The sequence below is a fragment of the Macrococcus bovicus genome, from assembly GCF_030376725.1.
GTDB lineage: Bacteria > Bacillota > Bacilli > Staphylococcales > Staphylococcaceae > Macrococcus > Macrococcus bovicus.
Window position 1 is genome coordinate 1,263,787 of the sequence record NZ_CP128470.1, and the last position, 818,702, is coordinate 2,082,488.

An 818,702-nucleotide genomic window follows, 5' to 3' on the forward strand; every position below is an offset into this window, starting at 1 on the left:
TTTCACTCGGTCCATCGAGCATTTCGAGGAGACCGTTATAACGTCCTCCACCTGAAAGGGTGGTGATAGCACCGAACCCTTCAGCTCCACTCATCATCTCAAATGCCGTATGCGTATAATAATCCAGTCCGCGGACTAAATTAGCATCTTCAACATACGGGATGCCGAGGCGATCGAGATGACCTTTGACCGCTTCATAGTATTGTTTTGAGTAGTCATTCAGATAATCCGTGATCTTGGGTGCTGACTTAACAGCCGGCTGCTCACGGTCCACTTTACAGTCCAGTATCCGCATCGGGTTGGTATGGAGGCGGTTCTGACAGTCCTGACAGAAGGCACCGATGTGCGGCGTGAAATGTTCAACCAGTGCCGCCTTATATTCCTGGCGTGATTCCATATCACCGATTGAGTTGATGACGAGCTTCAGCGACTTCAGGCCGAAAGAGGAATAGATATGATAGAGCATATGCAGCACTTCCGCATCCACTGCGGGATTCTCTGCGCCGATGACTTCGACACCAAACTGGACGAACTGACGGTAGCGCCCCTTCTGTTTACGTTCATAACGGAACATCGGCCCGTTATAGAAAAGTTTGACCGGCTGATTGGCCTGGCCGTGCATCTTATTTTCGATATAACTTCTGACCACTGCCGCTGTCCCTTCCGGACGAAGCGTCATACTGCGGTCCCCTTTATCCGTGAAAGTATACATCTCTTTTTGGACGATATCTGTCGAATCACCGACGCCTCGTGCGAAAAGATCAGTAGACTCAAAAATCGGCGTGCGAATTTCTTTGTAATTATAGCTTTTAGCGATTTCCACTAAGCGGCGTTCAATGTACTGCCATTTCGGTGTTTCTGCAGGCAGAATATCCTGTGTCCCTCTCGGAATGTTAATCATTATAATCCTCCTTAAAATAGAAAAAGCCCCTTATGCATCATGCATAAGGGACGAATCGACCGTGTTGCCACCCTAATTGATACCGAAGTATCCACTCTCAGGACAAGTATCGTTTGTCTGACGGCTCTACTTTCATAGAACGACCTCATCTATTGTTCACAGTCAGTCGTTTAATCATCTAATTTCAGCACCATAGATGTCTCTAGTAATAAACGGAAAGACCTTGATAGATTCACGCGGTCATATCTTCAGTTAAATTCATAGTACTTCGTCACCGCATTAAAGTCAAGTTAATAGACAAAGTAATTTCTCAGGCCATCGACGATAGAAGTCGTGACAATCTGACGATAGAGCGGGTCAGTCATCATCTTTTCATCTGTCGGATTACTGATGTAGCCCAGCTCCAGGAGTACCGCCGGCATTCTGGTCTGATCGATCACCTGAAATTTTTCCTGTCTGACACCACGATCGGATAACAGTGCTTTTTTCTTGATGGAAAAATGCAGGGTATCTGCCAGCACCTTCTGCGATTCGTGGCTGTAATAGACCGTCAGTCCGTGCGGTGCTTTGTCACTCAGAGCATCACTGTGGAGGCTGACAAAGAGATCACCGGTCCCTTTACGGTCGTCCAGACTGACAAATTCATCTGTTGACCGTGTCATCACGACCTTGGCGCCTTCTTTTTTCAGCTTATCCCGCAGCATCAGCGCCGTTTTCAGCGTCACATCTTTCTCCAGCGTACCTGTCTGACTGCTCGCACCTTGGTCAGAGCCCCCATGTCCGGGATCAAGAATAATCGTCTTGTTTTTAAAGGGGTGCTCGGTCGCCACTGTATCGGGGGCGATATTAAGGTCGGTATGCCAGCCGGCTATCCAGCCTTTCTTCTTCTTATCGCCTACATAGTACCATTTGCCTTCATGCTTGATGATTTTAAGCCGGTCGCCTTTCTCAACATCAAAGACGACGGGATATGATGCCTGAGGACCGGTCCGCAGCTCACCATCCTCAATCATCTTAAGAGACGTCCGCTCACCTGACCGGCCTGCTGCAAGCCAGAATATCAGCAGCGCCATAAGAATACCTGCCAACAGCGCAGCTAAGAGAATTAATCGGTTCCGCTTCATTGAATCTTGCCGTCCCGGCTCTCATAAATAAGGGTCACAGGGCCATCGTTGCTGAGTTCTATGGCCATATCCGCACCAAATATACCTGTTTTAACCGTCAAGTTCTCCCGGCGCAGCAGCTCATTGAACTGGTCATACATCTTGCTTGCTTCATCAGGTGTCCGCGCCTTAGTGAAACTCGGCCGGTTGCCTTTACGGACATCTGCATATAAAGTGAACTGCGAAATAGACAGGATGCTGCCAGCAACATCCTGTATCGAACGGTTCATCTTACCCATGTCATCTTCAAACAGACGTGCAGTACTGATTTTTTTAGCCATTGCCGTTAAATCTGCCTCAACTGTCTCCTCCCCGATGCCGACCAGGAGAAGAAAACCTTGTTCTATTGCTTCAAAATGTTCATCAGTCGTTACAGATGCACGACTCACTCGCTGTAATACTACTTTCATATGCCACCTCTAATTCCAGATTCGGCTGACCGTATAAATATCGCTCAACTGTTTAATACGATCCACTACTCTCTGAAGTTCTGCTACATTCTTGACCATAATCCCGATATTGATCCTCACATGCTTATCGATGTCTGCACGACCATGCACGTGGACAAGGGAGACGTTTGTTGAGTTCACCGCATGGAGCACTTCGTTGAGCAGTCCGTTATGGTCATAGGCCGTCACTTCGAGATCAACCTGATAGGTCTGATTCTGGTTGATGGCTGCAACCCAGTTGACATCAATCAGACGTTCTGTCTCATCCTTGATATTCGGACACTCTGTACGATGCACTTTGACACCATGTCCTTTTGTGATATAACCTACAATTTCATCGCCCGGAATCGGATTGCAGCATTTCGATAGTTTGATCAGCATGTTATCCATGCCTTCAACATACACACCGGATTCGGTCTGAATAGGCGGTTTTGAGGATAAGGATTTATTGACTTCCTGCACCTGGTTCAGCGCCAGTTCTTTACGTTTGATGCGAATCTTTTCGGATAACTTGGCGACTACATTAGATGCGGTAAGCCCGCCGAAACCTACTGCGGCATACATATCGTCGGTATGGCTGAAATTATATTTATCCTTCAGCATGTTCAGATTCTCTTCAGTAAGGATTTCATCGAGACGGTAGTTCTGCTCCTTGATTTCTGCCTCAATCATGAACTTGCCTTTTTCAATATTGCTTGAACGGTCCTGTTTCTTGAAGAAGCTGCGAATCTTGCTTTTAGCGCTCGATGACTTGACGATCTTCAGCCAGTCCCGACTCGGACCATATGAATGCTTGGAGGTCCGAATTTCTATGATATCGCCCGTGTGCAGCTCATAGTCAATCGGCACTATCTTGCCGTTCACTTTGGCGCCGATCATCTTGTTGCCGACTTCACTATGCACCGCATAGGCAAAATCAATCGGCACTGCACCGATCGGCAGCTCGACGACGTCACTTTCAGGCGTGAAGACGTACACTTTATCGCTCTGAAGATCATACTTCAGCGATTCCATAAATGCTTCCGCATCAAGAGAAGTCGAATCCGCTTCCTCAATCTCTTCGATCCAGCCCATCTTGCTGAGTGACTTCGCTTCATCAGGATTGACCAGCTGCTTCCCTTCCTTATAAGCCCAGTGTGCCGCAACCCCATGCTCCGCAATCTCATGCATCTCTTTCGTCCGGATCTGAATTTCAAGTGGATCCCCGTTAGGTCCGACAACTGTCGTATGCAGCGACTGGTACATGTTCGGTTTCGGCATAGCGATATAGTCCTTGAAGCGGCCCGGCATCGGTTTCCAGAGCGTGTGGACCAGCCCTAAGACAGCATAGCAGTCCTTGATAGAGTCCACTATGACCCGGATAGCGAGTAAGTCGAAGATCTGGTCGAACTGTTTCTTCTGCTTGACCATCTTGCGATAGATACTATAGATATGTTTCGGCCGACCCGAGATCTCACCATGAATATCCGTGATCTCCATTTCATGCTGAATATTTTCTATCGCATTATGTATATATTCTTCACGTTCGCTGCGTTTTTTCTTCATCAGATGGACGATGCGGAAATACTGGATGCTGTCGATATAACGCAGAGAGATATCCTCGAGCTCCCATTTGATGGTGCTGATCCCAAGACGGTTTGCCAGCGGTGCGTAGATTTCCAGTGTCTCCTTCGCGATTCTGACCTGTTTTTCATGAGGCATCGCTTTAAGCGTCCGCATATTGTGCAGACGGTCTGCAAGCTTGACTAAAATGACCCGCACATCTTTCGCGATGGCAATGAACAGTTTGCGGTGATTTTCAGCCTGCTGCTCTGCTTTTGAGCGGTACTTGACTTTTTCAAGCTTCGTCACGCCGTCGACTATCGTGGCCACTTCTGTATTGAACATCGTCTGCAGATTTTCGTAGGTATAGGGTGTGTCCTCTACTACATCATGCAGAAAACCGGCGACAATAGTAGGTGCATCGAGCTTCATTTCAGCGAGAATACCTGCAACTTGAATCGGGTGCATGATATAAGGCAGCCCATTCTTCCGGAACTGGCCTTCATGCGCTTTTTCTGCAAGTTGATAGCTTTTGACAACAAACTGATAATCTTCTTCAGACAGATAACTGCGCGTCATCGCAAGTACATCATCAGCTGTATATGGATATTCGTTATTCACGCTATCACCTCACTTTTTATAGTGTTTTTATCATACTATAAAATATAGTAGAAATAAATATAAACAAAAAAGAATAAAGCAGCTCCCGCCGCATTATTCTTCGTCATACGAGACTAGAGACAGAACATCATAGCCCTTAAGTTTCTCCATCCCGTTCAAATACTTCAGATCGATGATGAAGGCAATACCCGCAACAATGCCGCCGAGCTCCTCAACGAGCTTGATAGTCGCTTCGATTGTACCGCCTGTCGCCAGTAGATCATCTGTGATGAGTACACGCTGACCTGGTTTGATAGCATCGCGGTGCATCGTCAGCACATTTGACCCGTATTCAAGGTCATATTCATATCGAATGACTTCACGCGGCAGTTTGCCTTCTTTTCTGACCGGTGCAAAGCCGATGCCCATCGCATAGCTGACCGGGCAGCCGATGATGAAGCCGCGTGCTTCAGGCCCGACGACAAGGTCGACCTGCTTGTCCTTCGCATAGGCAACAATCTGATCGGTCGCATAGCGATATGCTTCTCCATTATCCATGATAGTGGTGATATCCTTGAAATTGACGCCCGGAATCGGCCAATCCTTTACTTCTGAAATATACTCTTTTAAATCCATAGTAGCCTCCTGTGACTAGAACATTTTGTCATTAATTAGATTCTTGATACTATCAAATGAAGAATAAAGCAGTTGTTGCTCACGTGCCAGCTGGGCATGACGGGCTCTGTAGACAGGTGAAGCCTGCATATCTACTTTTCCCGCTTCCTTGTTGACGACAAGAAGGCCGCCCTCTTCATGCACCAGCCCCCGCTCCTTCAGGACTTCTATCATGAACTTCAGCGAATCAGGTGATACGCCGAGCGTCTGACAGATGGAGACCCCTTGCTGGACTAGGTTGACCGGTCCTTTGAACAAGATTTTATAAAGCTGCCTGAACTTATCCAGACTCGGCATCCCGTCAAAGTAGACTTGTACTGCTGAATGAAAGATCACATAAATCTGTTTGGCAGTTGCAGATTTCATCGATTCACTGAAGGCGGTTAAATCCTCCGGCAGATCTCTCAGCACAATTTTATCATGCCCTGACAGATTATCGCCATAGTAAAAATAATGTTCATTCTGTCTCGGACGATTCGGATTGATAAGATAGATCACGTCCTCATCCTTCAGAAAGGCAAAACGGCTGGCATGCTGATTGCGATAATCGATGTAGCGCACATTATCTGTTCTGACATCCTCGAGAATCATCTGAGGTGTGACATGACCATTCCATTCATTCAACTGAAATTTGCCGCAGACATCCACGACTGTATCAACCGGATAGTCATGAACATAGTGGCCGCCTGACCATTTCAAAGCTGTCAATGAGTCATCGAGCATCATCTTCATATGGGCCCCCTGCTGTCCAATGGCCTTGTTCTGCGTAACCGTCAGATCACTCAGTTTAAAGATGGGCTGCGGATTGCCTGTGCCAAAGGGTCTCAGTTTGTCCAGCTGCCTGATAGCATCAGCCGTCACATGGGCCATACCGACTTCCGCATCCACTTCAAGAATCGGCTGTAGCTCCCCTTCTTCTTCAATCAGGTCATTCAGTGCCTGTTCTAGTTGAGCGATATTTTCCCGCGGCATCGTCAGCCCAGCCGCCATATGGTGGCCGCCGAATTTAGAGAGCAGTGCTTCCTGCGCGGTCAGATAATCAAACATCGACACCTGGACGATGCTTCTGGCAGAGCCCTTCGCATAATCAGCCCCGAGGTTCAGGACAATAGTAGGCCTGTAATACTGTTCGACAATCCTGGAAGCGACAATACCCAGTACACCTTCGTTCCAGTTCTCGCCGGTAATCACGAGAAAATTAAGCCCCTGCGCCACTTTGTCCGCTGCCTGTGCGAGTGCTTCTTCAGTGATGTCCTGCACGACAGTCTTACGCTTGATGTTATAGGCATCAACACTTCCAGCGAGCTCGGCTGCATAGGCCGGGTCCTGCTCCATTAAGAGTTCGGCAACGGGTCGTGCATCTTCCAGCCGACCGACTGCGTTCAGGCGCGGACCGATGATAAAACCGATCGTCTCTTCTGTCACCTCACCTTGATGAGAGGCCTGAGAGAGCAGTGCACGGACACCGACCGGTAATGACTGATTCAGCGCCTCCAGCCCCTTCTTGACGAGCCATCTATTCTCCCCGGTCAGGGGCACCAGGTCACTGACCGTGCCGATCGCAGCAAAGCCGATCAGGCTCGGCTCAGTTCTGCCGGTCAGTGCCGTTGCAAGCTTCAGACTCACACCGGCACCGGCAAGATAAGGGCAAGGATAGTTACCGTCTGGATGAGCGGGGTGAATCACCGCATAGGCATCCGGCAGTGACTCACCTATTTCATGGTGGTCTGTAATAATGACATCGATGCCCAGCTCCTTAGCCACCTCCACTTCATGATGGCCCTTCACCCCATTATCGACTGTAATGATAAGTCCGACCCCATCATCGGCAAAAGAACGGAACGCCTCGGCATTCGGGCCGTAACCTTCTGTAAAGCGGTTCGGGATATAGAAGTCGGCCATGGCGCCGATCTCCTCAAGTGCTGCCATCAGAATGGTCACACTTGTCACACCGTCAGCATCGTAGTCACCATAGACCATGATCGGTTCCATTTCTTCCACAGCACGCTTTATCCTTGAAACTGCCTTCTCCATATCATACATCAGAAAAGGGTCGGCCAAGTCGCTCTCATCAAACCAAGTCTCGAGCTCCTCCCGAGTGGTGATGTGACGTGCCTCAAGTACCTCCTTAAGCAGAGGCGGTATTTTGAATTCTTTAGCAAGCGCAGAATCCAGTTCCGCCTTTTTTTCTTTTAAGAGCCATTGTTTAGCCATCCAGGTCATCCTCCTAACCGTTATATTATACCTTTTTCCCATTAAAAATGAAATTCAATAGAAAAAGCAGACCTGAGGAAGGTCTGCTGATCAGAGAAGATTAGACGTAAATCTTCTCATCGTTTTTAGGTTTTTCCGTATAGACAGTCAGTTGTCCGCCGCTCGCTTTAAGCTGACGCTTCTTCAAGATGCCCCATAACGGCACAGCTATAAAGATTGAGCTGAAGACCCCTGACACTAAACCGATCAAGAGCGCGACAGAGAAGTTAAAGATGCTCGGAGCACCGAGGAAAATCAGGGCGACGACCACAATGATAACGGTCAGTACGGTGTTGATCGAACGCGTCATTGTCTGTCTAATAGAGCTGTTGACAATTCTGTCGATCTGTTCCGGTGCGGTGATGACTTTGATCTTATGCAGATTCTCCCGCACACGGTCAAACGTGACGATGGTGTCATTGATTGAGTAACCGATAATCGTCAGTACAGCTGCGATAAAGGTCATATCCACTTCCAGTCTGATCAAGCTGAAGACGGCAATGATCAGAAAAGCGTCATGCAGCAGGGCTAGAACAGAAGTCAGACCCATGCGCCACTCGAAACGTAATGTCACATAAATGATGATGCCGATCGATGCGATAAGTGTCGCAAGCATCGCATTCTTAGCCAGTTCCTTACCGATGACCGGTGATACTGTATTGACGTTCGGCTCAAAGCCATACTTATCATCGATCACATTCTTCAGGTCATCAATCTGTGTTTTTGTCAGAGGTTCTTTATACTGGACGACCGCTGTCTTTTTATCGGCTCCGGACAATGTAATGGTGCCATCCGCTAAATCAATGGTCTGCAGGTCCTTCTCCAGCGTCTCCACATTGATAGCCTGTTCACTCTTCACATCGACACGAGACCCTTGCGTGAAGTCAATCCCCAGGTTCAGCTTGAATACTGACAGTGCAATCACGCCCAGTATAATCGAAGCAAGCGAGAGCATCAGTAATGGCTTTGCGAGTTTCATGAAATCAATGCGGTCCCAGACTGTGTGTAGATCGTGAATATCATAGCCTTCAGACAGGTCATGACGATGTTTCGGACTGATACCGAAGAGGCTGAAGTGCTTGTTAAAGAAATTGGAGTTGACGACAAGAGACATCAGCAGCCTTGTAAAGAAGACTGAGGTGATGAAACTCATCAGGATAGCGAGCAGAAGCATCGTCGCGAAACCTTTGACACTGCTGACCCCAAAGAAGAAAAGAACAAGCGCTGCCAGGACAGTCGTGATGTTGGCATCAAAGATAGTCAGAAATGATGACTGTGACCCATTCTGGTAAGCCTGTTTCAGACTGCGCCCGATCCTCAGCTCATCTTTAATTCGTTCGTACATGATGATATTGGCGTCAACTGCCATCCCGACACCCAGCACGAGCGCCGCAATACCCGGCAGAGTCAGAACGCCGTTAATCATGTTAAACGCCAGCATGGTCAAGTAAATATATGCTGATAACGTGATGACCGCAATCAGGCCCGGCAGTCTGTAGTAGAAGAGCATGAATAAGAAGATCAGGCCGACCCCTACTGCTGAGGCTAACAAGGTCTTGTGTAAGGCATCCTGTCCGAACTGAGCGCCTACAGAAGTAGAATACACTTCATCAAGCTTGACAGGTAATGACCCTGAGTTCAGTAAGTCAGCGATCTGCTTGGCACGCAGCAAGCCGTCCTGACCTGCGAAACCACCTGAGATTTCAACATTTTCAGAATTGATCGGCTGTTCCACTGAAGCAGCGCTGACATATTTCGGCTGCTTACCTTCCTGCTCGCGTTGCAGTTCTTTCTTATAGCTGTCTTTCCCTTCCTCAAAGTCCATCCAGATGACCATGACATTCGGTGTCATCTTAAAGACTTTTTCAGTGACTTCCCTAAACTTGCTGGCAGATTTAAGTTTAAGTGAAACGGCGGCTTCATTCGTGTCTTGCTTAAAGCCTTGCTTTGCGCCCCCTTGAACTAAATCCTTTCCGGACAGGAGAAGCTTATCGTTCGCATCGCGAATCGTTAAGTTCGCACTGGTCGATAGAATTTTACGGGCTTCATTCTGATTCTTGACACCCGCCAGCTGAACCCGGATACGGTTGCCTTCTTCAATCTGAATTTTCGGCTCCGATACACCGAGCACATTGACACGGGATTCTAATGTTTTACTGGTCGCTTTAACAGCCTCTTCATCAATCTTGTCACCTTTATCAAGTGGTTTGACCTGATACAGCACTTCAAAACCACCTTGCAGGTCGAGCCCAAGATTGACGTCTTTCATCACTTTCTGCACGGTGCCACCGATTAAGCTGAACAATAGAATAGCAATCAGCAGAAAAGCAACGAGTCTACTTCTCTTTTTCACAATTTCACCTCTTTATATAAATACTGACATCATCATATCATAGATTAAGAAGGACGTTTATCTTTGATGGCCTGCTTATCAAAAGTCAGCTCCTGGTTCCGTCCGACCAGTAATGTCACCGTCTGGGTATCAGTTGCTTTAACGGTGCCGTGGATGCCACCGATCGTCACCACCCGGTCTCCTTTCTTGAGACCGTTGATCAGCAGATTCTGTTTTTCATTTCTTTTCTGCTGCGGTCTGACCATCGCAAAATAACCGATCACAATGATGGCCAGCAGCGGCAGAATGTTGACTAAAATCATCTGTAAGTTTTCGTTCATCTTTATTCTCCTAGAAGTTTTTTGGATTTTCGACGTTCAGGCCATAGCTCTCAAAGAATTCCTCTTTAAAGTCCAGCAGGCGGTCGTTACGAATCGCTTCACGCACCTGTTCCATCATATTCAAGAGAAAATGCAGGTTATGAATAGAGGTCAGACGGATACCGAATGTCTCATCTGCCTTGATCAGATGTCTGATATAAGCCTTCGTATAGTTTTTGCAGGTGTAGCAGTCACAGTTCTCATCAAGCGGCGTGAAATCCCGTTCGTACTTCGCATTTTTCACCACTACACGGCCTTTTGAAGTCATGCAGGTGCCATTGCGTGCGATACGTGTCGGCAGGACGCAGTCGAACATATCAATGCCGCGTATCGCGCCTTCAATCAAGGCATCAGGTGAACCGACACCCATCAGATAGCGGGGTTTATTGAACGGCATCAGCGGAGTGGTATGTTCAAGCATGCGATACATGATAGGCTTAGGTTCACCGACAGACAGTCCGCCGATTGCATAGCCCGGAAAATCAAGTGACACGAGGTCCTTCGCACTTTGCGTACGCAAGTCTTCATATTCGCCCCCCTGGATGATGCCGAACAGCGCCTGATCTTCAGGTCGGTTATGTGCCTTCAGACAGCGTTCAGCCCAGCGAGAGGTTCTTTCTATTGAATCTTTGACGTACTGATATTCAGCGGGCATCGGCGGGCATTCGTCAAACGCCATCATGATGTCAGAACCGAGATCGTTCTGGATCTGCATCGCTTTCTCAGGGCTCAGGAACAACTTAGAACCATTCAGATGATGTCTGAAATGAACCCCTTCTTCTTCAATCTTACGCATATCGCTTAAACTGAAGACCTGGAAGCCGCCCGAATCTGTTAATATCGGTCCGTCCCAGTTCATAAACTGATGCAGTCCACCTGCTTCACGGATAATATCACTTCCCGGACGCAGCCAGAGATGATAGGTGTTGCTCAAGATGATTTTTGCATTCATCGCATGCAGTTCTTCCGGACTTACTGTTTTAACAGTCGCCTGTGTACCGACAGGCATAAACATCGGTGTCTCAAAAGAACCATGAGGGGTATGGACGATCCCTAGACGCGCCCCTGATTGTTTACAAGTTTTAATATGTTCATAAGTTACTGCTGGCATAATATTCTCCTTTAATAAATAAACATCGCATCGCCAAAACTGAAGAAGCGATACTTTTCTTTGACGGCTTCTGCATAGGCATTCAGCACGTGCTCCCTTGTCGCAAGACTTGATATCAGCATCATCAGCGTCGATTTCGGCAGATGGAAGTTAGTGATCATCGCATCTATCCCTTTGAACTCATAGCCGGGATAAATGAAGATATCCGTCCATCCTGAAGTCTCAGTGAAATCAGCATGCAGCGATGCAATCGTCTCAAGTGTCCGGGTGGAAGTCGTGCCGACCGTAATAATGCGGCCGCCGTTCTCCCGTGTCTGATTCAAGATATCTGCAGTCTGCTGCGACATCTCGTAATATTCACTGTGCATATCATGGTCTTCTATCTCTTCGACACTGACAGGCCTGAATGTACCGAGCCCGACATGTAAGGTGATATAGGCGATATTCACACCTTTAGCAGCGATCTTTTCAAGCAGGTCCTCTGTAAAATGGAGGCCAGCTGTCGGTGCCGCAGCTGAGCCGACTGCTTTGGCATAGACGGTCTGATAGCGGGACTGGTCTTCAAGCTGTTCCTTTATATACGGCGGCAGCGGCATTTCACCCAGTTCCTCAAGCCGCTCCTGCAGGATTCCGTTATACTGAAGCGTCATGATGCGCCCGCCTTGAGGCAGGAGCTCCTTACAGACTGCTGTCAGTTTCCCGTCACCGAAACTGACGACTGTTCCTACTGTGACACGTTTAGCAGGCTTAATCAGGACCTCCCAGTCATTGTCCGCCATTTGTTTCAGCAGCAGCATCTCGACTTTAGCGCCTGTTTCTTCTTTGATGCCATATAGTCTGGCCGGCATGACCTTGGTGTCGTTCAGCACTAAAGTGTCACCTGCATTCAGATGACTGATAATATCAGAAAAATGTTCGTGACTGACAGCACCCGTTTCCTTATTCAAGGTCATCAGACGGCTCGAAGTCCGGTCAAGAAGCGGCGTCTGCGCGATCAGTTCTTCCGGCAGTTCAAAATCAAAATCATTTACATTCACGTTATTTCCTCTTTTCGTTACGATACGGATAATTAAAATGTTCATAAGCGAACGGCGTAGCCGCACGGCCGCGTGTTGTCCGTTCCAGAAAACCTTTTTGAATCAGGAAAGGTTCGTAGACATCTTCTAACGTCACACGTTCTTCGCCTATACTGACAGCAATCGTATCAAGGCCTACCGGTCCGCCGTTATAGCGTTCAATGATTGCCGTCATAATTTTGTGGTCGATGTGATCGAGACCGTGCTGATCGACCTGCAGCATATCCAGTGACTGTCTCGTCGTCTCAATATGAATCATATCCGAACCCTGCACCTGCGCAAAGTCCCGCACACGTCTAAGCAGACGATTCGCAATACGCGGCGTACCCCGGCTACGGCTGGCAATCTCACCAGCTGATTCATCATCAATCTCTGTAGCAAAAACAGCGGCCGTACGCGTGATGATCTCCTTCAGGCTCTCTTCGTCATAGTAATCCAGCCTTAAATGCACGCCGAATCGGTCTCTCAGGGGTGCAGACAGACTACCTGCCCGCGTCGTGGCGCCCACCAAAGTGAAAGGCGGCAGATCTATACGGATACTGCGCGCTTCCTCCCCTTTACCGACCACGATATCCAGACAGAAATCTTCCATCGCCGGATAAAGAATTTCCTCAACGACACGTGACAGTCTGTGAATCTCATCGATAAACAGGACATCGCCTGCATTCAGCGACGAAAGAATAGCGGCCAGGTCGCCGGGGCGTTCAATTGAAGGACCGGACGTCGTGCGGATATTGACCTCCATCTCATTCGCGATAATATTGGCGAGCGTCGTCTTACCGAGACCTGGAGGGCCGTATAGCAGGACATGATCCAATGCTTCCTCGCGGAGTTTCGCCGCCTGAATAAAAATCTCCAGATTATTCTTCAGCTTAGGCTGACCGATATATTGATGAAGGTAATGCGGTCGCAGACTCAGTTCAGTCTCCGCTTCAACATCATTCATCAGGTGGTCATCCATCATACGTTCATCCATATAGCCACTTCCTTAAGAAACTAAAATCTGTAGTCCTCTTTTAATATTGTCGTCTACTTGCTCTATTTTTTCAGCTTTCAGTATTTTCTCAACCTTCCTCAGTTCCCGTTTGGAATAGCCCAGTGCTTCAAGTGCGAGTAAGGCTTCTGAAACTGCACCGGTGTCAGAGAATTCCTCGAAAAGTGCTGATTCATCTGTAATGACGAGTTTGCCCTTTAAGTCGAGAATAATCTGACGTGCGGTTTTTTTGCCGATGCCCGGAAACTTGATGAGGTAAGCTTCATTTTCTTCTTCAATAGCCCGTCTGATTTCATCAGGTGTGCTCGTCGCAAGGATGGCCAATGCCGATTTCGGACCGATGCCCGTCACTTTGTTGAGTGACAGAAAGAGACTTTTCTCCTCTGCACTGATGAAACCATATAACGTATGCGCATCTTCACGGACAATCAGCTGCGTATAAAGCCGGGTCTCTTTATGCAGGTATTTCTGCAGACGATAAGGATTCGGTGTATGACACTCATAGCCGACGCCCCCGATGTCCATGATGACATGTGTGGGTGTGATCTGTGTCAGTTGACCTTGTAAATAAGCGTACATAGTGCCTCCTACATATTCATACCGAGCAGCTGCACCTGATTGACACCGTCAATCTGTTTCAGCTTCTCAAGCAGTTCATTGATCGTGAGTTGCATCTCTCTCGCATTCAGCGAAATCGTGATCGTTGCCTTCTCCATGATCGGCAGACTCTGGTGGATTGTCAATACAGAGCCTTTTTCTGCCGCAATACATTCAAGTATACGGTAGAGCAGTCCTACATTGTCATCGACGTGGACGAGAAGCGTGATATTGCGTTCTCTCGTCTGATCTTCGACGGGAAAAATCGTATCCTTGAACTTATAATAGGCACTGCGTGAGAGATCATAGCGTTTAACAGCCTCAAATATCGATATCTGCGGCTCACGTTCCAGCAGTTTTTTTACTTTGAGTGTTTTTTTGACTGATTCCGGCAGGACATCTTCCCTGATCAAATAATACTTCTGTCCATCGCTCATTTCATCACCTACTCAACGAATTCGAATTCGCCCCCGAGAATGCGGACGATATCTCCATTTTTAGCGCCGCGTTCACGAAGCGCATCATCGATTCCCATCGAACGCATCTGACGCGCGAAACGTCTGACTGCCGCATCACGGTTGAAGTCCGTCATCTTGAAGATTCGCTCGATAGAATTACCGCTGACTACATAGGCGCCGTCATCGTCACGCGTAATCTCGAAATGATCCACTGACTTCTCGTGTTTATAGAGGACACGGTGAATACCTGTATCTTCTTCATCTGCATCAAAGTCCATATCTGCTGTCTCGTCTAACAGATCGGCCACCCGGTAGAGCAGCTGATCGATATTCTGATAGGTTGCGGCACTCAGTTCGATGATCTCAAGCTCTTCACCGACTTCTTCCTTGAAGAGAGCCAGGTTGTCCTCTGCCCCGAGCATATCCATTTTGTTCGCCACAACGATCTGTGGTCGCTTAGCCAGTTTTTCATTATAGTTCTTCAGCTCACGGTTAATGGTCAGATAGTCTTCATATGGGTCACGACCGTCAGTGCGTCCCATATCAATCATATGAATGATGACGCGTGTCCGTTCAACGTGACGCAGGAACTGGTGACCGAGGCCTACGCCTTCAGACGCGCCTTCAATCAGCCCGGGTAAATCCGCCATCACAAAGCTCCGGTTATCTTTAGTCTGCACGACTCCGAGGTTCGGTTTGATTGTGGTGAAATGATAGGCACCGATCTTCGGTTTCGCTTTAGAGACGATTGATAATAAAGTGGATTTCCCGACGCTCGGGAACCCGACCAGTCCCACATCTGCCATCAATTTCAGTTCAAGGATGACTTCAAGTTCTTCACCCGGCTCACCGTTCTCACTGAATTCAGGCGCCGGATTGGCGGCTGTCGCAAAACGCGAGTTGCCACGTCCACCACGTCCACCTTTAGCGACAACAGCGCGCTGCTCATGCATGACGAGGTCAGCGATCACTTCACCGTTTTCTGCATTCTTGATGATCGTGCCTGGGGGTACTTTCAGGATTAAGTCTTTCGCCCCGCGGCCGTGCATATTGCTGGACTGACCGTTCTCCCCTTTCTCAGCTTTAAACATACGCTGAAAGCGGAAGTCAAGCAGCGTTCTTAAACCCTCATCCACTTCAAATACCACTGACGCCCCTTTGCCGCCATCTCCTCCAGCCGGGCCCCCTAAAGGTACATATTTCTCACGACGATAAGCGACGATACCATTACCGCCGTCCCCCGCTTTTAAATTAATTTTGACCTGATCGACAAACATTTAAACACCTCTTTTATTTCTCTATATAATAGTCAGTCGCAGCATCGTCAACACTGAATGTCAAATGATACCGCTCTGCTTCTTCTTGAATCGTAATGATGATCTGCTGGCCCTCTGCCTGTTCTATCCAGGCTGTAAACTGGGCGGACAGCCATGCATCCTGCGAACCGTTACCTGTCGTTTCAACCTGAAAATCAAACCTGAAGTCTGTTGTCAGTTTATGATGAACCACTGTGTTGACGAACTGCGGCCAGCTGAGCTGAATGAAAAGCTGTTCACGCTGTAACTGCTCGCTCCAGTCCTGAACGACTGACTGTACTTTGCTGTAATCTTCCAGTTCACAGTAAATGCTGAGCAGCTGCAGCTGGTTGCTGAGATCATGCTTCGCCCTTAAATAAAGATCAAGTTCTTTCATCAAACCACCTCATCCCATTATAACACGTCTGTCTATATGGGACGAACAGTAACATCAAAAAAGAAAAGCACTAGAACAGTGTCTAGTGCTTGAATCTTTATTATTTTGCTTCAGCGTATACTGAAACTTTCTTTTTGTCACGTCCGAAACGTTCGAACTTAACAACGCCGTCGATTTTAGCGAATAATGTGTCATCGCCGCCACGACCTACGTTTTCACCAGGGAAGATTTTAGTACCGCGTTGACGGTATAAAATTGAACCACCTGTTACGAATTGACCATCAGCACGTTTAGCACCTAAACGTTTTGATTCAGAGTCACGACCGTTACGTGTAGAACCTACCCCTTTTTTCGATGCGAAGAACTGTAAGTTTAATTTTAACATGAGTTACACCTCACTTATAATTTAGTTGGATGAACTGACCATATTCAGCTTCAATCGTCTCGAGTGAGACAATCATCGCCTGCAGGATCAGTTGCGCTTCATTGTTATTCAAATCTACCACACGCGCCTTGAAAAAGCCACCGTCGTGTGCGTAATCAATATCGGGTCTTTCATCTGTCAGTCCAAGCACTGCATTCATACTGCCGAAAACGACAGCTGAAGCACCTGCACACACCAAATCCTGTCCATGTGGAGCTGAGTCTGCATGACCTGTCATTTCAAAGTCAGTGACTCTGCCATCATCATTTACAGCAATCGTGACATGAATCATTAAGCGTTGATCGCTTCGATTGTTAATTTAGTGTAAGGCTGACGATGACCTTGTTTACGTTTGTAGTTCTTTTTAGGTTTGTATTTGAATACAGTTACTTTTTTACCACGGCCGTGTTTTTCAACTTTCGCAGTAACAGTAGCGCCTTCAACTACAGGTGAACCCACTTTAACAGATTCTCCGCCAACCATCAGAACTTTATCAAAAGTAAATGTAGCGCCTTCTTCTGCGTTTAATTTTTCAACCCAGATTTCTTGACCTTGTTCTACTTTTAATTGTTTTCCACCAGTTTCGATAATAGCAAACATACTTGCACCTCCTAATATATTTTAAGTCACGCCGTATACAGGTGGCCGGAGCACTTCAACCTCTATCCGAGCGGTTGTATGTAGCTATAAACTACTCAACTTGATTATAGTAACACCTTACACATTTGAAGTCAATACTAATCATCACTGCGATTCAATATTTTCAGCACAGTCGGGAACAGCACATAGATCAGGACGAAATTAATGACTGCAGAAGGGAGTCCATGATGAAAAACAAAATAAATCAGTCCATGTGAAGTGGAATAAAGAATGCGGTAGACTGCATAGAAGATGACTTCAAAAAAAAGGACAAACCCTATCAGCAGACTGATCATGACCGCTGTGTCTTTATAGAAAACATTAAACAGACGGCTCATCAGCATGACGCATGCCATGTAACCGAATGTGTAAATGCCGTAGATGGTCGATAAATAGATATCAGAGATCACCCCGAAGACCACTGCCATCGTCATAGCGACTGATGAATGCCTATAGACGGATAGAATCAGCAGATAAATAAACAGCAGATGACTGGTGAAAAAAAACGAACCGACAGGCATGAGACTATTGATCAATGTATCCAGATAGAACAGTACGACTGCAATACCTGCAATAATAAGATATTGCATCACTTGCCACCTGCCGCCGGACTTTTCATCGCTATATAGACATGAGTCAGGTCTTTCAGACTGGCAGCCGTCTCAACATAGGCGATCTGACTCAGACCAAATTCATCATTCTCAATTTTTTTCACTTTACCGATGACAATCCCTTTCGGAAACTGGCCGCCGAGTCCGCTCGTCACCACATTTGTACCGACCTTCAGCTTGATATTGTTCTCAATATCATCAATGACGAGCAGATCCTTGCTGTCATCATACTGATCGATCATGCCGAAGACTTCACTGCCGCTATTCTGCAGCGTCACACTGATTTTGCTCGCTTTCGCGCTGGAAGAAATCAGTTCGACCTGACTGGAATATGCATTCGCTTTTTTTATTCGGCCGATCAGGCCTTCATTCGTAATGACCGCCATGTTCTCCTTGACCCCGGACGTCTGTCCTTTATTGATCACGAACGTATTCATCCAGTCATCAATATTGCGAGCGATAATAGTAGCCATCTGCGGATCATAGCTCGCAATACTTTCTGTTTTCATCAAACTTCTCAGCTCCGCGTTCTCTTTCTCAAGACGGTAGTTATCCGCTTCAAGCTGATTAAATCCTCGTATCTTCGCCCGCAGCGTCTTATTCTCTTCTACGGCATCCCACATATGCACCATATTACTGAGATTCTGGCCGATGAAGAGCATCGGATAGCTGACAATGCGCTGTCCGACTGCTGCAGAATCCCCTGCTATCTGTTCTGGCACTGTTGTTTCGTGCTCTCTGAGCGACAAGCCGACCAGCATGATAAAAACAATGATACCGAATAAAATAAAGACAAGCCTGTTGCGTTTATAAAAATCGGGCAACCTGAACACCTCACCACTTTAAATAATAGTTAAAGAATATCATATTTTGATTTTAACCGAAGCTATTTTTAACAATTTCAACGGTTGAAAGTTTGCAGTGTCTTATTCGTCAGCCCCTGCTGCGCTGCGGATTCACCTTGCGACAGAAGGCGGCATCAAAAAAAAGTAATTGCCCTTCGGCAATTACTTCTAATATAACATGATTTACTGACTATTGGCAGACTGAAGCTGATACATCTTGGCATATTGACCACCAGACTGAAGAAGTGTCCGATGAGTCCCGCGTTCAATAATTCTGCCTTTATCCAGCACTATAATCTGATCCGCATTTTTAATGGTGGACAGCCGGTGCGCAATAATAAATGTCGTTCTGCCCGCTTTCAGAACGTCCATCGCCTGCTGAATGACCGACTCCGTTTCTGAGTCAATACTTGCGGTCGCCTCGTCCAGTATCAGGATAGCCGGATCAAAGGCCAGCGCGCGTGCGAATGAAATCAGCTGACGCTGGCCGCTGGATAATGTATTCCCTTTTTCCACTACCGGTGAATCAATGCCGTTTTCCAGCGTATCAAGGACTCTTGACCCACCGACCGCTTCGAGTGCTGCTTCTGCGCGCTCGCGTGAAATCCGTTCATCATTAAGCGTGATATTGCTGAGAATGGTCCCGCTGTATAGATACGGGTCCTGCAGAACAATCCCCATATGACTGCGGAGTGAAGCTTTCGTAACCGACTTAGCATCCACACCATCCATCAGAATCCGTCCCTTAGTGGGGTCATAGAATCTGAAGAGGAGGTTCATGATCGAGCTTTTTCCTGAGCCGGTATGGCCGACGAGCGCGACTGTCTCACCCCGGCGAGCATGAATATTGATGTCCGTCAAGACATACTCGCCTTCTTTGTAGGCGAATGACACATCTTCAAAGACGACATCACCCTCTAACTGAGTGATGGTGTGGTCCTCCGGGACTTCAGCCGGTTCGTCGAGCATCTCATAGACACGGTCTGCAGAGACGCGCGCCTGTTCGAGGACGCTCAAATTATTGACGAGGTTATACATCGGATTGAACAGTCGGGTCAGATATTCAACAATGACATACATCATACCGGCAGTCAGGGCAGTTTCGCCGCTCAGAAATGTAGAACCGAACACATAGATCATCACCGCAAAGATCACGGAACGAATGGTGCCCATTAGATTATGGCTGGTCAGTGAGTCCAGCTGAATAATACGGGAATAGTTCCGCAAGTAATCATCATTCAGTTCATTGAATTCCTGCTGAATCTTCTCTTCCTGATTGAACGCCTGAATAATCGTCATACCGTTGATCGATTCATTCAGCATCGCATTCATATCACTGTTCTTTTCACGTGTCACCTGATTGTATTCATCAGACAGTCTGCGGTAGACCACCAGCCAGCCGATGAGCAACGGCACGACAAGGAACGCTGCTAGTCCCACTTTCCAGTTGAAGAAGAAAATAGCGACGATAATCGCAATAATATTAACAAAACCGGACAAATAGGTCGGCAGCAGCACAGTAAACAGCTCTAAGATTGTCTGCGTATCGTTCGTGATTCTCGCCACCACTTTACCCGCCGGCAGTGTATCGAAATACTTGATCGGCAGCTTCTGCATATGTCTGAACAGCTTATTTCTGAGATTCATGATGACATTGGAGCCTGCATTCTGGAAATACAGCGTCTGATAGTAACTGAATACGGCATTGACAAGCGCGATGACCGCATAGATACCAAGCAGCTGCATGATGGGTGCGAGATCAATGGTACCCGCTGCCTCTTTCACATGGTCATCTATGATCTTCATCGCAATCACCGGGCCGATCAGTTCAGCTACGACAGCACCTGCCAGGAAAAGAAAGCCGATGACAAAGAGCTTCTTGAACTTAAGTGCTTCATGTAGCAATCGTTTTGAATTAGACATTACTTCTCCTCCTCTCTCAGTTGCTGACGGTTGAACTGCTCCAGGTACCAGCCCGGTTGTCTGATAAGTGATGCATGCGTACCCTGCTGGATAATTTCGCCGTTATCAAGCACAACGATCAGATCAGCATGCTGGACAGCAGACAGACGATGCGTTGAAATGATGGTCGTCTTTCCACTGCGGGACTGCTGTATGTGTTCGATGATCGCTGTCTCTGTTTTAGCATCGACTGCTGACAGGGAGTCATCAAGGATCAGAATATCCGGATTTTTAATCATGGCACGTGCGATTGAAATCCGTTGTTTCTGACCACCGGAGATGGCAATCCCTTTTTCACCGACCAGTGTATCCAGACCCTGCGGCAGGCGTTTAACATCTTCAGTGAAACTCGCGAGCTCTATTGCACGCGCAATCTCTTCTTCACTGGCATCCGGCCGGCCGAACAGGATATTGTCTCTGACTGAGCGTGAAAATAAAATGTTTTCCTGTGAGACGTAACCGATTTTTTCGCGGACCTGACGTTTAGTCAGCTGACCGATTTGAACACCTCCGAGTGTGATCCGGCCCTCACCGACTGGATACTCTTTTAAGATCTGACGGATCAGGGTAGTCTTGCCGCTACCTGTCGGTCCGACAATACCGAGCGTTTCTCCGACACCAAGTTCAATATTGACCGCTTTTAAATTGACCTGTTCACTTGAGGGATATTGGAAGTGGACAGCATCGAATGACACATGGTGATCAGGTGCAACAAGTGAATCAACCGAGTCCGCCATGACGTCATCGGTCTCCAGGACTTCCATCACACGGTCGAGTGAGGCATTCCCGCGCTGCATAATGTTGAAGAGCAGACCAATGGCAAACATCGGCCATACCATCATATTGAGATAGACATTGAAGGCAATTAAATCACCGATTGAAATCTCGCCACGATTGACGAGTACACTGCCGTAACCGAGAGCGATGATAAAGCTGATCATCGTCACGATAATCGTCAGCGGCTTAAACAATGCATCCAGCTTTTCGACTGCCATAAACTTATCCACGACGTCCGTCGTCATTCTACTGAAACGTCGGTTCAGATTGTCTTCCTGTGCAAATGCCCGTGTCACTCGGATCCCTTCAATCGACTCCAGGACATCATCATTCATATCCCCGAAGGCATCCTGACTGATGGTATAGCGTTTATGGATCATCTTACCTAGACGCTGCTCGATAATGGCGAGAAGCGGCAACGGCAGCATCGCAAAAAGCGTCAGCTTCCATGAGATAGCAAAACCCATCATCAGTATGATGGTCACCAGATACGTCGTACTATCAATCAGTGTGAGTATACCGAATCCGACAGTCTGCCGGATGGCACTCAAATCATTTGTTGCCCGAGCCATCAGGTCACCTGTACGGTTTTTTTCATAATAGCCGGGACTCATGGAGAGAAATTTCGCCATCAGTTTCCTTCTCATCAGACTCTCGAGAAGCTGAGAACCGTTGAAGAGCAGAAATCTCCAGACATAATTGATCAGATAGCCGATGATAATCAGCGCAATGAATGCGGCGATTATCTCATAAAAGCGTGCGGTTGTAAGACTGCCGAGCGTAATGGCATCAATCGTCTTACCGATCAGCCACGGCGGCAGAATCTCCACGACGTTCGCTATCAGTAAGAGAAGAACTGCGATTAAATAGCGTTTCTTCTCCTGCTTGAAAAACCAGCCTAATTTAAATAGTACATCAAACATGTAAATCCTCCTTCTTAACTCCTCATAGAAACACAAAAAGCTCATACCTCCCCTAATGGAAAGCATGTGCTCAACAACGGAAGAGAGACTCCTCCTCTGTCTTAATTAGTGTGACTCATACGAGGAGGACAAATTAATTTGTAATGACAGACGCGGATATTCATTGCGCATATTAATCTCCTCCTTTTCTTATTTTCAATATTATCATAATTCAAATAATTTAAACTGACAACACTTTTTTTCGTTTTCCGAAATACTTCACAAAAAATTTACAACAGTCCCTTCTCCTTAATACTGACAAAAACACCGTCCCCGATAATAATATGATCCAGCAGCTCGATGCCAAATAACGTACCGCAGTTGATCAGGCGCTTCGTCGCCTCGATATCCTCTACAGAAGGCGTCGGATCACCGGAGGGATGGTTATGACAGACAATAATACTGGCAGCAGAACGTCTGACCGCTTCTCTGAATACCTCGCGCGGATGAACAATCGACGCATTGAGTGAACCTTTAAAGATGACCTGCTCATGGATCACGACATTCTTCGTGTTCAAATAAAGGGCGATAAAATGCTCCTGGGTATAGTAACGCAGGCGTTCCATCAGCAGGTCAGCGACACACTGCGGGGATTTGATCTTCACGCGGTCTTCAAGAGAATGTGTATGCATTCTGACCGCGAGTTCTATCATGGCGAGCATCGTCACCGCCTTCTTCTCTCCGATGCCCTTGATTTCCCGCAACTCCTGCAGTGTCAAGTAGCGCATGTCCCGAATATTGCCCATAGACGTCAGCAGCTTGTTGGCAACTTCCAGGACAGACTCATCTTTACTGCCTGTATTGATGATGATGGCAAGAAGCTCCTGATTGGTCAGCTGTTCCGGCCCGTACGTCATCAGCCGTTCACGCGGCTGATCTTGTTTTAACATCGCTAGCATTATAGAAATCCTCCAAAGTATATAGTATAAAGTTCATCGTAGAATTTGAATACGAGCAGCGTACTAGCTGTGATAAAAGGGATAAGCGGTATTTTTCTGAGATTATGCTTGTAGAACAAGAAGCAGATGACAGTCATACCTCCGATGAAATAAGTGAGCATAAAGATCAGCAGAAAATAGGTAAGCGGCAGAAAGAGAGCAAATAAGGACAGCAGCTTGATATCACCGTAACCGATACTACCGGTCAGCAGATAAAATAGATGAAGCAGCATAATCAGCATGCCTGAAGAGATTAAATGCCGGCTGTCCAGCAAGAGCGGAAAACAAATCATCAGTAGAACGCCGGCGAATAGCAAGAGCATATGATCAGGCACTTTGAAATGATAAATATCATAAATTGCGAGCGGAACCAGAAATGAGATACAGGCGGCATACAGCGCTGAACTGCTCTCTGAAATGAAAAGAAAAAAGAGCACGAAAAACAGCAGCTCTGTCAGAAAGATATAAACCGGTATCCGGTTTCCACATCTGCGGCATCTCCCGTTTTGTATGATAAAACTGACGAGCGGCATTAATTCATACCATGACAGCTCAGCATGACAGCTGTCACACTGTGAGCGCCTGAATAAAGAACCTTCATAATAAGTGAGACAGAGCATAAAAGAGCCGATGAAACTGCCGAGTACTGCTACAACCATAAGTCACCTCTTTTCTTAACTTCACTTTAAAGGATAGACTGCTCCGTGTAAAAAAGCAGAAAAAGATAAAAAGGGCCAGCAATGCCTGCAGAATTTCATCAAAACACTCACTTTGATGAAATTCTGCAGCAAAGTCACCTCATTTAAAGAAAAACAGCAAAAAAGAGCAGACATCGTCTACTCTTTATCATTTTCATAATAATGAATGATCGTATGGGTGCCGTCCTCCATTTTCTCGTCGTCGGATAACGCCTCATAAAGGCTGTACGCTAACGCGAGGCCGGGAAGTTTGATCTCCATCTTCTCCGCTTCCTGCAGCGCTATTTTCATGTCCTTCAGGAAATGATGCGTATAAAAGCCGGGTTTGAAATCACCGGACAGCATACGCGGGGCTAAATTAGAAAGTGACCAGCTGCCGGCTGCGCCTTTAGCAATCGTCTCAAGTACACGCTCCACATCAAGACCCGCTGACTTAGCATAGTGAAGGCTCTCGGCCACACCGATCATACCGGATGCTATCGCAATCTGATTCGCCATCTTCGTGTGCTGACCACTGCCGGCGGGACCGAAGTAACTGACGCTGCTACTGAAAGCCTGAAGCAGCGGCTCTACTGTCAGAAATGCTGCAGCGTCGCCACCGACCATCGTGGAAAGAGTCCCATTTTTAGCACCGATGTCACCACCGCTGACAGGTGCATCCAGTATGGCGATGCCTTTTTCTAGAGCTTCCTCTGCAATCCGAGCTGCAAGTTCCGGGCTTGACGTCGTACAGTCAATCATGATCTGACCGCTCTTACCATTCGCGATTAAGCCTGTTTCCCCTAAATACATCTCGCGCACATCATCCGGATACCCCAGCATCGTGAAAACGATGTCGACCTCCTGCACCAATGCAGCAGGACTGTCGCACCAGATAGCACCCTTATCAAGAAGTCCCTGTGCTTTATGCTTCGTGCGATTATATACATACAGATCACCTGTCAGATAACCTGCCATGCTCGCGCCCATGACGCCGGTCCCGATAAAACCAATTTTCATGAATCATACCCCCTGTGTTACAATATCTGCAATGATAGAAAGAGAGAGAACTTATTATGCCTTTAAAATTCATCGTCCCGTCCAGCTCCATTTAGCAGTCATTATGAGTGTACTACTTATCTCAGGAAGTTTCCTCCTATTGACACGCTGATGATTCATGACTTAATGGCTATTTTTCTTAAATCTGGAATAGAAGGCCATAGCTCCGACTAATGCGACGACACTCAGCATGAGAAAGATGGATGATGAAATGTTGACGAATTCTTTACTGCCGGCGGGTTGATCCGTCAAGATCCGAGCGATTAGATCCGGCAATACGAGATAGACCATGACACCGATATAGAACCACGCTTTATGCATCGCGCAGAAACCGATGAAAAGAAGCAGCAGAATCAGCCCCAGCCATAGACTCATATGCCTATCTAAGTTGATGATGGATGCTCCTTCATTGGCACGTAGATAGAACTCCCCTGCTAAAATAACAGCAAAGCCTAAAAATGCAATCAGAAGAGGCGCAAAATAACCTTGTCTCGTATGACCGTATTTCTTTAACATCGTCATCAGTAACCAGAATTCCAGAGGCAGCAAGATGACTATTAATAGACCGTAGAAGATCAACCGTTCGACTGACATCTCAAACTGGCCTGCAACGAGCCTCGGGATAGTAAAGAATGCCAGGATTGCGAACAATGCGCCGATCATCGTCTTAATGAATGAATGGTCAAAGGGCATTTCCTTCGAGATTGAATCGATGTATGCATCCGGCGAACCTCCTGTGATACTCTCCACACTCTTACCACGTTTTTCAGCCTGAGTCAGATGATCTCTTAATTCATCAGTCACCGCTTCGATATCTTCATCTTTCTTACCCCGTTTCATCAGTTCCATTCTGACACTGTTTAAAAACTGCTCTGATTTTTTACTTAACATCTTCCACACTCCTCATTAAATTGTTCATGCCATGATTCAAAGCTGTCCATTTCCGCTTGAAAATAATCAGCTGTTCTGTCCCACTTGCTGTGAGGGTATAGTACTTCCGCTTCGGGCCCCCATTATCCGACTTGACCATCCGTGTGGTCACATAGCCTTTTTTATCCAGCCTGAGCAATACGGGATAAATACTGCCGTCACTGATTTCCGGAAAGTCATTCAATTTCAGCTTCTCTAAAATTTCGTAACCATATGTCTCACCCTGGGCAATCAATCCCAGAATAGCCCCATCCAGCAGTCCCTTCATCATCTGATCATACACCGCCACAATCCATGCCCCCTCATAACTATCTTACTTTATAAGATAGTTATTCAAAAAAATATCGATAGCTATCTTGTAATATACTATAGTACATGATAAGGATAAAATCAACTATCTTTTATAAAAAGAGAGTGAGACTTTGATATGTATCGTCCCGCAGGTGCCTTTTGCGGGACGTTTCTCACTCTCCTGCTTCCGTTTCCCAAGCGTATCGTCCCGCAGATCCCTTTTGCGGGACGTTTCTCACTCTCCTGCTTCCGTTTCCCAAGCGTATCGTCCCGCAGATCCACTTTGCGGGACGTTTCTCACTCTCCTGCTTCCGTTTCTCAGGTTCTCACACTCATCCCCCAAAAAAACAGAGACTTTAATGGCTCCTGTTCTATGTATAATCCCGAATGCACCACCAACCAAAAAGATATAGAATACAATCTCCCCTGCTTCTACAAGTCCAGTCGGTACTGCCCTGAATATTTCTATCGGACTTACCGGCTGCTGAGCTACATGATGATATGAATCATTAACAACCTGCTTTCTTCCGTCCACATTCTCCCTGTCATAAATACCTGCCGGAATGATATAAGTCATGACACAGGCAAAGGCTACTAGAATTAACAGCAGTGCATATGTATGCGGCATCTTCAAAGTCTTTTTCATCTTAAAAACCAACCCCTTTGTCTCTTCTCCTTTCCCTTTTCCCTAATTCTGAATATTTAAATAATATAAAGAAAATACCAGGCTTCCGCCTGGTATCACCCTAAATTTATTTTTTTAGATAAGCTTTCACTGCACTGATAAAGTAGAGACTGCCTGTTACGAGTAGAAGGTCTCCATTGTAATTCTTGATGAATTCACCGTAATCCTTGATTTTCATCTTCTGGTCATGCTCAACGGATTCATAGAGGGTATCGACCGGCAATGCTTTCGGAAAATCAAATTCAGTGACGTAGAACCGATCAGCGATTTCTTCCAGTGAATAGAGCATACTGCCGATCGGCTTACCATCGATCGCTGAAAATAAGACATCGATTCTGCGGTCGCTGTAATACGTCTTCATCGTCTCAACGAGTACGTCGATTGATTCGCGGTTATGTGCACCGTCGAGGATGATGGTCGGTTCCTCCTGCACTGTTTCAATTCGTCCAGTCCAGGTAGTCTCTTCAATCGCTGACACCATTTTATTGAAATCCAGATGCAGCATACCCTGCTCGTACATATCAATCAGCGCTGCAATGGCAAGTGATGCATTCTCCTGCTGATGATGACCGAGCATCTTCAGACGGATGTCTTCCAGTTCATAATCTTTATAACGGAAAGTGAACTCTTCACCTGCCGAGACACACTGAATATCCCGGTCCAGCTTAATGCCTTTAGCACCTGCTTCTGCTACCGCTTCATTGACATATTGCTTCGCATCGTCGTTTTTAATCGCATAGACCAGCGTGACGCCCGGTTTGATGACGCCTGCTTTTTCTCGTGCGATATCTAAATAAGTATCACCCATAATATTCGTATGATCGAGACCGATGCTGGTCAGTATGGTCATAATCGGCTGAAACACATTTGTTGAATCGTGCTTGGCTCCGAGACCCGCTTCTATCACAGCGAAATCGACAGGATGAACCTCACCAAAATAGACAAACATCATCATCGTCATCACTTCGAATTCCGTAGCAGGACCTAAATCTGTCTCTTCTGCCAATGCTTCACTGACCGGTTTCACTTTTTCTACAAGTGTCACAATCTCATCATCAGTAATCGGGCTGCCATTCAGACTGATCCGTTCATTAAATGTTTCAATATACGGTGAAGTGAAGGTTCCCACTTCATAGCCATTCGCCATCAGTGCGTTTTTCAGATAGCTGACAGTCGATCCTTTGCCGTTCGTGCCGACGACATGGATACCCTTGATATTTCTCTCCGGGTTACCCATGCGCTCAAGCATCCATTCCATGCGTCTGACACCTGGTTTAATGCCAAACTTTGTCCGTTCGTGTATCCAGTATAAACTCTCTAAATAGTCCATCATCATCCCTACGCTTTCAACTGTTCAAGTCTTTCTTTCACTGCATTATAGCGCTCTGTATATAGGGCCTGCTTTTCTTTCTCTTCGTTGATGACTTTCTCAGGTGCCTTTGATACGAACTTCTCATTGGCAAGTTTCCCGTTGACACGGTCGAGTTCTTTCTGCCATTTTTCAAGTTCTTTAGTCAGACGTTCACGTTCTTTGTCCATGTCAATCAAACCTTCAAGCGGCAGAATGACTTCTGCTCCGTAGACGGCTGTCGTCATCGCTTTCTCAGGCACGTCCGGTGACAGTGAGATTTCCAGTGTCGACGGGTTACAGAAGCGTTCAAGGTAGTGACGGTTCGCCTCGATGTGGTTCAGATGGTCATCGTTGTTGGCTTTAATCAGCATCGGAATGGCCTTAGACATCGGTGTATTCACTTCATTACGTGATGTCCGCACCGCACGGATAATCTCCATGAGCTGCTCCATCTCGTGTTTAGAGGCAGCATCCGATAGTTCTGGATGCACAACCGGCCAGCTTGCTGTCACGATGGATTCCCCTTCATGCGGCAGGTTCTGCCAGATTGCTTCCGTGACAAACGGCATAAATGGATGCATCATGCGCATAATCTGATCCAGCGTATAAGCAAGGACTGAACGCGTCATCTGCTTAGCCTCTGCATCGTCGCCGTTCATCGGAATCTTGCTCATCTCAATATACCAGTCACAGAAATCATCCCAGATAAAGTTGTAGAGACTGCGGCCGACTTCACCGAATTCATATTTATCAGCTAGACGTGTCACTTCTTCGATTGTTTCATTCAGGCGCGTCAGAATCCATTTATCCGCTACTGATTTCTTACCGTCCAGATGAATATCCTCTACTGTGAAGTCGTCACCGATATTCATGAGACTGAAGCGAGAGGCATTCCAGATTTTATTGATAAAGTTCCAGTTGGCTTCTACTTTCTCTGTGGAATAACGTAAATCCTGACCTGGTGTTGAACCGGTCGCAAGGAAATAGCGCAGCGCATCGGCACCGTACTCATCGATGACATCCATCGGATCTACACCGTTGCCAAGTGATTTACTCATCTTGCGGCCGTCTTCAGCACGTACTAAGCCGTGAATCAGCACTTCATTGAATGGACGACGGTCTGTAAATTCAAGTCCCTGGAAGATCATTCGCGCCACCCAGAAGAAGATGATGTCATAGCCTGTGACCAGCACATTGGTCGGATAGAAACGCTTGAAATCTGCGGCATCTGTATCCGGCCAGCCGAGCGTTGAGAACGGCCAGAGTGCACTTGAGAACCAGGTGTCGAGTACATCTTCGTCCTGGACCCAGTTCTCGCTGTCTTCAGGTGCTGTCTCACCGACGTATACTTCACCTGTTTCCTTATGGTACCAGGCAGGAATCTGATGCCCCCACCACAGCTGACGGGAGATACACCAGTCATGGATGCCTTCCATCCAGCGGTTAAAGGTATTCTCAAAGCGTGGCGGCACAAAATCAATGCGGTCATCTGTCTCCTGGTTGTTAAGGGCCTGTTCAGCGAGAGGGGCCATCTTAACGAACCACTGTGTGGACAGATAAGGCTCAACGACTGCACCACTCCGTTCTGAGTGACCGACCTGATGGACGTGTTTTTCAATTTTAACTAAAATGCCACTGTCTTCAAGGTCCTTAACGAGCTGCTTCCGGCAGTCAAAGCGGTCAAGACCCGCATATTTACCTGCCTTGTCATTCATCGTACCGTCTTCGTTCATAACGTTGATACGCGGCAGATCATGACGGTTCCCGATTTCAAAGTCATTCGGGTCATGGGCAGGTGTTACTTTCATCGCACCCGTACCGAAGTCCATTTCAACGTAGTCATCACCGATGATCGGAATCTCACGTTCTAAAATAGGCAGCAGGACTGTCTTGCCGATCATCTCCTTGTAGCGTTCGTCTTCCGGATGAACGACGACCGCTGTATCCCCGAGCATCGTCTCCGGCCGTGTAGTCGCAATCTCAATGACGCCTGAACCATCTGTCAGCGGATAGTTCATATGGTAGAACGCACCTTCAACTTCTTCGTGCACGACCTCGATATCACTGAGCGCTGTACGTGCTGCAGGGTCCCAGTTGATGATACGTTCGCCGCGGTAGATCAGACCTTTGTTGTACATATCGACAAAGACTCGTTTGACGGCGTCGCTTAAGCCTTCGTCCAGTGTGAACCGCTCACGTGAATAGTCTAAGCCGAGTCCCATCTTCGCCCATTGAGAACGGATAGTCTCCGCATATTCCTCTTTCCATGCCATCGTATGTTCCAGGAATTTCGCACGGCCGATATCGTGTCGGCTGATGCCTTCTTCTCTTAACTTCGCCTCTACTTTTGCCTGTGTCGCGATCCCTGCATGGTCCATCCCAGGCAGGTAAAGTGTATTGTAGCCTTGCATACGCTTCATACGTGTGATGATATCCTGTAAAGTCGTATCCCATGCATGACCGATATGCAGCTTGCCTGTGACGTTCGGCGGCGGAATCACAATCGTAAAGGGTTGCTTGTCATCATTATCTTCTGCCTTGAACAGTTCTGCATCCAGCCACTTTTGGTAGCGTCCTTCTTCCACTAACTTGGGATTATATTTAGTATCCATCAAAATACCTCCAGTAATTAATTTTACTCAATAAAAAAACCGTCCTATAAGAATAGGACGGGAATAATCTCGTGGTACCACCTAAATTCAGCCGCAGCTGCACTCAAACGATTAACGCTCGTACACGCTTATACCTACTCGCGTTCAGTATAAGACCATATGCGGGCTACCTTCAGTCTTAGATGCTGCATAGTTTCACCAACCCTATGCTCTCTTTCCAGTCATCACGGACCTACTCTTCCCGAAACCTTATTGAATAATCTCATATTAGCGGATTTAAATTGTCTTGTCAAATCGCTTCAGCATAACCTGCATCAAGGGTGCAACGATCAGAAGAATAAAGAAAATACGGAAGATATGATAGCTGGATATCATGGCAATATTGCCGCCTGTCTCCAGTGCAACGATAATAATCTGAGCCATACCGCCTGGTGCCAGACTTAAAAAGACATCGTTAAAGGGATGACCCGTCATCATTACAGCAGCGATGAAGGTCACTAAGATCAGCAGGATGTTCTGGACAGCGATACCGAAAAAGAGTCTCAGCGACAGACTGCTGGATAACTCCACCAGCTGCAGGCCGATGCGGACCCCAAATAACAGCTGAGCGGCTGCAATCCAGACATAAGGGATGGAAAAACTGACCCCTGTCGCTATATTCCATCCTGAAACGATAAAGATGGGCGCCAGCAGCTGGGGAACCGGAAAATGAATACGCCGGAGCAGCAGAAAGAATAAACCCGTCAAACTGATGATGAATAAAAGGCGGTCAAAGGACAGCACCTGAAAAATGGCGTCACTGTGCATCACGCCTCCTGTATTTCCGCCTCTGCCGAACGATGCAATAAACGGGACAATCATCACTACAAACAACAGACGCGAGGTCTGTGACAAGGTAACGGCAAGAAGATCCGCCCGTTTATTCTCCTCGGCCATGACGATCATCTGACTCAGCGCCCCGGGCACAGCACTGAGCAATGCTGTCTCATAGCTGCAGCGCGTCATTTTTCTGTAGATGAACGACAGCAGAATAGCTGCACCAATGATGAGGATATTCAGCAGGATGATATGGAACAAGTCCTTGCGGATATCTGTCAGGACCTGCCAGGTAAAAGTGGTTCCGATCTGCGCCCCTAAAATAAATAGACCTGAATCTGCCAGCGATTTCGGCCATATGATTGTTCTGCCACTTATTTTGCTGATGGTCGCTGCAGCGATCATCGGTCCGAACAGCCAGGGAAGGATCATATGTATCATCATCAGGCATAACCCGAACAGCACCGCCAAAAAAATGATTAATAATAACAACTCCTCTCACCTCCTATGTTTAAGACAATAGAAACGGGTATAGTTCATTATAACGAAAGGGAGGGCAAAAAAGTGATCAGATACTTCGGCGGAACGACAGGATGCATGTTCTCTATCATCGCATCTATTATTCTCACTATCATTCTCAATCTTATTCTTAACTTTATCTTCTAGTAAAATGACAGTTTCTCTACAGAAACTGTCATTTTTATATCCTTAAAATCAAAAAAAACCGTGAACAATGTTCACGGTTAACTGTTATTATGCAGCTAAATCAAAGTTGATGATTGAAGCTAAGTCAAAACCACCAGCGTTTGCTTCAGTTGTAGCTTCTTCTGTAGTTGTTTCTTCAGTAGTCGCTTCTTCAGTAGTTGCATTTTCAGTTGTAGTTTCTTCTGTTTTGTTTTCTTCTTTTTTGTCATCTTTATCATTGTTGCAAAGGTTTAATAAGAATGGAATAGCTAAAAGAAGAAGTAATAATGGAATTAACCATGGCCATGGACTTTTCTTTTTAGGTTCTTCGTGAGCAACATGGCGAGTTTCACGAGTTGTAGTTGTTTCTTTAACACGGTCTCCAGCTACACCATCACGATGAGTAGTGCTGTCCACTGTGTGTGTTACGTGACGATCACGCTCTGAATCATAGATAACATCTTTGTCGTTTCTGTTATTGTTGTTATTAGCCATTTGACTTACCTCCACATAGGTTATATTTTTTTGTAAATTTTATTTACATGAATAATATTGCCTGAATGCAGAATTATAAACATAAATCGTCAAAAAATATTGATTATTTTTATATTTCGTATAATCAGAGTAGGCTAAAACCCTTATTTGACGGCACTTAGCGCTTTATCAAATGCGTCTAGCGTTTTGTCAATATCTTCAGCAGTATGCTGGGTTGACAGGAACATCCCTTCAAATTGTGACGGTGGTAAGAAGACGCCCTGTGCTGCCATTTCTTTATACATGGCCGCAAATAATTTAAGGTCTGATTTAGATGCAACTTCAAAATTCGTTACTTTTTCCTCATTCAGGAAGTAGCCGATCATACTGCCTGCGCGGTTAATTGTAATAGGCACACCGTGCTTGGCAAATATTTCTGTGAGTCCTGCTTCCAGCTGATCGCCTAATTGATTGAAATGCGCATAACTGTCTGGCGTTAACTGACTCAGCGTATAATAGCCCCCTGTCATCGCGAGCGGATTACCACTTAATGTCCCGGCCTGATAAATATCACCTGCCGGCGCGATGTGCTCCATGATGTCTTTCCGTCCGCCAAATGCGCCTACCGGCAGACCTCCGCCGATCACTTTCCCCAAGCAAGTTAAATCCGGCGTCACATTGAAGTAACCTTGGGCACAGTTGTAGCCTACCCGGAAGCCTGTCATCACCTCATCAAAGATCAGCAGTGAACCATATTCATTTGTGATGTCCCGCAGTCCTTGGAGAAAACCTTCTACCGGCGGCACCACGCCCATATTACCTGCCACAGGCTCTACTATCACACAGGCAATATCATCGCCGAATTTCTCGAATGCAGTCTTAACCGCTTCTAAGTCATTGTAATGCACAGTAATGGTATTTTCAGCGGTCCCTTTAGGCACGCCCGGTGAGTCAGGCAGACCTAGAGTCGCCACACCTGAACCTGCTTTAATGAGTAAACTGTCGCTATGACCATGATAGCAACCGATAAATTTCAGGATCTTGTTACGCCCTGTATAGCCACGCGCTAGACGGAGGGCCGCGAGCGTCGCTTCAGTACCGCTTGAGACCATCCGTACCATCTCGATTGACGGCACACGTTCAATCACGAGCTCAGCCATCTTCGTTTCAAGTTCTGTCGGCGCGCCGAAACTCGTTCCTTTCTGGATGGCTTTTGACAGTTCTGCTGTCACCTTATCATCCGCATGCCCTAAAATCAGGGGACCCCAGCTGAGTACATAGTCAATATATTCATTGCCGTCTATATCATAGATTTTAGAACCTTTACCGTGGTCCATGAATATCGGATCCATATCCACACTCTTAAATGCACGCACCGGGCTGTTGACGCCACCCGGCATCACTTTCACTGCTTCTTTGAATGCTTGCTCTGATCTCATTAGTATGCTCCTTTATCTAAGTAATGACAGATATCTTTTGCGAAATAGGTGATGATCATATCTGCGCCCGCGCGCTTCATTGAAATCATCTGTTCCATGACGATACGTTCCTCATCAATCCAGCCGTTAAGTGCAGCTGCTTTAGTCATCGCGTATTCCCCGCTGACATTATAGGCCACGACCGGTATGTTTGAATGGTTGCGGACGTCACGGATGATGTCAAGATAACTGAGGGCCGGTTTGACAATCATCATGTCACAGCCTTCCGCAAGATCACTTTCCAGTTCACGCATCGCTTCTAAGCGGTTGGCCGGATCCATCTGGTAACCTTTACGGTCGCCCTGACCAGGCGTACTCTCTGCTGCATCACGGAACGGGCCATAGAAAGCAGAGGCATATTTGATGCCGTAACTCATGATCGGTATATGATAGAAGCCTGCTTCATCGAGCCCCGCCCGAATCGCCTGCACAAAACCATCCATCATATTGCTCGGTGCAATGATATCTGCTCCTGCTTTCGCCTGTGATACTGCTGTCTTGACAAGCAGCGGCAACGTTTCATCATTGAGGACATGGCCATGGTCGTCCAGCACACCGCAGTGACCATGATCGGTATACTCACAGAGACACGTATCAGCAAGTACGAGCATATCCGGATAAAGTTCCTTCGATAATCGTGTGGCTTTCTGGATGATACCATCATCGATAAAGGCACCCGTTCCGCAGGCATCCTTTTCATTCGGGATACCGAAGAACATCACTGCTCTGATGCCCGCATCGTACGTCGTCTTCAGCTCTTCATGCAGCATATTCAAGCTCAGCTGGTAGACACCAGGCATGGATGGGACTTCATTTCTGATATTATCCTGTTCAATCACAAAGATCGGATAGATGAGATCTTTCTTGGATAAAGTAGTCTCTCTCACCATATCACGCATCACTGCTGAACTTCTTAAACGTCTATGTCGGTCAAAATTCATTCTGTTCCCTCATTTCCAGTATTTTGATAATCATCTGTTCTTTAGTCGCTTCTTCAGGCATCACACATTCTTGTCCGTAGTCGGACAGCCTGTTACGTGTCACAGGGCCAATTGCGACCACTGTAATCTCAACAGGCGCGTATAAACTGTAATACGCATCTACAGCTGACGGACTCATAAAAGTCAGAACGTCTACTTTCTGCGCTTCAATCATAGCATGAATCTGTTCTGCAGCCGAACGAGAAGGCGCCGGCCTGTACAGGTCAATACGGTCCACTTGACCACGAGTGCCGAGAAACTGGCTCAGTGCCGGCCTGGCCTGCGTACTGGCGGGGAGACAGATTCGCTTGTTATCAAAGCGACGCCCCGCTTCAGCGATGAATGACTCCTGATTATACTCGCTTGGAATGTAGTCTACCGTATAGCCCCGCTCTTCAAGGGCTGCCTGCGTCTTAACGCCTATCGCCGCGATGTGATCTGCTGTGATGTCATAAAGCTGACTGAACAGCTCCACCGCGTTCTGACTCGTAAAAATAAGCCAGTCATAGTGCTGATGATAGTCACTGCGTACGGGGAGCACTTCTATACCGATAAGCGGTATATGAACGAGCTCAACTTCGTCTGTCTGTGTTTGTCCACTATCAGTCATCACTACAACTGGCTTCATTATGATCGACTTCCTTCTATATTTAATGCCTCAATAATCGCATAAGCACCGTTTTCTTTCATTTCAGCCGCCGCCTCTTCACCCATTGACGCCGTATCGTTACTGCGGATATCGCTCGCAAAACGCTGTCTGCCGTCCGGTGACATGATGAGTCCGCGGAAGTGTATTTCATCGTTCTCAACAACTGCGTGTCCCGCAATCGGTACTTGACAGCTGCCGTCCATCAGGCGCAGAAAATCGCGTTCAACTTGTGTGCAGCGTGCCACATCGTCATTATGCACGGCTTTCAATATGTTGAGGACAACTTCATCGTCTGCACGACATTCGATTCCCAGCGCACCCTGCCCGATCGCCGGCAGCATGACTTCAGGTTCAAGATATTCCGTCACCGTGTCTGCATTCCAGCCCATGCGTTTCAGACCGGCTGCCGCAAGAATGATCGCGTCGTAGGCATCGTTCTTCAGCTTGTTCAGACGCGTATCGATATTACCCCGTATCCACTCAATCTTCAGATGCGGATACTGATTCAGAATCTGAGCGCCGCGGCGGAGTGAACTCGTACCGATAACGCTGCCTGCCGGTAAGTCTTTGAGTTTCGTATGATTTTTAGAGATAAAGGCATCTCGAGGATCTTCACGGTCTGGAATACAGCCGAGTATCAATCCTTCCGGCAGGACACTAGGGACATCTTTCAGTGAGTGAATCGCAATATCGATCTCCTTGTTGAGCAGAGCCTGTTCAATCTCTTTGACGAACAGTCCTTTCCCTCCTACTTTAGAGAGCTGTACATCGACGATTTTATCACCTTGTGTGACGATTTCCTTGAACTCAATTTCCAGCTCAGGAAACTTCGCCTGCAGAGAATCTGTGAACTGCTTGCTTTGCGTTAAAGCCAGTTGACTTCTTCTCGTTCCCACTACGATTTTCACCATAATAATCCTCCTAATTAATCAGCTGATGAAACTCTGAATATCTGCTGATGATCAGATAATTGACCATACAGATCAGAAAGAACATGATATTGATTTCCATCAGTCTGTTCAACTTCATTTTTTTGTATGTGAAGAAATAAATATAAATCCCGTATATCAAGAGCACAATCGCTGAACCGACTACTTTACTGTCCAGCCAGATGGAAGGCCCGATCAGTATCAGTCCCCACTGGACACCGAGCACCAGTGAGATAAGCAGCAGGATAAAGCCGATGATGCTGAAATGATTGACGGAGCGGCTGATAGAGGCAAGATCATTCATCCTGAAGAACTTCTGGGTGAATCTCTTATTTTTCAGATTGCGCATCTGATAGAGATAAAGCCCGGCCTGTATCGCAGCGATCAGAAAAGTCACGTACGCCGCTATTGCCAGCGTCACGTGTACCATCAGCAGCTCGTTCATCATATGTGAGACTGTGGTATGAGACTGATATTCCACCGGCTGAAACGTATGAATCGCCATAAAGATGAAGCCGATCAAGTTCATCATAAACCCTAAGAATTCAGTCCGGGTCGTCTCTGACATGACGATTGAGGCGATGATGATCAGCCACGTAAAGAAATAGAAGCCTTCTGTAATCGTCTGCACCGGAAAACGGCCAGTTGTCAGATAGAACTGACCGATCATCAAGGTCTGCATCACCAGCACAACGATCAGGAGCACAAAACCTATTTTCTTGATACGGTTATTCTTGTCGATAAAATCTATCAAATAACAGGCAATACTCATCATGTAAATGAAGAGTATTGCCTCATTAATTCTGACTGTCAGTAACTCAGACATCTAATCACCCATTTCCTGGTTCCAGCTGTCCTTGCATCGGTTTACTGTCTGAGCGTCTATGTGTTTCTACTTCGTTTGTAATGTTGAAGATTTCCTGGAAAAACTGCAGCTGCTCTTCGCGATTGGCACTGCCGCTCAGTTCCTTCGCCTGCTGAATCGGATCTTTCAGCATCTGGTTGATGATACTCTTCATATGCTTGGAAATCACTTTGCGGTCACGTTCAGACAAGTCCGGCATCTTACGGTCGATGCTGTCCATCGTCGTCTCCTGGATGCGCAGTGCTTTCTCACGCAATGCAGTGATGACCGGAACCACACCGAGCATATTGACCCAGTCAAGGAACTGGATGATCGCTGTCTCTATCATACCTGTGATCTTATCAGCGGCTTTTTCACGTTCAGCGAGATTGGCATCAACCAGACCTTTCAAGTCATCGACATCATAGTTGAAGACAAGGTCCAGTTCGCCGACTGCCGGATCAATATCACGGGGTACAGCGATATCTATCAGCACCAGCGGATGGGCAGGACGTAAATTCATGACGTGAGCCATCATGTCCGCTGTAATAATATAATCACGTGCACTTGTCGAAGAGATAACGATATCATTCTCAAGAAGCGCGCACTGAAGTTCTTCCATCAGCAGATGTCTGCCACCGAAACGGCCTGCTAATGTTTCAGCTTTTTCTGCCGTCCGGTTCATCACGGTGATATCTTTGGCACCGCTGCCCGCCAGATTTTCAAGCGCAAGCTCTGCCATCTCACCCGCACCGATAATCAGAATGCGTTTGCCTTGCAGAGAACCCAGTATTTTCTTCGACAGTTCAACTGCCGCATACGAAACTGAGACCGCCTTGGAAGAGATATCTGTTTCAGAATGCGCACGTTTTGCCAGGGTAATCGCTTCTTTAAACAGCTTATTAAAAATAGTGCCCGTCGTTCCTTCACTCTGTGCCAGGAGGAAACTGTCACGGATCTGCCCGAGAATCTGTGTCTCACCTAAGACGATCGAATCAAGGCCGGCTGTCACTCTGTATAAATGTCTCACTGCTTCATCATCAACTTTAACACTCGTCACACTTTTGACGGTCTCCATAGACACATCAAACCACTCAGCAAGGAATGCTTTCACATAGTAACGTCCTGTATGAATCTGATCGACCACTGCATAGACTTCTGTCCGGTTGCAAGTCGATACGATGACACCCTCCAGTACTGATTTCTGATTAATCAGTGCTGAATGTGCCTGTTCAATATTCATTTCTGAAAAAGTCAGCTGTTCCCGTAAGCTGACGTCTGCTGTTCTGTGATTGACACTCACTACAACAATATGCATTTCTGTCGCCCCCAATATAGCCATTACTCCTATTATAGCACTAACTCGCCCCGCTGTAACAGGATGTGTTTATAAATAACGTTCAATGGCCTGCCAGATGACCGGGTTCTTTTCCTTAGATAATGAGGAGTAGCTGATCAATGTATCGTTCTGATCGATCTCCAAGGCCTGTCTGATGATTTTCAGATGCTTCTGGATTTTCCCTTTTGGAATCTTATCTTCCTTTGTCGCGATGATAATCGTCGGTATATCGTAATGCTTCAGGAAGTCATACATCAGTACGTCATCCTGCGAGGGTTCATGGCGGATATCGACAAGCTGGATGACTGCTGCCAGAGTTTCGCGTGTCGTTAAATAGGTTTCAATCATCTTTCCCCAGCGTTCCCGCTCAGTCTTCGAGACTTTGGCATAGCCGTATCCCGGCACATCGACAAACACCAGCTGCTCATCGATGTTAAAGAAGTTCAGGGTCTGCGTCTTGCCGGGCTTCGAGGAAATTCTCGCCATACTTTTCCGGTTGATCATCGTATTGATGAATGACGACTTACCGACATTGGAACGACCGGCAAGTGCGATTTCCTTCAGGCCGGTATCAGGATACTGTTCCGGCCTGACAGCACTAATCAGAATCTCCACATTATTTGGATTGATATTCATATTGCTCCTCCTTCAAAAAAGCCCCACAGGTCTTAACCCATGAGGCTTGTCCATTAAGCTGTTTTAATACGTTCGCTGTTCTCGTCGTAGAGTTCAGGCCCCACTGATTCACGGATCGTCTCTTCAGTGATGACCACTTTCTTCACCTTGTCTTCTGATGGGATATCAAACATAATATCCATCATGCTCTCCTCAATAATAGAGCGCAGACCACGAGCCCCTGTTTTACGTTCAATCGCCAGTTCACTGATCGCTGTTAACGCCTCATCCGTGAATTCCAGCTCCACACCGTCCAGTTCAAGCATCTTTCTGAACTGCTTGACTAATGCATTCTTCGGCTGAGTCAGGATGTTTTTCAGTGCGTCTACATCCAGCTGCTCCAGATTAGCGACCACTGGAATACGGCCGATAAATTCAGGAATCAGACCATAGGCCTGTAAATCCTCAGGCTTGATCTGTGACAGCAGTGTCGATTCATCAAAATCACGGTCCTTGGTACCCGTGAAACCGATGACTTTCTCACCGAGACGGCGTTTGATGACTTCATCGATACCGTCAAAAGCACCACCCAGAATGAAAAGAATATTCGTCGTATCAATCTGAATGAACTCCTGGTTAGGATGTTTACGTCCACCTTGAGGCGGCACTGAAGCAACAGTGCCTTCAAGAATCTTTAAGAGCGCCTGCTGTACACCTTCACCCGAAACGTCCCGTGTAATCGAAGTATTCTCTGATTTACGGGCAATCTTATCAATCTCATCGACATAGATAATCCCTTTTTCAGCGCGCTCGATATCGAAGTCTGCAGCCTGAATCAGACGCAGCAGGATATTCTCTACATCTTCACCTACATAGCCTGCTTCAGTCAGACTCGTTGCATCTGCAATCGCAAACGGCACGTTCAGTGAACGGGCAAGCGTCTGCGCAAGTAAAGTCTTACCGCTACCCGTCGGACCGATAAGTGCGATGTTACTTTTCTGCAGTTCAACACTATCTTCTTCTGATGCTGCCGGCTGAACAATACGCTTGTAGTGGTTATAGACCGCTACCGCAAGGGCTTTCTTGGCTTTTGTCTGACCGATGACATATTCATCGAGCAGTGCAAGCATCTCTTTAGGTTTAGGCACTTCTGTGAGTTCCTCTGTCTCAGTCGTCCGCAGTTCTTCTTCTACGATTTCTGAGCAGAGCTCGATACATTCATTACATATATAAACGCCGCTGCCTGCGACTAGTTTCTTGACCTGATCCTGGTCTTTGCCGCAGAACGAACATTTTAAATTGTTTTCATCTTCATCAAATTTAAACATTTCTACACCCCTATCTTAATCAAAAATATACTAAAGTGTCTGAGCGAATGCAAATGATTAAACTGAAAGAGAATCTGTAGTAAAAGCTACAGATTCTCTTCCGTTATTATGGTTGTCAGAACCTTATTTTGTTTTTGATTCTGCTACTAATACGTCGATTGCTTTTTGGATGCGAAGATCATCTTTTAATACTTCAGCGTTACCTAAAGCAGCACGGATATCTTCTACTGATAAACCGAACTGTTCGCTCATTTTAGTGAGTTCTGCTTCAACATCTTCATCTGAGATTTCGATGTTTTCAGCGTTAGCGATAGCTGCAAGCGTCAAGTTTGTTTTCACACGTTTCGCCGCATCTTCTGACATGCTTTCTTTCAACTGTTCTTCAGTCTGACCTGAGAACTGGTAGTAAAGGTCTAAGTTCAGACCTTGCTGTGCGATACGTTGTTCGAATTCCTGCATCATACGACCCAGTTCAGTGTCGATCATTGCTTGTGGGATATCGATTTCAGCGTTGTCTGTCGCTAAGTTGATGAGCTCTTCTTTCAGCATATTTTCAGCTTGAACTTTCTTCTGTTCAGCTAAGTCACTGCGGAATTTCTCTTTGTATGCATCTGCTGAATCAGCTGATGCATCTAATTCTTTCGCTAACTCGTCGTCAAGCTCAGGTACTTCCTTCGTCTTGATTTCGTTGATTTTCACTTTGAATACTGCATCTTTACCCGCTAATTCTTCAGCATGGTATTCTTCAGGGAATTTCACGTTAACATCTTTTTCTTCACCGACTTTAGTGCCGACTAACTGTTCTTCGAAACCTGGGATGAACTGACCTGAACCGATTTCAAGATCGTAACCTTCAGCTTTACCGCCTTCGAACTGTTCATCGTTGACATAGCCATCGAAGTCTAAGTTAACAACATCACCTTCAGCAACTTCACCGTCTTCTTTAACTGTTAATTCAGCTTTACGAGAAAGTTCAGTATCTAGAGCACTTTGGAATTCTTCATCTGATAATTCAGTATCCTGTGCTTCAACTTCAAGACCTTTGTAGTCGCCCAGCTTAACTTCTGGTTCTACTGTCACTTTAGCTGTGAAGATCAGTTCTTTGTCTTTTTCCATTTGTTCAATATCGATTTCAGGACGATCGACCGGATTGATACCTGCTTCTTCTACTGCGTTTGCATATGCATCCGGTAAGATGAAGTCAAGTGCGTCCTGATATAAAGATTCTACGCCAAAGCGTTGTTCAAATAATGGACGAGGCATTTTACCTTTACGGAAACCTGGTACATTGACTTGTTTAACTACTTTTTTGAATGCTTTATCTAATCCTGATTTTACTTCTTCAGCAGGAACTGTAACCGTTAAGACGCCTACATTCCCTTCTTGTTTTTCCCATTTTGCTGTCATGTGTGATAACCTCCAGAATTTTTTCAACTCATTTATTATAGCATAATCTTAGTGTTGTACAACAATACTAAGTCTTAAAGTTCATATTTCACTGCCTCATCGATCAGGGCCAGCACCCGGGCATGCTCTTCTGTCTGGACGAACGGGTAGATGTCCGCCAGCTGGAACATCGAGAGAGCGAAATGAATATAGCAGTCTGCGATGACCTCCGTCTCGATCATCTGCTCCCCGCTAGTGAAGTTCAGCGGATAAAGAACCAGTGCCTGGCGCTCCAGCCATGAGTCAATGGCTGGTATCATATCCGGCATATTGGACTCAAACCACTCTCTGACAAGCGGCAGAACATCCTGCATAAGAAAATAGCGCTCAAGCGGCACGACTTCAGACAACAGGAATGAGACAGTCGTCTCAAGTTTGCTCAAGTCAATGATCTCTATTTCACCGGCCAGCCGGATATATTGGATAAGGACGGTCTGGACAACAGGGTGCAGCGGTGATTTCAGAAGTTCAAGGAAAGTTCCGCTATAGGTCATATTTTCATCCGCTATCAGCTGATGAATAAAATGTACCTGACGCGCCGCAGTCCAGTCCGTGAAATCTGAGAGTTCATCCGCCGTCTGACGGTCACGCATATTTTTACGATGTCGGGCCTGGTCATAGAGTGGCAGAAGCTTCATTTTCAGTCGATGATCCACTTCTTCTGTACGCAGAGAATCAATCAGTTCGATCACTGTCTGGTACTGGCCCAGCTCATAGAGACTGAGCAGGAAATAATAGACGGTCACTTCATAGCTCGGATGGCCCATATTCAGCAGGATGCTCGCTTCTTCGCGCAGTTCCAGAAAGGACTCAAGGGCATAGAGAACCTCCAGCTTCTGCAGCTGCTGGCGATGATTCAGTTCCACATGGCGCTCCAGTTCAGTGATTGTATCATAGGCCTGCTCAAATTCTTCTTGCGCCAGAAATGTCTGCAGCTGACGATTCAGTTTGTCCGGCAGACCCGGAAAAGGGATGATGTCAGTCATTAATGGCCTGGCGCGTACATCGCTTCAATAATGAGGCGGCTCCATGTTTCATATGCCGGGACATCCATCAATCTATTTTTATCCACCCATTGAATAGAAAGTGTGTCCGTTTCAACCGCTCGTACATCAGCGCGATTGACACAGATTTTGAAGACAAGACCGATATGGACACGTCCTACTTCATGACCGTCATCATTGATGAGCCCGATCAGTTCAAGATCGCTGTCCGGAATATCCGTAAGCCCTACTTCTTCTTCGAGTTCACGCCGGGCATTTTCAATCAGGATGCGTTCAATGTCGTCGCCTGCCAGCTGATTCATATGCCCGCCAACACCGATAGAGCTTAAGCCGTGCAGACGTTCCTCTCCTCCGCCTGTCAGACGCTTGTAGACCAAGATCTCGCCTTCTTCATTCTCGAGCACACAATAAGAGATAAGCTGTTTATATTCAGGCGTTTCCTCCATATCCCCGCGACGTCTGACTTCATATTTTGATAACGTCTCAAAGATCTCAAGTGCACGCTGATCTTCTATCGTAATAAAACCATTAAAGGCATTTTTTTCGTGGCTAAATATAGATTCGCGATCAACCACAATAATCTGTTCATCATATTTATTCATCATTCTGCCCCTGTCTGTTTTTTAATAATATCTAAAGTTTATACGAAATGCTGTCAGTAGACAAATAAAAAAGGAAATGTGAAGTTTCACATTTCCTTTTGTTAGCGTCCTGGGAGGGCGACGCTTATTCCCAGTCTGACGCTTTTTATAAGGATAACGTGACCACTTTGTGACCAACCTTTTTCATTTCATTGTTAGGTGGCCAAAAACAACACGTTTCCCAATATAACATATTTATTAATAAGAAAGAAACCCTACTATTAAAAGTGGGGTTTCTTTCTATATAAAGTATTTAATAGATTATTCAATAGTCTTTCCATTCAGCGCTTATAATCTTAGTTCTTCGTTGTGAATTATAGATACCATTCCTGTTCGTTTCATACATTGTAACTGGAACATAATAGTCTCTTACTCTTCTAAGTCCAATTAACATATTGCAATTTCTATGTTTATCTTGGAAAACAATATTTAAGTTTTGAGGATTCTTTCCCTTTGAGGGAATCACACATAAACTTACCTCTTGATCAATAAAGCATCTATGTAAAAAATTATAGTTAATTAACCTTGATTTCATGTCATCGAAACAATTGTGTTTACGAGCAGTTTCTAATGTAAGTGTACCATCTAAAATCTGAGATAATGTATGGGTTGCATTAACATTTGAGTCCTGTATTTTATGGAACCCAAGCAAATGATGTACATCAGTTTTGGTAAACCTGACTTCAAACTTTTCCAGCTTGTTGTAATTAGTCTCCATGACCAAATACTGTCTTGTAAAACACTGTATATAATCATTTAAGAGATCCTGAAAATCAACATCTTCAAGCTTCTCTACAATCATGTATGATGACATTCAGGACCCCCTAAAAAATTATCCCTACTAAATTAATAGTAGGGATTATGTATATGAGCGCGGACAGGAAGGGTGTCACCTGCCGGGACCAACAGTCAGATATAAGGCCTCTGCCGGGCTATACAATGCACTCCTATTGTATATAGCTACAAGGTTGAGTTGGGAAGAAAGGATGGTTGGATAGCTTTCTTCTTGGGATAATATTCTCATATCGGCTACTTAGAGTCAACATAAAAACCTATAAATAGGCTAATTCGTCTATTTAGCAGAATTACTTAAAATTCGTTTATATGAACGAAAAAGCCGCCTACTCCTTTTGAGTAAGCGGCTTTAAATTATTTCTTGTATGGAGGTCTCAGTACACCCCAAAACTTATTATAATCATGTCTGATAACTTGTGCAGGCACTCGACCATCGCCATTGCCGTACCAATTCTGATCCACTGATTCAAACCATGTTGTGTCTCCTTTGCCAGTAGCAATAGCAGTATGACCATATTCGCTATTGTTCCAGATTAGGATGTCACCCCGTTTTGGAACAAAATCTGGCGTGTTCTTGATACGTTGCCACCCTGGAGGAATTGTTTGTGTTGACAACTTGATGGCATTTCCACTTGGCCACCACTTGAAAAACTTGAATGCAACGGCAATGGTAAGATCCATACATTGTCCGTAGTAAGCATTATCCATGTCTACATATGTTTGCCGACGTACTAAATCCATTACATATTTAAATACGTCCTCTACATCTACTGCTGGTGTTACAGCAATAGCTTTAACTTGCGGAACTGCCACACCTGTCATTTTTAATTTCTGGCCAACAAAAATTTTATCGGTTGTCAGTCCGTTCAGATGAACGATTTCAGATACAGTACGTTTATACTGATTAGCCAGTTGCCATAGTGTCTCGCCTTTTTTAACAGTGTGAACTACAGTTTTCACGGCAGCTGGTTTTTTCATTGCTGGTTTTACTTTTTCGACAGCAGGTTTTTTAGTCTTCTCTTTTGTCTGGTCCTTCAAGTACATAAAAGTACCCGCTTCAAGTTGAGCGGGTATCGTAGTATTGTATGACTTGATCTGCGTCTGCGTCAGACGAAACTTTTTAGCAATGCTTTCTAACGTCTCACCTTTTTTAGACCTGTATGAATTAGGTACTTTAACAGCTGGCTTTAAATCTTTTTTTGCAGTGACTGCAGCTGCAGGTGTGCTTGCTGGTTTCTTTTTGATTGCAGGCGCCTTGCCATTAATCAAGTTCTGACAGTGATTATATATCTTCTGATTCAACTGCCGGACCAGTTCTGCTTCCTTGTGATTGCCGTTCATTGCACCTGGATCATACTGATAAGATTGACCTTCACCACCGTGACCGGCGATCAGTAACCAAGAGCCGCCGACTTTTTGCATGGCCTTAGCAATATCCAGTGCGATTTCATCCATCTTATGTGTAAAGATATTAAGTTCCTCATTATTAGTGATGAATCCAAACTCAACGAGACGATAAGAACAACCTTGCGTTAAAGCTGTAGTCATGTTCTGCAAGTTATCACGCCAGCTGATACCATTCTCGTAACGTACACCAAACCACTTTTTAAGTACCGCTACAATGGCCAAATCTGCTGCGTCTGCATCGTAACCTGCAGCAACACAGATATGAGCATCCTCAGCTGATGGATTACTGAATGCATCCATGTGTGATTCCAATACATGATCATACTTACTACCATAGTCAAGCAAACAGTTCTCTCTGAAGCAATCTTTCTTAGTGTTATACTGAGTCACTTTAAACATTTACTTCAACCCCTTCTTTTTTAGAAATAGCTTTTGTACACGTGCATGTTTACCTGAGTAATGATTCTTATAGATCGAGTACACATTAAAGAGGAATGCAACAATCAATCCTGAAACAACAACAAACTGCTGTAAGTTGTTCTCTGTTAACCATTCAGGCTGCCACTGAAGAAACGCCAGGAATGGCAGTAGGGCACTTACAATCCCCACTGCCTGTTTAATTAGATCAATGATTGCTTCCTGGTCTACCTGCTTCTTCAGTTCCTGTTCTTGCTTATCATTAATAACTGGCGTTACATGTGATTCGTTGATAACTTGCTTCTTTACTCCGCCCATTTATATCCCTCCAATAAAATAGGACACCTCATTGAGATGTCCTTAAAAGAATATTTGTGCAAATCCGAATGCTGCAACAATGATTGAAACAACACCACCGATGATAGATGTAATGATGGTTGCGTTGCCTTTTTGTTTTTCCGTGACTGAGTTCTTAACTTCCTCTAAATCTTCCTTCGTTTCTTTTACATCTCGCTCATTATTGATCAGTCGGTCGTTAAAGCCCTGCATATTAGTGTTAAGTTTAGCCAGATGACCGTTTGTCTCTTTCTGATTCTCGAGCAGTTGCGACGTAGTGCCAGTCAATGTAGTAACTAGTATTTTTAAATCGCTATGCAGGCCGAAATGGCGATTGTCGACCGTATTGATCAGCTCTTTAATCTCCCCATTGCATTTCTCCCACTCGTGACGTGGCACATAGTAGTCATGACTTTTTTCTGGCATATAATTCAGCACCTCCAAAGAATCCGACCAATGCACAGACAGATGATAACACAGCGAACTGTGCCGGCGATAACCAGTTGATGGCATTAAAAAGTGATGCACTTGTCATCAGAAAGTACATCACTGCATTAGACGTGCCACCGATAAATAAAAACAGTGACGTCATGTTATTCTTTTTTGGCAGCAACCAGCTTGATCCGATCAAAAACAGACTTGTCACTGTAATCATTGCTCCCCAAGCCCAGATGGGAAGTATGTTGTGTATGGCTTGATAAAACTCGCTGTCATGCAGCACTGATTCCTGTTCCCTTAACCAGAACAATCCACGGGCTAAAGTAAACAGCCCCAATCCAAACAACAATGTGCTTGCCAGCATTTCTGGTAATGTCAGTTTCTTCATTCTCCACTCACTCCTTTGTTGTATTTATAATAAAAACCCCTACTCAATGAGTAGAGGTTTGTTTATATATTTGCTTTTTCAAATCTTTGATTCTTAAACCTTGATTGACCAAAGAGTATACCATTAAACCCATTGTTAGCAATAAGAATGTCATTTTATCATATCTAACTAAAACTCACGCTTTTACTGCCCAGCGTACCGTCGCCGTTGTGGACTATTACAGCGGCGTAATTAGTAGTACTGTTGCAGTAGTTTACATTACTGCCTGCACTCACATTTTTCGAGCCGGCAGACTCAAAGCCGTTTCCGATACCTAGCAAGTTTGGTATCGAGGTAGACACCCACACGTCATTAAACGATAGCTTGTTAGGCGATGTCGCACATCTGACATAGCCCCAGTCAATGCCGTTTGTATTATCAGATTTAAGGCCTTTTATGTTAAGTCCTCCTGCACAATATAATGATGGTTTTGTGATTGAGTCCAATATGCAGTTTATGATAGTACCTTTTGCAACATTAAGATTGATGCTGCCCCCGATAAAACAGTCATGCACGTACAGCTGAGAGCCGTCGCCCGCAAGAAAATCTCCACTCTTGAGTTTAATCTCGCACGAGATATATTCCTGTTTTTCGACGCCGTTGCCCAAAAACCATTTAATATTATTAAATTTCGTTAATACAAACTTAGAGGGTTTGCAAAGTGATCGAGTAACAGTCACAATTTTACTAAATGATGTAATGAACGTCGCATTAAACTCATAACCTATGCCGCTGTTATCAATGTCAGGATTTACAAGTGATAAGTCGATAATACAAGCATTAAATATCATCTTATCCAGTCGTCCGATATTTTGTGACCCTGTGCCGCCTCGGTGTAAATCATATACATCACAATGATTGAAGATAGTTACTGCATTACCCATGACGCCTCTAATACGATTGATGGAACAACTATCCAGCGTGAGATTGTTACCATTGTAAGTAGATAGCTGATGTATATAACTGCCGATAATCTTGCTTGACGCGCCCATCTGACTGATTAAGTTAAAAAATACGCAGTTACTGACCATAATCTTGCTGTTACTTACTTCTGAAGGCGAATAAGGCGTAAACTCTTTAAAGTAACAGTTTGTAATAAATATACCGTCAAGCAGTGTGTCGCCGTTTGTCTCAACGTCAAGCGTGCCGTCACCCGTACATTGACTTATCGTGACACGACTACCGTGGATGATTTCAATATCATTTCGGCCATTATTATAAAAATGACAGTTATCAATCGTGACGTTACGAGGATAGTCTCCCGCTTTCGCATAGGCGTTATCAGCACCGCCGATATGCACAGCACCAGCAATAGCATTATTAAATATACAGTCACGCAGTGTCAGATTTTCGACTGCGTAAGTGTAAAGGATATTGTATTCGTTACCATCGAGCAGTTTCAAACCGACTTCGTAATTTGACCCGTCAAAGATAATGTTTTCAAATGTGACATTTTCCCAGCCATTCAGGGAGCCGAAACCTGTTGCACCGAGAACATAGGTCTCAATCTTAAAGTCAATGTTATCGTTAAGGGGTTTATCCAGTAACAGTTGACTAGGCGCAAAACTATCGACCAAGACAATATTATGCGTTTCATTGTATCTATCTTTATAAACTTCGACTTTATCAATACGTGCGACTTTGCCATCAGTTTGTGTGATTTTACGGTTGGACTTAATCTCCGTATTAACAGTGACAGACCCGAAATCAAGCAGCCATCTGTCAGACCATAAATCAGGGACTAACTTTAAATCCTCGGCAAGCACATCGCTATTACGTTTAAGACGACTGTATTTACTGCTATTATTACGCCCCTCAAACAAATAGATACGTGCTGTTCCCGCGCCGTCCGGATCGTTGTTGTCAATACTTGCAACTTCAAATGCCACGCCTGTTGTCGCGCCTTTAATATAACTGGCTTCTTTTAGTGACGATGGTATTTGTGACTTATCAGCAACCTTGATGTATTCGAAGATTTTACCTGTTTCAAGCTGTAATCGCGCTATCTTCCAGTTATTAGTTGCAACTTTCAACAATTCGTAATAATCACGGACTTGATACTGCGCGCCTGTGATATTTGCATTTGTAGTAACCGAATGGACAACTGGTTTAATCTTGATAGTCGCTTTACTGCCACTTGCTTTAAACGTAATATTCTTTTTATCTTGCAGGTCTCCCACGATGCTCGACACATCATTTAGCACATAATCGCCGCTAAGTGTTACAGTCGCATTATCATCAACCTCTGCCACCGCCCTTTTAAAGGCATCGCTGTCATCTGTTACACCGTCGCCTGTCGCCCCAAAAGCCTTGATGCTCACTCCGCCTGCAACTACATCTCTGACAGGTGTAAAGCCGTCAGCATTAAGCGCACCAAACTCAATCCATTGTGTACCGTCATAAATATATTGCTTGTTCTCATCAACGACTAAACGCAATTCTTTGAGTTCGGCTGTTACAGGTAAATCGTTAAATGTTGCAACTGCGTCAGCAGGTTTAAATTTGTTTTCAACAAGCCACTGAGCAGTCGCTGCTTTGTCCACATATTCTTGACTATTTACTGATATAAAACTCTTGACCGATCGATCTAATTCTCCTAGTGCTTCATCCCTTGTCAGGTTATTGATGATATTTAACTCAGTTTCATCATGTGTGCGAGCGACATAGATGGTAAATGTCCCATCACTAGGAAACTTCTGGCCGTCATTTGTCGTAATTTCCAATCGATGTTCGTTAGCTTTCAAGTCATTAGTCACCTTAAAAATTAATACACCGTTAACAATCTCTTCACTCGTTTTCTGTCTTATCTGATTATCAATAATATCCAACAAGGTGACTGTACATCCGGTATTTAAGTTAGATATCAGCTTTCCATCAGAGCCGCACAACAATAATTCGATGGGACTGGTATTGTCAGACTGTTTAATAGTCACATAGTTATGATAATAATTCTTTGTTTTAACTGTATTAATATCCATGATTCACGTACCTCCTATACTTCGATTTTATTTAAATCTTCAATTGATAATAATACCATACCTTCTTTGACAACTATCTGACCATCCACAACTGTCAGTTTGTCAATCTGTCGTGCATGTTGCTCATCTGTAATGATGGTTGCACTGTAATTATCATCCACCATCATGTTGAGACCAGCTTTAACTATAATTGGCTGACCATCGATTTCTTTAATTAACAACGCCCACATAACGAACCTCCTATATATTTGTGTTAGTCGTTCCGACAAACATTTCCCGTGCGTATATTTTTGCTTGAGCTATCGAAGAATTAAAGCGAAGATAAAAGCTTAATTTTTCACTCGATATGTTTTCAAGATTTACAGTAAATGTGATTTCTTGCTGATTGCCCGATCCAACCGCCGTGACAGTGGCTGACTGATAAAACTTTGTTTCACTGTTTTTGAAGTTGATAATCTCGACAGTACCGGTGGCACCAGCAGTGTCAATGTAGCATGACAGTATGACAATCAGATACTTCTGTTGAGGGACGATTGTATAGGCATCAAAGACAGATGTAATCGTGTTATTAGTTACGAAGAACGAACGCACTATTTCAACGCCATCCACATAAAATGGTGGATAGTATCTCCACACTGCGAGATTAAACTGCGACTGTCCATTTTTAATAATAGAATTGCCTTCTGCATCTTTTACTGTCAACACGCCGCCTATTTCACCTGTGATGACCTTCTGATGATAATCAACCTCCTGTTTTAAGTTTGCTGTGGTAGTGGTCATTTTTCTTTCGAGCATCCTGTTCTTATCAGCTGCTATCTGCTCCTGCACTTCCGCTGATGTCAGCGGCCGTTCACCAATCCTAATTGATTTGTTCTGCGGGTTCATGATGTCTTCTGTCGTGGCCACGATGCGCAGCACTTCACCGTTGATGCCCAGTTCCTCGACATAGCACCTATGCTTGTTCCCTCTGACAATCTCATCCGGCTCCAAATCAATGGTCGAAAGGTCCAGAACGTTTACATCGATCTGGACCTTTGCTGCTTGTTTTCTGATTTCAGCTACCTTCTCCTGACCAGCCTGCATCACAAGTTCCGGAGACGTTTTGTCATCAAATATTTCTGTACCGGTCTGTATGCCATAAACCGCAATCAGCTCCGGTATATCAATATAACTTTTTCCATTATTCACAGACTCAATGGTTATCCTGGCTTCCTGATTGTATTGATTGACTTCTGCAGCACCCAGGGGAATTAACCTGGTCACTACATCTAATGGATCAATCGTCCGTTTAATCGATTTGATGTTACGACCGATTCTAAAAGATGTCTCTTTCACTTCTGTCGGCTCATCTAACCAGTCGATATACGTGCCATCCGCTTCATACCGCGCAAATATTTCACCACCCCATCGATTCACACCGTCCTCCCTGATATGGTCCATGGTGGACTTCTCAGGCGTCGTATAAGAGTATCTTGTTGTGTCAAATGATGGATCAGTCGATACTTCTTTTTTCTTGGTAAAGTTCACAGTCCCCAGCTTCAGTTGCTTATACGGTTCAACTGCTGCATTATGCTTATAGAGGAGTGATGATAAATACTGTGACGGTGTATAGTCTGTATATGTTCCATAGTTCGGGTAGCTGTCATGTAGGTAGGCCATCGCACCCTCAGCTGTATAGTCAGAATCATATAATCCATCTTCGCCCATCTGATTTGATGGCAATAAAATACGCCCTCGAAATACGACCTTATCTGTTTTAAGGTTCCGTATTTCAACGAGCGTTTTGTAACTGCCTAGAAATAAATTGTGATGGACCATGTCAAACTTAAACTCGTCTATAGCATCCACTGCTTTTTCGAGCGTTCCGGCTTTTATCAGACTGTCATTGTCGCCATATTCAAATATAGTCGTGCGTGTGCCGCCGTCTTCGTAGATATCTACTTTATACATTATAGCACCTCACTTCCATCCATATTGCTGATTGCGAATGGTTTCGCTTCAAAACTTAAATCGACATTAAGACGACCCTTTTCTATATCAGGATCACAAGCTACATTAGTACATTTAGCGATATAGTAGTAATCATCTTCATAATCGATGATTAACTTTAGCCACCCTTTGTTCAGTAGCCATGCTGTCAGTTCCCGTTTAAGTTGAAACTGCTTTGCATTTTTTCGCATCTGAACATAGCCTTTAATAGATATGTTTCGATTGTTATATCGTTGACGTCCCGAAAGAAAAGAAAAATCATATTCACCATCCATGTGAGGCACTTTGTCTCTGATCTCTATGGCCTCCGGATTCGGGGTCTCAATCCCTGTAATCCGGATTTCATAGCTGAGAGAGTGGACATCATTATAGGTAAAGCCAGTCGATCTGATTGTTATGATGTTCTCCTCCTTGCATTCGTCTTGGCATTGACTGCCTGACGTTTATCTACTTTCTTTGTTACTTTGTCGCCATCCATAATGACATCAATGTTCTTGTGAAGTATGAGTGCCATTAATTCAACGACTTTGTCCATGTTCTTGCTCTGTTTCGACATCTCCTTCTGCAAATCAGCAATGACTTTGTCGTTGCTCTTAACCTTGTCGTTCTTGATGCGGTTTATAGTTTTTTCCAGTTCATGCGCATACTTATCATTCTTGCCGACTACGTTCAGACGCTTTGCAGTCGTAACAATCTGATGAGTGGCCGCTCTTGATGCAGCTTCTCGTCTTTGTGCACTGCTTAATGATTTTAATCGAGGTGCAGGATTAGGTGCTCTCATCTTAACGACCTTCGAATTCATATATCTATCATTATGAGTTCTCAGGGCAGTCCGCTTTTGAGTCAATGATCTAAGCTGTGCAGACTGCTTATTGATTCTCTCGTTATATACGAGACCGGACTCACTCAAGCCCATAGACACAGCAAGCTTGTTAATCTTTGTCTGCATCGCATTGATTGCTTTCACACCTGTGCTGCCACCACGCAGAAGCACCTTCGCTTTACCGTATGAGTTCTCGACTCCTCCTTCAATCAATTCACGCAGTATACCAGGATCTAATCCCATCTTACGTAACTTGATTAAATCATTATGAAACTCCTGCATACGTCTCAATCGATAACGCATGACTGATAAAAAGTCAGACGTTGAATGACCGGAAACTGCACTGAATCCTGCATAACCTTTGATGTTATCTCTTACGGATCCTGCAAGTGATGCCTTCTCACCTTTCAGTACATTGTTCTTTGACTGAAGGTCCTTCATACTCGCACTCAGCATCGCACGCTGTTTAACAACCTTCGTCAGCACATCACCTTTAAGCAGTTCCTTCTTTTTGACGCTCTGCAGGTACTGCATTTGATTCTTAATAGCAGCTGATTCCGCACGGATTTGAGCAACCTTCTTACTGTTCGTCGCATACTTCTTGAGATTAGCAGCGTTCGTCTTCAGCTTCTTCTCATCAGCTTTGAGTGTGCTATCTACCTTAGAAACGATGGACTTGACGTTCTTCAGTACCGTTTCCGGCGCATCTGTTTTCATCGTCTTCAACTTGCTGTTAATCAGGCTGCCGATAGCCCCGTATGATTTAGACAGAGAAGAGAACTTCGTCGTCTTGCTACGGGCCATTAAGTTGTCTGCAATACTATCAAGTACACCTATGCGATTCGTTCTGACATACGCTGATGGCTTCTGTTTAGGCTGTTGCACCTTCACATTGACAGTAGCTGCAGTTTTACCAGGTACCTTCAACTTACGGCCGGCGATGATTAAATCAGAGTTCAATCCATTCAGACGTTTCAGTTCAGCTACAGTCGTTTTAAACGTTCTAGCTAAATCCCACAGCGTATCACCCCAGACGATATTATGAGTACCGTATGATTTAGATGCTGATGACTTAGCCTTAGTTGTACCTGTAGATAACTTGATTAAGTTATCACCGTGCACAATGCTATTCGCTTGCTCGAGCAATGGACGCGCTCTATGCCGCTTCTTAGGATCCAGAGGGATAATCATTTCTGGATATTCTTCACCAGCGATGACAGTTTCATTCTGAATGATACCGCCATTTGCAAATCGACGTAAGCCAGATGGGCCCCAACCAGAACGCCCGGCAGGATTATCACGACGCCAGTTAGTATTATTAAAGAACGCGAGTAACTGATGGTAACCGTTATTAATGTTGTTATAGCCTTTCACTGCATAGTTAGCGAAAGTCGATGGTACATATTGCAGTAAACCACGAGCTGGCGTTCCATTAATATTGTTGATGTCACCGATGTTACCTTGTACAACTGACTGATTACCGTTTGATTCACGTTGTATCTGGGCAATAATATTATTGACATCTACTTGACTTATTTTTTGTTTCATTTGAGCAGCAGCTTTAATGATTGATGAAGACCATGATCTTGCATTTCCACTTACTCCTGTCGGACCACCTTTAGGAGCGTGACCTTGCAAGAATTTAATAGGGTCAATGGTGTTAGTGTTCCAGTTATTCGTACCATCATTTTTACGCACTTGATAGTGTAAGTGATCGCCAGTCGTCATGTGCCCTGAGTTACCAGTTTTTACGATTGCTTCCCCTTGTTTTACATGTCCGGATTTAAGAACACTGCTTAAGTGCATGAAGAATTGAGTGTAGATTTTATCCTTCAGCATTGCAACTAAACCACCGTTGTAATCATTAACCTGTGATAACACACCACTTGTAGGAGCGTGTAACAAAGTTCCTGCTTTTGTGCCTAAGTCAATACCGTAGTGATGCGCATTAAACGGATAACCAGGCGGCCTTGCATTAGGACTATATGGTGTTGTAAGTGGATAACTTAATATTTCTCCGCCATCAGCATTACCGCCGCCAAAGTCTTCTAACCAACCTTTCACTTTATCAACCAGAGCGGTTTTAATCTTGCTGAACGCAGCCGTACCGATTTTACCTGTAATGCCTCCAACGCCACCGAATACACTTCCAATATTACCGATGACCATATCAACTAATTTTCCTGGGTTTTCAATATAATCGAAAATATCTCCGGCAATTTTGCCAACATATTTAGCGCCATCAATAACTTTTCCGACGGTTCCGTTCCATACATCGCCAGCGAGTTTTTTACCCGAGTTCCATATGTCCCCTGCTTTACCCCACCATGATTCATCGCTACCCTTATTAAATCTAGGAATATTACCATTCAACATGTGATGTGTCTGAGCACCACTATAGACTCTGTCACCTTTATTTAAATGAACAAGCGTATCTTTAGCGGGAGTCAAATGCATTGAACCATCAGCACGATGAATAATCTCTCTTCGGAAGCCACCAGGACCATTGCCAGGGCCACGGTCACCCACGATAGCAGGTGTATCTTTTGCAATAGCACCTCCGCTGATATAAGAGCCTGTACCAGTAGAAAGCAATGGGATTTTTGATAATAGAGACTTATCCATGATTTTTTGTGTAATCGAATTAATTCCACCGATCATGCCGTTAAGCCCGCTGATTGCTCCGTTGGCAACATTTTTACCGAGATTAGAAGCTTTAGTTTTCAGACCCTCTACTGAATTAGAAATGAAAGTTCCGATCAATGTTATCCACGACTTAGCACCCTTATACATACCTTCAAACTTACCAACAACTTTTTCTCTAGCTTTTTCAAATAAACTTATCGCATCATCTTTGGTATCACCAAACCAACCAGTTACACCTTTCCACAAACCTTTGGCTTTATCAACGGCATAAATCATGGATAGTTTAAAGTTGTCCTTAGTATCCTCGTATATTTTGCCTGTTTTTTTACCGACTTCTTTGCTTGTGGAAGCAAACCAGCCAGTTACACCCTTCCACATCAGCTTGGCATTACTGACAGCTTTATCTTTAGAGTCCACGAACTTGTCTTTAGTTCTTGTATATAAATCTCCGACTGCTTTCATGCCATCTTTTTTAGTTGAGTTAAACCACCCAGTTACACCCTTCCACATTAGCTTGGCATTACCGACGGCTTTATCTTTAGAGTCCATGAACTTGTCTTTAGTTCTTGTATATAAATCTCCGACTGCTTTCATGCCATCTTTTTTAGTTGAGTTAAACCAGCCAGTTACACCCTTCCACATATCCTTCGCGCCTTTGGAGGCTGGTCCGACTAATCCAGCAAACTTTTTCGGAACCCATTCGAAGAATCGCTTCAGAGGACCTCCAATTAATGAATCCTCTACTGAAGTATTCATACCTTTTGCAAGACGCTTGATAATCTCACGCCCTGTCGCGAGTAATGCAACTGCTGCGAATCCAATCGCATACCCTGCGCCATCAACAATCATCTCACCGAGCTTATCGCTAAAGTCTTTCTTATTCTCTTTGCTAGTAAAAGGTTTAGTAACAGCTTTCTTTGCTTTCGAACCGAACTTAGCCGACGCTGCGTCCATGTCTGCCTGTGATGGATTAAAGATACCAGATATAGACTTAGAGACACTATCCTTAATAGTATTGAATGAGGCCGAGATACGACCAGGCAGGCTAGTGAACCAGTCCTTGATACGCTTGCTCCATGACGACATCCCTTGACCTTCGTCTGTAATGCCTTGTCCGGCTCTGACAAAGAAGTTGCTGACAGCTGTCTTAGCCGCTTCTTTCTTCTGATTAAATAGTGTAGGAATATTACTAAACCACTTACCTACGCCGGATGACCAAGATTTCATCGGCCCTGCAGTTTCTTTGTCACCAGCGAATACACCATTGAAGAAATTGCTGACAGCAGTCTTGACCGCTTCTTTTCTCTCATCAAACACTTTAGGCAGATTAGTGAACCATTTATGAACACTAGAACTCCATGATGATAATGGTCCTCCACCTTTATTGTCTTGATTACCGAATACTCCACTGAAGAATTTACTTACCGAAGATTTAAAACCTTCTTTATACTCATTCAGCTTATTAGGGAAGTTCTTGATGTCGTCCATCATCCCTTTAAGTATCGGCATATAGAACTTAACATTTTCCTTACTTTGACTGTCTCTCCACTGCGTTATAGCGTTCTTTGCATTAGTGTATGCTGTCTTAATCTGTCCAGGAAGTTTAGCTCCCCAATCCTCAATACTTTTCTTCGAAGTGGATAGCCAACCGCCGATCTTACTGCCTGTATCTTCAGCCCACTGCTTAATGGTTTTCTTGCCAGATTCCATACCAGATGCAATTCTACCACTTGTTTCCTGACCCCATGTATAAAGTGAAGACTTGGTAGTAGTTAACCAACCTTTTGCCTTCGGTCCAAAGTCCTCGGCCCATTTCTTCACAGTACTTTGTCCAGCATTTAAACCACTTGATATCTTACCTGCAGTTTCTTCTCCCCACTTAGAGAGAGAAGTTTTTGAGTTAGATAACCATGTGCTAAAAGTAGGTCCAAAGTCTTCAGCCCATTTCTTCACAGTACTTTGTCCAGCATTTAAACCACTTGATATCTTATCTGCAGTTTCTTCTCCCCACTTAGAGAGAGAAGTTTTTGAGTTAGATAACCACGTCTTAAAGTTAGGACCGAAATCCTGCGCCCACTGCTTAACAGACTCTTGCCCTTTAATCAACCCGGACTTCATCTTCTGTCCAGAATCGGTCAGCCATTCTTTAGAACCCTGTACTGCATTATTAAAACCAGCTTTGATATCCTGGAGCGTATTCGTCGCCCACTCTTTACTAGCCTTTGCATAATTGATTTTAAACTGTTCCCAATTTCCACCAGATTTATCTACTATGTTGTTAAACCAAGTGAAGCCTTTTTCGAGACCACCCCACCATAAATCAACAGGCTTCTTCAGAACTCCAATGAAGTCATCATAATGTTCCTTTGCATAATCAACTGCTCCGGAGACAACTTCAATGGTTTTCTTGACCGGTTCCCAGTTTGCTACTGTATCAACAATTTTCTTAGTGCCGTCTACCCATTCACCTGCCAGATTCTTAACAACCCAAATCGTGTTGTCTACGCCTTTCTTAAACCAGTCAACATGATCGTAAGCATATTTGAATCCTACACCGATTGCGGTAATCCCTGCAGTGATGGCCAAACCGACAGGCCCTCCGATTAGGCCAAGACCTCGCGTCAGTAATCCTCCAGCGCGTGATAATAGACCGACTGACTTAGTTGCTTTTTCTGCATTCTTTCCGAACTGCAAGAAGTTACCTAAAGTAGAACCGATTCCTTTATTAAGCTTTCCATTTTTACCGAGCGAAGTGCCTACAGTTGCGTTTGCTAAAGCATTGCCTTCAGCTGCCAAAGTATTAGCAGCATATTTCCCTGTCAGTTTAGCGAGTCCGTCTACTACCGTACCTGTCGCCTTCGCCACAAGTCCTACGCCTACAATTGTCGGTCCAGTAGCTGCAGCTACAAGTCCAATACCAACTGCAGTTTTTCTTGCCCAATCTGGCATCTCACTGAACTTAGTTGCTAAGTTCTGCGCTCCATCTGCAAGTTTTTCGATAGTAGGTGTCATGTCCTGACCTATCTGTATGCCGACAGTTTCGAAGGCTCCGCTCATTTCTTCAACTGCACCCTTAAGATTATCCATCATAGACTTAGAAGCTTTCTGAGAGGCACCATCTGACTCTTCAAGTGATTTTGTCATCTTGCCGATTCTATCCGGACCTTGGTCCATCATAACGAGCATCCCTGAAACTGCTTCTTTACCAACTAATTGAGATAGGTTAGCTGCCTTCTGTGTATCGGTCATTCCGACCATTGATTTTTCAAGGTTACGAACCAACTGTTCCATACCTATAAAGTTTCCGGAGGCATCTGTAATCTCAATGCCCATCTTCTCCATAAGTTTAGAATTCGCCTCTGAAGGACTGAGCAATCCAAGCAATGCACCACGTAATGTTGTACCTGCCTGTTCACCTTTAAGACCAGCATCTACCATCATACCAATGGAAGCAGATGTCTCTTCCAGGCTCATTCCTAATGATTTAGCAGGAGCCGCCGCATATTTAAGGGCAAACTCCATGTCAGTGATATCAGCAGCTGACTGATTCGCTGTCTGTGCAAGGACGTCCGCGACATGATTTGACTTATCCGCTTCAATACCAAAAGCATTCATAGCACTGGCCATAACGTTAGCCGTCTGCGTCATATCACTTCCAGAAGCTTCAGCCGCAGAAATGATGCCTGGCATCGCAGCCATGATCTGATTCGCATCATAACCTTTGGCAGCCATCTCTTCCATACCCTTGGCCACTTCAGACGCTGACTTGGTTGTGGATGCTCCAAGTTCCATTGCAACGCGTTTCATTTCTTCGAATTTCGTACCTGTTGTATCTGAAATGGCACCCACACGCGACATCTGAGCATCGAAGTCCATCGCTGTCTTGACGCCCATCGCACCAATACCAGCAAGTGGTGCAGTAACAGCCATCGACATGTTTTGGCCGGTTGATGTCAGACGGTCGCCTGCAGTCTGCAATTTAGATGAAAATGCTTCAAATTCCTTTTGTCGTTGGGTCCATGGTGAAGACTTGATAGCTTCCGCTTTGTTGAAGTCCTGCAGTTCTTTTGTTGTCGCAGCTATATCGCCTTTCAAGTCGTTCATGATCTTGCTCTGATTCTTCAGCTCGGTATTCGCTTTAACAGCTTTCTCACTGTTCTCACCGTATTCTTTAGTAAGTTTACGGACTTCAGCAGCCTGAGCATAGACTGCTTTCTTCTGCAGTTCCAGTTTGTCATTGAGTGACTTAATCTTGCCTTCATAAATACCGGCTTGATTACCAGCGAGCTTCATCTTAGAAACATTATTTTGCCACTCTGCATCGACTAGTTTCATCTTGTCCTGAAGTGTTGCCTTACTGCGGGCCATCTCCTGTTCCTGCTTCAGTAATTTCGCCTGCTGGCCTTCTGCTTTCTTCTGCTCAATCGTCTGCTGTTTCATCTCAGCAGTCATCTCATTGATTGAACGTTTCAGATTGCCATACACACCTTGTTGCTTCGCAAGATCTGCATTTGCTTTGATGACTTTTGTGTGGTTCTCACCATACTCTTTAGTTAAGTTGGCAACCTTCTGCTTATGAGCATCGACTATCTTAGTCTGAATCTCTAATTTGTCAGTCATGCCCTTAACACTTGTAGACAACTTTTCAATACTACGATCAGATTGTTTGAATGTTGATAAAGACGCTTTCCAAGTGTTATCTGCAAGCTTCATCTGGGCATTGAGATTCGTAAGACCTTGCTTTAACTGAGTGTCATCAAAACCAACTGTAACGACCGTTTTACCTACCGGCTCTGTTCCTAATGGCATAGTGTACCTCCTTCCTAAAAAAATAAAGCCTATTCGGCGTCGGTAACACCGAAGGCTTCGAATAGGCTTTCTACTTTTCTTGTTTTCTTATGTTGCGGCTGATGATTATTAGAGTCATCAATTTGCTCTACCTCATCTTCAGTGGCCAGCATATATTGATGCATATAGTAATGATAGTCACCCTCCATTATTTCAATAGGACTGACGTTGAAGTACTTTGCAATCATCGCTATATTCTTATCCGCTATTTTCAGTAGTTCACTTTCGGATAAGACCTCTGAATCATCCTCTTCATCAGATGAATTTATTTCTTCACCAGCACTGTAGGGTTTCCCATTGCACTGTAGTATGCATGGTTAAGTGTTTCCTGATATTCACGAGCGTCAAGTCCATCACGTAACTCTTCAACAGTGAACTGATTATTAAAGTATTCAACGAAGAATTTCTCATATAAGTCCAGAAGTTCAAGTTCTGCTTCTTCTGTCGGTTCATTCGGAATGAAGTTCCCATCTTCATCACGTTCATATTTGCCCTGGCCATCATTCTTGAACATCAGCTTACGTTCTTTATAGCCGAGTGAGATGGCTTGGCGATATACGCGACCAGGTACAACTTTAGGCGCTCTTACTACATTCTCAGCACCTGCAGCATTCACAAGCGTCACTTCTTTCAAGAATTCAAATTCCGGTGCTTTAACTTCTTCTTTTACTTCTAATCCGTTAGTATTTACTTCTGTCATTTTGATTTCCTACTTTCGTTTTATAGTTTTATTTTTTTATTTTGGCCAAAATAAAAAGGGGATTGCTCCCCTTAAGATCTAACTATTATCCAGCTGGTAATGTTGAAGGTTCAGTGACAACTGTGTTCCATGGAATCGCAGTTGTCGGTGCATCATAACCGAATACTAACTGATAAATTTTGTTCAATCCAGCCGTATCGCCCTTCTTAACCAGGCGGTTAACCTCAGCGATTTCATCTGAGAAACGAGAAGAGAATTCAGCGCCAACTGATTGATTTCCGAACGCTTTCTTTTCTTCTGATGTCTTACCATCATGTCCGCCACCCGAGAACATACCGCGAGTCAATGCGACCACTTCAAGGTCTCCGTTAGCTTTTTCTTTAGCAAAGATGACACCAACATTCGGTGGGTTAAGTGTACGACGACGAATCACGTTGCCGTCTGAGTCGATTTCCATACCCAGAAGCTCTGCACGTTGTGCAAGTGGAATAGCGAACGCCTGGAAGTCTAGTTTGGCTTTACCAGTCGATACTGCCATCTCCTGAACTTCCCCGTCACCCCAGTTTTCGATTACTTCAGTATCAAGATCGACTTTGATTTCCTGAGAACCACGAACATGAGAGATTGGTTTATATTTAGTCGGTGCTCCTTTTGCGTCTGTTTCAATTACTGCATAGTGAAATCCTAGAATGTTTACAAATGATGCTGGTGTTTCTGCAGGTAATGTATTTACCATAATTAAATTCCTCCGTTTTTAATAAATTTGATTTTCATTGAGTTCATAGGCGTAGAAATAACGTCTCGCATCTCTATAGAGCGTGACATAATCAGTGACTTTTTCTGTCTGTGGTTCTAGGCTTGCTGTGAATCCGAAACCCTTTTCTTTGAGAAGTTTCTTGATTTTGTTGCCTGCCGTCATCAACGGCGACTGCTGCCAGATATCAATCTGAATGTGCAGTCCCGCAGCTCTAATCTGTCCATCAGCAAATTCAATGTCAGTCATTTCGATTACGCTGATGCGGATATAAGGTGCTTGCGTCTTTAGAGAGTCAGGAATTTCAAGATTCCTTATATTCTTCGCTGGAATAATTTGAGTGACTTCTGTTGAATTGACCAGTATATCTCTGACAAATTTATAGGGATCATCAAACATTCAGACCATACTCCTTTCTCATCACAGCGAGCATTGCCTTTACCTTTGCATCGTGGCTTTCTTTAACAGACTTTGTTATCTTAAGCTGTGGTTTCTGATGGACTGTCCCCCATTCCGGAAAGTGCGCCCGGAACTCGACATTACTGCCCTCTGGCCAGCCTATATTAATAAATGTTTTTCCATTCTCTAAATAAGGCTGTCCTACAATCAGTTTCTTTTGCATGTCGCCCTTATCGACAGGAAGGTTTTCTTTAAGATGTTCGTATTGAACTTGAGCACCAGCGTCAACAATTCTTTCTTCAGCGCCTTCGACTCTCCGGATTAATCTCTGTATATTACGTTCGATTTCATCCATTCCAATTATCTCTAAACTCATCGACTCACCCTTTCAATCACGATGATCATATAAGGTTGTCTCGAGTCTTTTCCGATAATATCCTTGATTTCATATCGCTCGTTTCTATACATCACATTCATATCCGTTCGAATCTCTTCTTTGTACCTCAGGCGAAAGTGCAGCTGATTAGTTGTGCCGGTCTGAACAGCCATTTGATAGTCACGGCCTTTAGATTCAATTAATTCAGCCCATCGAGTGAAAAGAATGGTTTCAGTAGGGGTAGACCATCCGTCATCGGAAACATCATCCACAGAAACGAATTTAAGTTTCTTATCCAGATCGCCTATTGTATCTTTTTTGTAACGACGTCGCTTATACTGCATTCCGCTTCACCATCGCCTTCAACTTTAAGACCATTGAATCGAGAATTTTGGAATCATACTCATCCATACCACGTGTTTCAAAGTCTCGAGTGATAATGTACTTGATTGCTTTACGATAGAGAGGATAGGCGACTTCTGACTCGGCAAATTCCGGAACGCCGGCAAGTGCCAGTTCTGCGGTTGCCTCAGTAATAAGATCTTCAAGTTCATCATCCTGGTCATCATCATCAATCTTTAACCACGACTTCACTTGTTCAAGTGTAATCATAGGTTCTCACCTACTTCTTTGCTGAATCAGACGTTCCTTCATCAGTCTTAGTATTTTTTTCTTCTGCGGCAGCTGCTTCCGTTTTGGATTTAGGTTCATCTTTTCGTTTGAGAACATCACCGTATTCAGGATACTCTTTGTCGATGTTCGCTTGAATTTCATTCGCACGAGCGACCGTCATTTCAACTTCTTCACCGATGACCAGGAACTGCTTCTTTTCTTTTTTTCCTTCAAAGGGCTGTAACACCTCAAATAATGCCATTAGTATGACCTCCTAATATTTTTTGATTAAAAAGCACCTGTCAGATTAACCGACAGGTACTGTAGCTCCAACTTTCGCGATACGGAATGCAGAGTTAAGTGAACGCTGCTGGTCATACCATGCTGTCAGGACGAACAGATATTCACCCTTCTTCACATCTTTGTCAGTATCAAACGTCGTGTTCTCGTAGTTGATGCCGAAGTAGTTGAAATCGCCAATGACTGGATATTTCGCAGCATCCGTGAATTTGACTGGATAGCCCCAAATCTTTTCAGCTGGTGTGTCGAAGAAATTAGTTGTGCCATTAGATAGCGTTTTAACCACTGACACGTAATCTGAGTAACGCATGTAGATTGTCGCATTGTCACGATAGTCTTCATGCAGGTCAGCTAATGCATTGACTACTGCATCATAAACATCAGCACCACCCACTTGTTTAACTTCACCAGCAGTATAGAATGACATATGCTCAAGTCCTGATTTAGGTGTCTCAGTGAACGCGTCTTTCTTCTCTTTAGCTGCTAAACCAGAACGGAGTGCATTTTCAATCCAGTTCACTAAGTCAAGGTCTGATCCATGAATAACAGTGTCAGATGCGGCAGCGAATACTTTAAATTTGTTTGTACCGAATTTAACAGTGTCGCCTTTTAACTGCATCTCTTTAGCAGTTTCAGTATCAAGAATGAAGTCATCGTCATCTAATGTGTATGACAGACGAGGTAGTTCAAGTCCTTTAATGTTTGTCATACGTGCTGATTCACGTAACGGGTTCTTTGCGAAAGGTTCAGAGATGATTTCTTTCGATACAGTTGTTGGTAACAGTTTGTCACCACCTGTTGAGTTACCTGCAGGAAGAGCATGTAATAAGATACGGTTTGCTTCTTCCGTTGGTTTCGGGAATTCTTGTGGCAGCAGGACGTGACGATAAAATTCTGCTTTCGCTTTCACTTGTCGTGCTGATTCAGAAAGGTCTGAATACCCTCCTCCGTTTGCTTCGTTCAAGTCATGCTCTTCACGTACTGCCTGCTCTTCGCGTTCAAGTTGAGCTTTCGCAATATCAAAGCGCTTGTTAAGGCTATTAATTTCACCTTCCACACGATTAATATCTTCGTCAGATGATGCTGGGTTACTAATTAATTGCACTTGTTCACTTGTCTTTTTCTGCAGCTGCTCACCGATCATGTGAACTGACTGCTTTAATTCAAATAAGGTTGTCATTGATTATCCTCCTAAAGGTTTATAGTTTTTTGGCAATAAAAAAATCCCGACTTCGTCAGAGATAGCTCTGTTCCGTTCGAGAATTGACTGCCTGTTCAATTGTGATTGTTCGATGGGCTTATGTTCTGTTTCGGTTGTGTGTTGCTTTATATCCTGCTCTAAAATGACGGTCACATCTGTGACTTTATCGACATCTTTTGCAATTTGATCAGGTACTGAACGATAGGCTTCAAACTGTTCTTTTGTGATGCTGGCTGCAATCTCATTCGCTCCGATTATTTCATCAGCAAAACCGAGATCGAGTGCTTCCTGCGCCGTCATCCAGAAATCTTCTTTTAGAAGGTTCTCTAGCTGCGGCTCAGTTATCTTCTCGTTCTTTGTAAGATAAGCTGTATTGCTCGATTTATCCATCTTATCCATCAAGTCCGCTGTTTCTCGAAGTTCTTTCGAGTTGCCCATGGTAATAATCCATGAATTATGAATCATCATCATGCTGTTTTCGTACATGAACACTTTGTCACCTGCCATGGCGATAACACTAGCAATCGATGCAGCGAGGGCATCAATATAAACATTTACGGTGGCCTTATGATTCTTGAGCATGTTATAGATCGCATGACCACTAAATACATTGCCGCCGCCCGAGTTGATATGAAGATTGATTGTAGAAACTTCACCTAAAGCTTTCAGCTCCTCCAGGAATCCTGACGCTGTTACGTCTGTTTCATCCCATTTACTACTTACAATTGGTCCATAAATGTAAATATCCGCTTCAGTTTCAGTCTTTCTTTGCATCTGAAAGTAATCAACTTTGTTTTTTGTCACTGTTATCACCTCCTTTCAAGGCAGGTGTGTTCCGCTCTCCAACTGGTAAATCGATAGGATACAAGTCTCCACTGATCATTGCCTTGTCTCCACCTTCAATTGGCGGAAGGTCTTCCCAAGCTCGAATCTCGTTGACAGTGTAGTAACCGCTACGTACCGCTTTAAAATATGCTTCAGATTGAGTCGCTACATCAGCTCTAAGCAGCCCTTTGACATTGAATTTAAAATAATAACCGTCTTCCAGTTGAGAGACGGTCAGTAATTTCTTATTAAATTCATCTTCATACTGCTTAATAATAGGTAGTAATGTATGAGTGACATAGAACCGATTCAATTCCTCAACAGATTTCATCGTGGATCCGTCGCCGTTCAACAATGCAAGTGGGACACCGAATGCATTTGCAACTCTTTCACGTGTCAGCTTCTCAGCCTGTACAACATCTTCAGATACATACTTTCTTTCCTTCTGTTCAATCTCGACGCCTTGTTCCTGGAAGAGTACGCCACCATTATCTTCGAAAAACTGCCTGAAGTTCTCTATGACGTTAAGCTTCATCTCATCAGACACGTTTGTTGCGTATTTAATGATGAATGCATCTGTCTTCTGCATTTCTTCAAGATTAAACTTCCGGACAGCAGTATCAAATTCAGTCGTATTTTTCAAAACCGAGATAGGACTGATACCTACTTCTGAGTTCATAGCAGATATATGTCTGAAATGCAGCATCTCCATATGATGCAGCACCAATTTGTTGCCAGCATTACGAATAATGTAGTACAGTTCTTTGGTTTTATCATCAATAGCAGGAGTCACATTGTCGCTGTTCAGAATAAGTAACCTATCCGGCTGCATAAAGCGATCACGTTGAATAGCTACATACGCATTACCTTTCTCATTCCGGATTGTTTCCAATCGGCTCAAGAAAATATAGGGCGTCATGTTCTGATTGGGACTTCTGGTTAATAATTGGCCGACTTTCTCATTCTGCTGTTCGTACTGTCTGTATAATTTAACAGGCAAACTGCCTATCGAACTAGACAGACGACTGATAGCAGCAAAGATAGTCTCGTTATTCTCCAGGGTTGATTGTTCGATACCCCAGAAATATTTGTTATGCCATCCTGAAAAATCAGAGATAATCTGATTATTCTGCTCGATAACCGTTTTCTCCAGAGGACCAGTGATGATTCGTTTTATCCTATCAATAAAGTTGAGTCGTTGTTTTGGCACACCGCTTATTCTCCTTTCTTTAAGGATTACTATTTAACGGATAGCTCCGAGATAACGGGATCACTTCCTTTATCTAAATTATGGCCATCTTCCCGACGGTCAACGTGGTAAAATGTAAACAGAAAGTGAGGTGATACTAATGACTGAAGTCCATGCGTGCTTATTAGGGGAATGGGTTAATTTATCTGAATGTAAAAATATTAGAATTGATAACTCATATACTGATACTTACTTATGGTGGGAGGAGCAAGGTCCTTCATTGTTTAAATATGACTACATCAATATTACTGTCGACAATATTAATTACCGTATCCATCCATCCTTTATTCAAATTGTTACTAAATAGTTTTTACATGAAAGGGTGATAACATGGATTGCTCAAATCCGAAATTTATCTATCAATTTGAATGGCAGAGTGATTTATTTCATATTGCTAAAGTAGCTCTCAGTGCTGCAAATACAATTAATCTAACCAAAGATATATATCAAAAGAAAGTTTATCTATATATTTTTAAACAACAAATAGAAGTTCTTAAGATTGCTTATCAGACAATCCCAAGTCACTTCCTCAAAGAAAGAGAGATTTATGAAAAATTTCTCCATAGAGCGAAATATATCGAAATTGCATTCAACGATAATCCACATATAGAAAAAACATCTGAAAAACAAATTGAGTATTATAATATGCTGATCAATACTTTCAAAAGTATTAAAACACCTGAATTTTATTAAATGAAACTCCCTTTGCAGAGGGAGTTTCATTTCTTTTTAAAGCTTACAAACTTAATTGTTCCGCTTCCTACAGGCTTGGCCATCATTTCCATTACTAAAGTGTGAGCGTTAAGCAATGCGGCGAAACCATCAATCTTCCGATACTTAGATTGCTTAGTCGGCATCCAGTTACCGTTACGATCCATCACCAGTTTGACGTTGTTGATATACCAGCGCAGCATCTTATTCTTGTTGAATATCAGCTTGCCGTCTATCAGTATTTGCTTGAGGTCCTTCATCGGCGCATTCAGTGTCATATATCCCTGTCTCACTTCTACCAGTTCAAATCCGTATGCCTCCAATGCCTGGTTCAATCTATATGCGTTATGGCGGTCATAGGCTATCTTCTGAATGTTGTATATCTTACTCATCTCAATAAACCACTGCTCAACCAGCCCATAATCTACATACTCTGTATCACAGATGGTCAGTAGACCCCGTTTCTGATACTCATCATATGGGATTGAGTCATCTTCACGAGCCTTCTTACCAGGCACCCATGTGTGAGTGATGACAGCTACACGCCCATCATCGAGTGGGAACTCAAGGCAGGCACTTGTAAAGTCTTCTGTGTTCGACAAGTCATAACCACCTATACATTCACGGCCGGCCAGTTCCGATATATCAATTTCCTTATCATTTCTCAGCAGTGTCTCGTAATTGATGAATGAAAGTTCATCATTATCAGCGAAGATGTTGAACTGTTTTGTAATCCAGTCAGCGTGTTCACCAGGATTGTTTTTATCTGCATTGTAATCCTCAATTAATGATGGCAGATCAAGTGTCACACCGATATTCGGATTTGATTTGACCCATAATTCCGGATTCTCAATCTCCTTTATATCGTCCATCGTGTACATGAGATAGAACTTTCTTTCCTGATCCATTGCACCCCGGATAACATCCTTACCAATCTCTATGAAATCAACTAACGGACCATCGAGTTCATAACCTGCAGTAGTGATATATTCAAGCAATGGCTGCTTACGTGCTGACCAGGAACGTTTGATTACGTTGATCAGCTTATAGTTCTTGAACTCATGAATCTCATCGAAGACCGCAAAGGATGTATTCAGTCCATCGAGCTTCTTACTGTCACTTGCACGGGGTTCAATCTTTGAGTTGGTGGCTGGATATGTGATGGCAAGACCCGTTTCCTTCATCCTCTTATTCAGTGCTGGTGATGCTTTAACCATCGCGCGTGCCTCGTCGTATAATTCTCTGGCCTGTTGTTTCGCGTTGGCCAGAACGTAAACACGTGCGCCACGTTCTCCATCTTTTGATACTGCATAAGTGGAAAGACCACCAATTTTGGTTGTCTTTCCGTTTTTCCGTGGCACAAAAATAAGACCTTCCTTATACTTCCGGAGGCCTGTATCTTTATGGATCCATCCATACTGTGAACCAATGGCAAAGTGTTGCCAGGGTTGCATAACCAGCTGATAGAAATTACCTTTTGAGGGTTTACAGTATTTTTCGATGAATCTGATTGGCCTATGACCCTTCTCTTCATCAAAAATGTATGGAAAATCATCTGTTCCGGCACGCTTTAAGTCATTCAGATGACGTTTACATGCCCAGATGACATCTTCACATGCAATAATGTCACCGGCTATAATACGTTCTGCATACCATGTTGTTAATAGAGTGGGCGACTGTGTATCTCTGATATGCCCCTTCTCTACTTGTTCGGCCCTCCAGTTTTTATACCAGGATTTTATTTCAGATGGCTTAGAAGCTATTGAAATCGTCATCTTCGTCATCATCTCCACCTGTCATCGCCTGTAACTTAGCACGCTGCGCTGGAGTGAGTCCGAGACTTTTAAGTAGGTTGTTCAGCATTGCTGTATACTTCGGTATCTCGATCAGCAATGGATTCTTCATCATGTTAGTGGCACCGGCCTTGTTCGTAAAAGGCATCATCATCGGCTGCTTCTTCATTTCCTTCTGCATTTCTCGGTAAATTTTGTGGTTTTCGAGGTATAAATCAATCAATTGTTCATCAGATTCCAGGTAATTTTCACCGAGATATTCAATTAATTTCTTCTTAGTTGGGACTGCCAACATTCCTCACCACCTTTGAATTTTCTAGAGTTTTAAATGCGTACAGTTAATAAAAACCGGATTCGATAAAAATACAGAAATCGTCCATTTTACCCCCCTTTTATAAAAATTTCAGCTTTTTTCTGCAGGATGGGCCCGTCGCCGACCCCTGAAGGGCTCGGCTCGATTTTTAAGGGAGGGGGGTTATAACTTCACGACTTTTATTTTTTTCGACTCAATCATGCGCTGACGTTTTGCTTTCTTTGTGTTCCTGAATCGCTTCTCATCCTCTTCGTGCACTTTGTTATGACACGCATGACATAGACTAATCAAGTTATCCAGTTGCAGTGCAAGTGTAAAATCAGTCTCAACATATACAATGTGATGGACAACATCAGCTGGTGTAAATATGTCATGTTTTTCAAGACAGTGCTGACACAGATGATTATCACGTTCAAGAGCAATCATGCGACACTTTCGCCACGCAGGTTTACGATAGAACCAGTCGTATTGCTGTTTGTTCCTGGACTTACTCACTTCAATCACTCCAAACAAAAAGGACACAGCATCTGCCATGTCCTCTTGATACATATTAACTTACTACCATCATAACACCTTAGCTATCAATAAATGACCGGAAAAAGACCGTTTATCGACCGCTCAAAGTTCGCTGAAAGTTCGCGAAATCAGTTTAATTTAAGTTTTTTATAATGAGCTCGAATAGTTGGTATAGATGATCAGTCACTTCGCCTCTGATATAATTATCAACATCATCTACATCATCAATGGTACCATCTTCATTGACATTGTAATTACTTATAACTCGTTGTTCTCCCATAGTCTCGCCTAATAATACTTCTACTTTCCCTGACTCTTCTCGTGGGCAAGCGTACATAAGTATAGCTTGTTTCCCATCTAATGAACCTTTCTTTCTTACCACTATTCTTGGTTCAACTTCTTCTAAATAAACGTCTGCATCAAATCCACTTTCTCTAAAGCCGCTTCCCATTTCTTCAAGATAGGATGCTAGATTATATTTCAATTCCTTCGCTTTGGCTTCTTTAGCTACTGCTCTTCTTTTCTTTTCTTCCGGAGAAATATTGTTCTTCTCCAAATCATTTCTAAACTCCTCAAATGCATCATCAAAAATCCCCATATTAATTCCCCTATCCATATTATTATGAGTTATTCATATCTGGCATTGTGTATAACTCACTCATTCATTATAACCCTATTCCTATCAACACTTCTAGTAATTGTCAGATAAGTTCATTCAAATAAAAAAGACCTGGTCTCTGCCAGATCTAATAGAAGAAGCGGATAAGTTCATGACTGTTCATCTCCCTCGTACACTTCAATGCCAAGGTAGAATGCCAGACGGATGATAGCATCGTTCTTCACTTCATGATACTTTGTCTTACCATAACCAAGATTAGTGTATATCTCGTAATCAATGCCACGCTGATCCTGGAGATACTTATGAACAATAATGTAACGCTCATCAGGCTTCAAGTTCTCAATAGCTTTGTTCATCAGCTCAAGTAATTCTTCACGTTCCTTCAGCATCTTCTCACGTTCTATATTCTTCGCTGCAGCCGCTTCAATCCCATTAAGACAGACGTTAGTTGTAGGTGGTATGTAACTAAATGATTGGGTAACAGACGGCATACTTCTGATAGGCATGATCCCTAGCAGGCGTTTGTATCGTTTGAATACATTATGCACATTATCTCGAGTCTTTTTAAAGTCCAGATTCTGAATGTCTAGTAATAAGCTGTTCATTAAGCCCTCCCGCATGTGTTATAATATAGGTGTCGATTATATTTAACAGGAGCCGAGAAGGCTCTTTTTTTATTTGATGTTATATTGTTCTTTCATTTGCTGAATGTCTGCTTTCACTTCTTCTAGCACTGTTTTCTCTTGATTTAGGTCCTTATCACTTGCTCCAGGTCTTTTGATGTAATGTTCGAGGGCATGCTTTATAATGTGTTTCTTCTTGTATTCCTTCATTTCAACACCTCATTTTTATGTCTGATCATGCAACCTAATGACTCACCATGTTGGCACCTATTGCAATGTAGCCACCGTTCAATCAGTCTGCTATCACTGTATGCATCAATGATATCCACATCTTTACTTCTGCATTTTTTACACACTTTAGGCTCATCACTAATCCAGCTGCTACTTGACCATCTGTTTGTATCCATTCAATCAATGTCCTGCCATCTGAAATCCTTAGCGGCTGCTTTCTTCATTGCCTTCAGCTCTGATTTTTCTTCCCATCGTTTCATCATCTCTACCTGACGCTGTTTAAACTCTGCCATTTTAAGTTCGTTTTCTTTTTGGAACTGCTTGTATTCTTTACGAGCACGAATAGTTACAAAGACCATAAGTGCAACATATGCTATAAATGCGATCACTGAGATAATCAGTATTGTGGTTACTGTCGTGATCAACATATCCATTGGTGTCATTGTTCTTCCTTCCTTACTCTCTGACCTGGTAATGACCAGCAATATACCAGTTACCATGGCTATCTGTTTCTTTACCAATTGCAGTGTCCATCGGTACTACTTCCATCTCTTCATCGCACTCATGACAGTTCACTGTATCTGTATCTTTCAAGATGTAATGATTCGATACAGTGCCACAGGACGGACATAAGTAACGGCATCTATAGTGCGGCTCCCCATTCTTTTCCTTGATACCAGTCTTCCAAAAGTCCGGTTCCTCTTGCTGTTCTATCTTAAGTTTTGATAAATCAACTTTATCGGCAATAGTGAAGCCCTCTGATTCTTTATGAGCGTACACTTTCGGTTCTCGGTCGAGAGAAACCTTCTTTTCATTAGCAAGGCGCCTACTACCTAACAGTCCGGCCTTCCCGTCTTCACTTGCCTTTTTTAATGGTTCAATGATAACTTCTGGCTTTGCAGGTGCTTCCACGATATGTACAGCACATTCAGGTACAGTCTTGTTACTCAGATAATTGAAAGTTTTATCCAGGACTGCAAGTACTGTTTCATCCTTCAGATCAGGCAATTCAAACTTCACTCTATCTTCCGCTTCAAATTTAAACATTTTTGTCATCCCCTTTTTGATTTTCTATTCTATTAATGCTGTCCGCTTGGTTAAATCCTTCCGGGTACCGCTTCTTCAACTTATTAATATTCATCTCTGCTACTTCAGATAGTTCGATACTATTGACTGCAGCAAGGTTAGCAATATACCAAAGTACATCCCCCAGCTCCTTCTTCAGTTCCTCTTGGTCAAGTTCATGGCCGTGGAATACATGCTTCTTGATCTGGTCAGCCACTTCTCCAGCTTCACCTGTTAAGCCGAGTGCATAGTTAGCTAATGCCTCTGGTTGAGATATACCTTTGTTGTGTGTACGTCCTGCAAGTTCTTGATATTCGTTTAAATCCATCTACTCCTCCAGTCCTTTCGCTTCCGTCCAGATGAGTTCTCCAATTGAGCCGTCTTCGTTTAGTAAATAAATAAAGGATAATGTTACATGTACGTGAGGCCGATATTTTTCTATCAATTTACTAACTGACGTATTTTTCAGTTCTGCACTTTTCCATCCCCCATCTGTACGAAGTCTGTAAAATGCGTTTATTGGCATTTCTTTCGTAATCTCTTCCTCGACTTCGACTGCGAATTTATGTTCTTCTCGAGGATATGACCCATTTCCATATCCATCTGTATCAATGCCACCATATGAATTGACTTCTATACATACATTACGGTCACTCGTATAATAACTTCTGTTCACTATCGCATTATCAAAAATGTGTTTGATCAACTCATCTAATCGCATCTCTACCGTACGTTTAATCATCTTGGCCATTTAATCCACCAGTCCTTCCAGATAATCGTAAATAACACCATTGCCGCTTCTGATAGGTTCCAGGTTATCTCTGAACCATTGAAGCGGTATGCTCTGTCTAGTCAGCTCTTTCCCAAGGACATTCAGTTGCGATATATCCAGCTTGTACAGTTCATTTTCCGTAGTGAAGAGAATCAGCAGAAAGGCTTCTCCTCCTAATTCATGTACCTTTGTAAGATAATCAATCTGATGCTGCTTTATATTGGTGAGTGGCATTCTTGGAGCCTTACACTGCTTTGTATCAAATGCAATTGACCTGCCGCCTTTCAACGTCCCTACAAAGTCCACCGTTGACTTCTCAGTGTACTTAGCACCGATAACCTGCCCGCTTCTGCTCTTAGGTTTCATAGGTGTGGCAATCTTATCGATCTGCGCCACACCTTTTAAGCTGTACATTCTGTTACATGCTGTGATTGCATCCTCTAGCCATTTACCTCTGTTACTCGTATTGACATTCCTAACTGCCATAACGCCCCTCCTTAATTACAACGAAGTCTTTCTTAAATCTACCTTTCGGCGTTGCTCCGGAAGCTTTGACACCTCGTATTCCGGTATAGCAGACAAGGTGCTTGTTAAGTGCTGTAACTCTATAATATTCATGAGATCGTTTATCCCTTATGATTGCCCCTAAGCCTAACCGCTTCTCATGGTTATCATTCATAGGCAACTACTTCAAGAACTGCGGCCTGATATGACATTCACCCTGGTAACTATCGCTGTTCGTATCATTGCTGTAATAGCTATCGATGGCATCTTCACCCTCTGCGAACGTCCGAGCGATGAAGCGGAGTAGAAGACCTGCTACACTCACCACTGTCACTCCAAATAAAGCCCATTCCATTGCTTTCATCGTTTCACTGCCCCTCTCATACTATTGGCCACGCGTTTAGCAATCCTAGCTATCCTTTTAGCAGCAGGTTCAACTGCGTTCAATATTTCCTTCTCACAGTCTTCAACCGTCTTTACTTTAGGTGCTGTGTTATCTACCTGATTATTGTTCAATTTGTAGTGTGAGTAGATGCCACTTACTTCATCTGCAGTAGCTGTATCAATCGGATTCATTACTTCCTGATAGATTGATGACCGCTTCAGGTCAGTCACTTTAATGATGATCAGTTCATTACTGTCTACCTTAGCCAGAAAAGCAATCGGTTTACGTTTATCCCGCTTGATTCTGACAAGCTTATATACTTCATTCGTCTTGATGTTCTTGTAATAAGCACCTTTACTTACTCTGTTCATGTGCATCCTCCTTAGCATTAGCAGCCAGCTTTCCAGCTGACTGCTTTACTGTGTTGTTAAATCCGGTCATATAATCTTGAGATTTAATTGTTGTTGGCTCTTTGCAGGATTCCATCATCTAACCACCTTTTTAGATTTTTCTTACGGTATTCCTTTGCAACATCTGCCATCTGTTTGTTAAGTTCAAAAGCAATGCTGTTCCAGCTTTCGGCTTTAAAGGTCATTGTCTTATAGTCATCAGATATTACCAGAATCTTTGTGCCGTCTCGTTCTGTCTCGAAACGGTATTGGCATAATGCGAATCGTCTGAACTGCTGCAGTATCTGACTTGCGTAACGATCCAGTTTTAGACTTTTGAACGGTTCACTAAGCATAGCAACGACCTCTTCCTATTATTTCTTTGACTTTCTCAAGGATGTTTTTCTCTTTATCATCTGATGAGCGATGCTGCACGTTCTAATAACTCCAATGCTTTTTTTTTATTTTCAGGTGATACATTTTCTAGTGCTTCAGTATTGATGACGTTCTTAAATTCATCAGGACGATCATCTTCTGTGAATGAATACCTTTCTTCAGCAGCTCTTTGACCTACCTTGTCCGGCTGACCAAAGGACTTGTCTAACAATTTGACATCTTCATTTTGATTTATGATTGCTTCAGTCACATACATTACTTCTCGAGCATTCAAAAGCCGATTCTTGCCTTCCTCTGTCTCCACTATGAGACATGTCCCACTCAGAGCATTAATAACATCGAACACTTTGCCTTGAACGACTTCCTGATAGTCTTCTGTATACTTCTTGATACCTTCGACATACTGGCCTACTTTATATTCTTGTTGGTTCAAGTTAATCACTCCTATTTTTAATAAGGGGCATATAGCCCCTATATATTAGCTGAGGATCGTAACATTCTTACGAGCGATATTCTCTTTGAGATATTTTGCAATTGACTGACGCGCTTCGTTTCTCCATGCGCCTCCGTCCGCTTCAAACAATGCTGCCTCTACACCGTCGCGCCCTTCGCGAAGACGTAAGACGAAGGCTGATTCAGGCTGAACGATTTCAGTAAAGGTTCTAAAGGGCTTCAAATGCACCGGGTTAGGTACTGGAGCTTTTTCGACAGTAGCAATGCCCTGCCTTACTTCAACCTGTTGTGTGATGCCGTTGTCACTTTGATTACGGACACTTTCGCTCTTGATATTACCGACAAAACTCAATAGATTTACTCGTTCATCTGTCGGTACGAACACTGACTGCATCTGAACGTTGAACTCTTCCAAATTCAGATATTTGCCGAGTGTCACGTCAGGCAACTCGGCTTTAACTGAGACATACTGATCACGATTTGCATTCTGGTTCAGCTGACCCATCACTTTCACCCTTGCATGGTCTTCAACGACAACTGATAATTTAACTTCTTCTGCATCTGTATCAAAATCTGCGTTGAGGTAGTCAACCAGGCCACTAAGTGTAGCAATACTGAATGGACCTGCAGTTGGCTCCTCTACTTCATGAAGATGTTCATTTACAATCAGAAAGTCTCTGTCGCCTACCATATAGTGTCTATCTACCGTGCTGATAAGGTACTGCATAGCTTCTTTTAACATTTTTTTAATCTCCTTTTATTTGAACATTGCGTTCTGTTTGATTGATGTGACCTTGTTCTGTTCTACCGGCTTTCCGTCGTCTTCTCGTACCGTGCCCTGCTCATCAAAGTAAGTCTGGTCCTTAACGCCTGATTTCAATTCTCTAGCTACTGCCACCCCTTTCTCATCTACTCCAGTTGTCATAGTGATTGGTACCGGCTTGCGTGCCTGGAGCGATGTTTTAGCCTGAACATCCAGGAAGAGCAGTTCACGCGATTCATCAGAAGTGACTGATATCTCAAGCGTGACCTTTCTTTTCTTCTCAGGATCAGTGTTCAGGTCGTGGATATTATCCAGAACCTTTGAAAAAGCATCTTCAAATCTTTCCTGCAGTGCACCATCCGCTAATTTTGATAAATCGTATTTCCCAGTCATTTTTGTTTCCTCCTTTAATTTGCATAATCTCGCATCACTTCAAATAAGTCCGGCTGCCGCCGACCTCTTGTATCTCTGGATTTCTTAGGTTCTAACTGTTCTTTGTAGAATAGGTTGTGATAGTTCATGTATTGGATAAGTTCTGTGTCAGTCATAAAAGTTGTCTGATTATGCAGTGGATTATCATGGCATCCGATAAACTGCCATCCATCTTTCATCTTCATCGTATTAGCTGCAGGCGTTCCGTCAGCTTCGTATATCCATTTGTTTAATTCACTGTCTGTTCTAGTCATCCGTCACCCTCCTTAGAACGGCAGATCATCATCACTGATGTCAATCGGCCCTGTGTGATTTGCGAATGGATTGCTGCCTGTTCCAGCTACTAAGTTACCTTGCTGTCTAGGCTGCTCAGATTGACCAGGAACGACGTTTGGCGGTTCGTCTGGTACATAATCATCCGGATAGCTGTTTGCGCCTCTCTGTGTCCCTTTAGGCTCCAGGAACTGCACTGAGTCGCAGATGACTTCTGTCACATATACTTTGCGGCCTTCCGGATTGTCATAGCTGCGTGACTGCAGGCGGCCGTCAATGCCAGCCAGTGACCCTTTACTGAGATAAGTGTTCACGTTCTCTGCCTGCTTCCGGAAAACGACGCAGTTGATGAAGTCTGCTTGTCTTTCGCCCTGGGCATTCGTGAAAGTGCGATTAACTGCCAATGTGAAAGTGGCCACTGATACGCCCGATGGTGTTACGCGGTATTCTGGGTCCTTTGTTAAACGTCCGACAAGTACCACTCTATTTATCATCAACATCACTCCAATCAATCCGTAAACTTATCAATTTTCCATTGACATCATGCATGCGGCTTAGGCACTTAGCCGGCAATTCAAGGTGATCAAGAATATCTTCAAGAAACTGTTCTTCATTTTTTTGAAGCAATTTCTGATACTTGTAGGAACCTAGACCTTCAGGATTAAGCACTATGAATGTGTCACCTTCCTTTGATACTGTTAATATCTTTGTTTCAATCTCTTTTAGTGCAGTATCGAGATTGTTATCGTAGAAGTTTCTGCTGTTTGACATAGCTTGTTTTATCGTGTTATTCATCCTTCATTCTCCTTTTAGCTATTCCGTAGCTGATTAAGTTCTCGAGATATCTGACTTGTTGTTTGACGTATGCTTCATCTCTGCAACATTCCAGTCGATGATTCACATCTTCCAAAGCGGCCAGCGGAAAAGAATAATTGTTTAGCAGTTCATTAATCCTTGCTTCAGAAGACATTTAATCAGCTCCTATAAATGACCACATATTTTCTGATACGTTTCTTAATTGTTCCATGCGTTCTAATTCTTCCGGGGTATATGCTTTAGCCGGCGCCTCGCCTACATACTTTCCGTCTCGGTGTTCTTCGTACTTCTTAGCCTGATCAGCAGTAGTGATTCTGTTCTTGCGCCAGTCATTCAAGAGATGATCGATAAATGTGTAATTGTGATTGTTTTTAAGTGACGATCTATATATTGCATAGAGCATTAGTTCTTTGCCGTATTCTTCAAAGTCCTGTGCCAGCTTCTGATTTACATTTGGCGGTGGGTTCATCTGAATATTTTCTTGATATGAGTTGTATACTTCTTTAAAGTCATTATCAGTCGTCGTTGTCGTATCACTCTCTAAGTTATTAGTACTCTTAAGATCACTACGACTACTGTTACTTATCAAGCTGTTATTCTTATTACTGTTATTTGTAATACTGTTACTTGTAAGACTGTTAATTATAGTGCCTTCGTTTTGTAGGCTTACGTTTCCTATGCCTACGTCGCTTATGCCTACGGATTGTATGCCTACGTTTTGACGTGTTACGGTTTCTTTCACTTCATTTCCTATGCCTTCATTTTGAAGTGTTACGGGATGATGATTTAAGGTATATATATTTTTGCTGAAACCATTCTCTGTCCGCTCTCGGTGAACACTCAGATAACCCTGCTCTATCAGTATTTTTTTATTCTTATGGAATCTGTTTTCCGATATGCCAAGTTCATCTACAATAAGTTCAACACTCGGAAAAGCAACGTTAGTAGAACCTGCATATGCTGCAAGATATGCATATATTGCTTTGGCTTCAATAGTCAGTGCTTTATTTTTCATCGGGTCCTTGAAGACTAGACCGTAACCTGTTATAGATGTTCTCAATGTCTCCTGTGTCATAGTATTTACTCCTGTCCTTCTGCGTCCTGCAGAGAATTTAATTCAATCAGTCTGTAGTACTTCTCCATTAGATCCTTCAGATTGTCATAGCTCTTAACGAAGACTTGTTTGGTTTCGCCTTTAAAACGACATACATCTAATCTCCAGCCTTCTACCGTGAAATAAATGAAGAATTTAAAATCTTTTATTGAGTTGCTCCATTCGAGCATTTTATAAGGATTTTCGATAAATCCTGCTTCTTTAATCAGATCGTAATCACCATAATTAATTGACACCATTACACGCTCTCCTTCTTAGCCAGGAACTTATTGATGAAGTATTGCTGGCCTTTGCCAGTTATCTTCGTAGTAGCAGTTGTTCTGATGGATCCGTCCGCATTAGTGATGGTCCGCTTCTTCAGTTCCATCACTTTCAAGTCCATGCTCTTCTGTGTCGGCTGATTATAGTTCTCTCCACGCTTCCGGATTAAGTAGCCATTGGCACGCATCCATTCAAATAATCTCTGCTGACCAATATCAATACCATTCTGTTTAAGTAGTTTGGCCAACTCGCCTATGAGAATTGATGTTGTACTGGCATCTACCGCATCCGCAAAAAGTACTTTAGGCTTATCCGCTTCAATCTTCTCTTCAAGTCGAATAATTTTCTTATCAGCCAACTGTAAAGCCCGCTTCATGATCATCTCTGGACTGTTCCAGGCTTTCTCTACCTGCAGGAAATACTGACGTGCTTTCTTACCTGGTTCGGTGCGCTGAATCATTGAGATTTCTTTGGCCATATCAAGTTTGATGACATGATCGATTATTTCTCGAGTAACCATCCGATAGCCTTCCAGTCGAACCTGCTCAATTTTGAGCGGGTTGAAATCCTCGCCTTTAGTAAATCCATACTCAATCATTCGTGGGAACCAGTCTTTATATTGAGTCTTTATTTCAAGGGCCTTATGCAACATTCTGCCACTTACTACAATCTCACCCTGGTCATTCTCTTTGACTGGCACTAATTGATTACTCATGTTAAGTTCATGCATGTATTCTTGCTCCTTTCGTGTTATAATTAAGTTGTTAAATTTATTAATTGCTTGTTAGACACCTGGTCGTTCTCCAGGTGTCTTTTTCGTGTTTCGACAACCTCTGAAGTAAATTGTTATAATTTTCTAAAGGAGGTGTAAAATAATGAAGAATTACTTTTTTTATAAGTTGCCTGACAAAAACGGTTATCATGAAGTTCATCATGAAGATTGTGCTTATTTGCCCGGCCCATACCATCGTTATGCCATTGGAAAGTTTAGTAATTGCGAAGAAGCTATAAAGGAAGTTGAGTCACTTTTTCCTATGCTTAAATTTGATGGCTGCTTTTTTTGTTCAGAATCTTGTCATAATCATTAAAAATTTCTTTAAGAACTAAATTGTGATACTCTTTCTTGAACAGATCACGTTCTCCTTTAGTTTTTGAAATCCAATAGACAGCTCTCTTAATCTCCTCCGCCAAGACGATGATTAAGAGGGCTATTTTAAATGCCTGCAGTTTCTTCATCCTTCTCACCTCCTTTAACTTTTATTGGTATACTCTCCTTAAGAAAGGAGGTGTCTTAATGGTAGATAAGTATCAAGCACAATTTTTAAAACGAAAAATTGAGTTATTAAACAATTTGATTAATTCTCTATACCGTGACGTTGTTGAGTCTGATCACTCTACAACTCAGAAACAAAATGTAAGTGATTTATGCAATATCTATTCTTTAGCAACTAATTTAGAATTCTTCTTAGCAGCTAACGAAGATTTCCAAAGAAAAGAGTTCGAAGATTTGATTGAATATGCATTTCATGTGCATCATGAGTTTTCAGCTGTCATCTTGGAAGATGATAGAAATACATCATGGTTGTACAGTCGCTACAATCAGTTCAACGATGTCTATAAAGATGCAATTGATTCCATTAGTAGTGTTATTTAATCTACTCAAACCTCTCCAAAAGAGAGGTTTTATATTTTAAGATCGAAAATATATTGGTTTAATTTAGTTCTATAACTGTTAGTAATTGCTGTCTTTACTTGTTCAATGCAATCTTCAGGAAAGGGAATAACATACAAATACAAGTCCCTAACTGTTTCAGCCTGTTCGATAGCTGCAACCAAGTACTTCTCCGCTTCTTCATTAACCTTGTTTCTATACTGTTCATATTCAGTCATCCTTCTCACCTCCTCTCAGTACTTCCGGTGACGGATTTCAATCCGGCCACCCTTAGCGTCGTCAAAACCGTTGAATGTAATGTCTGCACTCTGCTCTTCTAGATCCTGCAGATTCGTGATGTACTTTTCGCGCTCGTGAGGTCCGAAGTGATATTCAGTTGTAGTCCGCTCACTGATGTTGATGTGCCGTCTTCGCTTAGTTAATGTCTCTGTTAATCTGCTAACCATCCCCACGCCTCCTTTGTCAGATGGCCAATAGCAGCCATCAACAGAAAAGTAAGTGCAACTATGAATCCCGGACCTTTCGCTTGATCTAGCATCCCTGCCAAGCTAAGTAGTAATGCTAGTGAGAGACTTAATGCGCTAGCTGCGATAATGACTACCAATAACTGTGCTGTGTTTTTCATTTTGTTATCCTCCGTTCTGGTATAATTTTCTTAATCTGATTAAGAAAGGTGGTGGAAATATGAAACTTAACCATGATTTAGTTCGTGAAGTTCTGCTTGAAATCGAAGAAATGAAACAATTCGGGGAACCTCTTTACAATCACGACTTCAAAGAAAGTAAGGTATTTAATATCTACAAGAGAGATGACATACTCTACACTCTTCAAAAGCTTCATGAAGCAGGATTTATCAGTTGGACTCCCAATTGGGCAAGCGGTAAACTAATCACTTATGCCATCAACGACATCACATGGAATGGTCATCAATTTTTAGATGATGTTCGTGGTGATATAGTGTGGGAAGAAACTAAGAAACACGCCTCAAAATTAGGTTCTGTATCGATTCCAGTTCTTCAAACAGTTGCTTCATCTTTTATCAATGGGACTCTCGGTTTAAGCTAATCTAAATTCAAAGCCTTCAATAATTACGTATAAGTTATTTGTTGTTTCAGGATAGAAATCGTTAATGTGCTTAATCGTTTGGTCATCAACCGCATAATCAAAGCCATCACAGATACGATAATCAATCGGTCGCCTATTACCGTCTCTATCCAGGTAGTAATAGATGACCGGTCTTTTTACAAATTGCTCTTTCATCAGCTAGTCCTCCACAATTTTTTCTCACTTAAGACAAGCGTTTTGTTTTCATCCCACCATTTAGTCATCTTCCTGGCATCAATCAGATACGGATCTCGATTGGCTACCGGATATTTCACAATGCCGTGTTCTTCGAAAAATTCTTTGTATGGTGGGTAATTAAGAAAATCTTTTGTGAGATCTTTACTTTTGAAAGGGAATAAAGAATCTTTGCGAAAATCGTCCAATGTCCATTCATTGCCTGATGAAACCATTTGGTTTTCACCAAGCATCAAGGACATTTCCTTTCTAATGAATTCCTTCACATCATCAGACAGTTCGATTGTGACTTTCATAACAGCCTCTCCTCTCTATCCTGACTTCCGTCTCATTTTCAAGACGTTCTCATCAAAAAAATAATCATGCATGTTTATATTTAAATAATCACAGATTACAGTAGCCTCTTCTAATGTAAAACTAGATTTATTCTTATTAAGCTTCTGAGAAAATAGAGACTGTGTAATACCTAGTACTCCAGCTAATTCTTTTTGTTTAACATCTTTCTCAATCATTAAAGTTCTAAGTTTCATATGAGGTTTTCTTTTCATCCTACCACCTCCCTGTCGTCTTGATATTGAGACGTTAGTTAAATGATACTCAAGAATTTATAGTAAGTCAACGATATAGTTTCATTTTCAAAACATTTTATTGTAATATTCGTTGCATTAATAAGACGATTGTTATAACATAATGTTGTAAATATCGTAATATACAATATTAGGGAGAGTTTTATCATGATTGCTAATAATTTAAAAAAGCTCAGAACATCAAGAGATTTGTCACTCTCGCAGTTAGCTGAGCAATTAAATAAAAAATATACTCCTAAGTTTTCAAAACCAACGCTTTCTCGTTGGGAAGAAGGAACTTCATCACCATCTATAGAGCATGCATCCGCACTAGCTAACTTCTACGGAATCACTTTGGATGAATTAGCCTGTAGAATCGATGAATCTACTTTAGATAATACGCATCAGTACACAGAAGCACTTGCTGCTCACATAGATAAAGATGCTACTGAAGAAGAAATCGAAGAAATTCTTGCTTACATTGATATGAAACGAAAATTAAGAAGAAACAAAAAGAAATAAGGGGTTTTTGTTATGCAGGTACGTGAGAAGTTAGTTGATCAATATCCTGAAGTATTAATTGATTATGATCCATTTTATCCTGCTAAAGGTGGAGCTAATTATGAACGCAGCTTCGATTTTCCTAATGGTCTCATTGAGATTTCAGGTAAACTCAACTATTACATTCAAAACGGGATACTCGGTGAAGAATTCGGTCATCACGCTACTACTTCAGGCAATATACTTACCTATTATGGAAAAACTTATAACGTTAATGCAGCACGTCAAGAACTGCGGGCACGCCGCTTCGGACACAAACTCTTGATACCACTCGAACAGCTTATTGAATGCTACCAAATCGGCTGCTGGGGTGACATCTATGAAATGTGTTTACATCTTGAGATAGATCGCAGTTATTTTGAAATTGTGATAGAAGATTACAAAAGTAAGTTTGGTTTATGGGTTGAATACAGAGGATATTTAATCGGTTTCGAGCCGTTAGATATAAAAAAAATATAGGGGTTGTTTATTGTGAATTCAAACAATTTAAATGAGTCAGGAAATTCTTTATTAAAAATCGGATGTGGAATAACTACTGTTGTTGTACTATCACCAATATTGATACCATTAGCAATTGTTGCTTCTCCTATTTTAGTGCCAGGCTATCTGTATATTAGATACAAAGGACGTCAAGAAGGACTAAGACAACTTGAAGAAATGAAAGAACGAGGGGAAATATAATTAAAGGGGACAATTCATGAAACATATCAGAGAATGGAAAGTTGATGGTCTTGAAGCCGGCAATGTGATGCTTTATTCAGATGAAAAAACAGTTTCATTATGCAGAGTAAAACGAGGTGTGTGTCACGTTCTTGCCCTCCTTGAATATTACTACACAGACAATGAATCCTTAGTAGTAAAAACAAGCGATGACTATATGTGGATACTTGATGCTGATATGAAGAGACAGGTCCTCACTATTGACTTTCGTGATGACAGACTCAATGGAATACTGAATAAAAAAGACACCCAGCAGTAGCTGGGTGCAAAGGAGATAAGTATGTCAGAGAATAAACCTGAAATTCGTGTAGAGTCTCAGAAACCTAATACTGACTTTAGGAACGGTGAAACAAGTGAATACGGAAAGAAACCCAGTGTCACACGTAAACCACCTAAAAAAGATTAGTAATGAATTAAAATAACTTTTATTTTTTTATCATAATCAATGAATATTTCTCTACTTAAGTTATCAGTTGTTTGATAGACTTTAATCGCTTGTTCATAAGTTGTAGATATATCTATTTCATTTCTTATGGATAATTGAGGAAATCTATGTGATATAAACCCAATTCCTCCCTCAATAATGAGATGGTTATCAAAATCGAATATATAGGCCTGCGTATCGTATTTATCTTTAGGCCTATTCATCATTATATTATCTAAAATCTTACTATTATTATCCGTAGGTAACATGAATAACTCTTTAAGTTTCTTAATTGTTTTCTTAGAAATCAAAATAAGCGATGGATACACTATCATAGACATCAACAATGTGACACCCATCGAAATTAAAAATATACAAATAAGATTTATATTAGTGAACTTTAATACCTCTACGCCAAATACTCCACAAGCTAAATAACCGAAGAAAATATTAAGTACTGATAGAGATGACAACAATATTACTTTTTCATCTTTATTGTCATCTCCTATATCAAAGAGACGGAATTGACTTAAAAACCAGTAAGAAGTAAACCCGGGAACACTAGTAGCCACTATAGATAAAATTAATTTTAAATCCATATATACCCCCATAGGCTATACGCCTTTTTATTTTTAGTGTACAACAGAACGTACGTTCCTGTAAATCATTGAAAGGAGGTGAAAATAATGAAAATTACTAAGAGGGGTTCGAAATGGCAGTATGATTTTCGTTACGATGGTGAAAGGTTCCGTGGCGGCGGTTATTCATCAAAGCGTGATGCTCAGTATGCTGGTAACGAAAAATATAATCAGCTGTCCAGTAACATTAGATTAGATAGAGAATTGACTTTTGCTGATTACTTCAAAAAATGGATCGAGACCAACAGATACCATACAGTAACGCCCAAAACTTATAAATCATATAAGTCAGCCCTTATACACATTGAAGACCATTCTATTGGCTCTGTGAGGCTTAAAGACCTGACCCGTCATAAGTTCCAGGAGTTTATCAATGAGTACGCTAAAAGCCATGCTAAAGAGACGATTAAGAAGTTCAAGGGTTACTGTAATGCCTGCTTTGAGAGTGCTGTATTCGAGGGCCTGATGATCAAGAATATCAATCACAATATCACTTATACGCCAGGGACCGCTTCTAAGCATGAAGATACTAAGTTCATCCAGATGAAGGACTACGAACGAGTCAAGGCGCAGTTGAAAAAATCAAAGAGCCAGTCATCGCTATTTCTATTTGTCATGCTGATCACCGGCGCACGTTTCTCAGGTGCTGCAGCACTGAAACGGGACCACATCGACGAACTGAAATCGACCATATTTATTGATGAGCATAAGACTGAACTTTCCCCTCGTACTTTAAGCATACCACGAGAGGACCTCAGACACGTCCTGGAGGGCATTAAAAATATTCCGGTACAAAGTGACGGAAAAATATTTAAGCTTTCCTATGAGGCCGTTAATAAGCAAATGAAGCGTGTCTGCACTCAACTCAATATTGATGAGGTCACATCGCACGCTCTGAGACACACGCACTGCTCGTATTTGTTTGCCAAGGGTCTAAGTATCGAATATATTTCGAGACGCCTGGGACACGCTAATGTGGCGACCACACGAGAAATTTATCAGCACATGTTCAAGGAGACCTATATTGACGAAGATGCAAAGGCAATGGAGATACTCAGTTCGATGGAAAGCAAGGCAGTCAACGGATAGCCAGCGTGACCAAATTGTGACCACGGTGACCAAATTGTGACCAAAACTATAGTTTTAAATAGTTTTAAATAGTTTTATAAATAAGAAAAACCCTTTAAAATCAAGGGTTTTAGCCTTAAATGATTTTAAAAGGTTTTATCTCTAGCGTCCTGGGAGGGATTCGAACCCCCGACCGACGGCTTAGAAGGCCGTTGCTCTATCCAGCTGAGCTACCAGGACTCAATTTCAAGACAAGATTAATTATAATCAAGTTTGAGCTGGAAAGTCAACAACCTTTTTTTGCGTTATTACACCTTTAAGGGCAGAAGGTTAACCCTTGAGCTGCGCTTGTGCATAAATACGGTGCTGCTGATCATAGAAAGTGAGCCTGTCATCCTGTATGACCAGGTACGTCTCCGGTTCCTCACTCCTTGACTGAGCGACGCTGCCGGGATTGATACAGATGACCCCTTCAATCTCCTCTATCTGACGGACATGCGTATGGCCATATAATGCCAGTGAACAGCCCGCTTCTTTCGCCGCTGCTGCTAATTTTTCTCTGCCGGCATTGACCGCATAGAGATGACCGTGGGTGAGAAATACGCCGTCCCCTTTCAGAACCATTGTCTGCTCAAACCAGGGACCGTCGCAGTTCCCCCGCACTGCCACATAATCTCTTATTTCAGGATTCTCCCGCGTAAATTCTGAATCCCCTAGGTGGATGAAGCGATCAGCATCATGGTGGATAGACTTGATATCCGTCAGAATAGGGGACATGCCGTGATTATCACTGACTACTACCCATTTCATGACTTGCGGCCCTCCAAGTAGTCTGTCAGTTTATCAATCGCTTTACGACGATGGCTGATCTCCGCTTTTTCTTCTGATGACAGTTCAGCCATGGTCTTGTTTCTGTCAGGAAGATAAAAAATCGGGTCATAGCCGAAGCCGTGCTGACCCCGCTCTTCCTCAGCGATGATGCCTTCTACTTCGCCGCGGAATGTCCGGGTCGGCTGTCCAGGCTCACTCAGTGCAATGACACAGACGAAACGTGCCGTCCGCTCCGTCTCGCCCTGCAGGTTCTTCAGCAACAGCTTCATATTGGCTGCGTCGTCCTTCTCAGGTCCTGCATAGCGGGCAGAATAGACGCCGGGTGCACCGTCTAATGCATCGACAGAAAGGCCGGAATCATCCGCGATCACCGGCTTGCCGAGGAGGCGGCTTGCCGCTTCTGCTTTCAGCGCCGCATTCTCTTCAAAAGTCGTGCCGGTCTCTTCGACATCAAAGTCCGGCAGTAATGCCGTGATGCCGATGACGTTATGGTCTGGGAATATATGTTTAAAGTCATTGATCTTGCCTTGATTACCTGTAGCGATAACAATATCTTTCATTTCAGTTCCTCCTCTAAATTGATGGATGTGACCACGAGCTCCGGATCTTCCAGCCATTCGCGTGCGACACGTGTAAATTTCTCTGCGTCACCATTGACATAGAACTCATGGTGTTTTTCATCCGCGTACGGGGCGTGACCTTGACTGAACGTCAGCAGTGCACTGACTTCTCGCGCCGTCTCAAGTCCTGACGAAATGACCGTCTTTTCTCCATTAAAGTAATCCTCTATATAGCCTTTTAATAACGGATAATGTGTACAGCCTAATATCACTGTATCGGCCGGATCCAGCCGCCATTCCTTTAAAGTCTGATGGATGACGATATTCGTCACAACAGGGTCTTTATAAGCGATCTGTTCCACCAGCGGAACAAAACGCGGACAGCTGACACTATGCACATCCACGTTCGGATTGATAGCCTGTATCGACTTGCGGTAGGCATCTGACTTGACCGTCCCCTCAGTACCGAGCACGAGGACATGACCATTAGTTGTCGTCATCAGTGCGGTTCTGGCCCCCGGCTCTATGACACCGACCACCGGAATCGACAGCATCTCCTGCAGAGGCTTAAGCGCAACTGCGGTCGCGGTATTGCAGGCAATCACCAGCATCTTGATCTCTTTTTTCAGCAGGAACTGGGCAAGTTCGATTGTAAACTGCTTGACTTCTTCTGCGCTGCGCGGACCATATGGGCATCTGGCCACATCGCCCAGATAGCAGATGCTTTCGTTCGGCAGCTGACGCATGATTTCTTTTGCCACTGTCAGGCCGCCCATACCAGAATCAATGACCCCGATCGGCTTCATGACGACTGCTCCATTTTAGCGAATAACTGCTTGATGACTTCAGCCATCATCTGCTGATCGTCCTGTGGAATATCTGCCATCAGTTCATTTAAGAATTCCTGCCGCTTAGAAATCACCTCATTGATGATATCAATGCTTTTCTGTTCAGGATACAGATTGACTTTACGTTTATCCGCCACATCTTTTTCTCTGCGTACACATTCCTTCTTGATCAGCTGGTCTACCATTTCTGAAGCTGTGGAGACAGCGATGCCCATCTTCGTCGCCAGCTGACCGACTGTCAGAGGTTCCTCATGGATCCACTGCATCGCGATAAACTGATTATCTGACAGCTGATACGCCTGCAGCTGACTACGTCCTGACTTCTTGATTCTATCTGCCAGATGACGGAGATGAAACTCCAGTGGAATAATCAATTCTTTATTCATCTTCAATTCCTCACTTCCTGTTCATGACTATCATAACAAAAAAAACGACAGGCGAGAATTCCCACCTGTCGTTCCGATTAATTCACTTGATAGTCTGAACCGAAGAATGATTTGAATAACTGGAAGTTTGCAGAACGGTTCATCGCTGCAATACTTGTTGTTAAAGGGATGCCTTTCGGACAGGCCTTGACACAGTTCTGTGAGTTACCACATTCAGCAAGACCGCCGTCGCCCATCAAGGCATGAAGACGCTCATCTTTATTCATCTTACCTGTCGGATGAAGGTTGAACAGGCGAACCTGCGAAATCGGCTGCGCACCCATGAAGTCCGAGTTCTTATTGACGTTCGGACAGACTTCAAGGCAGACACCACATGTCATGCATTTCGATAATTCGTAAGCCGTCTGACGTTGTTTCTCCGGCATACGCGGACCTGGTCCAAGATCATATGTCCCGTCAATCGGTACCCATGCTTTGACACGTTTTAAATTATCGAACATTTTAGAACGGTCTACCTGTAAGTCACGCATCACCGGGAATGTCGCCATCGGTTCTAATCTGATCGGCTGCTCCAGTGTATCGATGATAGCAGAACATGACTGACGTGCTTTACCATTGATGACCATTGAGCAGGCACCACAGACTTCTTCTAAGCAGTTCATATCCCAAGTGACAGGTGTGGTTTTCTGACCTTGTGCATTGACTGGATTACGCTGAATCTCCATCAAGGCAGCAATGACGTTCATATTAGGGCGGTAAGGAATGACGAATTTCTCATCATAGGGCGTTGATTCAGGGTTCGCCTGGCGTCTGATAACAAGTTCAATCGTTTTTTCGGCCATTAATGTTTACCTCCTGATTTAGAGTAGTCACGGACACGTGGTGGGATGAGGCTGACATCCACATCCTCGTAATTGAAGATCGGCGGATTAGTGGCACCATCGAATGTCGCCATGGTTGTCTTCAGCCATTCTTCATCATTACGTTTCGGGAATTCCGGTTTGTAATGCGCGCCACGTGATTCGTTACGGTTATAGGCACCGATTGTCATGACACGTGCCAGTACAAGCATGTTCCATAACTGACGCGTGAAGAAGACAGCCTGGTTGCTCCAGGTTGCTGTATCCTCCATATCGATATCCTGATAACGTTGCATCAGTTCCACAATTTTCTTGTCGGTCTCAAGTAATTTATCATTGTGACGGACAACTGTGACGTTAGCCGTCATGATTTCTCCGAGTTCTTTGTGCAGTTTATAGGCATTCTCACTGCCTCGCATGTTCATCAAAGCGTCAAAACGACGTTGCTCTTCATCCACTTTGCGTGCATAGATGTCCTCAGAAATATCTTCATACGATTTCTCGAGTCCCTTGATATATTTAATGGCATTCGGTCCAGCCACCATACCGCCGTAAATAGCGGATAACAGTGAGTTCGCTCCTAAGCGGTTACCGCCGTGCTGAGAATAGTCACATTCACCGGCAGCGAAAAGACCTGGAATATTCGTCTGCTGATTGTAATCTACCCAGAGACCGCCCATTGAATAATGCACAGCCGGGAAGATCTTCATCGGTACTTTACGCGGATCATCACCTGTGAATTTCTCATAGATTTCGATGATACCGCCGAGCTTGACGTCCAGTTCATGCGGGTCTTTATGGCTTAAATCGAGGTATACCATGTTCTCACCGTTAATGCCGAGCTTCTGGTTCACACAGACATCAAAGATTTCACGTGTCGCTATATCACGGGGCACCAGGTTACCATAGTCCGGATATTTTTCCTCGAGGAAGTACCAAGGCTTACCGTCTTTATATGTCCAGACACGGCCGCCCTCACCACGTGCTGATTCACTCATCAGACGCAGTTTGTCATCTCCCGGGATCGCTGTCGGGTGAATCTGAATGAATTCACCGTTCGCGTAAGTCGCGCCCTGCTGATAGACGATCGATGCCGCAGAACCGGTATTGATCATAGAGTTCGTTGACTTACCGAAAATAATACCAGGTCCTCCTGTTGCCATGATCACGGCATCCGCTGCGAATGATTTGATTTCTGAAGTCACCAGATTCTGCGCAACGATACCTCGGCAGACGCCGTCGTCATCTTTCACGATACCGAGGAATTCCCAGCCCTCGAATTTCGTGACAAGTCCGTCCACTTCGTAGCGACGTACCTGCTCATCAAGTGCATAGAGCAGCTGCTGACCTGTCGTCGCACCTGCGAATGCTGTACGGTGATGCAGTGTGCCGCCGAATCGACGGAAGTCGAGTAAACCTTCCGGCGTCCGGTTGAACATGACACCCATTCTGTCCAGTAAGTGGATGATGCTTGGCGCCGCTTCAGTCATCGCTTTAACAGGCGGCTGGTTCGCCAGGAAATCGCCGCCGTATACCGTGTCATCAAAATGAATCCAAGGTGAATCTCCTTCACCTTTCGTGTTGACCGCACCGTTGATGCCGCCTTGTGCACACACTGAATGTGAACGTTTTACCGGCACTAATGAAAATAGTTCTACGCTTGTATTGTGCTCAGCTGCTTTAATTGTTGCCATTAAGCCGGCAAGACCGCCTCCGACAACAATCACTTTACTGTTTGCCATATATATGCCACTCCCCTAAATTAAATAAATGCGATTAAAGCTGTAAATCCTAATGCTGCTACGAGCACGAAGACTGCAAGTGATACGTATGTCATGATGCGCTGTGATTTCTCACTTTGCGTGATTCCCCATGTCACGGCGAATGACCACAGGCCGTTTGCAAAATGGAAGATAGTGCTTAAAAGACCGATTGAATAAAATGCGATCCAGAATGGATTATTGAAGATGTTATGCATCATCTCGTAGTTGACATGCGCATCATGCAGAGTGACCTGCACACGTGTCTGCCAGACGTGAACAGCAATGAAGAAGAACGTGATGATTCCTGATACACGCTGCAGCATGAACATCCAGTTACGGAATGTCGAGTAATGTCCGATATTATTCTTTGCTGTGAAAGCAATATAGAAACCATAGATAGCATGAAACAGAATCGGAATGTAGATAATCACTGTCTCAAGGAGCACTTTGAGCGGTAATCCTCCCATAAAGTCCGAAGCTCTGTTGAAACTTGCCTCACCATATACTGCGAAGTGGTTTACGAATAAATGCTGGATTAAAAAGACACCAATCGGTAACACACCAAGTAATGAATGAAGCCTGCGTATTGCAAATGATTGTTCTGAATTCGCCAAGCGAAGTCCCCCCTAATATTTTCTGATAAATCATCACAAACTATTGTACGCCTAAAAATGGGTCAAATCAAGAAACCGATTACATTTTGTCGCACAGTATGTGAAGATTAATATATGACAATTGTATCATTAATTTCAGGCTTATTGTTTATGATAATTATTCTCACTAAAAGTAAAAAAACAGCCCATCAGGACTGTTTTTCGGTCTCTTCATTCAATGTCTCCAGAATAAGGGTTGCCGTCGCTTTCGGTATGCCGATAGCGGTCAGCTCCTCCTGTTTTGCTTCCTTGATGCGTTTGGTTGAACCAAAGTGCTTGATCAGCTGCTGTTTGCGTTTCGGACCGATACCTGGAATCGTATCCAGCTGAGATTGCAGTCCCGTCTTCTGTCTCGTCTGCCGGTGGAAGGAGATGGCAAAGCGATGGACTTCATCCTGGATCCGCTGCAGAAGATAGAATGCCTGGCCCTTCTTATCGAGCGGAATGATATCGGCATTTTCACCGTAAAGCAGTTCTGCTGTCTGGTGCTTGGCGTTTTTCTTCAGGCCGGCCACCGGTATATCAAGCCCGAGTTCATCCTGCAGCACACTTAGGACCACATTCATATGACCTTTCCCGCCATCCACAATGATAAGGTCAGGCAGCGGCAGCTGTTCCCGTAATACCCGTGTATAGCGACGTCTGACGACTTCTGCCATAGACCGATAATCGTCAGGGCCTGAGACGGTCTTGATCTTGTACTTCCGGTAATCTTTCTTGCTCGGCTTACCATCGACAAACGAAATCATCGCAGCAACCGGATCAACCCCTTGAATGTTCGAGTTATCAAAGGCCTCAATACGGATCGGTGTCGGTATCCCCATCGCTTCGCCGATTTCTTCGATCGCTTTAATTGTCCGGGATTCATCGCGCTTGATAATCTCAAACTTATTCGACAGTGCGATATCCGCATTCTTAACGGCAAGGTCCACCATCTCACGTTTCTTGCCGCGGACAGGCTGCACAATCTTCGTGTCCACGACCGAACGGATGACATCGATGTCCAGACCCGGCTGAATATGCACCTCACCAGGCAGAATATGCTGGTCCAGCTGATAAAACTGGCCGATGAAATTATAGAAGGCATCCTTCGGGTCTTCCATGAGCGGAAGCATCGTGACATTGCGTTCAATCAGATTACCTTGTCTGATAAAGAAGACCTGCACACACATCCAGCCTTTATCCACACTGTAACCGAAAATATCGCGGACGGTCATATCAGCAGTCATCATCTTCTGCTTGAACATCAATGATTCAACATGGCTGATCAGATCCCGGTATTCCTTTGCCTGTTCAAAGTTCAATGCTTCACTTGCTTCTGCCATCTTCACTTTAAGGTCTTCAACGATAGTAGTATCTTCACCGTTCAGGAACTGACTGACCGTCTGAATCATCTCCTGATATTCCCGCTCTTCTACATCATAGACACACGGACCGAGGCACTGGCCGATATGATAGTAGAGACATAACCGGTCCGGCATCTTATTGCATTTTCTGAACGGGATGATGCGGTCGAGCAGCTTCTTTGTCTCCTGCGCCGCATAGGCATTCGGATAAGGGCCGAAATATTTACCTGTATTCTTCTTGACCTGCCTTGTCACAAAGAGTCTTGGATGCTTCTCCTTCGTGATCTTGATGAACGGATAGCTCTTGTCATCTTTCAGCATGATATTATAGCGCGGATAATGCTTCTTGATCAGCGTCAGTTCGAGAAGCAGCGACTCAATTTCAGTGCTCGTGACGATAAACTCAAAGTCACGGATCTCTGCGACAAGCCGCGTCGTCTTTTCATCGTGGGCCCCTGTAAAGTAAGAGCGCACACGATTTCTTAAGTTCTTCGCCTTACCGACATAGATGATTTCATTCTGCCTGTCTTTCATCAGATAACAGCCTGGCTCCATCGGCAGGACTGCGAGCTTATGCTTTATTCTGACTTCATATTCTTCCATTTTTTCCACCACTCTATTTCAAAAAAAAAGAGCCGAAGCTCTTTTTCTCAATTAAAAATGTTTTTCAAGTACAGATTGTAACTGTTCTTTAGGCTGGAAGCCCACAACTTTATCAACTGCCTGACCGTCTTTAAAGACGATTAATGTCGGAATACTCATCACTTCAAACTTAGCAGCTGTTGCCTGGTTGTCATCCACGTTCACTTTTACGATGTCCGCTTTACCGTCAACATCACCCGCTAAATCTTCTAAGACAGGTGCAATCATTTTACAAGGCCCACACCAAGGTGCCCAGAAATCGACTAATGTCACACCTTCTTTAATTTGTTCATCAAAATTTGCATCAGTTGCATTAATTAATGCCATGTTTATTTCCTCCTCAAAGTTCTATTTTTAAGAATTATAGCATGCGCGTTTCCATGCGTCATGCGGTTTGCTCATGAGGTGAGAATCAAATAGCCGACGCCGGACAGGAGCATGACAACTGCCACTACAATCAGCACAACGGCAAGCTTATACATATCAAAATTCCACATCATATCCTCCTATTTCAGTTCAACGACTGTGACACCAAAGCCACCTTCAGACGGCATACCGCCTCTGAACGATGCGACGACTTTCGAACGCTTCAGATAGTCCTGCACGCCTTTTTGCAGGGCGCCTGTGCCTTTGCCGTGGATGATGGTGACCTGGCTGTAGTTGCTGAGCAGTGCCTGATCCAGATAACTCTCCAGCCGCTGCAGCGCATCTTCATAACGTTCACCGCGCAGATCGAGCTCCATCTTGATCGTCTGGCGGTTAGCACGTGGGACCACCCGGATCTGCTTTTCTTTTTCAGGTTGTTCTTTCTTGAAGTCTGTCAGCGGCAGCTTCATCTTAATGATGCCCATCTGCACAACTGCTTCATCCTTATCGACACTGAGGATCACACCCTTTTGACCATAGGACAGGACTTTGACATGGTCACCGGCAACGATCTTTTCTGCTTCCTGCTGCTTGTTCTGTTTTTTCAGGGCTGCCTCATTGTAAAGGTTCTTGAATTTCCCTTTACGTTCAATCAGTTCATTCTCTTTCAGCGACTGATGTTCACTGCGCAGGCTCTTCAGGTCTTTGATGATGGCATCAGCCTCTTTTTCAGCCTTCTGCACGATCTCATTGGCTTTCATCTTTGCATTTTCCACCAGTGTTTCTTTCATCTGCTGATAAGCGGCGAACTGTTCGGACAATTCTTGATGAAGGGCGGCAGATTCCTGCTTCAGACGGGCCATTTCCTCTCTGTCATTCTCTGCCTGTCTTGTATTTCTCTCAAGCGCTGAAATCATATCGTTGATTTCAATATTATCCATATGGATCAGCTGGCGGGCATTTTTAATGATGGACAAGTCGAGCCCGAGCTTCTTCGAGATTTCAAAGGCATTACTCTTACCCGGCACACCCATCAGAAGCTTGTAAGTCGGGCTCAATGATTCCACATCGAACTCCACACTGGCGTTCATGACATGGTCGCGGTTATAGCTGTATGCTTTCAGTTCAGGATAATGCGTTGTTGCCATCGTCATGACACCTGTTTCAAGACAGCGGTCCAGGATACTCATCGCCAGAGCCGCCCCTTCAGATGGATCCGTGCCCGCACCAAGTTCATCAAAAAGTACAAGACTCTTATCGTCCATTGATTTTAAGATGGAGACGATATTGGTCATATGGCTGGAGAACGTTGACAGGGACTGCTCAATCGACTGCTCATCGCCGATATCACAGTAGACATCGTTGAAAATGCTGAGGCGGGCACCGACTCCTGCCGGAATCATCAGGCCGGATTGATTCATTGCAATCAGGAGACCCACTGTTTTCAGTGTCACGGTCTTACCGCCCGTATTCGGTCCTGTAATGATCACCGCATCGATATCATCACCGAAGATGATCGAGTTCTTGACGACGCTCGAAGGATCGAGCAGCGGGTGCCAGGCGGCCGGGAGTTCAATCGCTCGCTCGTCCGCAGTGTCAGCGATCACTCCGTTGATTGAATGACCGTATTTCGCTTTAGCCAGCTGAAAGTCCAGTTCACCCATGACCGTCGTAATCCAGTCAATATCATGCTGAGATTCTGCCACCTGCGCAGACAGTTCGTACAGGATGCGACTGACTTCCTCGTTCTCGCGCGCTGTGACTGTATTGAGCTGACTGCTGAGTTCGACGATACTGTTCGGTTCAATATAGAATGTCTGACCTGAGGCCGAGGTATCATGCACGATACCCGGGAAATCCTGCTTATATTCACTGCGGACAGGAATGACCTGGCGGTCGTTACGGATGGTGACAATCGCATCAGAGAGTTTCTTCTGATTGGCCTGTGAGCGGACGATGCTGTCAAGCTTCTCCTTAATACGACGATTAATCGTCTTCTTCTGCTGACGGATATCATAGAGCGTGCTTGATGCATTGTCATAGAGCATCGTCTCGTCACATTTCTCGTCTATCGCATCACTCACATGCGATAAGACCGGAAGATGCTGAAATCTGTCGCGGAGCAGCGGCAGTTTGATGTCACTGTCTTCAGTCATATTCAGCAGATAAGTCTTATAACGGTTCGTGACACGGATATTATTCTTGATACGGTTCAGCTCAGTCACACTGAGCATCGAACCGATACTCGCCCGCTTAGTCAGCTGTTTCACTTCTGTCAGCTGACTCATGCCCGGCTCACTTGCCTGCATATGAATCAGGCGGGCCTCTTCCAGTTTCTCAAGCTCTGCCTCTATCCAACTGGCGTCAGATTGCGGCTCAAGCCTGCTGATTAAAGCGGCACTGACTTCATTCTGACTATATGCAGCCACTTTCTCTCTGATCAGGGGATATTCCAGTATATTTAAAGCTTTTTGATTCATGTCATTTTCCTTTCTGCAGCCAGTCACGGAATGCCTCGCGCGTCGATGTATTGATGACCTGCTCGCGCTTGACGTGACCTTTAATGGCTGTCCCGACACCATACTTCATAAAGTCCAGATGACTGGTATGGTGTGCATCTGTATTGATAGCGAGCTTGATATCCGGATATTGTCTGATGACCGCTGCACTCAGGTCAAGGCGCATCGGATTCGCATTGATTTCAAGCACAGTATTGGTTTGGGCGGCGACTGCTATCAGTTCTTCCATATTGACGGCATAGCCCGCGCGTCTGCCGATAAGCCGGCCTGTCGGATGCGCAATCTGACGGACATAAGGATTGTGGCAGGCATTGACCAGACGCTGCATCGTCTCCTCTTCTGACTGATTGAACGACTGATGAATCGCCGCAATCACATAGTCCAGCTCCTTCAGTACCTCATCTTCGTAGTCCAGGGTCCCGTCCGGTAATATGTCCATCTCGATACCGCTGTAGATATCAATTTCGCTGTAAGCCTTGTTGAGTGCTCTGATCTGCTGATTCTGCTCCAGCAGGCGCTCAACAGACAGACCGTTCGCCACCCGCAGACTTCTGGAGTGATCCGTAATGGCCATATAGTCATAGCCTTGCTGGATGCAGGCTTCGATCATCTCTGTCAGTTCGAAGGCCCCGTCACTTGCTGTCGTATGCATATGCAGGTCGCCTCTGATGTCTGACAGCTTGATGATAGCTGACTGCTCCACTTCAAACGCCGTGACGTCATCTCGCATCTCCGGCGGAATATAGTTCAGCTGATAGTGCTGATAGATCGCTTCCTCACTCTCATACTGCTTCAATGTCCCATCTGCTAAAGTGATACCATATTCATTCACTTTCTCGCTTCGTGCTTTAGCCAGCTGGCGCATTTTGACATTATGCTCTTTACTGCCTGTAAAATGATTCAGCATCGGTGTAAAGCCTTTATCATCTGTGAAACGAAAATCAACAGCTGTCTCAAGGTCATCCAGCTGGACAGTCACAGAGACTTTCTCCTGGCCGCTCACTGCCACCTGCTTGACGAACGTGAACGCCTCGATCTCTTCTGCTGCTGCCAGCGCATCGTCAGTGACAACGATATAATCAAGGTCTTTGCTCTGCTCTTTCATACGGCGGTGACTGCCGGCGACCGCATAACGTTTGACGTGCACCGCTTCTTCCAGTGCCTGATTGATATAGGCTGTCAGTTTCACCGCTTCATGAATCGTTATATACTTTTTTTTCGTCTCAAGGTCCTCGATACCCTGGAGAATGGACTCCTCCGTTTTCTTACCGAAACCCGTCAGACCACTTACCGCATGGCTTTCACAGGCTGCCTTAAGCTCTTCAATGGTTGTGATATTCAGTTCCTTATGCAACTTGACGATTTTCTTGGCACCCAGATTGCGGATTTTGAGCATCTGAATATGACCGGCCGGGACCGCTGTCTGCAGTTCCGCTAGCAGACTGGATTGACCAGTCTCGCGGTATTCATTCAGTACTTCAGAGACCCCTTTACCGATGCCGGCAAGTACAGTGAAGTCTGCCAGTTCATCAATAGGCACCTGTGACTGCTCAATGGCAGCCGCCGCTTTACGGTAAGCTGAAACCTTGAAGCTGTTCTCACCTTTAAGTTCCATATATAAGCCGATGGTCTCCAGTAACTTGATATAATCTTTCTTTGTCATTTAATGACCTCCAAAATAAAAGTCATAGACCTATGCCTATGACTTTAGAAGATATGAATAAAGGCAATGTGCTGAAACCAGTCAATTGCACGGTTGCTTAAGATAGGTGTGTATTCAATTATCGCACGGGCAAGTGTACTTCCCTGAATTCTCGCCTGAATAGCAGGGGCCGGGATCATGGCAATGAAGAAAAATGCGATAAATATGACAAGGTAACTCTCAATAAAGCCCAGCAGTGACCCTAAACTTTTGTTCAGCTGTTTTAACAGGGGGAGCTGTGCAATATAGTCAAAGACTGTTGCGACCATCTGCAGCACGACTTTGCTGACGATGAACAGAAAAATAAAGCTGATCACATTGTAGAAGGCATGCTCACCGTCAGCCCAGTTGATCAGAACTTTAGGCGTCTCCCCTGCAGCGGGATAAGGCACGATGAGTGCCAGTTTGTCCGCCAGCGGTTGGTAAAACATCCTTGCGATGACAAGTGCGCCGATCGTTCCGATGAGATGTAAGGACTGAAGGATGAACCCTCTCCGTAAGCCGATGATGGCCCCTAATAATAAAAAGAACAATAAAATAATATCAATCATGGTCGTAACCTTCTGCTTCTAGTTTATGTAATAGTATTTCAAAATCTTCTTTCAGTTTGACATAGTCATCCATGATGTTGACTGCAGCCAGAACTGCTTTTCTCGACGTATCAAGTCCAGAGTTATAGCGAGATATTTCACGGATGCGCTCGTCGACTAACCCTGCCACATAGCGGATGTGACCCGGTTCATCTTCACCGATAATCGTATACTGCTGATCATAGATAGAGACAGTAATTCTATTTTTAAATTCTCCCATACGATATCACTCCACTGTGCGTCATTTAATATATATGGTACCATTTTTTATAAGGAATAGACAATAAAAATACATGTATAATGAGGGATTTACAGTGAGTACTGTCGTAAAAACACTGGAACAAAAAGAAATTGAGCAATTACTGCGTCAAATCACCTATGAAACCACCCATCTGCCGCCCGGCATGGTCGCCCGTGCGAAGATCCAAGGGCATTCTATTTCCATCTACCGGTCGAACAAAGTCATGATACAGGGCAAGGATGCAGAGAATCTGGCTGCGCAACTACTCGGCACAGCTGCACCTCGTCAGTCAGCTGTCCATCAGTACGATCAATATAACTGCCTCGGTTCCGATGAAGCAGGTTCCGGCGATTACTTCGGCCCGATGACCGTCGTCGCGAGTTACGTCTCAAAGAAAAATGCTGAGATACTTAAACTGCTCGGTGTCATGGACTCAAAGAACCTGAAGGATCCGAAGATAGTGGAACTGGCCGAACAGATCATTCCGATGATTCCGCACTCGCTGCTCGTTCTGACCAATCCAAAATACAATGAGCAGAAAGCGCGCGGCTGGAGCCAGGTCAAGATGAAGGCCGTCCTGCATAACCAGGCTATCCAGAACGTCCTGTCTAAAATAGAGGAACGCCCGGACTATATCGTCATCGACCAGTTCGCTGTACAGGGTGTCTACGAGAATTATGCGCTGACCCCTATTCCAGAACGCGACCGCACAAGGTTCGAGACGAAAGGTGAATCGAAATCAATCGCCATTGCGGCAAGCTCTATTATTGCCAGATATGCCTTCATCAGATGGATGGACCAGATTGAGCTCGAGACAGGGCTTGACATCTATAAAGGGGCCGGCAGCAAGGTCGATCTGCAGGCCGCTAAAATCATTGAGCGAAAATCGCTGGCTTATCTCGACAGTATCACGAAGAAAGACTTCAAAAACAGAGCAAAAGCACTCGATTTAATTGAAAGGAAGCGATCATAATGGAACCGATCTATCTAGGGGCAGGGCTCGGAGTTATTGCTTATTTATTATGGTATATCTCAAAGGAAATAGGGAAAAGAAAAAGATAATCACTTGAAAGGATTTTTCCTATGGCTAACATCATCATTAAAGGCGCAAAACAGAATAACCTTCAGAATATCAGTGTGGAGATCCCTAAGCACAAGCTGACGGTCTTTACAGGCCGTTCCGGTTCAGGCAAGTCCTCTCTGGTCTTCAGTACGATTGCTGCTGAATCCGAACGCCTGCTGAACGAAACGTATTCAACCTATATTCAGAACCAGCTCACGCAGTATGAGAAGCCGGATGTCGATGCGATCTATCATCTCCCTGTCTCCATGGTCATCAGTCAGAAACGGCTCGGTGGTAACTCGCGTTCAACAGTCGGCACCATATCAGATATTTACTCTGCTGTCCGTCTGCTCTGGTCACGTGTCGGCGAACCCTTTGTCGCCTATTCTAATGAATTCTCATTCAATAATCCTGCCGGCATGTGTGAGACATGTCATGGCCTCGGCTATGTGGAGGATATTGATGTCGATGAACTACTGGACTATGACAAGTCACTGAATGAACATGCCATTCAGTTTCCGACATTCGGACCGGACCACTGGCGCGGCAAACGCTATACCCTCTCCGGCCTTTTTGATAATGACAAGAAACTGAAGGACTACACGAAAGACGAAATGGAGACACTTCTCTATACAGAACCCATGAAGCTGAAAGACGCACCGGACAAATGGCCGAAGACCGCGAAATTTGAAGGGGTCATCCATCGCTTCCGCCGCAATTTCCTCATCAATGACGGCTTCGAGAAAAATCGCTGGCTGAGTGAGGTCAACCGTGTTGTCACGGAAAAGACCTGTCCTGACTGTCATGGCAAACGGCTGAACAGCAAGATTCTCAGCTGTAAGATCAAGGGGCTCGATATCGCGGACTTCACTAGCATGACCATCCGTGAAAATATTCAGTTTCTTGATTCAATAGATCATCCCACTGCCAGCTATATCATCAAACCCTTGTGTGCACAGCTCCAGTCAATTGTTGATATCGGTCTCGGCTACTTGACGTTAGCACGTGAGACACCGACACTGTCAGGCGGTGAATCACAGCGCATCAAGCTGATTCGTCATCTCAACAGTCCGCTGACAGACCTGGTCTATATCATTGACGAACCAAGTGTCGGCCTTCATCCGGAGGATATCAAGAACATCAACCGCATCATCCAGTCTATACGCGATAAAGGGAATACCGTGCTTGTCGTCGAACACGACCCGGATATCATCAAAATAGCTGACCATATCATTGATATTGGACCGGGTGCCGGCCGGGATGGCGGCACCATCACGTTTGAGGGCAGCTATCCTGAACTGCTTGAATCCGATACGGCGACAGGCCGGGCGCTAAGAGAACAGCATCAGCTCAGACGCGCGCGCGAACCGCAGGACTTCATCCATCTGGGACCGATCAGCCGGAATAATCTGCACGATATCTCAGTGGACATTCCTAAGCAGATGATCACGGCAGTCACTGGCGTCGCAGGCTCCGGCAAAAGCACATTAATCAAGACCGGCTTCAGACATATGGACCAGACAATCATGATCGACCAGAAACCTGTACATGCCTCTAACCGCTCAAATCTGCTGACCTATACAGATATTTTCGATGAAGTCAGAGCCTTCTTCAGCAAAGAAACCGGCCTGAAAAAGAGCCTGTTCAGCTATAACTCAGATGGTGCCTGTCCAAACTGTAACGGCAAAGGGGTTCTAAAGACGGAACTTGCCTACATGCCGGACTTCTCACAGGTGTGTGAGGTCTGTCACGGTACCCGCTATAAAGAGGAAGTACTCGCTGCCACAGTTGATGGCTACTCCATCGCGGATGTCCTCAGACTCACGGTAGATGAAGGTGTCACCTATTTCAGCCATCATGACAAAATAACAGAAACACTCCAGTCCCTGCAGGCGACAGGTCTCGGCTATATGACGCTCGGTCAGTCACTTGATACATTGTCAGGCGGGGAAGTTCAGCGCGTCAAGCTCAGCAAGTATCTGATCGAGCAGGTCAGAGACCATATCTTTATCTTCGATGAGCCGACGACAGGACTCCACGAGGAAGATATCCATGTCCTCATCGATCTCTTCAACAGGCTCGTAGATGACGGCAATACCGTCATCCTGATTGAACATAACCTGACGATGATGACCGCTGCCGACTGGATCATCGATATGGGACCAGGCGCAGGACAGGATGGCGGCAGACTGCTCTACAGTGGTCCGGCAGCCGGCCTGCTGGGCGTCAAAGACAGCTATACTGCCCAGCATTTAAAGCGCTATATCAAATAAAGGTAAGGACTTCCTGGTCCTTACCTTTTATATTTGCATAGGGTCCCATTCGATTGATACTGACCGGCTCCTAATTTCTTGCGGCCGGCGATACCGAGATATTCTTCCAGCGTGACGTTATCCTTCTTGATGCGCGTCGCATGCGTCACACCGACATAGCGGATATGCCAAGGTTCATACATAAAACCAGTAATGGCTTCTTTGCCTTTTAAATATCGGACGATGAAACCATAACGCTGACCATTCTCCCGGATAAATTTCGAGGCTGCTGTATATTCAAAAGCGGTGTTCAGTGTCCCGTAATTCGTACCATCCCGAATATCCATTGCCAGACCAAGCTGATGTTCACTTGTACCGGGCCTCGCTGAGATCTTTGAGGCATAGCTAAAGCCGTAAAGATTCATGTATTGATTGTACAGCTGTTTCTGCGTCTCATAACTTCTAAAGCCATAGGCACCCGGCGCCCCGACAACGTCCAGCACGATTCCTTTCTTGAGCGCAGCTGCCTTCATCTTCTTATAAGCTTCTACCATCGCCTTACTCGCTCCAGGATTATAGCTTCTTGCCATACCATATTGCTTGTTGGCGATAGGCAGCCCGTCGATCCTGTAAAGCTGCTGATTATAGCTGACATTGATTTTACAGCTCGCCGCATCTGCCTCGTGCCCTGTTGTCAGGACAGACAGACTGACCAGCACCGCTAAAATACGTTTCATCTTCATCCCCCTTTTTGTGTCATTATAACAAATATATTGAAGAAGGCCGAACACCTTTGTTGATGTTCGGCCTTCTAGTTACCACAAATATTACTGGCGATCAAGTTTGATTAACGCTGCTGATTCATGTCTCTCAATTTCAAAGATCTTGATTAACCGCGCAATTTCGCGCCTGCCTGCGTCAAGTTATCAAGGACTTGATCGACAATCGGCTGGATATCTTCATCTTTCAACGTCTCATCCGGATTCAGGAATTCCATCCGGATGGCAACAGATTTCTTATCATCTGCGATATGCTCACCTTCGTAGACATCAAAAACTGTCGCACGTTGCAGATATTTATTATCCGCTTGCATGATGATGTCAATCAGTTCACCTGTCGCACGCTGACGGTCAACCTCAAGCGCGATATCACGGGAGATACCCGGGAACTTCGGAATCAGATGATATTTCACAGCGCTCGTTTCTTCCAGGATGCGCTGCAAGTTCAGTTCAAAGACGTAAGTGTCCTTCAGGTCATGCGCACGTTCCACAAGTGGATGGAGCTGACCAATAACCCCTACAACTTCCCCGTTCAAAAGTACTTGTGCACTTCTTCCCGGATGCAGGTCACTCAGTTCAGCACGTACGTATGAGAACTGGACGCTGAGTTTCTCACCCAATGCTTCAACGATGCCTTTGACCACGAAGAAATCAACCGGCTCCACTTTACCCTGCCATTCTGTCGCACTGAACTGACCGGTGATAATACCCGCCAGCTGCTCCACTTCTACGGGCTGTTCTGCACCGCGGCCATGGAAGACGTTGCCGATTTCGTATAACGCGACATCCTTCATCTGACGGGCATTATTATACTGAACGGCATCGATCAGATGAGGCAGCAGACTTTGACGCAGAACGGCGTGATCTGCACTCATCGGCATCATTAATTTGACTGTCTCATGCTCTTTAGCCGTGAACTGCTGAGCTTTCTCTTCTGAAACAAGCGCATAAGTAATCGCCTGGTTCAGTCCCAGTCCTTCAAGCAGCGATTTCACTGCACGGCGTTTGGTCTGATAAGCCGTCAGACCGACACGCTTGTTCGTATTCGTGATCGGGAGAGTCGACGGTAGTTCATCATAGCCATAGATACGTGCGATTTCCTCAATCAGGTCCTCCTTGATGGTGATATCGCCGCGTCTGGACGGTACATGAACATTGAAGGCATCCCCGTCCACCTGTGAATCAAAGCCGAGACGTTCAAAGATATTCTTGATTTCTGTATTCGAGAGATCAAAACCGATCAAGTTATTGACTTCATCTGTCGTGATCTGCACCGTTGTTTCAAGTTCCGGCAGTTCCCCTGCTGAAACAATACCTGCGAGCACATTCCCAGCAGCATGTTCCTGCAGCAGGAACGCTGCACGGTCAAGTGCCATATTGACGCGTTCTGGTGCCACGCCTTTTTCAAAACGGCTGGATGCTTCAGAACGAAGTCCCGTCTGACGTGACGTCTTACGGACATTGACCGGATTGAAGAGTGCAGACTCAATCACAACATTTGTCGTATTGGCAGTCACTTCAGAAAAATCACCGCCCATAACACCGGCCAGCGCAATCGGGGCAGTGCCGTTCGTAATCACGATGTCTTCTGATGTCAGTACGCGTTCCTTATCATCAAGTGTCGTCATTGTTTCGCCGTCACGAGCATAACGGACAATGATTTTCTGTGAGCCGATCTGATCAGCATCAAACATGTGCAGCGGCTGACCGAGTTCCATCATGACATAGTTCGAGACATCGACGACATTATTGATCGGACGAACACCCGCTTTAATCAGACGCATCTGCATCCAGGTCGGTGAAGGCTTGATGACCACATTCTGAACGACACGCGCCGCATAATAAGGCGATGCCTCAGCATCATCAATTTTAATCGCAAGCGTATCTGCTGCGTTCCCGGCTTCCTCTAATTCTGCTTCAGGGAACTCAATCTCCTCTTCGTACAATGCACTGACTTCATAAGCTGAACCGAGCATGCTCATCGCATCTGCACGGTTAGGGGTCAGACCGAACTCCATGACACCGTCCGCTAAAAATAACGCTTCAAGCGCATCTGTTCCCGGTGTCACTTCCTCAGGAAAATGGAAGATCCCTGACTCATACTGTTCAGGCACCAGATTCTTCGGAATACCGAGTTCGCCGAGTGAACAGATCATCCCATTTGACTCGACACCGCGTAATTTTGCGCGCTTGATCTTAATACCGCCCGGCAGACGGCCGCCCGGCTTACAGACGATGACATACTGTCCCGCTTCGACATTCGGTGCACCGCAGACAATCTGCAGTGTCTCGTCACCGACGTCCACAGTCGTCACGTTCAGTTTATCAGCATCTGGATGTTTTTCTTTCGTCAGCACATGTCCGACAACCAGGTTCTTGATGTCTTTCGTATAATCGGTGATCTCTTCTACTTCAATCCCGCTTCTCGTGATCTTCTCAGCCAGTTCCTCAACCGGCACATTGACGCGGACAAATTCATTCAGCCATTCTTTACTGACTAACATGTTCACTACCTCCATCTTCTACTGCTTTGAACTGTTCAAGGAATCTGAGGTCATCCGTATAGAAGTGACGGATGTCTTCGATTCCATATTTCAGCATCGCGATTCGGTCCGGCCCCATCCCGAACGCAAAGCCTGAGTACTTCTCTGAATCAAATCCTGCCATCTCAAGCACATTCGGATGCACCATGCCGGCACCGAGAATCTCAATCCAGCCTGTACCTTTGCAGACATTACAGCCGGCGCCGCCACACTTGAAGCATGAGATATCGACTTCAACAGATGGTTCTGTAAACGGGAAGAAACTTGGACGGAGACGAATCTCGCGCTCAGCCCCGAACATCTTCTTCGCGAACAGCTCCAGTGTTCCTTTCAGGTCGCTCATCTTGATGTTCTCATCAACAACCAGCCCCTCAATCTGCGTAAACTGATGGCTATGCGTCGCGTCATCACTATCACGGCGATAAACTTTACCTGGGCAAATAATTTTAACAGGACCCTGACCTTTGCGGCTTTCAAGCGTTCGTGCCTGTACAGGAGACGTATGCGTACGCATCAGGAGCTCCTCAGTGATATAGAAACTATCCTGCATATCACGCGCCGGATGCGATTTTGGTAAGTTTAACGCTTCAAAGTTATAGTAATCCGTCTCCACTTCATAGCCCTCAACGACCTCGTAGCCGAGACCGATAAATAAATCCTCAAGCTCCTCGACAATCTTCGTCAAAGGATGCGCACTGCCGACATTGAACTGACGGCCCGGCAGAGAAATATCAATCGTCTCATTCGCGAGCTTGTCATTGATCGCCTTCTCTTTAAGCTCAGCATCCTTCTCCGTCATCGCCGCTTCAACCGCCTGGCGTGCCTCATTGACAAGCTGACCGAACATCGGCTTCTCCTCGTTTGGCAGAGACTTCATCTCTTTCATCAAGCCGGTGATGATCCCTTTCTTGCCGAGATACTCCACCTTCACCTGCTGCAGCCCCTGCGCATCACTCGCGTCATTTACTTTCGCCAGTGCTTCCTGCTGCAATGCACTTAACTTTTCTTTAAGTTCCATCATAATCCTCCTTAAAAATAAATAAAAAAATAGCCTCGCATCCTACAAAGGGACGAAAGACTTCCGCGGTACCACCCAAATTTATGCCTAAGCATACACTTCATTCATGCATAACGGGCATATCCGGCTTAACTTCTTATTAAGCAACCAAAAAGATGAAAAGAAACATAGCTTAAGATGATCGTCACACCACAGTCGACCACTCTCTGGACAAAAACTATCAATCCCGTCTTTTTATCGGTTAGTTATTCATTTCCTATTCATTATAGGAGATAAAAGGAGGACAATCAAGTCAGGATGAAGATAAAGATAGTAAAAATGGATTGTAAAATGATAGCTTCAAATGCGCACATAGTATCATTTGTATGTCGTCCTGACTTCCATTGACGAACATTCAATGAGAGGCCAAAAACCCCTCACTACTTCCACTAGTGAGGGGTTCGGCTTGATATGCTGACTTTACTCGATAAATTCATGATAAGGCAATACATTGAAAGGTCCAAGTTGTAGCATTAACTTTTCGGATTATCATTCTTTAATCCGCTACTTTTCTTCTGCATCTTTTCACTAAATAAACGTATAGTAATACCAGCAATACACATCATATTAAATATGATCAGAGTTAAAAATAAAAACTTTCTTCATAATTTGGCTTACCTATTATTTAACACACTTAAAGAAAATAAAATCTGGTCGATGAATCGTACCCGCAAATACTTCAGGATATCTTTCGCGCAGTTCTGCATCCGCCAGAGATTCCTGACATTCAATGAGCGTAAACCCTGCCTTGATGATTGAGTTGATCATACTCGCTACTGTACGGTGATAGGTGATGATATCATCACCGCCCCAAGGAAACTGCTTCCCTCCTTCAACGAAATACTGATAGAGATTAGCATAAATTTTGTCGCCACTCTCATTTCGCGTCCAGCGCGGATATGTCTGGTCATAGGCGGTGACAATCGGATGTGATGTACTGAAGATAAATTCAGAGCCTTCATGCATGATCTGGTAAATATCAGCCATGAGTTTATCAAAGTCTTTCACGTAATCAAAGGCCAGTGAACTCGTCACAATATCAAATGTATCATTAATCTCACTGATATCTTCCATCGCCAGCCTCTTATATTCAATATTATCTGAACAATACTTCTCTTTAGCGACGCTCAGCATCTTGTCGGAGATATCAATACCGAGCACTGATTTTGCGCCCGATTCAGCATATTGTTTCGCATGCTGTCCCATGCCGCACCCGATATCAATCACTGATTTTCCCGCTAAGTCCGGCAGCATCTTAAGTAGAATAGGCGTCTCAACCATATCATTGAAATTCACTTCATTACTTCTGATTTTACTGAACTCTTCAAACAATCCATCCCCGTCATAAAAGTTGTGCTTAGTCACCTTAATCCCCCTTATAGATATCAATTTCTATCAGCTCATGCTTCCCAATATACATCGACTATACCATGATATTTCTTTTTGAGATCTGTAATCAAGCTCTTATCCTGACTGACAATATCCATCACATCCGTACTCACGTAAAGCAACGAGGTCTCATCGTTAAATGTGATGTATGCTTGTGGATGGCCATTTTTTATCTTCACGCAATAGTTGATGATTTCATCCATCTTGATTCTTTCAATCTGAGCCATGACAAATTGAAATTCACGGTCTTCTGAATCAATAAATTTTTCTTTCCAGTTAGTGATGGTAAAAAATTTTCCAATCCCCGTTTTCTCTTTAACAAAACTCAGTTCATAAGAACAGCCTATCAGGACGGTCATCGTGATTTGCGTATCTCTAAATATAGTGTGAACTAAATCCGTTACTACATTTTTATCTAGCTTGTCCCATGAAAACCTCACTCTCTTTTCAGAATAAACTTGAAAAAATGGAGTCATACCTTCTGGATTGATAATGATTTCATTCATAATAGCTGACATATTGCCACCCCCTCTTTTCCATTATTCAAATAACGTCATCACATCTTCAAGCGGAATATTATATCCAATTTCCGATTAGAAGAACGATCATATGGCTTTCTTGTAATCGCTACGGATATCTGATATTAATTGAAGTTTTACTAATAAAAAAAGAAGTACTTCATAAAGCAAGTACTTCTCTTATAGCCGATGTTAGAAAGCGGAATTAATTAGTTTCTTCACCTAAATAGTCTGTTGCGATTTCTTTATAGATCTCGATAAACTTGATATAGGTCTCTTTTTCAACATATTCATCTGTTTGATGAGCCATTGCCGGGTTCCCCGGTCCAAAGATGACCAGCGGGAAATCGACATCCTTCCCTTTCATCAGATTGGAAGCATCTGTCACGCCCATCGTCGGAGAGACGAGGATGGCATTGTCCAGATGTTGTTCACCGTATGTTTTGGCAAGTGTGACTAACCTGTTGTCTTTTGCTGTGAGGACAGGTGGCAGATTGAGGGTTACCTTTAGATTCAGATTCCCTTCTCCTTTTTTATCTTCAATCACATCTTTGAACAACTTCAGCAGTTCATCATTGTCGAATTCAGGCACTGTTCTCGCGTTAAAGTCAGCTACAGCATATTCAGGTATAGAATTAACCTGGTTCCCGCCTTGAATGATGGTGTTGGTCAGTATCGCTGCACCTAAGGCATCACTGCTGATCTCTTTATTAAATTTCTTTTTAGCTGCCTGCGAAAGAGGAGAAAAATCCAGTTCTTTGAATTCTTTATGGCTTACAGCTTGATTGAATCTATCTTCAACTTCCCCGATAAATTCTATTAAAGGTTTGATGGCGTTTTGACCCATAAACGGAGCAGAGCTATGACTTGATTTCCCTTTGGAGCTCACCTGGAAATTCATCGATCCTTTGTGTGCATACGCTATCATTGATTCTGACGGTTCAGCGATGATCAGCGCGTCCACATCATCCATATAACCATTGTGATAAAGCTGCTCTGATCCTTTCTGTTCCATTTCTTCGCCAGCTGTCGCAAGCAACCGGATAGTCCCATGCTTCAGAAGATTCTCTTTCTTCAGTTCAATCATCGCAATGACCAGCGCCACTAACCCTGACTTCATATCAGCAGTGCCACGACCATACAGCTTGCCCTCATCTTCTGTCATCTCAAAAGGGTCATACTTCCAGTTATCACTGTTACCTTCTGAAACGACGTCCATATGACCGGAAAAAGCCAGCACAGGTCGCCCTTCACCTATTTCTGCGATTAAATTCGCTCTGCTTGCATTGATATCTTCAATAGTGGAGGCTATATCATGTTGACCCAACAATTCCTGAAGATATTCACACACTGCACGTTCATTGTCATTCACACTTCTGATAGCGATAATATCTGATAATATCTGAACCTTTTCTTCTTCAGTTATGATACTCATATCGTCATCTCCTTTATAGTCCTGGCTTTACTTCATTTTCCATCCTTAATTTTAGTACGAGGTGTCATTACTTTCAAATGTTTGACTTTCTGACCCCAGACAGCTGCTTAATTTCATCAGCTATTTCTTGCACTCGTCTTGTTTATCATAAGGACCTCCACCTTATAGAATTTGTTCTAAATAATATTTAACTGCTTTATACTCTTCATCTCTATACTTGAAGCCTTGTTTTTTCGCAATTTGGCCGGCGAGCCTATGTGTCTGTTCAATGATATATCTAACATTATCTTCAATCGCTTCAAGATTTTGATTACAGTATAGCTGAATGAATGCTTCTTTATCCTTTAGGTCATTCAGTATTGCCTGATTAACCTTACCAAAGTTCAATTCTTCCCTATTGTTATCAGTCAATATCCATTGTTTAATCAGCTCGATAAATGCTTTCTTGACCGGATTAGACAGCATGAACTCAGCATATATTAAATCTTCGCGTGCTATCCCTTTTATGACATAAGTACTCACCCAGTATATTTCGTTTGTAATTTGCTGGAACTCAAATTCACTGCACAACTTCGTAGAATATAATTCTGATTCCTGATTGAAATTAAGATGGCTGTATCGGTTGTTTTTATCTAATAAGACGATGGAATAAGCATCATTAATCTGAGTACTCAATAAATCAGGCTTCATCAATCTCAAATCTATTCTATTTAAATCTTTAAAGTGTACAAGGTAGCCGAATACACTATAATCCTTTACGTAAGGATTATAGTCTGGAAGCTGCTTGATTAATACCTCACCAAACTGATTGATCCAGTCGTCATCTTGAACGATCTCATTGACATGGTCAGTAATATAAACGACATCATAATCCTGAAAGCGGTCGCTCTGACTATTCGGATTAGCTCTTGACCCATTAAGCAACACGCCTTCAATCCGATTATCTTCATTCGCTACTTGGAGAATTGTATCGATCATTTCTTGATAACTGCGCAAATAACTGATACCCCCTACAGTTTTTTATATCCGATGGTTTAAAGCCATCAATGAACTTCTGTCTGTCATTGATTGATTTTGTAAAGCATATATTATATCTATCTATGTCATGAATATTTCTCAGAATTATTGAGTGCGCTTCGACTTACTCCGCTTCAGCCGCTGCTGGACATATTGAGCATTACTCATAAAAATCAGTCCCCACATGCCTACAAATGACAATATGGATTGACTCTGGAGGTCTCTTGAATAATTGACGTAAAAGTAAAGCAAGCTACCGAATAGCCAGATAAGCAGCACAGTCAGGTACGGCCATGCGCTTTTACGCCGTTGAGCAAACATTCTCAGTTCAGATGACAATGTCAGCACCAGAAAAGGACCGATCAGTGACAGAAAGAACAGATTACTTCTAAATGAGTCCAGCGCTTCTAAATGTCTCTGCTTATCAAGCGGTAACTGATCAAAACTGTCTGTATAAATGTCATGGGTCAGATTGAAAATCAGCCACGCAATCATAATCAATGCGCAAGGTATCCCTAATAATGTCTTATGGGACTGATACATCGCAGCACTGATCGGTGCCTTCGGTCTGAAGAAGTTCGTTATGTAGTCATGAATGATTTCTTTCCAGGTCAATTCTCTCGCCATATCAATACTCCTTCCTCAGCCGTTCAGTCTTCTCTTTTCTAAGTGCACGGTCATTACTGAAAAACTGGATAAATGAAAAAAAGATTAATACTAAGAAAGCTGTATTCATCTGTTCCATTTTATACATGATATAGACAAATAACAAAGAGGCCACCAGTGAGCCGATCAGCACCATGAGATAGCTTGTAGGCTTCTTTTTTCTGGCATAGAACATTCTGATTTCACTCGGCAAAGAAGGTAGTTGCATGAAAAATATCAGAATAGTTAGATAGATGCCCATCACGAACGACTCATGCACTTTAAGTTCATGAAACTTCTTTAGCGGCATATCAAAATCTATGGTCGTAAATAAATCCAGTTGCTGACCAACCAAGATGAATACAGCGATCACTATCATTGAAATCGGCAATGTGACCCAGCGATGCTGACTATACATTTCTTCAGATATAGGAGCATGTGGATTGAAGAAATTGCTAAAATAATCCCTGTAAGCTTCATGCCATGTTATTTTGTTCTCCATTTATATCCTCTTCTCTATTTTAAAAAGTAGTTTCCCATCGTCGTTAAAGAAGGTATCAAGAGCAAGATCAAGACAATATCTAAACGAACTTCTTGATGTGTGACTAGACAGAATACCAGGTAAATGAAAAGGCCTATAAATCCAAGGCCGTGCAGGACATTAAAGAACAGGGGTGATCGCCCTCTCGCATGAAACATCCTGACATGAACAGCATAAGTCAGGACAAAACTCACCAGATAATAACTGGCAAACACTGCAATCATCGCAGGACCCTGTATATCAAATGCCAGCAGACCTATGAAAATCAGCAATAAGAACGGTAATGACAGTACTCTGCCGAACTGTTCGAGCTTGACAAATTCTTCGTATTGAATAGGGGCTGTTGTATTTGTAAAATTACGACTGTATGCATCCCATCTTTCTCTGAAATTCATAAAAATCCACCTCAATCGTTTATTTACAGTATAAACGATTGAGGTGGATTAAAATAACATTTTCTGTATTTTTAAGGAAACTTTAAGGTTACTTCAAGTGATACATCAGAATGCCGGCACAGACTGCGACATTCAAGCTTTCTGCCTGTCCGTAGATCGGCACGAACAAGTTCTCATCTGTTTCTTTCAAGATAAGTTCATCTACACCCTGTCCCTCGTTCCCCAGCACCAGAATAAATTCCTTAGCCAGTTCGACTTCTTTGTAGTTCTGACCGTTTTTCAGTGACGTCCCGTAAATCTTGCCGCTGAAATCTTTTCTGATATCATGGAAGTCCGCTTCAATGACAGGTATATGGAAGACACTGCCTTGACTTGAGCGCAGCACTTTGTCGTTATAGATGTCGACCGTCCCTTTGGAGATGACGACACCGTCATATCCTGCGGCGTCTGCTGTACGGATAATGGTCCCGACGTTCCCCGGGTCCTGTATGCGGTCCAGATAGATCAGCTGCTTGAAGGTGCCTATCTGCTGCTCAGGCATGTTGCAGACGGCATAGATGCCCTGCGGTGATTCTGTCTGTGAGAGTTTCTCTGCGATCTTGAATGTGATCTGGAACTGTTCTTTGCTGCCGGCGATCATTTCCTGTGAGATATCTCCCGGGTTGACGCTCAGAATCGTCACGACTTCTATCCCGCTTTTCACGGCTTCTTCTACAAGGTGATAGCCTTCCACTAAGAACTGCTGCGCTTTTTTGCGGTCTTTACGGGTATGCAGTTTGGCGATGTTCTTGATTCTTGTGTTCTGTACTGATTCAATGAGTTCCATCTTTTCACGCCTCCGATTTCTTGGTTATCTTCATTATAACTTAATTCGCTTTTTCCTTACAGATGGATTAAGCATCCATAAAAAGGGAACAGAGAGATATGACACTTGAGGAGGTTCTATGATGAACTATGACGTTATTTTCATCGGCAGCGGTCATGCAGCATGGCACGCAGCTGTCGCTCTGACACAGGCTCATAAGAAAGTCGCATTGATCGAGAAGGATACACTGGCAGGGACCTGTACGAACTATGGCTGTAATCCGAAAATCCTGCTGGAAGGCCCATTTGAAATACTTGAAGACATGGAACGTCTCGGTGATATCTTTGACCACCAGCCGGCCGTCAACTGGGAGAATCTGATGCGCTACAAACATGAAGTCATCGATCCGCAGAAAGATGGACTCGAGAAGTTATTCAGCAAGATGGGCATTGATATCATTTCCGGTCATGGCGTCATCAAAGATAAACATACTGTATCGGTTGATGGTGTGGACTACGGGACAAAATATATCGTCATCGCGACAGGACAGCGCAGCCATTTCCTTGATGTGACAGGCAAGGAATATCTGCATGATAGTCGTGACTTTATGGATCTAGAGTCTTTTCCAGAACACATCACGTTTATCGGCGGCGGCTACATCAGTATCGAATTCGCTTCAATCGCCAGCAAGTTCGGGTCAGAAGTGCATGTCATCAGTCACTCCGACCAGATTTTAAAACCTTTCCATCAGCCGTATGTCAAAAAGCTGGCTGACAAACTTGCCAAGGAAAATGTGACGTTTCACTATAATGAAGAGACAGCGCGCATTGAGAAGACTGAAACCGGCTATAAGCTGACGACTGAGTCAGGCCTCACGATTGACACGGACTATATTGTCGATGCAACAGGACGTATTCCGAATGTGGAGAACATCGGACTCGATGAATTAGGGATCGCATACAGCAAGAAAGGCATCAAAGTCAACAAACACTTGCTTACCTCTGTCGATAATATTTATGCCAGCGGGGATGTCCTCGATAAAGAAATTCCGAAGCTCACGCCGACTGCCACCTTTGAATCCAATTATATCGCCCTGCAGATCATGGCACGTGAAGCAAACTTACTCAACCCTGTAAAAGCACTGGAACTACTACCTATTAAATATCCGGCTATTCCATCTGTCGCCTATACATTGCCCCGTATCGCACAGGTGGGCATGCCAATCGTAGAAGCAGAAGAAAAAGGCTATAAAATCAAAACCATCAAGTTCGGAGAGAATCTCCGCTTTGAATATAAGAATGAAACAGATGCTGAGATGGTCTTTGCCCTGGATAACAGAAAACATGTGGCAGGGGCAGCGATTTATGGCCACGCAGCAGATGACCTCATCAATATCATGACTTTCATTGTCGAGAAGAAGATGTCAGCACGTGAACTGAATATGATGATCTTCGCCTTCCCGAGTGCCTCAAGCGGCATTTTAGATCTGCTGAAAGTACAGATGCTGGATATTGATATTGAGCTATAAAAAAAGACTGCCGCGGCAGTCTTTTATTTTTTGACGATATCCGTAAAGTTAACGGCAGTGACAAAGAGTATGATGAGCAGGCCGAACAGCACCGTCAGCATGACTGCATTCAATGCCGTGAATTCCATCAGGGCACAGTACAGTGCTGCTGCCAGCATGAGAACACCGGTCAGCCGGCAGAGTTTCTTTTCATCGTAGCGTGCCTTCTGTTCCGCTGACATCGTGTTGAAGCCGGCAATCAGAAATGAGCCACGCCCACTCATCAGATAGCAGGCGAAGAGTGTGAAGAGCAGAACGATGACTATCATGCCAATCCCTCGTACGTCTGGTCTATGATCTGGTCAGCCAAGTCATCTGTCAGCTCTGCGAGGACAGCGTTGATGAGGCTAAGCGCACCGTTATAGTCACGGCGGTTCATCATCGAGACATTCGAATGGATGTAACGGGTCGGCACACCGATTGTAATGGCCGGTATACCGTCAAAGCTCTGTGCGATATGGCCGGCATCTGTGTAGCCGCCTGTCAGATAATCGAACTGCACCTTAATGCCATGCTTCTCCGCAACGTCCGTCACGAACTGTCTGAACGTCGGATGCCCGATATGCCACGCATCGACAAGCACGATGATCGGCCCGTCGCCCATCTTGGCATTTCCTGTCATCCCCGGTGTCTTCGCACAGATGCCGACGTCCAGTGCGATGGCGAGTGACGGCTTCACTTTATGGGCCGCTGTCTTCGCCCCGCGTGACAGTGTCTCCTCCTGCGTCACCGCACCTGAGTAAAGCGTGAGGTTCGGCTCAGGATTATCTCTCAGGGCTTCCACCGCGAGTGCGCAGCCGAAGCGGTTATCCCAGGCTTTCGCGAGTAAGTAATCGGGATTGGTCATCACCTCAAACTCACTGTACGGCGTAATGGGGTCCCCGATACGTACACCTGCAGCAAGTGCTTCTTCCCTGGAGTCAACACCGATATCAATGAACATATTGCTGACTTCTGCTGCCAGCTCCTTCTCCTTGACCCCGAGAACATGCGGCGGCTTGCCGCCGATGACGCCTCGTATATCTCCTTTACTGCCGGTGATTGTCACTTTCTGGCTCAGCATGACGTTTGCCCACCAGTAGCCGAGATTCGTGAACTTGATGAAGCCGTCATCCGTAATGGCCGTTACCATGAAGCCAATCTCATCCAGATGACCCGCCAGCATAATGGCGTGCCGCCCCTCTCCTTTACGGCCGAAGATACTGCCGGTGTTATCAGTGATCACATCGTCCGCAAGCGGCTCCAGATATTCACGCATCAAATTCGTCATCGGCCGTTCAAAGCCGGATACTGCATTGCAGTCTGTCAGTCTTTTGAATAAGTCCAGTTGTTCCATCGTCATCCCCCTTTTTGTTAATTTAAGTATAGCATGATTAAATTTTAGTTTTTAGAATATTTCGTCATAAATGGTCTGTATTTTCCTGCAGTTTATGATGAAACGCCGGCAGAAAATGAAATTCTGCAGGAAAGCCCTACCTCTGCCGGTTTGTCAGAATACGAGTACAGGGCTTATAGTGGATGTGAGGTGAAGAGATGTTTCTGAAGACGCACCAGCCATCTGATTATATCCACTATTTAATGGCAGCTGATAAGCGAATCACATTAAACCGGTCCGATGACAGAGTACTCAAAAATTATTTAAAGGGTTATGAGGGTGAGCGTCATTACTACGAGCGCGCACATAGGTGCGGAGGTCTTAAGCTCTGGGATCTGTCATTGCACAGTCCTGCGCTCGCACAATTCGATTTCATTCATCTGTATAACGGAAAAGTCTATCATTTTGATATCAAGAATTATACAGGCACTGTCAGGCGGAGCGGTCGCCAGTTTGTATCGGAGGGTGAGTACTACTATCAGGATATCCTCTCTCAGTTAAACCGCGCTGACTTTTATTTGACGAGACTTCTAAGGGAACATGGTTTTCAGAATGAAGTGGTCAGTCGTATCGTTTTTATTCATCCCCAGTTAACGTTACTGGAGGACAGCGCTGATCCTCAAATCGTTAAACCGTCTCAAGTCGAGGAAGTTATTCAGTTTTTCAGCCAGGATTATCAGCCGACCAGAGAAGAAGAACGACTGGCGCAATTCATGCTGATGAATCATCAATCCACTCATCCGCATGAACGTATCTTCTACTATCCTTTTCAGGACATGAAAAAAGGCATCCGCTGTCCGCGATGCCGGTATATAGGATTAAAAAGTGAGAAAGGCTTGAAAAAAATTCGATGTCAGTGCGGGTTCAGTGAACATAAAAAGATTGTCCTTCAAGCGACTATTGAAGAAATGCTGTTACTGAAAAATGCGCCGCTCAGTCGCCAGGAAATTGATGAATGGACTGCAATGTGTCCAAAAGCGATTACACGCGTATTAAAGGAAAACTTTCAGATGCACTATAAGAACCGGGCCACAGTTTATAGTGCATTGAAAAACTAGTAACGTCCCGCAGATCCACTTTGCGGGACGTTACACACACTTGAATGCCGCTTTCCCATCAGTAACGTCCCGCAGATTCACTTTGCGGGACGTTACGTACACTTGAATGCCGCTTCCTCATCTGTATCGTCCCGCAGATTCACTTTGCGGGACGTTACGTACACTTAAATACCGCTTTCCCATCAGTAACGTCCCGCAGATCCACTTTGCGGGACGTTACGCACACTTAAATACCGCTTTCCCATCAGTAACGTCCCGCAGATCCACTTTGCGGGACGTTACGCACACTTGAATGCCCGCTTCCTCATCTGTATCGTCCCGCAGATCCACTTTGCGGGACGTTACGTACACTTGAATGCCCGCTTCCTCATCTGTATCGTCCCGCAGATCCACTTTGCGGGACGTTACGCACACTTGAATGCCGCTTCCTCATCTGTATCGTCCCGCAGATTCACTTTGCGGGACGTTACGTACACATTACTCCTTCAGTTCCCTGAACTCCACATTCAGTTTTGACAATGGTTCGATATTCATTTTAACGATCGGACTATACCCAATTCTATTTTCGAAATTGGTCTTGCATTCAACCAGCAGAAAGAACAGGCAGAGTACAATGGCGATAACTGCAAGCATTGCCATGATCCTGACTACGATACGATTTTTCAGAAAGTCCATCTGATCACCCTCCATTTTTTTCTATTTTACAGCACAAAGGGTGTCAAATTTCATTTCTCTCTTATTTTTAAGGAAACTTTAAGGTAAGCTCTTCTCTTTTGACACGTGAAATAATAGCAATGCCACGCCTGCTGTACCTGTCAGCAGAATGACCGCCCACATTATCAGTAATGTATAGGAGGCAGATTCGCTTAATATCATGCCGCCGAGTAAGGCGCCGAATGAAATACCAAGCTGCACAAATGACGTGCTGACTGTCTGATTGATACTCGCATATTTCTCGGAGCGTTCAATCAAGTAGGACTGAGTCGGCGCATTGATAGACCAGCCGACCAGTCCAAGCAGCGATGTATTGACCAGCAGCCAGCTGACAGAGCTTGAGACAAGAAAACCTGCCATGACGATGGTATAGACTATACTTAAAATCACTAACGCCCGCCTGCTGCCCAATTTCTCGGTCATAAGTCCGCCTAGACCGCTGCCGAACGTCCCGCTGATGCCAAAGACAATGAAGAGCAGACTGATGACAGTCGCACTGACTTTCTCATGTATTAAATAAGGCGAAAAATAAATATAGAAGACACTTTGACCTGTGAAAAAGAGAAACGAGTAGCAATGTGCAGCCAGCAGATCTTTTCTGAACAGGCCTTTCATATCATGCTTGAATGATAATTTCTCCACTTCCAGTTCAGCCGGAAAATACTTCAGCGTCATGAAGAAAGTCACAACAGACAGACCAGCAATCCCGGCAAAGAGTATCTTCCAGCTGTACAGAGAAGATAAAAAGATGCCTATCGGAGATCCCAGCACCATGGCACTGCTGAGCGCCATCAAGACAATGCCGATTGCCCGCGGTTGAAACGACGGCCTGACCACTTTGACGCTCAATGAAAAAGCAAGACCGACCAGCATGGATACATTGACCGCGAGAACAATCCTCGACAGCATGATCATACTGTAAGTAGTGCTCATGACACTAAGCAGATTACCGACTATAAAGAGCAGATTAAAACTGATCAAGAGCGTCCGTCTTTTGACAGCGCTCGTCATCATCATTAGAACGGGGCCTGCCACGGCAAAGATAAAGGCGAAGGCCGTCACCAGCAGTCCAGCCTGCTCCGTCGTGACATGAAAATACGCAGCGAGATACGGAATAATACCGGCAACGACAAATTCAGCGAGACCTGCCAGAAATGCGATTAATGCCAGTAACAGTAGATTGATATTCATATGCTCCTCCAATAAAAAAGCACCCTCCGAAGTGGAAGGCGCTGCAGTCATTAATAAACGAAAGCCGACATAATATGCCACCAATGTTAAGTTAAATTTATTATACTGGACACTGTGTGCTTACTCAATAGTGAACTGTTTCTTCAATAACGCTTTCGCTGACTCTGTGCCGCTGATTTCATCGAACACCACTGACTTTAAGACATCGCGGTGAACATCATCATATTTCGCGCAGTGCGCTGTATCCGTCAGCTGATCGATTAAATAATAATAACCCCCGTCGTCAAACAACTCGAGGACATCATCAATCGCTACTTCTGTCTCGCTGACTATCAGGATTTTACGCCCGAAATTCAGTTTCCTCTCAAACCAGGAGTCAGACTTCCGACATCTCACCACGTCGCCGACAATAATCATAGCGGGATGTGAGACTTCTTCTTCCGCCACCGCTCGCTCGATATGACAGAGATCACTGATCACGGTCTTCTGATAACCGTAACTAGCATGACCGATGACTGCAATAGGCAACGATTCGCCGTTCTGATCAATCAGGACTCTGACGATATTAGACAGCTCCTTCATTCCCATATAAAGCGCAAGCGTCCCGCCTTTTGCCAGCGCCTGGAAATCTATCTCTCTGACACTGTCTTTCTGCAGATGACCAGTTGCAAAAGTCACATGAGGAGAGTACTCACGGTCCGTCAATGGGAAACCGCTGTAAACTGCGGCTGCCGTGGCACTTGTGATTCCGGGAATGACTTCATAATCAGTGTCTGCAAGACTTTCAATCTCTTCAGTCAGACGACCGAATATAGCCGGGTCTCCGCCTTTCAGCCTTACAATTTGCTGTCCTTTTATAACCTCCTGATTGATGATGGCATTGATTATCTCCTGTTTCATGTATTTGACGTCAGGATTTTTGCCGACATACATCAACTTACAGTCCGGCTTTGAAAGCTGCAGCAGAATAGGATTGATGAGCCGGTCATAGATGATGACATCTGCTTTTTCAATGGCTCTTCTGGCCTTCAATGTCAGAAGACCGGGATCCCCCGGTCCTGCTCCGACGAAATAAACTTTACCTACACCCATATAAAAACTTCACCGTTCTCCACTTCAGTCTTGTAAGTCTCAACGCAGCCGTCAGCATCCGGCGGCTGGACCTTACCGTCCTCCAGGCTGATCTTACGTTCGTGCAGTGAGCAGAAGACATGATGACCGGAGACTGTGCCGTCGCTTAGCGGGCCCTGTTGGTGCGGACAGAGATTGCTCACTGCTCTGATTTCGCCGTCATCCAGCAGAAAGACTCCGATCTCCTGATCACCGACGAAACATTTCATGCCGATCTGCGGTTTCAGGTCTGACAGATTGAACACCTTTACTTTTTCCATATTATACGCGCCCCACTTCAAAGATTTTTCTTTCGTTCTCATCCTCAATGACACGTTTCCACGGCTCATGCTGACGATCTTTGTTCGCATCCATCAGACGGGCGTGAAGTGCCTGACGTTTCTCCTCATCCATCAGCACTGACTGGACTTGCTCGAAGCCGAGACGTTCAAGCCACGGCGCTGTACGCTCACCGTAAATACCGGTCTCACGATAGTACTGCATCATCGCACCGCAGAACTCAATCACGTCATCCTCTGTCGGTACAGTCGTCAAAAGTGTCGCGGCTTTGACTTCAGTCCCGCCGTTACCGCCGATATAGATCTGGAAGCCATTTTCAACACCGATGACACCGAAATCCTTCACTCCTGATTCTACACAGCTGCGTGGACAGCCGGAGACACCCATCTTGAATTTATGCGGGGTATCGATATATTCGAATGTGGATTCCAGGCGGATGGCAAGGTCCGTTGTATACTGAGTGCCCCAGCGGCAGAAAGCCTTACCGACACAGGACTTGACGGAACGTGTTGATTTTCCGTAGGCTGCAGCTGAACGCATATCGAGGTCTGCCCAGACTTTCGGCAGGTCATCCTTCTTGATGCCATATAAACCGATACGCTGCGCCCCAGTGATTTTCAGCAGCTCGACATCGTATTTCTTCGCGACTTCCGCGATCTTGATCAGCTGATCCGGATTGGTGACGCCCCCCTGCATCTGCGGGATAACTGAGAATGTACCATCTTTCTGGATGTTCGCGCGGAACCGTTCATTCGCATAGCGCGAATCTTTCTCGTCTTCGTGTTCATGTGGCCATACCATGTTGAGATAGTAGTTGATTGCAGGACGACATTTCGCACAGCCGCCTTCGTTATGCCAGCCGAGGACGTTGCGGACCTCCTTCGATGTTTTAAGGCCTTTCGCGCGGATCTGTGTGACAATCTGGTCACGGGTCAGCTCTGTACATTCACAGATACCTGTCGGCCCGCCTGCATTGAAAGCATCGCCCAGTGTATGCGCCAGTAAGTCAGCAATCTGACCTTTACATTTTCCGCAGGAGCCGCCTGCTTTCGTATGCTTGGTCACTTCCGCGACTGTCGTCAGCCCTTTTTCATGAACGGCTGTGACGATCTGACCTTTTGAAATTCCGTTACAGCCGCAGATGGTCTCATCGTCTGCCATCTCAGCGACTGAAATGGCGTCCACTTCCCCTGCCTTATGCAGTAAAGAGACGAGTGTGAAGTCCTCGATCGTCTCGCCTTTTTTGATCATGTTGTAGAAGCGGTTACCTTCCTCCGTATCACCGTAGAGAACTGCACCGACGACTTTGCCCTGGTCAACAAATACTTTTTTGTAGACATTATCGACGCCATTGAAGACTTCAATGCCGCGGATGGTCTCACCTTCATAGATTTTGCCCGCACTGAACAGATCACAGCCTGATACTTTAAGAGAAGTAAATGTAGCTGACCCGTGGTAACCGTCTGTCGGGCGGCCCGTAATATGGTCTGCGAGCACTTTGCCCTGCTCATATAACGGTGCGACGAGACCGTAGACCTTGGAGTTATGCTCAGCGCATTCACCGACTGCATAGATGTCCGGATCACTTGTGACCATGAAGTCATCAATGACAATCCCGCGGCCGATTTCAAGACCCGCTGCTCGTGCCTGCTTCGTTACCGGTCTGATGCCGACAGCCATCACGACAAGATCTGTCTCTATTACCGTGCCATCACTCAGTCGCACCGCTTCAACACGGTCCTGACCCATGATTTCCTGCGTATTGCCCTGCAGCTTGAACTTCATGCCTTGTTTCTCAAGGTCAGCTTTCAGCATTTCGCCTGCCTTACGGTCCAGCTGCATCTCCATCAGCCATTCCCCTAAGTGAACAACGGTGACGTCCATGCCCTGGTCAAGGAGTCCGCGCGCGCACTCAAGACCGAGAAGACCGCCGCCGATTACGACTGCCTTACGGTAATGTCTTGCCTGTTCAATGATATATTCTGTATCTTTGATCGTTCTCCAGCCGATGACGCCTTCTAATTTAACACCGTCCACCGGCAAGAGGAACGCTGTAGACCCTGTCGCCATAATCAGCTTGTCATAGTCATAGACCGCACCACTCTTAGTGATCACCTTCTTATTATCGCGGTCAATCTCCTCGACGCGGTCACCATTATGTAAAGTGATGCCCTGCTCCTTATACCAGGCATAGTCATTCAGGATAGTCTCCTCCACCGTCATCTTCTTCTGCAGGATGTTCGACAGCATAATCCGGTTGTAGTTCGGATAAGGCTCCTCCCCGATGATTGTGATATCAAAACGATCCGGCTCTCTATCCAGAATCTCCTCAATCGTTCTAACACCCGCCATACCATTACCGACCATTACTAATTTTTCTTTCATGAGGTTCTCTCCTTTATTTCATGTCATCGCTTAGCCATGACTGAATTTGATGTTTCAGCGCCTTACTTCTCTCAGGGCTCTTACCCTCAGTTGAAATCATGATCCGCGCCTCATCCACGCGGAAGCTTGCCATATTAAAGAAATTGGAGTTCTGTTTATGCGTGCAGTCGTTGACCAGCTGGTGCGGCAGAACACAAAGCATCACCCGCCGGTTGACTTCAGGGTCGTCAGTCGCAATAAAAATCATATCGTACGCCGATAAATCATGGTCAAACCGCTCCTGGATGATGCGGACACCGGCTGACTGGATCGTGTCATCAATCTCAGGCGCAATGACAGTGACGTCTGCGCCTTCACCGGCGAGCCCTCTGACCTTTCGGCTCGCAATGCGTCCGCCGCCGATGATGACAACCTTCTTACGAGTGAGGTCAAGCATGACAGGATACATCAAGTGCCTCCAGCCTGCTGAGGACCGCTTTCACCATTGACTCATCCAGGTCGAGCGTCTCCGTGAATTGAATGGTCCTGCCTGCCGCTATGAACGGCTGACTCAGCCGTTTGATCTTGCGGACGAGATGACCGTCGAACAGAAAATAGGGCATGATGGTAATCCTCTCAGCGTCAAGCCGCTTGAGCTGTTCCTCGAAACTGAGCGCGCCGTAGAGCATGGCAGCAGTAATCGGCTGCTTCGTCTCCTCCTGCATACGGGCTACGACCGCCTTCAGCATGACGTCCGGTTTACTGAAGCGCCTGCTGCCGTGAGCGGTGACCATGACCAGACCTTCTGCCGACTGAAGCCGCTTCAGAGCAACCCGCCAGACACTTTCCTCATCGCCGAAACACTCAGCGATATGATAGGTCGCTCTGCCTTTCAGCACTGATGCCAGCTGCATAGGAATATCCTCCTGGGCATGCATGGCCGGGAACAGCAGCATCGGCATGACAAGAAATTCCGTCACGCCTAGCGCAAGCATCTCGCCGGCGACAAGCGGTACGTTCTCGTCGTCCTTCTCGAGAAAAGCGATGCGCTGGACAGTTTCAGGTCGTTCAGCGATGACTTTAGCGACAAACTGTCTGAACTTCTCATTTTTTTCCGGCATCTTAGAACCATGTGCAATATAAATAATTCCTCGCACGAAATCCCCCCTCCTGATCACACCTTCATTTTAACTCAAAGACTATTTGAATAAAAGGATTAATTGTGACTAAATTCACAAATTTTATTTTTTATCGGACAGGACAAAACTTCATTGTCTCCACAAAAAAACACCTATACATGGCGTATAGGTGCAAAGATATTATTTGTTTAATGCTTTTTTAGCTGCTTCAACTAATTCACCGAATGCTTTGTCGTCAGAGATGGCAACTTCTGATAACATTTTACGGTTGATGTCGATACCTGCTAATTTAAGTCCGTTCATCAGACGGCTGTAGCTGATATCGTGCATACGTGCAGCCGCGTTGATACGTGCGATCCATAATTGACGGAAGTCACGTTTTTTCTGACGACGGTCACGGTATGCGTAGTTTCCTGATTTCATTACTTGTTGTTTAGCTACTCTGTATAATGTGCTTTTTGAACCGAAGTAACCTTTTGCTAATTTAATGGTTCTTTTACGGCGAGCGCGTGTCACCGTTCCACCTTTAACTCGTGGCATGATAATTCCTCCTTAAATAGATCCTGATTTTATTATTTGACGTAAGTTAACATTTGAGCAACACGTTTTTGGTCGCCTTTAGAGACTAATGACGCTTTACGAAGACCGCGTTTTTGTTTAGTTGATTTGTTAGCGAATAAGTGAGAAGTGTAAGCTCTTGAACGTTTTAATTTACCTGAACCTGTTCTTTTTACACGTTTCGCTGCTCCGCGGTGAGTTTTCATTTTAGGCATTTCGTTATCCTCCTAGTTTTGTTTTTTGTCGACGATTGGCGCAAGCATTAAGAACATTGAGCGACCATCCATCTTAGGCTTTTGTTCTACTGTGGCGATATCTTTACACTCATCAGCAAATTTCTCAAGCACTCGCTGACCGAATTCTTTATGCGTGATTGCGCGTCCACGGAAACGGATTGATACTTTGACTTTGTCCTCTTTTTCAAGGAACTTACGCGCATTTTTCAGCTTCGTATTGAAGTCATGTTCTTCAATCGTAGGACTCAACCTGATTTCTTTGACGACAACAACTTTCTGCTTCTTACGTGCTTCTTTATCCTTCTTCTGCTGCTCGAACTTGAATTTACCATAGTCCATAATTTTGGCAACAGGTGGTTTCGCGTTAGGCGCAACAAGAACGACGTCCAGATTCACACGTTCAGCGATTTCAATGGCTTCAAACTTAGATTTCACACCTAACTGAGCACCATCATGTCCGATGAGTCGTACTTCTCTCGCACGAATTTTGTCATTGATTTGCGTTTGATCTTTAGCTATGATTGACACCTCCAAATTAAATTTACTAGACGAACAAAAAAGCGGGCGCAAAGCGCCCGCTAAAATAGACATGGTATCCATGTATATACCCGGTCACTGCTCTTGGCGTTCTGCGGGTGAGAAGCGGGAGGCTTCTACTTGTCCGTTTCGTATTCAACAGACTTAATAATAACAGGATTATCTGACCGTGTCAACATCTATTTTTTCATATTCACTCATATCATGAGCCTGTGATAAATCCACTTGTTCAAGCGGAATTTTTTTCGTTTTATATTTCACTTTGTGGTAAATATAGAACGCGAGGAAAATCGGAATACCCATATAAGTAATCAGGAAACCGTTCCATTCAAACTTACCACGTAAAATCAGGTCTGTATCCTGGCCGATGATGACAAAGAGACAGAGGATAAAGGCGAAAATCGGACCGAACGGGAACCACATCGCTTTATATTTCAGCACAGATAAGTCTTTATTCTGACGGTAGAATGCACGTCTGAAACGGTAATGACTGATCGCAATACCCAGCCAGGCGATAAAGCCGGTTAAACCACTGGCCGCAACGATGTACTCATAGGCACCGCTTGCCACGCGCTCCACGAGGAAGATGATGACCACGACAACGAAAGTCGCCAGCAGACTTGGGATCGGCACCCCTTTTTTGTTTGTTTCAGAGAATTTACGTGAAGCAAGACCGTCTTTCCCCATCGCATAGAGCATGCGGGTTGAGGCATACATGCCAGAGTTCCCTGCAGATAGAATGGAAGTCAGAATGACCGCATTCATAAATGAAGCTGCAAACGCAAGACCGGCATTTTCAAAGACCAGGGTAAACGGTGACTTGGAGATGCTGTCCCCGCCCATCAGGTTCGGGTTGGTATAAGGAATGATCAGCCCGATGACAAATATGGAAAGAATGTAGAAAATCAGTATACGCCAGAAAACCTGTTTAATCGCTCTAGGAATGGTTTTCTCCGGCTCCTCTGATTCTCCCGCTGTCACGCCGACAAGTTCCGTGCCCTGGAAGCTGAAGCCTGCTACCAAGAATACGCCGAGGATGGTCAGGAATGAACCTGTCAGACCGCCGCCGAGAAACGGTGCTTCACCTGTCGTGAAATTTTTCAGGCCGATATATTCTCCGCCTAAAATACCCAGGATGGTCAGCACGCCGATGACCAGGAAGAGAATGACAGTGATGACTTTGACAAGCGCAAACCAGTACTCACTTTCACCGTATACTTTGACGCTGAGTGTATTGAGCAGGAATATCAGCGCCAGGAAGACAAGACTCCAGCCCCAGCCCGGCAGAAAATCAAATATCGCCCAGTACTTGATGACACTGGCGGCGATACTGACGTCTGCTGCGACAGTAATGACCCAGTTAAACCAGTAGTTCCAGCCCAGCGCAAAGCCGAGCGACGGATCGACAAAACGCGTCGCATAAGTCGAGAACGAACCTGAGATCGGTAAATAGGTCGCCATCTCCCCAAGACTCGTCATCAGGAAGAACACCATGATACCGATGATCAGGAAACCGAGCAATGCACCCCCCGGCCCGGCGTCACGGATGGCCCCGCCCGAGGTCATGAACAGACCTGTACCGATACAGCCACCAATCGCGATCATCGAAATATGACGCGGTTTCAGCAACCTTTGTACTTCATTGTTATTACTCATTTTGACACTCCATTCTTATCACAACAAAAGGTGCACATCTAAAGATGCGCACCTTATCTATTGGAACAGTAGCGCATCACAAATGTGACAGTCTGATATATATTCTATATCAGCCCAGCAGCAGACGGTTATCAGACGTCTGCCACTTCGGCGATGTTGCCTTTCATCTTGCGTCAGCTACGTGATACCGTATCAGCAAGACTACTCTTCTTCATCGCGACCTCTACCTCTTCTTGAGGAATATTTTATTTCTTTATACTATAACGCACTAAAGCGGATTCTGCAAGACTATTTTTTGAGACGGATTTCATCCACGATCTTCCAGATGAACTCATCGCGTTCCATTGTCTCTGAATCCTTGCTGCCGTACTGACGGACATTGACTTCATTGTTCTCGACTTCTTTATCACCGACAACAATCTGATAAGGCACCTTATGCATCTGTGCCTCACGGATCTTGTAGCCCATTTTCTCCTCACGGTCATCGATATGACAGCGGACACCTTGCGACTTCAGTTCATCATAAAGCGCACGCGCATAGTCATAATGCACTTCGTTAGAGACCGGAATGATCTCAAGCTGGTTCGGCGCAAGCCATGTCGGATAAGCCCCTTTGTATTCTTCTGTCAGGAAGGCAACAAAACGCTCCATCGTCGAGATGACACCGCGGTGGATGACCACAGGACGATGTTCCTGACCGTCACTGCCGATAAAAGTCAGATCGAATTTCTGAGGCAGCAGGAAGTCCAGCTGAACAGTGGATAATGTTTCTTCCTTACCTAGTGCAGTCTTGACCTGAACGTCCAGTTTAGGGCCGTAGAACGCAGCTTCCCCTGGTGCCTCCTCATAGTTGAGACCCATCTCATCTACCGCTTCTTTCAGCATCGCCTGTGCTTTTTCCCACATCTCATCGTCCTGGAAGTATTTCTCTGTATCTTCCGGGTCACGGTAAGAAAGACGGAAGCTGTAGTCCTTGAAGTTGAAATCTTCGTAGACATCGATGACAAGCTGTACTACTCGCTTGAACTCGTCTTTGATCTGATCCGGACGCACGAAGATATGCGCATCATTTAAAGTCATACCACGGACACGCTGTAAACCTGATACCGCACCGCTTGCTTCGTAACGGTGCATAGTCCCGAGCTCCGCAATACGGATCGGCAGCTCACGGTAGCTATGCGGCTTGTTTTTATAGATCATCATATGGTGCGGACAGTTCATCGGACGAAGAACGAACGCTTCATTGTCCATCTCCATGACCGGGAACATATCTTCCTGATAGTGATCCCAGTGACCAGATGTCTTGTACAGGTCAACAGAACCCATGACCGGCGTATAGACGTGGTCATAGCCGAGCGCGACTTCTTTGTCGACGATATAACGTTCTAATTCACGACGGATAGTGGCACCGTTCGGCAGCCAGAGCGGCAGGCCAGCTCCGATTAACGGGCTTGTAGTGAAGATATCGAGCTCTTTACCGATTTTGCGGTGGTCACGTTCCTTGCGCTCCTCCAGCATCTCGAGGTGCGCTTTCAGGTCTTTCTTATCGAAGAAGGCAGTACCGTAGATACGCTGCAGCATCTTATTGTCGGAATCACCGCGCCAGTAAGCACCTGCAACTGATAACAGCTTGAACTCCTTGATCTTAGCTGTAGACGGTACGTGGACACCGCGGCAGAGATCAGTGAACTCGCCTTGTGAATAAAGTGTCACGTTCTCATCCTCAGGAATCGCATCGATCAGTTCCTGCTTGTAAGGATCATCTTTGAAGACCTCTTTAGCCTCGTTACGCGACACAACACGACGTTCAATCGCGATATTCTCATTGACGATCTGTTTCATCACCTTCTCAATGTTCTCGAAGTCATCAGCAGAAATCTTCTCCGGCATATCGAAGTCATAGTAGAAGCCTTCTTCAATCACAGGACCGACGCCGAAATGAACATCACCGTAAATACGTTTAAGTGCCTGAGCCATTAAATGAGCAGTCGAATGACGAAGGACCTCGATTCCTTCCGGTGAATCCGGTGTGATGATCTCGATATCACCATCTGTTTCAAGAGCTGTCGTTAAGTCGACCATCTGACCGTTGAATTTGCCGGCCAGTGCTTTCTTCTTCAGACCCGGGCTGATAGAAGCTGCAATCTCTTCAGTTGTGATGCCACTCTCAAAACTTTTTTCATTACCATCTGGAAACTTGATCTTAATTTCACTCATTCTAAACACTCCTTTTATTTTTTAAACACAAAAAGACCCCATCCCACAAGGGACGGAGTCATTCCGCGGTACCACCCTAATCGCCATAAAGGCAACTCTGCATAAGATAACGGTCTTGAGCCGGACATGGATTAGATGTCGATTAAAAAAGGGAGTAAAACGACGGACCATCAATCAGGCTTCCACCTACCCTGACTCGCTAAATGATGATAGACGTGTTTCATGTCCTTTTATCATTGTTTGAATTGTTTGACTATAATGCTATTATACACGTCGCCCAGAAATTATCAAGAGCGGCGATAATTTTTTCCGTTCAGCGGATAAGCTTCTGTCAGTGCATCAATGCGTTCCATCATCCGGTACGCTTTCGTCTTCTCTTCGCCTACCTTGGTCTTCTGGAAATGATATCTGAGTTCTTCTTTGTTGAAGTTAGATGAGAAGAAAGTCGGCAGCTGATTCATCATGCGGTAATGGAGCAGCGGCCCCAGCACTTCATCTCTCACCCAGGTCGTCATATCTTCCGCACCGATATCATCCAGCATGAGGACAGGACTTTTCTTGACGCGGTCCAGCTTCTCAGTATAAGTCTGGTCGTTGAACCCGCTCTTCAGTTCACGGATAAATTCCGGCACATAGAAGATGGTCGTATAGATGTGCCGCTCCTTCAGCTGATTGGCTATGGCACCTAGGATATAGGACTTCCCTGTACCGAAGCTGCCATATATATAGAGCCCTTTCGTCGGTCTGCCGGCCGCGATATCGTTACAGATTTCCATGGCGCGTTTGACGATATTGAGCCGCTCTGGTCCTTCCAGGTCAATGGAATTGATCTTGGCGTTCAATGTTTCATACGGGACATGCATAGCCGTCACATATTGCTTCATCAGCTGCTCTTCGTCATGTACTTTTTTATTCGGACAAGGCGTATAGCTGATTTTAATACGGTTATCCTCGATATACAGACGGGGCGTATGTCCTTTGACAAAGTTGATGCACTGGCCGTAGCTGGCACAGCGGTCACAGAGTTTCGACTGATCTTTATATTCCTGCAGCACGGTCAGGTCTTTATCAATCATTTCATCCGTCACGGCATGTTCTTCCAGAAACGGCTTGATTTCAGGATGCTGGACAATCTCTTTTTTGACCTGCTCAATCCGGGCCATAATGCCGGGATTATTTTTTACGAATGCACTGAACGGTTTCATGCTTCATCCTCCTTCCAGAAATTTTTCAGTTCTTCTTCCAGTTTACGTTTTTCTTCTTCCAGATCCGGTGTCTGAGTCTGCTGCGGCGTCTCTTGTTGACTCAGCCAGTCCGGCGTTTTTTCGTATGATGCTTTCTCACGCTGTTTGGTCTGTCTTGTTTTTCTGTTCTGTTCAACTTTCATCGCATGATGGTATGCTTCCTCACTGGATGACAGTTTGAGCTTCTTCCAGTTGGAGGCTATCTCCTCAATGTAGCTCTGCGGTAATTTCATCTCACTTGTCAGCAGGACATACTGCAAGAGAATATTCATCACACCGAATGGCAGTTTCTCCCGTTCCAGAATGCTTTCAATCATCCGCTTCTGCTTGACGGTCGGCTCTGACTGGCTGAAACTTGCCAGCATCTCGATAGGACTCGTTGTATCGAGCATCTCGAACCAGGTCTTCTCGTTCGTCACGGGCTCTTCAGCCGCCAGTGTCAGCGCCGGCAGATTGCCCGCGTGCTCAAACTGATAGAAGTCCCGTGCATTGCGTCGTAAATCCTCATGGGAAATCGTCTGATTGGACGTCAGTGATTTCAGGATGATCCGTCTCATATCTGTCGGCGCGATATCATACAGCAGTGCCAGCTGAGCGATGAGTTCACGGACCTCTTTTGTCAGCTGGTCTTTCGTGATCATATTCTGTGCGAGCAGCATCTCAAGCATCTCGAAATCGAATGTCTGCTGATGCACCGGGATACCCAGTGACGCCCGTGTCTTGATCAGATGATCATTTCCGTCATAAACAGCTGCCGGCGGAGTTTTCGGTGTGCCGTATATATCGATATAATTCTTGCTGATCTCCTTGTAGCCCGTCACATCAAAGCGTTCTGTGCAGAAGTGGCGTTTCAGCTGATTGAAACGTTCCTTGCCGACCGTCTGAAAGAGATAGACAGATAGCATGGGATCATTGAAAAACTGATCCGGCATCACCGGACTGATCAGCTTGTAGACGAAATGCTGCGCTTCATCAGTCACCTTCATAAATGATTTCATCAGGCCGATGCCTTCCAGCCGGAAACGAAGCTGCTCAAAATGACTGAGATTCATCTTGAGTTCATTCATGACGATATAATGAGTGACCTCATCAGAGACCTGCCCTTTTTCCAGAAACTGACTCAAATACTGATAGACCGCTATACTTTCCAGTCCGATCAGTGGAATATAGAGCCGTTTCAGAATCTCATCCGTCAGATGAGTCGCCACATAGTTGGTCGTGACAACAAAACGGTCAGCGGGCCTTAACCCGGAAAAATATTGCATATGTACACCTACTTCTTATTCTTCTCGCTTAATATCCCCTGCATCGTCGACAGCAGCTGGTCGATATCTTTGAACTCCTTGTAAACCGAGGCAAAGCGGACGTAAGATACCTGATCCAGTGACATCAGGTGTTCCATGACGCGTTCACCGATATCCACTGAAGATATCTCGGTCTTGCTGCCTTCACGTAGCTGATATTCGACATCATTTGCTATCTTTTCCAGGTCATCATACGCGACCGGTCTTTTTTCGCATGCACGTACAAGACCATGGAGTATCTTGTCCCGGTTGAACGCCTGTCGGGTGCCATCCTTCTTGACGACTATCAGCGGTGACAGTTCGATCCGTTCAAACGTCGTAAAACGGGTGCCGCACTGTTCACACTCTCTTCTCCTTCTGATGGCAGTCAGATCATCTGCATGACGTGAATCGATGACTTTGGACTGATTGTAACCGCATTTCAGACATTTCATATGATCGCCCCTTTAGTTAGTATCACTTCATTATACATGAATCATGCCCTCATAAAAACTGTTATAGATTTCACTGACAGGGTATAATGACCACAAATGGAGGCGAATAAGATGATTGAATTAGCAGAATTTGAAGAAGGCAATCCAGTCAACAAAGAGCGGGAGAAATTCAACCGCAGAAATGAGGCGATACTGTATCACGGAGATGCGGTGGGTGCTGTCTTTATCGGAGATTCCATCACCGCTTACTGGGATATCGACAGTTATTTCAAGCACAGTGAAGGGAAGCGGCTGATCAACCGCGGGGTCAGCGATGACTATTCCATGTACTGCAGAAGACGCTTCGAAGCTGACGCACTGCAGCTCAACCCGGAGCTCATCATACTGTCAGTAGGCGTCAATAATACAAAACCGTTAAGTGAAGCAGCTGACAGCGACGCAGCAGCCGGCATTATCCGGCAGGTTGTGACCGATATCCGGGCGATGATTCAAGCGAGTAAGAATCGGGATATTGACATCGTCATCACTTCGGTCACTTCCATCAACCGGCCGCACACGGACCTGCAAGGTATCCGACAGGACGCCATCAAAGAAATCAACCGCCAGCTGACTGAACTGGCGGCTGAGGAAGAAATTCAGTTCCTGAACTATTATGACGTCATGACGGTAGATGACAGGCTCGACCCTGATCTGACAATAGACGGTCTTCATCCTCATGTCAAAGGCTACGATAAAATGGCGGACGTTCTGACTGAACAGATTAAACGTATCGAACTGCAATAAAAAAAAGCTGGCGCCAGGCCAGCTTTTTCATTATTTTGCTAATTTTTGTCCCATTAAGCCGGCAAGTTCAACCACACGAGTTGAGTAGCCCCACTCATTGTCGTACCATGACAGCACCTTGACTTTCTTGCCGTCCATAACGATTGTGGATAAACCATCCACAACAGATGACATCGGGTTTGTGTTGAAGTCCACACTGACTAATGGTTCGAATGTGATATCAAGTATCCCTTTTAACGGTCCTTCAGCTGCCTCTTTAAATGCAGCGTTCACTTCCTCAACTGTTACCTCTTGTTTAAGGTCGACGACCAAATCAACCAATGATACGTTCGTAGTCGGTACACGTAGCGCCATGCCGTGTAATTTACCTTTTAATTCCGGCAGGACAAGAGCCAATGCTTTCGCTGCACCGGTTGAAGTCGGGATGATGCTCTGTGCACAGGCACGCGCACGACGTAAGTCTTTATGCGGGTTATCCAGATTCTTCTGGTCATTGGTATAGGCATGAACGGTTGTCATTAAACCGTTCTCGATGCCGAACTTTTCATTCAGAACTTTTGCGACAGGCGCTAAGCAGTTCGTTGTACAAGATGCGTTTGAGATGACATCATAAGTCTCAACATCTAATCCTTCGCAGTTCACACCGCGGACAATCGTCTGAACGTCCCCTTTACCCGGCGCTGTCAACAGCACTTTTTTGGCGCCCGCTTTCAGGTGCGCAGATGCTTTCTCCGCATCATTGAATTTTCCTGTTGCTTCGATGACGATATCGATGTTCAGCTCGTCCCATGGTAATAATTCCGGATTACGCTCAGCTACAAGTCTGATCTCTTTACCGCCGACGCGCAGGCCGTTTTCAATCGGTTCCACTTCAAGCTCGTACTTACCATGAGTCGTATCATATTTGATCAGATGTGCCAATGTTTCCGGCGGATAACTGGCATTGATTGCGACAACCTCTAACTCATCATTCAGTGCTGCTGCACGGAATACCATTCTACCTATTCTACCTAAACCATTGATTGCTACTCTAGTCGTCATGTCATATCTCCTTATTGTGCTATACTTTTATGTCAATAGTATAACACAATGAAAGCATTATGGAAGCGGTTGCTTGCAACTTTTTAGTGAGATTTGTAATATTCTGCGACTATTTCCTTGATGCGTCTTTCCAGGTCAGCGAGTGAACCGTTATTATCGATGACAACATCGGCTCTCGCTTTCTTTTCTTCAATTGAGAGCTGTGAAGCAATACGGGCAAGCGCCTCTTCCTCGGTCAAATCATTGCGTGTCATCAGCCGTTCAAGCTGAACGTCCATTGTCACATAGACCACCCACACTTCATCAACTGTCGCTTCCAGTTCATTCTCATAAAGTAACGGAATATCCATGACGACCGGATGTCCGGCAGCCAGCGCTGTCTGCTTCTCTTCTTCCATAAGATCCCGCACGATCGGATGAATAATACTGTTCAGAGCGAGACGCTTCTCTTCATCATGAAAAATCTGCTGTCCGATATAGCGGCGGTTCATCTCGCCGTCTTCAATCGCTTCAGGTCCGAATACAGCTTCCACCTGTTTCAAGCCTTCTGTCCCTTTAGCCACTGCCTGCCGAGCTGCAATATCAGCATCCACAATGACAAAACCATGTGCAGCAAGCAGCTTGGATACTGTCGACTTCCCGCTTGCTATGCCGCCTGTTAAACCTATAACTGTCATACTTCGTCTCCTATTTCTGACAATGCGTGCAGTAATGGGTGTTGCGTCCGGCAATGACTGCCTTCTCTACCTCACGCCCACATGTGCCGCACGTCTGTCTGCCATATATTTTGAAGCGGGTCTGCATCTGTCCGCTCTTACCTTCGACGTTCCGGTAGCTGGAAATAGATGAGCCGCCGAAACGTATCCCTTCTTCAAGGCTTGCGACAAGCGCCTTGAAAAGCTGCCGCTCTTCATCAGGTGTCATGTCTTGGACGAGCCGATGCGGATTGATACCTGCTGCATGCAGACCTTCACATGCATAGATATTGCCGCAGCCGCTGATGACACTATGATTCATGACTGCTTCCTTGATTTTCTTCTGCTGCCACTTCTTCAAGCCGAGCTGGGCAGTGAAGTAATCTTCCGCTCCCGCTTCGAAAGGTTCTGGTGCAATCGCCATGATCTGCGCCGCTTCTTCAAGACGTCTGACTAACCGCATCTCACCGAAACGTCTGATATCACTGTAGATCAGCTTTTTCCCTGACTGCAGTTCAAGTTCCACATGCCAGTGATTGATGTAATTCGGGATCCCGATATCATCCAGGGTATCGACTACAAAATAGGCACCGGACATACCGAGATGACTGATGATCAATTGTTCTCCGAATTCATTTTCAAGTGTGAAGATCAGATATTTGCTTCTTCTGTCTATCGCCCGGATCGCACTGCCGATGATCTGTTCCCTGAACGATTGAAGAGCGATCCCCTTGATGATGGTTTCCTTGCCGGCTTCCTTGCCGCTATGAACCTTGTCAGAAAATGTCACACCGGTAATGACTTCCCCGATAACTTTAGGCTCAAGCCCTCGTCTGACATGTTCAACTTCTGGTAATTCAGGCATAACTTCCTCCTATTTCGCTTCATACCATGACTGGCCGTAATTAGATTCCACTAATAACGGGACATTCAGTTCAAGTGCATGCTCCATGATGTCCTTCACAAATAAACTGAACGCCTCAATTTCTTCTTCCGGTACTTCAAAGATCAGCTCATCGTGCACCTGTAATAATAAGTTGGCTTTAAAATCAGTCTTCTGCACTTCTCTGTCGTAATTCACCATTGCCAGCTTAATGATATCTGCGGCACTCCCTTGGATCGGTGTGTTCATCGCTGTCCGTTCCGCAAACCCCCGCGCATTGAAATTTCGTGCGTTGATATCAGGGATGTAACGACGACGGTTGAGCAGCGTTGAGACATAACCATCCCGTTTCGCTTCCAGGATGATGTCATCCATATATTGTTTGACATTCGGGAAGCTTGTCAAGTAATCCTCTATAAACCGGGCAGCGGCAGGACGCGAGATACCCAGTGACTGACTGAGCCCATAATCACTGATACCATAGACGATACCAAAGTTAACGGCTTTTGCCTGTCGTCTCATGTCCGCAGTGACGTCATCCTTCTCAACATCAAACACTTCCATCGCTGTCTTCGTATGAATATCGATGCCATGGTTGAAGGCTTCCATCATACTTCTGTCTTCGGTGATGTGAGCAAGCACCCGGAGTTCAATCTGAGAGTAGTCCGCTGCAAAGATCACCCAGCCCGGCTGCGATGCGGTGAACGCTTTTCTGATTTTGCGTCCCTCCTCCAGACGGATCGGAATGTTCTGCAGGTTCGGTTCCACTGATGACAGACGGCCGGTCTGAGCCAGCACCTGATTGAAACGTGTGTGGATCTTACCGTCTTCTGCAATCATTTTCTGTAAGCCTTCGACATAAGTCGACTGCAGTTTAGCAAGCTGCCTGTAATCGAGGATCGCCTGGATAATCTCGTGCTTGTCTCTTAAGCCTTCCAGGACATCAACAGCTGTTGAATAGCCGGTCTTCGTCTTTTTAGCGGCCGGCAGCCCCAGCTCTTCGAACAGAATGACACCGAGCTGCTTAGGGGAATTAATATTGAATTCATGCCCCGCAAGTGTATAAATACGGTTCATCAGTTCATCAATACGTGTCTTCAGTTCGCCCTGCATCTCAAGCAGTGCCTGTCTGTCTACAGTGATACCGCGGTATTCCATGCCCGCTAAGACCAGTGACAGCGGCAGCTCCAGTTCATCATGCAGCTTCAGCTGTTCATTATTCTCAAGTTCTCTTTTCATGACATCTGTCAGCTGATGAATGGTCATCGCCTGTCTGCCGAAATAATCAAACAGTGTCTCTGTCTCAGGGATGGCCATCTTAGTGCCTTTGCCGAATATCTGTTCATTATTCGGAATCACCATGCCGTGAAGCGCGGCCGTCTCAGCCACGTCAACAATAGTCTTTGACGGATCAAGCAGGTAGCTTGCCAGCATGACATCAAAACGGATATTCTTGACATCCACATCGAGACGTTTCAGCAGCACCGCCGTCTTCTTGGCATCAAAAACATTCTTCTGTTCAGCGCCTTCCAGATAAGCGATGAGTGAATCCGGCAGGTTGTCAGATGATGTCACAAAGATCTTCTTGCCATCTGTCACAGCAATCGGCAGAATCTCGTTGACCAGGTAGTTATCTTTAAAGCAGTCGATAAAGAGTGACGTAGGACCAGCCAGACTGATCTCTTCAAATCGCTCCGTCAGCTCGAGCGCCTTTTGTTCGATGACCGGTGCTGTTTCCATATGATCCAGCATCTGCTTGAATTCCAGTTCCTTAAATAATTCAATCTTTTTATCATTGTTTTCCGCGGACAGTTTGATGTCGTCCAGATGTATCTCAATCGGCGCATGGACTTCAATTGTCGCAAGCTGCTTACTCATCAGTGCGTCTGCCTGATAAGTCGTTAAGTTCTCCTGCAGCTTCTTCCCTTTGATGTCATCCAGATGGCTAATGACTTCTTCCACTGTGCCATATTCAAGCAGCAGTTTGACCGCTGTTTTCTCACCGATACCAGGCACACCCGGAATGTTATCTGACTTATCACCCATCAGTCCCTTCAGGTCGATGATTTTCTCCGGACCGAAGCCATACTGCTCCCGCACAAACTCAGGCGTATAGTGATCGATATCTGTGACACCTTTTTTAGTGTAATAGACCGAGACAGAATCATTGACCAGCTGCGTCAGGTCACGGTCTCCTGTAATGATGATGGTCTTCATCTTCTTCTCAGTCGCTTCACGTGCCAGCGTCCCGATGATGTCATCCGCTTCGTAGTTGTCAAGCTCGTAATGTTTGATATGATAGGCATCCACCAGTTTTCTGATCAGCGGGAACTGCTCGCTGAGTTCCGGCGGTGTTTTCTGACGCCCCCCTTTATAGTCGCCGAATGTAGAATGACGGAAAGTGGTCTTCCCCGCATCGAAAGCGACAAGGAAATGGGTAGGGGCTTCATCCTTGATGATTTTGTCGAGCAGCAAAGTGAAGCCGTACACCGCATTCGTATGAATACCGGCGCGATTGCTCAGCAGAGGCAGTGCATAGAATGCCCGGAATGCCAGGCTGTTGCCATCTATTAAAATAAGTTTTTCAGTCATAATGAACCTCCATCAGGTTGATACTCCTATTTTACCACAGCATAGAAAAAGCCACGCACTTACGTGCATGGCTTAACTTTTTTTAAGATAGACTCTGAAGGTCGAACCTTTACTGAGCTCGCTGTCAACTTCTATCACACCGTCAAATGCCTCGACGATATGCTTGACGATAGCCAGGCCAAGACCGGTCCCTCCACTGTCTCTGCTTCTCGCTTTATCCACCCTATAAAAACGCTCAAAAATACGCGTCTGTTCCTCTTTAGCAATACCCATTCCTTCATCACTCACTTCAAGGATGCCCTGTTTGCCATCTATGACACTGACTTTAATCCGTGAACCTTCCGGTGAATAATTGATAGCATTTGACAGCAGATTAATGATGACTTGCTTCAGTTTGCTTGCTTCAGCCAGCACGATGACATCTTCATCAATCCTTGTCTCAATGACAATCTTCTTCTTAGCGGCCAGCGGTTCAACGACTTCAATGCAGCTGAGCGCTTTCCGGCTCATATTGACCGACTCAAGAATAATATGACTGCTCTGCTCTATTTTCGAGAGCTCCAGCAGTTCACTGACCAGGCCTTGAATGCGGTTAGATTCTTTCAGAATGATATCCAGGAACATGTCCAGCGTCTCCGGATCATTCTTCGCCCCGTCCAGCAGTGTTTCAGAGAATCCCTTGATAGAGGTGATCGGGGTCTTCAGTTCATGGGAGACATTGGCGACAAAGTCTTTCCGCATCTGTTCCAGCGATTTCAGCTTTGTGATGTCATGCAGCACGACCACCACACCTTCTAATTTCCGTCGCCGTCTTGATAGGACCGGTACGACAGCCGCATCGAAATACTTCCTGTAGACAGCCATCTGAATGTCTATCGTTTTATTGATCGGCTTCTCTGCTCTCATCGCCTCTTTAATCATCTGCTTGACTGACGGGAAGCGAATGACATCCTCGAAATGGCCTGACAGTATCTGCTGTCCTTTATTAAAGGTTTCATTATAGTTATCATTCACGATGACCACCTGCCCCTTCTTATCGATCATCAGAATAGCAGAAGGGATGTTTTCAAGTGTCGTCTCCAGACGGTTGCGCTGCAGCTTCTGTTCGTTGTTCAGTGTCTGCAAGGTGCGCGCTAATCTGTTTGTACTGATGTACAGTTCTTTCGTTTCAGTGACGGTGCTTTCCGGTACGCGGACTTTATAGTTGCCTTCTGTCAATAATCTTGAGGCATAAGTCACTTCTCTGATCGGCGCGATATACGTCCGGTTGATATAGCGGACGAGAAAGAAGATGACCGGAATGGCCGTTGCCAGTGTCAGAAACATATACTGCCAGATGGTTTTGTTCAGACCTTCAAGATTGGTCAGCCTGTCTATCAGAAAAATAGTGTAGCCATCTTCTCTGTATATCAGTAGAGCTTCATTATTCTCACCTTTGAAACGATAAAAACCAGCATTGTTATGGCTGATCCACGGTGCCATGACTTCCTCTATCTGTTTGTCATCTATCGTATCGCTCTTGAACAGTGTCTTTCCGTCTTTTTCTATCCAGACCTTCTTAAGTGATACTCTATCATAATCTTTAATTTTCTGAAGATAACGATCTTCATTTTTCAGGACTTCAATCAACTGCTCAGCCTGGCGTTCCAACTCCGCTTCCTTCGTCTTGCTGATTTGTTCGCTCAGAATATTGGACAGAAAGAACCCGATCAACAGAAAGCTTAAAATCATCAAGGCGACAAGAGAGGTGAAGAGACGGTTTGTGAAACTTCTCATATTGACCGAGGGTTCTCCAGCTTATAACCGAGTCCACGGACAGTCTTGATATATTGCGGCTGTTTAGGATTCTCTTCAATTTTCTCTCTTAGATGGCTGATATGCACATCCACAATACGGGAATCACCAGCAAACTCATAGTTCCAGACAGAATTCAGCATATGTTCACGTGTAATGACACGGCCCTGTCTTTCAATGAGATAAATCAGCAGCTCAAACTCCTTAGGGGTCAGATCCAGTAACTCATTGTTACGGTAGGCCTCAAAATGGTCTGGCAGGATTTTCAGTCTGCCGATGTTGATCTCTTTGCTTTGTCTGATATCCAGCTGCTGCTCATTGACCACTGTACGTCTGAGGATCGCTTTCACTCTGGCCACCACTTCTCTTGGTGAGAAAGGCTTTGTCATATAGTCATCAGCACCCAGCTCAAGTCCCAGCACTTTATCAAATTCATCATCTTTAGCTGTCAGCATCAGAATCGGAATCGGGTTCTTTTCATTGCGGATGGATTTGCATACTTCTACGCCATCCATTTTAGGCAGCATCAAATCAAGCACAAGTAAATCCGGTCGCTCTGTAAAGACTTTCTCAAGCCCTTCTTCTCCGTCAAATGCAGTTTCGACTTCGAAGCCTGCCTGCTGTAAGTTATATTTCAACAGTGTCACGATTGATTGCTCATCGTCAACAACAAGTATTTTCTGTGCCATTCATTACCTCCAGATGATATGTCTCTTACATTATATATGATGTCGATTTATTAAGGCTATATTTAATCAATAAACTTCAACTGCCAGTAATAAAATTTACAAAATATTTATATTTCACTGACAGGCAAAAAAAATAAGCCGCTGTCAGGCGGCTTATTTCCTTTACATATTTTTAATCAGTTCGTCAGCGAACTCTGAACATTTCACTTCAGTTGCACCGTCCATAAGTCGGGCGAAATCATATGTCACTACTTTAGAGGCAATGGTTTTTTCCATCGATTTCGTGATCAGTTCCCCTGCTTCTCTCCAGCCCAGGTGGTCCAGCAGCAGGACACCGCTTAAGATAACTGAAGAAGGATTCACTTTATCGAGGCCTGCATACTTCGGCGCAGTACCATGTGTCGCTTCAAAGATAGCGTGTCCTGTCTCGTAATTGATATTAGCCCCTGGTGCGATACCGATACCACCCACTTGAGCTGCGAGTGCATCAGAGATATAGTCACCGTTCAAGTTCATCGTCGCCACCACATCAAATTCCGCAGGACGCGTCAGAATCTGCTGCAGGAAGATATCAGCGATTGAATCTTTGATCAGCAGCTTGCCGCTGTTCACTGCTTCTTCCTGTGCTTTCTCCGCTGCTTCTTTGCCTTCTGATTCGACCAGTTTATCATACTGTGCCCACGTGAAGACTTTATCGCCGAATTCACGTTCAGCTAAATCATAGCCCCATTGTTTAAATGCACCTTCAGTGAACTTCATGATGTTGCCTTTATGAACCAGTGTCAGCGACTTGCGCCCCTGTTCCAGTGCATAATTGATGGCAGCGCGCACCAGACGTTCTGTCCCTTCTTTTGAGACCGGCTTGATGCCGATACCTGATGTCTCCGGGAAACGAATGTTTTTAGCGCCCATTTCATTCTGCAGGAACTCGATGACTTTCTTCACTTCATCTGAGCCCTCTTTATATTCAATTCCCGCATAGATATCCTCGGTGTTTTCACGGAAGATCACCATGTCAGTATCTTCAGGGCGTTTAACCGGAGAAGGAACACCTTCAAAATAACGGACCGGACGCAGACAGACGAATAAATCCAGTTCCTGACGCAGCGCCACATTCAATGAACGGATGCCGCCACCGATCGGCGTCGTAAGCGGACCTTTAATGGCGATCAGATATTCCTCGATGGTATCCAGTGTCTCCTGCGGCAGCCATTCACCGGTCGTATCAAATGCTTTCTGTCCTGCAAGGACTTCCTTCCATTCAATCTTCTTTTCGCCGTTATATGCCTTGTCAACTGCAGCATCCAGCACGCGGCTCGCTGCATGCCAGATATCCGGACCTGTACCGTCTCCGATAATGAATGGAATAACAGGATTGTTCGGTACATTTAAAGTTCCATTAGAATTTGTGATTTTTTCAGCCATGATAATCCTCCTATAAGGGTTTATTTTCGTTCAGATACAGGAACATATTTACGTCCGACTTCACCGACATACTCTGCACGAGGGCGGATGATACGGTTGTTTTCATATTGCTCAAGAATATGGGCTAACCAGCCTGATACACGAGAGACAGCAAAGATCGGTGTGAATAAATCATGTTCTATGCCCATTGAGTGATACACGGTTGCTGAATAAAAGTCGACGTTCGGCAGCAAGCCTTTTTTCTCTTCCATAATCTCAGCAATACGCACAGACATCTCATATAATTCTTTCTGTCCTGTCTCATCTGTGATACGGCGAGACATCTCTTTCAGATACTTCGCACGAGGGTCGCCTTCTTTATAGACACGGTGACCAAAGCCCATGATTTTTTCTTTGTTATCAATTTTCTTCTGGATATAATCTTCAACATTCTCCATAGAACCGATTTCACTGAGCATTTTCATCACCTGCTCATTGGCACCGCCGTGCAGAGGGCCTTTTAAGGCACCTGCTGCCGCTGTGACACCTGAATACATATCTGTTAATGTCGATACACAGACACGGGCAGTGAATGTCGACGCATTCAGTTCATGGTCCGCATGAAGAATCAATGCTTTATTGAATGCCTCTTCCTGCACTTCTGTCGGCACTTCTCCGAACAGCATATAAAGGAAATTAGCTGCATAGCTCAGCTCTGCTTTAGGTTTGAGCGGTTCTTTGCCCTGACGGACACGTGCGAATGCCGCAACAAGTGACGCCACTTTCGCCTGAATACGGGTTGCCTTATTGAAGTGCGCATCATCATTGAACTCTTCAGCACGTGGATCAAAGTGTGCAAGATAGCTGAGTGATGTTCTTAAGCCCGTCATAGGATGAACATCATCTGCTGCATAATCTTCGAAATGCTCATAAATACGTGGATTCAGCACCATGTTTTCAAGTAGCTGTGCCTTAAAGTCATTGAGTTCCTGCTCATTAGGTAATCTGAAATGCCACAATAAGAAAATGACCTCTTCAAACTTCGCATTTTCAGTTAGATCATCGATATCATATCCTGCATAAGTTAACTGCTGTCCGACGATTGAACTTACTTTCGTCTCAGTAGCAAGGACGCCTTCTAAACCTCTGATTACATCTGCCATATTATTGTCCCCTTTACATCTTATAATCATTCTCTTGCATGTCTACATGCTTATTATACCGAAAGCAAACAGATATGTGAACGTTTTCAATACTTAGCTATTCTTTATCGCTATCTATAAGTTTTTCTTATGAAATCGCCTCCAAAAATTATCTTGCAATTTAGAATATTTCGTTATATGCTTTTGGAGATTAAAACGTTACATCAAATCAATATCAGAAAAGGGGAAACAATATGGAACAGAATCATCACTTGGACGATAATAATCTCCAGCGGACCTTGACGAATCGTCATATTCAGCTGATCGCGATTGGGGGCGCGATTGGTACCGGACTTTTCCTTGGTGCTGGTAAATCCATTCACTTTGCGGGTCCATCCATCTTACTGACTTATGCAATTTTAGGTGTCATCTTCTTTTTATTCATGAGACTACTCGGAGAATTATTGCTTTCCAATCTTAATTATCACTCATTTACGGATATCACCAAAGACTACCTGGGTGAGTTTGCGGGTTACATGACCGGCTGGACGTACTGGTTCTGCTGGATTGTGACAGGGATGGCAGAAGTCACAGCTGTCGCTCAGTTCGTCAACTTCTGGTGGCCGGATTTTCCTACCTGGCTATCAGCACTGATCACGATTCTTTTCTTGATGACTTTAAATCTGCTGACAGCTAAGTTGTTCGGTGAACTAGAGTTCTGGTTCGCAATCATTAAGGTTATCACCATCATCGCGCTGATTGTTGTGGGTATTTTCCTGATCATCATCCAGTTCAAAACACCGTTTGGTCATGCGTCACTGAGCCACTTATGGAGTCATGGTGGCTGGTTCCCGAACGGCATCAACGGCTTCCTGCTCAGCTTCCAGATGGCAGTCTTCAGCTTTGTAGGTATCGAGTTAATCGGTGTAACAGCCGGTGAAGCACAGGACCCAGAGAAAACATTGCCGAAAGCAATCAACAACGTCCCGATTCGTATCATCTTATTCTACGTCGGTGCTTTAACGATCATCATGAGTATCACACCTTGGGATCAGATCAATCCGGAACTCAGCCCGTTCGTTGAACTGTTCAAAATGATCGGGATTGTCTTCGCAGCAAGCTTAATCAACTTTGTTGTTATCACATCTGCTTCTTCATCTTGTAACAGTGGTATCTTCTCAAACAGCCGTATGCTCTACGGATTAAGCAAACACTATGCTAAAGGCACAGGTTTCTTTGAAAAGACAAACAAGACAGGCGTACCAGCAAATGCTGTTATCTTCTCAAGCGCTTTACTCTTAGTGTCAGTCTTACTCAATTATATGATTCCGAATGCATCACAAGTATTCACACTCGTCACGACACTCGCGACTGTATTCTTTATTGTTGTATGGTCACTGATCACGATTTCCTACATGGTCTACTTGAAGAAGCGTCCGGAATTACACCAGTCTTCTAAGTTCAAGACACCTGGTGGCATGGCGACTGCTGTTGTTCTCTTAGCTTTCTTCATCTTCATGTTTGCACTGCTCTTCATGGCACCTGATACTCGAATCGGTGTAGCGCTCACGCCGCTCTGGTTCGTCCTGCTCTTCCTGATGTATCGTTTTGATATGAAGGGCAAAAAAGCTTAAAAAAGAAGCTCATCCAAGGATGAGCTTCTTTTTTATACCTTTGCATGTCCAGCGTAAATTTTATTATGCTGTGCATCCACTGTTACCGTGGCCCCGTTTTCAAACTTATGATAGATATCGTCAATCCCTACGATTGTCGGTTTGCCGAGTGTCAGTCCCACAACAGCCGCATGACTTGTCAGACCGCCTTCTTCAGTGGCAATCGCAACGGCCTTCTCAAGATAAGGCACCATATCTGCGTCAGTCGACTGCGTGATGATGACAGCATCAGTCAGATCCTTATCCGCTAATTCTTCTGCATTTCTAGCGATCACTACACGGCCGACTGCTGACGTGCGGCCGATACCTTGACCTGTTGCCAGTTCGTTACCCACGAGCTGAATCTTCATGAAGTTCGTCGTGCCCGCTTCTCCTGTCGGGATACCCGCAGTAATGATGATAAGATCACCGTTGTTGACACTACCTGCTTCAATCGCTGCTTCTGACGCCTGCTCCAGCAGCTGGTCAGTTGTTTTCTTGCCTTCTTTCACGACTGGAATAGTGCCCCAGACAAGTGCCATATGACGCGCTGTCTGTTCATAAGGGGTCATCGCTATAATATGTGCATGCGGACGATATTTAGAAATGATCTGCGCTGTATGACCACTTTCCGTCGCTGCAACAATAGTCTGTACATTCAAGTTCAATGCTGTATGGGCCACAGAGACACCGATCGCATTGACCATGTTGGTTTCATTTAGTTTCGTGCGGCTGTCCAGGAGGAACTTATAATCCTGCGCTTCTTCAGCAGCATAAGCGATATTGGCCATCACTTTGACAGATTCAACAGGATATTGCCCCGCTGCTGTCTCACCTGATAACATCACGGCATCTGTACCATCGTAAATCGCATTCGCTACGTCACTCGCTTCTGCACGCGTCGGACGAGGATTGCGCTGCATAGAATCAAGCATCTGAGTCGCTGTAATAACCGGTTTACCGAGTGCATTACACTTACGGATCAGCTCTTTCTGAACGAGTGGCACGCGTTCAGCCGGGATTTCTACACCCATATCGCCACGCGCAACCATCAAACCGTCCGATACCTGCAGAATCTGGTCGATGTTCTCAATCCCTTCCTCATTTTCAATCTTAGGAATGATGCGGATCGTCGAACATTTACGGTCTTCAAGAATTTTGCGGATCTCAAGCACATCGCTTGCACGACGGACAAATGAGGCAGCGATGAAATCCACTTGCTGGTCAATCCCGAACTTGATGTCTTCAGCATCTTTTTCAGTGATACCCGGCAAATTGACTTTGATACCAGGCAGGTTGACCCCTTTTTTGTTTTTAAGTTCGCCCGCATTGATCACGTCACAGACAATTTTACCTTCTTCATGCTTGAGGTCCTTGACTTTCAGTTCAATCAGACCATCATCCAGTAAGATAGTTGAGCCGACATGGACGTCGTTGATCAACTCAGGATAAGTGACAGAGAATTCATTCGCTGTCCCTAATACCTCCTGCATGTTGATGACTACTGTTGTATTCTTCTGCAGTTCAATCTTGTCGTTTTCCATATTATGCGTACGGATTTCCGGTCCTTTAGTGTCCAGGAGGATTGCCACAGTCTTGTTTAACTTTTCAGCTGCTTCACGGATACGTGCAATACGTGCACCGTGCTCTTCGTGAGAACCATGTGAGAAGTTCAGACGTGCAACATTCATTCCTGCTGTCATCAGCTGTTCCAGTACTTCCGGTGATTCCGAAGCCGGCCCGATCGTACATACAATTTTAGTTTTTCTCATTAATTTCTCCTCCATTATCAGTCTGAATTAAATCGATAGTTCGTTCGTCAGGCGGTACATCTCTTCATCAATTTTATGCTGGCTTGAGAAGATATCCTCAAATTTCGTTTTCGTCAGTTTATTATTCTGTATACCCACTGCTAAACCGGTTTCGTCATTCATGAGTAAATCTACTGCATAAGCACCGAAACGCGACGCGAGCACTCGGTCAATACCTGACGGCGAACCACCACGTTGCATATGGCCGAGAACAGATACACGTGTATCTACGTTGATATATTTCTTGAGTTCTTCCGCACAGTCCTCGCCGGACATGACACCTTCAGCCACGATGATAATGGAGTGTTTCTTGCCCCGCTCAATCCCTTGCTGGATCTTATCAGCAATCTCCTGGACATCTTTCTTGAATTCAGGGATAAGGACGGTCTCTGCACCACCGGCAAGCGCGGACCAGAGCGCTAAGTCTCCGGCATCGCGACCCATGACTTCAATGATGAAAGTCCGCTCATGGCTCGATGCCGTATCGCGGATCTTATCGACTACTTCGATGATGGTATTCAGCGCTGTGTCGAATCCGATTGTGAAATCAGTGCCGTTGATATCATTGTCAATCGTACCCGGGATACCGATTGTCTTGATACCTTCTTCATTCAGACGCTGAGCACCGCGGTAGCTGCCGTCTCCTCCGACAACCACAAGGCCTTCAATCCCTAATTTCTTCAGGTTCTCAATCCCTTGCTGACGAACTTTCGGATCCTTGAACTCCGGACATCTTGCAGACTGGAGAAAAGTTCCGCCGCGCTGAATCTTGTCACCTACTGCGCCCCGGTCCAGCTGCTTGATATTGTTCGTGATCAGACCCTGATAACCTTGATAGACACCGTAGACTTCTATATCGTGATAAATCGCTTTACGGACTACTGCACGCACGGCCGCGTTCATTCCCGGTGAATCTCCACCGCTCGTTAATACTGCAATCTTTTTCATAATGGCTTCCTCACTTTTTGTCGGTATTTATTTATAACGTACCACAAAAAAAAGACGGATGCTATTAATTGCAAACAGTGATGATAATGAAAACGTTTCACTTATTATTTCAGGTCAAATCACTGACCTGCGCCGATATTCCGGTATTTTTCATAGCGCTGATTGACCAGCTCTTCAGGTGTCAGCTGACGCAGTTCAGCGAGAGAGTCAGAGAGCGCTTCCGCAATTTTCTCACTCTGTCTCTCCACATCTTCATGGGCACCGCCGACCACCTCTTCAATCACACGGTCTGCCACACCGAGTTCCAGCAAGTCAGGCGCAGTAATCCGCATGGTCTCTGCCGCGCGTCTGGCCTGTGTGCTATCCTTCCATAACAACGCTGCTGCCCCTTCCGGCGAAATCACTGAGTACGTGGAATTCTCAAGCATCAGCAGGTGATTACAGATGCCGATGCCAAGCGCACCACCGCTACCCCCTTCACCGATGACAACCGAGATGACAGGGACTGTCAGACCGGCCATCTCCACTAGGTTGCGGGCGATCGACTCACTCTGTCCCCGCTCTTCAGCTGCTTTACCCGGATAAGCGCCCTTCGTATCGATAAAACAGATAATCGGTCGCTTAAACTTCTCGGCCTGCTTCATCAAGCGCAGTGCCTTTCGATAACCTTCCGGGTGCGCCATTCCAAAATTGCGGTAAATATTATCCTTCGTATCTTTCCCGCGCTGATGACCGATAACGGTGACAGCCCTGTCCTGGAACATCGCGAGGCCACCTATCATCGCCGCATCATCCCCGTACGTACGGTCGCCATGCAGTTCAATGAAGTCGTCAAATATGGCATATATATAGTCTAACGTTGTCGGTCTTACACCTAAACGTGCAATCTGGACACGGTCCCAAGGTTCCAGTTCGCGGTAAATCTTCTTCAGCAGTTCAGCCCGTTCCTCTTTTAGTTGTTGCAGCTGGACTTCACTGTTCTTTTTTTCCAGTTCCTTGATTTTGTTATCGAGCGTTGCAAGCTGCTTCTCAAATTCCATTGTCATCTGCTTTACCTCCGTGCATCATAATCAACTGACTGAGTGTCTGCTTCATATCTTTTCGGTGGACCACCTTATCGAGCTGGCCATGCGCCAGCAGGAATTCCGCTGTCTGGAAATCGTCCGGCAGTTTCTCATTGATGGTCTGCTCGATGATCCGTCTGCCCGCGAAACCGATCAGACTCTCCGGTTCTGCCAGGTTGATATCTCCTACTGAAGCAAAGCTGGCGCTGACGCCCCCGGTTGTCGGATGAGTCATATAAGCGATATACAGACCGCCAGCATCACTGTGGCGTTTGATGGCGACACTGGTCTTCGCCATCTGCATCAATGAGATGATGCCTTCCTGCATACGTGCCCCGCCGCTCGCTGTAAAAATGACAAACGGCAGCTTGTGATCGGTGCAGTAATCTATCACGCGGCAGATTTTCTCACCTACTACCGCCCCCATCGACCCCATACGGAATCTTGAATCCATGACGCATATCCCAAGCGGCATGCCATCTATTTTGATCGTACCGGTTACAACCGCTTCATTCAGCTGTGTTTTAGTTCTGTCTTTTTCGATTTTCTCCATATAATCGGGGAAATCCAGCAGATTCTCTGACAGCATATCTGCGTCAAATTCTACAAAGCTGTTCTTATCGGCGAGACTGTTGATGCGGTCATGTGCAGTCATCGTTAAATGGAAATTACATTCTACGCAGACATTCAGATTTTTATTGAGTTCCTTTGTATACATGATCTTACCGCACTTCGGGCACTTCACCATAATCCCTTCAGGCACATCTGTCGCCTTTATTTTCGGCACTGCTACATACTTCTTATTGCCATTGTTGCGTTTAAATATATCTTTAAACATTTTCTGTCCCCTTCCCGCTAAACACTTTATCGTAACGCTTGATCAGTCTGTAGACACGGTAGATGATTCTGTTGCCTTCACCATGCTGACTGATAAACGATTCCAGGAGCTGCTTGAATTCCGTGATTTCATTCTTCTGTTTCTCTGAATAAATCAGAAACCGTCCGATGATTTCGAACAGCTGATGGTCATCCACATTGGAGAGGAAGGTGCCCTCTCCTCTTTTAGTCGTGATGATCCCGATAAGCTCCATCGCTCGTAACGCTTCGCGTATACTGGAGCGGCTGATATTCATCTTTTCACTTAGATCCCGTTCTGACGGCAGTTTATCTCCTGCTGTCAGATCGTGCTCTATCATATAAGTTTCCAGTTCCTTAACAACAGATATAAACCCTTTTTGTTTGACAGTGTTCATCATTCTGCTCCTAATATGTATAATAAAAATTCCTTAGTGGTCTGACCACTAAGGAATAATATATCATAACCTTCTCGGTTTATAAAGTTAAATCAGGCGTATCAGTTCCGGCGGATAATGTTCCAACAATGTCTGCATCGTCTTGCGGTTGACACTCGCAATCTGCTTGGATTGGCCTGTGGCATAATCAAAGAGCAGAAGCGCGATGTCTCCTTCTTCAAGCGCTATGTCAGGCTCTTTGAGCAGATAGATTTCTCTTACTCGGTTCATATAGTCCTCTTTGAACTGCTGAAAAGTCATCAGCTCTTCGACGATGAGCTTCCCTTTGTCATCACGCTTCCCTCTGACGACCACTTCTTTCTCCTGCAGCACCCTTTCATAGCGCTGAAATACAGACGGGAATATAACAAGCTCAGCTTCAGTGGAGCCGTCAGTCGCAACCGCAAAAGCCATCAGCTGTCCTTTTTTGGTACGGATCTGTCTGACTGACGCCAAACTGACCAGCAGCCAGTTCGACTGATCCGTATGATTCAGCTTAAATAGCGGGAGATAGAGATGATGAAGGTACAGCTTCTCGACCGGATGCGTAGACAGATAGAAACCGAGATACTCCACTTCGTACTGCATGCGTTTCTCTTCTGACATTTCAGGTCGCTCCTGATAACTTTTCTTCAGGCTGAAGCCGAGTTCCTCGAGAAAGTGATCATTTTCCTGGCCCTGATCCATCTCCATGACACTATCGATTGACGCCAGCAATGTGGCGCGTGTCTGACCGAATTCATCAAAGACACCTGTGACGATCATTGCCTCAAGCGCCGCTTTAGAGACTGAGCGCTTCGGCATCCGCTGCATGAAATCATAGATATCCAGAAACTGTCCTTTCTTCCGTTCCTCGACAATCTCCATCACCGTGCGGTAGCCAACTCCTTTAATCATGCCGAGTGATAGAATGACCTGTTCACCGTCCGCCCGGAAATACCAGTGAGACTGATTGATGGACGGCGGTTTAAATGGCAGCTGCTTTGACTTCATTTCCGCGATCAAGTCAGCGAGCTTTCCTTCACTGCCTATCACATTACTCAGAGTCGCCGCATAGAAATGAGCCGGTTCATGAACTTTGAGATAGAGCATCATATAGGCGATCTGGGCATACGCTACAGCGTGTGCTCTCGGGAATCCATAATCTGCGAATTTCATAATCAGTTCGTATATCGCCTCAGCTGTCTGCGCGTCGTAACCATTTTTCTCACTGCCGCTGATGAAATGCTGACGTTCCGCTTCCAGCACATCCCGCTTCTTCTTGCTCATCGCACGTCTGAGCGTATCGGCTTCACCTAACGTGAAACCTGCAAATTGACTGGCAATCTGCATGATCTGCTCCTGGTAGATGATAACACCATAAGTCGACTTCAGAATAGGTTCCAGATCGGGATGAAGGTAGTCGAAGGACCGGCCGTGCCGTCTCTCGATATAGAGAGGAATCTGCTCCATCGGTCCGGGCCTGTAGAGACTCAGCACGGCGACAATATCCTCAAAGTTCTGAGGTTCAAGTTGCCGCAGTACTTGTCTGATGCCTGAAGATTCAAGCTGAAAGATGCCGGTCGTATCTGCTCTGCTGAGTGCACTGAAGACCAGCGGGTCATCATACTCAATGGTTTTCGTGGTCACTTTCAGTCTGCTGGCGTTTAAGACGCGCTGAATGATCGTCAAATTCCGCAGACCCAGGAAATCGATTTTCAGTAAACCGAGATGTTCCACTTCCGTCATGGTCCACTGCGTCAAGTTCAGTGTATCCCCTTTAATGAGAGGGACGTAGTCAGTCAGCAGCTGGTCGTGAATGATGATTCCTGCAGCATGCGTTGAAGTATGCCGCGGTAGGCCTTCCAGCCGCTTGGCGATGGTCAACCACTGCCGATGAGCATCATCCTGCTCAGTAAACTGCTTGAATTCCGGACTCTGATAGGCGTCTGCAAGCAGCGTGCCCGGTTTTTTAGGGATGAGATGCGAGATGAACTTCAGATCTGATTCCGGGAACTGCAGAATGCGGCCGACTTCCCGCATGACAGCACGAGCTGTCAGATGGCCGAACGTCACAATGCCGCCCACATTAAATGCCCCGTATTTCTTCACACAGTAATCGATGACTTCATGGCGTCTTGTATCCTCAAAATCAATATCGATGTCCGGCATCGTCACCCGCTCAGGATTGAGGAAGCGTTCAAACAGCAGCTGATGTTTGAGCGGATCGATCATAGTAATATCCAGCAGATAACTGACGAGCGAGCCGCCTGAAGAACCACGGCCAGGACCGACAAGAATCCCTTGACGCTTCGCATAGCGAATCAGATCACTGACGATCAGGAAATAATCACTGAATCCCATATCCGCTATGATCTGATATTCCTTTCGCATTCTCGTCTTGTAGGTTTCATCAAGATCAGCGCAGGCAGCTTCTAACAGCTGCTTCAGATAGGTCTCACTCGTTTCACCGTTCGGCGTCCGGAACTTCGGCAGATGATGCAGCTGCGGGATCTCAACGTCACACATCTCAGCAACAGCTTCCGTCCGTTCTAGATATGACGGCTCTATATGCGTCAGCGCGTCGTCTGTCTTAAAGAAGGCGTCCCCTACCACTTGATCCAGTGTCATCTTCTCGTTATTCTCAATAGCCTGTAAGATATTTAATTCCGTCAGGCCGGCCGGTTCCATATACTTCACACTGCTGACATAGACTTTCCGCTCTGTGCTGACGTCAGACAGATGACAGGCATAGCTTTCCGGAAATTCGTCCAGCAGCCGTTGACCAGCCTGCTTGAAAATCATGATCAGACCTTCATTGTACTGTCGCAGCAACCTTTCAGAGACAGCGGTCAGTTCTTTAAGCTGAATACGGGAAGAGAGGCGGATTAGGTTATGATAGCCTGCCAGATTTCTCGCCAGCAGAATCGTCTCCGTTTCAGTTGAACCGTCTGTCAGCCACACTGTCATACCGATGATCGGCTTGATGCCTTGCGCCAGACACTTCGTGTAAAAGGCCTGCACACCATACATCGTATTCGTATCAGTGATGGCCAGTGCAGTCTGTCCCTCCTCTTTCGCGCGACTGATCACCTCGTCTATTCTGACTGTGGAAGCAAGCAGATCATAAGCAGTATGGATATTCAGATGCACAACCATCACTCTCACCTACTCTCTGACTGCAGCTTTTAATTCATTGATCAGCTGATCAAGTTCTTCCTGACTGTAGACCGTTGCGCCGCTGGCCATCGGATGGCCGCCGCCATTATAGCGTGCTGCGAGCGTATTGATGGCCACCCGTTTACTTCTGAGACGGGCGCGTATCTGTTCGCCTTCATCAACTGCGAAGACCCATGCCTCAATCCCCGCGACATCGCTCATACTATTGACGAAAAGCGATGCATCAGCGGCACTGATGCCGAACTGCTGCAGGATGTCCTGCGTGATAAAGATAAATCCGACATGCTCCTCATAGCTGAAGTGCTGCAGCACATAGCCTTGAAAGCGGATGCTTTCCAGCGTGCGCTGACTCATCTGATTGAGCATCTTCGTATGATCAAAGTCATAGGACAGCAGCATGCCCGCAATCTCCATCGTCCGAGCAGACGTATTATTGAACAGAAAACGGCCGGTATCTCCGACAATGCCGATATAGAGGCATTCAGCGATTTCAGTGTTTAAATAGTCCTGGCCATAACCGAACTGTATGATGAGTTCAGCGATGAGTTCACTTGTAGACGATACCGTCGTATCCACAATATTGATATCTCCGTAATTCTCCACAGGCGGATGATGATCAATCTTGACCAGCTTATCGCCCAGCTGATAGCGCGTATCATCTATTCTTGCAGCGTTGGCTGTATCCAGCACGATGACCAGTGCCTCCTGATAGTCACTATCCCGGACTTCATCCATCGCACCGATGAACGCCAGGCTGTCGACTGTTTCTCCCGTGGCCAGAATTTTCTTGTTCGGATACATCTTTTTTAAGAGCGCTTTAAATCCCAGCTGCGAGCCTATCGCATCCGGGTCCGGACGCACATGCCGGTGCAGGATAATGGTATCGTAGTTATTGAGCCAGTTCTGTAACAATTTGATGCTGTTTTTAGTCATAGTCTCTCCTTTTAGCAAATCCTCTGCTATAATGCAGATGGAGGTTGTTCATTATGTGGAATACAATATCACCCTATCTTGCATCATTCGCGCTAGCTGTCATGATCATCTCGCTCGTCCTGACTTTGTATCAGGTCGCACGCTACTTCAGAACGAATCGTGATGTTCGTCGAGCATGGTATCGTGCCCGCGGCAGAATGATGTTCGGCATCTTCTTGATCGCCTTTTCGTTTAATCAGATCATCCAGTTCACAAACCTGGTGACTTATCTCATCTGCGCCGTCCTTATCGTCTTCGCGGTAGCCAATATCAGTTACGGTGTGCGCGCTATGCGTTACTTCGAACAGCATTTTGCCGCAGAAGACCGCGCATGGGCAGAACTTGAGAAAGAAAAGAAAGCATAATGCTTTCTTTTTTTTATGCCTCTATCAGCTGACACATCAGCATCGCTTTTGAGACGATTTCTTCTTCTGAGTGAATCGTCACTTCCATCTTGGCAAATTTCCGGCCGAGGTCAAGCATCTCACAGGAAATCGTGAGCACTGTATCTATAGGGACGGTTTTCAGGAAATAGATGTTCAGACTTTCAATAAGTGCCTCACCCCGACGTTCCCGCTTAAGCAGATGTTTCGTTGCCTCCTCAATGACTGCGACGAAAACAGATTTACTCATTGTGCCGAGCTGATTGGACATCTGCGGCGTGACGCGAATAGAGATTTCATCGCCGAACTTCATCTGTTTTAACACCTGGTCGTTCAGCGTGTGGCCGATCTGCGGCTGACGCTCTATCGACTGCATGGCGCGCAGAACATCCTCTCGTGTGACAATACCGATCAGCCGGTGATTCTTGCTGACGACCGGCAGGAGTTCAATGCCTTCCCAGATCATGACGTGGGCACAGGTCGCGATAGTCGAACTCAGGTTGACAGTGATCGGATTCTTCGTCATGACGCGTTTAATCTTCATGCTGTTATCCAGATCAAGCACATCTTTGTTCGTGACAATGCCATACGCCCTGTTCTGTTCATCCAGGACCGGAAATCGCGTATGCCCCGAGCTCAGCGACAGGGCTTTCCAGTCGCCGACAGTATCATTCTCGTACAGGACATTCGTTTCACTGACGGGAATCAATATCTCTGACACCGTCACCACTTCCTGTTTGATCAGTTGATCATAGAGCGCACGGTTGATAATGTTCGCCACCGCAAAAGTGTCATGACTTGTCGACAATATCGGCAGTCCCTTGTCATCGGCAAGCTGTCTGATTGCATCGCTGACCGCAAATCCTCCCGTCACGAGTACCGCACTCCCTTTTTCAAGCGCGAGCTGCTGAATGTTTTCGCGGTTACCGACAATAAGCAGCGTGTTCTCACCTAGATATTTTGTGACATCTTCTTGTTCCATTGCGCCGATAGCGAAACGCGACAGCGATTTATGCAGGCCGGTACGTCCACCGATCAACTGCCCATCGATAATCTTGACGATTTCTGCAAATGTCAGGTTTTCAATCGCTTCCCGTGTTTTCTTCTCGATACGGATCGTCCCGATCCGTTCCATTGTAGAGACGATACCCCGATTTTCAGCGTCTTTAATCGCTCGGTAAGCTGTACCTTCTGAAACAGACAGATCTTTGGCGATCTGTCTGACGGAAATTTTGCTGCCCACTTTGAGCGCTTCTATATGTTTGATGATTTGTTCATGTTTCGTCATGCTGGCACCTCAATTATAATGTGACGGACTCACCCGGCTGTATAATTTCTACCTTTCCATCTACTTGGCTTTTGAATACTTCAGGATCCTGCTTGATCAGGTCAAACGTATTGTAATGGATCGGTACTGTGACGTCCGGTTTGATGAAATGATTGATCGCATAGCTGGCATCATCAATCCCCATGGTGAAATTGTCACCGATCGGAATAAAGCAGAGATTGACCGGATGTCTGTCAGCAATCAGCTTCATATCAGAGAAGAGACCTGTATCACCCGCATGATAAATCACTTTATCACCCAAGGTAAAGATGAGTCCGCATGGCATGCCGAGATAAATAATACTGCCATCTTCTTCTGTATAGGAATTACTGTGGAACGCCTGCACGAATTTGACCTGCCCGAAATCAAAGGCCCGGTTTCCTCCGATATTCATCGGATGCCCGTTCTCAACACCTTTTGTCGCTAAATAATCGAGCAACTCCGGTAAAGCGATGACGAGCGCGCCTGTCCGCTTCGCCAGGGTGATCGTGTCGCCCAGATGATCACCATGTCCATGTGTCAGCACGATATAATCTGCCTCTACTTCCTCAACCGTTAAATCTGATAAAGGATTTCCTGTAATAAAAGGATCTACAATCACTTTCTTATTGTTCGCCTCAAAAGAAATACAAGATTGCCCGTGAAAAGTCACTTCCATTTCTGCTTCACTCCTCTTTATTATTTAATGTTATTATACCTCATTGCACAGTCTTTTGATATGATGGGACATATGAAGGAGTGTGGAACGAAATGAATAATGAAAAATTAAACGGACTGAGAGAACGACTGGCTGCAGAAGAGCTGGACGGCATCTGGATTTCAAATCCTGAGAACATCAATTACCTGACAGGATTTCTATCCGATCCGCATGAACGGCTCCTCGCGCTGCTGGTGACTGAGAATGAATTGACCCTGTTTGTCCCTAAGATGGAAGTGGCATCAGCCAAAAAAGTATTTGATGGACAGATCATCGGCTATCTGGATACGGAAAATCCTTACTTACTTCAACCCTTCAAACTCACTCATCTCGGCATTGAAAGCGAGCATCTGACCGTAGCCAGATTAGCGGCATTACAGACTCATTTTGGCGTTGAAGAAACAGTCGCCATCGATCAGACCCTTAAAGAGATGCGCAATATCAAAACAGCTGCAGAAATCAGCATCTTAAGACAGGCCGCTCAGTATGCTGATCAGGCGGTGAAGATCGGTGTCGACCATCTAGAAGCAGGCATCACGGAACAGGAAGTCGTCAGAATCATTGAGAATGCCATGCTGCAGATTGACGGTATCACCGCGATGAGTTTTGAGACGATGGTATTATTCGGTGATAATTCAGCCAATCCTCACGGGACACCGGGCAGCAATACGCTCAAGGAAGGTGACTATGTTCTCTTCGATTTAGGCGTCGTTTACAAAGGATACTGCTCTGATATCACACGGACTATTCCATTCGGTACACCGACAGAACTACACACGCGCATTCATGCCATTGTCACAGAAGCCAATAAACGCGCGATTGAACGTGTTGCACCCGGGGTCAGGATTGCAGATATTGACGCTGCAGCACGTGATTATATTGCGGCTCAAGGATACGGCGAACAATTCCCTCACCGCTTAGGACATGGACTCGGTATCAGCGTCCACGAATTTCCTGACATCTCCTCTGCAAATGAAGATGTCTTACAAGAGGGCATGGTCTTTACGATTGAACCCGGTATTTATGTCCCTGGTGAAGTCGGTGTCAGAGTTGAAGATGATATACTCGTCACTGAAGAGGGTTATGAACTGCTGACGCATTATGCTAAATAGACAAAAAAAGACATGAACACGTAGTTCATGTCTTTTCTTCTGTTTTACAGCTCAGCGAGTATCTCGCCTGCATCTTTGAATTCTAAACCTTGATCGTCAGCGACCGCTTTGAAAGTGACGTGACCGTTCAAAGTATTGATACCTTTAAATAACGCTTTGTTTTGTTTAACCGCTTCTACATACCCTTTGTTAGCGATTTGCAGTGCGTAAGGGATAGTCGCGTTGTTCAGCGCCATTGTAGAGGTACGAGGTACAGCGCCTGGCATGTTGGCAACAGCATAGTGCACGATATCATGTTTCACATATGTCGGCTCATCATGTGTTGTAATACGGTCTGTTGTCTCAAAGATACCTCCCTGGTCGATCGCGATATCGATGACCACTGAACCCGGGTTCATGGATTTGATCATTTCTTCTGTCACAAGTTTAGGCGCTTTAGCCCCTGGAATTAAGACAGCACCGATGACAAGGTCACTGTTTTTAACGCTTTCCGCGATGTTGAATGGTGTAGACATCAATGTCTGTACTTGACTGCCGAATAAGTCATCAAGCTGCGCTAAACGAGCTGGGTTCAGGTCGAGAATAGTGACATCAGCACCAAGACCGACTGCCATTTTCGCTGCGTTTGTTCCCGCTTGACCGCCACCGATGATAGTGACCTTACCTTTCTCAACGCCTGGAACACCTGCAAGCAGGATTCCTTTACCGCCGCCAGTACGTTGTAAGAACTGAGCGCCGATCTGAGTCGCCATACGTCCTGCCACTTCACTCATAGGAGATAACAGTGGTAATGAACCATTGTCAGCCTGAACAGTCTCATAAGCAATACCGACCACTTTGTTATCGATCAATGCTTTAGTAAGTTCTGGTTCCGGTGCAAGGTGAAGATATGTGAAGAGAATCAGGTTCTCTCTGAAGTATTGATATTCTGACGCAAGGGGTTCTTTTACTTTCATCACCATTTCCGCTTTCCATGCTTCAGCAGCAGAAGAAACTATTTTACCGCCTGCTTCAGTATAGTCGGCATCTGTGAAATAAGAACCTTCACCAGCTGTAGTCTCAATCCATACCTCATGGCCGGATTGCACAAGCGAATAAACGCCAGCAGGTGTCAGAGCGACACGATTTTCATTATTTTTAATTTCTTTAGGTACACCAATAATCATTGATAATTCCTCCTAATAATGGTTTGCGGTTTCAGTTTAACACTTTAAAATGAAAACGCAATCATTTTTGATAAAAAAATATTTTTTTATGATATAATGAAATCAGAAAAAGACTTTGGGAGGGATTTATATGTTATTCTACAAAAACATTCTAATCGCCGTTGATGGTTCAAGTGAAGCTGAATGGGCATTCAACAAAGCGGTTGAAGTCGCAAAGCGTAACGGTGCAAAACTTTCAATCGTCAATGTTATCGACACAAGAAGCTATGCAAGTGTTGAAGCTTACGATCGTTCCATCTCAGAACGTGCCGCTCACTACAGCCAGAAATTACTGGAAGGTTACAAAAATGTGGCACTGGAGCGCGGCGTTGAAAATGTAGAAGTCTTCACAGAATACGGCTCACCAAAAACAATCATCCCTAAACGATTAGCGAGCAAACTGAATGTTGACCTGATCATGTGTGGCTCAACAGGCTTAAATGCAGTTGAACGCTTTATCATCGGTTCAGTGTCAGAAGCTATCGTCCGTCACTCTGAATGTGATGTACTGGTTGTCCGTACAGAAACATTACCTGAAAACTTCGAACCAGAGGTCGCAACAGAACAATTCAAACAGGATAATCAATAAAAAATAAGACTCTAGTCCCAGGGACTAGAGTCTATTTATTATGCTTCGATATTACCGAATTCCATTGTATCGCGGGCGATCATCGCTTCTTCTTCAGTAGGAATGACAATGATCTTCACTTTAGAATCTTCTGTGTTGATGAATGCTTCTTTACCGCGCAGGCCGTTGTTTAAAGACGGATCGTACTCAACACCCATGAACTTGAAGTTATCAAGTACTTTAGCACGGATCAAGTCGGAGTTCTCACCTACACCCGCTGTGAAGACGATGGCATCCAGACCTTGAAGGACAGCAGCGTATGAACCGATATATTTCTGAATGCGGTCGATATAGATATCAAGCGCTAACTGAGCACGTTCTTTGCCTAATTCTGCTGCTTCTTCCACGTCACGCAGGTCACTTGAGATACCTGAAATACCTAAGATACCTGATTGTTTGTTGAAGACATTCATGATAAGGTCTTCTGCTGTCTTACCTGTTTTCTCCATGACGAACGGGATAACCGCTGCATCGATGTCACCCGTACGCGTACCCATTGTGACACCGGCAAGTGGAGTGAAGCCCATAGATGTATCCACTGATTTACCGCCATCGACTGCCGTGATTGAAGCGCCGTTACCGATATGGCAAGTAATGATTTTCAGTTCTTCTGCCGGACGTTCCATTAATTCAGCTGCACGCTGAGACACGTATTTATGGCTTGTGCCGTGTGCGCCGTATTTACGTACACCGAAATCAGTGTAGTATTCGTAAGGTGTGCTGTAAAGGAACGCAGATTCCGGCATTGTGGAATGGAACGATGTATCGAATACAGCGACGTGCGGGATATTAGGGAGCATTTTACGGAATGCACGGATACCCATTAAGTTCGGACCATTATGAAGGGGCGCAAGCTCGATTAATTCTTCAATCTGCTTCTCTACCTCATCAGTTACAAGCGCTGAAGTCGGGAATAAATCCCCGCCTTGCACTACGCGGTGGCCAGTCCCGTCCAAGTCATTGATATCATTGATGATGCCATGTTTTTTCATTTCTTCAAGCATCATATTGACCGCCTGCTCGTGGTCTTTAATATCGAGAGTCTGTGTGACTTTCTCACCGTCGACAGAGATAGTGAAAATAGAATTCTTCATGCCGATACGTTCGACTAACCCTTTAGTCAGTACTTTTTCTTCCGGCATTTCGAATAATTGGAATTTTAATGAAGAACTTCCGGCGTTAATCGCCATAATTTTTTTCATAAGGAGCCTCCTCGTAATTTTTATACATATGCTATTTAACCATTATTACAGCAATTAATCAATGAATATAACAGTTATTTATTTTTTCTGTTTATTTCGAACCATTCATTGAATTCATCCAGGAACTTCTTCATCGCCTGACCGTCCTTGAAATCCGGGATATTGGCAAGCAATACTTCGACTGGCAGACTTTTTTCCAGGGGTTTCTTCTGCAGAACGAGAATGGATTTCTGTGCAGATTCTGTCTTGAATAAGCTTTTCGGCAGATTCAGAAATACCTGCATATAAGTCTCTGTAGCAATGAATTGCTGGAGCTGTTCTACTCGGTCGTATTCAAATAACTGGCTGGGCACTATCAGCATCGCAAATCCGCCAGGCTTGAGGGCCTCTACACTCTGCTCAATCATCAGATGGTGTGAGAAGCTATGGCCTTCCTTGAAACCGAGCTTCATGTCATGGCTGCGTTCATCTACCGGATAATAGCCGACCGGCAGATCCCCGATCACGACATCCGCTCCTTCTACCTGAAGCGGCATCAGTGCATCCTGAGGATAGATATCAAAAGGGACCTCGAGGAAGTTCGCAAGGTGGACACTTACCCGTGCCAGGACGGGGTCCACCTCTACCAGCGCATGGTGGAATGATTTATCTGGATTCTGTTCATTGATGGTGGCTGAGAGATGGCCTGTGCCACTTGCCATATCCAGAACGGTGATATCTGTGACGTCTTCAGTGAACATCTTCACCATATAGCTGACAAAATAGCCGATACTGTCAGGTGTCATCTGGTGATTCGGCTGAGTCATCTCTTCTTTCAGCATACTTAAATAAGCAAACTGAAATGCTTTGCGGCGTTCAGCAAGCGTACTCTGCTCAAGCAGCTCACGCTGATTCATATAGATATCTTCCATCGCAAGCCCTAAGTTCTCAATAAAGCTATGTCCGTTGTCATGCTGTAATTCCTTTGTTTTAGCGTCTAATGTTTTAAACAGCGTCTCTATCATTGTTTCCATATTATTTCCTTTCAAATAAAAACTGCCCGTAAAAGGGCAGTTCAAGTTATTAAATTGATTTCAGTGCTTCTACTGCCTTATCGTAATCAGGATGATCGGTTCCTTCTGGTACGATTTCTGTATAAACCACTTTATTATCAGCATCCAGTACAAAGACTGAACGTGCGAGTAATCTCAATTCCTCCATCACTACACCGTAGCTTGTGCCAAATGACAGGTCTTTATGGTCACTGAGTGTCACTACATTTTCAAGCCCGTTAGCTGCACACCACTTGGCTTGCGCGAAAGGCAGGTCACATGAAATGGTGATGACAACCGCATTGTCAACATCTGACGCATTTTCGTTGAAAGTACGTGTCTGCGTACTGCATACACCCGTATCAATTGAAGGTACCACGCTGATTAATTTCTTCTTGCCTTCAAAATCAGCGAGCGTGCGCACACTTAAATCATTAGCAAGTACTGAAAAATCAGGCGCTACTGAACCTTCTTTAACCTGTTCGCCGATCAATGTCATCGGTGTTCCTTTGAATGTCACTTGTGTCATTGATAAATCCTCCTTATGAATAAGTTCATCTTTAATTTATCATGAATCAAAGTTAAAGCGTACTATTTTGTTTCATCACGGGCGCCATCAGACGGTCACGCAGCCGCTCCTGTCTCTCATAGATCACCACTGTATCACTCAGCATATCATGGATACCCTGCTTGTGCGGATTGAATAAGATGACCAGATAGAGCAGGTGCCCCAGAAAACCACTGATATAGCGTCCCAGCCATTCGCGTGTCACAACCTGCAGGAAGGTCAGCGGTTTGTCATCCGCTGAAACAACCTTCAGTCCCATCAGCATCTTACCGAGTGTCGCCTGGAAGAACCATGTCATCAGGACAAAATACAGGAAGAAAATCAGCGATGACGCAATGTTTTCAATACTGAAAAGAGGCGCGCCTACATAGCTGCTGAGATCCCAGCCCAATAGTTTGGCTAACGGTCTGAGGAGGATCGCTTTCAGACTGCCGATGACGATACCATCGATAAGAAAGGCGACCAGTCGTACACCGAATCCTGCATGCGTGCTGTTGATGATATCACGTTCGTAACCTTCCACCATTGAAGAGGGATAGACCATTCTTTCACTCATATCAGCACCTACTCCCCGTACAGGTACATCGGCGTTGTACCTTGGCGTTTCGCCAGCAGTTCTTTGATGGCTGACAGATCATCGTGACCCATCATCTTCTGTACCCATGTATGTGCAGCAAATGGCGTGCTGCCCCAGAATGAATCAGCCGGTGTAAATTCGATGACTTCTGCATCAGCTGCCTTCATATCCTTCTTCAGCGCACTTAACGCATCCTCTTCAAGCCCGATTTCATCGACCAGACCGTTCTTCGATGCCTGCAGTCCTGAATAGACGCGACCATCTGCCAGCTTACGGACTTCAGCCTGTGACATTCCCCGTCCGTCAGATATGACTCTGACGAACTCATTGTAACTTTCATCGACTAATGACTGAAGAATCTGACGTTCTTCTGCGTCCATTTCTTTCGTCGGGCTCATGATATCTTTATGCGCGCCACTTTTGATGGTATTGAATTTGACACCATATTTATCCACAAGTTCCTTGTAGTTCATTGACTGCATAATGACGCCGAGCGAACCTGTCAATGTCTCACGTGAGGCATAAATCTTATCAGCAGGTGTTGAAATATAGTAGCCACCTGATGCTGCGACATTCTTCATTGTGACATAGATTTTCTTGCCGGCCTTTTTAAGCTCTTCTATTTTATCGTGGATTTCTGCGCTCTCATAAACGCCGCCGCCTGGCGAGTTGACGACCATCAGAACGCCTTTGATTGAATCATCCTCTTTGATCTGCTCCAGTTCCTTCATCATCGTCTCATGGTTATAACCTTCTGCACCAAAAAGACCGGGACTGCCTGTATCCTGGATGACGCCATCCACTTCAACTCTGGCAATACGATGATCGAGATCATCCCCTTCAAGCGTGTTCTCTGTCAGTTCACCTGCATTCATCTGTCCCTCTAATTCCTGAGTGAAGCTCTCCATGAAGTTCGTTGTAAATAATGATGAAGCTGTCGCTAAAATCAGTAACGCTGCAGCAATTAATAAGGCTATAATTCTTTTACTCATCTTATCTCCCTTTCCAACATTTAGTATCTGCCTCTAATATAACAGAAATGGCTGTTAAATTTCAGCACTTATCAGAAATGCGCTGAAATATAATCATAGGCATTTTTGCCGATCAGCAGGACGGTCACTACGATAAAGAGCAGTTTGACGTATGAGACACCTTTCTTCAGCGCGAACTGACTGCCCGCATAACTCCCGGCGATCATTGAAACGCCCATGACCAAGCCGACCAGGTAATCCACCTTACCCATCACCATGAATAACAGGAGTGCCCCAATATTCGAAGCGAAATTCAGGAACTTGGCGTTACCGGCAGCCCGCAGAAAATCAAATCCTACAAATAACAGGGTGAACAACAGAAAGCTGCCCGTCCCTCCGCCGATAAAGCCGTCATAATAGCCGATCACCACTAACACCGAGCAGAAGAAGAGCATTCTAAGAGAAGAGAGCGGCTTGTAAGTCGTCTCATGCCCCCAGTCCTTCTTGACGAGCGTATAGATAAGGACAAACGACAACATGACGATGATAATCGGCTTCAAAAGTGCAGGCGGCAATACAGTGGCCGTCAATGCACCCAATATAGAAGCAGCAAAAGATAACGGAAACAATTTTCCGACTATATGGAAGTCTACCTTGCCGGACTTGATGAAAGAAATCGTCGACGTCAATGAGCCGAACGAGCTGGCAAGTTTATTGGTACCTAAGGCTATGGCAGGCGGCATACCTGTTGCCAGCAGGGCCGGTGTGGATATCAGCCCGCCTCCCCCGACTACGGCATCAATGAAAGCCGCTAAAAAACCGAATGCAATAATCATGATCAACATCTGTATATCCATCTTTATCCCCTTATTCAAAAATAGTGCTATTCATGGATGAATAGCACTTTGTCGGTTATAAGAAGTCGCTGAAGTTTTCTTCCGGACGTTCTTTCGTTATCGTGAGTACTTCAATATTCTCGATCGCGTCGTTTAAGAGCGGTTCAAAGTCAAACCGGCTTTCGAACTTCTCGATTTTTTCAAGCTTCGGATTGGTCTTTGGATTTTTAGGTGTGAAAATCGTGCAGCAATCCTCAAACGGTTTGATGGACGTGTCAAATGTGCCGATCTCTTTAGCTTTGATAATAATCTCATCCTTATCCAGCGTCAGTAACGGCCGCAGAATCGGCATGGCTGTGACCGCATTGATGGCATGCATACTGCCGAGCGTCTGACTTGCGACCTGTCCCAGGTTCTCACCATTGACGATGGCCTGCGCATCTATATGCCCTGCAACTCGTTCTGCAATTTTAAGCATCATCCGGCGCGTTGAGGTCATCGTCATATTCTCCGGCACGACTTTATGAATCGTCTTCTGAATCTCAGTGAAAGGCACAAGATGCAGCTTGATCTCTCCAGCAGTCTCAGCCATAATACGCGTCAGGTCGATGACTTTCTGTTTAGCTTCCTCGCTGGTAAAAGGCGGTGAATGGAAATGGATGGCTTCAATCGTCACCCCGCGCTTCATGACTTCAATGCCAGCGACAGGCGAATCGATTCCGCCGGACAGCATCAGTAATGTCTTGCCGCCTGTGCCTACAGGAAGCCCGCCCGCACCTTTTTCGATGCGGGAATAGAGATAAGCAGCATCCTGTCTGATTTCAACGGTCAGTTTATAATCCGGCTGTCTGACATTGACCGTCAGATGCTCGACTTCTTTCAAGACTGTGCCGCCGATGACTTGCTGCAGCTCAAATGTCTCCATCGGGTAATTCTTATCAGAACGCTTCACATCCACCTTGAATGTCCGCCCTTCCTCGTCAACATCTTTCGCCACTAAGACGGCCGCTTCCTGGATGGTTGCCAGTTCCTTATCCACCCGCATGACCGGGCTGACTGAATGGACACCAAACACCTTTATTACGCGACGAATCACTTCTTCTACATCGATGTTTTCGTCTAAATGAATATACATACGGTCGCGGTTCGCATGCACCTGGTAGCCGGTTAATGGAATCAAGGCATGCTTGACGTTGCCTTTTAATTGATTGACGAATGTATTACGATTCCCGCTTTTAAGCGTCAGTTCGCCGTACCTTACTAATAACTGATCATATCTCATTTCTTCAGTAGCTCCTCTACTTCTTCATATATTTCCCTGAACATGGCATTGAATGTATGCACTTCTTCAGCTGTATTGTTTTTGGATAATGATATTCTGATGCTGCCGGTGATCGCTTCATCCGACACGTGCAGCGCCGTCAATGTCTCATTCAGTTTAGCACGTTTAGATGAACATGCGCTCGTCGTCGACACCATGATTCCTCTTTTTGAAAATGCGTTGACGATGACCTCTCCTTTGACGCCTACAAAGGACAGATTGACGATATGCGGCGCACCATTGTGCTGTGAGTTCAGCTGAATACCCGGAAACTGCTTGACGTACCGTTCTATCTCTTCTTTCATCTGATAGAGACGTGCACGCTGCATCTCGTAATCGTCGAGTGTCAGCCGGATTGCTCTGCTCATGGCCACCGCTGAAGCGACATTGACCGTACCGCTTCTGAAGCCATACTCCTGGCCGCCGCCGAACAGCGTATGGGTGATGGTCTTCAGCTGACTGAAGACCAGAAGACCCTGACCTTTAAGTCCGTGGAATTTATGTCCGCTCAGACTGAAGCTATGAACCCCTTCCAGTTGCAGCGGGACTTTACCGAATGACTGGACACAGTCGACGTGGAAGTGAATCCTTGGATAGTGCTGAACCATGGCGGCTACTTCTGCGACCGGCAGAATGGCGCCCATGACATTGTTGACATGCATCATGGCAACCAGTATCACATCACTGGTCAGTAAACTTTCCAGATGCTCCAGGTCAAGCGCACCGTCTTCCTTAAAGCGCATATATTCAATGTTAAATCCTTCTTCTTCCAGTGCACGGACGGTCTCAAGTACGGATGGATGTTCGAGCTTTGTCGTAATAATGGTTCGACCGAACTGCTTTTTCGCACGCGCCATACCGGTCAGCAGTAAGTTATTGGATTCAGTCGCACCGCTAGTGAAAATGATCGACTGCTGATCCAGTTTGAGCAGCTTTCTGATCTGCTCTCTGGCAGAATCCAGCAGCTTCTCTGTCTCTATCCCTTTGGCATGCGGGCTTGCCGGATTAAAATAGAATTCTTCATTTACTTTATTAAAGGCAGCCAGCACTTCTTTATCGGGCTTAGTGGTGGCACTGTTATCAAAATATATCATTCTTCTTCTCTCCTCTTACAAAAAGAAAAAAAGACTTAAAGAAAGTCTTTTTTCTGCGTTAGTTCATGTCGTTCATTCTTTTTTCAATCTGTGCAGATGCACCAGGACTGACGCGTTCAATAGCAGCTTCCGCAATCTCCACTGCACGTTTATAGCGGTTGTTGCTGAATAACCGTTCTGCTTCAATTAAGTCTTTATTGACATCAGCATGGTCTTTACGATAGCGGTTGCCATACTGTATAAGAGCTTCAGCATACGATGCCTGCTGCAGCATTGTCAAGACTTCCTGCTCAAACGTATTCATCATTGCGAGCACTTTCTGCACTTTATCCCTTACGTGCTCGACATGCATCGGACGTTTGTTGAATAAGGCGTGCGCCTCGCGCGTCTCAATGTCAATCTCATTTTTCATGATGATAAAACGCTCAGGGATGCTTGCGAGGTTGGAGGCCATCAGTTTGCGGAAGACATCTTCCTTGCGGCTCTGGATCTTCAGCGTATGTGACTGGGCCTCACGCTCATATTCACGCAGCGCAGTCAGATGCTGCTGCAATTTCTCCTGCTCGGTGTTGATCGTCCCCACATGATCTTTAATATAGGTCAGATTATCTTCAACTTCCGAGTAGCGGACGGCCGATTTCGCCATCTCATTTAAAATCTCATCATAAACCGCAATGAGACTCTGTATCTCATTATCATACTGCCGTACTTTCTGAACATCTTCTTCATCGATATAATAATTATCGCGCACATACTCAATTTCAGTACGCAGCGTATAGTTCATATCTTTCGCGTAGAAGAGCTCATCTGTGATCAGCTCTTTAGATTTCTCGACGTGATTCTTAGCCACCACTTCAATCTCGACTAGCTCGAGCATCTCATCTAAAGTGCTGCTGATGTCAGCAATGATTTCTTCCGCCTCATCCAGCTGCAGTCTCGCAATCAGCGGCTCCACTAAGTTCAGCTTGCCTTTTAAGGTCTGCAGGTTACTGTCAACTTTGACGTGGTCCAGATTGTACCCTTCGACCTTCAAGTCACGGCAGCCGTAACGGATTTCCTGGAACTGGCCAGGCAGTTCCTTCTGAACCTCACGGATCAACAGCGGAATCTCTTCCATATCTGATTTCAGACGTGTCATCTGCCCGTGGACTTCTGTAATCTTAAAATGGGCAGATTCATAATTCCCTTCGCTCGTCAGCTGTTCATATTCAGTCAGCGCCGGTAAGAAACGTTCAATATTGTCCTCCAGAGGCCGTGCAGCCTCACCGTACTGATGGCGGTTGGCCAGTACATCACGCTTCGCTTCACGGTAGATCGTCCGACATTCTTCATATTTGATACGGTCTTCCTTGGCACGGCTGACGTAATCATCTATCTGTGCAGACAGCGTCTGATATTTCTGTTCGATGGCATCAAGTGTCTGATGACTTTCATCAATCCGTTCACTGCTTTCCTTGAACCTGAAACGATCCAGTGCTTCATCTGCTTCGTTGATACGCACTTCACTTTCGTCAAGGTCATTTTTCAGGACATTCTGCCAGCTGTACTTCCAGTCCTCAAACTTCATTTTCGCTTCACCTTTAAGCTGGAGATCTTTCACTTTCACAAGTTCATTCTGAAATGGCAGTGCCTTAATTTCTTCCTTACGCAGTTCTACTTTTTCAACAGCCGTCCGCTTCTGATTTCTTAAATAAAACAGGACGCCGACCCCAATTAATATCAGTACAATCAGTAACACAATCAAGTAAATTATCAACGTTCTTCCCTCCAACTTGTTCTTCAACATTATAACGTAAAAAAGTGTTGCAAAAAACTATTTTATTGTGAAAAAATAAGTCGATGTATAAAATGAAGTACGTACAGATATTTTTATTCCACAGAATGAGGTGTTCCGATGTTTCAACCTGGCCAAATCAAAGATTACCAATCACTTAATACAGCGCTTGACCACCTGCTTTCAGGCGAGTCAGATGCCATCAGTCATCTGGCAAACGCATCAAGCTTACTCAATTACTTTCTCGACGATGTGAACTGGGTCGGCTTCTATACGATGAAGAACGGTCAGCTGCAGCTGGGTCCTTTCCAAGGTCTGCCTGCCTGTGTGACGATTCCAGTCGGACGCGGTGTGTGCGGGACAGCTGTCAGCGACAATCGCACGATGCGTATCGCAGATGTCCACGCCTTCCCGGGTCACATTGCCTGCGATGCCAATTCAAAGTCAGAAATAGTGATCCCGCTGACTGTGAACGGAGAAGTGTACGGTGTGCTGGATATCGATGCGCCGGTGACTGACCGCTTTACCGCAGAAGATCAGACAGGCCTTGAGGCGTTTGCCCGGATACTCGAGAAACATCTGTCACAGGCAGTATAAAATATTATATTGACATCCATGACAGAACCTACTATAATAGACAAATGTGAATAAACGAGAGTAGCAGATAAATATTAAGGCGCTCTATGGTGTCCCCTTAGTTGGCGTGCTGTGTAACCAAAGCTAACAGGCGAAGGCACGGAAAGATACTATATCGCCTTAAGCATTTATCATATTTTTGTTTTTCGCGAAAAAAACAAAAGAGGAGGAGTCAATCCATGGCTCGATTTACAGGTTCAACTTGGAAAAAATCTCGTCGTTTAGGTATCTCTTTAAGCGGCACTGGTAAAGAACTCGAAAGACGTCCTTACGCACCAGGACAACACGGTCCTAACCAACGCAAAAAAATGTCTGAATATGGTCTTCAGTTACAAGAGAAACAAAAATTACGTTACATGTACGGTATCAACGAACGTCAGTTCCGTACAATCTTCGACCGTGCAGGTAAGATGAAAGGTATCCACGGTGCTAACTTCATGGCACTTTTAGCGTCTCGTTTAGATGCTGTTGTCTACCAATTAGGTTTAGCTCGTACACGTCGTCAAGCACGTCAGTTAGTTAACCACGGTCATATCTTAGTAGACGGCAAACGTGTCGATATCCCGTCTTACACATTAAAAGCAGGTCAAGTGATCTCAGTGCGTGAAAAATCTCAGAAATTAGATATTATCGCTGAATCAGTTGAATTATCTCACCACGTGCCAGAATACTTAACATTCGATGCTGATAAATTAGAAGGTACATTCGTCCGTACACCAGAACGTTCAGAATTATCTGCTGAAATCAATGAACAGTTAATCGTTGAGTACTACTCACGTTAATATGCTCTCAGTCTTAAGCACTTGCTTAAGACTGTTTTTTTATGGTTTCATAAGTTAAAGGAGTGATTGAATGAAACATCATTTTGAAGGGACTGCCCGTTTTACAGGCGGCTATGAGTCCCACGGCACGCTGGAAACGCAGAATTTGACAACAGACATCTCCATCCCCGCTTCTATGGGCGGCGTTGAGATCGGCACCAATCCTGATGAGATGCTGCTCGGGGCTGCAACGACCTGCTTCATCATTTCACTGTCAGTACTCTTTGAGCGCAACCGCATTCCCCTCACTGATCTAAAAGTAGAGTCAAAAGCGACTGTTGACCAGTCAAAAGGTGTCCTCACATACGAATCAATTGATTATATCGTCACCATCCAGACAGATGCACCTGACAGCAAGCACAGTCTGTTACGGCGATTCGTACGCAAGGCAGAAGAGAGCTGCATGATCACACGTGCTTTACAGGGGAATGTCGCTGTCAATATCACAGACATTCGTATCAACCCATCATAGAAAAAAGATACTTCTTTTAAATAGGAAGTATCTTTTTAGATTAAAGTGCGAAATAGTCTGATAAGTGGTATGATACATAAGTATCCGCTTTCAGAAGTCCGATTATTCAGCGCCAGCGATTCATGCTGATACCCATCAAACTTCCATTGACTTTGATACATAAAAGCAATACTATTTATAAATACTAAAGAAATGAGGGATTCGTTTTGGAAACAATCAAAAAACGGAGAAGAGGCATCAGCCTTCCTACCCAGATTATTATCGCGCTTGTCCTCGGTATCATAGTAGGTTTTCTCCTGTATGGACAAGATGACTTAAAGAACTATATTCAACCTTTCGGTGATGTCTTCCTTCACTTAATCAAGATGATTGTGGTACCGATTGTCTTCTGTTCACTGGCCATCTCTATCGCAGGTGCCGGAGATATGAAGACTGTCGGACGTTACGGCTGGAAGACACTCCTTTACTTTGAGGTCATCACCACTTTTGCCATTGCGCTCGGCATCATCTTTGCCAATATCTTCAAGCCAGGATCAGGGATCGATCCGACTAAACTGCCGAAAGGCGATGTCTCAAAATATACGACAAATGCTGAAGCGGCTGCGCATTCTACATATGGCAACCATATGATCGATACGATTGTCGGCATTATCCCGACCAATATCATTGATGCGATGGCACAAGGTCAGCTGCTGCCTGTAATCTTCTTCTCTGTGTTCTTCGGACTGGGGATCGCAGCAGTGGGCAAACGCGCTGAACCTGTCAAGCTGCTCCTGGAAGGTGTTCTGGATGTCATCTTCTGGATGACGAATCAGATCATGAAATACGCTCCGATCGGTGTATTCGCATTCATGGCTGTCACTGTCATGACTTTCGGTATCAATGCATTAATTCCATTGCTTAAATTAGCGCTTGTTGTCATCGGTTCCATGATTTTCTTTATCATCGTTGTACTCGGTGCGGTTGCCGCTATATGTAAGATTAATATCTTCCATTTACTGCGCATCCTAAAAGATGAGCTGCTGCTGGCCTTCTCAACTTCAAGCTCAGAAACAGTATTACCGAGCATTATGGATAAAATGGAAAAATTCGGTGCGCCTAAAGAAATCGTGTCATTCGTAGTACCGACGGGCTATACGTTCAACCTGGACGGCTCAGCACTTTATCAGTCTATCGCCGCGCTATTCATCGCTCAGATGTATGGTGTGCACTTATCGCTGACTGAACAGCTAATTCTGTTACTGACGCTCATGCTGACTTCTAAAGGTATGGCCGCTGTACCAGGTACTTCAATCGTTGTCTTGATCACGACGTTATCAGCGATGGGTCTTCATCCGGAAGGCTTGGCATTGATCATCGGTATTGACCGTATCCTTGATATGTCCCGTACTGTCGTCAATGTGGTAGGGAACTCTTTATCGACGCTCGTCATTGCCAAATGGGAAAATCGCCTGGATTATGACAAAGGACGCAAGTATTACGAGACCTATGTAAAATAATATATGACAAAAAAATAAAAGTTAACGTAAAGTCTATATTTTATTACCTGGATGCTATATACTAAATATATAACTTAATTAAGGGTGATAAATTTGAAACACCTTTCTAATCTATTCAGTGGTAAGTTAACAGCCTATCAGATAGCTACAGCGACTGGTGTCGACATTCAAATTATAGAAGAGATGATGGAGAACGCGGATGCTGTGAACGAGCTTGATGAATGCTCATACAATAAACTCGTTCAACTGGAAAATGAACTGTTTACTCCATCCGTTAACAACAATGAGACAAGTGCCTAAGAGCACTTGTCTTTTTCTTTTACTATAAAACGATATTTAAAGGGGAAGGTTTAATGTCCCCTTTTTAAGGTTATAGTTAACTACCATCATATTCGAAAAGGAGGTTATACTGATGCCTGCCATACTTTTAAAAGCATCATTACCTACTTTGCTCAATCAGGACATCAAGTTTCAGCTTTTAAGAGATGAATCTGAAAAAGAGACATTCATCAATCATTATAGAAAACAATCTAAAGAAACTGCTAAGCAGACCAATCGGCCGCATGTCTGTACGTTACAATTTATTTATCCGGACGAATATACTGAGACCATAGTCATGAAAGCTGAATAAAACGACGATTGCATACACAATCGCCGTTTTATTTTTTTTCAAGTTCTGCACTCATCCTCTTCATCGCATCATCCACTGCCTGAGTGATTGCAGCTATTGCTTCATTCTTCGGCAGCTGATAATCGGTCGGATGGATGGATTCTCCGAACTGAATATAAGCTTTCTCTTTGCTGAATAATAGTGCTCTGAATGTCAGCGGCCCTTTATAGACGGCTGGCACGATAGGTTTCTTGCTCATCACAGCAATAGTTGCCGCCCCTTTCTTGATCGGTGCCCCTTCTGTTCTCGAGCCGGACGGAAACATCCCTACTGTCTGGTTGTTACGCAGCAATTTAACCGGAATCTTCAGCGTGGAAGGGCCGGGATTCTCACGGTTCACCGGAAACGCGCCTACGCTGGTGAAAAGCCAGTTAAGGAAGGGATTGCTGAACAGTTCTTTCTTCGCCATATAATTTATCTGAAGCGGATAAACCGCCATAGCCAGCACAATGATTTCCACCATACTTCTGTGTGTACAAGTCAGAATATAAGCCGGGTCTTTCGGTAAATGCTTTTTATCGACTACTTTCAGTTTTCGTCTGAAAATAACGATAACGACATAAAGAATCGTCGCAAGTAATTTATACATGGATATCTCCCTTTTTCATGAAATTTTCATTATTATCTGCTATTAATATATAATAACATAAACAAGGAGGCTACTATGACCATAGAAGATGAACATGTAGAATATAAAGAAGAACGTCGCACTGAACGGCAGCAGCCTAAGTTTATTCCCCTCTTACTGGCAGGTGTGCTCGGTTCTGCTCTAACACTTGGAGCAGATTATGTCATCGAGCAGAATGGCCAGCCGGATACCCGGAGCGCTGTGCCGCAGGTTGCCGATAATATGACCGTCCAGAACAAGGAGAATGCGACTTTACCGGATATGCTTGAGAAAGTCTCACCTGCCATTGTCGGGGTCGTCAATCTTCAGAAGACCAATGGACTCTTCCCGGACGTCAGCACCACTGAACAGGAGTCAGGGACAGGTTCAGGTGTCATCTATCAGGCTGATGATCAGGCCGCCTACATCGTGACTAACAATCACGTCGTCGAAGGGGCTTCAGATATCAAAGTACAGCTCTCCTCAGGCACGAAAGTGGATGCAGAACTTCTCGGAACAGATGCGCTGACTGATATTGCTGTCCTTAAAATAAAAGGGAATTTCAATATCAAGCCGCTTGCCTTCGCTGATTCCAATAAGATCCGGACAGGGGATGCCGTCTATGCCATCGGTAACCCTCTAGGACTGGATTTATCGAATAGTGTGACAAGAGGCATCATCAGTGCGAAAGAACGGACCATGACCGTCGCTACTTCTGCCGGCGCTTCTACTGTTAAAGCGATTCAGACTGATGCAGCTATCAATCCCGGCAACTCTGGCGGTGCACTCATCAATACAGCAGGTCAGCTTATCGGTATCAACTCAATGAAGATTGCCGCCGCTGAAGTTGAAGGCATCGGATTTGCCATCCCGTCCAATGACGCTCGTACTGTCATCTCTGAAATTGTTAAAAACGGCAAAGTCATTCGTCCGTATATGGGTCTCACACTGATCTCCCTGGATTCAATCCCTGCGCCCTATAGAAATGAAATGAATGCGACTGAAGAAGGTGTGCTGGTTGTCCAGACTGATGAATACGCCGGCAAGACCCTGCAAAAAGGTGATATCATCACCGCAGTTGATGGTCAGAAGGTCACTTCTGACAGCGAGCTGAAAAGCTATCTCTACCAGAACAAAAAAGCTGGTGATTCTCTTAAGTTGAAGATTTATCGTGATAACAAAGAAATGGACGTCTCCCTTATTCTCCGCGATGACGAAAATGTCCGCTGATACGTCAACACTCTGATTACCAGAGTGTTTTTTTCATGAACAAATCAGAGTGATTTGTTCATTTATTTTTAACAATTCTCTATTTGACTTTATGAGTTATTTTACTTATGATTAGGTCATCAATTCTTTGTGAATTCGTTTACAAAAACTTATCTTTTTTGCTTAAAATATGCTATTATCAATTGGGCAGTAAAAAGCATTGCATCCATACTTATCAACTGACTTATTTATTATTCATCACATATAAATCATTAATCTATCGGGGGTTATCATTATGGCAAGAACGGCAGACTATAGAAGTGCGTTTGATGTAATCGGACCAATCATGGTCGGTCCATCTAGTTCACATACAGCAGGTGCAGTAAGAATCGGTTCTGCAGCGCGAACTGTGCTGGGGGTTGAACCTGAAAAAATCCATATTTCATACTATGAATCATTCGCAGAAACGCATTTAGGGCATGGCACTGACTTAGCGATCATTGCCGGCCTTCTCGACTTCGAACCGGAAGATCCACGTGTCAAAACATCTATCGACATTGCAAAAGAAAAAGGAATTGAGATTGAATTTGTTGAGGAAACGGGTACGAGTATTGGAGACCATCCTAATACAGCGCTTGTCAAACTCGATGCAGGCGGCAAGCACGTTGAAGTGTTAGGGAACTCAATCGGTGGCGGCACCATCAAGTTACGGAGCATCCATATCAACGGCGCATGTGTGGTCATGAATCATACATTACCGCTGCTTGTTCTTTACGGCAACAGCCCGATGTCAGAATTCAATGACTGCATCGCTAAAATGTATGATTTAGGCGTTGATATCAACGAAGAGATCAAATCCAGCCTGAATGATTACCATATCATTGCTATTCAGCTCTACAAGCCGATCAAAGAGGAAACATTTGAAGAGATTAAAAATGCTTATCCAGATATCGATTTTTCAAATATTATCTAATTTTATGAGGGGGACTCATTTATGTTTAAATCTATAAAAGAAGTCGTAGACCATGCGACTGAAACGAATCAGTCATTAGCTGAGATTATGATTCAGATGGAGATGGAAACATCTGATATGACGCGTGAAGAAGTTCGCGCTAAAATGCTGAAAAACCTGCAAGTCATGAAAGATGCCGTTAAACGCGGTTCTACCGGTGAAGGTGTTAAATCGGTAACAGGACTGACTGGACAGGATGCCATCAAGATGCAGAAGTATCGTGAGAAAAACCAGTCATTATCAGGTGATGCTGTCGCCCTGGCAATCCAAGGTGCGATTGCCACGAATGAAGTCAATGCGGCGATGGGTCTGATCTGTGCGACGCCTACTGCGGGGTCTTCAGGCACGATTCCGGGGGTTCTCACCTCTCTTGAGGACAAATTCAATCTGACAGATGATCAGCAGGTTGATTTCCTGTTCACTTCTGCGCTCTGCGGTCTTATTATCGCTAACAATGCCAGTGTGTCAGGTGCGATGGGCGGCTGTCAGGCTGAGGTCGGCAGTGCTTCTGCTATCGCTGCTGCTGCCGCTGTTGCAACATTCGGCGGTACGCCCCAGCAATCAGCCCACGCGATCGCCTTTGCATTAGGCAATCTGCTTGGTCTTGTCTGTGACCCAGTGGCCGGTTTAGTGGAAATTCCTTGTGTCATGCGTAATACAGTCGGCTCAGGTAATGCCCTGATTTCTGCTGACTTAGCGCTTGCAGGTATCGAGTGTAAGATTCCGGCTGATGAAGTGATCGAAGCGATGGATAAAGTCGGTCGTAACTTACCGCGTGAACTACGTGAAACAGGTCTCGGCGGCATTGCAGGTACTCCGACAGGTGAAGCGATCAAAGCTAAAATCTTCGGCTCACAACATGCATTCAGTTAAACAAAAAAAGTGCTGAACTTAAATGTTCAGCACTTTTTTCTGTCTAGAAGCTGCGGTCTGCACCGCCACCACCGAAGCCGCCTCCGCCAAAGCCGCCGCCATCGAAGCCGCCGCCGCCGAAACCGCCCGATGAGAAGCCACCGCCGCCAAAGCCACCGCCCGTCGGGAAGAAGATAATAGGGCCCACACCTCTTCTACGTCCGCCGCCACGTCCACCGCGACCACCGCCGCCAAAGAACATGGAGAAGATCAGATAAAGAAAGAAGAGGGTCAGGATGATATCAAATATACTGAATGAACCGCCGCTGTCAGATGCACTGACCGGTTCTTCACGTGTAAACTTGCTGCCATCATAGCCATAAGAGTCAGCTACTTCCTTCCAGATTGCTTTATACAGCTTCGTCACACCAGAAGCATAGAGCGCTTTAGCCTGAGGGTCCTGACCTTTCGGATCAATGGCCACTGCTTTCTGTATATCAGGTAGTGCATATTGATCGATCAATGCCCCGACCTTTGCATCATTGAGGACACCTTCAAGACCATAACCGACCTGGACGTTTAATCCCCGGTTTCTGAATTCATTGCCATTATCAAGGTTCAGTAAGATGACAATCCCGTTGTCCTTCTCTTTCTGACCTACCCCGTACTCACGACCTGCCCGAAGTGCATAGTCTCCTTTAGGTTCCTGTCCGATAGTAGGCATGGTCATCAGTAGAATTTCAGCTGTCGTTCCTTGCTCCAATCGATTACCCAGCTCATTCAGTTCAGCCACCTGTGTCTGATTCAGAATACCGATATGGTCCTGCGTATAAACAGGGTTCTTAAGCTTGGGTAGAGGTTCAGCTGCATTCACCTCATAGAATGGACAAAGTAAGACAAAAATCGCGATTAAGAACGCGATTTTTTTTGTCATTATTTTTCATCTCCATTGTTGAAATCAACTTTAGGAGCATCTTTTGCAGCACTATCTGCCTTGAAGTATTCTTTCTCATGTTTGCCGACAATACCTGCAAATAGGTTCATCGGAAAGCTTTTCACGACTTTATTGTATTCCGTTACTTTGTCATTGTAATCACGGCGTGCAACCGCGATTCTGTTCTCTGTGCCTGCCAGTTCATCACGTAAACCCGTGAACTGCGCATCTGCTTTCAGTTCGGGATAGTTTTCACTGATAGCAATTAAACGTCCTAAAGCTGACGTCATTTCAGCATTTGCCTCTGCTTTGTCGGCAGCTGTACCATTGGCTGTTGCACCAGCTAATTTAGAACGTGCATCTGCTACTGATTTGAAGACATCAGATTCATGTTTGGCATAGCCTTTGACTGTTTCAACTAAGTTAGGAATTAAATCAAGACGACGTTGAAGCTGTGTATCGATATTCGACTCCTCTTTGTTGACATCCTGCTCAAGTGAAACTAAGCGGTTGTAAGGTCCCATCACCATCGTCCCTAGGATAGCGAGGACCGCGATAATCGCAATAATCGGTATAAGTAATTTTCTCATGACATTTCTCCTTTAAGTAAGTTAATTCTCTAATACCCAAAAAAGACTGGCTTTAACCAGTCTTTCATGCTATTTATAGTTGACCATAAAGTACTTCTTCTTGCCTCTTCTGATGATGGTGAACGCGTTATCTATTTTATCTGCTGCAGTGATCTCATAGGCTGTATCCATAACTTTCTGGCCGTTAATGGAGATCGCACCGTTCGTGATATCCTCTCGTGCCTGTCTTTTACTTGGACTGACACCTGCTTCAACCAGATAATCTACTAAATGAGTGGCTTCTGCTACTGTGCTCTGAGGCACGTCCTTGAAGCCTTGACGGATTTCATCAGCTGATAACTGTGATAGATCACCTTTAAAGAGAGCATCTGTAATGCGGATCGCATCTTTAAGGGCCGCTTCATCATGCACCAGTTTCGTCACTTCAGCCGCAAGTGCTTTCTGCGCTTTTCTGAGATGAGGTTCTGTTTCGAGAGAAGTCTCGAGCGCTTCGATCTCCTCTTTCGATAGGAATGTGAAGTACTTAAGAAATTTGATCGCATCTGCATCTGGTGTGTTGATCCAGAACTGATAGAACTCATAAGGTGAAGTCTTCGTCCGGTCAAGCCATACCGCACCTGACTCGGACTTGCCGAACTTTTTGCCGTCTGCTTTAGTGACGAGTGGAACCGTAATACCGTAGGCTTCCACTTCGCCGTACATACGGCGCATCAGTTCAAGGCCTGATGTAATATTACCCCACTGGTCGGAGCCGCCAAGCTGAATCTTGACCTGATGTGCTTGATTGAGATGGCCGAAGTCAATCGCCTGCAGAATCGTATAGGTGAATTCTGTATAGGAGATACCCGTCTCCAGGCGTGACTGAATACTATCTTTAGCAAGCATATAGTTCACGCCGACATGTTTACCGTAGTCTCTCAGGAACGTCAGAAGATCGATCTGACCGAGCCAATCTTTGTTATCGACACGGATAGCACCGTTGTCGCCACTGAAATTGAATAGCTGTTCCATCTGTTTCTTGATGCCGTCAACATTATGCTGGACCATTTCAGGTGTCTGTAGGACCCGCTCATCTGTCCGGCCGGATGGATCCCCGATCATCCCTGTCGCCCCGCCGATCAGGACAACCGGACGATGACCATGTGCCTGGAAACGGCGTAACGTCAGAAACGGTAACAAGTGACCGATATGCAGGCTATCTGCAGTGGGGTCGGCACCGCAGTAGATACTGACGCTCTCCTTGTTAAGCAGCGCTTCAATTTCCTCCGGATGAGTCTCCTGATAAATCAGACCGCGCCATTTCAAGTCCTTTAATAATTCATTCGTCATATAAATCCCTCCTGTATAAAATAAAAAAAGCACCCCTACTTATGTAAGGGTGCTTGAATACACGGTACCACCAAACTTATGATTGCTCATCACTTTACTGATGAAAAGGTCACCAGAGCCGCCAGACTGTAAAGTTAGGTGTATTCAGTCATAACTTCCCGTCAGTTCCCAGCCCCACTGACTCTCTAAGAGAGAAATTTATGTCTTACTTGTCCTATAGTCTGAAGTATATAATTATGTTATTAGTTTAATGAAGGAATGCTTCTAAGTCAAGTCCTTCCTGTGCTATACTGAATATAATTCAGGAGGTTAGAGATGTCAAAACTAAAGCGAAGTTCTTCTGACTGGAAGAATATCTATACTCAAAATAAGTCTAATCTTAAGACAGTCAAATGGACACCCTATGTCATATTCAATTCTATTTATAAAGTATGTGCGAATCTATTTCTCCTCATACTGATCGGCGGTTTTCTTCTTGCCACGTTACTGGGCGGCTTCGGTATCGGTTATTTTGCAGGACTGGTCAAAGATGAACCTGTCCCCTCTAAAAATGAACTGAAGAACTCATTATACTCAATGAATCAAAGTTCAACTGTTTATTTTGCGGGAGGGGAATCGTTAGGGAGTCTGAATGCGGATACCCTGCGCACCGTCATTCAATATGATCAAGTCACACCACATGTGGTCGATGCCCTCATCTCCACCGAGGATGAGAATTTCTATCAGCATAACGGCATTGTCCCTAAAGCTTTCATCCGGGCAAGCGCCCAGGAATTTCTCGGCAGCGCTTCTTCATCAGGGGGCAGTACGTTGACGCAGCAGTTGGTGAAGAACCAGTTGCTGTCCAATGAAACTTCCTTTGAAAGAAAGGCAAAAGAAATGCTGCTGTCATTCAGAGTCGAAAAGACACTGACTAAAAAGCAGATACTTGAGGCCTATTTAAATGTGGTCAGTTTCGGTCGTAATACTAACGGTCAGAATATCGCGGGGATCGAAGCTGCGGCACAAGGTGTTTTCGGTAAAAAAGCGAAGGACCTCAATATCGCTCAGAGTGCCTATCTGGCCGGTATGCCTCAGAACCCTTATGCCTATACACCCTTCTTGATCACCGGGGAAGTGAAAAAAGATGCTGACCTTCAATACGGCTTTCAGCGTCAGAAATATGTGCTGAAGCGGATGAAAGAAGAAAAGAAAATCACCGAACAGGAATACCGGAATGCACTGAAATTTAATCTGAAGCAATCATTCGTTGAACGGATATCCAAGCCGGACGTAGAATATCCTTTCCTGACGAAGGAAGTGGAAAATCGTGCAGTCGATATCCTTAAATATGAACTTGCCAAAAAAGATAAAGTATCAGCGCAGGAGCTCGATGAGACCCCGATACTCAACGACAAATATACAGCTCTCGCTAACGATAAAGTCAGAAATGAAGGCTATAAGATTCAGACAACAATCAATAAACCGATCTTTGATAAAATGAACGAAATCAAAGACAATCCTTATTATTATTCCTATGACCGACCAGCTGAAGTAGAAGGCAAGACCGTCAACCTGCAGCAGGAAGTCGGTGTCATGTTAAAAGAGAACGAAACCGGAAAAATCATCGCGTTTGTCGGTGGACGTGACTACGAAAAATCACAGAATAACCATGTGACGCAGACAAGACGCTCACCCGGCTCTACCATGAAACCGCTCGTGGCCTATGCCCCTGCGATTGAATACGGCGTCACAACCCCTGAAACGATGCTGCTCGATAAACGGTTCGATGTGAACGGATATTCACCGGAGAACTATGCGCGTGAAGAGTTCGGCCAGATCACTACACGTATGGCGCTTATCAACTCTTTCAACTTGAGTACGTTAAGACTTTATTCAAGCATTCAGGATAGAAAGCCATGGGAATTCCTTGATAAGATGCACATCAATATCCCGGATAACCAGAAACCTAACCTATCCCTGCCGCTCGGTGCGACAGATATGACCCTTGAAGACGATGTGGACGGTTTCTCGACATTCGCCAACAAAGGGAATTATCAGGAATCCTATATGATTGAATCCATCAAAGATAACAGCGGTAAAACCATCTACAAACACCAGGCAGCCCCTGAGCGGGTATTCAGTGATGCGACTGCCTATATCATGACAGATATGCTGCGTGGCGTCCTGGACACGGGTAGTGCTTATCAGCTGAAAGGCACATTCCAGTTCAACCAGGACTGGGCAGGTAAGACAGGTACTGCTGAGAACGGTACAGACAGTCTCTTCGTCGCTTATAATCCTAAAGTGACTCTCGGCATCTGGATGGGCTATGATAAGCTCATACCTTTTGACGAGGAGAATCACTATCAGCTGAAGTTATGGCGGGATATCAACAACAGTATTACAGCAGTGGATCCTAAGCAGATGGGTGTGAACGAGCAGTTCAGTAAACCTGACAGTGTGGAAACCCGCAAAATCTGTCAGATCACCAACAGCCCGAATGGTTCATGTAATCAGGGCGAACCTGCTGCTGACAGTCTCGTATGGAAGAATACAGACTTATCGAATAAAACGATTGATGATTCACGTGTGCTGAACCGCTTAGGTAACAAGATTGACAGCAACACTAAAGCGAAGATTTCTCCTAAGTCGCCTATCGCGGATCAGTTCAATAAATTACGTGGCCAGAATAAGAAAAGCGAAGACAAAACCCAGTAAAAATGATGCACCCCAAGCGTTAGATCTGACATCTGACGTTTGGGGTGTTTTTATACGGCTCAATATTCATCAAAGTGTGCCATTCAGCCGACAGAAAAAGACGCATCCAAATGGATGCGTCTCATATCATTAGAATAAACCGACTGCATTACCTTCCGCGTCGATATCCATATTCAGTGCGGCTGGTTGTTTTGGTAAACCAGGCATTGTCATGATATCGCCTGTTAACGCCACGATGAAGCCAGCCCCTGTTTTAGGAATTAATTCACGAATCGTGATTTCAAAGCCGGCTGGACGACCTAATTTCTTAGGATCATCTGTGAATGAGTACTGTGTTTTAGCCATACATACCGGATAGTTATCCCAGCCGTTGTCTTTGATTGTTTTAAGCTGTTTTTTCGCGCTGTCCGTGAAGACTACATCATCTCCGCCGTAGATATCCTGTACGATCTTACGGATTTTGTCTTCAACTGGTAATTCAAGCTCGTATAATGGTTTGAAGTTCTGTTCAGTATCCATGACTTCTTTCACGAGTTTAGCAAGCTCTACGCCGCCTTCTCCGCCTTTTTCCCAGACTTCTGTCAGTGCGATTTTAATATTGCGGTCTGCACACCATTGTTTAACGAAGTTCACTTCTTCTTCTGTATCAGTAACGAACGCGTTTAAAGCCACGACCGGTTCAACACCGAACTGTTTTAAGTTCTCTAAGTGTTTTTCGAGATTGACGATACCTTTTTTAAGTGCATCAACGTTTTCAGCTTTAAGCTCATCCTTCGCTACGCCGCCATGCATTTTCATCGCACGGATGGTTGCGACTACAACAATAGCACTTGGTTCTAAACCAGCACGACGTGATTTGATGTCCATGAATTTCTCTGCACCTAAGTCAGAACCGAAGCCTGATTCAGTCACCACGATGTCCGCCATCTGACGGGCTGTGTTAGTCGCGATGATTGAGTTACAGCCGTGCGCGATGTTAGCGAATGGACCGCCGTGGATCAGAGCAGGTGTGCCTTCGATTGTCTGGACTAAGTTAGGTTTGATTGCATCTTTCAGGATTAAGGCTAAAGCACCTTGTACCCCTAAATCTCCGACAGTCACAGGTTTACGGTCATAAGTGAAACCGATGGTAATCTTAGCGATGTTTTCTTTTAAGTCATGAACATCACGAGATAAACAGAATACAGCCATAATCTCACTGGCAACCGTGATATCAAATCCATCTTCACGAGGTACCCCTTTGAACGGGCCGCCTAGACCTACAACAACCTGACGTAATGAACGGTCATTCATATCTAATACACGTTTCCAGGAGATACGACGAGGGTCGATGTTCAGTTGATTTCCTTGATAAATATGGTTATCAATGAATGCCGCTAATGCGTTGTTCGCAGTAGTAATCGCATGTAAGTCACCATTAAAGTGCAAGTTGATCTCTTCCATTGGTAAGACTTGCGCGTAACCACCACCAGTAGCGCCGCCTTTCATACCAAATACAGGTCCAAGAGACGGTTCACGAAGAGCAACCATAACGTTTTCACCGATTTTTCTGAATGCATCACTCAGCCCGACAGTTACAGTAGATTTCCCTTCACCAGCTGGTGTCGGACTCATCGCAGTCACTAATACCACTTTACCTTTAACAGGTTTATCAATTAACTGTGTATTAATTTTTGCTTTATAAAAACCATAAGGTTCTACTGACTCTTTCGGAAAACCCGCTTCTTCAACGATTTCCTGGATGGGACGAATTGTAGAGCGTTTAGCGATTTCTAAATCAGATAAATATTCAGCCATTATATTGTGTCTCTCCTTTAAATGTTTTTAACTCCTATTTAATGATATGATAAAGCGGTTTCATTGTCGACCGATTTACAAAAAAAAAATAAAGAATCAACTTGAGTTGATTCTTTATTTCGTTGTGCCTCTATAATCAATTCGATAAGGCAGCACCACATTGGTCTCTTCTATCTCTTCATCATTCATGAATTTCGTGAGAAGTCTCATACCGACTGCTCCGATATCATAGAGCGGCTGCATCACACTGGAGAGCTTAGGACGGACCATCTGCACAAGACGCGTATTATTAAAACTGATGATCTGCAGGTCATCAGGGATAGAAAGGCCGGCATCCTGCGCTGCATGGACGATGCCGATAGCCTGTTCATCGCTGATACAGAGCACGGCCTCCGGTTGTGTATCCTTGATATGATGAAAAGCTTTTTCGCCATCAAGATACTGTTCATTGCCGATGTAGACAGCAGAAGGATCCAAGTGCAGTTGATGCTCTGTCAGAACGGCCTCCATACCTGCCTGTACATCCAGCCGGGCTTTTTCAGAGTAACCGCCCCCTACAAATGCAAAACGTTTAACTCCTTGCTCAAGCAAGCGCTCAGTGATCTCTCTACTTGCCTTTTTATAATCAATATTGACAGCCGGCAATGTCTCTTCAACATCGTGTGTACCAGATACCACTACAGGTACAGAAGTCGACTGGATCAGCTGCAGGGTCTCAGATGACAATGTCCCCCCCAAGAAGATGATGCCATCGACTTGCTTACTGAGCAGATTATTGAAAATATCATTTTCTTTTGCAGCATCATTATCCGAGTTCGAGATAATCGTCTGATATTTATACATTTTTGCGATGTCTTCCAGGCCTCTGGCAAGCTCCGAATAGTAAATATTAGAGATATCAGGGATAATGACACCGACAGTTGTCGTCTTTTTGCTGGCAAGTCCACGGGCAACAGCATTCGGGCGATAGTTCAGACGTTTGATGACTTCATTGACCCGGTCTCTTGTCGCTGGTTTAACGTTCGGATTGCCGTTAACCACTCGTGAGACAGTCGCCATTGACACTTTGGCCTCGCGTGCGACATCATAGATAGTAATTGTCATGATGACCTCCTGTAATCGTTTTCTTTCTCATTATATCACGCTTTTTGACAATGTTATATTATAAATACAACTGACGGGCTTTGTCAATTTCAGTGAAGAAAGAATCAAATTCCTGAAGGTCCATCTGCTGGCCAGCGTCACTGAGCGCAACGGCCGGATCCGGGTGAACTTCTGCCATCACACCGTCTGCCCCTACTGCCAGGGCGGCTTTCGCAACAGGCAGCATGATATCCTTGCGCCCTGTGGAATGCGTCACATCAACAAGCACAGGCAGGTGAGTGCCCTGCTTCAGGATAGGTACCGCTGAGATATCCAGCGTGTTGCGTGTCGCTTTTTCATACGTTCTGATGCCGCGTTCACACATGATGATCTGACTGTTGCCGTTAGAGTGAATATATTCTGCCGCATAAATAAATTCCTCAATGGTCGCCGCTAAGCCCCTTTTCAGCAGAATAGGCTTATTGGATTTACCCGCTTCCTTCAGAATCTCAAAGTTCTGCATATTACGTGCACCAATCTGAAAGACATCAACATACTGATCGGCCATTTCAAAATGTGCGGGATTGACAATCTCCGAGACGATATTCAGTCCATATTTCTTGTTCATCTCTTTCAATATCTTTAGGCCTTCTTCACCTAGCCCCTGGAAATCATAAGGGGATGTGCGCGGTTTAAAGGCACCGCCCCGAATGAACTTCTGTCCTCTCGCAGCCAGCTGACTTGCCACCGCGTCAACCTGCTCATAAGATTCGACAGAACATGGACCAAATACAAATATTTTCTCCTGTCCGCCGATTTCTGCGCCGTTAGGGAACGAGACAATAGTGTCTTCCGGCTTCATCTTACGGGAAACTAGCAGGTGTTTCTCATTCTGGGCCTGCTGTAGTTCTGTGGATGCTTTGAAAATTTCTTTAAACAACTGTTTAATGACATTATCATCATAAGGGCCTTTATTCTGTTCTATCAGTTGATTCAGCATCTCTTTTTCACGTTGCGGGTCATATATGTCTGTCCCCGCCTTCATTTTCTCCTGCCCTATTTTCTTAGCGACTTCTCCGCGCTCTGTCAGAAGCTCGAGTATAGCAAAGTTGATTTCTTCAATTCTAGTTCTTAATTGATTGAGTTCTGTCATTATTACACCTCTTCATAAAAAAATTTAAAATAAAAATAGCAGGGCGAGAATCACCCTACTATTCTATCACAGGATTAACAGAATCACTTGCTATTTGTTTTTACCTGGTTTGTTATTATTTTTATTGTAGTTTTTGTTGTTGCTGTTGTTTTTATTGTTATTTTTTTTCTGGTTATTCTGAGTTTTATTGACGTTACCACTTACATCAGTATTGTTCTTTTTGTGTTCTTCAATATCACTCGTTGTATCTTTATCAACGATCGCTAATGGCTCAGTTAAAGAATCATCATTCACTTCTTCTTTGATGGCACGGCGTTGTGCAGCAAGAGCGTCAGTATCAGCTTTTAACTGTGTATCCGTTTTAACGTCAGTATTGTTTTTATCTCTATCATCAATTTCTACAACTTTAACAGTTGAATGCGGTTGTGTTGTTTGACTTTTGTTATCTTCTTTTTTCTCTTGTGCTTTTTCTTTTACTTCTTCTTTTTTCTCCTGTGCTTTTTCTTTCACTTCGCCTGCTTTTTGAGCGACCTGTTCTTTTACTTCAGGTGCTTTCTCTGCTACTTTCTCCTGCACCTCGTTCGCTTTCTGCGCAGCCTGTTCTTTTACTTCGCCTGCTTTTTGAGCGACCTGTTCTTTCACTTCAGGTGCTTTCTCTGCTACTTTCTCCTGCACCTCGTTCGCTTTCTGCGCAGCCTGTTCTTTTACTTCGCCAGCTTTTTGAACGACCTGTTCTTTTACTTCAGGTGCTTTCTCTGCTACTTTCTCTTGCACTGCGTTCGCTTTCTGCGCAGCCTGTTCTTTCACTTCGTTCACTTTTTGAGCGACCTGCTCTTTCACTTCAGGTGCTTTCTCTGCTACTTTCTCCTGCACTGCGTTCGCTTTCTGTACAACTTGCTCTTGCACTTCTCCCGCTTTTTGCACGACTTGTTCTTTGATTTCCTGTGCTTTTTCTTTGACATCGCTGACTTTTTCAGTCACTTTAGCTTTGATTTCATCCGTTTTTGAAGGTTGCGCTTCTTTGTCAACTGAGTTATTAACTGCACTGTCCTTGAATGTAACCACTTTAGTGTTGATATCTTTCTTGAGGTCGCGACCTGGCTTCGGTGCGAGCAGTAATCCTGCGAGAGTACCAATTGCAATACCGAATGTCAGACCGAAAGTGAAATCACGAGCGATTGTATTTCTGCATTGTACTTCATATTCCTTCACAGAATGCGTATGTAAATCGCGATTATAGGTATGACCTCCGTTTGATCTGTAAACCGTTGCCGTTTCATTGTTTCTACCATTGTTAAGCTCTCTGTTATAAGTATTGACCATGTTGTTTCTCCTCCTCGAATTATAAAAAAATAGGAATACACTTATTTAACAAGTATATTCCCAATTATTTTATTCATAAACTTATTTATTGTGAAGTCCTGCATTGATTCTGTCTTCATCTACATCATTGTAGTTTGCAGTATCTTTATTGAAGACTTCTTTGTCCTGGTTGACAACCACTTGGTTAGAGAAGTCATAAGCGTTACGACGCTCTTTTCTCATTTTCCATTTGTCTGCCACTTCCATTGCAACGTTAGACCATTGTACCACTTGGGCAATCTGGTCTTTGTTGTTTGCGATGTTCTGCGTGATTGAAGTTGTCACACGGTCTACGTGGCTGTTTAAATTGTTGACAGTACCACCGATGCCTTGAACCGCATCCACAACCGTATTTAAACGAGCTGATTTATCCTGAACATCCTCAGCCAGTCTGTTTGTTTTGTGAAGTAAGTCAGTTGATTCACGAGTAATCCCCTGAATCTGTCCTTCTACTCCGTCCAACGTTTTAGCAACGTGGTCTAAGTTTTTCTTAACTGAAAGTAATACGATGACGATACCGATACACAGAATCAAGAATGCGATTGCTGCGATAATACCGGCGATTGGTAAAATCCATTCCATATTGAGCCCCTCCTAGTGTGGTTATCCATAATTTACTCTTTTTTTATACCCCTGTTAAAGGGCTTAAAACATGTTAGTTAAACCATTATAACAAATTTTCATAGGATTGCTGAAATTTCTGAATATCTCCGGCACCCATAAAGAGCAGGACTGAATCACTGTGCTGCTTCAGCACATCGATGCCCTCTTCTGTCAGCACCTGAGAATTCGGAATCAGTTCAGCTAAATCCTGAATGGTTAACGTCCCGTTCTTTTCGCGGGCCGAACCGAAGATTTCACAGAGATACACATGATCCGCTTCTTTCAGGCTATCTGCAAACTCATTCAGAAACTTTTCTGTCCGTGAGAAAGTATGCGGCTGGAAGATGGCGATGACTGATTTAGCCGGATACTTTTTACGCGCTGACTCGATTGTCGCTTTAATCTCTGCTGGATGATGCGCATAATCATCGATCAGAATCTGTGAGCCTTCCTTTTTCTCACTGAACCGACGCTTCACGCCGCCGAATAATGCCAAGGCTTCCTTGATATTGTCGACGTCCAGTTGCTCAAGGTAGCAGACGGTGATGACTGCCAGAGCGTTCAGCACTTGATGGTTACCGAACATCGGTGTTTTGAAATTGCCGTAGAACTGGTTATCAATGCGTACATCGAAAGACGTTCCCTCACTGGATGTGACGATATTCTCAGCTCTGACTCTGTTATCCTGACCTATACCGTAGTAATAGACCGGTATATCCACCTTAAGATCGTGAAGAATCTTGTCGTCACCGCAGGCAATGATCGCTTTTTTGACTTTATGTGCCATCTCCTGGAATGCATTGAAGACATCCTCTAAATTTTTGAAGTAGTCGGGATGGTCAAAATCAATATTTGTGATAATAGCGTAGTCAGGCGTGTAGCTGAGGAAGTGTCTTCTATATTCACACGCTTCAAATGCGAAATACTCGCTTTCAAGCTGGCCCATCCCTGTGCCGTCGCCAATAAGATAGGACGTTTTTTTGTCGCCGTTCATCACATGAGACAGGAGTCCTGTCGTAGATGTCTTACCGTGGGCCCCTGTCACCGCTATAGACGTATACTGACTCATGAAACGACCCAGAAAGTCGTGATAACGATAGTACTCTACACCTAATTCCTTTGCACGGACGACCTCTGGATGGTCATCCCCGAAGGCATTACCGGCAATAACCGTCATGCCTTCTTTAATATTAGCTGCGTCAAACGGCATGATCTGAATGCCTTTATCTCTAAGTGCATCTTCCGTAAAAAAATGTTTGTCGATATCAGAGCCCTGCACCTCATGATCCATATCAAACAGAATATGTGCCAGTGCACTCATACCTGAACCCTTTATACCGATAAAATGATATAACGTCATAGTTCCACTCCTATAATTGATTTTCACTCACTAACACAGTTCTTGGTTTAGAACCATTTGCACCACTAATATACCCCATCGATTCTAAACTGTCGATGATTCGAGCCGCACGATTGTAGCCGATCTGGAATCGGCGCTGCAGCTGGGAAGTCGAGATGTGCCCTTCTTCCAGCATGAACTGCACCACTTCATCAAAGAGTTCATCCTGCGGGACTTCGTTCCCTTTTTCGAGCAGTTCTTTCTCCTGAAACAGGTATTGCGGCTCCCCCTGCTCCTTGATATAGTCCACGACTGCGTCAATTTCCTCATCCGAAACATAGCAGCCTTGAATACGGATCGGTTTATTCATGCCGTTGCCCTGGTACAGCATATCGCCGTTCCCGAGTAATTTCTCGGCACCGCCATTGTCCAGAATGGTTCTGGAATCAATGGAAGACGAGACCATGAAGGCAATCCGTGTCGGTACATTGGCTTTGATCAGACCGGTGATGACATTGACAGAAGGCCGCTGGGTCGCGAGAATCATATGGATGCCTGCCGCCCGCGCTTTCTGTGCGATACGGGCAATTGAATGTTCAACGTCCTGCGGTGCCATCATCATCAAGTCTGCCAGTTCATCGATGACCACGACAATTTTCGGCATGCGTTTGTCATAAGGTGATTTCTGATTGTAAGCTGTGATATTACGGACGTGGACGTCAGAGAACACTTTGTAGCGTCGTTCCATTTCTTCCACGACCCACTTCAGACTTTCTGTCGCTGCTTTCACATCGGTGATAACCGGTGCAATCAGGTGAGGCAGCTCATTATAAGGCGCCAGTTCCACCATCTTGGGATCGATCAGCAGCAGCTTCAGTTCATTCGGATTATTGCGATATAGCAGCGATAACAGAATGGCATTGATGCTGACCGATTTACCTGATCCTGTTGCTCCGGCAATCAGTGCGTGCGGCATCTTCGCAATATCCATCAGCATCGGCTCATTATTGATTTTGGCACCGAGCGCGACCATCAGCTTTGATTCAGCGAACTTAAACCGTTTACTGAAGATCACTTCACTTAGATTGACCTTGCGCGTGTCAATATTCGGGACTTCCACACCGACACGTGACGTACCTGGAATCGGTGCTTCAATGCGAATCTCCTTCGCGGCAAGCGCCATCTTGATGTCATCCTGCAAGTTAGTGATGCGGCTGACTTTCACGCCTTTTTCCACTGATAATTCGTAGCGGGTGACAGACGGGCCGATGACCACTTCTTCCACTTTCGCCGGAACATTGAAGTGATAGAAAGCTTCATCCAGCTGCTGACGCTGTTCTTCCACCCATTCAACATTTTCATGTGATTTCTCTTCCGGTGACAGCAGACTGACGGGTGGCAGCAGATACTTCGGCCCTATTCTTTTGGCTTTTTCGGTCTCTGCTTTCTTCTCTTCAGCTGATGATGCCGGGGCTGATTCCTTTGTCACTGAAGTTGCTGACGCTTTATTCATCAGTCGTTTTTTATCAGATGGTGTCATCAAGACATTGAACGGTGATGTTTTACGTTTGGGCTGTGGTGCAGGTTCTGAGTTTTCGCTAGACTTCACTGTTTCAGTGAAAACTGCCTCCTCAATTTCAGGTTCTTTTATCACTTCAGGCTGTGGCTCTGATTCAGTTGATAACTCAGCTAGTGGTTCTGCACTTTCTGCCTGTCCTGCCATTATCTCTGTTTCTATTACTTCCGGCTCAGTTTCCACCGTTTCAACGGGTTTTTCTTCAACTACTTCCACCGCTTCTGTAACAGCTTCTATCTCTCTTTCAGCCTGTTCAGTTTCAGGATTTCGTCCCACTTCAAAGACCATTTTCTCTATCACAGCGTCATTCTGAGCTCTGCTTGAATCTACTTCAGTGACTGCCGGCTCTGTCAGATGATCTTCTGATGAATCAGATGAGACAGTAATGGTCTCAATCGGCGCATCTTCTGTTAATGGTGCACTGATTTCCTCCACTTCAAGCGATTTAAATGATTCCTCCTGCAGCTCAATCGTTTCCACTTCTAATTCTGCTGTTAGAATCTCTACCAGTTTCTCCTGCTCCTTCTGCTGTCGTCTCGCTTCTTCAAATGCCTTTCTTGCCTGCATTTTCTTTTCGCGTTCCTTGCGGATTTCAGCGACAATCTGTGACGCATAGATATTCTCGACATTGACCACATTGTCCTTCTGACGGTATGTCGGTATGTCCGGCTTCACTTTTTCCGGCTTCTTACCTGTCAGCGGTGTGATGACTACTTTTTCCTCGCTAGGTTTCAGGTTTTTACGGGTGCCGAATATAGCTGACGGCACTTCGCTTGCCGTAAACTGTCGTTTCTTATCAGGTATTCTTTGCGGCTGGTATTCTTTCGTTCTCTGCGGTCTCGGCTTCTCCGGCTGTTCCTGTTTCTGTCTTCTCGCTCTTCTTCGCTCAAAGTATTCGTCGTCAACAAACTGCTGACTCATCCGGCCGTTGTCCTGAACTTCAGGCTGTTCTGTTAAGACGGGCTCTTTGCGGTCATCACCAAGGTCGATAGGAAAGCGGAATTTCCCGCGTGGCCTTCTATAAATATCCTGATGCTGATCAACATCTGTCTCGACAGGCTGCTGTTCTTTTTCATCTTGTCCAAAAAGTTTATCGAACCAGCTCATCTTCAATCACACCTTTATAATTGATTAAAAAAGTCTGTTCCCGGTGTCATGGACGCATCCAGAACAAGAATCCCTTTTTTCTCTTCTGAATCTGTAAGCCCTAGTTCACGTTCTGAACAAATCATCCCGCTGGAAGGCACACCGCGTAATTCAGCATCTTTGATAATCATCCCGCTTGGCATGACAGCTCCTACTTTTGCAACTACGACGTTCTGACCTGCCGCAATATTCTTCGCTCCGCAGACAATCTGCAGCACTTCATCGCCGACATCTACCTGGCAGACATTGAGTTTATCCGCATCAGGATGTTTCTCCATCTCATCCACGTGTCCGACAACGAATTTAGGAGAGAGATCCACTTCGAGTGGGCCGATCCCTTTCTTCGCTAAAACGTCATTAATCTGAGCGACACGCTCCTCGTTCAGTTCAACCTGGCCGTCTGATTGAATGTTCAGCTCTGCGACATTGTAGACATTGTAACCGACAATCTCGTCATTCTGCAGAATCGTCACCACATCACCCTGGCGGTTATAGGTGAATGGTCCTTCCGTCTGTTTCACTGTGATAAGAAGAACATCTCCAATATGCTTGTTATAAAAAATATTCATGTGGTCTACTCCTTTTTTTCCTGTTCAAATTTTTTACGGTTCGCTTCAATTCGTTTCATTGCTTCTGTATCTCGTTTTGCGTTGTTCTTGCCAAGAATGAAAACCGGCGTCAGTGTACCTTTGTCGTACTGGAATGACAGAGAAGTGATGGGCACGAGGCCGTTGCTGAAGAACTGCATCATCATCTGCGCCATGATATCATAGCCTGTTTCATTCTGAATATCCGCAATGAGCAGGACATCAGCATGCGGTGTCGCAATGAGCAGCTCGCCTTCTTTCTTACGGTCAAACTCAGCAAGAAGGCTTTCGTTTAAAATACGGCTGGCGTCGTACCCATCATTGGAATTGAAGAAATAAAAAGCGTTGCCCGCTACCTGATCCCTTTTATAAGGGTTATCAAGCTTGCGGATATTAAACAGCGCCTGTTCTCTGACATGGTCCGCTGATAACTTCATTTCTGACAGCAACTGCTCGTCAATCAGACGATAGGTCGTACCGAGGTCCAGTGCATAATAAATATTGGTTTCAGCCGTATGCGCGGTGATGAGGAAAGGCTTTCCGTCCGTTTCTTGCGGGAAGCTGGTTGAGCGGATGACCGGCATAATTTTGATGGCATCAACGGATTTCTCACGTTCATCTGCCATCGCTTTTATCGTTTCACTGATGTAATACAGCACTTCATCAATAATCTTCTCGCCCTGCGCTTTATGTTTGGCGACGATAGGTGCAAGCTTGATCGTCAGACCTTTCTGGTTATCAGCACGCTCGACACGCAGCGTCTCTTCTTTGCGGTCGAACTTGATATTCAGCTCTGATGAATCCAGTTTTGCGGTTATGGCGTCACGTATTTCAAAGACATTCATCTCTATACACTCCTCAATTCATGTACTCTTCATTGTACAATAAAACCACGATGAACGGTAGCCATCGTGGTCTGTCATTAAAGAGCATCAATAAAGGCATTGATCTCTTCTTTAGTTTTGCGGTCCTTCGAAACAAAGCGGCCGATTTCCTGTCCGTCTTTAAAAGCAATGAAGCTTGGAATACCCATTACATCATATTCCACCGCCAGATCCATCAGTTCGTCGCGGTCAATAGAGACAAACTGATAATCAGGATGAGAGGCTTCAATCTCCGGCAGTGCCGGTTTAATAAAGTGACAATCCGGACACCAGCCCGCTGTAAACATCGCAATCGTCGGGGCATCAATCATTTCCTTGAAGTTCTCTACACTTGTTATATTTTTCATGTTCGCTCTCCTGTCATAATCTGCTGATCACCTGGTTTGATGATATGTGCATTTTTCATCAGTCTATATACACTATAACTGATAACGGCCGGCAGAATAAAATGAAACACTAGAATCTGCAGCCATGTTTCGACGGATGTGCCCATCGTCCGTATCGTCATGATCTGACCGACGAAGCCGCTCGTCCCCATGCCCGCACCGGCCGCCACATTTTTCATCGGCCAGAGAATGGTCATGAGCGGTGCTGTAATGATACTCGCAATCACCGGCGGCACCAGTATGAACGGATTTCTTAAATAGTTCGGAATCTGGATCTTACTTGTGCCGATGCCGTTCGCAATGACCCCTTGGATGCCATTGTCACCGTAACTTGTCACTGCAAAGCCGATCATATGGCAGCAGCAGCCGATTGTCGCAGCTGCTGCTGCTGTCCCTTCAATGCCAAGCATAAGGGCCAGTGCAGCACTTGAGATCGGACTGGATAACGTCAGGCCGAAGACAGCCGACACTAAAATCCCCATAAGCAGCGGCTGCTGCTCAGTAGAGAATGTGATAAAATCCCCGAGTCCGGTCATCAGTCTCGCAATAAACGGTCCGATCAGTTTAGCGACAACCGCGCCGATGATAAGCGTCAGAAGCGGTGTCAGCAGTATATCAATCTTCGTTCGCCCGGAGTACAGCCGACCTATCTCTGATGTGATCAGTGCCACAAGATATGTCCCCGCTGCACCGCCGAGCTCATAGCCGTACATGCCGGTCACAGCGCTCGAAAAGATCACTAAAGGTGACGCACCGAGCCCGTAAGCGACACTGACGCCGACAGCAGCCCCTGTATAAGTTTTGGCCATCTGACCAATCGTAATAAAGAGAGACGTATCAAAATACGGTTTCAGCTGCGTGCCGATTGTCTCAATAATCAAGCCGATAATCAATGAACTGAACAGTCCAAGTGCCAGATAGCTCATCCCATCTATGAACCATCGCTTCAAATATGTTTTCATCCCTTCACCTCAACGTTCAGTATAAATGATTTGCAGAGAGAAGTGTACATAAAAAAAGACAGGTCATTGACCTGTCTAACGTGTCTCAATCATGTTCAGGAATCGCTTGAGCGGCTCAGACTTAGGCTGATTGAAAATATCATCCGGTGTCCCCATCTCTGCGATCTGCCCTTCATGAATGAAGGCAATACGGTTCGCCACATTCTTTGCGAAGTTCATTTCATGCGTCACAATGACCATTGTCATACCGTCTCCTGCCAGATCCTTCATGACATTCAGTACGTCATTGACCAGTTCAGGGTCAAGTGCAGATGTCGGTTCATCAAACAGCATGACCTTCGGATTCATAGCAAGCGCCCGGGCGATGCCGACACGTTGCTGCTGTCCGCCTGACAGACCAGACGGATACTGATTCATGACATGCTCAAGCCCTACTTTCTGCAGCAGGTTCACTGCGATACTTCTCGCCTCTTCTTTCGGCATTTTCTTGACGATGACCAGGCCTTCCATAACATTTTCAAGGGCTGTCATATGAGGGAACAGCTGATAGTTCTGAAAGACCATCCCAGATTTCTTTCTGACGGCAATCTGGCTTTGCTTATCTTGATTGCTGTAAGTCTGACCGTCCACTGTCACCGTCCCTGTCGTCGGTAATTCGAGCGCATTCATCATGCGGAGGAGCGTTGTCTTCCCGGAACCGCTACGCCCGATTAACACCACAACCTCACCATTACGGACATCCAGGTCCACGCCTTTAATGACTTCTTTGTCGCCGAAGCTTTTATGGATATCTCTCATTTCAATCATGACACATACTTCCTTTCAATGCGACGTTCGTATCTGCCCTGAACAAATGAAATGATAAAGCAGACCACCCAGTACATCAGCGCAACGAGTGTGTAGATCGATAGAAACTCATAGCTTGTCGCTGCCACTTCCTGCGCCTTCCGGAACATCTCAGCCACTAAGATGAAGCCGAGAAGGGAAGTGTCCTTGATCAAGCTTAAGAACGTATTGCCGAGTGCTGGAATCGAAATTCTCAGGGCCTGAGGCAAGACAATACGACGCATGGTCATCCATTCTGTCATACCGATGGAATAAGCAGCCTCACGCTGTCCTTTAGGGATGGAAATAATGCCGCCGCGGATAATTTCAGAGGCATAAGCCCCTACATTCAGGCTCAGGCCGATAATCGCTGCGACGACGGGTGCTAATGTCAGCTGTTTATCAGGGTCGCCCGTGATGAGCCGGCCGATCTCAGGAATACCATAGAAAATAATGAAAAGCTGGACGATCATCGGCGTCCCACGGATGATAGAGACATATATTCTTGCAATAGTCCTTAAAAAACGGTTATCAGAAATTCTGCTCAGTGCTGTAGCAAGCGCTATGATCAGTCCTAAGACAAAGGTAATAATAGTAATAGGGATTGACCAAGTGATCAATCCCTGTAACATAGGCAGAAACGCTTGCTGAGCTGCGTCCAGGGCGTGCTGCTGTTCTGCATTAAGGTTGAGTGACATCTTCACCGAACCATTTTTCACTGATTTTTTTCAGCTCGCCGTCTTTTTGAAGGTCGTCAATAGCTTTATTGACCTTATCGATTAAAGCTTTATCTGTTTTCTTGGTGAAAACAAATGCTGACTGACTTTTTTCAGCGTCACCTTCAATGACTTTGATATCTGCATTTTTCTTCTGTTTCATATAATCCAGCACTGATAATTTCTCGTTGAATGTCCCTTCAACACGATTAGATAATACAAGCTCCATAGACTGGTTGAAACCTTCTACCTGCGTAATCTGTGCGCCTTTGTCTTTCGCCAGTTTACCGTAGTTGGATGTTAAAGTCTGGGCAAGTTTCTTACCTTCCACATCGTCAAATGATTTGATGTCACTGTTTTTGCGTGTCACAAGCACAGCGTTCGTATAAGTGTAAGGTTTAGAGAACTGATATTTCTGCTGACGTTCTTCATTGATACCGACTTGATTGGCTACTGTCGTGAAACGACCTGAGTTCAGGCCGGCAAACATTGAATCCCACTGTGTCTCCACGAATTTCACTTTGTAACCCATCTTTTTAGCAACCGCTTCAGTCACTTCGACGTCGAACCCTGTTAATTTGTCATTCTTGTCGTGGAAAGTGAAAGGAGAATATGTCCCTTCCGTTCCTACTGTTAAAACTTTGTCCTCTGATTTAGAACTGTCAGATGACTTGTCTGATTGACTGCATGCTGCAAGGAAGATGAGCACTGCCATCATCATCATTAAAAACTTCTTCATTTTGTCCGCTCCTATTCTTATTGATTTACTCGGAATAACTTCATTTTAGTGCATTGTGACGTTAAGTCAACAAAAAGATGCTGAAGTCGGGTCGAAACTTGAATTTTTCTGTTGAAAGACGATAATAGAAGTAAGGAGGATTGACGATGAAACTTAGATCCATTATTGCTGGCACGACACTTATTCTGATTGCAGGCTACTTCTTCTCACTGCGCTACCAGCTGAAGAATCCTGCCAAAGTACTCGCTGAAATCAAGCAACAATATACTGATGTCGAAGGGGCCTATATCGACTATACCCCGGAGAACTATAAAAAACTCGGCCTGGAAACAACTATTTATCGCGGCGGCGTCATCACGGCGACGAGTGAATATGATTTTATAGCAGATGCCTATAGCGGCGAACTCATTGATACAACAGAGATAACCACAGTTTAACTAACTGTGGTTATTTTTCAGGTGATCGAACGCTTTCTTGATTCTGACCATCCCTTCTTCAAGACGTGCATGGTCACAGGCGACATTCAACCTGAAATGAGTACTGTCACCGTGCATATACGTACTGCCGATGCCTACTGCCACCTTCCCTACTGTCTGCAGGGCCTGCTGGACTTCTTCCTCACTATAGCCGCTCTTGCTGAAATCTATCCACATGAGAAATGTTGCGTCCGGAATATAGACGTCCAGCACATCATCAAGATGCGTTTCTATATAGTTTTTCACGAACTTCATATTCTCCAGGATAAAGTCATTGAGTGCATCCACCCAGTCGGCACATTCCATATAGCCCGCTTCTATCGCGTTGAGCGCTAAGGCATTCGGATTTCCGATGCCGGCAGCCAGAATCTGGCGGGAAAGCTCCATCTTCAGGAACCGGTTTTTCGTCACATAATAGGCATGCGGCAGTCCTGATATATTGAATGTCTTTCCTAGACAAGAGGTCACAATCATAGGACTGTCCGGTTTCATCCAGTTGATCAGAGACTGATGAGGCTGCTGTCTCGCAAAATCCATATGAATTTCGTCCGCAATGATAAACACATCATGCGCTTCACAAATGCTGACGATTTCATCCAGCTCTTCAGTCGTAAACACTTTCCCCGTCGGATTATGGGGATTACAGAAGAGGAAGACTTTCATATCAGGTCGCTGACAGAGTGACTCAAAGGCATCGAAATCCATCTTATAGGTCTGCCCATCGAATACGAGCGGTGACGAGACAACGACTCGTCTGTTCGCTTCTATCAAGGTCAGAAATGTATTGTAACTCGGAATATTGACAATGACACCTTCCCCCGGCTGGGTCAGTGCGCGGATGGATTCAGTGATCGTGTAAAGGACGGTCGGCGCGTAAAACAGATCATTATTCATGACCCGCGTATCAAATCTCGTTCTATACCAATGTTTGATAGGTTCATAGAACTTGTCCTGCTGCCATTTCGTATAGCCGATAATCCGATGATCGAGCCGTTCTTGGAGCGCGTCTAATATCGGCTGCGGTGTGGCAATGTCCATATCTGCGATCCAGAAAGGCAGCATGTCCGTTGTTTCATAGACCAGGTCCATGCCCTCATATTTAATGCTCTGTGTATGACTGCGATCAATCACTTCATTAAAATCGTACATTTTAATTTCCCCCTTTTATTTCATTTTAGCACGAGCCCACAAAAAAGACCGCCCTTTAGGCGGTCTTAGAAAGTAGCTTCTAATCGATTGATGCGGAAGCCCTTGCTTGAGAATTTATCTTCGTATTCAGTCCTGATATTATCTGCCGGCTCATCTGTATGAAGATCCAGACTGATGTTCTTGAGCTTCATACCATAATGGCTCATACTTTCCAGCGAGAACTCGAACAGCTGCTGATTGTCTGTTTTGAAATGAACTTCGCCGTCCTCTTTCAGGATGACCTGATAGAGCTTCAGGAAATTCTCATGTGTCAGACGTCTTTTCGCATGACGCGTCTTCGGCCATGGATCGGAGAAGTTCAGATAGACACGGTCTACTTCCCCTGCTGAGAAATAGTCCGCCAAATGTTCCGCATCTAAAGTCAGCAGGCGCAGATTCGTGATATTCTGTTCGACTGCTTTTTCGACGATACGGATCATGACGTTTTTATCACGTTCGATGCCGATGTAATTGATGTCAGGATGGGCTTTTGCCATCTCTGTTATAAAGCGGCCCATTCCACTGCCGACTTCTATATGAATTGGCTGGTCATTATTGAACCATTCTCTCATCTGTCCTTTTCTAGCTTCGTCAATACTGACGATTTCAGCATGAGCGAGAAGGAAATCTTCAGCCCATGGTTTATTTCTCATTCTCATGTCGTATCTCCTTATATAAAACGGTTTCTCGACAGCACGTCATCCAAGAAGACGAGCCAGTAGTTCATGTCCTGATAACGGTTTTTTTCCTCGTACCATTCCACCATCGCAATAGCCTGGATCACTGTATACCATTTCATGCGTTTTCTCAGATCCAGTGAATCATCTATCCCGTATTTCCGGAGCCACTGCGGCCAGTCTTCCGGCTTGATATACGTATACAGGATCATGCCGATATCTATCGCAGGGTCTGCAATCATCGCCCCTTCCCAGTCCACGAGAAACAGTTCGTCCTGCTCGGACAGGAGCCAGTTATTATGATTGACATCACCATGACAGACCGTATAGAAAGCCTTGTCGAGTACAGGCATATGCTCATCCAGGTAAGTGAGCGCTTTACGGACAACGCGATGGGCCATGACCTGTCTGGATAACGATGAATTGATCTTAGTGAGCAGCATCGATGGAAACATCGGCTTCATCTCCAGTTTCTTGAGCATACTGGACAGCTGCTTAGAGCCGTGTATCTTACGAAGAAGAAGTGCAACACGTTCGGAATCCATTTCTTCCGGTTCGAGCGCTCGACCGTTCTTCCAGTGCTGGGCCGTCACGACTTCCCCTGTTTCAATACGCTTCGTCCACACTAGTTTAGGTACAATTCCTTCTGCCGATAATGCAGCGAGGAACGGACTGGAATTTCTTTTGAGAAAGAGCTTATGTCCATCCTGTTCCGCCATATATGCTTCGCCGGATGCACCACCAGCTGAGTCGAGCGTCCAGCCCAGTTGATAGAAATGTTCCAACATGTTCACCTCCATTCAGAAAAAAGAAAAGGCTCGAGATAGAATCAAGAGCCTTATCCAAGTACATTGCCAAAAAAGCGACTTGCTTAAATTTTATATCCTTTGACCTATTAATTCAAGAGTAAAATCAAGAAGCTGGATAAATCTTCTCCTTGAAAGCTTGCTGAAGCTTACGTGTCAGAGGCCCGATCGCCATGACATAATCATCAATCTGAGTGACAGGTGTGACTTCCAGTGACGTACTGGAGATAATGACTTCATCAGCATCATAAAGCGCATCAGGCGTGAATGCCTGTTCGACAAACGGTATATTCAGCTCTTCCGCACAGCGCTTGATCACTTTGCGCGTGATGCCATTTAAAATCAGATGATTGGCAGGATGAGTATAGAGGGTCCCGGCCTTGATGATGAAGACATTGCTTGACGCTCCTTCTGTCACGATGCCATCCCGGACCTGAACAGCCTCTACAGCATCTGCCATATGCGCCTGCTGCTTCGCCAGCACATTGCCCAGCAAATTCAGGCTCTTGATGTCACAGCGCAACCAGCGGATGTCTTCCAGGGTGATAACTTTGACTCCCTCTTCCATACCCTGTACCGGACGCGCTGAATCATAAGAATAGATTAACGTAACCGGCTCTGTTGATTCAGGAAAGATATGATTGCGCTTGGCGATGCCACGTGTCACCTGCACATAAATCAAGCCGTCTTGTACGCGATTCTCAGCTATCAGACGCTCACAGATAGCGATGTAATCGTCCACGGTTGATGCAAGTTCAATCTGGATTTCTGAGGCACTGCGCAATAAGCGTTCGAAATGCGCCTCGGCAGTGAAAAGTCTGCCCTCATAGACACGGACCACTTCATAGATACCATCGCCGAACTGATAGCCGCGGTCGTCAGGGCTGATGGCTATGTTGTCATTGATGTATTCACCATTATAGTAGATAAGACCCATATCAGTCCTCCACGCAGACAGCATGGATGGCTTCTAAGTAGATAGCTGTTGCATCAAACAGCTGTTTTTTCGTGATATATTCATTCTTCTGGTGCATCAGATCAACTGAATCTTTGAACATCGCGCCGAATGCCACCCCTTTTTCAAGGTTACGGGCGTAAGTACCGCCGCCGATCGTATAAGGCTCGGTCATATCACCTGTCTGATTGCGGTAGGCTGTCAGCAGCTTCTGCACGAACGGATCGTTTTTATCGACATAGTGCGGTTCCTGATGTGTATTGACATCAATCTCAAACTCATCCTTGATACGTTCTGTGAAGTCAGCAATCTGCTGATTGAAATCAAAGCCCGTCGGATAACGAAGGTTCACACCGTAATGTCCGCCGTCTACGTCTGTATAGCTGATGACACCGATATTGGTCGTCAGGCGGCCCATCTCTTCTGTTTCATAAGCCATGCCGAGCTTCTCGCCGAAATGTGAATCATAGAGATAGCGATCTCCGAACTGAACGAACTGTGCAGCTTTTGCATCCAGTTTCAAGGTATTCAGGAAGTGGACGAGATAAAGTCCTGCATTAATCCCGATGGAAGGATCCATACCGTGAACTGATTTCCCTTCGACCTGCAGCAGCAGACTGCCATTGTCAACAGATGACTGACCCGTCAGTTCATGCTCACTGAGGAAGTTGTCAAATGACTGAATCGTATGATCCATTTTTTCTCTGACAACCAGCTTCGCCTCAGCAAAATCAGGTACCATATTATAACGTTCACCTGCATTAAGTGCTTTCAGTTCTACCTCCGGTGTCTCGCCTTCTGGTGACGCCGTCTGAACGATATCAAACGTTGTGATCCCTTTTTCACCGTGGATCAGCGGGAAATCAGCATCGGGAGCGATACCGAGGTCCGGCATCTCTTCGGTCTGGAAGTAGCGGTCTGTACACATCCAGCCTGATTCTTCATCGGTACCGATAATCATGTGGATACGCTTTTTGAAGTCCACGTTCATATCATGCAGGATTTTCACGGCATAGTACGCTGCGATGGTCGGTCCTTTATCATCCAGTGTGCCCCGAGCAATCACACGGTCTTCAGTGACAACCGGATTAAATGGCTCCGTCTCCCAGCCGCTGCCGGCAGGAACCACGTCTACGTGACACAGGATACCGAACAGGTCATCCCCTTTACCCATTTCGATGCGCCCTGCAATATGGTCGACATCGACAGACTTAAAGCCGTCCCGTTCAGCAATTTTGTACATATATTCGAGTGCTGCTCTAGGTCCCGGACCAACAGGTGTCTCTTTTGACATCAGGCTGTCATCACGGACACTTTCAATCGCGAGCAAACCCTTTAAATCTTCGATGATCTTGTCTTCGTATTGTGCAACTTTCTCTCTCCACATGTTACATTCCTCCTTGTATTACTCACTATTTTACATGAAATATTCTGAAAATGAAAACACCAAAAAAGCTGTCTATTAATAGACAGCTTTTCATAAAGATTATTTAAGGTCGTTTTTATTGACTGCAGTCGGATTATTATCCGTCACGTTGTTGTGATCCGTTACGATATGAATGTTGCTTGCGCCACCTTCATCATCAAACGTCGTCACTTGCTCTTGTGTATTCGCCTGGTTTTTAGGGAAGTCACCTTCGTTGCCTTTGACTTTATCGATAACAGGTGCTGCTTTTTCTTTTACTTTGTCTGTTAAGTTCGCTTTATAAGCGTTTGGATCTTCTTTTGCTTTCGAAACCTCTTCTTTAGCTACTTGCGTTAAATTATTTGCTTTTTCTGTCAGATTAGCTTTATAAGCATTCGGATCCTGTTTCGCTTTGTTGAATTCATTCATTAACAGATCGCGGTTTTCTTTTTTAGAAAGGATAGCTGCAACAGCAGTTCCTCCGAGAACTAAAGCTGTACGTAATAAACTTGGTTTGTTGTTCATGGTCATCCACCTCTGAATAGTATATTTGTAGTTAAAATATACCCAGCCCTTATACCTTTAAACATGCTGTACGCGATTTATTTCTTCTGCCGTCATTTCGCGGTACGCACCGGTTGCGAGGTCAGCGGGCAGCTCAAGACCGCCCATCTGAATTCTCTTCAAATAAGTGACCGTAGAGCCGACCGCCTGAAACATACGCTTCACCTGGTGAAACTTCCCTTCCTGGATCGTGACCTCAATGATATGCGACTTGATGATCTTCAGTGCTGCCGGCATACAGCGGTAACCGTCATCCAATGTGATACCTGCTGCGAACTGAGCGACAGTCTCATCTGTCACCGTCCCATCCAGTTCGGCGTAATACGTCTTATTGACGTGTTTTTTCGGACTCAGCACGTCATGCGTGAACTGGCCATCTGTCGTCAATATGAGCAGACCTTCCGTGTCCTTATCCAGCCGGCCGACAGGATGCAGCTGAAAATGCTGATATTCCGGCATCAGGTCAATAACAGTATCATGAAGATGATCTTCCGTTGCACTGATGACCCCTGCCGGTTTATTCAGAATGATGAAGAGTTCGTCGACATAGCGCACTTCTTCGCCTTGACAGAGCACCTGGTCCGTTTCCGGGTTTAATTGGTAATCGGCCTTTCTAACGATGACCTCATTGACTTGTACGCTGCCTTTTTTAATCAGCTGTTTCACTTCTGTCCGCGTCCCCATGCCGTGATTCGCCAGAAATTTATCGAGCCTCATCTGAGATGCAGCTTTCCGGCAAGTTTACCGACACGTTTGCCTAAGTAGCGTTCAGCGTGACCGGTTTTCAGCGTGATCAGGGCGTAGACCATAATACCCACAGTGCCGCAGATGACGAGAATAATCAGTGACTGCCCTTTCGATTCTACGCTTAAGAAATGCAGCAGTATCCAGTAGATCAGGCCGACGACTGCCAGCATGATGCCTGTAAAAGTCGCAATCTGCAGCATCTCTTTAAAGGTTGAGCGGAGCGGAAAATGACCATATTTACGGATCACCATCATATTGCAGATAATGGCGAACAGCATGGCGATAGAGGTAGAAAGAACCGCCCCGTTCGTATGGAACAGAATAATCAGCGGCAGATTAAGGATGGCTTTGATGGCGATCGAGCCGAGCACGATCCAGACTGTCAGTGCCTGTTTGTCAATCCCCTGCAGAATAGCAGCCGTGACTGATGTCAATGACAGCAGTATGCCCGCCGGTGCGTAGAACATCAGAATCTGCGTCGCTGTTGCGCTATAGCTGTAGAACACTGTGTAAAGAGGCGCTGCAAGCAGCATGATGCCGAGTGAGGCAGGGACTGTCAGATACATAAGAACACCGAGAGACGTTCTGATCTGCTGATGCATCTCTCTGATTCTGCCCGATGCATACGTCCGTGTGATGGAAGGCACCACGCTGATAGCGAATCCGCCTGCTAAGGATGTCGGTATCATCACCAGTTTATTGGTCGTCAGGTTCAGCATCGTCAGCAACTGGTCATGGAGTTCTGACGGCACTCCCGCAATTGCCAGCCCTTTATTATGTGTGAACTGATCGATCATGATATAGAGCGGCACACTCAAGCTGACAATGACAAAGGGTACACTGTAGAGCAGAATCTCCTTATACATCGCACGGTAGCCGACATCTATTGACGTTTCGTCTGAGTCAATCATCTGATCGATAAATGGTTTACGTTTACGCCAGTAGTACCAGAGCGTAAGAAGTGCAAAGATCGCACCGATAGCAGCAGCGAACGTCGCCACTTCGTTCGCGAGTAACAGTCCTTTGTCCAAGACGTGCAGTACGAGGTAAGCGCCACCGAGCAGGAAAAGGATGCGGGCAATCTGTTCAATGACAGTCGACACAGCAGTCGGCCCCATTGAATCGTAGCCCTGAAAAATACCGCGCCAAGTGGCAAGGAACGGAATAAAGATAACCGCAAACGAAATCACCCGCATGATATGGGTGATATCATCGACTGACCAGACACCGTTCTGGCCGTCACCTGCTAAAGTCGCTTCTGCTATCATCGGAGAGAGTAAATAAAGTATAATAAAGCCTAAGAGACCGGAGAGGCTCATCACGAGCAGACTTGACTTGTAGAGCTTCTCACTGACCCGGTATGCACCCAGCGCATTGTATTTCGAGACATACTTCGCGACAGCGAGCGGCACCCCAGCACCGGCAATCGTCAGCATGACGACATACGGCTGGTAGGCATAAGTATAGGGCGCTAAGTTCTCTTCACCGCCGATAATCGCGTAAAACGGTATGACGTATAGAATGCCGAGTACCTTCGTAATAAATATACTGGCGGTTAATATAAAGGTACTTCTCACTAATGAATTACTTTCTGACATATCTTCATCCCTAACTATCTAGTTTTAAACTATTCATATATTATCATCTTTACATCAGGTTAACTACTTTTAATTAAGAAAAGGAGCATCAACATGTATCAGACCATAGTCATCGGCGGCGGTCCGAGCGGACTGATGGCTGCCATCAGTGCCAGCGCAGAAGGCGGCCGCGTTCTGCTTATCGACAAGAAAGACCAGCTCGGCCGTAAGCTGCAAATATCAGGGGGTGGCCGCTGTAATGTCACCAATCGACTGCCTTACGAGGAGATCATCAAGCATATCCCGGGAAACGGCAAGTTTTTGTACAGCGCCTTCAATACGTTCGACAATGAAAGCATTATCTCTTACTTCGAAAATAAAGGCGTCCAGTTAAAAGAGGAAGATCACGGCCGCATGTTTCCGGTTTCCAATAACGCTAAAGACGTAGTAGCGACCCTGCTGAAAAATTTAGAAGACAATCAGGTGGAGATCAAGACCAATCTGACGGTCAACCAGCTGATCATGGACGACAACAGAATCATCGGCGTCGACACAGCGCGCGGTGCATTTCACAGTCAGAACGTCATCATTGCGACAGGCGGTAAAAGTGTGCCCCAGACAGGCTCGACCGGGGATGGTTACCGCTTCGCTGAACAGGCTGGACACACCATCACAGACCTCTTTCCGACTGAAGTACCGATCACTTCCAGCGAACCGTTCATCAAGTCAAAAGTACTGCAGGGCTTAAGTCTGCAGAACGTAGCCTTAAGTGTGCTCAGAAAGAACGGCAAGCCTGTCATCACCCACCGGATGGATATGCTCTTCACCCATTTCGGCATCTCAGGCCCCGCCGCTCTTCGCTGCTCACAGTTCGTCTATAAGGAACAGCAGCGGCAGAAAACAAGAGATATTCAGATGACCATCGATGTCTTCCCCGAGGAATCACTGCATGAGGTGACGAAGCGAATTCATGACAGACTCAAGCACAATCCTGACAAGTCGATTAAAAACAGCCTGAAAGGGCTCGTGCATGAGCGTTACCTCCTCTTCTTACTCGAGCGTGCCGGCATTGAGGAATCAACAAGCTATCACCATCTGAAACGCGATGCTCTGAACACTTTTATCGCAGCCTTAAAACAGTTTCAGTTCACCGTAAACGGCACCTTATCCATTGAAAAGGCCTTCGTGACTGGTGGCGGCGTCAGTGTCAAGGAAATCCATCCCGCAACGATGCAGTCAAAGCTGCATGATAATCTTTTCTTCTGCGGGGAAGTGCTGGATATCCACGGCTATACCGGCGGCTATAATATTACCAGTGCACTTGTGACAGGTTATGTTGCAGGTCTTAACGCACAGAAAGCGGCTCTCTGAATGGAGAACCGCTTTCTTAGAATGCTGCCATACCACCTGTGACATTGAATGCTTCAATGTCATGGTCGCGTAGATATTCTGTTACTTTTTCACTGCGGATGCCATGTGCACAGACGATATAATAAGGTTCGTCCTGCTTGAATTCCGGCATATAGTCAGGGATTGTATTCATCGGGATGTGTCTTGCCCCTTTAAGCATCCCCATCTGAACCTCATAGTCTTCACGTACATCAATGATGTGGAGCCCTTCATAATCCATCTTCTGCATCAGTTCCTGAGGCGATATTTCGTAAGTCATAGTCTCCTCCTAATTCGCTACGATATTAACGAGCTTATTCGGCACTGCGATGACTTTACGTACCGTCTTGCCGTCAATCGCTGTCTTAATTTCTTCTTCAGCGAGTGCAAAAGCTTCCAGCTCTTCTTTTGGCATGTCTTTCTGGATCAATGCTTTCTTCTTCAGCTTACCATTAATCTGGATGACGATTTCCACTTCAGCGTCAACCAGCTTAGAAGCATCAAATGTCGGCCACTCAGCATAAGTGATGGTCTCTGTATGGCCCAGCTTATACCAGAGTTCCTCAGCGATATGCGGTGCGATAGGAGACAGCATTTTAACAAAGCCTTCCACATATTCTTTGTTGATCTTCTCCTGTTTGTAGCCTTCATTGATAAAGACCATCATCTGAGAAATAGCTGTATTGAAGCCCAGTGCCTCGTAGTCTTCAGTCACTTTTTTCACGGTCTGGTGATAGACCTTATCAAGTGCCGGTGTCGCCTCTGTCGTCACCTTCTCAGCGAGCGTTCCCTGTTCTGTGATGAAGAGACGGTAGATACGGTCAAGGAAACGACGTGCGCCGTCTAAGCCATTTGTACTCCAGGCGATCGATGCTTCAAGCGGTCCCATGAACATTTCGTAAAGACGCAGTGTATCTGCACCGTGTGACGCGACGATATCGTCCGGATTGACGACATTCCCTTTCGATTTACTCATCTTCTCGTTACCTTCACCGAGAATCATGCCCTGGTTCAGTAATTTCTGGAAAGGTTCTTTTGTCGGTACGGCACCGATATCGTATAGCACTTTGTGCCAGAAGCGAGCGTACAGTAAATGAAGAACCGCATGCTCTGCTCCGCCGATATAGAGGTCGACCGGTAGCCATTCTTTCAGTTTCTCAGGATCTGCCAGCGCTTCATCGTTATGCGGATCAATATAACGCAGGTAATACCAGCAGCTGCCGGCCCACTGCGGCATGGTATTCGTCTCACGGCGACCCTTCATGCCTGTTTTCGGATCAACGACATTGACGAAGTCGTCAATATTCGCAAGCGGTGATTCACCTGTACCTGATGGTTTGATATGCTCAGTCTTCGGCAGCATCAGCGGCAGTTCTTCTTCTGGTACTGTCGTCATCGTGCCGTCTTCCCAGGTAATGACTGGAATCGGCTCTCCCCAGTAACGCTGACGTGAGAATAACCAGTCACGCAGCTTGTAGCTGATTTTCTTCTGCCCGATTTTCTTGTCTTCCAGCATGGCGATGGCTTTCTGAATGCCTTCTTCCTTGTTCAGGCCATCGAGCTCGCCCGAGTTGATATGCACGCCGTCACCGGTGAACGGTCCAGTGGTGATATCGCCACCTTCAACTACCTGCACGATCGGCAGCTCGAACTGCTTCGCGAAGTCATAATCGCGTTCATCATGCGCCGGCACCGCCATGATGGCACCCGTGCCGTAAGAAGCAAGAACATAGTCAGAGATCCAGATCTGCATCTCTTCACCTGTGAACGGATTGACTGCATAAGCGCCTGTGAAGACCCCTGTCTTCTCTTTCGCGAGGTCCGTACGTTCGAGATCAGATTTACGCGCTGCCTGCTCCTGGTATTCTTTGACCGCTTCCTGCTGGCCGGCTGTCGTGATCGCTTCGACCAAGGCATGCTCAGGTGACAGGACGGCATAAGTGGCACCGAAGATTGTGTCAGGACGTGTCGTGAAGACCTCAAATGCCTGTTCTGAATCTTTCACTTTAAATGTCACTTCCGCTCCTTCTGAACGGCCGATCCAGTTGCGCTGCATATCCTTCAGTGATTCCGGCCAGTCAAGTTCGTCCAGGTCTTCCAGCAGACGGTCTGCGTAGTCAGTGATTTTCAGCACCCATTGCCGCATCGGTTTACGGATGACCGGATGGCCGCCACGTTCTGATTTGCCGTCGACCACTTCTTCATTGGACAGGACAGTGCCGAGCGCCGGACACCAGTTCACTGCCACTTCATCAACGTAAGCGAGACCTTTGTTATAGAGCTGGATGAAAATCCATTGTGTCCATTTATAATATTTCGGGTCAGTTGTATTGACTTCACGGTCCCAGTCATAGCTGAAGCCGAGTTCCTGGATCTGACGTTTGAACGTCTGAATGTTTTTCAGCGTGAATTCGGCAGGGTCATTGCCTGTATCAATCGCATATTGTTCTGCCGGGAGACCAAATGCATCCCAGCCCATCGGATGAAGGACGTTATAGCCTTGCATACGACGGAAACGGGACATGATATCTGTCGCTGTATAGCCTTCCGGATGTCCGACATGAAGACCTGCACCTGATGGATAAGGGAACATATCAAGGGCATAGAATTTCGGCTTATCAGAATGCTCCTCTGTTTTGAACGTCTTATTTTCAGCCCAGTACTGCTGCCATTTCTTTTCAATTTTCTGATGATTAAAACTCATGGTCATTCCTCCTTAAATAAATAAAGACAGTCATCCCTATCAAGAGGGACGACTGTCTTCTATAGACAACCGCGGTACCACCCGCAATTCACTGTTAAGTGCAGCTTAATGTGTTAAATTTCAGAACCCCGGCAAGTTCACCTGTACTCATTGTCAGTTCACACCCCCACTGACTCTCTATAAATGATTCAAGGTTACTACTCCAGTTATTATCTACTATAAAATGATTGAAGAGTTTGTGCAAGAAGTTTTTACAGGTTAAAAAAATTACTAGTTACAATAAAGGACAGGAGGTGTAGGGTGGAGATTGTTAAAAACAGAGTTCAACCCATCTGGCAGCAGATCAAGCATCGTGCGGAATTAAGCGCAGAAGAATTGAGTGACTTAAATAAAAATCTTCTCGGACTGAACGGCGAAATACTCTTTGAAAAAATCATCCAGACTTACATGGATAACGGCCTTATCTTTCAGGATCTGCATCTACAGATCTTCAACAAAGAATTTCAGATTGACTGTCTCGCTGTCATGCAGGACGAGATCTATATTTTTGAAGTCAAATGGACTCATTATGACGTCACACTGCACAATGGTTCTTTTTATTTTACTGATCGAATGGTTGAAATTGAAGGCTACGCACTGAAGAAAGTCCGCACACAAAAACTGGTGGCGCGTTTCCTGGACTACCATCAGCTCAACTACAAGGTTAACTACTTTCACGTTTTCATTAATCCGGCGCAAAGAGTTTATGGCGTCCAGAAAAATAATAACTGTCTCAGTTATTTCGATAGTATTTCTCTGATCAGCCAGCTATCAAAAGTCCCAAACTTCTACTCACATGAACAGCTTCAGTCGATCTTACTTCAAGAACACATGCTATCGTCTCGACATTCAAAATGCCCTGCACTGCGTTTTAACGAAGCCAAAAAAGGTGTGCTTTGCTTATGTGAACAGGACTTCATTCAAAGAATGACTGAGCGACAATTTAAATGTTCGTGTCAAAGTATATACCAGTGAGGACTACTTGAAACTTGCTGTCGAAGAATTAAGACGTCTATTTAATGACGAATCCTTTACAGTTCAAAGGGTCCATGAATGGATTGACGGCAACCTTGATAAAAGAACAGTCAGAAGATTTTTATGTAAATATTTTGTGAAACGAAGCAACTGTAAAGGCGCCTATTATACTTCGCACTAAGTATATCGGATATTGGTAGCCGGGTGTCCGGTAAGTTGCGTTTATCGGACACTCATTCTATTATCCAGAGTTGAGTGTCCCATAAAAACCAAAAATCGGACACTCAAGTATAAGTTACCTTTTGAGTGTCCGATATTATCTTCTCCGTCCCCATCACTTAGCCAGCCCTCTATCATATACCTTCAAGAACACGAAGCTCACAACGAGTAACGCAATCATCACGCCAAACATCACCTGCATATTATAGAGGTCGACGATGACACCGCCGACGACCGGACCAATAGCACGGCCGAGTGTCGCAGTCGAATTGACGATGCCTTGATACGTCCCGACCCGTCCTTCAGGCGCCAGCATATTCGCAATAGTCGGCACGGCCGGCCAGACGAACATTTCGCCGATGGTCAGAATCACCATACCGATGACAAACATCACAAAATTCTCAGCATAAATAGTCACGATAAAGGATACGATGAAAATGGAGATCCCCACCGCAATCTGGGTCTTGATCTTGTCTTCAATCAGACGGATGACAGGCCGGATCAATGGCTGACCCACTAAAATCAGCACACCGTTTATCGCCCACAGCATACTGTACTGCTGCAGACTGATGCCGATGGTCTGCGTATAGCTTGAGATGGTGGTCTGCCACTGGACATAACCTATCCAACACAGACAGTAAGCGGCACAGATCAATAGCAGTGCATGGTACCTGCTCTTATCCACAATCTTCTTCACTTCCTCAACTTTACGGCCTTTGTGAAGCTGGCCTGCCTCCCGGTAACCGAATAGCGCAATCAGGAAGAAGACAACGAACAGTACCAAATTGGCGACAAAGATGATATTGAAACTGATATCCGCCATAAAACCACCAAGCGCAGCGCCGAGCGCCACCCCTAAATTCTGGGCGAGATAGATGGCATTGAATGTCCGTCTCCCTCCTTCCGGCCATGCCACTCCTGCCATCGCGTAGATGGAGGGAAAGACGATCCCTGAGCCGAAGCCGACCAGAATCAACCACACTGGATACCATGGCCACGAATGAATCACAACCATGCCGACCAGACTGATCAGCGCGACCATGATACCGGTCATGACCGATAAATAACCACCGAAGCGGTCGAACATCTGTCCGCCGATCAGATTACCGACGACAGAGGCGCCGGAGTTGAGCATGAGCACAATCCCTGCGACACTCAAGCTCTTGCCCAGTTCATTATGTATATAGATAGTGTTCAGCGGCCAGATAAAACTTGCCCCTGTCACATTGACTGCCATACCGATAACCAGCAGCCACACTAATTTAGGCATCTTCATATTTTTTCACCTCACTTCTTCAAGCGTAACTTTTTTCTCACTGTAAGACAATGTTTTGTGTTAAAATCCTACAATAAGAAAGGTGAGACTAAATGGAACAATTTAAATATGCATTAGACAATAAACGTTATCATACATGGAACTACCATCTTCGCCAGAAATTCGGCCAGAAGATCTTCAAGGTCGCACTTGAAGGTGGATTTGACTGCCCGAACCGGGACGGCACAGTTGCACACGGCGGCTGTACATTCTGTTCTGTAGCCGGTTCCGGCGACTTCGCGGGTGAACGGGTCGATCCGATTCCTGTTCAGTTTGAGAAAATCAAGAACCGCACCCACGAGAAATGGAAAGAAGGCAAGTACATCGCCTATTTCCAGGCCTATACGAATACCCATGCGCCCCTTCACGTCCTGAAAGAAAAATATGAAGCAGCGCTCGCTCAAGAAGGCGTTGTGGGCCTGTCTATCGCGACACGGCCTGACTGTCTGCCGGACGATGTGGTCGAATATCTGGCCGAATTAAACGAGCGAACTTATCTATGGGTGGAGCTTGGTCTGCAGACTGTGCATCAGGAAACATCAGACCTGATCAACCGGGCGCACGATATGCAGTGCTACTACGAGGGTGTGGCCAAGCTGCGTAAACACAATATCAATATCTGTTCGCATATCATCAACGGCCTGCCGGGTGAAGACTATGACATGATGATGGAAACAGCTCGAGCTGTCGCTGAGATGGATGTCCAAGGTATCAAGATTCACCTCCTCCATCTTCTGAAAGGGACTCCGATGATCAAGCAGTACGAAAAGGGCAAGCTTGAGTTCATGTCAAAAGAAGACTACGTGAATCTCGTCGCAGACCAGCTGGAGCTCTTGCCACCCGAAATGATCATCCACCGTATCACAGGTGACGGCCCGATTGAGCTCATGATCGGCCCGATGTGGAGCGTCAATAAATGGGAAGTGCTGAACGCGATTGACCAGGAGCTTATCCGCCGCGATAGCTGGCAAGGCAAACACTTTAAGGATCCTGTTCATGAAGCTTAAAGGAATTCTGCCCTTCTCGAAACAGCTCATTGACCTGGCAGCAGCACCCGGTGATACAGTCGTCGATGCCACCTGTGGTAACGGTAACGACACGCTCTACCTCGCTGAGAAAGTGACAGAGACAGGTCATGTCTATGCATTTGATATTCAGGAAGCTGCGATTCAGAATGCGCAGCTGAAGACACAGGATCACGCGCATATCACCTTTATCCAGGATGGGCACGAGCACGTCAGTCAGTATGTGACGGAGGCAATCAGCTGCGCTATCTTCAATCTCGGCTACCTGCCGAAAGGTGATAAATCCATCACCACGCTACCTGAGACGACAATAACAGCGATCACTGAACTCTTCAATCTGCTTAAACCTGGCGGCATCATCATCCTGGTCATCTATCCGGGTCATGCAGAGGGGCAGATTGAAAAAGAGGCAGTCTTGCAGTTCCTGAGTGAATTCGATCAGAATCTCGCACATATCATCCAGTACGGGTTTATCAATCAGAAGAACAACCCGCCTTTTGTATGTGCAATAGAAAAACGGTAAGCCAAGGCTTACCGTTTTTATTTACATATATTAAGAACCTGGTCAAAATAAGTCCTGAAGTCATTCATATTATTCTTGATTGCTGAACAGGCAGCGTTGACAATCTCCTCTTTATCAGCCGCTCTTTTTTCGTTGTAATGAATGATGACTGTTCTTTCATCGTTAGCTGGCCGCTCTTTATAGATCCAGCCTTTTGTGACTAAATTATTGAAAAAGCGTGTCCGCTTATAAGGTTTGATATCTACATATTGATTCAGACGTTTCATCGACATCGGACCGTTATCCCATAACGCGACAAGCGCCAAATATTCTTCCTTAGACAAATCAAAACGGGTTTGGATAACATCAAAGATTGTATCGATTTCTTTCTGTAATTCATTTAAAGCGACCATATCGCTTAATTCATTCTTTTCGCGTGACATCAAATGCCCCCTGTCTGCCCCATTATTACCTTATCATTACCCTTTTATTCAACAATCAACCCTATATATTCGATTCTTTTATCCATAAAAGCAACTATTTCCGCCAGCACTTGCTCATTTTCCGGTTCCTGATGAAGTTCATGGTAAAGCCCCGGCCACTCCTTCACTTCACAAGTCATCTCACGTTCAAAGACCTTGACCTGAGATAAGTCTACCAGATGGTCTTCAGTCCCGTAGTGCAGCTGAATCGCAACCGGCTCAATGCGGTCCAGATTCTCCATCGTCTCCTTCATCGTCTCAATGATTGAACGATACCAGTGGAAACTTACCTGACTCACCATCAGAGGATCATTCTGCACCTCAGCGATGGCATCTTCAGAGCGGGTCAGCTGATCATAAGCAATCTTCATATCAAACTTGGCGTCCTTAGATGTCCCGCCGAAACTGGAGGCGAAGAAATTCTTGCGGGTCGTCGTGGTATGCTGAAAACCGAAGAGAGGCGACAGCAGGATGACACCTTCCAGCTTAAGTGTCACATGTTCCAGCAGATTAGTGATGATCAGGCCGCCCAGCCCCGCACCGATGACGAATACCGGTAAATAGTAAGATTCTGCGACATCTATCCAGTCGAGAACGGCTTCTCTGTAGTCCGCAAAAGATTGGATATGCCCTTTCCTGACACGTGAGGTCTGGCCCTGGCCAGGCAGGTCCCCCATGATGACATGGTAGCCTTGACGTCTTAACTGTGTGATCAGCCAGGCATAACGTCCATGATGCTCCAGTATACTGTGGACAATCACGACGACACCTTTAGCTGTTTTTTCCGTTTCCCACTTCCACATAACTCTGCCTACTTTCCTCTTTCATGATAGAATTAATTATACCAAAAAAAGAAAGGGAGATTCATCATGCTTGTGAACTACCAAGGACAACAGCCTGAAATACATGAGACAGCATTTATCGCACCAGGTGCAGTCGTAACAGGTGATGTTCAGATCGGCGCCGGGTCCTCTGTCTGGTATAATGCCGTTATCCGCGGTGATGTCAGCTCTGTCATCATCGGCACAGAAAGCAATATTCAGGATTTATGCTGTCTGCATCAGTCCCCAGGCCGTCCGCTGATCATTGAAGACCGCGTCACCATCGGCCATAAAGTCACACTCCACTCTGCCATCATCAGAAGCCACGCACTGATCGGCATGGATTCCACTGTACTGGACGGTGCAGAAATCGGCGAATACGCATTTATCGGCGCAGGCTCACTCGTGACACCCGGCACCAAAATCCCACCCCGGACACTTGCATTTGGCAGACCCGCTCGAGTCGTCAGAGAACTGACGCCGGATGATTATGAGGATATGGAACGAATTGTGCAGGAATATGCTGATAAAGCGCAGGTCTATAAAAAAGAGCACCAATAAAAAACGGTATCGCTTAAGCGATACCGAATTTTTTATGCATAAATGGCAGACCGGCCAATAGGAAGCTCAGTACAAATTCATAGAACATGGAGAAGATATTCGAGAAGAAGAATGCGACATTCTGTCCGAGAACCGTCCCGATGCCTTGGTCACCGAATAAGAAGTTCACATCAATTGCATTATCAATGATATTGAGAAGAATGATCACTAACGCCATCGTCCATGCTTTCTTAGTCACAATCGCCGCAAGCACAGCGATAATGGTGATGACAATCGGCTCAAAAACAAAAAGCTGTAGAAACGGATCAATTTCATGTCCGAACATGTAGAACGCCATATCTTTAAACATAGATGCACCTCTTTAGCATATTCATTAAGATACATCTATTCTATCATCCTGCCGGAAGGAAAATTATTAAGAGTTTTTAAAGAATAACGGCCTGCCTTTACAATAAATTAATATTTGTCAGCGGCCTGGACGTCCTGCAGTTTTTTCCAGTAGTAATAACCATAGACACTGTTGATCAGGAAAGCGACCCACATCGTCACCATTGAGATGCCTGCCGCATCTATGCCGCCATTCAGGAACATGCCGCGTGCCCACAGGAAAATCGACACTATATTGATGACAATCCAGAAGAACCATTGTTCTTTATAACGCAGGGTCATCAATGTCTGACCCACCAAACTAAGGCTTGTCGCCACGCCATCTATCCAGGGCTGTTTAGCATCTGTCTTAGTCGTCAGGATATAGACGATGGCACCATAAATCATCGCAGTAATGCCAGCTGTCAGCAGCCATCCCCGTGTATCAAGCCCTCGTGATTCCACTTCCTGAACATTCGGATCATCAGTGAGCTGATCAGAATGCATATTTTTCAGCCAGAAATATAAACCTACAAACTGGAAGATACCAAATACAACCTGCAGACCTACTTCACCATAGTACTTATGTTCATAGCTGATCCAGCCGTATGAAACCACTTGAATCAATCCGTAGAAAAAAGTACTGAGCCGCCCTTTAGCGGACATGATGACACAGAGGACGCCCGATATGCCTGCTATGATATTCAGCCAGTCAGCATCCCCTTCCTGTAACCAGAAGTAAATGAAAATCCCTATCTGCACGAGCAGAAACAGACCAAACATCGCTTTCTCATACGTCGTAAATCCTTTAAAGTCCTTCACTAGAAACATCAGTTATCTTTCCCTTCCGCCAGCAGTTCATCGACCAGTCGATGTGCTTCTTCGTATTTCTCCTGGAAGCTGTCACCTTGCAGCACCACTGTCCGTTCCATCAGGCCGTGCTGTTCCAGTTCATCCAGGAACATCTGATGCATTTTGTTCCGTGAATCTGCATCTGCCTGAGACATATCGCGGAATCCGTCATCGACATAAGTGGTCGTCGGCGGCAGAAGCAGGATCAGCGCCCATGTCTGCTGCGAAATATAGAAGTCAAAGACAGGTGCGATTTTCTGATAATCTTCATCAGACAGATAAATCTTGGAATAGAGCTTGGTGGTCATCACATCTGTATCCGCAAAGAAAACTTTACGTGTACCCGGTGAATGGATATGTTTCCTGTTCACCTCATACTGGCCGATACCGATGGCCTGCAGATCCTTGATATCCAGTTCATCATCTTTCACCTGACGTTCTGTCTGATATTCACGAGAATATTCCAGGGAATACGAAGTGGAATATCGACGTGCCAGGTCACGCGTCAGTGTCGTCTTACCTGTACTTGCTGTACCGATGATCAGCACGTTCTGCACGAAGAATCTTCTGAACGGACGTGTGACATAGTCCCAGTTATAGATCGGATTCTCACGGATGGATGTTCCGCTGATACCTGTGATCCGTCTGTCAACACGTGTGATGACGATATCGCGGTCCGGCCACTGCGCCGTAAAGTATGTGTTCAGCGGTTCAATGTATTCATCCTCACCTACATAGAACGTGACCGAGTTAAATTCACCGGCTCCTTCTATAATATGCGCCTCAAGGAGTTCAAGCCAAGGCTGCCAGCCGGCCGGATATTTCGGTATATCCGTTTCATCCAGCTTCATAACGGTCACGTTGTCATCGTCTTTCAATAGTTCGCGCATAGACTTCGTACGGTTGACCAGACTCATACCTGCTAAGTCCCCGCGGTCGCCGTCATAACCTGACACGATGACCACAGCCCGTGTATTTTCACGCTTTGCGCGCACAATCTGTTCAAAATGCCCCACATGACAGGGCGCAAATGTTCCAAAGTAAACCCCTAAATCTCTCATGTTCCTGCTCCTTCATCTTTTTTTACATTATACATGAATAAAGCGCTTACTGATTGAAAAGTAAACATTTAATTTACAATTCTTTAAACGTTTCTTCACATTAGCCGGCTAAACTGTTAAAGAAGAGACCATCAGGAGGCCCTTATGCATTTTATTAAAAAAATTGTCATCGTACTCTGCTGCATCTTTGCTGCCCCTCATGTGATTGATATCAGTGTCCAGCCTCTCGACAGCAAAATCATCGCTGATCAAAGTGTCCAATCTGAGGATTAGGCACTTATTTTTTATGACTTGCAGGGTGATGAGTAATTTTCTACAAAATAACTCATGAAGTTAAAAAGAAAACGCTTAACTTTTTGAAAATTTGTAGTAAAATATATTAAGTTATATGAAAACACTAGGAGGTTTTTTAACATGGGTTTAACAAGAGATTTCTTTATCATGTTAAGCGAGAATCAGACACTGAATGCAGCAGCAAAAAGATACGGTCTGGCACTCGGTGCAAATAAAGTAGTAGCTGGGGTGGATATTCCATCTACTATTGAAGCGATCAAAGCATTGAACAGTAAAGGGATCACAGCGACTGTCGACAACTTAGGCGAGTTTGTTTTTTCTAAGGAAGAAGCAACTAAAGCCAAAGAAGAAATCATCGCGATGATCAAAGCGATTGACAATGCCGGTGTCAAAGCCCATATGTCAATCAAATTAACGCAGATCGGTCTCGATGTAGACAAAGAGTTCTGCTACGAGAACGTCCGCGAAATTCTGATGGCTGCCTACCAGCACGGTAACATGCATATCAATATGGATACTGAGGATTACAATCATACTGTACAGACGTTTGAAATCCTTGACCGTCTGAAAGGTGAGTTCAAAAACGTCGGTACAGTGATCCAAGCTTATCTCTTCCGTGCTACGGATGAAATCGAGAAATACAAAGATGTACGTCTTCGTCTCGTCAAAGGGGCTTACAAAGAAAGTCCTGAAGTGGCTTATCAGACGAAAGAAGATATCGATGAGAACTATATCAAGCTGATCGAACAGCGTCTCTTAAATGCAAAAGCGATGACTTCAATCGCGACTCACGATCATAACATCATCAATCATGTGAAGAAATTCATCAATCAGCATAACTTAAACAAAGACTTGATTGAATTCCAGATGTTATACGGCTTCCGCACTGAACTGCAGGAAGAAATCGCGAAACAAGGCTATCAGTTCTGTGTCTATGTGCCATTCGGTCAGGACTGGTACGGCTACTTCGTCCGTCGTTTAGCGGAACGTCCTCAGAACTTACAGCTTGTGACCAAATCAATCTTCACACCGCAAGTCAATAAAAACCTGGCAATCGGCGCAGGGGCTGTTGCAGCGGTTTCAGCATTAGCTTTACTTGCTAAACGTAGATAATACGAAAAATCGGATGTCATCACGACATCCGATTTTTTTATATCATCTTATTCAGATTGGCCATCTCAATGGCAGCGACCGCTACTTCGCCGCCTTTATTGCCTGCTTTTGTTCCGGCACGTTCAATCGCCTGTTCAATCGTTTCGGTGGTCAGGACGCCGAAGATAACGGGAATACCGAATTCGTTTGCTTTCGAGACGCCTTTAGCGACTTCATTACAGACATAATCATAATGGGTCGTGGCACCGCGGATGACGCAGCCCAGTGTGATGATGGCATCATATTTCTCCTGCTTCGCCAGCTTCTGGGCGATGAAAGGAATCTCAAATGCGCCTGGCACGAGTAACTGGTCGACATCTTCTGCTTCTACGCCATGACGGATCAGGGTATCCATAGCTCCCTCCACCAGGCGGTCCGTAATAAAATGATTGAATCTAGAAGCGACAATAGCTATTTTCAGTCCTTGTCCTGTTACTTTAGCATCATATTTCATATTAAGTTTTCCTCCAGTAAATGTCCTAATTTTTCTTTCTTCGTTGCCAAATAACGGCTGTTATCCGGGTTGCTCGAAAACTGATGCGGAATACGTATTCTGACATCAATGCCGTAATCCCTTAAACCTTCTATCTTCCGCGGATTATTAGTGATAAGATTGACAGACTGAATACCGAGGTCACGGAGAATCGAAGCCGCAACCGCATAATCCCGGAGGTCTGCATCAAAACCGAGTGCTTCGTTCGCTTCGACGGTATCAAGACCTTCTTCAATCTTCTCATAAGCCTTCAGTTTATTGATCAGGCCGATGCCACGTCCTTCCTGTCTCAGATAAATAAGCAGACCGCCATGTTCATTGATATGACGGAGGCCGTTCTCAAGCTGGGTCCCGCAGTCACAGCGTCTTGAATGGAAGACATCACCTGTCAGACATTCGGAATGCAGGCGGATATCAGGTACCCCTGTATAAGGCTTCATGTAGACGACATGTTCACGGTCGCTGTAGATCTCACTATAGCCGTAGACCGTGAAGTGACCGAAATCTGTCGGCATCTCCACAACCGCTTCACGCTTAATCAGTGCTTCCTGCTGCTTACGGTAATGAACCAACGCTTCGATCGTGATCATTTTAAGCTGATGCTTATCTTTGAACGTCACCAGGTCGTCTCGTCTTGCCATCGTTCCGTCCGGATTGATGATTTCACAGATGATGCCCGTTTTTCTGGCTCCACATAATCCAGCCAGGTCAACACAAGCCTCTGTATGTCCCTGTCTCTCCAGCACACCGCCGTCTCTGGCCACCAGCGGGAAGACATGACCGGGCGAGTTGAAGCAGCGGTTATCCTCTCCGAGCAGTGCACGGACTGTATCAAAGCGCTCCTGCACACTGATCCCTGTCGTGGACGAGACATGGTCGATACTGACCGTAAAAGCGGTGCCGTGCGGATCGTTATTATGTGCAGTCATCGGTGTCAGCTCAAAGCGCTCCGCCAGTTCTCTTGATAAAGGGGCACAGACAAGGCCCCGTGCTTCTGTGATCATCAAGTTCAGGACAGCCGGCTCTGCAAATTCTGTCACAGCGACTAAGTCTCCTTCGTTCTCTCTGTCTTCCGAATCCACCACAATCACCGGTTTACCGGCCTTCAGTTCGCTGAGAGCTTCCTCTATTGTGCTGAACATGCGAGCGCCTCCTGTCTGACTATATATTTGCCGAGCATATCAAACTCAAGATGAACGGTGTCCCCCGGTTTTAATGTCATCAGCTTAGTCGCTTGCTGCGTCTCCGGTATCAGCTGAATCTCGAAGTAATGAGCATTCAGCTCAAAGAGAGTCAGTGAGGTACCGTCGACTGCGATTGAACCTTTTGGAATCACATATTTCTGGTCATTTTTATCAAGACTGATGTGATAGACGACCGCATTACCTTTCGACAGTTTACGCAGTACTTTTGCTGTCTTATCAACATGGCCGGAGACAAAGTGACCGCCTAAACGCGTCGTCGGCAGAAGTGCCCGCTCCAGATTGACTGGATAGCCGGCGCTTACTGACTTGAACTTTGTGCGGTCTGAAGTACCGATGATGACATCAACGTCAAAAGACTGAGAGGTAAAAGAGGTCACTGTCAGACAAGTGCCGTCAACAGCGATCGAGTCACCTACCTTGATATCTTCAAGTACTTTCTTGCAGCGGATCGTCATGGTAAGCGCGCCCTGCTGCTTGATACGTTCTATCGTACCCACTTCTTCGATTAAACCTGTAAACATCTTATTGCCCCTTTCGATAAGTCAGCCGGACATCATCTTCGAACTGCTGAATATCCACCAGTCTGAGATGCGTCATGCGACTTTCTTCTGTATGATAAAAACGATTGTTTAATGTGCCGCCAAGTAGTTTCGGGGCGTAATAAATGACGACCTCATCAAAACAATCCTGATTGATCCATTCACTGATGACACTGGAACCGCCTTCGACCATCAAGCGGCTGATACCTGCTTGGTAGAGAAGTTCGAGCAGGCGGGCCGGCCGGAAATCCTGTGTGATCAGGGTTTCTGCATGCCGGACTGCTGTCGGACTGATCACGATGATTCTCTGTCCGCTCGTTTTATCCGCCTCGTGAAGCGTCACGTCACCTGTGCGCGAGATAATCACCTTTATGGGCACCTTCTCACTGACATGACGCGCATCAAGCTTCGGTTCATCCACTGCATAAGTCTTTCTGCCGACCAGTACAGCATCCTGCTGATGTCTGAGTCGATGAACGTCCTGCCGTGACGCCTCATTTGTCAGCCATTTACTGTTGCCGAAGTCATCCGCAAGCTTACCGTCAAGTGTGGCAGCCAGTTTCAGTGTGACGTAAGGCCGCTTCTCTTCCTTCGAGATAAAGAAAGCATCATAAAATGCGGAGACTGCCGCGTCTGGTGCATGCACCACTTCTACACCGTGTGCTTCCAGATAGCGAATACCCGTATCATCCAGACTTGTATCACGGACAGCAAAGACCACCTTCTTAATGCCTGCCTGAATAATGGCTTCAGTACATGGCGGTGTCTTGCCTGTATGATTACATGGTTCGAGTGTGCAGTAGAGTGTCGCGCCGGTCGCATCACCTGCCATTCTGATAGCCTGTACCTCTGCATGGGCGGACCCTTCCTGCAGATGAGCGCCTATCCCGATGATGACGCCATTCTTCACAATAATACAGCCGACCGCCGGATTGCGTCCGGTCTGACCGGCCGTCATTTTAACGAGATCAAAAGCTTGTCTGATATACATCTGCTCCTCCTCAATATAAAAAGGCGCCCCGAGGGGCGCCTTAAATTTAGGTGTCACAAATAAGACCCTGTAAGTATTAAAAGACATAGTCAAATAAACCATCTTACAATGGTGTCTTATTCTTTCTCCCATCCAGACTCTAACTGTCGGCTTCAGAATTTCACTGAATCAGCCAATATCGATATTCGATAAAGGGTCGCGGGCTATGACCGCCGGTTGGGAATTCCACCCTGCCCCGAAAGAATGTATGAAATTATGTTAGTTGCCTAACGTTTTAATCGTACTGCTTCTCGACAATAAATGCAAGATGAAGGCAATCAGAATGGAAAGCTGGTGCAATTAACCCTTTTTGCACCAGCTTCTCTCTAGACTTGGTGCAATTAACCCTTTTTGCACCAGCTTTTCCTTAAACTTGGGGCAATTAACCCTTTTTGCACCAGTTTCTCCTTAGACTTGGTGCAATTAACTGTTTTTGCACCAGCTTTTTCTTAGACTTGGTGCAATTAACCCTTTTTGCACCAACTCTCCCTTAATCAAGCCCTGCCAACAAAAACGCTCAATGCGTGCTTACTTGAGGCGGTCAAAAAAGGCTTTGACGTCACGTCGTGCTTCCAGCAGGAGTTCATAGACACCATTATTCTTCATATTGACGCCGCCGGTCAGCTGGCCCAGCATCACAAAATCATCCAGCACGCCGTATTTCGGACTGATGACCCGCCCGTCTCCCGGCATGACTTGTATGCCGCCGTCCGGGTGTTCCGCTATCAGACTGTCATTCAATAGACCTGTCAGCACCGTACTGACCGAAGTACGACTTATGAACCGCGCCGGACCCGTTGCATTGATGACGTAATGAACACGGTCCTCTGCTCCATCTTCGTACTGAAGACGATACTTGCGATATTTATAGTCAATCGCTTTCAGACCTGCTTTAATCACGACTCTGTTGTTTTCAATATGATCAATCAGCTCTTCTGCACTTGGCTCCGGCATCGGATTGGAGTAGTGCTGCACGAATGGCTCGTACGTCTCAAGATAACGTGCTTTATCTTCGCCTGTCATATAGGGCCAGATCTGTGATGCTTCGAACATCGCCTGATAAATCATGGACTGAAGTGCCCCGATGGCTTCATGATTTTTCAGGTCAAACCGCATCGCTTTCACCGGGTCTTTGCGGGACACCCCGTAAAACTTAGCAATGTCCACACCTTGATGCTCACATTCCTTCTTAAACAGCGCCACCACTTTATCAAGTGGTATGAAATCGCGGTGCTTCTTACGGATCTTACGGAAAGCGGCGGCGGTCCAGTACTTCATCTTGAATGTGACAATCTTGCCGCGGACGGACTGCACCTCCCCTGAATGAGAAGCCACGAGTACTTTAGCGCCTTCCTTCGTTAAATAACGTATACAGTCCAGTCCGCTGAGGCCGGCACCAATCACCGCATAACCTTTATCCGCTTCAACGTCCAGTGTATAAAGAGGATAAGGCCAGGAAATGAAGTTCTCTGTATCCTTCAGCCTATAAGGATCTTCTGCCGGCTGTTGTCCCGGCGTCATAAAGATATGATCAAACTGATACTGCTGGTCCTGTGTTTCAAGTTCATAGCCTGCCGCCCGTTTGCTGATGGCCCGGATATGCTGCGTCACGACGGTGACCTTCCCTTTGTCAACAAGGGATTCAAAATGTGCTGTCATATATTTGCCGAAGAGCTGACGAGAGAAGTAGATATTGCCGTCCGCGGTCGAATGATCTCCTTCTCGCGCCTGAATTTCTTCAACGGAGCGGTTTTCTTCCACCCATCTCATAAAATCATCCTTCTTGTTGCGCTTCATGGACAGCTGATTGGCCGGATAATTGAGCAGCATGGCCACATCTTCATATTGAAAGGCACGCCCCTTGCCCATATATTTCTTGTCATCAAAGACGGTGATATCCAGCTTTCTGCCGCCTTTATGATTCAGTAAGTACTTCAGGACGTGAGTTCCGGCTACGCCACCACCGATAATTGCTACTTTCATATTGCCTCCTAGAATTTTCATTTTATCTATCATACCCTACTTCAGTTGCGAATAAGACATTAATGTTATTATACTAAAGAGACTATCAATATCGGAGGTTCCCTATGTACAAAAGAATAACTGCTGTCATCCTTGCCACAGCTTTAGCGGCCGGCTGTCAGCCAGAACAGACAACCCACGTGACTGACACAGCGTCACAGCTCAAGGCCGCACAAGAAATGAAGGACGACGTGACGTCCTACGCTTCTACCTACAAGACACAGACGAAGGAAAACAACAAAGAATCACAGAGTTATCTCGGACTGAAAAAGGATGAGGATGATAATCAGGAAGTGACCGTCAAAAACGCTGAAGAAGACGGTAAATTCTATGTCTATGATAAAAAAGCCATTCTTCAGAAGGACGGCGAGTGGGTTGACATCTCAAAGCTCGGCGGCTCCCAGCTCCTCTCCATGACTAAACCGCTTCTCTACAGCGAACAGTTCAAATTACTGGAGAAGATGACAGATGCCAAATATAAGGACCATACATTGACTCAGTCCATCAGCGGTTATGATGACTATATGCACGTATTCGGGCAGAACGAAGAGGATAAAAAAGCCATCACCAGTCTGAAGAAGACTTACCCGGAGATTCACAATGAGATCACTGTCACTTTCGACAAGCACAATCAGATCGAGAAAATCACCAATGACCTGAAACTCAAGAACAGCAAGACCACTGTCCATAACAATGCCGTGACCACATTCTCAGAAATCAACAGTGTCCGCCTGGATATCCCGGGCCCCGTTAAACACGCCAGGGAAGTCGGCGCATAGAAAAATAGAACCTCTCAGATGAGAGGTTCTATTTTTCTTCCGGCGGCAGACTGCGCGTAATAAAGAGCGACATGACCAGCCCTGCGATGATCAAGACTGTCGCAAACCAGTAGGCATGATGGACACCGGCTGTCAGCGCCTCATTGACCTGGGCAGCGCTCGGTCTCAAGGTGCCGTCCAGCGCTTGCTGCTGACCGTTTGTCATAATCGTGATGAAAAGTGAGACGCCCATCGCCCCCGCTAATGGCTGCATCATATTGCTGATGGCAGTGCCGTGCGGATAAAGGCGCTTCGGCAGTTCATTCAGCGCATTCGTGTTACTCGGCATCATGATCATCGATATACTGATCATCAGCAGAATATGCGCGATGATAAAGATGACGACTGAAATGCCAGGATGCATAACAGAGTAGAACAGCATGACGAGCATAAGCATTATCATACCGGGAATAATCATTTTGCGGGGGCCGATTTTATCAAAGATGCGCCCCATGACAGGTGACAGAAAACCGTTGAGCAGTGCGCCCGGCAGAAGAATCATGCCCACTATTTTAGCTGAGAACGCCATCGGACCCTGCAGATAGATCGGCATCACGATATTGGAGGCAAACATCGCCATGACGACGACAACAAATATGAACATACCGCGGCTGTAGTTCGCATATTTGAACACAGCAAGGTCAAGCAGCGGTTCAGCCAGCTTCTGCTGACGCAGGCCGAAGAGAATGAGAGCAGCGGTGCCAAGAATGATCGTCAAGAGCACCACCGGATTCGTGAAGCCGCCCGCACTGGTGCCGACAGAACTGAAGCCGTAGATGACACTCGCGACCCCGAGTGACGACAGCAGGCCTGACAGCACATCAATCTTCGGTCTTGTGACCTCTGTGACATTTTCCAGGTACCGCAGTGCCAGCAGTATAGAACCGATCACAAAAGGGACAACGATGAAAAACAGCCAGCGCCAGCCCAGTAAATCCACAATAATACCGGACAGTGTCGGACCGATTGCCGGTGCAAACATCATGACGAGACCGAAGTTCCCCATGGCCTTGCCGCGTTCATGCGGCTCAAATAACAGCAGCATCGCGGTCATGATCGTCGGAATCAGGAGTCCTGTCCCTGCCGCCTGAATCATCCGTCCTGCTAACAGCATCGGAAAGTTGACCGCGAAGCCTGCTATCAGTGTGCCCACAAGAAAGATGCTCATCAGCCCGATGAACATCTGTCGCGTCGAGAACCACTGGACAAGTGAAGCCGACAATGGCATGAGCATACCCATCACCAACATAAAACCTGTGGCAAGCCACTGAACAGTCGGTGCATCGATGCTGAAATAATGCATCAGCTCCGTCAGCGCGATGTTAAGCAATGTCTCATTTAAAAATGTGAAGAATGCCCCTGTCATAAAGATCATCATGATCAGATTAGATTTTTTCATTCATTTTCCTTTCTTTTAACCGCAATAGGTTTAGTACGATTTAATTGTCTATACATCATACTTTATCACATTAACAAAGTAAAATATCATGTCATTACTGTTAAATTAAAAAATATCGCAGCTCATTCTTGAACTGCGATATTGTCTATTCAGGATAGATGGACAGCAAGCGTTCATGATAAGCTTCGATCTGCTGCATGAGCTGCTGATAATTCCGGAGTGTCGCTGCCATCTCCTCAGCAACGGCCGCATCTTCTGCCGGCAGCGTGAATGACTGCATATTCCTGACACTGAGGACCAGAAGTGAGCTCCCTGTCTGCAGCTGGTTGAGCCTTGACCTGCCGGCCGTACTGTTCAGATAGGCAAAGACAAAATACGGATTCATCCTCAGACAGCGGACCACCATGATATTAGAACTCGGAATCACCTGCTGACGGCTGATCCGCTCATCGACCAGTGTTATCTTCAAGGAAGAACCTCTTGCTGTCAGGATGATATCGCCCGATTGCAGCAACAGCTGACGGCGAGTATTCAGCATGTCCTGACTGAGTGACTGCTTCGGCTGCTCGATATAGGCGTCCTGCAGTTCAGACAGATTCAGCAGGTAACCACCCTGCTCCTTGTCCGCATCTGCTGCCAGTTCACGTTTCGTCATATCGCGTCCGCGAAACACCTCGGCCACCTCTCCCAGCTGCACGCCTTCAGCCGGTTCACTATAAGACCGCAGTGTATAGTCCATTTCACGGATTTCTTCAACCTGACGCTGGACTGCCATTTCATCTTCCTCTGACACTGCGCGCACAATGCATTGTATGTCTTCTTCTGATAACTGGCGCTCACGAGCATTTGTCAGATGACCTAGATGTCTTGCATCTACAAAAGTCACCGTCTCTGCGGCCCTTTTGTCGAATACCACTATCGCCATCGCTGCTGAAGACAGCCGTGTCAGGTGATCCGGCAGCTCGATGACCGCACGGATATAACCTTTTTCAATCATCTTCATTCTGATTGCCCGGTCCTTGACATTATTCAATGAGGACAGACGCATAATCGCGATACCGATACCCGTCTCAGTAAGCGATTCGACGACTCTGATAGCAAACAGCCAGTCGGGTAGAGAACGTGTCTCAATACTGTAGTCAGCGAGCTGTGCCAGTGCATGATGGTAACGTCTGTCGATACGACCGATAAACGGCATATTACAGAAGACCTGATCGTAGGAGCGGCTGCTGAAGTTAAGCAGGGCATCCACCTCCACTATTTCAGCATTCTGAACATGTGCCTTCTCAATCAGAATGCGGCTGAGGACCACTTCGTCGTGTCTTAGCTCCTCTCCGCGGTAACGATGACCGATAGCAGCATGACGAATGAAATGACCGCTGCCAGAACCGATATCGAGTACGCTGCCTCCATTGCCGAGTGCCTTGAACAGAGCGGCAGCCAGTCTTTCACCTTGCTCAAAAAATGAGGATTCATAAAAGCCACGCGCCGCATAATCATCGAATAAACGAACCACCTCACTATCCGTCAGCTGCTCAAATGCTGCATCTTCTTGTTCTCCTCTTAACCAAGCCAGAAAATGCGCCGCGCTGTCATCATTTATATTCTTTTCAGCCATCTATATGCCACCTCCGATTCTCATTAATCGTAATGAATATTCTGCGTAAAGTCAATTAAGGTTATTTATAACCTGTTGACACTCTACGAAAGATTTGCTATATTTAAGAGGTTAAAAATAACCTAAAGGAGTGTTGTTATGTCAAACACTGTAGAACTGCTGCAGGAAATGAAAGCCATCAAAGAAGCTCATTACAGAAGCCGGACAGCTTATAACTACTACTACCATCGCTATGACACACTGAAAGCACAAGTATCAAGACGCATACTGGACGCACATCCTATTGAAGAACAGCTGGAAGAAGTCAATGCTCAGCCGCGCCTCCGTACAAAACATCATATCCTTGCTGACTACCTGGCAGAAGAGCAGCGCCCTATCCGCAGTTATGCCGCATCGATGAGCAGAAAGGGCAGACTGGAGGCACTGGAACGTGAGCTGCAGATCGTCCTGCTCGAAGAATTTCTGGCAGAAGTGAATGTACGTCTCGGCTGAAAATTCACCATTCAGACAGAAATTCCAGCAAAAAATAGGGGTATACTATGATAAAGGAGTGATTGTATGCTGACTATTTATGAGGATGTCTCTCAGCTTTCCGACAGTGACCGCTTCACTATTGCGATGACCATCAGCCGGCTTGAACAGAATCAGATCAAAGTCGAACATTTTGATATCCATGAACAGCCGGATGCCTTCAGTCCAGCTATTCGCACACTGATGGAGACAGAGTCTTTACCCATCACCTTGCTGGACGGCGAAGTCGTTAAAACGGGCAGCTACCTGACAGCGGAAGATGCCGGAGAACTTCTGATCGTCAATCAGCTGAACGGTATCGGTAAACGATGCAGCAGCGACGGCTGTAAATAAGAGAATGCACAGTCTGACACCCCTGAAGCTTCAACTTCAGGGGTGTCAGACTGTGATATTCGACCCTTTTATAGTACTGTCCCGTTAGACTCAATCACTTTCTTATACCAGCTGAAGGAGTCTTTTCTCATCCGCTTCATTGTGCCATTGCCCTCGTTGTCACGGTCGACATAGATCATGCCGTAACGTTTCTTCATCTCACCTGTCGTGAATGAGACAACATCAATAATCCCCCAAGGCGTGTAACCTATTAAGTCAACGCCATCTTCATTAACAGCCGCTTTAACCGCTTCAATATGACTTCTGAAATATTCAATCCGTGCCTCATCATGAATCTGACCATCCACAATCTCATCCACTGCACCGAAGCCGTTCTCAACAATGAACAAGGGAATCTGATAACGATTATAGAGGGTATTCAATGTATATCTCAGGCCGTCCGGATCAATCGCCCAGCCCCAGTCAGAAGCACCGATATGCGGATTTTTCACACCGTTCGGCAGACCCCCGTTAATAATATCTCCTGTGTTGTTCTGCTGCACGTCATGCTTGACAGTCGTTGACATGTAATAGCTGAAGGCTAAGTAATCAACAGTCCCATCAGCCAGGATTTCTTCATCCCCCTCTTCAATCGGCAGACTGATCCCTAGACGTTCCAGTTCCTTCAGTGCATATGCCGGATATTTCCCTCTGACCTGAACATCCGGAAAGAAGAATCGTTCGCGGTTCGCAATCTCAGCAGCCATAATATCCTTAGGATGACAGGAGAACGGATAGACCGGTACATGGGAGACCATCGCCCCGATCTTGAAGTCAGGATTGATACGCCGGCCGATCTGCACGGCTCTGGCACTCGCCAGCAGCTGATGATGGGCTGACTGATACATGACGGCTCTCGCATTTTCATCTTCCTTCACTTGAATGCCTGCATTCGTCCAGAGGAATAGCGGGTTATTGACATCCATCTGATTGTTGATTTCATTGAAAGTCATCCAGTATTCCACTTTATCTTTATAGCGCTCAAATACCACTTCTGCAAAGCGCGCAAAGAAATCGACGACTTCACGACTGCGGAAGCCACCGTATTCTTGCGCCAGGTGAAGAGGGATCTCAAAATGACTGAGCGTGATCACCGGTTTGATGCCATGCTGCAAGAGCTCGTCAAAGACATCATCATAGAACTGAAGGCCCTCCTCATTCGGTTCTGTTTCGTCACCTTTAGGGAAGATGCGTGTCCAGCCGATCGACGTGCGCAGCACTTTAAGACCCATCTCAGCGAATAAGGCAATATCCTCCTTGTAGTTGGAATAGAAATCAATCGCTTCATGATTCGGATAGAACTCATCCGGTTCCACACGCTCAGTGATACGTCTCGGCACGCCATGTGCCCCTGCAGTCAGGACATCCACAACAGAAGGCCCTTTCCCGCCTTGGTCCCATCCTCCCTCGAACTGATGAGCAGCGAGTGCACCGCCCCATAGAAAATCCTGTGGTAATTGAGTCATAGTCGTTCCTCCTCCAAATAATTATACAGTTATATTATAATTGTACCGGTATAATTAATCAAATCATGACCTGCTATTTCATGTATAATAAAATCATTACTATGAGATGAGGATTTGCTTGCTATGAAGAAATATGAACAGATTGTCGAAGATATCGAAGCATATATTCATGACAATGAACTCGCACAAGGGACCAGACTGTCCAGTGTAGAATCCTATGCCGCCCACTACCAAGTCAGTAAAAGTACGATCATCAAGGCGATGGATATCCTGGAGAAAAAAGGGGCTATCTTCCAGCAAAGAGGCAGTGGTGTCTTCGTCAGACGCCAGAGAAGAAAAGGCTACGTCAGTTTACTGACGAACAGAGGATTCACAGAAGAGCTGAAGGACTTTGCCGTCACGACACAGCTGCTCAAATTAGAACTGATGAAACCGACTGAGGAAGTCATGCTGAACCTGAAGCTCAGTGAGGAGGATGAAGTCTATTACGTCGAACGCTTACGGGATATCGACGGCAACCGTCTCTGTATCGAAGCATCCTACTTCCCTAAAAAGATTGTCACCTATCTGAACAATGAAATAGCTGAAGGCTCCATCTTCAATTATCTAACAGAAGGGCTGAAGCTCAATATCAGTTTTGCTGATATCTATCTCCATGTGGATACATTAAATGAGGAGCAGGGTGAGAAACTGCAGCTACACGCAGGGGCGCCCGCCCTCTTTGTCGAACAGGTCGTTTACCTCGGGACGGGTGAACCCTTTGACTATTCCAAACTGACCTACCATTATCAGCACTCCAAATTCTTCGTCCAGGCGATCAACTTTTAAGGCCAGAACAAAAAAACAAGATTTCTGTCAGAGACAGAAATCTTGTTTCTTTGCTTATATCAGTTCTTCCGCATACAGCCGTACCAGCTTGTATCCGTCGCCTCGCTTATGAAATGTCATAAACCAGACCACTTTCTCGCGCTTGCCGCCTTTACCGTCCTTCTCACGATGCACTTCGATAAAGGCCAGTATTCGATCACGCACATTGGTCTTATAGACGATATCGAAATCCCAGTGATCGGTGATATTGATTTTATTCTCAATTAAATCCAGAAAATCTGCTCTATCCAGATTACGACGTACACCTTCCACGCTGACAACCGAACTATAAAGTTCTGTATCCAGAATTTCATCAATCATTTTCATATCTTTCTTTTTGACTGCAATTAAAAATTCAAAATACGGCATATCCGTTCCCCTATCATTATAATAATACTTCATCTATGTCTGTACTTCTCATCTGCCATATGAGTGAGATTATTATATCAAGAACACTATTCATTCTATATTATATTTGTGTGACAGAAAGGGTAATAGCATATTGTCTTTTGCATTTATATCGCATATAAAAAAGGTGCGGTTCTATCATTACTTGAATCATTAATTAGTTTTACACAATTTATTATCATCAATTATTATATCAATAAAATTTTTGATTAGAAATTTTATATCAACTATTACCATTATCCACACAACCCTCGTTGCGCGATTCATGACATTAAAACCCTTCAGTTATACTCCCCACCATAGATGATTAATTTCATAATCTTGACCATGAATGATGATAGATTGAACATCATCATTAATTCCAGTGGAAAGAATCTCTACATGATAACCATTTGTTTTATCCATATCATAAACAGTGTAGTTACCATTCTCACTATCAATAATTTTGTATTCATATCCCCATGCTGAACGAATCTCATCTATAGTGAGCCCGACACTTGATACATTGATTGAAATAGTTTCTATTTTGTCATCCAAGAACATGGCACTTGCAGGACCATATTCCACAGAACTCTCACCTTCATCATCGGGGGTGCCTGCTGCTTCGATAATATCTTCTTTACTCGCAACATCTCCAGCGTGGTAACCACCGATATCATATTCGTTACTAAGTACAGAATAGGCAAAATCTTCACTTAAAATAGTTTCCTTACTCAAAGTCTCATTATCGGGCGGTCCCACCTCAGGGCTTTGATAATTCTCGCCAATTATGGCTATAGAATCAATGCCACCACCTGGTCCCATGTCAGGATTGACTTCTACATAAAATCCATTGGTCTTATTACCATCGAAACGCGCTAGTTCACTCTGTGTATCCTCAGATGTCACTTGCCAGATAGATTGGATATCTGGATTAAGCTGCTCTTCTTTAACATTTAATAAATATCGGTAGATTCTGTCGTCCTTAACTGTCACTGCAAAGTTGTCATACTGATAAGTAGTACCAAGATCATCTTCAATAGTTTCATCAGGTTGGCCTAATGTAGTGATTAAGTCACCTATAGGATCTCCAGCATGAAAGCCGTAGATGTTGAATGAATTCGTCAATATTACTTGGCCATACTCATAAGTATCAATCTTAGGATATATGAGATGTGTTTTTCCATTATTAAATCTGACTTCTGCTGATTCGTTTTTTCCATTAGTAATTTTCTGAATATCATGTTTTGTCACCATAATTACTTGGCCGTTAGCGACCACTGCGTTAATGCGTTTTCCATCAACATCATAGTAATTAATTGAAGCTGCACCACTTGGGGGAAGACTCGCATAATCACTTTTTTCACCCCATACTTCAGAAAATGCAGCTAAGTCCTTCTGTTGATCTGGTGTAATGTAAACATATTTAACTTTAGATTGATCAGTGAGTTCATTTTCAGCTGTCACTCCATCAAATATAAGTGCGTAACTACCAAAATTGAAATTCAGACCTCCTGCGAAATCGCTAGTACTGTTATATTTGCCGAGTTTATTTTTAACTTCAGCATATGTTAGATCCGGTTCAATACCTTGATAACCTTCACCTGATTCTTGCACGAAGCTGTTTTTAAAGGCAACTGAATTGATATCAATCGTTTTTTCAATACTTTTTGTCTCTTCTGTCGTCGGTATTTCAGTCGTTATTTCCGTTGTCAGTCTTTCCTTTTCAGTTTTATCGGATACCTTTACATCACTCTGATTCTTCTTCGACTCGGTATCATTACTATTGCAGGCACTAAGTAATAATCCAGTTGCAATGATAAATCCTAGTTGTCTTTTCATCACCGTTCCCCTTATCTCCTTATTTAAAAAATAATCCAACCCGTCAATATGACAATAAGCAGCAATAAAATAATGATTCCCAGCTGCCCGGTACTCATACCACCCGTCAGCTGATGCAGCTGATTATCCTCCACACCATTCCGCAGACTGTTACCTGCATTGAGTTCTTTCTGCACTAAACGTTCTCTTTCTTCTTCAGGTTTAACCATATCCTTCCCCCTTATTATCCTATTCCCTTTAATTGTAATATAACAATATTGGATTAGCTATAAAATAATGGAAGAAATAAAAAACCACCCTTCTCACAAGAAGAGCGGCTCAATCATGATTAGTTCATGAACTGAATTTTAGTCAGCATATTTTTATTATCGAAATAGAAGGTCGTGTGTACACCGTTTTTAGCTGTTACAGTGTAAGCTGTTTCTGTCTGGCCCTTGTTGCTGCCGTAAAGAACTTCTGAAGCTTTACCATAAGCTTTCGTCACTTCTTTCATGGATACTTTGTTCTGCTGGACAGGCATTTCCATGAAGTATACTGCACCTTTACCTGTTTTCAGTGCGAATGTATCAAATTGAGTGGCAACGTATTTAGAAGCTGTCTTATTTTTTTCGAACATCTTTTCTGCTTTGACGCTGTTGACACGGTCAGCTTCAGTCACCATTGCTTTTGCGTCTACTTTCATACCGTTGATTATGACGTTACCATATTTCACTGCATTCACAAAGTTTTTGTCGAGCACATAGCTAGCGCTGTAACCCGTGTAGCCTTTCCATTTGTAATAAGGTATCATTGCTTGCGTAGCTGCGTGTGCTTCAGCCGGATGAACCAGGCCAGCCGCTGATCCAAGTAATACTGTTGAGGCAAGTCCTAATTTGATGATTGAGTTTTTCATGTTAAACATCTCCTGACTATTTTTTACAAATATATTACAAACAGAAGGCCATTGCAGGTTATTTCATTACAAAGTGTTACATTAATATTTCTGTTTGTAATATATTTGTAACATTAAATTAACATGAGCGTAAATCGATGTAAAGCATAAACAGTAAAAAATTCCAAAAATAGGACTTGAGACGTAGAGAAAAAGTGACTAAAATAGACAAACTGTGCTTAAAAGTGCGGATTGGATGAGCATCCTGTGTCCTCAATCCATCCATTCTTCCTCCGATATCACAGGCAGACCATCAAATTCTGTAACCCTCTGAGCAAAGCAACGTTTAAGTTCAGCAATGAGGTCAATATCATCAGAAATAACATCCAGATTGATAGGACTAAATCTCATAACAGTCTGCTCATTATAAAAGTACATAAGAAGCGGCATAGACTTCTTCCGTCTATACGCCCGATATAGCTGTATGATGTCCTCTCTTTGAATATGCTGCACCCTTACAAAGTAAAGCCGGTCAATTGCACAAGGCAGTTCCATCCAGCTAGAGATTCTGATATAACGATGTAAATCAAACGTCTTTACTGGCCCATAAGATTCCAGCTTTTTTGTAAAGACCAGCGTCGATAATTCTGAAGATACTTGCTCAAGCAGCTCTTTAAAAGCATCTATAGAAAGTGCCTCGATTCTGAATCTGATCCGGTACTCATTCTTAACTTGAACAAAAGGTGACAGCTTAGTGTTCAGAAAATCAATACCTGCTATATAAGTCATCTAATAACCCCTTCCCTTAACTTTATTCCAGATTTTAAAACCGTCATCATACTAGCAAAAAACGACAGATACTAAGATCTGTCGTTAAACTCACACTTACAGCACGTGTCTGGAAATCAGCTGCTGCAGTGCAGTGATATCTGTCTTGCTATCAAATAATTTAATAAGCGGTGCCGGCATCCCCGCGACGTACAGCTTGAGCTCAGCATCAATATCAAATCTGCCGGCATTCTCTACACTGAACGCACGGATGAACTTATAAGGCACAGTGATGAACTCAATCTTCTTACCCGAGAGTCCCTGCTTATCCACAATCAGAATACGTTTGTCCGTAAAGACAAATAGATCACGAATCAGAATGAAACTTGCCTCCACCACTTCATCGGGCAGCAAATAACTTTCAAACTCATTCTGTACTTCCTGCGGATTCTGTTCACTGGAATTTCCCATTAACTGATCAAATAAACCCATTGTCATCCCCTCCTATTACTATCATTATAGGATGAATATCAAATCCGATAAGCTTAGCAACCTATTTTTAAGGAAACTTTAAGGTGCAGTTATTCTATTGAAAAGTAATCACTCAGATATAATAAAAAACCCAGGCTGAGCCTGGGTTTCAGTTATTAACGATGATTGACGCCGTCAAGTGATTCTCTCGTATAGTTGAAGAAACGGAAGAACGGATTGTCGAATGCATGTCGTGCAAAGAAATCGACACCCCAGCGGCCGGCATTGAAGCCGCTGATGAAAATAATCAGACCCAGCAAGATGTACAGCGGATTGACCGTCACTGCACCCGCGAACAGGAACAGGAAGTTCATGCATATACCGATCAACGCTGCAATCGGTGTGAACAGCCCGATGATCAGCATAATACCGATTGTTACCTCTGCGAATGGGATGAGGAAATTAATAAGACCCGCTTGCGGCAGAACAAAGTGCTCCAGGAAAGCGACGAAATTCGGGTACTGTGCAGTGCCGGACATGCTCATGACAGGTGACTCAATGACCTTGTGCAGGAAGCCGGATGCATCGAAGCCGTCAGTGAATTTGTGCAGACCGCTCATCAGCCAGCCATAACCAAGATAAAGACGTGCAATTAAAAGAATGACGCGGGCGATGATGTTTGTTTGGAACCATTTAATCATTGTAACTACCTCCTTGATATATATTTTATACTTCAATTATATATCTAAAATATAGTTTATCAACAAGTTTGTTAAATAGTTCACAAAGTTGTTATAATTCAGAGGTCTGTAAGAAAACATAAAAAAAGCCGGTTCAATTGGCCATCTTTCAGGAGTTTATCTATAGTGTCGTGCTCTTTTCTTTGAAGGGATAACTATCAGATCATCGATAGACATTTTAAACAGCTTACTGATTTTAACGAGTTCCACTGCTGTGATATGCTGATGGTTGTTTTCGAGTCTTGAATATTTAGAAACATCATAGCCTATTGCAGCTGCCACTTCTGATGAGGTGAAACCTAGATTCTCCCGGTGGTATTTGATTGCTTGCATAATTTCAGCATTATCCAATAATATAACCTCGCTTTTTAATTGCGAGATTATCAATTGCTAAAACAGTAAAGAGAATTCCTGCAAAGTCTGCAAGAATTCTCTTTTAATCAGGATTGTATTATATAATAGTATGTTAATGCTATCCCCAGTCACAGCTCAGAAAGAACTCCCTGAGCCTTTGATCATCGTCATTTGATTTTATCATCTCAACCAGGTCTTCCAAGGTCTCTTCCCTTACTTCGCTGCCGAGTCCGCATTCCCAGATGACGATAACGTTGATTCCCATCTCCTTCAGTGCCTCTATGTTTCGCTCGTCCCGTGCGATATTCCGTTCAAATTTCGCTTTCCAGAACTCCTGATTCGTTTTCGGCATATTGAACTTACCGCAGTCATGGACATGCCAGAAGCAGCCGTTGACAAATATAGCCGTCTTGTATTTTGGCAGATAGATATCCGGCGAACCTGGCAGTTCCTTGTAGTTCTTGCGATATCTGAATCCTCGTTTGAAGAGATAACTTCTCACTATCTCCTCCGGCTTACTGTTCTTCCCACGGATACGCGACATATTATAGCTTCTCGCTGACGGATAATCACTTTTCTTCATATAATATCACCTCTTCATCTTGATTATCACTTGAAATGCGAACGATCGTTCGGTATGATTAAAGCATGATTTCTGGTAATATAAATTAGTTAAATATAAAGGAGGTCCCTTGATGAAAAAGCTTAAAGTTGCCGAGATGTTTGCCGGGGTCGGAGGTTTCCGTATCGGCCTTGAGAATACAGAGAATAAGATGTTCGAGATTACTTGGGCTAATCAATGGGAACCTTCTCGCCGTGTGCAACATGCTTATGATTGTTATACCCATAATTTTACGACTGGTATACACAGCAATCAGGATATTACTCAGGTCACGAATCATGAGATGGCTAGCACGAATGTCGATATGATTGTCGGTGGCTTCCCGTGTCAGGACTATTCTGTTGCGAGATCATTAAGCGGGGAACTGGGGATTCAAGGGAAGAAAGGTGTACTCTTCTGGGAGATAGCGAGATTTATTCAGAACGTCGCGCCGAAATATATCCTGCTTGAGAACGTTGACCGGCTGCTGAAATCCCCCGCTTCTCAGCGCGGTCGGGATTTTGCCGTGATGCTCTCGACATTAAATGAATTAGGCTATGACATTGAATGGCGTGTTATCAATGCCGCTGATTATGGTAATGCTCAGAAAAGACGCCGTGTATTCATCTTCGGTTACAGAAGAGAAAATCACTATGCTAAATCTATCTTCAAGAAATCAGCAGAAGACATTGTCTTCAAAGACGGTTTCTTCGCAAAAGCCTTTCCGATCACTGATGAAATCTATAAGAACCGCGTGAGCACCGTCAGACTGTCGGAGGATATCGTGGAGATCTCCGATAACTTCTCCTATACCTTCCACCCATCAGGCTATATGCGCAGCGGTGAAGTCTATACGGCCCACACAGTCCCGCGTTATGAAACGCCGACAACACTCGGTGAGATTCTGGAAGAAGATATTGATGAGAAGTACTACCTGTCAGATGAGAAAGTCGAGAAGTTCAAATATCTGAGAGGCGCGAAGAAGATAGAGAGAACGACAAAAGACGGCCATAAGTATACCTTCAGTGAAGGCGGTATGTCAGAGACAGATGCGCTGGACTCCCCTGCCAGAACCATGCTGACCAGTGAATCGAGCATCAACCGCAGCACACATCTGATCAAAGACGAGAGAGGCTATAGAACACTGACACCTGTAGAAGCAGAACGTCTGAACGGTTTCCCTGACAACTGGACGGATACAATGCCGGACAAGATGCGTTTCTTCTGCATGGGGAATGCCCTTGTTGTACCGCTCATCACGCGGTTGGGTAATGAGATCGAGAATATTGAAGCTGAGTATCCAGATGAAGCCACACAATTGAATTTATTTTAAGCCTACTTTTTTCAAAAAGTAGGTTATTTTATTATGTTTTTAATGTAAAAATATACATTATTAGTTATAATATATATAAAAGGGGATTATGTATGAAAATAAATAATGATTCTATAGTCAATACTTATTTAGAAATTATAAGCGAACAAATGGGTGTCGAACTAGCTCTTAAATTTTACGAAGAATATAGTTTAATGGAACAGGCGTCATCAGAGAAACATAACGATGGTACAAAGAACAAATCTTCCTCGAAATCTAGTATTAAGAAACATAGTGATGAATCAACGAACAAGAAACTTTTAAAGCCGAATATTGATGAGTACTTTATAAATTTCATTGAGTTGAATTTTATAAAACCTCAAATTTATTTAACTGAAGCAACTGAAATAATGAATAGTATAAATTTTAAAAATAACAATGAAATTAATGATAAGTTAATTATTTCCATTGAAGGATTTGAAGAGATTGAGGAAGAGAATAGATATGATTTCGGTAAAATAAAGAAAGATTTAGATGAATTTAGGAGATTTTTGAAAAATGAATAATAATGAAAGACGTCGTCGTGTCAGAAATATATTAAGAAATATTGGTGCTAGCAACAATAGAACTTTAAGGTTGGTAAGGAGTAACAAACAGCATATCACATTTGAATTTTATATTTATGCTTTAATTGTAAAAGCAATTGATGAAGAAAAAGGAGCGGCTAACATTTCAGCTATTAGACTTAACCACATACAACGTGGTAATGTCTTCCGACTAAGAAAGGCACCTGGAAACCTATCTAGTGATAATTTTTCTTATGTTTCATTTAGCAAAAATGGAATTGATTACGAACTTCATACTGATATAAAATATTGTGGGCATTCTAATCAATCTCATGAATTCGATATTTCACTTATTTCTCATAATACACCTCAGATATTTATATTTTTAACTGTAGAATGTAAATATTATAATTTCCTAGATTTTAAATTTGCTAGAGAATATGTAGGAGCATTGAGTGACTTTTATGCCACTCAAAACAATAGATTTAATGCACATAGCAGCTATTCAACTTTTTATCGAAATGATTATTTAATTACTAGCGCAAGGACAGCCAGTGCGAAAATATTACCATTTATGCAAAGTAAAAAAAGGCGGGGATCAACTTTAGTTCACTCTGATTTTCTTTACGATTTAGATAATAACGTTGATATTTTTAAAAATTGGATTAAAGATTATTTAAGAATCTTACCATAAAAAGCGGATGAATCATGATGAAAGGTTTGCCAACATCTAGTTTTCACAAAAAATCTCATGTTACCAATTATTTAGTGAAAGGCGAAGACTTTATGATAATTCCATTCTATTATAATAGTGAAGCTGAATTATTTGAATACGCTAAAGAAGCGGAAGGTAAATATCTGTATGAGATTGATAAAGAGAATATGCTGGAAAATACCAATGTCAAAGGCAAAGTGGGTCATATCATCGAGAAGAGTTACTTCGGTTATGATATCAATTCAAATGCTGAGCCTGATTTCGCTGATGTCGGCATCGAACTGAAAGCGACAGGCTTCACGCGGATGAAAAGCGGCAAGCTCAAAGCAAAGGAACGTCTCGTCCTTAATATCATCAACTACACCAAGGAAGCTGAGAGAGATTTCTATACATCCAGCTACTGGACGAAGAATGCCCGTATCCTCTTATTCTTCTATGAGTATCTGAAGAATGCAGACGGTAAGATGGATGCACACAATACGCAGATAGCCAAGGTTGACCTGTTCGAGTTCCCTGCTGAAGACCTGGCTATCGTCAAACAGGACTGGCAGGTCATCCATGATAAGATAATGAACGGCGAAGCACATCTGATTTCTGAAGGTGACACCCTGATTCTAGGGGCCTGCACAAAAGGTGCCAATGCCTCTTCCATGCGCGAACAACCCTTCAGTCCAGTTCTAGCAAAGCAACGCGCCTACTCCATCAAGCAGGGTTATATGAGCACACTGGTGCGTAAACTGATTACAGAAGAACACCTGGTGAGAATCTCCTCTTCCAAAGAAATCGCTGAGAAATCCATTGAGGAAGTACTGGCAGAGAAGTTTAGCCCTTACTACGGTATGACTGACAAGGAGATTGCAGCACAGGAAAGCATCACACTCTCATCAGGCAAAGCACGCGTAGCGAATCTAATCAGTGCGATGCTGGGAATCAAAGGGACGGATCTGTCTAAAATCGAAGAATTTGAGAAGTATAATATCAAGTTCAAGACCATAACTCTGAGAGAAGATGGTCAACCTAAAGAGCATATGTCGTTCGAGAATATAGACTTCGAGGAATATGCGACAGTGCCGTTTGAGCAGAGTTCATTAAGAGAGAAGTTCGAGGAGACAAAATGGCTGTTCATTATCTTCCAGAAAAATGAAGCGGATGAGAATGTCTTCAGATCCATCAGACTGTGGAACATGCCTGCAGCAGTGATAGAGAATGAGCTGAAAGCATTCTATCAGGAGACACAACGTGTGCTAAATGAAGGTGTAATTCTAGAAGAGACAAAAAGAGGCATAAAAAATAACCTGCCAGGTGCAAAGGATAATCCAGTCTGTCACTTAAGACCGAAAGGACGCAATGCATCTGACAAGGTTAAAATGCCTGACGGGCAGATGATAACAAAGCAGTGTTTTTGGTTGGATAAGAAATACTTATACAACTTAATAAAAATTTGAGAGAGCATATAAGAAGAATTTTATGATAACCAATAATTTGTTAATCTTCTATAAAAGCAGTTTTATCAATAACTATCTTAAAATCTGCTTCAGATTATGTTAAACAGAGGATTTTTTATTGTAAACGTATAATAGTGACGATTAAATCTTAACTAGTATAAATTTTTCCTTGTAGGTATAATAATCAACTCTTTTAGTGTCATATTAAATAGCCTAGATATTTGATACAACTCTATCGCTAAAATCGGTTGCTTATTATTTTCTAGTCTTGAATATTTAGAGACATCATATCCAATCGCCGCTGCTACTTCAGAAGAGTTAAAGCCTAAATTCTCTCGGTGATATTTGACAGCAGCCATCATTTCTTCATTATTCAATACAATAACCTCGCTTTTTAATTGCGAGATTATCAATTGCTAAAACAGTAAAGAGAATTCCTGCAAAGTCTGCAAGAATTCTCTTTTTTTTCAGGATTATATAATATAATGATTAGTTAAGACTATCCTCAATCATCACTCAAAAAGAAGTCACGTAATTTATCTTCTTCATCATTTTCTTCAATAATCATGTCATACAGATCTTCAAGTGTTTCATTAATCACTTTGCTTCCGAGACCACATTCCCAGACAACAATAACTTTAACACCTAATTCACTTAATGCTTCTATTACCTCTTCATCTCTGGCAATATTTCGTTCATGTTTTTTCTTCCAGAACTACCCATTTGTCTTCGGCATAACTGAATCGTCTACACTTAGTTGGACAATTTCTATGTGAATAGATATTGTTAATCTAAGAAAGTAGGCGATTTTATTTATGTCACGAGAAAGAAGAAGCTTCAGTCCTGAATTCAAGTTACAGATGGTCAAACTTTATGAGAGTGGTGAACCTAGAAATGAAATTGTACGTGAATATGAGCTGACGCCTTCGGCATTAGGAAAATGGATCAAACAGCATCAATACACCGGGTCATTTCAGCACAATGACAATCTGAGCGATGAAGAGAAGGAACTGAAAAAATTACGTAAAGAGAACCAGCAGCTGAAGATGGAGAACGACATTTTAAAGCAAGCAGCGCTGATTATGGGACGAAGATAGCCGTCATTCGTGAGAATGCCGAGAAATATTCAGTATCAGCAATGTGTAAAGTCCTGTAGATTCCCAGAAGCACCTACTATTATGAAGTGAATAAGCTGACTGACAGAGAAAAAGAGCATCCCGACGGAGATGTCACTGAGAAAATCATTCAGATCTTCAATACAAACCGGCATTGTTTTGGCACGAGAAGAATCAAGATTCATTTAGAAAAACAGGGACTTAAGGTTTCCAGGAGACGGATTGGCCGTATCATGAAAAACCAGAATCTTGTATCCACCTATACATCCTTGCGTTAAAGAGCCTTTCCGGCTCAGTCAAATGCACGTCATATCACTAATGCTCTGGGCAGAGCATTCCATAGAGAAAGGCCGATGGAAGTGCCTGTGAGCGACCTGACATATGTAAAGGTAGCAGGAAAATGGCATTACATAGGTCTGTTTATTGATCTCTTTAACCGTGAAATAGTTGGCTACAGTGCAGGACGCCGGAAAGATAGTTGTCTCGTTTCAGCAGCTCTCAGCACCATCAGGCATGATCTGAGGGAGGTACAGATGTTTCATACCGACAGAGGAAAAGAATTTGATAATCATCTCATTAATGAAGTGCTTGATACCTTCGGTATTCAGAGATCATTGAGTATGAAAGGGTGTCCGTATGGTAATGCGGTTGCTGAAACAACTTTTAAAGCGGTGAAGACCGAATTTATTAATCAATTTCATTTTCATGCTATCAATCATTTGAATATTGAACTTTTTGATTATGTGAACTGGTATAACAATGTCAGACCGCACGGTGCGTTGAATTATCTAACTCCGAAGGAATATAAAGAAATGTTCTATAAAAACTGTCCAATATTATATTGACAGACCATGTATCCCAAAATAGATTAAAATAGTAAATATATATAAATAGTATTTGCAGTAGCATATCCGCTAATTATATTTATACTTCTTTTGGTATATCAAATTTGCTGAGGATATCATCTATACTATTAATAGGATAACACTTATCGTTTGGCGAGCCTTCACATTTGATATCTAGCTCAAAAATAGCAGAAAATGTATTTATAATGTCATTTTTAATTACATAGTTACTATCACTTGGGTCTTTACTACTTAAAATAGAATAAATTTTTGCTACTTTTTGAGAAGAAGATACAGTATGATTATAAAATACATGTTCAAAAGTATTTTCAAGTGCATAAATATTACAAATATCTTGTTTTTGATGAAATATATTTAAACAATTAGTTCGCTGGGCCCTTTTTTGGCTAATGCCAGATACATGATTATCTAAATCATGAAGCACATAATATTTAGAATTAAACTGATTGAGTATCTTCATTAAGGTTACAATTGTTGCCTTCCCTCTAGCCTCTATAATATGAAAGTTAAGATTATGTTCTTTTTGTAAAAACTTAAGAATCATTTTTTCTGTTGTACCCTCTACTATAATGTTATGATCTGAAAAGAAAAACTCATTAATATAAGGATCGATATAATTTAAGATTTTCCGATTTTCTTTATCATTAGCATCAAATTTCGAATTTTCTGAATTATATAATGCTATTGCTTCCTGATTATCTTTATCAATTCTAAATATATCAATTATTGTGTGGTCTTTTTCTAAATTTATTAAAATTGGTGAATGTGTTGTAATAATTATTGGCATTGAATCACCAATTGAATATAAAGAATCACTAAGTGCTCTAATGGCTTCGGGATGTAAAAAAGCTTCAGGCTCATCAACCAATAACATTCTTCCACCTAAATTACCTATCCCTTTTTCTATTATCTTTTGAATAGTATAGATTAAGCTGATTCTCTGAACACCTGTTCCTTGTTCAGATAATAACATATCGCTTCTATTAGTATTATTTACTCGTAGGTCAGTTTTCATAGTTTTCAAAATATCAGTTATAGATAGAAATGATGATTGACTACCTGTGATTTTAATTGAAAAATTTTGCCCTGTAAATAGTCTGTTTAATACTTCGCTTATATCGTTCTCTACTTCATTTAAAACCTTATCAGTAGCTTGTTTAAAAGCATTAATAAAACCTCTTATATCATCATTGATAACTTGAAGTTTTTCTGCATCTTCTTGGCTTTTAGTTATAATAGCATCGGTATATATAATATTGACTAAATTATCAATTTCTTCGACGGTCATATTTGGTCTAATATAATATGGTTCATGATTATAAATGTATTCTTTAATTCTATTGATATCGTCTTTGCTAGTTACATCAATAGCATTCTGATTTATATCTTTAATTTTAAACTTGAAGTTTGCTGCTTTTTCGAATTGGTAAGATTTCATAACATGTAACTCAAAACTATTATAATTTCCATTGATTAAATTTTTAATTTTTAAATAATCTATTAAATCAGCATCTTTTGTTTCATCTAAAATGAATATCGATTTTAGTATAATGTCTTTATTCTTATTATTATAACAACTTTCTTTTATAGTTAAGTTTTTAGAATCTTTTTTAAAAAGTTCACTAATAGCTTCCAAAAAAGTAGATTTTCCCATATTATTTTTACCTGTCAGAATAGTGAAATAATAGTTATCTAAAATTTCTTCACTACCCTTATACAAATCTATACTGAATTCATCTTTAAATATTTTATAATTATTTACACTAAATTTCTTAAGAATCATTTTACACTCTCCTTATATTTAGTTGTAAATATTATAACATTATACAATTATTACTTGTAATGAAAAATTGTCATTAGTATACATAATGAAAAAGATTAAAGTATAGAATTAATTATGCAAGTAATTTTCAATAGAACAGCAACCATATTGTTTATTTATATATATATTTCAAAAATGAATTATTCTAATCTGTTCTTCAACAAATATATTTATAAAGTCTGTAAGAATTCATTTGCTCTATTTTTTTTAATCTTTCACGATCAAGTTATATTAACCCCAATCATCACTCAAAAAGAAGTCACGTAATTTGTCTTCTTCATCATTTTCTTCAATAATCATGTCATACAGATCTTCAAGTGTTTCATTAATCACTTTGCTTCCGAGACCACATTCCCAGACAACAATAACTTTAACACCTAATTCACTTAATGCTTCTATTACCTCTTCATCTCTGGCAATATTTCGTTCAAGTTTTTTCTTCCAGAACTCTCGATTTGTCTTCGGCATAACAAATAAATTACAGTCATGCACATGCCAAAAACAGCCATTAACAAAAACAGCTGTCTTGTACTTAGGGATATAAATATCAGGTTTACCTGGAAGTTGGTCATAGTTGACTCTATATATTATCCCTTTATTATAGAGGAACTTTCTAACCATCATTTCCGGTTTTGTGTTACTCCCCTTAATATTCCGCATATTTTTCAGACGTTGTTCGGGTGTTAATGTATCCATGAGATCACATCCCATTTCTCATAAAAGTAATTATCATAGCAGTTAGAGAATTTACAACTTTTTCTATATCTCAATTAGATAAAAAACTTATATACTGAAAATTCTATGGATTAACTAATATCTTTTTTCTATTTTTCTCCGATGTCGATAAATTATTAACAGATAATTCATGGAGAACTCTTTTTGATTCAAATACAATTTCTTCTCTTGACATTATATCCAAAATTTTCACTCCGCCTACAAAATTAAAATATTCATTAATAAATGAATAAGTTTCCTTCTGATTCTTAACTAATCCTTCTTCTTCAGCTGATTTTACAGCCTCAATAATTCCTAAACTAAAATTCAAATTACTAGTTAGACGACTACCGAAAAATGTTACGGCTTTACCGCTAGCATCAGTACGACAAAAATATTCAGTTAACCAGTATGGATCCTCAGCATTTCTATCGTAAGTCCTATAGCCTATCCACCAAAACTTAGAGATACTTTGAACAATCATTCCTCTGCTAATACCTTTATTAAAAAATAATAAATTGCTAAGTTGCTTCTCAAAGTTTCCACTTTTCTCTAAGACAGCAATGGAATCTATTAAATAATCCAAATAAATCGTATTAATTAGAGTAAACCATAATTCTTCTTTAGTCGCTTGAACATTAGATAAACTTTTTAGAGAATCATATAAAATCTTTACATTTGCTGATATATATTCTCCTCTATTTGAATCACTTCTTAACATTAATGGCTTATAATCAAATTTCAAATCCCCATCATATACCAATTCATTGTTAAATAATTCTATTATTTTATCTTTATCCCTTTTCTTATAAATGTCTTGGTAATCAGTTTCAAAATTAGCTTTTAAAAGATTTAAAAATTCTGAAGAACAATATTTAATCGTTTGCATATAAACTGGTCACATCCTCTATTTCATTGAACATTCTTTGCAATGGGTCAACTAAGACTTTTTGAGCTAAAACTATAGAAGATATTTCTTGAGAGATGATTTGATCAATTGAAAATCCCATATTACTAAATTTCTTTTCAAGCACATTAAACCATTTATAGTTTTCGTAAGGCTCCCTTCCATGTTTAGAAATTGATTCAAAAACATAAACTAAACTAGGAAAAATAATTGAACTCAATAAAGCTTCTGGCATATCTTTGAAAGTAACATACTTTTTATATTGCTTTTCAGGGAGTCTAACGAATAGATAATCATCTTCTAGTTCAATATTCATTAATTTTTCTTTAGTTTTCCCAACTTTTATGATTGACGAAACTGAGCTAAAATCATCTTTATCTACTATTTCAATTATTTTCGTCTTATCGACTGCTAAGGGATAGCCTGATGATAATATAGGAAACACATAGTTACTACCAAATAATTCTTTATTGATATTTGGATTAATAAAGTTTTTTAAACTATTAGTTGTTAATAATAACGGAGTGATTTCAACATTATGACGCATTTTTTTCGGATCAATGATAATAATTTGGGTATCTTCAGAACTCGTCACCTTTATCAACTCTCTATAAACAGCTCTAGGACTTTCAACATGAATAAAAAAAGCAGCTTGCTTAGCAGCAACTAGTTCTTCTAAAAACTTGTCCTTTAAAACAAATTTTATTTTTACCTTAGCTGGTTTGTATGGCGTAGATTCTATTAGTTTAACTTCAGTGCAAAAATCAGAATCATCTATATAATCATTATCAAATGAAGAAAGTACTGGATACGGATACAAGCTATTAATTAACTTCATATACTTCTACCTCCAGTTTCAGACGAGTTTTATTTTCTAATAGCACATCTATTGCTGTCCATTGTTCTGCGTTTATTTTATCTATAAAAATATATGAATTGTAAACAGTTAAAATACTACCATTTTGATGTGCTGCATTAATTTTAATTGTACTTTTGTTACCAGAATCCCCTATTATATTGAAATATATTTTCACCTTATTTAAAGTACTAGATGAATTGATTATTAATCTATATTTACCATTTGATAAATCTCTTTCTATAATTCGATACTTAATATCAGATACACTTTTCCTAGAAGAGGTTCTCTTAATAATATTTCCACCCAATTCTTCAACACCGTTTTCACCATTGTCTCCATCGCCAGCCCCATTCCCATTTCCATCAACTTTTAATCCATCACCTTGTCCATTTCCAAAACCATTTCCATTCTCATTACCTTCTACTATTCCTGCTTTAACTAATTCTTCTTCAGAAAGATCTCCTTCTTCGTATGATCTTGATTTAAGACTATTCGTTACATTAAGCTCCTTGAGAACGACTTCCAGATTTTCACTAACAAGATTTTTATTTAACATTCTTTTACTATTATTTTTTGAATCTAAATTTGCAGGCAAAAAGTCTCCAACTCCAAATGCATCGACTTCTTCTGTTATTTTTTCTTGGAATGTATCTTTGACATTTTGTCGAATAAAATAAGTAAGCTGATTTAAAAATTTTTTAGCCATTTTTTTGTCTTCATGACGTTCTTCAGACCATTTATCGTGGTTAGGATTCTCGAGTTTTTTTAGTAACGCATTTATATTAGGACCAGTTGCTTGAAAAATTCCAGAAAATTTTAAAAGAGAGCCAAAACTTTTCATATCAAATATTTTCATTCCAGCTTCTCTAGTCATGAGGACTTTCCGATTATAGGCGTCATTTTGAGATAAAATCAAACATGCTTCATTTTCATCAATTTTAAAATCTTGGAAGCCAGTCAAGTAGAAGATTTTGGAGTCACTATCTTCCAACGTATTATAATAACCTTCAAAATCACCATATAATTTTGTTAACCTCTTATTGTTTTTAATCTCTTCTAAATACGTCGGTATTTGATCATAACTTAGTTTTTCACCGCATATTTCTACTTCGAGTTGCTTTCTTTTCATTGAAATTAAAAAATCGTTGATAATAGAATATTTTATCTCTTCTTGCCAATTAGAGAAGTTATTAGTGTTGAATCCTATAATATAAACGTCAGTTCCCCTTTCTTTTCTATAATCAGTATCAAAGGATACTCCCTCAGAGAAAGGTGATTTACTTTTATTTTTTCCAAAATAGCCTACTCCTTGTGTCACGATGTTATCCTTTATGTGAAAAGACACAAATTTCATTACTCCTATTGATTCAATTTTCCTCGTCTTGGTCAATGTATTATAGTAAACCATCCTCAAGTCACTTACAGCAAATGGAGCGGCCTTCCCAATGCCAAAAGAACCTCCTGAAGAGTCGCTATTCTTTATGGAGGAACCAGCTTGTTCAATCAATGATTTCCAGTTTTCTGGTTCTAGACCCGAAGTATTGTAATCGCTAATCTTTAATATTTTAATTTTTTCACTACTAAGAATTTTATCCATTTGTCCTAACATTATTTGAGTTTTCTTTTCATTAGGCCAAGCCATATGAGCGCTTGGCAGAACAACGTCTTTAAGTTGCTCAAATCCAGGTAAAAACTTTGTATGAATTTCAAATAAATCAAAACTTACTTTAACGGGAGAGTTTTTATCAGCCTGCGCGTCTAATGAATTTTGACAAATTTCTCTAGCTAAAGATCTTAAAGGAGTATCTTTAAACATTTCTACGTAAGCATTTGATGCTGAGGTCATCTCTAAATCTTCTCCGCTTGGAAAATACCATAAGCTTGATTCTTGATTGTTATATTCCATTTTAAGTCCCCTTTTATTATATTGAGATATATTTTGATTTACGATTTTACCTACCTATTATCTAAATTTTATCAAAGAAATAGTTTTATAGTATATAAAGTGCATTAAATAGTTATTTAATAGTATGATTTAAATGGGTTACATAAACTCAAAGTCGTCTTTATGGTCTGTCAACATAATATTGGACAGTTTTTATAGATCATTTCTTTATATTCCTTCGGGGTTAGATCATTCAACGCACCGTGCGGGCTAACATTGTTATACCAGTTCACATAATCAAAAAGTTCAATATTCAAATGATTGAGAGAAAGAAAATGAAATTGATTAATAAATTCGGTCTTTACCGCTTTAAAAGTTGTTTCAACAACCGCATTATCATACGGACATCCTTTCATACTCAATGATCTCTGAATAAGGATGTATAGGTAGAGACAAGATTCTGGTTTTTCATGATACAGCCAATCCGTCTCCTGGAAACCTTAAGTCCCTGTTTTTCTAAATGAATCTTGATTCTTCTCGTGCCAAAACAATGCCGGTTTGTATTGAAGATCTGAATGATCTTCTCAGTGACATCTCCGTCGGGATGCTCTTTTTCTCTGTCAGTCAGCTTATTCACTTCATAATAGTAGGTGCTTCTGGGAATCTGCAGGACTTTACACATTGCTGATACTGAATATTTCTCGGCATTCTCACGAATGACGGCTATCTTCGTCCCATGATCAGCGCTGCTTGCTTTAAAATGTCGTTCTCCATCTTCAGCTGCTGGTTCTCTTTACGTAATTTTTTCAGTTCTTTCTCTTCATCGCTCAGATTGTCATTGTGCTGAAATGACCCGGTATATTGATGCTGTTTGATTCATTTTCCTAATGCCGAAGGCGTCAGCTCATATTCACGTACAATTTCATTTCTAGGTTTACCATTCTCATAAAGTTTGACCATCTGTAACTTGAATTCAGGACTGAAGCTTCTTCTTTCTCGTGACATAAATAAAATCGCCTACTTTCTTAGATTAACAATATCTATTCACATAGAAATTGTCCAACTAAGTGTAGACGATTCAGATTCATTACTTTGTTTAAAGGTCACTATGCCACACAACTAATACTTTTATACACATGTCTAAAAACTTTTTTAGCTTTCACTCAATTTTCCTCCAGCTTTTTCTTTCATAACTATTTAATCTTTAAGCCACTCTACCCTAACACCTTTTTAATATAAATTATATCGATTATTAAAAGTTTAGCATTTATTGAGCTTTTAAAATATTGATATGAATCTAGACTATACATCATATATTATCTTAAACAAGATATTAAACATTTAAAAATTTGATTAAAACATTTTTAGCATTTACATAATACTCTTTGATAACAAAGTTCTCCTCATCATTATTATAAAAAGGGTCCAAAATGAAATGATCTTTCTGGTAATTGTCTAAATAAGTAGGTAAAAAGAGAAAGTTATGTATTAAAATTTCTCTTTCTGAAGATGTTTTCTTTATATCTTTTAATAAAAAATAGTAAGAAACCTGCTTGTAGTCTAACTTTTTCACTTCACTGTAGTACTTCGCATCATAAATATACATTTCATTATTAATAAAATTAAATAAATCTGGCTCTAATCGTCTTGATTTACTTTTTCTACGTGCATCAGGGTAAAACCTTTCTTTTTTGAAATTATGAGGAATTAATAATTTATCATCTGAAAAATAGATATTATTAGATTCACTTTCAAATAATAGGTAGTTATTAATATAAAAGCTCATCATTTCTTCCCAGAGGAACTTAAAGTTATTAGTTTTAAAAACATATTGTCCTTTTCCGCTTGGTATATCTTGAAAAAAGCATATCAAGTTTTTAATTAATCTCAAATGTTTATCTTTAAATGTTTCTCTTTCTATTTTTTTGAGTCTTCTAATAATAGCATCTTTTTTCTCCCAATCAACACCACTTATATCAAAATTAGTGCGCTCTAATTTTAATAATTTTTTAAATTGTTCTATCGTATTATCGATAGCATATGCCATACATTTAGTGACAAAGTCATAATCCATGTTATTTTTTTGCACTATTGGGGGAATATAAATTATATTTCCATCACTGATTACCTGCGAAGACTTTTGAAGAGTTTCTTTCCAGATAATTTTCCCATTATAGCCGAAGGATTTGTTTTTTTCTTCAATATAATATAATCCATATTTTTTATAATAATCATAAATGTTAAAGAAATATTTTAGTGGGTAAGAGGAGTTATTTACGTCTTCTTTTCCAAACTCAATCGGGTGATAACTATTATATTTCATTAAACACTTAAATAAAGTCTCAATATCTGATGGTTCAGCAATTAATGGCTTGTTTTTATAATCAAAATAATGTTTTGGAAAACTAACTAGCCAATTTGATTCGTGAAAAATAAATCCTACAAAGTTTGATAATTTTTTTTTGCTACTAATACGTACATCATTATAAGAGAATATATCTTCAAACAAATGTTCTACTTCTTTAGTCAATTCTTCACCATCTTGCACTATATATATTTGAGGCTTCATTATTAGAATCCTCTAGAGGAGTTGTAGAATTCCATGAAATTAGAAGAGAAAATCATCTTTTTATCACAAATCAAGTTATATAAGTCCCCAAAACTCTCAATATCTTCTAAGAATATAGAGTGAGGGGAATAAGAATGTTTTTGTACATCATTCCATAGATACTGAATTAATTTCCCTTTAATTTGATTAAAGTTATAATCTTCTGCTTCTTTAATACTAATATTTTCATTCGCCTTTTTAAATTTTATAAAAAACTGTCCAATTTGTTTGTCTTCAGTTAAAGATAAACCTCCCTTTTCCTCTTTTGTAACAATAAATTTATTAAGTGACTTAATAAGAGTTATCCAATCAAAAGTAATAACACTTTCAATATCTTCTTCATTCTCCTGTATACTAAATATATAGTTATTTTTGTATTCACCTGATTCTTCTCGTATGTAATCTGTAGCACTTATATATTCCAATTCAAAACGTCTTTTCATTGCTGTATCCATTACATAGACATTCTGATCTGATGTATTCATTGTCCCTATAATATATAAATTTGATGGTATGAATATTTTTTTGTTTGAATCATCAAAAATATACTCTGCTATCAAATCGTTATTTATTTTATATTCACTATTTCCATAAACATCTCTATCTAAAAGCTGGAATATATCTCCAAACACAGCTGCAATATTTGCCCTACTCATCTCTTCTAATATCAAAAAAACAGGAACATTTAAATCAGATAATGCAAATTTTAAAGCTTCCGTAAATATTTTAGGTTTAAAATCATATATTATATCTGTTTTTCCTCCATTTTTTTTCACTATAGGCATGATTTGTCCAACAAAATCACTATAAGAAAACTCTGGATGCAAAGTAGTTCTAAAAACATTCGGGTGATCCAAACCATCAATATAATTATTTATACCGTGATTATTAATTATATTTTTAATTTTATACGATTTACCCGTACCTGGTGGACCATATAATATTCTATTAAAACCACCTTCACAATATACAGAATATTTATCATTTTCATCTCTGAGTAATTCAGAATTGACAGTAAAAATATCTACAATTGTACTTTGTTTTCTCTTTGGATTAAATTTAGTAACCGAGGATAAATTGTATTTTTGTGCATCATCACTTTTAATACAGAAGGCTTCATATTCAACTTTATTCGCTATCTTTAACATTATTAAAAAGTCATGTTCAAAGAATAGTTTTCTAAATAATCTAAAATTCTGATCAGATTGAGATGTGTTACCAAGTTCCATCTGAGCTGAATCTGGTCTACTAATTTTTATTGAACCTTTTGCAATGAGTTGGTCATTATTCAAAAAGAGTAATTTTGTCTGTTTATCAGCATAATAAGCATTCTGTTTATTTATAATAAAAGGCACTTGAAGTATATAAAAAGATTTCATTTCCTGTTCAGAATTCTTTGAGTTGTTATAATGCCAAATATTAACGTAAGGAAAAAAGTCAAAATTGACCTTTCCAGTTATTGCTATATGTGTCTGATTAGTTGATGATTCTGCTGGTCTATTTTCTTTTAAGATATTTGAATCTGAAAGTTCTTTTACCATAATAGCATCATAGTCATTTTCTAACATTATTCCTGCTGTATCATGTAATATACTTCTTATATTTTTCATAACATCTTCAAACATAGACCTTCTCCTTCTATTATTTAATTATTTCCATAATTTGTTGTCCAATATATCTAGCCATAAGTGGTGGTACACTATTACCAATTTGTTGGTAAGTTTTTGTATATGCTCCTAAAAATAAATAATCATCGGGGTAACTCTGTATTCTTGCTGCCTCTCTTGGTGTTAAACCTCTTGCTTGAGTTGGATGAATATACATATTACAATCAAACTTCATGTGTGCTGTTATAGTTTTGCATGGTTTATCAAGATAAAGTTTGAAGTATTTGTCTTTGAACATATGACTTCTACTCTTATAGGGCATAATATCTGCAATTTTTGGATCATCAGATTTATCACCTGGCTCCAAACGAGAATATATTTCAATATCTCTTTCATTATTGTATCTAGCTTTATGGTTAAAGGTAAGATTCATACTTTTACCTTGATTTATTAAATCTACATATTTCGACTGTTTATCATTGCCATAGTATTTTTCATCAACGATAAAACCAGATAGAATATCTCCGCCTGTAAAATTTTTTATTCTCGAAGCTTGTAAAGGCTTTAGATCTTCTATTGCTTCTGAAAGAGCAGTTATATTTTTTTTAGGTATTTTTTCAAATATTTCATTAGCAAGAATATTTTTTTTATCAGATATATCCTTTCTAATTCCTATAAAAATTAATCTTTCTCTATTTTGTGGCACACCTAAGTATTTTGCATTGATAATTTGACAATCAATATCATAATTTAGCAGCTCATTGTTATTGATATCATCAATAACTTGCTTAGAAACTTTTTTCATGCCTTTAACATTTTCCATGATAAAGGCCTTAGGTTTCATCTGATGGATACATTCTATAAAATACTTATACAAAATATTTCTAGGATCATCTATTAGTCTTTGTCTGTTAGCTTCTGAGAAGCCTTGGCATGGTGGCCCTCCTACAACAACATCTACTGAACCTAACGAAACATAGTTTCTTATATCACTTGCTAAATTTTCTATACCACCCATAGTGATGTATTGACCATCTACTTCTGGATGATTAAAGTTGTATGTTCTTAACGCTTGTTTATCAATATCATTAGCCAATATAGTTTTAAATCCTACCTGGTTTAATCCTAATGACAATCCGCCTGCTCCACAAAATAAATCTATTAAAGTAGGTTGTTTATTATTACTTTTGTTTTGTACTGCTTTATTTCTATATTCTAAGTTAAATTTCTGAAGTATCGGATAATCATTTATATTGACATTTGAAATTTTATTAATCGATACTACTAGTCTCAAAAACTGCTCTTCACCTAAAATTTTTTCTAAATCTTGCTTAGAATTGTTTTGTATTATTCCGTATTCAATCATCTTTTCAATTGTAAATATTGTTACTTTTTTATCATTCTCAGCTTCCAAATTAAGATGATTAATAACATTAATAAATATATTTATCATATCAATAAACTCAGAAGTTTTTAGAATATTTAAATCAAATACATTATTACTGAAATTAGCTATGTTTTTCATTATTTATCATTCCAATATATTCTTTAATTCGTAAAGCTAATGCCCGAGAAACATTAACACTTACAGCATTTCCAAATTGTCTATAAGACTGTGTATCAGATACAACAAATTTCCATTTATCTGGAAAACCTTGAAGTTTTCTACATTCATTAGGTGTAATTCTTCTTATATTTGAAATTGGTTTGTTTATCTCGTCTTTAAATCTACTTCTATTTTTGTTGTCTGTATAATAATTATCTTGAGAAGCTCTATGCATTTTATGCATAGTGGCTGTTAATGGACGTGCTATCTCAAGATCAATTTCAGATTTTGAGTAATAATTCCCACTACCATTTGAAAGAATAGTTGGCAGTATTTTTTCTGATAAGAAATACTTTTTTTCAACTTCTTCGTCTAATAAATCATACATTGTTAATTTTAATGGTTTTGGCTCTGGGAAAGTAAACTTTGTACTTGAGCCTTCAAGAAAACTTTTTAGAAAACATACTACAAACACTCTGCGCCGCGTTTGCGGAAGGCCATAATCTTTCGTATCTAGCACTTCAGAATGTACTTCGTAGCCTAATGTTTCTAAAATCTCCTTCATTTTTGCAAATGTTTGTCCTTTTTGATGAGTTAATAGGTTTTTTACATTTTCAAGTACAATAACTTTAGGCTTGTTTTGATGTAGTTCAATTATTTTTTGGATTGTAAAAAATAATGTACCTCTTTCATCTTCGAACCCTTTTTGTTTTCCCATCATACTAAATGGCTGGCATGGAAATCCTGCTAATAAAACATCATTTTCTGGAATCTCCTTATATAAATCTAAAATATCGCCTTCTATAATATTTTTGTCAATATTCGCTTTATATGCTTGAACTGCATGTTTATCCATTTCATTCGCCCAAATCAATTTATAGCCTGATTCAATAAAGCCAAGATCCAATCCTCCAATGCCTGAAAATAGGCTAATAGTTCTTAAGTTTTCTTTAAAATTATTTCTCATGATTCACTTTCCTTTATAAAATTTAATTTCTATTTATTATAACGGTTTTTACTAGATTCAATAATTTTGTTAATAATCAATTTATATTGAAGAAAGACTTTGAGCTAAGTATTTTAAATAAATATTTGATGTAATTATCTAAATATAATTTCTTTTTTAAAGCCCTAATTATGTTATTATATCATGAGATAGTTATTGATATTAAACTCCTGATCTTAGCTTTTCAAAAATAGAGACTCGCTTGTAGCTTTTGAACAAAAATTGTTGTTAATTAATTATAATCTTTCTACTTTAATAAGTGAACGCGTTCTCTCCTTATATTATGCTTATTCTATATTATATTAATTCGTCTTAAAGCATCTCTAATCTAATTATTTAATCTATTTTTCTTACCAGGTCATTCTTCCATACGGTCTCACCGATCACCAGCACATCATCTTTCCACAGATGGAACTGATAGTAATGTCCCCTGTCCACTACATGTGTGACCTTCATCTTATGCTGCTTGCCTAAGTACTGCTGATAATGATTTTCCAGATATCGCTCAATCTTCTTATTGATCATCGCCTGTTCTCCGTTTTTAAATGAATATATCAAATCGTCAGTATCAGTATCTTTTTGTTTCTAATTTAACAATTAATTACTTTTAACTCGTCAGATGTAATATAATGAAATGTAGATGCTTTTAACCTGCAAATGAATCCCTGTGTTTATTCTGGTTATAACTGGATATAGTGTAGTGTATCTATCATCTAAGGAGCTGAGGACAATGAGTCTGAACTTAATTATTGATTATCTGAAAGACAAACAGTGGAGTTCTACTGATCTCACGTATGTGATTATCTACATGGTCATCGCAAGTTTCCTGACCACGCCTATCTTCGGCATTCCGATTGGTCTCGCTGCCTTCCTTTATTTCAACGACAAAGAGAATCTAGAAGCATATAATCGTAACAGAATGAAATAAGCGGCCGCTCAAATCGAGCAGTCGCTTTTTCTTTGTCATTACTTAAAATATTCATTAAGTATTTTAGTATGACATTCTATTAGTAGTCAGATATCTTTTTCTTGGTAATCAGTCGGAATACATAATCTGAGAACAGCAGTCCAATGGCGATAGCACCTGCCAGCATCGTGATTTCCATCAGAATCTCAACAGGCTTATCTGTCTGGTTCAGCATCATTTTCATCGTTGCATCATACGCTAACCCTCCTGGCACGAGGGGTATGATTCCCGGGATCATGAAGAGCATAGCGGGCTCCAGATAGAGTCGTGCCATAGTATGACACATGAGACCAAGCATCAAACTGCCTAGAAAGTAGCCATAGATGTCGGGCATGTGAAAATGATGTATCATCATTTCGCTTGTCATCCATGCTGCGGCTCCAACACATCCTGACGGGACGAAGAGTCGTCTCGGACTGTCAAACAATACTGCAAAGCAATAGGATGCGATGAAACTGAAGATGAAGTTAAGTAATATATCCATGATTACCTCCTAAAATATATAGAACATAGTAGCTACGCCTGCTCCAATAGCAAAGGCGATAACAGCTGCTTCCAGTCCTTTAGTCAGAGCCATCATGAGATTACCGATCAGCAGGTCTTGCAAGGCATTGGTGATCAGCACCCCGGGGACGATGGGCATAACAGCAGCGATAATGGTCACAGAGAGTTTAGGATCTGGCACTAGTTGGCTCATTGCGATGATAATGAACGAAATAATTAATGCTCCTATAAATTCCGGTATAAAAAGACTCTGAACTTTTGAAGCCACTTGCTCCTTTATAAGAAAACCCATCGCTGCCGCAAACATAGCCGTTGCGATATTCTGCATATCTCCCCCCTGCAGATATAGGAAGCTGAGTCCGACTAATGCACTCGCTATCGCTTTATCATATGCAGAATAACCTTTAGTCTCAAATTGTATCTTCCTGAGCTTTTCAAGTGCTTCTTCTATTGTCAGATCGTCACTCGTCATCTGATGGGCAACGGCGTTGGCTCTCGAGACTTTTATCAGATTCGTATTACGCGCTGTCACACGCTTGACTCTAGGATAAGTCAAATCATGCAGGCTGAAGTTGATAACCGTATTGGTAACGAAACTGTTGCAGTCGCTGTAACCGAAATGATGAGCAATCTTATTCATCGTCTGCTCCGTTCTGTAGCCGCCCGCACCTGCTTCAAGCAGAATTTCTCCAGTCAGGATAATCACATCCTTCAAATATTCCTCGCGTTCATTGATGTTCAAGTCAATCGCTCCTTACTGATCTTCATATCAGTTCATACCCTCTACCTCTAAGAAGGATACATCTTTTCTCCATCCTTTACTTTGATAAATACAGCTCTACCAGTTTTACAGAAAAAAAAACAGCCTCTATTTATAGAGACTGTCACTTCATTAGCTTTGGTAAGTATCGTTGTAGTAATAACGCTCATTCTTCTTCGGATCCTCGCCGTATTTATTCGGTCCTGGTTTGCCGTCAAGTATTGTGAAGACGAGGAAGACGATGCCTACAATCACGGCCACTAATATTGCGACACCTACCATGATCAGCAGTGTACTTACTTCCGCCCCACCCAGCATAAACAGGGAAAGCGCACCGAGAATCAGTCCGATTATAGTGACTACACCCCCTAAGTGCGGCACAAGCGCCCACCAGCCGTTGATATTGATATCCTGCAGTCTTCTTGCCATCACTGTGAAGCTTGGTATGAGAAGAATCAGTGACCAGATGCCGTTCGCTATGTCTGAGGGTTTCGTCAGGGAGACATCTGCCATCTGATCATCTGCCAGTATATCGCTGCCGTAGCCCAGTGCCATATCCACAAAGGCAAAGATGATACCTAGGGCGAGTGAAATCAAAGTGTTGAATAGCACCGGTACCCAGTATTCCTTCCGTCTCGCACGTCCACGCATCTTGAAGGCATTCTGCCAAAATCTTTTGTAAGCTTCCATCCATGTCATATTACATCTCTCCTTGGTATAAATAGCGTTCATCTTTCTTCGGATCATCGCCGTATTTGTTCGGTCGCGGATTACTGTCTAAGACGCTGAAGACAAAGAAGACGATAGACATGATAACGAGGGTGATACCGGCGATTGTGCTGGTCGTTAATGCTGTCGTCAGTCTGTCAGGGTCACTTAAGTATTCTTCGACACCCGGTATCATCAGTATCGCAATCATTGTGCCCAGTACGATATACCAGCCGAATATAGGCAGTATGGCCCACCAGCCGTTGATATTGATGTCCTGCAGTCTTCTTGCGGTCACTGTGAATGTCGGAATCAGTATAAGGAGCAGCCAGATCAGATTGCCGTAATTGATGATGGCTTCACCGTCCATAGCAACTGCAAACCGCTTCGCTCCGCCGCTCATCGTGAAGAATAGTTCGATGATTTGTCCGATCACTGTATTCACCAGCTGCGGAATCCAGTATTCCTTCCGTCTTGCCCGCCCACGCATCTTGAAGGCATTCTGCCAAAATCTTTTGTAAGCTTCTATCCATGTCATCCTTTATCTCACCTCTTTTTCATCATAACATACTCAAATTTCCAGTTACCTTAAAGTTTCCTTAAATATTGTAAAATAAAAGTCCAGGACATCACATCCTGGACGCTGCTATTTCTTATAGTAATGTCTTGTAAAAAATTTACCTTCTAAGCCGAGCTTGTGATAGTACTTGGCCATCTGTCTCGCATTATGATGGGCCCACATCACATCTGTCGCATACTGGTGCCTGCCCGGGTCAACCGGATTGAAGCGCATCGAATATAAGGTATACTGATTATCGCGTGACAGATATTCCCTGGCGATGAACTGGGCCCCGCCTTTGATCGCTTTCTCAGGTGTATCCCACCCTTGCTGCTGTGCATATTTCGCACCTTCTGCGACTGCATCATGATCAAAGGCACCGACACCGAAGAAGTTATAGTAAGTCTTGCCGTCCGAATCCAGCTGCCCCTTATCATTCACTTTCAGCCCTTTTGCGAGTTCACTGGCCCCTTTCCCTGTCTCCAGCTGGGCATGGCTGATCAGGTAAATCTCATTGAGATCAGATTGACGGGCAGCCTCACGGAATGCGTCCCCCTGCCCTTCCAGTATGCCTTTCCCTTTGAGCAGTTCATCCAGCTTGCCCGCACTGATCCCTTGCGGCTTGCGCAGGTTCAGGAACTGATACTTCTGCTCTGAATGTTGATAATAGGGTTCAGGTCGCAAGTAGCGAGCTATCTGTGAACGCGTCGCCTTCGACCACTTCACGCCATCAGACGCCACAGCATTCGCATGCATCTGACGCTGTAAGGCCTGTCGGTAAGTATAGCCGACCACGACATGCTGATCCCTGAATTTCTCTTCCTGTGCTTCCTTCGATATGAGATAAATCAGATAAATAGCCAGTGCCATAAGCAGTAAAATACAGACAAGAATCAATTTATTACGCATCTCAAGACGTTTGATAGAAGTTCTGTTAGCCGCCAAAATTAACCTCCTGAATTCAGTCTTTTCTATCATACCCAAAAAAGCCCATAAAAAAAACCGAACCCCATAAAGAGTTCGGCTGAAAGAAGAGATGATTAGTGGACGTCAATATCTACTTTAATACCATATAACGGACTTGTAGCGTCATACACTGACGGGCCAGCAAAACCAAGAAGAACTGCCAATGTTGAGAAAGTTAAAAGTGCTTTTGAAAGATTTTTTTTCATAGTATATTCCTCCGCTTTATAAAAGATTATATTGTGTTAATTCTTGCTCATATAAATCAATTAAAACTGTATTGTTTTTCATCTTTGCAAGACCATAGCCTACACTGCATAAGTCACGATCTTTTTGTGAAATGATATTCATTTCTTGTTTTGCACCGCTTGCAAGATAAATCATATTATCGAGCAAGAAAAGGACATTATGCTTAATACAGATTTCAATACCTTCGTTAGCAATATCGAGGCAATCCTCAAATTTATCTTCAGACATTAAAAAAGTTGCATATTGATAATAAATTTTCGCAGCTGCCTCATTATATAAATGATTTTCATTTATAATATATCTTGCTTTTCGAATATGAGTTTCTGCCTTTTCAGGTTCTTTAGATTTTCTATAGAAAATCGCTAAAGAGTTATGGATACTTGCTTCAAGCTCATTATCCTGATACTTGATCGGATTTTCCAGTAATTCTTCAAGCATCTTGATGGCAATTTCTAAATCCGGCTTCGTATAGCCTGCACATACGGCTTTGACCCACGTCAGATAGCGATGCTCGTATTCGGTCAGCACTGTCTGCAGCTGGGCATCGACGAAGACTTCAAGTGTCTCAAATTCTTTCGATTCTAAATAATCTTCACATATTTTCTTGCCGCGTATCGTATTATTGACAGGTTCCACACCAAAGAAATAATCCATACTGACATTCAGTCGACGCGCTATTTGATAGAGTGTTTCTGAACTCGGCATAATTTCATTTTTCTCGATTCTACTGACCTGACTTTGTGTACAGATATTTTTAGCAAGATCGGCTTGTGTCATTCTGAGTTCTTTTCTTCTGGATAAGACTTTATCCCCGATCTTTGAGGCCACAAGATTCCTCCTTTAGTGTAATTATCTGGCTTACTTATAATATAACCTACTCATAATCATCATGCAATACTTCATAATCAGAAAATTGTATTTATTACAAAAATAAACCGGCTGTTTTATCAACAGCCGGTTTATTATGACTCGATTAATACTTTCATTTCTGTGCCTGCCATGACCGCTTCAAATCCTTGCTGAAAATCTTCCAGGCTAAACTTACTCGTAATCATTCTATCAGCATCAATAGAACCATCACTGAGTAGTTTCAGAGCTATCGGCCATGAAGAAGGTTTTTGTGAACGACATCCAACGTAATTGATTTCCCGCTGTATAATCGCATTAGTATCAATAGGTGTTATAGCATCTTTAAAGATGCCTACCTGAACAAACGTCCCTTTTTTCTTGATAAGTGGCAGTGCCTCATTCACTGCAGGTATAGCACCTGTACAATCGAACACTTTGTCAGGACCTTTCCCCTGTGTCTCTAGGTCCAAAATAGCTTTCAAACTTTCTTTCATGGTGTCAACTGTCAGATCAACACCAATCTCTCTAGCAAACTCAAGTCGGTGCGCATCCGCCGTAATTCCAGTCATAACGACCTTTGCCCCTTGCGCTTTTACAACTTGTGCGAGCAGCAAGCCAATCGGTCCAGGCCCGAGAATAAGAATGACATCTGTCGGTTCAATCGATGTTTTTTCGAGGGCGGCATGTACAACACAAGCTACAGGTTCTGCTAAAGCCCCCGCTTCAAAAGAAACATTATCCGGAAGAATGTGAATACTTTCTTCTCGACTGATGACGAATTCAGCCATCGATCCATTCTGTTGAGTACCTATTCCCTTGCGATAAGGACATAGATTATAATCTTTTGTTTGACAATATTCGCATTCGCCGCATGTTTCAAAAGTTGTTTCAGAGGTCACTCGATCACCTATTTTAACTTTAGTGACATCAGGTCCCACTTCAACTACTTCTCCTGAGAACTCATGTCCGAGGACTAAAGGTAATCGTGCGTTTGCATATTCTCCTTTATAAGTATGGATATCAGTCCCGCAGATCCCTGTAAACTTGACTTTAATTTTTACCAGGTCTCCTTTTACTTCAGGTGAAGCAATTTCTTGAACTGACATCTGATTATATCCCTGTTCACTTTTTAAAGCTGCTTTCATATTTGCCATCTCCTATATTTTAAATACCTTGTAATAGTTGTCCTGCTTTAAGTGCCAACCAGTTCAACAGGTTACCACCCGTATCCAAGTTAGAGACTTGTGTCGCACCTTTAGGCATGTCAAACTTTGCACTTTCTAGCATAGCGGTAAATGTTGGAGCGAAATCTGTTGCCATGTATAAAGAAAAAGCAATAACAATAGTGCCGACAATGACAGAATGAATAATATTTCCTTTATTAAATCCAACAATGAATGCCACCAAGAAAGGAATAGTCGCCAAGTCACCAAAAGGAAGAACTGCATTTCCCGGTAAGATGACTGCTAGTAATAAAGTGATAGGTACTAAAATTAATGCTGTAGACATTACAGCCGGGTGTCCTACTGCAAGAGCGGCATCAAGACCGATATATAAGTCGCGTCCTTCATAACGTTTTTGCAGCCAGTCACGTGCCGCTTCAGAAATAGGTATAAGACCTTCCATCAGAATCTTAACCATACGTGGTAACAGGAACATAACTGCTGCCATTGAGATACCGGTATTCAGAATTTTACCGAAATCAAAACCTGCTAATGCGCCAATTGCCAAACCAAGTATAAAGCCCATCATCATTGGCTCTCCGAAGATACCGAAACGTTTCTGAATATTTTCAGGATCTGCTTTTAATTTGTCGTACCCTGGTATTTTATGAAGAATCCAGCTCACTGCGTATCCAAGTGGAACAAATGAGATAGTTGAAGCAGTCGGCAATGAGATGCCCTCAAGTCCATAAAACTTTTCTACCATAGGCTGTGTTTTATCTGCAATAATTAAAACAACAATCTGCATCACAATTGCCAGGAAGATTGCAACAAACCAATTGTTAGTTAGAACATATCCAGTTGCACCAGCCGCAATGAAATGCCAGTAATTCCAAATATCTATATTGAGCGTTTTTGTCACTTTAAGTCCAATTAATATAATATTGACTATCAAACAGAGAGGTAGAAGAAGAGCCGCCACAGGAGAAGCAAAAGAAATAGCTGCTGCTGCTGGCCATCCAGCATCAATCACTGTCAGATTCAAGCCAAATCGATCAACCATCGCCTTCGCTGCGGGTCCAAGTGATCCGGTCAGCACACCTAGCACCAGGTTAATACCGACAAAACCGATACCAATTGTCAAACCTGCTTTGAATGCTTTTGTAAAGCCCGTCTTAAAAAACAATCCAATAAGCGTAATAGCTATCGGCAGAATAACAGTAGGTCCTAAATTCAGGATATACTGCATACCATCCATTAATTTGTCCATCCCCATCACCTACACTTAAATTTATTTTTGAAGTTCATCTAAAATCTTCTGGTCAAGCTTATCCATGCCGATTCCCGTGATATAAGCGGTAGCGACAATGGCAGGAATATCATATGTTGTCGGAAGAATAGTCGTTGAGACGATTAAATCTGCATCTGCTTGCTTGCCTTTAACTTCTGCAATCTTACATTGTTCTACTTGGGCATCAATTTGATGTTCCTTTATTAAATTCTCCACTTTATTAGTTACGACTGTTGATGTTGCGATACCTGCTCCACATGCTACTAATACTTTTTTCATTGTTATTTCCTCCTAAAATTTCTCGATAATTTTTTGAATTGATGTTGCCTGGTGAATGTCACTGATAAAATTCTGATCCTGTAGTTTTGCCATTAAGTCTTGCAGAACTTCCAACTGTGCGTGAGGTTCATTTAATCCGAGTACAAATACAATACTGACTGCTGTATCAGCTGACGGATCATCCATTCTTCTAAACTTGATTGGCTCTTTCAGTGTATAGATTGCGATGAATTGTTTCAGAACGTACTCAGGATCAGTATGAGGAATGGCTATATTCAAGTTTCCTACTTCCAATCCTGTTGGAAAGCTTTTTTCTCGTTCTGCAATTTTTTCTTCAAACTGCTCTGTGATATATCCAGACTTCAGTGCTTCTTGCTGGATATGACTGAATAGTTCTTCTTTAGAACTAAAACTTTGATGATGAAAAATTAATGCTTCATGCAAAAAGGGTTGTAACATCTTGACACGTCCTTTATTTAAAACTTGTTAATAACTCATAAATTTTCAACTTATCTGTAGAAGACTGTAATTGATCAAGAACATGGTCATTCTCAGCAATCTTAATAAGTTGGAGTACACTATCCAGATGAGATTCTTTATCTTTTGCAGCTAGTACAGCTATAAAATAAATCTCACCATAAGCGGTCACTAGCGGCTGGTTAAGCTTCAGAAAACTTAATCCTAAGCCATGGGACCCGTTATTGATATCACTATGAGGCAGCGCAATTTTCATACGTAACAGTATATGCGGTTCAATTGCCTGGTATTCCTCTTTCATACTATCGATATAGTGTTGGCTGATAATATTCTTCTCGAGTAGAGGCTGGGATGCTATAGTGATTGCTTCATGAAAATCTGCTACCCGCTCTACAACCTGTATGCTATCAGGCAGTAATGTAGTCTCAAGACCTTTAGCAAAGTTTGAAGGCGCCGATATAATCTTTCCATCTGAAAAGTAATGGATCAATGCATCTTTTAAACCCTTTTCATCATGGATATCTGCAAATTTCCTGATTAGCTCAAATACCTTATCAGAATTGAATTCTATATCCGGCAAATCGTAAAGTTGACTGATAATACGTCTCCTCAGCTTCAATCGTTCTTCACCAGATTGCAGATCGCCTATCATGATCAAATTCAGATCAGTCTGTAAAGGGACTTGAGAGAATACGAAATCATAATGATACTGACTTTGATTAAATTCTCGCACAGACATAGAGCGCTCAAAATAAATTTCCGGTAGCAACTTAATGAGTATGCTTTCCAAAAGACTGGAGATGGTAATCCCGTTCGGACAGACGACTACGGCCTTTTTGACGGTTGTCTGGACCACTTCTTGTGTATCAATTAAGTTTCCACCAAAAAATAATGTAATCAACATCATTTCTTCTCTTGGAATCTCACATTCCAAGTAAGTCTCAAGAGGCTTGAAGCTTTCATTTACAAGATTGAACAATGTTTCATATTTATCATCCAGCTCTGCAAGATGACGATAATTTGTTGTCAAATTATATTTAATCCTGAAATAAGCCGGTTTAATATGCGTATATAGTTTTTCAGATAATTGTTGTTTATCTTGTAGATTGATACAGGCCAACTTTTCAAAATTAATAACGCATCTTGAGATTATTTCTTTAAGTTCAGGTAAACTAGCATCTGTGATTGATTTAGAACGTATAGGCGTAGAAAGCAACCTGAGCGCTATATACATCTTGACCTTGTCATCCAGATTTTGATCAGCTAAGAGTATTTCTGATGCTTCAAACTCTTTAGTGTCTGAGATGCCTGTGTAATCAATGAAAAATTCTTTATCGTTCGTCTGATGTTTATTGACACGGCGTAAAATGGCATAAACATGATAAGGTAATTGGTCGAAGTAACTATCTGCAAATTTCCGTTCTAATACTTGTTCAACAATATCCAGTTTTTCAACCATGGTATCAATATCTTCCTGCACCAGCTCCATTGTTTTCAGTAGCAGAAGATTCAACTCATAGACTTCATTAATCTCATTGATGGCTTTAAACAACAGGTTCCTGATCTCTGTTTCATCGCCCACTATCCTATAACCCTCTGTTCTTGTATACATCACTTCAAGTCCATAGTCTGCGAGCTTTTTCCCTAAGGTCTTCAAATCTCTGATTATCGTATTTTTACTGACATCAAATAACTGTGAGAAATGTTCAAGTGAAACATATTCCTGTGCACAGGAGATGTATATATAAAGGAGTGTTGTTCTTTCATTTTCATTAGTGATATAGGATTCTGAAACGTCTTTTGTTTCTATTACAACTTTATTTTTAGTGAATTCAGTTAAACTATATCGTCCTTTCTCCTTCTCTACTTCATCCATCCCATTATCTATCAGCCAGTTATTCAATTTATTTAATGCATAATCTACTTGTCTTCTTGAAATGTTCAATTTTTTTTGTAAGTCAACATTCGAAACACCGGGAGAAAAAATCAGAACTTCCAATAGAGTACGAGATCTCGTGTCAAGCAAATAATCGCCTCCCTGTTATTTATTATAAATGTAGCACTTCAGAAAATGTATACGCTTTCAAACCCAATGATGTAAATGCACATTTACAAAATGTGAATAAAGCATTTAAAACTCCAAACAAAAAGACCTGGCTATTGCCAGGTCTCGAAATATTAAATTAGAGGATAGCTAGGCCGCTTGTCTTGATGTCTTTCGCGAAGCCTTTGACTGTGTCTACTGATAATTCGTTGATGTCACGGCCGATGTTCGGCAGTTTCTTCACGACGTCACCTGGACAGGTGATGATATCACAGCCGATCTCATCTGCCTGAATGACATTATACAGTTCACGGCAGCTTGCCCAGAGTAGTTTGACGCCTGCTTTACTGTGGCAGACTTCCACCGCTTCTTTCATGAGCGGCATTGGATCGACGCCGGTGTCAGCGATTCGTCCTGCGAAGACTGATACATAAGTCGGTACGCCTTCTTTTACAGCGTCGACGATTTCTTTCACCTGTTCGATGGTATAGACCGCAGTGACGTTTAACTGAACATTTTCAGCTGATAGTTCTTTGATTAACGGGATAAGGGATTCACCTTGTGTATTGACAACCGGAATCTTGACGAAAACATTCTTGCCGTAGTTCATCAGAATTTCTGCTTCTTTACGCATGGTCTCCATATCATCAGCGAACACTTCGAATGAGATAGATGCATCCGGAATGGCATTGACTGCATCCTCAGCGAACTGTTTGTAATCCTTGATGCCTGCTTTAGCCATTAAGGATGGGTTCGTTGTGAAGCCATCCACTTCTTTATTCTGATACGCTGATTTCATCTGTTCGATATCTGCACCATCTGCAAATACTTCTACCTTTAAGTCTCTCATCTTCATTTCCTCCTAGCACTTTAGTCAACCTCACTATAAAGCTTCTAAAATACAAATACAAGCAAGATGCTATATGCTAAAATAAGCCTATACTAATTTTTCAGAGGAGTATGAATATGAAGCAATCACGTCGCTATTTTATTATATCTGTTGTTCTGGTCGTTCTGAGTATGCTGCTCAGCGTGAAGAATCCCCTGCTCAGTCAGCTCTTCGGTTCAGTGACTTCAATCATTCTGTTTTCAGGTCTGGTCAATGCCATTCTATTGATTATCAGTGTCATCATGCTCGACCGTTATATGAAGCATCCTGAGGCAACATTTCAGTCCGCAGCTAAGATCTGGCAGTTCGTCATCCTGGCTGTCATTATTTATCACTTGATCAGCGGCATGCTGCTGTTCGGTATTATTTAAGATTGTACAGGTGTACAGTCTTTTTTGATGGAGGTTCGGCATGAAATATCTATATGTAGGTGTTTTCGCATTTATCGGTGCCATACTACGCTACAGCCTGACACTGCTCACGGGCGATGCTTCTTATCTGGGGACGCTGACTGTCAACCTTATAGGTGCATTTCTACTCGCATTTTCAGCCAGTTATCCCTTTGACAATCAGAATCTTAAAGTCGGCCTGACTTCAGGGATGCTTGGCAGTTTCACGACCTTCTCCACTTTCAGCGCGGATAGTATCCATCTGCTGGAAACACAGCTGTCACTAGGCTTATGCTATATCATCTTGACGATGGCGGGCGGCCTCCTGCTGAGTTATCTCGGTCTGAGAGCTGGGAGGCGACTGTTTTGCTGATGGTCGGTCTGGGTGCTGTATTCGGCGCCGTCATACGTGTCTATCTCAGTCAGTTCAACGGCCGCTTTCCGTGGATGACCTTACTGATCAATACAGCAGGGTCATTGATGCTCGGTCTTCTCTCGCACTTGGACACCGTCTATCTCTTCTTCGGCACCGGTATGATGGGCGGTTTCACGACATTTTCGACCTTTGCCCTGGAAAGTGTGCAGCTGTTTGACAAGGATCGGCTGAAGTCTATTCAATATATTGCCCTCTCCGTCAGTCTGCCGCTGCTCGCTTATCTGACAGGCTGGCTGATCTGATTATTTTTATTTTCTCTGAGAATCAGGCTATATCATTCCCCAATACGGGTAGAGATTATAAACAGAGTGAAAGGATGAGAAGCATGGCTGAAGATCAGACAGAGAAGACCCTCCGAGAATTGGATGAACATATTGAGGAGACCGGCATCAAATATAGAGATACACAGGGACATACTAAAGAAGCAGCGCCGGGTGTCGTGCAGAGCGGCGCAGACAGCATCAAGACGACGCCTAGTGTCAACGGCGACAAATAAAAATGTCGAGTATCGTTACGATACTCGACATTTTTTTAGTGACCGTTATATTCAGCTGGATCCGGCCCGTTACGGCGGTCTTCATTCAGCTGATCCAGTTCATAGAGGTCTTCTTCAGTCAGTTCGAAATCAAAGACATTCAAGTTCTCTTCGATCCGGCTCGGTGTCACTGATTTCGGAATGATCACGACATCCTTTTCAATGTTCCAGCGGATGATGATCTGAGCCGGTGACTTGCCGTGTTTCTCGGCGATATCCATGACCACTTCATTGGTCAGAATCTCACCGTTCATCAGTGGCGACCATGATTCCGCGACAATGAACTTCTCTTTCATATAGTCACGCAGCGCCTGCTGATTCAGGTAAGGTGTGAACTCCACCTGGTTGATGACCGGTTTCACAGATGCCTCTTCCAGTAAGCGCTCCAGATGTTCGATGTTGAAGTTGCTGACACCGATATTACGTACTTTGCCGTCGTTATATAGTTTCTCGAGGCCCTTCCAGCTGTCAATATAGAGCTGGGTATCCTGTCCCGGCCAGTGCAGCAGATAAAGATCGACATAATCGAGGCCGAGGCGGTCCAGTGATGCCTGATAGGCAGCCTGTGCCTCTTCGTAGCCGTAGTCATCCAGCCATAGTTTAGTCGTGATGAATAAGTCAGCGCGGCTGATACCTGCCGCTTCTATACCCTGGCGGATACCTTCACCCACTGACTGCTCGTTATCATAGATACGAGCTGTATCGATGCTTCTATAACCTGACACAATGGCATGCTTGACTGCTTCTACCAGTTCCTGTCCTTCTTCTATACGGAAAGTACCGAGGCCGACCTTCGGCATCGTATTGCCATTATGAAATGTGACTGTCTGTTCCATCTTCCAACACTCCTTCATTCATGATTAATCATCTATACCCCTTCAGGGCCGCTATTAAAACAAGGAGGTCATCAAGACCTCCTTGTCTACGGGTTCAACCGTTCTATTTCATCCAGCATATGTGCCAGTTCCTCTACAGAATACTGGAAGCGGCCATGGAAAACGTATTTCTCGAAGAATGTTTCCAGCTCGTCTTCACCGACGATGACCTTGACATTCTTATCACGAGAATAATTATCCATTGTTCCTGCATCATGTCCCTCTTTATTGAAATACATGATAGGGGTCACCGGATATTGCAGGTGCAATGTCTCCTGCAGCAGCTCGGCATGACGCTTCAAGTCCGCGATATTCTGATTCAGCGATTTGAAGTAGACGACGTCACGGTCGGCATCACGTTCCATCGCGATAGTGTGTTCGATATATTTATCCAGGTCAAGCAGACTGAAGACGTGCTCGAACATCGGGTCCACTGAAAACTGTGACTGATCGACGCCGTGATAAATATGCCCTTTCCAGTAATAAGACTCGAGCAGATAAACGCCGGTGCGTGTCATGACGAGATGGGCGAGTCGTTCTGTCCGCTTTAAATCACGGCCAGGCAGGAAGATATTAGCCAGCACATGCATATCTTCCGGACGGATGCGTTCATTGCGCACGAGACGATCCTTCAGCTGGATTAATGTGAAGTCAGTCAGATATTCTCCGCCGTCTTTTGTCAGCAGCTTCAGACTGTCAATCTGTGTCGCCTTCTCCGACAGCTGATGATTCAGGTCTTGACGTTCAGCGTCGAAGGCTTCCGCCTGCGCTGCCTGTTCTTTAGCAGCCTGTTCTTCAAGCGACGCGGCTAAGGACCGGCGCTCTGATTCATGACGTGCTGCCAGCTCTTCCTGTTCACGTTTACGTTTTGCGTTTGACATCAGCCAGAGCACAAGAAATACAAGTGCCAGTACAGCAAGTGCAATCAGCCCATAATGCAGGGGGGTTAATTCAGATAAGTTCATAGATCTTCTCCTTCTTTATTGTCTTATTCATATTATAAAGAAGTTCAGCGGGAAGTTCAGTAATTTTCATAGATAAATGAGCAGAGACTTGCACATAAAAACTGCTTTCATCATTAAAAAGTTATTTTTACACTGGACCGATCTACTCATTTCACAAAAATAGACAGGAAGCCTCTGCTCCCTGTCTTTATAATCGTCTATTATTTCGCTAAAGCTGCTTTCAGTGCCTCTGCTTTATCTGTCTGTTCCCAAGGCAGTTCAACGTCTGTACGACCGAAATGGCCGTATGCTGCTGTCTGCTTGTAGATCGGACGACGCAGGTCAAGCATCTTGATGATACCTGCCGGGCGTAAGTCGAATGTGCTGCGGACTGCTTCCACCAGTTCTACTTCAGAATAGTCGCTTGTACCGAACGTATCCACTGAGATTGAAACCGGATGTGCGACCCCGATTGCATAGGCAAGCTGAACTTCTGCTTTATCTGCAAGGCCGGCTGCTACGATGTTCTTCGCAACGTAACGTGCTGCGTATGCGCCTGAACGGTCAACTTTCGTTGCATCCTTACCAGAGAATGCACCGCCACCGTGACGCGCATAGCCACCGTAAGTATCCACAATGATCTTACGGCCTGTTAAACCGGCATCCCCTTGCGGTCCACCGATAACGAAACGGCCAGTCGGGTTGATGAAGTACTTCGTTTCCTCATCGATTAATTCAGCCGGCACAACTGGTTTGATGACATGTTCTTTAATGTCAGCCTGAATCTGCTCAAGCTCGATTTTCTCGTGGTGCTGAGAAGAGATGACGATAGTATCCACACGTTTAGGCTTGTTGTTCTCATCATACTCAACCGTTACCTGTGTCTTACCGTCCGGACGTAAGTAGTCAAGCGTACCGTTCTTACGTACTTCTGTTAAGCGGCGTGCAAGTTCGTGTGAAAGTGAAATCGGCAGCGGCATCAAGCTCTCTGTTTCGTTGCAGGCAAAACCAAACATTAAGCCTTGGTCGCCGGCACCGATAGATTCGATGTCTGAATCCGATAAGTCTTCACGGTCTTCAAGCGCACGGTCTACACCTTGTGCGATGTCAGGTGACTGCTCGTCAATCGCTGTCAATACAGCCATCGTCTGATAGTCATAACCGAATTTTGCGCGGGTATAACCGATCTCTTTAACTGTTTCACGCACGACTTTCGGGATATCAACGTAAGTAGAAGTCGTGATCTCACCGGCGATCAGTGCCATACCTGTCGTCACTGATGTCTCACATGCCACACGTGCTTTCGGGTCTCCTGTCAAAATAGCGTCTAAAATTGCGTCAGAAATCTGGTCCGCAATTTTATCCGGGTGTCCTTCTGTTACTGATTCAGAAGTAAATAATTTACGATCTGCCATAGATAATTCTCCTTTTATATATATGATTACGGTTCAATCCATAGAAAAAAGCCTTTCCCTACAGTTAAGAGAGAAAGGCTCGACAATACAAGTCCATTCACTCTTATCGTTCAGATGAGATCTGCAAACGGTTTGGCACCTTACTCAAAAGGTTGCTGGGCTTCAAAGGGTCCATGTCCCTCCACCACTCTGGATAAGAGAATCCGCAAGTAAGATAATACTAAACTTTGTGTAAACCGTCAACATGTTTAACTAAAAACTCAAAATGTACTATTTTTATGAATTTTCTAACATTAAATATGTGAGATGGCATATGATTTTCATTATGCTATACTAATGAGTGAAAATGCTTACATCAGCATATCAATCATCTAATGGGGGATTATTAAATGAATGAAAATTACGTGGCAGAAATCAATCAGCTGCTGGAAAAACCGTCTACACTGAAACAGTTATCACGTACACAGTTAATCAACGAAATTATTCAGAATAACGAAGGGGAACTGACTGAGTCAGGCGCCATCCGCACTGAAACCGGTAAATATACAGGCCGTTCACCGAAAGACCGTTTCATCGTGCGTGAAGCAGAGACGGAAGATAAGATCGACTGGGGTGCTGTCAACCAGCCGATTGAAGAGGAAGTCTTCCTGAAGTTAGTCGATAAAGTGCTGAACTATTTAAATAACAAGGAAAAAGTCTATGTCTTCAACGGCTATGCCGGCGCAAGTAAAGCCTCACAGTTAAAATTACAGGTTATCAACGAACTCGCTTGGCATAATATGTTTGCCCGTACCATGTTCATCCGTCCTGAAACAAAAGAGGAAGGCCTGGCTATTGATCCTGAATTCACGATCATCTCTGCCCCTCACTTCAAGGCAGACCCGGCAGTAGATGGCACAAAATCAGAAACCTTCATCATTACAAGCTTCAAACATAAGATCATCCTGATCGGCGGAACTGAATATGCCGGCGAAATGAAAAAAGGGATCTTCGGTGTCATGAACTACTACCTGCCGGTGCAAGGCATCATGAGTATGCACTGTTCAGCGAACGTCGGTGAGAATAAGGACGTTGCCCTCTTCTTCGGTTTATCAGGTACAGGTAAAACCACATTATCAGCAGACCCACAGCGTAAACTGATCGGTGACGATGAGCACGGCTGGAACGATGAAGGGGTCTTCAATATCGAAGGTGGCTGCTATGCCAAAACGATTGATCTGACACGTGAGAAAGAACCGCAGATCTACGATGCCATCCGTTACGGCGCTATCCTTGAGAACGTCAAAGTGGAAGAAGACGGGACACCTGACTATTCTGATAAATCTCTGACAGAAAACACACGTGCCGCTTATCCAATTGATAACATCGACAATATCGTCCTGCCGTCTTATGCAGGACATGCTAAAACAATCATCTTCTTAACAGCAGATGCATTCGGTGTACTTCCTCCAATCTCTAAATTAACCAAAGAACAATCGATGTATCACTTCTTAAGTGGCTTCACATCTAAACTTGCCGGAACAGAACGCGGCGTCACAAGCCCGCAGCCGGTATTCTCAACATGTTTCGGTTCACCATTCTTGCCACTGCATGCCACTGTATATGCGAACATGTTAGGTGACCTGATCGACAAGCACGGCGTCAAAGTCTACTTGGTCAACACAGGCTGGACAGGCGGCGAATACGGCGTCGGCAGCCGGATGAACCTGAAATATACACGTTCCATGATCCGTCGTGCCATCAGCGGCGGCCTTGAAGATGTTGAATATGTCCAGGATGATATCTTCGGCTTAAACATTCCGAAGTCAGTGCCTGGTGTTCCTTCTGAGCTGCTCCTGCCTCGTAACACATGGGTATCAGATGATGCCTATGACGAGACAGCTACAAAACTGGCGAAAATGTTCCAGGAGAACTTCAAGCAGTTCGAATCACCGGAAATCGAAGAAAAAGGCGGCTTCAAATACCGCGGATAATAGAGATAACCCCCTTCACTGTAATGGTCAGTGAAGGGGGTTTTTTATAGCAAGTATTCCGAGACTTGGTGCAATTACTTGTTTTTGCACCAGCTTTCCCTGAGACTTGGTGCAATTACTTGTTTTTGCACCAGTTTTCCCTCTCTTTTAATGTCTGAAGTTCTTCCCTGTCTTTATCACGCTTTTATTTTAATAATTGTTTCTTTTTTTCTTCAAAGGCTTGAATTTCTTTTTCATAATCAATATTAGTCATCGTATATCCTCCTGATGTTTATCGTTATCCTTATTATGTCACTAGTCTTTACATGGTAAAAAGAATAAGGTAGGTCACCTAGAAGAAATAAAAGCAATTCGGTATAATGAGTAAGCCGTCTTTACTTCCATAGGCGAGATCTTATGGAAGGAGGTGGACAACTATGGAAATCTTAATTGTTAACGTAATTGCGCCATTGTATGTGGGCGTAGCACTTGCGTTGTTTTCTCACTGGTTACTGGTTAGATCAACGTAAGGATTAAGACGGCATACCAGCACCTAAAAACCCCCTGCCTGTTCCAGCAGTCAGGGGGTTCGGTGTTTCTATGGAAATCTTAATTGTTAACTACATTATATCTCATTCAGTTCTCTTTGTAAAACTAATCAGTGACATAGACATACTTCATAGCATGTTTGAAAATCCTCAGTTCCTTACCTTCATCTGTTTTGATGTAAATCTCATATTTTGCGCCAAATAAATATGTTCCAGTCACAGCTTTGCCATCAAGAAAAACAACTTTGATTTTCTCACCTCTACGATAATAAAAACCACCCTTTCTCTTTGTTAATGACGGTATTAAATCATGCTAGAAGACTAAATATAGAATTAGAAAAAGTAGATAATGCACTTGTTATAACGGATGAACAAGCATTAAAAATAGGAGAAAGCATCAACAATCAAAAACCATTAAATGAGAAAATAAATCTAAAAATGATTTTTGATATGGATAATCAAGTCGATGAACAGCCTACTCAAAAAGAAGAAGCTAAAGATAAAAAACTTCAGGACGATATTATCAATCTCTTAAAGCAACAGTTAAATGATAAAGAAAAGCAAATATCTTTCTTAGAAAATCAAATGAATGTTAAAGATATACAAATCAATAAGTTAAATGAAAGTTTAGACAATCAGCAAAAATTATTACATAATCAGCAAGCATTAGCGTTGGAAAGCAACGATAGAATAAAGGCGCTTGAAGTTAAACTTAAAGAAAATGACAAAAGACAGGAAAAAGACGACAAAGATCAGCTATACGTGGAGATAGAAACTCAAAGAGCTGACATGAAAGAGAACAAAGTCGATGATTTCTATAAAGATTTAAGGGAAGACGCTCCCAAAGGATTCTTCAGCAAGTTCTTTAAAAGATAATTTAATGTAACACAATGGTAATTATGTTACATGATAAACCCCACAACCAAAGGGTTTTATTTTTATGTCCGAAATAATGTATCATAATGATATCAATACATACATTCTACGTATCATATAGGAGTGTTTTTGAGAATAATACAGCGTAAGTTACACATTAAGCAGCGTAAAGCATACTGCGTAATTTATGCATGTTTCATAAAATAAGGTCGGAGGAAGTTAGATGAACAGTGTGGAGCCTATCAGAGATGTAAGGAAGATACAGGAGATGAAGGAGGCCCTCGCCTATTATGGATCAGAACGGGATGTTTTCCTCTTTAACCTGGGCATCAACTGCGGTCTGAGAGTCAGTGACCTGTTGGGACTAAAGAAAAAGGATATCAGGGACTATACGATTAAATTAAGAGAGCAGAAGACCCGTAAGCAGAAACAAATCCCCCTCTATCACCTAAAGGAGGATATTGATCGTTATATTCAGTTCTTAGAGGATGAAGATTATCTGTTTAAAAGTAATAAACTCGATTCTGACGGGAATGATAAACCGATTAGCCGTGTACAAGCCTACAGAATATTAAACCATTCAGCAAAATCAATCGGCTTAAGTGAAGTCGGTACACACTCAATGCGTAAAACATTTGGTTACCATTACTACAAGAAAACTAAGGACGTGGCTTTGTTGATGGATCTTTTTAACCATTCCTCACAGTCTGTGACACTTAGATATATAGGAATTAATCAAGATGTGATCAATGAATCAATTAGTAATGTAATGATGAATATGTTTAATTAATAATTAATGGATAAATATAAATTATTAATTTCGAAGTTTTATAGTCATGGAATATTCTTTTACAGTAAAAAATAAGAGGTGTATGAAGCAAAATTATCTTTAAATTTTACTTCATACACCTCTTATTTTTCATATATTAACGCATATTATTAATAATTTTTTTTCGGACATATCCAGTTATTAATACCCCACCTGTTAAGTACACATCTTCATATTCTTTAAAAGATGCAAAATGCACGCCGAAGAATTTATAATCTTTCGTCATAATAGGTGAACCAGAACTTCCCGATGAAGTAATAGCACTGGCCATAGAAACGACAGTATCCACAGTAGTACCATCAATTTTATTATCAATATTAGTTAGAAATATACTTGGAGACCAATATAATTTTTCCATATTAATATTAGTAGGTAGTTCAGGATATCCAGCTAAATGTATACGATCACCAGTCTGAAGCTGTGATATTTCATAGTCGCTAGCAATTTTGATAGGTCGAATATCTATATTAGTCATTTTTTCTTTTGTATGAATAATTGCTAAATCTGTTCCACTTACAAAGATAACTCAGCAGGATGAAAATTATATTTAATATTTCCATTTTGAACAGCAGGCTGGAATTTAAATTTAGTCAAATCGGCAGTTTGATAACGTTTTGTCGCATCTGGATCATCGATAGAATGAGCACTAGTTAAAAAAGTATAATCATCTATAACAAATCCAGTAGCTATAGGGACACTTTCATATGTTAAGCGCCCAATACCACTAAAAACAGTACCTAATGGATTATCCAAATATACACTTGACCTAACTCTATTTAAATCTTCACCTAATGTTAATTTAGCAGCAGATTCAATATCTACAGAATCTAAATGTATATATTCAGGTTGTGTAGTAGCGCCCAACATAACATCACTGGAAAACACAAAATACATCAAAATAATACTTAAAAAGCAAAATCTACTTTTTACGATAATGTGTTTTAAATTCGACATGTTATTTTCCAAAATTTTGAATAAATTATTTATAAACATGAACTGGATCATAGCCAACTCCTACAATATCAGAATGAACTCCATATGGTGTAATTAATTGATATTGTTGATCATATTTAGTAGCTGAGGGACCTACACCATAATAATATGATTGCCATATTAATTTTGAACAATAGGTGCTATTTTTTGTCCATGCATTTAAATCAATAAAATATTTGATATTTCTCATATGATATTTTGCATAAGTTGCAGCTTTTGCTCCCCAACCGTCTCTATTAGAACGATAAACTTTGATTGTATGATAACTGTAAGTATTAGTTGCTTTAAAGTCTGAAAAGTTATACATATTTGAGAGATATTTAGGACCTTTTGCTTCAATTACATGACCGTCGCCAACATATATAGCAGCATGTCCAGTTAATCCAGCACCAAGCGAACCAGAGCGATCAGTAACAAGAATATCACCTGACTTGATTTGAAAACTTTCTTCGGTCATCCCGCCATCTGTGGGTACAGGGACACTTGCATTGTTATAATTCTCAAAATCAGCTTTGTCTTTAGCTAGAAATTCATTCCATTGTGACTCTGTTATTTGAGTAGGATCAATTTCACCAGAATTAATCATTTCAGAATAAGATTTAGGCGCAACATATTCTTCAGCGTAAGCTGATGGTAAATTAAAAAAACCAAAAGTCAAAAAAGAAAACATAACGCAAGTTACAAATTTTTTCATAATATTTTCTCCGTTCATTGATTTAATTACAAATCTAAGTATATAATGAAAAAGTAAAAAACAAGATATATTTACAACTTTATTATATATATCTGGAAAAGGAAGAATATATTTGAAACTTATTAAATTATTGATAATTTTTATTGTAATTGGATGTACTTTTATATCTTTTTTTTAATAAGAAATAATATTGCTCAAAGTAAAATCGATGAAGTACTCTCACAATATGAACTGACGGATAAAATAGTAAAAGAAGAAAAGTTTTATAATTCTAAGCTCGATACGTATGCGCGATATATTACCTTTTCTGATGAGCCAAACATTAAATATCTGGTCGAACTTACTCCAGGACCTTCAATAAAAGATATAATTAATAAAAATGAATATCAACCTCGTATCTCATGTAACGGATATGAAAACGGAAATCTCATTGATAATAAAAAAACTGCAACCCATACCTTTACAATAAATCATAAAGAGAAGAGGAAAAAATAATGAAAAAAATGTTCATTTATACATTAATTACTGGTTCAATTCTGAGTATGAGTATAATGGCAGATAAAGCACATGCTGAAGAAAGTATAAATAATAATTATAATATTAATACTATGGTAACTCCTGGCTTAGTAAAAGAAATGAAACAAGGAGACTATAGTTATAAAACTCTTGCACTCAATACCTCTTACTACAAAGCGAAAACTGTGTTGGGTAAACCTGCAAAAGAAACTTATAATAATAAGATTGGTAAAGCGATTTTCTTAGATAAGTACAATAATTATATTCAACTAGGAACAGAAGGAAAGTTTTATAGAACGCTTATGCCAGACAGTGATATCACGGATATTCAGTTTAATTTACGCAATTTAAATGTTAATTTTAACCAGTATAAAAAGATATTAGGAAAATACACACAATCAAATAGAAAAGATAATTATATTTATCGTACCTATGGACAATATTTAAAAGTAACTTTAGAAAAAAAAGATAATACATGGGTGTTAAATAAAGTGAAATATAAAGATTGTACTGGTATGAGATACGAATAGTATATATAAATTTACTATCAAGTTTTTATAAGAGTTTTATAGATACTAAATAAAAAAGATCTCATTAATATATAATGAGATTTTTTTTAAAACTAATTTTTAAAGCGTATAAATGAATTTAATCTATGATATTAATGGATGGAAGTGAATTTGTAGGATATTTATCTAAATTCGTTATATTTAACTAATTATTAATTAAATTAATAAAAAGTAATGTTGCATATCCTTTCCAATCAACTGTATAATTAAGACAAATTAAAAAGACCGGCAGGCATGAAAGAAGTTGGAGCTTCTTTCATACCTCAATCTTACGTTAACGCAACTAACGTAATCATGATTTTACCGATCTTCCTAATATTATATCTTGTGTAGCAAAAGTAACCTTTGCTTATAAGGACATTATATAGGGGAAGAGGTAAAACTTCAATAGACTTGGCTCAAATCGAGAAAAAAGTTGAAGGAAGAGATTACAAAAGACAGGTAGCGTAAGTAGGCTACCTGTCTTTTTGTTTGCCTCAACTTCATACGGCAGTACATGTTTCGGGTGTTCTTCATGTAAAAAAAGGAACGGTGGGCTGGAGCCATTGACCAACAAATTCATCCAGCATGTCTACGGGATTTGTCACTTTGACCGTAGGCATATACGGTAGTTTGCATGATTCCACTCTTCTACCACTCGTGAGTCACCCAGGCAGTGACGAGCAGATATCAAAAAGACATGAATAGGGTTTGCTGAATCAAAGAGGGAACATAGGACGTTCAGGACGGATTACGGGCTTCATACAGACGTTCTGAGGAGTTAGGGACACAATGGACAGCTCAGGCAGAGATAACAAGTGCTATGGCCAGGTGAGAGACCTGGTGCTCTGAAAGTGGATATGACGGATACTCGTGGCGACGTGACGCCATGGATCAGAGGACAGGGTTTTTCTGGTGTCTAATAGACGACATCACTTCCTTTTCAGGAAGACCTGGTGCAATTACTTGTTTTTGCACCAGTTTTCTCTGTGACTTGGTGCAATTATCATCTTTTATCGTGTTCTACAGCGGTCATCCACTCCTGGACTTTCCTTAAAATCTCCCTTTCATGCGGCGGTGTGAAGACATGCCCTTCTTCTTCGTAGATATGTAATTCATAGGGAACACCTAGCTCCTTGAACCGTTCTTCGAGTATATAAGCATGTTCAATCCCGACCTGTACATCAGCTGTACCGTGGATAATCATAACAGGGGGGCTGTCCGCTCTCACATGGCGATAACCGTTCCGGCTGTCATATGCATCCGGGTTGACGTCGGGCTTGCCGATCAGCCGCTTCATCATACCGCGTAAGTCCGGCCGCTCTTCATACATATAATAAATATCGCTGACCCCGCCCCATATAATGAACGAAGTGGCGCCGACATCCTGATAGGTGAGAAGCCCCTGGATACCGCCTCTTGAGAAACCGACTAAGTGTATCGGCAACTCGCCGTACTGACTTCTCAGTTCTCTTACCAACGCGCGCACGTCCTCAAGATCCGCGCCGCCGAACTCATCTTTACCCTGGCCTTTTGTGCCGCGGTAATAAGGTCCGATGACCAAGGTCTGATCATTCGCAAACTGCATCAGTCGTACCGGTCTGACCATGCCGACGCCCCCCTTACCACCGCGCAGATAGATGACGATGCGTTCAGGTGCCGGATGGTCAAGAAGCATCGCCGTCACTTCCAGCTCATCAGACTGATAGGTCACCTCATAAAAGCCGCGGTCAAAATAATCCGCAGCTACCCGTGTTTTGCTGAGCCACATACTATCATCTCCCGTACGATATATTGAATACAGTCATCCTGTAACAGCCGACTTCGCTCAGATTCCACTACATCATCCAGTGAACCCACAATCACAGGCCCCTCCGTCTCATGATAATGCACCTGCTCACTGATAGCGGTAATGTCCGCCTTGAAGACGTCTTTAGTGAAAGGACGCTCAGTCATGACCGTATAGCTCGTGACATATTGCAGACTGCCTGTAGCTCCTGTCTCCTCAAACAGCTCACGGTGCGCTGCTTCTAAAGACGACTCCCCTTTCTCTCTCTTGCCACCCGGGAACTCGATGCCCCGCTCCTTATGCTTCGTCAGCAAAAACTGCTGCCCCATAATCGGAATGATCAAGACATGATGATGCACGGGTTCATCCGTCTTCAGAATCACTGTATTTCCTTCAATATCCTTAAATTCCATCGCCCTACCTCACACTCAGTCTTTTCTTTAGTTTATCATAGTAAGCATGAGAACTGAAAAGTCCATGCAACTGCACTATAATAGATAAAACAACTCTAAAAGGAGCCTGACATGAAACAAATCCTACTCGCCATCATCCGCTTCTACCGCAATTATATCTCACCGATGACTCCGCCGACATGCCGCTTCCATCCGACTTGCTCCCAGTACGGCATGGAGGCCATCGAGACACACGGCGCACTGAAGGGCAGCTACCTGACCACCCTGCGTATCCTGAAATGCCACCCCTTCCATCCAGGCGGCTATGACCCCGTGCCGCCGAAAGAAGATCATAGACATTAAAAACCACTCAATCATTTATATTGAGTGGTTTTGTTATCAGTGCTGTATTCTATTATTTTCTTTCAGTGCCTTAATATTCATGTACATTTTATAGGCAACGAGCGCAACGAAAAAAGAAACACATAAAGATAGGATACCCACCACTACACTCCAAGTATTAGGTACTTGTTCACCAATTGCTAAATTAGAGTATGCAGAAAATAAATTCATAGCCAGGAACATAAGTAACATCTTCAGTATATTTGATAAATGTTTAATTCTTGACTCATTATCTGAAAACATCTCAAATTTAGGTTCTTCAGACATATTTTCTTTTCGAAAATAGCCCCAGTTAGACAAAGTGTCGACATGCTCAATATCCATGTCTTCCATAAATTCTATAAATTCCTCTTTGTTTTGATCCATGAATACCATTCTTACTGTCTCATCTTTTGTAGTTTCTTCAAACATATATTTTCCTAGAGCCACTTTCTTCAAACGATATCCTTGCGCTGCCATCTCATTCAACCAGTCTTCTTCCTTCTGATAGTTATGTACTAAAAACCATTTACGCACTACTTTTGTCATCGACTATCACCTCTTAAGAATTTTTCGCCATTCAGACTTAGTTCTTTCAATCTTGAGATCTCTTGTATCAATACTTCTCGTCCTGCTCTTGTCAGTACATATTCCTTCTTACCTTTCGGTCCGTCTTCACTGACCAGTTCAATCCAATCCTTTTTAATCAATGTATTTAATGCACCATACAAAGTACCTGCCGCCATATTAATGCGATTGTTGGAAAGCACTTTGATGTTCTGGATAATGCCATAACCGTGAAGAGGTTCATCCAATGACAATAAAATATAGTAGATACTTTCTGTTAAAGCTGATTGATTATTCATATCGTCACCCTTTATATCGTTAAACTATATATCGTATAACGATATATTAGACCATATCAGAATTTATTGCAAGCAAAAAAACTGACATTTTCATGTCAGTTTTTTCCTTTTTAGCGATGGTTATTGCGCTTTGTTAATAAATAGACAGGTATACCGATAACCATTGCAATCAGTAGTATGCCAAGTGGGCTGATCATTCCTAGAATCATTTTGATAGCTCCTTTTCTTTGTTACCTTATGACTTTAAATACTCTGAATTCTTTATCTTTGAAGATAAATTTTTTACCATTCGGACTTTGATTCACTTCATTAGTCACATCAAATTTTTCCACTTCTAATTTTTTTGATATTTTAACCAGCTGGTGCCGATTGTCTTTACTTTCAAGATAATAGGAATCAAATGTCTTCAGGTCTTTTATGGCATTTATAATACTAAAGGCGAAATCAAATAGTGCATCCACCCACTTCACCTTTTCAGACATGTATTTTGTTGCTGTTAATTCAAGGATGCTTGCCTGGCTGTCAGTGACTTCCATCACTTTCTGTTATAAATATATAATATAAATAGAGAAACTACAATTATAATTACAAAATAAAAAAGAACTCACATTTTCATGTCAGTTCTTCTAATTGATTCATATCTACTACCGGAAATGTCATCGTCAGTCTGCCGTTCTCCACCTGTTCCTCGTAGTGGGCATAGTCCTCTGCAAAATAGGTACCCCGCGGTGTGACGTCCGGAATGGTCTTGAACTCACTCGCTAATAGCGCTGTGAAGTACTTACTGAGGCCGTATTCATACATGCCGCCGACTATCACTCGTAAATCGGGTATCGCTTCTTTAATGGCGAGGAGCGGATAGCCGCCGCCGAACCGTGCATATTTCGCGACGATGATTCTGACGCCTGCCCCGTAGTATCTGATGATTGCCTCAATACTGGATGCTGATTCATCTATCGCAAGCGGCAGATGCCGGTTGGCAGCGTAGAGGCTGAAGTCGCTGAACGGCTCCTCAAAATAATCGATGTCGTATGTCATTAAGGCTTCAAGTGTGGGTAAGTCCTCCTCGCCCAGACTGCCATTTGCATCAATAGCAATCCGGATTTCTGGATACTGCGCCCTTATTTCCTTCACCCGTTCCACGACATGTTCGCTCCACTTGATCTTCACCCGGTTCTGCGGCTTGATATGCTGCCCGCTATGCAGCGTGTAGCCGAGCGGCACCGTTACCGCTGCCCGCTCATTCAGACTCTGCCAGCCGATATAGTCAAAGAGCGCCATCGCATGAGGGGTACGGCGAAACGGTGCCAGTAATGCCCCGAGTTGAGCGTAATCCTGCCATTCGATGTCGTTAATCTCTTCATAGATAGCATGTACAGACTGATAAACCGTCTCAATCGTCTCAACGTGATACCAGTCCGTCTCAAAGGCATTGGATTCTGCATAGTAAGTGTGACCTGCCACCTCAAGTGAGATCACCAGCACTTTTCTCGTCTCAAGGTCTGCTTTCACCGTCTTAATCGGATGCTTGAAGGGGGCTTCATAGGTGTAGCACTGCAGATTACTGAATTTCATCGAGCAGCCATTCCTTGACGCGATGTCTGGAAATCTTGCCGTTACCTGTACGTTGCAGCTGCGTGGTCCGCTTATACAGGACCGGCCGTTTATATTTGGCGATCTGTTCAAGCGTCTCAGTAATTTTAGCGTCCAGGTCGCTGTCACTTTCATAGACCAGTGCCGGCACTTCGCCCCATTTTGCATCCGGAATACCGACGACTGAGCATGCACTGATATCAGGGATACTCAGCAGCAGCTGCTCAATTTCACTCGGATAAATATTTTCCCCGCCTGAAATGATCAGGTCTTTCCGGCGGTCAAGCACATAGAGGTAGCCGTTTTTAATCCGGCCGACATCGCCCGTCATAAAATAATCCCCGCTGAAGGCTGTGGCATTCGCCCCTTCAGGGTAAAGGTAGCCGTTCATCACATTGTCACCGCGCACCAGAATCTCTCCTGCGCCGTTCAGTGGTGCAGCGACTTTGATATCGTCATTCACAGGGCCGACTGAATTCGGATGATTCAGCATATCATCAGGCGAAGCGGTGATAAACTGTGACGCGGTTTCCGTCATGCCGAATGAAGTATAGACCGGCAGATTGCGCTTCAGACTTTCCTGCAGCGTGCGGTCATCGAGCTTGGCTCCGCCGATCAGCAGCCCTTCAAGTTTGTGCCGCTCGAGCCCCGCCTCCAGCAGCCACTCCAGGGTCTGCGGGACAAGTGAGATATGGGTGATGTCATCTTCTGCTATTGCCTGGTTGATGGCCGCTGCATCAAATTTATCAAACAGCACCACTGTAAAGCCGTCCATGACGCTTCTGACCAGTACACTGAGCCCTGAAATATGATAGAGCGGCAATGCGAGCAGCCATTTCGTCTCACTGTCGAACGGGAAACTGACCTTACAGCGTTCCGCACTCGCGACATGGTTTCTGAACGTATGCGGCACCGCTTTCTGGACCCCGGTCGTGCCAGAGGTGAACATAATGGACATGATATCCTCCGGCTGATAAGTCGTAGCTGCCGAGGGTTCTGGCGTCCCTTTGAATAACGTCTCCGGCATGATACAGCTCAGGGAGGTATAGTTGTTATCGGTAATGATAATATCGACTCCGATAGAATCCAGCTGCCGCTTAACTTCCGATTCTGTCAGATGCGTATTGATCAGCACCATCTCTATATGCGCGAGCACAATCGCGTGCATGATAATGACGGAAGTCAGCTGATTGGCCGGCTGCACTGCGATTCGACCGGGCAGCTCCATTTCAAGCAGCTGATCTTTCACAGCGCTTGCCTGTTCATATAATTCGGCAAAGGTCAGTGTGCTCTCATTGAACTTTACTGCAATGTGGTCCGGACGTTCTGCTGCTTGTTTAACTAAATTATGTTGCACTGACCGACTCTCCTTTTACTTTAAAATACGCGCATGCTTTGAAAGCAGACGCGTAAAATAGAACTTATGGGAATTTAGGGAACTGATCGAAGTCCGGCTGACGTTTCTCCTTGAATGCGTCACGGCCTTCTTTCGCTTCATCTGAAGTGTAGTAAAGTAATGTAGCATCACCTGCAAATTGCTGCAGACCTGCTAAGCCGTCCGTATCTGCATTCATGGCAGCTTTCAGGAAACGGAGCGCTGTCGGTGAATGCTGCAGGATCTCTTTACACCATTTCACTGTCTCATCTTCGATATCAGCTAACGGCACCACTGTATTGACCAGACCCATCTCCAGTGCTTCCTGTGCATTGTACTGACGGCATAAATACCAGATTTCACGTGCTTTTTTATGACCGACGATGCGTGCCAGGTAACCTGAACCGTAACCTGCATCAAATGAGCCGACTTTAGGACCTGTCTGACCGAAGCGTGCATTGTCAGCAGCGATAGTTAAGTCACAGACGACATGCAGCACATGGCCGCCACCGATGGCATAACCACGAACCATCGCGATGACCGGTTTAGGGATGACACGAATTAAACGCTGTAAGTCAAGAACATTTAGACGTGGAATGTTATCGTCACCTACGTAACCGCCGTGGCCGCGGACTTTCTGGTCACCACCTGAACAGAATGCCAGATCGCCTTCTCCTGTCAAGATGATGACACCGATACGCTGATCATCGCGTGCACGTGAAAATGCATCGATCATTTCCATTACTGTGTTCGGTGTGAATGCGTTACGGACGTGCGGACGGTTGATCGTGATCTTACCGATACCCTCGAAATATTCATATTTAATTTCTTTGTATTCTTTGACTGTTTCCCAGACTCTAGACATGATATGCCTCCTTCATGAATTCTAATACTATTGTATCAAAAATTTCGGGATGTTCCACATGAATTGAATGACCCGCCGTCACTTCGATGTGCCGGCTGTCTTTGATACGCTGTGTCATCTCCCTATTGATGGTTCTGAATTTGTCGTCAAGTGTCCCCGTCAACAGCAGCACCGGACCATTGAGTTTCGAGAGTGCCGGCCATAAGTCCGGCTGACTGCCCGTGCCGTAGTCAGTGAGGGCTTTTTGCAGAGCTGCCGGCGTCTGACTCCTTCTGATGGCGCTCAGTTTCCGGCGGCTGTCTTCATTCAGCGGCGCGGCCGTCTTAAAGAGCGGCAGACGCTCCCAGTACGGCACGAACTGCTCATAATCCTCGGTGAGACGCTCGCCACGCGTCTGGTCGAGCCGTCTCCGTTCCGCCCGGTCAGCAGCGTTCTGAAGTCCAGGTGACGCGCTTTCCAGAATGAGGCCCTGGACAGGATATTTCAGGGCATAGTAAAGGGCAATCCGTCCCCCCATGGAATAGCCATATAGCATCACGCGCTGATAGCCGGCGTGACTGATGACCTCATGCAGCTGATCTGCAATCCAGTCAAAGGACCATGTCTCAGCTCTATCACTCCGGTCAGCGCCGTGCCCCGGCAGATCCATCCTTAAAATATCTGTCTGACCCTGCAGACGGCGAACAGCTTCTGTATAAGTACGGCTGTCGCTCATAAAGCCGTGCAGCATCACCAGCAGCGTCTCATGTCCACCTTTTGTCCAGTGACTATGCATTGAGGGCCGCCTGTGCTGCTTGATACAGCGCCTGATGCGCCTCGTAGTTGGCCGTGCGGTCTGTTCTGACTTCGTAGAGCACATGCGTTTCTTCCGGCAACTTCATGTCCTCATCCGCCAGACGATATTCCAGATCATATAAAGCAGCGACATGGCTGAAATCAAGTCCGAGCGGCGTGCCATATAACCGTTCAAACAACGCCTCTTCTTCACGCTGCGGCAGGTAACTGAAGATACCGCCTCCATCATTATTCAGCACGATGACGCGTATATCAGACTGTTCAAGCTTATGCATGATCAGGCCGTTCATATCATGATAGAGCGATATATCGCCGATAAAGAGATTGACTGTCTCGTGCGCCGCCATACCGAGCGCGGTTGAGACCACACCGTCTATACCGTTAGCGCCCCGGTTACAATAAGCACGGCCGCGCTGCATAAAGGTATCGCCGTCCCGGATCGGCATACTGTTACCGAAGAAAATAACTTCATCTTCCGGAATCTGTTGCAGCAGCTTAGCCACAGCGGTTCCTTCATCTGTGACTGTACGGATATGCGACTCAATGACGTCAGACAAAGCGTGCTCGAGCCGCTGGAAGACGCTGACCAGGTCATGCTTGACCTCTGCTTCAAGCTTAAGCATGGATTTAAAGAAGGCGGCGGGCTGCATATTGAAGTGATAGTGCGGCACGACCGGAAAGGTATCGGGTTCGCTTTTCTCCTGCACGAGTATCTGCGGACACGTCTGCTTCGTCAGCCACTGATTGAGCTGCTTGGAGACGACCGGTTTTCCGACACGGATGATGAAACCCGGTCTGATCGTCTGCTGACTTTTAAACAGCGTATCCGCCGTCCGGACGAGATGAGGATGATCCAGTCCTCTAAGCTGGCTCAGCACATCGGCAAGAACCGGCAGCTTGAACTGTTCAGCCGCTTCAAGCACATGGTCAAGCTTCTGATGCTGACAGTCACCGACAACCATGACACCGTTACCCGCTTCCAGCAGCGGTCCAAGCGCACTTAAGTCCACTGTCCGTTCCTCCTCAAAGACAGCCACCGGTTCAGGGGTCAGCAGTTCGGCTGCCGTCAAGTCCGGAATCAGCGGTTCACGGAACGGCACATTGAAATGGACCGGCCCTCTGTCTGCACCTTCAAAGTGATGTGATGCCTGCAGCATCGTGGCTTCAATCAGGTCATGGGGCGCATCGTAGAGATCCGCCAGCGGAAAATCGATTTCAAACTTGACGAAATTCGAATACATTCTGACTTGATCGACTGCTTGCGGCGCGCCGACATTTCTCAGTTCATGCGGGCGGTCACCCGTCAGCACGACAAGGGGCAGCTGACTGATATAGGCTTCCGTAACGGCAGGCGTGAAGTTACTCGCTGCTGTCCCGGATGTACAGATGACCGCTACAGGGCGTTCTGTCGCCTTGATCAGACCGAGCGCAAAGAATGCCGCACTTCTTTCATCCGGATGAATATAGGTCTTCAGCTCAGGATGCACTTCGCTGGCCATAGCAAGCGGCGTTGAGCGTGAGCCCGGCGAGATCACGACTTCTCGCACGCCGTAATCATAGAGTCGTTTAATCAGTTGATAGACTTGTCTGGTTAATGCTTCATTTTTCATTCTGTCACTCCTAAAAGCTGCAGCATCGGCTTGAATTTAGTTTCGGTCTCATCGAATTCAGCTTCTGGTACACTGTCTTCTACTACACCGCACCCTGCAAAGAGCACGGCGATATTTTCCTTAATAAGCATCGAGCGGATAGCGACAACAAATTCACCCTCGCCATCAGCTGTCACATATCCCATCGGCGCACCGTAGAAGCCGCGGTCACCTTCTGCCTGTTCGATAAATGTCGCTGCCGCCTCTTTCGGAAAGCCGCCGAGTGCCGGCGTCGGATGCAGGGCATGACTGATGCTCAGCACATTCCCTTTTTCCAGCTGTGCCGTAATCGGTGTATAAAGATGATAGACGAAGCGGTTCGTCATGATTTCAGGCGCATCAGGTATATTCATGCGGGACGTGAAGGGCTCAATATCTGCAGTGATACTTCTGACGACAATATCATGCTCCACTCGATTCTTAGGGTCATTCATTAATTTCTGTGCGGCCTGGTCACCCTCTCTTGCCATCGTGCCGGCGATTGCATTCGTCGACAGCTGATGATCCTCGACTTTGACCAGCTGCTCAGGGGTACGTGAGACAAATGTACTTTCCTGTTCTTCCAGCAACAGAAAATAGCTGTATTCCTCATTCTGCAGTCCGCGCTCTATCAGCCATGCACTATCCACCGGTGCATCCATGACCACTTTCTTCTGTCTGGATAAGACGACCTTATCAAACTGCTCGGCTTTCATCGCTTCAACGGCTGTCGCAACGTTGTGCAGGAACTGCCCTTCATTCAGGTTGGCGACAGACTGCACGACTGGTGCTTTGACCTCGTCGTCTGAACGCCAGTTTAAGATTTCCTCATCGGTCATATCTGTATAAGTGTATGTCAGCTGATTATGCTGGCAGCGTATCTGGATCTTCGGCCAGATGAAATGACTATGCCCGAACGCATCAAATAAGGAACTGTCTCCGGCATCAAACTGAAAGCCGCCGAAGAGACGGATATGATGCGGTTGTTCCGCTTGATCAAGCAGTGCCTGGAACTGCTCTGTAATCAGCTCGGGATTACGGCTCTCATCCTTAATGATATAAGCATGTCCAAGACCGATCAGCCATTCACTTTTATCTTTATTCATATAGAAATAACGCTCACCCTTATAGCGGGCAGCGGCCTTGAACAGTTCAGCGGGTGATTCATAGGCGCCTGCCTGCTCTTTAATTTGAATATTTCCTGTCGACATACATTCAGCTTCTTTCAAATTCTTTTTAGTCCTATCTATTTTACCATTTTTAAGTCTTCTGCGTAGGATTCTCGCTCCTGCATTGACTAAGATTTCAATAAAGCATAAAATTTAAGCAGATATGAAGGAATAGGAGCTTAAAAATGTCAGAACATCTTGCTACACACACAGGTTTCAAAAAATATTATCATCTGATGCGACCCCATACCCTGACCGCTTCATTTGTACCGGTGCTGGTCGGTACAGCGGCAGCAAAAGTGTTCGGTGATGTCCGTTTCGACCTGCTCATTGTCATGCTGATCGCCTGCCTGCTGATCCAGGCGGCAACGAATATGTTCAATGAATATTTCGACTATAAACGCGGACTGGACGATCATACGTCCGTCGGCATCGGCGGGGCCATCGTCCGTAACGGCATGTCGCCAAAATCCGTCTATAACCTGGCGGTCGCTTTCTATATTATCGCAGCGATTCTCGGCCTTTATATTTGCTCGCAGTCATCATGGCTGATCCTGCTCGTCGGCATCGTCTGCATGGCAGTGGGCTACTTCTATACGGGCGGCCCCGTGCCTATCTCCTGGACACCTTTCGGCGAAATCTTTGCAGGCTTCTTTATGGGCTTTGTGATCATCATGATCACGTTCTATATTCATACCGGTCATTTAAGCGTCTATCCGGCCGTACTGAGCATTCCGGTCTCCATCAATATCGGTATGATCAATATGGCCAACAATATCCGCGACCGGGTGAAAGACAAGATCAGCGGCCGCAAGACCTTTGTCATTCTGGTCGGAAAAAATATCGCCATTATCACTATGGCCATCCTGTATGCGCTCAGCTTTATCATTATTCTTTATGTGACCTTCACGAAAGATTATGGTTCTCTCTTCCTGCTCATTGTCTTCCTGAGCGTGAACCTGCCGGTCAAAGCAGTCAGACGTTTCTTCAAAGGCGATCAGCCGATCGAACTGATGCCAGCCATGAAAGTGACCGGACAGTTCAACACTGTCTTCGGCTTCCTGCTGGCTATCGGCATCTACTTATCCGCTATTACAGGTATATAAAAAAGACCGAATCCATGGATTCGGTCTTTTTGCTTAGCTGAAACGGTAAAATTCAGTCATGCGGTCCGCAACAGCCTGTGCATCTTCAGCTGTCACTTCTCCTTTAAGGCCGGACTGCGTCAAATCAATTTCATAGGATTTTGCATCATAGTCCAGGATCACTGACGTTCCGCGTGCAGTGATTGCTTTTGGTGCGACTTCTTTCACTTCATCTTCTTCATGATGTTCACGGTAATCAACACCGAACTGACCTGCTTTCAGTTCTGCATACTGCACAAGTTTATCAATATTCATCTTATATTCCTTCATGATTCCGCCTCCTAAATGTTATGACTTCTTCATTTTAATGAATTCAGTCAGCTTAGGCAAATCCTCTTTAAGGATGCCGCGGACATTGTAATTTTTAGTCCCCATATTCTTACGGGCCACTTTCAGGAACAATGAGCCATATATATCATTGTCACTTTCGTCCATCCGCTCAAAATCCACTTGCGCAATTTTGTTGAATTCAATTTCGTCAAAATGAATGATTTTAGCGCGCTCTTTGCTATGTATCAGCATCAGACGGTCTGCCAGCACAATAACCAGCCCTTTCTGGTTCAGGTTCAGCTGACTGGCTGAAGCGAGATAGACGAGTTCATGATTCTTTATCTCTGAACAGTACACTTTTAAAAGCTTGATAAAGAAACGGCGTTCGTTCTTTTTGATTTTTTTGAAGGTTTTGGAGAATTTTTTATAAGTCAAAGGGTAATCAAGCTGTTCCAGCGCCTGACGTATTGTCATTTTCTTTTTTTTCATATCATACACCAATCTTGTTCAAGAATTATACTTATTATAGCTACAAACCCCAAAAATTTCTATGTAAAATAAAAAAGCCTTTTAAATTAAAGGCTTTGGTAACGGAGGGCAAGGGATTCGAACCCTCGAAACGCTTGTGACGTTTACACACTTTCCAGGCGTGCTCCTTCGGCCAGCTCGGACAACCCTCCATAAAAAAAATCAGAAGCGATATTTCACCTCTGATATATGACCCCTACGGGATTCGAACCCGTGTTACCGCCGTGAAAGGGCGGTGTCTTAACCGCTTGACCAAGGGGCCTGGCTCCACAGGTAGGACTCGAACCTACGACCGATCGGTTAACAGCCGATAGCTCTACCACTGAGCTACTGTGGAATCATAATGGAGCGGGTGATCGGAATCGAACCGACGACATCAGCTTGGAAGGCTGAGGTTATACCATTTAACTACACCCGCATAAACAAAGGGCGACTGATGGGAATCGAACCCACGAATGTCGGAACCACAATCCGATGCGTTAACCACTTCGCCACAATCGCCAGAAATGGTGGCTCAGGACGGAATCGAACCGCCGACACATGGATTTTCAATCCATTGCTCTACCGACTGAGCTACTGAGCCATACAATGGCGGTCCCGACGGGAATCGAACCCGCGATCTCCTGCGTGACAGGCAGGCATGTTAACCGCTACACCACGGGACCACTTATAATTGCGGGAGGCGGATTTGAACCACCGACCTTCGGGTTATGAGCCCGACGAGCTACCAGACTGCTCCATCCCGCGTCAATAAAAAATGTTACTCAGCTAATATATCATTTACTGTATTTACGAGTCAATTATTAAAAAGTGTAAATAGTTAAACGTTATTGCTGCGCCGTTTTGAAAGGACTTTTTAAGTATATAAAGAAATTGTAAAGACGTCAACAATAAATTGAACATCAATCAAAAAACAGGGAATTCTGCCGGCATTCCCTGTCTATGATTTCCTTTATTTTTCAATCTGGTGAACAAGATGCGTTAAAATATCGCAGTACGGCGTTGGGATACCGAACTCACGGCCATACTTTGCCACCCGGCCTGTCAGAAAGTCTACCTCTGTCTTTCGGCCGTTCTGAATATCCTGATGCATGGAAGGATAGTGCAGCCCCACTACCTCCGGACTGTACATGGCATGAAATTTATTCAGAGTCGCGTCGAAATCAAGTCGCGCCCCTTTTCGTTCACCGACTGCAATGATTTCTTTCATTAGCGGAACCAGCATATCATCAGCATGTGGATAGGCGCCGAACTCCCCGATTCTCTTATCTGTCACTGCACAATACGTATTGAAGCAGCAGTTGACCAGCGCCTTATTCCAGATGCTCGTGACGACGTCTTCACTGATCCTGCCATTCAGTTGTGCTTCGTTAAAGATGGCATTCAGTTCCTTGACAAAATCATCTACTGTGCCGTCCATGCGACCGAATTCAATATTGCCTGTCCCTTCCAGCGTCACTTCGCCGGGTCCATTGAAGCCTGCAGACCACATCGTCACAGCGAGCAGTATTTTGTCATCGGCTATATATTTTCTGAGCAGGTCCCCGTGACCGAGACCATTCATCATCGACATGACATTCGTCTCTGCCGTGATGACCCCTTGTGCCATCAGCTGCTTGATCTTCTCTTCAGCGGCCATCGCTTTAGTCAGCACAATCACCAGGTCCACCGGCATACTATAGTCTTTAAAGCTTCTGATCGACACAGGATGATATTCTGTTTCTCCTAGGGTATGGACTTTCAGACCATGCGCCGTCACCGCATCAATATGCGTCTGCCAGTCATCCAGAAGTACCACATCCTGACCTGCCTGCGTCAAATATAATCCCACTCTGCTGCCCATTGCACCTGCGCCTGCTACTGCTATTTTCATCGTATCAGTCCCTTCCATTTGTTATGTTCATTATATCACAAACTTTTACTGGCCTTCATATTCTTAAGTGTGATTTAAATAAATAGACACAAAAAAACCATCACAGACGTGATGGTTTTATAACGGAGTAGGAGAGATTTGAACTCTCGCGCCGGTTACCCGACCTACACCCTTAGCAGGGGCGCCTCTTCAGCCACTTGAGTACTACTCCATGGCTCCACAGGTAGGACTCGAACCTACGACCGATCGGTTAACAGCCGATAGCTCTACCACTGAGCTACTGTGGATTAATTTTTAAGACAAATATTATTATAACAATTACAGCTTTTTTTACAAGGCTTTTAGTAAATTTTTTTATGGAAGATTTACACCTGCTGATCCAAGAGCGCATACATGGCGAGGACTTCGTAGATATTCATATTCGCTTTCTTATAGTCAATTTCACTCTTCAGCTTATCGTTTTTCAGTGATTTGGTACGCAGACAATATTCAAGCTTCAACGTGTGCAGATACTGGGTATTGATGATGTGATGGCTGACCGGAAAGACCATCTCACTGCCGTCATCAAAGGTGATCCGTGTATCGTTGAATTTTCCCTTACCGTAGGAGTTGATCAGCAGCAGGTTGAACCAGTAGCCCTCAGCGACACGGTCACTATGGCTCGGAAAGAAATAGGTGGAGGTCTCCGGCTTGATGACAATCGGTGGCTTATGGCAGATATCTGCGATGATACGCGTCGTCTCTTTCCTTGCGACATATGTCGTGTTATAGAAATGGCAGGACTGTTCTATGATCGTCAGAGGTTTCTGGTCAATCACTACAGGGTTTTTCCCGTATTCCTTAATCTCTGATTTCAGTTTATGACCTTCAATAATCGGTTTGATGTACATCGTTGTCTCTCTGATAATATATCGAAAAGTCGCCATTTAGTCCTCCAGGGGTTTTTAGTCAATTATACTCATTTTCATTATAAATTACCTTAAAATATGTTTAATTTACAATTTTTACTTTATTGTCAAAAATGATATATTTCCTCATTTAATTTTCAGAATATTCTTGTAACGAGTTTGATTTTCAGTTATAATGGGAACAATTATTCAAAAGGAGGCGTTCACTATGCAACAGTTAAATCAAAACGGTCTTGAGATGTTTATCGGCAATTTAAACAATCTATATATTGAGCTGCTGATTGAAGATGCGATGCGCGAGAATCAGAAAAGGGAATACCAGCAGTTGATTGAAGAATCCCTCCTTAACCATAATGAACAGGATTTCCTGTTATATACGACAGCGCTGAAAAAGCTGGAGGCTATATAGATGTCTACTAATCATCGTGAATAAAAATAAGAGATTAACCACTATGTGATTAACCTCTTATTTTTTTATGCCAGCAGGCTGAGAAATTCCTCTCGTTCCACGCGCCCGAAGTAATGAGCGAAATCAATATCTGCAATTGCCTGTGCCACGGCCTGTGTCTGATGCGGGACACCGACCAATCTATTTTCTATTTCCTTGATTTCCCCTACTCCAAAGAAGTCGCCGAATATTCTGGCTTCAGTGATCAGCCCTTTTTTCACATTTAATTTCAGGTCGACCAGTCCGCCCGGGAATTTCTGCTTGGATTCATAGTTGTAAGCGGGATTCTTGCCGTAGTTCCATTCAAATGTCTGATACTTCTCACGGCTTAGCTGGTGAATGGCCTGCCAGTCCTCTTCAGATAAGACATATTCCTCAACATTGCCTTCAAAGATATGGTTCAGCAGTCGTTCCTTGAACGCTTCCATAGAAATGGGTTCATCCAGAAACTCTGTGATGTTCGCGACGCGTGAGCGAATGGAACGGATGCCCTTTGTAATCAGCTTCTCTTCACTCACTGACAGACTTCTGACAACTTCATCAATGTTGCTGTCCAGCATCAGCGTGCCGTGTGAGAACATGCGGTCTTTGGCCTGGAACATCGCATTGCCGGAGATCTTACGGCTGCCGACCTGCAGATCATTACGGCCGGACAGCTCTGCTTTCACACCCATCTCATTGAGTGCTTCCACAATCGGCATCGTGAATTTCTTGAAGTTATGGAAGCTATCCTCATCAGCATGCGTCACAAAGCTGAAGTTCAGGTTTCCCAGATCATGATAGACAGCGCCGCCGCCTGAGATACGTCTGACGATATGGATATGATGTTCATCAACGTACTTCTGGTTGACTTCTGCATAAGTATTCTGATTCTTGCCGATGATGATGGATGGTTCATTGACATAGAACAGAAAATAGGAGTCATTCGTCAGATTGTTCAGGATATACTCCTCCATCGCCAGATTGATGCGTGGATCCGTAATGTTATTGTTGCTGATAAATTTCATAAGATAGCCTCCTTTTTTCTGACAGTACCAAAATAAAGACAATTACGCAATGTAATTGTCTTTATTGATTTCTTCTGCTGCTGATTTCGCCTGAGCGATGCAGTCTGGAAGGCCGACTGCCTCAAAGGAAGCCCCGGTCAGTATCAGGCCAGGATAGGTTTCTCTCATATACCGCTGAATCGCATGAATGCGGTCAATATGACCCACTTCATACAGCGGCATACTATTCATCAGACGTGTCACAATGGTGAATTCCGGCTCACCGTTGATATCCATCATCTTGTCCAGGTCATGGCGTGCCAGCTTCACTAGTTCTGCATCGTCATGATCCTTGACGACTGTATCACCCGGGCGACCGACATAAGCCCGTAAGAGGACCTTGCCCGCCGGTGTTGAGTGTGTCCACTTCTTACTTGTCCATGTACAGGCAGTGATCACCGTATCAGAATTACGGGCGATGACAAAGCCTGTTCCATTCTCCTCATTCTTCACCTGTGATTCGTCAAATGCCATGACGACAGTCGCCACACTTGTAGTCTCCATATGCTTGAAATAACGAAGGGGCGCATCTTCAAACCACTTGCTGAAAACGGTATGCGGCACAGTGACAATCACTCTGTCATAATACGTTTCCTGTCCGTTTACGGTGACCAGATAGCCGTCTCCTGACTGCTGAACGGCTGTCACCTCACTGTTATAGCGGATCTTGGCTCCTTTGTCAGTCACTGTCTCTGCTAAACGGTCGATAAAGCTCTGAAGACCGTTTCTGAACTGACGGAACTGACCCGTCGTTTCAGTTTTTTTAGGGGCTTTCTTCTTCTGGTCACGCATGCCCTTGATGAGACTGCCGTGCGTCTCTTCCTGCTCCTTGAAGTTAGGAAATGTCGATTTCAAGCTGAGTCTATCGATATCTGCACCGTAAATACCTGATAATAACGGCTCAATCAGATTCTCAAGCGCTTCGTTGCCTAAACGTTTTCTGAAAAAAGCACCGACAGAGATATCAGTCGTCATCTTGTCCGGCTTGATGAAGTAATCCATACCCGCGCGTACTTTACCGAGGGGCGACAGCAAGCGTGTCTCAAGAAACGGCTTGATTTCTGTTGGAATCCCCATAATGGAGCCGCCCGGCATCGGGTACAGCTGATTCTTCGCATAAATGTAAGACTGCCCGATCTGATTGGCCACGATATCGTCACCTAGACCGATGGCAGTGGCGAGTTCTGTCATGATTGATTTGCGGGCGAGATAGGATTCAGGTCCCAGTTCTATCGTATAGCCGTCCCGCTGATAAGTCTTAATCTTGCCACCTGGACGGTCAGACTGCTCTAAAACTTCTATCTCTGCATCTTCCAGATAATAGGCTGCTGACAGTCCCGTAATACCTGCACCAATGATTGCGACTTTCTTCATTACGATTCACTTCTTTTCTTATGATTTTAATACTGACTTGATCTCGTCAACCATCGTACCGATAAAGAGAGGATGAGTGCCCGGCATCTCAGGACGGTAGTAATTGACGCCCAGCTCATCACAGATCACTTTACATTCTACGTCGTTGTCATAGAGCACTTCTAAGTGTTCACAGACGAAGCCCACCGGTGTATAGATGAAGTTCTTATAGCCATGCTGTTCATACAGTGCACGTGTTAAATCCTGCACATCAGGCCCAAGCCATGGATCCGGTGTATTCCCTTCTGACTGCCAGCCACGTTCAACATGGATGATGTTGGAATGTTCCGCGATAAGCTTTGCTGTCTCAGCCATCTGCTCCGGATACGGGTCTCCTGCCGCCTTGATTTTCTCCGGCAGACTATGCGCGCTGACGATCAGCACGGTCTCCTGCCAGTGAGGTTCAGTGATGCGGTCGAGCGTCGTATTGACCTGTTCCGTCCAGTACTGAATGAACTTCTCCTGACGATAGAAATCTGTCACATGCTGCAGTTTGATGCCGTATTTCTCTGCTTCTTCTGCCGCACGTTTATTATAAGAACCGACTGAGAAGTTGGAATAATGTGGCGCCAGGACAATGGTGACCGCTTCAGTGACACCATCATCAGCCATCTGTTTAACCGCATCTTCAATAAAAGGTGCAATATGCTTGAGGCCGATATACAGTGTGTAATCATCGCCTGTCTCCTTGTTCAGCGCATCGCGCAGTTCCTCTGCCTGACGTTCTGTCATCCCCGCCAGAGGTGAGATGCCACCGATAGCCTGATAGCGGTCTTTTAAATCCTGCAGTGCTTCTTCAGACGGTCGACGTCCACGTCTGATATGTGTGTAGTACGGTTCAATGTCCTCTTCTTTGTACGGCGTGCCATATGCCATAACCAGTAACCCTTTTTTCCCCATGGTCAAGCTCCTTTATTTTTTGTATTGTGCTGAATAATCGTGAACGAATTCAGAGACGCGGCGCAGCGTATCCGGCTGCACTTCCGGGAAGACACCGTGTCCTAAATTGAAGATATAGCTGTCTGACTGCAACCCCTGATCTAATATGCGTTTCAGATGTGACTCAATGACCGGCCAAGGCGCGAGCAGAATGGCCGGATCCAGGTTACCCTGTAAAGTCTTCGTAATCCCTTTTGCACGTGCTTCTTCTATCTGCAGACGCCAGTCAAGACCGAGCACGTCGACCGGCAGTGCGTTCCATTCTTCTATTAAGTGACTTGCACCGACACCAAATGTTGTAACCGGCACATTCTTCTCTTTAATGCCCGCGAAAATACGGTGCATGTGCGGCGCGATAAATTCATGATAGTCTGCTCTATTAAGTGCGCCGACCCATGAATCAAAGACTTGAATCATCTTGCAGCCTGCATCAATCTGTGCGTGCGTGTAGGTGATGCACATATCGCTCAGCTTCTCCATCAGCAGATGCCAGGCTTCAGGCTGCTCATACATCATCGCCTTCGTCTTGTTGTAGTTCTTGGAAGGACCGCCTTCTATCATATAGCTGGCAAGTGTGAAAGGTGCACCCGTGAAACCGATCAAAGGCACATTCAGCTGTTCAGTCGTCAGCAGTCTGATCGTATCCAGAATATAAGGCACATCTTTTTCCGGATGGATTTCCCCTAGACGCTCGACGTCTTGAATAGAGCGGATAGGATTGCCGATGACGGGACCGATACCTGACTTGATTTCGACATCTACTCCGATGGCACCAAGAGGCGACATGATATCTTTATAGAGAATCGCGGCATCTGTATTGTACTGATCCACAGGCAGCTTCGTCACGTAAGCACAAAGCTCAGGATCATGTGTGATTTCAAACAGAGAATGCGTCTCTTTGATCTTTCTGTATTCCGGCTGACTTCTGCCAGCCTGGCGCATAAACCATACCGGCGTATGGGTTGTTTTTTCACCATAAGCCGCCTTTAAAATTGTATCGTTGAATGGCATTTAACCAGTCCTCCTGTGTCTTTTGAATACTCACTATTTTACCATACTCGGACGTAGCCCGTATTCAATTAAGAATTTGTCATAAATATGACATAATAAGGGGTATAAGTGGTAAATAGAAAGAAAAAGATAACGAGGTGTAGAACGATGAACGTTTATTTTACCCATGGCTCTGATTACTATATGGAGCGCTTAATACAGAAATATCCGGCGCGTAACATTATTAAATATGCGGGTCCGGAGGATATCGTGGTCTATGAAGCAACAGAAGACAAAACAGTCTTCAGTTCAGGAGAAGCCTATGAAGTGGTCGAACAGCAAGGCACAGTGAACGGAGAAGGTGTACTTCTGCTGAGATACTTCCAGGTCAGTGAAGAAAAACAAAAAGTCGCTGAGATGACCTTAACAGGACATAGCGACTTCAGTGAATATGATGGCTATCAGGCTTACCAGCTGCTGAGACCCCATAGAGGCCAGACTTATATCGTCCTCTTTCAGTTCGCTACAGCTGAATCTGCAGAAGACTTCAGAAAAAGTTCCGTCTATCGCCAATATTATGACGACTCTTTGAAGCAGTATCAGTCTGCTGATTTCATCTCGAACGTTCAATTCACTAAATTATTACGGCCTTATGAGCCAGCAGAAAGAACAGAGGAATAAAAAAGACCGGCAGCTGCCGGTCTTCTTTGTCGTGACAGACGTTATGTCCGCCATCTGGCATTTATCGCTCATAACTCAAGGGGCAGCACCGTTTTCCTGTCATTATGAGCGATATTCTGTGCTTATCGCTCATAACTCAGGGGGCAGCACCGTTTTCCTGTCATTATGAGCGATATTCTGTGTTTATCGCTCATAACTCAGGGGACAGCACCATTTTCCTGTCATTATGAGCGATATTCTGTGTTTATCGCTCATAACTCAGGGGACAGCACCGTTTTCCTGTCATTATGAGCGATATTCTGTGTTTATCGCTCATAACACCTGACCACCACCTAATCTTTCAGCAGCACCATGCGTTTCTTCAGTTTCGACATGACCTGCTGGTTGGTCCACCACATGATCGCAAAGAAAAACAGTACATAATAGAAGGTGCCAGGATACAGGCAGATATAAATAACTGCAACGACCACTGTCACTACGAGTGAGAGCTGCCAGAGGAATTTCTGGAAACCCTCTACTACTTTATTTTCCGCTACCGGCCAGACTTGCGGCCATAACTGATAGGCCTGCTGTTTATAGAACTGTGATGACTGGAGGACAACAATGTAGATCATAAAGACACCGATGATCGCAGCGATAACAGGCTGATGGACAAGCCAGATAATCAGACCGCCTATCACCACAAGCCGGATAATAATCCAGAATGCATCTTTACTGCGCACAAAATTACGTTTGAACAGAAACAGAAACATACCATCATGATTGTACGCCCGGTCTTTCAGCAGCAGATCGAGATAAGGGCGGCGCCGCACATTGTCCTTCAATCCTCTGACATCAGTGAAGAGATTGATGAATTTATACTGCCGCTGTGTCAGGTCTTTTTCGTATTCAACCAGCGTTTCCCACGGATAGACACGTTTCTCAGCTATATGACGGACGAGAAGCAGCAGGCCGAGCAGCATCACAAGCGAGGCCACTCCTGTAAACCAGCTGCCGTCAAGCGACATATAGATTCCTGATATCAGTACGATGAACAGCATTATATTGACGCTCAGATTTGAGACACTGATTTTCAGGAAATAAAAGCGCAGCAGCAGGCCGGTGCCTATACCGATAACACCTGTCAAATAAGCCATGATAGCCCCGTGCATAGAGAAATATGTCCCCGCATGATAAAGCGGCAGCAGAATGGCAAACAGGACTGTGAACAGCAGGCAGCGCCGTATAGCAGAGTCCGCTATACTCTTTCTGACATACTCATCCAGCTGTGCTTCATAAGGCAGTAAAAAAACCTGATCCGCTTCTCTGAAATAAGTGCGCAGCGGCGCCAGTGTCGCCAGCGCCAGGATAAAGGCAATGATCAGATGGTAGTCTATACCGTCCGGCAGTGCTTTTAAGAGCTGGCTGTACTGCAGCATCAGCGCACCGAAGGCGATGGACAGGAAGATGATGAAGTGCCCATTGAAGATAAAACGGCTGTACCGTGCGATTTCTTTAGTGTTCGCACCTGCTCGTTTCTGATAAAGCGACTTCGCATTATACATGTTGATCACCTTGCGTCAGCTTGATATAGATTGCATCCAGGGATTCACCAGGCATACTGAGCTGAGACTGCAGCTCCTGAATAGTGCCTTTAGCCACTAAATGACCTTGGTGCATGATCAGAAAGTAATCGCAGTACCTCTCAGCGGTCGCAAGTATATGTGTACTCATCAGGACCGTGCGACCGGCCGCGCGTGCCTCTACCATCAAGTCAAGCATCGACTGTATACCGAGCGGGTCAAGTCCAAGGAACGGTTCATCGATGATATGGAGTTCAGGCTGACTGATGAATGCACAGATAATCATGACCTTCTGCTTCATCCCTTTAGAGAAATTCTGGGGAAACTGCTTCAGCTTATCTGCCAGCCTGAATGTTTTCAGCAGCGGCTGACTGCGCGTCATCGCTTCTTCCTTGGTCAGTCCGTATGCCATAGCAGTCATATCAATATGCTCTTCTAATGTCAGTTCATCATACAGGACAGGGGACTCCGGAATATAGCTGATTTTCCGGCGGTAATCATAAGGGGCTTCACTAAGTGCGATGCCATCGATGGCAATATCCCCTTTCATCGGCTGAAGGAGTCCCAGCATATTCTTGATCGTCGTGCTTTTGCCGGCACCGTTCAAGCCGATCAGCCCGACGATTTCGCCTTTTTTCAATGTGAAATCTATATCGTGAATGACAGGCTGATTGCCGTACCCACCTGTCAGATGTCTTACTTCTACTGTCAAACTCGCGCACCTCCTAAGGATTATTTCATATTGTATCAAATATCCTTTGTATTCACCTATTGATATGGCTAAAATAAAAATATATCTATTTTACAGGAGGACCTACTATGACAGACTGTATTTTCTGCAAAATCATCAGCGGTGACATCCCGTCCTACAAAGTTTATGAAGACGCGTATACTTATGCCTTCCTTGATATCTCACAGGTCGCTAAAGGGCACACGCTTGTCGTCCCTAAGAAACACAGTCAGAATCTGCTCGAGACAGAACCTGCAGTGCTGGCCCATGTCATCACTTCCGTCCAGAAAGTCGCACAGATGATAGATGCCACCCTGCAACCTGACGGCATCAACATCGTGCAGAATAACCGTGCATTCGCCGACCAGAGCGTCTTCCATCTCCACTTCCATATCATGCCGCGTTATCAGGACGATATCGACGGCTTCGGTTACAAGTGGCAGACGCATAGCGATGCATTCGACGCTGACGCCATGACTGCACTCGCTGAGCAAATAAAGAATGCTTGATAGTCAGAATTAGGGGTATAACTAAGGAAAACCAATTGGAGGAATCATCTTATGAAAATCACACATATTGCTGCCGGCTTTACGGTCGGACTTGCAGCAGGTGCTGCGACTGCACTGCTGAACGCAGCCAAGCCTGGCTCTGAAGTACAGCGTAATTTCATGGCGAATTCTACTGATGCCAAGGCTCAGGTTAATCAGCTGAAGACAGAAATCGGTGACCTGAAGAACTATGCGATGCAGACCAAAGAAGAAAGCCAGAAGCTCATCAAAGAACTGGGCACTGAAGTCAAAGAAATGATTGCCAATTATAAGAGCGACATTGAGCCGAACATCAAACATCTGAAGTCCAATGTCGAAAATGTCAAAAATCGTGCAGATGAAGTAAAAGAAACATTCTCTAAAAAATAGCCTTATGTTAAAATAAATCAATTGCACTTATTAAAGCATGATGTCCTCGCATCATGCTTTCTCTATGACCTATTGAAGGGGGAATTTTTTTGAAGCGTGACCGCGAAATCATCGAACAAATGCTCTTTACTCATCACGTCTCTCAGCTGAGCAAAGCTTTATGGAAGACGGTCGAAAAGGACTGGCAGAACTGGATCAAACCATATGACCTGAACATCAACGAACATCATATCCTCGTCATTATCCGCAATCTGGAAAAAGCAACGATTTCACAGGTCTCCCAGTACGGTGTCATGCATGTCTCAACGGTCTTCAACTTTGCGAAGAATCTCGAGAAGCGCGGCTATTTACGGATGCCGAAAAGCGAGTCGGATAAACGTAATACATATCTTGAACTGACTGAAAAAGGCAAGGATCTTCTATATGAAACCTATAAGAACTACGAGAATACGGACGACCGTCTGCATGATGCCGCTTTAGAATATCAGAAGGTCATGCTGACGATGCCCGCTTTCAGCGACCTGAAATATATTGTCTCTCAGATTTATGGCCGGGACTTTATCGAGCAGCTGGATAAAAGCCATCATGACCTTCTCGAAATACTGCTTGACGAAAATGAGGACAGTGAGGCATAATGCATAAGATAATATGACTGATAAGGAGCATTATTCATGTATTCATGTACTAAGAAACTCAACCTGAAACACACGTATGGCCGTCAGCGATTGATTTTCACTTCATTTCTCATCACTGTCATCACCTTCCTTGTTTCATTTGAGGTTTTCAGTTCTTTTGTCAGCGATCACTTCAGCGACAAGTATTTTCTGTTGTTTGTCGGGGCATGTCTGGCTGTTTATCCGTTACACAAATTCTGTCACATCATCATGTTCATGAATGACTTAGGCTCTATCATCATCCAGAAAGTCACAGCAATGGGGTTTCTGCCGATCCTGAACATCAGGCTCAACCACCCCATCAGTAAAGGGCGCTTTCTCATTACACTCGTTATGCCGTTTATCATTATCTCAGCACTGACATTGACCGCTGCAGTGTGGTATCCGCTATACGGACATTATTTTCTGTTTCTATTCTCAATGAATGTAGGTCTGTCATTTGTTGATTTCATTTATATGAAGTATCTGCTGGCCTCTCATAACTGCTCTTTCGTCGAGGAACGGAAGCATGGTCTGGAGTTACTCACGAAGTTCGACATATAATTTCATGATATTTTCATAATGAAATGCTATGCTAGAATGAGCAAAGAAAAGGAGATTGACAATGAAGAAACTAAAAAAAGCAGTAGTACCAGCCCTCCTGTCTGTTTCAGTACTTGGACTGACAGCTTGCGGCAATGGCGATGAAGGCAAGACTTTGATCACTTCTAAGGCGGGAGACGTCACAACGACCCATGTGATCGATCAGATCGGCAAAGAAGAAATCGCGAAGAATGCCTTCCAGATTCTACTCAATGACATCCTGAAAGATAAGTATGGCAAGAAAGTAGATGAGCAGAAAATCAAGGACGATGTCGATGCTGAAATCAAGAAATACGGTGGCAAAGAGCAGTTCGAAGCCTTATTGCAGCAGCAGTCACCTGGTATGACAGCAGACAAATATAAAGAGTCCCGTCTGACAGAGGCTTATCAGAAACAGCTGATGAACGACACGGTGAAAGTTTCTGACGACGAAGTGAAAGACAGCGTCAAAAAAGCCTCTCATATTCTGATTAAAGTGAAATCTTCATCTGATCCTTCCGGCTTATCGGATGCGAAGGCGAAAGAGAAAGCACAGTCAATTCTCGAGCAGCTGAAAAAAGACCCAGACCAATTTGCAAGCCTGGCTAAAAAAGAGTCCGGTGACACCGGTACAAAAGAAAAAGGCGGCGAACTCGGCTATGTCGCAAAAGGCGATACAGTGCCGGAATTCGAGAAAGCGCTGTTCAAGCTGAAAGAAGGCGAAATGTCCGGTCTTGTTAAATCGGATTATGGCTACCACATCATCAAAGCAGAAAAACAGGATGATTTCGCTAAGCAGAAAGAGGCCTTAAAAGAGAAGATCCGTCAGACTAAAGTACAGGAAAAACCTGAGCTGATGATCGATGCCTACAAAAAACTCTTAAAAGACTACAACGTCGATTATAAAGATGAAGACCTGAAGAAAATCATTGAGGAGAAAATCCTCAATACTACAGCTTCACAGCAGTAATAAAAATGCTCTGATCCTTAAGATCAGAGCATTTTTATTATTCCAGTGTCTGCGGTTTATAGAACTGTCGGCCTTCCAGCGCGAATATCCGTTCTGAGAACTGCCCTTTCTCCACTTTCTTCAGATGTTTATCAAACATCTGCATACGGGCATCGATATTGTCGATGAAGTGAAGGATCTCTGCTTCTTTGACCATCGGCAGTTTAGGTGAACCATACTCCAGTTTGCCGTGATGCGCGAGAATCAGATGTCTCAGCAGCATGATTTCCTCACCTTCAATTCCATGCTCACGCGCCATCTCCGCTACTTCATCACTCATGATGGAGATGTGACCGAGCAGATTGCCTTCCACCGTGTAGCTCGTCGCCACAGGACCGGACAGTTCCTTCACTTTCCCCATGTCATGCAGAATAATGCCCGCATAGAGCAGACTCTTATTCAGTGATGGATAGATTGCGCACAGAGCTTCTGCCTGCTTAAGCATGGTCATCACATGGTAGAGGAGACCGGAGACAAAATTGTGATGGTTGGAACTTGCTGCCGGAAAAACCAGAAATTCCTGCTGATATTTCTTCAGTAACAGACGGGTGATGCGCTGCAGATTGGCATTCTCTATATCCATGACATAGGTCATCAGCTGGTCGGACATCTCCTGGGCAGAGATGGGCGCCGCTTCCAGGAAATGTTCAAGCTTAATGCCATCTTCTTCTGTCGCTAAGCGGAACTGATTGACTTTCATCTGCTTGCGGCCGCGATAATCAATGACATCGCCTTTAACTTTGACCAGTTTCTCCGGCTGCAGCAGTTTGATATCCTGTTCTGTAACCGTCCAGACTTTTGCTTCTATATCACCGCTCTTGTCCTTCAGATATAAGGTCAGATACGGTTTTCCTTGATTGGTCACCCCTTGGACAGCTCGGTGGATCAGGAAAAATGCTTCGACCGATTCGCCGGGTTTCAATGTTTCAATTGTTCTCATTATTTTAACTCCTTCTCGTGGCGCTCAAGTACGATTGTCTGCTTGGCCGGTATATTCGTCGAGCGGTTGCAGGTGAAATATAAGTACTGATTATCCTGCTGCTGCATCAAGTACTCCAGTATCTTATCCTTACGATGCTTATCAAAATGAACAAATGCATCATCAATAATAATCGGAAATGGATAGAGATATCTGAGATGATCGACCAGGCTTAGTCTCATCGTAATATAAAGCAACTCTTTCGTCGACTGAGACAGCTCGGTCGGATGATAGATCTGCCCGTTCTTATGCTTGACGAGCAGTGCATCCAGATAGATGACATCGATATAGCGCCCTTCTGTCAGCAGCGTGAAGATCTCTGAGGCTTTACGGATGATGTTCGGGATACGCTCTCCCTTGATTCTCTGACGATGTGCATCAATCAGTACTTCTATATAATGCAGGGCACTGTAATCAAGCGCAAGCTCATTGACGATATTACGTTCAATGGCATAACGATGGTTGAGCTCTGACAGCGTGGTATCCTCTTCCATTGTTTTCATCATCTGCTCGATCTGATAGTGTTCATGCTCCCGCTCTTTTAAGGTCTGTTCATATTCCTTCAGCTGATCCGTGATACGTCCTTCGATGAGCCGCAGATCTTCAGATGTCTGCTCTGCCAGCTGGGTGCTCATTTCATATGTGAAGTTCTCCTCTTCAAGCAGCTGACTCAGCTGATGATGGCGGTTCAGATTCTGATGATACTCAGTGAATGCTTCAAACTGTCTGTAATAGTCTGACTCCTCCGCCGCCCCTGCTTCATCGAACAGCTGCTTCAGTTCTGTATCCATTTCCTTGTAGCCTTCCTGCAAAGTGGCCAGTTCTTTTTCAGCCAGCTGTAACTGCTCTGTCAGGCGCTGCTGTTCTTTTCGGTTGCGTGTCTCTGTTTTGACGAGGCCGCCAAGTTCTGCGAAGACGACTGAGGGGGCCACGTCAGATGAGACCAGGCTGAAGGCATTCACCTTCTGGCTGAAGTGATCAAGCTGCTGCTGCTCAGCGCTCAATGACGCCTTCAGCTGGAGGAGCTGCTGATAGGTCTGCTGCAGACGGTAGATGGTCCGGAACGCATCCGGCAGCAGTGAATCTTCGTAACTGAGTTTCAGCTGAAGCATGCTCTTCGTTCTGTTCAATGTATCATTCACTTTTTTAAGCGCCGCTTCTTCTTCAGTCAGGAGCAGCTGCAGTTGTTCTTTTTTACGTCCAAGCGCTGCCTTCTCATCCAGAATACGCAGCTGTCTGTCACGGAGAGCCCGCTGACCTTCCAGATCAAACTGATCATCCAGCTGTGACTGCAGATGCTGAATTGAAGTTTCCAGCTGGATGATCTCGTCCTGCATGATATGGTTCTGATTGTTTGGAACAGGCTTGTTCTGGAAGAATAAGATCATCATGATAATCGGTATCAAAAGGAGTATGGATGCCGGAATGTAAAACTGCAGGTAGAAGAGATAGGCCGCAGTCGCGAGCCCGACCAGTCCACCGAGCAGATAGATCAGATTCAGTTTCTGCCGTTTCTGCTCTTCAATCTCTGCTGTCCGCTGCTGCTCAGATTCAAGTTTATGATAGAGCTCTGTCTTCTGGCTCAGTTCCAGTCGCTGTTCCGAAAGCTGGATACCTGTTCTGAAGAGTTCATCGGTCACGATATGCGGTGTGATATCTGCCAGTTTATCTGCATTCAGCTCTTCTTCACGAGACAGCTGACTGATTTCACGCTGCAGCTGAGCGGCCTTCAGGTTCAGCTGCTCTTTATCTGACAAAGCATAGATCAGATGATCCTTCAGCGCTTCGTCTATCGTGACCGCATGATATTCCTGCCAGCCGATATCATGCTGTAATCTCTCTAATGTCGCTTCTTTGTCAGCGATATCCCGTTCCAGCATCTCGCGGTTCTTCTGATGCACTTTAATCTGCGGCTCTTCCTGCAGCAGCTGTTCTGCTGTTGCAAAATCAGACGCAGCAAGTCGCTCAATGGCCGCGTTCTCACGTCTGAGCTGACTGATTTTCTCTTCACGGAGGGCGATATCCCGTCTTGCGGCCTGCAGCTGTTTCTTTAAGCCTTCGTAGCGTTCAATCCCATGATCCGGAAAGACCAGCGGCTCAATATTCAGCTTCAGTTCCAGCTGTTTCCATTCCTTGGCACTGTGATGAAAGATCATCTCTTTCTGCTTCATCTGCTGCAATTTCGTCAGCTGCTGGATATGTGTCTTGATATCGTCAATTTTCTGCTTCAGTTCAAACTGTTCTGCCGTCAGCTGCTCGTACCGCTCAAGCTTGACTTCCTCATCCCTGATCTGCAGCTGCAGATTCAGAATCTCCGCTATATGATCGCTCAGCTCACCTTCAGAATGATCCGGTGACAGAAGCCGCAGCTTTTCTTTGATCAGATCCGTCTCAAGCGTTGAGAATTCAGTAGAACCGAAGACACCTGCCTGCATCAGATAATCCTGCAGCTTCTCTTCTGTCAGCTTGTGCACCTGCTGCAGACCCAGGACATCAAATGAAAAGATTCTCTCATAGGCAGCATCCGTCATAAAGTTGAACTTCTGATGCAGCCATTCACCATCCTTCGGGCTGTTGTTATAGAGAACTGTCAGCTGCTCTGTGCCATCGCGGTAAACCCGCTCGATATAGAGCTCAGAACCAGCGTCGTCAATCACCATATGTCCGCCGTACTGGTTCGTAAAGCGCGGGACATACAGCGGTTTCTCTGTCCGCCCAAAACCGAACAGCAGTGAATGGATGAAAGTCTGCATCGTTGATTTGCCGGTCTCGTTTTCACCGTATATTTGAGTGAAGTTTCTATTCAGATTGAACTGCTGCTCTTCCAGCCGGCCGAAGCCGTATATCTCAAGCTTCTTAATTTTCATCGCTCTTCAGCCTTTCTTTCAGCTTTCTTTCCCCTTGATGAATCAGGGCGACCCGGTCAATCTGCGTATAATCATCAAGAAAACGGCTCATCTCCAGATCGTGATACAGCGGTTGCATCGCCTGATCGAACATGGCATCGTCTTCTATCATCGCTGCATCAAATTCCCGGTGCAGGGTCGTCGTATCAACCTGCTCCACTGTCAGTTTATCGATCCAGACAAAGGCATTATCATGACGTTCGTGCTGCTGCACAAGGCGCTTGACCGCTGCCAGTCTCTTCGGCGTGATCAGCTGCTCCTCCTGATTGATCAGTTCAATCTGGTAGATGCCTTTGCCATCCGGCCGGTGCTCCCCTTTAAATTCTTCCAGTAATTTGAGGAGACCATTCTTCGACAGATCTTCTACCCGGACTTCATACTGACCGAAGATGATATGCTGGACGGGCACGAATAATACTTTCATTTCGATATGGTCGCCTTCCACCATCAAGTAGCCTTTACGACCTGTTTCAGCAGGCAGATAGCTCTGAATGTTGCCCGGATAGTGAATATGAGGCATCTCACTGACCAGCTGTCTCTTATGACGGCCGCCGAGCGCCCAGTAATGATAGAGCTTCTCGTTAAGTGCTTCCTGCTCGAAATCACGGCCGAGTTCGCCGTAAAGCATCCCGATATGGATGCTCTTATCAACCTGATTCGTCGGAAAATAGCTGATATCATGACCGCTGCTTGTGCCGTGGATATAGACCGTATCACCGGACTTCGTAATAAACTGATAGCTTTCGACTTGATCATTGAAGATGATGACATTATCCGGCCAGCTTACCGGGCGCAGCGGCAGACCGGTCTCACCCAGAATGATATAGACATAAATGCCTGCATCCTTCAGTCGCTGGAATTGCTTCTTCAGGAAGATGGTCGTTCTCAGTGACTGATTATCCGCAGCCAGGACATCTCCAGCGATCAGGACAAAGTCAACCTCCTGCTGAATCGCATCCTTGATCAGCGTACTGAAGCTTTCAAAGCTGGCGCGGTGAATATCTGACATGATGGCTTCTGAGACATAGCCACTCAGCTGGAATGGCGCATCTAAATGTAAATCTGCACAGTGAATAAATTTAATCATTGATCTACCTCGTTTAGTGACTTCACTTTATTTTACAATAAAAAAGACGACGAAACATAAAAAAGCCGAAGATTAGTCTTCGACTTTATAGAGATGATTCAACTTTTTGATTTTTTCGCTTGTATAGTGCGCGTATGACTGATTGTAACTCTTCGGATCTTTCGGATTCAGATAATTCTCGATCTTGCCCGTCTCGGGATGAATGAATTTAGAGGATGCACCGCAGCCGATGCCGATGATCGTCTGAACCTCCTCCATGATGAGGATGTTATAAAGCGAATATTCCTGGTCAATGGCATAACCGATATTCTCAAGATTGCCGAGAATATTTTTCTGCCGGTATAAATAATAGGGTTTATAGCCTTCTTCAGCAGCGAACTGCCGGGTCATATTCATCATGTGCATGATCTCATCACGCGGCGCCACAGGATATTTCTCTTTGTTGCGGGTCATCTCGCTTGCGCGCTTGAAGCTGAGAGTATGAACCGTAAGAGACTCCGGTCGCAGCTTCTTTGTCTCAGCGAGGGAATGCGCCACATGTGTACGATCCTCATTCGGCAGCCCGATGATCAGGTCCATATTGATATTATTCATCTGGTATTCTCTGGCAAGCTTGAATTTGTCGACTGTCTCTTTGACAGAATGATGACGGCCGATCGCTTTCAATGTCTCATCTGTAAAGCTCTGCGGATTGATGCTGATGCGGTCGATATCAAAGTCATTCAGCACTTTAAGCGTCTCCGCATCAATCGTATCAGGACGTCCCGCTTCGACCGTCACTTCTCTGACCGTCGACATATCAAAGGAGGCATAGCACTGATCCAGCAGCATCTTGAGGTCTTTTGGTGTGATGGATGTCGGTGTGCCGCCGCCGAAATAAATAGTCGTCACCTTGATGTCATTCTCTTTCAGCCAGCGACCTGTTTCAGCGATTTCATGCAGCAGACCCACCAGAAATTCCGGGACATCATTCTTATGGACCAAGATACTGTAGGCCGGGAATGTGCAGTAGGCACACTTCGTCGGGCAGAAGGGGATACCGATATAGACACTCACTTCCCGCTTCAGCTCGTATAGATCGGGTATCGCTTCATTCTGAGTGTGAACGATTGACTTCATCAGATCAAGTTTCTCCTGGCTGATCAGATAATCCTGCGTCAGTCTGCTGCTGATGGCTTCATGTGAGAGTCCCTGACGGTAAAGGCGGTGATACAGCTTTGTCGGCCGGATGCCTGTGAGAATCCCCCAGCTCTGCGTGATGCCTGTATGGGCAGTCAGCATCGTCACAAGCGTCTCCGCAACGGCCTGTTTCACCGTCTTCTTATCCTGGCCTGTCCGCTTTGCGGTCGCTGTATAGACTTCCCCGTCTATCGTCAGATGCCCCGTCACCGTGACGCCTTCTTCCTTTGTCACCTTGAAGGCAAGTTCATGCTGCCCTTCTCCTATCAAGAGAAAAGAGTCTTCATAATAAAGGTTGATGATGTTCTGCAGGTAGAGGAGATCATGCTCCATTTCCTGATTCTTCAAATATAGTTTCATGGCTTATCCTCTTTAAAAAAAATAAACGAAAACAAGGTTTCGTTTATTTTCTACATGTTTATTGGTTGTCTTGCCCGTATAAGTCTTGCAGCGGTTTTAAGATGATGCGGTTCAAGTCTTCGATGACCTGTCCCATGCTCTGTTCAGCCTGCATGAGTTTTGAGATGTTCTCATCCTGCTCAATCTTGCCCGCAAGCTCATTCGCTTTGGCGATATCCTCTTCTGTGATCTCTTCACCGCTCATCTGCTTTTCCTGTAAAGTCATCTGGATGCTGCGGAAATCTGCGAAGATGGCTTTCGATTCCTCATTGCTGTTAACCGCTTCTAATTGCGCTTTAACCGCCTGATACTCTTCGCTCTGGCGCAGTGCGCTTTCCAATCTGTTTGCATCATCATAAATATTAACTGACATATTAATTCTCCTTTAACTAACTGTTTCCTCTAATTTAACATACTTAAGGAAGATAATCACTTGATTAGGATCAAATAAAGAGGGCGACGACACCTTGCAGGAGACCGATGATACCCCCCAGTAAAAAGCCGAGCAGCGTGATCAGCTTGAGCTCTTTACTCGCGATTTCGATGATCAGCTCTTCAATAAATGACAGCTGGAAACGGTCGATCTGGTCTTTGATCAGCTCTGCGATATGCAGGCGGTCAAGAATGGCGGGCATGCTGTCTGCCACGCGTGCCAGTCCTGTGTCAAGCAGCCGGTTCATCCCTTCATTTTCTGCATAGCGGAATGCTTCGGGGAACAGCTCATAGAGCGGCGTGCGTGTATAGTACTCGATATTGATTTTCTCTTTGATCGTCTCGACGGAACGGTTGATCAGAAGACGGACTTTTTCTTCCGAAATATAATCAATAGGCGCGGTCTGCATAAGACGGCTATATTCTTTATCAACTTCACTCTGGATGATGGCCTTGATCTTCTCTTCCTCAGTCAGCTTCAGCATCTCCCGCTGCACGCGCTCAGCAATAGCGTCCGGTGTCATCAGCATCTGCAGCAGACCGATCAATTTACCTTTTTGCGTGAAAAAATTCTCAACCATGTTCAGGATATCGTCATAGCCTTTATCTGAAGCGATATACACCTGAAACTTCTCCAGCAGCACATCAGCAGCCCGATTCACTTTCTCAGTGAGTGCCAGCTGGGTCTGCTCAGGCAGCAGCTGACTTAGCGCGGTGCCGGCATACTGGTCAGCGACAGCGGTCAGCTCTGCCTTGATCTTCTCTTCAAGCATGTGGTTCAGCCGGCTGTCAATATCCAGGTTAAAGCGCTCAGCTAAATAACCGATCGTATAACGCTGATCTTTCAAGTTCCCGAGCTGCTCTTTCAGCAATCTTTCAAAGAAGACACGTGTTTCAGCGGTCATGATCTTTTCCTTAAAGACGTCAGGCGTCAGCAGATGACGGGTGACCATCTCACCTATTTTCTGGGACAGTTCATGACGGCGTTTCGGAATAAGCCCCGGTGTGAACGGCAGCTGACGGCCCATCACATAGACAGGTTCGTAAGGTCTGAATAACATCTTGATCGCAATATAATTCGTGAATCCGCCGATGACAGCACCAATCAGACCCATAAAGAGAACAAGTAGTATTGACTGCATAAAGCTCCTCCTTTATAAGAAAAAGCAAACGTCATGACGTTTGCTTAAACATTTACAAGCTGCTCAGCTGTCTTCTTAGAGAAGAACATTTCAGCTTCGCGTTCTTTATTAGAACCATAGAGCGGCTGATTAGAACGGTCAAGAATACGGTAAAGATTTGAGATCTTGTTGAACTGTAAAGTAAAACCTGCTTCTTCGCGTCTCGTTTCCCACCAGAGCTCATCTAAGTTATCGTTCTGCGGATATGCACAGGCACCACGCGAAATCACTTGGACCACTTCAAGCGGATCGCCGCCAAGTGTTGTCTGGAGCACTTCTGAATCGCGGAACAACGCACATAATGAGACACATGTGGTCCAGTTAGGCAGGACACGTTCTTTCTCAATCTGCACTAATGTTTTCTTTGAAAGACCGATCGTCTGAGCCATGGTATCTTGTGTATAGCCAGCTTCAATTCTGACCATCTTAAATTTTGTCTGCAGTAAATCTGTAAAAGTTTGTTTATCCATTCCATTCGACCTTTCTTTTATATATTTACTCATCATTAAATGTTAATAACATTAAATTGAAATAATACACATCTCAATAAGTCACTTTAACATCTTAATATAATTTACAAAAAATTAAAAGAAAAAAATACTCATTTTATGCTCTTTTGCCGATATGTGTCCATTCTCTGTAAATTGACAGATTAGTCACGCAATTCAAATGATGATGTCCTCTTTTTTCACGCTGTCACGGGCTGTATTCTCTATTGTAGAAATCAGCAGGCTTTTACGTCATAATAATGAAGTATTCTAACTAAAGGCGGGATTGTATGCATATTAAAGATAAACTGGAACAGGCAAAAAAGGGCGCGCGCGTCAGTATCATGATGTATATTCTGCTGACCATCCTGAAAGTGGTGTTCGGTTATCTCAATGATTCTCATGCCCTCGTGGCGGATGGTCTTAACAACGCGACAGATGTCATCTCCTCTATCGCCTTACTCATCGGACTGTCTATTTCTATGCGGCCGGCAGACTCCAACCATAACTACGGTCATTACCGTGCGGAGTTTATTGCATCACTGATCGCGTCCTTCATCATGTTCGCCGTGTCAGTTCAAGTCATTGTGCAGGGCATCACTCACTTTATTCAAGGCGAGTATTCAGCCCCTACTTTTGAGGCAGGTCTCGTTGCACTGCTCTCCGGAATTCTGATGTTAGGGGTCTATTTCTACAATCGTAATCTCGCCAGAAAAGTCGGCTCCAGCGCACTGAAGGCAGCTGCGTACGACAACCTGTCCGATGCGCTTGTCAGCTTCGGCACCCTTGCCGGCATCCTGGGCGTGATGCTCGGTTTCCATACGCTGGATACCATCGCAGCTGTCGTTGTCGGTCTTATCATCATGAAGACATCCATCGATATCTTCAAGGATACGGCCATCACCCTGACAGACGGCTTTGATGTCGAGACGCTGACCGACATGAAGAACCTGGTCACAACGATTCCCGGCGTCATCCGGGTAATTGACTTAAAGGGTCGCAACCACGGCGTCATCACATTCGCCGATGTCACCGTGACAGTCAATTCCCTCCTCACTGTCAAAGAGAGTCACGATATCGCTGAAGCCATTGAGTCCAGGATGAAAGAACAGTTCGGCTCCATCGAGACCATCGTGCACATTGAGCCGGAAGGAGGAGATACAGATGTTCAAAGATAAAGTAGTGGTCATTACAGGCGGCGCAGCAGGAATCGGACGTGCTGCCGCAGAACGCTTCAGACAGGAAGGGGCTGAGGTCGCTGTCATAGATATTCAGGAGAACGGGTATTTTACAGGCGATATCAGTCAGCCTCAGACACTCGTCCAGTTCCACGACAAAGTGGTGAAGGACTTTGGTGCGATCGATGTTCTGATCAACAACGCACTGCCGCTGATGAAAGGCATTGATGACTGCAGTTATGAAGAATTTCTGTACGCCCAGCAGGTCGGTGTCGCCGCGCCGTTCTATCTCAGTAAGCTCTTCAAGGACGATTTCACGGCCGAGGGTTCCATCATCAACATCACTTCTACACGTGCAGCTATGAGTCAGTCCCAGACGGAAAGCTACACAGCAGCGAAAGGCGGCCTCACCAGTCTGACGCACGCACTGGCCATGAGCCTGAATGTCAGAGTCAATGCCATCGCGCCGGGTTGGATTGATACGACTGAATCTGAATTTTCAGGGGCGAACCACTCGCAGCACCCTGCCGGACGTGTGGGTAAACCAGAAGATATCGTTGAGATGATGTTATTCCTTGCTTCAGCCAGAGCAAGCTTTATCACCGGTCAGGTCTTTACAGTTGATGGCGGCATGACCAGACAGATGATTTATCACAATGATCAAGGCTGGCATTTCAACGGCTAAAATAAAGCGAAGATGACACGTCATCTTCGCTTTATTTATTGATTAAGTTGTAAGTCATCGCATAGATAGCGGCCTGCGTACGGTCCGTCACCTCAAGTTTCGTGAAGATGTGGCTGACATGTGTCTTGACCGTTTTTTCGGACACGAACAGAATATCCGCAATCTCCTTATTTGTATGACCTTTTGTCATCTCTTCCAGTACTTCCAGTTCCCGTTTAGACAGTCTGTTCTTAAGATGGGGCAATGAGACTGCCGCCTCCGCTGCTGTCATGACTGAAGGATGGAAGTATCTTTCCCCCGCCACCACTTTATTGATGGTCTCTATCAGTTGACCGGGTTCAGCATCTTTGATTTCATAGCCATCTGCCCCTGCTTCCATGACGCCGATGACATGCTCCTCGTCAATATAGCTGGATAAGATGAGAATCTTAATCTCCGGATAATGCTGTTTGATGTATTTAGTCGTTTCAATTCCATCCATACGCGGCATCACAAGATCCATCAGAATACATGCCGGATGCACGCCTTCTGCCAGGTAGTCTATGACTTCCTGACCGTCACTGAAATCTGCGATGACTTCATAATCTGTCATCGAATCCACCAGAAACTTCAGACCCTGTCTGACAATATGATGGTCATCAACGAGTACAAGTGTCGTCATGGTCTCATCCTTTCAGCTGCAGTGTAATCGTTGTTCCTGCTTTACTGCTGTCAATCAGGAGCTGTCCGCCTATCGACTCTGCACGCTGCTGCATGTTGCCAAGTCCATGTGTCGGCAGCTGACTGGCTGAACTGACAGAAAAGCCCTTGCCGTTATCTTCTATTGTAACAGAGTGTGCACTGATTGTGATGACCGCCTGCTGTGTCTCAGCATGTTTTCTGATATTGTTCAACGCTTCCTGGATGATTCTGAAGATAGTGATCTCTTCTTTATTATCAAACTGTACGAGACCCTCTACGTGGAGGGTCGTCTCCAGATTCAGCACCTGGGCATACTGACGGATGGCATGGGTCAGCCCCTCCTCCAGCCCGATAGGCTTCAGCTGCCAGATAAGTGCACGCATCTCATTGACGGCATTCTGACTCGTCTCCTCTATGATGGAGAATGCCATCTTCGAGCGGGCATCCTCCGTCTGAGCCCCCGCGGCATGGGCTGTCAGCTTCAGTGAGAACAGCATCTGATTGACAGAATCGTGGAGGTCACGTGCCAGACGATTGCGTTCATTCGTCAGCGCAATCTCCCGTTCCTTCTCCGTCAGCGCGATCCGCTTGATTGCACTGCCGATCTGGAAGGCGACTGATTCCAGCAGCTCTAATTCTTCTGCACTATACGTTTCCTTATGAGGTGTGGCGACATTCAGCAGGCCGAACTTCTCCTGTCCGGACTGCAGCGGCACAGTGGCATGATGCGTGATGCCTCCTGTTTCAGCCGGGAATTTGCGGTTCGCCTGAACGATTCGGGAGCAGGTGATGATGTTCGAGGCCTTCGTCAATTTGCCTTGATGATACCTTGAGACACACCAGCAAGGGCCTTCCGTCATATAATGGCAGTGATTCCGCTCAAGCGCCTGGGGCAGGTCATAATCAGAGACAAGCTGATGGTGACCGTCCTGATCGATAAAAAAAATCCAGCCGGTCGAAAAATCACTGCCTTCGACCAGCCGTTTCAGCGCACCCAACAGCATTGACTGAACTTCTGTTTCCTCATTCAGAAATTCTGCTATTTCTTTTAACAGTGCTGTCTTTGATTTCATGCGCTCACCTTATTTCTTATATTGAATGTGATAGAGGTCATGTCTACGGTCACGCAGCTGGCGCACTGTGCCGTCTTCACGGCCGCGGCGCAGCACTTCGAGGTCAACATCACCGATCATCACCATCTCCACGTTTTCACCTGTCTCACCGATGATACCGTCACGCGCAAAGCCGAAGTCGCTCGGTGTGTAGATACCTGACGCTGAATACTGGATATCCATGTTTTCAGTCTGTGGCAAGTTGCCGCACGTGCCGCTTGTCACTGTATAGATCTGGTTCTCAATCGCGCGAGCCATGGAACAGTATTTCACACGTAAGTAGCTCTGACGGTCTTCTGTAGAGAACGGCGTGAAGATGATCTTCGCCCCTTTTTCCGTCGCGATACGTGCCATTTCAGGGAATTCGCTGTCATAACAGATCTGGATAGCAATCTTCCCGCAGTCCGTGTCAAAGACTTCCACCTTATTACCTGGTGAAATGCCCCACCAGCGACGTTCATTCGGTGTGACGTGGATTTTGTACTGCTTCTCAATTGAGCCGTCACGACGGAATAAGTAGGAGATGTTGTAGATTTCATCGTCTTCCTCGACGAAGTGGGAACCGCCGATGATATTGATGTTATAACCCATCGCGAAGCTGTTGAACATCTCGATGTACTGCTCCGTATATTTAGTCAGATGGCGAATCGATTCAGCCGGATTGCGTCGCTCGTCAAAGCTCATGAGCTGGGTCGTCAGCAGTTCCGGGAAGACAACAAAGTCACTGCCCGCATCGTAAGCCACATCGACGAAATATTCAATCTGGTTCGCAAACTCTTCAAATGAATCTATCTTACGCATCATGTAGTTGACCGTACAGATACGGACCGGATAGCTGGTCTTGAAATGAAGATTGCTTTTCGCCACAAAGTCAGGATTGTTCCATTCCATCAGTGTCGCGTACTTACTGCTTTTGACATCATCAGGCAGATAGCCCGGATTGATACGCATCAACGTAAAGCCGTTCATAAACTGGAAGGTCAGGACCGGGTCCTTGATCTTGCGCTTCATCACATCATTGACATATTCACGCGGAGATAATTCATCTTTATAGAGATGATAGTTAGGAATGCGGCCGCCGATGATGATACTCTTCAAGTTCAGTTCATAGGCAATTTCACGGCGTGCCTCATAGAGACGCTGGCCGACACGCATGCCGCGGAAATCCGGATGCACCATCACTTCTATACCGTAAAGATTGTGCCCGTTCTCATTATGATTGGTGATATAACCTTTGTCTGTAATATCATCCCATGTATGACGGTCATCGTACTCGTCGAAATTGATGATCAGACTGGAAGAGGAACCGATGATGGTTCCTTCATACTCAATGACCACCTGTCCGCGCTGGAAAAGATTCAAATGGGATTCCAGCTGCTCCCTTTTCCAGGGCTCCATGCCGGGGAAGCAGACCTCCTGAAGCTTGATGACTTCATCTATATCATCAAATGTCATCAGACGTGATTCAATTGATTTATTGAAATTCTCTAAGTTAAGTTCCTCTGTCATGTTCATACTCCTTCATTTGCTCTATAATAAGTATTATACACGACTCAGGGAGTCGCTAAACATATAATGGAGGCAACAATGAATATCACAATCAACTCGTCATTTGACGGCATGACAGTAGAAGAACTGCTGAAACACTGGGTGCTACCTAAAAAAATGATGCATGAACTGCGCATGTCCAAAGAACTGATGCTTAATAACGAACCTGCTACATTCCGCTCGATTCTTCATACAGATGACCAGCTGATGCTGCCACTGCCAGAGGAGAAAAGTCAGTACAAATCGTCCTTCAGACTTTGTGAAGTGGCTTACGAAGATGAATACCTGGCGATACTGGTTAAACCGAAAGGTGTCAAGACACATCCAAATGATATGATGGAGACCAATACCCTGCTGAACCACGCTGTCTATACGCTGAAATCAGATTATGTTGAACCGATTCATCGTCTCGATCAGGAGACAGTGGGCCTCGTGCTTGTCGCCAAGAATCCACTGGTCAAGAAGATACTGGACCGCATGCTCGAACAGCGCGACATCACCCGAACCTATAAAGCGAAAGTCCGCAGCCTGCTGCCCCTGAAAAAACAGACCATCGAACTGCCTATCGGCAAGGATAAGTTCCATCCGAACAAACGCCGCGTATCCGACAGCGGTCAGCATGCCGTCACACATATCATCGATTCACATGTGCTCGGCGACGGTGTGACTGAAGTTGAACTGAAACTGGATACCGGCCGGACGCATCAGATCCGTGTCCACCTCGCAGCTATCGGCTATCCCGTTCTCGGCGATCCTTTGTATAGCGACTCCAAATTACGCCAGCTGCAGTTGACCGGCTATAAGCTGACTTTTGTCCATCCGATTACGAATGAACGTGTAGAGGCAGAACTCAAACAGTAAAATTGCATTTTGACCTTCTTTCACTTAACATATAAGTGCTAATTAAAAGGAGGAACATTATGTCAGACTTAAATATTTTCACAGATAGAAAAGCGGTCAAAGAATATGACCCGGATTTCAAACTGTCAAAAGAAGAACTCATCGATCTACTGGAGAAAGCAAACCGTGCACCTTCTGCGTGGAATCTGCAGCACTGGAAATATATCGTCGTTCATAGTGATGACGCCAAAGAGAAACTGCTGCCTCTCGCATTCAACCAGCGTCAGATCACTGAGTCGAGCGCGACACTCATCGTTCTCGCTGATAAACAGGCGGAGAAAAATATTGATGCCGTCTTTAATCCAGATGTCGAAGCTGGACGTATGACACCTGAACTCAAGGAGCGCCTCGCCGGACAGATCACTAGCGCGCATTCACGACCTGAATATGCGTTTGAAGCAGGTGTCCTGAATGCATCACTTGCCGCGATGCAGTTCATGAACGCCGCTACACTCGCTGGATTATCAACCTGTCCGATCGGGGGCTTTAATCGGACTGCTCTGATCGAAGCGTTCGATATTGAAGACCGCTACTTACCGATCATGCTTATACCGGTCGGAAAACAGGCTAAAGAAGCACGGGAGACGTCACGTCTTGCTGTTTCAGACGTCGCTAAATTCCTCTAAAAAAATCAGTGCAGCGAACTCGCTGCACTGATTTTTCAGTTTCTTCTGATACGTGCACGCACACGGTCAAATAAGCGGGCACGCTTAGACATCATCGGTCTCGGCGGCTCCACCTCTTTTTTGACGAGGCTGCGTTTATACTGCTCCGCTTCCTGCACGAGTTTCTCCTGTGAGTTAGTCGGCTCCAGATCGTTCCTTACGTATTCATAGACCCCTTCACTAGTCTGCTCCCGTGCTTTCAGATTATCATTCAACTGTAGCGCCAGAATATCTTTCAGTCTGGCCACAATCACTTCATCAAGTACAGGGAACAGAATCTCGACCCGTTTGATCATATTACGCGTCATCATGTCTGCTGAAGAGAGATACATTCTTTCTTCGCCGTTATGATAGAAATAATAAATACGGGAATGCTCAAGGAAACGTCCGACAATGCTGATCACACGGATATTCTCGCTGACCCCTGGAATACCCGGCTTCAGACAGCAGATACCACGGATGATCAGATTGACCTTAACCCCTGCCTGACTCGCTTCGAACAGCTTCTTGATCACTGCTTTATCAGTCAAGGAGTTCATCTTGGCGATGATGAGACCGTTGCCATTGGCTTGATGAGAGGCAATCTCCTGGTCGATATGATCCAGGAACTCATCACGAATTTCAAACGGCGCCACATGCAGCTTCTTGTACTCCGGCTTCTCAGAGTAGCCACTTAAATAGTTGAAGAAGTTCATGGCATCCTGACCGATTTCCTTATTCGTTGTAATGATACCCATATCTGTATAGATTTTAGCGGTCTTATCGTTATAGTTACCTGTCCCCAGATGAACATAAGGGACCAGTTCCTCGTTTTCGCGTTTGATGACAAGCGTGATTTTACTGTGCGTCTTCAGATGCGTCATCCCATAGATCACATGACAGCCCGCTTCTTCAAGCATCTTCGCCCAGTGAACATTGTTCTCTTCATCAAAGCGCGCTTTCAGTTCGACTAAAACCGTCACCTGCTTGCCTGATTCAGCCGCATGTTTCAGTGCTTCAATAATCGGTGAATCGCTGGATACACGGTACAGCGTCTGTTTGATGGCCAGTGTATTCGGATCTTCTGCAGCTTCTTTAATGAAGTCCACAATCGGCTGGAATGATTCATACGGGTGATGGAAGAAAACATCACGTTCCTTCGCTGCCTGATAGACATTCTGCTCATTCAATGCAAGCGGCGGTGCTGCTTCAAACGGCTTAAACTCAAGCTGCGGGTATTTCTTGCCGATCATGCCCGCCAACTGGAAGAGCATCGTTAAATCAAGCGGGCCATCAATTTTATAGATATCCCGTTCTTCGATATCCAGTTCCTGAGTTAAAAAGGAGCCATTGATGGTCGGATCATGCCGTACATCAATCTCCAGACGTACCGCAGCCCCACTTTTTCTTTTCTTAAGGAACTTCTCGATTTCAATCAGCAGATCTTCCGCGCCGTCTTCATGAATCGTCAGATCGGCATTACGCGTGATTCTGAAAGTGAACGTCCGCAGAATTTCATAACCTGCAAATAAGCGGCCGATGAAGTGAGTGATGATATCCTCAAGCAGAACATAGACGCGGCGCTGGTCATCCTTGATTTCGATGATACGGTTAAGGAGCGCCGGTATCTGTACGATGGCAGATTTTTTAGCGCCCGTCGCATCCTTGACATCCACAAAGATGTTCAGCGACTTATTCGTTAATTTAGGGAACGGGCGGTATGCATCAATCCCGAGAGGTGTCAGTGTCGGCAGGATTTCAAACTCGAATTTCTGTGTGATGAACTCGTAGTTCTCAGCAGACAGTTCATCAGGGGTTTTGAAGAAGACCTGGAAACTTTCTAGTTCTTTCAGCAGTTTATGATACTGTTCATACTGGATCCGCACATTTTCACGGTTTTTCTCATCGATAGCAATCAGCTGTTCAGTCGGTGTCATCTGCGTTTTATTTTCACGCTCTGTGAAATTCAGTTTCACCTGATCTTTCAAGCCGGCTACCCGCACCATGAAAAACTCATCTAAATTGGATGATGCGATAGCTAAAAACTTAAGACGTTCAAGCAACGGATTCTTCATGTCCATTGACTCTTCGATGACTCGATAATTGAAAGCGACCCAGCTAACTTCTCTGTTGTTATAATATGCTTTATTGTTTAAATCCATCTTTTTGTTCGTTTCCATTTTAGTCACCTCAACTATGTCTATAACCTTTACTTATACAGTTATAACGGACTAATGTAAATTTTCTGTAAAGATGATGTTAATTTTTGACTTAGTGATTTTTTCCAGATGCTTTTTCTGGCGCTCTGCCTGATATTCCTCCGCAATCGGATCGCCCGAATAATGGATATACAGGTTCACATGCTCCTTCTCCTGTTCCATATATAACTCGGTGACGACGCGTGTATTGCTGACATTCAGCGCATGCGCAAACTTCAGAATGCTGCCGAGCACCTGAATTTCCCCTCTTTCCTTATCACTGAACCAGCCTGTCTCATCCATGAAGAACTTGAGGAGCGATTTGCTTTTATAGCTTGCAAGAAGCGCTAATTTAACACGCTCACGATGGGCGATGCCGTTCAGACTTGAGTTTGAGATGATATAGTACGTGTGCTGGCTGGATGCATCAGAATCGATATAGCTGCCCAGATAGAACAGATAGGCTGCCTGCAGCATCAGTTTCTTCTGCTGCTTATCGCCCGCGATGAGATCCATTTTCTCCAGCTCAAAATAAAGCATTTCTGCCAGCTTGCGACGCTGCAATGCATCTTCATGCTTGATGTTGTAGCTGTAAGCCAGATTGCGCAGGCTCTCTTTAAACACTTCATTCTTATCAAAAGGATGTTTGTAGTCTTCCTCAAGAATAGACATCGTGATGCCTTCACGCAGACCTTTACGTGAGAAAATAAATTCAGTGGCATTGACTTCCTCGTAAAGCGTCGTGAAGACGATGCCTGAAGGGACAATGATGTCCTGACGGTCCTTGCTCAGACCATCGAGATCATCAAGCTGTTCCATCGTCGAGGTGATCAGCTTTTTGAAGACATATTCGATATCCTGCTTCGACATGGAATAGCCGTGGACACCCGCAATCGGATATTCAGACAGAGACTGATGGATACGTGCGAAGTTACGTGCAGATCCCCCGATAGCAATAATAGGCACTTTACGCTTACCCAGCCATTTAAGTGACCGGAACTGTTCCTTGACATATTTTCCGGCCTCTTCGATTGCACTAGAATCGTTATGAGCCTTACCATTAAAGAATAGTTTCTGCAGCGTGACGACACCAAACGGGAAGCTGTGCGAGAACTTCAGTTCCTTATCCTCATAATAAGTGACTTCTGTACTGCCGCCGCCGATATCGACGGTGACCCCGTCTTCGTAGTCGAGCGTGTTGACGACTGCATAGTAACCGAAGTAAGCCTCTTCTTTTTCCGAGATAATGCGCATCTTGATTCCGGTACGTTCCACCACTTTATCAATGATTTCCGTGATGTTCTTTGATTGGCGGACGGCCGCTGTCGCAACAGGATATAATGCTTCCACATCAAACTTGTCCGCTACTTTCTGGAAGCTTTCCAGGGTATCACATAAGACATTGATCCCCTCTGCAGCCATTTCTTTGTCGGCATCCAGATACTGATAAAGGCGAGCAGGTGTTTTAATATTCTGCAGTTCAATCAGCCCTGTTTTTTCAGAGTACTCAAAGATGACTAATCTGATAGTATTTGAACCGATATCCACTAAACCTATTCTTTTCATAATCTACCTCTTCCCTGCTTCATACTTATTATTTCGGATGAATCATATCCTCCGGTTTGATCCAGTCATTATACTGTTCTTCTGTCAGATAACCGCTTTTCAGGGCCGAATCCTTCAATGTCAGGCCTTCTTTGTGGGCGGTCTTCGCGATATAAGCTGCTTTCTCATAACCGATGTGCGGATTAAGGGCAGTCACAAGCATCAGTGACTGGTTCAGATAGTTCGTGATATTCTCTTCAATCGGCTCGATTCCGACTGCACAGTTGTCATTGAATGAGTTCATACCATCCGCCAGTAGATAAATCGACTGCAGCGTGTTATACATGATGACAGGTTTAAAGACATTCAGCTCAAAGTTACCCTGACTTGCTGCCATACCGATCACTGTATCATTACCCATCACTTGTACAGCGACCATCGTCAGCATCTCACTTTGAGTCGGATTGACTTTACCCGGCATGATTGAAGAACCAGGTTCATTTTCAGGAATCGACAGTTCACCGAGACCTGCGCGTGGACCTGACGCAAGCCAGCGTACATCGTTCGCAATCTTCATTAAATCTGCTGCCAGTGCCTTCAAGGCCCCGTGTACGAAGGTTACTTCATCATGAGCCGTCAGCGCATGGAACTTGTTCGGGGAGGAAACGAAGTCATAACCCGTCTGCTCCTTGATCTGTGCGGCCACGCGGTCACCGAATTCCGGATGCGCATTGATGCCAGTCCCCACAGCAGTGCCACCGATCGCCAGATTCAGCAGTTCTTTTTTAGCTGTGTTCAGCAGTTCCTCACATTTGTCGAGCATGTAGCGCCAGCCTGAGATTTCCTGACCCAGTGTTAAAGGTGTCGCATCCTGTAAGTGAGTACGACCGATTTTGATGATATGCGCGAACTTTTCCTCTTTGTCTTTCAGCGTGTTGCGCAGACGGTCAAGTGCCGGCATGAGTTTCACTTCAATCTCATTGTAAAGGGCAACGTGCATCGCCGTCGGGTAAGTATCATTTGAACTTTGCGATTTGTTGACGTCATCATTCGGATGAATACGTTCTTCAGAACCTGATTCAGCCAGATACTGGTTCGCAGCGAATGCGACGACCTCATTGACATTCATATTACTCTGCGTACCGCTGCCGGTCTGCCAGACGACAAGCGGAAAATGTTCGTCCAGTTTGCCTGCCAGTACATCATCACAGGCTTTGACAATTGCAGCTGCTTTCGCTTCAGATAATTTACCCAGTTCTTTATTAACGACTGCCGCCGCACGTTTCAGATGTGCGAAGCCGTAGATGACTTCAATCGGCATCTTTTCTTTACCGACCGGGAAATTCTGCTTGCTGCGCTGCGTCTGAGCGCCCCAATATTTTTCAGCAGGTACTTCGATTTCACCAAATGTATCGTGTTCAATTCTTACAGACATGTTATTCTCCCCTTAATGTTTTGATACTTCTATTCTACATTAAATAATAAGGACATTCATCACAAAAAAACAGCTGAATCATCAGCTGTCTTCGCGTTCATCTTGTGTACCGTTGAAATTATGCTCTTCAGCATTCTGCTCTGAAATCTGTTCCATTTCTTTTCCGAGTTCTACAACATCACTGAAATCTTCAACCATTTCATTTTCTGGATTGTGCATGGATAGTCCTCCTTAAAATTTGTCAGGCTGCTCATTAAGGGATATATTGGAAATGTCAAATACATCCAGGAGCGCCTCATGATCATCTACCATTCTCGTACCCTCATTCATCAATATTTAAGCTATGAAATGCTGAAATATCGTTATCCCTTTGGCGTTGAGACGATTGACAGACAGGAAAGAATGAAGAAAGGTTACAGCGGTGAATCTCTGGCTGACCACTGGCTGACCGACTTATTCACGTCCTCCAGCTGTCTTTATCTTTGTGATTTACGACTGAATATTGACTTTGAGCAACTGCAGATTGACAGCCTTATTATTTTTGATCAGACTGTTATAGTCCTTGAAATCAAGAACTACAGTATGGATCTGATCTATCAGAATGGCCATTTCTACCGGCAGTCCGGCGAGATACTGACCTCACTGCACACACAGCTCGATAAAATCAGGCGGCTGATGTCCAAACTGATTGCTGACTTTGACAGCACGATTGAGGTGAAGGTTATGCCGTTCTTTGTCAACAGCAAACAGCAAATAAGCGGTCTGCTGCTAGACGGTGATGTCCTTGTGCCTGGTAATTATCAGCACGTGCTCGCGCCCTATATAGCTAGCCGAGCGCCCCGTGATGATTTAGCACGTTATCTTGTTTCATTGAACCAAGCCAATGACTTCGACAGAAAGCTTGAGATTGATTACGATTCAGTCTCTAAAGGCATCTACTGTGAGAAATGTCATCAGCCGCTCACCAAGAAAAGCCAGCGCCAATATGGTTGTTCAGCGTGTGGCCAGGTCTATAATGCGCATCAAGTTGTCAGCCATCAGCTCAAAGTCTATCGTTATATATGGGCTGACCGACCTGTGACGACTAAGACCGCTTATGAATGGATGGACGGCAAAGTCTGTTGGCGGACGCTGCAACGCATACTGGCAAATATGACAGACGAATCACTTATTCCCTGAGACTAGGCTGGCGCGCCACTCAATCTGTCCTCTCTTCCCGAGTGGCGCCAGGCGCGCCACTCAACCTGCCTTTTCTTCCCCAGTGGCGCCGGGCGCGCCACTCAAGCTATCTTCTCTTCCCCAGTGGCGCCAGGCGCGCCACTCAAGCTGCCTGCCGCTCCCCAGTGGCGCCAGGCGCGCCACTCAAGCTGCCTTCTCTTCCCCAGTGGCGCCGGGTGCGCCACTCAAGCTGTCCTCTCTTCCCGAGTGGCGCCAGGCGCGCCACTCAACCCTCTATTATCTTCTCCCTCAATTAAAAAACACCAGCTCATCACGAGCTGGTGCGCTTTATCTTATGAGAACACTGAATAATAATATTCACGTACATCTGCTGGCAGGCCTTGTGCCGCTTCCCAGTCTAAGATGACTGTCGACATACGGTGTGACTTCAGATTGCCGGCCTCAAAGTTTGTATTGGTTTCGCTTGTGCTGTAAAGCTGTGAGACAACATTCGCTTTATCTGCACCTGTCACTAACAGAATGATTTCGCGTGCAGTGAGCAGACCCTTATCAGAATCAGAATTCACTTCACGGTAACCGACTGTGCCATCTGTATTGATTGTCCCTACAAACATAGTCAGTTTACCTTTGTTTTCTTTTGTCTTGGCTTTCTCTTTAATTTCTTCATCAATATTCACTGTTTTCTTCACACTATGCAGCTGATCTTTGACGATGCCCATATTCAGAAATTCAGCCCCAGCGTTATCATAATCGAATACATGAATCTGGCTCGCATCGACTGGATAAGTCGCCATCTCTTCATGTAATTCACGGTAGAAATGATTCTGCTCATCGTTCAGTGCAAACACAACGATTGAAGTCGGGTTATTGTTGAACTGTTTTCTTACGATATCTGCCGCATACTGAGAAGCGATACCCTCAGTTTCAAAAATCTTAAAATTCATTGCCATGATGTTTTCCTCCTGAGTCCACTTTTAATAATTCACTTATACCCTTATTAGTATATCATTGAAACATAAGGTTTCACTCTTAATTGTTATGGTATATAATAAAAGTAATTATATTTCAGGAGGTCCTTCCCTTATGAACACTTTATTAATTTGCATGGTCGGTCTATCATTCATCGTTGCAATGTTAACAGCTGGTCGTGAATCTCAATATGGCATCCGCGACGAAGAGCTTAAAAACTTAAAATAAAAAAAAGATTGGCTCTCCGCCAATCTTTTTTTATTGCTGCAGGAATCCCTGTTTCTTCACCACGTCATCTACATCCAGCCGGGTCTTTTCACTCAGCATTCCGACGACCTGCTCACTCCATTTATCAGCCCGCTTACCATTCGTCCGTGCCCGGTAATAGGCCGCGATCTCCTCGTCATATCCTGCAATCTCTTCAGCATAGCTGCTGCTGTCATAACCGTTCTCATGGTAGATATGCTTAAACGGCAGCCGTTCTTTCTGACTGCCTGAGTCAGCAGGATGACCCACAACCATCCCAAAAAGCGGATAGACATGTTCCGGCAGATTCAGGATATCAATTACCTGCTGCATATCGTTGCGCAGGCTGCCGATATAGCAGATGCCAAGTCCCATACTTTCCGCCGCGACCGCCAGATTCTGCGCGGCAAGTGCTGCATCTACAGTCCCTACCAGAAAACTTTCTGTCGCACCTAAATAGTCATTGATATCTGCGCCGAGTTCTTCGCTCATCAGCTGATGGCGGTAGAAATCTGCAACAAATACAAACAAGTGACCATTGTCCTCTACATAGGTCTGACCGCTCACTTTTCGTAAGGCTGCCTTCTTATCGGCATCGGTCACGCCGATAATGGAGTAGGCCTGCAGGTAGCTGGATGTTGAGGCCATCTGAGCGGCCTCCACCAAACTCCGTACTTCCTCTCCTGTCAGCTTCTCGTCAGTAAACTGCCGGATGGAGCGATGATTCATTAACTGTCTGATGACTTCATTCATATCTGCACCTCTTATTTCAGATTTGGATAATTCTGCTGTCTCAGTGCTTCATAGACTAAGATGGCAGCAGTGTTCGACAGGTTCAGTGAACGTACATTATCGTTCATCGGAATTCTGAGCGCTGTATCCATATACTTTTCTTTTACCCAGTCTGGCAGGCCAGTGGTCTCTTTACCGAAAATAAAATAATGCTGGACAGTCGTATCTGAGTAATCAAACGTCGTATGCGGCTTCTGACCGAACTTCGTCAGCAAGTAATAATTGCCGCCCGCTGTCTTCTCAAAAAACTCTTCGATGCTGTCATAGTAGATAATATTGACAAATTTCCAGTAATCAAGGCCCGCACGGCGCAGCATCTTGTCATCTGTCGAAAAGCCGAGCGGACGGATCAAGTGCAGCGTCGTATCCGTTGCGGCACAAGTTCTGGCGATATTTCCTGTGTTAGCCGGAATTTCCGGCTGATAAAGTACGACGTTAATTGACATGTGTAATCTCCTCTAATCCTTTTAATATTTCATTCTTGACTGCTGCGTCTTCTTCCATCCTGTATCTTTCCTCCAAGAAAGGGCGCTCCGCTTCCCCGGCAATTTGACCGATCGCCCAGTATGCAGTTCCTTTGATGACCGGACGCTCATCTTTCACAGCCACTTCTTTCAGTGTCGGCACTGCACTCTCTTCCTTAAAATGGGCAAGCGCGATAATCGCATTGCGCTGGACCGGCTTCTTGCCACGCCAGCTCCCTGCCAGATGACCGTATTCATTCTTGAACATCTTATTGCTCATAGTCAGGAGCGGTTCAAGTAACGGCTTCAGCTTAAGAGGTTCCAGTATGATGTCGTCATGGGTCGTATTGATGCCGCGGTTCTTCGGACAGACCTGCTGACATGTATCACAGCCGTACAATCTGTTCCCGATCTTGCTTCTATATTCATCCGGCAGGAAGTCTTTCGTCTGCGTCAGAAAACTGATGCACTTCTGTGAATTAAGCTGGCCGTTACCGACTAAAGCACCGGTCGGGCAGCGATCTATACAGATGGTGCAGTCCAGACAGCTGTCCAGGACAGGTGCATCTGGCGGCAGCTTGATGGAGGTGAGCAGTTCACCGAGATACGTCCATGTCCCGAGCTTCCTATTCAGAATAAAGCCATTCTTCGCGGCATAGCCCAGGCCCGCGCGCTCCGCTACAGCCCGGTCACTTAATACACCGGTGTCGACCATTGACAGACACTCCGCCTCTGGTAGACGCGACTTGATGAATGCTTCCAGTAGCTGCAGCCGTTTCCTGAGCAGGGAATGGTAGTCCATCCCCCAGGATGACCGCGCGAACATACCGCGTCGCTCTCCGCGGATACTTTTCGGTGCGCCGGGCAGTTTGTTAGGGTAACCCACCGCTATAGCAATGATCGATTCAGCTGAAGCCATGGACTTCCTCGGATCGATTCTCAGCTCGATATCTGACTCCTCAAAGCCTGAAGCATAGCCCTTCGCATAATATGCTTCAAGCTTCGGCCTCAGCTCTTCAAACGGCTCCGCTGTCGTAAATCCGATGGCATCGATGCCGATCGTCTTGCTATATGCAATGATCTCCTCTTTCAGCGTTTGAGACATGTACTCACCTCCAAATCAATGCAACTATTTTACCACAAAAAAACACAACGCCGGAGCGTTGTGCCTGAATTTATAATACTTTGGATAGAAAGCTCTGTGTCCGTTCATTCTGCGGGTTGCCGAAGATCTGGGCAGGCGGTCCTTCCTCCTGGACAATGCCTTTATCCATGAAGATGACCCGGTCAGCCACTTCTCTTGCAAAGCCCATTTCGTGTGTGACGACGACCATCGTCATCCCTTCACGCGCCAGATTCTTCATAACAGCGAGTACATCACCGACCACTTCAGGGTCGAGCGCTGACGTCGGTTCATCAAAGAGCATGACGTCAGGATTCATCGCCAGAGCACGTGCGATAGCGACACGCTGCTTCTGGCCGCCTGACAGCTGAGACGGATAACGGTCAGCCTTGTCCTTCAGACCGACTTTATCCAATAGCTCGAGACCGAATGCCTCGAGGTCAGCCTTGTTGCCTTTTTTCAGCAGTAATGGAGTCATCGTCAGATTATCAAGCACCGTCTTATGCGGGAATAAGTTGAAGCTCTGGAACACCATCCCCATCTTCTGACGATGCAGATTGATATTCGTTTTCTTGTCATTCAGCACATTGCCCTCAAAAATGATCTCACCGCTTGTCGGTGTCTCAAGCAGATTCAGACAGCGCAGCAGTGTTGACTTGCCGCTGCCGGAAGGTCCGATGATGGCCACCACTTCCCCTTCCTGTACATCGATATTGATCCCTTTCAGCACTTCAACATGTCCAAAGTTTTTATGGAGTTCTCTCACATTAATCACTTACACTCATTCTCCTTTCGAATAAGTTCATCACTCGTGATAAACCAAATGTCAGTAAGAAGTAAACGATCGCCACAATCAAGAGCGGTGTAAATGGATCAAACGATGCCCCTTGCACGACCTGCGCATTGAACATCAGTTCGCTTACCCCGATGACCGAAACGATGGAAGATTCCTTGATGACAGTGATAAATTCATTACCTAACGCCGGCAGGATGTTCTTGATGGCTTGCGGCATAATGACTTTGTTCATCGCCTGTGCATGGCTAAGTCCGAGCGAACGCGCCGCTTCCATCTGTCCTTTATCCACTGCCTTGATTCCTGCACGAATAATCTCGGCGATGTAGGCACCACAGTTCAGGATGAGTGCAATCGCCCCGCAGACAAATGCGGATAAATCAAGTCCGAGCACTGCTGTCGTACCGAAATAGACCAGAAACACTTGGACCAGGAGCGGCGTGCCGCGGATAAATTCGATATATACCCAGGCGATGGCCTTCAGAATCTTGTTCGTACTGAGCTTCATGAAGGCAAAGATGCCGCCGAAGAGTGAACCGAAGACAACGCCCAACAACGAAATCAGAATCGTTGCACCAAGTCCCTGCAGGAAATAAGTGCCGTATTTACTTAAAAATGAGCCGTCATCAAACATGGCTTCGTTTGCTTTTTCTTTATAGCCTTCAATCAGCTTCTGATCATTCACCTCTTTGATGGAAGCATTCAACGCGTCGAGGAGCTTCGGTGAATCTTTCGGCAGTGCGATGGCTGTCCCTTTATCAGCATTGCCGAATTCCAGGTCTGAATAGGCTAACTGCGTATTCTGTGACAGATAAGCATCTGCAACAGGGCCTTCCATAATGACGCCCTCCACTTTACCTGTATTGAGTGACATGATGGCTTCCGGCAGACGCGTCAGAGAGGTCAGATTGGATTCAGGCAGCTCTGTCTGTGCAAGCTCTTCCTGTGTCGTCTGTTTCTGTGCGGCAATCCCCTTACCCTTGAAGTCTTCTACTGTCTTCAGTTTGCTCTGATTTTTCTTCTGAACGACCATACGCTGTTTAACCTGCATATACTCATCCGTGAAATCGACTTCTTTCTTACGCTCAGGCGTCGGGCTCATCCCCGAGATGATCACATCAATCTTGCCCGTCTTCAGTGAACCGAGGAGACTGTCAAACTGCATATTGACGATCTTCAGCTCCACTCCTAAATCTTTTGCTATTTTCTTGGCCAGTTCGATATCGATACCGACATATTCCCTCTTGCCGTTCACCGTTCTCTCAAATTCATACGGTGCATAGTCAGCCGATAAACCGACACGCAGCTCGCCCCGCTCTTTAATGACGTCAAGCTGATCGTCTGCAGCAAATGCGCTGTGCAGCGGCAGACTTGCAATCACCAGCAGTAACGCCAGTATCAAGGTGATACTCTTCTTCATGTTCAATATCCCATCCTCCTTAAAACCTTTGTAATAACTATACATTCTGTTTAATATATATACAATAGTCAATTTAACGTTGCTTTAAACAGTTAAAGAAACTATAGTTAAATTATATTATATTCAGAAAATTCGGATTATGAAAGAGGTTTTTTGATGAAAAAGTTAAATGATTATGTTTCACAGCTGGAAGTACCGGGAACACGGCAGTTTTCAAACAAGGTGGCCCGCTATGATAACTGTGTGGATCTCACTCTGGGCCAGTCAGGATTTATGCCGGCCAGCTATATCAAAGAAGCGATGATCAAGGCGATTGAAGAGAATCAGCTGCGCTATACCCATAACAAAGGGCTGCTGGAACTCCGCCAGGCGGTGTCGGACGATATCTATCGCCGACTGGACGTCCGTTATGATGCTGAGACTGAAATCCTGATGACGAACGGCGGCTCTGAAGCCATAGATGATGTACTGCGGACTATTCTTAATCCCGGCGACGAGGTCCTGGTGCCGGTCCCGACCTATCTCGGCTATGAGCCGGTCATCAAGCTGTTGGGCGCGGAGACGGTCTATATCGATACGACAGACAGTCATTTTGTACCGACGGGCGAAGCTGTCGCTGCCGCTATCACCGAGCGGACAAAAGCCATCATCTTCAACTATCCGACGAATCCGACCGGCGTCACCTATTCATATGAGGAAATCAGCGCGCTGGTCGATGTGCTGAGTCAGACCGATATCTTCATCATCACGGATGAAATCTATTCAGAAAATGTCTATGACAGTCCCCATCACTCATTCATGGAGTTTCCGGCGGTACGCGAGCAGCTCTTTGTCGTCAGCGGCCTGTCCAAGTCGCATGCCATCACCGGCGCACGGGTCGGCTACGTCCTCGCACCGGCCGAACTGCTGGAACATGTCACGACCGTGCATCTGTATAATTCCATCTGCGTCGCGACACCGATGCAGTACGGCGCCATCAGTGCACTGAAATACGGCCAGGAGGATGTCAAGAGGATGAACACGGCCTATATCGAGCGCCGGGACTATCTGTATGACCGGCTAGTGAAGATGGGACTGCCGGTCATCAAGCCGCAGGGCGCGTTCTATATCTTTCCGGATATTTCCGCCTACTCATCTGACTCATTTCAGTTCGCCAATGAGCTGATTGAAGCTGTGCAGCTGGCGGTCGTACCCGGCAAATCCTTCTCAGACCTCGGTGAAGGCTATATCCGCCTGTCATTCGCCTGTACGATGGAGGAGATCGTCGAAGCCTGTGACCGGCTGGAGCGTTTCCTGCACGATTATCACAAATAAAAAAAATCCAGCCTCGGCTGGATTTTTAAATTTCCGGTTCAAATTTATAAATTTCATTCTGATACTGCGGAATAAACTTCTTCAGTACATAATGGAAGAAAATCGCGGCCGGCAGAGGCACGATCAAATAGGCGAGCAGCAGCTTGAGCAGGGCATTCCCTTCCATCGTCGGCAGGGCGTTGAGCGGGCCGACAAGTCCGGTGTAACCGAAGCCCGCAGACATCGGTGTACCTTGGATACCCATAAAGTAGGCCATCAGACCGCCGACGATACCATTCAGTATGAGGGGCACGATAATGACCGGATTTCTGAAATAGACCGGCATCATCATCTTTGCCGCACCGATCACAAGTGTCGTATTGACCCCTTTATTGTTGACGAACCATGACCCTACGATGAAGGTATAGCAGCAGGCCGCAATACCGAGGTTCGCTGCACCACTGCCGAGTCCTGACAGACTGATGACCGTCGCAATAGCGACAAGGGAAATCGGTGTCGCCATCATGACAGAATAGAAGACACAGATCAGAATACACATGAGCAGCGGGTTCAGCGTCGTAAAGTGATGAATCAGTTCGCCGAGAGTCCCCGTGATCATTCTGACATAGGGCAGTGTCAGCGTACCGATAATCCCCGGTATAATGCCTGCAAGAATCGGCAGAAAGACAAGATTCAGTGTGCCGAGACGGTCACCGACCAGCTGAATGACGAGAACAGACAAGGCGATGGTAATCAGAATATTGATCAGATCCCCCATCCCGGTCAGCATCGCGCCCTGCTCTGTAAACTTGACAGCGCCTGAACCGATAAAGGCTGCACCGCCGATAATAGCGCTCTGCGGACCGTTCATCTTGAACTGGTGGCCGACCAGCGTGCCGATGATAATGGATGCGCAGAACTGGAAGATCTGCAGAAACTGCAGCAGCACATTGAAGATATCATAATGCTGCGCCAGATATTTGAAGAGTTCACCCAGCATAGCGTTCGGAATCAGCGCAACAACGATTCCTGTCGCCATGCCGTTTAATATTTTAAAGAAAAAAGACTTCAATTCATTCACTCCTTTAATCACTATCTAGTCCACTATCATAGACTAAAAGTGATATATGCACAACGCTTATTTCAGGTGCATAATAAAAACAGCTGCGAGTGACTGAATCAGCTCCTTCTCCTCTATCATCGGATTGTGACCGGCGTTCGCGACAAGCGTTACAGTGGCATTCGGTTCATTGTTGAAGAATGACAGCTGGTCCTTGTATCCGACGACGGTATCCTGTTTACTGACAACGACATGCAGCATGGTATCATCACCGATATCAATCACATCTTCACAGCGGAACTGATAGTAGACACTCGCGTCTCGTCTCAGCTCCTTCATGAAAGTCTTATCAGCCTGCTTGATGCCCGGTACGATCTGTTCACGGTACCGTTCCCATGTCTGCTGGTTGATGACAGCCGTCGTAGCCAGATACTCATCGTAGTAGTCCGCATCCTCCTGGACATTGACACGCTCCTCAATCTTCTGTTCAAGCAGCTCACGGTTGCGTTCACTGTACTGGCCTTCAACGACCGGACAAGTCAGATAGGCACCCGTGATCCGGTTCTTCCAGCGGTCCATCAGCCCTAAGCACATATAGGCCCCGTAGGAATGACCGAACAGGATGATATCCTGATGCGGCGTCAGTGTATCGATGAATGCCATAATGACATCCAGCATATCATTCGTCGTCGTGATGGATAGATCCGCCTCCGACTCACCCATGCCAGGAAGATCCAGATAGATACGTCTGAATGAATCATCAAATAAATGGTCGTACAGCTGGTACTGACTGGACAGATTCAGCCCGTTGCCATGAATGAAGTAGACCGGTCTGCCCGTGCCTGCCTCCTGATAGTTCAGTGTGATATTTTTAATCTGTATTTTCATCTCATCCCGTCCTTCTCTTTTGATAACAGGAGATTATACCCTCCCGAAGAAAAAATAATCCGTTATAAAACGAATAACCGATAAAATTATAATTGACAGAAAATTCTTTCAAATATAATATTTAATTTAAATACAGCTTAAACAAAGGGGAAATAACAATGAACAAGAAACTTGAGAACAAGGTCCTCGGCGCCAGTCTTATCGGCTCCTCCATTGAATGGTTTGATTTCTTTCTCTATGCATCCGTAGCGAGCGTCATCTTCAGCAAGCAGTATTTCGTGACGGACGATCCGACTGTCTCTAATCTGATCGCCTATTTCGGCCTCGCGCTCTCCTTCTTCATCCGGCCGTTCGGCGGCATCTTCTTCGCCCATATCGGTGACCGGATGGGCCGCAAGAAGACACTCGTCATGACACTCTTGCTGATGGGTGTTGCGACAGTGGCCATCGGTCTGATTCCGACTTATGAATCCATCGGTATCGCGGCACCGCTTCTGCTTCTGCTCTGCCGCCTTGTACAGGGTCTCGGTATCGGCGGTGAGTGGGGCGGGGCTCTGCTGCTGGCTACTGAGTATGCGCCACCTGAAAAACGCGGCTATTTCGGCAGCGTGCCGCAGATGGGCGTCACAATCGGTATGGTGCTCGGCTCACTGTCCTTCTATCTGATGACGGCGCTGACAACTGAGAAACAGTTCAACAGCTTCGGCTGGCGTATTCCGTTTATCTTAAGCGGCGTGCTCGTAGTCTTCGGTTTCATCATCCGTAAGGGCCTGGACGAGACCCCTGCCTTCAAGGAAGTACAGCAGGCAGGCACTGCACCGAAAGTCCCGCTCTTCCACACCTTGAAATATCACTGGAAAGAAGTGCTGATCACAAGCGGCGCAAAATTTGTCGAGACCGCGCCTTTCTATATCTTCGGGACGTTCGTCGTCGGCTATGCAACGACGACACTCCATCTGAAGTTTGAACATATCATGCTAATTGTCATGGCCGCTGCGATATTGACGACCTTGATGATTCCGTTCTACGGCAGACTGAGTGACCGTGTCGGCCGCCGGAAGCTCTACCTGATCGGTGCGACCGCTATGATGCTGTACAGCTTCCCGTATTTCTGGCTGCTTGAACAGCGTTCCACTGTCATGGTGCTGATCGCGACTATTATCGGTCTCAGCATCATCTGGTCACCGATCACCGCCGTTTTAGGCACGATGTTCTCGGAAGTCTTCAGCAAGGAAGTCCGCTATACGGGTGTAACGCTCGGCTATCAGATCGGTGCCGCACTGGCCGGCGGAACAGCACCGATGATCGCAGAATACTTGATGGGCCGCTTCAATCATTCCTACGTGCCCGTAGCCATCTATCTGATGGTCATCGCTGCGATCTCCATCACCGCTGTGCTCAGTATCAAGCGTCATAAGGAGCCTGGCCATGAAGTATTATAATGACGAAGACATTCAGTCCGTCTACCAGATGCCGGATGCTATCGAAGATATCCGGGCTGTCCTGGAGGACGTCCGGAGCCAGCATATTATCATGAAGGAGCGAACAGTGATTGAAGTGCCGGGTACTGCTGACACCATGCTCTATATGCCCTGCATCAATACGAGAAGTATGTATTCCATTCTGAAGACCATCTCCATATTCCCGGAGAATAATACGCAGCCTGTCTCGCAAGGGGTTACACTGCTCAGTGAGCTCACACATGGTGCCCACGTCGCGACTCTGGAGAGCAGCTATCTGACACGTCTCAGAACGGGTGCCATGAGTGCAGTCGCAACCGATCACTTAGCTGCCTCAGATGCACAGGTGCTCGGCGTCATTGGCACAGGCGGCATGGCTTTCGAGCAGATGCTCGGCGTTACTGCCGTAAGAGATATTCAGACAATCAAGCTCTATAACAGAACAACCGATAAAGCGTATGCCTTTAAGACCAGATTACAGGCGGTAACCACAGCTGACATCGTTGTCTGTCAGACAGCGGAAGAAGCGGTGACTGGTGCAGATATCATCAACTGTGCCACCCGTTCTGAGGAAAAAGTCTTCAGTCACGACCATCTTAAAAGACCTGTTCATATTAACGGCGTCGGTTCCTACTTACCCTCGATGCGCGAGATTGATACCGAGACGATCACACAAGCTGACTGCATCGTCCTCGATGATATCGAGGGTGCAAGACACGAGGCAGGCGAATTCATTCAGGCAGAACAGGACGGCAGTTTTTCATTCAGTGAGGCTGTCCCGCTGGCCGCTATCAGCACGCTGCCGCAGCAGCCACGGGAGATCACTATCTTCAAGTCTGTCGGTGCCGCCTACTACGATCTTGCCGTAACGGTAGGGGCCTATCAGCGACTGAAGTAACTGCGACACTCAGTTCATCTAGCATCATTAAGATAAGCTTGCTCTCATCCAGAGCAAGCTTATCTATTTTGAGATTTAATTTATAAGCAACTTATTTGAGCTCCTTATCAATAAGGATTATAATAATTAATGAAATGATACTAATTAGTAATAAATAAAGGAGACGGTTATGATGAAAAATATTACGATTGTCGGCGGCGGTGTCTTAGGCACTCAGATTGCCTTTCAGTCAGCTTACTTTGGTTATGATGTGAAGCTTTATGATATCAATGAGGAAGCAGAAAAAGCAGCTATCGACAAACTGGATAAGCTGGTTGCGACTTATACGGCTTTCTTCCATGATGACACTAAAGCCCAAGCAGCCAGAGCACGTATCTCTACTACGCATGACCTGGAGACTTCCCTGCAGGATGCCGATCTGATGATTGAAGCCATCCCTGAAATCAAGAAAATCAAAGTCGACTTTTATACGAATGTGGCGAAAGTCGCACCTGAAAAAACGATTTTTGTGACAAACTCTTCAACGATGATTCCAAGTGACTTCGCTGAATATACAGGACGGCCCGAAAAGTTCCTGGCGTTACATTTCGCCAATGAAGTCTGGAAAAACAACACAGGCGAAGTGATGGGGCATGCCGGCACTGACAAGAAATATGAATATGAAGTGCTGGAGTTTGCGGAATCAATCGGCTTGATTCCACTGCACGTGCTGAAAGAACAGCCCGGCTATATCTTAAACTCAATCCTGGTGCCATTCCTCGAAGCCGGTAAACGCCTCTATGTGAAAGGTGTCGCTGATCCGGAGACCATCGATAAAACCTGGATGGCAGCAACCGGTATGAAGGTCGGCCCGTTCGGTGCGTTAGATGTCATCGGACTGAATACGGACTACAACATCACCTTGACAAAAGCACAGGAAGAAAAAGACGAGGAATTACTAAAATTCGCTCAGCTGATGAAAGAAGAATATATCGACAAAGGCCATTTAGGCACATCTACAGGTAAAGGGTTCTACACGTATCCAAATCCTAGCTACCGACAAGAAAACTTCCTGAAAGCAAAAGGCGATCAATAATCTCATCATAATAGAACACCCCTGTAGTTGAAGTTTTACAACTACAGGGGTGTTTGCTTTAAGTCGATGTTGTATGTTATTTGCGTTTCAGTGCCCAGTCTGTCGGCAGCAGTGATATGAGCAGCAGCACGCCCCATATAATGAAGAAGCCACTAGCAGCTAGTTGAAAGAGTGTGTCGCTTAACGCCGCCTGTTTGAAGCCATTCATGATATATACAATGAGCGACGGTAAATACAGAATTCCGCATATTATCTGTATGACGACGTACCACTTTTCACTGATACCTATATCACGTAAGCGACGGATAAAGCCGCTGAAACAAGCCCAGACAAGGATAAAAAATGACGGCAGGCAGAAAAGTAGTAACCCGATAGACATCCCTTCTCCCGGACTGTAAAAACGTTCATCCAGCCACCAGATTAACCAGCAGATCAACATCCAAATAGCAACCGACAGTATCATAGGCGGCCAGAACTGTGTCCGTGTATCCCGTCCTTCACTCGTAAAGGCATACCACCAGAAATCCTTCATAGCTTCTCTCATTCCCATATTCAGTCGTCCCTCTCAAGAAACACATCATCTCGCTCATTCCCCTACCAGCGAGAGCTAGGGACGAGGTAGCTGTCAGTCTTTCTCTTTAAAGTTATTTTTCAAGCTCTCTAAAATATCATCCTTACTTTTACCAATCATCATTTCTACACCAGCCAGAAAAGCCCCTTCCACGAGCGGATAATGAGCGATTGTGATCTGTGAATAATCATTCATCTCGAGCGCCATCTCAATATTCATCTTGCTGGAGCCGATATCGTAGAAGACAAGGGCCTCATCCTCTACTTCATCAAACATCGCTGTAATTGCATCAATCGATGTACCGATTTCGCCGTCGATACCACCGACTGCTTTAATCGTCAGACCCTCTGCCATCTGACTGACAAGTGCCTGGATTCCTGCAGCAATCTCTTCACTATGACTGACGACACAGATTTCCATCAGCGGACACCTCCGATCAAGGCATCGAGGATATAGACCGCACTCTGTGCACCCGGATCAATCGTCCCCTGTGACTTTTCTTTGAAATAGGCAGCACGCCCTTTAGTCGCCATCATATCCTTCGTCTCTTCAGCCAGCTGCTGCAGCTCTTCTGATGAGAGCAGATGATCGGCATCTGCTGCCGGACTGATGACATCATACATCGTCTTCTCGCCGCCTGTCACCTTGCCGCGTGCACTCACCGCTTCCTTGAACGCATCAAGGAGGGCGTGGATATTGGCTGCTGTCAGTTCATCCTCAGCGACCTGCGACATCTTGACGAACGAGAAGCCGTACAGCGGTCCAGACGCGCCGCCGACCGCACTCATCAAGGTCATGCCGCAGGATTTCAGTACGTCTGCGATGGTCTCGCCGGTCAGCTTGTCATTCACTGCCTTGAATCCGCGTAGCATATTCACGCCGTGATCACCGTCGCCGATCTCTCTGTCTAGGTTCGTCAGCAATGTTTCATTCTCTTCAAAGGTCTGAAGCAGGCCTGTCAAACGTTCTTTCAGTTCGTGTGCATTCATACGAAGTCCTCCTAAAAGTATTTACTCGCTGTCTTACTGTCCAGAGCTGCTACGTAATCATCGTCATGCTTGAGGAGTGTAATGGAGAAGCCCTGCATATCCAGCGCCGTCATATAGTTACCGACAAAAAGCTTTGTCATCTGTAGATGCTTCGTATCAAAGTATTCTTTTAAGTAGCGTGCAACGACCGCGAGCTCACTGAGCGGGGTGCCGCCCATGCCGTTGACCATGACGATGAACTTGTCACCCTCGATCTCTTTCTCGAGCTCTGCCATCAGCCGTGCAACAATTCGATCGACCGTCTCCATTTTTTCGCGGTAGATGCCCTTCTCGCCGTGGATACCGATGCCGATCTCCATCTCATCAGCTGCAAGCTCGAAACCATACTGCCCAGTCGTCGGCACCATACAAGGCTGAAGTGCCATCCCGATTGTATGCATCTGCGGCAGCACCGCCTCCACTTTGGCTTTTACTTCTTGAAGAGATAAACCTTGCTCAGCATAATAACCTGCAATCTTATGGACAAAGACAGTGCCCGCCACCCCGCGACGCTGTTCCTTGTTATCGATGGCGATATCATCCGCGACAATCACGCGGTCAACCTTGATGTCCTCCATCTCAGCAAGCTCCATCGCCATCTCAAAGTTCATGACATCACCGGCATAGTTCTTGACGATAAGAAGTACGCCCGCATCAGTCGCCACCGCCTTGATGGCCTCAAGTATCTTGTCCGGTGTCGGCGAGGTGAAGACCTCACCGCAGACAGCCGCATCAATCATCCCCTCAGCGACATAACCTGCATGTGCCGGTTCATGACCGCTGCCGCCGCCTGAGACAAGGGCCACCTTGTCCTTCTTCCTGTCTTTACGCACAATGACTGAATCTGCAATGACTTCATGTGTGTCGTCCGCTAACGTGAGTCCCTTCAACATATCCGCAACAAACTGTGTCTTGTCATTCACTAACTTTTTCATTAGATTCGCCTCCTGTTGCTTATATTATAAATATTTCCATTAGAAAGCGCTAACAATTGTGTGCTGGATTGTTTGATGAATGTGTAATAAATAATAGATATAAAAAAGCCCAGATTGAACTGGACGTCAGTATTATATCGAATGAGCTCATCATTATTTTATATAAGCTAGATGACTATTTATAAACAACTACAAATCAATACGTGTTCATCCGTATTATGAACTAATGGTTAAGTTAATCCATACTGTTCCAGTACTTCTGCTATTCCATCCTCGTTATTACTCTTTGTCACTATATCTGCCACTTTTTTGATTGATTCCACCGCATTACCCATCGCTACTCCAATTCCAGCATCTCGTATCATCTCATAATCATTGTAATTATCACCAAATGCCATACAATTTCCTTTTGTGATTCCAATTGAATCACAAATATGATCGAGTGCCGAAGATTTATTAACCCCTTTTACAGTGATTTCAAGATAAAAGGGTGCAGATCTAATAGAGCCCAGTGTTTCACCACATATTTCATTGATTTCATCATACAGTTCGTTGATTCGTTCCTTATCTGCTGTTAATAGTATCTTTAAAGGTGTGAAATCGATGTTATCTGCCAGATTCGGACTATGAACCAACTTCAGATGATGGGCCGTGCTTTCATGTTGGACGTATTGATTAGTTATATCATTGCTATAAAGCGTTTCTCCATTATCGATAATGTAGACCAGTTGATGTCGTTCAATGTCAGCAAGAAATCGTCTGACCTCATCAACCTTAATCGGTTTTTCATATTTAACTTCATCATTTTGTACGTCAATAATCATTCCACCATTATAGGCACATAGTAATCCGTGATGTGCCTTCAGAAGCAATTTTTCCACTTCATACTGAAATCCCGTTCTTGGTCTTCCTGATACTAACGCTACTCTTACTCCCTGTTGCTGGGCTTTTATAAGAGCCGCTGCCGTTCTTTCTGTAATTTCACCCTCATCATTGATCAGGGTGCCATCACAATCAAGGGCAATCAGCTTGATAGATTGATCAATCATTTAGACACCTCTTTCCAATATTTCACCATTAGACGCGATGACTTCTTTATACCAGTCAAATGATTTCTTTTTCCTGCGTGCCCGTGTACCGTTACCTTCATCATCCAGATCCACATAGATGAGGCCGTAGCGTTTTGACATCTGTCCTGTGCTGTTAGAGACCAGATCAATACATCCCCAGGCGGTGTAGCCTAATAATTCGACACCATCATCCACCGCCTTGATCATCTCCTCCAGATGTCTTTTCATATAGGTGATTCTGTAATCATCGTTAATCGATCCGTCTACATTGACTTCATCAATTGCGCCTAAACCATTTTCTACTATAAACAATGGCTTCTGATAGCGATCGTATATCTGATTCATGGTGACCCGTAGACCAACTGGGTCAATCTGCCAGCCCCATTCGGTCTGTTCAAGGTAAGGATTCTGAAGTGAAGCAAAGGCGTTCCCTGACTGCAGTTGCTGATTCACCAGTGGATCGGCACTGACCAGCCTGCTGGCATAGTAGGAGAATGAAATAAAGTCCACCGTATAGTTCTGCAGAAGTTCTTTGTCGCCCGGCTCAAAGTGGATATTCACGTCCAGCTCGCGGAAGAGTTTCCGTGTATAGGATGGATAAAAGCCACGTGACTGAACATCAATGAAGAAATACTGTTCACGATTCTTCTCAATTGCAGCCATCATATCATCCGGATGACAAGTGTTCGGATAAACTTCGCCTGATGCGAGCATACAGCCGACCTGAAATGCGGGATTAATCTCGCGAGCCGCCTTAGTAACGAGGCTGCTCGCAACGAGCTGATGATGCGCCGCCTGATACATCACCTGATTCTGGTTCTCACCGTCCTGGAAAATCAATCCCCCGCCGATAAGCGGAATATGCAGCACCATATTGATTTCATTATGCGTCAGCCAGTACTTCACACGGTCTTTATAACGTTCCATCACTGCTCTGCAGTATCGCTCGTAATGAATGACTGTCGCACGGTCACGCCACCCGCCTATTGTTTCCACGAGTGCATAAGGGGTATCAAAATGATTCAGGGTGACAATAGGCTCAATGTGGTATTTCTCCAGCTCATCAAATAACCGGTCATAAAATTTCAGCCCCTCCTCGTTCGGTTCCTCTTCTGTGCCTGTCGGAAAGATTCTCGGCCAGGAGATAGAAAAGCGGTAAGCCTTAAAACCCATCTCAGCGAACAGGGCGATATCCCCCTGATAATGATGATACATATCGATGGATTGGTGACTTGGATAATAGCTAAATGTCTCATTGATATGATGACCCGGATCAAACAGGGGTTTCACCCGTTCTTCTGCAGCCGGCAGTTTATCGACGATTGACAGCCCTTTTCCGTCTGCCTGATAGGCACCTTCACATTGATTGGCAGCGGTGGCGCCGCCCCATAGAAAGTCATCTGATAATATAGTCATGTTCCGTCCTCCTTAAAATGTTGATAAAAAAGAACACATCTATAGCTAGATATGTTCTTGAATTACTTAAATAATGGATTCCCCGCCTTGTTCCTGCACTACTAATTTCTTGTCGTACATTCTGATGAATGGTAGCCAGACAAGGAATGAAGCGATACCACAGATCAAGGCAACAATAACTGCGATATAATCACCGGCTGTTCCGATGAAAGCCCCTAAACCGATAGGAGAAGGCCATGGCACCTGCGCAATAATCGGTTTGATGAACTCGAATTTAATCGCAAAGTAGCCGATAGTCGCTGACACCATTGGAGCCAGGAAGAATGGAATCGCTAAGAACGGGTTATAGACAATCGGCAGACCGAAGATCAGCGGTTCATTGATGTTGAATATACCAGGCGCCAGAGAGGCTTTACCGAGGATTTTCAGTTGTTCTGATTTTGCCAGGAAGGCAATGAAGATACAGAGACCGAGTGTCGCACCTGAACCGCCCATGATAACAAATGAGTTCTGGAATTCACCAGCAAACGGGATATTAGCACCGTCCAGGTTGGACTGCATGTTCGCGAGCACAATCGGCGTCAGGAAAGCGGAAATGATATTCGCACCGTGAATCCCCACAATCCATAACGCGTGAATGATGAAGTAGATGACCATCAAGCCCAGCCAGCTGTTCGTCAGATTGACAACGAAACCGAACGGAATGGCCACCAGCTTGAAAATATCAGTGCCAAGTGCCACTAAGATACCATTGATGATGATTACAACAAAGGCCACCAGAAAGGCAGGAATTAATGCAGTAAAGGAACGGGATACCCCTTCCGGCACAGCTTCAGGCATTTTAATGATCCAGTTGTTCTTAACGCAGAGTCGATATAACTGCACCGCAACAAACGCCATGATGATGGCTGTAAAGATACCGGTTGTCCCCAGTCTAGAGACCCCATCTCCCATCGTCCAGCCGTTGATGGTCTTGACGTCATCAGACAGGATATTGACCACTGACATCTTACCGTTTTTCAGCACCAGTTCAGGGATAGCCATGAAGAAAGCCATCATAGAGAGTAAGGCACCGTTAAGCGGATTGACATTAAGCCCTTCATCTTCAACAAATGTCTTCGTATATTCATAACCGATGGCAAGACAGAAGTATAAAGCGAGAATACCCATGGTCGCTTTGTTCGCCAGCATATAGAGATCGCTGATTCTAAAGAAAGTACTATTGAAGAAGCCTTCCAGGAAAGTGAAGGTCTGAGGCAGTACGTTCAGCACAAGGAACATCGAACCGACGATTGTGAACGGGATACTCGCCATCCCTGCTGCCATAACCGCACGCACAAATCGAAATGAGGCAATTTTCCCCATTGGACCCATCAAGTATTTTTCGAGCAAAGCAAAAAGACCATTTTGTTGTTCTTCCATTTTGATCACTCATTTCTTCGTTAGATTAGTTTTTCATACTGTTTGATACGATGATATTGCTTGTCATGCTGCTGACGGATCCGCGTTAATTTCTGCAGCGTGTATAGCGTAAGCAATAGACCTGCAAGAAGTACGGCTGCGACTATCAGTCGGTTGGTCATCGTGGCATTGATAAAGGGATAACACCACTCAAACATACCGGGAATGAACAGCAGTGTAATAACAAGCACATTCACCGCTCCGATTACTCTGAAGGCGCGTCGCGCAGCTGGTGCATCGCTTGTATGACTACTGAATATTCTGACCTGCTCATACATGGCCAGCACTGCGAGCACAATATTCACTGCAGGCAGCAATAGAGACATGCTGGATGATAGCGCTGATGACAGCAGCCAGTAAAGATTACAGAAGAAGAACAGAGCCAGTGTATAACGGACACCTAGGTATCTGTTGAAGTACATGGATTTGATACTTGTCTCTTTTTTATTCTTTTCGAGTTCTTGCATGGATGCTGTCATCACGTTCATCACTCCTGTTCATTATTGATTCGACGATATAAATGCAGCATTTCCACTGCCATCTCTCGTAAGGTCATGGTCGTCATCAGGTGGTCCTGCGCATGCACCATGATGATTTCAATCTTGATTTCCTCACCCGATGCATATTGCTGTAACAATGACGTCTGTACCTTATGTGCTTCTGTCAGTTCTTTATTAGATTCTTCAAGTTTCTGCTCGGCGACAGCGAAATCATTTGCACGCATCGCCTGAAACGACTCATGAACAAGCGTTCTTGAGTTCCCGCTATGCAGGATTATCTGAAATGCAACCATCTGTAGTTCTTCCTGACTCATTGTTAACTCCCTCCAACTAATACGCCGTTAATAAAATTGTTTTAAACTCTTCAAAATGCTCAGCTTGAAGCAGCCGCTCGGTCAACTGTCTGCTGTCAATCAGATCAACAATCAGGCCGACCATCTCTTTCATATTGCTGTCTTCAAAGCGTGACGGGGACAGCATGAATACAGCTTTGATCAGCCGCTCCTCCTTCTCATACCAGACACCAGCTGGAATAATAGCCACCGCAATATTCGAATGATCACCGATCGGCTGTACCGGGTGAGGTACTGCGACATCCTCGCTGAAGACAATTGAGCTGAATTCCTCCCTGTAATGAACCTGCCGCAGCATCTGGTTCTTATATGTCGGGTTTTCCTGTGCAGTCAGACTGTCAAGCAGCAGGTCATAGACCTCCTCTTTGGTGACTGGTCTATCGATATAATGAAACAGTTCAGGACGGCAGTAGCGTGAAACAATCTGTTCGTTGTGCCTGTTACGCTGATAGCTGGTCACAGAGTCTGATGCAGGAGCAGTCTTCGTATGCAGGAAACGGTTGATCTCAGCGATATCCTGTTCATTCAGCAGAACACTGACATGAATGACCGGGACCTTGAACAGCTGGGTGGAGAGGTCAATGGTTGATATCAGGAGATCTATATGGCTCAAGTCATAGTGCTTGATGTCGTAATAGCTGATGACATCCACAATATTGAGATGTGAATGAAATTCACGCTCCACCCTGATTTTCAGCATCTGTGCACTCCCATATCCTGTCGCACAGATGAGCAGCACATTCAACTTCTGACGGTCCTCATATTTTTCGATGGCTGCCAGAATATGAAGCGTCAGGTAGGCCCATTCACTGTCAGTGATCGTATAATTCTGCAGACTCGGCATGACCTCGAAATATTTGCGGGTCAATAGCAGATAATGAGGATAGTTAGTCTCAATCTCTTGAAGAAGCGGATTTTCGAGCTGAATATCATTCTTAAGCCTGAGCAGCAACGGCTTGATATGCGTCGTGATTCCATTGATCAGCTGGAGGTCAGTAGTCATTGGATAACCAAAATCCGCTTCGATGGACTGAAGCACCTCTGTCACTTGTGCCTGCAGTGCGGCATCAGCTGCAGTTTCTCTTTTGGGAGAGCCTTTGCTCAGTATGTGTAAGCCGATATAGACCGCTTCAGCCTCCGGAAATGTAACCGCATACACCTTTGCCACTCTGTCCAGTATGCGTTTGGCCACCCGATATTCTGACTGCTCTACTTGAGCGACTTCCAGGCTGCCATTCTGCACATAGTTGCCATCCAGTATACGCTTGATGGATAAAGCCAGATGCAGCACGAGATTCTGCAGGATATAGTCAGACAGCAGAATCTCCGCTCCCCTTGTCTCATCCAGTACAATGATGGATAATTCTTCAAGATTGATGTCATTTAATATCATCATGTTGCCGAAATATTTATTGATAGTGGAATAGAATCCTTTGCCCAGGAAATAATCCATGATCAGATGCCGCTTATCACGTTCATCTCCTGCCAGGGCAATCCCTTTAGCTGTCTTGCTGATCAGCTTGAGATGATAGCGCTCCAGCTCATGTTTGATGCGAGTGAGGTCCTGATTGATAGTGGAGCGACTGACGAATAACTTCTCAGCCAGGTCGTCCACCATCACCCACTGCTGCTCAAACAACAGCTGATTCAGAATGTAATACTGCCGTTCGTTCGCACCATTCATAGCATCCTGCGTATCAAAAGGCTGACCTGGATTCTGCTTGAGAAAGTTTTCGAATTCAATCTGAAAATGAATATCAAGTCTGTAGCCATGACCCTGTTTCGAAATAATCTTGGCGCCATTCTGGTCGACTGAGTCATGCAGCAGGCCGATATATTTACGCACCGTCCGCTCTGACATCTTCAACGCTTCAGCGATTTCCTTGCTTCTGACATACCGTCCCTGATGAGCGACAAGATAATTCAGTATGATGTTTTCTTTTTTGCTCAACATACGTTTCCTCTTTTCTTTAAAAGGAAACTTAAGATCAGATTTCCTGTAAAACTAAGTTTCCTAGTTTTTCGATGCCCATCGGAATCGGTATATAGGCCTGAGGCGGAATATTGACGACCGGCTTGCCGACCTGGTCCCCGATTCCTTTAAAACGATTGAAGTGCATTTTAGTCTGCGGACTGATCAAGAATAAGTCAAAATCACTTGTCTCAATCATTTTTGCACCTTCATTTGCTGACACGGCTTCGACTTCGATATCCTCACCTTTACCTTGTAGGAACTCAGTTGTTTTTTTGGCCATCAGTGATGATGACATCCCTGCTGCACAAATAATCAATGCTTTTTTCATTGTAATATCCTCCTTATTATAACTTTTCCCCATTTGATGTGATAACTTCTTTATACCAGTAGAATGATTTCTTCGGCGTGCGTTCCAATGTACCGTTCCCCTCGTTGTCCTTATCAACGTAGATAAAACCATAACGTTTCTTCATTTCACCCGTACCGGCTGATACGAGATCGATGCAGCCCCACGGCGTGTAGCCGATTAAGTCGACACCATCTTCGTCAACAGCTAAGATCATCTGTTCAATATGATTTCTCAGATACTCAATTCTGTAGTCATCCTGCACAACACCCTCAGCGTCAAGTTCATCGATAGCGCCGAAGCCATTTTCGACGATGAAGAGCGGCTTATGATACATATCCGTGAACCAGTTGAGAGAATATCTTAAGCCTTCCGGATCAATCTGCCATCCCCAGTCAGACGCTTTGACATAATCATTGCGGACAAGGTCTCTGGTCTCCACATAATCATAATGCTCATTTGACTGTTTATGAGAAGCTGTAAAACTCATATAATAACTGAATCCGATATAATCGACCGTACCTTCCTTGAGCACTGCGAGATCCTCATCAGTGATATCCAGTTGATAGCCTTTTCTCTCGAAATACTTCGTGAGGAAACCTGGATACTCACCATGCACATGGACATCTGCAAAGTAATAACGTTTCTGCATGGCTTTTTGAGCCATCAGGACATCTTTAGGATCTGCCGTCGCCGGATAGATGGGACACATGGCAATCATGCAGCCGATCTCAAACTCAGGATTGATCTGTTTACCTACCTTCACGGCCTGAGCACTTGCCACCAGCTCATAATGCGCTGCCTGATACATCACCTGCTCGCGGTCTTCCCCCGGCTGATACTTGATACCGGAATTCGTGAACGGTGCAAAATCCTCATGGAAGTTCGCCTGATTGTTAATCTCGTTGAAAGTCATCCAGTACTTGACCTTAGATTGATAGCGTTCGAACACCACTTCAGCAAAACGGACGAAAAACTCGATCAATCGGCGATTTCTGAAGCCACCGTATTCCGTTACAAGATGATAAGGTAACTCAAAGTGACTTAATGTCACGACAGGTTCGATGCCTTGACGCAGACATTCATCAAACAAATCATCATAGAACTGCAGCCCCGCCTCATTCGGCTCACTGTCATCACCATTCGGGAAAATTCTTGCCCAGGCGATGGACGTTCTGAAACATTTGAAGCCCATCTCCTTGAACAAGGCGATATCTTCCTTGTAGCGATGATAGAAATCAATCGCTTCATGGTTAGGATAGTACTTCCCTTCAACGATGCCGTCTGTGATCTCACGCGGTACACCATGGCGACCTGCTGTCATAACATCTGCTACATTGATGCCTTTACCCCCTTCGTCAAATCCTCCTTCCAACTGATGGGCCGCAACCGCTCCACCCCACAGAAAACCTTCTGGTAACTTTGACATTGAGATTCCTCCTTACTCTTATTTTATTCAATTGTATACGCTTACATACTAAATTTGGAATCTATACATTTACCGTAATGATACGGCAAATTTTAGAATTTATATACATAATGTCTTAATTATATACACTACTTTTTATCATTACTCATCCTTCGACTAAACAAAAAGCACCCCGGATATCAGCAATGATATCTAGGGCGCGCAATTAATGATTGTTCTTTAGATTGTTGGACGTTCCAAATAAATCATACATTTTATTGAATTTTTTATATATTATGTTTTTTATCTTTAATCTGATAATAAAAGAACTATTTGTATGAAATCATGTTACAATTAATATGAAATACTACCATTAAGGAGTTGTTATGATGAAACTGAAATCTTTACTTGCTGTTCCGTTGATTGCTGCATCTATTCTAACTGCGGTTCCTGCCCATGCTGCCATTAGTGATGCTGAGCCTGATATCGCATATATACTGAAAGATCAGAATATCCCTTCTCCCGTTTCAACAAATCAGCTGCAGGCAATGCGTAAAGGTACTTTTGAATTTATGTATATCGATCTGGGTGAGAAATACCGTGAAGTCAAAGCACGCGGTGGTGAATTCAATTACTCAAGAACAGAACGCGATAAAGTCGGTGGAACATTCGTCAGAACTGCTTATGGCGCTAAAAACCGTCTTGTTATGAATTTCCATCATCCACGAGCAGATTACCCGACAGGCAGCACTATTCTAAAAAGTATGTCCTTCGGGCTAGCAGACCGCCATATCAAGAAGACAACTCTTGAGTCAAGACTCGGCGGACCGACTGGCGGTTCGTACTCACTTAAGAAAGCGACTTACGTTCTTCGTAACTATGAAAATGTTTCTGTCAGCTACTATAAGGAAAATGGTATTTGGTATGTTGATCAGCTGGCGCCTCATGTACCAAACTTTAACGGAATTGATCCATACAAATGGACCAATATGTAGAAGTAAAAAACTATATATAATAGACAAAAGAACTATGAAGCTGCGTCTTGCAGTTCCATAGTTCTTTTTATCATATTGATTATTTCATTGAATTGGCATTCCAGTTGATGTTAAATCTGGATACTCTGTCTTTTCATGTCTTGGAACATTACAATTTCATTGACACCATTTTCTTTCAGTAAGGAACGGATTTCCTCGTTATAAATACCGATTTCATGCGGAAAATGACTATCTGAGCTTGTCGTAAATTTGACATTGTAATCACTCAACACTTTGATAAATGTTTGACTGGGGCATTGTTCTTTGACCGGGTATCTGTATTTCAGCCCTACATTCACTTCAGTCGCAATATCGTTCTCACTTAATGCCTGTGCTACTCTCTCATACATCGGGCGCAATAATGCTTCATCTGGTCTGTATCCAAATACTTTCAGGTTATCAAGATGCGCGATATAACTGAATATCTTACTTTCAGCTGCTCTTATCACTGTATTAAAATGACTTTCATACAGTTCAACGAGATCGAATGTCTCAAATTTATTCTGCAGCTCCGGATTGTCAAAACCCCACCCCCGATTAAAATGAACCGAGCCGATGATATAGTCGAATTCATACTCAGCTAGTAATGACTGAAGTTCAGCTTCTCCTCCTTCAAAATAATCCGCTTCGATGCCTAACCTTAATTCAACGCCCGCTGAACGCCACTTTTCTTTCTGACTGTTGATAAAATCTACAAACTCTCCTAAATGATGCGTCATGACTTGCTTCAACCATAAGCGTTGTCTATTGCCGAGGTCACTATCTGAGACATCCATATATTTCAGGAAATAATCCTTCGTCTCATAAAAGCGGTAGAGGTGGTCAACAATACCCACGACTTTAATTCCTTTCTTCAATGCTGTTTCAAGATATAAATCCAGCCACCATTCTGAGTAATCACCTTCAAACAGACGGGTATTAAACAACTGTGCTTTATAGTGCATCGATTCCAGTGTGTCATCTGATTGAATCTCTTTCACCTCTTCTATCGCAGTCAACGTTTTATTGAAGAAGTTATGAGTATAAGGCCCCTCTTCTAAATGAATATGCAGATCGATTTTCATGTGGCACCCTCCTGACTATACAATTTTAATCATGTCTTCCTCTTTGATATAGAGACGGAGCTGATGATCCGTATCCAACTGCTTATGAGAGCGGTTCAGCCGGTCGACATGAATGATTTGTTCCCCTATTTTGACATTATAGCGAACAATGGATCCTAACATCGCTGTGCTGACGACGTCGCCGACTAGTTCAAGCGCATTTGTCTCCGGAATCGCACTGATTGTCTCAGGCCGTATCGCCACAAATCTTGCATCCGCTAAAGGCCGGCTGAATAAGTGTTCATATTGCCTTTCATCCAATACATTATAATTGCCGATGAACTTCGCGATGAATTCACTCTCCGGATGTTTATAGATATCATTCGGCACACCACTTTGTGCAATATAGCCGTCATTCAGGATATAGACATAGTCACTGAGTGCCATTGCCTCTTCCTGATCATGTGTCACAAGAATCATCGTAATACCCAGCTCCATCTGTACTTTTTTCAGCAGTAACTGCAGATGTTTCCTGATCTGTGCATCCAGTGCACTGAGCGGTTCATCCAGCAATAATACTTTAGGTTCCGTCACAAGTGCACGCGCAAGGGCCACACGTTGCTGCTGGCCACCCGACAACTGCCGGGGATAGGCATTTTCCTTTCCCTGAAGACCGACAAGTTCAATCATCTTCTCAACTTTAGCCGCTGCTTCCGTTTTATTCATCTTCTTCATATCCAGACCGAAACGAATATTTTCTGATACAGTCATATTGGGAAACAGGGCATAGTTCTGAAAGACCATTCCAATATTACGTGCATTCGGTGACAAATGATCAACACGTTTACCATCGATCATAATTTCACCGCTATCAATCGGATGAAGGCCTGCTATACTTCTGAGCAAAGTACTTTTACCGCAGCCACTTGGTCCTAGTAATGTTGTCAGACTGCCCTCTTCTATCTCCAGGTCAAGCATCTTCAACACTTCCTTACCGTTAAACGTCTTCACTAACTGTTTGATGGTGATGTAGCTCATTCATATGTTCTCCTTTCTTACTTAAGGTATATTTCAGAATAATCAACGTGATTAAAGCCAAAAGAATGAAGTAACAGCTCACTATCGCACTGGATATATGTCCGTTCTTCTGCAGATTTTCCATCAGATAAATTTGTATAGTCTTGAAGTTTGACCCTAGCAGAATATTAATCATGACAAATTCGCCGAATAGAACCGAGAAACTCAACAATGCTGAAACGACGACTCCGGGCATGATATTAGGCAGAATGATTTTCCGGAACGCAACCAGCTTGGAGGCACCAAGTATCTCTGCCGCTTCAACTAACTGAACAACGTTAATATTTCTCAGGTTGTTGCGAATCCCTTGATACATGAACGGCAGAATACTCACGAAATAGGCACCTCCCACAACAAACAGCATAGGAATGGAGGTATTGGCGTAACCCTTCAATAATCCGACGCTAGATATGATCCCAGGCATAGTATAGACACCGATAATCGTCCACTTGATCAATCGTTCAAACTGAGGAAAATAAAGGACGATGCCGTAAATAGCAGGCACCATGATCAGGACAGCGGCTAAGGTCGTGCCTCCTGTCAGCAGGAGGGAATGAAGCAAGGAACTGATAAACTCACTGTCTGAAAACAACAGCTGATACCATTTGAAGGTCAGTCCTTCAGGCAAGACAGTACGACTCCACTGTGTCGCAAATGAATAGAGGAAAGTGGCACCCAGCGGAATCAGCAGATAAAGACTCAGTATAATGAGGCTAGCAGATTTGACGACTTTCTTCATTATAGATCCCTCCTCAGACGTCGCGTCATCCAGTCATTGACCAGCATATTGATCAGCAGAATCAGCGCTAATATAACAGATAAACTTGCAGCGATCTCCGGTCTTGCAAAAATATCACCAGAGACAGTCGCGCCGATACGAATGGCTAGCATATTATAGGTACTGCCAGTCAGTGCATAGGCCGAAGCATAAGCACCCATAGCATTGGCAAACATAATGGCAAATACACCGAGAATGCCAGGTGAAATAAAAGGCAGCGCGATACGTCGCCAGTACTGGAAGTCGCTTGCACCCAGTATAGTTGCTGCTTCCCGCCAGTTATCCTCTAAGCCATCAAACACGGGATATAACAGCATGATACCGAGCGGCAGCTGAAAATAGATGTAGATCAGAATAAGGCCGCTCCAGCTATAAAGATTAAAGCCTTCTAAGACATGGAGACCTAGTTGTCGGTCAAGCAGGGTAAATAGACCGGTATTGCCCAGCAGAATAATGAACGCGAAGGCAAGCGGTATACCTGCAAAATTGGAGGTCAGGTTGGCCATCACCAGAATATTGTTCTGAAACTTCTCGCTTTTTGCCTTAATTGCATACGTCGCTATAATAGTGAGCAGCAGGGCACTCAGGCTTGATATAACGGAAATAAGAATGGAGTTCATAAATGCTGTTAAGTACATCGGCTTAGTAAGGACCTCAGCATAGTTGCTGAACGTAAACGCATCCTGCGTGTTATTCTGAAAGCTGCTGACGACCATCATGGCGAACGGATAAACCAGGAAGGCAAGAATACCAATGAATAACAGAGTTATTGCTACTAAAAAAATAGATTTTCCTTTCATAGAATCCTCCTCAAAATAAAAAGGAAGACCTCAGTCTTCCTTATACGGTTACTTGATAGAAGAAGTGACTTCTTCCTGCCATTTCTGCGGTAATTCTTTCAGGGCAGCATCCCATGCTTTTGAATCTTTGACTGGTGTCACATTTTGATACATGCTGTCCGGCAGCAGTTTTTTCTTCGCTTCGTCTGAAATTTTTGCTTTCTCACGGATAGGACGCGCATAGCCCTTCGCTAAATTATCCTGTCCTTCGTCTGACAGAATGAACTCACGGGTCAATGCTGCGGCATATGGGTTCTTTGCATTCTTGTTGATGACCGTCGCATAACCACTCATTACAGACTTATCAGATGGAATGGTGACATCAAAACGTTTCTTATCAATCTGATCACGATAGTTCAGGGCATTGAAATCCCATAACAGCATAACTTGGTGTTCCCCTTTTTCGATGCTTGCGATATCAGGATCAGTGGTAATTAGGCGTCCTTCTTCTGCAAGTTTCTTAAAGAAATCGATGCCGGGCTGCAGATTCTTCTCATCGCCGCCGAAAGCATAAGCAGCAGCCAATACAGCAAACTGAGCCTGATTTGCTTTCTCTACATCACCGATTGAAACTTTATAGTCCCCGTTCTTAATATCTTCCCAGGTTTTAGGGGTATCCTTCACTGAATTTTTATCTGTCATAAATGACATCGTTCCTGTGTAACCGATAATCCACTTACCATCCTTGTCTTTCGCCCAGTCAGGTATTTCATCAAAATAGCTTGTCTTATATCCTACTACTAAATCCTTTTCAACAGCGAGCGGCCCAAAGGCGATACCCACGTCTCCGATATCGCCGGTGGCATTCTTCTTCTCAGATTCAAACTTGGCCAGTTCCTCTGCTGAAGACATATCAGTGTCTTTATGTTTAATACCATACTCTTTATTGATATCTGCCCATGTTTCTTTCCAGTTCGCCCATGTATCAGGCATGCCTAATGAATTGACCTGGCCTTCTTCTTTAGCTTTCTTTTCAAGGTCCGCTACTTTAACATTATTTAAATCAAGTTTTTCGGTTGAGTCTGAGCTGTTATTTCCTCCGCAGGCACCAAGTAAGACAGTCGCAGCGATTGTCGGGACTAATAGTTTTTTGAACACTTGTGTATTCTCCTTTAGTAATATAATGTTTGCTACGGATTAAATATAACAGCTGATTATTAATTTAACGTTAAACAAAAGTGAAACAAACATTAATTTGTGTAAAACAAATGTAAAGCAAATAAAAAACAGAGAATACTATTATTCTCTGTCATTCATGATGATCTGATCAAAATCTTGAGTATTTGCTATTTTGAATGCCTTCGTCAGCCCGAACTTGGACCGGCCGCATAACAAGTAGCATACTCTGCTTTGCGCCATCATTATTTTAGAAATCTCTGTCTCCTCAAAATCATATTCTGTTACGATGTCATCAGTCAGACCGCCGCATGAAATAAAAGCCTTATCAAAAAAGCACTCACTCAAGAACCTTAAGGTCATTGCGCCTTTAACTGTCTGCTGCTCATAGTAAGAGACACCAGGTGCCATAATCAGTTCTCCTTCAACACGGCCATTTTCGAGAGCTTCATTAAATTTCAGCGCGAATGTGAGAGAATTGGTCACAACCTTCAAACCCTTGATTCCGTTAAAAAATTCCGGCATGTGCACGGTAGTGGTGCCGCCGTCCACTACAATCATGTCATTCGATTCAACCAGCGCTGCCGCCCGTCTGGCAATCTCCTTCTTATCCGTCTCATTAAGTGCAAGTTTTCTATGATAGAGAAGCTCCTTACTGTTATTCTCATAAGGAATCGCAGCACCATGAATACGCGATATCCGCTTCGACTTCTCAAGTTCAGTCAAATCCCGGCGAATCGTTTCCTTCGTTACATGAAGAATCTCAGATAGATAATTAACGGACAACTTTCCTTCTTTTTCAACTAGTTTGATGATTTCATTGTGTCTTTCATCTTTCAATCGCTCATCCCCTTATTCCACAATATAGGACTTAATCACCGAACCTTCCATTTCAATCACACGACCACCGCGATTAAGCTCTCCATAAGTATTATAGCCTGTTACACGACCATAATTCAGCCTGATGCCGTGATAATCCGCAGTAAAATCATTATCATGGTCATGCCCGCAGTAGACACTCTGGACGGAGGTCTGAAAGAATAATGCACTGAATAATCCAGTGTTCAAGACGGGCGCACATACCGTCTCATCCTGATGACCTTCTGCCAGACCTGACCGCTTAGCATCTGCATACTCCGGCAACGGAATATGAATAAACAGCTGTGAGACACCCTCGTAATCACGTTCTTGATTTACCAGCCATTCAATTTGCTCCAGATAGATATAAGCATATTCTCCGAACTGTTCCACATCATAATCTCCGCTGTCCATAAAGTAGAGACGGTGGCTGATACCCTCGTCCTCAAGCTCAATAAAATAATTAAGTCTATCCATGATGACTTCTGCGTTCATCATATCGATGAAGTTCGACTGCTCTTGCAACTGTGCTATGAGGACATCACGTCCGTACTCACCTTCACTGTCATGATTGCCGAATGTCACAGCAAACGGCACATCAAACTGATTGATAAAGGCAAGCAGTTCACTGTATGTATGTAGACTGTCCTGCGTTAAACTCCAGACGAGATCACCTGTGACGGCTATCAGGTCTGGTTGAACCTTGCTGATCAGACGGGTGATCAGCTGCTGCGTCTTCATGTCTAGAGCCGGATCTTCTATTACACCAAAATGCAAATCAGTTAACTGGAGAATCTTAATCATGAACAAGCACCTCTTTTTGTTTGTATGTCTGAATTATAAATTTCAAACATTAAGCAGACATAAAAGAAGTGTGTAAGTTTTGTAAATCATCGACATGTATTTAAAAATTAAAATCTCGAGGTATCAGCTAACTGAAGTGTATCTTTCACCATATATACCACTCGCCCAATTTTTATCGACCTTTATGTCATTGTCTTCATGTCTGATCAACAGATGTGACGTAGACTCGTCATGCTCAATCAGCTGGATTTTTGAGTTGATCTTAATGTGCTTGCTGTCTAGGAAGCTTAACAGTTCCGGATGGTCGTCCGCTCTTCTGATGATCAAGAAGTCTCCTTCACTGAAACTGAGTAAGTTCTTCTGATAAGTCTCCTGATAGTCGTCCCCTCTCGGGATGATGCCGCCGTGCGGACAGTGTGCGGGATAGCCCATGAGCTGGTCAATTCTGTCGATGAACAAGCTTGAAACTTTATGTTCAAGCACTTCAGCTTCACTATGCACCTGGTCCCAGGAATAATTCAGAAATTCGATAAGAAAGCTTTCGATCAGTCTATGTCTTTTAATGATTCCAAGCGTATGCTGCAATCCTTGCTCAGTCAGCATGTATCCTTTATATGATTGGTAGTCCACCAGTCCATCCTTCTGCAGCTTTGTCATCATCTCAGTGACGGACGGCGGCTTCACTTTCAACTGATTGGCCAGTAATTTATTGGATACATAGCGGCTGTCTCCGTCTTGAGTGAGCAGCACTTTTAAATAATCCTCTTTTTCTTCGGAAATTTTGTTTACAGCCATGAGGTCATCTCCTTGCCTATTATATTTACAATATATCATATCTTTTATATAATGAATTTGTTAGGCGTGCCTAAAAAAGGAGTGATAAGATGCAAAATAGTTTAGAAGAAATAAACAGCACTGTGCGTTATAACGACAACTATCCTTTTCTGAAAAGATTATCCGCGTTTATAGGCCCCGGTCTGTTAATAGCTGTCGGCTACATGGATCCCGGCAACTGGATCACATCGATGAGCGGGGGCGCTAAATACGGCTATGTTCTACTCTCGGTCATCCTGCTTTCCAGTTTGATGGCCATGCTGCTGCAATCGCTGAGTGTGCGTCTCGGTATAGCGAGCGGCATGGACCTCGCTCAGGTGACGCGCCGGATGACCACGAAAAATAAAGCCGTAGTGGCCTGGATCATCGCCGAACTTGCCATCATGGCGACAGATATAGCTGAAATCATCGGCAGTGCCATCGCGCTTAATCTGTTATTTGATATTCCACTCGTCATAGGGGTAGCGATTACGGTAGCCGATGTCTTCCTGCTGTTACTGATCATGAGACTAGGTTTCAGAAAATTAGAGGCAGTCGTCGGCGTCCTCGTCTTCACCATTCTGATTATATTTGTCTTTGAAGTCTACTGGTCCCATCCCGATGCACGAGAGATTCTGAACGGCTTTGTTCCGCAGACGGCTGTCCTCACGAACAGCGGTATACTATACATGGCGCTTGGTATAGTAGGCGCTACCATCATGCCGCATAATCTCTATCTGCATTCATCTATTGTTCAGACCAGACAGTATAACCGTGACAGTAACTCCTCTAAAAAAGAGGCCATCCGACTCGCCACTATCGATTCCAACCTGCAGCTGTCTATCGCCTTTTTAGTCAACTGTCTCCTTCTGACATTGGGTGCCGCACTGTTCTATGGCACTCATCAGTCGCTCGGCAGATTCTATGAATTATATATGGCACTGAAGGAATCTCACATAGCTGGTCCTGTCGGCGGAGGAGTGATGAGTACGCTGTTTGCAGTTGCACTGCTCGCTTCCGGCCAGAATTCAACCATAACAGGCACCTTATCAGGACAGATTGTCATGGAAGGATTCATCAACTTAAGAATGAAGCCCTGGATGCGACGCTTACTGACCCGCCTGTTAGCCGTGATCCCTGTGTTCTTCTGTCTCTACTTCTACGGCTCAAGCATAGCGAATGTGGAAGAATTACTGGTATTTACCCAAGTATTCCTGAGCCTCGCACTGCCTTTAAGCATCATCCCGCTGCTGATGGCGACCAGCGAGAAGCAGATCATGGGAGAGGAATTTATCAACAGAAGAATAATCAACATCATCGGCTGGCTATCGGTGGTCGTTCTATGTGTGCTTAATCTCTATCTCATAGTTGAGACCTTGTTAGAGGTGATATAAAAAGAGAATAAATGAACAGCACCCCGAAGGTTAGAGTTCAGCTCTAACTTTCGGGGTGCTTATTCAGCTTATATCATTTTATGACGTTTATTGCACTCAGCCTTTTAAAGGCAGCGCCATCTCCTTCAGTTTATCAAAGAAGAGCACTTCATCCTGGCCATAATGAAAACGTCCATCTTCATCTATATGGTACTGATCGGTATCAATCGTCTTCTCGATGAAGGCCAGGAAATCATTCAATGACTTGGCGACGACATACATCGTCTCAAGATCGCTGCCATAGGTGATGATCTGCCCCTTCGTGCCGCTCTCGCCCGGATCCGTGTCCACGGCCAGGAAGTTACCGAAGCCGTCAGTCGCAAAGGGCAGCCAGAGCGCATGATAATATTCTTCCTTGATGGCACCTTCAGGCACAATAGCAGCCGTCATCTCCTCTGCTTCATCCTGATTGAACTCGACTTCCCTGATGACTTCCTCGAGCGGCAGCCACTCAAGGCCGAAGAACAGACCGATGCTGTCATAACTCTCACCATCCGCCTCCCGGTAGAGCGCCACGAACTGTTCATCAAGCGGTGCCTTGAATACTTCAGCAAGCTCCTCCATCTCCTCAGCCGTCGCACCTGGATTCAATGTAGCCGCGAAATAAACTTTGTCATTCTCAAACAATCGTTTAATGTCCATACAATACCTCCCCTTTGTAATAGTTGATTATTCCCTGTGAGGTAGATATTTACACATTTCACGACCCTATCTTTACAAGGTTTCGCCGTTCGATGCTATAACTTCTTGATATCAGTCGAATGAGTCTTTTTTTGATGCGTTCTCCTGTGCCGTTACCGTCGTCCTCTTTATCCACATAGAGTCTAAATCAATCAGCTCCCATGCAGAGATTCTTTCTACAACACTGTCTTTGTCGCCACTAAAAATTCATAAAGTCCTGTCAGGTCATCCAGCTGTTGGTTGCAACTCCTGCTATCGTGACAGATGTAGTTACCGTTCTTTGTATAAGTACCATCTCCCGCAGCTTTAGTCGTCGCTAGAAACATCGATACTTTGCTGTCGTTCTTACAGATCGGACAAATGCCTTTGTTGACGCTCGGTGATAAGTCACCATATAGCCCTCTCAGTTCACCTTCGTGGTAGAAGATGATGAATTTCTTCTGCTGACCTGCATCATTCCAGCCGATATAAGTCGATTCTGTGAGATCGTAATCCGCCCAGTTCGGATATTTCAGCTTCTTCACTTTCTTGAAGAGCTTATCCAGCTGCTGATTGGACGGTACTTTGAATGGTTCAACGTAAATCTTCAGTAGTTCCAGCTGTTTATCCAGCTGGTTCCTTGTTATCGTGCGGTCCATCATCACATTTAAGAATGCTTCCACTTCAGGCAGTGGTTTCGTGAAAATCTGTTCGACATTTTCCTGAATCAGGCTCTGGTAAGTCTCAATCATCTTCGGGTCATTCATCGTCTGATAAGCTCTCATCAAACGCAGACTTTGACGCTTAATACTCATATATTGATAGGGTAGTATACATTTCAAAATAATCAGTCCTTCTGTTATGTCTTATCACAACAGTGTAACATATAGCAGCTTCATAGCTGACTCACGAGCAATCCCAGTTATACAAATAATCATCAAATAACATCGCACGTAAATCTTCACGCTTCAAGAACCAGTTAGCAGTGCCCACATCACCCCATGCGATCTCAGCATTCCCCTGACGATTGGAATCAATCTGCAGTACAAGGTCCTCATAGACCTGCAGCTCCTCGTCCACAAGCCGAGGGTCTTCCTGGATAAATGTAGGATAACCTCCGAGCTGGTTAATCGGATGCTCACCTGAGAATGTCTGATATACGGCTTCCATCAAGTCATCGTAATCATCGTAAATATTCTCCAGATAAAAATCTGGATTGACCTCGTTCCAGATCTTGAGTAATATTTCAACGCCTCTGTAATCATGGAGAGTAATCATCTGTTCACCGAGGTGATATTCCACTGAGAAGACACCTTGAACAGGGACACTGAACTCATCGTAACTCAATGACTGCATATAGCCACGAATCTCATCAAATGACAAAGGCGTCTCAGTATCTTCAATATAGACGAATCGAGAATTAGGATTGTCATTCAATTGACTGAGTGACAAACCATACATATTGTTCTCCGTACTGATCCAGAACTGCAGTAAGCCTTGATTCACCGGAAATAGTGTCTGGTCTTCAGGCAGTTCACTCATATTAATCTGAGCAATCATTATCATCGGATTACCCTTAACATCCCGCGGCACATCGTCAAGCGACTCTAGAAACGGCACACCACCTATTTTACTTGCCAGCAAAGTCTCACCATGCATTTCAGATAACCTCATGCCGATATATTGGCGTGACGGAACATCTCTTTTTTGAACCTCTTCCACAAACCGCTGATAGGCTTCCTGTTCTTCCTCCATGAGATAACTCACATCTTGAATATTCAACATGACACCATCCCCTTCACAGATGAAATTTAGTATTTAAATGTGCAGCTATTACTGTTAATAAATTGCTATAATGTAACAAAGTAAAAAATATCCTTTAAATATACTATAAACTGGAAGAGTGATATATGCCATTCAAATTTATCCCATCATTAAAAGTTCGTTAGCTTATCTTGCCAACTTATATAATACAACGACTAAAATTACCTTCATCAGTAAAGGAGATACCTATGAACAGATATGACGCTATTCTTCTTTTCAGCCAGATCGGCATGCTTATCCTCGGCTTGCTGTACTTACCTGACATCATCAGATCAGGACTGACACCGGATAATCTATACGGTCTCTTTATGCTACTCGGCGCACTGACACTCGTCGCAGGCTTCGGCACAAACATTTTCACCAATACCCTGAACCGCGAAGATTACAGCAGACACTATCCCCTCTCAGTCCGGCTGCGCTGGTCATGGATCAATACAATCGTTCAGGGGCTCTGCATCATCGCCTTCGCCGCCATCTGTTATTACCTCACCTTTTATCTGAGTGACGAGCAATTCTGGCGCATACTGAGTCTTCTCTGGATACTGCTGTGCTTCTATAACATTTACCGGGAATGGCGGCAAAGAAGAATGTGGATGGGAAGGGAAAGCAAAACAGACTCTAGAATTTAAGATGCCATATTACAAATTCCCCAGATAAAACACCGCAGCAGAGACAAGCGTATGAACCATGAGAAACAGCAGAATAGCATTAATGGACGGCGGCTCATATTCCTCCTCCAGGACGACAAAGTACTCAAACAGCATCTTCTTGAATTTATCCATGTGCAAATGACCTCCTTTTTATAGGAGTATATGATATGGTCGTGACAAGAAATGACGTAATTGTTAGGGGATTGGGTAAAGTAAAAAAATCTCCTCTGAGAATGTTTCAGAGGAGACCTTGTATTTTTAACATCTATCCTAATATCTTCATCAGCTTGCCTTGCCAATCTGGGTTCAGTAAGTCCACGTAACACACTTCCACGACCGCTTCTTCTGCCATATCAAGTCCCCTACTCACATACTGCCGTTCCTTGAATAATGGGCTGTATGGATAAAGGAGCACGACTTTCTTCACATTCTGCTGGTGGTGATGATATCTCGTATAGTAGGCATACATCTGATAGAGCTCGGCCTGGGAGGGTCCTGTTGAATCGAGGCGTTTCCATTTCGTATCTATGATGATGACTTCACGAGCTTCATTATTCTTTTACTAAAAATAACATTGGATATCTCTTGAACTTTTTTTACTTTCTAACAGTGCTTTTCAAATGCATAGATTAATTTTTTATTTCTTAAAAACATCTGGTCCGAATACAAAGCCTGAATCGTATAGCATCTCGGCAAAATCTGTTCCGTTAATCAGTTTTATATTCTTTAATTCTTCTTTTTTATCGCTATATGATTCAGTTACCTGATCCTTAATATCTGCTTCAAAATCACCTGTAGTGATAAACCACTTCACAGGTACTAATTCAGCAAAATCACTATCAATTTCAGTTTCATAAGCAAGGAGTTGCTCGATCCCTAATGTATCAGAGATTCCGTCATGACATTTTGCCTGTATATAAATAACGATGCCTAGGTTTTTGAACGATGCTTTTATATCAACATCAGCACGTTGGTCATTATCCCCTTTGTCATTTTTCGAAGGAATCCTTACACAGTCTGCACCGATATGTTTCATATATGCTTTAATTAAGTGTTCAAGTTTGTCATAGCCCATTCGATAAATATAATCTCGAATCTCTGTAATAATCTTTGCTTTTGTCTCACTAAAGTCATCAATCGGTTTACTTTCTTCAATATGCTTCAACATATTCAGAATCAATTTTACGTCATCGTCTGAAAATACTAGATTTGTCCCTCTAAATTTCAATTTAGACATCAATGCAGTCTCCAGGTAATCGTATCGAGAAACATTGCGATGTAAAGGTTGTATTTGGACCATAAAGCCGATATCTTCCTCAGAATCTATACCTGTTTTTTCCGGAGAGAATACTTGAGGATTCCCCATCACTTTATATACATCAAACACCTGGGCTTTCGGCACAATGACTATTGAATCTTCAGATAAACTAAAAAAGTTATGCAAGAAATACCCCTGTCTAGGTGTTAGCCAATCGAATGGCGTAGTTTTAGATAATTCCTTGAAGTGTTGCCCAAACTCGTATTTACTCATAGTGTTGTCACGTGCTAAAGCTATTAATTGATCTGCCAATTCTAGATCATGTTTTCTAAAAGCTGCCCAACCAATCGGTAAGTACCCTGCTTCCAACATTTTTTCTGCTGATTTTGCATGATGTGATACCCTCTGCATTAAATACATACATGATTTCCCCTTTGTTATTTAAAGTGTGGAACATAAAATAGAAACTTAAACATTCAATGATATAGATGCATTCTACTCTAAGAGTATAATATTTTTCTTTGAATTGATAATAATTTAATAGCTTTCACTAAAAACTATCATCTAGTTATTTAATTTTATATTGTTTACAACTTCAACTAGTCTTCTGGCGTCTCTCTAGATTATGATTAAATTAATTAAGATTTATTACAATAAGGAGGATAAAGATGGATATTCGTGAAGAGTATATTGAATGGACCAAAGACAATCTAGGTGATAAAGCTGGTATATGGTACAGTCCTTACCTTGAGCAATTGGGACATTATTTTAAAATATATTTTCAAAAAGAAGGATATAAGCAGGACTTTTTTGACTATACAAATTATAACGATTTTAAAGAAATCTATAAATCTATCACAGGTGAAGATGATAAAGCTTTATCGACTATATTGTTAGGCTCTTCAAAGAAATATCCAGTTGAATACCGCAATGAATTCGGGCGATTTAGATACATCCATGCTGAACATCTTTATGATCAAGGAATTTGGAGAAATCCTAGAGATGTAGGGGGAATAGCAAGCTTGGGACCGATTTTAAGAAGCTATTTAAAGTTTCTTTACTACAAAGATCATCCTGAACTTACTTATCCTAAAAAGAGAACAAAAGTTGCTGATGATTCCACACTTAATTGTTGGGTTATTCAGACCGATAAAGAGGGGCTGTTCGTTAAGAACAATTTCATTGGTATCCCATGGGACTATCTAGGCGATTTATCGGCTTATGAATCACGTGATGATATGCAGCAGGAAATTAAGGACCATGAGAAGATCAAGCATAATCCTTGGAACAGTTCGCTTGCGACTTGGGAGTTCGCCAATGAGATGTCCATTGGGGATATCATCTATCTGAAGAACGGTGTGCAGAAAATTATCGCTAAAGGTGAAGTGCTGAGTGACTATCAGTATGATAGTGACGGAGAATATAAGCATATCCGGCAGGTGAAATGGCTGGTGACGGGTAACTGGAAACTCGAATGGCCGATTACATCCAAGCTTTTAACCAATTTTAAGAAGTACCCGGATTGGGTAGTGCGCATGGAGAAAATCATCGCAGGTACTTATAATATCGAGCGTGAACAGGTTGAGAATTTCCGTGAGTGGCTCCTTAGTCAGATGAATGATGAAAACAGTGACATGACTGAGGAAACTGTTCACGCTCAGGTCGCTGCATTAACAGATTTTGAGAAGGATTTTAATGTCAAGATTTTCGGGGAACAGAATGTTGAGAGTCTGAAGGAAATAAGATCTCTAGTTATTCAGAAGAATAAAGATAATCAGTATGATAAGCACACTGCACATATCAAGACAAGCTTCGACAGCTATATCAACTATGTTGATACACGTACACCTATAGCGCCAGGCAATGATCTTTATTCTGACGATGATTTCCTGGTAGATGTCTTTATGTCCCTTGAAGATCTGACACGCCTGAAATCCATCCTGCAGCACAAGAAGAACCTGATCTTTAAAGGAGCTCCGGGCGTCGGTAAGACCTATGTCGCTGACCGTCTTGCTTACACGATGATGGGCGAAGTGGATAAGAGCCGGATTCATTTTGTGCAGTTTCATCAGAGCTACAGCTATGAGGATTTCATTGAAGGTTATCGTCCGAATGAGGAGACAAAAGGCTTCACGCTGACTAAGGGCCCGTTCATCAGGTTCTGTGACCGCGCTCGCCATGATCCGGAGCGTCCTTATTTCTTTATCATCGACGAAATCAACCGCGGAAATATGAGTAAGATCTTCGGGGAACTGATGATGCTGATTGAGGCAGACAAGAGAGATAAATCGCTTAATCTACTCTATTCGAACCGTGCCTTTTCTGTACCGAGCAATGTCTATATCATCGGTACGATGAATACAGCAGACAGGAGTCTAGGAGCGCTCGACTATGCACTGAGACGCCGCTTCTCATTCTATGAACTGAAGCCGGCCTTCAATCATCCGAGCTTCCATACTTATGTGAAGACATACGAAAACACGGAACTGCTTGTCTCTTTCATTGAGCAGATTGTCCGTCTGAATCAATCGATTACCCAGTCATTAGGCAGCGGCTTTGAAATTGGTCATAGTTACTTCACGGATGAAGCAATCAGTGAGAATACACGGGAAAGACTGGAAGAAATACTGGAGTATGAGATAATACCGCAGCTTGAGGAGTACTGGTTTGATGACGAGGATAAAGTGGGTCAGGAAGCGGCAAAGTTAAGAGGGATTCTGCATGACAGCATCGAATATACCGATTAAGAATATCTTCTACATGCTGAGCTATGCCTATAAGTCTCTGTCATTCAATGACTATCAGAACCTATCAGCTGAGAAGTTTGATAATCTGACAGACCTCTATACAGAAATACTGATTATCGCCTATCGCAAAATCATCAAACAGGGACCTTACAAGGAATATATCCCTCACCAGGAAGACTCAACGTTCGTTAAAGGTAAAATCAATCTGAGAGACAGCATGCGTACGAATAACATTATTAATAGTAAAGTAGCCGTTGAGTATGAAGTTCTGTCTGAAGACAACCTGCTGAATCAGATCATTAAAGCAACTTTCCTGAAGCTAGCCTATTCAGGCCAATTATCAGCCCAACAACTGAAAGCCATCAAAGAAATACTGCTCTATCTGACAGAAGTCTCCTCCATCACCCTAACTGAATATTGTTTCAGCCAAGTTCGTTACAATAACCAGAACCGCCATTATAAACTGCCGATTGATATTGCGAAGTTCCTCTATGACTCTATGTTGATCAGTGATGAAGCAGGCAGTCATCATCTGAAGGAAATAAAGGACGAACAAGCATTATCCTCACTGTTTGAGAACTTTGTCTACGCATTCTATCAGAAAGAGACAGACTGGAAAGTCTCACGTCCTAAGATTCATTGGGATGTCGATGACGGATACAATGAAGCCCTTCCGGTCATGCAGACGGATATTGTGCTGAAGAAAGATCATCAGACGATTATCATTGATACGAAATTCTATCAGCAGAATATGAAATCAAGATATGAGAACGGACCGAAGAAACATCTGACAGGCAATCTATATCAGCTGTTTACCTATCTGGAGAATTATCAGAGGAAAGATAGCGAAACAGTCAGTGGTATGCTGCTGTATGCGATGACGAATGATGAGGAGCAGCCGGATCATGAGTATATGATCAAGGGGAAGAAATTGAAAGTAACCCATATCAATCTATCGCACGAAATGAAAAAGATAAGTCAGGAGCTGAAGGGGCTCGTTTGACTTATCTTTTATTTATTATTCCTGTTTTATTGAATATATTTAATTTGATGATTTAAGTTTTTATTTAGTTGTCCTATCTATATAAATTCTTTATACATTAATTATGTGAGAATCAGCTTTTATTTTTAAATTTTGGCGTACTAGAGTCAGGAGGTACTTTAGGTGAATGAATCTTTAGTATTAAGGGGATTTTAAAATCCACCCCAGTTAGTATTGCTTCGCCCTCCCCTAAATTAGGCAGGTACGTTAACAAGTCATTACTAGCAGTTGAACTCGCTTGTCTAATAGCTTCTTTATCATTAAAATTAATTAATCTATGGACAATGAAAGTACCTATTTGAGAAAGTGTGCCGACAGGAATATCTCTTGGCATTTGAGTTGACAGACACAAGAATAGACCATTTTTTCTACTCTCTTTAGCAATTTGATCGAAAGCATCTAATTTAGCAGCATAAAAATAATCTAAATTAGAATCTTTCTTTAAAAATTGATGAGCTTCATCAATAAATAAAATTAATGGATTTTCTTTAAAATAATAACTTCTTGCTTTATTAAGTAGATATCTTCCAATTATATTAGCTAATATTTCTCTTACTTGAAAATCATAGCTAACTTTTTCAAAACCTATTCTTAAAATTTTATATTCAGATTGTTCATCTTTAATAAATTCTTCAATTTCTGCTATCAAGTTGTTTGAAGAATTACATTCATTATTATTAAAATTAAAAATAGAGTTATACATCTTTGAATTAATTATGTGATTAATTCTACTGATCATAGGATAACAAAAATTTTTATCATTACTATTTTCACTGCCAAATAAATCTGCCTTGTCCCTATTTGTAGGGTATATACATTCGTAGCTAATTTGCTTAGCAATTAACTGAATATCAAGATTAAAATCATCGTTTTCAATTTCCTCGTAATGCATTAAATAGAATCTATTAAACTCAATATTACTTTTTTCCGACTTATCAATCAAACCATCGTGTACTATAAACTTCTTAAAATCTTCGTGATACTTTTTTTGAGAATTAACTTTATTTTCAATGTTTTCGTAATATTTTCTTACCATCTTTAATGATTTGATAGCCTCCGCTAATTTAGGTACTTGTACACCTTCAGAGGGTTTAACTAGGTAATGAAAGTCTTGTTTTGTCATTTTTTGATAAGGAAAATAAGTATCCTCACCAAGTATTAATGATTTTACTTTCGCTTTCTGATTAGCATATTCTCCTGTAGCATCGATTAATATTGCTTTAGAGTTATTAGTTTTGACACTTTCTATCAGCTTTGTAACAGTCCAACTTTTTCCTCCACCAGTAGTACCTACAATTGCACAATGTCTATTAAAAATGGACTGCTGGCTCACCATAACATTCGTCCCTGCACTCGAAGTTAAATGGCCTAGATTAATTTTTAAATCTTCATCATTCTTAACTCCAAAATTCGAAATAAATTTTTTTATAAATTCATTTGAACATGCAAATACTTTTGAGCCTATATTAGGTTGTGTTGCTATAGATTGTATTAGTTCTTCATTATAGTAATCAAATGCAAATAAGATTTCTATTTTGGCAGTCGGATGAAAATCGAACAAACGAAAAGATTTCTCTGTTAAAGCTAATCTTTCTTTTTCAGGTAAATCAATTTCTGATATCCTACCAATAAATCCATAATTTTCTGCTTCAATACTAATAAAATTTCCAATTAATCCCCCATTAAACTCTTCCCCAGAATAAATATTTTTATTTAATAAGGTTGAAGAAGGAAAATGTACTTTACAATACTGCGGATTTATATGACTAATGTATCCCAGAAATCTACTATTTTCAAAGGGAAAATCTATTTTCATAATTTTTCCTCATATTCGTAAGAGTAAACTTTCGACTCTGGATAATCTTTAACAAAATCTTCAAAAGTTTGAGAAGTTAAAGATATATTACCTCCACTTATAAACTCATGTAACTCTTTATAAGAATCCTGTCTACAGGCATTTGGAGACACAAAGACCACACTTAAACTTGGATTTATACTCAGAGCTTCGTAAATCATAGCATTAATATGTGAATCACTGAAACTATATCCAATTATTATAAGCAAAGAATTTTTAGCTCTAGTCTCTTGTTGAAACCTTGTCATCATTTCAAAAAAAGGTTGTTGATAGGAACTTTCATATTTATTAGTACTAGGGTAAACCATCAAAGGATTTTCTACATTATTTTCTTGTATAACTTCAGAGCTATCTTTATCCTTTTTCCAGTTAATAGATCCATGAGGTTTATAAATATGAATAACTTTAGAAATATAGTTATCATCAATTACATTTTGATGAGACGTTCTATTTATTACATCTAAATCAAAATTAGTCCCTTTAAACTTTCGTGGAAATGTAAAAGAAAACCCATCTATTATCATTATTCCATTTTGCTCTGCAGCTTGTTCAAATAAGGTATCATAGTTTAAAGTAAATATTTTAGCTCTTGCATACTTCTTTTTTATAGTAGTTAGTTTTTTCAAAAATAATTTATGCGGACTATGGAGAGGAAGCTCTAAAGTGCAGTTTTCTTTAATTATCCTTTTTATTTCATTTATTTTAGTTTCAACATTATTATCTTTATGAATTAAATTATATAATTGAGCATGGGTGAGTAGACTTTCTAAATTGGTTGTCTCATCTTCAGGTTTCAAATCATCAAATTCTATTTTTTTACAAATTTCAACCATTTCTGCGTAATTTATTTCTTCTAATACTGCTAACCACAGTCCTCCCATAAGTTTCCCTTTTCGTTGAGCATTACCAAAACCATAGGAAGATCCAGCACCGGTTAAAACTACTATATTTTCATATTGTCTCTTTAAAATAAAACTTAATTTTTCTTTTCTTAAACGATAAGCATATTGTTCCCAATTTTCTTCTTTTAATTTTTCATCATCTTCTATTATATTTCCATTTACCTTAACTTTAGAAACACTGTTACCATTATAAATTAATTCAATTCTATTACTAATATCTTTATAAATTTCTTTAGAAGTTTCTCCCCTCGACATATCTTTATCCCCTTTTAATATAAAAATATTTATACATTACAATTAATTAAATAATTATGGCATCCACTATAATTTTTATATGTGCATACAATTTTAAAGCTCCCAACTCATCTGCTCTGCCATTAACTCCGCCTGCTCGATTACCGTGTCTATCGCCATTTTCTGCAGATCTGGTGGATAACCGTATTTCTTTAGCAGTCGTTTGACGACGACTCTCATTTTGGCACGAGCATTTTCTCTTAAGTTCCAGTCGACACTCATATTATCCTTAATGGATTTAGTCAGTTCATGTGCAATGGCTTTTAAGACATCATCACCTAGTACCTGTTCTGCTGTCTCATGTGATGCAAGTGCATCATAAAAGGCGATTTCTTCACGTATCATGCCTGTATGCTCACCTCGTTTGTGGGCAGCATCCATTTCTTTAGCGAGCGTGATTAGCTCTTCGATGACTTTTGATGTCTCGATAGTCCGCTTATTATATCTGTTCAAGGAATCGCCTAGCATTTCCGAGAACTTACGTGCCTGGACTAAATTGGTCCGCTCAATACTCTTCACTTTGCCTGCCAGCAACCTGTCTAACAATGCGATTGCGAGATTCTTCTGTGGTAAAGCTTTGACATCTTCTAAGAACTTATCAGACAGTATCGATAAATCCGGATTCTCAATTCCAAGTTCTTTGTAAATATCAATAACATCCTCAGATATCACTGATTTTGAGATCAACTGATTCAACTCATAATCAAGCTGATCTGACGTCTTACGTTCTTTGCCTCCGCCTAATTTTTTAACAATTGTCGCTTTCACCGCTTTGAAGTAGGCAATTTCATCATTAATTGCCTGTGCCTCATCAGTTGTTGCACACAGGGCATAAGCCTTTGCCAGTTCAGTCACTGTATTCAGGAAACGCTTCTTTTCACTCTCTCCTAAGCCGATGACGAAATCCATGGTATTAATCAGTGTCTGCATACGAACTGAAGCTTTTTCAGAATTGAAGCCTGCATAATCATGACCATGCAGCATCTCCTTGATTAACTGATATTTCTCCATCACCAGATCAGCAACGAGTTCTGTATTGATGCCTGTATTACTCTTGTCTTTCTCTGTGTACTGTTTCAATGCTTCTTTCAAGCTATCGGCAATACCAATATAGTCGACAATCAGACCACCTGGCTTATCCTTGAATACACGGTTGACGCGTGCAATAGCTTGCATCAGGTTATGTCCTTGCATCGGTTTGTCGATATACATTGTATGCATTGATGGTACATCAAATCCTGTCAGCCACATATCACGCACAATGACAATCTTAAGCGGGTCATTTACGTCCTTCATACGCCGCTCATATAGTTTACGCACTGCCTTTGATTTAACGAACGGCTGCATGTCTTCAGAATCACTGGAGGAGCCAGTCATGACCACTTTGATGACACCTTTATCATCATCTTCGGAATGCCACTCTGGTCTTAGTTTAATAATTTCCTTGTATAAATTCACTGCAATACGTCGACTCATAACTACTGCCATTGCCTTACCATCCATACCTTCAAGACGTTCTTCAAAATGCGTCACCATATCACTGGCGAGCTTCTCAAGCCTTGAAGTTGAACCCGCCACCGCTTCAATTCGTGACCATTTAGATTTAAGTTTATCTTTCACTGTCTCTTCTTGGTCTTCAGTGATGTCTTCATAGTCATCATCAAGCTGAATATCTTTTGGTAACACCAATGGAATAATACGAGACTCATAATAAATCTTGACCGTCGCCCCGTCTTCTACTGCCTGCGTCATATCATAGATATCAATATAGTCACCAAAGACAGCCGGCGTGTTCTTATCCGATTTCTCAACGGGTGTACCGGTGAAGCCAACAAATGAAGCGTTGGGAAGGGCATCACGGACATATTTTGCGAAGCCGTATTTCACTTCACCTTCAGCATTTTTGGCACGCGACAGATGCGCACCGAAGCCGTACTGTGAACGATGAGCCTCATCCGCCATTACAATGACGTTACTCCGTTCAGTGAGTGAAGGCATCTTACCATCAGCATCAGGTGAAAACTTCTGTAGTGTTGAGAAGATGATACCCCCTGCCTCAACATTCAGCAGTTCTCGTAAATGCTCACTGGACTCAGCTTGACGCAGTGAATTACGGAGAATTTCCTGTGACTTGCTGAAGGTATCAAAGAGCTGACCATCCAAGTCGTTTCTATCAGTCAGTACAACAATGGTCGGATTATTTAATTCCTGTACTAACTTAGCTGCATAGAACACCATGGACAGACTCTTACCTGATCCTTGTGTATGCCAGACAACCCCAATCTTCTTATCGCCCTCAGCACTACTGGCAAGTTTCGCCTTTTCAACGGCCTTATTCACCGCGAAGTACTGATGATAAGCAGCCAGAATCTTATAGACCTTCTCACCATCTGTCTGGAACAGCACAAAATGCTTCACAATATCAAGCAGACGTTCAGGTGTCAGCATGCCTCTAATCATCACTTCAAGCTCCATCATATTAGACTCAGCCTTGGTCTGACCATCGACTGTCCGCCATTTCATGAAACGTTCCTCATTTGCAGTCAATGAACCTACACGTGCATTGACTCCATCACTGATAATCATCATCTCATTGAATCTGAATAGACTAGATATCTTATCCTTATACGTCTGCAACTGATGATAAGCACTTGATATAGAGACATCTTCATTCGATGCATTCTTCAGTTCAATGACAACAAGAGGTAAACCATTAACAAAGAGAATAACATCAGGACGTTTATTGACACTGTCCTGGACAATCGTGACCTGACTAACAACAGCAAAATCATTGTTATGGATATTCTCCTCATCAAACAAATAGACCTTAACTGTCGGATTAACGCCGTCATCACTAATCGTCTGAATATCTACCCCATTCGTCACAAGACGATGAAAATCACGGTTATTCACTACAATATTAGGAGACGTATTCGCAATTACCTTACGTACTGCTTCATCAATGACAGAACGGCTAACATCAGGATTAATCCGAAACAAAGCATTACGAAGACGCTCTTCAAGTACTACATCACGATAAGAAGAACGCTCAGGATAATCACCATCAGGCGCAATCTCAGGACCAGAAATAATCTCATATCCAATCTCTTCAAGCCACTCAAAACAAGCTTCTTCTAAATAAGACTCATTAAAAAGACTCAACTATTACACCTCCAAATCCTCAGGAATTTCAATTTCTCCAGAAAGTAGTTTAGGGAGAAGGGTATCGCGAAGTTGTTCTAGTTGTTGAATTTCTTTATATAAACTCATTTTTTGCTCAAAAAATGGTTCCAATAACTGATGATATTTAACAAGGATTGAATCCGTTGGTAGTATGAATTTGTAATTATTCAAATCATTCCTTGATACATTGAGATATACACTACCACTTGCCGTTATCTTAAACTTTTCAAATGCAATATTTAATAATTCAAATAAGTACTCATCTACAATAACATTTTTACCTCGAGCAATTCCTACTCCTCTACCAATTGCATATTCGGTATCTAAACGTGTTATTAATCCAATAGTTGCACGTACCCCAAAGACATAATCTCCTGTTACACCTATTTTTTTAGGAGCCGTAGTGTATTTATTAGCACTAATCACATTATTTTTGATATCTGCTGCACCATTAATTAAGGGTAGACCTACGTTATTATTATTGTATGTATCGCTTTTAGGAGATTGTCCCATAATGATTTCTGCTAAATGAGAAAGTCTACTACTTTCCCATCCCTTTGGTATCTCTCCCAACTCACTCTCCACCATTTCACCGCCACTTGATTTATAGGACTGCCCTTCTTCATTCGGAAATTCGAAATCAATGAACCATCTTTTAAAAAGAGTTTGAGAGATTTCTTCTAAGTTGTTTATCATTTCATTATTAACATTTATCTTTTCATCAAGATTTGATAAAAGCTTCACTATTTTACGTTGCTCACGAATTTCCGGGACGAAAATAGGAAATTTCATTATAGCGCTTTTATCACCACGTGGCATCTTTGTTCCTTTTGCTGTAGACATCATATAATTAAAAAATTCATCTTGAAATAAACAATAATAAAGATATTTAGGAATTATATTATTATTATAGGTTCTAAAATTTAAAACATCTGATGAGTGGCCACCTTCTGACTCTGAAAACCATATTTTTTTAAAATACGGTCTTATATTTGATATTAAAATATCTTCCTTTATATAATAATTAACCTTTCCTTTTTCAGGCAGTTTACTCACACCACTAACTCCTTTTTTATCTGCGATCATATTGTCAGTGGAAATATAGTATTTTTCATTTGTTTCATTGACAAGGATTTTCTCACTATTGTATTTAGCTAAATCACCTAATAACAGTGTTTTAAATTCCAAACCCAATTCCCTCCAGTGCTCTTCGGATCTGGTCTTCTAGTTCGCGCGATTTTGCAAATTGTTCATGTAATTCACTTGTCAATCGTTCCATTTTCTCTTCAAATACTTCCTGATCTTCTTCAGCTTCTTCAAGACCGACATAACGCCCCGGTGTCAGTATGTAATCATTTTCTTTTATTTCTTCTAATGTGGCCTCTTTTGCAAATCCTAATACGTCTTTATACTCATTTTCATTAGTGCCGCGCCATGCATGGAAGGTATCCGCTACTTTAGCGATGTCTTCAGTGCTAAATTCCTTATTCTTACGCGTCGACATAAAACCAAGATTTCTCGCATCTATGAAAAGTACTTTTTTCTTACGCTCACGCTTTCCTGTTTTATTTTTATCTTTAGATAAAATCCATAAACAAGCTGGAATAGAAGTAGAGTAGAACAATTGTCCCGGTAGTGTGACAATACATTCTACTAAATCTGCTTCAATAATATTTTTCCTTATTTCCCCATCTGTATTTTGTTTAGAAGACATTGAACCATTTGCCAAGACAAATCCTGCAGTGCCTTTAGGTGATAGTTTTGAAATAATATGTTCTACCCAAGCAAAATTCGCATTGTTAGGATTAGGAATACCATATTTCCATCTAACATCTTCTGTTAATTTTTCCGCTCCCCAGTTACTGATATTAAATGGTGGATTTGCGAGTATGTAGTCTGCCTTCAGTCCCTTATGAAGGTCATTATGGAAAGTATCTGCATTATATTCACCGAGATTGGAATCGATACCTCGTATCGCTAAATTCATTTTTGCAAGCTTCCATGTCGTAGGATTAGATTCTTGCCCATACACTGATATGTTATTAATTTTGCCTTGATGTTCTTTAATAAATTTAGATGATTGTACGAACATTCCGCCTGATCCACATGCCGGGTCATAAACTCGGCCCTTATAAGGTTCAAGTATTTCAACTAATAATTGTACTACTGAAGAAGGCGTATAAAATTCACCACTGTTTTTACCCTCAGCACCTGCAAACTTACTTAGGAAATATTCATAAACTCTCCCTAATGTATCTTTGTCACGATTCTCTGCATCGCCCACCTTGAAGGAGAACAAGTCAATCGTTTCACCGAGACGTGTTTTATCAAGTTCTGGACGAGAGAATGATTTAGGTAGAACACCTTGCAGTGATTTATTCTCTTTTTCAATTGCTACCATTGCTGCATCAATCAACTGCCCGATTTCCGGTTTCTTCGCATTATCCTTGATATATGACCAGCGCGCCTCTTTCGGTACGAAGAAGATGTTGTCAGCCGCATATTCATCACAATCCTCTTCATCTGCCCACTCATCCTGCTGTAACTCATTATATTTTTCCTCAAAGGCATCAGAGACATATTTTAAGAAGAGTAATCCCAGTACCACGTTCTTATATTCTCCAGAATCCATCGATCCTCTTAATTTATCCGCCATCTGCCATAATTTTTCTTCAAAACCTAGATTAGCTGTAGCCATGTTAATACCACCTTACTTTTATAATCAATATATATTTAATATAACATTTCATAATGATAGCGGTAACATCAATTCCTATCTTCTATTATTTTGTATAAAAACTTATGCACCTTCAATTAAGTACAAATTGTTACTTATTAATCTACTAATTAAAAAAACGATTTATACAGTAGCATAAATCGCTTTTCTAGTGTCATTGAACACATGTAATATTCAGTAAAATAACATCAACTTTTTAAATAAAAATTCTAGTTCTTCATCATCGGTTGGTAATACTTCTAAAGTGTTATTATCAATTGCTTCCAACATCAAGTTTTCTTTCATTTTTAGACGCTCATAGATTACCTTATCTAATGAGTACTCTCCAAAATCTAAATTATATATGCATTGCATGAAATAATATTGTGTATAATCCGTTTTTTTTAATCCAAGTCGGTGAATCCGATCTTTAGATTGTAATAAATGAACTAGATTATAACTATATTCAAAATAAATAGCATCATGACAATTCTGATGTAATGAGACAGATTCTGCTAGTGTGTGTGGGTTAGTAATTAACACATCTATATTCTGATTTTTGAACGTTTCTATTATTCTTTCCCTTTCTAACGAATCAACTTGTCCTGAAATAATCTCTGCTTTTATTCCTTCATTTATCAACATTTTCTGTATGTTAATCATTGAATCGACAAATATACACCATATAATTACTGTTTTACTTTCAGTAACTAGATTCTTAGTATGATTGATGACACTTTTCATTTTAGAACTAGTCCCTATTTTCTCAATAAGCGGTTCAATCTCATCGGAATAATCTTTATAATCGATTTCATCTGTTATTTTATTTGAGTAGTCGAGAACTTTTGCATAGTTCTCTAAGTTTAGTTTTTTAAGCAACATTCTTGGATCACTCTCTAGCTGCAAGATTCGAATCATAGCTTCAAGAGGGTTTTTCCTATGTTTATTGTAAATAATTCTAAAAAGCTTATTTTCTATTTCAGTTTGATGAACATCAAAAATGATATCTTCATTTTGCAAAGGAACGCTTAATTCTGTCTTGTTGGTTCTACAGAAAAATGGCTGCAACTTTTCATTGATTTTTATAATATCTTGCTGTTGAGGGTTATTTAACATCTGGAGACTGAACTTAAAAAATTTATGATAATCTTGTGGATACAGTATATTAAGTAAGTTATAAATATCTTGATACCCATTTGGAATCGGCGTACCCGTTAATGCAACAATAAATCGAGCATTTTGTGAGACATATTTAGATGCTGCAGCCCATTTACCTTCTGGGTTTTTTATCCGATGTATCTCATCGAAAACCAGGAGAGTATCTTCTTTAATTAAGTTTTTAAGCTCTTCTTGAATACTTTCAACCGCTTCATAATTAATGAGTATCAAGTTTACTGCTCCGCTTTCATACTCTAAGGCAAACTTCTTATTGATAACATTCTGAATATCTAAAGTAATTCTTTGTTTTCTATCTTTAAAACAGACATCAAATTCATCTTTCCATGATTTAAATGAGTTTTTAGGACCAATCATAACAATTTTTTTAACTTGATTCAAATAAGATAGGTATGCAAACATACCCAGTACGCTAGAAGTCTTTCCGGATCCAGGAACTGAAAAATTCCCTGCTTTCTGAATAAAAGTCATGAAAAAAGCATCCCACATTTGTTTTTCTCTAAGTGGCCTTGACATTTCTTGATTTACTATATTTTTGAAGTATTCAAACTTCTCAGCATAACGTTCATCTCTATTCTTAATATCATTTCCAATAGAGTATTTACTTTCTATATAGCTTTCAGCTTCTATAATAAAATTATAGACAGAAGAGTCGATGCTCATTTCAATATTTTTTTTCTCAGCACTATATCTAAGGTTCTCAATCATACCTTCTATTTCTTTATAATACATTTCTGATCGAAATTTTATACTTCCATCAAAGATTAAATCAACGTATCTTTTTATTCTCGTTTTAAATCTCGCATTACTAGTGATTTTAGTTATTTCGTTATTTGAACCACATAATTCTAAGTAATCACCATTATGAATTAGACTTAACATCACCTAACACCTCTATTTTGAAATCTCTAATTGTTGATTCCAACTCTTCCAAGGTACTAATAAACTTATGATATTCATTGTCACTTAAATTAGTGATAATAAATGTATCAATACTATTAATAGCTTCCATAGCTTTCTCTAATTGATTTTTGGGAGCATTAAGGGTCTGTGTCTTCTTTAAGCGTTCCTGATATTTTTCGTAATTGTCTAATATAGATTCTTTTAACTCATAATCTGATTTAATTTCTTCGTTCAAAAAATCTAAGGTAACAATATCTTCGTCTTCTATTTTTTCTTGATTGGTTTCAACAAGCTCAAGTTGAGATTCGACAAATTCTTGATAATATTTACTATTAATAATGGCAGGTATTTTTCTAAGATATCTAGATACATCACCTTCTGGTCTCATAATTATAAAGTTAAAAATAATATTTTTTAAATCAGTTTTTTCTTCATCTGAATCTACTCTTTTAATGACTTTTCTTGCTTCATCCAAAGGAGTGGCTAATTCTAAATCTCTTGCTATATAATACTGTTCTGGCATTTTTATAAATTCCAGAAAGTCGTTCATAAGATCAGCGATTTCTAATGAGATTTTAATTTCTCTTTCTTCTATTCCTGAGTGCATAGAATATTCTTGAATAGTAACAAGCTTATTTCTTTTAATGTCATTATACATTCCGACAAGTTTATCTACTGAGTTATAATCTACTCTTTCTTCTCTGCCATGTTGAAGATATAATTCTAAAAGTTTTATTTCTTTTTTATTATTTTCGATGCTTTTCTCTAATATGATAACATCTATATATCCGAATTTAGGATTTTCTTTTGCTAGCTCTCTAAGACAAGTAAATCTACGATTACCGTCTATAACTCGACCATCTTTTAAAACGACAGCTGGCTCTTGTTGACCAAATAATTTAATATTATTTTTCGTTTGTTTAAAAGCTCTCTCGTTACTTTTAATAATAAAACTACTTATCAACTTATTATATTCTTCATAGTTAGTTAAGTTTATATTTTCAATATTATTGTCTGCTTTATATTTACTTATCCATGTCGCAATACGATCATTCTGATCATTATAATATAAATCATTTAAATTAACTTTATAGATTTTATAAATTTCAGTATGGCCGTTAATAGTCATTTTTCTTTGTAAACCAGTATCTATTAATTGTTTGTCAAATAAATTCCCCATTATATAAACTCCTCATAATAATAATCATTATCAATATAGACTTTTTCCATTATTTCGTTATAGTACATATCTGATTCATTAATACGTGTCACAATAAATCCTTTGTCTGTTTGGATTTTGTATTCAGAATACAAATGATCAATCAATTCATAAATATCTATTGATTTCTTTTCAGAAAGAACTTCTTCTAACACATCTATAATTGATTTAATTTTTCGATTTTTTCTAATTAATAAAGACTTACCAATAATAATTGAAGAAAAGTTCTTGTTTCCTCTAATCAATGAATAATAAAAGCGTTGCTCAAAACCAAATTCACTAAATTTTAAGTTCATTATTTCAAGTAAAAGTTCGACACTATATATTTTCCCGTTTGTCATAAGTATATTAAGCTGATCGTAAAAATTTCTTATTTCACCTCTTCCAAGATTAAAACTTTCCAATAACTTCATTGAAATATACTTGTTTTTTTCATATTCTATAAACTCTTGGTTTTCAAAAAACTTGTATAAATAACTTTGAAATATACTTAAATATAAAATCTTATGGTCTATCCCTGTTAAATCTACTTTGTCTTTTTCGTTAAATAAATGCCGAAAATAATCAATAGCATTTTTATATTTATTTGATATGACATAATTTGAGAACACTCTATAGCCTACTACATTAAACATTTGAGTTGAAACTATCAATTTTTCGTTTGATCTTCTCATAAACTCCTTTTTTATATCGTCTATAAACAAGATATCTTTTCCGTTACATATATCTTCTAATAACTTTAAATTTTCTGGGGGGATATTAGGTTTTTCAATACTATAAATATTGTTGTCTAAATATTTGCCAATGTAATTTAAAAATGTATTAAGATTCCCCTTTAAAGTTTCTTCCTTAAATCCATACTTCTCACAAAATGATTTCACAAATTCATTATAAGAAATCGGCGCTAGTTCATATAACATTTCTAAAACTTGATTTTCTCTATCAACTTTACCAATGCTTAACGTAGGCATTCTTTTAAAATCGATATCTATAGTAGTGTGCCCTTGTGTCTTTTTCATTACATTATGGAGCTCATATTCATCTCTAATGTCATACTCATCCATCAATTCCTTATAGTTAGTAAATATAAGCAATGTAGATATCTCACGATCATTATTTTCTTCTAAGTTTATTTGCTCGTAAAATTCATCCCAATTGTATTGACTATAATTGTAATAGCGAAGCATACGGTTAATATTAGAAACAATTTTATCGCTATCAACTAATAAATTTTCAATACTTCTTTCATCACGATAAGTCATGATTTTATCGAGATTATGTTCTGTTAAGAAAGTTTTGTATAAATCATATATCTCCTCAATATGAACCTTATCTTGACAAAACTCTTTACACAAATAAAGTACAATTGATTTCGTTTCTTTTTTTATTTTATAGTTGTCTATAATAATAAAATCCTTGTTACAATATGCTAGTACACTTTTTTTAATTTCAATATCAATATCAGAAAGATTCAATATTTCTTCAAATGGTCTTAAACCTTTGTCATATCTAAGAAATAAATAGTTGTATTCTTGTTTCGAAATCTTAAATATTTCAAGAAACTGCTCATCAGTAAAATTGAACGTCTTAAACCAATAACTATATCTATCCTCAAATAATTGTGTCGGTAATTCTGCTAAAGCTTTTTTCTCCAATTGTCTAATTCTTTCTCTACTAATCTTTAGATAATTGCCTATCGCTTCAAGTGTTTCTCCGTTAAACCTTTTAGATAAAATAATCTTATATCTTTCATTATTTATTCTATTCAGAAAAGACTTATAACTAGGAGGTTTTAATGAATAGAATCCGCTTTCATCACTTAAGATATCATATTCTTTAAGAAGCTTTATAGCCTTTTCTATTTTAAAATTATTGAATACTTGTTGAAGATCGAACTGTATTTTTTTAAATGCACGCGGTTCCTCTTGTTTCATTAGATATAATTTTAATATCATTGCCATTTCCGATTCAGATAATTCAACTGACTGTAAAGCGAGATGTAACTTAGAGTAATTAGTCAATGCATATTTTATTAGATCTATTCTTCCTATCTTAAGAGCATTATTTAAATAGTTTTTTTCCAATATTCCATTAATAACTTTTAAATCTTTTATATCGCTTTTATTAAATACTCCAGCTGCATAATATTGAGTAATAATTAGAGATGGGTGAGCTACAATCCATTTCTCATCTTTATGTATAACAATTAAAGATACGATATCAATCAATGCTTTATCTAAACTACTTTTACTCCACTTACCTTTTTTCAACATGTCACTATATGAATACTCAGCTAGTACTTTTATGTTGTTAATCTTTAAATTATTTATATTGTTGGTAATTCTCTGAGTAAAATTAAATTCCTTTACATTAATATGTTCAACAAACTTGCCCTTATAAAAAAAATGCATTTCGATTTCTTCAGAGTTCAGGTTATGTTTCGATATAATATCTCGAATAGTTTTATCTGGATGTTGATGTATTTGTTTAAACAAGTCTATATTATCATTCTTGTTATTATTAATTAAGTTTCTATATATCTCTATTTCATGAATATCATCTTCTGAAAGCTTAAATTTAATTAAATTTTTATTATCTAAATTTTGAAATTGAGAAACCCTGCTTATATTATTATCATTTAACTTTTCAACAATTTCTGAAGAAAGATATTCAATACTAAAATCACTTTTTATATTCTGTTTTGAAGAATAAATACTCTGTGAACTTGACGCTAACATAGATGGGTTTTCTTTTTTTAAAGCTACTATCTCTTGTAGAGTTTTAGCTCCTACATTTCTAAAATTAGTTATTTCTATTTCACTTGAGTTTTCTAAGTTTTTAAATGTCAATATGTTGTTATGAGCTAACACATTTTTAGTACGAACTGAAGTTTTATCATTTATATAAGTGAAAAATTCAATTTCTTCTTTTGCGCGCCTATTGGCATCAGAAGATGTTAAGCATTTGAGCTTATCTTGGAACTCTCCCAACATAGTAAGAGCAGATTTAGAGATATTTGCTGGCTTCCTCAACTTATTAAATGAGTAATTTAAAAAATCATTTAATGTATTAAGACTTAAACTATTAATCAGCAAATGAATAGAAGGTGACAAAGAAGATAAACTCTTAAATGCTGAAAAATCTTCTTCTTTCTTTTTAGAGATTGTTTGAGATATCACTTTCAAGTGATTATCTTTGAAGGAAAAACTATTAGATTCAGGCAGGATGTCTTTATCTGTATGATTGGTACCAATAGAATCTACTGCCAGATGATTGATTAAATGTAAATTTTGCTTTTCAATTATTTTCTCAAAAATAGTTATTAATAATTGTGACAATTCCTTATATACTTCTTCATTTTGTTTTTTTATTTCTAATAGCTGTTCGCTTGAAATATTAATCAGCTCTTCCAATGTATTAATGTTCATATTTGTTAATGATTTTTTTGCTTTCTCGCTTAATCTAAGATTAGCTAAAGGGATAATATTCATAAAACCTCCCAAATTCAGAAAATTAATTTTTACTAAATTGCAACTTTTTTTACGAAAACGTTTACTTAATTATATATATTTTTAATATCTATTTAAACTTAATTAATAGAATTGTCATTAATTTCATCCTGCCCGCATCAGCTCCATCAGCGCTGACTGCTGAATTGCTGTTTTCAGATTGGTCTTGTTGATACCGAGTTCCTGGTTGCCTTTTCGCATGATATGGACTTTAGGATAGATATGTTCTGAGCCGTCCTCCAGTTTCTTCAGGCCACTGCTGCTGCCTTCCATTCCTTTCATGGAATGTGGCACTGTACCGATGAAGATGTCTGAATATGCTGTGGTATATTCCAGGACTCTCAGGTCAAAGTTAGTCGCTTCATCATATGAGATGACTTCAAACTGGCCTGGTATGCTCGCCGCCTTGAAGATACCGTCAAGATCTTTTGCCTTGATGGTGGCATTGTTCAGTCCGATGATCAGAATCTTCGCCTTCTCATTGAAGCTGAAAGCTCTTTTTTCCTCTGATTTTATCCCGTACTTCACTTTGAACGTCTCAATATTACCCGTTCTGTTCTCCATAATCGCTTCCTGCTTGATTCTCTCAAATAGTTCTTCCAGCATATCCATCAGCATATCGTAATCCATCTGCATCAGTAGTCCTCCTTATCGAATTTATTGAAGATAGTCGGCAGTTTCTCCTTAAAGCGCTTGATGCTCCTCTGCATACGCTTATAATCGGCCAGTTCTATCTTCATTTCATCAGCAATCAAGTTCATCTCTTCCTCTGAAAGCACTGGCACCAGGTATTCTGCAAGCTTCTTGTTCGTGAAAGTGAAGATGACACTACCTGTATTCATCCGTTCTATCATGTTATGGCCAATCTCACTGTTCATATAGGCGAGTAGATAGTGTGGGTCTACTTTGCCGGTATCCGGTCGGATGATGGTGATATTCGAGCTGACAATCACTTGTTTATCTGCTGTCGCTTTATCAATAATGGCCACTTTAATCTTGGAGCCGCGGCTTGTGATGACGAGATCATGCTCTTTGACGAACACCTTTTGGTTGGCATCCAGCAGTTCCTGACTGATCGGCTGCTTGATGTCATCGATATAAATATCATCCAGGTCACTCAGGTTCAATAGGTAGCCTGCCTTGTCTTTATCTTTATCTGCATCAAGCGTCTGTTTATTGATGTCGCGACCTCTTAACAGCTGTGTTGTCAGTTCTTTGAGTGGAACCGGGTTAATCAGATGATTCTCGGCATTCTTCAGATGGACGAGTGGATGGAGATTATATTCCACTTTTTCGAGGTCAGACTCCGTAACGTCAGTGGTCCGTTCTGAACCTGACTGAAGGTCTGTCATGATACGCCCGATATTATCTTCAGTGAATGTGTTCTTCTGTCTCGTCGCACCGGTCACATATTCCCCGCTTGCATCAATAAAGCGAATCTTATCGTTCTCTGTCTTCGTCAGAATCAGCATATAGGTCGGAATCGCTGTATAGTTCATTAAGGCAGATGGCAGCTGAATAACTGCCTTCAGACACTTACGGTCCACGAGCCACTTACGCACTTCCTTGTCCCGGATTGCGTTCAGCGCAGCGCCTCTCACGATACTGATGCCGACACCGTCTTCTTTCAGTGCGGCATAGACTCGCAAAGTGAAGATCCAGTCAGATATCGCAATCTTGTCGAGCTTGTATTCAGGATTCTCTGCCAGCTGCCGGCGTATCTCCTGCCGGATATTACCAAGAAACGGCATGTTGCAGTAGACCATGTCGTACTTATCCTTACTCCAGTGAATGAGCGAATCGGTCTCTTTGATATCGAGCTTCTTCACTCCGCTTAGTCGTGACAGGACTTCCGCAATTTTGATGGCGTTAGGATTGAGTTCCTCACCGTGATAGTCAGAACCGATTCCCGCTTCATGCAGCTGTCTGATAAAGTGACCGGAGCCAGATGCAATATCCAGGACCGTGCCACTCGTCTCGGCATAATGCTTGAATATCTCAAGCGCCAGCTTCTCACCCTCATCAAACTCGAACAGTTCATGAGTGCGGTCATGCTGATTGATCATATAGAAGAACTGGATGAGTTCATCTTCTGATAATTGTTCAAGAAGAGATTCCAGTTCATTTAAATCTGCTGACTCTTTCGAATTCAGAACAGATAGATTAAAACGTCCTGTCTCCAGCCACTCTTCATAAATATTGATCACATCCAGTGAACTGATTCTCACTTTCCCTCTTAACGCATCCATAATTGGCCATGCCTTTTTTAATAAATCCAACGCCGTCACTCCTCATTGGTTATATTTAACCTTTTGTTATCCTTAATATAATACAAAATGTTGGAAACGTCAATATATTTGGTTAAATAAAACCAAATTAAATATAAGTAATTTTACATAATCCCTGTTCTTCAATTTCTTATTTTTCCTAACTTGCATAAATTCTTCATTCTAATTTGTTCTTATCAAACAATGCTGGCTTATTATGTTTATTTCGTTTTGTTTTTGTCTGACAAAAATATTTATAAGCAACCTATCTTATCTAATTAATCAATTACTTTAACACTTATATTTCTAATCAAGAATGCAAAGACGTTATTCATGAAATTAACACGTAAACAACTTTAACTTGTGTAAAATGAAAAAGTGTCTTTCACATTAAAAATGTAATTAAATCTATTATTATCTTTTATCGTAATTACTGAGAAACATTTTATTTGCTTTGATTTACTTATAAATTTTTATCTCGAAACATTACGGTCACACCTATTTTGATCAATATAGCCAAAACTTAGCGATATAATTTAATATTTTTCTAAACCACTACTAATCTCATTTTCTTTTATCATTCTTTCCATAAAAAATACTCCTCTAAAAAAGAGGAGTATCAAAATAAACAATAATAGTTCAGAGGAGCCTAATGAATTTAGTACTGTTTGGATAACGATTTCTGATACTTCGAAAGGCTAATTGACTATAGTTAAAGACTATATTTTTTTTTACAAATACAATACATTCCAATAGTCACTCAATGAAGATCTGTTTAACATGTAATAATACCAATATCATTATTTATTCATTGTAATCATTTTTCTTATTATTCTCTTTACTGTATTACTTTCTAGTAACATAATCTTCTTTTAAGATATTACAATGAATTCCATGTGTATTTATCAATTACATCTCTAGTCCACATTATAGAGCACTCTGCGTTATATCTAACGTAATCCTGCCATTTTAATTGTGACTTTGTAGAAGGATTTTTAAAGAAAACCGCTCCTTGTAGTGTGGTCACTTTATTGTAGTCCCTTTTATAAAATAAAGTTACATTCTTGTAAAAATCTACATAAATATCTGAATTACCACATTCTTTAGGTCCAAATGTTTTTAAAGGCTTGCCGTATAATTTTTTATTCAGTAAATTGTTTCTACTGTAATCTTTAGACGGATTCAAATCGATAATTCGCGTAATTTTTTGCTTATTAGGCGCAACATTATCCTGATAATCAGCGATGCCTATTCCACCCTCCAATTCATCTTTGGTGGTCATAATTCTTGTGTCTTGATCAGTGATATAATTATTATTATACGAAAATTTACTTACAGTATCACCAACACTCATACCATCAAATTTTAAATAACCATTTAAAATCTTTTTAGCTTGATCTTTTCCAGCATATCCAATAATAGTTGTATTTTTTACTGTTGCAGCCTCAGATTGTCCTACTCCGCTACCTGCCAATAAAATAGTTGTTGCTAAGGTTGATATTACAAATTTATTCATTTTTTCATCTCCTTTGATATATTTGGTTTTTCATTAAAACTATGGATGATAATTCGGATATGTACCTAATCACCAAAAAAATAATTATTTCATATAAATTGTAATATAATACTATAAAATAATCTATACTTTTTTTTACATATATCTATTTTTTAGTAATAATCTAGATTATCTTTGCGTATATATAAAAACAGATAATTAATATTCATGATTATCTATAAAAATCTTTAAAAAAGACTTGATGTTTTAGGTCTACTCTTATTTGCCGACGGTTCCAAACACAAGTATGATTTTAATCTAGCAAATAATAACAAATGAATATAGAAAAAATTTACACCATTAGTTAATAATGATTGTTCTATTCAATCTTTTTTGATTTGATTCCGTTATAGCTGAACGTCCCTGCGGTCATTTCATTGATGATTTGTCGGTCCGTTATATCAGGTCGTCTGATCATTGTTCCGCCTCACCCACGCCGCGATCTTTCCTATGACAAACTGCAGAATCGTGAAGACAACAGTCAGAAAAACCATAAATCCGGTCGGGCCGAATGGTTTAAAGTAGCCATTGTCCTGGCCGTTGATGAAGATGATACAGAGAATGATTGAGAGAATCATCGAGATGATATTGCCTCTTATGACAGCTATATCCCGCTTCTGAACTAATAATAAGCATGCAAGTGCGACGGTATAGATGACCGCGAAGGTATAGCCGAGTACCGTTCCCCACTTGAAGTCTGCATAGGACGCGATAAAAGCGACGGGCAGCAGGTAGCCGAGTTCCAGTTTGTGCAGTGATTTTTTCAATTCTCCACCCCTTTTCATTTTATCCACATTATAACATTTTTCTCATCAATAGATAGAGCGTGATTAGATAAAATGTATGTCCGATCATCCAGCCGCTGAATTCCTTCGGCGAGATGATATAGACCGGCGATTCTGCCACTATGACCATCAGTGGGAAGAGGATGATGAAGAAGAGGAAGAGTCCTATCATAAATGGTCTGAGCGATCTCCCCCGTTCATAGAGACTGCCGGCTATCCACGCCACGGCGAGGCTGATGAAGGTGTGGAGCGCAAACTCGAGCAGGATATGGACATGCGGCCGGTGCGTCAGGAAGTCGATATTGAGCAGTAAGGGTGCGGTATGGGTCCCGAATAAGGTGTCATAGATGACTAACGTGTCGTACAGGATGAGTGCTGTGATGATTCCAGTCCATAGCTTTGTCATGGTAACCTCCTTTTTCAATTATTATAACGGTTCCCACAACAAAACCGATGATTTTCATCATCGGTTTATTGTCGCTGGAGCATCTTATCCAGTGCCTGCAGTGCATATGTGGTTGTCTCAGCGTCGACTGTAATCTGATTGCTGAGGTCCTGCGCCACTATTTTATCGAGGCACCAGACAAAATGCGGCAGGTCAATCCGGTTCATCGTCAGACAGGCACACATATAAGGGTTAAGTGAGATAATATCCAGTTCCGGATGATGCTTGATGAGGCGGTTGACGAGATTCATCTCGGTGCCGATTGCCCATTTGGTGCCGGGGGCTGCGTTTTCGATGGTCTGAATGATCTTTCTTGTTGAGCCGTTGTCGTCACTCTGCCGGACGACGTCAAACGAGCATTCCGGATGGACGATGATTCTGCGGTCAGGTTCCGTCCGTCTCAGGTGTTCGATGTTCGCAGTCGTGAATTTCTCATGTACTGAGCAGTGGCCCTGCCAGAGGATAATGCGTATATCGCTCACATCACCTTCATAGATGAGCGTCTGCCTGATCGGATCATAGATGGCCATCTGATCAAGAGGAACACCGAGGTCGTAGGCTGTATTGCGGCCGAGATGCTGATCAGGCAGGAACAGGATGACCTGATTCATGCTGAGGGCCCAGCTGACCATCTTATGTGCATTGCCGCTCGTTAAGCATGCACCGTTCTTACGACCGACGAACGCTTTGATCGCGGCCGTGGAATTGACATAAGTGAGCGGCAGGACATCGATCTGATACTGTTCCTGCAGCAGACGATCGCAGCGCTCCACCTGCTGGATGTTCGCCATATCAGCCATGGAGCAGCCGGCACGCAGGTCGGGCAGCAGGACAATCTGATCATCAGCCGTCAGCATATCGGCTGTCTCCGCCATAAAATGCACCCCGCAGAACACGATATACTTGGCCGCATTGTCCCGGCTGTAGTTAGCGAGTTCCAGCGAATCACCTGTCTTGTCCGCGAATTTCAGCACTTCATCCTTCTGATAGTGATGAGCCGGGATGAAGAGGTCCTTGCCAAGTTGTGCTTTCACTTCCAGCGCTCGCTTCTCAAGCGCCGCCACTGACATCTGCCGGTACTTTGCCGGTAACTGTGCGATATTAAACATTCTGGACCTCCGCTGATAAGTCGAGTGCACGGGCCGCGTAGAAGAGCGCACCGACTGAGATATAGTCGACACCGGTCTGACTGTAGGCACCGATTGTCTCTAAGGTAATGCCGCCAGATGCTTCCGTTGTAATATGAGCAGGGACACGCGTAATCGTTTCGCTGATCATCTCCGGGCTGCAGTTATCGAACATAATGACGTCAGCTCCGGCCTGTACCGCCTCATCCAGCATCTCCGCTGTCTCGATCTCGATTTCCAGCCGGTCCATATGCCCTTTGTAGCGCTCGACACGTCGCACCGCTTCAGTGATGGAGCCGGCGTAGGCGATATGGTTATCCTTCAGCATGATGCCGTCATTCAGTGAGCGGCGGTGATTGGTGCCGCCTGCCGTCCGGACAGCGTATTTCTCGAACATCCCGAGTCCGGGTGTCGTCTTCCTGGTATCCGTCACGCGGCAGCGTCCTTCCACAGCGTCCACATACTGTTTCGTGAGCGTCGCAATGCCGGACATCCGCTGCACGAGATTGAGCACGGTGCGTTCTGCCTGCAGCAGGTCACTGATCCGTCCGTGGATGACCGCGATTTTCTGGCCGCAGGTGATGTGTGCCCCGTCATGGACAAGCAGCTGGACAGCAGCCGGACTCATGATATTGAAGCCGCAGGTGATGACGGCCGCCCCGCAGAAGATGCCTGACTCTTTCGCCAGAAGAGTCATGGTTCCTTCTTCATCATTGAAAAGAGCCGCTGACAGATCTCCGTACTGGATATCCTCCTTAAGAAACATCTTGATTTTCTCTTCGACTAATAATGGATTCATCTTTACCTTCCTTGTCTATGATATAGTGGACGCCGGACGACGGCGCCTTCAGTGCTGCCTGAATGATTTCGAGACAGAGCGCTTGGTACAGCCGTTCAGGCCCCTGTGCCGCCTGGCTGAAGTAGCGCAGTCCCTCCTTCAGCTTCTCTTCCTCGCGGTAAATGCCGCAGTAATCCATCAGCTGTGCCTTATGCCGGAAAGCAGGGAAACTGATGGTTGAAGCAGACAGCTGGCTGAGCGTCCCTCGTGATGCGCGGATAACGGCCGCACACTTCCTGCCCATCGCGAGCCCTTCAAGCAGCGAATTGCTTGCGAGCCGGTTTGAACCGTGGAAACCCGTACAGCTCGCTTCACCGATTGCGAACAGACCGCTGACAGCAGTCCGGCCTGCAGTGTCCGCTTCAATGCCGCCGATCATATAATGGGCGCCTGGTGTGACGGGAATCAGATGCGTCAACCCATACGAGTCCAGACAGCGCCGGATCGCCGGAAAGCGCTCGCTGAAATGCGCAATACGTGAGATATCAAGATAGACTTTCTCCCCCTGCAGCTGTCTGGCATAAATAGCACGGGCCACTACATCCCGCGGCGCAAGCTCTATGCCCTCCATGATACGTTCGCCTGTCTGATTGACCAGCTGACCTCCTGCTCCTCTTACTGCTTCTGATACCAGCTCATTTTTCGGCCCGCTGTCAAGCAAGGTGGGATGAAACTGAAAATAGGCCATATCCACCAGCCGGCAGCCAGCCTCCCGCGCCAGTATCAGCGGAATGGCACTTCTCTCTGAGCGGTTTGTTGAGACGGGATACAGTCCGCTGGCACCTCCTGTCGCAAGCACGACCTGGTCGCCGTCGAACTGGAATGTTCCCGCTGCTGTCTGAAAGACTGCACCGATTATATGTCCATCTTCATGCAGCACTTCCAGCAGATCTCCGGTCAGCATGGTGACTTCCGGTCTTATACGCTGTCCCAGCCACTGGCAGAGGGACTGCCCTGTCCGGTCCTTCATATGGAGAATACGCGGCACACTGTGGGCCGCTTCCAGCGCGAGCTCATAACGGCCGTCCTTCCGGTCAAACGGAATGCCCGCCTCCATATAATCCTGCAGGACAGCGTTCCCGGTCGTGATCATGTCCCGTATCACATCTATATCACCCTGATGGCAGCCGGCCTGGAAGGTGTCCTCCACATGCTGATCAATCCCTGCTTCAAAGAGGGACGTCGCAATGCCGCCCTGAGCAAGCATGCTGCTCGCAGGCTGGTCATTCTGCAGCACGAGGACATGCATCTCCTCCGGCAGTTCATATAACAGGCTCAGTGCGCTGACGCCGCCTCCTACAATCAATAAGTCAAACATTTACAACAACCTTTACTTTTAGTTTACAATAGATTTACAATAATAGTGGCATACAATGACTAAAATGACAAGAGGCGATTTGATGATCTATCTGGATTATGCTGCGACGACACCTTGCTCCCAAGAGAATATGACGCTATATAGCAAGCTGTCCCGCGATTTCTACTATAACCATGAGAGTTTACATGCCGGCGGAGACTACACAAAATCTTTAAGGGAGCATGGTGAGAATCAGTTAGACGAAGTCTTTACAGATAACTTTACAACTATAGTGACGACAAGCGCATCAGAAGGCAACCGCATCGCGATAGACCTCTATCTGCAAGATAAGCCGCATCCTTCTGTACTGGTATCGCCGCTGGAACATCCATCTGTATTTGCCGCACTTGAGCGTTATGAGGCAGCGCTTATCATGCTGCCCATCTTGAACGGCACAGTGGACTTCAGTCAGGTGGAGGCTGTGATCCAGGATGTTGACCTCGTCATCATGCAGCACACTCATTCTGAAACAGGCCTCCTGATGCCCGTTGAGAAGATGGCTGAGCTGTGTCTGCTGCATGACATTCCGTTTCACTGCGACATCGTGCAGGCGGCGGCTAAGCTTCCGGTCAATACACGCGGCCTGTCGTCCTATACGTTCTCCGGCCATAAGTTCTATGCGCTGAAAGGCACCGGTGCCCTGCGCATCAGACGTGATTATCTTCAGCCGCTGAACCCCTATTTCCATCACGAATACGGTACGAAAAACGGTACGCTGGATGTCCCGGCTTTTGCAGTGATGGCCTACGGACTGAAGGAAATGAACAGTCAGCTTGATGTCCATCTCACTTATGTCAGCCAGCTGAAAGAGCAGCTGCTCGCCGCACTGAACACTCATTACACGACACTCGACTATGCGATGAGCCCTTATATCATCCCGCTTATCAGCAATCAGCTGGAGGGGCAGTACATCATGCAGCGGCTGTCACAGCGTGGTATCCTCATTTCTACCGGCACGGCCTGCGGTCATGGTATAATACATTCAACAGGACTGGAGAGCCTGCTGAAGGGTTCCATCAACCAGTACTTCAGAGTGTCGCTCAGTCATCTGACAACCGCTGAGGAAATCGCTCAGCTGGCACAAGCTCTGAATACGATAAGCGAGGAATATCATGACACAATACCGACGACAGCAGATTGCTGACTATATCAGACAACAGAAATATCCGGTTACGGGTGCAGCGCTCAGTGAGACCTTCAATGTCTCAAGACAGATTATTGTCTCAGACATCGCGGTTCTGAAGAAGGACCACCCTATTCAAGCGACAAAACGCGGCTATATTTATCAGATGCCCGAGAAAAGTGGCGGCATCTGCGAACGAACCGTCACTGTCGCCCACACTGCTGAAGAGATGCCGACTGAAGTACGTCTGATTGTTGAAAACGGCGCAATCATCAATGACGTCTCCATCCAGCATCCGATATACGGCCGTATCACAGTGGAGCTGATGCTGACATCTGTTGAGGACTGTGAGCAGTTCAGCCGTCATATGGCTGAAGACAACGGCAGGATGCTCGCGGAATTGACGGACGGCATTCATCAGCATACATTGTCTGCAGCAACAGAGAAGATCCTGGATAATGCGATCAATGATTTAAGAAGACATGGCTTTTTGCTTGAATAAGTTCAGAGTAGCAAGTGCTGCTCTTTTTTATTGGCATTTCATGAGGAGGTTATGATGACACATATAGAAGAACGTGCACAGGAGATTCTGCATGAGACCTACGGGACGGATAGCGCGTTCCGGGCGGGTCAGCTTGAGGCGATTACTGCGGTCGTGAAGAAGGAGAAGACGCTGGTCATCCAGAAGACCGGCTGGGGCAAGTCGATTGTCTATTTCATTGCGACGAAGATTTTACGGGAACAGGGCGCCGGTCCGACGGTGATCATCAGTCCGCTTCTCGCGCTGATGCACAACCAGATTGAGGCGGCAAGTCGTCTCGGTCTGAACGTGGTTACCATCAACAGTCATAACCGCGATGACTGGGAGACTATCTATGCGTCATTCCATGAAGTCGATGCCATTATCGTCTCGCCTGAGAAATTGTCGGACCCGACGTTTATTGAGAGACTGGGTCAGGTCTCAGGTATCGAGATGGTGGTCATTGATGAGGCCCATTCCATCTCAGACTGGGGGCATGATTTCCGTCCGGACTATCAGCGTATTGTCTATCTGCTGCAGTCATTCCCGGACCATATCGCTATCCTCGGTACGACGGCGACAGCCAATGACCGCGTCATCCAGGATATTAAGAATCAGCTCGGTGACGACCTGCAGGTATTCCGCGGCGACCTGATCCGTGACAATATCTCAATTCAGGTGAATCCGTCACAGAGCAAGGTGGAGCGGCTCGCCTTTATCACCGATGCCCTGATACGCCATCCGTATCTTAGCAGGGAGCAAGGTATCATCTACTGCCTGACGAAGAAGGAATGTGAGTCGGTTACGGACTTTCTTGTTCAGCACGGCATCTCTGCAGTCGCTTACTATTCCGGTGTGCAGGACGCGTCCGGTGAAGATATATCAGAAGCGATACTCGAGCAGTTTCATACCGGTGCCGCACGCGTCATCGTCTCCACTGTCAAGCTCGGCATGGGCTATGATAAGGCGGATATCGGCTTTGTCATTCATTTTCAGCTGCCGCAGAATCTGATCGCCTACTATCAGCAGATCGGACGTGCCGGTCGCGACGGCAGGGCGGCGCTCGCCATTCTGTTGCACGGCGATGAGGACGAGGAGATTCTCAAGTCCTTCATCGACAGCGCGAACAAGGACCCTGAGCTGCTGCAGCAGATACTGACGCTTCTCGGGCAGCATCCAGAGGGTCTGAGAAGAAATGATATCCTGCCTTCTTTCAACCTGAGCGTATCGAAACTGGACGGCGTGCTGAAATATCTCTTCGTTCATAACTATATCTACAAGGATAAGAGCCGCTATCTCCTGAACAGGAACCAGCCATTTGATGCCGTGCGTAACGCGCATGTCCAGCAGCAGCTCAATCAGACACGGCTCGCTGAACTGGCACGCCTGAAGGAATTTGTGAGCTATGAGGGCTGCTATATGAAGTTCATCGCCGAGGAACTGGATGCACCGGATACAAAGTCACGCTGCGGCATCTGTGCCTACTGCAGAGGCCGGCAGTTCATTACCCTGGCAGACGACAATCCATATCTCGCTGCGGCCAGAGACTACAAGAATCAGCTGCACGGCATCATCCAGCCGCGTAAGCGCTGGTCCGATAATAAGAAGATTGATGAGGCGCTGCAGTATGAGGCAGGCTGGACCTATACGGTTGACGCCTACTCCCCTATCGGCAGACGTTTCATGCTGGAACGGGATAACGGGCATTATTCAGATAAGACAATGACGACTATCAGCCAGTTCCTGAGTGAACATATCGAAGAAAACAGAATCGACACAGTCGTCGCTGTCCCGAGCGTCAGACGGCCGGACCTCGTACCGGAACTGGCGCGTCATATCGCTGCAGCGCACGACCTTGATTACATCGATGCACTGACGCGTACAGGTGCCGGGGCTAGTCAGCAGGACATGCACAACTCGGTGATGCAGGAGCAGAATGTGCGGGAACATCTAGTGCCAGCTGACAGCCCATCATTAACCGGCCGGCGTATACTGCTGCTAGATGACCTTGTCAGTTCCAGATGGACCCTGACCGTTGCCGCGAGCCTGCTGAAAGAAGCAGGCGCTGCTAAAGTCTATCCGTTCGCGCTAGTCAATATAGGCAGTGACTGATTGTCAGTCCAGCATCTTTTTGCGCATCGCTGCTGTCGGGAGTGGACAGGCTTGTCCGGTGAAATGATGCCGGTTACGCGCAACGAGTTTATAGAGACTGTCTCTAATAGTGGTGGGCACCACTTTGAGGAATCTCACATTGAAACCCAGGTCCAGCAGGATTTCTATGACCGCTTCACTGTAGATGAATGCCTCATCCTCTCTTAAATAAATCACACTATCAATGGACTGCAGCGCTTTGTTAGCCAGTTTCCGCTGCGCTGTCTCAGATTTAAGTGCCGCAAAATGCAGTTGATGAGCTTTATCCAGACGAATAAGCAGACGTATAGCACCGTTACAGATTAAACAGTCATCCTCAAAGAATACGATATTCATATGATAGGCCCCTTTTTAACTCCTATTATAAACTTATTGGCCAACAGCCTCATGGTTGCAGCTTGACTTCAACTCCCAATAATTTACACTAGTGATATGAAGGGTGTGACATAATGAATAGAAGTCAAAAGATAGCGGCTATATTACCCATCTGGTTGATGATGATTGTCTCTTACAACATTATGCTGCATGTTATATTCGACGGCGGTTCTCTACTGAGACTCACGCTGGCCGTCCTGGGTTTTATCTTTATAGCTTCACTCGCCTTACTGGGTGCCTGGACAATATATCAAGACACGAAGAAAGACAACATACAACACCAGGACGATAGCTTGAACTGATCCTAATTAGTAAGATAAATAAAAAACACTCTTGTCCAATTCATATCAAATGAATTGGATAGGAGTGTTTTTTATTATGCATCATCACTGTATCATCCGGCAGAAGAAATATTGATCTCATTTACAGGAAAACGTGATGGATGATAGATATCAGGATTATGATACGTTTCAGTTAACCATCATAAAACTTATTGTTCGCACATCTTTACTGATACTGAGCCAGGATTTCCTGCCATTTGGCCTGGGCTGCTTGGTCGCCAGAAATCTCAAATGACATTTGAGGTCTGAAGTCACCTTTCGTTCCGTCATCTTCGTATTCACCAAATCCCGTTGTAAAACCAACTTGATCGGCCGGACCAATAAGCTCATAGACTACGCCATTATCAGCAAGGAGATATTTGTGAATATCAGTTCCCGGCTTAACTGCCCTAGAATAGCCTTCAGCAGTACTTCCATTAGTTCTTTGTTGCCCAGTTGAGCCATCTTTTGCCGTATAGAAAGCGACACCCCCTATAGCGTGAATCTGAAAACCGTTGTGCCCTGGATTCTCTAAATCCTGTGCCTGCACATCACCGTCAGGCGTCTCAGCATACCAGTCGCCATGCCCTGCTGCACCATGCGTGAACCATTCATCAGTGACCGCCATATTCCCTATCTCCGCTCGCTCACCAGCCCAGTCATAGAAGGCTTGCGTCATCGCTAGTTTGTCATCTTCAGTGAAGGTCTGGTTGGCCTCATTGGATTGATTCTCATTTTCCGGAAGTTGCTGAATCAGTACCACCTGGTCGCCATCAAATAACACGACAATCTTATAACCGTTATTTTTATTGCTGTCATAAATATAAATATCGTGGTCGCTAGATAATGGCGCTGAAGCTTCAGTTTCTGTCGGCATGCCGTATGCCGCTTCTACCTGACTTTTCGTCATTTTCATTGAAGGATTAATGAAGATATTCTCTACATAGCCATCTGGGTAATCGAGCGCGATATCACCGAATTTACCAGTTGTCGGGTACTGTGCTGCTCGACCATGTCCACTGGACTGACCATACAGCTTTTCCACCTCATTGATCGGCATGCCGACGGTGATACCTCCAAATTCATTAATATGATTATGATAAAAATAGTCATTGATAAAGTCTTTTGATAGAATATCGACTTTCCCATCTTGAGTGATATAAGAGATGCCTTCTGACTGCTCTACGGATTTTACCTCTTTCTTTTCCGCTGGTTCAGTCGTTTGCTCTTCAGTTGAAGGCTCTGGCGCTTTAGACTCAGTCACTTTAGTCTCAGTAGTATTCTCTTCCGTTTTCAGGTCAACTGATTTCTGACTTGCTGTCTCTTCCATCTTATCTTCATTTGAACAGGCTGCCAGTAACAACGAAGCTGCTGCCACCATCATCAATCGCTTCATCATGTCCCTCTTTTCTTTTATTTAATCATTTGATATATATTTACATTAATAGTATAAATTATTTGTAATTAAATGGATACCCTTCTACAAAGAAAAAAAGCCCCTGAACTTGATGTTCAGGGACTTTGTGCGATACCACCGGTCGGGGTCGAACCGACACTCCGTGAGGAACCGGATTTTGAGTCCGGCGCGTCTGCCAATTCCGCCACGGTGGCTTGAGTTAAAAACAATATATTAATTATAGAAGAATTTCTGGTTATCGTCAAGATAGAAAAAAGACCAGTTGCCTGGTCTTTTCTTACTGATAGCTGACTGACTGCACGATAAAGGCCTTACCGCTTTTCTCTGCATTGACGGTCAGATGTTTACCGTATGTGCGCGTTGTTGTATAGACTTTGTATTTGCCTGTTTCGTCCTCATTTGTATAGCTGCTATTTTTAACGCTTGTCGCTTTGCCGAGATGTTTCTCCAGGTCTGTGAGCTTCAGTTCCTTGTCACCTTGGAGATCATAACGCAGGGATTTCAGCTGATTGCCGGCTGGTACATTGTAGCTGAGAACCAGGTTCATGCTCTGGCCGTATGTCGCTGATACTGCCTTAACCTTACCTTTCACACGGATGATGTCATCAGATGATGAGTCTCCGATCTTCGTCAGGACTTCTGCTTTTGACATGCCGGGCTTCACACCGAATAACTGATAATCCCCCTTTGTCATCGCTTTGATATTTGCTATTGTCGGGTCTTTAATATCAGCATCCTTCAGCTGAGTCGGATCAATATTTTCTGCACCTTCATAATCAGTTGAGTAGCCACTGACTGTCCATTCCCCAGTCGGGCGTTCAAAGTTGATGGTGAGATGGCCATATGTGCGTGTCAGGAAGTCATCTTTAATATTCTTCGTCTCATTATCATAGAAATCAGTAAAGCTAGACTTACCCAGGTTTTTCTGAATATCCTTCAGCTTGACAGGTTTCTTCGTGCTGTCAAAGAAGAAGCTCTGCAGCTTCATCTGGCTTATTTCAGCATGACGATTTTCTTCACCGGCAGTAAAACTCACGGGGCCGTATGATGCATCAACCATCGCCCATTCATCACTTCTTGTTTCGTACTCGTTAATCGGCGTACCCAGTACTTTTACTGCCTGTGCGTATGTCGTATTCAGTTTAACGCCTTTGACTGCATACGTCCCCTTCTTCAGCTGACTGACTGTCTCTTTGTTCTTCAGATCGGGTAGTGCAATGGGCTTTGCTGCGGCACCTGCTGTTCCTGCAAGACCCGTGGTCATCAGAGTGGCTGCGAGTAAAGTAAATGCTGTTTTTTTCATGCTGACACCTCTTTTTCTAATTAATGTAATTCAATTAAAGTATAGATTGAATTGTCAGAAATTGATAGTCCTTCTGAATATATTTAAGAAAACTTTAAGGTAAATAAAAAAACTCTCCGTCATATAGATGGAGAGTTTCAGAATATAAAAAAGACAGGATTACTCCTGCATCAAAATTCATTTAATTAAGATGGAGGCGCCAACCGGATTTGAACCGATGATAGAGGTGTTGCAGACCTCGGCCTTACCACTTGGCTATGGCGCCTAATGAAAAGCTGGGGTAGCTGGATTCGAACCAACGAGTGACGGAGTCAAAGTCCGTTGCCTTACCGCTTGGCTATACCCCAATGATCAAAGGGCGACTGATGGGAATCGAACCCACGAATGTCGGAACCACAATCCGATGCGTTAACCACTTCGCCACAATCGCCATGGCAGGGGCAGTAGGAATCGAACCCACATCAAAGGTTTTGGAGACCTCTATTCTACCGTTAAACTATGCCCCTACTATTAAGAATGGTGGAGGGGGGCAGATTCGAACTGCCGAACCCGAAGGAGCGGATTTACAGTCCGCCGCGTTTAGCCACTTCGCTACCCCTCCATGCATGGTGCCGGAAAAAGGACTTGAACCCTCAACCTACTGATTACAAGTCAGTTGCTCTACCAGTTGAGCTATTCCGGCATAATAAAAAGATGGCTCAGGACGGAATCGAACCGCCGACACATGGATTTTCAATCCATTGCTCTACCGACTGAGCTACTGAGCCATACAATGGCGGTCCCGACGGGAATCGAACCCGCGATCTCCTGCGTGACAGGCAGGCATGTTAACCGCTACACCACGGGACCACTGTAATTGCGGGAGGCGGATTTGAACCACCGACCTTCGGGTTATGAGCCCGACGAGCTACCAGACTGCTCCATCCCGCGATAATAATAAATAAGTATGCGTATTCTAGTTGTATGCTGAAGTAAAAATAATGGCGGAGGAAGAGGGATTCGAACCCCCGCGAGCCGTTAAGCCCCTGTCGGTTTTCAAGACCGATCCCTTCAGCCGGACTTGGGTATTCCTCCATTATATAAGTGGACCTTGCAGGACTCGAACCTGCGACCCAACGGTTATGAGCCGTTTGCTCTAACCAACTGAGCTAAAGGTCCTAAATCCAAGGTTTCACTATTAAAAAAGTTAGTGGCGGCAGAGGGGATCGAACCCCCGACCTCACGGGTATGAACCGTACGCTCTAGCCAGCTGAGCTACGCCGCCGATATAAAATTGATTATTTAAAATGGTGGAGACTAGCGGGATCGAACCGCTGACCTCCTGCGTGCAAAGCAGGCGCTCTCCCAGCTGAGCTAAGCCCCCATTTTTATGCTTAAAGAAGTAAGTCGGGAAGACAGGATTCGAACCTGCGACCCCTTGGTCCCAAACCAAGTGCTCTACCAAGCTGAGCTACTTCCCGTAGCTATAAATGGCGCGCCCGAGAGGAGTCGAACCCCTAACCTTTTGATCCGTAGTCAAACGCTCTATCCAATTGAGCTACGGGCGCTGAATATTTGAATGGTGCCGAGGACCGGAATCGAACCGGTACGGTAATCACTTACCGCAGGATTTTAAGTCCTGTGCGTCTGCCAGTTCCGCCACCCCGGCTAATATAATAAAGGATTTAAGTCAAAATAATGGAGCGGAAGACGGGATTCGAACCCGCGACCCCAACCTTGGCAAGGTTGTATTCTACCACTGAACTACTTCCGCTTATATGGTGCGGGTGAAGGGAGTCGAACCCCCACGCCGTAGGCGCTAGATCCTAAGTCTAGTGCGTCTGCCAGTTCCGCCACACCCGCAATTAAATTTGAAATAAGGATGAGCCATAGAGGATTCGAACCTCTGACCCTTTGATTAAAAGTCAAATGCTCTACCAACTGAGCTAATGGCTCTAACATGGTGCCGGAAAAAGGACTTGAACCCTCAACCTACTGATTACAAGTCAGTTGCTCTACCAGTTGAGCTATTCCGGCATAATAGAAATGGTGGAGGATGACGGGATCGAACCGCCGACCCTCTGCTTGTAAGGCAGATGCTCTCCCAGCTGAGCTAATCCTCCGTAATAAAACTGCCCGGCAACGTCCTACTCTCGCGAAACGTAAGTCCAACTACCATCGGCGCTAGAGAGCTTAACTTCTGTGTTCGGTATGGGAACAGGTGTGACCTCTCTGCCATCATCACCAGACAGGGTGAGAATATTATACTCTCAAAACTAGATAAGCAAGGAAGAAGAAACCAGGCAAAGCCGGTCAAAAAATCTGATAATTGATTAAGTCTTCGATCGATTAGTATTCGTCAGCTCCACACATTACTGCGCTTCCACCTCGAACCTATTGACCTCATCATCTTTGAGGGATCTTATAACCGAAGTTGGGAAATCTCATCTTGAGGGGGGCTTCATGCTTAGATGCTTTCAGCACTTATCCCGTCCATACATAGCTACCCAGCTATGCCGCTGGCGCGACAACTGGTACACCAGAGGTATGTCCATCCCGGTCCTCTCGTACTAAGGACAGCTCCTCTCAAATTTCCTACGCCCACGACGGATAGGGACCGAACTGTCTCACGACGTTCTGAACCCAGCTCGCGTACCGCTTTAATGGGCGAACAGCCCAACCCTTGGGACCGACTACAGCCCCAGGATGCGATGAGCCGACATCGAGGTGCCAAACCTCCCCGTCGATGTGAACTCTTGGGGGAGATAAGCCTGTTATCCCCGGGGTAGCTTTTATCCGTTGAGCGATGGCCCTTCCATGCGGAACCACCGGATCACTAAGTCCGTCTTTCGACCCTGCTCGACTTGTAGGTCTCGCAGTCAAGCTCCCTTGTGCCTTTACACTCTGCGAATGATTTCCAACCATTCTGAGGGAACCTTTGAGCGCCTCCGTTACTCTTTAGGAGGCGACCGCCCCAGTCAAACTGCCCGCCTGACACTGTCTCCCGCCACGATAAGTGGCGCGGGTTAGAAAGTCAACACAGCCAGGGTAGTATCCCACCAGCGCCTCCACGTAAGCTGACGCTCACGCTTCAAAGGCTCCTACCTATCCTGTACAAGCTGTGCCGAATTTCAATATCAGGCTGCAGTAAAGCTCCACGGGGTCTTTCCGTCCTGTCGCGGGTAACCTGCATCTTCACAGGTACTATGATTTCACCGAGTCTCTCGTTGAGACAGTGCCCAAATCGTTACGCCTTTCGTGCGGGTCGGAACTTACCCGACAAGGAATTTCGCTACCTTAGGACCGTTATAGTTACGGCCGCCGTTTACTGGGGCTTCAATTCGTAGCTTCGCAGATGCTAACCACTCCTTTTAACCTTCCAGCACCGGGCAGGCGTCAGCCCCTATACGTCACCTTACGGTTTTGCAGAGACCTGTGTTTTTGATAAACAGTCGCTTGGGCCTATTCACTGCGGCTCTTCAGGGCTTGCACCCTAAAAAGCACCCCTTCTCCCGAAGTTACGGGGTCATTTTGCCGAGTTCCTTAACGAGAGTTCGCTCGCTCACCTTAGAATTCTCATCTTGACTACCTGTGTCGGTTTGCGGTACGGGCACCTGATCTCTAACTAGAGGCTTTTCTTGGCAGTGTGAAATCGACGACTTCGCTACTTAATTTCGCTCCGCATCACATCCTGACCTTAAGAGTACCGGATTTGCCTGATACTCAGTCTCAATGCTTGCACGTACATAACCAACAGTACGATCGCCTATCCTTCTGCGTCCCCCCATCGTTCAAACAATCTCAGGTGGTACAGGAATATCTACCTGTTATCCATCGCCTACGCCTGTCGGCCTCGGCTTAGGTCCCGACTAACCCAGAGCGGACGAGCCTTCCTCTGGAAACCTTAGTCAATCGGTGGACGGGATTCTCACCCGTCTTTCGCTACTCACTCCGGCATTCTCACTTCCAAGCGCTCCACATGTCCTTACGGTCATGCTTCGACGCCCTTGGAACGCTCTCCTACCATTGTCCTAAGGACAATCCACAGCTTCGGTAATATGTTTAGCCCCGGTACATTTTCGGCGCAGCGTCACTCGACTAGTGAGCTATTACGCACTCTTTAAATGATGGCTGCTTCTAAGCCAACATCCTAGTTGTCTGGGCAACGCCACATCCTTTTCCACTTAACATATATTTTGGGACCTTAGCTGGTGGTCTGGGCTGTTTCCCTCTCGACTACGGACCTTATCACCCGCAGTCTGACTCCCGCACTAAATTATCTGGCATTCGGAGTTTGTCTGAATTCGGTAACCCGAGGGGGGCCCCTAGTCCAAACAGTGCTCTACCTCCAGTAATCATCATGCGAGGCTAGCCCTAAAGCTATTTCGGAGAGAACCAGCTATCTCCAGGTTCGATTGGAATTTCTCCGCTACCCACACCTCATCCGCTCACTTTTCAACGTAAGTCGGTTCGGTCCTCCATTCAGTGTTACCTGAACTTCAACCTGGACATGGGTAGATCACCTGGTTTCGGGTCTACGTCCTGATACTCATTCGCCCTGTTCAGACTCGCTTTCGCTGCGGCTCCGCATCCACTGCTTAACCTTGCATCAAAACGTAACTCGCCGGATCATTCTACAAAAGGCACGCCATCACCCATTAACGGGCTCTGACTACTTGTAAGCACACGGTTTCAGGTTCTATTTCACTCCCCTTCCGGGGTGCTTTTCACCTTTCCCTCACGGTACTGGTTCACTATCGGTCACTAGAGAGTATTTAGCCTTGGGAGATGGTCCTCCCGGATTCCGACGGAATTCCACGTGTTCCGCCGTACTCAGGATCCACTCAGGAGGGAACGACTTTTCGACTACAGGACCTTTACCTTCTCTGGTTGACTTTTCCAAAGTCATTCGTCTAAATCGTTCCTTTGTAACTCCGTATAGAGTGTCCTACAACCCCAGGATGCAAGCATCCTGGTTTGGGCTCTTCCCGTTTCGCTCGCCGCTACTCAGGGAATCGAGTTTTCTTTCTCTTCCTCCGGGTACTTAGATGTTTCAGTTCTCCGGGTGTGCCTTCTCATATGCTATGTATTCACATATGGATAGCATGACATGACTCATGCTGGGTTTCCCCATTCGGAAATCTCTGGATCAGTGCTTACTTACAGCTCCCCAGAGCATATCGTCGTTAGTAACGTCCTTCTTCGGCTTCTAGTGCCAAGGCATCCACCGTGCGCCCTTAATAACTTAATCTGTTATTAATAATGTGATGTCTGTATGAATACAGACGCGCGATTTTTTTGAGAATTCAATCAATGAACTCACTCGGTTTTGCTTGGTAAAATCTTTTTCTTCTTGCTTTATCTAGTTTTCAAAGTACAATCTGAATGTCATCCGCTTAAGGATTACACTTGCTTTAGCAAGTGCATAAGACCAGCCTGCAATCGAAGATTGCTGCTGCTCTAATAAACACTCAAAACTGAATACAATATGTCAGACGTCATTCCGAAGGAATCAATATTCCTTTTCCGTATTATCCTTAGAAAGGAGGTGATCCAGCCGCACCTTCCGATACGGCTACCTTGTTACGACTTCACCCCAATCATCTGTCCCACCTTCGACGGCTAGCTCCTGTAAAGGTTACTCCACCGGCTTCGGGTGTTACAAACTCTCGTGGTGTGACGGGCGGTGTGTACAAGACCCGGGAACGTATTCACCGTAGCATGCTGATCTACGATTACTAGCGATTCCAGCTTCATGTAGTCGAGTTGCAGACTACAATCCGAACTGAGAATGGTTTTATGGGATTTGCTTGACCTCGCGGTTTTGCTGCCCTTTGTACCATCCATTGTAGCACGTGTGTAGCCCAAATCATAAGGGGCATGATGATTTGACGTCATCCCCACCTTCCTCCGGTTTGTCACCGGCAGTCTCTCTAGAGTGCCCAACTGAATGATGGCAACTAAAGATAAGGGTTGCGCTCGTTGCGGGACTTAACCCAACATCTCACGACACGAGCTGACGACAACCATGCACCACCTGTCACTCTGTCCCCCGAAGGGGAACGCTCTGTCTCCAGAGTTGTCAGAGGATGTCAAGATTTGGTAAGGTTCTTCGCGTTGCTTCGAATTAAACCACATGCTCCACCGCTTGTGCGGGTCCCCGTCAATTCCTTTGAGTTTCAGTCTTGCGACCGTACTCCCCAGGCGGAGTGCTTAATGCGTTAGCTGCAGCACTGAGGGGCGGAAACCCCCCAACACTTAGCACTCATCGTTTACGGCGTGGACTACCAGGGTATCTAATCCTGTTTGATCCCCACGCTTTCGCACCTCAGCGTCAGTTACAGACCAGAGAGCCGCCTTCGCCACTGGTGTTCCTCCATATCTCTGCGCATTTCACCGCTACACATGGAATTCCACTCTCCTCTTCTGCACTCAAGTCTCCCAGTTTCCAATGACCCTCCCCGGTTGAGCCGGGGGCTTTCACATCAGACTTAAGAAACCGCCTACGCGCGCTTTACGCCCAATAATTCCGGATAACGCTTGCCACCTACGTATTACCGCGGCTGCTGGCACGTAGTTAGCCGTGGCTTTCTGGTAAGGTACCGTCAAGGTACGTTCAGTTACTAACGTACTTGTTCTTCCCTTACAACAGAGTTTTACGATCCGAAGACCTTCTTCACTCACGCGGCGTTGCTCCGTCAGACTTTCGTCCATTGCGGAAGATTCCCTACTGCTGCCTCCCGTAGGAGTCTGGGCCGTGTCTCAGTCCCAGTGTGGCCGATCACCCTCTCAGGTCGGCTACGCATCGTCGCCTTGGTGAGCCGTTACCTCACCAACTAGCTAATGCGCCGCGGGTCCATCTGTAAGTGACAGCAAAACCGTCTTTCACTATTCCACCATGAGGTGGAAAATATTATCCGGTATTAGCTCCGGTTTCCCGAAGTTATCCCAGTCTTACAGGTAGGTTACCCACGTGTTACTCACCCGTCCGCCGCTGACTTCAGAGGTGCAAGCACCTCGTCTGTCCGCTCGACTTGCATGTATTAGGCACGCCGCCAGCGTTCATCCTGAGCCAGGATCAAACTCTCCATAAAAGTGTTTGATAAAGCTCTTTGATTGGTTAAGCCAATCACTCTTGAAAGTACTGTTCGTACTCAAATTATTGGAATTAACGTTGACATATTGTCATTCAGTTTTCAATGTTCATTTGGTGTTACAAGATTAAATTATAACAGCTACATTCGTTCTTTGCAAGACTTTTATTTAAGAAGTTTTACACTTCGTATCAGTCATTTGAAAGTTAAGTTGCTGTCTCTTTCAAGCTTGCATTAAAAATTTTACTCGAATGAATCACTTGTTTCAAGTATCTTTTTTACACTTCGAAAATTCATTTTTCAATGTCTTTCTGAAGTGCCTGTCGTTTTCAGCGACTTTTATATCTTAGCAAGCTTCTGCCGGAGCGTCAATACTTTTCTTCATTTTTTTCAAAAATTCTTCTGACAGGTTATGAACGAGTTTTATGCTATACTTTCTTCAGTATTCAAATAAGGAGTGTTGCTATGAAATGGAACAAGAAGCCGACGAGTAAAATCAACCGCATCCGCTCCTGGGCGCTCGGTCTGATCTTCGCCGCAATGATTGTCATGTATTTAGGGGTTGTCCTTCTATATATGGCACACAGTAAAGTACTCTTTGCCATTTTCCTGTTGCTCGGGACACTTGCTTTCCTGCTCAGTTTTATTGTCTACTTCTGGATCGGGATGCTCTCGATGCGTGCCGTGACTGTGCTCTGTCCTAACTGCAATCATTATACGAAGATGCTGGGGCGTGCTGATATCTGCGCAAACTGCAATGAGCCTCTTACTTTAGATCCATCACTTGAAGGTAAGGCCTTCAGTGAGGACTATAACAATAAGCGTAAAAGTGCAGCAATGGAAAAAAAGGAAGAACGCTGAATCAGCGTTCTTCCTTTTTTGCGCATTCCGGACAGATACCGTATATCTCCATACGATGATGGGTGATCTGATGTCCTGATAGATGCTGGGCAATCTGTTCCACTTCATCCAGACGGGGATACTGGAAATCAGTGATCTTACCGCAGCTCGTGCAGATGACATGATAATGATTGGCTGTCTCAAAGTCATAGCGGCTCGCTGCATCACCATAAGTCAGTTCAGTGACCAGTCCACATTCCTTGAAGACTTTAAGGTTATTATAGATGGTAGCTACACTCATGCTGTCAAACTTAGGGCTGAGGGCCTTATAGATCTCATCCGCAGTTGGATGTGTATCCGCTTCTATCAGATAGGCGAGTACGGCTTGTCTTTGCGGTGTAATTCTGACACCCTGACCTCTTAATTGCTGCACCGCTTCCTGAAGCTTGATTTCAACTGAATGTTGTTCGACCGCCATACTCTCACCTTCTTCCCTGTTTTTATTTACTTATCATACAACTTAATCACTAAAACTTCAATATTGCTTACTCGGCGAATAAGACTTCCAGCTGATTTTTCACTTTCACATCGTCTATCCGTTTTTCTATCGTTAAATCAGGACCGATGAGTAAGGTTGTGCGCACGATGCCCATCGATTCTTTGCCGAACACTTTCTTCTGCCGGTAGATACCCAGTTCTTTTGCCAGCTGATAATCTTCATCCACCAGCAAGTCAAAACCGATATGATGCTTATTGATAAAGTTCTGGTGTTTCTTCATGGAATCGCCGTTGACACCTAGAACCTGTATGCCTTTTGCACGCAGTTCCGTCAGATGCCCGGTAAAATCAATGGCCTGTGTCGTGCATGTCGGCGTATTATCACGCGGATAGAAGTAGAGAATCGTTCTCTGACCTCTCAGATCTTGTTCGGTGATGACCTCACCGTTCTGGTTGACCATATTGAATGCCGGTATTTTCAAATCAATTCCTCCTGCTCATCATTCTTTTATAATTATGATACGATAGGGACGAAAAAAATTTAAATAAAAGAGGTTATAGCTATGAATTTCTCAGAATCTGAACGTATACAACAAGAGGCGAACGAGTATATTTTAGGGGGCGTCAATTCCCCTTCACGCTCTTATAAGGCAGTAGGCGGCGGTGCACCTGTCGTTATGGAACGTGCAGAGGGCGCTTATTTCTATGATGTTGACGGCAACCGTTATATCGATTACCTGGCCGCGTATGGTCCGATCATCGCCGGTCACGCTCATCCGCATATTACGGCAGCCATCAAGCAGGCAGCTGAGACTGGTGTCCTCTACGGTACACCGACAAAGCACGAAGTGACGTTCGCCAAGATGCTGCGCGAGGCGATTCCTTCTTTAGAGAAGATCCGCTTCGTTAATTCTGGTACTGAAGCTGTGATGACCACTATCCGGGTCGCGCGTGCTTTTACGAAACGTGACAAAATCATCAAGTTTGCGGGCTGCTACCACGGCCATTCTGATTTAGTCCTTGTCGCTGCCGGCAGTGGTCCCAGCCAGTTAGGGACACCGGATTCTGCCGGCGTACCGCAAAGTGTCGCGCAGGAAGTCATCACAGTGCCTTTCAACGATATTGATTCGTTCAAGGAGGCGATTCATCATTTCAGCGATCAGATCGCAGCGGTACTGGTTGAGCCTATCGTCGGCAACTTCGGCATCGTCGAACCCGCTGAAGGTTTCCTGCAGGCCGTCAATGATATCGCCCACGCAAACGGCACACTGGTCATTTATGATGAAGTCATCACAGCATTCCGTTTCTGTTACGGCGGCGCACAGGATATGCTCGGTGTCAGACCGGATCTGACTGCATTCGGCAAAATCATCGGCGGCGGTCTGCCGATCGGAGCATACGGCGGCCGTCAGGATATCATGGAACATGTCGCGCCGCTCGGTCCTACTTATCAGGCCGGCACAATGGCAGGTAATCCGCTAAGTATGCAGGCGGGTATCGCCTTATTAGAGGTCATCAAGGAGGAAGGCACCTACGACTATCTCGATGCACTCGGCAAAAAGCTGGAAGACGGTGTACAGGCGCTGATTGAGAAGTATGAGATACCCGCAACCATCAATCGCCTGAAAGGTGCGATGACGCTCTACTTCACCAAGGAGAAAGTGGTGAACTATGAACAGGCAGAGAACACAGATGGCGAACTTTTCGCTCAGTTCTTCAAGCTCATGCTGAATCAAGGCATCAATCTCGCGCCTTCTAAATACGAGGCATGGTTCATCACGGTGCGCCATACTGAAGCAGATATCGACGAGACACTCGTCGCTGTGGAGAACAGTTTCAAGGAAATGTCGCTTGTCAAATGATGATTCCTATTGTATAAGTGAGGTACTATGATTTAAAAAGAGGTAACTGAATGAAACTAGGTGCAAGAATCTTCAAGACAGGCATTGCGATTATGCTCGCGCTCTACGTCGCGCAGATGCTCGGGACACCGGGATATGTCGTCGCAGGCATCTCGGCACTCTTCGCCATGCAGCCCAGTGTCTATCAATCCTATAAATCGGTGCTTGAGAACTTGCAAGGTAATCTGATCGGAGCCTTACTCGCCATCATTGTCGTCCAGACATTCGGCAACCATCTCTTCATCATCGGCCTGACGACGATTATCCTGATCTCTCTTCTTGCCAAGCTGCATCTGCAGAACGTGACCGGCCTTGCCGTGGTGACCCAGCTCGTCATCATGGAGGCCACTGGCGACGATTTCCTGACTACTGCCTTCACACGTTTCGCCTTTATCATGATCGGTGTGTTAAGTGCAGCGATTGTCAATCTGCTGTTTCTGCCGCCGCAGTATGAGACGAAGCTCTACTATACGTGTCAGCAGATTGGCAACGATATATTCAAATGGCTGCGCCTCAGCATCAACGGCTCCAGTGAATATCATGTCGTCAAGCATGACATCGAGGATATCAGAGACCGTATCATCGCAGTTGAATCCAAGTTCAATCTCTATAAGAATGAACGGGCGCTGACCAAAAAACAGAACTACCGCAACATCAGAAAGAAGATATTATTCAAGGAACTGATCATGACAACACGACGTGCCTATGACCTGCTCCGGAGAATCAACCGCTATGAGAATGATATTCTGCATCTGCCTGAAACAATACGTATCCAGCTGAAGTTTGAGATGGACGAACTGATGACCCTTCATGAAGGCATCCTGATGCAGTTCAGCAATAAGCTGTCACCGACGCACCTTGCTGAGGAGAACTTCATGACAGGTGACTTCAAAAAAGACGTGCTGGAACTCATACTTGCTGAGATGCGGAAGGTTGAAGACCCGCCTTATAATAAGCAGCATATCATCCTGATTATCAGTGCCCTCTTCGAATACCGCGAGAAACTGGAGCATCTCGATAAACTGACGCACAGTTTCTATCATTACCATAAAGACGACAACAAGATAAAAGTGGCTGATGATATTCAGGACGTCTAAAAAAAGGCTGACTCTTTTGAGTCAGCCTTTTCTATTGCCAGCCGTTATCTACAGCCGGTCGTACTCTGTCCTTTGAGACATACGGATTCCCAGCAACTGTGAAGCGGTAAAGATAGTCGACCGCTTCTTCCTTGTTGTCTATACCGATCCGTTTCGATGCCTGAACAGCTACCGGCACCTTGCCAGCGCTTATCATCAGCGGTCCTTCATTCAGCCTGGTCCCGTTAAACTGGTCCCGTCTGATCCCCATACTCTGCGTCAGCTTGCCCGGCCCGTCTGTCAGATGATCCAGCCGTGCGCGCCGCATCTGCATCGTCTCAATCCCTTCTACAGGCTCCAGCCCGCGGATGAGCACCCCTTCAGGCGAATGTTCATCCTTCGTGATGAAATTCATGCAGTGATGCCCATGCATCGTGTAGACATAGACCGTGCCGTAGTCGCGATACATCATCTCATTCTTCTTCGTTCTTCTGCCCTGATATGCATGTGCCGCCTTATCCTCCAGACCGAGGTAAGCCTCCACTTCTGTGATATAGCCGGACGTGACAATGCCATCAGTCATCGTTGTAATCTTCTTACCGAGCAGCGTCTGTGCTGCTGTCAGTGTGTCTTCTGCCAGAAAACTTAAATCCATTTAAACCGCCTCTTTCAACGAGCGGTACATGCGCTGCACATACTGCTCACCTGTCAGCACATCGCCACGCTCTGTCTTGTAGAGCAGGTGCTTGACTGAGATGTCAGTCGGCGATACCACGCCACATGCCGCTGCTATATTAAATAATCCTTCGTGCATACTGATCATATAGTTCGTTACCCTGTACTGCTTCTCCTCAATCACGAGACCCTTCTCGCGGTCAGGGTTGGTCGTCGCTACGCCCACCGGACAGTCATTCGTATGACACTGCTGGGCCATGATGCAGCCGACACTCATCATCATCGCACGGGCTACATTGACCAGATCCGCTCCAAGCGCAATAGCTACCGCCACTTTATCCGGTGTGATCAGTTTACCTGACGCGATGATTCTGATGTCATCACGCAGGCCGTATTCCTTTAAGACCAGGTCCAGAATCGGCAGGGCTGAAAAGAGCGGCAGTCCCATCGTATCTTCAAGCTCCTGATAAGTCGCTCCGGTTCCGCCTTCGCCCCCGTCCACTGTAATGAAGTCAGGATAGATACCTGTCGCCTTCATATCAGCAGCGAGACTGTACAGCATATCCAGATTGCCGACGACCATCTTGAAGCCGACCGGTTTACCGCTCATCTGCTGCAGTTTAGCGATGAAGTCCAGCAAGTCACGATTATCATTCATGAACGTAAAACGGTTCGGCGAGTTGATAGTCGTAAACGGTTTGACGTTACGGATCATGGCAATCTCCTCTGTCACTTTCTCCGCCTCAACGTGGCCGCCACGCGTCTTCGCCCCTTGCGCAAGCTTGATCTCAAAGGCTCTGATATAAGGATTTTCTGCTTTCTTCATGAACTCTGCGTCACTGAAATTGCCGTCAGCATCACGGACACCGAACAACCCCGGTCCGATCTGGAAGATGATATCGACCTTCCCTTTCAGATGATGCTCCGACAGACCCCCCTCGCCTGTGTTCATCCATGTGCCTGCTGCCATGCCCAGACCGTTGCTCAAGGCCATGATTGCATTTTTGCCGAGCGCGCCATAACTCATGCCCGACTGACCGACAAGACGCTTGACCACAAAAGGATGAGCCCGTCTTGGGCCGAGGATCACCGCATGCTCATCTGTCAGCAGATAAGGATCGACCGTCGCAGCTTCACGGTGTTCATCGCGGTCGAAAAGCCCTTCTTTATCAAGCTTATAGATGCTCGTCTGTATCTTCTGCGATTGGTCGATATGCAGTTCGCTTGCCTCCTTCGGGAAGATCGCATTCTGCAGATAGAAGCCCGGCTGCGTGAAATCACGACGTGAACCGAAGCCGCCGATACGTGTCTTATACTTACCCGCTTTGACGACATCCAGATAGTCTTTGCGCGAGAAAGGAGTCGCTTCATTATCCGACTGAATTAAATACTGTCTGATTTCCGGGCCAATCTTCTCGACAAAATAACGCACGCGGCCGAGCACCGGGAAATTCCGCAGTATACTATGCTGGTTCTGCCTGCGGTCCGCCACCAATAAGTAGACGATGAAAAAAGCGAGCAGAACAAATAAGACAAGAAATATCGTATTGACGATGAGCTGTATCATCCATAACAAATCCATAAAAAAATCCCCCCGTTGTATGATACTTCTATCATACAACAGAGGGAATCTGTTAACTATCCAAATGCTGAATCGTATAAAGATTATAATAGTGAGACTGATTAGCCATCAGTTCATCATGTGTACCGATTTCCTTGATCTCACCATTCTGTACGACGACAATTTTATCCGCATGTGTGATTGTCGATAAGCGGTGTGCGACAATAACCGTCGTGCGGTCCTTGGATAATGTTTCAAGTGCTTCCTGAATCACCGCTTCACTCTCTAAGTCGAGCGCACTTGTCGCTTCATCCAGAATGAGGATAGGCGGGTTCTTCAGGAAGACGCGGGAGATAGCGACACGCTGCTTCTGACCGCCTGACAGCTTGACGCCCCGTTCGCCGACCTCTGTATCATAACCTTCCGGCAGACTCATGATGAAGTCATGGGCATTGGCCAGTTTGGCAGCGTAGATCATCTCTTCCTCCGTCGCTTCCGGTTTACCGAGAAGAATGTTCTCACGGATGGAATCAGAGAACAGGATATTATCCTGCATGACCATACCGATCTGATTGCGCAGACTCTCTATTGTGAAGTCATCAATCGGGTGACCATCGATACAGATCTCGCCGCTCGTCACATCATAGAACCGCGGAATCAGGCTGATCATCGTCGACTTACCGCCGCCGCTCATACCGACAAAGGCCACCGTTTCACCGCTTCTGATATCGAGATTGATGTCATGCAGGACTTCGTTATCGTCCTCATTGTATTTAAAGCCGACCTGCTTGAACTGAATGTCGCCATGCTCAACTTTCAGGTTCCGTGCCCCCTGTTTATCCACGACATCGTAAGGCTCATCGAACAGCTGGAACATACGGTCCATCGATGCCATACTCTGTGTGAGAGTCGTGGAGCTGGATACTAAACGACGCAGCGGTCCGTACAGACGATCAAGATAAGCGATAAATGCAGCGAGACTGCCGACAGAGAGACCATCACTGATGACAAGATAGGCACCGAAGCCGACGACAATCAGCGGTCCGATATCTGTGACCGTATTGATGACGGCGAAACTTTTGGCATTCCATTTCGTATGGTCAAGCGCCTTCTCGAAGAAATTCATATTCCGTTTATTGAAGCGCTCGCTCTCATTCTCTTCGATAGCAAAACTTTTGATGACGTTCATCCCCTGCACCCGTTCATGCAGGAATCCCTGCACTTCAGCCAGTGCCTGCGAGCGTCGACGGGTCAATTTACGCAGGTTGCCGAAGAAGTAATAGACGCTGAAAATATAGAACGGAAAGACGACGAGTGAGGCAATGGTCAGTTTGACGTCCATCGTAAACATGATGACGAGCGCAATGATAATCGTGACGAGATCCAGCCAGACATTCATGAGTCCTGTCACAATGAAGTCCTTCGTTGACTCTACATCATTGATGACCCGTGAAATGATTTCCCCGACTTTATTGTTAGAGTAGAAGCGGACACTCAGGGCCTGCAGGTGACGATACAGCTTTTTGCGGATGTCATAAAGAATCTTGTTACTCGTCCACTGCGCAAGATATTGTCTGTAGTACTCAACAGGCGGACGGATGACGATAAATATAAATGAAAAAATCAGCAGTACATGCCAGAGTGCATCTTTCTTTTCCGCAACCGACATCGTCTGGTTACCGATGACATCGTCAATCACGTATTTGATAAGCAACGGAATCAATAGAGGAATACCGAACTTCAGTATCCCGATGATAATAGTCAGTACAATAAGCCATGAGTAGGGCTTAACGAACTGCAGGTAACGCCTCAACATGAAATCATCTCCTCAAAATTAAGAATCAACCTATGCTCGATAGGTTGATTCATTCTTCCATCATACGCTTCTGTAAATGAAAACGCTCCTGCCAGACTTTAATGAAGTCCGGCGCGAATGGTCCTTTTTTTCTTTCAATCCATTGCTGCAAAGTATCAACGTTTCTTCTCAGGATCTGATCAATCTCAGTGGGATAGTTCATCTGCTTCATATGCTGTTGATATTCATCTTCATCCAGGAGATGATATTTGCCATTCGGATAGACTTTGATGTCTAGATCATAGTCGATATATTTGATGGCTTCTGTATCATATACAAATGGTGAAGAGAGATTGCAGTAGTAATAGACACCATCTTCTCTGAACATACAGATGACATTGAACCAGTATTCAGCGTGAAAATAGACGATAGCGGGTTCGCGCGTCACCCACGTCCTGCCATCGCTCTCTGTTACAAGTGTCCTGTTATTCCCCCCGATAATGACATGATTGGTCCCTTTTAAAATCGTTGTTTCAGACCAGACGCGGTGAATCTTGCCGTTATGTTTATAACTTTGGATCTGCACATTCTGGCCTTCTTTTGGTATGGATTCTTTGACCATGTTCCACACCACCTAGTATTTAGTATTTGCATAAATATTATAGCACAGATTGTGTATCATGAAACCTATTTGCCTGCCTGGTAGCGGTCAAAGATTTTGGTCATCGACACGGGGAAGGTATACTTCTCTTTCTCTTCCAGCGCCATAAAACGATAGTCACCCGATGCTTCATCTGTTGTTCTTGCGATGTAGACGTCCAGCAGCCAGTCAAGATGCGTAAAGCCGTGTGTCACATGCACAAACTTCTCCTTGTCATCTGCGAGCTTCATGTCCAGTATTTCCTCGATGTCCCCCGTCGCCATGTCCTCATCGAACATCGGGAACTGCCACATTCCGCCCAGCAGGCCCGACTTCGGTCGCTGCGTGATGAGAAGCTGCCCTGCGTCATTGACGATCAGCATGACCTTGTAGCGCAGTTCTTTACGTTTCAGTTTTTTGATTTTCACCGGTCGTTCAAGTACAGTACCCGCTTCAAAGGCCTCGCAGTGCTCATTCACCGGACAGAGCATGCAGATCGGGTTGCGCGGTGTACAGACCGTCGCCCCCAGTTCCATCAGGGCCTCGTTGAAATCACCGGCACGCTCAGGCATGACCTGCATCACTTTTTCCTCAAAGTGTTTACGCGCGGCCGGCTTCGCAGTATCTGTCGGATCGTCATCGAGGCGTGAGAACACCCGGAAGACGTTGCCATCAACTGCAGGGTAAGGCAGATTGAAGGCGATGCTCATGACAGCGCCTCTCGTATAAGGTCCGACACCTTTCAGCGCAAGAAACTTCTCACCGTCAGCCGGGACACTGCCATAGGTCTCCTCCACTTCTCTGACCGCAGTCTGAAAATTGCGGACGCGTGAATAATAGCCGAGCCCCTCCCAATATTTCAGCACGTCATCTTCATCCGCGCCGGCCAGACTTTCAATGGTCGGGAAGCGTTCAATGAACCTCAGGTAGTAGTCTCTCACTGTATTGACCTGTGTCTGCTGGAGCATAACTTCAGAGAGCCAGATTTTATAGGGGTCTTTTGTTTCCCGCCACGGCATCTCGCGCTTATTGCTATCGAACCAGCTGAGGAGATGCGCTGCAAATAATTCCGATTTTTTCATTTTTACACCTCTTAGTCGTCAAAGTTTATGTCATTCATTCTGTTTTCATTTATAATAAGGAAAAAGGAGGAGCGTCTTATGGATACAGCTACACACTTTGCAATGGGCGCTGCACTTGCAGGCCTCGCGACTGTCGACCCTGCTGTGACTGCTCATTATCCGGCCATTGTGACTGCCTTAGTCGCCGGCTCGCAGATACCGGATATTGATACAGTACTGAAATTAAGAAACAATGCTGTCTATATCACGAATCATCGTGGCATTACGCATTCTATTCCTTTCACATTGATGTGGCCGGTCGTCATTGTGGCCCTTATCTTTCTTGTTATACCCGATATCAATGTGCTGCACTTCTGGCTCTGGACACAGTTTGCAGTCTTCCTGCATGTCTTTGTGGATATCTTTAATTCATATGGTACTCAGGCACTCAGACCTTTTAATCATAAATGGATACAAATCGGTATCATCAACACCTTCGACCCCATTATGTTCGCCCTGTTAGTCACAGGCTCCATACTCTGGGCGTTCGGCGTCAGTCCGGTGCCTGTCTTCCTGTCCATTACAGTGATACTGGTCATTTACTATATCATCAGACGTCTGCTTCAGCAATCCATCCGCAAGCATGCGCTGAGTATTCTGCCGCAGGATGAACATATCATCAAAACCTTTGTCGCACCGACTATCCGTTTCTTCGAGTGGCGCGTCGCTGTCGAAACCGACCGCTACTATTATATCGGCCGCAGCTATAAACTGAATGTCAATTTCAGTGACCGTTTCAAGCGGACGCCGCTGCCACCGGAAGAGGTCATGCAGCATGCAAGAAAAGACCCGAACTTAAAAGCATTCCTCAGTTTCAGCTCTATCTACCGCTGGACACTTGTCGATAGACCTCACGGCTATGAGCTCAGGTTCATCGACCTCAGATACCTGAAGAACGGCCACTATTCTTTTGTCGCGATTCTTAACCTCGATCCTGCTTACCAGGTCACCCATAGTTATACAGGCTGGGTGTTCTCTGAAGACAAACTCATCAAAATCCTGCACAATCATCCCGTCAAACCATAACAATAGGCTGCTTATTCAGCAGCCTATTTTTCTCTATTGATTTCATCTTTCAGTTTCTTATAGCAATAAAAAGTCCAGATATACATCAGCGCGAGTTCACACATAAAGAGCAGATGCAGCGGTATATTATAAAACGCTACCTGTCCCAGCACGACAGATGACTGAAAGCCGTTGACCAGGAAATAGAACGGGTTCACACTCAGCAGCTGAACGGCAAGTGCCGGCAGCTGAGTCGGTACCCACAAGATAGGCACTGATAGCATCAGTATAGCGAGGATAATGATGCTCATCCGCTTCATATTGCGGCTGTAATATTCCAGCAGACTCAGGGTAAGACCGACAGGCACCAGGAGCAGATAGGTCAGCACCAGGAAATAGAACACACCGAGGATACTTGCCGCCATATGGATATGGTTGGAAAGTGCGATGACCAGCAAGAACACAAAAGACATGAGGAACTGCAGCAGAAAATTAATGATCTGCACATTGATCAGCACATAGAGCGGCAGACTTGTGATATTCAGAATAAAGCCTCGTCGCGATAAGATAGAGCTCGAGAAGTAGAGCGCCCCTGCTATCCAGAAGAAAAGAAGATAGCCGCTCAGCTGAAACAGCAGCCGTGACTTGTCTGTTTCTGTCGGAGCGGAGAGATTCATGAGAAAGACGCTCAGGAAAATAACACTTAAATTAAATGCCAGCCACCAGACATACTGTTTCAGGTTATAACGCAGTTCGATAATTGTATTTTTGATCATATAAGGGAAGTATGTGATTAATTCATTCATTGCATCCACCTATCTCCGGAAATAAAGCCACATGTCTGATTCAAAATCAGCCACAGCATAGCCATTATCCACTTTAACAATCCAGCTGTTATCTTTAATTCCAAATTTCTTTTTCAGTCTGTCTGCATTTCTCATCGGAAAGCGGAGGCCGCTCACCTGATTCTGATCATTGAACTGCAGATAGATATCATTTTTAGTCAACTTGATGACGTAGCGCTGACGTTTTTCCGGGTAGAGACCAGCCTCCACTTTTGCACGGCTCGCGCCGAGGAAGCCGTTGAAGAACTGATGGAAGTTGACGTAGTTGCTGTACATATACGGATTCAGTTCGTCAAAAGTACGCTCATCATATAAGGCGGCCGGATTGATATACAGCAGATTCTTCTTCACCATCTTCATCTCTTTATCTTCAAAAGCGATGCGGTAATCATCCGGGCCGACAGCTGTAATCTCAACGAGTGAACCTTCCGGCAGCTGCGCCTCGACCTGACCTTTGTAAGTGATAGGACTGCTTTTCCGGACGACAGCAAGCGCATACTTATCGGTATAGACGACCTGCTGCTGATTGATGGCCGTCGGTTTCTCCTCGACTGCAGGTGTATACTGTACGCCTTTCAGAATCAGGATAAAGAACAGCACGCTCAGACCTACCAGCATGAGGGAAGTCAACAGCCCTTTCTTCAGGTCACTGTCCATATATGTTTTCATATGTCTTGTGACACGTTGATAGTTGTCCGGCTCATCAGATTGTCTTTGCATTTTATAATCCAGGTCGAAGAGTTCTTCATTCTGCGTGCCGCGTACCGCCTCGTACCGCTTATAGTAATCCACATAAGCAGCGAGCACTTCAGACCTCTCACCTGACTTTCTGAGCTGCCCATGGCTCAGCCAGCTGACGTAATGGGCTTTGTAAGGAATCAGTTCCGGTTTCTCTTCCATCAGGACAACCGCGCTCTCTGATTCAGTCAGCGCATCGATCACCATCGCGAACTTCTTCTTGAAGGCAACAGAGAGATGTCGCGTCAAGTCGTTATAAATCACGACTTCAGGCTCAAGAAAATACGTCAGCGCAATAAGAAGCTGGGCTCTGTCAGCCGCCTCGAGGTCACTTACTTTGGTCTTGTCCTTATCAGTCAGTTCAGCAAATGTCAGAATATCTGTTTTCAGCTCCGCATATTCGATAAGCGGAATATTGTAGCTCAAGAGAACGGTCTCTATCAATTGACTGACTGAATGGGTTGTCGTGCGGTCACTTGCGAGAAAAGTACTGACATTGTTTCTGACTTTACCGCTGCTGGGCTCAACAACTTTGGCGATTAACTGGCCGAGGACGGTCTTACCGGAACCTCTAATGCCTGTGATCCCTAATGTTTCACCTTTATAAAGATGAATGGTCACTTGCTTGATACTTGTGAATTGATTTTGTCCTGTTCCTTGTATACGTTCTAATAGTGATTGCTCCGTCTGATCCTGCCGGAAATATTTAGTTACATCTACCAATCTTGCGAGAATATCACCAGACATGTTCAAACTCCTTTATTTATCTAATTGCAGCAAAGAGAGAGGAATCCCTTCCTCATGCGCGTCGCCGTTCAGTCTGAAGCCCCACGCAAAAACACCTTTTATTCGTTCTACTTTGAAGTAAGCAGCTTCAGCCCCTATTAAACGGTAGACTTTACCGATCACAATGTCTGCCGGGTCAACCAGATAGCTCTCCGCTATCAGTGCTTTGCGCTGATAGACTTCGTACTCATTGATGACCCCGAGCATCTCAGCTTTACGGGCTTTCTCACGATAGCCGGCAATAGCCTCGCGTAATTCACCGCGCGACATCTCAACTAACTTTTTTTCTTCACTCATCTTCCATCCCACTTTCCTTTAAGGCAGAATTGATGTCGTCATATTTAAATCCTTTACGCATCAGTGCGGTGACGACTTTTGTCCGGAGTTCAAAGCCAGTCGCTTTCTTTGACCATCTATTGACTTGTTTCTCCAGTTCTTTCTGCAGTGCCTCGGTGTCCTGTATGGACATCTCCTCCATATAAGGCATGATGTTATTCAAATTATACCCTTTTTGTACCAGTGTTTGAATTGTTTTTTGACCGGCCAGATGACTGGACGTTCTGCCCTGGTGTCTTTTCAGCTGCTTCTGAATAAGTTTCTGCATGCGCTCAGCTGTCATTTCTTCTGTGTAAAGGGCATAGTAATGATCAATAAGCGGTCGCTCGATGCCTTTTTCAAAGAGTTTCTGCCGGTAGATATCGGGCCCTTTATCTGTCGTGTTCACCATCGTATGCATCAGACTCTTGGCATAATCATCGTGATCGATATAGCGGTTGTCATAACAGTAATGAATGACCTCCTGGATCACCTCTTCTGCTATGTCGTTCTTCTTCAGGTAATCGCGGATCTCTTTCTCTGTTCTTTTCTTATAGGACAAGTAGACCACAGCTGAGTTAATCGCTCGTCTGTAATCATCATATTCTCTGATTGCCTGCAGCTGTTCTTCAGTCAGTCTATCATCCTTGCGCAGATTGAACTTGACGTAAGTTGCGCTGTCAATGCCCATATTGAATTCACCATCAATATAGAGATTGAAACGGTCTTTATTATTTTTCTGGACTTCAATCTTGGTGATCTTCATCTCGTCACTCCTCAAAAAAACTAACGCCTAGGCGTTAGTTAGTAGTGGGTATTCCTGCCATCGCTTCCTGATACTGCGCATCTGTAATCAGTTCCTGGGCATGCATCTTATCCAGTGTCGTGCGTGTCCGTTCCTGCAGCGCTGTATCGCTCTGAAACCGGTCTGGGTGATAAGTGCTCGGCGCATTGATGGTACTTGCAAGTATCGCACTCTGCAGGACGGTAATCTGCGGCATCCCCGTATAGCTCGCATCTGTTGTCGTGCCGAAATAAGTATTGGCCGCCTGCTCAATATTATAGAGGTCGTTACCGAAATAGATGGTTGTTAAATAGGCGCTGATGATCTCTGATTTAGAATAATGATTTTCAATGCGCTTCGCAATCATCATTTCACTGATTTTGCGGCTCAGCGTCTTTTCACTGGATAAGTATAGGTTCTTAGCCAGCTGCTGCGTAATCGTGCTGCCACCTTGTGAAACCGACTGATCTTTCAGTGCGACGCCTATCGAACGGCCTGTGCCCTTCCAGTCGATGCCATCATGCTGATAAAACCTCTTGTCTTCAACAGCAATAAATGCAGCTGGCACATATTCCGGCATGTCCTCAGCCGGCACATAATATCTGTTAGCCTGCAGCGCCTTGATGTCGTTCATGTCAGCACTGCTTGTTCTGAAGTAGAAGAAGCCGACGACTACAAGCACGCACACCAGAATGACTGACAGCAGTCCACATCCTAATTTCTTCATATACTGCCTCCTTATCTTACTCAACAGTTTAGCAGATTAAGAAGGGTCATCCTATGATTATACGCCTTTTTGCCTATAAATCAGTCCTCGGACCGAGAAAAAAACACCGCCGAAGCGGTGTTGATTATTTAAGTGCATTCACGATAGCTTCATTAAAGTCTGGCAGATCATCAGGTGTTCTTGATGTCACTAAGTTGTTGTCCACAACCACTGACTCATCCACTACAGTGGCACCTGCATTCTCAAGATCTTTGCGTACTGATAAGTAACTTGTCAGCTTGCGCCCTTTTAATTCATCTGTATCAATCAACAGTTGTGGCCCATGACAGATAGCAAAGACCGGCTTATCTGCAGTCACGAATTCTTTAGTGAACTCACCGAAACGGCCTTCTTCATCGCCGCGTAACTGGTCAGGTGAGAAACCGCCGGGGATCAGTAATGCATCATAGTCTGCGGCATTTACGTCGCCGATTGCTTTATCGATGGTCACTTCTGTCTCTTCTTTTTTGCCTTTGACAGTTGAACCGGCTTCTTTACCGATTACTGTTACTTCGTGGCCTTCGTTCTTAATCGCCTCTACCGGGCTTGTATATTCCACATCTTCGAATAAATTATCAAGTACAACTGCTACTTTTTTAGTCATAATTTCTTATTCCTCCTTATAAGCAGTGATAGTTAAATTTACCCGCTTGAGTATACACTAAACATTTAAAGCGCCATGAATTCCTCCATACTGAGTACGGCTATTACTCTTGCTTTATCACTGCCGTCCGGCTTAAAGATGATGGTCGTGCCGGCTGGCGGATAATAGCCATATGCCTTATCAAACTTCCCCTGATGCGTGAAAAGAAGGGTATTCTGTCCCTTTGCAGGTGCTGTCATCGTCCGTTCGCGCAGCTGCTGGAGTGACTGGTCCAGTTCCTGTTGATCATCAAAATCAAGTGAACCGGTCAAGTCTCTTGTAATAGTGATAGGCTGGCCGAAAGCGGCATCTGCATGCTGCCAGACAAAATAATACTCAGAGGATAGCACGTCACTGACCGGGATACCAAGTGAGCGGTAATGCCCGCCATATGCCTTCATCTGGCGGATACTCTCTTCCGATATACGCTGCCCGTCATCCTTGACCTTGCCATTCAGGTCAGCCGGGACTTCAGAAGGCGGACCGCCTGAACCGGTATAGCGGAAGACGATTACATAACCGCCATCTTTCAGCTGTTCTGCTAAATCAGATGGTGCTTTGACATTTTCGAAATCAACTGCCGAGGTCTGTTTGTCTGTCTGTGCTGTCTGCTCTTCAGGGGCCTGCTCAGCCTGACAGGCCGTCAGCACTAGAGTGCTTAAGCTCATAACTGTTAATAGGCGCTTCATATGCTCCACCTCGTTCAGATGTAATGGATAGTACACTATCTATTATAGCGGCTCGCAGTGACAGAGACGATTGATTTGCTTAATTTTCTTTTCCGTACTAACGTGATAACTGCTTCAACCTGAACGGTCTGCGGGAACATATCGACAGGCTGGATCGCTTCTACATCAAAGGCTTTCGTCAAATGCGCAAGATCTTTGGCAAGCGCTGATGGATTCCGGCTCACATAGACGAGGCGCTTCGGCTTGATTTCATTGAGGACACTGATTTCTTCAGCTGTCAGGCCGGAGCGGTCCGGATTGATCGTGATAACGTCCGGATAGAAGCCGTCATTGATCCACTCCTCAAGCTTATCAGCCGGTTCTCCTATCTCAAATAGACAGTTGTCAATGCGGTTGGCCGCTGCGCTGTACGTTGCATTGATGATCTCCTGCTCCTTCAGATCCGTGCCTCGTACTTCGCGGGCATGAGGGGCGAGTTTCATGGCCAGCCCGCCCGCACCGCAGAAGAGGTCAGCTACATGTTCAGTTCCTCTCAAGTTAGCAGCTTTGACGATTTCATCGTAAAGCACATGGGTCTGACTGACGTTGATCGGGAATGCACTGACTGTCGTCACATCATAATGGGTCTCCCCGATTTTCTCGTGGAGGGTCTGTTCGCCGTCCAGGATAATCGTCTCTTCTCCTGTCAGTAAATCACGCTCATGATTGATATTCAGTCCAAAACTGGTGACATGCGGCAGACGCATGATGCGTTCTGTCAGTAAATCCAGTTTTTTCAGCTCGCTTGTTGTGGAGACGAGAATAACCTGGATGTCACCCGTCTCCTCTGCCACTCTGGTCATGATGTAACGGACGCCCTCTTCCTTGTTGACATTCTTCGCGACATCGATGTTCAGTTCACTCATAATGGCTTTGACAGCCTGTGTGGTTGTCATGGTCCGTTTGTCCTGTACGATACATTCATCTAAGTCGATCAAGGTGTTTGATTGCTCTTTATAGAGACCAGCACGGATTTTACGGCCGGACTTCTCAACCGGGAACTGATTCTTACTGCGGTAACGGAAGGGCTTTGCCATGCCGATTGTCGGCTTTACTTTATCAGCCTGCACATGTCCGGCGTACTTCTCCAGCGAGTCCATAATAATCTGCTGCTTAAACTTCAGCTGAGCCGCGTAATCCATATGCTGCAGCTGACAGCCCCCACATAAGAAGAAGACCGGACACGGCGGCGTCACACGTTCCGGTGCACGCTCACGTATCTTCAGGACCTTCCCTTCCAGATAACGGGGATTAACTTTCGTCACCTGCGTCAGTACCACTTCTCCCGGCAGCGCGTCCGGTACGAATGTAATCTTGCGCTTGTAATAGCCGATGCCCTCACCATTGATGCCCAGTCTCTTGATAGTCAGAGGAAATTTCTGTCCTATTTTCACTTCTATATCTTTCATTCCAGTCCTCCTACTTGATCGACTTGACTTTTGCTTCTAACTGCTCCAAAATTTCAAGCCATTCATCGATATCTGCCATATCAGTGGTTTCTGGATCCACACTATCAATCGTTTCGATGAAAGCACTTAACTTTTCCTTGATTTCATTTAATGATTCGTTCGCCATTATTACCCTCCTCATCGCTTTATATCGCCCTTTATTATGAACGAGAAGTCCTGAACTTTCAATCTATAGTCGTTGACAATTATTGTCACAATGAGATAATGGTAAGGATTATTTGCGGAAAGAAGGACCCTTATGTTAGTAACGAAACAACGTATCACCCCTCAGTTCGACCCCTGGGAAGCTTATAATGAAGTGGAGAAATACGGCGAAAACAAGCTCTCAAATATCGAGTTCACGACGACGACCCTCTGCAACATGCGCTGTGCACACTGTGCTGTCGGCTATACCTTGCAGGTGAAGGATCCAGATGTCCTGGATATGGATCTCATTTTAAGAAGACTCGATGAAATCCCTCATCTCTCTACCATCAGTGTGACCGGTGGTGAACCGATGTTCTCCAGAAAATCCATTAAAGAAACGGTTAAACCGCTGCTGACATACGCGCAGAAACGAGGCATCTATACGCAGATGAACTCCAACCTCACCATGCCTTATGACCGTTACGAAGATGTCTTCGATCTGGTCGATGTCATGCATATCTCACACAACTGGGGCACAGTCGATGAATTCGCTGAAGTCGGCTTCCATGTCATGGAGAAGAAGCCACCTCTTGCCGCCCGCTACAGGCTCTACGAACAGATGATTGAGAATGCGCGCAGATTATCAGAAGCAGGGATGTTCGTGTCAGCAGAAACCATGCTCAATAAGAATACTCTGCCTTACCTCGAGAAAATCCACAATGAAGTGGTGCACGACATGAAATGCGCTCGGCACGAGATTCATCCGATGTATCCTTCAGATTTCGCTTCTGATATGAATGTCCTGACGCTCGATGAGATGAAACAGGCCATCCGTCATTTGTTGTCATTGCGCGATAAAGAGACCTGGATGCTGTTCGGCACACTGCCCTTCTTCCCATGCTCAATGAATGAGGATAATCTGCAGCTGCAGGAAACGCTGCATCTGGACCCGACCATAACGGTCAGAAATGACCCTGACGGTCGCTCACGGCTGAACGTCAATGTCTTCACCGGTGATGTCATCGTCACGGATTTCGGTGATGAGACGGGGACGATCAATAATATCAAGACACATTCACTGCAGTCTATCTATGATCAATGGCAGCAGAGCGCGCTGAATAAGCAGTTGAACTGTCACTGTGCTCCCGTTAAATGTCTAGGGCCGAACTTACTCGTCAAGAATATGTATTATCCAGGTGTTGACTTCAAGGAACGTGAACAGTCGATGCATGAACAACTGAATAAACGCCGCTAAAAAACGAAGTGAAATCTTTTCACTTCGTTTTTTGATATATACGCTGCAGCCATAATGCAGTTGACAATAAGCCGATGAGCATGATCACCAGCCCCCATTTCAAATACGGCGGTGTATATCGGATGATAACCTGCTTATCATGCTGCTTGACATCTACCCCGGTCATCAAATAGTTGACCGCTTCCACCGGACGTTCCTTGCCATCCACATAGGCAGTCAATCCTGTCGTGTAAGGCATCGGCAACACAAGCGCTCCCTTGTCACCTTGCAGGTCGACCGAGAATCCTTTCTTTTCTTTCTTGAAGGTCAACGGCTTCTTCTGATACTTTGCGTAAGCCTGACGTAGCTGCTGATAATCTTCCCCTTGAACGGACCTGAGTTCGACGTGATAGGTGCCTTTCGGGAAAGAGATGCGGATGGTTTCTGCTGCCTTTACATTCATCACCGCATCTTTGGCGCGACGTCTATATTTATACTTTTTCTTTGGTTTCATCACTTTCTTCTCATTGACCTGTACATAGAAATCCCGGTCTTCAGGCGCGATGATATCGGCCTTCATGGTCAGATAGAGTTCGGTATACGGCTGAATCTTGCTGCGGTCAAACGCCAGCACAAGACCACCGCCATCTTCTTTGACGTCAAGTGTCCGGCCCTTGTAGTCAGCATGGTCGGTCGACAGCTTGGCATAAGGGAGTAAATCCGGCACTTGGAAATGGCCAGCCGCTCCTTCTTCCTTAACCACTCCTGCCAGCATGGCGTACTCACGTTCAAGCGCATTATGCAGGGAAGACGCGGCATATGTTTTGTCAGCCACTCTGACACTAGGTAATGGATAAGGATTTTTCAGCACAGCGTAGCGCTTTGCAGCCACGAAATCATCCATCTGCTTAAACAGAGGAGAGGCATCCGGTTCCGCTGTGATATAGTGGTCGACATTCAGGAGGCTGGCCAGATTTTCTCGTCCTGATAGACGCGCATAATAACTGTTCTTCTGCTTATCCTGCGCGATCTGTAAATCATCTTCGTAGAATTCAAGAATCTTCTTATCAAAAATACTGGAGTAGAGCATCGTGCCGTTGTAGCCGTAATACATCGGTGTATTAACAGATGAATCATCATTCAGACTGATGCGTCTCATATCATCTGGCTGCGCATTCTTTAACTGATCAATTTCCTGCTGCATCTTCCTGTTATAGACATCGGCGTAAAAATAATCTGCCGTCTTAAAATACGGGTGCTGGACACCGTAATGATAATCCTGAATCAGGGTCAGCTGGCAGAGTGCAGTAGCCAGAATGATCAGCGACAGCCATCTACCGGTCGGGTTCTTCAAGTAAATCACCATCATCATGACAATAAGCGGTATATAAAGAATCCAGTAATCGAACTGTTGCAGCAGCAAAGCCGAGATCAGCACAACCAGGATGATCGGGCAGGCAGCGAGCAGCAGTTCACGCACCGTCAGTTCAGCGAGATGCTGGATGAACAATGCGGCCAGTATGGCCGTTGAGAATGCCAGAATATAGACCCATCTGCGCTGCGGCATGGAGAAGCCGTTGAACATACTGCCGACAAACGGTGTCAATGAACCGAGCATCAAGATCCACGTAGCGACAGCAAACAGCTTATAGTAGTAATAACGGTATAATTTAAAGGCACAGAGCGCAATGACAGCAACGAAAATAACAACGAGATGGAAACCACCGTAGAAGATGTTATTATTTGATGACCATTCAATCAACAGCGGCACATTCAACTTCTCGAGTGTCCGGTCATTGTTGATAAAAGAAGTAACGCCGGCGATAAAACCGATATTCCCGACCATAAAACCGATCACCGCTGCCGCCACTGTCTGCAGCACAGCCTGCGGTCTCGTTAAACGGTCATCATGATGACCGCGTATCACTCTGAGCAGAAAATAGATGCCTACTGCAATCATTTCGTAGTATGCCAGATAGAAATTGGAGAATACCGTCACGGCAATACTCATAATCAATATAAACGGCCTGCCTTTTCTAAGCAGCCGCTCGAGTCCTAATATAGAGAGCGGCAGATAGATCATGACATCACTGAAAAATGACCATGTATAGGTGAAGTAATAAAAGATGGTCGACCAGCTGTAAAGAATGGCCGCCAGTAAAGCCGGCCTGTTTTTAAGCCCTATCTCCTTTGCAGCGTAATACATCGCGACAAATACCAAGCTACATTTCAGAACGGCTGTCACATATTGCATATGAATCATCTGGGTGATGACATCTGCATGATTGAACAGCTGATAGACAGCCAGCAGCAAGAAAGTGATATAAGATACGAGTGATGTGGCATAGTAATAACTGAGACTGGTAAAGTAATCGCCCCCCAGACCGAAAGAAACATCATAGAATGTCCTGGATTCCTTGAAATGTTCGTAGAGATAGACCTGAAACGGAATCATCTGCTTCATGCCATCACCTTTACCGATATAGAGCACACCATTTGCCACATAGCGATAAAGGTCCGGCAGATAAAAAATCAGACTCATTAAGAGTGCAATCGCTGAGATTGTCATAAAACGTTTTAACATCATTTGGCCCTCGGGTTCTGTCTATTTTTTCCTTTGTCATTATAACAAGAAATATCCTATAAATAAAACGACACCAGTAAACCATTGTTTACTGGTGTGTCATCAGGTATAAAGCTTGGTGGAAAAAAAGTTCAGCAGCTCCTTGCTGTAGACAGAACGTTCTTTTCGTTTGACGGCTCGTTCAGCGCCGGATTGATTCAGCCATCTCTGATCATCATCTTCTGCATAGACTTCCGGCACCTGAACCGGCTGATTATGCGCATCAAGCGCCACAAATGTCAGAAAACTGACCGCAGCCAGTTCCTTTCTGCCCTCCAGAATATTCTCTGCGATGACTTTTGTGAACACTTCCATCGAAGAGTTACCTGTATAAGTCACCAGCGCCACGAGTGAAACGATATCACCCGGCCGGATGGGTTTGACGAAGTCCACTGAGTCAGTTGAAGCAGTCACAACCGAATGTCCGCAATGCTTCGTTGCCGCAATAGAAGCGACATCATCTATCATCGCCATCAGTTTGCCGCCGAACAAAGTATTGTGATGATTGGTATCAGACGGGAAAACCTGCTGTGTTTTCACCGTTCTGGATTCAGACATTGATTTTCTTTCTCTCATCAGTTTTCTCCTCATTTGCTCTACAATAAAGGAGATAGTTTCCTATCTCCCCAGTTGTTTGTTATTTAGTGTAAGTCATCTGCAAAGACTTTCTTCTCAAGTGCTTCTTCTGGTGTATCGATAATGTCGGCCTCTCTAGAATCGAAAGCGTGTCTTAAGAAGAACATTAGCATGCCACCGAAAGCGAAAATCGAGAAAAGAAAGGCAATCACAATAAACCACATCATAGCTACTGACATGTTCAGCCTCCTGCTCTTAACAATATAGAATTATCATATCATTATCTATCCAAAATTAAAACGCCCAATTACCATTTATAAAAATAGGTTCCTCGTGACCTTCTGCTGTAATCCCGCTGATATTCATCTCCGCATTACCGATCATGAAATCTTCATGTGTAATCGACTGATTGAGACCCGCCGCATCAAGCTCAGCGTCCGACATCTCTTTACCGCCTTCTAAACAGAACGGATAAGCAGATCCGAGGGCCAGGTGACAGGAGGCATTCTCATCAAACAATGTATTGTAGAAAAGCGTCTGACTGTTAGAGATAGGAGAGTCGTGCGGGACAAGTGCCACTTCACCCAGCTGGACAGCATTCTCATCAGACTCAAGCAGACCCTTTAAAATGTCATGGCCGACTTCAGCATGATAATCGACGACTTTACCGTCCTTGAAGGTCAAGCTGAAGTTGTCGATGATATTCCCGCCGTAGCTGAGCGGCAGAGAATTTCTGACCGTGCCGTTGACCTGATCCTGATGGGGTACGGTGAACACTTCTTCAGTCGGCATGTTCGCCATGAACTCAACACCGGCCGCACTGACCGAAGAAGCACCGCACCAGATGTGGCCCTCAGGCAGGCCAATCGTCAGGTCTGTGCCTGGTGCACTATACTTCAATGCTTTGTACGCCTTCTTATTTAAGTAATCTGCTTTCAGATGAAGCGTATGGTTATGGTCTTGCCATGCTTTAACTGGATCCTGCTCGTTGGCACGGACAGTGTAAAGCATTAAATCGAGGAGTTTGTCCACCGCTTCTTCCTCAGATAGGTCAGGAAAGACGAGTTTCGCCCAGGCTTTTGACGGATACGCAGCAACTGTCCATGCAAACTGGTCAGACTGCATCATGCGCATATATTCGCGGAAAGCATTACCGTTTGCACGCATCATAGCGCTCACTTTATCCGGATCAGCATCTTTCAGGTTCTCAGGGCTTGAAGAAATCAGTGCCAGTTGTGCAGCGCCGTCCTTGGCATAATCCATGCGCTCATCGACCACATACTGCGGCACCGACTCAAATGCTTCCTGCGGGCGGTACTGCAGGTTCAGCTGCGCCAGCCGGTCATCGCCGTAGCTGACTTTAACATCCTCAGAACCTGCTTTATAGGCTTCCTCTACAACTAAATGCACAAATTCAGCCGCCTCTACCATCGCACGAATATACACTCGCTGCTTCGGCTGTACATTCATCCCCACATGTACAAGAAGCTGTGCATATAATCTTAGTTTTTCCTCTTGATTTGCAATCATGTTCTAATCCCCTTTTTTTCAGTTATTTTCTCAGTTGGCCCAGCGCATCTGTGATCGCTGCAATTTCACTTGCTGATACATGGTCCCGTTTCATGACCATCTCATGAAGATCCTTTAAATCTTCCATTTTAGCATCATCAATATCTTCCGCATTGATGACTCCTTTGTTGATCAGTTTCAATTTTGACATAATGTCTTCTAGCATTGCTTCTTTAGTCATAACTGCCCTCCGCTGTCATTAAGCATAATTTCTGAAAAATCTCATCTGCAACAAGTTTACCACATAATATATTAGGATATATAATAGTATTATCCACACACTAACTTAATGGAGGAATCATCATGAATAACAAATTAATTCCTGGTATGCTGATCGGGGCTGCTGTAGGCGCTGCGGTCGCAATGCTCGACAGAAACACTCGTTCTTCTGTCAAAACTCAAGTGAGCAATGTCAATGAACTACGTAAAAATCCATCTACTGCTAAAGATAAATTCGCAAGCATTAAAGATGAAATCATGTACTGGAAAGATCAGATCGAAGAAATTCGCCGCAACAATCCAGAACTTGAAAAAGCCATTCTTGAGACGAAAGATATGCTGACTAAAAAATAAGAAATATTTCTACTTATATTATGAGGAGTGATTCATATGGCTGAAAAGCAGAAGAGCTCTTCTAAATTTTTGACTCAGGCGGCTGATCCGTCTGGGTCAAAAAATTTAGATGAGAGTTATGTCAAAACACAGAAGTTCCAGTCTAAAGAAGCAAAGAAAGAAGATGAGGAGCTTCACGTATCAAAAATCAACAAACCTGTTAAATACAAAGAGGACGGCAACTTTTTTCAGCGTCTCCTTTACCGTATCGGAAAAGACGATGCATCCGGCTTAGCGGCTCAGCTGGCTTACTATTTCCTGCTGGCGCTTTTCCCGCTGCTTATCTTCTTATTGACGCTTTTACCGTTGTTTAACTTAAAACCAGAGACAATCACCAACGTTATCGCGAGTAACGCGCCTGGCGATACCGCGGACACCATCAATACCATCGTAAGTGATGTCATGGCCAACTCATCAGGCGGCTTACTGTCATTCGGTCTGATCGCTGCGTTATGGTCCGCTTCAAATGGTATGACTGCGTTAATGAATGCCTTCAATGTCTCTTATGAAGTAGAAGATGCTCGTAATCCGATTGTGGCTAAACTGCTTAGCGTCTTATTTACAATCATTATGATCTTAGTAGTAGCTATTACTTTAGCGCTGCCGGTATTCGGGGAACAGATCGGTAATCTGTTATTCGGTAAAATCGGTCTCGGTGATCAATTTGTCTGGATCTTCAATCTCGTCAAAGTCATCCTGCCTCTTCTTCTGACGTTTATCGTCTTCACAACCTTATATGCGATCGCACCGAACATCAAACTGGCATGGAAATCAGTATTACCAGGTGCGTTATTCGCCACTGTTGCCTGGTTAGGTGCCAGCTATTTATTCGGACTTTACGTCAATAACTTTGCGAATTACTCTAAAACATATGGTAGTATTGGAGGTGTCATCGTTCTGATGACATGGTTATACCTGACTGGCTTCATCATCATAGTCGGGTCGCAGATCAATGCCCTGCTGCACCAGAAGAAGACAGGTCAGTTACCTACTAAACGATAGGAGACACTCATGACACTATTAGAAGAAATCCTGAACTACAATGCGAAATTCGTTGAAGATAAGACCTATGAGAACTACGAAACTTCTAAAGTACCTACAATGAAAGCCGTCATGCTGACTTGTATGGATACTCGCCTTGTTGAACTGTCCACTAAAGCTCTCGGATTTAAGAACGGTGATGTTAAGCTTGTCAAAAATGCAGGCGCCACTATCACTCATCCATACGGTTCTACGATGAGAAGCTTACTGGTCGGCATTTATGCACTTGGTGCTGAAGAAATCATCATCATGGGACATAAAGACTGTGGTATGGGCGGTATCAATGTAGAAGAGGTCCTGAATACCATGAAAGACCGCGGCATCAAAGAAGAGACCATCTCAATTCTAAAGCATTCCGGTATAGATCTTGACCACTTCTTAGGCGGATTCTCAGATGTCAGAGAAAATGTACGCGCTAATATTGATCTCGTATATAACCATCCACTATTCGATCAGAGTGTACCTGTCCACGGGCTCGTTATCGATCCGCATACAGGTGAAGTGGAACTGATTCAGAATGGCTACGACAAAGTAGTGGAAAAATAATACACATTAAAACCCGGTGCCTCAGGCAACGGGTTTCTTACTGTTGATCAATCAGATGATGTTTAAAGGCGTAGATAACAGCCTGCGTTCTATCCTGCACTTCCAGTTTGCTGAGGATATTGCTGACATGTGTTTTAACAGTCTTGATGGTGATATGGCTTGCATCCGCGATTTCCTGATTGGACATACCGCTGGCAATCAGCAGCAGAATCTCCATTTCACGTTCTGTCAGCATATCATAGAGTTCTGCCTTCTGCTGCATTCGGTTACGCATCTTGGTCATCACTTCGGCCTCAAAGACCGCTTCACCGTTATAGGTCTTCCTGACGACGTCCGCGATGCGGTCAGCGCTTGACGTTTTAAGGATGTAACTGTCTACACCCGCATCCAGTGCCGCGTATACTTCTTTGTCATTGATAAAGCTGGTCAACATGATCACTTTCGTCTCTGGCATTGAGCTCTTGATTACAGCAGTGGCCTCGATTCCATTCATCTTGTCCATCACCATATCCATCAGGACTACGTCAGGTTGCAATGCCTTGGCTTTATCGATGCCTTCCTGACCATCACTTGCTTCACCGACCACTTCGATGTCCGGCTGTGTCGACAGAAAACTGGATATGCCTATTCTGACCATCTCATGATCATCTACGAACAACACTTTCATACTATCCCTCCTCGTTGATCGGAACTTTTATTTCTATGCGTGTACCGCTGTCCGGCGCAGAAATAATCTGGCATGTTCCTCCTATCTCAAGTGCACGCTCTTTCATCGTATTAATGCCGTATCGCGTCTCATCTCTTGTTTCCAGATCAAACCCTCGACCATCATCCGTGATTCGGAGCATCAGGCTTTCAGGAATAGGAAATAGTTCAATCGTCAGTTTGTGTGCTCTTGCATGACGAAGTGTATTCGATATCGCTTCCTGCGTAATACGGAACAGCTGATCTTCTATGCCTTTGGACAGCTTGACAGGCGTCATATCCAGCTGTATTTCAAGCGGTGTCTTCTGCTTCAGGTCCAGCGTCAAGTCTGTGATCCCATCTACCAGGGATTTATTCTGCAGGGCCAGCGGTCTTAAGTGCAGCAGGAGCGCACGCATCTCCTGCTGGGCCTCATGTAGCATGCGTTCAAGCAGATTCATCTGCCTGGTCATCTCTTCACTGAGTTGTTGTGCTTGCACTGCTGATAGCATCATACTTGCTGCAAAGAGCTGCTGACTGACCGAGTCGTGAAGTTCACGTGCCAGACGCTGCCTTTCTTCTTCCACAATTTTTTTGACGATCTGCTCATTCACACCACTTGTCACCATCTGGTTCTGGTGCTTGATAGTCCGCATGGTCTCATTTAACTTGATGATGGCGCTGAAGACCTCTGCGGCCTCCGGATGTAATTCTATTTCATTCGATGAGCGGATCTTCTCACCATCATCCACTGCGCGAATCTGATTCTTTAACCAGGCATACTGCTCATTCTGCTTGTAAGCGACAAGTGATCCCATAATAATGCATGATAGGATCACAATGACATTCAGAAAGAGCCAGGCTGGTACACCCATGATATAAGAGGTCAGCATCCCCTGGAAGTAGATGATATTCGTGAATATCCTGTCCAGTATATAGAAGATGAATAACAGGCTATAGATGAGTATCAGCATGACACCTATATGTCGTGTGTAATTATTCATCGATGAATAACCTCCAGATCACCGATAATAGAGGAGACCATCACCTTGATCATTACACCGTTCGGATATTCAGGTGTCAGATAAGTCAGCCGCTGATTTTTTGAGCGCTTGGTAAAGTCTTCGACCGTCAGCTGGCCGTAGAGAGATGAATAATCAATTTTGACCTGATAATGATGCGGGACAATAAGGGTGGTCTTACCTAAAAGCTGATGGACGACCACGACATTATCCTGCCTCAGATTTGCTGCTGTTGTCAGGTCAATCAGGATGTCACCTATCGCATGCTGCAGATGTATATCATCAAATTTGTAGACTTCATCCGGCGTTTTCTTCGTATTGAACCAGTTCTGACTGGAGACTCGTAAGTCATTATTCTCAACGGTGATGATTGACGGCTGGCGTCTCGCTATCAGATATCTGAGCGACAGTATAATCAGAAAGCTGAAGAGCAGAATCAAGGTATAAGGATTTGACAGCATGCCAAAAGCGATCAGTGCTATTCCTATCCAGAGCAGCACTAATCCCCTCAGCTTTTTCTTATAGAACTGGCTGCTGTAGACGAGCAGAAGCCCGACCAGCAGGACCAGTATCATACCTGTTTTCATAAAAAATAAGTAATACAAGTTAGAAATAATGAGCAAAATTATAAATGTAATCAAGATTTCAGTTGAAACTAACTGTTTCACATACTCACTTCTCTTTCATTCATCTTCTGTAGCATCATTATCTCATACTGCACTTCTTCTTTCATACTTTCAATCATCGCAAGTGACACTTCAATTTCATGGAGCTCATGATCCAGCTGGTTCAGTCTGCTGATATGCATCACGCGATTTGAGCGGAACTCACGTTGACTGCCGTCTTCTGAGTCTATAACCGTTAATTTGAAGTTATAATGGTCATACTGTTTCAGCAGTGTGGCCTGTTCATTTGCTTTCAGTGCTTTCTGGACATTCAGATCCGTTAACCTGTGCTGGAGTTCAGCTATCTTATTAAACAGACTATGATTAATGGCTTTCTTGACCGTGCGGGTCAATACAGATGTGATTCGGCTCATGCTATCATCTCCTCAATGTCCTCATTATAAAAAAAGTTCCTCAAGACGTAAAACGTCTGAGGAACGATTCATCTCTCATACTTTAGTCTGAGATACGTTCAGTCAACAGGAAAGGTCCTTCCTTGGTCACGACAATCGTATGCTCAATCTGAGCCACATAACTTTTATCTTTCGTTTCAAATGCCCATTCATCCTTGCCATCGCCGACGATCGTTGCTTTGGACGAAATAAACGGCTCAACAGCGAGGACCATCCCTTCTTTCAGCAGTACTTTATCATGTGGGTCGTAGTAGTTCAGTATATGCTGCGGCTCTTCGTGCAGACTTGTACCGATACCATGGCCTGTCAGGTTCTTGATCACCGTCACGTCATTCTTACGCGCGGTCGCATTAACTGCGCGGCCAATCTGACTGAGTTTCGTCCCTGGCTTCACTTTTTTCATTGCTTCTTCAAATGCCATCAGTGCGACATCGACGACTTTCTGCTTCAGTGGATCGGCACTTTCGCCGACCACAAAGGAAATACCTGTATCCGCATAATAGCCATCTTTACAGCCGGAGACATCTATATTGACGAGGTCGCCTTCTTCAATCACACGTTTGCCGGGTATGCCATGTGCAACTTCTTCATTGACACTGATACATGTATAACCTGGGAAATCATATTCAGTGATGGGTGCCGATTTCGCACCCAGCTTATCAAACATTTCACCGGCGATATTATCCAGTTCTTTTGTGGTGATACCTGCGACTGTATTTTCCTTCAGTGTATCTCTGATCTCCGCGACAATCTGTCCGATCGCTTTCAGTTTTTCAAGTTCCTCATTTGATTTAATAATCATTCTATCTCTTCTTTCATTTGGGTTGTCTCTATATTATAACAAACATTTAATGGTATACTAAATTTAAAAAACGGAATGAGAAGAATGAACTTAAAACATATACTCGGTCCGCGGATCATCAAGACAGGTCTCGCGACATTTCTGACCGCTCTGATCTGTCAGCTCTTAACATTTCCGGCGATATTTGCGGTCATCACTTCTATTGTCTCAATCGAACCGACCGCTAAAGCATCGCTGAAAAAAGCTTATATTCGTTTTCCGGCCTCCATCATCGGTGCTTTTATCGCCGTGATGAGCACGTATTTTCTCGGTGATTCCCCGCTTGCCTATAGCCTTGCCGCTACCGTGACGATTCTTGTCTGTTATCAGCTGAAGCTATTTGACGGTATGCTTGTCGCCAGCCTGACAGCTGTAGCCATGGTGCCTAATATTCACGATGCCTTCGCCTACAACTTTTTCTCACGGCTCGCCACCACGACTATCGGCCTGACGACAGCCGGACTCGTCAACTACTTGGTCTTACCACCGAAATATCAGCAGCAGATTCAGTCTATTATCAGCTCGATTGAACGAGACAGTGCCTCCCTTTTTGTCAAGCGCAGCAAAGAAGTGCTGGTCGGTAATTTCACGTCCGAAGAGAGCATGCAGCTGCTGGAAGCCATCAACTCTAAAATCAGCAAAGTCCACCAGCTCATCAAATATGAGCATGAAGAATATCAGTATCACCGTGATATGAACCGGAAACGCGCCATGACTACAATTGAAAAACGGCTGCAGGTTGACCAGCTGATCGTTCTTCATCTATCTAATATGATCTATATGCCGGATCAGCAGTACTTTGACTTTTCCCTGGCTGAACGTGAGGCATATGTTCAGATACTTGATGCGATGACTCAAAATAGACCGGTGCCGGCGCCTGCCCTCTCAGTCTTCAAATCCAGCGTCAAACATCTGAATGAATTCGACGACAATCAGCTCAAAAGCCATTATATCTATGAACTCTTAATGATCCAGAAACTGATGAAAGACCACCTGACATAGTCAGGTGGTCTTTCACATGTCAATCTAGAAACGCTTGAATAAAACGTTGTTCTCGAGATGCACATGATTGAATGTATCTTTCTCGAGCCGTTCTAAACGTGCGAAGACAAGACGGTAGGTGCCGCATGCATCAAGCGGCGGTGTAAAATCATGCGTCAGTTCTCTTAATCGCTTAAGCGCATTACCGGCATTCTCATGTTCCGTCTCCAGTTCATCGATATGCGGCTGGAGTTTTGCACGCAGTTCGTCTGTAGGATTCAGCGAGTATTCTTTGACAAGCGGAAAGACAGTGTCATCTTCATCCAGCGTATGATCGAGCAGCTCATTTTTCAGTCCGGTGAAGACTTCCTTGATGTCAATCAGCTCCGGATGGTTGTCACCATGGACTTTAGCGACTTTCGTGACATAAGGCGTCAGATTCTTCATTTCCTCCCGCAACAGTATATGATACTTGTTCTGAATATAGTTGATCAGACTCGCATTATCCAGATACTGTACATCCAGACCTTCTCCCGCATTCTCTGTCTGCAGACTATTAATCTCATCGAGCAATGTTTCAAGCGACGCACTTTTGTCATGAACAGCCTCTGCCAGCGGTATTTGTCCGCCGCAACAGAAATCAATCCGGTTACTTCTGAATATATCTGCACTCTTCGGAATCTCCTTGACGATATCAGCGACCCGCATTTCCTTAGTAATCATCGTATAGCCTCCTGTTTTCACTTTTATCTGTTAACACTTTATATTATACACCCAAAAGATATATTTTAAATATATCTTTAAAAGTGTTCGTATTTTTATCATAAATAAAAGGCATCTTATCCTATGATAAGATGCCTGAGGAACTATTTTTTCTTCTCTTCTTTTCTGTCGCCCGGTTCGTTCTGCAGCTGTTCTCTTACTTTTTCATCGACGAGCCCAGGCGTATCGTCCTTCATGCGCTGTGAAGTTGTCTTTGAATCTTCCTGTGCCATATCAAGCCCTCCTAAGTGATAGATAGTTCACTTTACCCGTCAGGATGATATTTAACCTTTATTGATCCGCAAGTAAGCGGTCAATGATGACTTTCTTCGCACTCTCTTCAATCGCGTTGTCATTCAGCGGACTGAACGCTATATTCTTACGTTCGCAGGCTGCCTTGAGGAGATAGTCTGTTATTTCATGGTTCTTCGGCAGAATCGGCCCGTGCAGATAAGTGCCGAGCAGATTTTTGTAATGGATCCCCTCTTTTTTATCGGTATCATTATTGCCGAAGCCCGAAACGACACGGCCGAGCGTATCATAGTCATGATAGGTGCGACCCCCGTGGTTCTCAAAACCGACAATCTGTCCGAAAGTCTCTGATTCGATGACGATATTACCGGTCAGACGCTCAGTTCTGGATTCTGTATAGAAGTCCAGGATATTCAGCCCTTTCAGTTCATGGCCATCGGGTGTCACATATTTCTCACCGAGGAACTGATAGCCGCCGCATATAGTCAGTGCAGGGACACCGTCTTCTATCGCAGCCTTGAACTCATCCTTGATCTTGAAGAGCTCCGTTGTCGCAATGGCCTGTTCACGGTCGCTGCCGCCACCGATAAAGAGGATATCCGCCTCTGATAATTTCAGCCCGGCTGTCTCTTTGACATCCGTCACTTTGACATCAATGCCGCGCCATTTCGCTCGTTTGGATAAGGCGATGATATTCCCGATATCACCGTACAGATTCAGCTTGTCAGGCATGAAGTGATAAATATTAATCGCTGTCATTATTTATCCTCCTTGAAATAAGTCGTGAGTGTCGTATGCATCGGCTCAAGTGATGTATAGTTCGGAATGCAGACCGTATAATCATCAAGTGCCATCGCCTGCAGGGTCGCCTGTTCAATCGAACGTTCGACCGTCACCTGCGCCGGAATCTCTGCATATTTAAGACGTACTGCCAGCTCTTCCGCCCGGTTGCCCGTACAGATGATGTGACCGATTGTCTGGCGTGACAGCTTTTCAAAGTCAGCATCCCAGATCCATGAGATATCGCGTCCATCTGCGCCGTTATCGTTCAGGCTGATCAGATAGGATTTAGTACCCTGGATTTTTTCGCCGACTGACAGGCTGGCATTCAGACCCGCCGGATTCTTGGCGAGATTGATAATCGCTTCTTTTCTGCCGTTTGAGAAATACTGCATCCGGCCATTATCCGAGGCGTAGCTTTCGAAGCCGCTTCTGATAGAGTCATCATTTAATCCGAGTTCCCGCAGCACACTATAGGCAGCGATAATATTGAACACATTGAAGTCTCCGGCAAGCTTCATATTAAATGTGGCGCCGTTAATGACCGGTACCAGATATGGATTCTCAGAGAGAGCTTCCACTTCATATTTAGGCTCATTCCGTCTGAAACCACATTCACAGCTGTAATGGCCGATCTGGTTGTAATGAATCGCCTCGTAATGGAGCAGACGGCCGCAGTTCGGACAGTACTTACTTTCAATCATCGTGCTTTCTTCGAAGTGATGGATGCCTGCTTTCATACCGTAGTAAACCACATCATCACTTGCAATCTTCAGTCGTGAGACAAACGGGTCATCTGCATTTAATATCAGCTTGATGCCTTTATTCTTAATATGATCGGCGATACGGTCGACCAGAATATCGATCTCACCGAAACGGTCCATCTGATCGCGGAAGAAGTTCGTGAAGACCATCATCGTCGGCGTCATTTCATTCAGGACACGCGGAATCGATCCTTCGTCAATTTCGATGATAGCGAGCTTAGTATTTTTATCTGCCTGGACGATAAAGCTGGATGTGATACCAGCGGCCATATTCGCCCCTTCTGTATTATGAATGATCGGGATACCCATGTTCTTTAATGTATGGCCGATTAAATTAGAAGTCGTTGTCTTGCCGTTTGTACCCGAGATAAAGACGACATCATCTACAGTAGCTGCCATTTTCCTCAAAATCTGTGGATCTATTTTTCTAGCTAACTGTCCCGGTAAATCCGTGCCTCTTTTACCAGCAGCGATACTAGCCTGTCTCGACAGTTTTGCCATTAATTTAGCTGTAAAAGTTCTCATAATGACCTCCTTGATTAACAATTTATTATATCATTTGCTGCCTATAAATCACATGATAAAGAAAATGATTTTCATTGACTGCGTATTTAATGGACCTTGTTAAAACAGACTGACCATGATAATATTTAATTGAAAATGATTATCACAATCAAATAAGAAGGTGTCTAAATGCTACATGCAGCTAATGCCGAAATCGGCAGTACTTATTTTGTTAAATCTTTCAGCTTTGATAATCCGGTCTTACAGCACCGTTTAAATGCGCTTGGTTTGTCAGTCGGCAGCGTGCTGAAAGTCCAGCGCAAAAGTCTGTTTAAAGGACCATGCGTCTTTGATATAGAGGGCCAGCATATCTGCATCCGGAATTGCGATGCGTGCAAAATCATGCTGGAAGCCGCTCATGACTAATACGTTCTGTATTCTCGGCAATCCGAATGTCGGGAAAACGTCACTTTTCAATGCACTGACCGGTTCATACGAATATGTCGGTAACTGGAGCGGTGTGACTGTCGAGAAGAAAATCGGTCAACTCAAAAAGAACTATGGCAACCTCGTGGACTTGCCCGGCACTTATGACCTGCTTCCTATCTCAAAGGACGAGACAGTCGTCACACGCTTTCTGCTGCAGGAGTCTTTCCAAGGCATGATCAATATTGTGGATGCCTCGCAGCTGCGACGTAATCTGCTGCTCACCATTCAGCTGATGGAATACGGCGCACCTATGATGATGGGCCTCAATATGGTCGATGTCTCAGCCAAACGAGGTTACCGTATTGATATCGACTTATTGATGCGTCGCCTGAAGATTCCTGTCATTCCTGTCGTTGCACGTACAGGCAAAGGTACCCATGAAATACTGGAAGCCGTCAATGACCGTCATCTGGCGGCTGCGCGGCTGTCTCTTCGCTATGACGACAGAATAGAAGCGCTGATCACCAAAATCTTGCCGACATTCAGCGGTCTTGCACTAAACAGACGACATCACCGTTTTCTCGCTGTCCAGTATTTGATGGACAATCCGGCTGTCATCGACTACATCGGTGACGATGCGGCAAGGGACACATTAAAAGCGCAGATTGACTTTCCCGTCAAGGAGCTGATTCTAAAAGCACGTCAGAATAAAATTTCCGAGATTCTTGACGGCGTAGTCACGCAGCCTGAGGTTTCCAAGACACCCTTGACAGAGACAATCGATCGCATCGTTACTCATAAATATCTGGGTATGCCGATTTTCCTGTTTTTAATGTGGCTGATTTTTCAGACGACCTTCACCTGGATCGGCACACCGCTGTCGGATCAGCTGGACGCCTTTTTCGGCGGACCGTTAACAGACTGGGCGCATCGCATCATGACGCAGCTCGGGGTGGTCGAGTTCCTGCAGAATCTGATCACTGATGGCATCATCGCCGGTGTCGGCGGTGTTCTGGTCTTCGTCCCTCAGATTCTGGTGCTGTTCTTCTTTATCTCACTTCTTGAGGACTCCGGTTACATGGCACGTATAGCGGTGATCATGGACCGTTTAATGGAGTTTTTCGGGCTGAACGGTAAATCATTTATTCCGATGATTATCGGCTTCGGCTGTAATGTGCCCGGTATCATGGCAGCGCGCAGTATCGAAGAGGAGAAGGAGCGTCTGACCACCATCTTGATCGCACCTTTTATGTCCTGTTCCGCCCGGCTGCCAGTCTATGCCCTCTTTGCAGGTGTATTCTTCAAGGAGAATCAAGCTCTGATTGTGCTGAGCCTGTATGTTATCGGGGTTGTCGTCGCATTGTTCATGAGTTTCATATTATCTAAAACGCTCCTGAAGAATGATACTTCAATCTTCGTCATAGAGCTGCCGCCCTATCGTCTGCCTTCCATTAAAACGCTATGGCGCAGTACCTGGGAAAAAGGAAAAGGATTCGTCAAAAAAGCAGGGACCTTCATTTTTGGCGGCTCCGTATTAATCTGGCTGCTCAACTACACGGGTCCTGGCGGTCTCAATGTAGGAATCGGTGACAGCTACCTCGCCATGATCGGCGGAGTGATTGCGCCGCTTCTGGCACCACTCGGCTTCGGCACATGGCAGGCAGGCGCGACACTGATTCCAGGGTTCCTGGCCAAGGAAGTCATCGTCAGTGCCATGGCTATCATCTATGCGGTCAGTGATGACGCCTTGATTCAAGTGATTCACAGCCAGTTCACGCCGCTGACCGCCTATGCGTTCATGCTGTTCATCCTGTTATATATCCCTTGTCTGTCGACAGTTGCAGCTATTCGTAAAGAAACAAGTTCATGGAAATGGACATTCCTTGCGATGCTCTATCCCGTAGCAGTGGCCTATATTTTAACATTTGCTGTCTATCAGCTCGGCCAACTGTTCATTTAAGGAGGCTCTTATGTCATTACTTATTAATATCCTGCTCGCCTTGCTCATCTTTGGATATGCGACGTTCACACTGGTCAGATTCTTCAGAAAATCAAAGGAAGGTAAATGCAACAGCTGCTCGGTCAATCAGGACTGCGGCTGTGAGTTGCCTAGAGACAAACCGTTATAGGTTCTGTCTCTTTTTTTGTATACTGGACAAAAGGGGGAAGTATGATGAATGAGTTTATTGCGCTCGATTTCGAGACAGCGAATGGTCAGCCGGCCAGCGTGTGCAGTGTCGGCATGGTGAAAGTGCAGGGCAATATGATGACGGAGACATTTTACACACTTGTCAATCCGGAGACCTACTTTTCAAAGAGCAATATCGCGGTTCATGGCATCAAGCCGGAAGATGTAGCAGATGCGCCGACATTTCCTGACGTCTTCCCTCATATGATGGATTTCATCGGCGAGCTGCCGGTCGTCGCGCATTTTGCACGCTTTGATATGAAGGTGCTCTACCAGTCCATTGAACGTTATGGCCTTGAAATGCCGGTCATGCCCTACTTCTGCTCCTGTAATATGGCACGGAAAACGGTTAAAAATCACAGCTACAGCCTGAAGAACATGATGAAGTTCTATGATCTTGATTTTCACGGGCATCATCATGCCCTGAATGACGCCAAGGCCAGTGCCATGATTACGCTCCGGCTTTTGAAACACTATGATTCGCTGGAAGACTATCTGAAGCGGCACCGCGCTTATTTGTCCGGCATGAAATACAAGAAGAGCCAGCAGATGAACCGCTATCAGGCAGAACTGAATGCGATCAGACCGACGACCCAGGATTTTGATCTGACGCATCCTTTTCACGCCAAGAAAATCGCCATCTCCGGGACTCTTCATCTGAAACGTAAAGATATCGTTCAGTATATCGTTGATCACGGCGGCCAGTATGCGTCCGATATCGAACAAGCGGACATCTATCTCTTCGGCAGACAGAAGGGCAATAAACCTTCTGCTAAGGACAACGCGGTCACCAACCGCCTGGCACGTGGTGAGGATGTACAGGTGATCAGCGATGATAAATTAAAGCAGCTGATTGAATTCTATCAATAAAACCATGCCCAGTGGACATGGTTTTATTTACGTTTATATATATTCTGTTTGATACTATCACGTGACACAGGTCTCTCTAGTTTGTGATCCACCCAGAAAAGGAAGACGGCCAGGACAATGATGCCCAGTAGTTTCCAGAAATCAAAGCCATTGTTCCAGGTATCCATCACAAAGAGAGCGAATAACAGAGCAACAATACCAATAATAGAAAACTTAAATTTCATCTTACTCACTCTTTCCGTTATATAAAATCATATATCGACATATTTTCGAAACGCTTCTCCTTTAAATTCCCCACTGTGACACCAATTAAACGTATCGGACGTTCCGTTGATTTCACTTCGGTATAAAGATGATAGGCGATATTATAGATTTCATCTGCATCAGTGACGGAATCCGGAAGTTTCTGCTGCTTGGTCACCGTAGTGAAATCATATTCCTTGATCTTGACCGTCACAATATCTCCGGCAAGGCTGTACTGATTCAGTCTGTCACTGACCTGTTTGGCAAGTTTCCGGATGACGGACAGAATTTCTTCGTCATCATTTTTATCCGCTTCGAATGTGGTCTCTTTGCCTATCGATTTACGTGTCCGCTCAGCTTTGACCGTATCATCACCGATGCCGCGTGCGTAATGATATAATTTCGGGCCTCTTTTGCCGAACCAGTTGATGAGGTCTCGTTCTGTCTGGTTGAACAAGTCCTGTCCTGTCTCTATACCCAGTGCCTTCATCTTCTCCTCAGTCACTTTACCGACACCCGGAAAGTCTCCGATGGGCAGCGGCATGAGAATCTCATGGACATTGCCATGATGAATAATCGTCAGACCATCCGGCTTATTCATACCGGATGCCATTTTGGCGAGAAAACGATTATAGGAGACACCGGCTGAACATGTCAACTGTGTTGCTGCCAGTACATCACGCTTAATATGACGGGCCACTTGTGAAGCGGGCATATCCCGTCTGACGAGATGCGTGATGTCCAGATAAGCTTCATCCAAGGAGACAGGCTGCACCAACGCTGTATAACTTCTGAAAATCTCCATAATGGTGGCTGAGACATCCCGGTAGACATTGAAATGGGGCGTCACATAATATCCATCAGGACAGAGCTGATGGGCCCGGCTCATCGGCATCGCTGAATGAATGCCGAACTTCCTTGCTTCGTAACTCGCTGTTGAAACGACACCTCTTGAACTCGATTTCCCCCCGACTATAACGGGTTTGCCTCTAAGTTCCGGATTATCCCGCTGCTCAATCTGCGCATAGAATGCATCCATATCGACATGAATGATTCTCTTCTCCATCTACCTAATCCTTCAAGGTCATCTTGCAGACTGCTTCAACATGGGTCGTCTGCGGGAACATATCGACCGGCGTGATCTCATCGATATGATATTTTGTCTCCAGCAGCTGAATGTCACGCATCAAGGTTGAAGGATTACAGGATACATAGACGATACGCTGAGGCGTCAGTTCAAGTAGAGTCTCAATAAAGACGGCATCGCAGCCTTTACGCGGCGGATCAACCATCACGACATCCGGTCTGATGCCTTCCTCGCGCCACTTCAGAATAATATCTTCTGCTTTACCGGCTTCAAAGTGTGTATTGGATAAGTGATTAAGCGCTGCATTCCGTTTGGCGTCCTCTATCGCTTTCTCCACTATTTCCACACCGTAGACCCGTTCAGCATGTGCTGCCATAAACAAGCCGATCGTACCGATGCCGCAGTAAGCATCGATGACGTTCTGACTGGCTGTCAGTTCTGCGTAATCCAGCGCCTGACGGTACAGTTTTTCTGTCTGCTCGTGATTGACCTGATAGAAACTCATATCTGAAATCTCAAATGTCAGCTGATCCAGTTGATCGTGTATATAATCATGGCCGCGGATCGTTCTGGACTGGCTGCCGAGGATGACATTCGTCTTCTCACTATTGATATTCTGTCTGATACTTGTCACATACGGAAACTGAGCCATCAGTTCATCCGCAATCTGTTCAAGTTCAGGCAGATGCCGGCTTTTAGTGACAAAAACGACCATCGTTTCATTCACTGTCGTGCCGCTGCGGAGCATGATATGTCTCAGGTTGCCTCTATGGCGCCGTTCATCATAAATACTGACATTGTATTGCGTGAGCAGCTGACGAATCGTATTCATCAGTTCATCGTGACTCTCCTTCTGAATCAGACATTCTTCTATCGGCACTATATCATGCGACCGGGGTCTGTAGAATCCCGTTACAATGCCCTCCCGGTACTGGACGGGCAGCTGACTCTTATTGCGATAACGCCAAGGATTCTCCATTCCTATAATCTCGCGCACCGGAATATCGAGCTTCGTCATTTTGCGGACTAAATTCTTCACCTGATTTTCCTTCATGGTGAGCTGCGCCTGATAATTCAGATGCTGTATATTACAGCCGCCGCACTGCTGATAATAGATGCAGGGTGGCGTTACACGGTCCGGGCTTTCTGTGTCAATTGACAGCACTTTACCGATACCAAACCCTTTATTCTGCTTGATCAGCTTGAAAGTGACTGTTTCGTTCTTCACTGTCTGCGGGATAAAGATAGGATAACCTTCTATTTTGACAACACCGTTACCTTCGTGCGTATAATCGACGACTGTACCTGTTAATATATCGTTTTTCTTCATTCATTTCTCTCTTTCATTTTCAAGTGTCAACTTTAATCAGGCCTTCTTCCTTGATATATTCTATCACAGTTTCGCTGACATCTAAATCGAGGACATCAGTTTACGAACACATAGATTACTTGGAAATGATATGGGTATAGTCTATTAAACTAATCTAAAGGAGACTACACTCATGTATAACGATTTAAAGGATAAAGTGACACTGATTACAGGCGGCGCATCTGGTATCGGTAAAGCGATTGCTCTGCGTTTTGCTGAAGAAGGCATGAAAGTTGTCATCAACTATCACTCAAGAGCAGACGAAGCAAATGAGCTTGTGGAGGCTATTCAGGCTAAAGGCGGCGAAGCCATTGCCATCAAAGCGGATACGACGGACGAAGAAGAGTTTCTCGGCTTATTCAGCCAAACACTCGCTACATACGGTGCTCTCCATGTCATGGTCAACAATGCGGGCATGCAAAAAGATATCGTCAGCCATGAAATGTCGACAGAGGAATTTGATAAAGTCATGAACGTCAACCTACGCGGTACTTTCATCGGTTCACGTGAAGCCATCAAGCATTATATGGACAAGAAATATAAAGGGGTCGTCATCAATATCTCCAGCGTCCACGAAATCATTCCTTGGCCACATTACGCCCAGTACTGTGCAAGTAAAGGAGGCGTCAAGCTTCTGACCCAGAGCTTAGCTCTTGAATATGCGCGTGTCCAGATCCGCGTCAATAACATCGCACCTGGTTCCATCAATACACCGATCAATGCTGAGAACTTCTCAACTGAAGAGAAGAAAAAAGAAGCGGACGGCTTTGTGCCGATGGGTTATGTCGCTGAGCCGGAAGAAATCGCCAGCATCGCCGCTTTTCTTGCCAGTAAGGAATCAAAATATATCACAGGTCAGACGATCGTCGCAGATGGCGGCCTTTCTCTCTACCCTTCCCATCGCAACTGGGAGTATGATGAGCTGGCAGCATCATTTACCGATGAAATCAAATAATAGAAAACGCAAAATCCTGATGGATTTTGCGTTTTTTATTCGATATCTGTGAGGGTATACTGGTCATCAATTTTCTTCATCTTCTCGATATTATTTGAGCGCGTGATATCGTCGAGCGGACTGAAAATCTCTAAATGACTCGCCAGATTGACGAAATGAGCGGGTAATACACCCCCGTATTCACCGTCCACATTCAAGTCCATCATTTCATACGAGGAGACCTTGATTTCCTTCGCTTTGATATAGTGGACCTTCGGATGGTTAAGGTGTTCGCCGCGCGAAGCAAGCGTCAGCAGATGGCCGAACTCTGCCAGATTCACTTTCTCCAGGAACAGCAGCGTGAAGTAGCCATCATTAATAGAGGCATCAGGCACCAGCTTTTCAAAGCCGCCGACAGAGTTGGTCAGTCCGATCAGGAAGAGCATGACTTCTCCTGAGAAGACCTCGCCATCGTATTCAATGCGGACATCAGTCGGTTTGATCTCCGGCAGCATCTCAAGCCCTTTAATATAGTAGGCTAACGGACCGATGACGGTCTTCAGTTTGCTTGGCGCCTCGTAAGATACCGAGGTGATTTTGCCGCCCCCCGCAATATTGATAAAGTAGCGGCTGTTCATGCGTCCGATATCGACCGGTACCGTGGTCCCTTCTATGATGACATCAACAGCTTCCATGATATCCTTTGGTATCATGAGCGCACGGCCGAAGTCATTGACCGTTCCCATGGGTATCACCCCTATTTGAGGCAGGTCCGGCAGATCGGCTATGCCGTTGACCACTTCATTGAGCGTGCCGTCACCACCAGCTGCGATGATAATATCGAATTGATCCTGGACTGCAGCACGGGCCGCGATAGTGGCGTCACCCGCCGCTGTTGTCGCATGGGCACTGGTTTCGTAGCCTGCCTGCTCCAGTTTGATCAGCACGTCAGGCAGCGTCTTTTTGAAGAGTTCTCGACCAGACGTCGGATTATAGATAATTCTTGCTCTTTTTCTCATAGCTGTTCACCCTTTCGGGAAATTCCCTTGTTTTTACTAGCGTCGGCGTCCACCGAATATATTACGGACAATTTCCCGACCTATCTGTCTGCCGACAGATGTAAGGACAGAAGTCGCCATTTTCTGGAGTTCAGATGGTTTTTCTTTCGTCACTTTCCTGTCAGGCTGCTCAGGTTCTTTGATATCAGTCAGCTTCTGCTGCAGAAGCTCATAAGCACTCTCGCGATCCAGTTCTTCTTTATAGGTTGCATAGAAGGGATTCGCTTCAAGTGGAATCGGCTGACTTAAGACACCGATTTTACTTTCAGGCGGTCTGATCCACGCACGTTCTACGATACCCGGCTGACCGTCACTGTTCAGGAAAGAGACCAGTGCCTCACCGGTCTTCAGTTCTCCGATGACGCTTTCTACATCCAGGTCCGGATTCTGTCTGAAGGTCTCTGCTGCACTCTTCACGGCTTTCTGGTCACGAGGCGTGAACGCCCGCAGCGCATGCTGAACACGGTTTCCGAGCTGACCGAGTACCTCGTCCGGCAAATCAATCGGGTTCTGTGTCACGAAATAAACACCGACCCCTTTAGAACGGATGAGACGGACAACTTGTTCAATCTGCGTGACGAAGGCTGGATTGGCGTCTTTGAATAAAAGGTGCGCTTCGTCAAAGAAGAAGACAAGCTTCGGTTGATCAGCGTCGCCTACTTCCGGCAGAATTTCAAACAGTTCAGTCAGCAGCCAGAGGAGGAATGTGGTATAGAGCAGCGGCTGCCTGTAAAGCTCTACTGCATGCAGAATATTGATGACCCCCTTACCCTTCTCCTGTTGCAGGAAATCTTCCAGTCTGAGAGCTGGCTCACTGAAGAAATGACTGGCACCTTGACTATCCAGCTCCAGCAGTTTACGCTGAATGGCACCGATAGACTGCTTCGTCAGATTGCCGTATTTCGTCGTATATTCAGCAGCATGGTCACCCATATGGTTAAGCAGAGCCTGCAGATCTTTCAGGTCAAGCAGCGCCAGTCCTTCGTCATCGCTGATTCTGAATGCCATAGTGAGGATACCTGTCTGCGTCTCATTCAGACCCATCAGACGGGACAGCAGGAGCGGGCCCATCTCCGTGACCGTTGCACGTACCGGCGTCCCCATCTTGCCGAAAATATCCCACATTCTGACCGGGAACTGCTGCGGGTGATAATCAGTCAAAGCCAGGGTATTCAGACGTTCCTGAATCTTGTCATTCATCTCCATCGGCTCGGCAAGACTGGTCAGATCCCCTTTGATGTCAGATAAGAAGACGGGTATGCCTGCTTTTGAGAACTGTTCTGTCATCACCTTCAGTGTAATCGTCTTACCTGTACCCGTTGCGCCGGCAATCAGACCGTGGCGATTCGCCATTTTTTCTTCTATACCGATATTCTTGGCAATTGCTAATGTCATCTTTCATCCCCACTTTATCAATAATATCGCTGTCTCTAATTTAGCTTATTCTACGAAATTACACAAAAAAAAGATTCTTGTCAGAATCTTTTCCGCCATGCTTCTGCTTCTTTTTTCAGCTGCAGCATGTATTCGATTTCGTTGACCTGAGATTCGATCTCATCTTCAGCCTGCTGCTTATTTTTCACCAGAAAATGAATATATTGTGCCTTCGCTGATTCGTTCTGCCTTAAATAATCCCGGAACAACAGCAGCGACTCGACCTGCTTGCTATCATGCTGCTCGACCCACCTGATCTGAATAGAGGGCCCCTCCGTCTTTTTCTCGTGCATGATGCAGTCCGGTGCCCGTTCAATACATTTAAAGCCGAGCGCTTCGATGGCAGCCATCTGTTTTTCTACATGCTGATAGTGCTTGACGACCGGCATGATATTGATTTCTTCTATAAACGGCAATCCATCAACAGCCGAACTGCCATATTGATGTATTTCAGTAATCGCATTTCCCAGGATTTCAATCAGCTGCTTCGATTCTTCAATAAATAAAAGTCTGTACTCCAGAAAACTGCGGGGCGTATTTTTGATCATAGTATGTCCCTCACTTGTATCTCATGTCATTTGATCTTTCTATTATAGATACATATTCAAAACATATTACCATTTTTATAAATTATAAACATTTTACTTCTATCTTACTAGCAATTTGATATTTATGTTAAAATAACAGTATTGATAACATGGAGGACTCAGATGAAAAATATACTCTTCTGGCTTTACGTTGTACTTTCAGTCTTATTAATTGGTTTCGGTTATATTTACTGGCAATCCACTGTTTCAGCCCGTCAGACCTCTCAGACAGACACGAAAACCATCACATTCAAAGATAAAGCCCTTCAAGATATTTACCGTCAAAATAAAGAGATGAACATCACTGTCTTATCCACGCCTTATCAGGTCTCAGATGATGATCAGAGCTTGGTGCAGATGCTGCGTGATCAGTATCCGGCGCTTAAGATAAAGGAACAGATGATCAAGACAGCGAGTGATAAGATCGATGTCGATAAAATAAAGGATACAGAGCCTGATATCGTTCTACTCGATGCACTGACCCTTAATGATTTTACAGAAAAAATCCCTGCAGAGGCGCACAACAAACAGCTTGCTCAAATAATCGATGATCTAACATCAGACCATATTGAAGTCCGAACGATCGGCACTCGTCCTTCAACGGATAAAGCATTCAAGAGGTATCAGAAAGAAGAAGAAGACTATTTTAAAGATTCCAAAACTTATTATGCCCAATCGAAAAAATGGCCAAAGGATGACCTTGAAGACAGCTATGACCCTAAAACAGAACTTCTGACTGATCAGGGTCTCAATATCTGGTATTCCCATCTCACAGACTATCTCTTCAAGAAGTAAATTTCATATATTCTGCATCTACCCGATTAAAGCTTATTTTAACGGGTAGTTTTTGTGTATTAAAGAGCAGGGCGGGAGAGAACAATAATGGATAAAAAATTGCAAAGAAAAGTACTGACAGCAAGTCTTGTCGGCTCATCAATAGAATGGTTTGATTTCTTTCTTTATGCATCTGTAGCAAGCGTCATCTTCAGTAAACACTTTTTTGTGACAGGCGATCCTGCTGTCTCGACCATGATCTCCTATTTCGGTATTGCGATTTCATTCTTTATTCGTCCCTTAGGCGGTATTATTTTCGCGCATATCGGCGACCGAATGGGCCGCAAAAAAACATTGGTGATGACGTTGACCATGATGGGCGTCGCCACTGTCTGTATCGGGCTGCTACCCACTTATGAAACAGCAGGTATCTGGGCACCAGTCCTTCTCCTCTTCCTTCGCTTAGTGCAGGGACTCGGTATCGGCGGTGAGTACGGTGGATCATTGCTGCTCGCAACAGAGTATGCACCGCATGACCGTCGCGGTTTTTACGGCAGTTTCCCACAGCTCGGCGTCCCTATCGGTCTTGTACTCGGATCACTTGCCTTTTTTATGATGACTTCCATTCTGAATGATGAGCAGTTTACGCTGTACGGCTGGCGCATCCCTTTTATAATGAGCGGTTTTCTAGTCGCTTTCGGTCTCTGGATCAGAACAGGGCTTGAGGAAACGCCCGATTTCAAGGCAGCTGTCAAAAATGGTTCTGTTCCGCGTATTCCGTTACTTTATACGTTTAAGCATCACTGGAAAGAAGTCATCATTACCTGCTGCGCTAAATTTGTGGAAACAGCACCTTTTTATCTGTTTTCAACTTTCATTGTCGGTTACGGTACGAAGACACTCGGTTTTTCCTTTGAGACGATTATGCTCATCGTTCTGACACCAGCAAGTATAACAGTCGGCATTATTCCGCTGTACGGTCGCCTGAGTGACCGTATCGGGCGGAGAAAGCTTTATCTTGCAGGCAGCGCCGGTATTATTCTGTTTGCATTTCCTTATTTTTTATTGATTGATCAACGATCCGTCCTTCTATTATTTCTGGCGACTTTCATCGGCTTAAGTGTCATCTGGTCTCCTCTCGCTGCTGTTCAAGGTACATTGTTCTCCGAGGCCTTTTCCAAAGAAGTCAGATATACAGGTGTGTCACTCGGCTATCAGGTCGGTGCAGCACTTGCTGGCGGAACTGCGCCCCTGATAGCAGAATATCTGACCAGTCATTATCACAGTACTTATCCTGTTGCAGTCTATCTGGTTGTTGCAGCGAGCATCTCATTGATTGCCGTACTCACGCTGAATAAAAAATCATCCCACGTATAAAAAAAGCTGATATGACCGGGTCATATCAGCTTTTCATATTATCTTTTTTCAAGTTCTTCTTTCAGAATCTGGTTAACCAGCTGCGGGTTCGCCTGCCCTTTTGAAATCTTCATGATCTGGCCGACGAGGAAGCCCATCGCTTTTCCTTTACCGTTCTTGAAGTCCTCAATGGATTGAGGGTTGTTATCAAGTGCTTCAGTCACGAATGCGCGGAGCTGTTCCGGATCAGACACTTGTACAAGCCCTTGTTCCTCCATAATGACTTTCGGTGCTTTGCCTGACTCAACTGTATCAGCAAAGACTTTTTTAGCGATTTTACTTGAGATTGTGCCATCAGCGAGCAATTTCACCATTTCTGCCAGATTAGCAGGTGTTAAAGCGGTGTCGCCTAAGTCCTTCTGGTTTTTGTTCAAGTATTCGTTAACGCCGCCCATCAGCCAGTTAGAGGCTAACTTTGCGTCTGCTCCAAGCTTCAGCGTCTCTTCAAAGAAGTCAGACATCTCTTTTGTCAGCGTCAGGACATGCGCATCATAAGCAGGGAGGCCATATTCATTCACATATTTCTCTTTACGTGCATCCGGCAGCTCAGGAATCGATTCACGGACACGCGCTTTCCATCCTTCATCGATGAAGAGAGGCACTAAATCTGGTTCCGGGAAGTAGCGGTAGTCATCCGAGCCTTCTTTGACACGCATGAGAATGGTTTTACCGGTTGCCTCATCGAAACGACGTGTCTCCTGCAGAATCTCTCCGCCCGCAAGCAATACTTCTGCCTGACGTTTTTCCTCGTGCTCTAAACCACGACGGACGTAGTTGAATGAGTTCAGGTTTTTAAGTTCAGTCTTCGTACCGAATTCTTCACGGCCGACTGGACGTAATGAAATGTTGGCGTCACAGCGGAGTGAGCCTTCTTCCATCTTACAGTCAGATACCCCTGTATACTGAATGATCGCTTTCAGCTTCTCAAGGTAGGCATACGCTTCTTCCGGTGTACGGATATCAGGCTCCGAGACGATTTCAACAAGCGGTGTCCCTTGACGGTTTAAGTCGACCAGTGAGTGACCGTCTTTATGTGTCAGTTTGCCGGCATCCTCCTCCATATGAAGGCGTGTGATACCGATTCGTTTTGTTTCACCGCCTACTTCTATATCGATATAGCCGTTTTCACCGATCGGCTCATCAAACTGTGAAATCTGATAAGCTTTCGGATTATCTGGATAAAAATAGTTTTTACGGTCAAATTTGGTTTCTGTTCTGATATCCATGTTCAGTGCCATTGCTGCGCGCATAGCCCAGTCGACTGCTGTCCGGTTGACGACTGGCAGCACCCCTGGATAGCCCAGGTCGATGACACTGACATTGGTATTCGGTTCTGCACCGAAATGGGCAGGTGAACTTGAGAACATCTTGGATTCAGTTTTCAGTTCAACATGGACTTCAAGTCCGATTACTGTTTCGAAATGCATTTCATCGTCTCCTTATAATGTTTGATAACGGTCATGTAAGTTGAATTTCTGTTCATACTGATAAGCCACGTTGTAAATTTTCTGCTCATCAAATGGTTTACCGATGATCTGCAGGCCGATCGGGCGACCGTTATGTTCACCACATGGTACAGAGATCGATGGCAGACCTGCTAAGTTCACAGGGATCGTTAAGATATCGTTGGCATACATCGTCAGTGGATCATCAATCTGTTCACCGATATTGAACGCAGGTGTCGGCGCCACTGGCCCGACGATGACATCGTAATCAGCAAAGACTTTCTCGAAGTCCTGCTTGATCAATGTACGGACTTTCTGCGCTTTTTTGTAGTAGGCATCGTAATAACCAGAGCTGAGCGCATATGTACCAAGCATGATACGACGTTTGACTTCGTCACCGAAACCTTCCTGACGAGTCTTTTTGTAGAGCTCTTCTAAGTTCTGGGCCCCTTCTGCCTGATAACCATAACGAATACCATCGAAACGCGCTAAGTTCGCTGAAGCTTCTGATGATGAAATAATATAGTAAGTAGCAACACCGTATTTTGCATTCGGCAGTGACACTTCCTCAATGGTTGCACCGAGGTCGCTTAATTGTTTAATTGCCGCTTCAATGGATGCTTTAACTTCCGGTGAGACCCCTTCACCTAAATATTCTTTAGGTACCGCAACACGAAGGCCCGTTAAATCTTTATCGATGTTTGAAGTGAAATCAACATTATCGACAGGCGCACTTGTTGAATCCATTTTGTCGTGACCCGCGATCACTTCAAGGACAGTCGCATTATCTTTGACGTTACGTGTTAATGGACCAATCTGGTCAAGTGAAGAAGCGAATGCAACAAGGCCGAAACGAGAGACACGTCCGTAAGTCGGTTTCATCCCGACGACACCACAATATGACGCAGGCTGACGGATAGAGCCACCCGTATCTGAACCTAAGGTGAATGGAACAAGGCTTGCTGCCACAGCTGCTGCACTACCCCCTGAAGAGCCACCCGGCACAGCTAGATGGTCGAACGGATTGACGGTCTTCTTATAGTGAGAGTTCTCTGTAGAGCCGCCCATCGCGAACTCGTCCATATTCAGCTTACCGACAAGAACAGCATTCTCGTGATTCAGTTTATTCATCACCGTCGCATCATAGACAGGATTGAAGTTCGTCAATATCTTAGACGCACAAGTCGTCTCGACATTTTTAGTGACAATATTGTCTTTAATCCCCATCGGAATACCGAACAGTTTACCTGCAGGCGCCTGGTTATCCAGCGCTTCTGCTTTTTTCATCGCATTCTCTTTATCAAGCGCGAGGAATGAATTGATGATACCGTCTTCTTTTTCGATATTAACGAATGTATCAGCAATCAGTTCTGATGGTTTGATTTCTTTATTGTGAATCATCTTGGATAATGATTCGATCGATTCATATCTTAATGACATTCTTATTCTCCTCCTAAGATTGAAGGCACACGGAACTGACCATCTTCTTTGACCGGTGCATTTTTCAGTACTTCTTCCTGGCTCAAACTTTGTTCGGCTGTATCCGGACGCAGCACATTCTGCAGGTCCAGCACGTGGAACGTCGGTTCAACGTTGTCAGTGTCCACTTCTTCCAGCTGGTTGGCAAAGTTCAGAATCGCTTCAAGCTGTCCGCTGAATTTCACCGCTTCTTCTTCAGTGATGGCAAGACGTGCTAAATGGGCAACGTGTTTAACCTGATCATTTGTAATCGTTGTCATGTTTATCCTCCTAAGCATGTATAGCATCTATAAATTTTATCAAATTTAATGCAAAAAATCTAAAAAAACTAAAAATAGTTGTATGAAAACGCTTTAACGCGATATATAATTAATCATGTAAAAGAATATTCATAAGTTTGGAGGAAAACACATGATTTTAGGACATACTTTTCAAAATGTCAAAATAGAAGCGACATGGATGACTTATGTCATGATTGCTGTCTATTTCTTAATTCTACTGGCAATCGGTTACTATGCCTATAAACAGTCAACTAGTACACTGGACGAATATATGCTCGGAGGGCGTAGTCTAGGACCGCTTGTCACTGCTCTTTCAGCCGGTGCGGCAGATATGAGTGGATGGATGCTGATGGGATTACCTGGCTCTGTTTATTCAACAGGTCTATCAGCGACCTGGATTGCCATCGGTCTGACTATCGGTGCCTGGTTAAACTATATCTTGGTTGCACCGCGTCTTCGCGTTTATACAGAGTTGGCTGACAACGCCATCACCATTCCGGATTTCTTCGAGAAGCGCGTGAGTGACCATACCCGGATCCTTAAGATTATTTCCGGTTTAGTAATCGTCATCTTCTTTACGCTTTATACGCAGGCCGGCATGGTTTCCGGCGGTGTCTTATTCGAAAGTGCATTCGGTCTCAATTATCACTGGGGCTTGATCTTAACAGCGGGAATCGTCATCATCTATACGCTTTTCGGGGGGTACCTCGCAGTCTCCTTGACTGACTTCTTCCAAGGGGTCATCATGCTCATCGCTTTAGTGATGGTGCCGATTGTCGCAATGCTGAAATTAAACGGTCTTGATACGTTAGGCGACGTTGCGACTCTTGAACCAACCAATCTTGACTGGTTCAAAGGGACTACGACCATCGGAATCATCTCACTTGTTGCATGGGGTCTTGGCTACTTCGGTCAGCCTCATATTATCGTTCGTTTTATGTCGATCAAAACACACAAAATGCTGCCGGCTGCCCGCCGTATCGGTATTTCATGGATGGCTGTGTCACTTATCGGTGCTTGTATGACAGGCTTAATCGGTATTTCATTCATCCACGAATCCGGGCAGAAGCTTGATAACCCAGAGACCATCTTTGTTGTGATGAGTCAGATCCTGTTCCACCCACTGATTGCCGGCTTCTTCTTAGCGGCGATCTTAGCAGCGATTATGAGTACAATCTCTTCACAGCTGCTTGTGACATCCAGTTCGTTAACACAGGATTTCTATATGTTGCTTCGCAAGACTAGCATTCAGGACACTTCACGTGAAAAAGAGTTTGTGCTTGTCGGCCGTCTGTCGGTATTACTCGTTGCGATTGTAGCAGGTGCCATTGCCTGGAATCCTAATGACACCATCTTAAACTTAGTCGGTAATGCCTGGGCAGGCTTCGGCGCTGCATTCGGCCCATTAGTCCTCCTTTCGCTTTACTGGAAAGGTCTGACAAAAGAAGGTGCGATCACAGGTATGATTCTCGGCTCACTGACTGTCATCTTCTGGATCATCATGAAAGCACCTGAACAGCATGCCGCTATCTTTGACCTATACGAAATCATTCCAGGCTTCCTGATCAGTCTGATTTCAACCGTTCTTGTCAGCATGATGACAAGAAAACCAGAACAGCGAATTCTTGATGAGTTCGATGAAATGGTCCGTATCGTTAAAAATTAATCATAAAAAAAGGCTCGTTTCCACACTGGAAACAAGCCTTTTTTTATTGCTGATAAATATGAATGTACGGCTCACTGCCCTTTTCCTTCGTTATCAGAGCAAGCGGTTTATTATTATCGGTTACAGATATTTCGTAGCTGTCCAAGCCGTCAAAATACTTCTTAGACTGATCAGCAATGTGCTGGGTGACCCCGACCACTTCAGCCCTGCCGAAATAATCAAGCGGGATACTGACGGTCAGTGAGCTGATTTTCTGATCGACAACATGTGCAGAACCAATAGCTTGCGTGAAGTTCGGGAAGTAGCTGCTCAGTGACTCATTGAACTGTTTGAAGTTGTTGTTCAGTCCTTCATCAATCTTTTCGGCTTCAGCAGAAGGCAGGAGCACGTGTTCTTCGTCTATACTTGTCCACTTCTTGATATTATCACCCTTTTCACTTGTGCCGTATGCGACGAAATGGCCCGGTGTGATACTTTCAGCTGATGACTGAATGAATATGGCAAATGTAATCGGCAAATCTTTAAGCTCTGATTTGACACGCAGACGGGATAATATCTCATCTGCCATCTCTTTTCCTTTCGCTGCGCTGATCTTCGGATCCAGCTGCTGACTGTAGACTTCACCGTACTGTTCTTTCTGATAGTAATAGACGCTGTTCATCGCCAGACCGATTGTCATACCGGACAGTTTGTCTTTCTTCGCATCTTCTTCAGTATAGAAATCCTGTTCCAGGATATGGGATAAGTACGCAGGTGAATAACGGGCGATCTTGGCTGGATCGGTTTCACCTTTATGAGACGGGTTCAAACCGAAGTTCGCATAAGCATTCCGCTCGATTCGTGTGTCTTCATCCATGGCATCTATTTCTTCTTTAGTGAACTGAGGCTCCAGATAGCTTTGTACCGCTTCCTTTGTCAGAAGCTGGCCGTCACGATAGAAATATTCTTCTGGTGAATAGACTTTCTGACTGATATTCAAGAGGCCATCTTCAAACGCTTCACCGTTATAAGCACTTGCCATATTGGTACTTGTCAGACCTCGTGCCTGGCTCTCCTTAAATGGCAGAAGCGTCCGGTAATAATCTTTTGAAATCTGAGCATCTGTTGCAATCTGTTTTTCATCGTTTGTCTGACTGGTCTTACTGTTATTGTCACTGTTACTACCACAACCTGCAAAGAGCAGGGCCGATAGCAACAGTAATGATGCTTTTTTCATACCTTCACCTTAACCTATTTCCTGTAGTTTGTTGATGAGTTGTTCCTCACTCCAGACTTCAATGCCGAGAGACTCTGCCTTCGCGAGCTTACTACCCGCTTCCTCACCTGCAATAACCAGATCTGTCTTCTTTGTGACACTGCTCGTCACTTTGGCACCGAGCGCTGTCAGCTTGTCAGTGGCTTCTGTTCGGGTCATGATCTCAAGCTTGCCGGTCAGGACAATCGTCTTATTCATGAACGTAGTATTGCTGACCACTTCTACTTTCGTGCCGGTATAAGTCATGTTGACCCCTGCTTCTGTCAGCTTCAGCAGCAGCTCTTTTATATCATCATTGTGCAGATAGGTGACGACTGACTGAGCAATCTTATGACCGATTTCATGGATAGCTGTCAGCTCTTCTTCTGTCGCAGTAACCAGCCTATCCATTGAACCGTATTCCTCTGCCAGAATCCGGCTGGCCTTCGCGCCCAGATGTCTGATGCCAAGACCAAATAACAGACGCTCCAGTGAATTCGTTTTTGAGACTTCGATGGCCTGCAGCAATTTATCGACCTTCTTATCTGCCATACGATCAAGCGGCAGTAAATCCTCACGCTTCAGATAGTAAATATCGGCAACATCACGAATCAGTTCTGCCTGGAATAACTGTTCAACGATCCGTTCACCGAGTCCATCGATATTCATCGCCTGACGGGACACAAAATGGATCACACCTTCAACGAGTTTCGCCTCGCAGGCTGGATTGATACAGCGCAGTGCCACTTCGCCTTCAATACGCACCAGTTCATGCCCGCAGGCCGGGCAGTGTGCCGGCATATGGTAGGGTAACGTGCCGGCTGGTCGACGGTCAAGCACAGGTCTGACAACCTCTGGAATAATATCACCTGCTTTACGGACCACGACTTCGTCACCGATACGAATGTCTTTGTCCCGGATGAGGTCTTCATTATGAAGGGAGGCACGACCCACTGTTGTCCCCGCTACTTTGACGGGTTCAAGGATGGCGGTCGGCGTCACGGCACCCGTCCGTCCTACTGAAATTTCGATATCTTTCAGCTTGGTGATGACTTCTTCTGCCGGGAACTTATAAGCGATGGCCCAGCGTGGTGATCTTGCAGTGAAACCGAGTTCTTCCTGCTTCGCGAGATCGTTCACTTTAATGACGATACCGTCTATATCGTAGGCCAGATGATTCCGTTCTTCTGTCCAGTAACGAATATAATCCAGTACCTCATCGATATCTTGACATAACCTGCGTTCATGGTTCGTCTTAAAGCCGAGATCATCCAGTCTATCAAGGGCTGCGCTCTGTGACGGCACATCCAGTTCACGTAAATCATTCACACTATACAAGAAGATATCCAGCTTGCGTTTAGCAGCAAGCTTGGAGTCAAGCTGTCTGAGTGAACCCGCCGCTGCATTACGCGGATTCGCGGCAAGCGGTTCACCCTTCTTCTCTTTTTCCTTGTTGAGATGAATGAATGACTGGCGGGGCATATAGGCTTCTCCGCGCACTTCAAAGGTCAGTGGTTCATTGATAACGAGCGGTACTGCGTATATCGTCTTGATATTCTCAGTGATATTCTCTCCTGTCGTACCATCCCCTCGGGTCAGTCCTTGAACAAGACGGCCTTCCTGGTATTTCAGAGAAACTGCGAGTCCGTCTATCTTCAGCTCCACCATGTAATCCACTCGGCCGACACCATCCACCACACGACGGTCAAATGCACGCAAGTCTTCTTCATTAAATGCATTGCCGAGACTGAGCATCGGTGTATCATGTCTGACTTTTTCAAACGATGACAGCGGTGTTCCGCCGACCCGGACAGTGGGTGAGTCCGCTGTCTTCAGATCGGGATATGCCTCTTCAATCGCGATGAGTTCATGGAGCAGTTTATCGTATTCACTATCAGGAACAGACGGCGTGTCCAGCACGTGATATTCATAGTTATACTGGTGCAATAAACGGTGTAATTCATCTACTCTTTGCTGCATCATTTACCCCTTCTTTTGAATCGGTGCGAACTGACTTAACAGACGCTTCATACCGACAGATTTGAAAATAATGTCCAGTTCCTGTGAGCCATCTTTATCAGTCACATGACTGACCAGACCCTCACCCCATGTCTTATGGATGACTTTATCCCCGATCTTATATTCACCCGGAGCAGGTCTGTTGTTCGTTGTCCGTCTTGAGAATCCTCTTTTCGGCATTACTGCCTTCTTCCCTTCAAGCAGGTCTTCAGGTATCTCATCCAGGAAGCGGGAGCGGCGGTTAGCCTGACTGCGTCCGAAAAGTGTGCGTGAATCTGCATGGGTCACGTGAAGATGCTCTTCTGCCCGAGTAATGGCAACATACATCAAACGGCGCTCTTCTTCCATCTCTGCTTCTTCCGATAGACTTCTGGCATGCGGGAAGATGGACTCTTCCAGTCCTGCTATAAAGACGACCTTGAACTCCAGCCCTTTCGCAGAGTGAATGGTCATGAGCGTGATACCTGCTTCCAGATCGGCACTATCCACATCACTGACCAGCGACAGATCCGTCAGGAAGTTGACGAGTGACTGTTCTTCAATCGGTGTATCTTTCTCATAGTCTTGCGGCACGCTGAGAAACTCTTCCAGGTTCTCAAGGCGTGACTGCGACTCAAGTGTCCGATCTGCCTTCAGCATCTCCATGTAGCCCGTCTTCTCCATGATCTGCTCTGTCAGCTCGGTGATGGACAGGAATTCCTGCTGTTTCATGAAGCCATCCATCATCTCATAGAACTTGACGAGCGTTTCAGTCGTTTTTTTCGGCAGTCCGATGAAATCCACCTCTGCAAGTGCGTCAAAGTAACTGAGACCATTCATCTCAGCGTATGCTGTAATCTTATCCAGTGCGCCAGGCCCAACGCCGCGTTTCGGTGTATTGATGATACGGGCAAAACTGATATCTTCATTGCTGTTCGCCACAAGTCTCAGGTAACTGAGAATATCCTTGATTTCTTTGCGGTCATAGAACTTTGTCCCGCCGACCATCGTGTAGCTGATATTCGATTTAAGGAGCGTTTCTTCCAGCACACGGGACTGGGCATTCGTCCGGTAAAGAATGGCCATATCATCCAACCGGTAGCCTTCTCGCTGTTTGTTCTGTATTTCAGAGATGATATATTCCGCTTCATGACGTTCGCTCTGCGCTTTGAAGTACTTGATCTTACTGCCTTCCGCACTTTCAGTCCACAATGCTTTCGGCTTGCGCTCTGAATTATGCCGGATGACTTCATTCGCCGCATGCAGAATATTTTTCGTAGAACGGTAATTCCGCTCGAGGAAGATGGTGCGGGCATTCTGATAATCCTCCTCAAAGCTCAGAATATTGTAGATATCCGCACCACGCCAACCGTAGATTGACTGATCTGAATCCCCGACAACACAGATGTTCTCAAACTTCTCGGCAAGCATCTTGACCAGCAGATACTGCGCTCTGTTCGTATCCTGGTACTCATCGACGTGAATATACTGGAACTTGTTCTGATAATAGCTCAGTGCTTCCGGTGCACGCTCAAAAAGTTCGATCGTCGTCATGATAAGGTCATCGAAGTCCAGCGCCTGATTCTTCAGAAGAATCGACTGATAACGTTTGTAGGCTCTCGCTACTATCTGCGCCATAAAATCCTGTGCTTCTCTTTCAGCATCTGCCGGCGTCTTCAGTTCATTTTTCAGGTTCGAAATCTGCGCGAGCAGCGAGCGTGGCTCATAACGTTTCGGGTCGATGTTCTCCTGTTTCAGCACTTCTTTCATGACTGAACGCTGGTCCGTCGGGTCAATGATGGTGAAGTTCCGCTCAATACCGATTCTGTCGCTATCACGCCGCAGTATGCGCACACACATCGAGTGGAACGTGGAGATCCACACCGCTTCCGCTTCTTCACCGATCAGCTGCTGAACACGTTCCTTCATTTCTTTCGCTGCTTTATTCGTGAAGGTAATCGCGAGTATATTGTAAGGATTGACGTCTTTTTCCTGTATGAGATAGGCGATGCGATGGGTCAGCACCCGGGTTTTACCTGAACCCGCGCCCGCCATAATCAGCAGGGGGCCTTCTGTTGCTTTAACAGCTGCACGCTGTTCTTCGTTCATTCTATTCAGTAATTCTTTCACAGGAATTATCCTTTCTTTCCTTTGATTTTAACGGTCTCAAGGGCCTTCTTCAGATCGCGGTAGATGATGTTGCCGACCACTATGGTATCAGCATGCTGAAACATCTCTTCAGCCTGTGCCAGTGATTCAATACCGCCTCCGTAAACCAGGCGCGTATGCTCAAGGGCAGATTTCAATTCCGCCACCTTCGCGACATCGCCATAGGTACCACTATATTCAACGTAACAGACCGGCAGACGATAGAAATGCTCAATCATCTGACCATAAGCATAAAGATCATCTCCTTCAAGTGTGGTATCTGCTGCTGTCAGCTTGGCCACCTTACTGTCAGGATTCAGAACGATGTATCCTTCCATCGTGAACTCGTCAAAATTCAGCATATGGCCGTAAGCTTTCAGCGCTTCAATCAGCAGGCCGTTATGAAACTGCACGTTCGGACTGTTCAGGACAGTGGGTACTAAATAACGGTCAAAGCCTGGTATCACGCTCTCAAGATTAGAGATCTCAAGCGCACAGGGCACTGTATAACGCCGCACACGCGCCATTAAATCAAGGACGTTATCCATCGTCACATCATCCGTCCCTCCTACAACAATCGCATCTGTTCCTGATTCACAGAGCAGCTGCAAGGATTCATCATCAATGGTTTTTGCAGGATCAAGTTTGAAGACATGCTGCCAGTCATTTATCTCATACATATAGAAACTCCTTTTAAAGACATATTTATAATTATAGCATTTTCAAGAAACGATAACGAAAAAAAGCCAGTCCGAATGACTGACTTCCGCTCATCTGACCAAGCCGTAATACTCCTCTAATGTCAACCCGCTCCTGTAGACATCCTGCGCCAAGTCTGTACCTAAATAGCGGATGTGCCACGGTTCATACTGATAGCCGGTGATATGCTCCTTGCCTTTTGGATAGCGGATGATAAAGCCATAATCCTGGGCATGCGTCTGCAGCCATTTGCCTTCAGGTGTATCCCCGAAGGAAATGGTGAAATCTTTGACAGACTCACGACTGCCGAGGTCAAACGTAAGGCCGGTCTGATGTTCAGAGTGACCAGGCTCTGCGCTGTAAGTATCTGCAGCTGCCTTACCGTCACGTGCGACGTAATCTTGATACAGCGCAGCCTGCTCATCATAACTTCTGAAGCCGCTTCTGACAGCGAAATTCAGTCCTTCCGCGGCTCCCGCTGCCATGAGCTTGTTCAATGCCGCGCGTGCTTCAGCATTCTCACCGGGTGCATAATCAGCCGGCAGACTGATTGATTTATTCACGATAATCGTATCGCCGTAATATGTCACACCCTTTACCACTGACTTCTCCTTTGAAGTCAGCCATTTGTCCAGAGGATGGATTTGTTTGATGTTGTCGATCACTGACAGGTGCTGTTCAGTCTGATTACTGCAGCCTGTAAGTACAGCGGCTGCCAGACCTGCGATTAATAGTTTCTTCATGATAGCCCTCATTTCGACTTCATTATAAAATAAAAATGGTACTGAATCAATTCAGTACCATTTTTTTACTGTTCTTCGCCTAGACGTTCCATCACCATCGTGTAAGCATCATTTCCCCACTGTAATGAGCGTTTGACACGTGAAATAGTCGCAGTAGACGCACCTGACTCTTTTTCAATTGTTGCGTAAGTATGGCCTTGCTTGATCATCTTAGCGACCTGCATACGTTGAGATAATGAATGTAACTCATTGACTGTGCATAAATCATCAAAAAACTGGTAACACTCTTCACGAGTCTCGAGTGCAAGAATTGCATCGAATAAATCATCAAGACGTTTACCTCTTAATTTTTCAATTTGCATTCCGTTCATCCCCTTGAATAATATAGTCTAAGTTTAACGCACTAGTGAACTGAAGTACAGTTTTAATCCAGTTCTGCCAGCTGTTCTTTTCCTTTAGGCGTCAGGTAGGCTGTACTTGTGTCCATCATCGTATATGTATTTTCCACTTTCCTCAGAAGAATATCTTCTGCCAGTTTATTCTTTTTGATGTACGATAAAGCATCACCCACTTCTTCACGCTCTAAATCCAGTTCACTCGTCTTGACCGGTTCATTATGGTCAATATGATTCAGAATCACTTCTACATTCTCCTGGTTCACTGCTTTCACCTCATTCATTAATGATTGCATTTAATAAGTATCATACATCAAAATATCCAAAAAATATAGAAAGTCACGATAAAAAAGACCTCCGTCTTGATGACAGAGGTCAGACTATTATTCCAGTCCTGCTCGTTTGAACAGTGTATCCACTTGATTCAGATGATGGTTTTCATTGAAGCATTCATCCAGTTCTGCCGGTGAAAGAAGGGCAGTGATTTTATCTTCTTTTTCAATCAGTTCACGGAACGGCGTTTCGGTCTGCCAGGATTCCATGGCCTTTGGCTGCACCAGATCATAAGCTTCCTCACGTACCATGCCTTTGTCGATCAACGTCAGCATGACGCGCTGGGAATAGATTAAACCGAACGTCTTATTCATGTTACGCTTCATGTTTTCTTCATAGACTGTCAAGTTCTCGATGATATTGGCAAAACGGTTCAATGCGTAGTCCAGTGCAATCGTCACATCCGGCAGCATAATCCGTTCTGCTGAAGAGTGCGAGATATCACGTTCATGCCATAATGGCACGTTTTCGTAGGCTGTTGTCACGTAACCACGGATAACACGTGCAATACCTGTGATGTTCTCTGAGCCGATCGGATTACGTTTGTGCGGCATAGCAGAAGAACCTTTCTGCCCTTTCGCGAATGCTTCCTCTACTTCGCGCGTTTCTGTCTTCTGAAGATTGCGGACTTCAACAGCGAATTTCTCAAGGGATGTTGCTATTAATGCAAGTGTCGCCACGTAATAGGCATGGCGGTCACGCTGCAAGGTCTGTGTGGAAATTTCAGCGAAGCCGATACCGAGTTCTTTGCAGACATATGCTTCAATTTCAGGGGGAATATTCGCAAAGGTGCCGACCGCGCCACTCATCTTACCGACTTCGATTTCTTTACGGACTTCTTTGAAACGTTTCATGTTACGCTGCATTTCCATATACCAGAGTGCCATTTTCAGACCGAATGTCGTCGGTTCCGCATGGACACCGTGCGTACGTCCCATCATGAGTGTGTTCTTGTATTTGAGGGCTTTCACTCTTAACACTTCGATAAAGCGTTCAAGATCCTTCTCGATGATGTCATTCGCCTGCTTGATGACATAGCTGAGCGCTGTATCAACAACATCTGTACTCGTCAGACCGTAATGCACCCATTTGCGTTCTTCTCCCAATGTCTCACTGACCTGGCGTGTGAAAGCGACCACATCATGACGCGTTTCAAGTTCGATCTCTTTTGCACGTTCAACATCTACACGGGCGTTCTGACGAATCAGTTTGACGTCTTCTTCCGGAATCACCCCTAATGTGCTCCAAGCTTCACATGCTAAGATTTCCACTTCCAGCCATGCTTCAAAACGGTTCTGCTCGCTCCAAATATCCGCCATTTCTTTTCTTGAGTAACGTTCAATCATCCGTATTCTCCTATCTGATTAGTAGTCGCCTTCAGTATAACAAATTTTATTAGATACGTACATTAAATATTAATAACAAATGAATGTACGGAATTTAACACTAAAAAACCTATCCGCTAAGCAGATAGGTCTATTAATTTATCTTTTTCCCGACAAAGATAATCTGCTGACGCAGCACTTCAATGCCTTTTTCTGTCTCATGGAAAATCGGCTTCTCCATTCGTTTGACAGGGGTAAAGCCTTCTTTTTTCATGCGTGCGAGGCACTCAGCAATCGTCTCATTTTCAGCGACCTCAAATTTCATCTGTATCATATGCACGCAGTTTTTTGCTGCGAACACCTTTCACCCAGAATCCACCGTGAATGTTCTTCGGTTCATAGGCAATGATGAACGCCTTCGGATCAAGCTGTCTGATCGTGTCAGTCAGCTTCACTTCATATTTACGCGGCGTTAAAATCTGCATGATCATACGATGACCATCCCGTCCGTGTGCAGCGTAATGTGTCACACCATAGCCCAAGTCACGGAGTTTATGTGGAATATCAAGTTCGTATTCGGCTGTCGTTACATTCACCACAATATAGCCGAGCGCAATTTTTTCTTCAAGTTTCATCCCAACAATGATACCCGCACCGAAACCGAAAGCATACGCCAGTACATTCCAGATATTATCCAGACTGTTCATCACCAGTCCAAGTCCTACCACGTAGACGAGCACTTCAATCACGGATACGCCGGCCGCAAAGTAGCGGTAACCCTTTAATGTCAGGATCATCCGCATCGTTAAACACGACACATAAATAATATTGATAAAAAAGATAACAGCAACCATAATCCATGGATTATCCATCTATCAGCACCTCCCAATTCATAGGCATTCTATCAGAGATTGAGAGGTAGCACAAGGCTAGCGGATCAGATCCTCGACACTGAACCTTGTGATAGGCATCATGCGCTTATGCTGCGTTTTCAGGAAATGACCTTCAATGACCTCTTTATCTTGTTCACTGACTGTCTTTCCTTCCAGATAATCATCAATGGCTTCGTAAGTCACACCGAGTGCTACTTCATCCGGCAGCTGCGGCTTGTCTTCCTCTAGATCCGCCGTCGGTTTTTTATTATAGAGGTGCTCAGGGCAGCCTAAATACTTCAGGATTTCTCTGCCTTGGCGCTTATTCAGTCCAGCGAGAGGCAGAATATCTGCACCGCCGTCACCATACTTTGTATAGAAGCCTGTGATACTTTCAGCGGCATGGTCGGTCCCTAATACAATTCCATTGTTCGCTGCCGCAACAGAATACTGAACTTTCATACGTTCACGTGCTTTTTCATTCCCTTTCTGGAAATCTGTGAGTACTATACCGGCATTCTGAAGTGCCTCAATGCTTGCTTCCACACTTGGTTTGATGTTGACCGTCAGTTCTTTGGACGCATTGATAAAGTCCAGTGCATCCTGACAGTCCTGTTCATCTTTCTGGACGCCGTACGGCAGACGGATGGCAATGAACTGATAATCGCCGCCTTCAGCATTCAGTTCATCAACAGCCATCTGTGCAAGTTTTCCGGCAAGCGTTGAATCCTGCCCGCCTGAGATGCCAAGTGTCATCGATTTCATAAATGGATAGCTTTTCAGATAATCTTTCATGAAATCAAGAATGGCTCTTGTTTCTTCTTCAACATTGATAGAAGGTTTGACCTTCAGCTCTTCAATAATCTGCTCTTGTAATGTCATGATTCCCACTCCTTTATACGATCTGCTACTTCGTGAATTTTATGGTTTTTGTTTTCCCAGCATGCAGTACTTAGGTCCACCGGATACTCTTCAGGGTTCATGTAACGCTTCGTCTCTTCCCATATCAGCTCCAGATTGTCCTGGTGATACTGTCTGATTGCGTCAAGAGAAGGCTGCTCATAAACCAGTTCACCTTTTTCAAAGATAGGATGAAGCAGTTTTTTGGCGGTGAAGTCTTTCACCCATTTCTGTTTATAGGTGTAGATAGGATGAAACATCTTCAGGACTTCTTCTGACTGAGGATCTTCATGAGCAAGTGTCATGTAGTCTCCTTCTGATTTACCCGTTTTATTGTTAATAATGCGATATAAATCTTTTTTCCCAGGTGTGGTCACTTTCTCCGCATTATTCGAGATCTTGATACGGTCCTGCAGGATGCCGTTCTCATCAGCAATCGCCGTCAATTTATAGACCGCGCCTAAAGCAGGCTGGTCATAAGCAGTGATGAGTTTGGTACCGATTCCCCATGCCGTGACTTTACATCCTTGCTGTTTCAAGTTGATGATGGTCGCCTCATCCAGGTCGTTGGAAGCAAAGATTTTCGCATCAGGAAAGCCGGCAGCGTCGAGCATTTTCCGTGCCTCTTTGGACAAGTAGCTTAAGTCCCCTGAATCCAGACGGATACCGATAAAATTAATCTGGTCACCGAGTTCTTTGGCTACACGAATCGCATTCGGCACACCGCTTTTCAGTGTATGGAAGGTATCGACTAGGAAGACACAGTTTTTATGACGTTCAGCGTACTTCTTAAACGCTGTATATTCATCGTCGTATGCCTGCACCATTGCATGGGCATGCGTCCCGGAGATCGGTATGCCAAATAATTTACCCGCCCGGACATTGCTCGTTGAATCAAAGCCTGAAATATAGGCAGCACGGGCACCCCAGATGGCAGCATCCATCTCCTGCGCACGACGGGTCCCAAACTCCATAAAGATCTCATCCGGCGCAATGTTCTTGATGCGGCTTGCCTTAGTCGCAATCAGCGTCTGAAAATTGACGATGTTCAAAATAGCCGTCTCCAGGAGCTGCGCCTGAATCAGTGGCGCCTCTATGCGGAGTAACGGTTCATTGTTGAAACAGATTTCACCTTCTTGCATGGAGACGATATTGCCGGTGAAGCGCAGTTCCTTTAAATAGCTCAGGTAATCTTCCTGATAACCTTGCTCACGTAAATAATCAATGTCACTATCCGTAAACTTGAAACGTTTCACGTATTCAATGATTCTCTCAAGGCCGGCGAATACTGCGTAGCCGCCGTCGAACGGCATACTTCTGAAATAAACATCAAAGACCGCCATATTCTCATGTATGCCGTCAAACCAGTAAGTCTCTCCCATGTTAATCTGATATAAGTCTGTATGCAGCATCAAGCTGTCATCAGTTTTATTGAACATCTCAATCCCTCTTCTTCCCTTAATTAACGTCTGCTCTTTCATATTAACATACCTTTATGTGAAGCAATAATGCTACAATTTAATTAACTTACAAAAGAGGTCATGATATGAAAAACAAATCATTTGTCTTTATCCTGTCTGCCGTTGTCTCAATCTCCGGCTTTTCACAAGGCATGCTTCTGCCGCTTATTTCATTTATATTCGAACGCGACCATGTGCCGAGTATTGTCAATGGGTTCCATGCCACTTCACTCTATATCGGTGTCTTTCTGACTTCCCTGTTCCTTGAAGGGCTGCTCAGGAAATGGGGCTTTAAGCCGCTGATCATCACTGGCGGTGTGCTCGTCTGTCTGTCGTTTCTGCTTTTCCCTGTTCTTAAGGCGATGTCTATCTGGTTCCTGCTGCGGCTGATTGTCGGGGTAGGCGATAATATGCTGCATTTCGCGACCCAGTCCTGGCTCACACACGTGACGCCGCGTGATCAGCTCGGCCGTGCGCTCGCTTACTACGGGCTGAGTTTCTCACTCGGCTTCATGCTCGGCCCTATTCTCGTGCCGCTCGTCACCATTCATGAGTCACTGCCCTTTTTAATCAGTGCGGGGCTGACGTTCATTGCATTTACCCTCGTCTTCACCTTGAAAAATAGTTTTCCTGAACAAACAGAAGAAAAAGTCTCTCTTTCTTCTACTTTTCTTAACTTCCGGAGAGTCATCCGCACTTCCTGGATTGCCTTTTTATTTCCGATGGTATTCGGTGTGATGGAAAGTTCTTTGAACAGTAACTTCCCGGTGTTCGCGCTGAAGCACAATCTGAGCTTAATAGATATCACCTGGATACTGCCGATGTTCAGTCTTGGCACGATTCTTTTCCAGGTGCCGATCGGCAGTCTGTCCGACCGGATGAACAGAAGTCATCTTATGCTGATACTGACCCTGACAGGTGCCGTCATTTTTCTGTTAGGCGACTTTGTCATCGCCCATCATTACGGCATGATGGCCATCTTCTTTGTAGCTGGGGTCTTCACAGGCTCCCTCTATTCTCTCGGCGTCACCTATATGACAGAGCTCACGCCCAGACATCTGCTCCCTGCAGGTAATCTGATGTGCGGCATTGTCTTCAGCATCGGCAGTATAGCCGGCCCTATTATCGGGGGTACGGTGATAGCTGTTTCAGATAATCAGTTTTTCTTCATCGCCCTCAGCGCTCTCATCCTGCTGACGAGTTGCGCGACCTATCTCTTTATTCTGAACAACCGCAAATTATCTGAGGAGTGATTAAATGTTTGACCAGGCCCAATCTTTTATCAGAAACATGCATCAGGAACTGAATATTCCGCATGCCGAGACAGAAGCACGGCTGCAATCTATAGCAGAAGAAATCCGCCGGACCCAGACGTACCGGCATACACCTGAAGAGCTTGAATACGGCGTCCGCGTAGCATGGCGTAACAGTAACCGCTGCATCGGCCGTCTCTTCTGGGACAAACTGACTTTAATAGACAGACGTCATGTTCAGACGCCTGCGGAATTCGAGGCAGCGCTGCTTCACCATATCGACTATGCCACTAACAAGGGCAAGATCAGGCCCAGCATCACAGTCTTTCCGCCCCGCACCGGCAACTGCACACCGTTTATCATTCTGAATGACCAGCTGATCCGCTATACAAGTGACACGCTGGCTGAGCCTGTTAAGTCCATCAAGCCGGACATCACTTCCAAGTTCCTGCCTATTATTTATCAGCATAACGAACAGCTGCATACCTTGGCGCTGCCGGAAGAAAAAATACTGGAAGTGCCTCTCCGTCATCCGAATCACCCGGCATTCGATGACCTTAACCTCGCCTGGTATGCTGTGCCGATCATCTCAGGCATGGAACTCCGCATAGGGGGCATTACCTATCCCTGTGCACCCTTTAACGGCTGGTACATGGAATCTGAGATTGCCTCCCGCAATCTTCTCGACTGCTATCGCTATAACTTGATTGAACAGATTGCGGACAGTTTCGGCTTTGACCGTACGACGACCGCTACTTACTGGCGTGACCGGACACTTGTCGAACTGAATTATGCCGTCTATCATTCCTATAAGTCTCATGGCGTGGCAGTCGTCGACCACTATACAGCGAGCAAGCAGTTCGAGAAATTTGAGGAACAGGAGCGTGCAGCCGGACGGCGCATCACCGGTGACTGGACCTGGCTCATCCCGCCTATTTCTCCATCGCTCGTTCATAACTTCCATAAAGGGTACGACAACACTTACCGTGATCCCAACTTTTATTACCGCAAGAAAGGCTGTCCTTTCGCCGGTCAATCAATCAGAGATCACTGAAAAACCGGTCGACGTGCTTCCGGTGAATCGCATTTAAGTGCGTGTTGCAGCTACAGTAGACATCTGCCGCTTCAACCAGACGGACCGCACATGTGTCCTCTTGATTGAACGTATTATTGACGACATAGATGTCCTGGTTCTTGACACCGTTATACCCTTTAATTAATATGACATCTTCCTGACGGATGGACTTGAAATCATTGTTCTCGATAATAACGGTCTCACCTGCCTGCACACCCTGATCAATTCCAGCGAGAGACGTTGAGTACTTGCCTTTATTGACCGCGAGATAGCGAACAGCGCCCCCGCAGTTGATAAACTGATTGCCTGAGACTTTGACCGTCCTGGATTTGAGCAGGGTGACCGCGTAATCATTCATACCGTCAAACGTATTGTTCTCAATAAAAATATTCTCATAGAAAATATCATACTGGCTGGCATGAGAACCGATAGCCCGGTTCCATGCCGTCATCATCGGTTCACCGGAATTACCGAAATAGCAGCCTTCTATCAAGACATTGCGCGTCGGTGTCCCGTCATAATAGCCGAACTTCGGAAAGGAATCTTTCAGCTGAAGGTCAATCTGAATCGCTTCACTGAACTGCCTTTTACCGGAATCATCCCGGAAGCCGAGAAAGCGGCAGTTTTTCACGTGAAAACCATCCAGTCCGCAGGCGTCTATGGCATGACCACCAACGACATTCTTGAAAGTCACATCTTCAATTTTTATCTCTGCTGCATGACCGAGAGACATGATGGTATTGTTGAAATTCAGGACATGACCATACTGGTCAAAAGTACCGCCTTTAATGGTGATATGACCATTACCGTTGTAACCCTGATAGCCGGGTTTCAGGCCGTTTTTCAGAAGCGCACCATTACTCATCCTTCTGACGACTGCATCTTTGTGAAGAATAAGCGTCGTATGGTGGTAGATGACAAGCTCTTTTGCAATATAGTAAGTCCCTGCCGGTACATAGATTGCAACAGGGGTCTTTTTCGCTTGATTCAAGGCGCGCTGGAAACCGATAGTATCCCTGACAATATGCCGGCCACGTGCACCATAATCTCTGACATTGATTTTTCTCATTTTGTTCATCCTTATTATCATTTATAATTTGATTAACTATACCCTGTTAGGAGGCTCATTATGGATAAAGCATTACTGATTATCGACTATTCTTATGATTTCATTGCAGATGACGGAAAACTGACTTGCGGTAAGCCCGGTCAATCCATTGCACAGGCCATCGCCCGTAAATTTGAAGCTTATATCGCTGAAGGTCAGCCTGTCTTCATCACGATGGATCTGCATGACTTTAATGATATGTCACATCCTGAATCCAAGCTCTTTCCGCCTCACAATCTCCGCGGAACAGCTGGCCGTGAACTTTATGGTGCTGTCAAAGAAGTGTATGACAAATTTAGAGATCATCCGCTTGTCTTCTGGATTGACAAAAGACGCTACAGTTCATTTGCGGGCACACCACTCCATCAGTATTTAACAGAACGTCAGATCAAGATGATTGAACTGACAGGTGTCTGTACAGATATCTGTGTGCTTCATACAGCGGTGGATGGTTACAACCTCGGCTATACCATGATGGTCGATAAGGATGCTGTTCAGTCCTTCAGCGAGGCAGGACACCAGTTCGCGCTGTCTCACTTTGAACATTCGCTCGGCATGACGATTACGGGTCAGTCATGCTAAAATAAAAGATATTCATATTAAAAGGAGAAGAATTCATGACTATTTTAACTTTCGGACATCAAAATCCTGATACAGATACAATCACTTCAGCACTGGTGATGGCAGACCTGCAGACTGCTGCCGGCAAAGAAGTCGAAGCAGTGAGACTCGGCGAGGTAAGTGCAGAAACGCAGTACGCACTTGACCACTTCAAAGTATCTGCACCACGTTTAATCGAAAAAGTGGACGGCGAGGAAGTCATTCTCGTCGACCATAATGAGTTCCAGCAGTCAGCTCCTGGCATCGAATCTGCACACATTCTGATGGTAGTGGACCACCACCGTATCTCAAATTTTGAGACAGCTGCACCTCTTTATTACAGAGCAGAACCTGTCGGCTGTACAGCAACGATTCTCAATAAAATGTATAAAGAGAATCAGATTGAAGTGAAGCCTGAGATTGCCGGTCTGATGTTATCTGCTATTATCTCTGATACATTACTCTTCAAGTCTCCTACTTGCACTGACGAAGATGTGAAAGCAGCGGAAGAACTTGCTGAAATCGCAGGTATCAACAAAGAAGAATATGGTCTTGAAATGCTGAAAGCAGGTGCTTCTACAGCAGATAAATCTGCAGAAGATTTGCTTAATATCGACGCGAAATCATTCTCAATGGGTGAAAAGGAAGTCCGTGTGGCACAAGTCAATACAGTCGATATCGACGAAGTATTCGCACGTCAGGAAGAACTTGAGAATGCCATCAATGCTGAAACAGCACAAAATGGCTACGACTTATTTGTCCTTGTCGTGACAGATATCATCAATTCAGATTCGAAGATCCTTGCGTTGGGTAAAGAACAGGAAGCAGTCAATAAAGCATTCAACGTCGCTTTAGATAAAAATACTGCGCTACTTAAAGGTGTGGTATCACGTAAGAAACAGGTGGTACCTCAGTTAACTGACGTCTTATCATAAGGAGGTGTTCCCGATGGAAATCCAGCAGTCAGGTAACAGATTTCATATCGATGACATAGCTGAGATCACATTCTACACACAAGACGACGCAATTGTCATCAATCATACCTTTGTGGATCCCTCTCTTCGCGGACAAGGGATTGCGAGGCAATTACTGGACCGTGTCATCGACTATGCACGGGAAAACAATCTAAAAATCGTGCCGCTCTGCTCTTATGCGGTCACTGCAATGCACAACGACCCATCTGTGCAGGATGTACTGAAATAAGCAAAAGGACGTTTTATCTTTTCTGATAAAACGTCCTTTTTTATACGAGTTTAAGACCGATGATGGCGATAATGATCAACGTGATCAGAACTACTTTTTTCAGGTTGAAGCTGTCTTTATAGAACAGAATACCGACGATGACACTGCCCATTGCACCTATCCCTGTCCAGACGCTGTAGGCGGTGCCGAGCGGCAGTGACTTGATTGCCACGGACAGCAAGAAGAGACTCAACATACTGAGTAAGAACCAGATCACTGTCCACGTTCTGTTCTTGAAGCTGTCGCTGTTTTTTAAGGCCACCACCATGAGGACTTCCATCAGACCTGCGCTGATCAATACTATCCAGCTCATGATTCCTCAGCTCCTTCCACAAATTTGAGGCCGACGATTGATGCAATCAAGAGCGTAAGGAAAAACAGCTTCAGGATACTCATCGGTTCATCGAGAAAGAAGTAGCCGTAGAGTACTGTGCCGACTGCCCCTATGCCGGTATAGATGGCATAAGCCATGCCGACCTCCATATGTGTCAGGCAATAGGCGAAAAAGTAGAAGGAAAGCGCCATGACAGCGACCGTAAACAGCGTCCACGGAATATCCGTGAAGCCATGTGAATACTTGAGACCGACTGCCCAGACCACTTCAAGCAGGCCGCCGATAATGAGAAAAAGCCATGATTTATTCATGAATAGCTGCCTCTCTTTTGATGATTTCCAGCATGCGTAGTGTATCCATACTCATCTGCTCATTGTCCGGATTGATGGACATGGCCATACAGGCATCCATAAATGACCTGATTTCATAGGACATCGGCAGGGCATGGTGTTCAAACCGTTCCATTTCTTCGCCTTGCCGGTTGTGCTTGATGATGACTGCAGGAGCTGAAATCTTGTCTATAGTCAGAATCCCTTCCTCCCCGATGATTTCAGACGGCAGATGACTGTCGATGATTTTCGAGAAGCTGAGAACAGCTGTCATATCACTGTACTCAGCAATGACTGTTCCTTGTCCGTCCGCACCAGTCGATAGCCGGTGCAGTGCGGCACTGACAGCATCAGGCAGACCGAATAATCTGACAAGCGGTGCAATGGTATAGACCCCGAGATCCGTCAATGCGCCGTTACCGAGTTCCGGTCTGAACGCATTCTCTACAATCCCTGCTTTCAGTTTATCGTAACGTGATGAGTACTGATTATAATGAAAATTGACGCGGCGTATCGTGCCGATGTCAGCGAGCCATCTCTTCAGCTGCTGAAAGGCCGCCGCTTCAGTCGACTTCATCGCTTCCATCAATATGACACCATTCTGCTTGGCACAGTCGAAAAGCTTTTGCCCTTCTGCTACAGTCAGTGTGAGGGGCTTTTCGCAGAGAACATGTTTCTTAGCATTCAGCGCATCCATCGCCTGCTCCGCATGCAGCAAGTTAGGCGTCGCAATATAGACCGCATCATAGCTGTCACTCGAGATAAAAGTCTGCCAGTCTGTAAAACGATGCGCTATGTTATGCGTATCAGCAAACTCAGCTGCCCGCTCAGCCGTGCGTGAATAGACGGCCGTCACTTCAAATCCTTCAATTGTTCTACCGGCGGCAATCATCCGGTCGGTGATCCAGTTCGTCCCCACTATCCCAAATCTCATTTCCTTCACCTCATTTAAGTTCAATTGATTTTATCATGCAATAATCTATTGTACACTAATTACATCATATATGCAGAGGTGACCGTTTTGTACAAAACTGATTTAGAAGAAATCAATGAGTTTTTTGCTACAGACATGACAAAAGATTTAAAATTTCGTAAAAAACATCTCAAAGCCCTGAAGAAAGAAATCAGAGCGCGGGAAAAAGACATTCTGACTGCCCTGGCCCAAGATTTAGGCAAAGGGAAAGTAGAAGGTTACGCATCTGAGATCGGCCTGATTTTAAAGTCTATTTCCATGTTCATAAAAGAAATGAAGAGTTACAGCAAAATAGAATCGATTTCAACGCCGATGATGCAGTTCCCCGGCAAAAGTTATATCATGCGTGAACCGCTTGGCACCGTCCTGATCATCGGGCCGTTCAATTATCCATTCCAGCTGGTCATGGAGCCTTTGATCGGTGCGCTTGCAGCCGGCAACTGTGCTGTCGTCAAACCTTCTGAACAGACGCCTTATACAAGTGCCATTATCGAGGAAATCATCTCTACAGTCTTTCCGGCCGATTATGTCAAGGTCATTCAAGGCGAGAAAGACGTCACCTCTGAATTACTGGAACAGAAATTTGATTTCATCTTCTTTACGGGCAGCACGAAAGTAGGCCAGATTGTCTACGAAGCAGCCAGTAAGAATCTGACACCTGTCGCACTTGAGCTAGGCGGCAAAAGTCCGACGATTATCGATGCGACAGCTAACATCAAGGTGGCTGCTGAGCGTATCGCGTTCGGTAAATTTATGAACGCCGGCCAGACATGTGTCGCACCGGACTATATACTGATCGACCGTAAAGTAAAAGAACCTTTCATTAAAGCGATGCGTTCTACACTGAAAGATTTTTACGGTAAAGACCCGCAGACATCTGCGGACTATGGTCGCATTGTCAACGACCGTCATTTCGACCGTCTTGACGCACTACGCCAAAGTGCAGAACAGGATATCGTCATCGGCGGCGAGACAGACCGTACTGAGCGCTATATCGCACCGACACTGATAGACCATGTCCAGCTTGACGACAAAATCATGGAAGAGGAAATATTCGGTCCATTGCTGCCGATCGTCACCTTTGACGACCGCGAGGAAATCTTTCCGATCATCAAGCGCTATGATAAACCGCTTGCCCTGTACATCTTCAGTGAAGATGAAGACTTCGTTAAAAAAGTCTTCAGACGCTTATCATTCGGCGGTGGCTGTATTAATGACACACTGATGCACGTCTCTAACCCATACCTGCCATTCGGTGGCGTCGGTGCATCAGGCATCGGCCACTATCACGGGAAGTATTCATTCGATTTATTCAGCCATCAGAAAGCCTATATGACAAAAGGCACAAAGCTCGAGACAGGATTGATGTTCCCTCCCTATAAAGGGAAGTTCAAATACATCAGACAAATATACAAATAACCGATCAGACAGCTGAGCTGCTGAAATTCTCCAAATATCATAAATTTATAGCAGAAAAAGACGAAAAGTCTGTATTTCATCCGTTTCAGCAGATGAATACACTCTATTTTTCTTTTTCTGTTTTTTTGAATATTTCACGCTATCGCCTAGAATAAGAATGAGGTGATATATGTTCATCAAAATACATGAACCGTCAGAATTCCAGCGATTTCTGCTGGCTGCTGAGCAACGCTTAATCTTGAATGACCATGATGATATGAAACTCTCAAATTATTTACGTGGTATGGCAGGCGAGTCTCTCTTCTATGAACTGATCAAGGATACAGATTGTATAAAACTATGGGATTTTCATTTGAAATATCGAGGTAGCAGCCAGTACGATTTTTTAATCTGGCATCAAGATACCTTGCTGCATTTTGATATCAAGAACTTTACCGGACACTACAAAATCATCAATCAGCAGTTTGTATCTGAACGTGACTATGTTCATACAGATGTGACCTCTCAGCTCAATAAGGCTCACTATAAACTGGAATCCTTTTTGAAGCATCAGCAGATGGCGTCTAAAGTGATCAGTAAGATCGTTTTTATTAACCCTGACTTCAGTTTGGCAGCAGAAAACATTCCTCAACACGTAATCCTTCCGCAGCAGAGTCAGAAGGTTGCAGAATTTATTTCAAGTATCGTACCACTGCCCATCCACTCGACTTATGCAGAGAGAATGAAGATGTTCCATTATTCCGGTGCCCATTATGACAGAATCCATTACTATCCTTTTGACAGCTATACTAAGGGGATGAGATGTGACAAATGTAGAAAATTAATGATGCAGCATCAGCCGAAGAAGCGCTATGTGAGGTGTCAGCATTGTCAGCATCGCAGCGATAATAAGACTGCTATGATTCATTTACTGAACGAAATGTCTCTGCTGAAAAACGACTCACTGACGACAGCTGAGGTGAGTCAGTGGAGCGGTTTCTCCAAGGCAACCGTCCGTCGTCTGCTGCAGGAAATCTGTGCGAAAAACGGGGCGAATAAAAATAGGACATACCAATTGCCTGAGGTGTTATGAGCGATATTTCAACTTTATCGCTCATAACTCAAGGGACAATGCTCTTTCTCTGGTGTTATGAGCGATATTTCCTGTTTATCGCTCATAACCTAATAACACTCTATTCAACACAAAAACCGTCTCTCCTATGAGGGACGGTTTTTGTGTCAATACAATTCCGGTCTGCGTGATTCAAACACGGGTATTGCCTGTCTTACTTCTGTCGAACGTTCTATATCTATCTCCGCGATGAGGGTTTCCTCCTGTTGACCCGCTGCTGCCAGCACCTGTCCAGTCGGCTCTATTATCATCGACTGACCGCCGAAGACTGTGCCGTTACATCCGCCTGCTGCATTACATGCTACAATATAGCACTGATTTTCAATCGCCCGCGCTTTAAGGAGGGTGGTGAAATGATCCATTCGTTCTTCCGGCCACTCTGCGACCACGTAAATGATTTCTGCTCCTTCTAAAGCAAGTCGGCGCATCAGCTCAGGGAACCTTAGATCATAACAGATGATGACCCCCATTTTCTCGCCCGCGAGTTCAAACGGCTCAAACTGTTCCCCTGCTGATAAGTAACGGGGTTCATCCAGCATCGGCACTAAGTGCACTTTGTCGTACTGATAGACCACTTCACCGTGCTGATCAATAATTACACTTCTATTAAAATGTTTGCCTTCTTCTGATACTGCTATCGAGCCACCGACAATATGAATCTTCTTTTCCATAGCAAGTGTCTTTAAGAAGTCCATTTCACGCTTACCTTTTTCATCCGCGAGTTCATCCAATCGCTCTAGTTCGTAAGATGTATTCCACATTTCAGGCAGGACTGCAATATCAATCCCTTCCAGTCCGCGTAGCCAGCTCGCTACCTTCTCCATTGCGCGGTCCGGCCGGCCTGGCATTACTGCCATCTGATAGAGCGCGATTCTCATGACAGGAACTGGACACAGACACCTTCAGCTGCCTGTTGCTCCTTCTCAAGAAGTGTCAGTCTGCCTGTCTCAGTATCACGTTCAAATAACGCCACATTGCCGCTGACTTCATGGGCACAGACTAAGAACTGGTCATCATTGGAAATATTGAAGTCACGTGGCCAGTCGCCCCCGCAGTCAACGATTTCTACCAGCGACAGTGCAGCGCCGTCTTCTTCCACTTTAAAGACCGCGATACTCTGGTGGCCACGATTAGAAGCATAGACAAACTGGTTGTCATGACTCATGCGGATGGCTGCGCCTTGCGTGTTCTCTGTGAAAGCAGCTGGAATGGCTAAATATTGCTCTAACAGCTTAAACTCACCGCTGTCATATTTGAGGACAAAGACTTCATTGCTGAGCTCCGTCATGACGTAAGCGTATTTTCCGTTCTGGTTGAAGACTAGATGTCTCGGGCCTGTACCTGCTGGAACTTTCAATGCCTGCTCACGCTTCAGTCCTTCTTCACCGAATGTAAAGGTAATAATCTCATCAGCACCTAGATCAACAGCCACTGCTTTACCATCCGGTGTCTCTGTAATGAAATGCGTATGCGCCTTATCCTGACGATCTTCGTTAGGTCCGAGCCCTTCCTGGACGACTACATTGACTAGTTTCTGTATGGCACCACTTTCTGTGTCCAGTTGATATAGACGGGCTTCCCCCGCCCCGTAAACCGCTTCAAAGAGATAGGCTCCGTCCTGACTCACGGAGATATGACAGCCTGACTCTGCTGATTCCAGACAGTCGTTGATCAGTTCAAGCTGGCCCTCTTCTTTAATTTTATAGGCAGCAACGCCTGCTCTGTCATTTTCTTTTTTAATGCCATAGAGGAAATTGCCGTGCTGTACAACATAGGTTGACGCGGGCACTTCATATCCTGTTTCGACTGTATCAATTGTTTTCTCCTCTGCATTCAGCACAAAACGATAGATGCCCTTACCTTCATTTTTGGTATATGAGCCAATGTATCCGATCATCTTATTGCCCCCTTTTTTTCTTTTATTTTAACAGACTATTCCCGCTGCAAAAAAACATATGCAAATTCAAATTTTTTTCTTGCCAACAGTTTAGTAATACATTACAATTTGTTTGGTAAAAATAAATTAGTAGTCATATAAAACCTCAAGTTAAGTCATACTATATTTTACAATTCTGTATCTCGGAGGTGTGAGATTGCTCAAACCCTATGAACTTAAGACTTTAATTCCTATCGATAAAACACTGCATAATCAGACGCCTCTGTTTGATGCACTGAAATTATATGAAGAACAGGATGTCATCAGTTTTGACGTGCCTGGCCATAAGCGGGGACTTGATAATGACACTGACCTTCATTACTATAGCCGCTCAACGTTGCGTCATGACGTCAACTCTATGCCGCAGCTGGATAACTATGATAACCCGAAAGGTGTCATCAAAGAAGCGCAGGCGTTAATGGCTGACTTCTATCTTGCTGACCAGGCCCACTTCCTTGTGAACGGTACAACTGAAGGCATTCAGGCCATGATTTTTTCTGTCTGTAAGCCGGGTGACAAGCTCATTCTGCCGCGCAATGTCCATAAATCTGTACTGAACGCGATGGCGCTGGCTGATGTCACACCGATCTATGTCCTGCCCGAATTTGATACAGAGTTCGGTATCGCTCATAACTTAAGTGTCAGAGCGGTGGAACAAACTATCGCAGCTCATCCTGATGCCCGGGCCGTCTTCATTATGAATCCGACTTACTTCGGTGCGGTCAGCGACTTGAAAGCCATCGTCGAGCTTGCTCACGCCCATGATATGCCGGTGCTCGTCGACGAAGCGCATGGTGCACATTTCAGATGCTCACCTGAACTGCCTATCTCCAGTATGGAGGCAGGTGCTGACCTCGCTGCCACGAGTCTGCATAAGACAGGCGGCTCGTTCACTCAGTCGAGTGTGCTGCTCGTCAAAGGCCACCGCGTGGATCAGCATAAGGTCAAGAGTGTCATCAATATGCTGACGTCTACTTCTGCTTCTTACTTGCTGATGTCATCGCTCGATATCGCTCGTAAACATCTGGCACTGCACGGCCGGGAACGCATTCAGGCATTGATGCCACATGTGCATCAATTCAAGGAAGCCGTCACTGCCATTCCAGGTTTCCATATGCTGGATGGACATGAGTTCAACAGACTTTATGATCAGGACCTGGACGAGACAAAACTGACAATCTATGTCGATTCAACCATCAATCTGTCAGGTTTTGAGATCTATAAACTTCTGCGTAGTGATTACCATATTCAGATGGAACTCGCTGAACCCAACGTCGTCATGGGCATTGTGACAGCAGCAGATAATGCCTATGTCCTTGAACGCCTGCGCGATGCACTCATGGATATCAGCCGTAAGCACCATGACGCCACGCGTGAAGTCCACGCGCCGGTACTGAAACAGCTCTCCATTCCGGAGCAGGCGATGGGACTGCGTGAAGTCCTGTACGGCGAGAAACATCCCGTCTCCATTGAAGAAGCACTGGGTGAAATCTGTGCTGAATCTCTTATGATTTATCCACCGGGTATCCCTATCTTGATGGCCGGTGAACGCATTTCGCAGGAAGTCATTGATTACTGGCAGTTCATCAATAACCAGCCGATCATCAAGATTGGCACTGAAAATTCAAATCAAGTTTATATTATGAATAGAAAAGAGGACAATTAACCATGAAATTAACAACTTTAGGCAGACACGTTTTAATCGAATACTATAACTGTGATAAAGATATCTTAAAAGACCACGATAAAATTGAAGAGATCATGAACGAGGCGGCACGTGTATCAGGTGCCACTATCGTTGAAAGCTGCTTCCACACTTTCAATCCTTACGGTGTATCAGGTGCTGTTATCATCTCTGAATCTCATTTAACCATCCATACATGGCCGGAATATGGCTATGCATCTGTTGACGTCTTTACATGTGGTGATACAGTAGACCCATGGAGAGCTGAAGATTACCTGGAGAAAGCATTAAAAGCTGAACTGTCTGATTCATATGAAATCGGCCGCGGTATGGCTGATAAAATCCACAAATATTCTAAAGGTGAAATCGTAGTCGAATCATTCAAACCTGTCGAAGTCGACGTAAAATAAGGAGGACTTTCCATGTTAGATCTTTGGTATACAGAAAATCATACAGATAACGTTCGTTTCTCAATCAAGACAAATAAACACATCCACTCTGAGCAGTCTGATTTTCAGCAGATCGACTTCTTTGAATCTGAAGAATTCGGGACGTTCTTCACATTAGACGGCTTGATGATGGTCAACGAGAAAGATGAATTCGTCTATCACGATATGATTACACATGTAGCGATGGCAACAAATCCTAACATCAAGAAAGTATTGGTCATCGGTGGCGGTGACGGGGGTACAGTCCGTGAACTGACACGCTACAAGTCAATCGAACAGATCGACATGGTCGAAATTGACGAGCGCGTCGTCCGTCTGTCACAGGAATATCTGCCTATTACAGCAGGCAAATTGGAAGACCCTCGTGTGACGCTGTTATTCGAAGACGGCCTTGCTTATGTCAAAAATAAAGAAGAAGGTTATTATGACCTTATTCTAGTCGACTCTACAGATCCGATCGGTCCTGGTGAAGGGCTCTTCTCGCATGACTTCTACAACAACTGTTTCCGTGTTCTGACCGACGAAGGTATTCTGATCAACCAGCATGAGTCACCGTACTATCCAAGTTATGCCCATGAAATGAAACGGGCACATTCTAAGATCAAAGGTCTTTTCCCGATTACACGTGTCTACCAGTTCCATATGCCGACGTACCCGTCAGGTCACTGGCTCTTCGGTTTCGCGTCTAAAAAATTCGACCCATTAAAAGATGCCGATTTAGATGCATGGAACAAACTAGGCCTAAAAACAAAATACTACAATACAGATATCCATACAGGTGCGTTCGCCCTGCCGACATTCGTCAAGGAGATGCTGAATGATGCAGCCGAATAAGCATGTCTATATGGCCTGTGAGGCAACCTTTGAAGACGCATCCACTGTCATCTACGGTGCGCCTTTTGACGGAACAGTCTCGAACCGTCCCGGTACACGTTTTGCGGCAGATGCCATCCGCTCAGAGTCATACGGACTTGAAACCTACAGTCCTTACCTTGATAAAGACCTGGAAGACGTCCGCATCATGGATTCGGGAGATGTGGATATTACCATCGGCAACAAAGTGAAGGTGCTGGATGAACTGGAAGATACAGCCCGCGAAATCTTAGCGGCCGGCAAGCTGCCTTTCATGATCGGTGGCGAGCATCTGGTGACGCTCGGTCCCTTCCGTGCCGTTCACGAAAAATATCCTGATGTTGTTCTTATCCAGCTTGATGCTCATACAGATTTACGCGATGACTATATGGGCGAGCCTTTAAGTCACGCGACAGTCGTCCGTCGTATTCATGACATCACAGGTGACGGCCGTATCTTCCAATATGGTATCCGCTCAGGCACTAAAGAAGAATTCGACTGGAGTAATGAACATACGACACTTGAAAAATTCTCTATCGATACTTTGAAAGACCTGCCGGGCATCCTGAAAGATACGCCTGTCTATGTCACGATTGATCTTGATTGCCTCGATCCTTCTATCTTCCCTGGCACTGGCACACCGGAACCAGGCGGCCTGACCTACAAGGAACTGGAACCTGCTTTCAAAATATTTGAGCAGCTGAACGTTGTTGCAGCTGACATCGTGGAACTGTCGCCACCTTACGATGCATCAGGTGTATCAAATGCAGTGGCAGCTAAAGTCGCGCGCGAACTTATGCTGGCCATCACAAAATAGATGAAAGTCCTCATACATATTGATGTATGAGGACCTTTTTTATTGCGGCACAGCGTTATGAGCGATATTTGCTGTTTATCGCTCATAACTCTAGAAATTCCGCTCTTTTACTGGCATTATGAGCGATATTTGTCGTTTATCGCTCATAACTCTAGAAGTGCCGCTCTTTTACTGACGTTATGAGCGATATTTGTCGTTTATCGCTCATAACTTTAGAAGTTCTGCTCTTTTACTGACGTTATGAGCGATATTTGCCGTTTATCGCTCATAACTCTAGAAATTCCGCTCTTTTACTGACGTTATGAGCGATATTTGCTGTTTATCGCTCATAACTCTAGAAGCTCTGCTCTTTTACTGGCATTATGAGCGATATTTGCCGTTTATCGCTCCTAACTCTAGAAGTTCCGCTCTTTTACTGGCATTATGAGCGATATTCATCGTTTATCGCTCATAACTCTAGAAATTCCGCTCTTTTACTGGCATTATGAGCGATATTTGCCGTTTATCGCTCATAACTCTTGCTATCACATCGCATTCTTCGAGTGAAAAATGTTAGAAAAATCCAACTATTTCATCTTCAATATAGGTATAATAGAGTTATTCTACAGAACTACGAGGATTCAGCTATGAAATTTTCACAATTCCCCTCCAATGTCAAACTCAGAATTATCTGTGGTTTCTTTGATCATGCAGCCAGTATGAGTGTCATGCCCTTTATGGTCCTCTATATTGCTGATGAACTGGGTAAAGTGACATCCGGTATCCTTTTGAGTGTCAACGTCATATTCAGTCTCATCTGCAATTTGTGCGGCGGTTATTTCGCTGATCGTTTCAGCCGTAAAGGACAGCTCGTTGCCGGTCAGCTCTTATTTGCCGTGATTATGATATTGATGACTCTCTTTATTCATCCCGCCATCAATATGCCCTGGATCGTGTCACTTCTCTTTATATTCACTGCCGTCAGCGGGGCTATGATATTTCCCGCCCTGGAGGCATTGATCATTGATTCTACAACCGAAGAGATGAGAAAGTCTGTCTATGTGATGTCTTACTGGACCAACAATCTTGCGACTGCTATCGGCACAGCTATCGGCGGTCTGTTCTACAAGGACCACCGGGTTCTGCTCTTTATGTTCATCGTGCTCATCATGCTGGTCAATACGGCTATCTTCCAGCGTTATCTTATCGATCCGACCGTCCATAAAGCACGTAAGGTCGTTGAAGCTCATTGGCTACGTGATTTACTGAGCAGTTATAAGGTCGCGCTGAAAGACACACGTTTTGTCGTCTTTACGTCAGCGATGATCTTTGTTTTTTCAGCTGAGTTCGCATTGACCAATTATATCGGGGTGCGACTCCATAATGTCTTTAAGCCCATTGACCTGTTCGGTGTCCATGTTGACGGGGTACGTATGATGAGTATCCTGCTGATTGAGAATACACTGCTTGTCGTCACCATCACTTTCCTGATTGCCAAGCTGACAGAACATCGCAATCAGGTCTATGTCCTCTTGATGGGCACTTTTCTTTACACTGCAGGTTATGGTCTTGCTCATCATCTGACGACCTGGTATTTACTGATGCTTGTCATCTTCCTCGCAACAGTCGGTGAGCTGATGCAGACACCGATTATTTCAGTCTTCCAGGCGAAGCTGATGCCAGAGGATAAACGGGCAAGCTATATCGCATTCAGTTCTCTCGGTTACAGTGGGGCCGGCCTTGTTGCGAGTTCCGGGCTGATCATCGGCGTCGTGTTAAACAGCATAATGATGTCACTCTATGTCATCATTATGGGTCTTATCGGTATGCTGCTCTTCTATCTCGCTGTTCATACTCGCATCTTCAAACAACCGATACCCGAATAAAATGGAGGTCTTGTCATGTTATCCGTTCAGTATCCTATTATTCAGGCACCTATGGCAGGTGGTATTATTCCGCCTGACTTTGTCGCTACCGTATCAAATGCCGGCTGTCTCGGCTCAATCGCAGCAGGAAATCTTCCACTTTCAAAACTGACAGAACAGATCAAGACAGTTCAGTCCATGACCCCTCACCCTTTTCAGGTCAATCTGTTTGCAAATGACCGTCCGCCTGTACCAGATGTGACAGCGGTCAACCAGACGCTCAATCACATCAGAGAAATCCTTCATATTCCACCTATTCATCGTTACGATTTTACACCTGAAGCATCTTTGAAAGATTATGTTGAGCTCTGCATCAATTTAAAGGTGCCTATCGTCAGTTTTACATTCGGCTGTCCAGATTCTGCTCTGGTAAATAAACTGCATCAAGCAGATATCACCGTTATCGGTACTATCTCTACAGTTGAAGAAGCGCTGATCATGGAGCAGGCGGGTGTCGATCTCATCGTGGCTCAAGGGTATGAGGCGGGAGGACATAAAGGCGGATTCACCGAAGCGCCATCTATCGGCCTCATGGCGCTTGTGCCGCAGGTTGTGGACGCTGTATCCCTACCCGTTATCGCAGCAGGTGGTATCAGCGATCGGCGCGGCATCCAAGCGGCTCTCGCACTCGGCGCCTCATATGTGCAGATCGGCACCCGATTCCTGAACACGGTTGAAAGCACAGCGCATCCCCTTCATAAAAAGGCGATTGCTGAAGCGACTGAAACTGACGCGCTTTACACTCAGTCATTTACCGGCAGAACGGCCCGGGGCATTCAGAATGAAATGATGACTCAGCTTGCACATAGAGACCTTCCACCCTATGCCTATATGAATATAATGACGCAGGATATCAGAGCAGCTGCCAAGAAGCAGCAAGAGGTTGGTTATATGAGCAACTGGGCCGGTCAAAATATCAGAGCATCGAAAACTCTGCCTTTAGACCTTGTGCTAACCGAACTAACCGCCGCTTTTCACTAAGAAAGCGGCGGTTTTTTTATGCGGTATCATGAAAAATCATAAATATGGTTGCAATATCGAACATATGTTCGTATAATGAAGCTACATCAGCGAAAGAAGTGATGTTATGGAGCATCCAGTCTATGGTGAGCTGGATTATCGTCAAGTTGAGCCGAGCCAGCTGAATCCGCACATCCCAAAAGGGCGAGGCATGATTAAATGGGCGCCATTTGCGACGATGCCTGAGCAGTTCCAAATTGTCAGACAGCATATAGAGAATCAGAACAAGATCGACCGGCCTGAACTATCAGAAGATCGTCTCGAGGAGCTGGACATTGCACTGCGAGAAGCGAAACGGCAGCAGTGCCCTGTTCTGATTCAGTTCTATCATGAGGGCTACATCAATGATCTCGTAATGACTATCGAGAGAATTGATAGGTGGGCTCTACATATCATCGGAATCAATCAAGCAGATCAGCAGATGTGCTTCATTTCATTCATGGATGTCATCAATATCACCCTTGAAACTATCTGAATTCTTCAGATAGTTTTTTTGTAAATTTAATTAAGCTTATTTTTTACATCAACCTATTAATCATGTCCTAAATGTAAATACATGGATTTCAACTTTTTAATAATGGCCCTATTTCCACTGATTTGTAACAGCTATGTAGAGATTCTATAGAAACAGTAATACGGTAGATTCGATGCCGGTGACCTGTCACAATAAAAAGAAAACGAAGGAGATGACTCATGATACACTTCGGTATGCTATTCATGACTGCTCTGGCCACCGCCCCTACCCCTGCCCCTCTTATTAACCCGGTCGACTCTGACTCTCATTACTCACTCACTGTAATTGTCGATGATCAGATAGAAACAGGGTCTGACGGACAGCTGCTGCAAGAAGAGGAGGACGATAAACACTTCACTTTGCCAGAAGAGGAGACAGTCGAGTCTGACATACCTGATGAGTCACTTGAGCAGCCAGCTGAAACACTCATTCAAGTCATCAATCAGTATAATGAACCCTTGTCTTCACAACCTCTGCTGTTAGACGGCGAAGAAGTGATGACAGATGAAGAAGGCTGCTTGCTTCTTCACCTGGCCCCTGGCGACCACAAACTCTCTCGTGTCAAAGCCCGGGCAACGTTTCAGCCTGATGAACAAAATGATGTCGTGATACAAGAAGGGTCAGAGGTTGACTCAGCAACAGGCAGTTCTGAGGAAGTGTCTGTACAGCAGCGGGCTCCGGAAAGAATATCAGCTGCTCTTGTCATCCAGAAACCTACCGAGAAACCGAAGATACCAGAAACACCGAAAATACCGAAAACACCGAAGAAACCTGCCATTCATCGTCATTCAGACCTGTCATCTCATGACCCTGTGACCCAGCAACAGACATTGAAGCAGCCCCCTAAGAAAACTATCAATCAGAAGACTAACCCCCCTCAACACATGCCGGTGCCACAAAAAGCAGTGAAAGTCCCCGCTAAAAAAGAAAAGACAGTCAAAGCAGCTCAGACACTCAAACCGTCACATCCGAAAACACCCTACGAAACAACACATCAAGCAATCAGAAAAACGTCTAGCAGGAAGGTAAACGGCGCACCACAACTAACTGTCTCAGCACCTCGAGTCGACCCTCGTCCGCAAGTAAGCACAGAGGAGATAATACCTCTAAAAGTCAGCCGGCCTCAGAAGAAAAAATCAGTACAACTGCCTCAGACAGGAGAACATGACTTTACAAAATGGCTCAGTTCTATTCTTGCTGTCAGTGGTATCAGTATGCTCCTGATCACGCGCCGCTCATCCAGACCATAAAAAAAACTTGCCCGCAGGCAAGTTTTTATGGGTTTTGCGCTTCAATTTGTGCAACGATATCCTTTGTACGACGCTCGATATCTTCAAAATCTGCTTTAAAACGAGTGAATAAGAAAGCAGCTCCACCTGTTACAACAATCGCTAGTAAAAATACGATAAAGAATAAAGCTTTAAAAAATCCCTTCATGTGTTTCACCTCTATCATCATAATGATTTTATTTTACCATATTAATTTCCCGTTATAAAATATTTAAAACAACCTATGGTATAATACTCTAAAGTCTTGATAGAGAAGGAATGACTCATTTGTCACATGTACAACTCCTCGCTGCCTGGCAGCATCAGAATCTCGAAGAAATCAAAACCCTTATTGAACCTGACATAGCGGTAGAATTTGTCTACCCTGATGGGCATGTGATGTATGGCGATTATAACAATATGATCCAGGTGTTTGAAGAACGTTTTTCAACGGTACAGGATTGGAATTTTGAGGTTATCTATAAAGCGGACCGGCAGGAAGATACGCTTGTCATCATGAAGATCACACGAGAAGATGATGATTTCAATCGCCTTAGTGCGCCTTCATTATGCTTACTTACATTTCATGCAGTAGGCAATACCCATAAACTGAAACGTGCTCATTTTGAACTGGGAATCACCGGCTCATAACATATGATCATCAGTGCGCTTATCTAAAGGATAAGCGCTTTTTTTATGTGCATTTGTCCGCTTTTATATTTATATACATATTTTTTATATTTTTTATTAATATTTTTATTGTATTTTTATAATTTTCTGATTATAATCAATTTAAGCTTCACAAATACTTCAAATTAAGGGGACATCAAAATGAAAAAATTTATTGCACCTGCAGTTCTTTCATCCGTAATGCTCGCTTCACTAGTACCTGGCCATGTCGCAGAAGCAAAGTCAGATGCGTCAAAATCCCTTGCTCAGCTGGAAAAAGTGCACGATAAGCAAGATGCTAAAAAAGCACTGAAAAATCTTCCAGGCTCGAAAGAAGTGAAAAAGAACTATAAACAATATGAAGTGGTCAGTGCCGAAACAGATAACCTCGGCTTCACGCATTACACATTGAAGCCAAAAGTGAATGGCAAAGCTGCACTTCATTCAGAAGTCAAAGTTCACGTCAATCAAGAGGGACAGATTGTCTTTGTCAATGGTGATCTGGACCAGAAAGCACTTGCGCCGACGAACTCGCAGAAGATTTCAAGTGAAACTGCCGTTGATAAGGCATTCGAAGCGGCTGGCGTGAAGGAATCAGAAGTCAAGAATATGGACCGTAAAGTGGTGAAAAAAGCGGAACTTGCGATTAACGCAGAATCCAATAAATACGTCTACGATGTCCAGCTTATCTATATTACGCCAGAACCTGCGAACTGGCATGTGCAAATCGATGCTGAGACAGGAGCTGTCATCCAAAAGAAAAACTTGCTTGAAGAGGTCGCAACAACCGGCTATGGTTATGGCAACAAAGGAGATTATAAATCACTTAATCTAGTGTCAGACAGCGGCAAATATTACCTTGTTGACCAGACGCATACAGGCAACATCGAGACATATGATGCTCATAATACTGAAACTAACTTCACATTGATGTCCGACACCGATAATGCTTTCACCAGCACAACACAACGTGCAGGGGTTGACGCCCACTATTATGCGGATCAAGTCTATGACTATTACCTGAACACACATAACCGCAACTCTTACGACGGAAAAGGCGCGCCGCTCTATTCAGTCGCCCACTTCGGCCGCAATTACAACAATGCATTCTGGAATGGTGAAGCAATGTTCTACGGTGATGGCGATGGCCGCACCTTCTCTCCGCTATCAGGCGCAAATGATGTCATTGCACATGAACTGACACACGCTGTGACAGAACATACAGCTGGACTTGTCTATCAATATCAACCAGGTGCACTCAATGAATCATTCTCTGATGTATTCGGCTATTTCGTAGACCCTGACTTCCTGATGGGTGAAGATGTGTACACACCAGGCGTAGCGGGCGATGCCCTGCGCAGCATGTCTAATCCTGAACAGTACAACCAGCCTGCTCATATGAATCAATATCGCAATCTGCCGAATACAAAAGACGGTGATTACGGCGGCGTTCATATCAATAGTGGTATCCCGAACAAAGCGTTCTATAATACGGTAACCGTCATCGGTAAAGCAAAAGCTGAGAAAATCTATTACCGTGCCCTCACTTATTACCTGACACCTAACGCTTCATTCTCCGATGCACGTGCTGCACTCATCCGTTCCGCTCAGGATTTATATGGCTCCACTGAAGCGAACACTATCGCAAATGCATGGTCAAGTGTCGGCGTTTATTAACATAAAAAAGAAGGACTTCTTACATCAGGAAGCCCTTCTTTTTTATGTGTATTATGATACAAAAATTTGATTTTAATCCTTCAGAAAACCTATTGCATTTTAACTATTTTGCTGTATAGTTATGCTATATTAAAGCGTTAAATGGAGGATAAACACTTGAAAAAACTGACACCTGCCCTGCTTTCTGCCGGCATTATGGCAACACTTATCGCGCCTCATGCTTCTGCACAATCTATCAAACCACACACACAGGTTTCTCAAGATATAAAGAAAGTGCTGAAGGACCTGCCGGGCTATAAAGCAGTGAAAAAAAGCTATAACCAATACGTGATTGTATCAGCTGATAAAGACTCACTCGGCTTTACACACTATACGTTAAAACCTAAAGCAAATGGAAAATTTGCTATTAACTCAGAAGTCAAAGTTCACGTAGATGCTAATGGCAACGTCGTGATGGTCAACGGTGACTTAGACCAGTCTACACTCGCACCTACTAATACACAACAACTGACTCAAGTTCAGGCTATTCAGAAAGCTTATGCAGCAGTTGGCGTTTCACCTGAAGCAGTCAGCAATATGGGCCGTAAAGTCGTCAATAAAGTGGAGACTGTCATCAACCCGGACAAGAATAAAATCGTCTACAATATCCAGCTGATCTATCTTACACCGGAAGCTGCCAACTGGCTGATCCAGATTGATGCAGAGACCGGCGCCGTCATCAGCAAGCAGAACTTAATTAAAGACGTGGCTACAACAGGGACTGGAACTGGCGTCAGCGGGACCAGTAAAACTATCAATTTGAACTTTAACAGAGGCATCTATTCACTGACTGATTTCACGCATTCAGGTCTGATTGAAACATATGATGCAAAGAATACCACTTCCACTTATAGTCTGATGACAGACCGTGACAAATACTTCACTGCTCAGACACAGCGAGCAGGTGTGGATGCGCATTACAACGCTGATGTCGTTTACGATTATTATAAAGCACGTTTCAACCGCAACTCTTATGACAATGCCGGTTCACCGATTTATTCTATCGTTCATTTCGGTGTGAACTATAATAATGCATTCTGGAACGGACAAGTCATGGTCTATGGTGACGGCGATGGCTCTACTTTCAAAGCTTTATCAGGCGCAAATGATGTAGTGGCGCATGAACTGACACATGCCGTGACTGATAGCGCTGTTGGTTTTGCTTACGAGAATCAGTCAGGCGCGTTAAGCGAATCATTCTCTGATATCTTCGCCTATTTCGTTGACTCAGGTGATTTCCTGATCGGTGAAGATGTCTATACACCAAATGTGGCAGGAGATGGTTTAAGAAGTCTCTCTAACCCTACTCTTTATAACCAACCAGCCCATATGAATAACTACCGTTACCTGCCTAACACAGAAGCAGGTGATTACGGCGGTGTCCATTATAACAGCGGTATCCCGAATAAAGCATTCTACAATACGGTCACACAGCTTGGCAAAGTGAAATCAGAACAGATTTATTACCGTGCACTGACACAGTATTTAACATCAAATGCAACATTCAGCGATGCACGGGCAGCACTCATTCAGTCTGCAACAGACTTATATGGTACAGCAGATGCTCAAGTTGTAGGTAGTGCCTGGGATCAGATCGGCGTTTATTAATACAGAAAAAGGTGAGAGAACATAATCTCTCACCTTTTTATTATGCGACGACTTTGTCATCAATGCCTAAGTTCACTAATTGATCCAGTTTGGACGGGTCACAGAAGAACATTACTTTGCAGTCATACCAGTCTGCCATCACTTTGTCTATACGCGCGATATGCCACGGATTGAAGAAAGTCTGACCGGATTTATTGAAGCAGTACTCATCATCAATGACATAGCAGGCATGGACGACCACACCGTCCTTCTCAAAGACCAGAACACTGTCTTTCGTTGCACGGTCAAAACGCTGGAAATGATTTCTTTCAAGCATATCAAGGAACGTCTGACTATGCACCCACTCTGTCAATAAGGCCGGATCATCTACCACCCCGTACAGCGCTGTCGCGAAACAGTTGCCGCCGTGCTCCTCCGGAAAAACATGATGCAGCTGCTGGAAACGTTCAGGCAGACCACTGATATCCACCTCTTCAATCTTCTCATCATAAAAATGGATCAGTCTCTGCTGTGTGGCTGGTGCCAGACTACGCCAGAACTGCTGAGTAATCAGCAGATGGCCGAGGACGAGCCGGGAGCCTGTCCGGCGCTGCTCCTCATAAATCAGCTGCTGCAGCTCACTTGAAAGTGATTCATACCAGCCAGGACGCGCCACAATGACATAGTCATAATCGGCAATCTGCCAGGTGCGGTGGCAATTGCTGACATGAAAATTTTTATAAAGAATATGTCCTTTAAACTCATCCTTAGGACATACCACGGTCGTTTTTAAGTGTTCTGTTAAAAGTTCGTACGTTGAACTATCGATGAAAAAAAGATCCTTCTCCTGTTCAAACGTTCTCATTTTATCACTCCTCGGTACCCACCTTAGGATATATATATGCAAAAGTCAAGGGAAGACGGTTATTACACTTTTAATCTCTTTGGATTAATAAATCTTAAAATGAGAAGGGAGTCGACCTGCATGGGGATGACGCTTCCTCTATGTTAAAATAAATCTAATTCCAGTAAGGACGTGATTGAATGCAACAAGTGAAAAGTGTGATCACTGAGTTCAGAGGGAGTCATTATGATTTCGGGCTCGCGCAGGCTGAATGGCTGAAGTCGACACTGATGATGGAGAACCGTGAACGCGAATGGCGTCTGCGCCGTCCTCGCTTTGATATCGATCCTGTTGAAACGGAGAAGGTCTATCAGCAGTTTGCACCGAAGATCTGGGAGGAGCTGATGGGAATCCAGGATGGCCTTCAGCTCAGTCTTGAACAGGTGCTGCTCAATTTCGGTCACTACCGGGTCTATGCCAAGGAAAGCGGCTGTTCTGTTTTTACGTCAGATTCCTATCTGGTCCGTAACTATGATTATCACCCTGCGACTTATGATGGCCGTCTCACTTTCTTCCAGCCGAATGACGGCGGTCTGGCGACGATGGCTCCGGTCTCCCGTATCACCGGCCGCATGGATGGTATCAACGAGCTCGGCCTTACGATGGGTTATAATTTCATGCATCGTAAGAAGCCCGGGGACGGCTTTGTCTGCTATATGGTCGGCCGGCTGATTCTAGAGACCTGTGCGAATGTGCAGGATGTCGTCGATCTCCTGCATGAGCTCCCTCACCGTTCAAGCTTCTCCTATATCGTTCTCGACCCTTCCGGTACAACAAAAATCATCGAGATTACACCGCGGGATGTCGTTGTTCGTGACCATCACTACTGTACCAATCATTTTGAAGTCCTGACGCATGAGAATAGACGGGTCTTGACTGATTCCAAGATGCGCATGCAGGCGATGACGGAACAGGTGACAGATGCCCTGACTGCGGATCAGGCATTTCGAATCATGAATAACACGGAGGCAGGGATTTTCAGCGACAAATATGCCAGCTGGAGTGGCACGATTCATACCAGCTGCTATTTCCCCAAGGAATTGAAGGCTCTGTTTGCACTCGGCGGTAACCAGTCACCGGTCGAACTGGACTTCGGGAAATGGCTAGCTGGTCATGCGCTGGATATCCAGACAATTCATGGTCAAATCGACAGCACTATCACGTTTGCCAGCGAATAAATATAAAAAGGCGCTCAATGATGAGCGCCTTTTAAGCGTTGCGTCAGATGATAAGGTCTGACTTCATACATATCTAATGGCAGATAGTTCAGCTTGCTGCATTCAAGGATGCGCTCCTTAAAATGCGGATAAGTCACGTGTACATGCAGCTGCGTATCAGAGATATCATAAAAACCGACATCCTGTGTCTCACCCTCGCAATCTGCAAGCTCGCCCCCTATGACTTCACCATGGAAGCTGAAATTGATGACACCACTTGATAAGTTCTGAGTGATGCAGAGGAGCCCCTTGATCTCGACATCCAGTCCTGTCTCTTCCTTCACTTCTCTCACTGCACAATCGACAAGACTTTCCTCCTTATCCAGCGCACCGCCCGGCATCTCGAGTGTGTCACTGCGATGCAGACTGCGGACGAGGAGTGTCTCACCCGCTTCATTCTGTACATAGACACTGGCGGATACACTATGCCGCGGCTGAAAGTAATTACCCGTCGGCATCATATGTGTTTCCTTCTTGGAGATGATCCACTTGTCATTAGCAATCTTCTGCAAGCGGCTGTTCTTATAGTGCGACGTTTCTTTTCTCAGATTAAAGAACTGCTGATAATGTTCACGGTCCTGAAAATCCCATATCTCCGTAATCTGAGTGTAATCTTCATCTACCCAGCGGCCGACGAGTCGCGCCCCGAGTTCAACGTAGCTGCGAAATACATGGTCGTGAAAGAAATCATTAACAGCGTTAAAGCCGTCTGGAATGATTTTGATCTCTGTCTTTACCTGATACATATTCTCACACCTTTACTGCCCTTTCTTTCATTATAGGTAAAAAAACAGAATTTTGCTAATATTTGCAGACGGATGGCTACATCAATAATTCAATGATGAGAACGGGTCCTAACAGCACAATCACAAAAAGAACCGCCAGCAGTTTCGCTTCTGTCCGGGCCATATTCAATGTCATACCAAACTGCGAGACTTTCGGTACCCAGACGTTCGGATCCTGTTTGTTGTAATAGAATAGGCCTAATACATAGTTCGAATCATCATGATAAGGTGCTTTATCATTTTCCGCTGCTGCATGTCGGTAGTCTTTATCTGCCTGCCATTGGAGGTACATGCCGGCAATCACCGGCAAGAAAGTGCCGATCAGGACGACCGGCATAAAAGCTGCTGGCAGGTTCTCATTCGGTATAATGACCTGCTGAATGGTGATAAAACTGAACAGCAGTGCCATGATCATACTGATCATAAAAATCACATAGCTGTTATTTCTGCGCGTCCTCACCTCATAATCAGCAGATGCTTTTCTAGCTGCCGGATTCAGCTTGAGCGGCATCATATCTGTCGCGTTGGAAACAGCTGCCATAATAAACAAAGTAAAAAATCCCATTCCAGCCGGCAGAAAGACCGTCATCAGACTTTTTTGTTCAAAACGGTCAGGTTGATTATCTAGACCCCAGTGTACGGCTACTCGTTCCGGTAGCTCCGGATAATGGAATAACGTATAAAGTGTGGCCAGTAAGAGTATAGCGGCTGGTATCAGATAGATAACAGACGGCAGCACATGCAGATCCTTTCTGACGGTTGTATCAGTGGCGCGGACAACCTGCTTGCCTGCCATCCAGTCCTCCTCTTCTTTCAGCTGCTTTAGAGACCGGTAGCTTCGGCTATAGATCAGCAGCTCAGCTATGATCAATGTATGGATGATAATGATAAAAGCTGCCATTCCCCATCCTGCAGATAATAGAGCCAGCAGCAGGGCCGTTAACAGGGCCGCAGCAACAGAAACGATGATGATGCTATTTCTGTAGCTCTGTTGCATCGCTTTTATTTCAGCACGGCGTTGCTGCTCATCCGGTACATAAATACTGAAGAGCAGGTTTCGTCTGATCCATCGCCCGGAAAACAACATCATCAATCCTGTCATTAAAACTATCAGACTCAGTACTAGAGTTTCCATCAGATTTTCTCCCCTTTTATCAGTTGATAAATTTCGTCATCCGTTAATTGAAGGCACTTTGCTTCATCAATAATAGGCTGCAGCCGGTTGCTGATATCTTCTTTTTCTTCTTGCGTCGCTTGACGGCGTGCAGCCGGATGAATGATGGCACCGGACTTCGGCAGCACTTGAATAAATTGTTTATCCTCAAGATAATGGTAAGCCTTATTCACGGTATGCATGTTGATACCGAGATCACCGGCTAATGCACGTCCGGAAGGCAATGGCTCATATGGCATCGCCTCACCCGTCGCAATCGCTCTGATGATCTGATTGGCTAGCTGCAAATAGAGCGGAATTTCGGACTGTTCATCAATCTCAATATAAATGGTCCTCACCTCTGTTCTATATAATATATAACAATAATCCACCTAAAAAAATATCTGTTCTATCATTAGTATATCAATACTGAGATTATTTGTAAATAAATGCTTATGATTACCTTCACGATTTACTTCCCTTTATAATAGCCTTGAGGAGATGACAATCATGAAAACTATTCTAAATACACCTTATTCATTGAAGAATCTTGAGCTGAAAAACCGGATTGTGATGCCCCCGATGTGTCAGTATTCCGTTACAGAAGAAGACGGTACACCGACTGACTGGCACTATGTTCACTACGCATCCCGTGCTGTGGGAGGGACAGGGCTTATTATTGTCGAAATGACGAATGTCGAACCGGACGGTCGTATCACTGCCAACTGTCTCGGCTTATGGGATGACGCGCAGATTCCGGCCTACAGACGATTAGTTGATATCATTCACGCGAATGGCAGTAAGGCTGCCATCCAGATCGCCCATGCCGGCCGTAAAGCGACGCATATCGAGACCCCAGTCAGTGCCTCCGAGACACCGCTTGAGGAACCGACAAAGTTCGGTCCGGTCCGTCATCCACGCGCCCTTTCAACAGAAGAAGCAGAACAGATGGTTACTAAGTATCAGGAAGCAGCACGACGTGCAGTCGAAGCCGGGTTTGATACAATTGAAATCCACGGCGCACATGGTTACTTAATCCATCAGTTCCATTCACCAGGCATCAATCACAGAGAAGATAAATACGGCCAGGATTCAGCCTTATTCGGTGTAGAAGTCATCAAAGCGGTTAAAGCGGTGATGCCGGATGATATGCCGCTGCTCTTCCGCATTTCAGCACGTGAATATATGGACGGCGGCTACGATATAGAGCATGCACTTGAGATGGGTCGCCGCTATCAAGAAGCAGGTGTAGATATCTTTGATATCTCATCAGGCGGTGAGGCACCTCCAGGGCAAGACAAACCCGGCAACTATCCAGGGTATCAGGTCAGCTTTGCACGTCGTTTCAAGGAAGAATTAGAGACACCTGTAATCGCGGTCGGTATACTGGACGAGCCGGCTGTCGCCGAGATGATACTTCAGGATAACAGTGCTGACTTAGTGGCGGTCGGCCGCGGGATGCTGAACGACCCCTACTGGGCGATTCATGCGGTCAAAGCACTCAGAGATGATATCGAAGTGCCGAAACAATATGAACGAGGGATACGTTAATGTACAACCATCTTTTATTTGACTTGGATGGTACTCTTACAGACCCAAAAGAAGGCATCACGAATTCTATCGTTCATGCACTTCATAAGATGGAGATTACAGCACCTGCTCATAACGAATTAGTTCACTTCATCGGCCCTCCTCTTAAAGACAGTTTTGAAAAAGATTACGGTCTGTACGGTGATGATAATATGCGAGCCCTAAAGTTTTATCGTGAGTACTTTGCAGATCAAGGGCTCTATGAAAATATAGTTTATCCAGGGATAGAAGATTTGCTTAATAGCCTGAAAGAAAATGGCTATCATCTCTATGTGGCAACGAGCAAACCCATTGATTATGCAAAAATCATTTTAGATCATTTTAGTCTAAGTCACTACTTTGACGGGATAGCAGGCAGTGAACTCAATGGTACACGCAATCAGAAATCAGATGTCATTCAACATCTGATTGAAGAGTTTGAGCTGCCTCAAAAAAAATGTGTTATGATCGGTGACCGCAAACATGATTTAATCGGTGCAGAGCTTAACCAGATAGACGCGATAGGGGTTTTATACGGCTATGGATCCTCAGAAGAACTTTCGTCTTACCCTGCAGTCGCACTTATAACAGATGTAGCATCTTTAAAATCGTATTTCTTAGAACCGGAAGTTTAAAAGTTTTCAGTTTAGGTTAAATAAGTAATAAATATGTAACTGGAGGTTGTTTCCATGAAATTCAAAGCGTTAGGACTCATTCTTTCCGCCGGTCTCGCACTTGCTGCCTGTGATGCGGATAACAGTAATGATAAACAGACAAATCCAGATGATAATGCGAAATCAGAAGTGAATTCTGGTGAAACGAACAAGTCAACAGACGTTAAAAGTAATGAAGATGCGAATGTAGCGAAAGATTCTGATGATAATGACATGGATGATTCGAATGACGCAGAAAAAGATGATGAAGGTCAGTCTTCTTCAAATAGTAATACCAGCAGTGAACAGGCTTTAGCACTCAACGATATCAAGTCAACACCAGACGATATCATTAAAGTGCTTGAATCGCAGAAGAACAAAGGCGAAATCACAGATATCAAGTTTGAAAAAGAGAACAATGAATGGGTGTATAAAATCAGCCAGAATGAAGGCAATAAAAATGTAGAATATACTTATGGCATGGATAGCCGTAAGTTGATGCATACTGAAGAAGACAACGAAAAGAAAACAGCCATCAATTTAGATAAAGCGATGAACTATGACGATATCATCAAGAAGGCTCAAGATAAAGTCGGTCCTAATGCCAAAGTCAAAGAATGGTCATTAGAAACAGATGATAATGTTCCTGTATTTAAAGCGACATTAGTGGACGGGACGACTGAACATGAATATAACGTTGATCCGTTCAGCGGAGCAGTGACCGAAGATAAATAAAAAAAGCGCCGAGGCGCTTTTTTTATTGCAGTAAATATTTTTCTTCGTCTCTAGAATGTATTTCGTTCAGTATAATCAGCGTTCTGAAATAATCAATGATCTGTTTACTGAACCCTTCATCTTCCATCTGACTTTTGATTTTGGTAACAAGGTCTCGCAGAAGCTGATGATCTCTCTTCAGCATGATCACTTTCTCACTTAATTCGTCTGACTGAGCAGCCATCTCACTGTAGAAGCCATCCGCTTCTTCTTCAGCATCCGCATGACTGATGACACGGGACTCCCAGAACTCCACTAACTGGACAACCTGCAGCACAATCTGCTGCTCATCATTGTCTCGCAGCATCATGACCAGATCATCTGTCATTTCTACAGCTAAAGCGAGCCCGGTATCATGAATCTGGCGATGTGCCGTCAATTGTTTAAGTGATGGTCCTGTCATCACAATCACCTCTTTTTTCTTTTCATTCTACCATTAAATGACCCAGTTCCCGTCCTTAAAGATGAACTCTTTTGTGCCATCCTTGTGAACGCCTTCAATAGAGAGATCCGGACCGCCTATCATGAAGTCGACATGAATCAGTGACTGGTTAAGGCCCTGTGCTTCCAGCTCTTCTTTAGTGAGGTCCTTACCACCTGCAAGCGCACCTGGGAATGAGCGGCCCAGCGCAACGTGACAAGATGCATTCTCATCAAACAGTGTGTTGTAGTAGAGGATGCCTGAATTTGAGATAGGCGAATCATCCGGTACCAATGCAATTTCCCCGAGTCTTCTGGCACCTTCATCTGTTTCAAGCATATTCTTCAGTACATCGTAACCTGTCGCGGCTTCGAAGTCAGTGACAGAACCCTCTTTGAAGGTCAGTGTGAAATCATCGATGATCGCGCTGTTGTAACTTAAAGGTCGTGTATTGCCGATGACCCCGTTGACGCGTCTGAAGTCTGGTGAGGTAAAGACCTCTTCAGTCGGCATATTGACCTGTATCTCAATACCATCCGCATTGACTGCGCTGGCCCCCATCCAGATATGATGCTGATTAAGTCCGATTTCAACATCTGTTCGTTCTGATTTGTAATGCAGGCGGTCATAGCCTTTCTCTGTCAATAATCGTGCGCGTGCGTTTAAGTTACGATTGTGTTCCTCCCAGGCGAGTACAGGATCCGGCTGATCCGCTCTCACTGCTGCAATCATCGCGTCAAGAAGCTTCGTGCGTGCTTCTTCTCCAGTTAAATCCGGGAAGACCAGTTCTGCCCAGGCCACGTTCGGAAAGGCGACAATACACCACGAGAAGTCAAAACGACCGACTGCACGTGCGAAATCTTTATTCAGTTCGCCGAGCGCTGTCGCGTTAGCTGCAATTTTTTCAGGATCGGCATCCTTCAGAAGTTCGGGCGTCTGTGAATAGATACGCAGATGTGCGACACGTTCTGCCAGATGGGTATCAATCCGTTGCTTCTGATAGTCATAAGTCTTTTTAAACGTTTCTATCGGAGCGTAGTCATACTTCAGCTGTGTAGAAGGTCCATCGGTCAGATCCTGGATGACTTCTACGGCTCCCGCTTCATAAGCAGCTTTCGTCACCGCTCTGACAAAATCAATCGCATCAATGTCTGAACTGATGGCTACTTTCTGGCCTTTCTGGACATTGAGTCCCACTTTCACGACTAGTTCAGCATATTTTTTGAGTTTCTCATTGTAATCCATATACATCCTCCTTTGTCTCAGTACATTAATTATATCGGAAACCGAAGTATTTAGGTAGTCTTCAGCTGAAGGAAATAGCTTATTTTTGATATAATAACCAAAAAGGAGGATGAATCAAGATGTCATTAAAAGAATACTTTGAAAATGCCTTATCAGTAGACGCTTATAAAGCACAGATGAAAGTCAACCAGACAGAGATGCAGCAGATTTACGAGCAATTTGAAACGCCGGAGGATGCACGTGTGGCTGAACTGAAAGACAGACATTTAAGAGTGCTGGCGATCAGTGAAGATTGGTGCGGCGATGCCATGATGAACAACGCCGTATTACTCAGACTGGCTGAGCAGGCTCAGATGGAGGTCAGATTTGCGCTGCGCGACAGCAACTTAGATTTAATCGACCAGTACTTAACGAACGGCACTTCACGTTCTATTCCGATCTACATCTTTATGGATGAGAATTTCGAAGAGGTTGCGGTCTGGGGTCCACGAGCAGAAGGCGTACAGGCCTTCATTACAGATTCAAGGCAAGACCTGCCGCCTAAAGATGATCCGACTTTCGAAGAAAAAAGCAAAGCTAAACATCAACTGGCGCATGATGCATTCCTTTCAACACCTGCATTCTGGAACGATGTCTATACCTCAATCCTGAATAAAGTCGCACAATAAAAACCTGACATAGTCAGGTTTTTTATTGTGTCCAGTAATACATGACCTCATCCTGGTGAATCTGTCTGAAGCCCAGCTTCTCAAGCACTCTTATTGAGGCTTTATTCTCCTTGAGACATTCCGCTTTAATGGTCAGTTCAGGATTAATGGAACGTACGTAGGAGATGAGTGCACCCACACTTTCAGTTGCATAGCCTTGCCCGCGATATGCCTCTTCAAATCCATATCCTACTTCAATCTCCTGATACTGATTCGGCTTCCCTTTAAAGCCGATATCGCCGATATAAGTGCCGTTCTTCAGCTGCACAATCCAGGCATCCCAACCTTTGAGCGTTGGATCGATTGCCAGTTTCTGCAGGTGCTGGAAGAAACGTTGATGCTGATTGTATTCTGTACCCATTTCATCGATTAAGTTCTGGTCTAACGGTCTGATTATCAGCCGTTCTGTCTGCAGCTTATCACATAGCATAGCGCCACCTCATGATGATTATAGCATCCGCGCGCGATGATCACTGTATCAAAAAACACAGCATTATTCGAATAGTTTGACGTCAACCTGCTCACCTTCCATTTTAAGGAACGTATAGAGCTGACTGCGGTGATGACTGAGATGCGTCAGTATCACCAGAAGCCATTCTTTCTGGTTATATGTTGTGCCCCAGTAACTGGCCGTCTTCACCATCAGGTCTTCCGGTTCCAGCTCCTTATAGGCATCTTTCAGAATGCTGAAGCTCAGATCAAGACGTGCTTCCAGCATCTCTGTTGACGTCAGTTCTTTCTGCCAGTAGTGTGCGAACTGGTCTATCTCTTCCTTCGAGACACCTTGGCTGAGCCGGTAGTCCGCTTCAGGTAACAGCACAATATGGTTCAGCAGTTCCTGACACGTGCGGCCGCCCGGATAGATCTCCTGTTCCATAGAGAAAAAGCTGACACGGCGGAACAACTGCTTCAGACTTTCAATCTGCCAGCTGATCTGATTCATGATTTCATTCATTGCTCTGCCTCCACTAAATAAAGATGTCTCGTTGCACGTGATGCTACTGTATATAAAAGATAACGGTCCTTATCAGCATCGTAAAGATCGTAATCAAGGAGGAAGACGTGTGTGAACTCAAACCCTTTTGACATATAGTTCGGCATCAGGATCTTCCCTTTTGTAAAAGTATATTGGTCGTGACTCAGTAAGGTGACGCCTGGCAGCTCCTCTGCGACTTCTGCTGCATGGGCTGCGTCCCGCGCTATAATAGCGACACTGTCTGAATCCAGTTGTCTGAGTTTCTCCTTGAACTCACTGTAAGACAGCTGCACAACCGGATCACCATGTACACCAAGAGACTGGGTGGTCGTATTGCCGATCAGCGACTTCGTGAAATCCGTGATTTCAACTGTTGAGCGATATGACTTAGTGAGTTCAATGGCTTCTCCCTTCAACTGACTGCTGATGACTGGATGCACCAGCTGATGACGGTCACCGAGCATGGTCTTTCTTGCATTCGGAAATACCGCGGAGATTGCAGCGAGCTGCACCGGGCTATAGTCCTGCACTTCATCAATAATCAGATGCTGGATCTTCGGTTCTCGCTGAAGCCCTTTGACTTTGATCGTCAGCAGTAAAAGCGGCGCGATATCTTCATAGTTCAGTTTTCTTTCGCGCAGTGACTCAAGCGTTGTCTGCCGTACTGCTTTGTCCAGCTTCTGCAGAATATCGAGATAGATCTTTTCGACGTTGACGAATTCCAGACGCTGAATATAATTTCTGACGATACGGAACTGCTTCGTCTTCTCATTTTTTGCCTGTCTTTCAAGTTCTTCGTCTGTCCCGATATAACTAGGCACTCTCTTCAGTGCCTTTGCGCGTTCTTTGATGGCCTTATGCAGTACTGCTTCGTAGCGCGGCCAGAGCTCCACCTGCATCTTCTTCAGACGGGTATCAATCGGCGAGTCTTTGAACTTCCCATAGAACAGTTCCGTCAGTTCCTCTGAAGTGGCAAAATACTCATCTTTAATTTTGATGGTCCGGAATTTGATACCCCTCTCCGCCAGATGACTGACATGCCTGTTGATTGCATCGAGGAGACGCGGCGAAGACTTCAGTTGATATGCGGACGTGTCGCTGGCTGTACGCATGCGTTCAATATGCTGGAACAAGGTCTCAAATTCGTAGCCCCGTCTTAACTTATCATGCAGACGATAAAAAGGCAGCGCATTAATCGAAGCTTCGCCGAGCTCCGGTAATACTTCTGCGATATAATCGCCGAACATTTCATTCGGTGTGATGAACAGCATATGCTCTGCATTCATTTTATGGCGATGCAGGTACAGGAGGTAAGCAATACGCTGCATGGCAATCGACGTCTTACCGCTTCCTGGTGGGCCGAGCACAAGAACATCCTGTGCCGAATTCTGACGGATAATGCGGTTCTGATCTGCCTGGATGGTGGTGACGATAGATTTCATCTTGTCTTTCGCTGTATCGACCAGGAGATGCTGCAGGGCATCATCACCGATATAAAGCTCCGAATCAAAGACATCCAGCAGTCTGCCGTCTTCAATAACCAGCTGAATACGTTCCTTGACGTCCACCGACTGCATGCCTACGGTCGGTACTTCGTAATCCACATTTCCCAGGTGATTCGCATAATAAGCAGATGCAATGGGCGTCCGCCAGTCATAGATGATAAGATCGCGCGTCGACGGATCTTTCAGGCTGTTGAGACCAATGTAGAGTTTCTCTGTTCCATCGTCGTCATCAGCAATGGTCACAGCACCGAAGTAGGGTCTGTCCTTCATCTTGCCCAGACTATGCTTCACGTCCTGTCTGCTGACCTGCAGTTCCTCCTGAAACTTCAGCGACGGCAGCACCTGTGAGTACTCAATCTGTGCATCATCGGAAATTTCTGTACCGAGTTCCTCGAGTGCAAAACGACGTTCTTCAATGAGTTCGCCTGTCGTTTTCTCAAGTTCTCCGGAAAGTTCATTGTGTATAATATCAATCAGGCTTTTGACACCTTCTAAATGTCGTGCCTCTTGTTTTTTAGAGACCATAACGTCCTCCTTTTTCGCGTATGATAAGTTTAGCGAATCTATACGAAATGTAAACCTATTTGTTTCTTAAGGCGCGGCGGAGGTGAGACGCTGTCAGCTTACGGTTTGTCACGAGCTGTCTGAATTCCCTCGGGGTCAAATAAGACAGGCGAATGTGGAAGTAATTGATGTATTCGAGCCACATAAAAATATAAGTCAGTGCAATCAACAGCCACATATCCTGTGAATGAGGCAAAGTCATGACGATGGCTATAGTAGCCGAAATGAGTATCAGGATGATGATGCTCTGCAGGTATCTGAACCTTTGAATTTGAAGGTCGGTAAGAGCAAGTGCTTTCCTGTTATCCACATGTCGTTTCATGATGCCCCAGAAATAACTCCCTGTCAGTAGTATGAGGCTGATATTGATAACGGATAGAAATGTCGCAGGGCTGAGAAGGAAAACGCGCGTCTCAGGCTTAAAGAAAGCCGTGCCGAACCACAGCAGCATGAAACCTGCTGCTGACAGACCTTCCCCGAAATAAAGCTGATTGACTTCCTTCTGCAATTTGTTCGGCATAACAATCGATAACTCCTTTGTTATAGCGTAGACCTGGTGCAATTAGACGTTTTTGCACCAGCTTCCTTCGAGACCTGGTGCAATTAGATGTTTTTGCACCAGCTTTTTTCGAGACTTGGTGCAATTAGATGTTTTTGCACCAGCTTCCTTCGAGACTTGGTGCAATTAGACGCTTTTGCAATAGCTTCTATTTCTTTTCTCCTAGACTATATGTTGCTCCTTTGGTATGTCCCGCTTTAGTAAAATGCTGATTAAGCAGACGTTGGAGCGTAGATCTCGAAGGATGACCGCACCACTCCAGCGCTTCCCTGTAAGTGAAAGGTTCTCCTTTTAAATAAAATAGCTCATTCAAGCTCGCCCGCAGCATTTCTGTTATCTTGATGACTTTATGACACTGCGCGCATTCATGGTGAATCTTCCCTTTGTAGATGATCTGTCCAAGCTTTCTGCACTCCGGGCATCTGACTCCGGGCTGAACTTCTGCAAAAGGGACTCTGAGCGGTTGATTAAGATGATCAAACGGATGATGATAGTCTATCAATAATCTTCCGACTTCCAGCTGCGTGTCCTGTATGACGCTTTTTCTGTATCTTTTAAGATGGTCGTGCAGCTGTCCCCGCATCAACCAGCTGGAATCCACTGCACCACTCACATGAAAATGCTCATTGATAAATACTAAATAACTTTCTACTTTATCATGATACCCTGACTGCTGCATCAGGGCTTCCAGAATGGCATGTGCACGTTCCAACTGATGCTGCGGATTATGATAGTGTCGGTTATAGCTTGATACTAGCCGCCCCTCTGCAAACTTGAACTGTCCTTTAAAATTTTTGATGTCATAATGGATGAGCTTGCCGGCTGTGATCAGCAAAACATCATACTGTGCGCTGCCTAAAAAGGGTGCCGACAAAGTCACGTCCCATAAAACGACGCCATAGTCTTTGACCATCTCCACAAAAGTCTTCTCACCACTATACCCAAGTGCCGTCCGTACAAAATCAGAGTGCTGACTTTCATCCAACATACAACGTTCTTCCAGAGACCAGTAATAGTTCAATTTATCAAGGGCAGCTGTCTGTAAAATCATTATCTATCCAGCCTGAAAATCTGCTGCATCTGTGTGCGTCTGCCTTGTACCATGTCCAGCAGCATCTTGCTGCCGAATGCGGAATAGACTGTGCCATTTCCACCGTAGCCGAGCAGCATATAGCAGTTCTTCTTGCCCGGCACTTCACCGATGAACGGCAGACCGTCTTTTGTTTCACCGAATCGCGCCCCATAACGTGCATCGATCTCGATTTCAATATGCGGGAACATCCGCGCAAATTCACGCTTCAGCTTTTGAGTCTTCCGGCCGATACGCCACTTACCCGGCACCCGTTTCTGATTATCATCCAGCCCACCGATGACGATGCGATTTTCCTGTGCATGCCGCATATAGAGGTAAGGTCGCGCTGTCTCCCAGAGCATCGCGTTTCTCGGCCATAATTCCGTGACCGGCTGCGTGACAATCGCGTAGGATCTGACGAGTTTTCGTTTCTTGATTTTCTTAACAAAATGATTGTCCGCATAACCGCCTGCATAGACCGCATGGTTCGCTGTTATCTCAGCACCCCCTGTTGTCCGGCAGACCACTCGTCCTTTCTTCGTCCGCCAGCTGGCCAGTTCAGTGTCTGCATAAATCTGTAAATCATAATCGCTGACCGCTTTCTCCAGCAGCCGCTGGATAAAGATATAAGGATTGATCTCTGCATCTTCATAAGTGATGAGCGCGCCTGCCGCCTCAATGTCATAACGTTTCTTCAGTTCGTTTTTATCCAGCAGCTGACAGGGAAAACCATATTTTCTGAGGGCGACATATTCTTTTTTCAGAAAGCGGGCATCTTTCTTCTTGGATGCATGCAGCACACTTTCCCGTTTGATGAACCGCACATCATCCGGCAGTTCATGGCATAGCGCTTCAATACGTGACAGTCCTTCATATGACTGACGGTAGAAGTGATAGGCTGCCTCGGCACCGAAATCCTCAATACATTCATGCAGTGCCTTGTCACTCATGTACTGCAAGAGCCCGGTATTGGCAGCTGAACTTTCCGCAGCAATCTTGCCCTTATCAATCAGCACGGTCTGATAACCCGCCTGGGCAAATGTATAGGCACTGAGCGCACCGCTCATACCGCCGCCGACAATCAGCACCTCGCACTGAATGGATGTGTCGAGTTGTGGATAATCGTGTCCTTCAAAAGTATGGGGCCAGAATAATTTTCCGTTATGCAGCATAATAGACCTTCTTCCTGATAATATGTGTAAAAAGATGTGAGACGGGTAAAGATTACTAAATTCAATGGATAAAGGAGCTTTTTTCTCATGTCTGAAAGCAATCAATATTTAAAGATTGAAGTACTGATGGAAGATCATGTGGTTATCCATCATTTTGAGCGTGTGACAACAAATGAAACGATTACATTCAATAATTTCATCGCTAAACTAGGCCGCGACGCGAACGGCTTCCTGACGATAAAAGAACAAGATGATTTCTCTTCTATCAATGTCAATAAAATCATCAAGCTTTCGCCACAAGGTATTGAAGAACTGTAAAAAATCAGCTGCGGCTGATTTTTTTTATCATTTTCAAAAGGAGACTTAAATGGAAGAACAATTATTCGAAGATTTAACAGACAGACATGAACAGGACAAAAAAGCAGTCGATCTGTCAGAACTTTTCTATGACCTGGTCTTTGTCTATGCCATCTCACAGATTTCTCATACCATTCTGTATACAGAGAATGGGGATATTCCTCTGCTAAATTTTATCAAATATTTTATCATGACGCTCGTTTTCTATACAGTCTGGTCCTATCAGACGACTTATACCAACCGTTTCGGACTGATACGGGCCAAGGATCTCTTTTTCCTGCTCTTCAACATGTTCATCGCTATCTTCTTAGCGATCAGCTTAAAAGGTGATATTCGTTCAGTGTTTGATTCCATCAATGTCTGTATCGCCATTCTATTCATCAGTACCAGCCTGCAGTTCTTTCTATCTCTCAAGGATAAAATCTTAGCGCATGACCGCTTCGCCGCCAAACTATTCGGCACCATCATGCTCATCAGTGCCTGTCTTGCTATCGCCGCTATCTTTGCGACAGGGCCATTTATGTACGGGCTATTCATCACAGCTATTCTGTCGGCCAGCCTGCTGCCGATGCCTTTCAGAAAGAGGATCCAGCTGTCAGGTGTCAACATCCCCCATATGGCAGAACGCTATTCGCTGCTCACCATTATCATGTTCGGTGAAGCGATTATCGGTCTGACAGAAATCTTTGATATCAAGCACCTGCATTTCACTTATCCTATTCTGTTCATTACGCTGATTTCATTGTTCGGTACCTACTGGCTGAAATCCAACCGATTGATTCAAAAAGAGAACTACTCGTCAGGACTGACCATGACCGTCGCTCACTTTCTTATCATTCTAGGTCTGGGTATGGTCAATGCCTCTTTAGTCTTAAATGCGGAGGAACCTGTTGAAGATTCATTTAAGATTCAGTTGATGCATGCAGCCTTTGCCTTCTTTTATGCCGGCATGCTCTTAACACTTCAGTATTCACATGAGAAATTCACGAGTGACCGCACGCTCCGGATAGTGATACCGATTATCCTGATCATCAGTTTCATCATCGCTTATTTCACTAGACATATGCCCTATACGCTGACCCTTACAGGCGCCGTGACCACTACAGTGATATTCTTTGTTTACTTCTATATTTACAAAAAGAAACATCCAGACATAGAGAAAGAGGACTAGTGATAGTCCTCTTTTTTCACGTTCTCTGTATAGAGTTTCTTGATTTCACCGGATTCACTGATCAGTACAGCTGTCATATTATCGAAGTTGCCCGCACCGCTATCAATATTGAGCGCGTGATATTTCTTGCTGTATTCTGCATGTTTCGACTCAGTCGGCGTATGGCCGAACACCTGCAGTTTCTTCATATTCTTCAGACGTCCCCGATATCTGAGGACACTCCAGCTCGAATTCTCCTTGAATTTACGCAGACCGAGCCAGTTGACACCTGCATGGGTGACGTAGATGACTTCATCTTCATAACGGAGCGGCAGACGCTTCATCCATTTCAGGTCATCCCGATATTGATCTCGCAGATCATACTTCGCCAGCGTATTGCGAAAGTTTTCTTTGATCTCCTGCAACGGTATATCCTTCTCGATATACTGGACCATTTCATATTCATGATTCCCTTTGATGCACACTGTGCCAGGATACTTAACTTGCAAGGCTCTGACGAGTTCTACGACCTTGTGAGAATGTTTCCCTTTATTGATATAATCGCCGACAAAAATCAACTTCTGATGGTCGCTGTCCCAGTGCTGAAGCAATTTCTTCAGTGTGTAGAAACAGCCATGCACATCACCCACAATAAAATAATCCATTGTTTTATCACCCTTTAAAGTAGTGCTTTTATTTTACCACTTCAAGAAAGAAAAAAACTATGAATCAGTGATTATAAGCTTTTAACTTTTTTAAGAGTTGCTTCTTGTCAGCCTTATCCATAAAGAAGGTATAGCCTTCTTTGTCGTCAGGCGTCAGCGTGTAGGCATTTAAACCGGTGTAAGACCAGAGCTGCTGCTTAGTTAATCCTGTCTTCTCAATCTCTTTATTCAGCGCCTCATTCAGCTCCGCTTCATCGACAGTCCAGCTGAAATAGAAATACGTGAACACGAGTGCCAGAACTACATGAACGACTATCTTCAGCCAGGCATGCTGTGACTGATAAGAAGGCAGTCCAAAAAAGATATACGGAATGACCCACGCACTGACAAACAGCCACGGGTGACGCTCTATTTTTTTAATCATCTATTCTCCTCCTCAGTCAGAACATTATCCGCAGCCATCATGTGACAACCCCCTTTACTGTCATCTTACTTCAATTCCGTCGATATTTACCTTAAAGTTTCCTTAAAAATTCCCAGTAACAGCCATTTTTCACTGAATGTAAGATATAGTAACTCTGAACGAATCTAATCTTGAGGGAGGATTCATATGTATCAATTTCTGATCAGTTTAGTTTTCGCCATCATTCTCGGTTTAATAGTCGGTGTCTTGTATCAGCACATCATGTTCGGGTTATTCATATTTTTTATCACTGCCATACTTCTCGACTTTTACAGCAGATATCAGACTAAAAAGTGATAAATTCAATAGAACTGAGTTAAAAAACCTCTTACATAGCTATGTAAGAGGTTTTCAGATTTCTGCTTTCGGGTCAGGTCCATACTTGTTAGTCCCTCTATTCCCTTTAATAAAGTTGATGATCCGTAAAAATAAGCCGCTTAGCGCTGAGATAATAGCCAGCGCTATAAGGAGAGGACTTGCTTCTATCGTCAGCTGGAAACGAGTCACAATGAAGTCAATCAACACACTGACCATTGTAACGACAACAGCAATTCTGCCGTTCAGATTGATATCCTGCAGACGGCGACTCGCTTGAGCCATGGCGGGTATTAATAGAATTGACGGGAAGATTTTATTCACGAAAAATTGACAATGCTCAACAAAGTTAAATTGCCAGTTTGTCGCTACATCAATCACCAGCGCCACTATGCCGAGAAGTAAACCGATCAGTAGGTTCGCCAGTATATTCAGCCAGACTTCGCTTCTTCTAGCCCGCCCTGAAAAATCAAAACCTTTTGTCCAGAATGCAATGACTGCTTCTTTCATTGTCATACTAGTGGCCACCCCCTACTTCAACCGCGATATCCATATCATCCACTTGAAGGTGGTGCGGGTACTTCCGGAGTTTTTCTGCATTCTGCTGAAAATGAAGTTTGTAGATAATACCCCCTACTTTCTCTTCCACATCACTGTTGACCCCACTGTCATCTTCAAAGGTGAACTTTTCAAATGGACCCGCGATAAATTCTTGCCCCTTAATCCGCACTGGCAGCACCGTATACTCGTTGAAGATATTTACCTGCCTGCTGAAAATATAGAAATGCATATCCGGCGTCTTCAACACCCCGGACAGTTTACCGAAATCTTCTTTCTTGACCGCTTTGACTGCTGCACGCTCTGATTGATAAGATTTCATTTCCTCATTCATACCTATCTTATTATTACCACGGTCCAGCCAGATCCCCTGCTCATTAATCCATATCACACCTTTCTTCAGTGTGGTGGATAGCTGAAGACCTGCTGTACCTTCATCATTCGTTATCAATCTATCCTCAAGTCGATCGCTGTTACTGAATACCCCGCTGCTCAGATGATGCGTTCCTGCCTTACTCTCAATATCCCACGATTTCTGCTGAAACTGGTCACCTACTCCGATGAGATGGAAATCCTTATCAGGAAATGTCAGCTTGACCATAGAATCATCCTGCTCTTCAATGAATCCGGTCAGAAGATAGTGAGAGCGTCTGTAATCTCCACCATGCATCTCCAGCCTCAAATAATGCTGGTCAGGCAACTTATAAAGAGGACTCGCATACTGTTCCGAGGGCCCAAGCTTATCCTGCAGTAAAGATTTCATTTCATTGCTCGCATCTGTAAAATCAGTATACTCACCTTCCGCAAAAGACGAGTCAACACTTGTCAAATGATTGCCAAGCACATAATCTCTTATATCCATGATGATCATCATACCTACAAAAATAATTAAGCATCCCAGTAAGATTCGCTTCATAGTCCATCCCTCTTTTCACAACTAATACCATTAATTTCATATTAATTCCAGAAAGTACTAAATGTCAATCATCAATAAAAATAAACCGCCCCAAAAGGGACGGCTGATATTCTCCAAAATGGCATTATTCATCCTGAAATGTTTTCATTCTAAAAGAGAACGTCTATCTTTTTCCCAGTCATTGCCCGTATAATACTGTTAAATCATTATTTTAGGAAAAAGAGGTTTTAATCATGTTGCAAGCTGTTGTTCACGGCTTTTTGCTGGCACTTGGCTTAATTCTCCCGCTCGGTGCACAGAATATTTTTGTTTTTAATCAAGGTGCAAACCATAAAAGTTTTATAAGGACTCTGCCTGTCGTTATCACAGCAGGACTTTGCGATACATTACTCGTGCTACTTGCCGTATTAGGTGTCTCTCTAATCCTCACGCAATATCCCGCCCTGCAGCTAGCCATTTATTTAATCGGCCTCGCGTTCCTGCTCTATATGGCGTGGTCGTTATGGCATGAGCAACCATCGAATACATCTGATGCACCGCCGATGTCTGCAGCGAAACAGATCAGCTTCGCAATGTCTGTCTCTCTCCTCAATCCTCATGCTATCATGGATACAATTGGCGTCATCGGTACGAGTGCCACGTTATATAGCGGCGGAGAAAAAGCAGCTTTTACGCTGGCTACTATCACTGTTTCATGGCTATGGTTTTCAGCACTTGCACTCGCTGGTAAAAAACTCGGACAAGTCGATTCATCCGGCAGATTTATCATGATTTTAAACAAGGTATCGAGTATCATCATCTTAATCGTCGCATGCATTATCATCAAGAATATCATGACCTTTTTGTAAGCAGGTCATTCAAATGCCGAGGAATACTTAACAGTGCCTTTCATATTCGCAAACCGATTTTCATCTAAAGGCAGCACCATAAAATATTCCTCCGGCACATCAAACGGTGGGTAAATCCCGTAATCACTCGCTTTTCTAAAGCCGAACTTCGGATAATAAGTATGATGCCCCAGCACTATAATGGATGAATAGCCTGCCCTTCCAGCCATGTCAACAGCCTGGCGGATAAGCTGCCTGCCAATCCCTTGATGCTGATAGGCAGGCAGCACAGATAAAGGTGCTAGTGCAAGCGCATGATGATGCGCCTGTCCATCCATAACCTGTATCTTGGACATCATTATATGCCCGACAATCTTCGCATGAGCTACAGCAACGAGAGATAATTCCGGGATGTAAGCATCCGACTCTTTAATCTTCATAATCAGCTCTTGCTCCGTATGATCACTCATCTCTTCATCTTTAAATGCCGCTTCTACCACCTTTTGAATTTCCATCAATTACAAGTTACTACTAGATATCTTTATACTAGCCTAACTATTATGTTTGATAAAGATTGAAGGAGGGGTGCTTGTTTACTCAATTGACGTATTCATCCGCATCCATTACTAAAAGTTCTAACAGACTGTTTGAACCAATCTTTCACTTTATTCTAAAAGATCATAGTTCTAAAACTATCATTGTACATGGTTAAGTCGTTAAAAAGTTTCACTTCATTCTAAAAGATCATAGTTCTAAAACAAAGGCACGATTCTTTCGGCTATTTCGTCTGTTTCACTTCATTCTAAAAGATCATAGTTCTAAAACTTCCATCAGGTCGTACACACCCACTTTATGTTTCACTTCATTCTAAAAGATCATAGTTCTAAAACTGAGTGCTGTACCATACTTCTTAAATCCCTGTTTCACTTCATTCTAAAAGATCATAGTTCTAAAACCAAGCAAGCAGAGAACGTTAATAACTATCTGTTTCACTTCGTTCTAAAAGATCATAGTTCTAAAACTCGTTGAGAAAGAATAGTCCACAAACAGTTGTTTCACTTCATTCTAAAAGATCATAGTTCTAAAACTTGTCGTCCTGCTCAAGACCCTCTGTGTCGTTTCACTTCATTCTAAAAGATCATAGTTCTAAAACAACAGAACAACGACAAGTACTACAAATTTGTTTCACTTCATTCTAAAAGATCATAGTTCTAAAACATAAAAGCGTACATCATGACGCCGACGAAGGTTTCACTTCATTCTAAAAGATCATAGTTCTAAAACATCCAGGTCGTCAGACATAATCTGTCTACGTTTCACTTCATTCTAAAAGATCATAGTTCTAAAACGTGTTAGCACTGTTCGGATATACATTCGAGTTTCACTTCATTCTAAAAGATCATAGTTCTAAAACATAAAAGCGTACATCATGACGCCGACGAAGGTTTCACTTCATTCTAAAAGATCATAGTTCTAAAACTTAATCAGGTTAATGGTTTACAGAAACAAGTTTCACTTCATTCTAAAAGATCATAGTTCTAAAACTTAGAAATGACTTGAGAAGCTACACCCGTGTTTCACTTCATTCTAAAAGATCATAGTTCTAAAACTAGGCTGTATCTTGAAAGCAATCCTGGTCTGTTTCACTTCATTCTAAAAGATCATAGTTCTAAAACCTAGCCGCATATTCATATTCTCATGCATCAGTTTCACTTCATTCTAAAAGATCATAGTTCTAAAACGTATTCAAGACCCGTTGCTGTACATACAGCGTTTCACTTCATTCTAAAAGTTCATAGTTCTAAAACACTCTCTTAAATGTCGTATAAAATATGCCCGTTTCACTTCATTCTAAAAGTTCATAGTTCTAAAACGTGTATAAGGCTTTGAAGCCTTCAAGGCCTGTTTCACTTCATTCTAAAAGTTCATAGTTCTAAAACGTGTATAAGGCTTTGAAGCCTTCAAGGCCTGTTTCACTTCATTCTAAAAGTTCATAGTTCTAAAACACAAATTCAGCGTGTGGCAGGTCGTGACAGTTTCACTTCATTCTAAAAGTTCATAGTTCTAAAACTTGCCATCATTTTTATACATTAACTTTCTGTTTCACTTCATTCTAAAAGTTCATAGTTCTAAAACCGTTCAAACGTAAAAGAATTAGCATATGTAGTTTCACTTCATTCTAAAAGATCATAGTTCTAAAATACAAGTAACGGTAAACCATTGCCGATCTGAGTTTCACTTCATTCTAAAATATCATAGTTCTAAAACTTCTTCGATGATGTAGAGGGTATCTTTCTGGTTTCACTTCATTCTAAAAGATCATAGTTCTAAAACAAGTTACAGACGGCGTTTTCAAACTGAAATGTTTCACTTCATTCTAAAAGATCATAGTTCTAAAACTATAAACCAGCTCCAAAGATTAAACCGTCAGTTTCACTTCATTCTAAAAGATCATAGTTCTAAAACCTAAGTTCTCGCCCTCATAACCTTTTAAAGGTTTCACTTCATTCTAAAAGATCATAGTTCTAAAACGACATGGATTTCTGCTGAATTGTCGGCCAGTTTCACTTCATTCTAAAAGATCATAGTTCTAAAACTGCGAGAATGTGCATCGACGTATTGTACAAGTTTCACTTCATTCTAAAAGATCATAGTTCTAAAACCCACGCTGTGAAGCACGTTCAGGTTTCATTGTTTCACTTCATTCTAAAAGATCATAGTTCTAAAACCTTTTGACGGCGTTCCTTTCGACGCTGGGCGTTTCACTTCATTCTAAAAGATCATAGTTCTAAAACACCTGGCTCGATAAAGGTGCAAAAAAAAGAGGTTTCACTTCATTCTAAAAGATCATAGTTCTAAAACGCATAAACAGTTCAGCGTTTATACGGTTTGTTTCACTTCATTCTAAAAGATCATAGTTCTAAAACCGTACAGAACTGTTCACGTACTTTCTTGCTGTTTCACTTCATTCTAAAAGATCATAGTTCTAAAACATGGAAACAGACGACTGAATTTATGAACGGGTTTCACTTCATTCTAAAAGATCATAGTTCTAAAACGCCGAAGCGCTTTTTGTTGTAAGTTTTAACGTTTCACTTCATTCTAAAAGATCATAGTTCTAAAACACACTATGCATACGTTCATTCGCTTTTTTTGTTTCACTTCATTCTAAAAGATCATAGTTCTAAAACTGTAATCTGAGCTCCTGAACGACCCATCAGTTTCACTTCATTCTAAAAGATCATAGTTCTAAAACATTGGTACAAAGATTGTGCAGCTGAGAAACGTTTCACTTCATTCTAAAAGATCATAGTTCTAAAACTACGGTCTGCGCGACTGTCATGATTGTTTGGTTTCACTTCATTCTAAAAGATCATAGTTCTAAAACTTTGTTTAATATCCATTTCTTTTACTGCAAGTTTCACTTCATTCTAAAAGATCATAGTTCTAAAACTCTGATGTCGTCGAACCTGTTGCATGTGTCGTTTCACTTCATTCTAAAAGATCATAGTTCTAAAACGGTCGTCGTCTCGTTCTTATATTCCAGATTGTTTCACTTCATTCTAAAAGATCATAGTTCTAAAACGGCTTCCTGTTGCTACTTCCATCAATTTTGTTTCACTTCATTCTAAAAGATCATAGTTCTAAAACGTATCGTGTAAAGCAGTTCGTCCTTAACACGTTTCACTTCATTCTAAAAGATCATAGTTCTAAAACTCTATCTCATATCGAGATAGGCGGCTTTTTGTTTCACTTCATTCTAAAAGATCATAGTTCTAAAACCCCGCCATAATGACTGAAACGTTCACAGTTGTTTCACTTCATTCTAAAAGATCATAGTTCTAAAACAACCATACAAAAGAATCACTGTCGGAACAGTTTCACTTCATTCTAAAAGATCATAGTTCTAAAACTTGTTGTCCTTGTATTTAAACGAGTACATAGTTTCACTTCATTCTAAAAGATCATAGTTCTAAAACTGCTCATCAGCAATACGTTGAATTTCCTCGGTTTCACTTCATTCTAAAAGATCATAGTTCTAAAACACTGGCAAGTGTACCTGGTATCGGGAAAAAGTTTCACTTCATTCTAAAAGATCATAGTTCTAAAACCCATATCGGATAGAAATGTTTCGGCAGCAGTTTCACTTCATTCTAAAAGATCATAGTTCTAAAACTGGGTGTACGAGAAGGACGGTAAGTTCTACGTTTCACTTCATTCTAAAAGATCATAGTTCTAAAACTTCTGGTTTCTTAGAGTGGGGGACACGTTGTTTCACTTCATTCTAAAAGATCATAGTTCTAAAACATGCAGATCGTCAATATAAGAAATCTAAGAGTTTCACTTCATTCTAAAAGATCATAGTTCTAAAACGCTAATGACAATGCTTTAACAACTGTTGACGTTTCACTTCATTCTAAAAGATCATAGTTCTAAAACAGCATTTTCGGTCTACGCATCTCACGTATGGTTTCACTTCATTCTAAAAGATCATAGTTCTAAAACAAAGCGTTCATGGTCGATGCCATAACTTTTGTTTCACTTCATTCTAAAAGATCATAGTTCTAAAACAGGAATTGACGAAAGATGAGCGAATTAAGAGTTTCACTTCATTCTAAAAGATCATAGTTCTAAAACGAGATGGCTTTTATAAGTACGTCATCGACGTTTCACTTCATTCTAAAAGATCATAGTTCTAAAACTGCCGTTGCTGCGATTAATTGTTCTTTTTTGTTTCACTTCATTCTAAAAGATCATAGTTCTAAAACTATGGCGTCAACAATCCGACACAACAGAGCGTTTCACTTCATTCTAAAAGATCATAGTTCTAAAACAACGGGATGCGCTCGCGAAGAAGTTGGCGGTTTCACTTCATTCTAAAAGATCATAGTTCTAAAACATTGCTTCGCCCATGTACTCCCATCTGTACGTTTCACTTCATTCTAAAAGATCATAGTTCTAAAACGCTTGGATGACAGAATCCTTCATCTTTCCGTTTCACTTCATTCTAAAAGATCATAGTTCTAAAACAGGGTATACATTTGTATTTCTTTTAAGATAGTTTCACTTCATTCTAAAAGATCATAGTTCTAAAACTCACGACAAGCCATTTAATAACTGATAGTAGTTTCACTTCATTCTAAAAGATCATAGTTCTAAAACTCGCTGCAACGAAGACAAGCATGAATCAGGGTTTCACTTCATTCTAAAAGATCATAGTTCTAAAACCTCCCTTGTAGGTCATCTGAAAGGTGAGCTGTTTCACTTCATTCTAAAAGATCATAGTTCTAAAACCAAAGCCCAGTCGCTCATACAAGCCTCCATGTTTCACTTCATTCTAAAAGATCATAGTTCTAAAACCTCAAATAACGATTCTATCGGTTATATTCTACTCTTTATAATGATAGCAAAACTTTTTTATAGTTAATTTAATTATACACAATTAATATTCATTAATAAATTTGATATAACGCTCATCTTTAATGAAGTAGTTCTTACTAAATTCATTTATAGCAATTTGTCGAATGATACATTCGTCTGGTTCATCAGCTGGAAATATTAATTTAAATTCTTCTCTTACCTGATTTAAATCGTATAATGTCATATTACGTTTACTCAGTGCTAAGTTATCCGTTTCTATCATAAAATAAGGATGATTTGTTACGACTATTGTTGTCATATCATAACTTCTTATTAAATCAATAAATGCTTTGAAATCACTGCTACCTAAATTTGCCTCCGGAAACAATAAGAATAAGATATTTTCTTTTTTCTCATCTTTCAACAAATCGATACAAGCTTTTCGAGCTTGTATCGCATTTAAATTACTAAAATCGTTATGTATATCAATACAAAACAACTTCAGAAACTGTTTAAACTTCAATTGTGTTTCATCTAATTCGATTTGATAGTGTTCATCTTTAATTTTTAACTTCGAAGCAAGTGAACTAATTTCTTTTTCAATCTTTTGATATATCATTCCAATATCTTCATTGCCTAAACAATCTTTTTCGAATTGTCTCAAAATTGCATCTTTCATTTGTTTCTCAGATATTAAATCTAAAGTTCCACAGTTAATGACAATGCTATGAAACGATTTGACATTAACTGTGGTGATATCTTCATCAATCAATTCACTAAACAAGTCATCCCCGTCTTCTTTGGAATTAAGATAATTTAAGAGGTTACGTATAAATTCATTGCATTGAAATGTATCTTCAAATGCAATAGTATTTATCTTCTTTTCATGTATATCAATAACAGCAGACAAATTACTCGCAATCTTCATAGTTCAATCACACGATCTGTTCGTAAGCCTATCATGCCTTGAGGAGGTTCACCTACAAGATAAGTCATTTCACTGAATTGTTTTTCAGTCACTACTAATGTCTGAACCGTTCCGTTCAATGGTACTTCTCTTTGTAATTTATTCATCTGATGAATAAGGGTCCCTCTATTAAAAATCAATTTACTGAAAATAGAATATTGTACTCTGACATAACCTTCATTCGTCAAATATTTTACAAACTGACGATATGCTCTTTTTTCCCTTGATGTTTCAACTGGTAAATCGAACATTACAAACAGCCTCAAATATTTCGCCCCCATGGATGTCCCCTTTAATATTTCCAGCTCGGAAATTTAATGTATTTCTCGTTTCCAGTGGATAAATATTTAAACACACTTTCAACATAAATTTCTATAGCGTGTACTAGATAGTATAATTTGTTATTAATAACTACTTTACGATTTAGTACATCTACTATTTTGCGTTTCTCATCTTTTTCGAATTCGTTGACTACATCTTTTAGCACTATGTAATCAACCAATGGCCTCATGACTTCCATTAAATCAGATGCTAAATTATATAAATTAAATTCATTCCGATGTTTGATTCCGATTTCAGTTAGATAACCTTTACTTACAATTGTTCTAGCAAATATAGCAAGTAGAATTTGATAACCATAATCTAGCCCCGCATTTTTAACGTGTTCAGTTTCACGTGTTATTTCATTGCCAAAAATGATATTGAAGTATACTTTTGCAGCGTGTCCCTCTCTATTAGTAGAATCTCCTGAAGTAATTTCTTCTGCATATCGATCAAACATCGTTAAATCTAATTGTCTAAAGTAATGGTTCAATACTTGTTTTTGATACATAATCTTTTTTTGTATTATAAGTTGCCATAGTCGCTCTTTATGAGATTTCTGCCAGCTCATCTGTTGCTCAATCAATCTAGATTGACGATGATGACCATACACAGAATGGAGGAAGGTTTGTGGTAAGTGTTTCTTGTCACAAATTATTGTCATTATTTTATTTTCTGTTAGAACATTCATCAAATGTCCTGTCATCGTAATATTCGGATTCTCAATTATTAAACAACATATTTCACTTATCGGAACTTGTACTAATGTATCTGATTTTATAACCAAATGATTCATCCGCAGTGACAACTTTGATTCTTTCGTAATAATGACCGTTCTAAAACTCATTTTTTTGACTCCGCTAACTTAAACAGTGATTTTGGCTTGGTAGACTTTAAACCCGTTATGGATTGATATTGAATTTTAGCACTTAATTCTTTACCAAAGAATGTTTTATCCGACATTCCACTTAACCTGCCACCTAAATATTCAGATCGTCCTGCGTTTGCACCGGTAACTTTAAATATTTCTTTAACGCATTTATTAAAATCCTCTAAAGTCATATCTGTTGTTTCAAAGTATCCGATAATTTTTTCAATTTTATCCTCTTTATCTTTCTTAGGTAATATTATTGAATATTCCGTAACTAGCTTTTTAGCTATTGACTGATAAAGTACATTCAACTCATCAGATGTTTTATTAATTCTTCCTTCCATCGTATTCTTTAAATTGAGCTGTTCATCAATACTCATTTCAAATTGGCGTCCATTAATGACTTCACCACTTGAAACGAAATAAGTGGGATGGCCATTAATGTGTATAATATCGCCTTTATGAATTTCGAATAGGTGCTTAGCTTCTACTACGTCTAATTTATTTTCTCTCTTTGCTAGATATAAAGCGAGTTCATCTTTCGTTAAATCTCGGTTCTGATAGCTCTCGATAACGAGTTCATCAAAGATACTATATTTTTCTTTAGTTTTACCATTCTTCCCCTTTTCAATATAGTAAACTGCATGAGACTTCAGTACTTTCATTTCTTTGTAGATCACAAAGTCATTTTTCCCGGATTGATATTTCGCTTGATTCAATTTAGGTGAATATGCTGTTTGTTTATAGAATGCACTTTCCTGTCCGCCGGTTTTTCTTGTGTAATTAATCTTGAAGTTGTCTATATCCATTTTAATTTTTGATATTAACATCTCTCCTTGAGATAAATCCATGTTTGCCATCTTTTTGAAGAAGAAGAAATCATCTCTTCTTCTATTCTGATTTAAATCTTCACCCATTGCCTTCCACTTCTGACGTACTTTTTCTCTCTTAAAGTTGAATTCAAAGAAATCAACGTCTGGATAGATTGCTCGGCCTGCTTGGTAAACGACGCCGTTCAAGTATGCATCAACAGCATGATGACTATCATTTAATTCACGTATCTTGGGTATTTCAAATTTCTTTCTCAATTCGCTTACAAATCTTGATTTCATAGGGATTACTTTCGCATTTGGATATTCTTCATTTAAAAAGTCTCTTACGTGCACGGCTATCTGTCTTGTTTCAACGAGTTGTCTTTGAATAAACCCTTCTTTATCTAATTCCGAAAGAGTCGGTTTCATTAATTTTGCCAGCTTGCTACTACTGATGAGTCCGTTGTCGTTCAGACGTTTCCAGAAACTGATCATGATTCTGCGCTTGTCTTCAGTCATTTTTTCGAGCGGCATTGCATCACCTGACTTATTCTGATTTGCTGATTTAACTACTAGAACCTTGTTGTTGATACTGTCATCTTTAATTAATCTTTGAGGATAGATGTGATCTATTTCGTACAGGCTGTTGGCTTGATCTTTTAGCAGTTTGTCTAAATCTATTCTTTCATGTGTGTACATGCATTTACCGTTTTGTGATAGATAAAGCCACAGTTTATCATTTCGAAAATCAAAATCTTCTTCTTGAGACTCTTCAATAACTTCTTTATATTCGTTTATTGATTTTAATTTTTTGTCTTTGATTAAACTATCCCACTGTTGTTGTCTGGACTTCTGACGTCTGCCTTTTTCACCATCTTCTGTCGCAAACTCCATCACTATATTCTCGGGCTCACCAAATATTGATGTGATCTCACGCACGATCTCAAGGGTATTCCATATACCTTTTTTAAGTGCGGGTGACGTAGCCAGTGCAGCAATATCCTTGTAACGGACTTGTTGATGCTCGATTTGATTCTCTTCAGCAATAAATTCTTTGAAGTTATAATCTTTACTCGTAATAATTTCCATAAAGTTCTGATCAGTTCTTCTCATCAAATCAATCACAGAATAACCTTTGTAATTTTCAGTAAGTAGCTTATTGCTTATTTTTCCCCATCCAGAGTAATTGAGTTTTTTCAAGTCATCCATTTGTTTTCCAGTAAGTTCAGGGTATTTCTCTTTAATTTTATCCTCTAGAATACGCTTATCTTCAAAGATGGTAATCCAAAGAATGAGTTCTTCAATCATCTCATAGTTCTCATCGACATTTTCAAATATTCTTTTCATATCATAATAAGTTGATAATTTTGAAACAAATTTCTTTTCATCTTGTGTGCCGAATACTTTTAGTTTTTCTCCAGGTATGGAAAATTCAGATTTATATTCTGATTTATTCAGTTTTTCTAGCAGCACTTTATTCGTCACTGATTTATTTTTTTTGAATATTTCATTGTAGACATAAGTTTTCACTTCTGGCATTAATCTATATTTCTTATGTTTCGGAGCATTTTCAGGACGGATTTGAATACTATTCAGTTCATTCAGTACTTCCATTTCCTGATAGAGCAAGCTATGTTTCGGTAATACATCTTCATTCATTAAATATGTACATTTATTTGTCATACGCCGGATAAACTTCTCTGCACTGCTTGAACGATTGACTACTTCATTAAAATTCCAAGGTGTAATGCGCTCGTTACTTTCACGCGACATCCAGCCATATTTCTGATTATCAGAACCTTTAACTAAGGGCCCGACATAATATGGAATTCTAAATTGAATAATACTTAGGACTTGTTCAATCATTTCCCCTGTTATTTCTTTATGGAATGTTTGCTGATTTCGAAGTATATTCTCTGCTTCAAATAAATTATTCTGCATTGGAATACTTGAATTATCAACAGTGTTCATAACTCTTAACAATTTACCTTCTTCCAGAAGTTGGAAATAAGGATGTTCTTTGTCGATATGTTTGCTTAACTCTTTCTTTAATTCGTCGTATTTATCTTTAGGATGCTTTAAATAGCGATCAAACAAACATAACTTTTTATAATTTTCTTCACTCGGTAATTTATTATAGTCTCTGATCGACTCTTTAGACGAAACAAATATATCTGTAAATAGTTTTTTGGAATCATCTTTTTTATAAATAATATCTTTAACCGTTTTTAATTCTTCTTTAAATGTTTCATAGTCATTCACTTTAGAATCTGACACACAGCTGGCATCTCTTAAAATAGAATCTAGTACTAATGACATATAAACTTTATTCCCTAGTTCAATAAAATCACGTTGCTCTTGCGTTAATTGTTCACTCATGGACGCTTCGTAATCATCCGCTAAAGAATAAGATTGTTTCTGCTCCTTAAGTTCTTCATAGTTATCCATGCCAGGGAATAGTTCAAATTCTTTAAATTTCATACCCAGCAGCATCTTAAACATACCTGCTAAAGGTTTTTGAATTTTACTTAGTTGTTTAGACCGGTCGTTTCGAGTGAGACCTTCCTGTTTCAATAGATCAAACATCTCTTTTAGATTAGCATCATCCATAACTAGGTTGACTTCATTTAATTCTTCAAACAAATTGATTAGTTGTTGAAAATCAGCAATACCTTCATTGCCTGTTCGCTTACTTAGATCTAATTGATCAAATAAGAAGTGACCACGATATTTGACCAAATGATAGATAGCCATATAGATAAGCTCCGGGGCAAACTTCTTCTTTTCATTCTGCAAAGCTTGCTGTAAATGATAGATAGTAGGATATGTCTTCTCATTCATACCGAGATATTTCAATACCTCTGATAAAGACTTCCCCTGAAAATCCTGATTATTATTTTTCCATTGATGTAACTGCTCGTATTTATAGAATGTTGGATTCTGAACAAGAGGAGCTAGAATTTCTTGAAGTAAGCCTAATCTTTTAATTCTACGATTATATCTTCTTCTTGTTCCTCTTTGAAGACGACGTTCCAGAGCAGTATTAGCTGCTTCGAATGTTAATACACCAATCGCATCTTTACCATGATATTTAAGAATATTGAAGTCTTTATCCATTGCGCTATAGCCAACTGAGGCTGTACCAATATCTAAACTTAAAGTATAAGAAAAATTTGATTTCTTCACATTATCATCTCCTTTGTCTAATAATGTAAATATACCATTATATACTCTTATAGCATATATATTATTTTTAAAATTCTAAATATTTTGTAGACATTTTAATTTAATTCGTTATAATAAAAATTAGAAGTACTTCACTTCATTCTAAAAGATCATAGTTAAGTTAAAATAAGCTTAAAGCGTAAAAGTGATAATTGTATCAACACCTCACTGTGTCAGTGAGGTTTTTTTATTTTTAAACAAAAAAAACCACTTTCCGAATTATTTCGGAAAGTGGTTTCGTAATGCTTACATCATCCCTGGCATGCCGCCCATTCCCATGTCACCCATTGGTGCTTCTTTTTCTGGGATGTCTGCGACGACTGCTTCTGTTGTCAGGAACATGGCTGCGACTGATGCCGCGTTCTGTAATGCTGAACGTGTGACTTTAGTCGGATCGACGATACCTGCTTCAATCATGTTCACCCATTCATCTGTCGCTGCATTGTAGCCGATGCCTGTTTCTGCATGCTTGATTTTCTCAACGATGACTGAGCCTTCAAGTCCTGCGTTTTCAGCAATCTGACGGATTGGTGCTTCCAGTGCTTTTAAGACGATTTTGACACCTGTTGCCACGTCACCTGTCGCTTCGATTTCTGCAACTTTATTGTAGATGGACACCAGTGCTGTTCCCCCACCTGCGACGATACCTTCTTCTACTGCCGCACGTGTTGAGTTCAGGGCGTCTTCGATACGGAGTTTACGTTCTTTAAGTTCTGTTTCTGTAGCAGCACCGACTTTAATGACTGCCACACCGCCTGATAATTTCGCTAAGCGCTCCTGTAATTTCTCTTTATCGAATTCAGATGTTGTTTCTTCGATCTGTGCTTTTAATTGAGAGACACGCGCTGAGATGTTGTTCACATCGCCTTTACCTTCTACGATGGTTGTATCGTCTTTAGTCACGTGTACTTTCGCTGCCTGACCGAGCATATCGACTGTTGTTTCTTTCAGTTCCAGACCTAAGTCGTCTGTGATGACTTGTCCGCCTGTCAGAATAGCCAGGTCCTCAAGCATCGCTTTACGGCGGTCACCGAAGCCTGGTGCTTTGACTGCGACTGCTGTGAATGTACCACGTAAGCGGTTCAAGACGATGTTGGTCAGTGCATCACCTTCTACGTCTTCAGCGACGATTAAGATTGGACGTGATGTCTGTACCACTTGCTCAAGTAATGGCAGTAAGTCCTGGAATGATGAGATTTTTTTGTCTGTGATCAGGACGAATGGATTTTCAAGGTCAGCGACCATCTTATCTGAATCTGTCACCATGTAAGGTGATGCGTAACCACGGTCGAACTGCATGCCTTCTACGACTTCCAGTTCTGTCTTGAAGCCTTTCGATTCCTCGATGGTGATGACACCGTCGTTACCGACTTTCTCCATTGCCTCAGAGATGAACTGACCGATTTCCTCGTCAGCTGCTGAAATAGCACCGACCTGTGCGATTTCCTCTTTGCTTGACACTTGTTTAGAGATAGCAGCCAGTTCCTCTAATGCCACTGCGACTGCTTTGTCGATCCCTTGACGGATACCGACAGGGTTCGCACCGCTTGTGACGTTTTTCAGGCCTTCCTGAATCATCGCCTGCGCCAGCACTGTTGCAGTTGTTGTACCGTCACCCGCGATCTCGTTTGTTTTGTTCGCTACTTCTGCGACCAGTTTTGCACCCATGTTTTCGTATGGATCTTCTAATTCGATTTCTTTTGCGATGGTAACACCGTCATTTGTGATAAGCGGTGCGACGAATTTTTTATCAAGTACGACATTGCGACCTTTTGGCCCAAGCGTTACTTTAACTGCATTGGCAAGCTTATCAACACCTTCAAGCATTGAGCGTCTTGCATCTTCAGAGAATTTAATTTCTTTAGCCATGTGTGAATGCCTCCATTTTTTAAATGTTTGATTATTCTACGATTGCGAGCACGTCGTCTTCAGACAGCACTAAATATTTAGCTTCGCCGACTTTCACTTCAGAACCACCGAACGGTGAATAGATGATTTTATCTCCTACTTTGACTTGCATCTCAGCGCGTGCGCCGTTCTCAAGCAGGCGACCAGGTCCTACTGCAGCAACGATACCTTCATTTGATTTTTCTTTAGCTGAATCTGTTAAGATGATACCACTTGCTGTCTTCTGTTCCTGTTCTTTGACTTCTAAAATCACGTTGTTCCCTAATGGTCTTAACATGTGAAATCCTCCTTAGTGGAATGTATAAGCACTCTATTGGTTCAAGTGCTAATATACTTCTATATTAATCAAAGAAGGTCAAAATTGCAATTGATTTGCTATATAAAATTTTTACTCACGCTATTTTTAATGTACAATGAAAGCATATTGAATTGAAGGAGTTAGCTATGAAATTAAGTCGTCTCTGGGCAGATATCCTCATTGTCCTTATTTACGGGGGAGCACAGATCTCTTCACTTATCCCTGCTGTTATTTACAAAGGCCAGAATCTTTCAGCATCTGAAATGATGATGAAAGTGATTCCTTATATGATCGGTGCTTTTATTCTTGCTAGTATTCTGGTGTATTTCATCAATAGGAGCATCACGAACGAAACACAGCTGGAACGTCTTCCTAAGGAGCGATGGCTGTATACAGTGATGTGGATCATCGCAGGATTCTTTATGGCGCTTGTCGCACAGGCTCTTATGAATATGATTAATATTTATGTGCTGCACCAGCCTGCTGAAAGTCAGAATACGACAGATATCATGACCGTCGCAAAACAGAATCCGCTCTTTATTATCATCATTTCTCTTGCCGGACCGTTTCTTGAGGAGTTCGTCTTCCGTAAAGTCATCTTCGGTGAGCTGTATGAATTCATCCGTCTACCACGCTGGGCGGCCTTTCTGATCGCGGGTACGCTGAGCGGCCTGATTTTCGCTGCTGCACATATGGATTTTGATCATACACTTATCTATCTGGGTATGGCTTTCGTCTTCGCCGGTCTCTATGTGGCGACCCGCCGCCTGATCGTACCGATTCTCGCCCATATGATGATGAACTCATTCGTCGTCATCATGCAGTTTACGATGGGTGACAAGATTGAAGAAGCTGCCAAGCAGATGAAGAGCACCGCGCAAATCATCTGGCACCTACTGATATAGCAAAAGTCTCAGTTCATTTCCGGACTGAGACTTTTTTTAATCTTCCAGCAGTTTAAGGACAGCCATTTTTCTCGCTACTTCACGCATCGTTTCATCTTGCTGCTGCATCCCCTGCTGATACTTGGACAGCTCCCAAACCAGCATCTTGACGGTGTTCACCAGCAGGAAGATATTGAACTCCTGCCTGTAATCCGCATGATTGATTTCAAATGGCAGCAGCTGAAAGAACGTTTCACGATAAGAACGGATCTCTTCTGCAGTCGCATAATCCTGCAGCAGCATCGTGATATCACGGACAGGTGAAGACAGGGCCGCGCGCTCCCAGTCAATCAGCTGAATATCAGTACAATCAAAAATATTACCGCGGTGAAGGTCACCGTGGGTCAGGACGAGCGGCAGCTTCTGATGATAATTTCTGACCCGTAGCGCGTGATAATAGGGGTCGATCGTTGCCATCAGATGAATATTCAGTTCCCCGCAAAGATCGCGCAGCCATACCCGCTCTATCTCATCCAGCGGGTAAAGAGGAAGGTCCACTGCGGCGCGCTGGATGCGGATGACCTTTGCCATGATACGCTTCATCTGCTCTGCCGTCAGATGCTGCCCGGTAAGCGCTGTACCCAGATCTTTCATGACCAGCACATCATTTTCTAAACAGACGACCGGCAGGTCAATCACTGGCTCGAGTTTGCGATAGATATCCGCTTCAGTCACATCAATCAGCTTGATCACCAGGTCACCCGCGCGGTATAACTGGTGAGTTTGCTGACCAAATGATTCAAAGTCCTCCGGTTTGAGCTGAAAACGCTGCGCGACTGTTAGTAGCGCTTGACGCCCCATAAACGTTCCTCGCAGCGCTCAATAATCGTGCGCAGCGCTTTGATACGTGCTGCCTTCTTGTTATTGGCAGGTACAATGACCCAGGGCGCATGTTCTTTAGATGTCTTGTGGATCATCTCTTCACTTGCTTCGAGATAAATATCCCATTTCTCGCGGTTCCGCCAGTCTTCATCCGTAATCTTCCATTGTTTCTCCGGTGTGTTCTGACGTTCCTCAAAACGTGCCAGCTGCTCTTCTTTATCCAGCACGAGGAAGAACTTGATGACGATTGCCCCTTCCAGCGTCAGACTCTTTTCAAAGTCATTGATTTCCTCGTATGCGCGCTGCCATTCTTCTGTTGAAGCGAAGCCTTCCACACGCTCAACAAGCACTCTGCCGTACCAGCTGCGGTCAAAGATCTCGATATGGCCCGTTCTCGGAAGCTGTGTAGCGAAGCGCCATAGATAGTGATAGCTCAGTTCTGTCTCTGTAGGTGCAGAGATGGCATTGACTTCATACCCTGTCGGATCCAGGCTCTCACGGACACGTTTAATATTGCCGCCCTTGCCTGCCGCATCCATCCCTTCATAAACCAGGATCATCGGAATTTTGCGTTCATATAGCGCATACTGCAGTTCACGCATACGTTGCTGCAGTTCCGGCAGTAATTTTTTGTACTCATCTTTCGACATCTCATCTTCCGTATCTTCGAATAAGTCCGTCTCGAAATGCTCTGAGAACTGGCCATCCACTTCTTTTTTCTCATCTTTTTTCTTCTTATCCTTCAGCGCTTGCTCCAGTTCCTTGATGAGAGTCTCATACATCTCATTAACCGCCTGACCACGCTCAGTGTAATTGATGGTGTGCCACGGTGCAATATCCTTTGTCTCGTCCATCAGCACAGTCATCTCATCCAGGTAGATATCTGCCGGGATGGCTTTTTCAAATTCCTGTGCCTTCCAGCGCGTCAGAGGATTCTCCTTGGTCTGCTGGATATGTTCCTGCCGTTTCTTCTCATCGACGACCACATTGAACTTAATCATCCGATAGCCATCGTCAAGGAGCATCTTTTCAAATCCTCTAATTTCCGTCAGCAGAAGATGATGATCCTTGAATATCTCAGGCTTCAGATTATGATGTTTGTAATCAATCAGGTGGGCGTACCAGCTACGGAAGAACAGTGTCAAATCACCGCGCTTCGGTAAGTTCTTCCAGTAAGGAAATAGGAACGGCATTCTCAAGTCTTCTTCTGAGGGTGTCTTCGTGGCGTAGAAATGTGTGTATTTAGCATCCAGCGCGAGCAACAGTTCATTGGCCAGTCTGGATTTACCGGCCGCTGCCACACCTTCGAATAGGACCATGACAGGAATTTTCGCTTCATGGGTCTGTCTGACCAGTTCTGCCACTTTCAATTCTAATGCTTCATCAATTTTCGTCATCTGTCTCTCCTCCTTCTTATTACAATCTCTGTTCCCTCTTTCCGGACGCTTCATGTATCTTAATTTGACAGAATATTGTAATATTAAATTAAGCTTACACAAGGAGGAGACATATGACAACATTCAAAGACTTTGAATATCAACGTCCTGATTTAAATGCAGCAAGAGAAGAGGCTGATCAGCTGTTAAACCAGTTCAGTCATGCAGCAAGTGCTGACGAGCAGATTCAGCTGATTGATAAGCTCAACCAGATCAGACGGGATATTGATACCTATTCAAATATCGCCTATATCCGCGCATCTATTGATACAAATGATGCTTTTTATTCAGACGAAAGAGATTATTTTGATGCGAATGGCGCCAAGATTGTCGCACTGGAGGCTGCTTATTTTGAGGCACTCTTAAGCAGTCCGTTCCGGCCGGCACTGGAAGCTCACTTCGGTCAGCAGCTCTTTGATCTCGCTGCGAACGTCGTCAATTCTTATTCAGAGGAAGTAGAAGAACTGATCAACCAGGAGAACAAACTGAGCAGTGACTATTCCAAACTGATTGCCAGTGCGCTCATTGAGTTCGACGGCCAGGAGCTCACTCTGTCTCAGATGTCGCCTTACACGCAGTCACCGGACCGTGAGACCCGCCTCGAAGCGACGAAGGCTGTCCAGTCTTTCATGGGGGAACATTTAGCTGACTTCGATCATCTCTACGACCAGCTCGTGAAAGTGCGTCATGAAATCGCAGTGAAACTAGGTTTTGATAATTTTATAGAGCTCGGTTACATGCGTATGCAGCGGATCGACTACAATCAGGAGATGGTCCGTGATTACCGTCGTGCTGTAGAAGAGTTCGTCGTCCCTGTTGCGACGAAACTATACGCTCAGCAGGCCGACCGTATCGGCGTGGATAAGTTGAAGTTCTATGATGAATCTGTTCTGTTTCTGAACGGCAACGAAAATCCTAAGGATCATGCTGAGGTCATCCTGGAGAACGGCCGCAAAATGTACAGCGAACTGAGCCCTGAAACAGATGCTTTCTATCAATATATGATGGAACATGAACTTTTCGATGTTCTTGCTAAAAAAGGTAAAGAGGCAGGCGGCTACTGTACTTATATCGACCGCTACCGTGCACCTTTCATCTTCGCAAACTTCAACACGACAGACCATGATATCACAGTGCTGACCCATGAAGCAGGCCATGCATTCCAGGTATATTCATCACGTGATCTAACAGTTCCCGACTATTTGTGGCCTACCCATGAAGCGTGTGAGATTCATTCGATGAGTATGGAGTTCTTCACCTATCCTTGGATGGATCTGTTCTTCGAGAACCCCGATAAATTCAAATATAAACATTTGACGGATGCCATTCAGTTCCTGCCATACGGCGTCGCTGTAGATGAATTCCAGCACGGTGTATACGAGAATCCGGAGATGACACCGGCAGAAAGAAGAGCTCTCTGGCAATCAATCGAGAAAAAATATTTGCCGCATCGTGATTATGACGGCATTATGCCTCTTTCAGAAGGTTCACTCTGGCACCGTCAAGGTCATATCTTCAACTCACCTTTCTACTATATTGACTACACACTGGCACAAGTGTGTGCGTTCCAGTTCTTCAAGCGCAGCCGTGAGGACTTCGCCTCTGCCTGGAAGGATTATCTCCACCTATGTCAGCTGGGCGGCTCATTACCGTTCAATACACTTGTCAAAGAAGCCAATCTCGCGTCGCCATTCGGTACTGGCACACTGAAAGATATTATGATTTATCTTGAAAACTATATCGACCAGATTGATACGTCACAATTCTAATAGAAAAGCCCTTATGTCGATATGACATAAGGGTTTTTTATCAGGCTTTAAAACGTGAAAACACTAAAAGTGATATGCCGCTCAGCATCAGCAGAATCACAGCAAAGTAAGATTTTTCTTCACCGGTTTCAGGGAGAAGATGAAGCGGCTTTTTATCTTCTTGCGGTTTAAGCTTTTGGGTTAAAATATCATTGATCCGCTTATCCAGGGCACGATAGAATTTCTCGGCTGATTCAGGGTGAAAACGTCCGACTTTAACCGCTCTTGCAGGCTCATCATCTGCTTCCGGCTGAATATCTGTCTGCGGTTCAACCGCATCCGCTACTTCCGGATTCTGGGCAGCTGATGGTGTTGATTGATTTTGAGAGATAGAAGGTGCCGGCGTCAACGGCGGCTGATTCATCGATGGCTGATTCGTCGGCGGTTGTTCTGTTGTGATGACTTCAGATGACGGGCGCTCTGATAGCGGCACTTGCGTCACAGGAGCCTGGACCGTCGGCGCTTCAGTTCTCGGCGTTTCCGTTGTAGGCATCTCTATTATAGGGAGTTCCGTTCTAGGTCTCTCTGTCTTAGGCATTTCTGTTACCGGTATCTCTGTCTTAGGCGTCTCTGTCTTGGGCATCTCTGTACTTGGCAGTTCAGTTGTCGGTATCTCTGTTGACGGGACGTCTGTCTGCGGGGCATCTGTCTTAGGCATCTCTGTCGTCACGGGTTGTGCCGGCATTTCTGCTGAAATAATTTCTATCGTTTCATCAGCACTATTTTCTCCGATGGGTTCAGCCGCATCAGCGTTATCTGTCCCTACATGAGCGAGTGTCAGCATCATAGTCGTTGTTAAAAATAGTTTACGCATGAGTGTTCCTCCATATTTCTGTTAACCCCTATTATATAGAAAGAAGTGTATAATAACTATTAGTGCTCCACAATGTTATCAAGTCTTAATAAAATATATCTCTCTGCAATGTAAAATAATATTTGCGTATTGATTTGCAATAGATATAATAATTATATCAGATATAAAAAATATATGGAGGTACACGATGGAATCAAAATTTTTCAGCCATGATACCCACATGGGTGCTGTTCATCTGAATGTCAACTTTCTGGATAACAGCATCCGCTTCTATCATGAAATATTAGGGCTGGCTATCTTCGAACAGAATGCGACCTATACAGTATTAGGTCTTGGCGGGCGCCCGCTCGTCTATCTGTACGAAACACGGACACCTCGCACAACTGGTCAGGCAGGGCTGTTTCACATGGCATTTCTTGTCCCCTCTCGTACAGAACTCGGGAATATCTTCAATCATTTAATCAAGATGCAGTATCCTCTGGCAGGTGCAAGTGACCACGACGTGTCAGAAGCTATCTATCTTCAAGATCCGGAAGGCAACGGTATTGAAATCTACCGCGATCGTCCAGCTGCTGAATGGGCTTTCCAGGATAACGGTCATGTCGTCATGGGAACAACCGAAATGGATTACCAGGGTGTCCTAGATGCGAATGACGGCAAACCCTTCACGGGTCTGCATCCTGATACTATTATGGGGCATGTCCATCTATCCGTGAAAGATATCCCTTCTTCCATTGCTTTCTATGAAGATGTCTTCGGTATGGATGTCATGCAGTTATATGGTCCGCAGGCCGCATTCATGAGCGCAGCAGGCTACCATCACCATTTAGGTCTGAACACATGGCAGCATGCCCAGCTGTCACCTGCACTCGATGCACCGGGACTGAGAAAATTTGAGATCAATATCCCGAATACGGAAGACTTTGACTATTTCAGACAGCAGTTAGCCGCTAAAGGTCTGCAGACAGAAAAAGACGGCAGCTCAGAAATCTTGCGTGATCCGAATGGTATCGCCATTCGTGTCATGTACGCAAAATAAAATCACAGCGTTCGACCGGCAGCTGATACCCCAGCCGTTCATCATAGAATAACAAAAGCGAAACCTTGTCAGGTTTCGCTTTTTATTGAGCCTGTAAATGACAGAGCTTCCTATACAGGACATCCATAACCGCCTGATACAATAGATGTCGTGTCCTTATGTCTTCATAGGAAATCTGCAGGTGACAATATGTGCCGGCCGATCTCTGATGGCTAATCAGAATAATCTGATGTTCAGCTAAAGGTGCACCTGCTTGACGTTCCCCTATGATGACAGTCACGTTGTAATAATCAGCTAGCTTGAGATAGCGCTCATCGGTCAGAACGATGTCACATGCAATCCCTAACTCTGCCAGCCTCGAGCTGAAGTCGAGCGCGGGAGCCTGCTCGTCTTCCTGACAGATGATCAGCAGCCGCCTTGCTTCATGAATGATTTGAGCGGCCTGTTCAATCTGCGTGGTATCAAGTAGGCGTGCCGTCCGCTTCAATGCTTCATGCAGAGCGCTGAATGTCTGATGTAGCAGCATGGCAGTTGAATCCGTACTTTGAAGGGCCTGCACCTGCTCGAGCATGTGCACATCTCTCATCAGCGCAAGCTTCATTTCACGGAGACCACTGAAACCGATGCGCTGGCTGAAGCGCACTAATGCAGATTCACTGACTCCGGCCTGCTCAGCAAGCGCTCGTCCGGATAACGTCGCAAAATCCAGCGGGCTTTCTTTGATCAGTGCAGCGATTCTTTTCTCGACAGGCGACAACAGGTGTTCAATAGACTGAAGCTGATTCAGAACAACCGGCATGCTTATCACTCTTCTCTTTCAGGATCGTCAGACATCCTGCTTTTCGATATCATATTTCGTAAATTTCAGATAGACCTGTCCGGATTCAGTGGATGTTCTGATGCCGGTCGCACTGTCAGAAGGGAAGATGCGCGAAGTCATCACTTTCTCACCGTCGTTCAGAAAAATCTCGATGCTCGTCTGATCGACAAAGGCATGAATCTTCTGTAAAGGCGTCTCTAGAATGACTGAACGTGTGAAATCCTGGCTGTTCGTGGTCAGCAGACCGCTGTCAAAACGATCCAATGTGAATTTGCGGGCCGCGTGATTATAAATCAGCCTGGTCGCCTCCCGTCTGGATACACGCAGTTCGATATAAAATTCAGTTGATTCATTCTCCAGAATATCGATAATCAGTTCGTAGCAGTCACCTTCATAGGGATGCAGACGGATATCATGCTTCATCGCATAGCCTTCTGCTGTTTCAGGTTCACCACGTAATCGCTCAAGCAAAGGATGCGGACGTTGTCGAGTCTTACCTTCTTCAATTGAGATCAGACGAGGCACAGTGAAACATGGCTCACTGCCGCCTATCCAACCGACCAGTATCTGTTCACCCTCGGGCCCTTGCGTCAGCTGCGGGGCATCAAAATCAAAACCATCGTCCCACTTCTGCTCCATCTTGCAGTCACGCTCATCCGAATCACTCATTATCACGACCGGCCCATGCGTCACAAAGCGGATGAGGTCCGGGGAAGAAATATGATACCAGTATTTAAGTCCACGTGCCGGCAACCATTCATAGAAAAGATGATAGAGGCCGTCATGATAAACAAAGCCGGCAGGTTTCTTCAACGAGCCTGCTGAAGGCTGAATATGAAAATGCTGACGTCCCTTTTTATCTGCTTCTGCATAGCGTTCTTCTCTCAACCATTCCACTTGACGCACTCCCTTATCGCTTGTTCAATTACTTTAAAATATAACATCGACAGCTAAAAAAAACCATCTCATAATCAGATGGTTTAATCTTCTTTCAGTTCTTCTTCCACTAATTTCTGTTCACCTTTTAGATACATACGGTAGCCAACGTGACTGATCTGAATACTGATCTCATATAAGATGACCATAGGCAATACAAAGATGACATAAGTCATGACATCAGGTGGCGCGATAATCGCTGCGATGACCATCAGGAAGAAGTAAGCGTATTTACGGTTCTTCTTCAGGAAAGCAGGTGTCACAATCCCGAGCCGCGTCAGAAAGAGCAGCAGGATGGGCAGCTGGAAAACAAAACCGAACGGAATCGTAAACTTCAGCAGCTCATTAAAATACTCTCTGACCCCGATAATCTGCTTGACGCCCATTTCACTCGCCAGACCGATGGTAAAGTGGATCATATAAGGGAATATGATAAAGTAGCTGAAGGTAAGACCCGCTACAAATAAAATAAAACTGACCGGAATATAACTCAGCGTCGCCCGTCGTTCCTGCGGATGCAGGCCGGGCGAGATAAATGCCCATAACTGATAGAGGATGACAGGCGATATCAGCAGCACTGCTATCAGCATAATGACGCTGATATAGATGGATAATGGATCCGTCACCTTAAAATAGTGCAGCGTGATTTCAGCAGGTACATCATCTTTCGTTAAAAATCGTGTGACCGGCTTGCCGAAATAAAAACCGACCACAATGCCGCCCATCAGAAAGTAAGCGACAATCATCAGACGTCTTCTAAGCTCGTCTAAATGCTCGACTATCGTTAATTCATCTTTATTCATCTGAAGGTCTTCCCTCCTCATAACAAAAGCGACAGTGACTGTCGCTTTTTTCAATCATTCATTATTTACGTACGTCATCTTTATCATGATCTTTCATGATACCGTCTGTCGCATCTTTGAATTCCTTGAGCGAAGAACCCATTGCACGGCCAAATTCAGGCAGTTTCTTTGGTCCGAAGATAATGAGTGCAACCACGCCTAGAAATAATAAAATAGCAGGTGATGCAAAACCTAATGTATTAGCATACAGCATACTGTACCTCCTAGTGGTTTTTCATAAAGAATATAAGAGACTGGAGTTCTACACCTAAATCGATATGGTGTACCTGGACATCTGATGGAACATTTAAGCGCTCCGGTGTAAAGTTTAATATACCTTTTATTCCGGCTTTTGTCACTCTATTTGCTATCTCCTGACCGATTTTCCCGGGCACAGTGAGAATGACAACTTCTATCCCCAGCTTCTCGATGACTTCTTCAAAATCGTCCATATGCTGAACATAAATTTCCCCTATTTTCTCACCGACCACGTTCGGGGCGATATCAAATGCTGCTTCAATCTGCATACGGTCGCTGATCGAGAAATTATAATTGACGAGTGCATGACCGAGATGGCCGATCCCGATGATCGCTACTTTCGTCATCGTATCCTGCTGCAAGGTGGTTTTAAAGAAATTCAGTAAATATTCTACGTTATAGCCATATCCTTTTTTACCAAGTTCACCGAAATAAGAGAAATCTCTTCTGATGGTGGCTGAGTCGATCTTCAATCCTTCACTCAGTTCCTTTGAAGAGACACGATCCACTTTCGCACTATGCAGTGTATTGACAAACCGGTAATAAAGGGGCAGGCGCTTTAATGTCGCTTTCGGAATTTTAACCTCAGCTTTTGGCACACTGTTCACCTTCTTATCATAATTGTGACCTTTTTCACAGTACATAAATTATACCATGTCTGACCGTAACTGACTATGTGAAATTCAGTCCTTTTATTTCATGTCATCCGGCAATCATGTAGAATATAAATGAGGTGAAAACATGATCTTATTACAGGCAAGCCAACTGAATAAATCATTCGGCGGAGAAGATATCTTCACCGATGTCAAACTAGAAATAAAAACAAATGACCGGATTGCTATTGTCGGACGTAACGGCGCCGGGAAAACGACGCTGATGAAAATCCTGGCAGGCGCTGAAGGTTACGATAGCGGTCATCTGATGCGTGCCAAGAACATCAATATCGGTTACCTGACCCAGCAGATGACGCTCGATGCTGAAGGAACAGTCTACGAAGCGATGCTGAAGCCTTTCAGTCATCTACAGGACATGGAACGAAGACTGACAGGTATCACGACTTATCTTGCTGAAGAAAGTGATAAGGCTGGTACAGAGGAATACGCTGACAAGCTGGCTGAACTTGAGAAACTGCAGCTGCAGTTCGAAAATGCGGGCGGCTATCAGTATGAACATAAAATCAAGACGGTTCTGACGGGACTGAACTTCAGTCCGGCTGATTTCGACCAGAAGATTGATTATTTCTCAGGGGGTCAGAAGACCAGACTTGCACTTGCTGAGATGCTGATCCGCGAGCCGGATCTGCTGATGCTGGATGAGCCGACCAACCATCTGGACATGGAAACAACAGCCTGGCTTGAAAACTATTTGACGACCTATCAGGGTGCAATCGTCGTCATCTCCCACGACCGCTACTTCCTGGATAAAGTTGTCAACATCGTCTACGATGTGGCTCTCGGGCGTGTCATGCGTTATGTAGGCAACTATTCCAGATTCCTGGCTCAGAGAGATGCCTTCTACGAGAAGATGTCTGCTGAATATGAACGTCAGCAGGCAGAGATCGAACGTCTGGAGACTTTCGTCCAGAAGAATATCACCCGTGCCTCTACGAGCGGGATGGCGAAAAGCCGTCGTAAAATACTGGAGAAGATGACCCGTATTGAAGCACCTAAACTCGATGACCATTCTGTCAACCTGCAGTTTAATATCGACCGTGAATCAGGCAACGATGTGCTGGCGGTAAAAGAGCTGGAGGTAGGGTACGAGCGTCCTATCACCGCCCCTATCACATTCGATGTCAAGAAACAGGATGCCATCGCGGTCATCGGTCCTAACGGTATCGGTAAGACCACCTTGATCAAGACGATTGCCAAGAGGCTTGAAAAACTGGGCGGCGATATTAAGTACGGGGCCAATGTCTCAATCGGTTACTATGACCAGAAGCAGGCAGAATTCAAATCATCGAACACGGTTCTTGAAGAACTGTGGCAGTATTATCCTGAGATGCAGGAGAAAGATGTCAGAGCTGTACTCGGCCGCTTCCTGTTTGTACAGGATGACGTCAAGAAAATCATCAATGATCTGTCAGGTGGCGAGAAAGCCCGTCTGCAGCTCGCAAAACTGAGCCTTGAGAATAATAATGTCCTGATTCTTGATGAGCCGACCAACCATCTGGATATTGATGCGAAGGAAATTCTGGAACAGGCCCTGATGACTTATCCCGGCACGATTCTTTTTGTGTCACATGACCGTTTCTTTATCAATCAGATTGCGACAAAAGTCCTGAACATCACACATGCAGGTGCGAGTCTCTTCCTGGGTGATTATACTTATTTCATCGAAAAAGAAGAGGAGCGTCTGGCACATGAAGCTTATCAGGCCGTCGAAGAGGAAACAACGAAACCGCAGCAGACTGACTATGCAGAAAATAAAGCGCAAAGAAAAGAACGCCGCAAAATAGAGCGGGCACTTCAGCAGCTGGAAGAGAATATAGAGGTATACGAAGCACGTATTCAGGCGGTGGAACTTGAACTAACTCAGCCTGATGTATTCAACGATTCACAGCGCAGTTACGAACTGCATCAGGAGCTGGTGGCACTGCAGGATAAACTGGAAGCCGCTATGGAAGAATGGGCTGAACTCGAAGAAGCAGATTAAATCTGCTTCTTTTTCTATTCACAGAGTTATACACAGTCGAAACAGCATAATAACAATAATCCACAAAGTTATTAGACTTATCCACAGAATATAGATGATTTATGTTGTTTATTTTTGTGTAAAATGGCCTCTAGACAAAATGTTATCCACAATCAGTTAACAACTTGTGTACAAGTACATATGTTCGCATCCATCAAAAAACGCCTGATTTTATAAATCAAGCGTGCTTTTTCCATTTAAATTGAGTTCTGCTCTGATATTGTTGACCGCATAATAGTAGGCGGCGGCTCCAATCATCGCTGCATTATCTGTACAGAGCTGTAAGGGCGGAATATGAAGATGAACATTGCGCTGCTTTGCCATCTCCTCAAGTCTTGATCTTAAACCACGGTTCGCTGCCACACCGCCACAGACAATCAGCTCATCAATATGATATTCCTCTAAAGCTTGGAACGTCTTCTCTGTCAGCACATCAATGACACTAGCCTGAAAGCTTGCTGCTACATCTTCAGGCGGTACTGTCTCCCCCTTCTGTGCTTTATTGTGCAGGGTATTGATGACGGCACTCTTCAGACCACTGAAACTAAAATCATAGCCCTCAAGCACGGGACGAGGGAAATTCAGTGTGTCCTGTCCTTCAGCCGCAAGCCGGTCGACATGCGGTCCCCCCGGATAAGGCAGGTTGATAGTACGTGCCACTTTGTCGTAGGCTTCACCCACTGCATCGTCCCTTGTCTCACCGATGACTTCAAAGTTCAGATGATCGCGCATAATGACGAGCTCAGTATGACCACCTGAAACAATCAATGCCAGCAGCGGAAACTTAAGCGGTTCTTCTATATGATTCGCATAAATATGCCCGGCAATATGATGGACCGGAATGAGCGGCTTCTGATGGCTCAATGCCAGTGCTTTAGCCGCATTGATGCCGACAAGAAGCGCACCGATAAGCCCAGGACCTTCCGTCACTGCCACTGCATCGATATCATCCATCGTCATATCAGCGACCTGCAGGGCATCCGCTATCACTGTGGTGATATTCTCGACATGATGACGGCTCGCAACTTCAGGTACGACCCCACCAAAGCGCTTATGCGACTCGATCTGACTGTTCACACTGTTACTCAACACTTCACGGCCATTTCTGACCACACTGACAGCCGTCTCATCACAGCTTGTTTCTATTGCTAATATTGTCATATCATTCATTTCTTAACCTCACCCACATCACTTTTGCATCCTGGCCGGCACCATAATAATCACGGCGGAGTCCGCCATATGAAAAGCCCATCTTCTCATAAAGTGCTCTAGCCACTGCATTTTCCTCTCTGACTTCAAGACTCATCATCTCACAAGTCAGTCTAGCATAGTTCATGACGTATTCTAATAAGATTTTGGATAAGCCTATGCCACGCTTATCTTCACGTATGGCAACGGTCGTAATCTGTGCCTGGTCTATGACAATCCACATACCTAGATAACCGATTATCTCCTCTTCTACTTCCATCACAAAATAGTGACCAAATTCATTTTTCTCCACTTCATGATAAAAAGCATCGATGGTCCAGGTCCCGGATGGAAAACTGCGTTGCTCTATTTCGTGAACAGCGGGAACATCTTCTACTGTCATCTTTCTGATTGTTATGCCTGGTTGTTCAGCCAATTGCGTTCCGCCTCCGTCATTCTTAAATAAGTCGGCTCAAACTCGTGGACAGCTTGTGGATTTTCAAAATCCGCAATGCGTCGCATCTCAGCACTACGCGGGATACAATAGAACACCGGCCCTTTAAGCTTCTCCTTCAACTTGATGGCATCCATTCCTATAAAGAGATAAGGCATGTGCTGCTGTTTTAAATAATGATTAAGATCTTCAATCGTCATGTAACGGTCTTCTTCAACCTGTTCCACTGTCGTTCCTTTAAAACGATATACACCACTGTAGACTGCGTCTCTTCTTGCATCAATCACAGGTACCAGCAGGAATTCATGCAGTCTGACAGTCGCTGCAAGTGCTTTAAGGGAAGACACACTGTACAGTGGGATATCCAGCGTATAGGCAAGTGTCTTAGCCGTAGTGACCCCTATTCGCAGACCGGTATATGAGCCAGGTCCTGCGCTGACAATGATGCCTTCAAGGTCTTTCATTTCCAGGTCAGCATGTTTCATGACCATCTCAATCGTCGGCATTAAAGTAACGGAATGATTGATTTTTTTGGCACTGTTGAATTCAGCCAGGACCTCTATGCCGTCTGTCACACTGACCGATAAAGGCTGATTCGCTGTATCAATATTGAGTAATCTCACGATAAGACCTCCAGTATAGTTTCATAGCGCTTTCCCGTCGCTGTCAGAATCACTTCTCTGCTTGAATCAGATGTTCTGTTAATCTCAATCGTCATATAGCTCTCAGGCAGAAACTCTTCTATCATCTGCGGCCATTCAATCAGCGTAACACCTTCGTTATAAAAATAATCATCGAACCCAAGGTCTTCCTCCGACTCTTCAAGACGGTAGCAGTCCATATGATGAAAAGGCAGACGCCCTTGATATGATTTGATAATATTAAAGGTGGGAGAATTAATCGTTCGAGTCACACCCAGTGCTTTACCGAAGAACTGACTAAAGGTCGTTTTGCCCGCACCGAGGTCTCCCTTTAACAAGTAGACATCGTTTGCCTGTGCCTGAGCCGCAAGACTTGAAGCCAGCTTTTCCATGTCTTCTAATGAATCTATTATGATATGCATACTTTCACCCTCGCTTCTATATCATTCCTATCTATTATACTAAAAAAGAATATAAAAAAAAGAGACCTGACAGGTCTCTTTCTATTTGCCCGGCAACGTCCTACTCTCGCGGAACGTAAGTCCAACTACCATCGGCGCTAGAGAGCTTAACTTCTGTGTTCGGTATGGGAACAGGTGTGACCTCTCTGCCATCATCACCAGACAGGGTGAGAATATTGTACTCTCAAAACTAGATAAGCAAGGAAGAAGAAACCAGGCAAAGCCGGCCAAAAAATCTGATAATTGATTAAGTCTTCGATCGATTAGTATTCGTCAGCTCCACACATTACTGCGCTTCCACCTCGAACCTATTGACCTCATCATCTTTGAGGGATCTTATAACCGAAGTTGGGAAATCTCATCTTGAGGGGGGCTTCATGCTTAGATGCTTTCAGCACTTATCCCGTCCATACATAGCTACCCAGCTATGCCGCTGGCGCGACAACTGGTACACCAGAGGTATGTCCATCCCGGTCCTCTCGTACTAAGGACAGCTCCTCTCAAATTTCCTACGCCCACGACGGATAGGGACCGAACTGTCTCACGACGTTCTGAACCCAGCTCGCGTACCGCTTTAATGGGCGAACAGCCCAACCCTTGGGACCGACTACAGCCCCAGGATGCGATGAGCCGACATCGAGGTGCCAAACCTCCCCGTCGATGTGAACTCTTGGGGGAGATAAGCCTGTTATCCCCGGGGTAGCTTTTATCCGTTGAGCGATGGCCCTTCCATGCGGAACCACCGGATCACTAAGTCCGTCTTTCGACCCTGCTCGACTTGTAGGTCTCGCAGTCAAGCTCCCTTGTGCCTTTACACTCTGCGAATGATTTCCAACCATTCTGAGGGAACCTTTGAGCGCCTCCGTTACTCTTTAGGAGGCGACCGCCCCAGTCAAACTGCCCGCCTGACACTGTCTCCCGCCACGATAAGTGGCGCGGGTTAGAAAGTCAACACAGCCAGGGTAGTATCCCACCAGCGCCTCCACGTAAGCTGACGCTCACGCTTCAAAGGCTCCTACCTATCCTGTACAAGCTGTGCCGAATTTCAATATCAGGCTGCAGTAAAGCTCCACGGGGTCTTTCCGTCCTGTCGCGGGTAACCTGCATCTTCACAGGTACTATGATTTCACCGAGTCTCTCGTTGAGACAGTGCCCAAATCGTTACGCCTTTCGTGCGGGTCGGAACTTACCCGACAAGGAATTTCGCTACCTTAGGACCGTTATAGTTACGGCCGCCGTTTACTGGGGCTTCAATTCGTAGCTTCGCAGATGCTAACCACTCCTTTTAACCTTCCAGCACCGGGCAGGCGTCAGCCCCTATACGTCACCTTACGGTTTTGCAGAGACCTGTGTTTTTGATAAACAGTCGCTTGGGCCTATTCACTGCGGCTCTTCAGGGCTTGCACCCTAAAAAGCACCCCTTCTCCCGAAGTTACGGGGTCATTTTGCCGAGTTCCTTAACGAGAGTTCGCTCGCTCACCTTAGAATTCTCATCTTGACTACCTGTGTCGGTTTGCGGTACGGGCACCTGATCTCTAACTAGAGGCTTTTCTTGGCAGTGTGAAATCGACGACTTCGCTACTTAATTTCGCTCCGCATCACATCCTGACCTTAAGAGTACCGGATTTGCCTGATACTCAGTCTCAATGCTTGCACGTACATAACCAACAGTACGATCGCCTATCCTTCTGCGTCCCCCCATCGTTCAAACAATCTCAGGTGGTACAGGAATATCTACCTGTTATCCATCGCCTACGCCTGTCGGCCTCGGCTTAGGTCCCGACTAACCCAGAGCGGACGAGCCTTCCTCTGGAAACCTTAGTCAATCGGTGGACGGGATTCTCACCCGTCTTTCGCTACTCACTCCGGCATTCTCACTTCCAAGCGCTCCACATGTCCTTACGGTCATGCTTCGACGCCCTTGGAACGCTCTCCTACCATTGTCCTAAGGACAATCCACAGCTTCGGTAATATGTTTAGCCCCGGTACATTTTCGGCGCAGCGTCACTCGACTAGTGAGCTATTACGCACTCTTTAAATGATGGCTGCTTCTAAGCCAACATCCTAGTTGTCTGGGCAACGCCACATCCTTTTCCACTTAACATATATTTTGGGACCTTAGCTGGTGGTCTGGGCTGTTTCCCTCTCGACTACGGACCTTATCACCCGCAGTCTGACTCCCGCACTAAATTATCTGGCATTCGGAGTTTGTCTGAATTCGGTAACCCGAGGGGGGCCCCTAGTCCAAACAGTGCTCTACCTCCAGTAATCATCATGCGAGGCTAGCCCTAAAGCTATTTCGGAGAGAACCAGCTATCTCCAGGTTCGATTGGAATTTCTCCGCTACCCACACCTCATCCGCTCACTTTTCAACGTAAGTCGGTTCGGTCCTCCATTCAGTGTTACCTGAACTTCAACCTGGACATGGGTAGATCACCTGGTTTCGGGTCTACGTCCTGATACTCATTCGCCCTGTTCAGACTCGCTTTCGCTGCGGCTCCGCATCCACTGCTTAACCTTGCATCAAAACGTAACTCGCCGGATCATTCTACAAAAGGCACGCCATCACCCATTAACGGGCTCTGACTACTTGTAAGCACACGGTTTCAGGTTCTATTTCACTCCCCTTCCGGGGTGCTTTTCACCTTTCCCTCACGGTACTGGTTCACTATCGGTCACTAGAGAGTATTTAGCCTTGGGAGATGGTCCTCCCGGATTCCGACGGAATTCCACGTGTTCCGCCGTACTCAGGATCCACTCAGGAGGGAACGACTTTTCGACTACAGGACCTTTACCTTCTCTGGTTGACTTTTCCAAAGTCATTCGTCTAAATCGTTCCTTTGTAACTCCGTATAGAGTGTCCTACAACCCCAGGATGCAAGCATCCTGGTTTGGGCTCTTCCCGTTTCGCTCGCCGCTACTCAGGGAATCGAGTTTTCTTTCTCTTCCTCCGGGTACTTAGATGTTTCAGTTCTCCGGGTGTGCCTTCTCATATGCTATGTATTCACATATGGATAGCATGACATGACTCATGCTGGGTTTCCCCATTCGGAAATCTCTGGATCAGTGCTTACTTACAGCTCCCCAGAGCATATCGTCGTTAGTAACGTCCTTCTTCGGCTTCTAGTGCCAAGGCATCCACCGTGCGCCCTTAATAACTTAATCTGTTATTAATAATGTGATGTCTGTATGAATACAGACGCGCGATTTTTTTGAGAATTCATTCAATGAACTCACTCGGTTTTGCTTGGTAAAATCTTTTCTTCTTGCTTTATCTAGTTTTCAAAGTACAATTTTAAATGGTGGAGACTAGCGGGATCGAACCGCTGACCTCCTGCGTGCAAAGCAGGCGCTCTCCCAGCTGAGCTAAGCCCCCAAAAAGGTATATTAAACTATCAATGGTGGGCCTAAATGGACTCGAACCATCGACCTCACGCTTATCAGGCGTGCGCTCTAACCAGCTGAGCTATAGGCCCATTTGAATGAATGAACATTCAAAACTGAATACAATATGTCAGACGTCATTCCGAAGGAATCAATATTCCTTTTCCGTATTATCCTTAGAAAGGAGGTGATCCAGCCGCACCTTCCGATACGGCTACCTTGTTACGACTTCACCCCAATCATCTGTCCCACCTTCGACGGCTAGCTCCTGTAAAGGTTACTCCACCGGCTTCGGGTGTTACAAACTCTCGTGGTGTGACGGGCGGTGTGTACAAGACCCGGGAACGTATTCACCGTAGCATGCTGATCTACGATTACTAGCGATTCCAGCTTCATGTAGTCGAGTTGCAGACTACAATCCGAACTGAGAATGGTTTTATGGGATTTGCTTGACCTCGCGGTTTTGCTGCCCTTTGTACCATCCATTGTAGCACGTGTGTAGCCCAAATCATAAGGGGCATGATGATTTGACGTCATCCCCACCTTCCTCCGGTTTGTCACCGGCAGTCTCTCTAGAGTGCCCAACTGAATGATGGCAACTAAAGATAAGGGTTGCGCTCGTTGCGGGACTTAACCCAACATCTCACGACACGAGCTGACGACAACCATGCACCACCTGTCACTCTGTCCCCCGAAGGGGAACGCTCTGTCTCCAGAGTTGTCAGAGGATGTCAAGATTTGGTAAGGTTCTTCGCGTTGCTTCGAATTAAACCACATGCTCCACCGCTTGTGCGGGTCCCCGTCAATTCCTTTGAGTTTCAGTCTTGCGACCGTACTCCCCAGGCGGAGTGCTTAATGCGTTAGCTGCAGCACTGAGGGGCGGAAACCCCCCAACACTTAGCACTCATCGTTTACGGCGTGGACTACCAGGGTATCTAATCCTGTTTGATCCCCACGCTTTCGCACCTCAGCGTCAGTTACAGACCAGAGAGCCGCCTTCGCCACTGGTGTTCCTCCATATCTCTGCGCATTTCACCGCTACACATGGAATTCCACTCTCCTCTTCTGCACTCAAGTCTCCCAGTTTCCAATGACCCTCCCCGGTTGAGCCGGGGGCTTTCACATCAGACTTAAGAAACCGCCTACGCGCGCTTTACGCCCAATAATTCCGGATAACGCTTGCCACCTACGTATTACCGCGGCTGCTGGCACGTAGTTAGCCGTGGCTTTCTGGTAAGGTACCGTCAAGGTACGTTCAGTTACTAACGTACTTGTTCTTCCCTTACAACAGAGTTTTACGATCCGAAGACCTTCTTCACTCACGCGGCGTTGCTCCGTCAGACTTTCGTCCATTGCGGAAGATTCCCTACTGCTGCCTCCCGTAGGAGTCTGGGCCGTGTCTCAGTCCCAGTGTGGCCGATCACCCTCTCAGGTCGGCTACGCATCGTCGCCTTGGTGAGCCGTTACCTCACCAACTAGCTAATGCGCCGCGGGTCCATCTGTAAGTGACAGCAAAACCGTCTTTCACTATTCCACCATGAGGTGGAAAATATTATCCGGTATTAGCTCCGGTTTCCCGAAGTTATCCCAGTCTTACAGGTAGGTTACCCACGTGTTACTCACCCGTCCGCCGCTGACTTCAGAGGTGCAAGCACCTCGTCTGTCCGCTCGACTTGCATGTATTAGGCACGCCGCCAGCGTTCATCCTGAGCCAGGATCAAACTCTCCATAAAAGTGTTTGATAAAGCTCTTTGATTGGTTGAGCCAATCACTCTTTAACATTGTACAAAATCGGCTAAGCGAGTTTGCAAATGCGACTAGCGATTAAAATCGCAGTCTTATTTGGAATTAACGTTGACATATTGTCATTCAGTTTTCAATGTTCATTTATTTAATGGAGCGGGTGATCGGAATCGAACCGACAACATCAGCTTGGAAGGCTGAGGTTTTACCACTAAACTACACCCGCATATAAAGTTTTAAAAAGTAGTGCGGTCGAGAGGAGTCGAACCTCCACGGGTATTACACCCACCAGATCCTTAGTCTGACGCGTCTGCCATTCCGCCACGACCGCTCGTTAGCAGATAACTTTTATATCGTCTTCTGTTTTAGCGACAAGATTTATTATATAACCTTCATATTTTAAAGTCAACACTTTTGTTTAACTTTTTTTAAAAGATTATGACCCCTACGGGATTCGAACCCGTGTTACCGCCGTGAAAGGGCGGTGTCTTAACCGCTTGACCAAGGGGCCTGTTGTTTTAGCAACGAATACTATCATAAAACGTTTCACAGCGGATGTCAATACTAAAAAAAAGAATTAGTCAGTTTTTTTTATTCACTGACTAATTCCAGTTTTCCACGGCATTTGCCGCACCTGTATTTCTCGGTGTTAATCCGTCTTTTACGCTGATAGAGCATGGTACACTGAGCGCAACGATAGATCAGGTAATGATCATCTGTAACAGGCGCACAGTATCTGGGAGCCCCTGTCTCATTGCAAAGTTTCCTGAAATCCCGGTCCCGATGTCTATAACCCTTTCCCTCCAGATGCAGATGATAGTGGCACAGTTCATGTTTGATGATACCTATTACTGCTTCTTCACCATGGACTGCTAACTGCTTAGGATTGATTTCGATATGATGACTGATAAGCATATAGCGCCCCCCTGTTGTTCTTAAGCGCCGGTTAAAATATGCCTGGTGTCTGAAGGGCCGGTGAAAAACTTCCTGTGATATTTTAATCACAAGCTCCTGCAGTTCGTTATCTGTCATTGAGGGTCTTTCATCGTCAGGCCTACTTTACCTTTTTCGACGTCTACTGTCTCCACCCAGACTTCCACTATATCGCCGACGCTGACGACATCTGTCGGATGCTTGACGAAGCGATCAGAAAGTTTGGAGATATGAACAAGACCGTCCTGTTTAACGCCGATATCTACAAAGGCACCGAAATCGACTACATTTCGAACTGTGCCGGATAGCTTCATGCCTTTCTTCAGGTCTTCCAGCGACAGGACGTCAGATTTCAGGAGTGGCACCTCATAATCGTCTCGCGGGTCGCGCCCGGGTGCAATCAGCGCTGTGATGATATCCTGCAATGTCATCTCCCCGATGCCGATAGCCCGCGCCATGTCAGCAGTATTGATTGTCTGCAGTTTAGCCTTAAGCGTATCGGTTCCGAGCTCATCAATATGACTATCCAACTGTTCGAGCAGCTGATAAGTGGCTTTGTAGCTCTCGGGGTGAATGGCAGTCTGGTCAAGCGGTTCTGAACCATCCATTATTCTCAGGAAACCGATGCTCTGCTCAAATGTCTTAGCACCTAAGCGAGGAATCCGGGCGATTTCCTTATGATGACGGATCGGCCCGTTCTCCTCCCGGTGTTTGATAATATTGTTGGCGACTGCTGTCGAAAGACCTGAAACGCGCTGCAGGAGCGGCAGAGAAGCGGTGTTGACATTGACACCGACCTGATTGACAGCTGTCTCTACGATAAAGGACAGCGATTCTGTCAGCGACTTCTGGTTGACATCGTGCTGATACTGGCCGACACCAATTGATTTCGGATCAATTTTTACGAGTTCACTGAGCGGGTCCTGGACGCGACGGCCGATTGACACCGCGCTTCGTTCCTCAACTTTGAAGTCAGGGAATTCCTGACGCGCCAGTTCGCTCGCTGAATAGACAGAGGCGCCAGCCTCATTGACAATTATGAACGCTGCCTTCAGCTGATGCTTTTTGATCATCTCTGCGACAAACTGCTCTGTTTCCCTGCTCGCTGTCCCGTTACCAATGGCAATGAGCTCAACCTGATAGCGGGTCACCATGTCTACAAAGATTTCTTCAGCCTCTGCCTTCTTATTGACCGGTGGATGTGGATACATGACCGACTTCGCTATAAATGTGCCGTACTCATTGATGACGGCGAGCTTGCAGCCCGTGCGGTAAGCGGGGTCAACACCAAGTATCACTCTCCCTTTCAGCGGAGGCTGCAGCAGTAAGTTTTTCAGGTTGACCGAGAATATCTCAATGGCCTGCGCTTCCGCTTTCGCTGTCAGTTCACTGCGGATTTCCCGTTCGATTGAAGGTAAAATCAGTCGTTTCAGACTATCAGTGATCACTTCGTCATACAGGGCATCATTCTGTGTCGTCTTTTTAACGAACTGCTTCTTGATATAACGCTCCTGACGTTCAAGGTCATGCTCGATAGAGACTTTGAGGATGCCTAATTCCTCCCCTCGATTGATGGCAAGGGTCCGATGAGGAACGACTTTACTGATGCGTTCACTGTAATCATAGTACATCTCAAAGACCTGCTTCTCGTCTTCTGCATTTTTCTTTTTCTGTGAGTGGATTTCACCGTAATCCTGTACAGACTTCAAGAGGGCTGCCCGGTATTTCGGATCATCTGCGATCACTTCCGCTACGATGTCCATCGCCCCTTTCACCGCCTCCTCCCACGTCTCCACTTCGTCGTTCAGATAACGTTCAGCTTCCGCGCGGCTGTCAAAGTCCTCAAACTTCAGCAGCTTATCAGCAAGCGGCCCTAGATTTTTACGCTTCGCTTCTGTCGCCCGGGTTTTCTTTTTCTGCTTGAACGGCCGGTATAGATCCTCTACACGCTGAAGTTTCGTCTGCTTCTGAATCTCTGTTCTCAGCTCTTCAGTCAGCAGTCCCTGTGCGTCAATGGATTTAATGACATCTTCTTTCCGTTTCTGCAGGGCTGCCATATAATTGTATTCGGTCTCAATCTCCTTGATCTCCACTTCATCAAGCCCGCCCGTCATCTCTTTTCTGTAACGGGCGATAAATGGGACGGTATTCTTCTCTTCCAGCAGATTAAGCACGGCTTCTATCTGTCCATTTTTATAAGGTAATTTCTCTATAATCAAATTGATGATTGCTTTCTCCATCTTCTCGCCTCCAGTCCCTATATTTTAACATAAAAAAAGACATATGCCTGTCCGGCATATGTCTAGTTCCCTTCCTGGGCAGCTTCTCTCAGCTTCTTGATAGCTGTGCGCTGAAGTCTTGATACGTGCATCTGACTGAGACCGACTTTCTCGCCTGTTTCCTTCTGGCTGAGACCTTCAATGAACGTGCATTGAATAATTTCTCTTTCACGGTCTGACAGAATCGGCAGGATTTTCGTTAAAATCATCCGCTTCTCAGTTAAATCGTAACCTTCCTCCTGCTGTCCCATCACATCAAGCAATGTGACAGTGGAGCCGTCCTTATCCGCTTCAATAGAATGATCGACACTGAGCGCGTTATAGCTCTGACCCATCTCCATGGCTTCCAGAACTTCCTCGTCCGTGACTTCAAGGTAATCAGCGATTTCCTTGATCTGGGGAGAACGCCCGAGCTGATTGGTCAGCTCATCCGTCGCTTTCTTGATTTTCGGTCCGATTTCCTTGATGCGACGCGGAACATGCACACTCCATGTCTTGTCACGTAAGTATCGTTTGATCTCACCGATGACAGTCGGCACAAGAAACGCCTCAAATTTCCTTTCAAAGGAAACATCAAAACGATTGATAGCACCGAGTAACCCGACCATCCCTACTTGAACCAGGTCTTCGTGATGACTCTGTCCTTTAGAATAGCGATAGGCAAGTGATTCCACGAGCTTCTTATAGTGTTCAACGAGTGTGGTCTGTGCCATTTCGTCCTTTGTTTCCTGATAAAGCTTGATCCAGGCATTGATCTGCTCTGGAGAAATGTCATTAAATGATGTTGACTCTCTCGCCATCAGGTTGCACCTGCTCTCCCGCTATATACTTAGTCATGCTGATTGTGACACCGGCATCTTTCTTCACGTTCACTTCATCCATCAGAGATTCAATCAGGAACAGCCCAAGCCCTCCTTCGCGAATAAAATCAACGTTCTCATCTTCTTTATAAGGACCCAGTTCTGATTTCGTCTTCTCATAATCAAAGCTCTGCCCTGAATCTGATACAATGACTTCGACTTTCTCATCAAAGATGACATAACCGACTAATACATCACCTTTTACTTCACCTTTGTAAGCATGCTTGATAGCATTAGTGACGGCTTCAGAAACAGCGATTTTTGAATCTTCGATATCGTCATATGAAGCGCCTGCTCTGTTCAGGATACCTGATAATGTCAGACGGACAAGTCCCACATATTCAGCTGAAGCCGGAAAACGCATCTCTACATAATCATAGTTCGTCATATTAAACCTCCGTCTCCGCATTCACGTGCATGAGTTCTTTTAAGCCTGTAATATCGAATAATCGTTCGATACGGCTGTTAGCCCCTAACACATAAAGTTCATGATTATGTTTATTGAGCTCTTTTAATGTTCCGACGAATAAGCCGAGACCTGTTGAATCCATGTAGCTGACATCTGAAATATTCAGGTGGATGTCATGCGTCCCTTTCTGGTGTAAAGGCTGGAGAACAGCAAGCAGTTCAGGTGCTGTATAAACGTCCAGTTCTCCTGCGACTTTGATTTCATAAAATGTATCATGTTCGATGGTCTCAATATTCAAGTTCATTCCATACACTCCTAGTTACCCTATAATTTTGTCCCATTTATATACATAAAATTCAATTTAAAATACCCTTTATCTGAATCGCTAAACATTAATTCACTCTTTTGATAAGAAGAATCGTCAGATCGTCGCGCTTTTTAGGGTCCTGGATCTTGATCAGTTCCTCATAGACCACTTGCACGATATCCTGCGGATGCAGATGTTTGTATGTTCTGATCAGTTCAAGTAAATCGTCAGTGCGAACAAACTCTCCTGACAGGCGCCGGATTTCTGACAGACCGTCTGTAAACACCAGGATCATATCACCCACATTGATATCATGTTCTTCCTGATCATAGCGCGTCGTTGGATTGACGCCTAAAACGATGCCGCGTGCACCCATCTCTTCAAAGCTGTCCGTCTTTTCGCGGTAGATATAGCCTGGTTCGTGTCCCGCGGAACTATAATAGAACTTGCTGCTGATTTCTTCATATAATCCGTAGAACATCGTCACGAACATATTCTGATTGACATTCTTCTCCACAACACGATTAAGCCGTTTTAATCCATCACTCGGCAGCTGTGAGTGTCCATATGAGTCCATACCGAATTTGATCATACTCATGGCAAGAGCAGCCGGAATTCCTTTACCGATGACATCTGCGACAGCGAAACTCATAGTGCCGTCGTGATGATCGATCAAGTTGTAATAGTCGCCGTTTACGCGCTGGGCCGGCACACTGATCGCACCGATTTCAATGCTGTTCAGTTTAGGAATCTTCGTCTTCAGCATCATCGACTGCAGACTGGCTGCAATGTCCATCTCTTTATCATGTGCTTCCATCTTTTTGACCAGTGATTTGTAGTCGCGGTAAGAGAAGCCAAATCCGATAATCATCTCCAGTAATACATCCATCGACAGCTTCATCTCTTCAGCGGTCAGTTCTTTTTCAAGTGTTAAATCTTTATGTAAGGAAACAATTTCTTCCGGAGATATGTCGTTTTCAATCGCTTCAAAGCTCAGGTTCTGAAGGCCATCCAGATCCTGTTCATTTTTTGATTCGATATAACGATCCAATATTTTTTCGTAATTAACGACAAGTTCATCTATATGATTCATTCCATTTGCCTCCTTTCCAACTAAAAAGACTTTAGTCATCCTAAAGTCTATGCTAGCACTTTTAATTCATTGAGAGAGTCCAAGGCTGATGGCCAGCGCCTGATTCACTTCACTCATTTTTTCTTCAGAGAGAACTGTCAGCTTTTCAATCAGTCGATTTTTATCAATCGTTCTGATCTGTTCAAGCAATATCACCGAATCCTTATCCAGATGATGGTTGGTCTTGCCGATCTCCACATGGGTCGGGATCCGTGCTTTATTGATTTTCGCTGTGATTGCAGCCACGATGACTGTCGGACTGTATTTATTCCCGACATCATTCTGAATAATGACAACAGGACGCTTACCGCCTTGTTCCGAGCCTTTGACAGGTGACAGGTCAGCCAGAAAGACTTCGCCGCGCCTCATTTACTCACCATCATCAGCTAAATCGTACATTTCACTCTTTTCACACACTTCACTTTCAAGATCGAATTGCTCATAAGAAATGATTAAATTAAGTTCAGCCATGGATTCATAGCCTTCAGCTAATAATTGATCAAATTTCTTCATGATTAACCTCCTCAGTAAATCAACATTATCATATCAAACGCATATAAAAAAAACTACTTTTATTTTAACAATGTATTCTTCACTGTTGATTGTTCATCTGTATGATAAACACGCGGCAGCCTCTGTCCAAGATTACAGAGCACTTCATAGCTGATTGTTGACTGCTTCTCCTCTACTTTTTCCATCGATTGACGCGTCCCTGGCTGATGATCAATAATGATCACTTCATCTCCCAGTCTCACTCTATCCGATACACGGACCATCGTCTGATCCATACAGATACGGCCGACTATCGGTGCATCTTCCTCTCCCACTCTGACTGCATAGCCCGACATCGAGCGCAGAAGTCCGTCAGCATAGCCGATAGGAAGAGTCGCAATGCGCTCATCCTGTTCTGCTTCATAATGACTGCCATACCCGATTTTTGTACCGGCCGGCACGTCTTTAATGAAGTTGATGGCACTCGTCAGCTGCATGACCGGCTTCAAGTTCACAGTTGTCACTGTCTTGATGAAAGCTGATGGATAATAGCCATACATTGCAATGCCTAATCTAACAGCTGTACAATCAGTCATATCATACCGGAGGGCAGCAGCTGAATTCTGGCTATGAATATAGCGCGGCTTGTCAAAGTCATTTACTATATCCATAAATGCCTCATGCGCCTTTTCAGCAGAATCATCATCCATGTCCGCACAGCTGAAATGAGTATAAACACCTTCGAATTCGAGCAGTTCATTCTGCTTCAGGCGTGATAACACACGCCCATATTCTTCTTTGTCACGTATCCCAATACGATTCATGCCAGTATCTAATTTCACATGGACAGTCAGTACACTATCCAGATGATGAAGGACTTCTTCCAGCCAGACTTCATCCGGTACAGTGACCGTGATATCTGAAGCGGCAGCCCGCTTGACATCTTCCGGCCTGATGATACCTAAGACGAGTATCTGTCCGTTAATATGGTTTTGCCGCAGCTCAAGTGCTTCATCCAGTGTCGCTACCGCGAAGAAGTCAACACCTTGTTTGCTGAGATGTTCAGCAACAGTCACCGCACCCATGCCATACGCATTGGCCTTGATGACCGCAATTGTTTTCTTATCCGGATGCAGACCGGCCACAGCCTGGTAGTTATCATATAAATCATCTAAATTGATGTGGAGCACACTTTGACGATAATAATTCATTATTATCCCCCTCTTACTTTTCCTCTATTATAACGAATGCAGTCGCCACTGTGTGAGAATGTGCGATTGAAACATGCACTTTATAATCCGCATCCATTATATAAGGCTTGCCCCGCTCATCATTGAGACAGCAAATATCGTTAAAACGAAAATGCTGACCGATACCAGTGCCATACGCTTTAGCATAAGCTTCTTTGACAGCAAAACGGCCCGCTATAAAAGAAATCTGTCTGTCCTCATGGCTGAATGCTTCAAATATCTTGATTTCTTCAGGGTGCAGGATACGTCTGATGAACTTGTCAGACATCAGTCTGCTGATCCGTTCAATTTCAATCACATCGGTTCCTATTCCTACTATCATCTGCCTGCCCCCTCTAAACGATTGACTGCTTCGTCAATCACTTTCTTAATCTGGTCTGCTTCCGTACTATTGATCAGTTCAATCCGCGCCGCGCCGCCCGCTGTTGTGACCTCGACACTTTTCAGGTTGAAGCGCTTCATAATCGGACCCACTTGTGTTTCAACATTCTGGATACGGACAAACGGAATGATTGTCTCACGTTTGATGAAGATGCCTGCACATGTGAGGAGCTCTGTTTCACCCACTTGATATTCATGCGTCCGGTAGGCAATACGGGGCTCTATCAGGATGAACCAGACCATCTGAACAACAATCAATGCCCCTGACAGCAGCACAGCCATGAACGGTATCCAGTCAAAAAAGAAATATCTGACAGCTATCAACACAGCTAATAACATGAGCAGAAGCCCTGTCCAGATGGCATTCGCTATACGCCATACTTTCACAGCAGAACTATCAGCTTTCTTCATATTGTCTGACCTCCTTCTCTATAAACCAGTCATAAATACGTTCTGCATCTGTTCTTTCCACTAGTTTAAGTGATGCATCCGTAAAAAGCGAACCTGCTGAGACACGCAGCACAATAGAAGCAAGTCGTGCATTTTCCAGGAAATAATGATCAGTAACGTGGATACTGATCAGCCGGTCTTCTTTCAGATGGTAGATCGAACTGGCAAAGAGTCCAGTCTCACGGACGGTTATCTGATCATCTTGAATCACATAACCTGAATAACGGTACCGCATCCAGCCGGCAATAAACGTCAGAATCAGCAGAACGATTCCGATCATCCATGCCTGGTTGAAAAAATAATACTGCACAAGCGCTGTGGCAATGATAATCACTAACCAGTGCCACTGGATATAACGTCTTAACGAGCGTCTAGGGATGACGCGGTCCACTTCATTATAATAATAATCCGGAACAAGCTGCGCCATCACCGCCAGTCCTTCCTTACGTTTAATGAAAGGCAGGACTTCAATCTGCCCGAGGACATTCTCATCTTCTGATTCCAGTGCCGCATCACTCGTAATCGTTACCCGGAAGCTTGTATAACCGAGCCACTGTCTAAGAAAGGACTTCTTCTCCTCTACTGCCTGAATCTGTTTGACGATGACAATACGTTCCTTGACTTCAAAGAGACCATACCGGATTCTCAGACGTTCTCCGTCATAAGTCAGTTCGTAATTAAAGTATTTCAGTGCAGTGACAAAGATACCGGTGATATAGCTCAGCAGCAGAGCCATCATCACGAGGAGGGCTATTGAGGAAAAGCTCGAACCGATTTCCTGCTGTATCGGAGCCAACCGGTCACTGATATGGAGAATTTCATCGACTTGTGAGTACAGCCCGAAGACAACCGCAAGTACTGTCCCCATCGCCCCGCTCGTCACACTCATCAGCATGATATCTTTTAATTGCAGCCGGTAATAGGATTCAAAGGCTGACGCCTGATGGACCTCCTCTACAGCATCACCCAGATTGTTTTTGCGAGTTTCAAGATAATGGGTCAGCTCATCTGCCGCCTGTTTCGAGATGCTGTCCAGTTTAACACCGTCACCCGGTGTCTTAATATCCAGGATCACCCCTCCGAATAGCTGATTGACGATGTTACGCGTCGTTTCAACTGACTGAATACGCGCGATATAGAATTCCTTCGTAGAGACTGAAAGAATGCCGTTTTTAACAAATAATTTATCATCTGAGATCCAGTATGTGGTCGTCAGCGCTTCAATTATCCCCAGTACAATACTGACGACAGCGAAAATAAGCAGGATGCCCGGAAAAATCAGGTCACCGATATCATTCAGATTAAAGCCATTCTTCAAGAAAAGAAAACCGGCGAGAACGACTGTCAGGACATTATCTTTGACGGATTTGAATATCTTTGAAAGATAGGTGATAGGATGCAGGCGTTTAGGCTCAGACATAACTGCTCACCTCCTTGATCCGTTCTGTAATCAGTCTGGCGATATGAAGTGCCGTCTCTTCATCAACATAAGGCAGCGCAACAGATTCCCCGCTGGTGATGACATTGACTTTAGACAAGCGGAGGCGCTTTGCAATCGGTCCTGTACTGATCATGACGTACTGCACGCGGTCCATCGGAATAACCGAGCGCTTATGCCAGAATAGACCTTGTGACAGTTCAATCGAGACCTGATTGACTCTATAGGCTGAATAGCGATAACTGACAGCGGGCGCTATCAATGCGAAGAGAAACATCAGAACAGGACAGATATAAATAACAAGCAGCTGATCATACCAGTCCCAGTGAATAATAGCGTAGTGAATACCAGAGGCGATGAGTAAGAGCAGTGCTGACATCATCAGATAATGATACATTTTGAGTTGTTTCACCTGTGAGGGCTGTTTAATCATTTCAGTTGTAGAACGCATGGCAAACCTCCTCTTTACAATCAATTATACCAAAAATAGGATATAGATGATGCCAAAAAAAGAGCCGCACTTGTCAGTGCAGCTCTTCTTATTATTTCTTGTGGTCAGCAAATGTACGTCCTTTGAAATTCTTGGATTTACCTGCGGCCGGTTTACGACGACGGTTATCTTTAGAATCGCGGCTTTTGAAGTTACGGTTGCCACCGTTACCACCCCGACGGCCATATGATGATTTACCACCTTTACGGCCAAGCGGTTTTTCAAATGTCAGCTGAACATCCACATCGTTATTAGATTGGATCAGCTCCTGCAGTAATGATGTCACTAACTTCACATCACCGTATTCTTCAATCAGACCTTGCGCGATTGTTTCAATACGTTCTTCTGACGGTTTAGCTACCCATTCCGCTACTTTTTTCTTAACTTCGCTCTCACGTGATTTCATCACTTCACCTGGTGTAGGTGGACGCAGTGCTTTCATCGTACGGTTTTTCTCTTTTTCGATCTGACGGATATAATCCATTTCAATCGGGTTGACGAATGAGATCGCCATACCATGTTTACCTGCACGGCCTGTACGTCCGATACGGTGTGTATAACTTTCGACGTCCTGAGGAATATCAAAGTTATAGACGTGTGAAACGCCTGAAATATCTAATCCACGTGCTGCAACGTCTGTTGCGACAAGGATATCGATGGAATCGTTCTTGAATTTCTTCAGAACTTCAAGACGTTTGGCCTGCGTGATATCACCATGCAGACCTTCTGCACGGTAACCTTTAGAAATAAGCGCGCTTGTCAGCTCATCTACACGGCGTTTTGTACGGCCGAAGACGATTGCAAGTTCCGGGCTGTGGACATCAAGGAAGTTCGTAAATGTATCAAACTTCTCTAGTTCTTTGACGATTGTGTAGAATTCGTCGATATCCGGATTAGAGTCAACGTTTGTCATCGTTTTAACTACGACCGGGTCATTCATGAACTTCTGAACAAGTTCCTGGATGGCTCTAGGCATCGTCGCTGAGAATAACAACGTCTGACGATTCTCTTTCGGCAATTTATCCATGATAAAACGCATATCATCGATGAAGCCCATGTTCATCATTTCATCCGCTTCATCGAGGATCAATGTCGTTATCTGATCTGTCTTCAGTGTACGACGATTTAAGTGATCAATCACGCGGCCGGGTGTTCCGACTACGATTTGAGGCTTTCTTTTCAGTTCGCGAATCTGACGGTCGATAGGCATACCACCGAAAATAGTGACAACCTGAACACCTTGTCCGCGGCCGAATGCTTTCAGCTGGTCTGCCACTTGGACAGCCAGCTCACGAGTAGGGGCGAGAATTAAACTCTGAATCCCTTCGTGATGCTTTACTTTCTCAATTAAAGGTATACCGAATGCACCTGTCTTACCTGTGCCGGTCTGCGCTTGTCCTAGTACATCTCTGCCAGCCAAAGTGTATGGAATACTTTCAGTCTGGATCGCTGTAGGTTCTGTAAAACCTAACTTCTCTAGCGATTGGATTGTAGGTTCGCTAATACCTAAGTCTCTAAATTTTTGCAAAATTATTTCTCCTTTTTCTGTTCGCTTGCTCTACGTGTGAATTTTCACTCTGCTCTCGCGTTAACTTCTCTATACTAACATCTAACTAAGTGAATAGCAAACGCATTTACCTGAAAATGAAAGGAAAAGAAAGGAAACTGTCTGTATTCAGACAATCTCCTTTCCGTTAAGCCAGTGCTTCTATAATTGTTTCAAGCTTCATACCACGACTCGCTTTGAAGAGTACTCTCGTCTCTGCATTCAATCGTGATTGCAGAAATTCTGTCACTTCTTCTTTCGTCCTGAAATAATGGGCCGGCACATATTTTTCTGCTTCTTCATAAATGTAGCGCGCTTCTTCCCCTGTCGCAACAAGCGTCATATCTTTTCCTGCAAAGTAACGGCCTACTTCCCGGTGATAATGTTCTGAGTCCGGACCGAGCTCCAGCACATCGCTGAGGACGATATACTTGCTGCCATCCATGGCATCCATTGTATCTATGGCCGCCTTCATGCTGGTCGGACTTGCATTATAAGCATCGTTAATCAAAGTGCTCCCTGCCGGTCCCGCTAATTTTTCCATACGCATACCGGTCATTTCAAGATGCGCGAGATTGCGGTTGATCTCTGCATCGCTTAACTTCATATAACGGCCGATGGTGACCGCAATCGCTGCATTTCTGACATTATGAAGGCCGAGCATCGGCAGTTCAAAGATTGATTCTGAGCTGCCTACCTTAAAGGAAATCACCTCATCCTGCTGCTGGATATCACGCAGCTGCAGATCATTATCAGCCTTGAAGCCGATAGACTGTTTTTCACCCTGGAATGTCTCAGCAAGCGGCTGCAGCAGTTCTTCGTCGCCATCATAGATGAAAAGTCCTGTCAGGCCTTCTGTAATCTCGAACTTAGCCTTCGCAATGCCTGCCCGGGAACCCAGATCACGCATATGACTTTCACCGATATTCGTGATAGCTGCAATATCAGGTTCGGCCAGCTGGGATAACAAAGCAATCTCTCTGAAGCCGGACATCCCCATCTCAAGGATGGACACTTCTGTGTCATCATCCAGCTGACAGATAGTCAGCGGCAGGCCGATTTCATTGTTATAGTTACCGATTGTCTTCTTCACCTTGAACTTAGACGAGAGCACACTCGCTACCATATCTTTAGTGGTCGTCTTGCCGTTTGAACCTGTAATACCGATCACAGTGGGCCGGACTTCTTTCAGATAGGACTGGCTGAGCTTCTGCAAGGCAATCAGACAGTCATCCACCTTGATCAATGGGACATCCGGCGCATCTGCTACATCGTTCTGCCAGAAACTGACGGCTGCACCGCTTTCTATCGCCTGAGCGACATAGCGGTGACCATCTGTATTCTCGCCTTTAAAAGGGACAAAAAGAACGGCATCATCAATGAACCTTGAATCTATAGAAACGCCTTCCACTTTGATGTCTGCATATCTTTCGTCTATCGTTCCGCCGCACATGGCCGCAATTTGTTGTGCTGTTCTTTTAATCATCGTCATCAGTCCATCTTATATTTGATTTTCTTTTTCTCTGTATAACGTTCTTTCGCGAGTTCAATCAGTCGTGTGATCAGTTCGCTGTAAGAGACATTCATGTTCTCCCAGAGCAGCGGATACATACTGAACTTAGTGAAACCTGGCATTGCGTTTGTTTCATTGATATAGATGGTCTCATCTTCTGTGACGAAGAAGTCAGCGCGCACCAGTCCTGAACAGTCGGTTGCTTTAAATGCTTCGACAGCCATATTACGGAGTGTTTCAGCTGTTTCCTCGGAAATATCTGCCGGGATCGCCAGTTTGACTTTGCCGTCCTTATACTTCGCCTTGTAGTCATAGAATGCGACGTCCTTAACCACTTCACCAGGTAACGTCGTCTCAGGATGATCGTTACCGAGAACAGCTACCTCTATCTCACGAGCGTTGATGCCTTGTTCAACAACCAGTTTACGGTCGAACTGCAGTGCTTCCTCTATACCTTTAATGAGTTCTTCGCGGTCATTACACTTGGAGATGCCGACAGATGACCCTAAATTGGCCGGCTTGACGAAAACAGGGTATTCCAGCTTATTATCAACCAGTTCCAGAATATTCGTCCGGTATTTCTCATATTCACTTCTCAAGAAGCTGACGTAAGGAAGTTGTGGTAATCCTCTATTCGCGAATAACTGCTTCATGACCAGCTTGTCCATTGAGCTTGATGCCGCTAAAACACCGTTACCGACATAGGGTAAATCCAGCACTTCGAATAACCCCTGAATCGTGCCGTCCTCACCGTTCGGACCATGCAGCAGCGGAAAGAGGGCGTCATAAGGATGGCCTGTTGTCGACTGACTCAGCATCTCTGTCAGGGAAACAGAGCCTGAAGGTGCAAGTCGTAAAACTTCTGCATCATCAATTTTCTCTGTAATAGCAGGGCCTTTGACCCACTCTCCCTCATTCGTGATGTAGATCGTATCCACTGCATATTTCTCTTTATCCATCGCATTGATGACGGATTGGGCCGTTAAAATGGAGATATCATGTTCTGCACTTTTACCACCATAAATAATACAAATATTCTCTTTTGTCATATTACGCCTCCATACAAATTGTTAGTGCTATCTTATCACGATATGAAACCATAGAACAAATCGCGATTGAAATTTCAAACATATTTCATTCTTTTTCTAACTTAAGTTATAATGGTTATTATTAATTCGCAGTAAGGAGAAGTGCTTACCTCTATGAAACAATGGCTAGAAAAGATTGACTGGTGGTTACTGGTACTGCTTATCGCTTTTGCAGCAGTCAGTATTACAGTGATCACATCTGCAATGGCCGGTCAGCAGTATGCAACCAACTTCGCAGAACGTCAGTTCCTATATTATATACTCGGTTTTATCATCGCGCTTTCTCTGATGTTTCTCTCGCCTAAGAAACTGCGCCAGTTTGTCTGGCCGATCTATTTAGTCGGCAACCTGGCTCTAGCAGGTCTTTTCATATTACCGGACTCCTCTTTCACGCCGATCATCAATGGTGCAAAGAGCTGGTATAGACTAGGACCGATCAGTCTGCAGCCGTCAGAATTTATGAAGGTCATCCTGATGTTGGTGCTGGCCAATGTCATTTACCGTCATAACCGCTTCACCTTCAATAAGACGATCCAGACAGATTTCAATCTCATCCTGAAAGTGGCAGCGGTCGCACTGGTACCGATGATCTTGATTTTGCTGCAGAATGACCTCGGGACGACCCTTGTGTTACTCGCCATCATTCTAGGTATGATCATCGTCTCAGGTATCAGCTGGCAGATCCTCGTTCCATTCCTGCTGACAATCGGTGCAGCCGGGGCTACACTGATTCTCAGCATTCTCTATAAGCCCGTTCTGATCGAAAAAGGGCTAGGTATTCAGACTTATCAGCTGGGCCGTATCAATTCATGGCTCAATCCTGAAGCCTACAGTGAAGGGGATGGTTTCCACTTGATTGAATCCATGAAAGCGATCGGTTCCGGCGGGTTGTTCGGCAAAGGATTTAAGCACGGCGAGGTCTATATACCGGAAAACCATACCGATTTCATCTATTCGGTCATCGGCGAAGAATTCGGCTTTATCGGTTCAGTCCTTGTGCTGATTCTGTTTCTAGCTCTCTTCATCCATCTGATTCGCCTGGCACAGTATGCTGATCATCCGTTCAGCTCTCTCTTTCTGACAGGACTGATCAGCATGCTCATGTTTCATGTCTTCCAGAACGTCGGAATGACGATACAGCTCGTGCCCATCACAGGGATTCCCTTACCTCTCATCAGCTACGGCGGGAGTGCGCTATGGACAGTGATGAGCGGCATCGGGATTGCACTGAGTATCTTTTACCATAAGCAAAAAACCTCTGATTCCTAGGAATCAGAGGTTTTATTTTAATTTAACTGGGGCAACATGCGGTAATGTACGGATGACATCCAGTCGCGATTTTGTTCGAGTGATGTTGACGCCGAGAGTCGATAAAAGCGTAACGACATTTTTCATTTTATCCTGCTTATTCGTCATAGAGTTCTCTCCTGTCAATTGATTAACTTCATTCTAACTGAAACATTCCCTTTTTACCATAGGACTAAAGACTTATTTGTGTAAATTTTTTGAAAATATTATAGCTGTGAAGTAAAGCTTCAGAAAGGATTATAGTATAATAGGATTACTTAAAGGAGGGGCCAGTCATTTGAATCATTTAATCATCAATGAGCTATCGAATATATATGCACTTGCTATTTTTCTCGGCTTTATCATCAATATCTTCCTGGCCTTCGTCATTATTTTTCTGGAGCGGCGGACTGCGAGCTCTACATGGGCATGGCTTTTCGTTCTGTTCTTCTTACCGCTTCTCGGCTTTCTGCTCTATCTGTTTTTCGGCCGGAAAATCAGCCGGGAACAGCTCTTTTACTTTGATGAACGTGATAAAGCGGAGCTGGAGACCGTCATCAATGAACAGATTTACGCCCTGGACAACAACCTGCTCGTTTCACCGTCCAAAGAAGTCGTCAAACATAAAGATATGATTCGTATGCTGCTGATCAATCAGCCTGCCTTTCTGACGACCGATAACCGCGTCAGTGTGCTGACTGACGGTCACGACAAATTCGAGAATCTCATCGCTGATATCCTTGCAGCGAAAGAACATATCCATATCCAGTATTATATTTTCAAACGGGATGGCATCGGCCAGCGGATTATCGATGCACTTGAAGTGAAGCTGCGGGAAGGTGTGGAAGTGCGTATGCTTTACGATGACATGGGTTCGAGAACGCTCACCTTATCCAAATTCAAGGAATTTAAGGCGTTGGGCGGGCAGGTGGAAGCCTTCTTCCCTTCCTTCTTCCCTCTTATCAACTTCAGACTCAATAACCGCAACCACCGCAAGATTGTCGTGATAGATGGCCGTATCGGTTATATCGGCGGCTTTAATGTCGGGGACGAGTACCTTGGTCTGGACGATAAATTCGGGTACTGGCGGGACACACACCTCCGCATCGAAGGGGATGCAGTTAACGCGCTGCAGCTCCGCTTTATCCTGGACTGGAACTCCCAGGCGACCCGGAACTTTCTGCGCTATGAACCCCAGTATTTTCCGGATGTCAAAAGCGGCGGCGATGTCGGGATTCAGATTGCGTCAAGCGGCCCGGAAGAAGAACTTCATCAGATTAAATACGGCTACATCAAGATGATTTCAAGCGCCAAGGATTCCATTTATATCCAGAGTCCTTACTTCATTCCGGATGCCGCCTTTCTGGATGCCTTGAAAATAGCCATACTCTCCGGTGTTAAAGTGTATCTCATGATTCCTAATAAACCGGATCACCCCTTTGTCTACTGGGGGACAACCACTTTCGCAAGCGAACTCCTGAAAGTCGGCGGTAAAGTCTTTCTCTATGAAGAAGGCTTCATCCACACAAAGATGATCGTCATCGATGACGAAGTGGCGAGTGTCGGTACCGCCAACATGGATGTCCGAAGTTTTGAACTGAACTTTGAAGTCAACGCCTTCATCTATGACGCCGGTGTCGCTTGTGAACTGCGTCATGCCTTTGAAGAAGACGTCAAACTCTCCAGTGAAATGACCATGGAACTCTACGAACAACGTGCATTATGGATCAAGGTTAAAGAAGCGTTAGCGAGACTTATTGCGCCTATTCTTTAGGACAGGGAGCAGCACAACGTTAAGCAGAAACAGACTATGTGCAGCCAGTGTACCGTAGCTCCACATTTTTTCTTTTTTAGTCAATCCAGACATGTCTTCACCTCTTCTCATGGTTGTTACACTTTACCCATAAATAATATCAAAGGAGCATACTGATGATAAAAGAAACTGAACAATACGTGAAAGATTTTCATATGGGGGATTCATCCGGACATGATTATGCTCATATCGAACGCGTGAGAAAGATGGCACTCGCTATCGGCCGGGAAGAACAGGCTGACCTGCTGATTGTAGAAATGGCGGCCCTCTTACATGATACCGTTGACGATAAACTGACGGACGCTGTCACCGCCTGGACAAGGCTCGAGAACTTCTTCGATCAGATCGAGCTTAGCCCTGCCAAACGGGATGCGATCAAGCATATCCTGAAATATATGAGCTTTAAAGGCGGTGCGAATGCCGGCAAGCTTGAAACGCTGGAAGGCAAAGTCGTGCAGGATGCTGACCGTCTCGATGCCATCGGTGCAATCGGCATCGCCCGGACATTCATGTATGCCGGCAAGTTCGGCGATATCATGTATGATCCCCTGATTCCTCCGCGAGACCTGGAAGAGGCCGACTACCGTGAAAAAACACATGCCATCAATCATTTTTACGAGAAACTCTTCAAATTAAAGGACTTGATGAACACTGAATCAGGCCGAAAGATGGCGGTAGAAAGACACGAATTTATGGAGACATTTATCACTCAATTCAAAAAAGAATGGCAATAACAAAGAGCTGACTTTGACAGTCAGCTTATTTTATTAGATTTCTTCATCTTAAATTTAATCAAAAAGACTGCAATCACAGTCTCCAGAGGAGGCTGTAACTGCAGTCGGATTAACCGTCATTTTAACGGTGATTGCAACTATCTTTTTTTCTTTTTTGCTTTAACTTGTGTATTTCGTGCTCTTTTTTCCTGGTTCTCTTCATGCGCTTCGATAAGCGGCTTCATTTCTTCATGGACTTTCTGTTTGTAGAACTTATTTCCTAACCATGTCTGCAGAACAAGGAATGCCCCGCCGACTGCCCAGTATAATGGCAGTGCTGCTGGTGAGATATAAGACATCCAGATGATCATAATAGGCGAAATGAACATCATCATACGCATCTGTGCTTTCTGTTCATCAGGTATATTCTGCATAGAGACAAAAGCCTGCGCTGCATACACGATACCTGCGATGATCGTCATTAAAATATCCGGTTGTGTTAGTTTAAACCATAAGAAGTCCGGATATTGTGTGATGCCGCCCCCTGATGGATACTTCAGGACATAGAAAAGACCTGTAACAATCGGCAGCTGGATCAACAGCGGCAGACAGCCCATGTTGAGGGGATTGATATTATTCTCTTTGTATAGGGCCATCATTTCCTGATTGGCAGCCATTTTCTCTTCTTGTGTACGTGCATGTTTTGATTTTTCCTGGATTGCCTTTAATTGCGGCTGAATCAGATTCATTTTCTCTTTCATCACGCTCTGATTTTTGTACGTTCTCATCATGAATGGGAACAACGCCAGACGCACAATTAACGTGATCGCGATAATCGCAAGCCCATAGTTATGACCCATATTAGCACCCAGCCAGTGGATCAGCAGATCCAGTGGATGCACGAATGTATCATAAAAGAAACCGGTCCGATTAGACTCCTTGGAATAATCACAGCCCGCTAAAAATATAATAATACCGAACAATAATGGCATCAAAGCCTTTTTCTTCATTTCTTCACCTCATAGTATTCTTCACATAGAGGTTATTTTAACACATTTTATGTGCTGATTAAACATTTATCACTACAGAACTCCGTTATTTGTAATAATCCAGATAATTCTTCACATCTTGTTCAATGTTTGAACTGGCAGCGATGGAAGAAATGGTTGAGATACCGTCTGCACCTGCCTTTAATATCATCTCGCAGTTACGATTCGTGATACCGCCAATCGCGACAATCGGAATCTGTTCGTCATAAAGCCGCATCTTACGAATCAGTTCGATACCGCCAGGACGTTTGGCATCACTTTTTGAACTCGTTTCATACACGGGTCCTACACCAATATAATCCACATGTGTTAAATCAGACTGATCATATTCCTCAAAGTTGCTGACAGACAGGCCGATAATCTTGTCAGGGAACTTTTCAATGATATCTGCAATCTTGTCATCATCCTGACCTAAATGTATCCCGTCTGCATCGACATCCAGGGCGAGCTGCCAGTCATCATTTACAATGAAAGGGACGCCGTATTCTGTACAGAGCGCTTTCAATTTGAACGCCATCTGTTTTTTGTCTTCGCCCGTCAGTGCACCTTGCCCTTTTTCTCTGAACTGGAAGAGCGTAATGCCTGCTTTCAAGGCTTCCTCCAGCACCTTTTCAATATCTCGGGTATTGTTGGTCCCGCAGATAAAATACAGTTGTAACATCTCACGCTTAAATTCCAATTACCTCACTTCTTCCACTCGCATATTCTTCGCTACGTCATTTTCGTCTGTGCTGTTCAACATATCCAGCAGGTTAATCTGAAAATGCCCCGGCAAAGTGCCATTATCAAGTGATTCCGCCTTTTCAGCTGCAATATTGTAATAAGAGACAGCTTCGACTAAATCATCTAATGTCGGTTCAACCTCATTATATATAAAAGCGCTGACAATTGCCCCTAATAAACATCCGCCGCCTGTGACTTTAGTCAGCATTGCCGTGCCGTTTGACAGCTGCTTCGTCTTGCCTTGAACATAGATAGCGTCATGTTCGCCTGTCACAATGATAGCTGTCTTCAGCTGTTCGCCTGCTGCCTTGGCTATGGCGACTGTATCAAGCGATAAGTCACTATCTGTCCCTTTCATCGTCGTCTCTTCAATGAGCCCTTTTATTTCTGAGGCATTGCCGCGGATGACACTGATCTTATATTGCTCGATGAGTTTCAGACAGAAATTTTTTCTGAATGCTGTCGCACTGCAGGCCACAGGATCCAGGACGACCGGCACACCCCATTTATTCGCTGCTTCGGCCGCTTTTTCCATAGAGGGGATACTCTCTTTAGTAAGCGAGCCGATATTGATCAGGACCGCACCGGCATGTTTGATGAAGTCTTCCAGTTCTTCGACTTCTGTCGCCATAGCGGGGCTCGCACCGAGTGCCAGCAGACCGTTAGCCGTGAAATTTTTGACGACATCGTTGGTCAGGCAGATGATAAGGGGTTGGTCTTGTCTAATTTGATTGATTTTCATGTTCTTCCTCCTGATAGCTGAAATGGTTGACAGGGCCGTTGCCATGACCGAGTCCCGGCGTGTTCAGAATCGCACTCGTGATATAGGCTTTCGCAGTTCGGACACTGTCTTCTATAGAGCGGCCTTTCGCAAGTTCTGCTGTAATCACTGCGCTGAAAGTGCACCCCGTGCCGTGTGTATGATGAGTGGCTATCCTTCTGGCGGGCAGTTCAATGACACCGTTCCTCGTAAAGAGGTAATCAATGGCATCCCCTTCCATATGACCGCCTTTTACAATGACAGCCTGACTGCCGATCTCATTCAGAAAAATGGAGCCGGCACGGTCGATATCACTTCTCGATTCCACTTTCATGTTCAGAATACGTTCGAGTTCCGGTAAGTTCGGTGTCGCTACTGTCGCTAAATCGAGCAGCTTATAGCGCACCGCGTTCTTGCCTGCATCATTCAGCAGATCGTCGCCGCTTTTTGCGACCATGACCGGGTCGATGACATAGGGAATCTGATGCTTTTCAATATAAGGTCTCACAACATCCATGACCTCACTTGACGCAAGCATACCGGTCTTGACTGCATCCGGTACAATATCACTGTAGATACTCTCAAGCTGAGCTTCCAGCACATGCACCGGTTGATCGAAGACCTGCTGTACGCCCCGCGTATTCTGTGCGACAATGCTTGTAATGGCGCTCATGCCGTATACGCCTCTTGACTGAAAGACTTTGACATCAACAATCGTACCGGCACCACCAGTCGGATCTGTGCCTGCAATAGATAAAGCGGTTTTAAACATCCCATGTCTCCTGATGATAGGACATCGCGAAAAATCTACGTTCATGAACGCAGCTCTCGAGGAAATTGCGTCTTAAAATGGCTTTATTCTGTTCTGTCGTCGTTTCAGCAAAACGATTGACCCAGCGGTTTAAATGACCCATCAATTCATCCATATTCACCGCGTAGAAATCTACCCAGTCTTTTAGAGGATTGCCTGTTAAATCGTGATTTTCTTTTATTTTTAAAGCTAACTGCTGATACACATAAGGACAAGGCGCCATGGCACAGATAGTGAAGCTTGCATCATCATATTTGAAGGCATTGTAATACATATGCTTGATATAGTGGTCACTCGCCGGATACCATTCGCCGCCTGCAATAATCGATGTATAGTCCTCCCCTACATAATCTGCCATCGTATAATGGGCAGTCACTTCACCATTGACAACAAAGTCAATCTGCTCAAGCAGAAAACGTATATCTGCCTGGTCATCCAGTTTGGCAATTAACAGGCTGTAGATTTTGGCAAACTCATTTAGATAGAGATGATCCGCCTTTAAATAATGGCGGATTGCATCCTTTGAGATATCTCCCCTGATAATGCCTTGTATAAAAGCATCATGGTAAATCGCATTAATAATGGGTTCCGCTTCTCGTTGCAATTCATCAGTAAACATTATGATTCCTCCTTCAGCATACAAAAAAGACCTATTTCCGCAGAAAAAGGCCTTCAAATACGACCGCTTTCCTACGCTAGCATTATCTAGATCAGGTAAAGGGTTTGACATCGTCATCTCAGCCATCAGGCACCCCTAGCAGTAAATAGGTATTTTGTTATCTTAAGCATATAGAACCCGGAGATTGAATGCAAATAAAAAAAGACTATCCTCAGATAGTCTTGGCAGATTAATAAGCTGTACTCCAGTGCTGTGCACCATATTGTGTATAAAGGATACGAGCACGTTTCCATTGTTCTTCAACAGAAGCATCGGCCGGATTACCTGTACCGCCAACAGCTGCCCAAGTTGAAGGCGAGAACTGGAATAAACCATAGTAACCAGCAGGGTTGACCGCGCGTGGGTTACCGCCTGATTCACGTTGCATGATTAATTTCAAGTGAGCATCTACGCTGGAATTTGTCGCGTATGAAGCAGCTGAAGTTTGAGTTGTTGCTGCTTTAGGCGCCTGTTGTGCTGGTGCCTGGTATGTTTTCACCGGTGCCGGTTGTGCTGGCGCCTGGTATGTTTTCACCGGTGCCGGTTGTGCGGGTGCCTGGTATGTTTTCACCGGTGCCGGTTGTGCGGGTGCCTGGTATGTTTTCACCGGCGCCTGTTGTGCTGGCGCCTGATAGGTTTTCACTGGTGCCTGTTGTGCACTGACTTTTAAAGTTTTACCTGCGATAATCAAATCAGAGGCTAAGTTATTCCAAGCTTTAAGGTCTGCCACTGTTACATTGAACTGAGCAGCAATTTTGCCTAAAGTATCGCCTGCAACGATATGATAGAGTGTTGTGTCGTGAGGAGCAGCTTTAACCGTTTTTTCGTTAATTTTTAAGACTTGTTTAGGTAAGATCAGATTGGAAGTTAAATTGTTTTCAGCCTTAATATTTGCAACTGATGTACCATATTGCTGGGAAATCGCCCAGAGAGTATCTCCAGATTTAACTGTATACTCTGCTGCATTTGCTGTTGCTGCGAACGAACCTGCTACTGCTACCACAGTCGATGCTGCTAATACTTTTTTCATCACTTTGTTCCTCCTAGGAATGAGCTTTTTCATTAATAAGAATATATCAGAATAAAATATTTCATAGGTTACAGGTATATAAAAGATAAAAGCGTAATATTACGCTAATATTACAAAATATCAAGATTGGCTTATTTTTCCTAAAAAAAAGAAATTAACTAATGGCGTTAATTTCCTGCTGAATGCTAATTGACTAAAAGCGTCCGGCCTTCAGTCAATGTCTGTTCGCCGCTAATATGGTTCAAATGATGAATCTGCTTGACTGATACATCACATTTCTCTGCTATTTCTGATAGTGTGTCACCTTTAACTACCTTATACTTGCCATTTACAAGAACTTCTACTTTCGGATCAGGTGTAATTAAGGTGTTATCTACCGCATTAATCTTTTCTATACTTTCAATCGTTCTATCATATTTATCTGTAATTGACCAAACCGATTCATCCATCTGCAAATCTTGCATTTTTGCTTCAGCATTCGTTGTTGCTACAATGCCAGACAAAATGACAGCACTGATAATGACTGATAACCTATTCATTTCTGTGTTGTCCCCCGTCTTTGTTTCATCTTGATATTACTTTAGCACGCTTTATGATTTCTATGGTTACAGAAAAATGATAAGTCAGCTCCTTAAATTACGTAGATATTACAAAATGATATCAAAATAAAAAACCCTTCCAGACAGCACGTGTGAAAGGGTGAGTGGGGTGGGTGTGAGTAAGAAAGTTACTTATGAGAGAACGGCCGCTTCCTTCGGATCATCTTCCGCATTTTCCTGTGAAGTCTCATTTGTGAGTGTATCTAATGATTGCAGTAACTCATGACTTTTATCATCAGTGATGACCTTGACAGGTTCAGTTTTTATCGGCGTTGTATTCTGTTCAGCAATCATCTGCTTGACTGATGTTTCTTTCGCGAGCAAAATCGCATGTGTTTTTTCAGCATCTGATAGCTCACTCCAGATTTCATCAGGTGTCTGAGGCAGTATATCACCTGTTTTGATAGCACCGAAGTTCGGTAGAAACTTGATGCTCTCAATAAGAATCTCCGTGAAATACTGAGGTTTCTCTTCTCCTGGTTTCTGATAACGATTGCTGTGAATCTGGCCTGTCACACAAACCGTTGAGCCTTTACGACAATACTGCAAAATATTCGCTGCTGTTCTGTTGAAAGCTTTGCAGTGGAGGAAATCCACGGTCTGAGCCTGCTCATCGCGAGGTTTATATCCTCGTTCAATAGCAAGCGGAAATGTTACACACTGTACACTATTTTTATTAGATTGCTGATTCGATTTCGGTGCATTCGCCAGGCGTCCGACAAGTACGACTTTATTGATCATGTGTCACCTCCTTTCTACCCCCACTATAACCTGACCGAAATAAATTGAAAAATCGCTGTTTTTATTATTCAGCGGCTGTAGTTATGCAGTTTCTGATAAATTACTTGTATTTGATGAAAAACTACGACTTATTTCTGACATTTCAGGAAAATTGATAACTTTTTGAATTACAGTCAAGCAAACTATATAATAGGTGAAAGGAGGATGAATCCATGAAAACATTTAAAGCACTCAGGTTTCAGATCGTAGAAAATGAGACCACCCATGAGTTCACTGTACATGATGGAGTCATCATTAATAAAGAGAACAGTGGCACAGGGTGGTTGCTGGAAATTCTGATTGACCGCATACATAAAGAAACCATGGAGGCTTATCAAGAAAATCAGACTGTCCTGGATACAAGAGTGGTCATTACACGCGCCTCCAATGATCCCGCTCTATTTGAAGCCACTATCAAAAACATCAAAGAATTAAATGATAAGATTTCAGTTATTTTTGAATGTCATATTTATACACCAAGGCAGGCCTACGCAGAACAGTTGCTCGAACAACTTGTTGAAGATAAACTGACAGGTGATGAACTGATCAGCACCTTTAATCGCATGATGGTCTCTAAACCGATTTTAAGAGAAAAAGACTAAGCAAAGTCCCGCAAAAGTAGTTTGCGGGACTTTATTTAGCCGTTTCATCCGAAAGAAACCCCCTACCACACTTTGTGATAGGGGGTTGCGCTTATTCTTTAGCATCCGTTAATGCAAATGTAATTTCACAGCTGCAAGCGACTGCGCCGTCCACTGTTGCGGTCGCCGTTCCTTTTCCGATGGGCCCTTTAATCTTAGAGATCTCTACTTCTAATCTCAGCGTGTCTCCAGGTGTCACCTGTTTCTTAAAGCGGCATTTATCAATGCCCGCAAACAAAGCGATCTTCCCTTTGTTCGCCTCCATATCAAGCATTGCAACTGCACCTACTTGCGCGAGTGCCTCAACAATGAGAACGCCAGGCATTACAGCATAGTCCGGGAAATGTCCTTGAAAGAAAGGCTCATTCCCACTTACTTGTTTCATCCCTACACAACGTTTACCTTCTTCCAGTTCAACAACACGGTCAATCAGCAAAAATGGATAACGGTGCGGAATAATTTTTTTGATTTCATCAAAAGTCAGAATAGTTTCCATCTAATTCAAGCTCCCTGTCAGTTCAAAAATATGTGTCCATGTATTCGGATTAAAGATGCCGAATGGTGAATGAAGAACACCGTAGCCCATCATCAGGCCGGTTAAAAACAGAATAAGTGCCAGTGCGAGTATAATCATAATCGTCATAAACATCGGTATTTTGCGGTGAACGACTTCATTACCTGAATAATTAGCCATTTTTCTACCTCACCTCTACTTTATCTTCTGCCGTACGTTCAATATCTGCCCCCAGCTGCTTAAGTTTACCGTGGAAGTTAACGTACCCACGGTCAAGGTGCTTCAGCTCAGTCACACGCGTATAACCTTCTGCGACCAGTCCGGCAAGAATCAATGCAGCAGCTGCTCGTAAATCCGTTGATTTTACCGATGCACCGTGCAGCTCACTTTTCCGTATAAAAGCAGTGCGGTCACTGACTCTAGTGTTGCCGTTCATCTTCATGAATTCATCGATATGCATGAAACGATTTTCGAATACTGTTTCAGTCATGCGGCTCTCCGTCTCTGCTGTCATCATCAGTGCGGTCATCTGGGCCTGCATATCAGTCGGGAATCCTGGATGCGGCATTGTTTTAACTTCAACGCCTTTAAGAGGCTGGTTAACCGTCACTCGCAGACCCTGTTCTTCTTCAGAGATTGTAACGCCCATCTCCTGCAGTTTGGAGATCAGAGAGGTCATGTGTTCCGTACGGGCCCCTTCCACCACGACATCACCGCGCGTAATCGCTGCTGCAATCATATAAGTCCCTGCTTCTATACGATCCGGCACAATCGTATGCGCGGCGCCAGTTAAACGTTCGACACCTTCAATGATCAATGTATCTGTACCTGCACCTGTAATGCGTGCACCCATCGCATTTAAATATTCGACGAGGTCAACAATTTCAGGTTCTCTTGCGACATTGGCAATCACTGTAGTTCCTTCAGCAAGTGTAGCTGCCATCACAATATTCTGTGTCGCGCCGACACTCGGGAAATCAAGATAAATATTAGCCCCCTGCAGACGGCCATCCACCCGGCCGACTAAATAACCATTTTCCTGTTCAATCACTGCGCCTAATGCGGATAACCCTTTTAAATGCTGTTCGATAGGACGTGACCCGATGGCACAGCCTCCTGGCTGAGCCACCCGTGCGTGACCTAATCTGGCAAGAAGAGGCCCCATCACTAAGATACTCGCTCTCATTTTACTGACATATTCATAACTCGCCGTCGACTTAAGCTCTGACGTTGCATCTACTTCATATGTATCGGCCGCTACCTGCTTCACGCTGACATTCAAACCATCAAGTACATGACTGATGGTATCAACATCTGATAACTGCGGTACATTGGTAAAAGTACTTACACCCTGATCCGCTAATATAGATGCCGTTAAAATAGGTAACACTGCATTCTTCGCGCCTTCTACTTTAACTGTTCCTGCTAGACGGTTGCCGCCCTTTACTAAAATCATATCCATCGTTTTTCCTCCACCACTCTACTTCTATAACCTCTACTATATCAAAAATATACATGGAACAGTAAGTTTAATTGTCGGCCGTTACATCCAGGTCATCTGCTGTGACAGATAGATGATATCCATGATAAAGTCACTGACTAATTTACCGAGCGCAAAGCTCATAAAAATCAGCAGTAACTGAATCTGTTGGGTATGATTCGCCTTAAACCATTGTTCTGTTCTCAATGATTTAAGTGCCCAAAAAGACAGACATGTAAACACGACGTGAAGTATCAGATGAATGATTGCATAGATTCCAGTATCCATATTCTCCTCCTCAACTAAAAAAAGACTTAGTTCTCACTAAGTCTTTTTAGGTTTTAACGATATTTGGCTACATCCAAACGATTAAGGGCACGATGAAGAGCACGCTCAGCGCGGTGATAGTCCACGCCTTCTTTTTTGTCCTGCTCCAGACGTTCCTGTGCACGTCTTAAAGATTGCTGCGCACGCTCAACGTTGATAGCATCTGATTGCTCAGCAGCCTGTACAAGTACTGTTACACCTGTCGCACGGATTTCAGCAAAACCTTCCGTTACAGCGATATAATGTACTTTTTTATCAACCGTCACACGTACTGCACCGATTTTAAGCGGCGCAACAGTCGGAATATGTCCGGCCATAATCCCCATCTCGCCGCCTTCAGTCTGTAGTACGACAAGTTCAGCCTGCTCAGTAGAATAAACTGAACCATTAGGAGTAACAATATTTAACGCTAACGTGTTCATATCTCATTCCTCCTAAGTTAGACTTGTACACCCATACCTTTAGCTTGTTCAAGTACTGCTTCAATGCCGCCGACTAAACGGAATGCATCTTCTGGGATGTGGTCATATTTACCTTCAAGAATAGCCTTGAAGTCCTGAACGGTCTGTGCAACCGGCACATACGATCCTTTTTGACCTGTGAACTGTTCAGCGACGTGGAAGTTCTGTGATAAGAAGAACTGGATACGACGTGCGCGGTTAACAGTCTTTTTATCATCATCAGATAACTCATCCATACCCAGGATGGCAATGATATCTTGAAGTTCGCGGTATTTCTGAAGTGTAGCCTGTACACCACGAGCAACTGCATAGTGCTCTTCACCTACAACAGCAGGTGTTAATGCACGTGACGTTGATGCAAGTGGATCTACGGCTGGGTAGATACCCATCTCTGTTAATTTACGTTCTAAGTTTGTCGTTGCATCTAAGTGGGCGAAAGCAGTCGCTGGCGCCGGGTCAGTATAGTCATCGGCTGGTACGAATACGGCCTGGATTGACGTTACGGAACCGACGTTGGTAGACGTGATACGCTCCTGTAATTGACCCATCTCAGTTGCGAGTGTTGGCTGGTAACCAACGGCAGAAGGCATACGGCCTAAAAGAGCGGATACCTCAGAACCTGCCTGCGTGAAACGGAAGATATTGTCGATGAATAACAGTACGTCCTGACCTTGTTCATCACGGAAATATTCTGCCATTGTCAAGCCTGATAAGGCAACACGCATACGTGCACCAGGTGGCTCGTTCATCTGTCCGAATACCATCGCTGTCTTCTTGATAACGCCTGAGTCACTCATCTCGTGGTACAAGTCATTACCTTCACGAGTCCGCTCACCGACCCCCGCGAATACTGAAATACCACCGTGCTCCTGTGCGATATTATTGATTAATTCCTGAATTAATACTGTTTTACCTACACCGGCACCACCGAAGAGACCGATTTTTCCACCTTTGATATAAGGTGCTAATAAATCGACAACTTTGATACCTGTCTCAAGGATTTCAACTTTTGTTGATAACTCCTCGAATTTAGGTGCAAGACGGTGAATCGGATCGCGACGAGTACTTGCTGGTATCTCTTCTCCTAAATCGATCTTTTCACCCAGAACATTGAATACACGTCCTAATGTTTCGTCCCCAACTGGAACAGAGATAGGTGATCCTGTATCTGTAACTTCAGCACCACGTTGTACGCCGTCTGTAGAGCTCATTGCGATAGTACGAACTGCATCGTCACCTAAGTGAAGGGCTACTTCCAGAGTTAACGTTGTAGTACCGTTTTCACGCTGGATATCTAAAGTTAAAGCGTTATTAAGTTCTGGTAACTGACCATGTGCGAACTTAACATCAATAACTGGACCCATAACTTGAATTACGTGACCTACTGCCATTATTATTCCTCCCTAAAATTATTCGAGTGCCGCTGCGCCGCCGACAATCTCAGTAATCTGTTGTGTAATTGCCGCCTGACGAGCACGGTTATATTGTAATGATAAATCATCTATCAGTTCTTTAGCATTGTCTGTTGCATTCTTCATCGCTGTCATACGAGAAGCATGTTCACTCGCTTTAGCATCAAGTAAAGCGCCGTAAATCAAGCTTTCAGCATATTGTGGAAGAATGACATCTAAAATGGCTTCCTTGTCGGGTTCAAATTCATACATCGCAGTTGCACCAGTCGCCTGAATATCATTCTGGCTGACCGGCAGAATACGACGTTCCTGAACTTCCTGTTCCAGGACACTGATAAAGTGGCTGAAGTGCAGGTAAAGTTCATCGAATTCACCCGTCTCGTATCGCTCAACAGCATTTTTAGTCAGTGCATTGATCGCCTTGAATGAAGGTTGTTCTGGCAGTCCCACCATCTCATTGATGATGTTGTAACCACGGGCCTTCAAGAAATCTCGACCTACACGACCGATGACCAGAATGCCGTACTGACTTGCATCATTGTTATGACGTTCTTTGATGATATTCGTCACATTTTTCAGCACACTTGCATTATAAGGACCTGCAAGACCTTTATCACTCGTTACGATGAGATAGCCGGTTTTCTTGACGGGACGTTTTACAAGCATAGGGTGTGAACTCTCATTACCACCGATTGCTGAGATTGTTTCCTGCATCTTATCCATATATGGATAGAAACTTTTCGCATTTTCTTCAGCACGTCTCAGTTTTGAGTTAGACACCATATGCATGGCTTTTGTAATCTGACTCGTTTTCTGTGTTGAAGTAATACGTGTTTTGATCTCTCTAAGTGAACTCATTTTGTCACCACCTTATTTACTTATCATTCTCTGATTAGACTGAACGTTTGAAGATTTTTTTGAAAGCATTGATTGCGTCAACGAATTTTTCGTCTGCCGGTAAAGCTTTAGTCTCACGAATCTCCTGGTATAGGTGTGGTGCATTATTGCCCACCCATCCTAAGAATTCATCTTCAAAACGAGTGATGTCCTGTACAGGAATGTCATCAAGGTGACCTTTAGTCAGTGCATAAAGAATCGTAACCTGTTTTTCAACAGTCAGCGGTTTATTTTCGTCTTGTTTCAGCACTTCTACTGTACGTTTACCACGCTCAAGTTTCGCTTTAGTGGCCGGATCTAAGTCAGAACCGAACTGCGCGAAGGATTCAAGCTCACGGTATGACGCTAAATCCAGACGTAGTGTACCTGCTACTTTTTTCATCGCTTTGATCTGGGCTGAACCCCCTACACGTGAAACGGATAAACCTGCGTTGATCGCTGGACGCACACCTGAGAAGAATAAATCTGACTGTAAGAAAATCTGACCATCTGTGATAGAGATAACGTTGGTCGGAACGTAAGCTGAAATATCCCCTGCCTGCGTTTCTACGAATGGAAGCGCTGTGATGGATCCGCCACCTAAATCATCGTTTAATTTAGCTGCACGCTCAAGTAAACGACTATGTAAGTAGAAGACATCCCCAGGATAAGCTTCACGACCTGGCGGACGACGAAGTAATAATGATAACTCACGGTAAGCTGCTGCCTGCTTCGTTAAATCATCATAAACGATTAAGACGTGCTTACCATTGAACATGAACTCTTCAGCCATTGCGACACCTGAGTAAGGTGCAAGGTAAAGAAGTGGCGCTGGTTGTGATGCTGATGCTGATACGACGATAGTGTAATCTAATGCGCCGTGCTGACGTAAAGTTTCAACTGCTGTACGCACTGTTGATTCTTTTTGTCCGATAGCGACGTAGACACAGATCATATCTTCATTTTTCTGGTTAAGAATCGTATCAATCGCAACGGTTGTCTTACCTGTCTGACGGTCACCGATGATCAACTCACGCTGACCACGACCGATAGGTACAAGTGCATCAATCGCTTTAATACCTGTCTGCAGCGGCTCGTCTACTGATTTACGGTCCATAACGCCTGTAGCAGGAGATTCTATAGGACGTGTTTTAGTAGTGTTAAGAGGGCCTTTACCGTCGATTGGCTGACCGAGAGGATCCACTACACGACCAATCAGTTCTTCACCTACAGGTACTGACATGATGCGACCTGTACGTTTCACTTCGTCTCCTTCTTTAATTCCTGTATAAGGTCCTAAAATAACGATACCTACATTGTTTTCTTCTAAGTTCTGCGCAAGTCCTAAGACACCGTTATGAAATTCTACAAGTTCCCCTGCCATAACGTTGTTAAGACCGTGAACTAAAGCGATACCGTCACCGACCTGAATTACTGTACCGACATCTGTTACTGTCACACCAGATTCATAGTTTGCAATCTGTGACTTTAACAGTGCACTGATTTCTTCAGCTTTGATGGCCATCTATGTCACTCCTTAATGATTAATGTTGTTGAACTGCTTTTGAGATTTCTTTAAGACTATTCTGAACTGAACCATCATAAACTGTTGTGCCGATTGTCGCTCTGATGCCGCCAATCAAATCAGTGTTGATGATATTTTCAATCAGTAATCTTTTATAGCCTGTACGCTTGATGAAAGCTTTGCCGATGTCATTGATCTCTTCATCAGAGAGCGCATAGACAGATTCTACTTTCATATATTGTTGTTCATTCGCTTCGTTATAAAAATGCTCATACTCTGCACTGATTGCCGGAATCAGTTCCAGGTGTTTACGTTCAGCCAGAATTTTAAGTAAATTCATCAGCGGCTGATCGACGCCTTTGAACGTCTTTTCGACAAATTCGATGCGAGATTGTTTGGATACTTGTGGGTCTTCAGCGAAACGATGGAAAGACTGGTCTGCTGATACGACTGTCTTTAAAGTGTCCAGATCTTTCTTGATGCTGTCCGCTACCCCTTGCTCGTGACCGACTTCGAATAGACTTTCGGCATATTTCTTCGCGATAACCATTATTTATCGCCTGCCTCTTGAATAAACTGGCTCACAAGTTGTTTTTGATCCTGTTCATTGATTTCTTTGTTGATGACTTTAGATGCAATCAGAACAGAAAGTTCTGCAACACGGTCATTGATGTCCGCAATTGCACGTTTCTTTTCGTTCTCGATTTCAGCTTGTGCATCTTCTAATAATTTGTTGGCTCTTGCATTCGCAGTATGAAGAATCTCTTCATGCTCACGCTTTGCCTGTACTTTTGCGTTTTCAAGGATTGATTGTACTTCTCCTTGGGTACGTGTAAGTAAAGCTCTATTTTCTTCAGCATAACGTCTTGCTTCTTCGTTCTGAGTCGCTGCGTTGTCGATATCAGAATTAATCGCCTGCTGACGCTCATCCATGATATTTTTCAGCGGACCCCATGCGAATTTGCGTAACAGTGCGAGTAAAATGATGAATGTCAGAAGTGTTGCGAAGACAGTTCCCCATTCAACGCCGCCAGCATGTTCAGTTGCTCCTAAAATAAAGAAATTCAATATTAACGCTCCTTTCATCACAGTTAAAGTCATAAATGAATGGCGAAATCATAAAGACTTCGCCTTAACGAGTTATAGATTATAATTAGCGGTTCATGACCATGAATGCTACTACTACTGCGATGATAGGAAGGGCTTCGACTAAACCTACACCGATGAACATGATTGTCATTAATGGACCACGTGCTTCAGGTTGACGTGCAACCCCTTCAACTGTACGAGAAACAATAAGACCGTTACCGATACCTGCGCCAAGTGCTGCTAAACCAATTGCGATTGCTGCTGCTAATAAATTCATTAATAATTTCCTCCTAAAGAAATATAATTGTTTTTTATTTTATATTAATGATCTTCAGACACTTTATGTGACATGTAAACCATTGATAACATTACGAAGATGTAAGCCTGGATAGCGCCTACGAAAATTGAGAAACCTTGCCAGATGATAAGCGGGATTGCTGCACCGAACCAGCCAAGCATTCCAGCACCGCCGATACCTGCAAGTAAGCCGAGTAAAACCTCACCGGCAAAGATGTTACCGTAAAGACGAAGACCGAGTGTCAGCGTAGATGAAAACTCCTCGATGATCTTGAAAGGTACCATAAACCAGACTGGCTGAGCAAAACTCTTGAAATAATTGCCTGCACCGCGCATCTTAATACCATAGTAGTGTGTCAGCACAACCATTAAAGTTGAAAGCGTCAGCGTGACAGTCGCGTCTGCTGTCGGCGATTTCCACCATAAAGTATGTCCTGTCACAATCGCAAATGGTAAACCGAGCATGTTAGCAACAAAAATGAAGAGTAATAAAGTGACCGCTAAAAAGTGAAAGCGTGCCCCTCTTCCCCAGTCCATATTGCTATTGATGATACCGCGTGTGAAGTCGAATATCCATTCAATAAAGTTTTGTGCACCCGATGGTCTGTGACTTAAATTGCGAGTGCAAAGTATCGCAATCAGAAGAACGATGGCAGCTGTAACCACGAGCATCATAATCGAGCTGAGATTAAAGATAATATCGTGCCCCATGAAGTTCCAGATATAGAGTGGTGATGCGTGTTCCATTTGTTCACCTCTTCCTATTATTTATTATTGTTTCAGACTGATAAATGTATGTATGAGAATCATAACATACGTTAAAGTGAGGCCAAGCGCGATGCCGTAGATGCTGATCGCTTCAGGAAATCTCACCCAGAAGAGGCAGGCCATTGTTGCAATGAGAAAACGAATGCCCATACCGCTAGAGATGTACAGCGACTCACTATTGATCGCGCGATACAGATAGTGATGCCATACAAAAGCACTGATTGCTGAAGCAACCGTACCGATGATTAATCCTAACGCGAAACTACTTCCTGTAAAAAAATAGATGACAAGAAGCACGAGGATTAGATAGAGAAAAAACTGCAGATAATGCTTAAAAAAGATTTTGAAACTTGACATAAAATATGTCTCCTTCGAACGCAATGAAAACCGTTACATTCCAAGGTTTATGATAATATAGCCCTAAATGTGTGTCAATGCCATGCCAAAAACTCAGAAAATAAAGTTTAACACAATGTTCACATTTCGGACACATTTAATCGTTTTATTTTCGCATTATCGCTGCTATCTCTTTTTATTAATCTATAACCTTGAATGGCGCTGGCTTCTCCTCTGTCAAGCCGAAATAATGTTTAATATGCGCACAGATTCTTTCAGAAGTGTGACCATCACCGTATGGATTGCTGGCCTGACTCATGGCATTATAGACTGATTCATCTGTCAGCAGTTCTTTCGTTAAGCGGTAGATGTCTTCCTCTTCAATACCTGCAAGCTTAAGTGTTCCTGCCTTGACACCTTCCGGACGTTCTGTTGTGTCACGAAGGACGATGACCGGTTTGCCGAGCGACGGTGCTTCTTCCTGTACACCGCCTGAATCTGTCAGAATGAAATGACTTCTCGCCGCAAAGTTATGGAAATCAATTACATCGAGCGGTTCAATCAGCTTGATGCGCTCATGATCAGCCAGATACTGCGCAGCGATTTCACGTACCTTTGGATTTTTATGCATCGGGTAGACAACTGTCACATCTTCATGTTCATCGATGATCCGCTTGATGGCTTTGAAGATATTATGCATCGGCTCACCAATATTTTCACGACGATGAGCTGTCAGCAGAATGATTTTCTTATCGGCATATGCATCGATGATTTCGCTGTGGTAATCATCCTGGACAGTGGTGGATAATGCATCAATTGCTGTGTTGCCTGTTACAACAATAGCATCTTCCGGTTTATTCTCACGGCGCAGATTTTCAGCTGCTTCATCTGTCGGCGCAAAATGTAGGTCCGCCAGAACCCCTGTCATCTGTCTGTTCATTTCTTCCGGAAACGGAGAATATTTATTGAAGGTTCGAAGACCTGCCTCTACATGGCCGATAGCGACTTCATTATAGAAGGCCGCAAGTCCACCTGCAAACGTCGTCGTCGTATCACCGTGAACAAGAATCATATCCGGCTTCGCTTCTTTAATGACGCCTTCAAGACCTGTCAGTACACGGCCCGTCACTTCCGTCAGTGTCTGACCTGCCTTCATGATGTTAAGATCATAGTCAGGTGTGATATCAAAGATTTCCAGCACCTGATCAAGCATTTCTCTATGCTGCGCCGTCACAACAACAATCGGCTCCAGTCCTTCTTCTTTCTTCAACTGTAAAACGAGAGGTGCCATCTTGATAGCTTCCGGCCTCGTCCCAAATACGGTCATAATCTTCTTCATGTTTGTCTTCTCTCCTTATTTTGTACCGAATAAACGGTCGCCTGCATCGCCAAGTCCCGGCACGATATATCCATGATCATTCAGCTTCTCATCGAGGCCGGCAATATAGATATCAACGTCAGGATGCGCTTCTTTTAATAATTCCACACCTTCCGGCGCTGCAATTAAGCACATAAAACGGATTTTGAGTGCGCCACGCTTTTTAAGTGAGTTGATCGCTTCAATAGCAGAGCCGCCTGTTGCGAGCATCGGATCGACGACAATGAAATCACGTTCTTCTATGTCTTGCGGTAATTTCGCAAAATACTCAACCGGTTTCAGTGTCTCCGGGTCGCGGTAGAGGCCGATATGCCCGACACGTGCCGCCGGAATCAATTTCAGCACGCCATCAGTCATACCCAGTCCTGCTCTCAGGATAGGAACGACTGCAATCTTCTTGCCTGCTAAACGCTTAGCTGTCATTTGAGTGACAGGTGTCTGAATCTCGACATCCTGCAGTTCAAGGTCACGTGTGACTTCATAAGCCATCAGCATACCCACTTCATCGACAAGCTCTCGGAATTCCTTTGTACCTGTTTGCTCATCGCGAATATAACTTAATTTGTGTTGGATCAATGGGTGGTCAAATACATGTACTTTGCCCATTACTGCACCTCTCTTTTATTGATATAAAGGGAATCTTGCAACGAGTGTGCTGACACGTTCTTTCGCTCGTTCCAGTGTTTCCTCATCTTCGTGATTATGCAGAACATCTGCGATAATCTCTGCAATTTCTTTCATTTCCTCTTCTTTGAAGCCGCGTGTCGTCACTGCAGGAGTGCCGATACGAATACCGCTTGTCACAAATGGGCTGTTCTCATCAAAAGGAATCGTATTTTTATTTGTGGTGATACCGACTTCATCAAGTGCCTTTTCAGCGATTTTTCCTGTCAGATTGAAAGTCGTGACATCTACTGCAAATACATGATTATCAGTACCGCCTGAGACGATACGCAGCCCTTTTTCTTTTAAAGCTTCGCTTAGAGCAGCAGCGTTTTTCAGGACCTGTTCCTGATATTCCTTAAACTCAGGCTGCAGGGCTTCACCGAATGCAACGGCCTTAGCAGCGATGACGTGCATGAGCGGTCCGCCTTGAATACCCGGGAAGATCGCTTTATCGATCGCCTTGGCATATTCTTCTTTGCAGAGAATCATCCCGCCACGCGGTCCGCGGAGCGTCTTATGGGTGGTTGTCGTCACAAAATCAGCATGCGGCACCGGACTTGGATGAAGGCCAACTGCGACAAGACCCGCTATGTGCGCCATATCTACCATCAGCTTGGCACCGACTTCATCAGCGATTTCCTTGAAACGGGCAAAATCAATTTGACGTGAGTATGAAGATGCGCCTGCTACAATCAGTTTTGGCCGATGTTCCTGTGCCAGGCGACGTACTTCATCGTAATCGATCATTTCTGTTTCCTTAGCCACTTCATAAGCAACGAACTTGTAGTCGATACCGCTGAAATTGACTTTAGAGCCATGTGTCAAGTGACCGCCATGAGAGAGATCCATGCCCAGCACTGTATCCCCTGCTTCCAGTGCCACACGGTAAACCGCCATATTGGCCTGAGAACCTGAATGCGGTTGAACATTCACGTGATCTGCTCCAAACAACGCCTTAGCACGGTCTCTCGCCAGATTTTCTGCGATATCCACGAATTCACAGCCGCCGTAATAGCGTTTCCCCGGATAGCCTTCAGCATATTTGTTAGTCAGCACAGAACCTTGTGCTTCCATCACCGCTTCAGATACAAAGTTCTCCGATGCGATCAACTCGATGTTGCTGTTCTGCCTTGCTCGTTCTTTTTCAATTGCCTGATAAAGCTCTGCATCCTGTTTCTTGATCATGATGAATCCCCCTTAGTTTAATTCATACTGCGCTCTTGGACCGCCAATCAGCTTCGGACGATGAGTGGCGATCGTCACCACTGCCTCGCCGACTTTTTGGGTCTTGACCCGCACTGGAATCTGCACATGCTTGATATGCATACCGATTAAAGTCTGGCCGATATCAATACCGCAATCCGCCTGAATATGTTCAACGACGACAGGTTCTGTGAAATGGCGATATGCGTATGCACTCATACTGCCGCCCGCTTTTCTGACAGGCACTACTGTTACAGTCTGCAGCCCCAGCTTGTCAGCCAGTGCTTTCTCCATAGTGAGCGCCCGGTTGATATGCTCACAGCCCTGAAAGACGAAGTGGACACCTGTTCTCTCAGCAATCGCCATGAACGCCTCAAAGAAAGCCTCTGCAACTTCATCCGAACTATGGGTACCGATTTTCTCGCCGATGACTTCTGACGTGGAACAGCCGATGACACAGACCTCGCCTTCTTCGAAGAAGTCAATCGCTGCCAGTTCCGCAAGCAATGTTTTAATGTCTGTCATAAGCATCTTCCAGTACTTTAATCTTATCGATTCTTGCCTGATGACGTCCGCCTTCAAACTCACCTTTCAGCCATGTCTCAACGATTAAAAGTGCAAGCCCTTCCCCGATGACGCGCTGGCCCATTGCGAGCACATTGGAGTCATTATGCTGTCTCGTGACTTGTGCTGTGAAGACATCATGTACAAGTGCACAGCGGATACCTTTCACTTTGTTCGCTGCGATAGACATCCCGATACCTGTGCCACAGATCAGAATCCCTCTGTCATATTCACCAGACGTCACTGCTTCACTGACCGGACGTGCATAATCCGGATAATCAACAGAATCCGGTGAATGAGTACCAAAATCCTTATATTCAATCCCTAATTCATCAAGATGGTTCTTGATGGCTTCTTTGTGCTGATAGCCACCATGGTCACTTGCAATTGCAACTTTCATTTTCAGACCTCCCTTACTCGAATAGGTTCATTATAGCTTATTTGTATTTTTTCCTCGAGTGTTTATTAAACAGGTGGCAGTTTTTTAGCTAAATTGTCAATATGCGCTCTCAATTCTGTAAAGACTTGTTCATAATGTGCAAAATGCCCCCCGTATGGATCGACAATATCAGCCGGGCTGCCTGATGCATATTCTGCAAGCGTGTAGACATTCGCCAAAGGATAGAGAGAGCGGATACTGTCTTTATGCTGCTGCGACATCGTCAGAATCAAATCTGCCTCAGCATCCTCATCAGAGAAAGGCGTTGCCGGACCGACTGCCGGCAGATGATGCCGCTCGATAAGTTCAGCTGAATACGTTGACACGGGTGCGCCAGGGAAGGCAGCAAGCCCTCTCGATCCAAAGTGATGTGCCGGTATAGCTGCCTGAGCGAGACTCTCGGCGAGCGGACTGCGGCACGTATTACCTGTACAGACAAAAACAATCTTCATCTTCTTCCTACTTTCCGGCTGACGCCTTATCTATTCTATTCATCAGCGCCTGACTCGCTTCATCACGTTTAAAACCGCTAAGAATAATTCGGGATATTGCCTGATTGTGATCAATTGATCTCAGAACATCATAGAGATGTGCCGATGCCCCTGTAATATCCTGTTCATCCTGACAGAGGGGATAGAACGTACCACCTGTCACAAGCGTACGAATGCTTTCCGGCCCCACAACCGCTGTATGAGCATCAGCGTGAAGAGGTGCAGATATTCCACCTTCTATCAACTGAATCGGACTGTTCGGCGCATAGTGACGATATTTCATACCTGGGGCAATCGGCGCTTCATCACTCGTATAGTCAGCTTCTGTCACACATCCCGCTACCACACCTTCCAGCATGGAAGCTGTAATAGCACCCGGCCGCGCAATTCTAAATGGGTAGCTCGAACAGTCAAGCACCGTACTCTCAATGCCGATATGACTATCATCGCCGCGGACAATGCCATAGATACGTCCATTCAAGTCATCATAGACATGTTCATAATTGGTCGGCGAAGGACGGCCACTCAAATTGGCACTCGGGGCTGCAAGAGGCAGTCCGACGATTTTCAGCAGCTGCTGTGCGATGCTATCTTCCGGCATCCTGACAGCCACTGTGTCTTTACCTGCAGTCACCTGTTCAGCCAGACTGTCCTTCTTGAGGGGCAGTATAAACGAAATAGGTCCCGGCCAGAAATGGTTCATCAACTGCTGGGCTGCCGGATGAATCTCTCTGACAAAATCCAGCTGCTCCTGCGAGTGAATATGGACGATCAGCGGGTTGTCACTCGGTCTGCCTTTAGCGAGATACACCTTGGCTACAGCCGCCGCACTTCTAGCATTGGCAGCAAGCCCGTAAACCGTTTCAGTCGGTATTGCAATAAGTTCATTGTCTTCAAATCCTGCTCTGATTTCTTCTATCTGTGGATATGTGGATAAGTCATGCACATAGTTACGCACATCCCAAACATACGTTTCCATCTCATTATCGCCTCCATTATCAATAGTTTAATATAAAATAAAAAGTTATGCACAAATTGTGGATAACTTTTACGTTTTGTGCATAACTTATTGACACCATTTGAACCAGATGATGCGGTCCAGCTGATTAATATCTTTTTCTATGTGAACTTCGATGTGCGGATAAAGCTGATTGACATACTCTTTCAAGGCACGCCCCTGTGCATGGCCGATTTCAAACAGTACATAGCCCTCCGCCTTCATCACGGCAGGTAAATCCTCCAGCATCCTTTTGTAGAGGGCCAGTCCCTCATCTTCAGCGAACAGCGCCAGATGCGGGTCGAAATTCAGTACAGAATCAGACATCCACTCTTTTTCACTTTCGGCAATGTAAGGGGGATTGGAGACCAGTATATCCAGCAAAATCCCTTGTGTCTTAATAGGTTCGAGCAGATCGCCCTGCAAAAATCGGACAGATGCACCTAATAATTCTGCGTTGCGCTTCGCTACTTCTAGCGCTGCATGACTGATATCCACTGCGTAAACTTCGTAATCAGACTCCAGTGCAAGTGTTATAGCAATGCAGCCGCTGCCCGTCCCGATATCAGCCACAACACTGCCTGTATGTTTAAGTGTTCGTTCGACGAGTTCCTCTGTCTCCGGGCGTGGAATCAAGACTTGGTCATTCACCTGAAATGAACGACCATAGAACATCTGAAAGCCTGTCAGATGCGCAAGAGGCACCCCGGCTGCCAGCTGCTCAACTTTAGCGGCATAGAGTTGCTGCATCTCATGAGTCAGCAGCGGCTGATCCATCATGATATCCATCTTGGATAAGTTGAATAAATCCATCAGCAGCCACTCAGCGCCGTTCACAGGAATATTCTGCGCGGCCAGAAGCTGACGCGCAGGGACTAGCAGCTCACTCGGCTTAAAGGACACCTTCGTTCAACTCTTCAAGCTTAGATGTCTGTTCAGCGACTGTCAGTGCCTCGATGATTTCCAGGACTTTACCTTCCACAATCTGGTCGAGCTTCTGAATCGTCAGACCGATACGATGATCTGTCACACGGTTCTGAGGATAGTTATAGGTACGGATACGTTCTGAACGGTCACCTGAACCGACGGCAGATTTACGCTGCTCCGCATATTTTGCTTGTTCTTCCTGCAGCATCATATCATAGACACGTGTTTTCAGAAGCTTCAATGCCTTCTCACGGTTCTGAATCTGTGATTTTTCTGATGAAGTGGCTACAATGCCGGTCGGAATGTGCGTGATACGTACGGCAGAATCAGTCGTGTTGACGTGCTGACCACCTGAGCCGCTTGAACGGTAAGTCTCAATTCTTAGATCTTCCTGCTTGATATCAATTTCAACATCTTCTACTTCAGGCAGCACGGCTACCGTTGCCGTTGAGGTGTGAATCCGTCCGCCACTTTCAGTAGCTGGGATACGCTGCACACGATGCGCGCCGTTCTCGAATTTCAGCTTACTGAAGGCGCCGGTGCCGTTGATCATAAAGATAATCTCTTTGTAGCCCCCGTGATCCGCTTCGCTCGCTTCCATAATCTCAATCTTCCAGCCTTGTTCTTCAGCGAACTTAGAATACATACGGAATAAGTCGCCGGCAAAAATAGCTGCCTCGTCTCCGCCCGCTGCACCGCGGATCTCCATTACAACGTTCTTATCATCGTTCGGGTCCTTTGGTATCAACAGCAGTTTCAGTTCTTCTTCCAGTGCCGGAATCTGTGGCTTCAGTTCTGCGATTTCTTCTTTAATCATCGCTTCTTCTTCGGCATCTTCAGCATCCGCCATCATTTCGAGGGCTTCTTCCAGCTGCTGCTTGACTTCCTTATAATTCCGGTAGACTTCTACTGTCTTTGATAAATCTGCCTGCTCTTTTGAATACTGACGCAGTTTAGCCGGATCCGATACCACATCTGGATCACTCAGTAACTCATTCAGTTGTTCATAACGATCTTCTACGATTTCTAACTGATCTAACATATTATTCCTCCTCCGTACTTCTTACAACATGATGTGCTCGGCATCTTGGTTCGTAACTTTCATTTGCGCCAATCAGAATAAGCGGGTCATCGCTACGCGCTGGCTGACCATCTATCAGGCGCTGCGTCCGTGATGCGGGCGAACCACATACCGCACAGACCGCCTGCAGCTTAGTGACGTGCTCACTGATAGCCATCAGTTCCGGCACCGGATCAAAAGGTACCCCCTTAAAATCCATATCCAGACCTGCAACGATGACGCGATGTCCCCGGTTGGCGAGTTCCGTCGCAATGTCAACGACACCTTTATCAAAAAACTGGACTTCATCTATCGCCACGATATCGATATCACTCGTCACGTGGTCCAGTATAGCTGCTGAACCCGGCACATTGAATGCCTCTACTTTTGTACCGTTATGAGAGACGACTTCATCATCGCTATAACGGTTATCAATCTGCGGTTTAAAGACCATGACTTTCTGCTTGGCATATAGACCGCGTCTGATGCGTCTGATTAACTCTTCACTTTTGCCACTGAACATACTGCCGGCAATACATTCTACCCAGCCTGCGTGATAACTTTCATACATTTGACCTGCCACCTTTTAACACATAATCGCTTCATTATATCATAAAACAGAACTTATAAACGTATAGTAGAAGCCGATTTTGTTGATACAAAAAAAGTTCCAGCATTCAGTTGAATGTGGAACTCGTAAGCTATTATTCGTTGCTTGATTTGAATCCGAATTTCTTGTTGAAACGCTCAACACGACCATCCGCAGATGCGAATTTCTGACGGCCAGTGTAGAATGGGTGAGAATCTGAAGAGATATCTAAACGGATAACCGGATATTCGTTACCGTCTTCCCATGTCATCGTTTCGTTTGAAGAACGAGTAGAACCGCTTAAGAATTTAAAGTCTGTAGTAGAATCTAAGAAGATTACTTTACGGTATTCTGGATGAATGCCTTGTTTCATTATTTTTCAGCTCCTTTGCCCTGAACCATCTGGAACAGAGTTATTCGTGTTATACACGTCAATACTTACATATTATATAGGCTCTCTCCTCAGAATGCAACCATTAAATAATCGGTTTGCCACTCTTTGCACTCTCAGCCATGCGCTCACCTAACTGCTTGAAGAAATCAGCATTATTATCGCTCTGTTTCAGGCGTCTTAAGAAGCGTTCGGTGAAGTCAGGTGCTTCAGTGAATAAGTTGCGCAGCTGCCAGACCATATCAAGTTCTTTTTTATCCAGCAGCAGTTCTTCTTTACGTGTCGAGCTCCGGCGGATATCTATTGCCGGATAGACCCGTTTTTCAGCTAACTTACGGTCAAGTGTCAGTTCCATATTGCCCGTCCCCTTGAACTCCTCGTAAATCATGTCATCCATACGCGAACCTGTATCCACAAGTGCTGTCGCGAGAATCGTCAGGCTGCCGCCCGCTTCAATGTTACGCGCCGCACCGAAGAAGGCTTTCGGCTTATGCAGGCTCGCTGGATCGAGACCCCCTGATAGTGTGCGTCCGCTCGGCGGAATCACCAGATTGTAGGCACGAGCCAGTCTTGTGATGGAATCCATCAGGATGATGACATCTTCACCGAGCTCAACCAGGCGTTTTGCGCGTTCAAGCAAGAGTTCAGCCACTTTAACATGATGTTCAGGCGGCTCATCAAACGTCGAATGAACAACTTCCGCCTGTTCAACAGAACGCTCAAGATCAGTCACTTCTTCCGGTCGCTCACCCACCAGTAAAATAAAAAGCTTCGCATCCGGATGATTCGTACAGATGGCATTCGCTATTTCTTTCAGCAGAGACGTCTTTCCTGCTTTCGGCGGTGCGACAATCATGCCCCGCTGGCCAAAACCAATAGGCGTCACAAGATCCATAATACGCGTTGAATAAGCTGTCTTCGTCGTTTCAAGCTTGATGCGTCTATCCGGATAAAGAGGCGTCAATGCCTGGAAATGAGGCCGCTTCTTCACTTCTTCAGCATTCTGATCGTTTACAAAATCCACCTGCAGCAGGCCATAATACTTCTCATTCTCTTTAGGCTTACGTACTTTCCCCGTTACTTTATCGCCTCGTTTGATCTCAAAGCGACGGATCTGACTGGCTGAAATATAGATATCTTTTTCGCCTTTTGAATAGTTGACCGTTCTTAAGAAGCCGTAGCCGTCCAACTGAATGTCATCCAGTACGCCTTCCATATAATAATTGCCGTCCTGTTCCATCTGTTTTTCCATGACAGCCAGAACCAGCTCTTTTTTATTTAGTTTACTATAGTTCACAAGTCCCAGTTCTTTTGCGCGTGCGGTCAGTTCTTTGGTCGTACTGTTCTTATAAAGCGCATCAAAAGATTCATACTGCGGGCTTGTTCGTTGTTTTTCAGTCATATGACACCTTCTATTTAATATATTCGTTTCTCTGATGATAGATGAGAGGGCATAATGCGGAGCTTTTGCGATGAGCTTTCATAGTTTATCATAAAATGAATCATGCCAAAAGAAAAATCAGCATGCCACGCATGCTGACTGTTCTATTAGATTGTATCTGACTCGTTGATGGTAAGACCCGGTTTTTTCTCAAGACTGTGACGCCCCTGAATAAAGCGGACCGTGCCTGATTTAGCACGCATGACAAGTGAATGCGTCGTTGCAAATCCACCTTTGAACTGAACACCTTTCATCAGTTCGCCGTCAGTGACTGCAGACGCTGCAAAGATAGCATCATCACCTTTAACCATATCATCCAGCTGAAGCACTGTATTCGGTTCGATACCCATCTTGCGGCATCGTTCTTCCTGCTCAGCATCTTCAGGTAACAGAATGCCCTGGAAGTCGCCGCCAAGCGCTTTAATACCTACGGCCGCGATCACGCCTTCCGGTGCCCCCCCTGAACCGAATAAAATATCAACACCTGTGAAATCAAATGCGGTATTGATAGCCCCTGCTACATCGCCGTGCTCAATGAGTTTGATACGTGCACCTGTCTCACGGATTTCCTTGATGATGCCTTGATGACGTTCGCGGTTGAGAAGTGTCGCTGTTACTTCAGAAATATCTTTATTTTTCGCTTTTGCGACCGCATGCAAGTTTTCGCTGACACTCTTCGTGATGTCAACCACACCCTTACATTCAGGGCCCACCGCAATCTTCTCCATATACATGTCCGGCGCATGAAGGAGTGTCCCGCGGTCACCGACAGCAAGGACAGTCATCGCGTTCCAGCTGCCTTCTGCAACAAGTGTCGTTCCTTCTAAGGGATCGACTGCGATATCGATGGCTGGACCTTCTTTAGTCCCGAGTTCCTCACCGATATATAACATCGGCGCCTCGTCCATCTCACCTTCACCGATGACAACGACACCGTCCATCGGGATGGTATCAAATACTGTACGCATCGCAGTTGTTGCTGCATCATCTGCTTCGTTCTTCAATCCTTTACCTACCCATTTTGCACTCTGCAGTGCCGCTGCTTCAGTCACACGAACTAATTCCATCGATAAACTACGTTCCATATTCCATTCTCCTTTATCTATCAGGTTTACATCCACAAATAGTATAGCACATTCAGGTTAATGGTATATTCTTTTCGTCAAGATTCAATTCTTAAAAACCAAAAAAATCCTGCTAGGCAGGATCTTCATGGTTCAGCTCAAGATTCTTCTGAGCCCATTCTTCTATTGGAATCATCGCCTGGCTCAGTGCATAACCTTTCGGCGTCAGCACATATTCAATTGAAAGTGGCGTTGTCGTCGTTACCTTCTTCTCAATAAGTCCCCAGTCTGCAAGCTCCCCGAGTTTCAGACTCAGAGCGCGGGGTGTGATAGATTTCAGATCTCGTTTAATATCTGAGAAATGTGCACTACGATTGTCACATCTTGAAAGATAGTTGATCAATAACCCGTTCCAGCTTCTACCGAGGATTTTAAATGTCTCTTCTAAATAAGGACAAATTTCCATCTTCCTCACCTCTTGCTTCTATCATACCAAAGTATAAAAAATATATCAAGTATAATAAATATATAAAAACACCTCATCATGAGGTGTTTTCATTGACTAGATTTGTTCACGCCAAATATCTGCGCCCAGCGCTTTTAATTTTTCAACGATTCCACTGTAACCCCGGTCGATATGTTTAACATTATAGACCGTAGTCACACCTTCAGCAGTAAGACCTGCAATGACCAGGCATGCACCAGCGCGTAAGTCACTTGCTGCAACTTCCGCACCTGTCAGTTTAGATGGCTTGATATAAGCAGTACCAGATTCCTCACTGATTTCTGCCGACATCCGTCTCAGTTCACCGACATGCTTAAAACGCGCAGGATAAATAGTATCTGTCACTGTACTAGCAGCATTCGCCATGAAAAGGAGCGGTGTAAAAGGCTGCTGTAAGTCTGTCGCAAACCCCGGATAAACATTCGTTGTAATATTAAGCGGTTTAAGAGATTCTGAACGTCGGATAATGGCACTATCCTCACCAATCTCAATATTGACACCCATTTCCTTCAGCTTAGCTGTCAATGGGTCCATATGCAGCGGAATGATATTCTCGATGATGACTTCCTCACCCATTGCAGCAGCGGCACACATATAGGTCCCCGCTTCAATCCGGTCAGGAATAATGGTATGACTCGTACCGTGCAGCTTCTCGACACCTTCGATTTTCAGCGTATCTGTACCTGCACCCCGTATTTTCGCGCCCATATTATTCAGCAAAGTCGCCACATCTACAATCTCCGGCTCTTTCGCCGCATTTTCAATCACGGTCTTCCCTTCTGCCATAGAAGCGGCAAGCATAATATTGATGGTCGCCCCCACTGAAACAACATCCATGAAAATAGTTGCACCGCGCAGATTTTCCGCATGCAGATGCATGCCACCTTCATCACTTGTCACAGTTGCACCTAATGCTTCGAAGCCTTTAATATGCTGATCAATCGGACGTGGTCCAAGAGGACAGCCGCCTGGTAAACCAATGGTACATTTCTTGAATCTAGCGAGCATCGCACCCATCATATAATAAGATGCCCTGAGAGATTGTACTTTATGATTAGGGAGCGGCAGGTTTACTGCTTCTGATGAATCCACAGTCAATGTGTCGCCATCAAGCTCTGTTTTAATATTTAAGTCGCCCAGCAGACTCATTAACGTCACAACATCGGAAATATCGGGAAGCCCGTCCAGCTTAACGATGTCATCTGCCATCAATGTTGCAGGGATAAGTGCTACTGCACTGTTTTTTGCACCACTGATCTGGACTCTCCCATTCAGTAGTCTGCCACCTCTTATCTTGATTACCTCTTCAGACATATACGTACTCCTTTTCACATTTCACATTTATATTTTAATCATCTGTTTGATAGTTCGTTATATTTATATATCAATAGCTATAAGATTTGCGATTTTAAATATAATGCAAAATGTGTTAAAAAGTCAAGAAAAGCACACTTCATTCAAGAAGTGTGCTTTATGTTTCAATAATAAATTAAGCTTTGTTTGAAGTGCCGAACTCACGAATTTTACCTTTTACAGTTTCTTTGATAGCTTCACGAGCTGGTCCAAGATATTTACGTGGATCATAAACATTCGCATCATTGTTTAATGTGTCACGTACTGCTTTCGCAGAAGCGATCTGGTTTTCTGTATTGACATTGATTTTAGCTGTACCTAAAGAAATCGAACGTGTGATATCTTTAGTCGGGATGCCTGTACCACCATGTAAGACAAGTGGTAATCCAGTTGCCTGGCCAATTTCTTCCATCTCTTTAAAGCCTAAGTTAGGTTCACCTTTATAAGGACCGTGAACAGAACCAAGAGCTGGTGCTAAACAGTCGATACCTGTTTTTTCAACAAGTTCCTGACATTCCTTCGCATCTGCATAAACTACGCCGTCAGATACAACATCATCTTCCTGTCCACCTACGCGGCCAAGTTCAGCCTCAACAGAAACACCTTTAGAATGTGCATATTCAACTACTTTTTTAGTGATTTCTACATTCTCTTCAAATGGGTGGTGAGATGCATCGATCATCACTGATGTGAAACCAGCGTCGATTGCTTCTTTACATTTTTCGAAGCTAGAACCGTGGTCTAAATGAATCGCTACAGGAACTGTGATGTTCATGTCTTTCATTAAACCTTCAACCATTTTCACCACTGTATAGAAACCGCCCATATATTTTCCTGCGCCTTCTGATACTCCAAGAATGACTGGTGCATTTTCTTCTTGAGAAGCACCTAAAATAGCTTGAGTGAACTCAAGGTTGTTTAAGTTATACTGACCTACCGCATAACCGCCTTCTTTTGCTTGGATTAACATTTCTTTCATAGAAACTAATGGCATGAAAATATCCTCCTTATGTGCTAAGCACAACTTTTATAAACTAAGTATAGCAAAGTCCAGAAATGATTGCATAATATTAAGCATCTGCAAATTGCTCAGCAATCTCGAGCACATCTTTCATGACAAACGGCTTCGTCAATATACCCGCCGCACCTAACTGATAGAGTCTGTCAATTTCTTCAGCTGACTGAAAGGCAGAAACGACGTAGACCGGTGTATCTGTCAGCTTCTTGATTTCACTGAGTGCCTCTTCTCCGTTCATCACCGGCATTCGTTTATCCATCAGTATCAGGTCGTACTGCTTCTCCTTCACCATCTTGAGTGCCACACAGCCATTTTCAGCTTCTTCCACAGCATATCCGCTTAATGAAAATATTTCTTTCAGCAGCAGGCGAATATTGGCTTCATCATCAATCACCAGAATCCTCATGATTGTAATCGTCCTCCTTTTTATACTAAGATTGTACTATATATGCGCGATATTATTCAGGAAAAGGAAGGATTCATCATGATTAAGATTTTCAACACACAGCTGAACGGGGTCTTTCAGAAGATCAATAACCAGGAGACAGAGATTGACATCGCAGCACGTTTACTTGCCCAAGCGATTCTAGGTGAAGGTAAAGTGTACGTGAAAGGGTTCGGGGACCTGAAGTATTTCGAGGAATTTGCGACCAGCAGTGCTGAGCCACTGCCCGACTCAGAAAAACTGATCACAGAATCAGTCATCGATAAAACAGACCGTGTCTTACTCATGGCTGACGTTTACGACGATGCAGTCATCGAATACATCGCAGATCTTGACCAGCAGGATATCGACTATGTTCTTATCTGCAATCAAGACGAGCGCATCAGCAGCATGAATTTCATCGATCTTTCGACACCGCGCGCCCTAGTGCCTACAGAAGACTTCAGTCGTATCATCACGCCTCATATGATGGCAATGAACTATATTTACTACATACTCTATGCCACTATCAAGGAAATGATAGATGACGAAAACGCATAAAAAGAGTGCTATCTATAGAGATAGCACTCTTTCTTATTATTTGATCGTCGCTTCAATGAAATCTCTGAATAACGGCTGTGGACGCGTCGGACGAGATAAGAATTCCGGATGGAACTGGCAGGCAACGAACCATTTATGCTCAGGAATTTCGATAATCTCGACTAAACGTCCGTCAGGTGAAGTACCTGAGAATACGAGACCTTTTTCCTCAAGGCGACCACGGAATTCATTATTAAACTCGTAACGGTGACGATGGCGTTCTTCTACCAGTGCTTCGCCATAAGCCGCGTGCGCTTTCGTCCCGTCAGTCAGCTGACAAGGATATAAGCCGAGACGGAGCGTACCACCTAAATCAACTACATCTTTCTGGTCAGGTAACAATGAGATGACTGGATAAGGGGTATTTGGATCCAGTTCTGATGAGTGAGCATCTTTCAGCCCGACCACATTACGTGCAAACTCAACCGTCGCAAGCTGCATCCCTAAACAGATACCGAAGAATGGAATATTATTTTCACGCGCGTACTGTGTCGCAAGAATCTTCCCTTCAATTCCACGTTCACCGAAACCACCCGGAACTAAGATGCCATCAACATCCTTTAATTCTTCCTTGAAGTTAGAGACATTCAGTTCCTCAGAGTTCAGCCATTTGATTTCAACCTCTTTACCGAACTGGTAGCCTGCATGTTTAAGAGCTTCTACAACGGAAAGGTAGGCATCCTGCAATGCGACATATTTACCGACAAGGGCGATTCTTGTTTTGCCTTCCAGATTACGGACTGTATCAAGGAGCTGTGTCCATTCTGTCAGTTCTGCTTCCTCGTCCGCCTGCAAGCCCAGGCGTTTGACAACGATGTCATCCATCTTCTGTTCTTTCAGTGCTAACGGAATCTGGTAAAGAGTATCTGCATCGCGGCATTCAATCACTGAGTTTTTATCGATATCACAGAACAGCGCAATCTTGTCACGCAGATCCTGGGTCATTTCATATTCTGTACGCACAACAATCATATCAGGCTGAATACCAAGACCACGCAGCTCTTTCACACTATGCTGAGTAGGTTTTGTTTTCATTTCACCTGCAGCCTTGATGTACGGCAGCAATGTACAGTGGATGTACATGACGTTCTCACGGCCCAGATCACTTTTGATCTGACGGATAGATTCAAGGAATGGTAATGATTCTATATCCCCTGTTGTCCCGCCGATTTCTGTGATGACCACATCTGCGTGCGTGCTCTCGCCCGCTTTAAGAAGGCGCGCCTTGATTTCATTCGTGATATGCGGGATAACCTGAACAGTGCCGCCTAAATAATCTCCGCGACGTTCTTTTTTCAGAACATGAGAATAAACTTTCCCCGCCGTGACGTTTGAATACTGATTCAAGTTGATATCGATAAAACGTTCATAGTGACCTAAGTCAAGATCTGTTTCAGCACCGTCATCCGTGACAAACACTTCCCCGTGCTGATAAGGACTCATCGTACCTGGATCGACGTTCAAATAAGGGTCAAACTTCTGAATAGTTACATTAAGTCCACGATTTTTAAGTAAACGCCCCAGACTCGCAGCAGTAATGCCTTTACCAAGTGAAGAGACGACGCCACCTGTTACAAAGATAAATTTAGTCATAACAACCTCCTGAAATTAAAAAATAAAAAACGCTCCTTTTGCAAGCGCAAAGGGAGCGTAAGTTTTATACGTTGTCCTATTTAAAGGAGCCCAAGTAAAATAATAATCATTTTTAGAAGATAAGTCAATCATCAAACAGAAATTAGAGCTCTTCCTCTTCTTCCTCTTCTTCAAAATCATCATCTTCTTCAAATTCATCTTCTTCAACGACCAGACCCGCTTGATTGAGTTCGTCTTCAACATCTTCATCTTCAGGGTCTTCAAGATTCTCTTCGTCGCTGCCGTCTTCTACCACCATATCGAGTTCATCATCGATTTCTTCTTCACCGAGGAGTGCGATATTCGCATCATCTTCATCGTCATCATCCAGTACTTCAAACTTCTGAACAGTCGGTGCGATTTTTTCTTCAATATCGTCGACTGAATACCAGTCACGAAGCCCCCAGATATTCTCACCCGTAGAGAGGAAACGACCATCTGTATTCAAATCTGTATAGAACTGAACCACCCGTGTTTCAATTTCTTCGTCTTTATAGTCACCAATTTTCTTGAATTCGTCAATGATGTCATATAAGCCTTGATCTTTTCCTTTTTCTGAAAGATAAAGATAAGCCATATCGATGAAAGAATGTTCGTTCATCATTTCTTTGGTATATTCACTGATTTTCATTATTAATTCGTCCTTTCACGTCAGGCAGTCGATTTTTATTCACCCTAAATCATAACAAGAATAATCATGATTTACCAGTAAATATTTCTCTTTAATACCTAATCAGCTTCATCAGTTGGTCAGGCACCTGTAAATCATCCTGTACGAAGTTGACATTCAGATAAGGACCCGGCTGATCCGTTTCTACTAATATGCGATCTGCTTCAGGGTAATGTTTCCTGACATAAGTAGCCAGTTGTCTGAGGGCACTTTCTCTCACTTCATCATCAGCAGGTGTGAACGCTTCGATGCGTACCGCCTTACCGTCCACTGATAGCTTAATCTGCCCTACATCCGTGCCGTCTTTATCCAGCATAACCTTGTCATCCTGTTGGATTAATCTCAGTTTAGAGGCATATTGTCCTGATAGGTCAAGATAGTAGAGGCGCTCCTTACCGATCGGGCCTTCAGGATTGGTCGCTAAGTGGAGGAAGCCTGCCCGCTCATAGAGATTCCATGCTGCCTGATTCTCTGCATCAACCACTAAATAAAGATGTTCGAAATCCGGAAAGACCTGCTGTACATATTCAGGGATATTCATCATAATTTCAGTACCATAGCCATGTCCCTGATATTTGGCATTAATCGACAAGCTTCTGACATAGACCGCATTAATCGGCGTCTCATAGCCTTCATGCTGATAATACTGATGCAGGACAAAGAAGCCCACTACCTGGTTTTCTTTATTTAACACTACACATGGCCGTCTATTGTGATCCATCAGTCCTTCTTCCAGCACTTGAATCGGAAGAGAAGAGTAAATCATCTGACGCTCCTCCAGTTCGAAAGCCTCTAACTGTTCTCTGTAATCTGCGCTATACTGCACGATATCAATCTGTGATCCATTGAATTCCATAGTCCATAACCTCCAGCGATATTCACCTTTTTTAAATTATACCCATTTTTGACTACACTGCATCATTCTAAATCATGAACATAATTTACAAGACACGCCGTAAGCTGTATCATAGTAACCAAAAAAGAAGAGGTTTTAAAATGAAATTCGGTATAGATGCTGGCGGTACACTGATTAAAATCGTCAAAGAAGAAAATGGAGAGCGTACATTCTCCAAATATTTATCAACAGAAGTCGAGAAAGTCGCAGAACTCCTTAAAGAATATCCGGATGCCGAAGTTGCACTGACAGGCGGGAAAGCGACGTATCTCCAGAGCCTGATTCCACAGAACGCTTTTCAGAGCATCGAATTTGATGCCACGTTCAAGGGGATACAGACATTTCTGCAACAGCTTAACCACCCGCTTGAAAATTATATTTTCACCAATGTCGGGACAGGAACTTCCATCCATCACGTCAAAGGTGAAGTACAGGTGCGTGCCGGTGGTACAGGGGCTGGCGGCGGCATGATTCAAGGTCTGGGCTTCCTGCTGACAGGCGAAGCGGATTATGAGACGTTGACTGCACTGGCTGCCCAAGGGGACCGGGATGATATTGACCTCAAAGTCAAACATATCTACAAAGGCGACAAGACGCCTATTCCAGGTGAACTGACTGCCGCAAACTTCGGCCGTGTGCTGCACACAAAAGATACTGTCCAGTATACTGCTGCCGATAAACTGGCAGCCGCTATCGGGGTCGTCGGTGAAACTGTGACCACTGTTTCCATTCATGCTGCCAGAGAGTTCGGCGCTGAATATGTGGTCTACATCGGTTCATCATTCCTGCACAACGAACTCCTGCAGAAGGTCGTGATGAACTATACTGTTCTGCGTGGATTTAAACCTTTCTTCATTGAGAACGGGGAATATTCAGGCGCGCTTGGCACATTAAGATTAATGGAAGAAGAATAAGACAGACCGCTGAATCAGCGGTCTGTCTTTTATGGTCGGTTAAACTCTACAAAAGATTGGGCATGTTTCTCTACATCTTGCTTGTCACCGTGCCAGATGCCGACAAATCTTGACGGTACTGTCTGTCCTTCATAATAATCACCATCGTAATAAGCAAGCGGGAATAGACGTCCTGCTGTTACTTCTTCCAGAATCCGTGCATAAAATGCTTCATTTGACACGTTCGCATAGGCACCGAAGAACTTCTCATAGTCACCTTCCAATAACTCATCCATAATCAGCATAGAAGTCGAACCGTTCTGTCTGAAATTCAGATCAATCGCATACACCGCACCTTTATCATCGACGAGGAGATCGAATCCTGCAATACCACGGTAGCCTGCAGCAACGCCATTCTCCATGATTTCACGCCCAGCAGCAATCACCTGATCCGGTACATGATGGGCCGTTGTATTACCCCGGTATTTGCCATATTCATTGGTGTCCTGGATAGAAGCGCCGATATACTGAATCCCTGTTGCCTCACTATAAGCGTACTGCACACAATAGTTCTGTTCCGTCTTGATGTAGTCTTCAACAATGAAGTCGGAATCCGTTTCCGCTTCCTGTATACGGCTGAGTGCTTTCTCACGGTCTTGATCATTATAACAGATCATGACACCATAGCCCCCCGCAGTCGGATGATCATCGCCCGGCTTGATGACGTATGGATAGTGCCAATCTTTCAATGTTGCTTCAAGCTTGCTGACATGAATCACATCACGCTTCGGCAGGAATTTACCTTTCGTCCAGTCGGCAAGCTTCATTTTATTATTAAGCGCTACAAATAGTTCTTTATTCACATAATAGGTCGACGGTTTAACGTACTCTTCGTTATGTGTATATTGAAAGAAAATCTTTTCCCCCGCTTCTTCTGCCTCTCTCAGGCGCTGATGATAACTATCTGCATCTTTGAACGTACGATAGTTGGACGGCAGCTCAATGCCTGCTGCTGTCATCAACGTTCTCGTCTTGTCACCAATCGTTGCTTCGTGCAGAATCACCGGTATATCAGCAATCAGCAACTCTCTTGCCGTCAGCATATTGGCCTGATGTTCTTCAGTGGTGAGCCAAGGATTTTTCTCGTATGAAGGACGAGATGTAAATACAACATGATCGCCATAAAGCTGATGCATGGTCAGCGGGCGCTTAGATAAAAAGTTAGTCATTCGTTACTCCTTATGTAGTTGCTTAATTTGATTTAATACTTCAGGCTTAGTAATCAGTTCAACAGCCATTGTCGCCATGATACGTGCACCCTGCAGGAGCGCATGGTCACCGCCCGGACTTGCTGCTGCTTCCCTGAATTCCGGTGTGTGTCCCACCAGTGTAGAAGGCCCCATTTTTAAATGAGGATGAATGGTCGGTATGACATGACTCACATTACCCGTATCAGTTGAACCGAAACCAAAATCATCATGTTCAATCGGTTCATTGTGTTTCTTCGCATGGCGTTCAAATAAATCATCGAGACGGTCATTCAAGATGAATTCATCGACACCATTCTGAATACGGTTCAGTTTAGCCGTTCCGCCTGCCATGCGAGCAGCACCGTGTGCGATTTCTTCTACTTTATCAGTCAGACTATTCAGCTGTTTGCGTGATAAGGCCCGGGTATAGAGCCGAGCTTTCGTGTAATCCGGGATGATGTTCGCACTTGCACCGCCATCCAGAATAACACCATGAACCTTATCACGTGGTTTGATATGCTGTCTCAGCTGAGCGATACCGTTGAAGAAACTGATCATCATATCGAGCGCATTGATGCCGTTGAACGCACTTTCAGAAGCATGTGCACTCTTACCGAAGAATTCCACTTCAAAGACATCAACTGCGAGTGTAGGGACGGTGCGGTATGATTCATGTCCCGGATGAATCATCAGTGCGACATCACTATCGTCAAAGAGTCCCGCTTTGACATAGCTTGCCTTCGCGCTACCATTGACGCCCCCTTCTTCTGCAGGTGATCCGAATACTTTGATAGTACCCCCTATCTCATCAATCACTGTCTGCAGACTAAGGGCAGCAAGCACACTACTTGTCCCGATAATATTATGGCCACATGCATGACCGAGTTCCGGCAATGCATCGTATTCCGCGAGAAAAGCAATAGTAGGACCTGGTTTTTCACTCTTGTATGTCGCAATGAAACCTGTCGCATGACCTGCAATATCCCGTTCCAGTTGAAAATCATTGTCCTGAAGAAGATTGGATAATTCCGCTGATGCGAAGAACTCTTCATTGCCGAGTTCAGGTCTTGCATGTATTGCATGACTCAGTTCAATTATACTTTCTTTATGCTGATTAATATATTCTAAAATACGCTTTTCATATTGTTCCATCAAAAGACTCCTTTATTTCCGTACACTTAACAAAAGAGACATTCCACGATAAGGAATGTCTCTGCAATCTTATCTGTCAGCTATGCTGGAGGACTTAGCACCTTGCCAAACGGTAGGTTGCTGGATGTCATCGGGCCTATCCCTCGATCCTTCTTGATAAGTATGGAATTATTTAATGATTACTATATAATTTTCTGATTGTTTCGTCAATCATTTAATTCGCGTGGCAGCCTGATCTGGAATTTTGTTCCTGCTATTGAGCTATGGACGCTGATCTGTCCTTGATGATTTTCAACAATCTGCTTAGCAACGGCGAGGCCGAGACCTGAACCTTCGTTATTAGTAGTCGTATTGGTCCCTCTATAATAACGATTGAAAATATAAGGAAGCTCTTCTTGCGGGATACCTTTACCATTGTCGCCGATTTCGATGACAATGTCAGGGTCATCAGCGAATGAATTGATCCACACTTCGATATCCTCATTATAAGTGAAGGCATTAGACACGATATTCATCAGCACCCGATTCATCCGCTCTTTATCAAGTTTAACAGTCTGGTTCAGCCGGTTGACCGCATACAGGTTCGGATGATCGAAGGAATCAATAAACTGCTGAATATATTCACCTACATTGACCGTTTCTTTATTAAACTCAAGATGATGGTTCTTCAGCTGGTAGGTCATATTCAGGTCTTTTAACAGCGAATCGATATAAAGCGCCTTGTCTTCAATAATTTCAGCAAACTTCTTACGGTCCTCGCAACTGATTTCAAGATCACTGTTCAAGAGTTTACTGTAGCCATAGATCGAACTGAGCGGCGTCTTAAAGTCATGCGTGATACCTGACACCCATTCATCACGGAGCGTTGAAATGCGATTCTGGTAAGTCCGGTCATTATCCAGCTTCTCTGTCAATTCGCGGATGGATTCATCTACAGACGTATACATCCGGTATTTTCTACGCATGCGGTCCCGTCTATAGATATGATGATTATCAGGGACGCGGTAGATGCCTCTGCTCAACTGACTCAGCCAGTCAACAAAATGAATAAGCGGCCGTGCAAAATTCCGGCTCACATAATAGGCAAGTGCCAATATCAGCCCGAAGATAAGCGATGAATAAATGAGATACCAGAGCAGGAAATTTAAAGCAAAGGCCATGAGATCTTTATCCATAAAAATGCCGTTCTCTGCCAGAATAATTCGTTTGTCCCGGGCGTTCTGATTTTCTGCTACAAATAAGTAATAGTCATCATCATGCATTGTTTCCTGCAGCACATACTTATTGAAATTATCATTATTCAGATCTTTGAACCAGTTCTCTTCCACATCTTCGGTTTTAAAATTACCGTAGATTTTGACCAGTTGATCTTTTTCCATATTCTGCTTGAAAAGCGACAGATTATGTTCATCCATATAGCGATGAAGCGCCACAGTCTCTTCTAAATCAAATAACTCTGCCGCTTTAACCAAGGGCTGCCGATTGATGAGCACTGCCTGATACCGCTCAGTCAGTGACCACGTCGTGACCCCTTGCAGATAGTACCAGCTAAGCGTATGGATTTTTTCATGATTATTGAAGGACTTGATGATATCGCCGTGACTATTACGTATCAAAAGCATACTGTCCTGCTCTTTCAGCGCTTCAGAGAGCTCTTGATGAATCGTAATATTTTTCTCATCACTGACGTCAATCAGACTTTGGATCGTCTCCGTCGTCTGCGCCTGTAATGTGCCGCTATTCATATTATTGGACGAACGTATCATTAAAATCACAATCAATAGAAGCAGAAGTAAATTGATCAGCACATAGAACAATGAAAAGTAGCCAATGAATTTCCAGGTGAATTTGCGTGCAGTTGTCTTCACTTGTGTGCCACTTTCAAGATGTAACCGACGCTTCTGACAGTCAGAAGTCTGACGGGGTCGCTCGGTATCTCTTCAATTTTTTCACGTAATTTCCTTATATGGACCATCACTGTATTTTCATCGATGAACCGATTGTCCCAGACCGCCTCGTAGATCTCTTCTTTCGTCAGGACTTTATTCTGGTTCTCAAATAAATACTGCATGAGAAGATACTGTTTTCCTGACAAATGATAGACTTTATCCTTCACTGTCAGCTCAGCCGTGCGTTCGTCGAAAAAGAAATCAATCGGCTGCTTTGCTCTCAGATAACGATCGACATTCGCTTTCACCCTTGCAGCAAGAATCAACGGATTAAATGGTTTGGTGATATAATCATCTGCACCGGTGGCAAAACCGGTGAGTTTATCTTCATCTGTGACATTCGCCGATACATATAAAATCGGTGCATCTGACTGGTGACGAATGCGCTCTGCCAGATCGTACCCTTTCCCGTCCGGTAGATTGATATCCAGTATATAGGCATCGTAATGCAGAGACTGCTTATAGGCATCCTGAAACGTATGCACGAGATCAATAGTCTCATAACCTTCCCGCTGCAGAATAAACTTGATCATCTCAGCAATCTCCACTTCATCTTCTACAATCAATATACTGACCATCCAACCACTCCTTTACGTCTTTATAGCATGTAAGCGCCTACTCTTCAAGGCTTACTCACAATTTTAAGGAAACTTTAAGATAAAGGGTGATGCCTATCATACCAATCCACGGCCTTCATCTCCATTACCTGGACAAAGATATCTTTGCCATTGATATAAGAGGTGATATCAGAAGGATAGAGCTTCGCGAGTTCTGATTTCAAATGACCGTATCGCTCTGCTTCTCCACTAAAAGCCCGGAGATAATCCCTGAAAGCAAGATGACGTTTAATATTCATGTCTCCTTCAGCATAGACATGGAGATGATGGCTACGCATATCTCCGCCTTTTTGGAAGTAGCGGCGTCCTGTGATGCCATTTTCACCTTTCATCTCATAACCGATGGCAATCAGTTGATCATTTAACTTATCCATCTGCTCAATATCCTCTACTACAATCATGATATCGATGACCGGTTTTGCAGCCAGACCAGGCACGGCTGTTGAACCGATATGATGAATCGCCACCAGCTGATTCTTAAAAATGGCTTCTAGTCTCTTTTTTTCTTCTAAATATAGATGCTGCCAGATACTATCATAGGGCATCACTTCCACTCTTCTCATCATTCATTCCCTCCCTCATTGTTCATGCATGTTCAGCTTTCCGTTATTATAATATTTTGTTCGCTTTTTCACAAAGCATTTCATTGTAATCAGTGTGACTTCATGATACTATTAATTCCGACTTAATTGATAGGTTTAATACACTATAGGAGTGAACTATATGTCACCAGCTTTTATGGATATTTTTGAACAATGGGCGGACAAGTATGATCATGCAGTAGAAGGTCATGACCCTGAATATAGAGATGTATTTACGAACTACCCTTTTATGCTTAGTGAAGCAGCTAAACAAGCAAGAGGTAAAACGATTGAGTTCGGCCCGGGTACAGGCAACTTAACTTTACTGCTGCTGGCTAAAGGCTTGGACGTCACAGCTGTTGAGCCAAGTGAAGAGATGGCTGCTATCGGCCAGGAGAAGACTGGTCTGATATTTGAGCACGGTGATTTCCTTAATTACAAGGCGCAGCGAGCAGATACCATCATCAGTTCTTTCGCCTTCCATCACCTGACGGATGAAGAAAAAGAACGTGCTATCAAGAACTATGCAGAGACCTTGTCTGATAACGGGCAGATTATTATCTTGGATACGGTATTCAACAGTCCGGAAGAGAAGCAGGATATGATTCGCTATTACGCCGATCTCGGCTATGATAATCTCGTCGCAGACTTGAACCGTGAATACTATCCATTTAAAGATGTCATGAAAAATATCGCCAATAAGCTGGGCTTCACTTACTCAGCCACTCAGCTCAATAAGTTCGCCCATCTGCAAGTCCTCAGAAAAAAGCACTACAAGAAACCTGCTGACCTGATCGGGCAGACCCCCCTCGTTGAACTGACAAACTTTCAGTTACCGCCAGGCGTCCGATTATTCGCTAAACTCGAAATGTACAATTTAGGCGGCTCTGTTAAAGATCGTCTCGGTCAGAACATCATTGATTCAGCTGTACGACGCGGAGAGGCAGCAGATGAAGTCGTCGAAGCTACAGCCGGCAACACAGGTATCGGGCTTGCCCTTGCCTGCCAGCAGCACGGCTTAAAATTAAAAGTCTTCGTTCCTGAGAAATTCAGTGTCGAGAAGCAGGAGATCATGCGTGCACTCGGAGCAGATATCGTGCATACAGATTCCGCTCTTGGTATGGTAGAAGCAAGAAGACAAGCTCAAGCATATGCTGAAAAAACGGGGGCTTATTATGCCAACCAGTTTGAAACAGAAGACAATCCGGCAAGTTACTCAGGCCTTTACAACGAGCTGATCGATGAACTAGGGACAATCGATATGGTGGTCGCAGGAGCCGGGAGTGCCGGTACTTTCACAGGACTTGCTGAACGCCTGAAGCCTTATACGCGTACCGTTATCGTTGAACCAGAAGGCTCCATCTTAAATGGCGGGCCAAGCGGTTCACATCGAACTGAAGGCATCGGGGTAGAAGTGTGGCCGGACTTCCTGAAACATGACTTGATTGACGCCATCGAGACCATTTCTGATGATGAGGCTTTCCAGATGGTCAAAGACCTCGCACGAAAAGAAGGCTTACTTGTCGGCAGCTCATCCGGTGCAGCAATGGTCGCCGCTCTTAATCAGGCAGAATACGTAAAAGGCAACATTGTCGTCATCTTCCCTGACGCAAGTGACCGCTATATTTCACAGCAAATTTTTAAAACAAAAGGAGAATTATAATGCAGAAAAAAACAATGATGATTCACGGCGGCAAAACAGTCGATGAATTTACAGGTTCAGTCAACACCCCTATCTATCAGACAAGCACCTATAAACAAGATGGTATCGGTAATCTCCGCCAGGGCTACGAATACTCACGTACAAAAAACCCGACACGTACAGCACTTGAAACGTTAATCGCTGATATTGAACACGGGACGCACGGTTTTGCTTTCGGCTCAGGCATGGCAGCTGTTTCTACTGCTATCATGCTGCTCAATGCAGGCGATCATATCGTTGTCGGTTCAGACGTTTACGGGGGCACATACCGTGTCTTCACTAAGGTGTTTGACCGCATTGGTATCGAATCTACTTTTGTTGATACAACTGACGCAGAAGCCGTTAGAGCTGCGATTACAGACAGAACAAAAATGCTGTATATTGAAACCCCGACAAATCCTCTGCTGAATGTCACTGATATCGCAGAGATGGCAGCAATCGCCAAAGAGAACAACTTAATCTCAGTCGTTGACAATACGTTCATGACACCTTACTTCCAGAATCCACTTGATCTAGGGGCAGATATCGTCCTCCACTCCGCAACTAAATATATCGGTGGTCACAGTGATGTGGTTGCAGGTTTACTCGTCACTAAAGACGATCAGATTGCCGAGGACTTAGGTTTCATTCAGAACTCTGTCGGCGGCATCTTAGGACCACAGGACAGCTTCCTTCTTGTCCGCGGCATTAAGACCCTGGCACTGCGAATGGAACAGACTGAAAAAACGACAATGCAGCTGGTTGACTATTTAGTGAATAACGATACAGTGACTAAAGTCTTCCATCCAAGCTTACTTGAAGGGAAACAACTGGAAGCACAGAAACGCCAGTCATCTGGTTTTGGCGGCATGATTTCATTTGATGTCGGTTCTAAAGAACGTGCTGAAGCCCTCGTGAAGTCCCTGAAATACTTTACACTTGCTGAATCACTTGGCGCGGTTGAAAGCCTGATTTCTGTTCCGAGTCAGATGACACATGCTTCTATCCCACGTGAGCGACGTCTAGAACTAGGGATTACAGATGGCTTAGTTCGTATCTCAGTGGGTATTGAAGATAGTGCAGATTTACTTGAAGACTTGCAGAATGGCTTCAAAGCCATCGAATCCATCAAATAAGGAGAGAATCTCATGCAAAAAATGAACGTAGAAAGTTTCAACCTGGATCATACAAAAGTTGTAGCACCTTTTGTCCGTTTAGCAGGCATCAAAGAAGGCCAGAACGGGGATGTCATCCACAAATATGACATCCGCTTCAAACAACCGAATAAAGAACACATGGAAATGCCGGCGCTCCACTCTCTGGAGCACTTAATGGCTGAAAATATCCGTAATCATACGGATAAAGTTGTTGATATTTCACCGATGGGCTGTCAGACAGGCTTCTACTTAAGCTTAATCAACCATGATAATTATGATGATGTACTCGCTATCCTTGAGAAAACATTGAATGATGTCAAAAATGCGACAGAAGTACCTGCCTGCAACGAAGTACAGTGCGGCTGGGCAGCCAGCCACTCATTAGAAGGTGCGCAGCAGTTAGCAGAAGAAATGCTCGCGAAAAAAGAAGAGTGGAAAGTGATCTACCAGAACGATGCCGAATAAATAGGAACAGCCTCTGAAAATTCAGAGGCTGTTTTTTTAATATCTGATTATATTCGCTGCATTATAGACATCAGGGAAGTCATTCAGCACATTGTCTTTGTCATCAAGAATGGTCATCTGTATTTTATCCGCTACATCAATCGCTTCGATTTCCTCAATAGTTGTTTCCGGTTTTGCTTCAAACTGGAAGGTCACTGTATAGTCTGCGCGGTCACTTCCAGCTGTTACCTCTTCCCCTTTAATGACTCTAGCAGATTCCTGAAAGAGTGACTGATATTTCTCAGGTAATATGAGTTTGAAATAGTAATTCGGACGATTGTTAATCAGATAATCGATCAAGACTTGGTTGATACGATAATCCACATGGACAGTTAAAGCGGTCTCAGCTGCATCCAGTCGTACATTTTTAACCATAAAGTGTGGCATATAGAATTCATGACCTATTGTTTTGTTGAATATCTTCACATCATCTGTTCCTTTTTGTTGTGATTTATTTTTTAATAATGCGTAGCCAACAGATACAGCACCGATTGCAAGTCCTGCAACCAGCGGTAGATTAGATTTCTTTTTAGGTTCATAGTGATAAGGACAGCCCATTATGATTCCTCTTTTCATTTTTCTTTTACTATACCCCCTTTCCTCTGCATCCATTCATACATTCATTTACAAAACCTTCATATGCGTTTAATAATCAGATGTTATGATTGTGGCAATGGAGTTGATGATATGTTCAATCAGAATGAGCGAATGACTTTAATGAAAAAATATGGTAAGGACGAAGCTGTGGAGCTTTATAACAGCTATAAACAGATGATCAGCAGTGCTTCAATTCGTGACTATAAGCAATCTTTAAAATCTTATCTGTCAGATGAATCTTCGCCGCTGGATGACGCAATCGCCTTTCTTGATTACTGCTATGCCTTTAAGAAGAGCAACTATGAGGTGATAGCAGACTGGCTCTATACATTACGTGCCATCCAGATGCAGTTGGAAAAATAAAAAGTAGAAGCTGAAAATCAGTCTTCTACTTTTTGCGTTTATAGTTTATCCATTTCTTTGATTAACAGCCACTGCAGAGGCAGTCGCCCCCAAAGTGCGGCCGGAGAAAGCTGCTTATCTCCTATGCCTATCTTCTTCATCGCCATATAGACATTGGCCGGGAAGACGGCAATGAGAAACAGTTTGAGGATGGCTTTAAATAATGACCCTGGCTTTCTTAAGATCATTCCTAGACCGAAGAAAATTTCCATCACACCTGTCAGATAAACAATCTCCTTTTTTAAGGGGATCTTCGGCGGCACTATTTTAGTGAATGATGGCTCATGCACAAAATGCAGAACCCCTGCTGTCGTATAGGCTAGTCCATAGATTAAGCGTCTAATCATGCAGTTCACCTAGGTAACTTTGGCCGAACTTCGGTAATGCGACCCCAAAATTGTCAGCAACCGTTGCTCCAATTGAGGCAAATGTTGTATGGCCCTCCAGTTCATGTCCTTTCTTGAACTGCGGACTGTACATCAGGAGTGGAACATATTCACGTGTATGGTCTGTTCCCGGTGCTGTTGGGTCATTACCATGATCAGCAGTGATAATCAGTAGATCATCCTGACGAAGTTGAGGCAGCAGCTCGCCTAATCGCTCGTCGAATTCCTTAATGGCATTGGCATAGCCCTCTTTATTACGACGATGACCGAAAAGCGCATCGAAATCAACTAGATTAAGGAAACTGAGTCCTTCAAAGTCTTTTCTGACCACCTTCATCAGCTGATCCATGCCATCCATATTGTCTTTCGTCCGAATTGCTTCAGTCACCCCTTCACCATCATAAATATCATTGATTTTACCGATGGCAATCACATCTTTGCCGGCATCTTTCAGCTCATTCATCACAGTGCGGTCAAATGGTTTAAGCGCATAGTCATGACGATTGGACGTACGGGTAAAATTGCCCGGCTCACCTACATATGGACGGGCGATGATACGACCGATCAAGTATTTAGGATCTTTTGTCAGTTCCCGTACTTTCTCACAAATATCGTACAGCTCTTCAAGCGGAATGATTTCTTCATGCGCTGCAATCTGCAGCACGGGATCAGCAGATGTATAGACGATTAAGTCGCCTGTCTTCATCTGATGTTCACCATACTCATCGATGATAGCTGTACCAGATGCCGGTTTATTCGCGACGACTTTACGGCCGGACAGCTTTTCGATTTCCTGTACTAATTCATCAGGAAATCCATCCGGGTAGACTTTGAATGGTTGATCGATATTCAGACCCATAATCTCCCAGTGTCCCGTCATCGTATCTTTGCCGACAGATGCCTCGCTGAGTTTCGTGTAGAAAGCAGCCGGTTCATTTACTGGTTTGACAACAGGAAGCTCGGCAATATTACCCAGTCCCAGTTTCTCGAGATTCGGCAGTTCACCTTCAAATCCTTCAAGTGTATGAGATAATGTATGACTGCCTGTATCGCCGAATTTATCGGCATCCGGTGCTTCCCCGATACCTACGGAATCCATAACGATTAAGTGGATACGTTTAAACATGTGATTCCTCCTATTCTGTGATGATTGTATGAATCAGCTTCGGTGCTTCAGCCTGTTCAGCAATCTCAATATTCGCATAGATTTTCTCTTTAACGTCTTCAACATCTTCACGGTTTGAGTAGATAGTTACGAGTGATTCGCCTTCTTCTACTTTGTCACCGACTTTTTTCCGGAGCATGAGACCGACAGCAAGGTCAATTGTATCTTCTTTAGTTGCACGTCCTGCGCCAAGAAGCATGGAGGCAATGCCTATTTCATCCGCCACTATTCTGCTGACAAAACCTGATTGCTTCGCTGGTACTTCGATTTCATAGGCTGCTTGCGGCAATAATGACACATCGTCTACCACATCGCCATTACCGCCCTGATTTTCAAGGAAGGTACGGAACTTCTCAAGCGCCTTGCCGTTATCAATGACTTCCTGCAGTTTGGCGCGCGCTTCATCAAGTGTCTCTGCACCGCCCCCTAACACAACCATCTGACTGCCTAATGTCAGTACAAGTTCATTAAGATCGTCCGGACCTTGTCCTTTCAATGTTTCAATTGCTTCCTTGACTTCAAGCGCATTACCAATCGCATAACCAAGCGGCTGGCTCATATCAGAGATAATCGCCATCGTACGACGACCGACATTATTACCGATTTTAACCATGGCGTGTGCTAACTTTTCGGCATCTTCATCTGTTTTCATGAATGCGCCTGCACCTGTCTTAACATCAAGGACGATAGCATCAGAACCCGCTGCTATCTTCTTGCTCATGATGCTGGAAGCAATAAGTGGGATGCTGTTGACTGTACCTGTTACATCACGGAGTGCGTAGAGTTTTTTATCGGCTGGTGTCAGATTGCCTGTTTGTCCGATAACTGCAATCTTATCTTCATTGACGAGACGGACGAACTCTTCATCAGAGATTTCAACATGGAAGCCTTCAACTGCTTCCAGCTTATCGATTGTCCCGCCTGTGTGACCGAGTCCACGGCCGCTCATCTTCGCAACAGGAATATCCAGCGCTGCGACTAATGGTGCGAGTACAAGCGTTGTCGTATCACCGACACCACCCGTTGAGTGCTTATCGACTTTGATACCTTCTATCTTGCTCAAGTCGATCTGATCACCACTTTCAACCATAGCCATCGTTAAATCCGCACGTTCCTGGTCATCCATGTCCTGGAAGTAAATGGCCATTGCAAGACTGGAGGCCTGGTAATCAGGAATGTCACCTGCGGTATAGCCCTTAATAAAGAAGTTGATTTCTTCAGTCGTCAATTTACCGCCATCACGTTTTTTCGCAATAATATCAACCATTCTCATGACTGAATCCCCCTTTTAGTAGTCTTGACTGGATTGCTGCCCATTCAGAATATCGACACCCGCACTTGCACCAATACGTGTTGCACCTGCTTCAATCATACCGTTCACATCTTCTACAGAACGAACACCACCAGAAGCTTTGACACCCATATCAGGTCCCACTGTTTCACGCATTAATCTGACATCTGCAACTGTTGCGCCGCCAGTAGAGAATCCTGTAGAAGTTTTGACGAATGTCGCTCCTGCTTTTTTTGCAAGTTCAGATGCACGTCGCTTTTCGTCGTCTGTTAGAAGACTTGTCTCAATAATCACTTTTGTTGTCACACCTGCCGCAGCGTCCACTACAGCTTTGATATCTTCATAGACTAAATCATCATTCCCATCCTTCAGGGCGCCGATATTAATGACCATGTCTACTTCGCCTGCACCATTTTCGATGGCGTCCTTCGTTTCAAATGCTTTCACTGCTGAAGTTGTCGCGCCTAAAGGGAAACCGATGACTGTACAGACTAATACATCCGTCCCTTTCAGCTGTTCAGCACAATGTTTAACATGTGTGGGGTTGACACATACACTCATAAAGTTATATTCCTTTGCTTCTGCGACAAGTTTATTGATTTGATCAGTTGTTGCATCCGCCTTCAATAAAGTGTGATCGATGTATTTCGCTAATTCCATGTTAAATTCCTCCTATATATTAGTTAATTTCATTATAGCATTTCAGCAGCTTTAAACAAAAAAAAGCACGCGGCTAAGCCGCATGCAATCTATTGTTAACCTAAATAAGATTTAAACATCCAGTTATGTTTTTCAAGTTCCGTAATCATGCCGAGGAACATGTCCGCAGTCATTTCATCACCTGCAGCTTCAGCCGTCTCCTGACCTTCTTTCAACTGCTCAATCAGTTTGTCAAAGTCTTTGGACAGATCAGCAACCATATCTTCAGCTGTTAAATCCTTCTTCGCTTCTTTGACGACAGATAATTCCAGAGATTCCTTTAAGGTTGCGACAGGGTTACCACCAATAGCTAGAATGCGTTCTGCCAGCTCATCGATATAAGTGCCTGCTTGTGTATAAAGCTCTTCGAATTTGGTATGAAGCGCGAAAAAGTTAGGACCTTTCACATACCAGTGGTAATTATGAATCTTAGTATAAAGAACAGTCCAGTCAGCCACTTGCTGATTCAATGCTGCCACTACTTGATTATCCTGTGTCTGAGCTTTCTTAGCTTTAGCCATGTTTATCATCCTCCATATTTATCGTTATTATGACTTTACCCGTTTTTATTGGGTATAATACATAAAAAAAGGAGTATTCTATGACAAGCAAACTATTTTTCCCTATCATCTGCGTTATCAGTGCAGCTATTCTGATTTTTACGATGCATTTCTGGAAAATTCCGGCTAATGATGCGCTGCACTCTGATACATTTGTCATCGCTCTCATTGTGATGGCGGTCATAGCCGGGCTCATCGGTTATCTTTACAGTGTTGCTGCATACAAGGTGGATAATGACCCAACGCTTGAACATAACGAACAGGACCGTCAGTCATTCAAGAAGTTCTCATTGATGAACATTGCCATGATTATCTCATTCTATGTGGCACTTGCCTCACTTCTCATGGTTGCACTCAATCAAGTGTCATTATGGCTCAGCATTGTCAGCATCGTTGTATTCATCCTTATCAGCCTCCTGCGCTATTATGGCTACGGCATGATCAATAAACTTTATCCGGAGCGTGAGCTGCCGAATAACTTTGACAGTGAATTTGATGACAAATTGATCGAAACATTGAATAAAGAAGAAATGATTGTGATTTTTACCGGTCTTTATAACGCATTCAAATTGACGAATATCCTGTTGCCTGCTTCCATGCTGCTTCTTACTTTATACGGTCTTGAAACAGGACAGCCGCAGCACTTCGCCATAATCATCATTCTTTTATGTGCCGTTGCTATTAATATTATCTACCAGCTGACCGTGCGTAAAATGATATAAAGAAGGGACTCGATATGAGTCCCTTCTTTATTTAAGATTCTCTTTATAAACATCTGAAATCTGCTGCTTTTTATTCTCATCGGCAAGGAAATACCAGAGGCCATCGTCCATAATCTGTCCTGTACCTTCAAGCTGATATTTCTCCACATTGTTCAACGTCTTAGAATAACCTGATTGCAGTGAAGTTAAATCAGAGAATGTCATATCAGTGATGACGTTTTTCGAAGCTGTTTTTAAGATGCCATCAAAATTAGTTACAGATTCTGCGGAGAGTAACTTATGTGCTAAACCTTGGATAACAATCTGCTGACGTTCCTGCCGTCCGAAATCATTCCCAGCACCATCTTCTTTACGGCTTCTGACAAAAGCCATAGCTTTGTCACCGTCTAAATGCGTCTTTTGTCCTTTAACAAAATGATAAATGTCATAAGTAAATGTTGCATTGCTGACTACATCCACCCCACCCACTGTATCAATTAATTCCTGCAGACCATCCATATTGACAGCTGCATAGTAATCAATAGGTACATTCATCAATTTTTCAATAGAATCAACTGCCATTTTGGCACCGCCATATGAATAAGCATGCGCGATTTTCTCTCTGGTGTTATGTCCGACTATCTCGCTATATGTATCACGAGGGATGGAGACCATAACGGTCTTCTTATTATCAGGATTAATGCTGAGAAGAATAATTGTATCTGTGCGACCATGATCGCCTTCAGCCAAACGTGTAGCGTTCGAATCTACACCAAATAACGCCACTGATACCGCGTCTTTATTTTCAATATCGACAGCTTTATCCCTTAAGACAGATTTTTCACGCCCCGCAATCGGTTCATGAATTGAATCCGCCGTCCCTTTCACCTTAAAATATGCATACCCGACTAATCCACCGGCAACTAAAAGCACGACAAGCGCAATGCCCACCAGCCAGCTGAAACACCCTTTTTTCTTCATTTATCCACCTCTTCTAATTTCCACAACTTTTTCATTTATACTGTATCATAATACAATGAAAATTTATAGAACGGGTATAATTAGTGAAAAGGAGTGACTATTATGGAACATATGACTTCAGATGAAATTGCACATTTAACGCAAGCTACTTCTATGGTAAAAAAAGAGGAATGTCCTCATAAACGGATAGTCGATCAGCAGGGCATCTATATTTGCCTGGACTGCGGGATGGAATCCCGGCAATTACAAGATTTCAAGTGATATTCTTATTAAAGGGATTCATTCAAATACTGTATGTTTTTAATTCATCTGATTAAAATTACTATGTATATATCTCTTTAATCATATCACTGAAGTGCTGAAGCAAGCTTATGACTTCCTCTTTATTTTCCTGATTGATACATAAGTTTACGGTTCTCTCATCTTTAGGTTCTCTTCGCTTCATAATCAGTTTAAGATTATGAAGTTTTTTTATTGATTTATTCACCTGATTAATTTTAATCGTATCATTTTGAATAAGATTTTTTAGTTGAATATTTCCTGCTTCATAAATGATCAGTAGTAATTCCAAATCATACATACTTAACTGATGTTCATTGAAGAATGCATCGAATATTTTTCTCATTTTATTAACTTCCATAAAAAAATTATGAGCCGTTTCCGTTGACTGTTGATCGATCATCATACCCTCCTACTTTCATGTACAATTTCAAGACATTTATAAGCATTACTCATATATTTTAAACTAAAAATTTATTTAAAGCGAATGTTTTTTAATGATTCTTCTGGATTATATATGATTCTTAAATATAGTATTAAAATCCCTATGAAGCTAGTCTTCATAGGGATTTTAGTTGTAGTTATTAAGTTAATTTTTACTCCATTAATCTTGAAGCCGCGTCTCTTCGTATTGAATATCAATCAGCTTATATTCACTAGAATAAAATTAGATAACTATTATTAAAACTTATTTACAGATTATATTCAGTTCGAATCCCAAATCTTATTCAGCCAAATTAAAATACCCCGAAAGTTAGACATTAAGACTAACTTTCGGGGTGTAGTACAGAATTAATTCCTGCCTTTTAACTTCTATTTTTCTTCAGCTTCATCTTCTTTTCTTCTGCGTGATCCCATAAAGAGTAAACCACCAAGAAGTGCAGCTGTACCTGCAAGTAAACCATTGTTATCAGCTTCACCTGTATCAGGTAATGATTTTAATTCATCAGTTTTTGATGGAGAGTCTGATGTTGTTTCACTATTATTCATTGGAGTAGCTGCATTGTTGTCAGCAATTGGATTGCTGATCGGAGCAACTGTGCCACCATCACCAGGGTTAGTTACAACTGGGGTTGTCGGAGTTGCCGCAGTTGGCTTCTCGATGATATCTGGCACGCCGTTGCCGTCTGTGTCTGTCGGTTTCGTGCTGTTGTCCGCTGACTCCTCACCGTTCGTCTTGCCGTCTCCGTCTGTGTCGATTGAGCCGTCAGGCACACCTGGTGTTGTGTCAGGGTCCAGCGGGTTCGTGCCGACCACGATCTCGTCTGAGTCGTTCACGCCGTCGTTGTCATCATCTGTGTCCGTCGCGTCTGGTGTGCCGTCACCGTCTGTATCTGTCGGCGGTGTCACCACAACTGGTTTCTCGATGATATCTGGCACGCCGTTGCCGTCTGTGTCTGTCGGTTTCGTGCTGTTGTCCGCTGACTCCTCACCGTTCGTCTTGCCGTCTCCGTCTGTGTCGATTGAGCCGTCAGGCACACCTGGTGTTGTGTCAGGGTCCAGCGGGTTCGTGCCGACCACGATCTCGTCTGAGTCGTTCACGCCGTCGTTGTCATCATCTGTGTCCGTCGCGTCTGGTGTGCCGTCACCGTCTGTATCTGTCGGCGGTGTCACCACAACTGGTTTCTCGATGATATCTGGCACGCCGTTGCCGTCTGTGTCTGTCGGTTTCGTGCTGTTGTCCGCTGACTCCTCACCGTTCGTCTTGCCGTCTCCGTCTGTGTCGATTGAGCCGTCAGGCACACCTGGTGTTGTGTCAGGGTCCAGCGGGTTCGTGCCGACCACGATCTCGTCTGAGTCGTTCACGCCGTCGTTGTCATCATCTGTGTCCGTCGCGTCTGGTGTGCCGTCACCGTCTGTATCTGTCGGCGGTGTCACCACAACTGGTTTCTCGATGATATCTGGCACGCCGTTGCCGTCTGTGTCTGTCGGTTTCGTGCTGTTGTCCGCTGACTCCTCACCGTTCGTCTTGCCGTCTCCGTCTGTGTCGATTGAGCCGTCAGGCACACCTGGTGTTGTGTCAGGGTCCAGCGGGTTCGTGCCGACCACGATCTCGTCTGAGTCGTTCACGCCGTCGTTGTCATCATCTGTGTCCGTCGCGTCTGGTGTGCCGTCACCGTCTGTATCTGTCGGCGGTGTCACCACAACTGGTTTCTCGATGATATCTGGCACGCCGTTGCCGTCTGTGTCTGTCGGTTTCGTGCTGTTGTCCGCTGACTCCTCACCGTTCGTCTTGCCGTCTCCGTCTGTGTCGATTGAGCCGTCAGGCACACCTGGTGTTGTGTCAGGGTCCAGCGGGTTCGTGCCGACCACGATCTCGTCTGAGTCGTTCACGCCGTCGTTGTCATCATCTGTGCCCGTCGTGTCTGGTGTACCGTCTCCGTCTGTATCTGTCGGCGGTGTCACCACGACCGGCTTCTCGACGATGTCAGGGATGCCGCTGCCGTCTTTATCCGTCGGATTCGGCAGGGTCTCATCTGATTCGTCACCGTTGCTGATGCCGTCGCCGTCCGTATCGATTGAGCCGTCAGGCACGCCTGGTGTTGTCTCTGGATTGAGTGGATCTGTGCCCACCACGATCTCATCTGAGTCTGACACGCCGTCGTTGTCATCGTCTGTGTCCGTCGCGTCTGGTGTGCCGTCACCGTCGGTGTCTGTCGGCGGTGTCACCACGACCGGTTTCTCAACGATGTCAGGGATGCCGCTGCCGTCTTTATCCGTCGGATTCGGCAGGGTCTCATCTGATTCGTCACCGTTGCTGATGCCGTCGCCGTCCGTATCGATTGAGCCGTCAGGCACGCCTGGTGTTGTCTCTGGATTGAGTGGATCTGTGCCCACCACGATCTCATCTGAGTCTGACACGCCGTCGTTGTCATCGTCTGTGTCCGTCGCATCAGGTGTGCCGTCTCCGTCTGTATCTGTCGGCGGTGTCACCACGACCGGTTTCTCAACGATGTCAGGGATGCCGCTGCCGTCTTTATCCGTCGGCTTCGGCAGGGTCTCATCTGATTCGTCACCGTTGCTGATGCCGTCGCCGTCTGTATCGATTGAGCCGTCAGGTACACCTGGTGTTGTCTCTGGATTGAGTGGATCTGTGCCCACCACGATCTCATCTGAGTCTGACACGCCGTCGTTGTCATCGTCTGTGTCCGTCGCATCAGGTGTGCCGTCTCCGTCGGTGTCTGTCGGCGGTGTCACCACGACCGGCTTCTCGACGATGTCAGGGATGCCGCTGCCGTCTTTATCCGTCGGATTCGGCAGGGTCTCATCTGATTCGTCACCGTTGCTGATGCCGTCGCCGTCGGTGTCAAGGCTGCCATCAGGTACACCCGGTGTTGTCTCTGGATTGAGTGGATCTGTGCCCACCACGATCTCATCTGAGTCTGACACGCCGTCGTTGTCATCGTCTGTGTCTGTCGCATCAGGTGTGCCGTCTCCGTCTGTATCTGTCGGCGGTGTCACCACGACCGGCTTCTCGACGATGTCAGGGATGCCGCTGCCGTCTTTATCCGTCGGATTCGGCAGGGTCTCATCTGATTCGTCACCGTTGCTGATGCCGTCGCCGTCGGTGTCAAGGCTGCCATCAGGTACACCCGGTGTTGTCTCTGGATTGAGTGGATCTGTGCCCACCACGATCTCATCTGAGTCTGACACGCCGTCGTTGTCATCGTCTGTGTCTGTCGCATCAGGTGTGCCGTCTCCGTCTGTATCTGTCGGCGGTGTCACCACGACCGGCTTCTCGACGATGTCAGGGATGCCGCTGCCGTCTTTATCCGTCGGATTCGGCAGGGTCTCATCTGATTCGTCACCGTTGCTGATGCCGTCGCCGTCGGTGTCAAGGCTGCCATCAGGTACACCCGGTGTTGTCTCTGGATTGAGTGGATCTGTGCCCACCACGATCTCATCTGAGTCTGACACGCCGTCGTTGTCATCGTCTGTGTCCGTCGCGTCTGGTGTGCCGTCACCGTCGGTGTCTGTCGGCGGTGTCACCACGACCGGTTTCTCAACGATGTCAGGGATGCCGCTGCCGTCTTTATCCGTCGGATTCGGCAGGGTCTCATCTGATTCGTCACCGTTGCTGATGCCGTCGCCGTCCGTATCGATTGAGCCGTCAGGCACGCCTGGTGTTGTCTCTGGATTGAGTGGATCTGTGCCCACCACGATCTCATCTGAGTCTGACACGCCGTCGTTGTCATCGTCTGTGTCTGTCGCATCAGGTGTGCCGTCTCCGTCTGTATCTGTCGGCGGTGTCACCACGACCGGCTTCTCGACGATGTCAGGGATGCCGCTGCCGTCTTTATCCGTCGGATTCGGCAGGGTCTCATCTGATTCGTCACCGTTGCTGATGCCGTCGCCGTCGGTGTCAAGGCTGCCATCAGGTACACCCGGTGTTGTCTCTGGATTGAGTGGATCTGTGCCCACCACGATCTCATCTGAGTCTGACACGCCGTCGTTGTCATCGTCTGTGTCCGTCGCGTCTGGTGTGCCGTCACCGTCGGTGTCTGTCGGCGGTGTCACCACGACCGGTTTCTCAACGATGTCAGGGATGCCGCTGCCGTCTTTATCCGTCGGATTCGGCAGGGTCTCATCTGATTCGTCACCGTTGCTGATGCCGTCGCCGTCCGTATCGATTGAGCCGTCAGGCACGCCTGGTGTTGTCTCTGGATTGAGTGGATCTGTGCCCACCACGATCTCATCTGAGTCTGACACGCCGTCGTTGTCATCGTCTGTGTCCGTCGCATCAGGTGTGCCGTCTCCGTCGGTGTCTGTCGGCGGTGTCACCACGACCGGCTTCTCGACGATGTCAGGGATGCCGCTGCCGTCTTTATCCGTCGGATTCGGCAGGGTCTCATCTGATTCGTCACCGTTGCTGATGCCGTCGCCGTCGGTGTCAAGGCTGCCATCAGGTACACCCGGTGTTGTCTCTGGATTGAGTGGATCTGTGCCCACCACGATCTCATCTGAGTCTGACACGCCGTCGTTGTCATCGTCTGTGTCTGTCGCATCAGGTGTGCCGTCTCCGTCTGTATCTGTCGGCGGTGTCACCACGACCGGCTTCTCGACGATGTCAGGGATGCCGCTGCCGTCTTTATCCGTCGGATTCGGCAGGGTCTCATCTGATTCGTCACCGTTGCTGATGCCGTCGCCGTCGGTGTCAAGGCTGCCATCAGGTACACCCGGTGTTGTCTCTGGATTGAGTGGATCTGTGCCCACCACGATCTCATCTGAGTCTGACACGCCGTCGTTGTCATCGTCTGTGTCCGTCGCGTCTGGTGTGCCGTCACCGTCGGTGTCTGTCGGCGGTGTCACCACGACCGGTTTCTCAACGATGTCAGGGATGCCGCTGCCGTCTTTATCCGTCGGATTCGGCAGGGTCTCATCTGATTCGTCACCGTTGCTGATGCCGTCGCCGTCCGTATCGATTGAGCCGTCAGGCACGCCTGGTGTTGTCTCTGGATTGAGTGGATCTGTGCCCACCACGATCTCATCTGAGTCTGACACGCCGTCGTTGTCATCGTCTGTGTCCGTCGCATCAGGTGTGCCGTCTCCGTCGGTGTCTGTCGGCGGTGTCACCACGACCGGCTTCTCGACGATGTCAGGGATGCCGCTGCCGTCTTTATCCGTCGGATTCGGCAGGGTCTCATCTGATTCGTCACCGTTGCTGATGCCGTCGCCGTCGGTGTCAAGGCTGCCATCAGGTACACCCGGTGTTGTCTCTGGATTGAGTGGATCTGTGCCCACCACGATCTCATCTGAGTCTGACACGCCGTCGTTGTCATCGTCTGTGTCTGTCGCATCAGGTGTGCCGTCTCCGTCTGTATCTGTCGGCGGTGTCACCACGACCGGCTTCTCGACGATGTCAGGGATGCCGCTGCCGTCTTTATCCGTCGGATTCGGCAGGGTCTCATCTGATTCGTCACCGTTGCTGATGCCGTCGCCGTCGGTGTCAAGGCTGCCATCAGGTACACCCGGTGTTGTCTCTGGATTGAGTGGATCTGTGCCCACCACGATCTCATCTGAGTCTGACACGCCGTCGTTGTCATCGTCTGTGTCCGTCGCGTCTGGTGTGCCGTCACCGTCGGTGTCTGTCGGCGGTGTCACCACGACCGGTTTCTCAACGATGTCAGGGATGCCGCTGCCGTCTTTATCCGTCGGATTCGGCAGGGTCTCATCTGATTCGTCACCGTTGCTGATGCCGTCGCCGTCCGTATCGATTGAGCCGTCAGGCACGCCTGGTGTTGTCTCTGGATTGAGTGGATCTGTGCCCACCACGATCTCATCTGAGTCTGACACGCCGTCGTTGTCATCGTCTGTGTCTGTCGCATCAGGTGTGCCGTCTCCGTCTGTATCTGTCGGCGGTGTCACCACGACCGGCTTCTCGACGATGTCAGGGATGCCGCTGCCGTCTTTATCCGTCGGATTCGGCAGGGTCTCATCTGATTCGTCACCGTTGCTGATGCCGTCGCCGTCGGTGTCAAGGCTGCCATCAGGTACACCCGGTGTTGTCTCTGGATTGAGTGGATCTGTGCCCACCACGATCTCATCTGAGTCTGACACGCCGTCGTTGTCATCGTCTGTGTCCGTCGCGTCTGGTGTGCCGTCACCGTCGGTGTCTGTCGGCGGTGTCACCACGACCGGTTTCTCAACGATGTCAGGGATGCCGCTGCCGTCTTTATCCGTCGGATTCGGCAGGGTCTCATCTGATTCGTCACCGTTGCTGATGCCGTCGCCGTCCGTATCGATTGAGCCGTCAGGCACGCCTGGTGTTGTCTCTGGATTGAGTGGATCTGTGCCCACCACGATCTCATCTGAGTCTGACACGCCGTCGTTGTCATCGTCTGTGTCCGTCGCGTCTGGTGTGCCGTCACCGTCGGTGTCTGTCGGCGGTGTCACCACGACCGGTTTCTCAACGATGTCAGGGATGCCGCTGCCGTCTTTATCCGTCGGATTCGGCAGGGTCTCATCTGATTCGTCACCGTTGCTGATGCCGTCGCCGTCTGTATCGATTGAGCCGTCAGGTACACCTGGTGTTGTCTCTGGATTGAGTGGATCTGTGCCCACCACGATCTCATCTGAGTCTGACACGCCGTCGTTGTCATCGTCTGTGTCCGTCGCATCAGGTGTGCCGTCTCCGTCGGTGTCTGTCGGCGGTGTCACCACGACCGGCTTCTCGACGATGTCAGGGATGCCGCTGCCGTCTTTATCCGTCGGATTCGGCAGGGTCTCATCTGATTCGTCACCGTTGCTGATGCCGTCGCCGTCGGTGTCAAGGCTGCCATCAGGTACACCCGGTGTTGTCTCTGGATTGAGTGGATCTGTGCCCACCACGATCTCATCTGAGTCTGACACGCCGTCGTTGTCATCGTCTGTGTCTGTCGCATCAGGTGTGCCGTCTCCGTCTGTATCTGTCGGCGGTGTCACCACGACCGGCTTCTCGACGATGTCAGGGATGCCGCTGCCGTCTTTATCCGTCGGATTCGGCAGGGTCTCATCTGATTCGTCACCGTTGCTGATGCCGTCGCCGTCGGTGTCAAGGCTGCCATCAGGTACACCCGGTGTTGTCTCTGGATTGAGTGGATCTGTGCCCACCACGATCTCATCTGAGTCTGACACGCCGTCGTTGTCATCGTCTGTGTCCGTCGCGTCTGGTGTGCCGTCACCGTCGGTGTCTGTCGGCGGTGTCACCACGACCGGTTTCTCAACGATGTCAGGGATGCCGCTGCCGTCTTTATCCGTCGGATTCGGCAGGGTCTCATCTGATTCGTCACCGTTGCTGATGCCGTCGCCGTCGGTGTCAAGGCTGCCATCAGGTACACCCGGTGTTGTCTCTGGATTGAGTGGATCTGTGCCCACCACGATCTCATCTGAGTCTGACACGCCGTCGTTGTCATCGTCTGTGTCCGTCGCGTCTGGTGTGCCGTCACCGTCGGTGTCTGTCGGCGGTGTCACCACGACCGGTTTCTCAACGATGTCAGGGATGCCGCTGCCGTCTTTATCCGTCGGATTCGGCAGGGTCTCATCTGATTCGTCACCGTTGCTGATGCCGTCGCCGTCCGTATCGATTGAGCCGTCAGGCACGCCTGGTGTTGTCTCTGGATTGAGTGGATCTGTGCCCACCACGATCTCATCTGAGTCTGACACGCCGTCGTTGTCATCGTCTGTGTCCGTCGCGTCTGGTGTGCCGTCACCGTCGGTGTCTGTCGGCGGTGTCACCACGACCGGTTTCTCAACGATGTCAGGGATGCCGCTGCCGTCTTTATCCGTCGGATTCGGCAGGGTCTCATCTGATTCGTCACCGTTGCTGATGCCGTCGCCGTCCGTATCGATTGAGCCGTCAGGCACGCCTGGTGTTGTCTCTGGATTGAGTGGATCTGTGCCCACCACGATCTCATCTGAGTCTGACACGCCGTCGTTGTCATCGTCTGTGTCCGTCGCGTCTGGTGTGCCGTCACCGTCGGTGTCTGTCGGCGGTGTCACCACGACCGGTTTCTCAACGATGTCAGGGATGCCGCTGCCGTCTCTATCCGTCGGATTCGGCAGGGTCTCATCTGATTCGTCACCGTTGCTGATGCCGTCGCCGTCGGTGTCAAGGCTGCCATCAGGTACACCTGGTGTTGTCTCTGGATTGAGTGGATCTGTGCCTACCACGATCTCATCTGAGTCTGACACGCCGTCGTTGTCATCATCTGTATCCGTCGCGTTTGGTGTGCCGTCACCGTCTGTATTACGTTGAACTGTAATAATTATTTGAGAAGTTGTAGTATTTCCATCAACATCTTTTGCTGTTACTTCAACAGTATAATCTCTTGTTTCTTCATTTACATTCCAATCATTGATTAAAGGCGTACCAGTAATTTCATTTGTATTTTCATCATAAGTTAAACCAGGCGGTAGAGTTGAAGAATTAACTGTAACAGTCGGTGTAGAATTATCATCAGTTGCTGTTACAACAATTGGATTTATAGGTACATTCTCCACAACAGTTTGATTTTCAACGGTGATTACAGGAGCATCAGATTGATTAGGATTTGGATCAATAATATCAGGAATATTATCGCCATCATAGTCATAGAAATCTAAATATGCACTTGCATATGATCCTTCAAGCGGTCTAAAAGGAGCACCTTTATCTTCTCGCGAATCAAGTAATCTACCATCATCTAAATAATCTTCTTCTAGCCATGAATAAAAATCTAATCGCGCACTTTCATAATTAGTATTTAAATCAGTTGAAATAGTCTGTAACGTTTCGCCAGGTAATAATTTATATGAAAGAGTATAACTTCTAGATTGTCCTAACGTCCCAAAGAATACATTTGCATCAAGTGTTGCTCGTGCATCATCAAAATCAGCCACAGAAGTTGGATTATCTAAAATTGAAATAGAATTAACTTTGCTAGTATCTACAAAACCATTCGCATCCGCAAAAACATTTACAACTCTATTAGGAGATAACTTATTACCAAATTCATCAGACACATATAACTCTATAGAATTTAAATCGATATATGGAAGGAGTTCCTTAGGGATTTGTTCTTTAATATAAACTACCCAATCATAATTAGTTTGCAGAAAGTTTTGATTCGGTTTAAAACTGTGAACAGAATTGATTGTATTCGCTGTGTCATTGTAATAAATGACATTCTTCATTTCGCCAGCTGTGAAGTCAGTAGATTTACTATTAGCAACATCAGTTGGTATTGTCGGCGTAATCAATGAAGTATCTATACTTGAAGAAGCAATTTCACCGTTATTATTTGTCCAAGTATGCAAAACGTACACAGGATTATCGTTACTATAACCTAAAGACTCTAACGTCTGACCATCCTTTAGAGTAATAATAACAGGATGATTAGTTGCAACCCCTATTAACCCAGAATTAACCGTTTGACCATTAATAGGCGCGCTCCAATTTGAACCATCACTGTTGCTAGTCATACTTATACCATTAAGGGTTATTGACTCAATTTGACTAGCAAAATCAGATTGTGCAAAAGATAAATTAACCTGCCCACCATTAACGAACTGGCTTTGAAGTTCTAACCATTTAGTTAATGTTAATTGAATCTTATTTGTTGTATTATTCTGATCTTGGTTAAGACCTGCATATCGTAAAGACGAATCTACTACAGTAGTTGCATCATATCTCAAATCACGCAGTAAATAGGCATACTCCGAGTCTTCAGGGAAAACATAAGTTGTAGCATCAGCCGCTACAGCTGTTGCAACTAAAGTAGAATAAGGCACATCTGATAATAAGCTTATAGTCATTACTTGTTCTTGAGACAAGGTAATTGAATCCATATCAGTGGCAGCAGTTTTCTCTCGTACAGGTGTAGCTTCAACTGTATTTGCTTGTTGATTCTCTGCGAGAGCAATAAGCAATAAGGTCATAAGTTCTTCTGATGATAAATTATTATAATCAAGATTAAGTTGTTCCAAAATATTATTTTGATTTGTTGCAGTTGTATTTGTGGCATCCGAAATATAATTACTTAATATTTCTTTCTTCTCTTCTTCGGTAGATGCTAAATCTAATTGATTAATGACTTTAGCAACATCCGTTAGTGCCACAGGCGCTTCTGAAGTTGAACTTTCTATTGGTGCTTCTGTTGTCGCTGCTTCTGTCGTTGCTGCTTCTGTCGTCGCTGCTTCTGTCGTCGCTGCTTCTGTTGTCGCTGCTTCTGTTGTCGCTGCTTCTGTTGTCGCTGCTTCTGTTGTCGCTGCTTCTGTTGTCGCTGCTTCTGTTGTCGCTGCTTCTGTTGTCGCTGCTTCTGTTGTCGCTGCTTCTGTTGTCGCTGCTTCTGTTGTCGCTGCTTCTGTCGTTGCTGCTTCTGTTGTCGCTGCTTCTGTTGTCGCTGCTTCTGTCGTTGCTGCTTCTGTTGTCGCTGCTTCTGTTGTCGCTGATTCCGTTGTCGCTGCTTCTGTCGTCGCTGCTTCTGTCGTTGCTGCTTCTGTTGCAACTACATTTGCTGTTACTTGTGCCACCGCACTAGCAGTACCTTGAGCATTAAATGCTGTCACTGAAACAACTTCTCCACTTGCTACTGTTAGATCATTAAATGTGAAGGATCCATTTACTACATCAGCTGACACAACCGTTCCATCTGCAAGTTTCAGTTCAACCTTTGTTGCATTTGCAGCCTGCCCTTTTAATGAGGTGTTATCAGCACTGAATGTCAGATCCGACGGTGTAGCTGGCGCAGTAGCCGCTTCTGTCGTTGGCGCTTCTGTCGTTACTGCTTCTGTTGTCACTGCTTCTGTTGTCGCTGCTTCTGTCGTCGTTGCTTCTGTTGTCGCTGCTTCTGTTGTCGCTGCTTCTGTTGTCACTGCTTCTGTAGAAACTAGTGTGTCTCCTTCTGCTGCACTCGCATCTTGGCTGTGGCCAAGAAACATTAGAGAGCCAATCAGAATTGATGCGGTGCCTACCGTGAATTTACGGATTGAATACTTGTTCAGGCGATTAGGGATGAAATCAAATCTTCTGTTATTAGGCTTTTTATTCATTTTTCCTCCATTCGCATTGTAAACAATGCTTTTAAAAATATTTATAATTCTTTAATTAAAATCATTACAATTGTACATGATAATTTTAAATATTAAACAACATTTTGTTTTAAAATAAAGAATGAATTAAATATTTTAAATATTATACTTTTAATTAATAGTATATTTTTAAATATTAAGCAATTTTAATATATATAAAAATATATTAATATAATAAATTTCATTTGTTAAATATTTGTAAATATTTTATTCATTAATAAAATTTAACACTCATATTAAACATTAAATTCTATAAAATGTTAACATGTTAACTGAAACATATGAATATAAAAGGTCTGAACTTGCTATTAACTCCCATTAAATTTGAATAAAAAAAATCCTCATCATTTCTGATAAGGATTTATATAGCTACTATTTACTTATTTCGCAATTGATAGACCTTGATATACTGATGCATCTCCTTCGGAAAATGCTGCTCTATCTGCTCAATCGTCAAAGCAGTCAGTCCTACAAGTTTGAAACGATCAGTGACATGATAAGTGGCGTCTTCTCTGCCGATTGTCATTGTGCCGAGACCCAGCTCAATCGTCCGTCCCGCTACTGCATGCAGCAACGGCTTTAAATAACGTGGCTCAAGCTGTTCGATATCTTCAATGATCAGCGACGACTGATTCTGTAGTGCACGTGTGATGATACCTTCTTTTATCACGGTATCTTCACCCTCTTTAACGTACTGTCCGTATAACATTCCTTGTGTCCAGCTGTCGTCCGCAACAGCGTGGGGCGTTGACACATCTAATTCAGCGACTTCAAGCACTTTAGGTGTATAGTGATCCGTGATAAAAATATGCATCATTTTAGGAGTTATCTTTGGTTCCTTCTGCTTTTCTCCAGCTGCATAAGTGACGATGCTGCCCGCTTTCTTCGGTGCTGCTTTTGCCAGTTGTTCTGCATACGAAGTGATCGCCGGCGCTTCTTCCTGCTCAGAAGGATTGAGCATTGCCTCATACTGAATCTTCGTCAGCTCTGTCACCGATTCGTTCCAGTCCTCTCCCACGAAATATTGTGCGCGTAGCATCGGTTCGCGGTCAAGATCATAAATGGTCCGGTGCTTGATATCTCCCGTATATTTAATCGTGATAGCTGTTGTATCAGTCCGCCCCATCATGACCGGTTTTTTATGCATGGCTTCTTCAACAACTGCTGTGCCATAAATTCCGCGCTCCGGTGCCGTTCGATAGATGATGATTTTATCGCCGCGCTGCATTTCCTTGTAGTGTTTGAAACCGTTGCGTTCAATTCCATTGACCGTCTTAGTGAAAATCGTATATTTCTCGTCAGGCTGGAAATCATCCATCTCTCTCATCAGGAAGTAGCGGTCAATCTTCTCTTCGCCGCGTCCTAATCCCATGATCAGGTCATAATCTTCTTTGTTAATCTGATTGAGAAGTTGCTCTTTCATTCTAAAGAGTGAGAGCTTCAGCTGCTCATTACGCTCAAAATAATCTTTTGCGAGCGGCAGCAGATTCTCCTCGAATTTAAAATGAATTTTAATCTGTCCTCTTCGCGGCTCCTCGAATTTCACTACTGTACCCGCACCCAACAGACCGATTTTATTCTGCACTTGATAAAAGATGACTTTATCCCCCACTTGCGCCCGCTTGAATGCAGCGTAGCCTTCTGATGGATTGAAGTGAACAGATGAGTCAAATATTGAAACTTGTCCTACTAGATTTTCAAAATGGTTAAAGCGGTTATACCCGCAGTTCAACCAGAAATAATTCATTCTACGTACCCCCTTAGTTATTCTGCCTTATTTTTCTGAAAGAACATCGCGATAAATGCGAGTAATGTGGTCAATATCAGTTTTTTCATTAATTTCACCTACTTAGAAAGTATCATAAGACTGACAACTGTGACAATAAACCAAAGTACTGCACCTAATAATACAGGTTGATAACCCAGCTTTCTAAACTGTTTCAGATCTACTGATAGTCCGATTGCGCTCATTGCGATTGCAATCAGAAACAAGGACAACTGCTTAATGGCTGCAGATAAAGCAACCGGTATCGGCACTACTGTCGCAATCATACTTGCGATAATGAAATAAAGGATGAACCATGGAAAGATGCGTCTTACAGAGACACTCTTACGGTTTATGAAGACGATGCCGAGACAAAGCGGCACTATCATTAATGCCCTCAGCAACTTGACGATTGTCGCAGTCGAACCCGCTTCCGGACCATATGTATAGGCTGCAGCCACTACACTGCTTGTATCATTGATAGCCGAACCTGCAAAGTAGCCAAACGTTTCCTGTGACATATTCAGCATATGACCTATGGCAGGAAAAAGAAAGACTGCCAGAATATTAAAGAGAAAAATAGTTGAAATAGCATAGGCGATTTCTTCGTCTTCTGCTTCAATAACCGGGCTCACCGCCGCAATTGCAGATCCACCGCATATCGCTGTACCGACCGCAATCAGCGTTCTCAGCTTGCTCTTCACCTGCAGCATTTTACCTAAAATTAAACCTGCGATAAGCGCCGCTGCTATAGTAGACAGGCTGAGCGGCAGGGAAGACCATCCATGTGATGCCACTACTTTAAAGTTAAGCGTCAGCCCCATCAATACGATAGAGGCCTGCAGCACTTTCTTCGAACAGAATTTCACGCCTGTATTTATTTTATCCATTTGTATAAAGGGTCTGACACATATTCCCATGATAATACTGAACACTGCTGCACCGATCAGCGGTATCAACTGCCCGGCCAAAGTCGCCATCACTGCAATACCGGTACAGAGCAAAATCCCACGCCATTTCATAACGTCACCTCGCTGTTATTCTAACATAATGCTATAATAGAAAAATATCTAATTAAGGAGGAAGACGTGAAACATTTCATTATTATTTGTCTGCTGACTCTATTGGGCGCGCATCCTGTTCAAGCAGCTGAGCGTATTCCCGTCACACTTGACCGGGTGATAGATGGCGATACATTATCCGTTAAACAGCATGGTCATAAGAAAACAGTGCGTCTCTTACTGGTTGATACCCCTGAATCCAAGAAACCGAATACACCTGTCCAGCCTTATAGTCTGGAGGCAGCAGATTATACGAAGTCGCTCGTCTCACGCTGTGACCTGAGTATTGAGCATGATTCTAAAGGTCGTTATGACCGTTATAAACGTGAACTTGTCTACCTGTATTGCGGCGATAAGATGGTCAATGAAATGCTTGTGCGTGAAGGCTATGCGCGTGTCGGTTATATCTACCAGCAGAAAGACCATTTAACTGAACTGCAGGAAGCGGAGCGACAGGCCAAAAGCAAAAAACTCAAAATATGGTCTATGGATGGATTCGTCAATGAAGACGGTGAAGGCTTCAATGCCACAGAACAAGAACGTCAGCAGGAAACTGATGTAATAGAAGAACTGCGACAGTTTCTCTACGATCTTATCGATGAGCTGCTGAATATGCTTCTCAAAAAATTGGGTCTATAAAAAAAGCATTGTTTCTTGACGAAACAATGCTTTTTACTATTGGATGAAGACGTAGCGGCTACGTTCAGCAAGGCTTATTGTGCGGTAACCGACAATTGTCGGTGGGGTATAATAGTTCATTTCCGACACAAGGATACTACCGTCAGGATTAACACGTTCAACAAATGCCACGTGTCCTAATGGACCTTCTGATGATTGTGCAATAGAACCAACAGTGGGAGTATAATTAACCACATAACCGTCCTGACGCGCACCATTTGCCCAGTTATTCGCATTCCACCAGTATGTAGAAATTCCTTTACCAATAGCAGCACGACGATTGAAGACATGCCAAGTACATTGACCATAATCATACAGATTACGATGGTTGAAGACTGGCCCCGTAGTTGGTGCATGCTGCACTGTAGTTGATGTTGTATAAGTTGTTGTTGTCTGCGGCTTAGTTGTTGTCACAGTTGAACTTGCATTACCTGACACAACAAGCTGTTGATTCGGGAAGATGAGGTATGAGCTCAGATTGTTCCAGCGCTGAATATCTGAAATAGAGACATTGAACTTATTCGCAATCAGCCATAAGCTATCTCCTGCCTGCACCGTATACTTGCCAGGAGGTGCTGAAGAGACCACAGGTGTAGTTGCAGTAGTTGCTGGCGCCGGCGTAACTTGAGTGGTCACTGTTCCTGTCACTTTAAGTCTCTGACCAGGAAAAATTAAATAAGAGTTCAGGTTATTCAGACTCATGATCTTAGAATAAGAAGTCCCATATTTAGCTGCAATGACTGATAAACTTTCACCTGCCTGTACAGTATGAACAGTTGCTGAAGTCGTTTGAGTCGTCTGAACAGCACGCGCAGTTGTCGCAGGACGAGTATAAGAAGAGCCGCCTGGCACCTGCAGTTTCTGATTAACAAATATTAAGTTGGACGTTAAGTTATTCAGACTTTTCAGTTCTGCTACAGATGTATTATACTGAGTTGCGATTGCCCATAATGAATCATTTGCTTTCACTGTATATTCACTAGCATCTGCTGTATATGAATAAAGTGCACAAGCACCTGCAGTAGCCGTTAATGCGTAAACCTTCTTTCTCATCGATTGATTCCTCCACTTTCTTTTAATAGTTTTATTATGACATATACAAATTACTTTGGATGTTACAGTTTTCTTTCATGTTTGCTAATTTTATGGATACATTGTCAAACAAACTTAATAAAAGCAGGTTTCTTCAAAACAAAGAAGGGTAAAAGCTAATAACTTTTAATTTCAAAGAGGAGTGGGATGAATGGCTGACGAACAATATGATGTTCTGGATACAGAGAAAGAATACTTAGACCAGCAAGGTGCACAGGATGATGCGGCTTTAGTTAACGATTCATTAAATGTGGCGCCAGATGCAGGGGTTCAGGAACTGGATCAGAATCCACCGACTGATAAGAAGATGATAGAAGAAGATGACAAGTAATGGCTGACTGGCTGCACATCAGCGGTTTGAGTCTTTTTCTGCTGATGTCGCCCTTCCTAGTCATCATCGTTCTTCTGCTCAGCATCGTCGGTTTTCTTGCTCGAATGGCAAGACAGCAGAAGCTCATTATACAGCAGCAACAAGAACTGATACGTTTAACAGTGAAAGCACAAGTTCAAAGGAGGACTTTATAATGACTGAGAATAAACAATATGATAGCAGTATAGATGGTGTAGATAAAAAAGAAACACAGCAACCAGATACTAAAGCGAAAAATTACGATGCCAGTATCGACGGAGTAGATAAGAAAGACGATACTTTATCAGATATCCAGAAAGAACAGCTCAATCATCCTGCTCAAGAATCAGACGGTCGAGGAGAATAAAAAGCGTTCGCTCAAGTTTGAGCGAACGCTTTTTATTCAACTACCATCTGTCCTGATTTTTGATAGTATTTATATGAATGAACGAGGCGGTTCTGCGCATCGACTGCTTTAAAACGGTAATACGTACCACTGACATCCTGTTCCACTGCAGGATCTGCTTTTTCAAAACGAACCGCGCTCCCGGCTTCCTGTTCTGCTGCGATTCTATATTTGTCACTGATAGCCTTGAGTGCTTTATCCTGGGCATTATCCACTGAATAGATGACCTGATCATTAAAGTCATAGATCTGCATTGATTTTGTAGCGGGATTATAGACTAAATCATAAACCGTTACGACTTTCTTCCATTGTCCGCCTGTAGCATTTGAAGTCATCACGCGTGTTGTGACAACATGCTGTTTTAATCCTTCATTTTTAACTTGATCAATCGTGAAACGAGCGATTTGATAGTTGTCAAAATAACCAGCCGGCAGTTTATTTCTCAAGTAACGGGCTGCTTCAGAATCTTGTTTGATATAAGTATTCAACGCCGATAAATCGCGGCTGTTAAATGCAGAAGGCATCTGGTTCATGTAGTTTGTGACTTGTCGTTTGGCAAGCGCTGAATAATTAACGGTTCGTGCAAGTTCCTGTGTGACAGGTACGTTTTCTCCAGAGGAATCATTGTGTTTCTCTGCATTTTCCGTGCTCGGTGGGTCTGTCTGCGGCTCTTCTGTCTCTGCTTTTGCCTTCTCTGTTGCCGGAGATTCTGTTTGAGGTGCATCCGTCTTCGGCTGATCAGTCTCTGGTTGCTCTGTTGCAGGTTGCTCTGTTGTCATTTGGTCAGTTGATTCTTTTTCAGTGCCGGCTTGTTCTGTTGTCACATGGTCAGTCGTTTTTTCTGTTGCCTGCTTAGTGTCATCATTTGCTGCACAGCCTGCAAGGAGTAACGCCATTAAACTTGCACTTAAGAGTTTTTTCATATCAGCTCATCCTTTTATGTGTCTTTACGGAAGACATCCAGATTAATAACCTTTTTTTCCTTTTCCTCTTCTTCAGCTTGTTCCTGTTCTTCAATCTCCTGTCTGATTTCTGATAATTTTTTGCCGCCATAAACCCACAGTCGTGTCTCTTCTAAAGCGGTGATGAACAGCTGTTCGAACAGCTTGAATTCAGGTTCAGATAAATCCTTGGCAAACAGATTAATCAGTTCTTCCATGGTCAAGTTCGCATCGTTGCTTGCGACCATCAGAAAACGGATAGTATCAATCAGCTCTGCCGATTCTTTGCCATCCTGAGATGCATGAGTCTGAATGAATTCGAGGAAGTGATTAAGTGATTCTTCGTGCTGGTGATGATGACTGCCTGCATACAGTTTGAGTTCCTCAAAAGTCTTCGGTGTATAGTAATGTTCCGCATGATAGTCTGGTAATTTCTGTCCGACAAAGCCTTCTCTGATGACCGGCAGAATCATCATATCCTCTACCTGCTCTATACCTAACAGTTCCAGCATATGATTAAGACGCTCTTCTGTCAGCTCTTCATCGAAATATTGTCTATATAGCTGTTCCACATGCTGTCTGTGAACGTAGCCATACAAAAATAACACGCCTGTTATAAAATCCAGATCCTGCTCAAGCTGCTGACGTTTCTCATCAAGGTCATGTTTATTCAGCTGATTGATCTCATCTCTCAGATCAAACGGCAGCACCATGCCTTGTTTTGTTTCAAACATCAGAAGGGATTGCAGCGCAAAGAAGACACGCTCAGCGGGAACAGGGACAAATTCGTGCTTCTCTTCAACTGCATGCATTAACAGTGCATACTCATCTGATGGCATCAACAGCAGAATCCGGTTCAGATATTCTGAGGTGAAGACTTCTTTTCGGATAGACTCTATCAACTCAATCTGATGAAGTTCTGCTGCACTTTCCTGAAAAAGTTGTTCGTAAATATATTTCAAATCGCTATCATTTAAATTAAGCAGTGCTTCTCTATAATCCACATTCATCATCCTAAATCTCTTTTTCTTTATTATAAAGTGCGTACGCACAGAACACAAAGGTGAATATTAAGAATGTACACTGAAATGATAGGTCGTCGCCGTCTGGAAAGTTTCCGTTTCTTTCAACCTGATATCATCTAATTCAGGATGGTGAATCGCATCCGGCATCGATTGCGTTTCAAGCGCGATACCTGCGCCGCTGCCAAAATGATGTCCCGTACTATCAGTAAAATCCATTCCTTCTGCTGAATATACAACGACATAGGGTGCATCTGTCTGAACCTTAATCTGACGTCCGGACGCCTCATGAAGAAGTTTGATGCGTTTCTTGCAAGGGTCTCCAGTTAAACGGTAAGCCGTATCAAGCCCTAGCCGGACTGGCTTAAGCTGCCTATAATCCATGTCATCTTGCACGGCTATTAATTCACCTGTCGGAATCTGGTCATCGTCTGTCTGGAGGTGACTTGCGCTCTCTAGCGCAAGTAAGTGATCCGTGACATCTGCCGCCCCGCCGTTTAGATTAAAATATGTGTGATTAGTGGGGTTGAAGAGCGTTTCCTGATCGGTCACTGCAAAATAGTGAATCGTCCAGCTATTATCGCTTTTGATAGTATGCGTAATCTGGACTTTCATATTGCCCGGATAATGGTCGTCTTCTGATTTCAGTTCTGTCGTCATCTTCAGCGCAATCTCTTTCTTGTTATGATTTTCGATGATCTCCGTTTCGAATATATGATGACTTAAACCATTCGCACCGCCATGCATATGATGATTCCCCATATTTTTCTCAAGATGATACAACTGGTCAGCTAATCTGAATGAAGCATTCGCTATTCTGCCACCAACTCGGCCTATACATAATCCTGCATAAGTGCTATTGTTAATATAATCTTCCAGGACATCGAAGCCGATAATAACATTATCCAGATGCCCCTGACGGTCAGGCATTTCAATTTTCTGAAGGGCTGCACCGTAATCAATAAAAGAAAAACGCATATCATCCGTCTTGATGATGTAACGGTTGACTGTCTGGCCGTTTAAATGACCAAATACTTCTTTTTTAATTTCCATTCTTATCACCCCATCTTTTAATTAACTTTACATTACCCTCTAAGCCATCATTGCACACGTTAAATATGACTTGTCATGACCATACAAAATAATTAAATAATATATTTCATTCTAATAATTATTTTTACCTAAAAGTATAAAGGGGGCTGCCTATGGATTCAATTGAACGCAAATATGAAATTTTCGATCGTTTTGGTCAGAGATGGACATGCAGTATTTTTAAAAACAAAGACTACCGAAATGCGCCTTCATTTATGAGAATCCGCTGCCGCTCAGCTGGTTTTGATAAAATACTGGATAGTCTGAATAACGAGCATACTCTGCTCAAGGTTCTGCATTTTATTACTGTATATAATGCAGCTGAGCAAATGGATTCCATTCATATGCAGTCTGATTATGTCATGAATATTGATCGTCAGATAGATGAACATTAAAAAGAACTTTACCTGTCGCACAGGTAAAGTTCTTTTTAAATATAAGTCAGAAATGTATAGAGCACTAAAATCACCGCATCAAATAGATGACGTCCTTGGTTCTGTCTGAAACGTTGATGATCCAGGCTATCAAGCAGTCCTGTAATTAAAAGTGCAGCAAGCGTCAAGATAATAAAGAGTGAGACATCTCTTTCTATCGTAAACTGCAGAATGACTAAAATAATCACCCAGAAATTCAGCAGGCGATACAGTGTGCTCCATTTAACATCTATTTTGTTTTTTTCCATTTATTACTCCTTCATCCCTGATTGGAATGATGTACTCTAAAGATATTTCTCAATATCTTTCGCTATTTTTTCAGGTTCTTTTTGTGGACTGAATCGTTCCACTACATTCCCTTCACGGTCAATAAGGAATTTAGTGAAGTTCCATTTGACTGCACTGCCTAAAAGACCGCTTGTTTCTTTCTTAAGATGTGTGAATAACGGATCTGCATTTTCTCCGTTAACATCAACCTTCTCATGCATCGGGAAAGTGACGCCATAGTTCAGACGACATGCACTTGTAGCCTCTTCAGCCGTACCTGGTTCCTGATTTCCAAACTGATTGCAAGGAAAACCTAAGACAACAAAACCTTGGTCTTTATAGGATTGATATAATTTTTCTAAACCATCAAATTGCTTGGTAAATCCACATTTACTCGCTGTATTAACGACAAGAATGACTTGACCTTCATAGCGACTCAGTTCATACGTCTCACCACTGCTCAGTTGTACCTTGTAATCATAGATTGTCATAGTAATTGCTCCTTTAGGTTGTTAAGTCTATTATAGCAAGAACTAGAAGCACTTCCCATAATATTGCCCAAGATTGAAATCTCTCCATCGTTATGTCTAAAAACATCAAATATATATTTAAAACGTATATTTAATTCCCCTGATAAATGCTATAATTTGAATAATCAGAATGGTGAGAGGTGTCAAGATTGAGTATCGGACAGAAAATACGAGAAATACGTTTATTAAAGAAGATGACTTTAAAACAAATCGCAGAAAAAACAGAACTCTCTATTCCTTTTTTATCTCAGCTGGAGAGAGATAAGTGCAGCGCGACTATGGGATCATTGCGTAATATAGCGGATGTTTTAGGCGTCCACCCAAGTGCTTTCTTCGATTATAATGAACTGACAGAGACTGCAGTCGTCAATCAAAACAATTTTGACTATCGTGATCTCAGTAATCATGTCAACAGTATTTTCAAACCCTTAAAGATTACGATTCAGCCTAATTCTCAGATTTCAAAACATATTTCCCATAAAGGGACGGAATTTGTTTATTGCCTCGAGGGGACATTGACACTCGTTGTCGGAGATGAAAGCTATAATCTGTCCCCTCACCAATCCTATATGTATAAAGCAACTGAGCCTCATTACTGGTATAATCATACTCAGGAGATCGTCACGTTCCTTGTCGTCAATGAAACTTAAATAAGCTGCCACTGGCAGCTTATTTTTTAATTCGGCTAATATTTTTCTTTTTCTTTTTTTTGCTTTTTTTCTCTACACGTTTGTTGATCACGCGTGGCACGGGTTGTTTCATCTCTATCATCTTATAGCCACCAAGATGCCAGTTACGAACGGTCTGATAAGCATTCAGCATCAGCACGGAGGCCTGGTTCATGTCGAGTGCCCTCAACACGTTCTGGTCAATCATATCCTGCAGAATAGCCGTTAAATTCACCGGATTATCAATCATTTTCATCATCACGATAATGGTATCCTGAACATCTTTCTGCTGTTCGGCATCGATGATATAAGAATCAAGGAAGCGCAAGAGTGCCTGAATTTCAGGTGAATCTTCATAGTATTCGAACGCAAAGTAATGCTGGAACTGTTCCCAGGTATCTGGTATATAATACTGGCGTTTAGATTCTATGCCCGTACCGCTGAAATGGGCTGCTTCAATTAACGGGTTCAGCACAAAGCCATCCTTTACGGTAGCAATCCCCTGCAGTTCTTCAGCCAGTTGTTCTTCTGTCTGCTGACTCCCGGTAAAGCGTTCAGCGAGCAATCTATAATGAGCAAGCGAGAAATAACCGTACAAGTTAACGGCACTGACAAGCAGCTTGACTTCATCACTTTGCTGCTGTGACTGGCTTTTTTCAACCACATAGCGCCGTAAATATTCTTTGATATCCGCCGGAATAAATACTCGGCCTTCCTTAACAAACATGAAGTTCTGCGCAGGCATTTCTCTCTCTGCTTCTGTAGAGAATGTATCTGCAATCAGTAAATGGTTCAACACATTATAGTCTTCTACAGACATGTTCTCAAACATACGGTCAGCTGCCGTAAAATCCTTAAATACACGGGAAACAATTAAGTCAATCTGCTCATCCTTCTTTTTATTGGAATAGCCTTTAATCTGATAGTATTTGCAGATGTTTTTTAATGTCTCTATTTTTTCATGCTGAAGATAAAAAGCAAGCGGCTGCTCATAATGCTTGATTTCCTCTTCTGTCATGTGCTTCAAACTAAACTTGCTCATAATACACCTCAACAATCTTTTTCACTTATGTGTATTATAGCGGACTCCTCTTACATCTGTATAGGACATCTGAAAATAACTTCGACATCAGTCGAAGTTATTTTCTTCTGGCAGATATAATTAACATCATCGGTCTTCTCAGTTCCTCTTTCATATGAGGGCTTTCTTCAAGCATTTTTTCAGAAGGTACTGGCTCTGCAAGCCCATCGATAACAAAGTGATGGTCTATCAGGACATTCAGATAATGACTGAGTGTCCGGTGATACTTGGTCACTCTCGTTTCCAGAAATTCGACCTGTCTTTCACCTTCATACTGATAATCATCCACCGGCCAGTGAGCCGGCTTCCCTGCTGCATCATAAACCCAATCCTGTGAATGATGAGCGGTGTAGATAGGATGTTCAATACTAAAAATAAAAGTCCCGTTGAAAGTCAGAACTTCTTTTACTTGTTCTACGACCGTTTCAAAGTCAGGCAGATAATGAAAGGCTAATGAACTCATCACTACATCAAACTCATGCGATTCAAAGCCCATCTCTTCAAGGTCATCTACCGAGCCTTTTATAAAAGTAATCTGATCAGCATGGGGCTGCTGCCGCGCTCTCTGCAGCATTTTCTCTGATATATCTATACCTACCACCTTTGCTGCATGCTGCGCCACTGCATATTCACAGTGCCAGCCATAACCGCAGCCCAGATCCAGGACATTCGTATTCTTAAGCGATGGCAGCATATCACGGAATGTTGCCCATTCGCCTGCCGCGTCCAATCCTTTTAATGAACGTGGCATCTGACTGTATTGCTCAAAGAAAAATCTGTCATCATAAAAGTTATGAGCCATCAATCATCCCTCTATTCTATTGTTTCAAAAATGATTGTACTTCCTCGACAAATCGCTCAGGTTCCTCTGCGAGAGGAGCATGACCAGAATACTTGAATTTCACGAGTTGACTGTTCGGTATATAACGCGCAATCAGTTCACTCTCTTCTGACGGATTCAGCCGATCATATTCACCGGTGATCAATAGTGTTGTATTGGGCACCTTATGTAATTCTTTACGATAATCAAAACCGCTGATGCTTCTGGAAGCGACGGCTTCTTCATTTGCATCCAACGTACTATATTGATTAACCGCATTCTGCCAGGCCTTCACTTTTTCTTTATTATAAAACATGTAATCATTCAGAATTTCGAGCGCTTCTTTTTTAGATTTATTTTTGATTTCACTGCGATGTTCCATCATGAGACGTGCGAACGAACTGACGGCCGCATTCGATTTCGCGCCTACTAAAATCAGCTTATCTACTTTTCGCGGATAACGCGTCACTAAGCCGAGCGCAATATAGGCGCCCATTGAATAGCCTAAAATATGCGCCTTCTTGATATCTAAATGTGTGAAAAGCTCCAAACAATCATCGATATGATCATCCAGTGCATAATCTTGAGGCCGATCAGAATGGCCATGGCCTCTGACATCATATGTAATAACGCGATAATTTTCTCCGAGAGCTTCTTTAATTCCTTCAAACATCTTCAGGTTACCATTTAACCCATGGATCATAATAAGGGGGTCCCCGGAGCCTGTTGATTCATAATTAATCATTGTACCGTCCATCGATTTAAATTCACTCATAATCAAGCTCCTCCTTTCTAGTGTATTACCCGATTTTTAAGGTTGTAAAGAATTATAGATAAAATAAAAAGGGAAACACATGATTGTGTTTCCCTATACTTGCGTTTCTGTAGAAAGAAAGGTCTGGATATCCTCCAGAAATCTTTCTTGTTCCTCTATCATCGGCGCATGTCCGCTGTTTTCATAAAGGTAATGAAAGCTGGTCGGAATCTCCTTGCTTAAAGTATAGCCGTTATCAGGTTTGATCAGTTCATCATGTTTACCGCTTATAATCAGGGTCGGGGCAGTGATGTGATGTGCGCTGCTGAGTAAGTCAATTCCTTCTGTTGAATGATTGACCGCAGTACGCTCCCGTTTCGTTAAATTAGTACCTGTATCGCGTAAAGACTTCTTCCATTTGTTCACTTTCTTCGCATCGTGATACATATATTCCTCAAGAAACTTCTGACGCTTCTCGGGCTTCATCGTCCGGAGAATGTTTGAATACTGGGCCTGAAACTTATCCTCTGACACATTAAACGGTTCATTGCCGACTGTTACTAATATCAGGCGCTGCACAATTCCAGGATAGCTGCTTGCGATTGCTTCAGCTACCATTCCTCCTAGACCATAACCTAGGAAATGAGCCTGCTTGATCAGCAGTTCATCCATTACTGTCAGGACATCTTCCATATAATCTTCCATACGGATTTTGAAGGGTTTATCTGAGTAGCCGTGTCCCCTTAAATCAATTTTGATCAGCTGATAGTTCTCTTTTAAAGCTGTCTCAAATTCATTAAACATCGTCACATTCATAAACTGACCATGCAGTAAAATCAGCGGATACCCTCTTCCACTCACTTCATAATGAATGGCTACATCATTTTCTGTTACGATAATATTCATGTTGTTCTCCTAGTCTCTTGTTATTTTTCCGAGTTCAAGAACATCAGATTGGTCATCCAGTTTGAAGTCCTCTGTGTACTCTACGACCTTGATGGTACAATTCGGCCCAATGGTGACCTGGTCGCCTCTGACCAGATCAGCGATTATATTCTCCACATATACATGACCGCCATCTATTTCGTCTATTTTTAGAGAATGATCATGATCCTTGAAAATAAGGGCTTCTCGCTTAGCGGTGATGTTAATATCGGATGCTGTCAGATATTCGGCTGAACCATTGTGAGTGACGATAATATTTAATTGGTCCGCACGGACATCATGCAATTGAAGGACGCCTTCCAGACGTACTGATGCAGCCTCTATTGTGCCTGCTGCCTGAAGTTGACCTGTTGATTCAATGGTCTCTGCCTGGCAGTGAGCGCCCAGTTCAAGTATACCTGCATTATTGATCGTTTGTGCTACAACATCATCCGTCACTTTCAGATAAGCCTCTTTTTGGTTGGTCAGGTGAGTTGTTTCAAGAGTGGATGTGATCTCCACTTCGCCTGCATTGACTAAATATGGTGCATTCAGACGTCCTTCAATGACAACTGAGCCACTCTGCACATCCACTTCATGCGCTTCAACACTCGAGGTATACGTTATAGATTGGTCCAAGTGAATTGTTTCAAAAATACCGCCCGCCAGTCTCTCCACTGTCATTCACAGCTCCTCTATCAAATGTTTTTTATGTTATACCCTTTTTGTTAAGATAGTAACGAACAGACAGGGGGAATCATCCGTGAAAAAATTAATGGCACAACACGACTACCATATCTTTAAAATTAAAACACTTGAAATGACTGTGGGTGGGGAACAAGGTATCTTCTATCAAATTGTCCAGCCTGACTGGGTCAATATTATTGCTTTTCATAAAGGCCAGCTCATTGTGGAAAAACAGTTCAGAATAGGCTGTGATCAAGAGATTCTTGAACTGCCTGCTGGTATCATCGAGCGTGATGAAGGGATCATCGCTGCAGCAGAGCGTGAACTGCTGGAGGAAACCGGTTATAAAGGATGTGGACAGCTGCTAAGTGAGATGCTGCCTAATCCTGCGCTCCAGACGAACCGGTGTCATACCGTGCTGATTCCGGAGACAACTAACACCGGTCAGACTCAGCCGGATTCATTTGAAGTCATCTCTACTGAGCTCATGTCTCTGTCCGAAGTGGAAGCAGCTATTATGCATGGACAGTTCCAGAATGCGCTCCATATCGCTTCACTTTACCAGTACCATCTGCATCAGAAAAACTTATTCTTATGATGTGACTTGTTATCAAGAAGATCACCCATCCAGCCTTTACCTTTCAAGTAGATATAGATGAAATACGTCACCATTACCATCAATAGAAGTGCCATTAAATAGCCGAGCTTCCAGTCCAGCTCCGGCATATGCTTAAAGTTCATGCCCCATATAGCGCCGAGCAGAGTGGCAGGAGCAAACAGAGCCGTGAAAATCGTCAGTGTCTTGGTGATTTCATTGCCGCGATAAGAGGAGACCAGATTCTCAAAATCGAGCAAGGCGTCTATTTCTTCTTCATAAGCATTGATGAGGAATCTTGCACGTTCCACCCGCATCTTCATCTGATAATAATACTTGCTCTCCTCAACTTCCTTGCCAAACGCTTCTTCTGTCATCATAAAGAGTTCGGTCACCGTCACAATCTGTGTTTTACAGAGCAGCAGCTGATGGTCCGCTTCCGCCACCTGGTTGAGAATCTTGATATTGTTACGCTCCTTGACTTCCCAAAGAATTTTATGGAGCTTCTGTTCAAATATATCAATCTGTGCCATATATTCGTGGGTCGTATTTTTGATGATGATATAAAAGGTCTCGACAGCTGAACGCCTGCTCTTGTCATTTAAAAGCTCTTCTTCTGTATAAGAGAACATCTTCGGCACATCTATATTCATCAGGATTAAATCATCCCTATCGAGATAAAACTGAAAATCTGCATGATCAGCTTCATCTTCAAGGCTCTGCCTGTAAATGTGAGAACCCCAGAGTGCTTCGTGATCTTCCCTTGTTTCAATCTTCAGTATATTGCCGGTCATCACGGACATTTCACTTATTCGTTCTGTCCAGGTCATATCTTCAGGTCTGATATCCTCTACATGAAGTGCCTGTTTAGTCCAGCTGCCATTGTGATAATGATAATAACTAGTCATGGCTATCCCCTTCTCCATTCTTTTTTGAGCATCATCGTCATCAGTAAAGGAAGTCCTGCTAATGATAGCAGCACACTGACGGGTATCTGCAGTGGCGTCAACATGTTATTACCCAGAAAATCTGCTGCTATAACCGCCACTCCCCCTACTATTCCCGTCGTCAGCAGTGTCGTCGTCTGTTTAAAAAACTGGGGCACAATCAGCCCGACAAATCCGATAATACCCGTGATACTGACCAGCACAGCTGTCATGATTGAGGCTGTAATCAGCGCTGTATATTCCACTTTCTGCTGTTCAATCCCTACACCGCGTGCGATGGTTTCACCGCTTGCGCCTATCATGATCGGCCGCGCAAGTTTAAGGAGTACCACTATTCCCATTAAAGTCACCGGCACCAGCACATAGATATTCTGCCATTCGGCTGCACCAATGCTACCAAAGAGATAATTTAAGAGTTGTCTCGATTGACCCGGCCACAGGATAACCAGACCGTAAAGGGCACTTGAACAGAAGAAGTTAATGAACATGCCGAAAAGTATCATACCGGCGCGCTGGTCCCGGCGGAAATAAAGCTGGGTCAGTGAGACGACCGCAAGAAGGGTCAGAAGGCTGCCTGTGATGCTCATCACCGTAGCGGAGATACCCAGCAGGACAGCCAGCGCACTGCCAAGACTTGCACCACCTGCGATACCGAGCGTGAAAGAATCAGCTAACTTATTATTGAAGATGGTCTGGAAGACTGCCCCTGTAGCGGCAAGGATAAAACCTGTCAGGAATCCGAGCAGCGTGCGTGGCAGCCGGATGTCCCGGATAATCAGCCAGTCAAATGCATCGACGGGCAGGAGATGTCCTTTCACAAAGAATATATGGCAGAACATAGCACCTGCCAGGATGATGGCTAACCTAGTCCTCCAGGGCTTGTGCAAGTTCTTCCAGTCCTTTCGCGATTCTTGGGCCTGGTCGTGTCATCCAGTCATCATTCAACGTATCTGTTTTGACACTTTTCAGTCCCGGACGCTCTTTGACAAGTCTGGCATAATCTTCAGCCTTAGCACCTGTCACAGATAACATGATATCTGGTTTTCGTCGCACTACCGTTTCAAGTGCGACAGGCTGCCATCCTTCAATGTCATGGAAGGTGTTCGTCACTTTAAGCTGTGTCAGCATATCATCCAGCATGGTATGCTGCCCTGCTGTATAGATATCCGGCTCTGACGAGACTTCTATAAATACTTTCTTGTCAGGTAAATGGTCATACTTTTTCAGCACTGCCGCTGTCTCCTGCTCAATGCGATCAGCCAACTTTTCGCCTTCTTTTTCATGCCCGACCGCTTCAGCAATCTGCATCACTGTGTCATCTATTTCATCCAGCTTCTTCGCTTCTTTGATATAGACTATCTTGACGCCCTTATCTTTTAGTGAGTCCAGCACTTTCTGCTGACTCGCGCGCGCAGATTCATGGGTCACAATGACAGAGGGCTTCGCTCTCAGTAACTGCTCTTTATTCAGATTAAAACTGTCAAACTGTTCTTTCGTCTTCACGTCTTTCGGGAAGTCATCATTGGTGGTCACACCGACTACTTCCTTGCCGAGTCCCATCTCATAGAGGATCTCTGTGTTACTAGGCATCAAACTGATGATTCTTTCTTCCGACTGCTCCGCCTGGCATCCACCGAGCAGAAACAGTGAGAGTAATATGACTGATTTTTTCATGGGCATCTCCTTTATCATAGAAAAATAGCGGAACTGATTCTTCAGTTCCGCTTGGGAATTACATCTTTTCCGGGGCAGAAACACCGATTAATGTCAGGGCATTTTTCAGTGTAATTCTAACCGCTTCAATCATGGCAACATGCGCGCTTGATTTCGCAGCGTCTTCTGTCAGAACTTTCTCTGCATTATAGAATTTATGGAAGTGACTTGCTAAATCCTGAATATAATTCGTAATGCGATGAGGTGCACGATGCTCTGCAGCTGATTCTATCGTACTTTCAAAGTCAGCAACACGTTTCAGCAGTTCATACGCCTTGTCATTGGTGATAAGACTGAAATCCGCGTTTGCATCAATGTCAATGCCTTGCTCTTTGGCTGCTCTGATGATCGAACAGATACGTGCGTGCGCATACTGTGCATAATAGACAGGATTATCACTTGATTCACTCGTCGCAAGCTCCATATCGAAGTCAAAATGAGTATCCGGACTACGCATCGTCAGGAAATAACGGGCAGCATCAACACCCACTTCATCCATGATGTCGCGCAGCGTGATCGCATTTCCCGTCCGCTTACTCATCTTCATCTCCTTGCCATCTTTCATGAGACGGACCATCTGCATCACCTGTACCTCAAGACGCTCTGAATCGATACCGAGCGTTTCAAGCGATGCTTTCAGACGAGGGATATAGCCGTGATGGTCAGCACCGAATAAATTGATAAGCGTATCATTGCCATGTTCAATCTTGTCATAATGGTATGCGATATCCGGCAGGAAGTAAGTATAGCTGCCATCCTTCTTGATAAGGACGCGGTCTTTATCGTCTTTAAAGTCTGTTGTGCGTAACCATGTCGCATCATCTTCTTCAAAGATATAACCGTTATCTGTCATCTTAGCAAGTGCCGCATCAATTTTGCCTGTCTCATATAATGTTGTTTCACTGAACCAGTTATCAAAATGGACATTGAAGTCCGAGAGATCCTGTTTCAGTTTCTTCATCTCATACTCCAGCCCAAGTTTACGGAATGCTTTCAGACGTTCATCAGACGGCATGTCTTTATAGCTTGCATTCTGCTGAGCAAGCTCTTCTGCGATACCGATAATATCCTTGCCGTGATAGCCATCTGCCGGCAGTTCAGCTTCCTGACCCAGTGCCTGCAGATAACGTGCTTCGATTGAGTAAGCTAAGTTCTCAATCTGCTTACCAGCATCATTGATATAATATTCTCTCTCCACCGGATAGCCTGCCGCCGCCAGAACATTAGCCAGAGTATCGCCGACTGCCGCATTACGTGCATGTCCGATATGCAGATCACCTGTCGGGTTCGCAGATACATATTCAAGAAGAATCTTTTCCTTCTTCTGTTCAGACTGATGGCCAAACTTCTCCTGCTGAGACAATACCTGTGAGATAATATCCGTCAGATAGCTGTTGTCCATATAGAAGTTGATGAAACCCGGTCCCGCAATCTCCACTTTTTCGACATGCGCTTTAGAGGCATCCAGATTGTCGACAATCAGCTGTGCAATTTCACGTGGGTTGCGTTTGGCAAGCTTTGTCAGTACCATCGCAATATTAGAGGCATAATCCCCATTTGCTGTATCTTTAGGTGTTTCAATCTTGATTTCAGGTACTTCAGTCACGAGTTCCGCCTTTAAAATGGCCGCTTTGATTTCTTCAATCAAAGTGTTTTTGAGCGTGTTAACAATATTCATTGTAATCTCTCCTTATAATCCAGTTGATATTTAAAATGCCCGTGACTGACGTTCTGCTCACTGAGTTCATATTCAATGACAAGACGGCCACCGACCGCTAGTTTTTTATAGTCAAGTTTTGTAGTGTGGACATCCATTACAGCCCGGCCTGCCGGGGTTTCGTAGGAATTCTGTGTGGTTTTGCCTTCTACAAACAGAAAATCCATGTTGATCATGCCTTTACGGGAGATACGGATGCCTGCCGGATCGAGTTTGACTCTGACGGCAATCGTTTCATCTCCCACTTCTTCTGTGTAAGTGAGATAAGGCACGCGCTTTTCGGTCAGCTCACCAGCGCTTTCTCCTCTGAATTTCTGCACTTCATTATGCTGTTTAATTTTCTGCTCTGTCGATACCCAAATTTTCATTTTTATTCACCTGCAAACATTATAGCAAAAAATAAAGAAAGCAGGTACAGTGACCTGCTTTCTTTAGTGTCCTAGCTATTTTGATAGCTAGTACCATCTTACGACTCTCTTTCTAAAAATTCAAGGGGTTCACTATTCTGAAACATTTAACTGTGCTTTCAGTTCCTGCGGTGCATTCTGCCACATCGTTTCATTATGTTGTTGCAGGAATTCAGCGAGCACCCGCTTATTATCATCACCAATCTGGTCAAGAATAAAATGATGTTTCATCGATTTATCCATCATATTGACATGTTCATGCATCCGTTTGAACGCTCGCTTCTTCGCTTTATTGACGAGCATATAGCACGCTGTAACCCCTGCATAGTAGGGACCATTCGCACCCCGCTCTGTTGTCACCCAGACCAGCCAGTAAGGTTTCGCATCCTCACCCTTCACTTCTTCTTCGTCGTCTATCCATTTTACACGCTTTTCCACTTCACTTCTCGCATGCATAGCCCCGATATCAATGAAGGCATGTTTCTCAAGCACATCTATAAAGACAGGAGCCACATTCTCAAGGCTGATCGCGCCTGCATTGGTGCCTTTGTGCCCGTCTAAAGGATCATTCTTAATAATATTGAACTGAAATTGTGCCATTTGACTTCACCTCTAGTTTAATTCATTCAGCAGATTAATAATGGCGCCTTTAATGGCCGGCTCTTTGATATTCACAATCATCTCTTTCGGATAATAAAGCTTATAATCCATCCGGTTGACGCCTGTAATACTGTTGATAATGACAGACTGTGTACTGATTTCTTTAATCTGATTCTGACGTGTCAGCAGATGAATCGGTTTACGATTATTTTTGGAGCCCGGCCGGTCATAGTCATAAGGCAGATCGCTGTAAGCGTCTGACACAAAATAATACTCGGGATCAATGCCTGCCTGCATGAAAAGCTCAGTCAGTTCACCGATTGTAATCACAGAGCCATCAAACGGCAAATACTTGAACAGATCACGATTAACAAATCGTCGTGACAAATCACTTAAAATAGCATCTTCCTCGTCCATCCACTCCTGAAGATAGAAAAATAAAACCGTCTCATCCAGCCTCAAATAATCCTGAACAGAAACTGTATCTTTAAAGAAGGGCAGCAGATGAACGGGTGGTGACTTAAACTGATAACCTGCTTCGTACAGTGCTTTCACCCGTTTAAAACAACGGTTCAGCAATACTTCTCCGCCTCTGCTGACCGGATGAAAATAAATCTGCCAGTACATCTGATAACGGCTCATCAAATAATCTTCCACCGCATGCATACCGCTCTCTTTAATGACGACTTCATCTTCCGTCGGCCGCATCAGCCTTAAAATACGCTCCATATCAAAACTACCATAACTTACCCCCGTGTGGTAGGCGTCTCGCTGCAGATAGTCCATACGGTCAGCATCTATCTGTGAAGATATCATCGAAATAACCAGCTTATTCTGATGCGTCTTGTTGATGACGTCTGCTACTTCCTGCGCAAAGCCGGGATGTACACGGGACAGAACAGCATTGACTTCTGTATCGCCTGTAATGATCGCCTGGGTATATGCCTCGTGATCTGTATGGAATATCTTCTCAAAACAATGAGAGAATGGCCCGTGCCCTAGATCATGCAGAAGCGCTGCACACAGCGCCAGCGGTCGATCCTCGTCATGCCAGGCAGGCCGATTTCTGAAGATTTCATCAATCATCCGTCTGACGATTTCATAGACACCGAGCGAATGCGTGAACCTTGAATGCTCTGCAGAAGGAAACGTCAGATAGAGTGTACCGAGCTGCTTGATACGTCTCAATCGTTGAAATTCCTTCGTCTTGATCAAATCCCAGATCAGCTGATCTCTGACGTGGATATAACGATGGACGGGATCTTTAAATACTTTTTCTTCAGGCATTTTCTGAAATTGATAGCTCATTCGTGTCCTCCAACATAGAATACTTCAATTTTACCATAAAAAAAGGAAACGCTCTCGTATCGCGTTTCCCTGTAGACTTATAGTTTTTTCTTCAGTAAACCTGTTATGACTTTCTCTCCGAATAAGTCTTCTTCATACTCGCGAACAAGTTCAAAGCCATTCTTACGGTAGAACTGACCTGCTGTCTGATTGTCACTTGCCACCTCGACAAAAAGTTCCGGGTAATCGTTACAGATTTCAAGACCAGAAGCAATCAGTCTGCCCCCGATATTCTGACGCTGGTAGCCGGGGATCACGTATATAGCTGATAAAAAGAGTTCTGTGCCGTTGATCAAGTTTGTAAACCCAACGACTTCGTTGTTTTCTTCCGCCACTAGAAATACCGAACTAGCCAGTCTTTTTGTCAGATGTTCATCACTATAAGCGGCTGAAAGAAACTGGGCGATAGTACTGGCTGCCACAATGTTCTGATACGTATCATGCCATGCCATCGTCGCAACACGGCGGATAGCCGGAATATCTTCTATATTCGCCTTTCTGATATTAACCATATGCCACACCTCTTAATAAAAAAAGAAAAGACGGACCTGCGTCCGACTGTTCTCTTTATAATGATATGCTTATTATACCGCAAAATTGTCAGAATAGTAGCTAAACTGTTGACTTGAACTGGAGTTTTTTGAGTAAAAATGCACCAAGAGGTGTAGCACATTTAATAAATATAGCGTAGAAGACGCGCTGCTCTATCTTGAGATGTTTCGTATAAATCAGGTGATACTCAAGAAAGGGTCTGGAGCCACGCGCCAGTTTGTAGTCTTTTGCACCTGCACTGTTATTGATTTTAAGCCTCTTATCATTCGCATACTGATAGAGCAGGCCGCTCGTCATAAAATACAGCCCTTGATAAGACTGGTCCATCCCAAAGTACGCCGGGAACAGCATATCTCCTTTTTGCTGGACCCCCATAAAAGAAACGATGCGCTCGTGCTCTCTTAACACAAACCATTTGAGCGATGTATGGTGATAGATAAAACGGAAAAAGTCAGCAGTATAATGCGGATTATGTATAGAATATTTATCAAGATAAACTTGCTTATATAAAGGAATAAGCGCATCAAAGTCAGCTTCTGACAGCTCGTCTGAGACAGTCAGTCCACTTTTCTCAAGTTTTTTGCTGTCTTTTTTGAGGTCTTTCCGTTCATTCTTCGTATGGGGCTCAGCAGAATCATAGAGATAGACAGCGCGAGATATCAGCGGTTCGTAACCCGCTCCTTCCAGCTGCATTTTGACCAGCTCATCACTGACCGTCCTGAAGACAAGTGCATGACGCGGATAGCGGCGACTGAGCTCCTCTGTAATCTGCTCAATGTGCCTGAGCTGGTCGCCGGTGTAGAGCGTCGTTGACATAAAGGACGGAAAAACAGTGACCGTCTTTTCCCGCGTGCCTTTTAAGATCAAGCGCCCTGCACTGAGCAAGAGACCTGCTCCTTTTTGAACGAGCGGAGGTAAGGTCATCCGTTCAATCTCACTGACCATCTCCTCGATATATTGCCCGGTAAATGAATGAATCCAGCTGTCCTGATAGCCGCCAGATTTAACGCTGTATGGTATCAGTTGCCCATCTATCAGCAGCACCTCTACTTTCGCCTGTACATTCGTGATACCGCGCTCAATCCCATCCATCATATATTTCAGATAGTCTTTATTGACAGGTGAATCAGTGACTTGTTCAAACGGAATAGCATCGAACCTCGTATAAATCATCGAATCCCTCGCTTTATAAGCTGATCAGTTCATCATTCCATTCAATATCATGCGTCGTGATTGCATTGACGGCGACTTTCCTTCTTTTTGCCGAGACCCACCACCGGGCCCCGCTGATCAGCTGTTCAAAGAAAATCACTTTTTCGTTAGGATGCCAGAAGACATCTTTGCCGTATTTGAGCTTCTCGAAGGTGTCCTTCTTCGGTTTCTTCATCCAGTTGAAAAGCGAGACAAAAATCAGCTGTCTTACCTCATAAGTCGGGGCAGTGACTGTCAGATTCCAGACTTCAGGCTTCATGAACAAGGCACCATTCGTTGCTCTCGGATTGCACTCGATGAAATAAAAATCACCGGTGTTGCTGCACTGAATAACGTCAAAGGCAATCTGATAAGACCACTCTAGTTTATGGATGACCTCTTCAATCACTGCCTGCAGTTCAGGGTTGCGCTGTGAATGAAAATGCGTGGAACAGTTGTAGCTTTCATGTGTGTTAGATAAGTAAAGTGACGTCGACAGGGTTCTTCCTTCATAAGCCATTGAATATGAACACCACTCTGTCCCGTATATCAGCGTCTGAATCATAAATGGAAACTGGACTTCATTGCCGAACTCTAATGAATATCTGGAGATTTTACGTACAGACTGACCAAAACGTCCAAAAGGCTGTTTGACGATATAGTGTTCAGCTGGATGGTTTGTGATGAAATGAGTCAATTCTTTTTTAGTATAGACATAAGCGGTGTCAGGGACTTTGAAGCCCATCTCCTGCATCAGCTTTGTAAAATTGAATTTATTATGGACAGACAGCATTTTATCGATGTCTTCTACCCAGACCGGTGCCGCCAGCAGATGCTTGGAGTATGAGAGGTAGAATGATTCTTCGTTGAGCGGCAGAATATAATCGATATGGTATTCACGTACAATCGCATTGATATCTTCTATGTATTCCAGTGTAGAAAAGCGGGGAGAAGTCGTCATGATGAATTTCTCGATGAATTTAGTATTTTTGATGCTGACTTTATTGGTAGAATCAGTCAGATAAACCTGATTGCCGAGCGCAACCTGCTGCTGGACTACTGCATAAGAGATCGGTGCACGTGCACCTGTTATCAGAATACGTTTCATCTGTATAAGTCCACCTTTCATCTCATCATTTTCTTCCCCTCTACTATATCAAGCTGTTGTAAAGCCCCTGTAAATTTGAGATAAAGATAATGTTGTTGCATTGTAAAGAAAAAAGTTCCACCGTTCATAACGGCGGAACTTTACTTCATACGTTTTGCTTTGATTTTTGCTTCCTGCTCTTCCATCCGGCGTTTACGTTCTTCATTACGTTTCTGAAGACGTGCCTCTTCCTCCGGATCACGTTTTTGTGCCAGTCGTTTCTCGACTTTCTCCATCAGCTCTTCTTCTGTATGGGCAGCACATGGACGGTTGTTCACAAACGCAAAAGTTTTCTTTCGTCCGGGACCACAGTAGGATTGACATGCGACTTCAACTTCCGCATCTGGATCAAGCTTCTCGAGTTTAGGCAATAATGTTCGCAGGTTAACGGCCTGACAGTCATCGCAGACTTGAAACTTATTACGCATTGCTGTTCACATCCTCCATATTTCTTCTCATTTTATCATTACGCTCAATCATTCTATCGAAGTAATCATTATACAATGACCAGGCCTCATCTGTCATCTCCAGCATCGACAAATCTGAACCCAGGCTTTTCATGGCCCCTAACAGCTTAAAAAGAACTTCCTGGACAGTCAGCTCAAGCCCCAGCAGTTCGCTTAAACTCGCCATATCTTGTGGATGAATGTCCGGATAGCTGAATTTTGTCTTCTCATTTTGAAGGGCCCGCTTGTAGAATTCCTGCATGAGCTGTGCACGCTCACTGCCGCTTCCTTCTACACAGAGATAAATCTGTACGGCCACGCCACCGCGCACCCGTCGCTGAGAGATGCCAGCGAACTTCCGGTCGTTGATGCTCAAGTCATAACTGCCCGGGCAATATGAGTGCTCAATTTCCTTCGCTTCAATCATCACACCATAGTCTTTGAACATCTCTTTAATAAGTTGATACATCAGCTCATAACCGCCATCTATCGAGAACGATTCCCCGCCGTTGAAGATCAACGAGATATTGAGGACCCCGCTATCCAGCACGACACCGAGTCCGCCTGAATTACGGACGATGGCGCCATACCCCTGTTCAATGAGATAATCAATTCCTTCTTTCAGATGAGGCAGCCTGCTGTCATGGATTCCCAATATGACGACATGCTGATGAATCCATGTACGGACGACACTGTGCCAGTTCTCCTTACCGACTAAATGGCAAAAGGTATCATCAAAACTGAAGGACTGCATGGGCTGCAGTCCTGTCGTGTGATCAATATATTGCCATCTGTCCTGAAACTTGGACATTAAAGCGTTTGTGCTGCTGTGATGATCGCTAAATCATAGACATCATCAGTTGAGCAGCCACGAGATAAGTCGTTGACAGGTGCATTTAAACCTTGAAGGATAGGGCCGATTGCATCAAATCCACCTAAACGTTGAGCGATTTTGTAACCGATGTTACCTGCTTCAAGACTTGGGAAGACGAATACATTCGCATCACCTTGGATTGGTGATTCAGGTGCTTTTTTAGCAGCGACAGAAGGAACAAATGCAGCATCGAACTGGAATTCACCGTCGATAACAACATTTTCGAGCCCTGCTTCTGCTTTTTTCTCTTGAGCAAGACGAGTAGCTTCAACAACCTTTTCTGTTTCAGGCGTTTTTGCTGACCCTTTTGTAGAGAAGCTGAGCATCGCCACTTTAGGTTCCATACCGAAGCTTTGAGCTGTCTTCGCACTTTCAATAGCGATTTCCGCTAAATCAGATGCTTCTAAAGTAGGGTTGATGGCACAGTCTCCAAACACATACTGCTCGTCTTCACGTAACATGAAGAAGACACCAGATGTTTTCGCGACGCCTGGTTTTGTTTTGATGATTTGCAGTGCTGGACGCACCGTGTCAGCTGTAGAATGTGCAGCACCTGATACAAGACCCGCTGCTTTACCTGTATGCACAAGCATGGTACCGAAGTAGTTGCCGTCGTTCATCAGCTGTTCAGCTTGCTCTTCAGTTGCTTTTCCTTTACGACGTTCAACGAAAGAAGCGATTAATTCTGAACGTAATTCACTCGTCGCAGGATCAATAGTCTCTAAACCGTCTAAAGATACACCGATTTTTTCGCTGAGTGCTTTCAGTTCTTCTTCTTTACCTAGCACGATAGGTGCCACGTAGTCAGATTTGCCGAGTTCCACTGCCGCTGCAAGAACACGCTCATCGTTACCTTCAGGGAAAACGATACGAACATTTTTCCCTTCTAATTTGCTTTTTAATACATCCATTAAATTAGCCATAACAGCCTCCTAGTAGTGTTTCATACAATTTACATCCTTATTATAGAGCATTTACGAATAGAATTCACGTCATCAATTTGTAAAAGTCTGAATGCAGAATTTTCCGCTAATTATGGTATATTGGAGAGGACTAAGACAAGAGGAGAGATATGAATGATCGAAGCAGCAAAAACACTCGATGGCTGGTATAGCCTCCATTTATTCTACGCCATCGATTTCACAAGCTTGAAACTCGTTGAAGCAGAAGACCGTGAACAAATGGTCACTGAGCTTAAAGAATATTTAACCAAGCTTGAAGCGAATCATGAAGCAAAAGAAGGCTCTTATGCGTTCTACAACATCACAGGACAGAAGGCGGACTTAATGCTCTGGATGCTACGTCCTGAAATGAAGCAGCTGACAGCACTTGAAACAGAATTCAATAAACTGGCTATCAGCGACTACTTAATCCCTACTTATTCATACGTATCTGTCGTTGAACTGAGCAACTATTTAGCTGGTGACTCTAATGAAGATCCTTATCAGAATCCTCATGTCCGTTCTCGCTTATATCCAGAAATCCCTCGTACAGAGTACGTTTGTTTCTATCCAATGGACAAACGTCGTGAGGGCAATGATAACTGGTATATGCTTGAGATGGATCACCGCAAAGAGCTGATGCGTTCACATGGCATGATCGGACGCAGCTACGCAGGTAAAGTGAAACAGTTCATTACCGGTTCCGTCGGCTTTGACGACCACGAATGGGGTGTTACACTCTTCGCTGACGATGTACTGCAGTTCAAGAAGTTAGTATATGAAATGCGTTTCGATGAAGTCTCTGCCCGCTACGGTGAGTTTGGTGAGTTCTTCGTCGGCAATATATTGAAGCAGGATGACCTATCATCATTGTTTGAAGTTTAATAAGGAAGAAAAGAGTCCGTTACTTTGTGAGTAGCGGACTCTTTTTAGATGACTGATGAGGGAAGTTTGAGATGTGTCCAGCAAACGCCGGATAACGGACACTTCCATATTCTCTATAACTGTTCCTCATCTTTTTTAATGTCCTTAACAAGTAGCGCTAAGTTTTGCTCAAAAAATTTTAAAGACTGTAAAGAATGATAGTTCTTCTTGTACTTAATAACTTTGTTATAAGACCGATGCCTGCAATCATGAATACGCCGTACCGTAACCAGATTTTCCTCATGTCATCACCCCAAAGTTTTTTTCAGTATAGAAGGAAACGATGTATATGTAAATTTATACCAAAAAATCCGACAGCTGTCGGATTTTCTGATTATTTATATGCTTTTTCGATCTCGTCAATCTGCTGCATTGTTGTTTTAACGCCGCCACTTGAGAAGTACCATAAGTATGGGTCTAATTCGATGACTTGATTCTCTTTGATCGCATTAACATCTTTGATGACTTTATTGGCCAGCACTTGCTTGCTTGATGATTTTCCACCCACTGCAACGCCTCTGTCCATCGCAAAGATAATGTCAGGGTTCACTTTGTTGAAGTATTCATAGTTAACGACTTGACCATGACCCTCTGCTTTAATGTTGTTATCCGCTTCTTTCACACCTAAGACGTCATGGATAAAGCCGAAGCGACCTCCTTTACCAAAGACTGACAGTTCGCCTTCATTCGCTAATACAAATAGCCCTTTTTTATCAGATGCTGCTGTCATTTTCTTCACTTCTGCAATCTTGTCATCTAATGCTTTGTTTAATTTGGTTGTCGCGTCTTCTTTATCAAACATTTTACCGATATTGTCTGTGTTTGCTTTTACGCTCTCAACGTAAGCTGTATCTTTAGTACCTACGTAAACGATCTTAGCGTCTGGTGCTGCTTTCTTCATTTCATCCAGAACTTTAGCGGATGCCTGACGTCCTGAGATAAGAATGACTTCAGGACTGAGTTCAGCTAGTTTCTCGAAGTTAGGTTCTTTAAGTGAACCGAGGTTGGTGTACTTATCGTCTTTGAATTCTTTCAGAAACTCAGGGACAGAGCGATTACCTTCACCCTTAGGTAAACCGATGACATGGTCAGCAAGACCCAGCTCCTGCATAGTGGTTAATGTCCCGTAGTCGAATACTGCTACTTTTTTAGAGTTTTTAGGGACTTCCACTTTTTCTGATACATCTTTTGCATCACTGCCATCTTCTTTTTCACCCATCATTTTGTATTCATTTGTGATTGCTACAGTATTTTCTGATGATTCTCCTGCTGTCTTCTCTTCTGTTGCCGTTTCTTTTTTGCTGCCACATGCTGCTAAGATCAAAATTAATGCAAAACTAAGTACTAAAAGTGAATATTTCTTCATGGTAATCTCCTTGTATAATCATTTTCCCCCGAATTTTTGCGCCCAATATAACACCTGATCCCCGGCACCACTCCTTTCATTGTCCGCCACTAAATCATCTGCACTTCCCTGACGTAGTCATCCACTGTCTTTTCATCATCAAAATAGACACAGATCTGCTGACCGAATATGCATTCAATGTTGATGTCCATATCATAGACCGCCTTCAATGCTTCCGGTGTGATGACGTCATCTTTCGGCCCGTCCAGCAGTATCTCGCCTTCTTTCATCGCGACGATATAATCCGCGTAGCAGGAGGCAAAGTTGATGTCGTGTATCACAATCACGATTGTCTTCTGTTTCTCCCGTACGAGGCGTCGAAGCAGCTGCATCATCTGAACAGAATGCTTCATATCCAGATTGTTCAGCGGTTCATCCAAAAAGATATAATCCGTATCCTGAGCAAGTGTCATCGCTATAAAGGCACGCTGTCTCTGACCGCCTGACAGTTCATCTAAATAAGCATCCTCCATGTTCGTAAGCCCCATATATGCCAGCGATTCATCCACTATTTGTATATCGGTTGCCGACAGACGCCCTTTTGAATAGGGGAAGCGGCCAAAATTCACCAGCTCACGCACAGTCAGCTTTAAATTTGTATGGTTGCTTTGCTTGAGAACCGCCAGTTCCCGAGCCACCTGCTCACTTTTCAGGCGAGTGATTTCAGTGCCGTTCAGTTCAACAGAACCGCTTGTCACATCAATCAGACGCGTTGCTGCATTGAGCAGTGTGCTTTTACCGGCACCATTAGGACCGATAATAGCTGTGATAGCGCCTTTTCTGATTTCTGTTGAGACGTTTTTCAGGATCTTTTTCTTTCCGATATCGAGCGATAGGTGACTGACTTTAATCATGTGCGCCCTCCTTAAATAGTAAATAAATGAAGTAGAGTCCTCCGACAAAATTGATCATAATCGTAATTTCAGTCGTCCCGTCAAAAATATACTGTGTCATCATCTGTCCGATCAGGAGCGTGATCACGGAGATCAGCATGGTACAGACAATGAGCAGCTTATGTTCATAGGTCCGGATAAACTGATAGGTAATGTTACAGACGATAATGCCGAGAAATGTGATAGGTCCGACCAGTGCTGTTGATATGCTGACGAGGATAGCCACTATCAGCAGCATCGACCTAGTCAGTCCGTCAACATCAAGACCAAGGTTGACCGCGTGAATCTTACCGAGACTTAGCACATCCAGTTCATGGCTCTTGCGGTAGACGAGAAGCAGTAATAAACAGATTAAAACCGCGCAGAGAATAAGCAGTTTCTCGTTCACTGTGTTGAAGCTTGCAAATAATCTGTCCTGCAGCATCAGGAAATCATCCGGATTCATCACCATATGCATAAAACTCGAAAGACTCTGGAAGCATGTCCCCATGACCAGCCCGAAGAGCAGGATGAAGTAAACAGACGTATTCTTTCTGAAAACGAGCTTAAAAAGTCCCAGTGTGAACAACACCATCAGTGCAACTGAAAGAAAGAAATTGATATAGGTATTCATGAGCAGCGAACTGACAGCGCCAAAGATAAAGATGATGACTGTCTGAAGAAATAAATAGACCGCATCCAGTCCGATCACTGACGGTGTCAGCAGATGGTTCTCTGTCAACGTCTGAAAAATCAGGGAGGAGACCCCGATGGCCGCCCCTACTAAAATGATGGCTGCAACTTTACGTATTCTTGCAGGTAAAACATAGCCGAGTGCATTCATGTTCAGCTGTATCAAGATATAAAGACCGATAAGTGTCACAGCCGTCACGAGTAACAACAGAATTTTTCTAGATTTTGGCGACATAATCGTTCCTCCTTTTCAAGAGAAGCAGCATAAACAGCACGCTGCCGATAATGCCGAGCGTGAGGCCGATCGGGATTTCATAGGGAAAGATAATAAGGCGGCTGAAGAGATCCGCTACCATTACCAGAATCGAGCCAAGTAAGGCTGTATACGGCAGGGTCTTCTGAAGATGATCGCCCACCAGCATGTAAACGATATTCGGTACTACCAGACCCAGGAACGGTAGGACACCAATAGTCACTACGACTGTCGCCGATACAACGGCACTGATGATGACACCGATATTCATCATGCGTTCATATGGAATGCCTAAATTACGGCTGAATGATTCTCCCATACCGACAATCGTGAAATGATAGGCGTAGAAATAAATCAGTATGACCATCGGAATAATGATATACAGAATTTCATAACGCCCCGATGTCACCATCGAAAAATCACCTACAAAGAAGTTGCCGATACTCTGCATGGCATTGAAACGAAGGGCCATGAAAGTAGCAAAACTTGAAACGATATTGCCGAGCATGAGTCCGACGAGCGGAATAAAGATGGCGTCTTTGTATTTGATACGGTTGACGATATACATGAAAGAAAGAGTCCCGATAATGGCGGCCATTATCGCGAAAATGAGTTTTACCAGAATATGTGCTTCTGTGAAGAATATCATGGCGATCAGAATACCAAGTTTCGCGAAGTCCATCGTTCCTGCTGTTGTCGGTGAGACGAATTTGTTGCGCGTCAGCTGCTGCATTAATAGGCCTGAAATACTGAGCGCCGCGCCAGCCAGAATAATGGAGATGGTTCTCGGTAACCGGCTGTTGATCAATATATTTTTGTCATTGGCTGACAGCTGTAAAAGATGTCTGGGGGCCAGGTCTACTACACCGATAAAAATAGACAGCACAGACAGCACAACGAGTAAAAGGGTTAAGTACCGCAACTTCATTAGAAAAGCTCCTCTGCAATTGATAATCATTATCATTTATAATGATAACAAAGATAAGCCACATTTCAACCTTTTTCTGTATTTAAATGCATAACATGTTGCTCTTTGCTATTTAAAAGAAAATTTATTTGATAAGTTGTATACGCATACATTACGGGCTATTTATGTTTTCTTTTTCATGCTATATTGAGAGAGTGTTATTTAATATTAAGGGGGTATTTTTATGCATCAGGAAGATTCTCTGAAAAAATCCATCGGCTTGATGACAGCCATCACAATTGTTATCGGTACTATCATCGGATCCGGTGTTTTTGTTAAGCCATCTGTCGTACTCGGTCATGCAGGATCGAGCAACATGGCGATTGCAGCTTGGGTTGTCGGGGGGATCTTGACACTCGCTGCGGGATTGACCATTGCTGAAGTCGGGGCCCAGATTCCGAAGACAGGCGGCCTTTATGCTTATATTCGCGATATATATGGGCGTTTCTGGGGCTTCTTGACTGGATGGGTTCAGACCGTTATTTATGGGCCGGCGATCATTGCTTCGCTCACTCTGTTTTTTGGGATCTTAGTTGCGAACTTTTTTGGTTTCAGCGAAAGCCTGGGTATCTGGGTAGGAATTGCAGCCCTCACTTTCCTGGTTATTCTTAATATTTTGGGGACCGGCCTCGGAGGCGCGATGCAGAACTTCACGACCGTTGCCAAGCTGATTCCGGTATTTGCGATTATCATCTTCGGTTTATTATGGGGAAAAGCTGATATCTTCAACCAGGATGTCACGAGTCTTATTAAAGATGGAGATGAAATCAACTTCGGCCGTGCAGTACTTGCAACATTATTTGCTTATGACGGCTGGATCATGCTGACGAACTTAACAGGCGAAATGAAAAATGCGAAACGCAATCTGCCGCTCGCTATGCTGATCGGACTCTCAGTTGTAACGCTCGCTTATGTTTTTATCAATATTGCAGTCTTTCATGTCATCCCCGCAGCAGAACTGATCGGCATGGGCAATACAAGTTCCGCGCAGGCTGCGACTGTTCTCTTCGGCTCTATCGGCGCAAAATTCGTCAATATCGGTGTGATCATCTCAATCTTCGGCTGTCTGAACGGCAAGATCATGACATTCCCGCGTGTGCCGTTTGCCATGGCAGACGATCACTTACTGCCGTTCTCTAAAGTTATCGGCTACGTCAGCCCTAAAACCAATACGCCGGTCGGTGCGCTCACCATTGTTTATCTGCTCGGACTGATACTCGTCCTTCTGACCATGGCATTTCCAGCAGTCGTCAATGCAGACTACTTATCAGAAATCTGTATCTTTGTGATTTATGTCTTCTATATTATGGCCTTTGTCGGTCTCTTCCTGCTCAGAAAACGGCATAATGGTCAAAGAGCTTACTCAGTACCTCTTTATCCTGTTGTCCCTATCGTCGCTATTCTGGGTGGCCTGTTCATCATTGTCAGCACACTGCAGAGTGACTTCCTAGGTGCGCTCTATTCACTGATTATCGTTGTCGTCGGTATTCCTTTTTATCTGTTCCTTAAAAAGCATGTTTAAGCTATTTATATAATGGCTATAAATAAGAAAACCGTGAAAAGAGGAGTTCAATATGAAAAGATTAATCTCATTATTAATTAAATTAGCACCGATTATTTTACCGATTTTACAACGTCAGTTAAACAAACGTAACAACACAAATAACTATAATCGCTAAAAAAAATGACTCTCAGATGAGAGTCATTTTTTTTATGCTTTCCATGCAGCAAGTATCATCAACGCCCAGCTGGCAATGAACAGCACGCCACCGATCGGCGTAATCGCACCGAGCACTTTGATCTGTGTGACCGCAAGAACATACAGTGAACCGCTGAAGAAAATAATACCTGCCGTCATCAGCCATCCTGCCGTATTTAAGTTCAGTTTAGTCGTTCCCATCAAGATACCGATCATCACTATTCCTAGTGCGTGGTACATCTGATAGGTCGTGGCTTTATTCCAGATATCCAGATATTTTTCGCTCAGCTTACCTTCAAGTCCATGTGCCCCAAAAGCGCCGAGCGCTACTGCGATGAGTGCATTAAGGGCACCAATGATAATAAATGTCTTCATGTTCTCCTCCTAAAAATCAAATAATGAATCGCCGTTGCCAAAGCCATCATCTGTAACAGCTTTATTGTCTGCCGTCGGGATTTTCGCACCCATCATCTTCAATTCTGCAGCAGTTATTGCAGGCTGCGACAGATTTGAGACATTCATATGCTGGACGCTCTTAGCTGAAGTGGCAGTTGCCTCAGCCGCCAGTCGTGCCAGTGTTTCTACCGCATACATATGTCTCGCAAACATTTCACCATCAGCGTTCTTCGCCTTATTAAGTTCAGCCTCTATCTGCTGAATGATCTTACTTCTCACTCATTATAACCTCCTTGCACCAGTTGATCGGCTCAAGACCTTGTGCTTTTAAATAATCATTGGTCTGACTGTAGGGCTTTGAACCGAAGAAGCCTCGAAAAGCACTCAAAGGACTTGGATGAACACTTGTGATTATATGGTGTTTCGTCGTATCAATAAGGGGCAGTTTACTCTGTGCCGGTTTCCCCCACAGAATGAATACCACATGTTCCTTCTCATCACTGACCGCTTTAATCACTTCATTCGTGAACGTTTCCCAGCCGATGCCCCGGTGTGAGTTGGCCCGGCCTTTTTCTACCGTCATAACCGTGTTGAGTAACAGCACTCCTTCTTCCGCCCAGCCTGTCAGCTCACCTGTATGTCTGACACATCCTGTGTCTTCCTCCAGTTCCTTATACATATTGCGCAGTGAAGGCGGCAGCTTTGTCCCATTTTTGACTGAAAACGCTAGACCATGGGCCTGATCAGGTCCATGATAAGGGTCCTGCCCTAGAATCACGACTTTCACTTTGTCAAACGGTGTATATTTAAAGGCATTATAGATATTCTCTCTCGCCGGATAAATTTCCTTTGTTCGATAAGCTTCTTCCAGAAATAAATCCATCTCCGTAAAATCATGTTGGGCCTTGATTTTTTTAAATATAGTCTCCCAATTCATCTTATCACCTCTTCATATGGATTGTATCATAATTTGTAAGCATTTTATTTTGTCATACCCGTATTCGTGCTATGATAATAATAATCAGAAAAAGAATGGGGTATGTCACATGTCACTTAAGAAAACTTTAACTATTGCAGGGTCTGATACCAGCGCCGGTGCAGGCATGCAAGCTGATTTAAAAACATTCCAGGAGTTAAATACATATGGTATGGTCGCCCTGACTGCAGTCGTTACAATGGATCCGGAAACATGGGGCCACGATGTAACACCGCTACCCATCGACTTATTAGATAAACAGATTAAGACAGCCTTATCTATCGGACCTGATGCCATTAAAACAGGAATGCTGGGTACAGAGGAAATCATCAGCCGCGCAGCACAGGCCTTTAAGGATTCAGATGCTGAAATTTTCGTTGTTGACCCGGTGATGGTCTGCAAAGGAGAAGATGAGGTTTTAAATCCAGGCAATACCGATGCCATGATTAAAGAACTGTTACCACTCGCTACAGTCGTAACGCCTAACCTTTTTGAAGCAGGGCAATTATCTGGTCTGGGTAAACTGACTTCAATCGACCAGATGAAAGAAGCGGCACGCATCATTCATGAGCGCGGTGCTCAGCACGTCGTCATTAAAGGCGGCAAAGCACTTGAAGGACAAGAAGCAATGGATCTTTACTTTGACGGCAAAACATATACACTGCTGACTACAGAAAAATTCCAGTCTTCTTATAACCACGGTGCCGGCTGTACATTTGCTGCTGCAACAACAGCAAACTTAGCCAATGGTCAATCTCCACGTGAAGCTATCATCAACGCTAAAGGATTCGTCGCTTCCGCTATTAAACATGGCTGGAAAATGAACGATTTCGTAGGTCCCGTTCAGCATGGTGCTTCTAATAAAGTAGAGAAAATCGAAGTAGCAACGAAAGAAGTATAAACTGACAACAATGGAGAGTGGACCTTATGGTGCACTCTTCTTTCTCAACACAAGCTAAAATTCAGCTGCTCACTTCCGAAAACAGGAGCAGTATTGATAAGGAGTTATAATGATGGAATTAATCAATGAACAAGCTGTACAGCAGCATCTGGACGAGTTCGCCAATACCCCTGTCTATCTCCATGTCGAAACGACAAACGGCGCCTATGCGTCCCATTTTGATGAACGCGTCTTCAATGCAGGCACTTTTCTTCGCAATATCAAAGTGACCTACATCCAGGGAAAGATTACAGGTGGTAAAAAAGATCCTTACCGTGTCGGCTTAAAGCTTGAAGGCGGCTGGGTCTATGTCCAGGGACTTACGCATTACGAAATCGCAGAAGATGGTGCTTTTCTGATGGCGGGCCATAACTATGATGGTCAGCTGGCTGCCGCCCTTGAAATCAGTCGAACACCATTTCATTTATAAGAGGTGCACAAAATGACAGAATCACAAGTATTAGTTGTATTTCCCCATCCTGATGACGAAGCATTCGGCGTTTCCGGCACACTGGCACAATTTGTGGATGCAGGTGTTCCCGTTACTTACGCCTGCCTGACACTTGGACAGATGGGCCGTAATTTAGGTAACCCTCCCTTTGCGACACGCGAATCCCTCCCTTTTATCCGGGAGCAGGAGCTGGAACGTGCAGCAGAGGCTATCGGTATTAAAGATTTACGTAAAATGGGCTACCGTGATAAAACACTGGAATTTGAAAAAACAGAAGATCTGGCTAACATGGTGGGTGCCTTGATTGATGAGCTGAAGCCTTCTCTCATCATTTCATTCTATCCAGGACATGCTGTTCATCCAGACCACGAAGCAACAGCTGATGCAGTGATTGAAGCTGTTAGACGCCTGCCTGAAAATGAACGTCCAAAGCTCAATCTGGTCGCTTTCAGTCATGATACATTTGAGGTACTGGGAGCCCCAGACGTCGTTGTCGATATCACAGGATATGAAGAACGTAAAATGCGTGTCCTGGAAGCGCATGCCTCCCAGACAGGCCCTATGCTGAAAAATCTGGCTGCAGACTCTCAGCAAGCAGAAGAAGCGCGTGATATGTGGATGAAAACTGAACGCTTTTACAGCTATACTGTATAAAGAAACTTAGGAGATTAGTAAAATGAAAGAATATAATTTAAAGACACGTGAAGGTCGTTGGAGACATTTCGGTTCTGTTGACCCTATCAAAGGTACTAAACCGACTGAAAAAGAGCTGATGATGGATTTACAGAGCTCTAAAAAAGACTTCTTATTTGAAATCGACCACGTGGGCATCAAGAATCTGACTTATCCGGTGCGTATCGGAGATTTCCAGACAGTCGGCCATTTCAGCCTCTCTACTCATCTTGCAAAAGATGAAAAAGGCATTAATATGAGCCGCATTCTGGAGTCTGTTGAATCACATTATGAAAACGGTCTGACGCTGGACTTTGATACTCTGAAGAAAGTCCTTATCACACTTCAGACAGCGATGAAACAGAAAAATGCATCTGTTGAAGTAGAAGGTGTCTGGTTCTTCGACCGCTACAGCCCGATCACTAACTTAAAAGCAGTGGGACATGCGGATACGACATTTGAGATGACCGTCGCTGATGAAAAAGTGATCAGCCAGTCGCTAACGATTAAAGCGCAGGTCACAACGCTCTGTCCATGCTCAAAAGAAATCAGTGAATACTCTGCACATAATCAGCGGGGCGTCGTGACGGTCAAGGCAGACCTGACAGAAGAACTGCCGGCTGATTATAAAGAACAGATGCTTGAAGCAATGGAAATCAATGCATCAAGCATGCTGTACCCGATCTTGAAGCGTACAGACGAAAAGTCTGTGACAGAACGGGCTTATGAAAATCCACGCTTTGTTGAAGATTTACTTCGTTTAATTGCTGCGGATTTAGTGGAACTACCTTTCATCACAGGATTTGAGATTGAATGTCGCAATGAAGAATCGATTCACCAGCACGATGCCTTTGCTCGTCTTAAATACAGTAAGTAAGGAGCCCTTATGACTGAAAAAGAAAAGATGCTTCGCGGAGAGCTTTATGACCCTCAAGATCCCACTCTTGCAAGTGACCGGCTTCAGGCGAAGCTTGCAATACGCAGTTTTAATGCCTTGCCTGAAAATTTATCTGAAGAACGGGCTAAAAAAGTGAAAGCTATCTTCGGTTCAACAGGTGAAAAGATTCATGTCGAAAGCAATCTAAGAGTCGACTACGGTTATAATATTCATGTGGGTGAAAATTTTTATTCGAACTTCGATCTGACACTGCTGGACGTTGCACGCATTGAGATCGGTGATAACTGTATGATTGCACCTGGTGTCCATATCTATACAGCAACCCATCCAGTCAATCCTGATGAACGGAACAGCGGTGTCGAGTATGCCAAACCTGTCAAAATCGGGCACAATTGCTGGATCGGCGGTCATTCTGTCGTCAATCCGGGCGTGACGATCGGGAACAATGTGGTAATAGCAAGTGGCAGTGTAGTCACTAAGGACGTGCCTGATAATGTGGTGGTGGCAGGTGTACCTGCCAGAGTCATACAAATCATTGAATAAAAAAATGGACTGAGTAATCAGTCCATTTTTTTATTCATTTTCCTGTCTGACGTACTTCATAATCGCTCTTCCCACGCCGCTTTCTTCATTGGAATCCGTCAAATATTTAGCGACCGCTTTCGTCTCACTTGCTGCGTTCTCCATCGCCACGGAAAATCCCGCTACTTCAAGCATCGAGACATCATTCAGATTATCTCCGAGTGCCATCGTTTCAGACAACGGAATCTGGAGCTGCTCAGCAATACGCTTTAAGGCCACGCCTTTCTGGGCATCTGCATGGGTGATCTCCAAGTTATTACGGGCAGACGCTGAGATCGCAAGACTGCTGAAAGCCTGCAGTTCACTTTTAGCCTGCGTTAATTTGTCGTGATCACTCGTATAAGCCAGCAGCTTCATGACGAGTTCACCTTCACGGTCATAGATCATGCTGTAGTCAGCCACTTCTTTTAACGTCCCTTGGGCAAGTCGTTTATTGATACCTTCACGTATTTTCTCTACATCAGGCGTATTGCCGGCCTGCATCGCGATATCAAGGTAGATCTGCAGGTCTTTTTCTTTATCTTCTGTATAAATTCCGAAGTTCGTATAGACTTGATAAAAGATATCATATTTGCGCAGCACGTCTGTCACTTTTTTAATCTGTCCTTGATTTAAATGTGATGTATGCGTGATATTGAACTGTTCATCTCTGATCTCCGCGCCGTTCAGACAAATATATGGGACTGTCAATCCAGTCGGTTTAACAGGCATATTCGCCTCGTAAAAAGCTCGGCCCGTCGCGATGACGACTGTCACGCCTTTACTCTGTGCATAGCGGATGGCCTCGATGTTCTCCTGTGAGATTTCGTGTCCTGAATTAAGTAATGTTCCGTCCATATCTGTTGCGATAAGTCTGATCATTCTTTCATCTCCTCTTCTTTTGCTGCCATATCCCATTTTACTACACCTTTGTGTCTGGCTACCTTATTTTTGCGTATATTCCTGAAGAATGCCGTCAATATCATACTGCATTCTTCCTGACAGATCCCTTTAATGACTGTCGCCCGGTGATTGAATCTTTGTTCTGTCAGTAAATTCATCAGGCTGCCACTGCAGCCGCCTTTAGGGTCAGTCGCCCCGTAGACGACAACAGGAATGCGGCTCATCACAATGGCACCGGCACACATCACACAAGGTTCGAGCGTCACATAGATGATGCAGTCTTCCAATCGCCACGATCCGAGATGTGCCGCCGCTTCATTGATGGCGATCATTTCAGCATGATAAGTCGGATTCTGTTCAGTTTCGCGTAAATTATGACCGCGTCCGATGACTTCACCTTGGTGCACCACGACTGCTCCAATCGGCACCTCCCCTATCGCCTCAGCTTTCCGGGCTTCCGCCAGTGCCTGTTTCATAAAAAATTCATGATTCATCATAGACCACCTTAATTCGATTTGTGTTACAATACATATACATTTTATCGGTAGGAGAAAATTATGTCATTATATATAGCTATTGAAGGACCCATTGGTGTCGGCAAAAGTTCCCTCACACGAATGCTGTCGGAGACTCTTCAGATGGAGACGTTATACGAAATTGTTGAGGAAAACCCGTTTCTCAGTGATTTCTATGAAGATATCAGTAAATGGAGTTTTCAGACGGAGATGTTCTTCCTCTGCAACCGCTATAAACAGATCAACGACCTCGCTGACCGCTCTGTCATAAGCGATTATCATATTTTGAAGAATAAAGTATTTGCCAGAAATACATTGAACACCACTGAATATGCGATGTTCGAAAAGATATACGACGTCATGACCGAGGACCTGCGTCGCCCTGATGTGACTATTTTCCTGACAGCTGAGCTGCCTGTCCTTAAAGAACGCATCAGAAAACGTCACCGCGACTTCGAGATGTCCATTACTGATGATTATTTACTGACACTGATCAAGGATTACCATGATGTCTATCAGTCGACCACTCGTGCCCTCTATATCGATACGACAGACCTTGATTTTGTCCATCGCCCCGAAGATTATGACAAAATATTATCACAAATCACTACTTTGTTAGGAGAAAACAATGTATAACATACCCAATGATGCCATTATAACAATCGCCGGTACAGTCGGTGTCGGCAAATCTTCGCTGACCAAGGCCCTGGCTGAGAAATTAAATTTCAGAACTTCATTTGAGAAGGTGGACAACAACCCCTACCTCGAGAAATTCTATCAGGATTTTGACCGCTGGAGCTTCCATCTGCAGATTTATTTCCTGGCTGAACGTTTCAAGGAGCAGAAACGGATGTTTGAATATGGCGGCGGCTTCATTCAGGACCGCTCTATTTATGAAGATGTCGACATCTTTGCGAAGATGCACGAAGAAGGCGGTACCATGACGGCTGAAGACTTCGAAACCTACCGCCAGCTCTATGAAGCAATGGTCATGACGCCGTACTTTCCACGGCCAGACTGTCTGATATACCTTGAATGCGACTATGATGCAGTGATCCGCCGCATCGCAGAACGGGGACGTCAGATGGAGATTGAAACGGATGAAGCTTACTGGCGGGCTTTATTTGCTCGTTACGAGAAATGGATTGACGGCTTCAATGCCTGTCCAGTCGTCCGCATTCACATTGATGAATACGATGTCTTCGGTGATATTGATTCACTGGACCCTGTTATCGACAAGATCGGCAAAGTGATTGCCGCTCACCGCGCCTCACAACAAAGATAGACCGCATATGCGGTCTATTTTATTTGGTCTATTTGAATCTCACCGACACTACCAAGCAGCAAGTCGGCATCGCGCAGATCCTGTCTGTCACCGGAGCCGCTTAGAACGCCGATCACTTTCTTGACCTGCCCGTTTCTTCCGAGCATGACGTCCATCTCTGTATCACCGACCATGACGACTTCGGACGCCGTGACATTCAGTTTACTGACAATCTCATCAATCAATGCTTTCTGTGGTTTCTGGTAGTGGGTATTATCACTTGTTATAACCAGGTCAAAATAAGAGGACAATTCAAACTTATCGAGAAATAAATTCATGGATTGCTGATCATCAGCGGAGACTATTGCCATTTTATAGCCCGCTTCTTTTAAACGCTGCAATGTCTCTTTTACACCCGGGATGATTTCAATGTCACTGGCTTCATTGTCAGCAGAAAGATGTTCCATCTGATTGAGTGTCCAGTCCGCCATCCGATCTCCTTCAGGTAATACGCGCAGACGTTCAACGATGGCTTTCACGCTCTCAGCGCGCAGCACTTTATCCAGCTGATCATCAATCAGGCCAAAAGCATCCTTGATCTCTGACTTCGGTACATGAATATTGGAACGTGCTGAAAATTCATTGATCAGATCATCAGCAAGTTTAACCCCGACACTGCCAAGCTCCATGAGTGTCCCATCTTTATCGAAAATAATCAGTTCAGTCATATGTCACCTCTTGTTAATTTTCAGACACCAGTTAAAGGGGTCTGCTTTTCTGCCTTCCTGAATCGCTGTATATTCATCGTAGAGATGCTGCGTCACAGGGCCTGTCGTGCCATTATTGATGACCACTTCCCGGTCCTGATAGCGAATAGAGCCGACCGGTGAAATGACGGCTGCTGTACCCGTACCGAAAATTTCAGAGACACTTTCTGCATTCATCACCTCTTCAATCGCGATACGTCTTTCTTCGACTTCATAGCCCAGATAAGCAGCCAGCTGCAGAATGGATTTACGTGTGATACCCGGCAGGATACTGCCGTTCAGTTCTGGCGTCACGACTTTCCCGTCCATCACAAAGAAGATGTTCATGCTGCCGACTTCTTCAATATAGCGCTGCTCAACACCGTCCAGCCAGAGAACCTGATGATAGCCGAGTTCTGAGGCACGTGTCTGTGCTGCGAGACTCGCTGCATAGTTACCGGCCACTTTAGCAAAACCGACTCCCCCACGTACTGCTCGTACATATTCATCTTCTACATAGATACGTGTTGCCATCAGCTGATCATCGCCGTAATAAGCACCGACCGGCGACAGAATAATCATGAATTGATATTCTGTCGCTGCATGGACACCAAGGTAAGGCTCAGTTGCAATCACAAACGGCCGAATATATAACGATTCGCCCTGCCCTGCCGGAATCCAGTCCTGTTCAAGACGCACCAGCTGCTGAAGTGCATCCAGCAGAAACGCCACATCTAATTCAGGGATGTTAAGACGAGCATTAGACAGATTCATTCGCTTGAAATTCTCCTCCGGTCTGAAGAGAATGATGTCATCACCCTGACGATATGCTTTCATCCCTTCAAAGACTGCCTGTCCGTAATGCAGGACTTGTGCTGCCGGAGAGATTTCGATGTTCTGATAAGGTTTGATCAGTGCATGGTGCCAGCCTTTCCCCTCTTTATAATCCATCGTGAACATATAATCTGTAAAGAGCTGACCAAAACCCATCGGTCCCTGTGGTTTCTCTTTCAGTACTTCTCGTTCAATTACTTTAATAGCGCTCATATTCATCCTCCAACACTCTTGTTATGATTCATTATAACTGAAATAAGGATAGGAAGAAAAAAAGAGCATTCAAGTGAATGCTCTGATATTACTTCTCATATACAGGCACCCAGCCTGCTTCATCTACAAATATTCTGACGGCTACTACTTGACGGCTCGTATCAAGGGTAAAGTAGTGTCTGACGTTCGGGGGTACTGAAATAAGATCGCCAGGCGTCAGGTGTACTTCAAAGAACTGATCTGAGCCTTCAATGACAAATACGCCGTTACCACTCACAATAAAGCGTACTTCATCATCTGTATGATGATGTTCGCGCTGGAAATTCGCCAGCAGCTCATCCAGACCAGGTGTCGCAGAAGATAGGCTGATCACGTCGCTTGCCTTGTAACCCCGTCTTGTACTGATATCGTCAATTTCAGTTTTAAAAGTTGCCAGAATCTGTTCTTTTTCTTCATCAGTCAGGGCATAATTCTCTTTAAGATTGTCAGGTAGTTTTGATGTATCCCACTGTTCATAGATAACTTCATTCTTCTCAAGATAAGCCCTTACTTCGTCCTGATTCTCAATTTTCTCCTGTGTCTTCTGTAATACTAAATATGCCATGTTATTTCTCCCCTTTAATATAATATTGAGCTGCATTCAGCTGCAGTTGATATTCAAATAAAAACTCAGCCGCTTCAAATAACTTCATTGCTTCTGTACTGGTCCGGCCCCAGACATTGATGCCATGATTACGAATCAGCACTGCGCCGTAATCCGCTGTCAGGTGGGGCACAAGAAGTGCGGCAAGATGATTCACATCACTTGGATTATTGATGATCGGAATAACCAGTTCGTCTTCCTCCTGCCATAAACCAAATGCCTTGATCAGCTCCTGGTTTCTGAACACAACCTGGCCTTGATCACCATATATTTCAGAAATGACATTATTACTGACCGTATGGATATGAATAGAAGTCCGTGCCCTTGTTCTTCTGAATATCTCAACATGAAGCACCGTTTCAAGCGAAGGCGTGAGGTCCGTAAGCGGCACACCCTCTGCAGAAACATGGACAAAACTCCGGTCGTTCGTAATGTATTTATCAACACCACTTGTCGTTACATACAAAGTGCCGTCGTCATTTCTGATGCCAAGATTACCACTTGTCCCGGGAAATAATCCGCGGGCTGCCAGCCGTTCTTTAACAATTGTCAGGTTATGCAACGTATCACATGTCATCTGACCACCTCCTCTAGTTGCTCAGCTATATCATAAAACGTCTGGAACGGAAGATGCGAAATACCTTCTGTCTCTGCGTAATCGGTCAGTTTATCAGTGGTAAAGAGGATATCCGCTACTTCAGCGAGACGGATATCAGTCACGCTGTCACCGATAGCAATGACCTGGTGATTGCCGAGTGTTCTGACGATTGAAGGTTTACAAGTGCCGCACTCACCTGAGGCACATAGATCATCGCAAGGATACCGCCATTCCACCTGCATCTTCTCCCCGCTGAAGTCCACGTGATTGGCATAGACATCTTTGATACCAGTGAAGCCGTTTAATATAGGATCAATAAAGAAATGCATGCCGCCACTGATGATATAAAACGGTATATTCATCTCCTGCGCCTTATCCAACAGAGTCTGAAAGCCGGGTCTGATACTCACTTCCTTGCAGACGAACTCAACAATGGCCTGACGTTCACGGCTGTCCAGCAGATTGAAAAGGCTGGTGACCCCTTCCTTCACGGAAAGCGTTCTATCGAGAATCTGAGTTAAAATCGCCTGACTGTCTGCCGGCGCAAAACGCTGCATAATCGCGATAATGGTATCGCTTGACGTTACCGTGCCATCAAAATCGCAAGCTATAATGAACCCCATTGTATCACCGCCTTTTCGTATGCCGGACCCGCCGCCTTGCCTTCATATAATTCAATGGCCTCCAGAAACGCCCGTCCGCCGGCAGCAGCACCGTCCGGATGCCCATGGACACCGCCTCCAGCATTGATGACAATATCAGAGCCGAAGTCATCGATCAGACGACTGACCAGCCCCGGATGAATACCCGCGGACGGCACCGGAAAGGCGCGCGGTACAGGTGCTGCTGAACGGGCAGCGTGAACAATTTGTTCTGCTTCTTGCTGGTCAAGCGGGACAGAACCATAGGGTGCCGGGAATAAGATCAGATCTGCTCCCGCCAACCGTGCTAACTTACTGATAAGAAGCGGGTAGCTGATACCATGGCTGTCACTGCCGGCAATCGCACCGGCAAAAGCAGGATGAGCGAGAATCGGCAGTCCGGTGTCTAGTTCCCTGATTCCTTTCAGAACGTCCAGTCCATAAGCATGAACGTTAAAAAGGATTGCCGTCGCCCCCAGCTCTTTGGCACGGACTGCTTTATCCTTGAGCTCAAAGACAGGCCCCGACAGATTGACGGCGTACAGGACTTTATGCCCCGTCTCGTCTTCCACTTCCTTCAATACGGCTGCTGCAGCGCTGATACGCTCTTCAAAAGGCAGTTCAGGTACATCATAGAGAATCTCATCATCTTTAATAATGTCTACACCCCCGAGTGCCTGAGCACGAAGCTGTGCTTTGAAAAATTCCACATCCCGGCCGATGATCCCTTTAAATATGCTCATAACTAGCGGCCTGGACTCAACTCCGAGGTGACGTCTTATTTCTTCAATACCGAAAGCAGGCCCCGGAAAATGACTGACATAGTCGCCAAAATCAATATCAATGAGTTTAACCGCACCGTCCAGTGATAACTTGCCGAATACTGTCGTCAAAATAGAAGAAAAGTCCGGTGTCACATTTTTAACCGGATAGGCAATCTTGATGGCTAGACCATCTGACTGCTGTTCGGCGTGTACGACCCGGCCCTTGTAGGCCGCGAGGTGCTCTTGATCAAGTGTGGTCAGCTCGGTCCAGCTGCCGACCGTCAGACCGACAGCCAGCTTTTCAGCAAATGGCTCAGCAGCGGCCACTTTCCCTGTGAAAAAATAAGTAGCTGTGATTTCAGACATGATGACGACCTCCTTTTGTAAATGGCTGATAATTTAAAATGAGTGCTATGGCAAGTACGCATCCTTTTACAATGTTCAGGGCGTAATAAGGGACTGACAGCATAACCAGTCCGTTCTCCAGTACGGCGATTAAAAGCGCGCCGAGAATAGTCCCTATAACATTCGGCTTATGACTCGCCGATGCTGTTGCCCCTATAAAAGCAGCGGCCACTGCAGTCATCAAATAACCCGCTCCTGAATTAATCTGTGCAGACGACACCTGTGCTGCCAGCAGGATGCCGCTGATACCTGCCAGTAAAGTAGAGATAAGATAAGCTGCCGCGATATGCCGGTGCACTTTGATGCCACTGAATTTCGCTGCCTGTTTATTAGTACCGATCATATACATGATACGTCCAGGATTTGTACGATGTAATAAGAAATAGGCGATAACGCCGATAATCAGGAGTATCACGATGAGTGAAAGAGGGGTGGCTAATCCCGAAAATGCAGCCGGGATCTGTCCCGTTGTTGCACTGCCATCCTGTCTTGACATACCGACACTGATGGAACCACCTTCCGAATAGGTCAGCGCGACCCCTTCGACAATAAACATGGTCGCAAGTGTCGCATAAAGATCCGGCACTCTGAAATAAAGAATCAGCACTAAGTTCAGCAACGCTACGCCGATGATACAGATCAGTGTTACTATCACCGATAAGCCAAGTGACAGCTGATGCCAGACAAAAAGTGAAACAATCAGTGTATTACTGAGCGTGACGGTAGATCCCACTGATAAATCAAAGCCGTCTACACTCAAACTGTAGGTCAGACCGATGGCCACTATCGTTACGATAACCATGCCGCTTACAATACTCAGGATGTTACTCATCGATAAAAAGTTAGGCGCAGTCACTGTGAATATAATCAGTAACAGCACGATGACAGCCGGGAGACCCAGTTGTTTGATTCTCATGTTATTGTCCTCCAGATGCAAGATATAGAAGTTCCTGTTCGTTCCAGTCGGCAGACGGTCTCTCAGCGACGATACGCCCTTTATTCATGACATAAATCCGGTCTGCTATCGTCAAGAGTTCTTTGAAGTCAGAGGACAGATAGACGATACCTTTTCCTTCCTGCTTCAGCATTTCCAGATTGTGCAGGATATCTTGTTTCGCGCCGACATCTATACCTGTCATCGGCTCATCACAGATAAAGAGAGCCGCTTGTTTCTTCAGACCGCGCATCAGCACTACTTTCTGCTGGTTACCGCCTGACAACGTCTGAACAGCATCTGTTACACGCCCAAATTTTAAAGCAACGGCTTCTGCGAGTGTCTGAGTGATGTCTTTCTCATTTTTATAGATGAACGGTGCGGAAGCGAAATGCACATTATCATTGATGCTGTGATTCATGACGAGCCCATGTTTCTGCCGTTCTTCCGGTACATAGGCAGCTTGTCCCTTTGTCTGACGGAAAAGATAGTCAGCCAGTTCACTCTTCCTTGCACCGACCAGTCCTGCGATACCCACGACTTCTCCACTATAAATAGTGAGTGAGACATCAGTCAGTACCGCTTCATTGACGCCGCTAACGCTGAGGATGGCTTCTCCTCTTTGTGCGGGTCGCTGCTTCGTCGCAATTACCCGGTCAGTAATACTTGCCACCAGTGTTTTTTCTGTCCAGTCATCGACAGGCCTGCTGTCATAAACTTCGCCACTTCGCAGAACACTGATTTCGTCAGCCACTGCGAGCAGTTCATGAATATGATGGGAAATAAAGATGATAGCGGTCTCTTCTTTCAGTCGTTCCAGTTCCCTGAATAGGGCGCTGACTTCCTTCTGACTCAGACTGGCAGTAGGTTCATCCAGTACGATCAGTTTTTTATTCTGGAGAATGGCTCGTAAAATGACGATGATCTGTTTTTGGGACAAAGTCAGTGAACTGACTAACTGGTCGAGGGATAAGTCCAGCTGCCATTGATCGATCAACTTTTTCAGTTCCATATAGCGCGTCCGTCTGTAGACAAAACCTGCCTTAAGGTCATGAACCACTAGATTGTCATAGACTGTCAGATCGTTGAACAGCACTTCATCCACTTCCTGTGCCACATAAGCGATATCATGGCTATAGTCCTTCACCGGTTGATTGTCTTTGTATAGCTGGCCTGTCTGATAAGGGTAATGACCGCTCAGCACTTTCATCAGCGACGATTTTCCTGCTCCATTACTCCCGATGACCGCATGAATCCGCCCTGTCTTAAAGATGAGCGAGACCTGCGTCAGTATCTGCTGACCGGCGAGCTTCAGACTGATGTCTTCAGTGCGATACTCCACTTACTTCTTCTCCTTCATCCATTCAGACTGAAAAAGACCTGTATCACCAAATGAAGGTATGGTCTGGGAAAGATTCTCCATCGTGGAATCCTTCTTCAGATCACTTTGTTTGATCTGAACAGGCTTGAATTCATATGTCTGAGGTACTTTCTCATTATTCAGCTGCTTCGCCAGCAGTCTGACATCTGTAATACCGATCACCCGTGGATTGACACCAGCTGTCGTCTTCCAGTTGCTATTCGGTTCTTTAAGGAAGTTGATGTCCTGATTAGAAATATCAATAGAATAAATCGGTAACACCGCCTGTTTTTCCTTGAGAGCCAAGTAAGCCCCTTTTGTCATTTCATCCCATGCACCCCAGACCGCGTCGATATCCTTGTTGTTATATTTCGCTAACACGGCAGCCGTCTTCTTCTTGACATCTCCGGACACATCCTCAAAATTAGTGGGTCCTACGGTTTCAACGACTTTGATTTTGCCTTCTTTCACATAATTCTTGAATACTTCTTCTCGTCTATCCAGCGGCAGAAAACCTGGTCCGACCCATAACTTCAGCACTTTGACCGGTTGTTTTTTGTCTTCGATAAGTGCATCGAGTGACAGTTCGGCCAGGGCATGGTCATCCTGACTCGTTGCGACAACATGATCCAACACTTTGCCGTTCTGATCTGACTTCGTATCAAAAGTAACGACTTTAATGCCGGCATCCGCTACTTTTTTGACCAGGTTATAGCTGTAATCTTCCTTACCATGTGACAGTATGATGCCATCATATTTCTTCAGAACGGCTTGATCGACAAGCTGCTGAAATTTTGCATCATTGCCGTTCGACAGAAAAGTATCAACGGTCAGACCCAGTGCTTTCCCTTCAGCTTTGGCGCCATCTATAAACTGTTTCGTATGGTCATCACTCGCCAGATTTCTGATCACGGCAATTTTCTTGCCAGCTACTTCCTTATTTGCGCTTGCTGCTGTTTGCTCCTGTTGACCGCAGCCAGCCAGCAGTATACCTGCAGCCATTAATAGCCCGAATGTTCGTTTCATTGTTTTTCCCCTTTGCTGAATAAGTTCTGAATTGCTTCGTAAGTGGGTTCGATTGCACCCTGTTCTGTGACGATGGCTGTAATCAGTGCGGCCGGCGTGATATCAAATGCCGGATTATAGACGGCACCTTCGATTGTCACCGCTTGATCACGGAGATGAGTCACTTCAGTGGCATGCCGCTCTTCTATCGGAATAGCACCGCCGTCTTCTATGCTCAAGTCGAACGTCGGTGTAGGCGCCGCCACATAAAAGGGGACGTTGAAATAATGGGCGGCTATCGCCAGAGGCAGTGTGCCAATTTTATTGACCACATCCCCGTTCGCTGCCACTCTGTCACAGCCTACAAATACCGCCGTGATTTTCCCTTGCTGCATTAATGTTGCAGCTGTTGAATCCGTGATAATGGTTACATCAATGCCCGCCTGTGACAGTTCGTAGGCTGTCAGAGCCCCTTGCAGCCTCGGCCTGGTTTCTCCGCTGTACACTTTAAACTGTGTCCCTTCTTCATGTGCCAGGTAGAAGGGGGCAGTCGCTGTGCCGTAATCACTGGTAGCGAGCCGGCCAGGATTGCAGTGAATCAGAAAAGCCGATGAGTCCGTCACCAATCGCTTAAGATGCTGACCAATCGCTAAGTTGATGGCCTGGTCTTCCTGAAAGATTTGAGCGGCTTCCTCTTCCAGTGCCTGAATAGTCTCAGCGGGATGCTCCGTGATAACCGCATGAACCCGTCTCAGTGCCCAGTGCAGATTAACAGCTGTCGGGCGTGTATGCTGCAGCCTTTCAATCACACGCATCATATGTTCTCTGAAAGAACCGCGCTGATATTCACGTGCACCTACCGCCACGCCGTAAGCAGCCGTTATCCCGATAGCAGGTGCTCCTCTGACCACCATATCTTCAATAGCCCGCGCAATTTTTTCGTGTTCTGTATAAGTTCTATAGACTGTCTGATGAGGGAGCGCCGTCTGATCCAGCAGTGTCAGCTGGCCTTCTTTGTAAGAGATAGCTTTCATGCGACTGACTCCTTACTGCTGTCAAGCAGGGTGAATAATGATGAGTAAGCTCTGACCTGTTCAGGATACTTGATTAAAAAGACGGCGAACCGTAACAGCTGTGTCTCTGCTCTCGTACGGTCATCTTCTAAGCTCGTAATATCGGAGACTTTGGCAATCCCCACAATACGGCGGATAATTTCCAGTCCTGCGACAATATAGGCATCTTTCTCAATCTCATTGATGAATCCTGCAATAATAGAGGCGTCACGCAAGGCGACATCTATTGTTTCCCGCTGGAGAATACTGAGCGCCTGAGAGCGGAATGTCCTTAGCACCTCATCAAGTGTCCGCTCTATCCAGAGGGCCTGTTCAACTCGCCCTGATGAGGAGGCATGGGTATGTGCAAAGAACAGATGGGCGATAATATTGCCGAGGTCATAGCCTGCCGGACCAAAGAAGCCGAATTCAGGATCAATGACTTTAAGGCCAGACTTGTTGATAAAAATTGACCCTGAATGCAGGTCACCATGAATCAGACTCTCTGCTTTGTTCAGAAATTTCAGCTTCGCCTGGGCAACAGCAGCCTTAAGAGCAGAGTCCTGATAGACGATGTGGTCCACCACTGCTGCTAAGTCTTCGCTCAGCTCATTACGGTTGAAGTTATTGTAGAAAGGTTCTGTATAGACCAAGTCTTCAGTAATCTCACAGAGTTCCGGGTTGATCATCTCTTTCTGCAGTGCTTTTTTCTCTTTAGCCGGCATGATAAAATCCGAAGTCCGTATCAAAGTTTCTGCTAAGTAGCGGCCTAACTCCTCCCCTAGAAACGGGAAGAGCTGTCCGTCCTGCAGAGCTGTCCGTAATATCGTATAATCCTTCAAATCCTCCATGATGACACATTTCATCACTGGATCAATCAGAATAATGTCAGGCACAAGGTCCGGGACGTAACGGCTATGTGCCTGAATCAGATGTCCTTCTCTGATTGTACGGTCCGTCGACAGCACAAACTCATCGGAGATACGGGCCGTGTGACCGGAATGCTTGACGATGACAGAGCGTTCTCCATCAGAAACTCTGAAGACATAATTCAGGTTGCCATCACCGATTTCTGTCACAGTCAGGTCATCTGTTTCAAACAAGGTCGTCTTGTATTTGATATAAGCGCTGACTGCTTGTTCATCCATTAAGAAATACTCATCAAAATTCATAGTTTCCCCCTTGTTCATCATCAAGAAGCAAAAAAAGACGTTTTTCCTGTCTACAGGAAAAACGTCGCCATCAGTATCTCTACTTATCTCTCAGTACGGGTGTACTGTAGGAATTGGCACCTTTTCCAGTGGACAGGTTGCTGGACGTCATCGGGCCTAATCCCTCAGTCACTCTTGATAAGAACTATTTAATTTTTGGTTAATATGAATATTAAAGGACTGCTTATTTAATGTCAACACTATTTTCAGAAATTTCTGGCCGCTATCTTGTCTCTCATGCATGCACTTTTTCTCAGACGATTCTGATGATTTAAAATACAGTTGTTTTATTCTGCGAACAGGTTTGCTAGAATTTAAAGAAAACGGGGGGCTGAAATATGGACATAGCACAAGTTGTTGACACGCAGTTGTCCTCTCTGGTTGAACAGAGAAGATATCTTCATCAGTATCCAGAACTCTCATTCCAGGAGACTGAAACTTATCAATATATATTGAAACATCTACAGAAACTCACTCATTTTCATATCAGAGAGCATGTCGGCGGACAGGGTATAGTCGCTGAAATAAAGGGGAATGGCGGAAGAACGGTGGCCTTTCGCGCTGATTTTGATGCACTGCCTATCCAGGACGAAAAGGATGTCCCCTATAAATCGAAGGTGCCGGGGGTGATGCATGCATGTGGTCATGATGGTCATACTTCAATCCTGTTATCACTTTTGTCCATTTTGGACGAACACCATGCTGAACTGAACGGTAACGTCAGCATGATATTTCAGTTCGCTGAAGAATTAGCGCCGGGGGGTGCGAAACCCATGATAGAAGATGGTGCACTTGAAGATGTAGACGTCATTTATGGTCAGCATTTGTGGAGTCCATTTAATACGCACGAAATTCATTGTACAACTGGTCCTATGATGGCGAGTCCGGATATGTTCGAAGTCACGATCATCGGTAAAGGTGGCCATGGCGCAAAACCTCATACGTCAGTCGACTCCATTGTGGCCATGGCGCAGTTCATTACCAGCATCCAGACACTTGTTTCAAGAACGATCAATCCGGTCGATTCTGCTGTCGTGACAATCGGCAAAGTGACCGCAGGAAACGCATTCAATATCATCAGTCACGAAGCAACGTGCACGGGCACTGTCCGCACATTTGATCCTGCCGTCAAACAGCAGATTAAGGACGGACTGGAACACGAGCTGCAAGGACTCGCCCTGGCAAAAGGCATCACTTATAAGCTGGATTATACTGACGGCTATCCCTCAGTCGTCAATCATTCCCGGGAATATGAAATCGTCAAGCGCGCTGCCGAACGCTTGAACCTGCCTTTTGCTGAAGCAGAGCCGATGATGATTGGAGAAGATTTCTCTTATTATCTTCAGGAAAAGCCGGGCGCCTTCTTTTTAACGGGCGCCGGTCATGCAGATGCTCCGCCTCACCATCATTCCCTCTTTGACCTGGATGAGGATTCACTGGCGACAGGCCTTAAAATGTTTTTAGCTATCTTAATGGAAGAAGGTATATTAAATGTTGACTCAATTAGCTGATCAATATAATGATGAACTGATTAAAATTCGCAGATATTTACACATGCATCCCGAACTGTCATTTCAGGAAGAAAAGACACCGGCCTATATTGCAGACTACCTGCGCAGTTTAGGTATAGAGGTGGAGACCGGTGTCGGCGGCCGCGGTGTTGTCGGCCGTATCATCAAAGACCCTGCGCTGCCTACACTGGCGATTCGGGCAGACTTCGACGCCCTACCTATTCAGGATGAAAAGGAAGTGCCTTATCGGTCAACAGTTCCTGGTGTCATGCATGCGTGCGGCCATGATGCGCATACAGCGGTACTGCTCATCACTGCCAAAATACTCAGCCAGCATCAAGATGAGATTCCCGGCAACCTCGTCTTCATTCACCAGCACGCTGAAGAAGTGGACCCAGGCGGCGCTATCCAGATGATAGCTGACGATTGTTTAAGAGGCGTCGATGCTATTATAGGTCAGCATGTCTCAAGTTCCCTTCCTGTCGGACAGATCGGCTATAAAGTCGGAACTGTCACCGGTATTCCGGATGACTTCTGGATCACCTTACAAGGACGAGGCGGGCATGCGGCGCATCCAGATACAACGATTGATCCCGTTGCAGCAGCCATTCGTCTATGCAATGATCTGCAGTATATCGTCTCCAGGAAGACAAAACCGACAGCACCTGCTGTCCTTTCGATTACCATGCTGAATGCCGGAGAACAAAACAATGTCATTCCTGACACTGCTTTTATTGGAGGGACCATCCGGACGTTTGATGCTGAAACACAGAACATCATGTATCAGGAACTTAAAAACTGTCTCGAAGGATTGGTCACTACAACGGGTATCACATATGACTTAAAGTATTTAAAGGGCTATCCACCTGTTGTCAACACGGAAAAAGAAATGATGTTGATTGTCGAAGCCGCAAAAAAAATAGAAAGTGTCACAGAACTGGTCGAACTTGAACCTTCCCTTGGGGGTGAAGACTTCTCCTATTACTTACAGCGCGTACCTGGTGCCTTTTTCTATACGGGCACTCGCAATGAAAACTTTAAGGCAGATTTTCCGCATCATCACCCTAAGTTTGACATCGACGAAAAAGGGATGCTGAATGCCGTAAAAGTCTTCCTGCAGTCAGTAGAAGATTATTTTAGCGGGGTGAAATAATGGACTGGCATATCGAGGACTATCAAGATGAACTGATAAAAGTGAGACGCTATCTCCACATGCATCCTGAACTTTCCTTTAAAGAAGAGCAGACCAAGCGTTATATTGCAGATTATCTCGAAAATTTAGGAATAGAAGTCAAACGTGACATCGGTGGTAACGGCGTAGTCGGTGTGATTAAAGGGAAGCTGGCAGGCCCCACTGTTGCATTCAGAGCAGATTTCGATGCACTGCCGATCCAGGATGCTAAAAATGTGCCTTATAAGTCAACAGTAGAAGGTGTCATGCACGCCTGTGGCCATGACGCTCATACTGCTATGCTGCTGATCACAGCGAAAATTCTGGCGGCTCATTCAGACAGGATCAGAGGCACTATCGTCTTGATCCATCAGCATGCAGAAGAAGTCATTCCAGGAGGCGCCCGTGCAATGATTGACGACGGTGTATTAGAAAGCGTCGACTATGTCTTCGGCACCCATACAGCAAGCTACTTACCGACCGGCACCATCGCTTTCTGTCCAGGTCCTGCTTATGCGAATGCAGACAGCTTCACCCTTCATATCCGGGGTAAAGGCGGACATGCGGCCGCCCCTCACGAGACACATGATGCCATTATTGCAGCAAGCAGTCTCATCACCCAGTTCCAGACCATTATCTCACGGTCTGTAAATCCAACTGCCACCGGCGTAATCACCATCGGAGAATTTAATGCAGGGGATGCTTTCAATGTCATTGCTGAACATGCTTACTTGTCAGGGACAGTCCGTACTTACGCTCAAGAAGTGAAAGAGCAGATCAAGACACGTATGCGCCAGCTTATCAAAGCCGTGGAAGTCGGCTATGAGGTGGAAGTGACGCTGGATTATACAGATGGCTATCCGGCACTTGTTAATCCGCATACCGAAACGGCATGGCTGAAGCAGAAAGTTGAACAGGCAGGCTACGCTGCAGAAATCAGAATACAGCCGCCATCACTTGGCGGTGAGGACTTCAGCTACTTCCTCCAGGAAAGACCAGGTACTTACTTTTATACAGGTGTGATGAACGACGAGAAAGATGCAGCTTATCCCCATCATCATCCCAATTTTGATATAGATGAAGCGGGCATGCTATATGGTGTAAAAACTTTTCTGACCATTGTGGAACATATGGCTGAACTCAGTAACAGGATTGATTAATATCAGCATTAAAAAAAAGCCGAAGAGCGTCCTCTTCGGCTTTTGGCATTCATTTAGAATGAATTATTTTTCGATTACAGATACAACACCTGATCCAACTGTACGTCCACCTTCACGGATTGAGAAACGAGTACCGTCTTCAATCGCGATAGGAGAAATCAGTTCAACGTTCATTTCAACGTTATCGCCAGGCATTACCATTTCAGTACCTTCTGGTAAGTTAACTACGCCAGTAACGTCAGTTGTACGGAAGTAGAACTGTGGGCGGTAGTTAGAGAAGAATGGAGTGTGACGTCCACCCTCTTCTTTTGATAATACATAAACTTCAGCTTTGAATTTAGTGTGAGGAGTGATTGTACCTGGTTTAGCTAATACTTGACCACGTTGTACGTCATCACGAGATACACCACGAAGTAATGCACCGATGTTGTCCCCAGCTTCAGCGTAATCTAATAATTTACGGAACATCTCAACACCTGTTACAGTTGTTTTTGATGGTTCTTCAGTTAAACCGATGATTTCGATTTCTTCACCGACTTTAACTTGTCCACGCTCAACACGACCTGTAGCAACTGTACCACGACCAGTGATTGAGAATACGTCCTCAACTGGCATCATGAATGGTTTTTCAGAGTCACGTTCTGGAGTTGGGATGTACTCATCAACTGCGTTCATAAGTTCCATGATTTTTTCTTCGTAAGCTTCGTCGCCTTCTAATGCACGTAATGCTGAACCAGCGATTACAGGTACATCATCACCTGGGAAGTCATATTCAGATAATAAGTCACGAACTTCCATTTCAACTAATTCTAATAACTCTTCGTCGTCTACCATGTCAACTTTGTTTAAGAATACAACAAGTGCAGGTACACCTACGTTACGAGATAAAAGGATGTGTTCACGAGTTTGTGGCATTGGGCCGTCAGCAGCAGAAACTACTAAGATACCGCCGTCCATTTGTGCAGCACCAGTGATCATGTTTTTAACATAGTCAGCGTGACCTGGGCAGTCAACGTGTGCATAGTGGCGTTTTTCAGTTTCGTACTCGATGTGAGAAGTGTTGATTGTGATACCACGTTCTTTTTCTTCAGGTGCGTTATCGATTTGATCGTAAGAACGAGCTTCCCCACCTAATTTTTTTGCTAATACAGTTGCGATAGCAGCTGTTAATGTAGTTTTACCGTGGTCAACGTGACCAATTGTACCAATATTGGCATGGGTTTTCGAACGGTCGAATTTTTCTTTAGCCATTTTGAAATCTCTCCTTAGATATAAGTTTATATATATCTCATGAGGGATTCTCACCCTCATGAGGTAAAGCTATAACTCATTTATAAAGCATTTTACTGCAAAAATCAATCTTGATAACTTAAAGCTTATTGGCCTTTGTTTTTCTTGATGATTTCTTCAGAAACTGACTTTGGAACTTCTTCATAGTGGTCGAATACCATTGAGTAAGTACCACGTCCTTGAGTGTTAGAACGTAAGTTAGTTGCATAACCGAACATTTCAGCAAGAGGAACGAATGCACGAACAACTTGAGCGTTACCACGCGCTTCCATACCTTCTACACGTCCACGACGACTTGTAACGTCACCCATGATATCTCCCATGTATTCTTCAGGCATTACGATTTCAACTTTCATCATTGGTTCAAGGATAACTGGATCACATTTCTTAGCAGCTTCTTTAAGTGCAAGTGACGCAGCTACTTTGAAGGCCATCTCAGATGAATCGACATCATGGTAAGAACCATCGAATAATTTCGCTTTAACGTCGATCAATGGATATCCAGCAAGAACACCGTTTTCCATTGCGTCTTTAAGACCCGCTTCAACTGATGGAATGTATTCACGAGGAACAACCCCACCGACAATAGCGTTTTCGAATTCGAAACCTTTACCTACTTCGTTAGGTGTGAATTCGATGTGAACGTCACCGTACTGACCACGACCACCTGATTGACGTGAGAATTTACCTTGAACGGCAGCAGATGTTTTGAACGTTTCACGGTAAGATACCATTGGCGCACCTACTGTACATTCAACTTTAAATTCACGTTTCATACGGTCAACTAAGATGTCAAGGTGAAGTTCACCCATACCACCGATGATAACTTGTCCTGTTTCAGGATCAGTATGCGCGTGGAATGTTGGATCTTCCTCTTGTAACTTAACTAAAGCGTTAGTCATTTTATCTTGGTCAGCTTTAGATTTTGGTTCTACAGATAAGTGAATAACTGGCTCTGGGAATTCCATAGATTCTAAGATAACTTGAACTTTTTCATCACAGAGTGTATCACCTGTTGTTGTATCTTTAAGACCAACAGCAGCAGCGATGTCTCCAGCATATACTGTAGAGATTTCTTCACGTGAGTTCGCGTGCATCTGCAGGATACGACCTACACGTTCACGTTTACCTTTAGTCGCATTCTGAACATATGAACCTGAGTTCAATGTACCAGAGTACACACGGAAGAATGTTAATTTACCAACGAATGGGTCTGTCATAACTTTGAACGCTAACGCTGCGAATGGTTCAGCATCGTCAGGTTTAGCTACGATTTCCTGTTCTTCATCATCAGCTGCATGACCTACGATAGGCTTAACATCTAATGGTGATGGTAAGTAGTCAATTGCTGCATCAAGCATTAATTGAACACCTTTGTTTTTGAAGGCAGTACCAGCTAAAACTGGGAAGAACTCAACGTCACAAGTCGCTTGACGGATAGCCGCTTTCAGTTCATCAGCACCGATTTCTTCTCCACCCAGGTATTTCTCCATTAATTCTTCATTGAAGTCAGCAACTGCTTCAATTAATGCTTCACGTTTTGCTTGTGCATCTTCTAAATACTCTTCAGGAACGTCAGTCACTTCGATATCAGTTCCTAAGTCATTTGTATAAGTATGAAGTTTCATTTCAACTAAATCAACGATTGCGTTGAATTCATCTTCAGCACCGATCGGCATTTGAATTGGGTGTGCATTCGCTTGTAATCTGTCGTGTAAAGTACCTACAGAATAATCAAAGTCTGCACCTGTTTTATCCATTTTGTTGATGAATACGATACGAGGTACACCGTATGTTGTCGCTTGACGCCATACAGTTTCAGTTTGTGGTTCTACACCTGACTGTGCATCAAGTACAGTAACAGCACCATCAAGTACACGAAGTGAACGTTCAACTTCAACAGTGAAGTCTACGTGACCTGGTGTATCGATGATGTTGATACGGTGACCATTCCACTGCGCTGTTGTAGCAGCTGAAGTGATTGTGATCCCACGTTCTTGTTCTTGCTCCATCCAGTCCATCTGTGAAGCACCTTCATGTGTTTCACCAATTTTATGGATACGGCCAGTATAATAAAGAATACGTTCAGTAGTCGTCGTTTTACCAGCATCGATGTGAGCCATGATACCGATATTACGAGTGTTCTTCAAAGAGAATTCTCTTGCCATGGGTATTCTTTCTCCTTCCAGGAATTGGGTTTATATTTAGAAAGACACCAAAAGCATGCAAAGACTGAAGTCTTTGCTGCGATTGGTTACTTTCATCTTACCAGCGGTAGTGAGCAAACGCTTTGTTTGCTTCTGCCATTTTATGAGTATCTTCACGCTTCTTAACAGCACCACCAGTGTTGTTAGCAGCATCTAAGATTTCATTTGCTAAACGCTCTTCCATTGTTTTCTCTCCACGAAGACGAGAGTAGTTTACTAACCAACGTAAACCTAAAGTTGTACGACGCTCAGCGCGTACTTCTACAGGTACTTGGTAGTTAGAACCCCCAACACGACGAGCTTTAACTTCTAAAACAGGCATGATGTTGTTGATAGCTTCTTCAAAAACTTCCATTGCATCACGACCTGAACGTTCTTGAACTAAGTCGAATGCTGAGTAAAGAATTTTTTGAGCAGTACCACGCTTACCATCAAGCATGATTTTGTTGATTAATTTAGTAACCAATTTAGAGTTGTGAATTGGATCCGGTAATACGTCTCTTTTTGCAACAGGACCTTTACGAGGCATGTGTATGTCCTCCTTTCCAAGTATATTTATTAGCTGATTTAATGTCTAGCAATGACTTTGATATTTACATAAATGAAACAATTCAGTTAGTAATATCAATTATTTTTTTGCTTTAGGTTTTTTCGCACCGTATAATGAACGGCTTTGCATACGACCGTCAACACCTGAAGTATCTAACGCACCACGAACGATGTGGTAACGTACCCCCGGTAAGTCTTTTACACGTCCACCACGAATAAGTACAACACTGTGTTCTTGTAAGTTGTGGCCGATACCAGGAATGTAAGCATTGACTTCGATATTATTTGATAAACGCACACGTGCATATTTACGTAACGCTGAGTTAGGTTTTTTAGGTGTCATAGTACCTACACGTGTACAAACACCACGTTTTTGTGGAGATGCTACATCAGTAGATTTTTTCTTATGACTGTTATAACCTTTGTTCAGTGCAGGTGCAGTTGATTTTTTAATTTTAGAAGTACGAGGCTTCTTAACTAATTGGTTAATAGTAGGCATTTTGTATGTCCTCCTCTCTGTTCTTTAATTCCACACATCCAGGTGGTTCATTTTTAGGGTAAATAAAAATTTTGTAAGAATAATGGCTTACAAACCATTTTTCAAGTAAGCAGCGATCATCGCTTTCACTTGAATTCCAAATCGATTTCCAAGTTCTCGACGAGAATCGATGAATTCTATTGGAACTTGTTGCGTGTGTGCCTTTAAGAGCACATCGGTTAATAAGTGGATTTGAACATCCTGCGCAATCACAATCGATTCTGCACGGTGCTCTTTTAATGCCTTCAGCGTCTGCTTCAGGCCCACTACATATTGATTAGAATGAACTTTTTCATTAGACATGGAAATCCTCCAAAGTGCTTCTGCATCAACCTTAATTATATTAACACCTTATGAGATAAGTGTCAACTCCTATTAATAAAAAATAAAAGTGGATCCTAGTGGATCCACTTTTACTATTCAGTCACAAACGCTTCTTCCGGTTCAAATTCCGGTGCATCTTTTTCGTATTCAACGCCTGAATAACGTCTCATACCTGTACCAGCAGGAATTAATTTACCGATAATAACGTTCTCTTTAAGACCGAGCAAGTCATCACGTTTACCTTTGATCGCAGCATCAGTTAACACACGTGTGGTCTCCTGGAATGATGCAGCAGATAAGAAACTTTCTGTTTCAAGTGATGCTTTTGTAATACCCAGTAAGACAGGTTTCGCTGTCGCCGGACGTTTTCTGTTTTTGAAGATCTCACGGTTAGCATCTGTAAAGACATGAATGTCTACCAGTGCGCCCGGCAGGAGATTCGTATCTCCCGCTTCAATGATACGGACTTTACGTAACATCTGACGGACCATGACTTCAACGTGCTTATCTGAAATTTCTACCCCTTGCATACGGTAAACTTTCTGTACCTCTTTAAGCAGGTAGCTTTGTGTCGCGTTCAGACCTGCTACAGCAAGTAGTTCCTTCGGTTCAATTGAACCTTCCGTCATGACTTCACCGCGGCTGACTTTAGAACCGACCTCTACTTTCAGACGAGCTGTCGCTGGTGCTAAGTACGGACGTACTTCGTTTTCACCTTTGACTTTGATTTCCTGCATACGGTCTTTAACGATATTGATTTCAACGACTTCACCGTTGATTTCAGAGATGATCGCTTGACCTTTCGGGTTACGCGCTTCGAATAACTCCTGGATACGCGGTAAACCTTGTGTAATATCGGCACCGGCTACCCCACCTGTATGGAAGGTACGCATTGTAAGCTGTGTACCTGGTTCACCGATAGATTGTGCAGCGATGGTACCGACTGCTTCACCGACTTCCACTTTTTCCCCTGTTGCCAGGTTTTTACCGTAACATTTTTCACATACACCGTGACGTGTATTACATGTGAAGGCTGAACGGATATGCATTTCTTCAATACCTGCATCCACAATTGCTTTTGCGATTTCAGGAGTGATCAGTTCATTTGATTTGACCAGGACTTCTTTTGTCTCCGGATGACGGACTGTCTCACGGGAGTAACGTCCTTCTAAACGCTCAATGAATGGCTCGATCAACTCTGAACCTTCGCGGATAGCAGAGACTAAGAGACCCCGGTCTGTACCACAGTCTGCTTCACGGACAATGACATCTTGTGCCACGTCTACAAGACGACGTGTTAAGTATCCTGAGTCAGCTGTTTTCAGCGCTGTATCGGCAAGACCTTTACGCGCACCGTGTGTAGAGATGAAGTATTCAAGTACTGTCAGACCTTCACGGAATGAAGATTTGATAGGTAACTCGATGATTCGACCAGCCGGGTTGGCCATCAGACCACGCATACCCGCAAGCTGCGTGAAGTTAGAGGCATTACCACGGGCACCAGAGTCACTCATCATGAAGATCGGGTTAAGGTCATCAAGAGAGTTCATCAGACGTGCTTGAATCTCGTCTTTCGCTTTAGTCCAGATATCAATGACGGCTGCATAACGTTCGCTTTCAGTGATTAAACCACGTGTGAACTGTTTCGTTACTTTGTCGACTTTCTCTTCTGCTTCACTGATGATCTGTTGTTTATCCGGTAATACCACGATATCAGATACACCAACTGTGATACCTGCACGTGAAGAATAACGGAAACCTAAGTCTTTCATTCTATCAAGCATCATTGATGTATCAGTGATGTGGAAACGATTGAAGACTTCAGCGATGACTTGACCGAGGAACTTTTTGTTGAATGGTTTAACGAGCGGTGTATTCTCCAGATATTTGAGTAATCCTTCTTCCGGAATATCCGTCGCATCCACAAAGTACTGTTCAGGCGTTTTTTCTTCAAGGTTTGTCAAAGTCGGCTCGTTGATGAACGGGAACGATTCCGGCATGATTTCATTGAAGATGACTTTTCCGACACTTGTAATCAGCAGCTGTGTATTCTGTTTATCAGTGAAGGTCGGGTTGTTGAATGATGAGGCACTCACTGCGATTCTTGAATGCAGGTGAACGAAACCATTTGTATAGGCTTTGATGACCTCATTTGCATCCTTGAAGATGCGTCCCTCACCGATAGAACCACGGCGCTCAAGAGTCAGGTAGTAGTTACCTAAGACCATATCCTGAGAAGGTGTTACAACCGGCTTACCATCTTTCGGGTTCAGGATGTTCTGTGCCGCAAGCATCAGCATACGCGCTTCTGCCTGCGCTTCTTTAGATAACGGTACGTGAACGGCCATCTGGTCACCATCGAAATCGGCATTGTAAGCTGTTGTTACAAGCGGATGAAGACGGATTGCACGTCCTTCTACAAGGGTTGGTTCAAAGGCCTGGATACCTAATCTGTGAAGCGTCGGTGCACGGTTCAGCAGAACAGGATGTTCACGGATGACATCTTCTAATACATCCCATACTTCAGCATCCATACGCTCGATTTTACCTTTAGCGTTCTTGATGTTCGTAGCAATTTCACGTTCTACAAGTTCTTTCATCACAAACGGCTTGAATAATTCGAGTGCCATTTCTTTTGGAAGACCACATTGATACATCTTAAGGTTTGGACCTACAACGATAACTGAACGACCTGAATAGTCTACACGTTTACCAAGTAAGTTCTGACGGAAACGACCTTGTTTACCTTTTAACATATGCGATAAAGATTTCAGCGGGCGGTTACCCGGTCCTGTTACCGGACGGCCACGACGACCATTATCAATCAGCGCATCTACCGCTTCTTGCAGCATACGTTTTTCGTTCTGCACGATGATGCCAGGCGCACCTAAATCAAGCAGGCGCTTCAGACGGTTGTTACGGTTGATGACACGACGATATAAATCGTTTAAGTCACTTGTCGCGAAACGACCCCCGTCAAGCTGAACCATCGGACGGATTTCCGGTGGAATGATCGGCAGTACATCTAAGATCATCCAAGATGGGTCATTACCTGAATTACGGAATGATTCCACTACTTCCAGACGTTTGATTGCTCTTGTCAGACGCTGACCTGTAGCTGATTCCAGTTCTTCACGTAAAGATTTCAGTTCGTCATCAAGATCGATTGTTGTCAATAAATCTTTAATGGCTTCTGCACCCATCTTCGCCGTAAATTGACCCGGGAATTTATCATAATATTCACGGTATTCACGTTCTGACAGTAAAGATTTTTTCTCAAGACCTGTCGGACCTGGATCAATCACTGCATAAGAAGCGAAGTAAATCACTTCTTCAAGCGAACGAGGAGACATATCGAGTAAAAGACCCATACGGCTCGGAATACCTTTGAAGTACCAGATATGTGAAACTGGCGCTGCAAGCTCGATGTGACCCATACGTTCACGGCGAACTTTAGATTTCGTTACTTCAACACCACAACGGTCGCAGACCATCCCTTTGTAACGAACACGTTTGTATTTCCCACAGCTACATTCCCAGTCTTTTGTTGGCCCGAAAATCTTTTCGCAGAATAAACCGTCTCTCTCTGGTTTTAATGTACGGTAGTTAATTGTTTCTGGCTTTTTAACTTCACCAAAACTCCATGAACGGATTTTTTCAGGTGAAGCGAGACCTATCTTCATGTAATGAAAGTTATTTACATCAATCAAAGCCCTACCTCCTCAAGTTTTTATATTAAAAGTGTCTAAAGAAGAGCTTAAGCTCTTCTTTCAGGCACATCGTCAGAATTACTTTTCAGTCACTTCAGTTTCTTGAGGGATGTTTAAGTTGATTTTTGTATCAGCATAATCGTCATCCTCAAGGTCACGCATTTCAATTTCTTCGTCTTTATTATCCATTACTTTAACGTCGAGTCCTAAACTTTGAAGCTCTTTCATCAATACGCGGAACGATTCAGGAACACCTGGTCTCGGAATGTTCTCGCCTTTAACGATGGCTTCATAAGTTTTCACACGGCCGACTGTATCATCTGATTTATAAGTAAGGATTTCCTGTAAGGTGTAAGCGGCACCGTATGCTTCAAGTGCCCATACTTCCATCTCACCGAAACGTTGTCCACCAAACTGTGCTTTACCACCCAGTGGCTGCTGAGTGACAAGTGAGTATGGTCCAGTAGAACGTGCGTGCAGTTTGTCGTCTACCATGTGAGCAAGTTTCAGCATGTACATCACACCTACAGAGACACGGTTATCAAATGGTTCACCTGTACGACCATCGTAAAGAACCGTTTTACCGTCACGTGCCATGCCTGCTTCTTCGATTGTTGACCAGACATCTTCATCGTTCGCACCATCGAATACTGGAGAAGCAACGTGGAGCCCTAAGTTTTTCGCAGCCATACCTAAATGTAATTCAAGTACTTGTCCGATGTTCATACGTGATGGTACACCGAGTGGATTAAGCATGATATCGATCGGTGTTCCGTCCGGCATAAACGGCATGTCTTCTTCCGGTAAGATACGAGAGATAACCCCTTTATTACCGTGACGACCACACATTTTATCTCCGACGTGGATTTTACGTTTCTGAACGATATAGACACGAACCAACTGGTTGACACCTGGTGATAATTCGTCGCCGTCTTCACGATTAAAGACTTTAACATCAAGAACGATACCACCTGCACCATGAGGGACACGTAATGAAGTATCACGGACTTCACGCGCTTTCTCACCGAAGATAGCATGAAGCAGTCGTTCTTCAGCCGTTAATTCAGTCACACCTTTAGGCGTTACTTTACCGACTAAGATATCCCCGTCTTTAACTTCAGCACCGACATAAATGATCCCGCGATCATCTAAGTTTTTAAGGGCGTTATCAGAAACGTTCGGAATATCACGTGTAATTTCTTCAGGTCCGAGTTTAGTATCACGGGCTTCTGATTCATATTCTTCAATATGAATAGAAGTATAAACGTCATCTTTGACAAGACGCTCGCTCATGATAACAGCATCCTCATAGTTATAACCGTCCCAAGTCATGAAGCCGACTACTACGTTACGTCCAAGGGCCATCTCGCCGAGTTCCATAGATGGACCATCCGCTAAGATTTCACCTTTTGTGACGACGTCGCCTACTGCTACGATAGGGCGTTGGTTATAACATGTACCTGAGTTTGAACGCGCAAATTTAGATAATTTGTAAGTATCTAAATCTGTTTCAATCTCTTTGCCGCCCTCTTCGACGATACGACGGACTTTAATCTGACGGGCTTCAACGTGTTCAACACGCCCTTTGTACTTCGCAACAACTGCCGCACCTGAGTCACGGGCTGCTACGTGCTCCATACCTGTTCCGACAAATGGCGCTTCCGGATTCATTAAAGGTACCGCTTGACGTTGCATGTTCGCACCCATTAAGGCACGGTTGGAGTCATCATTTTCTAAGAACGGGATACACGCTGTCGCAGCTGAAACGACCTGCTTAGGTGATACGTCCATGTAATCCATACGTGTACGAGCCATTTTCGTGTTATCTCCGCGGAAACGGCACACTACTTCGTCATCAAGGAAATGTCCTTCGTCATCAAGGCGTGCGTTCGCCTGTGCCACAACGTAAGCATCTTCTTCATCGGCTGTTAGGTAGTCGATCTGATCGGTTACGCGATTCGTCTCAATATCTACTTTACGATATGGTGTTTCAATGAAACCGAACTCATTGACACGCGCATATGAAGATAATGAGTTGATCAGCCCGATATTCGGACCCTCCGGCGTTTCAATCGGACACATACGACCATAGTGAGAATAATGGACGTCACGCACTTCCATACCAGCACGCTCACGTGTTAAACCACCGGGTCCTAATGCAGAGAGACGACGTTTATGCGTTAACTCTGCTAATGGGTTCGCCTGGTCCATGAACTGTGATAACTGAGAGCTACCAAAGAATTCTTTGATAGAAGCGATCACAGGACGAATATTGATGAGCTGCTGCGGCGTGATAGATTCTGTATCCTGAATACTCATACGCTCACGTACGACACGCTCCATACGAGACAGGCCAATACGGAACTGGTTCTGCAGTAACTCGCCCACTGAACGAAGACGACGGTTACCTAGGTGGTCAATATCATCGGTAAAGCCGACACCGTGCAGTAAGTTGAAGAAGTAGCTGATGGAAGAAATAATATCAGCAGGTGTGATACTCTTCACTTCATCATCAGGGAAAGCATTACCAATGATAGTCGTCGTACGTTTTTCTTCATCACCAGGAATATAGACTTTGACTGATTGAATTTCAATCGGCTCATCGAGAAGACCATTCTCAAGTTCATAAACTTTGAGGTTGGCATTATTTTCAAGCACATCAATGATCTGATCGAGGTTACGACGGTCAAGCAGTGTGCCTTCTTCAGCTACAATCTCGCCTGTTTCGACATCTACAATCGGCTCAGCAAGCGTCTGGTTGAAAAGACGGTGTTTTAAATGCAGTTTTTTGTTCATTTTATAGCGACCCACACTCGCTAAATCATAGCGTTTTGGATCGAAGAAGCGAGAATACAGTAAGCTTCTTGCATTATCTACTGTAGGTGGTTCGCCCGGACGAAGACGTTCATAGATTTCAAGTAAAGCAGACTCGACAGAATCTGTATTATCTTTATCAAGCGCATTGCGTAAATATTCATTATCGCCTAATAAGTCAATAATCTCCTGATCGCTTGAGAAACCTAATGCACGCAGCAGAACAGTAATAGGTAACTTACGTGTGCGGTCAATACGAACAAAAACGATATCTTTCGCATCTGTTTCATATTCAAGCCAAGCTCCACGGTTAGGAATGACAGTTGCACCGAAACTTACTTTACCGTTTTTATCTACTTTATCATTGAAGTAAACAGATGGTGAGCGGACGAGCTGCGATACGATAACGCGTTCGGCACCATTGATAACGAACGTTCCTGTATCAGTCATCAGCGGGAAGTCACCCATGAATACTTCCTGCTCTTTTACTTCTCCTGTTTCTTTAATGATCAGACGAACTTTAACACGGAGCGGTGCAGAATAAGTCGCATCACGGTTTTTCGCTTCATCTAAGTCATATTTAGGTTCGCCAAGTCTATAGTCTACAAACTCTAATGACAGATTGCCTGTGAAGTCTTCAATCGGAGAAATGTCACGGAACATTTCAAGAAGTCCTTCTTCAAGGAACCATTCATAAGATTTCGTTTGAATCTCGATTAAGTTCGGTAATTCTAAAATTTCGGAGATACGTGCGTAACTTCTACGCTGACGATGTCTTCCGTACTGGATAAGTTGACCTGTCAACAGATTCACCCCTCAAAGATTGTAATGACTCACGAGCTCATAAGACAAAAAGAAAACGGAATCCATATTAACTCCATTTTCGAAATATATGACTGTCTTCATCTTGCTAATACGAGCTAGAAAAGTACATACTTATTGAATTTAAAATTTAACATTCTATTACTATAACAGACGGCAACTTTCCAGTCAACCTTTTACACTCTTTAATATATAATAACCTTTATCTTTCGTCAGCACGGTCACATTGCCGAATAAACTTTCCATCCTTTTCTTTGCTGATGGCATACCCTGCTTCTTCTGGATGACGACATACAGCGCCCCGCCCGTCTCCAGTCTCTCATAGCTCTGATCGAGAATCTGATTGACGACCTCTTTGCCTGCACGGATAGGCGGATTCGTCAGTACGGCATTAAAAGTCTCCTCTACCTGCTCCAGTGCATCGCTTTTATAAATATTCACGTTACCAATACCGTTAGCTTGCGCATTTTCTTCGGCCAGATTAAGCGCACGTGCGTTGACGTCCACCATATGAACCTGGCTGTGAGGATGAACTTTCGCAACCATCAGCCCGATCGGACCATAACCGCAGCCGACATCCAGTATTTTTGAGCCGTGCATCTCTTCCTGCAGAAAGGCACGAACAAGCACATTCGACCCGAAATCAATACTGCCTTTTGAAAACACCCCGCTGTCAGTTTTCAGTTTCAGTTCATACGTTTCATATGTATAGGTAAAATGGACAGGGTTTGATGCGACATCCTGTTCTTCACTGTAATAATGACTCATACGGCACTCCTTTATATAAAAATAAAACCCGTTATTATCATAACGGGTTTTTTCATGGAAGTGGTAATTATTTAACTTCTACAGTTGCGCCAGCTTCTTCTAATTTAGCTTTTAATTCTTCAGCTTCTTCTTTAGAAACGCCTTCTTTAACTGCTTTAGGAGCGTTATCAACTACGTCTTTAGCTTCTTTTAAGCCAAGACCAGTTGCTTCTTTAACAGCTTTAACAACTTTGATTTTTGAAGCGCCAGCAGATACTAATTCAACTGTGAATTCAGTTTGTTCTGCTTCAGCAGCGCCACCAGCTGCACCAGCTACTGCTACAGGAGCTGCTGCTGTTACACCAAATTCTTCTTCAATAGCTTTAACTAAGTCGTTTAATTCTAATACTGACATTTCTTTGATTGCATCGATGATTTGTTCTTTAGTCATGATTATATTTCCTCCATTTTTGTTTTAGTTTTAATTATGCTTCTGTTGTTTCTTCAGTCGCTGGTGCTTCTTCAGCTGCAGGAGCTGCTGCTTCTGTACCAGTTTCTTTTTGTTCGCCTACTGCTTTAACAGCGTAAGCGAAGTTTCTCATTGGTGCTTGTAATACTGAAAGTACCATAGAGATAAGACCTTCTTTTGATGGTAAAGAAGCGATCGCTTTAACTTCTTCAACAGAAGTCACTTTACCTTCGATGATGCCGGCTTTGATTTCTAATTTTTCGTTTTCTTTAGCGAAGTCAGCAATAATTTTTGCTGGCGCTACAACTTCTTCATTAGAGAATGCGATTGCGTTAGGGCCTGTTAAGAATTCTTCAATTCCTTCAACACCTGCCGCTTCAGCTGCACGACGAACTAAAGTGTTTTTGTAAACTTTGAATTCGATGCCTGCTTCGCGAAGTTGTTTACGCAGTTCAGTTACTTGGGCAACTGTTAAACCACGATAGTCAACGATGATTGTAGATACTGAGTTTTTAAACTGTTCAGTAATCAAATCCGCTTGTTGTTGTTTCATTTCAACTGCTTTAGACATTCTGACACCTCCATTAAGATTTTCGTGCTTTTTTAATAAATTAAAAAAGCACTTTTCACCCATGGTAAAAAGTGCTTGAAGATTCAAGTCAATTTTCACCTCGGCAGGATAATTAAGCACACGGCCCCTGCTGTCTTAGGTTATAAATACAGATTACACTATAACGTGTAATCTGATATTTGTCAATATAAATTAGTTACGGATTTCAGCTGGATCAATTTTGATACCAGGGCCCATAGTAGTAGAAACTGCTACAGATTTGAAGTAAACACCTTTTGATGATGCTGGTTTAGCTTTTGCTAAAACATCTTTAAGCGTGTTGAAGTTTTCAACTAATTTCGCTTCATCAAATGATACTTTACCGATCGCCGCATGAACGATACCTGCTTTTTCAGCACGGTATTCAACTTTACCTGCTTTGATTTCTTGAACTGCTTTTGTAACGTCCATTGTCACTGTACCTGTTTTAGGGTTAGGCATTAAACCTTTAGGTCCTAAAACACGACCCAGTTTACCGACTTCACCCATCATGTCAGGTGTTGCAACGATAACGTCGAAATCAAACCAACCTTGGTTGATTTTGTTGATGTACTCAGTATCACCAGCGTAGTCAGCACCTGCTGCTTCCGCTTCTTTCAGTTTTTCACCTTTAGCGAATACTAAGACACGTTGAGTTTTACCAGTACCGTTCGGCAGAACGACTGCACCACGGATCTGCTGATCATTTTTACGAGTATCAATTCCTAAACGGAACGCAACTTCAACTGAAGCGTCGAAGTTTACTGTGCTTGTTTCTTTTGCAAGTTTGATTGCTTCTTCTACTGAGTAGAAGTTTTGAGCATCAACTTTTTGTACGGCTTCTTGATATTTTTTACCTTTTTTAGCCATTGTCTTTCTCCTCCTTTAGTGGTTTTAGCGGAATGTCCTCCCACATTAATAACGCAAGAGCAGACGTCAGACGTCTGCTTTTTTAAAACGATTGATTATTTAATTTCAAAGCCCATGCTACGAGCAGTACCAGCGATAATACGCATTGCTGCTTCAACGCTTGCTGCGTTTAAGTCTTCCATTTTTTCTTCAGCAATTTGACGTACTTGGTCTTCAGTTACTGTAGCCACTTTGTTTTTATTAGGTTCGCCTGAACCTTTTTCAACTTTAGCTGCTTTCTTCAGTAAGACTGCTGCAGGTGGAGTTTTAGTGATAAATGTAAATGAACGATCTTCAAATACAGAAATTTCAACTGGAATGATTAAACCTGCTTGTTCTTGTGTACGTGCGTTAAATTCTTTACAGAATCCCATGATGTTCACACCCGCTTGACCTAATGCTGGACCAACCGGTGGTGCTGGATTCGCTTTCCCTGCAGGAATTTGTAATTTAACAACTTTGATAACTTTTTTAGCCACGATGTGCACCTCCTATAGTATCGTGATGTGGTCACAGGGTATGAGATTTACCCTCCCACTCAACAATCGTGTTTAGACACGACCCTAGAATAATATCATTTCTTACACCATTTTTCAAGTGTATATTTTAATTTTTTATTATAATTTTTCAACTTGGTCAAATTCAACTTCAACAGGTGTCTCACGACCGAATAATTCAACGAGAACTGTCAGCTTATATTTCTCAGCATCCATCTCCTTGATTTCCCCTACTTGATTAGTAAACGGACCTGTCGTGATGCGGACCTGTTCACCGATTTCAAGTTCCACATCAATGGTTTTCTCTGCCATACCCATTGATTTCAGGATAAACTTCGCTTCTTCCGGCAACAAAGGATTTGGTTTTGAGCCGGCTCCTGCTGAACCTACAAAACCTGTTACCCCCGGTGTATTACGCACAACGTACCATGACTCATCTGTCATGACGAGCTCCACTAATACGTAACCTGGGAAGGTTTTTTTGAGTGATGTCTTACGCTTACCATCTTTAATCGTTGTTTCTTCTTCTTCAGGAATCACAACGCGGAAGATTTGATCCTGCATGTTCATGGACTCAAGACGTTTTTCCAAGTTGTCTTTGACCTTATTTTCGTACCCAGAATACGTATGAACCGCATACCAATGCTTTTTGCTTTCTTCTGACATGATGTGCCTCCTTAATTAATTAACTTGATCAGTTCTGTAATACCTAAATCGACTGCATAAAAGAATAAAATAAAGAATAAAACCGTGAGCACAACGATTGTTGTATCACGCACAACTTCTTGACCGGTCGGCCAAGTCGTTTTTTTCATTTCTGATATAACACCCTGGAAGAAATTTTCCTTCTGCATGAGATTGCCTCCTAAATTGACTCTTTGTGTATCGTATGTGCATCGCAGGTCTTACAGTATTTTTTCAGTTCCAGCCTTACTGCTGAATCCTGTTTTGTCGCTGTATAGTTTCTGCTGCCGCATCTCGAACAGTTCATCGCTACTTTTTTCACTTTAACTCACCTTAATCTTATTTAATATAAAACCTAAAGAATTAATTGTCAACGCATCAACTGGGAGAGAACCTTTCTTCTGAGCCGTGCATGTGCGTTTCTGACGATGCGCTCAGACTTCTCTTCCAGCTCCATCACTTCAATCAGATTCCGTCCGGCAAGCAAATGTTTCAGCAGTTTGTACTCGAAAGGACTTAAGCCGAGCGTCACTGGATTGATCAGCAGCCACAGCTCTTTATAGATACTATCGCTCTCAGGGGAAGGCTTAGAGTCACGGAGCGTCTCTTCAAGCGTCTGGTCAGAAGTCTGTTCATGGATGGGCTGCTGCATACTGGTAAACAAACGATACTGACGCTCTTTTCTCGCCCAGTCTATCAATCGATAATGCAGGACCTTTAAATAGTACGGACGGAAACTGACGCATTTTTCTTCGTTGAACTTCAGTGCCGTTTGATACAGAAGAATCAGTGCATCCTGATAGACTTCCTGCTTATCAAGATGCGGATAGCGACTGCTGCAATGTAGAATAAGGGGTTTCAGACGGGCCGTCAACGTCTCAAAAGCAACTTCGCTGCCCTTATTGATTTCAGAGACAAGACTTTCATCACTTTCACTATGATAATCAGCAGGGGTTTCAAAAATATACAGCAGTAGAATGTCCACAGCATACCTCTTTTTTCTTTTAATTCTACAATGCTGCATCTACTTTTACAATTGTTTCCATTAAGATAAATTTTTTACTTGAAGCCTCTCCGCAATGCCTCAAGCCGCTGCTTCGTCTCTTCATCAATCGGAATGCGCAGTCGTGGCTTATCCTCGTTCATATCCACCAATTCACGTTCCAGCAGTATTTTCTCTTCCTGTAATTCAAGCAGGAATTCTCTTGAAGAAATTCTGAGTGCGCCCGCACCGAAAATCGTATGCTGTTCGGATAAGTCACTCGTTACGACAGTGATGCGTGTAATGTGCTTATCATATAAATCATAGACGAGCCGTTCAATGACTGCATCTGCTGTTTCATCCCTTTTGGAATAGATGACATGTATACCGTGAAAGTACTCTCTTGATTCCACACCACTGGTATTATAGGCATCAAAGACACATATCAGTTCGGACTGCTGCCTGGCGTTATAGTTCACGAGCCAGAGCAACAGTGTTTTTCGTGCTTCTTCCAGCGATTCCTTGGCGGCTGCTTTCAGTTCCTCACTTTGCCCGATGACATTATAGCCGTCGATAATCGTATAATGCGTTTTCATCATTCAAGCGGGGTGCGCTTTCTATAGACTTCATACATCAGAAGACTCGCTGCGACAGAAGCATTTAAGCTGTTCACATGTCCGATCATCGGCAGATGGACCAGGAAATCACATTTATCTTTCACTAAACGGCTCATCCCTTCCCCTTCAGACCCTATGACAATAGCAAGCGGCATCCCTGCATCCATCTTGCGGTAGTCCACAGACTTCTTAGCGTCAGTACCGCAGACCCAGAATCCCGCTTCTTTCAGCCTGTCAATTGTCTGAGCAAGATTCGTCACCCGCATGACAGGGACGTGTTCAATCGCGCCAGTTGATGCTTTAACGACGGTGGAATTAAGAGTGACTGAGCGGCGCTTCGGAATAATCACACCATCCACACCGATCGCATCAGCAGTTCGTATGATAGAACCTAAATTATGCGGATCTTCCAGTCCGTCCAGAATCATCACAGTGGCTAGTTTCCCTTGCACCGTCTCGAGGAAATCCTCCAGCTCTGTGTATTCGTATGGTGAAATCTGCGCCGCGATACCTTGGTGCGGGACATCACTCATCTGATCCAGCTTGCTTTTCGGGACTTGCTGCACCATGATTTTTCGTTCCTTCAAAATATCCAGAATCGGTTTAATCTGCTGTTTATTGATACCTTCTTGAATATATACTTTATTGATCTCGCGGTCAGACTGTGCGGCGCTTTTGACTGCATGGCGACCTACGATGATATCCTCATTCATTTCGGTTCCCTCTCCTCGCAGAGTTCAACTATTTTATCAAGCAGAGCCTGAAGCCGTTCTTCTTCTCCTGAAAGTTTCAGGTAGCCGATCACCGCTTCAAGCGCTGTGCTTTTTTTATAAGTCAGAACATCTGTATTTTTAGCTTTCGTATGGCTCTTGGCATTCCGTCCTCGCATCAGGACGTCATGCTCCTCTTCCGTAAAATAGGCTTGCGCGACAAGGGCGTCAAATGTCTGCGCCTGGCTCTTTGCTGAGACGTAGAACGTCGATGCACGGTGCAATGTGTTCGGCTTCGCCTGCAGTTTCATGATGACATGTGTTCTGATATGCAGATCGAGCAGCGCATCGCCTAAATAGGCTAGAGTGAGCGGATTGTAGAGATGTGCCTGATTAGCCACGACGGAATCTCACGCCTTGCGCAGTATCTTCGAGAATAATGTTCTGGTCTTTAAGCAAGTCACGGATCTCATCAGCACGGGCAAAGTCTTTATTCTTTCTTGCGAGCTGACGTTCTTCAATCAATGCTTCGATATCGGCATCGAGGAGTTCCTCTTTTTTATCGAGTGTCACTCCAAGCACGTCACTGATAGCCTCAAACACTTCAATGAAACGGCTGATGACGGCTTGATCTGTAGTCGTACGCTTGTTATAGACATTCGCGAGCTTCGCAAGCTCATACCAGCTTGTCACTGCATTGGCTGTATTGAAATCATCGTCCATCGCCTCTTCAAAACGTGCCAGTATCTGATTGATGTCATCAATGACAGGCTGATCATCAGCGATATCAACAGACATCGCCTGGCGTTCTTTCAGTGCCTGATAAGCATGCTGAATACGCTCAAGCCCTGCTTTCGCACTGGCTACTAGATCCATATTATAGTTGATCGGGTTGCGGTAATGAACGCTGATCATAAAGAATCTGAGGACATCTGGATCCACTTCTTTGATGATATCGTGCACCAGGATGAAGTTGCCGAGTGACTTACTCATCTTCTCGTTATCAATATTGATGAAGCCGTTATGCATCCAGTAGCGGGCAAATGTTTGATCGTTATGGGCTTCTGACTGTGCGATTTCATTCTCGTGGTGCGGGAAGGCAAGGTCACTGCCGCCTGCGTGGATGTCAATCGTATCTCCAAGCATCTTGCGTGCCATAACTGAACATTCGATATGCCAGCCTGGCCGTCCTTCTCCCCATGGACTCTTCCATTTGATTTCGCCTGGTTTAGCCGCTTTCCATAACGCAAAATCAAGTGCGTCATCTTTCAGTTCACCTTGCTGAATACGTGCACCGACCTTCAGTTCATCGATAGACTGCTGGCTCAGTTTACCGTAGCCGTCGAACTTTCTCGTACGGAAGTAGACGTCACCTCCACTTTCATAAGCGTAGCCTTTGTCAATGAGTGTTTCGATGAAGACGATGATATCATCCATATGATCCATCACTCGTGGATGTGATGTCGCCGGTTTGCAGTTCAATGCCTGTGTATCCTCAAAGTAAGCTTCGATAAAACGATCAGCGACTTCAGGAACTGTTGAACCGAGTTCTTTCGCTGCTTTGATCAGTTTATCGTCAACATCTGTGAAGTTTGAAACATAATTGACCTCATAACCCTTATATTCAAAGTAACGACGGACCACGTCAAAACTGATAGCAGGTCGCGCATTACCGATATGAATATAGTTGTATACTGTCGGACCGCAGACATACATCTTCACTTTGCCCTCTTCCAGAGGCACGAACGGTTCCTTCTTACGTGTCAGCGTATTATATAATGTAATCATCAATAATCTCTCCATTCTTGACGCCATCAATATGACGTTCCAGTTCTTTTAGTTTTTCATACAATGGATCCGGTAACTTCGTATGGTCAAAGCTCTTACCGACGCGTTTACCATGCTGTTTGACGATATGACCCGGTATACCCACAACAGTGCTGTAATCCGGCACGTTCTTCAGGACAACGGAATTCGCACCGATATTGACATTATTGCCGACTTGAATATTGCCGAGCACCTTCGCACCGGCTGCTATCAACACATTATCGCCGATATCCGGATGCCGCTTCCCTGATTCTTTACCCGTTCCGCCGAGTGTGACACCCTGATAGATGGTCACATTGTTGCCGATTGTGCAGGTCTCCCCGATGACAATGCCCATCCCATGGTCGATGAACAGACGTCGGCCAATCTTCGCACCCGGATGGATCTCTATACCAGTCATAAATCTTGAGATCTGACTGATGACCCGCGCAGAGAAAAAACGGTTTCTTTTATAAAGTTTGTGGGCTACTAAGTGCCACCACACGGCATGTAGACCTGAATACGTCAGGAACACTTCGAGGCTGCTTCTCGCTGCCGGATCCTGTTCAAATACCATCGCAATATCTTCTTTAATTCTTGCAAACATGATTCACCATCCCCTTAAAATAAAAAGACACCTCAGACGATTTAACGTCAGAGGTGTCTGTCATCAACACGGTTCCACTCTTCTTCAAATGGCAGAGCCATTCACTCATTTCAGTATGCAGTTAGTTAAGGAAGGTGCATTCAATCAATCCTGCCACGTCTTTTCACCAGCCAGACGCTCTCTACTGGACATTCATCATTTACTCTGTCTTCCTATCTAATCGTTATTATACTGTGTAAGGCTCAATACGTTCAAGTACTTTCTCTTTGCCCAGCAGTTCCATCGTATTCGGTAATTCCGGACCATGCGTCTGTCCGGAGACCACTACACGGATCGGCATAAATAAATTTTTACCTTTGATGCCGGTTTCTTTCTGAACTGCTTTAATGGCCGCTTTAATGGCTGCTGCATCGAACGTTTCAAGTTCATTCAGCTTCTCTTTTAAGGCACGCATGAGTTCGGGAACTTGTTCACCGTTTACGACTTCAGTCGCTTCGTCGTTCAGCTGTAATTCATCTTTGAAGAACAGCTCAGACAGTTCAACGATTTCACCTGCATAGCTCATCTGCTGCTGATAAAGTTCCACTAAACTTTTAGCCCATCTCAGTTCTTCTTCTGATGGATTCGCTGAGATGAGTCCTGCTTTTTGCATATGAGGCAGCGTCATGTCAAAGACTGTATCCAGATCCTTGTCCTTCATGTACTGGTTGTTGATCCAAGCAAGCTTCACCTTATCAAAGAAGGCAGGGGATTTGCTCAGACGGTGCTCATCAAACATTTCAATGAACTGCTCTTTAGAGAAAATCTCTTCTTCCCCGACTGGTGACCAGCCGAGCAGACCGATGAAGTTGAATAATGCTTCCGGCAGATAGCCGAGGTCATGATACTGCTCAATGAACTGAATGATGGAGCCGTCTCGTTTAGATAATTTTTTACGTTCCTCATTGACGATTAACGTCATATGGCCGAATGTCGGGATTTCATAACCAAGTGCCTCATAAATCATCATCTGTTTAGGGGTGTTGGAAATATGATCATCACCGCGGATGACATGCGAGATTTCCATGAAGTGGTCATCAATGGCCACCGCGAAATTATAAGTCGGAATGCCATCTTTCTTCACAATCACCCAGTCACCGATACCGTCAGATTCAAACGACACTTCCCCTTTGACCATATCATTGAATGTGTACGTCTTACCTTGCGGTACACGGAACCGGATACTTGGTTCGCGTCCTTCAGCGATAAAAGCTTCTTCCTGCTCTTTCGTTAAATGGGCGTGCTGTCCGCCGTAACGAGGCATCTCACCGCGTGCCTGCTGTTCTTCCCGTTCTGCTTCCAGCTCTTCAGCTGTCATATAGCAGCGGTACGCTTTATCTTCAGCAAGTAACTGCTCGACAATAGGATTGTAAATATGCGCGCGTTCAGACTGACGATAAGGCCCGTAGCCCCCATCTTTGTCGACTGATTCATCCCATTCAAGTCCTAACCATTTGAGATAGCGAAGCTGTGATTCCTCGCCGCCTTCTACATTACGAGCAGTATCAGTATCTTCAATACGGACGATGAAATCACCGCCATGATGTCTCGCAAATAAATAGTTGAACAATGCTGTTCTCGCATTCCCGATATGCAGGAAGCCGGTTGGTGACGGTGCATATCTGACTCTTACTTTATCCATTTATGTCACTCCAATTTAATTAGTCTGATTCAATAATACCACAGCCTGCGCGGCAATTCCTTCTTCTCTGCCCAAGTAGCCCATCTTCTCGTTCGTAGTTGCTTTAATATTCACCTGAGTGATATCAATCGTCAGCACGTCTGCAATAATCTGTCGCATCGTATCTATATGCGGACGGAATTTGGGTTTTTCAGCAATAATCGTCGCATCTATATTACCGATTACGTAGCCTTTTTCTTTAACCGCTGTATAAGATTCCGCCAGCAATCCCTTTGAATCCGCATCTTTAAATGCCATATCTGTATCCGGAAATAGTTTACCGATATCACCGAGTGCTGCCGCACCGAGCATGGCATCTGTAATCGCATGAAGCAGCACATCTGCGTCACTGTGACCAAGCAGCCCTTTACTATGAGGGATTTCAAGCCCTCCGATAATCAGGCGACGTCCTTCTTGTAATTGATGTACGTCGTAACCAAATCCTATTCTGAACATTCTATCCCTCTTTTCTTCATGATGGCTTCAGCAAAATATAAATCTTCCGGTGTTGTTAATTTGATATTGTCATAATCGCTGACCACGACCGAAACCGGATGGCCGAGACGCTCAACTAGCGACGCATCATCCGTGCCGAGAAAGCTGTCGCGCTCTGCCTGGCTATAGGCTTCCATGAGCAAATCATATGCGAATGCCTGAGGTGTCTGAACCTGCCAGAGCGTCGTTCTATCCAGTGTGTGATCGATAATCAGATCATTGACGACTTTGATTGTATCTTTGACCTGGACAGCAGCGATGGCAGCCTTTCTCGCCAGAGCGCCGTCATAGAGCTGAGTCAAGGTTTCATGTGAAACGAAGGGGCGCGCGGCATCATGCACCATGACAACCTCACAAGGGGGAATCGTCTTAAGCACATTATGAATGCTGTATTGACGTTCACTGCCACCGACCACCAGCCCTTTCACTTTGGTAAATCCTTGAAGGATGGTCGTCAGTTCTGTCAGCTCTTCCTGACGTGCTGCCAGATAAATCGCATTACAGCTAGCATCCTGTTCAAATCGCGATACCGTATGAAAAATGATGGGGCGCTGGTTCAGTTCCAGCAGTACTTTGTTTTTATCGCTGCCCATTCTTTTACCTTGCCCTGCTGCAGGAATGATAACTGTATACATTATTTGTCCGCTACTTTCTTTGTGAAAATGATTCGGCCTGAAGCGGTCTGAAGGACAGACTGGACTTCTACCTGATGTTCTTCGCCGATATTCTGTTTCGCATGGTCGACGACTACCATCGTACCGTCTTCAAGATAACCGACACCTTGATTCTCTTCTTTACCTGACTTAGTAATCAGCAACTTGAATTGATCGCCTTGCTGCACAACCGGCTTGATCGCTTCTGAAAGGTCGTTGACGTTCAAAACTTTAATCCCTTGCACACGACAGACTTTATTTAAATTATAGTCCGTCGTGATAACGCTCGCCTTGGTCTCTGCTGCCATCCTCACGAGCAACTGATCGACTTCACGGATTTCCTTATGGCCCGGCACAATTTTAACCGGATGACCGGATTGACGCAGCGCCTCAAGAATATCCAATCCTCTCTGTCCTTTATCACGCTTAAGTCCATCAGTAGAGTCCGCGATAAGCTGCAGTTCATCAAGCACCCCTTGCGGCACAATAATAGTTCCATCCAGGAAACCACATTTGGCAATCTCTAAAATGCGCCCGTCAATAATAGCTGACGTATCAAGAAGTTTAGCACTGTCGTTCACTTTTCTCTTCTGTCCCTGTAAGCGCTCGGGCAGTACATTCTGAATCTCCTCACGCTTTTTGAGACCCACCTGGAAGCCCAGATAACCTAAAATAACGGCCAAGATGACCGGGATGGTATTGCGCAGCAGGGAAAACCCGATGGAGACAAGAATAAGACTGATCATCGAAGCGATAGCAAGACCCATCATCATGCCGAGTGTCGCAAAGACGATTTCCATTAAATTTCTTTTGAGGAGCAGGCCCTCACCTTTTACGATCAGTGCCACCACTTTATCAATAAGCCAGTAAAACAATAACATGAAGACAATGATTCCGAGCAGGCCATCGACATAAGTGTTCATCAGTAGAGGGTGCAGCTTCAGATTAAAGATACGCATGATTTCCGGTACCATAAAAATACCGAGTGAAGCGCCGATAATAATAAAAACAAGTGTCATTAATCGTTTTAACATATATTCACCTCCTTTAATTAAAAGCAATTCTAATTGCTTCCGCAATATTAGTAATACCCAGAATTTCGATGTTCGGCGGAAAATCCCAGCCGCCGATATTATTTTTCGGAATAATGACACGTTTGAACCCGAGCTTTGCCGCTTCCTGTACGCGCTGCTCTATACGTGCAACCCGTCTGACTTCCCCTGTCAGCCCTACTTCCCCGATATAACAATCATCTCCGCGTGTTGCTTTGTCGCTGAAACTTGAAGCAATACTGATGACGACGCTCAGATCCACAGCCGGCTCATCCAGTTTGACCCCGCCTGCTACTTTGATATAAGCATCCTGTTGCTGCAGGAGGAGACCCTGCTTCTTCTCGAGAACAGCCATCAGCAGACTCAGACGGTTCTGATCAATACCTGTTGAAGTACGGCGCGGATTATGGAATGAAGTCGGTGTAACAAGTGCCTGCACTTCTACAAGCAACGGTCTTGTTCCTTCCATCGTTGCGACAATAGTAGAACCAGCGACATTTTTCGTCCGTTCCTCCAGAAACATTTCAGAAGGATTGAGCACTTCTTTCAGACCGGATTGACGCATCTCAAATATACCCATTTCATTCGTTGAACCGAATCTGTTCTTGACAGCACGCAGTATCCGGTAGCTATGGTGTGTATCGCCCTCGAAGTAGAGAACAGTATCGACCATATGTTCGAGTAGCCGTGGGCCCGCAATCTGGCCTTCTTTCGTCACGTGCCCGACAATAAAGGTGGCAATATTCATGGATTTCGCCATGCGCAGCAACTCCTGCGTACATTCACGGACTTGTGAGACAGAACCCGGAGCTGAAGTGACTTCCGGATGGAATATCGTCTGGATGGAATCAATCACCAGGAATTTAGGCTCTATTTTCTTCACCGTCTCATGGATGATCTGCAGATTGGTCTCTGCATAGACACTGAGTTCTCCCGCGTCTTCACTAAGGCGGTCGGCACGAAGTTTTGTCTGACGGACAGATTCCTCCCCTGAAATATAAAGCACATTGTCATGCTGCGATAAAAGTGCACAGACCTGCAGCAGAAGTGTCGATTTACCGATACCCGGGTCCCCGCCGATTAAAATCAATGAACCGGGCACGATGCCTCCCCCGAGCACACGGTCAAATTCTTTGATATAAGTTGTCGATCTCGGAGTGGTCTCTTTTGTGACATCCTTCAGTTTCTCTACCTTCTGACTGGAAGATGTGTCGGTAATAGTCGTCTTCGGTCCTTTGGCCTTATGTTCAATGACTTCTTCCATCTGATTCCAGGCCCCGCAGTTCGGACATTTACCCATCCATTTAGGCGACTGGTAACCACAAGCCATACATTCAAATGTTACTTTCGTTTTTGCCAATGCAGTTCCTCCTGTATCTTTATCTTTCCATTTTAAACTCTTTTTATGCTTAATACAATTAAACCCCTGAAGCATATACTTCAGGGGTTTAATCTTATTCTGCAGCCGTTCTTGCGACTGTCTGAATATCGAACTGACCATCTACATAATCAATTCTGACATCCTGTCCTGCTAATGTATGACCTTTCAGCAGTTCTTCTGATAACTGGTCTTCAATATTCTTCTGGATGGCACGTGCGAGCGGACGCGCACCATATTCAGGATCATAGCCTTCATCTGCAATTTTTTCTTTCGCAGCATCTGTTAAAGTGATATGAATATCCTGTTCTTCCAGACGTTTCGCCAGACTGCCGACCATCAATGTGACGATTTCTTTTAAGTGGTCTTTTTCAAGCTTGTGGAAGACAATGATATCGTCTACACGGTTTAAGAATTCTGGACGGAACTGGTTTTTCAGTTCATTCATCATCGTCTTACGGATTGTCTCATAGTCAGGACCTGTTGCACTTGCACCGAAGCCGACAAATTTATTGTCTTTCAGTTCCTGAGCACCGACGTTAGACGTCATAATGATGACTGTATTGCGGAAGTCAACTGTACGCCCTTGCGCATCTGTCAGACGACCGTCATCCAGTACTTGTAGCAGCATGTTGAAGACATCCGGATGCGCTTTTTCGATTTCATCGAATAGAATCACTGAATAAGGCTTACGGCGAACTTTCTCCGTCAACTGACCGCCTTCTTCGTGACCGACGTATCCCGGAGGAGAACCGACCAATCTAGAGACACTGTGTTTCTCCATAAACTCACTCATATCGACCCGGATCATCGCATCTTCTTCACCGAACATCGCTTCAGCAAGTGCTTTAGCCAGTTCAGTCTTACCGACACCTGTTGGTCCGAGGAAGATAAAGCTGCCGATCGGACGTTTAGGATCTTTCAGGCCGGCTCTAGCACGGCGTACAGCTTTAGAAATAGATTGCACAGCATCCTGCTGACCGATGACACGGTTATGCAGAATCTCTTCTAAATTGAGCAGCTTTTTAGATTCTGTCTCAGCAATCTTGTTGATCGGAATACCTGTCCACTGTGCGACGACTTGCGCGATATCATCTTCAGTGACAGCTGATTCTGATTGACCCTGACTTTTCTTCCATTCTTTTTTCGTTTCGTCGAGCTGTTTCTCCAGTTTTGTCTGTTTGTCGCGGAGTGCTGCAGCTTCCTCAAATTCCTGGGAATGAACAGCGGCATCTTTTTCTTTTTTAATCTGTTCCAGTTCTGATTCCAGTTCTTTCAGGCTTGGCGGTGTGGTATGGTTACGCAGACGTACCTTCGAACCCGCTTCATCTATTAAATCGATCGCTTTATCCGGCAGGAAACGGTCAGAGATATAGCGGTCGCTCATCTTAACTGCCGCCACTAAAGCATCGTCCGTAATTTTAATGCGGTGATGGGCTTCGTAACGGTCGCGCAGACCTTTCAGAATTTCAATCGCATCTTCAACACTCGGTTCATTGACGGTCACCGGCTGGAAGCGACGTTCCAGTGCGGCATCTTTCTCGATGTACTTACGGTACTCTTCAAGCGTCGTCGCACCGATACATTGCAGTTCCCCGCGCGCCAGCGCTGGTTTCAGAATGTTTGAGGCATCAATTGCACCCTCAGCACCACCTGCACCGATCAAGGTATGCAATTCATCGATGAAGAGAATGATATTGCCTGCCTGATGGATTTCATCCATTACCTTCTTCAGACGTTCTTCGAATTCCCCGCGGTATTTCGTACCTGCGACCACCGTACCCATATCCAGGCTCATCACCCGTTTGTCTTTCAACGTTTCAGGTACTTCATTATTGACGATGGCCTGTGCTAATCCTTCAACAATCGCTGTTTTACCGACACCAGGCTCACCGATTAAAACAGGATTGTTCTTCGTCCGTCTGCTCAATACTTCAATCACACGAATGATTTCCTGGCTACGACCGATGACCGGGTCAAGCGTGCCTTCTTTCGCGATGACCGTTAAGTCACGTGCCAGTCCATCAAGTGTCGGCGTACCCTGTGATTTTGAGCCTTGAGCATTTTTAGCGCTCATTTCCGGGCTGCCGAGTAACTTCACGACTTGCGCCCGTGCTTTCGTGATATTTAAGTCCAGATTAGCAAGAACACGTGCCGCGACACCTTCATTTTCACGGATCAGACCCAGCAGGATATGCTCCGTGCCGACGAATGAATGATTCAGGCGACGTGCTTCATCAAGAGATAATTCAATCACTTTTTTCGCTCTTGGTGTGTACTGGATGGTGCCACCGAGACCTGTCCCGTGACCGATCAGCTGCTCGACCTCATTGATGATTTTTTCTTCCGTAATATCAAACTCTGCCAGTACTTTTGCTGCAATCCCGTCAGGCTCTTTGACAAGACCAAGCAGCAGATGCTCAGTACCGATATTATTATGCTGCAGGCGAATTGCTTCTTCCTGTGCATGTGCAAGGACACGCTGAGCGCGTTCTGTTAATTTACCAAACATGGTTTTTCCTCCTTTAAAGATGCTCTCTAAGCATCTTGGCTCTTTTTTCATCTATTTCAAGTGCTTCATTGATCGTATTGAGAAATGGGGGCTGAATCGCCACCATCAACTCATTAAATCGAAATGGCTGGGCGGGAATGATTCCCATATCAATACCCATTTTAACTTCACTTAGTCTGAGACTTGCTTCTTCTGCACTGATCAATCGTGCATATTTCAAAATACCGAGACTGCGGTTGATGCGGTCAGATGTCTGGATATAGTCATAGTCAAACAATCGTTGACGCATCGCTTCTTCTTCACCGATAATCTGCTCAACAATCTGCTTCAGGTCGCCTATAATGGCTTCCTCGCTCTTACCGAGTGTCAGCTGATTGGATACCTGATAGACATGGCCGAGTCCCTGACTTCCTTCACCATATATACCGCGAATCGTATAACCGAAGCGGTTGATTGCCTGGGCAATACGCGTCATACGTTTCATGATGGAAAGCCCCGGCAGATGGAGCATGACACTCGCTCTCAGCCCTGTGCCGATATTCGTCGGACAGGTCGTTAAATAACCGAGCGTCTCATCAAATGATATCGTCATCTTCTCATCTATCTGCTGATCGATCTCTTTGGCTTTCAAATAGAGCTGATCAAGAGATAAGTCACGCCCTAATACTTGAATACGAATATGGTCCTCTTCATTGATCATAATGCTCACCGATTCATCTTCACTGAGGAAGACGGCGCCATGGGGCTGGCTTAGAAGTTCCTTACTTACGAGATGTTTGATCACCAGCATCTGCCTCGCATTGACGTCAAGATCCGCAAGTCTCACTTCATCGAACTGTGAGCCCAGGACAGCGGATGCCGCGTTCAGTACTTGTTCTCCTGTCTGATCATCATACATAAGCGGATGCACAAAATCCTCAAGATTGCGAGCGAGCCTGATTCTGGAGCTCAGAATAATGGGCTGATCGGCTTGCTGCATCCAGTCCCCCAGCTGCACATTCAAATGTTTATCCAGCATCGGAATCCCCCCTCTGTCTCAGCGCTTTTATTTCATCACGTACTAGCACCGCTTCTTCAAAAGCCTGTTCAGCGACTAACCCTTCCAGTTTAGCCTCAAGCGCTTCTATCTGCTTCTTCAGCTTGATTTTTTGTGCTGACTTGAGAGGTGCCTGACCTGTATGCTTCTGGTTGCCTGCCTGCACGCGTTCAACAATCTGCGGGACATAATCACTGAAAGTGGCATAGCAAGTGTGACAACCGAATTTACCGATATGCAGGGCTTCACTCAGCGCAAGACCACAGTTCGGACAGACAGGTTCTGCCTGCTCCTCTCTGAACAGATGTTTCAGCAGCTGATTCATTGTAAATTCTTCATCATTATAATTCATGTTGCACCTCGCTAATGATAACGAATAACTGTCAGGATATTCTGCAGAATATTCGCTCTGATATAATCTCTATATGGTACATCTACGTATAAGGTATCACGGTGAATCGTCGCGAGTAACAGACGTTTCTCACGGTCTGAAATCAAGTCATTCTGTGATAAAGCATCAATAATATGCTCTGCCTTCTGCTGACTGACATGCTGGCCGGTCATAGCACTCAAGTGGTCGATAAACGCCCCTTGATCATTGGACTCAATCTTCGTAATACGAATATAGCCGCCACCACCACGCTTACTCTCTATCTCATAGCCATGTTCACTTGTGAAACGGGTCTTGATAACATAATTGAGCTGCGACGGTACACAGTCAAATTTCTCGGCGATCTTTGAACGCTTTATTTCCACTGCATCCCCGCTTTGTTCAAGTAGCTGCTTTAAATACTGTTCGATAATGTCAGACATATTTTTCATGATTTCACCTCTTTTTGACCATCTTTGACTTTATTATAGGGACAATGCAGAATGAGTGCAAACAATTTGTCTCTCCTTTCTAAAAGAGGTACCGCTTTCATAATAAATGTAGTATGATATTTAATGATGTTTAGTTTATATATGAAAGAGAGGAATAACATGAATTATATTATCGGGGCGATAGGTATCGTCATCTTCCTGTTACTCGCATGGGCAATCAGTTCAGATAAGAAAAATGTCAGATGGCAATATATCGGTATTATGCTCGTCATCCAGTTTCTCCTGGCATTCTTACTGCTGAAGACACCAGGCGGAGTATGGCTGGTCAATAATCTTGCAACAGGCTTCGGATACTTATTAGGATATGCTGCTGAAGGGGTTAACTTTGTATTCCCTAACATGGTCAACCTGAACGACAAAGGTGAGGCTATGAATAACTTCTTTACTCAAGTCTTACTGCCTATCACTTTTATCTCTGCTTTAATCGGTATTTTACAGTATTTAAGAATTTTACCTTTTATCATTAAATATTTAGGGCTTGCGATCTCTAAAATCAACGGCATGGGGAAACTGGAGTCTTATAATGCGGTTGCGTCAGCCATCTTAGGGCAATCTGAGGTCTTCATCTCACTGAAGAAACAACTTCCTTATATCCCTAAACACCGTTTATATACATTAACGGCTTCAGCCATGTCGACTGTGTCACTTTCTATCGTCGGCGCTTATTTCACGATGATTAAACCAGAATACGTCGTAACAGCAATCGTCTTAAATTTATTCGGTGGTTTTATCGTCGCTTCTATCATCAATCCATACCGTGTATCAGATGAGGAAGAAAACAATGTCATCATGACTGAAAATGAACATAAACAGTCATTCTTCGAGATGTTGGGTGAATACATCTTGGATGGCTTCAAAGTTGCAGTGATAGTAGGTGCCATGCTGATCGGTTATATCGCTTTGATTGCCATGTTAAACGGTATTGTCGATGCATTTACACCAGGGAAAGTCAACTTCCAGACTTTACTCGGGTATGTCTTTGCACCTCTTGCATTCTTAACAGGTATCTCCTGGGATGATGCGGTACGTGCAGGCTCAATTATGGCCACTAAACTCGTATCTAACGAGTTTGTCGCGATGCTGGATGTTCAAAATATCGTCAATAATAAAACAGGTGAGTTATCTGAACGTGCCATTGGTATCGTTTCAGTCTTCTTAGTCTCATTTGCCAACTTCTCATCTATCGGGATTATCGCGGGTGCGATTAAATCACTGAATGATAAGCAAGGTGACGTTGTCGCTCGTTTCGGTCTTAAGTTACTCTACGGTGCGACGCTTGTCTCATTCATCTCTGCGACTATCGCAGGCTTCTTCCTGTAATAAAAAAGCTTCGAAATCAATTGATTTCGAAGCTTTTTTTAGTAGTCTTCTACGATGATATAAGTCGCTTTGATCGGCCCGTGGACACCGACCACCAGCTTCATTTCAATATCTGCAGAATTGGACGGACCCGTGATCAAGTTGATGCATGTCGGAAAATCTGCATCGTTGTTTCTCTGGTCAATCTGCTCTGCTGCCTGTGTAAACCGTGGGACTATTGTCGACTTCGGAATAATCGCTATATATGTAGCCGGCAGCAGGCTGACACTGCGCCCCTTCCCTTTATCTGCGTACAGCACTACTGTCGCACTTTCAGCAAGTGTCACATCACTGAAGGTGATACCGATATTGGCGCGTTCTGCAACTTCGATATTCTCCGCACCTTTTGTCTCATCCCAGATGAAAGTATCATACTTTTTTAAATCAATATTTAGTTCATCAAAACGAGGATCGTTCCAGGCGATGACTTCTCCACCGCCATATGTGGCAATCACACGTGCGAGCACCTCATTCACTTCAATTGAACGGGTCTCGATGATATCTGTATGGATGGCAATGCTGTGCTGTTTCATCACCTCTACCAGCTCATCCTGTGATAAGTCCGCTAATGTCTTATCCTGCGGTCTGAACTGCCAGGCCGGCTTGGTCACCTGTGCGGGCATAGGTCTTGATAAGTTCTGGCTGATATTCTTAAGAAATCGCTCTTTATTGTAAATAGTTCCTGTCATTAATCCTTACCTCTTTTCAACCGGTTTTTCATCCAGTCTCTGAAGTTCTCATCATCAGGCATCGGGAAATCTCTCGTATCCGTCCAGGCATGGAGCGGTCTCGGCCCTTTTGTAATCATATGCACTTCCTTATTCTCAAATGGAGACATCAAGGATGGCGCCATCTTTGTACCGTACTTGAAAAGTGTCGCCTGCGACGCCCCTACTCCGAATCCTTTCATGACAAGACGTTCAGCCATTGGCGTCATCTTCTTTTCCTCGGCGATCACCTGGCGATGCTTCAGCAGTAAATCATGGAGCGGAATCTTCACGGGACAGGCTTCTGTACAGGCGCCGCATAACGTTGAAGCGTACGGCAGCTCACTGTATTCCTCGTATCCGCCGAGTAGCGGAGACAAGACAGCGCCTACCGGTCCCGGATAGATGGAACCGTACGAATGACCGCCGACCTGACGGTACACCGGACAGACATTGACGCAGGCCGCACAGCGGATGCACTGCAGAATAGACTGAAACTGTGTCCCCAGTATTTTGGAGCGACCGTTATCTACGATGACCAGATGAAACTCCTCCGGCCCGTCAATCTCATCTTCAGCACGCGGGCCCGTAAGCGTCGTCACGTAGCTCGTCAGCCTCTGCCCGACGGCACTTCTTGTCAGCATAGAGACCAGCACCTCCATCTCACTATGGCTCGGCACGATGCGTTCCATCCCCATGACTGTAATCTGCGTCTTCGGTAATGTCGTCACCAGGCGCGCATTTCCTTCGTTTGTCACAAGTGTAAATGAACCGCTCTCAGCGACCGCGAAGTTACAGCCTGTGATGCCGACATCTGCACTTAAGAACTCCTCACGCAGCTTCTGGCGTGCAAAGAGCGCTAAATCTTCCGGCTGGGAGGTGCGGTCATAGCCTAGCTTGTCATGGAAGACAGCCTGAATCTGTTCCTTATTTTTATGAAGTGCAGGCGCCACAATATGAGAAGGCGGATCGTGATCATCAACCTGCAGAATATACTCCCCAAGGTCAGTCTCAACGACTGAACAGCCGACTGCTTCCATCGCCTGGTTCAGTCCGATCTCTTCAGTGACCATTGATTTTGACTTAGCGACCTTCTTGGCATTTTTGTCTTTCAGCACTTGCTGGACATATTCATTTGCTTCTTCAGCCGTTTCTGCAAAAAAGACATGTCCCCCACGCTTACTGACGTTCTCTGCCAGCATATTAAGATAATAGTCCAGATTTGCGAGGGTGTGCTGACGAATCTCCTCGGAGTGGCTGCGCCATTCCTCCCAGTTCCCGAGCTCTTCCTGTGCCTTCAGCTTACGCTCACGCAGACGGTCCTGTGCACTCGATACTGCACCACGCATAAACGTATCTTTAAGTTCTGTCTTGACCGCTTTTTTGAATGTCTCCTCACCAATTTTCATGCTCATAATGTGACCGCCTCCACTTGATTATTGAGAATCTCAACAATGTGGACCACCTTAACATCTGCGCCGCGTCGTTTCAGCCTGCCAGAGATGTTCATCAGACAGCTGGCGTCACCGCCGACCAAATAATCTGCGCCACTCTCTAGGATACAGTCCACTTTCTCATCAACCATCTCGCCGGATACGTCGTGCATCTTAACTGCAAACGTGCCGCCGAAACCACAGCAGTTATAGTATTGGGGCAGCTCAACCACTTCCAGTCCTTCTACTTCAGCAAGTAATTTCTTCGGTGCTGTCACATTACCGAGCAGCCTCGTCATATGACATGATGGATGCATCGTAGCCTTACCCGTCAACTTCGCCCCGACATTTGTGATCCCCAGGACCTCAACAATAAACTGTGTGATTTCATAGGATTTATCTGCTAGACGCTGTGCCCGCAGCTGCCATGCCGCATCGTCTTCAAATAAGTGCGGATAATGTTTGAACATTGTAATACAAGAACCTGACGGACTCACGACAACTTCCGAGTTCTCAAATGCCTTGATCATATTTTTAGCTGCCTTTTTGGCATCCTGAACGTAGCCGGAGTTATAGGCAGGTTGCCCGCAGCAGACCTGGGAACCAGGAAAATCGACTTCACAGCCCAGTTTTTCAAGCAATTCTACCGTCGCAATTCCTACTTTTTTCTCAAACACATCTACAAGACATGTACTAAACAAACTCACTTTCATCATAACCACCCTTTCTCCTCTCTGTGCCCAACAGAGTTTATAGTCATCAGATGACCATATGATTATGAATACAAGTTTATGTCACCTAACGTTTTTTTGCAACCGCTTAATCGATATTTAAATGAGCGATCAATACCTGCTCGACTTCTTCAAGGTGCGCAATCATATACTTCGCCGCTTTGTCACTATCTCTTTCAGCAATCGCTTCGTAGATTTCACGATGCTCGTGATATAAGCGTTCAATCGTTTTTGCCTGGGTATAAAGCCAGATTTTCCGTGTTTCCTTCATCGTGGTTTTCATGACATCTGACACGTCAGATAGAAGCTTTTTCAGTAAACTGTTATTGGTGGCTTCAGCAATCGCCATATGAAATTCGAGATCACTCATTTCACCGAGTTCATTCTCTGAAATGGCCTGCTTCATTTTAAGCAGTGCTGCCTGAATATTCTTCAGCTGCTCATCCGTATGCTGAATAGCTGCTATTTTGACGGCACCGACTTCAATCATCTTTCTGACTTCTAACAGTTCCTCAATATCTTTCTTCTTAAAGATCGCCATCTCCACTGTAAATGCTTTAGGGCTGCTGGCCTTTACAAATGTCCCTTCACCATGTCTGATATCCACCAGTCCCATGACTCTTAAAGCATTTAATGCCTCTCTGATAGATGCCGGCCCTACGCCATACTCACTGGCAAGACTCTGAATAGAAGGCAGTTTCTCTCCCTCTACAAGTTGCCCCGATCTAATATTGTCACTGATAATATCGGCAATTTCTTCATACAACTTCTTCTTCTCGATACGTCCCAAGTCATCTTCCTCCATAATAGTTATAGTTGTATTATAGCAAATGCAGCCCTCTGGCTATGAAATGAGAGAACGAAATCTGAAGTATAGAATATTCAGAAAATAAATTGTTGAAAGCGTTTTTTTGATATGATAATATAGAGAAGCAACTCAACCGGTCATCTGATGACTATATGTTCAAGGGGGATATATGAAAACAAAACCAACTAAAATTCGCTGGTATTTTATGTTTGCGTTCTTTATCATCGGCGTTATCGCCTATATGGATCGCTCTAACATCTCAATTATTGCCGGCCCTATGATGGAAGACTTAAACATGAATAAAACCCAGTTCGGGTTACTCGCATCATTCTTTTCTTTAGGTTACGCCTTGATGCAGGTACCTGCAGGTATCATGGCTGAAAAATTCGGTCCTAAGAAAATGTTGACCATCGCTCTCGTCTGGTGGAGCGCCTTTACCATTCTGACGGGGCTTGTCAAGCACCATGGACTTCTGTATGCGATTCGTTTCTTATTCGGTGTAGGTGAAGGGCCTATGTATCCTTCTAATGCAGTATTCAATACATACTGGTTCCGCAAGACAGAAAAAGGCCGTGCTTCAAGTGCGCTCCTCGCCGGCAGTTATTTCGGTCCTGTCTTAGCACCTTTTGTCACGATTGCCATTACACAGGCGTTCGGGTGGCAGGCTGTCTTTGTTATTTTCGGACTCATCGGTATATTAATCGCTCTGCTCTGGGCAGTGATTGCCAAAGATCTGCCTGAACACCATAAATGGGTCAACGAGGCTGAAAGAGAACTCATTATGGCAGAACGTGATACAGTTGACACTAACAAAACAAGTGCACCTTGGCGGAAGTTTTTCGGGCGTTTCAGTTTTTACGCTATTGCCGCGCAGTATTTTGTTGTACAGTTTGTTATTGCGCTGTTCTTGATATGGCTGCCGACTTACCTGGCAGAAGAGTATCATGTTCAACTGAAAGATATGGGTACATTTGCCGCTGTTCCTTGGCTTGCAATGTTCATTCTGATTCTATCGGGTGGCACCATTTCAGATAAGATTATTTCCAGCGGCTATTCTAAGTTTGCCGGGCGTGGCATCATCGCGATCATAGGCTTTGCTGTCTTCTGCGGCGCACTTTACTTCTCGTTAATGGCTAAAGATGTCCATATCGCTATCATCTGGTTCTCACTTTCTTTAGGTGGAATCGGTTTATCAATGGGGATGAGCTGGGCAGCAGCCACTGACCTTGGAAGAAACTTCTCAGGCACTGTGTCAGGCTGGATGAATTTATGGGGTAATATCGGCGCACTCATCAGTCCGATTCTGTGTGGATTTCTGGCTGATCAGATTGGCTGGACCAATACGCTCATGCTGACGATTATCCCGGTGATCTTCGCCATCATCATGTGGTTTTTTGTCAAACCGGATCAGCCTCTTCTTACAGAGGAAAAATAAAAGCTCAAAGAGGGCCAGTCCCTCTTTGAGCTTTTATTGTCCAATTATACCTTCAGCGTTTCCTCCGTTAAAGGCAACAATCTCCTCTATTTCATGACGGCTGCTATCATGCGGCGCTTTCACACCTTTACCAATCGCAATGAACATGACCGGTACATACCGTTCTTTATTGATACTTAAAGCATCCAGCACTTCATCACGTTCAAAACCACCGATTGGATTCGTATCATAGCCATGATCCTTGGCGATCAGCATCAGCTGCATAGCGGCTAGGTTGGCATCCATCATCCCTTGTATCTGAAGTGCTTCAGCAGGTGCCTGTGAGAATAATTCTTTCATATAAGCCACATTGGTTTTCATGACATCCTCAGGCATATAGCCCAGTTCAACATTTTTGCCATAAATCTTTTCGAGATCTTCTGCATGTCTATTATCTGATAATACGAGAATAAATGCAGCACTTGTCTCTAGCTGACGAGTATTGAAACGCACTAAATCTTTGATGCTGGCTTTCGCTTCATCAGATTCAACAACAACGAAGCGCCATGGCTGTAGATTAACGGATGATGGTGCTTCTGCGGCAAGTTTAATCATTTCGAGCATTTCTTCGTGCGGAATTTTGACGTTCGGATCGAATTCCTTGACTGATTTTCTCGCTTTGATTGCTTCTGTAAGTGTCAGATTCATTATATAAAACTCCTTTAAATATAATGTCACATTATATCACCATTCAGACTAAAAATCCTGCTAGCTGTTTGCAAAAAAGCCACCGGCCTATGCCGGTGACTTCTATTTGTTTTGAGCAGCCATCTCTTCGATGAAATATTTCATAATCTTGATGTCATCTGTCAGCTCTGGATGAAATGAAATACCTAAATATTTACCCTGTCTCACCGCTACCATCTTATCTTCTACTTCACTTAAGATTTCTACCCCATCACCTACTGAGACGATGTGCGGTGCACGGATGAAGACCGCGTTGACCTGCTCTTCTATGCCCTTTACATCAAGCTCTGCTTCAAAGCTGTCCACTTGTCTGCCGAAAGAATTACGGCGGACTTTGATATCCATTTTCTTTAGATGCCCTTCTTCATAGCCTTCTATTTCATCAGCGAGAAGAATTAGACCGGCACAAGTGCCATACATCGGCAGTTCACTTTCCCGTAAGGCTGACGTAAAACCATAGAGGTCCATCAGACGGCGCATCGTTGTTGATTCCCCGCCTGGCAGCACAAGGCCATCAAGCTCTTTCAGCTGTTCGACGTGCTTAACCGGAATCCCTTCATGCCCATTCAGTTCGATATGCTTCAGGTGCTCACGAACAGCACCCTGCAGCGCGAGTACACCGATTTTCATCTTACCAGCCACGTTCCTGCATTCTTTCTTCAAGTGAAAGAGAATTGATATCTAAGCCTTTCATCGCTGCGCCTAATTCCTTAGACAGCTTACCGATCAGTTCATAGTCCTGATAGTGTGTAGTGGCTTGGACGATTGCTTTAGCATATTTCTCCGGAGATTCTGATTTGAAGATACCAGAACCAACGAAGACGCCGTCCGCGCCCAGCTCCATCATCAGCGCAGCATCAGCTGGTGTGGCAACGCCGCCTGCAGCGAAATTCACAACCGGTAACTTGCCGAGTGTCTTAATTTCTTTTAAGACTTCATAAGGGGCACCCAGTAATTTTGCTTCTGTCATAATCTCATCATCATTCATCACTGATAATTTACGAACTTGTGCATTCACTTTACGTAAGTGACGCACAGCTTCTACGATATTACCTGTCCCCGGTTCACCTTTAGTACGGAGCATTGCTGCGCCTTCACCTATACGACGAGCTGCTTCACCTAGATCACGGCAGCCACAGACGAATGGCACTGTGAATTCATCTTTCTTTAAATGGAACTCTTCATCAGCAGGTGTTAATACTTCAGATTCATCGATATAATCCACACCCATCGCTTCTAGTACACGTGCTTCAGTGATATGACCGATACGACCTTTAGCCATAACCGGTATAGAAACAGCATTCATCACTTCTTCAACGATACGTGGATCTGCCATACGGGCAACGCCACCCGCTTTACGGATATCGCTTGGCACACGTTCTAAAGCCATAACCGCCACAGCACCCGCTGCTTCAGCCAGTTTAGCCTGTTCCGCGTTGACAACGTCCATGATGACGCCACCTTTTTGCATTTCTGCCATGCCACGTTTTACTTTATCTGAACCTAAGATCTTAGACATTTGCTACACTCCTTCAAATTCATTTCACCTATTAATGTAGCGAATAAACTGATATTATAAAAGTATCAGTTTTAATAAAAATTAAGGGGTCAGTTTATCATATGGAAATGCTTACCTATAAATTTACAGAAGATACTTTTCTTTATCAGCAGCTCTATCAGTTTATTAAACAGGATATTCTCTCAGGCAAACTGATACAGAATGATAAGCTGCCATCGAAGCGTAAGTTAAGTCAGCATCTCAACTTAAGCGGGACAACCATAGAAATCGCCTATCAGCAGCTGCTCGATGAAGGATTTATTTATTCGAAGCCAAAAGTAGGTTATTTTGTGGAGATGATCGAAACCCTGAATAGTGCACCAGAGAATAAAATAGCAGAGCAGCCACCTGAAAAGAAGATGGCGCGACCTTCATTTAAAATAGAAGACAGTCATCACTCTGATTTCCCTCATCATCTTTTCAGAAAATACGCTAAAGAAGCCTTTGAAGTCGAGATGAATGAACTGCTGGACCGGGGACATCCTCAAGGTGAATATGCATTAAGAGAGCAAATACGACGTTATCTTTACCACTCGCGAGGCGTCAACTGCCAGAATGAGCAGATTATTATCGGGAGTTCAACTGAACAATTATTTACGCTTGTGACACGTTTACTGCCGGAAGCCACATATCAAGTCGAAGATCCCGGTTATCCTCTCATCCGTAAAGTGCTGAAATACGAGAACAGACCCTTCTTACCTGTTAAAGTGGATGCTGAGGGTATCGTAGTCGAGGCACTGCATCCAATAACCGATGTGGTCCATGTAACACCCAGTCACCAGTTTCCAACAGGTGCCGTACTGTCAGCCAGAAGAAGGACAGAACTACTGAAATGGGCTATGACACAAGACAGATATATTATAGAAGATGACTATGACAGTGAATTCAGATATAGGGGCCAACCGCTGAAAGCACTGCAAGGACTCGATACACATCAGAAAGTCATCTATATGAGTACATTTTCAAAATCAATTTACCCTAGTATTCGTGTGGCTTATCTTGTACTCCCTGAACCCCTGCTCAGGAGATATCATGAACTCAGACACAAACCTAATATTACAGTGCCTAGACACATCCAATATATCATCACTCGTTTCATGCAGTCAGGCGAATTTGAACGCAATATCAATAGGACAAGAAAAGTTTATAAGAAAAAACTGGATGCTGTTTTAGCAGCGCTTAAACCATTTCAGGAGGACATAACAATCAGCGGGGAACAAGCAGGGATGCACTGTGTGATTAACTTCCATTACCCTCTCATCAAACCTGATGATATTGAAGTGAGCTTAATCAGCGACTATGCTGAACAGAATCAGCAAATATATGAACACCAGCTTATTTTAGGTTACGGTGGATTGGAAGACAGTTCCATTAGAACTGATATAAAGAATCTAATGCATAAATTAATACAAAAAAAAGAGACCTGACAGGTCTCTTTCTATTTGCCCGGCAACGTCCTACTCTCGCGGAACGTAAGTCCAACTACCATCGGCGCTAGAGAGCTTAACTTCTGTGTTCGGTATGGGAACAGGTGTGACCTCTCTGCCATCATCACCAGACAGGGTGAGAATATTGTACTCTCAAAACTAGATAAGCAAGGAAGAAGAAACCAGGCAAAGCCGGCCAAAAAATCTGATAATTGATTAAGTCTTCGATCGATTAGTATTCGTCAGCTCCACACATTACTGCGCTTCCACCTCGAACCTATTGACCTCATCATCTTTGAGGGATCTTATAACCGAAGTTGGGAAATCTCATCTTGAGGGGGGCTTCATGCTTAGATGCTTTCAGCACTTATCCCGTCCATACATAGCTACCCAGCTATGCCGCTGGCGCGACAACTGGTACACCAGAGGTATGTCCATCCCGGTCCTCTCGTACTAAGGACAGCTCCTCTCAAATTTCCTACGCCCACGACGGATAGGGACCGAACTGTCTCACGACGTTCTGAACCCAGCTCGCGTACCGCTTTAATGGGCGAACAGCCCAACCCTTGGGACCGACTACAGCCCCAGGATGCGATGAGCCGACATCGAGGTGCCAAACCTCCCCGTCGATGTGAACTCTTGGGGGAGATAAGCCTGTTATCCCCGGGGTAGCTTTTATCCGTTGAGCGATGGCCCTTCCATGCGGAACCACCGGATCACTAAGTCCGTCTTTCGACCCTGCTCGACTTGTAGGTCTCGCAGTCAAGCTCCCTTGTGCCTTTACACTCTGCGAATGATTTCCAACCATTCTGAGGGAACCTTTGAGCGCCTCCGTTACTCTTTAGGAGGCGACCGCCCCAGTCAAACTGCCCGCCTGACACTGTCTCCCGCCACGATAAGTGGCGCGGGTTAGAAAGTCAACACAGCCAGGGTAGTATCCCACCAGCGCCTCCACGTAAGCTGACGCTCACGCTTCAAAGGCTCCTACCTATCCTGTACAAGCTGTGCCGAATTTCAATATCAGGCTGCAGTAAAGCTCCACGGGGTCTTTCCGTCCTGTCGCGGGTAACCTGCATCTTCACAGGTACTATGATTTCACCGAGTCTCTCGTTGAGACAGTGCCCAAATCGTTACGCCTTTCGTGCGGGTCGGAACTTACCCGACAAGGAATTTCGCTACCTTAGGACCGTTATAGTTACGGCCGCCGTTTACTGGGGCTTCAATTCGTAGCTTCGCAGATGCTAACCACTCCTTTTAACCTTCCAGCACCGGGCAGGCGTCAGCCCCTATACGTCACCTTACGGTTTTGCAGAGACCTGTGTTTTTGATAAACAGTCGCTTGGGCCTATTCACTGCGGCTCTTCAGGGCTTGCACCCTAAAAAGCACCCCTTCTCCCGAAGTTACGGGGTCATTTTGCCGAGTTCCTTAACGAGAGTTCGCTCGCTCACCTTAGAATTCTCATCTTGACTACCTGTGTCGGTTTGCGGTACGGGCACCTGATCTCTAACTAGAGGCTTTTCTTGGCAGTGTGAAATCGACGACTTCGCTACTTAATTTCGCTCCGCATCACATCCTGACCTTAAGAGTACCGGATTTGCCTGATACTCAGTCTCAATGCTTGCACGTACATAACCAACAGTACGATCGCCTATCCTTCTGCGTCCCCCCATCGTTCAAACAATCTCAGGTGGTACAGGAATATCTACCTGTTATCCATCGCCTACGCCTGTCGGCCTCGGCTTAGGTCCCGACTAACCCAGAGCGGACGAGCCTTCCTCTGGAAACCTTAGTCAATCGGTGGACGGGATTCTCACCCGTCTTTCGCTACTCACTCCGGCATTCTCACTTCCAAGCGCTCCACATGTCCTTACGGTCATGCTTCGACGCCCTTGGAACGCTCTCCTACCATTGTCCTAAGGACAATCCACAGCTTCGGTAATATGTTTAGCCCCGGTACATTTTCGGCGCAGCGTCACTCGACTAGTGAGCTATTACGCACTCTTTAAATGATGGCTGCTTCTAAGCCAACATCCTAGTTGTCTGGGCAACGCCACATCCTTTTCCACTTAACATATATTTTGGGACCTTAGCTGGTGGTCTGGGCTGTTTCCCTCTCGACTACGGACCTTATCACCCGCAGTCTGACTCCCGCACTAAATTATCTGGCATTCGGAGTTTGTCTGAATTCGGTAACCCGAGGGGGGCCCCTAGTCCAAACAGTGCTCTACCTCCAGTAATCATCATGCGAGGCTAGCCCTAAAGCTATTTCGGAGAGAACCAGCTATCTCCAGGTTCGATTGGAATTTCTCCGCTACCCACACCTCATCCGCTCACTTTTCAACGTAAGTCGGTTCGGTCCTCCATTCAGTGTTACCTGAACTTCAACCTGGACATGGGTAGATCACCTGGTTTCGGGTCTACGTCCTGATACTCATTCGCCCTGTTCAGACTCGCTTTCGCTGCGGCTCCGCATCCACTGCTTAACCTTGCATCAAAACGTAACTCGCCGGATCATTCTACAAAAGGCACGCCATCACCCATTAACGGGCTCTGACTACTTGTAAGCACACGGTTTCAGGTTCTATTTCACTCCCCTTCCGGGGTGCTTTTCACCTTTCCCTCACGGTACTGGTTCACTATCGGTCACTAGAGAGTATTTAGCCTTGGGAGATGGTCCTCCCGGATTCCGACGGAATTCCACGTGTTCCGCCGTACTCAGGATCCACTCAGGAGGGAACGACTTTTCGACTACAGGACCTTTACCTTCTCTGGTTGACTTTTCCAAAGTCATTCGTCTAAATCGTTCCTTTGTAACTCCGTATAGAGTGTCCTACAACCCCAGGATGCAAGCATCCTGGTTTGGGCTCTTCCCGTTTCGCTCGCCGCTACTCAGGGAATCGAGTTTTCTTTCTCTTCCTCCGGGTACTTAGATGTTTCAGTTCTCCGGGTGTGCCTTCTCATATGCTATGTATTCACATATGGATAGCATGACATGACTCATGCTGGGTTTCCCCATTCGGAAATCTCTGGATCAGTGCTTACTTACAGCTCCCCAGAGCATATCGTCGTTAGTAACGTCCTTCTTCGGCTTCTAGTGCCAAGGCATCCACCGTGCGCCCTTAATAACTTAATCTGTTATTAATAATGTGATGTCTGTATGAATACAGACGCGCGATTTTTTTGAGAATTCAATCAATGAACTCACTCGGTTTTGCTTGGTAAAATCTTTTTCTTCTTGCTTTATCTAGTTTTCAAAGTACAATTTTTTAAATGGTGGGCCTAAATGGACTCGAACCATCGACCTCACGCTTATCAGGCGTGCGCTCTAACCAGCTGAGCTATAGGCCCATTTGAATGAATGAACATTCAAAACTGAATACAATATGTCAGACGCTATTCCGAAGGAATTAAGATTCCTTTTCCGTATTATCCTTAGAAAGGAGGTGATCCAGCCGCACCTTCCGATACGGCTACCTTGTTACGACTTCACCCCAATCATCTGTCCCACCTTCGACGGCTAGCTCCTGTAAAGGTTACTCCACCGGCTTCGGGTGTTACAAACTCTCGTGGTGTGACGGGCGGTGTGTACAAGACCCGGGAACGTATTCACCGTAGCATGCTGATCTACGATTACTAGCGATTCCAGCTTCATGTAGTCGAGTTGCAGACTACAATCCGAACTGAGAATGGTTTTATGGGATTTGCTTGACCTCGCGGTTTTGCTGCCCTTTGTACCATCCATTGTAGCACGTGTGTAGCCCAAATCATAAGGGGCATGATGATTTGACGTCATCCCCACCTTCCTCCGGTTTGTCACCGGCAGTCTCTCTAGAGTGCCCAACTGAATGATGGCAACTAAAGATAAGGGTTGCGCTCGTTGCGGGACTTAACCCAACATCTCACGACACGAGCTGACGACAACCATGCACCACCTGTCACTCTGTCCCCCGAAGGGGAACGCTCTGTCTCCAGAGTTGTCAGAGGATGTCAAGATTTGGTAAGGTTCTTCGCGTTGCTTCGAATTAAACCACATGCTCCACCGCTTGTGCGGGTCCCCGTCAATTCCTTTGAGTTTCAGTCTTGCGACCGTACTCCCCAGGCGGAGTGCTTAATGCGTTAGCTGCAGCACTGAGGGGCGGAAACCCCCCAACACTTAGCACTCATCGTTTACGGCGTGGACTACCAGGGTATCTAATCCTGTTTGATCCCCACGCTTTCGCACCTCAGCGTCAGTTACAGACCAGAGAGCCGCCTTCGCCACTGGTGTTCCTCCATATCTCTGCGCATTTCACCGCTACACATGGAATTCCACTCTCCTCTTCTGCACTCAAGTCTCCCAGTTTCCAATGACCCTCCCCGGTTGAGCCGGGGGCTTTCACATCAGACTTAAGAAACCGCCTACGCGCGCTTTACGCCCAATAATTCCGGATAACGCTTGCCACCTACGTATTACCGCGGCTGCTGGCACGTAGTTAGCCGTGGCTTTCTGGTAAGGTACCGTCAAGGTACGTTCAGTTACTAACGTACTTGTTCTTCCCTTACAACAGAGTTTTACGATCCGAAGACCTTCTTCACTCACGCGGCGTTGCTCCGTCAGACTTTCGTCCATTGCGGAAGATTCCCTACTGCTGCCTCCCGTAGGAGTCTGGGCCGTGTCTCAGTCCCAGTGTGGCCGATCACCCTCTCAGGTCGGCTACGCATCGTCGCCTTGGTGAGCCGTTACCTCACCAACTAGCTAATGCGCCGCGGGTCCATCTGTAAGTGACAGCAAAACCGTCTTTCACTATTCCACCATGAGGTGGAAAATATTATCCGGTATTAGCTCCGGTTTCCCGAAGTTATCCCAGTCTTACAGGTAGGTTACCCACGTGTTACTCACCCGTCCGCCGCTGACTTCAGAGGTGCAAGCACCTCGTCTGTCCGCTCGACTTGCATGTATTAGGCACGCCGCCAGCGTTCATCCTGAGCCAGGATCAAACTCTCCATAAAAGTGTTTGATAAAGCTCTCTGATTGGTTAAGCCAATCACTCTTTAACATTGTACAAACTCGGCTACGCGAGTTTGCAAATGCGACTAGCGATTAAAATCGCAGTCTTATTTGGAATTAACGTTGACATATTGTCATTCAGTTTTCAATGTTCATTTAAATAAATGGTGGAGACTAGCGGGATCGAACCGCTGACCTCCTGCGTGCAAAGCAGGCGCTCTCCCAGCTGAGCTAAGCCCCCATATATTTAGTAAGTCGGGAAGACAGGATTCGAACCTGCGACCCCTTGGTCCCAAACCAAGTGCTCTACCAAGCTGAGCTACTTCCCGTAGCTATAAATGGCGCGCCCGAGAGGAGTCGAACCCCTAACCTTTTGATCCGTAGTCAAACGCTCTATCCAATTGAGCTACGGGCGCTGAATATTTGAATGGTGCCGAGGACCGGAATCGAACCGGTACGGTAATCACTTACCGCAGGATTTTAAGTCCTGTGCGTCTGCCAGTTCCGCCACCCCGGCAATTTATATGAATGGATTGTTGTAAGAAATAATGGAGCGGAAGACGGGATTCGAACCCGCGACCCCAACCTTGGCAAGGTTGTATTCTACCACTGAACTACTTCCGCAAAATCATGAATGGTGAGCCATAGAGGATTCGAACCTCTGACCCTTTGATTAAAAGTCAAATGCTCTACCAACTGAGCTAATGGCTCTAACATGGTGCCGGAAAAAGGACTTGAACCCTCAACCTACTGATTACAAGTCAGTTGCTCTACCAGTTGAGCTATTCCGGCATAATAGAAATGGTGGAGGATGACGGGATCGAACCGCCGACCCTCTGCTTGTAAGGCAGATGCTCTCCCAGCTGAGCTAATCCTCCAGATGAATCCTGTCCGGCAACGTCCTACTCTCGCGGAACGTAAGTCCAACTACCATCGGCGCTAGAGAGCTTAACTTCTGTGTTCGGTATGGGAACAGGTGTGACCTCTCTGCCATCGTCACCAGGCAAAATTCAGTACTTAATGAATTATACTTGCTTTTTCTCACTAAATCAACAGTAAATTTTACACCGTTTTAACAAAATTAATTTTGTCTTTACAAGCTTTAATTTCCTGTCTCAAGCGACTTTTTTATATTACATAATTTCAAAACTAAAGTCAACACATTCTTCTACTTTTTTCAAAAAAAATACTGCCGCAGATGCGGCAGTGATGAAATAGACTATTTCTGTCTCATGTAAGGGAACAGCAGGACGTCACGGATAGACGCTGAGTCTGTAAGCAGCATGACTAAACGATCGATGCCGATGCCCAGTCCACCTGTAGGCGGCATGCCGTATTCAAGTGCCTCAATGAAATCGTGATCCATTTCATGTGCTTCGTCGTTACCTTCTTCTTTCTCCACCATCTGAGCTTCAAAACGCTGACGTTGATCAACAGGGTCATTAAGCTCTGTAAAGGCGTTGGCATGCTCACGACGTACAATGAACAGCTCGAAACGATCCGTAAAGCGTTTATCTTCTTTGTTCTGTTTTGCGAGTGGCGAGATTTCTACAGGATGACCATAAATGAAGGTAGGCTGAACCAGTTCCTCTTCTACTTTCTGCTCGAAGAACTCATTCAGAATATGACCATATTTCATGTTCGGCTTCACTTCAATGCCATGCTCTTTCGCTAATTGATGTGCTTCTTCATCAGATTTCACCTCATAGAAGTCGACACCTGTATATTCTTTAACCGCATCCACCATATGCCATCTCCGCCATTTCGGTGCAAGGTTGATTTCCTCTCCACCGTAAGAAACAGTCGTTGAACCTGTCACTTTCTCTGCAAGATAAGCGATCAGTTCTTCTGTCAGGTCCATGATGTCATTGTAATCGGCATATGCTTCATATAGTTCGATCATTGTGAACTCTGGATTATGACGAGTAGAGACCCCTTCATTACGGAAAACACGACCGATTTCATAGACTTTCTCCAGTCCACCGACAATCAGGCGCTTCAGATGGAGCTCAATTGCAATACGCATATAAAGCGTCATATCTAAGGCATTATGGTGCGTCACGAAAGGCCGTGCGGCTGCTCCACCGGCGATGGCATGCATCATCGGTGTCTCCACTTCGAGGAAGCCTTTCTGATTCAGATAATTACGCATCTCTTGTATGATACGACTGCGTGTAATGAATGTCTGGGTAGATTCGTCGCTTGTAATTAAGTCCAGATAACGTTGACGATAACGTTGTTCCACATCCTGCAGGCCATGGAATTTATCCGGCAGTGGACGCAAAGCCTTAGACAGCATCGTGAAGTTTTGTGCTTTAACAGACAGTTCGCCTGTATTCGTTTTGAACATAACTCCTTCGATTCCGACAATATCTCCTAAGTCTGCGTTGTTCCACAGTTCAAACTGCTCATCTCCTACTGCATCCTTACGGACATAAATCTGAATCTGGCCCGAGAGATCTTTAATATGCGCGAATCCCGCTTTACCTTTACCACGCTTAGTCATGATACGACCGGCAATCGCTACTTTTGATTCTTCTTCTTTGTCATGGAGCTCCTCTTTTGAGAATGCATCCCATGCTTCAGTCAGACTGACCGCATTTCCTGTCCGTTCAAATTTCTGTCCGAATGGATCAATACCTAAATCCATGAGATCCTGCATTTTCTGGCGACGCACCAGCATCTGGTCGTTTAATTCTTCAGTCATTATGACACTCCTTCTGCTACTTTAGTTTCTTCTAGCACTTGTTGTTCGAATGTTCTTAGTATATCAACTAATTCATCGCGTGTCTCGGCCGCGTTAATCAGTTTACGCGCTTTACCGTTGCCTTTAATTCCTTTTAAATACCAGGATGCATGTTTACGCATCTCCATCACAGCAACTTTCTCACCTTTCAGGTGGATCAGACGGTCTAGATGCAGCACAGCAACATCCATCTTCTCCGAGATAGAAGGTTCTGGTTTCAATTCACCTGTTTCGAGATAATGGACCGTCCGGTAGATCATCCACGGATTACCTAACGCTTCACGCCCGATCATCACTGCATCCACCCCTGTCTCCTCCAGCATCTGCTTGGCTTTTTCAGGTGATGTGACATCCCCGTTGCCAATGACAGGAATCGATACCGCTTCCTTAACCTGCTTGATCACACTCCAGTCCGCATGACCTTCATACATCTGAACGCGGGTGCGGCCATGGACCGCTATTGCTGCCGCTCCAGCTTTTTCTATCATTTTAGCATTTTCAACCGCATAGATATGGTCATCATCCCAGCCGATCCGCATCTTCACTGTCACCGGTTTATTGACGGCCTCTACGACAGCTGAAACCATCTCATAGATTTTAGGCGGATCCAGTAACCAGCGTGCACCAGCCTCACACTTGATGATCTTGGAGACAGGACAGCCCATGTTGATGTCAATGATATCTGCTGTCGTATTCTGGTCCACATATTTCGCCGCTTCTACCAGGGTTTCCTTCTCGCCCCCAAAGATCTGCAGCGATAACGGGCGTTCATTCTCATCGATGTAGAGCATTTTCATCGTCTTCTCGTTATTGAATAGAATCGCTTTATCGCTGACCATTTCCGCACAGACAAGTCCTGCACCGAATTCTTTCACTGTCAGGCGGAATGCCGCATTACAGACACCCGCCATCGGAGCGAGCACCACTTTATTATTAATTTCTATATCGCCTATTTTCCACATATTATAGCCTCACTTCTGTTTTCCTTACTTCTTTATCTTCCTGGACAAGTTCTTTAATTAGTTTTTTTGTTTTAGGATGGACCGCTTCCGGTGCTATCTCTGCCAAGGGAATCAGCACGAAACTCCGTTCCAGCATATAAGGGTGCGGAACTTTCAAGTCTTCTGTCTCAATGATATCGTCATCAATCATCAGAATATCCAGATCAATCGTTCGCGGCCCCCAGTGTATTTTTCTTACACGGTTCAGCTGCCTCTCGATTGATTGACACATCCCCAGCACTTCCTCCGGCGTCTGGTCACTTTCCAGTTCTACACAAATATTATAAAAATCATCTTGTTCAACCCCACCGACCGGCGCAGTTTCATATACCGATGATACTTTTTTAACCTGTGCTTGTTCGCGGAGCAGACGGACAGCATCAGTCAGCTGTTGTCTCCGGTCTCCGATATTGCTGCCAAGACTCAAGTAAATAGTAGACATTATACTACCTCACACGATGGATTTCAACACCGACTCCGTCATAATGACCTGCAATCGGAGGATTCTGTTTTGTAATCTTAATGGTCGCCTCTTCCAGACGGTCATACTGTCTGAAAAGTGTGCGGACTATTCTTTCTGCGACATGTTCAAGAAGTTTAGAAGGTGTCTGCATTTCTTTTTCAATCAGATGAAATACTTCTCCGTAATTGATGGTGGTCTCAAGATCATCTGTTGCCCCTGCTTCCTGCAGATCGAGGGAAAGAACGGCATCGACAATGAAGATCTGCCCCAGCTTATTCTCTTCATCAAAAACACCATGATAACTATAAAACTTCATCCCATTCAGGAATATCTTATCCATTATAGATACCTCGCAGTCTATCTGTCACTCTGGCAACTTTCTCGTTCATCGCCACATTATGCACGCGGACTGCCTCAACACCCTGCATGATGCCCCATGCTGTTGTCGCTGCGGTTCCTTCATCCCGTTGATGAGCAGGCAGCCCGTCATCCAGCAGCTCTTTCACCATCCGTTTACGGCTCGTAGCGAGCAGCACTTTATAACCCAGGCTGCACAGTTCATCAAGCCGGCGCATCGTTTCGATTTCCTGCTGTCTTGTCTTAGCAAAGCCGATGCCGGGATCAAGCCAGATGTTATCTTCTTTGATACCTGCATCTAATGCCAGATCGACTTGCAGCATTAAATCGTCAATGATCGTTTCCATGATATCATCTGTTTCAACGAGCTGTTCTGCATTATGCATCAGGAAAATACCTGCATCATACTGGGCGACCACATCAAAGATAGCGGGATCATATTTTCCGGCCCACTGATCATTGATAAAATCTGCACCTTCTTTAAGAACCGCTTCTGCGACTTCACTTCTGTAAGTATCGACTGAAATCAGCACGTCATAAGGCCGGATCGCCTTGACCACTTCTACGACACGGTCCAGCTCTTCTTCTACTGAAATCTCCTCAAAGCCTGGTCTTGTTGAGATGCCCCCTATGTCGACAATATCCACGCCCTCTGCTATCATTTCCTCGACACGCATCACTGCTTTTTCCACACTGTTATATTGTCCGCCGTCCGAGAAAGAATCAGGTGTCACATTCAATATTCCCATTATTAAAGTCATCGTCTCACCCTCCATAATGCATCAATTATAACAAATAAAGCGGACTATCTTATAGAAGATAGTCCGAAATTCAATAATTAATGATACTCAGCATAGAGCGGTGTAGATAAATAACGTTCCCCATTACTTGGCAGAATCGCTACAACGTTTTTACCGGCCCCGAGTTCCTGTGCCTTCTTGATCGCTGCATGAATCGCTGCCCCAGACGAGATACCGCCAAGAATACCTTCTTCACGTGCGACCCGTCTGCTCATTTCCATCGCTTCGTCATTGCCAACCTGGATCACTGACTGATACATCTCTGTATCAAGCGTCTTCGGTACAAAACCTGCACCGATACCTTGAATTTTATGAGGGCCTGGCTGGCCGCCGCTTAAGACCGGAGAATCAACAGGCTCAACCGCCACAATTTCAACACTTGGATGATTGTCTTTGATAACTGAACCGGCGCCTGACAATGTACCGCCTGTTCCTACCCCGCTGATGAAGGCATCGATAGACAGCCCTTCCATAGCTGCCACAATTTCTGGACCCGTCGTGCGTTTGTGCACTTCTGGATTGGCCATATTCTCAAATTGCTGTGGCATAAAATAGCCTTCTGCCTCTTGCAGTTCGTTCGCTTTGGCGATTGCCCCTTTCATCCCTTCGACACCAGGCGTGAGCACAAGCTCAGCTCCGTATGCCCGAAGCAAGGTACGTCGTTCCTGGCTCATTGTGTCAGGCATCACTAAGACAGCTTTGTAGCCTTTAGCTGCTGCCACCATAGCAAGGCCTATTCCCGTGTTACCAGAAGTCGGTTCAATGATTGTATCTCCTGCTTTTAGCTGTCCGGCTGCTTCTGCTGCTTCAATCATTGCCAGCGCAATGCGATCTTTCACCGATGAACCTGGGTTCTGATATTCGAGTTTCACATAGATATCTGCTGCGCCTTCAGGAACCACTCTGTTCAACTTCACTAAAGGTGTATTGCCGATGATCTCAGTAATATTATTGACACGTTTGCTCATTTATTCCACCTCAACACATAGTATAGTTATCGGATTAAGTGTAACATTTTGCATTCGGTCTGGGTAGTTTTACGCTTCTTTCAATGCTTCCAGTTCTTCAACACTAAAATAATATTTCTCACGGCAGAAATGACATTCGACTTCTGCGCCGCCATCTTCTTTAATCATATTGTCGATTTCTGCATTACCCAGCCCTTTGATGACTGTACTGAACTTCTCCTTGCCGCAGTTACATTTAAATTCGACATCCATACGGTCAATGATACGGATATTATCCTCACCAAGCACCTCTTCAAGCACTTGTTCAGGTGACAATCCCTTATCTATCAGTTTAGAGACTGGCTCCATTGTGGCTAAGTGCTGCTCGATGGCACTGATGGTCTCTTCTGATGCACCCGGCATCAACTGGATGATAAATCCACCCGCTGCTTTTATAGTGTTATCAGGATTGACAAGAACACCTAGACCTACTGCAGAAGGCACCTGTTCACTTGTCGCAAAGTAATAAGTGAAATCTTCGCCAAGTTCGCCGGAGACAATCGGTGTAGAACCCGTGAAAAAGTCACGCATACCAATATCTTTAACGACATTCAGAGAGCCTGCTGTGCCGACTGCACGTGCCACATCCAGTTTCCCGTGCTCATTCAGATCAAAGTGGGTCTGCGGGTTTGTTACGTAGCCACGGACTTCCCCTTTACCATTTGCATCGACGATAATCTGACCGATCGGGCCGCCTCCGTTGATCGTGATTGTCAGTTTTTCTTCATTCTTCAGCATAGACCCCATCATCAGTCCTGCTGTCATCGAACGACCTAACGCCGCAGAAGCTGTCGGCCATGTATAGTGTTTATCCTGTGCAACTTGTACAGTCTGAGTTGAACGTACGCTGAATGCTCGAACTTCATCATTGAACGCAAGCGCTCTTACTAAATAATCCTGTGTCATAATCATTCTCCTTTAAAAAATCCCTTTCATCTTGCAATGAAGAGGAAAGGGATTGATATTTAAAATTTGTCTTTATCTAAACGATCCACATTAGGTTCTGGCTCGTTGTCGTTTTCGTCTCTCACTTCGCCGCCATTTTCCAGTTCACGTTTAACTTCTTCATAAGAAGAGCCGACCTTATCATCCTCAGATGTCTGTGCATCGACATCTTTCACTATCACACGTTCATCCGTGGTATGGTTTTTAACACGATTTTCATCGATGTGATAAAGATGAGAGTCATCATAGTTCACTTCCGGAAGCGTTCCTTGATGGAATAAGCTATCGATCTGATTCGCGACTAATGTCTCTTCAACCAGTAATGTTTTAGCAATCAAATCAAGCTGAGCACGGTGCTCTGTTAAAATCTGCTTACAACGCTCATAAGATTCTTTGATGATGCGTTGTACTTCAAGATCGATTTCATAGGCAATCTGGTCTGAGTAGTTAGGTTCATGGCCCATGTCACGCCCTAAGAACACTTCACCTTCACTCGTACCGAATTGCAGAGGGCCGAGCTTATCACTCATACCATATTCAGTCACCATTTTACGTGCAATACCTGTGGCACGCTGGAAGTCGTTATGGGCTCCTGTCGATACTTCACCGAATGTAATCTCTTCTGCGACACGTCCACCCAGTAAACCGACAATCTTATCGAGAAGTTCAGGTTTTGTCATGAAGTAGCGATCTTGTTTCGGTAACATCATCGCGTACCCACCGGCCTGGCCTCGAGGCACGATCGTCACTTTATGGACCATCTCTGCTTCATCAAGTACTTTACCGATGACTGTGTGACCCGCTTCATGCCATGCGACAATATGACGTTCTTTTTCTGAGATGACACGTGATTTCTTAGCTGGACCAGCAATTACGCGGTCTGTCGCCTCATCGATATCACGCATGTCAATTTTCGTTTTACCTTGACGAGCTGCCACAAGCGCCGCTTCATTCAGTAAGTTTTCCAGATCTGCGCCTGAGAAACCTGGTGTACGCTGACTAAGCGCTTTAATATCGACTGTTTCATCAAGCGGTTTGTTGCGCGCATGAACCTTAAGTACCGCTTCACGGCCTTTAACATCTGGACGTCCAACTTGAATCTGTCTGTCGAAACGACCTGGACGCAGTAAGGCTGGATCCAGAATATCCGGTCTGTTTGTTGCGGCAATCATAATGATACCTTCATTTTCACCGAAACCATCCATTTCAACCAGTAACTGGTTCAGTGTCTGTTCACGTTCATCGTGACCTCCACCGACACCGGCACCACGCTGACGGCCGACCGCATCAATTTCATCGATGAAAATAATACAAGGTGCATTCTTTTTCGCATTCTCGAATAAGTCACGGACACGGCTCGCACCGACGCCGACGAACATTTCTACGAAGTCAGATCCACTGATAGAGAAGAACGGGACGCCTGCTTCACCTGCAACAGCACGTGCAAGTAAAGTTTTACCTGTACCTGGAGGCCCGACTAACAGAACCCCTTTAGGAATACGGGCACCCATTTTCTTGAACTTGCGGTTGTCTTTTAAGAAATCAACAATCTCAACCAGTTCCTGTTTCTCTTCATCTGCACCTGCAACGTCTGTAAAACGAACTTTTTTCTTTTTGTCGTCGTACAGTTTTGCTTTAGATTTACCGAAGTTCATCACACGGCCACCGCCGCCGCCACCTTGTGACTGTGATAAAAAGAAAATAAAGAAGAAAGCTAATAATAAAAGAGGCAGTAATGTTGATATTAAGCCTAAGAAGGCATTATCTTTATCTGCTGGCTTAATATTAAATTCCATTTTTCCTTTATTGGACTCTGCTATATCGGTAATATGCTTTAAGTCCGCTTCATTGTTATAAAGAACCACTGATGTAAATGATTCATTGTCCTTGGCATCCTTCAACTTACCATTGACTAAATAGACGCCTTGTTCAGGTTGTAATGTTAATTCTTCAACATTCCCCTTTTCAAGTTCAGTCATTAATTTAGTGTATGTGATAGGTTTTGGCAGGGCGCCATTACCGTTAATCCATGAGAAAACCCCAAAAATGACGATGCCGAATAAGGCAACCATCAAGACGTTACGCAAGGCTTTTTGCATTCACATTATCCTCCTACTTATTTGTAAAGCTAGATGAAATTTTAACATATTTTGATAGTAACTCTCTACTAATTACACTTGAAATATCAAAAATAGTCAAACTATCAAAATCAGTTGTAAACTTCTTCTTTTAATAAGCCGATGTAGGGCAGGTTACGATATTTTTCCTGGTAATCCAGTCCGTATCCTACAACAAAGTCATCCGGAATTTTTTCGCCGACATATTTGGCTTCAATCGCTACTTTTCGACGAGAAGGTTTATCTAATAATGTCACGATTTCAATTGAGTTCGCTTTACGATAGCTTAAGAGATCAATGATCGCATTTAACGTAGTGCCTGTTTCCAGAATGTCCTCAATAATGATGACATCGCGACCTTCAACAGATGTGCTTAAGTCTTTCAGGATCTTCACTTCACCTGTTGACTCTGTACCACCGTGATAGCTTGATACATCCATGAAATCAATCTCGACATGTGTATCAATTTTTTTGATTAGATCTGTCATGAACAGGACAGATCCTTTTAAAATACCTACACACAGCGGGACTGTATGTCTGTAATCTTCTGTCAGTTGCTGGCCTAATCTTTCACAGGCTGCCTGAATTTGTTCCTCTGTCAATACAATACTTCCGATATCATTATGCATATTATTCTGCTCCTTTGAATGTAATTTGTAGATACTGGTTGAATGGGTGATGATTCTTCTTCAGATTTCCGACTGCAATCACGTCTCCATTGACCGTTATAACAGGCAGACGTTCTCTCAGAAAACGTGGGATTTTTTCATTGATGAAAATGCGGCTCAGTTTCTGATGCTGCTGATTGATAACGATGAAGTCACCCGGTTCAAAAACCCTTACTCTGATTATATCAGTAATCGGGGCAGTTAGTTGAATCATAAAGCCGTTAAATTCAAATTCTCCAGGTTGTGTAATCATCATCTCATTCAATTTCTCCTCTGAATCAATCAAATACAGCTGATCATAAGCTACTTCCAGTCGCAACCGGTTCGTCAAAGGATAACTGACCTGGGCTTTCTCAGTCTTTATCACTCTGATTATCTCATCAAGGTAGTGACGCGACACGGGTGTGTGACTTGCTGCATGATCAGTGATTAAACTCAGCAGGACCTGCCGTTTAACGACTGGGTTTAAAGCATTGAACAGGGGCCTGCTGTAGCGCTGCTGCTCATTCATTACTGTTAAGACCTGATGCGCCTGCTCCGTCACCATTTCCAGCACTTCTCTCTGCCAGGCAGCAAAGTCATTTAAATGCTCAGCAGAAAGGCCTTCTATCTGATTGATGACAGGAATCAGCTGATGGCGGATAGCATTCCTCGTATAATCTGTCTTTTCATTCGATGCGTCCTCCATAAACGGAACCTGATGCAGGGCGGCATAGCGATACAAAGATGCTTTCGTATCACTGAGGATCGGCCTGTAGACCGGATATCCTCTATCCACCCGACCGATGCCCAGCGGCTGCAGATGGTAGCGTCCCGTCAGTAATCTGAAGAGTATCGTCTCCACTTGGTCATCGCGATGATGAGCAGTTAAGAGACAATCGTAGCCCTGCCCTGCCATCATCTCATCAAAAAAACGATAACGGATATCACGTGCTTCATTCTGTATGCTCCGGTCAGCATTAAAATGATCTGCCGGTACACGCGTCATATGAAAAGGTAATGCATGCTGTCTGCAGTAATCTGCAATCAATGTCGCTTCGGCATCTGATTCTGCTCTTAACCCGTGATGGACATGTAAAATAGATAAGGTCTTATAATGTCCGGAACGTCTTACTTGATCCAGCAATACCATCGAATCAACTCCGCCAGAAACGGCTACAGCGACCTTATCTGTTTCTTTCCAGTTGATTTCCATTTCACATCTCCTTAAACAACAAAAGACTGTCCCATCAGAGACAATCTTTTAATTATCCTATTAACGTCTTGCGCCTTTGCCACCGCGACGCTCTGTCTGACGTTTTGCAGAAGTAAGTCGTTCCTCACTGTCTTTCAGGAAGTTTGAAAGTTTCTTTTCAAAATCCTCAGGTTTCTTCTCTTGCTTCGGTGCTGCGGGTGGTTTCGGACGATCTTTAGCCTTCTTGATTGACAGACTGATTTTACCGTCATCACCGACAGATAATACCTTCACTTCTACTTCCTGTCCCATTTCCAGGTGGTCTGCTACATTTTCAACGTAACTGTCCGCTACTTCACTGATGTGTACAAGTCCGCTTTTTCCTTCTGGCAGTTCCACGAATGCACCGAAATTCTTAATGCCTGTTACTTTACCTTTTAACTTACTTCCGACTTCAATTGCCATAGATTTGCTAAATCCTCCCGATATTTTTTCCCTTTTATTATATGCCTGATTCCATGAAATAACAACTCACTCGCTATTTTTCCGCATCTTCTTCCGGCAATTTAAAAATAATCTCGCCATCATTGCTCAGGAAATATTCACTGCGTGCGACCTTTGTGATATATTCCTTGCTGTTTAATTGCTTCAGCTGTTCCTTAAGTGCGATTTCCTGATCCTTCAATTTCTTGAGTTCAGCTGATTTTTCCTGATACGCACTCGCCAGCTCTTTATTCTGGTTCATCTGCATGAACATCATGACCGAGAGGAAAAGCAGTATCGCTACAAGAAAACCGCCAAAGACCGCCAGGCGCTTGCGCACCACTCGGCTGGCCTTCAGCTTGATGCGTTTTTCACGTGTATATGCATTATCAAGTTGGTTGACTTTACGAGCCATTCATCCGCCTCCTATTCTGGTGAGGCCGTTATTTTTTCTTCTTTTTTCACTTCGAACATCTGCTTGGCATTATCTTTCGTGGCATGTTCAGACAAACCTGTCACTTCAACTGTGACAATCCGCTGTCCCAGTCTGATGACAAGTTCATCACCTACTGCCACTACCGACGATGCTTTTGCCGTATTGCCGTTGATCGTAATACGGCCTTGATCGCTTACTTCTTTAGCTAGTGTCCGTCTTTTGATTAAGCGTGATACTTTTAAATATTTATCGAGTCTCATCTTTAACCTCCTGCAGCGCCTCCTCGAGAGAAGCACCTTCTTGAACTTTTTCATAAAGTGACATGAAAAGGTCAGCGAACTGTTTTTCAACCTTTATATCACGTTTTTCTTTGCCTTCATTTTTCTTTTCCTGTTCCCATACTTGACTCAGATCATCGAGGTTGTTGACAACCGCATCCCCAAAGACGTGAGGATGACGTCGAATCATCTTATCGGTCACCGCTTCAATCACTTCTCTGATATCAAATAACTCATCTCTCCGCGCAAGAGCAGTGTGAAAGACTACCTGCAGCAGAATATCCCCGAGTTCTTCAATCATATGATCGATATCATCTGCATCAATCGCTTCCATTAATTCATAGCTTTCTTCAATCAAGTAGCGTCTCAATGATTGATGCGTCTGTTTCTGATCCCATGGACAGCCGTCCGGACTGATCAATGTCGCCATGACACTATTCAGCTCATTCAGCTCCCCGTAAAGCGCGCTCCCTGTAACGGGCGCCATATACAGGCTGGTCAGATTGGATTCACTGAAATCATGATCCAGTTCGTAAAGAGGGACTTCCCTGACCTCCGCCTCATGATTCCGTGCAGCAGTGATCACTTTGACTGGATGCTCTGGCGGATAGTGTTCAAGCAGAGTAATCTTCAGATCACTGGCTACAATCTGATTATAGACCTGCGTGACGACAAGTGCATTTCTAATGTTTAAGTGACGCGCATCAAATGCTGTCGCATCCAGCATCTGAAAGCCATCATTCGGATCCGCACCGGCTGCGGTAAATAAGTCATCTATGAAGCTTTTCCCACCTTTGACTTCAATCGGCGCCCCTGACGCCAGCAGCAACTGAGTGGTTGATTCAGCGACCATCGGATGTCCCGGCACAGCATACAGGACTTCCGTCTCTTCTGCTTCACGCAAGAGTGTATCGACGATTTCCTGATAGACAGCGGGGAACTGTTCGTGCTTTTCGTAGATGAAATCAAAGCTCTCCCACTGCACCGCAGGCAGCTCCTCTATAACCGGGTGCTTAAGCGTTCTGACATAGACTTTCCGGCCCGCTGTCAGCATCTGATAAATACCGTAGGGCAGTTCATCCAGTCCGTAGTTTCCAAGACCAATCACTGTGATTTTATTCATATATCTTCCTCATTTCATCCATCTGATGACCCGTTCACCAAAAGGCAGATGAAGCCATTCATCAGCAGAAATAATCTTATATTTAATCATTGCAAATCCTACTATCAGCACGCCTGCTGCTACACCAGACAGCGAGACTAACAGTGCACTCAGCCGGTCTGTAAAAGGCAGCTGAACAATAAGCTGCAGGGCGAGGGACATCATCGTTAACGTCATGACCCATCGCACCGTAAAGGATTTAAGTGTTAGCGTGTAACGCAAGATAATCTGACGATAAAGTATGATGGTATACACCAGCAATCCGCTGACCGTTGCGATAGCTGCTCCCAGTATACCAAAGTTTATAATCAAGACGATATTCAGAACAATTTTGGTGATAAGACCAGACACCACCCCGAGAGCCTGCACGCGGTAGTCCTCTGTGATCTGCAGCATGGCTGTGAACATGATGATCAGGGATACAAAGATGACGGCAAGCATATAGACAGCGAGGGTGCCTGCTTCTGTATCACTTTTGAACAGAAAGAGATTGAATGGCTTAATCAGATTCAGCAGACCGATGCTCGCTGCACTGCTGAAAACAATCGTGATTTTCAGTGCGGAACTCGCATAGTCGTTCATCTCTTTATGACGTCCCTGACGCTTGGCTTGAGCCAGCAGGGGAATAAGCACCAAGGCGAAAGAAGTTGTGACAATCAGTCCCATCTGAATCAGCGAGGCACCGCGGTCATAGATCCCTTTCAGTTCTCTGCTGTCATGCAGACTATAACCCACATGTTTGAGCAGATTAAGGACTGTGAAACTATCTACAAGCTGCCAGAGAATCATGATCAGATAGCTCAGCGCATAAAAAAGCGTCAGGAGCAGGAATTGCTTGAGCTGCTTGTTATCGAGACTGCCGGCTGGTTTGATTCGTTCTTTGCGCCTTAAATATAGCCAGGCACCGCTGATCCCCAGAAAAGAACCCAGTATACTGACAGCACCACTTTCATACACTGAAAAGCCCGTGGTATAAAGGTAGATGCCCAGCAGAATAACAGAGACCCGGATCAACTGATCAATGAGCTGCGAGATGGCTATAGTCTGCATGGCGTCACGTCGCTGAAGTTCTCCACGAGCTACAGCAACAAAGCTGAAAGGCAGCAATACCAAAAGAGACACCCGCAGCATTAAAGAGAGATTCTCATCCCCCATCATTCGTGCGATCAGACCACTGAACATCATCAGTAGTATCAGCAGCATCAGACTGCTGATTCTGAGAAGCCGGTAAACTTTCTCCGCATATTCATGGTTGAACTGACTGATGACGCTCGGCACTGCGTTCAGGCTGAGCACCGCTATAATCGCTGCCATAGGATAGACCTGCTGATAAGCATACAGTCCCGCATCCCCGAGTACATTCTGATAAGGTACGCGGTACAAGGCGCTCAGTATCTTCACCAGGAGCATCGTCACCGTTAAAATGATGACTGAATTAAATACATTATTCTTCGCCATCGATGATGATACTTCCTTGCATGATATCAGTTAACTGGACGAGTGACTGCAGCCAGTTCCCCCTTTTTTTCAGGGACAAGGTCATCTGGCCGTCAGCGACGCCGACTTTCAAGTCACGACCGAACGCTTCCGTGTCTTTGAATAGCTGCTCTCCATTTACTTTGGCAGTAGAGGCTGGGGACACCATCAGTTCAATTTCCTTCGGCTTTTCTTTCACCAATGTAATACCGAACTGAAGTGCATTGATCTTAATCTTGACGATATCAAGCAGACGCTCGACTTCAACCGGATAATCGCCATAGCGGTCTGTCATTTCATCCTGAACATCCATCAATTCTTTCTCCGACTGAATATGACGCAGTTTCTTGTAGAACTCAATTTTAGCCTGTTCTTCGCGAATATATTCAGCTGGGATATAGGCATCCACCTGGACATCGACTTCAATATCAGGACGCTCCTGAGCGGGTTCGATGCCCCGTTTTTCGTTCACAGCTTGCTGCAGCATCTCTGAATAGAGATCATAGCCTACAGAATCAATGAAGCCGCTCTGCTGACGTCCCAGAAGATTACCCGCACCCCGAATATTCAAATCGCGCATCGCAATCTTGAAACCTGAGCCGAGCTCTGTAAACTCCTTGATGGCCTGTAGACGCTGTTCAGCAACTTCAGTCAGCACTTTGTTTGGGGCATGCAGGAAATAGGCATAACTGATGCGGTTGCTCCGCCCGACACGGCCACGCAGCTGATAGAGCTGACTGAGGCCAAAGCGGTCTGCATCTTCAATGATCAGGGTATTGGCGTTCGGCACATCTACCCCGGTCTCAATGATTGTTGTCGTCACCAGAATATCATATTCATGATTGATGAAGCCGATCATTGTCTCTTCCAGCTCGCGCTCCGACATCTGGCCATGCGCGACGGCAATCCGCGCATCCGGCATCATCATCGACAGCTGTTCTGCCTTCTGATAAATCGTTGCGACACGGTTATAGAGATAGAAGACCTGACCATTTCTGGCAAGTTCCCGTTCGAGCGCCTCTTTTATAAAGTTATGCTGATACTCAAGTACATAGGTCTGGACCGGAAAGCGGTTCTCAGGCGGTGTCTCAATCACCGATAAGTCGCGTACACCGAGGAGACTCATATGAAGTGTTCTCGGAATCGGTGTTGCTGTTAAGGTCAGTACATCGACATTCGTCTTCAGCGCCTTGATTTTTTCTTTATGCGTCACCCCGAAACGCTGTTCTTCATCGACAATCAACAGCCCTAGATCCTTGTAGACGACATCTTTACTCAGCAGTTTATGTGTACCGATGACGATATCCACAAAACCTGATTTCAGCCCTTCTTTTGTCTCCTTGATCTCCTTCGCTGTTCGGAAACGACTCATCATCTGTATTTCAACAGCATAGTCCTGCATACGTTCGATAAACGTCTCATAGTGCTGCTGGGCAAGAATAGTCGTCGGCACTAAGAAAGCGACCTGTTTCCCGTCCATAACGGCCTTGAAGGCTGCTCGCACAGCGACTTCTGTCTTCCCATAACCGACATCACCGCATAGCAGACGATCCATCGGCTTCGGTTTCTCCATGTCTTCCTTGATCTCTGCCAGCGAGCGCATCTGATCTTCCGTCGGTGTATAGGGAAAGTCCATCTCAAAGGTATCCTGTTCTTCTGTATCCGGGCCAAACTGATATCCTTGAATACGTTCACGTTCCTGGTACAGCTTAAGCAGTTCATCGGCAATCTCATTGACGTTGCTCTGGACACGCGCCTTCGTTTTCTTCCACTCTGTGCCGCCCAGCTTGTTCAATTTCGGCTCTTTATCTTCTGAACCCACAAACTTCTGAACATAGGACATCTGGTCTACCGGCACGAAGAGCTGGTCTGTGCCTTTATACTGGATCTTGATATAGTCTTTATGCACTTGATTGACTTCAAGTGTCTCAACACCTAGATAGCGTCCCACACCGTGATGAATATGGACGACATAATCTCCGATATTCAGTTCCTGGTAAGATTTAATCTTTTCAGCGTTCGAGAGCTTCTTCTGCAGACGTCTCGGCTTTTCTTTTCTAAGCTTGAACAGCTCTCGTTCAGTGATCACAGCTAGCTTCATATAAGGCAGTTCAAATCCCTCTGACAGATCACCGCTCGTGATGATGGCGATGCCAGGAGATGCCGCCCGTTCTACTGCAACTGGCAGCTGCATATCCAGAAGCATGTCCTGAATCTTCTTCTTACGAGTTGGATTCGACGCCAGCACTACCATCGTGTAATTCTGTTTTCTGAAGCGATCAAACTCAGAGAACATGAGGTCATACTGCCCGTAGAACTGTTGTACCGGTTTACAGGAGAACTTGACGATCTCTTCAATTTTGATAGGCATCGTCGCAGTAAAGAGGGTAAAGAACGTGGTCGTGAAGTGATTGAGCAGCTGATGAAAGGCTTCCTCTTTAATGAAACGCTGTCCTATAAATCCTCTGCCGCTCTCAATTAATGACTGCTGAAATTCCTCTATTTCTCTGGAAATACTTTCTTCTGCTTCTTTCACCCGATTAAACTCATCCACTACTACAAGTGCGTCAGGCTGCAGATAGTCTACGATAGTTGTCTCATCCTGATAGGCGAATTTAATCGCGCGGCGCAGTATATTATGATCAAGTAATTCTGCCGAGTGAGAAATCAGATTGTCATATGTATCACGCAGATCCTCCCTGGCTTCTTTAGACAGCTTTTTCTCTGTTTCCTGCAGCGCAGATGCCAGCCCGGATCTAATACTTGCAATCTGCTCGTCATTGAAAATAAACTCACTGGCCGCTGTCAGTTCCACGCTGTCTATATTCTCTTCAGAACGCTGTGTATCCGCATCGAAATAGCGAATGCTATCCACTTCCGTATCAAAAAGTTCTATTCTGACGGGACGACCGATCATCGGAAAAACATCAATCAATCCACCGCGCACTGAAAACTCGCCGACTGTCGTCACCTGATTACGTCTCATGTAACCCATATCGACTAACTGCCGCTGCAAGACATCCAGCTCAATATCTTCTCCCACTTCAAACTGCATCACATGCGCCTTGAACAATGATTTCGGACTCAGCAACTTTTTCAGCCCGTTTATCGGCACGATAAATAGACCCTTCTCATCATTAGAGAGTTGAGTCAATGTACGAATTCGTTCACTCATGAGGTCCGGGCTCTTCGTTGAGAATTCTTCTATCATGATATCCTGCACGGGATACTTATATAGCTCATCAACAGGTACCAGCTGGGCAAGATCATTCTCCAGCCGTTCTGCCTGATAGAGATTGTTCGTGACAATGATCATTTGTCGGTCGTGAGTTAAATACTGCTCAGCCATCATCACGGCTTTAGCTGACGGGTTCAGACCCGTGATGAGTAGGTTCTTCTTCCCGAAGACGGCTGACAGTTCCTTGAACCGTTCATCCTGCTGCACTATTGTAGAAATAACCGGTTTCAATTCACATCACCGTTATATTGGTTCATGACATTTTCAAAACGTTCCCCCGTCAGAAATGTTTCACATGCCTCAATGGTGCGATCGATGACACGATTCATTGTCGCCATTTCATCCTCAGAAAACCTCTGCAGCACAAAATCCGGCACTTTCATACGTCCCGTCGGTCTGCCGATGCCGATACGAATCCTTTTAAATTCATCCGTCCCTAGATGCTGGATCAATGAGCGAATGCCGTTATGCCCCCCGGCTGAACCTTTAGGTCGTAGTCTCAGCCGCCCGGGCGGCATGTCTAAATCATCATAGAGGACGAGCATATCTTCTAGCTCGATCTTGTAGTAATCCATCAAAGGGCGTACAGCTTCTCCCGATAAATTCATATAGGTCATCGGTTCAATCAGCAGTACTTTTTCTCCTTTAATCGTCGCAATGGTATATAATCCATTGAACTTCTGCTTATCTAATTCTATACCATGTTTCTGACAAAGTTCATCTATTACCATAAATCCTATATTGTGTCGTGTCTGATCAAATTTACGCCCGATGTTCCCGAGCCCTACTATACATTTCATAGGAACCTCCATTTAAAGTTCATTACTCCTATTATAACGATAATTACCCCATAAAAAAACAGACAGCCTCGGCTGTCTGTTTAAACAATAACGATTATTCAGCTTTTTCTTCTGAAGCGTCTGCTTCTGCTTCTTGACCTTCAGCACTTTCTTCGCCTTCAGTTGCTTCAGCTTCTTCACCTTCAGCAGCTTCTTCGCCTTCTTCAGGTTCTTCCACAACAGTAGGTGGTACCACTGAAACGATTGCTTCGTCGTCTTCATTATTGATGGTATAGTTTTTGTTGCCACGTAAGTCGCCGACAGTAATAGAGTCACCGATATTTAATTCCGTTACATCTACTTCGATTGTTTCAGGAATTTCATCCGGCGTTGCAGTCACTGATAATGTAAATAATGGCTGTTGAACCACGCCACCTTCTTCAGCACCTTTTGCTTCGCCTGTTAAGGTAACAGTTACGTCTACTGTTAATTCAGCTTTCATATTGATTGCTAAGAAGTCGATATGTGTGACCTGATGTTTAATAGGATCTACTTGGTAATCAGTAACCATCACTTTTGTGCTACCTGAATCTAAACCAAGTTCAATAACCCCGTTACGTCCTACTTCGCGCATCACTTTAGTGAATTCTGCAGCATCAACGTGAACTGCTGTATTAGTTGCACCGAAACCATAGATAACTGCTGGAATTTTACCCGTGTTTCTTAACTCATTAAGTTCCGAACGTTTTGATTTACCTTGTCTTTCGACAGCTTTTAAATTAGCCATGTTTATTTCCTACCTTTCGTGTCCCTCATCCTTAGGAACGCCTGCGCCTGCCCATCAGTTGTGCTAACCTGCTTGCATGACGTTTATTTTCTTTTCATAAAGATTAAATACCCGGACTACGAAAACTTAAACATGCGCTATTAAAATTAGTCGAATAAAATGCTGACAGACTCTTGTTCGTAAATACGGACGATAGCTTGCGCCAGAAGTTCTGCGACAGATAACTGAACGATTTTAGCAGGTCTGCCTTCCTGAGGTAAGTTGATAGAGTTCGTTACAATCAGTTCTTTGATTGCTGAGTTTTCAATACGTTCAAAAGCAGGCCCGGATAACACAGGATGTGTACAGCATGCATAGACCTCTTTAGCCCCTTTATCGATTAATGCCTGCGCCGCAATTGAAATAGTGCCCGCTGTATCGATAATGTCATCGATAATAATGGCTGTTTTACCGTTGATATCACCGACAATATTCATGACTTCTGCCACATTCGGTTTCGGACGACGTTTATCAATGATGGCAATCGGCGCTTTCAGACGGTCTGCCATTTTACGCGCACGTGTTACACCGCCGTGATCGGGTGAAACAACGACCAGGCTGTCTAAATCGATATCTTCTTTTTCCAGGAAATAATCCGACAGAATCGGCTCACCCATCAAGTGATCGATCGGGATATCGAAGAAACCTTGAATCTGTGGAGCATGTAAGTCAAGTGCGATGACACGGTCTGCACCTGCTGTTTCAAGTAAATTCGCAACGAGTTTAGCTGTAATCGGTTCACGGCTACGTGCTTTACGGTCCTGACGTGCGTAACCGTAGTAAGGCATCACGACGTTGATGGTCACTGCAGATGCACGTTTTAAAGCATCAATCATGATGAGAAGTTCCATTAAATGATCATTGACCGGATTAGATGTTGACTGAATAATGAAAACATCGCAGCCGCGGATACTTTCTTCAATATTGATCTGAATCTCACCATCGCTGAAACGTTTAACACTTGATTTACCTAACGGCAGACCGACATGTTTCGCGATTTCATCTGCTAACGGATGATTACTTTCCAGTGAGAAAATCTTTAACTTCGTGTCTTTAATTTCGTTATATAACATTTTTCAGCCTCCACAGCTTTTATTTTTTGTAATAACCTTCTTTAGTCGTCTGACGCGCGCGTCCCAGTGCGAGACTTTCTTCCGGTACATCATCTGTAATGGTTGAACCTGCCGCAACAAAGGAGCCATCCCCTATTGTAACAGGTGCTACTAAGTTTGAGTTGCAGCCGATAAAAGCATCTTTGCCGACAACAGTCTTGAACTTATTCTTGCCATCATAGTTCACTGTGATTGAACCGCAACCTACATTGGTCCGCTCACCTATTTCTGCATCACCGATATAGCTGAGGTGAGAGACTTTTGCTTCATCATGTAATTTGGCTTTCTTCACTTCGACAAAGTTACCAATTTTCACTTCTCTGCCGATATCACTGCCCGGACGCAGCTGGGCAAATGGTCCCACCGTAGAATCTGCACCCACAATAGAATCTGTGATGACAGAATGTTTGATCTCTGCTCGGTCCCCGATTTTACTGTTCTTGATCTCACTATGGGCAGTAACCACCACTTCTTCACCTATGACCGTGTTCCCTTTAAGTGACACGCCTGGATGAATGACAGTATCCTGGCCGATTTCAACTTCACTATCGATATAAGTTGTATCCGGGTCAATAAGGGTGACACCATTCAGCATGTGCTGCTGATTAATACGTCGGCGCATCAGTTTTTCAGCAAGAGCCAGATTAACGCGGTCATTGACACCTAATGTCTCTTCGAAGCTTTCAGTCACGTATGCTTCTACTCTAGCGCCTTCTTCTTTAAGCAGTTCAATGACGTCAGGCAGGTAATATTCACCTTGGGCATTGTCGTTTCTGACAAGCGCAAGTTTTTCAAACAGTGCCTGGTTATCAAAACAGAAAGTCCCAGAGCTTACCTCATTAATGAGCCTTTCCTCGATGCTGGCGTCTTTTTCCTCAACGATCTTCTCAACTTCTCCTCTGTCATCTCTGACGATACGCCCATAGCCGAACGGTTGCTGGGTCTTTGCCGATAAAATAGTGGCTTTAGCCCCGCTGTGTTCATGATGAGCGATAAATCTTTCAATCGTCTCTTTAGAGATAAGCGGTGTATCCCCACAGATGACAACGGTTGTACCTGTATGATGCTCGAGATGTTCTTTCGCCATCGAAACTGCATGTGCAGTTCCCAGCTGTTCGTTCTGCATGCTGAATTTCGATTCACTGCCTAGCAGTTCTTTCACTTGATCTGCACCATGTCCCACAATGGTAACAACTTCTGTCACACCTGCCTGTCGGATATTATCCAGGACATGTTTGACCATAGGTTTACCTGTCACCGGATGGAGCACTTTGTAGAGCTTTGATTTCATACGAGTGCCTTTTCCCGCAGCGAGGATAATTGCTTGTCTAGTCATATTGAAAGCCTCCAAAATTCGCGTTACCTCTATTATAATTTAACATCTAAGTGACTTTCAAGCACTTATCCTATAATAAAAAGAGAGCGCATGGCGCTCTCCTTGCTCTTTATCTTTGAAGGTCTTCTTCTAAAGTGGTCTGCGATTCGTCTTCAATCAAGCCTTCCACTTCAACACTTGTTGCCGCTTCATCTTCATAAGTCTGGATGCCGCTATCTGCTTGCTCTGACGATGCCTCAGGTGTCTCATCATAGACCTTCATGACTGCCTGCTGGATCTCCTGACGCATCTCGCTGTTGATAGGATGTGCGATATCACGAAACTCACCATCTGGTGTCCGTTTGCTCGGCATCGCGACGAACAGGCCGGAGTTCCCTTCAATCACCCGCAGGTCATGAATCACGAATACCTCATCAAGCGTAATAGAAACCAGCGCCTTCATACGGCCGTCTGTCTCAATTTTTCTTAATCGAACATCTGTCACTTTCACTTGAGTTGCCCCCTGTCAAATAGTTTCGATTAACGGACGAGTGCTACAACTTCAATCTCCACTTTTACGTCTTTAGGTAAACGACTCACCTCTACACAGCTGCGTGCCGGGAGATGCTCACTGAAAAAGCTGCCATATACTTCATTGATCAAAGGAAAATCATTCATATCTTTGATAAAAATCGTTGTTTTAACGACTTGATTTAAATCAGAACCACAGTCACTTAACACTAACTGAAGATTTCTTAATACTTGCTCAGTCTGTGCCTGTACATCTTCACCCACCAGCACACCATCAGCCGTAAGGGGAAGCTGTCCACTTGTGTATACCATGTTGTTCACTTTAACTGCATGGCAGTATGGTCCGATTGCTGCCGCTACTTTGTTAGAAATAATTGATTCCATCATTTATTCTCCTCTATTTAAAAAAATTCAGGCAATTGCCTTTTTCAACAGTAAAAGACCGGTTGTATTCATCTACATCTGAGAGTTTCACCAGTGAAGTATAGTCCTCTATTAATCGATTCTTTACTTCTTTAGATTCTACAAGTACAGATACCCCTGCAACCTTTGCCTTAAACTCGTTCATCAGATTCATGACGCCTGTAATAGAGCCGCCTGCTCGCATAAAATCATCTACTATCAAGACGTTGGAACCTTCAGGCAATGTGCGTTTAGATAACACCATCGTTTCTATCTTGCGCGATGACCCTGATACATAGTTGATGCTGACCGTTGAACCTTCTGTCACCTTATTATCCTTACGAATCACTACCACAGGAAGATTCATAATATTGGCGACCGCATTTGCCAGAGAAATCCCTTTGGTGGCAATCGTCACAATCGCATCGATTTCTTTATCCATATACATCGTTGCAATCAGTTCCCCGACCTGGCCGAGCAGTCTCGGATTCCCGACCATGTCAGACATGAATAGATAACCGCCCGGCAGCAGCCGTTCATCCTCCTGCAGCATATCGCACAGCCGGTCAACGAGCTGTTCCGCTTCTTCTTTATACATCATCGGTCTGAACGTCACGCCGCCACTTGCACCGGCCGTCGTTGTGATAATCCCCATCTTTTCTTTGATAAAGGTCTCTTTGATGATCTGGATATCTTCACTGATTGAAGATTTAGCCTGCTCGAATTTCTGTACAAAATAAGTGAGCGGCACCAGCTCATTAGGATGACGAAGCAAATAACTCGTCATGTAAACAATTCTTTCACTACGCTTATACTTCATTTCTCTGCCTCTTTTACGTATGTTTTAAATATAATATATCACAAACGTTCGGCTTTTCAAGTCTAACCGAGTAATCTGACCATATAGACTTCTTTACAGCAGCCTTTTAAGGCATTGACCACACTTTTGGCCTGTCTTTCCTTGCTTGCAAGACCATAGACAGTCGGTCCGCTCCCGCTCATCATCGTCGCGTCTATCCCTGCTTTTAGCATCGTTTCTTTCAGCGTCTGAATGATAGGATGCATATCGATCGTCACTTCTTCAAGTCTGTTGCCCAGACTGTTGACGAGGAGGGAGTAATTGCCTTCTTCGAGCGCTCGGACACAATCTTCAGTCGCGATTTTCTCACCCTTCTCATCGATACGAAGTGCCCCGTAGACATCGGCCGTTGAGACACTGATATCCGGTTTGGCAAGGACGACCCACGCAGCAGGCGGCTTAGGCAGCGGCTGCAACTTCTCTCCGCGGCCTGTACATAACGCCGTCTTGCCGTAGACACAAAATGGAATATCTGAACCGATCTCTGCCGCGAGTTCACTTAAAGTCTCTAATGACAGATTAAGCTCAAACAGGCGGTTCATTCCTCTGAATGTTGCTGCGGCATCACTGGATCCACCCGCAAGTCCGGCTGCTATCGGAATCGTTTTATCCAGGGTGATTGTCACGCCCCGGTCAAGTTGATAACGTTCAATCATCAGCTTAGCTGCTTTATAAGCCAGATTGCGATGATCCGTCGGCACATAGCGATGCTCTACCTTCAGTACAATTTTTTTGTCAGCGCGCTTCTCCAATGTCAACCGGTCATTTAAATCGACTGTCGTCATAATCATCTCAACTTCATGATAACCATCATCACGTTTATAAAGTGTATCCAGCGTTAAATTGATTTTAGCTGGTGCATTTTCATAAATCATCCTTCGTCCTCACTTAAAATTAATAGTACAATTTTATCATATTTCGCAACAGAAGCGATGGACAAATAAAAAAAGCATATCCCAGGGATATGCTTAACTCGTTAAATTATTGAACGAGGAATTCCTCTTGATTATCATTGACGAATGTCACTTGAACATTTTCTGTCAGCACATCAGTATATGTATAAGACACACGTTCAAAATTGTGCTGGCTCTGATCAAGTTCAACGATGAAAACTGATGGATAAGTTTCTTTTAAAACGCCGCGGCGTTCGATCAACTTTTTACGACCTCCATTAGCTCTAAGTACAATACGATTTCCTAACTGACAATCAAGAATTTTTTTGATGTCTATTAATGTTTTTGGCATATTGACCCCACCTCGCTATAGGGAAAATTATAGCATTTTTATGGTAATTAGTCAAATAAAATTTAAATTTTATCAACTAGGAGTAGTATTGTCAACAGATTTATATCGACAATTCGACGTTTTCTTTAAATTTATTGGCTAATGTCGCGAACTCTTGGAGCGTCAGACTTTCACCGCGACGAGTAGGTTCAATCCCCGCTGATTGCAGCCAGCTGACGATACTTTCTTTATGCATTTTACTGTCTTTGATCAAGGACGTGTAATTGTTGAGAATCGTTTTACGTCGCTGAACAAAGGCCCCGCGCGTCAGTTGAAAGAACAAGGCTTCATCTTCTACCTGAACTGCCGGTTGCGCCAGGGCTGTCAGTTTAACAACCAAAGAATCTACGTTAGGTGGTGGCATAAATACGCCCTTAGGCACAACCATCACTTTCTCGACCGAGGTATAGTACTGAACTGCTATCGATAAAGAACCGTAACTCTTTGTCGAAGGTTTAGCGCTTAATCTTTCACCGACTTCTTTTTGCATCATGACCACATAGCTCTTAATGGGCAGATGTTTTTCCAGGAGTCCCATTAAGATAGGTGTAGTAATGTAATAAGGGAGATTGGCGACTACAAGCACTTCTTCACAATCATGAAGATGTGTCTCAATCGCCTGCTGGACGTCAGCTTTCAATATATCTTCATTGATCACCGTAACGTTATCATAAGGACTCATCGTCTCTTCCAGTACCGGAATCAGACGTTGATCGATTTCAAAAGCCACGACTTTTTTCGCACGTTTTGCCAGCTGTTCCGTCAGCGAACCCATACCGGGTCCTATTTCTATCACACCTGACTGCTCAGTAATTCCGCTGGCACTAATAATATTATTGATAACATTCGTATCAATCAGGAAATTCTGCCCAAGACTTTTTTTAAATGAAAAACCATGTTTTTCTAACAGCATTCTTGTTCTGACAGGCGTTGCTATCTCTTTGTAATCCATGCTTCAACCTCACTTTATCGCATTTTTAACATCTTCTTCTGTGATACCGAACGCATTCAGCCGATGAAAAAGTTGTTTCCCGTTACAATAGCCGATTTTAAGCACTCGGCATACTTTAGTGCGTCTTTCTTTGGCGCCCGGCCCGATAATGAGACCCAAGTCAATCAGAAGCTGTTTGCTCACCGTTTCAACATCATTATCAAAGGGCGTGCTGACATTGACGAGCGCATCTTGAATAGCTGTAAGCGGCGCGTGTTCAATGCCAATTTTTCCCCGTTTATTCCGGGCGATAGAAGCGTCAATAAAGGCCTGTTTTGCTGACGGCACTCGCTTTTCAATCGTCATCCTGATTTTATTGCCCGGGTAATCTGGATCCGTCAGAATAATGACGCCTCGCTTCTCTGCTGCATGTTCAATAGCCTGCAGCGTCAATTCATTGATTGCAGAACCGTTTGTTTCTATCGTGTCACAGTCGACCGCCTGTTTAACTCTGACTGTGTCGTCTTTACCTTCTACGACTACTATCTCATTTATTTTCATTCAAATCACCTGTCTCATTATAGCATAAAAGGCAGAAACCCTGACTTGGATTTCTGCCTGACGAACTATAGTCCGAATAATCTTTCTGCATTCTGCGTCGTTGCTGCAGCTAACGCTTCGTAACTGATGCCACGCAGCTCTGCGATCTGTTCTGCCACAAGCTTGACATAAGCGGGCTCATTACGCTTACCCCGATAAGGATGCGGCGTCAGATACGGCGCATCTGTTTCAACAATCAATTTATCGAGCGGAACGTGCTGTGCCACTTCTTTAGGTTGTTTAGCATTTTTAAATGTAACAGGACCGCCTAATGAAATGATGAAGTTCAGCTTCAGAATTTCATCACAGATCTCTTTAGAGCCGCTGAAGCTGTGCATCACGCCACCGACTTCAGCCGCATTCTCTTCTTTTAAAATATCAACAACATCCTGTGTCGCTTCTCTATTATGAATCACAATGGGCTTCTTCAGTTCTTTTGCCAAGGCGATCTGACGTCTGAAAACTGATTTCTGCACATCTTTCGGCGATTTATCCCAATGATAATCAAGCCCCATTTCTCCGATCGCTACAATTTTATCATGCGTCGCCAGTTCTTTGATCCAGTTATAGTTATTCTCTGTAAAATCAATCGCATCAACAGGATGCCATCCTATAACGCCATAAATAAAATCATATTGCTCGATGAGTTCCATCGTCCGTGTGATGGTCTTTTCGTCAAAACCGACCACAATCATCCGGTCGACCCCCGCTTCAAGGGCGCGGTCGATGACTGGCTGGAGATCTTCATCATATTGATCAGCATTAAGATGTACATGAGTATCGATTAACATTCTATTCCTCCTATTTAACGATAGAGCCGTTAATGATAGAGCTCGGTACGCTTACCAATGTCAACTGACCGTCTTTCTCTGCTGAGAGAATCATTCCCTCCGACTTCTCGCCGCGCAAATTCACAGGTTTTAAGTTAGTGACGACAATCACTTTCTTACCGATGATCTCTTCCGGGTTATAATACTCAGCAATACCGGAGACAATCTGACGCTTTTCGTTGCCTAGGTCGACTTGAATCTTCAGCAATTTCTTCGCTTTTTTGACGTGATCTGCATCGATAATTGTTGCGACCTTCAGCTCGACCTGATCAAAAGTATCAATCGTAATCTCTTCTTTAGATGAGACCTCTTCCACTGCAGGCGGCTGCATGCTTGCCTTGATGAACTCCACTTCCTTCTCGGCATCAAGACGCGGGAAGATAGGTGCAGGTGTCTCGGTCACTTTAATCTGACCAAGCTGACCATATGTCTGAAGACTATCAAAGTTCTGGAGCTTCTCATCATCCAGGTTCATCTGACTAAAGATTCTGTAAGGTGTCTGGGTGAGGAATGGGCGCAGTAGCACCGCTGCAAAACGAATATTCTCAAGCAGGTGATACATCACGCTTTCAAGTAGCTCTGTCTCAGTCTCATCTTTAGCGAGAATCCAAGGAGTGGTTTCGTCGATATATTTATTGGTGCGACTGATTAATTTCCAGATTTCCTGCAGCGCAACTGAAAACTGAAGGTTCTCCATTGCCTCATCGTATTTCGCCTTAGTTTCAAGTGCCAGTGACTCCAGTTCAGCGTCTTTTTCGTGGAGTTGTCCTTTATAACCTGATAATTCGCCATCAAAATACTTGTTGATCATCGCAATGGTACGATTCACCAGATTACCGAGGTCGTTGGCAAGATCGAAGTTCGTACGGTCGATGAAGGCTTCCGGCGTGAAGACGCCGTCTGAACCGAATGGTAGTTCGCGTAAGAGGTAATAACGGACGGCATCAAGGCCGTATCGGTCAATCAGAACATGCGGATCGACCACATTCCCTTTGGATTTACTCATCTTGCCATCTTTCATCAAAATCCAGCCATGAGCAAATACCCTTTTCGGCAATGGCAAATCAAGTGCCATCAAGAGTACTGGCCAGATGATGGTATGGAAGCGCACGATTTCTTTTGCCATCAGATGAATATCCGCAGGCCAATACTTTCTGAATAACGTATCATCATCCGTTAAGTAACCAAGGGCAGAAATATAGTTGGTCAAGGCATCAATCCAGACATAAACAACGTGCTTCGGATTAGAAGGCACTTTAATGCCCCAGTCAAATGAAGTACGTGAGACAGCCAGATCTTCAAGACCCGGTTTGATGAAGTTATTCAACATCTCATTTTTACGGGATACGGGCTGAATAAACTCAGGATTGTCCTCGTAGTACTTGACGAGACGGTCTGCATATTTACTCAGCTTGAAGAAATAGCTTTCTTCTTTTACGAGCTCCACTGGATGGCCAGAGTCCGGGCTCTTCCCGCCAACAATCTTATCCCCTTCGTAAACAGGATCCACAAGCTGCGTTTCAGTATAGTAGGTCTCATCCGGCACTGAATACCAGCCCTCGTATTCTCCAAGATAAATATCGCCCTGCGCCAGGAGACGTTCAAAAATCTTCTCGACTACTTTTTTATGACGCTCTTCTGTCGTACGAATAAAGTCATCATTCGATATTTCCAGCTTCTTCCACAGCGCCTGAATATCCGCAATAATTTCATTGAGATATTCTATCTCCGGCTTGCCGGCCGCCTTGGCTTTCTCCTGTATTTTCTGACCATGTTCATCAGTACCTGTCAGATATCTGACATCATAGCCTTGTAATCGTTTATAGCGGGCAATCACGTCGCCTGCTACTGTCGAATAAGCATGGCCGATATGTAATTTGCCGCTCGGATAGTAGATAGGGGTCGTCACATAAAAAGTATTGTTTGACATCGTAGTCCTCCTTGAGTGTTTATGGTATTAAATATACCTAAAATAAGCATGCAATTCAATTCCTTTAACTGTAAATTCGACAAGTGTTTTATTTTTCAATGTCGATTTTTATTACCTTTATGTTACAAAATAGATTTTTAAGTTTATAATTATTGACTTTGTATATTTATGGTAGTATATTCTAATTACGACAAATGTCGAAAAATAAAATAATATGTCGAATTAGCAAATGATTCTTCAGGAGGATATATATAATGAAATCTACAGGAATTGTAAGAAAAGTTGATGAATTAGGTCGTGTGGTTATTCCTATCGAATTACGTCGTATTTTAGATATTGCCGAGAAAGATGCACTCGAAATTTATACAGATGCTGACAAAATCATCCTTAAAAAGTACAAACCAAGTATGACTTGTGCTGTGACTGGAGACGTTTCAGAAGATAACTATCTGCTTGCAGGCGGTAAAATCGTTCTCAGCAAAGAAGGCGCTGAACAGCTTATCAAAGAAATCCAAGAACGCGAAAAAGAAGCGAAATAATACAACAGGCCCTTGCGCAGTATGCGCTGGGGCCTTTTATTTATCGATATGATAGCTCTCATAAACTTCTCTCTTTTTAATATTGCGGTCAAGCGACACTTGTTTAATCGCTTCTTTTGAAGACAGATCCTTCTTCATATAGTATTCAACATGCTCATTGATCGACAGTTGATGCCACCACATGTCAGCTTCATCTGTTTCATACTGGCCATCTATCACAATGACAAATTCGCCCTTGGCAGGAATGCTGACCTCCAGCTCCTGTAACAGGGCATTGACCGGCAAGGTGACGACCTGTTCAAATTTCTTGGTCAGCTCCCGGCCAAGCGCCACACGACGATTTTTGTCGATTTTCTCGATGGCTGCGAGGGTATCTTTGACACGATAAGGCGATTCATACAGAATGATCGAATGAGGTTCGTTCATCAATGTTTCTAATCTGGCCATTTTCTCACTGTCTTTCCGCGGTAGAAAGCCGGAGAACAAAAAGGAATAGGAGGATAACCCGCTGGTCATCAGAGCCGTAAGTGCGGCATTCGGTCCTGGCACGGTTTCTACTCGTATCCCCGCTTCTCTGACAGCTATAACCAGTTCATAGCCTGGATCACTGATGAGAGGAAGTCCGGCATCTGACACTAATGCCACCGTCTTTCCAGCTACTAGAAGCTCTACCAGCTGCTCAGTCATCTTGTCCTTATTATGTTCATGATAGCTCTTCAGTGGTGTAGCAATGTCATAGTGGCTGGTCAGTCTCCCTGTCACTCGTGTATCTTCACAGGCAATGATGTCTACTTCTTTTAATATTCGGACGGCCCGGAAAGTGATATCTTCCAGATTACCGATAGGTGTCCCTACTAAATATAACGTCATTCCTTCACTCCTTTAATCAGTCGTTCCTTCTGTGACCGTGTTAACTGCTTGATAGCATATTCGCGCTGCATGGCTTCTTGTTTCGACGGAAATACTTCTTCGTAGAGTCGTCTGACAGGGCGTCGTACCCGTGTATACTTGGCGCCCTTGCCCTTATTATGGGCGTTCAGTCTTCTATCCAGATCGGTCGTGTAACCTGTATAATATGTCCCGTCCGCACATTCCAGAATATAGATGTAATGGTCAGCCATAGTAGACCTCTTTCATTTCCTCGCTATAATGACCGTCGTTCTGATAGATATAGAAGGGCGGCATCACTTTACAGTCGGGCTTCCCTCCTCGCACTGCTTCAATGACGACTGTCACCGCAGTCGGTTTATCGGGTCTCGAATAAATCTGCCAGATTGCTTTAGGTTCAAGACCACCTTGCCGCATACTGACCAGACAATCCACCAGCCGATCTGCCCGGTGCACCATATATAGTCTGCCCCCCTGTTTCAGTAAATGACGGCTGGCCCTGATGCAATCATCCAGTGTACAGAGTATTTCATGACGTGCAATGCGGTGCGGTTCCTTCAGATGCTGAAAAGACTGATTCTCTCTGAAATAAGGCGGATTACAGGTCACAACATCATACTGGCTCGGGGGCATCGATTGATTCACTATCCGCAGATCGCCCTCATGTATCTGAATCTGCGCAGCCAGCTGATTCAGAGCGACCGATCGCCTGGCCATATCAACCAGTTGTGGCTGAATCTCTATGCCTTCTATCGGTACTTCCATCTTATCACTGAGCAGAAGCGGAATAATGCCATTACCACTGCACAAATCCATGATGCGCCCTTTTTTTATGGGTCTGACAAAATGGGCGAGGAGCAGTGCATCTGTTGAGAATGAAAATACTTCATCATTCTGAATGATACTTAATCCTTCTTTAATTAGATGGTCTACCCGTTCATTCTTCTTCATGCTTTCCTCCAATAAAAAAAGGCATGTTCTGCCTTCTTTAATCTGAATCCAGTAAGCTCAGGCAGAACATGCAGTCTCCGCCTCCTCTGTGCTTACCGAATAACTCTCCACGACAAATGTGGAACCCCTCAGCATAGAGCATCGCCAGGTTATCCTTACTTTGCAGAGATTTCATTTTTTTCGGTTGATTGCGCGGGGTCTGTATCATGCGCTGCAGATTATCGCGCTCCAGCTTCAGAGCGACATTTTCCTCCACCAGCTCAACCGTCTGCTGCTTCAGCGATATGAAACTCTGCTGCAGGCGCAGCATCTGCTGCTCCATCTCCACTATTTGATTCAGTAGTTCATCTCTATTCATCTAATTAACTCCTTGCATAATTTCGTCCAGATGATATTCGAGCGGCTGTTCTATGCCCTGAACTTTGACCTGCATAGTGACGTCCAGGATATTAAGTGCAATGACTTTGCCCGGCCCTTCAGGTGTCTCTATCTTCTGTCCGACATCCGGTAACTTGCGTCTCGTTTCCTCGTAATAATCATTTTCATATTTCAGACAGCACATCAGTCGTCCGCATGCCCCTGATATCTTAGTCGGATTAAGCGACAAATTCTGGTCTTTTGCCATCTTGATTGACACCGGTTCAAAATCACCAAGATATGTAGAGCAACACAGACTACGGCCACAAGGCCCGATACCGCCAAGAATCTTCGCTTCATCCCGCACACCGATCTGACGTAATTCTATTCGCGTCTTCAGCTCGAAAGCGAGACTTTTAACCAGCTCCCTGAAATCTATCCGTTCATTCGCCGTAAAGTTGAAAATAATTTTACCTTTATCCAACGTATATTCTGCATTGACCAGACCCATATCCAGCTGATGTTTCTTGATCAGCTCTTTACATCTTTTATACGCTTTATCAGCATCGCGCATATTCTGTTCATATTTATGAAAGTCTTCCGGCGTTGCTCGATGTTTAATCTGAGGAACAGGCTGAACCACCGCATCATCAGCTACTTCCCGGTTACCTATGACGACACGGGCAAGTTCTTTACCTCTCTTCGATTCAACCACTACATAATCTCCCAGCTCGTATTGCTCATGGTCGGGTAGGAAATAGGTCGTTTTATCAGCTATATGATATTTGACTCCAATAATTTCCGTCAATTCTTTCACCCCTTTGCTATTTCAATGGCGATTTGTTCCATGACTAACATCGGACTGACATACTGCAACAGCTTCTGTTTAGCCTTTTGTGTCGTGTCAATCCATTGTGTGATGGTCTGCAATGATAGATGTTCACTTAACTGCTTTAATTTAATCTCGTGATCCGGATAGCTGAGACGCGCTTCATGTTCAATTTTCAAGTAGATCATATCCTGAAAATAAAGCTGCAGCATGTCAAGCATCAGCAGTTGACTTTCGCGTTCGTTCGCCTCATGCAATAAATCGACAAGCTGTATAAGGCCCATCTGCGGATCTTTTTGTATTTGATCAGCCCACTTCAGAAGCGCACGCCTCAGTTCTTCAAATGACTTGTCCTTGATCCATTCCTCTGCCTCAACTGCACTGAAAGACAGCGCAGCAAGTGTTGCTGCAATATCTGAATGGATATTCAGTTTCACCATTTCTGTGTATGTACTTGCTGAATGAACGTTGATATGCTGACATCTGGAATGAATGGTCGGTAGAATATCACCTGACTTTGTCGTAAGCAACAAGGCGATGGTATTAGCAGGCGGTTCCTCCAGAAACTTGAGAATAGAGTTCTCCCCTTGTACCGTCACTTTATCGAAGTCGACGATTACATAGACTTTATATGTCCCTTCAACAGGTTTCTGATTCATGCGATGAAGGACCTCTTCTATCATCTCTTTTTTGATGGTCTGCTCATCTGTCTCCAGCCAGTAAAAATCTGCATAGTTATGCTGATGAACCCTGGATACACATTGTTCATCCTGACATAATATACGCGCTGCAAATTCCAGTGCCTGCTGTTTAAGGTTATCTCTCAATGTCCCTTCAAACAGGTAAGCATGAGAGAGCTTTTCTTTACTCGACAAATGTTCCAGCTGGTTAATCATAAGAACCCCCATATATATCGAAACAGCTGCATTTCTGCAGCTGCTACCATCATCTATATGACATTATAACATATCAGCCTAATTTTTTGATGATGACTTGATAGGCGTCTTCTATCACTTCATCAATCGGCCGTGTGGCATCAATGGTCACAATTCTTTCATATGTATCCGCCAGATCATTATAGCCGTCATAGACACGTTGATGAAAAGCCAGTGATTCATTATCCAGGCGATTCGTTTCTCGCTGGTTATCCATGATGCGCGCCAGACCTATCTCTGGCGGCACTTTTAAATACAGGGTCAAATCAGGCATATAGCTCTCAATTGCAAACTGATTGACCGACATAATCTCTTCTACACCGATTCCTCGTGCATACCCTTGATAGGCAAGAGAACTGTCTATAAACCGGTCACAGAGAACGATTTGACCCGCATCTAAAGCAGGCTGAACTTTCTCTACTAAATGCTGACGGCGGCTGGCAGCAAACAGTAAGGCTTCTGTACGTGCATCCATGCTGTAATCATCAGAAAGCAACACGTCTCTGATCGCCTCGCTGATCCGAATACCTCCAGGCTCACGTGTTGTGATCAATGGACGTTCAAGTCGTGCTGCTACCGCCTGCATCACTGTCGATTTTCCTGAACCTTCCGGACCTTCAAACGTTATAAACATACTCATTACCTCTCATCTATAATGGTGATTTTTCCGTCTATTATACCATGAACATTTTGATAGCTACTCAGGACCTTGACATGTGCTTCGGTCAGTTTTTCTCCTGGCCATACATAAGGAATACCCGGCGGATAAGGAATGAGCGCATGGTAGAGCCTATATCCTATACCTTCCGCCAGGGTGACTGTCTGATAGTGCTCATTCACAGGAGAATAGAATCCTTCATCTACATTTAAAGGTTGCGACGCATTCAGCGGCTGTCTTTTCTCTAATTGAAGACGTTTTAACCGCAATAACAACTCATCAAAAGGATACGTATCCCCTTCGTGCCAGAGCGGCAGTACCAGAAGGACACTATCATAGTTAGAAAGCTCTACATAGATTTCCTGCTGTTCAAGCAGTTGTTTAAGTTCTGCCCCACTATAGCCTGTTTTCCTCAGCATTATTTTCAGAGGATCCTGTACCTCTATGACCTCAAAATGCCTAAGCGCATGAAGAAGCGACTGACGTTTATGATGAAAGACCCCATCATGATAGTGCCTGTAAAATGCATGCGCCTGCTCCAAGCTCGATAATATGAGATAAGAGGGACTGGAAGTCTGTAAGACTGATAGATAATGATCTATTTCTCTGCGAAGGGAACTCTTATGATTAATATGTATGACTGACCCCATTGTTAAAGCGGGCAACGTTTTATGGTAAGACTGCACCACATAATCAGCCTGATAGTTCAAAGAAGAAGAAGGAAATTGAGGAGAAATATCAAAATGGGCACCATGCGCCTCGTCTACCAATACTTCAATCCCCTTTTGATGAAAGAAGTCAATGGCACTTCTTATATCAAACGTCTCTCCAAAATAATTAGGATAAGTCAGTACTGCTAAACCTATCTCATCCCATTTCGCATTCGGATTCAGTTTACCGATACCTATGTACTGCTGGGTTTTTTCAGATACTGTCATCGGCAGAATGATGGCTTCTGTCCCCGTTAGATCAAGGGCATTGAAGACTGACTTATGTGCATTTCTCATCATTGCCACTTTCTTATGACTCTTTTTCTTATAGGCATGAATGACCGACAGAATCCCAACTGTTGTTCCATTCACTAAATAACGAGCCTCATACTCATCAGCACGCGCAAGTCTTCTTTGACTGTCCGCAATCACTTCTTCTGCATGATGATAATCGTCGAGCCCAGAAATTTCAGTCATATCGTGGCTGATAGGTAATTGCAAAGAACCAATGGAATACCTATGGTGACCAGGTACATGCAATGATATCGCATCTGAATAGGTAAACAGTCTTTGAGTGATGTCCATTTAATTATCCGCTCCTTATATCTGTTCAGTATAATCTAAATTTAGACATAAAAAAAGAGACCTAACAGGTCTCGAGTGCGGCTCATCGCATCCATTTTTAAACTGCCCGGCAACGTCCTACTCTCGCGGAACGTAAGTCCAACTACCATCGGCGCTAGAGAGCTTAACTTCTGTGTTCGGTATGGGAACAGGTGTGACCTCTCTGCCATCATCACCAGACAGGGTGAGAATATTGTACTCTCAAAACTAGATAAGCAAGGAAGAAGAAACCAGGCAAAGCCGGTCAAAAAATCTGATAATTGATTAAGTCTTCGATCGATTAGTATTCGTCAGCTCCACACATTACTGCGCTTCCACCTCGAACCTATTGACCTCATCATCTTTGAGGGATCTTATAACCGAAGTTGGGAAATCTCATCTTGAGGGGGGCTTCATGCTTAGATGCTTTCAGCACTTATCCCGTCCATACATAGCTACCCAGCTATGCCGCTGGCGCGACAACTGGTACACCAGAGGTATGTCCATCCCGGTCCTCTCGTACTAAGGACAGCTCCTCTCAAATTTCCTACGCCCACGACGGATAGGGACCGAACTGTCTCACGACGTTCTGAACCCAGCTCGCGTACCGCTTTAATGGGCGAACAGCCCAACCCTTGGGACCGACTACAGCCCCAGGATGCGATGAGCCGACATCGAGGTGCCAAACCTCCCCGTCGATGTGAACTCTTGGGGGAGATAAGCCTGTTATCCCCGGGGTAGCTTTTATCCGTTGAGCGATGGCCCTTCCATGCGGAACCACCGGATCACTAAGTCCGTCTTTCGACCCTGCTCGACTTGTAGGTCTCGCAGTCAAGCTCCCTTGTGCCTTTACACTCTGCGAATGATTTCCAACCATTCTGAGGGAACCTTTGAGCGCCTCCGTTACTCTTTAGGAGGCGACCGCCCCAGTCAAACTGCCCGCCTGACACTGTCTCCCGCCACGATAAGTGGCGCGGGTTAGAAAGTCAACACAGCCAGGGTAGTATCCCACCAGCGCCTCCACGTAAGCTGACGCTCACGCTTCAAAGGCTCCTACCTATCCTGTACAAGCTGTGCCGAATTTCAATATCAGGCTGCAGTAAAGCTCCACGGGGTCTTTCCGTCCTGTCGCGGGTAACCTGCATCTTCACAGGTACTATGATTTCACCGAGTCTCTCGTTGAGACAGTGCCCAAATCGTTACGCCTTTCGTGCGGGTCGGAACTTACCCGACAAGGAATTTCGCTACCTTAGGACCGTTATAGTTACGGCCGCCGTTTACTGGGGCTTCAATTCGTAGCTTCGCAGATGCTAACCACTCCTTTTAACCTTCCAGCACCGGGCAGGCGTCAGCCCCTATACGTCACCTTACGGTTTTGCAGAGACCTGTGTTTTTGATAAACAGTCGCTTGGGCCTATTCACTGCGGCTCTTCAGGGCTTGCACCCTAAAAAGCACCCCTTCTCCCGAAGTTACGGGGTCATTTTGCCGAGTTCCTTAACGAGAGTTCGCTCGCTCACCTTAGAATTCTCATCTTGACTACCTGTGTCGGTTTGCGGTACGGGCACCTGATCTCTAACTAGAGGCTTTTCTTGGCAGTGTGAAATCGACGACTTCGCTACTTAATTTCGCTCCGCATCACATCCTGACCTTAAGAGTACCGGATTTGCCTGATACTCAGTCTCAATGCTTGCACGTACATAACCAACAGTACGATCGCCTATCCTTCTGCGTCCCCCCATCGTTCAAACAATCTCAGGTGGTACAGGAATATCTACCTGTTATCCATCGCCTACGCCTGTCGGCCTCGGCTTAGGTCCCGACTAACCCAGAGCGGACGAGCCTTCCTCTGGAAACCTTAGTCAATCGGTGGACGGGATTCTCACCCGTCTTTCGCTACTCACTCCGGCATTCTCACTTCCAAGCGCTCCACATGTCCTTACGGTCATGCTTCGACGCCCTTGGAACGCTCTCCTACCATTGTCCTAAGGACAATCCACAGCTTCGGTAATATGTTTAGCCCCGGTACATTTTCGGCGCAGCGTCACTCGACTAGTGAGCTATTACGCACTCTTTAAATGATGGCTGCTTCTAAGCCAACATCCTAGTTGTCTGGGCAACGCCACATCCTTTTCCACTTAACATATATTTTGGGACCTTAGCTGGTGGTCTGGGCTGTTTCCCTCTCGACTACGGACCTTATCACCCGCAGTCTGACTCCCGCACTAAATTATCTGGCATTCGGAGTTTGTCTGAATTCGGTAACCCGAGGGGGGCCCCTAGTCCAAACAGTGCTCTACCTCCAGTAATCATCATGCGAGGCTAGCCCTAAAGCTATTTCGGAGAGAACCAGCTATCTCCAGGTTCGATTGGAATTTCTCCGCTACCCACACCTCATCCGCTCACTTTTCAACGTAAGTCGGTTCGGTCCTCCATTCAGTGTTACCTGAACTTCAACCTGGACATGGGTAGATCACCTGGTTTCGGGTCTACGTCCTGATACTCATTCGCCCTGTTCAGACTCGCTTTCGCTGCGGCTCCGCATCCACTGCTTAACCTTGCATCAAAACGTAACTCGCCGGATCATTCTACAAAAGGCACGCCATCACCCATTAACGGGCTCTGACTACTTGTAAGCACACGGTTTCAGGTTCTATTTCACTCCCCTTCCGGGGTGCTTTTCACCTTTCCCTCACGGTACTGGTTCACTATCGGTCACTAGAGAGTATTTAGCCTTGGGAGATGGTCCTCCCGGATTCCGACGGAATTCCACGTGTTCCGCCGTACTCAGGATCCACTCAGGAGGGAACGACTTTTCGACTACAGGACCTTTACCTTCTCTGGTTGACTTTTCCAAAGTCATTCGTCTAAATCGTTCCTTTGTAACTCCGTATAGAGTGTCCTACAACCCCAGGATGCAAGCATCCTGGTTTGGGCTCTTCCCGTTTCGCTCGCCGCTACTCAGGGAATCGAGTTTTCTTTCTCTTCCTCCGGGTACTTAGATGTTTCAGTTCTCCGGGTGTGCCTTCTCATATGCTATGTATTCACATATGGATAGCATGACATGACTCATGCTGGGTTTCCCCATTCGGAAATCTCTGGATCAGTGCTTACTTACAGCTCCCCAGAGCATATCGTCGTTAGTAACGTCCTTCTTCGGCTTCTAGTGCCAAGGCATCCACCGTGCGCCCTTAATAACTTAATCTGTTATTAATAATGTGATGTCTGTATGAATACAGACGCGCGATTTTTTTGAGAATTCAATCAATGAACTCACTCGGTTTTGCTTGGTAAAATCTTTTTCTTCTTGCTTTATCTAGTTTTCAAAGTACAATCTGAATGCCATGAACCATAAGGTTCTATAAACATTCAAAACTGAATACAATATGTCAGACGTCATTCCGAAGGAATTAAGATTCCTTTTCCGTATTATCCTTAGAAAGGAGGTGATCCAGCCGCACCTTCCGATACGGCTACCTTGTTACGACTTCACCCCAATCATCTGTCCCACCTTCGACGGCTAGCTCCTGTAAAGGTTACTCCACCGGCTTCGGGTGTTACAAACTCTCGTGGTGTGACGGGCGGTGTGTACAAGACCCGGGAACGTATTCACCGTAGCATGCTGATCTACGATTACTAGCGATTCCAGCTTCATGTAGTCGAGTTGCAGACTACAATCCGAACTGAGAATGGTTTTATGGGATTTGCTTGACCTCGCGGTTTTGCTGCCCTTTGTACCATCCATTGTAGCACGTGTGTAGCCCAAATCATAAGGGGCATGATGATTTGACGTCATCCCCACCTTCCTCCGGTTTGTCACCGGCAGTCTCTCTAGAGTGCCCAACTGAATGATGGCAACTAAAGATAAGGGTTGCGCTCGTTGCGGGACTTAACCCAACATCTCACGACACGAGCTGACGACAACCATGCACCACCTGTCACTCTGTCCCCCGAAGGGGAACGCTCTGTCTCCAGAGTTGTCAGAGGATGTCAAGATTTGGTAAGGTTCTTCGCGTTGCTTCGAATTAAACCACATGCTCCACCGCTTGTGCGGGTCCCCGTCAATTCCTTTGAGTTTCAGTCTTGCGACCGTACTCCCCAGGCGGAGTGCTTAATGCGTTAGCTGCAGCACTGAGGGGCGGAAACCCCCCAACACTTAGCACTCATCGTTTACGGCGTGGACTACCAGGGTATCTAATCCTGTTTGATCCCCACGCTTTCGCACCTCAGCGTCAGTTACAGACCAGAGAGCCGCCTTCGCCACTGGTGTTCCTCCATATCTCTGCGCATTTCACCGCTACACATGGAATTCCACTCTCCTCTTCTGCACTCAAGTCTCCCAGTTTCCAATGACCCTCCCCGGTTGAGCCGGGGGCTTTCACATCAGACTTAAGAAACCGCCTACGCGCGCTTTACGCCCAATAATTCCGGATAACGCTTGCCACCTACGTATTACCGCGGCTGCTGGCACGTAGTTAGCCGTGGCTTTCTGGTAAGGTACCGTCAAGGTACGTTCAGTTACTAACGTACTTGTTCTTCCCTTACAACAGAGTTTTACGATCCGAAGACCTTCTTCACTCACGCGGCGTTGCTCCGTCAGACTTTCGTCCATTGCGGAAGATTCCCTACTGCTGCCTCCCGTAGGAGTCTGGGCCGTGTCTCAGTCCCAGTGTGGCCGATCACCCTCTCAGGTCGGCTACGCATCGTCGCCTTGGTGAGCCGTTACCTCACCAACTAGCTAATGCGCCGCGGGTCCATCTGTAAGTGACAGCAAAACCGTCTTTCACTATTCCACCATGAGGTGGAAAATATTATCCGGTATTAGCTCCGGTTTCCCGAAGTTATCCCAGTCTTACAGGTAGGTTACCCACGTGTTACTCACCCGTCCGCCGCTGACTTCAGAGGTGCAAGCACCTCGTCTGTCCGCTCGACTTGCATGTATTAGGCACGCCGCCAGCGTTCATCCTGAGCCAGGATCAAACTCTCCATAAAAGTGTTTGATAAAGCTCTTTGATTGGTTAAGCCAATCACTCTTGAAAGTACTATTCGTACTCAAATTATTGGAATTAACGTTGACATATTGTCATTCAGTTTTCAATGTTCATTTTTCGTCTCACAAGATTTAACTATACTCTCTTTTGTCGAGAAAGTCAACAACTTTTTAAAACTTTTTTATTTTCTTCAGTTGTTGTTAAGTTATATCTTTACCGGACAAGATTTAATTATACGCGCTTCTTTTAAAGAAGTCAACACTTTTTATAATTTCTTATTCAGTGTCTGTTATTATCTCTGCCGGACAAGATATAACTATACAGGGTTTATCGCCCTGCAACAAGCATCAAAATTACACTATTCCTATTTTTATTAAAAATCTTTAATCGCCGCTATTTTCTGTGCTGCATCCCGATAACCCAGTTCATATAGCTGATTCAGTTTATCTCGGTCTTTTTCCATCCGATCCACTTTCAGGTTAAGGCTCGGTCTAATAACCAGAATACGGCCTGCCGCTTCCTCTTTTTCTATGTAATGCAGTGTTTCATTATAACGGCCCGGTCTTCTACGCATCGCTTCGTTGATTGCAGGGTAATCTTTAACTTTGAAGTATTTCGCTAATCGACTGGATTTCTTGAAGTAACCTTTAGGTCTCGTCAGTACGACAACATTTTTTTTAATCCCATCCCGCTGTGCTTTACGTAAAGGAATAGGATCGGTCACCCCTCCATCTAAAAGCTTCTTACCTTTGTATTCTACAACAGGAGCCATCAACGGTAATGAACTCGATGCTCTTAATATAGTCAGCATATCTTCTTGCAGTTCCTTCTTATTGTAGTATTCTGTTCCACCCGTCTCGCAATTTGTACAGGCAATGACGTATTCTCCTTCATACAGTAAAAAATCTTTCATATGATAAGGTTCCAGGACATTCGGAATCTCATCAAAAATAAAATCCATCCCGAACATCTCTTTATTCTTAAGGTAATTATTAAATGATAAATAACGTTTATCATCTAGATAATCAAGCGTCACCCGCTTATTCCGTCCTTTTTGTTTCGACAAATAAGATGCAGCCATATTACCGCCGGCTGATACGCCAATCACATAATCGAAGCTGATATCATAATCCATGAAACAATCCAGCACACCCGCTGTATAAATTCCGCGCATACCGCCGCCTTCTAGTACTAATCCTTTCTTGTCCATCACTATCACCTCTATTGTAGTATTCCATATTATAGCAAACCGTTATTAAATATTAAAAATCACTGCTTTGAAACCATCTGAATATGATTTCAGGACTCCCGACCGGTCCTATAAAAAAAAGAAGCTTCTCAAAAGAGAAGCTTCTTTTTTATATTTCTGTTCGGCCGGAGATGGCCTTTGACAGGGTCACTTCATCTGCATACTCAAGGTCTCCCCCGACTGGCAGACCATGTGCCAGCCGAGTTGTCTTGATACCGATAGGTTTGATCAATCTCGAGATATACATCGCTGTTGATTCACCTTCGATATTAGGATTAGTGGCAAGAATCAATTCCTGTACTTCCTCATCTTTCAGACGAGAGAGCAGACTCGGGATATTGATATCTTCCGGGCCTACCCCTTCCATGGGTGAAATAGCACCTTGCAGAACATGATAAAGCCCTCTGTACTCACGCATTTTCTCCATCGCAATGACATCTTTGGATTCTTCAACAACGCAGATCATCGAACGATCACGCGTCTTGTCCTGACAGATATAGCACGGGTCGCTGTCTGTGATATGTCCACATACTGAACAGTAAGTGAGCTCACGTTTCACATCAACCAGCGCCTTCGCAAAATTCATAACATCTTCTTCTTTCATATCCAGAACATGAAAGGCAAGGCGTGCCGCTGTCTTCGGACCAATACCGGGCAGTTTCATAAAGCTGTCAATCAGCCTTGATATAGGTGCAGGATAATGCATTACATCATTCCCGGAATGTTCAATCCTTTAGTGTGCTGACCTAAACGTTGAGCCGTTACCTCATCTGCTTTAGATAATGCTTCGTTTGTCGCTGCTAACACTAAATCCTGTAACATTTCGATATCTTCAGGATCCACGACTTCTTCTTTGATGATCACGTCAATTACTTCCTTATGACCTGATACCACGACTGTTACCATACCGCCGCCTGCTGTTCCTTCGATACGTTCTTCTTTCAGTTTTTCCTGCTCTTCAGCCATTTTCTTCTGCATTTTCTGCATCTGTTTCATCATTTGTTGCATGTTTCCGCCACCGCGCATCATTATTTCCTCCTTATTAATCAATCATATTAATCGTGTCTTTACCAAATAACTCTTCTGCTGTCTTGACAATATCCTGTTTTTTAGGTGTTTCAGCTGGTTGAGCTTTACGATTCTGGATATAGTCATGTCTGACTTGCAGCCACTGTGAGTCCGGTACACCTACCATTTTAACTTTTTTATTGATGATTGTGTACACAATCGACTCAATCTGCTGCCGTTTTTCTTCATCCTTATTGACGATATCTGAGTGAATATCATCGTCAAACTTAATCAGAATATGAGTGCTGCTTGCTGCTACAGGCTCTGTGTTCTGCATCAGACTGACGAGAGCCCGTTGATCATTCTGTTTCACATGGTCGATCAGCGACTGCCAGTTTTCTTTCAGATAGGTCAGATCTTCACGATTGGCATTATCGAGTACAGTTTCAATCTGCGCCATCGAAAAATGATTCTTAGCCTTCGTTTCTTTACGCACCGGTTTAGAAGGTGCTGCCGCTACTGGATTCAACTGCACGGCTGCCAGTTTGTCTTCAAATGCCTTGAAGCGTTCATCGATATAAGCATGATCAATGCTTTCGGCCGGACCACTTACTCTTTCTTTTAATTTCACCAGCTCAGACAACTTGACGATCAGCACTTCAAAATGCAGATTCATATTGACCGCAAAACGCATAGAGACAAGCGTGTCATTGATTTTATCAATCATTTCATAAATCGTCGACAGCTCCACTTCATAGATCAGGCCATCCTGTCTTTCTCCTGTCGCAAAGTCGACGATGACATCGCGCAAGTAGTAGATAAGGTCATTAACAAGTCGGTTGACTTCTTTTCCGGCGCTGAGCAGCTGATGGTAGAGATCAAAAGCCCCTCTGACATCATGCTTAATGATGAGGTCAGTCAGCTGTCTCAGTTCCTCTTTACCGACACTGCCCGTCACATTCAACACATGCGTCAGCGTCAAGGACTCATCTCCGAACGCAATAGCCTGATCCAGAATGCTGAGCGCATCCCGCATCCCCCCTTCAGCAGACTGCGCGATAAAGGCAAGAGCCTCCTGCTCGAAGTCTATGTTTTCTTTCTTACAGACATACGCAAGATGGTCAATGATGTCCGGTGTACTGATGGCTTTGAAGTCGAACCGCTGGCATCTGGAGATGATGGTCGGCGGGATTTTATGCGGCTCTGTTGTTGCCAGAATAAAGATTGCATGCGCCGGTGGTTCTTCCAGTGTTTTCAGAAGGGCGTTGAACGCACCTGTCGTCAGCATATGAACCTCGTCAATGATATAAACCTTGTAACGGGATTCGCCTGGTGCGTATTTCACTTTGTCACGGATATTTCGAATCTCATCGACGCCGTTATTGCTGGCCGCATCGATTTCGATGACGTCAGAATTGGTACCATTTGTGATAGATATACAACTTGCACATTCATTACATGGTTCTCCGTCATGACGTTCCGTACAGTTGATGGCTTTCGCAAATATCTTGGCGATACTCGTCTTTCCCGTTCCCCGGGGCCCGTTAAACAGATAGGCGTGAGAAATCTTGTTTCTCGCAATAGCGTTCTTCAGTGTCGTTGTGACATGCTTCTGACCGACCACTTCTTCAAATGACTGCGACCGGAACACACGATATAAAGCTTGATAACTCAAGACGTCCCCTCCATCGGTAGTAATAGTTTCATTATATCATTTCAGATATAAAAAATAGGAACACGGAAGTGTTCCTATTCAAAAAACTTACTTACGTTTCAACAGTTGATAAAACTTATAGGCAGGTCCATTCAGCGGTTTGATGAAATCACCAATCTGCTCATCAATATAGGCATTGAACCCTTTTTTAAATTTAATGACACCCATATCAGGGGAAGTCTCTTCATTAAAATCTCCGCTGACCCCATAGAAATTATAGCGTTTTAAACCGAGCTGGTTGGCGAATTTAATCATTTCCCACTGCATGTGGTAAGCACCCATAAACTTATTATATTTAGGATTGGAACCACTCGACAGATAATAGAGTTCATGATTGTTGAAGATATAGATCGCACTCGCAAGTTCGAGAATATCACCATCTGATTGTTTCAGCTCTTCTGTTTCAGCTATTTTCTTTTCTATTTGATGGACAGCTTTTTCGAGTTCTGCTGTCTTATTTTTCAGCTTTCTGAAATCCGGGTTCTGTTTCAGCTCTTCGTTTGATGTTTCAAATTCTGTACGTTTCGCTGTTAACTGCGCCTGCAATCGAGACAGATAGTCGTTTAGATCAATATAGGCGAGCACGACCCGTGCATTGTCACCGTACATTTTTTTCATACGCTTGAACGTCTCAAGACCGAAAAGAGAAAAATCATGCTTATCTTCTGCCATACGGTACAGGCTGAAGAATTTATCCATCTCATCATCAGATAAATCCCGCATCTGAACACCCATCTCAATCGTCTTATTGATATTACGACGTGTCTTATATTCCATCTCTTTCAGCAGTTCATCATCCGTCTTAGCGGTCAAGTCAAGTACTGAGAAATAACGGGCCTGTGAATCCATCGAATAGCCGATTGGATAGCCTCTATGCATATAACCTAGTGATGCCATGGTCTGAATCACATCATCAACCGGCTGCTCTGCTGTGACATTTCCGTCACCATCCAGATAATTACGGGTCATATACGGGTCCACCAGAACAAACAGGCCTTTACGTGCTTTCAGATATGAGGTCAGGTGCGTATAGAAGAACCGGACAAGTTCTTGATTGTGGTGATCCATCACCGGTCCTTTATGCGTGTAATAATACTTGAAAAACTTAAGACTTATAGCGCCTGTCAGAAGACAGGCGGCAAGAACGCGTTCTCCTTCTTTGACACCGACTAAATGAACATCCATGTTCATCGCCTTTCGACCTGTATAATGTGCGCGTGTTTGCGTATAATGACTGAATTCATCTTTAACGAACGAATCAAATTCATCAATCGTCAGTTCACAGAATTTCATTGTCCTGCTCCTCTCCATTTACCTTTAAAAGTATGCCATAATTGCACAAAATTAAAAAGGCATATCCATCGATATGCCCCGTACTTTATATATAGATTTATTAATAATAAAGAAAGCCGTGCACCTCTGCCTTGTTAAGCCTACATGAGCGGAACCTCGATCGCCAGCTCAAAGACGGCTACCCCAGCCACATACAAGTTACCACTTAATGCTGCTTCCTTCCGGACCTGACATGGTTCATGGGCTTATATTGACCAGGACCGACTTCTCAACACTACGTGTCAAAGTCAGACCTCATAAATTGCTTCCCGCAGCAAAGGAATTAGGTCTTGCCTAAGCGGATTGCAAGTATAGGGAACCGCTACCTCCCCACTTAGCACGGTAGTATATATAATACTATACCTCTTTCAGTAATTGCAAGTTATTTGTCGACTTCTGACATCCGACGCGAGAAATCAACAAATCTGAATTCACTCGCCCGATGTTTTGAAACATTATATTGAAAAGGCACAGCATTAGCCAGATGGACCACTGAACGCACCGTCGCAGCATAAGGGGGAACCGCTTCTTCAAATAACTGCAGTTCCAAGTCTGTCATCGGTTCAAAGGTGATGGCTTTATTGGAAAAACTGATATTAAGCTGGAGCTTATTTTCAATAAACGCATAGATGGATTGTTCAGCAATTTCCGCAGTCAGGTCAGGAATCAGTTCAGCAATAAAGTAATCAATATCAATGATATTCACCCGCTGATTTTTTCTGCGAGTACGAATGACTTCATAAAGCACAGTATCCTCTTCAATATTCAGGGCTTTTTGCGCCAGCGGGTGCTCCGCTGCACGTACTAATTTAAAGGATTCTACCTGTGTCTGATAGTCGATGCCGAGCGTCGTATTGATTTCCTGGAAACTGACAAGCTGAGATATCGGCAGGTTCGTACCTTCCTGATAAATGACCACGGAGCCCTTCCCTTTCAGCTTCTGAATATACCCGTTCATCTGCAGAAGATTGAGCGCTTTACGCACTGTTTCACGTGATACGTTATACTTTTTGACCAGCAGATTTTCTGACGGAAGTTGGTCATGAAATTGATATTCTCCCTTGATAATCTGGCCGCTGATATCCTGATAAATCATCTGATATTTATTTCTATTCATCCTGATCCCTCTTATCCCGAGTCTACTTGCTATGTTATCTCAGTATAAGGCCGTTAGCTCAAGACAGCAACCGCTTGATACGGTTTTAATCTTCGTTCTATTAGATGATAATTATTCATCAGAACTTCACCGTCTGTCGCTAATCCATCTGGCATATCCACTTCCTGCCCGCTGAAATTAGCGACTACAGTAATGGTCTGGTCATCCAGTACTCTTCTGTAGGCAAAGAGTTGAGGATGCTCCACAAGTTCCGGCACCACTTCACCGTATGTCATAATATCCAGATTGTGTCGGAGCTTGATTAACTGCTGGTAAGTATAGAAAATGGACTGCGGGTCGCGCAACGCATCTTCAACATTAATGGTTTTATAATTAGAGGCCACATCCAGCCACGGCGTTCCGGTCGTAAAGCCGGCATTGGGTTCGTCAGACCACTGCACAGGCGAACGGGCATTATCACGCGACTTCTGCTGCAGAATTCGGATGACCTGTTCTTCGCTCATCCCCTGTTCCAGCATCAACGAATAGGCATTGAGAGATTCAACATCCCGATATTGACTGATATGTTCGAGATAAAGATTGGTCATTCCAATCTCCTCACCTTGATAGATATAAGGTGTGCCTTGCAGGAAATGAAGAGCAATCGCAAGCATTTTAGCGCTCTTAACACGATTCTCCTCAGTAGAATCATCGCCAAAACGTGAGACGACACGCGGCTGGTCATGATTACACCAGAAGATAGCGTTCCAGCCTCCACCCGCAGCGATTCCTGTCTGCCATTTAAAGAGAATCTTTTTCAGCTCGATGAAGTCATAAGGCATTTCAGACCATTTTTCACCATTCTGATAATCCACCTTCAAGTGGTGGAAATTGAATACACTGCTGAGTTCCTGACGTTCCGGCTTCGTATATTGAATGCAATGCTCAAGGGTCGTCGAACTCATTTCTCCGACTGTCATGAATCCTTCTTTTCTACCGAATGTCTTACGATTCAGTTCATGCAGGTAATCATGCACTTTAGGTCCATCGGTATAGAACTCTTTGCCTTCTTTCGGGGAATTTTCATAGGCCCCTTTTGAAATCAGATTGATGACATCAAAGCGGAAACCGTCCATGCCGAAATCAATCCAGTAATTGATCATGTCATAAATTTCTCGGCGCAGCCCTTCATTCTCCCAGTTCAGATCTGCCTGTGTCACATCAAAAAGGCGAAGATAATACTGACCGGTTGCCTCATCATACTGCCAGGCATTCCCACCAAACTTTGATTCCCAGTTCGTCGGCGGACCATCTGTACCATCTTTCCATATATAGTAGTCACGATACGGATTATCCTTGGACTTACGAGCTTCCACAAACCAGTTATGATGCGTCGAAGTATGATTGATGACGATGTCCGACATAATCTTGATGCCACGGTTATGTGCTTCATCAAGTAAGCGCCTGAAATCTTCTTTCGTACCGAAGTCAGGATGAATTTCATAATAATCGCTGATATCATAGCCATTATCATTCATAGGTGAGCGATAGACAGGCGTCAGCCAGATATAATCGATACCGAGCTCTTTTAAATAATCCAACTTCTCGATAACCCCGTTAATGTCACCTTGACCATTACCTGTCGTATCGTTGAATGACTTCGGATAAATCTGATAGACCACTGATTTTTTCCAATCCGTAACCGCCATATTTAAACTCCTTCAGTTCTTTATTTTATTTCCGTCACACGTTCTACAACTACTTCTTCACCTTTTTTCTTGGCAAAATTCGAGAAGATTAAAGTCAGAATAATAGGCAGCACAATGGCAATGATCATACCGATAAAGAAAGTGAGACGGAAGCCTTCATTAATGGAAATAATTCCAGGTACGCCCCCTACACCGACACGCCCTAATAACTGCTGGGAGCCAAATATTGCTCCCACGATACCTGTTGTTATCACTGCTGCAATAAAGGGATATTTAAGCGGGATGTTGACTCCGAACATTGCAGGTTCTGTGACACCTAACCAGCCTGAGATACCGGAAGTGAAGGCAAGCCCCTCTTCTTTAACCATTTTACGGCGTTTATATAAGAACCATGCTGCGAATGCAGCAGAACCTTGTGCAATATTCGAAATCGCTAAAATCGGCCATAAATACGTTCCGCCAAGCTGTGAGTTCTGTAACTGAAAGTCGACTGCCAAGAACATATGATGGAGTCCTGTTACGACAAGTGGCGCATAAACCAGTCCGTAGATTAAACCGCCTAACCAGCCTGCTTGCGTAAAGATGAATTGAATGATATCGGTAATCTGTGTACCTAACCATAAAGCTACCGGACCGATAATCAAGAATGACAGGAAACCAATTAATAATAATGATACCGGGCCTACAACCAGCATCTTGATGGAATCATGCACACGTTTATTTAAGAAGCGTTCTACTTTTGCGAGGAACCATGCCGCAATTAATACGGGTAAAACTTGTCCTTGATAGTTTAATTTATTAATTTGAAGGCCAAATACATCCCATTGTGGAATTTTAGTCAGTTCTCCTGTGTCAGCATTTCCAAGACTATATTGAGATGCGAGACCTGGATGACACATAATTAAACCTAATACCATGCCTAGAATTGGACTACCTCCAAATACACGCATTGCTGACCAACCGATCAAAGCTGGTAAGAAAATAAAAGGAGCAGCTGCTATGAAGTTGATTATTTCAGCTAAGTCTTTTAGTTGGGGATACATTTCGACAAGTGACTGCTTTCCAAATAATCCTCCAGCTGTCAGAACATTATTAAGCCCTAACAGCAGACCCGCTGTCACGATTGCAGGCAGCAATGGAATGAAGACATCTCCCAGTGTTTTAATAGCCCGTTGTAATGGGTTCATTTTATCTGCTGCAGCTGCTTTGACTTCATCCTTTGTACTTTCGCCCATACCTGTCTCTTCAGTGAAGACTTTATAGGCTTCATCTACAGTACCCGGACCGATGACGATCTGAAACTGATTGTTTGCAGCAAATGAGCCCTTCACCAAATCAATCTTATCTAATTCTTCTTTATTGACCTTTGACTCATCCTCAAGTGCTAAACGCAAGCGCGTCACGCAGTGTGTCGCTGCATTGACATTCTCTTTGCCGCCGATTGCCCTAATAATGCGTCTGACATCATCTCTATTTACTGCCATCTCTCCATCTCCCTTATGTTAAATTAAGTTCATTGTAACGTGTCTATACAGGTCTTGCAAATATAAAGTGAAAAGGTTTTCATAGTTAATTTATTCACTCATGCCTCTCTATTTCAACACAAAAAAAGATGCTCTGATTGCTCAGAGCATCTTTATCTATATCAATATGATGATTATCTATAAATGGCGGAGGAAGAGGGATTCGAACCCCCGCGAGCCGTTAAGCCCCTGTCGGTTTTCAAGACCGATCCCTTCAGCCGGACTTGGGTATTCCTCCAAATAAGACAATATCTATCTTATAACACACTGTTTTTTTTGTCAACGCGTTTTATGATATTTTTTATAATCCATAAAACGGGGTAAAGACAACTGAATGAAAGTGAGGATAACTAAATGAAATATGAAGTGAAAGTATTTGCAGTCGCACAAGAAGTACTCAATAAAAAGGGACATATTAAATCAAGTCTATTGGAAGCATTTGATGCTAAAAAAGGTGACGAAGATTTTCTCGTTCAGTTTATCGATCATGACTCTAAACGCAACTATCACAATAAAGTGACGATGCGTATCCGTAAATCTGAAGACGATGAATTTATGGAAATACAGTATAAAAAGCGCTATCCTGTGCTGGCTACTATTGATGACGCTATCCGGCAGGCCGAAGAGGAAGGTATCAACGGAGAACTTGAGGTCGAATACGGTGTTAACAAAAAGACCCTTAGTGTCACCCATGTTGTAGAAGTGCCGGTAGATGCCCATCTTCTGCCGGCATTAGATCAAAGTCATCATCACGTGACCAGTGCGGCGCCAGAGGTTTTTGAGCCTTTCCTGACTGAGCTGGATGAATCAACGCTCGTCGGTCCTTATGAGTTTGAACGCCATAGCGGCAAGCTGAACGGCTACAAAATCAAGCTTGAACGCTGGCTAATAGCAGAGACACCGATTGTGGAAATCTCCTCTAAAGTTACAACCGAGAAAGAGGCACAAGAGCTCCAGCAGCAGCTGATTGACTATTTGAATGAACTGAAGGTCTATGAAGCAACCGATCAGCTGAAAACAGAACTTATTTTTGAGAATAAGGACTCATCTTCATAATGTTTGTTAAACGTCTTTCAACAAAGGTACAATAGTAATTATAACCATTAATAATGGCTAGAATTAGAAAGAAGTGGAAGTGGATTTTCTGAATATTTTTTTAACAGGCGCAACCGGTTTTGTTGGCGCTGAACTGATTAAACAACTGGCAAAAGAGCACGACCTTTATATTCTTTATCGTGACGCACATAAAAAGGAGAAGCTGATCAGTCAGCTACCGGATGCCTCTCTTCATTTTGTCAAAGGAGATATCACCCAGGAAAACTGTGGCGTCACTGAAGCATTACCGGCCATGGATTATTTTTATCATCTCGCAGCGCTCGTCAAATTTGATGAAGAACTTCGCGAAGACTTATTCAATATCAATTTAGAAGGCACTAAACATGCGCTTGCGTTAGCAGAAGCATTGCAGACACAGCATTTCATCTATGTCTCAACAGCCTATACAACTGGACAGAATGAATATGCGAAGGAAATGCTTCACCCGCTTAACACCCCTGTTCATAACCCGTATGAAGAAAGCAAGCTGCAGGCTGAACACTTAGTGATGCAGGCACCGATGAAGAAGTCCATTCTTCGTCCTGCTATTATTATCGGCGATTCTGTCACTGGGGCAGCAGATTCCAAATTTACGTTATATGGCTTCATGAAGGCGCTGAAAATTTTCCGGCGAAAAATGTCACGAACTGCTATGACGCAGCAGTTCCGTTTATTCGGCCACGATGATGGCACCTCAAACTTAGTGCCTGTCGACTATGTCGTTAAAGTGCTGACGCATGCCCTGCATGCAGAGGACAAGAAGATATATCATATCACGAATAGCAGGCCGCCTAAAAACAGTGAAATTCTTGCCATAATTAAAAAATATTTGAACTTCGACCAACTGATCGTAGCGCCGGAAAGTGCCGGAGGTGATATGACAGAAGAAGAATGTCTCCTCAATAGTTATATCGCTGTTTTTAACCCCTACTTCAAAAAATCAGTCATATTTGAGGATAAGAACACTGTAGCGCTGCTCGCTGAACGTGGCGATCATCTCTTAAATCTGACTGAAGAACAGCTCGACAGAATCATCAAAACTTATCTCGTTCAATAACAGGGAGGCAAAAAATATGTTTTTAGCCTGGAAAGAACTGATATACAGCAAATTAAAGTTCAGTCTAATCATTGGCGTGCTTGTGCTGATCGGTTATCTTCTCTTCTTGATCTCCGGACTGTCCAACGGTCTGATGAATATGAACCGGGAAGCCATCGATACATGGGGCGGCGATGCTATTGTCATGACCGAGGAATCGAACCAGAATCTTGCGCAATCTGTGATGGACAGCGATGAAATAACAAATAAATTTAAAGAGGTCGCACCCATTAAAAACACGGCTGTCATCGCATCAACGGATGACCGTAAACAGAACGCTCTGCTATTTGGGATTGATACTGATACTTTCATCTCACCAAAAGTCAGCGAAGGACAAGCATTCAATGAAGATTTTGAAGTCGTCGCAGATGATACCTTGAAAGAAAAAGGTTTTAAGATTGGTGACACCCTTGATTTAGCGGGTACAGATGACAACCTGAAAATCACCGGGTTCACTGAAGGCGCTAAATATAATGCAGCACCAATTCTCTATGCCAACAATCATACGGTCGATAGACTCACAAATGATCGCATGAAAGATAAAGTCAATGCCTTTGTAGTGAAAGATCCTGACTTTAAAGATGTTGACCTCAACAGTGATCTGCAAGTCGTTGATACAGAATCTTTCATCAAGAAGCTGCCGGGTTACACTGAACAGAAACTGACACTCGATTTCATGAGTTATTTCCTTTTTGCCATTTCAGCATTTATCATCGGTATTTTCTTATATGTCATCACCATTCAGAAAGCACCGATATATGGACTGCTGAAAGCACAAGGCTTAAGCAACGGCTTCCTGGCGAAGTCTGTGCTTTATCAGACGCTCATCCTTTCAGTCATTGCTGTTGTCATCTCGCTCGGTCTGACACTTCTGACCGCACACTTTATGCCCCCTGTTGTCCCTATTATCTTTAAATGGCAGTTAATTGCTTTATATGCTGCTACATTGATCATTACTGCTTTACTAGGCGGCTTATTCTCCATCCGTTCCATACAAAAAGTCGATCCACTTAAAACTATCGGGTAGGTGAAAAAATGGTCTTAACATTAGAAGGCGTCTCTAAGACATTCGGGAAAGGCAATACTTATGTAGAGGCGCTCAAACCCACTGACTTTCATCTGGAACGCGGTGAAATGGTTGCCATTATAGGACCCTCCGGTTCAGGTAAAAGTACTTTTCTGACGATTGCCGGACTCCTGCAGCAGCCATCGAGCGGACAGATTATCATCAACCGGACGAATACAACCGCATATAATGAAAAGAAACGTGCCCAGACACGATTAAAAGAAATCGGTTTTATCTTACAGGCCTCCAATCTCGTCCCTTTCCTTAAAGTGAAGGACCAGCTGAAGCTGCTGGATAAAGTCAATACTCATCATCTGTCAACAGACGAGTTAGCCGGTAAAATCAAGACACTCGGTCTTGAAAAAGTGATGAACCAGTATCCAAGTGAATTGTCTGGCGGGCAGCGGCAGCGTGTCGCTATTCTAAAGGCGATATATACGAATCCGGCACTGATTCTGGCCGATGAACCGACCGCGAGTCTGGATAGTGAAAAAGCTTTCGCTGTCATTGAACTGATTCGTGATGAAGTCAAGAGTATGGAGAAAGCCGCTATCGTCGTCACACATGACACACGACTGACGCCATACTTTGATAAAGTGTATGAAATGAAAGATGGTTATTTGAATAGAATCAATTAGAAGGTGAAAAAATGGAATCTCATCGTGATGCATTTGTTACTGCGAATGAAATTTATGATATGGGCGTACCGCCTCAAATCCTTTCCATGTGGCTGACCAATGACTTCATACAAGTGGTCCATAAAAATAAGTTGGACCGTTTCTTCTGGAAACATGAAGTTGAAGCACTGATAAACAAATATTTAAAGAACTGACGGATGTCAGTTCTTTTTTTGCGGGGCGGGGTATAGATAGGAAAAGAGGTGAAGATAATGGCTAAAATAGCAGAAAGAATTATCAACTATATCGAGATGCTCGGCGTCCATGATAAAGGTTTAAAAAGAGCACACGCCAGAGGCTATTACTACGAGGCAAAGGTCGAGCTGACGCCAGAAGGGCAAGCACTTCTCGGCGACACCCAGCAAGCAGTCATTCGATTGTCGGATGCGCCGCCGAACAAAAGAACCCCTGCCCAGCTTGTGTCATTGAAAGGGTTAGCCATTCATTTCAAGGAAAGCGATTCTCATTTTATCTTCGTTAATTTTCCCTACTTCCCGTTTGTGAAGCGTGAATCTGTCTTAATGCTGATGACCTATATCAATGCCATCAAACAGACAGATGATTGGTGCGTGCGTATGAACTTAATGCGTAAGATCGGACGTCTGGAAGATTTCGGTCAAAAGCTAGGTAAATTCGTCTCACACTTTCCTCTCTCTACTTCACGTCAACATCAGACCTATCATAATCTACATTACTATCAGACAGATAAGGATTATGTAAGGTTCCACGTAGTATATGAAGATGACATCAGACTCTATGTTGAACGTTATACAGCGCCTTGTTCCATTGAAGTCTTGCGGAACGACGGAGATATCCGACAAATCGGACGACTGACGATTACCCGGGAAATCGATATAGATTTGCCTTACTTTGAGCTGCTTAAGACAGGGCCTCATCTTCAGCCGCTCAGGGAAGATGATATCATTTATCTCAGAGATGAGATGTATCAGATTTCAGCAGAGCGAAGATTGAATGAAAAAAACTCTGAGTCCTGAGACTCAGAGTTTAATTTGTATATCGGCTATTGTATGGATCCTTTGCACGCTGATCAATCAGAAACATGATAGCGATAAAGAGAATACCTAACGCTACAAATGTGAATGAACCAAATTTAGAAGTTTCGTAAATGGCAAAACCAGCCATGATTTCAGCAAGACCGAGAATAAATACAATCAGCTTCTTAATATTCGCAGACATTATCTCACTCCTTTAAATATCGTAACCCTATCATACACCATCCTGTACCAAATTAATCGTGAGAGGATTAGACATTTTTGTGACAGAAATATGAAAGAATCATTTCTTCAGTCTCTAACTGACCACGTCCTAAAGGCATTAAATGTCCAGCTTCTGCAATCATCCTCATATATTTAGGCTCTTTTAAATGCTGAAATACGATCTGTGCACTGTCAGCATAAGAGACGTCATCCCGCCCCCCATACATGATCAGAACAGGCTGATTGATCTTTGGCAAACCCTCCATGATTTCATCGATCACGCGGCAGAACTTCTGGGCACCGAGATGATAGTTCCGTATATGAGCGAGCTGTTCAGCATGCTCATCTTCACTGAGTCCTAGTATATTATCAAGACGACTACCATACTGCTCCAGACGATAAAAGAGACCTGCTTCATCTTTGAAATGAGGGACAGACATCGCTATCCCTGAATGAATTTCCGGAAATGTCTCAAGTAACTTCAAAGTAAAAAGACCGCCTAGTGAAACACCGGCTGCACTGATTGTTTGATAACCTTCCTGTTTAAGAAACGCGTAACTCTCCAGCACCTTCTGCCACCAGTCATCCATATCATATTTTATGAACTCCTCCAGCAGAAGCCCGTGGCCCTGATAAGAAGGAACATACGTCGTGAACCCGGCACTATTAAGACGTGGAGCCAGTCCTTTTACATCACGCACAGTTCCAGTGAAAGAATGCAGAAGCAAGACAGCATGCTCACCGCCTTTTAAGTAAATAGGACGTGGATTTTTCAGTTTAATCATAGTAGTCAGCTCCAATCGCCTTTATTATAGCAAAGATCAAATATGGCGCCACTCAGTCTGTGTTTCGCGTGCGAGTGGCGCGGGGGGCGCCACTCAGTCTGTATTTCGTGCGCGAGTGGCGCAGGTGGCGCCACTCAACCTATCTTTTCATATAAAGAACTGATGAAAATAAGCAGAGAAACTACTAAAATGGAACTATCAGCTGATTTCTTTGACCATGTTGAACCACTGCTCACCGCCATGTTGCGATTCAGATAAGCCATGACTTTTAAAGCCATAGCCTTCATAAAAAGAAACGAGATTCTCTGTGCAAGTGAGGGTTATTGCTCTCACCTCATGTTCTTGTGCAAGCTTCGTGAATTCATCAATCAGCCGGCCTGCCAGCCCTTGTCTCTGGTGGTCTTTAGAGACTACAAGGCCGAGTATACTTAAGTAATGACCTGTTCGGGTGTCCGGTACTTTTTTAAATAAGTCATCAGTAATATAAGGTGTTTTGATGACAGGACCATTAATATAACCTGCAATCTCATCCGCTTTTTCAGCTACGATAAAAGTATCACTTATCTTTTCGATTCGTTCTTTAATCGCTTCTTCTGTATCAGCGACTTCGGGAATAAAAGATTGCTGTTCAAGTCTCGTAATCTGCTTTAAATCATTCATTTCTGCTGGCCTAAATTGATACATCTTTTTCACCTTCTTCAGTTCCATTATCTTACACATTTAAACATGTTACAATATAAGTAATTTCATCATACACATTTATATAGGAGGTGGCTCAATGGATTTTACTAGCTTACTACTTACAAGTCTTTTAATGTTTATTGTCTTTGAAATCATTTATCTGATGACTGATCGTTTACTCAATCACTTTTCCAGCAATAAGAAACCTTATAATTATAAGTATGCTATCTTCATGGGTATTTTAATGGTTGTGTTCTATATGATTGCGAGCAGAATTTTTTAATCTCACTATTGATACGAAAGATACAGCCTCCGAAAATTAATTTTGGAGGCTGTATGTATGAACCTACTTTTACAGTTACCACTTTTTTCTTGCTGCATAAGTTGCTGAATTATTACTTTTCCCGTCTTCAACTCCCTCCTAAAGTATTCTCACATCTATATGCTTCTCAACTTTATACTACCAGAAACTTTTTATAATCTTCGTGAAGCGTGATAGGCAGTTTTTTTGTCACCTTTTCTGTAGATGTTATACTGATGGATATAAGGAGGCATTATCATGAATACTCAATATAAAGATTTATTTCAACCTTTAACATTAAGCAACGGTGTCGAACTGCGTAATCGGTTCGTGCTGGCACCACTGACTCATACCTCTTCTAATGAAGACGGCACAATTGCTGATAGAGAGATTCCTTACATGGAAAGTCGCTCGAAAGATGTAGGCATGGCCCTTACAGCAGCGTCTCATATATTAGATATCGGCCAAGCCTTTCCAGGCCAGCCTTCTATCGCGCATGACAGTGATATAGAGGGATTAACACGTCTAGCTTCTGCTATGAAAAAGAACGGCGCAAAAGCCATCGTACAGATTCATCACGGCGGCGTACAAGCACTACCTGAATACACACCTAACGGCGACGTAGCAGGTCCAAGTGCGATGGAGCTGAAAAGTTTCGGACAGGATCACACACATAGCGCGAGAGAAATGACAGAAGACGAAATCGACGAAACCATCAAAGCATTCGGTGAAGCAACACGGCGTGCGATTGAGGCAGGATTCGATGGTGTAGAGATTCACGGCGCAAACGGCTATATTATCCATCAGTTTGTCTCTCCTCACTTCAACAAGCGAACTGATCAGTGGAAAGATCCATTTTTATTTGCACTGAAAGTCGTCGATGAAGTCGTTAAAACAGTACAAGAACACGGCAACGATGACTTTATTATCGGTTATCGCTTCTCACCAGAAGAAGCATTCAACCCAGGGATTAAAATGGAACTGACTGAAGAACTCATCAAACGCTTGATCGAAAAACCGCTTCACTATTTACATGCTTCACTGATGCACATTCATGGTGATGTTCATGAAGGGAAATATGCAGGCGAAAATCGTATCCAGCTGCTGCATCAATGGGTGGACGGACGTATGCCGTTAATCGGAATCGGCTCAATCTTCACAGCTGATGACGCGATTGCAGCACTGAACACAGGCGTAGAACTCATTGCAGTCGGCAGAGAACTCCTGCTCGACCATGCGTTTGTTGGTAAAATCAAAGAAGGTAAAGAAGATGAAATCATCTCTTACTTTGATCCAGAAGACCCTAACAAACACGAATTACCTGAACCCTTATGGCAGCAATTTAAAGCCGGCTTCTATCCACTGCCCTCAAAAGAAGATGATAAATAGAATGCAAAAATCCTCTAACCGCGAAGGTTGGAGGATTTTTTTAGTGTTATTCCCACTCAATCCAAAATCGAGAATAGAGAAATTTCATAGAGATTCAAAACCTTATATATCAAGGATTTGAAGCGGTTCATATCTTAAATGCGTTTCCTGATGTTGCCCCGAGTCACAAATATCTGCCCTTTTTTATTGCTAGTGGTATTGCTGTTTTTATCGTTTTGAGAATTTATTCCTTAGTTGTTCGAGTTTTAAATTCATTTCTTCTTCTGACTTTTGATTTTTTATACGTTCTTTAAATATACGACTATTTCCCTCTATTGTCGCCGTTAAACGTATCCGTTGCTTATCATCTGAAATTAGTTGATCGAGTACTTCTCTCAAAGTAACAATAACTACATCACTATAAATATCTCGATTTTCTTCTACAAAGTCCATAAATGGTTGATCATTTGTATGTATTAAGGGAATATCTATTAAATGGGCTAATATTAGAGTAGCGATTTCTCCTACGTTATCTTGAGGACCATTTATACCCTTATAATCACTATATCCTTGTAATAACATCTCATCTATAAATGCCTGCTTAGTTAAATCGTCTAAATCATCAATAAAGAAGACATAATATTTTGAATCGAGCCTATTATATAACTCCACAAACGTCTCTTTTCTTGATTCATTTTTCAATTCTGGAGTTCTTAATAGCTCATGATGAACAGGCTCTGCAAAACCAACTCGATTGAAACAATCAAAGTATCCTTCACATAATGCAGTTGAACTTGAATCTGCGTGATATAAATTTATTAAAATATTAGTATCGCATAAGTAATTTACTTCATTCATTTACAAACCTCAATTCTTCATAGATATAGTCTAAAATTTCTTCAACTCTTCTAGAAGAAGTCCTTTTGTCAGCAAGGTTTTTTTGTAAAATTTCAAATATAATAGGGCTTATATAATCTTCTTCTGGTATTTGTGAAAGCTTCTGGTCATATCCTTCACTCTCAACAAATTTTAGAAATGCTTCTCTTTTTTTTATAGAACCAAAAGTATAATAGGATCCATGTATTGAACCGTCGTACAATTCGTTAAGGGTATAACACATACTATTAAAACTAACATTAAAAATATTTTGCATTTTTAACACTTCTTCTTTAGAAAAATAACCCTTTTCGATAAGTTTATTTTCCCTTATATAACTACTCAAATAATCTCGATCTATAAGTATCCTTGAAGCAAATTGGTCAGCCTTAAATTCTGAAGTGCTATATTTAATTAAAGACCCTTTACTTATAGGTTCACCATCTCCGGTATACAGATGATAAACTTCATGCCATAAGGATTGATTTTGTCTGCCTAAATCATGATTATTATTAACAAAAATAAATCCTTGCTCTCCAATTTTATACTGAAAGCCTGAAAGTTCGTTATTAACTTTCTTAGACACAATAAAATAACCTATATCATTCTCAATTTTTTTAAAAGAGTCTGATATAGGTTCGGTAATCCCATACTGTGTTTTAAATTTTTTTACGATGGGTTTAATCTCTTCGATACATTCAAACTTCTCTTTAGGTGTCAGTTTATGTTTACTCATGACTTAAACCTCTAAGCTTCTTTTGTTCAGAAAAACATCTAAATAAATTAATTATAGAATGTATTTCATCGTCAAACGCTTGGTTGTTAGATCTATAAAAGATTTTTTCTTTAGCTGTTTCGTTTTCACGCTGAAGTATTTCATTTTTAGGTATACCTAAAATTTTACTAGCTAGTTGATAATGCTTATCTTTTAGTAAAGTTCTACCAATTAATTGATTATAAATGACTTCGTCTTCTGAACTTAAAACAGGCTTTTCAGTCTGTAGTATCATCTCTCTCAATTCGTATCTAGAATACTTTGGTAAAGAAAAAGATAAATCTTTATGCTTAACGCTCATGTTAATTCCCTCCCGCAACATAACTTATTTATTAAGTTATACTGAATAAGACATAAAAAATAACAGTATTTCATATACTGCTTTTGTCATCATCGTTTAAATAATCTTTTAATGACAAAAGAATTTGTCACGACTAAATATATAATTACGTCCTTGCATACTATAATATACCCGAATATACAATATTGACAACAAATATTTCATAAATTCTTATATTATTAAAATATTAAAGTCATTTTCTATACACATTTAGTAAATCAATTATTTACATATAGTTATTAAAAACTAAATTTTTGTTATGATTTTTGACAAAAAGTACAGAAAAAAACAACACTATGAAATCTCACGTAATATCTTTAATTCTATAAAATTATTACATTTTTTAACTTTTTATTATCTTAAAATATAAAAAAACCCGTCACATTAAACGGGGGCTTACTCACATATCTTATTCAGTAGATCATCATATAACTGTCTTACTCGTTTGCCACTTACATTAAATATCTTTCCTATATCGTTTAATCTTCTACCTTCACACATCAGATAGAATATACATTGCTGTTTCATCGTTCCTACTTGCTCTATCACCGCTTCTAACTCATTGAAGAACGCTATTTCATCTATGTGTGTGCTATCTTCCATATCATAGACCACACTGTCCGAGATACTAAAGAAGTCGTCTATATCCTCTATGTCTTCTACCTGGTCTATGTCCTGGCTGTCGCTGTGCTTGTGATAGTTCTTGATGAACAGCTTCACCGCTTTTTTATCGTATTTCACACGGCCTCACGCTCTTTATTCATGGTCTGCTTAATCAGTGCTACGTGTTCATATACAGCCCTCTGCTGTGCTTCTCTACGCCCTCTATTCCGCTTCTGACGGGCGTTATTCACTGCTCTATATTAAATCTACCTGTAGTCGTTCTATCACGCCTATCGGTCTGTATCGGCCATTAGAAGCCATGTATCTGATAATATCTTCCTGTTCCTGGGGCGTGTATTTGCTGACTATTCTTTTTACTGTCGATAGATTGCCACTAGAAGCGGTTTTGTATCATTCCAGGGCTTCTTTCTACTCAATAATCCATTTAATCAGTTGTCTGAAATGAAACTGCTATTACTAAATTTTCTACGCTTTTATATACAATAAATAACAGATTGAGCTATAATTATAAAAAAATATACTAATTTTGAATAAGTAATATAGTGGGACAGCAACTATATAGATCGTGGCTTCATCTTCACTAACCACTACGGCAATCCTATGGCTCTTACTTCCGTCAATCGCAACATCAAGACGGCTGTAGATGAGATTAAAGACGACCAGGGCAAGAAGTTGATTAATAAGCATGTGACAACGCACACGCTACGACATAGCCATATATCGCTGTTAAGTCAGTTAGGGGTTAGTCTACGGGCTATTATGGATAGAGTAGGTCATACAGACCATAAGACCACATTACAGATATATAGCCATGTGACAGAACAGATGGATAAAGATATGATGGAAAAATTAGAAGCGGTGGGGAGATAAAAATGGAGGAAGAATTAAAACTTAAAATTATAGTTGGAGACAGTAAATATAATAATGATATAGATACACCTACTAACTCTCTAGTAGGAATGAATTGTTATAATGAGTTTTATAAAAACTTCACAACTGTAGCTTTTATACCAAACCAAGTAATACCTTATAAATTTACATTTCAAAATATATTACAACTTCTCAATTTTAAGAAACAATCCAATATACAACTACTATACACTCAAATAATGAATGATCCTTATCAATTTATTGAAGATATGTTTGAAAAAAGAATAGTTTTTATAAATCAAGATGAGATTAATGAAAAAAATATTAAGTTTATTAAAAATGCTGATTATATTTTAGCTTGTGGTGAAAACGCATTAAATAAAGTCAAAAAAATTGTTGATACATCAAAGCTATTTTATGCTATTCATCCTAGTGTTAGAAATGCTCATTGGCCAAGGTATATAGATGACTGGATCAATATAAAAACTACAGGAATTCTTCAACATGACAATGGAACTTATCACCATAGAATAAAAAAGGATTTTATGTTATAACTTTTTAAAATCGGTTTTTCTCACACCTTGCTGTTTTTCTGCTGTTTTTTCTAATTTCAGAACACAAAAAAGACCCTCTAACCGTTGCGGTTAAAGGGTCTTACTATTTTATAAGCCTATTCCCACTCAATCGTGCTTGGTGGCTTAGATGTGATGTCATACACGACGCGGTTGACGTGGTTGACTTCATTGACGATTCGGCTGGAAACTTTCTGCAGCACTTCCCAGTCGATGCGTGCAAAGTCACTGGTCATGCCGTCGATACTTGTCACAGCGCGGACGCCGATTGTATAGTCATATGTTCTGTAGTCGCCCATGACACCGACGGAGCGGATGTCAGGGAGGACAGTGAAGTATTGCCAGATATCGCGTTCAAGTCCTTCCTGTGCAATAACTTCTCTTAAAATAGCATCTGATTCACGGACAATCTCCAGCTTCTCTTCTGTAATCTCACCGAGTACACGGATACCGAGACCTGGGCCTGGGAACGGCTGACGCCATACGAGGTGTTCCGGGATACCGAGTTCGATACCGAGGGCGCGTACTTCATCTTTGAAGAGCGTGTTGATCGGTTCAATCAGTTCGAACTGCATGTCTTCCGGTAAACCACCGACGTTATGATGCGATTTGATGGTCTGTGCCGTCTTCGTTCCTGACTCGATAATGTCAGTGTACAGAGTACCTTGCGCCAAGAAGTCAACACCTTCTAATTTAGAAGCTTCGTCATCAAAGACATAGACGAATTCGTTACCGATAATCTTACGTTTCTGTTCAGGGTCTGATATCCCTTTAAGCTTGCTCATGAAACGTTCTTTTGCATCCACACGAATAATATTCATATTGAAGCCTTCACCGAACTGCTTCATGACCATATCGCCTTCTCCTTTACGAAGTAAGCCATGGTCAACGAAGATACATGTCAGCTGATCACCGATTGCTTTATGGAGAAGTACCGCTACAACCGAAGAATCCACGCCGCCGCTCATCGCGCATAATACTTTTTTGTCACCGACCTGCTCACGGATTTTTTCAACTTCGATGTCAATGAAGTTCTCCATTGTCCATTCACCTGTGCAGTTACAGATTTTACGGATGAAATTACGAAGTAAGTCGTTGCCGTACTCTGAGTGTCGAACTTCCGGATGGAACTGGACGCCGTATAACTGACGCTCAGCATTTTCTACTGCCGCGTATTTACAGCTTGGTGAGTTCGCAATCATACGGAAGCCTTCAGGGATAGTGATGACTTTATCACTATGACTCATCCAGACGGTTTGTTCTTCAGGCAGCATGTGGAAAAGTGAATGCGTTTCTGCCGTGATAATCGCTTTACCATACTCACGTTCATTCGCACGTTCCACAGAGCCCCCGAGCAGTTTCGTCATCAGCTGCATACCGTAGCAGATGCCGAGAACCGGCACCCCTAAATTAAAGATTTCAGGGTCTACTGTAAATGAACCTTCTTCGTATACAGAGTTCGGCCCACCTGATAGGATGATACCTTTCGGATTCATTTTCTTGATTTCTTCGATTGAGATTTCGTGATCATGTAACTCACTGTAGACGCCCATCTCACGAATACGTCTAGTAATCAGCTGGTTATACTGGCTGCCGAAATCGAGTACCAGGATCAATTCCTGTTCAAATGCCATTTCCATTAGTCAGTCTCCTTCATTAAATAGAATAGTTCGGTGCTTCTTTCGTGATCTGTACATCGTGCGGATGACTTTCTTTTAAGCCGGCCCCTGTCATTTTGATGAACTGCGCTTCTTCGCGTAATGCCTGCAGGTCTTTAGAGCCTGTGTAGCCCATACCGCTTCTGATGCCACCGACTAACTGATAAATTGTATCCTGAAGAGCACCTTTATAAGCGATACGTCCTTCAATACCTTCTGGTACGAATTTTTTCGCTTCTTTATCATCCTGGAAGTAGCGATCTTTAGAACCTTTCTCCATCGCGCCCAGTGAACCCATACCGCGGTATACTTTATACTGACGCCCTTGATAGATTTCAGTAGCGCCCGGGCTTTCTTCTGTACCGCCGAGTAGTGAACCCAGCATCACAGCGTGTCCGCCTGATGCCAGGGCTTTAACGATATCACCTGAATACTTGATGCCGCCATCTGCGATAATGGTTTTGCCGAGTTCACGTGCAACACCTGCGGCATCGTAAATCGCTGTAATCTGCGGTACACCTACCCCTGCCACGACACGTGTCGTACAGATGGAGCCTGGTCCAATACCGACTTTCACGACATCTGCACCTGCTTCAAACAGGGCTCTGGTTCCTTCTGCTGTCGCCACGTTACCTGCAATCAGTGTTACTTCAGGAAAGTTTTCTTTCAGCGCCTGAACCATCTCCAGTACACCTTTGGAATGGCCATGAGCTGTATCAATAACAAGTGCGTCTGTGCCCGCTTCCACCAGGTATTTAGCACGAGTGAGGGTATCTTTGGCAATACCCACGGCACTGGCTACCAGTAAGCGGCCATGATTATCTTTTGCTGCATTCGGGAATTCAATCACTTTCTCGATATCTTTGATAGTGATCAGTCCCTTTAAGACACCGGCATCATCGACAAGCGGTAGTTTCTCGATTTTGTACTGCTGCAGCAGCTTCTCAGCCTGTTCAAGTGTTGTATCAACCGGTGCAGTCACTAAATCTTCTTTTGTCATGACGTCAGAAATCTTAATGGCATAATCTTCAATGAAGCGTAAATCACGGTTCGTTAAAATTCCGACTAACTTCATGTCTTCTTCGCTATTGACAATCGGCACACCCGAAATCCGATACTTACTCATCAGATGTTCCGCCGCAAAAACCTGTTCGTCAGGTGTCAGGAAGAAAGGATTCGTAATAACGCCGTTCTCTGAACGTTTAACTTTCAGTACTTCATCTGCCTGTTCTTCAATAGACATATTTTTATGAATCACACCTAGTCCACCTTGACGCGCCATCGCAATGGCCATTTTTGCTTCTGTCACTGTATCCATACCTGCTGATAAAATCGGTATGTTCAGTTTAAGACGTTCTGATAATTCCACTTTCAGATCAACCTGGTTCGGTAGCACATCAGATTTTCCTGGAATCAGTAATACATCATCGAATGTTAAGCCTTCTTTTTGGAACTTAGTTTCCCACATGATTGATACCTCCATTTTATTTATTAATCTATTATTTCATAGTTTCTTCAATTTGTTGATTGTTTAAACCATTAAAAAATAAATTCAGTAATATCGCTGTCAGTGTACCGAGTACAATGCCATTCTGAGTCAGCCAGGCATAGTCTTCACCGAACTTGGCGAATGCACCGGGTACAGTCGTGATACCGAGACCGACACCAACTGACACAGCGATGATGAGCAAGTTATCCTGCTTCGTGAAGTCAATCGCACCCAGCATCTTAACCCCGTACGCCATCACCATCCCGAACATGGCAATCATCGCGCCGCCGAGAACAGGCGTCGGAATAATCGTGGCCAGCGCGCCAAACTTCGGCATGGAGCCTGCCAGGATCAGTAACGCCACCATGCCGTACATGACATTCTTTGATTTGACGCCTGATAACGAGACAAGTCCTACATTCTGAGAATAAGCAGTGTAAGGAAAGGCATTGAAAATAGAACCTAGAACGATGGCGATTCCTTCAGCGCGGTAACCTTTGGAGATATCTTTACGGTCAATAGGCGTCTGCGTGATTTCACTGAGGGCATGGTAAACGCCAGTTGATTCAATCAGACTGACGATACCGACAATGACGAAGAGCAAGATAGAGCCGATTTCAAACTGAAAACCACCGAAACGGAAGGGCTTAGGAAGTTCAAACCAGTTCGAGTTGTTAACGGCACTGACATCCACCAGACCGAAGAATGAAGCAACGATGGTACCGATCATCAGTCCCAGTAAAATCGCTATAGAACGGATAAAGCCTGAAGACAGGCGGTGAATCACCAAAATCATAATCAACGTCAGCAAGCCGAGCATAATATTCAGGGGATCACCGTAGGTCTTAGACCCTTGCCCCCCTGCGAGATTGTTCATTGCAACCGGCATAAGCGTAATGCCGATAATCGTGACCACGCTGCCCGTGACGATCGGCGGAAATATCTTCACTAAATAGGAGAAGAACGGTGCAATCAGAACAATGATGATACCGGACGCAAAAAGTGAACCATACAAGACATCTATGCCGTGCTTCGAGCCGATCATAATCATCGGTGTGACGGCAGTGAATGTACAGCCCAGAACAACAGGCAGGCCGATACCAATCCCTTTATAGACCTGGAGGAAAGTCGCGACACCGCACATGAAAATATCAATGGAGACAAGATAGGCGATTTCTTCACCGGAGAAGCCGAGCGCCTTACCCACAATGATCGGCACGATGATAGCACCTGCATACATAGCCAGAAGATGCTGGATACTTAATAAGAGATTTTTCATCATTCTTCTCCCACTAAAGTGACTTTGTCGCCCTCTAATGAAGCAATACGACATAAACTCAGGACATCAAGACCTTCATTTTTCAGACGGTCTGCGCCTTGCTGGAAGCTTTTTTCAATGACGATACCGACACCGACACATTCTGCTCCCGCCTGTTTGACTAAATCATACAGACCGAGTGCCGCTTCACCATTCGCCAGGAAGTCATCGATAATCAGAACCTTATCATCAGCAGAGAGAAACTTCTGTGAGACGACCACATGACTTGTTCTGTTCTTTGTATAGGAGTGAATGTCCGTCTCATAGACTGCCTCAGTAAGTGTGGACGGAATCGCCTTCTTCGCGAATAGACAAGGGACATCAAAGGCCAGTGCTGCCATGATAGAAGGTGCTATACCGCTTGCTTCAATCGTCAGAATTTTCGTCACGCCTTTATTTTTATAGTAATCATAGAAATGAGCTGCCACTTGCTTCATGAGTGCGGCATCAATCTGATGATTCAGAAATGCATCGACTTTAAGCACCGAACCTGCAATCACTACGCCTTCTTCTTTTACTTTCTGCTGTAACTCTTTCACGATTGTCCTCCTTATAATAAAAAAACTCACCTGCTGGAATAGGCGAGTAAAAAAAGAATGTCCAAACTCGGTCGAGAATGGATTCATTTTTTCACTCATAGTCACGTCATTTAAGGTGCGTGGTAGATACTTCAAAGCCATATTCTTTAATTATATGAGTATTTTATTTAATTTTTTATTTAATTGATGATAACAAATTTAGCCTAGGATTTCAAGGACAAATCCGCATAGAATCAAGGTTTGAGCCTTCTTTCAGTCAATGTAAACGCATTAATGTCTGATATTTTTTTATTTTTTTTATTTTTAAAGTGTTTAGGGTGGAAGCCGTCGGGTATATTTCTAACATCACAAGAAAATCAAAACGACACCTTAGAGATTTACAACACATTAGTGATTGGGAGGTAGAATTACAATGGGTAACATTGAATCATTTTCTAGTGAACAAGCATTATTAGGTAGAATTGATAACTTGAAGTCTCAAGGAGTAGCTGAACGCGACTTACACGTGATTTCCAAAAACAAGCTTGAAGGTTCTGCACTGAATTATACAGATGTGAACTTCAAGAATGCAGATGGATCATTTGGCGACAAAGTAGCTTCACTCTTCACAGGGGAAGATCCTCAGACACGTGTCTTTGATAAATTGAATTTATCAGATGCACAGCGTAGTGAATATGAGCGCGAAATTGAAAGTGGCAACATCTTACTTTATGTAGATAATGATGCGACTTACAATACTTCAGATTCATCTAATCATTACGATGTCGACGGACAAGCACGTCACGAAGACACTTATACAAACGGTGTAGTCGGCGGCTTTGCTAATCCTGATTCAATCAACCGCAGTAACAATGAAACACTGCACGAAGGTAATTTCTCTAACCCTGATGACGGGACAACAGGTCTCACAGCAGGTCAAAGTTTAGAGTCTGATACTGATGCACAGTATTCACAGCACCATAAAACTAATAACTTACACACAAGAGAGGAACATGTAGACATGAAAAACGAATTTAACAATGATTTAAACCGTGATGAATTACACCGTAACGAATTTGACCGCGTAGATAACAAAGAGTACGTATTTGACGAGGATATCGCTAACCGTTCAGACTTATCAGACGATGAAAAAATCCGTTTACACGAAGAGCGTCTTCGCGTAGGTAAAGATACAGTTCAAACTGGTGAAGTACGCATCGACAAAGATGTAGTAGAAGAACGCCAAGAGTTTGATGTACCTGTAAGCCGTGACGAAGTAACAATCGAACGTCGTCGTGTAGACGAAAGAGTAGACGGAGATGTTGACTTCGACCGTTTAAATGACGATACAATCCGTATCCCATTAACTGAAGAACGCATCAATGTTGAAAAAGAAAACGTTGTAGCTGAAGAATTAGTAATCAAGAAAAACCGTATCCAAGATACTGCACACGTATCTGAAACAGTACGTAAAGAACAAGTGGATATCGATGACACTAACGGCCGTCAAGTTGACGCTGACTTAGATCGCGACAACGATTTATTAGACCGTCGCTAATCATTCACTAATATGATTAACCCCGGAGGCTTATCTCTGGGGTTTTTTTGGAGGCGAAATTTAATGGGCAGTGCATTTTTCTGGGGAGCGGTATCAGGTGGTGCCGTGCTGTTAGGGGCTATTATCAGTATGATTATTCATATCCCACGTAAAATTTTAGGTTTCATTATAGCGTTCGGTGTCGGTGTCTTAATCGGTGCTGCTACGTTTGAATTATTGCAGGAATCTCTGGAAAAAAGTGAATTAACGAATACGATTCTCGGTTTTGTAGCGGGGGCCGTTACTTTTACTATTATTGAAGCCATTATTACCCGCAAAGGGGGTAAACACCGGAAGCGCTCTAATGCACATGAATTACAGAATGATTCAAGTGAAGAGTCCGGCGGTGGTCTCGGTATCTTTATCGGCACGGTGATGGATGCCATACCCGAATCCATCATGCTTGGTACTACACTGATCGGCGGTAAAGGCGTGAGCATGCTGCTATTGATCGCGATTTTCATCAGTAATATTCCGGAAGGCTTATCGAGTACAGCAGGGATGCTCAAAAGCGGTCAGTCTAAAGGCAAAGTAATCGGGCTTTTCGTCGCTGTCACTGTTGTAGCAGGGCTCAGTGCCTTATTTGGCTATGTCTTCCTTGATCATGCTAATCCGGCCGTCATCTCAATTATTTCAAGCTTCGCTGCAGGCGGTATTATCACCATGATCGGTGCTACAATGATGCCGGAAGCCTATGAAGACGGCGGTGCATTAGTGGGCCTGTTTACAGCAGCAGGTGTGATCACCTCTATCCTTTTAGATCATCTGTAAAAAAATTCTTAGGCATAAGCCTAAGAATTTTTTTATGACTGCTCCCATTCCCTGTTGCTATATTTTTTGTAGTAGTTAAGGTCTCTTAATTTCAAGTAAATCTTTCTTTTCAGAGAACGGTCTTTTTTATATTTCAAAGGATTAAATGTCTCCTTTGCTTGTATGAGTTGTCTGACTTCCTGCTTAAGCTTTAAATTACGGATGCCTCGCAACATGAGAGTCGGTGGAATCACTGTAAAAATCATTTTTTTGTCTAAATAGACCAGCGGATGACTCTTATGTTCCACTAAATCTTCGACATAGCAACGCGCAATCGAATAGCCGCTTGCTCTGATATATGAGCTTGAACGTCCTGCACGTAAATTAACCTCCAGAAACTTATATTTACCGTCACGTGCATCATACTTTAAGTCGAAGTTCGCAAAGCCTTTATAACCGGTCTCTTCCATCATATGAACGACTTTATCCATTAATTCTTTCTGATAACGTGTAATAAGAGCCGTATAATTTCCGACTGCTGTCAGTTGAGGTTCCTGAGATAAAACTTGGGCAAGCGTCACCACCTGGCCTTTACCGTTGCGGTCACTGTAATAAACCATATCCCAGAGTTCCTGGTCGCTGCCCTCAATATATTCCTGTAGGATCAGGTCTTTGCGATAACCGTTGTCATAAAGAAGCTGAATGGTCTGATTGATTTCCTCATATGAAGAAAGACGATAGATCTTCTGTTTACCTGTGAAATGAAGATCAAAATAGGCGGTTCCATCATTTACTTTAATGATCACCGGGAACATCACTTCTTCATGGAAAGTGGTCAGTTCACGGCAATCTATCGTAAAAGTCTTAGGAATGTCTAACCCATATTGTTCGCATAACTGATAAAAATGCTTCTTATAATAGAATTGATCAAAAAGTGTCTGACTCGGAAAATTTAAGATGAAACGGTCATCTAATAAGGCACTATTCTTCACCAGTAATTTCACATACTCATCTGTTGTGGCGACGAGTAACAGCTTTTGCCCGTTATATTTTTCTGCAAGCTGATTCAATGTTTGTACAAATACTTCATCTTGATACAAATCCGCTTCTGTCACATAATCCCTCACTAAAGAAGAGAATTCTGTAAATGCCAGCTTGCCCGCTGCTAATATAATTGATTTTTGATGATAATCTTCATGAAACGCCGCCGCTGCTGCATAAGCATGTATATTTGCGCCGATAATGACCGGCGTAAATTCCGTATTCACCATGTGTCCGTAACCCCTCTCCCTTTCCTTCTCATTTATATTACCATATCATTTGTTATCATCTTGCATATTCTTCTAAATTCTTACTAAATTTATAAGGTTTAAAATCCTCATAAAAAAAGACCTTTCACTATTGAAGTGAAAGGTCTGGAATATTAATTCTCGTCTTTAACGTATGGTAATAATGCCATATGACGTGCACGTTTGATTGCTACAGTTAACATACGTTGGTATTTAGCTGAAGTACCTGTTACACGACGTGGTAAGATTTTACCGCGTTCAGAGATGAATTTTTTAAGTAATTCTGCGTCTTTGTAGTCGATTTGTGTGATACCGTTTGCTGTGAAGTAACACACTTTTTTACGACGACGTCCGCCTCTTCTTGGTCCACCTGCCATGATTGTTGCCTCCCTTACTTATTGATTAGAACGGTAAATCATCATCACTGATATCAATCGGCCCTGTTGCGTTCGCAAACGGATTGTTTGATGCAGGAGAGGATGTGTTAGTTGTTTGATTGTTTGCCTGATAATTCTGACCTTGTGATTGTCCACCGAATCCTGGGTCATAACTTGAATAGTCATTAGACACATTGTCCTGACGATTCTGGTTAGCACCTTTAGGTTCCAAGAACTGCACTGAGTCGCAGACGACTTCAGTCACATACACTTTACGGCCTTCCTGATTATCATAGCTGCGAGATTGCAATCTACCGTCAACACCGGCTAAGCTACCTTTACTTAGGTAGTTATTAACGTTCTCAGCTTGTTTACGGAATACGACACAGTTTAAGAAGTCCGCCTGGCGTTCTCCTTGAGCGTTCGTAAATGTGCGGTTGACCGCTAATGTAAACGTAGCAACTGATACGCCTGAGGGTGTGACTCTGTATTCGGGATCCTTCGTTAAACGACCTACTAATACAACACGATTAATCATGCAATTCGCCCCCGTTGATTATTATTTTTCTTCTTCGCGTACAATGATATGACGGATAATATCGTCATTGATCTTCGCTAAACGATCAAATTCGTTTGTTGCTTGATCAGTAGAGTTAACGCGTACGATTTGGTAGAAACCTTCTTTGAAGTCTTCGATTTCGTAAGCTAAACGACGTTTACCCCAATCTTTTGCTTCGATGATTTCCGCACCGTTTGAAGTTAAGATTTCGTTGAAACGTTCAACTAACGCTTTCTTCGCATCTTCTTCAATGTTCGGGCGTACAACGTACATAATTTCGTATGTTCTCATCAATTACACCTCCTTATGGTCTATGCGGCTTTACTGTTTCGTAAAGCAAGGAATAATTTTCATTACTCACAATTGAATATTATAGCATAGTAATACACAGATTACAACATTAGTAGAGTACTTCGTCTAATTTATAGACAACCATTTCTTTGACATGAAAAAGCTTGATATCTTGTGAGGCGTAGAGATATTCATAGAGATAATAATCACTGTCCTCAGGGTTGATTTCATCACAGCTGACAATGTCCAGATAGCGGATGGCATCGTCAGGATAGCTGACTTTCTTATAAATATCCTCATTCAGTGCAACGTATTCATCATATCGGACAGCTTGTACAAAATAGTAATAGATGACATTGTACATCTCCTGTCCTTTATCGCCCGACTTTGTGATGACTTTAATGCCGTAGATAATCCGCTTTAAAGGTTTCATGTCTGCCTCCTGAATTAAACATTAAATCTGAAATGAACAACATCTCCATCTTTCATCAAGTAATCCTTACCCTCAAGGCGGACTTTACCTGCTTCTTTTGCACCTGCCATACCATTATTACCTACTAAATCCTCGAAGCTCACCGTCTCCGCACGAATAAAGCCGCGTTCAAAGTCTGTATGGATGATCCCCGCACATTGTGGTGCTGTCATCCCATGTTTAAAGGTCCACGCACGCACTTCCTGCTCACCTGCTGTGAAATAAGTCGCCAGGCCGAGAAGGTGATAAGATGCTTTAATCAACTTATCAAGTCCTGATTCTTCAATGCCGAGGTCAGCCAGATATTCCTGCTTATCTTCATCATCTAATGCCGCCAGTTCTTCTTCGATACGGGCACTGATGACGATGACTTCAGAGCCTTCTTTCTCCGCATAGTTGCGGATAGCTTTAACGTAATCGTTGTTGTCAGCATCGAGTAAATCGTCCTCTGCAACATTCGCCACGTACAGCATCGGTTTCGCAGTTAAAAGGTGCATGCCTCGCACAAGACGCTGCTGTTCAGGTGTGAATTCTATGCTACGGACAGGCTGTTCATTTTCAAGGGCTTCTTTAACGATTGCCAGCACTGCTTCTTCTGCCATCGCATCTTTGTCTTTTTGTTTGGCCATCTTCTGGACACGTGCATAACGTTTCTCCACTGATTCCATATCAGCGAGCACGAGTTCCATATTGATGACTTCGATATCATCGACCGGATTGACCTTGCCTGATACATGCGTGATATTCTCATCTTCGAACGCACGGACAACCTGACAGATGGCATCTACTTCACGGATATGAGAAAGAAATTTATTACCGAGGCCTTCTCCTTTGGATGCCCCTTTAACGATACCGGCGATATCTGTGAACTCGAATGCTGTCGGTACTGTTTTCTTAGGTGTCACCAGTTCAGTCAGTTTGTCTAAACGGTAGTCAGGGACTTCTACGATACCGACGTTCGGATCGATAGTTGCGAACGGGTAGTTGGCAGCAAGTGCCCCTGCTTTCGTAATTGCGTTGAATAAAGTGGATTTACCGACGTTCGGTAAACCGACGATTCCAGCTGTTAATGCCATAATTGTTCTCCTTTATGATTCGTCAGCTGACGAAATAATTTTTTTGATTTTCTTATTGAATTCAGGGCGCGGCATCATAATGCTTCGCCCGCAGTTCGTACATTTAATACGGATATCGGCGCCCAGACGGATGATCTGAAACGCATTGGTTCCGCATGCATGCTGTTTCTTCATCTCCACAATATCATTCATCTGATAGTTATTCATGTTCTGGGCCTCCTTTAGGTTGATTATACATGACCATCCTTGGCACAGGCGCTTTTACACCGTGACTATCGAGAAAGTCCTTCAAGTCTCCGCGCAATAGTCTTGATACTTTCACATGATTGTTCGGCAGTGTCTCCGCCGCAATCTTAATGACCGCTTCTCCTGCTTTCACCATATCAACCCCTAATATTTCCGGGGTCTTCACAACATCCTCATATTTATCTTTCAGCGTCTCAAGATACGGTGTTAACATCTCTTCTACAGCGCGAATATTCTCTTCACTGGAAATCGAGACCTCGAAGACTGCGACTGAATTATTGACGGAGAAATTGACGATCTCATTCATCGTGCCATTGGGCAGGATGGTCAGTTCTCCAGTGAAAGAACGGATTCTAGTCGAGCGGAGGCCGATAGACTGCACAGTCCCCTCCGCGACTTTCGTGCCGCCAGTATTGATTCTGACGTAATCTCCGACATCAAACTGACTCTCGAATATGATGAAGAACCCCGTGATAATATCTTTAACAAGCGTCTGTGCCCCGAAACCAAGCGCAATCCCTGCTATTCCGGCACCCGCTATCAGGCTCTCCACTTTGATGCCCATATTGCTGAGGACAGTGGTCAGCACCACGAACCAGACGACATAAGTGGTAATATTCTGCAGCAGTTTGATCAGTGTGGTATCACGTTTTTCAGACAGCGACAAGTTAGACAGTCTTCTGACTTTAAAGAACTGCGCAATCGCAACATGCAGCACTTTAATGACCACAAAAGCAATCAGGACAATGATGATTGACCAGAAGGTATTGACACCGATATTTTTCCACATTTCTGAGTCGAGCAGCGGATTGATCAGATGCTTCTTCATTGGTTCCTAAAGACGCTCCAACAAGCTGATCAGACGATTAAATTCCTCTTCTGAAGTGAATTCAATCGCAATCCTGCCTTTTTTGCGCGATTTAGAGATCTCTACATTTGTACCTAAGTGCTGCTTTAGTGACTGTTCATGTTTCACAAGAAACTTTGGTTTGGCCGGTGTCTTTTTAGGCTGCTCAGGTGTCGCGGTGAGTGACTTCACATACTGTTCCAGCTGTCTGACACTCCACGCTTCTCTAATGACCCGCTTGGCAACCGATAGCATATCCGCTTCATTTTTAAGGCCGAGAAGTGTGCGGCCATGTGCCCCGGACAACTGCTTATCGTTGATCAGCTGCTTGATCTCTTCCGGTAAGTTCAGCAGACGGAGCATATTAGCGATATATGGACGAGATTTTCCGAGTCTGTCGGCTGCTTCTGCCTGTGTCAAGGATAAATGATCCATTAGAAGCTGATAACTTCTGGCTTCTTCTAAGGCATTCAGATCTTCACGCTGTAAGTTTTCTATAATGGCGAACTCCATCATCTGTTTATCAGTCATTGATTTGACGATGGCAGGGATATCTGTTTTGCCGGCAAGTTTGCTTGCACGATAACGACGCTCACCCGCAACGATGTCATAACCTTTTACCGATTTCTTGACGATGATCGGCTGAAGAATGCCATGCAGTTTGATTGACTCTGCTAGTTCAGCAAGTGCCATATCATCAAAATCATGACGCGGCTGATAGGGGTTCGGCCGGATATCATCCAGTCTCAGCTGCTCAACTACTTCGTCTCCTTTGTTATCCTGAAAGAGTGCATCAAGGCCGCGGCCCAGTCCTTTACCAAGTCCTTTAGCCATGGCTGATGACCTCCTCTGCTAAATCCGCGTAAGTCTTTGCACCTGTTGACCGTGCATCATAGACATTGATCGGCTGACCGTGTGACGGCGCTTCTGACAGACGAACATTACGTGGAATAATCGTGTCATATACTTTGTCACCGAAATGCGACCGCACTTCAGCCATGACATCATTGCCCAGATTGGTCCGTGCATCAAGCATCGTGAGCAGGACCCCTTCAATTTCAAGCGACTGATTTAAGTGGCGCTGAACAAGCTTGATGGTATTCAGGAGCTGACTTAAGCCTTCAAGCGCGTAATATTCACATTGCACAGGGATGATGATGCCTGTTGCCGCGGTGAATGAGTTGATGGTCAGCAGGCCAAGTGACGGCGGACAGTCAATAATGATGTAATCAAATGATTCTTCCAGTTCTTTAAATGCATATTTGAGACGAACTTCCCGGCTCATCGCAGAGACTAGCTCAATTTCAGCGCCTGCTAAGGCGATATTCGCCGGAATGATGGACAAATTCTCCTGCTCTGTCTTCAGCACGACCCGGTTGATTGAAACATCTTCAACCAGCATATCGTAAACTGAGAATTTCACATTATTTTTATCTATACCGACACCACTCGTCGCATTACCTTGAGGATCTGTATCCACTAACAGGACTTTCTTCCCTCGTTCAGCAAGCGCAGCACTTAAGTTGACAGAAGTCGTCGTTTTACCGACGCCGCCCTTCTGATTGGCGATAGCTAATATCTTCATCTTTTTCTCTCCTTGCTGTTTCTTCATTATTACGATTATAACAATATTAGAACTAAACTGCACAAACTAAAAAACCATCCGAAAGGGATGGTTACTGGTTATTCTGATTTTTAAAGACTTTAATCGAGATTTCGTAAAAGTTAGCATACTCAGTATCTTTACGCTTCACTTTAATCCCGCTCTTCTCAACGGCTTTCACACTTTCACCGATTGTATTAAAGGCAAGCTTCATATCACGTGTAAAGGCAATGCGTGTCGGTTTAACCTCTTCACCGCCGAGCATACGTTTGACGCGTTCTTCTGTCTGCTTGACGTTCAGACTCTGACTTTTGATGATAGCGAGCATCTCTTTTTGCTGAGTCTCATTTAAGGCGAGCAGGCTTCTCGCATGTCGCTCTGTGATCTGTGACTGACTGAGCGCTTCCAGAATAGGTGAAGAAAGTCTTAATAGACGCAGCTTATTGGCAATAAAGGACTGGCTTTTACCGAGACTTGTCGCAAGATCCTGCTGAGTGATGCCGTCCAGGTCCAGCAGTTTCTTGTAAGCCTCCGCTTCTTCAACAACAGAAAGGTTTTCACGCTGAATATTCTCGATCAATGCGATAGCGGCCGTCTCTTTATCGTTCAGAGGTTTCACCAGCACTTCCGTTTCAGCGATACCATTTAATTGAAGCGCTCTGAAACGGCGTTCACCCGCAATAATTTCGTACATCTCTTCTTCAATCGGACGAACGACAATCGGCTGAAGCAGCCCATATGCTTTGATGGAATCCGCTAACTCCTGAATCTTTTCTTCATCAAATACCTGTCTCGGCTGGTAGCGGTTCGGCACAATGCGTTCTATCGCGATCTTGATCACATTGCCTTCTGCACGTTCTCCTGTCAGATCTTCTTTATCACGTAATCCAAATAGCTTTGAAAAAGGTTTCTTCATCTCATTCGACTCACTTTCATCACATCTTATTTCATCAGCGGTTCTTTCGCAGGGGTACCTGCTTTTCGCGGATATTTTTTAGCAGTCTGTCTGCGCTTTTCGATATCCACAATATAACGTGTACTCTCTTCCATAGGCAGCGTAAACTGATGATTGGCCACAATCTCACCGCCCAGGATATTCACGGCAAAGAGCCCTTCTTCTATTTCAATCTCGCCTTGCGCACCTTTCAGCGCCAGGAAGTGTCCTCCTTTTCTGACAAGCGGCAGACACAATTCGCTTAATACCGACAGGCGCGCAACCGCCCGTGCTGTCACCACGTCATATGTTTCACGTTTTTCCGAGCGGCCGAACGTCTCTGCACGGTCATGGATGAACTGTACCTGTTCAAGGTTCAGCTCTGCAGCGAGATGGTTCAGGAAGTTAATGCGTTTGTTAAGAGAATCTACTATGGTCAGTTTGATGTGTGGGAACAGGATTTTCAGCGGAATACTTGGAAAACCCGCCCCTGCGCCGACATCGCATAACGTCTCAATTTCCTTGAAATCAAAGTAAAAGCTGGGTGTCAATGAGTCAAAGAAATGCTTTAAGTAGACTTCTTCCTTTTCAGTAACAGCAGTTAAATTAATTTTCTCATTCCACTCTACTAGATTTTCATAATAAATTGCAAACTGTTTCAGTTGTTTTTCTGTTAATTCAAAGCCTTGCGCACGGAGTGCTGCTATAAACTGCTCTTCATTCATCTAATTCACCTTCGCAATCTTTCCCTGTTCAATATAGACAAGCAGAATCGAAACATCAGCCGGATTAACCCCGGAAATACGTGATGCCTGACCTACACTCAAAGGTTTTACTTCCTTCAGTTTCTGACGCGCCTCTGTCGCCAGACTATGAATGGCATCATAATCGATGTTAGCTGGAATCTTCTTATCTTCCATCCGTTTCATTTTTTCAACCTGCTGCAGAGATTTATCTATATAGCCTGCATATTTGGTCTGAATCTCCACTTGCTCTGCTACTTCTTCTGAGACTTCAATATCATCCGCAAGTATTTCGCGGATAGCTGCATAATCCATTTCTGGACGTTTTAAGAGGTCAATCGCTAAAATGCCATCTTTTAAAGGAGCACCGCCGCGTTCTGCAATCAAGTGCTGCGTCTGTTCATTCGGTTTAATACGGACTTGAGACAGACGGCTGATCTCTTCTTCAATGGCTGCTTTCTTCTCTTCAAAACGGCTGTATCGTTCATCTGAAATCAGTCCGATCTTATGGCCGATTTCAGTCAGACGAAGATCAGCATTATCATGACGCAGAAGTAAACGATATTCTGCACGGCTGGTCAACAGGCGATACGGCTCATTGGTTCCTTTTGTGACCAGATCGTCAATCAGCACACCGATATAGGCATCTGCACGACCAAGAACGAGCGGTTCGCGGCCCAGCACTTTAGCAGCAGCGTTGATACCGGCCATCAGCCCTTGTCCTGCCGCTTCTTCATAACCAGATGTCCCGTTGATCTGACCCGCTGTGAACAGACCCGCGATTTTCTTCGTCTCAAGTGATGGCCAGAGCTGGGTCGGTACAATCGCATCATATTCAATGGCGTAGCCTGCACGCATCATATCTGCACGCTCGAGGCCTGGAATGGACTGCAGCATCTGTCTTTGCACATGTTCAGGCAGGCTGGTAGATAATCCTTGGACATAGACTTCTTTCGTATTGCGTCCTTCAGGCTCCAGGAAAATCTGATGGCGCGGTTTATCATTGAAACGAACAAATTTATCTTCAATAGACGGACAGTAACGGGGGCCTGTCCCTTTGATCATACCGGAGTACATCGCTGACAGATGCAGATTGTCATCGATGATCTGGTGAGTCTTGTCATTCGTATAAGTCAGCCAGCAGGGCAGCTGATCTAAAATATATTCTGTCGTCTCATAGCTGAATGCACGGCCGACTTCGTCACCCGGCTGAATCTCTGTTTTGTCATAATCGATGGTATTGCCGTTGACACGAGGCGGTGTCCCTGTCTTAAAGCGGACGATATCAAAGCCGAGTTCACGGAGATGATCAGCGAGTTTAATAGACGGCATCTGATGGTTCGGGCCTGATGAGTACTTGATGTTACCGAGAATAATTTCACCGCGCAGGAATGTACCTGTCGTCAAGACGACAGCATCTGCATGGTAGGTCGTGCCGATGACTGTTTCAACACCAGTCACTTTACCTTCTTCTATAATAAGACGTTCGACCATCCCCTGCATGATATCAAGGTTAGGTGTGTTTTCAATCACATCTTTCATTTCCTGCTGATAAAGGACCTTATCCGCCTGCGCACGAAGTGCACGTACAGCCGGGCCCTTCCCCGTATTCAGCATGCGCATCTGTATATGTGTTTTATCGATAGTCTTGGCCATCTGGCCGCCAAGCGCATCGATTTCACGTACAACAATCCCTTTAGCAGGACCGCCGACTGAAGGGTTACACGGCATGAAAGCGACTGAATCAAGGTTGATGGTCAGCATCAAGGTTTTCGCGCCCATTCGTGCTGAAGCGAGTCCCGCTTCCACCCCGGCATGTCCTGCGCCGACAACAATTACATCATATTTTTCCAAGTTTGTTTCCTCCTTATTTACCGAGACAGAACTGACTGAATAACTGATCAATCAGACTGTCCGACACTTCTTCACCAATCACTTCTCCAAGTAGCTCCCACGTTCTGATGAGATCGATCTGTACTATATCGATAGGAACACCCATTTCAGCTGCATTCATCGCGTCATTGATAGCTGTCTTCGCTGATTTTAAAAGACTGATATGACGGGCGTTTGAGACGTAAGTCATATCTTGCTGCTGCACCGCTCCTTCAAAGAATAGCTTCGCAATTTGTTCTTCAAGCTGGTCGATCCCTGCTTGAGAAAGCATCGAAGTCTCGACAATGGGCACTTCACCCACCATCTTCTTCACTTCAGCAATATCCAGTTTCTGCTCCAGATCGGTTTTATTGATGATGACGATGACATCTTCATGTTTAATGGCTTCAGCAAGCTGATAGTCGCTGTCTGTCAATGCTTCATTATAGTTCAGTACATAGAGAATGAGGTCTGCTTTACTCAGTGCTTCGCGACTGCGTTCAACCCCTATTTTCTCTACGATATCCTCCGTTTCACGGATACCTGCTGTATCCACTAAACGCAGCGGTACGCCTCTGACATTGACGTACTCTTCCAATACATCACGTGTTGTCCCCGCTATCTCTGTGACAATGGCTTTATTATCCTGGATCAGTGTGTTCAACATTGAACTTTTTCCGACATTCGGTTTACCGACAATCACCGTTGATAAACCTTCACGCAGAATCTTACCTTGGGCACCTGTTGTCAGCAGCGCATCGATAGACTGCTCAATCTTGCGGGCTTCAGTCAGCAGAAACTGCGTCGTTGCTTCCTCAACATCGTCATATTCCGGATAATCGATATTCACTTCCACTTGTGCCAGAATCTCGAGAATAGACTGGCGGAGTCCTTTAATCATCGTGCTGAGGCGTCCTTCAATCTGATTCATGGCGACTTTGCTGGCCCGGTCAGTCTTCGAACGGATGAAATCCATGATCCCTTCTGCCTGAGACAGATCGATTCGTCCATTCAGAAAAGCCCTTTTCGTAAACTCGCCCGGTTCAGCGAGACGCGCACCGTGTGTCAACGTCAGCTCTAAAATACGGTTCACTGTCATAATACCGCCGTGACAGTTGATCTCTACAATGTTTTCACGTGTATAAGTACGCGGGGCACGCATGACAGCCACCATCACTTCCTCTACGGTCTCTGCTGTCTCCGGATCAATAATGTGACCGTAATTGATGGTATGGCTCTCCACTTCAAGTAAGGACTTCTTTCCTTTATAGAGACGGTCAGCAATTTCGATTGCATCGTGTCCGGATAATCTGACGATGGCAATCGCCCCCTCACCCATCGGGGTGGATATGCTTGAAATAGTTTCAAGTTCCATAATATCTCCTCCATTGATTCATTCGTTGATTGTAAAATGAAACACCTAAAAAACAAATCTATATGCTCTGAATAAACAGATTAACTCTAAAAACTAAAGTTTTTAGAGTTAATCTTTTCTATTTTGATTTAATGACTAGATACCGGTGAGGTTCACGGCCTTCTGAATATGTTTCGATATTTTTCATTTTCACCAGTACTTGGTGAATAATTTTTCTCTCGTAATTAGGCATAGGCTCAAACCTGACAGGTTCGTGGCTCCTCAGTGCCTTCTGAGCCATATTAAGTGCCAGATTTTCAAGCGTCTCTCTACGTTTTTCGCGGTAGTTTTCAATATCAATCATCACTGTGACATAGCCTTTATGGCTCTGCTGGATATACGTCTGAGCAACGGTCTGCAGTGCGTTCAAAGTATGACCTCTTTTACCGATGATACGTGCGGCATCAGCTGATTCCAGATTGATGCCGACTTCGTTACTTTTCGTCGTAACAGTACCGGTCGCCTCAATGTTCATACGCTTTAAAATCTGCAGAAGATATTGAAGTGTCTGCCCGGCAGATGCAGTCAAATCTTTTTTCGGTTTTTGATTCTCTTCGGCATTTCGCTCTGCTGCCTCATTCACTGTTGCTTGACTTTGCGGCTCTGAAATAATGACGGGTTCTTCGTCCTCGCTTACCTGGGCATTACTTTTAAGTTCTGCCAGTGTATACCGCTTGAGTTCAGGATCGATGATGGTCAGACTGACCACCGCCGCACGTCTCCCTACACCGAACAATCCTTTTTTCCCGGGATCTTCTATTTCGATTTTCACCTGCTGTTCACTGACATTTAAGCTGCTTAATCCGTTCTGTATCGCTTCTTCTACGGTTGTCCCTGTAAAAGTCTCCTGCATTTCAGCGCCTCCTATTTAATACGTTTATTAAATCCTTTGGCTATCTTCATGACATGTTCAAGGCTTTTATTGACTTCTTCTACTGACATATCAGCGGCAGGTTTTCTCGCTACAACGATAAAGTCAGCAGCAATGATATCTTCTTTATGACGCGTGAAGCTTTCTCGTATGGTTCTTTTAATACGATTGCGAACGACTGCATTACCCAGTTTTTTTGACACAGAGATGCCGAGTCTGAAGTGCTCCGCTTCCTGTCGATCATATCGATAAATGACGAACTGCCGGTTCGCGACAGATTTTCCTTTCTTATAGACGCTCTGAAAATCTTCATTCTTTTTTATACGATAACTTTTTTCCAACGTTTTCACTCAATTCTGCCGCATGTTTTATCCAATTATACTAAATGGCTATACGTATTTAAACAAAAAAAAGACCACTGCAAGAGTGATCTTAAGCTGATAATACTTTTCTGCCTTTACGACGACGACGAGCAAGAACTTTACGGCCGTTTTTAGTGCTCATACGTGCACGGAAACCGTGAACTTTACTATGTTTACGTTTATTTGGTTGATAAGTACGTTTTACCACTTAGGACACCTCCTATTTGCTTATTCCTCTATTTTCACGTGTATGTGATTGACAGTAACTACTGAAGTATAGCAAATTACACAAAAATCTGCAAGTTTAACTTGAAATTTGCGCCCGTCAAAGTTATCCACTTATTCACAGCTTTGTGTTTTGTTATTGTGGATAAAATATTTTCTCTCTCTTTTTATTCACAATCTAAAAATGACTCATCCCCAAATCCACATATCTGGATAACTTATGGTGTGTACAAGCCCTGGTATGTGGATAACTTCACTTAGCTATTGATATTACTCACTTTATTTGCTATCATTTTGTTTATATTTCTTGTGGAGAAGTCATCACTCACCCAATGTTATCCACAAATTGTG

General features: G+C 44.3%; 825 protein-coding genes, 48 tRNA genes, 13 rRNA genes, 1 other RNA gene, 6 pseudogenes, 1 CRISPR repeat array, 7 riboswitches and 4 other annotated features (1 of these 905 running past the window's edge). Of the genes and pseudogenes, 175 read left to right on the plus strand and 718 right to left on the minus strand.

Annotation, left to right across the window (positions count from 1 at the left end; all coding sequences use genetic code 11):
- The 64 genes from hisS to QSV55_RS07220 all read right to left on the minus strand — a co-directional run.
- On the minus strand, window positions 1-901 hold the 5' portion of the coding sequence (gene hisS / locus QSV55_RS06905) for a histidine--tRNA ligase (protein ID WP_289649610.1). The gene continues 362 nt to the left of window position 1, outside the view; only the first 901 of its 1,263 coding nucleotides appear in the window; it begins with the start codon at window positions 899-901; the stop codon falls past the left edge of the window.
- A gap of 290 nt (window positions 902-1,191) precedes the next feature.
- Window positions 1,192-2,025: an N-acetylmuramoyl-L-alanine amidase gene (locus QSV55_RS06910; RefSeq protein WP_289649611.1), complete on the minus strand. Its 834-nt coding sequence runs from the start codon at window positions 2,023-2,025 to the stop codon at window positions 1,192-1,194.
- Window positions 2,022-2,474 carry a D-aminoacyl-tRNA deacylase gene (dtd, locus tag QSV55_RS06915; RefSeq protein WP_289649612.1) on the minus strand — a complete coding sequence of 151 codons (453 nt, stop codon included), beginning with the start codon at window positions 2,472-2,474 and terminating at the stop codon, window positions 2,022-2,024. The genes QSV55_RS06910 and dtd overlap by 4 nt, the downstream gene beginning before the upstream one ends.
- A gap of 9 nt (window positions 2,475-2,483) precedes the next feature.
- Window positions 2,484-4,676: a RelA/SpoT family protein gene (locus QSV55_RS06920; protein WP_289649613.1), complete on the minus strand. Its 2,193-nt coding sequence runs from the start codon at window positions 4,674-4,676 to the stop codon at window positions 2,484-2,486.
- A gap of 93 nt (window positions 4,677-4,769) precedes the next feature.
- Window positions 4,770-5,291, minus strand: coding sequence for an adenine phosphoribosyltransferase (locus tag QSV55_RS06925; RefSeq protein WP_133450851.1), 522 nt, complete (start codon window positions 5,289-5,291; stop codon window positions 4,770-4,772).
- Between the two features lie 15 nt (window positions 5,292-5,306).
- The gene (recJ, locus tag QSV55_RS06930; protein WP_289649614.1) at window positions 5,307-7,544 is read right to left on the minus strand and encodes a single-stranded-DNA-specific exonuclease RecJ; all 2,238 of its coding nucleotides are present in this window, start codon (window positions 7,542-7,544) and stop codon (window positions 5,307-5,309) included.
- A 100-nt stretch (window positions 7,545-7,644) separates the two neighbouring features.
- Entirely contained in the window at window positions 7,645-9,936 is a 2,292-nt protein-coding gene (secDF, locus tag QSV55_RS06935; protein ID WP_289649615.1) for a protein translocase subunit SecDF, read from the minus strand.
- A gap of 44 nt (window positions 9,937-9,980) precedes the next feature.
- Entirely contained in the window at window positions 9,981-10,256 is a 276-nt protein-coding gene (yajC, locus tag QSV55_RS06940) for a preprotein translocase subunit YajC (RefSeq protein ID WP_133450854.1), read from the minus strand.
- A gap of 10 nt (window positions 10,257-10,266) precedes the next feature.
- Complete coding sequence (tgt, locus tag QSV55_RS06945) at window positions 10,267-11,406, minus strand: tRNA guanosine(34) transglycosylase Tgt (RefSeq protein ID WP_133450855.1); 1,140 nt, start codon at window positions 11,404-11,406, stop codon at window positions 10,267-10,269.
- A gap of 11 nt (window positions 11,407-11,417) precedes the next feature.
- Window positions 11,418-12,443 (minus strand): tRNA preQ1(34) S-adenosylmethionine ribosyltransferase-isomerase QueA, encoded by a 1,026-nt coding sequence (gene queA, locus QSV55_RS06950; protein WP_289649616.1) that lies wholly within the window; start codon window positions 12,441-12,443, stop codon window positions 11,418-11,420.
- 1 nt (window position 12,444) lies between these two features.
- Window positions 12,445-13,458 (minus strand): Holliday junction branch migration DNA helicase RuvB, encoded by a 1,014-nt coding sequence (gene ruvB / locus QSV55_RS06955; RefSeq protein ID WP_133450857.1) that lies wholly within the window; start codon window positions 13,456-13,458, stop codon window positions 12,445-12,447.
- Window positions 13,459-13,470: 12 nt separating this feature from the next.
- Window positions 13,471-14,055, minus strand: coding sequence for a Holliday junction branch migration protein RuvA (gene ruvA, locus QSV55_RS06960; protein WP_289649617.1), 585 nt, complete (start codon window positions 14,053-14,055; stop codon window positions 13,471-13,473).
- Window positions 14,056-14,063: 8 nt separating this feature from the next.
- A complete protein-coding gene (locus tag QSV55_RS06965) occupies window positions 14,064-14,510 on the minus strand; it encodes an ACT domain-containing protein (protein WP_133450859.1) in 447 nt (148 codons plus the stop codon).
- Between the two features lie 8 nt (window positions 14,511-14,518).
- Entirely contained in the window at window positions 14,519-15,808 is a 1,290-nt protein-coding gene (gene obgE, locus QSV55_RS06970; protein WP_133450860.1) for a GTPase ObgE, read from the minus strand.
- A 13-nt stretch (window positions 15,809-15,821) separates the two neighbouring features.
- Window positions 15,822-16,223 (minus strand): Spo0B domain-containing protein, encoded by a 402-nt coding sequence (locus QSV55_RS06975; RefSeq protein ID WP_133450861.1) that lies wholly within the window; start codon window positions 16,221-16,223, stop codon window positions 15,822-15,824.
- Between the two features lie 100 nt (window positions 16,224-16,323).
- Window positions 16,324-16,608 carry a 50S ribosomal protein L27 gene (rpmA, locus tag QSV55_RS06980; protein ID WP_133417306.1) on the minus strand — a complete coding sequence of 95 codons (285 nt, stop codon included), beginning with the start codon at window positions 16,606-16,608 and terminating at the stop codon, window positions 16,324-16,326.
- 10 nt (window positions 16,609-16,618) lie between these two features.
- Window positions 16,619-16,939, minus strand: coding sequence for a ribosomal-processing cysteine protease Prp (locus QSV55_RS06985; RefSeq protein ID WP_133450862.1), 321 nt, complete (start codon window positions 16,937-16,939; stop codon window positions 16,619-16,621).
- Window positions 16,939-17,247 (minus strand): 50S ribosomal protein L21, encoded by a 309-nt coding sequence (gene rplU, locus QSV55_RS06990; RefSeq protein ID WP_133431692.1) that lies wholly within the window; start codon window positions 17,245-17,247, stop codon window positions 16,939-16,941. The genes QSV55_RS06985 and rplU overlap by 1 nt, the downstream gene beginning before the upstream one ends.
- 14 nt (window positions 17,248-17,261) lie before the next feature.
- Window positions 17,262-17,333 (minus strand) — a sequence feature (ribosomal protein L21 leader region).
- 51 nt (window positions 17,334-17,384) lie between these two features.
- A complete protein-coding gene (gene mreD, locus QSV55_RS06995; protein WP_133450863.1) occupies window positions 17,385-17,876 on the minus strand; it encodes a rod shape-determining protein MreD in 492 nt (163 codons plus the stop codon).
- A complete protein-coding gene (gene mreC / locus QSV55_RS07000; RefSeq protein WP_289649618.1) occupies window positions 17,876-18,721 on the minus strand; it encodes a rod shape-determining protein MreC in 846 nt (281 codons plus the stop codon). Before mreC ends, mreD begins: the two co-directional genes overlap by 1 nt.
- A gap of 204 nt (window positions 18,722-18,925) precedes the next feature.
- Window positions 18,926-20,665 carry an ABC transporter ATP-binding protein gene (locus QSV55_RS07005; RefSeq protein WP_289649619.1) on the minus strand — a complete coding sequence of 580 codons (1,740 nt, stop codon included), beginning with the start codon at window positions 20,663-20,665 and terminating at the stop codon, window positions 18,926-18,928.
- Window positions 20,665-22,404, minus strand: coding sequence for an ABC transporter ATP-binding protein (locus QSV55_RS07010; RefSeq protein ID WP_289649620.1), 1,740 nt, complete (start codon window positions 22,402-22,404; stop codon window positions 20,665-20,667). Before QSV55_RS07010 ends, QSV55_RS07005 begins: the two co-directional genes overlap by 1 nt.
- Window positions 22,405-22,673: 269 nt before the next feature.
- Window positions 22,674-23,342, minus strand: coding sequence for a RadC family protein (gene radC / locus QSV55_RS07015; protein ID WP_289649621.1), 669 nt, complete (start codon window positions 23,340-23,342; stop codon window positions 22,674-22,676).
- Window positions 23,342-24,040, minus strand: coding sequence for a prepilin peptidase (locus QSV55_RS07020; protein ID WP_289649622.1), 699 nt, complete (start codon window positions 24,038-24,040; stop codon window positions 23,342-23,344). The genes radC and QSV55_RS07020 overlap by 1 nt, the downstream gene beginning before the upstream one ends.
- A 177-nt stretch (window positions 24,041-24,217) precedes the next feature.
- On the minus strand, window positions 24,218-25,078 hold the full coding sequence (locus QSV55_RS07025) for an NAD(P)-dependent oxidoreductase (RefSeq protein ID WP_289649623.1): 861 nt from the start codon (window positions 25,076-25,078) through the stop codon (window positions 24,218-24,220).
- 162 nt (window positions 25,079-25,240) lie between these two features.
- Window positions 25,241-26,008, minus strand: a complete 768-nt coding sequence (locus tag QSV55_RS07030; RefSeq protein WP_289649624.1) for a DUF1129 family protein — start codon at window positions 26,006-26,008, stop codon at window positions 25,241-25,243.
- Window positions 25,998-26,336, minus strand: coding sequence for a PadR family transcriptional regulator (locus QSV55_RS07035; RefSeq protein ID WP_289649625.1), 339 nt, complete (start codon window positions 26,334-26,336; stop codon window positions 25,998-26,000). The genes QSV55_RS07030 and QSV55_RS07035 overlap by 11 nt, the downstream gene beginning before the upstream one ends.
- A gap of 237 nt (window positions 26,337-26,573) precedes the next feature.
- Complete coding sequence (locus tag QSV55_RS07040) at window positions 26,574-26,984, minus strand: hypothetical protein (protein WP_289649626.1); 411 nt, start codon at window positions 26,982-26,984, stop codon at window positions 26,574-26,576.
- Between the two features lie 106 nt (window positions 26,985-27,090).
- On the minus strand, window positions 27,091-28,353 hold the full coding sequence (locus tag QSV55_RS07045; RefSeq protein ID WP_289649627.1) for a bifunctional folylpolyglutamate synthase/dihydrofolate synthase: 1,263 nt from the start codon (window positions 28,351-28,353) through the stop codon (window positions 27,091-27,093).
- A gap of 8 nt (window positions 28,354-28,361) precedes the next feature.
- Window positions 28,362-30,992, minus strand: a complete 2,631-nt coding sequence (locus QSV55_RS07050) for a valine--tRNA ligase (RefSeq protein WP_289651063.1) — start codon at window positions 30,990-30,992, stop codon at window positions 28,362-28,364.
- 44 nt (window positions 30,993-31,036) lie between these two features.
- Window positions 31,037-31,239: a binding site (T-box leader), on the minus strand.
- A gap of 23 nt (window positions 31,240-31,262) precedes the next feature.
- Window positions 31,263-32,294, minus strand: coding sequence for an AbrB family transcriptional regulator (locus tag QSV55_RS07055; RefSeq protein WP_289649628.1), 1,032 nt, complete (start codon window positions 32,292-32,294; stop codon window positions 31,263-31,265).
- Between the two features lie 261 nt (window positions 32,295-32,555).
- Complete coding sequence (locus tag QSV55_RS07060; protein WP_133450874.1) at window positions 32,556-32,981, minus strand: hypothetical protein; 426 nt, start codon at window positions 32,979-32,981, stop codon at window positions 32,556-32,558.
- A 143-nt stretch (window positions 32,982-33,124) separates the two neighbouring features.
- The gene (gene hemL / locus QSV55_RS07065; protein ID WP_289649629.1) at window positions 33,125-34,399 is read right to left on the minus strand and encodes a glutamate-1-semialdehyde 2,1-aminomutase; all 1,275 of its coding nucleotides are present in this window, start codon (window positions 34,397-34,399) and stop codon (window positions 33,125-33,127) included.
- Window positions 34,399-35,379, minus strand: coding sequence for a porphobilinogen synthase (gene hemB / locus QSV55_RS07070; RefSeq protein WP_289649630.1), 981 nt, complete (start codon window positions 35,377-35,379; stop codon window positions 34,399-34,401). The genes hemL and hemB overlap by 1 nt, the downstream gene beginning before the upstream one ends.
- Window positions 35,369-36,046 carry a uroporphyrinogen-III synthase gene (locus tag QSV55_RS07075; protein ID WP_289649631.1) on the minus strand — a complete coding sequence of 226 codons (678 nt, stop codon included), beginning with the start codon at window positions 36,044-36,046 and terminating at the stop codon, window positions 35,369-35,371. The genes hemB and QSV55_RS07075 overlap by 11 nt, the downstream gene beginning before the upstream one ends.
- A complete protein-coding gene (gene hemC / locus QSV55_RS07080) occupies window positions 36,046-36,978 on the minus strand; it encodes a hydroxymethylbilane synthase (protein WP_289649632.1) in 933 nt (310 codons plus the stop codon). The genes QSV55_RS07075 and hemC overlap by 1 nt, the downstream gene beginning before the upstream one ends.
- A gap of 10 nt (window positions 36,979-36,988) precedes the next feature.
- A complete protein-coding gene (locus QSV55_RS07085; RefSeq protein ID WP_289649633.1) occupies window positions 36,989-37,822 on the minus strand; it encodes a cytochrome C assembly family protein in 834 nt (277 codons plus the stop codon).
- A gap of 4 nt (window positions 37,823-37,826) precedes the next feature.
- Window positions 37,827-39,158, minus strand: coding sequence for a glutamyl-tRNA reductase (gene hemA / locus QSV55_RS07090; RefSeq protein ID WP_289649635.1), 1,332 nt, complete (start codon window positions 39,156-39,158; stop codon window positions 37,827-37,829).
- A gap of 69 nt (window positions 39,159-39,227) precedes the next feature.
- Window positions 39,228-39,815, minus strand: a complete 588-nt coding sequence (gene yihA / locus QSV55_RS07095) for a ribosome biogenesis GTP-binding protein YihA/YsxC (protein ID WP_289649636.1) — start codon at window positions 39,813-39,815, stop codon at window positions 39,228-39,230.
- 53 nt (window positions 39,816-39,868) lie between these two features.
- Window positions 39,869-41,122 (minus strand): ATP-dependent Clp protease ATP-binding subunit ClpX, encoded by a 1,254-nt coding sequence (clpX, locus tag QSV55_RS07100; protein WP_133450882.1) that lies wholly within the window; start codon window positions 41,120-41,122, stop codon window positions 39,869-39,871.
- A gap of 123 nt (window positions 41,123-41,245) precedes the next feature.
- Entirely contained in the window at window positions 41,246-42,529 is a 1,284-nt protein-coding gene (gene tig, locus QSV55_RS07105) for a trigger factor (RefSeq protein ID WP_289649638.1), read from the minus strand.
- Window positions 42,530-42,603: 74 nt separating this feature from the next.
- Window positions 42,604-43,554, minus strand: a complete 951-nt coding sequence (locus QSV55_RS07110) for a hypothetical protein (protein ID WP_289649639.1) — start codon at window positions 43,552-43,554, stop codon at window positions 42,604-42,606.
- A complete protein-coding gene (locus QSV55_RS07115; protein ID WP_289649640.1) occupies window positions 43,554-44,174 on the minus strand; it encodes an NUDIX domain-containing protein in 621 nt (206 codons plus the stop codon). Before QSV55_RS07115 ends, QSV55_RS07110 begins: the two co-directional genes overlap by 1 nt.
- A 304-nt stretch (window positions 44,175-44,478) precedes the next feature.
- Window positions 44,479-45,027 carry a PBECR4 domain-containing protein gene (locus QSV55_RS07120; protein ID WP_289649641.1) on the minus strand — a complete coding sequence of 183 codons (549 nt, stop codon included), beginning with the start codon at window positions 45,025-45,027 and terminating at the stop codon, window positions 44,479-44,481.
- Between the two features lie 335 nt (window positions 45,028-45,362).
- Window positions 45,363-46,814, minus strand: coding sequence for a CHAP and LysM peptidoglycan-binding domain-containing protein (locus QSV55_RS07125; RefSeq protein WP_289649642.1), 1,452 nt, complete (start codon window positions 46,812-46,814; stop codon window positions 45,363-45,365).
- The gene (locus QSV55_RS07130; protein WP_289649643.1) at window positions 46,815-47,150 is read right to left on the minus strand and encodes a phage holin; all 336 of its coding nucleotides are present in this window, start codon (window positions 47,148-47,150) and stop codon (window positions 46,815-46,817) included. It lies immediately after the preceding gene.
- Window positions 47,151-47,192: 42 nt separating this feature from the next.
- Window positions 47,193-47,594 carry a hypothetical protein gene (locus QSV55_RS07135; RefSeq protein WP_289649644.1) on the minus strand — a complete coding sequence of 134 codons (402 nt, stop codon included), beginning with the start codon at window positions 47,592-47,594 and terminating at the stop codon, window positions 47,193-47,195.
- A complete protein-coding gene (locus QSV55_RS07140) occupies window positions 47,575-47,994 on the minus strand; it encodes a hypothetical protein (protein WP_289649645.1) in 420 nt (139 codons plus the stop codon). Before QSV55_RS07140 ends, QSV55_RS07135 begins: the two co-directional genes overlap by 20 nt.
- 164 nt (window positions 47,995-48,158) lie before the next feature.
- Complete coding sequence (locus QSV55_RS07145; protein ID WP_289649647.1) at window positions 48,159-51,011, minus strand: right-handed parallel beta-helix repeat-containing protein; 2,853 nt, start codon at window positions 51,009-51,011, stop codon at window positions 48,159-48,161.
- 14 nt (window positions 51,012-51,025) lie between these two features.
- Window positions 51,026-51,241 carry a hypothetical protein gene (locus QSV55_RS07150; protein WP_289649648.1) on the minus strand — a complete coding sequence of 72 codons (216 nt, stop codon included), beginning with the start codon at window positions 51,239-51,241 and terminating at the stop codon, window positions 51,026-51,028.
- A 10-nt stretch (window positions 51,242-51,251) separates the two neighbouring features.
- A complete protein-coding gene (locus QSV55_RS07155) occupies window positions 51,252-52,961 on the minus strand; it encodes a phage tail spike protein (RefSeq protein WP_289649650.1) in 1,710 nt (569 codons plus the stop codon).
- Complete coding sequence (locus QSV55_RS07160; RefSeq protein ID WP_353507462.1) at window positions 52,961-53,401, minus strand: phage tail domain-containing protein; 441 nt, start codon at window positions 53,399-53,401, stop codon at window positions 52,961-52,963. Before QSV55_RS07160 ends, QSV55_RS07155 begins: the two co-directional genes overlap by 1 nt.
- Complete coding sequence (locus tag QSV55_RS07165; RefSeq protein ID WP_289649652.1) at window positions 53,395-61,278, minus strand: phage tail tape measure protein; 7,884 nt, start codon at window positions 61,276-61,278, stop codon at window positions 53,395-53,397. The genes QSV55_RS07160 and QSV55_RS07165 overlap by 7 nt, the downstream gene beginning before the upstream one ends.
- A gap of 29 nt (window positions 61,279-61,307) precedes the next feature.
- Entirely contained in the window at window positions 61,308-61,505 is a 198-nt protein-coding gene (locus tag QSV55_RS07170; protein WP_289649653.1) for a hypothetical protein, read from the minus strand.
- 77 nt (window positions 61,506-61,582) lie between these two features.
- Window positions 61,583-62,017, minus strand: coding sequence for a phage tail assembly chaperone G (gene gpG / locus QSV55_RS07175; protein ID WP_289649654.1), 435 nt, complete (start codon window positions 62,015-62,017; stop codon window positions 61,583-61,585).
- Between the two features lie 85 nt (window positions 62,018-62,102).
- Window positions 62,103-62,753 (minus strand): major tail protein, encoded by a 651-nt coding sequence (locus tag QSV55_RS07180; protein WP_289649655.1) that lies wholly within the window; start codon window positions 62,751-62,753, stop codon window positions 62,103-62,105.
- Window positions 62,754-62,771: 18 nt separating this feature from the next.
- Window positions 62,772-63,170 (minus strand): hypothetical protein, encoded by a 399-nt coding sequence (locus QSV55_RS07185; RefSeq protein WP_289649656.1) that lies wholly within the window; start codon window positions 63,168-63,170, stop codon window positions 62,772-62,774.
- A complete protein-coding gene (locus QSV55_RS07190) occupies window positions 63,163-63,525 on the minus strand; it encodes an HK97-gp10 family putative phage morphogenesis protein (RefSeq protein ID WP_289649657.1) in 363 nt (120 codons plus the stop codon). Before QSV55_RS07190 ends, QSV55_RS07185 begins: the two co-directional genes overlap by 8 nt.
- A gap of 17 nt (window positions 63,526-63,542) precedes the next feature.
- Complete coding sequence (locus QSV55_RS07195) at window positions 63,543-63,890, minus strand: phage head closure protein (RefSeq protein WP_289649658.1); 348 nt, start codon at window positions 63,888-63,890, stop codon at window positions 63,543-63,545.
- Window positions 63,880-64,158 carry a head-tail connector protein gene (locus tag QSV55_RS07200; RefSeq protein WP_289649659.1) on the minus strand — a complete coding sequence of 93 codons (279 nt, stop codon included), beginning with the start codon at window positions 64,156-64,158 and terminating at the stop codon, window positions 63,880-63,882. The genes QSV55_RS07195 and QSV55_RS07200 overlap by 11 nt, the downstream gene beginning before the upstream one ends.
- Before the next feature lie 10 nt (window positions 64,159-64,168).
- Window positions 64,169-64,420 carry a hypothetical protein gene (locus QSV55_RS07205; protein ID WP_289649660.1) on the minus strand — a complete coding sequence of 84 codons (252 nt, stop codon included), beginning with the start codon at window positions 64,418-64,420 and terminating at the stop codon, window positions 64,169-64,171.
- A gap of 45 nt (window positions 64,421-64,465) precedes the next feature.
- Complete coding sequence (locus QSV55_RS07210) at window positions 64,466-65,638, minus strand: phage major capsid protein (protein WP_289649661.1); 1,173 nt, start codon at window positions 65,636-65,638, stop codon at window positions 64,466-64,468.
- Between the two features lie 3 nt (window positions 65,639-65,641).
- On the minus strand, window positions 65,642-66,433 hold the full coding sequence (locus QSV55_RS07215; protein WP_434784217.1) for a head maturation protease, ClpP-related: 792 nt from the start codon (window positions 66,431-66,433) through the stop codon (window positions 65,642-65,644).
- A gap of 10 nt (window positions 66,434-66,443) precedes the next feature.
- Entirely contained in the window at window positions 66,444-67,694 is a 1,251-nt protein-coding gene (locus QSV55_RS07220) for a phage portal protein (RefSeq protein WP_289649663.1), read from the minus strand.
- 369 nt (window positions 67,695-68,063) lie between these two features.
- Between QSV55_RS07220 and QSV55_RS07225 the strand changes: the two genes are divergently transcribed.
- Window positions 68,064-68,426, plus strand: a complete 363-nt coding sequence (locus tag QSV55_RS07225) for a hypothetical protein (protein ID WP_289649664.1) — start codon at window positions 68,064-68,066, stop codon at window positions 68,424-68,426.
- Between the two features lie 26 nt (window positions 68,427-68,452).
- On the opposite strand, the gene QSV55_RS07230 is transcribed toward QSV55_RS07225, so the two are convergent.
- The 25 genes from QSV55_RS07230 to QSV55_RS07350 form a co-directional block, all read right to left on the minus strand.
- The gene (locus QSV55_RS07230) at window positions 68,453-70,219 is read right to left on the minus strand and encodes a terminase large subunit (RefSeq protein ID WP_289651064.1); all 1,767 of its coding nucleotides are present in this window, start codon (window positions 70,217-70,219) and stop codon (window positions 68,453-68,455) included.
- Window positions 70,197-70,532, minus strand: coding sequence for a phage terminase small subunit P27 family (locus tag QSV55_RS07235; protein ID WP_289649665.1), 336 nt, complete (start codon window positions 70,530-70,532; stop codon window positions 70,197-70,199). The genes QSV55_RS07230 and QSV55_RS07235 overlap by 23 nt, the downstream gene beginning before the upstream one ends.
- A gap of 180 nt (window positions 70,533-70,712) precedes the next feature.
- Window positions 70,713-71,084, minus strand: a complete 372-nt coding sequence (locus tag QSV55_RS07240; RefSeq protein ID WP_434784218.1) for an HNH endonuclease — start codon at window positions 71,082-71,084, stop codon at window positions 70,713-70,715.
- 115 nt (window positions 71,085-71,199) lie between these two features.
- Window positions 71,200-71,664, minus strand: a complete 465-nt coding sequence (locus QSV55_RS07245) for a hypothetical protein (protein ID WP_289649667.1) — start codon at window positions 71,662-71,664, stop codon at window positions 71,200-71,202.
- A gap of 170 nt (window positions 71,665-71,834) precedes the next feature.
- Window positions 71,835-72,290, minus strand: coding sequence for an ArpU family phage packaging/lysis transcriptional regulator (locus QSV55_RS07250; protein ID WP_289649668.1), 456 nt, complete (start codon window positions 72,288-72,290; stop codon window positions 71,835-71,837).
- Between the two features lie 69 nt (window positions 72,291-72,359).
- Window positions 72,360-72,518 (minus strand): hypothetical protein, encoded by a 159-nt coding sequence (locus QSV55_RS07255; protein ID WP_289649669.1) that lies wholly within the window; start codon window positions 72,516-72,518, stop codon window positions 72,360-72,362.
- A gap of 197 nt (window positions 72,519-72,715) precedes the next feature.
- Window positions 72,716-72,982, minus strand: coding sequence for a hypothetical protein (locus QSV55_RS07260; protein WP_289649670.1), 267 nt, complete (start codon window positions 72,980-72,982; stop codon window positions 72,716-72,718).
- Between the two features lie 13 nt (window positions 72,983-72,995).
- The gene (locus QSV55_RS07265; RefSeq protein ID WP_289649671.1) at window positions 72,996-73,595 is read right to left on the minus strand and encodes a hypothetical protein; all 600 of its coding nucleotides are present in this window, start codon (window positions 73,593-73,595) and stop codon (window positions 72,996-72,998) included.
- Entirely contained in the window at window positions 73,579-73,932 is a 354-nt protein-coding gene (locus tag QSV55_RS07270) for a nucleoside triphosphate pyrophosphohydrolase family protein (RefSeq protein ID WP_289649672.1), read from the minus strand. The genes QSV55_RS07265 and QSV55_RS07270 overlap by 17 nt, the downstream gene beginning before the upstream one ends.
- Window positions 73,933-74,355 carry a hypothetical protein gene (locus tag QSV55_RS07275; protein ID WP_289649673.1) on the minus strand — a complete coding sequence of 141 codons (423 nt, stop codon included), beginning with the start codon at window positions 74,353-74,355 and terminating at the stop codon, window positions 73,933-73,935.
- A complete protein-coding gene (locus QSV55_RS07280) occupies window positions 74,356-74,862 on the minus strand; it encodes a Holliday junction resolvase RecU (protein ID WP_289649674.1) in 507 nt (168 codons plus the stop codon). It abuts the gene before it with no gap.
- A gap of 199 nt (window positions 74,863-75,061) precedes the next feature.
- Complete coding sequence (locus tag QSV55_RS07285) at window positions 75,062-75,244, minus strand: hypothetical protein (RefSeq protein WP_289649675.1); 183 nt, start codon at window positions 75,242-75,244, stop codon at window positions 75,062-75,064.
- Window positions 75,241-75,636 carry a hypothetical protein gene (locus QSV55_RS07290; RefSeq protein WP_289649676.1) on the minus strand — a complete coding sequence of 132 codons (396 nt, stop codon included), beginning with the start codon at window positions 75,634-75,636 and terminating at the stop codon, window positions 75,241-75,243. Before QSV55_RS07290 ends, QSV55_RS07285 begins: the two co-directional genes overlap by 4 nt.
- Before the next feature lie 83 nt (window positions 75,637-75,719).
- The gene (locus tag QSV55_RS07295; RefSeq protein ID WP_289649677.1) at window positions 75,720-76,010 is read right to left on the minus strand and encodes a hypothetical protein; all 291 of its coding nucleotides are present in this window, start codon (window positions 76,008-76,010) and stop codon (window positions 75,720-75,722) included.
- A gap of 56 nt (window positions 76,011-76,066) precedes the next feature.
- A complete protein-coding gene (locus tag QSV55_RS07300; RefSeq protein WP_289649678.1) occupies window positions 76,067-76,483 on the minus strand; it encodes a hypothetical protein in 417 nt (138 codons plus the stop codon).
- A 45-nt stretch (window positions 76,484-76,528) separates the two neighbouring features.
- Entirely contained in the window at window positions 76,529-77,245 is a 717-nt protein-coding gene (locus tag QSV55_RS07305) for a hypothetical protein (RefSeq protein ID WP_289649679.1), read from the minus strand.
- A gap of 15 nt (window positions 77,246-77,260) precedes the next feature.
- Complete coding sequence (locus tag QSV55_RS07310) at window positions 77,261-77,659, minus strand: hypothetical protein (RefSeq protein ID WP_289649680.1); 399 nt, start codon at window positions 77,657-77,659, stop codon at window positions 77,261-77,263.
- Window positions 77,660-77,673: 14 nt separating this feature from the next.
- Window positions 77,674-77,952, minus strand: a complete 279-nt coding sequence (locus tag QSV55_RS07315) for a hypothetical protein (RefSeq protein WP_289649681.1) — start codon at window positions 77,950-77,952, stop codon at window positions 77,674-77,676.
- 12 nt (window positions 77,953-77,964) lie between these two features.
- Window positions 77,965-78,465 (minus strand): single-stranded DNA-binding protein, encoded by a 501-nt coding sequence (gene ssb / locus QSV55_RS07320; protein WP_289649682.1) that lies wholly within the window; start codon window positions 78,463-78,465, stop codon window positions 77,965-77,967.
- Entirely contained in the window at window positions 78,455-78,766 is a 312-nt protein-coding gene (locus QSV55_RS07325) for a hypothetical protein (RefSeq protein WP_289649683.1), read from the minus strand. Before QSV55_RS07325 ends, ssb (QSV55_RS07320) begins: the two co-directional genes overlap by 11 nt.
- A complete protein-coding gene (locus QSV55_RS07330; RefSeq protein ID WP_289649684.1) occupies window positions 78,759-78,941 on the minus strand; it encodes a DUF6877 family protein in 183 nt (60 codons plus the stop codon). Before QSV55_RS07330 ends, QSV55_RS07325 begins: the two co-directional genes overlap by 8 nt.
- The gene (locus tag QSV55_RS07335) at window positions 78,942-79,862 is read right to left on the minus strand and encodes a DnaD domain-containing protein (RefSeq protein WP_289649685.1); all 921 of its coding nucleotides are present in this window, start codon (window positions 79,860-79,862) and stop codon (window positions 78,942-78,944) included. It abuts the gene before it with no gap.
- Between the two features lie 5 nt (window positions 79,863-79,867).
- Window positions 79,868-80,140, minus strand: a complete 273-nt coding sequence (locus QSV55_RS07340; RefSeq protein ID WP_289649686.1) for a hypothetical protein — start codon at window positions 80,138-80,140, stop codon at window positions 79,868-79,870.
- Window positions 80,140-80,892 (minus strand): phage antirepressor KilAC domain-containing protein, encoded by a 753-nt coding sequence (locus QSV55_RS07345; RefSeq protein WP_289649687.1) that lies wholly within the window; start codon window positions 80,890-80,892, stop codon window positions 80,140-80,142. Before QSV55_RS07345 ends, QSV55_RS07340 begins: the two co-directional genes overlap by 1 nt.
- A gap of 308 nt (window positions 80,893-81,200) precedes the next feature.
- Window positions 81,201-81,398, minus strand: coding sequence for a hypothetical protein (locus QSV55_RS07350; RefSeq protein WP_289649689.1), 198 nt, complete (start codon window positions 81,396-81,398; stop codon window positions 81,201-81,203).
- 58 nt (window positions 81,399-81,456) lie between these two features.
- On the opposite strand from QSV55_RS07350, the gene QSV55_RS07355 reads away from it, so the two are divergent.
- Complete coding sequence (locus QSV55_RS07355) at window positions 81,457-81,816, plus strand: hypothetical protein (RefSeq protein ID WP_289649690.1); 360 nt, start codon at window positions 81,457-81,459, stop codon at window positions 81,814-81,816.
- A 29-nt stretch (window positions 81,817-81,845) separates the two neighbouring features.
- Here the strand turns inward: QSV55_RS07355 and QSV55_RS07360 are convergent, their stop codons facing one another.
- From QSV55_RS07360 to QSV55_RS07370, 3 genes are read right to left on the minus strand one after another with little or no spacing between them, the layout of a single operon-like run.
- Entirely contained in the window at window positions 81,846-82,052 is a 207-nt protein-coding gene (locus QSV55_RS07360; RefSeq protein ID WP_289649691.1) for a hypothetical protein, read from the minus strand.
- 15 nt (window positions 82,053-82,067) lie between these two features.
- The gene (locus QSV55_RS07365; RefSeq protein WP_289649692.1) at window positions 82,068-82,280 is read right to left on the minus strand and encodes a hypothetical protein; all 213 of its coding nucleotides are present in this window, start codon (window positions 82,278-82,280) and stop codon (window positions 82,068-82,070) included.
- Entirely contained in the window at window positions 82,265-82,459 is a 195-nt protein-coding gene (locus QSV55_RS07370; protein WP_289649693.1) for a hypothetical protein, read from the minus strand. Before QSV55_RS07370 ends, QSV55_RS07365 begins: the two co-directional genes overlap by 16 nt.
- A gap of 59 nt (window positions 82,460-82,518) precedes the next feature.
- On the opposite strand from QSV55_RS07370, the gene QSV55_RS07375 reads away from it, so the two are divergent.
- Entirely contained in the window at window positions 82,519-82,899 is a 381-nt protein-coding gene (locus tag QSV55_RS07375) for a DUF2513 domain-containing protein (RefSeq protein ID WP_289649694.1), read from the plus strand.
- Here QSV55_RS07375 and QSV55_RS07380 read toward each other — a convergent pair.
- Genes QSV55_RS07380 through QSV55_RS07390 form a run of 3 tightly spaced genes read right to left on the minus strand, consistent with a single transcriptional unit; the run spans window position 82,891 to window position 83,681 of the window.
- Complete coding sequence (locus QSV55_RS07380; protein WP_289649695.1) at window positions 82,891-83,094, minus strand: hypothetical protein; 204 nt, start codon at window positions 83,092-83,094, stop codon at window positions 82,891-82,893. The genes QSV55_RS07375 and QSV55_RS07380 overlap by 9 nt on opposite strands.
- Window positions 83,094-83,429, minus strand: coding sequence for a DUF771 domain-containing protein (locus QSV55_RS07385; RefSeq protein WP_289649696.1), 336 nt, complete (start codon window positions 83,427-83,429; stop codon window positions 83,094-83,096). The genes QSV55_RS07380 and QSV55_RS07385 overlap by 1 nt, the downstream gene beginning before the upstream one ends.
- A gap of 15 nt (window positions 83,430-83,444) precedes the next feature.
- Entirely contained in the window at window positions 83,445-83,681 is a 237-nt protein-coding gene (locus QSV55_RS07390) for a helix-turn-helix domain-containing protein (RefSeq protein WP_289649697.1), read from the minus strand.
- A gap of 186 nt (window positions 83,682-83,867) precedes the next feature.
- Here QSV55_RS07390 and QSV55_RS07395 point away from each other — a divergent pair, with 186 nt between their 5' ends.
- Genes QSV55_RS07395 through QSV55_RS07410 form a run of 4 tightly spaced genes read left to right on the plus strand, consistent with a single transcriptional unit; the run spans window position 83,868 to window position 85,239 of the window.
- Window positions 83,868-84,221: a helix-turn-helix domain-containing protein gene (locus tag QSV55_RS07395; RefSeq protein WP_289649698.1), complete on the plus strand. Its 354-nt coding sequence runs from the start codon at window positions 83,868-83,870 to the stop codon at window positions 84,219-84,221.
- Between the two features lie 12 nt (window positions 84,222-84,233).
- Window positions 84,234-84,719, plus strand: a complete 486-nt coding sequence (locus QSV55_RS07400; protein WP_289649699.1) for a hypothetical protein — start codon at window positions 84,234-84,236, stop codon at window positions 84,717-84,719.
- Window positions 84,720-84,731: 12 nt separating this feature from the next.
- Window positions 84,732-84,941, plus strand: a complete 210-nt coding sequence (locus QSV55_RS07405; protein WP_289649700.1) for a hypothetical protein — start codon at window positions 84,732-84,734, stop codon at window positions 84,939-84,941.
- Between the two features lie 16 nt (window positions 84,942-84,957).
- Window positions 84,958-85,239, plus strand: coding sequence for a hypothetical protein (locus QSV55_RS07410; RefSeq protein WP_289649701.1), 282 nt, complete (start codon window positions 84,958-84,960; stop codon window positions 85,237-85,239).
- A gap of 143 nt (window positions 85,240-85,382) precedes the next feature.
- Here QSV55_RS07410 and QSV55_RS07415 read toward each other — a convergent pair whose 3' ends face one another.
- Complete coding sequence (locus tag QSV55_RS07415; protein ID WP_289649702.1) at window positions 85,383-86,003, minus strand: hypothetical protein; 621 nt, start codon at window positions 86,001-86,003, stop codon at window positions 85,383-85,385.
- Window positions 86,004-86,090: 87 nt separating this feature from the next.
- On the opposite strand from QSV55_RS07415, the gene QSV55_RS07420 reads away from it, so the two are divergent.
- A complete protein-coding gene (locus tag QSV55_RS07420) occupies window positions 86,091-87,131 on the plus strand; it encodes a tyrosine-type recombinase/integrase (RefSeq protein ID WP_289649703.1) in 1,041 nt (346 codons plus the stop codon).
- A 145-nt stretch (window positions 87,132-87,276) separates the two neighbouring features.
- Here QSV55_RS07420 and QSV55_RS07425 read toward each other — a convergent pair.
- The 14 genes from QSV55_RS07425 to zapA form a co-directional block, all read right to left on the minus strand.
- Window positions 87,277-87,350, minus strand: a tRNA-Arg gene (locus QSV55_RS07425).
- A 90-nt stretch (window positions 87,351-87,440) separates the two neighbouring features.
- Window positions 87,441-87,920: a metallophosphoesterase gene (locus tag QSV55_RS07430; RefSeq protein WP_289649704.1), complete on the minus strand. Its 480-nt coding sequence runs from the start codon at window positions 87,918-87,920 to the stop codon at window positions 87,441-87,443.
- Entirely contained in the window at window positions 87,917-88,501 is a 585-nt protein-coding gene (locus QSV55_RS07435; RefSeq protein WP_289649705.1) for an XTP/dITP diphosphatase, read from the minus strand. Before QSV55_RS07435 ends, QSV55_RS07430 begins: the two co-directional genes overlap by 4 nt.
- Entirely contained in the window at window positions 88,498-89,307 is an 810-nt protein-coding gene (racE, locus tag QSV55_RS07440; RefSeq protein WP_289649707.1) for a glutamate racemase, read from the minus strand. Before racE ends, QSV55_RS07435 begins: the two co-directional genes overlap by 4 nt.
- On the minus strand, window positions 89,304-89,735 hold the full coding sequence (locus QSV55_RS07445; RefSeq protein ID WP_289649708.1) for a MarR family winged helix-turn-helix transcriptional regulator: 432 nt from the start codon (window positions 89,733-89,735) through the stop codon (window positions 89,304-89,306). The genes racE and QSV55_RS07445 overlap by 4 nt, the downstream gene beginning before the upstream one ends.
- Window positions 89,736-89,812: 77 nt before the next feature.
- A complete protein-coding gene (gene sdhB / locus QSV55_RS07450) occupies window positions 89,813-90,577 on the minus strand; it encodes a succinate dehydrogenase iron-sulfur subunit (protein WP_133450932.1) in 765 nt (254 codons plus the stop codon).
- Entirely contained in the window at window positions 90,577-92,337 is a 1,761-nt protein-coding gene (gene sdhA / locus QSV55_RS07455; RefSeq protein WP_289649709.1) for a succinate dehydrogenase flavoprotein subunit, read from the minus strand. Before sdhA ends, sdhB begins: the two co-directional genes overlap by 1 nt.
- A 20-nt stretch (window positions 92,338-92,357) precedes the next feature.
- Window positions 92,358-92,972 (minus strand): succinate dehydrogenase cytochrome b558 subunit, encoded by a 615-nt coding sequence (locus tag QSV55_RS07460; protein ID WP_289649710.1) that lies wholly within the window; start codon window positions 92,970-92,972, stop codon window positions 92,358-92,360.
- A gap of 188 nt (window positions 92,973-93,160) precedes the next feature.
- Window positions 93,161-94,960, minus strand: a complete 1,800-nt coding sequence (gene uvrC, locus QSV55_RS07465) for an excinuclease ABC subunit UvrC (protein WP_289649712.1) — start codon at window positions 94,958-94,960, stop codon at window positions 93,161-93,163.
- A gap of 51 nt (window positions 94,961-95,011) precedes the next feature.
- Window positions 95,012-95,326, minus strand: a complete 315-nt coding sequence (trxA, locus tag QSV55_RS07470; protein WP_133450936.1) for a thioredoxin — start codon at window positions 95,324-95,326, stop codon at window positions 95,012-95,014.
- Between the two features lie 179 nt (window positions 95,327-95,505).
- The gene (locus QSV55_RS07475) at window positions 95,506-97,845 is read right to left on the minus strand and encodes an endonuclease MutS2 (RefSeq protein WP_289649713.1); all 2,340 of its coding nucleotides are present in this window, start codon (window positions 97,843-97,845) and stop codon (window positions 95,506-95,508) included.
- Between the two features lies 1 nt (window position 97,846).
- Complete coding sequence (gene polX / locus QSV55_RS07480) at window positions 97,847-99,547, minus strand: DNA polymerase/3'-5' exonuclease PolX (protein WP_289649714.1); 1,701 nt, start codon at window positions 99,545-99,547, stop codon at window positions 97,847-97,849.
- Window positions 99,548-99,591: 44 nt separating this feature from the next.
- Window positions 99,592-100,137 (minus strand): CvpA family protein, encoded by a 546-nt coding sequence (locus QSV55_RS07485; protein ID WP_289649715.1) that lies wholly within the window; start codon window positions 100,135-100,137, stop codon window positions 99,592-99,594.
- The gene (zapA, locus tag QSV55_RS07490; RefSeq protein ID WP_133450940.1) at window positions 100,130-100,396 is read right to left on the minus strand and encodes a cell division protein ZapA; all 267 of its coding nucleotides are present in this window, start codon (window positions 100,394-100,396) and stop codon (window positions 100,130-100,132) included. The genes QSV55_RS07485 and zapA overlap by 8 nt, the downstream gene beginning before the upstream one ends.
- 94 nt (window positions 100,397-100,490) lie before the next feature.
- On the opposite strand from zapA, the gene rnhC reads away from it, so the two are divergent.
- Window positions 100,491-101,390: a ribonuclease HIII gene (gene rnhC / locus QSV55_RS07495; protein WP_289649716.1), complete on the plus strand. Its 900-nt coding sequence runs from the start codon at window positions 100,491-100,493 to the stop codon at window positions 101,388-101,390.
- Window positions 101,391-101,500: 110 nt separating this feature from the next.
- Entirely contained in the window at window positions 101,501-103,753 is a 2,253-nt protein-coding gene (locus QSV55_RS07500; RefSeq protein ID WP_289649717.1) for an excinuclease ABC subunit UvrA, read from the plus strand.
- A 20-nt stretch (window positions 103,754-103,773) separates the two neighbouring features.
- On the opposite strand, the gene QSV55_RS07505 is transcribed toward QSV55_RS07500, so the two are convergent.
- From QSV55_RS07505 to QSV55_RS07555, 11 genes are all read right to left on the minus strand, one after another.
- Complete coding sequence (locus tag QSV55_RS07505) at window positions 103,774-104,469, minus strand: M15 family metallopeptidase (RefSeq protein ID WP_289649718.1); 696 nt, start codon at window positions 104,467-104,469, stop codon at window positions 103,774-103,776.
- Between the two features lie 152 nt (window positions 104,470-104,621).
- Window positions 104,622-107,015, minus strand: coding sequence for a phenylalanine--tRNA ligase subunit beta (gene pheT, locus QSV55_RS07510; protein ID WP_289649719.1), 2,394 nt, complete (start codon window positions 107,013-107,015; stop codon window positions 104,622-104,624).
- Window positions 107,002-108,072, minus strand: coding sequence for a phenylalanine--tRNA ligase subunit alpha (gene pheS, locus QSV55_RS07515; RefSeq protein WP_289649720.1), 1,071 nt, complete (start codon window positions 108,070-108,072; stop codon window positions 107,002-107,004). Before pheS ends, pheT begins: the two co-directional genes overlap by 14 nt.
- A 660-nt stretch (window positions 108,073-108,732) precedes the next feature.
- Entirely contained in the window at window positions 108,733-109,476 is a 744-nt protein-coding gene (locus tag QSV55_RS07520; protein WP_289649721.1) for a class I SAM-dependent methyltransferase, read from the minus strand.
- A gap of 35 nt (window positions 109,477-109,511) precedes the next feature.
- Window positions 109,512-110,018, minus strand: a complete 507-nt coding sequence (locus QSV55_RS07525; protein ID WP_289649722.1) for a hypothetical protein — start codon at window positions 110,016-110,018, stop codon at window positions 109,512-109,514.
- A 205-nt stretch (window positions 110,019-110,223) separates the two neighbouring features.
- Window positions 110,224-111,453, minus strand: coding sequence for an ArgE/DapE family deacylase (locus QSV55_RS07530; RefSeq protein ID WP_289649723.1), 1,230 nt, complete (start codon window positions 111,451-111,453; stop codon window positions 110,224-110,226).
- A gap of 162 nt (window positions 111,454-111,615) precedes the next feature.
- On the minus strand, window positions 111,616-112,449 hold the full coding sequence (locus QSV55_RS07535; protein ID WP_289649724.1) for an aminoglycoside 6-adenylyltransferase: 834 nt from the start codon (window positions 112,447-112,449) through the stop codon (window positions 111,616-111,618).
- Window positions 112,450-112,575: 126 nt separating this feature from the next.
- Window positions 112,576-113,097 (minus strand): hypothetical protein, encoded by a 522-nt coding sequence (locus QSV55_RS07540; protein ID WP_289649725.1) that lies wholly within the window; start codon window positions 113,095-113,097, stop codon window positions 112,576-112,578.
- A 1-nt stretch (window position 113,098) separates the two neighbouring features.
- Window positions 113,099-113,617: a hypothetical protein gene (locus tag QSV55_RS07545; RefSeq protein WP_289649726.1), complete on the minus strand. Its 519-nt coding sequence runs from the start codon at window positions 113,615-113,617 to the stop codon at window positions 113,099-113,101.
- 14 nt (window positions 113,618-113,631) lie between these two features.
- Entirely contained in the window at window positions 113,632-114,051 is a 420-nt protein-coding gene (locus tag QSV55_RS07550) for a hypothetical protein (RefSeq protein WP_289649727.1), read from the minus strand.
- 88 nt (window positions 114,052-114,139) lie between these two features.
- On the minus strand, window positions 114,140-114,877 hold the full coding sequence (locus tag QSV55_RS07555) for a TrmH family RNA methyltransferase (RefSeq protein ID WP_289649728.1): 738 nt from the start codon (window positions 114,875-114,877) through the stop codon (window positions 114,140-114,142).
- A 118-nt stretch (window positions 114,878-114,995) separates the two neighbouring features.
- On the opposite strand from QSV55_RS07555, the gene QSV55_RS07560 reads away from it, so the two are divergent.
- Window positions 114,996-116,384 carry a dihydrolipoyl dehydrogenase family protein gene (locus QSV55_RS07560; protein ID WP_289649729.1) on the plus strand — a complete coding sequence of 463 codons (1,389 nt, stop codon included), beginning with the start codon at window positions 114,996-114,998 and terminating at the stop codon, window positions 116,382-116,384.
- 23 nt (window positions 116,385-116,407) lie between these two features.
- Here the strand turns inward: QSV55_RS07560 and QSV55_RS07565 are convergent, their stop codons facing one another.
- Complete coding sequence (locus tag QSV55_RS07565) at window positions 116,408-116,692, minus strand: DUF3784 domain-containing protein (RefSeq protein WP_133417359.1); 285 nt, start codon at window positions 116,690-116,692, stop codon at window positions 116,408-116,410.
- On the minus strand, window positions 116,689-117,759 hold the full coding sequence (locus QSV55_RS07570; protein ID WP_289649730.1) for a M42 family metallopeptidase: 1,071 nt from the start codon (window positions 117,757-117,759) through the stop codon (window positions 116,689-116,691). Before QSV55_RS07570 ends, QSV55_RS07565 begins: the two co-directional genes overlap by 4 nt.
- 197 nt (window positions 117,760-117,956) lie before the next feature.
- Here QSV55_RS07570 and QSV55_RS07575 point away from each other — a divergent pair, with 197 nt between their 5' ends.
- Window positions 117,957-118,856, plus strand: coding sequence for a nuclease-related domain-containing protein (locus tag QSV55_RS07575; protein WP_289649731.1), 900 nt, complete (start codon window positions 117,957-117,959; stop codon window positions 118,854-118,856).
- Window positions 118,857-119,072: 216 nt separating this feature from the next.
- On the opposite strand, the gene QSV55_RS07580 is transcribed toward QSV55_RS07575, so the two are convergent.
- The 16 genes from QSV55_RS07580 to nrdR all read right to left on the minus strand — a co-directional run bounded on the left by QSV55_RS07580 (window position 119,073) and on the right by nrdR (window position 133,860).
- Window positions 119,073-119,270: a hypothetical protein gene (locus QSV55_RS07580; protein ID WP_289649732.1), complete on the minus strand. Its 198-nt coding sequence runs from the start codon at window positions 119,268-119,270 to the stop codon at window positions 119,073-119,075.
- A 63-nt stretch (window positions 119,271-119,333) separates the two neighbouring features.
- A complete protein-coding gene (locus QSV55_RS07585) occupies window positions 119,334-119,531 on the minus strand; it encodes a hypothetical protein (protein WP_289649733.1) in 198 nt (65 codons plus the stop codon).
- Between the two features lie 78 nt (window positions 119,532-119,609).
- Window positions 119,610-120,761: an MFS transporter gene (locus QSV55_RS07590; RefSeq protein ID WP_289649734.1), complete on the minus strand. Its 1,152-nt coding sequence runs from the start codon at window positions 120,759-120,761 to the stop codon at window positions 119,610-119,612.
- A gap of 120 nt (window positions 120,762-120,881) precedes the next feature.
- Window positions 120,882-121,853 (minus strand): uroporphyrinogen-III C-methyltransferase, encoded by a 972-nt coding sequence (gene cobA, locus QSV55_RS07595; RefSeq protein ID WP_289649735.1) that lies wholly within the window; start codon window positions 121,851-121,853, stop codon window positions 120,882-120,884.
- On the minus strand, window positions 121,844-122,152 hold the full coding sequence (locus QSV55_RS07600; protein WP_289649736.1) for a Rieske 2Fe-2S domain-containing protein: 309 nt from the start codon (window positions 122,150-122,152) through the stop codon (window positions 121,844-121,846). Before QSV55_RS07600 ends, cobA begins: the two co-directional genes overlap by 10 nt.
- A gap of 1 nt (window position 122,153) precedes the next feature.
- Window positions 122,154-124,556, minus strand: a complete 2,403-nt coding sequence (nirB, locus tag QSV55_RS07605; RefSeq protein WP_289649737.1) for a nitrite reductase large subunit NirB — start codon at window positions 124,554-124,556, stop codon at window positions 122,154-122,156.
- A 13-nt stretch (window positions 124,557-124,569) separates the two neighbouring features.
- Window positions 124,570-125,004 carry a precorrin-2 dehydrogenase/sirohydrochlorin ferrochelatase family protein gene (locus tag QSV55_RS07610; protein WP_289649738.1) on the minus strand — a complete coding sequence of 145 codons (435 nt, stop codon included), beginning with the start codon at window positions 125,002-125,004 and terminating at the stop codon, window positions 124,570-124,572.
- Window positions 124,985-125,692, minus strand: coding sequence for a sirohydrochlorin chelatase (locus tag QSV55_RS07615; protein WP_289649739.1), 708 nt, complete (start codon window positions 125,690-125,692; stop codon window positions 124,985-124,987). The genes QSV55_RS07610 and QSV55_RS07615 overlap by 20 nt, the downstream gene beginning before the upstream one ends.
- Window positions 125,693-125,854: 162 nt before the next feature.
- Window positions 125,855-126,214, minus strand: a complete 360-nt coding sequence (gene rplT / locus QSV55_RS07620; RefSeq protein WP_133431144.1) for a 50S ribosomal protein L20 — start codon at window positions 126,212-126,214, stop codon at window positions 125,855-125,857.
- Between the two features lie 32 nt (window positions 126,215-126,246).
- Window positions 126,247-126,447 (minus strand): 50S ribosomal protein L35, encoded by a 201-nt coding sequence (gene rpmI, locus QSV55_RS07625; RefSeq protein ID WP_133431145.1) that lies wholly within the window; start codon window positions 126,445-126,447, stop codon window positions 126,247-126,249.
- A gap of 12 nt (window positions 126,448-126,459) precedes the next feature.
- A complete protein-coding gene (gene infC, locus QSV55_RS07630) occupies window positions 126,460-126,996 on the minus strand; it encodes a translation initiation factor IF-3 (protein WP_289649740.1) in 537 nt (178 codons plus the stop codon).
- An 18-nt stretch (window positions 126,997-127,014) separates the two neighbouring features.
- Window positions 127,015-127,133 (minus strand) — a sequence feature (ribosomal protein L20 leader region).
- A 31-nt stretch (window positions 127,134-127,164) separates the two neighbouring features.
- The gene (locus tag QSV55_RS07635; RefSeq protein ID WP_289649741.1) at window positions 127,165-128,661 is read right to left on the minus strand and encodes an amino acid permease; all 1,497 of its coding nucleotides are present in this window, start codon (window positions 128,659-128,661) and stop codon (window positions 127,165-127,167) included.
- A gap of 61 nt (window positions 128,662-128,722) precedes the next feature.
- A riboswitch (Lysine riboswitch) is annotated at window positions 128,723-128,895 on the minus strand.
- 54 nt (window positions 128,896-128,949) lie between these two features.
- A complete protein-coding gene (gene thrS / locus QSV55_RS07640; RefSeq protein WP_289649742.1) occupies window positions 128,950-130,878 on the minus strand; it encodes a threonine--tRNA ligase in 1,929 nt (642 codons plus the stop codon).
- 287 nt (window positions 130,879-131,165) lie between these two features.
- Complete coding sequence (gene dnaI / locus QSV55_RS07645) at window positions 131,166-132,083, minus strand: primosomal protein DnaI (RefSeq protein ID WP_289649743.1); 918 nt, start codon at window positions 132,081-132,083, stop codon at window positions 131,166-131,168.
- Window positions 132,080-133,387 (minus strand): replication initiation and membrane attachment family protein, encoded by a 1,308-nt coding sequence (locus tag QSV55_RS07650; RefSeq protein WP_289649744.1) that lies wholly within the window; start codon window positions 133,385-133,387, stop codon window positions 132,080-132,082. Before QSV55_RS07650 ends, dnaI begins: the two co-directional genes overlap by 4 nt.
- A gap of 8 nt (window positions 133,388-133,395) precedes the next feature.
- Complete coding sequence (nrdR, locus tag QSV55_RS07655; protein WP_133450970.1) at window positions 133,396-133,860, minus strand: transcriptional regulator NrdR; 465 nt, start codon at window positions 133,858-133,860, stop codon at window positions 133,396-133,398.
- Between the two features lie 111 nt (window positions 133,861-133,971).
- Between nrdR and QSV55_RS07660 the strand changes: the two genes are divergently transcribed.
- Entirely contained in the window at window positions 133,972-134,643 is a 672-nt protein-coding gene (locus tag QSV55_RS07660; RefSeq protein ID WP_289649745.1) for an SGNH/GDSL hydrolase family protein, read from the plus strand.
- Window positions 134,644-134,673: 30 nt separating this feature from the next.
- Here the strand turns inward: QSV55_RS07660 and QSV55_RS07665 are convergent, their stop codons facing one another.
- The 8 genes from QSV55_RS07665 to QSV55_RS07700 all read right to left on the minus strand — a co-directional run bounded on the left by QSV55_RS07665 (window position 134,674) and on the right by QSV55_RS07700 (window position 144,904).
- Window positions 134,674-135,684: a glyceraldehyde-3-phosphate dehydrogenase gene (locus tag QSV55_RS07665; protein WP_289649746.1), complete on the minus strand. Its 1,011-nt coding sequence runs from the start codon at window positions 135,682-135,684 to the stop codon at window positions 134,674-134,676.
- 83 nt (window positions 135,685-135,767) lie between these two features.
- Window positions 135,768-136,361 carry a dephospho-CoA kinase gene (gene coaE / locus QSV55_RS07670; RefSeq protein ID WP_289649747.1) on the minus strand — a complete coding sequence of 198 codons (594 nt, stop codon included), beginning with the start codon at window positions 136,359-136,361 and terminating at the stop codon, window positions 135,768-135,770.
- Between the two features lie 10 nt (window positions 136,362-136,371).
- On the minus strand, window positions 136,372-137,244 hold the full coding sequence (gene mutM, locus QSV55_RS07675; RefSeq protein WP_133450974.1) for a bifunctional DNA-formamidopyrimidine glycosylase/DNA-(apurinic or apyrimidinic site) lyase: 873 nt from the start codon (window positions 137,242-137,244) through the stop codon (window positions 136,372-136,374).
- Window positions 137,245-137,253: 9 nt separating this feature from the next.
- The gene (gene polA / locus QSV55_RS07680) at window positions 137,254-139,854 is read right to left on the minus strand and encodes a DNA polymerase I (protein ID WP_289649748.1); all 2,601 of its coding nucleotides are present in this window, start codon (window positions 139,852-139,854) and stop codon (window positions 137,254-137,256) included.
- Window positions 139,855-139,926: 72 nt separating this feature from the next.
- Window positions 139,927-141,630, minus strand: coding sequence for a two-component system histidine kinase PnpS (pnpS, locus tag QSV55_RS07685; protein WP_289649749.1), 1,704 nt, complete (start codon window positions 141,628-141,630; stop codon window positions 139,927-139,929).
- Window positions 141,627-142,337 (minus strand): response regulator transcription factor, encoded by a 711-nt coding sequence (locus tag QSV55_RS07690; protein ID WP_133450977.1) that lies wholly within the window; start codon window positions 142,335-142,337, stop codon window positions 141,627-141,629. The genes pnpS and QSV55_RS07690 overlap by 4 nt, the downstream gene beginning before the upstream one ends.
- A 162-nt stretch (window positions 142,338-142,499) precedes the next feature.
- Window positions 142,500-143,762, minus strand: coding sequence for an NADP-dependent isocitrate dehydrogenase (icd, locus tag QSV55_RS07695; RefSeq protein ID WP_208001495.1), 1,263 nt, complete (start codon window positions 143,760-143,762; stop codon window positions 142,500-142,502).
- Between the two features lie 20 nt (window positions 143,763-143,782).
- Window positions 143,783-144,904: a citrate synthase gene (locus QSV55_RS07700; protein ID WP_289649750.1), complete on the minus strand. Its 1,122-nt coding sequence runs from the start codon at window positions 144,902-144,904 to the stop codon at window positions 143,783-143,785.
- Window positions 144,905-145,137: 233 nt separating this feature from the next.
- Here QSV55_RS07700 and QSV55_RS07705 point away from each other — a divergent pair, with 233 nt between their 5' ends.
- Window positions 145,138-146,517 (plus strand): amino acid permease, encoded by a 1,380-nt coding sequence (locus tag QSV55_RS07705; protein ID WP_133450980.1) that lies wholly within the window; start codon window positions 145,138-145,140, stop codon window positions 146,515-146,517.
- A gap of 32 nt (window positions 146,518-146,549) precedes the next feature.
- On the opposite strand, the gene pyk is transcribed toward QSV55_RS07705, so the two are convergent.
- The 7 genes from pyk to QSV55_RS07740 all read right to left on the minus strand — a co-directional run bounded on the left by pyk (window position 146,550) and on the right by QSV55_RS07740 (window position 155,742).
- Window positions 146,550-148,307, minus strand: coding sequence for a pyruvate kinase (gene pyk, locus QSV55_RS07710; protein ID WP_289649751.1), 1,758 nt, complete (start codon window positions 148,305-148,307; stop codon window positions 146,550-146,552).
- 27 nt (window positions 148,308-148,334) lie between these two features.
- Window positions 148,335-149,294, minus strand: a complete 960-nt coding sequence (gene pfkA, locus QSV55_RS07715) for a 6-phosphofructokinase (protein ID WP_133450982.1) — start codon at window positions 149,292-149,294, stop codon at window positions 148,335-148,337.
- Window positions 149,295-149,413: 119 nt separating this feature from the next.
- A complete protein-coding gene (locus tag QSV55_RS07720; protein ID WP_289649752.1) occupies window positions 149,414-150,340 on the minus strand; it encodes an acetyl-CoA carboxylase carboxyltransferase subunit alpha in 927 nt (308 codons plus the stop codon).
- Entirely contained in the window at window positions 150,324-151,196 is an 873-nt protein-coding gene (gene accD, locus QSV55_RS07725) for an acetyl-CoA carboxylase, carboxyltransferase subunit beta (protein ID WP_133450984.1), read from the minus strand. The genes QSV55_RS07720 and accD overlap by 17 nt, the downstream gene beginning before the upstream one ends.
- On the minus strand, window positions 151,189-151,611 hold the full coding sequence (locus QSV55_RS07730; RefSeq protein WP_133450985.1) for a FadR/GntR family transcriptional regulator: 423 nt from the start codon (window positions 151,609-151,611) through the stop codon (window positions 151,189-151,191). The genes accD and QSV55_RS07730 overlap by 8 nt, the downstream gene beginning before the upstream one ends.
- Window positions 151,612-151,698: 87 nt before the next feature.
- On the minus strand, window positions 151,699-154,788 hold the full coding sequence (locus tag QSV55_RS07735; RefSeq protein ID WP_289649754.1) for a DNA polymerase III subunit alpha: 3,090 nt from the start codon (window positions 154,786-154,788) through the stop codon (window positions 151,699-151,701).
- 9 nt (window positions 154,789-154,797) lie between these two features.
- Window positions 154,798-155,742, minus strand: coding sequence for a DHH family phosphoesterase (locus QSV55_RS07740; RefSeq protein ID WP_289649755.1), 945 nt, complete (start codon window positions 155,740-155,742; stop codon window positions 154,798-154,800).
- A 53-nt stretch (window positions 155,743-155,795) separates the two neighbouring features.
- Between QSV55_RS07740 and QSV55_RS07745 the strand changes: the two genes are divergently transcribed.
- The gene (locus QSV55_RS07745) at window positions 155,796-156,146 is read left to right on the plus strand and encodes a YtpI family protein (protein WP_289649756.1); all 351 of its coding nucleotides are present in this window, start codon (window positions 155,796-155,798) and stop codon (window positions 156,144-156,146) included.
- A gap of 13 nt (window positions 156,147-156,159) precedes the next feature.
- Here QSV55_RS07745 and QSV55_RS07750 read toward each other — a convergent pair whose 3' ends face one another.
- Window positions 156,160-157,452, minus strand: coding sequence for a DRTGG domain-containing protein (locus QSV55_RS07750; RefSeq protein WP_289649757.1), 1,293 nt, complete (start codon window positions 157,450-157,452; stop codon window positions 156,160-156,162).
- Between the two features lie 13 nt (window positions 157,453-157,465).
- Window positions 157,466-158,149, minus strand: a complete 684-nt coding sequence (locus QSV55_RS07755) for a metal-dependent hydrolase (protein ID WP_289649758.1) — start codon at window positions 158,147-158,149, stop codon at window positions 157,466-157,468.
- Window positions 158,150-158,241: 92 nt separating this feature from the next.
- Between QSV55_RS07755 and QSV55_RS07760 the strand changes: the two genes are divergently transcribed.
- On the plus strand, window positions 158,242-159,300 hold the full coding sequence (locus tag QSV55_RS07760; RefSeq protein WP_289649759.1) for a M24 family metallopeptidase: 1,059 nt from the start codon (window positions 158,242-158,244) through the stop codon (window positions 159,298-159,300).
- A 44-nt stretch (window positions 159,301-159,344) separates the two neighbouring features.
- Here QSV55_RS07760 and ald read toward each other — a convergent pair whose 3' ends face one another.
- Window positions 159,345-160,466, minus strand: coding sequence for an alanine dehydrogenase (ald, locus tag QSV55_RS07765; protein ID WP_133450992.1), 1,122 nt, complete (start codon window positions 160,464-160,466; stop codon window positions 159,345-159,347).
- 130 nt (window positions 160,467-160,596) lie between these two features.
- Between ald and QSV55_RS07770 the strand changes: the two genes are divergently transcribed.
- Window positions 160,597-161,094 (plus strand): universal stress protein, encoded by a 498-nt coding sequence (locus QSV55_RS07770; protein ID WP_133450993.1) that lies wholly within the window; start codon window positions 160,597-160,599, stop codon window positions 161,092-161,094.
- A 38-nt stretch (window positions 161,095-161,132) separates the two neighbouring features.
- On the opposite strand, the gene QSV55_RS07775 is transcribed toward QSV55_RS07770, so the two are convergent.
- The 9 genes from QSV55_RS07775 to QSV55_RS07815 all read right to left on the minus strand — a co-directional run bounded on the left by QSV55_RS07775 (window position 161,133) and on the right by QSV55_RS07815 (window position 170,489).
- Window positions 161,133-162,335 (minus strand): acetate kinase, encoded by a 1,203-nt coding sequence (locus QSV55_RS07775; protein ID WP_133450994.1) that lies wholly within the window; start codon window positions 162,333-162,335, stop codon window positions 161,133-161,135.
- A 74-nt stretch (window positions 162,336-162,409) separates the two neighbouring features.
- Window positions 162,410-163,348, minus strand: coding sequence for a class I SAM-dependent methyltransferase (locus QSV55_RS07780; RefSeq protein ID WP_289649760.1), 939 nt, complete (start codon window positions 163,346-163,348; stop codon window positions 162,410-162,412).
- A gap of 49 nt (window positions 163,349-163,397) precedes the next feature.
- Window positions 163,398-163,895, minus strand: coding sequence for a thiol peroxidase (tpx, locus tag QSV55_RS07785; protein WP_133450996.1), 498 nt, complete (start codon window positions 163,893-163,895; stop codon window positions 163,398-163,400).
- A 52-nt stretch (window positions 163,896-163,947) separates the two neighbouring features.
- Window positions 163,948-164,490 carry an RDD family protein gene (locus QSV55_RS07790; protein ID WP_289649761.1) on the minus strand — a complete coding sequence of 181 codons (543 nt, stop codon included), beginning with the start codon at window positions 164,488-164,490 and terminating at the stop codon, window positions 163,948-163,950.
- An 8-nt stretch (window positions 164,491-164,498) separates the two neighbouring features.
- Entirely contained in the window at window positions 164,499-165,503 is a 1,005-nt protein-coding gene (gene sppA, locus QSV55_RS07795; RefSeq protein WP_289649762.1) for a signal peptide peptidase SppA, read from the minus strand.
- Window positions 165,504-165,574: 71 nt separating this feature from the next.
- Window positions 165,575-166,339, minus strand: coding sequence for a sulfite exporter TauE/SafE family protein (locus QSV55_RS07800; RefSeq protein WP_133450998.1), 765 nt, complete (start codon window positions 166,337-166,339; stop codon window positions 165,575-165,577).
- Window positions 166,340-166,394: 55 nt separating this feature from the next.
- Window positions 166,395-167,600 carry a tRNA uracil 4-sulfurtransferase ThiI gene (gene thiI, locus QSV55_RS07805; RefSeq protein ID WP_289649763.1) on the minus strand — a complete coding sequence of 402 codons (1,206 nt, stop codon included), beginning with the start codon at window positions 167,598-167,600 and terminating at the stop codon, window positions 166,395-166,397.
- A complete protein-coding gene (locus QSV55_RS07810; protein WP_289649764.1) occupies window positions 167,597-168,733 on the minus strand; it encodes a cysteine desulfurase family protein in 1,137 nt (378 codons plus the stop codon). The genes thiI and QSV55_RS07810 overlap by 4 nt, the downstream gene beginning before the upstream one ends.
- 58 nt (window positions 168,734-168,791) lie before the next feature.
- Window positions 168,792-170,489, minus strand: a complete 1,698-nt coding sequence (locus QSV55_RS07815; RefSeq protein WP_289649765.1) for a septation ring formation regulator EzrA — start codon at window positions 170,487-170,489, stop codon at window positions 168,792-168,794.
- A gap of 138 nt (window positions 170,490-170,627) precedes the next feature.
- On the opposite strand from QSV55_RS07815, the gene QSV55_RS07820 reads away from it, so the two are divergent.
- The 6 genes from QSV55_RS07820 (at window position 170,628) to QSV55_RS07845 (ending at window position 174,566) form a co-directional block, all read left to right on the plus strand.
- Entirely contained in the window at window positions 170,628-171,104 is a 477-nt protein-coding gene (locus QSV55_RS07820; protein ID WP_133451002.1) for a GAF domain-containing protein, read from the plus strand.
- A 218-nt stretch (window positions 171,105-171,322) separates the two neighbouring features.
- The gene (gene rpsD / locus QSV55_RS07825) at window positions 171,323-171,925 is read left to right on the plus strand and encodes a 30S ribosomal protein S4 (protein WP_289649766.1); all 603 of its coding nucleotides are present in this window, start codon (window positions 171,323-171,325) and stop codon (window positions 171,923-171,925) included.
- A gap of 70 nt (window positions 171,926-171,995) precedes the next feature.
- Window positions 171,996-172,436, plus strand: a complete 441-nt coding sequence (locus QSV55_RS07830; RefSeq protein WP_289649767.1) for an OsmC family protein — start codon at window positions 171,996-171,998, stop codon at window positions 172,434-172,436.
- 215 nt (window positions 172,437-172,651) lie between these two features.
- On the plus strand, window positions 172,652-173,935 hold the full coding sequence (locus QSV55_RS07835) for a cation:dicarboxylate symporter family transporter (protein WP_289651065.1): 1,284 nt from the start codon (window positions 172,652-172,654) through the stop codon (window positions 173,933-173,935).
- 93 nt (window positions 173,936-174,028) lie between these two features.
- A complete protein-coding gene (locus QSV55_RS07840) occupies window positions 174,029-174,235 on the plus strand; it encodes a hypothetical protein (RefSeq protein WP_289649771.1) in 207 nt (68 codons plus the stop codon).
- Between the two features lie 112 nt (window positions 174,236-174,347).
- Complete coding sequence (locus tag QSV55_RS07845; RefSeq protein ID WP_289649773.1) at window positions 174,348-174,566, plus strand: hypothetical protein; 219 nt, start codon at window positions 174,348-174,350, stop codon at window positions 174,564-174,566.
- Between the two features lie 28 nt (window positions 174,567-174,594).
- Here QSV55_RS07845 and QSV55_RS07850 read toward each other — a convergent pair whose 3' ends face one another.
- A complete protein-coding gene (locus QSV55_RS07850) occupies window positions 174,595-175,194 on the minus strand; it encodes a lysophospholipid acyltransferase family protein (protein ID WP_289649775.1) in 600 nt (199 codons plus the stop codon).
- Window positions 175,195-175,269: 75 nt separating this feature from the next.
- Here QSV55_RS07850 and QSV55_RS07855 point away from each other — a divergent pair, with 75 nt between their 5' ends.
- The 3 genes from QSV55_RS07855 to sdaAA all read left to right on the plus strand — a co-directional run bounded on the left by QSV55_RS07855 (window position 175,270) and on the right by sdaAA (window position 178,306).
- A complete protein-coding gene (locus QSV55_RS07855; RefSeq protein WP_289649776.1) occupies window positions 175,270-176,442 on the plus strand; it encodes a S1C family serine protease in 1,173 nt (390 codons plus the stop codon).
- A 274-nt stretch (window positions 176,443-176,716) separates the two neighbouring features.
- Window positions 176,717-177,394, plus strand: a complete 678-nt coding sequence (sdaAB, locus tag QSV55_RS07860) for an L-serine ammonia-lyase, iron-sulfur-dependent subunit beta (protein ID WP_133451009.1) — start codon at window positions 176,717-176,719, stop codon at window positions 177,392-177,394.
- A gap of 21 nt (window positions 177,395-177,415) precedes the next feature.
- Complete coding sequence (gene sdaAA / locus QSV55_RS07865; protein ID WP_289649777.1) at window positions 177,416-178,306, plus strand: L-serine ammonia-lyase, iron-sulfur-dependent, subunit alpha; 891 nt, start codon at window positions 177,416-177,418, stop codon at window positions 178,304-178,306.
- Between the two features lie 43 nt (window positions 178,307-178,349).
- Here the strand turns inward: sdaAA and QSV55_RS07870 are convergent, their stop codons facing one another.
- From QSV55_RS07870 to tyrS, 3 genes are all read right to left on the minus strand, one after another.
- The gene (locus tag QSV55_RS07870; RefSeq protein WP_289649778.1) at window positions 178,350-179,219 is read right to left on the minus strand and encodes a TPM domain-containing protein; all 870 of its coding nucleotides are present in this window, start codon (window positions 179,217-179,219) and stop codon (window positions 178,350-178,352) included.
- Window positions 179,219-179,809 carry a LemA family protein gene (locus QSV55_RS07875; RefSeq protein ID WP_133451012.1) on the minus strand — a complete coding sequence of 197 codons (591 nt, stop codon included), beginning with the start codon at window positions 179,807-179,809 and terminating at the stop codon, window positions 179,219-179,221. Before QSV55_RS07875 ends, QSV55_RS07870 begins: the two co-directional genes overlap by 1 nt.
- Window positions 179,810-179,878: 69 nt before the next feature.
- The gene (gene tyrS, locus QSV55_RS07880; protein WP_289649779.1) at window positions 179,879-181,138 is read right to left on the minus strand and encodes a tyrosine--tRNA ligase; all 1,260 of its coding nucleotides are present in this window, start codon (window positions 181,136-181,138) and stop codon (window positions 179,879-179,881) included.
- 315 nt (window positions 181,139-181,453) lie between these two features.
- On the opposite strand from tyrS, the gene QSV55_RS07885 reads away from it, so the two are divergent.
- Entirely contained in the window at window positions 181,454-183,838 is a 2,385-nt protein-coding gene (locus QSV55_RS07885; protein WP_289649780.1) for a transglycosylase domain-containing protein, read from the plus strand.
- A 129-nt stretch (window positions 183,839-183,967) separates the two neighbouring features.
- Here QSV55_RS07885 and QSV55_RS07890 read toward each other — a convergent pair whose 3' ends face one another.
- The 14 genes from QSV55_RS07890 to QSV55_RS07955 all read right to left on the minus strand — a co-directional run bounded on the left by QSV55_RS07890 (window position 183,968) and on the right by QSV55_RS07955 (window position 198,996).
- Window positions 183,968-185,635 (minus strand): formate--tetrahydrofolate ligase, encoded by a 1,668-nt coding sequence (locus QSV55_RS07890; protein WP_289649781.1) that lies wholly within the window; start codon window positions 185,633-185,635, stop codon window positions 183,968-183,970.
- 114 nt (window positions 185,636-185,749) lie between these two features.
- Window positions 185,750-186,739: a catabolite control protein A gene (gene ccpA / locus QSV55_RS07895; RefSeq protein ID WP_133451016.1), complete on the minus strand. Its 990-nt coding sequence runs from the start codon at window positions 186,737-186,739 to the stop codon at window positions 185,750-185,752.
- A 58-nt stretch (window positions 186,740-186,797) separates the two neighbouring features.
- Complete coding sequence (locus tag QSV55_RS07900; protein WP_133451017.1) at window positions 186,798-187,871, minus strand: bifunctional 3-deoxy-7-phosphoheptulonate synthase/chorismate mutase; 1,074 nt, start codon at window positions 187,869-187,871, stop codon at window positions 186,798-186,800.
- Window positions 187,872-187,961: 90 nt separating this feature from the next.
- Entirely contained in the window at window positions 187,962-189,194 is a 1,233-nt protein-coding gene (locus QSV55_RS07905; protein WP_289649782.1) for a YtxH domain-containing protein, read from the minus strand.
- Between the two features lie 81 nt (window positions 189,195-189,275).
- Window positions 189,276-189,815 (minus strand): DUF948 domain-containing protein, encoded by a 540-nt coding sequence (locus tag QSV55_RS07910; protein ID WP_289649783.1) that lies wholly within the window; start codon window positions 189,813-189,815, stop codon window positions 189,276-189,278.
- An 85-nt stretch (window positions 189,816-189,900) separates the two neighbouring features.
- Entirely contained in the window at window positions 189,901-191,196 is a 1,296-nt protein-coding gene (gene murC / locus QSV55_RS07915; protein WP_289649784.1) for a UDP-N-acetylmuramate--L-alanine ligase, read from the minus strand.
- Between the two features lie 10 nt (window positions 191,197-191,206).
- Window positions 191,207-193,858: a DNA translocase FtsK gene (locus QSV55_RS07920; RefSeq protein WP_289649785.1), complete on the minus strand. Its 2,652-nt coding sequence runs from the start codon at window positions 193,856-193,858 to the stop codon at window positions 191,207-191,209.
- 14 nt (window positions 193,859-193,872) lie between these two features.
- Complete coding sequence (gene ytpR, locus QSV55_RS07925) at window positions 193,873-194,466, minus strand: YtpR family tRNA-binding protein (protein ID WP_133451022.1); 594 nt, start codon at window positions 194,464-194,466, stop codon at window positions 193,873-193,875.
- Window positions 194,467-194,471: 5 nt separating this feature from the next.
- Window positions 194,472-195,329, minus strand: a complete 858-nt coding sequence (locus QSV55_RS07930) for a DUF1444 domain-containing protein (RefSeq protein WP_289649786.1) — start codon at window positions 195,327-195,329, stop codon at window positions 194,472-194,474.
- Window positions 195,330-195,406: 77 nt separating this feature from the next.
- Window positions 195,407-195,715: a thioredoxin family protein gene (locus tag QSV55_RS07935; RefSeq protein WP_133451024.1), complete on the minus strand. Its 309-nt coding sequence runs from the start codon at window positions 195,713-195,715 to the stop codon at window positions 195,407-195,409.
- Window positions 195,712-196,716 (minus strand): PTS sugar transporter subunit IIC, encoded by a 1,005-nt coding sequence (locus tag QSV55_RS07940; protein ID WP_133451025.1) that lies wholly within the window; start codon window positions 196,714-196,716, stop codon window positions 195,712-195,714. Before QSV55_RS07940 ends, QSV55_RS07935 begins: the two co-directional genes overlap by 4 nt.
- Window positions 196,717-196,791: 75 nt before the next feature.
- Complete coding sequence (locus QSV55_RS07945; RefSeq protein WP_289649787.1) at window positions 196,792-197,523, minus strand: amino acid ABC transporter ATP-binding protein; 732 nt, start codon at window positions 197,521-197,523, stop codon at window positions 196,792-196,794.
- A complete protein-coding gene (locus QSV55_RS07950; protein WP_133451027.1) occupies window positions 197,520-198,239 on the minus strand; it encodes an amino acid ABC transporter permease in 720 nt (239 codons plus the stop codon). Before QSV55_RS07950 ends, QSV55_RS07945 begins: the two co-directional genes overlap by 4 nt.
- Window positions 198,223-198,996 (minus strand): amino acid ABC transporter substrate-binding protein, encoded by a 774-nt coding sequence (locus QSV55_RS07955; protein WP_289649788.1) that lies wholly within the window; start codon window positions 198,994-198,996, stop codon window positions 198,223-198,225. The genes QSV55_RS07950 and QSV55_RS07955 overlap by 17 nt, the downstream gene beginning before the upstream one ends.
- Before the next feature lie 146 nt (window positions 198,997-199,142).
- Between QSV55_RS07955 and QSV55_RS07960 the strand changes: the two genes are divergently transcribed.
- Entirely contained in the window at window positions 199,143-199,433 is a 291-nt protein-coding gene (locus QSV55_RS07960; RefSeq protein WP_289649789.1) for a hypothetical protein, read from the plus strand.
- Here QSV55_RS07960 and QSV55_RS07965 read toward each other — a convergent pair whose 3' ends face one another.
- The 8 genes from QSV55_RS07965 to QSV55_RS08000 all read right to left on the minus strand — a co-directional run bounded on the left by QSV55_RS07965 (window position 199,434) and on the right by QSV55_RS08000 (window position 207,412).
- Window positions 199,434-200,621 (minus strand): MalY/PatB family protein, encoded by a 1,188-nt coding sequence (locus QSV55_RS07965; protein WP_289649790.1) that lies wholly within the window; start codon window positions 200,619-200,621, stop codon window positions 199,434-199,436.
- Window positions 200,622-200,686: 65 nt separating this feature from the next.
- The gene (trmB, locus tag QSV55_RS07970) at window positions 200,687-201,319 is read right to left on the minus strand and encodes a tRNA (guanosine(46)-N7)-methyltransferase TrmB (protein ID WP_289649791.1); all 633 of its coding nucleotides are present in this window, start codon (window positions 201,317-201,319) and stop codon (window positions 200,687-200,689) included.
- A gap of 11 nt (window positions 201,320-201,330) precedes the next feature.
- Complete coding sequence (locus tag QSV55_RS07975) at window positions 201,331-202,122, minus strand: phosphotransferase family protein (RefSeq protein WP_133451067.1); 792 nt, start codon at window positions 202,120-202,122, stop codon at window positions 201,331-201,333.
- A 127-nt stretch (window positions 202,123-202,249) separates the two neighbouring features.
- Window positions 202,250-203,080 carry a D-amino-acid transaminase gene (gene dat / locus QSV55_RS07980; protein ID WP_289649794.1) on the minus strand — a complete coding sequence of 277 codons (831 nt, stop codon included), beginning with the start codon at window positions 203,078-203,080 and terminating at the stop codon, window positions 202,250-202,252.
- A gap of 1 nt (window position 203,081) precedes the next feature.
- Window positions 203,082-204,485 carry a dipeptidase PepV gene (gene pepV / locus QSV55_RS07985; protein WP_289649795.1) on the minus strand — a complete coding sequence of 468 codons (1,404 nt, stop codon included), beginning with the start codon at window positions 204,483-204,485 and terminating at the stop codon, window positions 203,082-203,084.
- Between the two features lie 99 nt (window positions 204,486-204,584).
- A complete protein-coding gene (locus tag QSV55_RS07990) occupies window positions 204,585-205,028 on the minus strand; it encodes a YtxH domain-containing protein (protein WP_289649796.1) in 444 nt (147 codons plus the stop codon).
- Between the two features lie 57 nt (window positions 205,029-205,085).
- Entirely contained in the window at window positions 205,086-205,784 is a 699-nt protein-coding gene (locus QSV55_RS07995; protein WP_289649797.1) for a pseudouridine synthase, read from the minus strand.
- Complete coding sequence (locus QSV55_RS08000; RefSeq protein WP_289649798.1) at window positions 205,781-207,412, minus strand: putative polysaccharide biosynthesis protein; 1,632 nt, start codon at window positions 207,410-207,412, stop codon at window positions 205,781-205,783. Before QSV55_RS08000 ends, QSV55_RS07995 begins: the two co-directional genes overlap by 4 nt.
- Window positions 207,413-207,505: 93 nt before the next feature.
- On the opposite strand from QSV55_RS08000, the gene QSV55_RS08005 reads away from it, so the two are divergent.
- Window positions 207,506-208,762, plus strand: coding sequence for a BaiN/RdsA family NAD(P)/FAD-dependent oxidoreductase (locus QSV55_RS08005; RefSeq protein ID WP_289649799.1), 1,257 nt, complete (start codon window positions 207,506-207,508; stop codon window positions 208,760-208,762).
- Window positions 208,763-208,778: 16 nt separating this feature from the next.
- Here QSV55_RS08005 and QSV55_RS08010 read toward each other — a convergent pair whose 3' ends face one another.
- Window positions 208,779-209,060, minus strand: coding sequence for a rhodanese-like domain-containing protein (locus tag QSV55_RS08010; RefSeq protein ID WP_289649800.1), 282 nt, complete (start codon window positions 209,058-209,060; stop codon window positions 208,779-208,781).
- A gap of 9 nt (window positions 209,061-209,069) precedes the next feature.
- Complete coding sequence (leuS, locus tag QSV55_RS08015) at window positions 209,070-211,484, minus strand: leucine--tRNA ligase (RefSeq protein WP_289649801.1); 2,415 nt, start codon at window positions 211,482-211,484, stop codon at window positions 209,070-209,072.
- A gap of 300 nt (window positions 211,485-211,784) precedes the next feature.
- Between leuS and QSV55_RS08020 the strand changes: the two genes are divergently transcribed.
- Window positions 211,785-212,498, plus strand: coding sequence for a nuclease-related domain-containing protein (locus tag QSV55_RS08020; protein ID WP_289649802.1), 714 nt, complete (start codon window positions 211,785-211,787; stop codon window positions 212,496-212,498).
- Between the two features lie 334 nt (window positions 212,499-212,832).
- Here the strand turns inward: QSV55_RS08020 and QSV55_RS08025 are convergent, their stop codons facing one another.
- Window positions 212,833-213,993 carry an MDR family MFS transporter gene (locus QSV55_RS08025; RefSeq protein ID WP_289649804.1) on the minus strand — a complete coding sequence of 387 codons (1,161 nt, stop codon included), beginning with the start codon at window positions 213,991-213,993 and terminating at the stop codon, window positions 212,833-212,835.
- A gap of 92 nt (window positions 213,994-214,085) precedes the next feature.
- Between QSV55_RS08025 and mnmL the strand changes: the two genes are divergently transcribed.
- Complete coding sequence (mnmL, locus tag QSV55_RS08030) at window positions 214,086-215,039, plus strand: tRNA modification radical SAM protein MnmL/YtqA (RefSeq protein ID WP_289649805.1); 954 nt, start codon at window positions 214,086-214,088, stop codon at window positions 215,037-215,039.
- Window positions 215,029-215,580, plus strand: a complete 552-nt coding sequence (mnmM, locus tag QSV55_RS08035) for a tRNA 5-(aminomethyl)-2-thiouridylate-methyltransferase MnmM (protein ID WP_289649806.1) — start codon at window positions 215,029-215,031, stop codon at window positions 215,578-215,580. Before mnmL ends, mnmM begins: the two co-directional genes overlap by 11 nt.
- Before the next feature lie 17 nt (window positions 215,581-215,597).
- Here mnmM and QSV55_RS08040 read toward each other — a convergent pair whose 3' ends face one another.
- Together QSV55_RS08040 and QSV55_RS08045 are read right to left on the minus strand one after the other, a co-directional pair.
- Window positions 215,598-216,002 carry a transcriptional regulator, SarA/Rot family gene (locus QSV55_RS08040; RefSeq protein ID WP_133451635.1) on the minus strand — a complete coding sequence of 135 codons (405 nt, stop codon included), beginning with the start codon at window positions 216,000-216,002 and terminating at the stop codon, window positions 215,598-215,600.
- 44 nt (window positions 216,003-216,046) lie between these two features.
- Window positions 216,047-216,844, minus strand: a complete 798-nt coding sequence (locus tag QSV55_RS08045) for an alpha/beta hydrolase (RefSeq protein WP_289649807.1) — start codon at window positions 216,842-216,844, stop codon at window positions 216,047-216,049.
- 66 nt (window positions 216,845-216,910) lie between these two features.
- On the opposite strand from QSV55_RS08045, the gene QSV55_RS08050 reads away from it, so the two are divergent.
- The gene (locus QSV55_RS08050) at window positions 216,911-217,423 is read left to right on the plus strand and encodes a gamma carbonic anhydrase (RefSeq protein ID WP_289649808.1); all 513 of its coding nucleotides are present in this window, start codon (window positions 216,911-216,913) and stop codon (window positions 217,421-217,423) included.
- A gap of 13 nt (window positions 217,424-217,436) precedes the next feature.
- On the opposite strand, the gene QSV55_RS08055 is transcribed toward QSV55_RS08050, so the two are convergent.
- The 3 genes from QSV55_RS08055 to QSV55_RS08065 form a co-directional block, all read right to left on the minus strand.
- Window positions 217,437-217,772 carry a hypothetical protein gene (locus QSV55_RS08055; protein ID WP_289649809.1) on the minus strand — a complete coding sequence of 112 codons (336 nt, stop codon included), beginning with the start codon at window positions 217,770-217,772 and terminating at the stop codon, window positions 217,437-217,439.
- 107 nt (window positions 217,773-217,879) lie between these two features.
- Window positions 217,880-218,620, minus strand: coding sequence for a nicotinamide riboside transporter PnuC (pnuC, locus tag QSV55_RS08060; protein ID WP_289649810.1), 741 nt, complete (start codon window positions 218,618-218,620; stop codon window positions 217,880-217,882).
- Window positions 218,620-219,702 carry an AAA family ATPase gene (locus QSV55_RS08065; protein ID WP_289649811.1) on the minus strand — a complete coding sequence of 361 codons (1,083 nt, stop codon included), beginning with the start codon at window positions 219,700-219,702 and terminating at the stop codon, window positions 218,620-218,622. Before QSV55_RS08065 ends, pnuC begins: the two co-directional genes overlap by 1 nt.
- Before the next feature lie 144 nt (window positions 219,703-219,846).
- On the opposite strand from QSV55_RS08065, the gene QSV55_RS08070 reads away from it, so the two are divergent.
- Both QSV55_RS08070 and QSV55_RS08075 read left to right on the plus strand, forming a co-directional pair.
- Window positions 219,847-219,975 carry a hypothetical protein gene (locus QSV55_RS08070; RefSeq protein WP_279512555.1) on the plus strand — a complete coding sequence of 43 codons (129 nt, stop codon included), beginning with the start codon at window positions 219,847-219,849 and terminating at the stop codon, window positions 219,973-219,975.
- Window positions 219,976-220,116: 141 nt separating this feature from the next.
- Window positions 220,117-221,109: a proline dehydrogenase gene (locus QSV55_RS08075; protein ID WP_289649813.1), complete on the plus strand. Its 993-nt coding sequence runs from the start codon at window positions 220,117-220,119 to the stop codon at window positions 221,107-221,109.
- A 37-nt stretch (window positions 221,110-221,146) separates the two neighbouring features.
- On the opposite strand, the gene ribH is transcribed toward QSV55_RS08075, so the two are convergent.
- From ribH to QSV55_RS08100, 5 genes are all read right to left on the minus strand, one after another.
- A complete protein-coding gene (gene ribH / locus QSV55_RS08080) occupies window positions 221,147-221,602 on the minus strand; it encodes a 6,7-dimethyl-8-ribityllumazine synthase (protein WP_289649814.1) in 456 nt (151 codons plus the stop codon).
- Window positions 221,599-222,783, minus strand: a complete 1,185-nt coding sequence (ribB, locus tag QSV55_RS08085) for a 3,4-dihydroxy-2-butanone-4-phosphate synthase (protein WP_289649815.1) — start codon at window positions 222,781-222,783, stop codon at window positions 221,599-221,601. Before ribB ends, ribH begins: the two co-directional genes overlap by 4 nt.
- The gene (locus tag QSV55_RS08090) at window positions 222,768-223,367 is read right to left on the minus strand and encodes a riboflavin synthase (protein WP_289649816.1); all 600 of its coding nucleotides are present in this window, start codon (window positions 223,365-223,367) and stop codon (window positions 222,768-222,770) included. Before QSV55_RS08090 ends, ribB begins: the two co-directional genes overlap by 16 nt.
- A gap of 1 nt (window position 223,368) precedes the next feature.
- The gene (ribD, locus tag QSV55_RS08095; protein WP_289649817.1) at window positions 223,369-224,376 is read right to left on the minus strand and encodes a bifunctional diaminohydroxyphosphoribosylaminopyrimidine deaminase/5-amino-6-(5-phosphoribosylamino)uracil reductase RibD; all 1,008 of its coding nucleotides are present in this window, start codon (window positions 224,374-224,376) and stop codon (window positions 223,369-223,371) included.
- Between the two features lie 116 nt (window positions 224,377-224,492).
- Window positions 224,493-224,623, minus strand: a riboswitch (FMN riboswitch).
- 320 nt (window positions 224,624-224,943) lie between these two features.
- Window positions 224,944-226,398 (minus strand): FAD/NAD(P)-binding protein, encoded by a 1,455-nt coding sequence (locus tag QSV55_RS08100; RefSeq protein WP_289649818.1) that lies wholly within the window; start codon window positions 226,396-226,398, stop codon window positions 224,944-224,946.
- Window positions 226,399-226,502: 104 nt separating this feature from the next.
- Here QSV55_RS08100 and QSV55_RS08105 point away from each other — a divergent pair, with 104 nt between their 5' ends.
- Entirely contained in the window at window positions 226,503-227,216 is a 714-nt protein-coding gene (locus QSV55_RS08105) for a hypothetical protein (RefSeq protein WP_289649819.1), read from the plus strand.
- Between the two features lie 28 nt (window positions 227,217-227,244).
- Here the strand turns inward: QSV55_RS08105 and QSV55_RS08110 are convergent, their stop codons facing one another.
- Together QSV55_RS08110 and QSV55_RS08115 are read right to left on the minus strand one after the other, a co-directional pair.
- On the minus strand, window positions 227,245-228,654 hold the full coding sequence (locus QSV55_RS08110; protein WP_289649820.1) for an MDR family MFS transporter: 1,410 nt from the start codon (window positions 228,652-228,654) through the stop codon (window positions 227,245-227,247).
- A gap of 145 nt (window positions 228,655-228,799) precedes the next feature.
- Window positions 228,800-230,272, minus strand: coding sequence for an N-6 DNA methylase (locus tag QSV55_RS08115; RefSeq protein ID WP_289649821.1), 1,473 nt, complete (start codon window positions 230,270-230,272; stop codon window positions 228,800-228,802).
- A gap of 138 nt (window positions 230,273-230,410) precedes the next feature.
- Between QSV55_RS08115 and QSV55_RS08120 the strand changes: the two genes are divergently transcribed.
- On the plus strand, window positions 230,411-230,764 hold the full coding sequence (locus QSV55_RS08120) for a hypothetical protein (protein WP_289649822.1): 354 nt from the start codon (window positions 230,411-230,413) through the stop codon (window positions 230,762-230,764).
- A 66-nt stretch (window positions 230,765-230,830) separates the two neighbouring features.
- Window positions 230,831-231,136: an arsenic metallochaperone ArsD family protein gene (locus tag QSV55_RS08125; protein ID WP_289649823.1), complete on the plus strand. Its 306-nt coding sequence runs from the start codon at window positions 230,831-230,833 to the stop codon at window positions 231,134-231,136.
- A gap of 68 nt (window positions 231,137-231,204) precedes the next feature.
- Here QSV55_RS08125 and QSV55_RS08130 read toward each other — a convergent pair whose 3' ends face one another.
- A complete protein-coding gene (locus QSV55_RS08130) occupies window positions 231,205-232,641 on the minus strand; it encodes a 6-phospho-beta-glucosidase (protein WP_289649824.1) in 1,437 nt (478 codons plus the stop codon).
- 123 nt (window positions 232,642-232,764) lie between these two features.
- Here QSV55_RS08130 and QSV55_RS08135 point away from each other — a divergent pair, with 123 nt between their 5' ends.
- On the plus strand, window positions 232,765-233,469 hold the full coding sequence (locus tag QSV55_RS08135; RefSeq protein WP_289649825.1) for a GntR family transcriptional regulator: 705 nt from the start codon (window positions 232,765-232,767) through the stop codon (window positions 233,467-233,469).
- 54 nt (window positions 233,470-233,523) lie between these two features.
- Here the strand turns inward: QSV55_RS08135 and QSV55_RS08140 are convergent, their stop codons facing one another.
- The 9 genes from QSV55_RS08140 to QSV55_RS08180 all read right to left on the minus strand — a co-directional run bounded on the left by QSV55_RS08140 (window position 233,524) and on the right by QSV55_RS08180 (window position 239,524).
- Window positions 233,524-233,877: a hypothetical protein gene (locus QSV55_RS08140; protein ID WP_133451617.1), complete on the minus strand. Its 354-nt coding sequence runs from the start codon at window positions 233,875-233,877 to the stop codon at window positions 233,524-233,526.
- Between the two features lie 324 nt (window positions 233,878-234,201).
- Window positions 234,202-235,737, minus strand: coding sequence for a hypothetical protein (locus QSV55_RS08145; protein ID WP_289649826.1), 1,536 nt, complete (start codon window positions 235,735-235,737; stop codon window positions 234,202-234,204).
- A gap of 23 nt (window positions 235,738-235,760) precedes the next feature.
- A complete protein-coding gene (locus tag QSV55_RS08150) occupies window positions 235,761-235,946 on the minus strand; it encodes a DUF6366 family protein (protein WP_289649827.1) in 186 nt (61 codons plus the stop codon).
- A 119-nt stretch (window positions 235,947-236,065) separates the two neighbouring features.
- On the minus strand, window positions 236,066-236,629 hold the full coding sequence (isaB, locus tag QSV55_RS08155) for an immunodominant staphylococcal antigen IsaB family protein (RefSeq protein ID WP_289649828.1): 564 nt from the start codon (window positions 236,627-236,629) through the stop codon (window positions 236,066-236,068).
- Between the two features lie 252 nt (window positions 236,630-236,881).
- Window positions 236,882-237,397: a hypothetical protein gene (locus QSV55_RS08160; RefSeq protein ID WP_289649830.1), complete on the minus strand. Its 516-nt coding sequence runs from the start codon at window positions 237,395-237,397 to the stop codon at window positions 236,882-236,884.
- A gap of 96 nt (window positions 237,398-237,493) precedes the next feature.
- On the minus strand, window positions 237,494-237,868 hold the full coding sequence (locus QSV55_RS08165) for a PH domain-containing protein (protein WP_289649831.1): 375 nt from the start codon (window positions 237,866-237,868) through the stop codon (window positions 237,494-237,496).
- Between the two features lie 155 nt (window positions 237,869-238,023).
- Window positions 238,024-238,548, minus strand: a complete 525-nt coding sequence (locus tag QSV55_RS08170; protein ID WP_289649832.1) for a DoxX family protein — start codon at window positions 238,546-238,548, stop codon at window positions 238,024-238,026.
- A gap of 156 nt (window positions 238,549-238,704) precedes the next feature.
- Window positions 238,705-238,938 carry a helix-turn-helix domain-containing protein gene (locus tag QSV55_RS08175; protein ID WP_289649833.1) on the minus strand — a complete coding sequence of 78 codons (234 nt, stop codon included), beginning with the start codon at window positions 238,936-238,938 and terminating at the stop codon, window positions 238,705-238,707.
- Between the two features lie 121 nt (window positions 238,939-239,059).
- Entirely contained in the window at window positions 239,060-239,524 is a 465-nt protein-coding gene (locus QSV55_RS08180; RefSeq protein WP_289649834.1) for a very short patch repair endonuclease, read from the minus strand.
- A 112-nt stretch (window positions 239,525-239,636) separates the two neighbouring features.
- Here QSV55_RS08180 and dcm point away from each other — a divergent pair, with 112 nt between their 5' ends.
- The 4 genes from dcm (at window position 239,637) to QSV55_RS08200 (ending at window position 243,580) form a co-directional block, all read left to right on the plus strand.
- A complete protein-coding gene (gene dcm, locus QSV55_RS08185; RefSeq protein ID WP_289649835.1) occupies window positions 239,637-240,875 on the plus strand; it encodes a DNA (cytosine-5-)-methyltransferase in 1,239 nt (412 codons plus the stop codon).
- 92 nt (window positions 240,876-240,967) lie between these two features.
- Window positions 240,968-241,420: a hypothetical protein gene (locus QSV55_RS08190; protein ID WP_289649836.1), complete on the plus strand. Its 453-nt coding sequence runs from the start codon at window positions 240,968-240,970 to the stop codon at window positions 241,418-241,420.
- Window positions 241,413-242,114, plus strand: a complete 702-nt coding sequence (locus QSV55_RS08195) for a hypothetical protein (RefSeq protein ID WP_289649837.1) — start codon at window positions 241,413-241,415, stop codon at window positions 242,112-242,114. Before QSV55_RS08190 ends, QSV55_RS08195 begins: the two co-directional genes overlap by 8 nt.
- A 92-nt stretch (window positions 242,115-242,206) precedes the next feature.
- Window positions 242,207-243,580, plus strand: a complete 1,374-nt coding sequence (locus tag QSV55_RS08200) for a Sau3AI family type II restriction endonuclease (protein ID WP_289649838.1) — start codon at window positions 242,207-242,209, stop codon at window positions 243,578-243,580.
- A 152-nt stretch (window positions 243,581-243,732) separates the two neighbouring features.
- Here the strand turns inward: QSV55_RS08200 and QSV55_RS08205 are convergent, their stop codons facing one another.
- The gene (locus QSV55_RS08205; protein ID WP_289649839.1) at window positions 243,733-243,957 is read right to left on the minus strand and encodes a helix-turn-helix domain-containing protein; all 225 of its coding nucleotides are present in this window, start codon (window positions 243,955-243,957) and stop codon (window positions 243,733-243,735) included.
- Between the two features lie 438 nt (window positions 243,958-244,395).
- Between QSV55_RS08205 and QSV55_RS08210 the strand changes: the two are divergent.
- Window positions 244,396-245,540: pseudogene (locus tag QSV55_RS08210) on the plus strand (IS3 family transposase).
- 79 nt (window positions 245,541-245,619) lie between these two features.
- Here the strand turns inward: QSV55_RS08210 and QSV55_RS08215 are convergent.
- From QSV55_RS08215 to QSV55_RS08265, 11 genes and pseudogenes are all read right to left on the minus strand, one after another.
- Entirely contained in the window at window positions 245,620-247,344 is a 1,725-nt protein-coding gene (locus QSV55_RS08215) for an ATP-dependent nuclease (protein WP_289649840.1), read from the minus strand.
- 270 nt (window positions 247,345-247,614) lie between these two features.
- Entirely contained in the window at window positions 247,615-248,079 is a 465-nt protein-coding gene (locus tag QSV55_RS08220) for a very short patch repair endonuclease (RefSeq protein ID WP_289649841.1), read from the minus strand.
- 103 nt (window positions 248,080-248,182) lie between these two features.
- A complete protein-coding gene (locus QSV55_RS08225) occupies window positions 248,183-248,986 on the minus strand; it encodes a DUF6339 family protein (protein ID WP_289649842.1) in 804 nt (267 codons plus the stop codon).
- Complete coding sequence (locus tag QSV55_RS08230) at window positions 248,973-249,842, minus strand: hypothetical protein (protein WP_289649843.1); 870 nt, start codon at window positions 249,840-249,842, stop codon at window positions 248,973-248,975. The genes QSV55_RS08225 and QSV55_RS08230 overlap by 14 nt, the downstream gene beginning before the upstream one ends.
- A complete protein-coding gene (locus QSV55_RS08235; RefSeq protein WP_289649844.1) occupies window positions 249,829-251,769 on the minus strand; it encodes a hypothetical protein in 1,941 nt (646 codons plus the stop codon). Before QSV55_RS08235 ends, QSV55_RS08230 begins: the two co-directional genes overlap by 14 nt.
- A gap of 170 nt (window positions 251,770-251,939) precedes the next feature.
- A pseudogene (locus QSV55_RS08240) lies at window positions 251,940-252,753 on the minus strand (transposase).
- Between the two features lie 328 nt (window positions 252,754-253,081).
- Window positions 253,082-254,317, minus strand: a complete 1,236-nt coding sequence (locus QSV55_RS08245) for a hypothetical protein (protein ID WP_289649845.1) — start codon at window positions 254,315-254,317, stop codon at window positions 253,082-253,084.
- 2 nt (window positions 254,318-254,319) lie between these two features.
- The gene (locus tag QSV55_RS08250) at window positions 254,320-255,981 is read right to left on the minus strand and encodes an McrB family protein (protein WP_289649846.1); all 1,662 of its coding nucleotides are present in this window, start codon (window positions 255,979-255,981) and stop codon (window positions 254,320-254,322) included.
- A gap of 16 nt (window positions 255,982-255,997) precedes the next feature.
- A complete protein-coding gene (locus QSV55_RS08255) occupies window positions 255,998-257,488 on the minus strand; it encodes a DNA cytosine methyltransferase (RefSeq protein ID WP_289649847.1) in 1,491 nt (496 codons plus the stop codon).
- Complete coding sequence (locus QSV55_RS08260; RefSeq protein ID WP_289649848.1) at window positions 257,472-258,476, minus strand: DNA cytosine methyltransferase; 1,005 nt, start codon at window positions 258,474-258,476, stop codon at window positions 257,472-257,474. The genes QSV55_RS08255 and QSV55_RS08260 overlap by 17 nt, the downstream gene beginning before the upstream one ends.
- A gap of 375 nt (window positions 258,477-258,851) precedes the next feature.
- Entirely contained in the window at window positions 258,852-259,040 is a 189-nt protein-coding gene (locus tag QSV55_RS08265) for a hypothetical protein (RefSeq protein ID WP_133451608.1), read from the minus strand.
- A 205-nt stretch (window positions 259,041-259,245) separates the two neighbouring features.
- Between QSV55_RS08265 and QSV55_RS08270 the strand changes: the two genes are divergently transcribed.
- Window positions 259,246-259,443, plus strand: a complete 198-nt coding sequence (locus tag QSV55_RS08270) for a VraH family peptide resistance protein (RefSeq protein WP_289649849.1) — start codon at window positions 259,246-259,248, stop codon at window positions 259,441-259,443.
- A gap of 79 nt (window positions 259,444-259,522) precedes the next feature.
- Here QSV55_RS08270 and QSV55_RS08275 read toward each other — a convergent pair whose 3' ends face one another.
- From QSV55_RS08275 to QSV55_RS08335, 13 genes are all read right to left on the minus strand, one after another.
- Window positions 259,523-259,966, minus strand: coding sequence for a threonine/serine exporter family protein (locus tag QSV55_RS08275; protein ID WP_289649850.1), 444 nt, complete (start codon window positions 259,964-259,966; stop codon window positions 259,523-259,525).
- Between the two features lie 9 nt (window positions 259,967-259,975).
- A complete protein-coding gene (locus QSV55_RS08280; protein ID WP_289649851.1) occupies window positions 259,976-260,728 on the minus strand; it encodes a threonine/serine exporter family protein in 753 nt (250 codons plus the stop codon).
- 150 nt (window positions 260,729-260,878) lie between these two features.
- Complete coding sequence (locus QSV55_RS08285) at window positions 260,879-261,445, minus strand: DUF805 domain-containing protein (protein WP_289649852.1); 567 nt, start codon at window positions 261,443-261,445, stop codon at window positions 260,879-260,881.
- Window position 261,446: 1 nt separating this feature from the next.
- The gene (locus QSV55_RS08290) at window positions 261,447-261,992 is read right to left on the minus strand and encodes a DUF805 domain-containing protein (protein WP_289649853.1); all 546 of its coding nucleotides are present in this window, start codon (window positions 261,990-261,992) and stop codon (window positions 261,447-261,449) included.
- Between the two features lie 108 nt (window positions 261,993-262,100).
- Complete coding sequence (locus QSV55_RS08295; protein WP_289649854.1) at window positions 262,101-262,958, minus strand: N-acetylglucosaminidase; 858 nt, start codon at window positions 262,956-262,958, stop codon at window positions 262,101-262,103.
- Window positions 262,959-263,053: 95 nt separating this feature from the next.
- The gene (locus QSV55_RS08300) at window positions 263,054-263,185 is read right to left on the minus strand and encodes a hypothetical protein (protein ID WP_289649855.1); all 132 of its coding nucleotides are present in this window, start codon (window positions 263,183-263,185) and stop codon (window positions 263,054-263,056) included.
- 16 nt (window positions 263,186-263,201) lie between these two features.
- A complete protein-coding gene (locus QSV55_RS08305) occupies window positions 263,202-264,053 on the minus strand; it encodes a helix-turn-helix domain-containing protein (protein WP_289649856.1) in 852 nt (283 codons plus the stop codon).
- 134 nt (window positions 264,054-264,187) lie between these two features.
- Window positions 264,188-265,219: a zinc-binding dehydrogenase gene (locus QSV55_RS08310; RefSeq protein ID WP_289649857.1), complete on the minus strand. Its 1,032-nt coding sequence runs from the start codon at window positions 265,217-265,219 to the stop codon at window positions 264,188-264,190.
- A gap of 19 nt (window positions 265,220-265,238) precedes the next feature.
- A complete protein-coding gene (locus QSV55_RS08315) occupies window positions 265,239-266,507 on the minus strand; it encodes a PTS galactitol transporter subunit IIC (RefSeq protein WP_289649858.1) in 1,269 nt (422 codons plus the stop codon).
- Window positions 266,508-266,528: 21 nt separating this feature from the next.
- Entirely contained in the window at window positions 266,529-266,807 is a 279-nt protein-coding gene (locus tag QSV55_RS08320) for a PTS sugar transporter subunit IIB (RefSeq protein ID WP_434784197.1), read from the minus strand.
- A 12-nt stretch (window positions 266,808-266,819) separates the two neighbouring features.
- Window positions 266,820-267,266, minus strand: coding sequence for a PTS sugar transporter subunit IIA (locus QSV55_RS08325; protein ID WP_289649859.1), 447 nt, complete (start codon window positions 267,264-267,266; stop codon window positions 266,820-266,822).
- 13 nt (window positions 267,267-267,279) lie between these two features.
- Complete coding sequence (locus QSV55_RS08330; protein WP_289649860.1) at window positions 267,280-269,310, minus strand: PTS sugar transporter subunit IIA; 2,031 nt, start codon at window positions 269,308-269,310, stop codon at window positions 267,280-267,282.
- A gap of 157 nt (window positions 269,311-269,467) precedes the next feature.
- Window positions 269,468-270,178, minus strand: coding sequence for a transaldolase (locus QSV55_RS08335; RefSeq protein ID WP_289649861.1), 711 nt, complete (start codon window positions 270,176-270,178; stop codon window positions 269,468-269,470).
- A 116-nt stretch (window positions 270,179-270,294) separates the two neighbouring features.
- On the opposite strand from QSV55_RS08335, the gene QSV55_RS08340 reads away from it, so the two are divergent.
- The 4 genes from QSV55_RS08340 to QSV55_RS08355 all read left to right on the plus strand — a co-directional run bounded on the left by QSV55_RS08340 (window position 270,295) and on the right by QSV55_RS08355 (window position 271,538).
- The gene (locus QSV55_RS08340) at window positions 270,295-270,588 is read left to right on the plus strand and encodes a hypothetical protein (protein ID WP_289649862.1); all 294 of its coding nucleotides are present in this window, start codon (window positions 270,295-270,297) and stop codon (window positions 270,586-270,588) included.
- Window positions 270,589-270,628: 40 nt separating this feature from the next.
- The gene (locus QSV55_RS08345) at window positions 270,629-270,979 is read left to right on the plus strand and encodes a fluoride efflux transporter FluC (RefSeq protein ID WP_289649863.1); all 351 of its coding nucleotides are present in this window, start codon (window positions 270,629-270,631) and stop codon (window positions 270,977-270,979) included.
- Window positions 270,979-271,284 (plus strand): fluoride efflux transporter FluC, encoded by a 306-nt coding sequence (locus tag QSV55_RS08350; RefSeq protein ID WP_289651067.1) that lies wholly within the window; start codon window positions 270,979-270,981, stop codon window positions 271,282-271,284. The genes QSV55_RS08345 and QSV55_RS08350 overlap by 1 nt, the downstream gene beginning before the upstream one ends.
- A gap of 83 nt (window positions 271,285-271,367) precedes the next feature.
- Window positions 271,368-271,538 carry a hypothetical protein gene (locus QSV55_RS08355; protein WP_289649864.1) on the plus strand — a complete coding sequence of 57 codons (171 nt, stop codon included), beginning with the start codon at window positions 271,368-271,370 and terminating at the stop codon, window positions 271,536-271,538.
- A gap of 35 nt (window positions 271,539-271,573) precedes the next feature.
- On the opposite strand, the gene QSV55_RS08360 is transcribed toward QSV55_RS08355, so the two are convergent.
- The 3 genes from QSV55_RS08360 to metK form a co-directional block, all read right to left on the minus strand.
- A complete protein-coding gene (locus tag QSV55_RS08360) occupies window positions 271,574-272,413 on the minus strand; it encodes an aldo/keto reductase (RefSeq protein WP_289649865.1) in 840 nt (279 codons plus the stop codon).
- An 86-nt stretch (window positions 272,414-272,499) separates the two neighbouring features.
- Window positions 272,500-273,417, minus strand: a complete 918-nt coding sequence (locus tag QSV55_RS08365) for a nuclease-related domain-containing protein (RefSeq protein WP_133451593.1) — start codon at window positions 273,415-273,417, stop codon at window positions 272,500-272,502.
- 200 nt (window positions 273,418-273,617) lie between these two features.
- Window positions 273,618-274,811 (minus strand): methionine adenosyltransferase, encoded by a 1,194-nt coding sequence (gene metK / locus QSV55_RS08370; protein WP_133451592.1) that lies wholly within the window; start codon window positions 274,809-274,811, stop codon window positions 273,618-273,620.
- Window positions 274,812-274,911: 100 nt separating this feature from the next.
- Window positions 274,912-275,011: riboswitch (SAM riboswitch) on the minus strand.
- Between the two features lie 189 nt (window positions 275,012-275,200).
- On the opposite strand from metK, the gene pckA reads away from it, so the two are divergent.
- From pckA to QSV55_RS08390, 4 genes are all read left to right on the plus strand, one after another.
- Window positions 275,201-276,784: a phosphoenolpyruvate carboxykinase (ATP) gene (gene pckA / locus QSV55_RS08375; protein ID WP_289649866.1), complete on the plus strand. Its 1,584-nt coding sequence runs from the start codon at window positions 275,201-275,203 to the stop codon at window positions 276,782-276,784.
- A gap of 416 nt (window positions 276,785-277,200) precedes the next feature.
- Window positions 277,201-277,293 carry a type I toxin-antitoxin system Fst family toxin gene (locus QSV55_RS08380; RefSeq protein WP_289649867.1) on the plus strand — a complete coding sequence of 31 codons (93 nt, stop codon included), beginning with the start codon at window positions 277,201-277,203 and terminating at the stop codon, window positions 277,291-277,293.
- Between the two features lie 312 nt (window positions 277,294-277,605).
- Window positions 277,606-278,187 carry a DUF536 domain-containing protein gene (locus tag QSV55_RS08385; protein ID WP_289649868.1) on the plus strand — a complete coding sequence of 194 codons (582 nt, stop codon included), beginning with the start codon at window positions 277,606-277,608 and terminating at the stop codon, window positions 278,185-278,187.
- Window positions 278,188-278,410: 223 nt separating this feature from the next.
- Window positions 278,411-278,977, plus strand: a complete 567-nt coding sequence (locus QSV55_RS08390; RefSeq protein ID WP_289649869.1) for a tyrosine-type recombinase/integrase — start codon at window positions 278,411-278,413, stop codon at window positions 278,975-278,977.
- A 136-nt stretch (window positions 278,978-279,113) separates the two neighbouring features.
- Here the strand turns inward: QSV55_RS08390 and QSV55_RS08395 are convergent, their stop codons facing one another.
- Genes QSV55_RS08395 through QSV55_RS08405 form a run of 3 tightly spaced genes read right to left on the minus strand, consistent with a single transcriptional unit; the run spans window position 279,114 to window position 280,703 of the window.
- Window positions 279,114-279,491, minus strand: a complete 378-nt coding sequence (locus tag QSV55_RS08395; RefSeq protein ID WP_289649870.1) for a hypothetical protein — start codon at window positions 279,489-279,491, stop codon at window positions 279,114-279,116.
- Between the two features lie 38 nt (window positions 279,492-279,529).
- On the minus strand, window positions 279,530-280,021 hold the full coding sequence (locus QSV55_RS08400; protein WP_289649871.1) for a hypothetical protein: 492 nt from the start codon (window positions 280,019-280,021) through the stop codon (window positions 279,530-279,532).
- Entirely contained in the window at window positions 279,996-280,703 is a 708-nt protein-coding gene (locus tag QSV55_RS08405; RefSeq protein ID WP_289649872.1) for a YiiX/YebB-like N1pC/P60 family cysteine hydrolase, read from the minus strand. Before QSV55_RS08405 ends, QSV55_RS08400 begins: the two co-directional genes overlap by 26 nt.
- 494 nt (window positions 280,704-281,197) lie before the next feature.
- Here QSV55_RS08405 and QSV55_RS08410 point away from each other — a divergent pair, with 494 nt between their 5' ends.
- Window positions 281,198-281,749 carry a hypothetical protein gene (locus QSV55_RS08410; protein WP_289649873.1) on the plus strand — a complete coding sequence of 184 codons (552 nt, stop codon included), beginning with the start codon at window positions 281,198-281,200 and terminating at the stop codon, window positions 281,747-281,749.
- A gap of 1,024 nt (window positions 281,750-282,773) precedes the next feature.
- Here the strand turns inward: QSV55_RS08410 and QSV55_RS08415 are convergent.
- Together QSV55_RS08415 and QSV55_RS08420 are read right to left on the minus strand one after the other, a co-directional pair.
- Window positions 282,774-283,538 (minus strand): alpha/beta hydrolase family protein, encoded by a 765-nt coding sequence (locus QSV55_RS08415; RefSeq protein WP_289649874.1) that lies wholly within the window; start codon window positions 283,536-283,538, stop codon window positions 282,774-282,776.
- Entirely contained in the window at window positions 283,514-283,969 is a 456-nt protein-coding gene (locus tag QSV55_RS08420; RefSeq protein WP_289649875.1) for an NUDIX domain-containing protein, read from the minus strand. The genes QSV55_RS08415 and QSV55_RS08420 overlap by 25 nt, the downstream gene beginning before the upstream one ends.
- Before the next feature lie 111 nt (window positions 283,970-284,080).
- Here QSV55_RS08420 and yidD point away from each other — a divergent pair, with 111 nt between their 5' ends.
- A complete protein-coding gene (yidD, locus tag QSV55_RS08425) occupies window positions 284,081-284,311 on the plus strand; it encodes a membrane protein insertion efficiency factor YidD (RefSeq protein ID WP_289649876.1) in 231 nt (76 codons plus the stop codon).
- A gap of 36 nt (window positions 284,312-284,347) precedes the next feature.
- On the opposite strand, the gene QSV55_RS08430 is transcribed toward yidD, so the two are convergent.
- The 9 genes from QSV55_RS08430 to QSV55_RS08470 form a co-directional block, all read right to left on the minus strand.
- Complete coding sequence (locus QSV55_RS08430) at window positions 284,348-284,878, minus strand: DUF2812 domain-containing protein (protein ID WP_289649877.1); 531 nt, start codon at window positions 284,876-284,878, stop codon at window positions 284,348-284,350.
- Window positions 284,875-285,195: a PadR family transcriptional regulator gene (locus QSV55_RS08435; RefSeq protein ID WP_133431282.1), complete on the minus strand. Its 321-nt coding sequence runs from the start codon at window positions 285,193-285,195 to the stop codon at window positions 284,875-284,877. The genes QSV55_RS08430 and QSV55_RS08435 overlap by 4 nt, the downstream gene beginning before the upstream one ends.
- 230 nt (window positions 285,196-285,425) lie before the next feature.
- Window positions 285,426-285,731 (minus strand): hypothetical protein, encoded by a 306-nt coding sequence (locus tag QSV55_RS08440; RefSeq protein WP_289649878.1) that lies wholly within the window; start codon window positions 285,729-285,731, stop codon window positions 285,426-285,428.
- 76 nt (window positions 285,732-285,807) lie between these two features.
- Window positions 285,808-286,770, minus strand: coding sequence for an enolase C-terminal domain-like protein (locus QSV55_RS08445; protein WP_289649879.1), 963 nt, complete (start codon window positions 286,768-286,770; stop codon window positions 285,808-285,810).
- On the minus strand, window positions 286,757-288,145 hold the full coding sequence (gene menE / locus QSV55_RS08450) for an o-succinylbenzoate--CoA ligase (protein ID WP_289649880.1): 1,389 nt from the start codon (window positions 288,143-288,145) through the stop codon (window positions 286,757-286,759). Before menE ends, QSV55_RS08445 begins: the two co-directional genes overlap by 14 nt.
- A 64-nt stretch (window positions 288,146-288,209) precedes the next feature.
- Entirely contained in the window at window positions 288,210-289,031 is an 822-nt protein-coding gene (menB, locus tag QSV55_RS08455; protein ID WP_208001507.1) for a 1,4-dihydroxy-2-naphthoyl-CoA synthase, read from the minus strand.
- Window positions 289,021-289,803 (minus strand): 2-succinyl-6-hydroxy-2,4-cyclohexadiene-1-carboxylate synthase, encoded by a 783-nt coding sequence (gene menH, locus QSV55_RS08460; RefSeq protein ID WP_289649881.1) that lies wholly within the window; start codon window positions 289,801-289,803, stop codon window positions 289,021-289,023. Before menH ends, menB begins: the two co-directional genes overlap by 11 nt.
- Complete coding sequence (gene menD / locus QSV55_RS08465; RefSeq protein ID WP_289649882.1) at window positions 289,796-291,433, minus strand: 2-succinyl-5-enolpyruvyl-6-hydroxy-3-cyclohexene-1-carboxylic-acid synthase; 1,638 nt, start codon at window positions 291,431-291,433, stop codon at window positions 289,796-289,798. The genes menH and menD overlap by 8 nt, the downstream gene beginning before the upstream one ends.
- Window positions 291,430-292,662, minus strand: coding sequence for an isochorismate synthase (locus tag QSV55_RS08470; RefSeq protein ID WP_289649883.1), 1,233 nt, complete (start codon window positions 292,660-292,662; stop codon window positions 291,430-291,432). The genes menD and QSV55_RS08470 overlap by 4 nt, the downstream gene beginning before the upstream one ends.
- A gap of 143 nt (window positions 292,663-292,805) precedes the next feature.
- On the opposite strand from QSV55_RS08470, the gene QSV55_RS08475 reads away from it, so the two are divergent.
- The gene (locus tag QSV55_RS08475) at window positions 292,806-293,726 is read left to right on the plus strand and encodes a 1,4-dihydroxy-2-naphthoate polyprenyltransferase (RefSeq protein WP_289649884.1); all 921 of its coding nucleotides are present in this window, start codon (window positions 292,806-292,808) and stop codon (window positions 293,724-293,726) included.
- A gap of 33 nt (window positions 293,727-293,759) precedes the next feature.
- Here the strand turns inward: QSV55_RS08475 and QSV55_RS08480 are convergent, their stop codons facing one another.
- From QSV55_RS08480 to QSV55_RS08545, 14 genes are all read right to left on the minus strand, one after another.
- Window positions 293,760-294,035, minus strand: a complete 276-nt coding sequence (locus QSV55_RS08480; RefSeq protein ID WP_289649885.1) for a hypothetical protein — start codon at window positions 294,033-294,035, stop codon at window positions 293,760-293,762.
- A gap of 18 nt (window positions 294,036-294,053) precedes the next feature.
- Window positions 294,054-294,524 (minus strand): PH domain-containing protein, encoded by a 471-nt coding sequence (locus QSV55_RS08485; RefSeq protein ID WP_289649886.1) that lies wholly within the window; start codon window positions 294,522-294,524, stop codon window positions 294,054-294,056.
- Between the two features lie 102 nt (window positions 294,525-294,626).
- Window positions 294,627-294,715: transfer RNA gene (locus QSV55_RS08490), tRNA-Ser, on the minus strand.
- Between the two features lie 38 nt (window positions 294,716-294,753).
- Window positions 294,754-294,825, minus strand: a tRNA-Glu gene (locus QSV55_RS08495).
- Window positions 294,826-294,900: transfer RNA gene (locus tag QSV55_RS08500), tRNA-Asn, on the minus strand.
- A 7-nt stretch (window positions 294,901-294,907) separates the two neighbouring features.
- Window positions 294,908-294,981: transfer RNA gene (locus QSV55_RS08505), tRNA-Gly, on the minus strand.
- Window positions 294,982-294,991: 10 nt separating this feature from the next.
- Window positions 294,992-295,064: transfer RNA gene (locus QSV55_RS08510), tRNA-His, on the minus strand.
- A 6-nt stretch (window positions 295,065-295,070) separates the two neighbouring features.
- A tRNA-Phe gene (locus QSV55_RS08515) sits at window positions 295,071-295,146 on the minus strand.
- 6 nt (window positions 295,147-295,152) lie between these two features.
- A tRNA-Asp gene (locus tag QSV55_RS08520) sits at window positions 295,153-295,228 on the minus strand.
- Between the two features lie 8 nt (window positions 295,229-295,236).
- Window positions 295,237-295,310, minus strand: a tRNA-Met gene (locus QSV55_RS08525).
- Window positions 295,311-295,515: 205 nt separating this feature from the next.
- Entirely contained in the window at window positions 295,516-296,436 is a 921-nt protein-coding gene (locus QSV55_RS08530; RefSeq protein WP_289649887.1) for a ketopantoate reductase family protein, read from the minus strand.
- 123 nt (window positions 296,437-296,559) lie between these two features.
- Window positions 296,560-296,647: transfer RNA gene (locus QSV55_RS08535), tRNA-Ser, on the minus strand.
- Between the two features lies 1 nt (window position 296,648).
- Window positions 296,649-296,723: transfer RNA gene (locus tag QSV55_RS08540), tRNA-Asn, on the minus strand.
- Between the two features lie 78 nt (window positions 296,724-296,801).
- Window positions 296,802-297,362: a competence protein ComK gene (locus QSV55_RS08545; protein ID WP_289649888.1), complete on the minus strand. Its 561-nt coding sequence runs from the start codon at window positions 297,360-297,362 to the stop codon at window positions 296,802-296,804.
- 190 nt (window positions 297,363-297,552) lie between these two features.
- Between QSV55_RS08545 and QSV55_RS08550 the strand changes: the two genes are divergently transcribed.
- Window positions 297,553-297,753, plus strand: a complete 201-nt coding sequence (locus QSV55_RS08550; RefSeq protein ID WP_133451566.1) for a hypothetical protein — start codon at window positions 297,553-297,555, stop codon at window positions 297,751-297,753.
- A 65-nt stretch (window positions 297,754-297,818) separates the two neighbouring features.
- Here QSV55_RS08550 and QSV55_RS08555 read toward each other — a convergent pair whose 3' ends face one another.
- The 4 genes from QSV55_RS08555 to hemE are packed head-to-tail and all read right to left on the minus strand — an operon-like array spanning window position 297,819 to window position 302,201.
- On the minus strand, window positions 297,819-298,799 hold the full coding sequence (locus QSV55_RS08555) for a lipoate--protein ligase (RefSeq protein WP_133451565.1): 981 nt from the start codon (window positions 298,797-298,799) through the stop codon (window positions 297,819-297,821).
- A 42-nt stretch (window positions 298,800-298,841) separates the two neighbouring features.
- Window positions 298,842-300,212: a protoporphyrinogen oxidase gene (gene hemY / locus QSV55_RS08560; protein WP_289649889.1), complete on the minus strand. Its 1,371-nt coding sequence runs from the start codon at window positions 300,210-300,212 to the stop codon at window positions 298,842-298,844.
- Between the two features lie 18 nt (window positions 300,213-300,230).
- Window positions 300,231-301,151, minus strand: a complete 921-nt coding sequence (hemH, locus tag QSV55_RS08565; protein ID WP_289649890.1) for a ferrochelatase — start codon at window positions 301,149-301,151, stop codon at window positions 300,231-300,233.
- Between the two features lie 12 nt (window positions 301,152-301,163).
- Complete coding sequence (gene hemE, locus QSV55_RS08570; RefSeq protein WP_133451562.1) at window positions 301,164-302,201, minus strand: uroporphyrinogen decarboxylase; 1,038 nt, start codon at window positions 302,199-302,201, stop codon at window positions 301,164-301,166.
- A gap of 147 nt (window positions 302,202-302,348) precedes the next feature.
- Here hemE and QSV55_RS08575 point away from each other — a divergent pair, with 147 nt between their 5' ends.
- On the plus strand, window positions 302,349-302,861 hold the full coding sequence (locus tag QSV55_RS08575; RefSeq protein WP_289649891.1) for a putative antibiotic biosynthesis monooxygenase: 513 nt from the start codon (window positions 302,349-302,351) through the stop codon (window positions 302,859-302,861).
- A gap of 332 nt (window positions 302,862-303,193) precedes the next feature.
- Here the strand turns inward: QSV55_RS08575 and QSV55_RS08580 are convergent, their stop codons facing one another.
- Window positions 303,194-304,405, minus strand: a complete 1,212-nt coding sequence (locus QSV55_RS08580; protein ID WP_289649892.1) for an ABC transporter permease — start codon at window positions 304,403-304,405, stop codon at window positions 303,194-303,196.
- Window positions 304,398-305,135 (minus strand): ABC transporter ATP-binding protein, encoded by a 738-nt coding sequence (locus QSV55_RS08585; RefSeq protein ID WP_133451559.1) that lies wholly within the window; start codon window positions 305,133-305,135, stop codon window positions 304,398-304,400. The genes QSV55_RS08580 and QSV55_RS08585 overlap by 8 nt, the downstream gene beginning before the upstream one ends.
- A gap of 107 nt (window positions 305,136-305,242) precedes the next feature.
- Between QSV55_RS08585 and QSV55_RS08590 the strand changes: the two genes are divergently transcribed.
- The 5 genes from QSV55_RS08590 to QSV55_RS08610 all read left to right on the plus strand — a co-directional run bounded on the left by QSV55_RS08590 (window position 305,243) and on the right by QSV55_RS08610 (window position 308,275).
- The gene (locus QSV55_RS08590) at window positions 305,243-305,662 is read left to right on the plus strand and encodes an HIT family protein (RefSeq protein ID WP_289649893.1); all 420 of its coding nucleotides are present in this window, start codon (window positions 305,243-305,245) and stop codon (window positions 305,660-305,662) included.
- A 51-nt stretch (window positions 305,663-305,713) separates the two neighbouring features.
- The gene (locus QSV55_RS08595; protein WP_289649894.1) at window positions 305,714-306,070 is read left to right on the plus strand and encodes a YtxH domain-containing protein; all 357 of its coding nucleotides are present in this window, start codon (window positions 305,714-305,716) and stop codon (window positions 306,068-306,070) included.
- Between the two features lie 89 nt (window positions 306,071-306,159).
- On the plus strand, window positions 306,160-306,705 hold the full coding sequence (locus QSV55_RS08600; protein WP_289649895.1) for an HTH-type transcriptional regulator Hpr: 546 nt from the start codon (window positions 306,160-306,162) through the stop codon (window positions 306,703-306,705).
- 36 nt (window positions 306,706-306,741) lie between these two features.
- Window positions 306,742-307,287, plus strand: a complete 546-nt coding sequence (locus QSV55_RS08605) for a DUF3267 domain-containing protein (protein WP_133451556.1) — start codon at window positions 306,742-306,744, stop codon at window positions 307,285-307,287.
- Between the two features lie 61 nt (window positions 307,288-307,348).
- On the plus strand, window positions 307,349-308,275 hold the full coding sequence (locus tag QSV55_RS08610; RefSeq protein ID WP_289649896.1) for a peptidylprolyl isomerase: 927 nt from the start codon (window positions 307,349-307,351) through the stop codon (window positions 308,273-308,275).
- Between the two features lie 37 nt (window positions 308,276-308,312).
- Here the strand turns inward: QSV55_RS08610 and yhaM are convergent, their stop codons facing one another.
- From yhaM to xdrA, 7 genes are all read right to left on the minus strand, one after another.
- The gene (gene yhaM / locus QSV55_RS08615) at window positions 308,313-309,254 is read right to left on the minus strand and encodes a 3'-5' exoribonuclease YhaM (protein WP_289649897.1); all 942 of its coding nucleotides are present in this window, start codon (window positions 309,252-309,254) and stop codon (window positions 308,313-308,315) included.
- Window positions 309,254-312,160, minus strand: coding sequence for an ATP-binding protein (locus QSV55_RS08620; protein WP_289649898.1), 2,907 nt, complete (start codon window positions 312,158-312,160; stop codon window positions 309,254-309,256). The genes yhaM and QSV55_RS08620 overlap by 1 nt, the downstream gene beginning before the upstream one ends.
- Entirely contained in the window at window positions 312,150-313,286 is a 1,137-nt protein-coding gene (locus QSV55_RS08625) for a metallophosphoesterase family protein (protein ID WP_289649899.1), read from the minus strand. Before QSV55_RS08625 ends, QSV55_RS08620 begins: the two co-directional genes overlap by 11 nt.
- 72 nt (window positions 313,287-313,358) lie before the next feature.
- Window positions 313,359-314,825, minus strand: coding sequence for a coproporphyrinogen III oxidase (locus QSV55_RS08630; protein ID WP_289649900.1), 1,467 nt, complete (start codon window positions 314,823-314,825; stop codon window positions 313,359-313,361).
- A gap of 58 nt (window positions 314,826-314,883) precedes the next feature.
- Window positions 314,884-315,237, minus strand: a complete 354-nt coding sequence (locus QSV55_RS08635; protein ID WP_289649901.1) for a YlbF/YmcA family competence regulator — start codon at window positions 315,235-315,237, stop codon at window positions 314,884-314,886.
- 70 nt (window positions 315,238-315,307) lie between these two features.
- Window positions 315,308-316,438 (minus strand): DUF445 domain-containing protein, encoded by a 1,131-nt coding sequence (locus QSV55_RS08640; RefSeq protein ID WP_289649902.1) that lies wholly within the window; start codon window positions 316,436-316,438, stop codon window positions 315,308-315,310.
- Window positions 316,439-316,482: 44 nt separating this feature from the next.
- Entirely contained in the window at window positions 316,483-316,947 is a 465-nt protein-coding gene (gene xdrA / locus QSV55_RS08645) for an XRE family transcriptional regulator XdrA (protein WP_133451548.1), read from the minus strand.
- A gap of 308 nt (window positions 316,948-317,255) precedes the next feature.
- Here xdrA and QSV55_RS08650 point away from each other — a divergent pair, with 308 nt between their 5' ends.
- Entirely contained in the window at window positions 317,256-318,143 is an 888-nt protein-coding gene (locus tag QSV55_RS08650; RefSeq protein ID WP_289649903.1) for a cation diffusion facilitator family transporter, read from the plus strand.
- Window positions 318,130-318,828 (plus strand): SDR family oxidoreductase, encoded by a 699-nt coding sequence (locus tag QSV55_RS08655; protein WP_289649904.1) that lies wholly within the window; start codon window positions 318,130-318,132, stop codon window positions 318,826-318,828. Before QSV55_RS08650 ends, QSV55_RS08655 begins: the two co-directional genes overlap by 14 nt.
- Window positions 318,829-318,859: 31 nt before the next feature.
- Here the strand turns inward: QSV55_RS08655 and QSV55_RS08660 are convergent, their stop codons facing one another.
- Genes QSV55_RS08660 through QSV55_RS08670 form a run of 3 tightly spaced genes read right to left on the minus strand, consistent with a single transcriptional unit; the run spans window position 318,860 to window position 322,130 of the window.
- Window positions 318,860-319,489, minus strand: coding sequence for a response regulator (locus tag QSV55_RS08660; protein ID WP_289649905.1), 630 nt, complete (start codon window positions 319,487-319,489; stop codon window positions 318,860-318,862).
- A 4-nt stretch (window positions 319,490-319,493) separates the two neighbouring features.
- The gene (locus QSV55_RS08665; RefSeq protein ID WP_289649906.1) at window positions 319,494-320,582 is read right to left on the minus strand and encodes a GAF domain-containing sensor histidine kinase; all 1,089 of its coding nucleotides are present in this window, start codon (window positions 320,580-320,582) and stop codon (window positions 319,494-319,496) included.
- Window positions 320,583-320,591: 9 nt separating this feature from the next.
- Window positions 320,592-322,130, minus strand: coding sequence for a carbon-nitrogen hydrolase family protein (locus QSV55_RS08670; protein WP_133451543.1), 1,539 nt, complete (start codon window positions 322,128-322,130; stop codon window positions 320,592-320,594).
- A gap of 78 nt (window positions 322,131-322,208) precedes the next feature.
- On the opposite strand from QSV55_RS08670, the gene QSV55_RS08675 reads away from it, so the two are divergent.
- Window positions 322,209-323,030 (plus strand): RluA family pseudouridine synthase, encoded by an 822-nt coding sequence (locus QSV55_RS08675; protein ID WP_133451542.1) that lies wholly within the window; start codon window positions 322,209-322,211, stop codon window positions 323,028-323,030.
- Between the two features lie 59 nt (window positions 323,031-323,089).
- Entirely contained in the window at window positions 323,090-323,695 is a 606-nt protein-coding gene (locus QSV55_RS08680) for a nitroreductase family protein (RefSeq protein WP_289649907.1), read from the plus strand.
- A 35-nt stretch (window positions 323,696-323,730) separates the two neighbouring features.
- Here QSV55_RS08680 and QSV55_RS08685 read toward each other — a convergent pair whose 3' ends face one another.
- The 4 genes from QSV55_RS08685 to QSV55_RS08700 form a co-directional block, all read right to left on the minus strand.
- Window positions 323,731-325,893, minus strand: coding sequence for an RNA degradosome polyphosphate kinase (locus QSV55_RS08685; RefSeq protein WP_289649908.1), 2,163 nt, complete (start codon window positions 325,891-325,893; stop codon window positions 323,731-323,733).
- Window positions 325,894-325,944: 51 nt separating this feature from the next.
- On the minus strand, window positions 325,945-327,480 hold the full coding sequence (locus QSV55_RS08690) for a Ppx/GppA family phosphatase (RefSeq protein WP_289651068.1): 1,536 nt from the start codon (window positions 327,478-327,480) through the stop codon (window positions 325,945-325,947).
- 25 nt (window positions 327,481-327,505) lie between these two features.
- On the minus strand, window positions 327,506-328,891 hold the full coding sequence (fumC, locus tag QSV55_RS08695; RefSeq protein WP_289649909.1) for a class II fumarate hydratase: 1,386 nt from the start codon (window positions 328,889-328,891) through the stop codon (window positions 327,506-327,508).
- Window positions 328,892-328,972: 81 nt separating this feature from the next.
- Window positions 328,973-329,110 (minus strand): SAS053 family DNA gyrase inhibitor, encoded by a 138-nt coding sequence (locus tag QSV55_RS08700; RefSeq protein WP_165983710.1) that lies wholly within the window; start codon window positions 329,108-329,110, stop codon window positions 328,973-328,975.
- Between the two features lie 78 nt (window positions 329,111-329,188).
- Between QSV55_RS08700 and QSV55_RS08705 the strand changes: the two genes are divergently transcribed.
- A complete protein-coding gene (locus QSV55_RS08705) occupies window positions 329,189-330,070 on the plus strand; it encodes a nuclease-related domain-containing protein (RefSeq protein ID WP_289649910.1) in 882 nt (293 codons plus the stop codon).
- A 332-nt stretch (window positions 330,071-330,402) separates the two neighbouring features.
- On the opposite strand, the gene QSV55_RS08710 is transcribed toward QSV55_RS08705, so the two are convergent.
- From QSV55_RS08710 to QSV55_RS08735, 6 genes are all read right to left on the minus strand, one after another.
- Window positions 330,403-331,020 (minus strand): sugar phosphate isomerase family, encoded by a 618-nt coding sequence (locus QSV55_RS08710; protein ID WP_289649911.1) that lies wholly within the window; start codon window positions 331,018-331,020, stop codon window positions 330,403-330,405.
- A 277-nt stretch (window positions 331,021-331,297) separates the two neighbouring features.
- On the minus strand, window positions 331,298-332,038 hold the full coding sequence (gene nfsA, locus QSV55_RS08715) for an oxygen-insensitive NADPH nitroreductase (RefSeq protein WP_289649912.1): 741 nt from the start codon (window positions 332,036-332,038) through the stop codon (window positions 331,298-331,300).
- An 11-nt stretch (window positions 332,039-332,049) separates the two neighbouring features.
- Complete coding sequence (trmL, locus tag QSV55_RS08720) at window positions 332,050-332,523, minus strand: tRNA (uridine(34)/cytosine(34)/5-carboxymethylaminomethyluridine(34)-2'-O)-methyltransferase TrmL (RefSeq protein ID WP_133451534.1); 474 nt, start codon at window positions 332,521-332,523, stop codon at window positions 332,050-332,052.
- Window positions 332,513-333,646, minus strand: coding sequence for a tRNA epoxyqueuosine(34) reductase QueG (queG, locus tag QSV55_RS08725; RefSeq protein ID WP_289649913.1), 1,134 nt, complete (start codon window positions 333,644-333,646; stop codon window positions 332,513-332,515). Before queG ends, trmL begins: the two co-directional genes overlap by 11 nt.
- 70 nt (window positions 333,647-333,716) lie before the next feature.
- Window positions 333,717-334,439, minus strand: coding sequence for an amino acid ABC transporter ATP-binding protein (locus QSV55_RS08730; RefSeq protein ID WP_289649914.1), 723 nt, complete (start codon window positions 334,437-334,439; stop codon window positions 333,717-333,719).
- Entirely contained in the window at window positions 334,432-335,877 is a 1,446-nt protein-coding gene (locus QSV55_RS08735) for an ABC transporter substrate-binding protein/permease (RefSeq protein ID WP_289651069.1), read from the minus strand. The genes QSV55_RS08730 and QSV55_RS08735 overlap by 8 nt, the downstream gene beginning before the upstream one ends.
- Before the next feature lie 156 nt (window positions 335,878-336,033).
- Between QSV55_RS08735 and QSV55_RS08740 the strand changes: the two genes are divergently transcribed.
- On the plus strand, window positions 336,034-337,191 hold the full coding sequence (locus QSV55_RS08740; protein WP_289649915.1) for an aminotransferase class I/II-fold pyridoxal phosphate-dependent enzyme: 1,158 nt from the start codon (window positions 336,034-336,036) through the stop codon (window positions 337,189-337,191).
- Between the two features lie 25 nt (window positions 337,192-337,216).
- Here the strand turns inward: QSV55_RS08740 and QSV55_RS08745 are convergent, their stop codons facing one another.
- A complete protein-coding gene (locus QSV55_RS08745; protein ID WP_434784219.1) occupies window positions 337,217-338,251 on the minus strand; it encodes a PTS sugar transporter subunit IIC in 1,035 nt (344 codons plus the stop codon).
- A 57-nt stretch (window positions 338,252-338,308) separates the two neighbouring features.
- On the minus strand, window positions 338,309-339,118 hold the full coding sequence (locus QSV55_RS08750; protein WP_289649917.1) for an alpha/beta fold hydrolase: 810 nt from the start codon (window positions 339,116-339,118) through the stop codon (window positions 338,309-338,311).
- A 158-nt stretch (window positions 339,119-339,276) separates the two neighbouring features.
- Here QSV55_RS08750 and QSV55_RS08755 point away from each other — a divergent pair, with 158 nt between their 5' ends.
- From QSV55_RS08755 to QSV55_RS08765, 3 genes are all read left to right on the plus strand, one after another.
- Complete coding sequence (locus tag QSV55_RS08755; RefSeq protein WP_289649918.1) at window positions 339,277-340,560, plus strand: MFS transporter; 1,284 nt, start codon at window positions 339,277-339,279, stop codon at window positions 340,558-340,560.
- Complete coding sequence (locus QSV55_RS08760; RefSeq protein WP_289649919.1) at window positions 340,547-341,476, plus strand: ornithine cyclodeaminase family protein; 930 nt, start codon at window positions 340,547-340,549, stop codon at window positions 341,474-341,476. Before QSV55_RS08755 ends, QSV55_RS08760 begins: the two co-directional genes overlap by 14 nt.
- A gap of 169 nt (window positions 341,477-341,645) precedes the next feature.
- Window positions 341,646-342,551, plus strand: a complete 906-nt coding sequence (locus QSV55_RS08765; RefSeq protein WP_289649920.1) for a 3-hydroxyacyl-CoA dehydrogenase — start codon at window positions 341,646-341,648, stop codon at window positions 342,549-342,551.
- Window positions 342,552-342,627: 76 nt separating this feature from the next.
- On the opposite strand, the gene QSV55_RS08770 is transcribed toward QSV55_RS08765, so the two are convergent.
- From QSV55_RS08770 to QSV55_RS08825, 12 genes are all read right to left on the minus strand, one after another.
- On the minus strand, window positions 342,628-343,101 hold the full coding sequence (locus QSV55_RS08770) for a DUF805 domain-containing protein (protein ID WP_289649921.1): 474 nt from the start codon (window positions 343,099-343,101) through the stop codon (window positions 342,628-342,630).
- A gap of 75 nt (window positions 343,102-343,176) precedes the next feature.
- Complete coding sequence (gene dhaM, locus QSV55_RS08775) at window positions 343,177-343,542, minus strand: dihydroxyacetone kinase phosphoryl donor subunit DhaM (RefSeq protein WP_246143159.1); 366 nt, start codon at window positions 343,540-343,542, stop codon at window positions 343,177-343,179.
- Complete coding sequence (dhaL, locus tag QSV55_RS08780) at window positions 343,542-344,111, minus strand: dihydroxyacetone kinase subunit DhaL (protein WP_289649922.1); 570 nt, start codon at window positions 344,109-344,111, stop codon at window positions 343,542-343,544. The genes dhaM and dhaL overlap by 1 nt, the downstream gene beginning before the upstream one ends.
- A gap of 11 nt (window positions 344,112-344,122) precedes the next feature.
- Window positions 344,123-345,085, minus strand: coding sequence for a dihydroxyacetone kinase subunit DhaK (gene dhaK / locus QSV55_RS08785; protein WP_289649923.1), 963 nt, complete (start codon window positions 345,083-345,085; stop codon window positions 344,123-344,125).
- A gap of 230 nt (window positions 345,086-345,315) precedes the next feature.
- Window positions 345,316-346,134, minus strand: coding sequence for a Cof-type HAD-IIB family hydrolase (locus tag QSV55_RS08790; RefSeq protein WP_289649924.1), 819 nt, complete (start codon window positions 346,132-346,134; stop codon window positions 345,316-345,318).
- Window positions 346,135-347,571 (minus strand): 6-phospho-beta-glucosidase, encoded by a 1,437-nt coding sequence (locus tag QSV55_RS08795; RefSeq protein WP_289649925.1) that lies wholly within the window; start codon window positions 347,569-347,571, stop codon window positions 346,135-346,137.
- A 66-nt stretch (window positions 347,572-347,637) separates the two neighbouring features.
- Window positions 347,638-348,993, minus strand: a complete 1,356-nt coding sequence (celB, locus tag QSV55_RS08800; RefSeq protein WP_289649926.1) for a PTS cellobiose transporter subunit IIC — start codon at window positions 348,991-348,993, stop codon at window positions 347,638-347,640.
- Between the two features lie 20 nt (window positions 348,994-349,013).
- The gene (locus QSV55_RS08805) at window positions 349,014-349,514 is read right to left on the minus strand and encodes a hypothetical protein (RefSeq protein ID WP_289649927.1); all 501 of its coding nucleotides are present in this window, start codon (window positions 349,512-349,514) and stop codon (window positions 349,014-349,016) included.
- A 5-nt stretch (window positions 349,515-349,519) separates the two neighbouring features.
- Entirely contained in the window at window positions 349,520-349,846 is a 327-nt protein-coding gene (locus QSV55_RS08810; RefSeq protein WP_289649928.1) for a PTS cellobiose transporter subunit IIA, read from the minus strand.
- 16 nt (window positions 349,847-349,862) lie between these two features.
- Complete coding sequence (locus QSV55_RS08815) at window positions 349,863-351,839, minus strand: BglG family transcription antiterminator (protein ID WP_289649929.1); 1,977 nt, start codon at window positions 351,837-351,839, stop codon at window positions 349,863-349,865.
- Between the two features lie 34 nt (window positions 351,840-351,873).
- Window positions 351,874-352,188: a PTS cellobiose transporter subunit IIB gene (locus QSV55_RS08820; protein ID WP_289649930.1), complete on the minus strand. Its 315-nt coding sequence runs from the start codon at window positions 352,186-352,188 to the stop codon at window positions 351,874-351,876.
- Window positions 352,189-352,204: 16 nt separating this feature from the next.
- Window positions 352,205-353,635, minus strand: coding sequence for a 6-phospho-beta-glucosidase (locus QSV55_RS08825; protein ID WP_289649931.1), 1,431 nt, complete (start codon window positions 353,633-353,635; stop codon window positions 352,205-352,207).
- Window positions 353,636-354,003: 368 nt separating this feature from the next.
- Here QSV55_RS08825 and QSV55_RS08830 point away from each other — a divergent pair, with 368 nt between their 5' ends.
- Window positions 354,004-354,609, plus strand: a complete 606-nt coding sequence (locus tag QSV55_RS08830; RefSeq protein ID WP_289649932.1) for a hypothetical protein — start codon at window positions 354,004-354,006, stop codon at window positions 354,607-354,609.
- A 110-nt stretch (window positions 354,610-354,719) separates the two neighbouring features.
- On the opposite strand, the gene QSV55_RS08835 is transcribed toward QSV55_RS08830, so the two are convergent.
- The 8 genes from QSV55_RS08835 to QSV55_RS08870 all read right to left on the minus strand — a co-directional run bounded on the left by QSV55_RS08835 (window position 354,720) and on the right by QSV55_RS08870 (window position 361,958).
- Window positions 354,720-355,712 carry a histidinol phosphate phosphatase domain-containing protein gene (locus tag QSV55_RS08835; protein WP_289649933.1) on the minus strand — a complete coding sequence of 331 codons (993 nt, stop codon included), beginning with the start codon at window positions 355,710-355,712 and terminating at the stop codon, window positions 354,720-354,722.
- A gap of 15 nt (window positions 355,713-355,727) precedes the next feature.
- The gene (locus QSV55_RS08840; protein WP_289649934.1) at window positions 355,728-356,729 is read right to left on the minus strand and encodes an ABC transporter ATP-binding protein; all 1,002 of its coding nucleotides are present in this window, start codon (window positions 356,727-356,729) and stop codon (window positions 355,728-355,730) included.
- Window positions 356,689-357,507, minus strand: coding sequence for an ABC transporter permease (locus QSV55_RS08845; RefSeq protein WP_289649935.1), 819 nt, complete (start codon window positions 357,505-357,507; stop codon window positions 356,689-356,691). Before QSV55_RS08845 ends, QSV55_RS08840 begins: the two co-directional genes overlap by 41 nt.
- Entirely contained in the window at window positions 357,507-358,346 is an 840-nt protein-coding gene (locus tag QSV55_RS08850; RefSeq protein WP_289649936.1) for an ABC transporter permease, read from the minus strand. The genes QSV55_RS08845 and QSV55_RS08850 overlap by 1 nt, the downstream gene beginning before the upstream one ends.
- Window positions 358,347-358,394: 48 nt before the next feature.
- Complete coding sequence (locus tag QSV55_RS08855; protein WP_289649937.1) at window positions 358,395-359,483, minus strand: ABC transporter substrate-binding protein; 1,089 nt, start codon at window positions 359,481-359,483, stop codon at window positions 358,395-358,397.
- Window positions 359,484-359,624: 141 nt separating this feature from the next.
- Window positions 359,625-360,341 (minus strand): DeoR/GlpR family DNA-binding transcription regulator, encoded by a 717-nt coding sequence (locus QSV55_RS08860; protein WP_289649938.1) that lies wholly within the window; start codon window positions 360,339-360,341, stop codon window positions 359,625-359,627.
- Between the two features lie 12 nt (window positions 360,342-360,353).
- On the minus strand, window positions 360,354-361,163 hold the full coding sequence (locus QSV55_RS08865) for a metallophosphoesterase family protein (protein ID WP_289649939.1): 810 nt from the start codon (window positions 361,161-361,163) through the stop codon (window positions 360,354-360,356).
- A gap of 123 nt (window positions 361,164-361,286) precedes the next feature.
- The gene (locus QSV55_RS08870) at window positions 361,287-361,958 is read right to left on the minus strand and encodes a metal-dependent transcriptional regulator (protein ID WP_289649940.1); all 672 of its coding nucleotides are present in this window, start codon (window positions 361,956-361,958) and stop codon (window positions 361,287-361,289) included.
- Between the two features lie 89 nt (window positions 361,959-362,047).
- On the opposite strand from QSV55_RS08870, the gene QSV55_RS08875 reads away from it, so the two are divergent.
- Window positions 362,048-363,370 (plus strand): Nramp family divalent metal transporter, encoded by a 1,323-nt coding sequence (locus QSV55_RS08875; protein WP_289649941.1) that lies wholly within the window; start codon window positions 362,048-362,050, stop codon window positions 363,368-363,370.
- Between the two features lie 96 nt (window positions 363,371-363,466).
- Here QSV55_RS08875 and QSV55_RS08880 read toward each other — a convergent pair whose 3' ends face one another.
- The 3 genes from QSV55_RS08880 to QSV55_RS08890 all read right to left on the minus strand — a co-directional run bounded on the left by QSV55_RS08880 (window position 363,467) and on the right by QSV55_RS08890 (window position 365,854).
- Window positions 363,467-364,051: an SMI1/KNR4 family protein gene (locus QSV55_RS08880; RefSeq protein WP_289649942.1), complete on the minus strand. Its 585-nt coding sequence runs from the start codon at window positions 364,049-364,051 to the stop codon at window positions 363,467-363,469.
- 215 nt (window positions 364,052-364,266) lie between these two features.
- Window positions 364,267-364,911 (minus strand): FusB/FusC family EF-G-binding protein, encoded by a 645-nt coding sequence (locus tag QSV55_RS08885; protein WP_289649943.1) that lies wholly within the window; start codon window positions 364,909-364,911, stop codon window positions 364,267-364,269.
- Window positions 364,912-364,975: 64 nt separating this feature from the next.
- Window positions 364,976-365,854: a YwqG family protein gene (locus QSV55_RS08890; RefSeq protein WP_289649944.1), complete on the minus strand. Its 879-nt coding sequence runs from the start codon at window positions 365,852-365,854 to the stop codon at window positions 364,976-364,978.
- Window positions 365,855-366,081: 227 nt separating this feature from the next.
- Between QSV55_RS08890 and QSV55_RS08895 the strand changes: the two genes are divergently transcribed.
- On the plus strand, window positions 366,082-366,522 hold the full coding sequence (locus tag QSV55_RS08895; RefSeq protein WP_289649945.1) for a hypothetical protein: 441 nt from the start codon (window positions 366,082-366,084) through the stop codon (window positions 366,520-366,522).
- A 9-nt stretch (window positions 366,523-366,531) separates the two neighbouring features.
- Here the strand turns inward: QSV55_RS08895 and QSV55_RS08900 are convergent, their stop codons facing one another.
- The 3 genes and pseudogenes from QSV55_RS08900 to QSV55_RS08910 form a co-directional block, all read right to left on the minus strand.
- Complete coding sequence (locus QSV55_RS08900; RefSeq protein ID WP_289649946.1) at window positions 366,532-366,675, minus strand: hypothetical protein; 144 nt, start codon at window positions 366,673-366,675, stop codon at window positions 366,532-366,534.
- Between the two features lie 133 nt (window positions 366,676-366,808).
- Window positions 366,809-367,084 (minus strand): annotated as a pseudogene (locus QSV55_RS08905) (5-methylcytosine restriction system specificity protein McrC); the annotation flags it as partial.
- A 96-nt stretch (window positions 367,085-367,180) separates the two neighbouring features.
- Window positions 367,181-368,221 (minus strand): restriction endonuclease, encoded by a 1,041-nt coding sequence (locus tag QSV55_RS08910; RefSeq protein ID WP_289649947.1) that lies wholly within the window; start codon window positions 368,219-368,221, stop codon window positions 367,181-367,183.
- 248 nt (window positions 368,222-368,469) lie between these two features.
- On the opposite strand from QSV55_RS08910, the gene QSV55_RS08915 reads away from it, so the two are divergent.
- Both QSV55_RS08915 and QSV55_RS08920 read left to right on the plus strand, forming a co-directional pair.
- A complete protein-coding gene (locus QSV55_RS08915) occupies window positions 368,470-370,548 on the plus strand; it encodes an AAA family ATPase (RefSeq protein WP_289649948.1) in 2,079 nt (692 codons plus the stop codon).
- Window positions 370,523-371,551, plus strand: a complete 1,029-nt coding sequence (locus QSV55_RS08920) for a 5-methylcytosine restriction system specificity protein McrC (RefSeq protein WP_289649949.1) — start codon at window positions 370,523-370,525, stop codon at window positions 371,549-371,551. Before QSV55_RS08915 ends, QSV55_RS08920 begins: the two co-directional genes overlap by 26 nt.
- A 112-nt stretch (window positions 371,552-371,663) precedes the next feature.
- Here the strand turns inward: QSV55_RS08920 and QSV55_RS08925 are convergent, their stop codons facing one another.
- The 16 genes from QSV55_RS08925 to QSV55_RS09000 all read right to left on the minus strand — a co-directional run bounded on the left by QSV55_RS08925 (window position 371,664) and on the right by QSV55_RS09000 (window position 395,682).
- Window positions 371,664-373,406 (minus strand): ATP-binding protein, encoded by a 1,743-nt coding sequence (locus QSV55_RS08925; protein ID WP_289649950.1) that lies wholly within the window; start codon window positions 373,404-373,406, stop codon window positions 371,664-371,666.
- The gene (locus QSV55_RS08930; RefSeq protein WP_289649951.1) at window positions 373,403-374,602 is read right to left on the minus strand and encodes an SIR2 family protein; all 1,200 of its coding nucleotides are present in this window, start codon (window positions 374,600-374,602) and stop codon (window positions 373,403-373,405) included. The genes QSV55_RS08925 and QSV55_RS08930 overlap by 4 nt, the downstream gene beginning before the upstream one ends.
- A gap of 93 nt (window positions 374,603-374,695) precedes the next feature.
- On the minus strand, window positions 374,696-377,803 hold the full coding sequence (locus QSV55_RS08935; RefSeq protein WP_289649952.1) for a type I restriction endonuclease subunit R: 3,108 nt from the start codon (window positions 377,801-377,803) through the stop codon (window positions 374,696-374,698).
- A 3-nt stretch (window positions 377,804-377,806) separates the two neighbouring features.
- Window positions 377,807-379,012, minus strand: coding sequence for a restriction endonuclease subunit S (locus QSV55_RS08940; RefSeq protein WP_289649953.1), 1,206 nt, complete (start codon window positions 379,010-379,012; stop codon window positions 377,807-377,809).
- On the minus strand, window positions 379,002-380,522 hold the full coding sequence (locus QSV55_RS08945) for a class I SAM-dependent DNA methyltransferase (RefSeq protein WP_289649954.1): 1,521 nt from the start codon (window positions 380,520-380,522) through the stop codon (window positions 379,002-379,004). The genes QSV55_RS08940 and QSV55_RS08945 overlap by 11 nt, the downstream gene beginning before the upstream one ends.
- Before the next feature lie 213 nt (window positions 380,523-380,735).
- The gene (locus tag QSV55_RS08950; protein WP_289649955.1) at window positions 380,736-382,598 is read right to left on the minus strand and encodes a DEAD/DEAH box helicase; all 1,863 of its coding nucleotides are present in this window, start codon (window positions 382,596-382,598) and stop codon (window positions 380,736-380,738) included.
- Entirely contained in the window at window positions 382,579-383,799 is a 1,221-nt protein-coding gene (locus QSV55_RS08955) for a ParB/RepB/Spo0J family partition protein (RefSeq protein ID WP_289649956.1), read from the minus strand. The genes QSV55_RS08950 and QSV55_RS08955 overlap by 20 nt, the downstream gene beginning before the upstream one ends.
- Window positions 383,799-387,329, minus strand: coding sequence for a DNA-directed RNA polymerase subunit alpha C-terminal domain-containing protein (locus QSV55_RS08960; protein WP_289649957.1), 3,531 nt, complete (start codon window positions 387,327-387,329; stop codon window positions 383,799-383,801). Before QSV55_RS08960 ends, QSV55_RS08955 begins: the two co-directional genes overlap by 1 nt.
- A 123-nt stretch (window positions 387,330-387,452) precedes the next feature.
- Window positions 387,453-387,983: a hypothetical protein gene (locus QSV55_RS08965; protein WP_289649958.1), complete on the minus strand. Its 531-nt coding sequence runs from the start codon at window positions 387,981-387,983 to the stop codon at window positions 387,453-387,455.
- Window positions 387,983-389,626: an N-6 DNA methylase gene (locus QSV55_RS08970; RefSeq protein ID WP_289649959.1), complete on the minus strand. Its 1,644-nt coding sequence runs from the start codon at window positions 389,624-389,626 to the stop codon at window positions 387,983-387,985. Before QSV55_RS08970 ends, QSV55_RS08965 begins: the two co-directional genes overlap by 1 nt.
- Window positions 389,627-390,494: 868 nt before the next feature.
- Window positions 390,495-391,130 carry a hypothetical protein gene (locus QSV55_RS08975; RefSeq protein WP_289649960.1) on the minus strand — a complete coding sequence of 212 codons (636 nt, stop codon included), beginning with the start codon at window positions 391,128-391,130 and terminating at the stop codon, window positions 390,495-390,497.
- 440 nt (window positions 391,131-391,570) lie between these two features.
- Window positions 391,571-391,936 carry a hypothetical protein gene (locus QSV55_RS08980; RefSeq protein ID WP_289649961.1) on the minus strand — a complete coding sequence of 122 codons (366 nt, stop codon included), beginning with the start codon at window positions 391,934-391,936 and terminating at the stop codon, window positions 391,571-391,573.
- Window positions 391,937-391,964: 28 nt separating this feature from the next.
- Entirely contained in the window at window positions 391,965-392,360 is a 396-nt protein-coding gene (locus QSV55_RS08985; protein WP_289649962.1) for a hypothetical protein, read from the minus strand.
- Between the two features lie 65 nt (window positions 392,361-392,425).
- Window positions 392,426-393,508: a quinolinate synthase NadA gene (gene nadA, locus QSV55_RS08990; protein WP_289649963.1), complete on the minus strand. Its 1,083-nt coding sequence runs from the start codon at window positions 393,506-393,508 to the stop codon at window positions 392,426-392,428.
- Window positions 393,501-394,325: a carboxylating nicotinate-nucleotide diphosphorylase gene (gene nadC, locus QSV55_RS08995; RefSeq protein WP_289649964.1), complete on the minus strand. Its 825-nt coding sequence runs from the start codon at window positions 394,323-394,325 to the stop codon at window positions 393,501-393,503. The genes nadA and nadC overlap by 8 nt, the downstream gene beginning before the upstream one ends.
- Window positions 394,282-395,682 carry an L-aspartate oxidase gene (locus QSV55_RS09000; protein WP_289649965.1) on the minus strand — a complete coding sequence of 467 codons (1,401 nt, stop codon included), beginning with the start codon at window positions 395,680-395,682 and terminating at the stop codon, window positions 394,282-394,284. The genes nadC and QSV55_RS09000 overlap by 44 nt, the downstream gene beginning before the upstream one ends.
- A gap of 55 nt (window positions 395,683-395,737) precedes the next feature.
- Between QSV55_RS09000 and QSV55_RS09005 the strand changes: the two genes are divergently transcribed.
- Genes QSV55_RS09005 through QSV55_RS09015 form a run of 3 tightly spaced genes read left to right on the plus strand, consistent with a single transcriptional unit; the run spans window position 395,738 to window position 399,476 of the window.
- The gene (locus QSV55_RS09005; protein WP_289649966.1) at window positions 395,738-396,865 is read left to right on the plus strand and encodes a cysteine desulfurase family protein; all 1,128 of its coding nucleotides are present in this window, start codon (window positions 395,738-395,740) and stop codon (window positions 396,863-396,865) included.
- Window positions 396,834-397,346, plus strand: a complete 513-nt coding sequence (locus QSV55_RS09010; protein ID WP_289649967.1) for a transcription repressor NadR — start codon at window positions 396,834-396,836, stop codon at window positions 397,344-397,346. Before QSV55_RS09005 ends, QSV55_RS09010 begins: the two co-directional genes overlap by 32 nt.
- Before the next feature lie 54 nt (window positions 397,347-397,400).
- Entirely contained in the window at window positions 397,401-399,476 is a 2,076-nt protein-coding gene (locus QSV55_RS09015; protein WP_289649968.1) for a RecQ family ATP-dependent DNA helicase, read from the plus strand.
- 3 nt (window positions 399,477-399,479) lie between these two features.
- Here QSV55_RS09015 and QSV55_RS09020 read toward each other — a convergent pair whose 3' ends face one another.
- Entirely contained in the window at window positions 399,480-399,851 is a 372-nt protein-coding gene (locus tag QSV55_RS09020; protein WP_289649969.1) for a thiol-disulfide oxidoreductase DCC family protein, read from the minus strand.
- Window positions 399,852-399,964: 113 nt separating this feature from the next.
- On the opposite strand from QSV55_RS09020, the gene QSV55_RS09025 reads away from it, so the two are divergent.
- Window positions 399,965-400,192, plus strand: coding sequence for a hypothetical protein (locus tag QSV55_RS09025; protein ID WP_289649970.1), 228 nt, complete (start codon window positions 399,965-399,967; stop codon window positions 400,190-400,192).
- A 205-nt stretch (window positions 400,193-400,397) separates the two neighbouring features.
- Here the strand turns inward: QSV55_RS09025 and QSV55_RS09030 are convergent, their stop codons facing one another.
- The 27 genes from QSV55_RS09030 to QSV55_RS09160 all read right to left on the minus strand — a co-directional run bounded on the left by QSV55_RS09030 (window position 400,398) and on the right by QSV55_RS09160 (window position 410,003).
- Window positions 400,398-401,606: a hypothetical protein gene (locus QSV55_RS09030; protein ID WP_289649971.1), complete on the minus strand. Its 1,209-nt coding sequence runs from the start codon at window positions 401,604-401,606 to the stop codon at window positions 400,398-400,400.
- A gap of 133 nt (window positions 401,607-401,739) precedes the next feature.
- A tRNA-Leu gene (locus QSV55_RS09035) sits at window positions 401,740-401,821 on the minus strand.
- An 83-nt stretch (window positions 401,822-401,904) separates the two neighbouring features.
- Window positions 401,905-402,930, minus strand: coding sequence for a hypothetical protein (locus QSV55_RS09040; RefSeq protein WP_289649972.1), 1,026 nt, complete (start codon window positions 402,928-402,930; stop codon window positions 401,905-401,907).
- 191 nt (window positions 402,931-403,121) lie between these two features.
- Window positions 403,122-403,195: transfer RNA gene (locus tag QSV55_RS09045), tRNA-Cys, on the minus strand.
- 10 nt (window positions 403,196-403,205) lie between these two features.
- Window positions 403,206-403,277 (minus strand) — tRNA-Gln (locus QSV55_RS09050).
- Window positions 403,278-403,287: 10 nt separating this feature from the next.
- Window positions 403,288-403,360, minus strand: a tRNA-His gene (locus QSV55_RS09055).
- 2 nt (window positions 403,361-403,362) lie between these two features.
- Window positions 403,363-403,436: transfer RNA gene (locus QSV55_RS09060), tRNA-Trp, on the minus strand.
- A gap of 11 nt (window positions 403,437-403,447) precedes the next feature.
- Window positions 403,448-403,531: transfer RNA gene (locus QSV55_RS09065), tRNA-Tyr, on the minus strand.
- Window positions 403,532-403,536: 5 nt separating this feature from the next.
- Window positions 403,537-403,612, minus strand: a tRNA-Thr gene (locus QSV55_RS09070).
- Window positions 403,613-403,624: 12 nt separating this feature from the next.
- Window positions 403,625-403,697: transfer RNA gene (locus tag QSV55_RS09075), tRNA-Phe, on the minus strand.
- Between the two features lie 6 nt (window positions 403,698-403,703).
- Window positions 403,704-403,779, minus strand: a tRNA-Asp gene (locus QSV55_RS09080).
- 7 nt (window positions 403,780-403,786) lie between these two features.
- Window positions 403,787-403,860: transfer RNA gene (locus tag QSV55_RS09085), tRNA-Met, on the minus strand.
- Between the two features lie 51 nt (window positions 403,861-403,911).
- Window positions 403,912-404,004: transfer RNA gene (locus QSV55_RS09090), tRNA-Ser, on the minus strand.
- Between the two features lie 10 nt (window positions 404,005-404,014).
- Window positions 404,015-404,088, minus strand: a tRNA-Ile gene (locus QSV55_RS09095).
- A 32-nt stretch (window positions 404,089-404,120) separates the two neighbouring features.
- A tRNA-Met gene (locus QSV55_RS09100) sits at window positions 404,121-404,194 on the minus strand.
- A 23-nt stretch (window positions 404,195-404,217) separates the two neighbouring features.
- Window positions 404,218-404,293: transfer RNA gene (locus tag QSV55_RS09105), tRNA-Ala, on the minus strand.
- Between the two features lie 23 nt (window positions 404,294-404,316).
- Window positions 404,317-404,390: transfer RNA gene (locus QSV55_RS09110), tRNA-Pro, on the minus strand.
- A 10-nt stretch (window positions 404,391-404,400) separates the two neighbouring features.
- Window positions 404,401-404,477 (minus strand) — tRNA-Arg (locus tag QSV55_RS09115).
- A gap of 12 nt (window positions 404,478-404,489) precedes the next feature.
- A tRNA-Leu gene (locus QSV55_RS09120) sits at window positions 404,490-404,578 on the minus strand.
- 30 nt (window positions 404,579-404,608) lie between these two features.
- A tRNA-Gly gene (locus QSV55_RS09125) sits at window positions 404,609-404,683 on the minus strand.
- Window positions 404,684-404,688: 5 nt separating this feature from the next.
- Window positions 404,689-404,772 (minus strand) — tRNA-Leu (locus tag QSV55_RS09130).
- Window positions 404,773-404,792: 20 nt separating this feature from the next.
- Window positions 404,793-404,865: transfer RNA gene (locus QSV55_RS09135), tRNA-Lys, on the minus strand.
- A 5-nt stretch (window positions 404,866-404,870) separates the two neighbouring features.
- A tRNA-Thr gene (locus QSV55_RS09140) sits at window positions 404,871-404,946 on the minus strand.
- A 10-nt stretch (window positions 404,947-404,956) separates the two neighbouring features.
- Window positions 404,957-405,032: transfer RNA gene (locus tag QSV55_RS09145), tRNA-Val, on the minus strand.
- 11 nt (window positions 405,033-405,043) lie between these two features.
- Window positions 405,044-405,158 (minus strand): 5S ribosomal RNA (gene rrf / locus QSV55_RS09150).
- An 80-nt stretch (window positions 405,159-405,238) separates the two neighbouring features.
- Window positions 405,239-408,160: ribosomal RNA gene (locus QSV55_RS09155) — 23S ribosomal RNA — on the minus strand.
- A gap of 290 nt (window positions 408,161-408,450) precedes the next feature.
- Window positions 408,451-410,003: ribosomal RNA gene (locus QSV55_RS09160) — 16S ribosomal RNA — on the minus strand.
- The 16S, 23S and 5S rRNA genes sit together here with 21 tRNA genes alongside, the layout of an rRNA operon.
- A gap of 465 nt (window positions 410,004-410,468) precedes the next feature.
- Here QSV55_RS09160 and QSV55_RS09165 point away from each other — a divergent pair.
- Entirely contained in the window at window positions 410,469-410,864 is a 396-nt protein-coding gene (locus tag QSV55_RS09165) for a DUF2614 family zinc ribbon-containing protein (protein WP_133451779.1), read from the plus strand.
- A gap of 1 nt (window position 410,865) precedes the next feature.
- Here the strand turns inward: QSV55_RS09165 and QSV55_RS09170 are convergent, their stop codons facing one another.
- Window positions 410,866-411,321, minus strand: coding sequence for a Fur family transcriptional regulator (locus tag QSV55_RS09170; protein ID WP_133451780.1), 456 nt, complete (start codon window positions 411,319-411,321; stop codon window positions 410,866-410,868).
- Between the two features lie 67 nt (window positions 411,322-411,388).
- Window positions 411,389-411,823, minus strand: coding sequence for a peroxiredoxin (locus tag QSV55_RS09175; protein ID WP_289649973.1), 435 nt, complete (start codon window positions 411,821-411,823; stop codon window positions 411,389-411,391).
- Between the two features lie 81 nt (window positions 411,824-411,904).
- Between QSV55_RS09175 and QSV55_RS09180 the strand changes: the two genes are divergently transcribed.
- Window positions 411,905-413,203, plus strand: a complete 1,299-nt coding sequence (locus tag QSV55_RS09180; protein WP_133451781.1) for a glutamate-1-semialdehyde 2,1-aminomutase — start codon at window positions 411,905-411,907, stop codon at window positions 413,201-413,203.
- A gap of 50 nt (window positions 413,204-413,253) precedes the next feature.
- On the plus strand, window positions 413,254-414,339 hold the full coding sequence (locus QSV55_RS09185; protein ID WP_133451782.1) for an FUSC family protein: 1,086 nt from the start codon (window positions 413,254-413,256) through the stop codon (window positions 414,337-414,339).
- 31 nt (window positions 414,340-414,370) lie between these two features.
- Here QSV55_RS09185 and QSV55_RS09190 read toward each other — a convergent pair whose 3' ends face one another.
- The 5 genes from QSV55_RS09190 to mutY all read right to left on the minus strand — a co-directional run bounded on the left by QSV55_RS09190 (window position 414,371) and on the right by mutY (window position 420,071).
- On the minus strand, window positions 414,371-414,973 hold the full coding sequence (locus tag QSV55_RS09190) for a DNA-3-methyladenine glycosylase (protein WP_289649974.1): 603 nt from the start codon (window positions 414,971-414,973) through the stop codon (window positions 414,371-414,373).
- Window positions 414,974-416,575, minus strand: a complete 1,602-nt coding sequence (locus tag QSV55_RS09195; RefSeq protein ID WP_289649975.1) for an FMN-binding glutamate synthase family protein — start codon at window positions 416,573-416,575, stop codon at window positions 414,974-414,976.
- A 52-nt stretch (window positions 416,576-416,627) separates the two neighbouring features.
- On the minus strand, window positions 416,628-418,370 hold the full coding sequence (locus tag QSV55_RS09200; RefSeq protein ID WP_289649976.1) for an ABC transporter ATP-binding protein: 1,743 nt from the start codon (window positions 418,368-418,370) through the stop codon (window positions 416,628-416,630).
- 49 nt (window positions 418,371-418,419) lie between these two features.
- Window positions 418,420-418,971 (minus strand): nucleoside tri-diphosphate phosphatase, encoded by a 552-nt coding sequence (ntdP, locus tag QSV55_RS09205; protein WP_289649977.1) that lies wholly within the window; start codon window positions 418,969-418,971, stop codon window positions 418,420-418,422.
- A gap of 65 nt (window positions 418,972-419,036) precedes the next feature.
- The gene (gene mutY / locus QSV55_RS09210; RefSeq protein ID WP_289649978.1) at window positions 419,037-420,071 is read right to left on the minus strand and encodes an A/G-specific adenine glycosylase; all 1,035 of its coding nucleotides are present in this window, start codon (window positions 420,069-420,071) and stop codon (window positions 419,037-419,039) included.
- A gap of 78 nt (window positions 420,072-420,149) precedes the next feature.
- On the opposite strand from mutY, the gene QSV55_RS09215 reads away from it, so the two are divergent.
- The gene (locus tag QSV55_RS09215; RefSeq protein WP_289649979.1) at window positions 420,150-421,136 is read left to right on the plus strand and encodes a metal-dependent hydrolase; all 987 of its coding nucleotides are present in this window, start codon (window positions 420,150-420,152) and stop codon (window positions 421,134-421,136) included.
- Window positions 421,137-421,159: 23 nt separating this feature from the next.
- Here the strand turns inward: QSV55_RS09215 and QSV55_RS09220 are convergent, their stop codons facing one another.
- The 9 genes from QSV55_RS09220 to QSV55_RS09260 all read right to left on the minus strand — a co-directional run bounded on the left by QSV55_RS09220 (window position 421,160) and on the right by QSV55_RS09260 (window position 428,295).
- Window positions 421,160-421,921, minus strand: coding sequence for an ABC transporter permease (locus QSV55_RS09220; RefSeq protein WP_289649980.1), 762 nt, complete (start codon window positions 421,919-421,921; stop codon window positions 421,160-421,162).
- 9 nt (window positions 421,922-421,930) lie between these two features.
- Entirely contained in the window at window positions 421,931-423,445 is a 1,515-nt protein-coding gene (locus tag QSV55_RS09225) for an ATP-binding cassette domain-containing protein (RefSeq protein WP_289649981.1), read from the minus strand.
- A gap of 12 nt (window positions 423,446-423,457) precedes the next feature.
- Complete coding sequence (locus QSV55_RS09230) at window positions 423,458-423,781, minus strand: YfhH family protein (RefSeq protein WP_289649982.1); 324 nt, start codon at window positions 423,779-423,781, stop codon at window positions 423,458-423,460.
- The gene (recX, locus tag QSV55_RS09235) at window positions 423,774-424,565 is read right to left on the minus strand and encodes a recombination regulator RecX (protein ID WP_289649983.1); all 792 of its coding nucleotides are present in this window, start codon (window positions 424,563-424,565) and stop codon (window positions 423,774-423,776) included. The genes QSV55_RS09230 and recX overlap by 8 nt, the downstream gene beginning before the upstream one ends.
- Window positions 424,566-424,599: 34 nt before the next feature.
- A complete protein-coding gene (locus tag QSV55_RS09240; RefSeq protein ID WP_289649984.1) occupies window positions 424,600-425,310 on the minus strand; it encodes a glycosyltransferase in 711 nt (236 codons plus the stop codon).
- A gap of 124 nt (window positions 425,311-425,434) precedes the next feature.
- Entirely contained in the window at window positions 425,435-425,953 is a 519-nt protein-coding gene (locus tag QSV55_RS09245) for a type 1 glutamine amidotransferase domain-containing protein (RefSeq protein ID WP_289649985.1), read from the minus strand.
- Window positions 425,954-426,018: 65 nt separating this feature from the next.
- Window positions 426,019-426,681, minus strand: coding sequence for a histidine phosphatase family protein (locus QSV55_RS09250; protein WP_289649986.1), 663 nt, complete (start codon window positions 426,679-426,681; stop codon window positions 426,019-426,021).
- Between the two features lie 35 nt (window positions 426,682-426,716).
- A complete protein-coding gene (rlmD, locus tag QSV55_RS09255) occupies window positions 426,717-428,129 on the minus strand; it encodes a 23S rRNA (uracil(1939)-C(5))-methyltransferase RlmD (protein WP_289649987.1) in 1,413 nt (470 codons plus the stop codon).
- Between the two features lie 10 nt (window positions 428,130-428,139).
- Entirely contained in the window at window positions 428,140-428,295 is a 156-nt protein-coding gene (locus QSV55_RS09260; protein ID WP_289649988.1) for an SE1561 family protein, read from the minus strand.
- A gap of 132 nt (window positions 428,296-428,427) precedes the next feature.
- On the opposite strand from QSV55_RS09260, the gene yfkAB reads away from it, so the two are divergent.
- Window positions 428,428-429,570: a radical SAM/CxCxxxxC motif protein YfkAB gene (gene yfkAB, locus QSV55_RS09265; RefSeq protein ID WP_289649989.1), complete on the plus strand. Its 1,143-nt coding sequence runs from the start codon at window positions 428,428-428,430 to the stop codon at window positions 429,568-429,570.
- A 19-nt stretch (window positions 429,571-429,589) separates the two neighbouring features.
- Here the strand turns inward: yfkAB and QSV55_RS09270 are convergent, their stop codons facing one another.
- From QSV55_RS09270 to QSV55_RS09290, 5 genes are all read right to left on the minus strand, one after another.
- The gene (locus QSV55_RS09270; RefSeq protein WP_289649990.1) at window positions 429,590-432,133 is read right to left on the minus strand and encodes a YfhO family protein; all 2,544 of its coding nucleotides are present in this window, start codon (window positions 432,131-432,133) and stop codon (window positions 429,590-429,592) included.
- A gap of 102 nt (window positions 432,134-432,235) precedes the next feature.
- Window positions 432,236-432,748: an acyl-CoA thioesterase gene (locus QSV55_RS09275; protein WP_289649991.1), complete on the minus strand. Its 513-nt coding sequence runs from the start codon at window positions 432,746-432,748 to the stop codon at window positions 432,236-432,238.
- Between the two features lie 65 nt (window positions 432,749-432,813).
- Window positions 432,814-432,987, minus strand: coding sequence for a hypothetical protein (locus QSV55_RS09280; protein ID WP_165983734.1), 174 nt, complete (start codon window positions 432,985-432,987; stop codon window positions 432,814-432,816).
- Between the two features lie 55 nt (window positions 432,988-433,042).
- A complete protein-coding gene (locus QSV55_RS09285) occupies window positions 433,043-434,278 on the minus strand; it encodes an aminopeptidase (protein ID WP_133451797.1) in 1,236 nt (411 codons plus the stop codon).
- Window positions 434,279-434,300: 22 nt separating this feature from the next.
- Window positions 434,301-434,498: a DUF1128 family protein gene (locus QSV55_RS09290; RefSeq protein WP_243721470.1), complete on the minus strand. Its 198-nt coding sequence runs from the start codon at window positions 434,496-434,498 to the stop codon at window positions 434,301-434,303.
- A 122-nt stretch (window positions 434,499-434,620) separates the two neighbouring features.
- Between QSV55_RS09290 and QSV55_RS09295 the strand changes: the two genes are divergently transcribed.
- From QSV55_RS09295 to QSV55_RS09305, 3 genes are read left to right on the plus strand one after another with little or no spacing between them, the layout of a single operon-like run.
- On the plus strand, window positions 434,621-434,890 hold the full coding sequence (locus tag QSV55_RS09295; RefSeq protein ID WP_289649992.1) for a YtxH domain-containing protein: 270 nt from the start codon (window positions 434,621-434,623) through the stop codon (window positions 434,888-434,890).
- A gap of 36 nt (window positions 434,891-434,926) precedes the next feature.
- Window positions 434,927-435,931, plus strand: a complete 1,005-nt coding sequence (locus QSV55_RS09300; RefSeq protein ID WP_289649993.1) for a YihY/virulence factor BrkB family protein — start codon at window positions 434,927-434,929, stop codon at window positions 435,929-435,931.
- Between the two features lie 9 nt (window positions 435,932-435,940).
- Complete coding sequence (locus QSV55_RS09305) at window positions 435,941-436,516, plus strand: beta-class carbonic anhydrase (protein ID WP_289649994.1); 576 nt, start codon at window positions 435,941-435,943, stop codon at window positions 436,514-436,516.
- A gap of 37 nt (window positions 436,517-436,553) precedes the next feature.
- Here QSV55_RS09305 and QSV55_RS09310 read toward each other — a convergent pair whose 3' ends face one another.
- From QSV55_RS09310 to map, 5 genes are all read right to left on the minus strand, one after another.
- Window positions 436,554-437,183, minus strand: coding sequence for a response regulator transcription factor (locus QSV55_RS09310; protein WP_133451801.1), 630 nt, complete (start codon window positions 437,181-437,183; stop codon window positions 436,554-436,556).
- Window position 437,184: 1 nt separating this feature from the next.
- A complete protein-coding gene (locus QSV55_RS09315; RefSeq protein ID WP_133451802.1) occupies window positions 437,185-438,204 on the minus strand; it encodes a sensor histidine kinase in 1,020 nt (339 codons plus the stop codon).
- A complete protein-coding gene (gene liaF, locus QSV55_RS09320) occupies window positions 438,201-438,890 on the minus strand; it encodes a cell wall-active antibiotics response protein LiaF (RefSeq protein ID WP_289649995.1) in 690 nt (229 codons plus the stop codon). Before liaF ends, QSV55_RS09315 begins: the two co-directional genes overlap by 4 nt.
- Window positions 438,887-439,261, minus strand: coding sequence for a hypothetical protein (locus QSV55_RS09325; RefSeq protein WP_289649996.1), 375 nt, complete (start codon window positions 439,259-439,261; stop codon window positions 438,887-438,889). Before QSV55_RS09325 ends, liaF begins: the two co-directional genes overlap by 4 nt.
- 82 nt (window positions 439,262-439,343) lie before the next feature.
- The gene (gene map, locus QSV55_RS09330) at window positions 439,344-440,102 is read right to left on the minus strand and encodes a type I methionyl aminopeptidase (RefSeq protein WP_289649997.1); all 759 of its coding nucleotides are present in this window, start codon (window positions 440,100-440,102) and stop codon (window positions 439,344-439,346) included.
- A 75-nt stretch (window positions 440,103-440,177) separates the two neighbouring features.
- On the opposite strand from map, the gene QSV55_RS09335 reads away from it, so the two are divergent.
- Window positions 440,178-441,143 (plus strand): FUSC family protein, encoded by a 966-nt coding sequence (locus QSV55_RS09335; RefSeq protein WP_434784198.1) that lies wholly within the window; start codon window positions 440,178-440,180, stop codon window positions 441,141-441,143.
- A gap of 24 nt (window positions 441,144-441,167) precedes the next feature.
- On the opposite strand, the gene scdA is transcribed toward QSV55_RS09335, so the two are convergent.
- From scdA to murT, 4 genes are all read right to left on the minus strand, one after another.
- Window positions 441,168-441,845 (minus strand): iron-sulfur cluster repair di-iron protein ScdA, encoded by a 678-nt coding sequence (gene scdA, locus QSV55_RS09340; protein WP_289649999.1) that lies wholly within the window; start codon window positions 441,843-441,845, stop codon window positions 441,168-441,170.
- 143 nt (window positions 441,846-441,988) lie between these two features.
- Window positions 441,989-442,117: a hypothetical protein gene (locus QSV55_RS09345; RefSeq protein ID WP_289650000.1), complete on the minus strand. Its 129-nt coding sequence runs from the start codon at window positions 442,115-442,117 to the stop codon at window positions 441,989-441,991.
- Window positions 442,118-442,175: 58 nt separating this feature from the next.
- On the minus strand, window positions 442,176-442,895 hold the full coding sequence (gene gatD / locus QSV55_RS09350) for a lipid II isoglutaminyl synthase subunit GatD (RefSeq protein WP_289650001.1): 720 nt from the start codon (window positions 442,893-442,895) through the stop codon (window positions 442,176-442,178).
- Window positions 442,895-444,205, minus strand: a complete 1,311-nt coding sequence (gene murT / locus QSV55_RS09355; protein ID WP_289650002.1) for a lipid II isoglutaminyl synthase subunit MurT — start codon at window positions 444,203-444,205, stop codon at window positions 442,895-442,897. The genes gatD and murT overlap by 1 nt, the downstream gene beginning before the upstream one ends.
- Window positions 444,206-444,373: 168 nt before the next feature.
- On the opposite strand from murT, the gene QSV55_RS09360 reads away from it, so the two are divergent.
- The 4 genes and pseudogenes from QSV55_RS09360 to QSV55_RS09375 all read left to right on the plus strand — a co-directional run.
- Window positions 444,374-444,610 carry a FeoA family protein gene (locus tag QSV55_RS09360; protein ID WP_133451809.1) on the plus strand — a complete coding sequence of 79 codons (237 nt, stop codon included), beginning with the start codon at window positions 444,374-444,376 and terminating at the stop codon, window positions 444,608-444,610.
- Window positions 444,603-446,573, plus strand: coding sequence for a ferrous iron transport protein B (gene feoB / locus QSV55_RS09365; RefSeq protein ID WP_133451810.1), 1,971 nt, complete (start codon window positions 444,603-444,605; stop codon window positions 446,571-446,573). The genes QSV55_RS09360 and feoB overlap by 8 nt, the downstream gene beginning before the upstream one ends.
- A 10-nt stretch (window positions 446,574-446,583) precedes the next feature.
- The gene (locus QSV55_RS09370) at window positions 446,584-446,742 is read left to right on the plus strand and encodes a FeoB-associated Cys-rich membrane protein (protein ID WP_133451811.1); all 159 of its coding nucleotides are present in this window, start codon (window positions 446,584-446,586) and stop codon (window positions 446,740-446,742) included.
- A 41-nt stretch (window positions 446,743-446,783) separates the two neighbouring features.
- Window positions 446,784-447,299 (plus strand): annotated as a pseudogene (locus QSV55_RS09375) (3'-5' exonuclease); the annotation flags it as partial.
- 395 nt (window positions 447,300-447,694) lie between these two features.
- On the opposite strand, the gene QSV55_RS09380 reads toward QSV55_RS09375, so the two are convergent.
- Genes QSV55_RS09380 through rlmD (QSV55_RS09390) form a run of 3 tightly spaced genes read right to left on the minus strand, consistent with a single transcriptional unit; the run spans window position 447,695 to window position 450,331 of the window.
- On the minus strand, window positions 447,695-447,895 hold the full coding sequence (locus QSV55_RS09380) for a hypothetical protein (RefSeq protein ID WP_289650003.1): 201 nt from the start codon (window positions 447,893-447,895) through the stop codon (window positions 447,695-447,697).
- 17 nt (window positions 447,896-447,912) lie between these two features.
- Window positions 447,913-448,980, minus strand: coding sequence for a DNA polymerase IV (gene dinB, locus QSV55_RS09385; RefSeq protein ID WP_289650004.1), 1,068 nt, complete (start codon window positions 448,978-448,980; stop codon window positions 447,913-447,915).
- Window positions 448,981-448,984: 4 nt separating this feature from the next.
- On the minus strand, window positions 448,985-450,331 hold the full coding sequence (rlmD, locus tag QSV55_RS09390) for a 23S rRNA (uracil(1939)-C(5))-methyltransferase RlmD (RefSeq protein ID WP_289650005.1): 1,347 nt from the start codon (window positions 450,329-450,331) through the stop codon (window positions 448,985-448,987).
- A gap of 172 nt (window positions 450,332-450,503) precedes the next feature.
- Here rlmD (QSV55_RS09390) and QSV55_RS09395 point away from each other — a divergent pair, with 172 nt between their 5' ends.
- Entirely contained in the window at window positions 450,504-451,325 is an 822-nt protein-coding gene (locus QSV55_RS09395; protein ID WP_289650006.1) for a glucose 1-dehydrogenase, read from the plus strand.
- 35 nt (window positions 451,326-451,360) lie between these two features.
- On the opposite strand, the gene QSV55_RS09400 is transcribed toward QSV55_RS09395, so the two are convergent.
- From QSV55_RS09400 to QSV55_RS09410, 3 genes are all read right to left on the minus strand, one after another.
- Window positions 451,361-452,323, minus strand: a complete 963-nt coding sequence (locus QSV55_RS09400; protein ID WP_133451817.1) for a diacylglycerol kinase — start codon at window positions 452,321-452,323, stop codon at window positions 451,361-451,363.
- A gap of 36 nt (window positions 452,324-452,359) precedes the next feature.
- On the minus strand, window positions 452,360-453,757 hold the full coding sequence (locus QSV55_RS09405; protein WP_289650007.1) for a helicase HerA-like domain-containing protein: 1,398 nt from the start codon (window positions 453,755-453,757) through the stop codon (window positions 452,360-452,362).
- A gap of 80 nt (window positions 453,758-453,837) precedes the next feature.
- Window positions 453,838-454,344, minus strand: a complete 507-nt coding sequence (locus QSV55_RS09410) for a GrpB family protein (protein WP_289650008.1) — start codon at window positions 454,342-454,344, stop codon at window positions 453,838-453,840.
- A 162-nt stretch (window positions 454,345-454,506) separates the two neighbouring features.
- Here QSV55_RS09410 and QSV55_RS09415 point away from each other — a divergent pair, with 162 nt between their 5' ends.
- Together QSV55_RS09415 and QSV55_RS09420 are read left to right on the plus strand one after the other, a co-directional pair.
- Window positions 454,507-455,178, plus strand: coding sequence for a hypothetical protein (locus tag QSV55_RS09415; protein WP_289650009.1), 672 nt, complete (start codon window positions 454,507-454,509; stop codon window positions 455,176-455,178).
- 87 nt (window positions 455,179-455,265) lie between these two features.
- Window positions 455,266-456,534: an MFS transporter gene (locus tag QSV55_RS09420; protein WP_289650010.1), complete on the plus strand. Its 1,269-nt coding sequence runs from the start codon at window positions 455,266-455,268 to the stop codon at window positions 456,532-456,534.
- 38 nt (window positions 456,535-456,572) lie between these two features.
- Here QSV55_RS09420 and gatB read toward each other — a convergent pair whose 3' ends face one another.
- Genes gatB through gatC form a run of 3 tightly spaced genes read right to left on the minus strand, consistent with a single transcriptional unit; the run spans window position 456,573 to window position 459,757 of the window.
- Entirely contained in the window at window positions 456,573-458,000 is a 1,428-nt protein-coding gene (gatB, locus tag QSV55_RS09425) for an Asp-tRNA(Asn)/Glu-tRNA(Gln) amidotransferase subunit GatB (protein WP_133451820.1), read from the minus strand.
- Window positions 458,001-458,012: 12 nt separating this feature from the next.
- Window positions 458,013-459,458, minus strand: coding sequence for an Asp-tRNA(Asn)/Glu-tRNA(Gln) amidotransferase subunit GatA (gene gatA / locus QSV55_RS09430; RefSeq protein ID WP_289650011.1), 1,446 nt, complete (start codon window positions 459,456-459,458; stop codon window positions 458,013-458,015).
- Window positions 459,459-459,460: 2 nt separating this feature from the next.
- Window positions 459,461-459,757 carry an Asp-tRNA(Asn)/Glu-tRNA(Gln) amidotransferase subunit GatC gene (gatC, locus tag QSV55_RS09435; RefSeq protein WP_133451822.1) on the minus strand — a complete coding sequence of 99 codons (297 nt, stop codon included), beginning with the start codon at window positions 459,755-459,757 and terminating at the stop codon, window positions 459,461-459,463.
- Between the two features lie 151 nt (window positions 459,758-459,908).
- On the opposite strand from gatC, the gene putP reads away from it, so the two are divergent.
- Window positions 459,909-461,444, plus strand: coding sequence for a sodium/proline symporter PutP (putP, locus tag QSV55_RS09440; protein ID WP_133451823.1), 1,536 nt, complete (start codon window positions 459,909-459,911; stop codon window positions 461,442-461,444).
- Between the two features lie 43 nt (window positions 461,445-461,487).
- Here the strand turns inward: putP and QSV55_RS09445 are convergent, their stop codons facing one another.
- The 12 genes from QSV55_RS09445 to QSV55_RS09500 form a co-directional block, all read right to left on the minus strand.
- Entirely contained in the window at window positions 461,488-462,660 is a 1,173-nt protein-coding gene (locus QSV55_RS09445; RefSeq protein WP_133451824.1) for a CamS family sex pheromone protein, read from the minus strand.
- 9 nt (window positions 462,661-462,669) lie between these two features.
- Entirely contained in the window at window positions 462,670-464,661 is a 1,992-nt protein-coding gene (gene ligA, locus QSV55_RS09450) for an NAD-dependent DNA ligase LigA (RefSeq protein WP_289650012.1), read from the minus strand.
- Entirely contained in the window at window positions 464,662-466,806 is a 2,145-nt protein-coding gene (gene pcrA, locus QSV55_RS09455) for a DNA helicase PcrA (protein ID WP_434784199.1), read from the minus strand. It abuts the gene before it with no gap.
- Window positions 466,807-466,811: 5 nt separating this feature from the next.
- Window positions 466,812-467,504 (minus strand): heptaprenylglyceryl phosphate synthase, encoded by a 693-nt coding sequence (gene pcrB, locus QSV55_RS09460; RefSeq protein WP_133451827.1) that lies wholly within the window; start codon window positions 467,502-467,504, stop codon window positions 466,812-466,814.
- Between the two features lie 90 nt (window positions 467,505-467,594).
- On the minus strand, window positions 467,595-468,266 hold the full coding sequence (locus QSV55_RS09465) for a M15 family metallopeptidase (RefSeq protein WP_289650013.1): 672 nt from the start codon (window positions 468,264-468,266) through the stop codon (window positions 467,595-467,597).
- A 65-nt stretch (window positions 468,267-468,331) separates the two neighbouring features.
- Window positions 468,332-468,628: a YerC/YecD family TrpR-related protein gene (locus QSV55_RS09470; protein ID WP_133451829.1), complete on the minus strand. Its 297-nt coding sequence runs from the start codon at window positions 468,626-468,628 to the stop codon at window positions 468,332-468,334.
- Between the two features lie 62 nt (window positions 468,629-468,690).
- A complete protein-coding gene (locus QSV55_RS09475) occupies window positions 468,691-468,957 on the minus strand; it encodes a hypothetical protein (RefSeq protein WP_289650014.1) in 267 nt (88 codons plus the stop codon).
- Window positions 468,958-469,044: 87 nt separating this feature from the next.
- Complete coding sequence (gene purB, locus QSV55_RS09480; RefSeq protein WP_133451831.1) at window positions 469,045-470,340, minus strand: adenylosuccinate lyase; 1,296 nt, start codon at window positions 470,338-470,340, stop codon at window positions 469,045-469,047.
- 133 nt (window positions 470,341-470,473) lie between these two features.
- Window positions 470,474-470,644, minus strand: coding sequence for an NETI motif-containing protein (locus QSV55_RS09485; protein ID WP_133451901.1), 171 nt, complete (start codon window positions 470,642-470,644; stop codon window positions 470,474-470,476).
- Complete coding sequence (locus QSV55_RS09490; RefSeq protein WP_133451832.1) at window positions 470,634-471,191, minus strand: DUF2179 domain-containing protein; 558 nt, start codon at window positions 471,189-471,191, stop codon at window positions 470,634-470,636. The genes QSV55_RS09485 and QSV55_RS09490 overlap by 11 nt, the downstream gene beginning before the upstream one ends.
- 57 nt (window positions 471,192-471,248) lie before the next feature.
- Window positions 471,249-472,073: an ammonia-dependent NAD(+) synthetase gene (gene nadE, locus QSV55_RS09495; RefSeq protein WP_289650015.1), complete on the minus strand. Its 825-nt coding sequence runs from the start codon at window positions 472,071-472,073 to the stop codon at window positions 471,249-471,251.
- The gene (locus QSV55_RS09500; RefSeq protein WP_133451834.1) at window positions 472,070-473,530 is read right to left on the minus strand and encodes a nicotinate phosphoribosyltransferase; all 1,461 of its coding nucleotides are present in this window, start codon (window positions 473,528-473,530) and stop codon (window positions 472,070-472,072) included. Before QSV55_RS09500 ends, nadE begins: the two co-directional genes overlap by 4 nt.
- A 107-nt stretch (window positions 473,531-473,637) precedes the next feature.
- Between QSV55_RS09500 and QSV55_RS09505 the strand changes: the two genes are divergently transcribed.
- Both QSV55_RS09505 and QSV55_RS09510 read left to right on the plus strand, forming a co-directional pair.
- Complete coding sequence (locus QSV55_RS09505; protein WP_133451835.1) at window positions 473,638-474,804, plus strand: MFS transporter; 1,167 nt, start codon at window positions 473,638-473,640, stop codon at window positions 474,802-474,804.
- Window positions 474,805-474,808: 4 nt separating this feature from the next.
- Entirely contained in the window at window positions 474,809-475,858 is a 1,050-nt protein-coding gene (locus tag QSV55_RS09510) for a nitric oxide synthase oxygenase (protein WP_289650016.1), read from the plus strand.
- Here QSV55_RS09510 and QSV55_RS09515 read toward each other — a convergent pair.
- Window positions 475,845-476,948: a glycosyl hydrolase family 28-related protein gene (locus QSV55_RS09515; protein WP_289650017.1), complete on the minus strand. Its 1,104-nt coding sequence runs from the start codon at window positions 476,946-476,948 to the stop codon at window positions 475,845-475,847. The genes QSV55_RS09510 and QSV55_RS09515 overlap by 14 nt on opposite strands.
- Before the next feature lie 57 nt (window positions 476,949-477,005).
- Between QSV55_RS09515 and QSV55_RS09520 the strand changes: the two genes are divergently transcribed.
- Genes QSV55_RS09520 through QSV55_RS09530 form a run of 3 tightly spaced genes read left to right on the plus strand, consistent with a single transcriptional unit; the run spans window position 477,006 to window position 478,790 of the window.
- Entirely contained in the window at window positions 477,006-477,569 is a 564-nt protein-coding gene (locus QSV55_RS09520; RefSeq protein WP_434784220.1) for a cysteine hydrolase family protein, read from the plus strand.
- 35 nt (window positions 477,570-477,604) lie between these two features.
- Window positions 477,605-478,522 (plus strand): manganese-dependent inorganic pyrophosphatase, encoded by a 918-nt coding sequence (locus QSV55_RS09525; RefSeq protein ID WP_133451839.1) that lies wholly within the window; start codon window positions 477,605-477,607, stop codon window positions 478,520-478,522.
- Window positions 478,523-478,535: 13 nt separating this feature from the next.
- Window positions 478,536-478,790 (plus strand): GNAT family N-acetyltransferase, encoded by a 255-nt coding sequence (locus QSV55_RS09530; protein WP_289650019.1) that lies wholly within the window; start codon window positions 478,536-478,538, stop codon window positions 478,788-478,790.
- A gap of 40 nt (window positions 478,791-478,830) precedes the next feature.
- Here QSV55_RS09530 and QSV55_RS09535 read toward each other — a convergent pair whose 3' ends face one another.
- From QSV55_RS09535 to QSV55_RS09545, 3 genes are read right to left on the minus strand one after another with little or no spacing between them, the layout of a single operon-like run.
- A complete protein-coding gene (locus tag QSV55_RS09535) occupies window positions 478,831-479,142 on the minus strand; it encodes a DMT family transporter (protein ID WP_133451841.1) in 312 nt (103 codons plus the stop codon).
- Window positions 479,139-479,474, minus strand: a complete 336-nt coding sequence (locus QSV55_RS09540) for a DMT family transporter (protein ID WP_133451842.1) — start codon at window positions 479,472-479,474, stop codon at window positions 479,139-479,141. Before QSV55_RS09540 ends, QSV55_RS09535 begins: the two co-directional genes overlap by 4 nt.
- Window positions 479,467-480,426 (minus strand): Gfo/Idh/MocA family protein, encoded by a 960-nt coding sequence (locus QSV55_RS09545; protein ID WP_289650020.1) that lies wholly within the window; start codon window positions 480,424-480,426, stop codon window positions 479,467-479,469. The genes QSV55_RS09540 and QSV55_RS09545 overlap by 8 nt, the downstream gene beginning before the upstream one ends.
- A gap of 135 nt (window positions 480,427-480,561) precedes the next feature.
- Here QSV55_RS09545 and QSV55_RS09550 point away from each other — a divergent pair, with 135 nt between their 5' ends.
- Both QSV55_RS09550 and QSV55_RS09555 read left to right on the plus strand, forming a co-directional pair.
- Window positions 480,562-481,884 (plus strand): aldehyde dehydrogenase, encoded by a 1,323-nt coding sequence (locus QSV55_RS09550; protein WP_289651071.1) that lies wholly within the window; start codon window positions 480,562-480,564, stop codon window positions 481,882-481,884.
- Between the two features lie 169 nt (window positions 481,885-482,053).
- The gene (locus QSV55_RS09555) at window positions 482,054-482,956 is read left to right on the plus strand and encodes a nuclease-related domain-containing protein (RefSeq protein WP_289650021.1); all 903 of its coding nucleotides are present in this window, start codon (window positions 482,054-482,056) and stop codon (window positions 482,954-482,956) included.
- 146 nt (window positions 482,957-483,102) lie between these two features.
- Here QSV55_RS09555 and QSV55_RS09560 read toward each other — a convergent pair whose 3' ends face one another.
- Together QSV55_RS09560 and pglS are read right to left on the minus strand one after the other, a co-directional pair.
- Window positions 483,103-483,873 (minus strand): carbon-nitrogen family hydrolase, encoded by a 771-nt coding sequence (locus QSV55_RS09560; RefSeq protein ID WP_289650022.1) that lies wholly within the window; start codon window positions 483,871-483,873, stop codon window positions 483,103-483,105.
- On the minus strand, window positions 483,870-484,892 hold the full coding sequence (pglS, locus tag QSV55_RS09565; protein WP_289650023.1) for a 6-phosphogluconolactonase: 1,023 nt from the start codon (window positions 484,890-484,892) through the stop codon (window positions 483,870-483,872). Before pglS ends, QSV55_RS09560 begins: the two co-directional genes overlap by 4 nt.
- Before the next feature lie 196 nt (window positions 484,893-485,088).
- On the opposite strand from pglS, the gene QSV55_RS09570 reads away from it, so the two are divergent.
- From QSV55_RS09570 to QSV55_RS09605, 8 genes are all read left to right on the plus strand, one after another.
- The gene (locus tag QSV55_RS09570; protein WP_289650024.1) at window positions 485,089-486,597 is read left to right on the plus strand and encodes an aminotransferase class I/II-fold pyridoxal phosphate-dependent enzyme; all 1,509 of its coding nucleotides are present in this window, start codon (window positions 485,089-485,091) and stop codon (window positions 486,595-486,597) included.
- A gap of 2 nt (window positions 486,598-486,599) precedes the next feature.
- Entirely contained in the window at window positions 486,600-487,025 is a 426-nt protein-coding gene (gene speD / locus QSV55_RS09575; protein WP_133451848.1) for an adenosylmethionine decarboxylase, read from the plus strand.
- A 12-nt stretch (window positions 487,026-487,037) separates the two neighbouring features.
- Complete coding sequence (gene speE / locus QSV55_RS09580; protein WP_133451849.1) at window positions 487,038-487,898, plus strand: polyamine aminopropyltransferase; 861 nt, start codon at window positions 487,038-487,040, stop codon at window positions 487,896-487,898.
- Window positions 487,882-488,733 carry an agmatinase gene (gene speB / locus QSV55_RS09585; RefSeq protein ID WP_289650025.1) on the plus strand — a complete coding sequence of 284 codons (852 nt, stop codon included), beginning with the start codon at window positions 487,882-487,884 and terminating at the stop codon, window positions 488,731-488,733. The genes speE and speB overlap by 17 nt, the downstream gene beginning before the upstream one ends.
- 626 nt (window positions 488,734-489,359) lie before the next feature.
- Window positions 489,360-490,598 (plus strand): MDR family MFS transporter, encoded by a 1,239-nt coding sequence (locus QSV55_RS09590; protein WP_289650026.1) that lies wholly within the window; start codon window positions 489,360-489,362, stop codon window positions 490,596-490,598.
- A gap of 15 nt (window positions 490,599-490,613) precedes the next feature.
- Window positions 490,614-491,618, plus strand: coding sequence for an NAD(P)H-dependent flavin oxidoreductase (locus QSV55_RS09595; protein ID WP_289650027.1), 1,005 nt, complete (start codon window positions 490,614-490,616; stop codon window positions 491,616-491,618).
- A 106-nt stretch (window positions 491,619-491,724) separates the two neighbouring features.
- Window positions 491,725-492,132, plus strand: coding sequence for a YolD-like family protein (locus QSV55_RS09600; protein WP_133451852.1), 408 nt, complete (start codon window positions 491,725-491,727; stop codon window positions 492,130-492,132).
- A gap of 218 nt (window positions 492,133-492,350) precedes the next feature.
- Window positions 492,351-493,421 carry an LPXTG cell wall anchor domain-containing protein gene (locus tag QSV55_RS09605; protein ID WP_289650028.1) on the plus strand — a complete coding sequence of 357 codons (1,071 nt, stop codon included), beginning with the start codon at window positions 492,351-492,353 and terminating at the stop codon, window positions 493,419-493,421.
- Between the two features lie 25 nt (window positions 493,422-493,446).
- Here QSV55_RS09605 and QSV55_RS09610 read toward each other — a convergent pair whose 3' ends face one another.
- Window positions 493,447-493,608, minus strand: coding sequence for a hypothetical protein (locus QSV55_RS09610; RefSeq protein ID WP_165983738.1), 162 nt, complete (start codon window positions 493,606-493,608; stop codon window positions 493,447-493,449).
- A gap of 119 nt (window positions 493,609-493,727) precedes the next feature.
- On the opposite strand from QSV55_RS09610, the gene QSV55_RS09615 reads away from it, so the two are divergent.
- The 3 genes from QSV55_RS09615 (at window position 493,728) to QSV55_RS09625 (ending at window position 497,432) form a co-directional block, all read left to right on the plus strand.
- Entirely contained in the window at window positions 493,728-494,090 is a 363-nt protein-coding gene (locus tag QSV55_RS09615) for a hypothetical protein (protein WP_289650029.1), read from the plus strand.
- Between the two features lie 180 nt (window positions 494,091-494,270).
- Window positions 494,271-495,785: a M4 family metallopeptidase gene (locus QSV55_RS09620; RefSeq protein ID WP_289650030.1), complete on the plus strand. Its 1,515-nt coding sequence runs from the start codon at window positions 494,271-494,273 to the stop codon at window positions 495,783-495,785.
- A gap of 156 nt (window positions 495,786-495,941) precedes the next feature.
- Complete coding sequence (locus QSV55_RS09625) at window positions 495,942-497,432, plus strand: M4 family metallopeptidase (protein WP_289650031.1); 1,491 nt, start codon at window positions 495,942-495,944, stop codon at window positions 497,430-497,432.
- A 40-nt stretch (window positions 497,433-497,472) separates the two neighbouring features.
- On the opposite strand, the gene QSV55_RS09630 is transcribed toward QSV55_RS09625, so the two are convergent.
- Window positions 497,473-498,276 carry a hypothetical protein gene (locus QSV55_RS09630; protein ID WP_289650032.1) on the minus strand — a complete coding sequence of 268 codons (804 nt, stop codon included), beginning with the start codon at window positions 498,274-498,276 and terminating at the stop codon, window positions 497,473-497,475.
- Window positions 498,277-498,455: 179 nt separating this feature from the next.
- Here QSV55_RS09630 and QSV55_RS09635 point away from each other — a divergent pair, with 179 nt between their 5' ends.
- Entirely contained in the window at window positions 498,456-499,493 is a 1,038-nt protein-coding gene (locus QSV55_RS09635) for a C45 family autoproteolytic acyltransferase/hydolase (RefSeq protein WP_289650033.1), read from the plus strand.
- Window positions 499,494-499,507: 14 nt separating this feature from the next.
- Here the strand turns inward: QSV55_RS09635 and QSV55_RS09640 are convergent, their stop codons facing one another.
- The 3 genes from QSV55_RS09640 to QSV55_RS09650 all read right to left on the minus strand — a co-directional run bounded on the left by QSV55_RS09640 (window position 499,508) and on the right by QSV55_RS09650 (window position 501,829).
- On the minus strand, window positions 499,508-500,278 hold the full coding sequence (locus tag QSV55_RS09640; RefSeq protein WP_289650034.1) for an NUDIX hydrolase: 771 nt from the start codon (window positions 500,276-500,278) through the stop codon (window positions 499,508-499,510).
- A 76-nt stretch (window positions 500,279-500,354) separates the two neighbouring features.
- Complete coding sequence (locus tag QSV55_RS09645; protein ID WP_289650035.1) at window positions 500,355-501,452, minus strand: DUF1648 domain-containing protein; 1,098 nt, start codon at window positions 501,450-501,452, stop codon at window positions 500,355-500,357.
- Window positions 501,452-501,829 carry a GntR family transcriptional regulator gene (locus QSV55_RS09650; protein WP_243721473.1) on the minus strand — a complete coding sequence of 126 codons (378 nt, stop codon included), beginning with the start codon at window positions 501,827-501,829 and terminating at the stop codon, window positions 501,452-501,454. Before QSV55_RS09650 ends, QSV55_RS09645 begins: the two co-directional genes overlap by 1 nt.
- Before the next feature lie 151 nt (window positions 501,830-501,980).
- Between QSV55_RS09650 and QSV55_RS09655 the strand changes: the two genes are divergently transcribed.
- The 3 genes from QSV55_RS09655 to QSV55_RS09665 are packed head-to-tail and all read left to right on the plus strand — an operon-like array spanning window position 501,981 to window position 504,427.
- Window positions 501,981-503,021 carry an NADH:flavin oxidoreductase/NADH oxidase gene (locus tag QSV55_RS09655; RefSeq protein WP_289650036.1) on the plus strand — a complete coding sequence of 347 codons (1,041 nt, stop codon included), beginning with the start codon at window positions 501,981-501,983 and terminating at the stop codon, window positions 503,019-503,021.
- Window positions 503,021-503,674 carry an HAD-IA family hydrolase gene (locus tag QSV55_RS09660; RefSeq protein ID WP_289650037.1) on the plus strand — a complete coding sequence of 218 codons (654 nt, stop codon included), beginning with the start codon at window positions 503,021-503,023 and terminating at the stop codon, window positions 503,672-503,674. Before QSV55_RS09655 ends, QSV55_RS09660 begins: the two co-directional genes overlap by 1 nt.
- 54 nt (window positions 503,675-503,728) lie before the next feature.
- Window positions 503,729-504,427, plus strand: a complete 699-nt coding sequence (locus QSV55_RS09665; protein ID WP_289650038.1) for a PepSY domain-containing protein — start codon at window positions 503,729-503,731, stop codon at window positions 504,425-504,427.
- A 22-nt stretch (window positions 504,428-504,449) separates the two neighbouring features.
- On the opposite strand, the gene QSV55_RS09670 is transcribed toward QSV55_RS09665, so the two are convergent.
- Window positions 504,450-504,869, minus strand: a complete 420-nt coding sequence (locus QSV55_RS09670) for a hypothetical protein (RefSeq protein WP_289650039.1) — start codon at window positions 504,867-504,869, stop codon at window positions 504,450-504,452.
- Window positions 504,870-504,902: 33 nt separating this feature from the next.
- Window positions 504,903-506,132, minus strand: coding sequence for an aminopeptidase (locus QSV55_RS09675; RefSeq protein ID WP_133451863.1), 1,230 nt, complete (start codon window positions 506,130-506,132; stop codon window positions 504,903-504,905).
- Window positions 506,133-506,251: 119 nt separating this feature from the next.
- Between QSV55_RS09675 and QSV55_RS09680 the strand changes: the two genes are divergently transcribed.
- Window positions 506,252-506,800 (plus strand): thioredoxin family protein, encoded by a 549-nt coding sequence (locus tag QSV55_RS09680; RefSeq protein ID WP_289650040.1) that lies wholly within the window; start codon window positions 506,252-506,254, stop codon window positions 506,798-506,800.
- A 22-nt stretch (window positions 506,801-506,822) separates the two neighbouring features.
- On the opposite strand, the gene QSV55_RS09685 is transcribed toward QSV55_RS09680, so the two are convergent.
- From QSV55_RS09685 to QSV55_RS09710, 6 genes are all read right to left on the minus strand, one after another.
- On the minus strand, window positions 506,823-507,269 hold the full coding sequence (locus tag QSV55_RS09685; RefSeq protein ID WP_133451865.1) for a GNAT family N-acetyltransferase: 447 nt from the start codon (window positions 507,267-507,269) through the stop codon (window positions 506,823-506,825).
- A 63-nt stretch (window positions 507,270-507,332) separates the two neighbouring features.
- The gene (locus tag QSV55_RS09690) at window positions 507,333-507,794 is read right to left on the minus strand and encodes a DinB family protein (RefSeq protein WP_133451866.1); all 462 of its coding nucleotides are present in this window, start codon (window positions 507,792-507,794) and stop codon (window positions 507,333-507,335) included.
- Complete coding sequence (locus QSV55_RS09695) at window positions 507,791-509,845, minus strand: HelD family protein (RefSeq protein WP_289650041.1); 2,055 nt, start codon at window positions 509,843-509,845, stop codon at window positions 507,791-507,793. Before QSV55_RS09695 ends, QSV55_RS09690 begins: the two co-directional genes overlap by 4 nt.
- A gap of 55 nt (window positions 509,846-509,900) precedes the next feature.
- Entirely contained in the window at window positions 509,901-510,404 is a 504-nt protein-coding gene (locus QSV55_RS09700) for a hypothetical protein (RefSeq protein ID WP_133451868.1), read from the minus strand.
- A gap of 187 nt (window positions 510,405-510,591) precedes the next feature.
- Entirely contained in the window at window positions 510,592-511,494 is a 903-nt protein-coding gene (locus QSV55_RS09705; RefSeq protein WP_289650042.1) for a nuclease-related domain-containing protein, read from the minus strand.
- Window positions 511,494-512,687, minus strand: coding sequence for an NAD(P)/FAD-dependent oxidoreductase (locus QSV55_RS09710; protein ID WP_289650043.1), 1,194 nt, complete (start codon window positions 512,685-512,687; stop codon window positions 511,494-511,496). Before QSV55_RS09710 ends, QSV55_RS09705 begins: the two co-directional genes overlap by 1 nt.
- Window positions 512,688-512,774: 87 nt before the next feature.
- Here QSV55_RS09710 and QSV55_RS09715 point away from each other — a divergent pair, with 87 nt between their 5' ends.
- Window positions 512,775-513,005, plus strand: coding sequence for a hypothetical protein (locus tag QSV55_RS09715; protein ID WP_133451871.1), 231 nt, complete (start codon window positions 512,775-512,777; stop codon window positions 513,003-513,005).
- 49 nt (window positions 513,006-513,054) lie between these two features.
- Window positions 513,055-514,215 carry a low temperature requirement protein A gene (locus QSV55_RS09720; RefSeq protein ID WP_289650044.1) on the plus strand — a complete coding sequence of 387 codons (1,161 nt, stop codon included), beginning with the start codon at window positions 513,055-513,057 and terminating at the stop codon, window positions 514,213-514,215.
- Here the strand turns inward: QSV55_RS09720 and QSV55_RS09725 are convergent.
- Entirely contained in the window at window positions 514,212-514,859 is a 648-nt protein-coding gene (locus QSV55_RS09725; protein ID WP_289650045.1) for a metallophosphoesterase family protein, read from the minus strand. The genes QSV55_RS09720 and QSV55_RS09725 overlap by 4 nt on opposite strands.
- Window positions 514,860-514,923: 64 nt before the next feature.
- Entirely contained in the window at window positions 514,924-515,283 is a 360-nt protein-coding gene (locus QSV55_RS09730; protein WP_289650046.1) for a hypothetical protein, read from the minus strand.
- A gap of 186 nt (window positions 515,284-515,469) precedes the next feature.
- On the opposite strand from QSV55_RS09730, the gene QSV55_RS09735 reads away from it, so the two are divergent.
- Window positions 515,470-515,619 (plus strand): hypothetical protein, encoded by a 150-nt coding sequence (locus tag QSV55_RS09735; RefSeq protein ID WP_289650047.1) that lies wholly within the window; start codon window positions 515,470-515,472, stop codon window positions 515,617-515,619.
- 54 nt (window positions 515,620-515,673) lie between these two features.
- On the opposite strand, the gene QSV55_RS09740 is transcribed toward QSV55_RS09735, so the two are convergent.
- Window positions 515,674-516,153 carry a DUF805 domain-containing protein gene (locus QSV55_RS09740; RefSeq protein WP_289650048.1) on the minus strand — a complete coding sequence of 160 codons (480 nt, stop codon included), beginning with the start codon at window positions 516,151-516,153 and terminating at the stop codon, window positions 515,674-515,676.
- Between the two features lies 1 nt (window position 516,154).
- Window positions 516,155-517,111 (minus strand): hypothetical protein, encoded by a 957-nt coding sequence (locus QSV55_RS09745; RefSeq protein WP_289650049.1) that lies wholly within the window; start codon window positions 517,109-517,111, stop codon window positions 516,155-516,157.
- 233 nt (window positions 517,112-517,344) lie between these two features.
- Here QSV55_RS09745 and QSV55_RS09750 point away from each other — a divergent pair, with 233 nt between their 5' ends.
- A complete protein-coding gene (locus tag QSV55_RS09750; RefSeq protein ID WP_133451879.1) occupies window positions 517,345-517,959 on the plus strand; it encodes a LysE/ArgO family amino acid transporter in 615 nt (204 codons plus the stop codon).
- Window positions 517,960-517,964: 5 nt separating this feature from the next.
- Here QSV55_RS09750 and QSV55_RS09755 read toward each other — a convergent pair whose 3' ends face one another.
- The 7 genes from QSV55_RS09755 to groES all read right to left on the minus strand — a co-directional run bounded on the left by QSV55_RS09755 (window position 517,965) and on the right by groES (window position 531,680).
- Entirely contained in the window at window positions 517,965-518,453 is a 489-nt protein-coding gene (locus QSV55_RS09755; protein WP_289651072.1) for a GNAT family N-acetyltransferase, read from the minus strand.
- A 142-nt stretch (window positions 518,454-518,595) separates the two neighbouring features.
- Window positions 518,596-523,299: direct repeats of the CRISPR family, unit length 36 nt; unit sequence GTTTCACTTCATTCTAAAAGATCATAGTTCTAAAAC.
- Between the two features lie 82 nt (window positions 523,300-523,381).
- On the minus strand, window positions 523,382-524,227 hold the full coding sequence (locus QSV55_RS09760; protein ID WP_289650050.1) for a hypothetical protein: 846 nt from the start codon (window positions 524,225-524,227) through the stop codon (window positions 523,382-523,384).
- Window positions 524,224-524,547, minus strand: a complete 324-nt coding sequence (gene cas2 / locus QSV55_RS09765) for a CRISPR-associated endonuclease Cas2 (protein WP_243721475.1) — start codon at window positions 524,545-524,547, stop codon at window positions 524,224-524,226. Before cas2 ends, QSV55_RS09760 begins: the two co-directional genes overlap by 4 nt.
- An 11-nt stretch (window positions 524,548-524,558) precedes the next feature.
- The gene (cas1, locus tag QSV55_RS09770) at window positions 524,559-525,434 is read right to left on the minus strand and encodes a type II CRISPR-associated endonuclease Cas1 (RefSeq protein ID WP_289650051.1); all 876 of its coding nucleotides are present in this window, start codon (window positions 525,432-525,434) and stop codon (window positions 524,559-524,561) included.
- The gene (gene cas9 / locus QSV55_RS09775; RefSeq protein WP_289650052.1) at window positions 525,431-529,456 is read right to left on the minus strand and encodes a type II CRISPR RNA-guided endonuclease Cas9; all 4,026 of its coding nucleotides are present in this window, start codon (window positions 529,454-529,456) and stop codon (window positions 525,431-525,433) included. The genes cas1 and cas9 overlap by 4 nt, the downstream gene beginning before the upstream one ends.
- A 285-nt stretch (window positions 529,457-529,741) precedes the next feature.
- Window positions 529,742-531,364: a chaperonin GroEL gene (gene groL, locus QSV55_RS09780; protein WP_289650053.1), complete on the minus strand. Its 1,623-nt coding sequence runs from the start codon at window positions 531,362-531,364 to the stop codon at window positions 529,742-529,744.
- A 31-nt stretch (window positions 531,365-531,395) separates the two neighbouring features.
- Window positions 531,396-531,680, minus strand: coding sequence for a co-chaperone GroES (gene groES / locus QSV55_RS09785; protein WP_133451883.1), 285 nt, complete (start codon window positions 531,678-531,680; stop codon window positions 531,396-531,398).
- A gap of 167 nt (window positions 531,681-531,847) precedes the next feature.
- Here groES and mroQ point away from each other — a divergent pair, with 167 nt between their 5' ends.
- Window positions 531,848-532,606 (plus strand): intramembrane glutamic endopeptidase MroQ, encoded by a 759-nt coding sequence (gene mroQ / locus QSV55_RS09790; RefSeq protein ID WP_289650054.1) that lies wholly within the window; start codon window positions 531,848-531,850, stop codon window positions 532,604-532,606.
- 36 nt (window positions 532,607-532,642) lie between these two features.
- Here mroQ and QSV55_RS09795 read toward each other — a convergent pair whose 3' ends face one another.
- Window positions 532,643-533,446, minus strand: a complete 804-nt coding sequence (locus QSV55_RS09795) for a phosphotransferase family protein (RefSeq protein ID WP_289650055.1) — start codon at window positions 533,444-533,446, stop codon at window positions 532,643-532,645.
- The gene (locus QSV55_RS09800) at window positions 533,425-534,864 is read right to left on the minus strand and encodes a phosphate--AMP phosphotransferase (protein ID WP_289650056.1); all 1,440 of its coding nucleotides are present in this window, start codon (window positions 534,862-534,864) and stop codon (window positions 533,425-533,427) included. The genes QSV55_RS09795 and QSV55_RS09800 overlap by 22 nt, the downstream gene beginning before the upstream one ends.
- 113 nt (window positions 534,865-534,977) lie before the next feature.
- Between QSV55_RS09800 and QSV55_RS09805 the strand changes: the two genes are divergently transcribed.
- The gene (locus QSV55_RS09805; RefSeq protein ID WP_289650057.1) at window positions 534,978-536,672 is read left to right on the plus strand and encodes a M3 family oligoendopeptidase; all 1,695 of its coding nucleotides are present in this window, start codon (window positions 534,978-534,980) and stop codon (window positions 536,670-536,672) included.
- A 40-nt stretch (window positions 536,673-536,712) separates the two neighbouring features.
- Here QSV55_RS09805 and QSV55_RS09810 read toward each other — a convergent pair whose 3' ends face one another.
- Window positions 536,713-537,525: an LPXTG cell wall anchor domain-containing protein gene (locus QSV55_RS09810; protein ID WP_289650058.1), complete on the minus strand. Its 813-nt coding sequence runs from the start codon at window positions 537,523-537,525 to the stop codon at window positions 536,713-536,715.
- Between the two features lie 187 nt (window positions 537,526-537,712).
- Between QSV55_RS09810 and QSV55_RS09815 the strand changes: the two genes are divergently transcribed.
- Window positions 537,713-538,564, plus strand: a complete 852-nt coding sequence (locus QSV55_RS09815) for a VOC family protein (RefSeq protein ID WP_289650059.1) — start codon at window positions 537,713-537,715, stop codon at window positions 538,562-538,564.
- An 82-nt stretch (window positions 538,565-538,646) separates the two neighbouring features.
- Here QSV55_RS09815 and QSV55_RS09820 read toward each other — a convergent pair whose 3' ends face one another.
- The 5 genes from QSV55_RS09820 to QSV55_RS09840 form a co-directional block, all read right to left on the minus strand.
- The gene (locus QSV55_RS09820) at window positions 538,647-539,363 is read right to left on the minus strand and encodes a MurR/RpiR family transcriptional regulator (RefSeq protein ID WP_289650060.1); all 717 of its coding nucleotides are present in this window, start codon (window positions 539,361-539,363) and stop codon (window positions 538,647-538,649) included.
- 27 nt (window positions 539,364-539,390) lie between these two features.
- Window positions 539,391-540,290, minus strand: a complete 900-nt coding sequence (locus tag QSV55_RS09825) for a GH32 C-terminal domain-containing protein (RefSeq protein ID WP_434784200.1) — start codon at window positions 540,288-540,290, stop codon at window positions 539,391-539,393.
- Window positions 540,291-540,364: 74 nt separating this feature from the next.
- Complete coding sequence (tatC, locus tag QSV55_RS09830; RefSeq protein WP_289650062.1) at window positions 540,365-541,123, minus strand: twin-arginine translocase subunit TatC; 759 nt, start codon at window positions 541,121-541,123, stop codon at window positions 540,365-540,367.
- Between the two features lie 61 nt (window positions 541,124-541,184).
- On the minus strand, window positions 541,185-541,376 hold the full coding sequence (gene tatA / locus QSV55_RS09835; RefSeq protein WP_133451893.1) for a twin-arginine translocase TatA/TatE family subunit: 192 nt from the start codon (window positions 541,374-541,376) through the stop codon (window positions 541,185-541,187).
- A 10-nt stretch (window positions 541,377-541,386) separates the two neighbouring features.
- Entirely contained in the window at window positions 541,387-542,064 is a 678-nt protein-coding gene (locus QSV55_RS09840; RefSeq protein ID WP_133451894.1) for a redox-sensing transcriptional repressor Rex, read from the minus strand.
- A 97-nt stretch (window positions 542,065-542,161) separates the two neighbouring features.
- On the opposite strand from QSV55_RS09840, the gene QSV55_RS09845 reads away from it, so the two are divergent.
- Window positions 542,162-544,075 carry an ABC-F family ATP-binding cassette domain-containing protein gene (locus tag QSV55_RS09845; protein WP_289650063.1) on the plus strand — a complete coding sequence of 638 codons (1,914 nt, stop codon included), beginning with the start codon at window positions 542,162-542,164 and terminating at the stop codon, window positions 544,073-544,075.
- Window positions 544,076-544,285: 210 nt separating this feature from the next.
- Here the strand turns inward: QSV55_RS09845 and tsaD are convergent, their stop codons facing one another.
- The 28 genes from tsaD to QSV55_RS09985 all read right to left on the minus strand — a co-directional run bounded on the left by tsaD (window position 544,286) and on the right by QSV55_RS09985 (window position 566,514).
- Entirely contained in the window at window positions 544,286-545,284 is a 999-nt protein-coding gene (gene tsaD / locus QSV55_RS09850) for a tRNA (adenosine(37)-N6)-threonylcarbamoyltransferase complex transferase subunit TsaD (protein WP_289650064.1), read from the minus strand.
- Window positions 545,277-545,705 carry a ribosomal protein S18-alanine N-acetyltransferase gene (rimI, locus tag QSV55_RS09855; protein WP_133451906.1) on the minus strand — a complete coding sequence of 143 codons (429 nt, stop codon included), beginning with the start codon at window positions 545,703-545,705 and terminating at the stop codon, window positions 545,277-545,279. The genes tsaD and rimI overlap by 8 nt, the downstream gene beginning before the upstream one ends.
- Window positions 545,706-545,716: 11 nt before the next feature.
- Window positions 545,717-546,379: a tRNA (adenosine(37)-N6)-threonylcarbamoyltransferase complex dimerization subunit type 1 TsaB gene (tsaB, locus tag QSV55_RS09860; protein ID WP_289650065.1), complete on the minus strand. Its 663-nt coding sequence runs from the start codon at window positions 546,377-546,379 to the stop codon at window positions 545,717-545,719.
- Window positions 546,376-546,819 carry a tRNA (adenosine(37)-N6)-threonylcarbamoyltransferase complex ATPase subunit type 1 TsaE gene (tsaE, locus tag QSV55_RS09865; RefSeq protein ID WP_289650066.1) on the minus strand — a complete coding sequence of 148 codons (444 nt, stop codon included), beginning with the start codon at window positions 546,817-546,819 and terminating at the stop codon, window positions 546,376-546,378. The genes tsaB and tsaE overlap by 4 nt, the downstream gene beginning before the upstream one ends.
- A gap of 87 nt (window positions 546,820-546,906) precedes the next feature.
- Window positions 546,907-547,021, minus strand: a 5S ribosomal RNA gene (gene rrf / locus QSV55_RS09870).
- Window positions 547,022-547,101: 80 nt separating this feature from the next.
- Window positions 547,102-550,023 (minus strand): 23S ribosomal RNA (locus QSV55_RS09875).
- Window positions 550,024-550,158: 135 nt separating this feature from the next.
- Window positions 550,159-550,234: transfer RNA gene (locus QSV55_RS09880), tRNA-Ala, on the minus strand.
- Window positions 550,235-550,257: 23 nt separating this feature from the next.
- A tRNA-Ile gene (locus tag QSV55_RS09885) sits at window positions 550,258-550,334 on the minus strand.
- An 88-nt stretch (window positions 550,335-550,422) separates the two neighbouring features.
- Window positions 550,423-551,975: ribosomal RNA gene (locus tag QSV55_RS09890) — 16S ribosomal RNA — on the minus strand.
- A 162-nt stretch (window positions 551,976-552,137) separates the two neighbouring features.
- Window positions 552,138-552,211, minus strand: a tRNA-Gly gene (locus QSV55_RS09895).
- Between the two features lie 21 nt (window positions 552,212-552,232).
- Window positions 552,233-552,316: transfer RNA gene (locus QSV55_RS09900), tRNA-Leu, on the minus strand.
- A gap of 108 nt (window positions 552,317-552,424) precedes the next feature.
- A tRNA-Glu gene (locus QSV55_RS09905) sits at window positions 552,425-552,496 on the minus strand.
- Between the two features lie 80 nt (window positions 552,497-552,576).
- On the minus strand, window positions 552,577-553,017 hold the full coding sequence (locus QSV55_RS09910; protein WP_289650067.1) for a SprT family protein: 441 nt from the start codon (window positions 553,015-553,017) through the stop codon (window positions 552,577-552,579).
- Window positions 553,014-555,158 carry a Tex family protein gene (locus QSV55_RS09915; RefSeq protein ID WP_289650068.1) on the minus strand — a complete coding sequence of 715 codons (2,145 nt, stop codon included), beginning with the start codon at window positions 555,156-555,158 and terminating at the stop codon, window positions 553,014-553,016. The genes QSV55_RS09910 and QSV55_RS09915 overlap by 4 nt, the downstream gene beginning before the upstream one ends.
- Before the next feature lie 62 nt (window positions 555,159-555,220).
- Window positions 555,221-555,997 (minus strand): RNA polymerase sigma factor SigB, encoded by a 777-nt coding sequence (gene sigB / locus QSV55_RS09920; RefSeq protein ID WP_133452084.1) that lies wholly within the window; start codon window positions 555,995-555,997, stop codon window positions 555,221-555,223.
- Entirely contained in the window at window positions 555,972-556,445 is a 474-nt protein-coding gene (gene rsbW, locus QSV55_RS09925; RefSeq protein WP_133452083.1) for an anti-sigma B factor RsbW, read from the minus strand. The genes sigB and rsbW overlap by 26 nt, the downstream gene beginning before the upstream one ends.
- 1 nt (window position 556,446) lies before the next feature.
- Window positions 556,447-556,770, minus strand: a complete 324-nt coding sequence (locus QSV55_RS09930; RefSeq protein ID WP_133452082.1) for an anti-sigma factor antagonist — start codon at window positions 556,768-556,770, stop codon at window positions 556,447-556,449.
- Between the two features lie 88 nt (window positions 556,771-556,858).
- Window positions 556,859-557,857, minus strand: coding sequence for a SpoIIE family protein phosphatase (locus QSV55_RS09935; RefSeq protein WP_289651073.1), 999 nt, complete (start codon window positions 557,855-557,857; stop codon window positions 556,859-556,861).
- Between the two features lie 75 nt (window positions 557,858-557,932).
- Complete coding sequence (locus QSV55_RS09940; RefSeq protein ID WP_133452080.1) at window positions 557,933-558,274, minus strand: type II toxin-antitoxin system PemK/MazF family toxin; 342 nt, start codon at window positions 558,272-558,274, stop codon at window positions 557,933-557,935.
- Window positions 558,275-558,418, minus strand: a complete 144-nt coding sequence (locus tag QSV55_RS09945) for a hypothetical protein (RefSeq protein ID WP_165983752.1) — start codon at window positions 558,416-558,418, stop codon at window positions 558,275-558,277.
- Window positions 558,419-558,477: 59 nt separating this feature from the next.
- Window positions 558,478-559,608: an alanine racemase gene (gene alr / locus QSV55_RS09950; RefSeq protein ID WP_289650069.1), complete on the minus strand. Its 1,131-nt coding sequence runs from the start codon at window positions 559,606-559,608 to the stop codon at window positions 558,478-558,480.
- 13 nt (window positions 559,609-559,621) lie between these two features.
- Window positions 559,622-559,969: a holo-ACP synthase gene (gene acpS / locus QSV55_RS09955; protein WP_289650070.1), complete on the minus strand. Its 348-nt coding sequence runs from the start codon at window positions 559,967-559,969 to the stop codon at window positions 559,622-559,624.
- Complete coding sequence (locus QSV55_RS09960; protein ID WP_289650071.1) at window positions 559,966-560,439, minus strand: PH domain-containing protein; 474 nt, start codon at window positions 560,437-560,439, stop codon at window positions 559,966-559,968. The genes acpS and QSV55_RS09960 overlap by 4 nt, the downstream gene beginning before the upstream one ends.
- Complete coding sequence (locus QSV55_RS09965; protein ID WP_289650072.1) at window positions 560,426-561,898, minus strand: PH domain-containing protein; 1,473 nt, start codon at window positions 561,896-561,898, stop codon at window positions 560,426-560,428. Before QSV55_RS09965 ends, QSV55_RS09960 begins: the two co-directional genes overlap by 14 nt.
- A complete protein-coding gene (locus tag QSV55_RS09970; RefSeq protein ID WP_289650073.1) occupies window positions 561,891-562,367 on the minus strand; it encodes a PH domain-containing protein in 477 nt (158 codons plus the stop codon). Before QSV55_RS09970 ends, QSV55_RS09965 begins: the two co-directional genes overlap by 8 nt.
- A 91-nt stretch (window positions 562,368-562,458) precedes the next feature.
- The gene (locus QSV55_RS09975) at window positions 562,459-563,934 is read right to left on the minus strand and encodes a degradosome RNA helicase CshA (protein ID WP_133452074.1); all 1,476 of its coding nucleotides are present in this window, start codon (window positions 563,932-563,934) and stop codon (window positions 562,459-562,461) included.
- A gap of 166 nt (window positions 563,935-564,100) precedes the next feature.
- Window positions 564,101-565,438 carry a UDP-N-acetylmuramoyl-tripeptide--D-alanyl-D-alanine ligase gene (locus QSV55_RS09980; RefSeq protein WP_289651074.1) on the minus strand — a complete coding sequence of 446 codons (1,338 nt, stop codon included), beginning with the start codon at window positions 565,436-565,438 and terminating at the stop codon, window positions 564,101-564,103.
- Between the two features lie 5 nt (window positions 565,439-565,443).
- Window positions 565,444-566,514 carry a D-alanine--D-alanine ligase gene (locus QSV55_RS09985; RefSeq protein WP_289650074.1) on the minus strand — a complete coding sequence of 357 codons (1,071 nt, stop codon included), beginning with the start codon at window positions 566,512-566,514 and terminating at the stop codon, window positions 565,444-565,446.
- Window positions 566,515-566,667: 153 nt separating this feature from the next.
- Between QSV55_RS09985 and rodA the strand changes: the two genes are divergently transcribed.
- Window positions 566,668-567,822 (plus strand): rod shape-determining protein RodA, encoded by a 1,155-nt coding sequence (rodA, locus tag QSV55_RS09990; RefSeq protein WP_289650075.1) that lies wholly within the window; start codon window positions 566,668-566,670, stop codon window positions 567,820-567,822.
- Between the two features lie 12 nt (window positions 567,823-567,834).
- On the opposite strand, the gene QSV55_RS09995 is transcribed toward rodA, so the two are convergent.
- On the minus strand, window positions 567,835-567,969 hold the full coding sequence (locus QSV55_RS09995) for an Lmo0850 family protein (protein ID WP_229713250.1): 135 nt from the start codon (window positions 567,967-567,969) through the stop codon (window positions 567,835-567,837).
- Between the two features lie 169 nt (window positions 567,970-568,138).
- Between QSV55_RS09995 and cls the strand changes: the two genes are divergently transcribed.
- Together cls and QSV55_RS10005 are read left to right on the plus strand one after the other, a co-directional pair.
- Complete coding sequence (cls, locus tag QSV55_RS10000; RefSeq protein ID WP_289650076.1) at window positions 568,139-569,614, plus strand: cardiolipin synthase; 1,476 nt, start codon at window positions 568,139-568,141, stop codon at window positions 569,612-569,614.
- Between the two features lie 155 nt (window positions 569,615-569,769).
- Entirely contained in the window at window positions 569,770-570,387 is a 618-nt protein-coding gene (locus tag QSV55_RS10005; RefSeq protein WP_289650077.1) for an HD domain-containing protein, read from the plus strand.
- 137 nt (window positions 570,388-570,524) lie between these two features.
- On the opposite strand, the gene yidC is transcribed toward QSV55_RS10005, so the two are convergent.
- From yidC to QSV55_RS10045, 8 genes are all read right to left on the minus strand, one after another.
- A complete protein-coding gene (gene yidC / locus QSV55_RS10010) occupies window positions 570,525-571,376 on the minus strand; it encodes a membrane protein insertase YidC (RefSeq protein ID WP_289650078.1) in 852 nt (283 codons plus the stop codon).
- An 85-nt stretch (window positions 571,377-571,461) separates the two neighbouring features.
- A complete protein-coding gene (gene thiE, locus QSV55_RS10015; RefSeq protein ID WP_243721483.1) occupies window positions 571,462-572,094 on the minus strand; it encodes a thiamine phosphate synthase in 633 nt (210 codons plus the stop codon).
- On the minus strand, window positions 572,095-572,880 hold the full coding sequence (thiM, locus tag QSV55_RS10020; RefSeq protein WP_289650079.1) for a hydroxyethylthiazole kinase: 786 nt from the start codon (window positions 572,878-572,880) through the stop codon (window positions 572,095-572,097). It lies immediately after the preceding gene.
- Window positions 572,861-573,670: a bifunctional hydroxymethylpyrimidine kinase/phosphomethylpyrimidine kinase gene (gene thiD, locus QSV55_RS10025; protein WP_289650080.1), complete on the minus strand. Its 810-nt coding sequence runs from the start codon at window positions 573,668-573,670 to the stop codon at window positions 572,861-572,863. Before thiD (QSV55_RS10025) ends, thiM begins: the two co-directional genes overlap by 20 nt.
- Window positions 573,663-574,331: a thiaminase II gene (gene tenA / locus QSV55_RS10030; protein WP_289651075.1), complete on the minus strand. Its 669-nt coding sequence runs from the start codon at window positions 574,329-574,331 to the stop codon at window positions 573,663-573,665. The genes thiD (QSV55_RS10025) and tenA overlap by 8 nt, the downstream gene beginning before the upstream one ends.
- 48 nt (window positions 574,332-574,379) lie before the next feature.
- Window positions 574,380-574,475, minus strand: a riboswitch (TPP riboswitch).
- 82 nt (window positions 574,476-574,557) lie between these two features.
- Window positions 574,558-575,397 carry a LysM peptidoglycan-binding domain-containing protein gene (locus QSV55_RS10035; RefSeq protein WP_289650081.1) on the minus strand — a complete coding sequence of 280 codons (840 nt, stop codon included), beginning with the start codon at window positions 575,395-575,397 and terminating at the stop codon, window positions 574,558-574,560.
- 185 nt (window positions 575,398-575,582) lie between these two features.
- Window positions 575,583-575,936 carry a LysM peptidoglycan-binding domain-containing protein gene (locus QSV55_RS10040; RefSeq protein ID WP_289650082.1) on the minus strand — a complete coding sequence of 118 codons (354 nt, stop codon included), beginning with the start codon at window positions 575,934-575,936 and terminating at the stop codon, window positions 575,583-575,585.
- A 192-nt stretch (window positions 575,937-576,128) separates the two neighbouring features.
- Window positions 576,129-576,737 (minus strand): single-stranded DNA-binding protein, encoded by a 609-nt coding sequence (locus QSV55_RS10045; protein WP_289650083.1) that lies wholly within the window; start codon window positions 576,735-576,737, stop codon window positions 576,129-576,131.
- Window positions 576,738-576,949: 212 nt separating this feature from the next.
- Here QSV55_RS10045 and QSV55_RS10050 point away from each other — a divergent pair, with 212 nt between their 5' ends.
- A complete protein-coding gene (locus QSV55_RS10050) occupies window positions 576,950-577,378 on the plus strand; it encodes a YwpF-like family protein (RefSeq protein ID WP_133452056.1) in 429 nt (142 codons plus the stop codon).
- Between the two features lie 91 nt (window positions 577,379-577,469).
- Here QSV55_RS10050 and fabZ read toward each other — a convergent pair whose 3' ends face one another.
- The 30 genes from fabZ to QSV55_RS10200 form a co-directional block, all read right to left on the minus strand.
- The gene (fabZ, locus tag QSV55_RS10055) at window positions 577,470-577,913 is read right to left on the minus strand and encodes a 3-hydroxyacyl-ACP dehydratase FabZ (protein WP_289650084.1); all 444 of its coding nucleotides are present in this window, start codon (window positions 577,911-577,913) and stop codon (window positions 577,470-577,472) included.
- The gene (locus QSV55_RS10060; RefSeq protein ID WP_208001517.1) at window positions 577,914-578,111 is read right to left on the minus strand and encodes a DNA-directed RNA polymerase subunit beta; all 198 of its coding nucleotides are present in this window, start codon (window positions 578,109-578,111) and stop codon (window positions 577,914-577,916) included. It lies immediately after the preceding gene.
- Between the two features lie 4 nt (window positions 578,112-578,115).
- Window positions 578,116-579,393 carry a UDP-N-acetylglucosamine 1-carboxyvinyltransferase gene (gene murA, locus QSV55_RS10065; RefSeq protein ID WP_289650085.1) on the minus strand — a complete coding sequence of 426 codons (1,278 nt, stop codon included), beginning with the start codon at window positions 579,391-579,393 and terminating at the stop codon, window positions 578,116-578,118.
- An 81-nt stretch (window positions 579,394-579,474) separates the two neighbouring features.
- Entirely contained in the window at window positions 579,475-579,699 is a 225-nt protein-coding gene (locus QSV55_RS10070) for a DUF1146 family protein (protein WP_133452053.1), read from the minus strand.
- Window positions 579,700-579,752: 53 nt separating this feature from the next.
- Window positions 579,753-580,160 (minus strand): F0F1 ATP synthase subunit epsilon, encoded by a 408-nt coding sequence (locus QSV55_RS10075; protein ID WP_289650086.1) that lies wholly within the window; start codon window positions 580,158-580,160, stop codon window positions 579,753-579,755.
- Window positions 580,161-580,177: 17 nt separating this feature from the next.
- The gene (gene atpD / locus QSV55_RS10080; RefSeq protein WP_289650087.1) at window positions 580,178-581,590 is read right to left on the minus strand and encodes a F0F1 ATP synthase subunit beta; all 1,413 of its coding nucleotides are present in this window, start codon (window positions 581,588-581,590) and stop codon (window positions 580,178-580,180) included.
- Between the two features lie 18 nt (window positions 581,591-581,608).
- Window positions 581,609-582,469 carry an ATP synthase F1 subunit gamma gene (atpG, locus tag QSV55_RS10085; protein WP_289650088.1) on the minus strand — a complete coding sequence of 287 codons (861 nt, stop codon included), beginning with the start codon at window positions 582,467-582,469 and terminating at the stop codon, window positions 581,609-581,611.
- 34 nt (window positions 582,470-582,503) lie between these two features.
- Window positions 582,504-584,012 carry a F0F1 ATP synthase subunit alpha gene (atpA, locus tag QSV55_RS10090; protein WP_133452049.1) on the minus strand — a complete coding sequence of 503 codons (1,509 nt, stop codon included), beginning with the start codon at window positions 584,010-584,012 and terminating at the stop codon, window positions 582,504-582,506.
- A 19-nt stretch (window positions 584,013-584,031) separates the two neighbouring features.
- Window positions 584,032-584,562, minus strand: a complete 531-nt coding sequence (locus tag QSV55_RS10095) for a F0F1 ATP synthase subunit delta (protein WP_243721482.1) — start codon at window positions 584,560-584,562, stop codon at window positions 584,032-584,034.
- On the minus strand, window positions 584,562-585,098 hold the full coding sequence (locus QSV55_RS10100; protein WP_289650089.1) for a F0F1 ATP synthase subunit B: 537 nt from the start codon (window positions 585,096-585,098) through the stop codon (window positions 584,562-584,564). The genes QSV55_RS10095 and QSV55_RS10100 overlap by 1 nt, the downstream gene beginning before the upstream one ends.
- A 67-nt stretch (window positions 585,099-585,165) precedes the next feature.
- Window positions 585,166-585,378: a F0F1 ATP synthase subunit C gene (atpE, locus tag QSV55_RS10105; protein ID WP_041636195.1), complete on the minus strand. Its 213-nt coding sequence runs from the start codon at window positions 585,376-585,378 to the stop codon at window positions 585,166-585,168.
- 44 nt (window positions 585,379-585,422) lie between these two features.
- Entirely contained in the window at window positions 585,423-586,145 is a 723-nt protein-coding gene (gene atpB, locus QSV55_RS10110; RefSeq protein WP_289650090.1) for a F0F1 ATP synthase subunit A, read from the minus strand.
- A gap of 24 nt (window positions 586,146-586,169) precedes the next feature.
- Complete coding sequence (locus QSV55_RS10115) at window positions 586,170-586,523, minus strand: ATP synthase subunit I (RefSeq protein WP_289650091.1); 354 nt, start codon at window positions 586,521-586,523, stop codon at window positions 586,170-586,172.
- Window positions 586,524-586,701: 178 nt separating this feature from the next.
- Window positions 586,702-587,841 carry a non-hydrolyzing UDP-N-acetylglucosamine 2-epimerase gene (wecB, locus tag QSV55_RS10120; RefSeq protein ID WP_289650092.1) on the minus strand — a complete coding sequence of 380 codons (1,140 nt, stop codon included), beginning with the start codon at window positions 587,839-587,841 and terminating at the stop codon, window positions 586,702-586,704.
- 15 nt (window positions 587,842-587,856) lie between these two features.
- Complete coding sequence (gene upp, locus QSV55_RS10125) at window positions 587,857-588,486, minus strand: uracil phosphoribosyltransferase (RefSeq protein WP_133452043.1); 630 nt, start codon at window positions 588,484-588,486, stop codon at window positions 587,857-587,859.
- A gap of 15 nt (window positions 588,487-588,501) precedes the next feature.
- Complete coding sequence (locus QSV55_RS10130) at window positions 588,502-589,731, minus strand: serine hydroxymethyltransferase (RefSeq protein ID WP_289650093.1); 1,230 nt, start codon at window positions 589,729-589,731, stop codon at window positions 588,502-588,504.
- 12 nt (window positions 589,732-589,743) lie between these two features.
- Window positions 589,744-590,274, minus strand: a complete 531-nt coding sequence (locus QSV55_RS10135) for a TIGR01440 family protein (RefSeq protein ID WP_289650094.1) — start codon at window positions 590,272-590,274, stop codon at window positions 589,744-589,746.
- Window positions 590,261-590,713, minus strand: coding sequence for a ribose 5-phosphate isomerase B (rpiB, locus tag QSV55_RS10140; protein ID WP_289650095.1), 453 nt, complete (start codon window positions 590,711-590,713; stop codon window positions 590,261-590,263). The genes QSV55_RS10135 and rpiB overlap by 14 nt, the downstream gene beginning before the upstream one ends.
- A gap of 65 nt (window positions 590,714-590,778) precedes the next feature.
- Window positions 590,779-591,204 carry a low molecular weight protein arginine phosphatase gene (locus QSV55_RS10145; protein ID WP_133452039.1) on the minus strand — a complete coding sequence of 142 codons (426 nt, stop codon included), beginning with the start codon at window positions 591,202-591,204 and terminating at the stop codon, window positions 590,779-590,781.
- A gap of 7 nt (window positions 591,205-591,211) precedes the next feature.
- Window positions 591,212-592,222, minus strand: a complete 1,011-nt coding sequence (locus tag QSV55_RS10150) for an L-threonylcarbamoyladenylate synthase (RefSeq protein WP_289650096.1) — start codon at window positions 592,220-592,222, stop codon at window positions 591,212-591,214.
- An 87-nt stretch (window positions 592,223-592,309) separates the two neighbouring features.
- Entirely contained in the window at window positions 592,310-593,143 is an 834-nt protein-coding gene (gene prmC, locus QSV55_RS10155) for a peptide chain release factor N(5)-glutamine methyltransferase (protein ID WP_289650097.1), read from the minus strand.
- Window positions 593,133-594,209 carry a peptide chain release factor 1 gene (gene prfA, locus QSV55_RS10160; protein ID WP_289650098.1) on the minus strand — a complete coding sequence of 359 codons (1,077 nt, stop codon included), beginning with the start codon at window positions 594,207-594,209 and terminating at the stop codon, window positions 593,133-593,135. The genes prmC and prfA overlap by 11 nt, the downstream gene beginning before the upstream one ends.
- A 1-nt stretch (window position 594,210) precedes the next feature.
- Window positions 594,211-594,798 carry a thymidine kinase gene (locus QSV55_RS10165; RefSeq protein WP_289650099.1) on the minus strand — a complete coding sequence of 196 codons (588 nt, stop codon included), beginning with the start codon at window positions 594,796-594,798 and terminating at the stop codon, window positions 594,211-594,213.
- A gap of 133 nt (window positions 594,799-594,931) precedes the next feature.
- Window positions 594,932-595,189: a type B 50S ribosomal protein L31 gene (locus tag QSV55_RS10170; protein WP_133418455.1), complete on the minus strand. Its 258-nt coding sequence runs from the start codon at window positions 595,187-595,189 to the stop codon at window positions 594,932-594,934.
- Between the two features lie 103 nt (window positions 595,190-595,292).
- The gene (gene rho, locus QSV55_RS10175) at window positions 595,293-596,609 is read right to left on the minus strand and encodes a transcription termination factor Rho (RefSeq protein WP_133452034.1); all 1,317 of its coding nucleotides are present in this window, start codon (window positions 596,607-596,609) and stop codon (window positions 595,293-595,295) included.
- 146 nt (window positions 596,610-596,755) lie between these two features.
- A complete protein-coding gene (gene glpX / locus QSV55_RS10180; protein WP_133452033.1) occupies window positions 596,756-597,733 on the minus strand; it encodes a class II fructose-bisphosphatase in 978 nt (325 codons plus the stop codon).
- A 112-nt stretch (window positions 597,734-597,845) separates the two neighbouring features.
- Complete coding sequence (locus tag QSV55_RS10185) at window positions 597,846-598,178, minus strand: winged helix-turn-helix transcriptional regulator (protein WP_133452032.1); 333 nt, start codon at window positions 598,176-598,178, stop codon at window positions 597,846-597,848.
- 96 nt (window positions 598,179-598,274) lie between these two features.
- A complete protein-coding gene (locus tag QSV55_RS10190) occupies window positions 598,275-599,531 on the minus strand; it encodes a UDP-N-acetylglucosamine 1-carboxyvinyltransferase (RefSeq protein WP_289650100.1) in 1,257 nt (418 codons plus the stop codon).
- 175 nt (window positions 599,532-599,706) lie between these two features.
- Window positions 599,707-600,564 (minus strand): class IIb fructose-bisphosphate aldolase FdaB, encoded by an 858-nt coding sequence (fdaB, locus tag QSV55_RS10195; protein WP_133452030.1) that lies wholly within the window; start codon window positions 600,562-600,564, stop codon window positions 599,707-599,709.
- A 76-nt stretch (window positions 600,565-600,640) separates the two neighbouring features.
- A complete protein-coding gene (locus tag QSV55_RS10200; RefSeq protein ID WP_243721481.1) occupies window positions 600,641-600,982 on the minus strand; it encodes a response regulator in 342 nt (113 codons plus the stop codon).
- Window positions 600,983-601,072: 90 nt separating this feature from the next.
- On the opposite strand from QSV55_RS10200, the gene QSV55_RS10205 reads away from it, so the two are divergent.
- Complete coding sequence (locus QSV55_RS10205; RefSeq protein ID WP_133452028.1) at window positions 601,073-601,573, plus strand: DUF2529 family protein; 501 nt, start codon at window positions 601,073-601,075, stop codon at window positions 601,571-601,573.
- A 36-nt stretch (window positions 601,574-601,609) separates the two neighbouring features.
- Here QSV55_RS10205 and QSV55_RS10210 read toward each other — a convergent pair whose 3' ends face one another.
- The 3 genes from QSV55_RS10210 to QSV55_RS10220 form a co-directional block, all read right to left on the minus strand.
- On the minus strand, window positions 601,610-603,205 hold the full coding sequence (locus QSV55_RS10210; protein WP_133452027.1) for a CTP synthase: 1,596 nt from the start codon (window positions 603,203-603,205) through the stop codon (window positions 601,610-601,612).
- A 142-nt stretch (window positions 603,206-603,347) separates the two neighbouring features.
- Window positions 603,348-603,875 (minus strand): DNA-directed RNA polymerase subunit delta, encoded by a 528-nt coding sequence (gene rpoE, locus QSV55_RS10215; RefSeq protein ID WP_289650101.1) that lies wholly within the window; start codon window positions 603,873-603,875, stop codon window positions 603,348-603,350.
- A 91-nt stretch (window positions 603,876-603,966) separates the two neighbouring features.
- Entirely contained in the window at window positions 603,967-604,770 is an 804-nt protein-coding gene (locus QSV55_RS10220; RefSeq protein WP_289650102.1) for a GNAT family N-acetyltransferase, read from the minus strand.
- A gap of 140 nt (window positions 604,771-604,910) precedes the next feature.
- Between QSV55_RS10220 and coaW the strand changes: the two genes are divergently transcribed.
- Window positions 604,911-605,723 (plus strand): type II pantothenate kinase, encoded by an 813-nt coding sequence (coaW, locus tag QSV55_RS10225; RefSeq protein ID WP_289650103.1) that lies wholly within the window; start codon window positions 604,911-604,913, stop codon window positions 605,721-605,723.
- Between the two features lie 29 nt (window positions 605,724-605,752).
- Here coaW and ldmS read toward each other — a convergent pair whose 3' ends face one another.
- From ldmS to QSV55_RS10250, 5 genes are all read right to left on the minus strand, one after another.
- Entirely contained in the window at window positions 605,753-606,931 is a 1,179-nt protein-coding gene (gene ldmS, locus QSV55_RS10230) for an L-aspartate--L-methionine ligase LdmS (protein ID WP_289650104.1), read from the minus strand.
- Window positions 606,932-606,934: 3 nt separating this feature from the next.
- A complete protein-coding gene (locus QSV55_RS10235) occupies window positions 606,935-608,104 on the minus strand; it encodes a M20 family metallopeptidase (RefSeq protein WP_133452022.1) in 1,170 nt (389 codons plus the stop codon).
- 66 nt (window positions 608,105-608,170) lie between these two features.
- A riboswitch (SAM riboswitch) is annotated at window positions 608,171-608,267 on the minus strand.
- Between the two features lie 43 nt (window positions 608,268-608,310).
- The gene (locus tag QSV55_RS10240; RefSeq protein ID WP_289650105.1) at window positions 608,311-609,972 is read right to left on the minus strand and encodes a sensor histidine kinase; all 1,662 of its coding nucleotides are present in this window, start codon (window positions 609,970-609,972) and stop codon (window positions 608,311-608,313) included.
- Entirely contained in the window at window positions 609,969-610,631 is a 663-nt protein-coding gene (locus QSV55_RS10245; RefSeq protein WP_289650106.1) for a response regulator transcription factor, read from the minus strand. The genes QSV55_RS10240 and QSV55_RS10245 overlap by 4 nt, the downstream gene beginning before the upstream one ends.
- Window positions 610,632-610,705: 74 nt before the next feature.
- Window positions 610,706-611,236: a GrpB family protein gene (locus QSV55_RS10250; RefSeq protein ID WP_353507451.1), complete on the minus strand. Its 531-nt coding sequence runs from the start codon at window positions 611,234-611,236 to the stop codon at window positions 610,706-610,708.
- A gap of 157 nt (window positions 611,237-611,393) precedes the next feature.
- On the opposite strand from QSV55_RS10250, the gene QSV55_RS11410 reads away from it, so the two are divergent.
- Genes QSV55_RS11410 through QSV55_RS10270 form a run of 3 tightly spaced genes read left to right on the plus strand, consistent with a single transcriptional unit; the run spans window position 611,394 to window position 614,554 of the window.
- The gene (locus tag QSV55_RS11410) at window positions 611,394-612,914 is read left to right on the plus strand and encodes a pyridoxal-phosphate dependent enzyme (protein WP_434784201.1); all 1,521 of its coding nucleotides are present in this window, start codon (window positions 611,394-611,396) and stop codon (window positions 612,912-612,914) included.
- A complete protein-coding gene (locus tag QSV55_RS10265; protein ID WP_289650107.1) occupies window positions 612,914-614,068 on the plus strand; it encodes a bifunctional cystathionine gamma-lyase/homocysteine desulfhydrase in 1,155 nt (384 codons plus the stop codon). The genes QSV55_RS11410 and QSV55_RS10265 overlap by 1 nt, the downstream gene beginning before the upstream one ends.
- A 12-nt stretch (window positions 614,069-614,080) precedes the next feature.
- Window positions 614,081-614,554, plus strand: coding sequence for an S-ribosylhomocysteine lyase (locus QSV55_RS10270; RefSeq protein ID WP_289650108.1), 474 nt, complete (start codon window positions 614,081-614,083; stop codon window positions 614,552-614,554).
- A gap of 36 nt (window positions 614,555-614,590) precedes the next feature.
- On the opposite strand, the gene QSV55_RS10275 is transcribed toward QSV55_RS10270, so the two are convergent.
- Window positions 614,591-615,151: a hypothetical protein gene (locus QSV55_RS10275; RefSeq protein WP_289650109.1), complete on the minus strand. Its 561-nt coding sequence runs from the start codon at window positions 615,149-615,151 to the stop codon at window positions 614,591-614,593.
- Between the two features lie 129 nt (window positions 615,152-615,280).
- Here QSV55_RS10275 and QSV55_RS10280 point away from each other — a divergent pair, with 129 nt between their 5' ends.
- Window positions 615,281-615,553 (plus strand): hypothetical protein, encoded by a 273-nt coding sequence (locus QSV55_RS10280; RefSeq protein WP_165983751.1) that lies wholly within the window; start codon window positions 615,281-615,283, stop codon window positions 615,551-615,553.
- 38 nt (window positions 615,554-615,591) lie between these two features.
- Here QSV55_RS10280 and QSV55_RS10285 read toward each other — a convergent pair whose 3' ends face one another.
- The 5 genes from QSV55_RS10285 to QSV55_RS10305 all read right to left on the minus strand — a co-directional run bounded on the left by QSV55_RS10285 (window position 615,592) and on the right by QSV55_RS10305 (window position 619,654).
- A complete protein-coding gene (locus QSV55_RS10285) occupies window positions 615,592-615,939 on the minus strand; it encodes a DoxX family protein (protein ID WP_133452013.1) in 348 nt (115 codons plus the stop codon).
- Window positions 615,932-617,104, minus strand: a complete 1,173-nt coding sequence (deoB, locus tag QSV55_RS10290; protein WP_133452012.1) for a phosphopentomutase — start codon at window positions 617,102-617,104, stop codon at window positions 615,932-615,934. The genes QSV55_RS10285 and deoB overlap by 8 nt, the downstream gene beginning before the upstream one ends.
- Before the next feature lie 10 nt (window positions 617,105-617,114).
- On the minus strand, window positions 617,115-618,416 hold the full coding sequence (locus QSV55_RS10295) for a pyrimidine-nucleoside phosphorylase (RefSeq protein ID WP_289650110.1): 1,302 nt from the start codon (window positions 618,414-618,416) through the stop codon (window positions 617,115-617,117).
- Between the two features lie 15 nt (window positions 618,417-618,431).
- Window positions 618,432-619,094 carry a deoxyribose-phosphate aldolase gene (deoC, locus tag QSV55_RS10300; RefSeq protein WP_289650111.1) on the minus strand — a complete coding sequence of 221 codons (663 nt, stop codon included), beginning with the start codon at window positions 619,092-619,094 and terminating at the stop codon, window positions 618,432-618,434.
- A 95-nt stretch (window positions 619,095-619,189) separates the two neighbouring features.
- The gene (locus QSV55_RS10305; RefSeq protein ID WP_289650112.1) at window positions 619,190-619,654 is read right to left on the minus strand and encodes a Dps family protein; all 465 of its coding nucleotides are present in this window, start codon (window positions 619,652-619,654) and stop codon (window positions 619,190-619,192) included.
- 80 nt (window positions 619,655-619,734) lie between these two features.
- Here QSV55_RS10305 and QSV55_RS10310 point away from each other — a divergent pair, with 80 nt between their 5' ends.
- Window positions 619,735-620,415, plus strand: a complete 681-nt coding sequence (locus tag QSV55_RS10310; RefSeq protein WP_289650113.1) for a hypothetical protein — start codon at window positions 619,735-619,737, stop codon at window positions 620,413-620,415.
- Between the two features lie 27 nt (window positions 620,416-620,442).
- On the opposite strand, the gene QSV55_RS10315 is transcribed toward QSV55_RS10310, so the two are convergent.
- Window positions 620,443-621,375 carry an LCP family glycopolymer transferase gene (locus QSV55_RS10315; protein WP_289650114.1) on the minus strand — a complete coding sequence of 311 codons (933 nt, stop codon included), beginning with the start codon at window positions 621,373-621,375 and terminating at the stop codon, window positions 620,443-620,445.
- A gap of 102 nt (window positions 621,376-621,477) precedes the next feature.
- On the opposite strand from QSV55_RS10315, the gene QSV55_RS10320 reads away from it, so the two are divergent.
- Window positions 621,478-621,636 (plus strand): hypothetical protein, encoded by a 159-nt coding sequence (locus QSV55_RS10320; RefSeq protein WP_165983750.1) that lies wholly within the window; start codon window positions 621,478-621,480, stop codon window positions 621,634-621,636.
- A gap of 61 nt (window positions 621,637-621,697) precedes the next feature.
- On the opposite strand, the gene QSV55_RS10325 is transcribed toward QSV55_RS10320, so the two are convergent.
- From QSV55_RS10325 to QSV55_RS10340, 4 genes are all read right to left on the minus strand, one after another.
- Window positions 621,698-622,057 (minus strand): transcriptional regulator, SarA/Rot family, encoded by a 360-nt coding sequence (locus QSV55_RS10325; protein ID WP_289650115.1) that lies wholly within the window; start codon window positions 622,055-622,057, stop codon window positions 621,698-621,700.
- A 410-nt stretch (window positions 622,058-622,467) separates the two neighbouring features.
- Window positions 622,468-633,162 (minus strand): YSIRK-type signal peptide-containing protein, encoded by a 10,695-nt coding sequence (locus QSV55_RS10330; RefSeq protein ID WP_289650116.1) that lies wholly within the window; start codon window positions 633,160-633,162, stop codon window positions 622,468-622,470.
- Between the two features lie 415 nt (window positions 633,163-633,577).
- Window positions 633,578-634,948 carry a hypothetical protein gene (locus QSV55_RS10335; protein WP_289650117.1) on the minus strand — a complete coding sequence of 457 codons (1,371 nt, stop codon included), beginning with the start codon at window positions 634,946-634,948 and terminating at the stop codon, window positions 633,578-633,580.
- A 98-nt stretch (window positions 634,949-635,046) separates the two neighbouring features.
- Window positions 635,047-635,988, minus strand: coding sequence for a YeiH family protein (locus QSV55_RS10340; protein ID WP_289650118.1), 942 nt, complete (start codon window positions 635,986-635,988; stop codon window positions 635,047-635,049).
- Window positions 635,989-636,054: 66 nt separating this feature from the next.
- On the opposite strand from QSV55_RS10340, the gene QSV55_RS10345 reads away from it, so the two are divergent.
- A complete protein-coding gene (locus tag QSV55_RS10345) occupies window positions 636,055-636,666 on the plus strand; it encodes a thermonuclease family protein (protein ID WP_165983748.1) in 612 nt (203 codons plus the stop codon).
- Between the two features lie 36 nt (window positions 636,667-636,702).
- Here the strand turns inward: QSV55_RS10345 and QSV55_RS10350 are convergent, their stop codons facing one another.
- Window positions 636,703-637,758, minus strand: a complete 1,056-nt coding sequence (locus QSV55_RS10350; RefSeq protein ID WP_289650119.1) for a LysM peptidoglycan-binding domain-containing protein — start codon at window positions 637,756-637,758, stop codon at window positions 636,703-636,705.
- A gap of 190 nt (window positions 637,759-637,948) precedes the next feature.
- Between QSV55_RS10350 and QSV55_RS10355 the strand changes: the two genes are divergently transcribed.
- From QSV55_RS10355 to QSV55_RS10365, 3 genes are read left to right on the plus strand one after another with little or no spacing between them, the layout of a single operon-like run.
- Window positions 637,949-638,128: a hypothetical protein gene (locus QSV55_RS10355; RefSeq protein ID WP_133451998.1), complete on the plus strand. Its 180-nt coding sequence runs from the start codon at window positions 637,949-637,951 to the stop codon at window positions 638,126-638,128.
- Window positions 638,128-638,322 (plus strand): hypothetical protein, encoded by a 195-nt coding sequence (locus QSV55_RS10360; protein WP_133451997.1) that lies wholly within the window; start codon window positions 638,128-638,130, stop codon window positions 638,320-638,322. Before QSV55_RS10355 ends, QSV55_RS10360 begins: the two co-directional genes overlap by 1 nt.
- Window positions 638,322-638,513, plus strand: coding sequence for a hypothetical protein (locus tag QSV55_RS10365; RefSeq protein WP_133451996.1), 192 nt, complete (start codon window positions 638,322-638,324; stop codon window positions 638,511-638,513). Before QSV55_RS10360 ends, QSV55_RS10365 begins: the two co-directional genes overlap by 1 nt.
- 32 nt (window positions 638,514-638,545) lie before the next feature.
- Here the strand turns inward: QSV55_RS10365 and QSV55_RS10370 are convergent, their stop codons facing one another.
- The 3 genes from QSV55_RS10370 to QSV55_RS10380 form a co-directional block, all read right to left on the minus strand.
- Window positions 638,546-639,475 (minus strand): TcaA NTF2-like domain-containing protein, encoded by a 930-nt coding sequence (locus tag QSV55_RS10370; protein ID WP_289650120.1) that lies wholly within the window; start codon window positions 639,473-639,475, stop codon window positions 638,546-638,548.
- 14 nt (window positions 639,476-639,489) lie between these two features.
- Complete coding sequence (locus QSV55_RS10375) at window positions 639,490-640,497, minus strand: hypothetical protein (protein ID WP_289650121.1); 1,008 nt, start codon at window positions 640,495-640,497, stop codon at window positions 639,490-639,492.
- Window positions 640,498-640,563: 66 nt separating this feature from the next.
- Complete coding sequence (locus QSV55_RS10380; RefSeq protein ID WP_289650122.1) at window positions 640,564-641,568, minus strand: aldose epimerase family protein; 1,005 nt, start codon at window positions 641,566-641,568, stop codon at window positions 640,564-640,566.
- 152 nt (window positions 641,569-641,720) lie between these two features.
- Here QSV55_RS10380 and QSV55_RS10385 point away from each other — a divergent pair, with 152 nt between their 5' ends.
- Window positions 641,721-642,002 carry a hypothetical protein gene (locus QSV55_RS10385; protein ID WP_133451992.1) on the plus strand — a complete coding sequence of 94 codons (282 nt, stop codon included), beginning with the start codon at window positions 641,721-641,723 and terminating at the stop codon, window positions 642,000-642,002.
- 35 nt (window positions 642,003-642,037) lie between these two features.
- On the opposite strand, the gene QSV55_RS10390 is transcribed toward QSV55_RS10385, so the two are convergent.
- Entirely contained in the window at window positions 642,038-642,289 is a 252-nt protein-coding gene (locus QSV55_RS10390; protein ID WP_133451991.1) for a hypothetical protein, read from the minus strand.
- Between the two features lie 36 nt (window positions 642,290-642,325).
- The gene (locus QSV55_RS10395; RefSeq protein ID WP_289650123.1) at window positions 642,326-642,799 is read right to left on the minus strand and encodes a glutathione peroxidase; all 474 of its coding nucleotides are present in this window, start codon (window positions 642,797-642,799) and stop codon (window positions 642,326-642,328) included.
- 188 nt (window positions 642,800-642,987) lie between these two features.
- Here QSV55_RS10395 and QSV55_RS10400 point away from each other — a divergent pair, with 188 nt between their 5' ends.
- Entirely contained in the window at window positions 642,988-643,488 is a 501-nt protein-coding gene (locus QSV55_RS10400) for a helix-turn-helix domain-containing protein (protein WP_165983747.1), read from the plus strand.
- 19 nt (window positions 643,489-643,507) lie between these two features.
- Here the strand turns inward: QSV55_RS10400 and QSV55_RS10405 are convergent, their stop codons facing one another.
- From QSV55_RS10405 to QSV55_RS10425, 5 genes are all read right to left on the minus strand, one after another.
- Entirely contained in the window at window positions 643,508-644,548 is a 1,041-nt protein-coding gene (locus tag QSV55_RS10405; protein ID WP_289650124.1) for a hypothetical protein, read from the minus strand.
- 97 nt (window positions 644,549-644,645) lie between these two features.
- Window positions 644,646-645,389, minus strand: coding sequence for a class I SAM-dependent methyltransferase (locus QSV55_RS10410; protein ID WP_289650125.1), 744 nt, complete (start codon window positions 645,387-645,389; stop codon window positions 644,646-644,648).
- A 16-nt stretch (window positions 645,390-645,405) separates the two neighbouring features.
- Entirely contained in the window at window positions 645,406-646,182 is a 777-nt protein-coding gene (locus tag QSV55_RS10415; RefSeq protein WP_289650126.1) for an alpha/beta fold hydrolase, read from the minus strand.
- A 93-nt stretch (window positions 646,183-646,275) separates the two neighbouring features.
- The gene (locus QSV55_RS10420; RefSeq protein ID WP_289650127.1) at window positions 646,276-647,067 is read right to left on the minus strand and encodes an alpha/beta fold hydrolase; all 792 of its coding nucleotides are present in this window, start codon (window positions 647,065-647,067) and stop codon (window positions 646,276-646,278) included.
- Between the two features lie 9 nt (window positions 647,068-647,076).
- The gene (locus tag QSV55_RS10425) at window positions 647,077-647,769 is read right to left on the minus strand and encodes a DEAD/DEAH box helicase family protein (RefSeq protein WP_289650128.1); all 693 of its coding nucleotides are present in this window, start codon (window positions 647,767-647,769) and stop codon (window positions 647,077-647,079) included.
- 79 nt (window positions 647,770-647,848) lie between these two features.
- On the opposite strand from QSV55_RS10425, the gene QSV55_RS10430 reads away from it, so the two are divergent.
- Window positions 647,849-648,370 (plus strand): NUDIX hydrolase, encoded by a 522-nt coding sequence (locus QSV55_RS10430; RefSeq protein WP_165983757.1) that lies wholly within the window; start codon window positions 647,849-647,851, stop codon window positions 648,368-648,370.
- Here the strand turns inward: QSV55_RS10430 and QSV55_RS10435 are convergent.
- The 13 genes from QSV55_RS10435 to pta all read right to left on the minus strand — a co-directional run bounded on the left by QSV55_RS10435 (window position 648,349) and on the right by pta (window position 660,231).
- On the minus strand, window positions 648,349-649,275 hold the full coding sequence (locus QSV55_RS10435; RefSeq protein WP_289650129.1) for a magnesium transporter CorA family protein: 927 nt from the start codon (window positions 649,273-649,275) through the stop codon (window positions 648,349-648,351). The genes QSV55_RS10430 and QSV55_RS10435 overlap by 22 nt on opposite strands.
- Before the next feature lie 2 nt (window positions 649,276-649,277).
- Entirely contained in the window at window positions 649,278-650,153 is an 876-nt protein-coding gene (locus QSV55_RS10440; RefSeq protein ID WP_289650130.1) for a FecCD family ABC transporter permease, read from the minus strand.
- Window positions 650,154-650,178: 25 nt separating this feature from the next.
- Complete coding sequence (locus tag QSV55_RS10445; protein WP_289650131.1) at window positions 650,179-650,988, minus strand: ABC transporter substrate-binding protein; 810 nt, start codon at window positions 650,986-650,988, stop codon at window positions 650,179-650,181.
- A gap of 58 nt (window positions 650,989-651,046) precedes the next feature.
- Window positions 651,047-652,705, minus strand: coding sequence for an arginine--tRNA ligase (argS, locus tag QSV55_RS10450; RefSeq protein ID WP_289650132.1), 1,659 nt, complete (start codon window positions 652,703-652,705; stop codon window positions 651,047-651,049).
- Window positions 652,702-653,112: a YwiB family protein gene (locus tag QSV55_RS10455; RefSeq protein ID WP_133452173.1), complete on the minus strand. Its 411-nt coding sequence runs from the start codon at window positions 653,110-653,112 to the stop codon at window positions 652,702-652,704. The genes argS and QSV55_RS10455 overlap by 4 nt, the downstream gene beginning before the upstream one ends.
- Before the next feature lie 132 nt (window positions 653,113-653,244).
- Complete coding sequence (locus QSV55_RS10460; RefSeq protein ID WP_289650133.1) at window positions 653,245-653,751, minus strand: YwhD family protein; 507 nt, start codon at window positions 653,749-653,751, stop codon at window positions 653,245-653,247.
- A 12-nt stretch (window positions 653,752-653,763) separates the two neighbouring features.
- Window positions 653,764-655,059 carry an HD domain-containing protein gene (locus QSV55_RS10465; protein WP_289650134.1) on the minus strand — a complete coding sequence of 432 codons (1,296 nt, stop codon included), beginning with the start codon at window positions 655,057-655,059 and terminating at the stop codon, window positions 653,764-653,766.
- Between the two features lie 77 nt (window positions 655,060-655,136).
- On the minus strand, window positions 655,137-655,610 hold the full coding sequence (locus tag QSV55_RS10470; protein WP_133452176.1) for a GNAT family N-acetyltransferase: 474 nt from the start codon (window positions 655,608-655,610) through the stop codon (window positions 655,137-655,139).
- Between the two features lie 100 nt (window positions 655,611-655,710).
- Window positions 655,711-656,823, minus strand: coding sequence for a peptidogalycan biosysnthesis protein (locus QSV55_RS10475; protein WP_289650135.1), 1,113 nt, complete (start codon window positions 656,821-656,823; stop codon window positions 655,711-655,713).
- A 13-nt stretch (window positions 656,824-656,836) separates the two neighbouring features.
- The gene (locus tag QSV55_RS10480) at window positions 656,837-657,949 is read right to left on the minus strand and encodes an ATP-grasp domain-containing protein (protein ID WP_289650136.1); all 1,113 of its coding nucleotides are present in this window, start codon (window positions 657,947-657,949) and stop codon (window positions 656,837-656,839) included.
- A 140-nt stretch (window positions 657,950-658,089) separates the two neighbouring features.
- Window positions 658,090-658,416: a YuzB family protein gene (locus QSV55_RS10485; protein ID WP_133452179.1), complete on the minus strand. Its 327-nt coding sequence runs from the start codon at window positions 658,414-658,416 to the stop codon at window positions 658,090-658,092.
- Entirely contained in the window at window positions 658,409-659,245 is an 837-nt protein-coding gene (locus tag QSV55_RS10490; protein ID WP_289650137.1) for a lipoate--protein ligase family protein, read from the minus strand. Before QSV55_RS10490 ends, QSV55_RS10485 begins: the two co-directional genes overlap by 8 nt.
- Window positions 659,245-660,231 carry a phosphate acetyltransferase gene (pta, locus tag QSV55_RS10495; RefSeq protein WP_289650138.1) on the minus strand — a complete coding sequence of 329 codons (987 nt, stop codon included), beginning with the start codon at window positions 660,229-660,231 and terminating at the stop codon, window positions 659,245-659,247. The genes QSV55_RS10490 and pta overlap by 1 nt, the downstream gene beginning before the upstream one ends.
- Window positions 660,232-660,384: 153 nt before the next feature.
- Here pta and hemQ point away from each other — a divergent pair, with 153 nt between their 5' ends.
- Complete coding sequence (gene hemQ, locus QSV55_RS10500; protein ID WP_289650139.1) at window positions 660,385-661,134, plus strand: hydrogen peroxide-dependent heme synthase; 750 nt, start codon at window positions 660,385-660,387, stop codon at window positions 661,132-661,134.
- A gap of 373 nt (window positions 661,135-661,507) precedes the next feature.
- Here hemQ and QSV55_RS10505 read toward each other — a convergent pair whose 3' ends face one another.
- The 4 genes from QSV55_RS10505 to QSV55_RS10520 form a co-directional block, all read right to left on the minus strand.
- A complete protein-coding gene (locus QSV55_RS10505) occupies window positions 661,508-662,539 on the minus strand; it encodes a ferrated catecholamine ABC transporter substrate-binding lipoprotein SstD (RefSeq protein ID WP_289650140.1) in 1,032 nt (343 codons plus the stop codon).
- 89 nt (window positions 662,540-662,628) lie between these two features.
- A complete protein-coding gene (locus tag QSV55_RS10510; RefSeq protein WP_289650141.1) occupies window positions 662,629-663,432 on the minus strand; it encodes an iron ABC transporter ATP-binding protein in 804 nt (267 codons plus the stop codon).
- The gene (locus QSV55_RS10515; RefSeq protein WP_133452184.1) at window positions 663,425-664,378 is read right to left on the minus strand and encodes an iron chelate uptake ABC transporter family permease subunit; all 954 of its coding nucleotides are present in this window, start codon (window positions 664,376-664,378) and stop codon (window positions 663,425-663,427) included. Before QSV55_RS10515 ends, QSV55_RS10510 begins: the two co-directional genes overlap by 8 nt.
- Complete coding sequence (locus QSV55_RS10520; RefSeq protein ID WP_289650142.1) at window positions 664,362-665,324, minus strand: ABC transporter permease; 963 nt, start codon at window positions 665,322-665,324, stop codon at window positions 664,362-664,364. Before QSV55_RS10520 ends, QSV55_RS10515 begins: the two co-directional genes overlap by 17 nt.
- A gap of 223 nt (window positions 665,325-665,547) precedes the next feature.
- On the opposite strand from QSV55_RS10520, the gene QSV55_RS10525 reads away from it, so the two are divergent.
- On the plus strand, window positions 665,548-666,885 hold the full coding sequence (locus QSV55_RS10525; RefSeq protein ID WP_133452186.1) for an APC family permease: 1,338 nt from the start codon (window positions 665,548-665,550) through the stop codon (window positions 666,883-666,885).
- Window positions 666,886-667,074: 189 nt separating this feature from the next.
- Here the strand turns inward: QSV55_RS10525 and QSV55_RS10530 are convergent, their stop codons facing one another.
- The 3 genes from QSV55_RS10530 to QSV55_RS10540 are packed head-to-tail and all read right to left on the minus strand — an operon-like array spanning window position 667,075 to window position 668,395.
- Window positions 667,075-667,437 (minus strand): DUF423 domain-containing protein, encoded by a 363-nt coding sequence (locus QSV55_RS10530; RefSeq protein ID WP_289650143.1) that lies wholly within the window; start codon window positions 667,435-667,437, stop codon window positions 667,075-667,077.
- 9 nt (window positions 667,438-667,446) lie between these two features.
- Window positions 667,447-667,737 carry a DUF5327 family protein gene (locus QSV55_RS10535; RefSeq protein WP_289650144.1) on the minus strand — a complete coding sequence of 97 codons (291 nt, stop codon included), beginning with the start codon at window positions 667,735-667,737 and terminating at the stop codon, window positions 667,447-667,449.
- Entirely contained in the window at window positions 667,727-668,395 is a 669-nt protein-coding gene (locus QSV55_RS10540) for a uracil-DNA glycosylase (RefSeq protein ID WP_289650145.1), read from the minus strand. Before QSV55_RS10540 ends, QSV55_RS10535 begins: the two co-directional genes overlap by 11 nt.
- 109 nt (window positions 668,396-668,504) lie before the next feature.
- On the opposite strand from QSV55_RS10540, the gene thiD (QSV55_RS10545) reads away from it, so the two are divergent.
- From thiD (QSV55_RS10545) to QSV55_RS10565, 5 genes are all read left to right on the plus strand, one after another.
- Window positions 668,505-669,335: a bifunctional hydroxymethylpyrimidine kinase/phosphomethylpyrimidine kinase gene (thiD, locus tag QSV55_RS10545; RefSeq protein ID WP_289650146.1), complete on the plus strand. Its 831-nt coding sequence runs from the start codon at window positions 668,505-668,507 to the stop codon at window positions 669,333-669,335.
- 112 nt (window positions 669,336-669,447) lie between these two features.
- Entirely contained in the window at window positions 669,448-669,804 is a 357-nt protein-coding gene (locus QSV55_RS10550) for a YojF family protein (protein ID WP_133452191.1), read from the plus strand.
- A gap of 12 nt (window positions 669,805-669,816) precedes the next feature.
- Window positions 669,817-670,479 (plus strand): bacillithiol biosynthesis deacetylase BshB2, encoded by a 663-nt coding sequence (gene bshB2, locus QSV55_RS10555; protein WP_289650147.1) that lies wholly within the window; start codon window positions 669,817-669,819, stop codon window positions 670,477-670,479.
- A 22-nt stretch (window positions 670,480-670,501) separates the two neighbouring features.
- Entirely contained in the window at window positions 670,502-671,374 is an 873-nt protein-coding gene (gene folE2, locus QSV55_RS10560; RefSeq protein WP_133452193.1) for a GTP cyclohydrolase FolE2, read from the plus strand.
- A gap of 9 nt (window positions 671,375-671,383) precedes the next feature.
- The gene (locus QSV55_RS10565) at window positions 671,384-671,938 is read left to right on the plus strand and encodes a sugar O-acetyltransferase (RefSeq protein WP_208001523.1); all 555 of its coding nucleotides are present in this window, start codon (window positions 671,384-671,386) and stop codon (window positions 671,936-671,938) included.
- A gap of 30 nt (window positions 671,939-671,968) precedes the next feature.
- On the opposite strand, the gene QSV55_RS10570 is transcribed toward QSV55_RS10565, so the two are convergent.
- Both QSV55_RS10570 and tadA read right to left on the minus strand, forming a co-directional pair.
- Window positions 671,969-672,838, minus strand: a complete 870-nt coding sequence (locus QSV55_RS10570) for a Cof-type HAD-IIB family hydrolase (protein ID WP_133452195.1) — start codon at window positions 672,836-672,838, stop codon at window positions 671,969-671,971.
- Entirely contained in the window at window positions 672,835-673,356 is a 522-nt protein-coding gene (tadA, locus tag QSV55_RS10575) for a tRNA adenosine(34) deaminase TadA (protein ID WP_289650148.1), read from the minus strand. Before tadA ends, QSV55_RS10570 begins: the two co-directional genes overlap by 4 nt.
- A 60-nt stretch (window positions 673,357-673,416) precedes the next feature.
- On the opposite strand from tadA, the gene QSV55_RS10580 reads away from it, so the two are divergent.
- Window positions 673,417-674,010 carry a deoxynucleoside kinase gene (locus QSV55_RS10580; protein WP_434784202.1) on the plus strand — a complete coding sequence of 198 codons (594 nt, stop codon included), beginning with the start codon at window positions 673,417-673,419 and terminating at the stop codon, window positions 674,008-674,010.
- Window positions 674,003-674,659 (plus strand): deoxynucleoside kinase, encoded by a 657-nt coding sequence (locus tag QSV55_RS10585; RefSeq protein ID WP_289650149.1) that lies wholly within the window; start codon window positions 674,003-674,005, stop codon window positions 674,657-674,659. The genes QSV55_RS10580 and QSV55_RS10585 overlap by 8 nt, the downstream gene beginning before the upstream one ends.
- A 14-nt stretch (window positions 674,660-674,673) precedes the next feature.
- Here QSV55_RS10585 and QSV55_RS10590 read toward each other — a convergent pair whose 3' ends face one another.
- From QSV55_RS10590 to mtnK, 11 genes are all read right to left on the minus strand, one after another.
- The gene (locus QSV55_RS10590) at window positions 674,674-675,366 is read right to left on the minus strand and encodes an HAD family hydrolase (protein ID WP_289650150.1); all 693 of its coding nucleotides are present in this window, start codon (window positions 675,364-675,366) and stop codon (window positions 674,674-674,676) included.
- A 3-nt stretch (window positions 675,367-675,369) separates the two neighbouring features.
- Window positions 675,370-676,431 (minus strand): branched-chain amino acid aminotransferase, encoded by a 1,062-nt coding sequence (locus tag QSV55_RS10595; protein WP_289650151.1) that lies wholly within the window; start codon window positions 676,429-676,431, stop codon window positions 675,370-675,372.
- An 88-nt stretch (window positions 676,432-676,519) separates the two neighbouring features.
- Window positions 676,520-677,035: a 1,2-dihydroxy-3-keto-5-methylthiopentene dioxygenase gene (locus QSV55_RS10600; protein ID WP_289650152.1), complete on the minus strand. Its 516-nt coding sequence runs from the start codon at window positions 677,033-677,035 to the stop codon at window positions 676,520-676,522.
- Between the two features lies 1 nt (window position 677,036).
- Window positions 677,037-677,651 carry a methylthioribulose 1-phosphate dehydratase gene (gene mtnB / locus QSV55_RS10605; RefSeq protein WP_289650153.1) on the minus strand — a complete coding sequence of 205 codons (615 nt, stop codon included), beginning with the start codon at window positions 677,649-677,651 and terminating at the stop codon, window positions 677,037-677,039.
- Window positions 677,648-678,295, minus strand: coding sequence for an MtnX-like HAD-IB family phosphatase (locus QSV55_RS10610; RefSeq protein ID WP_289650154.1), 648 nt, complete (start codon window positions 678,293-678,295; stop codon window positions 677,648-677,650). Before QSV55_RS10610 ends, mtnB begins: the two co-directional genes overlap by 4 nt.
- Window positions 678,280-679,443 (minus strand): 2,3-diketo-5-methylthiopentyl-1-phosphate enolase, encoded by a 1,164-nt coding sequence (locus QSV55_RS10615; RefSeq protein ID WP_289650155.1) that lies wholly within the window; start codon window positions 679,441-679,443, stop codon window positions 678,280-678,282. Before QSV55_RS10615 ends, QSV55_RS10610 begins: the two co-directional genes overlap by 16 nt.
- On the minus strand, window positions 679,436-680,398 hold the full coding sequence (locus tag QSV55_RS10620) for an ABC transporter permease (protein WP_289650156.1): 963 nt from the start codon (window positions 680,396-680,398) through the stop codon (window positions 679,436-679,438). The genes QSV55_RS10615 and QSV55_RS10620 overlap by 8 nt, the downstream gene beginning before the upstream one ends.
- Before the next feature lies 1 nt (window position 680,399).
- Window positions 680,400-681,758 (minus strand): sugar ABC transporter ATP-binding protein, encoded by a 1,359-nt coding sequence (locus QSV55_RS10625; protein WP_289650157.1) that lies wholly within the window; start codon window positions 681,756-681,758, stop codon window positions 680,400-680,402.
- On the minus strand, window positions 681,759-682,802 hold the full coding sequence (locus tag QSV55_RS10630; protein WP_289650158.1) for a sugar ABC transporter substrate-binding protein: 1,044 nt from the start codon (window positions 682,800-682,802) through the stop codon (window positions 681,759-681,761).
- On the minus strand, window positions 682,799-683,815 hold the full coding sequence (gene mtnA / locus QSV55_RS10635) for an S-methyl-5-thioribose-1-phosphate isomerase (protein ID WP_289650159.1): 1,017 nt from the start codon (window positions 683,813-683,815) through the stop codon (window positions 682,799-682,801). The genes QSV55_RS10630 and mtnA overlap by 4 nt, the downstream gene beginning before the upstream one ends.
- Window positions 683,812-685,005: an S-methyl-5-thioribose kinase gene (mtnK, locus tag QSV55_RS10640; RefSeq protein ID WP_289650160.1), complete on the minus strand. Its 1,194-nt coding sequence runs from the start codon at window positions 685,003-685,005 to the stop codon at window positions 683,812-683,814. The genes mtnA and mtnK overlap by 4 nt, the downstream gene beginning before the upstream one ends.
- Before the next feature lie 80 nt (window positions 685,006-685,085).
- A riboswitch (SAM riboswitch) is annotated at window positions 685,086-685,189 on the minus strand.
- A 193-nt stretch (window positions 685,190-685,382) separates the two neighbouring features.
- On the opposite strand from mtnK, the gene QSV55_RS10645 reads away from it, so the two are divergent.
- The 3 genes from QSV55_RS10645 to QSV55_RS10655 are packed head-to-tail and all read left to right on the plus strand — an operon-like array spanning window position 685,383 to window position 688,886.
- Window positions 685,383-686,555, plus strand: coding sequence for an amidohydrolase (locus tag QSV55_RS10645; RefSeq protein ID WP_289650161.1), 1,173 nt, complete (start codon window positions 685,383-685,385; stop codon window positions 686,553-686,555).
- Window positions 686,536-687,708 (plus strand): amidohydrolase, encoded by a 1,173-nt coding sequence (locus tag QSV55_RS10650; RefSeq protein ID WP_289650162.1) that lies wholly within the window; start codon window positions 686,536-686,538, stop codon window positions 687,706-687,708. Before QSV55_RS10645 ends, QSV55_RS10650 begins: the two co-directional genes overlap by 20 nt.
- The gene (locus QSV55_RS10655) at window positions 687,708-688,886 is read left to right on the plus strand and encodes a M20 metallopeptidase family protein (protein WP_289650163.1); all 1,179 of its coding nucleotides are present in this window, start codon (window positions 687,708-687,710) and stop codon (window positions 688,884-688,886) included. Before QSV55_RS10650 ends, QSV55_RS10655 begins: the two co-directional genes overlap by 1 nt.
- Window positions 688,887-688,949: 63 nt before the next feature.
- Here the strand turns inward: QSV55_RS10655 and tuf are convergent, their stop codons facing one another.
- From tuf to QSV55_RS10805, 30 genes are all read right to left on the minus strand, one after another.
- Window positions 688,950-690,137 carry an elongation factor Tu gene (tuf, locus tag QSV55_RS10660; RefSeq protein WP_289650164.1) on the minus strand — a complete coding sequence of 396 codons (1,188 nt, stop codon included), beginning with the start codon at window positions 690,135-690,137 and terminating at the stop codon, window positions 688,950-688,952.
- 125 nt (window positions 690,138-690,262) lie between these two features.
- The gene (gene fusA, locus QSV55_RS10665) at window positions 690,263-692,344 is read right to left on the minus strand and encodes an elongation factor G (protein ID WP_289650165.1); all 2,082 of its coding nucleotides are present in this window, start codon (window positions 692,342-692,344) and stop codon (window positions 690,263-690,265) included.
- Between the two features lie 97 nt (window positions 692,345-692,441).
- On the minus strand, window positions 692,442-692,912 hold the full coding sequence (gene rpsG, locus QSV55_RS10670; protein WP_133418109.1) for a 30S ribosomal protein S7: 471 nt from the start codon (window positions 692,910-692,912) through the stop codon (window positions 692,442-692,444).
- A 99-nt stretch (window positions 692,913-693,011) separates the two neighbouring features.
- Complete coding sequence (rpsL, locus tag QSV55_RS10675) at window positions 693,012-693,431, minus strand: 30S ribosomal protein S12 (RefSeq protein ID WP_133431846.1); 420 nt, start codon at window positions 693,429-693,431, stop codon at window positions 693,012-693,014.
- 87 nt (window positions 693,432-693,518) lie between these two features.
- Window positions 693,519-693,773 carry a ribosomal L7Ae/L30e/S12e/Gadd45 family protein gene (locus QSV55_RS10680; protein ID WP_133452215.1) on the minus strand — a complete coding sequence of 85 codons (255 nt, stop codon included), beginning with the start codon at window positions 693,771-693,773 and terminating at the stop codon, window positions 693,519-693,521.
- A 113-nt stretch (window positions 693,774-693,886) separates the two neighbouring features.
- Entirely contained in the window at window positions 693,887-697,504 is a 3,618-nt protein-coding gene (gene rpoC, locus QSV55_RS10685; RefSeq protein WP_133452216.1) for a DNA-directed RNA polymerase subunit beta', read from the minus strand.
- Between the two features lie 78 nt (window positions 697,505-697,582).
- Complete coding sequence (gene rpoB, locus QSV55_RS10690) at window positions 697,583-701,122, minus strand: DNA-directed RNA polymerase subunit beta (protein WP_289650166.1); 3,540 nt, start codon at window positions 701,120-701,122, stop codon at window positions 697,583-697,585.
- Window positions 701,123-701,308: 186 nt separating this feature from the next.
- A complete protein-coding gene (locus QSV55_RS10695) occupies window positions 701,309-701,908 on the minus strand; it encodes a class I SAM-dependent methyltransferase (protein WP_133452218.1) in 600 nt (199 codons plus the stop codon).
- A gap of 67 nt (window positions 701,909-701,975) precedes the next feature.
- Complete coding sequence (gene rplL / locus QSV55_RS10700) at window positions 701,976-702,338, minus strand: 50S ribosomal protein L7/L12 (protein WP_133452219.1); 363 nt, start codon at window positions 702,336-702,338, stop codon at window positions 701,976-701,978.
- Window positions 702,339-702,372: 34 nt separating this feature from the next.
- Window positions 702,373-702,927 carry a 50S ribosomal protein L10 gene (gene rplJ / locus QSV55_RS10705; RefSeq protein WP_133452220.1) on the minus strand — a complete coding sequence of 185 codons (555 nt, stop codon included), beginning with the start codon at window positions 702,925-702,927 and terminating at the stop codon, window positions 702,373-702,375.
- A gap of 33 nt (window positions 702,928-702,960) precedes the next feature.
- Window positions 702,961-703,085 (minus strand) — a sequence feature (ribosomal protein L10 leader region).
- Between the two features lie 34 nt (window positions 703,086-703,119).
- A complete protein-coding gene (gene rplA, locus QSV55_RS10710) occupies window positions 703,120-703,815 on the minus strand; it encodes a 50S ribosomal protein L1 (protein WP_133452221.1) in 696 nt (231 codons plus the stop codon).
- A gap of 95 nt (window positions 703,816-703,910) precedes the next feature.
- The gene (gene rplK, locus QSV55_RS10715; protein WP_133418118.1) at window positions 703,911-704,333 is read right to left on the minus strand and encodes a 50S ribosomal protein L11; all 423 of its coding nucleotides are present in this window, start codon (window positions 704,331-704,333) and stop codon (window positions 703,911-703,913) included.
- A gap of 138 nt (window positions 704,334-704,471) precedes the next feature.
- On the minus strand, window positions 704,472-705,017 hold the full coding sequence (gene nusG / locus QSV55_RS10720) for a transcription termination/antitermination protein NusG (protein WP_133452222.1): 546 nt from the start codon (window positions 705,015-705,017) through the stop codon (window positions 704,472-704,474).
- A gap of 11 nt (window positions 705,018-705,028) precedes the next feature.
- The gene (gene secE, locus QSV55_RS10725) at window positions 705,029-705,205 is read right to left on the minus strand and encodes a preprotein translocase subunit SecE (RefSeq protein WP_133452223.1); all 177 of its coding nucleotides are present in this window, start codon (window positions 705,203-705,205) and stop codon (window positions 705,029-705,031) included.
- 11 nt (window positions 705,206-705,216) lie between these two features.
- The gene (rpmG, locus tag QSV55_RS10730; protein ID WP_208001524.1) at window positions 705,217-705,357 is read right to left on the minus strand and encodes a 50S ribosomal protein L33; all 141 of its coding nucleotides are present in this window, start codon (window positions 705,355-705,357) and stop codon (window positions 705,217-705,219) included.
- Between the two features lie 48 nt (window positions 705,358-705,405).
- Window positions 705,406-706,020: a sigma-70 family RNA polymerase sigma factor gene (locus QSV55_RS10735; RefSeq protein ID WP_289650167.1), complete on the minus strand. Its 615-nt coding sequence runs from the start codon at window positions 706,018-706,020 to the stop codon at window positions 705,406-705,408.
- A 74-nt stretch (window positions 706,021-706,094) separates the two neighbouring features.
- Window positions 706,095-706,613 (minus strand): NYN domain-containing protein, encoded by a 519-nt coding sequence (locus tag QSV55_RS10740; protein WP_289651079.1) that lies wholly within the window; start codon window positions 706,611-706,613, stop codon window positions 706,095-706,097.
- The gene (gene rlmB, locus QSV55_RS10745; RefSeq protein ID WP_133452225.1) at window positions 706,613-707,347 is read right to left on the minus strand and encodes a 23S rRNA (guanosine(2251)-2'-O)-methyltransferase RlmB; all 735 of its coding nucleotides are present in this window, start codon (window positions 707,345-707,347) and stop codon (window positions 706,613-706,615) included. Before rlmB ends, QSV55_RS10740 begins: the two co-directional genes overlap by 1 nt.
- Window positions 707,344-707,745: a Mini-ribonuclease 3 gene (locus tag QSV55_RS10750; protein ID WP_133452226.1), complete on the minus strand. Its 402-nt coding sequence runs from the start codon at window positions 707,743-707,745 to the stop codon at window positions 707,344-707,346. Before QSV55_RS10750 ends, rlmB begins: the two co-directional genes overlap by 4 nt.
- Window positions 707,738-709,132 carry a cysteine--tRNA ligase gene (gene cysS, locus QSV55_RS10755; RefSeq protein WP_289650168.1) on the minus strand — a complete coding sequence of 465 codons (1,395 nt, stop codon included), beginning with the start codon at window positions 709,130-709,132 and terminating at the stop codon, window positions 707,738-707,740. The genes QSV55_RS10750 and cysS overlap by 8 nt, the downstream gene beginning before the upstream one ends.
- The gene (cysE, locus tag QSV55_RS10760) at window positions 709,116-709,757 is read right to left on the minus strand and encodes a serine O-acetyltransferase (protein ID WP_289650169.1); all 642 of its coding nucleotides are present in this window, start codon (window positions 709,755-709,757) and stop codon (window positions 709,116-709,118) included. The genes cysS and cysE overlap by 17 nt, the downstream gene beginning before the upstream one ends.
- 226 nt (window positions 709,758-709,983) lie before the next feature.
- On the minus strand, window positions 709,984-711,438 hold the full coding sequence (gene gltX, locus QSV55_RS10765; RefSeq protein ID WP_289650170.1) for a glutamate--tRNA ligase: 1,455 nt from the start codon (window positions 711,436-711,438) through the stop codon (window positions 709,984-709,986).
- A gap of 15 nt (window positions 711,439-711,453) precedes the next feature.
- Entirely contained in the window at window positions 711,454-711,933 is a 480-nt protein-coding gene (gene ispF / locus QSV55_RS10770; RefSeq protein WP_289650171.1) for a 2-C-methyl-D-erythritol 2,4-cyclodiphosphate synthase, read from the minus strand.
- A complete protein-coding gene (gene ispD, locus QSV55_RS10775) occupies window positions 711,921-712,610 on the minus strand; it encodes a 2-C-methyl-D-erythritol 4-phosphate cytidylyltransferase (protein ID WP_289651080.1) in 690 nt (229 codons plus the stop codon). Before ispD ends, ispF begins: the two co-directional genes overlap by 13 nt.
- On the minus strand, window positions 712,607-713,659 hold the full coding sequence (locus tag QSV55_RS10780; protein ID WP_289650172.1) for a PIN/TRAM domain-containing protein: 1,053 nt from the start codon (window positions 713,657-713,659) through the stop codon (window positions 712,607-712,609). The genes ispD and QSV55_RS10780 overlap by 4 nt, the downstream gene beginning before the upstream one ends.
- Window positions 713,660-713,672: 13 nt before the next feature.
- Window positions 713,673-715,037, minus strand: a complete 1,365-nt coding sequence (gene radA, locus QSV55_RS10785) for a DNA repair protein RadA (RefSeq protein ID WP_289650173.1) — start codon at window positions 715,035-715,037, stop codon at window positions 713,673-713,675.
- A 94-nt stretch (window positions 715,038-715,131) separates the two neighbouring features.
- Window positions 715,132-717,567: an ATP-dependent Clp protease ATP-binding subunit gene (locus QSV55_RS10790; RefSeq protein ID WP_289650174.1), complete on the minus strand. Its 2,436-nt coding sequence runs from the start codon at window positions 717,565-717,567 to the stop codon at window positions 715,132-715,134.
- Window positions 717,568-717,580: 13 nt separating this feature from the next.
- Window positions 717,581-718,585 carry a protein arginine kinase gene (locus tag QSV55_RS10795; RefSeq protein ID WP_289650175.1) on the minus strand — a complete coding sequence of 335 codons (1,005 nt, stop codon included), beginning with the start codon at window positions 718,583-718,585 and terminating at the stop codon, window positions 717,581-717,583.
- Window positions 718,575-718,955, minus strand: a complete 381-nt coding sequence (locus QSV55_RS10800) for a UvrB/UvrC motif-containing protein (RefSeq protein ID WP_133452236.1) — start codon at window positions 718,953-718,955, stop codon at window positions 718,575-718,577. The genes QSV55_RS10795 and QSV55_RS10800 overlap by 11 nt, the downstream gene beginning before the upstream one ends.
- Window positions 718,956-718,966: 11 nt before the next feature.
- Entirely contained in the window at window positions 718,967-719,425 is a 459-nt protein-coding gene (locus QSV55_RS10805; protein WP_133452237.1) for a CtsR family transcriptional regulator, read from the minus strand.
- Window positions 719,426-719,584: 159 nt separating this feature from the next.
- On the opposite strand from QSV55_RS10805, the gene QSV55_RS10810 reads away from it, so the two are divergent.
- The gene (locus QSV55_RS10810) at window positions 719,585-720,805 is read left to right on the plus strand and encodes a NupC/NupG family nucleoside CNT transporter (protein WP_289650176.1); all 1,221 of its coding nucleotides are present in this window, start codon (window positions 719,585-719,587) and stop codon (window positions 720,803-720,805) included.
- A 38-nt stretch (window positions 720,806-720,843) separates the two neighbouring features.
- On the opposite strand, the gene QSV55_RS10815 is transcribed toward QSV55_RS10810, so the two are convergent.
- The 4 genes from QSV55_RS10815 to QSV55_RS10830 all read right to left on the minus strand — a co-directional run bounded on the left by QSV55_RS10815 (window position 720,844) and on the right by QSV55_RS10830 (window position 724,505).
- Window positions 720,844-721,533: a LutC/YkgG family protein gene (locus QSV55_RS10815; RefSeq protein WP_289650177.1), complete on the minus strand. Its 690-nt coding sequence runs from the start codon at window positions 721,531-721,533 to the stop codon at window positions 720,844-720,846.
- Entirely contained in the window at window positions 721,533-722,966 is a 1,434-nt protein-coding gene (locus tag QSV55_RS10820; protein ID WP_289650178.1) for a LutB/LldF family L-lactate oxidation iron-sulfur protein, read from the minus strand. The genes QSV55_RS10815 and QSV55_RS10820 overlap by 1 nt, the downstream gene beginning before the upstream one ends.
- Window positions 722,963-723,697: a (Fe-S)-binding protein gene (locus tag QSV55_RS10825; protein WP_289651081.1), complete on the minus strand. Its 735-nt coding sequence runs from the start codon at window positions 723,695-723,697 to the stop codon at window positions 722,963-722,965. Before QSV55_RS10825 ends, QSV55_RS10820 begins: the two co-directional genes overlap by 4 nt.
- 106 nt (window positions 723,698-723,803) lie before the next feature.
- On the minus strand, window positions 723,804-724,505 hold the full coding sequence (locus QSV55_RS10830; RefSeq protein ID WP_289650179.1) for a FadR/GntR family transcriptional regulator: 702 nt from the start codon (window positions 724,503-724,505) through the stop codon (window positions 723,804-723,806).
- Between the two features lie 187 nt (window positions 724,506-724,692).
- Between QSV55_RS10830 and QSV55_RS10835 the strand changes: the two genes are divergently transcribed.
- Window positions 724,693-725,958: an MFS transporter gene (locus QSV55_RS10835; protein WP_289650180.1), complete on the plus strand. Its 1,266-nt coding sequence runs from the start codon at window positions 724,693-724,695 to the stop codon at window positions 725,956-725,958.
- Between the two features lie 33 nt (window positions 725,959-725,991).
- Here the strand turns inward: QSV55_RS10835 and QSV55_RS10840 are convergent, their stop codons facing one another.
- The 3 genes from QSV55_RS10840 to pdxS form a co-directional block, all read right to left on the minus strand.
- The gene (locus QSV55_RS10840; RefSeq protein ID WP_289650181.1) at window positions 725,992-726,645 is read right to left on the minus strand and encodes a nitroreductase family protein; all 654 of its coding nucleotides are present in this window, start codon (window positions 726,643-726,645) and stop codon (window positions 725,992-725,994) included.
- Between the two features lie 102 nt (window positions 726,646-726,747).
- Window positions 726,748-727,314, minus strand: a complete 567-nt coding sequence (gene pdxT / locus QSV55_RS10845; protein WP_289651082.1) for a pyridoxal 5'-phosphate synthase glutaminase subunit PdxT — start codon at window positions 727,312-727,314, stop codon at window positions 726,748-726,750.
- A gap of 1 nt (window position 727,315) precedes the next feature.
- Entirely contained in the window at window positions 727,316-728,203 is an 888-nt protein-coding gene (pdxS, locus tag QSV55_RS10850) for a pyridoxal 5'-phosphate synthase lyase subunit PdxS (protein ID WP_289650182.1), read from the minus strand.
- A 101-nt stretch (window positions 728,204-728,304) separates the two neighbouring features.
- Between pdxS and pdxR the strand changes: the two genes are divergently transcribed.
- Complete coding sequence (gene pdxR, locus QSV55_RS10855; RefSeq protein WP_289650183.1) at window positions 728,305-729,669, plus strand: MocR-like pyridoxine biosynthesis transcription factor PdxR; 1,365 nt, start codon at window positions 728,305-728,307, stop codon at window positions 729,667-729,669.
- Between the two features lie 17 nt (window positions 729,670-729,686).
- Here the strand turns inward: pdxR and rrf (QSV55_RS10860) are convergent.
- The 42 genes and pseudogenes from rrf (QSV55_RS10860) to metG all read right to left on the minus strand — a co-directional run.
- Window positions 729,687-729,801: ribosomal RNA gene (gene rrf / locus QSV55_RS10860) — 5S ribosomal RNA — on the minus strand.
- A gap of 80 nt (window positions 729,802-729,881) precedes the next feature.
- A 23S ribosomal RNA gene (locus tag QSV55_RS10865) occupies window positions 729,882-732,803 on the minus strand.
- Window positions 732,804-732,941: 138 nt separating this feature from the next.
- Window positions 732,942-733,018 (minus strand) — tRNA-Ile (locus QSV55_RS10870).
- 88 nt (window positions 733,019-733,106) lie between these two features.
- Window positions 733,107-734,659: ribosomal RNA gene (locus tag QSV55_RS10875) — 16S ribosomal RNA — on the minus strand.
- A 163-nt stretch (window positions 734,660-734,822) separates the two neighbouring features.
- Window positions 734,823-734,898, minus strand: a tRNA-Ala gene (locus tag QSV55_RS10880).
- Window positions 734,899-734,912: 14 nt separating this feature from the next.
- Window positions 734,913-734,986: transfer RNA gene (locus QSV55_RS10885), tRNA-Pro, on the minus strand.
- Window positions 734,987-734,996: 10 nt separating this feature from the next.
- Window positions 734,997-735,073, minus strand: a tRNA-Arg gene (locus QSV55_RS10890).
- A 12-nt stretch (window positions 735,074-735,085) separates the two neighbouring features.
- Window positions 735,086-735,174, minus strand: a tRNA-Leu gene (locus QSV55_RS10895).
- Between the two features lie 32 nt (window positions 735,175-735,206).
- Window positions 735,207-735,281: transfer RNA gene (locus QSV55_RS10900), tRNA-Gly, on the minus strand.
- A gap of 11 nt (window positions 735,282-735,292) precedes the next feature.
- Window positions 735,293-735,368: transfer RNA gene (locus tag QSV55_RS10905), tRNA-Lys, on the minus strand.
- 5 nt (window positions 735,369-735,373) lie between these two features.
- Window positions 735,374-735,449 (minus strand) — tRNA-Thr (locus tag QSV55_RS10910).
- A gap of 10 nt (window positions 735,450-735,459) precedes the next feature.
- Window positions 735,460-735,535, minus strand: a tRNA-Val gene (locus QSV55_RS10915).
- Between the two features lie 11 nt (window positions 735,536-735,546).
- Window positions 735,547-735,661, minus strand: a 5S ribosomal RNA gene (gene rrf / locus QSV55_RS10920).
- A 215-nt stretch (window positions 735,662-735,876) separates the two neighbouring features.
- On the minus strand, window positions 735,877-737,364 hold the full coding sequence (gene lysS, locus QSV55_RS10925) for a lysine--tRNA ligase (protein WP_289650184.1): 1,488 nt from the start codon (window positions 737,362-737,364) through the stop codon (window positions 735,877-735,879).
- Window positions 737,364-738,365: a tRNA dihydrouridine synthase DusB gene (gene dusB / locus QSV55_RS10930; RefSeq protein WP_133452612.1), complete on the minus strand. Its 1,002-nt coding sequence runs from the start codon at window positions 738,363-738,365 to the stop codon at window positions 737,364-737,366. The genes lysS and dusB overlap by 1 nt, the downstream gene beginning before the upstream one ends.
- A 1-nt stretch (window position 738,366) precedes the next feature.
- Complete coding sequence (gene folK, locus QSV55_RS10935) at window positions 738,367-738,846, minus strand: 2-amino-4-hydroxy-6-hydroxymethyldihydropteridine diphosphokinase (protein WP_289650185.1); 480 nt, start codon at window positions 738,844-738,846, stop codon at window positions 738,367-738,369.
- A 4-nt stretch (window positions 738,847-738,850) separates the two neighbouring features.
- Complete coding sequence (gene folB / locus QSV55_RS10940; protein WP_133452614.1) at window positions 738,851-739,210, minus strand: dihydroneopterin aldolase; 360 nt, start codon at window positions 739,208-739,210, stop codon at window positions 738,851-738,853.
- The gene (gene folP / locus QSV55_RS10945; protein WP_289650186.1) at window positions 739,200-739,985 is read right to left on the minus strand and encodes a dihydropteroate synthase; all 786 of its coding nucleotides are present in this window, start codon (window positions 739,983-739,985) and stop codon (window positions 739,200-739,202) included. The genes folB and folP overlap by 11 nt, the downstream gene beginning before the upstream one ends.
- Before the next feature lie 77 nt (window positions 739,986-740,062).
- The gene (gene cysK, locus QSV55_RS10950) at window positions 740,063-740,992 is read right to left on the minus strand and encodes a cysteine synthase A (RefSeq protein ID WP_289650187.1); all 930 of its coding nucleotides are present in this window, start codon (window positions 740,990-740,992) and stop codon (window positions 740,063-740,065) included.
- Window positions 740,993-741,061: 69 nt separating this feature from the next.
- On the minus strand, window positions 741,062-741,937 hold the full coding sequence (hslO, locus tag QSV55_RS10955) for an Hsp33 family molecular chaperone HslO (protein WP_289650188.1): 876 nt from the start codon (window positions 741,935-741,937) through the stop codon (window positions 741,062-741,064).
- Window positions 741,938-741,996: 59 nt separating this feature from the next.
- Complete coding sequence (gene ftsH / locus QSV55_RS10960; protein ID WP_289650189.1) at window positions 741,997-744,075, minus strand: ATP-dependent zinc metalloprotease FtsH; 2,079 nt, start codon at window positions 744,073-744,075, stop codon at window positions 741,997-741,999.
- Window positions 744,076-744,185: 110 nt separating this feature from the next.
- Window positions 744,186-744,722 (minus strand): hypoxanthine phosphoribosyltransferase, encoded by a 537-nt coding sequence (gene hpt / locus QSV55_RS10965; RefSeq protein WP_133452619.1) that lies wholly within the window; start codon window positions 744,720-744,722, stop codon window positions 744,186-744,188.
- 1 nt (window position 744,723) lies between these two features.
- A complete protein-coding gene (gene tilS / locus QSV55_RS10970) occupies window positions 744,724-745,956 on the minus strand; it encodes a tRNA lysidine(34) synthetase TilS (RefSeq protein ID WP_289650190.1) in 1,233 nt (410 codons plus the stop codon).
- A gap of 60 nt (window positions 745,957-746,016) precedes the next feature.
- Window positions 746,017-746,400 carry a S1 domain-containing RNA-binding protein gene (locus tag QSV55_RS10975; RefSeq protein WP_133432602.1) on the minus strand — a complete coding sequence of 128 codons (384 nt, stop codon included), beginning with the start codon at window positions 746,398-746,400 and terminating at the stop codon, window positions 746,017-746,019.
- 73 nt (window positions 746,401-746,473) lie between these two features.
- Window positions 746,474-746,833: an FtsB family cell division protein gene (locus tag QSV55_RS10980; RefSeq protein WP_289650191.1), complete on the minus strand. Its 360-nt coding sequence runs from the start codon at window positions 746,831-746,833 to the stop codon at window positions 746,474-746,476.
- A gap of 11 nt (window positions 746,834-746,844) precedes the next feature.
- Complete coding sequence (locus QSV55_RS10985) at window positions 746,845-747,114, minus strand: RNA-binding S4 domain-containing protein (RefSeq protein WP_289650192.1); 270 nt, start codon at window positions 747,112-747,114, stop codon at window positions 746,845-746,847.
- The gene (locus QSV55_RS10990; protein WP_289650193.1) at window positions 747,101-748,255 is read right to left on the minus strand and encodes a MazG family protein; all 1,155 of its coding nucleotides are present in this window, start codon (window positions 748,253-748,255) and stop codon (window positions 747,101-747,103) included. Before QSV55_RS10990 ends, QSV55_RS10985 begins: the two co-directional genes overlap by 14 nt.
- A 9-nt stretch (window positions 748,256-748,264) precedes the next feature.
- Window positions 748,265-749,752, minus strand: a complete 1,488-nt coding sequence (locus tag QSV55_RS10995; RefSeq protein ID WP_289650194.1) for an oligosaccharide flippase family protein — start codon at window positions 749,750-749,752, stop codon at window positions 748,265-748,267.
- The gene (gene mfd / locus QSV55_RS11000; protein ID WP_289650195.1) at window positions 749,739-753,239 is read right to left on the minus strand and encodes a transcription-repair coupling factor; all 3,501 of its coding nucleotides are present in this window, start codon (window positions 753,237-753,239) and stop codon (window positions 749,739-749,741) included. The genes QSV55_RS10995 and mfd overlap by 14 nt, the downstream gene beginning before the upstream one ends.
- On the minus strand, window positions 753,236-753,808 hold the full coding sequence (pth, locus tag QSV55_RS11005; protein ID WP_289650197.1) for an aminoacyl-tRNA hydrolase: 573 nt from the start codon (window positions 753,806-753,808) through the stop codon (window positions 753,236-753,238). The genes mfd and pth overlap by 4 nt, the downstream gene beginning before the upstream one ends.
- A gap of 94 nt (window positions 753,809-753,902) precedes the next feature.
- Window positions 753,903-754,574 carry a 50S ribosomal protein L25/general stress protein Ctc gene (locus tag QSV55_RS11010; RefSeq protein WP_289650198.1) on the minus strand — a complete coding sequence of 224 codons (672 nt, stop codon included), beginning with the start codon at window positions 754,572-754,574 and terminating at the stop codon, window positions 753,903-753,905.
- Between the two features lie 146 nt (window positions 754,575-754,720).
- Entirely contained in the window at window positions 754,721-755,686 is a 966-nt protein-coding gene (locus tag QSV55_RS11015) for a ribose-phosphate diphosphokinase (protein ID WP_133452628.1), read from the minus strand.
- Window positions 755,687-755,705: 19 nt separating this feature from the next.
- A complete protein-coding gene (gene glmU / locus QSV55_RS11020; protein WP_289650199.1) occupies window positions 755,706-757,061 on the minus strand; it encodes a bifunctional UDP-N-acetylglucosamine diphosphorylase/glucosamine-1-phosphate N-acetyltransferase GlmU in 1,356 nt (451 codons plus the stop codon).
- Window positions 757,062-757,170: 109 nt separating this feature from the next.
- Entirely contained in the window at window positions 757,171-757,551 is a 381-nt protein-coding gene (gene spoVG / locus QSV55_RS11025) for a septation regulator SpoVG (protein ID WP_289650200.1), read from the minus strand.
- A 29-nt stretch (window positions 757,552-757,580) separates the two neighbouring features.
- Window positions 757,581-757,955 carry a RidA family protein gene (locus QSV55_RS11030; protein ID WP_133452631.1) on the minus strand — a complete coding sequence of 125 codons (375 nt, stop codon included), beginning with the start codon at window positions 757,953-757,955 and terminating at the stop codon, window positions 757,581-757,583.
- Between the two features lie 13 nt (window positions 757,956-757,968).
- Entirely contained in the window at window positions 757,969-758,793 is an 825-nt protein-coding gene (purR, locus tag QSV55_RS11035; RefSeq protein ID WP_289650201.1) for a pur operon repressor, read from the minus strand.
- 62 nt (window positions 758,794-758,855) lie between these two features.
- A complete protein-coding gene (ispE, locus tag QSV55_RS11040; RefSeq protein WP_289650203.1) occupies window positions 758,856-759,707 on the minus strand; it encodes a 4-(cytidine 5'-diphospho)-2-C-methyl-D-erythritol kinase in 852 nt (283 codons plus the stop codon).
- 106 nt (window positions 759,708-759,813) lie between these two features.
- Window positions 759,814-760,077 (minus strand): biofilm formation stimulator Veg, encoded by a 264-nt coding sequence (gene veg, locus QSV55_RS11045; RefSeq protein WP_133432588.1) that lies wholly within the window; start codon window positions 760,075-760,077, stop codon window positions 759,814-759,816.
- A gap of 100 nt (window positions 760,078-760,177) precedes the next feature.
- A complete protein-coding gene (rsmA, locus tag QSV55_RS11050; protein ID WP_289650204.1) occupies window positions 760,178-761,068 on the minus strand; it encodes a 16S rRNA (adenine(1518)-N(6)/adenine(1519)-N(6))-dimethyltransferase RsmA in 891 nt (296 codons plus the stop codon).
- A 9-nt stretch (window positions 761,069-761,077) separates the two neighbouring features.
- Entirely contained in the window at window positions 761,078-761,608 is a 531-nt protein-coding gene (gene rnmV, locus QSV55_RS11055) for a ribonuclease M5 (RefSeq protein ID WP_133452634.1), read from the minus strand.
- A 65-nt stretch (window positions 761,609-761,673) separates the two neighbouring features.
- Complete coding sequence (locus tag QSV55_RS11060) at window positions 761,674-762,438, minus strand: TatD family hydrolase (protein ID WP_289650205.1); 765 nt, start codon at window positions 762,436-762,438, stop codon at window positions 761,674-761,676.
- A 10-nt stretch (window positions 762,439-762,448) separates the two neighbouring features.
- Window positions 762,449-764,416 (minus strand): annotated as a pseudogene (gene metG, locus QSV55_RS11065) (methionine--tRNA ligase); the annotation flags it as partial.
- Window positions 764,417-764,661: 245 nt separating this feature from the next.
- Between metG and QSV55_RS11070 the strand changes: the two are divergent.
- Window positions 764,662-764,946, plus strand: coding sequence for an AbrB/MazE/SpoVT family DNA-binding domain-containing protein (locus tag QSV55_RS11070; RefSeq protein ID WP_133452637.1), 285 nt, complete (start codon window positions 764,662-764,664; stop codon window positions 764,944-764,946).
- A gap of 36 nt (window positions 764,947-764,982) precedes the next feature.
- Here QSV55_RS11070 and rsmI read toward each other — a convergent pair whose 3' ends face one another.
- The 21 genes from rsmI to QSV55_RS11175 form a co-directional block, all read right to left on the minus strand.
- A complete protein-coding gene (gene rsmI, locus QSV55_RS11075; RefSeq protein WP_289650206.1) occupies window positions 764,983-765,816 on the minus strand; it encodes a 16S rRNA (cytidine(1402)-2'-O)-methyltransferase in 834 nt (277 codons plus the stop codon).
- Window positions 765,813-766,067, minus strand: a complete 255-nt coding sequence (locus QSV55_RS11080; protein WP_133452639.1) for a GIY-YIG nuclease family protein — start codon at window positions 766,065-766,067, stop codon at window positions 765,813-765,815. Before QSV55_RS11080 ends, rsmI begins: the two co-directional genes overlap by 4 nt.
- Window positions 766,060-766,785 (minus strand): tRNA1(Val) (adenine(37)-N6)-methyltransferase, encoded by a 726-nt coding sequence (locus QSV55_RS11085; RefSeq protein WP_289650207.1) that lies wholly within the window; start codon window positions 766,783-766,785, stop codon window positions 766,060-766,062. Before QSV55_RS11085 ends, QSV55_RS11080 begins: the two co-directional genes overlap by 8 nt.
- Window positions 766,786-766,822: 37 nt before the next feature.
- Window positions 766,823-767,143, minus strand: a complete 321-nt coding sequence (locus tag QSV55_RS11090; RefSeq protein WP_133452641.1) for a DNA replication initiation control protein YabA — start codon at window positions 767,141-767,143, stop codon at window positions 766,823-766,825.
- Window positions 767,144-767,950 carry a PSP1 domain-containing protein gene (locus QSV55_RS11095; RefSeq protein ID WP_133452642.1) on the minus strand — a complete coding sequence of 269 codons (807 nt, stop codon included), beginning with the start codon at window positions 767,948-767,950 and terminating at the stop codon, window positions 767,144-767,146.
- 5 nt (window positions 767,951-767,955) lie between these two features.
- On the minus strand, window positions 767,956-768,867 hold the full coding sequence (locus QSV55_RS11100; RefSeq protein ID WP_289650208.1) for a DNA polymerase III subunit delta': 912 nt from the start codon (window positions 768,865-768,867) through the stop codon (window positions 767,956-767,958).
- A gap of 73 nt (window positions 768,868-768,940) precedes the next feature.
- The gene (gene tmk, locus QSV55_RS11105) at window positions 768,941-769,546 is read right to left on the minus strand and encodes a dTMP kinase (RefSeq protein ID WP_289650209.1); all 606 of its coding nucleotides are present in this window, start codon (window positions 769,544-769,546) and stop codon (window positions 768,941-768,943) included.
- On the minus strand, window positions 769,546-770,859 hold the full coding sequence (locus QSV55_RS11110) for an Orn/Lys/Arg family decarboxylase (RefSeq protein WP_289650210.1): 1,314 nt from the start codon (window positions 770,857-770,859) through the stop codon (window positions 769,546-769,548). The genes tmk and QSV55_RS11110 overlap by 1 nt, the downstream gene beginning before the upstream one ends.
- A gap of 104 nt (window positions 770,860-770,963) precedes the next feature.
- A 5S ribosomal RNA gene (gene rrf / locus QSV55_RS11115) occupies window positions 770,964-771,078 on the minus strand.
- A gap of 80 nt (window positions 771,079-771,158) precedes the next feature.
- A 23S ribosomal RNA gene (locus tag QSV55_RS11120) occupies window positions 771,159-774,080 on the minus strand.
- 234 nt (window positions 774,081-774,314) lie between these two features.
- Window positions 774,315-775,867 (minus strand): 16S ribosomal RNA (locus QSV55_RS11125).
- Between the two features lie 372 nt (window positions 775,868-776,239).
- Window positions 776,240-777,079, minus strand: a complete 840-nt coding sequence (locus tag QSV55_RS11130) for a patatin-like phospholipase family protein (RefSeq protein ID WP_289650211.1) — start codon at window positions 777,077-777,079, stop codon at window positions 776,240-776,242.
- 145 nt (window positions 777,080-777,224) lie between these two features.
- Window positions 777,225-777,821 (minus strand): recombination mediator RecR, encoded by a 597-nt coding sequence (recR, locus tag QSV55_RS11135; RefSeq protein WP_289650212.1) that lies wholly within the window; start codon window positions 777,819-777,821, stop codon window positions 777,225-777,227.
- Window positions 777,821-778,141, minus strand: coding sequence for a YbaB/EbfC family nucleoid-associated protein (locus QSV55_RS11140; RefSeq protein WP_133452165.1), 321 nt, complete (start codon window positions 778,139-778,141; stop codon window positions 777,821-777,823). Before QSV55_RS11140 ends, recR begins: the two co-directional genes overlap by 1 nt.
- A 16-nt stretch (window positions 778,142-778,157) precedes the next feature.
- Window positions 778,158-779,798, minus strand: coding sequence for a DNA polymerase III subunit gamma/tau (gene dnaX / locus QSV55_RS11145; RefSeq protein WP_133452159.1), 1,641 nt, complete (start codon window positions 779,796-779,798; stop codon window positions 778,158-778,160).
- An 87-nt stretch (window positions 779,799-779,885) separates the two neighbouring features.
- Window positions 779,886-781,130, minus strand: coding sequence for an aminoacyltransferase (locus tag QSV55_RS11150; protein WP_289650213.1), 1,245 nt, complete (start codon window positions 781,128-781,130; stop codon window positions 779,886-779,888).
- A 116-nt stretch (window positions 781,131-781,246) separates the two neighbouring features.
- Window positions 781,247-781,512, minus strand: an RNA gene (gene ffs, locus QSV55_RS11155) — signal recognition particle sRNA large type.
- Window positions 781,513-781,551: 39 nt separating this feature from the next.
- Window positions 781,552-782,286: a trehalose operon repressor gene (treR, locus tag QSV55_RS11160; RefSeq protein WP_289650214.1), complete on the minus strand. Its 735-nt coding sequence runs from the start codon at window positions 782,284-782,286 to the stop codon at window positions 781,552-781,554.
- A 53-nt stretch (window positions 782,287-782,339) separates the two neighbouring features.
- The gene (gene treC, locus QSV55_RS11165) at window positions 782,340-783,974 is read right to left on the minus strand and encodes an alpha,alpha-phosphotrehalase (RefSeq protein WP_289650215.1); all 1,635 of its coding nucleotides are present in this window, start codon (window positions 783,972-783,974) and stop codon (window positions 782,340-782,342) included.
- A gap of 20 nt (window positions 783,975-783,994) precedes the next feature.
- Complete coding sequence (gene treP, locus QSV55_RS11170; RefSeq protein ID WP_289650216.1) at window positions 783,995-785,458, minus strand: PTS system trehalose-specific EIIBC component; 1,464 nt, start codon at window positions 785,456-785,458, stop codon at window positions 783,995-783,997.
- Between the two features lie 184 nt (window positions 785,459-785,642).
- Window positions 785,643-785,735 (minus strand) — tRNA-Ser (locus tag QSV55_RS11175).
- Window positions 785,736-785,851: 116 nt separating this feature from the next.
- Here QSV55_RS11175 and QSV55_RS11180 point away from each other — a divergent pair.
- The 6 genes from QSV55_RS11180 (at window position 785,852) to QSV55_RS11205 (ending at window position 790,426) form a co-directional block, all read left to right on the plus strand.
- On the plus strand, window positions 785,852-786,553 hold the full coding sequence (locus tag QSV55_RS11180) for a hypothetical protein (RefSeq protein ID WP_289650217.1): 702 nt from the start codon (window positions 785,852-785,854) through the stop codon (window positions 786,551-786,553).
- Between the two features lie 79 nt (window positions 786,554-786,632).
- Window positions 786,633-787,649 carry an SDR family oxidoreductase gene (locus QSV55_RS11185; RefSeq protein WP_289650218.1) on the plus strand — a complete coding sequence of 339 codons (1,017 nt, stop codon included), beginning with the start codon at window positions 786,633-786,635 and terminating at the stop codon, window positions 787,647-787,649.
- Between the two features lie 16 nt (window positions 787,650-787,665).
- Window positions 787,666-788,715: an ABC transporter permease gene (locus QSV55_RS11190; protein WP_289650219.1), complete on the plus strand. Its 1,050-nt coding sequence runs from the start codon at window positions 787,666-787,668 to the stop codon at window positions 788,713-788,715.
- A gap of 8 nt (window positions 788,716-788,723) precedes the next feature.
- Entirely contained in the window at window positions 788,724-789,392 is a 669-nt protein-coding gene (locus tag QSV55_RS11195; protein WP_289650220.1) for an ABC transporter ATP-binding protein, read from the plus strand.
- 11 nt (window positions 789,393-789,403) lie between these two features.
- A complete protein-coding gene (locus QSV55_RS11200) occupies window positions 789,404-789,586 on the plus strand; it encodes a hypothetical protein (protein ID WP_289650221.1) in 183 nt (60 codons plus the stop codon).
- A 57-nt stretch (window positions 789,587-789,643) separates the two neighbouring features.
- Window positions 789,644-790,426 (plus strand): catalase family protein, encoded by a 783-nt coding sequence (locus QSV55_RS11205; RefSeq protein ID WP_289650222.1) that lies wholly within the window; start codon window positions 789,644-789,646, stop codon window positions 790,424-790,426.
- 10 nt (window positions 790,427-790,436) lie between these two features.
- Here QSV55_RS11205 and QSV55_RS11210 read toward each other — a convergent pair whose 3' ends face one another.
- From QSV55_RS11210 to QSV55_RS11220, 3 genes are all read right to left on the minus strand, one after another.
- On the minus strand, window positions 790,437-790,628 hold the full coding sequence (locus tag QSV55_RS11210; RefSeq protein WP_133452149.1) for a hypothetical protein: 192 nt from the start codon (window positions 790,626-790,628) through the stop codon (window positions 790,437-790,439).
- Between the two features lie 67 nt (window positions 790,629-790,695).
- A complete protein-coding gene (locus tag QSV55_RS11215; protein WP_289650223.1) occupies window positions 790,696-791,433 on the minus strand; it encodes an alpha/beta hydrolase in 738 nt (245 codons plus the stop codon).
- A gap of 198 nt (window positions 791,434-791,631) precedes the next feature.
- Window positions 791,632-792,117 carry a GNAT family N-acetyltransferase gene (locus QSV55_RS11220; protein WP_289650224.1) on the minus strand — a complete coding sequence of 162 codons (486 nt, stop codon included), beginning with the start codon at window positions 792,115-792,117 and terminating at the stop codon, window positions 791,632-791,634.
- 556 nt (window positions 792,118-792,673) lie between these two features.
- Between QSV55_RS11220 and QSV55_RS11225 the strand changes: the two genes are divergently transcribed.
- Window positions 792,674-793,804, plus strand: a complete 1,131-nt coding sequence (locus QSV55_RS11225) for an NADH-dependent flavin oxidoreductase (RefSeq protein ID WP_289650225.1) — start codon at window positions 792,674-792,676, stop codon at window positions 793,802-793,804.
- Window positions 793,805-794,011: 207 nt separating this feature from the next.
- Here the strand turns inward: QSV55_RS11225 and QSV55_RS11230 are convergent, their stop codons facing one another.
- From QSV55_RS11230 to QSV55_RS11245, 4 genes are all read right to left on the minus strand, one after another.
- The gene (locus QSV55_RS11230) at window positions 794,012-794,641 is read right to left on the minus strand and encodes a hypothetical protein (RefSeq protein ID WP_289650226.1); all 630 of its coding nucleotides are present in this window, start codon (window positions 794,639-794,641) and stop codon (window positions 794,012-794,014) included.
- Window positions 794,634-795,395: an ImmA/IrrE family metallo-endopeptidase gene (locus tag QSV55_RS11235; protein WP_289650227.1), complete on the minus strand. Its 762-nt coding sequence runs from the start codon at window positions 795,393-795,395 to the stop codon at window positions 794,634-794,636. Before QSV55_RS11235 ends, QSV55_RS11230 begins: the two co-directional genes overlap by 8 nt.
- Window positions 795,388-795,735 carry a hypothetical protein gene (locus tag QSV55_RS11240; RefSeq protein WP_289650228.1) on the minus strand — a complete coding sequence of 116 codons (348 nt, stop codon included), beginning with the start codon at window positions 795,733-795,735 and terminating at the stop codon, window positions 795,388-795,390. Before QSV55_RS11240 ends, QSV55_RS11235 begins: the two co-directional genes overlap by 8 nt.
- Before the next feature lie 435 nt (window positions 795,736-796,170).
- Entirely contained in the window at window positions 796,171-796,515 is a 345-nt protein-coding gene (locus tag QSV55_RS11245; RefSeq protein WP_289650229.1) for an RNA polymerase subunit sigma-70, read from the minus strand.
- 426 nt (window positions 796,516-796,941) lie between these two features.
- Here QSV55_RS11245 and QSV55_RS11250 point away from each other — a divergent pair.
- Together QSV55_RS11250 and QSV55_RS11255 are read left to right on the plus strand one after the other, a co-directional pair.
- Window positions 796,942-797,268: pseudogene (locus QSV55_RS11250) on the plus strand (tyrosine-type recombinase/integrase); the annotation flags it as partial.
- 2 nt (window positions 797,269-797,270) lie between these two features.
- A complete protein-coding gene (locus QSV55_RS11255) occupies window positions 797,271-797,822 on the plus strand; it encodes a hypothetical protein (protein ID WP_289650230.1) in 552 nt (183 codons plus the stop codon).
- Window positions 797,823-797,938: 116 nt separating this feature from the next.
- Here the strand turns inward: QSV55_RS11255 and guaA are convergent, their stop codons facing one another.
- Genes guaA through xpt form a run of 4 tightly spaced genes read right to left on the minus strand, consistent with a single transcriptional unit; the run spans window position 797,939 to window position 802,844 of the window.
- Window positions 797,939-799,480 carry a glutamine-hydrolyzing GMP synthase gene (guaA, locus tag QSV55_RS11260; RefSeq protein ID WP_289650231.1) on the minus strand — a complete coding sequence of 514 codons (1,542 nt, stop codon included), beginning with the start codon at window positions 799,478-799,480 and terminating at the stop codon, window positions 797,939-797,941.
- Window positions 799,481-799,496: 16 nt separating this feature from the next.
- On the minus strand, window positions 799,497-800,966 hold the full coding sequence (gene guaB / locus QSV55_RS11265; RefSeq protein WP_133452145.1) for an IMP dehydrogenase: 1,470 nt from the start codon (window positions 800,964-800,966) through the stop codon (window positions 799,497-799,499).
- A gap of 31 nt (window positions 800,967-800,997) precedes the next feature.
- Window positions 800,998-802,266, minus strand: coding sequence for a nucleobase:cation symporter-2 family protein (locus QSV55_RS11270; RefSeq protein ID WP_289650232.1), 1,269 nt, complete (start codon window positions 802,264-802,266; stop codon window positions 800,998-801,000).
- A complete protein-coding gene (gene xpt / locus QSV55_RS11275) occupies window positions 802,266-802,844 on the minus strand; it encodes a xanthine phosphoribosyltransferase (RefSeq protein WP_289650233.1) in 579 nt (192 codons plus the stop codon). Before xpt ends, QSV55_RS11270 begins: the two co-directional genes overlap by 1 nt.
- Window positions 802,845-802,922: 78 nt before the next feature.
- A riboswitch (purine riboswitch) is annotated at window positions 802,923-803,022 on the minus strand.
- Between the two features lie 234 nt (window positions 803,023-803,256).
- Between xpt and QSV55_RS11280 the strand changes: the two genes are divergently transcribed.
- The gene (locus QSV55_RS11280) at window positions 803,257-804,381 is read left to right on the plus strand and encodes a DUF2382 domain-containing protein (protein WP_289650234.1); all 1,125 of its coding nucleotides are present in this window, start codon (window positions 803,257-803,259) and stop codon (window positions 804,379-804,381) included.
- 63 nt (window positions 804,382-804,444) lie between these two features.
- The gene (locus QSV55_RS11285) at window positions 804,445-805,191 is read left to right on the plus strand and encodes a ZIP family metal transporter (protein ID WP_289650235.1); all 747 of its coding nucleotides are present in this window, start codon (window positions 804,445-804,447) and stop codon (window positions 805,189-805,191) included.
- A gap of 32 nt (window positions 805,192-805,223) precedes the next feature.
- Here the strand turns inward: QSV55_RS11285 and QSV55_RS11290 are convergent, their stop codons facing one another.
- The 17 genes from QSV55_RS11290 to rpmH all read right to left on the minus strand — a co-directional run bounded on the left by QSV55_RS11290 (window position 805,224) and on the right by rpmH (window position 818,334).
- Entirely contained in the window at window positions 805,224-806,441 is a 1,218-nt protein-coding gene (locus tag QSV55_RS11290; RefSeq protein ID WP_289650236.1) for a carboxylate--amine ligase, read from the minus strand.
- A gap of 152 nt (window positions 806,442-806,593) precedes the next feature.
- Window positions 806,594-806,836 (minus strand): 30S ribosomal protein S18, encoded by a 243-nt coding sequence (gene rpsR, locus QSV55_RS11295; RefSeq protein ID WP_133452139.1) that lies wholly within the window; start codon window positions 806,834-806,836, stop codon window positions 806,594-806,596.
- A 25-nt stretch (window positions 806,837-806,861) separates the two neighbouring features.
- Window positions 806,862-807,374, minus strand: a complete 513-nt coding sequence (gene ssb / locus QSV55_RS11300; protein ID WP_133452138.1) for a single-stranded DNA-binding protein — start codon at window positions 807,372-807,374, stop codon at window positions 806,862-806,864.
- 21 nt (window positions 807,375-807,395) lie between these two features.
- Entirely contained in the window at window positions 807,396-807,686 is a 291-nt protein-coding gene (gene rpsF / locus QSV55_RS11305; protein ID WP_133452137.1) for a 30S ribosomal protein S6, read from the minus strand.
- 109 nt (window positions 807,687-807,795) lie between these two features.
- A complete protein-coding gene (locus tag QSV55_RS11310) occupies window positions 807,796-808,119 on the minus strand; it encodes a hypothetical protein (protein WP_133452136.1) in 324 nt (107 codons plus the stop codon).
- 14 nt (window positions 808,120-808,133) lie between these two features.
- Entirely contained in the window at window positions 808,134-809,234 is a 1,101-nt protein-coding gene (gene ychF / locus QSV55_RS11315) for a redox-regulated ATPase YchF (RefSeq protein WP_289650237.1), read from the minus strand.
- A 12-nt stretch (window positions 809,235-809,246) separates the two neighbouring features.
- Window positions 809,247-809,441: a DUF951 domain-containing protein gene (locus tag QSV55_RS11320; protein ID WP_133452134.1), complete on the minus strand. Its 195-nt coding sequence runs from the start codon at window positions 809,439-809,441 to the stop codon at window positions 809,247-809,249.
- Window positions 809,434-810,309, minus strand: a complete 876-nt coding sequence (locus QSV55_RS11325; RefSeq protein ID WP_289650238.1) for a mechanosensitive ion channel family protein — start codon at window positions 810,307-810,309, stop codon at window positions 809,434-809,436. Before QSV55_RS11325 ends, QSV55_RS11320 begins: the two co-directional genes overlap by 8 nt.
- A gap of 6 nt (window positions 810,310-810,315) precedes the next feature.
- The gene (locus QSV55_RS11330) at window positions 810,316-811,161 is read right to left on the minus strand and encodes a ParB/RepB/Spo0J family partition protein (protein ID WP_289650239.1); all 846 of its coding nucleotides are present in this window, start codon (window positions 811,159-811,161) and stop codon (window positions 810,316-810,318) included.
- Window positions 811,154-811,912 (minus strand): ParA family protein, encoded by a 759-nt coding sequence (locus tag QSV55_RS11335; RefSeq protein WP_133452131.1) that lies wholly within the window; start codon window positions 811,910-811,912, stop codon window positions 811,154-811,156. The genes QSV55_RS11330 and QSV55_RS11335 overlap by 8 nt, the downstream gene beginning before the upstream one ends.
- A gap of 91 nt (window positions 811,913-812,003) precedes the next feature.
- Window positions 812,004-812,846: a nucleoid occlusion protein gene (noc, locus tag QSV55_RS11340; protein WP_289650240.1), complete on the minus strand. Its 843-nt coding sequence runs from the start codon at window positions 812,844-812,846 to the stop codon at window positions 812,004-812,006.
- A gap of 26 nt (window positions 812,847-812,872) precedes the next feature.
- Window positions 812,873-813,589, minus strand: a complete 717-nt coding sequence (rsmG, locus tag QSV55_RS11345; protein ID WP_289650241.1) for a 16S rRNA (guanine(527)-N(7))-methyltransferase RsmG — start codon at window positions 813,587-813,589, stop codon at window positions 812,873-812,875.
- Window positions 813,590-815,461: a tRNA uridine-5-carboxymethylaminomethyl(34) synthesis enzyme MnmG gene (gene mnmG, locus QSV55_RS11350; protein ID WP_289650242.1), complete on the minus strand. Its 1,872-nt coding sequence runs from the start codon at window positions 815,459-815,461 to the stop codon at window positions 813,590-813,592.
- Between the two features lie 13 nt (window positions 815,462-815,474).
- Window positions 815,475-816,854: a tRNA uridine-5-carboxymethylaminomethyl(34) synthesis GTPase MnmE gene (gene mnmE / locus QSV55_RS11355; protein WP_289650243.1), complete on the minus strand. Its 1,380-nt coding sequence runs from the start codon at window positions 816,852-816,854 to the stop codon at window positions 815,475-815,477.
- 118 nt (window positions 816,855-816,972) lie between these two features.
- Complete coding sequence (jag, locus tag QSV55_RS11360) at window positions 816,973-817,746, minus strand: RNA-binding cell elongation regulator Jag/EloR (protein WP_289650244.1); 774 nt, start codon at window positions 817,744-817,746, stop codon at window positions 816,973-816,975.
- Between the two features lie 11 nt (window positions 817,747-817,757).
- Entirely contained in the window at window positions 817,758-818,105 is a 348-nt protein-coding gene (gene rnpA, locus QSV55_RS11365) for a ribonuclease P protein component (RefSeq protein WP_133452125.1), read from the minus strand.
- A gap of 91 nt (window positions 818,106-818,196) precedes the next feature.
- Window positions 818,197-818,334, minus strand: coding sequence for a 50S ribosomal protein L34 (gene rpmH, locus QSV55_RS11370; RefSeq protein ID WP_133452124.1), 138 nt, complete (start codon window positions 818,332-818,334; stop codon window positions 818,197-818,199).
- Between the last annotated feature and the right edge of the window lie 368 nt (window positions 818,335-818,702).

What these genes read in the sequence shown, in the direction of transcription:
- QSV55_RS06910 (WP_289649611.1), bottom strand. Translation starts at nt 2,025, where the DNA reads ATGAAGCGGAACCGATTAATTCTCTTAGCTGCGCTGTTGGCAGGTATT.
- dtd (WP_289649612.1), bottom strand. Translation starts at nt 2,474, where the DNA reads ATGAAAGTAGTATTACAGCGAGTGAGTCGTGCATCTGTAACGACTGAT.
- QSV55_RS06925 (WP_133450851.1), bottom strand. Translation starts at nt 5,291, where the DNA reads ATGGATTTAAAAGAGTATATTTCAGAAGTAAAGGATTGGCCGATTCCG.
- recJ (WP_289649614.1), bottom strand. Translation starts at nt 7,544, where the DNA reads ATGGCTAAACAATGGCTCTTAAAAGAAAAAAAGGCGGAACTGGATTCT.
- yajC (WP_133450854.1), bottom strand. Translation starts at nt 10,256, where the DNA reads ATGAACGAAAACTTACAGATGATTTTAGTCAACATTCTGCCGCTGCTG.
- tgt (WP_133450855.1), bottom strand. Translation starts at nt 11,406, where the DNA reads ATGCCAGCAGTAACTTATGAACATATTAAAACTTGTAAACAATCAGGG.
- ruvB (WP_133450857.1), bottom strand. Translation starts at nt 13,458, where the DNA reads ATGGATGAACGTATGATGGATGACCACCTGATGAATGATGTTGAAGCG.
- ruvA (WP_289649617.1), bottom strand. Translation starts at nt 14,055, where the DNA reads ATGTACGCTTATTTACAAGGTCAACTGACACAGATCACACCCACACAT.
- QSV55_RS06965 (WP_133450859.1), bottom strand. Translation starts at nt 14,510, where the DNA reads ATGAGCGATGGACAGAAGTATTATTTGATCAGGGAAGATGTCCTGCCG.
- obgE (WP_133450860.1), bottom strand. Translation starts at nt 15,808, where the DNA reads ATGTTTGTCGATCAGGTCAAAATTAATTTAAAAGCGGGGGACGGCGGT.
- QSV55_RS06975 (WP_133450861.1), bottom strand. Translation starts at nt 16,223, where the DNA reads ATGAAAGAACTTGATCTTTATTTAAGGGCGAAGCATGATCTCAGCAAC.
- rpmA (WP_133417306.1), bottom strand. Translation starts at nt 16,608, where the DNA reads ATGTTAAAATTAAACTTACAGTTCTTCGCATCGAAAAAAGGGGTAGGT.
- QSV55_RS06985 (WP_133450862.1), bottom strand. Translation starts at nt 16,939, where the DNA reads ATGATTCATGTCACGATTGCTGTAAATGATGATGGCAGAGTCACTGAC.
- rplU (WP_133431692.1), bottom strand. Translation starts at nt 17,247, where the DNA reads ATGTTTGCTATTATCGAAACTGGTGGAAAACAATTAAAAGTAGAACAA.
- mreD (WP_133450863.1), bottom strand. Translation starts at nt 17,876, where the DNA reads ATGCAATATCTTATTATTGCAGGTATTGCAGTCGTACTGTTCTATCTG.
- QSV55_RS07005 (WP_289649619.1), bottom strand. Translation starts at nt 20,665, where the DNA reads ATGTCTAATTCAAAACGATTGCTACATGAAGCACTTAAGTTCAAGAAG.
- QSV55_RS07010 (WP_289649620.1), bottom strand. Translation starts at nt 22,404, where the DNA reads ATGTTTGATGTACTATTTAAATTAGGCTGGTTTTTCAAGCAGGAGAAG.
- radC (WP_289649621.1), bottom strand. Translation starts at nt 23,342, where the DNA reads ATGCTAGCGATGTTAAAACAAGATCAGCCGCGTGAACGGCTGATGACG.
- QSV55_RS07020 (WP_289649622.1), bottom strand. Translation starts at nt 24,040, where the DNA reads ATGGTTGTAGCAGTACTCGGCAGTTTCATCGGCTCTTTTATGCTCTGT.
- QSV55_RS07025 (WP_289649623.1), bottom strand. Translation starts at nt 25,078, where the DNA reads ATGAAAATTGGTTTTATCGGGACCGGCGTCATGGGCGCGAGCATGGCA.
- QSV55_RS07030 (WP_289649624.1), bottom strand. Translation starts at nt 26,008, where the DNA reads ATGTTAAGTAAAAAATCAGAGCAGTTTTTAAACAGTGTCAGAATGGAA.
- QSV55_RS07040 (WP_289649626.1), bottom strand. Translation starts at nt 26,984, where the DNA reads ATGAAAAAGACTTTGAAGATGCCGCATACATATGCACTGCTGTTAATT.
- QSV55_RS07045 (WP_289649627.1), bottom strand. Translation starts at nt 28,353, where the DNA reads ATGGACTATTTAGAGAGTTTATACTGGATACACGAACGGACAAAGTTT.
- QSV55_RS07060 (WP_133450874.1), bottom strand. Translation starts at nt 32,981, where the DNA reads ATGGCTAATAACAACAATAACAGAAACGACAAAGATGTTATCTATGAT.
- hemL (WP_289649629.1), bottom strand. Translation starts at nt 34,399, where the DNA reads ATGAGATCAGAGCAAGCATTCAAAGAAGCAGTGAAAGTGATGCCGGGT.
- hemB (WP_289649630.1), bottom strand. Translation starts at nt 35,379, where the DNA reads ATGAATTTTGACCGACATAGACGTTTAAGAAGTTCAGCAGTGATGCGT.
- QSV55_RS07075 (WP_289649631.1), bottom strand. Translation starts at nt 36,046, where the DNA reads ATGAAGCCAGTTGTAGTGATGACTGATAGTGGACAAACACAGACAGAC.
- hemC (WP_289649632.1), bottom strand. Translation starts at nt 36,978, where the DNA reads ATGGTGAAAATCGTAGTGGGAACGAGAAGAAGTCAACTGGCTTTAACG.
- QSV55_RS07085 (WP_289649633.1), bottom strand. Translation starts at nt 37,822, where the DNA reads ATGTCTGAGTTACTGACAGTCAGAATTAATGAGGCAATACTCTTCATT.
- hemA (WP_289649635.1), bottom strand. Translation starts at nt 39,158, where the DNA reads ATGCATATTGTTGTAGTGAGTGTCAATCACAGAACAGCAGACGTCAGC.
- yihA (WP_289649636.1), bottom strand. Translation starts at nt 39,815, where the DNA reads ATGAATATCAATCCAAATAATGTGGAGATTCTGATTAGTGCTGTCAGG.
- clpX (WP_133450882.1), bottom strand. Translation starts at nt 41,122, where the DNA reads ATGTTTAAATTTGATGAAGATGAAAACAATTTAAAATGTTCGTTCTGC.
- tig (WP_289649638.1), bottom strand. Translation starts at nt 42,529, where the DNA reads ATGACAGCAAAATGGGAAAAACAAGAAGGGAATGTAGGCGTCTTAACG.
- QSV55_RS07110 (WP_289649639.1), bottom strand. Translation starts at nt 43,554, where the DNA reads ATGACTGACATCATCCCTTTTCCGGGTCTGCCGGACAAACTGAATCGT.
- QSV55_RS07115 (WP_289649640.1), bottom strand. Translation starts at nt 44,174, where the DNA reads ATGAATAAATATGATGAACAGATTATTGTGGTTGATCGCGAATCTATA.
- QSV55_RS07120 (WP_289649641.1), bottom strand. Translation starts at nt 45,027, where the DNA reads ATGTCATCATACATGATTGTAGAGAAGCTTGAAGATGTTGATTTTCAG.
- QSV55_RS07125 (WP_289649642.1), bottom strand. Translation starts at nt 46,814, where the DNA reads ATGTTTAAAGTGACTCAGTATAACACTAAGAAAGATTGCTTCAGAGAG.
- QSV55_RS07130 (WP_289649643.1), bottom strand. Translation starts at nt 47,150, where the DNA reads ATGGGCGGAGTAAAGAAGCAAGTTATCAACGAATCACATGTAACGCCA.
- QSV55_RS07135 (WP_289649644.1), bottom strand. Translation starts at nt 47,594, where the DNA reads ATGCCAGAAAAAAGTCATGACTACTATGTGCCACGTCACGAGTGGGAG.
- QSV55_RS07140 (WP_289649645.1), bottom strand. Translation starts at nt 47,994, where the DNA reads ATGAAGAAACTGACATTACCAGAAATGCTGGCAAGCACATTGTTGTTT.
- QSV55_RS07145 (WP_289649647.1), bottom strand. Translation starts at nt 51,011, where the DNA reads ATGGATATTAATACAGTTAAAACAAAGAATTATTATCATAACTATGTG.
- QSV55_RS07150 (WP_289649648.1), bottom strand. Translation starts at nt 51,241, where the DNA reads ATGTGGGCGTTGTTAATTAAAGAAATCGATGGTCAGCCAATTATAGTT.
- QSV55_RS07155 (WP_289649650.1), bottom strand. Translation starts at nt 52,961, where the DNA reads ATGTATAAAGTAGATATCTACGAAGACGGCGGCACACGCACGACTATA.
- QSV55_RS07165 (WP_289649652.1), bottom strand. Translation starts at nt 61,278, where the DNA reads ATGCCATTAGGAACAGAGCCGGTAGGTAAAACGGTCGTTACAGTTGGT.
- QSV55_RS07170 (WP_289649653.1), bottom strand. Translation starts at nt 61,505, where the DNA reads ATGATTGCAAAGTACTTCAACGTCAGTCCTATTGAAATAATGGAGGGT.
- gpG (WP_289649654.1), bottom strand. Translation starts at nt 62,017, where the DNA reads ATGACAGAAGTAAATACTAACGGATTAGAAGTAAAAGAAGAAGTTAAA.
- QSV55_RS07180 (WP_289649655.1), bottom strand. Translation starts at nt 62,753, where the DNA reads ATGGTAAATACATTACCTGCAGAAACACCAGCATCATTTGTAAACATT.
- QSV55_RS07185 (WP_289649656.1), bottom strand. Translation starts at nt 63,170, where the DNA reads ATGTTTGATGATCCCTATAAATTTGTCAGAGATATACTGGTCAATTCA.
- QSV55_RS07190 (WP_289649657.1), bottom strand. Translation starts at nt 63,525, where the DNA reads ATGGATGAAATCGAACGTAATATACAGAGATTAATCCGGAGAGTCGAA.
- QSV55_RS07195 (WP_289649658.1), bottom strand. Translation starts at nt 63,890, where the DNA reads ATGCAGTATAAGCGACGTCGTTACAAAAAAGATACAATAGGCGATCTG.
- QSV55_RS07200 (WP_289649659.1), bottom strand. Translation starts at nt 64,158, where the DNA reads ATGATTACACTTGAACAAGTGAAGTCGTGGTTAAAGATTGATGATGAT.
- QSV55_RS07205 (WP_289649660.1), bottom strand. Translation starts at nt 64,420, where the DNA reads ATGGCATTATTTGAGGTGTTACAGCCCTTTGAAGGAAAAAAAGAAAAG.
- QSV55_RS07210 (WP_289649661.1), bottom strand. Translation starts at nt 65,638, where the DNA reads ATGACAACCTTATTTGAATTAAAGCAGTCAGTTCACATGATCGGTGAG.
- QSV55_RS07215 (WP_434784217.1), bottom strand. Translation starts at nt 66,433, where the DNA reads ATGCAAAGAAAGACTGAAACTGAAGCGGATATTTACATTTATGGACCA.
- QSV55_RS07225 (WP_289649664.1), top strand. Translation starts at nt 68,064, where the DNA reads ATGGATTGCTCAAATCCGAAATTTATCTATCAATTTGAATGGCAGAGT.
- QSV55_RS07230 (WP_289651064.1), bottom strand. Translation starts at nt 70,219, where the DNA reads ATGACGATTTCAATAGCTTCTAAGCCATCTGAAATAAAATCCTGGTAT.
- QSV55_RS07235 (WP_289649665.1), bottom strand. Translation starts at nt 70,532, where the DNA reads ATGTTGGCAGTCCCAACTAAGAAGAAATTAATTGAATATCTCGGTGAA.
- QSV55_RS07240 (WP_434784218.1), bottom strand. Translation starts at nt 71,084, where the DNA reads ATGGCAGATGCTGTGTCCTTTTTGTTTGGAGTGATTGAAGTGAGTAAG.
- QSV55_RS07245 (WP_289649667.1), bottom strand. Translation starts at nt 71,664, where the DNA reads ATGGGGATTTTTGATGATGCATTTGAGGAGTTTAGAAATGATTTGGAG.
- QSV55_RS07250 (WP_289649668.1), bottom strand. Translation starts at nt 72,290, where the DNA reads ATGAACAGCTTATTACTAGACATTCAGAATCTGGACTTTAAAAAGACT.
- QSV55_RS07255 (WP_289649669.1), bottom strand. Translation starts at nt 72,518, where the DNA reads ATGAAGGAATACAAGAAGAAACACATTATAAAGCATGCCCTCGAACAT.
- QSV55_RS07260 (WP_289649670.1), bottom strand. Translation starts at nt 72,982, where the DNA reads ATGACACCAATGGATATGTTGATCACGACAGTAACCACAATACTGATT.
- QSV55_RS07265 (WP_289649671.1), bottom strand. Translation starts at nt 73,595, where the DNA reads ATGACAAAAATGTTTAAATTTGAAGCGGAAGATAGAGTGAAGTTTGAA.
- QSV55_RS07270 (WP_289649672.1), bottom strand. Translation starts at nt 73,932, where the DNA reads ATGGATTTAAACGAATATCAAGAACTTGCAGGACGTACACACAACAAA.
- QSV55_RS07275 (WP_289649673.1), bottom strand. Translation starts at nt 74,355, where the DNA reads ATGGCCAAGATGATTAAACGTACGGTAGAGATGCGATTAGATGAGTTG.
- QSV55_RS07280 (WP_289649674.1), bottom strand. Translation starts at nt 74,862, where the DNA reads ATGGCAGTTAGGAATGTCAATACGAGTAACAGAGGTAAATGGCTAGAG.
- QSV55_RS07285 (WP_289649675.1), bottom strand. Translation starts at nt 75,244, where the DNA reads ATGAAAGCAATGGAATGGGCTTTATTTGGAGTGACAGTGGTGAGTGTA.
- QSV55_RS07290 (WP_289649676.1), bottom strand. Translation starts at nt 75,636, where the DNA reads ATGAACAGAGTAAGTAAAGGTGCTTATTACAAGAACATCAAGACGAAT.
- QSV55_RS07295 (WP_289649677.1), bottom strand. Translation starts at nt 76,010, where the DNA reads ATGCTTAGTGAACCGTTCAAAAGTCTAAAACTGGATCGTTACGCAAGT.
- QSV55_RS07305 (WP_289649679.1), bottom strand. Translation starts at nt 77,245, where the DNA reads ATGTTAAAAGAAGCTATGCAGTACCTTATCAGCACGGTAGATAGACAC.
- QSV55_RS07310 (WP_289649680.1), bottom strand. Translation starts at nt 77,659, where the DNA reads ATGACTGGGAAATACGATTTATCAAAATTAGCGGATGGTGCACTGCAG.
- QSV55_RS07315 (WP_289649681.1), bottom strand. Translation starts at nt 77,952, where the DNA reads ATGACTAGAACAGACAGTGAATTAAACAAATGGATATACGAAGCTGAC.
- ssb (WP_289649682.1), bottom strand. Translation starts at nt 78,465, where the DNA reads ATGATAAATAGAGTGGTACTTGTCGGACGTTTAACAAAGGACCCAGAA.
- QSV55_RS07325 (WP_289649683.1), bottom strand. Translation starts at nt 78,766, where the DNA reads ATGAATAACACGATAAAACAAGCTATGTCAAACAGCAGAAACTTCTAC.
- QSV55_RS07330 (WP_289649684.1), bottom strand. Translation starts at nt 78,941, where the DNA reads ATGTCTTCTGAAGCAAGGATTAATGAACTGCTAAACAATTATTCTTTT.
- QSV55_RS07335 (WP_289649685.1), bottom strand. Translation starts at nt 79,862, where the DNA reads ATGACACAGGAGACATTGAGAACATCTATAACAGGTTACGGTCTAGTC.
- QSV55_RS07340 (WP_289649686.1), bottom strand. Translation starts at nt 80,140, where the DNA reads ATGGTGTCAATTAATTATGGTGATTACGATCTGATTAAAGAAGCAGGA.
- QSV55_RS07345 (WP_289649687.1), bottom strand. Translation starts at nt 80,892, where the DNA reads ATGCATGAACTTAACATGAGTAATCAATTAGTGCCAGTCAAAGAGAAT.
- QSV55_RS07350 (WP_289649689.1), bottom strand. Translation starts at nt 81,398, where the DNA reads ATGAAGAAACTGCAGGCATTTAAAATAGCCCTCTTAATCATCGTCTTG.
- QSV55_RS07355 (WP_289649690.1), top strand. Translation starts at nt 81,457, where the DNA reads ATGGTAGATAAGTATCAAGCACAATTTTTAAAACGAAAAATTGAGTTA.
- QSV55_RS07360 (WP_289649691.1), bottom strand. Translation starts at nt 82,052, where the DNA reads ATGACTGAATATGAACAGTATAGAAACAAGGTTAATGAAGAAGCGGAG.
- QSV55_RS07365 (WP_289649692.1), bottom strand. Translation starts at nt 82,280, where the DNA reads ATGGTTAGCAGATTAACAGAGACATTAACTAAGCGAAGACGGCACATC.
- QSV55_RS07370 (WP_289649693.1), bottom strand. Translation starts at nt 82,459, where the DNA reads ATGAAAAACACAGCACAGTTATTGGTAGTCATTATCGCAGCTAGCGCA.
- QSV55_RS07375 (WP_289649694.1), top strand. Translation starts at nt 82,519, where the DNA reads ATGAAACTTAACCATGATTTAGTTCGTGAAGTTCTGCTTGAAATCGAA.
- QSV55_RS07380 (WP_289649695.1), bottom strand. Translation starts at nt 83,094, where the DNA reads ATGAAAGAGCAATTTGTAAAAAGACCGGTCATCTATTACTACCTGGAT.
- QSV55_RS07385 (WP_289649696.1), bottom strand. Translation starts at nt 83,429, where the DNA reads ATGAAAGTCACAATCGAACTGTCTGATGATGTGAAGGAATTCATTAGA.
- QSV55_RS07390 (WP_289649697.1), bottom strand. Translation starts at nt 83,681, where the DNA reads ATGAAAAGAAAACCTCATATGAAACTTAGAACTTTAATGATTGAGAAA.
- QSV55_RS07395 (WP_289649698.1), top strand. Translation starts at nt 83,868, where the DNA reads ATGATTGCTAATAATTTAAAAAAGCTCAGAACATCAAGAGATTTGTCA.
- QSV55_RS07400 (WP_289649699.1), top strand. Translation starts at nt 84,234, where the DNA reads ATGCAGGTACGTGAGAAGTTAGTTGATCAATATCCTGAAGTATTAATT.
- QSV55_RS07410 (WP_289649701.1), top strand. Translation starts at nt 84,958, where the DNA reads ATGAAACATATCAGAGAATGGAAAGTTGATGGTCTTGAAGCCGGCAAT.
- QSV55_RS07415 (WP_289649702.1), bottom strand. Translation starts at nt 86,003, where the DNA reads ATGGATTTAAAATTAATTTTATCTATAGTGGCTACTAGTGTTCCCGGG.
- QSV55_RS07420 (WP_289649703.1), top strand. Translation starts at nt 86,091, where the DNA reads ATGAAAATTACTAAGAGGGGTTCGAAATGGCAGTATGATTTTCGTTAC.
- QSV55_RS07430 (WP_289649704.1), bottom strand. Translation starts at nt 87,920, where the DNA reads ATGAAATGGGTAGTAGTCAGTGATAATCACGGCATGTCCCCTATTCTG.
- QSV55_RS07435 (WP_289649705.1), bottom strand. Translation starts at nt 88,501, where the DNA reads ATGAAAGATATTGTTATCGCTACAGGTAATCAAGGCAAGATCAATGAC.
- racE (WP_289649707.1), bottom strand. Translation starts at nt 89,307, where the DNA reads ATGAAGCCGATCGGGGTCATTGATTCTGGTATGGGCGGCCTGACAGTG.
- QSV55_RS07445 (WP_289649708.1), bottom strand. Translation starts at nt 89,735, where the DNA reads ATGAATAAAGAATTGATTATTCCACTGGAGTTTCATCTCCGTCATCTG.
- sdhB (WP_133450932.1), bottom strand. Translation starts at nt 90,577, where the DNA reads ATGGCCGAAAAAACGATTGAACTTGTTATCAGACGCCAGGCGAACCCT.
- sdhA (WP_289649709.1), bottom strand. Translation starts at nt 92,337, where the DNA reads ATGGCAAACAGTAAAGTGATTGTTGTCGGAGGCGGTCTTGCCGGCTTA.
- uvrC (WP_289649712.1), bottom strand. Translation starts at nt 94,960, where the DNA reads ATGGAAGAATATGAAGTCAGAATAAAGCATAAGCTCGCAGTCCTGCCG.
- trxA (WP_133450936.1), bottom strand. Translation starts at nt 95,326, where the DNA reads ATGGCATTAATTAATGCAACTGATGCAAATTTTGATGAACAAATTAAA.
- QSV55_RS07475 (WP_289649713.1), bottom strand. Translation starts at nt 97,845, where the DNA reads ATGAATCAAAAAGCTTTAAATATACTGGAATATCCCCTGATCAGAGAG.
- polX (WP_289649714.1), bottom strand. Translation starts at nt 99,547, where the DNA reads ATGACAAAGAAAGATTATATCAAGTTACTGGAGACCATCGGCTTATAT.
- QSV55_RS07485 (WP_289649715.1), bottom strand. Translation starts at nt 100,137, where the DNA reads ATGATTGATATTATTTTATTGTTCTTTTTATTATTAGGGGCCATCATC.
- zapA (WP_133450940.1), bottom strand. Translation starts at nt 100,396, where the DNA reads ATGGGAGAATTTAAAAATAGAATTACTGTCTCTATCTATGATCAGCAG.
- QSV55_RS07500 (WP_289649717.1), top strand. Translation starts at nt 101,501, where the DNA reads ATGGCTAACATCATCATTAAAGGCGCAAAACAGAATAACCTTCAGAAT.
- QSV55_RS07505 (WP_289649718.1), bottom strand. Translation starts at nt 104,469, where the DNA reads ATGAAACGTATTTTAGCGGTGCTGGTCAGTCTGTCTGTCCTGACAACA.
- pheT (WP_289649719.1), bottom strand. Translation starts at nt 107,015, where the DNA reads ATGTTAGTCAGTAAAGAATGGCTGAATGAATTTGTCCGCGTCAATGTG.
- pheS (WP_289649720.1), bottom strand. Translation starts at nt 108,072, where the DNA reads ATGGAACTTAAAGAAAAGTTAAGTGCATTGCAGCAGGAAGCACTGGCG.
- QSV55_RS07525 (WP_289649722.1), bottom strand. Translation starts at nt 110,018, where the DNA reads ATGTCAGCTATTATGAATGAAATCATTATCAATCCAGAAGGTATGACT.
- QSV55_RS07530 (WP_289649723.1), bottom strand. Translation starts at nt 111,453, where the DNA reads ATGAGTATCATAACTGAAGAAGAAAAGGTTCAGATATTATCAGATATT.
- QSV55_RS07540 (WP_289649725.1), bottom strand. Translation starts at nt 113,097, where the DNA reads ATGGCGAGAGAATTGACCTGGAAAGAAATCATTCATGACTACATAACG.
- QSV55_RS07545 (WP_289649726.1), bottom strand. Translation starts at nt 113,617, where the DNA reads ATGGAGAACAAAATAACATGGCATGAAGCTTACAGGGATTATTTTAGC.
- QSV55_RS07550 (WP_289649727.1), bottom strand. Translation starts at nt 114,051, where the DNA reads ATGAATTTCAGAGAAAGATGGGATGCATACAGTCGTAATTTTACAAAT.
- QSV55_RS07555 (WP_289649728.1), bottom strand. Translation starts at nt 114,877, where the DNA reads ATGGAACTCATTGAATCAGTACAGAACACAAGAATCAAGAACATCGCC.
- QSV55_RS07560 (WP_289649729.1), top strand. Translation starts at nt 114,996, where the DNA reads ATGATGAACTATGACGTTATTTTCATCGGCAGCGGTCATGCAGCATGG.
- QSV55_RS07565 (WP_133417359.1), bottom strand. Translation starts at nt 116,692, where the DNA reads ATGATAGTCATCGTTCTGCTCTTCACACTCTTCGCCTGCTATCTGATG.
- QSV55_RS07570 (WP_289649730.1), bottom strand. Translation starts at nt 117,759, where the DNA reads ATGGAACAACTGGACTTATTCAAAAGACTGACAGACTGCAATGCAGTA.
- QSV55_RS07575 (WP_289649731.1), top strand. Translation starts at nt 117,957, where the DNA reads ATGTTTCTGAAGACGCACCAGCCATCTGATTATATCCACTATTTAATG.
- QSV55_RS07585 (WP_289649733.1), bottom strand. Translation starts at nt 119,531, where the DNA reads ATGGACTTTCTGAAAAATCGTATCGTAGTCAGGATCATGGCAATGCTT.
- QSV55_RS07590 (WP_289649734.1), bottom strand. Translation starts at nt 120,761, where the DNA reads ATGAATATCAATCTACTGTTACTGGCATTAATCGCATTTCTGGCAGGT.
- cobA (WP_289649735.1), bottom strand. Translation starts at nt 121,853, where the DNA reads ATGGGTGTAGGTAAAGTTTATTTCGTCGGAGCAGGACCGGGGGATCCC.
- QSV55_RS07600 (WP_289649736.1), bottom strand. Translation starts at nt 122,152, where the DNA reads ATGGAAAAAGTAAAGGTGTTCAATCTGTCAGACCTGAAACCGCAGATC.
- nirB (WP_289649737.1), bottom strand. Translation starts at nt 124,556, where the DNA reads ATGAAAGAAAAATTAGTAATGGTCGGTAATGGTATGGCGGGTGTTAGA.
- QSV55_RS07610 (WP_289649738.1), bottom strand. Translation starts at nt 125,004, where the DNA reads ATGTATCCTGTCATGCTTGACCTCACTCGTAAGAAGGTTGTCATCATC.
- rplT (WP_133431144.1), bottom strand. Translation starts at nt 126,214, where the DNA reads ATGCCACGAGTTAAAGGTGGAACGGTGACACGCGCTCGCCGTAAAAGA.
- rpmI (WP_133431145.1), bottom strand. Translation starts at nt 126,447, where the DNA reads ATGCCTAAAATGAAAACTCACCGCGGAGCAGCGAAACGTGTAAAAAGA.
- QSV55_RS07635 (WP_289649741.1), bottom strand. Translation starts at nt 128,661, where the DNA reads ATGAGTAATAACAATGAAGTACAAAGGTTGCTGAAACCGCGTCATATT.
- thrS (WP_289649742.1), bottom strand. Translation starts at nt 130,878, where the DNA reads ATGAGTGAAATTAAGATCAAGTTTCCAGATGGTAATGAAAAAAGTTTT.
- dnaI (WP_289649743.1), bottom strand. Translation starts at nt 132,083, where the DNA reads ATGAAACCGTTCAGTGCATTCGTAAAAAATAATCCCGGCATTATGGCC.
- QSV55_RS07650 (WP_289649744.1), bottom strand. Translation starts at nt 133,387, where the DNA reads ATGCAATATTTTTCCGGGTTAAGGCCCGCTGACCGTTTTGTTGTCACG.
- nrdR (WP_133450970.1), bottom strand. Translation starts at nt 133,860, where the DNA reads ATGAAATGTCTGAAATGCGGTTACAATCAGTCCAAAGTCATCGATTCA.
- QSV55_RS07660 (WP_289649745.1), top strand. Translation starts at nt 133,972, where the DNA reads ATGATTGAATTAGCAGAATTTGAAGAAGGCAATCCAGTCAACAAAGAG.
- QSV55_RS07665 (WP_289649746.1), bottom strand. Translation starts at nt 135,684, where the DNA reads ATGACGACTAGAGTAGCAATCAATGGTTTAGGTAGAATAGGTAGAATG.
- coaE (WP_289649747.1), bottom strand. Translation starts at nt 136,361, where the DNA reads ATGACAGTTATAGGTTTAACAGGCGGCATAGCAAGCGGGAAGTCGACA.
- mutM (WP_133450974.1), bottom strand. Translation starts at nt 137,244, where the DNA reads ATGCCTGAATTACCAGAAGTTGAACATGTCAGACGAGGGCTTGAGCCT.
- polA (WP_289649748.1), bottom strand. Translation starts at nt 139,854, where the DNA reads ATGACTGAAAAACTTATTTTAATAGATGGCAACAGCCTGGCATTCCGG.
- pnpS (WP_289649749.1), bottom strand. Translation starts at nt 141,630, where the DNA reads ATGAGAAGTTTCACAAACCGTCTCTTCACCTCTCTTGTCGCCTTGATG.
- QSV55_RS07690 (WP_133450977.1), bottom strand. Translation starts at nt 142,337, where the DNA reads ATGGCACAGAAAATACTTGTTGTTGACGATGAGCAATCAATCGTGACA.
- icd (WP_208001495.1), bottom strand. Translation starts at nt 143,762, where the DNA reads ATGGCTGAAAAAATCACAAATTCTAATGGAACTTTAAATGTACCGAAC.
- QSV55_RS07700 (WP_289649750.1), bottom strand. Translation starts at nt 144,904, where the DNA reads ATGGCAGATGTAATCAGAGGTTTAGAAGGCGTCCTTGCTACTGAGACG.
- QSV55_RS07705 (WP_133450980.1), top strand. Translation starts at nt 145,138, where the DNA reads ATGGAACAGAATCATCACTTGGACGATAATAATCTCCAGCGGACCTTG.
- pyk (WP_289649751.1), bottom strand. Translation starts at nt 148,307, where the DNA reads ATGAGAAAAACTAAAATTGTATGTACGATCGGGCCGGCTTCGGAATCA.
- pfkA (WP_133450982.1), bottom strand. Translation starts at nt 149,294, where the DNA reads ATGAAAAAGATTGCAGTATTAACGAGCGGTGGAGATTCACCGGGAATG.
- QSV55_RS07720 (WP_289649752.1), bottom strand. Translation starts at nt 150,340, where the DNA reads ATGACAATGGAATTTGAGAAGCAGCTTGCAACGCTCGATAACAAAATC.
- accD (WP_133450984.1), bottom strand. Translation starts at nt 151,196, where the DNA reads ATGTTTAAAGATATATTTAAACGCAACAATGGCAATAAGAAGTATGTA.
- QSV55_RS07730 (WP_133450985.1), bottom strand. Translation starts at nt 151,611, where the DNA reads ATGAACACTGTCAAACAAAAAGGGTTTATATCTGTTGTTAAGGAACTG.
- QSV55_RS07735 (WP_289649754.1), bottom strand. Translation starts at nt 154,788, where the DNA reads ATGGTTGTGCATCTGAATATCCATACTGCTTATGATCTGCTTGCTTCC.
- QSV55_RS07740 (WP_289649755.1), bottom strand. Translation starts at nt 155,742, where the DNA reads ATGACTAAAAACAGCATCAAATTGTTACAGAACTGGCTCAATAACTAC.
- QSV55_RS07745 (WP_289649756.1), top strand. Translation starts at nt 155,796, where the DNA reads ATGTGGAATACAATATCACCCTATCTTGCATCATTCGCGCTAGCTGTC.
- QSV55_RS07750 (WP_289649757.1), bottom strand. Translation starts at nt 157,452, where the DNA reads ATGACGAAACATGAACAAATCATCAAACATATAGAAGCGCTCAAAGTG.
- QSV55_RS07755 (WP_289649758.1), bottom strand. Translation starts at nt 158,149, where the DNA reads ATGGAAGTGACTTTTCACGGGCAATCTTGTATTTCTTTTGAGGCGAAC.
- QSV55_RS07760 (WP_289649759.1), top strand. Translation starts at nt 158,242, where the DNA reads ATGAATAATGAAAAATTAAACGGACTGAGAGAACGACTGGCTGCAGAA.
- ald (WP_133450992.1), bottom strand. Translation starts at nt 160,466, where the DNA reads ATGATTATTGGTGTACCTAAAGAAATTAAAAATAATGAAAATCGTGTC.
- QSV55_RS07770 (WP_133450993.1), top strand. Translation starts at nt 160,597, where the DNA reads ATGTTATTCTACAAAAACATTCTAATCGCCGTTGATGGTTCAAGTGAA.
- QSV55_RS07775 (WP_133450994.1), bottom strand. Translation starts at nt 162,335, where the DNA reads ATGAAAAAAATTATGGCGATTAACGCCGGAAGTTCTTCATTAAAATTC.
- QSV55_RS07780 (WP_289649760.1), bottom strand. Translation starts at nt 163,348, where the DNA reads ATGGAAACAATGATAGAGACGCTGTTTAAAACATTAGACGCTAAAACA.
- tpx (WP_133450996.1), bottom strand. Translation starts at nt 163,895, where the DNA reads ATGACACAAGTGACATTCAAAGGAACACCGATGACATTGATCGGCGAA.
- QSV55_RS07790 (WP_289649761.1), bottom strand. Translation starts at nt 164,490, where the DNA reads ATGAGTGAAAGAATGGTCTATCCCTCTTCAATGGTGGAAGGTTACGAA.
- sppA (WP_289649762.1), bottom strand. Translation starts at nt 165,503, where the DNA reads ATGAGTAAAAGAATTATAGCCTTATTAATTGCTGCAGCGTTACTGATT.
- QSV55_RS07800 (WP_133450998.1), bottom strand. Translation starts at nt 166,339, where the DNA reads ATGGATATACAGATGTTGATCATGATTATTGCATTCGGTTTTTTAGCG.
- thiI (WP_289649763.1), bottom strand. Translation starts at nt 167,600, where the DNA reads ATGAGATATGATCAGTTATTAGTAAGGTACGGCGAACTGACGCTTAAA.
- QSV55_RS07810 (WP_289649764.1), bottom strand. Translation starts at nt 168,733, where the DNA reads ATGATATATTTTGATAACAGTGCCACCACTAAGCCCGATAAAGAAGTG.
- QSV55_RS07820 (WP_133451002.1), top strand. Translation starts at nt 170,628, where the DNA reads ATGTTTCAACCTGGCCAAATCAAAGATTACCAATCACTTAATACAGCG.
- rpsD (WP_289649766.1), top strand. Translation starts at nt 171,323, where the DNA reads ATGGCTCGATTTACAGGTTCAACTTGGAAAAAATCTCGTCGTTTAGGT.
- QSV55_RS07830 (WP_289649767.1), top strand. Translation starts at nt 171,996, where the DNA reads ATGAAACATCATTTTGAAGGGACTGCCCGTTTTACAGGCGGCTATGAG.
- QSV55_RS07845 (WP_289649773.1), top strand. Translation starts at nt 174,348, where the DNA reads ATGCCTGCCATACTTTTAAAAGCATCATTACCTACTTTGCTCAATCAG.
- QSV55_RS07850 (WP_289649775.1), bottom strand. Translation starts at nt 175,194, where the DNA reads ATGTATAAATTACTTGCGACGATTCTTTATGTCGTTATCGTTATTTTC.
- QSV55_RS07855 (WP_289649776.1), top strand. Translation starts at nt 175,270, where the DNA reads ATGACCATAGAAGATGAACATGTAGAATATAAAGAAGAACGTCGCACT.
- sdaAB (WP_133451009.1), top strand. Translation starts at nt 176,717, where the DNA reads ATGGCAAGAACGGCAGACTATAGAAGTGCGTTTGATGTAATCGGACCA.
- sdaAA (WP_289649777.1), top strand. Translation starts at nt 177,416, where the DNA reads ATGTTTAAATCTATAAAAGAAGTCGTAGACCATGCGACTGAAACGAAT.
- QSV55_RS07870 (WP_289649778.1), bottom strand. Translation starts at nt 179,219, where the DNA reads ATGACAAAAAAAATCGCGTTCTTAATCGCGATTTTTGTCTTACTTTGT.
- QSV55_RS07875 (WP_133451012.1), bottom strand. Translation starts at nt 179,809, where the DNA reads ATGAGAAAATTACTTATACCGATTATTGCGATTATCGCGGTCCTCGCT.
- tyrS (WP_289649779.1), bottom strand. Translation starts at nt 181,138, where the DNA reads ATGACGAATGAATTATTAAAGGACTTGAAATGGCGCGGTCTGATTTAT.
- QSV55_RS07885 (WP_289649780.1), top strand. Translation starts at nt 181,454, where the DNA reads ATGTCAAAACTAAAGCGAAGTTCTTCTGACTGGAAGAATATCTATACT.
- QSV55_RS07890 (WP_289649781.1), bottom strand. Translation starts at nt 185,635, where the DNA reads ATGGCTGAATATTTATCTGATTTAGAAATCGCTAAACGCTCTACAATT.
- ccpA (WP_133451016.1), bottom strand. Translation starts at nt 186,739, where the DNA reads ATGACAATTACTATCTATGATGTCGCACGCGAGGCCAAAGTGTCAATG.
- QSV55_RS07900 (WP_133451017.1), bottom strand. Translation starts at nt 187,871, where the DNA reads ATGACAGAACTCAATCAATTAAGAACTAGAATTGAAGAAATCAACTTT.
- QSV55_RS07905 (WP_289649782.1), bottom strand. Translation starts at nt 189,194, where the DNA reads ATGGTCAATACTTATAACAGAGAGCTTAACAATGGTAGAAACAATGAA.
- QSV55_RS07910 (WP_289649783.1), bottom strand. Translation starts at nt 189,815, where the DNA reads ATGGAATGGATTTTACCAATCGCCGGTATTATCGCAGCAATCGCATTC.
- murC (WP_289649784.1), bottom strand. Translation starts at nt 191,196, where the DNA reads ATGACGTTATATCATTTTATCGGTATAAAGGGTTCAGGTATGAGTGCA.
- QSV55_RS07920 (WP_289649785.1), bottom strand. Translation starts at nt 193,858, where the DNA reads ATGAGCTGGTTCGATAAACTTTTTGGACAAGATGAAAAAGAACAGCAG.
- ytpR (WP_133451022.1), bottom strand. Translation starts at nt 194,466, where the DNA reads ATGAATATTTTTTATAACAAGCATATTGGAGATGTTCTTCTTATCACA.
- QSV55_RS07930 (WP_289649786.1), bottom strand. Translation starts at nt 195,329, where the DNA reads ATGAATGTCTTTGAAATACGTGACGCCATAACCGCAAAACTGGATTCA.
- QSV55_RS07935 (WP_133451024.1), bottom strand. Translation starts at nt 195,715, where the DNA reads ATGAAAAATATAACAAGTGTAGAGAACTTCAAGGAAATGATTGATGCC.
- QSV55_RS07940 (WP_133451025.1), bottom strand. Translation starts at nt 196,716, where the DNA reads ATGAAAACATATTTGAAGCGATGGTTCATAGATGGGATGAGCTATCTG.
- QSV55_RS07945 (WP_289649787.1), bottom strand. Translation starts at nt 197,523, where the DNA reads ATGATTGAAATGAGAGATATCCATAAAAGCTTCGGCGACAAAGAAGTC.
- QSV55_RS07950 (WP_133451027.1), bottom strand. Translation starts at nt 198,239, where the DNA reads ATGTCACTCAACCTTAATGCAGAACAGCAGCACGCCCTGGACGCAGCT.
- QSV55_RS07955 (WP_289649788.1), bottom strand. Translation starts at nt 198,996, where the DNA reads ATGAAGAAGTTTTTAATGATGATGATGGCAGTGCTCATCTTCCTTGCA.
- QSV55_RS07960 (WP_289649789.1), top strand. Translation starts at nt 199,143, where the DNA reads ATGAAACTTAGATCCATTATTGCTGGCACGACACTTATTCTGATTGCA.
- QSV55_RS07965 (WP_289649790.1), bottom strand. Translation starts at nt 200,621, where the DNA reads ATGTACGATTTTAATGAAGTGATTGATCGCAGTCATACACAGAGCATT.
- trmB (WP_289649791.1), bottom strand. Translation starts at nt 201,319, where the DNA reads ATGAGAATGAGAAATAAACCATGGGCTGAAGATTTCCTTCTCGCTCAT.
- dat (WP_289649794.1), bottom strand. Translation starts at nt 203,080, where the DNA reads ATGGGTCTTATCTACTATAATGGTGAATACATCAATGACAACATAGCC.
- pepV (WP_289649795.1), bottom strand. Translation starts at nt 204,485, where the DNA reads ATGTGGAGAGAGAAAGTTGCACAATACGAAGACAAGATCATCGAAGAT.
- QSV55_RS07990 (WP_289649796.1), bottom strand. Translation starts at nt 205,028, where the DNA reads ATGAACAACAAACCAAGTTTATTACGTACAGCTTTAGTTCTCGGAGGA.
- QSV55_RS07995 (WP_289649797.1), bottom strand. Translation starts at nt 205,784, where the DNA reads ATGAGGCTCGATAAATTTCTGGCGAATCACGGCATGGGGACGCGGACA.
- QSV55_RS08000 (WP_289649798.1), bottom strand. Translation starts at nt 207,412, where the DNA reads ATGTCAGAAAGTAATTCATTAGTGAGAAGTACCTTTATATTAACCGCC.
- QSV55_RS08005 (WP_289649799.1), top strand. Translation starts at nt 207,506, where the DNA reads ATGTATCAGACCATAGTCATCGGCGGCGGTCCGAGCGGACTGATGGCT.
- QSV55_RS08010 (WP_289649800.1), bottom strand. Translation starts at nt 209,060, where the DNA reads ATGACTTACGAAATATCGCCTCAGGAACTGATGCAGAAGATGGATTAT.
- leuS (WP_289649801.1), bottom strand. Translation starts at nt 211,484, where the DNA reads ATGAGTTTTAATCATCAGAAAATTGAAAAGAAATGGCAGCAGTACTGG.
- QSV55_RS08025 (WP_289649804.1), bottom strand. Translation starts at nt 213,993, where the DNA reads ATGAAGATGCCTAAATTAGTGTGGCTGCTGGTTATCGGTATGGCAGTC.
- mnmL (WP_289649805.1), top strand. Translation starts at nt 214,086, where the DNA reads ATGGAACAATTTAAATATGCATTAGACAATAAACGTTATCATACATGG.
- mnmM (WP_289649806.1), top strand. Translation starts at nt 215,029, where the DNA reads ATGAAGCTTAAAGGAATTCTGCCCTTCTCGAAACAGCTCATTGACCTG.
- QSV55_RS08040 (WP_133451635.1), bottom strand. Translation starts at nt 216,002, where the DNA reads ATGTCACGCGAAAAGAATGAATTAAGCGATATGGTCGCTTTAAATGAA.
- QSV55_RS08045 (WP_289649807.1), bottom strand. Translation starts at nt 216,844, where the DNA reads ATGTGGAAGTGGGAAACGGAAAAAACAGCTAAAGGTGTCGTCGTGATT.
- QSV55_RS08050 (WP_289649808.1), top strand. Translation starts at nt 216,911, where the DNA reads ATGCTTGTGAACTACCAAGGACAACAGCCTGAAATACATGAGACAGCA.
- QSV55_RS08055 (WP_289649809.1), bottom strand. Translation starts at nt 217,772, where the DNA reads ATGTTTAAAGATATGGCGTTCTACATGTTCGGACATGAAATTGATCCG.
- pnuC (WP_289649810.1), bottom strand. Translation starts at nt 218,620, where the DNA reads ATGTTTCTAGTGAAGGACTTTAAAGGATTTACGACGTATGAGAAAGCG.
- QSV55_RS08065 (WP_289649811.1), bottom strand. Translation starts at nt 219,702, where the DNA reads ATGAGAGATTTAGGGGTTTACTTTGGAACATTTGCGCCCTGTCATGTG.
- QSV55_RS08070 (WP_279512555.1), top strand. Translation starts at nt 219,847, where the DNA reads ATGCATTTTATTAAAAAAATTGTCATCGTACTCTGCTGCATCTTTGCT.
- QSV55_RS08075 (WP_289649813.1), top strand. Translation starts at nt 220,117, where the DNA reads ATGGGTTTAACAAGAGATTTCTTTATCATGTTAAGCGAGAATCAGACA.
- ribH (WP_289649814.1), bottom strand. Translation starts at nt 221,602, where the DNA reads ATGAAATATGATGCTAAAGTAACAGGACAAGGACTGAAAATAGCTATT.
- ribB (WP_289649815.1), bottom strand. Translation starts at nt 222,783, where the DNA reads ATGTTCAGCACAATAGAGGAAGCTCTCAGCGAACTGAAGGCCGGTAAA.
- QSV55_RS08090 (WP_289649816.1), bottom strand. Translation starts at nt 223,367, where the DNA reads ATGTTTACAGGTTTAATCGAAGAAGTGGGTACGATAGAACGTATCAAG.
- ribD (WP_289649817.1), bottom strand. Translation starts at nt 224,376, where the DNA reads ATGTATATCAGACAAGCTTTTGATCTCGTTAAAATGACGGCCGGTCAG.
- QSV55_RS08100 (WP_289649818.1), bottom strand. Translation starts at nt 226,398, where the DNA reads ATGAAAGTAGCAATTATCGGTGGTGGCGTAGCCGGAACTCACGTCCTG.
- QSV55_RS08105 (WP_289649819.1), top strand. Translation starts at nt 226,503, where the DNA reads ATGTACAAAAGAATAACTGCTGTCATCCTTGCCACAGCTTTAGCGGCC.
- QSV55_RS08110 (WP_289649820.1), bottom strand. Translation starts at nt 228,654, where the DNA reads ATGAAAAAATCTAATCTGATCATGATGATCTTTATGACAGGGGCATTC.
- QSV55_RS08115 (WP_289649821.1), bottom strand. Translation starts at nt 230,272, where the DNA reads ATGGCTGAAAAGAATATAAATGATGACAGCGCGGCGCATTTTCTGGCT.
- QSV55_RS08120 (WP_289649822.1), top strand. Translation starts at nt 230,411, where the DNA reads ATGTCAAACACTGTAGAACTGCTGCAGGAAATGAAAGCCATCAAAGAA.
- QSV55_RS08125 (WP_289649823.1), top strand. Translation starts at nt 230,831, where the DNA reads ATGCTGACTATTTATGAGGATGTCTCTCAGCTTTCCGACAGTGACCGC.
- QSV55_RS08130 (WP_289649824.1), bottom strand. Translation starts at nt 232,641, where the DNA reads ATGACTCAATTACCACAGGATTTTCTATGGGGCGGTGCACTCGCTGCT.
- QSV55_RS08135 (WP_289649825.1), top strand. Translation starts at nt 232,765, where the DNA reads ATGAAGAAATATGAACAGATTGTCGAAGATATCGAAGCATATATTCAT.
- QSV55_RS08140 (WP_133451617.1), bottom strand. Translation starts at nt 233,877, where the DNA reads ATGCCGTATTTTGAATTTTTAATTGCAGTCAAAAAGAAAGATATGAAA.
- QSV55_RS08145 (WP_289649826.1), bottom strand. Translation starts at nt 235,737, where the DNA reads ATGAAAAGACAACTAGGATTTATCATTGCAACTGGATTATTACTTAGT.
- QSV55_RS08150 (WP_289649827.1), bottom strand. Translation starts at nt 235,946, where the DNA reads ATGGTTAAACCTGAAGAAGAAAGAGAACGTTTAGTGCAGAAAGAACTC.
- isaB (WP_289649828.1), bottom strand. Translation starts at nt 236,629, where the DNA reads ATGAAAAACTCAATCATCAAATTAGGACTTGCCTCAACAGTATTACTT.
- QSV55_RS08160 (WP_289649830.1), bottom strand. Translation starts at nt 237,397, where the DNA reads ATGACTTATATAGCAGGTATTGATTTTCTGAACACTAAGCTGTCACCT.
- QSV55_RS08165 (WP_289649831.1), bottom strand. Translation starts at nt 237,868, where the DNA reads ATGGGTTTATTTGATCAGTTAATGGGAAATTCCAGTGAACAGAATCCG.
- QSV55_RS08170 (WP_289649832.1), bottom strand. Translation starts at nt 238,548, where the DNA reads ATGATTAAATGGTTCCAAACAAACATCATCGCCCGCGTCATTCTTTTA.
- QSV55_RS08180 (WP_289649834.1), bottom strand. Translation starts at nt 239,524, where the DNA reads ATGAAGAAAAGTGATTATCCGTCAGCGAGAAGCTATAATATGTCGCGT.
- dcm (WP_289649835.1), top strand. Translation starts at nt 239,637, where the DNA reads ATGAAAAAGCTTAAAGTTGCCGAGATGTTTGCCGGGGTCGGAGGTTTC.
- QSV55_RS08190 (WP_289649836.1), top strand. Translation starts at nt 240,968, where the DNA reads ATGAAAATAAATAATGATTCTATAGTCAATACTTATTTAGAAATTATA.
- QSV55_RS08195 (WP_289649837.1), top strand. Translation starts at nt 241,413, where the DNA reads ATGAATAATAATGAAAGACGTCGTCGTGTCAGAAATATATTAAGAAAT.
- QSV55_RS08200 (WP_289649838.1), top strand. Translation starts at nt 242,207, where the DNA reads ATGATAATTCCATTCTATTATAATAGTGAAGCTGAATTATTTGAATAC.
- QSV55_RS08215 (WP_289649840.1), bottom strand. Translation starts at nt 247,344, where the DNA reads ATGATTCTTAAGAAATTTAGTGTAAATAATTATAAAATATTTAAAGAT.
- QSV55_RS08220 (WP_289649841.1), bottom strand. Translation starts at nt 248,079, where the DNA reads ATGGATACATTAACACCCGAACAACGTCTGAAAAATATGCGGAATATT.
- QSV55_RS08225 (WP_289649842.1), bottom strand. Translation starts at nt 248,986, where the DNA reads ATGCAAACGATTAAATATTGTTCTTCAGAATTTTTAAATCTTTTAAAA.
- QSV55_RS08230 (WP_289649843.1), bottom strand. Translation starts at nt 249,842, where the DNA reads ATGAAGTTAATTAATAGCTTGTATCCGTATCCAGTACTTTCTTCATTT.
- QSV55_RS08235 (WP_289649844.1), bottom strand. Translation starts at nt 251,769, where the DNA reads ATGGAATATAACAATCAAGAATCAAGCTTATGGTATTTTCCAAGCGGA.
- QSV55_RS08245 (WP_289649845.1), bottom strand. Translation starts at nt 254,317, where the DNA reads ATGAAGCCTCAAATATATATAGTGCAAGATGGTGAAGAATTGACTAAA.
- QSV55_RS08250 (WP_289649846.1), bottom strand. Translation starts at nt 255,981, where the DNA reads ATGTTTGAAGATGTTATGAAAAATATAAGAAGTATATTACATGATACA.
- QSV55_RS08255 (WP_289649847.1), bottom strand. Translation starts at nt 257,488, where the DNA reads ATGAAAAACATAGCTAATTTCAGTAATAATGTATTTGATTTAAATATT.
- QSV55_RS08260 (WP_289649848.1), bottom strand. Translation starts at nt 258,476, where the DNA reads ATGAGAAATAATTTTAAAGAAAACTTAAGAACTATTAGCCTATTTTCA.
- QSV55_RS08265 (WP_133451608.1), bottom strand. Translation starts at nt 259,040, where the DNA reads ATGATCAATAAGAAGATTGAGCGATATCTGGAAAATCATTATCAGCAG.
- QSV55_RS08270 (WP_289649849.1), top strand. Translation starts at nt 259,246, where the DNA reads ATGAGTCTGAACTTAATTATTGATTATCTGAAAGACAAACAGTGGAGT.
- QSV55_RS08275 (WP_289649850.1), bottom strand. Translation starts at nt 259,966, where the DNA reads ATGGATATATTACTTAACTTCATCTTCAGTTTCATCGCATCCTATTGC.
- QSV55_RS08285 (WP_289649852.1), bottom strand. Translation starts at nt 261,445, where the DNA reads ATGACATGGATGGAAGCTTACAAAAGATTTTGGCAGAATGCCTTCAAG.
- QSV55_RS08290 (WP_289649853.1), bottom strand. Translation starts at nt 261,992, where the DNA reads ATGACATGGATAGAAGCTTACAAAAGATTTTGGCAGAATGCCTTCAAG.
- QSV55_RS08300 (WP_289649855.1), bottom strand. Translation starts at nt 263,185, where the DNA reads ATGAAAAAAAATCTTTCAAAAGCACTTTTAACTTTCTCAACATTGGCA.
- QSV55_RS08310 (WP_289649857.1), bottom strand. Translation starts at nt 265,219, where the DNA reads ATGAAAGCAGCTTTAAAAAGTGAACAGGGATATAATCAGATGTCAGTT.
- QSV55_RS08315 (WP_289649858.1), bottom strand. Translation starts at nt 266,507, where the DNA reads ATGGACAAATTAATGGATGGTATGCAGTATATCCTGAATTTAGGACCT.
- QSV55_RS08320 (WP_434784197.1), bottom strand. Translation starts at nt 266,807, where the DNA reads ATGAAAAAAGTATTAGTAGCATGTGGAGCAGGTATCGCAACATCAACA.
- QSV55_RS08325 (WP_289649859.1), bottom strand. Translation starts at nt 267,266, where the DNA reads ATGTTACAACCCTTTTTGCATGAAGCATTAATTTTTCATCATCAAAGT.
- QSV55_RS08335 (WP_289649861.1), bottom strand. Translation starts at nt 270,178, where the DNA reads ATGAGAGACTTAAAGGTAGAAGTATTTGCAGATGGTGCAGATATCGAA.
- QSV55_RS08340 (WP_289649862.1), top strand. Translation starts at nt 270,295, where the DNA reads ATGAAGCAATCACGTCGCTATTTTATTATATCTGTTGTTCTGGTCGTT.
- QSV55_RS08345 (WP_289649863.1), top strand. Translation starts at nt 270,629, where the DNA reads ATGAAATATCTATATGTAGGTGTTTTCGCATTTATCGGTGCCATACTA.
- QSV55_RS08350 (WP_289651067.1), top strand. Translation starts at nt 270,979, where the DNA reads ATGGTCGGTCTGGGTGCTGTATTCGGCGCCGTCATACGTGTCTATCTC.
- QSV55_RS08355 (WP_289649864.1), top strand. Translation starts at nt 271,368, where the DNA reads ATGGCTGAAGATCAGACAGAGAAGACCCTCCGAGAATTGGATGAACAT.
- QSV55_RS08360 (WP_289649865.1), bottom strand. Translation starts at nt 272,413, where the DNA reads ATGGAACAGACAGTCACATTTCATAATGGCAATACGATGCCGAAGGTC.
- QSV55_RS08365 (WP_133451593.1), bottom strand. Translation starts at nt 273,417, where the DNA reads ATGAACTTATCTGAATTAACCCCCCTGCATTATGGGCTGATTGCACTT.
- metK (WP_133451592.1), bottom strand. Translation starts at nt 274,811, where the DNA reads ATGGCAGATCGTAAATTATTTACTTCTGAATCAGTAACAGAAGGACAC.
- pckA (WP_289649866.1), top strand. Translation starts at nt 275,201, where the DNA reads ATGAATGAAAATTACGTGGCAGAAATCAATCAGCTGCTGGAAAAACCG.
- QSV55_RS08380 (WP_289649867.1), top strand. Translation starts at nt 277,201, where the DNA reads ATGGAAATCTTAATTGTTAACGTAATTGCGCCATTGTATGTGGGCGTA.
- QSV55_RS08385 (WP_289649868.1), top strand. Translation starts at nt 277,606, where the DNA reads ATGACGGTATTAAATCATGCTAGAAGACTAAATATAGAATTAGAAAAA.
- QSV55_RS08390 (WP_289649869.1), top strand. Translation starts at nt 278,411, where the DNA reads ATGAACAGTGTGGAGCCTATCAGAGATGTAAGGAAGATACAGGAGATG.
- QSV55_RS08395 (WP_289649870.1), bottom strand. Translation starts at nt 279,491, where the DNA reads ATGACTAATATAGATATTCGACCTATCAAAATTGCTAGCGACTATGAA.
- QSV55_RS08400 (WP_289649871.1), bottom strand. Translation starts at nt 280,021, where the DNA reads ATGATCCAGTTCATGTTTATAAATAATTTATTCAAAATTTTGGAAAAT.
- QSV55_RS08405 (WP_289649872.1), bottom strand. Translation starts at nt 280,703, where the DNA reads ATGAAAAAATTTGTAACTTGCGTTATGTTTTCTTTTTTGACTTTTGGT.
- QSV55_RS08410 (WP_289649873.1), top strand. Translation starts at nt 281,198, where the DNA reads ATGAAAAAAATGTTCATTTATACATTAATTACTGGTTCAATTCTGAGT.
- QSV55_RS08415 (WP_289649874.1), bottom strand. Translation starts at nt 283,538, where the DNA reads ATGTGGCTCAGCAAAACACGGGTAGCTGCGGATTATTTTGACCGCGGC.
- QSV55_RS08420 (WP_289649875.1), bottom strand. Translation starts at nt 283,969, where the DNA reads ATGGAATTTAAGGATATTGAAGGAAATACAGTGATTCTGAAGACGGAT.
- yidD (WP_289649876.1), top strand. Translation starts at nt 284,081, where the DNA reads ATGAAACAAATCCTACTCGCCATCATCCGCTTCTACCGCAATTATATC.
- QSV55_RS08430 (WP_289649877.1), bottom strand. Translation starts at nt 284,878, where the DNA reads ATGACAAAAGTAGTGCGTAAATGGTTTTTAGTACATAACTATCAGAAG.
- QSV55_RS08435 (WP_133431282.1), bottom strand. Translation starts at nt 285,195, where the DNA reads ATGAATAATCAATCAGCTTTAACAGAAAGTATCTACTATATTTTATTG.
- QSV55_RS08440 (WP_289649878.1), bottom strand. Translation starts at nt 285,731, where the DNA reads ATGGAAGTCACTGACAGCCAGGCAAGCATCCTTGAATTAACAGCAACA.
- QSV55_RS08445 (WP_289649879.1), bottom strand. Translation starts at nt 286,770, where the DNA reads ATGAAATTCAGTAATCTGCAGTGCTACACCTATGAAGCCCCCTTCAAG.
- menH (WP_289649881.1), bottom strand. Translation starts at nt 289,803, where the DNA reads ATGCATAGTCACTGGACAAAAGGTGGACATGAGACGCTGCTGGTGATG.
- menD (WP_289649882.1), bottom strand. Translation starts at nt 291,433, where the DNA reads ATGAAAAATGAAGCATTAACCAGACAAGTCTATCAACTGATTAAACGA.
- QSV55_RS08470 (WP_289649883.1), bottom strand. Translation starts at nt 292,662, where the DNA reads ATGTCGACAGGAAATATTCAAATTAAAGAGCAGGCAGGCGCCTATGAA.
- QSV55_RS08475 (WP_289649884.1), top strand. Translation starts at nt 292,806, where the DNA reads ATGTCAGAACATCTTGCTACACACACAGGTTTCAAAAAATATTATCAT.
- QSV55_RS08480 (WP_289649885.1), bottom strand. Translation starts at nt 294,035, where the DNA reads ATGAAGGAATATAAGATGAATATTGATAAACTTGTGCAGTATGCAGAA.
- QSV55_RS08485 (WP_289649886.1), bottom strand. Translation starts at nt 294,524, where the DNA reads ATGAAAAAAAAGAAAATGACAATACGTCAGGCGCTGGAACAGCTTGAT.
- QSV55_RS08530 (WP_289649887.1), bottom strand. Translation starts at nt 296,436, where the DNA reads ATGAAAATAGCAGTAGCAGGCGCAGGTGCAATGGGCAGCAGAGTGGGA.
- QSV55_RS08545 (WP_289649888.1), bottom strand. Translation starts at nt 297,362, where the DNA reads ATGGCGACTTTTCGATATATTATCAGAGAGACAACGATGTACATCAAA.
- QSV55_RS08550 (WP_133451566.1), top strand. Translation starts at nt 297,553, where the DNA reads ATGCAACAGTTAAATCAAAACGGTCTTGAGATGTTTATCGGCAATTTA.
- QSV55_RS08555 (WP_133451565.1), bottom strand. Translation starts at nt 298,799, where the DNA reads ATGAAATTTATCAGCAACAATAACATTACGGATCCACGCATCAATCTG.
- hemY (WP_289649889.1), bottom strand. Translation starts at nt 300,212, where the DNA reads ATGAAGAAAGTCGCAATCATTGGTGCAGGTATTACGGGACTGTCAGCA.
- hemH (WP_289649890.1), bottom strand. Translation starts at nt 301,151, where the DNA reads ATGGGGAAAAAAGGGTTACTGGTTATGGCATATGGCACGCCGTACAAA.
- hemE (WP_133451562.1), bottom strand. Translation starts at nt 302,201, where the DNA reads ATGCCATTCAACGATACAATTTTAAAGGCGGCTTATGGTGAAAAAACA.
- QSV55_RS08575 (WP_289649891.1), top strand. Translation starts at nt 302,349, where the DNA reads ATGAACGTTTATTTTACCCATGGCTCTGATTACTATATGGAGCGCTTA.
- QSV55_RS08580 (WP_289649892.1), bottom strand. Translation starts at nt 304,405, where the DNA reads ATGTATAATGCGAAGTCGCTTTATCAGAAACGAGCAGGTGCGAACACT.
- QSV55_RS08590 (WP_289649893.1), top strand. Translation starts at nt 305,243, where the DNA reads ATGACAGACTGTATTTTCTGCAAAATCATCAGCGGTGACATCCCGTCC.
- QSV55_RS08595 (WP_289649894.1), top strand. Translation starts at nt 305,714, where the DNA reads ATGAAAATCACACATATTGCTGCCGGCTTTACGGTCGGACTTGCAGCA.
- QSV55_RS08605 (WP_133451556.1), top strand. Translation starts at nt 306,742, where the DNA reads ATGTATTCATGTACTAAGAAACTCAACCTGAAACACACGTATGGCCGT.
- QSV55_RS08610 (WP_289649896.1), top strand. Translation starts at nt 307,349, where the DNA reads ATGAAGAAACTAAAAAAAGCAGTAGTACCAGCCCTCCTGTCTGTTTCA.
- yhaM (WP_289649897.1), bottom strand. Translation starts at nt 309,254, where the DNA reads ATGAGAACAATTGAAACATTGAAACCCGGCGAATCGGTCGAAGCATTT.
- QSV55_RS08620 (WP_289649898.1), bottom strand. Translation starts at nt 312,160, where the DNA reads ATGAAAATTAAGAAGCTTGAGATATACGGCTTCGGCCGGCTGGAAGAG.
- QSV55_RS08625 (WP_289649899.1), bottom strand. Translation starts at nt 313,286, where the DNA reads ATGATTAAATTTATTCACTGTGCAGATTTACATTTAGATGCGCCATTC.
- QSV55_RS08630 (WP_289649900.1), bottom strand. Translation starts at nt 314,825, where the DNA reads ATGAAACTATATTTGAAGAATCAGGAAATGGAGCATGATCTCCTCTAC.
- QSV55_RS08635 (WP_289649901.1), bottom strand. Translation starts at nt 315,237, where the DNA reads ATGTCAGTTAATATTTATGATGATGCAAACAGATTGGAAAGCGCACTG.
- QSV55_RS08640 (WP_289649902.1), bottom strand. Translation starts at nt 316,438, where the DNA reads ATGCAGTCAATACTACTTGTTCTCTTTATGGGTCTGATTGGTGCTGTC.
- xdrA (WP_133451548.1), bottom strand. Translation starts at nt 316,947, where the DNA reads ATGGATAAACAAACTTTTACAGATTTACTGCAGACAAAATTTAAGATG.
- QSV55_RS08650 (WP_289649903.1), top strand. Translation starts at nt 317,256, where the DNA reads ATGCATATTAAAGATAAACTGGAACAGGCAAAAAAGGGCGCGCGCGTC.
- QSV55_RS08655 (WP_289649904.1), top strand. Translation starts at nt 318,130, where the DNA reads ATGTTCAAAGATAAAGTAGTGGTCATTACAGGCGGCGCAGCAGGAATC.
- QSV55_RS08660 (WP_289649905.1), bottom strand. Translation starts at nt 319,489, where the DNA reads ATGACGACACTTGTACTCGTTGATGACCATCATATTGTCAGACAGGGT.
- QSV55_RS08665 (WP_289649906.1), bottom strand. Translation starts at nt 320,582, where the DNA reads ATGAAATCAAAGACAGCACTGTTAAAAGAAATAGCAGAATTTCTGAAT.
- QSV55_RS08670 (WP_133451543.1), bottom strand. Translation starts at nt 322,130, where the DNA reads ATGACAGAGGAACTTAACTTAGAGAATTTCAATAAATCAATTGAATCA.
- QSV55_RS08675 (WP_133451542.1), top strand. Translation starts at nt 322,209, where the DNA reads ATGAATATCACAATCAACTCGTCATTTGACGGCATGACAGTAGAAGAA.
- QSV55_RS08680 (WP_289649907.1), top strand. Translation starts at nt 323,090, where the DNA reads ATGTCAGACTTAAATATTTTCACAGATAGAAAAGCGGTCAAAGAATAT.
- QSV55_RS08685 (WP_289649908.1), bottom strand. Translation starts at nt 325,893, where the DNA reads ATGGAAACGAACAAAAAGATGGATTTAAACAATAAAGCATATTATAAC.
- fumC (WP_289649909.1), bottom strand. Translation starts at nt 328,891, where the DNA reads ATGTCTGTAAGAATTGAACACGATACATTTGGTGAAATCGAAGTACCT.
- QSV55_RS08700 (WP_165983710.1), bottom strand. Translation starts at nt 329,110, where the DNA reads ATGCACAATCCAGAAAATGAAATGGTTGAAGATTTCAGTGATGTTGTA.
- QSV55_RS08705 (WP_289649910.1), top strand. Translation starts at nt 329,189, where the DNA reads ATGATCATCTACCATTCTCGTACCCTCATTCATCAATATTTAAGCTAT.
- QSV55_RS08710 (WP_289649911.1), bottom strand. Translation starts at nt 331,020, where the DNA reads ATGGCAATGAATTTTAAGATTTTTGAAACTGAGGGTATCGCTTCTCAG.
- nfsA (WP_289649912.1), bottom strand. Translation starts at nt 332,038, where the DNA reads ATGAATGAAGTCATCAGACAGTTAATGAATCATCGCTCCATCCGGCAG.
- trmL (WP_133451534.1), bottom strand. Translation starts at nt 332,523, where the DNA reads ATGTCAATTAACGTCGTACTTTATCAGCCGGAAATTCCGGCTAACACA.
- queG (WP_289649913.1), bottom strand. Translation starts at nt 333,646, where the DNA reads ATGTCTCAAACGCTGAAAGAGGAGATCATTGCATATAGCAAGACGATC.
- QSV55_RS08735 (WP_289651069.1), bottom strand. Translation starts at nt 335,877, where the DNA reads ATGAAGAAGAGTATCACCTTGATACTGGCGTTACTGCTGGTGATTGCA.
- QSV55_RS08740 (WP_289649915.1), top strand. Translation starts at nt 336,034, where the DNA reads ATGAAAAAGTTAAATGATTATGTTTCACAGCTGGAAGTACCGGGAACA.
- QSV55_RS08750 (WP_289649917.1), bottom strand. Translation starts at nt 339,118, where the DNA reads ATGAAAATACAGATTAAAAATATCACACTGAACTATCAGGAGGCAGGC.
- QSV55_RS08755 (WP_289649918.1), top strand. Translation starts at nt 339,277, where the DNA reads ATGAACAAGAAACTTGAGAACAAGGTCCTCGGCGCCAGTCTTATCGGC.
- QSV55_RS08760 (WP_289649919.1), top strand. Translation starts at nt 340,547, where the DNA reads ATGAAGTATTATAATGACGAAGACATTCAGTCCGTCTACCAGATGCCG.
- QSV55_RS08765 (WP_289649920.1), top strand. Translation starts at nt 341,646, where the DNA reads ATGATGAAAAATATTACGATTGTCGGCGGCGGTGTCTTAGGCACTCAG.
- QSV55_RS08770 (WP_289649921.1), bottom strand. Translation starts at nt 343,101, where the DNA reads ATGGGAATGAGAGAAGCTATGAAGGATTTCTGGTGGTATGCCTTTACG.
- dhaM (WP_246143159.1), bottom strand. Translation starts at nt 343,542, where the DNA reads ATGGAAATCTGTGTCGTCAGTCATAGTGAAGAGATTGCTGCAGGAATC.
- dhaL (WP_289649922.1), bottom strand. Translation starts at nt 344,111, where the DNA reads ATGAATGCACACGAACTGAAAGAACGTTTGACAGGCCTGCTTCAGACC.
- dhaK (WP_289649923.1), bottom strand. Translation starts at nt 345,085, where the DNA reads ATGAAAAAGTTAGTGAATGACAAGACACAGTTTGTTGCGGATATGTTG.
- QSV55_RS08790 (WP_289649924.1), bottom strand. Translation starts at nt 346,134, where the DNA reads ATGATTGATCAATCTATCAAGCTGATTGCCCTTGATTGTGATGGCACC.
- QSV55_RS08795 (WP_289649925.1), bottom strand. Translation starts at nt 347,571, where the DNA reads ATGACTATATTATCAGATGACTTTCTATGGGGCGGCGCCACCGCTGCC.
- celB (WP_289649926.1), bottom strand. Translation starts at nt 348,993, where the DNA reads ATGGAAGAACAACAAAATGGTCTTTTTGCTTTGCTCGAAAAATACTTG.
- QSV55_RS08810 (WP_289649928.1), bottom strand. Translation starts at nt 349,846, where the DNA reads ATGAGTCAGGAAGAACTACAGATGGTTGCATTTCAGATAATCCTGCAT.
- QSV55_RS08815 (WP_289649929.1), bottom strand. Translation starts at nt 351,839, where the DNA reads ATGTTGAGCAAAAAAGAAAACATCATACTGAATTATCTTGTCGCTCAT.
- QSV55_RS08820 (WP_289649930.1), bottom strand. Translation starts at nt 352,188, where the DNA reads ATGAAAAAAGCATTGATTATTTGTGCAGCAGGGATGTCATCATCACTG.
- QSV55_RS08825 (WP_289649931.1), bottom strand. Translation starts at nt 353,635, where the DNA reads ATGTCAAAGTTACCAGAAGGTTTTCTGTGGGGTGGAGCGGTTGCGGCC.
- QSV55_RS08830 (WP_289649932.1), top strand. Translation starts at nt 354,004, where the DNA reads ATGAAACTGAAATCTTTACTTGCTGTTCCGTTGATTGCTGCATCTATT.
- QSV55_RS08835 (WP_289649933.1), bottom strand. Translation starts at nt 355,712, where the DNA reads ATGAAAATCGATCTGCATATTCATTTAGAAGAGGGGCCTTATACTCAT.
- QSV55_RS08840 (WP_289649934.1), bottom strand. Translation starts at nt 356,729, where the DNA reads ATGAGCTACATCACCATCAAACAGTTAGTGAAGACGTTTAACGGTAAG.
- QSV55_RS08845 (WP_289649935.1), bottom strand. Translation starts at nt 357,507, where the DNA reads ATGAAGAAAGTCGTCAAATCTGCTAGCCTCATTATACTGAGTCTTTAT.
- QSV55_RS08850 (WP_289649936.1), bottom strand. Translation starts at nt 358,346, where the DNA reads ATGAAAGGAAAATCTATTTTTTTAGTAGCAATAACTCTGTTATTCATT.
- QSV55_RS08865 (WP_289649939.1), bottom strand. Translation starts at nt 361,163, where the DNA reads ATGATTAAGATTCTCCAGTTAACTGATTTGCATTTTGGTGTAATAGAA.
- QSV55_RS08870 (WP_289649940.1), bottom strand. Translation starts at nt 361,958, where the DNA reads ATGGCTGTAAACAAAATTTCCGAAGAAAAAGAGGATTATTTAAAAGTG.
- QSV55_RS08875 (WP_289649941.1), top strand. Translation starts at nt 362,048, where the DNA reads ATGCAAAATAGTTTAGAAGAAATAAACAGCACTGTGCGTTATAACGAC.
- QSV55_RS08880 (WP_289649942.1), bottom strand. Translation starts at nt 364,051, where the DNA reads ATGGACATTAAACGATTGTTTGAGAATGACAAAGTTTATTTCGCGGCT.
- QSV55_RS08890 (WP_289649944.1), bottom strand. Translation starts at nt 365,854, where the DNA reads ATGTTGAATATTCAAGATGTGAGTTATCTCATGGAGGAAGAACAGGAA.
- QSV55_RS08895 (WP_289649945.1), top strand. Translation starts at nt 366,082, where the DNA reads ATGAACAGATATGACGCTATTCTTCTTTTCAGCCAGATCGGCATGCTT.
- QSV55_RS08900 (WP_289649946.1), bottom strand. Translation starts at nt 366,675, where the DNA reads ATGGATAAATTCAAGAAGATGCTGTTTGAGTACTTTGTCGTCCTGGAG.
- QSV55_RS08910 (WP_289649947.1), bottom strand. Translation starts at nt 368,221, where the DNA reads ATGTATTTAATGCAGAGGGTATCACATCATGCAAAATCAGCAGAAAAA.
- QSV55_RS08915 (WP_289649948.1), top strand. Translation starts at nt 368,470, where the DNA reads ATGGATATTCGTGAAGAGTATATTGAATGGACCAAAGACAATCTAGGT.
- QSV55_RS08920 (WP_289649949.1), top strand. Translation starts at nt 370,523, where the DNA reads ATGACAGCATCGAATATACCGATTAAGAATATCTTCTACATGCTGAGC.
- QSV55_RS08925 (WP_289649950.1), bottom strand. Translation starts at nt 373,406, where the DNA reads ATGAAAATAGATTTTCCCTTTGAAAATAGTAGATTTCTGGGATACATT.
- QSV55_RS08930 (WP_289649951.1), bottom strand. Translation starts at nt 374,602, where the DNA reads ATGTCGAGGGGAGAAACTTCTAAAGAAATTTATAAAGATATTAGTAAT.
- QSV55_RS08945 (WP_289649954.1), bottom strand. Translation starts at nt 380,522, where the DNA reads ATGGCTACAGCTAATCTAGGTTTTGAAGAAAAATTATGGCAGATGGCG.
- QSV55_RS08950 (WP_289649955.1), bottom strand. Translation starts at nt 382,598, where the DNA reads ATGTTAAGTCTAATTCATAATGGTGATTACTTAGAATTATGTGGTTCA.
- QSV55_RS08955 (WP_289649956.1), bottom strand. Translation starts at nt 383,799, where the DNA reads ATGGGGAATTTATTTGACAAACAATTAATAGATACTGGTTTACAAAGA.
- QSV55_RS08960 (WP_289649957.1), bottom strand. Translation starts at nt 387,329, where the DNA reads ATGAATATTATCCCTTTAGCTAATCTTAGATTAAGCGAGAAAGCAAAA.
- QSV55_RS08965 (WP_289649958.1), bottom strand. Translation starts at nt 387,983, where the DNA reads ATGCAGATGGATTACGATATGCTGATGGATATGCTGGAAGAACTATTT.
- QSV55_RS08975 (WP_289649960.1), bottom strand. Translation starts at nt 391,130, where the DNA reads ATGAATAAATTTGTAATATCAACCTTAGCAACAACTATTTTATTGGCA.
- QSV55_RS08985 (WP_289649962.1), bottom strand. Translation starts at nt 392,360, where the DNA reads ATGACAAAGCTATGGACTGGAATCATCACAGCACTCATCCTGTACGAC.
- nadA (WP_289649963.1), bottom strand. Translation starts at nt 393,508, where the DNA reads ATGTTTAATATCGCACAGTTACCGGCAAAGTACCGGCAGATGTCAGTG.
- nadC (WP_289649964.1), bottom strand. Translation starts at nt 394,325, where the DNA reads ATGAATCCATTATTAGTCGAAGAGAAAATCAAGATGTTTCTTAAGGAG.
- QSV55_RS09000 (WP_289649965.1), bottom strand. Translation starts at nt 395,682, where the DNA reads ATGTTTGACTTATTGATTGTAGGAGGCGGCGTCAGCGCACTGAGCCTG.
- QSV55_RS09005 (WP_289649966.1), top strand. Translation starts at nt 395,738, where the DNA reads ATGACTAAAATGACAAGAGGCGATTTGATGATCTATCTGGATTATGCT.
- QSV55_RS09010 (WP_289649967.1), top strand. Translation starts at nt 396,834, where the DNA reads ATGACACAATACCGACGACAGCAGATTGCTGACTATATCAGACAACAG.
- QSV55_RS09015 (WP_289649968.1), top strand. Translation starts at nt 397,401, where the DNA reads ATGACACATATAGAAGAACGTGCACAGGAGATTCTGCATGAGACCTAC.
- QSV55_RS09020 (WP_289649969.1), bottom strand. Translation starts at nt 399,851, where the DNA reads ATGAATATCGTATTCTTTGAGGATGACTGTTTAATCTGTAACGGTGCT.
- QSV55_RS09025 (WP_289649970.1), top strand. Translation starts at nt 399,965, where the DNA reads ATGAATAGAAGTCAAAAGATAGCGGCTATATTACCCATCTGGTTGATG.
- QSV55_RS09030 (WP_289649971.1), bottom strand. Translation starts at nt 401,606, where the DNA reads ATGAAGCGATTGATGATGGTGGCAGCAGCTTCGTTGTTACTGGCAGCC.
- QSV55_RS09040 (WP_289649972.1), bottom strand. Translation starts at nt 402,930, where the DNA reads ATGAAAAAAACAGCATTTACTTTACTCGCAGCCACTCTGATGACCACG.
- QSV55_RS09165 (WP_133451779.1), top strand. Translation starts at nt 410,469, where the DNA reads ATGAAATGGAACAAGAAGCCGACGAGTAAAATCAACCGCATCCGCTCC.
- QSV55_RS09170 (WP_133451780.1), bottom strand. Translation starts at nt 411,321, where the DNA reads ATGGCGGTCGAACAACATTCAGTTGAAATCAAGCTTCAGGAAGCGGTG.
- QSV55_RS09180 (WP_133451781.1), top strand. Translation starts at nt 411,905, where the DNA reads ATGAATTTCTCAGAATCTGAACGTATACAACAAGAGGCGAACGAGTAT.
- QSV55_RS09185 (WP_133451782.1), top strand. Translation starts at nt 413,254, where the DNA reads ATGAAACTAGGTGCAAGAATCTTCAAGACAGGCATTGCGATTATGCTC.
- QSV55_RS09190 (WP_289649974.1), bottom strand. Translation starts at nt 414,973, where the DNA reads ATGGATTTAAGTTTTCTGGCAGAAGACACACTGACAGCAGCACAGACG.
- QSV55_RS09195 (WP_289649975.1), bottom strand. Translation starts at nt 416,575, where the DNA reads ATGGATTTGTTATGGATGATACAGCTCATCGTCAATACGATATTTCTT.
- QSV55_RS09200 (WP_289649976.1), bottom strand. Translation starts at nt 418,370, where the DNA reads ATGTTGAGGCGTTACCTGCAGTTCGTTAAGCCCTACTCATGGCTTATT.
- ntdP (WP_289649977.1), bottom strand. Translation starts at nt 418,971, where the DNA reads ATGGTCAAAGAATCCATACCAAAAGAAGGCCAGAATGTGCAGATCCAA.
- mutY (WP_289649978.1), bottom strand. Translation starts at nt 420,071, where the DNA reads ATGAAAAAATCGGAATTATTTGCAGCGCATCTCCTCAGCTGGTTCGAT.
- QSV55_RS09215 (WP_289649979.1), top strand. Translation starts at nt 420,150, where the DNA reads ATGGATACAGCTACACACTTTGCAATGGGCGCTGCACTTGCAGGCCTC.
- QSV55_RS09220 (WP_289649980.1), bottom strand. Translation starts at nt 421,921, where the DNA reads ATGAATGAATTAATCACATACTTCCCTTATATGATCAAAAATACAATT.
- QSV55_RS09225 (WP_289649981.1), bottom strand. Translation starts at nt 423,445, where the DNA reads ATGTCTGGTGATATTCTCGCAAGATTGGTAGATGTAACTAAATATTTC.
- QSV55_RS09230 (WP_289649982.1), bottom strand. Translation starts at nt 423,781, where the DNA reads ATGAGTGAAGAAAAAAAGTTAGTTGAGATGTCGCGCGGTGAATTACGC.
- recX (WP_289649983.1), bottom strand. Translation starts at nt 424,565, where the DNA reads ATGAAGATCACCAAGATTGAAGTCCAGAAAAATAATAAAGACCGTTTC.
- QSV55_RS09240 (WP_289649984.1), bottom strand. Translation starts at nt 425,310, where the DNA reads ATGAAGAAATTAGGATGTGGACTGCTGTCAGTCATTCTGGTGTGCGTG.
- QSV55_RS09245 (WP_289649985.1), bottom strand. Translation starts at nt 425,953, where the DNA reads ATGACTAAAAAAGTAGCAGTTGTACTTGATAATTTATTCGAAGATGTG.
- QSV55_RS09250 (WP_289649986.1), bottom strand. Translation starts at nt 426,681, where the DNA reads ATGAAGCGCCTATTAACAGTTATGAGCTTAAGCACTCTAGTGCTGACG.
- rlmD (WP_289649987.1), bottom strand. Translation starts at nt 428,129, where the DNA reads ATGAAAGATATAGAAGTGAAAATAGGACAGAAATTTCCTCTGACTATC.
- QSV55_RS09260 (WP_289649988.1), bottom strand. Translation starts at nt 428,295, where the DNA reads ATGGCGAACGAATCATTAAATGAAATCAAGGAAAAGTTAAGTGCTTTC.
- yfkAB (WP_289649989.1), top strand. Translation starts at nt 428,428, where the DNA reads ATGTTAGTAACGAAACAACGTATCACCCCTCAGTTCGACCCCTGGGAA.
- QSV55_RS09270 (WP_289649990.1), bottom strand. Translation starts at nt 432,133, where the DNA reads ATGTTAAAACGTTTTATGACAATCTCAGCGATTGCACTCTTAATGAGT.
- QSV55_RS09275 (WP_289649991.1), bottom strand. Translation starts at nt 432,748, where the DNA reads ATGAGAGAAAGAAAATCAATGTCTGAATCCAGAACGGTGAAAACACAG.
- QSV55_RS09280 (WP_165983734.1), bottom strand. Translation starts at nt 432,987, where the DNA reads ATGTCAGTAGCTATGATGTGGTTTATTGTGATTGCCTTTCTTTTCTCG.
- QSV55_RS09285 (WP_133451797.1), bottom strand. Translation starts at nt 434,278, where the DNA reads ATGATTGCAAATCAAGAGGAAAAACTAAGATTATATGCACAGCTTCTT.
- QSV55_RS09290 (WP_243721470.1), bottom strand. Translation starts at nt 434,498, where the DNA reads ATGACTAAAGAAGCAATGCTAGAAGACATTATGTCAAAATTGAAACTG.
- QSV55_RS09295 (WP_289649992.1), top strand. Translation starts at nt 434,621, where the DNA reads ATGAATAACAAATTAATTCCTGGTATGCTGATCGGGGCTGCTGTAGGC.
- QSV55_RS09300 (WP_289649993.1), top strand. Translation starts at nt 434,927, where the DNA reads ATGGCTGAAAAGCAGAAGAGCTCTTCTAAATTTTTGACTCAGGCGGCT.
- QSV55_RS09305 (WP_289649994.1), top strand. Translation starts at nt 435,941, where the DNA reads ATGACACTATTAGAAGAAATCCTGAACTACAATGCGAAATTCGTTGAA.
- QSV55_RS09310 (WP_133451801.1), bottom strand. Translation starts at nt 437,183, where the DNA reads ATGAAAGTGTTGTTCGTAGATGATCATGAGATGGTCAGAATAGGCATA.
- QSV55_RS09315 (WP_133451802.1), bottom strand. Translation starts at nt 438,204, where the DNA reads ATGAATAATTACACACGACATATAGGTGTCATGCTGATACTCATCTAT.
- QSV55_RS09325 (WP_289649996.1), bottom strand. Translation starts at nt 439,261, where the DNA reads ATGAGCCGAATCACATCTGTATTGACCCGCACGGTCAAGAAAGCCATT.
- map (WP_289649997.1), bottom strand. Translation starts at nt 440,102, where the DNA reads ATGATTATTAAATCAAATGAGGAACTTGAAAAACTGAAAGCGATCGGA.
- QSV55_RS09335 (WP_434784198.1), top strand. Translation starts at nt 440,178, where the DNA reads ATGAGAAGAATGAACTTAAAACATATACTCGGTCCGCGGATCATCAAG.
- scdA (WP_289649999.1), bottom strand. Translation starts at nt 441,845, where the DNA reads ATGATTACTAAGGAAATGCGGGTCGCTGATATCGTCAAGGAGATTCCG.
- QSV55_RS09345 (WP_289650000.1), bottom strand. Translation starts at nt 442,117, where the DNA reads ATGGCACAGGAAGATTCAAAGACAACTTCACAGCGCATGAAGGACGAT.
- gatD (WP_289650001.1), bottom strand. Translation starts at nt 442,895, where the DNA reads ATGACAGCGATTAATATTTATCACTTCATGCCTGACAAGCTGAATCTG.
- murT (WP_289650002.1), bottom strand. Translation starts at nt 444,205, where the DNA reads ATGAGAACTTTTACAGCTAAATTAATGGCAAAACTGTCGAGACAGGCT.
- QSV55_RS09360 (WP_133451809.1), top strand. Translation starts at nt 444,374, where the DNA reads ATGCTACATGCAGCTAATGCCGAAATCGGCAGTACTTATTTTGTTAAA.
- feoB (WP_133451810.1), top strand. Translation starts at nt 444,603, where the DNA reads ATGACTAATACGTTCTGTATTCTCGGCAATCCGAATGTCGGGAAAACG.
- QSV55_RS09370 (WP_133451811.1), top strand. Translation starts at nt 446,584, where the DNA reads ATGTCATTACTTATTAATATCCTGCTCGCCTTGCTCATCTTTGGATAT.
- QSV55_RS09380 (WP_289650003.1), bottom strand. Translation starts at nt 447,895, where the DNA reads ATGAAATTTAAGTTTTCTATTATTGGTATTGTTGCTCTGTTATTCGCT.
- dinB (WP_289650004.1), bottom strand. Translation starts at nt 448,980, where the DNA reads ATGGAGAAGAGAATCATTCATGTCGATATGGATGCATTCTATGCGCAG.
- rlmD (WP_289650005.1), bottom strand. Translation starts at nt 450,331, where the DNA reads ATGAAGAAAAACGATATATTAACAGGTACAGTCGTCGATTATACGCAC.
- QSV55_RS09395 (WP_289650006.1), top strand. Translation starts at nt 450,504, where the DNA reads ATGTATAACGATTTAAAGGATAAAGTGACACTGATTACAGGCGGCGCA.
- QSV55_RS09400 (WP_133451817.1), bottom strand. Translation starts at nt 452,323, where the DNA reads ATGAGAAAAAGAGCAAGAATTATCTATAATCCGACGTCTGGTCGAGAA.
- QSV55_RS09405 (WP_289650007.1), bottom strand. Translation starts at nt 453,757, where the DNA reads ATGACATTAGCAATTGCCAAGAATATCGGTATAGAAGAAAAAATGGCG.
- QSV55_RS09410 (WP_289650008.1), bottom strand. Translation starts at nt 454,344, where the DNA reads ATGATCAAAAATACGCCCCGCAGTTTTCTGGAGTACAGACTTTTATTT.
- QSV55_RS09415 (WP_289650009.1), top strand. Translation starts at nt 454,507, where the DNA reads ATGAAAAATATACTCTTCTGGCTTTACGTTGTACTTTCAGTCTTATTA.
- QSV55_RS09420 (WP_289650010.1), top strand. Translation starts at nt 455,266, where the DNA reads ATGGATAAAAAATTGCAAAGAAAAGTACTGACAGCAAGTCTTGTCGGC.
- gatB (WP_133451820.1), bottom strand. Translation starts at nt 458,000, where the DNA reads ATGCATTTCGAAACAGTAATCGGACTTGAAGTCCATGTTGAACTGAAA.
- gatA (WP_289650011.1), bottom strand. Translation starts at nt 459,458, where the DNA reads ATGTCATTAAGATATGAATCGATCGAATCATTATCCAAGATGATTCAC.
- gatC (WP_133451822.1), bottom strand. Translation starts at nt 459,757, where the DNA reads ATGACAACGATTACAAATGATCAGGTTAAACACGTTGCCCATTTAGCA.
- putP (WP_133451823.1), top strand. Translation starts at nt 459,909, where the DNA reads ATGATTTTAGGACATACTTTTCAAAATGTCAAAATAGAAGCGACATGG.
- QSV55_RS09445 (WP_133451824.1), bottom strand. Translation starts at nt 462,660, where the DNA reads ATGAAAAAAGCATCATTACTGTTGCTATCGGCCCTGCTCTTTGCAGGT.
- ligA (WP_289650012.1), bottom strand. Translation starts at nt 464,661, where the DNA reads ATGATGCAGCAAAGAGTAGATGAATTACACCGTTTATTGCACCAGTAT.
- pcrB (WP_133451827.1), bottom strand. Translation starts at nt 467,504, where the DNA reads ATGTATGAGATAAATGACTGGCAGCATGTCTTCAAACTTGATCCTGCA.
- QSV55_RS09465 (WP_289650013.1), bottom strand. Translation starts at nt 468,266, where the DNA reads ATGAAGAAACTATTAATCGCAGGTCTGGCAGCCGCTGTACTTACAGGC.
- QSV55_RS09470 (WP_133451829.1), bottom strand. Translation starts at nt 468,628, where the DNA reads ATGCAAATTGAAAAATTAAGAGGTAAACGTCTTGATGATTTATTCGAT.
- QSV55_RS09475 (WP_289650014.1), bottom strand. Translation starts at nt 468,957, where the DNA reads ATGCAATCATTAATGAATGAGGTGAAAGCAGTGAACCAGGAGAATGTA.
- purB (WP_133451831.1), bottom strand. Translation starts at nt 470,340, where the DNA reads ATGATTGAACGTTACTCAAGAAAAGAAATGGCGGATATTTGGAGCGAG.
- QSV55_RS09485 (WP_133451901.1), bottom strand. Translation starts at nt 470,644, where the DNA reads ATGAAATTTGAGGTCGCTGAAAATGAGACGATTGCTGAGTGCCTCGCA.
- QSV55_RS09490 (WP_133451832.1), bottom strand. Translation starts at nt 471,191, where the DNA reads ATGGATAATCCATGGATTATGGTTGCTGTTATCTTTTTTATCAATATT.
- nadE (WP_289650015.1), bottom strand. Translation starts at nt 472,073, where the DNA reads ATGACATTACAAGAGCAGATTATTGAAGAGCTGAAGGTCAAACCTTCT.
- QSV55_RS09500 (WP_133451834.1), bottom strand. Translation starts at nt 473,530, where the DNA reads ATGTTCAATAAAACTGATGACAGCTTGATGCTGCATACAGACTTATAT.
- QSV55_RS09505 (WP_133451835.1), top strand. Translation starts at nt 473,638, where the DNA reads ATGAAAAACAAATCATTTGTCTTTATCCTGTCTGCCGTTGTCTCAATC.
- QSV55_RS09510 (WP_289650016.1), top strand. Translation starts at nt 474,809, where the DNA reads ATGTTTGACCAGGCCCAATCTTTTATCAGAAACATGCATCAGGAACTG.
- QSV55_RS09515 (WP_289650017.1), bottom strand. Translation starts at nt 476,948, where the DNA reads ATGAGAAAAATCAATGTCAGAGATTATGGTGCACGTGGCCGGCATATT.
- QSV55_RS09525 (WP_133451839.1), top strand. Translation starts at nt 477,605, where the DNA reads ATGACTATTTTAACTTTCGGACATCAAAATCCTGATACAGATACAATC.
- QSV55_RS09530 (WP_289650019.1), top strand. Translation starts at nt 478,536, where the DNA reads ATGGAAATCCAGCAGTCAGGTAACAGATTTCATATCGATGACATAGCT.
- QSV55_RS09535 (WP_133451841.1), bottom strand. Translation starts at nt 479,142, where the DNA reads ATGAGCTGGATAGTATTGATCAGCGCAGGTCTGATGGAAGTCCTCATG.
- QSV55_RS09540 (WP_133451842.1), bottom strand. Translation starts at nt 479,474, where the DNA reads ATGAATAAATCATGGCTTTTTCTCATTATCGGCGGCCTGCTTGAAGTG.
- QSV55_RS09545 (WP_289650020.1), bottom strand. Translation starts at nt 480,426, where the DNA reads ATGAGATTTGGGATAGTGGGGACGAACTGGATCACCGACCGGATGATT.
- QSV55_RS09550 (WP_289651071.1), top strand. Translation starts at nt 480,562, where the DNA reads ATGACAAAAGATTTAAAATTTCGTAAAAAACATCTCAAAGCCCTGAAG.
- QSV55_RS09555 (WP_289650021.1), top strand. Translation starts at nt 482,054, where the DNA reads ATGTTCATCAAAATACATGAACCGTCAGAATTCCAGCGATTTCTGCTG.
- QSV55_RS09560 (WP_289650022.1), bottom strand. Translation starts at nt 483,873, where the DNA reads ATGAGAATCGCGCTCTATCAGATGGCAGTAATGCCAGGCCGGCCGGAC.
- pglS (WP_289650023.1), bottom strand. Translation starts at nt 484,892, where the DNA reads ATGATCGGATACATTGGCTCATATACCAAAAATGAAGGTAAGGGCATC.
- speD (WP_133451848.1), top strand. Translation starts at nt 486,600, where the DNA reads ATGAAATTAACAACTTTAGGCAGACACGTTTTAATCGAATACTATAAC.
- speE (WP_133451849.1), top strand. Translation starts at nt 487,038, where the DNA reads ATGTTAGATCTTTGGTATACAGAAAATCATACAGATAACGTTCGTTTC.
- speB (WP_289650025.1), top strand. Translation starts at nt 487,882, where the DNA reads ATGATGCAGCCGAATAAGCATGTCTATATGGCCTGTGAGGCAACCTTT.
- QSV55_RS09590 (WP_289650026.1), top strand. Translation starts at nt 489,360, where the DNA reads ATGAAATTTTCACAATTCCCCTCCAATGTCAAACTCAGAATTATCTGT.
- QSV55_RS09595 (WP_289650027.1), top strand. Translation starts at nt 490,614, where the DNA reads ATGTTATCCGTTCAGTATCCTATTATTCAGGCACCTATGGCAGGTGGT.
- QSV55_RS09600 (WP_133451852.1), top strand. Translation starts at nt 491,725, where the DNA reads ATGGAGCATCCAGTCTATGGTGAGCTGGATTATCGTCAAGTTGAGCCG.
- QSV55_RS09605 (WP_289650028.1), top strand. Translation starts at nt 492,351, where the DNA reads ATGATACACTTCGGTATGCTATTCATGACTGCTCTGGCCACCGCCCCT.
- QSV55_RS09610 (WP_165983738.1), bottom strand. Translation starts at nt 493,608, where the DNA reads ATGAAGGGATTTTTTAAAGCTTTATTCTTTATCGTATTTTTACTAGCG.
- QSV55_RS09620 (WP_289650030.1), top strand. Translation starts at nt 494,271, where the DNA reads ATGAAAAAATTTATTGCACCTGCAGTTCTTTCATCCGTAATGCTCGCT.
- QSV55_RS09630 (WP_289650032.1), bottom strand. Translation starts at nt 498,276, where the DNA reads ATGAGAACGTTTGAACAGGAGAAGGATCTTTTTTTCATCGATAGTTCA.
- QSV55_RS09635 (WP_289650033.1), top strand. Translation starts at nt 498,456, where the DNA reads ATGCAACAAGTGAAAAGTGTGATCACTGAGTTCAGAGGGAGTCATTAT.
- QSV55_RS09640 (WP_289650034.1), bottom strand. Translation starts at nt 500,278, where the DNA reads ATGTATCAGGTAAAGACAGAGATCAAAATCATTCCAGACGGCTTTAAC.
- QSV55_RS09645 (WP_289650035.1), bottom strand. Translation starts at nt 501,452, where the DNA reads ATGGAAACTCTAGTACTGAGTCTGATAGTTTTAATGACAGGATTGATG.
- QSV55_RS09655 (WP_289650036.1), top strand. Translation starts at nt 501,981, where the DNA reads ATGAAAACTATTCTAAATACACCTTATTCATTGAAGAATCTTGAGCTG.
- QSV55_RS09660 (WP_289650037.1), top strand. Translation starts at nt 503,021, where the DNA reads ATGTACAACCATCTTTTATTTGACTTGGATGGTACTCTTACAGACCCA.
- QSV55_RS09665 (WP_289650038.1), top strand. Translation starts at nt 503,729, where the DNA reads ATGAAATTCAAAGCGTTAGGACTCATTCTTTCCGCCGGTCTCGCACTT.
- QSV55_RS09670 (WP_289650039.1), bottom strand. Translation starts at nt 504,869, where the DNA reads ATGACAGGACCATCACTTAAACAATTGACGGCACATCGCCAGATTCAT.
- QSV55_RS09675 (WP_133451863.1), bottom strand. Translation starts at nt 506,132, where the DNA reads ATGGATTACAATGAGAAACTCAAAAAATATGCTGAACTAGTCGTGAAA.
- QSV55_RS09680 (WP_289650040.1), top strand. Translation starts at nt 506,252, where the DNA reads ATGTCATTAAAAGAATACTTTGAAAATGCCTTATCAGTAGACGCTTAT.
- QSV55_RS09685 (WP_133451865.1), bottom strand. Translation starts at nt 507,269, where the DNA reads ATGCTATGTGATAAGCTGCAGACAGAACGGCTGATAATCAGACCGTTA.
- QSV55_RS09690 (WP_133451866.1), bottom strand. Translation starts at nt 507,794, where the DNA reads ATGAATGAAATCATGAATCAGATCAGCTGGCAGATTGAAAGTCTGAAG.
- QSV55_RS09695 (WP_289650041.1), bottom strand. Translation starts at nt 509,845, where the DNA reads ATGGTCTCTAAAAAACAAGAGGCACGACATTTAGAAGGTGTCAAAAGC.
- QSV55_RS09700 (WP_133451868.1), bottom strand. Translation starts at nt 510,404, where the DNA reads ATGCCGAACAAATTGCAGAAGGAAGTCAATCAGCTTTATTTCGGGGAA.
- QSV55_RS09705 (WP_289650042.1), bottom strand. Translation starts at nt 511,494, where the DNA reads ATGATTTTACAGACAGCTGCCCTTGATAAATTGAACTATTACTGGTCT.
- QSV55_RS09710 (WP_289650043.1), bottom strand. Translation starts at nt 512,687, where the DNA reads ATGCTGCATAACGGAAAATTATTCTGGCCCCATACTTTTGAAGGACAC.
- QSV55_RS09715 (WP_133451871.1), top strand. Translation starts at nt 512,775, where the DNA reads ATGTCTGAAAGCAATCAATATTTAAAGATTGAAGTACTGATGGAAGAT.
- QSV55_RS09720 (WP_289650044.1), top strand. Translation starts at nt 513,055, where the DNA reads ATGGAAGAACAATTATTCGAAGATTTAACAGACAGACATGAACAGGAC.
- QSV55_RS09725 (WP_289650045.1), bottom strand. Translation starts at nt 514,859, where the DNA reads ATGGATTATTTTATTGTGGGTGATGTGCATGGCTGTTTCTACACACTG.
- QSV55_RS09730 (WP_289650046.1), bottom strand. Translation starts at nt 515,283, where the DNA reads ATGATTAAAAAAATAGAGCGTCACCCGTGGCTGTTTGTCAGTGCGTGG.
- QSV55_RS09735 (WP_289650047.1), top strand. Translation starts at nt 515,470, where the DNA reads ATGTATCAATTTCTGATCAGTTTAGTTTTCGCCATCATTCTCGGTTTA.
- QSV55_RS09740 (WP_289650048.1), bottom strand. Translation starts at nt 516,153, where the DNA reads ATGACAATGAAAGAAGCAGTCATTGCATTCTGGACAAAAGGTTTTGAT.
- QSV55_RS09745 (WP_289650049.1), bottom strand. Translation starts at nt 517,111, where the DNA reads ATGAAGCGAATCTTACTGGGATGCTTAATTATTTTTGTAGGTATGATG.
- QSV55_RS09750 (WP_133451879.1), top strand. Translation starts at nt 517,345, where the DNA reads ATGTTGCAAGCTGTTGTTCACGGCTTTTTGCTGGCACTTGGCTTAATT.
- QSV55_RS09755 (WP_289651072.1), bottom strand. Translation starts at nt 518,453, where the DNA reads ATGGAAATTCAAAAGGTGGTAGAAGCGGCATTTAAAGATGAAGAGATG.
- QSV55_RS09760 (WP_289650050.1), bottom strand. Translation starts at nt 524,227, where the DNA reads ATGAAGATTGCGAGTAATTTGTCTGCTGTTATTGATATACATGAAAAG.
- cas2 (WP_243721475.1), bottom strand. Translation starts at nt 524,547, where the DNA reads ATGGGGGCGAAATATTTGAGGCTGTTTGTAATGTTCGATTTACCAGTT.
- cas1 (WP_289650051.1), bottom strand. Translation starts at nt 525,434, where the DNA reads ATGAGTTTTAGAACGGTCATTATTACGAAAGAATCAAAGTTGTCACTG.
- groL (WP_289650053.1), bottom strand. Translation starts at nt 531,364, where the DNA reads ATGGCTAAAGAAATTAAATTCTCTGAAGATGCAAGACGCTCAATGCTT.
- groES (WP_133451883.1), bottom strand. Translation starts at nt 531,680, where the DNA reads ATGTTAAGACCATTAGGGAACAACGTGATTTTAGAAGTCAAAGAACAG.
- mroQ (WP_289650054.1), top strand. Translation starts at nt 531,848, where the DNA reads ATGAAATTAAGTCGTCTCTGGGCAGATATCCTCATTGTCCTTATTTAC.
- QSV55_RS09795 (WP_289650055.1), bottom strand. Translation starts at nt 533,446, where the DNA reads ATGGGGCGTCAAGCGCTACTAACAGTCGCGCAGCGTTTTCAGCTCAAA.
- QSV55_RS09800 (WP_289650056.1), bottom strand. Translation starts at nt 534,864, where the DNA reads ATGACGAAAATTGATGAAGCATTAGAATTGAAAGTGGCAGAACTGGTC.
- QSV55_RS09805 (WP_289650057.1), top strand. Translation starts at nt 534,978, where the DNA reads ATGACAACATTCAAAGACTTTGAATATCAACGTCCTGATTTAAATGCA.
- QSV55_RS09810 (WP_289650058.1), bottom strand. Translation starts at nt 537,525, where the DNA reads ATGCGTAAACTATTTTTAACAACGACTATGATGCTGACACTCGCTCAT.
- QSV55_RS09815 (WP_289650059.1), top strand. Translation starts at nt 537,713, where the DNA reads ATGGAATCAAAATTTTTCAGCCATGATACCCACATGGGTGCTGTTCAT.
- QSV55_RS09820 (WP_289650060.1), bottom strand. Translation starts at nt 539,363, where the DNA reads ATGCCGGTTGTTCTGAATCAGCTTCAGTCTATTGAACACCTGTTGTCG.
- tatC (WP_289650062.1), bottom strand. Translation starts at nt 541,123, where the DNA reads ATGAATAAAGATGAATTAACGATAGTCGAGCATTTAGACGAGCTTAGA.
- tatA (WP_133451893.1), bottom strand. Translation starts at nt 541,376, where the DNA reads ATGCTGTATGCTAATACATTAGGTTTTGCATCACCTGCTATTTTATTA.
- QSV55_RS09840 (WP_133451894.1), bottom strand. Translation starts at nt 542,064, where the DNA reads ATGTACTGTGAAAAAGGTCACAATTATGATAAGAAGGTGAACAGTGTG.
- QSV55_RS09845 (WP_289650063.1), top strand. Translation starts at nt 542,162, where the DNA reads ATGATCTTATTACAGGCAAGCCAACTGAATAAATCATTCGGCGGAGAA.
- tsaD (WP_289650064.1), bottom strand. Translation starts at nt 545,284, where the DNA reads ATGAATGATATGACAATATTAGCAATAGAAACAAGCTGTGATGAGACG.
- rimI (WP_133451906.1), bottom strand. Translation starts at nt 545,705, where the DNA reads ATGACAGTAGAAGATGTTCCCGCTGTTCACGAAATAGAGCAACGCAGT.
- tsaE (WP_289650066.1), bottom strand. Translation starts at nt 546,819, where the DNA reads ATGCATATCATAATAGATTCATTAGAAGACATGGAAAAGCTGGCTTCA.
- QSV55_RS09910 (WP_289650067.1), bottom strand. Translation starts at nt 553,017, where the DNA reads ATGACAGATAACGAACTGCAGGAGCTTGTGATTAAAATATCACAGGAA.
- QSV55_RS09915 (WP_289650068.1), bottom strand. Translation starts at nt 555,158, where the DNA reads ATGGAGAAAGCAATCATCAATTTGATTATAGAGAAATTACCTTATAAA.
- sigB (WP_133452084.1), bottom strand. Translation starts at nt 555,997, where the DNA reads ATGGCGAGAGAGTCAACATCATTTAATGACATTTCTCCAGAGCAGATC.
- rsbW (WP_133452083.1), bottom strand. Translation starts at nt 556,445, where the DNA reads ATGACGAACTATGATTATGTAGAGATGCGTTTTCCGGCTTCAGCTGAA.
- QSV55_RS09930 (WP_133452082.1), bottom strand. Translation starts at nt 556,770, where the DNA reads ATGAACTTGAATATTGAGACCATCGAACATGATACATTTTATGAAATC.
- QSV55_RS09940 (WP_133452080.1), bottom strand. Translation starts at nt 558,274, where the DNA reads ATGAGGCGCGGCGAAGTCTTTCTGGCTGACCTGTCACCTGTCAAAGGC.
- QSV55_RS09945 (WP_165983752.1), bottom strand. Translation starts at nt 558,418, where the DNA reads ATGAAGAAATTTGATCAATTATTAGCTGAAGGCTATGAATCCATGGCT.
- alr (WP_289650069.1), bottom strand. Translation starts at nt 559,608, where the DNA reads ATGAATTATTATCGTCAAAGTGTGCTCCACATCAATTTAGATGATTTA.
- acpS (WP_289650070.1), bottom strand. Translation starts at nt 559,969, where the DNA reads ATGATAGTAGGAATAGGAACCGATGTGATTGAAATTGAACGGATCAGC.
- QSV55_RS09960 (WP_289650071.1), bottom strand. Translation starts at nt 560,439, where the DNA reads ATGAAGAAAGCTGATAGTTCTGCTGTGAAAGTATGGCGTATAGCGAAT.
- QSV55_RS09965 (WP_289650072.1), bottom strand. Translation starts at nt 561,898, where the DNA reads ATGTCTGAGCCTAAACGCCTGCATCCTATCACCTATCTTTCAAAGATA.
- QSV55_RS09970 (WP_289650073.1), bottom strand. Translation starts at nt 562,367, where the DNA reads ATGCGTTCTACAACTGAAATGATTAAACAGCCCTCACAGGTGAAACAA.
- QSV55_RS09980 (WP_289651074.1), bottom strand. Translation starts at nt 565,438, where the DNA reads ATGATTAAAAGAACAGCACAACAAATTGCGGCCATGTGCGGCGGAACG.
- QSV55_RS09985 (WP_289650074.1), bottom strand. Translation starts at nt 566,514, where the DNA reads ATGACAAAAGAGAATATTTGTATTATTTATGGTGGTAAAAGTGCAGAA.
- rodA (WP_289650075.1), top strand. Translation starts at nt 566,668, where the DNA reads ATGAAACAATGGCTAGAAAAGATTGACTGGTGGTTACTGGTACTGCTT.
- QSV55_RS09995 (WP_229713250.1), bottom strand. Translation starts at nt 567,969, where the DNA reads ATGACGAATAAGCAGGATAAAATGAAAAATGTCGTTACGCTTTTATCG.
- QSV55_RS10005 (WP_289650077.1), top strand. Translation starts at nt 569,770, where the DNA reads ATGATAAAAGAAACTGAACAATACGTGAAAGATTTTCATATGGGGGAT.
- yidC (WP_289650078.1), bottom strand. Translation starts at nt 571,376, where the DNA reads ATGAAGAAAAAGGCTTTGATGCCATTATTGTTCGGTATTATTATATTT.
- thiM (WP_289650079.1), bottom strand. Translation starts at nt 572,880, where the DNA reads ATGAAAATCAATCAAATTAGACAAGACCAACCCCTTATCATCTGCCTG.
- thiD (WP_289650080.1), bottom strand. Translation starts at nt 573,670, where the DNA reads ATGTTTAAAACCGCTTTATCTATTGCAGGCACAGATCCGACTGGTGGT.
- QSV55_RS10035 (WP_289650081.1), bottom strand. Translation starts at nt 575,397, where the DNA reads ATGAAAAAAGTATTAGCAGCATCGACTGTGGTAGCAGTAGCAGGTTCG.
- QSV55_RS10040 (WP_289650082.1), bottom strand. Translation starts at nt 575,936, where the DNA reads ATGAATAGGTTATCAGTCATTATCAGTGCTGTCATTTTGTCTGGCATT.
- QSV55_RS10045 (WP_289650083.1), bottom strand. Translation starts at nt 576,737, where the DNA reads ATGATCAATAAAGTCGTACTTGTCGGACGCCTGGCGAATGCACCGAAA.
- QSV55_RS10050 (WP_133452056.1), top strand. Translation starts at nt 576,950, where the DNA reads ATGAAAACATTTAAAGCACTCAGGTTTCAGATCGTAGAAAATGAGACC.
- fabZ (WP_289650084.1), bottom strand. Translation starts at nt 577,913, where the DNA reads ATGGAAACTATTCTGACTTTTGATGAAATCAAAAAAATTATTCCGCAC.
- QSV55_RS10060 (WP_208001517.1), bottom strand. Translation starts at nt 578,111, where the DNA reads ATGGCTAATTATTCAGGTAATGAAGTCGTTCACCGCAAAATACCGATG.
- murA (WP_289650085.1), bottom strand. Translation starts at nt 579,393, where the DNA reads ATGGATATGATTTTAGTAAAGGGCGGCAACCGTCTAGCAGGAACAGTT.
- QSV55_RS10070 (WP_133452053.1), bottom strand. Translation starts at nt 579,699, where the DNA reads ATGGATACTGGAATCTATGCAATCATTCATCTGATACTTCACGTCGTG.
- QSV55_RS10075 (WP_289650086.1), bottom strand. Translation starts at nt 580,160, where the DNA reads ATGAACACGTTAGCGTTAAATATTGTTACTCCTAATGGTTCAGTTTAT.
- atpD (WP_289650087.1), bottom strand. Translation starts at nt 581,590, where the DNA reads ATGGCAGTAGGTCACGTAATTCAAGTTATGGGTCCAGTTATTGATGTT.
- atpG (WP_289650088.1), bottom strand. Translation starts at nt 582,469, where the DNA reads ATGAGTTCACTTAGAGAGATCAAAACACGTATTACTTCAACACAGAAA.
- atpA (WP_133452049.1), bottom strand. Translation starts at nt 584,012, where the DNA reads ATGGCCATCAAAGCTGAAGAAATCAGTGCACTGTTAAAGTCACAGATT.
- QSV55_RS10095 (WP_243721482.1), bottom strand. Translation starts at nt 584,562, where the DNA reads ATGGTTATCGCGAAGAAATATGCCGAAAGTCTATTCGAAGTCGGTCAC.
- QSV55_RS10100 (WP_289650089.1), bottom strand. Translation starts at nt 585,098, where the DNA reads ATGAAAGGAGCGTTAATATTGAATTTCTTTATTTTAGGAGCAACTGAA.
- atpE (WP_041636195.1), bottom strand. Translation starts at nt 585,378, where the DNA reads ATGAATTTATTAGCAGCAGCAATCGCAATTGGTTTAGCAGCACTTGGC.
- atpB (WP_289650090.1), bottom strand. Translation starts at nt 586,145, where the DNA reads ATGGAACACGCATCACCACTCTATATCTGGAACTTCATGGGGCACGAT.
- QSV55_RS10115 (WP_289650091.1), bottom strand. Translation starts at nt 586,523, where the DNA reads ATGTCAAGTTTCAAAATCTTTTTTAAGCATTATCTGCAGTTTTTTCTC.
- wecB (WP_289650092.1), bottom strand. Translation starts at nt 587,841, where the DNA reads ATGAAGAAGATTATGACCGTATTTGGGACGAGGCCGGAAGCTATCAAG.
- upp (WP_133452043.1), bottom strand. Translation starts at nt 588,486, where the DNA reads ATGGGCAAAGTACATGTATTTGACCACCCATTGATCCAACACAAATTA.
- QSV55_RS10130 (WP_289650093.1), bottom strand. Translation starts at nt 589,731, where the DNA reads ATGATCAAGAAACAGGATGCAGAGCTTTATCAGGCAATTGAAAAAGAA.
- QSV55_RS10135 (WP_289650094.1), bottom strand. Translation starts at nt 590,274, where the DNA reads ATGACAGACATTAAAACATTGCTTGCGGAACTGGCAGCGATTGACTTC.
- rpiB (WP_289650095.1), bottom strand. Translation starts at nt 590,713, where the DNA reads ATGAAAGTTGCAATTGCAAGTGACCATGGTGGCTATCAGCACAAAGAA.
- QSV55_RS10145 (WP_133452039.1), bottom strand. Translation starts at nt 591,204, where the DNA reads ATGAAGATTGTTTTTGTCTGTACAGGTAATACGTGCCGCAGTCCGCTC.
- QSV55_RS10150 (WP_289650096.1), bottom strand. Translation starts at nt 592,222, where the DNA reads ATGGAAACGTATGTTTGGGATGTGCGTAACTATGTGCATGACTTATCC.
- prfA (WP_289650098.1), bottom strand. Translation starts at nt 594,209, where the DNA reads ATGTTAGATCAGTTAGAAATCGTAGAAGATCGTTATGAACAACTGAAT.
- QSV55_RS10165 (WP_289650099.1), bottom strand. Translation starts at nt 594,798, where the DNA reads ATGTATGAAAGTTATCACGCAGGCTGGGTAGAATGTATTGCCGGCAGT.
- QSV55_RS10170 (WP_133418455.1), bottom strand. Translation starts at nt 595,189, where the DNA reads ATGAAACAAGGCATTCATCCAGAATACCGTAAAGTAATCTTCTTAGAT.
- rho (WP_133452034.1), bottom strand. Translation starts at nt 596,609, where the DNA reads ATGACTGAAAAACAACGAACAAGCCCGCAGTATGAATCTTTTGATGCG.
- glpX (WP_133452033.1), bottom strand. Translation starts at nt 597,733, where the DNA reads ATGGAACGTAGTTTATCGATGGAATTAGTTCGTGTGACTGAAGCAGCG.
- QSV55_RS10185 (WP_133452032.1), bottom strand. Translation starts at nt 598,178, where the DNA reads ATGGAAATTTGTCCTTATTTAGAAGAGACATTTAAAATCCTCGGTAGA.
- QSV55_RS10190 (WP_289650100.1), bottom strand. Translation starts at nt 599,531, where the DNA reads ATGTCTGAAGAGGTAATCAAGATAAGAGGTGGCAGACTACTGAATGGG.
- fdaB (WP_133452030.1), bottom strand. Translation starts at nt 600,564, where the DNA reads ATGCCATTAGTTTCTATGAAAGAAATGTTAATCCAAGCAAAAGAAGGC.
- QSV55_RS10205 (WP_133452028.1), top strand. Translation starts at nt 601,073, where the DNA reads ATGATTAAGATTTTCAACACACAGCTGAACGGGGTCTTTCAGAAGATC.
- QSV55_RS10210 (WP_133452027.1), bottom strand. Translation starts at nt 603,205, where the DNA reads ATGACTAAATTTATCTTTGTAACAGGTGGCGTCGTCTCTTCACTTGGT.
- rpoE (WP_289650101.1), bottom strand. Translation starts at nt 603,875, where the DNA reads ATGAAAATCAGTGAATATACCAAAGAAATGATGAACGAACATTCTTTC.
- QSV55_RS10220 (WP_289650102.1), bottom strand. Translation starts at nt 604,770, where the DNA reads ATGGAATTCAATGGATCACAGATTGATATCGTGCAGTATAGCGCAGAT.
- coaW (WP_289650103.1), top strand. Translation starts at nt 604,911, where the DNA reads ATGAAATTCGGTATAGATGCTGGCGGTACACTGATTAAAATCGTCAAA.
- ldmS (WP_289650104.1), bottom strand. Translation starts at nt 606,931, where the DNA reads ATGACTAACTTTTTATCTAAGCGCCCGCTGACCATGCATCAGCTTTAT.
- QSV55_RS10235 (WP_133452022.1), bottom strand. Translation starts at nt 608,104, where the DNA reads ATGGAACAATATGAAAAGCGTATTTTAGAATATATTAATCAGCATAAA.
- QSV55_RS10245 (WP_289650106.1), bottom strand. Translation starts at nt 610,631, where the DNA reads ATGGTCAGTATATTGATTGTAGAAGATGAAGTGGAGATTGCTGAGATG.
- QSV55_RS10250 (WP_353507451.1), bottom strand. Translation starts at nt 611,236, where the DNA reads ATGATGAGAAGAGTGGAAGTGATGCCCTATGATAGTATCTGGCAGCAT.
- QSV55_RS11410 (WP_434784201.1), top strand. Translation starts at nt 611,394, where the DNA reads ATGTCACCAGCTTTTATGGATATTTTTGAACAATGGGCGGACAAGTAT.
- QSV55_RS10265 (WP_289650107.1), top strand. Translation starts at nt 612,914, where the DNA reads ATGCAGAAAAAAACAATGATGATTCACGGCGGCAAAACAGTCGATGAA.
- QSV55_RS10270 (WP_289650108.1), top strand. Translation starts at nt 614,081, where the DNA reads ATGCAAAAAATGAACGTAGAAAGTTTCAACCTGGATCATACAAAAGTT.
- QSV55_RS10275 (WP_289650109.1), bottom strand. Translation starts at nt 615,151, where the DNA reads ATGGGCTGTCCTTATCACTATGAACCTAAAAAGAAATCTAATCTACCG.
- QSV55_RS10280 (WP_165983751.1), top strand. Translation starts at nt 615,281, where the DNA reads ATGTTCAATCAGAATGAGCGAATGACTTTAATGAAAAAATATGGTAAG.
- QSV55_RS10285 (WP_133452013.1), bottom strand. Translation starts at nt 615,939, where the DNA reads ATGATTAGACGCTTAATCTATGGACTAGCCTATACGACAGCAGGGGTT.
- deoB (WP_133452012.1), bottom strand. Translation starts at nt 617,104, where the DNA reads ATGTTTAAACGTATCCACTTAATCGTTATGGATTCCGTAGGTATCGGG.
- QSV55_RS10295 (WP_289650110.1), bottom strand. Translation starts at nt 618,416, where the DNA reads ATGAGAATGGTTGATATTATTGCGAAAAAACGTGATGGCGGTAAATTG.
- deoC (WP_289650111.1), bottom strand. Translation starts at nt 619,094, where the DNA reads ATGGAATTAGCGAAATACATCGATCACACTTTATTGAAGGCGGATGCA.
- QSV55_RS10305 (WP_289650112.1), bottom strand. Translation starts at nt 619,654, where the DNA reads ATGGCTAAAGCTAAGAAAGCTCAGACACAGGATAATCAAGTAGTGGCA.
- QSV55_RS10310 (WP_289650113.1), top strand. Translation starts at nt 619,735, where the DNA reads ATGACAAGCAAACTATTTTTCCCTATCATCTGCGTTATCAGTGCAGCT.
- QSV55_RS10315 (WP_289650114.1), bottom strand. Translation starts at nt 621,375, where the DNA reads ATGAAGAAAAAAGGGTGTTTCAGCTGGCTGGTGGGCATTGCGCTTGTC.
- QSV55_RS10320 (WP_165983750.1), top strand. Translation starts at nt 621,478, where the DNA reads ATGGAACATATGACTTCAGATGAAATTGCACATTTAACGCAAGCTACT.
- QSV55_RS10325 (WP_289650115.1), bottom strand. Translation starts at nt 622,057, where the DNA reads ATGATCGATCAACAGTCAACGGAAACGGCTCATAATTTTTTTATGGAA.
- QSV55_RS10330 (WP_289650116.1), bottom strand. Translation starts at nt 633,162, where the DNA reads ATGAATAAAAAGCCTAATAACAGAAGATTTGATTTCATCCCTAATCGC.
- QSV55_RS10335 (WP_289650117.1), bottom strand. Translation starts at nt 634,948, where the DNA reads ATGAATTATTTCTGGTTGAACTGCGGGTATAACCGCTTTAACCATTTT.
- QSV55_RS10340 (WP_289650118.1), bottom strand. Translation starts at nt 635,988, where the DNA reads ATGAAATGGCGTGGGATTTTGCTCTGTACCGGTATTGCAGTGATGGCG.
- QSV55_RS10350 (WP_289650119.1), bottom strand. Translation starts at nt 637,758, where the DNA reads ATGAGAAAGAAGGTTTACGCATTAACGGCTACTGCAGGTGCTTGTGCA.
- QSV55_RS10355 (WP_133451998.1), top strand. Translation starts at nt 637,949, where the DNA reads ATGGCTGACGAACAATATGATGTTCTGGATACAGAGAAAGAATACTTA.
- QSV55_RS10360 (WP_133451997.1), top strand. Translation starts at nt 638,128, where the DNA reads ATGGCTGACTGGCTGCACATCAGCGGTTTGAGTCTTTTTCTGCTGATG.
- QSV55_RS10365 (WP_133451996.1), top strand. Translation starts at nt 638,322, where the DNA reads ATGACTGAGAATAAACAATATGATAGCAGTATAGATGGTGTAGATAAA.
- QSV55_RS10370 (WP_289650120.1), bottom strand. Translation starts at nt 639,475, where the DNA reads ATGAAAAAACTCTTAAGTGCAAGTTTAATGGCGTTACTCCTTGCAGGC.
- QSV55_RS10380 (WP_289650122.1), bottom strand. Translation starts at nt 641,568, where the DNA reads ATGGAAATTAAAAAAGAAGTATTTGGTCATTTAAACGGCCAGACAGTC.
- QSV55_RS10385 (WP_133451992.1), top strand. Translation starts at nt 641,721, where the DNA reads ATGGATTCAATTGAACGCAAATATGAAATTTTCGATCGTTTTGGTCAG.
- QSV55_RS10390 (WP_133451991.1), bottom strand. Translation starts at nt 642,289, where the DNA reads ATGGAAAAAAACAAAATAGATGTTAAATGGAGCACACTGTATCGCCTG.
- QSV55_RS10395 (WP_289650123.1), bottom strand. Translation starts at nt 642,799, where the DNA reads ATGACAATCTATGATTACAAGGTACAACTGAGCAGTGGTGAGACGTAT.
- QSV55_RS10405 (WP_289650124.1), bottom strand. Translation starts at nt 644,548, where the DNA reads ATGAGCAAGTTTAGTTTGAAGCACATGACAGAAGAGGAAATCAAGCAT.
- QSV55_RS10410 (WP_289650125.1), bottom strand. Translation starts at nt 645,389, where the DNA reads ATGGCTCATAACTTTTATGATGACAGATTTTTCTTTGAGCAATACAGT.
- QSV55_RS10415 (WP_289650126.1), bottom strand. Translation starts at nt 646,182, where the DNA reads ATGAGTGAATTTAAATCGATGGACGGTACAATGATTAATTATGAATCA.
- QSV55_RS10420 (WP_289650127.1), bottom strand. Translation starts at nt 647,067, where the DNA reads ATGAATATTATCGTAACAGAAAATGATGTAGCCATTCATTATGAAGTG.
- QSV55_RS10425 (WP_289650128.1), bottom strand. Translation starts at nt 647,769, where the DNA reads ATGACAGTGGAGAGACTGGCGGGCGGTATTTTTGAAACAATTCACTTG.
- QSV55_RS10435 (WP_289650129.1), bottom strand. Translation starts at nt 649,275, where the DNA reads ATGACTAGTTATTATCATTATCACAATGGCAGCTGGACTAAACAGGCA.
- QSV55_RS10440 (WP_289650130.1), bottom strand. Translation starts at nt 650,153, where the DNA reads ATGTTCTGCCATATATTCTTTGTGAAAGGACATCTCCTGCCCGTCGAT.
- QSV55_RS10445 (WP_289650131.1), bottom strand. Translation starts at nt 650,988, where the DNA reads ATGAAAAAATCAGTCATATTACTCTCACTGTTTCTGCTCGGTGGATGC.
- argS (WP_289650132.1), bottom strand. Translation starts at nt 652,705, where the DNA reads ATGAATATTGTTAACACGCTCAAAAACACTTTGATTGAAGAAATCAAA.
- QSV55_RS10455 (WP_133452173.1), bottom strand. Translation starts at nt 653,112, where the DNA reads ATGAAAATTTGGGTATCGACAGAGCAGAAAATTAAACAGCATAATGAA.
- QSV55_RS10460 (WP_289650133.1), bottom strand. Translation starts at nt 653,751, where the DNA reads ATGGCACAATTTCAGTTCAATATTATTAAGAATGATCCTTTAGACGGG.
- QSV55_RS10465 (WP_289650134.1), bottom strand. Translation starts at nt 655,059, where the DNA reads ATGAGCTATCAATTTCAGAAAATGCCTGAAGAAAAAGTATTTAAAGAT.
- QSV55_RS10470 (WP_133452176.1), bottom strand. Translation starts at nt 655,610, where the DNA reads ATGGTTAATATCAGAAAGGCGAATATAGAAGATATTCCGGCTATCCGC.
- QSV55_RS10475 (WP_289650135.1), bottom strand. Translation starts at nt 656,823, where the DNA reads ATGATTTATACGAGGTTCGATGCTATTCCGTTTGAACAAGTCACTGAT.
- QSV55_RS10480 (WP_289650136.1), bottom strand. Translation starts at nt 657,949, where the DNA reads ATGAAACGTATTCTGATAACAGGTGCACGTGCACCGATCTCTTATGCA.
- QSV55_RS10485 (WP_133452179.1), bottom strand. Translation starts at nt 658,416, where the DNA reads ATGCGTAATAAGTTTCAAGTCTGCGATGACTGTCAGGCCGTTAACCTG.
- QSV55_RS10490 (WP_289650137.1), bottom strand. Translation starts at nt 659,245, where the DNA reads ATGTCCAAGTTTCAGGACAGATGGCAATATATTGATCACACGACAGGA.
- pta (WP_289650138.1), bottom strand. Translation starts at nt 660,231, where the DNA reads ATGGCTAATTTAATGGATGTATTAAAAAGCAAATTAGAAGGGAAAAAT.
- hemQ (WP_289650139.1), top strand. Translation starts at nt 660,385, where the DNA reads ATGATCGAAGCAGCAAAAACACTCGATGGCTGGTATAGCCTCCATTTA.
- QSV55_RS10505 (WP_289650140.1), bottom strand. Translation starts at nt 662,539, where the DNA reads ATGAAGAAATATTCACTTTTAGTACTTAGTTTTGCATTAATTTTGATC.
- QSV55_RS10510 (WP_289650141.1), bottom strand. Translation starts at nt 663,432, where the DNA reads ATGATTAAAGTCAGTCACCTATCGCTCGATATCGGAAAGAAAAAGATC.
- QSV55_RS10515 (WP_133452184.1), bottom strand. Translation starts at nt 664,378, where the DNA reads ATGTCGCCAAAATCTAGAAAAATTCTGTTGTTACTCGTGACGGCTGTG.
- QSV55_RS10520 (WP_289650142.1), bottom strand. Translation starts at nt 665,324, where the DNA reads ATGAAGTTGCGGTACTTAACCCTTTTACTCGTTGTGCTGTCTGTGCTG.
- QSV55_RS10525 (WP_133452186.1), top strand. Translation starts at nt 665,548, where the DNA reads ATGCATCAGGAAGATTCTCTGAAAAAATCCATCGGCTTGATGACAGCC.
- QSV55_RS10530 (WP_289650143.1), bottom strand. Translation starts at nt 667,437, where the DNA reads ATGAAGACATTTATTATCATTGGTGCCCTTAATGCACTCATCGCAGTA.
- QSV55_RS10540 (WP_289650145.1), bottom strand. Translation starts at nt 668,395, where the DNA reads ATGAATTGGGAGACTATATTTAAAAAAATCAAGGCCCAACATGATTTT.
- thiD (WP_289650146.1), top strand. Translation starts at nt 668,505, where the DNA reads ATGTCACTTAAGAAAACTTTAACTATTGCAGGGTCTGATACCAGCGCC.
- QSV55_RS10550 (WP_133452191.1), top strand. Translation starts at nt 669,448, where the DNA reads ATGGAATTAATCAATGAACAAGCTGTACAGCAGCATCTGGACGAGTTC.
- bshB2 (WP_289650147.1), top strand. Translation starts at nt 669,817, where the DNA reads ATGACAGAATCACAAGTATTAGTTGTATTTCCCCATCCTGATGACGAA.
- folE2 (WP_133452193.1), top strand. Translation starts at nt 670,502, where the DNA reads ATGAAAGAATATAATTTAAAGACACGTGAAGGTCGTTGGAGACATTTC.
- QSV55_RS10565 (WP_208001523.1), top strand. Translation starts at nt 671,384, where the DNA reads ATGACTGAAAAAGAAAAGATGCTTCGCGGAGAGCTTTATGACCCTCAA.
- QSV55_RS10570 (WP_133452195.1), bottom strand. Translation starts at nt 672,838, where the DNA reads ATGATCAGACTTATCGCAACAGATATGGACGGAACATTACTTAATTCA.
- tadA (WP_289650148.1), bottom strand. Translation starts at nt 673,356, where the DNA reads ATGATGAATCATGAATTTTTTATGAAACAGGCACTGGCGGAAGCCCGG.
- QSV55_RS10580 (WP_434784202.1), top strand. Translation starts at nt 673,417, where the DNA reads ATGTCATTATATATAGCTATTGAAGGACCCATTGGTGTCGGCAAAAGT.
- QSV55_RS10585 (WP_289650149.1), top strand. Translation starts at nt 674,003, where the DNA reads ATGTATAACATACCCAATGATGCCATTATAACAATCGCCGGTACAGTC.
- QSV55_RS10590 (WP_289650150.1), bottom strand. Translation starts at nt 675,366, where the DNA reads ATGACTGAACTGATTATTTTCGATAAAGATGGGACACTCATGGAGCTT.
- QSV55_RS10595 (WP_289650151.1), bottom strand. Translation starts at nt 676,431, where the DNA reads ATGAGCGCTATTAAAGTAATTGAACGAGAAGTACTGAAAGAGAAACCA.
- QSV55_RS10600 (WP_289650152.1), bottom strand. Translation starts at nt 677,035, where the DNA reads ATGGCATATTTAGTATTACAGAAGACACAGGAGAAAATTGAGAATCAG.
- mtnB (WP_289650153.1), bottom strand. Translation starts at nt 677,651, where the DNA reads ATGACATGTGATACGTTGCATAACCTGACAATTGTTAAAGAACGGCTG.
- QSV55_RS10610 (WP_289650154.1), bottom strand. Translation starts at nt 678,295, where the DNA reads ATGGGGTTCATTATAGCTTGCGATTTTGATGGCACGGTAACGTCAAGC.
- QSV55_RS10615 (WP_289650155.1), bottom strand. Translation starts at nt 679,443, where the DNA reads ATGTCTGAAATCACAGCTACTTATTTTTTCACAGGGAAAGTGGCCGCT.
- QSV55_RS10620 (WP_289650156.1), bottom strand. Translation starts at nt 680,398, where the DNA reads ATGAGAATCAAACAACTGGGTCTCCCGGCTGTCATCGTGCTGTTACTG.
- QSV55_RS10630 (WP_289650158.1), bottom strand. Translation starts at nt 682,802, where the DNA reads ATGAAACGAACATTCGGGCTATTAATGGCTGCAGGTATACTGCTGGCT.
- mtnA (WP_289650159.1), bottom strand. Translation starts at nt 683,815, where the DNA reads ATGAAAGCTATCTCTTACAAAGAAGGCCAGCTGACACTGCTGGATCAG.
- mtnK (WP_289650160.1), bottom strand. Translation starts at nt 685,005, where the DNA reads ATGAATTTTGATGAGTATTTCTTAATGGATGAACAAGCAGTCAGCGCT.
- QSV55_RS10645 (WP_289650161.1), top strand. Translation starts at nt 685,383, where the DNA reads ATGGACATAGCACAAGTTGTTGACACGCAGTTGTCCTCTCTGGTTGAA.
- QSV55_RS10650 (WP_289650162.1), top strand. Translation starts at nt 686,536, where the DNA reads ATGTTGACTCAATTAGCTGATCAATATAATGATGAACTGATTAAAATT.
- QSV55_RS10655 (WP_289650163.1), top strand. Translation starts at nt 687,708, where the DNA reads ATGGACTGGCATATCGAGGACTATCAAGATGAACTGATAAAAGTGAGA.
- tuf (WP_289650164.1), bottom strand. Translation starts at nt 690,137, where the DNA reads ATGGCTAAAGAAAAATTCGACCGTTCGAAAACCCATGCCAATATTGGT.
- fusA (WP_289650165.1), bottom strand. Translation starts at nt 692,344, where the DNA reads ATGGCAAGAGAATTCTCTTTGAAGAACACTCGTAATATCGGTATCATG.
- rpsG (WP_133418109.1), bottom strand. Translation starts at nt 692,912, where the DNA reads ATGCCTCGTAAAGGTCCTGTTGCAAAAAGAGACGTATTACCGGATCCA.
- rpsL (WP_133431846.1), bottom strand. Translation starts at nt 693,431, where the DNA reads ATGCCTACTATTAACCAATTAGTTAAGAAGCCTCGTACTTCTAAAATT.
- QSV55_RS10680 (WP_133452215.1), bottom strand. Translation starts at nt 693,773, where the DNA reads ATGTCTAATGAAAAAGTTCATTCTAATCAATATGTAGTGGGCCTGAAG.
- QSV55_RS10695 (WP_133452218.1), bottom strand. Translation starts at nt 701,908, where the DNA reads ATGAGTCATTATTACAGTGAAGAACAGGATGTCGCATCAAACCCTGTC.
- rplL (WP_133452219.1), bottom strand. Translation starts at nt 702,338, where the DNA reads ATGACTAAAGAACAAATCATCGATGCAATCAAAGAAATGTCAGTATTA.
- rplJ (WP_133452220.1), bottom strand. Translation starts at nt 702,927, where the DNA reads ATGTCTAAAGCAGTTGAAATGAAACAACAACAAGCGGATTTGATTACT.
- rplA (WP_133452221.1), bottom strand. Translation starts at nt 703,815, where the DNA reads ATGGCTAAAAAAGGTAAAAAATATCAAGAAGCCGTACAAAAAGTTGAT.
- nusG (WP_133452222.1), bottom strand. Translation starts at nt 705,017, where the DNA reads ATGTCAGAAGAAAGCAAAAAGCATTGGTATGCGGTTCATACGTATTCT.
- secE (WP_133452223.1), bottom strand. Translation starts at nt 705,205, where the DNA reads ATGCAGAAGGAAAATTTCTTCCAGGGTGTTATATCAGAAATGAAAAAA.
- QSV55_RS10740 (WP_289651079.1), bottom strand. Translation starts at nt 706,613, where the DNA reads ATGAAAACGCATTATACGATTATCGACGGCTATAATGTCATCGGGCAA.
- rlmB (WP_133452225.1), bottom strand. Translation starts at nt 707,347, where the DNA reads ATGAATGAGGATATCATCGTAGGTCGCCATGCAGTCAAAAGCGCCGCA.
- cysS (WP_289650168.1), bottom strand. Translation starts at nt 709,132, where the DNA reads ATGATTACATTATATAATACGCTGACACGTAAGAAGGAACCGTTCGTG.
- cysE (WP_289650169.1), bottom strand. Translation starts at nt 709,757, where the DNA reads ATGTTTGCAAGAATTAAAGAAGATATTGCGATGGTATTTGAACAGGAT.
- gltX (WP_289650170.1), bottom strand. Translation starts at nt 711,438, where the DNA reads ATGGATAAAGTAAGAGTCAGATATGCACCGTCACCAACCGGCTTCCTG.
- ispF (WP_289650171.1), bottom strand. Translation starts at nt 711,933, where the DNA reads ATGTTCAGAATAGGATTTGGTTACGACGTACATCAATTACAAGAAGGA.
- QSV55_RS10780 (WP_289650172.1), bottom strand. Translation starts at nt 713,659, where the DNA reads ATGTTAAAACGATTAATGACACTTGTTTTTATTATTATCGGCGCTTCA.
- QSV55_RS10790 (WP_289650174.1), bottom strand. Translation starts at nt 717,567, where the DNA reads ATGTTTGGTAAATTAACAGAACGCGCTCAGCGTGTCCTTGCACATGCA.
- QSV55_RS10795 (WP_289650175.1), bottom strand. Translation starts at nt 718,585, where the DNA reads ATGCTGGATAAACATTTGAATGTGCAGCTGGGGGACTGGATGCAGCAA.
- QSV55_RS10800 (WP_133452236.1), bottom strand. Translation starts at nt 718,955, where the DNA reads ATGAATTATAATGATGAAGAATTTACAATGAATCAGCTGCTGAAACAT.
- QSV55_RS10805 (WP_133452237.1), bottom strand. Translation starts at nt 719,425, where the DNA reads ATGAAAAATATGTCTGACATTATCGAACAGTATTTAAAGCAGCTACTT.
- QSV55_RS10810 (WP_289650176.1), top strand. Translation starts at nt 719,585, where the DNA reads ATGAATTATATTATCGGGGCGATAGGTATCGTCATCTTCCTGTTACTC.
- QSV55_RS10815 (WP_289650177.1), bottom strand. Translation starts at nt 721,533, where the DNA reads ATGACAGGAACTATTTACAATAAAGAGCGATTTCTTAAGAATATCAGC.
- QSV55_RS10820 (WP_289650178.1), bottom strand. Translation starts at nt 722,966, where the DNA reads ATGAGCATGAAAATTGGTGAGGAGACATTCAAAAAAGCGGTCAAGACA.
- QSV55_RS10825 (WP_289651081.1), bottom strand. Translation starts at nt 723,697, where the DNA reads ATGAAAGTGAGTTTGTTTAGTACATGTCTTGTAGATGTGTTTGAGAAA.
- QSV55_RS10835 (WP_289650180.1), top strand. Translation starts at nt 724,693, where the DNA reads ATGAAAACAAAACCAACTAAAATTCGCTGGTATTTTATGTTTGCGTTC.
- QSV55_RS10840 (WP_289650181.1), bottom strand. Translation starts at nt 726,645, where the DNA reads ATGAATCTGACACTTACAGAAGCAATCAAAGCGAGAAAATCAGTCAAG.
- pdxT (WP_289651082.1), bottom strand. Translation starts at nt 727,314, where the DNA reads ATGAAAATCGGTGTACTCGCGCTGCAGGGTGCTGTTCGTGAGCACCTG.
- pdxS (WP_289650182.1), bottom strand. Translation starts at nt 728,203, where the DNA reads ATGTCTAAGATCTTAGGTTCAGATAAAGTAAAACGTGGCATGGCAGAA.
- pdxR (WP_289650183.1), top strand. Translation starts at nt 728,305, where the DNA reads ATGGAAATGCTTACCTATAAATTTACAGAAGATACTTTTCTTTATCAG.
- lysS (WP_289650184.1), bottom strand. Translation starts at nt 737,364, where the DNA reads ATGACTGAAGAATTAAACGACCAGATGCTGGTGCGTCGCCAGAAAATG.
- dusB (WP_133452612.1), bottom strand. Translation starts at nt 738,365, where the DNA reads ATGTGGAAAATAGGCGATATAGAAATTAATAATAAAGTGGTGCTCGCT.
- folK (WP_289650185.1), bottom strand. Translation starts at nt 738,846, where the DNA reads ATGTCTACTATTTACTTGAGTCTTGGCAGCAATATCGGAGACCGGAGA.
- folP (WP_289650186.1), bottom strand. Translation starts at nt 739,985, where the DNA reads ATGACTTTAATAATGGGAATATTGAATGTGACACCTGATTCTTTCTCG.
- cysK (WP_289650187.1), bottom strand. Translation starts at nt 740,992, where the DNA reads ATGAGCAAACGTGTCAATAATATTACTGAGATCATCGGCAATACACCT.
- hslO (WP_289650188.1), bottom strand. Translation starts at nt 741,937, where the DNA reads ATGACACAGGATTATTTAGTAAGAGCGCTTGCGTTCAATGATGAAGTT.
- ftsH (WP_289650189.1), bottom strand. Translation starts at nt 744,075, where the DNA reads ATGCAAAAAGCCTTGCGTAACGTCTTGATGGTTGCCTTATTCGGCATC.
- hpt (WP_133452619.1), bottom strand. Translation starts at nt 744,722, where the DNA reads ATGCATAATGATATCGGAAGTATTGTATTGACAGAGGAACAAATTCAG.
- tilS (WP_289650190.1), bottom strand. Translation starts at nt 745,956, where the DNA reads ATGGAAATCAACTGGAAAGAAACAGATAAGGTCGCTGTAGCCGTTTCT.
- QSV55_RS10975 (WP_133432602.1), bottom strand. Translation starts at nt 746,400, where the DNA reads ATGGCAATTGAAGTCGGAAGTAAGTTAAAAGGTAAAGTAACAGGCATT.
- QSV55_RS10980 (WP_289650191.1), bottom strand. Translation starts at nt 746,833, where the DNA reads ATGGCTCGTAAAGTCAACCAACTTGATAATGCATATACACGTGAAAAA.
- QSV55_RS10985 (WP_289650192.1), bottom strand. Translation starts at nt 747,114, where the DNA reads ATGAGACTCGATAAATATTTAAAAGTATCACGCTTAATCAAAAGACGG.
- QSV55_RS10990 (WP_289650193.1), bottom strand. Translation starts at nt 748,255, where the DNA reads ATGAATAAAATCACAGTGATTGGTCTTGGAAACTACGGACTGGATGAA.
- QSV55_RS10995 (WP_289650194.1), bottom strand. Translation starts at nt 749,752, where the DNA reads ATGGCGAAGAATAATGTATTTAATTCAGTCATCATTTTAACGGTGACG.
- pth (WP_289650197.1), bottom strand. Translation starts at nt 753,808, where the DNA reads ATGAAATGTATAGTAGGGCTCGGGAACATCGGGCGTAAATTTGATCAG.
- QSV55_RS11010 (WP_289650198.1), bottom strand. Translation starts at nt 754,574, where the DNA reads ATGGCTAATTTAAAAGCTGTCGAAAGACAAGGTAAATCAAAACGTTCG.
- QSV55_RS11015 (WP_133452628.1), bottom strand. Translation starts at nt 755,686, where the DNA reads ATGTTATATAACGAAATTAAAGACACGAAGTTAAAGATTTTCTCACTG.
- glmU (WP_289650199.1), bottom strand. Translation starts at nt 757,061, where the DNA reads ATGACTAGACAAGCAATTATCCTCGCTGCGGGAAAAGGCACTCGTATG.
- QSV55_RS11030 (WP_133452631.1), bottom strand. Translation starts at nt 757,955, where the DNA reads ATGGAATCAATTATTTCTAACAAAGTAGCGGCAGCAATCGGACCATAC.
- purR (WP_289650201.1), bottom strand. Translation starts at nt 758,793, where the DNA reads ATGAAGTATAAGCGTAGTGAAAGAATTGTTTACATGACGAGTTATTTG.
- ispE (WP_289650203.1), bottom strand. Translation starts at nt 759,707, where the DNA reads ATGATTTATGAAAATGCACCAGCTAAAATCAATTTAACGCTGGATACA.
- veg (WP_133432588.1), bottom strand. Translation starts at nt 760,077, where the DNA reads ATGCCAAAAACATTAATAGACATCAAAAAAATTCTTGATTGTCAGTTA.
- rsmA (WP_289650204.1), bottom strand. Translation starts at nt 761,068, where the DNA reads ATGGATTACAAAGAGATAGCAACGCCTGTCAGAACAAGAATGCTGTTA.
- rnmV (WP_133452634.1), bottom strand. Translation starts at nt 761,608, where the DNA reads ATGAAAATAAATGAGATAGTAGTCGTAGAAGGTAAAGACGACACAGTC.
- QSV55_RS11060 (WP_289650205.1), bottom strand. Translation starts at nt 762,438, where the DNA reads ATGTTAATCGATACTCATGTACATCTTAATGCTGATCAATATGATGAA.
- QSV55_RS11070 (WP_133452637.1), top strand. Translation starts at nt 764,662, where the DNA reads ATGAAATCTACAGGAATTGTAAGAAAAGTTGATGAATTAGGTCGTGTG.
- rsmI (WP_289650206.1), bottom strand. Translation starts at nt 765,816, where the DNA reads ATGACGTTATATTTAGTAGGGACACCTATCGGTAATCTGGAAGATATC.
- QSV55_RS11080 (WP_133452639.1), bottom strand. Translation starts at nt 766,067, where the DNA reads ATGGCTGACCATTACATCTATATTCTGGAATGTGCGGACGGGACATAT.
- QSV55_RS11085 (WP_289650207.1), bottom strand. Translation starts at nt 766,785, where the DNA reads ATGAAGAAGAATGAACGGGTAGACCATCTAATTAAAGAAGGATTAAGT.
- QSV55_RS11090 (WP_133452641.1), bottom strand. Translation starts at nt 767,143, where the DNA reads ATGAATAGAGATGAACTACTGAATCAAATAGTGGAGATGGAGCAGCAG.
- QSV55_RS11100 (WP_289650208.1), bottom strand. Translation starts at nt 768,867, where the DNA reads ATGATTAACCAGCTGGAACATTTGTCGAGTAAAGAAAAGCTCTCTCAT.
- tmk (WP_289650209.1), bottom strand. Translation starts at nt 769,546, where the DNA reads ATGAGTATGTTTATAACGTTTGAAGGTCCGGAAGGTTCAGGAAAATCG.
- QSV55_RS11110 (WP_289650210.1), bottom strand. Translation starts at nt 770,859, where the DNA reads ATGGACATCACTCAAAGACTGTTTACCTATTCAGATGCGATATCATTG.
- recR (WP_289650212.1), bottom strand. Translation starts at nt 777,821, where the DNA reads ATGCATTATCCTGCACCTATATCAAGGCTGATTGACAGCTTTATGAAA.
- QSV55_RS11140 (WP_133452165.1), bottom strand. Translation starts at nt 778,141, where the DNA reads ATGCGCGGTGGCGGAAACATGCAACAAATGATGAAACAGATGCAGAAA.
- QSV55_RS11150 (WP_289650213.1), bottom strand. Translation starts at nt 781,130, where the DNA reads ATGAAATTCTGTGAACTGACGATTGATGAATTTGATTCGTTCGTTAAA.
- treR (WP_289650214.1), bottom strand. Translation starts at nt 782,286, where the DNA reads ATGAATAGAAATAAATATCAGATGATTTATCAGGATATCAGCGGCCAG.
- treC (WP_289650215.1), bottom strand. Translation starts at nt 783,974, where the DNA reads ATGGCGGTTACGGATTGGAAAAAATCAGTGGTCTATCAGATTTATCCG.
- treP (WP_289650216.1), bottom strand. Translation starts at nt 785,458, where the DNA reads ATGGCAGTAAATAGAGATGATGTCAGACGCATTATTAGGGCAATCGGC.
- QSV55_RS11180 (WP_289650217.1), top strand. Translation starts at nt 785,852, where the DNA reads ATGAAATATGAAGTGAAAGTATTTGCAGTCGCACAAGAAGTACTCAAT.
- QSV55_RS11190 (WP_289650219.1), top strand. Translation starts at nt 787,666, where the DNA reads ATGTTTTTAGCCTGGAAAGAACTGATATACAGCAAATTAAAGTTCAGT.
- QSV55_RS11195 (WP_289650220.1), top strand. Translation starts at nt 788,724, where the DNA reads ATGGTCTTAACATTAGAAGGCGTCTCTAAGACATTCGGGAAAGGCAAT.
- QSV55_RS11200 (WP_289650221.1), top strand. Translation starts at nt 789,404, where the DNA reads ATGGAATCTCATCGTGATGCATTTGTTACTGCGAATGAAATTTATGAT.
- QSV55_RS11205 (WP_289650222.1), top strand. Translation starts at nt 789,644, where the DNA reads ATGGCTAAAATAGCAGAAAGAATTATCAACTATATCGAGATGCTCGGC.
- QSV55_RS11210 (WP_133452149.1), bottom strand. Translation starts at nt 790,628, where the DNA reads ATGTCTGCGAATATTAAGAAGCTGATTGTATTTATTCTCGGTCTTGCT.
- QSV55_RS11215 (WP_289650223.1), bottom strand. Translation starts at nt 791,433, where the DNA reads ATGATTAAACTGAAAAATCCACGTCCTATTTACTTAAAAGGCGGTGAG.
- QSV55_RS11220 (WP_289650224.1), bottom strand. Translation starts at nt 792,117, where the DNA reads ATGTATCAATTTAGGCCAGCAGAAATGAATGATTTAAAGCAGATTACG.
- QSV55_RS11225 (WP_289650225.1), top strand. Translation starts at nt 792,674, where the DNA reads ATGAATACTCAATATAAAGATTTATTTCAACCTTTAACATTAAGCAAC.
- QSV55_RS11230 (WP_289650226.1), bottom strand. Translation starts at nt 794,641, where the DNA reads ATGAATGAAGTAAATTACTTATGCGATACTAATATTTTAATAAATTTA.
- QSV55_RS11235 (WP_289650227.1), bottom strand. Translation starts at nt 795,395, where the DNA reads ATGAGTAAACATAAACTGACACCTAAAGAGAAGTTTGAATGTATCGAA.
- QSV55_RS11240 (WP_289650228.1), bottom strand. Translation starts at nt 795,735, where the DNA reads ATGAGCGTTAAGCATAAAGATTTATCTTTTTCTTTACCAAAGTATTCT.
- QSV55_RS11255 (WP_289650230.1), top strand. Translation starts at nt 797,271, where the DNA reads ATGGAGGAAGAATTAAAACTTAAAATTATAGTTGGAGACAGTAAATAT.
- guaA (WP_289650231.1), bottom strand. Translation starts at nt 799,480, where the DNA reads ATGGAAATGGCATTTGAACAGGAATTGATCCTGGTACTCGATTTCGGC.
- guaB (WP_133452145.1), bottom strand. Translation starts at nt 800,966, where the DNA reads ATGTGGGAAACTAAGTTCCAAAAAGAAGGCTTAACATTCGATGATGTA.
- QSV55_RS11270 (WP_289650232.1), bottom strand. Translation starts at nt 802,266, where the DNA reads ATGAAAAATCTCTTATTAAGTATCCAGCATCTTCTGGCTATGTATGCA.
- QSV55_RS11280 (WP_289650234.1), top strand. Translation starts at nt 803,257, where the DNA reads ATGGGTAACATTGAATCATTTTCTAGTGAACAAGCATTATTAGGTAGA.
- QSV55_RS11285 (WP_289650235.1), top strand. Translation starts at nt 804,445, where the DNA reads ATGGGCAGTGCATTTTTCTGGGGAGCGGTATCAGGTGGTGCCGTGCTG.
- QSV55_RS11290 (WP_289650236.1), bottom strand. Translation starts at nt 806,441, where the DNA reads ATGGTGAATACGGAATTTACGCCGGTCATTATCGGCGCAAATATACAT.
- rpsR (WP_133452139.1), bottom strand. Translation starts at nt 806,836, where the DNA reads ATGGCAGGTGGACCAAGAAGAGGCGGACGTCGTCGTAAAAAAGTGTGT.
- ssb (WP_133452138.1), bottom strand. Translation starts at nt 807,374, where the DNA reads ATGATTAATCGTGTTGTATTAGTAGGTCGTTTAACGAAGGATCCCGAA.
- rpsF (WP_133452137.1), bottom strand. Translation starts at nt 807,686, where the DNA reads ATGAGAACATACGAAATTATGTACGTTGTACGCCCGAACATTGAAGAA.
- QSV55_RS11310 (WP_133452136.1), bottom strand. Translation starts at nt 808,119, where the DNA reads ATGAAACCTTTAAAGCGGATTATCTACGGCATTAAAGTCATCACAAAG.
- ychF (WP_289650237.1), bottom strand. Translation starts at nt 809,234, where the DNA reads ATGGCATTAACAGCTGGAATCGTCGGTTTACCGAACGTCGGTAAATCC.
- QSV55_RS11320 (WP_133452134.1), bottom strand. Translation starts at nt 809,441, where the DNA reads ATGAATAACTATCAGATGAATGATATTGTGGAGATGAAGAAACAGCAT.
- QSV55_RS11325 (WP_289650238.1), bottom strand. Translation starts at nt 810,309, where the DNA reads ATGAAGAAGCATCTGATCAATCCGCTGCTCGACTCAGAAATGTGGAAA.
- QSV55_RS11330 (WP_289650239.1), bottom strand. Translation starts at nt 811,161, where the DNA reads ATGGCTAAAGGACTTGGTAAAGGACTGGGCCGCGGCCTTGATGCACTC.
- QSV55_RS11335 (WP_133452131.1), bottom strand. Translation starts at nt 811,912, where the DNA reads ATGAAGATATTAGCTATCGCCAATCAGAAGGGCGGCGTCGGTAAAACG.
- noc (WP_289650240.1), bottom strand. Translation starts at nt 812,846, where the DNA reads ATGAAGAAACCTTTTTCAAAGCTATTTGGATTACGTGATAAAGAAGAT.
- rsmG (WP_289650241.1), bottom strand. Translation starts at nt 813,589, where the DNA reads ATGAATGAAGAGCAGTTTATAGCAGCACTCCGTGCGCAAGGCTTTGAA.
- mnmE (WP_289650243.1), bottom strand. Translation starts at nt 816,854, where the DNA reads ATGGAACTTGAAACTATTTCAAGCATATCCACCCCGATGGGTGAGGGG.
- jag (WP_289650244.1), bottom strand. Translation starts at nt 817,746, where the DNA reads ATGCAGGAGACTTTTACAGGGACAACCGTAGAAGAAGCGATACAGAAC.